The sequence below is a fragment of the Sorangium sp. So ce367 genome (genome assembly GCF_051520455.1).
Taxonomy (GTDB): domain Bacteria; phylum Myxococcota_A; class Polyangia; order Polyangiales; family Polyangiaceae; genus Sorangium; species Sorangium cellulosum_B.
In genome coordinates, this window is sequence record NZ_CP150334.1 from 7,844,860 (window position 1) to 8,767,605 (window position 922,746).

At 71.7% G+C, this 922,746-nt stretch carries 702 protein-coding genes, 17 tRNA genes, 1 other RNA gene, 3 pseudogenes and 1 riboswitch (2 of these 724 cut by a window edge); of the genes and pseudogenes, 343 read left to right on the forward strand and 380 right to left on the reverse strand.

Annotated features, from left to right (window positions below; translation table 11 throughout):
* The 5 genes from WME97_RS29640 to WME97_RS29660 form a co-directional block, all read left to right on the forward strand.
* Nucleotides 1–213, forward strand: the 3' portion of a protein-coding gene (locus tag WME97_RS29640) for an AAA family ATPase (protein ID WP_437542327.1). Its footprint begins 5,841 nt before the window's first position; 213 of the gene's 6,054 nt are visible here — the last part of the coding sequence; the start codon falls outside the window, past its left edge; its stop codon occupies nt 211–213.
* A 136-nt stretch (nt 214–349) separates the two neighbouring features.
* Nucleotides 350–6,391 (forward strand): AAA family ATPase, encoded by a 6,042-nt coding sequence (locus WME97_RS29645; RefSeq protein WP_437542328.1) that lies wholly within the window; start codon nt 350–352, stop codon nt 6,389–6,391.
* A 155-nt stretch (nt 6,392–6,546) separates the two neighbouring features.
* The gene (locus WME97_RS29650) at nt 6,547–12,606 is read left to right on the forward strand and encodes an AAA family ATPase (RefSeq protein ID WP_437542329.1); all 6,060 of its coding nucleotides are present in this window, start codon (nt 6,547–6,549) and stop codon (nt 12,604–12,606) included.
* 214 nt (nt 12,607–12,820) lie between these two features.
* Entirely contained in the window at nt 12,821–18,871 is a 6,051-nt protein-coding gene (locus WME97_RS29655) for an AAA family ATPase (protein ID WP_437542330.1), read from the forward strand.
* A 146-nt stretch (nt 18,872–19,017) separates the two neighbouring features.
* Nucleotides 19,018–25,062, forward strand: coding sequence for an AAA family ATPase (locus WME97_RS29660; RefSeq protein ID WP_437542331.1), 6,045 nt, complete (start codon nt 19,018–19,020; stop codon nt 25,060–25,062).
* Nucleotides 25,063–25,221: 159 nt separating this feature from the next.
* Here WME97_RS29660 and WME97_RS29665 read toward each other — a convergent pair whose 3' ends face one another.
* Both WME97_RS29665 and WME97_RS29670 read right to left on the reverse strand, forming a co-directional pair.
* Entirely contained in the window at nt 25,222–25,875 is a 654-nt protein-coding gene (locus tag WME97_RS29665; protein WP_437542332.1) for a transposase, read from the reverse strand.
* Nucleotides 25,872–26,360 (reverse strand): helix-turn-helix domain-containing protein, encoded by a 489-nt coding sequence (locus tag WME97_RS29670; protein WP_437541932.1) that lies wholly within the window; start codon nt 26,358–26,360, stop codon nt 25,872–25,874. The genes WME97_RS29665 and WME97_RS29670 overlap by 4 nt, the downstream gene beginning before the upstream one ends.
* Before the next feature lie 180 nt (nt 26,361–26,540).
* On the opposite strand from WME97_RS29670, the gene WME97_RS29675 reads away from it, so the two are divergent.
* From WME97_RS29675 to WME97_RS29695, 5 genes are all read left to right on the forward strand, one after another.
* Complete coding sequence (locus WME97_RS29675) at nt 26,541–27,605, forward strand: hypothetical protein (protein ID WP_437542333.1); 1,065 nt, start codon at nt 26,541–26,543, stop codon at nt 27,603–27,605.
* Between the two features lie 40 nt (nt 27,606–27,645).
* A complete protein-coding gene (locus WME97_RS29680) occupies nt 27,646–28,278 on the forward strand; it encodes an RNA polymerase sigma factor (RefSeq protein ID WP_437542334.1) in 633 nt (210 codons plus the stop codon).
* Complete coding sequence (locus WME97_RS29685; protein ID WP_437542335.1) at nt 28,275–29,132, forward strand: hypothetical protein; 858 nt, start codon at nt 28,275–28,277, stop codon at nt 29,130–29,132. The genes WME97_RS29680 and WME97_RS29685 overlap by 4 nt, the downstream gene beginning before the upstream one ends.
* A gap of 150 nt (nt 29,133–29,282) precedes the next feature.
* A complete protein-coding gene (locus WME97_RS29690; protein ID WP_437542336.1) occupies nt 29,283–30,209 on the forward strand; it encodes a hypothetical protein in 927 nt (308 codons plus the stop codon).
* Nucleotides 30,210–30,383: 174 nt separating this feature from the next.
* Nucleotides 30,384–30,740 carry a hypothetical protein gene (locus tag WME97_RS29695; RefSeq protein ID WP_437542337.1) on the forward strand — a complete coding sequence of 119 codons (357 nt, stop codon included), beginning with the start codon at nt 30,384–30,386 and terminating at the stop codon, nt 30,738–30,740.
* Nucleotides 30,741–30,747: 7 nt separating this feature from the next.
* On the opposite strand, the gene WME97_RS29700 is transcribed toward WME97_RS29695, so the two are convergent.
* Nucleotides 30,748–31,371 (reverse strand): hypothetical protein, encoded by a 624-nt coding sequence (locus tag WME97_RS29700; RefSeq protein WP_437542338.1) that lies wholly within the window; start codon nt 31,369–31,371, stop codon nt 30,748–30,750.
* 316 nt (nt 31,372–31,687) lie between these two features.
* Complete coding sequence (locus tag WME97_RS29705; RefSeq protein ID WP_437542340.1) at nt 31,688–33,925, reverse strand: DUF3160 domain-containing protein; 2,238 nt, start codon at nt 33,923–33,925, stop codon at nt 31,688–31,690.
* 167 nt (nt 33,926–34,092) lie between these two features.
* On the opposite strand from WME97_RS29705, the gene WME97_RS29710 reads away from it, so the two are divergent.
* The 6 genes from WME97_RS29710 (at nt 34,093) to WME97_RS29735 (ending at nt 45,080) form a co-directional block, all read left to right on the forward strand.
* A complete protein-coding gene (locus WME97_RS29710) occupies nt 34,093–34,740 on the forward strand; it encodes an RNA polymerase sigma factor (protein WP_437542341.1) in 648 nt (215 codons plus the stop codon).
* Complete coding sequence (locus tag WME97_RS29715; protein WP_437542342.1) at nt 34,716–36,257, forward strand: FecR domain-containing protein; 1,542 nt, start codon at nt 34,716–34,718, stop codon at nt 36,255–36,257. The genes WME97_RS29710 and WME97_RS29715 overlap by 25 nt, the downstream gene beginning before the upstream one ends.
* Nucleotides 36,254–37,330, forward strand: coding sequence for a hypothetical protein (locus WME97_RS29720; RefSeq protein WP_437542343.1), 1,077 nt, complete (start codon nt 36,254–36,256; stop codon nt 37,328–37,330). The genes WME97_RS29715 and WME97_RS29720 overlap by 4 nt, the downstream gene beginning before the upstream one ends.
* A gap of 70 nt (nt 37,331–37,400) precedes the next feature.
* Nucleotides 37,401–37,988, forward strand: a complete 588-nt coding sequence (locus WME97_RS29725) for a hypothetical protein (RefSeq protein WP_437542344.1) — start codon at nt 37,401–37,403, stop codon at nt 37,986–37,988.
* A 232-nt stretch (nt 37,989–38,220) separates the two neighbouring features.
* Entirely contained in the window at nt 38,221–44,238 is a 6,018-nt protein-coding gene (locus WME97_RS29730) for an AAA family ATPase (protein ID WP_437542345.1), read from the forward strand.
* A 107-nt stretch (nt 44,239–44,345) separates the two neighbouring features.
* Nucleotides 44,346–45,080, forward strand: a complete 735-nt coding sequence (locus WME97_RS29735) for a DUF7873 family protein (RefSeq protein WP_437542347.1) — start codon at nt 44,346–44,348, stop codon at nt 45,078–45,080.
* A gap of 80 nt (nt 45,081–45,160) precedes the next feature.
* Here the strand turns inward: WME97_RS29735 and WME97_RS29740 are convergent, their stop codons facing one another.
* From WME97_RS29740 to WME97_RS29760, 5 genes are all read right to left on the reverse strand, one after another.
* Nucleotides 45,161–45,784: an RNA polymerase sigma factor gene (locus tag WME97_RS29740; RefSeq protein ID WP_437542348.1), complete on the reverse strand. Its 624-nt coding sequence runs from the start codon at nt 45,782–45,784 to the stop codon at nt 45,161–45,163.
* Between the two features lie 186 nt (nt 45,785–45,970).
* Nucleotides 45,971–47,881, reverse strand: a complete 1,911-nt coding sequence (locus tag WME97_RS29745) for a HEAT repeat domain-containing protein (RefSeq protein WP_437542350.1) — start codon at nt 47,879–47,881, stop codon at nt 45,971–45,973.
* Nucleotides 47,882–47,976: 95 nt separating this feature from the next.
* Nucleotides 47,977–50,235 carry a hypothetical protein gene (locus tag WME97_RS29750; RefSeq protein ID WP_437542351.1) on the reverse strand — a complete coding sequence of 753 codons (2,259 nt, stop codon included), beginning with the start codon at nt 50,233–50,235 and terminating at the stop codon, nt 47,977–47,979.
* Between the two features lie 129 nt (nt 50,236–50,364).
* Nucleotides 50,365–51,951: a hypothetical protein gene (locus tag WME97_RS29755; RefSeq protein WP_437542353.1), complete on the reverse strand. Its 1,587-nt coding sequence runs from the start codon at nt 51,949–51,951 to the stop codon at nt 50,365–50,367.
* 917 nt (nt 51,952–52,868) lie between these two features.
* The gene (locus WME97_RS29760) at nt 52,869–53,441 is read right to left on the reverse strand and encodes a GNAT family N-acetyltransferase (protein ID WP_437542355.1); all 573 of its coding nucleotides are present in this window, start codon (nt 53,439–53,441) and stop codon (nt 52,869–52,871) included.
* 585 nt (nt 53,442–54,026) lie between these two features.
* Between WME97_RS29760 and WME97_RS29765 the strand changes: the two genes are divergently transcribed.
* Nucleotides 54,027–56,477, forward strand: a complete 2,451-nt coding sequence (locus WME97_RS29765; protein ID WP_437542356.1) for a collagen-like triple helix repeat-containing protein — start codon at nt 54,027–54,029, stop codon at nt 56,475–56,477.
* Nucleotides 56,478–57,311: 834 nt separating this feature from the next.
* A complete protein-coding gene (locus WME97_RS29770) occupies nt 57,312–58,559 on the forward strand; it encodes a glycosyltransferase (RefSeq protein ID WP_437542358.1) in 1,248 nt (415 codons plus the stop codon).
* Between the two features lie 152 nt (nt 58,560–58,711).
* Here the strand turns inward: WME97_RS29770 and WME97_RS29775 are convergent, their stop codons facing one another.
* The gene (locus WME97_RS29775) at nt 58,712–59,842 is read right to left on the reverse strand and encodes a protein kinase domain-containing protein (RefSeq protein WP_437542359.1); all 1,131 of its coding nucleotides are present in this window, start codon (nt 59,840–59,842) and stop codon (nt 58,712–58,714) included.
* 492 nt (nt 59,843–60,334) lie between these two features.
* The gene (locus WME97_RS29780) at nt 60,335–65,200 is read right to left on the reverse strand and encodes a hypothetical protein (RefSeq protein WP_437542361.1); all 4,866 of its coding nucleotides are present in this window, start codon (nt 65,198–65,200) and stop codon (nt 60,335–60,337) included.
* 450 nt (nt 65,201–65,650) lie between these two features.
* Between WME97_RS29780 and WME97_RS29785 the strand changes: the two genes are divergently transcribed.
* Nucleotides 65,651–66,172, forward strand: a complete 522-nt coding sequence (locus WME97_RS29785) for a hypothetical protein (RefSeq protein ID WP_437542362.1) — start codon at nt 65,651–65,653, stop codon at nt 66,170–66,172.
* A 33-nt stretch (nt 66,173–66,205) separates the two neighbouring features.
* Here WME97_RS29785 and WME97_RS29790 read toward each other — a convergent pair whose 3' ends face one another.
* The 3 genes from WME97_RS29790 to WME97_RS29800 all read right to left on the reverse strand — a co-directional run bounded on the left by WME97_RS29790 (nt 66,206) and on the right by WME97_RS29800 (nt 71,655).
* Complete coding sequence (locus tag WME97_RS29790) at nt 66,206–67,768, reverse strand: hypothetical protein (protein WP_437542363.1); 1,563 nt, start codon at nt 67,766–67,768, stop codon at nt 66,206–66,208.
* Between the two features lie 545 nt (nt 67,769–68,313).
* On the reverse strand, nt 68,314–69,819 hold the full coding sequence (locus tag WME97_RS29795) for a hypothetical protein (protein ID WP_437542364.1): 1,506 nt from the start codon (nt 69,817–69,819) through the stop codon (nt 68,314–68,316).
* A gap of 426 nt (nt 69,820–70,245) precedes the next feature.
* A complete protein-coding gene (locus WME97_RS29800; RefSeq protein WP_437542365.1) occupies nt 70,246–71,655 on the reverse strand; it encodes a B12-binding domain-containing radical SAM protein in 1,410 nt (469 codons plus the stop codon).
* A 44-nt stretch (nt 71,656–71,699) separates the two neighbouring features.
* Between WME97_RS29800 and WME97_RS29805 the strand changes: the two genes are divergently transcribed.
* Nucleotides 71,700–73,502: a monovalent cation:proton antiporter-2 (CPA2) family protein gene (locus WME97_RS29805; protein ID WP_437542366.1), complete on the forward strand. Its 1,803-nt coding sequence runs from the start codon at nt 71,700–71,702 to the stop codon at nt 73,500–73,502.
* Between the two features lie 38 nt (nt 73,503–73,540).
* Here the strand turns inward: WME97_RS29805 and WME97_RS29810 are convergent, their stop codons facing one another.
* Together WME97_RS29810 and WME97_RS29815 are read right to left on the reverse strand one after the other, a co-directional pair.
* Nucleotides 73,541–74,932, reverse strand: a complete 1,392-nt coding sequence (locus tag WME97_RS29810) for a sigma 54-interacting transcriptional regulator (protein WP_437542367.1) — start codon at nt 74,930–74,932, stop codon at nt 73,541–73,543.
* Nucleotide 74,933: 1 nt separating this feature from the next.
* Nucleotides 74,934–76,490, reverse strand: a complete 1,557-nt coding sequence (locus WME97_RS29815) for a serine/threonine-protein kinase (RefSeq protein ID WP_437542368.1) — start codon at nt 76,488–76,490, stop codon at nt 74,934–74,936.
* Between the two features lie 423 nt (nt 76,491–76,913).
* On the opposite strand from WME97_RS29815, the gene WME97_RS29820 reads away from it, so the two are divergent.
* From WME97_RS29820 to WME97_RS29845, 6 genes are all read left to right on the forward strand, one after another.
* Nucleotides 76,914–77,303 carry a hypothetical protein gene (locus WME97_RS29820; RefSeq protein ID WP_437542369.1) on the forward strand — a complete coding sequence of 130 codons (390 nt, stop codon included), beginning with the start codon at nt 76,914–76,916 and terminating at the stop codon, nt 77,301–77,303.
* 53 nt (nt 77,304–77,356) lie between these two features.
* Nucleotides 77,357–78,193 (forward strand): PspA/IM30 family protein, encoded by an 837-nt coding sequence (locus WME97_RS29825; RefSeq protein ID WP_437542370.1) that lies wholly within the window; start codon nt 77,357–77,359, stop codon nt 78,191–78,193.
* 13 nt (nt 78,194–78,206) lie between these two features.
* A complete protein-coding gene (locus WME97_RS29830) occupies nt 78,207–81,029 on the forward strand; it encodes a cation-translocating P-type ATPase (RefSeq protein ID WP_437542371.1) in 2,823 nt (940 codons plus the stop codon).
* A gap of 168 nt (nt 81,030–81,197) precedes the next feature.
* Complete coding sequence (locus tag WME97_RS29835) at nt 81,198–83,156, forward strand: sugar-binding protein (RefSeq protein WP_437542372.1); 1,959 nt, start codon at nt 81,198–81,200, stop codon at nt 83,154–83,156.
* 102 nt (nt 83,157–83,258) lie between these two features.
* Nucleotides 83,259–84,167 (forward strand): helix-turn-helix domain-containing protein, encoded by a 909-nt coding sequence (locus tag WME97_RS29840; RefSeq protein ID WP_437542373.1) that lies wholly within the window; start codon nt 83,259–83,261, stop codon nt 84,165–84,167.
* Nucleotides 84,168–84,216: 49 nt separating this feature from the next.
* Nucleotides 84,217–85,107: an SDR family oxidoreductase gene (locus WME97_RS29845; RefSeq protein ID WP_437542374.1), complete on the forward strand. Its 891-nt coding sequence runs from the start codon at nt 84,217–84,219 to the stop codon at nt 85,105–85,107.
* A 445-nt stretch (nt 85,108–85,552) separates the two neighbouring features.
* Here the strand turns inward: WME97_RS29845 and WME97_RS29850 are convergent, their stop codons facing one another.
* Both WME97_RS29850 and WME97_RS29855 read right to left on the reverse strand, forming a co-directional pair.
* On the reverse strand, nt 85,553–85,948 hold the full coding sequence (locus WME97_RS29850; protein ID WP_437542375.1) for a hypothetical protein: 396 nt from the start codon (nt 85,946–85,948) through the stop codon (nt 85,553–85,555).
* A 355-nt stretch (nt 85,949–86,303) separates the two neighbouring features.
* Nucleotides 86,304–87,467, reverse strand: a complete 1,164-nt coding sequence (locus WME97_RS29855) for a DUF6544 family protein (RefSeq protein WP_437542376.1) — start codon at nt 87,465–87,467, stop codon at nt 86,304–86,306.
* Between the two features lie 373 nt (nt 87,468–87,840).
* On the opposite strand from WME97_RS29855, the gene WME97_RS29860 reads away from it, so the two are divergent.
* Nucleotides 87,841–88,326, forward strand: coding sequence for a hypothetical protein (locus tag WME97_RS29860; RefSeq protein ID WP_437542378.1), 486 nt, complete (start codon nt 87,841–87,843; stop codon nt 88,324–88,326).
* A gap of 193 nt (nt 88,327–88,519) precedes the next feature.
* Here WME97_RS29860 and WME97_RS29865 read toward each other — a convergent pair whose 3' ends face one another.
* From WME97_RS29865 to WME97_RS29925, 13 genes are all read right to left on the reverse strand, one after another.
* Nucleotides 88,520–90,358: an FG-GAP-like repeat-containing protein gene (locus tag WME97_RS29865; protein WP_437542379.1), complete on the reverse strand. Its 1,839-nt coding sequence runs from the start codon at nt 90,356–90,358 to the stop codon at nt 88,520–88,522.
* A gap of 404 nt (nt 90,359–90,762) precedes the next feature.
* Nucleotides 90,763–91,593 carry a transglutaminase family protein gene (locus WME97_RS29870; protein ID WP_437542380.1) on the reverse strand — a complete coding sequence of 277 codons (831 nt, stop codon included), beginning with the start codon at nt 91,591–91,593 and terminating at the stop codon, nt 90,763–90,765.
* Between the two features lie 20 nt (nt 91,594–91,613).
* The gene (locus WME97_RS29875; protein WP_437542381.1) at nt 91,614–93,656 is read right to left on the reverse strand and encodes an alginate O-acetyltransferase AlgX-related protein; all 2,043 of its coding nucleotides are present in this window, start codon (nt 93,654–93,656) and stop codon (nt 91,614–91,616) included.
* Nucleotides 93,643–94,362, reverse strand: a complete 720-nt coding sequence (locus WME97_RS29880; RefSeq protein ID WP_437542382.1) for a glycosyltransferase family 2 protein — start codon at nt 94,360–94,362, stop codon at nt 93,643–93,645. Before WME97_RS29880 ends, WME97_RS29875 begins: the two co-directional genes overlap by 14 nt.
* On the reverse strand, nt 94,359–95,438 hold the full coding sequence (locus WME97_RS29885) for an NAD-dependent epimerase/dehydratase family protein (protein ID WP_437542383.1): 1,080 nt from the start codon (nt 95,436–95,438) through the stop codon (nt 94,359–94,361). The genes WME97_RS29880 and WME97_RS29885 overlap by 4 nt, the downstream gene beginning before the upstream one ends.
* The gene (locus WME97_RS29890) at nt 95,435–96,478 is read right to left on the reverse strand and encodes a TolB family protein (protein ID WP_437542384.1); all 1,044 of its coding nucleotides are present in this window, start codon (nt 96,476–96,478) and stop codon (nt 95,435–95,437) included. Before WME97_RS29890 ends, WME97_RS29885 begins: the two co-directional genes overlap by 4 nt.
* Nucleotides 96,479–97,438, reverse strand: coding sequence for an NAD-dependent epimerase/dehydratase family protein (locus tag WME97_RS29895; protein ID WP_437542385.1), 960 nt, complete (start codon nt 97,436–97,438; stop codon nt 96,479–96,481).
* 1 nt (nt 97,439) lies between these two features.
* Entirely contained in the window at nt 97,440–98,747 is a 1,308-nt protein-coding gene (locus WME97_RS29900) for an alginate O-acetyltransferase AlgX-related protein (RefSeq protein WP_437542386.1), read from the reverse strand.
* A gap of 9 nt (nt 98,748–98,756) precedes the next feature.
* On the reverse strand, nt 98,757–100,214 hold the full coding sequence (locus tag WME97_RS29905) for an MBOAT family O-acyltransferase (protein WP_437542387.1): 1,458 nt from the start codon (nt 100,212–100,214) through the stop codon (nt 98,757–98,759).
* 9 nt (nt 100,215–100,223) lie between these two features.
* Complete coding sequence (locus WME97_RS29910; RefSeq protein WP_437542388.1) at nt 100,224–101,264, reverse strand: sialate O-acetylesterase; 1,041 nt, start codon at nt 101,262–101,264, stop codon at nt 100,224–100,226.
* Nucleotides 101,261–103,243, reverse strand: coding sequence for a tetratricopeptide repeat protein (locus WME97_RS29915; protein WP_437542389.1), 1,983 nt, complete (start codon nt 103,241–103,243; stop codon nt 101,261–101,263). The genes WME97_RS29910 and WME97_RS29915 overlap by 4 nt, the downstream gene beginning before the upstream one ends.
* A gap of 9 nt (nt 103,244–103,252) precedes the next feature.
* A complete protein-coding gene (locus WME97_RS29920) occupies nt 103,253–104,257 on the reverse strand; it encodes a hypothetical protein (protein WP_437542390.1) in 1,005 nt (334 codons plus the stop codon).
* A gap of 80 nt (nt 104,258–104,337) precedes the next feature.
* On the reverse strand, nt 104,338–104,745 hold the full coding sequence (locus tag WME97_RS29925; RefSeq protein ID WP_437542391.1) for a hypothetical protein: 408 nt from the start codon (nt 104,743–104,745) through the stop codon (nt 104,338–104,340).
* A gap of 242 nt (nt 104,746–104,987) precedes the next feature.
* Between WME97_RS29925 and WME97_RS29930 the strand changes: the two genes are divergently transcribed.
* Together WME97_RS29930 and WME97_RS29935 are read left to right on the forward strand one after the other, a co-directional pair.
* Nucleotides 104,988–105,368, forward strand: a complete 381-nt coding sequence (locus tag WME97_RS29930) for a hypothetical protein (RefSeq protein ID WP_437542392.1) — start codon at nt 104,988–104,990, stop codon at nt 105,366–105,368.
* Nucleotides 105,365–105,532 (forward strand): hypothetical protein, encoded by a 168-nt coding sequence (locus tag WME97_RS29935; protein ID WP_437542393.1) that lies wholly within the window; start codon nt 105,365–105,367, stop codon nt 105,530–105,532. Before WME97_RS29930 ends, WME97_RS29935 begins: the two co-directional genes overlap by 4 nt.
* A 33-nt stretch (nt 105,533–105,565) precedes the next feature.
* Here the strand turns inward: WME97_RS29935 and WME97_RS29940 are convergent, their stop codons facing one another.
* A complete protein-coding gene (locus tag WME97_RS29940; protein ID WP_437542394.1) occupies nt 105,566–106,540 on the reverse strand; it encodes an NAD(P)-dependent oxidoreductase in 975 nt (324 codons plus the stop codon).
* 10 nt (nt 106,541–106,550) lie between these two features.
* Entirely contained in the window at nt 106,551–107,339 is a 789-nt protein-coding gene (locus tag WME97_RS29945) for an aldo/keto reductase (RefSeq protein ID WP_437542395.1), read from the reverse strand.
* Nucleotides 107,340–107,441: 102 nt separating this feature from the next.
* Between WME97_RS29945 and WME97_RS29950 the strand changes: the two genes are divergently transcribed.
* The 6 genes from WME97_RS29950 (at nt 107,442) to WME97_RS29975 (ending at nt 116,711) form a co-directional block, all read left to right on the forward strand.
* Nucleotides 107,442–109,226 (forward strand): SUMF1/EgtB/PvdO family nonheme iron enzyme, encoded by a 1,785-nt coding sequence (locus tag WME97_RS29950; protein ID WP_437542396.1) that lies wholly within the window; start codon nt 107,442–107,444, stop codon nt 109,224–109,226.
* 144 nt (nt 109,227–109,370) lie between these two features.
* Nucleotides 109,371–110,222, forward strand: a complete 852-nt coding sequence (locus WME97_RS29955) for an ABC transporter ATP-binding protein (protein ID WP_437542397.1) — start codon at nt 109,371–109,373, stop codon at nt 110,220–110,222.
* A gap of 167 nt (nt 110,223–110,389) precedes the next feature.
* Entirely contained in the window at nt 110,390–110,635 is a 246-nt protein-coding gene (locus tag WME97_RS29960) for a hypothetical protein (RefSeq protein WP_437542398.1), read from the forward strand.
* Complete coding sequence (locus WME97_RS29965; RefSeq protein ID WP_437542399.1) at nt 110,632–111,027, forward strand: type II toxin-antitoxin system VapC family toxin; 396 nt, start codon at nt 110,632–110,634, stop codon at nt 111,025–111,027. The genes WME97_RS29960 and WME97_RS29965 overlap by 4 nt, the downstream gene beginning before the upstream one ends.
* A 245-nt stretch (nt 111,028–111,272) precedes the next feature.
* The gene (locus WME97_RS29970) at nt 111,273–114,554 is read left to right on the forward strand and encodes a CARDB domain-containing protein (RefSeq protein ID WP_437542400.1); all 3,282 of its coding nucleotides are present in this window, start codon (nt 111,273–111,275) and stop codon (nt 114,552–114,554) included.
* Between the two features lie 225 nt (nt 114,555–114,779).
* The gene (locus WME97_RS29975) at nt 114,780–116,711 is read left to right on the forward strand and encodes an ABC-F family ATP-binding cassette domain-containing protein (RefSeq protein WP_437542401.1); all 1,932 of its coding nucleotides are present in this window, start codon (nt 114,780–114,782) and stop codon (nt 116,709–116,711) included.
* A gap of 325 nt (nt 116,712–117,036) precedes the next feature.
* On the opposite strand, the gene WME97_RS29980 is transcribed toward WME97_RS29975, so the two are convergent.
* The 3 genes from WME97_RS29980 to WME97_RS29990 all read right to left on the reverse strand — a co-directional run bounded on the left by WME97_RS29980 (nt 117,037) and on the right by WME97_RS29990 (nt 120,712).
* Entirely contained in the window at nt 117,037–118,137 is a 1,101-nt protein-coding gene (locus tag WME97_RS29980) for a sugar ABC transporter permease (RefSeq protein WP_437542402.1), read from the reverse strand.
* Complete coding sequence (locus WME97_RS29985; protein ID WP_437542403.1) at nt 118,134–119,657, reverse strand: sugar ABC transporter ATP-binding protein; 1,524 nt, start codon at nt 119,655–119,657, stop codon at nt 118,134–118,136. Before WME97_RS29985 ends, WME97_RS29980 begins: the two co-directional genes overlap by 4 nt.
* 215 nt (nt 119,658–119,872) lie before the next feature.
* Nucleotides 119,873–120,712 (reverse strand): CIA30 family protein, encoded by an 840-nt coding sequence (locus WME97_RS29990; RefSeq protein WP_437542405.1) that lies wholly within the window; start codon nt 120,710–120,712, stop codon nt 119,873–119,875.
* Between the two features lie 375 nt (nt 120,713–121,087).
* Between WME97_RS29990 and WME97_RS29995 the strand changes: the two genes are divergently transcribed.
* A complete protein-coding gene (locus WME97_RS29995; protein WP_437542406.1) occupies nt 121,088–121,825 on the forward strand; it encodes a hypothetical protein in 738 nt (245 codons plus the stop codon).
* Nucleotides 121,826–121,827: 2 nt separating this feature from the next.
* Nucleotides 121,828–122,997: a zinc-dependent alcohol dehydrogenase gene (locus tag WME97_RS30000; RefSeq protein WP_437542407.1), complete on the forward strand. Its 1,170-nt coding sequence runs from the start codon at nt 121,828–121,830 to the stop codon at nt 122,995–122,997.
* Nucleotides 122,998–123,030: 33 nt separating this feature from the next.
* Here the strand turns inward: WME97_RS30000 and WME97_RS30005 are convergent, their stop codons facing one another.
* A complete protein-coding gene (locus WME97_RS30005; protein ID WP_437542408.1) occupies nt 123,031–123,666 on the reverse strand; it encodes a DUF4142 domain-containing protein in 636 nt (211 codons plus the stop codon).
* A 470-nt stretch (nt 123,667–124,136) separates the two neighbouring features.
* Here WME97_RS30005 and WME97_RS30010 point away from each other — a divergent pair, with 470 nt between their 5' ends.
* A complete protein-coding gene (locus tag WME97_RS30010) occupies nt 124,137–126,473 on the forward strand; it encodes a DNA polymerase II (RefSeq protein WP_437542409.1) in 2,337 nt (778 codons plus the stop codon).
* Nucleotides 126,474–126,581: 108 nt separating this feature from the next.
* Here WME97_RS30010 and pgm read toward each other — a convergent pair whose 3' ends face one another.
* Entirely contained in the window at nt 126,582–128,228 is a 1,647-nt protein-coding gene (gene pgm, locus WME97_RS30015) for a phosphoglucomutase (alpha-D-glucose-1,6-bisphosphate-dependent) (protein ID WP_437542410.1), read from the reverse strand.
* Nucleotides 128,229–128,318: 90 nt separating this feature from the next.
* Here pgm and WME97_RS30020 point away from each other — a divergent pair, with 90 nt between their 5' ends.
* Entirely contained in the window at nt 128,319–129,065 is a 747-nt protein-coding gene (locus tag WME97_RS30020) for an alpha/beta fold hydrolase (RefSeq protein WP_437542411.1), read from the forward strand.
* 84 nt (nt 129,066–129,149) lie between these two features.
* On the opposite strand, the gene WME97_RS30025 is transcribed toward WME97_RS30020, so the two are convergent.
* The 5 genes from WME97_RS30025 to WME97_RS30045 all read right to left on the reverse strand — a co-directional run bounded on the left by WME97_RS30025 (nt 129,150) and on the right by WME97_RS30045 (nt 135,980).
* Nucleotides 129,150–130,052 carry a hypothetical protein gene (locus tag WME97_RS30025; RefSeq protein ID WP_437542412.1) on the reverse strand — a complete coding sequence of 301 codons (903 nt, stop codon included), beginning with the start codon at nt 130,050–130,052 and terminating at the stop codon, nt 129,150–129,152.
* A 122-nt stretch (nt 130,053–130,174) separates the two neighbouring features.
* Nucleotides 130,175–131,371, reverse strand: a complete 1,197-nt coding sequence (locus tag WME97_RS30030; RefSeq protein ID WP_437542413.1) for an oxygenase MpaB family protein — start codon at nt 131,369–131,371, stop codon at nt 130,175–130,177.
* 78 nt (nt 131,372–131,449) lie between these two features.
* Complete coding sequence (locus WME97_RS30035; RefSeq protein WP_437542414.1) at nt 131,450–132,115, reverse strand: STAS domain-containing protein; 666 nt, start codon at nt 132,113–132,115, stop codon at nt 131,450–131,452.
* A 283-nt stretch (nt 132,116–132,398) separates the two neighbouring features.
* Nucleotides 132,399–134,561, reverse strand: a complete 2,163-nt coding sequence (locus WME97_RS30040; protein WP_437542415.1) for an SUMF1/EgtB/PvdO family nonheme iron enzyme — start codon at nt 134,559–134,561, stop codon at nt 132,399–132,401.
* Between the two features lie 141 nt (nt 134,562–134,702).
* Entirely contained in the window at nt 134,703–135,980 is a 1,278-nt protein-coding gene (locus WME97_RS30045) for a patatin-like phospholipase family protein (protein WP_437542416.1), read from the reverse strand.
* Nucleotides 135,981–136,134: 154 nt separating this feature from the next.
* Here WME97_RS30045 and plsY point away from each other — a divergent pair, with 154 nt between their 5' ends.
* Entirely contained in the window at nt 136,135–136,782 is a 648-nt protein-coding gene (gene plsY, locus WME97_RS30050) for a glycerol-3-phosphate 1-O-acyltransferase PlsY (protein ID WP_437542417.1), read from the forward strand.
* A 39-nt stretch (nt 136,783–136,821) separates the two neighbouring features.
* Here the strand turns inward: plsY and WME97_RS30055 are convergent, their stop codons facing one another.
* Nucleotides 136,822–137,964 (reverse strand): purple acid phosphatase family protein, encoded by a 1,143-nt coding sequence (locus WME97_RS30055; RefSeq protein ID WP_437542418.1) that lies wholly within the window; start codon nt 137,962–137,964, stop codon nt 136,822–136,824.
* 488 nt (nt 137,965–138,452) lie between these two features.
* On the opposite strand from WME97_RS30055, the gene WME97_RS30060 reads away from it, so the two are divergent.
* Nucleotides 138,453–138,896, forward strand: coding sequence for a hypothetical protein (locus tag WME97_RS30060; RefSeq protein WP_437542419.1), 444 nt, complete (start codon nt 138,453–138,455; stop codon nt 138,894–138,896).
* Between the two features lie 36 nt (nt 138,897–138,932).
* On the opposite strand, the gene WME97_RS30065 is transcribed toward WME97_RS30060, so the two are convergent.
* The 5 genes from WME97_RS30065 to WME97_RS30085 all read right to left on the reverse strand — a co-directional run bounded on the left by WME97_RS30065 (nt 138,933) and on the right by WME97_RS30085 (nt 143,530).
* Nucleotides 138,933–140,204, reverse strand: a complete 1,272-nt coding sequence (locus WME97_RS30065) for a glycosyl hydrolase family 8 (RefSeq protein ID WP_437542420.1) — start codon at nt 140,202–140,204, stop codon at nt 138,933–138,935.
* A 10-nt stretch (nt 140,205–140,214) separates the two neighbouring features.
* On the reverse strand, nt 140,215–140,979 hold the full coding sequence (locus WME97_RS30070) for a hypothetical protein (RefSeq protein ID WP_437542421.1): 765 nt from the start codon (nt 140,977–140,979) through the stop codon (nt 140,215–140,217).
* Nucleotides 140,976–141,563: an RNA polymerase sigma factor gene (locus WME97_RS30075; RefSeq protein ID WP_437542422.1), complete on the reverse strand. Its 588-nt coding sequence runs from the start codon at nt 141,561–141,563 to the stop codon at nt 140,976–140,978. Before WME97_RS30075 ends, WME97_RS30070 begins: the two co-directional genes overlap by 4 nt.
* 198 nt (nt 141,564–141,761) lie before the next feature.
* The gene (locus WME97_RS30080) at nt 141,762–142,730 is read right to left on the reverse strand and encodes a hypothetical protein (RefSeq protein WP_437542423.1); all 969 of its coding nucleotides are present in this window, start codon (nt 142,728–142,730) and stop codon (nt 141,762–141,764) included.
* 158 nt (nt 142,731–142,888) lie between these two features.
* Nucleotides 142,889–143,530 (reverse strand): HAD family hydrolase, encoded by a 642-nt coding sequence (locus WME97_RS30085; protein WP_437542424.1) that lies wholly within the window; start codon nt 143,528–143,530, stop codon nt 142,889–142,891.
* Nucleotides 143,531–143,949: 419 nt separating this feature from the next.
* Here WME97_RS30085 and WME97_RS30090 point away from each other — a divergent pair, with 419 nt between their 5' ends.
* The 5 genes from WME97_RS30090 to WME97_RS30110 all read left to right on the forward strand — a co-directional run bounded on the left by WME97_RS30090 (nt 143,950) and on the right by WME97_RS30110 (nt 149,429).
* The gene (locus WME97_RS30090; RefSeq protein ID WP_269454198.1) at nt 143,950–144,081 is read left to right on the forward strand and encodes a hypothetical protein; all 132 of its coding nucleotides are present in this window, start codon (nt 143,950–143,952) and stop codon (nt 144,079–144,081) included.
* Nucleotides 144,082–144,259: 178 nt separating this feature from the next.
* Nucleotides 144,260–145,042 (forward strand): ABC transporter permease, encoded by a 783-nt coding sequence (locus WME97_RS30095; RefSeq protein WP_437542425.1) that lies wholly within the window; start codon nt 144,260–144,262, stop codon nt 145,040–145,042.
* Nucleotides 145,042–146,133 (forward strand): ABC transporter substrate-binding protein, encoded by a 1,092-nt coding sequence (locus WME97_RS30100; RefSeq protein ID WP_437542426.1) that lies wholly within the window; start codon nt 145,042–145,044, stop codon nt 146,131–146,133. Before WME97_RS30095 ends, WME97_RS30100 begins: the two co-directional genes overlap by 1 nt.
* Nucleotides 146,134–146,256: 123 nt before the next feature.
* The gene (locus WME97_RS30105; RefSeq protein WP_437542427.1) at nt 146,257–147,798 is read left to right on the forward strand and encodes a hypothetical protein; all 1,542 of its coding nucleotides are present in this window, start codon (nt 146,257–146,259) and stop codon (nt 147,796–147,798) included.
* A gap of 497 nt (nt 147,799–148,295) precedes the next feature.
* Nucleotides 148,296–149,429, forward strand: coding sequence for an SMP-30/gluconolactonase/LRE family protein (locus tag WME97_RS30110; RefSeq protein ID WP_437542428.1), 1,134 nt, complete (start codon nt 148,296–148,298; stop codon nt 149,427–149,429).
* 33 nt (nt 149,430–149,462) lie between these two features.
* On the opposite strand, the gene WME97_RS30115 is transcribed toward WME97_RS30110, so the two are convergent.
* Nucleotides 149,463–151,847 (reverse strand): glutamine amidotransferase, encoded by a 2,385-nt coding sequence (locus WME97_RS30115; protein WP_437542429.1) that lies wholly within the window; start codon nt 151,845–151,847, stop codon nt 149,463–149,465.
* Between the two features lie 247 nt (nt 151,848–152,094).
* Between WME97_RS30115 and WME97_RS30120 the strand changes: the two genes are divergently transcribed.
* Nucleotides 152,095–153,408 (forward strand): PAS domain-containing protein, encoded by a 1,314-nt coding sequence (locus WME97_RS30120; RefSeq protein ID WP_437555525.1) that lies wholly within the window; start codon nt 152,095–152,097, stop codon nt 153,406–153,408.
* 34 nt (nt 153,409–153,442) lie between these two features.
* On the opposite strand, the gene WME97_RS30125 is transcribed toward WME97_RS30120, so the two are convergent.
* Genes WME97_RS30125 through WME97_RS30135 form a run of 3 tightly spaced genes read right to left on the reverse strand, consistent with a single transcriptional unit; the run spans nt 153,443 to nt 155,487 of the window.
* Nucleotides 153,443–153,865 carry a hypothetical protein gene (locus WME97_RS30125; protein ID WP_437542430.1) on the reverse strand — a complete coding sequence of 141 codons (423 nt, stop codon included), beginning with the start codon at nt 153,863–153,865 and terminating at the stop codon, nt 153,443–153,445.
* A 6-nt stretch (nt 153,866–153,871) separates the two neighbouring features.
* Nucleotides 153,872–154,786, reverse strand: a complete 915-nt coding sequence (locus WME97_RS30130; RefSeq protein ID WP_437542431.1) for a DUF4159 domain-containing protein — start codon at nt 154,784–154,786, stop codon at nt 153,872–153,874.
* Entirely contained in the window at nt 154,783–155,487 is a 705-nt protein-coding gene (locus WME97_RS30135) for a hypothetical protein (protein WP_437542432.1), read from the reverse strand. Before WME97_RS30135 ends, WME97_RS30130 begins: the two co-directional genes overlap by 4 nt.
* 143 nt (nt 155,488–155,630) lie before the next feature.
* Between WME97_RS30135 and WME97_RS30140 the strand changes: the two genes are divergently transcribed.
* The 4 genes and pseudogenes from WME97_RS30140 (at nt 155,631) to WME97_RS30155 (ending at nt 161,791) form a co-directional block, all read left to right on the forward strand.
* Nucleotides 155,631–157,094: an N-6 DNA methylase gene (locus WME97_RS30140; protein ID WP_437542433.1), complete on the forward strand. Its 1,464-nt coding sequence runs from the start codon at nt 155,631–155,633 to the stop codon at nt 157,092–157,094.
* Nucleotides 157,091–158,413 carry a restriction endonuclease subunit S gene (locus tag WME97_RS30145; protein ID WP_437542434.1) on the forward strand — a complete coding sequence of 441 codons (1,323 nt, stop codon included), beginning with the start codon at nt 157,091–157,093 and terminating at the stop codon, nt 158,411–158,413. Before WME97_RS30140 ends, WME97_RS30145 begins: the two co-directional genes overlap by 4 nt.
* Nucleotides 158,414–158,539: 126 nt before the next feature.
* A pseudogene (locus WME97_RS30150) lies at nt 158,540–159,572 on the forward strand (CocE/NonD family hydrolase); the annotation flags it as partial.
* Nucleotides 159,573–160,360: 788 nt separating this feature from the next.
* Nucleotides 160,361–161,791 carry a B12-binding domain-containing radical SAM protein gene (locus tag WME97_RS30155; RefSeq protein ID WP_437542436.1) on the forward strand — a complete coding sequence of 477 codons (1,431 nt, stop codon included), beginning with the start codon at nt 160,361–160,363 and terminating at the stop codon, nt 161,789–161,791.
* A gap of 157 nt (nt 161,792–161,948) precedes the next feature.
* Here WME97_RS30155 and WME97_RS30160 read toward each other — a convergent pair whose 3' ends face one another.
* Nucleotides 161,949–162,524 carry a hypothetical protein gene (locus WME97_RS30160; protein WP_437542437.1) on the reverse strand — a complete coding sequence of 192 codons (576 nt, stop codon included), beginning with the start codon at nt 162,522–162,524 and terminating at the stop codon, nt 161,949–161,951.
* A 329-nt stretch (nt 162,525–162,853) separates the two neighbouring features.
* Here WME97_RS30160 and WME97_RS30165 point away from each other — a divergent pair, with 329 nt between their 5' ends.
* On the forward strand, nt 162,854–163,381 hold the full coding sequence (locus WME97_RS30165; RefSeq protein ID WP_437542438.1) for a hypothetical protein: 528 nt from the start codon (nt 162,854–162,856) through the stop codon (nt 163,379–163,381).
* A 27-nt stretch (nt 163,382–163,408) separates the two neighbouring features.
* On the opposite strand, the gene WME97_RS30170 is transcribed toward WME97_RS30165, so the two are convergent.
* Nucleotides 163,409–164,374, reverse strand: a complete 966-nt coding sequence (locus tag WME97_RS30170) for a hypothetical protein (RefSeq protein ID WP_437542439.1) — start codon at nt 164,372–164,374, stop codon at nt 163,409–163,411.
* Between the two features lie 188 nt (nt 164,375–164,562).
* Between WME97_RS30170 and WME97_RS30175 the strand changes: the two genes are divergently transcribed.
* On the forward strand, nt 164,563–166,020 hold the full coding sequence (locus tag WME97_RS30175) for a hypothetical protein (RefSeq protein WP_437542440.1): 1,458 nt from the start codon (nt 164,563–164,565) through the stop codon (nt 166,018–166,020).
* Between the two features lie 67 nt (nt 166,021–166,087).
* Nucleotides 166,088–167,467: a cytochrome P450 gene (locus tag WME97_RS30180; protein ID WP_437542442.1), complete on the forward strand. Its 1,380-nt coding sequence runs from the start codon at nt 166,088–166,090 to the stop codon at nt 167,465–167,467.
* Nucleotides 167,468–167,551: 84 nt separating this feature from the next.
* Here the strand turns inward: WME97_RS30180 and WME97_RS30185 are convergent, their stop codons facing one another.
* The 3 genes from WME97_RS30185 to WME97_RS30195 form a co-directional block, all read right to left on the reverse strand.
* A complete protein-coding gene (locus WME97_RS30185; RefSeq protein ID WP_437542443.1) occupies nt 167,552–168,442 on the reverse strand; it encodes a hypothetical protein in 891 nt (296 codons plus the stop codon).
* 231 nt (nt 168,443–168,673) lie between these two features.
* Nucleotides 168,674–170,260 (reverse strand): SNF2-related protein, encoded by a 1,587-nt coding sequence (locus tag WME97_RS30190; protein WP_437542444.1) that lies wholly within the window; start codon nt 170,258–170,260, stop codon nt 168,674–168,676.
* 140 nt (nt 170,261–170,400) lie between these two features.
* The gene (locus tag WME97_RS30195; protein WP_437542445.1) at nt 170,401–171,033 is read right to left on the reverse strand and encodes a hypothetical protein; all 633 of its coding nucleotides are present in this window, start codon (nt 171,031–171,033) and stop codon (nt 170,401–170,403) included.
* Nucleotides 171,034–171,152: 119 nt separating this feature from the next.
* Here WME97_RS30195 and WME97_RS30200 point away from each other — a divergent pair, with 119 nt between their 5' ends.
* The gene (locus WME97_RS30200) at nt 171,153–172,523 is read left to right on the forward strand and encodes a TolB family protein (RefSeq protein WP_437542446.1); all 1,371 of its coding nucleotides are present in this window, start codon (nt 171,153–171,155) and stop codon (nt 172,521–172,523) included.
* An 80-nt stretch (nt 172,524–172,603) separates the two neighbouring features.
* Here WME97_RS30200 and WME97_RS30205 read toward each other — a convergent pair whose 3' ends face one another.
* Nucleotides 172,604–173,413: a hypothetical protein gene (locus tag WME97_RS30205; RefSeq protein ID WP_437542447.1), complete on the reverse strand. Its 810-nt coding sequence runs from the start codon at nt 173,411–173,413 to the stop codon at nt 172,604–172,606.
* 260 nt (nt 173,414–173,673) lie between these two features.
* Nucleotides 173,674–177,669 carry a protein kinase domain-containing protein gene (locus WME97_RS30210; RefSeq protein WP_437542448.1) on the reverse strand — a complete coding sequence of 1,332 codons (3,996 nt, stop codon included), beginning with the start codon at nt 177,667–177,669 and terminating at the stop codon, nt 173,674–173,676.
* Nucleotides 177,670–177,784: 115 nt separating this feature from the next.
* Between WME97_RS30210 and WME97_RS30215 the strand changes: the two genes are divergently transcribed.
* Nucleotides 177,785–179,278, forward strand: coding sequence for a serine/threonine-protein kinase (locus WME97_RS30215; RefSeq protein WP_437542449.1), 1,494 nt, complete (start codon nt 177,785–177,787; stop codon nt 179,276–179,278).
* 35 nt (nt 179,279–179,313) lie between these two features.
* Nucleotides 179,314–179,373: pseudogene (locus WME97_RS30220) on the forward strand (hypothetical protein); the annotation flags it as partial.
* A gap of 72 nt (nt 179,374–179,445) precedes the next feature.
* Here WME97_RS30220 and WME97_RS30225 read toward each other — a convergent pair.
* Nucleotides 179,446–180,240, reverse strand: a complete 795-nt coding sequence (locus WME97_RS30225; RefSeq protein ID WP_437555689.1) for a hypothetical protein — start codon at nt 180,238–180,240, stop codon at nt 179,446–179,448.
* Between the two features lie 261 nt (nt 180,241–180,501).
* On the opposite strand from WME97_RS30225, the gene WME97_RS30230 reads away from it, so the two are divergent.
* On the forward strand, nt 180,502–180,657 hold the full coding sequence (locus WME97_RS30230) for a hypothetical protein (protein WP_437542450.1): 156 nt from the start codon (nt 180,502–180,504) through the stop codon (nt 180,655–180,657).
* A gap of 49 nt (nt 180,658–180,706) precedes the next feature.
* Here WME97_RS30230 and WME97_RS30235 read toward each other — a convergent pair whose 3' ends face one another.
* Nucleotides 180,707–181,138 carry a hypothetical protein gene (locus WME97_RS30235; RefSeq protein WP_437542451.1) on the reverse strand — a complete coding sequence of 144 codons (432 nt, stop codon included), beginning with the start codon at nt 181,136–181,138 and terminating at the stop codon, nt 180,707–180,709.
* Nucleotides 181,139–181,302: 164 nt separating this feature from the next.
* On the opposite strand from WME97_RS30235, the gene WME97_RS30240 reads away from it, so the two are divergent.
* Nucleotides 181,303–181,566, forward strand: coding sequence for a hypothetical protein (locus WME97_RS30240; protein WP_437542452.1), 264 nt, complete (start codon nt 181,303–181,305; stop codon nt 181,564–181,566).
* A 100-nt stretch (nt 181,567–181,666) separates the two neighbouring features.
* On the opposite strand, the gene WME97_RS30245 is transcribed toward WME97_RS30240, so the two are convergent.
* From WME97_RS30245 to WME97_RS30270, 6 genes are all read right to left on the reverse strand, one after another.
* A complete protein-coding gene (locus tag WME97_RS30245; RefSeq protein WP_437542453.1) occupies nt 181,667–182,614 on the reverse strand; it encodes a hypothetical protein in 948 nt (315 codons plus the stop codon).
* A gap of 385 nt (nt 182,615–182,999) precedes the next feature.
* Nucleotides 183,000–183,656: an FMN-binding negative transcriptional regulator gene (locus tag WME97_RS30250; protein WP_437542454.1), complete on the reverse strand. Its 657-nt coding sequence runs from the start codon at nt 183,654–183,656 to the stop codon at nt 183,000–183,002.
* A 146-nt stretch (nt 183,657–183,802) separates the two neighbouring features.
* Complete coding sequence (locus tag WME97_RS30255) at nt 183,803–184,480, reverse strand: hypothetical protein (protein ID WP_437542455.1); 678 nt, start codon at nt 184,478–184,480, stop codon at nt 183,803–183,805.
* A gap of 70 nt (nt 184,481–184,550) precedes the next feature.
* The gene (locus WME97_RS30260; protein WP_437542456.1) at nt 184,551–185,093 is read right to left on the reverse strand and encodes a hypothetical protein; all 543 of its coding nucleotides are present in this window, start codon (nt 185,091–185,093) and stop codon (nt 184,551–184,553) included.
* Nucleotides 185,090–185,785, reverse strand: coding sequence for a hypothetical protein (locus WME97_RS30265; RefSeq protein WP_437542457.1), 696 nt, complete (start codon nt 185,783–185,785; stop codon nt 185,090–185,092). The genes WME97_RS30260 and WME97_RS30265 overlap by 4 nt, the downstream gene beginning before the upstream one ends.
* 109 nt (nt 185,786–185,894) lie before the next feature.
* On the reverse strand, nt 185,895–186,218 hold the full coding sequence (locus WME97_RS30270; RefSeq protein WP_437542458.1) for a 4Fe-4S dicluster domain-containing protein: 324 nt from the start codon (nt 186,216–186,218) through the stop codon (nt 185,895–185,897).
* 187 nt (nt 186,219–186,405) lie between these two features.
* On the opposite strand from WME97_RS30270, the gene WME97_RS30275 reads away from it, so the two are divergent.
* The 3 genes from WME97_RS30275 to WME97_RS30285 all read left to right on the forward strand — a co-directional run bounded on the left by WME97_RS30275 (nt 186,406) and on the right by WME97_RS30285 (nt 191,236).
* Nucleotides 186,406–187,773: a sigma-54 interaction domain-containing protein gene (locus WME97_RS30275; protein WP_437542459.1), complete on the forward strand. Its 1,368-nt coding sequence runs from the start codon at nt 186,406–186,408 to the stop codon at nt 187,771–187,773.
* 985 nt (nt 187,774–188,758) lie between these two features.
* Complete coding sequence (locus WME97_RS30280) at nt 188,759–189,826, forward strand: glycoside hydrolase family 11 protein (RefSeq protein ID WP_437542460.1); 1,068 nt, start codon at nt 188,759–188,761, stop codon at nt 189,824–189,826.
* A 618-nt stretch (nt 189,827–190,444) separates the two neighbouring features.
* A complete protein-coding gene (locus tag WME97_RS30285) occupies nt 190,445–191,236 on the forward strand; it encodes a hypothetical protein (protein WP_437542461.1) in 792 nt (263 codons plus the stop codon).
* 283 nt (nt 191,237–191,519) lie between these two features.
* Here the strand turns inward: WME97_RS30285 and WME97_RS30290 are convergent, their stop codons facing one another.
* On the reverse strand, nt 191,520–191,855 hold the full coding sequence (locus WME97_RS30290) for a hypothetical protein (RefSeq protein ID WP_437542462.1): 336 nt from the start codon (nt 191,853–191,855) through the stop codon (nt 191,520–191,522).
* A 160-nt stretch (nt 191,856–192,015) separates the two neighbouring features.
* Here WME97_RS30290 and WME97_RS30295 point away from each other — a divergent pair, with 160 nt between their 5' ends.
* From WME97_RS30295 to lysA, 4 genes are all read left to right on the forward strand, one after another.
* Nucleotides 192,016–192,558: a hypothetical protein gene (locus WME97_RS30295; RefSeq protein WP_437542463.1), complete on the forward strand. Its 543-nt coding sequence runs from the start codon at nt 192,016–192,018 to the stop codon at nt 192,556–192,558.
* A gap of 280 nt (nt 192,559–192,838) precedes the next feature.
* The gene (locus WME97_RS30300; protein ID WP_437542464.1) at nt 192,839–193,060 is read left to right on the forward strand and encodes a hypothetical protein; all 222 of its coding nucleotides are present in this window, start codon (nt 192,839–192,841) and stop codon (nt 193,058–193,060) included.
* A gap of 13 nt (nt 193,061–193,073) precedes the next feature.
* Entirely contained in the window at nt 193,074–194,630 is a 1,557-nt protein-coding gene (locus WME97_RS30305) for a phospholipase D-like domain-containing protein (protein ID WP_437542465.1), read from the forward strand.
* 211 nt (nt 194,631–194,841) lie between these two features.
* Nucleotides 194,842–196,146, forward strand: a complete 1,305-nt coding sequence (gene lysA, locus WME97_RS30310; protein WP_437542466.1) for a diaminopimelate decarboxylase — start codon at nt 194,842–194,844, stop codon at nt 196,144–196,146.
* Between the two features lie 54 nt (nt 196,147–196,200).
* On the opposite strand, the gene WME97_RS30315 is transcribed toward lysA, so the two are convergent.
* Nucleotides 196,201–197,469, reverse strand: a complete 1,269-nt coding sequence (locus tag WME97_RS30315; protein ID WP_437542467.1) for an AAA family ATPase — start codon at nt 197,467–197,469, stop codon at nt 196,201–196,203.
* A 139-nt stretch (nt 197,470–197,608) separates the two neighbouring features.
* Complete coding sequence (locus tag WME97_RS30320; RefSeq protein WP_437542468.1) at nt 197,609–198,490, reverse strand: CPBP family intramembrane glutamic endopeptidase; 882 nt, start codon at nt 198,488–198,490, stop codon at nt 197,609–197,611.
* 47 nt (nt 198,491–198,537) lie between these two features.
* Between WME97_RS30320 and WME97_RS30325 the strand changes: the two genes are divergently transcribed.
* The gene (locus WME97_RS30325; RefSeq protein ID WP_437542469.1) at nt 198,538–199,197 is read left to right on the forward strand and encodes a TetR family transcriptional regulator; all 660 of its coding nucleotides are present in this window, start codon (nt 198,538–198,540) and stop codon (nt 199,195–199,197) included.
* A gap of 152 nt (nt 199,198–199,349) precedes the next feature.
* On the opposite strand, the gene WME97_RS30330 is transcribed toward WME97_RS30325, so the two are convergent.
* The 9 genes from WME97_RS30330 to WME97_RS30370 form a co-directional block, all read right to left on the reverse strand.
* On the reverse strand, nt 199,350–199,985 hold the full coding sequence (locus WME97_RS30330) for a hypothetical protein (protein WP_437542470.1): 636 nt from the start codon (nt 199,983–199,985) through the stop codon (nt 199,350–199,352).
* Between the two features lie 971 nt (nt 199,986–200,956).
* Nucleotides 200,957–201,781 (reverse strand): ATP-binding protein, encoded by an 825-nt coding sequence (locus WME97_RS30335; RefSeq protein ID WP_437541803.1) that lies wholly within the window; start codon nt 201,779–201,781, stop codon nt 200,957–200,959.
* Nucleotides 201,778–203,343 (reverse strand): IS21 family transposase, encoded by a 1,566-nt coding sequence (istA, locus tag WME97_RS30340; protein ID WP_437541801.1) that lies wholly within the window; start codon nt 203,341–203,343, stop codon nt 201,778–201,780. The genes WME97_RS30335 and istA overlap by 4 nt, the downstream gene beginning before the upstream one ends.
* Nucleotides 203,344–203,767: 424 nt before the next feature.
* The gene (locus WME97_RS30345) at nt 203,768–205,126 is read right to left on the reverse strand and encodes an LLM class flavin-dependent oxidoreductase (protein WP_437542471.1); all 1,359 of its coding nucleotides are present in this window, start codon (nt 205,124–205,126) and stop codon (nt 203,768–203,770) included.
* A gap of 291 nt (nt 205,127–205,417) precedes the next feature.
* Complete coding sequence (locus WME97_RS30350) at nt 205,418–208,171, reverse strand: beta-propeller fold lactonase family protein (RefSeq protein WP_437542472.1); 2,754 nt, start codon at nt 208,169–208,171, stop codon at nt 205,418–205,420.
* A 240-nt stretch (nt 208,172–208,411) separates the two neighbouring features.
* Nucleotides 208,412–209,479, reverse strand: a complete 1,068-nt coding sequence (locus tag WME97_RS30355; protein WP_437542473.1) for a response regulator — start codon at nt 209,477–209,479, stop codon at nt 208,412–208,414.
* 90 nt (nt 209,480–209,569) lie between these two features.
* Nucleotides 209,570–212,437, reverse strand: coding sequence for a response regulator (locus tag WME97_RS30360; RefSeq protein ID WP_437542474.1), 2,868 nt, complete (start codon nt 212,435–212,437; stop codon nt 209,570–209,572).
* Between the two features lie 223 nt (nt 212,438–212,660).
* Entirely contained in the window at nt 212,661–213,719 is a 1,059-nt protein-coding gene (locus WME97_RS30365) for an ABC transporter permease (protein WP_437542475.1), read from the reverse strand.
* The gene (locus tag WME97_RS30370; RefSeq protein WP_437542476.1) at nt 213,719–214,654 is read right to left on the reverse strand and encodes an ATP-binding cassette domain-containing protein; all 936 of its coding nucleotides are present in this window, start codon (nt 214,652–214,654) and stop codon (nt 213,719–213,721) included. Before WME97_RS30370 ends, WME97_RS30365 begins: the two co-directional genes overlap by 1 nt.
* A 358-nt stretch (nt 214,655–215,012) precedes the next feature.
* Between WME97_RS30370 and WME97_RS30375 the strand changes: the two genes are divergently transcribed.
* Genes WME97_RS30375 through WME97_RS30385 form a run of 3 tightly spaced genes read left to right on the forward strand, consistent with a single transcriptional unit; the run spans nt 215,013 to nt 219,578 of the window.
* The gene (locus WME97_RS30375) at nt 215,013–216,638 is read left to right on the forward strand and encodes a protein kinase domain-containing protein (protein WP_437542477.1); all 1,626 of its coding nucleotides are present in this window, start codon (nt 215,013–215,015) and stop codon (nt 216,636–216,638) included.
* 5 nt (nt 216,639–216,643) lie between these two features.
* A complete protein-coding gene (locus WME97_RS30380) occupies nt 216,644–217,771 on the forward strand; it encodes a tetratricopeptide repeat protein (RefSeq protein WP_437542478.1) in 1,128 nt (375 codons plus the stop codon).
* Between the two features lies 1 nt (nt 217,772).
* Entirely contained in the window at nt 217,773–219,578 is a 1,806-nt protein-coding gene (locus WME97_RS30385; RefSeq protein WP_437542479.1) for a hypothetical protein, read from the forward strand.
* Nucleotides 219,579–219,784: 206 nt separating this feature from the next.
* Here WME97_RS30385 and WME97_RS30390 read toward each other — a convergent pair whose 3' ends face one another.
* Complete coding sequence (locus WME97_RS30390; protein WP_437542480.1) at nt 219,785–220,315, reverse strand: hypothetical protein; 531 nt, start codon at nt 220,313–220,315, stop codon at nt 219,785–219,787.
* A 491-nt stretch (nt 220,316–220,806) separates the two neighbouring features.
* Nucleotides 220,807–221,577, reverse strand: coding sequence for a hypothetical protein (locus tag WME97_RS30395; RefSeq protein ID WP_437542481.1), 771 nt, complete (start codon nt 221,575–221,577; stop codon nt 220,807–220,809).
* Between the two features lie 793 nt (nt 221,578–222,370).
* Between WME97_RS30395 and urtA the strand changes: the two genes are divergently transcribed.
* The 5 genes from urtA (at nt 222,371) to urtE (ending at nt 227,363) form a co-directional block, all read left to right on the forward strand.
* A complete protein-coding gene (urtA, locus tag WME97_RS30400) occupies nt 222,371–223,600 on the forward strand; it encodes an urea ABC transporter substrate-binding protein (protein ID WP_437542482.1) in 1,230 nt (409 codons plus the stop codon).
* Nucleotides 223,601–223,727: 127 nt separating this feature from the next.
* Entirely contained in the window at nt 223,728–224,624 is an 897-nt protein-coding gene (gene urtB, locus WME97_RS30405) for an urea ABC transporter permease subunit UrtB (protein WP_437542483.1), read from the forward strand.
* Between the two features lie 14 nt (nt 224,625–224,638).
* Complete coding sequence (gene urtC / locus WME97_RS30410) at nt 224,639–225,772, forward strand: urea ABC transporter permease subunit UrtC (RefSeq protein ID WP_437542484.1); 1,134 nt, start codon at nt 224,639–224,641, stop codon at nt 225,770–225,772.
* Between the two features lie 57 nt (nt 225,773–225,829).
* Nucleotides 225,830–226,657 carry an urea ABC transporter ATP-binding protein UrtD gene (gene urtD, locus WME97_RS30415; RefSeq protein ID WP_437542486.1) on the forward strand — a complete coding sequence of 276 codons (828 nt, stop codon included), beginning with the start codon at nt 225,830–225,832 and terminating at the stop codon, nt 226,655–226,657.
* Nucleotides 226,658–226,661: 4 nt separating this feature from the next.
* Nucleotides 226,662–227,363: an urea ABC transporter ATP-binding subunit UrtE gene (gene urtE, locus WME97_RS30420; protein WP_437542487.1), complete on the forward strand. Its 702-nt coding sequence runs from the start codon at nt 226,662–226,664 to the stop codon at nt 227,361–227,363.
* A gap of 213 nt (nt 227,364–227,576) precedes the next feature.
* On the opposite strand, the gene WME97_RS30425 is transcribed toward urtE, so the two are convergent.
* The gene (locus WME97_RS30425; RefSeq protein WP_437542488.1) at nt 227,577–228,425 is read right to left on the reverse strand and encodes a DUF4351 domain-containing protein; all 849 of its coding nucleotides are present in this window, start codon (nt 228,423–228,425) and stop codon (nt 227,577–227,579) included.
* A 997-nt stretch (nt 228,426–229,422) separates the two neighbouring features.
* On the opposite strand from WME97_RS30425, the gene WME97_RS30430 reads away from it, so the two are divergent.
* The 4 genes from WME97_RS30430 (at nt 229,423) to WME97_RS30445 (ending at nt 233,560) form a co-directional block, all read left to right on the forward strand.
* Nucleotides 229,423–230,295 (forward strand): formylglycine-generating enzyme family protein, encoded by an 873-nt coding sequence (locus tag WME97_RS30430; RefSeq protein WP_437542490.1) that lies wholly within the window; start codon nt 229,423–229,425, stop codon nt 230,293–230,295.
* Between the two features lie 84 nt (nt 230,296–230,379).
* Nucleotides 230,380–230,616, forward strand: coding sequence for a hypothetical protein (locus WME97_RS30435; protein ID WP_437542491.1), 237 nt, complete (start codon nt 230,380–230,382; stop codon nt 230,614–230,616).
* 31 nt (nt 230,617–230,647) lie between these two features.
* Nucleotides 230,648–232,240, forward strand: a complete 1,593-nt coding sequence (locus WME97_RS30440) for a protein kinase domain-containing protein (RefSeq protein ID WP_437542492.1) — start codon at nt 230,648–230,650, stop codon at nt 232,238–232,240.
* 264 nt (nt 232,241–232,504) lie between these two features.
* Nucleotides 232,505–233,560 carry a hypothetical protein gene (locus WME97_RS30445; protein WP_437542493.1) on the forward strand — a complete coding sequence of 352 codons (1,056 nt, stop codon included), beginning with the start codon at nt 232,505–232,507 and terminating at the stop codon, nt 233,558–233,560.
* Nucleotides 233,561–233,733: 173 nt separating this feature from the next.
* Here WME97_RS30445 and WME97_RS30450 read toward each other — a convergent pair whose 3' ends face one another.
* Complete coding sequence (locus tag WME97_RS30450; protein ID WP_437542494.1) at nt 233,734–234,228, reverse strand: hypothetical protein; 495 nt, start codon at nt 234,226–234,228, stop codon at nt 233,734–233,736.
* On the opposite strand from WME97_RS30450, the gene WME97_RS30455 reads away from it, so the two are divergent.
* From WME97_RS30455 to WME97_RS30470, 4 genes are all read left to right on the forward strand, one after another.
* The gene (locus WME97_RS30455; protein ID WP_437542495.1) at nt 234,197–235,174 is read left to right on the forward strand and encodes a formylglycine-generating enzyme family protein; all 978 of its coding nucleotides are present in this window, start codon (nt 234,197–234,199) and stop codon (nt 235,172–235,174) included. The genes WME97_RS30450 and WME97_RS30455 overlap by 32 nt on opposite strands.
* 144 nt (nt 235,175–235,318) lie before the next feature.
* The gene (locus WME97_RS30460; RefSeq protein WP_437542496.1) at nt 235,319–236,407 is read left to right on the forward strand and encodes a hypothetical protein; all 1,089 of its coding nucleotides are present in this window, start codon (nt 235,319–235,321) and stop codon (nt 236,405–236,407) included.
* Nucleotides 236,408–236,627: 220 nt separating this feature from the next.
* The gene (locus WME97_RS30465) at nt 236,628–238,250 is read left to right on the forward strand and encodes a protein kinase domain-containing protein (protein ID WP_437542498.1); all 1,623 of its coding nucleotides are present in this window, start codon (nt 236,628–236,630) and stop codon (nt 238,248–238,250) included.
* Between the two features lie 365 nt (nt 238,251–238,615).
* Nucleotides 238,616–239,830, forward strand: a complete 1,215-nt coding sequence (locus tag WME97_RS30470) for a formylglycine-generating enzyme family protein (RefSeq protein ID WP_437542500.1) — start codon at nt 238,616–238,618, stop codon at nt 239,828–239,830.
* 9 nt (nt 239,831–239,839) lie between these two features.
* On the opposite strand, the gene WME97_RS30475 is transcribed toward WME97_RS30470, so the two are convergent.
* Nucleotides 239,840–239,947 carry a hypothetical protein gene (locus WME97_RS30475; RefSeq protein ID WP_437542502.1) on the reverse strand — a complete coding sequence of 36 codons (108 nt, stop codon included), beginning with the start codon at nt 239,945–239,947 and terminating at the stop codon, nt 239,840–239,842.
* 396 nt (nt 239,948–240,343) lie between these two features.
* Here WME97_RS30475 and WME97_RS30480 point away from each other — a divergent pair, with 396 nt between their 5' ends.
* From WME97_RS30480 to WME97_RS30490, 3 genes are all read left to right on the forward strand, one after another.
* Nucleotides 240,344–241,960, forward strand: a complete 1,617-nt coding sequence (locus WME97_RS30480) for a DUF4215 domain-containing protein (protein WP_437542503.1) — start codon at nt 240,344–240,346, stop codon at nt 241,958–241,960.
* A gap of 54 nt (nt 241,961–242,014) precedes the next feature.
* Complete coding sequence (locus WME97_RS30485; protein WP_437542504.1) at nt 242,015–243,067, forward strand: hypothetical protein; 1,053 nt, start codon at nt 242,015–242,017, stop codon at nt 243,065–243,067.
* Between the two features lie 734 nt (nt 243,068–243,801).
* Nucleotides 243,802–244,377, forward strand: a complete 576-nt coding sequence (locus WME97_RS30490; protein ID WP_437542505.1) for an HPF/RaiA family ribosome-associated protein — start codon at nt 243,802–243,804, stop codon at nt 244,375–244,377.
* A gap of 69 nt (nt 244,378–244,446) precedes the next feature.
* Here WME97_RS30490 and WME97_RS30495 read toward each other — a convergent pair whose 3' ends face one another.
* The 21 genes from WME97_RS30495 to WME97_RS30595 all read right to left on the reverse strand — a co-directional run bounded on the left by WME97_RS30495 (nt 244,447) and on the right by WME97_RS30595 (nt 254,693).
* Entirely contained in the window at nt 244,447–246,663 is a 2,217-nt protein-coding gene (locus WME97_RS30495) for a protein kinase domain-containing protein (RefSeq protein ID WP_437542506.1), read from the reverse strand.
* 113 nt (nt 246,664–246,776) lie between these two features.
* Nucleotides 246,777–247,295 carry an HNH endonuclease gene (locus tag WME97_RS30500; protein WP_437542507.1) on the reverse strand — a complete coding sequence of 173 codons (519 nt, stop codon included), beginning with the start codon at nt 247,293–247,295 and terminating at the stop codon, nt 246,777–246,779.
* Nucleotides 247,296–247,355: 60 nt separating this feature from the next.
* Nucleotides 247,356–247,428 (reverse strand) — tRNA-Leu (locus WME97_RS30505).
* A gap of 4 nt (nt 247,429–247,432) precedes the next feature.
* Nucleotides 247,433–247,514, reverse strand: a tRNA-Leu gene (locus tag WME97_RS30510).
* A gap of 15 nt (nt 247,515–247,529) precedes the next feature.
* Nucleotides 247,530–247,603 (reverse strand) — tRNA-Pro (locus WME97_RS30515).
* A 45-nt stretch (nt 247,604–247,648) separates the two neighbouring features.
* A tRNA-Pro gene (locus tag WME97_RS30520) sits at nt 247,649–247,722 on the reverse strand.
* A gap of 86 nt (nt 247,723–247,808) precedes the next feature.
* Nucleotides 247,809–247,882 (reverse strand) — tRNA-Glu (locus tag WME97_RS30525).
* Nucleotides 247,883–247,970: 88 nt separating this feature from the next.
* A tRNA-Gly gene (locus WME97_RS30530) sits at nt 247,971–248,041 on the reverse strand.
* Between the two features lie 178 nt (nt 248,042–248,219).
* Nucleotides 248,220–248,291: transfer RNA gene (locus WME97_RS30535), tRNA-Ala, on the reverse strand.
* 162 nt (nt 248,292–248,453) lie between these two features.
* Nucleotides 248,454–248,523: transfer RNA gene (locus WME97_RS30540), tRNA-Trp, on the reverse strand.
* 4 nt (nt 248,524–248,527) lie between these two features.
* Nucleotides 248,528–248,599 (reverse strand) — tRNA-Asp (locus WME97_RS30545).
* 7 nt (nt 248,600–248,606) lie between these two features.
* Nucleotides 248,607–248,729, reverse strand: a tRNA-OTHER gene (locus WME97_RS30550).
* 75 nt (nt 248,730–248,804) lie between these two features.
* Nucleotides 248,805–248,876, reverse strand: a tRNA-Arg gene (locus tag WME97_RS30555).
* A gap of 184 nt (nt 248,877–249,060) precedes the next feature.
* The gene (locus WME97_RS30560) at nt 249,061–250,740 is read right to left on the reverse strand and encodes a TROVE domain-containing protein (protein ID WP_437542509.1); all 1,680 of its coding nucleotides are present in this window, start codon (nt 250,738–250,740) and stop codon (nt 249,061–249,063) included.
* Between the two features lie 99 nt (nt 250,741–250,839).
* Nucleotides 250,840–250,914 (reverse strand) — tRNA-His (locus WME97_RS30565).
* A 12-nt stretch (nt 250,915–250,926) separates the two neighbouring features.
* A tRNA-Pro gene (locus tag WME97_RS30570) sits at nt 250,927–250,999 on the reverse strand.
* Between the two features lie 99 nt (nt 251,000–251,098).
* Nucleotides 251,099–251,170 (reverse strand) — tRNA-Asn (locus WME97_RS30575).
* A 93-nt stretch (nt 251,171–251,263) separates the two neighbouring features.
* Nucleotides 251,264–251,337, reverse strand: a tRNA-Lys gene (locus tag WME97_RS30580).
* A 441-nt stretch (nt 251,338–251,778) separates the two neighbouring features.
* Nucleotides 251,779–251,955, reverse strand: a complete 177-nt coding sequence (locus tag WME97_RS30585) for a hypothetical protein (protein ID WP_437542511.1) — start codon at nt 251,953–251,955, stop codon at nt 251,779–251,781.
* Between the two features lie 295 nt (nt 251,956–252,250).
* Complete coding sequence (locus WME97_RS30590) at nt 252,251–253,477, reverse strand: tetratricopeptide repeat protein (protein ID WP_437542512.1); 1,227 nt, start codon at nt 253,475–253,477, stop codon at nt 252,251–252,253.
* Nucleotides 253,478–253,625: 148 nt separating this feature from the next.
* Nucleotides 253,626–254,693: a protoporphyrinogen/coproporphyrinogen oxidase gene (locus tag WME97_RS30595; protein ID WP_437542513.1), complete on the reverse strand. Its 1,068-nt coding sequence runs from the start codon at nt 254,691–254,693 to the stop codon at nt 253,626–253,628.
* A gap of 204 nt (nt 254,694–254,897) precedes the next feature.
* Between WME97_RS30595 and WME97_RS30600 the strand changes: the two genes are divergently transcribed.
* On the forward strand, nt 254,898–256,616 hold the full coding sequence (locus tag WME97_RS30600) for an NAD-dependent malic enzyme (protein WP_437555527.1): 1,719 nt from the start codon (nt 254,898–254,900) through the stop codon (nt 256,614–256,616).
* A 49-nt stretch (nt 256,617–256,665) separates the two neighbouring features.
* Here WME97_RS30600 and WME97_RS30605 read toward each other — a convergent pair whose 3' ends face one another.
* The 3 genes from WME97_RS30605 to WME97_RS30615 form a co-directional block, all read right to left on the reverse strand.
* Nucleotides 256,666–257,079 (reverse strand): hypothetical protein, encoded by a 414-nt coding sequence (locus WME97_RS30605; RefSeq protein WP_437293542.1) that lies wholly within the window; start codon nt 257,077–257,079, stop codon nt 256,666–256,668.
* A gap of 153 nt (nt 257,080–257,232) precedes the next feature.
* The gene (locus tag WME97_RS30610) at nt 257,233–258,711 is read right to left on the reverse strand and encodes a hypothetical protein (RefSeq protein WP_437542515.1); all 1,479 of its coding nucleotides are present in this window, start codon (nt 258,709–258,711) and stop codon (nt 257,233–257,235) included.
* A 214-nt stretch (nt 258,712–258,925) separates the two neighbouring features.
* Nucleotides 258,926–260,587, reverse strand: a complete 1,662-nt coding sequence (locus WME97_RS30615; RefSeq protein ID WP_437542516.1) for a Ppx/GppA phosphatase family protein — start codon at nt 260,585–260,587, stop codon at nt 258,926–258,928.
* A 50-nt stretch (nt 260,588–260,637) separates the two neighbouring features.
* Here WME97_RS30615 and WME97_RS30620 point away from each other — a divergent pair, with 50 nt between their 5' ends.
* The 8 genes from WME97_RS30620 to WME97_RS30655 all read left to right on the forward strand — a co-directional run bounded on the left by WME97_RS30620 (nt 260,638) and on the right by WME97_RS30655 (nt 269,379).
* On the forward strand, nt 260,638–261,258 hold the full coding sequence (locus WME97_RS30620) for a hypothetical protein (RefSeq protein WP_437542518.1): 621 nt from the start codon (nt 260,638–260,640) through the stop codon (nt 261,256–261,258).
* Entirely contained in the window at nt 261,255–261,521 is a 267-nt protein-coding gene (locus tag WME97_RS30625) for a hypothetical protein (protein ID WP_437542520.1), read from the forward strand. Before WME97_RS30620 ends, WME97_RS30625 begins: the two co-directional genes overlap by 4 nt.
* Before the next feature lie 40 nt (nt 261,522–261,561).
* Nucleotides 261,562–261,738 (forward strand): hypothetical protein, encoded by a 177-nt coding sequence (locus WME97_RS30630; RefSeq protein ID WP_437542522.1) that lies wholly within the window; start codon nt 261,562–261,564, stop codon nt 261,736–261,738.
* A gap of 400 nt (nt 261,739–262,138) precedes the next feature.
* The gene (locus WME97_RS30635; RefSeq protein ID WP_437542524.1) at nt 262,139–264,508 is read left to right on the forward strand and encodes a hypothetical protein; all 2,370 of its coding nucleotides are present in this window, start codon (nt 262,139–262,141) and stop codon (nt 264,506–264,508) included.
* Nucleotides 264,509–264,685: 177 nt separating this feature from the next.
* Nucleotides 264,686–266,752 (forward strand): toxin-antitoxin system YwqK family antitoxin, encoded by a 2,067-nt coding sequence (locus tag WME97_RS30640; protein ID WP_437542526.1) that lies wholly within the window; start codon nt 264,686–264,688, stop codon nt 266,750–266,752.
* A gap of 157 nt (nt 266,753–266,909) precedes the next feature.
* Complete coding sequence (locus WME97_RS30645) at nt 266,910–268,319, forward strand: MBL fold metallo-hydrolase (RefSeq protein ID WP_437542528.1); 1,410 nt, start codon at nt 266,910–266,912, stop codon at nt 268,317–268,319.
* Nucleotides 268,316–268,840 (forward strand): YeeE/YedE thiosulfate transporter family protein, encoded by a 525-nt coding sequence (locus tag WME97_RS30650; RefSeq protein WP_437542529.1) that lies wholly within the window; start codon nt 268,316–268,318, stop codon nt 268,838–268,840. The genes WME97_RS30645 and WME97_RS30650 overlap by 4 nt, the downstream gene beginning before the upstream one ends.
* A complete protein-coding gene (locus WME97_RS30655) occupies nt 268,837–269,379 on the forward strand; it encodes a DUF6691 family protein (RefSeq protein WP_437542530.1) in 543 nt (180 codons plus the stop codon). Before WME97_RS30650 ends, WME97_RS30655 begins: the two co-directional genes overlap by 4 nt.
* Nucleotides 269,380–269,401: 22 nt before the next feature.
* On the opposite strand, the gene WME97_RS30660 is transcribed toward WME97_RS30655, so the two are convergent.
* Nucleotides 269,402–270,346 carry a hypothetical protein gene (locus WME97_RS30660; protein WP_437542531.1) on the reverse strand — a complete coding sequence of 315 codons (945 nt, stop codon included), beginning with the start codon at nt 270,344–270,346 and terminating at the stop codon, nt 269,402–269,404.
* A 333-nt stretch (nt 270,347–270,679) separates the two neighbouring features.
* Entirely contained in the window at nt 270,680–271,732 is a 1,053-nt protein-coding gene (locus WME97_RS30665; protein WP_437542532.1) for a class I SAM-dependent methyltransferase, read from the reverse strand.
* Between the two features lie 188 nt (nt 271,733–271,920).
* Between WME97_RS30665 and WME97_RS30670 the strand changes: the two genes are divergently transcribed.
* The 4 genes from WME97_RS30670 to WME97_RS30685 all read left to right on the forward strand — a co-directional run bounded on the left by WME97_RS30670 (nt 271,921) and on the right by WME97_RS30685 (nt 275,878).
* Entirely contained in the window at nt 271,921–272,829 is a 909-nt protein-coding gene (locus WME97_RS30670) for a hypothetical protein (RefSeq protein ID WP_437542533.1), read from the forward strand.
* Nucleotides 272,830–273,091: 262 nt separating this feature from the next.
* Nucleotides 273,092–273,622: an Lrp/AsnC family transcriptional regulator gene (locus WME97_RS30675; RefSeq protein ID WP_437542534.1), complete on the forward strand. Its 531-nt coding sequence runs from the start codon at nt 273,092–273,094 to the stop codon at nt 273,620–273,622.
* On the forward strand, nt 273,619–274,620 hold the full coding sequence (locus WME97_RS30680) for an N-acetyltransferase family protein (RefSeq protein ID WP_437542535.1): 1,002 nt from the start codon (nt 273,619–273,621) through the stop codon (nt 274,618–274,620). Before WME97_RS30675 ends, WME97_RS30680 begins: the two co-directional genes overlap by 4 nt.
* 202 nt (nt 274,621–274,822) lie before the next feature.
* Nucleotides 274,823–275,878 carry a lipase family protein gene (locus WME97_RS30685; RefSeq protein ID WP_437542536.1) on the forward strand — a complete coding sequence of 352 codons (1,056 nt, stop codon included), beginning with the start codon at nt 274,823–274,825 and terminating at the stop codon, nt 275,876–275,878.
* A 102-nt stretch (nt 275,879–275,980) separates the two neighbouring features.
* Here WME97_RS30685 and WME97_RS30690 read toward each other — a convergent pair whose 3' ends face one another.
* Both WME97_RS30690 and WME97_RS30695 read right to left on the reverse strand, forming a co-directional pair.
* A complete protein-coding gene (locus WME97_RS30690; protein WP_437542537.1) occupies nt 275,981–277,600 on the reverse strand; it encodes an ABC-F family ATP-binding cassette domain-containing protein in 1,620 nt (539 codons plus the stop codon).
* Nucleotides 277,601–277,681: 81 nt separating this feature from the next.
* Nucleotides 277,682–278,341 carry an FmdE family protein gene (locus tag WME97_RS30695; RefSeq protein WP_437542538.1) on the reverse strand — a complete coding sequence of 220 codons (660 nt, stop codon included), beginning with the start codon at nt 278,339–278,341 and terminating at the stop codon, nt 277,682–277,684.
* A 297-nt stretch (nt 278,342–278,638) separates the two neighbouring features.
* Between WME97_RS30695 and WME97_RS30700 the strand changes: the two genes are divergently transcribed.
* From WME97_RS30700 to WME97_RS30740, 9 genes are all read left to right on the forward strand, one after another.
* Nucleotides 278,639–280,231 carry a protein kinase domain-containing protein gene (locus WME97_RS30700; protein ID WP_437542539.1) on the forward strand — a complete coding sequence of 531 codons (1,593 nt, stop codon included), beginning with the start codon at nt 278,639–278,641 and terminating at the stop codon, nt 280,229–280,231.
* Nucleotides 280,232–280,241: 10 nt separating this feature from the next.
* Entirely contained in the window at nt 280,242–281,225 is a 984-nt protein-coding gene (locus WME97_RS30705; protein WP_437542540.1) for a tetratricopeptide repeat protein, read from the forward strand.
* Between the two features lie 38 nt (nt 281,226–281,263).
* Nucleotides 281,264–282,883 (forward strand): hypothetical protein, encoded by a 1,620-nt coding sequence (locus WME97_RS30710; RefSeq protein WP_437542541.1) that lies wholly within the window; start codon nt 281,264–281,266, stop codon nt 282,881–282,883.
* Between the two features lie 241 nt (nt 282,884–283,124).
* Nucleotides 283,125–284,792: a hypothetical protein gene (locus WME97_RS30715; RefSeq protein ID WP_437542542.1), complete on the forward strand. Its 1,668-nt coding sequence runs from the start codon at nt 283,125–283,127 to the stop codon at nt 284,790–284,792.
* A 242-nt stretch (nt 284,793–285,034) separates the two neighbouring features.
* Nucleotides 285,035–285,709, forward strand: a complete 675-nt coding sequence (locus WME97_RS30720) for a hypothetical protein (RefSeq protein WP_437542543.1) — start codon at nt 285,035–285,037, stop codon at nt 285,707–285,709.
* Between the two features lie 56 nt (nt 285,710–285,765).
* Entirely contained in the window at nt 285,766–287,445 is a 1,680-nt protein-coding gene (locus WME97_RS30725; protein ID WP_437542544.1) for a hypothetical protein, read from the forward strand.
* 74 nt (nt 287,446–287,519) lie between these two features.
* On the forward strand, nt 287,520–288,134 hold the full coding sequence (locus WME97_RS30730) for a TetR/AcrR family transcriptional regulator (RefSeq protein ID WP_437542545.1): 615 nt from the start codon (nt 287,520–287,522) through the stop codon (nt 288,132–288,134).
* Entirely contained in the window at nt 288,128–289,864 is a 1,737-nt protein-coding gene (locus tag WME97_RS30735; RefSeq protein WP_437542546.1) for an ABC transporter ATP-binding protein, read from the forward strand. The genes WME97_RS30730 and WME97_RS30735 overlap by 7 nt, the downstream gene beginning before the upstream one ends.
* Nucleotides 289,861–291,873 carry an ABC transporter ATP-binding protein gene (locus tag WME97_RS30740; protein WP_437542547.1) on the forward strand — a complete coding sequence of 671 codons (2,013 nt, stop codon included), beginning with the start codon at nt 289,861–289,863 and terminating at the stop codon, nt 291,871–291,873. The genes WME97_RS30735 and WME97_RS30740 overlap by 4 nt, the downstream gene beginning before the upstream one ends.
* Here the strand turns inward: WME97_RS30740 and WME97_RS30745 are convergent.
* The gene (locus tag WME97_RS30745) at nt 291,863–292,270 is read right to left on the reverse strand and encodes a RidA family protein (RefSeq protein ID WP_437542548.1); all 408 of its coding nucleotides are present in this window, start codon (nt 292,268–292,270) and stop codon (nt 291,863–291,865) included. The two genes, WME97_RS30740 and WME97_RS30745, sit on opposite strands and share 11 nt — an antisense overlap.
* A 134-nt stretch (nt 292,271–292,404) precedes the next feature.
* Here WME97_RS30745 and WME97_RS30750 point away from each other — a divergent pair, with 134 nt between their 5' ends.
* Nucleotides 292,405–293,346, forward strand: a complete 942-nt coding sequence (locus WME97_RS30750; protein WP_437542549.1) for a LysR family transcriptional regulator — start codon at nt 292,405–292,407, stop codon at nt 293,344–293,346.
* 33 nt (nt 293,347–293,379) lie between these two features.
* On the opposite strand, the gene WME97_RS30755 is transcribed toward WME97_RS30750, so the two are convergent.
* The 4 genes from WME97_RS30755 to WME97_RS30770 all read right to left on the reverse strand — a co-directional run bounded on the left by WME97_RS30755 (nt 293,380) and on the right by WME97_RS30770 (nt 298,329).
* Nucleotides 293,380–294,549 (reverse strand): pyridoxal phosphate-dependent aminotransferase, encoded by a 1,170-nt coding sequence (locus WME97_RS30755; protein WP_437542550.1) that lies wholly within the window; start codon nt 294,547–294,549, stop codon nt 293,380–293,382.
* 179 nt (nt 294,550–294,728) lie between these two features.
* A complete protein-coding gene (locus WME97_RS30760) occupies nt 294,729–296,783 on the reverse strand; it encodes a sodium-translocating pyrophosphatase (protein WP_437542551.1) in 2,055 nt (684 codons plus the stop codon).
* A gap of 299 nt (nt 296,784–297,082) precedes the next feature.
* Nucleotides 297,083–297,505, reverse strand: a complete 423-nt coding sequence (locus WME97_RS30765) for a DUF1810 domain-containing protein (RefSeq protein ID WP_437542552.1) — start codon at nt 297,503–297,505, stop codon at nt 297,083–297,085.
* Between the two features lie 143 nt (nt 297,506–297,648).
* Nucleotides 297,649–298,329 (reverse strand): hypothetical protein, encoded by a 681-nt coding sequence (locus WME97_RS30770; protein ID WP_437542553.1) that lies wholly within the window; start codon nt 298,327–298,329, stop codon nt 297,649–297,651.
* A 467-nt stretch (nt 298,330–298,796) separates the two neighbouring features.
* Between WME97_RS30770 and WME97_RS30775 the strand changes: the two genes are divergently transcribed.
* Together WME97_RS30775 and WME97_RS30780 are read left to right on the forward strand one after the other, a co-directional pair.
* The gene (locus WME97_RS30775) at nt 298,797–299,906 is read left to right on the forward strand and encodes a hypothetical protein (protein ID WP_437542554.1); all 1,110 of its coding nucleotides are present in this window, start codon (nt 298,797–298,799) and stop codon (nt 299,904–299,906) included.
* Between the two features lie 671 nt (nt 299,907–300,577).
* Complete coding sequence (locus WME97_RS30780) at nt 300,578–301,888, forward strand: hypothetical protein (RefSeq protein ID WP_437542555.1); 1,311 nt, start codon at nt 300,578–300,580, stop codon at nt 301,886–301,888.
* Nucleotides 301,889–301,954: 66 nt separating this feature from the next.
* Here the strand turns inward: WME97_RS30780 and WME97_RS30785 are convergent, their stop codons facing one another.
* Nucleotides 301,955–303,442: a DUF5050 domain-containing protein gene (locus tag WME97_RS30785; RefSeq protein WP_437542556.1), complete on the reverse strand. Its 1,488-nt coding sequence runs from the start codon at nt 303,440–303,442 to the stop codon at nt 301,955–301,957.
* Nucleotides 303,443–304,135: 693 nt separating this feature from the next.
* Here WME97_RS30785 and WME97_RS30790 point away from each other — a divergent pair.
* A complete protein-coding gene (locus WME97_RS30790; RefSeq protein ID WP_437542557.1) occupies nt 304,136–304,993 on the forward strand; it encodes a hypothetical protein in 858 nt (285 codons plus the stop codon).
* Between the two features lie 46 nt (nt 304,994–305,039).
* Nucleotides 305,040–305,786, forward strand: coding sequence for a hypothetical protein (locus tag WME97_RS30795; RefSeq protein WP_437542558.1), 747 nt, complete (start codon nt 305,040–305,042; stop codon nt 305,784–305,786).
* A gap of 57 nt (nt 305,787–305,843) precedes the next feature.
* Here WME97_RS30795 and WME97_RS30800 read toward each other — a convergent pair whose 3' ends face one another.
* The 6 genes from WME97_RS30800 to WME97_RS30825 form a co-directional block, all read right to left on the reverse strand.
* On the reverse strand, nt 305,844–306,350 hold the full coding sequence (locus WME97_RS30800) for a hypothetical protein (protein ID WP_437542559.1): 507 nt from the start codon (nt 306,348–306,350) through the stop codon (nt 305,844–305,846).
* Between the two features lie 142 nt (nt 306,351–306,492).
* Nucleotides 306,493–308,400, reverse strand: coding sequence for an IS66 family transposase (gene tnpC / locus WME97_RS30805; RefSeq protein ID WP_437542561.1), 1,908 nt, complete (start codon nt 308,398–308,400; stop codon nt 306,493–306,495).
* A gap of 50 nt (nt 308,401–308,450) precedes the next feature.
* The gene (gene tnpB, locus WME97_RS30810) at nt 308,451–308,807 is read right to left on the reverse strand and encodes an IS66 family insertion sequence element accessory protein TnpB (RefSeq protein WP_436617721.1); all 357 of its coding nucleotides are present in this window, start codon (nt 308,805–308,807) and stop codon (nt 308,451–308,453) included.
* Complete coding sequence (gene tnpA, locus WME97_RS30815) at nt 308,804–309,115, reverse strand: IS66 family insertion sequence element accessory protein TnpA (protein ID WP_437542563.1); 312 nt, start codon at nt 309,113–309,115, stop codon at nt 308,804–308,806. The genes tnpB and tnpA overlap by 4 nt, the downstream gene beginning before the upstream one ends.
* Before the next feature lie 57 nt (nt 309,116–309,172).
* Nucleotides 309,173–310,282 carry a hypothetical protein gene (locus tag WME97_RS30820; protein WP_437542565.1) on the reverse strand — a complete coding sequence of 370 codons (1,110 nt, stop codon included), beginning with the start codon at nt 310,280–310,282 and terminating at the stop codon, nt 309,173–309,175.
* 531 nt (nt 310,283–310,813) lie between these two features.
* Nucleotides 310,814–312,451 (reverse strand): glucose-6-phosphate isomerase, encoded by a 1,638-nt coding sequence (locus WME97_RS30825; protein WP_437542566.1) that lies wholly within the window; start codon nt 312,449–312,451, stop codon nt 310,814–310,816.
* Nucleotides 312,452–312,595: 144 nt separating this feature from the next.
* Between WME97_RS30825 and WME97_RS30830 the strand changes: the two genes are divergently transcribed.
* From WME97_RS30830 to speD, 4 genes are all read left to right on the forward strand, one after another.
* Entirely contained in the window at nt 312,596–315,535 is a 2,940-nt protein-coding gene (locus WME97_RS30830) for a 2-oxoglutarate dehydrogenase E1 component (protein ID WP_437542567.1), read from the forward strand.
* On the forward strand, nt 315,532–316,002 hold the full coding sequence (locus WME97_RS30835) for a PaaI family thioesterase (protein ID WP_437542568.1): 471 nt from the start codon (nt 315,532–315,534) through the stop codon (nt 316,000–316,002). The genes WME97_RS30830 and WME97_RS30835 overlap by 4 nt, the downstream gene beginning before the upstream one ends.
* A gap of 218 nt (nt 316,003–316,220) precedes the next feature.
* Nucleotides 316,221–316,964 (forward strand): hypothetical protein, encoded by a 744-nt coding sequence (locus WME97_RS30840; RefSeq protein ID WP_437542570.1) that lies wholly within the window; start codon nt 316,221–316,223, stop codon nt 316,962–316,964.
* Nucleotides 316,965–317,234: 270 nt separating this feature from the next.
* Complete coding sequence (gene speD, locus WME97_RS30845) at nt 317,235–317,594, forward strand: S-adenosylmethionine decarboxylase (protein WP_437293597.1); 360 nt, start codon at nt 317,235–317,237, stop codon at nt 317,592–317,594.
* A 91-nt stretch (nt 317,595–317,685) separates the two neighbouring features.
* Here the strand turns inward: speD and WME97_RS30850 are convergent, their stop codons facing one another.
* Complete coding sequence (locus WME97_RS30850) at nt 317,686–319,110, reverse strand: peptide MFS transporter (RefSeq protein ID WP_437542572.1); 1,425 nt, start codon at nt 319,108–319,110, stop codon at nt 317,686–317,688.
* Nucleotides 319,111–319,591: 481 nt separating this feature from the next.
* On the opposite strand from WME97_RS30850, the gene WME97_RS30855 reads away from it, so the two are divergent.
* Nucleotides 319,592–320,725, forward strand: coding sequence for a hypothetical protein (locus WME97_RS30855; RefSeq protein WP_437542573.1), 1,134 nt, complete (start codon nt 319,592–319,594; stop codon nt 320,723–320,725).
* A 243-nt stretch (nt 320,726–320,968) separates the two neighbouring features.
* Entirely contained in the window at nt 320,969–322,393 is a 1,425-nt protein-coding gene (locus WME97_RS30860) for a proteinase inhibitor (RefSeq protein WP_437542574.1), read from the forward strand.
* 46 nt (nt 322,394–322,439) lie between these two features.
* Here WME97_RS30860 and WME97_RS30865 read toward each other — a convergent pair whose 3' ends face one another.
* The 5 genes from WME97_RS30865 to WME97_RS30885 form a co-directional block, all read right to left on the reverse strand.
* The gene (locus WME97_RS30865; protein WP_437542575.1) at nt 322,440–324,221 is read right to left on the reverse strand and encodes a CotH kinase family protein; all 1,782 of its coding nucleotides are present in this window, start codon (nt 324,219–324,221) and stop codon (nt 322,440–322,442) included.
* Nucleotides 324,222–325,421: 1,200 nt separating this feature from the next.
* Nucleotides 325,422–326,267, reverse strand: a complete 846-nt coding sequence (locus WME97_RS30870) for an immunity 26/phosphotriesterase HocA family protein (RefSeq protein ID WP_437542576.1) — start codon at nt 326,265–326,267, stop codon at nt 325,422–325,424.
* A 2-nt stretch (nt 326,268–326,269) separates the two neighbouring features.
* Nucleotides 326,270–326,572, reverse strand: a complete 303-nt coding sequence (locus WME97_RS30875; RefSeq protein ID WP_437542578.1) for a hypothetical protein — start codon at nt 326,570–326,572, stop codon at nt 326,270–326,272.
* Nucleotides 326,573–326,826: 254 nt separating this feature from the next.
* Nucleotides 326,827–328,323 carry a hypothetical protein gene (locus tag WME97_RS30880; RefSeq protein WP_437542579.1) on the reverse strand — a complete coding sequence of 499 codons (1,497 nt, stop codon included), beginning with the start codon at nt 328,321–328,323 and terminating at the stop codon, nt 326,827–326,829.
* 8 nt (nt 328,324–328,331) lie between these two features.
* Complete coding sequence (locus WME97_RS30885; protein WP_437542580.1) at nt 328,332–329,477, reverse strand: multiheme c-type cytochrome; 1,146 nt, start codon at nt 329,475–329,477, stop codon at nt 328,332–328,334.
* Between the two features lie 104 nt (nt 329,478–329,581).
* On the opposite strand from WME97_RS30885, the gene WME97_RS30890 reads away from it, so the two are divergent.
* The gene (locus tag WME97_RS30890) at nt 329,582–330,085 is read left to right on the forward strand and encodes a DUF6368 family protein (RefSeq protein WP_437542581.1); all 504 of its coding nucleotides are present in this window, start codon (nt 329,582–329,584) and stop codon (nt 330,083–330,085) included.
* A gap of 42 nt (nt 330,086–330,127) precedes the next feature.
* Here the strand turns inward: WME97_RS30890 and WME97_RS30895 are convergent, their stop codons facing one another.
* The 6 genes from WME97_RS30895 to WME97_RS30920 all read right to left on the reverse strand — a co-directional run bounded on the left by WME97_RS30895 (nt 330,128) and on the right by WME97_RS30920 (nt 333,512).
* Nucleotides 330,128–330,250 (reverse strand): hypothetical protein, encoded by a 123-nt coding sequence (locus WME97_RS30895; protein ID WP_437542582.1) that lies wholly within the window; start codon nt 330,248–330,250, stop codon nt 330,128–330,130.
* Complete coding sequence (locus WME97_RS30900; protein WP_437542583.1) at nt 330,231–330,542, reverse strand: hypothetical protein; 312 nt, start codon at nt 330,540–330,542, stop codon at nt 330,231–330,233. Before WME97_RS30900 ends, WME97_RS30895 begins: the two co-directional genes overlap by 20 nt.
* Nucleotides 330,543–330,674: 132 nt before the next feature.
* The gene (locus WME97_RS30905; protein ID WP_437542585.1) at nt 330,675–331,445 is read right to left on the reverse strand and encodes a hypothetical protein; all 771 of its coding nucleotides are present in this window, start codon (nt 331,443–331,445) and stop codon (nt 330,675–330,677) included.
* Nucleotides 331,446–331,584: 139 nt separating this feature from the next.
* Nucleotides 331,585–332,049: a hypothetical protein gene (locus tag WME97_RS30910; protein WP_437542586.1), complete on the reverse strand. Its 465-nt coding sequence runs from the start codon at nt 332,047–332,049 to the stop codon at nt 331,585–331,587.
* Nucleotides 332,050–332,133: 84 nt separating this feature from the next.
* Nucleotides 332,134–332,775: a hypothetical protein gene (locus tag WME97_RS30915; protein ID WP_437542588.1), complete on the reverse strand. Its 642-nt coding sequence runs from the start codon at nt 332,773–332,775 to the stop codon at nt 332,134–332,136.
* 95 nt (nt 332,776–332,870) lie between these two features.
* Nucleotides 332,871–333,512 (reverse strand): alpha-ketoglutarate-dependent dioxygenase AlkB, encoded by a 642-nt coding sequence (locus WME97_RS30920; RefSeq protein WP_437542589.1) that lies wholly within the window; start codon nt 333,510–333,512, stop codon nt 332,871–332,873.
* 214 nt (nt 333,513–333,726) lie between these two features.
* Here WME97_RS30920 and WME97_RS30925 point away from each other — a divergent pair, with 214 nt between their 5' ends.
* Complete coding sequence (locus tag WME97_RS30925; protein WP_437542591.1) at nt 333,727–334,095, forward strand: ArsR/SmtB family transcription factor; 369 nt, start codon at nt 333,727–333,729, stop codon at nt 334,093–334,095.
* On the forward strand, nt 334,092–334,865 hold the full coding sequence (locus WME97_RS30930; RefSeq protein WP_437542593.1) for an SRPBCC domain-containing protein: 774 nt from the start codon (nt 334,092–334,094) through the stop codon (nt 334,863–334,865). Before WME97_RS30925 ends, WME97_RS30930 begins: the two co-directional genes overlap by 4 nt.
* Before the next feature lie 103 nt (nt 334,866–334,968).
* Here the strand turns inward: WME97_RS30930 and WME97_RS30935 are convergent, their stop codons facing one another.
* From WME97_RS30935 to WME97_RS30945, 3 genes are read right to left on the reverse strand one after another with little or no spacing between them, the layout of a single operon-like run.
* Nucleotides 334,969–335,499, reverse strand: a complete 531-nt coding sequence (locus WME97_RS30935) for a hypothetical protein (RefSeq protein ID WP_437542594.1) — start codon at nt 335,497–335,499, stop codon at nt 334,969–334,971.
* Nucleotides 335,500–335,542: 43 nt separating this feature from the next.
* Complete coding sequence (locus tag WME97_RS30940) at nt 335,543–336,121, reverse strand: DUF6000 family protein (RefSeq protein WP_437542595.1); 579 nt, start codon at nt 336,119–336,121, stop codon at nt 335,543–335,545.
* Between the two features lie 17 nt (nt 336,122–336,138).
* The gene (locus WME97_RS30945) at nt 336,139–336,390 is read right to left on the reverse strand and encodes a phage integrase N-terminal SAM-like domain-containing protein (protein ID WP_437542596.1); all 252 of its coding nucleotides are present in this window, start codon (nt 336,388–336,390) and stop codon (nt 336,139–336,141) included.
* A gap of 70 nt (nt 336,391–336,460) precedes the next feature.
* Between WME97_RS30945 and WME97_RS30950 the strand changes: the two genes are divergently transcribed.
* From WME97_RS30950 to tpx, 6 genes are all read left to right on the forward strand, one after another.
* A complete protein-coding gene (locus WME97_RS30950; protein WP_437542597.1) occupies nt 336,461–337,000 on the forward strand; it encodes a tetratricopeptide repeat protein in 540 nt (179 codons plus the stop codon).
* A gap of 156 nt (nt 337,001–337,156) precedes the next feature.
* Entirely contained in the window at nt 337,157–338,497 is a 1,341-nt protein-coding gene (locus tag WME97_RS30955) for an endo-1,4-beta-glucanase (RefSeq protein WP_437542598.1), read from the forward strand.
* A 345-nt stretch (nt 338,498–338,842) separates the two neighbouring features.
* A complete protein-coding gene (locus tag WME97_RS30960) occupies nt 338,843–340,060 on the forward strand; it encodes a hypothetical protein (RefSeq protein WP_437542599.1) in 1,218 nt (405 codons plus the stop codon).
* A 106-nt stretch (nt 340,061–340,166) separates the two neighbouring features.
* On the forward strand, nt 340,167–341,468 hold the full coding sequence (locus tag WME97_RS30965) for an SGNH/GDSL hydrolase family protein (protein WP_437542600.1): 1,302 nt from the start codon (nt 340,167–340,169) through the stop codon (nt 341,466–341,468).
* 253 nt (nt 341,469–341,721) lie between these two features.
* Nucleotides 341,722–342,093 (forward strand): hypothetical protein, encoded by a 372-nt coding sequence (locus WME97_RS30970; RefSeq protein ID WP_437542602.1) that lies wholly within the window; start codon nt 341,722–341,724, stop codon nt 342,091–342,093.
* Between the two features lie 189 nt (nt 342,094–342,282).
* Nucleotides 342,283–342,777, forward strand: a complete 495-nt coding sequence (gene tpx, locus WME97_RS30975) for a thiol peroxidase (RefSeq protein ID WP_437542604.1) — start codon at nt 342,283–342,285, stop codon at nt 342,775–342,777.
* 108 nt (nt 342,778–342,885) lie between these two features.
* Here the strand turns inward: tpx and WME97_RS30980 are convergent, their stop codons facing one another.
* The gene (locus WME97_RS30980; protein ID WP_437542605.1) at nt 342,886–344,355 is read right to left on the reverse strand and encodes a cytochrome P450; all 1,470 of its coding nucleotides are present in this window, start codon (nt 344,353–344,355) and stop codon (nt 342,886–342,888) included.
* A 138-nt stretch (nt 344,356–344,493) separates the two neighbouring features.
* Between WME97_RS30980 and WME97_RS30985 the strand changes: the two genes are divergently transcribed.
* The gene (locus tag WME97_RS30985; RefSeq protein WP_437542606.1) at nt 344,494–345,372 is read left to right on the forward strand and encodes a 1-acyl-sn-glycerol-3-phosphate acyltransferase; all 879 of its coding nucleotides are present in this window, start codon (nt 344,494–344,496) and stop codon (nt 345,370–345,372) included.
* Between the two features lie 59 nt (nt 345,373–345,431).
* On the opposite strand, the gene WME97_RS30990 is transcribed toward WME97_RS30985, so the two are convergent.
* The 4 genes from WME97_RS30990 to WME97_RS31005 form a co-directional block, all read right to left on the reverse strand.
* Nucleotides 345,432–346,475 (reverse strand): glycosyltransferase family 4 protein, encoded by a 1,044-nt coding sequence (locus WME97_RS30990; protein ID WP_437542607.1) that lies wholly within the window; start codon nt 346,473–346,475, stop codon nt 345,432–345,434.
* Between the two features lie 74 nt (nt 346,476–346,549).
* The gene (locus tag WME97_RS30995; protein WP_437542609.1) at nt 346,550–346,948 is read right to left on the reverse strand and encodes a 6-pyruvoyl trahydropterin synthase family protein; all 399 of its coding nucleotides are present in this window, start codon (nt 346,946–346,948) and stop codon (nt 346,550–346,552) included.
* Nucleotides 346,949–346,970: 22 nt separating this feature from the next.
* Nucleotides 346,971–347,939 carry a zinc-binding dehydrogenase gene (locus WME97_RS31000; protein ID WP_437542610.1) on the reverse strand — a complete coding sequence of 323 codons (969 nt, stop codon included), beginning with the start codon at nt 347,937–347,939 and terminating at the stop codon, nt 346,971–346,973.
* 91 nt (nt 347,940–348,030) lie between these two features.
* A complete protein-coding gene (locus tag WME97_RS31005; protein WP_437542611.1) occupies nt 348,031–348,720 on the reverse strand; it encodes a RibD family protein in 690 nt (229 codons plus the stop codon).
* Nucleotides 348,721–349,232: 512 nt separating this feature from the next.
* Between WME97_RS31005 and WME97_RS31010 the strand changes: the two genes are divergently transcribed.
* Both WME97_RS31010 and WME97_RS31015 read left to right on the forward strand, forming a co-directional pair.
* Entirely contained in the window at nt 349,233–350,309 is a 1,077-nt protein-coding gene (locus WME97_RS31010; protein WP_437542612.1) for a GH12 family glycosyl hydrolase domain-containing protein, read from the forward strand.
* A 49-nt stretch (nt 350,310–350,358) separates the two neighbouring features.
* Entirely contained in the window at nt 350,359–351,048 is a 690-nt protein-coding gene (locus WME97_RS31015; RefSeq protein ID WP_437542613.1) for a hypothetical protein, read from the forward strand.
* A gap of 51 nt (nt 351,049–351,099) precedes the next feature.
* Here WME97_RS31015 and WME97_RS31020 read toward each other — a convergent pair whose 3' ends face one another.
* On the reverse strand, nt 351,100–352,011 hold the full coding sequence (locus tag WME97_RS31020; RefSeq protein ID WP_437542615.1) for a glutathione S-transferase family protein: 912 nt from the start codon (nt 352,009–352,011) through the stop codon (nt 351,100–351,102).
* 332 nt (nt 352,012–352,343) lie between these two features.
* Here WME97_RS31020 and WME97_RS31025 point away from each other — a divergent pair, with 332 nt between their 5' ends.
* From WME97_RS31025 to WME97_RS31040, 4 genes are all read left to right on the forward strand, one after another.
* The gene (locus WME97_RS31025) at nt 352,344–353,990 is read left to right on the forward strand and encodes a long-chain fatty acid--CoA ligase (RefSeq protein WP_437542617.1); all 1,647 of its coding nucleotides are present in this window, start codon (nt 352,344–352,346) and stop codon (nt 353,988–353,990) included.
* Nucleotides 353,991–354,063: 73 nt separating this feature from the next.
* Nucleotides 354,064–354,525 carry a PaaI family thioesterase gene (locus WME97_RS31030; protein ID WP_437542618.1) on the forward strand — a complete coding sequence of 154 codons (462 nt, stop codon included), beginning with the start codon at nt 354,064–354,066 and terminating at the stop codon, nt 354,523–354,525.
* 165 nt (nt 354,526–354,690) lie between these two features.
* The gene (locus tag WME97_RS31035) at nt 354,691–355,731 is read left to right on the forward strand and encodes a 1-aminocyclopropane-1-carboxylate deaminase/D-cysteine desulfhydrase (RefSeq protein ID WP_437542619.1); all 1,041 of its coding nucleotides are present in this window, start codon (nt 354,691–354,693) and stop codon (nt 355,729–355,731) included.
* Between the two features lie 326 nt (nt 355,732–356,057).
* A complete protein-coding gene (locus tag WME97_RS31040; RefSeq protein WP_437542620.1) occupies nt 356,058–356,870 on the forward strand; it encodes a fibro-slime domain-containing protein in 813 nt (270 codons plus the stop codon).
* A 73-nt stretch (nt 356,871–356,943) separates the two neighbouring features.
* On the opposite strand, the gene WME97_RS31045 is transcribed toward WME97_RS31040, so the two are convergent.
* Nucleotides 356,944–359,244 (reverse strand): M20/M25/M40 family metallo-hydrolase, encoded by a 2,301-nt coding sequence (locus WME97_RS31045; protein ID WP_437542622.1) that lies wholly within the window; start codon nt 359,242–359,244, stop codon nt 356,944–356,946.
* A 15-nt stretch (nt 359,245–359,259) separates the two neighbouring features.
* Entirely contained in the window at nt 359,260–361,518 is a 2,259-nt protein-coding gene (locus WME97_RS31050; protein ID WP_437542623.1) for a hypothetical protein, read from the reverse strand.
* Between the two features lie 347 nt (nt 361,519–361,865).
* Here WME97_RS31050 and WME97_RS31055 point away from each other — a divergent pair, with 347 nt between their 5' ends.
* The gene (locus WME97_RS31055; RefSeq protein ID WP_437542624.1) at nt 361,866–362,147 is read left to right on the forward strand and encodes a hypothetical protein; all 282 of its coding nucleotides are present in this window, start codon (nt 361,866–361,868) and stop codon (nt 362,145–362,147) included.
* 34 nt (nt 362,148–362,181) lie between these two features.
* On the opposite strand, the gene WME97_RS31060 is transcribed toward WME97_RS31055, so the two are convergent.
* Complete coding sequence (locus WME97_RS31060) at nt 362,182–363,264, reverse strand: SMP-30/gluconolactonase/LRE family protein (protein ID WP_437542625.1); 1,083 nt, start codon at nt 363,262–363,264, stop codon at nt 362,182–362,184.
* Between the two features lie 154 nt (nt 363,265–363,418).
* Nucleotides 363,419–364,603, reverse strand: a complete 1,185-nt coding sequence (gene yedA / locus WME97_RS31065) for a drug/metabolite exporter YedA (protein ID WP_437542626.1) — start codon at nt 364,601–364,603, stop codon at nt 363,419–363,421.
* Between the two features lie 154 nt (nt 364,604–364,757).
* On the opposite strand from yedA, the gene WME97_RS31070 reads away from it, so the two are divergent.
* The 5 genes from WME97_RS31070 (at nt 364,758) to WME97_RS31090 (ending at nt 371,614) form a co-directional block, all read left to right on the forward strand.
* Complete coding sequence (locus tag WME97_RS31070; RefSeq protein WP_437542628.1) at nt 364,758–366,212, forward strand: PLP-dependent aminotransferase family protein; 1,455 nt, start codon at nt 364,758–364,760, stop codon at nt 366,210–366,212.
* A gap of 112 nt (nt 366,213–366,324) precedes the next feature.
* Nucleotides 366,325–368,127: a hypothetical protein gene (locus WME97_RS31075; protein ID WP_437542630.1), complete on the forward strand. Its 1,803-nt coding sequence runs from the start codon at nt 366,325–366,327 to the stop codon at nt 368,125–368,127.
* Between the two features lie 98 nt (nt 368,128–368,225).
* Nucleotides 368,226–368,672 carry an Rrf2 family transcriptional regulator gene (locus WME97_RS31080; protein WP_437542631.1) on the forward strand — a complete coding sequence of 149 codons (447 nt, stop codon included), beginning with the start codon at nt 368,226–368,228 and terminating at the stop codon, nt 368,670–368,672.
* A gap of 223 nt (nt 368,673–368,895) precedes the next feature.
* On the forward strand, nt 368,896–369,219 hold the full coding sequence (gene trxA / locus WME97_RS31085) for a thioredoxin (protein ID WP_437542633.1): 324 nt from the start codon (nt 368,896–368,898) through the stop codon (nt 369,217–369,219).
* Nucleotides 369,220–369,640: 421 nt separating this feature from the next.
* Entirely contained in the window at nt 369,641–371,614 is a 1,974-nt protein-coding gene (locus WME97_RS31090; RefSeq protein WP_437542634.1) for a serine/threonine protein kinase, read from the forward strand.
* Nucleotides 371,615–371,621: 7 nt separating this feature from the next.
* On the opposite strand, the gene WME97_RS31095 is transcribed toward WME97_RS31090, so the two are convergent.
* The 9 genes from WME97_RS31095 to WME97_RS31135 all read right to left on the reverse strand — a co-directional run bounded on the left by WME97_RS31095 (nt 371,622) and on the right by WME97_RS31135 (nt 379,472).
* Nucleotides 371,622–372,851, reverse strand: a complete 1,230-nt coding sequence (locus WME97_RS31095; protein WP_437542635.1) for a hypothetical protein — start codon at nt 372,849–372,851, stop codon at nt 371,622–371,624.
* Nucleotides 372,852–373,017: 166 nt separating this feature from the next.
* Complete coding sequence (sat, locus tag WME97_RS31100) at nt 373,018–374,763, reverse strand: sulfate adenylyltransferase (protein ID WP_437542637.1); 1,746 nt, start codon at nt 374,761–374,763, stop codon at nt 373,018–373,020.
* Nucleotides 374,764–374,892: 129 nt separating this feature from the next.
* The gene (locus tag WME97_RS31105; RefSeq protein WP_437542639.1) at nt 374,893–375,465 is read right to left on the reverse strand and encodes a Mov34/MPN/PAD-1 family protein; all 573 of its coding nucleotides are present in this window, start codon (nt 375,463–375,465) and stop codon (nt 374,893–374,895) included.
* On the reverse strand, nt 375,459–376,409 hold the full coding sequence (locus tag WME97_RS31110) for a PLP-dependent cysteine synthase family protein (protein ID WP_437542640.1): 951 nt from the start codon (nt 376,407–376,409) through the stop codon (nt 375,459–375,461). The genes WME97_RS31105 and WME97_RS31110 overlap by 7 nt, the downstream gene beginning before the upstream one ends.
* Nucleotides 376,406–376,756, reverse strand: coding sequence for a hypothetical protein (locus WME97_RS31115; protein WP_437542642.1), 351 nt, complete (start codon nt 376,754–376,756; stop codon nt 376,406–376,408). The genes WME97_RS31110 and WME97_RS31115 overlap by 4 nt, the downstream gene beginning before the upstream one ends.
* Before the next feature lies 1 nt (nt 376,757).
* Entirely contained in the window at nt 376,758–377,036 is a 279-nt protein-coding gene (locus WME97_RS31120; protein ID WP_437303463.1) for a MoaD/ThiS family protein, read from the reverse strand.
* Nucleotides 377,029–377,925 (reverse strand): HesA/MoeB/ThiF family protein, encoded by an 897-nt coding sequence (locus tag WME97_RS31125; RefSeq protein WP_437542643.1) that lies wholly within the window; start codon nt 377,923–377,925, stop codon nt 377,029–377,031. The genes WME97_RS31120 and WME97_RS31125 overlap by 8 nt, the downstream gene beginning before the upstream one ends.
* Complete coding sequence (gene cysK / locus WME97_RS31130; RefSeq protein WP_437542644.1) at nt 377,922–378,983, reverse strand: cysteine synthase A; 1,062 nt, start codon at nt 378,981–378,983, stop codon at nt 377,922–377,924. Before cysK ends, WME97_RS31125 begins: the two co-directional genes overlap by 4 nt.
* A gap of 9 nt (nt 378,984–378,992) precedes the next feature.
* Nucleotides 378,993–379,472: an RrF2 family transcriptional regulator gene (locus WME97_RS31135; RefSeq protein ID WP_437542645.1), complete on the reverse strand. Its 480-nt coding sequence runs from the start codon at nt 379,470–379,472 to the stop codon at nt 378,993–378,995.
* Between the two features lie 297 nt (nt 379,473–379,769).
* Between WME97_RS31135 and WME97_RS31140 the strand changes: the two genes are divergently transcribed.
* Nucleotides 379,770–381,458 (forward strand): acyl-CoA dehydrogenase family protein, encoded by a 1,689-nt coding sequence (locus tag WME97_RS31140; protein WP_437542646.1) that lies wholly within the window; start codon nt 379,770–379,772, stop codon nt 381,456–381,458.
* Nucleotides 381,459–381,967: 509 nt separating this feature from the next.
* Nucleotides 381,968–382,774, forward strand: coding sequence for a helix-turn-helix domain-containing protein (locus WME97_RS31145; RefSeq protein ID WP_437542647.1), 807 nt, complete (start codon nt 381,968–381,970; stop codon nt 382,772–382,774).
* A 94-nt stretch (nt 382,775–382,868) separates the two neighbouring features.
* Here the strand turns inward: WME97_RS31145 and WME97_RS31150 are convergent, their stop codons facing one another.
* The 10 genes from WME97_RS31150 to WME97_RS31195 form a co-directional block, all read right to left on the reverse strand.
* Nucleotides 382,869–384,683: a hypothetical protein gene (locus WME97_RS31150; RefSeq protein ID WP_437542648.1), complete on the reverse strand. Its 1,815-nt coding sequence runs from the start codon at nt 384,681–384,683 to the stop codon at nt 382,869–382,871.
* Between the two features lie 73 nt (nt 384,684–384,756).
* The gene (locus tag WME97_RS31155; protein ID WP_437542649.1) at nt 384,757–386,202 is read right to left on the reverse strand and encodes a hypothetical protein; all 1,446 of its coding nucleotides are present in this window, start codon (nt 386,200–386,202) and stop codon (nt 384,757–384,759) included.
* A complete protein-coding gene (locus tag WME97_RS31160; protein ID WP_437542650.1) occupies nt 386,199–388,418 on the reverse strand; it encodes a bifunctional metallophosphatase/5'-nucleotidase in 2,220 nt (739 codons plus the stop codon). Before WME97_RS31160 ends, WME97_RS31155 begins: the two co-directional genes overlap by 4 nt.
* Nucleotides 388,415–390,385 carry a phosphoenolpyruvate--protein phosphotransferase gene (ptsP, locus tag WME97_RS31165; protein WP_437542652.1) on the reverse strand — a complete coding sequence of 657 codons (1,971 nt, stop codon included), beginning with the start codon at nt 390,383–390,385 and terminating at the stop codon, nt 388,415–388,417. Before ptsP ends, WME97_RS31160 begins: the two co-directional genes overlap by 4 nt.
* The gene (locus WME97_RS31170) at nt 390,382–390,666 is read right to left on the reverse strand and encodes an HPr family phosphocarrier protein (protein WP_437542653.1); all 285 of its coding nucleotides are present in this window, start codon (nt 390,664–390,666) and stop codon (nt 390,382–390,384) included. The genes ptsP and WME97_RS31170 overlap by 4 nt, the downstream gene beginning before the upstream one ends.
* Nucleotides 390,663–391,724 carry an RNase adapter RapZ gene (gene rapZ / locus WME97_RS31175; protein WP_437542654.1) on the reverse strand — a complete coding sequence of 354 codons (1,062 nt, stop codon included), beginning with the start codon at nt 391,722–391,724 and terminating at the stop codon, nt 390,663–390,665. The genes WME97_RS31170 and rapZ overlap by 4 nt, the downstream gene beginning before the upstream one ends.
* On the reverse strand, nt 391,721–393,019 hold the full coding sequence (hprK, locus tag WME97_RS31180) for an HPr(Ser) kinase/phosphatase (protein ID WP_437542655.1): 1,299 nt from the start codon (nt 393,017–393,019) through the stop codon (nt 391,721–391,723). Before hprK ends, rapZ begins: the two co-directional genes overlap by 4 nt.
* Nucleotides 393,016–393,495 (reverse strand): PTS sugar transporter subunit IIA, encoded by a 480-nt coding sequence (locus tag WME97_RS31185; RefSeq protein ID WP_437542656.1) that lies wholly within the window; start codon nt 393,493–393,495, stop codon nt 393,016–393,018. Before WME97_RS31185 ends, hprK begins: the two co-directional genes overlap by 4 nt.
* 449 nt (nt 393,496–393,944) lie before the next feature.
* Nucleotides 393,945–394,313: a ribosome hibernation-promoting factor, HPF/YfiA family gene (gene hpf / locus WME97_RS31190; protein WP_012238397.1), complete on the reverse strand. Its 369-nt coding sequence runs from the start codon at nt 394,311–394,313 to the stop codon at nt 393,945–393,947.
* Between the two features lie 271 nt (nt 394,314–394,584).
* Entirely contained in the window at nt 394,585–394,929 is a 345-nt protein-coding gene (locus WME97_RS31195; RefSeq protein WP_437542657.1) for a sigma-70 domain-containing protein, read from the reverse strand.
* 348 nt (nt 394,930–395,277) lie between these two features.
* Here WME97_RS31195 and WME97_RS31200 point away from each other — a divergent pair, with 348 nt between their 5' ends.
* Nucleotides 395,278–396,144: an oxygenase MpaB family protein gene (locus WME97_RS31200; RefSeq protein WP_437542658.1), complete on the forward strand. Its 867-nt coding sequence runs from the start codon at nt 395,278–395,280 to the stop codon at nt 396,142–396,144.
* Between the two features lie 189 nt (nt 396,145–396,333).
* On the opposite strand, the gene WME97_RS31205 is transcribed toward WME97_RS31200, so the two are convergent.
* Nucleotides 396,334–397,392, reverse strand: coding sequence for a serine/threonine-protein kinase (locus WME97_RS31205; RefSeq protein ID WP_437542659.1), 1,059 nt, complete (start codon nt 397,390–397,392; stop codon nt 396,334–396,336).
* A 165-nt stretch (nt 397,393–397,557) separates the two neighbouring features.
* On the opposite strand from WME97_RS31205, the gene WME97_RS31210 reads away from it, so the two are divergent.
* The gene (locus WME97_RS31210) at nt 397,558–398,589 is read left to right on the forward strand and encodes an isocitrate/isopropylmalate dehydrogenase family protein (RefSeq protein ID WP_437542661.1); all 1,032 of its coding nucleotides are present in this window, start codon (nt 397,558–397,560) and stop codon (nt 398,587–398,589) included.
* Between the two features lie 55 nt (nt 398,590–398,644).
* Here WME97_RS31210 and WME97_RS31215 read toward each other — a convergent pair whose 3' ends face one another.
* The 4 genes from WME97_RS31215 to WME97_RS31230 form a co-directional block, all read right to left on the reverse strand.
* Nucleotides 398,645–400,405 (reverse strand): ATP-binding protein, encoded by a 1,761-nt coding sequence (locus WME97_RS31215; protein ID WP_437542662.1) that lies wholly within the window; start codon nt 400,403–400,405, stop codon nt 398,645–398,647.
* Nucleotides 400,406–400,520: 115 nt separating this feature from the next.
* A complete protein-coding gene (locus tag WME97_RS31220) occupies nt 400,521–400,967 on the reverse strand; it encodes a gamma-glutamylcyclotransferase family protein (protein ID WP_437542663.1) in 447 nt (148 codons plus the stop codon).
* A gap of 828 nt (nt 400,968–401,795) precedes the next feature.
* Entirely contained in the window at nt 401,796–402,533 is a 738-nt protein-coding gene (locus WME97_RS31225; RefSeq protein ID WP_437542666.1) for a DUF2378 family protein, read from the reverse strand.
* 472 nt (nt 402,534–403,005) lie between these two features.
* Nucleotides 403,006–403,212: a hypothetical protein gene (locus WME97_RS31230; protein WP_437542668.1), complete on the reverse strand. Its 207-nt coding sequence runs from the start codon at nt 403,210–403,212 to the stop codon at nt 403,006–403,008.
* Between the two features lie 146 nt (nt 403,213–403,358).
* On the opposite strand from WME97_RS31230, the gene WME97_RS31235 reads away from it, so the two are divergent.
* On the forward strand, nt 403,359–403,754 hold the full coding sequence (locus WME97_RS31235) for a VOC family protein (RefSeq protein ID WP_437542670.1): 396 nt from the start codon (nt 403,359–403,361) through the stop codon (nt 403,752–403,754).
* A gap of 188 nt (nt 403,755–403,942) precedes the next feature.
* Complete coding sequence (locus tag WME97_RS31240; RefSeq protein WP_437542672.1) at nt 403,943–404,680, forward strand: M15 family metallopeptidase; 738 nt, start codon at nt 403,943–403,945, stop codon at nt 404,678–404,680.
* A gap of 16 nt (nt 404,681–404,696) precedes the next feature.
* Here WME97_RS31240 and WME97_RS31245 read toward each other — a convergent pair whose 3' ends face one another.
* Both WME97_RS31245 and WME97_RS31250 read right to left on the reverse strand, forming a co-directional pair.
* Nucleotides 404,697–405,185: an acyl-CoA thioesterase gene (locus WME97_RS31245; RefSeq protein WP_012238407.1), complete on the reverse strand. Its 489-nt coding sequence runs from the start codon at nt 405,183–405,185 to the stop codon at nt 404,697–404,699.
* Nucleotides 405,186–405,250: 65 nt separating this feature from the next.
* Nucleotides 405,251–408,100, reverse strand: a complete 2,850-nt coding sequence (locus WME97_RS31250) for an ATP-binding protein (protein WP_437542674.1) — start codon at nt 408,098–408,100, stop codon at nt 405,251–405,253.
* A 42-nt stretch (nt 408,101–408,142) separates the two neighbouring features.
* Here WME97_RS31250 and WME97_RS31255 point away from each other — a divergent pair, with 42 nt between their 5' ends.
* The gene (locus WME97_RS31255; RefSeq protein ID WP_437542676.1) at nt 408,143–409,318 is read left to right on the forward strand and encodes a hypothetical protein; all 1,176 of its coding nucleotides are present in this window, start codon (nt 408,143–408,145) and stop codon (nt 409,316–409,318) included.
* Nucleotides 409,319–409,334: 16 nt separating this feature from the next.
* Here WME97_RS31255 and WME97_RS31260 read toward each other — a convergent pair whose 3' ends face one another.
* The gene (locus tag WME97_RS31260; protein ID WP_437542678.1) at nt 409,335–409,967 is read right to left on the reverse strand and encodes a hypothetical protein; all 633 of its coding nucleotides are present in this window, start codon (nt 409,965–409,967) and stop codon (nt 409,335–409,337) included.
* A gap of 150 nt (nt 409,968–410,117) precedes the next feature.
* Nucleotides 410,118–411,440 (reverse strand): penicillin-insensitive murein endopeptidase, encoded by a 1,323-nt coding sequence (locus tag WME97_RS31265; protein ID WP_437542681.1) that lies wholly within the window; start codon nt 411,438–411,440, stop codon nt 410,118–410,120.
* Nucleotides 411,441–411,791: 351 nt separating this feature from the next.
* Here WME97_RS31265 and WME97_RS31270 point away from each other — a divergent pair, with 351 nt between their 5' ends.
* The 6 genes from WME97_RS31270 to glmM all read left to right on the forward strand — a co-directional run bounded on the left by WME97_RS31270 (nt 411,792) and on the right by glmM (nt 418,224).
* Complete coding sequence (locus tag WME97_RS31270) at nt 411,792–412,550, forward strand: CoA transferase subunit A (RefSeq protein ID WP_437542683.1); 759 nt, start codon at nt 411,792–411,794, stop codon at nt 412,548–412,550.
* A gap of 20 nt (nt 412,551–412,570) precedes the next feature.
* Nucleotides 412,571–413,236 (forward strand): CoA transferase subunit B, encoded by a 666-nt coding sequence (locus tag WME97_RS31275; protein ID WP_437542685.1) that lies wholly within the window; start codon nt 412,571–412,573, stop codon nt 413,234–413,236.
* A 10-nt stretch (nt 413,237–413,246) separates the two neighbouring features.
* Nucleotides 413,247–414,104, forward strand: coding sequence for an acetyl-CoA carboxylase, carboxyltransferase subunit beta (gene accD / locus WME97_RS31280; RefSeq protein ID WP_437542688.1), 858 nt, complete (start codon nt 413,247–413,249; stop codon nt 414,102–414,104).
* Complete coding sequence (locus WME97_RS31285; protein ID WP_437542691.1) at nt 414,101–415,423, forward strand: bifunctional folylpolyglutamate synthase/dihydrofolate synthase; 1,323 nt, start codon at nt 414,101–414,103, stop codon at nt 415,421–415,423. Before accD ends, WME97_RS31285 begins: the two co-directional genes overlap by 4 nt.
* 85 nt (nt 415,424–415,508) lie before the next feature.
* A complete protein-coding gene (locus WME97_RS31290) occupies nt 415,509–416,561 on the forward strand; it encodes an SDR family NAD(P)-dependent oxidoreductase (protein WP_437542694.1) in 1,053 nt (350 codons plus the stop codon).
* Between the two features lie 220 nt (nt 416,562–416,781).
* Nucleotides 416,782–418,224 (forward strand): phosphoglucosamine mutase, encoded by a 1,443-nt coding sequence (gene glmM / locus WME97_RS31295; RefSeq protein WP_437542696.1) that lies wholly within the window; start codon nt 416,782–416,784, stop codon nt 418,222–418,224.
* Nucleotides 418,225–418,419: 195 nt separating this feature from the next.
* Here glmM and WME97_RS31300 read toward each other — a convergent pair whose 3' ends face one another.
* Nucleotides 418,420–419,427: an ABC transporter ATP-binding protein gene (locus WME97_RS31300; protein ID WP_437542698.1), complete on the reverse strand. Its 1,008-nt coding sequence runs from the start codon at nt 419,425–419,427 to the stop codon at nt 418,420–418,422.
* Nucleotides 419,424–420,851 carry a sigma-54-dependent transcriptional regulator gene (locus WME97_RS31305; protein ID WP_437542700.1) on the reverse strand — a complete coding sequence of 476 codons (1,428 nt, stop codon included), beginning with the start codon at nt 420,849–420,851 and terminating at the stop codon, nt 419,424–419,426. The genes WME97_RS31300 and WME97_RS31305 overlap by 4 nt, the downstream gene beginning before the upstream one ends.
* 358 nt (nt 420,852–421,209) lie before the next feature.
* Between WME97_RS31305 and WME97_RS31310 the strand changes: the two genes are divergently transcribed.
* The 4 genes from WME97_RS31310 to aat all read left to right on the forward strand — a co-directional run bounded on the left by WME97_RS31310 (nt 421,210) and on the right by aat (nt 426,822).
* Nucleotides 421,210–424,140 (forward strand): carboxypeptidase regulatory-like domain-containing protein, encoded by a 2,931-nt coding sequence (locus tag WME97_RS31310; protein ID WP_437542702.1) that lies wholly within the window; start codon nt 421,210–421,212, stop codon nt 424,138–424,140.
* Nucleotides 424,141–424,226: 86 nt separating this feature from the next.
* Nucleotides 424,227–424,982 carry a hypothetical protein gene (locus WME97_RS31315; RefSeq protein ID WP_437542704.1) on the forward strand — a complete coding sequence of 252 codons (756 nt, stop codon included), beginning with the start codon at nt 424,227–424,229 and terminating at the stop codon, nt 424,980–424,982.
* Between the two features lie 54 nt (nt 424,983–425,036).
* Entirely contained in the window at nt 425,037–426,038 is a 1,002-nt protein-coding gene (locus WME97_RS31320) for a glycosyltransferase (RefSeq protein ID WP_437542706.1), read from the forward strand.
* Nucleotides 426,039–426,099: 61 nt separating this feature from the next.
* Nucleotides 426,100–426,822: a leucyl/phenylalanyl-tRNA--protein transferase gene (gene aat / locus WME97_RS31325; protein ID WP_437542708.1), complete on the forward strand. Its 723-nt coding sequence runs from the start codon at nt 426,100–426,102 to the stop codon at nt 426,820–426,822.
* 39 nt (nt 426,823–426,861) lie between these two features.
* Here the strand turns inward: aat and rbfA are convergent, their stop codons facing one another.
* From rbfA to WME97_RS31360, 7 genes are all read right to left on the reverse strand, one after another.
* On the reverse strand, nt 426,862–427,233 hold the full coding sequence (rbfA, locus tag WME97_RS31330) for a 30S ribosome-binding factor RbfA (protein ID WP_437542710.1): 372 nt from the start codon (nt 427,231–427,233) through the stop codon (nt 426,862–426,864).
* Entirely contained in the window at nt 427,230–427,625 is a 396-nt protein-coding gene (locus WME97_RS31335; protein ID WP_437542711.1) for a DUF503 domain-containing protein, read from the reverse strand. Before WME97_RS31335 ends, rbfA begins: the two co-directional genes overlap by 4 nt.
* Before the next feature lie 10 nt (nt 427,626–427,635).
* Complete coding sequence (infB, locus tag WME97_RS31340; RefSeq protein WP_437542713.1) at nt 427,636–430,746, reverse strand: translation initiation factor IF-2; 3,111 nt, start codon at nt 430,744–430,746, stop codon at nt 427,636–427,638.
* 15 nt (nt 430,747–430,761) lie between these two features.
* Nucleotides 430,762–431,901: a YlxR family protein gene (locus WME97_RS31345; RefSeq protein WP_437542715.1), complete on the reverse strand. Its 1,140-nt coding sequence runs from the start codon at nt 431,899–431,901 to the stop codon at nt 430,762–430,764.
* Between the two features lie 39 nt (nt 431,902–431,940).
* On the reverse strand, nt 431,941–433,584 hold the full coding sequence (nusA, locus tag WME97_RS31350; protein ID WP_437293702.1) for a transcription termination factor NusA: 1,644 nt from the start codon (nt 433,582–433,584) through the stop codon (nt 431,941–431,943).
* A 30-nt stretch (nt 433,585–433,614) separates the two neighbouring features.
* Entirely contained in the window at nt 433,615–434,262 is a 648-nt protein-coding gene (rimP, locus tag WME97_RS31355) for a ribosome maturation factor RimP (protein WP_437542718.1), read from the reverse strand.
* Between the two features lie 322 nt (nt 434,263–434,584).
* A complete protein-coding gene (locus tag WME97_RS31360; RefSeq protein WP_157906991.1) occupies nt 434,585–435,769 on the reverse strand; it encodes a phosphoglycerate dehydrogenase in 1,185 nt (394 codons plus the stop codon).
* A gap of 61 nt (nt 435,770–435,830) precedes the next feature.
* Here WME97_RS31360 and WME97_RS31365 point away from each other — a divergent pair, with 61 nt between their 5' ends.
* Nucleotides 435,831–436,862 carry an FG-GAP repeat domain-containing protein gene (locus WME97_RS31365; RefSeq protein ID WP_437542721.1) on the forward strand — a complete coding sequence of 344 codons (1,032 nt, stop codon included), beginning with the start codon at nt 435,831–435,833 and terminating at the stop codon, nt 436,860–436,862.
* On the opposite strand, the gene WME97_RS31370 is transcribed toward WME97_RS31365, so the two are convergent.
* From WME97_RS31370 to WME97_RS31380, 3 genes are read right to left on the reverse strand one after another with little or no spacing between them, the layout of a single operon-like run.
* Nucleotides 436,819–438,666, reverse strand: coding sequence for a hypothetical protein (locus WME97_RS31370; RefSeq protein WP_437542723.1), 1,848 nt, complete (start codon nt 438,664–438,666; stop codon nt 436,819–436,821). The genes WME97_RS31365 and WME97_RS31370 overlap by 44 nt on opposite strands.
* A 12-nt stretch (nt 438,667–438,678) precedes the next feature.
* Nucleotides 438,679–439,323: a hypothetical protein gene (locus tag WME97_RS31375; protein ID WP_437542725.1), complete on the reverse strand. Its 645-nt coding sequence runs from the start codon at nt 439,321–439,323 to the stop codon at nt 438,679–438,681.
* Nucleotides 439,324–439,338: 15 nt separating this feature from the next.
* Nucleotides 439,339–441,024 carry a protein kinase domain-containing protein gene (locus WME97_RS31380; protein ID WP_437542728.1) on the reverse strand — a complete coding sequence of 562 codons (1,686 nt, stop codon included), beginning with the start codon at nt 441,022–441,024 and terminating at the stop codon, nt 439,339–439,341.
* Nucleotides 441,025–441,982: 958 nt separating this feature from the next.
* Between WME97_RS31380 and WME97_RS31385 the strand changes: the two genes are divergently transcribed.
* From WME97_RS31385 to WME97_RS31400, 4 genes are all read left to right on the forward strand, one after another.
* A complete protein-coding gene (locus WME97_RS31385) occupies nt 441,983–443,770 on the forward strand; it encodes a protein kinase domain-containing protein (RefSeq protein WP_437542731.1) in 1,788 nt (595 codons plus the stop codon).
* Between the two features lie 237 nt (nt 443,771–444,007).
* Entirely contained in the window at nt 444,008–446,647 is a 2,640-nt protein-coding gene (locus WME97_RS31390) for a TonB-dependent receptor domain-containing protein (RefSeq protein ID WP_437542733.1), read from the forward strand.
* Nucleotides 446,648–446,655: 8 nt separating this feature from the next.
* Complete coding sequence (locus WME97_RS31395; RefSeq protein WP_437542735.1) at nt 446,656–448,182, forward strand: hypothetical protein; 1,527 nt, start codon at nt 446,656–446,658, stop codon at nt 448,180–448,182.
* A gap of 156 nt (nt 448,183–448,338) precedes the next feature.
* Nucleotides 448,339–451,974: an FG-GAP-like repeat-containing protein gene (locus WME97_RS31400; protein WP_437542737.1), complete on the forward strand. Its 3,636-nt coding sequence runs from the start codon at nt 448,339–448,341 to the stop codon at nt 451,972–451,974.
* A 41-nt stretch (nt 451,975–452,015) separates the two neighbouring features.
* On the opposite strand, the gene WME97_RS31405 is transcribed toward WME97_RS31400, so the two are convergent.
* Nucleotides 452,016–454,421: a protein kinase domain-containing protein gene (locus WME97_RS31405; RefSeq protein WP_437542739.1), complete on the reverse strand. Its 2,406-nt coding sequence runs from the start codon at nt 454,419–454,421 to the stop codon at nt 452,016–452,018.
* A gap of 227 nt (nt 454,422–454,648) precedes the next feature.
* Here WME97_RS31405 and WME97_RS31410 point away from each other — a divergent pair, with 227 nt between their 5' ends.
* From WME97_RS31410 to WME97_RS31420, 3 genes are all read left to right on the forward strand, one after another.
* On the forward strand, nt 454,649–457,369 hold the full coding sequence (locus WME97_RS31410) for a vWA domain-containing protein (protein ID WP_437542742.1): 2,721 nt from the start codon (nt 454,649–454,651) through the stop codon (nt 457,367–457,369).
* Between the two features lie 154 nt (nt 457,370–457,523).
* The gene (locus WME97_RS31415; protein WP_437542744.1) at nt 457,524–457,766 is read left to right on the forward strand and encodes a hypothetical protein; all 243 of its coding nucleotides are present in this window, start codon (nt 457,524–457,526) and stop codon (nt 457,764–457,766) included.
* Nucleotides 457,767–457,909: 143 nt separating this feature from the next.
* Entirely contained in the window at nt 457,910–458,680 is a 771-nt protein-coding gene (locus WME97_RS31420; RefSeq protein ID WP_437542747.1) for a high-affinity nickel-transport family protein, read from the forward strand.
* Between the two features lie 56 nt (nt 458,681–458,736).
* Here WME97_RS31420 and WME97_RS31425 read toward each other — a convergent pair whose 3' ends face one another.
* Genes WME97_RS31425 through WME97_RS31445 form a run of 5 tightly spaced genes read right to left on the reverse strand, consistent with a single transcriptional unit; the run spans nt 458,737 to nt 463,587 of the window.
* Nucleotides 458,737–459,495, reverse strand: coding sequence for a response regulator (locus WME97_RS31425; protein ID WP_437542750.1), 759 nt, complete (start codon nt 459,493–459,495; stop codon nt 458,737–458,739).
* A 4-nt stretch (nt 459,496–459,499) separates the two neighbouring features.
* Nucleotides 459,500–460,639, reverse strand: coding sequence for a sensor histidine kinase (locus tag WME97_RS31430; RefSeq protein WP_437542752.1), 1,140 nt, complete (start codon nt 460,637–460,639; stop codon nt 459,500–459,502).
* Complete coding sequence (locus tag WME97_RS31435; protein ID WP_437542754.1) at nt 460,639–461,160, reverse strand: Rab family GTPase; 522 nt, start codon at nt 461,158–461,160, stop codon at nt 460,639–460,641. Before WME97_RS31435 ends, WME97_RS31430 begins: the two co-directional genes overlap by 1 nt.
* A 3-nt stretch (nt 461,161–461,163) precedes the next feature.
* Nucleotides 461,164–462,942, reverse strand: coding sequence for an OmpA family protein (locus tag WME97_RS31440; protein WP_437542756.1), 1,779 nt, complete (start codon nt 462,940–462,942; stop codon nt 461,164–461,166).
* 54 nt (nt 462,943–462,996) lie between these two features.
* Nucleotides 462,997–463,587 carry a hypothetical protein gene (locus WME97_RS31445; RefSeq protein ID WP_437542757.1) on the reverse strand — a complete coding sequence of 197 codons (591 nt, stop codon included), beginning with the start codon at nt 463,585–463,587 and terminating at the stop codon, nt 462,997–462,999.
* Between the two features lie 312 nt (nt 463,588–463,899).
* Here WME97_RS31445 and WME97_RS31450 point away from each other — a divergent pair, with 312 nt between their 5' ends.
* Entirely contained in the window at nt 463,900–464,868 is a 969-nt protein-coding gene (locus WME97_RS31450; RefSeq protein ID WP_437542759.1) for a hypothetical protein, read from the forward strand.
* Between the two features lie 39 nt (nt 464,869–464,907).
* Here the strand turns inward: WME97_RS31450 and WME97_RS31455 are convergent, their stop codons facing one another.
* The 3 genes from WME97_RS31455 to WME97_RS31465 are packed head-to-tail and all read right to left on the reverse strand — an operon-like array spanning nt 464,908 to nt 467,710.
* A complete protein-coding gene (locus WME97_RS31455; protein ID WP_437542761.1) occupies nt 464,908–465,603 on the reverse strand; it encodes a hypothetical protein in 696 nt (231 codons plus the stop codon).
* Nucleotides 465,600–466,817, reverse strand: coding sequence for an MbnH family di-heme enzyme (locus WME97_RS31460; RefSeq protein ID WP_437542764.1), 1,218 nt, complete (start codon nt 466,815–466,817; stop codon nt 465,600–465,602). Before WME97_RS31460 ends, WME97_RS31455 begins: the two co-directional genes overlap by 4 nt.
* A gap of 5 nt (nt 466,818–466,822) precedes the next feature.
* The gene (locus WME97_RS31465) at nt 466,823–467,710 is read right to left on the reverse strand and encodes an MbnP family copper-binding protein (protein ID WP_437542766.1); all 888 of its coding nucleotides are present in this window, start codon (nt 467,708–467,710) and stop codon (nt 466,823–466,825) included.
* Between the two features lie 324 nt (nt 467,711–468,034).
* Here WME97_RS31465 and WME97_RS31470 point away from each other — a divergent pair, with 324 nt between their 5' ends.
* The 3 genes from WME97_RS31470 to WME97_RS31480 are packed head-to-tail and all read left to right on the forward strand — an operon-like array spanning nt 468,035 to nt 472,001.
* On the forward strand, nt 468,035–470,236 hold the full coding sequence (locus WME97_RS31470) for a TonB-dependent receptor (RefSeq protein ID WP_437542768.1): 2,202 nt from the start codon (nt 468,035–468,037) through the stop codon (nt 470,234–470,236).
* Nucleotides 470,237–470,244: 8 nt separating this feature from the next.
* Nucleotides 470,245–471,129: a hypothetical protein gene (locus WME97_RS31475; RefSeq protein WP_437542771.1), complete on the forward strand. Its 885-nt coding sequence runs from the start codon at nt 470,245–470,247 to the stop codon at nt 471,127–471,129.
* Nucleotides 471,130–471,131: 2 nt separating this feature from the next.
* Nucleotides 471,132–472,001, forward strand: coding sequence for a hypothetical protein (locus tag WME97_RS31480; protein WP_437542773.1), 870 nt, complete (start codon nt 471,132–471,134; stop codon nt 471,999–472,001).
* Between the two features lie 30 nt (nt 472,002–472,031).
* Here the strand turns inward: WME97_RS31480 and WME97_RS31485 are convergent, their stop codons facing one another.
* From WME97_RS31485 to WME97_RS31510, 6 genes are all read right to left on the reverse strand, one after another.
* A complete protein-coding gene (locus WME97_RS31485; RefSeq protein ID WP_437542775.1) occupies nt 472,032–473,792 on the reverse strand; it encodes a serine/threonine-protein kinase in 1,761 nt (586 codons plus the stop codon).
* 85 nt (nt 473,793–473,877) lie between these two features.
* Nucleotides 473,878–475,128 (reverse strand): NAD(P)/FAD-dependent oxidoreductase, encoded by a 1,251-nt coding sequence (locus WME97_RS31490; RefSeq protein ID WP_437542778.1) that lies wholly within the window; start codon nt 475,126–475,128, stop codon nt 473,878–473,880.
* A gap of 38 nt (nt 475,129–475,166) precedes the next feature.
* Nucleotides 475,167–475,931 (reverse strand): class I SAM-dependent methyltransferase, encoded by a 765-nt coding sequence (locus tag WME97_RS31495; RefSeq protein WP_437542781.1) that lies wholly within the window; start codon nt 475,929–475,931, stop codon nt 475,167–475,169.
* 80 nt (nt 475,932–476,011) lie between these two features.
* Complete coding sequence (locus tag WME97_RS31500) at nt 476,012–477,037, reverse strand: dipeptidase (RefSeq protein WP_437542784.1); 1,026 nt, start codon at nt 477,035–477,037, stop codon at nt 476,012–476,014.
* A gap of 54 nt (nt 477,038–477,091) precedes the next feature.
* On the reverse strand, nt 477,092–477,409 hold the full coding sequence (gene sugE, locus WME97_RS31505; RefSeq protein WP_437542786.1) for a quaternary ammonium compound efflux SMR transporter SugE: 318 nt from the start codon (nt 477,407–477,409) through the stop codon (nt 477,092–477,094).
* A gap of 21 nt (nt 477,410–477,430) precedes the next feature.
* A riboswitch (guanidine-III (ykkC-III) riboswitch) is annotated at nt 477,431–477,499 on the reverse strand.
* 194 nt (nt 477,500–477,693) lie between these two features.
* Nucleotides 477,694–479,124 carry a pectate lyase family protein gene (locus WME97_RS31510; RefSeq protein WP_437542788.1) on the reverse strand — a complete coding sequence of 477 codons (1,431 nt, stop codon included), beginning with the start codon at nt 479,122–479,124 and terminating at the stop codon, nt 477,694–477,696.
* Between the two features lie 100 nt (nt 479,125–479,224).
* On the opposite strand from WME97_RS31510, the gene WME97_RS31515 reads away from it, so the two are divergent.
* Nucleotides 479,225–479,404, forward strand: coding sequence for a hypothetical protein (locus tag WME97_RS31515; protein ID WP_437542791.1), 180 nt, complete (start codon nt 479,225–479,227; stop codon nt 479,402–479,404).
* A gap of 418 nt (nt 479,405–479,822) precedes the next feature.
* Here the strand turns inward: WME97_RS31515 and WME97_RS31520 are convergent, their stop codons facing one another.
* On the reverse strand, nt 479,823–481,484 hold the full coding sequence (locus WME97_RS31520; RefSeq protein WP_437542793.1) for a sigma 54-interacting transcriptional regulator: 1,662 nt from the start codon (nt 481,482–481,484) through the stop codon (nt 479,823–479,825).
* A 197-nt stretch (nt 481,485–481,681) separates the two neighbouring features.
* Here WME97_RS31520 and WME97_RS31525 point away from each other — a divergent pair, with 197 nt between their 5' ends.
* The 5 genes from WME97_RS31525 to WME97_RS31545 all read left to right on the forward strand — a co-directional run bounded on the left by WME97_RS31525 (nt 481,682) and on the right by WME97_RS31545 (nt 492,907).
* Nucleotides 481,682–483,622 (forward strand): protein kinase domain-containing protein, encoded by a 1,941-nt coding sequence (locus tag WME97_RS31525; protein ID WP_437542795.1) that lies wholly within the window; start codon nt 481,682–481,684, stop codon nt 483,620–483,622.
* Between the two features lie 456 nt (nt 483,623–484,078).
* Nucleotides 484,079–484,615 carry a hypothetical protein gene (locus WME97_RS31530; RefSeq protein ID WP_437542797.1) on the forward strand — a complete coding sequence of 179 codons (537 nt, stop codon included), beginning with the start codon at nt 484,079–484,081 and terminating at the stop codon, nt 484,613–484,615.
* A gap of 89 nt (nt 484,616–484,704) precedes the next feature.
* Nucleotides 484,705–485,790, forward strand: coding sequence for a hypothetical protein (locus tag WME97_RS31535; RefSeq protein ID WP_437542799.1), 1,086 nt, complete (start codon nt 484,705–484,707; stop codon nt 485,788–485,790).
* Nucleotides 485,791–485,827: 37 nt separating this feature from the next.
* Nucleotides 485,828–487,435: a hypothetical protein gene (locus WME97_RS31540; protein WP_437542801.1), complete on the forward strand. Its 1,608-nt coding sequence runs from the start codon at nt 485,828–485,830 to the stop codon at nt 487,433–487,435.
* A gap of 21 nt (nt 487,436–487,456) precedes the next feature.
* Complete coding sequence (locus WME97_RS31545; protein ID WP_437542803.1) at nt 487,457–492,907, forward strand: trifunctional serine/threonine-protein kinase/ATP-binding protein/sensor histidine kinase; 5,451 nt, start codon at nt 487,457–487,459, stop codon at nt 492,905–492,907.
* A gap of 57 nt (nt 492,908–492,964) precedes the next feature.
* Here WME97_RS31545 and WME97_RS31550 read toward each other — a convergent pair whose 3' ends face one another.
* Both WME97_RS31550 and WME97_RS31555 read right to left on the reverse strand, forming a co-directional pair.
* Entirely contained in the window at nt 492,965–493,702 is a 738-nt protein-coding gene (locus WME97_RS31550) for a pyridoxine 5'-phosphate synthase (protein WP_437542805.1), read from the reverse strand.
* 173 nt (nt 493,703–493,875) lie between these two features.
* The gene (locus WME97_RS31555; protein WP_437293756.1) at nt 493,876–494,205 is read right to left on the reverse strand and encodes an SPW repeat domain-containing protein; all 330 of its coding nucleotides are present in this window, start codon (nt 494,203–494,205) and stop codon (nt 493,876–493,878) included.
* A 311-nt stretch (nt 494,206–494,516) separates the two neighbouring features.
* Here WME97_RS31555 and WME97_RS31560 point away from each other — a divergent pair, with 311 nt between their 5' ends.
* Entirely contained in the window at nt 494,517–495,626 is a 1,110-nt protein-coding gene (locus WME97_RS31560; protein ID WP_437542807.1) for a THUMP domain-containing class I SAM-dependent RNA methyltransferase, read from the forward strand.
* Nucleotides 495,627–495,716: 90 nt separating this feature from the next.
* Here WME97_RS31560 and WME97_RS31565 read toward each other — a convergent pair whose 3' ends face one another.
* A complete protein-coding gene (locus tag WME97_RS31565) occupies nt 495,717–497,804 on the reverse strand; it encodes a serine/threonine-protein kinase (RefSeq protein WP_437542809.1) in 2,088 nt (695 codons plus the stop codon).
* Between the two features lie 502 nt (nt 497,805–498,306).
* On the opposite strand from WME97_RS31565, the gene WME97_RS31570 reads away from it, so the two are divergent.
* The 3 genes from WME97_RS31570 (at nt 498,307) to WME97_RS31580 (ending at nt 505,536) form a co-directional block, all read left to right on the forward strand.
* Nucleotides 498,307–503,325 carry a zinc-dependent metalloprotease gene (locus tag WME97_RS31570; protein ID WP_437542811.1) on the forward strand — a complete coding sequence of 1,673 codons (5,019 nt, stop codon included), beginning with the start codon at nt 498,307–498,309 and terminating at the stop codon, nt 503,323–503,325.
* 226 nt (nt 503,326–503,551) lie between these two features.
* Entirely contained in the window at nt 503,552–504,142 is a 591-nt protein-coding gene (locus tag WME97_RS31575) for an N-acetyltransferase family protein (protein WP_437542813.1), read from the forward strand.
* A gap of 194 nt (nt 504,143–504,336) precedes the next feature.
* Entirely contained in the window at nt 504,337–505,536 is a 1,200-nt protein-coding gene (locus WME97_RS31580; RefSeq protein WP_437542815.1) for an MFS transporter, read from the forward strand.
* A gap of 195 nt (nt 505,537–505,731) precedes the next feature.
* On the opposite strand, the gene WME97_RS31585 is transcribed toward WME97_RS31580, so the two are convergent.
* Complete coding sequence (locus WME97_RS31585; protein WP_437542816.1) at nt 505,732–506,952, reverse strand: M14 family metallopeptidase; 1,221 nt, start codon at nt 506,950–506,952, stop codon at nt 505,732–505,734.
* Nucleotides 506,953–507,060: 108 nt separating this feature from the next.
* Here WME97_RS31585 and WME97_RS31590 point away from each other — a divergent pair, with 108 nt between their 5' ends.
* Nucleotides 507,061–507,606, forward strand: a complete 546-nt coding sequence (locus tag WME97_RS31590) for a hypothetical protein (RefSeq protein ID WP_437542818.1) — start codon at nt 507,061–507,063, stop codon at nt 507,604–507,606.
* Between the two features lie 103 nt (nt 507,607–507,709).
* Nucleotides 507,710–510,130: a fused MFS/spermidine synthase gene (locus WME97_RS31595; protein WP_437542821.1), complete on the forward strand. Its 2,421-nt coding sequence runs from the start codon at nt 507,710–507,712 to the stop codon at nt 510,128–510,130.
* Between the two features lie 6 nt (nt 510,131–510,136).
* Here the strand turns inward: WME97_RS31595 and WME97_RS31600 are convergent, their stop codons facing one another.
* On the reverse strand, nt 510,137–510,961 hold the full coding sequence (locus WME97_RS31600; protein WP_437542823.1) for an OmpA family protein: 825 nt from the start codon (nt 510,959–510,961) through the stop codon (nt 510,137–510,139).
* Between the two features lie 100 nt (nt 510,962–511,061).
* On the opposite strand from WME97_RS31600, the gene larE reads away from it, so the two are divergent.
* Entirely contained in the window at nt 511,062–511,922 is an 861-nt protein-coding gene (larE, locus tag WME97_RS31605) for an ATP-dependent sacrificial sulfur transferase LarE (protein WP_437542825.1), read from the forward strand.
* A 21-nt stretch (nt 511,923–511,943) separates the two neighbouring features.
* On the opposite strand, the gene WME97_RS31610 is transcribed toward larE, so the two are convergent.
* From WME97_RS31610 to WME97_RS31620, 3 genes are all read right to left on the reverse strand, one after another.
* On the reverse strand, nt 511,944–512,789 hold the full coding sequence (locus tag WME97_RS31610) for a pyruvate, water dikinase regulatory protein (RefSeq protein WP_437542827.1): 846 nt from the start codon (nt 512,787–512,789) through the stop codon (nt 511,944–511,946).
* A 101-nt stretch (nt 512,790–512,890) separates the two neighbouring features.
* Nucleotides 512,891–513,991, reverse strand: a complete 1,101-nt coding sequence (dnaJ, locus tag WME97_RS31615; RefSeq protein ID WP_437542829.1) for a molecular chaperone DnaJ — start codon at nt 513,989–513,991, stop codon at nt 512,891–512,893.
* A 52-nt stretch (nt 513,992–514,043) separates the two neighbouring features.
* Nucleotides 514,044–515,801, reverse strand: coding sequence for a class I adenylate-forming enzyme family protein (locus tag WME97_RS31620; RefSeq protein WP_437542831.1), 1,758 nt, complete (start codon nt 515,799–515,801; stop codon nt 514,044–514,046).
* A gap of 59 nt (nt 515,802–515,860) precedes the next feature.
* Between WME97_RS31620 and WME97_RS31625 the strand changes: the two genes are divergently transcribed.
* The 3 genes from WME97_RS31625 (at nt 515,861) to WME97_RS31635 (ending at nt 519,284) form a co-directional block, all read left to right on the forward strand.
* Nucleotides 515,861–516,265: a PilZ domain-containing protein gene (locus WME97_RS31625; RefSeq protein ID WP_437542833.1), complete on the forward strand. Its 405-nt coding sequence runs from the start codon at nt 515,861–515,863 to the stop codon at nt 516,263–516,265.
* 48 nt (nt 516,266–516,313) lie between these two features.
* A complete protein-coding gene (locus WME97_RS31630) occupies nt 516,314–518,557 on the forward strand; it encodes a hypothetical protein (RefSeq protein ID WP_437542836.1) in 2,244 nt (747 codons plus the stop codon).
* Between the two features lie 163 nt (nt 518,558–518,720).
* Nucleotides 518,721–519,284 (forward strand): hemerythrin domain-containing protein, encoded by a 564-nt coding sequence (locus WME97_RS31635; RefSeq protein WP_437542838.1) that lies wholly within the window; start codon nt 518,721–518,723, stop codon nt 519,282–519,284.
* Between the two features lie 61 nt (nt 519,285–519,345).
* On the opposite strand, the gene WME97_RS31640 is transcribed toward WME97_RS31635, so the two are convergent.
* Nucleotides 519,346–520,536, reverse strand: a complete 1,191-nt coding sequence (locus WME97_RS31640; RefSeq protein ID WP_437542840.1) for a hypothetical protein — start codon at nt 520,534–520,536, stop codon at nt 519,346–519,348.
* Nucleotides 520,537–520,610: 74 nt separating this feature from the next.
* Here WME97_RS31640 and WME97_RS31645 point away from each other — a divergent pair, with 74 nt between their 5' ends.
* Complete coding sequence (locus WME97_RS31645) at nt 520,611–520,916, forward strand: PilZ domain-containing protein (protein WP_012238486.1); 306 nt, start codon at nt 520,611–520,613, stop codon at nt 520,914–520,916.
* An 8-nt stretch (nt 520,917–520,924) separates the two neighbouring features.
* Here the strand turns inward: WME97_RS31645 and WME97_RS31650 are convergent, their stop codons facing one another.
* The 3 genes from WME97_RS31650 to WME97_RS31660 all read right to left on the reverse strand — a co-directional run bounded on the left by WME97_RS31650 (nt 520,925) and on the right by WME97_RS31660 (nt 523,912).
* Nucleotides 520,925–522,199 carry a FecR domain-containing protein gene (locus WME97_RS31650; protein ID WP_437542842.1) on the reverse strand — a complete coding sequence of 425 codons (1,275 nt, stop codon included), beginning with the start codon at nt 522,197–522,199 and terminating at the stop codon, nt 520,925–520,927.
* Nucleotides 522,196–523,170, reverse strand: a complete 975-nt coding sequence (locus WME97_RS31655) for an RNA polymerase sigma factor (RefSeq protein WP_437542844.1) — start codon at nt 523,168–523,170, stop codon at nt 522,196–522,198. The genes WME97_RS31650 and WME97_RS31655 overlap by 4 nt, the downstream gene beginning before the upstream one ends.
* A 304-nt stretch (nt 523,171–523,474) precedes the next feature.
* Entirely contained in the window at nt 523,475–523,912 is a 438-nt protein-coding gene (locus WME97_RS31660; protein WP_437542846.1) for a hypothetical protein, read from the reverse strand.
* Between the two features lie 44 nt (nt 523,913–523,956).
* Here WME97_RS31660 and WME97_RS31665 point away from each other — a divergent pair, with 44 nt between their 5' ends.
* Both WME97_RS31665 and cdd read left to right on the forward strand, forming a co-directional pair.
* Nucleotides 523,957–524,808, forward strand: a complete 852-nt coding sequence (locus tag WME97_RS31665; RefSeq protein WP_437542849.1) for a purine-nucleoside phosphorylase — start codon at nt 523,957–523,959, stop codon at nt 524,806–524,808.
* Entirely contained in the window at nt 524,805–525,269 is a 465-nt protein-coding gene (gene cdd / locus WME97_RS31670; RefSeq protein WP_437542851.1) for a cytidine deaminase, read from the forward strand. The genes WME97_RS31665 and cdd overlap by 4 nt, the downstream gene beginning before the upstream one ends.
* Before the next feature lie 34 nt (nt 525,270–525,303).
* Here the strand turns inward: cdd and WME97_RS31675 are convergent, their stop codons facing one another.
* Nucleotides 525,304–528,564, reverse strand: coding sequence for a response regulator (locus tag WME97_RS31675; RefSeq protein WP_437542853.1), 3,261 nt, complete (start codon nt 528,562–528,564; stop codon nt 525,304–525,306).
* Nucleotides 528,565–528,795: 231 nt separating this feature from the next.
* Nucleotides 528,796–529,920 carry a 6-phosphofructokinase gene (locus WME97_RS31680; RefSeq protein ID WP_437542855.1) on the reverse strand — a complete coding sequence of 375 codons (1,125 nt, stop codon included), beginning with the start codon at nt 529,918–529,920 and terminating at the stop codon, nt 528,796–528,798.
* Nucleotides 529,921–530,255: 335 nt separating this feature from the next.
* Here WME97_RS31680 and WME97_RS31685 point away from each other — a divergent pair, with 335 nt between their 5' ends.
* The gene (locus WME97_RS31685) at nt 530,256–531,485 is read left to right on the forward strand and encodes a lysylphosphatidylglycerol synthase transmembrane domain-containing protein (RefSeq protein ID WP_437542858.1); all 1,230 of its coding nucleotides are present in this window, start codon (nt 530,256–530,258) and stop codon (nt 531,483–531,485) included.
* An 80-nt stretch (nt 531,486–531,565) separates the two neighbouring features.
* Here the strand turns inward: WME97_RS31685 and WME97_RS31690 are convergent, their stop codons facing one another.
* Nucleotides 531,566–533,050 (reverse strand): Do family serine endopeptidase, encoded by a 1,485-nt coding sequence (locus tag WME97_RS31690; RefSeq protein ID WP_437542860.1) that lies wholly within the window; start codon nt 533,048–533,050, stop codon nt 531,566–531,568.
* A gap of 269 nt (nt 533,051–533,319) precedes the next feature.
* Here WME97_RS31690 and proC point away from each other — a divergent pair, with 269 nt between their 5' ends.
* Together proC and rnpB are read left to right on the forward strand one after the other, a co-directional pair.
* Nucleotides 533,320–534,177 (forward strand): pyrroline-5-carboxylate reductase, encoded by an 858-nt coding sequence (proC, locus tag WME97_RS31695; protein ID WP_012238496.1) that lies wholly within the window; start codon nt 533,320–533,322, stop codon nt 534,175–534,177.
* Between the two features lie 189 nt (nt 534,178–534,366).
* Nucleotides 534,367–534,831: RNase P RNA component class A (rnpB, locus tag WME97_RS31700), an RNA gene on the forward strand.
* Nucleotides 534,832–534,897: 66 nt separating this feature from the next.
* Here the strand turns inward: rnpB and WME97_RS31705 are convergent.
* The gene (locus WME97_RS31705) at nt 534,898–535,749 is read right to left on the reverse strand and encodes a sigma-70 family RNA polymerase sigma factor (RefSeq protein WP_012238497.1); all 852 of its coding nucleotides are present in this window, start codon (nt 535,747–535,749) and stop codon (nt 534,898–534,900) included.
* Nucleotides 535,750–536,225: 476 nt separating this feature from the next.
* Nucleotides 536,226–536,549, reverse strand: a complete 324-nt coding sequence (gene erpA / locus WME97_RS31710; protein WP_437293785.1) for an iron-sulfur cluster insertion protein ErpA — start codon at nt 536,547–536,549, stop codon at nt 536,226–536,228.
* Nucleotides 536,550–536,976: 427 nt separating this feature from the next.
* Between erpA and metH the strand changes: the two genes are divergently transcribed.
* Nucleotides 536,977–540,765, forward strand: a complete 3,789-nt coding sequence (metH, locus tag WME97_RS31715; RefSeq protein WP_437542863.1) for a methionine synthase — start codon at nt 536,977–536,979, stop codon at nt 540,763–540,765.
* A gap of 117 nt (nt 540,766–540,882) precedes the next feature.
* A complete protein-coding gene (locus WME97_RS31720; RefSeq protein ID WP_437542865.1) occupies nt 540,883–541,689 on the forward strand; it encodes a class I SAM-dependent methyltransferase in 807 nt (268 codons plus the stop codon).
* 75 nt (nt 541,690–541,764) lie between these two features.
* Here the strand turns inward: WME97_RS31720 and WME97_RS31725 are convergent, their stop codons facing one another.
* Nucleotides 541,765–542,589 (reverse strand): DUF3025 domain-containing protein, encoded by an 825-nt coding sequence (locus WME97_RS31725; protein WP_437542866.1) that lies wholly within the window; start codon nt 542,587–542,589, stop codon nt 541,765–541,767.
* A gap of 345 nt (nt 542,590–542,934) precedes the next feature.
* Between WME97_RS31725 and WME97_RS31730 the strand changes: the two genes are divergently transcribed.
* From WME97_RS31730 to WME97_RS31740, 3 genes are all read left to right on the forward strand, one after another.
* Nucleotides 542,935–543,816 carry an MBL fold metallo-hydrolase gene (locus WME97_RS31730; protein ID WP_437542868.1) on the forward strand — a complete coding sequence of 294 codons (882 nt, stop codon included), beginning with the start codon at nt 542,935–542,937 and terminating at the stop codon, nt 543,814–543,816.
* 92 nt (nt 543,817–543,908) lie between these two features.
* Nucleotides 543,909–545,264 carry an allantoinase AllB gene (gene allB / locus WME97_RS31735; RefSeq protein WP_437542870.1) on the forward strand — a complete coding sequence of 452 codons (1,356 nt, stop codon included), beginning with the start codon at nt 543,909–543,911 and terminating at the stop codon, nt 545,262–545,264.
* On the forward strand, nt 545,243–546,787 hold the full coding sequence (locus WME97_RS31740; protein WP_437542872.1) for an allantoicase: 1,545 nt from the start codon (nt 545,243–545,245) through the stop codon (nt 546,785–546,787). The genes allB and WME97_RS31740 overlap by 22 nt, the downstream gene beginning before the upstream one ends.
* Nucleotides 546,788–546,892: 105 nt before the next feature.
* Here the strand turns inward: WME97_RS31740 and WME97_RS31745 are convergent, their stop codons facing one another.
* The 4 genes from WME97_RS31745 to WME97_RS31760 form a co-directional block, all read right to left on the reverse strand.
* Complete coding sequence (locus WME97_RS31745) at nt 546,893–547,330, reverse strand: CHRD domain-containing protein (protein ID WP_437542875.1); 438 nt, start codon at nt 547,328–547,330, stop codon at nt 546,893–546,895.
* Between the two features lie 594 nt (nt 547,331–547,924).
* Nucleotides 547,925–549,157 (reverse strand): formylglycine-generating enzyme family protein, encoded by a 1,233-nt coding sequence (locus tag WME97_RS31750; protein ID WP_437542877.1) that lies wholly within the window; start codon nt 549,155–549,157, stop codon nt 547,925–547,927.
* A 241-nt stretch (nt 549,158–549,398) separates the two neighbouring features.
* Nucleotides 549,399–549,740, reverse strand: coding sequence for a hydroxyisourate hydrolase (uraH, locus tag WME97_RS31755; protein WP_012238509.1), 342 nt, complete (start codon nt 549,738–549,740; stop codon nt 549,399–549,401).
* Between the two features lie 56 nt (nt 549,741–549,796).
* Entirely contained in the window at nt 549,797–551,230 is a 1,434-nt protein-coding gene (locus tag WME97_RS31760; RefSeq protein WP_437542880.1) for a DUF6986 family protein, read from the reverse strand.
* Between the two features lie 220 nt (nt 551,231–551,450).
* Between WME97_RS31760 and WME97_RS31765 the strand changes: the two genes are divergently transcribed.
* Complete coding sequence (locus tag WME97_RS31765; protein ID WP_437542881.1) at nt 551,451–553,685, forward strand: alkaline phosphatase D family protein; 2,235 nt, start codon at nt 551,451–551,453, stop codon at nt 553,683–553,685.
* A gap of 46 nt (nt 553,686–553,731) precedes the next feature.
* Here WME97_RS31765 and WME97_RS31770 read toward each other — a convergent pair whose 3' ends face one another.
* Together WME97_RS31770 and WME97_RS31775 are read right to left on the reverse strand one after the other, a co-directional pair.
* Nucleotides 553,732–554,997: a hypothetical protein gene (locus tag WME97_RS31770; protein ID WP_437542883.1), complete on the reverse strand. Its 1,266-nt coding sequence runs from the start codon at nt 554,995–554,997 to the stop codon at nt 553,732–553,734.
* Entirely contained in the window at nt 554,994–557,009 is a 2,016-nt protein-coding gene (locus WME97_RS31775; RefSeq protein WP_437542886.1) for a zinc-ribbon domain-containing protein, read from the reverse strand. Before WME97_RS31775 ends, WME97_RS31770 begins: the two co-directional genes overlap by 4 nt.
* Before the next feature lie 191 nt (nt 557,010–557,200).
* Between WME97_RS31775 and hisF the strand changes: the two genes are divergently transcribed.
* The 3 genes from hisF to WME97_RS31790 are packed head-to-tail and all read left to right on the forward strand — an operon-like array spanning nt 557,201 to nt 561,072.
* Nucleotides 557,201–558,013, forward strand: coding sequence for an imidazole glycerol phosphate synthase subunit HisF (gene hisF, locus WME97_RS31780; RefSeq protein WP_437542888.1), 813 nt, complete (start codon nt 557,201–557,203; stop codon nt 558,011–558,013).
* Nucleotides 558,010–560,655 carry a hypothetical protein gene (locus WME97_RS31785; protein WP_437542890.1) on the forward strand — a complete coding sequence of 882 codons (2,646 nt, stop codon included), beginning with the start codon at nt 558,010–558,012 and terminating at the stop codon, nt 560,653–560,655. The genes hisF and WME97_RS31785 overlap by 4 nt, the downstream gene beginning before the upstream one ends.
* 33 nt (nt 560,656–560,688) lie before the next feature.
* Complete coding sequence (locus tag WME97_RS31790; protein ID WP_437542893.1) at nt 560,689–561,072, forward strand: TerB family tellurite resistance protein; 384 nt, start codon at nt 560,689–560,691, stop codon at nt 561,070–561,072.
* A 159-nt stretch (nt 561,073–561,231) separates the two neighbouring features.
* On the opposite strand, the gene WME97_RS31795 is transcribed toward WME97_RS31790, so the two are convergent.
* Complete coding sequence (locus WME97_RS31795; protein ID WP_437542895.1) at nt 561,232–561,504, reverse strand: hypothetical protein; 273 nt, start codon at nt 561,502–561,504, stop codon at nt 561,232–561,234.
* Here WME97_RS31795 and WME97_RS31800 point away from each other — a divergent pair.
* The 3 genes from WME97_RS31800 to WME97_RS31810 all read left to right on the forward strand — a co-directional run bounded on the left by WME97_RS31800 (nt 561,503) and on the right by WME97_RS31810 (nt 566,330).
* Nucleotides 561,503–563,218, forward strand: coding sequence for a delta-60 repeat domain-containing protein (locus WME97_RS31800; protein ID WP_437542897.1), 1,716 nt, complete (start codon nt 561,503–561,505; stop codon nt 563,216–563,218). The two genes, WME97_RS31795 and WME97_RS31800, sit on opposite strands and share 2 nt — an antisense overlap.
* A gap of 180 nt (nt 563,219–563,398) precedes the next feature.
* Entirely contained in the window at nt 563,399–564,865 is a 1,467-nt protein-coding gene (locus WME97_RS31805; RefSeq protein ID WP_437542899.1) for an imelysin family protein, read from the forward strand.
* Nucleotides 564,852–566,330: an HTTM domain-containing protein gene (locus WME97_RS31810; RefSeq protein WP_437542901.1), complete on the forward strand. Its 1,479-nt coding sequence runs from the start codon at nt 564,852–564,854 to the stop codon at nt 566,328–566,330. Before WME97_RS31805 ends, WME97_RS31810 begins: the two co-directional genes overlap by 14 nt.
* Nucleotides 566,331–566,372: 42 nt before the next feature.
* On the opposite strand, the gene WME97_RS31815 is transcribed toward WME97_RS31810, so the two are convergent.
* Entirely contained in the window at nt 566,373–568,508 is a 2,136-nt protein-coding gene (locus tag WME97_RS31815; protein ID WP_437542903.1) for a TonB-dependent receptor family protein, read from the reverse strand.
* 786 nt (nt 568,509–569,294) lie between these two features.
* On the opposite strand from WME97_RS31815, the gene WME97_RS31820 reads away from it, so the two are divergent.
* Complete coding sequence (locus WME97_RS31820) at nt 569,295–569,498, forward strand: hypothetical protein (RefSeq protein WP_437542905.1); 204 nt, start codon at nt 569,295–569,297, stop codon at nt 569,496–569,498.
* Here the strand turns inward: WME97_RS31820 and WME97_RS31825 are convergent, their stop codons facing one another.
* The 5 genes from WME97_RS31825 to WME97_RS31845 all read right to left on the reverse strand — a co-directional run bounded on the left by WME97_RS31825 (nt 569,499) and on the right by WME97_RS31845 (nt 574,875).
* A complete protein-coding gene (locus tag WME97_RS31825; protein ID WP_437542907.1) occupies nt 569,499–570,404 on the reverse strand; it encodes an FAD binding domain-containing protein in 906 nt (301 codons plus the stop codon).
* A complete protein-coding gene (locus tag WME97_RS31830) occupies nt 570,401–570,883 on the reverse strand; it encodes a (2Fe-2S)-binding protein (RefSeq protein WP_012238522.1) in 483 nt (160 codons plus the stop codon). Before WME97_RS31830 ends, WME97_RS31825 begins: the two co-directional genes overlap by 4 nt.
* Nucleotides 570,880–573,189: a xanthine dehydrogenase family protein molybdopterin-binding subunit gene (locus tag WME97_RS31835; RefSeq protein ID WP_437542909.1), complete on the reverse strand. Its 2,310-nt coding sequence runs from the start codon at nt 573,187–573,189 to the stop codon at nt 570,880–570,882. The genes WME97_RS31830 and WME97_RS31835 overlap by 4 nt, the downstream gene beginning before the upstream one ends.
* Nucleotides 573,190–573,289: 100 nt before the next feature.
* A complete protein-coding gene (locus WME97_RS31840) occupies nt 573,290–573,934 on the reverse strand; it encodes a nucleotidyltransferase family protein (protein WP_437542911.1) in 645 nt (214 codons plus the stop codon).
* The gene (locus WME97_RS31845; RefSeq protein WP_437542914.1) at nt 573,931–574,875 is read right to left on the reverse strand and encodes an XdhC family protein; all 945 of its coding nucleotides are present in this window, start codon (nt 574,873–574,875) and stop codon (nt 573,931–573,933) included. The genes WME97_RS31840 and WME97_RS31845 overlap by 4 nt, the downstream gene beginning before the upstream one ends.
* Nucleotides 574,876–575,064: 189 nt before the next feature.
* Between WME97_RS31845 and WME97_RS31850 the strand changes: the two genes are divergently transcribed.
* The gene (locus WME97_RS31850) at nt 575,065–576,981 is read left to right on the forward strand and encodes a HEAT repeat domain-containing protein (protein WP_437542917.1); all 1,917 of its coding nucleotides are present in this window, start codon (nt 575,065–575,067) and stop codon (nt 576,979–576,981) included.
* 1,721 nt (nt 576,982–578,702) lie between these two features.
* Here the strand turns inward: WME97_RS31850 and WME97_RS31855 are convergent.
* The 11 genes from WME97_RS31855 to WME97_RS31905 form a co-directional block, all read right to left on the reverse strand.
* Nucleotides 578,703–580,016 (reverse strand): hemolysin family protein, encoded by a 1,314-nt coding sequence (locus WME97_RS31855; protein ID WP_437542919.1) that lies wholly within the window; start codon nt 580,014–580,016, stop codon nt 578,703–578,705.
* Nucleotides 580,017–580,079: 63 nt separating this feature from the next.
* Nucleotides 580,080–581,456: a glutamate--cysteine ligase gene (locus tag WME97_RS31860; RefSeq protein ID WP_437542921.1), complete on the reverse strand. Its 1,377-nt coding sequence runs from the start codon at nt 581,454–581,456 to the stop codon at nt 580,080–580,082.
* A gap of 28 nt (nt 581,457–581,484) precedes the next feature.
* Nucleotides 581,485–582,327, reverse strand: a complete 843-nt coding sequence (locus WME97_RS31865) for a homocysteine S-methyltransferase family protein (protein WP_437542923.1) — start codon at nt 582,325–582,327, stop codon at nt 581,485–581,487.
* Between the two features lie 324 nt (nt 582,328–582,651).
* Nucleotides 582,652–585,474, reverse strand: coding sequence for a VWA domain-containing protein (locus WME97_RS31870; RefSeq protein WP_437542925.1), 2,823 nt, complete (start codon nt 585,472–585,474; stop codon nt 582,652–582,654).
* The gene (locus WME97_RS31875) at nt 585,471–587,378 is read right to left on the reverse strand and encodes a vWA domain-containing protein (protein ID WP_437542926.1); all 1,908 of its coding nucleotides are present in this window, start codon (nt 587,376–587,378) and stop codon (nt 585,471–585,473) included. The genes WME97_RS31870 and WME97_RS31875 overlap by 4 nt, the downstream gene beginning before the upstream one ends.
* Before the next feature lie 2 nt (nt 587,379–587,380).
* Nucleotides 587,381–588,334: a DUF58 domain-containing protein gene (locus WME97_RS31880; protein ID WP_437542928.1), complete on the reverse strand. Its 954-nt coding sequence runs from the start codon at nt 588,332–588,334 to the stop codon at nt 587,381–587,383.
* An 18-nt stretch (nt 588,335–588,352) separates the two neighbouring features.
* Entirely contained in the window at nt 588,353–589,357 is a 1,005-nt protein-coding gene (locus tag WME97_RS31885) for an AAA family ATPase (RefSeq protein WP_437542931.1), read from the reverse strand.
* A 72-nt stretch (nt 589,358–589,429) separates the two neighbouring features.
* Entirely contained in the window at nt 589,430–591,370 is a 1,941-nt protein-coding gene (locus WME97_RS31890) for a hypothetical protein (RefSeq protein WP_437542933.1), read from the reverse strand.
* 359 nt (nt 591,371–591,729) lie between these two features.
* On the reverse strand, nt 591,730–592,566 hold the full coding sequence (locus WME97_RS31895) for a response regulator transcription factor (RefSeq protein WP_437542935.1): 837 nt from the start codon (nt 592,564–592,566) through the stop codon (nt 591,730–591,732).
* Between the two features lie 126 nt (nt 592,567–592,692).
* Entirely contained in the window at nt 592,693–593,358 is a 666-nt protein-coding gene (locus tag WME97_RS31900; RefSeq protein ID WP_437542937.1) for a hypothetical protein, read from the reverse strand.
* Nucleotides 593,358–593,963: a hypothetical protein gene (locus tag WME97_RS31905; protein ID WP_437542940.1), complete on the reverse strand. Its 606-nt coding sequence runs from the start codon at nt 593,961–593,963 to the stop codon at nt 593,358–593,360. The genes WME97_RS31900 and WME97_RS31905 overlap by 1 nt, the downstream gene beginning before the upstream one ends.
* A 453-nt stretch (nt 593,964–594,416) precedes the next feature.
* Here WME97_RS31905 and groES point away from each other — a divergent pair, with 453 nt between their 5' ends.
* The 3 genes from groES to WME97_RS31920 all read left to right on the forward strand — a co-directional run bounded on the left by groES (nt 594,417) and on the right by WME97_RS31920 (nt 597,031).
* Entirely contained in the window at nt 594,417–594,707 is a 291-nt protein-coding gene (groES, locus tag WME97_RS31910; protein WP_012238539.1) for a co-chaperone GroES, read from the forward strand.
* A gap of 33 nt (nt 594,708–594,740) precedes the next feature.
* Nucleotides 594,741–596,369, forward strand: coding sequence for a chaperonin GroEL (gene groL / locus WME97_RS31915; RefSeq protein WP_437542942.1), 1,629 nt, complete (start codon nt 594,741–594,743; stop codon nt 596,367–596,369).
* A gap of 128 nt (nt 596,370–596,497) precedes the next feature.
* The gene (locus WME97_RS31920; RefSeq protein ID WP_437542945.1) at nt 596,498–597,031 is read left to right on the forward strand and encodes a GNAT family N-acetyltransferase; all 534 of its coding nucleotides are present in this window, start codon (nt 596,498–596,500) and stop codon (nt 597,029–597,031) included.
* A gap of 46 nt (nt 597,032–597,077) precedes the next feature.
* Here the strand turns inward: WME97_RS31920 and WME97_RS31925 are convergent, their stop codons facing one another.
* Together WME97_RS31925 and WME97_RS31930 are read right to left on the reverse strand one after the other, a co-directional pair.
* A complete protein-coding gene (locus WME97_RS31925; RefSeq protein WP_437542947.1) occupies nt 597,078–597,605 on the reverse strand; it encodes a TrmH family RNA methyltransferase in 528 nt (175 codons plus the stop codon).
* 15 nt (nt 597,606–597,620) lie between these two features.
* On the reverse strand, nt 597,621–598,460 hold the full coding sequence (locus WME97_RS31930; RefSeq protein WP_437542949.1) for a PDZ domain-containing protein: 840 nt from the start codon (nt 598,458–598,460) through the stop codon (nt 597,621–597,623).
* Nucleotides 598,461–598,524: 64 nt separating this feature from the next.
* On the opposite strand from WME97_RS31930, the gene asnS reads away from it, so the two are divergent.
* The 4 genes from asnS to WME97_RS31950 all read left to right on the forward strand — a co-directional run bounded on the left by asnS (nt 598,525) and on the right by WME97_RS31950 (nt 602,849).
* On the forward strand, nt 598,525–599,865 hold the full coding sequence (gene asnS / locus WME97_RS31935) for an asparagine--tRNA ligase (protein ID WP_437542952.1): 1,341 nt from the start codon (nt 598,525–598,527) through the stop codon (nt 599,863–599,865).
* A 563-nt stretch (nt 599,866–600,428) separates the two neighbouring features.
* Nucleotides 600,429–601,166: a class II glutamine amidotransferase gene (locus WME97_RS31940; RefSeq protein ID WP_437542954.1), complete on the forward strand. Its 738-nt coding sequence runs from the start codon at nt 600,429–600,431 to the stop codon at nt 601,164–601,166.
* A 100-nt stretch (nt 601,167–601,266) separates the two neighbouring features.
* Nucleotides 601,267–601,893 carry a hypothetical protein gene (locus tag WME97_RS31945; protein WP_437542957.1) on the forward strand — a complete coding sequence of 209 codons (627 nt, stop codon included), beginning with the start codon at nt 601,267–601,269 and terminating at the stop codon, nt 601,891–601,893.
* A 41-nt stretch (nt 601,894–601,934) separates the two neighbouring features.
* Nucleotides 601,935–602,849 (forward strand): patatin-like phospholipase family protein, encoded by a 915-nt coding sequence (locus WME97_RS31950; RefSeq protein ID WP_437542959.1) that lies wholly within the window; start codon nt 601,935–601,937, stop codon nt 602,847–602,849.
* A 15-nt stretch (nt 602,850–602,864) separates the two neighbouring features.
* Here the strand turns inward: WME97_RS31950 and WME97_RS31955 are convergent, their stop codons facing one another.
* From WME97_RS31955 to WME97_RS31975, 5 genes are all read right to left on the reverse strand, one after another.
* Nucleotides 602,865–603,254 carry a hypothetical protein gene (locus tag WME97_RS31955; protein WP_437542961.1) on the reverse strand — a complete coding sequence of 130 codons (390 nt, stop codon included), beginning with the start codon at nt 603,252–603,254 and terminating at the stop codon, nt 602,865–602,867.
* Nucleotides 603,255–603,471: 217 nt separating this feature from the next.
* On the reverse strand, nt 603,472–605,382 hold the full coding sequence (locus tag WME97_RS31960) for a beta-ketoacyl synthase N-terminal-like domain-containing protein (protein WP_437542963.1): 1,911 nt from the start codon (nt 605,380–605,382) through the stop codon (nt 603,472–603,474).
* Entirely contained in the window at nt 605,379–606,293 is a 915-nt protein-coding gene (locus WME97_RS31965) for a hypothetical protein (protein WP_437542965.1), read from the reverse strand. Before WME97_RS31965 ends, WME97_RS31960 begins: the two co-directional genes overlap by 4 nt.
* The gene (locus WME97_RS31970) at nt 606,290–608,602 is read right to left on the reverse strand and encodes a beta-ketoacyl synthase N-terminal-like domain-containing protein (RefSeq protein ID WP_437542966.1); all 2,313 of its coding nucleotides are present in this window, start codon (nt 608,600–608,602) and stop codon (nt 606,290–606,292) included. Before WME97_RS31970 ends, WME97_RS31965 begins: the two co-directional genes overlap by 4 nt.
* Nucleotides 608,603–608,627: 25 nt before the next feature.
* Nucleotides 608,628–608,894: a phosphopantetheine-binding protein gene (locus WME97_RS31975; protein ID WP_044969499.1), complete on the reverse strand. Its 267-nt coding sequence runs from the start codon at nt 608,892–608,894 to the stop codon at nt 608,628–608,630.
* An 84-nt stretch (nt 608,895–608,978) separates the two neighbouring features.
* Between WME97_RS31975 and WME97_RS31980 the strand changes: the two genes are divergently transcribed.
* Together WME97_RS31980 and WME97_RS31985 are read left to right on the forward strand one after the other, a co-directional pair.
* The gene (locus WME97_RS31980) at nt 608,979–609,770 is read left to right on the forward strand and encodes an enoyl-CoA hydratase/isomerase family protein (RefSeq protein WP_437542967.1); all 792 of its coding nucleotides are present in this window, start codon (nt 608,979–608,981) and stop codon (nt 609,768–609,770) included.
* Nucleotides 609,771–609,955: 185 nt separating this feature from the next.
* On the forward strand, nt 609,956–610,804 hold the full coding sequence (locus WME97_RS31985) for an RNA polymerase sigma factor (protein ID WP_437542969.1): 849 nt from the start codon (nt 609,956–609,958) through the stop codon (nt 610,802–610,804).
* A gap of 61 nt (nt 610,805–610,865) precedes the next feature.
* On the opposite strand, the gene WME97_RS31990 is transcribed toward WME97_RS31985, so the two are convergent.
* Nucleotides 610,866–612,410: a flavohemoglobin expression-modulating QEGLA motif protein gene (locus WME97_RS31990; RefSeq protein WP_437542971.1), complete on the reverse strand. Its 1,545-nt coding sequence runs from the start codon at nt 612,408–612,410 to the stop codon at nt 610,866–610,868.
* A 130-nt stretch (nt 612,411–612,540) separates the two neighbouring features.
* On the opposite strand from WME97_RS31990, the gene WME97_RS31995 reads away from it, so the two are divergent.
* On the forward strand, nt 612,541–613,575 hold the full coding sequence (locus WME97_RS31995; RefSeq protein WP_272094857.1) for an AAA family ATPase: 1,035 nt from the start codon (nt 612,541–612,543) through the stop codon (nt 613,573–613,575).
* Nucleotides 613,576–613,599: 24 nt separating this feature from the next.
* On the opposite strand, the gene sixA is transcribed toward WME97_RS31995, so the two are convergent.
* Nucleotides 613,600–614,127, reverse strand: coding sequence for a phosphohistidine phosphatase SixA (sixA, locus tag WME97_RS32000; RefSeq protein WP_437542974.1), 528 nt, complete (start codon nt 614,125–614,127; stop codon nt 613,600–613,602).
* Nucleotides 614,128–614,207: 80 nt separating this feature from the next.
* Nucleotides 614,208–616,157 carry a MopE-related protein gene (locus tag WME97_RS32005; protein ID WP_437542976.1) on the reverse strand — a complete coding sequence of 650 codons (1,950 nt, stop codon included), beginning with the start codon at nt 616,155–616,157 and terminating at the stop codon, nt 614,208–614,210.
* Nucleotides 616,158–616,892: 735 nt separating this feature from the next.
* Between WME97_RS32005 and WME97_RS32010 the strand changes: the two genes are divergently transcribed.
* Together WME97_RS32010 and WME97_RS32015 are read left to right on the forward strand one after the other, a co-directional pair.
* Complete coding sequence (locus WME97_RS32010) at nt 616,893–617,453, forward strand: SMI1/KNR4 family protein (RefSeq protein WP_437542978.1); 561 nt, start codon at nt 616,893–616,895, stop codon at nt 617,451–617,453.
* Between the two features lie 65 nt (nt 617,454–617,518).
* Nucleotides 617,519–618,577 (forward strand): RluA family pseudouridine synthase, encoded by a 1,059-nt coding sequence (locus WME97_RS32015; protein WP_437542980.1) that lies wholly within the window; start codon nt 617,519–617,521, stop codon nt 618,575–618,577.
* Here the strand turns inward: WME97_RS32015 and WME97_RS32020 are convergent.
* From WME97_RS32020 to WME97_RS32030, 3 genes are all read right to left on the reverse strand, one after another.
* Nucleotides 618,558–618,821 carry a hypothetical protein gene (locus WME97_RS32020; RefSeq protein ID WP_437542982.1) on the reverse strand — a complete coding sequence of 88 codons (264 nt, stop codon included), beginning with the start codon at nt 618,819–618,821 and terminating at the stop codon, nt 618,558–618,560. The genes WME97_RS32015 and WME97_RS32020 overlap by 20 nt on opposite strands.
* 84 nt (nt 618,822–618,905) lie before the next feature.
* Entirely contained in the window at nt 618,906–620,441 is a 1,536-nt protein-coding gene (locus WME97_RS32025) for a hypothetical protein (protein ID WP_437542984.1), read from the reverse strand.
* Nucleotides 620,438–621,097 (reverse strand): Maf family protein, encoded by a 660-nt coding sequence (locus WME97_RS32030; RefSeq protein WP_437542986.1) that lies wholly within the window; start codon nt 621,095–621,097, stop codon nt 620,438–620,440. The genes WME97_RS32025 and WME97_RS32030 overlap by 4 nt, the downstream gene beginning before the upstream one ends.
* 185 nt (nt 621,098–621,282) lie before the next feature.
* Between WME97_RS32030 and WME97_RS32035 the strand changes: the two genes are divergently transcribed.
* Nucleotides 621,283–623,304: an OmpA family protein gene (locus tag WME97_RS32035; protein WP_437542989.1), complete on the forward strand. Its 2,022-nt coding sequence runs from the start codon at nt 621,283–621,285 to the stop codon at nt 623,302–623,304.
* Nucleotides 623,301–624,203, forward strand: coding sequence for a PCC domain-containing protein (locus WME97_RS32040; protein WP_437542992.1), 903 nt, complete (start codon nt 623,301–623,303; stop codon nt 624,201–624,203). Before WME97_RS32035 ends, WME97_RS32040 begins: the two co-directional genes overlap by 4 nt.
* A gap of 48 nt (nt 624,204–624,251) precedes the next feature.
* On the opposite strand, the gene WME97_RS32045 is transcribed toward WME97_RS32040, so the two are convergent.
* The 10 genes from WME97_RS32045 to WME97_RS32090 form a co-directional block, all read right to left on the reverse strand.
* Nucleotides 624,252–624,845 (reverse strand): polysaccharide biosynthesis/export family protein, encoded by a 594-nt coding sequence (locus WME97_RS32045; RefSeq protein WP_437542995.1) that lies wholly within the window; start codon nt 624,843–624,845, stop codon nt 624,252–624,254.
* Nucleotides 624,845–626,173 (reverse strand): hypothetical protein, encoded by a 1,329-nt coding sequence (locus WME97_RS32050; protein WP_437542997.1) that lies wholly within the window; start codon nt 626,171–626,173, stop codon nt 624,845–624,847. The genes WME97_RS32045 and WME97_RS32050 overlap by 1 nt, the downstream gene beginning before the upstream one ends.
* A gap of 95 nt (nt 626,174–626,268) precedes the next feature.
* Nucleotides 626,269–626,844: a hypothetical protein gene (locus WME97_RS32055; protein WP_437542999.1), complete on the reverse strand. Its 576-nt coding sequence runs from the start codon at nt 626,842–626,844 to the stop codon at nt 626,269–626,271.
* A gap of 212 nt (nt 626,845–627,056) precedes the next feature.
* Entirely contained in the window at nt 627,057–628,502 is a 1,446-nt protein-coding gene (locus WME97_RS32060) for an AgmX/PglI C-terminal domain-containing protein (RefSeq protein WP_437543002.1), read from the reverse strand.
* A 190-nt stretch (nt 628,503–628,692) separates the two neighbouring features.
* The gene (locus WME97_RS32065; protein ID WP_437543004.1) at nt 628,693–629,313 is read right to left on the reverse strand and encodes a hypothetical protein; all 621 of its coding nucleotides are present in this window, start codon (nt 629,311–629,313) and stop codon (nt 628,693–628,695) included.
* Nucleotides 629,314–629,322: 9 nt separating this feature from the next.
* Entirely contained in the window at nt 629,323–629,577 is a 255-nt protein-coding gene (locus WME97_RS32070; RefSeq protein ID WP_437293850.1) for a hypothetical protein, read from the reverse strand.
* Nucleotides 629,578–629,585: 8 nt separating this feature from the next.
* Nucleotides 629,586–630,938 (reverse strand): tetratricopeptide repeat protein, encoded by a 1,353-nt coding sequence (locus WME97_RS32075; protein WP_437543006.1) that lies wholly within the window; start codon nt 630,936–630,938, stop codon nt 629,586–629,588.
* The gene (locus WME97_RS32080; protein ID WP_437543009.1) at nt 630,935–635,317 is read right to left on the reverse strand and encodes a tetratricopeptide repeat protein; all 4,383 of its coding nucleotides are present in this window, start codon (nt 635,315–635,317) and stop codon (nt 630,935–630,937) included. Before WME97_RS32080 ends, WME97_RS32075 begins: the two co-directional genes overlap by 4 nt.
* Nucleotides 635,314–637,722, reverse strand: coding sequence for a tetratricopeptide repeat protein (locus WME97_RS32085; RefSeq protein ID WP_437543011.1), 2,409 nt, complete (start codon nt 637,720–637,722; stop codon nt 635,314–635,316). Before WME97_RS32085 ends, WME97_RS32080 begins: the two co-directional genes overlap by 4 nt.
* A 26-nt stretch (nt 637,723–637,748) precedes the next feature.
* Nucleotides 637,749–638,606, reverse strand: coding sequence for a hypothetical protein (locus WME97_RS32090; protein WP_437543014.1), 858 nt, complete (start codon nt 638,604–638,606; stop codon nt 637,749–637,751).
* Between the two features lie 376 nt (nt 638,607–638,982).
* On the opposite strand from WME97_RS32090, the gene WME97_RS32095 reads away from it, so the two are divergent.
* Together WME97_RS32095 and WME97_RS32100 are read left to right on the forward strand one after the other, a co-directional pair.
* The gene (locus WME97_RS32095; RefSeq protein ID WP_012238576.1) at nt 638,983–639,603 is read left to right on the forward strand and encodes an RNA polymerase sigma factor; all 621 of its coding nucleotides are present in this window, start codon (nt 638,983–638,985) and stop codon (nt 639,601–639,603) included.
* A gap of 19 nt (nt 639,604–639,622) precedes the next feature.
* Nucleotides 639,623–640,615, forward strand: coding sequence for a zf-HC2 domain-containing protein (locus WME97_RS32100; RefSeq protein WP_437543017.1), 993 nt, complete (start codon nt 639,623–639,625; stop codon nt 640,613–640,615).
* An 80-nt stretch (nt 640,616–640,695) separates the two neighbouring features.
* On the opposite strand, the gene WME97_RS32105 is transcribed toward WME97_RS32100, so the two are convergent.
* Complete coding sequence (locus WME97_RS32105) at nt 640,696–641,196, reverse strand: TIGR02266 family protein (protein ID WP_437543020.1); 501 nt, start codon at nt 641,194–641,196, stop codon at nt 640,696–640,698.
* A gap of 129 nt (nt 641,197–641,325) precedes the next feature.
* A complete protein-coding gene (locus tag WME97_RS32110) occupies nt 641,326–643,908 on the reverse strand; it encodes a glycosyltransferase family 39 protein (RefSeq protein ID WP_437543022.1) in 2,583 nt (860 codons plus the stop codon).
* An 819-nt stretch (nt 643,909–644,727) separates the two neighbouring features.
* Here WME97_RS32110 and era point away from each other — a divergent pair.
* Nucleotides 644,728–645,660, forward strand: a complete 933-nt coding sequence (gene era / locus WME97_RS32115; protein ID WP_437543025.1) for a GTPase Era — start codon at nt 644,728–644,730, stop codon at nt 645,658–645,660.
* A complete protein-coding gene (der, locus tag WME97_RS32120) occupies nt 645,657–647,390 on the forward strand; it encodes a ribosome biogenesis GTPase Der (RefSeq protein WP_437543027.1) in 1,734 nt (577 codons plus the stop codon). The genes era and der overlap by 4 nt, the downstream gene beginning before the upstream one ends.
* 86 nt (nt 647,391–647,476) lie before the next feature.
* Here the strand turns inward: der and WME97_RS32125 are convergent, their stop codons facing one another.
* Complete coding sequence (locus WME97_RS32125) at nt 647,477–648,703, reverse strand: ArsA family ATPase (protein ID WP_437543030.1); 1,227 nt, start codon at nt 648,701–648,703, stop codon at nt 647,477–647,479.
* Between the two features lie 170 nt (nt 648,704–648,873).
* A complete protein-coding gene (locus WME97_RS32130; protein ID WP_437543033.1) occupies nt 648,874–649,413 on the reverse strand; it encodes a hypothetical protein in 540 nt (179 codons plus the stop codon).
* A 71-nt stretch (nt 649,414–649,484) separates the two neighbouring features.
* Here WME97_RS32130 and WME97_RS32135 point away from each other — a divergent pair, with 71 nt between their 5' ends.
* From WME97_RS32135 to WME97_RS32145, 3 genes are all read left to right on the forward strand, one after another.
* Nucleotides 649,485–650,219: a tyrosine-protein phosphatase gene (locus WME97_RS32135; RefSeq protein ID WP_437543035.1), complete on the forward strand. Its 735-nt coding sequence runs from the start codon at nt 649,485–649,487 to the stop codon at nt 650,217–650,219.
* A gap of 73 nt (nt 650,220–650,292) precedes the next feature.
* Nucleotides 650,293–650,907: a TetR/AcrR family transcriptional regulator gene (locus WME97_RS32140; protein ID WP_437543037.1), complete on the forward strand. Its 615-nt coding sequence runs from the start codon at nt 650,293–650,295 to the stop codon at nt 650,905–650,907.
* Nucleotides 650,908–651,010: 103 nt separating this feature from the next.
* Entirely contained in the window at nt 651,011–653,131 is a 2,121-nt protein-coding gene (locus tag WME97_RS32145) for an ATP-binding domain-containing protein (RefSeq protein WP_437543039.1), read from the forward strand.
* 18 nt (nt 653,132–653,149) lie between these two features.
* Here WME97_RS32145 and WME97_RS32150 read toward each other — a convergent pair whose 3' ends face one another.
* On the reverse strand, nt 653,150–654,463 hold the full coding sequence (locus WME97_RS32150) for a serine/threonine-protein kinase (RefSeq protein ID WP_437543041.1): 1,314 nt from the start codon (nt 654,461–654,463) through the stop codon (nt 653,150–653,152).
* A gap of 301 nt (nt 654,464–654,764) precedes the next feature.
* Here WME97_RS32150 and recA point away from each other — a divergent pair, with 301 nt between their 5' ends.
* The 4 genes from recA (at nt 654,765) to WME97_RS32170 (ending at nt 658,801) form a co-directional block, all read left to right on the forward strand.
* Nucleotides 654,765–655,940 (forward strand): recombinase RecA, encoded by a 1,176-nt coding sequence (gene recA / locus WME97_RS32155; protein WP_437293867.1) that lies wholly within the window; start codon nt 654,765–654,767, stop codon nt 655,938–655,940.
* A 20-nt stretch (nt 655,941–655,960) separates the two neighbouring features.
* Nucleotides 655,961–656,470 carry a SixA phosphatase family protein gene (locus WME97_RS32160; RefSeq protein ID WP_437543043.1) on the forward strand — a complete coding sequence of 170 codons (510 nt, stop codon included), beginning with the start codon at nt 655,961–655,963 and terminating at the stop codon, nt 656,468–656,470.
* A 413-nt stretch (nt 656,471–656,883) separates the two neighbouring features.
* On the forward strand, nt 656,884–657,624 hold the full coding sequence (locus WME97_RS32165) for a hypothetical protein (RefSeq protein WP_437543046.1): 741 nt from the start codon (nt 656,884–656,886) through the stop codon (nt 657,622–657,624).
* A 205-nt stretch (nt 657,625–657,829) separates the two neighbouring features.
* Nucleotides 657,830–658,801 (forward strand): HDIG domain-containing metalloprotein, encoded by a 972-nt coding sequence (locus tag WME97_RS32170; protein WP_437543049.1) that lies wholly within the window; start codon nt 657,830–657,832, stop codon nt 658,799–658,801.
* A 175-nt stretch (nt 658,802–658,976) separates the two neighbouring features.
* On the opposite strand, the gene WME97_RS32175 is transcribed toward WME97_RS32170, so the two are convergent.
* On the reverse strand, nt 658,977–659,711 hold the full coding sequence (locus WME97_RS32175) for a hypothetical protein (protein ID WP_437543051.1): 735 nt from the start codon (nt 659,709–659,711) through the stop codon (nt 658,977–658,979).
* A 128-nt stretch (nt 659,712–659,839) separates the two neighbouring features.
* Here WME97_RS32175 and WME97_RS32180 point away from each other — a divergent pair, with 128 nt between their 5' ends.
* From WME97_RS32180 to WME97_RS32200, 5 genes are all read left to right on the forward strand, one after another.
* On the forward strand, nt 659,840–661,273 hold the full coding sequence (locus WME97_RS32180) for a hypothetical protein (protein ID WP_437543053.1): 1,434 nt from the start codon (nt 659,840–659,842) through the stop codon (nt 661,271–661,273).
* A gap of 101 nt (nt 661,274–661,374) precedes the next feature.
* On the forward strand, nt 661,375–662,583 hold the full coding sequence (locus tag WME97_RS32185; RefSeq protein WP_437543056.1) for a serine/threonine protein kinase: 1,209 nt from the start codon (nt 661,375–661,377) through the stop codon (nt 662,581–662,583).
* A 124-nt stretch (nt 662,584–662,707) separates the two neighbouring features.
* Nucleotides 662,708–663,175, forward strand: a complete 468-nt coding sequence (locus WME97_RS32190) for a peroxiredoxin (protein WP_437543057.1) — start codon at nt 662,708–662,710, stop codon at nt 663,173–663,175.
* Nucleotides 663,176–663,284: 109 nt separating this feature from the next.
* Entirely contained in the window at nt 663,285–663,830 is a 546-nt protein-coding gene (locus WME97_RS32195; protein WP_437543059.1) for a hypothetical protein, read from the forward strand.
* Nucleotides 663,831–663,906: 76 nt separating this feature from the next.
* On the forward strand, nt 663,907–664,278 hold the full coding sequence (locus tag WME97_RS32200) for a hypothetical protein (protein ID WP_437543061.1): 372 nt from the start codon (nt 663,907–663,909) through the stop codon (nt 664,276–664,278).
* Between the two features lie 169 nt (nt 664,279–664,447).
* Here WME97_RS32200 and WME97_RS32205 read toward each other — a convergent pair whose 3' ends face one another.
* Nucleotides 664,448–665,365, reverse strand: coding sequence for a hypothetical protein (locus tag WME97_RS32205; protein ID WP_437543063.1), 918 nt, complete (start codon nt 665,363–665,365; stop codon nt 664,448–664,450).
* A gap of 322 nt (nt 665,366–665,687) precedes the next feature.
* Here WME97_RS32205 and WME97_RS32210 point away from each other — a divergent pair, with 322 nt between their 5' ends.
* The 3 genes from WME97_RS32210 (at nt 665,688) to WME97_RS32220 (ending at nt 668,318) form a co-directional block, all read left to right on the forward strand.
* Nucleotides 665,688–666,503 (forward strand): metallophosphoesterase family protein, encoded by an 816-nt coding sequence (locus tag WME97_RS32210; RefSeq protein ID WP_437543064.1) that lies wholly within the window; start codon nt 665,688–665,690, stop codon nt 666,501–666,503.
* Between the two features lie 137 nt (nt 666,504–666,640).
* Nucleotides 666,641–667,465 carry an alpha/beta hydrolase gene (locus WME97_RS32215; protein ID WP_437543066.1) on the forward strand — a complete coding sequence of 275 codons (825 nt, stop codon included), beginning with the start codon at nt 666,641–666,643 and terminating at the stop codon, nt 667,463–667,465.
* A gap of 16 nt (nt 667,466–667,481) precedes the next feature.
* Nucleotides 667,482–668,318, forward strand: coding sequence for a CHAT domain-containing protein (locus WME97_RS32220; RefSeq protein ID WP_437543068.1), 837 nt, complete (start codon nt 667,482–667,484; stop codon nt 668,316–668,318).
* 124 nt (nt 668,319–668,442) lie between these two features.
* Here WME97_RS32220 and WME97_RS32225 read toward each other — a convergent pair whose 3' ends face one another.
* The 8 genes from WME97_RS32225 to WME97_RS32260 all read right to left on the reverse strand — a co-directional run bounded on the left by WME97_RS32225 (nt 668,443) and on the right by WME97_RS32260 (nt 684,601).
* A complete protein-coding gene (locus WME97_RS32225) occupies nt 668,443–672,333 on the reverse strand; it encodes an effector-associated domain EAD1-containing protein (RefSeq protein WP_437543070.1) in 3,891 nt (1,296 codons plus the stop codon).
* 83 nt (nt 672,334–672,416) lie between these two features.
* A complete protein-coding gene (locus WME97_RS32230; protein ID WP_437543072.1) occupies nt 672,417–675,854 on the reverse strand; it encodes a helicase HerA domain-containing protein in 3,438 nt (1,145 codons plus the stop codon).
* Between the two features lie 4 nt (nt 675,855–675,858).
* Entirely contained in the window at nt 675,859–676,644 is a 786-nt protein-coding gene (locus tag WME97_RS32235; RefSeq protein ID WP_437543074.1) for a hypothetical protein, read from the reverse strand.
* 237 nt (nt 676,645–676,881) lie between these two features.
* Entirely contained in the window at nt 676,882–680,625 is a 3,744-nt protein-coding gene (locus WME97_RS32240; protein ID WP_437543076.1) for an AAA family ATPase, read from the reverse strand.
* Nucleotides 680,622–681,752: a metallophosphoesterase family protein gene (locus WME97_RS32245; RefSeq protein ID WP_437543078.1), complete on the reverse strand. Its 1,131-nt coding sequence runs from the start codon at nt 681,750–681,752 to the stop codon at nt 680,622–680,624. Before WME97_RS32245 ends, WME97_RS32240 begins: the two co-directional genes overlap by 4 nt.
* Nucleotides 681,753–681,920: 168 nt before the next feature.
* Nucleotides 681,921–683,015 carry a helix-turn-helix transcriptional regulator gene (locus tag WME97_RS32250; RefSeq protein WP_437543080.1) on the reverse strand — a complete coding sequence of 365 codons (1,095 nt, stop codon included), beginning with the start codon at nt 683,013–683,015 and terminating at the stop codon, nt 681,921–681,923.
* Between the two features lie 38 nt (nt 683,016–683,053).
* Nucleotides 683,054–683,842, reverse strand: a complete 789-nt coding sequence (locus tag WME97_RS32255) for a GNAT family N-acetyltransferase (protein ID WP_437543082.1) — start codon at nt 683,840–683,842, stop codon at nt 683,054–683,056.
* A 108-nt stretch (nt 683,843–683,950) separates the two neighbouring features.
* On the reverse strand, nt 683,951–684,601 hold the full coding sequence (locus WME97_RS32260; RefSeq protein WP_437543085.1) for an iron-containing redox enzyme family protein: 651 nt from the start codon (nt 684,599–684,601) through the stop codon (nt 683,951–683,953).
* A 303-nt stretch (nt 684,602–684,904) separates the two neighbouring features.
* On the opposite strand from WME97_RS32260, the gene WME97_RS32265 reads away from it, so the two are divergent.
* Both WME97_RS32265 and WME97_RS32270 read left to right on the forward strand, forming a co-directional pair.
* Nucleotides 684,905–685,228, forward strand: a complete 324-nt coding sequence (locus WME97_RS32265) for a response regulator transcription factor (RefSeq protein ID WP_437543087.1) — start codon at nt 684,905–684,907, stop codon at nt 685,226–685,228.
* A 93-nt stretch (nt 685,229–685,321) separates the two neighbouring features.
* The gene (locus WME97_RS32270) at nt 685,322–686,824 is read left to right on the forward strand and encodes a sigma 54-interacting transcriptional regulator (RefSeq protein WP_437543089.1); all 1,503 of its coding nucleotides are present in this window, start codon (nt 685,322–685,324) and stop codon (nt 686,822–686,824) included.
* A 90-nt stretch (nt 686,825–686,914) separates the two neighbouring features.
* On the opposite strand, the gene WME97_RS32275 is transcribed toward WME97_RS32270, so the two are convergent.
* Nucleotides 686,915–687,085 carry a hypothetical protein gene (locus WME97_RS32275; protein WP_437543090.1) on the reverse strand — a complete coding sequence of 57 codons (171 nt, stop codon included), beginning with the start codon at nt 687,083–687,085 and terminating at the stop codon, nt 686,915–686,917.
* A gap of 344 nt (nt 687,086–687,429) precedes the next feature.
* Between WME97_RS32275 and WME97_RS32280 the strand changes: the two genes are divergently transcribed.
* Nucleotides 687,430–689,007 carry a DUF6119 family protein gene (locus tag WME97_RS32280; protein WP_437543093.1) on the forward strand — a complete coding sequence of 526 codons (1,578 nt, stop codon included), beginning with the start codon at nt 687,430–687,432 and terminating at the stop codon, nt 689,005–689,007.
* Nucleotides 689,008–689,174: 167 nt separating this feature from the next.
* On the opposite strand, the gene WME97_RS32285 is transcribed toward WME97_RS32280, so the two are convergent.
* Nucleotides 689,175–689,924 carry a metallophosphoesterase family protein gene (locus WME97_RS32285; protein WP_437543095.1) on the reverse strand — a complete coding sequence of 250 codons (750 nt, stop codon included), beginning with the start codon at nt 689,922–689,924 and terminating at the stop codon, nt 689,175–689,177.
* A complete protein-coding gene (locus WME97_RS32290) occupies nt 689,921–690,925 on the reverse strand; it encodes a hypothetical protein (protein ID WP_437543097.1) in 1,005 nt (334 codons plus the stop codon). Before WME97_RS32290 ends, WME97_RS32285 begins: the two co-directional genes overlap by 4 nt.
* A gap of 258 nt (nt 690,926–691,183) precedes the next feature.
* Between WME97_RS32290 and WME97_RS32295 the strand changes: the two genes are divergently transcribed.
* From WME97_RS32295 to WME97_RS32305, 3 genes are all read left to right on the forward strand, one after another.
* Nucleotides 691,184–692,590 carry an NAD-dependent succinate-semialdehyde dehydrogenase gene (locus WME97_RS32295; RefSeq protein WP_437543100.1) on the forward strand — a complete coding sequence of 469 codons (1,407 nt, stop codon included), beginning with the start codon at nt 691,184–691,186 and terminating at the stop codon, nt 692,588–692,590.
* A 123-nt stretch (nt 692,591–692,713) separates the two neighbouring features.
* Nucleotides 692,714–693,496, forward strand: coding sequence for a dienelactone hydrolase family protein (locus WME97_RS32300; protein WP_437543102.1), 783 nt, complete (start codon nt 692,714–692,716; stop codon nt 693,494–693,496).
* A gap of 132 nt (nt 693,497–693,628) precedes the next feature.
* Entirely contained in the window at nt 693,629–693,982 is a 354-nt protein-coding gene (locus WME97_RS32305) for a DUF1801 domain-containing protein (protein WP_437543104.1), read from the forward strand.
* A gap of 31 nt (nt 693,983–694,013) precedes the next feature.
* Here the strand turns inward: WME97_RS32305 and WME97_RS32310 are convergent, their stop codons facing one another.
* On the reverse strand, nt 694,014–696,425 hold the full coding sequence (locus tag WME97_RS32310; RefSeq protein WP_437543106.1) for a substrate-binding domain-containing protein: 2,412 nt from the start codon (nt 696,423–696,425) through the stop codon (nt 694,014–694,016).
* Between the two features lie 190 nt (nt 696,426–696,615).
* On the opposite strand from WME97_RS32310, the gene WME97_RS32315 reads away from it, so the two are divergent.
* Genes WME97_RS32315 through WME97_RS32330 form a run of 4 tightly spaced genes read left to right on the forward strand, consistent with a single transcriptional unit; the run spans nt 696,616 to nt 700,602 of the window.
* Nucleotides 696,616–697,593 carry a fumarylacetoacetate hydrolase family protein gene (locus tag WME97_RS32315; protein WP_437543108.1) on the forward strand — a complete coding sequence of 326 codons (978 nt, stop codon included), beginning with the start codon at nt 696,616–696,618 and terminating at the stop codon, nt 697,591–697,593.
* The gene (gene maiA / locus WME97_RS32320) at nt 697,590–698,255 is read left to right on the forward strand and encodes a maleylacetoacetate isomerase (protein ID WP_437543111.1); all 666 of its coding nucleotides are present in this window, start codon (nt 697,590–697,592) and stop codon (nt 698,253–698,255) included. Before WME97_RS32315 ends, maiA begins: the two co-directional genes overlap by 4 nt.
* A gap of 38 nt (nt 698,256–698,293) precedes the next feature.
* Nucleotides 698,294–699,442 (forward strand): 4-hydroxyphenylpyruvate dioxygenase family protein, encoded by a 1,149-nt coding sequence (locus WME97_RS32325; protein ID WP_437543113.1) that lies wholly within the window; start codon nt 698,294–698,296, stop codon nt 699,440–699,442.
* Entirely contained in the window at nt 699,442–700,602 is a 1,161-nt protein-coding gene (locus WME97_RS32330) for a homogentisate 1,2-dioxygenase (protein ID WP_437543115.1), read from the forward strand. Before WME97_RS32325 ends, WME97_RS32330 begins: the two co-directional genes overlap by 1 nt.
* A gap of 26 nt (nt 700,603–700,628) precedes the next feature.
* On the opposite strand, the gene WME97_RS32335 is transcribed toward WME97_RS32330, so the two are convergent.
* The 4 genes from WME97_RS32335 to WME97_RS32350 all read right to left on the reverse strand — a co-directional run bounded on the left by WME97_RS32335 (nt 700,629) and on the right by WME97_RS32350 (nt 706,863).
* On the reverse strand, nt 700,629–701,204 hold the full coding sequence (locus WME97_RS32335) for a hypothetical protein (protein ID WP_437543117.1): 576 nt from the start codon (nt 701,202–701,204) through the stop codon (nt 700,629–700,631).
* 25 nt (nt 701,205–701,229) lie between these two features.
* Entirely contained in the window at nt 701,230–702,333 is a 1,104-nt protein-coding gene (locus tag WME97_RS32340; RefSeq protein ID WP_437523066.1) for a deoxyhypusine synthase family protein, read from the reverse strand.
* A 69-nt stretch (nt 702,334–702,402) separates the two neighbouring features.
* Complete coding sequence (locus WME97_RS32345; protein ID WP_437543119.1) at nt 702,403–705,612, reverse strand: hypothetical protein; 3,210 nt, start codon at nt 705,610–705,612, stop codon at nt 702,403–702,405.
* Between the two features lie 177 nt (nt 705,613–705,789).
* Complete coding sequence (locus WME97_RS32350; RefSeq protein ID WP_437543121.1) at nt 705,790–706,863, reverse strand: DUF72 domain-containing protein; 1,074 nt, start codon at nt 706,861–706,863, stop codon at nt 705,790–705,792.
* A 337-nt stretch (nt 706,864–707,200) separates the two neighbouring features.
* Here WME97_RS32350 and WME97_RS32355 point away from each other — a divergent pair, with 337 nt between their 5' ends.
* Entirely contained in the window at nt 707,201–707,602 is a 402-nt protein-coding gene (locus WME97_RS32355) for a hypothetical protein (RefSeq protein ID WP_437543124.1), read from the forward strand.
* A 74-nt stretch (nt 707,603–707,676) separates the two neighbouring features.
* Here WME97_RS32355 and WME97_RS32360 read toward each other — a convergent pair whose 3' ends face one another.
* The 3 genes from WME97_RS32360 to WME97_RS32370 all read right to left on the reverse strand — a co-directional run bounded on the left by WME97_RS32360 (nt 707,677) and on the right by WME97_RS32370 (nt 709,675).
* A complete protein-coding gene (locus tag WME97_RS32360) occupies nt 707,677–707,862 on the reverse strand; it encodes a hypothetical protein (RefSeq protein WP_437293905.1) in 186 nt (61 codons plus the stop codon).
* Between the two features lie 108 nt (nt 707,863–707,970).
* Complete coding sequence (locus WME97_RS32365) at nt 707,971–708,393, reverse strand: RNA recognition motif domain-containing protein (protein ID WP_437543126.1); 423 nt, start codon at nt 708,391–708,393, stop codon at nt 707,971–707,973.
* Nucleotides 708,394–708,751: 358 nt separating this feature from the next.
* Nucleotides 708,752–709,675 carry an undecaprenyl-diphosphate phosphatase gene (locus tag WME97_RS32370; RefSeq protein ID WP_437543128.1) on the reverse strand — a complete coding sequence of 308 codons (924 nt, stop codon included), beginning with the start codon at nt 709,673–709,675 and terminating at the stop codon, nt 708,752–708,754.
* A gap of 1,212 nt (nt 709,676–710,887) precedes the next feature.
* Here WME97_RS32370 and WME97_RS32375 point away from each other — a divergent pair.
* Nucleotides 710,888–711,430: a response regulator gene (locus tag WME97_RS32375; protein ID WP_437555529.1), complete on the forward strand. Its 543-nt coding sequence runs from the start codon at nt 710,888–710,890 to the stop codon at nt 711,428–711,430.
* 62 nt (nt 711,431–711,492) lie between these two features.
* Here WME97_RS32375 and WME97_RS32380 read toward each other — a convergent pair whose 3' ends face one another.
* Both WME97_RS32380 and WME97_RS32385 read right to left on the reverse strand, forming a co-directional pair.
* The gene (locus tag WME97_RS32380) at nt 711,493–711,987 is read right to left on the reverse strand and encodes a VOC family protein (RefSeq protein WP_437543131.1); all 495 of its coding nucleotides are present in this window, start codon (nt 711,985–711,987) and stop codon (nt 711,493–711,495) included.
* Nucleotides 711,988–712,086: 99 nt separating this feature from the next.
* Nucleotides 712,087–712,971 (reverse strand): helix-turn-helix domain-containing protein, encoded by an 885-nt coding sequence (locus tag WME97_RS32385; RefSeq protein WP_437543133.1) that lies wholly within the window; start codon nt 712,969–712,971, stop codon nt 712,087–712,089.
* Nucleotides 712,972–713,117: 146 nt separating this feature from the next.
* On the opposite strand from WME97_RS32385, the gene WME97_RS32390 reads away from it, so the two are divergent.
* Nucleotides 713,118–715,541 carry an NACHT domain-containing protein gene (locus WME97_RS32390; protein WP_437543135.1) on the forward strand — a complete coding sequence of 808 codons (2,424 nt, stop codon included), beginning with the start codon at nt 713,118–713,120 and terminating at the stop codon, nt 715,539–715,541.
* Here the strand turns inward: WME97_RS32390 and WME97_RS32395 are convergent.
* The 5 genes from WME97_RS32395 to WME97_RS32415 form a co-directional block, all read right to left on the reverse strand.
* The gene (locus WME97_RS32395) at nt 715,456–716,250 is read right to left on the reverse strand and encodes a hypothetical protein (RefSeq protein WP_437543138.1); all 795 of its coding nucleotides are present in this window, start codon (nt 716,248–716,250) and stop codon (nt 715,456–715,458) included. The two genes, WME97_RS32390 and WME97_RS32395, sit on opposite strands and share 86 nt — an antisense overlap.
* Entirely contained in the window at nt 716,210–717,625 is a 1,416-nt protein-coding gene (locus WME97_RS32400; RefSeq protein WP_437543140.1) for an AAA family ATPase, read from the reverse strand. The genes WME97_RS32395 and WME97_RS32400 overlap by 41 nt, the downstream gene beginning before the upstream one ends.
* Nucleotides 717,626–717,759: 134 nt before the next feature.
* The gene (locus WME97_RS32405; RefSeq protein ID WP_437543142.1) at nt 717,760–718,881 is read right to left on the reverse strand and encodes an ADP-ribosylglycohydrolase family protein; all 1,122 of its coding nucleotides are present in this window, start codon (nt 718,879–718,881) and stop codon (nt 717,760–717,762) included.
* 375 nt (nt 718,882–719,256) lie between these two features.
* On the reverse strand, nt 719,257–719,955 hold the full coding sequence (locus WME97_RS32410; protein ID WP_437543144.1) for a hypothetical protein: 699 nt from the start codon (nt 719,953–719,955) through the stop codon (nt 719,257–719,259).
* 248 nt (nt 719,956–720,203) lie between these two features.
* Nucleotides 720,204–721,700 carry an amidase gene (locus WME97_RS32415; RefSeq protein WP_437543147.1) on the reverse strand — a complete coding sequence of 499 codons (1,497 nt, stop codon included), beginning with the start codon at nt 721,698–721,700 and terminating at the stop codon, nt 720,204–720,206.
* A 188-nt stretch (nt 721,701–721,888) separates the two neighbouring features.
* Here WME97_RS32415 and WME97_RS32420 point away from each other — a divergent pair, with 188 nt between their 5' ends.
* A complete protein-coding gene (locus WME97_RS32420) occupies nt 721,889–722,233 on the forward strand; it encodes a hypothetical protein (protein ID WP_437543150.1) in 345 nt (114 codons plus the stop codon).
* A gap of 781 nt (nt 722,234–723,014) precedes the next feature.
* A complete protein-coding gene (locus WME97_RS32425; protein ID WP_437543152.1) occupies nt 723,015–726,959 on the forward strand; it encodes a protein kinase domain-containing protein in 3,945 nt (1,314 codons plus the stop codon).
* 37 nt (nt 726,960–726,996) lie between these two features.
* Here WME97_RS32425 and WME97_RS32430 read toward each other — a convergent pair whose 3' ends face one another.
* On the reverse strand, nt 726,997–728,121 hold the full coding sequence (locus tag WME97_RS32430; RefSeq protein ID WP_437543155.1) for a sterol desaturase family protein: 1,125 nt from the start codon (nt 728,119–728,121) through the stop codon (nt 726,997–726,999).
* 363 nt (nt 728,122–728,484) lie between these two features.
* Here WME97_RS32430 and WME97_RS32435 point away from each other — a divergent pair, with 363 nt between their 5' ends.
* The 7 genes from WME97_RS32435 (at nt 728,485) to WME97_RS32465 (ending at nt 737,117) form a co-directional block, all read left to right on the forward strand.
* The gene (locus WME97_RS32435; RefSeq protein WP_437543157.1) at nt 728,485–730,167 is read left to right on the forward strand and encodes a glycoside hydrolase 5 family protein; all 1,683 of its coding nucleotides are present in this window, start codon (nt 728,485–728,487) and stop codon (nt 730,165–730,167) included.
* 77 nt (nt 730,168–730,244) lie between these two features.
* A complete protein-coding gene (gene xylF, locus WME97_RS32440) occupies nt 730,245–731,336 on the forward strand; it encodes a D-xylose ABC transporter substrate-binding protein (protein WP_437555531.1) in 1,092 nt (363 codons plus the stop codon).
* Nucleotides 731,337–731,799: 463 nt separating this feature from the next.
* Nucleotides 731,800–732,915, forward strand: a complete 1,116-nt coding sequence (locus WME97_RS32445; RefSeq protein WP_437543159.1) for a phosphotransferase — start codon at nt 731,800–731,802, stop codon at nt 732,913–732,915.
* Nucleotides 732,912–733,442: an adenylyl-sulfate kinase gene (locus WME97_RS32450; protein ID WP_437543161.1), complete on the forward strand. Its 531-nt coding sequence runs from the start codon at nt 732,912–732,914 to the stop codon at nt 733,440–733,442. Before WME97_RS32445 ends, WME97_RS32450 begins: the two co-directional genes overlap by 4 nt.
* 14 nt (nt 733,443–733,456) lie before the next feature.
* Nucleotides 733,457–735,058, forward strand: a complete 1,602-nt coding sequence (locus WME97_RS32455) for a protoglobin domain-containing protein (RefSeq protein WP_437543163.1) — start codon at nt 733,457–733,459, stop codon at nt 735,056–735,058.
* 71 nt (nt 735,059–735,129) lie between these two features.
* A complete protein-coding gene (locus tag WME97_RS32460) occupies nt 735,130–735,570 on the forward strand; it encodes a response regulator (RefSeq protein ID WP_437543166.1) in 441 nt (146 codons plus the stop codon).
* A gap of 155 nt (nt 735,571–735,725) precedes the next feature.
* Nucleotides 735,726–737,117 (forward strand): sigma-54-dependent transcriptional regulator, encoded by a 1,392-nt coding sequence (locus WME97_RS32465; protein WP_437543168.1) that lies wholly within the window; start codon nt 735,726–735,728, stop codon nt 737,115–737,117.
* A 146-nt stretch (nt 737,118–737,263) separates the two neighbouring features.
* Here the strand turns inward: WME97_RS32465 and WME97_RS32470 are convergent, their stop codons facing one another.
* The 3 genes from WME97_RS32470 to WME97_RS32480 form a co-directional block, all read right to left on the reverse strand.
* Nucleotides 737,264–738,382, reverse strand: a complete 1,119-nt coding sequence (locus WME97_RS32470; protein WP_437543170.1) for a branched-chain amino acid aminotransferase — start codon at nt 738,380–738,382, stop codon at nt 737,264–737,266.
* A 177-nt stretch (nt 738,383–738,559) separates the two neighbouring features.
* Entirely contained in the window at nt 738,560–739,195 is a 636-nt protein-coding gene (locus tag WME97_RS32475; RefSeq protein WP_437543172.1) for an MBL fold metallo-hydrolase, read from the reverse strand.
* 186 nt (nt 739,196–739,381) lie between these two features.
* Nucleotides 739,382–740,617 (reverse strand): hypothetical protein, encoded by a 1,236-nt coding sequence (locus WME97_RS32480; RefSeq protein ID WP_437543174.1) that lies wholly within the window; start codon nt 740,615–740,617, stop codon nt 739,382–739,384.
* A 903-nt stretch (nt 740,618–741,520) separates the two neighbouring features.
* Between WME97_RS32480 and WME97_RS32485 the strand changes: the two genes are divergently transcribed.
* Nucleotides 741,521–742,609 carry a serine/threonine-protein kinase gene (locus tag WME97_RS32485; RefSeq protein ID WP_437543176.1) on the forward strand — a complete coding sequence of 363 codons (1,089 nt, stop codon included), beginning with the start codon at nt 741,521–741,523 and terminating at the stop codon, nt 742,607–742,609.
* Between the two features lie 40 nt (nt 742,610–742,649).
* Here WME97_RS32485 and WME97_RS32490 read toward each other — a convergent pair whose 3' ends face one another.
* A complete protein-coding gene (locus WME97_RS32490; protein WP_437543178.1) occupies nt 742,650–744,527 on the reverse strand; it encodes an amidohydrolase family protein in 1,878 nt (625 codons plus the stop codon).
* 1,186 nt (nt 744,528–745,713) lie between these two features.
* On the opposite strand from WME97_RS32490, the gene WME97_RS32495 reads away from it, so the two are divergent.
* The 5 genes from WME97_RS32495 (at nt 745,714) to WME97_RS32515 (ending at nt 752,431) form a co-directional block, all read left to right on the forward strand.
* On the forward strand, nt 745,714–747,861 hold the full coding sequence (locus tag WME97_RS32495) for a TOMM precursor leader peptide-binding protein (RefSeq protein WP_437543180.1): 2,148 nt from the start codon (nt 745,714–745,716) through the stop codon (nt 747,859–747,861).
* 11 nt (nt 747,862–747,872) lie between these two features.
* A complete protein-coding gene (locus tag WME97_RS32500) occupies nt 747,873–748,646 on the forward strand; it encodes a SagB/ThcOx family dehydrogenase (RefSeq protein ID WP_437543183.1) in 774 nt (257 codons plus the stop codon).
* A gap of 31 nt (nt 748,647–748,677) precedes the next feature.
* The gene (locus WME97_RS32505; protein ID WP_437543185.1) at nt 748,678–749,715 is read left to right on the forward strand and encodes a TOMM precursor leader peptide-binding protein; all 1,038 of its coding nucleotides are present in this window, start codon (nt 748,678–748,680) and stop codon (nt 749,713–749,715) included.
* A gap of 183 nt (nt 749,716–749,898) precedes the next feature.
* Entirely contained in the window at nt 749,899–751,413 is a 1,515-nt protein-coding gene (locus WME97_RS32510) for a protein kinase domain-containing protein (protein WP_437543188.1), read from the forward strand.
* Complete coding sequence (locus WME97_RS32515; protein WP_437543190.1) at nt 751,391–752,431, forward strand: hypothetical protein; 1,041 nt, start codon at nt 751,391–751,393, stop codon at nt 752,429–752,431. The genes WME97_RS32510 and WME97_RS32515 overlap by 23 nt, the downstream gene beginning before the upstream one ends.
* 109 nt (nt 752,432–752,540) lie before the next feature.
* On the opposite strand, the gene WME97_RS32520 is transcribed toward WME97_RS32515, so the two are convergent.
* The 3 genes from WME97_RS32520 to WME97_RS32530 form a co-directional block, all read right to left on the reverse strand.
* The gene (locus WME97_RS32520) at nt 752,541–754,007 is read right to left on the reverse strand and encodes an OmpA family protein (protein WP_437543192.1); all 1,467 of its coding nucleotides are present in this window, start codon (nt 754,005–754,007) and stop codon (nt 752,541–752,543) included.
* A 20-nt stretch (nt 754,008–754,027) separates the two neighbouring features.
* Nucleotides 754,028–755,290, reverse strand: a complete 1,263-nt coding sequence (locus WME97_RS32525; protein ID WP_437543194.1) for a hypothetical protein — start codon at nt 755,288–755,290, stop codon at nt 754,028–754,030.
* A gap of 194 nt (nt 755,291–755,484) precedes the next feature.
* A complete protein-coding gene (locus tag WME97_RS32530) occupies nt 755,485–755,685 on the reverse strand; it encodes a hypothetical protein (RefSeq protein WP_437543197.1) in 201 nt (66 codons plus the stop codon).
* 125 nt (nt 755,686–755,810) lie between these two features.
* Between WME97_RS32530 and WME97_RS32535 the strand changes: the two genes are divergently transcribed.
* Both WME97_RS32535 and WME97_RS32540 read left to right on the forward strand, forming a co-directional pair.
* Nucleotides 755,811–758,312 carry a M1 family aminopeptidase gene (locus tag WME97_RS32535; protein ID WP_437543199.1) on the forward strand — a complete coding sequence of 834 codons (2,502 nt, stop codon included), beginning with the start codon at nt 755,811–755,813 and terminating at the stop codon, nt 758,310–758,312.
* 107 nt (nt 758,313–758,419) lie between these two features.
* Nucleotides 758,420–759,034, forward strand: a complete 615-nt coding sequence (locus WME97_RS32540; protein ID WP_437543201.1) for a hypothetical protein — start codon at nt 758,420–758,422, stop codon at nt 759,032–759,034.
* 231 nt (nt 759,035–759,265) lie between these two features.
* Here the strand turns inward: WME97_RS32540 and WME97_RS32545 are convergent, their stop codons facing one another.
* The gene (locus WME97_RS32545; protein WP_437543204.1) at nt 759,266–759,928 is read right to left on the reverse strand and encodes a hypothetical protein; all 663 of its coding nucleotides are present in this window, start codon (nt 759,926–759,928) and stop codon (nt 759,266–759,268) included.
* A gap of 127 nt (nt 759,929–760,055) precedes the next feature.
* Between WME97_RS32545 and WME97_RS32550 the strand changes: the two genes are divergently transcribed.
* The 3 genes from WME97_RS32550 to WME97_RS32560 all read left to right on the forward strand — a co-directional run bounded on the left by WME97_RS32550 (nt 760,056) and on the right by WME97_RS32560 (nt 763,396).
* Nucleotides 760,056–761,252 carry a hypothetical protein gene (locus tag WME97_RS32550; RefSeq protein WP_437543206.1) on the forward strand — a complete coding sequence of 399 codons (1,197 nt, stop codon included), beginning with the start codon at nt 760,056–760,058 and terminating at the stop codon, nt 761,250–761,252.
* A 136-nt stretch (nt 761,253–761,388) separates the two neighbouring features.
* Nucleotides 761,389–762,531 carry a hypothetical protein gene (locus WME97_RS32555; RefSeq protein WP_437543207.1) on the forward strand — a complete coding sequence of 381 codons (1,143 nt, stop codon included), beginning with the start codon at nt 761,389–761,391 and terminating at the stop codon, nt 762,529–762,531.
* Between the two features lie 376 nt (nt 762,532–762,907).
* Entirely contained in the window at nt 762,908–763,396 is a 489-nt protein-coding gene (locus tag WME97_RS32560) for a hypothetical protein (protein WP_437543209.1), read from the forward strand.
* Nucleotides 763,397–763,422: 26 nt separating this feature from the next.
* Here the strand turns inward: WME97_RS32560 and gndA are convergent, their stop codons facing one another.
* The gene (gene gndA / locus WME97_RS32565) at nt 763,423–764,955 is read right to left on the reverse strand and encodes an NADP-dependent phosphogluconate dehydrogenase (protein ID WP_437543211.1); all 1,533 of its coding nucleotides are present in this window, start codon (nt 764,953–764,955) and stop codon (nt 763,423–763,425) included.
* Nucleotides 764,956–765,173: 218 nt separating this feature from the next.
* Here gndA and WME97_RS32570 point away from each other — a divergent pair, with 218 nt between their 5' ends.
* The 4 genes from WME97_RS32570 (at nt 765,174) to WME97_RS32585 (ending at nt 771,337) form a co-directional block, all read left to right on the forward strand.
* Nucleotides 765,174–767,225: a hypothetical protein gene (locus WME97_RS32570; RefSeq protein WP_437543213.1), complete on the forward strand. Its 2,052-nt coding sequence runs from the start codon at nt 765,174–765,176 to the stop codon at nt 767,223–767,225.
* Between the two features lie 371 nt (nt 767,226–767,596).
* Nucleotides 767,597–769,153, forward strand: a complete 1,557-nt coding sequence (locus WME97_RS32575) for a serine/threonine protein kinase (protein WP_437543216.1) — start codon at nt 767,597–767,599, stop codon at nt 769,151–769,153.
* 96 nt (nt 769,154–769,249) lie between these two features.
* Complete coding sequence (locus tag WME97_RS32580; RefSeq protein WP_437543219.1) at nt 769,250–770,332, forward strand: hypothetical protein; 1,083 nt, start codon at nt 769,250–769,252, stop codon at nt 770,330–770,332.
* A gap of 285 nt (nt 770,333–770,617) precedes the next feature.
* Nucleotides 770,618–771,337 carry a hypothetical protein gene (locus tag WME97_RS32585; RefSeq protein ID WP_437543221.1) on the forward strand — a complete coding sequence of 240 codons (720 nt, stop codon included), beginning with the start codon at nt 770,618–770,620 and terminating at the stop codon, nt 771,335–771,337.
* 3 nt (nt 771,338–771,340) lie between these two features.
* On the opposite strand, the gene WME97_RS32590 is transcribed toward WME97_RS32585, so the two are convergent.
* Entirely contained in the window at nt 771,341–771,697 is a 357-nt protein-coding gene (locus tag WME97_RS32590) for a Spx/MgsR family RNA polymerase-binding regulatory protein (RefSeq protein ID WP_437543223.1), read from the reverse strand.
* 268 nt (nt 771,698–771,965) lie between these two features.
* Between WME97_RS32590 and abc-f the strand changes: the two genes are divergently transcribed.
* The 4 genes from abc-f to WME97_RS32610 all read left to right on the forward strand — a co-directional run bounded on the left by abc-f (nt 771,966) and on the right by WME97_RS32610 (nt 777,096).
* Nucleotides 771,966–773,588, forward strand: coding sequence for a ribosomal protection-like ABC-F family protein (abc-f, locus tag WME97_RS32595; protein ID WP_437543225.1), 1,623 nt, complete (start codon nt 771,966–771,968; stop codon nt 773,586–773,588).
* A gap of 147 nt (nt 773,589–773,735) precedes the next feature.
* Nucleotides 773,736–776,306: an ATP-binding protein gene (locus WME97_RS32600; RefSeq protein ID WP_437543227.1), complete on the forward strand. Its 2,571-nt coding sequence runs from the start codon at nt 773,736–773,738 to the stop codon at nt 776,304–776,306.
* Nucleotides 776,307–776,397: 91 nt separating this feature from the next.
* The gene (locus WME97_RS32605) at nt 776,398–776,670 is read left to right on the forward strand and encodes a hypothetical protein (protein WP_437543229.1); all 273 of its coding nucleotides are present in this window, start codon (nt 776,398–776,400) and stop codon (nt 776,668–776,670) included.
* 204 nt (nt 776,671–776,874) lie between these two features.
* Complete coding sequence (locus tag WME97_RS32610; RefSeq protein ID WP_437543230.1) at nt 776,875–777,096, forward strand: hypothetical protein; 222 nt, start codon at nt 776,875–776,877, stop codon at nt 777,094–777,096.
* Here WME97_RS32610 and WME97_RS32615 read toward each other — a convergent pair.
* Nucleotides 777,054–777,437, reverse strand: coding sequence for a hypothetical protein (locus WME97_RS32615; protein ID WP_437543232.1), 384 nt, complete (start codon nt 777,435–777,437; stop codon nt 777,054–777,056). The genes WME97_RS32610 and WME97_RS32615 overlap by 43 nt on opposite strands.
* 164 nt (nt 777,438–777,601) lie before the next feature.
* A complete protein-coding gene (locus WME97_RS32620; protein WP_437543235.1) occupies nt 777,602–778,237 on the reverse strand; it encodes a hypothetical protein in 636 nt (211 codons plus the stop codon).
* Nucleotides 778,238–778,566: 329 nt separating this feature from the next.
* Here WME97_RS32620 and WME97_RS32625 point away from each other — a divergent pair, with 329 nt between their 5' ends.
* The 7 genes from WME97_RS32625 (at nt 778,567) to WME97_RS32655 (ending at nt 784,644) form a co-directional block, all read left to right on the forward strand.
* On the forward strand, nt 778,567–779,400 hold the full coding sequence (locus WME97_RS32625) for a hypothetical protein (protein ID WP_437543237.1): 834 nt from the start codon (nt 778,567–778,569) through the stop codon (nt 779,398–779,400).
* Between the two features lie 175 nt (nt 779,401–779,575).
* On the forward strand, nt 779,576–779,995 hold the full coding sequence (locus WME97_RS32630; RefSeq protein WP_437543239.1) for a hypothetical protein: 420 nt from the start codon (nt 779,576–779,578) through the stop codon (nt 779,993–779,995).
* Nucleotides 779,996–780,026: 31 nt separating this feature from the next.
* Entirely contained in the window at nt 780,027–780,908 is an 882-nt protein-coding gene (locus tag WME97_RS32635; RefSeq protein ID WP_437543241.1) for a DUF692 domain-containing protein, read from the forward strand.
* A complete protein-coding gene (locus WME97_RS32640) occupies nt 780,905–781,840 on the forward strand; it encodes an HvfC/BufC N-terminal domain-containing protein (protein ID WP_437543244.1) in 936 nt (311 codons plus the stop codon). Before WME97_RS32635 ends, WME97_RS32640 begins: the two co-directional genes overlap by 4 nt.
* Nucleotides 781,837–782,520 carry an RNA polymerase sigma factor gene (locus tag WME97_RS32645; RefSeq protein WP_437543247.1) on the forward strand — a complete coding sequence of 228 codons (684 nt, stop codon included), beginning with the start codon at nt 781,837–781,839 and terminating at the stop codon, nt 782,518–782,520. The genes WME97_RS32640 and WME97_RS32645 overlap by 4 nt, the downstream gene beginning before the upstream one ends.
* The gene (locus tag WME97_RS32650) at nt 782,510–783,190 is read left to right on the forward strand and encodes an NrsF family protein (protein WP_437543249.1); all 681 of its coding nucleotides are present in this window, start codon (nt 782,510–782,512) and stop codon (nt 783,188–783,190) included. Before WME97_RS32645 ends, WME97_RS32650 begins: the two co-directional genes overlap by 11 nt.
* Nucleotides 783,191–783,354: 164 nt before the next feature.
* A complete protein-coding gene (locus WME97_RS32655; RefSeq protein WP_437543251.1) occupies nt 783,355–784,644 on the forward strand; it encodes a lactonase family protein in 1,290 nt (429 codons plus the stop codon).
* Here WME97_RS32655 and WME97_RS32660 read toward each other — a convergent pair.
* From WME97_RS32660 to WME97_RS32670, 3 genes are all read right to left on the reverse strand, one after another.
* A complete protein-coding gene (locus WME97_RS32660) occupies nt 784,641–785,786 on the reverse strand; it encodes a small-conductance mechanosensitive channel (RefSeq protein WP_437543253.1) in 1,146 nt (381 codons plus the stop codon). The two genes, WME97_RS32655 and WME97_RS32660, sit on opposite strands and share 4 nt — an antisense overlap.
* 921 nt (nt 785,787–786,707) lie before the next feature.
* Nucleotides 786,708–787,427: a 16S rRNA (guanine(527)-N(7))-methyltransferase RsmG gene (rsmG, locus tag WME97_RS32665; protein ID WP_437543256.1), complete on the reverse strand. Its 720-nt coding sequence runs from the start codon at nt 787,425–787,427 to the stop codon at nt 786,708–786,710.
* A 98-nt stretch (nt 787,428–787,525) separates the two neighbouring features.
* Entirely contained in the window at nt 787,526–787,984 is a 459-nt protein-coding gene (locus tag WME97_RS32670; RefSeq protein ID WP_437543258.1) for a VOC family protein, read from the reverse strand.
* 257 nt (nt 787,985–788,241) lie between these two features.
* Here WME97_RS32670 and WME97_RS32675 point away from each other — a divergent pair, with 257 nt between their 5' ends.
* The 4 genes from WME97_RS32675 (at nt 788,242) to WME97_RS32690 (ending at nt 791,832) form a co-directional block, all read left to right on the forward strand.
* Nucleotides 788,242–788,619, forward strand: a complete 378-nt coding sequence (locus tag WME97_RS32675; protein ID WP_437543260.1) for an ArsR/SmtB family transcription factor — start codon at nt 788,242–788,244, stop codon at nt 788,617–788,619.
* Nucleotides 788,616–789,119 (forward strand): SRPBCC family protein, encoded by a 504-nt coding sequence (locus WME97_RS32680; RefSeq protein ID WP_437543262.1) that lies wholly within the window; start codon nt 788,616–788,618, stop codon nt 789,117–789,119. Before WME97_RS32675 ends, WME97_RS32680 begins: the two co-directional genes overlap by 4 nt.
* Before the next feature lie 137 nt (nt 789,120–789,256).
* Nucleotides 789,257–790,207 carry an epimerase gene (locus WME97_RS32685; RefSeq protein WP_437543264.1) on the forward strand — a complete coding sequence of 317 codons (951 nt, stop codon included), beginning with the start codon at nt 789,257–789,259 and terminating at the stop codon, nt 790,205–790,207.
* Nucleotides 790,208–790,983: 776 nt separating this feature from the next.
* Complete coding sequence (locus WME97_RS32690; protein ID WP_437543266.1) at nt 790,984–791,832, forward strand: SAM-dependent methyltransferase; 849 nt, start codon at nt 790,984–790,986, stop codon at nt 791,830–791,832.
* 76 nt (nt 791,833–791,908) lie between these two features.
* Here WME97_RS32690 and WME97_RS32695 read toward each other — a convergent pair whose 3' ends face one another.
* Entirely contained in the window at nt 791,909–792,934 is a 1,026-nt protein-coding gene (locus WME97_RS32695) for an SMP-30/gluconolactonase/LRE family protein (protein ID WP_437543268.1), read from the reverse strand.
* A 144-nt stretch (nt 792,935–793,078) separates the two neighbouring features.
* On the opposite strand from WME97_RS32695, the gene WME97_RS32700 reads away from it, so the two are divergent.
* Nucleotides 793,079–793,579, forward strand: coding sequence for a hypothetical protein (locus WME97_RS32700; protein ID WP_437543270.1), 501 nt, complete (start codon nt 793,079–793,081; stop codon nt 793,577–793,579).
* 30 nt (nt 793,580–793,609) lie between these two features.
* On the opposite strand, the gene WME97_RS32705 is transcribed toward WME97_RS32700, so the two are convergent.
* On the reverse strand, nt 793,610–795,037 hold the full coding sequence (locus WME97_RS32705; protein ID WP_437543272.1) for a porin: 1,428 nt from the start codon (nt 795,035–795,037) through the stop codon (nt 793,610–793,612).
* Nucleotides 795,038–795,525: 488 nt separating this feature from the next.
* Between WME97_RS32705 and WME97_RS32710 the strand changes: the two genes are divergently transcribed.
* Both WME97_RS32710 and WME97_RS32715 read left to right on the forward strand, forming a co-directional pair.
* The gene (locus WME97_RS32710; protein WP_437543274.1) at nt 795,526–797,727 is read left to right on the forward strand and encodes an SUMF1/EgtB/PvdO family nonheme iron enzyme; all 2,202 of its coding nucleotides are present in this window, start codon (nt 795,526–795,528) and stop codon (nt 797,725–797,727) included.
* Nucleotides 797,728–797,729: 2 nt separating this feature from the next.
* A complete protein-coding gene (locus tag WME97_RS32715) occupies nt 797,730–799,238 on the forward strand; it encodes a hypothetical protein (RefSeq protein WP_437543276.1) in 1,509 nt (502 codons plus the stop codon).
* 215 nt (nt 799,239–799,453) lie between these two features.
* Here WME97_RS32715 and WME97_RS32720 read toward each other — a convergent pair whose 3' ends face one another.
* Both WME97_RS32720 and WME97_RS32725 read right to left on the reverse strand, forming a co-directional pair.
* A complete protein-coding gene (locus WME97_RS32720; protein WP_437543279.1) occupies nt 799,454–800,041 on the reverse strand; it encodes a thioredoxin family protein in 588 nt (195 codons plus the stop codon).
* A gap of 199 nt (nt 800,042–800,240) precedes the next feature.
* Nucleotides 800,241–801,476 (reverse strand): glycosyl hydrolase family 18 protein, encoded by a 1,236-nt coding sequence (locus WME97_RS32725; RefSeq protein WP_437543281.1) that lies wholly within the window; start codon nt 801,474–801,476, stop codon nt 800,241–800,243.
* A 370-nt stretch (nt 801,477–801,846) separates the two neighbouring features.
* Between WME97_RS32725 and WME97_RS32730 the strand changes: the two genes are divergently transcribed.
* A complete protein-coding gene (locus tag WME97_RS32730; protein ID WP_437543284.1) occupies nt 801,847–803,703 on the forward strand; it encodes a HEAT repeat domain-containing protein in 1,857 nt (618 codons plus the stop codon).
* Between the two features lie 595 nt (nt 803,704–804,298).
* Here WME97_RS32730 and WME97_RS32735 read toward each other — a convergent pair.
* Nucleotides 804,299–805,216, reverse strand: coding sequence for a TIGR01777 family oxidoreductase (locus WME97_RS32735; protein ID WP_437543286.1), 918 nt, complete (start codon nt 805,214–805,216; stop codon nt 804,299–804,301).
* A gap of 128 nt (nt 805,217–805,344) precedes the next feature.
* On the opposite strand from WME97_RS32735, the gene WME97_RS32740 reads away from it, so the two are divergent.
* On the forward strand, nt 805,345–806,439 hold the full coding sequence (locus WME97_RS32740; RefSeq protein WP_437543288.1) for a hypothetical protein: 1,095 nt from the start codon (nt 805,345–805,347) through the stop codon (nt 806,437–806,439).
* Between the two features lie 76 nt (nt 806,440–806,515).
* On the opposite strand, the gene WME97_RS32745 is transcribed toward WME97_RS32740, so the two are convergent.
* Nucleotides 806,516–807,289, reverse strand: coding sequence for an acyl-CoA desaturase (locus WME97_RS32745; RefSeq protein ID WP_437543291.1), 774 nt, complete (start codon nt 807,287–807,289; stop codon nt 806,516–806,518).
* 180 nt (nt 807,290–807,469) lie between these two features.
* Here WME97_RS32745 and WME97_RS32750 point away from each other — a divergent pair, with 180 nt between their 5' ends.
* Complete coding sequence (locus tag WME97_RS32750; protein WP_437543293.1) at nt 807,470–808,246, forward strand: NTP transferase domain-containing protein; 777 nt, start codon at nt 807,470–807,472, stop codon at nt 808,244–808,246.
* A 14-nt stretch (nt 808,247–808,260) separates the two neighbouring features.
* Here the strand turns inward: WME97_RS32750 and WME97_RS32755 are convergent, their stop codons facing one another.
* Nucleotides 808,261–809,250: a D-cysteine desulfhydrase family protein gene (locus tag WME97_RS32755; protein ID WP_437543296.1), complete on the reverse strand. Its 990-nt coding sequence runs from the start codon at nt 809,248–809,250 to the stop codon at nt 808,261–808,263.
* A 143-nt stretch (nt 809,251–809,393) separates the two neighbouring features.
* Nucleotides 809,394–811,193, reverse strand: a complete 1,800-nt coding sequence (locus WME97_RS32760) for a hypothetical protein (RefSeq protein ID WP_437543298.1) — start codon at nt 811,191–811,193, stop codon at nt 809,394–809,396.
* 237 nt (nt 811,194–811,430) lie between these two features.
* Between WME97_RS32760 and hutH the strand changes: the two genes are divergently transcribed.
* Nucleotides 811,431–812,975, forward strand: a complete 1,545-nt coding sequence (gene hutH, locus WME97_RS32765; protein ID WP_437543300.1) for a histidine ammonia-lyase — start codon at nt 811,431–811,433, stop codon at nt 812,973–812,975.
* Between the two features lie 107 nt (nt 812,976–813,082).
* Nucleotides 813,083–813,430: a hypothetical protein gene (locus tag WME97_RS32770; protein ID WP_231864341.1), complete on the forward strand. Its 348-nt coding sequence runs from the start codon at nt 813,083–813,085 to the stop codon at nt 813,428–813,430.
* A 222-nt stretch (nt 813,431–813,652) separates the two neighbouring features.
* Here WME97_RS32770 and WME97_RS32775 read toward each other — a convergent pair whose 3' ends face one another.
* The 6 genes from WME97_RS32775 to WME97_RS32800 all read right to left on the reverse strand — a co-directional run bounded on the left by WME97_RS32775 (nt 813,653) and on the right by WME97_RS32800 (nt 818,280).
* Entirely contained in the window at nt 813,653–813,853 is a 201-nt protein-coding gene (locus tag WME97_RS32775; protein WP_272095040.1) for a hypothetical protein, read from the reverse strand.
* Between the two features lie 432 nt (nt 813,854–814,285).
* Nucleotides 814,286–814,368: transfer RNA gene (locus WME97_RS32780), tRNA-Leu, on the reverse strand.
* 171 nt (nt 814,369–814,539) lie between these two features.
* Entirely contained in the window at nt 814,540–815,421 is an 882-nt protein-coding gene (locus WME97_RS32785; RefSeq protein WP_437543303.1) for a hypothetical protein, read from the reverse strand.
* A 515-nt stretch (nt 815,422–815,936) separates the two neighbouring features.
* Entirely contained in the window at nt 815,937–816,653 is a 717-nt protein-coding gene (locus WME97_RS32790; RefSeq protein ID WP_437543305.1) for a hypothetical protein, read from the reverse strand.
* A 178-nt stretch (nt 816,654–816,831) separates the two neighbouring features.
* Nucleotides 816,832–817,116, reverse strand: a complete 285-nt coding sequence (locus WME97_RS32795) for a hypothetical protein (protein ID WP_437543308.1) — start codon at nt 817,114–817,116, stop codon at nt 816,832–816,834.
* A gap of 249 nt (nt 817,117–817,365) precedes the next feature.
* Nucleotides 817,366–818,280 carry a LysR substrate-binding domain-containing protein gene (locus WME97_RS32800; protein WP_437543310.1) on the reverse strand — a complete coding sequence of 305 codons (915 nt, stop codon included), beginning with the start codon at nt 818,278–818,280 and terminating at the stop codon, nt 817,366–817,368.
* An 88-nt stretch (nt 818,281–818,368) separates the two neighbouring features.
* Between WME97_RS32800 and WME97_RS32805 the strand changes: the two genes are divergently transcribed.
* Nucleotides 818,369–819,460, forward strand: coding sequence for a peroxiredoxin-like family protein (locus WME97_RS32805; protein ID WP_437543312.1), 1,092 nt, complete (start codon nt 818,369–818,371; stop codon nt 819,458–819,460).
* Between the two features lie 332 nt (nt 819,461–819,792).
* On the opposite strand, the gene WME97_RS32810 is transcribed toward WME97_RS32805, so the two are convergent.
* The gene (locus tag WME97_RS32810) at nt 819,793–820,818 is read right to left on the reverse strand and encodes a hypothetical protein (RefSeq protein WP_437543314.1); all 1,026 of its coding nucleotides are present in this window, start codon (nt 820,816–820,818) and stop codon (nt 819,793–819,795) included.
* A gap of 2,310 nt (nt 820,819–823,128) precedes the next feature.
* Between WME97_RS32810 and WME97_RS32815 the strand changes: the two genes are divergently transcribed.
* Nucleotides 823,129–823,464, forward strand: coding sequence for a hypothetical protein (locus tag WME97_RS32815; protein WP_437543315.1), 336 nt, complete (start codon nt 823,129–823,131; stop codon nt 823,462–823,464).
* Between the two features lie 27 nt (nt 823,465–823,491).
* On the opposite strand, the gene WME97_RS32820 is transcribed toward WME97_RS32815, so the two are convergent.
* The 4 genes from WME97_RS32820 to WME97_RS32835 form a co-directional block, all read right to left on the reverse strand.
* Complete coding sequence (locus tag WME97_RS32820; RefSeq protein WP_437543316.1) at nt 823,492–824,196, reverse strand: DUF4230 domain-containing protein; 705 nt, start codon at nt 824,194–824,196, stop codon at nt 823,492–823,494.
* Between the two features lie 211 nt (nt 824,197–824,407).
* Complete coding sequence (locus WME97_RS32825) at nt 824,408–825,724, reverse strand: hypothetical protein (protein ID WP_437543318.1); 1,317 nt, start codon at nt 825,722–825,724, stop codon at nt 824,408–824,410.
* Between the two features lie 121 nt (nt 825,725–825,845).
* Nucleotides 825,846–828,176 carry a transglycosylase SLT domain-containing protein gene (locus tag WME97_RS32830; RefSeq protein WP_437543321.1) on the reverse strand — a complete coding sequence of 777 codons (2,331 nt, stop codon included), beginning with the start codon at nt 828,174–828,176 and terminating at the stop codon, nt 825,846–825,848.
* Between the two features lie 121 nt (nt 828,177–828,297).
* The gene (locus WME97_RS32835; protein ID WP_437543323.1) at nt 828,298–829,302 is read right to left on the reverse strand and encodes a hypothetical protein; all 1,005 of its coding nucleotides are present in this window, start codon (nt 829,300–829,302) and stop codon (nt 828,298–828,300) included.
* 89 nt (nt 829,303–829,391) lie between these two features.
* Between WME97_RS32835 and WME97_RS32840 the strand changes: the two genes are divergently transcribed.
* On the forward strand, nt 829,392–830,510 hold the full coding sequence (locus tag WME97_RS32840) for a hypothetical protein (RefSeq protein WP_437543325.1): 1,119 nt from the start codon (nt 829,392–829,394) through the stop codon (nt 830,508–830,510).
* Nucleotides 830,511–830,597: 87 nt separating this feature from the next.
* Here the strand turns inward: WME97_RS32840 and WME97_RS32845 are convergent, their stop codons facing one another.
* Nucleotides 830,598–832,046: an MXAN_5187 C-terminal domain-containing protein gene (locus WME97_RS32845; RefSeq protein ID WP_437543327.1), complete on the reverse strand. Its 1,449-nt coding sequence runs from the start codon at nt 832,044–832,046 to the stop codon at nt 830,598–830,600.
* A gap of 81 nt (nt 832,047–832,127) precedes the next feature.
* Here WME97_RS32845 and WME97_RS32850 point away from each other — a divergent pair, with 81 nt between their 5' ends.
* The 3 genes from WME97_RS32850 to WME97_RS32860 all read left to right on the forward strand — a co-directional run bounded on the left by WME97_RS32850 (nt 832,128) and on the right by WME97_RS32860 (nt 835,429).
* Nucleotides 832,128–833,222 carry a histone deacetylase family protein gene (locus WME97_RS32850; RefSeq protein WP_437543329.1) on the forward strand — a complete coding sequence of 365 codons (1,095 nt, stop codon included), beginning with the start codon at nt 832,128–832,130 and terminating at the stop codon, nt 833,220–833,222.
* Nucleotides 833,223–833,462: 240 nt separating this feature from the next.
* Nucleotides 833,463–833,538, forward strand: a tRNA-His gene (locus WME97_RS32855).
* Nucleotides 833,539–834,046: 508 nt separating this feature from the next.
* On the forward strand, nt 834,047–835,429 hold the full coding sequence (locus WME97_RS32860) for a hypothetical protein (protein ID WP_437543331.1): 1,383 nt from the start codon (nt 834,047–834,049) through the stop codon (nt 835,427–835,429).
* Nucleotides 835,430–835,513: 84 nt separating this feature from the next.
* Here WME97_RS32860 and WME97_RS32865 read toward each other — a convergent pair whose 3' ends face one another.
* Entirely contained in the window at nt 835,514–835,795 is a 282-nt protein-coding gene (locus WME97_RS32865) for a hypothetical protein (RefSeq protein WP_437543333.1), read from the reverse strand.
* A gap of 363 nt (nt 835,796–836,158) precedes the next feature.
* Between WME97_RS32865 and WME97_RS32870 the strand changes: the two genes are divergently transcribed.
* Both WME97_RS32870 and WME97_RS32875 read left to right on the forward strand, forming a co-directional pair.
* Entirely contained in the window at nt 836,159–836,662 is a 504-nt protein-coding gene (locus WME97_RS32870) for a response regulator (RefSeq protein ID WP_437543336.1), read from the forward strand.
* A gap of 155 nt (nt 836,663–836,817) precedes the next feature.
* A complete protein-coding gene (locus WME97_RS32875) occupies nt 836,818–837,252 on the forward strand; it encodes a YqaA family protein (RefSeq protein ID WP_437294033.1) in 435 nt (144 codons plus the stop codon).
* Between the two features lie 17 nt (nt 837,253–837,269).
* Here the strand turns inward: WME97_RS32875 and WME97_RS32880 are convergent, their stop codons facing one another.
* Nucleotides 837,270–837,935, reverse strand: a complete 666-nt coding sequence (locus tag WME97_RS32880) for a hypothetical protein (RefSeq protein ID WP_437543340.1) — start codon at nt 837,933–837,935, stop codon at nt 837,270–837,272.
* Between the two features lie 165 nt (nt 837,936–838,100).
* On the opposite strand from WME97_RS32880, the gene WME97_RS32885 reads away from it, so the two are divergent.
* The 4 genes from WME97_RS32885 to WME97_RS32900 all read left to right on the forward strand — a co-directional run bounded on the left by WME97_RS32885 (nt 838,101) and on the right by WME97_RS32900 (nt 841,823).
* Nucleotides 838,101–839,012: a hypothetical protein gene (locus tag WME97_RS32885; RefSeq protein ID WP_437543342.1), complete on the forward strand. Its 912-nt coding sequence runs from the start codon at nt 838,101–838,103 to the stop codon at nt 839,010–839,012.
* A gap of 19 nt (nt 839,013–839,031) precedes the next feature.
* Nucleotides 839,032–839,916: a protein kinase domain-containing protein gene (locus WME97_RS32890; RefSeq protein WP_437543344.1), complete on the forward strand. Its 885-nt coding sequence runs from the start codon at nt 839,032–839,034 to the stop codon at nt 839,914–839,916.
* 62 nt (nt 839,917–839,978) lie between these two features.
* Entirely contained in the window at nt 839,979–841,169 is a 1,191-nt protein-coding gene (locus WME97_RS32895) for a cystathionine gamma-synthase (protein ID WP_437543346.1), read from the forward strand.
* Nucleotides 841,170–841,262: 93 nt separating this feature from the next.
* On the forward strand, nt 841,263–841,823 hold the full coding sequence (locus WME97_RS32900; RefSeq protein ID WP_437543348.1) for a hypothetical protein: 561 nt from the start codon (nt 841,263–841,265) through the stop codon (nt 841,821–841,823).
* Nucleotides 841,824–841,872: 49 nt separating this feature from the next.
* Here WME97_RS32900 and WME97_RS32905 read toward each other — a convergent pair whose 3' ends face one another.
* Both WME97_RS32905 and frr read right to left on the reverse strand, forming a co-directional pair.
* The gene (locus WME97_RS32905; RefSeq protein WP_437543350.1) at nt 841,873–842,736 is read right to left on the reverse strand and encodes a Stp1/IreP family PP2C-type Ser/Thr phosphatase; all 864 of its coding nucleotides are present in this window, start codon (nt 842,734–842,736) and stop codon (nt 841,873–841,875) included.
* A 594-nt stretch (nt 842,737–843,330) separates the two neighbouring features.
* On the reverse strand, nt 843,331–843,888 hold the full coding sequence (frr, locus tag WME97_RS32910; RefSeq protein ID WP_437543352.1) for a ribosome recycling factor: 558 nt from the start codon (nt 843,886–843,888) through the stop codon (nt 843,331–843,333).
* Between the two features lie 263 nt (nt 843,889–844,151).
* Between frr and WME97_RS32915 the strand changes: the two genes are divergently transcribed.
* The 5 genes from WME97_RS32915 to WME97_RS32935 all read left to right on the forward strand — a co-directional run bounded on the left by WME97_RS32915 (nt 844,152) and on the right by WME97_RS32935 (nt 850,005).
* Nucleotides 844,152–845,636 carry a sigma-54-dependent transcriptional regulator gene (locus WME97_RS32915; RefSeq protein ID WP_437543354.1) on the forward strand — a complete coding sequence of 495 codons (1,485 nt, stop codon included), beginning with the start codon at nt 844,152–844,154 and terminating at the stop codon, nt 845,634–845,636.
* 45 nt (nt 845,637–845,681) lie between these two features.
* Nucleotides 845,682–846,155 (forward strand): peroxiredoxin, encoded by a 474-nt coding sequence (locus tag WME97_RS32920; RefSeq protein WP_437543356.1) that lies wholly within the window; start codon nt 845,682–845,684, stop codon nt 846,153–846,155.
* Between the two features lie 5 nt (nt 846,156–846,160).
* A complete protein-coding gene (locus tag WME97_RS32925; protein WP_437543358.1) occupies nt 846,161–846,820 on the forward strand; it encodes a DNA-3-methyladenine glycosylase in 660 nt (219 codons plus the stop codon).
* Between the two features lie 67 nt (nt 846,821–846,887).
* Nucleotides 846,888–848,081 (forward strand): hypothetical protein, encoded by a 1,194-nt coding sequence (locus WME97_RS32930; RefSeq protein WP_437543360.1) that lies wholly within the window; start codon nt 846,888–846,890, stop codon nt 848,079–848,081.
* Nucleotides 848,082–848,139: 58 nt separating this feature from the next.
* Nucleotides 848,140–850,005 carry a DUF885 domain-containing protein gene (locus WME97_RS32935; RefSeq protein WP_437543362.1) on the forward strand — a complete coding sequence of 622 codons (1,866 nt, stop codon included), beginning with the start codon at nt 848,140–848,142 and terminating at the stop codon, nt 850,003–850,005.
* 42 nt (nt 850,006–850,047) lie between these two features.
* On the opposite strand, the gene WME97_RS32940 is transcribed toward WME97_RS32935, so the two are convergent.
* From WME97_RS32940 to WME97_RS32955, 4 genes are all read right to left on the reverse strand, one after another.
* The gene (locus WME97_RS32940; RefSeq protein ID WP_437555533.1) at nt 850,048–851,640 is read right to left on the reverse strand and encodes a peptide chain release factor 3; all 1,593 of its coding nucleotides are present in this window, start codon (nt 851,638–851,640) and stop codon (nt 850,048–850,050) included.
* A gap of 372 nt (nt 851,641–852,012) precedes the next feature.
* The gene (locus WME97_RS32945) at nt 852,013–852,663 is read right to left on the reverse strand and encodes a hypothetical protein (protein ID WP_437543364.1); all 651 of its coding nucleotides are present in this window, start codon (nt 852,661–852,663) and stop codon (nt 852,013–852,015) included.
* Between the two features lie 186 nt (nt 852,664–852,849).
* Nucleotides 852,850–854,679 carry an NAD(P)/FAD-dependent oxidoreductase gene (locus WME97_RS32950; RefSeq protein WP_437543366.1) on the reverse strand — a complete coding sequence of 610 codons (1,830 nt, stop codon included), beginning with the start codon at nt 854,677–854,679 and terminating at the stop codon, nt 852,850–852,852.
* Nucleotides 854,680–854,690: 11 nt separating this feature from the next.
* The gene (locus tag WME97_RS32955; protein WP_437543368.1) at nt 854,691–856,028 is read right to left on the reverse strand and encodes a wax ester/triacylglycerol synthase domain-containing protein; all 1,338 of its coding nucleotides are present in this window, start codon (nt 856,026–856,028) and stop codon (nt 854,691–854,693) included.
* Between the two features lie 179 nt (nt 856,029–856,207).
* On the opposite strand from WME97_RS32955, the gene WME97_RS32960 reads away from it, so the two are divergent.
* Entirely contained in the window at nt 856,208–857,146 is a 939-nt protein-coding gene (locus WME97_RS32960) for a LysR family transcriptional regulator (RefSeq protein ID WP_437543370.1), read from the forward strand.
* A 40-nt stretch (nt 857,147–857,186) separates the two neighbouring features.
* Here WME97_RS32960 and WME97_RS32965 read toward each other — a convergent pair whose 3' ends face one another.
* The 5 genes from WME97_RS32965 to pilM all read right to left on the reverse strand — a co-directional run bounded on the left by WME97_RS32965 (nt 857,187) and on the right by pilM (nt 862,590).
* Nucleotides 857,187–859,445 (reverse strand): type IV pilus secretin PilQ, encoded by a 2,259-nt coding sequence (locus WME97_RS32965; RefSeq protein ID WP_437555535.1) that lies wholly within the window; start codon nt 859,443–859,445, stop codon nt 857,187–857,189.
* Between the two features lie 154 nt (nt 859,446–859,599).
* Nucleotides 859,600–860,253: a pilus assembly protein PilP gene (locus WME97_RS32970; protein WP_437543372.1), complete on the reverse strand. Its 654-nt coding sequence runs from the start codon at nt 860,251–860,253 to the stop codon at nt 859,600–859,602.
* Nucleotides 860,250–860,888, reverse strand: coding sequence for a type 4a pilus biogenesis protein PilO (locus tag WME97_RS32975; protein WP_437543374.1), 639 nt, complete (start codon nt 860,886–860,888; stop codon nt 860,250–860,252). Before WME97_RS32975 ends, WME97_RS32970 begins: the two co-directional genes overlap by 4 nt.
* Complete coding sequence (locus tag WME97_RS32980) at nt 860,888–861,532, reverse strand: PilN domain-containing protein (RefSeq protein WP_012238808.1); 645 nt, start codon at nt 861,530–861,532, stop codon at nt 860,888–860,890. The genes WME97_RS32975 and WME97_RS32980 overlap by 1 nt, the downstream gene beginning before the upstream one ends.
* On the reverse strand, nt 861,529–862,590 hold the full coding sequence (gene pilM, locus WME97_RS32985) for a type IV pilus assembly protein PilM (protein WP_012238809.1): 1,062 nt from the start codon (nt 862,588–862,590) through the stop codon (nt 861,529–861,531). The genes WME97_RS32980 and pilM overlap by 4 nt, the downstream gene beginning before the upstream one ends.
* Nucleotides 862,591–862,883: 293 nt before the next feature.
* On the opposite strand from pilM, the gene WME97_RS32990 reads away from it, so the two are divergent.
* Nucleotides 862,884–864,056, forward strand: a complete 1,173-nt coding sequence (locus WME97_RS32990) for a DUF882 domain-containing protein (RefSeq protein WP_437543376.1) — start codon at nt 862,884–862,886, stop codon at nt 864,054–864,056.
* A 380-nt stretch (nt 864,057–864,436) separates the two neighbouring features.
* The gene (locus WME97_RS32995) at nt 864,437–865,174 is read left to right on the forward strand and encodes a sigma-70 family RNA polymerase sigma factor (protein ID WP_437543378.1); all 738 of its coding nucleotides are present in this window, start codon (nt 864,437–864,439) and stop codon (nt 865,172–865,174) included.
* Nucleotides 865,175–865,187: 13 nt separating this feature from the next.
* On the opposite strand, the gene WME97_RS33000 is transcribed toward WME97_RS32995, so the two are convergent.
* Together WME97_RS33000 and WME97_RS33005 are read right to left on the reverse strand one after the other, a co-directional pair.
* A complete protein-coding gene (locus WME97_RS33000; protein WP_437543379.1) occupies nt 865,188–867,932 on the reverse strand; it encodes a hypothetical protein in 2,745 nt (914 codons plus the stop codon).
* On the reverse strand, nt 867,929–869,311 hold the full coding sequence (locus WME97_RS33005; protein WP_437543381.1) for a 3-keto-5-aminohexanoate cleavage protein: 1,383 nt from the start codon (nt 869,309–869,311) through the stop codon (nt 867,929–867,931). Before WME97_RS33005 ends, WME97_RS33000 begins: the two co-directional genes overlap by 4 nt.
* On the opposite strand from WME97_RS33005, the gene uppS reads away from it, so the two are divergent.
* The 3 genes from uppS (at nt 869,310) to WME97_RS33020 (ending at nt 872,624) form a co-directional block, all read left to right on the forward strand.
* Entirely contained in the window at nt 869,310–870,221 is a 912-nt protein-coding gene (gene uppS, locus WME97_RS33010) for a polyprenyl diphosphate synthase (RefSeq protein ID WP_437543383.1), read from the forward strand. The genes WME97_RS33005 and uppS overlap by 2 nt on opposite strands.
* 32 nt (nt 870,222–870,253) lie before the next feature.
* Nucleotides 870,254–871,045 carry a phosphatidate cytidylyltransferase gene (locus WME97_RS33015; RefSeq protein ID WP_437543385.1) on the forward strand — a complete coding sequence of 264 codons (792 nt, stop codon included), beginning with the start codon at nt 870,254–870,256 and terminating at the stop codon, nt 871,043–871,045.
* Between the two features lie 292 nt (nt 871,046–871,337).
* Complete coding sequence (locus tag WME97_RS33020) at nt 871,338–872,624, forward strand: Glu/Leu/Phe/Val family dehydrogenase (RefSeq protein WP_437543386.1); 1,287 nt, start codon at nt 871,338–871,340, stop codon at nt 872,622–872,624.
* A 52-nt stretch (nt 872,625–872,676) separates the two neighbouring features.
* On the opposite strand, the gene ygfZ is transcribed toward WME97_RS33020, so the two are convergent.
* The 3 genes from ygfZ to WME97_RS33035 form a co-directional block, all read right to left on the reverse strand.
* Nucleotides 872,677–873,675 carry a CAF17-like 4Fe-4S cluster assembly/insertion protein YgfZ gene (ygfZ, locus tag WME97_RS33025; protein ID WP_437543388.1) on the reverse strand — a complete coding sequence of 333 codons (999 nt, stop codon included), beginning with the start codon at nt 873,673–873,675 and terminating at the stop codon, nt 872,677–872,679.
* 61 nt (nt 873,676–873,736) lie between these two features.
* A complete protein-coding gene (locus WME97_RS33030) occupies nt 873,737–874,366 on the reverse strand; it encodes a hypothetical protein (protein ID WP_437543390.1) in 630 nt (209 codons plus the stop codon).
* 33 nt (nt 874,367–874,399) lie between these two features.
* Nucleotides 874,400–874,978, reverse strand: a complete 579-nt coding sequence (locus WME97_RS33035) for a hypothetical protein (RefSeq protein WP_437543391.1) — start codon at nt 874,976–874,978, stop codon at nt 874,400–874,402.
* A 290-nt stretch (nt 874,979–875,268) separates the two neighbouring features.
* Between WME97_RS33035 and WME97_RS33040 the strand changes: the two genes are divergently transcribed.
* The 3 genes from WME97_RS33040 to WME97_RS33050 are packed head-to-tail and all read left to right on the forward strand — an operon-like array spanning nt 875,269 to nt 878,034.
* Nucleotides 875,269–876,615, forward strand: coding sequence for a vitamin K epoxide reductase family protein (locus tag WME97_RS33040; RefSeq protein WP_437543393.1), 1,347 nt, complete (start codon nt 875,269–875,271; stop codon nt 876,613–876,615).
* Between the two features lie 7 nt (nt 876,616–876,622).
* A complete protein-coding gene (locus WME97_RS33045) occupies nt 876,623–877,321 on the forward strand; it encodes a hypothetical protein (RefSeq protein ID WP_437543395.1) in 699 nt (232 codons plus the stop codon).
* A complete protein-coding gene (locus WME97_RS33050) occupies nt 877,318–878,034 on the forward strand; it encodes a thioredoxin-like domain-containing protein (RefSeq protein ID WP_437543397.1) in 717 nt (238 codons plus the stop codon). Before WME97_RS33045 ends, WME97_RS33050 begins: the two co-directional genes overlap by 4 nt.
* Before the next feature lie 45 nt (nt 878,035–878,079).
* Here the strand turns inward: WME97_RS33050 and WME97_RS33055 are convergent, their stop codons facing one another.
* The 3 genes and pseudogenes from WME97_RS33055 to WME97_RS33065 form a co-directional block, all read right to left on the reverse strand.
* On the reverse strand, nt 878,080–879,006 hold the full coding sequence (locus WME97_RS33055) for a hypothetical protein (protein ID WP_437543399.1): 927 nt from the start codon (nt 879,004–879,006) through the stop codon (nt 878,080–878,082).
* Nucleotides 879,007–879,275: 269 nt separating this feature from the next.
* Nucleotides 879,276–879,410: a hypothetical protein gene (locus tag WME97_RS33060; RefSeq protein ID WP_437555691.1), complete on the reverse strand. Its 135-nt coding sequence runs from the start codon at nt 879,408–879,410 to the stop codon at nt 879,276–879,278.
* A gap of 12 nt (nt 879,411–879,422) precedes the next feature.
* A pseudogene (locus tag WME97_RS33065) lies at nt 879,423–879,692 on the reverse strand (hypothetical protein); the annotation flags it as partial.
* Between WME97_RS33065 and WME97_RS33070 the strand changes: the two are divergent.
* Nucleotides 879,587–880,894, forward strand: a complete 1,308-nt coding sequence (locus WME97_RS33070; RefSeq protein ID WP_437543401.1) for a MopE-related protein — start codon at nt 879,587–879,589, stop codon at nt 880,892–880,894. The pseudogene WME97_RS33065 and the gene WME97_RS33070 sit on opposite strands and share 106 nt — an antisense overlap.
* Here WME97_RS33070 and WME97_RS33075 read toward each other — a convergent pair.
* Entirely contained in the window at nt 880,859–881,386 is a 528-nt protein-coding gene (locus WME97_RS33075; protein ID WP_437543403.1) for a methylated-DNA--[protein]-cysteine S-methyltransferase, read from the reverse strand. The two genes, WME97_RS33070 and WME97_RS33075, sit on opposite strands and share 36 nt — an antisense overlap.
* Nucleotides 881,367–882,905, reverse strand: a complete 1,539-nt coding sequence (locus WME97_RS33080) for an AlkA N-terminal domain-containing protein (RefSeq protein WP_437543405.1) — start codon at nt 882,903–882,905, stop codon at nt 881,367–881,369. The genes WME97_RS33075 and WME97_RS33080 overlap by 20 nt, the downstream gene beginning before the upstream one ends.
* 332 nt (nt 882,906–883,237) lie before the next feature.
* Here WME97_RS33080 and WME97_RS33085 point away from each other — a divergent pair, with 332 nt between their 5' ends.
* Complete coding sequence (locus WME97_RS33085) at nt 883,238–884,287, forward strand: Glu/Leu/Phe/Val dehydrogenase dimerization domain-containing protein (protein ID WP_437543407.1); 1,050 nt, start codon at nt 883,238–883,240, stop codon at nt 884,285–884,287.
* A 3-nt stretch (nt 884,288–884,290) separates the two neighbouring features.
* Here WME97_RS33085 and WME97_RS33090 read toward each other — a convergent pair whose 3' ends face one another.
* From WME97_RS33090 to WME97_RS33100, 3 genes are all read right to left on the reverse strand, one after another.
* On the reverse strand, nt 884,291–886,039 hold the full coding sequence (locus WME97_RS33090; protein ID WP_437543409.1) for a carbon starvation CstA family protein: 1,749 nt from the start codon (nt 886,037–886,039) through the stop codon (nt 884,291–884,293).
* Between the two features lie 156 nt (nt 886,040–886,195).
* Nucleotides 886,196–886,999, reverse strand: coding sequence for an SDR family NAD(P)-dependent oxidoreductase (locus tag WME97_RS33095; RefSeq protein WP_437543411.1), 804 nt, complete (start codon nt 886,997–886,999; stop codon nt 886,196–886,198).
* An 82-nt stretch (nt 887,000–887,081) separates the two neighbouring features.
* Complete coding sequence (locus WME97_RS33100; RefSeq protein WP_437543413.1) at nt 887,082–887,639, reverse strand: DJ-1 family glyoxalase III; 558 nt, start codon at nt 887,637–887,639, stop codon at nt 887,082–887,084.
* A 194-nt stretch (nt 887,640–887,833) separates the two neighbouring features.
* Here WME97_RS33100 and WME97_RS33105 point away from each other — a divergent pair, with 194 nt between their 5' ends.
* Nucleotides 887,834–890,311, forward strand: a complete 2,478-nt coding sequence (locus WME97_RS33105; protein WP_437543415.1) for an SUMF1/EgtB/PvdO family nonheme iron enzyme — start codon at nt 887,834–887,836, stop codon at nt 890,309–890,311.
* Between the two features lie 181 nt (nt 890,312–890,492).
* On the opposite strand, the gene WME97_RS33110 is transcribed toward WME97_RS33105, so the two are convergent.
* The 6 genes from WME97_RS33110 to WME97_RS33135 are packed head-to-tail and all read right to left on the reverse strand — an operon-like array spanning nt 890,493 to nt 897,188.
* Entirely contained in the window at nt 890,493–891,431 is a 939-nt protein-coding gene (locus tag WME97_RS33110) for an NAD-dependent epimerase/dehydratase family protein (RefSeq protein WP_437543417.1), read from the reverse strand.
* Nucleotides 891,428–892,495: a CDP-glucose 4,6-dehydratase gene (gene rfbG / locus WME97_RS33115; RefSeq protein ID WP_437543420.1), complete on the reverse strand. Its 1,068-nt coding sequence runs from the start codon at nt 892,493–892,495 to the stop codon at nt 891,428–891,430. The genes WME97_RS33110 and rfbG overlap by 4 nt, the downstream gene beginning before the upstream one ends.
* The gene (gene rfbF / locus WME97_RS33120) at nt 892,492–893,265 is read right to left on the reverse strand and encodes a glucose-1-phosphate cytidylyltransferase (protein ID WP_437543423.1); all 774 of its coding nucleotides are present in this window, start codon (nt 893,263–893,265) and stop codon (nt 892,492–892,494) included. Before rfbF ends, rfbG begins: the two co-directional genes overlap by 4 nt.
* Nucleotides 893,262–894,422, reverse strand: a complete 1,161-nt coding sequence (locus WME97_RS33125; RefSeq protein ID WP_437543425.1) for a glycoside hydrolase family 26 protein — start codon at nt 894,420–894,422, stop codon at nt 893,262–893,264. The genes rfbF and WME97_RS33125 overlap by 4 nt, the downstream gene beginning before the upstream one ends.
* 2 nt (nt 894,423–894,424) lie before the next feature.
* Nucleotides 894,425–896,068 (reverse strand): glycosyltransferase family 2 protein, encoded by a 1,644-nt coding sequence (locus WME97_RS33130; protein ID WP_437543427.1) that lies wholly within the window; start codon nt 896,066–896,068, stop codon nt 894,425–894,427.
* Nucleotides 896,034–897,188 carry a hypothetical protein gene (locus WME97_RS33135; protein ID WP_437543429.1) on the reverse strand — a complete coding sequence of 385 codons (1,155 nt, stop codon included), beginning with the start codon at nt 897,186–897,188 and terminating at the stop codon, nt 896,034–896,036. The genes WME97_RS33130 and WME97_RS33135 overlap by 35 nt, the downstream gene beginning before the upstream one ends.
* 214 nt (nt 897,189–897,402) lie before the next feature.
* On the opposite strand from WME97_RS33135, the gene WME97_RS33140 reads away from it, so the two are divergent.
* Genes WME97_RS33140 through WME97_RS33150 form a run of 3 tightly spaced genes read left to right on the forward strand, consistent with a single transcriptional unit; the run spans nt 897,403 to nt 900,441 of the window.
* A complete protein-coding gene (locus WME97_RS33140) occupies nt 897,403–898,077 on the forward strand; it encodes an RNA polymerase sigma factor (protein WP_437543431.1) in 675 nt (224 codons plus the stop codon).
* A complete protein-coding gene (locus WME97_RS33145; RefSeq protein WP_437543434.1) occupies nt 898,065–899,285 on the forward strand; it encodes a FecR domain-containing protein in 1,221 nt (406 codons plus the stop codon). The genes WME97_RS33140 and WME97_RS33145 overlap by 13 nt, the downstream gene beginning before the upstream one ends.
* A complete protein-coding gene (locus tag WME97_RS33150) occupies nt 899,275–900,441 on the forward strand; it encodes a hypothetical protein (RefSeq protein ID WP_437543436.1) in 1,167 nt (388 codons plus the stop codon). Before WME97_RS33145 ends, WME97_RS33150 begins: the two co-directional genes overlap by 11 nt.
* Nucleotides 900,442–900,648: 207 nt before the next feature.
* Here the strand turns inward: WME97_RS33150 and WME97_RS33155 are convergent, their stop codons facing one another.
* The 3 genes from WME97_RS33155 to WME97_RS33165 form a co-directional block, all read right to left on the reverse strand.
* Nucleotides 900,649–900,834: a hypothetical protein gene (locus WME97_RS33155; RefSeq protein ID WP_437543439.1), complete on the reverse strand. Its 186-nt coding sequence runs from the start codon at nt 900,832–900,834 to the stop codon at nt 900,649–900,651.
* On the reverse strand, nt 900,831–901,976 hold the full coding sequence (locus WME97_RS33160; RefSeq protein ID WP_437543441.1) for a hypothetical protein: 1,146 nt from the start codon (nt 901,974–901,976) through the stop codon (nt 900,831–900,833). Before WME97_RS33160 ends, WME97_RS33155 begins: the two co-directional genes overlap by 4 nt.
* A gap of 532 nt (nt 901,977–902,508) precedes the next feature.
* Entirely contained in the window at nt 902,509–902,829 is a 321-nt protein-coding gene (locus WME97_RS33165; protein WP_437543443.1) for a hypothetical protein, read from the reverse strand.
* A 483-nt stretch (nt 902,830–903,312) separates the two neighbouring features.
* Here WME97_RS33165 and WME97_RS33170 point away from each other — a divergent pair, with 483 nt between their 5' ends.
* The 5 genes from WME97_RS33170 to WME97_RS33190 all read left to right on the forward strand — a co-directional run bounded on the left by WME97_RS33170 (nt 903,313) and on the right by WME97_RS33190 (nt 908,616).
* Entirely contained in the window at nt 903,313–904,566 is a 1,254-nt protein-coding gene (locus WME97_RS33170) for a YcaO-like family protein (RefSeq protein WP_437543445.1), read from the forward strand.
* Nucleotides 904,563–905,918, forward strand: a complete 1,356-nt coding sequence (locus WME97_RS33175; protein WP_437543447.1) for a TfuA-like protein — start codon at nt 904,563–904,565, stop codon at nt 905,916–905,918. Before WME97_RS33170 ends, WME97_RS33175 begins: the two co-directional genes overlap by 4 nt.
* Nucleotides 905,919–906,152: 234 nt before the next feature.
* Entirely contained in the window at nt 906,153–906,521 is a 369-nt protein-coding gene (locus tag WME97_RS33180; protein WP_437543449.1) for a hypothetical protein, read from the forward strand.
* 153 nt (nt 906,522–906,674) lie between these two features.
* Entirely contained in the window at nt 906,675–907,643 is a 969-nt protein-coding gene (locus WME97_RS33185; protein WP_437555536.1) for an NAD(P)-dependent alcohol dehydrogenase, read from the forward strand.
* Between the two features lie 13 nt (nt 907,644–907,656).
* Nucleotides 907,657–908,616 carry a helix-turn-helix domain-containing protein gene (locus tag WME97_RS33190; RefSeq protein ID WP_437543451.1) on the forward strand — a complete coding sequence of 320 codons (960 nt, stop codon included), beginning with the start codon at nt 907,657–907,659 and terminating at the stop codon, nt 908,614–908,616.
* 35 nt (nt 908,617–908,651) lie between these two features.
* On the opposite strand, the gene WME97_RS33195 is transcribed toward WME97_RS33190, so the two are convergent.
* On the reverse strand, nt 908,652–910,091 hold the full coding sequence (locus WME97_RS33195) for a family 43 glycosylhydrolase (protein ID WP_437543454.1): 1,440 nt from the start codon (nt 910,089–910,091) through the stop codon (nt 908,652–908,654).
* A 242-nt stretch (nt 910,092–910,333) separates the two neighbouring features.
* Between WME97_RS33195 and WME97_RS33200 the strand changes: the two genes are divergently transcribed.
* Both WME97_RS33200 and WME97_RS33205 read left to right on the forward strand, forming a co-directional pair.
* On the forward strand, nt 910,334–910,555 hold the full coding sequence (locus WME97_RS33200; RefSeq protein WP_437543456.1) for a helix-hairpin-helix domain-containing protein: 222 nt from the start codon (nt 910,334–910,336) through the stop codon (nt 910,553–910,555).
* A 56-nt stretch (nt 910,556–910,611) separates the two neighbouring features.
* On the forward strand, nt 910,612–911,934 hold the full coding sequence (locus WME97_RS33205; protein WP_437543458.1) for an ADP-ribosylation family protein: 1,323 nt from the start codon (nt 910,612–910,614) through the stop codon (nt 911,932–911,934).
* Between the two features lie 127 nt (nt 911,935–912,061).
* Here WME97_RS33205 and WME97_RS33210 read toward each other — a convergent pair whose 3' ends face one another.
* Nucleotides 912,062–912,727: a hypothetical protein gene (locus tag WME97_RS33210; protein ID WP_437543460.1), complete on the reverse strand. Its 666-nt coding sequence runs from the start codon at nt 912,725–912,727 to the stop codon at nt 912,062–912,064.
* A gap of 402 nt (nt 912,728–913,129) precedes the next feature.
* Complete coding sequence (locus WME97_RS33215; protein WP_437555538.1) at nt 913,130–913,387, reverse strand: hypothetical protein; 258 nt, start codon at nt 913,385–913,387, stop codon at nt 913,130–913,132.
* A gap of 194 nt (nt 913,388–913,581) precedes the next feature.
* Here WME97_RS33215 and WME97_RS33220 point away from each other — a divergent pair, with 194 nt between their 5' ends.
* Together WME97_RS33220 and WME97_RS33225 are read left to right on the forward strand one after the other, a co-directional pair.
* The gene (locus WME97_RS33220) at nt 913,582–914,331 is read left to right on the forward strand and encodes a hypothetical protein (RefSeq protein WP_437543461.1); all 750 of its coding nucleotides are present in this window, start codon (nt 913,582–913,584) and stop codon (nt 914,329–914,331) included.
* A gap of 128 nt (nt 914,332–914,459) precedes the next feature.
* A complete protein-coding gene (locus tag WME97_RS33225) occupies nt 914,460–914,825 on the forward strand; it encodes a hypothetical protein (protein ID WP_437543463.1) in 366 nt (121 codons plus the stop codon).
* A gap of 69 nt (nt 914,826–914,894) precedes the next feature.
* Here WME97_RS33225 and WME97_RS33230 read toward each other — a convergent pair whose 3' ends face one another.
* Nucleotides 914,895–915,542, reverse strand: coding sequence for a YkgJ family cysteine cluster protein (locus tag WME97_RS33230; RefSeq protein WP_437543465.1), 648 nt, complete (start codon nt 915,540–915,542; stop codon nt 914,895–914,897).
* An 80-nt stretch (nt 915,543–915,622) separates the two neighbouring features.
* Between WME97_RS33230 and WME97_RS33235 the strand changes: the two genes are divergently transcribed.
* Nucleotides 915,623–916,351: a glutamine amidotransferase gene (locus tag WME97_RS33235; RefSeq protein WP_437543468.1), complete on the forward strand. Its 729-nt coding sequence runs from the start codon at nt 915,623–915,625 to the stop codon at nt 916,349–916,351.
* A gap of 53 nt (nt 916,352–916,404) precedes the next feature.
* On the opposite strand, the gene WME97_RS33240 is transcribed toward WME97_RS33235, so the two are convergent.
* On the reverse strand, nt 916,405–917,112 hold the full coding sequence (locus WME97_RS33240; protein ID WP_437543470.1) for a TetR/AcrR family transcriptional regulator: 708 nt from the start codon (nt 917,110–917,112) through the stop codon (nt 916,405–916,407).
* Nucleotides 917,113–917,464: 352 nt separating this feature from the next.
* Between WME97_RS33240 and WME97_RS33245 the strand changes: the two genes are divergently transcribed.
* Together WME97_RS33245 and WME97_RS33250 are read left to right on the forward strand one after the other, a co-directional pair.
* Nucleotides 917,465–921,073: a BadF/BadG/BcrA/BcrD ATPase family protein gene (locus WME97_RS33245; RefSeq protein WP_437543472.1), complete on the forward strand. Its 3,609-nt coding sequence runs from the start codon at nt 917,465–917,467 to the stop codon at nt 921,071–921,073.
* Nucleotides 921,074–921,144: 71 nt separating this feature from the next.
* On the forward strand, nt 921,145–922,746 hold the 5' portion of the coding sequence (locus tag WME97_RS33250; RefSeq protein ID WP_437543474.1) for a 2-hydroxyglutaryl-CoA dehydratase. 345 nt of this gene lie beyond the right edge of the window; the window shows 1,602 of its 1,947 coding nt (coding positions 1–1,602); the start codon lies at nt 921,145–921,147; its stop codon lies off the right edge, out of view.

The following is a 922,746-nucleotide window of genomic DNA, read 5'->3' on the forward strand; positions in this document are numbered from 1 at the left end:
ATCTTCGAGCGCTTCGAGCGCGCCGTCTCCGTCCGCAACTTCGGCGGTCTCGGCCTCGGCCTCTACATCGTTCGATGGATCGTCACCTCCCACGGCGGCACCATCCGCGTCGAGAGCAGGCCGGGCGCCGGCGCCACGTTCATCGTCGAGCTGCCTTTGCGCCCGCCGGAGGCGGAGACGGAAGGCCAGGGCACCTTTCTCGCGCCAGCGTGAGCGTTCACCGGGGGCCGAGGCCGGCGCGGCTCCGCGCCGTTTGCTCGTGACGGGTCGCAGCGCTTTTGGCAATGTACCGAGTTGAACCGCAGCGCGGCGCCGACGTCCGTGACGTCCGGCGTTCAAAGATTCTCCTATGCCCCATAGTCCACGTTACCGCGTGCTGGAGGTGCTGCACCAAGGTGCGGACACGATCCTCTACCGCGCGCGGCGCGACGAGGATGGCCGGCCGGTGGTGCTCAAGGTCCTGCGGCGCGACCACGCCAGCCCCCGCGCCCTCGGCAGGCTCCAGCACGAGCTCGAGGTCGCGACGGCGCTCGCTTCGCCGGTCGTCGTCCGGGCCTACGGGATCGAGCCGTTCCGCGACCAGATGACGCTGGTCCTCGAGGACTTCGGCGGCCGCTCGCTCGACCGGTTGCTCGATGACGACGGGCCGATGCGCCCGATGCGCCCGATGTCGCTCGAGCGCTTCTTCCCCCTCGCCCTCCGACTCGCCGCCGCGCTCGCCGAGCTCCACCGACACCACGTCATCCACAAGGACATCAAGCCCCAGAACCTGCTCTACAACCCCGACACCGGCGAGGTGAAGATCACCGATCTCGGCATCGCCTCCCTCTCCACCCGCGGGGCACAGGAGCTCGCGCACGACGGGCTCATCGAGGGCACGCTCGCCTACATGGCGCCGGAGCAGACCGGCCGCATGAACCGCCGCGTCGACGAGCGGACCGACCTGTACTCCCTCGGCGTCACCTTCTACGAGCTTCTGACTGGCACCCTGCCCTTCCAGGCCAGCGACCCCGTCACGTGGGTCTACTGCCATATCGCCCAGGCGCCGCGGCCGCCTCACGCGCTCGTCCCCTCGATTCCACCCCAGCTCTCCGCCGTCGTCCTCAAGCTGCTCTCCAAGGCCGCCGAGGAGCGTTACCAGAGCGCCCTCGGCCTGCGCCACGACCTCGACACGTGCTTTTCCCAGCTGCGCCAGCGCGGCGCCATCGACCCCTTCCCGCTCGGGCTGCGCGACGTCTCCGATCGGTTCCAGATCCCGCAGCGGCTCTATGGCCGCGAGCGCGAGATCGAGACCCTGCGCGCCGCGTTCGAGCGGGTGGTCGCGAACGGCCGGCCAGAGCTCGTGCTCGTCTCGGGCTACTCGGGCATCGGCAAGTCCTCGCTCGTCGCCGAGCTGCACGGGCCCGTCGTGCGCGAGCGCGGCTCCTTCCTCTCCGGCAAGTTCGATCAGCTCAAGCGCGACGTCCCCTACCGCCCCCTCCTTCACGCCTTCCGGGGCCTCGTGCAGGAGATCCTTGGCGCGAGCGAGGAGCAGCTCGAGCGCTGGCGAGAGCGCCTCCGTGAGGCCCTCGGCCCGAGCGGCGGGCTGCTCACCGACATGCTCCCCGAGCTCGCCCTGCTCCTCGGCCCGCAACCGCCCGTGCCCGAGCTCCCGCCCGCCGAGGCCCAGAGCCGGCTGCTCGCCACGCTCCAGCGCTTCGTCGCCGCCTGCGCACGGAAGGAGCACCCCGTCGCCCTCTTCCTCGACGACCTGCAATGGGCCGACCCCGGTAGCCTCCTCTTGCTCGAGCAGCTCGCCACCCTCGCCGGCGACGCGCACCTGCTGCTGATCGGCGCTTATCGCGACAACGAGGTCGGCCCCGCGCACCCGCTCCGGCTCACGCTGACCGAGGTGCAGCAGCGCGGCGCCACCGTCTCCGAGCTCGTCCTCACGCCGCTCTCCGCCGCCCACGTCGGGGCGCTCGTCGCCGAGGCGGTCCACGCGCCCGAAGCAGAGGTCGAGCCGCTCTCACGGCTGGTGTACGAGAAGACCGGCGGCAACCCCTTCTTCCTGCTCCAGTTCCTCATCACCCTGCACGACGAGGGGCTCATCACCTTTGATGCGGACGAGGGCGCATGGCGGTGGGACATCGCCGCCATCCGCGACAAGGGCTTCACCGACAACGTCGTCGAGCTGATGGCCGGCAAGCTGGAGCGGCTCCCGGTCCCGACGCGCGACGCGCTCAAGCTCGCCGCCTGCCTCGGCGGCAGCCTGACCCTCGACACCCTCGCGGTGGTCGCGCGCCGTCCGGCGGAGGAGCTCCGCGAGGCGCTCGAGGAGGCCGTGCGGGAGGGGCTGCTGCTCCGCAGGGACAGCGCCTATCGCTTCCTCCATGACCGGGTGCAGCAGGCCGCTTATTCGCTCATCCCGCCTGGACAGCTCGCCGAGGTGCACCTCCGGATCGGTCAGCTGCTCTTGAAGGCGCAGCGCGCCGAAGAGCGCGAGGACGCGCTCTTCGACGTCGTGAGCCACCTCAACCGCGGCGCAGCGCTCCTCCGTTCTCAGGCCGAGCGCGACGAGCTCGCCGCCCTCAACCTCCGCGCCGGCAGGAAGGCCAAGGCCGCCGCGGCGTATGAATCTGCCGCCGCCCTCTTCGTTGCCGGCATGGCCCTCCTCGCGGGCGAGCCGCAGGAACGCTGGGAGACGCAGTACGCGCTGACCCACGCCCTGAGCTTCGAGCGAGCGCGCTGCGCGTACATCCTCGGCAACTTCGATGAAGCCGAGCGGCTGCTCGAGGAGCTCACGGATCGCTCGATGACCAAGATCGAGAGGGCCGCCGTCGTCGAGCTCGCCGTCGCCTTGCACGTGACCCGCGGGCAGAGCGCCCGCGCTGTGGAGATCGGCCTCTCCTTCCTGCGCTCTTACGACATCCATCTGCCAACACACCTCACCGACGCGCGCATCGACGAAGAGACCGAGAGCGTATGGAAGGCCCTGGGCGACCGGGCGATCGAGGGCCTCATCCACCTGCCCCCCATGACGCACCCGGAGATCAAGATCGCGATGAGCATCTTGAAGAGCGTGTCCGTCGCTGCGTATTTCGTGGACCAGAACCTGCATCACCTGGTCCTCGAGCGCATGGTCACGCTCAGCCTCCTCCATGGCAACGCCGAGAGCTCCGCCCATGCGTACACCGCCTTCGCGCGGGTGCTCGGCCCGCGGTTCGGGAGATACAAGGAGGCTTACCTGTTCGGCAAGCTCGGCTACGACCTCGCGGAGAGGAGCGAGGATCTCGCCGCGAAGCCCACCGTGTTCTTCCTGTTCGGGCAGCTGACCGTCTTCTGGACGCGCCATTACAGGGAGACCTACCCCTACAATCGCCTCGGCTTCAACGTCGCCGTGGAATGCGGCGATCTGAACAACGCGTGTTACCATTGCGTCTGGGCGTCGGTGTTCCCCCTGCTCTGCGGGGAGCCGCTGGAGGACGTCCTCCGCCTGACCGAGGAGCGCCTCGGCTTCGTGCGCAAGGCCGGCTACGCGTTCATCCATGGCATCCTCCTCAGCGTCCGGTACCTCATCCAGACGCTGCGCGGGAGGCCTGTCCATTACGCGATGCTGGACGGCTCCGAGCTGGATCAGGAGGCCTTCGAGGCGCGGCTTCCGCCGGGATCCGCGTACGGGGCTCATAGCTTGTACTACAGCCTGAAGGCGCAGGCGCTGTTCCTCCTCGGCTCTCCGAGGGAGGCGCTCGCGGCGTCGACCCGTGTCGTCGTCGATTACGACTGGAGGATGGACGCGGGCGCCGAGATCCCCGAGACCTTCTATGTTCACGCGCTCGCGGTCGCCGCGGTGTTCGACGACGCGCACGAGGCGCGCGACGCGGCGACCTCGCCAGAGCGGGAGCTCCCCGAAGGGCTCCTCGCGTGCGAGCGGCAGCTCGGCGTGTGGGCCGCGAGCTGCCCCGACAACTACCTCCACAAACACACGCTGGTCCGCGCCGAGATCGCCCGGCTCCTCGGGCGCGAGCCGGAGGCCATCCGGCTCTACGAGCAGGCCATCTCGTCGGCGCAAGAGGGCGGCTTCGTCCAGCACGAGGCCATCGCCTGCGAGCTCGCCGCCCGCTTCTACCTCGACCGCAGCCTGTCCACGCCCGCCGTCGCCCACCTGCAGCGGGCGCGCGCCGCCTACTTCCGCTGGGGCGCCCACGCCAAGGTCGAGCAGCTCGACCAGCGGTATCCCTTCCTCGTCGAGCGAAAGCCGATCGCCCCCACCGTCACCTTCGCCGTACGCGCCGAGCAGTTCGACGTCCTGTCCGTCGTCAAGGCCTCTCAGAGCATCTCCGGAGAGCTCAAGCTCCCCCGCCTGCTCGAGACGCTGCTGCGCATCGTGGTCGAGCACGCGGGCGCCGGAGAGGGGGTCGCGCTCCTGGTCCGGGAAGATCGCGTGTCGGCCGCGGCGGCGATCACCGCGTCGGGGAGCGCCGCGCGGCTGCTCGACGCGGGCGAGGCCCTGGCGGCGCTGCCGCAATCCATTCTCAACTATGTCCTCCGCAGCCACGAGCGTGTGCTGCTCGACGACGCTTCCGGGCGGCACCCGTTCTCAGAAGACGCGTATTTCGGCCGCAAGAGGCCGAGGTCGGTGCTGTGCCTCCCGATCGTGCGGCAAACGCGGCTGCTCGGGCTGCTTTACCTGGAGAACAACCTGGTCACCGGCGCGTTCACCCCAGGGCGGCTCACCGTGCTCGAGCTGCTCGCGTCGCAGTCGGCCATCTCGCTCGAGAACGCCATGCTCTATACCGACATCGAGCAGGAGAACGCCGAGCGGCGCCGGGCGGAGCGCGAGCTCCGCGAGAGCCAGGCCACGCTGCAGGCCATCGTCGACAACTCCGCCGCAGCCATCTACCTCAAGGATCGCGATGGCCAGCACCTGCTCGTCAACCGGCAGGTGTGCCGCGGCCTCGGCATCCCGACAGAGCAGATCCTCGGAAAGACGAGCGCCGAGCTCTTGCCTGCCGCCGCCACCGCGACCATCGACGAACACGACCGGCGGGTGCTCGACTCGGGCGAGCCGATGGAGTTCGAGGAGGAGGTGCTGATAGACGGCGAGCTGCGCACCTACCTGTCCGTCAAGTTCCCGCTCGGCGAGAGCGTCATGCCCGGCGTGGTCTGCGGCATCTCCACCGATATCACGGAGCGCAAGCGCGCCGAGCTCGCCGAACGCTTCCTGGCCGACGCGAGCCGCAGGCTGATGGCCCTCGGCTACGGCGCCACCCTCGAGAGCGTCGCGCAGCTCGCCGTGCCCGAGCTGGCCGACCGGTGCGTCATCGACGTGGACCTCGCCCAGGACACCCCGGGGCGGTCGGTCACCGCGGGCGTGCCGACCGAGCTGGCAGGCGCGGTGACGGACGCGCTGCGGCCCCTTTCGGCGAGCTCTCTGGATCACGCCGAGGAGGGCGACCTCCGCGCCGCGCCCCTCCTCGAGCCGCTCGGCGTTCACTCCTTCCTCCGCGTCCCGCTCCTCGCGCGCGACCGGCGCTTCGGCGTCATGACCCTGCTGGCGACCGCGCCACGGCGCCGCTACGGCCCCGCCGACCTGTGGCTGGCCCAGGAGCTGGCGAGCCGCGCCGCGCTCGCCCTCGACAACAGCCGTCTGTTCGCCGAGGCCCAGCAGGCGATCGAGCGCCGCGACGAGTTCCTCCTCGTCGCCTCCCACGAGCTCAAGACACCGCTCACCTCGCTCACGATGCAAGCCCACCTGCTCGCCCGGCTCCTGCCCCGCCTCCAGCGCGCCGAGGTCGCCCCGGAGCGCATCGACGCCGCTATCCAGCTCCTCAACCGACAGATCGCGCGCCTCGGCCACCTGGTCAATGAGCTGCTCGACGTCACCCGCCTCAACGCCGGCCAGCTGACCCTCGCGCGCGCGCCGGTCGATCTGGCGGCCCTGGCGCGCGATGTCGTCGAGCGGATGCACGAGCAGCTCACCGACGCCCGCTGCCGCACCCAGCTCGAGCTGGAAGGGCCCGTGGTGGGCAACTGGGACGCTTTCCGCATGGAGCAGATCCTCATCAACCTCCTGTCGAACGCGCTCAAGTATGGCGCGGGAGGCCCTATTCACGTCGTCGTGCGCCGCGAGGGCGCTCGCGGCGTGCTCATCATCCGCGATCACGGCATGGGCATCGCCGAGGCCGATCAGGCCAGGATCTTCGAGCGCTTCGAGCGCGCCGTCTCCGTCCGCAACTTCGGCGGCCTCGGCCTCGGCCTCTACATCGTGCGGTGGATCGTCACCTCCCACGGCGGCACCATCCGCGTCGAGAGCAAGCCGGGCGCGGGCGCTGCCTTCATCGTCGAGCTGCCTTTGCGCGCGCCGGACACGGAGACGGACGTCCAGGGCGCCTTCCTCCCGCAGGCGTAGGCACGCGCTGCGCGCTCACACCCCGACAGCTGCCTCAGCGGGCGCTGACGCACCGCCGTTTGCTCGTGACGGGTCGCAGTGCTTTTGGCAGTGTACCGAATTGAGCCGCAGCACGCCGCTGACGTCCGTGACGTCCGGCGTTCAAAGATCCTCCTATGCCCCATAGTCCACGTTACCGTGTGCTGGAGGTGCTGCACCAAGGTGCGGATACCATCCTCTACCGCGCGCGGCGCGAGGAGGACGGCCGACCGGTGGTGCTCAAGGTCCTGCGGCGCGACCACGCGAGCCCTCACGCCCTCGGCAGGCTCCAGCACGAGCTCGAGGTCGCCAGAGCGCTCGATACGGCGGTCATCGTCAGGCCCTACGCGATGGAATCGCTCGGCGACCAGGCCGCGCTGGTCCTGGAGGATTTCGGCGGCCGCTCGCTCGATCGGCTGCTCGATGGCGACGGGCCGACGCGCCCGATGTCGATCGAGCGCTTCCTCCCCCTCGCCCTGCGCCTCACCGGCGCGCTCGCCGAGCTCCACCGACACCACGTCATCCACAAGGACATCAAGCCCCAGAACCTGCTCTACAACCCCGACACCGGCGAGGTGAAGATCACCGATCTCGGCATCGCCTCCCTCTCCCCCCGCGAATCCCAGGACCTCGTCCACAACAGCCTCATCGAGGGGACGCTGGCCTACATGGCGCCGGAGCAAACGGGCCGGATGAACCGCTGGATCGACGAGCGGACCGACCTGTACTCCCTCGGCGTCACCTTCTACGAGATGCTGACTGGCACCCTGCCCTTCCACGCCAGCGATCCCGTCGCGTGGGTCTATTGCCATATCGCGCAGAGCCCGGTCCCGCCCCACGCGCTCGTGCCCTCGATTCCACCGGTCCTTTCCGAGGTCGTGCTCAAGCTGCTCTCCAAGGCCGCCGAGGAGCGCTACCAGAGCGCCCTCGGCCTGCGCCACGACCTCGACGCGTGCCTCGCGAGGTGGCGGGCGAGCGGCGATATTCAGCCCTTCGCGCTTGGTGAGCGCGATCTCTCGGACCGGTTTCGCGTCCCGCAGCGGCTCTACGGCCGCGAGCGCGAGGCCCTGGCGCTGCTCGCCGCGTTCGAGCGGGTGGTGGCGCAGGGTCGGCCCGAGCTCGTGCTCGTGTGCGGGTACTCGGGTATCGGCAAGTCGTCGCTCGTCGCCGAGCTGCACAGGCCCGTCATTCGCGAGCGCGGCTTCTTCGTCTGCGGCAAGTTCGATCAGACCGCGAGGGATGTCCCCTACCGTGCTTTCCTTCAGGCGTTCCGGGCGCTGTTTCAGGAGATCCTCGGCGCGAGCGAGGAGCAGGTCGAGCGCTGGAGAGAGCGCCTCCGGGAGGCCCTCGACCAGGACGGCAGGCTGCTCGCCGACGTGCTCCCCGAGATCGAGCGGCTCCTCGGCCCGCAGCCCCCCGTGCCCGAGCTCCCGCCCACCGAGGCCCAGAGCCGGCTGCACGCGGCGCTCCAGCGCTTCGTCGCCGCGTGCGCCCGGAAGGAGCACCCCATGGCGCTCTTCCTCGATGATCTCCAGTGGGCCGACGCAGCCAGCCTCCTCCTGCTCGAGCACCTCGCCACCCATGCCGGCGACGCGCACCTCCTGCTGATCGGCGCCTACCGGGACAATGAAGTGGGCCCAGCGCACCCGCTGCGGCTCACGCTGGCCGAGGCCCGACGACGCGGCGCCGCCGTCTCCGAGCTCGTCCTCGAGCCGCTCTCCGCCGCCCACGTCGGGGCGCTCGTCGCCGAGGCGGTCCACGCGCCCGAAGCAGAGGTCGAGCCGCTCTCGCAGCTCGTCCACCAGAAGACCGGCGGCAACCCGTTCTTCGTTCTCCAGTTCCTCATGGCCCTGCACGAAGAGGGGCTCATCGCCGTCGATGCAGAGCGGCGCATGTGGCGGTGGGATATCGCCGCGATCCGAGACAAAGGGTTCACCGACAACGTCGTCGAGCTGATGGCGGGCAAGCTGAACCGGCTCTCGGTCCCGACGCGCGACGCGCTCAAGCTCGCCGCGTGCCTCGGCAGCACCCTCGACCTCGACACCCTCGCGCGGCTAGCGCACCGCAGCCCGGCGGAGCTCCGCGACGCGCTCGAGGAGGCGGTCCGGGAGGGGCTGATCCTCCGCCAGGGAAACGGCTATCGATTTCTCCACGACCGGGTGCAGCAAGCCGCAACCTCGCTCATCCCGCCAGAGCAGCTGGCCGAGGTGCATCTCCGGATTGGCCAGCTCCTCTGCCGGGAGGGGCGCCCGGAGGAGGGCGACGAGGCGCTCTTCGACGCCGTCGGCCACCTCAACCGCGGCGCCGCGCTCCTCCGTTCCCGGGCCGAGCGGGACGAGGTGGCCGCGCTGAACCTCCGCGCCGGCAGGAAGGCCAAGGCCGCGGCGGCCTTCCAGTCCGCCGCCGCGCTCTTCGCCGCGGGCCTCTCCTTGCTCTCGCCGGACTCCTGGGAGACGCAGCACGAGCTGACCTATGGCCTCACCTTCGAGCGCGCGCACGTCGCCTACATCACCGGCGCCATCGACGACGCCGAGCGGATGCTCGAAGAGCTCGAGGATCGCGCGAGGACCAGGGGCGAGACGGCCGCCGTCGTCGAGCTCGTCATCACGCTGAAGGTCACCCGCGGGCAATACGCGCGCGCGGCGGAGATCGGGCTCGCGTGGCTCCGCACCCACGACATCGATCTTCCCTTCCTCCCCACCGACGCACAGCTCGAAGAGGAGACGAAGAGCGTCTGGCAGGCCCTGGGCGACCGGGCGATCGAGGACCTGATCCACCTGCCCCCCATGACGCACCCTGAGATCAAGGCCACGATGAGCGTGCTGCTGGGCGCTGGCATCCCCGCGGCCTTCGTGAATCCGAGCCTCCCCTTTCTCATCGTCCTGCGCATGGTCCAGCTCAGCCTGCGCCACGGCAACGCCGAGAGCTCCTCTCACGCCTACACCTCCTTCGCGAGGGTGCTCGGCCCGAAGCTCGGGCGATACCAGGAGGCCTATCGCTTCGGCAAGCTCGGCTGCGACCTCGCGGAGAGGAGCGGCCTCCTCACCACGAAAGCGATGGCGTTCACGATCTTCGGACAGCATGTCGTCTTCTGGACACGCCACTACCGAGAGACGACCCCGTACTCGCGCGCCGGCTTCAGCGCCGCGGTCGAGTCGGGCGATCTGAACCACGCGTGCTTCAACTGCATGTGGGACGCGCTGTTCCGGCTGCTCTCCGGCGAGCCGCTGGAGGACGTGCTTCACGAGGTCGAGGAGCGCCTCGGCTTCGTGCGCAGCGCCGGTCACCCGTTCGCCCACGGCGTCCTCCTCGGCGCGCGCGGCGTGGTCCAGACGCTGCGAGGGAGGCCGGCCCGCTTCTCGATGCTCGATGGATCCGAGCTGGATCCGCCGGCCTTCGAGGCGCGGCTCGGCGAGGGGGAGCTGCAAAACGTTCAAAGCTTCTATCACGAAATGAAGGCCCAGGCGCTCTTCGTGCTGGGCTCTCCCGGAGAGGCGATCGAGACGGCGGCCCGCGCGATGCTCGAGCATGGACACGGGGTCGTGCCGACCGCCCTCGTCGTCGAGAACTTCTATTATTCAGGGCTCGCGATCGCGGCGCTCGTCCACGTACCGCACGTGCCGCACGCACCGCACGCACCGCACGCGGAGCGGGATTCCCCGCGTGAGGTCCCCGAGCAGCTGCTCGACTGCGAGCGGCGGCTCGGCGAGTGGGCCAGGAACGGCCCCGACAACTTCCTCCACAAACACACGCTGGTCCGCGCCGAGATCGCCCGGCTCCGGGGGCACGAGCCGGAGGCCATCCGGCTGTACGAGCAGGCCATCGCGTCGGCGCAAGAGGGCGGCTTCGTCCAGCACGAGGCCATCGCCTGCGAGCTCGCAGCCCAGTTCTACCACGCGCGCGGCCTCGCCACGCCCGCCGACGCTTACCTGGAGAAGGCGCGCGCCGCCTATTTTCGCTGGGGGGCCCACGCCAAGGTGGATCAGCTCGACCAGCGCTATCCCCACCTCGCCCCGCGCAAGCCGATCGCGCCCACCGTCACGTTCGCCGTCCGGGCCGAGCAGTTCGACGTCCTCTCCGTCGTCAAGGCCTCTCAGAGCATCTCCGGAGAGCTCAATCTCCCGCGCCTCCTCGAGACGCTCTTGCGCATCGTGGTCGAACACGCGGGCGCCGAGGAGGGCTATGTGCTCCTGGTCCGGCAAGATCGCGTGTCGGCCGCGGCGGCGATCGCCGCTTCCGGCGGCGCGGCTCGGCTGCTCGACGCGGGCGAGGCGGGCGAGGCGGCGACCACCGAGCTGCCGCAGTCCATCCTCAATTACGTTCGGCGGAGCCACGAGCGCGTGCTGCTCGCCGACGCCTCCGCCAGACACCCGTTCTCGGAGGACGCGTATTTCGCGCGCAAGCGGCCGCGATCGGTGCTGTGTCTCCCGATCGTGCACCGGGCCCGGCTGCTCGGCCTGCTCTACCTGGAGAACAGGCTCATCACCGGGGCGTTCACCCCCGGGCGGCTCAGCGTGCTCGAGCTGCTCGCGTCGCAATCGGCCATCTCGCTCGAGAACGCCATGCTGTATGCCGAGGTCGAGCGGGAGAACACCGAGCGGCGGCGGGCAGAACAGGCGCTGAAGACCAACCAGGCGACCCTGCGGGCCATCGTCGACAACTCGGCCACGGCCATTTACGTCAAGGATCACGAAGGCCGGCTCCTGCTCGCCAACCGGCACGTGGGCGCCATCATGCGCATGCCGATCGAGGCGATCGTCGGAAAGACGGTCGCCGAGCTCTTGCGCTCTCCAGTCGCGGAGCCCCTGAACGACCACGACAGGAAGGTGCGCGAGGCGGGCGCGCCGATGGAGTGGGAGGAGGAGCTGCCGCTGGAGGACGGGCTGCACACCTTCCTCTCGCTCAAGTTCCCTCTCGGGGATGAGGTCATGCCCGGCGCGCTCTGCGGCATCTCCACCGACATCACCGAGCGCAAGCGCGCCGAGGTGGCCGAGCGCTTCCTCGCCGACGCGAGCCGCAAGCTCATGGCCCTCGGCTACAGCGCCACGCTCGACAGCGTCGCGCGGCTCGCCGTGCCCGAGCTGGCCGATCAGTGCGTCATCGACGGGGGCATCGCTGGCGGCGACCCGGGACACGCGGTCACGGCGGTCACCGCGGGCGTGCCGGACGACGTCGCAGGCGCGGTGATGGACGCGCTGCGGCCCCTGGCAGCCGCCTCGCCGGACCACCCCGAGGTGGGCGATGTCCGCGCCGCGCCTCTGCTCGAGCGGCTCGGCGTTCACTCCTTCCTCCGCGTCCCGCTCCTCGCGCGCGACCGGCGCTTCGGGGTCATGACGTTGCTGGGGACCGCGCCCCGACCCCGCTATGGCGTTTCCGACCTGCGGCTCGCCGAGGAGCTCGGGTTCCGTGCGGCGCTCGCCCTCGACAACAGCCGCCTGTTCGCCGAGGCCCAGCAGGCGATCGAGCGCCGGAACGAGTTCCTCCTCGTCGCCTCGCACGAGCTCAAGACCCCGCTCACCTCGCTCAAGATGCAGGCGCACCTGCTCGAGCGGCTGTTGCCCCGCTACCGGCGCGCGGAGATCTCGCCGGAGCGCATCGACGCCGCGCTCCAGGTCCTGAGCCGACAGATCGCGCGCCTCGCCCACCTGGTCAATGAGCTGCTCGACGTCACTCGACTGAACGCCGGCCAGCTGACCCTCTCGCGCGCGCCGTTCGATCTGGCGGCCCTGACGCGAGAGGTCGTCGAGCGGATGAGACAGCAGCTCGCGAGCGCGCGCTGCCGCGCCGAGCTCGATCTGGAAGGGCCCGTGGTCGGGGACTGGGATGCTTCTCGGATGGAGCAGGTCCTCATCAACCTGCTCTCCAACGCGATCAAGTACGGCGCAGGCGCCCCCGTTCACGTCGTCGTGCGCGGCGAGGGCGACCGCGCGCGGCTCGTCGTCCGCGATCACGGCATGGGCATCGCTGAGGCCGATCAGGCCAGGATCTTCGAGCGCTTCGAGCGCGCCGTCTCCGTCCGCAACTTCGGCGGTCTCGGACTCGGCCTCTACATCGTGCGGTGGATCGTCACCTCCCATGGCGGCGCCATCCGCGTCGAGAGCAAGCCGGGCGCGGGCGCCACGTTCGTCGTCGAGCTGCCTTTGCATGCGGCGGAGACAGAGACGGACGGCCAGGATGCCCTGCTCCCGCAGGCGTAGGCGCGCGCTCCGCGCTGCGTGCTCGCTACCCGACTGCGCCTCAGCAGATCCTTTTCCGTCCCCGCTATCGCTGTGCATGGACGACGGCGTCGCCGCAGGCAAGCCCGCGCGAGAGCGCGGCTCCGTTTGCTCGTGACGAGGCGCACCGCTTTTGGCAGTGTAGCGAGTTGAGCCGCAACGCGCCGCTGGCGCCTCGGTTTTCAAAGCTCTTCCTATGCCCGATAGTCCGCGCTACCGCGTGCTGGAGGTGCTGCACCAAGGCGCAGATACCGTCCTTTACCGCGCGCGGCGCGAGGAGGACGGCCGACCGGTGGTGCTCAAGGCCCTGCGGCGCGACCACGCGAGCCCCCGCGCCCTCGGCAGGCTCCAGCACGAGCTCGAGGTCGCCAAGACGCTCGATTCACCCGTCGTCATCAAGGCCCACGGCATCGAGCCGTTCCGCGACCAGATGACCCTGGTCCTCGAGGACTTCGGCGGCCGCTCGCTCGACAGGCTGCTCGATGGCGACGGGCCGATGCGCCCGATGTGCCCGATGTCGATCGAGCGCTTCTTCCCCCTCGCCCTCCGACTCGCCGCCGCGCTCGCCGAGCTCCACCGACATCACGTCATCCACAAGGACATCAAGCCCCAGAACCTGCTCTACAACCCCGACACCGGCGAGGTGAAGATCACCGATCTCGGCATCGCCTCCCTCTCGCCACGCGAGGCCCATGAGCTCGCGCACGACGGGCTCATCGAAGGCACGCTCGCCTACATGGCGCCGGAGCAGACCGGCCGCATGAACCGCCGCGTCGACGAGCGGACCGACCTGTACTCCCTCGGCGTCACCTTCTACGAGATGCTGACTGGCGCCCTGCCCTTCCAGGCCAGCGATCCCGTCGAGTGGGTCTATTGCCACATCGCCCAGGCGCCCCGGCCGCCGCACGCGCTCGTCCCCTCGATCCCACCCCAGCTCTCCGCCGTCGTCCTCAAGCTGCTCTCCAAGGCCGCCGAGGAGCGTTACCAGAGCGCCCTCGGCCTGCGCCACGACCTCGGCACGTGCTTCTCACGGTGGCAGGCGAGCGGATCCATTCAGCACTTCCCGCTCGGACAGCGCGATCTCTCCGACCGGTTCCAGGTCCCGCAGCGGCTCTATGGCCGCGAGCGCGAGATCGAGGCGCTGCTCGCCGTGTTCGAGCGCGTGGTCGCGAACGGCCGGCCAGAGCTCGTTCTCGTCTCGGGCTATTCGGGCATCGGCAAGTCGTCGCTCGTCGCCGAGCTGCACAGGCCCGTCGTGCGCGAGCGCGGCGCCTTCCTCTCCGGCAAGTTCGAGCAATTCAAGCGCGACGTCCCCTACCACGCCTTTCTCCAGGCGTTCCGGGCGCTCTTGCGGGAGCTCCTTGGCGCGAGCGAGGAGCAGCTCGAGCGCTGGCGAGCGCGCCTCCGTGAGGCCCTCGGCCAGGACGGCGGTCTGCTCGCCGACGTGCTCCCCGAGCTCACGCTCCTCCTCGGCCCGCAGCCGCCCGTGCCCGAGCTCCCGCCCGCCGAGGCCCAGAGCCGGCTGCTCGCCGCGCTCCAGCGCTTCGTCGCCGCGTGCGCCCGGACGGAGCACCCCGTCGCCCTGTTCCTCGACGACCTGCAATGGGCCGACGCGGCCAGCCTCCTCTTGCTCGAGCAGCTCGCCACCTATTCCGGCTCCGAGCACCTGCTGCTGATCGGCGCCTACCGCGACAACGAGGTCGGCCCCGCGCACCCGCTCCGGCTCACGCTGGCCGAGGTGCAGCAGCGCGGCGCCGCCGTGTCCAAGCTCGTCCTCACGCCGCTCTCCGCCGCCCACGTCGGGGCGCTCGTCGCCGAGGCGGTCCATGCGCCCGAAGCAGAGGTCGAGCCGCTCTCGCAGCTCGTCCACGAGAAGACCGGCGGCAACCCCTTCTTCGCCCTCCAGTTCCTCATCGCCCTGCACGACGAGAGGCTCATCACCTTCGACGCCGAGCAGCGCGCATGGCGCTGGGACATCGCCGCCATCCACGACAAGGGCTTCACCGACAACGTCGTCGAGCTGATGGCCGGCAAGCTGAACCGGCTCTCGGCCCCTGCGCACGACGCGCTCAAGCTCGCCGCGTGCCTCGGCAGCAGCCTCGACCTCGCACCCCTCGCGGTGGTCGCGCGCCGTCCGGCGGAGGAGCTCCGCGAGGCGCTCGAGGAGGCCGCGCGGGAGGGGCTGCTGCTCCGCCGGGGCTCTGGTTATCGCTTCCTCCACGACCGCGTGCAGCAGGCCGCGTATTCGCTCATCCCGGCAGAGCAGCTCGCCGAGGTGCACCTCCGGATCGGCCAGCTGCTCTTGAAGGAGCAGCGCGCCGGAGAGCGCGAGGACGCGCTCTTCGACGTCGTGGGCCACCTCAACCGCGGCGCCGCGCTCCTCCGTTCTCAGGCCGAGCGCGACGAGCTCGCCGCCCTCAACCTCCGCGCCGGCAGGAAGGCCAAGGCCGCCGCGGCTTTCCAGTCCGCCGCCGCGCTCTTCGCCGCGGGCCTCTCCGTGCTCGCGCTGGCCTCCTGGGAAACGCAGCACGCGCTGACCTACGATCTGACGCTCGAGCGCGCGCACGCCGCGTACATCACCGGAGGCTTCGACGAGGCCGAGCGGCTCCTGCAAGAGCTCCTGGAGCGCGCGAGGACCAGGACCGAGACGGCCGCCGCCGTCGAGCTCATCGTCACGCTCCGCATGATCCGCGGGCAATCCGCCCGCGCCGTGGAGATCGGGCTCTCGTGGCTCCGCACCTGCGACATCGATCTTCCGCGCCTCCCCACCGACGCGCAGATCGAAGAGGAGACGAAGAGCGTCTGGCAGGCCCTGGGCGACCGGGCGATCGAGGACCTGATCCATCTGCCCCCCATGACCGACCGGGAGGTCAAGCTGACGATGGGTGTGCTGGAGGGCGCGGGCATCGCGGCGTCCTTCATGACCCCGAACCTGTACTTTCTCATCTTCCTGCGCATGGTCCAGCTCAGCCTGCGCCACGGCAACGCCGAGAGCTCCGCTGTCGCGTACACGTCGTTCGCGAGGATGTTCGGCCCGAGGTTCGGGCGATACAAGGAGGCCTATCGGTTCGGCAAGCTCGGCCACGACCTGGCGCAGCGGAGCGGCCGCCTCACCACGAAATCGATGGTGTTCGCCACCTTCGGACACCATGTCGTCTTCTGGACACGCCACTACCGAGAGACGACTCCGTACGGGCGCGCCGGCTTCGGCGCCGCGGTCGAGTCCGGCGCGATGAGCATGGCGTGCTTCAACTGCGTATGGGACGCGCTGTTCCACCTGCTCTCCGGCGAGGCGCTCGAGGACGTGCTCCGCGAGGTCGACGAGCGCCTCGGCTTCGTGCGCAGCGCGGGCTTCGCGTTCGCGCACGGCGCCCTCCTCAGCGCCCGCGCCACCATCCAGGCGCTGCGCGGGCGGCCGGTCCGCTTCGCGATGTTCGACGGCTCCGAGCTGGATCGTCCGGCCTTCGAGGCGCGGCTGCAGGAGGGAGCGCTGGAGACCACGCGCGAGTTCTATTACAGCTTGAAGGCGCAAGCGCTCTTCGTGCTCGGCGCGCCAAGGGAGGCGCTCGAGGCGGCGACCCGCGTCGTCGCCGAGCAACCCTTCTGGAACCAGCCGCACGCGCTCATGGCCGAGAGCTTCTATGTCCTCGCGCTCTCGCTCGCGGCCCTCGTCGACGCACCGCACGTACCGCACGCGCCGCACGCGGAGCGGGGTTCCCCGGGGCGGGAGCTCCCCGAGCAGCTGCTCGAGTGCGAGCGGCAGCTCGGCGCGTGGGCCAGGAGCGGCCCCGACAACTTCCTCCACAAACACGCCCTGGTCCGCGCCGAGATCGCCCGGCTCCGCGGGCAGGACGTGGAGGCCATGGGGCTCTACGAGCAGGCCATCTCCTCGGCGCGCGAGGGCGGCTTCGTCCAGCACGAGGCCATCGCCTGCGAGCTCGCCGCCCGGCTGTACCGCGATCGCGGCCTGTCCACGCCTGCCGACGCTTACCTGCAGAAGGCCCGCGCCGCCTACTTCCGCTGGGGCGCCCACGCCAAGGTCGAGCAGCTCGACCAGCGGTATCCCTTCCTCGTCGAGCGAAAGCCAATAGCCCCCACCGTCACCTTCGCCGTCCGCGCCGAGCAGTTCGACGTCCTCTCCGTCGTCAAGGCCTCTCAGAGCATCTCCGGTGAGCTCCAGCTCCCGCGCCTGCTCGAGATGCTCCTGCGCACCATGGTCGAGCACGCGGGCGCCGAGCAGGGGTGTGTCCTCCTGGTCCGGGGTGAGCGCCTCTCCAGCGCGGCGGTCGAAGCGCCGGGGGGCGCGGTCCGGATGCGCGACGCGGGCGAGGCGCCTTCGGCCGCCCTGCCGCAATCCATCCTCAACTACGTTCGCCGCAGCCACGAGCGCGTGCTGCTCGACGACGCCTCCGCCAGACACCCGTTCTCGGAAGACGCGTATTTCACCCGGAAGCGGCCGAGATCGGTGCTGTGCCTCCCGATCGTGCGGCAAACGCGGCTGCTCGGGCTGCTCTACCTGGAGAACAACCTCGTCACCGGCGCGTTCACCTCAGGGCGGCTCACCGTGCTCGAGCTGCTCGCGTCGCAGTCGGCCATCTCGCTCGAGAACGCCATGCTCTATACCGACATCGAGCAGGAGAACGCCGAGCGGCGCCGGGCAGAGCGCGAGCTCCGCGAGAGCCAGGCCACGCTGCAGGCCATCGTCGACAACTCCGCCGCGGCCATCTTCCTCAAGGATCGCGAGGGTCGGTATCTGCTCGTCAACCGCCAGGGCAGCAACGTCGCCGGCCAGCCGAGCCATCGGCTCCTCGGAAAGACCGACGCCGAGATCTTGCCTGCTGCGCTCGCCGAGATCATCGGCGATCACGATCGGCGAGTGCTCGAGTCGGGCGAGCCGCTCGAGTTCGAGGAAGAGGTGATGATGGAGGACGGGCCGCACACCTTCCTGTCGCTCAAGTTCCCTCTCGGGGATGACGTCATGCCCGGCGTGCTGTGCGGCATCTCCACCGACATCACCGAGCGCAAGCGCGCCGAGCTCGCCGAGCGCTTCCTGGCCGACGCGAGCCGCAAGCTCATGGCCCTCGGCTACGGCGCCACCCTCGAGAGCGTCGCGCAGCTCGCCGTGCCCGAGCTGGCCGATCAGTGCGTCATCGACGTGGACCTGACCCAGGACGCCCCGGGGCGGACGGTCACCGCGGTCACCGCGGGCGTGCCGGCCGAGCTCGCGGGCGCCATGGTGGACGCGCTGCGGGCGCTGGCAGCGACCTCGCCGGACCGCCCCGAGGTGGGCGACGTCCGCGCCGCGTCCCTCCTCGAGCCGCTCGGCGTTCACTCCTTCCTCCGCGTCCCGCTCCTCGCGCGCGACCGGCGCTTCGGCGTCATGACCCTGCTGGCAGCCGCGCCACGGCGCCGCTACGGCCCCGCCGACCTGTGGGTCGCCGAGGAGCTCGGGCTCCGTGCGGCGCTCGCCCTCGACAACAGCCGCCTGTTCGCCGAGGCCCAGGAGGCGATCGAGCGGCGCAACGAGTTCCTCCTCGTCGCCTCGCACGAGCTCAAGACCCCGCTCACCTCGCTCACGATGCAGGCCCACCTCCTCGCCCGGCTCCTGCCCCGCTTCCAGCGCGCCGAGGTCGCTCCCGAGCGCATCGACGCCGCGATCCAGGTCCTGAGCCGCCAGATCACGCGCCTCGGCCACCTGGTCAACGAGCTGCTCGACGTCACCCGCCTCAACGCCGGCCGGCTCACCCTCGCGCGCGCGCCCGTCGATCTGGCCGCCCTGACGCGTGAGGCTGTCGAGCGAATGAGGCAGCAGTTCGCGGACGCCCGCTGCCGCATCCAGCTCGATCTGGACGAGCCCGTGGTGGGCAACTGGGATGCTTCTCGCGTGGAGCAAGTCGTCATCAACCTCCTGTCCAACGCGATGAAGTACGGCGCGGGCGCCCCCATTCACGTCGTCGTGCGCGGCCTGGAAGGCCGCGCGCTGCTCGTCGTCCGCGATCACGGCATCGGCATCGCGGAGGCCGATCAGGCCAGGATCTTCGAGCGCTTCGAGCGCGCCGTCTCCGTCCGCAACTTCGGCGGCCTCGGCCTCGGCCTCTACATCGTGCGGTGGATCGTCACCTCCCACGGCGGCACCATCCGCGTCGAGAGCGCGCCAGGCGCGGGCGCTGCCTTCATCGTCGAGCTGCCTTTGAATACGGCGGAGGCAGAGACGGACAGCCAGGGCGCCCTGCTCCCGGAAGCGTAGGAGCGCGCTGTGTGCTCACTACCCGACTGCTGCCTCAGCCGGGCTGACGCGCCGCCGTTTGCTCGTGACGAGGCGCGGCGCTTTTGGCAGTGTACCGGGTTGAACGGCAACACGCCGCCGGCGCCCCGGCTTTCAAAGATCCTCCTATGCTCGATAGTCCACGTTACCGCGTGCTGGAGGTGCTGCACCAAGGTGCGGACACGATCCTCTACCGCGCGCGGCGCGAGGAGGACGGCCGGCCGGTGGTGCTCAAGGTCCTGCGGCGCGATCACGCGAGCCCCCGCGCCCTCGGCAGGCTCCAGCACGAGCTCGAGGTCGCCAGGGCACTGACGTCGCCCGTCGTCGTCCGGGCCTACGGCATCGAGCCGTTCCGCGACCAGATGACCCTGGTCCTCGAGGACTTCGGCGGCCGGTCGCTCGACCGGTTGCTCGATGACGACGGGCCGATAAGCCCGATGTCGATCGAGCGCTTCTTCCCCCTCGCCCTCCGCCTCACCGCCGCGCTCGCCGAGATGCACCGGCGGCACGTCATCCACAAGGACATCAAGCCTCAGAACCTGCTCTACAACCCCGACACCGGCGAGGTGAAGATCACCGATCTCGGCATTGCCTCCCTCTCGCCACGCGAGGCCCAGGAGCTCGCGCACGACGGGCTCATCGAGGGCACGCTCGCCTACATGGCGCCCGAGCAGACCGGCCGCATGAACCGCTGGGTCGACGAGCGGACCGACCTGTACTCCCTCGGCGTCACCTTCTACGAGCTTCTGACTGGCACCCTGCCCTTCCAGGCCAGCGATCCCGTCGAGTGGGTCTATTGCCACATCGCCCAGGCGCCCCGGCCGCCGCACGCGCTCGTCCCCTCGATCCCACCCCAGCTCTCCGCCGTCGTCCTCAAGCTGCTCTCCAAGGCCGCCGAGGAGCGTTACCAGAGCGCCCTCGGCCTGCGCCACGACCTCGACACGTGCTTTTCCCAGCTGCGCCAGCGCGGCGCCATCGACGCCTTCCCGCTCGGACTACGCGACGTCTCCGACCGATTCCAGGTCCCGCAGCGGCTCTATGGCCGCGAGCGCGAGATCGAGGCGTTGCGCGCCGCGTTCGAGCGCGTGGTCGCGAACGGCCGGCCAGAGCTCCTTCTCGTCTCGGGCTATTCGGGGATCGGCAAGTCCTCGCTCGTCGCCGAGCTGCACGGGCCCGTCGTGCGCGAGCGCGGCTCCTTCCTCTCCGGCAAGTTCGATCAGCTCAAGCGCGACGTCCCCTACCGCGCCTTCCTTCAGGCCTTCCGGGGCCTCGTGCAGGAGATCCTTGGCGCGAGCGAGCAGCAGGTCGAGCGCTGGCGAGAGCGCCTCCGCGAGGCCCTCGGCCAGAACGGCAAGCTGCTCACCGACATGCTCCCGGAGATCGAGCGCCTCCTCGGCCCGCAGCCGCCCGTGCCCGAGCTCCCGCCCGCCGAGGCCCAGAGCCGGCTGCTCGCCACGCTCCAGCGCTTCGTCGCCGCCTGCGCACGGAAGGAGCACCCCGTCGCCCTCTTCCTCGACGACCTGCAATGGGCCGACCCCGGTAGCCTCCTCTTGCTCGAGCAGCTCGCCCCCCTCGCCGGCGACGCGCACCTCCTGCTGATCGGCGCCTATCGCGACAACGAGGTCGGCCCCGCGCACCCGCTCCGGCTCACGCTGGCCGAGGTCAGAAAGCGCGGCGCAACCGTCGGTGACATCGTCCTCGAGCCGCTCTCCGCCGCCCACGCCGGGGCGCTCGTCGCCGAGGCGGTCCATGCGCCCGAAGCGCGGGTCGAGCCGCTCTCACGGCTGGTGTACGAGAAGACCGGCGGCAACCCCTTCTTCGTGCTCCAGTTCCTCATCGCCCTGCACGAAGAGGGGCTCATCACCTTTGACGCGGATGAGGGCGCATGGCGGTGGGACATCGCCGCCATCCGCGACAAGGGCTTCACCGACAACGTCGTCGAGCTGATGGCCGGCAAGCTGGAGCGGCTCTCGGTCCCGACGCGCGACGCGCTCAAGCTCGCCGCCTGCCTCGGCGGCAGCGTGGACCTCGACACCCTCGCGGTCGTCGCGCGAAGGCCGGCGGACGCGCTCCGCGAGGCGCTCGAGGAGGCCGTGCGGGAGGGGCTGCTGCTCCGCCGGGACAGCGCCTATCGCTTCCTCCACGACCGGGTGCAGCAGGCCGCTTATTCGCTCATCCCGCCTGGACAGCTCGCCGAGATGCACCTCGGGATCGGCCAGCTGCTCTTGAAGGCACGGCGCGCGGAGGAGCCCGATGAGACGCTCTTCGATGTCGTCGGCCACCTCAACCGCGGCGCCGCGCTCCTCCGTTCCCAGGCCGAGCGCGACGAGCTCGCCGCCCTCAACCTCCGCGCCGGCAGGAAGGCCAAGGCCGCCGCCGCCTACCAGTCCGCCGCCGCCCTCTTCGCGGCGGGCATGGGCCTCCTCGCGCAAGATCCCCGCGAGCGCTGGGAGACTCGGTACGATCTGGCCTATCCCCTGAGCCTCGAGCGCGCGCACGCCGCCTACGCCACCGGCAGCTTCGAGGAGGCCGAGCGGCTCCTCGACGAGCTCATGGCGCGCGCGAGGACCAAGATCGAGCGCGCCGCGGTCGTCGAGCTCGCCGTCGCCTTGCACGTGACCCGCGGGCAGTGCGCCCGCGCCGTGGAGCTCGGGCTCTCGTGCCTTCGCGCCTGGGACATCGAGCTGTCGCTCCCCGTCACCGACGCGCAGGTCGAAGAAGAGACCGAGAGCGTCCGGCAGGCCCTGGGCGGCCGGGCGATCGAGGATCTGGTCAACCTGCCCCCCATGGAGCACCCCGAGATCAAGGTGGCGATGCGCGTCCTGATGGGCGTGAACATCCCTGCCTATTTCGTGGACGTGAAGCTGCACTATCTGCTCCTCGTGCGCATGGTCAAGCTCAGCCTGCGCCACGGCAACGCGGAGAGCTCCGCCCAGGCGTACACCGCCTTCGCGCGGATGTTCGGCCCGCGGTTCGGGCGATACCGTGAAGCCTACAAGTTCGGAAAGCTCGGCTACGACCTCGCGGACAGGGGCCACGCCCTCGCCACGAAGGGCGCGGTGTTCACCCTGTTCGGGCAGCAGATCGTCTTCTGGACGCGCCACTACCGGGAGACCGGTCACTATGCTCGCCGCGGCTTCAACGCCGCGGTGGAGGGCGGCGACTGGAACAACGCATGTTACAATTGCATCTGGGCGGCGATGTTCCCGCTGCTCTCCGGCGAGCCGCTGGAGGACGCCCTCCACCTGACCGAGGACCGCCTCGCCTTCGTGCGCAAGGCCGGCTACGCGTTCGTCTATGACATCCTCCTCGGCGCCCGGCACCTCATCCAGACGCTGCGCGGGCGGCCGGTCCATTACGCGATGCTGGATGGCGCCCAGCTGGATCAGGCGGCCTTCGAGGCGCGGCTCGGCCGGGAGGGCGGGGTCGTCCCCGGCTGCTTCCACTTCAGCATGAAGGCGCAGGCGACGTTCCTCCTCGGCTCTCCCCGGGAGACGCTCGCGGCGACGACCCGTGTGGTCGTCGACTACGACTGGAAGCTCGATGCGTGTGCGCTGTATGCCGAGTGCTTCTATTATCGCGCGCTCGCGCTGGCCGCGCTCGTCGACGACGACCAGGACCGCGCCGCGGCGCCGTCACCCCGGCCGGAGCTCCCGGACGGGCTGCTCGACTGCGAGCGGCAGCTCGGCGAGTGGGCCGCGAGCGGCCCCGACAACTTCCTCCACAAACACGCTTTGGTCCGCGCCGAGATCGCCCGGCTCCGCGGGCAGGACCTGGAGGCCATCGGGCTCTACGAGCAGGCCATCTCGGCGGCGCGCGAGGGCGGCTTCGTCCAGCACGAGGCCATCGCCAGCGAGCTCGCCGCCCGGCTCTACCGCGATCGCGGCCTGTCCACGCCCGCCGACGCTTACCTGCAGAAGGCCCGCGCCGCCTACTTCCGCTGGGGCGCCCACGCCAAGGTCGAGCAGCTCGACCAGCGGTATCCCTTCCTCGTCGAGCGAAAGCCAATAGCCCCCACCGTCACCTTCGCCGTGCGCGCCGAGCAGTTCGACGTCCTCTCCGTCGTCAAGGCCTCTCAGAGCATCTCCGGTGAGCTCAAGCTCTCGCGCCTGCTCGAGATGCTCCTGCGCATCGTGGTCGAGCGCGCGGGCGCCGGAGAGGGGTACGTGCTCCTGCTCCGGGAAGATCGCCTGTCGACGGCGGCGGCGATCGCCGCGTCCGGAGGCGTTACGCGGCTGCTCGACGCGGGCGAGGCGGCGGCGGACGCGCTGCCGCAATCCATCCTCAACTACGTTCGCCGCAGCCACGAGCGCGTGCTGCTCGACGACGCCGCCGCCAGACACCCGTTCTCGGAGGACGCGTATTTCACCCGGAAGCGGCCGAGATCGGTGCTGTGCCTGCCCATCGTGCGCCAGGCGCGGCTGCTCGGCGTGCTCTATCTGGAGAACAAGCTGGTGGCCGGGGCGTTCACCCCGGGGCGGCTCACCGTGCTCGAGCTGCTCGCGTCGCAGTCGGCCATCTCGCTCGAGAACGCCATGCTCTACACCGATATCGAGCAGGAGAACGCCGAGCGGCGCCGGGCGGAGCGCGAGCTCCGCGGAAGCCAGGCCACGCTTCAGGCCATCGTCGACAACTCCGCTGCGACCATCTATCTCAAGGATCGCGACGGCCGGCACCTGCTCGTCAACCGCGAGGTGGGCCGCCTCCTGGGCAGGCCGCCCGAGCAGATCATCGGGAAGACGAGCACCGAGCTCTTCCCTTCCACGAACCTCGAGATCATCGCGGACAACGACCGGCGGGTGCTCGACTCGGGCGAGCCGCTCGAGTTCGAGGAGGAGGTGATGATGGAGGACGGGCCGCACATCTTCCTGTCGCTCAAGTTCCCTCTCGGGGATGACGTCATGCCCGGCGTGCTGTGCGGCATCTCCACCGACATCACCGAGCGCAAGCGCGCCGAGCTCGCCGAGCGCTTCCTGGCCGACGCGAGCCGCAAGCTCATGGCCCTCGGCTACGGCGCCACCCTCGAGAGCGTCGCGCAGCTCGCCGTGCCCGAGCTGGCCGACCGGTGCGTCATCGAGGTCGACCTCGCCCAGAACGCCCCGAGGCGGACGGTCACCGCGGGCGTACCGGCCGAGCTGGCAGACGCTGTGATGGACGCGCTGCGGCCCCTCGCGGCGACCTCGCCGGAGCGCCCCGAGGTGGGTGACGTCCGCGCTGCGCCGCTTCTCGAGCGGCTCGGCGTTCACTCCTTCCTCCGCGTCCCGCTCCTCGCGCGCGACCGGCGCTTCGGGGTCATGACCCTGCTGGCGGCCGCGCCGCGACGCCATTACCGCCCCGCGGACCTCTGGCTGGCCCAGGAGCTGGCGAGCCGCGCCGCGCTCGCCCTCGACAACAGCCGCCTGTTCGCCGAGGCCCAGGTGGCGATCGAGCGCCGCGACGAGTTCCTCCTCGTCGCCTCGCACGAGCTCAAGACCCCGCTCACGTCGCTCAAGATGCAGGCTCACCTCCTCGCCCGGCTCCTGCCTCGCTTGCAGCGCGCCGAGGTCGCCCCGGAGCGCATCGACGCCGCGATCCAGGTCCTGAGCCGCCAGATCGGGCGCCTTGCCCACCTGATCAATGAGCTGCTCGACGTCACCCGCCTCAACGCCGGCCGGCTCACCCTCGCGCGCGCCCCCCTCGACCTGGCGGCCCTGACGCGCGAGGTCGTCGAGCGGATGCACCAGCAGCTCACCGACGCCCGCTGCCGCACCGAGCTCGATCTGGAAGGCCCCGTGGTGGGCAGCTGGGATGCGACGCGCGTGGAGCAGGTCCTCATCAACCTGCTGTCGAACGCGCTCAAGTACGGCGCGGGGGCCCCCATTCACGTCGTCGTGCGCGGCATGGAAGGCCGCGCGCTGCTCATGGTCCGCGATCACGGCATGGGCATCGCCGAGGCCGATCAGGCCAGGATCTTCGAGCGCTTCGAGCGCGCCGTCTCCGTCCGCAACTTCGGTGGTTTAGGACTCGGCCTCTACATCGTGCGGTGGATCGTCACCTCCCACGGCGGCACCATCCGCGTCGAGAGCAAGCCGGGCGCCGGCGCCACGTTCATCGTCGAGCTGCCTTTGCACCCGGCCGAGGCGGAGTCGGAGACGGCGGCGGACGGACGAGGGGACCTGCTCCCACAGGCCTAGAGCGGCGGTCACCCGCTTCGGATACGGGCCCATCTCGACGTTTTCGGTGCTCAGCGCACTGGAGTGCGCTTCCGCGCCGAAAACGCCGATCTGGACCCGTCTCCTGTGCGAGTGACCGCCGCTCTGCGACGCTCGTACTAGGCTCAGCTGAAAACCGCTCTAGAGCGATTCGCGATTGGGTTTGGTACAGACCGTGCCCCTCGAGCTGGGCGTTGGCGGATCCCGAGCGCGACTTTTGCGAGGCGTGCGAGCCCGCGGCGCACGGCTCCGAGGCGTGCCCCTGCGCTGCGGTCTGGGACGAGGAGGTCGGTCGAGGTAACCCGCATGGCGGAACCAGCCTTCGGCGTCCTTCGGCGTCACCTGGTGGAGGGCCCTGTCCATCGCGTCGAGCACGCCCACCACGGTCCGCTGCCCAGCGGTGCGGAGGGTCTGCTTGATCTTGCTGCCACACTCTTCCACCGGCGAGAAATCCGGCGAGTAAGGCGGCAGCGGGTGGTAGTCGGCACCCGTCGCCTCGATGGCCGCGCGGACCTCGGGGTATAGATGTGGCTTGAGTCGATCCACGAGCACGATGTCGCCAGGCCGCAGCACCGGAGCCAGATATTCCTGGGCGTACGTCTCAAATCGAGGACGATTCATGGCGCCTTCGAAGACCACCGGCGCCACCACCCCCTGCAGCCCCAGCCCGAGCACCAGCGTCAGGTTCGGGTCCGCGTTCGCCGGCGCCTTGCCGTAGGCCCGCTGCCCGCTCAGGGCGTAGCCATAGAGCCGGGTCATGCCCAGGTTGGCGCCGAACTCGTCGACGAAGATCAAGCGGCGCGCATCTGTGGTCCCCGCCCAATTTTGAAAACTCGCGCGGGCCTGTTGAACGTCCGGGCGGTCTTGCTCGCTGGCACCCAACGTCCTTTTTTTCGGGTGATCCCCATCCGGTGCAGCGTACGGCTCATCGTCGAGACGCTGACGTGCACATGGTGACGCTGCTCCATCTGCTCGATCAGTTCCGCCAATGTCCGGTCGTTCTTCTCTTCCAGCAGCTTAATCAGTGCCCGCTCGTCCGTCTCGTCGAACTTCCGTGGCGTGCCGCCGCCGTGCGGACTCGGCGCGAGGTCGCCCGTGGCGCGCAGCTGCGTGAGATAGTTCTGCACCGTGTTCGGGGCGACCTCGAACCGCTCGGCCAGCTCCCGGATACTTCCTTCACGGTTCTGGTAGGCGTCGATGATCCGCTGCCGCAGATGGATGCTGTACGGGCCCATGCGGTAGGCAGCAGCATCAGCGATGCCACCGTCCCGCCCGACCATGCTCAGCTTGTACCAAGCTCAACTGCAAATCGCTCTAGCTCCGCGTCCCCCGGGTTCTCCCCTCGTCGCGGGAGGTGCAGGGCGGCGGGCAGGGGGCGCAGCGCCGACGATTCCGGGCGAGAGCGAGCGCGACGATGTGGAGTGGCGCTCCGGGCTCCGGGACGCCACAGTGGCCCCACGGTGAGGTCACGCTCCTCGGCAGCGCCGCTCTTCGTGATCTCCGCGGCGCTCGGCGGCAGCGCGGTCGCGCACGCCCAGCCGACCGCGGCGCCCTTGCGCATCGAGTACCGCGCGGAGGCTGGATGCCCGGCAGAGGCGGAGTTTCGTGCGCGCGTCGGCGCGCGCCTCCGGCGGAACATCGCGGAGACGGACGCAGCGAGCGCGTACGTCGTGATCATCGAGCAGCGCGATCGCCGCTTCATCGGGCGCCTCGGCGTCCGCGCGGCCGACGGGACGGCGTCCGACCGCGATGTCGCGGGGGATACCTGCGACGATGTCGTCGCCGCGCTCGCGGTCGTGACAGCGCTCGCCGTCGATGCCCAGGCCGGGGACGCCCCCGTAACGGCCGCCACACCCGCGGTTTCCACGTCCCCGAGCGCCGTCGCCGCGCCGCCTCCGCCGGTCGGTGCGCCGCCCGCTGGCGCCCCGCCTGCCAGCGCCCCGCCCGCTGGCGCCCCGCCGGCCGGTAACGCGCTGGCGCGGCCGCCGGCGCCGGAGCCCGACGCCACGACTCACCTGGTGCTCGGGGCGCAGCTCCTCGTCGGCCAGATGATCGGCCTCCCCTCCTTCGGCGCGCGCATCTCCGCGGAGCCGCCCCTCGCCGTCACGACCCGCGGCGTCGGCCCGGCGCGCTTCGACGCGGACCTCGAGGTGTCCTCCGACGTCCCCGTGGCGGGTGGCTCTGCATCGTTTCTGCGCGCGGCCCTCGCCGTCGACGCGTGCCCGCTCGGCGCATCGCTCGGCGTCCTGCGCCTTTCGCCCTGCGCGCGCGTCGAGGGCGGCCTCGTCTCGGCGAGCCGCCGAGGCGTCGCCCCCGCGCGCAGCGTGACGCGCGGATGGCTGGCGCTCGGCCTGCCGGTGCGCGCACGGCTGCCGCTCTGGGGCCCGTTCGTGCTCGACGCCGACGCCGGGGTACGCGTGCCGCTGCTGCGCGACGGCTTCTTCCCCGACGGCGCCGACGCCGGCGCCCGCCCGCCGCCGATCGAGAGCGTCGCGGCGCTCGGGCTCGGGTTGACGATTCCGTGATCCCGGCGCTCGCCTCCGAACATAGAAGCGGCAGGAGACGATGATCAGCGCGACTCGATCCCGACCCCCCGCGCGCGCAGAGGTGGTGCGCGACGCGGCCAGGACGGCGCCCGCGGAGCGCGCCGTGCAGCGCGCGCCGTCGCCCTCCGCGGAGCGCTACCGCGCGCTGGTCGAGGCGCATTTCGACTTCATCTGGCGCTCGTTGCGCGGGCTCGGCGTGCCCGCCGGCTCTGCCGACGACGCCGCGCAGCACGTCTTCCTGATCGCCTACCAGAAGCTCGCCGAGATCGCGCCCGATCGCGAGCGCTCCTTCCTCTTCGGGACGGCGCTGGGGGTCGCGGCGAACGCGCGCCGCGCCGGCGCGCGGCGACGCGAGCTCTGCGACGACGGCGCGATGGCGGCCGCGGCCGACGACGCGCCGAACCCGGAGCAGCTCATCGAGATGAAGCAGGCGCGGGCGCTGCTCGACGACGTGCTCGACGCGATGGAGGAGGACCTCCGCGTCGTCTTCGTCCTCTTCGAGCTCGAGGGCGTCCCGACCGAGGAGATCGCCGCGATGCTCGGCCTCGCGAAGGGCACCGTCGCTTCCCGCCTCCGCCGCGCGCGAGAGGACTTTCGCGCGATCGCGAGGCGCGTCCAGGCGAGGGCGCTGCACCGGGGAGGCGAGCGATGACCGATCCGAAGCCGCTTCGAGACGAGGAGGCGACCGAGTTCGAGCGCGCGCTGCTCCGCTCGTGGAAGCAGGAGTCTCCGTCCTCGTCGGCGCGCGCGCGCGCGCTCGCCATCGCCGGGCTTGCCGCGGACGGGGCCGCAGGGGGCGGGGCCGCAGGGGAGACAACCGCCGCGCCCGCTCCGTCCGCCGCGCCCGCGCCGAAGGCGGGCGCCGGCAAGCTGCTGGCGCTCACGAAGTGGGGCCTCGGGGCGGTGATCGGCGTCGGCCTCCTCGGCGCGGGCGTCGCGCTCCTCCGGCCGTCGGCGCCTCCCTCCGCGGCGGCACCGTCGAGCGAGCCGCAGGCCACGCTCACGCCGCCCACCGCCATCGAGCCGCCGGCGGCGAGCGCGCCGCCGGTCGAGCCCGCGCCGGCTCCCTCCGGGCCCGTGACGCGCGCGCCGCTCCCACTCCAGGCGAGCGCCCCGCCGATCCCAGCGCCCGCCGCCGCGAGCCTGCCGCGCCCGAAGAGCGCCGCGCCGCGCGCGGGATCCGCTCGCGGCGCGCCGAGCGACGCGCTCGGCGCGCAGGCCGCCATCGACGCGCTCGGCGAGCAGGTCGCCATGATCGATCGCGCGCGCGACGCGCTCGCCGCCGGCGACGCGGCGGGGTGCCTCGCGGCGCTCGACGCCCACGACAGCAAGTTTCCTCGGAGCGCGATGGGAGAGGAGGCCACCGTGCTCCGCGTCGAGGCGCTGATCCGGCTCGGCGATCGTGCCCGTGCGGCCGAGCTGGGCCAGCGCTTCCTCGCCTCGCGCCCGACGAGCGCGCATGCCTCGGGCGTGCGCGCACTCCTCGGCGCGGCGAAGGAGCCTTGATCGAGCGGCGCGCACGCGCGCCTCGCGCGGCCTGCTCGCCCGCCTGCGCAAACGTGCTTTCGAGGGCGCCGGAGAGCGTGCCTATCGTGTCCGGTTCGTCGAATGGTTCGAGCGCTGTCAGCGTGAGAGTGTTCAACAGAGAGGTCTCGTATGGTCTGGTCGTCATGGAGCAAGCGCCACGCGCGGAAGGCGGTCCTGGTGGGAGCGGCGATGGCGCGCCTCTCGCTGCCGGGGAGCGCCGCGGCGCAGGAGGCGGTCGCCCCGGCGTGGGACGAGACCGAGAGTCGGGAAGACATCGCCCGGCGGCGCGAGCGCGCCGCGCTCCTTGCGACGCACCTCCACGACGCGATCAGGCTGCACTCCGCCGGGAAAGGGGTGCCCATCCTCGTCAGCGGTATCGGCGGGGCGAGCCTCGCCGTGAGCTTGACCGTCGCCCCGGCTGAGCCTCGCTTCCTCGCCTTGACCGCCAGCTCCGCGACGTCGCTCGCGGGAGGCATCGCCGCGCTCGCCGTGCCGGAGGCGTACCGGCGCGAGACGGTGGGCGCCGCCGCGCTGCTCTCGCAGGGCAGCGTCTGGCTCGGGCTCGCGTTCTTCACAGAGAGTGGTTTCGGGAGGGTGGCGCCGGTCGCGCTGTCGTCGGGATATTACCTGTCCGGCTTGCTCTCCGGCCTGAACCTGGCGCTGTCCGGGTATACTCCAGTGTCCCGCCTCCGCGCCGATCACGCGCTGGTGGCGACGCCCGAATGGCGCGCGCGGCTGTCAGGCGCGCAGATCGCGAGCATCGAACGGGATCTGCTGGCCACCGCGCCTGCGATCCCGAGCTGGGCCATCCACCTCCCGATCGCGCTCGGCGGGGTCGCCGCTACCGTGCCCGCGTGGGACCGCGATCTCTCAACAGAGACGCGGATGTTGAGCGTGACGTCCGGTCTCCTCGCCTCCGCGTGGTCGCTCGGCGCCATGTTCGACCCCGAACACCCGGCGCAGTCCTACCAGCGGGACCTGCGCAGGGCCGGCCTGCAGGTCGCGCCTTCAGGACCCGGCGGCAACATGGGGCTCACGGTCTCGGGCAAGTTCTAGAGCCACAGACGGGCTGAAGCCACACGCGAACAGCGAGGAGTCGGACCGGCAGGGTCTGTCGTGGCCCGCCATCGCGCTCGTGTCTGCTGGGTCGGCCTCTGGAGGAGCTCGGGGACACAGCAGTGATTGTCATCGTTTCGCGCTCCTTCGAGCGCTCATCGAGGAGGATTGACCATGCGCAACGTTCTCATCGTCGTGTTCGTGCTCATCGTGGGATGTGGCGGGGAGGCTCCGGCCGCGCGCTGGGTGGCCTGCGAGTTCACCGGCAGCACCCCAGGCGGCGTGACGGTCCGTAGCTGCGCCGAGCTCGAGACCGACGACCCGGACAAGCACGAAGGCCAGTGCAAGGACGCGTCAAACCTCGAGGCCGAGCTCGTCGATCGATGCTCTACCGACGACGTGCTCGGCACCTGCGTCCTCACCGGCGACGGCGAGACCATGACGACGTACCATTATGAAACAGAGCTCCTCACGGCGGATATCGTCAAGCCGCTCTGCGAAGCGACGAATGGCACCTGGACGCCGCGCTGAGCCGTGATCACGGGATCGTGTCGTCGACGTAGTATCCGGCGCTTCCAACCGGGACCGTCACGGCGCCTGAGCCGACGGTGAACGCCCCGTTCGGCGTGATGTTGGCCGGGTTCTGTCCTTGCCCGAGCGTCTGGTACCAGGTCAGCCGGGTGATCTCCCCGCCGCCCGTGCCGATCCGCAGGTGCACGTTGCCGTTGTCATAGCGGTATCCACCGCTCACCTGGTCGCTCGAGAACCACGTCCAGGAGGAGCTCACCGGCAGCTGAAACTGCTGCGCTCCGCTCTGCGCCGGCGGCGCGCCGCTGCCGTCCGTGTGGCTGACGCTCACGCCCTTCTTGCCGAGGTACTGCAGGCTCGCCGTGGTCACATAAAAGTACTCGGTGTTCGCCTGGTAGCTGCCCACATTGCTCCCGCCGATCGCGAGGGCTCGAAAGAACGGCTGGCCGTTCGAGAAGGTCGCCGTGTACAGCCGCCATGGGGTCGACATGCCAGGGTCGAGCTGCGCCTCGCTCACCGAGTCGACCTCCTCGTCTCCTGGTTGCTCTATCCGCTCGGCGACGATGCAGCCCGACGCCGCCAGCATCGCGAAGACCGCCGTCCCGACCTGCACCAACACGCTCTGCGCTTGCATGATGACCGAACCTCTCTCACGGACTTTCATGGCCCAGATCCGCTGGGGAGCCGACGATTCCGGGCGACCTGCCGGACCGACGTAATCGAAGTAACCGGAGCAGACAATTGGGAGGATCGTCCGCGAGCTTTACCTCGAGCTCGAGATCGACATGGCGACGAGCGCACGACGGCGGTACGTTCCCGGGGCTGACAGGATCGATCGAGCGCCATGATCCCGCTGGCGCGCAGCAGCGTCGAATCGGCACAAGTCGACACAGTTCGGCACGAATTCACGGGACGGCCAGCGCCGAGCGCTGCGTCGCCGGATCAGCGGATCAGCGGGAGACGAGGTCCCTCATCCAGGGCACGTCGGGGGTCGTTCCCAGGACCATGGTGGCCCACTGCCGGTCGTCCATCCGCTCGAAGTTCTCGGTGACGGCCTCGAAGTAGGACGAGGCCAGCCCCACGAACGCGCGAGGCGTGCCGCCGCAGGGATCGGCCGTCACGACCATGAGCCGCGGCAGGCCGGTGCCGACGTGCAGCACGCGGCCGACCGGCGCTCCGTCCTCGGTCGGCTGGGTGTGCACGTCGGCGATCGTCGGATCCCGCTCCAGGCTCTTCATCTGGTCGAAGAAGAGCTGCATGTACCACCCCTCGACCGAGGGCCCACCGCACCCTTGCACCTGGACCTTCACGGCCTGGTTGATGAAATCGAGGTGCTCCTGGGTGAGGGGCAGACCGGCGCGCTCGTTCGCGGCCATCTCGCCGAGCGTCCGCGCGACGTCGTGGAGCTGCGAGAAGTACGCCGACACCCTCTGCCCGAGCTGCGGCGCGCTCGACAGATCGAGCGCGCCGACGATCTCGACGCCGTGCTCGGCCAGCTCGGCGATGCGCGTGAAGAACGCCGGGTACGGGTCGACGTACGCGTCCGGGAACTCGCACGTGTCCCCGCCCGTGTACGACTGCTTGGCGTAGAGCAGCGTGTCATGGCGGAGCTCGGCCCAGGAGGCGAGCTGGGTGCTCAGCAGGCGCCGGCCCCACGCCTCGGTCTTCGCCACCCCGGGCAGCCCCTCGCCGTCGCCGATCGCCCGCGCCGGCGACAGCTCCCGCAGCGCGCCGAGCCAGCGATTGTAAAGGTTCTTGCCCCAGAAGTCCCCGGGGTGCGCGTCGACGAGCACGCGCATCATGTGCAGGTCGGGCGCGTAGCCGAACTGCCCGAGCTCCGGCGCGAGCAGCTGGCCCGCCTGATCGTTGCCGAGCGCGGCGAAGCCCACGTCGAGCGGGTCCGGCATCATGCGCTTGACGGCGCCGCCCTTCACCCGGTCGAAGACCACGTTCGAGAAGACGTGGGAGTCGACCACGTACCGCTGGCCGAGCAGCGCGAAGCTCGACGAGAGGGGCAGCGTGCCCTTGCCGAGCCCGTTGATCATGATGTGGCTCGAGATCCGCTGCGTCCCGTGGCCCTCCTTCACGATGACGTCGGCGATCCGCGCGTCCGGGACGCCGGCGAGGCCGGCGGCGTCGCTGAGGCCGAGGTCGGCGAGCAGGTCGTCGAGCTCCGGCAGGGTCATATAGTCGCTCTCGCCGACGAAGGCCTGGATCGCGTCGTCGATGCGCTTGTAGCGGGCGACGGTCTCCGCGTCGGCCAGGGCGCGCAGCACGTACGCGCCCTCGAGGTGCCGCCGCTGGAAGCGCTGGGTGCCGTCCTGCTGGGTCTCGAGGAAGCGGAAATCGACGCGGCCGAGCCACATCATGCCGCGGAAGTAGCGCTCGAGCTCGGGGTGCATCTCGTCGACGTAGTGGCCGCGGGGCTCGAACTGCGAGAAGTCCATGAGCCGGTCCGAGCCGAAGAGGCGGACCTCCTTCATGCCCTGGTGGGCCTCGGCGCCCGCGACGAGCTCGTCGATCGCCGCGGCGCTGGCGCCCGCGACGGGGGCGACGGGCGCGCCGTCGAGCAGCGCGAGCGCGACGGCCGTGAAGAGATCCGCGTCCGCGCGCGCCTCGGCGCCGAGCTCCGCTCCGGCGCCCTCGGCGAGCCGCGCGCGCATCTGCTTCAGCATCGTCCCGAGCTCGGGCGCGAGCGAGGCCAGCTCCACCGCCTTCAGGATCGCGTCGTACGAGCGGTGGACCGCGAACAGGACCGAGTCCGCGGACACGTAGAGCGGCAGGTCGAGCGAGTAGATGCTCTCGTAGCCATAGACGAAGGTCGGGAAGGACTTCTTGCTCGAAATGACGAAGCCGTTCGCGGAGAGCTTCGCGAGCTCGTCCTCGTCGAGGGCGAGCGCGGTGCCCTGGAGGAGCGAGAGGCCCGCGGCGTCCGCCGGCGCATAGGACAGGCCCGACGCGAAGGGGACGGGGTACCGCGAGGCGAAATCCTCGGCGCTCATGCTCGCCGAGGCATCCCGCTCGGCGAGCAGCGCGGTGAGCTCCGCCTGCTGCTCGGGCCCTGGCTCCGTGGACGGCAGCTGGGTGCCGCCGGCGCCGGGCGGGGGCTGGCTCCCCTCGCCAGAACAGCCGGCGGCGAGGGCGACGAGGATCGGGACGACGTGAAGGCGAAGAAGCAGGTTGCGCATCGAGCTCCCCTTTCAAAGCGTGCCCCTGAGCCCGGGGCGCGACGGCCCTGAAAGCAAAGGTGGTGCCGATGGCGCGCGATGCGGGGGTCGTCCTGCCTCCGGGGACGATCGTGCGACCGGCTGAGCCGTGAGCCTCCCCTCGCGGGACTTCAGCAGAGGAGCCCCGTTTGACCCGCCCCTTGAAGCTCGTCCGACCGCCGCCGCCCGCCCCGAAGCGGCCCTTCGCCGGCGACGACGCGGCCCTCGTGCTCGCGTTCCGGCGGGGCGACCCCGGGGCGCGCGCCGCCCTCTACGACCGGTTCGCGGATCACGTCCACCGGGTGCTCTACCGGCTCCTCGGCTTCAGCCACGACCTGGCCGACCTGCACCACGACGTCTTCGTCCGCGCGCTCGGCTCGCTGCCGGGCCTGGAGGACCCGAGCGCCCTCAAGGGCTGGCTCACGATGATCGCGGTGCACGTGGCGCGCACGTCGATCACCCGCAGGAAGCGGCGCAGCTGGCTCTGGTTCCTGCCGAGCGAGGAGCTGCCCGAGGTCGAGTCCGGCGCGGCGTCGGGCGACGTGCTGGACGCCTTGCGCGCGACCTACGCGGTCCTCGACGCGCTCCCGGTGGACGAGCGGATCGCCTTCGCGCTCCGGTTCATCGACGGCATGGAGCTCACCGAGGTCGCCGCGGCGTGCGACACCTCGCTCGCGACGATCAAGCGGCGGCTCGCCCGCGCCGGCGCCCGCTTCGAGGCCGAAGCACGCAAGCAGCCCGCGCTCGAGGCGTGGCTCGATGGAGGTACCCGGTGGGGCAATCCGAGCGCCCGCTGACCACCCTGGGGCGGCGCGTGGCCGAGCTTCAGGACCGGATGCCCGCGGCGCGGCTCGATCGCGAGCGCGGGCGGGCGCGGCTGCTCGCGGCGGCGCCGGTGCCCGATGCGGAGCCAGCCGGGCGCGGAGAGCGCCCCCGCCGTGAGTCTTCCTGGCGGCGGACGAGGCCTGGAAGGCCGTTCGCTGTGCGGCTCGCCGCCTCGCTGGCGGCGGTGGCCCTGCTCGCCGCCGCGCTCGTGATCGCGCTCGTGGCGCGCCCCCGCGCTCCGATGCGCTTCGCGCTCGGGGCGGCCGAGCCAGGGGTCGTCGGCGCGTGGATCGCCGCGCCGGCCACGGCGGAGCTGCCGATCCGGTTCTCCGATGGCTCGCTGCTCCGCCTCGCGCCGGGGGGGCGCGCCCGCGTCGCCTCGGTGGACGCAGACGGCGCGGAGCTCTCCCTCGAGCGAGGCGCGCTCGATCTCTCGGTCGTCCACCGCGAGGGCGCGCGCTGGACGGTGCGGGTCGGGCCGTTCCAGGTCCACGTGATCGGGACGCGCTTCGAGATCCGGTGGGACCCGGTGACCGAGCAGCTCGTTGTCGCGCTGCACGAGGGGGCTATCACGGTCTCCGGGCCGGTCGTGGGCGATTCGCGCGCCGTCCGCGCCGGCGAGCGGCTCACCATCTCGCCCGCGACGAACACGCTCGAGGTCGGCGCGATCGACGCTGCCGCTGGCCCCCCACCGACGGCGACCCCGCCCGGCGCGGCTGCCACGAGCGCGGCCGATCCCGGCGCGATGGCCGCGAGCGCGGCCCATGCAGGCGCGCCTGCCCCGAGCCGAGCCGCTCCAGGCGCGCCTGCCCCGAGCCAAGCCGCTCCGGGCGCGGCTGCGACCTCGACGAGCGGGCCGCAGGCGACCGCCCGCGCCCCGGGCGCCGGGGCGGCCGCGCCGCAAGGGCAAGCAGGCGGCGAGGGCTCGGTCTCTCCCTTGCCCGCGCGCCGAGAGACGCCGTCGTGGCGCGCCCTGGCCCTCGAGGCCAGGTACAGGGACGCCCTGGCCGCCGCGGAGGGCGAGGGCTTCGACGCGCTCTGCGACGCCGCGGGCGCGAGCGATCTGCACGCGCTCGGCGACGCGGCCCGGCTCGGCGGGAGCCCGGCGCGCGCCGCCCAGGCCTTCGCCTCCCTCCGCGCCCGGTTCCCCAGCTCGCCCGAGGCCGCGTCGGCGGCGTTCATGCTGGGGAGGATCGCCCAGGACCAGAGCAAGGACCACGCGGCCGCCGCGCGCTGGTTCGCCCGGTACCTGCGCGAGCAGCCGGCGGGCGCGTTCGCCGCCGACGCCGCGGGGCGCCTCGTCGAGGCGGAGGACAGGCGGGGCGACGAGGCGGGCGCCCGAAGGGCGGCCGAGCAGTACCTCGCTGCTCATCCGAGCGGCTCGCACGCGGGGTACGCGAAGCACGTGCTCGCGCGCGGATCGAAGGCGGTCAGCCCCGGAGGCTCGCCCGGCGCGCCGGGCCCTGCCGCCGAGCCTCCCTCGCCGTGAGACGCCGCGCCGCGACGCCCCTCTTCCTCGCCTTCCTCGCCGGGGCCACGCTCGCAGCAGGGGCCGCGCTCGCGGAGGGCGCGCGCGCCGGCGAGACCCGGACCGAGGCCGCCTCGACCATCGCTGTCCTCTGCGCCCCGGGCGATCGCTTCGGCCTGCGGATCGTGGCCGAGATCGAGTCGCTGGGCTTCCGGGCGGAGCGCCTCGACCCCGCGGCCGAGCCGGCGTCGCGCGCGTCCCTCGAGGCCTCGGCGCGGGAGGTGGGCGCCATCGCCGCGATCCGCGCCGTCCCCTCCGAGCGCGGCGTCGAGATCTGGATCGCCGATCGGGTGACCGGCAAGACCGTCCTCCGCGAGATGGCGGACGACGGCGGCACGCCCGACCGCGACGCGGCGCTCGCGCTCCGCGCCGTCGAGCTCCTGCGCGCCAGCCTCCTCGAGGCCGGCCTGCCCGCGCCCCCGCCCGGAGAGGTGCCCGCGACGCCCGAGATCCGCGAGAAGCTGCGGGTCCACGCGCCGGACACGCCGCCCGCGCCGGCCCAGCGGCTGCCGGCGGCGCTCCGCCTCTCGCTCGCTCCCGGTGTGCTGCTGAGCCCAGGCGGCTTCGGCGCGGCGGTCAGCATCGACGTCGGCCTCTCCTGGCTGCCGAGCGAGAACGTCGGCGCGATCGCGTTCGCCGCGATTCCGGTGAGCTCCCACCAGATCGAGCGATCGCAAGGCACCGCCGAGCTCTCCGTCCTGCTCGCCGGCGGGGGCGCTCGCTTCCAGCTGGCCCCGCGCGACAGCCCGTGGGCGGCCTCGGCGGATCTCGGCTTCTCGGCCGTGTTGCTCTGGAGCACGGGGGTGGCCAGCAAAGGCTTCCGCTCGAGCGCATCCGCCACGGTGACCGCCAGCCCCTTCGCGGGCGCCGGCGTCTCCTTCGCCCTGACCCCCACGTTCCGGCTGCGCGCCGACGCCCTCGCCAGCGCGCTCGTCCAGGGTGTCTCCGTCCGGTTCGTCGAGCGAGAGACAGCCACCTGGGGCAAACCGTTCATCCTCTCTTCAGCCGGCATCGAGATCGATCTGTTTTTATGAGCCGCCGTCACGCGCCGGAAGGACTTCACCTCTGGAGCCTGGCCTGGAGGTCGTTCGAATGAAACGATGGATGATGGTCCTCGGAGCGATGGCGGTGATGAACAGCGGATGTGAGGAGATCGTCTTCAATCCCATTCAAAATGGGGGTTGGGATAGCCCCCCGGACGACGTCGTGCACGACGACGACGATGATGTGGACGACGAGGACGACGGCACCTCGGCCGTCCACGTCATCGCGCTGCGAGGCAGCGACGTGGTCCCCGGCTCCCTCTACTTCACGGGCAGTCCAATGCCCTGGGAGACGCCGGACGCGCTCGTCCTGTACTTCAGCAACGCTGTCGATCAGTGCGCCCAGCCCGTGCTCGATCTCGAGGCCGGCGTCGACTGTGACAAGGCAGGTACCTGGCAATTCATCCTGATGATTCCGCCCGAGCTCAACGAGCCAGGTCTCATCGATCTCGCCGCCATGCACATCCCCTTCTCCAAAACTGTGATCTTCTCCGGTTGCGGTGGCGCGAGCGGCTCGGGCCCCGGCCATGAGGGCACGCTCGAGATCGTCAGCAGCGACGAGACCTCGCTGTTCGTGAAGGTGCGCGGCGCGGGCGACGAGAATTGGCCGGTCGACGGCGATCACACGGTCCAGCGCTGCGGCACATAGCTCCACGGTCGCACGACGGCTGGCCGCCGGGCTCCGGTAGAAACAGCACAGCGCGCCCGCGCGGCAGGCGGCGGATCCTCGGCGAATTCCCGTTCTTCCCCCTCGTCATCGCGGGCGAGCGGGCGCGAGGGCGCCCCGCCATTTTCCATGGCGGAGCGCGGCGGTTTTGGCAAAACATGCACCGACGCTCGACGCCTCGGAGGCCGCCGCACTGGCCTTCGAAGACCCGCCTATGGCCGATAGTCCACGCTACCTCGTGACCGAGGTCCTGCACGACGGGCCCGAGACGATCCTCTACCGAGCCCGGCGCGAGGAGGACGGCCGGCCGGTGGTGCTCAAGGTCCTGCGGCGTGACCACGCGAGCCCGCGCGCCCTCGGCCGGCTGCGCCACGAGCACGAGGTCGCCAGGGCGCTCGACTCGACGGCCATCGTCAAGGCCCACGGGATCGAGGCGTTCCGGGACCAGATGACGCTGGTCCTGGAGGACTTCGGCGGCCGCTCGCTCGACCGGCTCATCCAGGGGCCGACGCCGCTCGAGCGCTTCTTCCCCCTCGCTCTCCGCCTCTCCGGCGCGCTCGCCGAGCTGCATCGACACCGCGTCATCCACAGGGACATCAAGCCCCAGAACCTGCTCTACAACCCCGACACCGGGGAGGTGAAGATCACCGATCTCGGGATCGCCTGCCTCTCGCCCCGCGAATGCCGCGACGCCTCCCACGACGGGCTCATCGCGGGGACGCTGGCGTACATGGCGCCCGAGCAGACGGGCCGGATGAACCGTTCCATCGATGAGCGGACCGACCTGTACTCGCTCGGCGTCACCTTCTACGAGCTGCTGACCGGCGCCTTGCCGTTCCAGGCGAGCGATCCCGTGGAATGGGTGTATTGCCACGTCGCCCTCCACCCATCCCCGCCCCACGCGCTCGTCCCCTCGATTCCCCCGCAGCTGTCGGCGGTCGTCCTCAAGCTGCTCTCCAAGTCCGCCGAAGATCGCTACCAGAGCGCGCTCGGCCTGCAGCGCGACCTCGACGAGTGCTTCGCCAGGTGGCGAGCGAGCGGGGCGATTCCGCCCTTCCCGCTCGGTGAGCGCGATCTCTCCGATCGGTTCCAGATCCCGCAGCGGCTCTACGGCCGCGAGCGCGAGCTAGGGGCCCTGCTCGCCGCGTTCGAGCGCGTGGTCGCGAGCGGCCGCCCCGAGCTCGTGCTCGTGTCGGGCTACTCGGGGGTCGGCAAGTCGTCGCTCGTCGCCGAGCTGCGCGGGCCGGTGGTGCGCGAGCGGGGCTTCTTCCTCTCCGGCAAGTTCGAGCAGCTGAGGCGCGACGTCCCTTACCACGCCTTCCTCCAGGCGTTCCGGGCGCTCTTGCGGGAGATCCTGTCCCTGAGCGACGAGGAGCTCGAGCGCTGGCGAGAGCGCCTCCGGGAGGCCGTCGGCGCGACCGGCGCGCTGCTCGCCGGCGTGCTCCCCGAGCTCGCGCTGCTCCTCGGCCCGCAGCCGCCCGCGCCGGAGCTCCCGGGCGTCGAGGCCCGGCACCGGTTCCACGCGGCGCTCCAGCGCTTCGTGGCGGCGTGCGTCCAGAAGGAGCACCCCATGGTGCTCTTCCTCGACGATCTCCAGTGGGCCGACGCCGGCAGCCTCCAGCTGCTCGAGCAGCTCATCACCTACACCGAGACCGAGCACCTCCTGCTCATCGGCGCTTACCGCGACAACGAGGTTGGCCCGGCGCACCCGCTGCCGCTCATGCTGACCGACGCGCGGAAGCGCGGCGCGACGTTCAGCGACCTCGTCCTCGCGCCGCTCTCCGCCTCCGACGTCGGGGCGCTCGTCGCGGGGACGGTCCACGCCGCGGCCGAGCGCTCCGAGCCGCTCGCGCGGCTCGTCCACGAGAAGACCGGCGGCAACCCCTTCTTCGCGATCCAGTTCCTCTTCGAGCTGCACCAGGAAGGCCTCATCACCTTCGACGCGAAGGCGGGCGCCTTTCGCTGGGACATCGCCGCGATCCGCGGCAAGGGGTTCACCGACAACGTCGTCGAGCTGATGGTGGGCAAGCTGAAGCGGCTCCCCGTCCCGACGCAGGACGCGCTCAAGCTCGCCGCGTGCCTCGGCGCCAGCCTGGACCTCGACATCCTCGCCTTGGTCGCGCGCCGCCCTGCAGCCGAGCTCGCCGAGGCCCTCGCCGAGGCCGTGCGCGAGGGGCTGCTGCTCCGCCGGGGCGCTGGTTACCGCTTCCTCCATGACCGGGTGCAGCAGGCCGCCCACGCGCTCATCCCCGCCGGACAGCTCGCCGAGGTGCACCTCTGCATCGGCCGGCTGCTCCTGAAGGGTCAGCGCGAGGAGGCGCTCTTCGACGTCGTGGGGCACCTCAACCGCGGCGCCGCGCTCATCCGCTCCCAGGCCGAGCGCGACGATCTCGCCGCGCTGAACCTCCGCGCCGGCAGGAGGGCCAAGGCCGCAGCGGCCTTCCAGTCCGCCGCCGCGCTCTTCGCCGCGGGCCTCTCCCTGCTCGCGCCGGGCTGCTGGGAGGCGCAGCACGAGCTGACCTACGATCTGACCTTCGAGCGCGCGCACGCCGCGTACATCACAGGCGGCTTCGACGAGGCCGAGCGGCTGCTGCAAGCGCTGACGGACCACGCCAGGACCGAGGCCGAGCGAGCCGCGGCCGTCGAGCTCGCCATCGCCCTCAGCGTGACCCGCGGGCAGTCCGCCCGCGCGGTGGAGATCGGGCTCTCGTTCCTCCGCTCCTGCGACATCGACCTGTCGATCCCCCTCACCGGAGCGCGGCTCGCCGAGGAGACCGAGGGCGTCTGGCAGGCCCTGGGCGACCGGGCGATCGAGGGCCTGGTCCACCTGCCTCCCATGGCGCACCCGACGTGCAAGATCGCGATGAACGTCCTGGCGAGCGTGTCTGTCCCCGCGTACTTCGTGCACCCGGACCTGAACTACCTCGTCGTCGCGCGCATGGTGAAGCTCAGCCTGCAGCACGGCAACGCCGCGAGCTCGCCTCACGCGTATGCGGCCTTCGCGAAGGTGATCGGCCCGAAATACGGGCGATACCAGGAGGGATATCTGTTCGGCAAGCTCGGTCATGACCTGGTGGAGAGGGACAACCTCCTCGCCATGAAGGCCATGGTCTCTTCCTTGTTCGGCAATCTGATCATCTTCTGGAAGCGCCATTACCGAGAGACGTATCCGTACACGCGCGCCGGCTTCAACGCCGCGATCGAGACCGGCAACCTGAACGACGCGTGCTTCCTCTGCATCTGGGCCCCGCTGTTCCCGCTGCTCGCCGGCGAGCCGCTGGAGGACGTCCTCCGCGAGCTCGAGGAGCACCTCCGCTTCGTGCGCAAGACCGGATACGAGTTCGTCTACAACATCCTCCTGAGCGCCTACGCGCTGGTCCAGGCGCTGCGAGGCAGGCCGGCCCGGCTCCCGATGATGGATGGATCCGAGCTGGATCCCGGCGCGTTCGAGGCGCGGCTGCCTCCCGGGGACATGGGCGGCGTGCTCGCCTTCTACTGCAGCCTGAAGGCCCAGGGGCTGTTCTTGCTCGGCTCCCCCGGGGAGGCGCGCGAGGCGACGCGCCGGGTGATCATCGACAGGCCCTGGAGGAGCGAACCGCACGCGCTCGTGGCGGAGGACTTCTATTATCACGCGCTCGCGCTCGCGGCCGGCTGTGAAGACGCGCGCAGCCCGGACGAGGCGCCGCCGTCGCCGGAGCGGGAGCTGCCGGACGGGCTGCTCGACTGCGAGCGGCAGCTCGGCGAATGGGCCAGGAACGGCCCCGACAACTACCTTCACAAGCACGCCCTGGTCCGCGCAGAGATCGCCCGGCTCCGCGGGCAGGAACCGGAGGCGGCCCGGCTCTACGAGCAGGCCGCTTCGGCCGCGCGCGAGAACGGCTTCGTCCAGCACGAGGCCATCGCCTGCGAGCTCGCCGCGGGGTTCTACCGCGCGTGCGGCCTCACCACCGCCGCCGACGCCCACCTCCAGAAGGCGCGCGCCGCCTACTTCCGCTGGGGCGCCCACGCCAAGGTCGAGCAGCTCGACCAGCGGTATCCCTTCCTCGTCGAGCGAAAGCCAATAGCCCCCACCGTCACCTTCGCCGTGCGCGCCGAGCAGTTCGACGTCCTCTCCGTCGTCAAGGCCTCTCAGGGCATCTCCGGTGAGCTCAAGCTCCCGCGCCTGCTCGAGATGCTGCTGCGCACGGTGATCGAGCACGCGGGCGCCGAGGAAGGCTACGTGCTCCTGGCCCGAGAAGATCGCCTGTCGACCGCGGCGGCGATCGCCGCGTCCGGGGGCGCCGCGCGGCTGCTCGACGCGGGCGAGGCCGCGGCGGCCGCCCTGCCGCAGTCCATCCTCAACTACGTTCGCCGCAGCCACGAGCGCGTGCTGCTCGACGACGCCGCCGGGAGGCACCCTTTCCTCGAAGAGGAGTATTTCACGCGGAAGAAGCCGAGATCGGTGCTGTGCCTGCCCATCGTGCGCCAGGCGCGGCTGCTCGGCGTGCTCTACCTGGAGAACCGGCTCGTGGCCGGGGCGTTCACCCCGGGGCGGCTCACCGTGCTCGAGCTGCTCGCGTCGCAGTCGGCCATCTCGCTCGAGAACGCCATGCTCTACGCCGATATCGAGCAGGAGAACGCCGAGCGGCGCCGGGCGGAGCGCGAGCTCCGCGAGAGCCAGGCCACGCTGCAGGCCATCATCGACAACTCCGCCGCGTGCATCTTCCTCAAGGATCGCGACGGCCGGCACCTGCTCGCCAACCGCGGGGTGAGCCGCGCCCTCGGCAGGCCGCTCGATCAGATCGTCGGAAAGACCAGCGCCGAGCTCCTGCCTGCCGAGCGCGCCGTGGCGCTGGACGCGCACGACCGGCAGGTGCTCGACAGGGGCGAGCCGCTCGAGTTCGAGGAAGAGCTGATCATGGAGGACGGGCCGCACACCTACCTGTCGGTCAAGTTCCCGCTCGGCGAGGACGTGATGCCCGGCGTGATCTGCGGCGTCTCCACCGACATCACCCAGCGCAAGCGCGCCGAGCTCGCCGAGCGCTTCCTCGCCGAGGCGAGCCGCAAGCTCATGGCCCTCGGCTACGACGCCACCCTCGAGAGCGTCGCGCAGCTCGCCGTGCCCGAGCTGGCCGACCAGTGCGTGGTCGACGTGCGCCTCGATCCGGACGCTCCGGAGCGCACGGCCACCGCGGGCGTGCCTGCCGAGCTCGCAGGGGCGGTGATCGACGCGCTGCAGCCGCTCTCGGCCGCGTCGCTGCAACGCCCCGAGGTGGGCGACGTCCGCGCCGCGCCCCTCCTCGAGCCGCTCGGCGTTCACTCCTTGCTCCGGGCTCCGCTCCTCGCGCGCGACCGGTGCTTCGGCGTCATGACCCTGCTGGCGACCGCGCCACGGCGCCCCTACGGCCCCGCCGACCTGTGGCTGGCCCAGGAGCTGGCGAGCCGCGCCGCCCTCACCCTCGACAACAGCCGCCTGTTCACCGAGGCCCAGGAGGCCATCGAGCGCCGCGACGAGTTCCTCCTCGTCGCCTCGCACGAGCTCAAGACCCCGCTCACCTCGCTCAAGATGCAGGCCCACCTCCTCGCCCGGCTCCTGCCCCGCTTCCAGCGCGCCGAGATCGCTCCCGAGCGCATCGACGCCGCGATCCAGGTCCTGAGCCGCCAGATCGCGCGCCTCGCCCACCTGGTCAACGAGCTGCTCGACGTCACCCGCCTCAACGCCGGCCGGCTCACCCTCGCGCGCGCCCCCCTCGACCTGGCGGCCCTGGCGCGCGAGGTCGTCGAGCGGATGCACCAGCAGCTCACCGACGCCCGCTGCCGCACCCAGCTCGAGCTGGAAGGGCCCGTGATCGGGGACTGGGATGCTTCTCGGATGGAGCAGGTCCTCATCAACCTCCTGTCCAACGCGATCAAGTACGGCGCGGGGTCCCCCATTCACGTCGTCGTGCGCGGCCTGGAAGGCCGCGCGCTGCTCGTCGTCCGCGACCACGGCATCGGCATCGCGCAGGCCGACCAGGCCAGGATCTTCGAGCGCTTCGAGCGCGCCGTCTCCGTCCGCAACTTCGGCGGCCTCGGCCTCGGCCTCTACATCGTGCGGTGGATCGTCACCTCCCACGGCGGCACCATCCGCGTCGAGAGCGCGCCGGGCGCGGGCGCTGCGTTCATCGTCGAGCTCCCCTTGCGCCCGGCCGAGGCGGAGACGGCGGCCGAGGGCGCAGGCCAAGGAGAAGGCGCCCTGCTCCCATCGGCCTAGGCGCTCACCGGATCACGACAGCGCTTCCCGGGCCCATTGCAGGCTCACGCGACGGCGCTGACAGGCGCTTTGCTCCTCTGGTAGGGTGGTCCTCCTAGGAGACCGCCATGCCTCGCTTGAACCAGATCATCGCCATCGAGAAGGGCGTCAAGGCCCGCTCCCACCAGCGCCTCACCGAGGCGCACCACGCGCTGCAGAAGCCGGCGTTGCTCTCCGGGATCTCGCGCACCTACCGGTCGAAGGACGAGGAGGGCGAGCAGCTCCCGCCCGAGGCGACGAGGGTGCAGGCGAAGGCCGAGGACATCATCCGGAGCACCGCCGACATCCTGGGCGAGCTCTTCGACGTCACGGCCACCAAGGACTATGCGAACTGCAAGGCCCGCGCGGACGTGGTCGTCGACGGCAAGGTGCTCCTCGCGGGGGCGCCCGTGACTTACCTGCTCTTCCTGGAGAAGCAGCTCGTCGACATGAACACCTTCATCAGGAAGCTGCCGGTGCTCGACGCGTCGGAGAGCTGGACGTTCGATCCCTCCGCGGACTCCTGGGCGACGGAGCCGGTGCAGACGGCGCGGACCAAGAAGATCCCGCGCAACCACGTCAAGGCCGAGGCGACGGACAAACACCCGGCGCAGGTGGAGGTCTATCACGAGGACGTGGTCGTCGGTTACTGGAAGACGGTCAAGTTCTCGGGCGCGCTGCCGGCGCGGCGCATCAACGAGCTGCTCGATCGCGTCGAGAAGCTGCAAAAGGCGGTCAAGTTCGCCCGCGAGGAGGCGAACAACCAGACGGTCGAGGAGCAGAAGGTCGGCGCCGCCGTCCTCGGGTTCCTCTTCAGCGCCTGACGCGCGCCTGACGCGCGCCGCTCCCGCCCCGGCGCGCAGCCCATGGTGGCCAGTCGTCCATCTCGCCTCCATGGCGCCTTTCACGATTCGAGCGGGAGCGACGTGCGGACCTCGAGCGCGGCCTTTCGAATCCGGGCACGCCATTGATAGACCGATTCCGCGCTGCGCCCGGTATTGCGGGCGATGTCGCTCACCGACTCTTCTTCGACGAAGAGCCGGCGGAACATGTCGACCCCCGCGGGAGACAGACGTCGATGCAGCTCGAGCGTCAGACGCTCGAGCGATTGGCGCGTCTCGGTGGAGCGAAGCGCGTCGCGGCACCGGCTCTCGGGCGGCAGGTTCTCGAGATCGACCGGGTCGGTCGGATGCGCGTTGAGCGGGCCCTTGCGCCCACTGCGCAGGATCGAGAGCGCATGTCGCCGCGCCACGAAGCCGACGAACTGGTCGAACCCGAGGCCGCGCTCGGGAGCCCAGGCCTTGAGGATGCGGCCGCCGTCGGCGAACAACGCGAGCAACACCTCCTGGGTGAGATCCTCGACGTCGACGGTGACCGGCCGTCCCCAGCTCGCCTCCTCCTTGAGCAGGGCGCTCGCGACACGCCGGCGTATGACCGGTAAGAGCGCTGTGACGAGCTCCGCCGCCGCTCTGCCGTCGCCGTTCGTCGCACGCTCGATGTCGGAATCACGACCGATGACCATGGGCACCTTCCTCGCTTGGACGCGCAGCGCCAGGCGCTGCGGGCCCGCCTCTCGAATGCGGGTGCCAGGGGTTCAGCAAGAAGGGCGCCAGCGGGTCTCACCCGAATTTCTCGACGTGCGGCGCCCCATCGGACGCAGGCGGACCGTGGGCGCGCCCGCGGGCGGCCCGCGCGACCCTGGGACAGCCCGGGCTCATCCCGCGGCCGCCAGGATCGCCCGCGCCCGCGCCCGGATGGCCGCGCTCGTCCCTGGGCGCGCCGCGAGCTGAGCGACGAGCTCCAGGGCTTCGGGCAGGGCCTGAGCCTGAGAGGTCGCCAGCGTGAGCAGCGTGCCGTCGAGCGCGCTGCCGAATCGGCCCTCGCTCATCGCCGCCGCGAGATCACGCCAGTCCGTGGCGGTGAGGGTTCGATCGCGCAGGGCCGCGAGGGCGGTGCTCTGCACTTCGACGGCCGTGTCGCGCGCCAGGGTGATGAGCAGGTCCTTGGCCTCGGGCGTATCGACCCTGCGCAGCGCCTCGGCGGAGGCTTCGCGCAAGGCGGCGTCCTTGCTCGCGGTGTACGGCTCCGCGATCGCGAGCACCTCGGGGCTGCGCGCGTTCGTGAGGGAACCGAGCAGCGCCGCCCGCGCCTCGGGCGTCTCTGCGGACGCAATCTCGCGGCCCAGCCGCGCGACGAGGGCGTCCGCCGTCGCGGCGTCGCCGTTCGCCGAGGCGGCGCCGGAGGCCGCGGCGAGCGCATGCGCGCTGGCATAGGCCAGGTCGGCGTACCCCTGCCGCTGGCCGTCCTGGAAGGCGTCCCAGACCGCATCGGCCGTCTCGCTCGTCGGCGCCTCGAGAAACGAAACGCGCTGGACGAGCGGCGCTCGGAGCGGCGAGCGCGCGAGCGCGGGTGAGGCGAGGACTGTGCGCATCGCGGCCTGCGCCTCCTCGTGGCCCGCGGACGCGAGCAGATCCATGATGAGGACGCGCGCCTTGTCGGTCGCGCCGGGTTCGAGCGCGAGCTTCGCCAGATCCCGGGCGATCGTCGGATCTTGTTCGAGGAGCCCGGTCGCTCGCCAGAGCCAGCGGGTGTGGGCCGGCATCACGCCGCCGTTGCCGAACTGGGCGAGATCGGAGAGCAGCCGTTCGCGCGTGAGCCCGTCGACGCGCTGGGCGAGGAGCTCTCGTAAGGTATCCGCGCCGACGATCGGCTCACCCGCGGGGTGCGGCGCGTCGAACGCGATACCGGCCGGAGCGGCCTCACCGCGATCCACGCGAACGAGCCGCAGCTCGAATCGCGCCCGCCCGTCGAGCTCGCTCGCGCCGTCGGGGCCGTCCACGCGGACGCGCTCCTCGCTCTCCACGCGCTCGATCGCGCCGCCGCGCACGCGGATCGACGACCCACCCCGGAGCTCGCGCACGCGCAGGCTCGCCGGGCCGGGGTTCGAGAAGGCGTCGAAGCTCGAATAACGCACGCGCTCCCGCGTGAGATCTTGCTCGTCCTGGGCGTAACGAACGATGGATGCGCCGAACGGCCCCCGCTCGTTCGCCTCCCAGGACGTGCCCGTGGCGCTCGGGCCGAGTGACACGCTCGACTGCGCGACGACCCACTGGACGAGGTTCATGAACACGTCCGGAGCGCCGGCCTCGAAGGCGACGTCCCGGCTCACGCCGTCCGTGCCGACGCGCACCCGCGCGTGCCGTCCCATGAGCGCTGTCGTCGCGTGCTCTCGCGCCGGGAACGCTTCGGTGCCGAGCACGTCGAGCCGGTGGCGAAGCACGTCCGTGAACGAGAGCACGAGCGTCGCCCCGTCCTCCTCCACGGACTCGACGAACAGCGCCATGTCGAGCGCCATGTCCGTCGCGCTCGAGGTATGCGTCTCGGTCGCGCCGACGCCCGCGGCGAAGAGGCGTCCGCGCTGCTCACCCGACCAGGCGACGTGATAATGGAGGACCGAGCCCGGCTCGAACCGCAGGGAGAGCGCATGGACTCGCGGCGTCACGGAGACCGGCTCCGCCGCGCGCATGGCGTGGCGAGCGGCGGGGACGCCGAGCGCGAGCAGCGCGGCGGCGACGGCGATCGAGCGGCGACGGCGCAGGAACCTTTGGGCGAAGGGCGAGGACATACAACCTCCTGAACGACGAATACAAACTCCGAGAGACGAAGCTCGGGCCGAGGCCCGGCGTGACGGCGCCGAGCCCCGACCCACCCGGACCAACGTCAGAGATAGTTCTTGATGAGATCGAGCGGGATGTTGCTCTTCTCGAACTTGAAGATCTCCTCGTCGATCGACGGGCCTTGCCACGAGAACAAGGTCCACTCCGAGTCGAGGAAGGAGAGCGGGCCGTCGACGAACGCCTTCACGTTGCCGTCGAGCATGCGAAACTTCTGCTTCCCCGCGAACGAGAGCGACGCCGTGACGGCCCTGCTCGGGCTCATCGTGATCCTGGCGCCCGCGCTGATCGGCATCTCGCCGCGCACGAGGACCAGGTTGCATTTCACGCCCGCGCGGAAGCCGGGCACGCCGACCGCCGCCGACGCGAACGCATCGGCCTGGGCGAAGGGCGTGACAGTGCCGGTGATCGTGGCGAGATCGACGCCGGATCCGCTGGGCGTCGACGAGCAGGCGCCGCCGATCCGCGCCTTCGCGTCGATCTTCATACCGACGGACATTCCGACCCCTGCGCCGAGCGTGACCGGGACGCCGAACGGGTAGACCGTGGTCGTGAACTCCTTCTTCGTCCCGCTCTTCATCTCCTTGACGAGGCCGGTCTGGAGCTCCGCGCTGTACGGGTTGTCCCAGCGGTTCCAGATCTTGACGTCGAGGACCTCGAGGCGGACCTTCGCCTTGCCCGCCGGTTGCTCGGTGTAGATCTTGGCGGCAGCGTCGATCACCTCCACGGTCGTGCCGTAGGCGTGGCCGACCGCCGTGAACGCGCCGTCGACGCTCAGGTTGGCGCTGCACGCCTGCGCCTGCGGCGACAGGCCCGTCACCTCCCAGCCCGTGTCGTACGACCAATCGAGCGACAGGTCGCTCGAGCCCAGCGTGCCGTGATCGCTCTTCCGGTCGCCGATGTACGGTCTTCCGTCCGGCGTCTTGGGGAAAGGCTGACTCGCGACCCAGTTGTTGACGACGGCCCCGAAGCCCTCGATGTCTTCCGCCGTCGTCGTGTAGTCGTTCTTCGGCGCGCCGAAGGCGCTCACGGCGTTGCGAACCGGGGAGCCCGGCGCGAAATTCGCGCCCGTGTTGGCGACGCACGTCTGGTACGCGGCCTCCATGTGCTTCGAATAGAACGCCGCTACCTGATCGCGAAGCTGTCGGTAGGACCAGTCGCACCTCGTGACGTTCACGGCGTCGATGCATCCGTCCGCGTCCGCCTGGTAAAGCTGCGCCTTGAGCGCGGCCTCGAGCGCGGTGAGCTCGGCTTGCAGATCGCGCGTCACGGGCGCGCAGCCGGGCTGCCCCGCGCAGTGATCCGTCGACGTGAAGGTCGGTCCGTGCTTCGCGATGAGGTCGAGCAGCTTGTCGCGTTCGGCGGTGAGCTTCAGAAAGTCCTGCTGCTGATCTTCGTGGTAGCGAAGGGTCTCCGGGTGTTCATCCGACAGCGCGTCTTGCATCTGCGCGTGCCAGCTCCAGTTCACCACGTGGTGAGACGTCCCGGCCTGGAGCTTGCTCCGGATCGCCGCGTCGGCGGGGCCGAAGAAGCTGCCGCGCGCGAGCGACTTGTACGCCTTGAAGTAGCCGTTCTTCGGCGCTTTCGGATCCATGAGCGGCTTGGGTACGCCGCCGACGATGATCGTTCCGATCTGGCCGTTCGACGGCCACACGACCGCGGGGAGCGCGCTCGCTCCGGACTTGCTGTACAAGGTCCGGTTCGCGATGCCCGTGCTCGTGTCGAACGCCTGATCGAACAGGACTTCATCGCTCAGCAACGACACGTCGGCGAGATCGCGGAAGCGGGTGTAGTCGTGGAACCGCTCCTGGACGTACTCCGTGCACGACTGCACGACGTTGCCGTTCGCCTGCCAGCGCTCGCGTTGCGCGCGGAGCGAATCGAGCCCGGTGCGCGTGATGCCGTCGGCGAACAGGTTGATGGATCCGCCGCCGGCGTTGTAGAGCTGGCTCTTCTGTTCGACGCCGAGGAACTGGCCCTCGAAATGCTGCGTCATGTGCTTGAAGAAGCTGTAGGGCCTCACGCCTGCCGCAACGGTGGTCTCGGGGTCGTCGGGCGACGCGACCTCCTCGACGCTGACGTCGGGGCGCTGCATCTCCGCGTCGTACGCCGTGCGGATGAGCACGGAGCACGCGCTCGCTTCGCTCGCGACGGAAGCCTGGCCGCACGCCGTCGCCAGGTAGGCGGGATCTCGACACTGGACGACCGTCGGCGTCGGGCACGAGGGCTGCGCCATCGCGCCGCTGGTGGTCGCGAGCGCCGCCAGGACGAAGGATGAAATCGATACGCGGGTTCGGGTTCTCATGGGAATGACCTTTCGTGGAACGAGCGTGAACAGGCCCGACCAGAGCGAGCTGCTCCGGGCAAAGAAGGGGGACGCGGACCCCGGCGCATGGAATCGGCGCCCGCGAGCGAGGGAGTCAGGGTCGATGGCTCAGTAATCGCCGCAGATCTGAGCGCACTTGTAAGCGGGACCGCGGCAACGGTCCCAGCAGTCCAGAGGTTCCGGCTCGGGCTCGGGCTCGGGCGGCGGAGGAGGCGGCGGCAAGCGGTCGACGACCACGCGGTAGCCGGTCGCTTGAGGCGTGAAGCTGACCGTCAAGCGGGATCCCCCGTTCCAGGTCGTGACGCCCGGCGCGGGAGCCTCCACCAGACGCAGGCGCGTCGCCGACTCGGTGATTTGCTGCGCCGTCGGTTCGTCCGGGAGCGGCGAGACGTCCATCCGATGGATGACGAGGCTGCTCCGCGGCACACCGGCGTCATACGTCGAGGCAGACTGCTTGCGCGCTTCGATGGTGTAGTAGTGCGTGGCGTCGATGGGCACGCGGATCACGCCGTGGTGGCCCGGCAGCGGCGGCGTGCCGACGAAATCGAGATCCGCGGTGGCGCTCGAGTTGGTGGGGACGCTCAGGATCTGCGAGGGCGTGAGCCAGCCCGCGAGCGCCGTGTGTTCGGCGGCCGGAAACACCGCGCCGCAGCCGAACGAGGCCGTGAGCGAGCTGCACGACAGGCCGCTCGGCGAGAGCGCGAAGCCCTGGCTCATCACGTCCCATGGGGAGTCGAACCTCAGGGCGGCCGTCCCCGAATACGTGAGATCGATGCCCGCCCCCATCGCGCGCGCGACGCTCGCCTGGTGGCTGAACTCGACCGGCGAGAGCACGGAGAAGCCGTGCGTCCGCTCCGGCGTCTGCAACGTGCCGGCGACGACCTGGTTCTCCAGGTTGTGGCTGAACGCGAGCGCGAAGCCGTCGAAGTCGAAGACGTTGGCGCCGCCGACGAACGCCGCGCTCAGGCAGTCGTTCACGAGATCATCGAGCTTCTCGCTGGAGGTCTGGAGGTTGTAGAAGCTCGCCGGGTTCGGCATCGACTGCCAGTCGAGCACCGTGGTCTCGATCGAGAGGCGGCCGTGCGACGCCGTGGACCAGTAGTTACCGAGACCCGGTCGCGTATTCCCCATCAACCCCTCGAAGTAGGCGCGCGTGTGCGGCGTCGGATTCGCCAGATCGGTGAAGGAGCACGGGATCAAGAGCCAGCGCTTGTTGCCCGTGTAGCTCCCGGACACCAGGCTCGCGAGACTGGCGACCGCCGAGGCCGGGGCGGTGAGCTGCGTCGCGACGAGGCCGCCGCGCGCGGAGTACGTGCTGCCCGTCACGGCGACCGTCCGGCCGAGGATCGCGTCGAAGCCACCGGCTTGCGCGGCGACCGTCGCGCTGATCTCGACCTCTTGCAGCTTGTGATCGCTGCCCGTGACGAAGTAGCGGTTTCCGCCGTTCTGCCCGGTGGTCGATGCGCGCCCGATCGAGAGGCGCGTGAGCTTGCCCTGGATCGTGACGGTGGACGCGACCGCTGGATCACGCACGAGGATGGGCGATCCAAGCGCCGGGGTGGCCGTGAACGTGAGCGGCGCCGCGTCCTCGTCGGTGGATTCGGCGTCCGTTTCTTCGGGTGAGAACGCGCAGCCGGGGGCCACGGCGAGTGATGTCAACAACGCGGACAGCGAGATCAACCGATGCGTAGGCATGACGGGCTCCTGGTTCGGGAACGGAGATCCACGCTGCTCGGCGCGTCGCCGAGGCGTCGTCTCCCCTCGCCCCACAGATACGCAGGCGCTCGTGCGTTTCTGACGAGGTCTCGCGAGGCTTCACCGTCGCGCGCGCCCACGCCACCGTGCAGGCGCCGGCAGCATCGGGCCCAGGCCGCTGCGGGCGCCCGGGGCGAAGCGCCTGGAGGCGCGCGAGCACGGCGCCGCCCTCGCAGGCGGCGGAGCTCCTCCGACGTGTCCGGTTGGGCGGCTGCGGTCGGCATGCGCGGGAGCCAGGCGTGCAGGCGTGGCGCGCGCCTGACGCGCGCCGCCGCCGGGCCAGGGCCGGCCGCGCTTGCGCCGCGGCCGGCGGAGCGATATCGTGGCCGCGGAGTGCAAGTTGAAGCTCAAGCTCAGCTTGATGGGCTCGGCGCCCAAGCGCAGGTTCGAATCCTGCCCCCGCCACCTCATTTTCTCTCGCGGCGGGGTAGCCCAACTTGGAAGAGGCAGCGCTGGCCCGTTCAATGGTCTCAAGCTCTCACTCCAGGCTCGAGCATTCGCCGCCGATCACCCAATCGAACGGGAGGAGGCTTGAATCGTCGGATGCTGGTTCAATTCCAGCCTGGCCAGCCCGCGCCGCGGTGAGGCGTCGCCTCTCCTCGCGCGGCGCCGGGGCGCTCCCGCCCCGGCGCGCGGTCCATGATGGCCGGTAGTTCAATGGCAGAACACGGCGGTGTAAGGACTGACCTTCGACCTTAAACGTGTGGGTGTGCGCAGATGGCGGCAAACCGAGGCCCGGGACTAGGCCACAGTCCCGGGTCTCACCTATTTCAGGGGCGTTCGGGTCGGGGGAGCTCGATCGATGACGCCGCGTTTTCCGTGATTGACGGCCGCCGGGCTGGTCGCCTGTGCCGGCGTCATCGCGGTGTCTGCTCTCCGTCGGATCCCTCTGGGGACGCGGGCGGGTGGAGGGGGAGCTCGAACCCTTCGGCCACGAGCCCCTTGAACACGGTCGGTCCCGTCCGGCGAAATCCTAGCTTCTCCAGGACCCTGACCGACGCGACGTTCTCGAGCATCGCGTGCGCGACGAGGCGTGGGAGCCGGAGCTGCTCGACTGCGTACCGGATGCACGCGGCGGCCGCCTCCGTGGCGTAGCCCTTGCCCCAGTGCTTGCGGAAGAAGCGGTACCCGAGGTCCGCGACCTCGAGGTCGTCGTGCCACCGGAGCCCGCACCAGCCCAGCTTTTCCGCCGTCTTCCGGTCCGAGACGATGAACCGGCCCATGCGGAAGTCCTCGAACTGGCGCACGAGCCGCCCGACGACCGCGCGCGCTTCGTCCTCGCACGCGAACGCGGTATCGCCGGTGTAGCGGACCACTTCGGGGTCCGAGTTCAGCTCCATCATGAACGGGGCGTCGGACAGCCGGTGGGGGCGGAGGCGCAGGCGCTCCGTCGAGAGGAGGGCGTCGTCGTCGGTGTCGAGGCCGGGCACCCGGCGATCTTACCCGGTCCGCCACGTGTTCGCCATTTCCTGTCCCGAGCGCGGCCGTCTCCTGATTCTCGCGTTGGTGCTCCCTTCGCGCCATTGCGTGCTCCCATGCGCGAGCTGCTGTCTTTCCACGCGTTCGCCCTGCTCTGCGCTCGATGCCCGCAAATACCCCGGCTTCGCATGCGGGCGCGGCCCTCCCCCGGCGCGAGCGCGAATGAACGCCGATTGCTCGACAGGGGTCGCGGCTGTCAACCCCTCTTCAGGGGCTTGGTGAACCGCCCCCATTAACTTAGGATCGCTCCAGACACAGCGGGTTGGCGACTGGAGCCTTCGAGCGCTGGCTGCACCTGGCCACGCCCGCATCGTGGCGTGGCCTGTCGGGTGCCGCATCGACGAATCGCCCTGACTTTTCGTGCCGGCAATTGGTGGGACTCTCATCGAGAAGTCGGTGCGGGGCACGGGCGGAGATCCGTCCCGGAGTCGGCCTTCGCCCGAATCACTCGCCTGCTGGGCTCCACCTCATCTGAACGCGGCTGTCTGCGGGATCGAGCGCATTGAAGCTCGGAATCGATAGAAAGGCGGAGTCACATGCGAAAGTATCGAGCGAGTGCGGTTTCTGCTGGAATCCTCGCCGGGTTTGCCGGGGTGATGGCCAGCGCAGGCGCGAGCTGGGCCGGCGATTCGCGAGACGTCAAGGCGGAGGCCGGGGCGTCCGACGAGGTCGGGCACCACGTGCCCGGCAAGGGCAAGGGGTTCGTGGGACAGCAGTATCAGCAGTATCAGAAGGGGGAGCGTGGTCCCCAGGGGCCCATGGGGCAGCGGGGGCCCGCTGGGCCGCAGGGCGAGCGCGGTCCTCAGGGGCCCAAGGGCGAGCGCGGCGAGCCGGGCCCGCAGGGGCCGGCGGGCGCCGCAGGCACCGCGGGGCTCATCGGTCCCCAGGGCCTCCAGGGCTTCAAGGGCGTCGACGGCGCGCGCGGTCCGCAAGGGCCCAAGGGCGAGCGCGGCGAGCCGGGCCCGCAAGGGCCGGCAGGCACCGCGGGGCTCATCGGTCCCCAGGGCTTCAAGGGCGTCGACGGCGCGCGCGGTCCGCAGGGTCCGCAAGGGCCCAAGGGCGAGATGGGTCCTCAGGGGCCGGCAGGCGCCGCGGGGCTCATCGGTCCCCAGGGCCTCCAGGGCTTCAAGGGCGTCGACGGCGCACGCGGTCCGCAAGGGCCCAAGGGCGAGATGGGTCCTCAGGGGCTGGCGGGGCTCATCGGTCCTCAGGGCCTCCAGGGCTTCAAGGGCGTCGATGGCGCGCGCGGTCCGCAAGGGCCCAAGGGCGAGATGGGTCCTCAGGGGCCGGCGGGGCTCATCGGTCCTCAGGGCCTCCAGGGCTTCAAGGGCGTCGATGGCGCGCGCGGTCCGCAGGGACCCGCGGGATCCATGGGTCCCAAGGGCGAGAGGGGTCCTCAGGGGCCGGCGGGGCTCATCGGTCCTCAGGGCCTCAAGGGCGCTGACGGCGCGCGTGGTCCGCAAGGGCCCAAGGGCGAGATGGGTCCTCAGGGGCCGGCGGGGCTCATCGGCCCTCAGGGCCTCAAGGGCGCTGACGGCGCGCGTGGTCCGCAAGGGCCCAAGGGCGAGATGGGTCCTCAGGGGCCGGCGGGGCTCATCGGCCCTCAGGGCCTCAAGGGCGCTGACGGCGCGCGTGGTCTGCAGGGGCCGGTAGGACCCAAGGGCGAGATGGGTCCCCAGGGACCGGTAGGACCCAAGGGCGAGATGGGTCCCCAGGGCCTCAAGGGCGCTGACGGCGCGCGCGGTCCGCAGGGGCCGGCGGGGCCCAAGGGCGAGATGGGTCCGCAGGGCCTCAAGGGCGCTGACGGCGCGCGCGGTCCGCAGGGGCCGGCGGGGCCCAAGGGCGAGCGTGGCGAGCCGGGCCCCCAGGGCCTCGCGGGGCACGTCGGTCCTCAGGGCGTCCAGGGCCTCAAGGGCGCCGACGGCGCTCCGGGCCTCAAGGGCGCTGACGGCGCGCGCGGTCCTCAGGGTCTCGCTGGACCCAAGGGCGAGGTCGGTCCCCAGGGGCCCATGGGACCCAAGGGCGAGCGCGGCCTCCAGGGCCCCGCAGGGCTCGTCGGTCCTCAGGGCCTCAAGGGCGCCGACGGCGCTCACGGCCTCAAGGGCGCTGACGGCGCGCGCGGTCCTCAGGGCCTCGCTGGACCCAAGGGCGAGGTCGGTCCCCAGGGACCCAAGGGCGAGCGCGGCGAGCGCGGCCTCCAGGGCCCCGCAGGGCTCGTCGGTCCTCAGGGCCTCCAGGGCCTCAAGGGCGCCGACGGCGCTCCGGGCCTCAAGGGCGCTGACGGCGCGCGCGGTCCGCAGGGACCCAAGGGCGAGGCGGGTCCCCAGGGGCCGGCCGGACCCAAGGGCGAGCGCGGCGAGCGCGGCCCCGCGGGCATCGTCGGTCCTCAGGGTCTCCAGGGCCTCAAGGGCGCCGACGGCGCTCACGGCCTCAAGGGCGCTGACGGCGCTCCGGGCCTCAAGGGCGCCGACGGCGCGCGCGGTCCGCAGGGTCCCGCTGGACCCAAGGGCGAGGCGGGTCCCCAGGGGCCGGCCGGACCCAAGGGCGAGCGTGGCGAGCGCGGCCCCGCGGGCCCCGCGGGGACCGTCGGTCTCCAGGGTCTCCAGGGCAGCAAGGGCATCGACGGCGCGCGCGGTCCTCAGGGCCTCGCTGGACCCAAGGGCGAGCGTGGCCCCCAGGGGCCGGCCGGAACGCCTGGGCTCGTGAAGATCCACGTGGTCTCCGTGACGCGCGAGGCGTCGCCCACGAGCGCGTTCGTCAACGTCAAGGCGCTCTGCGACGCGGGTGAAGTCGTGATCAGCGGCGGATTCTCGATCTCCGGCGGCGCCCAGGCGACGAGCAGGGTGGTCGAGAACTCGCCGTTCGACCCCACCGAAGGCCGCGCGGGCTGGACATCGACCGCCGTGTTCGAGAGCGGCTTCGGCAAGAAGGCGCAGACGGTGTCGCTGACCACCTTCGCCGTGTGCGCCGAGCTGTCCGAGCGCTGATCCCGAAAGACCGGCGGGCCATGCTCGCGTGAGCACGAGCCCATCTCTCGAGCAGCTGTCCCCCGCCCGTCCACCCTGACCGCGAGGGCGGGGGACAGCTGGCTCCGCACCTCACCGGTGCTCCCAACACGCCGCACGCCGCACCGCAGCGCACCGTGCCATCGCCGCACCGTCCCCCATCTGCCGCCCCGCCTGCACAGACCACCGCGGTCCGCCCGTGCTCCCCAGGAGCACGGCCAGCGACGCCGCCGGCCCAGTCGCAGCCCTCCCCTGAATCCCTTACACCGCCAGTACAGCGCCGGATTCAGCAGCCCGCGTTCACCAGGGACACCATCGCGCGCACATTCACCCACAAAAGACGACACCGCTCACCGTCGCGGCATCGGAGGTGCAGATGTCCCGCCGGCACGCGTGAGGCAGCTTGCACGCTTTTCGCATGAATTCCTGACCGGTGGCCTGTGTGAATATCGCACTCTTCCACGCTCCGAAAAAAATGCGCGGTTTCCGGCATTTCTGCCGGAATGTCCGCGTGGCATCGCTGCTGTCCTGGATCAGGGAGAGCCGCCCTGGCACGCGCGTGAAGCCGCCTCGACGCTGTTTGTCACAGCTGTTGCCATCTGCCACAGGCGCGATTGCACGTAGTCAGCGGACGGGCCGATGAAGACATCCCCTCACGTCAATCCAGCGGTACCCAGCCTATCGAGGAGACACACCGAGAAATCTCCTCGCTTCGTGGATGCTGTGGTAATTTGCCCCCCTCGGGACGCGGACACGAAGGAGGGGTTTCTCTCAGGTCGGACCACATTCGCCCGAAGCGCACCCCAGAGGGGAACCATGAGCATAGATTACGATATGAAGACCACCGAGCATGCGACGATGACCGGAGCACGCCACAACCGCCTCGTGATCGCGCACGTACTGAACTCCTTCCAGGTGGGCGGCGCCGAGCAGGTCGTGGTGGATCTGGCCGGGCTGCAGCGCGCCGCGGGACATGAGGTGATGGTCGTGGGCATCGAGACGAACCCCGACGGGCCGCGCGCGGCGCAGCTCCGGGAGCGCGACGTCGCGGTGCACATGCTGCCGAAGCGCTCCGGCTTCGACCTCAAGCTCCCCGGGAAGCTCGCGGCGTTCTTCGCCAAGCACGGTGTCTCGATCGTGCACTCGCACAATCAGCTGCCGCTCATCTACGCCACGGCCGCAGGCCGGCTGCACCGTGTGCCTGTGTGCCACACGCTGCACGGCGCCATGTTCGATCAGGGGCGCAGGGCGTGGCTGCGGCACATGGCCGCCAGGCTCGCCGACGCGCACGTGGCCGTGTCGCAGTCCACGGCCGACTTCATGCTGACGCACAAAGAGGTGCCGAGCTCGAAGCTTCATGTGATCTTGAATGGAATCGACCTCTCCCGTTTCAGGCCGGACGCCGCGGCCCGGCACCGCATCCGGGCCGAGCTCGGGATCCCCCAGGACGCGTGGGTCGCCGGGGCCGTCGGGCGCCTGTCGCAGGTCAAGAACCACGCGCTCCTGCTCCGCGCGGCCGCGGCCGCGGCCGCGGGGATCCTGTCGGGCGACGCGGACAACGCGCGCCTCCTCCTTGTCGGAGACGGGCCGGAAGCCGCCCCGCTGCGCGCCCTCGCCGAAGAGCTCGGCATCGGCGACCGCGTCGTCTTCGCAGGCGAACGGCACGACGTGCCGGGGCTGCTCGCCGCGAGCGACGTCTTCGTCCTGTCGTCGAAGTCCGAGGGCCTGCCGCTCTCCATGGTGGAGGCCATGGCCACGGGGTTGCCGGTGGTCTCGACCGCCGTGGGTGGCATCCCCGCCCTGATCGCCGACGGGGAGACGGGCTTCCTCGTGCCGTCGGACGACGAGGGCGCGCTCGCCGCCAAGCTCGCCGCGCTCAAGGGGGATCCCGTGCAGTCCGCGGCGATGGGCAAGCGCGGAAGGAAGCTCGCGCTGCGGCGCTACTCGGCCGAACGCATGATGGCGAGCTACATGGATATCTACGAGACCCTGCTCGCCCGGCGCGAGTCGGAGCGGCGAGCCGTGCTGCGGCCGAGCGAGCTGCTCGCAGGCCTGAACGCCTAACCCAGCGGGCTGCTCGCAGGCTCGCCCCCCATCCCCCGGCGAAGCTGCTCGCAGGCTCGCCCCACGCTCCACACACCCAGGGCGAAACGCAAACGGCGCGGCGAGCGCGTCGCCCGCCGCCGGGGGCAGGCCGTCGCTGCCTCCGGCCCGCTTCACGGCGCGCGAGGGAGCGTCGAGCGCGCGCGCGCGTTCGTCGCGAGCGACGGCGGCGACGAGAGCGCCGCCGCCCGGGAAACCCGCGCCTGGGGACGACCCGACGCCGGCCGTTCGTCCAGCGCGCCGAGGTCGCGCAGGTCCGTCGCCGGCGCCAGCGTGCTCCGGGGCGGCGGCGCCAGCGTGCTCCGGGGCGGCGGCACCAGCGTGCTCCGGGGTGGCGGCACCAGCGTGCTCCGGGGTGGCGCGAGCGCGAGCGCGGCGTGCGCCTCGCGCACAGCGGCCAGCATCGACCGCGCATCCGGCCAGCGATCCGCCTGTGCGAACTCGAGCGCGCGGTCCACCACCCGCACCACGGCCGGAAGCATCGACGGCGCGATCCGCGCGAGCGACGGAATCGGGCAGGTCATCCTCAGGAAGAAGAGCTCGTTGACGGTCGGCGCCTCCTGGACGTATCGGTCCGTCAGCAGCGAGAACATCGTCGCGCCCAGCGCCCAGAGGTCCGTCCGCGCGTCGACGAGATCCCAGCGCGCGCGGGCCTGCTCGGGCGGCATGTACGCCGGCGTGCCCATGGCGCGGAGCCCCACGAGGGAGGTTTGCCCCGAGGGGGCCCGCAGGCGCGCGATGCCGAAATCGAGGATCTTCACCTCGCGCTCTCGCGTGAGGAAGATGTTGTCAGGCTTCAGATCCCGGTGAACGACGCCCCTCGCGTGCGCGGCCGCGAGCACCTCCAGGATCTGCTCGCTCACGGAGAGGACCTCGGCCGGCGGGAGCGGGCCCCTCTGCGCCTTCCATCGCTGGAGGAGGCTCTCTCCCTCGAGGAGCTCCATCACGAGGAACGGCCATCCATCCTCGGTCACGTCGTCCGCGATCACCGCGGCGACCCCCGGGTGATCGACGGTCTGCGCGATGGCCTTCTCGCGGAGGAACCGCGCGCGATCGCCCCGATCCCTCGCCCGCTCGGGGTGCAGCAGCTTGATCGCGACCCGCTGGCCCCTCCGGTGCGTCGCGGCATAGACGGCCGCCATCCCGCCGAGGCCGATCAGCGCGTCCAGCCGCCACGCGCCGTTGAGCGACGTTCCCACCCGCGCCTGCGCTCTCTGGACGTGCGTGACATTCTCGAACTCCATCGCTGGTCCTCTCCGTACCTCGAGCCAGCGGCCCTCCCGGCGCTCGCGGCGCAGGAGAGCCACTCTGCTCTGCGTTTCCCGTGTCCTGGCGGCGGCGCTACGATCGAATCCGCGCTCCACGACGGCAGGCCCGGGTTGCAGCTCGTCGGCACCGCGACCCGCCCGGCCGTCCTGCGTCATCGAGACAGGAACCGCATGGGCTGGGCGATATCCAGCAGCACGTCATTTCATGGAAAAGTTCAGCAAAACCCGAGCCACGCCGGCACACCTGGAGCGCCGCGGTGAACGCGCGGCCGCGTGGGGCGAATCGCCCCATGCGGCAAGATGCCCCGACCATTGTGGCCTCCCCCGGCCTCCGTCTCATCCTCGTGAGGCCGCCCTCGAATGTGCTCGGATGTGCTCGGAATCATGGGGCCGCAATCGGACAGGAACGGATGTGCTCGGACGTGGCCTCCTGTCCTCCGCGCCGGGCCCGCTCGCGAGGGCGCGGGCTCAGTGGAGGCCCTTCATCGTGGGGTCACCCAGCTTGAACGCCGCCAGCGCTTGCCGGATGAAGGCGGGCACCGAGAGGTAGCTCTCGAGCGCGACGCAAGCGCGGTTCGAGGAGCACGTGCACTTGTAGAAATCGCTGACATCGTCGTCGTCCGCGTCGGCGTCCGCCTTGCAGCCGTCCACGCCTTCCCGCAGGACCTCGCCGTCGTCCGCGATGGCGGCGATCGTCGGATCCCACCGCACGATCGGCCGCCCGGTCTCCGGGTTCGGCTTCACCTTGTGCCAGTCCGCCTTGCCGTCGCCGTCGAGGTCGGGCCCCGGCTCGGTGACATACGCCTTCGCCAGGAGCTCATTGCCGTACTCCAGGACGCGCGCGCCGATGCCCTTCTGCACGACCTTGCCAAAGACGGTCTCGGTCCCGTAGGCCTTCGCCACGAACACCTTCCCGGACGGGTGGTGGAGCTCGATCCGGTCCGGGAAGCCGGGATCGGTGTCCGCCCCGGCCTCCCAGACGTGCATCATGTCCAGCCACTTCTGCTTCTCGTTCTCGGGCAGGTAGAGCAGGGTCCATGCGATGAGGAACTTCTGCTGCTCCCAGCCGATCTGCGGGTCGAGGATGGCGACCTTGGAAGGGGCCCGCGGGTTCCACGGCGCGCTGTCGGGCGCGCCATAGGAGCTGCAGACGATGCTCCCGGCCGCGGGGAAGCAGCTCTCCGGCCCGCTCTCGGCCCACCACGAGGTCCAGCCGAGCGCGCCGGCCGGATACCCGCTCGCGTCACGGACCGGCCGGCCGCGCTGGTCTGCCTCGACGCGCACGCCCTTGAGGGCGTCGTCGCCCGTGAGGTTGTTGGCGAGCCAGCGGCGGTACCCTTCTGGGAAGACGTCGGCGAGCGAGACCGCCCGGTAGCGCGCGTCGAGGAAGTCGTGCCGCGAGTCGCTGATGAAGTTGTCGACCGACTCGGTCATCAGCATCGACACCCACGCCTTGTCGTAATAGGCCCCCGCGTTCATCGTGTACGACGAGTCGTACTCGCCCTTGTCCGCCGCGAGCGCGTTCTCGAGCGGCTTGCCCCCGACGGCGATGTCACCGAAATAGCCTGTCGCGCCGTTCGGGACGACCACCAGCGGTTCCCCTGGATCGCCGAAGACATCGTTCGATGACCGGAGGACGGCGTCCCCGTCCGGCAGGAAGTGCTCCCCCGGCTGCGGGCGCGCCATCTGGAGCGAGAAGTGATCGAACGCGATCCCGGCCGCGAGCGTGTTCTCCTTGAAGAGGCTGTTCGCGGCCTGGACCCAGAACGTGTCGAAATCGTAGCCGCGGTCCAGCGCGAACTCGCGGTAGATGTTCATGATGAGCCCGAGGCCCTTCGCGCCGTCGCGCATCTTCGCGTTGTACCGGTTCAGGGTCCGCTCCGACGCCGCGCGCACGCTGAAGGCCTGCCGGCCGCGGCGGTAGTTGTCGAAGATGTGGTTCACCTCCTGCTGCGTGACGAAGAAATTGAAGAGCTCGTAGGCGTCCGCGCCGTTGTCGTGCCGGTACACGCTCAGGTTGCCGAGGTCGGCCCACCGGTCCGTCGCGAAGCCGTAGGGCAGGCGGGTCCGCCCCGCCGGGTCCACCGAGGGCCCCTTCACGTCCCTCGGCGTCTCCAGCGCGCGCCAGGTGACATAATCGACCTTCTGCTGCCGGCACCGCGTGGTCTTGCCGCCGATCGACACGAGCTGGCCGTCGAGCAAGGGGTGCCAGACGCCGTCCAGCTCCTCGTCCCAGTCCGAGGGCACGAACGCGCTCGCGTCGACCTCGACGCAGCTGCGCGGCGCGATCAGCTCGTACTTGCTCTGCAGCTCGGAGTAATGGATGTCCTCGTCGTCGTACTCGGGCTGGATGCCGAGGACGCCGCCGAAATCGTCGATCTTCGCGAGCACGCCCTTGCCGCGCGGGGTGGTCGCCTTGTAGCTCGGGTCGGCGTGCACGGCGACGGCATCGCCGTAGAACAGGCGGGCCGCGGCGAAATCATAGGCGCCGAGCCCGATGAGGTCCTGCGTGGGCTCGCCGGCATAATCCATCGTCGACGACTGCATGAACATCCAGATCAGGTTCTTGCGCTCGTTCTCGGTGATGGGGTCGTAATACCTCGGCCCGACGCAGGCCTCGCCGTCCTCCGAGAGCGTCTCGCACGGCGTCTTCACCTGTCCATTGCTCGTGCGGAGCTGCCAGTACTGCGGCCGGTAGCCCCAGGCGTCGGAGGAGCTCACGAAATTGTGCCGCAGCCCGACGGAGTGGCCCATCTCGTGGAGGATCACCGAGGTGTGCGCCCGCTGCGCGAGATAGCGCCGCATGGCCTCGGCGCGCCGCGCCTTCTGCGCGGCGTCCCCCTCGCCGAAGCGCCCGTGCTTGCTCGCGAATTTCTCCTCGAGGAGGTCCGCCAGGTCGGCGGTCGCGAGCGGCGCCGGCGCCTCGTGCATCACGCACGCGCCGCGCTCGGCGAGCGCCATCTCCTTCAGGTTCCCGAGCTCGCGCCGCACGCTCGGGTTCGCCCCTCGGAGCGGCGACGCGAAGCGCATCACCTCGTCCGTGAGCGGCAGCCCCTCGACGCCGGTGAGCTGCTGGATCGCCTTCGTCGTGAGCTCGGCCTCGAGCTCGGTGCCCGCCGCGGCCCTGCGGCGCGCCTCGTAGACCCCGCGCATGCTGTCGGGCGCCGTGGCGTCGGCCGCGATGCCGCGCACCTCCTTCGAGAGCCGCCGGAGGCTCTCGCGCAGCGCCGGGTTCTGCGCCATCTGGCCGGTGCCCTCGGACACGGCCGCCTCGTCCACCCCGGCGGACCGGGCGATCCGCCGCGCCAGCTCCTCCCGCGTCAGCCGCGGCAGCGCGCCGCCCCTCGACGCGCTCTCGCTCGCCTGCGCCCAGTCCCGGACGTAATCGCCGTCGGTCACGTCTTCGGTCTTGAGCTCTCCCTTGATGTAGCGGGCCGTGTCCACGACGCCCTGGCTCCAGATGTCACTGACGTGCGTCCAGACATTGATGCTCGCCGCGACCTTCTCGCCGGTGAGCGGGTCCTCCGAGTCGCTGTAGATGCCCCAGGCGGAGGGCGATTGCGGCGCCTCGAAGTTGTTGATCTGGTGATAGCGCAGGTCGCCGATCCGGGCGTTCAGCGCCTCGCGGCACGCCTTCATCAGCGCGGGGTCCCGCCCTGCTTCCTTGCGGCGCTCGTCGCTGCACATCCTGGCGGTCACGCCCGCCGGGAGCCGTGGACCGCCGCACGCCTCGGGGTCGGCCGCCTCGACGGGGCTGTGACAGAGCACGATCATCTCGGGCATCTTCGCGAGCGCGATGACGCCCCTCGAGTACCCGCGCCGCGCGCCGATCTCGTCGGCGACGGCCTCGCAGGGCTGCCCCCCGGGCGCTGCGCCGCGCCGGCACGCGTCGACCTCGCGCGAGAGCGCGATGGCGTCGGCGTCATCGTCCATCTGCCCGTCGTAGACAGGGAACGCCTCGCCGCAGCGCGCCGCGTCCCCTTGCGTCCGGACGCACTCGGCGTACTTGGCGGTGACGACGGCGCTGCGCAGGGCGACGTCCCACTCGTGGGCTGCCATGTCCGTGGCGACGAAATAGTCGGGGTTGCTGTCCGAGGTCACGTACCACGCCTGCGGCACGGCCTCGCGCCGCTGGTAAGGCAGGGTGCACCGTTGCTTGAAGGTGTCGCACCGCGAGCCGGGCCCCGCCGCCTCCATCCCGCCATCCCGGGCCATCGAGGCCCCTGTGACGGCCTCGCACTCGTCCTCGGTCCCGTTCCGGTCCTGGTCGCGGTGCGGATCTGCGCCGGCGGGGGTGGTCTCGGGGGTGAAGCACGGGATCTCGCCCGTCATGCTCTCCGGATCGTCGTAGTAGTGGCTGCGTTCCCAGATGTTGTAACGGGAGATCATGCGGTGCCACTTGGCGTCGCTCATGCCGTAGTTGCGGGCGTAGCCGAAGCGCTCTCGCACGAAGGCGCCGAACGCCCGGAACCGGTAGCCGTCCCACTCGGCCGGCTCGTAGTCCCGATCGACGACGCGCCGGAACGACTGCCGGAGGGTGATCTCGACGGGGTTGCACGATCCGACCGGCGCGGTGCCGCCCGCGAAGTCCGTGTCGAGCATGCAGGCCGGGAAGCTGTCGATGCCCCACCCGAGGTGGCTGAGATCGACGAGCTGGGGCACCGCGAAGGCCTTGTTGGTGACGTCGAAATACCCCTCCTCGGCGTCGAAATGGGGCGCGTCGGGGTGGCTCGGGTCGCTGACGTAGTAGGAGAGCGGCTCGTACTGCACGCCGCCGTAGACGCCGATGAGCGACAGCGTGTCGAAGTCGTAGGAGTCCACGTTCAGGTTCTTCGACCAGTCGACCCGCATGTACTCGCGCTCGTACCATGGACGGTCGGTCGTATTTTCGACGACGACGTTGCTCTCTTCCCCCGTCGCTCGGTTGTAATCGCGCTGGACGTCGAAGTGGGAGAGGATCTTGTAGGCGACGACCACGACGCCATCGTCCGTGGCGGCGCCGGCGCCCTTGCCGTCGCTGTCGTTCACGCGCTCGTAGGTGAGGCGCCCGAGCAGGAGGTCTTCCTGGATGATCCACTTGATGCGCGCGACGTCGGCCTGAGCGTACGAGGAGGAGAAGAGCCCGTCCTGCGAGGCGCCGTAGCCCACGTCGACCACCGTGGTCCGCGCCCAGAACTCGGGATCGTCCTCCCTGCTCTGCAGATCGGCGCCGACGAAGAACGATTTCGCCAGCGCGTTCGCCTGAACCTGGCTGATGGCCGGCCGCTCCTCGGCGCAGCCCGCGATCGAGCACACCGCTGCCGCGAGCAATGCCTGTCTCACAATCCACCTCATCGCAGAGTCCTCCTCTGGCAGCTCGGTCCCGAGCGCGCATGCCCCCATGAGAACCTCGACCCGAGTCGCCGCGACGACCGCCCCGGTCGCGCGAGGGGCGGGCCTGCTCGCCCTCGCCGGCACCGCGGCATACCACGTACCACGCGCATCACCCCCTCGCCATTCCTGGCCAATCCAGGGGCATTCGATGCCTTTTCGCCTCGCTCCCCGCTCCCCGCGCGGCCGCGCTGCGCCGCCGGGCGTTAGGCGATTGACGGCCACTGTCGCCTTTTCACCGAGCCTCTCCGGGCTGGGACGGAAATGGCCTGTTCCAATCGGCCAGCGGCTCGGCTGTTCCAGTCGTTCGCTGTAGCCCCCCGGAGGCTCGGGGCGACCTTCTCTCAGGCCGCCCCCTCGCCTCGCTCGCGAGGCTGCGGTATTCGACCACCTCACCCGATCGGGAGGAACACCGTGCCTGACGGAGACGTCCTGCTCTCGAACACCGACGGCACCATCCTGGCGCAAGGCCCCACCGTGCTCGTCTGCGAGTGCCCTGGCGACGACCTCGACCTCGCCGTCCGTCGCGTCGCCGCGTTCGCGCTCGTCGCCTCGCTCGTCGTGGCGGGCATCGTGGCGGCGCGCGCGGCCCCCTTCCCCATCCTCTTCATCGCGGGGGCGTGGACCGCCGGCGCCGCCGCCGCGCTGCTCGCCGTCCGCCGGCGCCGCCGGCTCCACGGGCTGTTCCGCCTCGACTTCGAGCGCGACGAGCTCATCCAGGACGGCCGTGGCTTCCGGCGGATCCTGCCGATCCAGGCGATCGTCGGCGTCTCGACCCCGCCCGCCTCGGACACGGACGTCGACGAGCCCGGCCTCGCGCCGCGCTGGCTGCTCCTCCACCTGTCGACCGGGGAGCAGCTGCGCCTGGGCAGGGCGCCCGCGTACGCGCTCGGACCCGCGCTCGCCTTCCTCAGGCGGGCCGGCGTCGAGGCGTGAGGGGCGCGCCCGCCGCCGGCCAGCGCCGCGCCGTCAGGGCCGCGACAGGCTGGGGTAGGCCGGACCGAAGTCGTTGCGGACGTCGCGGACCGTCGAGAGGTACGGCGTCTTCACGGTCTCGTCCCGGTAGATCGGCCTGACGACGCACGTATCACCCCCGCACTCCCCCGCTTCGGGGAAGATCACGTCGGCGACCAGCCAGAACCTGTCGCCCGAGTCCTCCGGAACGAAGGCGACGGGCACCTCGGGGTCGTAGAAACCGGTGGGCCCGAGGTCGGCCCCGAGCTCGCCGTTGCAGTAGATCTTGATCCGCGGGTGCACGTCGAACGACACGCTGCCGCCGAAGTAGTGCACGGCGATGCGCATCCAGCTGGCCTTGGGCGGGAAATCGACGTTGATGTTCTCGGGCGCGCAGAAGGTCGGGTCGTCCGGGTCCGTGGTGCGGTGGGCACAGGAGATGTTGTCGAGATCGAGCCGCGGGCTGTGGCACCCCTTGCCGTGGTCGCGCCAGTCGTCCCCCACCCCGCGAGGCGCGTAGAAGCAGCTGTTGTTGGTCTCCTCCGGATCCAGGTACCAGTTCACCGGCTCGGGGGGCGTCGCCGTGTCGCTGAACCACGTGATGGCCGAGCCGCCCGAGAGGCTGTCGAGCGTGCAGTTCCCGTACCCGCACGCGGCGCTGGAGCCGCCGACCGTCCAGGGCTGCATGTTGTCCGGCTTGTGGAGGTAGAGGTCCATATCCACGCTGCTCGGCTCGTGCTCCCACTCGAGCTCGACGCGAAGGCCGCGGGCGCCGACGAACAGCGGGTAAACGCAGCTCGCGGTCTCACCGCTCTCCAGGGTCTTCGTGTACGTGACCGTGTACTCGCCCGACTGGAGCGGCTTGAAATCGTCCGCCGGCCCCTGCCCGGCCACCGAGGGGCACGGGTTCACGCCCGGCGGGCACGTCACCGTCCACACCTCGGAGTCCGGACGCGCGTCCTCGCTGAACGAGCCGGTGCCCTCCTTCAGATCGACGGTGGCGAACGGCGCCGCCTGGAGCGGGTGGCAGCCCGCCACGTCGTTCCGGTGGCAGTCCTGGTCCGCGTGCACGCCGCCGACGCAGGGGCCCCACGTGCCCGTCTCGTCGCAGATCTGGGTGCCGGGGAAGCACCCCGGGCTGCGCCGGTACGACGGATCGCCGCGGAAGCAGGAGTGCGCCTGCCCGGCGATGCACCCGCAGCTCTCGTCGATCATCCCGTTGCAGTCGTCGTCCAGCCCGGCGTGATCGACGCCGAGCTCATCCACGCCGCACAGCTCCGTCGGACCGCAGGCGCTCCCGCACGGGTTGATCGTCACCGGCAAGCCCTCGTGCGCCCCTCCATCGATATCGCCCAGGAAGCCGCCGTAGCCTTCCGAGTCGCCAGGCTGGGGGGTCGCCACGTCGGCGCCCCCCGCCCCGCCGGCGCTGCCCGCCCCGCCGGCGTGCGAGCTGCCGCCCGTCGTCAGATCGAACGTGAGCCGCTTGCCTTCCGCGCTGCAGCCGGCCGCGAAACCGGCGCCCGACGCAGCGATCGCGATCACGACGGGGAGCACGGAGGAGACACGAAGACGAGACATGATACCTCCACTTGGAGACCTAGACGCGGTGTCGCGGCGGCCTGCGCCCGCTCCGCGCGACGGCGAAGCGCGCCGTGCACCAGGCACTACGGCGTGAAGCAAAGCGGATACCGGTGTCCCCAGCGCGCGCGAAAGCGCGGCTCGGGACGCCAGAACACGAAGACCCGACCCTCATCGAGTAACAAGGACACCTGCCATGCAAACTCAGCAGGGTGAGTCGCTGGAGGAGGACTCCCTAGCACGGACTCCGGCCGGCGATGGCCACAATGAGCCGCCTTCAGCCGGCGAGGCGCGCTCTCGCCAGACGCGGAGTCAGGCGAATCACCAGCTCAGCCAAGGAGTCAGACAAATCATCCTCAGACAGATCGCCACGGAGCTTGCCTTGCTGGCCTGTGTGGCGTTGCGCCTCACGGCCTCGGCGCGCAGGGCGAGGTGGCGCCGGCAGAGCTCGTGCGCTCGCGCCGGCGCGCTCGTGCGCGCTGACGTCGCGAGGCCTGGCTGGTGAGCTGGACGGGATACGGATCAGGGCGCGCGGCGCGCGCCCTTCACGGCTGCGAGGGGTAGGCGGGACCGAAGCTCGCCTCGGCGTCGTCCCGCGTGGTGAGCAGCGGCGTCTTCGCGCTGGCGTTCTCGTAGAGTGGCTGCACGATGCAGGCCGCCTGGCCGCACTCGTCCGGCTCGGGGAAGAGCACGTCGGCGACGAGCCAGAACCGCTTGCGTCGGTCCGCGGGCGCGAACGCGACGGGCCGCTCCGGGCTATAGAACCCTGCGGGCCCGAGATCGGCCCCGAGGGCGCTGTTGCAGAAGATCTTGATCCGGGGGTGGATATCCCGGGTCACCCCGTCATTATTGTAGTAATATACGCCGATGCGCATCCACTGGCGCTTCGGCGGATAGTCGAGGTTGATGTTCTCCGGCGCGCAGAAGTCTTCGTGGTCGGGGTCCTTCACGTCGGGTTCGCATTCATAGTTGTCAAGGTCGAGCCGCGGGTTGTGGCAGCCAAGACCGTGGGCCTCCCATTGCTTCCCCACGCCCCGAGGGGCGTTGAAGCAGCCATTGTTGCCCGGCACCGGGTCGAGATACCAGTTCACGGGATCCGGTAGCCTCGCGCTGTTCAAGAACCAGCGAATATCCGAGGATTTTGACGAGAAGTGGTCGATTGTGCAGTTGTAATAGCCGCAGTCCGCCGCCGAGCCCGACATACTCCAGGGTTGCGTGTCGTTCGGCTTGTGGAGGTGCAGATCGAGATCGACGATACCGACGTCGTGCTCCCACTCGAGCTCGACGCGCAGGCCGCCCGCGCTGACGAAGAGCGGGTACTGGCAGCTCTGGGTAGCGCCGCCCGCGACGCGCTTCGTGTACGTGACAGTGTACTCGCCCGACTGCAGCGGCTTGAAATCGTCCGCTGGATCGGTGCCGCTGACGCCGGGGCAGGGGTCGACGCCATCGGGGCAGTCCACCGTCCACACCTCGGATCCCGCCATCGCGTCCGCGCGGAACGCGCCAGTGCCCGCCTTGAGGTCGAGGTTCGCGAAGGGCGACGCCTGCATCGGGCGGCACGGAGCGCCGCTATCCATATGGCAGTTCTCGTCCGCGTGCACGCCGCCGACGCACGGGCCCCAAGTGCCGGTCTCGTCGCAGAGCTGGGTGCCAGGAAAGCAGCCCTCGCTGTTCCGGAACGACGGATCGCCGCGGAAGCAGGAGTGCGCCTGACCGGGGATGCAGGCGCACGTCTCGTCGATCGAACCATCGCAGTCGTCGTCCAGGCCCAGGGTCGCGCCGGTACATAGCTCCCTGTCGCCGCACGCGCTCCCACAAGAGTTCACCGTCACATCGCTGTGCGGCTCCCGCCCTCCATCGATGTCGAGGAACCCACCCTGCCCGTCGACTCCGCCGGTCGTGCCGCCCGCTCCCACGCCTGGTTCGCCACCTCCGCTCGAGTCGAGCACGTTGGACGGACCCGTCGCGCTGCAGCTGGCCGCGAAGCCAGCGCTGGACACGGCGGCGCCAACCACGATGAGGAGCGAGAAGGAGAACCGACGTCGACCCATGACACCTCCGATTGAGGGACGCTCTATGCCGCGACAAAGCGGGCTCACACCCCGCTCGACACCCCGGCATTCCAGGAGCTCACGCGAGTGTAGCAAAATCAGCAAGCGACAATCGCACTGCAAGAGCAACAGGAGAATGTCGCTCGCTCACCGTGCGCTGCTGTCAATCCGCGAGCGGTCGATTGCCCACATCCACCGATGCGCCGCGGGCGCTCCGCGAGCCGCGACGCGCCTGGCCTGCCGCGGGCGCCCGAGCGGGAGGCGCGGCGCCGTGCGGCGCCCGCTCCCCACGGCGCCGCGCCAAGCGCCGCCTCATTGCCGACGAGCGGAGCGCGGCACCATTGCGCCGCGGCGTACCATTGCCCCGCAGCGTGCAGGACGGCGCCCACGCACGCACAGGGCGCGAAGCTGGCGCCAGAGGATCGCCTATCCGATGATCGGGAGCTGCCGAGGGCCCTTGGCCCTCGCGGGCTGCGGCTCCGGCTGCGGCTGCGGCTGCGCCACGGACGAAGCGGCCGTCTCCTCGATGTGCACGCCGGAGCGGAAGCGCTGCTCGCCGCCCGCGATCTTGCGGTGCGCCAGCGTGTGTTGCATGAAATTCAGCGGAAAGAAGCCCGCCAGCTGGATCCAGCTCGACTGCCGTGTGAGGGTGAACCTGCGCCATATCGAGGACGGCGAGTAGAACTTCGTCCACGCGGACACCCACCCCTCCCGGAGCCGCTCGCGCGACATCTGCTTGGGGACGAAATAGGGCGAGCCGGCGTCATGGTCGCGGCGCAGCCACCAGCGCTCGTCCGTGAGGCGCCCCTCCGCCTTGAGGCGGCGGTACAGCTGCGTCGCGGGGTACGGGGTGAGGATGGCATACAGCGCCATCGTCAGCTTCATGTCGATGCCGAACTCCACGGTGCGATCGAACACCTCGGGATCGTCCGTATCGAACCCGAAGACGAAGCTCCCCCAGACGGAGATGCCGTGATCGTGGAGCATCGCCATCGTGTCCTTGTACTGGGAGGGACGGTTCTGCCGCTTTCCGGTGAACTTCACCGTCTCCTCGTCGATGCTCTCGAAGCCGATGAAGAGCGCCTTGCACCCGCTCTCGGCCATGAGCTTCACGTTCTCGAGGCGCTTGACCGCGGCGAGCGAGCACTGGCCTATCCAGTGCTTCTTCAGCGGGATCATCCGGGTGAAGAGCTCTTTCGAGTAAGCCCGGTGGATCATCACGTTGTCGTCCGCGAACATGATGAGCTTGCCGAGCGACCGGAGCTCGCTCAGCACCTCGTCGGTCGGGCGGAACCGCATCGTGGTGCCGTTCGCCGTCGACACGCTGCAGAACTCGCACGGATACGGGCAGCCGCGCATCGTCTGCACGACCTGGAACGGGATGTACTTCTTGGAGGTGAACAGGTCGCGCCGCGGCGCAGGCCTGCCCGCGAGGTCCGGCAGCTCCGGGCGGTAGAACGGCTTGAGCTCGCCGCGCTTCACGTCCGCGAGCAGGGCCGGCCAGGCGTCCTCTGCCTCGCCGACCACGACGGCGTCCGCGTGCTGCAGGGCCTCGTCGGGGCAGGCCGTCGGGTGGATGCCGCCGAGCACCACCTTCACGCCGCGCCTGCGGTAAGCGGCGGCGATATCGTAGCTGCGGCGGGCGGTCTTGCTGTCGACGCTGATCCCGACGAGGTCGACGTCCTTGACGTCGCGCTCGAGATCGAACGGCTGCACGACGTCATCCGTGTAGATGATCTCATCCTCGGGGGGCGTGAGCGCCGCGAGGGTGCCGAGCCCCACACGGGGCAGGTACGCGGAATCTTCGCTTGCCGTGGCGATGAGCTCGATCTGCATGGCGGATCGTGCTTATCACGGAGCCCCAAGGAGACCCACGACGAATGAGCTTGCTCTCTGACGCCGCAGTCTTTCTCGGCGCCGCCGTCGTCGCCGTGCCGCTGTTCAAGCGGATCGGCCTCGGCGCGGTGCTCGGCTACCTCGTCGCGGGCGCGCTGCTCGGCCCGTGGGGGCTGCGGATCATCGCCAACGTCGAAGACACCCTCCACTTCTCGGAGCTCGGCGTTGTGCTGCTCCTCTTCCTCATCGGCCTCGAGCTCCAGCCGTCGCGGCTCTGGGTGCTCCGCCGCGCCGTGTTCGGCCTCGGCGGCGCGCAGGTCGCCGTCACGGGCGCGCTCATCGCGCTCATCGGCGCCGCGCTCGGCCTGCGCGCCGACACGGCGGCCATCGCGGGCGTCGGGCTCTCGCTCTCGTCGACGGCGTTCGTCCTGCAGATCCTGGCCGAGAAGGGCCAGATGCAGTCGCAGCACGGCCGCTCCGCGTTCGCCATCCTGCTCTTCCAGGACCTCGCCGTGATCCCGCTGATCGCGGTGCTCCCCCTGCTCGGCGCCGCGGGCGCGGCCCCCGCCGAGGGGAGCGCCGTCGCCTCGTCGCTCAAGGCCGTGGCCGTGCTGCTCGCGGTCGTCGCCGGCGGCCGCTACCTCGTGCGCCCCGTCTTCCGGGCCATCGCCGCCACCCACGCCCACGAGATCTTCACCGCGGCGGCCCTGCTCGTCGTGCTCGGCACGGCGCTCCTCATGGTGCAGGTGGGCCTCTCCATGTCGCTCGGCGCCTTCATGGCGGGCGTGCTGCTCGCCGACTCGGAGTACCGCCACGAGCTCGAGGCCGACATCGAGCCCTTCAAGGGCCTGCTCATGGGGCTCTTCTTCATCGCCGTCGGGATGTCGGCGAACATCGGCCTCGTCATCGAGCGGCCGCTGCTCGTCCTCGGGCTCGTCCTTGGCGTGATGGCGCTCAAGGCCGCCGTCCTCTTCGTCCTGGGCAGGGCGGCCGGGCACGCGAAGGGCTCCGCGCGCGACCTCGCGCTCGCGCTCCCGCAGGGGGGCGAGTTCGCCTTCGTCCTCTTCGGGATGGCCGCGGGACAGGGCCTCATGGACAGGCTCCTCGCCGACCTCCTCGTCGTCGTGGTCACCCTGTCCATGGCGGTCACGCCGCTCGTCATCGCGCTCGGCGACGCGCTCGTCAAGCGATGGCAGGGGGGCGCGCCAGAGCGCGAGTTCGACGCCATCGACGACGACGACCCGAGGGTCATCATCGCCGGATACGGCCGCTTCGGCCAGATCGTCTCTCGCGTCCTCCGCACGAGGAAGATCCCCTTCACCGCGCTCGACGCGAGCCCGACGCAGGTCGACTTCGTCCGCAAGTACGGCAACAAGATCTACTACGGGGACGCCTCCCGGCTCGACCTGCTCCGCGCGGCGCGCGCCGACAAGGCGAAGATCTTCGTGCTGGCGATCGACGACGTCGCGTCGTCGGTGAAGACGGCGGAGGTGGTGAAGCGGCACTTCCCGGACCTCCTGATCTACGCGCGCGCCAGGAACCGCCAGCACGCGTATCAGCTGATGGATATCGGCGTGACGGTGCTGGAGCGGGAGACGTTCCTGTCGTCGCTCGAGGTGGCGGGGCGCGTGCTCGAGGGCCTCGGGATGCGGGAGCGTGACGCCCGCGCGACCATCGAGCGGTTCAGGGCCCACGACGAGAAGGTGCTCCTCCGCGGGCACGCGGTGCACAACGACGAGGTCAAGCTCATCGCGGCGGCGAAGCAGGCGGCGCAGGAGCTCGAAGGCCTGTTCGAGTCCGACGAGATCGCGCCGTCCGGCAGGGACGACAAGGCCGCGGCGGTGTGACGCGGAGCGAGCGGGCCGCCGCCGGCCCGCTCACGCCTTCACTCCTGTTCCTGCTTCGCGCCGATGCCGTGGCGGCGGAGGTAAGCCCGCACGTGCGCCCGCTCCATGCCCGCGCGCCGCGCCATCTCGCTCACGTTGCCCTTCGCGTCCTCGGACAGGGCGGCGAAGTAGTCGCGCTCGAACCGCGCCAGGACGTCGCGCTTCGCCTCCTGGAACTGGCGGCCCTTCATCGACGCGAACGAGCTGCTGGCCGCGCCGCCGCCGGCCCCCGGGGGGATCGACGGCGAGGAGCTCGGGTGCATCGGGGTCTCGGTGAGGGCGCCGAGGTGCGCCGCGATGTCGATCTCCTCGCCCTCGGCGGCGAGCGCGAAGGCGACGGCGACCGCGTTCCGCAGCTCGCGGACGTTGCCCGGCCAGTCGTGCCGCATCAGCCGCTCGAGCGTCATGTTCGAGACGCGCTCGTAGGCGCTCTCGTCGCCGAGATCCTTCAGCATCCGGCGGACGAGCACGGGGATGTCCTCCACGCGCTGCCGGAGCGCCGGCAGCTCGATCTTGATCTGCGCGACGCGGAAGTAGAGGTCGCTCCGGAAGTTGCCGCCGTTCACGGCCCGCACGAGGTCGCGGCGCGTCGCCGCGAGCACGCGCACGTCGACCTCGCGGTAGCTCGACCCGCCGACGCTCTTGATGCGGCGCTCGGCGAGCGCGCGGAGGAGCTTCGGCTGCACCTCGAGCGGCAGCTCGCCGAGCTCGTCGAGGAAGATCGTGCCGCCGTCCGCCTCGATGAACGGCGAGAGGCGCTTGTCGACCGCGCCCGTGAACGCGCCGCGCTCGTGGCCGAACAGGGTCGCCTCGGCCAGGGTCGGCGGGATCGAGCCGCAGTCCACGACCACGAACGGCTTCTTCGAGCGGGCGCTCGCCAGGTGCAGCGCCTGCGCGACGAGCTCCTTGCCCGTGCCGGTCTCGCCCGTGATGAGCACCGTGAGGTCGGTCGGCGCCATCTTGGAGAGGCGCTCGAAGATGGCCCGCATCCCGGGGCTGCTCGCCACGAGCGGGCCGAACGACGGGATCGCCGAGACCGTGATGCGCTCGGGCCGCAGGGGCTCGAACTGGATCTCGGTCTCGCCGAGCCGCAGCTTCGTGCTCGTGAGCAGGTAGATGTCGCCGACCCGCACGCCGCCGACGAAGGTCCCGTTCCTGCTGTCGAGGTCGCGCACGCGGACGCCCTGCTCCGTGGCGACGAACTCGGCGTGCACCGCGCTGACCTTGGCGTCGTCGAGGACCAGCTGGCAGGCCGCGTTGCGGCCCACGATGACGGGATCGGTGCCGATCTCGATCCATCCGCCGCCGCGCGCGGCCGACGATTTCGTGAGGCGGATGCGCCCGCCGCGCACCTCGACCCGGTTCTTCGTGCCTACCGTCGCGTCGAGCAACTCAGTGCCTCTCTGTCTTGCGGCGCGAAGGCGGACCCTCCGGCCGGGGAATCTCTGGGCCGCCGTCCCTGCTCGGCGGTGGCGGCGGCGCGCCTGCGCCCGCCCTGCTCGGCGGTGGCGGCGGCGCGTTTGCGCCCGCCCTGCTCGGCGGTGGCGGCGGCGCGCCTGCGCCCGCCCTGCTCGGCGGTGGCGGCGGCGCGCCCGCCCGGCTCGGCGGTGGCGGCGGCGCGTTTGCTCCCGCCCTGCTCGGCGGTGGCGGCGGCGCGTTTGCTCCCGCCCTGCTCGGCGGTGGCGGCGGCGCGTTTGCGCCCGCTCTGCTCGGCGGTGGCGGCGGCGCCCCCACGCCGGTCCTGCTCGGCGACGCTGGAGGCGCCCCCACGCCGGTCCTGCTCGGCGGCGCCGGCGGCGCGCCCACGCCGGTCCTGCTCGGCGACGCCGGCGGCGCGGCGGCCCGGCTCGGCGGCGGCGGGGGCACGGTGCTCCCGGCCCGGCTCGGCGGCGGCGGGGGCACCGTGCTGGCCCTGGGAGGGGCGAGCGAAGCAGGGGGCGGAGAGCTGTGGCCGGCGTCGCTGAAGCCGCCGTTCTCCGTCATCGTCGGGGGGCCGTCGACGACCGTGGGGTTGTCTTCCAGGAACGCGTCGGGCAGCTCGGAGGGATACCTGCTCCGCTGCGTGCGGCGCGTCGCGCGCGTGATGTTCGCCGGCTGGATGGCGCGCCAGCTCGACAGCGCATCTGCCGCGGAGCCGAAGCGCCCCTCGCGCCGGCGATCGAGCGCCCGCTCGAGGAAGCGCTCGATGCCCACCGGCCATTTCTCGCCGGTCGCCTCGGCGAGCGACGGCGCCGGGCGGTCGAGCTTCATCGCGACGAGCACCGCGGCGTTCGCCCCCTCGAACGGCAGCCGCCCGGACAGGGCCCGGAAGGCCACCGCGCCGACCGCGTAGATGTCGGCCCGCTCGTCGGCCCGCGCGGCGCCCCGCACCTGCTCCGGCGCCATGTACGCGAACGACCCCAGCGTCGCGTCGAAGGCGGTGAGCGTCGGCTCTTCCTTCTCGCGCCGCGTGAGCTTGGAGATGCCGAAATCGAGGATCTTCGCGCGCTCGCGCCGGTCCGGCAGGCCGAGGTGCTCGAGGTAGATGTTGCCCGGCTTCAGATCGCGGTGGATGACGCCCGCGGCGTGCGCCGCCACGAGCCCCTGGAGCACGTCATCGATGATCGGGCCGACCTCGCTGAACGGCAGGTACTGCTCGCGCTTCAGCCGATCCGCCAGCGACTCGCCGTCGAGCTGCTCGAACACGAGCAGGTGCTCGCCCTCGTCCGTCTGGCCGACCTCGAGCAGCTGGCAGACGTACGGGCTCTGGATGGCCGAGGCGATCTTCGCCTCGCGGTCGAAGCGCCGCACGAGATCCGGCTTCATCGCGGCGCGCGCGAGCAGGACCTTGATGGCGACCTGCTGATTGTCCGATTCCCGTGTTGCTGCCCAGACTTCGCCCATGCCGCCCCGCCCGAGCAGGCGGGAGACACGGTAGCCAGCAACGACGTCGCCCGGGTGGATCGCCACGTAACCTGGATCGGGACCGTACCACCGCGACTCTCGAACGGGTGAGAAAAAAGCGAGCGTCCGGGGAAACGCGGTGATTCCGGGAGCGAGCGGAACCGATCGCGGAGCGCAGCGCGCGGCGCGCTTTGCGGCTCGCGGCGCGTGTTGCGGGCTCACGACGTGACAGCCCGCCGGTGCGATCGGAGCACGAACCCAACGAAGGGGACGCAATAGTTCGGAAGACCACTCGGAAGACCACTCGGAAGACCACTCGGAAGACCACTCGGACGACCACTCGGAGGACCACTCGGAGGAAGACGGCGAGCCGCGCGCCCTCGAGGGTGGGGGCCGTAAGCCGCAGCCCGCGGCGCGCGGAATCCCGGAAAGAATCCGAGGGACGCGGCACTAGCCCGAGGCGACATGATTCTGTAGGCTCGCCGCGCCATGCCGCGTACAGCCGAGGATGTCGAAACCTACCTCCTGCAGCTCGATCGCCGGTTCGAGAACGACGCCGGTACCTACCTCGTCTCGGGGGGCCCGGACGCGCCGCCGATCGCGATCCGCATCGACCCGCCGATCGTGGCGGTGCGGGTCTCGATCGGCCCCGTCCCCGGGGACGACGCACACCAGACCAGGCTCTTCCGCCGCCTGCTCGAGTACAACGCGACGGATCTGATGCATGCTTCGTATGGGATCGAGGCGGGCACCGTCGTCCTGTCGGCGGCGCTGGAGCTCGAGAACCTCGACATGAACGAGCTCGAGGCGATCCTGAGCGACATCGATCTCGCGCTCGCCCGCCACGTCCCCGTGCTGCACGATCTCGCGCTCAGCTGAGCAGACCCGCCGCGCCTTTCGACCCTGCGCACCCCGAGAGTTGGAGCTGATCTATGGGAATTTTCGCGCGCCTTGCGACCCTCATCAAGTCGAACCTGAACGACCTCATCAGCCGCTCGGAGGACCCCGAGAAGATGCTGAACCAGGTCGTCATCGACATGGCAAACCAGCTGATCGAGGCGAAGAAGCAGGTCGCCGTCTCGATCGCCGACGAGAAGCGGCTGGCCAAGCAGGCCGAGCAGGAGGCCGCCAACGCCGCGGAGTGGGAGCGCAGGGCGATGCTCGCGATCAAGGCGGGCGACGACGCGCTGGCCAAGGAGGCGCTGAACCGCAAGAAGGAGCACGACCAGCTCGCCACCTCCTACAAGGACCAGTGGCAGAAGCAGAAGCAGGCCGTCGACCAGCTGAAGACGGCGCTGCGCCTCCTGAACAACAAGATCGAGGAGGCGAAGCGCAAGAAGAACGTGCTCATCGCCCGGAAGAAGCGGGCCGAGGCGCAGAAGGCCATCCAGGAGACGATGAGCGGCCTGAACAACGCCTCCGCCTTCGAGACGTTCGACCGGATGTCGAACAAGATCGATCAGATCGAGGCCGAGGCCGAGGCCGCCGGGGAGATCGCCGAGCAGTACACGGGCGACACGCTGGCGCACAAGTTCGGGCAGCTCGAGGCGACGGCGGGCGCGGACGACGAGCTGCTCGCGCTCAAGCGGAAGATGGGCGTGCTCCCGCCCGAGCCGCCGCCCGCCGCGGCGCCGCCGCCGCAGGTGCGCGTGGCCGGCGCGGGCGGCGCGCCGGCCGCCGCGCCCCAGGCCGAGCAGGACGAGCTCGCGGCTGCGATCGCGGAGCTCGAGGCCGAAGAACAACGTGAACAAGCCAGGATGAAGCGCTAGAGCACGCCTGCCCATGAGCCAAGCCGCCACGGCGCTCCGCACGGCCGGACCGAACGCCACTCCCGCCGCTCCCATCCCTGTCCACGCCGAAGAGGTCGGCGCCTTCCTCGATCGCGTCGGGGTCAGCTCGTCCGGCGGGCTCTCCGACGCCGAGGCGCAGCAGCGCCTCGCGGAGCACGGCAAGAACCGCCTGCCCGAGACGAAGAAGAAGAGCGCGCTCGTTCGCATCCTCGAGCAGTTCGCGAACCCGCTCGTGCTCACGCTCCTCGCCGCGGCGACCATCGCCGTGGTCGTCGGCTTCACGGCCGACCAGCACGAGAGCTTCCTCCACCGGTTCGGCGACGCGATCGCGATCCTGCTCATCGTGATCCTGAACGCCTTCCTCGGTTACTACCAGGAGCGGCGCGCGGAGGCGGCCCTGGAGGCCCTCCAGAAGCTCAGCGCGCCGAACGCGCGCGTGCGCCGCGGCGGCAAGACCGTGATCATCGCGGCCGAGGACGTCGCGCCCGGCGACATCCTCGAGCTCGAGGCGGGCGACTCGATCCCGGCCGACGCGCGGCTCGTGCAGACGATCAGCTTCGCGACCGAGGAGGCGGCGCTGACGGGCGAGAGCGCGGCCGCGGTCAAGGACGCGCTCGCCCCGGTCGCGCGCGACGCGCCGCTCGGCGACCGGGTCACGATGGTCTTCACGGGCACGAGCGTCGTGCGCGGCAAGGGGCGCGCGGTGGTGACCGCGACCGGCGTGAGCACCGAGCTCGGCCGGATCGGCGAGATGATCCGCTCCGTCGGCGAGCAGAAGACGCCCCTCGAGGAGCGGCTCGATCGCTTCGGCTCGGTGATCCTGCGGGTGTGCCTGGCGCTCTCCGCGGTGCTGCTCGGCTGGGGGTTCATCCGGGGCGGACGGCCCTGGCACGAGCTCCTGCTCGAGGGCGTGAGCCTCGCCGTGGCCGCCATCCCCGAGGGGCTGCCCGCGATCACGACGATCACGCTCGCGCTGGGGATGCAGCGCATGGCGCGGCGCGGGGCGATCGTGCGCAAGCTGCCCGCGGTCGAGACGCTCGGCGCCGCGACGATCATCGCGTCGGACAAGACGGGCACGCTCACCCAGAACGAGATGACCGTGCGCAACGTGTACGCGGGCGGCCGCCGCTACACGGTGACGGGCGAGGGGTACAACCCGGCGGGCGCGCTGCGGGACGAGGGCGGCGCGGAGGTCGTGGAGCACTCGGCGCCCCTCACGTACCTGTTCGCGACGGTCGCGCTCTGCAACAACGCGTCGCTCGACGAGGACCGCGCGACGGGCCGCTGGAACATCGTCGGCGATCCGACCGAGGGGGCGCTGCTGACGCTGGCCGCGAAGGGCAGCTACTCGCGCGAGTCGGTGGCGCCGTCGCACGCGTTCGTGCACGAGCTGCCGTTCGACAGCGACCGCAAGCGGATGACGGTGATCACGCGGGACGAGCGCGGCCGCGAGATCGCGCACGTGAAGGGGAGCGTCGACGTGCTCCTGCCGCTCTGCGTGAAGTTCGCCGACGACAAGGGCGTGCGGGCGCTGTCCGAGGACGACCGCGTCGCGATCGTCGCCGAGGCCGATCGGATGAGCGCGGCCGCGCTGCGCGTGCTCGCGATCTGCCGCCGGGTGCGGGTCAGCCGCGACGAGGACGACGTCGAGCGCGAGCTCACGTTCCTCGGCCTGGTCGGGATGATGGACCCGCCGCGGCAGGGGGTGAAGGAGGCGGTGGCCGAGTGCCGCCGCGCCGGCATCCGCGCCGTCATGATCACCGGCGACCACCGGCTCACCGCGACGGCGATCGCCAAGGAGATCGGGCTCTGGGACGAGGGCGACGAGGCGCTCAGCGGCGCGGAGCTCGCGGTGATGAGCGACGAGGAGCTGGCGCGGCGGATCATGCACCTGCGCGTCTTCGCCCGGACGACGGCGGAGCAGAAGCTCCGGCTCGTGCGGGCGTTCAAGGCGCACGGCCACATCGTGGCGATGACGGGCGACGGCGTGAACGACGCGCCCGCGCTCCGGGAGGCGCACATCGGCGTGGCGATGGGGCGCGGGGGCACCGACGTGGCGCGGCAGGCGGCGGACCTCGTGCTGGCGGACGACAACTTCGCGACCATCGTCGAGGCGGTGCGCGAGGGGCGCGCCATCTACCGCAACATCCAGAAGTTCATCTTCTTCCTCCTCTCGTCGAACATGGGCCTCCTCGTGGCCGTGTTCGTCGTCTCGTTCTTCGGCAAGTGGCCGCCGCTGACGCCGCTCATGATCCTCTGGATCAACCTCGTCACGAACGGCCTGCCCGCGCTCGCGCTCGGCATCGATCCGCCGGATCCGCAGCTCATGTCGGAGGCGCCGCGGCCGCGCGACGAGGGCCTGCTCATCAAGCGCGACTACCTCGGGATCCTGTACGTCGGCGCGTTCATGGGGCTCGCCGCCGTCGCGCTCTACGCGACGTCGGACCAGACCGAGGACGCGCTGCTGCGCACGCGCGCCGTCGCCTTCTCGCTGCTGGCGCTGTCGCCGCTCTTCCACGCGTGGAGCTGCCGTAGCCCGGTCATCTCGCTCTTCGCGTCGAAGCCGCTCGTCAGCCTCCCGCTCCTCCTGGCGGTCGCGGCGAGCGCGGCGATCCACCTGATCGCGCTGCTCGTGCCCGCGCTGCGCCCGGTCTTCCGCACGTACGCGATGTCGTCGGACGAGTGGATGCTCCTGCTCGTCCTCTCGGCGCTCATCGTCCCGGCCGTCGAGATCGCAAAGCTCGTGTACCGCCGGATCCGCCCCGAAGGCGTCGGCCCCGCCCGCCTCACGGCCGACTCCAAGCCCCACGGATGACCGCCGGGTGAGGGCCTCGGCGCTGCCGGGCCCCCTCGCCTGCCACGTCGAGACGGCCGCCTCGCGGCGTCCACGATGCCGCCTCGGGTGGGCGACGCGGACCGATCCGGAAAGAAAGTGCTCGTGGTAAGAACAAGCGGGCGCGGAGAGGCGTCCAAACCCGAGCTTATGAGACGTAAATCACACCACCTCCGTGCGCCGGGGGCTCATGCCTCCGGCTCCCGCCTCGCCGCGCTCGCGCCGGTCGCGCTGGCGGCGCTGACCGCCGCCCCGTCCCCTGCCCTCGCCGCCGGCGCGCCGATCGCGGTGCCGCTCGTCGAGTCGAAATGGCTCAAGCTCGACGGGATCCCGAAGGAGTGGCCGGTGGCGTTCACCTCCCTCGGCCTCAAGGTCAAGGGCAAGCCCAGCAAGCCCGATCTGGCCGCGCAGGTGGCCATCGCCTACGACGACGCGCAGATCTACGTGGCGGCCGACGTGACCGACGACACGCTGCGAGGCGGCGCCGATCACGTGAAGGTCGTGATCGGGTTCCCGGGCGGAAAGGTCCAGGAGGTCGCGCTCTACCCGGGACAGCCGGGCAAGACCGCGGGCAGCGTCAAGGTCCCGGGCGGCAAGGCGGTGGCCGGGGCGAGGGTCATCGAGGCCCCCCGGAGCGGCGGGTACACCCTGGAGGCGAGCGTCCCCTGGAAGGCGTTCCCCGAGGCGGCGACGACGCGGGTCGGGCTGCGGGCGGGGCTCTTCGTCCACGACGACGACGGCGGAGGGGTCGACGCCGTCGTCGGCAGCGCCGCCTCGGAGGCGTACGGGTCGCTGTCGCCGCTCGCGACCGAGCCGGAGCTCGCGCTCACCGACGGCCTCCTCCGGAGCAAGGGCATCCAGGGCCGCGCGAGCTACGACCTCGTCGCCGACGTGGCCGGCGACGCGATGCGGGAGCGGGTGCTCGTCCACGAGCGGTTCCTTGTCGTCCTCGGCCCCGGGTTCCGGAAGGGCGCGCAGTACTACTTCGAGGACCTCGGGGTCGACGCCAAGGACGGGATGGTGCCGTCGCTCACGGCGCGCGACCTGACGGGCGACGGCCAGGCCGAGCTCATCCTGCGGAAGCGCTCCGGCAGCAGCACGAAGTACCGCGAGGTGATCCACGTGCTCCAGTTCGGCGCCGGCGACACGCCAAAGCCGATCTTCCAGCACGAGATCGCGATCGCGACGGACAAGGGCTCGGTCGTCAACGACGTCGACTTCGTGGCGGACGGCGACAAGGTGGCGATCCGCGTGGAGCCGGGCAAGGCGACCAAGTACGACGCGAGCAACTACGCGGAGGGGGTCGAGACGACGTACGACCCGCTGCTCTTGCCGTGGGGGTCGATCAAGTCGCAGCTCTACAAGCTGAACGGCGGCGTGTTCACCAAGGCGAGCGAGCAGCGACAGGCGGGCGCCGCGGGGCCGCGCCCGGCGCCGGCCAAGGCCGAGGAGGCGCGGGTCGCGCCGAAGCCGGCCGGCCTCTCGCCGGCCGAGATGCTCGACAAGGTGTACGCCCTCTACCGGCGCGACCGGAGCGCCTCGTCGAGCAAGCCGCGGTTCGATCTCGGCGCCGACGTGGCCGGCGGCAAGGAGCCCGAGCGGGTGCTCCTGCACGACCGCGACATCGTCGTGTTCGGCAAGGGGTTCCGGGGCGGCGCGGGCTACGCGTTCATGACGCTCGCGCAGTTCGCGTCCCCGGCCGACATCCGCTCGGTGCGCGCGCTCGATCTCACCGGCGACGGCAAGGCGGAGATCATCGTCCACGGCACCGTCCGCGCGGCCGCGCCCAAGGAGGCGGGCGGCGGGACCGTGGACCGCGACGTCGTGCAGATCTTCCGGGTCGAGGGCGAGAGCATCCAGCGGATCTTCGCGGCCGAGGTCGCGCGCAGCATCGGCGACAAGAAGATCGCCGGCGAGCTCAAGTTCGTGCGCGTGGGCGACAAGATGGGGATCGAGCTCGCCCCGGGGAAGGCCGTCGAGTGGACGGAGCAGACGTACCCCTTCAACCAGGACAAGGCGCCCGTCGGCGGCTTCGAGCCGCTGCTTCTGCCGTGGGGGGGCGCGCAGCCGGCGCGGTACGTCTGGAACGGGTCGATCTTCGCCAAGTAGGCGGGAAAAGGTCGCCGCGACGCGCGACGTCAGGAGACGCTGGCGTCTCACCGCGAGCGGCGCGCGGTGAGACGAGGGTTGTCGCGGGGCCGAGGGGTGCAGGTGGCGGATTTTCGCTTCACGACCTCGTCTGGGCCCTCCGGAGAGCCGGGGGCCACCATCGCGCTCGTGGCGCGCCGCGACCAGCCGCCGTGCGACGGCGTGAGCGGCGCCTTCGACGCCCACGTGCTCGGCGTGCACCTCGGGGCGCCCGCGCGCGTGCGCCAGCGCCGGGAGGGTCACGTCCACGAGGGCGTGTTCGGGCGCGGGGATCTCACGGTGATCCCTGCCCGGTGGCAGAGCACGTGCTGGACGCGGGATCGGTCCGGCTTCCTCCACGTGCACGTGCCGGACGCGCTGGTCGCGCGGGTGGCCGAGGGCATCGCGCCGCCCGGCGGCCGGGAGGTCGCGTGCCTGTTCCGCTTCGACGACCCCGTCGGCCGCGAGCTCGCCCTGTCGATGCTCCATGAGGCCGAGACGGGGGGCGACGCCGCGGCCGGGTATGTCGAGGCGTCGGCCGTGGTGCTCGCGGCGCGCATGCTCCGGGCCTCGGGCCTCTCGCTGCGCCCGCCCCCGCGCTCGGGGCTGCCGCTCGCGGTGCTCCGCCGCGCGAAGGAGCAGCTCCACGAGGGCATGGAGCGCAACGTCGGCGTGGTCGAGCTCGCCGACGCGGCGGGCATGAACGTCCACCACTTCTCGCGGATGTTCAAGCGCTCGACCGGCCTCTCGCCGCACCGCTACCTCGGCCAGATCCGGGTCGATCGCGCGAAGGCGCTGCTCGCCGACCCCGACCGCCGGATCGTCGACGTCGCGATGGAGGTCGGCTTCGCCAACGCGAGCCACTTCGCGGCGTTCTTCCGGAAGGCGACCGGGATGACCCCGGGGGCCTACCGGCGCGCGTCGACTGGCACCGGCACCGGCGCCGACGCGCGCGGCGTCACGAACGCGTCCTCCGCGCCCCGAACGCGGTAGAGGCGAAAAGCGCCGTCCTGCTACGTGTCTCGCTCGAAGGAGCGTGAAGATGGCAGAGAGCAAGGATGTGCTCGTCACCGGATGCTCGAGCGGCTTCGGCAGGCTGATCGCGCTGTCGCTCGCGGCCCGCGGGCACCGCGTGTTCGCGACGGTGCGCGACCGCGCGGGGCGGGCCGCGGGCGCCGCCGCGGAGCTCGCGGCCCAGGGGGCGGGGCGGATCACCACCGTCGAGATGGACGTAGAGAGCGACGCGTCCGTGGAGGCCGCGATTGGCGCGCTCGCCGCGGGCGGCGCCGGCATCGACGTGGTGGTCAACAACGCCGGCCTGTCGGCGATGGGGCTCAGCGAGGGGTTCACGACCGATCAGGCGCTGCGGCTGTTCCAGGTGAACGTGCTCGGCGCGCACCGCGTGAACCGCGCCGTGCTGCCGCTCATGAAGGAGCGGCGGCGCGGGCTGCTCGTGCACGTCTCCACGGGGCTCGCCCGCATGGTCATGCCGTGCTTCGGCCTGTACGCGGCCAGCAAGGCGGCGCTGGAGATGCTCGCGGAGGCGTATCGGCTCGAGCTCGCACCCCTCGGCATCGAGTCGGCGATCGTGGAGCCCGGGGCGTACCCGACCGCGCTCGGCAAGAACATGCTGGCGCCCGCGGAGCCCGCGCGCCTGGCCGGCTATGGCGAGCTCGCCGAGCTGCCCGCGCGCATGAACGCCGGCCTCGCCGCCATGTTCGAGGCGGCGGGCGCGCCCGACCCGCGCGAGGTCGCCGACGCGGTCGTGACGCTCGTCGAGGCGCCGGCCGGCAAGCGACCGCTGCGCACTATCGTGGGCGGCGGCTCCGGGCAGGCGCTCGGCGAGCTCAACGCGGTCGCGGAGCGGCTCCAGGCCGAGACGCTCCGCGCGCAGGGGCTGGGGCACCTGCTGGAGGTGGTCACGCCGGAATGACGCCCTTCGGGACGGACGGGCTCACCCGCCGAGCCCGCCGCCGGGCCCGAATAGACCGCCCGCTCCGGCAGGGAACGGGGCCTGCGCACGGCGAAGCCAAGGGCTACCGCTCGTAGGCAAGACGGCGGCGACGGCGTCGAGCCGCCGACACAGCCGAAGGCGAGGCCGAGCAGGGCCAAGGCGACGCCGCTCCAGGCGACGACCCGGAGGCGTGGGTCCGCATCGAGCGCGGTGGCCTCGTCGGCGCGGCTCTGGACGATGACCACGAGATCGGTGTGGCCGACCGGCGCCATCCCGGCGAGAAATGCGCCGCCGTACCTCGCGGGATCGCGCTCGGCGAGCGGATCGCGCCAGTCGTCCACCGAGGCCACCCGGTCGGGCGGCGGGAGCTGAAGCTGATCCAGCGCGGGCGCGCCGGAGGCCGGAGCCGCTGGCAGGAGGTCGCTCAGGATGGCGCTGTGCAGCGCCGCGCTCTCGCCATGACCGAGGCCGTCGTGGACGAGCACCGTGAACTCGTCGCTCGCCGGAGCCGGACCGCTGCGCTCGCGATCGCGGCGCGCTGCAAGCGCGGCGAACCGGCGGCCGTCGCTGAGCTGGAGCGCACCGAGCCGGACACGAGCACGCCGTAGTGCCAGAGCTGCGCGAGCACCGCGCCGGCGACGGCCCGGGCTGCGTAGACGTTGCCCTCGAGCACCTCCTGTCGGCGCGCTTCCTGCTGGGCATGCGCCGTGGCCACCGCGCCGGCCAATGCGAGCGTCGCGGCCAGGATCAGCGCCACCGCGGCCGGGTGGCGGGCGAACCAGAGGAGCGCGCGCCCGACCGGGCCGCGGGCGCGGGCCACCACGGGCTCGCCGCGCAGCCAGCGCTCCAGGTCGTCGGCGAGCGCCTCGGCGGAGCCATCGCGGCGCCCGGTAGACGACGCCCATGCCGCCGGCGTCGATGCGGTCGAGGATCTCGTACCCGCCGTGGCGCAGCGACGGGAGGGAGCTGTCCTGCTGGCCGGGCGGGTCGGGCTCGGCCGGCGGCGCGCCGCGGAGGGCCACGCGGGCGATCAGGCAGGATGGACAGAGGCCGTGCGGTGCGTCTCTCGTGATCTCCGAGCGGCATGTCGGACAGACGCGGAGCGTCGGGGCCAGGGCGGTGGGTGTGTGATCTTCACTAGCCATCACCCATCCTTATGGATCCCGCCAGAAAGGTTACTGTCCTCCGACGGAAAGAGTGCGAGCGCCGCTCTCCCGGCGGTATGGCCCCGCGGGGTTGTGCTCCACGTCGAGGATCTCCCAGCGGTAGTAGCTGAAACTCCCGCTCTCGAGCTTCCACAGGACCTCCCCTCGGCTCGGAACTCCGATACCCCGGAACGTGCGCCAGTCCGAGCACGACACGGACCAGGGCGTGAGCTTCGCGTCCGTACCGCCGCCGAGATAACGCTCCGCCTGCAGCCCGACCATGCGCCCCCGAGGATCGAACGTGAACACCGCCGACGCGACCTTCCCCGCGTGGCGCATCGTCGCCTTCGCGCTCGTCGCGTCGATCGACTCCCACGCGATGTAGGGGCTCAGCGCCGCTGACGGGAACCAGACGATCTCGCCCAGAAAGCGCAGCATGGCGCCCTGGTCGATCTTCTCGTCGGCCGCGTCGACGAGGTTGACGAGCGACGCTGCCTTGATGAGCATCTGGCCCTTGCCGGAGGCGTACTTGTCGCGGCCCTCGATCGGGAGGATGCCCATCATCTTCGTCGTGACCTTCCAGAGGAACGCAGGCTCGTCGACGGAGAAGTACTGCTCGGCCTCCACGGGCATCCAGGCGGCGTCGGGGCGGGTCCGGAGCTCGCCGCGCTGCTTCAGCCGGACCGTCTGAGCCCTTTCCCGGCCGACGACGCCCGAGGCCTCCAGCCAGGTGCGCACCGGCGCGGGCAGGCGCTCGAGCTCGGAGGGGTCGACGCGGGGAGCGCGCGGCTCCGCGGGGCGCACGAGCAACGCTCGGACCTCCGAATCGACCTCATGGCGGAAGCGTGCGTGTGCGGCTGCGGCCACGATCGGCAAGAGGAGGAGCACGTTGACGAGCGTGCCGAGCTTCGCCTGGGGCCACGCGAGGACGATGAGGCCCTGGGACAGGAGCACGCCGAAGAGCGCCAGCGCCCACCACGCGTCGCGCCGCAGGACCTGGAGCGCTGCAGCCGCGAGCAGCGCGATCACCGCCGCGACCCAGAGCAGGGCGAAGACCCGACTGCCCGTGGGAGAGAGGGGCCAGAGCGTGCGATCGCTCGGCTGACCCGCGGCGGCGAGCTTCGACCACTCGCGGTATCCGACGAGGTGAATCGCGCCGTGGAGCGCGATCAGGAGGGCCAATACGAGCCGCATGACGTGCCTCTTCCCGGAATCGCCTGCTGCGCCCGGCCATCGCCTGGTCGTCTGTGGCCGTCGCCGTCTCTCACGAACTCTTTTTAACTTTTGCAGCCCGCGTGCCAAACCAGGAGCGACGCCGAGGGCGAGGTCCATTCGCACGGACCGAGCACCGAAACGCGCAGCCCGGCTGCCACCCACGCAGATCTTGCGCGTCCCATTCGACGCGGGCTCGCAGCCGCGGCGCTCGCCGCAGCGACCGGGGGGCTCTTCACCGCCCTGAGATAAAAGATAGTTTCTTCACGCTCGTCTGAACGGACCATGCGCGGCGCCGTGGCGCGAGGACGCGCTGCGAGCATGCGCACTGGTCCGTCGAAAGGATCGACACCGTATGCGCAAAAGGCTCCTGTTCGCCCTTTCGCTGCTCCCGCTCGCGGCCCTCGGGCTCACGTTCCGGCCGACGCCCACGCTGGCCGGAGGCTTCCCTTCCAGCTGCGCCGGGACCTACCTGATCTCGGAAGCGGGCGGCGCCAGAGATTTCTGGACGTTCGCGGCCGACGGGTCCTTCTTCGGGACCACCTCGACGCAGCCCCTCTACAATTTCTCCAACCAGCAGGGGAGCTGGGAGAAGGTCGGGAACGACGGCGCACGAGGCGCCCTGTTCGCGTTCGTCTACAACGAGGACAACACCCTGATGACGACGGCCCGGATCGACATCGTCCTCGACACGGTCGGCCAGGGCTGCGACGACATCGCCGGCTCCCTCGTCGTGCGCACCTTCGAGGACGGCGAAGATCCGCTCGACCCTTCGACAGACACCGGCGAGCCCATCGCCTCCGACACCTTCACCGGCCGCCGCGCGAAGCCGAGCCCCTGACGGCCTCCGCGCGGCCGGTGTCCAGGTGTCGCTCCCCTTTCTCCCCCCACCTCACAGACGTCCTATGACGTGCCTGTGGGAGGGGGAGACCGTGAGTCGCTCCGTCGCGCTTCCGGGACTGCTACGTGCCAGTCCAGCCGGTCTCGTCAGTGGACTTCCCGGACGGCACGCAGCGTGAGGGCAAAAAGGCGGGTCAGAGTCCGTTGGGGACCACGGTGAGGGTGCCGGATCCCCTGTTGGTCAGGACGAGATCGTCGTACCCATCGCCATCCAGGTCCGCGGCGGCGATGGCGTTGGGGCCGGGCGACGTGCCGGTCGGGACGACCGGGCCCGCGCTGAAGGCCCCGTCGCCATTGCCGGTCATCGGGCGGACGCCGCCCGAGGACGTGGTGACCAGGATGTAGGCGTCGAGCTTGCCGTCGCCGTTGAAATCACTGGCCACGACCCCCAGCGCCGAGTTGGCGATCGCGCTGGACGATGCGGTGGACGCAACGCCGCTCGCGAACGTGCCGTCGCCGTTCCCTCTGAAGAAGAAGAGGTACCGGCCGGCCGCGCCGTTCGAGAGGATGTCGAGCTTGCCGTCGCCATCGGCATCACCGAAGGCGATGCCCGCCGTCTGGCCATTGACGGAGTTGGTGTAGGCGACCGGCGCGGCGAACGAGCCGTTGCCCTGGTTGACGAGGATCGACAGGCGCGCGGAGCCGGGGCTCGTCACCACGAGTTCGGAGGAGCCGTCGCCGTTCAGATCGCGGCAGGCGATGCTCGACTGCACGCCCCCGGTGCCCGCGATGGAGATGAGCGTGGGCGCGCCGAAGCTGCCCCCGCCGGTGCCCATGATCACGCTCACCTGATTCAGGGCCACGCTGGTGGTGGCGATGTCGGCCGCCCCGTCGAGATCGAAGTCCGCGGCGCAGAGGTGGACGGAGCCCGGGGTGCCGGTGGTGAAGCTCGCCGGCGCGCCGAAGGTTCCGGGCGCGCTCGCGCCCCGGTTTCGGTAGACGCTGATGCTTCCGTTGCTGGTGGGCAGGTTGGTCTGGCCGTCGACGGTGACGGCGTCGAGCCACCCGTCGCCGTCCACGTCCACCGCCACGACCGCGTTGCTGGAGAGCGGGGCGCCCGTGGTATAGAGCTCCGGCTGGACGGTCGCGTCGCCGTTGCCATGAAACACGGAGAGCGACCCGGAGGGGGTCGCCGATGACCCGGATTCGGCGTTGGCCACGAGGAGGTCGAGCTCACCGTCGTTATTCACATCGGCGACCGCGGGAGCCAGCGGGTTGTGGGGCACGGAGACGCTGATCGGTGTGCCAGGGACCTGGCCGGAGGGCGGGTCCTGGCAGCCACCGTTCGAGCAGATTTGACCCGCCGCGCACGCGCTGCCGCAGCCGTTGCAGTGGGAGGCGTCGCTCTGGAGGTTCACCTCGCACCCGTCGGACGTGCGCCCGTTGCAGTCCGCGAGTCTGCCTTCGCACACCTCGCAGCTGGTGCCCTCGTAGGTGGGCAAGCACTCACAGGTGGTGCTGTTGATGTCGTCGACGCAGGTCCCGCCGTTCTGGCACGGGCTTTCGGCGCACTCGTCGATGTCTCGCTCGCAGTTGTCGCCGGTGAAACCGGGCAAGCACTCACAGGTGGTGCTGTTGATGCCGTCGACGCAGGTCCCGCCGTTCTGGCATGGGCTTTCGGCGCACTCGTCGATGTTGGTGCAGATCACGCCGTCGCCCTCGTACCCCGCGTCGCAAGCGCAGGTGAAGGAGCCCGACGTATCGATGCATGTAGCGTTCGCGTCGCAGTCGTCGGTGCCCAGGGCGCACTCGTTCACATCGGCGCATGTGCCGCTCTGGCAGGTGAGGCCGTCGCAGCACGGCACCGTGGCGTCGCACGGCGCGTTCACGGCCAGGCAGCCCTGGCCGCCCGCGTCCTCGTTGTCATCGCCGTCGGCCACGGAGGGGCCGGCGCTGGTGCAGCTCGCGAACAGCAGGCTGGAGAACGCCGGGATCGCCAGACAGCTGAAAAGAGAGCTCTTGCGATAGCTCATGGGTTGTCCTCTGTTTTTTTGTTGAAGCCCCGGGGGGGTGCCGCGCGAGCCACCGGATCCCGCGCTGAGCTCGCGCGAAAATCAGTGTACACCACCTCATCGGGCCCGTTTGCCCGGTACCGCGCACATCACGGGTTCAAGCACGAGCTGCCCCCCCGGGTCCAGGCGCGCTCCGCTGCCGCTGCCTCAGCTGCAGAGCGCGCCCCTCATCGTGCGACTGCGTACGATCCGCCGTCGATGGGGAGTTTTCAGCTCACGTAGGCTGCTCCAGCCAGGCGAGCCACGTAAACAAAGAAAGGGCGAAAAGGCGGGCAGCGTCCGTTGGGGACCACGGTGAGGGTGCCGGATCCCCTGTTAGGAGCTCCGATTGGACGGTCGCGTCGCCGTTGCCATTCCCTTGCCAATCAGTAGCTCGGCGGCAGCGGGCACGCCCGCGGAGTCGTCGCGGTCGTGCGCTCCGCTGCCAAGAGCGCAAGGTTCTGCTCGATGCCGGGCAAGTGCGGATTGGCGTTGCAAGCACGAAGGTAGCTCGCCTCCGCGCTCTCGAGATTACCGAGCAGCTGTTCGACGGCGCCGAGGCTGGCGTGGGCCTCGGACAGCTCCGGAAACAAGCCGGTGGCGCGGATGTAGGCTGCGCGCGCCTCGGTCAGCCGTAGCTGCCGGCGCCGTTCGTTGCCGACGTTGTATTCGACGACGCCCAGCACCTCGGACTGGCTGAGCGGACGCGCGTATTCGCGCGCCGAGCCGCCCGGCACCGGAAAGCGCTGGCCGTACCACGCGTCCGGCATCGCCTCACCGGCGCGCAGCAGCTCCACGTTGCGCGCGCCGCCCTGCTCCTGCACCCGCACGTAGAAGTGCCCAGGCATCATCACCCCGGACGCCGAATGGCCGAGCGCGTCAGCCAGCGCGAGAAACAAGGTACCAAGGCCAACGCAGCTCCCGCGGCGGCGCTCCAGCACGCCGGGCAGGCACACGAAGGCCAGATTCGTGTCGGCCACCTCGCGCACGAAGCTCCAACGACCGAACAAGAGCTCGCTCAACACCGTAGCAGGTGAGCGCCGGGGCGACGAAGCGAGCGCGCTCTCCGCCTCGTCGACGAGGCGCGAGAGCTCCGTCAGGCTCCAGGTCACCTGGCTCTCGTCGACGAACGCGGTGTCACGGGCCAGGCCGATCAGGGCGCGGCCGAACGCGAGCTCTCGGCGCGGAGCGCGAAAGCAGCCGCTGCCCGCGAGCAAGAGCAGGAGCGCGCGGCGCTTCATGGCTTCTTCAGCGGCTCCCAGTCTTCCCAGTAGTTGTAGAGATCACGCGCCGTCATCATCCAGATGACCAGCTTCTTCGTGCCGAGCGCCTCGACGCTGCGGCGCAGCAGCTTTTGCCGCACGTTGGGGCCGCCGCCGTAGCTCATGACCAGGTCGAGCGGATACGCGATGCCACGCGCGAGGTGCGCCGAGACGCCAGCGTGCTCGGCGTCCGTCAGCTGATAGACGGCGGTGAAGCTGTCGCCCAGGAGCACGACCGGGCTCTCCGGGTCGTCGTCGTACGGCTTGCCGTCGGCGACGACCTGGTGCGCCACGAGCGTCTCAGGCGCGTATTTTTTCTGCTCAGCTTCCGGCAGTCGCGAATGCAGATCGCCGAAGCGGGTGAAGCTGGCTTCGCGCAAGTCGTAAGCGCGCTTCTGCCTGGCGAGCTCGGCGTACCAGGGGTACTTCTTCACGCGGGCGGCCAGGAGGTCTGCGGCCAAGCGCAGCCCGCGATCGGTCCAGTGCGTGTCCTGGCGCTGGAACAGAAACGGCTCCGCTGCGCTCGTGACCTTTGCCTGCAGGAACGCCGGCAGCAGGTCCACGGTCTCCACGCCTTCCTTGCCGAGCCTCTCGATCAGCTTGCGGAAAGCCGGATTGATGACCTGACCCGAGAGCGCCGTGAAAGCGGGGTCCAGCTTCTCCGGATACACCTCGAGCTTCGTCGGGACCGGAACGAACAAGAAGTCGACCCCCTGCTCGTCGAGCAGCTTCTTGAACTCGAGGATCACCGGCAGCGGGTTCTTTCCCTTGCGTTGCTGCTCGAGATCACCACCGCTGACGTATTCGAGGTCGTTGCGGTAGAACAGAAAGCCATCTCGCCCAGCCAGCGCCTTGACCTTCGGCGGCATGCCCTTGAGCCGTTTCTTCAGGGCGTCATGGGTCGGCCTGAGCTTGGCCATCCACGTCGGCCAAGAGCCGCCCGCCTGGGCCAGCTCGCGCTGCACCGTCTCGAGCCCCGGCGCGGGGTTCGGCGACGGACGTGTCTTGCTCAGCCGAAGCGCCGGCTTCGCGGGCGCGGCGGCCGCGAGCGCCGCGCCTTCGCCACGCACCAGAAAGACGTTGTACGTGGCCTTGCCTTGCGGCTTGCCGCGCAGCACGATGGTCGGCGCCGGAAAAGCGCGCCCGCCCAGCTCTTGCTTGATGTAGGGCTCGGTCTGCGTGTCCGGAAAGCTCGGTCCCACCGGCATGAGATCGGTGTTGAAGGACGGGTACCAATACGACGAGAGCTGGTTCGCCCAGGCCTTCACCTCGCTCGGCGACAGCACTGGCGCCACGTAGTCCTTCTGAATCGCAGCCACGAGCACGGGAGTGACGACGCCAGGCGCCACTCGGCCATAGATCTCGGGAAAGCCGTCCCCGTCCTGATCGGCGGATCCCGCAAAGGGCTTGAACCAAGGCTGAAACTCCACCTTGGCCCACAGCTCCACCGCGCCCGACGCGGCCTGATGAACGAACACCTCGCTCAGGAGCTGGCCGGAGGTGCCGGGCGGCAACTGCAGGCCCCACCGCTCGCTGCGCACGGCTGAGCCAACCTCCGCCAGCGCTTCGGCCCCCGCTACCTTGCGCGCTTGCAAGAACTCCGAAAGCGGCGCGAAAGCCAGCGCTTGCTGCTGCTCGGCCGGCGAGAGCGGCGTCTTCGCGAGATCGCTCGTCAGGCTGCCCTGGTCGAGCTGCCCCGCGAACGCGCGCGAGGTATCGGGCGTGCCCGCGGCCGACATGGGCGTCTCTGGCTCCGGGTCGGCGATCATGAAGTTGCTGTGATAGGCGGCGTAGTCCAGCGCGGCGCGCGTCGGGCGTGCCACCTCACGCACCCAGACCTGCGAGCGCGTTCGCGCATAGCCTTCGTTCAGCGTACGGACGTGAGCGTGCTCGACGCGCGTGCCCGCTGTCGCATCACCCCAGGGAAACTTCGCAGACCCGGCGTGACAAGCGACGATGCCAAGCGCCGATGCGGCGAGCGAGCCCCAGACCCCAAGTGCGCGCTTACGCTGCGTCATAGCGACCTCGACGGTAGTTCCACATCACTCGAAGCACCCGGAGCCCGTACGTCAGCGGGTTCAGGTGCGAGACCTCGTCCCCGTAGTGCGTGGGCACCGGCGCCTCGCCGACCGAAAGCCCACGTGCCCGCGCCGAGGCGATGACTTCCAGATCGAAATCGAAGCTGTCAGACAAGCCGTGAAACGGCAGCGCCAGCGCGCGCGGCCCATAGAGGAGGTAGCCGCTGTGGTAGTCCGTCATCGAAAGCGACAGCGTCCGGTTCTCGATGCGGTTCAGCAGCGCATTGCCGACGTACTTGTAGAGGGGCATACCCCCCTGCAAGGCCGTGCCCGCGGCGATGCGCGAGCCCTGCAGCAGATCGAGCCCGCGACGCGAGAGCTCCCCGATCAGCCCTGGCAAGGCCTCGGGCGCATACTGACCGTCGGCGTGGATACAGGCGACCAGCTCCGGCGCATCGGCGCGAGCCCTGGCCAGACCGTCCTTCATCGCCGCGCCGTAACCGCCGTTGCTGCGCCGCCGGAGCAAGCTAAGGCGAAACGCCGGCGAGCTGTAGCGCTCGACCCGACGGGCCGTGTCGTCGCGACTGCCGTCGTCGACGACCACCACGTGGGTGAGCCCCGACGAGGCCAGGCCGCCGACGCGCTCCAGCACCGACTCGATGTGCCGTGCAGCGTTGTACGCAGGGATGACGACCGTCACCTTCATGCGGAGCTCGCGAGCTGCGAGAGCGAGGATGCCGCTGCGACGCGACCGCCGTAGCGCTCGACGTAGTCGTGCACGATCGGCGGCAAGGAGGCGGCCAGGCGTCGCTGGGGCTTCCAGCCGAGCAGCCGCTGCGCCTTCTGAACGTCGGGGACGCGCTCCTGCGTGTCGTCGTAGCCGGGGCCATAGAACTCGGCGGCCGACACCGCGCGAAACTGGGCAGGCGCGCGCTCGGGTAACCGCTCAGCGAAAGCGTCGGCCAGCAGCCGAGCGAGCTCCGCGATGCTGACGTCATTGTCCGGGTTACCGATGTTGAAGATCTGACCTCTACTTTGCTTCGGCCGCTCGAGCACGCGGCACACGGCTTCGACCATGTCGCTCACGTCCATGAACGCCCGCCGTTGCGCGCCGCCGCCCACGAGCGGCAAAGGCTCCCCTCGCAGCAGCGCGCTCATGAAGCTGGCCAGTACGCGGGGTGTCCCCTCCCCGTCGATGCCGGGCAGGAAGTCCATGCGCGCGCCGATGGTGTTGAAGGGCCGGATGATCGTGAACGGCAACGCGCCGTGCTGGCCGTGCGCCCAGATCACCCGCTCGAGCAGCTGCTTGGCGCACGAATACGTCCAGCGCTCGCGCCCCACCGGGCCGAGCAAGAAGCACGAGTCATCCTCGTGCATACGCGCGGCCGGCTGCCCCTGCGCGTCCAGCGCGGCGCGCCCGTAGACCTCGGCGGTCGAGAAATGAATCAAGCGCACGGCGCGCTCCGCGCAGCGCTTCACGAGCGGCAACAGGTGCGTGAAGCTGGCGTCGATGACCTCCAGCGGGATGGTCGAGTACTGGGCTGGGTTGCAAAGCGCCGTGAGCGAGATCACGACCTGACAGCGCTCGGTCACGTCCTCGACGAGCCCCGGCGCCTCGACGCGCGCCTCGATGCGCCGTACGCGCGCGTCCCAACACTCGAGCTTGGTCAGATCCACGTCGACGGCGTCGACCTGGCAGGCGAAGCGTTCAAGCAAAGCCGGCACCAGGTGCGAGCCGATGAAGCCGCCCGCGCCGACCACGGCGATGCGCGTTTCCCTCACGGTGAGCCGTTCCCGCCGGACGGAATGAAGACGTCGGGCCAGCGATCATTGGCCGAGTTGTAGGTGAGGCGCGCGGCCTTTTCGGGCGGCGTGCCCACCTCCCACAGGTAAATCTCGTAGTCGGCGGTGTCGTGGTCGTGACCGCGCTGGGTGATGCCCCAGACCATCCATTTGCCGTCGCGCGACAGCTGCGGGAAGTACTCGTGCGAGCGGCGACCCGGCAAGTCCATGAACTGGAGCTTGTCCAGGTCGACGTCCTTCGGCGGCGTGCCGTCATCGATCGGCATGCGCAGCACCCGGCTATCGCCATTCCCGGTCGGGTGAACCCAGTAGATGGCCGTTTGATCCGGCGTCCAGTTCACCTGGCAGCCCAGCCCGGTCTGGGTCCAGGCCTTCTTGGCGATGTTCCAGATGCCGGTCTCGCGCTTCGAACCGCGCAGCGTGATGGCGAGGTACTTGCCGTCACTCGAAATCTCCGGCTGCTGCAGCAAGGCGCCGTCCAGATCGGATACGCCCTCGCTGTCCATCAGCTGCGTCTCTTCGCCGCTGCCGAGCTTGCTGCGAAAGACCTTCGTGCCGCGCACGAACAGGATCTCATCCTCCGAGATCCAGCTACCCCAGCTCGCGCCCTCGACGACCTTCTTCGGCTCGGAGCCGTCCGGCTTGGTCGTGTAGATGTCCCACTTGTCGCTGGCGTTGGCGTCGCGTTCGCTCACCCAGCCCTGTTTGCTGCGGCAAAACAGGATTTGCTCGCCGCTCGGAGAGAACCTCGGGAACCAGTCGACCTCGTCGCCCTTGGTGATCTGCTTGACGTCCGAGCCGTCGGTCTTCATCGTGAACAGGTCGTGATTGCCCACGCGGGAGCTGGACCAGACGATGGTGCCGCTGGCCTTCCCGCCGACCTCGCGCATCAGCGCGACGTCCTCCGCGGGCGGGGCTTCGTCGGCCCCCTTCGGGGGCTCGCCCGAAAAGGCCGAGCATCCGAGCACAGCCGAGCAGCACAGAGTACCAATTTGCCGCAGTGGGAAACGCAGGCTCATCTAAATTGTCCTTTCTCGAGCTTCACTCGCGCGGGGTGCGAGGGTGGCCGCCTCGACGGCGGGTGAAGGAAAACAGCGACGCAACCCGGCGCGCACGCCGAGCGGCGCGTAGCCGAGGTCGTTCATGGCTTCGGTCGGGTCGAGATCGGCGTCGTTGACGATGCCGGCTATCGCGCTCGAGGTGAGCGGGGGCCGCCTCATGAACACGGGGAGTACGGCCGCCAGCGCCCGGCACGCCCACACCGGCAGGTGCAAGAACGGCCGAGGCCGATCGTGATGAAGCAGCAGCAGCTCCGCGAGCTCGCGCATCGAGATCACCTCCGCGCCGCTGAAGTTGTAGGTCTTGCCGTGCGCGATCGGCGCATTGGCCAGCCGCACGAGGCCGTCAACGACATCCTCGGCCCAAACGGGCCTCTTGAGCGCGCCCCCGGCGCCGATGAACGGCACGACCGGAAACCGCCGCAAGTAGTCGAGGAACATCAGGAGCTCCTGACCGCCGCCCTGCTCGTAAACCAGCGTGGGCCGCACGATCGTGTAGGCGAGCCCTGAGCCCTGGACGAGACGCTCGGCCTCGAGCTTGGACTCGGCATAGCGCGTCCGACGGGGGTAAACGACGGAGGCCGACGAGACGTACACGAAGTGCGGCACCCCCGCTCTTCGCGCCTCCGCAACAAGGTGCGCCGTGCCGTCGCGGTTGACGCGCTGAAACATCGTGGGGTCGTGGGTAATGATGATGGCGGCCAGGTGGTAGACGAGGTCGACGCCGCGACACACGCCGGCCAATGTGCTCGGATCGCTGATATCGCCTTCGCGCACGTCGCAGCCCAGCGCATCCACGCGCGCTCGCAACGGATCACCGGGCAGCACGAGCGCTCGCACTTGCCAGCCCGCTCTGCGCAGCCGCGCCGTCAAGCGGGCGCCCATCACGCCGGCGGCGCCAGTGACCAGGGCTGTCGGCATCCTACGGAGCCTCCGCAGGCTTGGGAGTCGGGAGATCCAGCGGAATCCAATCTCCGACCGACAGCTCGCGCGCAGCGAACTCCCAGACCACCACGCGCTTGCCCGCCAGGCGATCTTGGCCGGCGTTCAGCGCGCGCGCGAGCGCCTGGCGCGTAGCAAAGGCGCCGGAGTCGTTCTGCGCGATCACGTCGATGGGGCGACCAAGCGCCAGGGCCAGGTGCGGGGCCAGGCCGGACGCGTTGCCCCAGCCCATTCCCTCGAGCGTGAAGATGTTGGTGAAGCTGTCGCCGAGCAGGAGCACGTCGGCGCTCTCGTCAGGCTCCCAGGGCGTGCCGGCCGCGTCCTGCACCTGGTGCACGACCACGCTCTCCGCTTGAAACAGGCTCTGATCGTCGGGCAGCTTGAGCATGTCGACAAGATCACCGACGCGCGAAGCCGGCTGCGGAGCGCCACGCAGCACGGGCTTCTCTGCCAGCTCTGGCAATACCCCAAGCCCGATCACGAGCTGGCCGAGGTCGGCGGCGATGCGCTCCATGTAGCCGGGCGTAAAATGCGTATCTTGAGCCAGGAAGAGCGGCTCGGTACGGGGCTCGGGCACGCTGCGGCGCGCGTCGAGCACGGCCACGCCGGCTGCTCGAAGCTCGCTCAGGAAGCGGTCGTAGTCGACATTCTGCGCCATCTCGACGCGCCCATCACGCCCGAGAAGTGGACCCGGCTCGATCCCAGCCTTGTCCGGCATCGGCAGGAGCACGAGGCGGATCCCGCGCTGCGCGAGCGCTTGCTGGAACGCGAAGATGGCGGGTCGCGGATCCGGGTGGATGGGCTCCTGGCCTGCGTCGAGGGCTTCCCTGGCGCGGACCCGCAGCACCTCGGGCTCCAGGAATCCGGGCCCGCCGACGTGCTGCACACCGGGCGTGTAATAGAGCCAGCCGCCGTGTCCGACGACCGCGAGCTTGTTGCCCACACGAGCTAGACGGGTGAGCAGCAGCTGCACGCGGGGCTGGACCCAGGACTTGGCGTACGAGGCATCCTCGATGCCTTTCTCGATCTGACGCAGGTTCTCGGCCGTCGGTGGGCGGCGCACCAGATCCACGAGAGGCGACTCCTCATCCTCACGCTTCTCGAGGTAGGCCTGCGCGAGCGGAACAGCGTAGATCGCCCCCAGAAACAGCAGCGTGAGCAGCCAGGCCGCGCCGCGGCTCACGTCGGTCGCGATGATACCGCGGCGCAGCTGCTCGTCGCCTGTGGGGTCGGTCGGACCGCCGCTGCGTTCGATGGCGGAGGACGACGGAGGCAAGGTACTTTGCATCGCGCGGCCTCAGAACTGAAAGTACAGGAACGGGTTGATGGTCTGCGTCCACATCATCAACGTCGCGAGCGCCATCGTGGCCGTCACGAACGCGGTACGGGGCAAGGACAAGCGCCGCGTGAGCTCCCAGCTGTTGGGCATGCCGAAGATCACGACCGCGGCCAAGGCGAATAGCCCCACGTAGTACCGCTGGTGGAATGCGCCCGCCACGACGTCCGCCGCCGGCGAAACGGCGGCGAGCCCGAACAGCGAGCCCAGGTAGGTCACCGCCTGATCGAGCGTCTTGGCGCGGAAGAACACCCACGACAAGCACACGATCAAGAAGGTGAAGGCGACGCCGACAGCGGGTGGCAGGCGGCGCAGCGGGTGAGCTTTACCGAGCCTGCGCTCCACCCCGAGCATGCCACCGTGAATGCCGCCCCAGATCACGAAGTTCCAGCTGGCGCCGTGCCAGAGCCCGCCGAGCAACATGACAACCATCAAGTTGGCGTACGTGCGCAGGGGGCCTTTGCGGTTGCCACCGAGCGGGATGTACAGATAGTCGCGCAGCCACGTGGACAGGCTGATATGCCAGCGCCGCCAGAACTCCGTGATGCTGCGCGACTTGTAGGGGGAGTCGAAGTTCTGGATCAGCACGAAGCCGAGCATCAGCGCCAAGCCCACGGCCATGTCCGAGTAGCCGGAGAAATCGAAGTAAATCTGGAACGCGTAGGCGACCAGCCCGAACCACGCGTCGTAGAAGTGCTTGGCGCCACCGGCGAACGCCGTATCGGCGATGTGCCCCATCGGGTTGGCCAGCAGGATCTTCTTGCCCATTCCCAGCGAGAAGAACGCGACGCCGCGCGCGAACTTCTCGAGCGTGTGCTGGCGCACGCGCATCTGTTCCTCGATCGCCGCATAACGGATGATGGGGCCCGCCACCAGGTCGGGGAAAAAGGCCTCGAAGCACATGTAGTCCGTGAAGCGCCGCATCGGTCGGGCGTCGCCGCGGTACACGTCGATGGCGTAGCTCATCGCCTTGAACGTGTAAAAGGAGATGCCCACCGGCAAAACGACGTGCAAGACCGGCACGATCTGCGTCGAGCTGCCGAAGAGCGCGCCGAGCGCGTTGATGTTCTCGGCGACGAAGCCCGTGTATTTGAACGCCGCGAGCAGCCCGAGGTTGGTGACGATGGAGATCGCCAGCACCAGCTTCATCTGGCGGGTCCGCACGACCTCGGGGCCAATCACGGGCGGTAGGCCGTCGACGTCGGGCAGCCGTGACATCTTCAGGAGCAAGAGGCCGCAGATGTAGTCGACGCTCGAGCCGAAGAACATGATCACGGCCCAGCTCGGGTTCGCCCAGCCGTAGAATACGTAGCTCGACACGGCGATGAGGGCCGTGCGGGCCCGGCCCGGCAGCGCGTAGTACGCGGCCAGCACCAGCGGCAAGAAGTAGAACAGGAAGATATGGCTGGAGAAGACCATCTCAGCGGCTCACGGGGCCCACGGGCGCCAGCCCTTGTCCTTCATCGTCTCGAGCGCTCGTTGCACCCAGGTGCGATGGCCGTCCAGATTGAAGTGATGGTCGTCTTGCATGCCCACGCCCTCGGCCGAGACGAGCGCGAAGTTCGACACCACGCTCGGGCACCTTTCGATCTCGGGACGGATGGCGTTCGCCACGGCGCCGCCGACCACGAACTCGCCCGAGCTCTCGACCTCGTAGTCGTTCATCAACGCAGGCAGCGTGGGCTCGCCGACGTCGTTGCGAATGGCGGTCACGAGGGTATTGATGCAGTCGGGAAAACCGGTGCGATCGGCGGCAGTGCCGTGTCGCTCGGTGATCCCGAGATAGATGAAGATACCGCCGAAGGTCACCCGCCCCTTGATGGCCTTCGGCGCGGCGATCAGCTGGTCGTAGTAGAGGCCGCCCGGGATGAACTGGGAGCAGTAGGCCGAGGGCCACCCGAACCCGAGCGAGATGAAATAGTGGTCGGGCGCGAGCATCGCGGCTTCCTTGACCAGCGCCGTACCCGGCCCGCCGGCGGCGGTGTCACCCGCGGTCTTCGGCTCGATCGCGAGTTCCGGCGCCGAGCCAGGGTGGTACATGAAGGCGTGCGGATGGGTCTCCGTGAAATGGTACGGGCGTGAGCTCTGGGGCCTCGTGGCGCGACCGGCCATGTTGGAGTGACCGATGTGAATGAAGGCGATCGCTCGCTCCCTCGGGACGTCGACGCCTCCAAGGTTGATGGTCACGCCCGAAGGCGCCGGCCCACCGCCGGACCCCGCGTCGCCAGTCCCGCTGCTCCCGCCGCCGCCGCTGCCGCTCGCCGCGGTCATGGCGCCGCCGACCGAAGCTCCACCCGTGGTGGTCCCCGCTCCAGCGCCGCTCGAAGGCCCGAAGTCGTCACCCGTCCCGGCGGCCTGCGTGTCGTGCGGGTGCTCGACGACCCCGCAGGCGAGCCCGCCGCCCAGCGCGAACAAGGAAACGAGCGCCCACCGAGACCTGGACAGGCTCACGTTGAGACGTGTTTTCATCGTCGACTCTCCTCCAAGTTAACCAAGATCCTCGTCGCTTCGGGGTCGAAAGGCCGGACGCGCAACGCACGCCGTAGAAAGCCCAGGCCTTGCGCCGATTCGCCCCTTCGCAGGGCGATCATCGCCATGAGATTCAGGCTCCCGACGTCGTCGTGCTGGGAAACCAGGCTCTGCCGGGCGAGCCGCTCGGCGGCGTCGAGCTCACCCGCTGCAAAGCGAAGACGCGCTTCGAGGGCTCGGGCTTGCGGCGTGTCGAGGCTCGCGAGCGTACGCTCCGCTTGCTCGAGCTGACCGAGCACGCCGTGCAACGTGGCCAGGCTCAGGCGTGCCGCGGCGTGCACCTTCGGGGAATCCGCGAAGCGCTGCCCCAGCTGGACCAAGGTGCGGTCCGTCTCGCTGGCTTCACGGAACGGCTGCTCCGCGACGCCGGGCGTGAGGTCGCGGCGAGCAAACAGCACCTCCGAGCCGTCCGTGTAGAGTAGCTTCCAATCAGCGCTCGCGTAGAGGTGGCCAATCAAGCGCTGGTAGCGCTCGGGGAACATCACCGGCAAGACCACGTAAGCGAAGGAATGACGCGCCTGAAACGCTTCGAAACGCTCTGGCTCGTCCGCGAGCCTCAGGTATTCGGCAAACTCGTCGGCGGTGCGCAACACGAGCCGAGTGTCGATGTACGGCCGAAACCGCGGATAGAGCCGCCAGATCAGGTAGCCTCCGTAATGATCGGCCGCAAAGACGTCGCCCCCCGGCAGCGCGTCGAGGCGCACAGCGCTTTCGGCCGGCACCCGGAACGGGCTCGGATCCGCCAGCGGCGGCTCGCGCGCCGCCGCCGACGCCGAGACGAGCAGCAGCGCGCTCAGGAGCGCCGCGTTGAGGCCCACCGCCACGCGCACGCCCGCGCGGCGAAAGCTCGAGACGCAAAGCCGCCGGAGCGCCGGGGCCAGATTGACCGCGAAGATCGGCGCCCCGACCCAGTACAGCAGGAGCACGTTGCGGTTGCTCATCAAGGCCAGCCCCGCGAAGCCGAGCAGCAGCAGCGCATGGCTCAGCCTCAAGCGGCGCCCGGCCAGGAGCACGGACAGAGCGAGCAGGGCCAAACACCATTTGAAGTGCCAGAACTCGCCGTCTGACAGGCGTTCGAGCTCGAAGGGCGGCAGGTTCTCCGCCACGTCGTGGGCGAAGACCTGGTGCTCGCCGGGCAACAAGCGCCCGAGCAGCAGCGCCGGCAACGCTGCGCCGCGCAAGCCGAACGGCGTGAGACACGTCGCCAGCAAACACCCCCCCAGCGTCGCGAACAGCTGCTGTACCCGCGCCCACGGTGCCAGCGCACCAGCGTGCTCGCGCGCAAACGGCCACGCACGCGTCTGGCCAAAGCTCGCCCAGCCGAGCGCCGCCACCGCGTACGCCGCGATCACCGCGGGGCCAAGCGCCGAGAGGCCCTGGAAATTCGCCCAGACCAGCTGCGCCAAGGGCAATAGCAGCAGGTGCCGGACCCGGCCGTCGCGCCGAAAGCGCTCGAGCGCGAACAAGAAGAACGCGAGCAGGACGAGCGTGCCTATCACGGGCCGGACGAGCAAGAGCGAGCGAGCCGCCAGGAGCCCGCCGACCAGCGACGTCACGAGGAGCCCCCTCGCCCACGAGCCGCGCCGCGCTTCGAGCGCGAAGTAGAGGAAGCCCGCGCCCAGGCCGATCAGCGCGCACTTGACCAGAACGAGCCCGACGAGGCCGACCGCCTGGTGCACCGCGTACACCGCGAGCTGAAAAAGCCAGTGCACGTCGACCCAGGCACGCCCTTGCGCGCTGACCGAGAAGGGATCGGTGAACAGGAGCTCACGCCGAGCGACCATCTCGCGACCTGCCGCGAGGTGCCACCAGATGTCACCGTCGGCCGAAGGCGCGAGCCCCGTCGAGGCCGCACCCAGGCCGAGCAACGCCGCGACGAGCGGCGTGCGATGGCGGAGCAGGGCGGCGACGGGCAACATGGCCACTTCTCAGAACGGTGAGACGGTGAAGCCGATGCCTGCCGTCCACGGCTGCAGGCTCACGCCCTGGCTGCTGCTCTCGGCGCCGTCGACGACTCCGCGCTTGTCCCAGCCGAGCGGCAGCGACACGCCCCCCAGGATCGCCAGCCAGGCGTTCGACCACTCCACGGCGAGCGTGCCGGTGACGGCCCACAGCTGCACCTCCTGGTCAAGCCCACGGTCACGATCCGCACCGAAGAAATGCGACAGCGACAGGCCGAGCGACGGCACGAGCGGCCCCCAGAAATAGCCCGAGTAGCCGTAGATCGCGGCCGCCGGTGCGCGGTAGTTGCCCAGCTCGTTCTCCCCGCCGCGGTAGCCGAACGAGCCGCCCAGCACGATCAGCCCCCACGTCTTGTCGATCGTATGGTCGAGCGTCAGGCTGCCGCTCACCTTGCCAAGGCCAAGCTGCTTTTCCTGCGTGAGATAGTCGTTCTTGTACTGGGCGTCGTGCACGCCGGTCGGGACACCGAGCTGCAACGTCAGGCTGGTGGAGTTGATCTCGCCGAAGCGCCGCGTGACGAACCCCGCGACGTCCCCCACGCCGGAGTTCGAGACGTCCACGGGCAGGCCGTAGTAGTCGCGGTAGTACTTGTAGAGCAGCGGGACCACGAGCCCCACATTCCATTTCTCGTTCAAATTGCGCGAGACTTGAGGACTCAAGCTGAGGTTGTAGCCGTCGTCCAGATGCGTGTACGTGCCGAGCGTCTGCAGCTCGAATAGCCCCCCGGTCACGCTGTGGCCGATCCACTTGATTCCGCCCCCCGCGCCCGTGGAGCTACCGGCTCCGCAGCCGCCGATCGTCTCCCAGCTCGAGAGCAGGCCTTCCAGCCGTGAAACTCGTAAAGACAGCGCTGGTCCGAGCTCGGCGAGCGCGTCGCCTCGCTCGCCGAGGGTCGCCTCCAGGCGGGCCACTCGCACATCGTTTTGCCGAGCCGCGCGCTCGGCCGCAATGAACGGAAAGCTGGCGACCACGGCCAAACTACATGTTACCAGCCAGGCGCCCGGGGCACGTAGTCGTCTGAAGTTCAAGCGAGTCTCTCCCAAGCGCAAGGTCAAGCCGGGTCGACCTGGAGGCACCAGTAGCGAACGCTCCCGCGATCCGTAGCGGCATATTCGTCCACGAGCGCACCTTTCCAGATGGCCTTCAGATCGGCCTTCAACTTAAGCTTGTGAACGTCGCCCTGGTTGAAGCTGCGCAGCTTTCCGCCGACCTGCTCCTTCATCTTGTCCTTGATCTTGGAGCGCGGCACGAGCGGCTTGTAGTGCGCGACAAGGATGAACTGCTTGTCGAGCGCCCCGCCCTCGACCTGGTAGCGCATCACGTAGGCGTAATCGTACAGGTCGTCGGGGGGCATCTTGGAGGGAATTTCAACGAGCTTTGCCGTCAATTCCAGGGGTTCACCCGCGTCCGCCCGGGCGCTCCCCTCGACACCGGCTATCGCGAGCAGCAGCGCGCTCATCAACACTTGGTGACCAAAGTGGCGTCGGCTTGAATGAATCATCTTCGCAGAATAGGGCGAGAAAGGTCGATCTTGCAACAAGGCAAGCACCGATTCTCGAAATCAAGCAACGCACCCCGGAGATCGCTGCAGGCTGTCGGCATCTTTCCACCATGAGGCCACCATGAGGCCACCATGAGGCCACCGTGAGAGCAGCACTACCGCTGGTAATTTACGGCGGGGTGCGCGAGACGAGAGCCGCCGTGGTGACCGAGTTCAGCAGCACCGCCCGCTTCCTCTCGGCGCTCGGCGAGCCGACCGACGTTCCTGGTCGCTCACCCGACCGGGGACCGCCGTACTGGAAGAGCACAGTCCTGCGCCAAAGGCGCTCGGCGACGCCGCTTAGCGCATCGCGACAACATCCCGGGCGGGTCAACCCGATCTGCAGCTCGTTCACCAAGGCGCTGCCCGACCTCTCCGGTCGATTCCGGATCATCCAGATGGATCGCCAGAAGGACATCAAGATCGCCGAGCTGATCATCAAAGGAGATCTACCGGTACGACATGAGCCCAGGCGGCAGGCGGCAGGCGGCTCGAGCTCGTCTCCGCCGGCACCTTCGGCGCGCCCGCGCGGCAATGGATGACGGGATACCCGCTCCCGTGCAATCTCCTCCTGTTCTCCGGGGGCACGATGACGGTCGAGGCGCGCTGCCGCGAGGAGGTGAACGGCGCGTGGCGGCACGACGCCAGGTGGCTGCAGGGGACGAGCAGAGACCCGTTGCCTCGGTATCCGATCCAGCTGGAGTGACGCGCCGTCCACTGCCCGGCGCGCGCCGCCGCCTCAGATCACCCTGTCCGCGAGCGGCTCCCCCCGCTCGAACCGCCGCAGGTTCGCCAGGAAATGCTCCACCAGCGCCATCGGCTCCTCGCGCCGCCCGCCGGCCGTGTGCGGCGTGATGACGCAACCCGGAGCGCGCCAGAGCGGGTGTTCCGGCGGGAGCGGCTCGGGATCCGTCACGTCGAGGTACGCGCCCGCGATCCGGCGCGCCTCGAGCGCCTCGAGCAGCGCGGCCTGGTCCACCGTGACGCCCCGGCCGACGTTGAAGAACCACGCGTCCGGCCGCATCCGCGCGAGCAGCGCGGCCGAGACCAGCCGCCGCGTGTCCTCGGCCTCGGGCAGGCTCGAGACCACGTGATCCGCCCAGGCGAAGGCGTCGCCCAGCTCCTCCCTCACGACCACGCGGAAGGGCTCATCGCCGCGGGGGCGGGCGCGCAGGACGCGCAGATCCACCTCGAAGGGGGCGAGCAGCTCGGCGAGGCGGCGGCCGATGGCGCCGAAGCCGAGGAGGAGCACCCGCCGGCCGCGCAGGAGCGCGCTCCTCGACCGCACGTGCGCGTCGGGCCAGCCGCGCGGGCCGAGCTGGTTCTCGAGGCACTCCGGCAGCCGCCGCGAGGCCGAGAGCAGGAACGCGAGCGCGTGCTCCGCGCAGGGATCGGCGTAAACACCGCTGCTCGTCGTCAGGGCGGCGCCGCGGGCGGCGAGCGCGGCGCGCACCGCCGCCACGTCGTAGCGGGCATACCCCGCGGTGCTGAGGTGCACCCAGCGGAGCCGCGGGGCCGCGCACACGTCGTCGGGGTGCGGCTGGCCAAAGACGACCTCGGCGCCAAGGACGAGCGGATCCGGCGCGACGACGGCGAGGTTCTTCGCGGAGCGCGCCGCGGCCAGGTCGAGCGCGTGCGGCGCGACGCCCTCCGAGAGCGAGCGCGCCGCCTCCGCCGGCAGAACGACGGTGCTCGCGATGATCAGCCGATCCACCGGCGCCTCCTCACCCGTGCACGGCGCGCCCGAACTCCCGCATCCAGGCCTGCTCGTCCGCGGTGAGCGGCCCCTTCGCGAGCGCGTCGAGGTTCGCCTCCACCTCGGCGCGGCTCTTCGGCCCCGTCAGCGCGAGATCCACGTGCGGGCTGGAGAGCTGGAATCGATAGCAGTCGCCCGCCGTCATCGCCGGGCGATCCCAGCCCTTCGGCTGCTTCAGCAGCCGGCGCCACGCCGTCGCCGTGTAGGCGAGGATGCTCGGCTTCGACTCGCGCACGTGCGGGAAGATGTCACGCTCCGCGCCGGGGTGCGCGGCGTTGTAGCGGATCATGAGCAGGTCGAGCGGCGACGACTCGGCCAGGCCGCCCGCCCGCGGGCGGTCGTGGATGCTCACCCCGAGCGCCCGCACCTTGCCGCTCTCGCGCAGGTGCACGAGCTCGCGCTCGGTCGCGCTCGTCCAGGCAGAGCCGACGCCGAGCCAGCTGAGCAGATAGACATCGAGGTGATCGGTCCCGAGCTCCCGGAGCAGCTTCTCGGCGCCCCGGCGCACGCCCCATCCGAACCAGCCGAGCTGCGCGTAACCGACCACCGCGACGCTGTCGCGGCGCCCCTTCAGCGCCTCGCGCAGCGGGTTGCCGAGCCCGCCCGAGCGCATCGTCCAGAGGAAGAGATTGACCCCCCGGTCCATCGCCGCGCGCACGCCGTCCTCGTCGATGCCGTAGCTCGCCGCGAGCCCGAGCCGGAAGATGCGCTTGCCACGAAGGGCGGTCGGGGCGCGGTGGAGCCAGTCGTCCATCATGGGGCGGATCTTACATCACCTCCGTCGGCGTCACCGGCTCCCGCGCGCCGCACATTCGCCGCCCACGGCCGCCCCGACCTGTGCGAGACTCCCGGGCCACCGATGGGCCAGGACTCCCCTCCCCGGTGCGCCGGCTGCAGCGCTCCGCTCCCGGAGAACGCCCGCTTCTGCCCCTTGTGCGGCCAGCTCGTCACCGCGCCGGATCCCAGCCCCGCCCTCGCCGCGACGGCGTTCCCCGCGACGCAGCTCGGCGCCGTCGGGCTGCCGCCAACCTCCCTGCCGCTGCCGCCGGTGCGGCTCTTGCCCGGGACGGAGATCAGCGTCTATCGCATCGAGTCGACGCTCGGCGAGGGCGGCATGGGCGTCGTCTACCGCGCTCACGACCGGGCGCGCGAGCGCGTCGTGGCCGTCAAATGCCTGCACTCGAACCTCTGCGGCAACCCGGAGATCCGGCGGCGGTTCGCGCGGGAGGCGCGGGTGCTCCGCTCCTGGAGCCACGAGAACGTGGTCGCCGTCTACGATTTCGTCGAGCGCGATCACCTGCTCGCGATCGTCATGGAGTACGTCGACGGGTCGACGCTGGTGCGGCACCTCGAGCGGTGGCGCGGGCGCATCCCCTTCCAGGAGATCCGCGCGCTGTTCGGCGGCGTGCTCGACGCGATGAACGAGGGGCACCGCATGGGCATCATCCACCGCGACCTCAAGCCCGACAACATCCTCGTCACGACCGGGAAAGACGGCCTCTCCCCCAAGATCGTCGACTTCGGCATCGCCAAGATCCTGGAGGGGACGACGTACACGCTGAGCGGCGCGTTCCTCGGGACGTGCTGTTACATGTCGCCCGAGCAGGTGAAGAGCCCCCACGCCGCGGATCGGCGCTCGGACATCTACTCTCTCGGCGTGACGCTCTACAAGCTGACGACAGGGCAGGTGCCGTTCGACAGCCCCAACCATTTCGCCGTGATGATGGCCCACGTCGCCGACGCCCCGGCGCCCCCCTCGTCGCTGCGCCCCGACATCCCGCCGGCCCTCGACCGGCTCGTGCTCGACGCGCTCTCGAAGGATCCGGCGGGGAGGCCGGGGTCATGCGCGGAGTTCCGGGCGCGGCTCGACGAGGCGCTCTCGGAGTTCTCGCCCGCCCCGTCGCGGCCCTCGTCCGACGGGCGCGAGCTCGCGCCGACGGTCCGCGAGAAGACCGGCGAGCAGATGATCCTCGTCCCCGGCGGGCCGTTCCTGAGCGGGCAGCAGCGCAGGAAGGTCCACGTCGACGCGTTCTACATGGATCGCACGCCGGTCACGAACCGCCAGTTCAAGGCGTTCCTCGACGTGACCGGGTACCGCCCCGACGACGACGACGCGAGCCGGCTCCTCACCCATTTCAGGCGCGGCGAGATCCCCGCGGGCCTCGAGGACCACCCCGTTGTGTACGTGTCGTGGGACGACGCGCGGGCCTACGCCAACTGGGCCGGCAAGCGCCTGCCGACCGAGGCCGAGTGGGAGAAGGCCGCGCGCGGCACCGACGGCCGGAAATACCCGTGGGGGCGCGCCGAGCCCGGGCCCACGCGCGCGAACTACGACAACCGCGAGGGCGGGACGGTGCCCGTCGGCTCGCTGCCGGGGGGCGCCTCTCCTTACGGCATCCTCGACCTCGCCGGCAACGTGTGGGAGTGGTGCGAGGACTACGACGATCCGCACTTCTATGCGGACGGCCCCTCCCACAACCCGCGCAACACGCGGCCCTCGGATCGGCCGCTGCTCGTGATGCGCGGCGGCTCGTGGATGTACGGCGCGCAGTCGCTCCGCACCTGGGCGCGCACGAGCTTCGAGGCGCACTACCGCTTCGCCGGCGGCGGCTTCCGCTGCGTGCGAACGGCCTCGTCGAGCTGAGGGCGCGGCGCGGCGGCTGCTCGGCGCACGTGCGGCGGCTCGGCGCGGGCTCGGCGGCTCCGCAGGCTCGGCTGTTCGGCGCGGGCGCGCGGCGCACGAGCGCCTGGTCAACCGGCGGCGGCGCGGATAGAACGCCGGGCGCAGATGCAGACGAACAGGGCCAGGGCGAGCGGCGGCGTCCGCGTGCGGCTGACCGGCGTCCGGCGCGTCTTCCCGGTGCTGGACGACGCGGGCCGCGCGCCGGGGGACGGCGCCCCCGGCGTGATCGCGATCGACGGCATCGATCTCGACATCGCGCCTGGCGCGTTCGTCGCGCTCCTCGGGCCCTCCGGGTGCGGCAAATCCACGCTGCTGCGGCTCGTCGCCGGGCTGGACCGCGCCGACGCCGGCGCGGCCGTCGTGGAGGCCGAGGAGGCGCCGGGCGGCGAACGCCGCGCGGGCGGCGCAGGCGGTGTGCGCGCGCCCCTCGCGTACGTCTTCCAGGACGCCCACCTCCTGCCCTGGCGGAGCGTCCTAGAGAACGCCGCCCTGCCGCTCGAGCTCGCCGGCGCGCCGCTCGACGAGCGCCGCGCGGCGGCGCGGGCGGCGCTCGTCCAGGTCGGCCTCGCCGACGCGGGCGCGCGGTACCCGGCCGAGCTCTCCGGCGGCATGCGCATGCGCGTATCGCTCGCCCGCGCGCTGGTCACGCGCCCTCGGTTGCTCCTGCTCGACGAGCCGTTCGCCGCGCTCGACGAGCTCACGAGGAGCCGGCTCGACGACGAGCTCCGCGCGCTCTGGGCCGAGCTCGGCATGACGGTGCTCTTCGTGACCCACTCGATCACCGAGGCCGCCTACCTCGCCGAGCGCGCCGTCGTCCTGTCCCCGCGGCCGGCGCGCGTCGTCGCCGACCGCACGCTCTCGCTGCCGGACAAGCGGACGGCCGCGCTGCGCACCGAGCCCGCGTTCGCCCGCGAGGTGCGCGCGCTGCAGGAGGCGCTGGAGAGCGGCGGGGCGTGAGGCGCGGACCAGCGAGCCCGGCATTCCCAGTGCTCCACGGGTGGCGGCGAATGAGATCGCGGCAGCTCGGCGCGCCCGGAGGTCGCTTCCGCTCTCCTTTGCCGCCGCGCTCTGACGGCGGCGCGCCGCAGGACTCCTGACGTGCGCTACAGTCCCTCCTGCCCACCATGGCCAACGCGATCCGCATTCGCACCCAGGTCACCTCCGATATCCTCCACATCCCGGAGCTCTCGGCGCTCGCGGGCAAGAACGTCGAGGTGATCATCCTCGAGGAGGAGTCGGCCCCGCACAGGCTCACGCCACCGGCGCGCAAGCTCGGGGCGCTCCGAGGCCTGTTCGACGTCCCTGACGATTTCGACGCTCCCTTGCCCGAGGACATGCTTCACGCCTTCGAGGGAGATGGAGAGACGTGAAGCTGCTCCTTGACACGCATGTGTGGCTCTGGGCTGCGCTCACGCCGGAGCGCATCGCCACGACGGCCCGGCAGGCCATCGAGGATCCTCACAACACCCTCCTGATCTCCGCCGCAAGCGCCTGGGAGATCGCGGTCAAGCACGCGATCGGCAAGCTCCCGCTCCCCGAAAGGCCGGAGCTCCTCGTCCCGCGGGTCATCGCCGCGCTCGAAGGGATCGAGCTCCCCGTGACCTCCCGTCACGCGATCTCGTCCGCGGCCTTGCCGTACCATCACCGAGATCCCTTCGATCGCCTCCTCGTGGCACAGGCGCTTTGCGAAGGGGCAGCGCTCGTCACCGTGGACGAGCTGCTCACTCGCTACGGCGCCACGGTGCTCTGGGCCGGATCGTGACAGGGCAGCGACGCTGGCGCCGCCACGTCGAACCGTCGTTCCCGCGCGCCCGCTGAGCCCGGCCCCTCCCCGGCACGGCCGTCCCCACGACCCCCTGGGCGGTCCGCGCGCCCATTCCACCGCGCAGCTGCCCCCTGCCGCAAAGCGACGTCCATCGTGGCCATCGTGGGCAGAGCTCCCACTCGCCGCACGATCCCGCGCGCGAACGCGCTTCCATGCCGACAGCGCGCTCGTACAATCGCCTCATGCCCACGCGCCCCCGGCGGTTGCTTCCCCGCGCTCTTCCTTGGTTTTTGCTCGCTGCAGCGGCCTGCGGCGATGATCCGGATGTCGCCCTGCCACCCGGCGACGGCGGCGGGGGCAACGGCGGCACGAGCAGCAGCTCGAGCGACGGCGGCGGGTTCGTCGGGTCGATGGCCGCCTCGGGCGGCGCGGGCGGCGAAAGTGGCTGTGAGGGCGTGAGCTGCCGGGCGGACCAGCACTGCGAGGAGGAGGACGGACAGGGCACCTGCGTCGACAACACGTGCGACGACCTCACCTGCGACGCGACCGAGGTGTGCGAGACGCCCCCGGACGCAGGCGCGCGCTGCGTCGATATCGCCTGCCAGAGCGACCTCCAGTGCGCGTTCAACCAGTTCTGCAACGGCACCATCTGCGTCGTCGATGCCTGCACGGCCGGCGAGCGGACGTGCGACGGCAACAGCCTCCAGCTGTGCGTGTCGAACGGCAGCACCGCGAGCGAGCTCTTCACGTGCGGCGGATCGGCCTACTTCGAGAGCGAGTGCACCGACGACGGCGCCGGGACCGCCAGCTGCCCCTGCGAGGACGACTGGGACTGCCCCACCTATGCCTCCTGCGAGGTCGGCTCCTGCTCCGGCACGGGCGCCGCGCCCACGTGCCTCTTGCCGCCGGAGCCGTTCGCGGGCGCCCTGCCGCAGAACGAGATCCAGTGGGGAGGGGAGAACCGCGCCAACTCCGACGCCGCCAACAGCCCGTTCAAGACCTCGGCGCAGACCGTCATGACGCCGCTCGTCGCCAACCTCGACGACGACAACGGCGACGGGCTCATCAACGAGCTCGACTTCCCCGAGATCATCTTCACGACGTTCTGCGGCTCGAATTTCGGCAAGCAGGGCGTCCTCCGGGCGATCCACGGCGGCGGGCCCCGCAAGGGAGAGAACTACTTCGCGGTGCTCGGCGCGCAGGTCTGGCAAGAGGGCGAGCCCATCGACGCGCCCTACGCCTGCGCCGACGCGACGCTGATGCCGACCGCCGGGCTGGCCGTCGGCGATCTCGATGGCGACGGCGTCCCCGAGATCGTCGCGATCACCGCCGTCGTGACGGGGTCCGGGGCCACGGAGGTGACGAAGACAGGGCTCCAGATCTTCAGCAACACGGGCGAGACCAGGGTCCTCGTGAACGAGATCTGGACGGGCTACAACGAGCCGTCGCCCGCGCTCGCCAACATCGACGGACAGGGGCTCCCGGAGATCGTGGTCGGGCCGAACGTGTTCACGTTGCGCGTCGACGAGACGACCCGCGAGCTCTCCATCGTCGACCACTTCAAGGGCGACAAGGCTCAAGGGATACAGGGGTCTCCGACGAACCCGCAGAACCGGCTCGGGCCCATCGCGTGCGTCGCGAACCTCGACGACGACCCCCGGCTGGAGATCGTCGCGGGCAGCACCGCCTATATTCTGCCCCGCCCGCCGCCCGGCGTGACGAGCAGGGCCGGGTGCGCGCCGCCCTACACCGACAAGGACGCGACGGCGTTCTGCGAGGGGAAGCTCCTCGAGCTCTGGGACGGGCAGGCCGTCAACGGCACGGCCGGGATCCCGAACGCGCAGCGCGACGGCCTCTGCGCCGTGGCCGACGTCCTCGGCGAGGACCAGGACGACGCGCCCGGGCCGAGCAACCCGCTCGATAAGGCCCCGGAGGTGATCCTGTTCAACAACGGGTACTTCTTCGTGCTCAACGGGCAGGACGGCACCATCAAGCGCCGCCAGGTGATGACGGCCGAGGGCACCACGTTCGACGGCGGCGCCCCGAACGTGGACGACTTCGACGGCGACGGCTTCCCCGAGGTCGGCACGGCGTTCGGCCTCCGCTACATGATGTTCGATCTCCAGGCGCCGACGGCCGAGTGCCCGGCGTGGCCCAACGCGTTCACCGACGCGGGCACGGGGCTGCAGGGCAACCCGGAGCGGACCCCGAACGGGAAGCCGTGCACCACGGACGAGGACTGCGGCGCCACGGGCGCGGCGACGTGCAACCAGCAGCGGGGCACCTGCGTCTGCTACCACAACGGCTGGCAGCGCTTGACCGAGGACGACTCGAGCCGCACCACCGGGTCGAGCGTGTTCGACTTCAACGGCGACGGCGCGGCCGAGGTCATCTACAACGACGAGTGCTACTTCCGCATCTACGACGGCGTGACGGCCGACGTCCTGTTCAAGGTGCCCTCGCCGAGCCGCACCCGGTCCGAGTACCCGATCGTCGCCGACGTCGACAACGACGGCAACGCGGAGATCGTGTTCGGCACCTCGAACGAATCGACCCATTGCTCGCAAGGCACCGACTACAACAACGGCCTCGAGGTCTGGGGCGCGCAGAACGACCTCTGGGTCTCGGCGCGCCGCATCTGGAACCAGCACAGCTACCACGTGACGAACGTGCTCGAGAGCGGCGGCATCCCCCTGAAGGAGCCCGAGAGCTGGAAGGCGTACGGCGGCCGCGCCTACAACACCTACCGCTCGAACCCGCGGTCGTACGGCATCGCGCCGGATCTCGCGCTGAGCGGCATTCAGGTCTCGTCCCCGGACGCGACCTGCGGCGAGCTCACCGACGAGGTCGCCATCACCGTGCGCGTCGAGAACCTCGGCGATCTCCGCGTGGGCCCCGGCGTCGCCATCAACTTCTACGGCGAGTGGGACACGCCGGACGTGGACGAGCCGCTCTACGGTGACGACCTCGCCCCGCTGAAGTTCGTCCTCCAGAGCAGCATCGAGCCGCACAGCTCGTTGCTCCTCACGGTGCACTACAACGCCGCGCACAACGCGCAGCAGACGCTGCCCGCCCGCGTGCGCGCCGTCGTGGACGAGGACGCCGTCGAGCGCGAGTGCCACGAGGACAACAACGCGCTCACCGCGCCCCTCGACGCCGGCAGCGCGCGCCCGGACCTCCAGATCGAGATCGGCCGGGTGAACACCAACAAGTGCGCCGTGAAGCAGGTCGACGTCCCGACGACCGTCACCAACGCCGGCTCCGCGCCGGCCAGCGACGTGCGGATCCGGTACTACGCGGGCGATCCCGGCCAGGGCGGGACGGCGCTCCACGAGGAGATCATCCCGGGGCCGATCGCGCCCGGGGTGAGCGTGAACCTCACCGCCACCATCGAGAAGTTCCCGTCGAACCTGTCGATCCTGATCTACGCCCTCGTCGATCCGGACGGGGCGATCGACGAGTGCAACGACGGGAACAACAAGGACGCGGCCTCGGACAAGCTCCTGTGCCCGGAGATCAACTGACGCGCCGGCGTCCGGCCGGCGGGCCTCCCCGCCAGCCGGACGCGCGCCACGCCGGCGCCGCGCGCCGCGCTGGCGCGCGCTGACGCACGATCACCGGCTCCCGCCCGGGGCGCGGTGCTATGCCTGTGCGCCCCGCCGCGCCGCTGGCGGCGCCCCGCGAGGCGCGCCGCCCCGGGGCGCTGCACCCCGCGCCCCGCGCGCCGCGACCCAAGCCCCCACAGCGCCATGCTCGGAACATCGAACCTCGCGAAATCATTCGGTGATCGGACCCTCTTCGAGGGCGTCTCGCTCAAGCTGAACCCCGGATCCCGCTACGGCCTGGTGGGCGCGAACGGCTCGGGGAAGACCACCTTCCTGAAGATCGTGGCGGGCGACGAGCCCGCGAGCGACGGGAGCGTCAGCATCCCGAAGGACGCCCGCGTGGGTGTGCTCCGGCAGGACCGGTTCCTCAGCGACGACCAGATCATCCTGGATCTCGCGATGATGGGCGATCGCGTCGTGTGGGAGGCGCTCGTCGAGTCGCGCCGCCTCGCGGAGGACGGCGGTGACGCCGGCCGGGTGGCGGACCTCGAAGATCGCATCCGCGCCCACGACGGCTACACGCTGGAGGCGCGCGCGAGCGCCGTCCTCGAGGGGCTCGGCATCCCCGTGGAGGCGCACCGGAGGCCGCTCTCCACGCTCTCGGGCGGCTTCAAGCTGCGCGTGCTGCTCGCGCAGGTGCTCCTCGGCGGCGCGGACGTGCTGCTGCTCGACGAGCCCACGAACCACCTCGACATCCTCTCCATCCGCTGGCTCGAGAGGTTCCTGGCCGGCTACAAGGGCTGCGCGGTCGTCATCTCCCACGACCAGCGCTTCCTCGACAACGTCGCCACGCACATCCTCGACGTCGACTACGAGACGATCACGCTCTACACGGGCAACTACGCCGCCTTCGTCGTCGAGAAGCGGTCGATCCGCGAGCGCAAGCAGGCCGAGATCGCCCGCGCCGAGAAGATCATCGCGGACAAGCGCGCGTTCGTGGAGCGGTTCGGCGCGAAGGCGACCAAGGCGCGCCAGGCGCAGAGCCGGCTCAAGCAGATCGAGAAGATCGAGGTCGAGGAGCTCGCCGACACGTCGCGGCGCTCGCCGCTGTTCCGGTTCGCGATCCAGAGGCCGAGCGGGCGCGACGTGCTCGAGGCGAAGGGGATCTCGAAGTCGTACGGCGCGAAGCAGGTGCTGCGCGACGTCTCGCTGTCGGTGCGGCGCGGCGAGCGGGTCGCGGTGATCGGGCCGAACGGGCTAGGCAAATCGACGCTGCTCAAGATCCTCGTGGGCCGGCTCGCGGCCGACGCGGGCGGCGCGTCGTGGGGGCACGAGGCCCGCGTCGGCTACTTCGCCCAGGATCACCGCGAGCTGCTCGTCGACGGGTCGATGACGCCGCTCTCCTTCCTGTGGGCGGCGTGCCCCGACGAGTCGCCGAGCTACGTCCGCGGCCAGCTCGGCAGGGCGCTGTTCTCGGGCGACGACGTCGAGAAGAGCGTCGGCTCGCTCTCCGGCGGCGAGGCGGCGCGGCTCATCTTCTGCCGGATCATCGTCGAGCGGCCCAACGTGCTCGTGCTCGACGAGCCGACCAACCACCTCGACCTCGAGGCGATCGAGGGGCTCGTCGAGGGGCTCAAGGCGTTCGAGGGGACGGTGCTCTTCGTCTCGCACGATCGCTACTTCGTCTCCGAGCTGGCGACGCGCATCCTCGAGGTCACGCCGAGCGGGCCGCGCGATTTCCCCGGCACCTACGAGGAGTACCTGGCCGGCTGCGGCGACGATCACCTCGACGCCGACACGGTGGTGCTGAAGGCGAAGCGCGAGCACCAGAAGGCGGCCGCGCCTGCGGAGGCGGGCGGCTCCTGGGAGGAGCAGAAGCGGCGTCGCAACCGGCAGAAGGAGCTGCCCGCGCGGCGCGACAAGGTGCTCGCGTCCATCGAGGCGGCCGAGGCGCGGAAGAAGGCGATCCACGACCTCTACTGCAGCGACGGCTTCTTCGAGCGCACTGGACAGGCCGAGATCGCGGCGCTCCAGGCCGAGGACGAGGCGCTCGGCCCGCGCATCGACGCGCTCATGGCGGAGTGGGAGCAGATCGAGCAGGAGATCGCGGAGCTCGGGGCGGTCCAGGCGCAGTGAGGTCTTGCCGGGCTGCCCGGCCCCGGGAGAGGGGGTCCGCCGCGCGGCGCGGGGGCCCCGCCGAACTCGCCTGAGTCGATGATCCTCCGGCTTCGCCGGAGGATCATCGACTCAGGCTCAAACATCGGCCCATCCCCCGCGCCGCGCGGCGGACCCCCTCTCCCGGGGCCTACGTCTACATGTTCGCGCAATCGCAACGCGAGCGGCGGCTCACCCGCACAGGAGACGGGCCCAGATCGGCGTTTTCGGCGCGCAGGCGCACTCCAGTGCGCTGAGCACCGAAAACGTCGAGGTGGGCCCGTATCCGAAGCGGGTGAGCTGTCGCTCAGTGACCTCTGGTCTTGCGGCTGGCCATGTCGATGCCGACGGCCAGGATGAGGATGATGCCCTTGATGACCGGCTGCCAGAAGCTCTCCGTGTTCATCAGGCTCATCCCGTTGTCGAGCGAGGCCATGACGAGCGCGCCGAGCAGCGCGCCCCAGATGGTGCCCTGCCCGCCGAGGAGCGACGTGCCGCCGATCACGGCGGCCGCGATCGCGTCGAGCTCCATCATCCGGCCGGCGTCCGAGGTCGCGGAGCCGACGCGGGCGGTGAGCACCACGCCCGCGATGCCCGCCATCACGCCCATCAGCGTGAACACGGCGATGAGGTGACGATCGATGTTGATGCCGGAGTAGAAGGACGCCTCGCGGTTGCCGCCGATCGCGTAGAGGTGCCGCCCGAACGTCGTGTGCTTCGCGAGCACCGTGAACGCGGTCGCGAGCACGAGCACGACCAGCACGGGGAACGGGACACCCTCGTAGGAGTTCATCAGGGCGGCGAACGCGAGGGAGAACACGGCGAGCCCGATCCACGGGTAGCGCGCCGTGCCGGTGGCGCGCGCCGCCTTGTACAGCAGCCCGACGCAGAGGATGCCAGCGCCCGCCCAGCCGAGGGTGTGCGGCACGTACGCCTGACCCACGAACAGGTAAGGACGCGCCGGCGAGATGGACACACCGCCTGTCAAGCCCAGGATGGAGCCCTGGAAGATGAGCATCCCGCCGAGCGTGACGATGAAGGGGGGAATCCGCAGCCGCGCCACGAGCGTCCCCTGCACGAAGCCAAGGACGGCCCCGAGCAGGAGCGGCAGGATGAAGGCGGCCGGCAGCGGCCAGCCGAGGCTCACGTAGATCATCGCCGATGAGGCGCCGAGCAGACCGGCGAGCGCGCCCACCGAGAGATCGATCTGCCCCGCGACGATGACCATCACCATGCCGATGGCCAGGATCGACGTCACCGACATCTGCCGCGCGAGGAGCGTCAGGTTGCGCGGCGTCACGAACGTCCCATCGGTCGTGATGGAGAAGGCAATCCAGATCGCGATGAGCGAGCCCACCATCGAGAGGGCGCGCCAGGGGATACGCACGCGAAGCTTGGCCTCGCTCATTCCGTCACCTTCCTCGTTGCAGCAGCCATCACGCGCTCCGCGGTCGCGTCCTTCCGGTCGAGGCAGGCCGTCGGTCTGCCCTGGTTGAGGACCAGCACGCGGTGGCTCATGCCAAGCAGCTCCGGCAGATCGGAGGACACGAGCACCACGGCGAGCCCATCCGAAGCGAGCTTGTGGATGAGCTGGTAGATCTCCGCCTTCGCCCCGACGTCGATTCCCCGGGTCGGCTCGTCGAGCAGCAGCACCCGGGGCCCCGTCATCAGCCATTTGCCGATGACGATCTTCTGCTGGTTGCCGCCCGAGAGCTGGTTCGCGAGCGCGAGCGGCCCCGACGCCTTGGTCCTGAGCGCCTTCATCTGCTCGACCGCCGTGACCTCTCGCTCGGCGTGATCGAGGAAGAGCCCCTTCACGAACCGCCGCAGGGTCGCGAGCGTGATGTTGTCGAGGAGGGTCGCCTCGAGCACGAGGCCGTAGCGCTTGCGATCCTCGCTGACGAGCGCGATGCCCGCGTCGATCGCCTGCTCGGGCGCCCTGTACGGCGGCGTGGCGGGCCCGCCTCGGACCGAGATCGCGCCGGTGACGCGGCTCGTCGCAGCGCCGAAGATCGTCGAGAGGAGCGCGGTGCGACCGGCGCCCATGAGGCCGCCGATGCCCAGCACCTCGCCGGCGCGCACCTCGAAGCTCACGTCGCGCAGCACGAACCGCCCGGGGTGCCCGGCGTCCTCGACCGACCAGCCCTGGACCGACATCGCGACGGGGCCCTCCGGCGGCGGGGGGCAGGGGTAGAGGTTCGTCACCTCGCGGCCGACCATGTACGAGATGACGTTGTCGGGCGAGAGCGCGGTCCGCGGCTGGGTCGTGATCGACTTCCCGTCACGGAGGACCGTGATGCGGTCGGCGATCTCGAAGACCTCCTCGAGCCGGTGGCTGATGTAGATGCAGGAGACGCCGCGGGCGCGCAGATCGCGCAGCAGGCCGAGCAACGTCTTCACGCCGGACTCGGTGAGCGCCGCCGTGGGCTCATCGAGGACGAGGATCTTCGCGTCCTTGAGCAGCGCCTTCGCGATCTCGACCATCTGCTGCTGGCCGATGCCCAGCTCCTTGATCGGGCGCTCGGGATCGATGTCGAGCCCGACGCGCGCGAGCGCCTCCCGCGCCAGGGCCCGCACCGCGTCCCAGTCGATGAGCCCACCGCGGACGGGCTCGCGCCCGAGCACGAGGTTCTCGGCGACGCTGAGATCGGGCACGAGCGCGAGCTCCTGCGCGATCAGCGCGATGCGGTGCTCCTCGGCGCTGCGCATGCTGCTGAACTGCACGACGCCGCCGTTCAAGCGGATCTCGCCGCCGTACGTGCCTGCGGGGTAGTAGCCGCACAGGATCTTGATGAGGGTGCTCTTACCCGCGCCGTTCTCGCCGCAGAGGGCGTGAATCTCGCCTTCCTGGAGGTCGAACGAGACGCCATCGAGGGCTTTCACACCGGGGAACTGCTTCGTGATCGATGCGAGCTCGAGGAGAGGCATTGTCCTGGGCGCAAGGGGGCGTCAGCGCGCGGCCACGTTCGCCTGGGAGGGGCCTGCGATGCAAGCACTTTGTTGGAAGCGCGCAGAGGATCCAGGCGCGCAGGTCGTCACGCGTCACGCGTCACGCGTCTCGCGTGTTTCCTGGGAGGTGCGGGGGGCGAAGAATGTATGAGAGCCCCCGGCGAGGGATCCCGGAGCGACCCGGGCGACGGCGCTCAGTTGTAGAAGCCGAGGTCGTCGATGTAGAGGTCGAACTCGGGTGCCTTGCCGATCTGGAACTGGAGCGAGTAGAGCTTCGCCGCGTCGATCTGCTCGGTGCCCGCCGGATCGCCCCAGCCGCCCTGCTTCAGCTCCTCGAAGGGAATGGTGAACTGCTGCCACTCCTCGGTGGCGGCGAACGTCTTCTGCCACGCGTCGCACTTGTCTGAACAGGCGCCGCCGACAGGATCCGTCCCCGGGTCGGAGATCATGACGGTCGCGCTCGTGCCGGAGCCCGGGCCGAGCTTCGCCCAGAAGGTGATTCCGGTGTACGCCGAGGCGTCATAGGAGGCCTTGACCCCCTCGGGGCTGTTCAGATCGAAGCCGAAGCCAGCGCCCCACTCCGTGAAGCCCGTCCCCCACGAGCGCGCCGCGTACATGCTCTGCGCGCGCGCCGGCTCGAGCGCCGTCATCGTGAAAGGCTCTGCCCCGGTCCCCTCCGGATCGGGCGGCGGGGTCTGCGTGGCCCCCTCCGACGCGTCATTGAAGGTGTACCAGTAACCAACACGCCCGCCGTCGGCCAGGATGGCGTTGTCGTTGTCCTCCATGTCATCGATCATCTCGATCGTCTGGGGGCCGGCGCCCGCGCCCGTCGACGCCGAGGTGCTCGCGGCCGTCGAGGCCGTGGAGGTGTCGGTGCTCCCCGTGCTCGTCGTCGTGGTCGTCGGGTCCACGGTGCCCGCGGAGGTCGTGCTGCCGGCGCTGCCGGCGCCGCCCGCGCCCCCGCTCCCGCCGCCGCCACCGTCGTCGTCGCCGCACGCGGCGAACGCCGCGACAGCCAGTCCACAGACCGCCAAGTTAAAAGCACGCAGGAAAATTCTAGTTGTCATACGTTCACATCTCCGTATCTACGTTATTCTAATCAGCGCTCGCTCTGGGCCGGACGTCAATTGAATCGAGGAGCGTCCTGGCGCGGCGAGTATCGCCTGGAAGCTCAGGCCCTGCAACCTTCTTCTTTCCTCGCTGCAATCCATCTTTGTCATCGTTCGCCATCGTTCGCCGTCGTTCGCCCTGGAAGCGAGGCTCGCGCGAATGTCCTTGTTGGGGCCGCTCGCAACGGCGGTGGCATGTTCGGAGCGTCGTTGAGACGTGAGCGCCTGGATCAGCGCGAGTGGCCGCCTGCTTGCAAGGCGCCTTCGCGGGCTCTCTCGGCGAGGCTCGAAGGAGGAAAGATGGCACGGGCGAAGGCTGGCCGGCGAGCGCGCGCCGCGGCGCAGAGGAGCGCGCAGAGCGCGGACCGGGAGCAGAGCGGCGGTGAAGGCGCGCCCCCGACGGAGCAGGAGAGAGCCCCGCGGGGAGAGCGGCAGAGCGCCGCGGCGCAGCGCGCGAGCTGCGCGCGGCTGCCGGGGAGGAGGGGAATCGCGGGGCTGCTCCTGAGCCGGCTGGAGACGGCGGCATACCGCATCTACGAGCGGGTCGCCGGGCTGTCCGAGGAGCGGCCGGCGCTCGGGGTCGAGATCGCCGCGTCGGCGCTGCGGGCGCTCGGGGCCCGCGCCCCGCGGGTCGTGAGCAGCGTCACGGTGAGCCGCGCGCGGGCGGCGGTCCTGTACGCGCTGCAGGACGCGGCGGGCGTGCGGCGCCTCCTGCCGAGCATCGGGCGCGTGGAGGCCGGCGCGAAGAGGCAAGCCTCGACGATCCGGGCGGCCGGCGCGGGTGGCCCGGAGCGCACGCCGGCAGGGGTCGTTTCGCTCGCGACCGCGCCGGGCGACGGGGGCACGGAGATCAAGGTGGTGCTGCCGGGCGCGCGGCCGCGGGGGCGGCTCGCGCGCGCGGCGGGCGAGCTGCTGGCGGAGCTGCCCAGGCGGCAGCTGCGGGGCGAGCTGCGGCGCCTGAGGCAATGGATCGAGATCGGCGAGATCCCGACGACGGCGGGGCAGCCGTCCGGCCGGGCAGACCGTGAGAGGGAGTGACCATGCGCGCGATCTGCTGGAACGGGGTGGATGACATCGTCGTGGAGTCGGTGCCCGAGCCGAAGCTCATCAGCCCGCACGACGCCATCGTCCGCGTCTCGCTGTCGTCGGTCTGCGGCTCGGATCTGCACCTGCTCCACGGGTACGTCCCGACGATGAAGCAGGGCGACATCCTCGGGCACGAGTTCCTCGGCGAGGTCGTGGAGACGGGCGCCGAGGTGAAGCGGGTGCAGCGGGGAGATCGCGTCGTCGTGTCGTCCATCATCGGGTGTGGGCGGTGCGCGTATTGCCAGCGCGAGCTATGGTCGCTCTGCGAGAACTCGAATCCTCATCACGTGGTGACGGACAGGGTGTTCGGGGATACGACGGCCGCGATCTTCGGCTACTCGCATGCTTTCGGGGGCTTCGCGGGGAGCCACGCCGAGTACGTGCGCGTGCCGTTCGCGGATCACGGCGCGTTCAAGGTCCCCGACGGGGTGCGGGACGAGAGCGCGCTGTTCGCCTCCGACGCGCTCTCGACGGGCTACATGGCGGCCGAGCTCTGCGACATCCGCCCGGGCCAGGTCGTCGCCGTCTGGGGGTGCGGGGGCGTCGGTCAGATGGCGATCAAGAGCGCCTATCTCCTCGGCGCCGAGCGCGTCATCGCGATCGACCGGATCGCGGACCGCCTGGCGATGGCGAGGGCGCACGGGGGCGCCGACGCCGTGAACTACGCCGAGGTCGACGTCCAGGAGGCGCTCCGCGAGATGACGGGCGGACGCGGCCCCGACGCCTGCATCGACGCGGTGGGCATGGAAGCCGACGGGACGGGCCTGCAGCACGCGGTCGATCGGGTGAAGCAGGCGTTCCGGATGCAGAGCGACCGCCCGCTCGTGCTGCGCGAGGCGATGCTGGCCTGCCGCAAGGGCGGCACGGTGTCCATCGTGGGCGTCTATTCCGGGTTCGCCGACAAGATCCCGCTCGGCGCGCTCATGAACAAGGCGCTCATCGTCAGGACCGGCCAGCAGCACGGACAGCGGTACATCCCGCGGCTGCTCGATCACATCCAGCGCGGCGACATCGATCCGTCGTACCTCCTGACGCACCGGATGTGCCTCGACGACGGGCCGCGCGGATACCGCCTCTTCGAGGCGCGCGCGGAGGCGTGCGTGCGCGCGGTGTTCGCCCCCTGACCCTGGCGAGGCCGCCGCCCCCGACCGCGAGCGCTAGCGCTCCTGCCCCTTCGCCAGCGTCGCCTGGATGGCCTGCGCCCGCTTCAGGTGGCTCGCCGTCTCGTCGCGAATGCGCTGGAGCTCCCGCTTCATCTCCTGGTTCTTCACCCTCGGGATGGCCTGCTCGTCCAGCATCCGCAGGGCATGGGCGTGCATCCTCACCTGGATGGCCATGTACGTCTGGTCGAATTTCTCGGCCGGCTGCTGCTGGAGGTACGCCGCGATGATGGACGAGTGCCCGGCGATCATCGCGCTCGCCCGCGTCGGCTCCGCCTTGATCCGGAGGCGCCGGAGGAGCGCGCTCAGGCGGATGTTCCCCTGGGTGTGGGCCTCGAGCATCTCCCTGGCGAAATCCTTCACCTCGCGCGACCGCGCCTGTTTGCGGGCGATCATCGCAAGGGAGATCTCGACCTCGTTGGCCACGGAGATCACCTTGGCGAGGGCGCCGTCCGACACCTGTGTCTCCTCGGACCGCGGGCTCGCCTCCTCCAGCCGCTGCTGCAGCTGGGAGATCTGCGCGCCCTGATGGACGTAACCTCCACGCCCACCCGCGTGCGCGGAGCTGCCGATGACGCTCGCGGCGAGCGCCGCGATCGCCGCGACGCGATGCTTGAAATGATGGCGCATCATGGTGGATTCCCTTCCTGGATTTCCGCGGCGCGCTTCACCGGCCGATCCGTGGATGCCCGCGGCTCACGACGTCTCGAACGTCAAGCAAGCCGCGGACCCGCTCTCGACGTAATCCGAGGGACTGCCCTGCTCATGGCGCTGCGCGCGGGTGCGCTCGCGGGGCGATCGACGCACACCCGGGGAGTCGTCCCCGCCGTATCTCGGGATTCCACGTCAAACCCATCAAGCTGGCCATCCCCCGTTGAATCGAGCGTGCAACCCGACAAAGGCGCTCGCCTCCACGAAAGGCGCGGTCTCCGGCGGAGGCCCGGCTCCCTCGGCAATCGCGCTCCTCCGGGAAATCCCCTGCCCCCCGAGGTGGGAGGGGCTTGCGGGGCGCGGGTCCCGGTGGTCAAGTGAAGCGTGGAGCGGCCCCGGGCCGCCTCGCGCGCTGGCGAAGAGCTCGCCCGGGGGCCTCCGCGAATTCGCACATGCCTGACCGCGGCTTCATCCTCACGCCCACGACCCGGGTCGTCGCCGGGTGCCCGGAGATCCACCTCCACGCGGTGATGGAGGACGGCGCGCCGGCGCTCGTCATCGAGGACAGGTTCAGGCCCTACTTCTTCGTGCGCGCCCGCGACGAGGACGTCGCGCGGCGGCTCGCGGATCGCCGCGTCTCTCCGCAGGCGCTCGAGACGCTCGACGGAGAGCCGGTCCTGCGCGTCGAGGCCGCGCTCCCGCGGGACGTCACGGCGCTGCGCGACAGGCTGGCCGAGGCCGGCGCCGACGCCCTCGAGGCGGACGTGCGCTTTCCCTACCGCTTTCTCATCGATCGCGGCATCCGCGGGGCGTTCGCGGTCTCCGGGCCCTTCGAGCTCCACCCGGGCGTCGGGCGCGTGTACCGCAATCCCACGCTCGTCCCCGCGAGCTTCGTCCCCCGTCTCCGCGTGCTCTCGCTCGATATCGAGACGAGCCTCGACGGCGAGCACCTCTATGCCATCGCCGTGGCGGGCGCGGGCGGCGAGCGCTGCCTCCTCGTCCGCGACGAGCCGGCGCCCGGCGGGCTCCCTGCCTTCGTCGAGCGCTTCCCTGACGAGCGGACGCTCCTCGAGCGCTTCCTCGAGCTCGTCGCGCAGGCGGACCCCGACGTCCTGACCGGCTGGAACATCCCGGATTTCGATCTGCCCGCGCTCCAGCGTTATTGCCGGCGCGCCGGGCTCCTCTGCGCGCTCGGGAGGGGCGATGACGAGATCGCGATCCTGCGCGATCCGGGCTTCTCGCGCGAGGCGCGCGCCGTCCTGCCGGGGCGGGTGGTGCTCGACGGCCTCGCGCTCCTCCGCGGCGCCTTCCTGCGGCTGGACGATTACCGCCTCGAGACCGCCGCTCGGACGATCCTCGGGCGCGGCAAGCTGTTCGGGCCAGACGACCGGGGCGAGCAGATCGAGGCGTCGTACCGCGACGACCCGGCGCGGCTCGCGGAGTACAACCTCGAGGACGCGCGCCTCGTCCGGGATCTGCTGGAGAAGACAGGGCTCATCGAGCTCTCGGCGCGGAGGAGCCTGCTCACCGGCATGCAGCTCGACCGCGTGGGGGCGCAGATCGCCGCGATCGACTCGCTCTACCTGCCCGCGCTCCGCGCCCGCGGCAAGGTCGCGCCCTCGGTGTCGAGGGAGGGGCCGGAGGGAGGGGCGGAGATCGCCGGCGGCCTGGTGCTCGATTCGCTGCCGGGGCTCTACCGCAACATCGTTGTGTACGATTACAAGAGCCTCTATCCGAGCCTCATTCGCACGTTCAACATCGACCCGCTGACGTTCGTCGCCGGGGGCGCGGGGCCGCCCGAGGCGCTCATCGTGACGCCGGGCGGCGCGGCCTTCCGGCGCGGCGAGCCGGGCATCTTGCCCGAGCTCGTCGCGCGCCTCTGGGACGAGCGGGCCGAGGCGCGGCGGGCGGGCGACGAGCGGGGCGCGATGGCCATCAAGATCCTCATGAACTCGCTCTTCGGCGTGCTCGGCTCCCCCGCGTCGCGCCTGTTCTCCCCCGAGGTCGCGAACGCCATCACGCGCGCCGGGCAGCACGTCATCAGGCTCACGGCCGAGGCGGTGCGGAGGGCCGGGCACCGGGTGCTTTACGGGGACACCGACTCTCTCTTCGTCGATATAGGCGAGCCGGACGCGGCGCGCGCCGTCGCCCGGGCCGAGGAGCTCCGCGACGCCATCTCCGGGTCGGTCGCCGCCGAGATCGCGAGGACGTTCGGCTGCGAGAGCCGGCTGGAGCTCGAGTTCGAGAAGGTCTATGCGCGCTTCCTCCTGCCCGAGCTGCGCGGCGCCGCGCAGGGCAGCAAGAAGCGCTATGCGGGCCTCGTCGCCGGGGAGGGCGGCGACAAGCTCGAGATCGTCGGGCTCGAGGCGGTCCGGCGGGACGCGAGCGCGGTCGCGCGGCGCTTCCAGCGGGAGCTGCTCGACCTGGTCTTCCACGATCGGCCGGTGGAGGGCTTCGTGCGGAGCTTCGTGACGGAGCTCCGCGCGGGGCGGTTCGACGCGGAGCTCGTCTACAAGAAGGCGCTGAGAAAGCCGCTCGGCGCTTACACGAAGACGACGCCGCCGCACGTGAAGGCGGCCCGCAAGCTGGGCGGCGACGCGGGGCGGATCGTGGCCTATGTGATCACGCGCGCTGGCCCCGAGCCGGCGGGCCAGACGACCGCGCCGCCGGACTACGATCATTACGTGTCGCAGCAGCTCAAGCCGATCGCGGACTCGGTGCTGCGGTGGCTGGGCGGGGCCGATTTCGATGAGATGACGGGCGCGCGGCGGCAGCTCTCGCTGTTCTGACCCGGCGCTGGTCGCACCAGGCGAACCCGGGGGCGGGCGGGCGGGCGCGTGGCGGAGTCTCCGGAGGCGCGCCGGGAGATCAAGAGCTCACGGGCGCGCCCGGGGAGATCACGTGGCCGACAGCGCGTCGGAGACCATCGCGCGCGCCTCGTCGAGCACGCGATCGAGGTGCGCCTGGTCCTTGAAGCTCTCCGCGTAGATCTTGTAGACGTCCTCGGTGCCCGAGGGCCGCGCGGCGAACCAGCCGTTCTCCGCGACGACCTTGAGCCCGCCGATCTCGCCGCCGTTGCCGGGCGCGCGCGTGAGCTTCGCGGTGATCGGCTCGCCCGCGAGGGTCTCGGCGCGCACCGCGTCGGGGGAGAGCTTCTTGAGCACGCTCTTCTGGCTCGGCGTGGCCGGCGCGTCGATGCGCGTGTAGATCGGCGCGCCGAACCGCGCCGTGAGGTCGCGGTAGTGCTCGGCCGGGTCGCGCCCGGTGCGGGCGAGGATCTCGGCGGCGAGCAGGTCGAGGAGGATACCGTCCTTGTCCGTCGACCACACCTGCCCGTTCTTCCGCAGGAACGAGGCGCCCGCGCTCTCCTCGCCGCCGAAGCCGAGCGAGCCGTCGAGCAGCCCGTCGACGAACCACTTGAAGCCCACCGGCACCTCGCGGAGCGGGCGGCCGAGGTCCTTCGCCACCCGATCGATCATGCTGCTCGAGACGAGCGTCTTGCCCACGGCCGCGTCGGACCGCCAGAGCGGGCGGTTCCGGAAGAGGTAGGACACGGCCACGGCGAGGTAATGGTTCGGGTTCATCAGCCCGGCGCTGCGGGTGACGATGCCGTGGCGATCCGAGTCGGCGTCGTTGCCGAACGCGAGATCGTAGTCGTCCTTGAGCGCGATGAGGTTCGCCATCGCGTGCGGCGACGAGCAGTCCATGCGGATCTTGCCGTCGTGATCGAGGGGCATGAAGCTGAAGGTGGGGTCGACGGCCTGGTTCACCACCGTGATATCCAGCCCGAATTTCTCGGCGATCGGCGCCCAGTACGCGATGTTCGAGCCGCCGAGCGGGTCGACGCCGATGCGCAGCTTCGCGCCGCGGACGGCCTCGAGATCGACGACGTTGCCGAGATCGGCGACGTAGGGGCCGATGAAATCGTACGGGTGGGTCGTCGGCGCGCGCAGCGCGGCCTCGTAGGGCGTGCGCTTCACGCCCGCGTTGTCGGCGCGGAGCAGCTCGTTGGCGCGCGCCTCGATCCAGCCGGTGACGGCGGTGTCGGCCGGCCCGCCGTTCGGCGGGTTGTACTTGATGCCGCCGTCGTCGGGCGGGTTGTGCGACGGCGTGATCACCACGCCGTCCGCGAGCCCCGAGGTGCGCCCGCGGTTGGCCGTGAGGATCGCGTGCGAGATGGCCGGCGTCGGCGTGACGCCGTTCCGCTCGGCGATGAGGACGTCGACGCCGTTGGCCGCGAAGACCTCGATCACGCTGCGCTGCGCCGGCTCCGAGAGCGCGTGCGTGTCCATGCCGAGGTAGAGCGAGCCCGTCGTGCCCTCCTTCGCGCGGTAGTCGCAGATGGCCTGCGCGACCGCGAGGACGTGCGCCTCGTTGAAGCTGCGCCGCGCGGCCGAGCCGCGGTGGCCGGAGGTGCCGAAGGCGACGCGCTGCTGCGGATCGCCCATGTCGGGGCGCTCGCTGTAGTACTGCGCGCGCAGCGTGTCGGGATCGATCAGCACATCGGGAGGGGCCTTGCGGCCCGCGAGCGGGTGGAGCGGCATGAACCTCCGCATAGCCGAGCGCGCGGGACGAGCCAACCCTTCCACGGGGCGCCCCGGGCGCCGCGCAGGGGCGCGGCTGGATTGCCGCGCGTGCGATGCTCGGCGATCCTCTCGCCCGTGACCGCGCCGCTCCGCCTGCTGCTCCTCCCCGGCCTCGACGGCACCGGCGCGCTCTTCGAGCCGTTCCTCTCGACGCTGTCCGCCGACATCGCGCCGGAGGTCGTCTCCTACCCTGCGGACAGGGCGCTCGATTACGGCGCGCTCGAGGAGCTGGTCGCGGCGCGCCTGCCCGCGGACGGGCCGTATGCGCTGCTCGGCGAGTCGTTCTCGGGGCCGCTCGCGCTCCGGCTGGCCTGCCGGAGCGCCGGCCAGCTCGTCGGCGTGGTGCTCGTGGCCACCTTCGTCACGAACCCGGTGTGGCTCGTGCCGTCGCTGGCGCGGCACCTCGTCGGCCCGTGGCTCTTCCGGCGCCGCGCGCCGGAGCTCGTCTCGCGCCGCTACCTCGTCGGAGCGCGCGCCTCCGCCGCGTGGCTGGAGCGCGTGGCCGCGAACGTCGAGACCGTCGATCCCGCGGTGATGGCGGCGCGCGTGCGCGAGGTGCTCTCGGTGGACGCGCGCGCGGCGCTCCAGGGCTGCGCCGCGCCGCTGCTCTACGTGGGCGCCGCGGGCGACGCGCTGGTGCCGCCGCGCGTGCTGCGCGAGCTGCGCCGCATGCGGCCCGACCTGGAGTGCGTCACGGTCGACGCTCCGCACCTCGTGCTGCAGCTCGCGCCGGAGGCGTCGGCGCGCGCGATCGAGGGCTTCCTGAGGCGCGCGGCCGGCAAGGTCGAGGCCTGAGCGCCGCTCGCCTCGCCGCCCCCCGCGGGAGGCCGTGGCGGTGGCGAGGAGGGCCCGCCCCCCCACGCGCTCGGGATCAGCGGTTCACAGCGGCCTGTCCTTCGCCGCCGCCTCGAGCCAGTCCGCGCACGCGCCGTCCTCGGCGGGCGGCTGAACGCCCTTGAGGAGATACCACGCCTCCCGGTGCTCCGCGCGGGCGCCGGGCGATACGCGCTGCAGCGCGCCGAGCGACTCGATCTCGAGCATGTCCGCGTTCGTGAACGTCTCGAAGTTGCACCCCATGTCCGGGTACGTGGCGCCCTCGATGAACGGGAACCGCTTCAGGAACACGTTCCCGTGGTTCGCGTACGCCGCGTAGCCCTGGGTCACGAGCGCACCCACCTTCTGCGGCCCCTTGCCCGCGACCTGCCGCAGGCGGATCACGCGCTTGCCCCAGGTCCACCGGGGCTCGGCCATGTCGGTGTACGACCACAGCACGAGCGGCCGCGCCGGCAGGACGCGATCGGGGTGCGGGACGAACGGCGCCTGCGGGAACAGGCACTCGCCGCCGCCCGCCATCACGGAGAGCGACCACGGGGCGAACTCGACGGCATAGGCGCTGTGGTTCTCGATCGCGTGATCGATGACGAACCTGCCCGCCGCGGCGTCCGCCGCGATGCGGACCTCCTTCTGCATTCCGTACCTGTCCGGCGCGGTCCGGAGCACGAGCGCGCCGTTCTCCTCCCGGTGGTCGACCGGATCATTGTCGGGCTGCAACGTCCGCTGCTCGTCCTCGGGGCCGATCCAGAGCCGGTGACCGCCGTAGAACCTGTAGTGGGTCCCGCCTGTCGCGCCCATGTCCTCGGGGATCTCGGAGAACTCGTTCGGACCGCCGATGACGCCGTACCGGATGATGCGCGGGCCGATGTCGAGCGTGACGACGAGCTCCGTGTCACCGCAGACGAGGCGCGCGGCGCGCTTCCAACCACCGTAAGGGATGATCTCCATGCCGGAGGTCTCGTACCGCAGAACCGGAGGGCGGTTCAACCCCGACTGCCGCGCCCGCTCCCACGCCATCGCCCTGGACATCCGGCGCCGGAGCCGCCTCGCCCCGCGAGCGGCGCGGCCGCTCAGGTGCCGCTGCCGGCGAGGCGCTCCGGGGGCGCGAAGTCGGCCGGGCGGCCGCCGAGGCCCATCGAGATGACGCGCCGCCAGCGGAGGTCGCCGAGGTCGAGCGCGAGATCCTGCAGGTGCGGCAGCGCGTGCGCGCGGCTCGACGCGGCGGCGATCGCGCGGAGCAGCGGCACGACGAGGGGCGAGCGCTGCCGGGGCACGCCGAGCTGCTCGGCGAGCTCGTCGCCCAGCACGGCCCGGGAGAGGCCGCAGGAGACGGCCATGAACCGCTCGGCGCTCCGGCGCTCGCCGTCGGTCCGCGCGCTGCGCACCCTGCGGGTGAGCAGCGCGTCCACGAGCATGCGCGAGTCGTGGTCCGGCGCGCCCTGCGTCGCGAAGATCATCTCGGCCAGCCGTCGCGCGTCGGCGTAGGACCCGGGGATGAGCTCCGGCTCGACGCCGATGACGTGGGCCACGTAGCGCCAGAGGTGGACGAGGTCCTCCCTCTGGGCGGGCGCGAAGCGGTAGGCGAGCTTGTCGAGGCCGTCGATGACCGCGACCGAGAAGAGCAGCGCCGTCGCCACCATGTCGTGCTGGTTGATCGGCTCGCCCCAGAGGGCCGCCTGCCACCGGCCGCTCGCTCGGATGAGGCGCCGCACCTGCGCGTGCATGACGCGCACCTTGACGGTGATCGCGAAGCCCTCGCCGGAGCGGCGCATTCCGTTCGCCTGGCTCACGGCATAGACGAACCGGCTCGTCTCGGCGAGGCGGCGCTCGGCCTGCTCGCGGAGCCTCCCCGAGAAGACGAGCGGCTTGTTCCCGCCGGGCGACGCGTACCCGAGGATGAGCGACTGCATGGCGAGCAGGATCCCGCCGAGCACGCCCGTTCGCAGGAACGCCGCCCCGCCGCGGTTCACCGCCTCCCAGTCGACCCAGAGGGGCACGTGATCGACCGACGCGAAGAGCGCCCGCAGCTCGGCCGGGGCCTCTTTCACCGTGCGGTCATCGTCCATGCCGCGCATGCCGCGCGCGAGGGCAGCCTCCAGGAGGCGGAAGCCCTGGCCCGGCGGCATCGACGCGAACGCGTCCACGACGGCGTCGGCGACCGGATCGACGCGGAGCAGGAAGGGCCCCAGGCGATCGAGCTGGTCGCCGAAGCGACGGCGGGCGTCTGCGGTGTCCTGGAAGCGAGCGGGGATCGTCGCGTTCTCCATGGGCTGCAACAGGATATCCCTTGGCACACCGGCCGCGCTCCGCAAAGGCGACGCCCGCACGAAGCGGAGCTCCGCGGATCACCGCGGTGAGATCGCGCGCCCCCGCTGCGCAAGGCAGAACCTGAGCCCCTCCCGCAGGCTGCGCATCGGGTTCAGCTCATCGAACGCGACGCCGATCGCGACGAGCGTCTCCGCGACATGACCGCCCAGGCCGGTGAGGACGCAGCGCGCGCCGAGGAGCTGCACCGCCTGAGCCAGCTTGATGAGGTGCTGGGCGGTCATGGAGTCGATGAGCGTGACGCCGGTCAGATCGAGGATCACCCACTCGACGTCGCTGTCTTCCGCCACGCGCACGAGGAGCCGCTCGGTCACCTCGACGGCGCGCACCGAGTCGAACAGCCCGACGAGCGGGAGCGTGAGGATGCCGTGCCATATGTCGATGATCGGCACCGAGAGCTCCCGGATCGCGCACTCCTGGCGCTGGATGGTGTCCAGCTGATGCTCGAGCTCGCGCTTCGAGGCGGCGAGCGCGGCGAGCGCCTGGCTCTTCTGCTGCGTGGTCGCGGAGAGCTCGGAGAGAAAGACGCGCAGAGCCTCCTCGATCACCCCGAAGGCGTCGTGTTCGACCGCCGCCAGCTGCTTCAGCGCGAGCTCGACCTCTCCCGTGGACGCGAGCGCAACCGCGTCGATGACGCGTTGCATCCGGCCTTCCTCGATGGAGATCATGTTCTCGGATTCTTGCATGGGCTCCTGTGGGCGCAGCAGCGGTTGACCGGTGAGGAAGCGGAGTCACCGGGCTCCTGCGCGGGGTGGACCTCGCCGGCCCGCAGGGGAGGACGTGCTCGCGATGACCTGGTCTTGTGCGCCCGATCGCACGGCTCTACGTGTCCCAACATCCTACCTCGCGCTCGGGCGTGTGAATCGACGTTCGACCAAGATGGGATGGATAGCCTATCCCCGACGCCACTGAAATGAGCCTGGCCGGCTGATGCGCGCTTCCCCGCTGCCCGCTCTCGGGACCTCGTGTTCAATCGACCGAGCGAACGCAGCGAAACCCGGTCGAGACGTCACCTGCCTCACGATCATACGCCAGGCGGAACGTCGCTTTCGCCGTGCTGGCGGAGAAGTCCCACGATCCCCCCCGGAGCACGCCCTTGCTGCCGGTCGCCGGCACCTGGGGATCTGTCTGGGCGCCTCTGGCATACACGCCTGGGTCCCAGCCGTCGGCCACCCACTCCCAGACGTTGCCCGCCATGTCGAGCGCGCCCGACGGGCTCGCTCCGGCCTTGGCCGAGCCGACCTCCTGGGTGCCCCTGCCGCGCCCGCCACAGCCCTGCCCAGGAGACCGGGACACGACCGCGTGCGCGCACCCTGGCGGCTCGTTGCCCCACGGGTACTCGCGGCTGTCGGCGCCGCGCGCGGCGTATTCCCACTCGGCCTCGGTCGGGAGCCGCTTGCCGGCGAAGGCGCAGTACGCGGCCGCCTGCGCCTGGTCGACGCACGAGATCGGGTGTTGCGACTTCGCGGGATCCGCCGCGGTGCAGAGCGCGCCGCGCTGCTCGACGTCGGCGTCGGTCGCGCGGGGGCCGTGCAGGCCGCTCGGGGTGCACCGGCCCGCGTCGACGCAGCGCTGGTAGGCGGCGACCGTCACCTCGGTGCGATCGACGTCGAACGCGCGGGTGAGCGTCACCTCGTGGGGCGGGCGCTCGGATTTGCCGCCCTTCGCGCTGCCCATCGTGAAGCGACCCGCCGGCATCCGGACCATGTCGGGCGGGGATGGCGCCTTCACCGGGGGCGCGGTCAGGCCGCCGAGCGCGCGCGCCGGCGGCGCATCGTCGGGGGCGCGGTGGCGGACGAACGCGACGGCGCCTGCGCCGGCCGCAGCCAGCGCGGCCGCCGAGACCAGCGCGGGCAACAGGCGCCGCCGCGGGGCGGCCCTGGCGGCCTGGGGCGTGGGAGGGGGCGACGCCGGTTGCGGGGCTGCCTGCGGCGGCGCGCTCGTCGCCAGGCCACGCATCGTCGTGAGGGATGGCGCGGGCGGCGCGCCGGCGAGCGCGGTCCCAGCGGGCGCAGGCGCGCCGTCCATGGACGTGGACGCGAGCGCGCCGCCTTCATGCGCAGGGAGCGCGGCCGGCGGTTGCGCCGTGTCCGCCAGGCCCAGCGCGGCAGGGCCGGCAGCCACGCGCTCCGTCCCCGACACGCCCAGCGCCGCGCCCGCGGGCGGGCTGCCCGCTGCGAGCGCGACCGCGCCGGCGGGCGCGGCCGTCGCCATCGCGGCCTCGAGCGCTCCCCAGAGCTCGCCTGCCGTGCGGTAGCGCTCCCGCGGGTCAATCGCGAGCGCCCGGCTCACCACCGCCTCGACGGCGTCGGGCGCGCTCACGCCCGCGCCGCGCAGGCTCGGGCGGAACGCCGGATCGGTCGCGGCGATGTAGAGCTGCGTGACGTCGCTCCCGAGGAGGGCGCGGTTGCCCGAGGCCACCTCGATGAGCACCAGGGCGAGCGCGAAGACGTCGGTCCACGGCCCGGTCGCGCCGAAGCGGTGGTGAAACTGCTCCGGCGCGCCGTAATGGACGGTGAAGGCCCGGAGCGCGCTCCCCGTCTCGGCCATCGCCTGCGTCATGCTCGAGAGCTCGCCGAGCACCTTGGCGATGCCGAAGTCCAGCACCTTCATCGTGCGCCGGCCGCCGATCTCCGCGAGGAACAGGTTGGCCGGCTTGACGTCGCGGTGGGCGACGCCCTGCGCGTGCGCGACATCGAGCGCGTACGCCGCGGGCGCGAGGAGGGCGACCGCCTCGGCGAGCGGGCGCGCCGCCTCGCCGCGGGCGCGCCGCTCGGCGATCTCGCGGTCGAGCGGCACGCCATGAAGCCACTCGAGCACGAGATAGGGCGTCCACTCGCCCGACGGCGAGACCGCGGCGCCGGTGTCGAGGGCCTGCACGATGCCGGCGCTCGCCCGGGAGAGGCGGTGGAGGAGCCGCCCCTCGTCGAGGAGCATCCGCTGGAACGACGCGCGCTCCGCCGGGGCCAGCGATCCGAGCAGCTTCAGGCACTTGACCGCGACCGGCTCGTCGAACCCGAGGTGCTGGCCGCGGTAGACGACGCCGAACCCGCCCTCGCCGACCACGGCGTCGAGCCGGTACTTGCCGCCGATCGTCGCGCCCACCCAGCCGAAGGGATCCGAAGGTGCCATCTCGCGGCGCGAGTCTACACCGGGCGCCCCGGCCGCGCGGAGCTCGCGCCCAGAGTGGCGCCGAGCGCCCCATGCCGTCTGAGCCTCAGCGCCCGAGAGGATCCGGACGGATCCAGTGCGTGCCTGTGTCTCCAGGCCCCCTCAGGGCGCCCGCTCCTCGAACCCGCCCGGCCTCAGCGCCCGCTCGAAGAACGCGCACAGCTCCTCGTGCCGCGCGCGCGCGTCCGCGCGGCCTATCTCGATGAGCCGCCCCGCGAACTCCCCGTCGAACAGCAGGTAGGACAGGAAGTCGGCCTCGCGCTGCTCGTCTCCCTCGGCGAGGCGCCGCATCACGCGGCCGAGCACGCTCGTGGCCCGCGCGCGGAACGCCGGGGATCGCACGAACTCCGCTGCCAGGCTGCCGATGTCCTTGGATGCGCGGATGAGCAGCGACCGCATCGGCCGGAGCGCGCGCCCCGGCGGCAGCCCGAGCTCGTCGTTGAGCTCGCCGATGAAGCCCTCGCCATAGCGCCGCCGCCCCGCCTCCAGGATCCCGTTGATGCTCTCGAGCCGCGCCAGATCGTTGTCGATCCGGTCGAGCATCAGCGCGTTCAGCGTCTTGCCGAGCAGGAAGAGGGGCCCGGGGAAGCCCGGCGCGTCGCGCTCGGCCGCGCTCGACGCGGGCTCGATGTACCGCGGATTGACCACGATCACGCCGTCGGCCCCGAGGCGCCGCGCGGGCGACAGCGGGACGTTCTGGCGCAGCCCGCCGTCGCAGTAGAGCTCTCCGTCGATGTTCACCGGGCGGAACAGGATGGGGAGCGCGGACGAGGCGAGCGCGTGCTGCGCGCGGATCGCGGTGGCGCGGGGGGAGATCGTCGGGTCGTGGCTCCAGGGCGGCAGGCCGGGCTCGCGGCGGTGGACGAAGACGACGGTGCGGCCGCTCTTGACCAGCGTCGTCGACACGGTCAGCGCCGACAGGAGCCCCCTCTCGAGGTGGCCGTCGATCCGCTCGAAGGGCACGGCCTCCGCGATCTGCCGCTCGAGGCCCGACGTGTCGAGGAGCGCGGCGCGGCCGCCGCTCGCGGGCGCGCTCGCGGCGCCCCCGCGGAGCAGGTCGTGCCCGACCGCGAGCACGCCGCGCACGTCGAGGCGCACGAGGTCGTCGATGCGCAGGCGTGTCCAGACCCCGGCGAGCCGCCGCGCGCGGCTCCGCGCCTCGTCCGCGAACGCGGCGAGCCCACAGACGTTGATGGCGCCGACCGAGGTGCCGCACAGGATGTCGAGCGGCGCCTCGCGGCCGAGATCGCGAGAGACGTCCTCGAGGATGTGCTGCACCACGCCGACCTCGTAAGCGCCGCGCGCGGCGCCCCCGGCCAGGACGAGCGCGATCTTGGGGGCGCGGCCACTCCGGGTCGAGACGGGCGCCAGGTCAGCCATGTTCGCAGAATACCATGATCGCCATCGCGCCATGGGCCCTTTGGCGCGCGCTTCACGCGGCGCGCGCTCAACCCGGAGCGCGCTCGACCCGGCGCGCGCGCAACCCGGCGCGCGCGTGCTACACCCGCCGTGAGCGCGGGCATGGAGGCGCCCGATGACGGCAATCTACCTGGCCCTTGCCTACCTCCTCGGAGCGATCCCGACAGGCTACCTCTTCGGCCGGTTCGTCAAAGGGGTCGACCTCCGCGAGGTCGGCTCGGGGAACATCGGCGCGACGAACGTCCTGCGCGCCTTCGGCTGGGGGCCTGGCCTGGCCGTCCTCGCCGCGGATGTGGCGAAGGGCGCGCTCGTCGCCGGGCCCCTCGCGTCGTGGCTCTCCGTCGCGCCGGGCGGGTGGGTCGCCGCGGCGGGCGGTCTCACCGCGGTGCTGGGCCACGACTACACGATCTTCCTCGGGATGCGGGGCGGCAAGGGCGTCGCGACGTCCTGCGGTGTCCTGCTCGTGCTGGCGCCGCGGTCCACGCTCGCCACGCTGGCCGTCTTCGCGGTCGTCGTGCGGGCGACCCGCATGGTCTCGGCGGGCTCCCTCGCCGGCGCCCTCGCCCTGCCCCTCTTCCTCTGGCTCCTCGGCGAGCGGGGCGCCCCGGCCCTCTGCCTCTCGCTGCTCCTCGCCGCGCTCGTCTGGCTCAAGCACATCCCGAACATCCGGCGGATGCTCGCGGGCACCGAGAGCACGATCTCGTTCGGGAGGCGGCGCGACGACGAGCGCGACGGCCCGCCGCGCGACGGCGAGCGCCGCTGACGGCCGCGGCGTCGCTCGGCCGCCGAGCGCGGCGCTCGCTCACTTGGTCATGGTCTTCGTGAAGATCACCGCGCCTTGTTTGTCGATGAACTCGAACAGCAGGTTCCTCCCCTCGAACCGCAGGTAGGCGAAGCCCTCGGTCTTGTCCGTGAAGAAGAGCTGCCCCCGCTCGGTCGGGACCGAGGAGGAGACCGGGCGGGTCTTCGAGCCGGCGCCGCTGATGGGGAAATAGGTGTTCGGGCAGCCCTCGTCTCGCCCCTTGTCGATGAACTCGAGGTTGTGGTCGTGGCCGGCCATGTACATGTCGGCCTTGCAGTAGATGGCCTGCTGCAGGGCGAACATCCCGCTCATCCCGAGCGACGGGTTGTCCGAGGCGTGAACTCCGGACGTGTAGCGGGGGTGATGGCCAAAGACGATCTTCCACGTGGCGTCCGAGGCGGCGACCCGCGCGCTCATGTCGCGCGCCTGGTCATCGGAGGTGAAGTCGACGGTATCGATCCCGAAGAGATGGACGTCGCCGACGCGAACGTCGTAATACGAGGCGGGCATGTGCCACTTGGCGGTCAGCCGCATGCCGGGCCCGTCGCCCACGGGCAGCTGCGAATAGTCGATCTGCGCTTGCCGCACGCCGCTGCTGCTGGGGCCGTAGTCGTGGTTCCCCAGCACCGCGTAGAACGGGAGGCCGTTCAGCCCCGGCCTGTCGTAGGGCTGCTCGAACTTGGGGCCCCACTGCGTATCGATCGTGTCGACCACGCCGTGGTCGTAGAAATTGTCGCCGTTCATCATGACGGCGTGACAGCCCCCGACCTCGATGCACTTCTCGCTCATCCGATCGGCGACCTGGTTCTGCGCGAGGTTTCCCTCGCCGGTGTCGCCGATGGCGAGGATCCTGACGACATCATGGCGAGAGACGACGGCCCCGATGGCCTGTTCGCGGCCCGCGCCCGAGCCCGCTCCGGGGCCCGCGGCGCTCCCGCCGCTCGGCCCGGCGCCGATGCTCGCCGCGCCCGTGCTGGTCAGCTCATCGCCTGTCCCCTCGTGCGCTCCCGCGATCGGGATCGGCACGCTGTCCGCCACGCCGCAGCCCGCGCCGAACGCGACGGCCGGCGACGCGGAGAGGACCAGGGCAACAACGGACTTCGTGGAGATCGCGAGAGGACGAGCTGCGCGGCGAGGCTTCATCTGGCGCTCATTGTAACCAACGCCGGTCTCCGATGATCACCCGCCCAAAGCTTTGTTCGCCCCGGCGCGCCGGCAGCCCCGAGCACACCAGCTCTTCCACCCAGACCGGACACAGGCGTCAACACGGTATCCGCGCCGCGGACCGGCCGGAGCCATCGCCGCGACGCGCGCGCTGATCCCCGATCCGCCCCCCGGATCCCCCTCCCCTTCCGACAGAACCCTCAGGCCATCCAGAAGCCCGGGCTTCCCCCACGCTCCCCTGGAGCTCCCGCCGGCGCCCATGCCGTCCCCGCCCTCGGACCGGCCCCTCCAACGGTGCCCGTTTTCGCTTGACGTCAGCGAGATCACCACGTATCGAAGTTGAACATCACTTTCAATATCAACAACGGAGCCAACGTGATCCGAGAGACACCTCCTGCCCCGAGCCTGTACCGATGCGCAGCGCTCGCCGCTTTCCTCTGGTTCGACGTTCGCCAGGGAGAAGCCTCGTGAGCTCTCGCACGCCGCTCGCTGTCGTCCGCCCGCTCCCGTCGGGGTCCTCGTGCCTGCAGGAGCCCGCGAGCGAGGAGGGCTGGCCTCCGCCGCCGCACGATCCTCGCGAGCGCGAGCTCGCGCTCGTCGTCGCGGGCTGGGAGGTACGCCTCTTCGGCGGACGGAAGTTCGACTACTTCGTCACGCACGGCTTCTGGCACCTGCAGCTCTGGCACCCCGAGGCGCGCGTCTCGATACTGACGCCCTCGCGGCTCACACGCGGGCTCTACGAGGCGTATCCGATCGCGAACTGGAAGGCGCAGGCGCCCGACTACGACAAGCTCGCGACGCTCCTCGGCGGGCTGGTCGAGGCGAAGCTCCCGGAGCGGGTCGCGGTGCTCCGCCTCGAGCTCGCCCTCGTCGCCGAGGTCGTTCGAGGCCGCGGCGGGGCGGCGTCGTGACACCCACGCGGCGCGCGGAGATGCCCGCGCGCCGGCTCAGTACACGCGAAACTGCCCGCTCAGCACCAACAGCGAGAGCATGTGGAGCAACCTCGAGAAGTAGCGGGTCTCCCCGGTCGCCGGCGGCGTCGTCCACACCGCCTCGATGTAGTCGGCGCGATCGTCGTTCGTCGCGATCAGCCCGGTGACCCCGTTCATGAAGATGAGCGCCGACTCCGGCGTGGCGCTGAGCATCGCGCCGTTGATCTTGAAGACCGCGCCGTACTTGTCGATGCCCAGCTTCGAGAAGAACCCGAGCAGCCGGTCCGCCTCCTCCACTTGCCACGGGTCGACGCCGAACCAGACGTGGTCGAGCGCGAGGCTCAGCTGCGTGCGGTAGGCCTCGGAGCCGAAGTAGTCCCAGTTGAGCACCGGCGTGCCGTCGAAGTGGGCGCGCACCGGGATGAGCCCGGTGCTCGGGTGCGCGGCCCCCTGCCAGTGGATGCGCGCGCTGGCGGCGGCCTCGGACCAGAAGGGGTCGCGCATGGCCTGCGCCCAGAGCTCGTAATAGGCGGGCATCTCGATGGAGGGACGGGTGACGTCCGCCACCGAGACGTGCGGGTAGTCGTAGACGAGCTTCGTCGTCGAATCGAACGTGTTGGTAAACCCCGAGACGACCCCCCCGTTCAGGGCCTCCTTGTGGCGCATCACCTCGAGCAGGGCGATCGCGTCCCGCCCGTAGTCGATGGTCCCGGTGTCGCTCCCCCAGCGGCCGTGGGCGAAGAACAGCGCCATCGCGACCTGCTGGAGGCCAAAGGGATCGAAGCACGCCATCGGCATGCCCCCCGGGACGTCGCACCATGACACGAGATATCCCTGGCCGGGACCGGACTTGAGCTGGAGTGTGGACTTGGCGTATCTCCAGATCCGGTCGAACTCGTCTCGCTTGTCGAGCTCGACGGTGATGATCATCCCGAGGCCGATGCCCTCGGAGCGCACGTTATTGTGGTAGTCGTCCCAGATGTAGGCCTGTTCGGTGCCGGGCACCTGGTAGTAGACGGTCTCTTCGTCGCGATCGCCGTAGAAGAGCTGATCGAAGCTGTCCGCGATCTTGGCCGCGATCTCCTCGTCCGTCTTGCCGAGCACGTCGCGGAACGCGTTGGGGTACTCGGAGGGGCCCGTCAGCGGGCCGAGCTCATCGCTGCTCATCCGGTCGTAGCCGAGCGAATCCACCGTGGTCACACACCCAGGCAGCACACACACCGCCATCCAGGCACCGGCGACGCCGGAAGCTGCGCGGAACGAACGGAGGAGGGCAGGGCGACGCATGACCCAGAGTTTAGTTGTTTACATAGCGCCGTACCCGGGAAGCAAGCACGCTGTTCGGATGCCGGCGAAGAAATGCCGCGGCGCGCTGCGAGGCAGCGTCGGCGCGGCCGCTCTTCGCGAGCGCGTCGATCCGCAGGACCTCGGCCTCGAGGCTCAGCCGCCCGCGCGGATGCGCCCTGGAGTAGGCGTCCAGGAGCGAGAGCGCGCCTCGCGCGTTCCCGCTCGCGAGCATCGTGCGCGCCGCGTCCAGCGCGCCGAGCTCCGCCTCCAGGGCGCGGGGACCGGACGGCTTCGGATCGAGCTTCGTGGCCGCAGCGCTGCTGCCCCCCGCGAGCGCCGGGGCCATCGTCTCCTCCGCGAGAGCCTCCTCCGGCGCTGGCGCCTGTGCAGGCGGCTGCGCCCCCGTCTGCGCGACAGGATCGGCGAGCGCGGGGCCGAAGCGGTGCGCCGCGGCGACGTCCGGCGCGTCTTGCCCGCGCCAGGCGAGGTAGCCCGCCGGGATGCCGGCGAGCATGCCCACCGTCGAGAGCGCGACGAGGATCTTGGTCCAGCCGAGCTTCATGGCGAGCGACGAGGACGTCGCGGACACCCCTGCAGCGGAGAGCGCCGCAGGCGCCGCCACGCTGGCCGACAGGGCGGCAGCGCCGGCGAGTCCCAGCGCGGCCAGCGTCTTCGCGCGCGTCTCCGGTGACGTGGGATACGACGCGCCTGCGCTCAGCAGCGCGCGTTCGAGCGGGTTGTCGCTCTCCTCCAGTAGGCGACGTGGTTCCATCATCGTCTCACCTCGCTCGTCGAAACGAGCTCCAGCGCGCGGACGCGCTCACGAAAATCGGCCCTGGCCCTTCGCAGCCGAGAGGCCACGGTGCCCTGCGGGATCCCCAGCACGCCGGCGATCTCCACCATGCTCATCTCCTCGAACTCGTACAGCACGAACACGGTCCGCAGATCGGACTCCATCTGGTCGAGGACCTGATCGAGCATCTGTCGCGCGTGTTTCTGGCTGGTGAGCTGCTCGGGTGTCGCAGCGTCCACAACCTCCGGCGGCTCGGCCGCGGGGAACTCTCGCCGGCGCGCGGCGCTGCGGCGCGCGTGGGCGGCTACGTGAAGCGCGGTCTGGAGAAGAAAACTCTTCTCGGCGCCCGGCCGGACGTCGTCCAGCCGCTGCGCGGCGGCGATGAAGGTGCGCTGCACCGCATCGTCGATCTCGGCAGCAGGGGTCCCCGCGTTGCGGAGCACCCGCCCGATGAAGTCAAGATGAGCGTCCACCATCCGTCGCAGGCGCGCGTCCCGCTGCTTCACGTTCGCCGCCGATGGAGCCACGCTCGCCGGCTCGCTGTCAGGCAAAGCAGGCGATGTCATGACGTCGGCAACCATGCTCACCGCGAGGCGAGGCATGAGACCAGTGAAGAACGGACTCTACCGGGAAGCAATGGGCGACAGCCAGAGCGGAACATTGTCCTCGGGTCGGGGGGGGCAGCGTGCCTGCGGCCCAGCTTCCGGATGCCGTCCATGGGTCATAATTCCCAGCGCGAGTCGGAGTGATCACAGAATCCTGGCTTAGAAGTTGTGCACGATTCCAACGCCAACGAGCGGCGAGATCGCCGGCGTCTCGCCGACGGTTTCTGCAGACCACCCCATCGTGAACCGCCGGTGAACGAGCGGCACGAGGACGCCGGCCTCGAGCTCGAGGGCGGTCCCCCCGCCGAGGAGCGCAGCGGCGCGCGCGAAGCCTCCCGCGCTCCACCACGATCGCACCGCGGACTCCGGGTTCGAGATACCTCGTCCCGTCGCCGCGAGCCAGCCGCCGGCGGCGACGACGCACGGCTCTGCGCTGACGACAGGGCCGAGCTGCCAGCGCACCGGGCACGCGGAGAGGGCCGCGGCCGCCCACTGGATGAGGACGCTGTCGCCGCCCGACAGCAGGTCGTTCCGGGCGTACATCAGCGAGAGGCCGAACGAAGGGTTCAACGGGCCCTCGACGTGCGGGGTCACCCGGGCGCCGAGGGCGCCGCCCAGGCTCACATGAGGTGCGACGACGTGGGTCACCACGGCGTGCGCGCCGAGCGCGAACTTGAGCGGCGGCGCCTCTCGCGGGGCGACCGGCGGCGCCGGGGGGGCAGCGGGCGGCGGCGGCGCAGGGGGAGCGAGGGGCGCGGTCACCTCGACCACCTCGTCGAGCGAGAGCGCCGCGGTGAGCGAGAGCGCCTGGACCACGACATCGCACGACGTGGCATCGACGGTGCGCGTGTCGGTCTCGCCGCCCGCGTGAACGACGCGCAGCTCGCCGTGGACCCCAGCCCCGCCGCGGCTCAGCCGGACGCGGACACCCCAGCCGTCCTCTCCGTCCGCCGCGAGGCGCACGCGGTCCGACCGGGCACGGAGGCCCTCGTAGAACTGGTCGGCGGTCGAGCAGTCCGCCGGGGCATCGAAGTCGATGCGAATAGGGATCGGCGCCGGCGCCGCGGTGGCCGAGGACCAACCGAGGACGACGAGCTCGATGAGCGAGATGCCGTCACCGGAAGCCACGGGCCCGAAGGTGCCACGAACTGTTCGCCAACCGCCAGATGGTCATGCACCCAGCAGATGTGCAGCGTGCAAAAATCCAAGGGGCGACGCGGCGGGGTGGCGGCGCGCACACACACAGGCGCTGTGAGCTGCCTCATCGCGCGAACGTGAGGTCGCGCTCACGCTCCTCGGAGGCGCGCGAGCACCGCGCGCAGCGATCCGAGCTCCGCGTCCGCGCCGGTGAAGTCCGACGGCGCCGTCAGCGGCGACGGGACGACCCAGCACGTCAGGCCCGCGGCCTTGGCCGACCGGAGCCCGCGCTCGGAGTCCTCGATCACGAGGACATCGCGCGCCGCGAGCCCCAGCCGCTCGCAGGCGATCCGGTACGGCTCGGGATCCGGCTTGGCGCGCGCGTACTGATCGCGCGTGAGCGCGAACTCGAACCACCGCAGGAGGCCCGTCGCCGCGTGCGCTCGGTGGAACGGCTCGGGCTTGCTGCTCGTGACGATCGCCATGCGAAAGCGCGCGGCGAGCTCCGTGACGACCTCTCGCACGCCCGGCAACAGCGTGTCTCCGCCCGCGACGAGCTCGAGGTACCGGCGATCCCGCTCGTCGGCCAGCCGCCGCACGCCCGCCTCGTCGACCCCGCGAGCGCTGGCGAGGTGCCAGGCGCCGCGCGCCTCGACGAGGAACAGCTGGCGATAGTCGTCGATGGTGAGATCGACGCCGACCGACGCAATCGTCTCGCGCGTTGCCTGGAAGTAAAGCCCTTCGGTGTCGACGAGGACTCCATCGTTGTCCCAGAGGATGGCCTTGAACACGCCGGGCCTTCGTAGCGCCGCCCCTCGATGCCGGCAAGCGAGCCCGGCGGCAGCGGGCGCCACGCCTCGGCCTCTCACCGATCGGAAGGACGCGCGCACGCGAGCGCCACGCCGGCGCGATTCACGTCGTGGACGCCCGCGACGGCCACCCATCCGCCGGAACCAGCAAGGGTCCCAGCCGAGCGCATCGACGGTTTCCCTGCCGCCCTGCCTGTCGGTGGGAGAGGCAACCCGGAGACAAACCGACGAGGCGGCGAGACGAGGCGAGGCGAGGCGAGACGAGACGAGACGAGACCAGACGCGGAGAAGCGGAGACATAAGCGCTCGCGAGGGACAAAGTTCGTGACTGCGCCACCAGGGATGGTGCTAGCCTCGGTCAAGGCGGATAACACCAACGCATCCACCGAGGCGGTGCTCCCATGGGTGACAAATCTCCGAAGGCCAAAGAGCGACAGAAGAAGCAGGACACGGCGGAGAAGAACCAGAAGAAGGCAGCCGCGACCGCCAAGGCGTCGCCTGCTCCGGCCGCGCCCGCCAAGAAGGGCAAGTAGCCGGACCGAGCGGGGCCGCGCTCGGCGCGGCTCACACCCCGCTTCGACAGAGCTCCTCACCTCGCCTCTCCCGTGGCTCGGCGAGCGCGTCGCTCGGCGCCGGGCCACGGACGAGCCTGATTTCTTCCACCGCAGCATCTTCCTGGCGCGGCGGCCTCGCGCTAGAGAGGGCCGAGCCGTGCGACCCACCCCGCTCCAAGCCGTCGCGCCGCCGCTCGCCGCGCTCGTGATCCTGCTGGCGCTCTGGGAGGCGCTCGCCCGAGCGCTCAGCGTTCCTGCGTACCTCCTGCCGCCCCCTTCGGACGTGGCGCGGGCGGGCGCGGTGAACGCCGCCACCCTGCTCGCCGGCGCCGTCACGACGGCAAAGGCCGCGCTCGCGGGCTTCTTCCTCAGCGCCGCGGTCGGCGTGCTCGCCGCCATCGCGCTCGCCTCGTCGCGCCCGCTCGAGAGGGCGCTCTACCCCTATACCGTCTTCCTGCAGACCGTCCCGATCGTCGCCATCGCCCCGCTGCTCGTGCTCTGGTGCGGCCCCGGCCTGCGCGCGGTCGCGGTCTCCGCGTTCATCGTCTCCGTGTTCCCTGTCATCGCGAACACGCTCGCGGGCCTGCGCTCCGTCGAGCCCGCGCTGCGGGATCTCTTCCGGCTCTACGGGGCGGGCCGCTTCGCCACGCTCCGCAAGCTCGAGCTGCCCTCGGCGCTCCCCCACCTCGTGACGGGGCTCCGGATCGCGGCGGGCCTCGCCGTCATCGGCGCGATCGTCGGGGAGTTCGTCGCCGGCTTCTCGGAGGACGCCGCCGGCCTGGGCATCCTGGTCCTCTCCGCCTACCGCCAGCTGCGCACGGATCTGCTCTTCGCCGCCGTGCTGCTCGCCTCCGGGCTCGGCCTCGCGCTGTTCGGCGCCGTCGACCTCGCCGGCAGGCGGCTCTTGCGGCGCTGGCATCCTTCGGAGATCAATCGCTGATGCACTTCCCCGACAGCCGCCGGTTGTTCCTTCGACAGCTCGCACGCCTCGCCTCCCTCGCCGCCGTCCCCCTCCTCGCCCCCGCCTGCTCGCGCTCGCAGGCGCCGGAGGGCGACGGGCGCGCCTCGTCCGCGTCCCCGCAAGGCAGCGCGCCGGCCGCGCCTTCGCAGAGCGCGCCGGCCGCGCCCGCCGCGCCTGCCCAGAACGCGCCGGCCGCGAAGGTGAAGCTCGCCCTCAACTGGGTCCCGGAGCCCGAGTTCGGGGGGTTCTACGCCGCGCGCGAGTCGGGCGCGTTCGCCAAGGAGGGGCTCGATGTCGAGATCCTCGGCGGCGGCGCCGGCGTGCCGGTCGTCCAGATGGTGGCCGGCGGGCAGGTGGATTTCGGCATCTCCGGCGCCGACGAGGTGCTCACCGCCCGCGCCCGCGGCGCGGACGTGCTCCCCCTCTTCGCCGTGTTCCAGACCTCGCCGCAGGCCATCATGACCCACGAGAGCCGCGGCGCGAAGAGCATCGCCGACATCCTCAAGTCGGGCACGCTCGCGATCGAGCCGGGGCTGCCTTACGCCGCGTACCTCAAGAAGAAGTACGGGTTCAACAAGGTGAAGGTCGTGCCGTACGACGGCGGCGTCGCCCGCTTCGTCGCCGACAAGGACTTCTCCCAGCAGTGCTTCATCACCGCCGAGCCGATCGCGGCCAAGCGCAAGGGGAGCGATCCCGCCGCGTTCCTGGTGGCCAGCGAGGGGTTCAACCCGTACGTCGTGGTCGTGATCACGCGCGCAGCCCTCTGGAAGGAGAACCCGGAGCGCGTCCGCGCGTTCGTCCGCGCGACGCGCGAGGGCTGGCGCACATACCTCCAGGATCCGACGCGGTCCAACGAGATCATGGCCAAGCTCAACACCTCGATGGACGCGGAGACCTTCGTCGCCGCGGCCGAGGCGCAGCGGCCGCTGATCGAGACCACCGAGACCAAGGAGAAGGGCCTCGGCGTGATGACCAGCGAGCGCTGGGAGACGCTCGCGAAGCAGCTCGTGGACCTCGGCGTGCTCGAGAAGGCGCCGCCGATCGACGAGGTGCTCGTCGCGACGCGCTGAGCGGCGCGACAGGCGCGCGGCGCGACGCGCGGCGAGAGATCTCGGCCCGCGACTTCGTCTAGAATGTCGCACGCCGCGCCTCGTGGCGCAGCCGCGCCTCAACGCAAGGGAAGAACGCCCTCCATGGCTTCCACGCATCGACCTCGGGCCAGCCGGCTCCCGTTCGCCTCGCTGCCCCTCGCGGCGGCGTACGTGCCTGCCGCCGTCGCCGTCGCCATCGCCTTTGCCGCGTGCGGCGACGAGTTCACGGTGCGCCCGCCCGACGCGTCGACGAGCTCGAGCACCGGCGGCGGGAGCGGCGGGAGCGGCGGCGGGTGTCCTGGAGGCGGCATGGTCTGCGGCGACGCATGCGTCGACCCGATGACGGACACGCGGCACTGCGGCGCCTGCGACGTCGCCTGCCCGACCATCGGCGGCGAGCCGACCTGCCAGGACGGGGTCTGCCAGTCGCCGGCGTGCGAGGAGAACCGCGGCAACTGCGACAAGGACCCCGAGAACGCCTGCGAGGTGGACCTGCTCACGAGCACCGCGCACTGCGGCAGGTGCGACAAGCCCTGCGGCGGCCAGTGCGTGCGGGGCGCCTGCGTCGTGCCCACGCACATCGCGGCCGGCACGGATTACACGTGCGCGGTGCTCAGCGACGGCTCGGTCTGGTGCTGGGGCAGGAACACCTGGGGCAACCTCGGCGACGGGACGCTGCAGCAGGATCGACCGATCCCGAGGCCGGTCACGGGCCTCAGCGGCGCCGCCAGGGTCGCGGCGAGCATCTCGTCCGGGCGCGCGCACACCTGCGCGGCGCTGACCGACGGCGCTGTGGCGTGCTGGGGCGCGGGCAACAGCGGTCAGCTCGGCGACGGCGAGGCGACGAACTCCCCTTCCCCCGTGCGCGCCAAGGAGCTCGCGGGCGCGACCCAGGTCGCCGTCGGCGGGACCCATACCTGCGCGGTGACGGCGTCGCACGAGCTCTATTGCTGGGGCGAGGGCAGCTCCGGCCAGCTGGGCTACGGCGACGAGGTCGATCGGGTCGAGCCCACCGTGATGCTGGACGGCGTGGACTCGGTGAGCGCCGGCCTCTCGCACACCTGCGCCGGCATGACCGAGCAGATGGGCGAGCGCAGGATGAACTGCTGGGGCCACAACGAGAGCGGCCAGCTCGGCCTCGGCAACTTCAACCAGCAGAACACCCCGCAGCCCGTGGCGGGCCTCACCAGCGTCGCGCTCACGGCCGCGGGCGCCTTGCACACGTGCGCCGCGCCGGCGGGCGGCGTGGCCTCCTGCTGGGGCAAGGGAGAGCAGTTCCGCCTCGGGACTGGCCTTGTGAACCCCGAGGCGATTCCGCGGAAGATCCCGGACCTCGTGGACGTGACCCGGATCTCGCTCGGCGCGAGGCACTCCGGCGCGGTGCTGGCGGGCGGCGAGGTGCTCCTGTGGGGCGACAACGCGAAGGGGCAGCTCGGCAACGGCACGCAGGATCCGGGGCTCCTTCCGGAGACGATCGGGCTGACCGACGTGGTCGAGCTGGCCCTCGGAGATGACCACAGCTGCGCGCTCAAGCGCACGGGCGAGATGCTCTGCTGGGGTGACAACAGGAACGGGGAGCTGGGCGACGGGACCGTCGAGCCCCGGCTCGTGCCGACGCGCGTCGCCTGGCCGACGCAGCCTTAGCGCGACGCCTCGACCGCGGGGCCCCCCCACGCGCCACAGGATGCCTTCGGGAGCATTCGGCAGCACTCACCAACACGCCACCAGGACGCGCTCTCCGCCCGTTGCACACATTCGTCGCCACGTGCACTACGTAATTAACGTCGACTAACGTGGACTGACGTGGACTGACGTGGATTGACGTGGACTGACGTGGACCGACGTGACCGCGCTGTGCAGTCAGGGCGCAAGCGCGCAACTACGCGGACACACATAGGAAACATGACGCGGGCGACGCGAGCGACGCGGGCGACGCGGTGCAGGTCAGCCGGGCAGCGGCCTCCCTGATATTTCATGAACCGAAGAATTTCGACTCGACAGCCAATCAGCTCAACCGCATATACTCCAGCTATCATGGCCGCATCGTCAGCCTGACGAAGCCAGGCACTTTGCACTTTGTCTTCTCGACGCGGCCTATTCCGACAACTCCGGTCCCGCAACCACGGACCCATGGAGGGAACATGCCGCATTCCGTCACGTCAAAATCATCGCACTCCAACGGAAAATGGTTGGCTTGCGGCGCGCTGTCGCTCCTCGCCGCGGTGTCGCCGCTGATCCCGGGTCCGGCGCTGGCGCAGGGGGGATGCTACGGCGAGATCAAGACGTTCGCGACGGTCCCGGCGGCTCCGGGGTTCCCCGAAGGCATCGCGGTCCATGGGAATCGGGTCTACGTCTCCGGCCCAGCGATGTTCGGCACCGCAGGTCAAGGCCCGTCGAAGATCGTCGTATTCGACAGGGACACCAAAATCCAGAAGAACACGATCGTCTTGGCGGGCGAGACGCTCGCCGACGAGCATGCGCTGAGCTGCATCGCCGTCGACGACGACGGCCGGGTCTACGCGCTCAGTACGCAGCTCGGCCTTCTGCGCTTCACGAAGACTGGACACGGATATGTCCAGGAGAGCTACGGCGATCCGCTGCCGGATCTGCCGCCGTGCGTGATGGCCGCGCCGGGAGAGGCGTGCTCGCCGGCGCTCTTCCCGACGCCGCCGCTGCCGAACGATATCGCCTTCGACGAGGAGGGTTACGCGTATGTGACCGACTCGCTGCAGGCGACGATCTTCCGCTACCCGCCCGGGGGGGGCGCGCCGGAGATCTGGTTCCAGAGCGCCGCCCTCGTCGGCAGCGGCGACGTGCCGATCGGCGTGAACGGGATCCGGCTCGATCCGGAGCGGGAGCACGTCTATTTCTCGGTGTCGTTCTCCCCTTCGGACACGAGCCTGGGGTCCATCTACCGGCTCCCCCTCGTCGAGGCCCCCGAAGAGGCCGATCTGGAGCTCGTCCACGACTACGACGCTGGCGAGGCGCCCGACGGGTTCGCGTTCGGCAAGTCGGGGAAGCTCTATGTCACGCTCGCGGCGGCCAACGCGATCTCGGTGCTGGACGAGGACGGGGTCGAGGAATCGCGCATCGAGAGCGCACCAGGGGACGAGATCCCCCTCGACGCCCCCGCCAACGTGGCCTTCAACGACCCGGCGCAGACGCTGCTCATCGTGAATCACGCGAGCTTCACCAGGAACCCCGCGCACTTCGGGGTGCTGAGGGTCTGGGTCGGCGACAAGGCCGATCCGCTCGAGAAGCCGTCGCTCCCCTGAGACGAGACCAGGGCTCCGGCCGGCGCCCTCGCCTCAGGCGAGGCCCCCGCGCCGGCGCACGATCCAGTGCGCGCCGAGCGCCGCGGCCGCCGCCAGCGTCCAGGCCCAGGGGGGCAGGAGCGGCGCGACGTGGCGCTCGGCCGCCACCTGCGTCGCGGCAGGCAGCGACAGCGAGCCGGCGCCCGACGGGAGCACCGACGCGCCGCCCGTCGCGCGGGCGATCTCCTCCAGGCGGGCGACGTCGGGGCGGGGATCGGCCCACTCGTCGCCGCCGCGCTCGCACGCGAAGTCGCGCCGCGTCGTCGCCCGCTTCTGGTCGCCTCCGTCGCCGACGGCGCCTTCCGGGACGATCTCCACCGTGGCCGAATAACCCCCGGGCTCGAGACGACCGGCGGCGAGCTCGACCGGCTCGCCGCCCTCGCCGATCGGCGCGGTCAACGTCTTCACGACCGCGCCGCTGCCGAGGCGCGCGATGGTCACCCTGGCCTCGCCGCGCTGCCCGGCGAGGGGGCGCAGCACGAGCGCCGTCTCCTCGCCCGCGAGGCATCCGCCGCGCGGCTCGATCGCGGCAGGCTCGAAGCGCGGATCGCGCATGAGCCAGCCGAGCAGGGCGTCCCAGAACGCGCCGTGCGCGCGGCCCGCGGAGCTCGAGGCGAACGCGCTGAAGAGCAGGCGGTGGCTGCCGTCGAGCGTCAGCGCGATCGTCCGGCCGCTCTCGTGCTCGCCCAGCGAGAGCACCGGCATCGGCGCGCCCGAGGCCGTCGTGCGGGTCGGGTGCGTCATCAGCACCGTCGCCCCGGGGAGCGGATCGCCGACGACGTTGGTCCCCGGCATCTCCGGCATCTCGTCGCCGATCAGCGCGAGCAGCGGCGCGAGCACCGGCGCCGCGCGGCCGGCGGCGGTGATGCGCGGCACGAAGGCGCCGAGATCCACCTTGGGCGCGCGGCCGATGTCGAGATCCACCGGCAGGACGCGGGCGAGCCGCGTGCGCGCATAGTTGCCCGACACGAAGGCGTTCGGGCCGCCCACCATGATGAGCCCGCCGCCCTTGTCGACATACTGGGCCAGGGCCGGGAGGTGCTTGGTCAGGCCGTACGGCGCGGCGTCGAAGTCCTGCAGGACGACCGCATCGAAGCTCGAGAGGTGGACGCTGAAGAGCTCGTCGACCGGGAACGGGATCAGCGCGAGCTCGTCCGACGACGCGTTCACCTCGTCGCCGGGCGTGCGCAGGATGAAGAAGGCCACGACGTCGACCGAGGCGTCGGCCTTGAGCCACATCCGGAGCGCGCGCACGTCGTACGTCGGCCGGCCCGCCACGTGGAGCACCCGGATGCGGTCGCGCGCGACGTCGAGCGTGATGTACCGGACGTCGTTCTCGGGGAGCTCGTCGCCGTCCGGCGCCTTGATCGACACCTCCAGGATGCGGGTGCCGGCGCGGTCGAGCGTCACGCCGAGCTCGACCGTGCCGACGCCGCCCTCGACGTGCGCCGTGCCCGTGGCGAGCGTCGTGGGCGCGCCCTGCTCGCGCAGCTCGCGGGCCACGACAGGGACGGCGTCGCACGCGAGGCCGCCGCTGCAGCCGATGTCGATGCGGAGCGAGAGCGGCTGGTGGGCGACCGCGGCGCCGGAGGTCCGGACCGCGCGGACGCCGGCGTCGCGCACGGACTCGGTCGCCACCGCGACCGTGTGCACCGGGACGTCGAGCCCCTCCAGCGCGGCCCGCGTCGCCGCGGCGGTGTCGTCGGGGCCCGGGCGGTCGAGCCGGCCATCGGAGACGACGACGAACGCCGACGGCCGCTCGTCGGCGGCGCGGGCGAGCGCCTCGAGCGCGGCGCTGAGATCCGAGCGGCGCTGCGGCCGGCCTCGCGCGGGCGACGCGGGCGCCGCGGCCGACCCGGAGGCGGCGGCCGGCGCCCCCGCGTCCCTGTCGGGCGCCGTCGCGGCGCCAGCGCTCCCGCCCGGCGCCGGCGCGGCGCCGCCGCCTTCGCCTGCCTGCCCGTCGGCCGGCAGCGGCGCCCCTTCGCCGAACACGTAGCGGGAGAGCCGGACGTCGGCGCGCTTCCCGAGCTCCTCGACCGCGCGCTCGGCGCTCTCGCGGCGGGTCCCCGCGACGCCCGGCAGGTCCATGGATCGGGAGCCGTCGACAAGCACCACGACCTTGGGGCCGACGAGGCTCCCGCGCGACGTGACCGCGACCGGGCGGAGGATGGCGGCGAGCAGGCCGAGCACGGCGAGCGCGCCCGTGAGCGCCGTGCCGAGCGCCGCGCGCGCGGGCGCCGCGCCCACCGCCCCGGCGGCGCGGCCGCGCGCGCGGACGAGCTCGAGCACGAGCAGGCCGAAGCTCAGGGCCGCGACGACGCAGGCGACGGCGACGATCGGCGACGAGAGGTCGCCCGAGGGCGCGAAGCTCCGGGTCACGGCCGCTCCGGGAGCGAGAGGAGCGCGGGAAGCGCGCGAGAAGAGGGAGCCCCGCTCGCTGCGCCGGCGTGGGAGAGCGACAGCGCGGGCAGCGAGTCGAGGGCGCGTGGCACGCGCGGAGCCTAGTACATCGGGGCGGAGTGTCCCAGCCCTGCGCCGTTGCTGCGACCTCTCGGGCAACCTCGAACAACACTGAGCCACCTTGAAACGCCGGGTACGCCGCGCGTAGGCTCGAACCCTCGTGACGATGCGCGAAGAGCTGGACGAGGCCGGGCGGCTCAGGGCAGAGAACGCAGCGCTGCGCGCGCGGGTCGAGGCGCTGGAGAAGGCGCTGGCGGAGCGCTCCAACGGTCATGCACAGAGCGCAGCCGCGCCGGAAGGCACGGCTGACGTGGAGGCCCTCGACGCGCTCGAGGGGCTGCCCACGGCGGTGCCGGCGGTGATCCAGTGGCGCCTGGACGGCGCGGTGACGTACTGGAACGACAGCGCCGAGCGCCTCTTCGGCTGGAGCGCGAGCGAGGCCGTCGGCCGCCGGCTGGCCGACCTCGTCGGCGCGGTCCCCGTGTCCACCGCCGCGGCGCGGGCGTTCGACTTCGCCCGGGAGGAGAGCCGCTTCGCCGCGACCACGAGCGAGTGCAGGACGAAAGGAGGTCACGCGTTCCTCTGCCGGTGGACCTACGCCGTGCTGCGCGACGGCCGAGGCGACGCGCACGAGATCGCGGCGCTCGTCGATGACATCAGCGACCGGCAGCGGAGGGAGAAGACGGTGCAGGGGCGATACCAGCTGCTCCTGCAGCTGGTGGACAACGCGCGCAGCTCCATCTTCGTCAAGGACACCGCGGGGCGCTACGTCCTCGCCAACCGGTTGCATGCGCAACTGATGCAGAGGCACGTCCTCGAGGTCATCGGCCGAGATGAGTTCGAGCTGGCCGCCGTGGACCCCGCGGCCACCGCGATGATCGTGGCGAAGGAGCGCGAGGTGATGACCGGCGGGCAGGTCATGCAGTTCGAGGAAGTGGTGCCCATAGGCGGCGCTCAACACCATTTCTTCACGGTCAAATTCCCGATCCACGACGAGCGCGGCGCGCCGATAGGCATGGGCGGCATCGTGACCGAGATCACCTCTCTGAAGCGCGCGGAGGCGGAGCGGGCCGCGCTGCAGGAGGAGATCATCTTCGCGCAGCAGACCGCCCTCCGGGAGCTGTCGACGCCGCTCATCCCGCTCGCCGACCGGGTGGTCGCGATGCCGCTCGTCGGGACGATCGACAGCGGGCGCGCGGAGCAGATCATGGAGACGTTGCTCTCCGGCATCAGTAGCCAGGGCGCCCACACGGCGATCCTGGACATCACGGGCGTGCGCGCCGTCGACACGCACGTCGCGGACGCGCTGACGCGCACCGCGCGCGCCGCCCAGCTGCTCGGCACCCGCGTGGTGCTCACCGGCGTCCGCCCGGAGGTGGCGCAGACGCTCGTCACGCTCGGCGTGGATCTCTCGGGGATCACGACGCTGAGCACGCTGCAGAGCGGCATCGCGCACGCCCTCCGCCACGCCAGACGGTAGCGGCGCGCGGCCAGACACCGGAGCTCCTGGCCGCTCAGCCCTCCTGCGTGAGGTACTGGAGGAGCGCGGCCTCATCGCTCGTGATCAGCCGCTCGATGCCGTCATCCCGCGCGAAGCGCTGGATCTGGAGCGCGCCGACGACGCTCTGCACGAGCACGCCGACCCGCCGGAAGCCCCGCAGCCAGTGCGGCCTCAGGCGCTTCATCGTCGCCTCGAACGACGGGTCGTTCCTGCCGGGGACGGCGCGGACGTCGACGAAGAGGGCGTGATGGGCGCGGCCCAGCCGGTCGAGGACGCGGATGAGCTCTCCCATCACGGCCTCGATCTCCTCCAGCGACGCGAACGGCCTGGAGCTGCGGACGGTCCAGACGACGCGCAGGGACGCGTCGAACAGCACGGTGAAATGGTCGTCCTGCCAGACCAGCTTCGGCGCAGCGGCGAGGCGACCCGAGGTCATCGCGCCTCACGGCCGCGCAGGCGCGGAGCGGGGTCGGTTGTCGTCGACGGCGCGGCGGCGCATCAGGAACGGCGCGTGCACCTGGTCGTCCTTGTAGTTCGAGCAGAGCACGTACATCGCGATGTTCACGGCCAGGCGGAACGCGCGCTCCCGCTGCGCCTCGCCCCCGGGCGTGACCTCGACGCTCGGACCCCCGCCCTCCGAGCGCGCCAGGGCGCCGGCGAGGTCGTGGTCGGAGAAGATCACCTGCGGCATGCCGCCGCGCACGATCGCGGAGAGCTTCGGCGGGCCCTCGACGCGGCCGACGGCGCGCGGGAGGAGATAGAAGGAGCGGAAGACGACGTTCTCCGTGCCGATCGGGATGGGAGAGCCCTCCGGCAGGACGCGGGCGAGCTCGCGCCGCGCGGCGCGGCCGAACGCGCCGCTGCCCGGGGCGAAGTCGTCGACGAGGAGCACGCCGCCGAGCGCGAGGAAGCGGCGCAGGCCGAAGACCTCGCGCTCGGTGAGCGGCGGGAGGTCGCCCTCGCCGCCCCAGAGCGCGAACGGCTCGGCGAGCAGCGCCGGGTCGTCGGCGCGGACCGTGGTCGGGTTGCGGCGCGCCGGCGCGCTCGTCCGCCGCTCCAGCTCGAACGACCAGCGCGCGGGGGCGGTGGCGCGCACCCCCTCCCATCGCGCGTCGCCCGTCAGCAGCGGCCGCGGGTTCCACGCCCCCTCCTCGCCGAAGGCGCGCACGGGGCGCGGCACCGCGAGGAGGAGCAGCGCGGAGACGAGCACCAGCGCCAGGACCGCGAGGCGCCGCGGCCGCACCGCGGCGCGGCGCGGCGGCTTTGCCGAAGCGGCGGGGCGCGAGGGCGGCGGCGCCGCCTCACCGCCCCGGCCGCGCGGCCGGCGAGCGCCGAGCCGGCCGAGCCATCGTCTCAATCGAAGTCCTCGACCCGCCATACGCCCGCCTCGCGCCGGAGCTTCACCTCGTGCCCACCCGGGATCTGCACCGTCGCGGAGTCGCCGGCAATCCGGACCTCGAGCCCCTCGGGCTGAGCGAGCCCCTCGACGAGCGAGCGGAGGTCGCTCTCGATGGCGGCGCGCGTGGCCGGCGTGAGGACGCGCAGCAGGCCGGCATAGCTGCGGCGCGCGAGGACGCGGCGGAGCTGCTCGAGGGCCTGCTCGGGGGTGCGGCCGCCCGCGGGAAGCGCGTCGGCGGCCGAGATCCGGAAGGCGCGCTCGCGCTCGTCGAGCTCGAGCGTCGCGATCTCGCCGTCCGGGTAGCGGACGCGGGCGCGGGTCTTGACCACGACCCCGGGCGCCGTGACGCTCCGCGCCTGCTCCGCGAGCTCGGCGCGCGCCTCGGCGACGCGCCGCCGCACCTCGTCGCGTGACATCGCGGTGCGGCTCTTGTCGCTCAGCATGCCGTAGATGGCGTCGGCGTCGCCGCGCGCCGCCGCGTCGGCGTAGACCTGCACCGCCTCCTTGGGATCGGGCAGCGAGGACGACGCGCAGGCGAGGCCGGACAGCGGCAAGAGCGACAGGAGCGGCAGCGGCAGCCGCGGCGGCAGCGACGGCAGCGACGATCGGAGCGATCGCGGCAAGAACAGCGCGAGCAGCGAGGTGAGGGCGCGCGGCACGGGACGAGCCTAGTACATCGGCGGCGGCGCGTCCCAGCGCCATGGACGAGCGCGGCGGCCTCCGTGAGGCGCCCGGCCGTGGTAAGCCGGCTCCTCCCGCGCCTCGCCTTCCCGCGCCACGACCCGAACGAAGCCGCCGCCGCATGATCGACGTTGTTGGAAAGCTCTGGGGGTTCTGCCACACGCTCCGCCACGACGGCATCGATCACGGGGACTACATCGAGCAGATCACCTACCTGCTCTTCCTGAAGATGGCCGCCGAGCGAGGCATCGACCTCTCGCGCGTCGAGCACAGGACGCCCCGCGGCGAGGTCGACGCGACCGACTGCTCCTGGCCCGCGCTGCGCGCGCGCAGCGGGCAAGCGCTGCTCGACCGCTACGCCGACGTCCTCCGATCCCTCGACGGGGCCCCCGGCGTCCTCGGGGAGATCTACGCGGGCTCGCAGCCGCGCTTCAAGAGCCCCGCGAGCCTCGGGAAGCTCGTCGACCTCATCGACGAGATCGCGTGGACGCGCCTCGGCGTGGACATCCAGGCCGCGGCGTACGAGGGCCTCCTGGAGAAGGCCGCCGCCGAGGGCAAGAAGGGCGCGGGGCAGTACTTCACGCCCCGCGCCCTGATCCAGTCGATCGTGCGGTGCATCAGGCCCGATCCGCAGGGGAAGCCGGGCTTCGCCCTGTGTGACCCCGCGTGCGGCACCGGGGGCTTCCTTGTCGCCGCCTGGGAGTGGATCGAGGCCGAGGCGCGGGGAGCGCTCGACCGGGAGGCGGCGCGCCGGATCAAGGCCGGGGCGTTCTTCGGCCAGGAGCTCGTCGCGCGCCCCCGCCGGCTCGCCCTGATGAACCTGTACCTCCACGGGATCGAGCCGAGGATCACCCTCGGCGACTCGCTCGACGCCCCGCCGCCGGACGATCGGTTCGACGTGATCCTGACGAACCCGCCGTTCGGCACGAAGGGGGCCTACGAGACGCCGCGCCGCGAGGATTTCGCGATCGCGACCGCGAACAAGCAGCTCAACTTCATCCAGCACGTGCTGACGATCCTGAGGCCGGGCGGCCGGGCGGCGATGGTCCTGCCGGACCATTGCCTGTTCGCCGACCAGGCAGGCGCGGTGCTGGAGATCCTCGCCAGGGGCTGCGACCTGCACACGGTGCTCCGCCTGCCGCACGGGACCTTCACGCCGTACAGCGCCGGGGTGAAGGCCAACGTCGTCTTCTTCACGAAGGGCCGCGCGACGGAGAGGGTCTGGATCTACGACGCCCGGACGGGCGTCCCGTCGATCACCAAGAAGGGGCGGCCGCTCTCCCCGGCGCACTTCGCGGAGTTCGAGCGGTGCTACGGCGGCGACCCCGACGGGCGCGGCGCGCGCGAGGCGGCGAGCTCCAGCGAGGGGCGATTCCGCAGCTTCGAGCTCCGCGAGGTGAAGGAGCGAGAGTTCAAGCTCGACGGGCTGAGGTGGCTCAAGGAGGAGTCGCTCGACGAGGCCGGCGAGATGCCCGAGCCGGAGGAGCTGGCGACCGACGCCCTCCAGGAGCTGACGGAGGCGGTCGCCGCGCTGAACCGCGTGCTCGCGCTGCTCGAGGGCGGGGCGAAGGCGGCGGAGGGGTGAGCGGGTCGCTGCCCGAGGGGTGGGCCGAGACGACGCTCGCGTCGATCTGCTCGCACCGGAGCGGGAGCTCGAAGCTCATCAAGGGGAAGCTCCACGCCGAGCAGCGGCCAGGGCGTTACCAGGGGTTCAGCGCCGCCGGCCCCGACGTGTGGTGCGACGGCTGGGAGCACGAGGGCGAGGCGATCGTCGTCTCCGCCGTGGGGACGCGGTGCGGGAAGGCGTTCAAGGCGCGCGGGCGGTGGTCGGCGATCGCGAACACCCATGTGGTCTGGCCGGATGAGCGGGCCATCGACGTCGGCTACCTGTTCCTCCACCTCAACGACGAGGGATTCTGGGCGAAGGGCGGCTCCGCGCAGCCGTTCGTGAAGGTGCGCGAGACGCTCGAGCGGCCGTTCGCTCTGCCTCCCCTCCCCGAGCAGCGCCGCATCGTGGCGAAGGCCGAGGCCCTGCTCGGCGAGGTGGACGCGGCGAAGGCCCGGCTGGCGAGGTCGTCGCTGCTCCTGCGGCGGCTCCGGCAGGCCGTGCTGGCGGCGGCGTGCTCGGGGAGGCTCACCGAGGACCTGCGCGCGCCGGCCGCCGCCCCGCCGGCCGCGGGACCGGCGGAGCCCCCGCCGCGCTGCTCTACGTCGGCGCCGGCCGCGCCAGGGGCGAGCAGCGACGGTCCGGAGCGTCCGCTGCCGCCGTCCTGGGTCCGCTGCCCGTTCGGCGCCCTGGTGGACAACCACGATGGCCGGCGCGTCCCCGTGAGCTCCGCGGTTCGAGCGAGGCGCCGGGGGCCGTATCCGTATTACGGCGCGTCGGGGGTCATCGACGAGATCGATGGCTACCTGTTCGACGGAGATTATCTGCTGATCGCCGAGGACGGCGCGAACCTCCTGTCGAGGAACACCCGGGTGGCGTTCGCCGCGAGCGGGAGGTTCTGGGTGAACAACCATGCTCATGTGGTCCAGCCGAAGGCCGGCGTGGTCCTCGGGTACCTCGAGCTGCTCCTGAACTCGCTCGACCTGCAGCACCACGTGACCGGCTCGGCCCAGCCGAAGCTCACGCAGGCGGCGCTCAACGGCATCCCCGTGCCGGTGCCGCCGGCGGACGAGCAGGCGGAGATCGTCCGCCGCGCGCAGGCGCTCTTCGCGCTCGCCAGCGAGGTCGAGGAGCGCGTGGCCCGCGCCGCGGCCCGGGCCGACAGGCTCCCGCACACGATCCTCGCCAGGGCGTTCTCCGGAGAGCTCGTCCCCACCGAGGCGGCGCTGGCTCGCGCGGAGGGGCGGGGCTACGAGCCGGCGGAGGCGCTGCTGCGCCGCGTCCGGGGGATGGGGTGAGCGGCTAGCTGCGCCCCCCAACCCCCGCCTCCACTGAACTCCTGTTGTTGTCGGTCCCGGAGTTGGATCCCGACTGGCGGACGAACCTCCTTGCCAAGAGAAAGGTCGCGAACCAGTGAGTGTCACATGGCGGCCGCGGTTGAAACGCCCCTGAAGGTCGAGATGACCGAGCATCTCTGGATCACCCTGAAGGATGGCTGCCGTCTCGCGGCGCGCCTATGGCTGCCAGAAGGAGCGCAAAGAAAGCCGGCGCCGGCCATCCTGGAATACATCCCCTATCGCAAGCGGGACGGAACCCGCGCCCGCGACGAGCCGATGCATGGCTATTTCGCCGGCCACGGTTATGCCGTGCTGCGGGTCGACATGCGGGGATCCGGCGAGAGCGACGGGCTCATGTGGGACGAGTACCTGAAGCAGGAGCAGGACGATGCCCTCGAGGTGATCGCCTGGATGGCGGCGCAGCCCTGGTGCAACGGCCATGTCGGCATGATGGGCAAGTCCTGGGGCGGGTTCAACTGCCTGCAGGTGGCGGCGCTCAGACCGCCGGCCTTGAAGGCGGTGCTCTCGGTTTGCTCGACCGACGACCGCTACGTCGACGACATCCATTACATGGGCGGCTGCCTGCTCAACGACAACCTGTGGTGGGGCACCATCATGCTGGTCTATCAGGCCCGCCCCGCCGACCCGGAGCATCCAACCCTGTGCTCTCTATCTCAACAAGGACGGCCTCGCCCCGGTGAGCGGCGCCGAGGAGGTCCTGGCGCTGCGCTCGCCCCAGCATGTCGGCCTTCAGGGCGGGGAGTGGATGGCGGCCGGCTGCGTCGGGGAGCTGCCGGGCGACCAGCGGATCGACGATTTCGGCTCGCTCACCTTCGACACCGCGCCGCTCGAGGAGGCGATGCAGGTCGTCGGCGCCCCGGAGCTCGAGCTGGGGTTCACCAGCGATAAGCCGGTGGCGCAGCTCTGTGCCAGGCTGTGCGACGTGGCGCCCGACGGCGAGGCGCTGCGGGTCAGCTTCCAGGTCATCAACCTCACCCACCGCGACAGCCACGCGGAGCCGACCCCGCTCGAACCCGGCAAGCGCTACAAAGTGAAGCTGGTATTGAATGCCTGCGCGCATCGCTTTGCAGCCGGTCATCGCCTGCGGATATCGCTTTCCAGCGCCTACTGGCCGCTGATCTGGCCGGCGCCCGAGCGGGCGACGCTCGGCATCATCACCGGCGCCAGCCGCCTCATGCTGCCGCATCGAAGGCCGCGAGCGGCCGACGGCGGCGAACCCTTCCTGAAGCCGGAAGCGGCGCGAGCGACGTCGATCACCCAGGTGAACACGGGCAGCGTCACGCGCTCGGTGACCTTCGACATCACCTCGGGCGCGGTCACGACCGTGACGGATACAGTGGGCGTCTTCGGAGAAGGGCGTCAGCGCCTCGACGAGATCGGCACCGAGGTGCTGCACCAACTCCGCCGCGAGCTCCGCATCGCGCCGGACGATCCGCTTCACGCTTCCTTCACCTGCCGGCAGACGTATGTGCAGTCGCGCCCGGGCTGGGACATCCGCATCGAGGTGACGACCAGGCTCCACGCCGACCGCGACCATTTCTATATCAGCGGCGAGCTCGACGCCTTCGAGGACGACATCCGCTTCGCCAGCCGTGAATGGAGGGAGAAGATCAAGCGGGATCTGGTCTGAGGCTCACCAAGAGCGGAGGCGGAAGCGGCGCCGGCGGCCGAGGCGCGGCCGGAAGGGGGCCCCATGAGGCTCTCGCTTCCTCCGCCCCCGCACGCATCCACCACCGTCCCTCCACGGTAGCTCCTCTCCCTTCTGGAATCGACGCCGGCCGCCTTCCGTTATTCTCGGCGTCTCTCATCGGATCGCCTTCCGCCTTCGGATCCACGCCGTCATCGCGGATCCGCTCCGATGAGACCCATGATCCCGAGGAGGCGCTGATGAAGGTGAGGATCGTCGTGAGTTACGTCCCCCGCTATCGCCGGGGCCACCGCTTCCATTTCGTCCCGCCGGTCACCGGGATCCACCTCGCGGCGATCACCCCGCCGGAGCACGAGGTCGAGCTCTTCCACGAGCAGGTACGCCCCGTCCCCGTCGACGCCTCGCCGGACGTCGTCGCGCTCTCGTTCTTCTCCGGCTTCGCGCGCCGCGCCTACGCGCTCGCCGATCGCTACCGCGCCCTCGGCGTGCGCGTCGTCGCCGGCGGTCCGCATGTCTCGTACTGGATCGAGGAGGCGCTCCAGCACGTGGACGTGGTGGTCACCGGGGAGGCCGAGGCGGTCTGGCCCTCGGTCCTGCGCGATCTCGCGCGAGGCACGCAGCGCCGCGTCTATCACGGCGAACCGGCGTCGCTCGCCGGGCTGCCGACCCCTCGCTACGACCTGCTCGAAGAGCGCTTCCTGGTCCCTCGCGTGCTCCAGGCGACGCGCGGCTGCCCGTTCACGTGCAGCTTCTGCACGGTGCCCGACCTCAACCCCGGCTTCCGCGTGCGCCCCGTCGACGAGGTGATCCGCGACATCGCCACCACGCATTTCCCCCGCTTCTGGCAGGAGAAGGTCGCGTGGTTCTGGGACGACAACCTGCTCGTCCAGCGCCGCTGGGCCAAGGAGCTCCTGCGCGAGCTCGCCGGGCTCGATCGCTGGTGGCTCACGCAGGCATCCATCGATATCGTCAAGGACCGGGAGCTCCTCGACGCGATGGAGCGGTCCGGCTGTATCGGCATCTTCCTTGGCATCGAGAGCCTCGACGAGGCCGATCTCAAGAGCGTCGACAAGCGCCAGAACCGCGCGCGCGAGTACCGCGAGGCCATCCGCAAGCTGCACGATCGCGGGATCTGCGTGATGGCGGGCTTCATCTCGGGCTTCGACGATCAGACGCCGGAGGTCATCGCCTCCACGGCCGATCGGCTGAACGAGATCGGCGTCGACGTCCCGTTCCTGAGCATCCTCACGCCGTTCCGGGGCACGCCGCTGTACGACGAGCACCGGCGAGACGGGCGCATCCTGGAAGAGCGTGACTGGCCCCATTACAGCGGCTACGGCGTCGCCTTCCGGCCGGCGCGCATGTCCCCCGAGCAGCTCCTCGCCGCCCACCGTCAGATGTGGAATCGCGCCTTCGGCCCCGCGGCGGTGATCGAGCGCCTCGCGCGCGGCGCGCGGTCGCTGAGCCGCGGCGCCATGATGCTGTCGGCGGCGATGAACGGCTTTTACGGCCTCAAGCAGATCACCGGCAACGAGCCGGCCGCGCCGCCGCTCGAGCCGAAGGGGACGATCCGGCACCCCGCGCCCGGGGACGCCCCGGCCCGGCTCTCGCGCCTCGGCCTGAAGCGGTCCGCGAGCGCGGCCGACAGCTCGGTGGAACGCACGGCGTAGCGGCGCGGGAGCGAACGCTCACCAAGCGTCTCGCCGTCGAGCGACTCCATCGCGAGTAGGGGCACCCCGCGGCGGTCGCGCCGTTCGCGATGTACCGCACGACAGCCGGGATCTGGAGTGACGCCACCACCTCGTGTCTCCGCGAACGAAGGTCGAGCTAGGGCAGATCTCTGATCTCCGACGTGCAGGCGCCCTCGTCGCAGCGCGCCGCGGCCGCCTGCTCGCTCTCTCGCTCGAGCCGCCGGCCGTCCTCCGCGAGCGGCGGACGCGGCGCGCAATCGCACAGCGGCCAGCCTGCGAGGCACACCGCCTCGGCGGCCTCGAACGCTTCCTTGTCGTCCGCGTCCACGCCCACGAACAGGATGTCTCCGCAGCAGGTCGTGACGTGCGGCAGCACGACGCAGTCGCTCGCCTGTTCGCAGGCCTTGCTGAACGCCGGAAAGCTCGACTCGCGGCACGCCAGGCCATGGCTGCTCCCGCCCCCGGAGCCGCCGGCCCCGCCGCTGGCGGGGCTGCCGCCGCCACCCCCGGAGCCGCCGGCTCCGCCGCTCGCGGCGCTGCCTCCGCCACCCCCGGAGCCGCCGGCTCCGCCGCTCGCGGCGCTGCCGCCGCCGCCCCCGGAGCCGCCAGCGCCGGCGCTGCCGCTCGCGCCCGCTCCGCTGGTGCTGGTGGATTCCGCGCTCGCAGGTCCATGGTCCTCTTCGCCGCACGCCGCGCCGCCCAGCGTCGCCAACGCGATGAAGGAACCACGAGCCAACCAGAGAAAGCACTTGTGTGTCATGGCCGCCGCGTCGAGCACGGGACATGCCCGCTCCGGCACGAGAGAAACACGCTGGTTTTCTGTGCCATGGCGAGCCACGACATGGCAGCGCACGGCAAGGCGATCAGGCCGAGATCGGGGGAGGCGGTCATGCTTGCCGGTGTTCATGAACATGCGATTACTACGATTGTAACAGACTTGACGAGCACGCGTGTCGTGCGTGCATCGAACCACGGCCCCAGGTCGAACCAGCCGTACGGTCACTTGACGCCGGAGGCGTAAGCGAGTGATGCTCCGGCGCCATGGCGGGCTCGAAGCGTGTGAACGCGTCCCTGGCGATGGCGCTGATCGGGCTTGCGGCGGCCGGCGGGTGTACCGCGCTGGCGGGGCTGGACGAAAGCTACCATCTGGTGGGCGGAGGCGGCGGGACCGGCGGCGGCTCGACGGGTGGCGGGACCGGCGGGGGCTCGACGGGTGGCGAGGCCGGCGGCAGCGCAGGCGGCAGCTCGACGGGTGGCGAGGCGGGCGCTGGCGCGGGCAGCGAGGTCGGAGCCGGTGGCGGCGCCGAGTGCGCGACCTGCTCTTTGCCGCCTTACGACACCGACGATCCGGCGGACCTGTGCGAGGCGTCGGCCGAGATTTACGAGGTGCTCATGGACTGCCTCTGCGCTGCCTGCGGCCTGGTGGAGGAGTTGCCCTGCTATGGCGCGTGCGGCGCCGGCGAGGGGCGGAGCGCCGAGTGCAACGACTGCCTCGCCTCTGTGGCCGCCGAGGTGGAGGGCGAGTGTGCGCCCGAGGTCGCCGCGTGCGAGTTCGACACGGGCGAGTGATCTCGGCCCCCCGGGGTCAGCGCTCGCTCAGCAGGGCGTGAACATCTCGGCGCCGAGATACGTGTTCGTGAACTGGCTGTTGACCGGGTTGCCGAGATAGTCGTAGCACTGCACGTTCACCTGGGTGTCCGAGCCGACGCCGGTCCAGTACGAGACCTTGCAATACTGATTGCCGTAGCCGTAGGCCGTCACCATCGCGGTCGAGTTGTACGACAGCATGTTCGGGTACCGCACGAAATGCGAGCCGACGGGCGCGTTGTGCCCCGCGCTGATGCCCGGGCCGAAGTAGCAAGGATGCAGCGTGTTGTACAGACCCGTGTAGCTCGCGGTCGGGGTGTACGACGACGACACCGGGTCGCTCGCCCACGCGAAGCCGCCCACGCGGCCGGTGCTCGGCATGCCGAGGTGATAGCTGAGGCTGAACAGGCTGTCGGCCGACGCCCCCGCCGCGCCCCAGCAGCCCACGTCGATGAGGGTGTCGGCGCCGCTCTGGTTCCAGCCAGATACGTTGCAGTACTCCATCCCGCCGCCGTACGCCGTGACATGCACGGTGCCGCCGGTGGCGGACATGCCCGGGACGCGGACGGTGTACCGGCCCGTGTTCACGTGGGTAATGGTGCTGTACTGGTTGCCGCTCGTGTACTGGTACGTCGTCGAGGGCGTGTACGGCACGTTGAGCGGGGCGGACGCCTGGTCGTTCCCGAGGTACGCGCCGCCATAGCTGTTGTTCTCGCGCGAAGAGAGGGCGACGAAATACGTGTTCACCGGGGCGCCGCCGGCCGAATCGTGGGAATACGAGCTGTTGGCGTTGATGGTGCCCACGCCGGTCAGGGTCGACCACACCCAGCCGAAGCCCTGCGTGGACGAGCTGGAGAGCATCGCCGCCTCGGCGCTGGCGGTGTCCTCTTCGGAGAGGTCCGCGACCTCGGGATCCTGCGTATCCGCGACACAGCCGACCCCGACCGTGACGGCGAGCGAGGCAAACGAGGACACGAACACAGCCAAGATCGCGGCGACGGGACTGTCGCCTGGCAGAGGACAAGGGCCTGCCAGGAAGGACCCCGGCGCGCGCTCGTCATCGGCTCCCTCGGACGACAAGCGACGAGCGCCAGTCGTCCTCGCGCCGAGCGTATGACCTCATGGCTTGTGGCGCGGCGACCGCGCGGGCATGAAGCCCCCTCATGCCCCTCCGAGAGCTCCTCCCCATCGTCCTCCTCGGCGCAGGAATCGCGCTCGGGGCGGGGAGCGCGGCCTGCGCCGCGCGACAAGGCTCGACCGGCGCGAGCTCGTCGAGCGCCGCCGCGCAGCCGGCGCGGCCAAGCGCACCGGCGAGCGCCTCCGCGGCGGCGCCGGCGCAAGCGGCGGCGAGCGACCCGGCCGCGCCCGGGGGAGCCGCGCCCGAGCCGCCGCCCGCGTCGGCCGAGCAGATCGCGCGCCTCCCGCCGGGCGCAGCGATCTACGCCTCGCTTCGCAACGACGCCCTCGACGTCGCTGTCCAGTACGTGCCCCAGATCGCCGAGATCCTGATCGAGGCGAACCGCGCGCTCGGCAGCCAAGACCCGCCGGACGTGACGCTCGCGAAGGCCGGCGTCGATCCGCGAAGGCCGATCCTGGGCGCCGTGGTGCCCGCGTCCGAGAAGAGCGCGCGCGCCGTCGTCGACGCCATGGCCAAGGGGGCCTCGGGCAAAGCGCTCGAGAAGGTCGTCCTCGGGCACGCGGGGGACGTGACGCGGGTGCGGCTCCTCGTTCCGCTCGTGAGCGGGGCGGACCCGCGGCGCGCCCTGGCGGGCGTGGTGGACGTCCTCACGGGCGGCGCCCCGCTGGACGCGTGCCCGGGCGCAGCGCGCTGCGCCGGCTTCGGCGCCCGGGCGCCGCTCGGCGTGGCGCAGGGCGGGATCGCCGCCGTCGCGGTCTACGCGGACGGCGCCGACCTCCGGCTCGACGTCGTGATGTCGCTCTTCGGGTCCGGCGGCGATCCGGCCGCCCTGAAGGAGCTCGTCGCGTTCGGCGAAGAGGTCGGGGGCCCGGAGGGCCGGTGCTCCAGGTTCGACGCGAGCCCCGTAGTGTCGGTGTGCCTCGATCCCGAGCGGATGGGCGAGCTGGGCGCGACGGACGGCTACGGCAAGATCGCGAGGGCGCTCTCCGGAGGCCACGTCGATCCAAGGGTGATCCCGGGGATCGCCGCCCAGGGCTTCGCCGAGGCCCGGCAGAACCTCTGGCTCGCCGCGCCGGCGCGCAGGCTCGCCAGCGATGGCACCCTCGGGGTCACCGTGCAGGGCAAGCGGAGCCGCTTCGTCGCGTCGTGGGCCCTGACGGACGCCTCGCGCGCGGGCGTCGAGAGGGCGTTCGCCGCCGAGCGATGCGCCGCCGGCGATGCGGCGGTCACGGAGCTCTTGCCGGCGCTCCGCGCGGCGGTCGGCGGTCCGGGGAAGGGCTTCGACGACCCGAAGAAGGTCGTCACCGCGTTCAAGGAGGCAGGCTGGTCTGCGTATCTGATCGCCGCCGGCGGCCCATGGCTGAACCTGCTCGGCGTGATCGCGGGCGTGCTCGAGCAGGGCCCCGGCACCGACCCCGACTACCATGTGTGCGCCCGATACGACGGCGGGCGGCTCGTCCTCGTGTCCGAGATCCGGAGATGACAGCGCGCCTCTCGCCGGGCGCCCAGGCCGCGCCGGCGTGATGATACAAGTGGAGGTCGCACGCGCCATGACCACCGCCCTCCCCGCTTCCTTCGCCGATCTCCCGCTCCTTCAAGGCCGCAACCCCCTCGCCCGCCGCATCGAGACCCGGCATGGATTCCCCATCCTCCCCGGCCGCTTCCCGGTCGTGGGCCACATGCCGGCGATCGCCGTCGACGAGCTCGGCCTGCTCCGCGAGGGCCAGCGCCGCTTCGGCTCCCTCTTCTTCTGGGCTCCCGGCGTCGACGCCTGGCAGCTCATCTACGCATCGAACGAGGCCTTCTCGCTCTTCAAGAGCAAGGCCGTCGACTCCTCGTACCTGACCGAGGGCGGCGTCGGCTACCTCTTCGGTCAGACGCTGATGGCCCACGACGGCGCCTCGCACCGCCGCCTCCGCACAGCGATGAACGGGCCCTTCTCGCCGAAGGGCCTCGACGCCGCGGAGGTCGGCGCGATCGTCGCGACCAGCGTCGAGCGCAAGGTCCGCTCGTGGCTCGGCCGTCGCGACGTCCAGCTGCTGCGCGAGACCCGCGAGCTGGCCCTGGAGGTGATGTTCAAGATCACCGGCGTCGAGGACGACGAGCTGCCCGAGTGGCGCCACTATTACGAGGATCTGATGCTCGTGATCCTCGGCCTGCCCTTCGACGTGCCGGGCTCGCCGCGGCGCCGCGGCCTCCGCGCCCGCGCCTGGCTCGACGAGCGCATCGGCCGGATCCTCGCCGGCGTGCGCGCCCGCGGCGACGCGAAGGGCCTCCTGCCGGCGCTGCTCACGGCCCGCGACGAGCAGGGCGAGCCGCTCTCGGAGCAGGACCTCGTGGGCAACCTCCGCCTGCTCCTCCTCGCCGGCCACGAGACCTCGGCCTCGGTCATGGCCTGGTGCGTCGCCCACCTCGCCGAGAGCCCTGCGGTCTGGCGCGCGCTCCGCGAGGAGGCGTCGAGCGCGCCGGATCTCCCGCGCTCGCCCGCGGATCTCCGCCGCTTCCCCTACGCCGAGGCCGTGTTCCGCGAGGCGCTCCGCCTCCATCCGCCGGTGGCCCACGACGCCCGCCGCGCCGTCGCCGATTTCGAGCTCGACGGCCGCGCCGTCCCCGCAGGGACCCACGTGGCGATCCCGCTGGTCCTGCTCTCCCGCGATCCGGAGCTCTACCCCGATCCGGACAGCTACCGCCCCGAGCGCTGGCTCGGCCGCAAGGAGGCGCTCTCGCCGCTCGAGATCGCCCAGTTCGGCGGCGGCGCCCACTTCTGCCTCGGCTATCACCTCGCCTGGATGGAGATCGTCCAGTTCCTCGTCGCGCTCGGGCGGGAGCTCCCGGCCTCGGGCCCCAGGCTCCAGGGCGGATTCCCCGCCTCGCGCTACCTCCCGGTGCTCCGCCCCTCGGGGGGCACGCGCGTCCGATTCGACGGCTGAAGCGCCGCGTCCGGCGACACCATGGATACTCAGCTGGCAAAGCCCATCTGATTCATCGCCTTGTCGGGCCGCATCCGTTGACCATCAGGAGAGCACTTCGGCGGCGCTCTTCGCCGCAAGGACGTTGTCGATCCAGCGGTCGAGGGTCGCAATGTCCGTGCACGCCTGGATGCGAGCGCTCTCGCTCGCGGTCAGCGCGATCCCTGCGCGCGCAAGCAGCCGCAGCAGCGTGTCCCTTTTGCCCTCGAGCTTGCCCTCACGTAGACCCTTGAGCTCGCTGCGATCCATCAGCTCCCGCACGAACGGAAACCTCGCCTCGTCTTCGATCTGCCGTTCCATGACCAACGCCTCCAGAGCCCGCCGCATGGGCTCACGCAACCCGCTCCAGATGACCTGAAAGTAGACCATCGAGTGCTCCTGGTCGAGCCGGCCAAGCGCAACGAGCGCGGCCTTGAGCACGGTGAGCCCGTTCGGCCCATTGCCGTGCGCCACCGCCGAGAGCACGGCCAGCTCGGTGTCCTTCTCCGCCTCGGCTGGGTCGGTGATCTCGGGGACGACGGCCGGACCGAGCACCAGCGGCTCGACGTGGCCGAGGCCCAGGCCGAGGTCGATGCTCTCCGCCGCCCAGGAGGCCACGCCGACGTCCGGTGCGACCACCAGGACGACGGTGCCGCAGCGCTTCCTGGCGCGCACGACCGTGACGTACGTCGGCCACGAGAACTTCTTGTCGGGATCCTCGTCACGCTGGATCTCGACGACGATCGCCAGCACGAGCGCGCCGCTCGCGTCTCGAAGCTCGAGCACCAGATCAGCGCGGAACTCCACCGGGATGAGCTGGTCGAGCGACGATTCGACCACCCCGACCGAGGTGTGTGGCGGCACATCGAGGTGGAAGAGCGTCGCGAGCCAGTGGGGCGCGAGCTCCGGGTGCTCACGGAACATCTCGACGAGGGCGTTGTGCTCGAGCGTCGGCATGACGCTCGGCCTCGAGCACCCCCCGTGCCGACACGAAACGACGGGAAAACGCGAGGAGATATCCGCCTCAGGGGTGGCGGCGCCATGGCGGATGGAGGCGGCCACGACGCATCCCTCCATGGCAGCCCGGCCCAACGACTTGGTCTTCTGCCGCGCATGGTGCGCGCAACGCGCCCGCCCGTCGGTCAGCAAGCCCTTGTTGGGCCGCGTCGGCAGGCATTGGAGCGTCTCTCACTCGGCTCCGGCGAGCAACCGCTCGATCTCGTGCATCGTCTCGACGTCATCGCCGACCATCGCCTTCATCGACCGGATCCTGCGGCTCACGATCGCGGCGATCTTGTCTTCGACGGTATCGTCGGCATACGCCCAGTAGACCTGCGCAAAGCGTCCATCGCGGTGGCAGCGGCCCTCGATCTGCGCCATCTGGATCGCCGACCACCGCAGATCGTGGATCACCGCCGAGCGCGGCACCTCGTTGTGCTCGCCCTGGTGGAGCGAGATCCCCTCTTCCACGGTGAAGAGCACCACGCGCGGCTCGCCGCGCTGGAAGCGGAGGCGCTCGGCCTCCTTCTCGCCGGCCGGCAGCGCGCCGTGGATCAGCGCGCACGGGACGCGCTCCCGGGCCAGCGCGGCCTCCACGGCCTCGAGCGTCTCCATGAAGGCGACGGAGACCGCGACCTGATGCCCGTTGTCGAGCAGCTCACACACCAGCTCCACGGTGCTGCCCACGCGGATGAGCGAGCTCTTCTGTCGCAGGCGCAGCATCGCGGCGAGCGCCGACCTCGGGTTCGCGCCCTTTGGCAGGAGATCCATCTCCCGGCGGAACGCGGTCCACGCCTGCGCGTAGAGCTCGCGCGCGGAGGCGTCGAGCTCGAGCGGGGTGAGGATGCGGTTGATCTCGGGCCAGCCGGCCACGTCCTCCGGGCGACGGCGCATCCCGACCGCCGGACGGCCGTCGAACAGGAGGGCACGCACCTTCTCGCAGTCCGCCGGATCGCCGCGCCAGTCCCACCTGCCGAACGCGCCGCGCGCGACCCCGAGCCCCTGGCCTTCGCACCACTGCTCGAAGTCCTTCAGATCCGCGGAGCGGCTCCCGGTTGCGCTCGCCAGGAGCGGCGCGAGATACGACAGCTCCAGCGGGTTCTGCCCCGCGGTGGCCGAGAGCCACAGCGCGAACCGTGCGCGTGCGTTGAGCTTGACCGCGAGCTTGGAGCGCGCCGCCGCCGGGTTCTTGCAGCGATGGCTCTCGTCCCAGATCACCACGTCGAACTCCGCGGCGCTGCCGGCGCGCGCGAGGCCCTTCTTCGATCGGATCCTTCGCCGCGCCTCCGGGGTCACCTCGAAGAGCTTGCCCAGCCGATCATAGTTGATGATCACGATCTCTTTGCCTGCGTCGCCCATGGCCCGGACCGTGCGGCGCCAGTGCGCGACGACGGCGAGCGGACAGACGATCAGCACCGTCGTGACGTCCGGCATCTGGAGGACCGCTGCCCAGGCGGTGATCGTCTTGCCGAGGCCGACGTCGTCGGCGAGGAGGAACCCGGCGCGCCTGGCGGCCTTCGCGGCGGCGATGGCCCGCACGCCGTCCAGCTGGTGCGGGCGGAGGACGATCGCCCCGGCGGGGGCGGCCGGCGCGGGCGCGGGGTCGTCGTTGAGCTCGTGCTCGATGCGTCGCTCCCACGAGTACGGCGCGGCGCGGAACGGCGCGAGAGCCGGCGGGAGCGTCTCTGCGCGAACGACGAACACGCCGTGCTCCGCGTCCCAGCGCGCGCCGCTCGCGGACGCGACCGCGCGCATCGCGAACGGGACGTCGAGCACATGGGCTCGCTCCGGCGCTGCACGCGGAGCGGGGGCCGCTGGAGGGGCCGCTCTGGGAGCTCTACGCGGGGCCGACACCGTTCGCTTGGCACGCATCGTCGTCATGACGCCCCTGATACCAGCGCGGACGCGCGCCCGCGCTAGAAGACGCCGCGCAGGGCGGCGCCGAGGTGCAGGATCTGGAGCGGCGTGTCCGAGGGCGTGCGGAGGGGGCGGAGCTGGTATTCGAGGACGAGCGCAGGCTGGGCGTCCTCCTCGGGGAAGAGCACGAAATCGAGGCCAGCGCCCACGTAGAGGTCGGCGCGAAGCGCGTCTCGCTCGCCGCCGACCTCACCGCCCAGGCTCAGAAAGGGATCGATCCGCTCATAGGCCGTCATCTGGGCGAAGGCGAGCGGCCGGAACTGCCCGCCGAGCGCGAGCACGCCGCCGCGGCGGCCCTCCACCTGTTCATAGCGGAGCGCGCCGGCGAGCCCGATTCCGCGCACGCTCATCGAGGCGCGCAGGCTCACCCCGCCCGGCTCCTCCCAATCGCTGATCGCGCCAGTGGCGCCTATCTGGGCCTGGCCCCAGAAGCGGAGCTCATTGAGCGCCTCGACGACGGCGGAGCCCATGCCGGTGAACGCGGGCGCGGAGTCCGAGGCGCTCGCCGCGGCCGGAGACGCGAGCGCGGCGGCCATGGTCGCGGCGCCAAGCGCGCGCCCCGCGGGTGAGCGCGCGCGGACGAGGGGGCGCGGGAGGGCCTCGTCCAGGGTGGGCGGCGCGGCGGCGCTCATCGCGCGAGCCTATCACCGCTCGCGTGGGCGCCAGAAGGAGCCCTGCCCTTCGAGCGGCGCGCGGCGCAGCGCTCCGAGAACGGGATGAGCCCCCCGTGCCGCGGCGTTCTCCCATGATCATGCACGAACGAACGCCGCGCACCGCGATCGCGTGGCTCCTGCTCGCCGCGTGCACGCCCAGACCGGCGGGCGACGGCGAGCCCCCTCCCCCGCCCAGCGCCTCGATCGCGGCGGCCCCGCTCCAGTGCGACGACACGCCTCCGCCCGCCCCCCCTGCCCTCGCGGCGTCGCCGGCGCCGAGCGCGGAGCCTCGGACCGCGCCGTACCAGCCGCCCCCCGAGCCAACCGCGGAATCGACGAGTCCAACCCCGCGCAAGACGATCGGCACCTTCGACGACTGGGTGAAGGCCTATGAGGGGCTCGGCGTGCCCGAGGCGGAGAAGAGGCCGCCGCGGCTCCGCCGCGCCAAGGAGCTCACCCTGGCGTCCGGGCGCATCGTCTTCGTGCGCTCGGGCGATGTCTTCACGATGGACCTCGCGACGGGCGTCGAGGCGCAGCTCACGCGAAAGACGCAGCGCAACATCGCGCCCACCTTCCTCGGCGACGGCCGGCGGATCGCCTTTCTCAGCAACCGCGACGGGATGGCCTGGCGCGCCTACCTCATGAACGCGGACGGCACGGAGCAGCGGCCGATCACCGGCAAATTCGCCGCATGGTACGGCGAGCCCTCGTTCGCCATCTCGCCGGACGGCGCCCGCGTCGCCTACGTCGCCGGGGCGCGCGCGCCGGAGGACCAAGGCCTGGAAGAGCTTCACCTCGTCGAGGTCGCGAGCGGCGACGACCAGCGCATCGGCCAGCCTACGACGCTGGGCGAATGCACGTTCTCGCCGGCCGGCGACGCGATTCATTGCGTCGCAGGCGAGTTCGACGCGGAGCACCTCCTCTCGGTGGAAATCGCCACGAGGCGCGTCAGGCGCTTGCCGGACGCGGGCAACCACATGTTCAGCGTCGCCCGCTTTCTCGGCGATCGCCTGCTCTTCTCGGCGAGCGAGACGGAGGCTCTCTGCTGCCAGCGGTCGCAGCTCTACACGACGGCCCTCGACGGCACCGGGATCAAGGGGCTCGGCTCGTTCTGGGTCTCGGGCTCGATGCACCCGGAGGTCTCGCCGAAGGGCTCGAAGATCGCCGTCGCGTGGTCCGTCCGCGTGGGCGGGTTCGGCGCGGATTACTGGAACGAGATCACGCTGCTCGACGCGAACGGCGGCGCCGACCGCCCGCTCACCAGCGCGTTTCCGCGCCCCTTCTACAGCGCCTACGGGCCTGCCTGGGCGCCCGACGATCACCACCTCGCCTTCACGCTCTCGTTATGCCCTTATTACGGCTGCGAGCCGACGATTCGAAGCGTCGTCGTCGTCGACACCCGGAACGCCAAGGCCGTGCCCGCGTTCATCGCCTACGGCGGCAGCGCGTCGTGGAGCCCCGTTCCCTAGAGAGACGCCCCTGCGTCGACAGCGCTGCACCGGCGGCTCGGGCCGTGGCGATGCCCTTGGTCGACGAGGAGCGCCGGGCCTCATGGCTGGCAGCTCGGGTAGAGGTTGAAGACCCCCTCCGCGTCGAGCTTCGACGAGATCGACTCCAGGTACGACACACCGTCCGCGTGGCACGTCGGCTGGCCAGCGGCGTTCGTTACGCAGTCCGTCTCGTTCGGGAGCGAGCCCTTGCACGGCCCGAGGAGGGTGAGCTTGCACGTCGGCGACGAGTCGCAGATCCGCAGCTTCGCGAACGTGCTCCACACATCGCCGCACGCGAGCTGCGCGCCCTCATCCGCGCAGGCATAAGCGACTTCGTGGCCCGGGACGAAGATGTTGCCGAACATGGTCGCGTCCGGGAACGTGTACTGCGCCGGGTTCATCCAGGGCGCGTCCGCGAGGCCCGGGTGCTTGCCCACCATGCGGATCGGCACCTCCTCCAGGAAGCCGTTCAAGGTCTGGAGGAGACACGCCGTCACCCAGCGCTGCGGGGAGGAGAGGGACAGCGCCTGACTCCGCCACGGCGCCGCGAGGCCGAGCGCCCCCTTGTACACGTAGGAGGACGCGCCCACCACGCCCGTCACCGTCATGTCCGGGCGGAGCGCGCAGCCCACGACATAGTGGAGGAGCTTGCGGCCCTGCGCTGTCTCCAGGAGCGGCGTGCTCGCGAGCTTGCCAGCGCCGTCCGCGAGCGGCGCCAGGGCGAGCCGCTGGAGCATCTGTATCGTCCGCGGCTCCCAGAAGAACTCCGGATCATCGCCGTTGGGAAAGACATACGCCTGCTCGACCGACGCCACATCGTCCTCGGCCGCGATGTCCTCCTCGTTGTCGTCGGCCGGCGCCGGCGTCACCACGCATCCAAGCGCGAACAGGCACGTACCGAGAAGCGCTGTAACCGGGGCTCCAAAGCTCGACATAATTTTCTCCTGAGGCGACGCGTGCGACGCGTTCTGACCGGCTATCTCCAGGTTTCGTGCCAGGCGGCCGGCCCCCTCCCGCACGGGACGCCGGCGCGCCCGCTCACGAAAAATTTCAAATCATATCCGATAGTTACAATCCGGATCCGGCGCGAAGGCGGGCGCCAGGGGGCATCGGATGGAGGCGCTGCCCCTCACCCGCTGATGCCCGGAGCCGCCATCGGATCCAGCTGAGCCGCGAGCCGCGCCAGCCGGGCGCGGAAGCCCGGCGCGTCGTCGAGCTGCGCCGCCGCTTCCTGGAGAGCGCAGGCCGCCTCCCGTGGCCGCCCGCCGGCGATCGCCATCTCGGCGCGCATCGAGAGCAGCTCGACGAGCTCGATCGCCAGGAGACCGCCCCGGCACCGCGACAGCACGTCCTCCCACGGATCGGCGCTCGTGGACGGCTCGTGCGCGCGGAGGCCCAGTTCGCAGAGCACCAGGTGGAGCGCGCGGTAGAACGCCCACAGCGAGGGCGCCGAGGGGTCGGGCGGGCAGCTCCGCTCGATCCACGAGAGGTGGCGGCTCGCCTCGTCGTGGCAGCGCCTCGAGACGAGGATGCGCGCAAGGAGCAGGGAGCACTCGGGCGCGGCGTGCTCGAAGAACCGCCGCTCGAGCACGTGCGCGCGGCGGGCCAGCTCCAGCGCCTCGTCCCCATGGTCGCTCGCGTGGAGCAGCTCCGCCGCGTTCAGCGTCACGTGGCGCTCCAGGACGGGGTTTCCGAGCTCGCGCGCCAGCGCGATGGCGTGGCGCATGTCCGCCATGGCGAGGTCGAGCTCGCGCCGCATGGCCCTCAGCGGGATACGGCACGTGCAGGCGGCGCAGAGGTGAGGCCAGTCCTCGGCGGACGACGCCAGGGCGAACGTCTCGTCGAAGCGAGCGCTCGAGAGGTCGAGCTCTCCCAGCCACATCAAGGCCGGCGACAGCAGGAGGAGCGCGACGATCCTGGTCCCGTAATCGCCCTCGGCCTCCACGCTGGCGGCGCCTCGCGTGAGCAGCTCGACGGCCTCGGCGACCCGGCCGCGCCGGAAGCAGGTGCGCCCCTCGGCGACGAGCACGCGGCCCTCGAGCGCGCGCGAGCGCGCGCCGAGCCGGTCGACGAGCGCGCGCGCCTCCCCGACGCGCTCGGCCGAGCGATCGAACTCGCCCGCCCAGTCGAGCGCGGCCGCCTCCTCGAGCAGCACGTCCGCGAGGGAGGCGTCGTCGCCGAGCTCCGCGGCCAGCGCCCGCGCGGCCGCGAGGTCGTCCGTGGCCTCGCGCGTCCGGTCGACGCGGTAGCGGCTCTTGCCCCGCCCCGCCAGCGCGCGCGCCCGCCGGCGGGCGTCGCCCGGCGCCGCGAACGAGAGCGCCGCCGTGTAGTGGCGGTCCGCCTCGACGTGGCGGTGCCGCGCGAACGCGAGATCGGCGAGCGTGAGGCACGCGTCCGCCGCCGCCTCCCGCGCCCCGCACCCGCCGGCGTGCCGCGCGAGCGGCGCGAGGAGCTCCGGGCGAGGCCCCTCCGCCTCGACCCTGGCCGTGAAGTACGCGAGCGCGCGCCGGTGGATCTGCGCGCGCTCCGCCGGGTCGAGCAGCTCGACCACGGCGTCCTGGAAGACCGCGCTCTGGAACGAGCATCGCTCGCCCGCGCCGCGCTCCAGGATCCTGTGCTCGACGAGGGCGCTCAGGCCGTAGCCCGCGTCGATGGGCGTGCCGGCCTCCCCCGCCCGGGCGATCGAGTCCAGGATCTGCTCGAGCTCCGCGCGGGCGAACGAGTCGCCGAGCACCGCGCAGAGCCGGACGCACGCCGCGAGCTCCGGCGAGAGCGCGTCGAGCCGCCGCTCCGCGAGCCATTGCCACGCGGGCGACGGGGGGAGGTTGTCGAGCTCGGCCGTGGCGACGTAGTGGCTACCGGCGTTCACGCGGCGCTTCACGAGGCCGGCCCGCTTGAGCGAGCGCACGAGCTCCACGAGGCACGCCGGGTTGTTGCCCGCCCAGCGCGCGAGCCGGCGCAGCGTCTCGGCAGGGGGGTACTCCGCCGGCCGCAGCAGCTCGGCGGCGAGCGCCATCGCCGCCGCGTCGTCGAGCGGCGCGAGCGCCGCGCGGTCGTGGCGCTGGGTGCGCGCGCCCCAGGCGCGGCGGACCTGCTCGAAGCGGGGGTGCGCGGCGACGAGCACCCACAGCGCGACGCCGGAGCCATCGAGCGTGGCGTACTCGAGCGCGTCGACAAGCGCGTCGTCGGCCCAGTGCGCGTCGTCGACGATCACCGCGACCGGCCCGCGCTGGGCGCGCCGGCGCAGCGCCTCGCCGAGCGCCTGGACCACGCCGTGGTGGAGCGAAGCGGGCGCGCCGCGCGCGGGCAGCGGCGACCAGCCGAGCGCCGCCGCGACCGACGGCCACGTCGCCTCGCCGAGCGCGGCGCCGAGCCGCTCGCGGCAGAACGCGGCGACGTCCGGCGGCGCCTCCGCGGGCGCGTCGAGGACACGGCCGAGGAGCTCGGCCGCGTCGCGCGCCGCGTCGCCGAGCAGCGGCTGCGCCGCGCGGAGCGAGACAACGAGCGCCCCGGCGTCGCAGCGGAGCGCCGCCGAGGCGGCCTCCGCCGCGAGTCGGCTCTTCCCGAGCCCGGTATCGCCGATCAGCGTGAACAGCCCCGGGCACGTGCCGTCGAAGGCCGCGCGCGCGCTCTCCGCGATCGCCGCGAGGACGTCGTCGCGGCCTGCGAGCGGGACCTCGATCTCGACGGACGGCTCGGCCTCGGTTGAGGCGGGCCGGCCGTCGCTGTCCTCGCGCGCCGGCAGGACGCGCTCGATCTCGGCGGAGAGGGCGACGCCCGACCACGGCTCTGGCGGCAGCCAGGTCTCGGGTCGCTCGACGGCGGCGCCGTACGCCGAGACGGCGCCGCGCGCCCTGCGGCGGAGGGTGACCGACGCGAGGTGCAGCGCCGCGCGCGCCCCGTGCTTCCCGGCGAGCTCGCGCGCGGCGGCGAGCGCGGCCTGCGCCGGATGATCGGCGTCCTTGCCGGAGAAGACCGCGACGTAGCGGCTGCCGCGCTGCCGTGTGATGAACCCCTTGCGGCCGGTCACGGAGGCGATGACGGGCGACGCCGCGGCCGTCGTGTCGGCGACGAGCAGCACGACCGAGCTCCGCCCCCCGGCGATCAGCCTGGCGCTCGTCGAGTCCGCCGGCGCCGCGGCGCGCGTGGGCAGCGCGCCCGGCTCGGCCGGCGCCGCGGCACGGTGGCGCGGCGCGCCCGGCTCGGCCGGCGCCCCGGTCGGCGCGAAGGAGGCGCGCGCCGCGGCGAGGGCGCGCCGCAGCGAGGGCGCGTCCGCCGGGCGGCGCTCGCGATCCTTGGCGAGGCACGCCAGCGTGAGCTCCTCGAGCGCGGCGGGCACCGGCGCGAGCTCGCTCGGGCGCTCGGGGCGCAGCGTGAGGTGCGCATGCTCGAGCGAGGCGCCGTCGCCGGCGAAGGGCAGCCGCAGGGTGAGCAGCTCGAAGAGGATGACGCCGAACGCGTAGACGTCGGCGCGCACGTCGACCGCCTCGCCGCGGAACTGCTCCGGCGCCATGTACTCGGGCGTCCCCAGGACCACGCCGCTGCGGGTGAGCAGCTCCTCGCGCGCCGCGTCGCCAGGCGTGCGCTCGGAGCGCTTCGTGAGCCCGAAGTCGAGCAGCACGACCCGCTCGTCCGCCGCCGCGGAGCGGCGCTCGATGAAGAGGTTCTCCGGCTTCAGATCCCTGTGGATCGCGCCCCTGCTGTGAGCGGCCTCGAGCGCGGCGAGCACGGCGTCGGCCCGCGCCGCGACCCAGCCCGGATCGGGCGGGGCGGCGAGGGCCGCGAGCTCCGAGGCGAGCGTGCGGCCGAAGAGCCGCTCCATCACGAGGTAGGGGCGACCATCGTCGAGCCGGCCGCACCTGTAGAATCGCGCCACGTGCGGCGGGCCGATGCGCTCGATCGCGTCGGCCTCCCGGCGGAAGCGCTCTTCCAGCATCGGCGTGGTGGACATGCCGACCTTGACGGCGACCGGGGCGCCGTCCTCGTCCGAGACCCCCGCCCACACGATGGCGAAGCCGCCCTGCCCCAGGCGCTCGCCGAGCGAGACTCCGGGGACGCGCGGCGGAGCGGGCGCGGACGGCTCGCCGGGCGGCGGCGTCCATCCGTCGAAGGGGCACGGCGCCACGCCCTCGCGACGCCGGTGACACAAAGGACAGCGATGCACTCGGCCTCTCTCTGACGCAGGCGCGCAGGCGCGCCCGCGAGCGCGCACCACGCCCATGCTATCGTCGCGGACTAGCATGGTACACGTCGATGACGACACCATCCCCAGCGCGCCGCGCGGGGTGGTGAGCCCCACCGACGAGACGGTCACCCTCTCGGCCGGGGAGGAATCCACCGCGGGTGGCCGGCGCAGCGCCGAGGTGCCCTCGCGCGCCGGAGACTATGTGCTCCAGAGCGTCCTCGGCGAGGGCGGCTTCGGCGTCGTCTACCGCGGCGAGCACGCGACGCGCGGCACGAGGGCGGCGATCAAGGTCCTGCACGCCGAGCTCGCGCTGCACCCTGACGTGTGCCTCCGCTTCCAGCGCGAGGTCGTGGTGATGCAGCGGGTGCGGCACCCGAACGTGGTCGAGGTGCTCGACGTCGGCAGGCTCGAGGATGGCCGCCCCTACTTCGTCATGGAGCTGCTCGACGGCATAAGCCTGGAGAGGCACCTCGAGGCCCGCGGCCGGCTCCCGCTGGAGGAGGCGCTCGCCCTCCTGGAGCCGCTCTGCAGCGCGCTCGACGCGGCCCACGCGCAGGCGATCGTGCACCGCGACGTGAAGCCGTCCAACGTCTTCCTGTGCTCGGGCGACATGCAGAAGCGCGGCCCCCGCGTGGTCCTGCTCGATTTCGGCGTGGCGAAGCTGCTCGACGCGCCGGGGCCCGCGCTGACCACGTCGCGGCACGTCCTGGGCTCGCCCTCCAGCATGTCGCCCGAGCAGCTCACGGGCCGCCCCGTCGACGCGCGGACGGACGTCTACGCGCTCGGCGCGCTGGCGTACGCGATGCTCACGGGAGAGCCGCCGTTCGCCGGCGCGTCGTTCCCGGTGCTGCGCCAGCTCCACCTCTTCGCGAGCCCGCCCCGCCCGAGCGCGCAGGCGCGCGTGAGCCCGTCGCTCGATGACGTGGTGTTGCGGGCGCTCAGCAAGGACCCGGCGGAGCGCCAGCCGTCGGCGGGGCAGCTGCTCACCGAGCTGCGCGCGGCCGTCGCGGCGCCGCGGGCGGCGGGCGGGGCGGCCGCGGCGCCGCGGCGATCGGCCATCGGCATCCACGTGGAGGTGCAGGCCGACCCGGACGCGCTCGATGAGCCGACGCCGGAGCTGCTCGACGACTTCGAGTCCGTCCTGCCCTTCGCGCTCTCCGAGCTCACGAACGCGGGGTTCTCGACCGCGGTCGAGACGGGCACGACCGCGCTGGTCACGGCCGACCGGCCCCTCGATCCGGCGCGCGACCAGGCCGCGCGCCGCGATGCGCTCGGCGCGGCGCTGTCGCTGAAGCAGCGGCTCGAAGCGCGCGCGGGGCGCGACCGGCGGGTGCACGTCCGCCTCTGCGTGCACGTCGGCGAGCTCCAGGCGAGCGGCGAAGGCACGCTGACGGGCGGCGACTTGCTGGAGCTCTCCGGGTGGGTGCCCGAGGGAGCGGCGGAGGGGCTCTTCGCGTCGCCCGCCCTGCTCGACGGGCTCGGCGTCACCGCGCACCCCGCGCCCGTCTCGCCGGGGTCGAGCGCGCTGCTCCGGGTGCTGGACTCTTAACAGCGGGCGCAACCTTCGGCGCCTCGGTCGCCCTCGGCAACGGCCACGCGTGCGCGCTCACCGGCGCGAACGACGTCTACTGCTGGGGGCTCGACACGCACGGCCAGCTCGGCCGCGGCCCGGGTGCGTCGTTCGAGGCGACTCCCGTCCCTAATTCCACGGCGGTGCTAGTCGTCACATGGGGAGACGTGGATCGGGAACGTGAGGGTAGCCACGCCCCCGAGCCCGTCGCCAACTTCCACCCGCAACAGGTAATCGCCCACGACGCTGGGAGTGAAGGTCTGGCATTCCGGCGATTCGGCCGTGCAGCCGACGATCGCCGGAGCGCCCTGCATCAGCGACCCCGGGCCGGGGCCTGACACGACCGAGTACGAGAACGAGAGGGCATCACCGTTCGGATCGACGGCGTTGACCCTGATCTGCGCCGTCTGGCACAAGGTGATGAATTTGCTCTCGGCGATGAGCAGCCCCGTGATCTGCGGCGGATCATTGAGCACGACGACCGCGTCAAGCCCGCCCATCTCGGCGCCACTACACTGTGACACGATAACAACCTCGTTCGTCACGTTCGGCAACACCGTCACCGTGGTCTCGGCTCGTCCACATTGCGCCGATGGCGAGCCGAATGTGGTGACAGGAATGGCACACAGTCGGTAGTCGCCGGCTGGCAACACGAACAGTGCGTCTGCGAATGCGTGTGCGCCGGAGCCGGGTGGTTGGAGCGATGGTGGAAGGGTCTCCGTTTCCAGCGCATTGATGGCCTGCGTGAGCGGATTATCACAAGACTGGGCAAGCGTCGCGACGCGAAAGTCGATGGCTGCCACATCGTGCTGATTCGCCATCGTCAAGGCGGCAGCGACGTTTCCGACCCCCTCATCCTGGCTCGGTGCTTCCCCGTCGCAACCTGCCAGGCCCACCACACACAACGACCAGCAAAGGACGAATGGCGTTTGCTTTTTCAAAAAAATCTCCTGATTACCGTTCTCGACTTGCCCCGTTGGCGGCGTGCTTCCGGCTGACTCAGGTCTTGGAATTTGGTTAACCATGCGTGGCTTTCAATAAATGTCAAGCGTCACGAAGCGGGCCAATGTCGACCGTGCTCGGGTCGCCCCGGGCGGGGCTCTGAGCCTGGTACGGCCCAGACGGCATGGCTCGATCCGTGATCGCTTTGACGCCCTCGAGCCGTGACGCGCCGAGCGTGCGGCGGTGGACGTTCCGGGTAAATGTTAGACCAAGCCGCTTCGCGGCAGCTGGCCGAGGCGGCGAGCCACCACAAGAAGATCGCGGAGCTCGCGAGCGCCGAGTTCCCCGGGTACGAGCTCGCCTACGTGATCGAATACGGGGTCTACGGGCTCGCGAGCGCGATCGCGAGCGAGTGAGCGCCTCCCCCGCGGTGCGGCGCGGTCGATCAAGCGCGCCGCGCGCACCTCACCGGTAGATCGACCCCGAGGGGAAGTCGACGTCCACCAGCGTGTCCATGCCGTCGATCACGTCGACGGACGGGACGCGCACGACGTCGCTCCTCGGGTCTCCGTCGAAGTCCTCGAGCCAGACATCGACGTCATGGTACCCCGCGCCGAGGCCGTCGAAGGTGGCGCCGAATTCCTCGCAGTTCACGCGCGCCTTGTAGACGAAGCCCTCCTCGCTTTCGACGCGGACCGCGAGCAGATCCACGTCGTAGTCGGCGCACTGCCGCGCGTCGCTGATGCCGTTGATCGCCGTCGTTACGGCGAGCGAGCCGCTCCCGAGGTCATCGACGTGATCATGGTCGTCGTCGCCATCGACGACGATGCATCCCGCGAGCGAAGCGGCGGCGAGCGTGAGGCCAGCGAGACCGGAGAGCACCTTCGAGAGTTTCATGGGGATCGTCTTTCCTTATCCAGCGAGGTCTGGCGCTGTCGTGCCGATGCCCATGTATTCAGCAAGTGCTATACCATCAGAGCGCGCGGCGCCGGGCGCCGCGGCGCGCCCCGGCGCCTCCGGATGGCACCGCTGTTACTGCGATGAACCTCACGTAGATGACCATGCCTGTCCTCGACCCTTCGTCGCCCGGAAACTCCGCGCATCCGCTGCGGCGCGGCAAGCTCGCCGCGCTGACCACGCTCGCGCTCCTCGGTGGGGCCGGGTGCGTGGCCGAGGTCCACACCAGGACCGTCACGCCTGCGCCGGCGACCGTCACGTACCAGGAGTTCGCGGTGGTCGAGGAGCCCGTCGTTCACATCGCCGGTTGGGCCCGGGCTGGGCCCACCCCCACCGACGGGCTGAGATCCGTCGTCACGCCTCCCTGAAATCCCGGGCAAAGCACCGGATCGCGACGGTTCGCCCCCGCGGAATCGTCCCGCCAGGACCACCGGTCGATGACGAGCGGTCGCCGGGGCGCTCCGAAGCTCACCAGCAGTCGCGGGTGCTCCAGCCGTTCTGAACCACGGTCGTACATGCCCGACCGATGTTGTTCTCGATGAAGGTACGGTTGCTGTTGATCGGCGCCCAGAGGTTACCCACATTGGCGCCGCTGCACCCTCCCTTGGAGTTGACTCCCAAGAGGACACCCGAACGAACGGTGCTTTCTGGAGTGGTCGCCGCGCTGGTCAGGAAGCGCAGCGGCCCGCCCGAATCGCCGCCGCACAGGTGCGGGTCGGCCTGTGGGACGGTCTTTGTGTAGGCTCCGCCGCTCAAGGCAATACCAGAGAAATTTCCCCCGCGAAGCCTGCCGTCGCTCGCCGGCGAGTCTGCGTAGCCGTAGGCGGTCCCGACGGTCGAGTCACCGCCCGAGTTCAGATAGGCCGCGTCCTTCTGCACGACATTCGCGAAATTCGTGCCAAAGTTCAGCGTGGCGACATCGCGATCCGCGTTGTCACCGGTCCATGCTTGCGTCGCCGTGTGGTACACGCCCAGGTACGTCGACGGCACCGCCCAGCTTGCCTGCAGCTGACAACCCCCGGCAGGGTCCGTGATGCAAGTCCAGGTGCCGTCTTCGTTCATTCGGTAGGCCGCGAACCACGTGGTCCCGGTATCCGGCGGATTGTAATTGAGGTTCGGCGGATTGGCCGTATCCGGCGTCAGCCAGCGACGAACACAGTGGGCGGCGAGAACGATCGCATCACGAGACACGACCTGCCCGCTGCAGCCGGACATGACCCACTGACTCCCGTCCCAGAAGCCAACATCGACGATGCCGCCTGCCCAGCGATTCGAGACGAGCGTTCCATTCGCCAGCCCTTGTTCCGCTTCATCGAGCTCCATCCCGACGACCGTCGGTTCATCACCTGCGACGTGGTCGCCGCAGGACGTGAGTCCGACCGACAACAAGCCCATCCCTGCCAACACCTTGTTCATTCCAAACATTCTGAACATTCGTATCTCCCGTACCTGGAGAGGAGCCGCCCCTCCACGACCGCCACCCGGAGCGCCGAGCAGGTTGAAAATTCCCTGAATCCGATGAGTTGCGAAGCCCGATCGCGCTGCCGGGACGCAAGCTCCAGGGGCAAGGAATGAAGAGCCTCATGACAAGGCCTCCCGCCGCACTATCTCCGGGTTCCGTCTCCGCGATCACAAATTCGTCGCGCGCAGATCCCGGCGCCCGCTTCGATGCGTCCGGCGTGGGGGCTGCCCGGGCGCGCTTCGAGGAAGCGCCGCCTCACGTCGAGCGCCGCTCCGCCGTGAGTGCGGCGGGCTGGAAGGGCCCCCGCGAGGAGGTCGCAAGCGCGCGAAGGCTGACGGCTCAGCGGGGGCGGGCGCGCTCCATCGCCTCCGCGAGCGCGAGGTCGTCGGGCGTGCCCTGCGCGCGCAGCCCGGCGATGGCGCCGTCGCGATCCTCGGGGCGGCGGTTCTGAGAGAGCTTGAGCTTCGCCTCGATCCGCGTGATCTCCATCGAGAAGCCGACGATCGCGGGGAGCAGCGCGGATCGCTTTTCCGGCGAGAGCTCCGCGACGCTCCAGGGCTCGGGCTGCCCGCGCTCGTTGACGTCAGAGAGGCGCGCGAGCAGCGCGAGGAGCGCCTCGTGGTCCTCGATGGCTCGCGGCGCGCCGTGCGCGTGAACGACGGCGTAGTTCCAGGTCGGCACGTCGTCGCGCGAGGCGTACCACCCGGGCGAGATGTACCCGTGCAACCCGCGGAAGACGGCCAGGACCGGCGTGCTCCCGTCGAGCGCGCGCCGGATCGGGTTGGCCCGCGCGACGTGCGCGAGCAAGGTGCCGTGAGGGCCGCTGTCGCGCTCCAGAAGGAACGGCAGGTGCGCGATCATGGGCACGCCGTCCTCCCCGGGCGCGATGAGCATGCCGAAGGAGTGTGCGTCGATGAGATCGTGGAGGTCGGCGAGGTCGGGTGCCTCGAAGGCTCTGGGGAGATAGATGGATCGCGGCGCGGCCGTCGTCGTCATGACGGCAATGTGTACCACTGCCCGCGCCGGCCGCCCTTGTCGACCCGACCGCGCCGTCGGTGTGAGCACCGGGCACGATCAAGCACTGGTTCGCGGAGGGTCTGATGGACAAGCCCGCGTTCCACGGCGAGGAAGGGCGACGCTAGCTAGCCGCGCGCCTTCTGCGCTCCCAGCGCCATCATCGCGTCCCAGAATATCTTCTCATACGCCTGAAATAGCCTGGTCGTGCGGCGGATCGCGCGGGGCTCCACGCCGCGGTCGAGCCCGTCCTGCACGATGGCGACCGCGGTGTCCTCGAACGATGGCAGGGCCGCGAACGCGTCCAGGAAGGCGGTGTGCTCCGGGCCGAAGCCGTACCGGTCGCGGAGCGCCTTCCCCATCCTGCCGCAGTTGAACCCCCAGGCTGGGAAGTTGATGAGCAGGGCGCACGCGATCTCGGCCGCCGAGGCGTTGGCCGCCGCCCAGGCCATCTGAACGGCATACGCGAACCCCTCCGCGGTGACCTCGTACCGATCCAGGTCGTCCTTCGTCATGCCGAGCTTCCGGCCCATGGCAGCGATCCCGTCCGGCGCCACGAGCTCGCCCTGGAGGACACCGCTCCAGAAATCGCGCCAGGGCGTGTCCCCGAAGCGCTGGAGCATCATCGCCATCGAGCGCAGGTCGCTGAGCACCACGTGGTGCTGGTGGCCCGGGAAGGCCCTCAATCCAAGGGCCGTGACCTCCCCCCGTTCGATGGCGTCCGGATAGGGGTGAGCCCTCAGCTGATCGTCGATGCTCCGGAGCTCTTCGCGAATGTCCTTCACCAGCGTGGCCGCGGCCTTCATGGGTGCCTCCTCGTGATCGGGCGCCATCCTACTACCGCATCGCGGCCGAGATCCCACGACCTGCAGCGCGCTACCCGCGGGCGCGCTGCCCCGCTTGCGACCCCCGCACCCGCGCGATGATCGCGCCGGCGACCTCCTCGGCCGACCTGCCCTTGGGGAGCCAGCGCTGCGGGATGTTATGGGAGCGATCGTCCTCGCGGATCACCAGCGTGATCGGCTTGGCCGGCGGCTGCAGCTCCACGGACTCGACTCGATCGAGCGGCACGGTCACCTCCCGCGCGCCACGGAGCGGACGCATCGACGGCAAGGTGATCGATCGAGGGCCAAGGACGATCCGGAACTCCTTGAGCGCCGCAAACCGCGCGGCGACGAGGACGCCGAGCGCGCAGAAGGCGCCTGACAGGGTCGCCAGCACCGCATAGAACACGTCGGCGCCTCCGGCCTCGAAATGGAGGATCCCGTTCAGGATCAGGCCGCGATCGTTCGTCTGGGCCCGATGGGCGAGGACCGCCGCACAGACCCCAAAGAAGAGGGCGCTCAGGAGGAGCTCCAGATAGGGACGGCGGAGCGGGATCTCGAGAGCGTCATCCGCCGCGTGTTCGCTCACCTTCATCGATAATCCCCTCCGCTGGCGGAAGCTGCCTCGTGGAGCCGCACGGCCAGGACCTCCGCGTCGAGCGCCGCCTGGTGCTCGGTCAAGACGAAGGTATCGCCGTCCCGATGGGCGGCGACCCAGGGCAGCGCCCGCGCGTCGCCGATCACCTTGTCCCGGCTGCCGACGAGGACGAAGACGCCCCGCCCTTCAAGGCTGGCGCCGAGGCTCACGCTGCGGATCTGGGCGGCGGGGATGGTGACCGGAGCCCCGTTGGCGGTGAGACGAACGGCGTCGGCCGAGATCGACTCCAGGCGGACGGATTGACCATGACGTGGATCGCGGAAGACCGAGATGTCACGCCGGAGCGCGAGGGCGACGCCGATCGCGCCGGCGCCATAAAGAAGCCAGGCGAACCAGGCGAGCGACGGCTTGAGCGCGGGCAGCGCGGCGCCCCACAGCGCGCCGGCCGCGAGGAGCGCGGCGGCCGCGATACAGAGGCCCACGCCGACGCGGATGCGCCGGATCCTGCCGAGGTCCTCGATCGACGTCCCCAGCGCCATGAGCGCCAGCGCAGCGACGCCCAGCCCTGCCGGAGACGCGAGGAAGGGAAGCACGCCCTTCGGGCCGGGCGGCGCCATGCACACGAGCGCCGCACAGCAGAGCCCGATGCACATCGCGCGCGCCTGGAAGCTGACCGGTGGGCGGAGCACGTGGAAGAGAGGCGCATGACATCGCGGCGACTCCGGGCTGTCAACGCCCCGCGGCCACATCCGCGTCTCCTTGTGTCGATCCTCGATATCGGCCGCTCCCGGGCCGCGCTCAGGTCCCCTCCGGAGCGCGCTCCTTCGCGCGATCGTCGAAGAAGCGCGCGTTGATCTCCCGGTAGCGCTGCCACTCGGCCGGCAGCTCGTCTTCATCGAAGATGGCGCCCACCGGGCACTCGTTCTCGCAGGCGCCGCAGCAGATGCACGACTCGGGATCGATGTAGAGCTGGAGACCGGCGAGGCGCGTCTTCCGCTCTCCCTCGGGGATGCGCGAGATCTCGTCCGCCGCGAGCGGGCCGTGGATGCAGTCCACGGGGCAGACAGGGACACAGGCGGTATCACACGTGGCGACGCAGGGCTCGGCGATGACGTAGGCCATGAGGGTTCCTTTCCTTCTCCGTGGCGCGCGGTCGTCCGCGCGCTCTCCTCTCCCTCCTCCGGCAGGGAGCAGGGCGCGTGCCCGCGGCCCGAGCGGCTTTTCCCGGGCTTTCGCCGGCCTTGTGCGGTCCAGGCAACGCCCCTACGGTGCCGCGCAACGCCATTTCGTCGGCCTCGCTCCGCGCACGATGACCGCCTCCGCCGATCACGCCCTCCTCCTGCTCGCCGACCTCGGCGAGGCCTCGGCCCGCGCGCACACCGAGGCGACGCTCGTCCCCGCGGTGAGCGCCGCGCTCTCGCGCCATCTCCCGCTGCTGCGGCTCGATCTGCGCCGCGGCGCGGCCGCGCCGGGCGCGCCGGAGGTCCGGCGCGGCGCGGGCGGCGAGACGATCGCCGTCTTCGCGCTCCGCGACGCGGAGGGCGCCGTCGGCTGCGCCACGATGGCGCTCGGCGGCGGCGCGGCGCTCGACGTCTCGCCCGCCCTGCTCGAGGCGACAGGTCGCCTGCTCGCCGTGGCGCTACGGCAGGTGCAGGTCCTCGGGCGCGTCGCGGCCATCGCGCGCCGCGCGCAGGGGGAGAAGCGGACGCTCAAGGAGGAGCTCGATCGCGTCGCCCTGCCGAGGGAGGTGGTCGCGGTGGGCCCGGCGATGCGGGCGATCTTCCAGCAGATGGTGCCGCTCGTCGCGCGGCAGGACACGACCGTGCTGGTGCGCGGCGAGACGGGCACGGGCAAGGAGGTGATCGCGCGCCGCATCCACGCGCTGTCGCGCCGCGCGGAGCGGCCGTTCCTCGCGGTCAACTGCGGAGCGCTGCCCGAGGGGCTCGTCGAGAGCGCCCTGTTCGGCCACGAGCGCGGCGCGTTCACGGGCGCCGCGGCCCGGCACCTCGGGCTGTTCGAGCGCGCGAGCGGCGGGACGCTGCTGCTCGACGAGGTCGGCGAGCTGCCCAGGGCGGCGCAAGCGAAGCTCCTGCGCGTGCTCCAGGAGGGCGAGATCGAGCGCGTCGGCGGCGAGGGCGCGGTGCGCGTCTCGGTGCGCGTGATCGCCGCGACGCACCGGCCGCTCGAGGACATGGTGGCGAGCGGGGCGTTCCGCGAGGACCTCTATTATCGGCTGCAGGTATTCCCGATCATCGTCCCCCCGCTGCGGGAGCGCCCGGAGGACCTGGAGCCGCTCACGCGCGTCATCGTGGAGAAGGTGGCGGCGAGCTTCGGCCGGACGCCGCCGCGGGTGAGCGCCGAGTCGATGGCGCGGCTGCGGGCGCACGGCTGGCCGGGCAACGTGCGGGAGCTGGAGAACGTCATCGAGCGGTCGATGGTGATGTCGACAGGAGACGAGCTCATCCTGTCAGCGCCGCTCTCCGCGGCGCCCGGCGCGACAGGGCGCGTGATGACGTACCGAGAGGCGGCTCAGCGCTGCATCGAGGACGCGCTGCGGGCAGCGGGAGGGAAGATCTACGGCGAGGACGGGGCCGCGGCGGCGCTGGGGCTGAAGCCGACGACGCTGCAAAGCAAGATGCAGAAGCTCGGGATCCGGAAGGACGGAGAGAAGGGCTGACGGCCGAGAGGCTCGTCAAACCCTGCGGCCAGCCCCGGTGTGTAAGGCGTGTTCCACATGGTCTCCGGACGGCTCCTCTGTCGCACCGACAGGCCCGGCGATCGAGAGATGCCGCTTGATCCGGGGCGCCCGGGAACGTCGTGTCAGAGACGCTGCATCAGTTCGACCCTGACGGTCAGGCACCGTTCCTCGTGGAGTTTCACCGCAAGACCGGATGACCAAGCTCGGCCGGAGGCCGTTTTTTCTCGAGAGTTCGTCGCTTTTCCAGAAGAGATGAACAAATCAAGGTTCTATCCTCGGACCTCCACGCGCAACGTGGCTGGATCTTGCTCTTACAAAGCAAGCAAAACAAAACAAGAGAAGACAAACAGCACGCCAAGACGCTGCCGGGCAGCGCCGCGCAAAAGCAAACGCGACTTAGAAAAGAGTCTTGACTTTGCCCTCCTGTTTGTGTGAAGATGTCAATCTACCTTGGCGATCCGGACCGCTCTCGGCCGGGGGCCGCAGTCGGTTGCAGGATCGTACAGGGGCCTACTCCGGGTGAATCTGCCGGGGCTACTTGCTTCTTACGGCTGTACGTTCGAGTTGTTCTTGCTTTTTCCGAGTTGATGCCCGGCCCCGCCACACGGGGTGTTCGCATGTGAGCATCTGTCCGACAAACATCGTGATTGCCAGGCATGTGGTCGGCGCAGGCCCGCGGGCGCATCCGTGATCTCCGGATCACGAGCACGTTGGCCGGAAATGTTGAACTTTAAACCAATGGCTCGGAGGGCTCGCGTCTGTCTCGATGGTTCATAGATCCATCTCGAACAGAGGTCCGCGACTCCGCCGATCCGATCATGGAGAATCTTAAATGCGCATCGTTCCCTTACTTGGCTACCTATCCGCTTCGATCGCGTGCGGCCTTCTGGCGTGCAGCGTCGAGAACATCGTCGACGAGGACATCGAGGCTCAGGAGGGCGCGCTGGACAGCGCGGACCGCTCGATGTCGGCGAGCGTCGCCGTCACCTCGGACTGGGGAAGCGGCTACTGCGCGAACGTGACGGTGAAGAACAACTCCCGCAGCCCGGCGACCACCGGCTGGAACGTCGTCGTCGCGCTCAAGGGCTCGACGAAGCCCAACCCGTGGAACGTGAAGTTCACGGAGTCGAACGGCCAGCTCAGCGCCACGAACGTGGACCACAACGGCGCGGTCGGCATTGGCTCCTCGACGCAGTGGGGCTTCTGCGCGAGCGGCAGCGGGCGGCCCGAGATCGCCTCGGTCACCGGCTCCGGCGGCACGATCACCGGCTCGAGCTCGGCCTCGTCGTCGAGCAGCAGCTCGAGCTCGTCCAGCAGCAGCTCGAGCTCGTCCAGCAGCAGCTCGAGCTCGTCCAGCAGCAGCTCGGGCGCGGGAGGTGCCGGCGGCGGCGGCGGGTCGGGCGGCTCCGGCGGGACGGGCGGCTCCGGCGGCGGCAGCACGTGCACGTCACCCAACCAGCAGGTCTGCGCCAATCAGACGGGCACCCACTGCGGCTACACCTTCGAGTACTGGAAGGACAACGGGAGCGGATGCCAGACCAACACGGCGAATGGCTTCAACGTCGAGTGGAGCAACATCAACAACCTGCTGGGCCGTAAAGGCCTGAGGCCCGGGTCGAAGAACCAGGTCGTGACCTACTCGGCCGACTACCGGCCGAACGGCAACTCGTACCTGGGCGTCTACGGGTGGACGAAGGGCCCGCTCATCGAGTATTACATCATCGACAGCTGGGGCACCTGGCGTCCGCCGGGCGGCCAGGGGTTCATGGGCACCGTCACCAGCGACGGAGGCACCTATGACATCTATCGGACCGAGCGAGTCAACCAGCCGTCGATCGAAGGCACCAAGACCTTCTATCAGTTCTGGAGCGTCCGGCAGCAGAAGCGCACGAGCGGGACCATCAGCGTCGCCAACCACTTCAACGCGTGGGATCGCCTGGGGATGAAGCTGGGGAACCTGTACGAGGTCTCGATGGTCGTGGAGGGCTATCAGAGCAGCGGGAGCGCCAGCGTGAACGTGTCGATGAAGTGAGCGCTCGGCCTTGAGCATCGCAGGATGAACGCGCGCGGGATCGGCATCCCGCGCGCCACGCGCCCGGGCTTCTTCAGTCCCAGGCACGACTCCCCACCCATCTGACAGACACGCGGCGCGCGCTCGAGCAGCGGGCGGGCGCGCTCGGCTCTCCCACCTCGGAGCCGGCCCTTCGCCGCTCTGATCCCGCCGCTCCCCGCGGCGTCGCAGCTCCGCCACGGCATCGCCATGCATCTGCGGCGAGAGGGGCATCGCCCGCGCACGCCCCGGTCCTTGCCTCCCCGGCAAAGGCCTGCCGCTCGCCGGCAACGCTTTCGCGAAGGCCTTCGGGGCGAGGTTCAGGTTCCTTCCGGCCATTCTCGCAGGTATGGTCACGCCGGACGTCCTGGCTGCCCTCGTCGTTGACCGCCCGCCACGACGACCGCACCCTCCGGGTCAGCCTGGCCTCGGCAAAGCAGACCGTCGCCCGCACCGAGACCTCGATCCCCGAAGGGGAGACCTCATGCCGCCAACCCGCCCCCCCCTGGTTGATCCCACCCCGCGCCTCGGTCCCCCGGCCTCGTCAGCCCTCCAGGCGAGCTTCCGGCCCGGCCAGTTCATCCGCCACGGGAGCTTCCGATGAGAGAACACGCAGCAGTCCGGACGACGACGCCTCTCGCGACGGTCGTGGCCGCGGCGCTCGCCCTCGTGTGCTGGAGCGCGGCATGCAACGCGATCTCCGGGGTCGACGATCTCGACTTCTCGGGCTCCGCCGGCGCGACGGGCGGCGGCGCTGGCGGCACCGGCGGCGGTACGGCCGGCGGTGACGCGGGCGGCGGCGGCATGGGCGGCGCTGGCGGTACCGGCGGTACCGGCGGCGCTGGCGGTACCGGCGGCGCTGGCGGTACCGGCGGCGCTGGCAGCACAGGCGGCGCTGGCGGCATCGGCGGCGCTGGCGGCATCGGCGGCGCTGGCGGCATGGGCGGCGCGGGCAGCGACATCGCTTACGACATCGCCTGTGGGAACGGCAACGTGGCTGTCGGCGTCCACGGCCGGAGCGGCGGCTCGCTCGATCAAATCGGCCTGATCTGCGCGCCGCTCGCCAGCGACGGCACCCTGGGCACCGCCTTCCAGACCGTGACCGCCGGCGGCAACGGCGGATCGCCGGGCAGCGTGATCTGTCCTGCGAGCCAGGTCATGGTCGGGATGAACATCTGGGTCGACACCCTGGTTTATCGGATCGAGCCGCTGTGCCAGACGATCGAAGCGTGGAAGGTGAGCAACATCGACGTGAATGTCCCCGGTGGCATGGGCAACGTCCACGGCACAGCGTACGTGGTCAAGGCCGCGGTCGGGGCCGTGGTCGTTCACATGCACGGCGACGCCGATCATCTGGTGCGCTCCGTGCACCTGAGGTCCCGCATGCTGTGACGGGCCGCGGCGCCTTGCGGGGCCGCGCCGCTCACCGCGCCGCGCTCGACGAGGCAGCGCGCCCCCGCCGCGGCCCTGCTCCGCGCATCCACGTCGCCGGAACCGCTGCCAGAAGTTTACGGCCTCTCTGGACCCGGAAGAACGCCTCCCGAGGTGCGGTGAATTCTGCTAGAGCTGTGAGCCGCGTCGGGCGCTGGTCGCGCCCCGGCGCAGCAGCAGTTCCTTAAAGATCACCAGCGGACGTGCCGCGCTGCGGCAGCGCGCAGCCCCGGCGAACGGCCGCTCACCCTTCGGGCATCAACATGACTTTCGATCGCGAAATCGCACGCTTCACGTGGGTTGGGATCTCCTGTCTGGCCCTGTCCGCCGCGGCGGCGGGCTGCTCGGACGGCGCGAGCGACGCCTCGGAAACGGGGGGCGCGGGCGGCAGCGGCGCGGGGACCGGCGGCGCCTCGAGCGTGAGTTCGGGCGCGGGCAGCCCCGTCGCCGGCAGCAGCAGCAGCGGCACCAGCACCACCAGCAACGGCACCAGCACCACCAGCAACGGCAGCACCAGCACCGGCAGCAGCAGCAGCAGCGGCGGCGGCGGCGACACCAGCAGCAGCACCACCACAGCCACCGGGACTCCCGAGACGAGCGCAACGTCGAGCACCGGCAGCGGGACGCCGACCGGCGGGTGCCCGGCGAGCGCTACGTTCTGCGCCGACTTCGAGGGCGAAGGGCTGCCCGCGGGCGCGACCTACCGCCCGTCGTACCAGGCGCAAGATGCGTCGAAGAACATGGCGATCGACTCCTCAGTGTTCTACGCCGGCACGCGCGCGCTGCGCGTGAACCCCGGCGGCAGCGGCTACGACTGGAGGATGCTCTCCGTCCCGTCGCCCGGGCCGACATTCTGGGTCCGCCTCTACGTGCGCAGCAGCGTCGATATCGGCCAGTCCGGGCACAACAGCTACTTCCAGGCCATGACGGGCAGCGGCGAGCCGAACGAGGGCAACAACATGGAGGTCTCCGAGCAGTACTGCCAGATCGTGCTGAACCACCGCGACGAGGTCGTCCTGTCCACGGGCGGCCAGACCCAGTGCGGGAGCGGCGGTGTGAAGCTCCCGAAGGACCAGTGGCACTGCATGGAGGCCTACTTCGACGGCGTGAAGGGCGACGTCCAGGTCTATGCCGACGGCGCCAAGATCATCGACAAGGCCGCCTGGAAGGTGAACGACTACAAGTCGTTCAGCTTCGGCTACCTCGGCTTCCACGGCCCGGCGCGGACGATGTGGTATGACGATGTGGCGGTCGCGCCGGAGCGGATCGGCTGCGCCCCCTGACACGGCCGAGCGCCGGAGCGTGGGTTGCGCCGGCGCGATGACCTGACCGCCATCGCGCGCGCCGCGCGCCCTCCTCCCTGCTTCCCCCTGAATGTGCACTGCACCCCACGCCGGACACAGCCCGCCGGCGGAGCGGCCGCTGGCGGCCCCGGGCACGCTTGCTCCCTCGCTCCGCCGGCGCCATAGCCGACGTGGCGAGCGCTCCGCGGACGCGCGAGCGCGAGCCGTGGTGACGACGCCACGACGACGCGACCGTGATCCCGGCATGAAGGTAGATGCGATGCCGTACCTGGTTTTCCGGAATTTCCCCGACAATACACCCATCCCCGATGACTGCTATAGCTGCGACGGCGCGCCGGACTGGGCAGCGTTGCTGGAGTGGATATGCCCCGATCTCTCGCGCGACGAGGCGGAGCGGCTCGCGGCCATCGGCGAAGCGAGCGGGACCCGGCCCGACGTCGCGGGCCTGAAGCGGCTCATCGAGGAGCACCTGAAGCCGTAGGCGCGCGATCACGATGAGGAGCGCACGGACGATCATCGATCCTCGCCGCCACACGTGGTGCGACACCCCGGTGGACGACATCGGCCTGCTTGTCGACGCCGACGAGTATTACCCCGAGTTCTACCGGGTCGCGTCCAGCGCGCGGCGGTACCTGCTCCTCGCCGGATGGCAGTTCGACAGCGACGTCGCCCTGCTCCGTGGCGGCAGGGAGGAGCAGGTGTCGAGCCCGATCACGCTGCTCAAGTTCCTGAACCACCTCTGCGAGCAGAGCCCCGATCTCCAGATCTTCATCCTCGCGTGGGATTTCCACCTCGTGTTCGCGCTCGAGCGCGAGTGGCTCCAGCAGCTCGTCTTCGAGTGGACGAACCATCGCCTGCGCTTCCTCTTCGACGCCACCCACGTCGAGCGCGCCTCGCACCACCAGAAGTTCGTGGTGGTGGACGGCGAGCTCTCGTTCCTCGGCGGCCTCGACCTCTGCGATCACCGCTGGGACGACCGCAGCCACGCGAACAAGAACCCGCTCCGCGTCAGCCGAGGAGAGCCGCACAAGCCGTTTCACGACGTGCAGGCCTACCTGCGCAGCCGCTCGGTCGCGCGGGCGCTGACCGAGATCTTCACGGATCGCTGGCGGCGCGCCGGCGGCGTGGACATGACGCTGCCGGACCTCGACGAGGCCGATCCGACGTTCCCCGACTACCGGCCCGAGGGCGGCATCCCGCTCGCGGCGGCGCGCGTCACGCTGAGCCGCACCGATCCGCACGGCGCGCCCACCGGCGCCCCGCACCGCACGGAGATACGCGACCTCTTCCTCGACGCCATCGACGCCGCGGAGCGCTTCATCTACATCGAGACCCAGTACTTCAGCTCTCACGTCATCGCCGAGGCGCTCGCGCAGCGGATGCGCGCCGAGGGCCGGCCGCTCCTCGACGTGGTGCTCCTGCTCAACATGGAGGCCGAGACGATGAAGGAGCAGATCGCCGTCGGCCTCTCCCAGGCCAAGGTGCTCGGCGGGCTGCGCGACGTGGCGGCCGAGACAGGCCATCGCCTCGGCGTCTACTACACCCTGCCGGCGTGCGGCGAGGACGAGACCGCCGAGCGCGCCACGTACATCCACTCGAAGGTGATGATCGTCGACGACCGCTTCCTCACCGTGGGCTCCGCCAACCTGACGAACCGCAGCCTCTCGATCGACACGGAGATCAACGCCTCGGTCGAGACCGACGACCCCGACGACGCGCTGGGCCGCTCGATCCGCGCGGTGCGCGCGTCGCTCATCGGCGAGCACCTGGGGGACGCCGACTTCGATCGGGTGGACGACCTCGTCGCCTGCCTCGACGGGCTGGCGAGCCCGGCGACCGGGCCGCGCACGCCCGGGAGCTCGTGCCGGCTGAGGCTCCACCCCTCGCCCACGGCGGACGAGCGCGCCCTGCTCGCGGTGATCGACCCGCAGCAGCTGCCGTTCGACCCCGCCGCGGCCGAGGACATCGACCAGCGCCAGGGCTCGCTCTTCGTGGGCGGGCTCGGCGCGCTCTGGCGGCACCTGTTCATCAGCCGGGACCCCGTGAAGTAGCCGCGCGCGAGGCGCTCCGGGCGAGCGCGCCTGGGAGGCGCGGCGCGGGCGCGGTGGGACGCGCGGGCGCGGGTACCGGCGGCCTCCCTGGACCTCGAGGCAGGGCGCGCCCCTTCCGGCCGCCAGGGGCGCATGGTAGGCTGTGCCGCGGAATCGCGAACGGTTTCTTCAGGTTGTCTCTCAAAGTTGAAGCGTTGACGCCACGAGGAGTATGCAAGAGGCAGAGATCAAGATCGGGGGCATTTCGGTCCGCGACCTCGCGGAGCAATACGGAACACCGCTCTATGCCTACGATGCCGAGCGCATCCGGGAGAACTTCCGTCGACTCACGCGGGCGCTGCGCGGCAATTACCCGGAGGTGTCCGTCTTCTATGCCATCAAGGCGTGCAACAACCTGGAGATAGCGAAGCTCCTGGTCGACGAGGGCTCGGGCGTGGACGCCGCGAGCCCGAACGAGATCCGCCTGGCGCAGGCGCTCGGGCTGTCGGGCGAGCGGATCATCTACACGGGCAACAGCCTCTCGGACGAGGACCTCGCCGCGGGGCTGCGGGCCGGCGTGAACTTCAACGTGGATGATCACGGCATCCTGAAGCGCCTGTTCGCGCTCGGGAAGCCGCGCTGCATGTCGTTCCGGATCAACCCGAGCGGCGAGGACATCGCGACCCCCGATCTGAAGCCGTTCGCGGGCCCGTCCGCGAAGTTCGGGATCCACCCGCGCCACGTGGAGGAGGCCTATCGCACCGCGCTCGAGAACGGGGTCGAGCGGCTCGGGGTGCACATGATGCCTCACTCGCAGGCGAACAAGCCGGAGAACTTCGCGCACGTCACGGGCAAGCTGCTCGACCTGATCGGCCCGGTGGCCCGGAAGCTCGGCTTCGACCTCGCCTTCGTGGACATCGGCGGCGGGCTCGGCATCCCCTACCGGCGGGAGCAGCCGCCGCTCGACGTGGAGGCCGTCGCCCGCGGGATCGCCGCGATGGTCCGGAAGAAGTGCGCGGAGCACGGCCTGAAGGAGCCGCGCCTCGTCATGGAGCCGGGGCGTTACTTCGTCGGGGACGCGGGCTACGTGCTCGGGCGGGTGATCTCGATCAAGCAGGGATACAAGACGATCATCGGCACGGACATCTCGATGAACACGATGGCGCGCCCGGTGATGTACGGCGCTTACCACGAGGTGCGGATCAACGGCCGCCGCGGCCAGACGGCCCCGATGGCGATGACGGGCCAGGTCTGTGAGAACACGGATATGTGGATCGCGGAGCGCGAGTTCCCCGCGGACGTCGCCGAGGGGGACGTGGTCGTCCTGATGGACGCGGGCGCGTATGGCCACGTGATGAGCTACGACTACAACGGCCGGCTGCGGCCGGCCGAGGTGCTCGTCGACGGCGGCAAGAGCCGGCTGATCCGGCGGCGCGACACGTTCGAGGACATGGTCTCGCGGATGTGCCTGTCCGACGACATCAAGGAGCGCCTGCGCGCGGCGGGAGAACAGCCGAGCTCGCCCGGCTGCGGCTGAGCTGAACATCCCTGGGGCGCACGAAGGTGCGCTCCGCTCCAGCGCACCTGAGCTTCATTGCGCGACGGCGAAAGGGACGCTCGCCGCACCCAGCTCAATGCACCGCCGAAAGATCGTCGAGTATACGCCCCGGAGCTCGCGGTTCGGGATCGAGAGCAGGTGCGCAGGCTGCTCCATCGGCCCGCGCGAGCGCTTCTCGGCCCTGAGGTATCCCGTGAAGACGAGGAGGCTCCACAGCACCTCGTCGCTCCGGTCGAGCTCCCCGAGCGACACGCTCTCGTCGAGCACGCGCTCGATGCTGCCGCCGTCGAGCAGCGTCGCGAACGCCGGCTCGAGCGCGAGCGCGCGCCGCTCGAGCTGCTCCCGCACCAGATCGTTCGAGCTCGTGTTCACCCAGTAGGGCTGCGGCGCGCCGTCTTCGCGGGAGAGGAAGTTCAGGACGCTCCACGGGTTGTAGACGACGGTGTCGCCGAAGAGGTACCCGTTGTACCAGGCGCGCAGCGACGGGAGCCGCTCAAGCCGGCCAGACCTCGTGAGCAGCGACTCGACCTCGGGCTCCGTGAACCCGAAGCAGGTGTCGAACTCCGGCGCGAGCAGCGAGTAGACAGCCACGTTGTTGAGACCTGAAAAGATGCTCTCCCGTGCCACGCGCAGGACGCCCGTGAGCACCGCCTTGAACAGGTGCGGATTGCCCTTGAGGCCCTCGGTGAGGAAAGCACGGAAGAAGCCGATGACCTGCGCGGCGTAGCCGTGGAGATACCCGGCGTGGAGGGGCTCGTCATACTCGTCGAGGAGGATAACCACGCGCTCGCCGTGGAAGCGGTGGAGATAGCTCGACAGGTCGAGCAGCGCTGTCTCGTACGCGATCCTGCCGGCCGTGCCGTCGAGGACTTCACGGTACCGCCGGGCCTCACGCTCGCTCAGCGCGCCGCTGCCGAGCAGGTCACGGTGCTCGTCGAAGAGGCGCGCGATCCTGTCCTGCACCCCCTCCCAGAACGCATCGAAGCTCTCGGCCTTCATGCCCTTGAAGGTCAGGTGGAGCACCGGGTAGCGCTGGAAGTGCGCGCGGTACTGCTCGCCGGCCTGCCAGATCCGAAGATCACGAAACAGCGGGGAGAGATCCTGTGCGCGCCGCTCAAAGAAACAGCGCAGCATGGAGAGGTTGAGCGTCTTGCCGAAGCGCCGCGGGCGCGGGAGCAGGACGACCTCGGTGCCCGGCCTGTCGACGAGCTCCTGGATCAGGTGCGACTTGTCGACATATTCGAGCCCCAGCTCGCGGAGCCGGCGGAAGTCGTCGATGCCGATGGGGACCTGGATGCTCATGGCGCCTCGGGCGGGGCGGCGTGCCCTCCCCGACGCTACTCCGCCGCCCGTCAGCGGCAAGGGCTCCGAACGGCCTGAGCAGGCAGCCAGGCGTCCTGCTTCTCCGCCGAACCCGCCGGTGAAGCGGCGGAGCCGCGGGTCACCGCGTCCAGGTCAGCAGCAGCGCGAAGATGGTGAGATCGGCGGCGACGTGCGCCACGTACGGCGCGAGGAGGCCGCCCGCGCGGCGCCGGAGCACGCCGAGCATCACCGCGTAGATCGCCGCCAGCCCGACGCCGACGGCCCCGCTCGGGAAGCCGCTCAGGTGGAGGAGCCCGAAGGCGGCCGCCTGGACGAGCACCGCGGTCCAGCCGGAGGTCGTCACGGCGTCCAGTGATCCGAGGAACACCAGGCGGAACACCGCCTCCTCGAGGAGCGCGTTGAAGAGCGCGAACCCCAGGCCGCCGAGGAGCAACAGGGGGAGCGAGACGGGCGGGAGCAGGGCCCGCATCTGCGACAGATCGGGCCGCATCAGCCGGACCCAGAGCACGAGCGCGAGCGCGGAGACGAGGACGACCGCCGCGATCCAGCCGAGGACCGCAGGCCCGAACGAGCCGCGCCGCAGCGGCGGCATCGACGACCGCAGCGCCGGCACGGCGCGCGCGAGCAGCGCGAGCACGACGAGCGGCGCGGCCAGGGAGAGCGGCCAGGGCGCGACGAGCCCCACCGCCGCTGGCGCGAGCGTGAGCACCGCCAGGAGAGGCGCGTGGAGCGCCGCCCGGTCCGGCGCACGCGCCACGGCGAGCAGGGAGGCGAGCGCGACGCCGAAGCAGGCGAGGCCGAGGGCGCGATCCTCCGCGGCAGACGGGTACGCGGCGTAGGCGAGCGTCGCGGCAGAGACAGCGCAGAGCCCCGGCCAGCCAAGGCGGAGCGCCCCCACCCGCCCGGCGGCCTCGCCGACCGGCGTGGCGCCGGCCGGCGCCGCGCCAGACGGCTCGATCTGCGCTATCTGGCCGAGCCGATCCATAAGTTGAGCTTTCACTCGGATATAGTCGAGCTTTTGCTCAGTTTGTCAAGTACGCTCGGCGCATGGCCACGAAGCGCAAGAAGCCGCCATCGACCGCGCCCCGCCGGGTGCCGCTGCAGGCGAGGAGCCAGCGGCGCAAGGAGCGGATCCTCGACGCGACGGCGGCGCTGCTCGCGTCGCGCGGGCTCGACGCGGTCACCACGAACGCCATCGCGGCGCGGGCGCGGACGTCCATCGGCTCGGTCTACGAGTTCTTCCCGAACAAGGAGGCCGTGCTCCACGCCCTGACGGGGCGCTACCTGGAGCGGCTGCGGGCGCGGACCGAGGCGGCGCTCGCGGAGGCGCCGCCGGGCTCGTGGCGCGCGCTGACCGAGCGCTGGCTCGACGCGCTCGCGGCGTTCTACCGGACGGAGCCCGGCTACCGGGAGCTATGGTTCGGTGTGCAGCTGTCCGGCGCGCTGCTCTCGACGGCCGCGGCGTGGGGGGACGAGTTCTCGGCGCGCGTCGAGGCGCTCCTCTCGCCGCTGACGCCCGCGCTCGCGCCCGCCGAGCGGCGCGTCGTCGCGCAGAGCGCGCTGTATATGGCCTCGACGCTGCTCGCCCTCGCCGCACAGCAGGACGAGCAGCAGGGCGCGCTCTACGTCGAGGAGGCGAAGAAGGCGGTCTGTCGCTACCTCGCGCCGTGCATCGAGCCGGCGAACCGGGCGGGAGAGAGCGCGTGACGCGGTGAGGCGAGCTCGCAAATTGTCGGGCCCTCTGTGCCATGTCCGCCCAGCGACTCGCCGCTGCGCCGCGGGCCGAGCTGCCAAACGAAGCGAGGCTGCCCAAACCGTCAGTCACCAGCAGCTAGGCAGGCGCCAGGATTCCCATCGCTCTACGGCTCGACCCCAAAACTCGGCTCCCACTTTCCGGTGCGTCGGTCTTGGTTCCAGGGAATATCGATCCACAGCCATGGAGCCGAATCGCGGCTGGCTTTTCGAAGCCTGCGGAGGCTTTCTGCGATATCGCTGTGGTTGTCACCATTAATCGAACCGAAAATCATGACCTTCGCACTGGCGCGAACAGCGGCAAGCTTCGATGCATCATAGAGGACGCGCTCGATGTTGCATGCAGTCGACGTCGCGTGCCCCCATTCTGACTCGAGTCCGAGACGAACGCTAGACACCCGAGGTGATTGCTCCTGCCCGGTCCTGACTAGCATGGGAAGCACTTCGACATGGGTGAGATCGAGCAGGAATTCGGACGCGTTTCGGGAACCAGGCATGCGTCGCGCAATATCCCTGCCACTGACGAGAGTTTGCCACGACGCAGCAGCGCGCGGCTCGTGCGCATGCGTCACCACGTTGAGAGGGGCCACGCACGCGAACCAGTGGAGCACATAGTCGGTCCAGATACGGCTATCGTACAGCACACCGAACACATCTACGTTGTCGAGAATGTCCTTCTTGAACGCCTCTCCGCATTGGACGAGTTCGCCCTGATCGTAGGCCGAAAATTGGAACTGCCTCATGATCCTCCTTCGGCTGAATGGGCTACGTGCCATAGTTACGGATTCGACGCTGCGTGCCCAGCTGCGCAGGGCTGAACTCCATTGACCGAACGCCCACAATGCTCGCAAAAACGGCGTCGCTGTCGTCCAAAGTTTTCGCAGCGATCCTGACGGATTTGCTGAGTTCCCTTCGACCTGGTGTTCTCGCACCACGCGAAACCGCCGAGCTCGGTGACGGGTCCGCCGCAGTCACGGCAGTAGCTTGATCCAGCGTTTACGGCTGCGGTTGTCGCCATCGTCAAGATCTTCCTTCCAGCCCAGTCGGTCTGGCTTGGGTGAGTGCCCCCAATCATCATTCGATAGCCCGGTCGCTCCCATTCGACCTGGTTCTGCCTAGAGCGCCAAGCACGGCCCGGCCGAACCCGTTCGCCCGAGCCCTGCCGAGCTCCCCCCGAGGGTATCCTCGTCTAGTTTCGCTGTCATTGGTCTGCCTACGGCGCCGCCAGCCCGTCGCGGCCGCGCCCCGGCATGTGGACGATACTACCGGCCGTCTGTGGCCTCTGTAAGGCCGATCTTCGCGTCTGCCGAGCGCGGTGGAGGAAAATTTGCGCAGCGCCGAGGAAGCCTCCGGCGAGTGAAGCCGAGCCCCCAGTGCCACGTCGCAGGGTCATGGGGCCACCCCGTCGCAGGGTCATGGGGCCAGGGGGAGACGCCGTGATCGGTCTCGACCATGCCCGAGACCGCGAAGCGTGTCGAGGTCCCCGGAGCCGGGCGCGCAGCGACCGGCGACGTCTCTCTTTTCGCAGGGTCATGGGGCCACCCAGGCCCCCGTGTAGATCCCGGCAGGGTCCGCGACGCCCAGGAGCAGGCAGGTACACCCCGCCCCCGGCGACACCCGCGCTCCCGTCGACGAGGGGGGCGAGGCACGCCGATCGGAGCGAGGGGTCAGAGGCGCGGCCCCGGGCTCGACGTCCTCGCCGGGGCCGCAGCGGTCATCGCCGCCTGCTGCGTGGGTGGGTGGGCGGCTTGCTGCGCGCGGGCACCGGCGCGGCCGTGGTGCTCTCGTCGAGCTTCGGCTTGAGCCGCGGTCTGTACGACTCCCCCTCGATGATGAAGTCGAACGCCGCGTTCTTGAACCGATCGACGGCGCTCTGCGCGAGCAGCACGTCGTCGAACATCGCGAGCCACTCGGCCGTGTCGCGATTGCTCGTGACGATCATCGAAGCGTTGCCTGTGCGTTCGAGGAAGAGCTGGTACACGTCGCGGCTCTCTTCCTTGTTCATCGCCTCGAGCGCGAAGTCGTCAAGGATGAGCAGGTCGACGGTCGTGAGCGTGATCATCTCGGCGTCGCGTGAGTTGTCGAGCCTGCTCTGGCGCAGCCTGCGCAGCATCGCGTCGGCGCGCAAGAAGCGCACGCTGTAGCCGTGCTGGCACGCGAGGTGTCCGAGCGCGTTCGCGAGGTAGGTCTTGCCCACGCCGACAGAGCCGAGGATGACGATGTGCTTGTGCTCTTCGAGGAAGCGTAGGCTCGTGAACCCGCCGAGCAGACGCTTGTCGAAGCTGACCTTCGCGGTCTTGTCCCAGAGCTCCAGGCGCATGGCCGGGTCGAGCCCGGCGTCGCGTACGCGACTCTCCGTCGCGCTGGCCTCGCGACGCGCGATCTCGTCGGTGAGCAGCATGAGCAACAGCTCCTCGTGTCCCATCGACTGCTTCTCGGCGACCAGGAGACGCTCGCGCAGCGTCGCCGCGATGCGGCCGAGACGAAGACGCTTGAGCGCCGTGATGAGCGCGGGGTCGACATCGCTCGAGCTGATCACGAGTCCTCCTTGGTCGCGGCAGCCGCCGGCATGCGCGTCGCGAAGTGCTCCGTGCTGCGCGCGAACCGCGGCGCGGGCAGCGCAACGACCGTGCGCTGCCCCGTGGACGGTGACGCCGGTGTCTTCGCCGTCTCGAGCATGCGCGCCACGCGCTGCACGTCGACGACATCAAACGCGAGCGCGCTCTGGCAGATCGCCTCGACACGCCCGTTACCGAACTTCTTGCACAGACGCAGCAGCGCGTAGACCAGCCGCATGCGCGTCCAGGGCAATGGCACCGCGAGCAGCCGCTCAGCGTAGACCCCGACATGCACTCCGCACTTCTTCGCGCTCGCGATGAGCGAGGCGACGTCGCGCACCGCCGCGACGTCCTTGCCCATGGGGTAGTCGCTCGGATCGGTGGAACGCTTGCCCGGCGCGACGCGCGCGTGCACTTTCACGAGCTCCGTGCCGGCGTAGATCCTCACCGACGCGCCGTCGGCGCGGACGCGCACTGTGCTGCCGACGTAGCGGGAGGGCACGCTGTAGAGCGACCGGAGCACCTGCACGTGATGATCAGGGTGCACCTTCGCGTCGGTCCAGTACGGCACGTCGAACGGCGCGGCCGGCGCCGGCTTCATGGCGCTCCTCTCGCGCGCCTCGAACACCTCGCGCGGCACCTCGCGCGTCGTGCCGTGGACGCGCGCGCCGGCGACGTCGCGGCACCACCGCTCAGCCGACACGCGCGCGTCGTCGAGGCTCGTGAACGACTCGCCGTCGAACCAGCTCTCCCGCACGTAGGCGACCTGATTCTCGACACGTGCCTTGTCTCTCGGCGACCTGACACGCGCGGCATCCACGAACAGCCCGCGCGTCTGAGCGTAGTCGAGGAAGGCCGGCACGAGCACGGGGGTGAGCTCGTCGGCGCGCAGCACGATGGCTTTCATGTTGTCCGGGATGATCACGCGCGCCATCGCGTCGAAGAACCGCCACGCCGCATCCAGGCCCGCGCACACCGCCACGGTGGTCTGCTCGAACGAGGGCCACACGAACTGGTAGCGGCTGTACACGAGCGTCACTACGAGCACCCACAGATTGCGAACTCGCTGCGTCGCAGGATCGAACAGCCTGCCCATGAGGCCGAAGTCGACCTGCGCGACCTCGCCGGGCTCGGTATCAGCGACACGAACCGTCGGCGTCTTCTTGCGCCACGCGAGCTCCTCCTTGGCGAAGCGCCAGAGCGTGTCGTAGCTCGCCGTGACGCCGTGGTCGCGCTGGAGCAGCGTGTGGATTTTCCGCAGCTTCAGCGGGCGAGATTGGGCGAGCCAGGCCTCGATACGCACGCGATGCGCGTCGATCTGCTTCCTCTCGTCGCTCGCGTCGGGCACCGGGCGCGCCTGCACGCGCTGGGCGATCGCATGAATCTCCTCGTCCGTCGGCTCGCGGTCGCGCGGCAGTGGCAACGTCGCTGCGGCCTCGAAGTACCTGCCGACCGTCTTGCGATCGAACCCCGTCTCGCGCGCCACCTGACGCGCGCTTTGCCCCGCCGCACGACGGCGGAGCATTTCCTTGATGTCAACCATGATCAGCTCTCGGTAGGGCATCGGGCTCCTTCCGACGGCGACCCGCGCCGTCGTCGGAAGGAGCCCGTCTCAGATCCCGACCGCGGCGTCCCGAGCTGGCCCCATGACCCTGCGAAAAACCTCGGAAGCTGGCCCCATGACCCTGCGAAAAACTAGGTCACGCCCCCGCGCGGGTGGCCCCATCCTCCTGCGATTGGGGTGGCCCCATGACCCTGCGAAAAACGCCGTCAGGTGGCCCCATGAGCCTGCGAGCTGGCACCCCCAGCTCGCACAAGGCCGCGGCGCGAGGCTGCCCCCGGCTCCTCGACCCCATTCCATCAAGAGGGTCGCTCGCAACCCCGCCCACCAGCACGCTGCGGACGCTCACGCGGGCCGCAGTGGCCCTGGCTCGCGGCCAGGCGCCCCTCGCACGGAAGCGGCGCCTTCAGGCCGCCGACGCCCGCGTCTTGGCGCTGGCCGCGTGGCGGTTCGCCGGCCGCGCCAGCCCGAGGTTCTCCCGCAGCGTGCGCCCCTCGTACTCCGTTCGGAACAATCCGCGTCGCCGCAGCTCCGGGATCACCAGCTCGATGAAATCGTCCAGCCCGCCCGGGAGCCACGGCGGCATCACGTTGAACCCATCGGCGCCGCCCTGCGTGAACCACGCCTCCAGCTGATCCGCGATCTGCTCCACCGAGCCCACGATCGTCCAGTGCCCGCGCGCTCCAGCCACCCAGAGGTAGAGCTCCCGGATGGACAGGTTGCGCTTGCGCGCGATGTCGAACATCAGCGCTTGCCGGCTCTTGTTGTTGTTGGTCTCGGGCAGCTCGGGGAGCGGCCCGTCCACCGGATACGCGGACAGATCGACCCCGCCCGACAGGCCCGAGAGCAGCGATAGCCCGACCTCCGGCAAGATGAGGTCCTGGAGCTGCTGGTACTTCGCCCTGGCCTCCGACTCCGTCCTGGCGACGACGGGGAACACCCCCGGCATGATCTTCAGCTGATCGGGGTGCCGCCCGTACTTGGCCATCCGGCCTTTGACGTCGGCGTAGAAGGCCTGCGCGTCTTCCAGCGTCTGCTGCGCGGTGAAGATCACCTCGGCGGTCTCGGCCGCGAGCTCCCTGCCCGCCTCCGACGATCCCGCCTGCACGATCACCGGATGTCCCTGGGGCGGGCGCGGGATGTTGAGCGGTCCTCGAACGGAGAAGAACTTCCCCTTGTGATCGAGCGTGTGCAGCTTCGCCGGATCGTAGTAAGCCCCCGACGCCTTGTCGCGGAGGAAGGCGTCGTCCTCCCAGCTGTCCCACAGGCCGGTGACCACGTCGACGAACTCGCGCGCCCGGACGTAGCGCTGCGCGTGGTCGGGGTGGGCGTCGAGCCCGAAGTTCCCCGCCGCCTCGCCCCCGCCGGTGGTGACCACGTTCCAGCCTGCCCGCCCCTGGCTGATATGATCGAGCGAGGCGAACTTGCGGGCCAGCAGATAAGGCTCCTCGTACGTGGTGGACGCGGTGGCGATGAAGCCGATGCGCTCGGTGACGACCGCGAGCGCGGAGAACAAGGTGACCGGCTCGAAGCTGGCCCCATAAGCGGTGCGGCCCTGCGCTCCGGGCCGGTTCTGCAAGGCGAGCCCGTCCGCCAGGAACACGGCGTCGAACTTGGCCCGCTCCGCCGCCTGCGCAATGCGCTTGTAATGCGCGAAGTTGATGCCTCCGTCCGCCTGCGCCTGCGGGTGCCGCCAGGCCGCCACGTGGTGGCCTGCGCCAGGCAAGAAGGCGCCCAAACGGATCTTCCGCTGATTGTCGCTCATGGGGTGTCCTCGGTCTCGGTCCTTCACGTGCGCGCGCGGGCACGTCGCCGCGCGACCGCCGCACGCGCTCACCACGCGCTCGCCACGCGCAGAGCGCAAGCGCCGTGCCCGGCGCCGGAGCCACGGGCGCAGCGGCGGAGATCGAAGCGCCGCCCCTCCCCTGCCCCGCGACGTGCTGCGAGGGCAGCAACGGATCACCAGCGCTGCGGAAGCCTTGCTGTCAGGGAAGCACCCGTCCGCGGCAGCTCACCGGTCGATGAGCGGGTGAGCGCGCAGGCGCGATCGTTCCGCTCAGTGATGCGGCCACGGGAACGGTCCGTGCGGTCCCCGCCGCGGAACGCTCTCCGCGTCGGCCGGGTCGCTGCCGGCGTCCCGCTCGTCGCCGTCGAGGAAGCCATCGCCGTCGCGGTCGACCCCGATGCGCTCGCCCGACCCCGGCGGCACGCAGGTATACGTCAACTCACTGCCGCCTCTCGTGGCCAGCCAGCGGAGCTCGCCGTCCCACCGCCGCGGCGCGCGCTCGCGGTCGGCGTCGAAACGGCCATCGCCGATGTACAGAAAGCCCAGCTCGTCCCCATGGGACCAGCCCTTGACCACGAGATCGCAGTCGCCGGCGTCGGCGCGCGCCACGAGCAGATCGACGCGCGGGCCGGCCACCGCCGCGTTCGACGAGGTGAGCGTGATCTGCTGGCCCACGATGGGCTTCAGGTTCGACTCCAGCGCCAGCATGTACTCCGCCACCTGCCGCTTCAGGAGCTCCCCCTCGGGGTCGACGGGGAAGCCGCCGGGGTTCTCCGGCGTCTGGACGAAATCGGAGAACGCGTTGAAGCGGACGAGCGTATCGACGGCGCCGTCGTGGAGGAAGCCAAAGCCGCGGACCTGGTCGCCCATGTGCTCATTGGAGCCGCCGAACGGGAACACGAACGACTCCGCCATGCCGAACATCCCGACCTTCTGGTACTGATTGCGCAGGTGCGGGACCTTGAAGAGCTGGCTCTCGTTGGCGTTGGCCGATCCGCCGTCGCTGCCGAAGAAGCCCGGCGCGAAATCGTCGGGGTTGGCGTCGGGATCGACGGTGTGGCACCCGATGCACGAGGCGCCGAGGATGCTCGACACGGGCCCCCCGAAGAAGTCGCGCCCCGCGCTCTGATCGGGCGTGAGCGAGTCGTCGAGCGCGCGGATGGGGTTGGGTGGATACGTGACCTGGAGGATGAAGTCCGTGAAATCGTCCATCTCCTCCTCCGGGATCGTCTCGTCCCGCCCGAGCAGATCGACGAACGCCACGCTGAATTTCTTGAACGCCGCCCGCTCATCGAACACCCCGCTGTCCGGCTGGGACGTGGGCGCGTCATGGCCGCCCGTGCGGTCGCCGCGCCAGTGCATCGGCCCGTGGTTCGCCATGCCGCGCAGGCTCTGGGTCGTCATCGGGCCCTTCATCGGGTGCAAGCTCGTATCCTGGCCGAAGAGATCGGTGCAGAACGGTCCCGGGTTCTCCACCGCGGTGCCGTCCGGGTTCCCGAGGTCCCACGAGAGGCTGTCGAAGTCGCCGAAGATATGGCAGCTCGCGCAGGACGAGTCGCCGTGGCTCGAGCTCCGCGCCGCGTCGTAGAGGACGCGGCGCCCCCGGACCACGCTCGGAGGCTCCGGGTTGTGCATCGGCACGTGCGCGACCTCGCGGCGGGTCCGGGTATCGATGACCGAGATCGCGTTGTCGAAGCGCGCGAGCACGTAGAGCCGATGCCTGTCTTCATCGAGGACGAGGCCGGTCGGCCCGCCTCCAGGGACGCGGATCTGGTTCGCGGCGCTGGGCACGAACGTGTCGTTCTCGAGCTTCGCTGTGTCGAAGACGCCGATCTTGTCCGAGCCGAGCGCCGCGACATACAGGGTCGCTCCGTTGCGCGTCACGGCCATCTGCAGCGGTTGCGCCAGGCTCTTCTCGCTCTCGTCGTTCGGCACCGGCGCGCAGCAGCTGCTGTAATCGATGTGCTTGTTGAGGTGCCTCGGGGCGACGCCGCCCGGACCGAGCACGGTGATCCTGCTCTCGTGCAGGTGGCCGCGCACGCTGTGGCCGGCGAAGATGCCCGGCCCCTCGAAGCGCTCCTCGTTCCGGGCGTCGGTGTTGGACACATAGACCTTCCCGTTCACCGGGTTCACGACCATGTTGAACAGTACGGTCCCAACGCCCGTGAAGAAGCCGCCTGGCCCGTCCACCTGGCGCGGCGGGTTGGCGAGCGCGTCGATGACGAAGACGTCCTTGTCGGGCAGCGAGAGGCGCACCGCGTCGTCCCAGGGGCGTCCCAGCTCGTCGACCCAGTGGGACCCGTCGAATTTGAGAATGAGCCCGACCTCCGGCCGGGGGACTCCCTCGAAGTTGGTGTCGGGACCGGGCAGTCCGCCCGCGGGCTCCCCGCCGTTCGGCACGAGGCTCTCGTCGATGACGGTCGTGCGGTTGCCCGAGTGGAAGGCGGCGGCGTAGACCCGGCTGCCGTCCGGCGTCACCGCGAGCGCGCGCGGCGTGTCGCTGAAGAGCGTCACGATGGAGAGCGGCGTCCCGCCGAGCGACGTCCCGGGCCGCCTCGCGTCGAACACCCAGACGTCCGCGCGCCCCACGCCGGGCGTCAGGAGCTGCGGATCGAAGGGGGCGTTCTGCCCGCGGTGGGCCGTGGTGATGAAGGCCCGCGAGCGCTGCGGCCCGGCGAACACGATGTCGCGCGGCTCATCGCCCACGAGCAGCGTGCGGACGACGCGCGCCCTGGCAGGGTCCCGAACGTCGACAACGCTCACGCTGTCGGACAGGTGGTTCACCACCCAGACTTCATCGTCGCCCCGGGCAGCCACGGCGACCGGCTCGAGCCCCACGGGCACAGACGCCTTGAGCTGCAGACGATGGGCTTCGACGCGGAAGATCTCCAGCCGGTTGTCGGGCGTGTTCACCGCGAAGAGCAGCTTGCCGTTCGCCGACAGGGCCAGGGGGCGGACCTGGCCCGATTCGAATGTGGTGAACGGCGTGGCGGCCGCCGCGGGGAGAGCGGCGGCGAGGGACATGGCCGTAGCACCTACGCTGACAGCCAGGAAACGGTGCAGACAGCATGATGGCAGCATGCTTTCAAGCTATGTAAAATAAATACGATTAACAACAAAAAAGCGGACGAGCGGCCGCGTCGTCACGGCCGACCGGCTGGCGGTGTTCTGGGCTACGTGGTCGCACAGAGCGACTGTCATGATATCGATTCTCCGTGTGCCGCCTGACCCGCACGGCCCCGCAGGCGCGCTGGCATTACGGCGTCAGCGGACCTGTCGCAGCGCGTAATCGATGCCGCTCCGGAGCGTCCCCCGGGTGACCACGGTGCTGAGATCGATCTCGAGCGAGACGAGCGTTTGCGCCAGCTCGGGGCGCAGGCCCGTGATCACCGTCGTCGCGCCGAGCAGCCGGAGCGCCGCCGCCGTGCCCATCAGCGTGGTCGCGACCGCGGAGTCGATGAGCCTCACGCCCGTGACGTCGATGATCACGACGTCCGTCCGGTTCGTGTGCACGCAGCTCAGCGCCGCTTCGAGCGCCTGCTGCGCCCGGCTGGCGTCGATCGTCCCGATCAGCGGCATGACCATGATCCGCTCGGTGATCGGAATGAGCGGCGTGGAGAGCTCCGCCAGCCGCTCCTTCTGCGCCCGGATGATCTCCTCCTGCAGCGCCGCGCGCGCCAGCTCCGCGCGCTCGCGCTCGGTGAGCTCCAGCGTCAGCCGCTCGTTCGTCCTGCGGAGCTCCTCGGTCTGGCGCGCGACCTCGGTCTCCAGCTGCTCGTTCGACCCGCGGAGGGCGGCTTGAGCCTGCGTGAGCTCCGAAAGGGCCTGCTCGAGCTCGGCCGTCCGCGCCGCCACGCGCCGCTCCAGCTCGTGCGTGAGCTCCTGCAGCGCCGCCTCGGCGGCGACGCGCTCCTCGACCTGCGCCGCGAGGCTCTTCATCAGCTGCCTGAGCTTCGTTTGCACCCGGACGCGCGCGAGCAGCTCCTCGCTCTGGAACGGCTTCAGGAGGAACTCCACGGCGCCGAGGTTCAGCCCCTTCACCTTGTCCGCGTTCATCTCCGTGCTCGCCGTCATGAAGATGACAGGGATGTCGCTCGTGACCGGATCCGTCTTGAGCCGCCGGCACGTCTCGAAGCCGTCGATCCCTTCCATCTTCACGTCCAGCAAGATGAGATCCGGCGCCACTTCCTTCGCGAGCTGGATGGCTCGCAGGCCGTTCGTCGCGGCCGCGATCTCGAACCCCCAGCCCGAGAGGTTGTCGCGGAGCAACCTCAGGTTTCGCGGCTCGTCGTCGACGATCAGGACCGTTCCGGTATCACTCACGTTCGTCACACTGCCCTCTCCAGCGGATGACCTCACTCGTCGCGCCAGCGACGCTGCATGAGGATGACTGCGCTCACAACAGATCTCAACCCGACGCCCTCATCGGGCGCCGCCGTCGATACGCCCGCCGACGAGCTCTTCTATCGACTCCAGCCGGAAGTCCTCGGAGAGCTCGCGCAGGTGCTTGGCGAAAGGCGCGAGCCGAGGGTCGCCCAGCTCGAGCTTGTCCGCGTATTTCTGGATGTGATTGACGAGCCCCTTGCGCGCGAGATCGCGCAAGGCCTTGAGGTCCTCGTCCGGGGGCAGGACGACATCGCGGATGCTGGTCACACCCGAGCTGGGGCTCGGCTCCGCCTCCTCGCCGGCGCCGTCCTGCCGCTCGTAGATCCACTCCAGCTTGAGGTGTCGCTGCAGCTTCGCGAGCAGCTCATCCATCTGCAGCGGCTTGGCCAGGAAATCGTCCGCGCCCGCTTCCAGGCTCTTGTCCTGGTCGGTGATGAACGCGCTGGCGGACGACGCGATGATGACCGTCCCTGCGAGCTCCGGCGCCTTTCGTATGCGGCGCATCATCTCCCAGCCGTCGAGCACGGGCATCGCGAGATCGGTGATGACCAGATCGAACCTCTCGCTCGCCGTCCTGTCCAGGCCCTCCTGGCCGTCGTTCGCCTCCGCCAGCTCGAACCCGAGGGTCGCGAGCATGCTGATGACCACGGCGCGGTTCTCCGGCTTGTCGTCCACCACGAGGAGCCTCCGCCGCGAGCCCTTGTAGCCGACGATCTGCCCCTGCTCCGTGCGCCTCACGGTGTCCGTCCAGTCGGGCGCCTCGGCGAGCGTCAGGTCCATCCAGAAGACGCTGCCCTTCCCCAGCTCGCTCCTGACCTGGATGGAGCTGCCCATCAGCGTGACGATGCGCTGGCTGATCGCCAGCCCGAGCCCGGTGCCCTCGCGGTGGCGACTCTTGTCTCCAACCTGCTTGAAGGGCAGGAATATCTGGTCCAGGTGCTCGGCGCCGATGCCGCTCCCCGTGTCCTCGATCTCGAAGCGTATCCTGTGCGTCTTGGTCCGCGATGCGGGGCTCGCGCCGTCCTCCGGGAGGTCCTTGCGCGCGCCCTGTGACCCGCCGGGCACCTCGACGACCGTGAAGGTGACGCTGCCGTTCTCGGTGAACTTGATGGCATTGCCGAGCAGATTGAGCAGGATCTGACGCAGGCGCCGCTGGTCGACGCGCACCCCCTCGGGCAGCGCGGGGCCGGGCTTGAACACGAACGCGATCCCCTTCTGCTCCGCGCGGATCCGGCAGATCTCGGCCGTCGCGTTCAAGAACGACGGGAAATGGAAATCGTTGGGGTGAATCTCCATCGTCCGCGACTCGATCTTCGCCAGATCGAGGACGTCGTTGATGAGGGTCAACAGATGAGAGCCGGACTCGGCGATGACCTCGACGCCGCGCAGCTCCTGCTCGCCCAGGCTCCTCGAGCGCCTCAGGATCTGGGCGTACCCGAGGATGCCGTTGAGCGGTGTCCGCAGCTCGTGGCTCATGTTGGCGAGGAAGTCGCTCTTCGCCCTGTTGGCCGCGTCCGCGGCGACCGTGGCCTCCTTGAGCTCGGCGGTGCGCTGCTCGACGCGCTGCTCGAGCTCCTCGTTCGTCTTCGCCAGGGCGGCGAACGTCTCGCGGAGCTGCTGGGCCATGCCGTTCAGCGCGTCGCCGATGTGCACGAACTCCCGGGTGCCTGACGCCTCGAAGCGCTGATCGAGATCACCGCCCCGGATCCGCTCGGCCGCCGTGACGAGCTGCCGCACCGACGGCAAGGTCACGCGCATGATCACGAGCACGGGCAGCGCCACGAGCGCCAGGATCGAGAACGCCGCGATCAGCCAGTAGTCCCAGTACAGCCCCTTCACCGACGAGAGCAGCGCCGCGCGAGGGACGTCGGTGAGCAGGTACCAGTCCGGCGCCGCGATGCGCGCCGCCACGATCACGCGCTGATCCGTGCGGCCGACCACGCGCGCCGCCGCGGCGTCGTCGCGCTTCGCCGCCTCGAACGCGCGCTTGAGATCGTCGTCGCCGATGGACTCGACCGTCAGCGCGCCTTTGCTCCCGTGGATCTTGTCCTGGTGAACGCTCGAGACGAGCACCGTCCCATCGCCCCTCACGAGGGCGTGCTCCGTCCCCGGATACAGCGAGAGCTCCCGGAAGCTGTCCATCACCGCGTTGACCGTGACATCGTGCCCGGCGCTCCCCGCGAACACCCCGTCGCGGAAGAACGGCACAACGACGCTCACCATCCACTCGCGCGCCCCCGGGTCGTAGCTCGTCGGCGTCCAGCGCGGCTTTCCTTCCGGGTTGTTCGCCGGGAGCACGAGCGTCGTCCACTCCGAGTTGACGAAATCGACGGTCGTGTCGACCTGATCGATGTAGCTCGTGTGGCTGGGCCAGTACATCACGAGCCCGTTCCGCCTGGGGATGAGCCAGGTGTTGATGGGCTCTCCCGGCGCCCCCGCCGAGTACAGCTCGGTCATGCGCTTCAGCTGCAGGAGAAAGACCTTCTCCCGGTCGTCGAGCGGGTACCCCGCGGGCAGCCAGACGACGGCGTCCCGCCTGGGCTCGAAGCCCGCGTTGCGCGACACCATGCCGCCGTCGCGCGACGGCCCGACGAGCGCGTCGAACTTCTGCGGGGTCTCTCCCTCGACCTCATGCAATGCCGAGGTGAGCATGCGGCCGTACCGCGCGACGCTCGCCTCCGCCTGGATCAGGCGGTCGTTCATGCGGCGGGTCCACTCGTCATGGGTCCGCGCGAGGACGCCCAGCTCGTTCTTCAGGATCGCGCCCTCGATGGCCCACGCCGCGATCCACAGCCCCGGACCGACGAAGACGAGCAACGCGACGGCCAGCGGCCCCGCGACCCAGAAGGACAGACTCGGCGCGGTGCGAGAGCGTTGCCCGCTCCGCTCCCCCCGTTCATTCATGCGGTCATCGTACACGAATACAGGACCGCGCCACTTTGGAAGGTCAATGTCCCGAACAGAAAATATGGACACACGGTAGGATCATGCGTGCCTCACGAGGACTGCGCCGCCACCTCGACGCAGGTTGACTGACATGCTCGCGGAGCGAGGGGTCGATTGGCACACAGCGTGCGCCGGTGAGCTCATGCACCTTGGCCCTCTGGCGCTGGCCGCGGCGCGGGGGCTACTCCCAGCGAAAGAGCTTGAGGGCGAGCGCGAAGGTCGCGACGCCCCAGACGGCGAGCAGCGCGAGCTCGGGCGCGATCGCGGCGAGCGGCGCCCCCTCGAGCATCACGCCGCGGAGCGCGTCGTTCAGGGCGGTGAGGGGCAAGGCCTGGACGAAAGGCTGGATCGCGTCGGGGAAGCGATCGGCCGAGAAGAAGACGCCGGAGCAGATCCACATCGGGAACGTGACGAGGTTGCCCAGGCCCGAGATGCCCTCGAGGGTCCGCGGCCGCGCCGCGATGAGCAGGCCGACCCCGGCGAACGCCAGCGCGCCGACCACGGCGACCACCGCGAGCGCCGCGAGCGAGCCGGCGATCGGCACGCCGAGCACGAGGGCCGCGAACAGGAGCAGGGCCACGACCTCGAGCGCCAGGAACACGAGCCGCGCGCCGAGGTGCGACGCGAGGAGCTGCCACCGCGGCATGGGCGCCGCGACGAACAGCTTCAGGAGCTTGCCGATGCGCTGCTGCACGATCGCGACCCCGATCCCCCAGATCCCGGTCAACATCACGTTCATGCCGAGCAGCCCGGGCACCAGGAAGTCGACGTAGCGGGAGCCCCTCTCGGCCTCGGTCACCTCGAGCGCGGCCGGGCGGAAGGCGTCGGCGCGCCCCGCGGCGCGCTGGAGCGCCTGGTCCACCTCGAGCCGGGCGAGGCGGCTCTCCGGCCGCGCCGGATCGAACCAGTACGTGGGCGGATCGGTGGCGAGCACGACGAGCGCGACCTTGCCCGTCCGGAGCTCCTGCTGCGCCTGCGCCCGCGGGACCACCCGCGGGACGACCTGCCCCGACGCCTCGAGCGCCGCGCGCCGCGGCTCGGCCCCGGCGCCCTCCTCGACGCTCACCCGCACCGGCTCCGCGGGCTGGTCCCTGAACGCGACGGCCAGCGCCGACGAGAGCAGGATCGGGAACACGAACATCCAGAAGATCGCCTCGGGCTCGCGCAGGAACTCGGCCACCCGCGCCCGGATGAGGAGCGCGAGCGACGAGGCGCGCAGGGAGCGGAGCCGCCGCGCCATCACGCGGCCTCGTCGTCCGCGAGCGTCCGCCCGGCGAGCGCCATGAACACGTCCTCCAGGCTCGCGTGGTGCGTCGCGAGCCGCTTCGGCGCGGCCCCGCGCGCCGCGCAGAGCGCGAGCAGCGGCGGGAGCACGCGCGCGACGTCGCGCACCGTCAGCCGGAGCGCCCCCTGCGCGGAGCGCACGGCCTCCACGCCCGGCAGCCCCATGAGCTCCTCCTCGGCGATCTCCGCGTCCACCTCGACCTCCACGACGTGCTCGGCGCCGAGCGAGGCGACGAGCGCCGCCGGCGTGCCGAGCGCGAGCAGCCTCCCGCGATCGACGATCCCCACGCGGTCGCAGAGGCGCGCGGCCTCCTCCATGTAGTGCGTGGTCAGGAGGATCGTGCGGCCGCGGGCCTTCAGATCCTCGACGATGGCCCATATCTGACGGCGCGACGCGGGGTCGAGGCCGGTGCTCGGCTCGTCGAGGAACAGCACCTCCGGATCGCCCGCGAGCGCGCAGGCGAGCGACAGCCGCTGCTTCTGCCCGCCCGACAGCGTGCGCACGAACGCGCTCGACTTTTCCTGCAGGGCCACGCAGCGCAGCGCCTGCTCCGGCTCGATGCCGCGCGGGTAGAAGCTGCGGAACAGCGCGATCACCTCGCCGACCCGGAGCTTGTCCGGGAAGCGCGTCTCCTGGAGCTGGATGCCGAGCCGGGCGCGCAGCGCGATGCCGTCCCCCACCCAGCGCTCGCCCAGCACCTCGACCTCGCCGGCGTCGGGGCGGGTCAGCCCCTCGAGGATCTCCACCGTGGTCGTCTTGCCCGCGCCGTTCGGGCCGAGCAGGCCGAAACACTCGCCGCGCTGCACCTCGAGGTCGAGCCCGTTCACGGCCACGACGTCCCCATAACGCTTGACCAGGCCGCGACAGACCAGGGCGGGAGAGGCAGACACGGCACGTCTGTATCGCAGAGGACGGCAGAAAGGAACCGGGACACTTCAATCCAGCGCGGCCCTCGGCGCGACCCATCATGGCCTCCGGCGCGACACGCGTGCAGGGCGGAGGCGCCCTCGGATCGCCCTCAGCAGATGAAGCGCACCTCCACGCGCCCACAGGAGCGCCGGAAAATTCGACAGACGACGCGACGTATCGCCTCTCCGGAGAATCGAATCTACCAGACACCTGCGGCGAGCGCGTCGAGCGCGGCCCTGCAAGGAACCATCCGGTCCGAGATCGTGGCTGGCCGGTCTGCAATCTCAGAGCGACGGAGTGGGGGGGCGCGTGGTGAGCGATGAAGAGGGAGTGGTGCCCGTGCACTGCGGCGAGGTCATCGCAGACCGCTACCGGGTCGAGCGGCCTCTCGGCATCGGCGGGATGGGGGCGGTCGTCGCGGCGCGGCACCTGTCGCTGGGCGAGCTGGTGGCCGTCAAATTCATGCGGCCGGAGCACTGCGGCAACGCGGCGCTGCTGAGGCGGTTCCAGCGCGAGGCGCGCGGGATGTTCCGGATGAAGACGGAGCACGTGCCGCGGATCTACGACCTGGGCGCGCTCGCCCCGAGGCCGGGGATGGCGCTGCCGGTGCCGTACATCGTGATGGAGCACCTGTCGGGCAACGATCTCCGCTCGATCCTGGAGCGCCGCGGGCGGCTGCCGGTCGAGGAGGCGGCGGAGTACGTCCGTCAGGCCTGCGTTGCCCTGACGGAGGCGCACGCGCTCGGGATGGTGCACCGGGACCTCAAGCCCGCGAACCTGTTCCTGACGTACCGGACCGACGGCACGCCGCTCCTCAAGGTGCTCGACTTCGGCGTCGCGAAGTTCATGAGCGCGAAGCCGGAGCACGACGGGCTCGAGATGACGACGGCGCGGTCGGTCATGGGGTCCCGCCGCTACATGGCGCCGGAGCAGATGCTGACGCCCAAGGACATCGATCTGCGCGCGGATCTGTGGGCGCTCGGGGTCGTGCTCTACCAGCTCGTGAGCGGCACGCTGCCGTTCGGCGCGGAGACGCTGGAGCAGTTCGTGCTGGTCGTGTCGGAGAAGGCGCCCCGGCCGCTCCGCAGCGCGTGCGCCGATCTGCCCGAGGGGTTCGAGGAGATCGTGATGCGCTGCCTCGAGAAGGACCGGACGCGCCGCCCGGCCTCGGCCCGCGAGCTCGCCGCCGCGCTCGCGCCGTTCGCGATGCGCGGAGCGCCCGACGCGACGCTGCCCACGGGGGTGCACCGGAGCCAACCGACGTTCACGTGGCTGGACGATGGGCCGCCCACGACCGCCGCGCGGCCGCCCGCGACCCCCGCTCGGCCGGCCGCGGCCTCCGTTCGGCCGCCCACGACGGCCTCTGGGCCGGCCGAGACGAGGCGCGAGGGCCGCCGCCCCAGGCGAACCTGGCTGGCGGCCACGGCCGGCGCGGTCTCCGCGAGCGCCACGCTGGCCGCGATCCTCGTGTCGCCCGGATGGCCGCGGGCAGCGGGATTGACCTGGGCCGACGGCGCCGGCGCCCAGCACCTCGCGCAGGTGCCGCAGGGGCTCGCCGCGGAGCCGAAGGGGAACGCTGTGGCAGCCAGGTCGTTCCAGGGGCCCGATGACGCGGCCGAAGGTGCGCTGCACGACGGCGACGGCGCTGCCAGCGCGTGCGACGCGCCCCAGGCGGACGCCAGAGGCGCGCGCCCGGCCGCGCGCAGCGGAGCCGGCGCCGTCCTGTCCACGGGGGCCGCGCCGCCCGCGCGGGCGAACGTGGGGGGTCCGCAGCGCGCGCCGGCGCGCCGGGTGCACGCGTCCGGGTCGTCAGCGGCGCCCGCCGCTGGCGCCGCGGTGCGGACGGCGGCGGATGCGCCGGCGCCCGCCCGGGGCGCGGCGGCAGGCGCGCCGTCCCTCGTGGCGACGCCCGGCGGCGGCGCTGAGGCCGCGACGCCGGCGGGCGCGCCGGACAGCCCGTGGTGATCGCCATGCCCCGAGGAGCCCTGCCGAAGATCCCCTGCTGCTCGCGCCCGCGCGGGCTCGCTTCTGCCCTCGCGGCCCTGTCGCTGTCGCTCGCGCCGGCGAGCGGCCAGGCCGGCGAGCCCGGTCCGGCGCAGCCCCCCCTGGAGCAGCCCAGACCCAACCCGGGACCGCCGGGCGGCCACAAGGAGCAGGTGCTCGCGCTCTATCAGGCCGCGACGCGCCTGATCGAGGCGGGCCGCATCGCCGAGGCGTGTGCCATGCTCGAGCAGGGCCGGACGCTCGATCCGACCGCCCTCAACCTCCTCCTGCGGCTCGGCGAGTGCCTCGCGCGCACAGGCAGGACCGCGGGCGCCTGGAACGTCTTCAGCGAGACCGCGGCCATCGCGAAGAGCGCGGGAGACCCCCGCGCCGCGCGCGCGGCCGCGCTCGCGGCGGCGCTCGAGCCGCGGCTCTCGCGGATGGCGATCGCCGTGCCCCCCGGGAGCGCCGCGCCGGGGCTCGAGATCCGCCGCAACGGCGTGCTGCTCCTGCCCTCCCAGTGGGGACAGGCGCTCCCGGTCGACCCGGGGACGCACACGATCGAGGCGCAGGCGCCCGGCAGGAAGCGCTGGTCGGTCGAGCACGTCGTCCCGCCCGACGGCGCGGGCGTCGTCATCGACGTGCCCCTCCTCCTGGCGCAAGAGCCGCCCCCGCGCGCGCTCGCCGCCGCGCCGAAAGGCCAGACGACGCAGGCGCCTCCCGTCCTGCCGATCGACGACCGCGGAGCCGGCGCCGGCGCAGGGCGCGCGCAGCGCGTGATCGCGCTCGCGAGCGGCGGCGCCGGCCTCGTCGGGCTCGGCCTTGGCGCCGTGTTCGGCGCCGAGGCGATCGCCCGCAGGGACGCCTCGAACCGCGGCCACTGCGACGCGCGGAGCCGCTGCGACGCCGTCGGGGTCTCGCTGCGCGAGGACGCGCAGAAGGCCGGCACCGCCTCGACGATCGCGTTCTCGACCGGCACCGCCGCGCTGCTCGCGGCCGGCCTGCTCCTCTGGACGGCCCCGCCCAGCGCCGCCGGCCCGCCCTCGCGCCGCGCCACGGCCGCGGCCGCCGCCGGCCCCGGCGGGTTCTCCCTCGTCGTGGGCGGGAGTTACTGACGTGGGCGCGCGCGGCTCGGCCGGGCTCGGCCTGCGGTTCACCCTCGTGGCGCTCGGCTGCGCCGGCTGCAACGCGCTGCTCGGGCTCGAGGATGGCATCCTCGTGGAGGACGGCTGCCCGCCGCTCTCGACCATCGCCTGCTACAGCGGGCCGCCGGCGACCGAGGGGGTCGGCGCCTGCCAGACCGGCCTCATGCGGTGCGACGCCGCCGGCGACAGCTACGGCCCCTGCGAGGGCGAGGTGACGCCTGCGCCGGAGCGCTGCGGCAACGCGGCCGACGACGACTGCGACGGCGCGATCGACGAGGCGGACGGCGACGGCGGCCGGCCCGAGGATCCCTCGGCCGACGGCGGCAGCGCCGTCTGCGCCTGCGCCCCCGGGACCGTCGAGCCGTGCCCGTACGGAGGACCGCCGGGTACCGTGGGCGTCGGCGCGTGCCGCGCCGGACGGCGGACGTGCGGGCTCGACGGCCGGTGGGGCGCCTGCGCCGGCGAGGTCACGCCGCGGGTCGAGGACTGCAGCACGCCGGCCGACGAGGACTGCAACGGCGGATGGGACTGCGGCGCGGTGCTCCCCGGCGGACCGCTCGACGCCCTCCTCGGCGGCGCGGGCCAGGAGCGGGCGCGCGCGCTCGCGGCGGGCCCCGGGGGCTCCGCGATCCTGGGCGGCGAGTTCGCGGGCTCCCTCGATCTCGGCGCGGGGCAGCTCTCGACAAGCGCCGAGCAGGACGTCTTCGTCGCGTGGCTCGATCCGGACGGCACCGTGGCGTGGGTGCGCCAGCTCGTCACCGAGGGGCGAGGCTCGCTCCAGGCGCTCGCGGTGGATACCGAGGGCAATGTCGCGATCACGGGCGAGCTCGTGGGGAAGATGGACGACCTGGGGCTCACGGCCGACGCGCCGCTGGGGTTCGTGATCAAGCTGGACGACTGGGGCGAGCCACAGTGGAGCGCGGTGCTCCTCGGCAGGCCGCAGGACATCGCGGTCTCGGCGCGGGGCGAGTTCGTGGTCGTCTCGACGCTGATGGATCCCGGCGGGACGGACGTGGCGGTGGCCAAGCTCGACACGTCGGGCGAGCTGCTCTGGAGGCGGGAGTTCCGCGGCGCGGGGAACCAGGAGCCGACCGGTGTGGCGGTGGACCCGCGCGGGGAAGTGGTCATGACAGGGACCTTCGAAGGCGAGCTCCAGCTCGGCGACGACGCGCCCCGGCTCCTGTCCAGGGGGATGAGCGACGTGTTCCTGGCCAAGCTCGACGAGGGCGGCGAGCACATCGCGTCGCTGGCCTTCGGAGACGGCCGCCAGCAGCGCGGCGGCGACATCGAGATCGGGCCGGACGGCGAGATCGCGCTGAGCGGGACCTTCGACGGGATCCTCGATCTGGGCGGCGGCGAGCTGTTCTCGGAGGGGATGTCGGCGTTCGTGGCCGAGCTCGGGCCTGCGCGAGAGCACCGCTTCAGCCGGGCTTACCCCGCGGAGCGTCCGCCGCGCCTCGCGCTCGAGGCGGACGGCGGGCTCGTCCTGGCGGGCGACGTCGATGGCCCGACCCACCTCGGCGGGGGGCCGCTCGACGGCGGCGGCAGCGACATCGTCGTGGCGCGGTTCGACGCCAGGGGGCGCCACGTCTGGAGCAAGCGGCTCGGCCCGGGCGCCGGGAGCAGCGGCGGGCGCCGGTCCGCGGCGGGGGTCGCGTCGTTCGTGGACCGCGGCCACGTCCTGCTCGCCGGGACCGTGGAGGGCAGCGTGGACCTCGACGGCGCCACGGCGGAGGCGTCCTGGTCCGACATCCTGGTGGTGAGGCTCTCGCCGTAGGGCGCCGGCGATCCCTGGCAGGTTCGCGTCCGGCAGGACCGCTCATCGCAGGGGGCTGCTCGACGCGCGCGACCCCGAGGGTCGCGGCAGGACGGTACGCGACAAAACAGGACAGGCGATCTCGTCGAGATCGCCTGTCCCGCCCGGCCGGCTCGGATCACCTCAGGATCGATGGCGCACGACGCCGGCCCTTCGCCCGAGAGCCATCACTGGCAGGTGCCGAGGCACTCGAGGTACGGGAGGCACGTCGCATCGTCCTCGCAGGCGGCCGCTGCGGCCTCGATGCAAGCATCGTCATCGGCGAGGCGATTCAGGCACTCCACGCAGTCGGGGTTGTTCGCCTCCATGTTGATGCTGCCGTCATCGTTGCAGACGTCGCTCGTGGCGTCGGTGGTATCGCACACGCTGGCGCACGAGGCGTCAGCCGCGCAACCGCACTGCTGGAACCCGTGAACCCCGAGGGCATCCAGCCCTTCCGCGTACGTCTCATCACAGCAGTCCAAGCACTCGTCCTCGGTCCCGGAGTCGGAGCACTCCTCGGCCCCGCCCGTGCCCGAGCCGCCCTCGCCCGTGCCGCCTGATCCGCCCTCGCCCGTGGAGGTCGACGACGTGCTGGTGGTCGAGCCCGAGCCGCCCGAGCCGCCGTCGCCGCTCGTGTCGCCATCACCGCTCTTGACCGTACAGGCCGCCATCATACCCACGCTGATCAGGATCGCTGCGAAACCAAAAGCTTTCATGAATCCACCTCCAGACGAGTAGGGTCGCGCCGCGCGGCTCGTAACTCGGCACTACACGTCGAGCGACGTCGCCGGACCACGCTTCCTGTGCACTTCAACGCCACCGTCGGCGCCGGGCGCTGTTCCTACACCAGAATTTTACGTGATGGTATCTGCTTCGTGCCTACAGCTGCGCCTCTGCGCCCCAAGCGGTCGCGCGAGGAGCACGCATATCTCTGCACAATGTGCGCGCAATCCGCCGGGACAGATCGGTTGTCAGCAGTTTTATGCAACAGGAGCAGACCCTAGCACAGGGCAGGTGCGGGAGATCAAGCGGCTCCGCGTGGATAACCTGCTCCAGGGGAACGCGCTGGGCGCGCGAGCGACCTCAACGGCAGAAGTGAGACAGGAGGCGCCCACCAGAGCTCGCTGGTGGTCTGTCGCGCTCCGAACGATCGAAATCTCGATGGAGCGGCGGCGAGCTCTCGGCCCTTTTGCTTGCGCGGGCGGTATTACGAGCCGCCCGCGGCGCGCCGCATGGCGCAGTCGAGGTCGCCTTTGCAGGGGTCGCCCGCTGTACGCGCGCCGCCCGGGCTCGCCGGCGGCGCGGCGGTCGCCGGTCCACTGCTCTCCGCGACGCGCTTCGCCGGCGCCTTTCCCCCGGCAGCGGGGGCGGCGGCTGGGGCCTTCGCCCCGCGCTCGCGCGTCTTGTCGCCCTTCTTCTTGGCCGGAGGCGCCTCGGCGGGCGCGGCCGCGGCCTTTGCTTCCACCTTCGGCAGCTGCGCCAGCGCCGCGCTCGCCGCGTGCCGCACGCCGGGCTGCGCGGCCGCCTGGAGCGTCTCGCGCGGGGCGCCGAGCCACACAGCGCCGGCGACGACCGCCGCCCCGAGGACGCCCGCGATTCCGTAGCGAACGCCCGCTGCCCGCCGTGCGCGCGGCGGGCGCAGGTCGATCGGGACCTCGGAGGGCACGGGCGTGAGATCGGGCGCCCTGAACGCCGGCAGCTCGGAAGGCACGCCGAACGGAAAGATCTCCAGGTAGCTGCTGCGCTCTCCGTCGCCTGCGGCGGACCCGCGGCCATCCTCCATCCCGGAGCTCCTCGCGCCGCGATCGGCCCGCGCGCCGCTCTTGATGGAGGCGTCCTTCTCCACCGCGAGCAGCGCGCTCAGGGAGATCACCACCGAGTTCTCGTCCCGCGGCCCGGCTGCGACGCCGTCCGGCGCCGCTCCGCCGCTCGTGGATCGGCCATCCGTCTCGCCGGGCAAGTGATTCGTGCTTCTCATAGGCTCCACCCCGCCTGCCCTCCGTGTCGACCGAGCACAGGGCGCAGACAGCATCTATCAGTGTACCCGCCATTTACCGCTCTTGATACAAGTTTTTTACTGCACTGGAGAGCGCACCTGGTCGCCATAGCTCGCAACTGCTCGCCATAGCTCGCAACTGCTCGCCACAGCGCCGGAGCTCGCAGCTCTCGTGCGCGCAGCGGCCAGAGCGCCCCACACCGTGTCGGCTCAAGCGACATCGGGCGTGACGACGCCGGGCGAGGTCGCGCGTGCGCGCGCGCCCAACGGCGCCCCACGCTCGACACCCCGCGCTCCGCGCTCCGCGCCCCGCGTGCGGTGCATCACACCGGAGCCGTAACCGGGGCGAAAACTAGAGCGGAACGAGAACAACGATGGATCGCTCGACGCGCTTTGTGGTCAGAAATCCAAACGGCCTGCGGAAAACGCACGGCGCCTGCCGGCCGGGCGACATTTCACGTCGACGAAACCTCGACGAAACATGGCACTCGGCATAAGGCCTTTCACCACGACGTCGTGTGGCTGGCCCTTGTCCGGGGACCGCGTTCTGCTGTGCAGGGCGGCCATCGGGTGTGTCCAGCCGGGAGTCTTCACTGGCCGGCTCCCGAACTCCCAACGGCTCTTGTGCAGTCGAATCGCCGCGCCGCGTCGATGCAGGGCATTGGACGCGCCCTCGGCACCCAAGGAGGATGCGTTGAATATGTACACGTCTGGGTTGGACGTTGAGGATCGGCCGGCGGCGGGCACCTCTCGGCGTCGTACGCTCTGCGTCGCGATGGCGGCGCTCGCCGGCGCGGCCCTGCTCTCTGCCTGCGGCAAGGCGAACGACGAGGCTCCCGCGCCCGGGGCTGCGGCGCCCGGGGCGCCCGCCTCGGACAGCGGATCCATCAAGGTCGGCGTGCTCCACTCGCTGAGCGGCACCATGTCGATCAGCGAGGTGGCCGTGAAGGACGCGACGCTGCTCGCCATCGAGGAGATCAACAAGGCGGGCGGCGTGCTCGGCAAGCAGCTCGTGCCCGTGGTCGAGGACGGCGCCAGCGACTGGCCCACGTTCAACGAGAAGGCCAGGAAGCTCGTGCAGCAGGACGCCGTGGCGGTCGTGTTCGGCGGCTGGACCAGCGCCAGCCGCAAGGCGATGCTGCCCTCGTTCGAGGAGCTGAACGGCCTGCTCTTCTACCCGGTCCAGTACGAGGGGCTGGAGCAGTCGCCCAACATCTTCTACACCGGCGCCGAGCCGAGCCAGCAGATCGTCCCCGCGGTCGACTACCTGCTCGAGAAGGGCAAGAAGCGCATTTACCTGCTCGGCTCCGACTACGTCTTTCCGCGCACGGCCAACAAGATCATCAAGGCTCAGCTCGCGGCGAAGGGCGGAGAGCTCGCCGGCGAGGAGTACCTGCCCCTCGGCGGGACCGAGGTCAGCACGATCATCAGCAAGATCAGCGCGGCCAAGCCCGACGCGATCTTCAACACGCTGAACGGCGACAGCAACGTGGCGTTCTTCAAGCAGTTCAAGGACGCCGGCTACACCGCCGACAAGCTGCCGGTCCTCTCGGTGAGCGTCGCCGAGGAGGAGGTGCGCGGCATCGGCGCCGAGAACATCGCCGGACACCTCGTCTCGTGGAACTACTACCAGACCACGGACACCCCCGAGAACAAGAAGTTCGTCGACGCGTACAAGGCCAAATACGGCGCCGCGCGCGTCACGGACGACCCCATCGAGGCGGGCTACTTCGGGGTCTACCTGTGGAAGATGGCCGTCGAGAAGGCGAAGTCGACCGAGGTGGCCAAGGTGAAGGAGGCCGTGAAGGCCGGAGGCATCGAGTACAACGCGCCCGAGGGCCTGGTCCGGCTCGACGGGAAGAACCAGCACACCTGGAAGACGGTCCGCATCGGCGCGGTCCGGAAGGACGGCCTCATCGACGAGGTGTGGAGCTCGGGCAAGCCGGTCCAGCCGGATCCGTACCTGAGCGCGTACCCCTGGGCGAAGGAGCTGGCCGCGAAGTAGCGGGCCGCGAGCCCGAAGCCCGGATCACGGAGCCGCGGAGGGCGCGGGGGCTCGTCAGGACGCCCTCCGCGCCTCCGCGGCCCGAACCTCACTGTGCGCGGCGTCTCGATCGGTTGGGTGCTCTAGAATGAACGAAGTTCTCCTCCACGCCTTCAATGGCCTGAGCCTGGGCTCGATCCTCCTGCTCATCTCGATGGGGCTCGCGTTCTCCTTCGGGCTCATGAACGTGATCAACATGGCCCACGGCGAGTTCATCATGGCGGGGGCCTACACGACGTACGTCATCGGGCACCACGTCGCGCCGCTCGTCGGGGGGACCGAGGCCGGGCTCTGGTTCCTGCTCGCGCTGCCGGCCTCGTTCCTCGTAGCGGGCGTGCTCGGGCTCGTGCTCGAGCTCACGATCGTTCGCTTCCTCTACGGCAGGCCGCTCGACACGCTGCTCGCCACGTGGGGTGTCGGGCTCGTGCTGCAGCAGGCCGCGCGGAGCCTGTTCGGCGCGTCCAACGTGCAGGTCTCGAGCCCCTCGTGGCTGAGCGGCGGCGTGGCGCTCTCGGGCGGGACGCAGCTGCCTTACAAGCGGGTCTTCCTCATCGCGCTCGTGATCGCGTGCATCGCCGCGGTCTACACGTACCTGCACCGCTCCGCGGGCGGCAGGCGGCTGCGGGCCGTCATGCAGAACCGCGAGATGGCCTCGTGCCTCGGCGTCCGCGCGCGCCGGGTCGACGCCGCGACGTTCGCGCTCGGCGCCGGGCTCGCCGGGATCGCGGGGTGCGCGCTGACGCAGCTCGGCTCGATCGGGCCGTCGCTCGGGACGAACTACATCGTCGACGCCTTCATGGTGGTCATCCTCGGGGGCCTCGGGCGGCTGCCTGGCACGGTGGTGGCCGCGCTCGTGATCGGCGTCGCGAACACGCTGCTCGAGCTCTCGACGACGGCGTCGCTCGGCAAGGCGCTCGTGTTCGCGCTGGTGATCGCCTTCTTGCAGTGGCGTCCGACAGGCCTGCTCGCCCTGCGCACACGATAGGAGAGGACACGGACATGGCCCCTCGAGACTCTGCCCTTCGCAATTTCGTCTGGACCTGGGGAGCGCCGCTCGCCGTGGCGCTGCCGCTCCTCGTCGCGCCGCTCGTGCTCTCCGATTTCCGCCTGAACCTGCTCGGCAAGTTCCTCACGTACGCCATCGTCGCCCTGGGGCTCGATCTCATCTGGGGCTATGGCGGGATGCTGAGCCTCGGGCAGGGGCTCTTCTTCGGCCTCGGCGGCTACGCGATGGCGATGTACCTGAAGCTGGAGACGTCCGGCTCGCGCCTGCCCGATTTCATGAGCTGGAGCGGCCTCGAGGCGCTGCCCATCTTCTGGGAGCCGTTCCGCTCGCCGGTCGTGGCCCTCTGCGCCGTCGTCCTCCTGCCGATGGCGATCGCGTCCGCGGTGGGGTATCTCGTCTTCCGGAGCCGCGTCCAGGGGGTGTATTTCTCGCTGATCACCCAGGGGCTGACGCTGATCGCGTCGATCCTCTTCATCGGCCAGCAGGCGGTGACGGGCGGCACGAACGGGATCACGAACCTGAAGACGATCTTCGGCTTCGCGCGGGGGGCGACCGGGACGCAGACGGTGCTCTATTTCGTGACGCTCTTCTGCCTCGGGGCGCTCTATCTCCTGTGCCGGAAGCTCACCCAGTCGCGCTTCGGGCGCCTGCTCGTGGCGATGCGGGACGACGAGAACCGGGTGCGCTTCCTCGGTTACAACCCGGTCACGCTGAAGACGCTGGTGTTCGCGCTGTCGGCGGGCATGGCGGGCATCGCGGGCGCGCTGTTCGTCTGCCAGGTCGGCCTCATCTCGCCCTCCTCGATGGGCGTGATCCCGTCGGTCGAGATGGTGACCTGGGTGGCTGTCGGCGGGCGCGGCACGCTGATCGGCGCGGTCGTCGGGGCGATCCTTGTCAGCCTGGGCAAGAGCGCGCTGAGCGAGTCGTACCCCGAGGTGTGGCAGCTCGGCTTCGGCGCGCTCTTCGCGGCGTCGGTCATGCTGCTCCCGAAGGGCGTCTCGGGCTTCCTGCAGCGGCACGCCGCGAAGCTTTCGCGCCGCGACACGGGCGGCGCGGCGGGGCCGGCGAGCGGGGATGAGGTCGACCCGGCGGCGGGCCCAGAGGCGCCGGCGACGACCGGTCGCTGAGGGGGAGGCGCGGAGATGAGCGGAAGCGAGCACAGAAACGAGGAGAGGAGCAGCGCGATGAGCCGCGGCAACATCGTCGAGGTCCAGCGGGTGACGGTGAGCTTCGACGGCTTCAAGGTGCTGGACGAGCTCGACTTTTCCATCCAGCGCGGGGAGCTCCGGTTCCTGATCGGGCCGAACGGCGCGGGAAAAACGACGCTGCTCGACATCCTGACCGGCAAGACGAAGCCGTCGAGCGGACGCGTGGTGTTCCACGGAGGTGGGGAGTCCGGACGGGAGGCCGTGGAGGTGAATCGCCTGCCGGAGCACGCCCTTGTGCGGCTCGGGATCGGGCGGAAGTTCCAGACGCCGGCGGTGTTCGGCAGCCTCACGGTGCTCGAGAACCTGGAGGCGGCGATGGGCTTCCGGGAGAGCGCGCCGGGGCTGCTCCGCGGGCTGTCGGCGCCGCAAGAGAGGGAGATCGCCGAGACGCTCGATCGGGTCGGGCTCCGGCGGCGCGCGGACGTGCGGGCCGCGGTGCTCGCGCACGGGGAGCGGCAATGGCTGGAGATCGGCATGCTGCTCGTGCAGCAGCCGAAGCTGCTGCTGCTCGACGAGCCGGTGGCGGGGATGACCCGGCGCGAGCGCGACCGCACGGGGGAGCTCGTCCAGGAGATCGCGAAGCAGCGGTCGGTGCTGGTGGTGGAGCACGACATGGAGTTCGTGCGGCGCTATGCGAGCACGGTGACGGTGCTGCACGCCGGCAGGCGGCTGTGCGAGGGGCCGGTCGAGGAGGTCCAGGGCAACGCGCAGGTGATCGAGGTCTATCTCGGGCGGGCGCACGACGCGGGGCACGCGCGCGGCGGGGCCAAGGCGCCGGCCGAGGCTCAGGCGGAGGAGCGGTAGCAGCATGCTGGTTGTCGAGGATCTCGCGGTCTATTACGAGGAGAGCTGCATCCTGTCGCAGGTCAGCCTGGACGTCGCGCCAGGGCGGGTGTCGTGCCTGCTGGGCCGCAACGGGGTCGGCAAGACGACGTTGCTCAAGGCGATCATGGGCGTGCTGAAGCCGCGGCGCGGCAAGGTGACGCTCGACGGGGCGGACCTCACGGCGAGGTCGCCGAGCGACAGGGCGCGCGCGGGGATAGGCTATGTGCCGCAGGGGCGAGGGATCTTCCCGTACCTGACGGTGCGAGAGAACCTGCTCATGGGCTTCGAGGCGAAGAGCGATTCGACGCCTAGCCCCGCTGCGCTGGAAGAGATGATGGAGATGTTCCCCATCCTCAAGAAGTTTCACGCGCGGGCGGCCGGTACGCTGAGCGGCGGGCAGCAACAGCAGCTCTCCCTCGCGCGGGTGCTGCTGAGGAAGCCGAAGCTGCTCTTGCTCGACGAGCCGACGGAGGGGATCCAGCCGTCGATCATGCAGGAGATCGGCGAGGTGATAAAGGGGCTCGGACAGAAGGGGGATATGGCGATCTTGCTGGTGGAGCAGTTCCTGGACTTCGCGCTCTCGACGGCGAGCGAGTACCTCATCATGGATAATGGGGGGATCGTGCGGCGGGGGAGCGTGGCGGAGTTCGACGACGAGATCGCGAGGGAGTTTTTGGCGGTGTGACGGGATTGCCAAACGGCCCGGCCCAGGGAGAGGGAGTTCGCGGCGTGGCGCTGGGCGGGGGCCCCGCCGAACTCGGCTGGGACGTCCTCTCTCCGGCGCGCTGCGCACGCCGGAGAGAGGACGTCCGCCCTCGCGGTGCGCTGCACGCTCCCCTGGACCGAGCCGGCGCGCCGGCGGTATCGCCTTATTGGGCGATCTCCCCAGCAGCGGTCCTCAGCTCGGCACGTCGAGCACTTCGGCGAGGGTTGTTGCGCTGAGGACGCGCTCGGCCCAGAGCTCGAGCGCGGCGCTCTCGGCCGCCTCGATCCGGGCCACCGCGGCTTCCGGCAGCTCACCGAAGCGAGCCCGCAGCTGCCGCAGCAGGATGGCACGCTCTCCTTCGTGGCGTCCCTGCGCGACGTACTTCTTGGCGAAATCGCTCTGGTATTCGTAGCCCTTCACCATCGCCTCCAGGGCCCGCCGGGCCGTATCGTCCAGGGAATTTAGCACGAGATCGCCGTAGAACCTGGCCCTGTCCTCGTCGAGCGCTCGGATGGCGGGCAGGACGGCGGCGGCGATGTTCGCGCCCTGCTCGCCCGCGCCGTGCGCGAGGGCGGAGAGCACGCCCAGCTCGGGGCGTCGGGCCGCCTCAGCCGTGTCCGTCACGATCGGAACCGCCTCATGCCCCAGCACGGGCGGTCGCAGGACGAAACCCGGGATGCCGGTCTCGATGGGCTGTGCGCACCAGGCGGCGACGTCGGGGTCGGGGGCGACGACGAGCAGGCCGGCCGGGCATCGGTGAATGGCGCGCGCGCCCATGGTGTACTCGGGCCAGGTGAAACGCTTTCGAGGATCGATGGCGAGCTGGACCTCGACGATGAGCACCGAGACGGGGAGTTCGTCGCCGAGCAAGAGGACGACGACGTCGGCGCGGTACTCGGCAGGCTGGATCTGGGTGAGATCGATCGAGGTGGTGCGCGCTCCGGAATGTGGCGGCAGCGGGACGCCCAGCACCTCGACGAGGAGCTCAGCGGCGAGCGACGGGCGGTTCTTGAAGAGATCGACGAGGATCTCGTGGTCCATGGACGGCATCGTGCGGTGGCTCGCAGGTGCTTGAGCTCCGGGAATGCGCGGGGTCTCGCCGGCGAAGGTCTCGCTTCGCAGACCGCATCCCGATGGCGCGCGGAGGAGTTGATATCAGCGCTCCGGGAGGAGCGCACTCGAAATATCGACGTTGAGCAGCAGAAATAGAGACATCATGAGGGCGACCTGCGCGTAATGCCGTGAGTCTGCGCGCCCTGCTACCCCCCTCTCATCGAGGCCGCGGAGGGCGGGCGGCACGGCTGCGGCGATCGCAGCGCCCTGCTCGCCAGCGCCGTGCGCGAGGGCGGATAGGACGGCGAACTCGGGGCGTCGTGCCGCCGCGTCGGTGTCCGTCACGCTCGAAACCGCCTGCCGCCCCAGCACGGGCGTGCGCGGGTCGAGCGTGCGGCGGCGCAGCAGGGCAAGAGGGGGAGGACGCGCGTGGGTGGACAGCGGAAGCGTGTCAGCAGTAGGACGAGGCATGGCGAAGCGGACGGGCGCGAGATGGCTGTGGGCGGCGTGGGCGGCGACGGCGGGCGGCTGTGCGCTGGTGGCGGGGCTGGAGGACGGATATTACATCCAGAAAGAAGGCAGTGGCGGGAGCGGAACCGGAGGCGAAGCCGGCGCCGGAGGGGAGGCTGGAGGCGGGATGGGAGGCGCCGGGGGAACTGGAGGCGGGATGGGAGGCGCCGGAGGGGAGACTGGAGGCGGGATGGGAGGCGCCGGAGGGGAGACTGGAGGCGGGATGGGAGGCGCCGGGGGAGCTGGAGGCGGGATGGGAGGCGCCGGGGGAGCTGGAGGCGGGGACGAGTGTACGCCGGCCGGGAAGGAGTGCGTCAGGCAGACCTGCGTCGACGGGAAGTGCGTTGGGGAGTGCGGCCCGGAGGACGTGCGTTGCTCGGAGGAGAATCGCCCGCAGCGGTGCGGAGAGCGCGGGGCGTGGGAGGACGCCGAGCCGTGTGGTGCGGCGGCGCCCGTCTGCAGTCGAGAGGCATGCGTGACGCCGCCGAGCTGTGTCGGCCTGGCCCAGACGTGCGGTCGTGACAGCAACGAGAGCTGTTGCGCGACGGGGGAGGCGGTGCCCACGGGCAAGTTCAACCGGAGCAACGACACCGCGTATCCAGCGACGGTTAGCGGATTCCTGCTGGATCGGTTCGAGGTGACGGTGGGTCGCTTCCGGAAGTTCGTGGAGGCGTATCCCGGGAGCAAGCCTGGGGCGGGAGCGGGAGCGCACCCGAAGAACATCGCAGGGAGCGGGTGGGACGCGGCGTGGGACAGCAGCCTGCCCGCGGATGCTGCGGCATTGAAGACCGCGGTGAAGTGCAACTCGACCTACCGGACCTGGACGGATGTAGCAGCGGAGAACGAGCATCTTCCGATGAACTGCCTGAGCTGGTACGTGGCGTTCGCGTTCTGCGCGTGGGACGGAGGCCGACTGCCGACGGAGGCGGAGTGGAACTACGCGGCAGCGGGAGGGGGAGGAGCAGACGGTCAGCGGGAGTATCCGTGGTCGAAGCCGCCGAGCTCGACGACGATCGACAGCATGTACGCGGGGTATGAGTGCGGGCCTGACGGCTCGTGCGCATTCAGCGACATCCAAGCGGTGGGGTCGAAGTCGCCGAAAGGGGATGGCAAGTGGGGTCAGGCGGACCTGTCCGGGAGCCTGTGGGAGTGGGTCTTGGATTGGTACAAGGACCCGTACGACTCGCAATGCGATGATTGTGCCAATTTAGCATCTACCTCGCCCCGGGTGCTCCGGGGCGGGAGCTGGGGCTACGGTGCGTCGTACCTGCTCTCTTCCCGCCGCGGCTACGACGTCCCGTTGGGCCGCGGCGGCGGCGTCGGGGCCCGGTGCACGAGGACACCGTAGCAACATCGCACAAGTATCGCTTACATGTATCATTCCCCTTGAAACTTGATCCTTGAACCCTTGATCAAACAAGGCTCCCCACCGATGTCGGGCGATAGCAGCCGCAACGCAGGGAGCCGGGGGTCCGGGGACGGAGCCCCCGGCCCCGCTGCAGCGCCGGTGATCGCCGTCCGCATGGAAGCGCTGCTCGCCTGGGTCGCCGAGCGCGTCGCCAAGTTCCCCCGCGAGCACCGCTTCACCGTCGGTGACCGCCTCCTCCATACCTGCGTCGACGTCACCGAGCACCTCGTCGAGGCCTCGTACCGGCTCCCGTCCCCTTGACGCCGCCCGCCCGGCGCGTGAGCCTCCTCTCGTGTCGGTCATCCTTGCGGAGGGGACGGTCTTCGCGCGCCGCTACCGCGTCGAGCGCCTCATCGCCGCCGGCGCGATGGGGGCCGTCCACGAGGTGATTCACCTCGAGACCGAGCGCCGCCGCGCGCTCAAGGTCATGCACGCTCACCTCTTCCAGAGCGAGCAGATGCGCGCCCGCTTCAAGCAAGAGGCGCGCATCGCGGCGAAGATCGAGAGCGAGCACATCGTCGACGTCTTCGACGCGGGCATCGACGAGGCGACCGGCATGCCCTTCCTGGTCATGGAGCTGCTCCGCGGCGAGGAGCTCGGCGAGCGCATCAAGCGCGCCGGCCGCCTGCCGCCCGCCGAGGCCGTCACCTACCTCTACCAGACCGCGCTGGCCCTCGACCGTACCCACGCGGCGAACATCGTGCACCGCGACCTCAAGCCCGCGAACCTCTTCCTGTCGCAGCGCGAGGACGGCTCGGTGCGCGTGAAGATCCTCGACTTCGGCATCGCCAAGCTCGTCGCCGAGGGCGCGACCGCGGCGGGCACCACGAGCAGCCTCGGCACGCCGCTCTACATGCCCCCCGAGCAGTTCCACGGCCGCGCGAGGCTCACCGGCGCCGCGGACGTCTTCGCGCTCGGCATGATGGCCTATACGCTGCTCGTGGGCGCCTCGTACTGGGATCCCGAGGCGAGCAGCGTCGACGGCGTGTTCGCATTCGCGATGATCGCCGTCTTCGGGCCGCAGGAGCCGCCGGTGCAGCGGGCGCGCTCGATGGGCGTGACGCTGCCGCCGGCCTTCGACGCGTGGTTCGCCCGGGCCACGGCGGTCAGCCCCGCGGCGCGGTTCCAGCGGGCCACGGAGGCGGTGCGGGCCCTCGGCGAGGCGCTCGGCGTCCCGGCGGGCGGCAGCCGGGCGACGTTCCCGAGCGCGCCGTCCTGGCCCGGAACCGCCCCCGCCACCGCAGCGATGGCCCCCGCCCCCTTCACGGCCGAGCCGGCCCCGGCGGCGGCGAAGAGCGCGGGCCCGGAGCGCGACGCGAGCTCGTCCGGTCCGGCGCACGTGGGGAGCTCGACCGGCGCCGCGGTGTCCGGCATGCTGTCCCTGCCGTCGAGACCGAGCCGCGCCCCGCTCGCCGCAGGGCTTTCGGGGCTGGGGCTCCTCGTGCTGCTGGGCGGCGGCTGGCTCGCGCTGCGCGCCAGCCGCGGCGGCGATCCAGCGGCGGCAGCCGTCACGACGGCCGCGGCGGCTGCCATCACGACGGCCGCGGCGGCGCCGGAGACGACGTTGGCAGCGCCCGGGCCGACCCTCACGCCCGCGCCCGAGCCGACCCTCGCGCAGGCGCCCGTGCCGGCCCCCACGGCGCCGGAACCGACCGCCGCAGCGACGCCTCCTCCCCCCTCGGCGACGGCGCCGCGCGCGCCGTCCAGGGCGGTGGTGCAAGCCTCCACCGCCCCCGCGCCGATAACGCTCCGCCCGGGCGCGCCGTCACGGGAGCCCGCGGCCAAGCCATCGGCATCGGGGCAAAGGCCGCCCTCGGGCAACAAGAAGCCGCCTGCGCCGCAACAAACGACATCCACCGCTCCCTCCCCGTACGGCCGATATTGAGCTGCACCTCCGCGGCAGCGCCGGCTCGCCCCCTGCGCGCCGAGCTCCGCCTCGGTGGCAACGCCGGCTCACCCCCTGCGCGCGGAGCGTGTCCTCGTCTGCCTCCGATGGGTTGAGGCGCCGTCATGAAGGCACGGCTCAGCGCCCCGTTCCGCTCTCCTTCCCCTCCTTCCCACCTCTCCGGCGTCGTGCTCCAATCCGCCCGCCCGCCGCGCTCGTGACGGCGCGTCTCCCGCTCTCTCCTCACCTGCCGAGTGCCAGCGCATGCCTTGTCGTCTCCGCCGCTCCGCCCCTCTCCTCGCCGCCCTCGGCGTGCTCTCCCTCTCGGCTCCTGCGGCGGCGCAGGACGTCGCCGCCGCCGAGGCGCTCTTCGAGCGGGGGCTCGCCGACATGCAGGCAGGCCGTTACGAGACGGGCTGCAAGGCCCTCGCCGAGAGCGAGCGCATCGACCCTCAGCCCGGCACGCTCTTCACGCTGGCGTCCTGCGAGGCCCGATGGGGCCGCATCGCCACGGCGGTCGCGCGCTTCAAGGACTACCTGGCGCGTTTCGATCGGATGACGCCGGCCGAGCAGGCCCGTCAAGGCCAGCGGCCGAAGCTCGCGATGGAGGAGCGCGACCGGCTCTCGCCCCAGATTCCGAGGCTCGCGCTCTCCTTGCCGCCGGGTGCGCCGGCAGGCACCGTGGTCCGGCGCGACGGCTCCGTGCTGGGCGAGGCCGCGCTGGGCGTCGCGCTGCCCGTCGACCCCGGAGATCACCGGGTGTCGATCCAGGCGCCGGGAGCGCCCGTCCGGGAACAACACGTCACGATCGCGGCGGGCGAGACGAAAGAGCTCACGCTGGCGCTGAAGGACGCGCCGGCCGCCCAGGCCCCCGCGCCCCCTCCGAGGTCCCCGGCACCGGCGATCGTGCCGGCGCCCGCGCCGGCCTCACCGGAGGTTCCCGCAGGCCGCCGAACGGCTCTCTATCTGACGGGCGGGCTCGGCGCGGCGGGCCTCGTGCTGGGCGGCATCACCGGCGCGCTCGTGCTCGGCGAGAAGGGCACAATCGACGAGCACTGCGGCAGCGGGATCGAGGCCACGGACCCGAAGGCATGCGACACGACAGGGCGCGACGCCGGGAACAGCGCGAACACGCTGGCCACGGTGAGCACGATCGGATTCGCGGTGGGCCTGGCCGGGGTCGGGGCGGCGCTCGTCCTGTACCTCACCGAGCCGAAGGCGGCGGCACCGGCGGTCACCGCGAGCCCGAGGTGGATCAGCGCAGGCGTGCTGGAGGCAGGGCCCAATGGGGCCGTGTTGGGCGCGCGAGGGCGCTTCTGACGCCGACGACCGCGCCTTCGTAAGAGCATTCCTGGGGGCTACCGGCGCTATGGACAGCACCCGCGCAGCGGCTGTAGAGGAGTAGGCATGGTTGGCAGGCGCACGGGATGGTGGTGGGCTACCTCGGTCTTCGTCGCCAGCGGATGCGGCCTGATCGCCGATTTCGACGGCTACTACCTCGACGACCGAAGCGCCGCCGGGACCGGCGGGCAAGGCGGCAGCGGCGGCTCGGCCACCGGCACGACGACGAGCGGCGGCGGAGCAGGCGGCGACGGCTCGGGCGCCAGCGCGGCGACGACGGGCGCCGGCGGGGAGGGCGGCAGCGGCGACCCCGGCTCGACGAGCGCCGGCTCCGGCGGTGACGCCAGCGGCGGCGGCCCCGCCTCGACGAGCGCCGGCTCCGGCGGCGACGCCAGCGGCGGCGGCCCCGGCTCGACGAGCGCCGGCTCCGGCGGTGACGCCAGCGGCGGCGGCCCCGCCTCGACGAGCGCCGGCTCCGGCGGCGACGCCAGCGGCGGCGGCCCGACCTCCACCAGCAGCACCACAACGACGAGCTCCGCCACAACGACGACCGCCTCCACGACCGCGGCGACCACCTCGACGACCACCGCCAGCACCGGCGGGGGCGACGATTGCGTGACGGAGGAGAGGCGGTGTCTGAACAACACGCCGCAGCAGTGCTTCAACGGCGGATGGGAGAGCAGCCCGCCGTGCGGAGGGACGGCGCCCGTGTGCGTCGCGGGGACGTGCGTGAACCGGCCGAGCTGCGGTGGGCTGTCCGTGACGTGCGGTCCGGGAGGCGACGAGAGCTGCTGCACCGCATGGCCGGTCTTCGGAGGCACCTTCAACCGGGACAACAATCCCGCGTTCCCCGCCACGGTAGACGACTTCGAGATGGATCGGTTCGAGGTGACGGTGGGCAGGTTCCGGAGGTTCGTGGACGCCTATCCAGGCAGCCGCCCGCCGCGCGACGCGGGAGCGCACCCGGACATCGAGGGGAGCGGGTGGAGCCCGGACTGGGACTCGGCCCTCCCTCTCGACGCACCGGCGCTGAGGACGGCGATCCGGTGCAGCGGGATCTACAGCACGTGGACCGACACGCCCGGCGCCAACGAGCACCTCGCGATGAACTGCGTCCGCTGGCCCATCGCCTTCGCGTTCTGCGCGTGGGACGGGGGACGGCTGCCCACCGAAGCAGAGTGGAACTACGCAGCCGCCGGAGGGGACGAACAGCGTCACTATCCGTGGTCGCAACCCCCGGCCTCGACGACGCTCAATACCACCTACACGACCTACGCTTGCCTCATCGGCGCGTCGACCGGCTGCGAGTTCGATGACATGGTGCCCGTCGGATCGAGATCCCCGAGAGGAGACGGGCGGTGGGGGCACGCCGATCTGGCAGGGAGCATGGCGGAGTGGACGCTGGACTCGTTCCTGGGCGACTACCTGAACCCCTGCGTCAACTGCGCCCAGCTGGCGACGGCCGCGGACCGGTCCCTCCGGGGCGGGGGATGGAACGAGGATTCCTCCAGACTGCGAACGCTGAACCGCGGCCATCATCCCCAGAATGACTTCACCCGGTCGACCGGCATCCGCTGCGTGAGGTCGCTGTAGATGCTCGCGGGCCGCGCGCGTGTCGCGTCCTGGCTGCCCTGGCGGCCACGCTCTCCGAGGTCCCCTCTCCTGCCGGGTGCGCGCGCCTCGCGCCCTGGCGGCGACGCTCTCCGAGGTCCCCTCTCCTGCCGGGTGAGACAGAACATGACGCCTTGGTTCCGCCGGTCCGCACATCTGCTCGTCGCCCTCGCCTCGCTCTCGCTCGCCGCGCCCGCCGCGGCGCAGGACGCCGCGGCCGCGGAGGAGCTCTTCAATCGAGGGCTCGCCGACATGCAGGCAGGCCGCTACGAGTCGGGCTGCAAGATGCTCGCGGAGAGCGAGCAGCTCGATCCTCAGCCGGGTACGCTCTTCACGCTCGCCATGTGCGAGTCGCAGTGGGGCCGGATCGCCACGGCCGTGACGCAGCTCGGGAACTACCTGGCCTGGGTGGACCGGATGTCGCCGGCGCTGCGGGCCCGTCAAGGGGACCGGCCGAAGGCGGCGCGGGAGGAGCGCGATCGGCTCGCGCCGCGCGTGCCGCGGCTCTCTCTCTCGCTGCAGGACGGCGCCCCACCTGGCACGGTGGTGAAGCGCGATGGCAGCGCGATGGGACCGGCCGCGCTCGGCGTCGCGCTCCCGGTGAACCCCGGGGTACACCTGGTGTCGACCCAGGCGCCGGGAGGACCTCTGTGGGAACAGACCGTCGCGATCGCCGAGGGCGAGACCAAGGCGCTGACGCTGGAGGTCAAGGAAGCGATGGCTCCCAGCATCCCCACGCCGCCGGCGCCCGCCCCTGCGCAGCCCCCGACCGCCGAGGCGGGGTCGCAGCGCGACGCCCCGCGGCCGCTCGCAGTCCCGGACGAGGCGGCAGCCCCGGGAGGCCGGCGGGCGCTGGTCTACGTGGCCGGCGGGGTGGGTGCCGCAGGGCTCGTGGCGGGCGGGATCCTGGGCGCGCTCGCGCTCGACAAGAAGTCGGTCGTCGACGAGCACTGCGGCAGCCGGATCCAGGCCAGCGACGACAAGGCCTGTGATGCGACAGGGAACAAGGCCGCGCAGAGCGGGGGCACGATGGCGCTGATGAGCACCCTTGGCTTCGGGGTGGGGCTGGCCGGGCTAGGCGCAGCCGCGGTGCTGTACTGGACGGAGCCGAAGCCGGCCGGCCCGGCGACGGGCGCCGCCCCGCGATGGCTCCGCGCGAGCGTGCTGCAGGCCGGGCCGACGGGGGCGGTCCTCGGCGCCCAGGGCACCTTCTGACCAGCGGCGGCGCCTTCCGGAGGATTCCGGAGGAGGAGCGGCCCTTGGCAACTGTGCAACTGTGCAACTGCGTAAGTGCGTAAATGCGTAAGTGCGTAACTGCGTAACTGCGTAACTGCGCGACATCATGACAGGACGGGCGCGCCGCCAGCAGGGGCCGTCGCGGCAAGCCCCGAGGAGGCCTTGACGCCGGGGGCGCCCGACGGGATCCTCTTGGCTCGTGTCGACTGCACTCGCGGACGGGTCCGTCTTTGCGCGCCGCTACCGTGTGGTCCGCCTCATCGCCTCGGGCGCCATGGGCGCCGTCCACGAGGTCGTCCACCTCGAGACCGAGCGACACCGAGCTCTCAAGGTGATGCACGCGCACCTCTTCGAGAGCGAGGAGATGCGCGAGCGCTTCAAGCGAGAGGCGCGCATCGCGGCGAACATCGAGAGCGAGCACATCGTCGATGTGTTCGACGCGGGCGTCGACGAGGCGACCGGCATGCCCTTCCTGGTCATGGAGCTGCTGCGCGGCGAGGAGCTCGGCGAGCGCCTCAAGCGCGTCGGCCGCCTGCAGCCCGACGAGGCCGTGACCTACCTCTACCAGGCCGCGCTGGCCCTCGACCGCACCCACGCGGCGAACATCGTCCACCGGGACCTCAAGCCCGCGAACCTCTTCCTGTCGCAGTGCGAGGACGGCTCGGTCCGCGTGAAGATCCTGGATTTCGGCGTCGCGAAGCTGGTCGCCGACGGCGCCACCGCGGCCGGCGCCACCCGCAGCCTCGGCACGCCGCTCTACATGGCGCCCGAGCAGTTCCATGTCGGCAAGAAGCTCACCGGCGCTGCAGACATCTACGCGCTGGGCATGATGGCGTACGCGCTGCTGGTGGGTCTCCCGTACTGGGACCCCGAGGCCAACGAGGCAGGTGATGTGATCGCCTTCGCGATGCTGGCCGTCCGCGGCCCGCAGGAGCCGCCGGTGCAGCGGGCGCGCTCCGTCGGCGTGATGTTGCCGCCGGGCTTCGATGCGTGGTTCGCCCGGGCCACGGCGGTCGACCCCGCGGCGCGGTTCCGCAAGGCCACGGAGGCGGTGCACGCCCTGGGCGAGGTGTTCGGCATGCCGGTGGGCGGTGGCCGCCGCGCGAGCTTCCCGAGCGCGCCGTCCTACGCCGGCATGCTCCAGGGCCCGTCGTCCTCACCCGCGCGGCTCTCGAGCCCGCCGTCCTCGCCCGGAGCGCGCCCGAGCTCGCCGTCGTCACCCGAGCTATCGCCGGCCCTCATGAGAACGGAATCCGCGCTGGGGACGACCCCGTCCCCGGAGCACCTCTCCGGCTCGCACCGCGTGCGGCTGACAGAGGCCTCGACCGGCGCGGCCACCACCTCGCTGCCGCCGAAGCCGCGCCGGGCGCCAATCGCCGCTGGGATGGCCTTGCTGGGGGTCGCGATGCTCGTGGTCGCAGCCCTCTGGATCGCGCAGCGCGCGGAGAGCGAGGGAGAACCGGCGGTGCCGGACGTGGTCGCCGCGAGCCCGCTGAGCCCGGGCCAGGGCACGGCGCCGCCCGCGGGCAACCCGACGGCGCTCGATCCGAGCGCGGCAGCGCCCCAGCCGAGCGCTGCGGCGCCGGAGCCGGCCGCAGCGACGCCCGAGCCGAGCGCGGCGGTGGCGCCCGCGCCGGCCTCGGCGCCCCCTCCGACGGTGACGCCGTCCGCCGAGGCACGCGTCCATGCGGCGCCCCCCAGGAGCGCGACTGCGCCGGTGCGCCCGAACAAGCCGACGACGACCGCGCCCAGGCCGGTCGCGAGCGGCAAGGCGCCAGCCCCGATCAAGCCGGCCCCCAGCACGCTGTTCGGGCGCTACTGAGGTCGCCAGCCGGAGCCCTCCTCCACCGAGACGGCGCGCCCGCACCGCTGCAAGGAGCAGTGTTTTCCCGGGCTGCATCGGAGGCGACGGGCTCGGTCGACGACGCCCATGGGGTCGAGCGCTACAACCGGAAGGCTCGGGAGGCTCGCGCTCTCCCTGCCGGCGGGCACCGTGGTGCGGCGCGACGGCTACGTGCTGGGTGAGGTCAGGAGTGGACGCAGCCACTCTTCTTGCATCGTCGGGATGTCGTCGTGCCCGTAGGCCCGGCCATCCCGCTGGAGGCGGCGCAGCCGCGCGCGTCGCCGGGTAAGATCGCGGGCGCGTGCCGCGGTGGACAGCGCGGGGAGAGTGGGCAAAGAGGAGATATGAAGAGCAAGCGCACGCGTCGGTGGTGGTGGGCGGCATCGGCCTTCATGGCAAGCGGCTGCACGGCGATACTGGGGCTGGACAAGGACTATCACCCGTTCGAAGGCGCAGGCGGCGACACCGTATCCGGCGGAGGCGACGCAAGCTCGGGCCGCGGCGGCGCCGGCAATGGCAGCGGCGCCGGCAATGGCGGCGGCGCCGGCGCCGGCGAGTGCACGCGCGGCGACGCGCGGTGCTCGGACAACCGGCTAGAGCGGTGCAACGACCGCGGTCAGTGGGACGCCCCGGAGCCGTGTCCTGCAGAGGCGCCCGTGTGCAGCGGACGGGCGTGCACGACGCCCCCGAGCTGCGAAGGGCTGCCATCGACGTGCGGGCCGGGCGAAAGCGAGAGCTGCTGCGCGAGCGCGGTGGTGCCCGGGGGGACCTTCGACCGCGGCAACGATGCTGCATATCCAGCGACGGTGAGCGACTTCCGGCTGGATCGCTTCGAGGTGACGGTGGGGAGGTTCCGGAAGTTCTTCGAGGCGTACCCCGGCAGCCAGCCCGCGGCCGACGCGGGAGCGCACCCGGGCATCCAGGGGAGCGGGTGGAACCCGGCCTGGAGCAGCGAGCTGCCCCCGGACGCGGCGGCGCTGCAAGCAGCGGTGATGTGCAATCCGGACAACGCGGACATGCGGACGTGGACGGAGGCGGCGGGCGCCCAGGAGCACCTGCCGATGAACTGCGTGAGCTGGTATGTCGCCTTCGCGTTCTGCGCGTGGGACGGGGGCCGGCTCCCGACAGAAGCCGAGTGGAACTACGCGGCGGCCGGCGGGGACGAGCAGCGGCAGTATCCGTGGTCGAATCCGCCGGAGTCGACGACCATCGACGCGAGCTACGCCTCCTACGATTGCAGGGAGAGCACGGCGCCCGGCTGCACGTTCCAGAGCGACTTCAGCGACATCGTGCACGTCGGGTCCCGCTCGCCGAAGGGCGACGGGCGGTGGACGCAGGCAGATCTCGGCGGGAGCATGAGGGAGTGGATGCTGGATGGGTACGGGACCTATCCGGCGGAATGCGTCGACTGCGCCAACCTGGCGGACACCTCGAACCGGGTGGTCCGCAGCGGGAGCAGCTTCGGCACGCCGAGCTATCTGCTGACGTCCGAGCGGGTCAGCGTCGCGCCGTCGGCGCCCTATTACAGCCTCGGCGTGCGGTGCGCGAGGACGCCGTAGCGGCCGCGATCAGCCGAAGAAGTCGAACGCCATCCCGGCGCCCCGCTCGCGCGCGGCGGCGTAGATGACCCGCGCGAGCGCGACGTCCTGGATGGCGAGCCCGGTCGAGCCGAACACGGTGATGCCGCCTCGCCGCGCCCGTTCAGCTTGCCCGCGACGACCTCGCCGAGCGTGCCCTGGATGTGCTCGCGGCGCAGGGCGCCCGCGCGCGCGGCGACGGCCGCCTCCATGGCGAGGGTGCCAACGAACGCACGTGTTCCGGCGGCGCACCGGTGGGCTCGCGTGCTACGCGCGCCGCCTCGGTACGCCCTCTTTCCGCGAAACGGCCCGCTGTCCGGCGCGGATCGCGCATGACGAGCCCGCGGCAAACGCGGCGCGCCAAGAGCACGGATGCCGTGAACCAGAACCAGGGGTTGGCAGGCGAAGCCGTTGCACTGAAGATGGTGCGGCGCTGCGCCGTGGGGTGGAGTGCACCTCACGTCTCGACAATCTCTCTTCTGGTGGAGCGGGTGGATGAACGTACGACTCGTTGCAGGTCTCTTTGTGCTCGCGCTCTCGACGACCGCTGGGTGCGGCGGCGATGACGGCGAACGTGGCGAAGGCGGCGCCGGTGGCGCCGGCGGCTCCGGCGGCACCGAGCCCACGGGCAGCGGCGCCGGTGCGTCGGGCGCGACCGGCACGGGCGGCAGCGGTGGCGCCGAGCCTGCGGGCTCGGGCGGCAGCGGCGGCGCCGGTGGCGCCGGCGGCTCCGGCGGCGCCGAGCCCGCGGGCACCGGCGGCGCGGGTGGCACCGAGCCCACGGGCACCGGCGGCGCGGGTGGCGCCGAGCCCACCGGCACCGGCGGCTCCGGCGGAGCGAGCCCCTCGCCCTATGGAGCGGCGTGCACCTCCGACGCTGCCTGCCCCGAGGACTACTGCATCACCGAGCGCGAGTGGGGATGGCCGGCCGGCGCCTGCGCGGGCCAGTGCGATCCCGCCGTGGGAGACTGTCCCAACGGCGGCTTCTGTGAAGATTTCGGCGAGGGCCTGGGGTTGTGCCTCCTTCTGTGCAGCGGGCCGGAGGATTGCCGCGACGGCTACCGGTGCAGCGAGGTCAGGGGCGAGCGCACCGCGTGCATCCCTGGGTGCACCGAGAACTCGCAGTGCCGGACGCTCGGCGTGTGCGACACGCTCGACGGCCTCTGCAAGCTCGGCGAGACGGACTGCTCCGACGGCGAGGACGATGAGGGCGACGAGCGCGTCGACTGCGCGGACAGCGACTGCGCCGCGATCTGCCGCCCGCTCGTCGACGCAGCCTGCGCGGACGCGGCGCCGGTGACGACGACCACGATCGAGGGCGATACGTCGCTGGGCACGCGCGTGTTCGAAGGCACCTGCGGGGGCGTGGGGCCCGAGGACGTCCACCTGTTCACGCCTCCCGCTGGGCAGTCGGGCACGCTCCGCGTCGTGCTCCAGTCGGGGGCGGGGGATCACGCCCTCTACGCCCGCACGGCGTGCGCGGACGGATCCACCGAGATCGCCTGCCAGGACCAGGCCTCCCCCTCGGGTGCCGGGCCTGAAATCGCGCTCGTCGTGAGCAAGGACCAGGAGGTGCCGATCTTCGTCGACGCCGTCACGTCCGCTGGCGCAGGGCCGTACACGCTGGAGCTCTCGTTCTCTCCGGCCACCTGCGGGGACGGCACCGTCAGCCGGCCCGAGGAGTGCGACGACGGCAACACCGTCAGCAGCGACGGCTGCTCCGCCGAGTGCACCTGGGAGCTCGACGACATCTGCGCGGACGCGCCCGTGGCCGTCCTGGGCGAGAACCGGGGCAACACGACGAGCGGGACGATGGTGTTCGACGGCACCTGCACGAGGCCCGGGATGCGGGAGGGGATCCACGCGATCACGCCGCCGAGCGCCGGCAGGCTCAGGGTGGTGCTGTCCTCCGAGACCGATCAGGGCTTCTACGTGCGGGCCGGCTGCACGGGCCGGCAGCTGGCGTGCATCGAGGAGCAGATCAAAGGCCGCGACGAGAGGACCGATATCACCGTCGACGGCGGCGTGCCGCTGTTCATCTTCGTCGAGCCGTACAACACGCAGGACGCCGGCCCCTACACGCTCAACCTCTCCTTCACGCCCTCGGGCTGAGGTCCCGCGCCTCGGAGCGCCCTCTCGCCGGGGCGGATGCGGTACGCTGCCCGCGTGCTCTCCGCCCCGCCTCCCCCTCAGCCACTTCGCCCCGCGCGCTGGCTCGCCGCCGCGTTGCTCGCCGTAGGCGCGTGCCAGCCGGCTTCGGCGCCGCCGGCCCGCGCCTCCCAGGACGCCGCGACGCCCCCCGGCGCGACCGGCGCCGCGACGCCGGCGCCTCACGACGGCGCCCCGCCGCCGCGGCCCGCGCCGCCCCCCCGCGGCGGCAACGGGCAGCCGGCGCTGGTGGCCGCGAGCGACGGCGCGGCGCTCGATAGCCGGTCTCCGGTGAGGCTCCCGCCGCCGCCGTTCGGCGCGGCGCTCGTCCGGCGCGCGCCGGCCGGAAGCTCCGCCGCGCCGCGCCTCGTGAAGATCGCCGAGAAGAAGAACCAGATCACGGACGAGGCGGCATGGTTCACCACGAACGGCCTCGCGCTGCCGATGATCACGCCGGCGCCTGGCGCGGACGCGGGCGGGGCGAGCGACACCTTCCCCTCCTTCGCTCCCGAGCGCTACCGCGATCAAGCGCTCGTCAAGGTGATCGACCACGGGGCACACAGCGCGCTGCTCTACGGCCCGAACTTCGCCGAGGCGCGTTTCGTCGCGATCCTCGACGCGGCGCGCACGATCGTCGCCTTCTTCGACTTCGAGAGCTTCCTCATGCCGCCTGCGTTCGAGCCCAAGGAAGCCGGCTTCGTGAAGGGCAGCATCGGCTGGGCCGCGGTCGAGGACGGCGTCCTCTACGTCTCGTCGGGGCACAGGACGTATGCGGCCTCGTCGAAGGGCAAGAACGCCTACCTGTCGGCCATCGAGCTCGCCTCGGGACAGCTCCTCTGGCAGAGCGCGCCGCTCGTCTGCAACGCAGAGAACTTCGTCTTGCATGGAGATCACCTCCTCTGCGGATACGGCTTCACGGCCGAGCCGGATTTCCTCTATGTCCTCGAGCGCGCCACCGGCAAGGTCGTCTCGAAGCTGCCGCTGAAGAGCGGCCCCGAGTTCCTTGTCGAGAAGGACGGCAAGCTCTTCGTCCGCACCTACGACACGGATTACGTCTTCGAGATCCGCTGAAGCGGGGCCCCGGCGCGCCGAGGAGCGAGATCGATCCAAGGGCCACGGGGGCACGGGGGCGAGCTCGGGCGCACGGCGCAGGGCGCGTGGCAGGCCGAGCGGGGGAGCGCGAGCCGGCGGCGCGGCGGCGTTCGCGGCGCGGGCGCTCGCCCTCGTGCTCGCCATCCTGTCGCTGCTCCTGCGCCGCACGACGACACGACGACGCGCCGTGCGCACGTGCTCCCGATCGGCACGGCGGGCGGGCCTTCGCGTCGCTCCGCGCTCCGTGAGGGCCCGTCGTGGCCGCCGCCCCCTCGCGGCGCCCCCTGGTGGCAGAGCTCGTCAGGCCGGGCGGCACGGCTCCCGGACGCGACACGCGTGGGGCGCCGACGAGACGCCACGGAACGACGTGAAGCCCGCCGCGCGTCGCAAACTGCCCCAGGAGAGGGCGCCCCGTCGCTTCGTGCCACACCGCCGCGCCACCCTGGAGATCCACGAGGGACGCAAGAACTGGCTCCCTCCGCGCAGAGCCTGCGCCTCCGCGCGCGCGCCTGGCGCGCTCGACCGTGAAGGAGCGCGCCGCGCGGCTGGTGCGCGGCTGAGCGGCCATGGCAGCGAACTTGCTACCTGTTCATGCCGAGCACACGCGAGGTGGTCACGGTCGCAGGGCCGATCCCTCCGAGCCTGCGCCTCCGGCGAAGCAGACGCATACCGACGATGCTACAGCGTGATTTGAAGCGATGAAAGGAGAGAGCATGCAAGTGGAGCTCACCTTCCGACACATCGGCAAAAGCCCCTCGCTCGAGGAGCTGATCCGGGAGCAAGCGAACAAGATCGAGCGCTTCAACGACCACATCAACAGCTGCGCGGTGGTGGTCGAGCGCGACCACGCGAGCATGGGCACGGGCGGAGAGTACCGCGTGCGCATCGACCTCCACGTGGCCGGCAAGCACGAGATCGTGAGCGAGGAGCGGGCGGCGAGGAACCTGCTGCCGGCGGCGGTGCGCGACGTGTTCCAGCGCGCCGGTCGCCAGCTCAAGAAGCTCGCTGACGAGCAACGGAGCGAGGTGAAGGCACACCCGGCGCAGGACACGGCCGGCGTCATCGCGAAGCTGTTCAACGACTACGGGTTCATCACGACGATCGATGGTCGGGAGATCTATTTCCACGAGCGAAGCATCGTATCGGCTCCGTTCGCCGATCTGAGGGTCGGCATGGGCGTCGCCTACACCGAGGAGGACGGCAACGAGGGGCCTCAGGCGAGCAGCGTGCGCGTCGTGGACGCGCGCGGCGGCAACCGTGGCCGCGAGGAGATACCTACGCTCAGCTAGCCCGAATGCGCAGGGCGCGCGGGGCTCGAGCGCGCGGCGCGAGCCCCGCCTCCCCGCGGTCCGCCGAGGCTATATCGTCGTATCGCGTCGCCACCGCCAGCGGGGCGCCGGCCGAGGCCTCGAGTCCGCCGGGGGCTCTGCCGGCGGCGTCGCGATCTCCTCTCTCTCTTCCTTCGCAGGGGGCATCTCCCCGTCCGCGGGAGGCTCTGGCTGCGGCGGCGCCCTCCGCTGCCGCAGGGCGCACTCCTCGTTCTGCCTCTCCAGCGCGTCGATCTGCGTGGAGGCCTCGTCGAGCCTGCGCTCGAGCAAGCCCGCGCGCGTCGACTCGCGCCTCAGCTCCGACAGGACCGCCCTGAGCTCTTGCTCTCTCGAGCGGAGGGCGGTCCTCACCCTCTCGCGCTCATCCTCGGCCTGTCCGAGCCGCGCCGACAGGCGCTCGCGGTCGCCCTCGAGCCCGGCGATCTCGCGCTCCATGGCGCTCCTCGACTGCTCGTAGCGCTCGTCCGCCTCGGCCTTCGCGGCGGCCGCGGCCTGGGCCGCGCGCCTCGCGCGGAGCTCGGCGCCCTCGGCCAGGCGCTTCGCCTCGGTCATCGAGTCCCTGGCGGAGTTCGCGCTCTTCGCGTCGTCGCTCGCCTTCATCGCAAACGCGAGCGCCTCCTCGGTGGCGCGCTGCGCCTCGGTCATCTTCGCGAGGGCCTCCTGCGCGGAGGAGTTCGCGGCCGCCTCGAGGCGGCTGTGCTCCCGCGCGGCGCGCTCGGCGGCCTCGGCGGTCGCCCGCGCCTGCGTCGCGTGCACCCAGAACACCGTGGTCGTCGCGACCATGCCCATCAGGAAGACCACGCCGAGCGCAAGGAGCACCCTCGTGAGCCGCTCGCGGCGGGCCTCCGCGCCGAGGGCCGCGTCGAGGAAGCTGCGCTCCAGGCCCGAGAGATCGTCGATGTCCCGGGCCCACGCGGACAGCTCGTGCAGCGCCTTGCCGCGCGGCAGGAGCCTCGGCGCCCTGCCGCTCGCGACCCACATAGAGAGCGCCTCGTCGAGCTCCTTCTTCGCCCGGCCGAGCCGGTGCAGCGCCGTCGCCACCTCCGCCATGCGCGGCCGCGCATCCGGGTCGAACGACAGCACCCGGTGGACGAGGGCGACGAGATCGGGCGGCGTGGCGGCGCTCATCGGGGGCGGCCACGCGCCGCGCGGCGCGTCGGGCGTCTGCCCCTCGAGCAGCTCGTAGAGGATGACGCCGAGGGAGTAGACGTCCGCCTTGACGTCGACGCTCCCGGAGTGGCGCTCCTGCTCCGGCGCCATGTAGCTCCTCGTTCCGAGGCCCCACGCGCCTTCCTGCGTGAACGGCATCGTGGGCTGTCCCGCGCCCCCGCCGCTCGACGCGGGCCCGGCGGGCTCGATGGACACGCGCCCCGCTGCAGAAGAGACCACCCCGGGCGGGATCTCGACCGGCGCGGGGAGGATCTGGATCGCAGGCCTCTCGAGGCTCACGCGAGGAAGGCTCCGGAGCGCGTCGTCCTCGCGCGGGTCGCTCTCCGCTGTCGAGCTCCCTTCGCTGTCCGCCGTCGTGCGCGCGTCGCTCGCAGGGCCGCTCGCCATCCCCGCCCGGCCGGCGGCGCTCTCGGGGTCGGGCGCCATCCCCACCGTCGGCGCGGTCGGCGCCGAGAGCTCGGTGCGGAGCGTGGGCACGGACGCAGGCGCGAGGGAGCCCCTCGCGTCCAGCTCCAGCACCTCGGGGAGGCCGCCCCAGAGGACCTTCGCGATGCCGAAATCGAGGATCTTGACGCGGCTGCCCCCGGGGGCGAGCTCGTCGTCGATCACCATGATGTTCTCCGGCTTCAGATCGCGGTGGACGACCTTGGACGCGTGGGCCGCGGCCATGGCCGACGCGATCTGGTAGCCGAGCCGCACGACCTGCCGCGGCCGATCCGCGGCCGGCACGGCCTGCACCCAGTCGCGCAGCCCCCGCCCGTCCAGGTACTCCATCACGATGTAGGGCGAGCCGTCCTCGAGCTCACCGGAGTCGAAGACTCGGACGATACCGGGGTGGTTGATGATGTTGACGGCGATCGCCTCCTGCCGGAAGCGAGCCACGACGTCCGGCCGGCGGGCGTAGTCGCCGAGCAGCACCTTGATCGCCGCCCGAGCCCGCGTCTTCGGGTGCCGCGCGCGGAAGACGCGCCCCATCCCGCCGCGGCCGAGCTCCCCCTCGATGAGCCAGCCCCGCAGGATCGCGGGGAACGGCGCGTCCTCGTCCTCCGCGCGGCCTTCGGCCTGACGCGTCTCCATGCCTGCCCATCCTGCACCCGCGCGGCCGCCGGTGGAAGCCCCGACGCGCGCCGGCGCGCCCGACCCGCCGTCTGCACGACGGGCCGCGGACGCGCCGGCGCGAGGGGCTCAGCTCACCCCGAGCTCGCGCAGTAGCCTGCCCACAGCTCCGGGATGCGCCGCTCGCTCAGGCCCATCACGGGCGCAGGCGGCAGCCACTTCGGCTTCACCGGGGCGCGGAGCAGCTTCATGCCGGCCTGCTCCGGCGTACGCCCCCGCTTCGCCGAGTTGCACGCGTAGCAGGAAGCGACGATGTTGTCCCAGACGGTCTTGCCACCCTGCACACGCGGGATGACGTGATCGTAGTTGAGCTCACGGGCCACCTTCTGCACGCCGCAGTACTGGCAGCGGAAGCCGTCGCGCAGGAGGACGTTGAGCCGCGAGAACTTCACGCCGCGCTTCATCCCCAGCGTCGGCCGCTTCAGCCGCACCACCGCAGGCGCGTTGATGGAGAGCGACGGCGACCGGATGACGTCGTCGTACACCTCGATGACCTCCACCTTACCCAGGAAGCTCATCGTGACGGCGGTCTGCCAGGGGATGACCTTATGGGGCACCATCCATGGCGTCAAAAGCAGCGTCTGCGCGGTCATGGCCCACCTCTCTATCGTCTCTTTCTCTTCATGACGTCACTCCAGGTTAGACGCAATCGGTGCCCGGGGAGGGAGTCGAACCCCCAGATGGCTGGGTCTAAGCCAGCAGCGTTTGCCGTTTCGCCACCCGGGCAGGGTGTCACCGGTGGGACTCGAACCCACATACCCCGAAGGGCGCAGGATCTCAGCCTGCCACGTATGCCGTTCCGTCACGGTGACGTCCGCGCGACGCGGTCTGAGTGGGAGGATTCGAACCTCCAGCCCCCGGCTCCCCGAGCCGGTGCTCTACCAGGTTGAGCCACACCCAGAGGGTCTTCGTCGCGCGTCGCGGCGGAGCTGTCGCTCCTCCGCGGTCTGGGTGGGGGGATTCGAACCCCCAGTCCCCGGCTCCCGAAGCCGGTGCTCTACCAGGTTGAGCCACACCCAGAAAGTTCTCATCAAGATGGAATTGGCAGGCTCGCTCGCTCGGGCGCGGGCTCTCAAAGGAGCACGCTGGCGAGCGGAGCGGCCCGGTGTCCCCAGCGGGATTCGAACCCGCGCCTCCGGAGCGAAAATCCGGCCGCCTGAGCCTCTAGCGAGATGGGGACAGGGTCACATGTTCAGGAGCGCCGACCTGCGGCCCCGGCGCCGCGACGTCGCTGGCGCAGAGCGCCGCGAGGCGCGGCCCCTGAAGGGAGCGGTGGAGGAGAATCGAACTCCCGTCGCGAGCCTGGCACGCTCGCACTCTACCGTTGAGCTACCACCGCGGGTTCATCGAAAAAAGAGGCGGGCCGCCGGGCGCCGCGCGCCCGCACATCGTGTGCGGCCGCCGGACGACGGCCCGCCTCGGCAACGAGACGAACGAACGGGCAAAGGGCGCCGTGGGGAGGCCCCAAGGGGGAACTGCCAAGCGGCATGGTAACCCACGAACATTGGCCCGTCCGGTGGAGCGACGAGGGGTCGAACCTCGATCCCTGCCGTGCGAAGGCAGTGTTCTCCCGGTTGAACTATCACCCCGAGCCAGCGGTCCTGGCGTCAGATCTTCATCATCGAACATCCATCTCCTTGTCTCCCCAGGTCCTTTACTCCCTTTATCTCCTTTACCTCCTTTACCTCCTTGCCCATTGGACGATCACGCATCGTTCTTATTGGGATCATCGCGCTCCTTTTTTTTTGCGGCGGGGTGTGAAGGAATCGAACCTTCTCGCAGGAGTTTTGGAGGCTCCGCCGTCTCCATGACGCACACCCCAAGGCGCCCCCGAGGAGGATCGAACTCCCCTCACCTGATCGACAATCAGGCTGCCTCACCAGATGCATACGAGGGCAAACCAGCGCCGCCGACGGGATTCGAACCCGCGTCATCCAGATTAACGGTAACCGTCCTCCTTCGGCCCGGATCGGGCAAATGGTGGAGAGCGGAATGTCAGGTGCTCTACCAGGCTGAGCTACGGCGGCATGGTCGGGATCCGAGAACCGTCGTCCTTCGGCCCGGATCGGGCGAGAGAGCGGGCGACGGAGAGGGGATCCCGGCGCCCCCGGCGGGACTCGAACCCGCATCGACCGGCTTCGTAGGCCGGCCCCTATCCATTCGGGCTCGGGGGCTTTTGCTGAGAGCAGGACGCTGGAGTCGAACCACGAGAACTGTCCCTCCGAGGCCCGGGAGATCCCGGGCAAAGGGTGAAGGACAGGTGCCATCCATCATGGCGGCGCCCCGCAAAGGGAGGGCGCTCGTGAGGCGCCCTCGTGGGACGGACGGGCCGGCGGAGCCCGTCCGTCACGCTGCCTGTCACGAGACACCCCGGGTGAAATCCGCCATCACCTGGGGGGCCGCCCCGTCGAACCCCACGACATCGAGCATGCCGGGGTCCGTGGGATCGGCGATCGAGAAGCCGGTCGACGTCATGCCGACGACGATCAGCCGGGCCGGTCGGCCCATCGCCTGCCTGTATTCCCTGAGCGCCTGGAACGGGTGAACGCCGCCCGCCCAGGTCTCGTTGTCCGTGTAGATGACGAACGCGTCGACCTCTACCCGGTTCCGCTTCGCCCAGACCATCGGCAACGCGCAGTCGGTGCCGCCGAAGGGGAGGCCATTCACCGCGCGCAGCACGTCGTCGAGGCGCTGCTCCGGCGATATCGACAGCGGCATGAGGCCGGAGACGCCCCCGCCCCACTTGCCGCCGTACCCGCCCGACGCCGCCGAGAAGCCGACGACGCCGTACTCGCGCTCGATCCTCGCCGTCGCCATGGCCATGGCTGCGCTCGCCACGCGCGGCGTCAAGCCAGGGACGCCGGCGATGGAGCCGCTGGTCATGGACCCGGAGATGTCGAGCGCCAGGAGGTGCTTCTTCCCCGTCGGCTCGACCGCCCGGAACGCGAGGTAGAACGCCTCGTTCAGCGCGTCGACGACCTCGCGGACCGGGGTCCACGAGAGCGCGTTGGCGCGCCGGCGAGCGCGCTCGCCGTGGCCCTGCTCATAGACCTTGAGGGCCGAGAGCACGGCGATGGGGTGAACCCTGGCCGCGCGCAGGCGCTCAGCGTCGGTGAGCTGTCGCGCCACCCTGCGGGACGCGTCGCTCATCGGCGAGAGCAGGCCGATCGCGGTCAGCTTCCCCAGGTTCCGGAGGAGCGCTGTCTGAGGCATGTGCTCGAGCAGCGCCTCCCAGACCGCGGGGTCGTTCTTCCACTCGGTCAGGAGCATCTCGTGCGTGAAGCGATGCTGCCTGATCAGCGCGGTGACCTGCTTGCGGTTCGTCGCCGCGCGGAGCGACTCGAACGCGCGCACCGCGTCCGGCAGATCGGTCATGGGCAGCGGCTTGCCGCGCGCCGACTCCTTGCCGAGCGCCTCGATGCCGCCGACGATCCAGCGGTAAAGGGCGTCGTGCTGCGGGGTCGGCGCGACCGGGTGCGCGAGCCTCAGGAGATCGCGGTGGCTGAAGCCGTCGCGCTGCTGGTACTTCATCGCCTGGTACGCGACCCTGTCGACGGGCTTGCCGTTGTACCAGGCGGCGACGGCGGACCGGAGCCCGCGCCCCCACTTGCGGAACCCCCGCACATCGCGGACGAAGTGGAAGAGATCCGTCCCGGTGCGGCACACCTCGGGCAAGGCCGCGAGGGCGGCCTGCCGGGTCTCGAGCTTCGCGTCGGCGGCGGCGATCGCGAGCGCGAAGATCGCGGGCGCGTTCTTCGGCGCTCGCCCCGAGCCGCTGATGTCGACGATGCGCTGCACGGCGCGTGGCCCGTCCGCGGCGAGGCACGCCTCGACGGCGCGGGCGTTCTCCACCGTGAGCTTCCGCTCGGTCGCGTAGTAGGTCCCCCCCTCGGCGCCGAGGATCAGCCAGCGGTCGAGCCTCGCCCACTCGTCGAGGGCGAAGGCGAAGCCGCCGGCGCTGTTCTTCGCCTGATCGGCGCGGGCCTTCTGCCGCTGCGGGGTGACCAGCGCGGCGAAGTGCTTCAGATAATCGGCCATCACACCACCTCCGGCCCGGGCCCCCGGGCAATAGAGGACGGATAAAAGAGCGTGCTCGGGTTGATCTCCCAAAGATAACCGAGCCCGTTCGACCCGTCCTGGGTGGGCGTACGGGGATCGAACCCGCCTACGCAGGGTCACAACCTGCCCTCTTCACCAGAAGAGAAACACCCACGCAAACCATCGTCGGGATGGCCGGAATCGAACCGGCGGATCTCCTCACCCCAGATGAGGCGCCTTTCCACTAGGCTACATCCCGCAGCGCCCGCTCGAACGAGGCGCCGACGCGCCCCCGGCGGGCGGCGAGCCGGCGCCTCGCGTGAGCGAAACGGGCCTGCCTCCCGCGATGGGGGCGCGGCTCCGGCGGGAGGAATCGAACCTCCAACCACCCGCTTAACAGGCGGGCGCTCTACCATTGAGCTACACCGGAACATGGAGGCGCAGCGCGCCTCCACTTCATCATCCTGGATTGTCACAGATCAGGTGTCCCCGACGCCGGCGCGGCTGCGCCGGCGAGGACAGGTGGACCCGAGAGGAATCGAACCTCCAACCGTCCGCTTAAGAGGCGGCTGCTCTATCCAGCTGAGCTACGGGTCCGCGCGGAGGGCACACCTCCGCATGGCCTGCCGTGTCAGCAAGCCAAACCACGTCGACCATTCCGCGTAAGCATTACCCGGCGCCGTGAACGCGCGCCGCGGCGCTCATCCTCGAATCGAATGCTCCCAACGCATTCTATGCCGCGCCTCCTTTCTCCGGGCGCAACTCCCCCACCCCAGCGCGCGACGACGTCGCGCGCTGGACGCAAGACAACTCATCTCCTCGACTCGCCGGCAGCCCGCGATCCACAGCAGGCCGATAGCCCACAGCAGATCGAAAGCCCACCGGCAGGCCGATAGTCCACGGCAGATCGAAAGCCCACGAGCGGGCCGATAGCCGCAACGAGCCGACAGCCCACAAGCCCCCAGAACGCCGAAGGCCGCCTGGGTTTCCCGAGGCGGCCTTCGCGAACGTCGTCGATCGACGCGTGCTTAGCTGCCTCTAGGCGCTATTCTCCGGGTTACCGAGCTTCCGCGACAGACGGAGGCTGCAAGGGTAGCCTGGATTATGCGCCCAATGTTCACCACCCAGCAGGCGATCCCATGCCATGGCCGCATCGGGCGTTCCCGACTTGGACAGGATGGTGACGAGCTGCAGGTTGTCGCGGCGGCTGAACATGGCGAATCCTCGTGTTCGGATTAAGTACTCCCCTTGGACGGGCTGCGCAACAGAAAAGTTCCTCGAGTCGATTCTTTTTTCGGCGCCTTCAACGCCTTCACCATTGGCGCGCTCCCTCGGCGCTCGCCGGTCCGAGCGCGGTCGGTGCAATCGAAGAACCGCGCCATCTTCCCTTTGCCGGCGCCCGCCCTGGACCTGATATGCCGCGGGCGTCAGGCGCGACCCGCGACGGCGCTCAGGCCTCCTGAGCCAGGGGCGACGGCAGCAGGCGACCGCGCGCAGCGCACCTCGTGGCCTATTTCGTGCTGACGTTGTCGCCGACGCTGGCGCCGAGCCGGACTCGCTCGTCGCAGCCGCCGCCGGAGACGACCAGCTGACCGCCCTGCACTTTCACGACGGCCTCGCCCCCATCCGGCCAGCGCAGCGCCACGATCGCCCGGCCGGTGCGCGCGTCATAGAACGTCCGCTCGCGGTAGCTCGCGCCGTCCCGACAGCGCATCTCGCCATCGACCTCTCCGTCGTAGACCGCGCCAGCGCCGTTGAAGGAGCTCTCCAGCACGAGCAGATCCCCCTCGACCGAGCCGCTCACGCTGCGTGTCCCATGGCAGTGCGCGGGCCAGCCCCCCGAATGACCACCGTTCACGACCAGGAACCCGTCCGGCTTGCGGGGGAAGACCACATGGTTGCTGTGGTGCACGTACATCATGTAGTCGCGAGGGAAGACCCACGGCGGACCGCCGGTGCACGGGCTGTCCGCCCACCTCGAGTCGGGCCTGCACAGGCGCTCTCGCGCCGCGGCCTCGCTCGTCGCCTCGCCGGGCGCCTGCTCGGCGGTGCCTATCCGCGCGAGGAGCTCGGTCCACCCCTTCACGAGCTCGGCGCCCTCGAGGTCGGCCTTGCGGACCTCCACGGTGCACGTCGATCTGCCGGCGAGCTTGCCGCGCGTCGCCGCCGAGGGCTTGAGCAGGTGCGCGTTGGCATGAGCGACCCGGGCCGCCTCGGCGTCGCCCGCCCTGTCGCGCAGGAGCCCGAGGTTGAACCAGATCTGGGAGCGCAGCTCGGGATCGCCCGCCCCCGCGAGCGCCGCGTCGAAATCGTGGTCCGCCGCTTCGCTGTCGCCCGCCGTCAGGTGCGCGAAGCCTCGCTCCGCGAGCGCCCGCGCGTCGCTCGGGTCCGCGGCGATCGCCTCGGAGAACGCCTGGATGGCCGCGTTGAAGTCCCGCTTCTTGGTCGCGAGCCGGCCTCTCGCCAGCGCGGCCTTGTACGTGGCGAGGGCCTGCTTCTCCTTCTCGGTGAGCGGGCGCGCGCTCGGGGCGGGCAACGCCGACGGCGCCGGCGGCGCAGCGCTGCTCGCCGACGCGACGGGGGCATGTGAGCTCGCCGCGACGGGCGGCGCGCTCTCGGCGGTCGGTCGCGGCGGCTGGTCACGGCAGCCCGCGGCGACGCACGCCGCGATGAAGCCGAGCGCGAGGCGCCTCTCGATTTCGCGCGTGCGATGACAGCCGGTGATGTCGGTGGTCATGGTGCCCATCCTCGCCCGTCCGGGTCGAGCCTGTCACCGCGGATCGACGCCGGCAGGCCGCGCTCCTCGCGCCCGAGTCGGCGTAGCCTGCGAGCTTTCGGGAGGACGGGTCGCCTCTTGTGCGTGGGCACCGGAGCGCGACGGCGCTCTACAGGGCGCCGACGCGCTCCGCGGCCACCTCGGCGGAGCGCACGGCGGCGTCGATCCCGGAGCCGTGGAACGCCGATCCGGCGAGGAGCACGCCGCTGCCGGCGAGGGCGTGCTCGACCTCTCTGACCCGCGCCGCGTGCGCAGGAGTGGAGACCGGGAGCGCGCTCGACCAGCGCGAGACCCACGCGCGCTCGGAGGGCCCGTGTACGCGCAGCACGCGCCCGAGCGAGGCCTCGGCGCGCGCCGTCCAGGCGTCGTCGCCCATCTGCTCGAGGTCCGCCGGATCGGGGCGGAAGAAGAGGCGAAGCGTGACGTGGCCGGCGGGGGCGCGCTCGGCGAACTTCGAGGTCGTGAACGTGCACGCGCGGAAGCCGTGCGCCTGGTGCCCCGCGGCGACGACGAAGCCGGTGCCGTCGAGCGGATGCTCGATCGCGGCGCGCGGGTACGCCAGCGAGACGGTCAGGCTGGAGAGCGTCTCGGCGTCGCGGAGCGCCCGCCCCGCCTCTCCGAGCAGCGCGGCCGCGCCGGCGGCGTGGGTGGCGAGGACGACCGCGTCGGCGTCGATCTCGGCCCCTCCGGCGAGCGCGAGGCGGAAGCCGCCGGCCACCTTCGCGAGCGAGGCGACGGCTGCGGAGGAGCGCACCTCGACGCGCCCGGCGATCGCGAGCGCGAGCGTCTCGGTAAGCTGCGCCATGCCGAGGCGGAAGGTCCGGATCCCCTTGCCGAGCTCGTCGCGCGGCACCTGGAAGCCGAGGAACTCCGCCGCCTCGCCCGGCGCGAGCTCCCGCAGCGCGACGCCGTCGAAGCCGAACGACCGGTGCGTCTCCTGACCGACGAGATCGCCGGCGATACCGAGCGCGCTCGCCAGCCCAGGGACGGCCTCGCTCCGCGCGATGAACCCCTCGGCGCCGAGCTCGACGACGAAGCCCGAGGCCCGCTCCGTCCAGAGCTGTCCGCCGACTCGCGGAGCCGCCTCGACGAGCGTCACCTGATCGCCCGCCATCGCCCGCCGGAACGCAACGATGCACCCGGCCAGACCGCCTCCAATGACGGCAATGCGTCGCATCGCGCCTCTATACCACGAGGCGATAACAATGTGAGAAGCACTGCATCCGGCGAGCAAGATCCGCCCGGGCTCGCCCGTCGGTGATACCCCTGTGAGAAACACTCCATTCACCGGCCGGTAACCACCCGAGTTCGCCCGCTCGCGCGCTCAAGCGGTCAGGGAATGCTCGCCGGCGCGCGCGCGTCGGTTTAGAATGCCTCCATGGTGAGGATCTCAAAGTATTTCGACGTCAAGAGAGACGCCTATGGCCGCGAGTACATGGAGGTGTACTTCGACGGAATCGCCCTCCTCAGGCTCGTCATGACCAACAAGGGGACGGCCTTCACGCCGGAAGAGCGCGTGAACCTCGGGCTCGACGGGCTGCTCCCGCCGCAGGTCAACACCATGGATCAGCAGCTCGCCCGCGTCTATGGCGGGTTTCGCCGCGAGCCGACGCCGATCGCAAAGTATCAGTATCTGCGGGCGCTCCAGGAGCGCAACGAGATCCTCTACTATGCGCTGCTCAATCGCCACCTCGGCGAGATGCTGCCCATCGTCTACACACCGACCGTGGGCGAGGCCGTGCAGCAGTTCAACTTCCTCTATCAGAGCGCGCGCGGCGTCTCGTTCTCTCCCGTGAACATCGATCGCGCCCAGCGCGTGCTCGCGAGCTTCCCGTGGGAGGACGTGCGCATGATCGTGGCGACCGACTCCTCCGCGATCCTCGGCATCGGCGACCAGGGTTACGGCGGGCTCGCCATCCCGATCGGCAAGCTCGCGCTCTACACCGCGGGCGGCGGCGTGAGCCCGTTCCACACGATGCCCGTGGTCCTCGACGTGGGGACCGACCGGGCCGATCTCATCGAGGACCCGTTCTACCTCGGTGTTCGCCAGCGCCGCCTGCGCGGCGACGCCTACTTCGACTTCTTCGACAGGTTCGTCGACGCCGTGAAGAGCAGCTGCCCCCGCGCCGTCATCCAGTGGGAGGACCTCTCCAAGGAGGCCGCCTTCTCGGTGCTGGATCGGTACCGAAAGGTGATCCCCTCCTTCAACGACGATATCCAGGGGACAGGGGCGGTCACCCTCGCGGGCGTGGTCGCCGCGTGCAGGCTGCGCGGCGAGCGGCTCAGGGATCAATCGGTGGTCATCCACGGCGCGGGCGCGGGCGGCGTCGGCGTCGCCTGGGCCATCTGCCAGGGGATGCTCCGCGACGGGCTCACCGAGGACGAGGCGCTCGCCCGCATCTTCGTCCTCGACTCCAAGGGCCTGCTCGCGAAGGACCGCCCGATGGAGGAGTACAAGCGCAAGTTCGCGCAGGATCCGGGGAAGATCGCCGCATGGAAGAAGGCCGGGGCCGTGCCGACGCTGCTCGAGACCCTCGAGAACACGCGCGCGACCGTGCTCCTCGGGCTGTCCGGGCAGCCGCGCTCGTTCAGCGAGCCCGTGATCAAGGCGATGGCCGCCAACACCCCGCGGCCGGTCATCTTCGCCCTTTCCAACCCGACGAGCTCCTGCGAGGCGCTCCCCGAGGAGATCCTCGCCCTGACCGAGGGCCGCGCGCTCGTCGCGACCGGCAGCCCGTTCCCGCCCGTGGAGGTCGACGGCAGGACCATCCCCATCGGCCAGGGGAACAACGCCTTCATCTTCCCGGGGCTCGGGTTCGGCTCCATCCTGTCCGACGCGCGCGAGATCACGGACGGCATGGTGCTCGCGGCGGCGTATGCGCTCGTCGACTACACGGCGGAGAAGCACCTCGACAAGGGGCTCATCTACCCGCCCGTGGAGGAGCTCCAGGAGGTCTCCACGCGCGTCGCCATCGCGGTCATCCGGGCGGCGTTCGAGGACGGCGTCGCGAGGAGCAAGAAGGTCGACCCCGGGAACGTCGAGGCCTATGTGAAGGCGCGGTTCTGGCAGCCGAAGTACCTGCCGTTCGTCCGCGGCTAGCGCCTGGCGCGGCGGGGCGCCCGCGGCGCGCGCCGCGGGCGGCGCCCCCTCAGCCGAGCTGGGACAGGAACTTCCGGAGCTGCTGCGCCTCCACCATCGTCATCACCGGGACGAGCCAGGCCTCGAGCGAGGTGGTGTCGCGAAACGCCTTTCGGCTCGAGTTATGCGCGTCCCGGATGAGGCGCTCGACCTGGAGCCCCAGGATCGCGTTCGACACCGGCAGCAGGTAGGCCGTCCGGTGCACCGTGGCGTTCTGGACCCGCATCATCTCCAGGAACTTCTCCGCGCTCTCGGGCGCGAGCACGTCGACCTGGAGCAGCTCGATGCAGACAACAGCGCCGTGCCGGTTCTGGGTCACGACGCCCTGGATCCGGGCGATGCACGCGTCGACCTCGCCAGTCGGGAGCGGTGATGCGAGCCTCACCTCGATGAGACGACCGGCCCTGTTGTCAACGGAGTACATGAGCGAAATTCACCCTAACGTAGACGTCCAGACCAGAGCGCGTCAATGAACGGCGCTTCCATGCGGTGCGGCTCCGTACGCGCGCACACGCCATCGACGGTTTTTGTCAGCGCCCTCATCAAGCACCACAGAAAAAACCGTCTGCGACGGCTCTCACGCGTCGGACGAGAAGATCACCTTCCCGGCGCGCGCCTCTTCCTCGGAGGCCGCCTCCCGCTCGGCCTCGAGGGCCTTCGCCTCGGTCTCCAGATCGGGAAAGCGGTACCGGATCCCCTCGCCTGCCTCGAGGTCGACGTCGCCCCCGAGGGCGACCACCTCACGGGTGATCTCCTCTGAGCGCGGCGGCTCCCCCGCCGCCTCCTGCCACGCCCGCTGGAGCACCGCCTCCGTGATCGGCTCCCGGCCCTGCCGCGCGCCGACGCGGGAAAGGATCGCCCGTAGCACGGCCCGCCGGCCGTTCCGCTGGGCGAGCCTCCGCTGCTTCAGCGGGCGCAGGATCGCCCGGCCGAGCGGCAGCGCGAAGAGCGCGAGCGAGAACACGAGCGGCACCACCCCGAGCGCGACCGCCGTCCCCGTGGCGGGCAGCTCCGCCATCGGGACGCCCCGCGCCAGGAGCCCCAGGTTGTCCAGCGTCAGGTGGGCCCCGAGCGCGTAGAGGCTCATCAGCAGGTTGAACCCGTTGAGCGCCACGATGAGCGCGTTCATCCCCGGCCCGTTCCCGGTCAGCGGAGGCAGCTCCTCGCGCTCCGCCCAGACCGGCGCGGGCGCCCGCGCCGGCGCCTCCGCCGCCGTCCGCCGGATCGCCTCGAACCGGTAAACGATGCCCCCCTCCTCGGAGACGTCGACCGTGCCGTCGTAGTCGAGCATCAGCCGCGCCATCATCGGATCCGCCTCGTCGCGCGAGAGCCCCGTCACGCGCATCACGTCGGCGAGCCCGATCCGGCCCCGCTGCGCGCGGATCTCGGCCAGGATGAGCTTTTCGGCCTCGAGCGGATCGCGCGGCGCCGGCGTCGGGCCGAAGAAGAACCGGTTCACCTTCTCGTAGAAGGGCGTCTCGTCGCGTCGCTGCCCGAACGCCCCGCGGTGGCCATGCGACGAGGACCACGCCGGCTCGGCCGTCCACACGAACGGCGAGAACGGGTGGAACGTCCAGAAGATCGCGTCGAGGACCAGCCGAAAGAGGAAGTAGCCGGCGAACGATCCGGGGACGCCGTCGTGATTGCGCGAGTCGCTGCTCGAGCGGGCGAACAGCTGGGCGATCAGGATCCCGACGAAGATCACGACGTACGCGATCAGCACGATCGCGATCCACGCCCGCACGACGAAGCGGGCCACGCCGGCGGCGGCCCGGAGGACGGCCTGGAGCGCGCGCGTGAGGCGCGTGCGGGTCTCCCACGGCTTGGTGAAGCCGTACGGGAAGCGGAAGAGCAGCTCACCTTCGGACGTCGCCTTGAGGTGCCCGCGGTGCTCGCTGACGAGCAGGTGCAGGCCGCTCTCCGCGTCGCGCAGCGGCAGGCCGCTCTTCGCCGACGCGTCGGCGAGCGTCAGATCGCCCGTGTGCCCGCGCAGGGCGGACCTCAGGACGCCGGCGGCGCGGCGGGCCTCCATCAGCTTCGGAGATTTCAGCGTCAACGGTCGCTCGCCCCTGTTCCACGGCGGCGCAGCCGCGCCCGTCGGTACGGCATCGCCGCGCTCGTCCACGGGGGCAGGACCTCCCCCGTGCCGAGCTTCATGGTGGCCCGCAGGGCTCCACGCAAAGGCCACGGCGCCTTTTTCGGGCGTCGACCCCGCCAGCGCGCGCAGCGGAGCCTCGCGTCAGCCGCCGCGAGCGCGGCGGTGCCTCGCGTCATCCGCCCGCGCTCGCGGCCGGAGGCGGGCGCGATCTCGGCGTGGCGTCGACCATCCGCACCTCCAGGCCGAGCGCGTCGCGCAGCATCCCCGCCTTCGCGACGACCGTCCACTCCTCGAGCGCCCGGTCCTCCGCGCCCTGCACCTCGATCACCAGCGTGTCGCCCTCGATGCGGCCGCTCACCTCCGCGACCTTGGCCCGGTGCTCGCGATCGAGCGCGTCGGCGATGCGGAGGATCGACGCCATGGACTTCACCTTGGCGCGCGCGTCGCGCGAGAGCGCGCGGAAGTTGTCGTGATCCATGCTGGGCGGCGACTTCCTGTGGTAGCGCGCGATGTTCGCCACGATCGCGCGCTCCTCCGGGGTCAGGCCCATGAGGTCGCTGTGGGCGATGACGTAATAGCTGTGCTTGTGGTGCCCCTCGTAGCGGACGAAGTCGCCGATGTCGTGCAGCAGGGCCGCCGCGCGCAGGAGGATCCGGTCGCGCTGGCCGAGGCGATGGCGCGGCGCGAGGTCGTCGAACAGCCGCTCGGCGAAGCGGGCAACGAGCGCGCCGTGCTTCTCGTCGAAGTGGTAGCGGCGGCCGAGCCGGACGCAGGCGTCGCTGACCGCGGCGGCCTCTCCGCGGAAGTCGGGGCCGAGGAAGTGGGCGTGGGCGAGATCGACGAGAACGCCCTCCTTGAGCCCGACCCCGGGAGCGACGATGACCCGCTGCGCGAACGCGCGGGCGATGCGGCCCAGGATCGTCGCCGCGGGGACGATGGTGTCGGCGCGGTCCGGGCGCAGGCCGTAGATCTGCGCGCGCTCCTCGGGCGTCTTCGACGCCATCTCGTCGAGCAGGCGGGACATCGCGCCGACGTCGATCGCCCGCCCCTCCGCGGACCCGGCCGGCGCGGGGCAGAGATCCGCGAGCGTCTCGATGTTGCCGCCCGTGCCGACGAGCAGATCGATCCCCGAGCCCGACCCCTCGCCGAGCAGCTCCACGATCTCGCGCGTGGCCTCGACCATGACGCGATCGACGTACTCCTCGACGAGCCGCCGGTGCCCCGCGTCGACCGGGCGGCGATCCTCGAGGAAGGCCTCGACCATCCGCACCGTCCCCACGGGGAGCGAGCGCGAGAAGACGGCCCCGCGGCCGCGGAGCAGCGTGAGCTCGGTGGAGCCGCCGCCGATGTCGACGAGCAGCGCGGTCCGCTCGCCGAGCGCGACGCGCTCGCGGACGGCGAGCTGGACGAGGCGCGCCTCCTCGATCCCCTCGATGACCTCGATGTGGACGCCGGCCTCCCGCGCGGCGCGCTCGACGAAGAGGTCGCCGTTCTGGGCCTCGCGCGCGGCGCTCGTCGCCACGGCGCGGTAGCGGTCGACCTTGGCCGCATCCATCGCCGTGCGGAAGCGCCGGAGCGCCTCGCAGGCGGCGCCGATGACCCCCGACTCGAGCCGGCCCTTCGTGAACACGTCGTGCCCGAGACGCACCGAGGCGCGATCCGCATGGACATCGCGGAACGGGTGGAAGCGCGGCGCGTCGGGCGCCCCGGTCGCGGCCCCGGCGAGCGCCGGATCCCGGCCGGCCCCGAACGCCCCGAGCGCCGGAGGATCGACGTCGACGATGCGAAGCCGGATGGCGTTGGATCCGATGTCGATCGCAGCGAGCCGCGCCATGTCGGGAGAAGTAGCGAAGCTCCGGGCGGTTGGCTACTCTCAAGCCGCTCATGTCGAGGAAGCTTCATCAAGGCTCGGGGGCTCCCCATTTCGGCCCCCTTCCGCATCGGCCTTCAGCGCTCGCGCCCGCGCCCGGGCAGGCTCTGGACGCGCGCCGTCTCCTCGGCGGCGCGCGACGAGCGGCGCGCCTCGCGCTGGGGATCGCGACCGCGGCGCTCGCGCTGGCGGCGTGCAGCGGCGGCGAGGCGCGCGCGCCGAACCCGCTGCGCGCCCTCGACGAGCGCAGGGCGATCGAGGTGATCCGCCGCGCGATGGCGCACGAGGGCGCGCAGCCGGCGCGCGGGCGCGAGGTCGAGCTGACCAGCGGGCAGAAGGTGCGCGTCGATGTCGGCGTGCAGAGCCGCGCGTACGGCGTCGTCTACGTGACCGAGGAGGACGCCCAGGCGCTCGGCGCCGCGATCCCGCCGCCGAACGGCCGGGACGAGAAGCTGCGCGTCGTCCGCGGCGGGCCGGACGGGGCCATTCGCCTCGTGCTCCTCTACCAGCAGAACTACCTCTACGACGACCTCGTCGGCGAGTCGCACGAGCGCACGACGATCACCGCCGAGCGCGAGCTCACGCGCGACGTGCAGGACTTCATCACCTACGCGCGGACGCAGAAGTTCCAGTGAGCGCGCGCGAGGAGGGCGGGCCGGCGCGCCGCCGGGGGCACAGGAGAGAGCGAGACGCCGAGGAGCGCGCGCGACGCGCGCTCGGCGGCGGGGGGTTGCTGCTCGTCGCCGGGCTCGCGCTGGTCGGCGTCGGGCCGTCGGACGCGGGCATGGGGCTCACGGTGCTCGCGCTCCTGGTGCTCATCTACGGGATCCACAGCTTCGGCCGGCTGGGGACGGAGCGCGACGGACGGAGCGAGCAGGCGCGGGCTCCGTCGCGTTGAGGCTTGCGGAGCGGGGCGCGTTCGAGCAGCATCCGCCGCCATGCAACGCCCTACGCGCCAGCACCAGCACCTCACCCTCAAGGTCACCCAGAAGCAGGAGCGGAGCACCCAGAGCTCCCGGAAGCCCGGCCGCAAGCACAAGCGCTGGAGCAAGTTCCTCGCGCAGTACGCGCCGCTCGTCGCCGGCGCCGAGACGGCCGCCTCCGCCGAGAGCTGAGCTCCCGCCGCCGGCCGAGGACGCCCTGGCGCCCGGCCTTCACGATTCCTTCCCACACATAATTTTTCAATAAGATCGGATACCGGCGCAGGCCGCCTCCGCTTCCGACGAGGCGGCGGCGCCTCCGCCCGCGATGGCGGCTGCGCTGCCCGTGTCGTGACGGCGGCTGTGCCGCCACTGTGCGACGCGGCCGCCGCGCCGCCCTCTCTCCATGGTTCGTGGATTTTCGTGATGGGGTCGCGCTCATCTCGCCACGTAGCCAAGAGAACACCCCCTCTCGGCGTCTGATACGCGATAGCCAGGCGGCCTGTCACCCACTCCGCGCGAGACGGGCGCGCCGGCTCCGCGCGCGCATGGCGCGCGAAAGGCCCCACTCCATCTCTCGCGCAAGGAAGGATCCATGCTCACTCGTCCTCCGTCCCGCGCTGCCCGCGCGGCAGCGTCGCTCTTGTGCTCCCTCGTCGTCGGCGGCACATCGCTCCTCCCGGGGTGCCTGAGCCGCCCGATAGCCCATCAGGACACGCGCACGACTGGCACCGTCGTCGAGCGGCTCCCGCGGCGCGTCGACAAGATCGACCTCCTCCTGACCATCGACAACTCGGGGTCGATGAAGGACAAACAGGAGATCCTCGCGCTGGCCGTGCCCGACCTCGTGAGGCGCCTGGTCGATCCCCGGTGCATCGATCCGCTGAACCCCCTGACGTCGTCCCCGCCGGAGGAGGACGGCGGCTGCCCGAGCGGCATGGAGCGCGAGTTCGAGCCCGTCGTCGACATCCACATCGGGATCATCAGCACGAGCCTCGGCAGCCACGGCGCGGACTCGTGCCGCGATGAAGGACAGTTCTTCTACAACGACAAGGGGCACCTCATCGCCCGGAGCGACAGGGACGACCACAACGACGCAGACAACGACCCGCCGACCTACCAGAACCTGGGGTTCCTCGCCTGGGATCCAGAGCAGAAGCTCAGCCCCGCGGGCGAGTCGATCCTCGACGACGGCGCGGGGCGCGGCCTGGTGCCGACGCTGACGAACATGGTCAGAGGAGTGGCCGACACCGGCTGCGGCTACGAGTCGCAGCTGGAGAGCTGGTACCGCTTCCTCGTGGACCCCGCGCCCTACGAGACCCTCGAGGTGGTGAACGGCAAAGCGGAGCGGCGCGGCGTGGACAAGAAGCTCCTGGATCAGCGCAGGGCGTTCCTGCGGCCGGACTCGCTCCTCGCGATCGTCATGCTGTCGGACGAGAACGACTGTTCCATCAAGGAGGGGGGGAACGCCTTCTGGGTCGCGAGGCAGAAGCACGACGACGGCGACGTTTTTCAGATGTTCGCGCCGCGCAGGGAGTGCGCGGAGAAGGGCCTGGACGACCCGTGCTGCATGTCCTGCGGGTCGGACAGGGGCGAGTGCCCGCTGGACGAGGAGACATGCGGCCCGGATGGACAGCCCAAGACGCTCGACCCGGACGAGGACCCGCACAATCTGCGCTGCTTCGACCAGAAGCGTCGGTTCGGCATCGATCTGCTCTACCCGATCGACCGCTACAGGGACGCGCTCACGCAGAAACGGATCCAGGATCACCAGGGCAATCTCGTCGACAACCCGATCTTCTCGGATCTCGACCCAGACGACGAGAACAGCGCGGACCGTCCGCCGGAGTACGTGTTCTTCGCGGGCCTCGTGGGCGTCCCGTGGCAGGACATCGCGCGCCAGGACGAGGCCGGTCAGCCCGATCTCCGGGAAGGCAGGGACCAGGACGGCAATCGCGTCGGCGGCTTCAAGAGCGCCAAGGAGCTGCGTGCTCCCAGCGCGAGCTTCGCGAGCACCTGGGACATCATCCTCGGAGATCCGAAGTCGCGCCGGAGCCCCGGCGATCCCCACATGATCGAGTCGCCGCTCCCCCGCGATGGCGAGAACCCGATCACCGGAACGCGCATCGCCGGCCCGGACTCGCCGGACGACGCCAACGACATCAACGGCCATGAATGGAACCCCGACCCGAGCGTCGGCGACCTCCAGTACGCTTGCACATTCGAGTTGCTCGAGCCCGTGACGGGCGGGGACTGCAAGAGCACGGCAGACCGAGACAACCCCCTGTGCCAGGACAATCCCGACGGCACCGACAGCAACCTCCAGGTCAGCGCGAAGGCCTATCCGGGCCTGCGGCAGCTCGAGCTCATCCGGGACCTCGGGGAGCAGGGCATCGTCGGCTCCGTGTGCCCGGCGCAGCTCAGGTTCCCGGAAGAGGACCGGCTCGACTTCGGCTATCGGCCGGCGATCGGCGCGATCGTCGATCGCCTGAAGACGAAGCTCGGCGGGCAGTGCCTGCCCCGCGCGCTCCAGCCGAACGAGAGCGGACAGGTCAGCTGCCTCGTCCTCGAGGCGCGGAGCACGGCCGAGGGGAAGTGCGGCTGCGACGGGCTCACGGCGCGGCGGGAGGTGCTCCACGAGAACCTCGCCGCGAAGCGGGTGGTGCTCGACGATCCGGTGGCGGCGGTGAACGGCTGGAACTGCGTCTGCGAGGTCGAGCAGCTGAAAACGCCGGACGAGCTCGCGGCGTGCCAGAACACGGTGCCTCCTGCGCCGGTCGAGGTCGGCGGCGAGAAGGTGCACGGGTGGTGTTATGTCGACCCGCGGCTCGGCTTCGGCCGAGACGAAGTCGTCGCCAAGTGCCCGTCCACAGAGCGCCGCCAGGTCCGGTTCACCGGCGACGGCGCAGCCCTGGACGGCGCGACGCAGTTCGTCATCTGCACCGGCGACACCGCCAACCAGTAGCGCGGCGCAGACAGCAGCGATCCGCCGCGCTGGCCGCGGTCGTGGAGAGGGTCGAGCTTCCGTGGCTCGGAGCGGCGCTCAGGCAGGCGCCGCTCGCCCCGGACCCGCGCTTCGCGGATCTTTGCAATCAGCGTGAAGGGCCGCCTTCTCGGCGCGAAAGCCGATAGACTGCGATGCGTGGACTCCACGGCACACCACGGCGCGGAGCGGCCTCCGTCGGTTCCTTCTTCAGCCAGGTACGACCCCGAGCACGGCACGTTCGAGCTCGTGGAGACCGACGCCGACGGCCGCCGCTCGGGCGAGTGCCACGTCTACCGCGCGAGCGACGGCTCGTTGCTCTCGCGCTGCTCCTACGCGGGCGGGGTGAAGGACGGACCGTTCACCTTGTTCCACCCGAACGGTCAACCCGCGCAGCGCGGGCGCTACCGGGGCGGCGAGCTCGACGGCGAGGTGGTTGTGTACGGCAGCGACGCCCCGACGGAGCTCAGGTTACGACCGTGCTGCGTGCCGCCCGGCGCCTGGGAGCTGCGAACGCGCTATCGGCAAGGGAGCATCCTGCGCCAGGTCTTTCATGACCGCGACGGGTACCCGATCTCCTCGGACGGCTCCCGCTGGCCCGACCAGCCCGCCGGCGTCGCCGGAGAGGCCGACTACGACCACGGCGCGCAACGATGGCTGGTCCGCGAGGAGGACGACGCCTCGGCCTCGCTCATCGACCGTTACTTCACGCGCGACGGCAAGCCCTCTCAGGAGATCGAGATTCGCGCTGGCGCGCGTGTTCGCGAGCTCCGGTACGACGCGCTGGGCCGCCCTTCCGAGGAGCGGCACTTCGATCCCCAGGGACGCTTCCACGGCCCGTCCGTCCGCTGGTTTCCCGATCCGGACACGAGCCCTTACCTCGACCGGCGCGTGCGCGAGGAGCGCGGCCAGTATGCGCACGGTCACCCCGTCGGAGCGTTCACGGGGCTCGACGCGGACGGGGCGCCGGTGGTTCGACGCGAGCTCGGCGCGGCCCTCGACGAGGCGAGCCTCGTCGCGTCGCCCGCGCTCGCCGAAGAGATCGCGGCGTGGGACGCCGAGCGCGTCTGGGCCCTCGCGCGAGGGCTCTTGCAGGACGGCCGCGCGCGCGAGGCCTGCTGCGCCGCGGCCCGCGCGGCGGCCCGCGGGGGCGAGCGCGAGAGGCTCGCCGAGTTCCTGCGCGACGCGACGCTGCAGGCGAGACCCGAGGTCGTGGAGCAACGCGGGCGAGCGCTGCTCGAGGCGTCCGACGCGACCGCGCTCGGCGTCCTGGACGAGCTCTTGCTCGGCGCCGAACCGAGCGCGGCTTACCGCATGTTCGCCGCCGTCTTCCGGGGCTCGCGTCGCGTTGCGCTCTCGCTCGTCGAGGCGGCGCTGCTGCTCGTGCCCGAGTGCCGCTCGACCTGCATCACGCGCGCGCTCCTGCGGATCGATCTCGGCGACACGCGCGGGGCGCTCGAGGACGCCGACCGCGTCGAGGCCGAGGCCCCCGCCGTGGCCGAGCACCTCAGGACCTTCGTGCGGCTGCTGTACCCGGAGTTTGCTTTCTGGCCGGCGCGCCAGGCCATCGATCCGGTGCCCGGCGACGCATCGGTCACGGTCGAGCTCGATCAGCCGATCGAGCAGGTTCAGCAGAAGGTCCGGCTCTACGCCACACGCCTCCTGCGCCTGCGCGAGGCCGTGCAGCGCGGTCTGCCGGGCACGGAGCCCTGTCCGTGGCTCCCGCCCGACCTGTCGCACCTCTTGCCGGACGGGCCGGTGGAGCTCGCGCGGACAGAGACGACCTTGACCGAGGAGACCGAGAATGGCGTCGAGACCGTCGAGCTCACCGTGGACGAGGCGCTCGACCCAGGAGCCCTGCCAATCTCTCTCCTGATGCGCAGGGCCCGAGCCGAGTGGGCCGCCCTCTGCTGGCTTTGCTGGTCGGCCGGCCTCGACCAGGTCGCGTTGCCGGAGCGCATCGCGCACCGGCCCGACTTCACGGCGGCGGTCAACATGTCGCTCACCCGCTGGTTCCGCGCGCGCGACCAGCTGCAGACCGGCGGGCTCGTCAGCCGGGTGCGCGGCGTACCGGGCTTCCTCTGGGAAGGGCACGACATCGGAGAGCTCGACCCCACGCTCGCGGGCATCGCGGCCGACGAGCACTTCGAGGTGCGCTGCCTCTTCGTGTGGCTCATGTTCCAGGAGAACGTCTCCCCGTTCCAGAGCGATATCCGCGCGGCGTGAGCGCCGAGTCAGGCACCATCTCGCCACAGCGGACAGGTCGAGGCGTGGCGGTCCTGCGCGCGACGGGTGACCCCTTGAGCTCGCGTCGCGCCGATCGCTCTCAGCGGTCTGTCTGGCGCCTCGCTTGCATCCGCTCCCGCGCATGCATCTACACCGGATGAAGACTCCAGGTCTCGCGCACATCGCCTACCTGCTCGGCAACGAGGGTGAGGCGATCGTGGTGGACCCGCGGAGGGACATCGACGAGGTCCTCGCGGCGGCCCGGGAGAGGGACCTCGTGATCAAGTTCATCCTCGAGACGCACCGCCATGAGGACTTCGTCATCGGATCTGGCGCCCTCGCGAAGGCGACGGGCGCGAAGATCGTGAGCTTGGATCATCCGCTCTTCGGACAGAGCGACATCCGGATGCGGGACGGCGAGGAGCTCGACCTGATCGGGCTGCGCGTCCGCGCGCTCCATACGCCGGGACACACGCCGGAGAGCACCTGTTATGCCGTGTTCCTCCCGGACGCGCCCGGACGCGCCTTTGGCGTCTTCACCGGCGATACGCTGTTCATCGGGGAGACGGGACGGACCGACCTGCCCGACCGCGACAAGACCAGCGACAACGCGCGCCTCCTCTTCGCGTCGGTGCACGAGAAGCTCGTCCCGCTGGGCGATCAGGCGCTCCTCTGGCCCGCCCACGGCTCCGGCTCGGTCTGCGGGGGCAACATCGCGGAGCGCGATGATTCCACGCTCGGCCTCGAGCGCGCCTACAATCCCGTCTTCGTGAAGTCGGCCGACGACTTCGCCCGCGCCAAGGTCGCCGAGCGCATCCCGCGCCCACCCTATTTCAGCTTGATGGAGAAGCTGAACCTCGAAGGGGGCAAGCCGCTCTCCGCGAAGCCCGGCGAAGTGCCCTTCCTGCCGCCAAACAAGTTCGCGTCGGAATCCAAGCAGGGGCTGGTGCTCGACGCGCGCGACCCCGAGGCGTTCGCGTCGGGGCACCTGCCCGGCTCGCTGAACCTCTGGTTCGCCGGGCTCCCGGTGTTCGGCGGGTGGGTCGCGGACGAGACGACCCGGGTGTACCTGGTCGTCTCGCGCGCCGCGGACGTGGAGGCGGCGGTCCTGCACCTCGCGCGCGTCGGCGTCGATCACGTCTCCGGCGTGCTCGCCGGAGGGTTCGACGCATGGCGGGACGCGGGCATGCCCATCGAGAAGACGGGCACGATGACCCCGCGCGAGCTCCACGACGCGGGCGACGCCGTCGCCGTGCTCGACGTCCGCGATGATCAGGAGTTCGAGGCGGAGGGGCACATCGAAGGCGCGCGGCACATGTACGTGGGATATCTCGACGAGCACTTCGAGAAGATCCAGCCCGCGCTGCCGCGTCATGGCCGCATCGCGCTCGTCTGCAGCGTCGGGCATCGCGCTGGGCTCGCGACGAGCATCCTCCGTCGCCGCGGCTTCACCGAGGTCGCCAACGTCCTCGGCGGGATGACGGCGTGGGAGAAGCTCGGTTTGCCGAAGAAGCAGGGCCCCGAGCGCACGGTGACCACCATGGATATCGAAGGAGCGCGACGATGAGCTCGCAGGGAGGCGCGCGCTGGGCACCGGAGATCGCCGGGCTCGCGATCGGAGCGCTGGAGACGTTCGCGATGGGGACCGCGAAGCGGCCTCTCGGCGTGACGTCCGCGTTCGAGACGGCGGCGAGCGCGCTGGCGCGCCGGCTCGCGCCGCAGGCCAGCCGGGTGAACGAGTTCGTGGCCAAGCGGGAGACGACGCCGAAGATCGACTGGGAGGTGCTGCTCGCCCCGGGCATCGTCCTTGGCGCGTTCCTGGCCTCGCGCGCCTCGGGCGCGCGAGGATCCACGCTGCCGGACGCCTGGAGGGCCCGGTTCGGGGAGAGCCGCGGAAAGCGCTACGCCGCCGCGTTTTGCGGGGGCGCCCTGATGATGTTCGGCGCGCGGCTCGGCAAGGGATGCACCAGCGGGCACGGCATCAGCGGCACGATGCAGCTCGCCGCGGCGAGCCTCGCGTTCGACGTCGCGATGGGCGTGAGCGCCGCCTTGACGGCGAAGCTCCTGTTTCGAGGAGGCGCGCGATGAAGCGGGATCCGCTCGGAAGACTGGTGCTCGGCCTCGCGACCGGGACCGCGTTCGGCGCCTTTCTCCAGCGAGGAGGGGCCTCGGATGCCGACCTCATCATCAAGCAGCTCCTGCTGCGCGACAGCAGCATTGCGCGGATCATGTCGACCGCGGCGGCCGCCGGCTCGCTCGGCACGCACGGCCTGCGCGCGGCCGGCGCGACCGAGCTCGACGTGAAGCCGTTCCAGGTACGTTCGGTGATCCTGGGCGGTGTGGCCTTCGGCGCTGGGATGGCGCTCCTCGGTTATTGCCCCGGCACGACCCTCGCCGCCGTCGGCGAAGGCCGGCGCGACGCGATGTTCGGGCTGCTCGGGATGGTCGCTGGAGCGCTCGCCTTCATCCGCGTGTACCCGCACATCAAGGAGGTGGTCGAGGAGACGGACCTCGGCAAGGTCACCCTCCCTTCGGCGACGAAGACGTCCCCTTGGCCCTGGGTGGCCGGCCTCGCCGGGCTCGCGGGCGCAGCGGCGCTCGTCAGCCGCGTGCGGGCGGCGCGATGAATTTGAACGCAACGAGGACGCGTCAGTCGAAGGACATCACCGCGGTCTCGCCCCCGATGTCCAGGCGCGAAAGAAGAGATTCTACGGCCTCCATGGACAGGGGGGACGCCCTCACGACCAGCGCGGATTCACGAACGCTGGTGAGCGCCGGGAGCCAGTCGAAGCCCGTGAGCTGACCCGAGCTCAGGAGTCTGAGCTCACCCACCTCCGCGAGGGCGTCGAACCCGTCGAGGCCGGGGCTTTCCAGCAGATGCATCTGAAAATTCGCGCCGACGCGGCGCAGGTTGCGCAGCGCGGTGAAGTCGTTCGTGTGGTTGCGGAAGAGGGTCAGCGAGCCGTCGATGTGGATGAGGGAGGAGAGCGGCTCCAGGACGCCTGCCGTCGTGTCGCTCAGGTGGATCGAGCCCCGGAAGCGGGTGCATCCGGCTACGCTCGTGTAGGGCCCGATCACCAGATCGCCCGGCTGGCCACACACGACCGCCTCGGCATCGGGGTCCGGCGGCTCCTTGGGAACGGCGTTCGTGAGGGACACCAGCGCGCCGCTGCGCACGTGCGACGTCGCGAAGGACTCCAACGCTTCAGCGGTCAGATCCGCGTTGCGCCGAGCGATCATGGAGGCGCCGACCTCCGCGAGCGCAGAAAGCCACGAGAAGTCGGCAAAGCCGCTCTGGTAGAGCCACAGCCCGGAGACGTACTGGATCGACTCCAGGCCGCGCAAGGCCTCCTGCGCTCCCACGACCAGCAACCGACCTTCGATCCGCGTCAGGTTGGACAGGGGTCCGAGATCCTCAGGAGGCGAATAGAGCAGCAAGGATCCCGCTATTTCCCTGAGATCCGTGAGCGCGTCGATCGCCTCGGGCCCGTCCAGGCCCAGCAGATGAAGCGTGCCGAGGAAGCGCGTACAGCCACGCAATCGCTCCAGCTCGGGCGCGGGCCCGGTCCCCTCTTCAAGGAGGTTCGCGCCCACCGCGATCACCTCCCCCGCCGTCCCGCAATCACGCCCCTCGGGGGATCCCCCTTGCCCGCCGCCGGATGGCTCAGCGCCCCCCGAGCCGCCGCTGCCAACGGTCGCGCCGCCCGCGCCGGCGCTCGAAGCTCCCGTGGAAGCGCCGCCTGTCGCTCCGCTCGGGCCGTCGGGGGTGGTGCCACAGGCCGCAGCACCGAAGAGCAGCAATCCCGCTGTACCGCTCAGCCCGCGCCGCAGCATGTGCCTTTCCCCTCTTCCCCTCGCATGGTCGCTCGATTCTAGCAGGGCTCTCACGCGCGAGGCACGCTGGACTGAGGCGGCGCCGGCTGGGGGCTAGTTGCCTGCCGTGTGGGCGATCGCGAAGATGAGGTTGCGCTCGAGCCGGATGCCCTGCGGCGTCCGGAACGCCTCGAGCTCCTTCGCGAGCCGCGCTCGCGCCTCCCGCTTCTCCTCGAGGGTCAGGTGCGAGAGGTGGTTGCCGAACGAGCTCGACCCGCTGTGCCTCAAGATCTCGTCGACGTCGGCGGCGTGGTCGACGAAGGTGAGGATCTCCACCGTGTCGGCGATGAAGCCGGCGCGCTCGAGCAGCGCTCGAACCTCGTCGACCGTCAGCTTGTGCGGGCGATTGCCCTCCGCGTCTCTCCCGAGCTCGGCCAGCACCTTGCGCTGGATCGGCTCGAGCTGGTGCGGCTTCTCCCGCGATCCCGTGCTGAATCCGAGCTTGCCGCCGGGCTTCAGCACGCGCGCCGCCTCGGCGACGGCGCGCTCCTTCTGGGCTTCGTTCAGCCAGTGAAGGACGCTGTTCAGGTACACGACGTCAAAGCTCTTCGAGGCGAAGGCGGAGAGGTCCTCGGCGCGGCCGACCGCGGTCGCGAGGTTCGCGCGGGCCTTCTGCCGGGCGATGTCGACGCGGAGCGGCAGGGGATCGATGGCCGTCACGCTGCCCTCGGGGCCGACGATCTCGGCCACGTGAGCGGCGAGTCGGCCGGTGCCCGCGCCGACGTCGAGCACACGCTGGCCCCGCCGCACGCCCAGCGTTTCGATGAGGAGCTTGCCGTGGTTGAACTGCCGGTCGCTGCCGTGCTCGTAGGCCTGGGCGAGCTCAGGGGTGTCGAGAGAAAGGCTGATGGTGGTCATGCTGGCCGCCCGAGCAGGGCCCGTGCCGACGCCCGGCGCCGCGCCGGCAGGGCCCGCACGCCGGAGCGCCGCGCCGCCGGCGAGGCGCCGGGCGCGGCAGATCGCGCTCGCCGCTGCCCGCGGGCCAGCAGGGGTGCTGCCGGGGTGCTGCGCCGCGAGCAGCGTGGCCGCGCGGAGAAAGGCGGCGGGCAGGGACGGCGGCGGGAGCGACGCGACGACGGAGCACCCGATGGCGCATCGGTCAGACATCGACTCGACGCGAAGACGGAGCTTGGCGGTGCGCCGGGCTGACCTCGTATCTATCTTCTATGTTGCTGTCCCCAGGTCCCCGGAGCTTCGTTCACAGCACCTGAGCCTACAGCGAGCAGGCGGGCTCGATCCCGAGCCGCTCGATGCGGCGCAGCGCAGGAGCGATGCTTCAGGCTAGGATGCGCGCGATGGGTACCGCGCTGACGGTGGAGCGCTACGCGGAGATGCGCGCGCAGATGGAAGCCGGGCGGCTCCGCGACGAGGTGCTCGCGCGCGCCGGGCTCACGGCGGACGAGTGGACGGCCGCGCAGCGCGAATGGCTCGAGAGGATGGGCGCGGAGCTCGAGCGCGGCGGCTTCGAGCTGACCAACCGCTACACGCAAGCCTTCCTCGAGCACCTGCGGGCGTTCGTCGCGGCCTCGCCGCCGGTGAGCGCGCCATCCGGTCGAGCGCCGGCCGCACCGCTGCCCGCCGCGCCAGCGCCCCGCCTCGCGGCGCCGGTCGCGCCCGCGGCGCCGGTCACGCCCGCGGCGCCGGTCGCGCCCGCCGCGCCGATCGCGCCCGCGGCGCCGATCGCGCCCGCCGGCACAGCCCCGCTCCCAGACATGCCGGCGCTCGTCGCCGCCCTGCCCTTCGTGCCGAACGCGCCGCCCGGTCGAGCGCCGGCCGCACGGCCGCCCGCCCCGCCAGCGCCGCGCCCCGCGGCGCCGGCCACGCCCGCAGCGCCGGCCACGCCCACGGCGCTGGCCGCGCCCGCCGGCACAGCCCCGCTCCCCGACATGCCCGCGCTCATCACCGCCCTGCCCTTCACCCCGGCATCGGAAAAGCGGGGCGCCCCCGCGCCCCCGCCCCCGCCGAGCGCCGCGGCCCACACGGCGCCCGCCCTCTCGCTGGAGCAGTACGCCGCGCTCTGCGCGGAGCTCTCGCTGCACCCGCGGAGCGCCGCGGCGCTCTACCCGCGCTACGGCCTCCGCGACGCGGCCGCGTGGCAGGCCACGGACGCCGCGTGGCAGGCCCGGATGCGCAGCGACGCCCCCCTCGAGGCACGCTGGCAGCAGCTCATCGCCCATTACCGAGCCCACTACAGGGCCCGCTGAGCCGACCCGCTCGCCCGGCCCGCGCGCGGTGACCCCGCAGCTCTCCCTGCTCCGCTGCTGACCCGCCGCGCCGTCACCCGCGGTCGAGACCGGCACCACCCCCGACCGACGACGCGAAGACCAGCGAAGCGTGCCTCCCGGCCCAGGGCCGCAGCGCCCCGCGGGCCACCGCCTCTCCTCGGCGACGCGACGCTTCGTTGCGCCTCACTTGCAAATCGAAAAATTTCATTCGATCCTGCATTCACTTCCAATGACAACAACCATGGATGCCATCGATTTGAAAGCGATCCACCTCCTCTCCCGCGACGCCCGCCGGTCGTGGGCGGACCTCGGCGAGGCGGTCGGCCTCTCCGCGCCCGCCGTGGCCGAGCGGGTGCGGCGGCTCGAGGAGCGCGGCGTCATCACGGGGTGGGAGGCGCGCCTGGACGCCCGGACCGTGGGCGCCGGGCTCACCGCGTTCATCTCTGTCTCGATCGCGAACCGGCGCGGTCGCGGCGAGTTCCTGCGCGCCGTCGAGCGCGCGGCCGAGATCCAGGAGTGCCACCACGTCGCCGGCGACGAGGACTACCTGCTCAAGGTGCGCTGCCGCGACACCGAGGCGCTCGAGCGCCTGCTCACGCAGGAGCTCAAGGCCCACGACGGCGTGGTGCGCACGCGCACGACGATCGTCCTGTCCACCGCCAAGGAGACAGCGGTCCCGCCCCTGCCGCTGCCGTCCGACGAGGCGCGCGACGGCGAAGCGCGCCCCCGCAAGGCGCCCGGCCGCGGAGCCGCCCGGAAGGAGGCGCCGTGAGCGGCGCCGACGGACTGCCGCCCTTCGACGATCGTGGCGAGCGCCGCGAACGCCGCGAACGTCAGATCGAAGAGGGCGACCTCGCGGCGCTCGCCGCCGCCATCGAGGACGCCGCGATCGCGCAGCGCGATTTCTCGCACGCGCGCCACCTGCTCCTCGCCCTGCACTACGTGCGCGCCCACGGGCCCGAGGGGGCGCTCGCGCGCATGCGCTCCGCCCTGCAGGCCTTCAACGCGCGGCACCCGCCGAGCAACGGTTACCACGAGACGATCACGGTCGCCTGGCTCACGCTCGTCGCCCGCCACGCCGCCGAGCACCGAGGCGCCGCCGTCCACGAGCTCGCGGAGGGCCTCCTCGACCGCCACCGCAGCAGCAAGGCGCTCTTCGCCCATTACTCTCGCGCGCGGCTGCTCTCGGACGACGCCCGCGCCGCGTTCGTCGCGCCCGATCTCGCGCCGCTCCCGGCGCCAGGCGACGGCGTTCTCATCCGCCTGGCGACCGAGGCCGATCTCTCGGCGATCGAGGAGATCTATGCGTTCTACGTCGAGCGCTCGACCTGCACCTTCGCCACCACCGTCCCGACACCGGCGGAGCGCCGCGCCTGGCTCGCCGCGCACGGCCCCCTGCACCCCGCCACCGTGGCCGTCGAGGGCGACGGGACCGTGGTCGGCTGGGGCTCGCTCTCGCTGTGGAACCCGCGCGAGGCCTACGCCCGCTCCGTCGAGAACTCGGTCTACGTGCGCGACGGCCTCCACCGGCGGGGGCTCGGGCGCCGCCTCCTCGCCGATCTCGTGAGCCGCGCGATCTCGCTCGGCCACCGCACGATCATCGCGCAGATCGCCGGAGACCAGGCGGCGAGCGTCGCGCTGCACCGCGCGCTCGGGTTCGAGGACGCCGGGCTGCTCCGCGACGTCGGGCACAAGTTCGACCGCTGGCTCGACGTGATCCTGATGCAGCGTGCGATTCCTTACCCTGCAAGCGACGGCCAGCAGCCGTGAGGTAACTCACGCGCCCGCGATCACCCTCGACGACCCCGAATTGCGTCGGCTGAACGCGCACGGAAACGCACCCACCGTCATCGAACCGATCGCCTCGGGATTCAACACATCGCGGGCTCGCGCGGCGAGGCCGGCTCGGGTCGTCCGGAGCAAATGGCACCGTAGCGCCGCACCCACCGAGCGCAGAAAGCGGCAGCACAGCATGTTCGTCACCAACGTTGAGCGCCGAGAGGAGCGCAAAGGGTCCCCTGCCAGCGGGAGGGCCCTCGACCTGCTGGGCAAGATGGAGCGGAACGAGCGGGAGTACGACGAGACGATCGCGTATGCCCTCTCGCTCGCGTCGGCGTGGTCGTACGCCGACCCGCAGGCGCTCCACGACGTCATGAACAGCCTCGGGTTCGAGAACCGGAGCTACGCCGTCACGCTGAGCAACGATGCCGTCTCGGCGCGCACGAGCGCGTCGCTCCTCCAGCACGTCGATGGCTCGGCGGCGATCCTGTGTTTCCGCGGCACAGAGCCGGCGAACACCGGCGATCGGCTGGCCGACACCGGCGTCGAGCCGGCTCGGCTCCACGCGTGGAAGGCCGTGCAGGGCGGCGTCTACCGCGGCCGCGAGCCGATGGCGCGCTACATCGCCTGCCGTCTGAAGAGGGCGATGAACGGGCAATCGGTCGTCGACGAGAAGGGCGAGCTCGTCTCGGTGGACGCCCCCGCAGGCTCCGACGCGACCGGCGAGCCCCTCGAGCACCGCTTGAAGGCGCTCTACATCACAGGACACGGCCTGGGTGGCGCGCTGGCGGCCCTCGCTGCAGCCATGATCTTCGAAGACAAGGAGCACGAGGGCATCAGGGACGCGGTGCGCGGCGTCTACACGTACGGGCAGCCGCGCATCGGAAACGAGATCTTCGCCCGGAGATGTCAGGACACTTACGGACGCCTACTCTTCCGTCATATCCATGCCAACGACCTCGTGCCGATGTTCCCTCCGCCGTCGATCGGGAGGTTCGAGCCGTTCGGTCACGAGCTCCGATCGAGCGCGGCGGGCTGGGTGTTCTCGGAGCAGCCCGCGCGGCGTGCCGACACGGCGCCCTTCGGCTCCACGGTGGACGTCCTGGCCTGGGTCAAGCAGCGGCTCCCCCTGGTCCGCCGACTGCAACGGCCGTTCTCGTCGGACGACCACGCCCCGCACAGGTACGTGAGCGTATCCCAGCGATCGTTGCGTCTGCGCCGGTCGGAGCTCGTTCTGGAGAGAACTTGAGAGGGAGGTCGAGCCACGGTGATGGCCACCGTGGCCGTGCCCCGAGCGGACGAATGGATCCGCGTGCGCCCTGGAGCGCGCCCCAGGGCTCCGGCGGGCGCGCTACGAGGCCCTGGCGTTCTTGAGCGCTTCCGGGTTCCCAGGCCCCTCGAGGTACTCGTCGTACGTGCCGTTGAAGACGCGCGGATCCTTCGACGACAGATCGAGCACGCGGGTGCCGAGCTTGCCCACGAAGTGCCGGTCGTGGCTCGTCACGACGACCGTCCCCTTGTACTCGACGAGCGCCTGGAGGAGCGCGTCGATGCTCTCGACGTCAAGGTGGTTCGTCGGCTCGTCGAGCACGACGATGTTGTTCTTCACCAGGATGAGCTTCGCGAGGAACAGGCGCGCCGCCTCGCCGCCGGAGAGGTTCTCCGTCTTCTTGAGCCCGGCCTCGCCGCTGAAGAGCAGCTTCCCGAGCACCGAGCGCACGTGCTCCTTCGGGGCGCTCGGGTCGAAGCGGTACAGCCAGTCGTAGGCCGTGAACCCCGCCTCGATCGCCTCGTGGTGATCCTGCGCGAAGTAGCCGACGTTCGTGTCGTGGCCCCACGTGACGGCCCCGGCGTCCGGCGTGTACTCGCCGACGAGGAGCTTGAGCAGCGTCGACTTGCCGATGCCGCTCGGCCCGATGACCGCGAGCTTGTCGCCGCGGTTCAGGTTGAAATCGAGCTTCTGGATCACGCGCTTATCGCCGAAGCCCTTGGAGAGGCCCTCGACGCGCAGCACGTCGCGGCCGGAGGGCTTCTCGATCTCGAACTTGATGTACGGGCGCACGACGCTCGAGCGCCGCACCTGGATGCCCGCCTCGAGCTTCTCGATCTCCTTCACGCGCGACTGCGCCTGGCTCGACCGGCTCGCGCTCGCGCCGAAGCGGGCCACGAAGTCCTTGAGCTCGGCGATCTTCTTCTTCTTCTGCGCGGCGTCGGCGTCCGACTGGCGCTTGCCGGTCGTCTTCTGCTCGATGAAGTCGTCGTAGTCGCCCGTGTAGAGCGTGACCGTCTGGTAGTCGACGTCGGCGACGTGCGTCGCGATCGCGTTCATGAAGTGCCGGTCGTGGCTGACGACGAGGAGCGTGCCGCGGAAGGTGTCGGTCAGGTACGACTCGAGCCAGCGGATCGAGTCGAGGTCGAGGTGGTTCGTCGGCTCGTCGAGGAGCAGGACGTCCGCGCCCCCGAAGAGCGTCTGGGCGATGAGGACGCGGAGTTTGTACCCGCCCGCGAGCGTGCTCACCGTGCTCGTGTGCCGGGCGGTCGCGATCCCGAGCCCCTCGAGCATCTCGGCGGCGCGCGACTCGGCGGTGTAGCCGTCCTCCTCGCCGATCGTCCCCTCGAGCTCGGCCAGCCGCATGCCGACCTCATCGGTCATCTCGACCTCGTACAGCCGATCGCGCTCCTGCATCGCGTCCCAGAGCGCCCGGTTGCCCATCAGGACCGTGTCGAGGATGCGGGAGGACTCGTAGGCGAAATGGTCCTGCTTGAGCACCCCGACGCGGAGCTGCCTCGGGATCTCGACCGAGCCCTGATCCGACTCCTCCTCGCCGGAGATGACCTTGAGGAGCGTCGATTTCCCCGCTCCGTTCGCCCCGACGAGCACGTAGCGCTTGCCGGGGTCGAAGCGCATCGTGACGTTCTCGAAGAGAATTTTGGGACCGTACCGCTTGGTGAGCTTTTCGAGCGTGATCATCTCAGCGGGGCCGGGAGTAGCACGTGTGCGCCTGCGGTTCCGGTGAATTCCGGAGGCAGCGCGCGCCCCGGGGCAGGCGCGTCACCTCGGCGCGGCGGGCGGCGGGCTGGCGACGCGCGCCGGCGCTTCCTCGAATACCTCGGCGTCTGGCAAGGAGAGGACCTCCCTGCCGGCCGATTCCAGCTTCTCTCTCGGCACGTCGCGGAAGCGCGCGCGGAAGGCCGCAGACGGGCGGAGGGTCACGGCCTGCCCGGTCGACCTGCGCCTGTACGTGGTCTCCACGCCGTCCTCGCTCGCCTCGATCAGGCTGAGATTCAGCTTCCCGAGGCTGGCCCCCGTCGCGGCGGCGGCGCCGTCGGCGATGCAGGAGAACTGCACGTTCCGCGGGCTGTGGTGGATCACCTCGAGGTCGAAGCTCCTCGCGGGCAGCCCGAGCCTCGCGAGCGCAAAGCGCCCCATGCGGTAGCCGGCGACGGCCCACGGCCCGGCCCCGCCGTGGATCGCGGCGACGGCGCGGAGCTCGTCGTCCGCGGCCTCCGCGGCAGGCCGGCCCTGCGCGGGCGGGTGGCCGTGGTGGTGGGCCGCGTGCCGCTGCCCGCGGCCCTGATGGACAGGCGCATGCGGCCGGCCGGCGGTCTCCTGCGCCGGGCCCTCGGGCGGATGGGCGCCCGCGCCGCCGCACCGGATCGAGGAAATGGCGGCGAGGAGGATCAACGCCGCCTGGCTCATCGTTCTGCGCATGCTCGCTCGATCCCCTGGGAGGGCGGCGGAGTGTCCCCGTTCGCGCGCGACGTCAAGGGCGTCGGGCCGCGCGCCGCTGCCCGCGACGCCCGGGATCCGCCCGATCCGGCGAGCGCGCGGCCGTACCCTGGACGGTTTCACGCACCGCGGCGTCAGACCGGGGTAACATGCGCCCGTCATGCCTCGCGCGCCCGCCAGCCGTCCCCGTCGCCAAAGCCGCGCCGGCCTCGCTGGCTCCGCTGGCCTCGCCGGCGAGGCGACGACCCACGTGGCCCGCGCCGGGGGTGATGCTCGCCGATGACCCGCGTCCACCCTGAAGGCTTCCGGCCCGAAGCGCTCGTAGGCCAGGTCCTGCGCGGCAAGTGGCGGCTGGAGCGCCTGCTGGGCTTCGGCGGGATGGCCATGGTCTACGCGGCCACGCACCGCAACGGGATGCGCGGCGCGGTGAAGATCCTCCGCCGCGAGCTGTCCGAGGACGAGGAGGCGCGCTCGCGCTTCCTGCGCGAGGGCTACGTCGCCAACCGCGTCGAGCACCCGGGCATCGTCCGGGTGCTCGACGACGACGTCACCGACGACGGCTCCGTGTTCCTGGTGATGGAGCTGCTCGAGGGCGAGACCGTCGAGGCGCGCCGCGCGCGCGAGCCGGGCGGCGTGCTCGGCGTGAACGAGGTGCTCGCCATCGCCGACGACCTGCTCGACGTGCTCGCCGTCGCGCACGAGCGCGGGATCGTGCACCGCGACCTCAAGCCGGACAACCTGTTCCTCACGCGCCAGGGGCAGCTGAAGGTGCTCGACTTCGGCATCGCGCGGCTGCGCGAGCTCTCCTCCCCGGCGAACGCCTCCACGCGCGCCGGCACGCTGATGGGGACGCCGCAGTTCATGCCGCCGGAGCAGGCGCGGGGGCAGTGGGACAGGGTCGACCCGCGCAGCGATCTGTGGGCCGTCGGGAGCACGATGTACCAGCTCCTCTCGGGGCGGTACGTGCACGAGGCCGAGACGCTCCCGCTGCTGCTCCTCGCGGCGATGACGCAGCCGGCGCCGCCGGTGGGCAGCGTCCTGCCGGCCCTGCCCCCGCCGATCGCCGGCGTGATGGACGTGGCGCTCGCGTTCGACCCCGACCGCCGCTGGCCGAACGCCCGCGCGATGCAGCGCGCGCTCCGCCAGGCGCGGGGCGGCGCGGCGCTCGAGCTGGCCCCGGGCGCGCACCCGGATCCGGGACGCGCGCCCCTGCACTCGGAGCACGGGCGCGGGCACCCGCACTCGGATCCTCCCGGACGCCCGTCGGCGCAGGCGCGAGGTCCCGGGAGCGGGCCGCGCGGCACGGAGTTCGCCGCGGCGGGCACGGCGAGCGGCGTCGCGGCCGGCGGCGGCGCGGCCAGCACCGGCACGGTCTCGCCGGTCGTGGAGCGCTCTGCCAGCGCGGAGCGCTCCGCGCCGCGCGCGGCGGCCACGGGCGCGCTCCTCGCCGGCGCCGGCATGATGGCCGTGGGTGCCCTGGTCGCGCTCGTGTTGTGGCAGCGCGCGGGCGAACGGGGCGCGGAGGATCCGTCGCACGGCTCCACGGTGGAGGCCGAGCCGCACCCGACCGCGGGCGCCGAGGCGGCGACGGCGCCGCCCGACAGCGCAGGCTCTCCCGGGGCCGGCGTGCAGCCGGCGCCGTCCGGCGATGCGGTCCCCGCGATCGCGCCGTCCGCGCCCGCGAGCACGCCGGCGCCCGAGGCCGCGAGCGCGTCCGCGCACGCGGCGCCGGCGAGCGCGAGCGCGTCCGCGCCGAGGCCCGCCGCCGGGGGCAGGGCGCGATCCCCCGCGACCGCGACGAAGGCGCCCGCCGCCACGACGCCGGCCCCCGCGCCGACGCCGGCGGAGGACCCGTACAACCGGAGACGTTGAGGCCGCACGGATGCGTAGATCGAGCTCGCGTAGACGATTCCCGGCGGAGGTGCTCGCCCTGGGAGGAGCCGTGCTCCTCGCCTGCCCCGACGCCTCCGCGCAGGGGCGCGATCCTGCGGCCGCGGAGGCGCTGTTCGACGCCGGCAGGGCGGCGCTGCAAGCGAAGGACTACGACGCCGCGTGCCCGAAATTCCGGGAGAGCTACGAGCTCGATCCGGCGCCCGGGGCGCTGCTCAACCTCGGCGACTGCGAGGAGAAGCGCGGCAGGGTCGCGACCGCGTGGTCGATCTTCCGGCAGCTCGCGCGCGATCTGCCCGCGAACGACGACCGCCGCCCCATCGCCCAGTCGCGCGCGGCCGCGCTCGAGGCCCGCGTGCCGAGGCTCACGATCCGGCTCGCGCCGGGGGCGCCCGCGGACACGGCGGTGCAGCGCGCGGGGGTCCCGGTCGGCGCGGGCTCGCTGGGCTCGCCGTTGCCGGTGGACCCGGGCGAGGTCCAGGTGACGGCGGCGGCGCCGGGCCGGAAGCAGAAGATCTTCACGGTGCAGCTCGCGGAGGGCGCGCAGGTCGAGCTGCTGGTGGCGCCGGAGGAGGCCGCGGCCGCCGCGGGCGCGGGGCCTGCGCTCCCCCCGAGGACCGCCCCGCAGGAGGCGGGGGGCTCGCCCCGACGGACGGCCGGCTGGATCAGCGCCGGCGTCGGCGCGGTCGGGATCGGCGTCGGCGCCGTGTTCGGCGCGCGCGCGATCGGGAAGAAGGGCGACGCCGAGGCGTACTGCGACGAGGACAACGTCTGCCTGGATCAGGGGATCAAGCTGCAGAAGCAGGGCGTGACCGCGGGGACGATCTCGACGGTCGCGTTCCTCGTCGGGGCGGCGGCGCTGGGCACGGGCGCAGTGCTCGTCTTCACGGCGCCCTCCTCGGGGCAAGGGTCGCCGGCGCCCCGGGCCACCCTCGGCGTTGTGCCGGGAGGCGCCGTGGCGACCATCGTCTTTTGACGGGAGCTGCGCGGCGCCGCCGCGAGGGAGGGGCCCGGGTGGTGAAGCGCGATCAGAAGAGCGTTCGAGCCGTGTTCTCCGCCGTCCTGCTCATCGCCGCGGGCGTGGGAGGTTGCAACGCGCTCATCGGCCTCGAGGTCGGCCAGCTGGACGCATCGACGGGCGGCGCGGGCGGCGCCGGCACGGGCACGGGCGGAGGGGCCGAGGGCGGCGGTGGCAGCGGCGGCGCCGGCACGGGCGGCAGCGGCGGAGGCGACGGCGGCGGCGCTGGCACGGGCGGCAGCGGCGGGGGCGGCGGCGAGGCGCCGTTCTGCGGCGAGGATCGCAAGGACGCCATCCGCGGGCCGCAGGCGCGCTGGGGCACGACCGTCGGGCTCGACGTCACCGATGTCGCGGCGCACGGCGACGGGGTGGCGGCCATCGTCAACGAGAAGGGCTCGATCTCCGTCGCGCGGTGGGCGCGCGGCGGCACCCGCGATGCCGGGTATGGGCTGACGGCGACCGATCTGCTGGAAGGCGACATCAAGGCCACGCACCTCTCCATCGGCCAGGGGCTCGCCTATGTGGCCGGGTGGTCGGAGAGCGGCCCCCAGCTGCCCGGCGCGTCCACCTCCGGGTGCGTCCTCAGCGGGCTCGCGCGCTCTCACCCGAGCTTCCTCGCTGCGCTCGACGAGAAGGGCCAGTGCCGGTGGGCGTGGTCGCCGGACGGCGGCGCCACCTCCACCCCGCTCGGCCTCGCGGCGGCGCCCGGCGCGGTGGTGATCGCCGCCTCGGTGAAGGGGCCGAGCGTGAACGACGGCACGTGCACCCTCGCGATGGGCGGCGCGGAGACGTCCGTGGGGCTGGCCGCGCTCGATCCGGCGGCAGGCGGTTGCCTGTGGGGGATGCCCATCGGCCCGTCGCCGGCCGTGACGGTCGGAGAGCTCCTCGTCGACGAGGCGCGGGGCGAGGTGCTGGCGGTCGGCCGCTACGAGGGCGAGGAGGGCTACGTCGTCGGGGGAGCGCTGCTCCCTCCCTCGCAGGATCGCGATGTGTTCGTGGCGCGCTTCGCGCTGACCGAGGGGTCGCTCAAGGGCATCGACGCGTTCCCCCTCCCCGGGCATCAGGACGTGGACCAGCGCGGGGCCGCGCTGCTCCCGGGCGGCGACGTCGTGATCGTCGGCTCCTACGCCGGCTCGCTCGATTTCGGCGAGGGCTGCCCGCCGGCGCCCGAAGAGGACGCGCGGGACATGGAGAACTTCTTCGTCATGCGCGTCGCCGGCCCGTCCGTGGTCTGGGGCCGCGGGTTCGGCGACGCGGGGCACCGGCAGTGGGTCGCCAGCGTGGCGGCGGCGCCCGATGGGCTGATCTACGTGACGGGGAACTACCAGGGCGAGATCGACCTTGGGAACGGCGGGAAGCTCGTCGCTCCCGCGACGGACGCCGATCCGATGGTCGGGTTTCTGATCGTGCTCGACGCCCGCGGCAACGTCGTCTCCGCCTCCGAGCTGAAGGGGACGGGCGACGCTTACGTGTGGGCCGCCGCGCCCGGCCCGGCGCCTGGCGACGCCCTCTATCTCGGCGGGGAGCTGGGCGGCACCCTCGATATCGGGCGCGACCCGCCGCTCACCGACGCAATGGGGCGCGGGTTCGTCGCCGAGCTCCCGGGCGTGCGGTGATCCCCGCGGTCCGGCGCGCCGGGCCGTGAGCGCTCGACGCCCCGCCCCCCGCATCGGCCGCTGCGACCGGATCGCCGCGGCCCGCGCTCCGGCCGACGGCGGAGAGCGCGCCTTTCGGTGAGGGACGCGCCGGAACCCTCTCGACTCCTGGAGCGACGCTCGCCATGAAGTCGATGGTGGCGAGCGAGGCGAGAGCTCTCGCTGGCGGCCGCGGCGGCGCCGCGCCACCAGGAGACGGGAGATGAAGCGCGATCTCAGGAGCACTCGACCCATGTTCTGCGCCGGGCTGCTCATCACCGCGGCCGCGGGGGGCTGCAACGCGATCATCGGGCTCGAGGTCGGCGAGCTCGACGCCTCGGCGGGCGGCGCGGGCGCGATCGCTTCGAGCGTGTCGGCCGGCGGCGCGGGCGCCACCGCTTCGAGCGTGTCGGCCGGCGGCGGGGGCGCCGCCGCTTCGAGCGTGTCGGCCGGCGGCGCAGGAGGCGAGGGCGGCGCCGGCGAGGGCGGCGCCGGCGGCGGGAACGAGGCGCTCTGCAGCTCCGCCCGCGAGGGAGCCGTCCGGCCGCCGTCGGGAGAGTGGGGCACGCTGTCCGGCCTGGCGGTCGTCGGCCTCGCGGCGCGAGACGGCGAGGTGACGGCCCTGGTCAAGGAGAGCCGGGTGCTCGCCAGCGAGCCCACCAAGCCCAGGACGGGGTTCTCGGTCGCGAGGTGGAGCCCGTCCGGGGTCCGCGAGAGCGCGTACGGGATGACGACCGGCGACATGCTCGGCAGCATCTCGGCCGAGCACCTGGCCGTCGTCTCGGACCTCGCTTATGTGGCCGGCTGGTCGGAAGCTCCCCTCACCTTGCTCGCGTCGGGCGGCAGCGGCAGGTGCACCGCCAGCGCGGGCGCGGACACCGGCCTCAAGCCGAGCTTCCTGCTGGCGCTCGACCAGCTGGGCAAGTGCAGGTGGGCCTGGAGCGTGGACGCCGAGTCCAATGCCTACCCGCTCGGGCTCGCGGCGACGACCGACCGGGTCGCCTTCGCCGTCTCGCGATCACGGGCGACGAGCGCGACCACCGACGATTGCGTCCTCGGGGCCGCCGACCAGCGCGGGGTCACGGATCTCGTGACCTTCAACGCGGGCGGCAAGTGCCGGTGGAGCCGCGCGCTCGGATCCTCCGCGGCCTTGCACGTCGCGGAGGTCATCGCCGCGCCGCAGGCCGGCGAGGTGCTCGTCGTCGGCGACTACGATGCGCCGGACGGGCCGCTCGACATCCAGGGGAGAACGCTCCCCCGCGCGCCGGATCGCGATCTGTTCGTGGCGCGCTTCCGGCTCGATGACGGCGCCCTGACGGGCCTCATCCCGCTCACCGCCGCTGGGAGCCAGGCGGCGGCGCGGCACGGGTCCGCGCTGCTCCCGGACGGCGACATCGTGGTCGCCGGGACCTACACCGGGCCGTCCTTCAGCTTCGAGGACGATTGTCCGCTCCTGCCTCCCACGGGAGACACGGAGAACTCGTTCGTCGCGCGCGTCTCGAAGGAGGGAGTGGTCTGGAGCCGCGGCTTCGGCGACGAGAAGCGCGATCAGATGGTCGTCAGCCTGGCGGTGGACGGAGCAGGCGCGATCTACATGGCAGGGACGCTCGAGGGCGAGATCGCCCTGGGGAACGGCGAGACCCTCACGGCTCGGACGGACGAATTGCAGAGCTTTCTGATCGTGCTCACTCCCAGCGGCAACGTCCTCTCGGCGACCGCGTTCGCGGGCACAGGCACCGTGGGCGTGTGGGCGGTCGCGCCGGGCGCGACGATCGGCGATCCCTTCACCATCGGCGGTGAGCTGACGGAGACGTTCTCTCTCGTCCCCAGCGACCATCCCAGCGCGGAGCCGGGCGAGGGGTTCATCGCCCGGGTGAAGGGGCTACCGTGAGCGCCGCGCGCGGACGCCAGCGCACCACGCGAGCAGTCCATGACATTTCCGCACGACGACACGCAGCCTGCGACCGGACCGCAGCGGCGCGCATTCCAGCCCGGGTTGACGAAGGGGGAACTGGCAGCTTCCATGAGAGGATGCGCTCGCTTCACCGCCTCTTCTGTTTCTGCCTGGCCCTCCCTGCCGGACTCAGCTGTGGATTCCCCGACGCCACTTTCACAGAACGCTCCAGCACGGGCGTGGGCGGCGCGAGCGGCACGACGGACTCGGCGAGCTCCGCCGCCGCGTCCTCGGGCCCGGCGGGCCCCGGGGGCGGCGCGGAGGCCTCCAGCGCCGGCGGGAACGGCGACGGCGCGACGGGCTCCGGCGGCGGTGCACCGGGCGCCGGCGGCGGCTCCGCGGGCTCCGGCGGCGGCTCGACGACCTCCAGCGCGGGCGCCGGCCCGGCGACCTCCGGCTCCGGCGGCGGCTCGACGACCTCCAGCGCGAGCGCCGGCCCGGCGACCTCCGGCTCCGGCGGCGGCTCGACGACCTCCAGCACGAGCGCCGGCCCGGCGACCTCCAGCTCCGGCGGCGGCACCGTCGACTGCGACGCCGACGAGGACGGCTATCTGTCGATCGCGTGCGAGGGCGGCGACGATTGCAACGACGACAACCCCTCGGTCCACCCCAACCAGCCCAGCACCTTCTATGACACGCCGATCCCTCCGGGGCGCAGCTTCGATTACGACTGCAGCGGCGAGGAGGAGACGGAGTTCGGATCGCTCAAATGCACTGGCCTGCTCGTCTGTACCGCGGCGAGCAGCGTGTTTCTGAGCGACGTCCCGTGTGGAAGCCGGGGCCCGTTCGGGTCCTGCGACCTCACCTGCAAGTCGACAATCACCTTTCCCAGTTACGTCAGGGAATGCCATTGAGCCCGCGCTGCCCCGGTGGCGGCTTCGAGGATGCCACGCAACGGAGAGCCGACCCGATGAGACCCGAACCTCGTGCCATCCGATCCGTCGTGTCGTGCGCCTTCCTGCTCGCCGCGGCGGCGGGGGGCTGCAACGCGCTCATCGGGCTGGAGGTCGGTGAGCTGGATTCGTCTCAGTCCGGCGCGGACGCGACCTCGGCCTCCTCCTCGGGAGGCCCTGGCACCGGAGGCTCGGGCGCCGGCGGTGCGGGCACCGGTGGTGCAGGGGGCGGCGACGGCGGCGGAGGCAGCGGCGGCGACGGCGGCGGTGGAGGCAGCGGCGGCGATGGCGGGGGCGGCGATGGCGGGGGCGGCGGCGGGGGCAGCGGCGGCGGGGGTCCGCTGTGCAGCGACGCCGAGGGGACCGTCGTCGAGCCGTCGGCCAGCTGGGGAGCGACGCTCGGCTTCGACGTCGGCGACCTCGCGGCGTCGGACGGCGCGCTGACGGCGGTCATCACGGAGGTCCTCGACAGCGGGGCGTTCCGCTTCTCGGTCGCGAAGTGGACCTCCGGCGGGGCAAACGACTCCCGGTACGGGCTGTCGGCGAACGATGTCTGGGGCTTGCACCTGGCCGCGGGCGACGGCGCCACCTACGTGGCCGGGGAGGCCGCGGGGGCGACCAACCTCCCCGGCGGGCTCCTCGACGCGTGCCGCGTCGGCCCTGCGCTGGTCGCCACCAGCTACACGACGAGCTTCGTCGCGGCGCTCGACGCGAACGGCCGTTGCGGGTGGGCGTGGAGCGTCGACGCGCAGCACAACACCACGGCGCGCGCCATGGCGGCGAGCTCCGAGGCGGTCGTCTTCGCCGTCGACGTGACGGACGCCGGCCGGAGCTTCGGCCCGTGCGAGCTGAAGAGCGTCCCGGCGGAGTCGGCGCTTCTCGCCGCGCTCTACCCGGCGGACGGCGCGTGCAAGTGGCAACACCGCCTCGGGCCGCGGGCGGCCGTGACCGTCAAGGCGCTCCCCGTCAACCCGAAGGCGGGCGGCAACCTCGTGACCGTCGTGGGCGACTACGAGTCGATCGGCGGAGGGGTCACGTTCGGTGGGCAGACCCCCTTCGCCTCGGAGCAGCGCGACGTCTTCGTCGCGCGCTACACGGCGATCGACGGCGCTCTGGTGGACTTGACCACGCTGAACCTCGAGGGAGATCAGCAGGTGGCGCAGCACGGCGCCGCGCTGCTCCCGGGCGGCGACGTCGTGATCGCCGGCTCGTACCGCGGGGTCGTCGACTTCGGCGGCGGCTGCCCCGCGCTGCCCGACGCGGGGGACACGGAGAGCTTCTTCGTCGCGCGCGTCTCGAGGAAGGGCGTCGTGTGGAGCCGCGGGTTCGGCGACGACAAGGAGAGCCAGGTCGCGGCCGGCGTGGCGGTGGACGGCGCTGGCGCGATCTACGTCACCGGAGAGTTCACGGGCACGATCCCGCTGGGGAGCGCCGGGAGCCTCACGACGTCCCAGAAGCGGGCGGGGTTTCTGATGCGGCTCGACGCGCAGGGCAACCTGATCTCCGCAACCAAGGTCGAAGGCGCCGGCACCGTCGCCCTCCGCGTCGTCGCGGTGGACGGGGCGCTGGGCGGGCCCGTCTACGTCGCCGGCGCCGTGACGGGCGCGCTCCGCCTCGACGGCCTCGCCGCGCCGCTCGGGAGCGAGAGTGATAACGAGTCCCGCGGGTTCATCGCGAGGCTCTCCGGCGCGCGCTGATCCGAGGGCCTTCAGATCGAATGAGTGAGCGCTCACTCTTGACGAGTGAGCGCTCACTCCGGTAGACGGGACGCATGGCACCCCCAAGCCGGCGAGCTCCTCCCCTGCGTCCGGAGGAGCGTCGCGCGAGCATCATCGCGGCGACGATCCCGCTGCTGCGCCTGTACGGTCGCGACGTGACGACGGCGCAGATCGCGATGGCCGCCGGCACCGCGGAAGGGACGCTGTTCCGCGTGTTCCCCGACAAGGAGTCGCTGATCCAGGCCGCGATCGCGACCCAGTTCGATCCGGCGCCGACGCTGCGAGAGCTGGAGCGCATCGATCTGGCGGCGCCGCTGCGCGAGCGCTTGATCCAGGCGGTCGAGGTCCTGCAGCGCCGCGTCGAGGGCATCTGGCAGCTCATCTCGATGCTCGGCATGACGATGCCGCCTCCCATGCGCCCCGGGTCCGAGTGCGCCCAGGCGCCGCGCCACGATGAGCAGGTTCACGTGCAGATCGAGCGCCTGTTCGAGGCGTCGCGCGACGAGCTGCGCTGCGATCCGGCGTATGCGGCGCGGCTCGTCCGCATGATGACGTTCGCGGGCACCCACCCGCGGATCACCGACGGCATGCCCCTGACCGCCGCGGAGGTCGTGGAGGTCCTGCTCGACGGGATCCGCCGCCGCTCCGACGAGGAGGAGCCTTGCTGAGGCAGCTGTTGCGCCGTTTCCTGCGCCCACAGGCGCGCTTGCTCGCGCTCGTCGTCGCGCTCCAGCTCGTGGCGACGCTCGCTTCGCTGTACCTGCCGAGCCTGAACGCCGACATCATCGATCAGGGCATCGCGCTCGGTGACACGCCGCGGATCCTGGAGCTCGGCGCGATCATGCTCGCGATCACCGGCGTCCAGATCGCGTGTTCGGTCGCCGCGAACTACGCCGGCGCGCGCGTCGCGATGAGCTTCGGTCGCGACCTGCGCGCGGCGGTGTTCCACCGCGTCGGCGAGTTCTCCGCGCGCGAGCTGTCGCGGTTCGGAGCGCCGTCGCTCATCACGCGCACGACCAACGACGTCCAGCAGGTGCAGACGGTGGTGATGATGGGCTGTACGATGCTCGTCATCTCGCCGATCATGTGCGTCGGCGGCATCGTGATGGCGCTGCGCGAGGACGGGTCGCTCGCCTGGCTTCTCGCGATCGCGGTGCCGCTGCTCGCGGGCGCCGTCGTCGCGATCATGTCGCGGATGGTGCCGCAGTTCCGGCGGATGCAGCCCCTCATCGACACCGTGAACCGCGTGCTGCGCGAGCAGATCACCGGCGTGCGCGTGATCCGCGCCTTCGTGCGCGAGCGCGCCGAGGCGGCGCGCTTCGAGCACGCGAACGGCGACCTCACCGAGACCGCGCTGCGCATCGGGCGCCTGCAAGCGCTGATGTTCCCGACCGTGATGTTCGTCTTCAACGCTTCGAGCGTCGCCGTCCTGTGGTTCGGCGCGCACCAGATCGCGGACGGCACGCTCGCGATCGGCTCGATGACGGCGTTCCTCGCCTACCTGGTGCAGATCTTGATGGCCGTGATGATGGTGACGTTCGTGGCCGTCATGCTGCCGCGCGCGGCCGCGTGCGCGGAGCGCATCGTCGAGGTGCTGGACACCGAGCCGTCCGTGCGCGCTCCCGACCAGCCCGTGACGCTCGTCGAGCCGACCGGGATCGTCGAGCTGCGAGACGTCGAGTACCGCTACCCGGGCGCCGAGCTGCCCGTCCTGCGCGGCATCTCGTTCGTGGCGCGCCCCGGGCAGGTCACCGCCATCATCGGCAGCACCGGCTCGGGCAAGACCACGCTGCTCGACCTGATCGCGCGGCTCATCGATCCGACGAGGGGCGAGGTCCGGCTCGACGGCGTCGACGCGCGCATGCTCGCCCTCGAGGCGGTGTGGTCGTGCATCGGGCTCGTGCCGCAGCGAGCCTTCCTGTTCTCCGGCACGGTGGCCTCGAACCTGCGCTACGGCGACCCCGCGGCGACCGACGAGCAGCTCTGGGCGGCGCTCGCCGCCGCGCAAGCGCGCGACTTCGTCGAGGCGATGCCGCGGAAGCTCGACACGCCGATCGGGCAGGGCGGCACGAACGTCTCCGGCGGCCAGCGCCAGCGGCTGTCGATCGCCCGCGCCCTCCTGCTGCGCCGGCCGCGCGTGTTCCTGTTCGACGACGCCTTCTCCGCGCTCGACGTCGCGACCGAGGCCCGTCTGCGGGCCGCGCTCGCCGAGCGCACGCGCGCCGCGACGGTGATCGTCGTCGCGCAGCGCGTGTCGAGCATCGTCGACGCGGACCAGATCCTCGTGCTCGACGACGGCGAGATCGTCGGCCAGGGCAAGCACGGCGAGCTGCTCGCGTCGTGCCCGACGTACGCCGAGATCGTGGCCTCGCAGCGCGACGCGGCGGTGGCCGCATGAGCCCGCGTCACGCTGGTCCCCCGCCCGCCGCCTCCGCGGGGGCGCGCTCCCCGATCCTGCCGCGCGGCCCCTTCGGCATGGGCGCCGCGCCGCCGCAGAAGGCGAAGCAGTTCGCCCCCTCCGCGCGGCGCCTCCTCCGCCGCCTCGCCCCCGAGCGCGCGCGCCTCGCGGTCGTGCTCGCCTGCTCGCTGCTCAGCGTGGGGCTCGGCCTGGCCGGTCCGAAGCTGCTCGGCCGCGCGACGGACATCATCTTCTCCGGCGTGATGGGCGCTCGCCTCCCGGCGGCCGCCACGAAGGCCGAGGCCGTCGCGGAGCTCCAGCGCTCCGGCCAGGCGCGGCTCGCCGATCTCGTGAGCCACATGGACGTCGTTCCCGGCCGCGGCATCCAGCTCCGCGAGCTCGCCGAGCTGCTCCTGCTCGTGATGGCGCTCTACGCCGGCGCGTCGCTGTTCGCCTGGCTGCAGGGCTACCTGCTCAACGACGTCGTGCAGAACACCGTGCGGCAGCTCCGCGCCGAGGCGCAGGACAAGCTCGCCCGCTTGCCGCTCGCCTACTTCGACGGCCGCCCGCACGGCGAGCTCTTGAGCCGCGTCACGAACGACGTCGACAACGTCGCGCAGGGCCTGCAGCAGACGCTGACGCAGATCATGAACGGCGCGCTGACGCTCCTCGGCATCGTCGTCATGCTCGTCGTGATCTCGCCGGTGCTCGCGGTGATCACGCTCTTCACCGTGCCGCTCTCGGTGCTCACGACCGCGGCGGTCGCGAAGCGCGCGCAGGCGAAATTCGCCGCGCAGTGGGCGCAGGTCGGCGTGCTCAACGGCCAGATCGAGGAGGCGTTCACCGGCCACGCGCTCGTCAACGTGCTCGGGCGGCGCCGCGACGTCGAGGCGCGCTTCCAGTCCACGAACCAGGAGCTGTTCGAGACCAGCTTCCGCGCGCAGTTCATGTCCAGCATCATCATGCCGGCGGTCAATTTCGTCGGGAACCTGACCTACGTCGCGATCGCCGTCATCGGCGGCCTGCGCGTCGCGTCGGGCGCGATGCTGCTCGGCAGCGTGCAAGCGTTCATCCAGTACTCGCGCCAGTTCTCTCAGCAGCTCGGCCAGCTCGCGTCCGTCACGAGCGTCCTGCAATCGGGTGTTGCCTCCGCAGAGCGGGTGTTCGAGCTGCTCGACGAACAGGGCCAGTCCCCCGACGCCACCCCGCCCGCGGCCCTGCCGAAGGTGAGCGGCGAGGTGCGGTTCGAGCACGTCACGTTCCGCTACAAGCCCGACGAGCCCCTCATCGAGGACCTCGACCTCACGATCATGCCAGGCCAGACGGTCGCGATCGTCGGCCCGACCGGCGCCGGCAAGACAACGCTCGTGAACCTATTGATGCGGTTTTACGAGCTCGACGGCGGTCGGATCCTGATCGACGGCGTCGACATCGCGCGTTTGCCTCGCCACGAGCTGCGCGCGAGACTCGGTATCGTGCTGCAGGATACATGGCTGTTCTCGGGCACGATCCGTGACAACATCGCGTTCGGCCACGCGGCCGCGACCGAGGCCGACATCCAGGAGGCCGCGCGCGCGGCGCACGTCGACCGCTTCGTGCGCGCGCTGCCCGCCGGTTACGACACGGTGATCAACGAGGACTCGGGCAACCTGAGCGCCGGTGAGAAGCAGCTCATCACGATCGCCCGGGCGTTCCTCGCGAACCCGGCGATCCTGATCCTCGACGAGGCGACCTCCTCGGTCGACACCCGGACCGAGGTGCTCGTCCAGCGCGCGATGGCGGCCTTGCGGGCCCAGCGCACGAGCTTCGTCATCGCGCATCGCCTCTCGACGATCCGCGACGCCGACATGCTCCTCGTGATGAACGCGGGCCGCATCGTCGAGCGCGGCACGCACGCGGAGCTCCTCGCCGCGGGCGGAGACTACCACGCGTTGTACCAGACCCAGCTCGCCGGCAACGGCGGGAGCGGCGTGAAGCTCGAGGGCCACGCTGCCGCGCTCAGTCGATGACCGCGGTGGCCTCGACCTCGACCAGGTGCTCGGGGTCGGAGAGCGCGCTGACGCCCAGCAGCGTCCCTGGCGGGACCGGGGTGACTCCCAGCTTCGCGGCCGCCCGACCGATCCCCTCCAGCAGCAGGGGCATCTTGTCGGGAGTCCAGTCGACAGCGTAGATGGTCAGCTTCGCCACGTCGTTGAAGGAGCCGCCAACCCCGGCCAGGGCGGTGGCGACGTTGAGGTAACACTGCTCGACCTGAGCGGCGAAGTCGCCCCTGCCGATCGTCCTCCCATCGGCATCCCAGGCGACCTGACCTGCGATGAACACGAGCTTCGTCCCGGTGGCGATCGACACCTGTCGATACGCCTCGATCTTCGGCAACCCGCTGGGGTTCACCAGGGTGATGGCCATGCTACCTCCTCCGTCCTCTCTCTGCGCGCAGGGCGGCATGCCCGGCCGCGCGCTGGTTAGATGCGCCCTCCCCGCCGCGACCGGTAGACGCACGGCGCGAAACGAGCCGATGAGCGCTGCTATACAATCGCGCCATGAACCGCGCGACGGACCGCTTCGAGGGTCTGACCGTCTTCCTCACCGTGGCGAGGCACCGGAGCTTCCGCGCCGCCGCCGCGGAGCTCGGCGTGACCACGGGCGCCGTGAGCCAGGCGATCCGCGCCCTCGAACGCCGCGTCGGCCTCCCGCTCCTCTCGCGCACGACGCGCCGCGTGGGGCTCACCGAGGCCGGCGAGCGGCTGCACGAGCGCCTCGCGCCCGCGGCCGGTGAGATCAGCGCCGCGCTCGAGGCGCTCGACGAGCTCCGCGGCCAGCCCGCGGGGCTGCTCCGCCTCACCGTCGCCCGGACGGCCGTGCCCTTCGTGATCGAGCCGGTGCTCCCACGCTTCCGCCGCGCTTACCCCGACGTGGCCGTCGAGATCTCGGTGGACGACGCCCTGGTCGATCTCGCCGGGACCGGCTTCGACGCCGGCGTGCGGCTCGGCGAGGACCTCGCCCAGGACATGACCGCCGTGCGCCTGACCCCTGATCTCCGCTGGCTCGTCGTCGGCGCGCCGGCGTACTTCGCGGCCCACGGCCGTCCGGAGGAGCCCGAGGATCTGCTCGCCCACACGTGCATCCGGTACCGATTCCAGAGCGCCGCGCTCTATCGCTGGGAGTTCGTGCGCGATCACCGCGAGATCACCGTGCAGGCCCCCGGCACGCTCACGGTGAACGACGCCGATCTGGCGGTGTCCCTCGCGCGCGATGGGCTCGGGCTCGCGTACATGTTCGATCTGGCCGTCGCCAAGGATCTGGCGAGCGGGGCGCTCGCGACGGCGCTCGAGCGCCATGCACCGACGGGGCCCGGGTTCTTCCTCTACTTCCCCGCCCGCGCGCAGGCGCAGGCGAAGCTCCGCGCGTTCATCGACACGGCGCTCGCCGTGCTCATGCCAGAGGGCCGGCGGAAGCCGAAGGAGACGCGCGCCGCCTCGTGAGCTCCCCGGGCGCCTCCAGCGCCCACCCTCCGGTCACCGCGCGCGCTGGCGCTGCCAGGCGACGATCCGCGTGACCGCCTCGTCGACCTGCTCGACGGGGGCCGCGAAGGACAGCCGAACGTACCGCGCGCCGCCGACGCCGTCGAAGTCCGTGCCCGGCGTGAGCGCCACGCCCGTGTCGGCGAGCAGCCGCTCGCACCACGCGACCGAGTCGTCCGTGCCGACGTCGGCATACAGGTAGAAGGCGCCGTCGGGCGGGGCGACCTTCCAGCCGAGCTCGGGCAGCCGCCGCAGCAGCAGCTCGCGCGCGGCCGCGTAGCCTTCTACCAGCCGGTCCGCCTCGGCGTACGCCTCCGGGGTCAGGGCCGCGAGCGCCGCGTGCTGCGCCAGGGCGGGCGGGCAGAGCGCGAGGTTCCCCGCCAGCGCGTCGACCGTCGGGACGAGCTCCGGCGGCAGCACGAGCCACCCCAGGCGCCAGCCCGTCATGGCCCAGTACTTCGAGAAGCTCGACACGACGACGGCGCCCGCGTCGACGTGGCGCGCCGCCGTCGCCTGGCGTCCGGCCCACGGGCCGTAGGTGAGGCCGTGGTAGATCTCGTCGCTCACAAGCCGGACCCCGTGCTCCGCGCACCAGCGCGCCATCGCGTCGAGCTCCGCGGCGTCGACCATCGTGCCCGTCGGGTTCGCCGGGCTCGCCAGGATCACGCCGTCGAGCTTTCCACCGTCGCACGCGGCCATGAGCTGCGACGTTGTCAGCTGGAAGCGGCTCTCCGGGCCGCACGGCAGCTCGACCACCTCGACCCCGAGGGAGCGAAGGATGTTCCGGTACGCCGGGTAGCCCGGGCGAGCGAGCGCCACGCGGTCACCCGCCTCGAACGCCGCGAGGAACGCGAGCAGGAACCCGCCCGACGACCCCGTGGTGAGGGCGACGCGCGACGGGTCGAGGTCCACGCCGTACCAGCGGCCGTAGTGCTCCGCGAGCGCGCGGCGCAGCGCCGGGATGCCGAGCGCCTCGGTGTACCCGAGGTCGCCCTCCGCGAGGAGCGCCGCCGCCCGCGCGCGCACGGCGGCGGGCGCCCCTGAGCCCGGCTGGCCCGCGCACAGGCTGATGACCGGCTCACCCGCCGCGCGCCGCGCGTTGGCGGCGGCGAGCACCTCCATGACCGCGAACGGCGGCACCTGCGAGCGGCGGCTGATCCTCACCCGGCCATCCTTCTCCCCCGCCGAAGACAGGCCATTTACAGCACGAAAGCTCCGCTGTCAGCAGAGGAAATCCGATGGCTGCGGCAGGACAAGCGCCGTGCGTGAAGCCACAAAAGCGAGAACGCGGCCGGTGAGGGCCGCGTTCTCTCTCTCGTTGCTCGCCGCGACGGCGCGTCCGCTCAGGCGATGAGCGGGGCGATGAGGAGCGACACGACGCCCATCACCTTGATGAGGATCGAGATGCCGGGGCCCGACGTGTCCTTGAAGGGATCGCCCACCGTGTCGCCGACGACGGCGGCCTTGTGGGCGTCGGAGCCCTTCGCGTGGCCGTCGAGGCCGCCCTTCTCGATGTGCTTCTTGGCGTTGTCCCAGGCGCCGCCGCCGTTCGCCATCATCAGCGAGAGCACCGCGCCGACGACGAGCGCGCCGGCCAGCGTGCCCGCGAGGACCTCGGGGCCGGCCACGAAGCCGACGACGACCGGCGCGAGCACCGCGATGGCGCCGGGCGCGATCATCTCGCGGATGGCGGCCGACGTGGCGATGTCGACGATGACCTTCGGCTGCGGCTCGGCGCCCGGCTTGCCCTCGAGCAGGCCGGGGATCTCGCGGAACTGACGGCGGATCTCCTCGACGATCGCGCCGGCCGCGCGGCCGACGGCGGTCATCGTGAGCGCGCCGACGAGGCACGGGAGGAGCGCGCCGAAGAGCAGCCCCATGAGGACCTTGGCGTCGGTCAGGTACAGCACGAGCTCCGGGAGGCCCTTCGCGCGGCGGACCGCGTCGACCTCCATGTTGAAGGCAGCGAACAGCGCGACGACGGTGAGCACCGCCGAGCCGATCGCGAAGCCCTTGCCGACCGCCGCGGTGGTGTTGCCGACCGCGTCGAGCTCGTCGGTGATCGCGCGGACCTCCTTGCCGAGGCCGGCCATCTCGGAGATGCCGCCGCCGTTGTCGGCGATCGGGCCGTACGCGTCGACGGTCATGACGATCGCGGTGCCGGCGAGCATGCCGACCGCGGCGAGCGCGATGCCGTAGAGGCCGAGGTAGTGGTTCGAGATCCAGCCCACGGCGACGAGGGTCATGAGGGGGATCGCGACGCTCTCGAGGCCGACCGCGATGCCGCGGATGACGTTGGTGCCGGGGCCGGTGAGCGAGCTCTGGGCCACCTTGTGGATGGGGCCCATCGACGTGTAGTAGTCGGTCACGAGGCCCACGATGGCGCCGCCCGCGGCGCCGGCCGCGAGGGTGATCACGGTGCCGGAGCTGAAGCCGAGCCCCGGGAGGATGCCGGCCGCCGCGAGCACGACGAGGAACGGCGGGACGATGAGCGCGAGGCGCAGCACCCGGGCCGGCGGCAGGTTCTTGAGCGCGCGGGTGATGAAGATGCCGACGACCGAGACCGCGAGGCCGATCGTCGCGAGGAGCAGCGGCAGCGACACCGCCATCGCGCGGAGCTCCTGCTCGCTCACCGACGGCGCGAGCTGCTGCAGCTTGGCGATCGGCAGCGTGAGGCCGAGCGCGATCGCGGCGACGACCGCGGCCACGTAGCTCTCGTAGATGTCGGCGCCCATGCCCGCGATATCGCCGACGTTGTCCCCGACGTTGTCGGCGATGACGCCCGGGTTGCGCGGGTCGTCCTCGGGGATGTTCGCCTCGACCTTGCCGACGATGTCGGCGCCGACGTCGGCGGCCTTCGTGTAGATGCCGCCGCCGATGCGGGCGAAGAGCGCGATCGAGCTCGCGCCGACGGCGAACGAGTGGACGATCGTCGCGAGGTGCTCGTGGCTGCGGAACAGGGCGTAGATGCCGCCCAGGCCGATGAGGCCGAGCCCCGCGACGCAGAGGCCCATGACGGCGCCGCCGTCGAGCGCGGTGACGAGCGCGGTGGGCTTGCCGTGCGCGCGCGCGGCCTCGGCCGTGCGAACGTTGGCGTACGTCGCGGCCTTCATGCCGAAGAAGCCGGCGATGAGCGACAGGAACGCGCCGGCGGCGAAGGCGCCCGCGGACAGGAGCCCGAGCGTCGCGGCCAGGAGCGCAAAGACGGCGGCGGCGTAGACGGCGAGCACCTTGTACTCGCGCGCGAGGAAGGCCATCGCCCCCTCGCGGACGTAGCGCGCGATGCGCGCCATCGTCTCGTTGCCTTCAGGGGCCTTCTTGACACGCACGTAGAAAGAGCGTGCGACCATGAGCGCGACGGCGCCCGTTAAGAGCGACTGGTACGACAATGCATCCACGGGTGATGGTCCTCTCGCCCGCCCCCGGCCGGAGCGAGCGCCGGCTCACTCGTCCGTCCACGACGGCGGATCAAGTGGGAAATTGCGTTGCCTCGGTTCAGGCTGCCGCCCAGGGCGAAATCTTGAGCTGGCGCCAGGGACGTGGCGTCCGCAACGTCGGTCGTGCTGGTCCCCGCGCGAGCCGACAGCGACCGTGGCATCGGAATGTTCCAGGCAAGGACGGCGCACGCGACGCGAACAGGCGCGTCGGCGATCCACCCACGGGGGCGATCCAGCGGCGCGTCCGGCGGCGGCCGGCGCTACTCGAGCAGCGCGAGCGTCCGCGGATCGGGCTCGCCGCCGCAGTACTTGTCGAGCGCCGCGAGGAACGCCCCCTCGCCGGGGGCCGCGCGGGAGAACAGGGTCATCGACGAGCAGAACTTCATGTCATCGGGGCTATCGAAGATGTCGACCAGCGAGCGCCCCTCGATCTGGTTCACGAGGCGAGTGCACTCCAGCAGTCTCGGACCGAGCGTCGGGTGCTGCAGATACGCCTCGGCTTCAGCCTTCGAAGCGATGCCGAACCTCTGCGCCATGGCGCTGCGGCCCAGGCCCTTCAGCTGCGGAAAGATGAACCACATCCAGTGGCTGGTCTTCTCTCCTCGGCGCAGCTCGGCCAGGACGCGGGCATAGACCGGAGCCTGCGCGTCCACGAATCGTTTCAGGTCGTACGGATCGGGCATGGGCGCTCCTCGACCGCCAGAGTAGCATTCGATCCGTCGCCGGCCCTCCAGCTGCGATGAGGATCTGAGCGAATTCAAGGCGCTTCGCGCGAACAGATGATCGCTGCTCGCGCCAGCCCGCCCGGATGGAGCGATGGGCAGGGCTACAGGCCCGTGTGCGTCCCCGTGATCCAGACGGTCGCGTGGGAGCCGTCGGGCTGCGTGGCCCAGGTGCGGACGCGGTACTTGCTCGTGGCGACCTGCTGCGCGGTCCCGTAGTTCTCGTGGAAGTAGACGAACGCCGGCGTCGAGCAGTGCCCGCGCCCGGTCAGCGGGTTGTCCCAGAGCCACGTGCCCGCCTGCTCCTTGTACGTGAGCTGCACGAACTGGCTTGTCGCGGCGTCCCAGCGCTGCACGCGCGTGGCCATCTTGGTGTTCGCGCAGTCGCTCATCGCCTGCGACGCGTCGCTCCACGAGGTGGACGAGGAGCCCCAGAAGGTAGGCTGCACGTCGAAGCGGTATGTCTCCGGGGTCTGGTGCTGGTAATAGCCGGGCACGGGGAAATCCACGATCGTCGTCGCTCGATCCTGCCCGATGTCCGGACAGATGCCGTCGATCCACTGGTAGGCGCGGACGTAGGTCTCGGTTGCTCCGACCGCGGTGAGCTGCGGGCTGGTGAAGTTCGGGTCGGTCCCCATGGCGCAGGGGTCAGGGTTTCCCCCGAGCGCATCTGCGCTCTCCGCCGTGTCTTCCTCGTCGAAGCTACCGCCGTCCGCCGCCACGCAGCCCGTGATCATCGAGAAGGTGATGAGACCGAGACCGAGATGATACGCAGCAATCTTCATGGTGTGACTCCCCTTGGTATGCCGGCCTCTCAGGCCGCGCCCACGCCCGCCCCCGCGTCCAGCCAGAGAGCAGGGAGTGTGCCTGCGACGATCCCCCGAGCGCTCTTGTGCCCTCGATGATCTCGCAGCGCAGGATCGCGACTCAGGTCGTGGGGCAGACCGCCGCTCGACCCGGCGATGGAGGCGGCAGCCTCCTCCATCGGCAGGGCGATGGAGGCTCGCGCCTCCACCTCGACCCGCGAGCGGATTGAAGCCCGCGAGCTGAAGCCGCCCCCGGAGCTCGCGACGCGGCCGTCGTGGCGTCCGCTGGGCGCGCAAATATCGAGCGCGAAGCGACGGAGCGTGACCCGCGGTCTGGCCGCTTGCGCAGGCGGCGGACGCGAAGATGCTCACTCCTTGAATCGCGGCCAACGCTCGACGATCGGTTGTGCATGGGGAACACGGAGCACCTGGGTATCCTTTGTGTCATGGCGCTTGAACGGAGGGCGGCGCGGCTCGTGGCAGCGGGCGCCACGATGCTCGCCATGGGCTGCAGCGGGAAGTGGACGGCGCAGGAGAGCGGCGCAGCAATGGCTGGCGGCGCGGGTGGGAGCGAGGGCACGGCGCAGGGCGGCGATCCGGGGAGCGCGGCGGCCTGCGCGGCCGGGGAGACGCGCTGCAACGCGAGCGGCCTGCGCGAGACGTGCACGAGCGGCGGCGGCTGGAGCGTCTCGAATTTCGTGTGCGCGCGAAACATCGCGGTCGACGACGACGTCGGCAGCTATTGTGTGACGAAGACCGACGGCAGCTATCGTTGCTGGGGCGACGATCCGGGCGGCGCGCTGCCCGCCGAGCGCTACCGGCGTGTCCAGCTCGCGCGACAGGGGCTGATCGGGCTCACCGAGGACGGTCGGCTGCTCGCGGCGGGCACGGTCCTGCCAGACGGGCTGCCACCTGCCTCCACCTTTCGAGCGACGAACATGTGGGACTACACGGGCGTGTGCCCGCTGTTCGTGGATGGGTCGTTCGCGGTGGTGCTCGATGGCACGTCGTTCGACCGCCCTCTGCCCCCGGACGAGGGTGCGGTGAGAAGGATGGAGGGCTCGTTCACGCAAGCGTTCTGCGTCTTCGAGGGGCTCGCCGTCGGCGTGCGCTCCGACGGCAGCCTGTGGCAGTCCCACGGCACGGAGACACCTCCCGGTGAGTTCACCGAGGTGGCGTTCAGCAACCGCATCTTCTGCGCGCTCACGAAGGCCGGCGGCATCCGGTGCTTCGAGCCGAACTTCGCTTGCAGCCGCACCGGCATCATTGACTGCGCTGGGCCGGAGTATCCCGAGTTCTCGGGCGGACCGTACCGTTCCATCACCGCCACCGACGGAGCGGTGTGCGCGATCGACGCCGAGGGGGCCCTCACGTGCAGGCGCTATGATGGCGCCGACATGCCGATCGACGCCGGGCGCTTCACGTTCATCGAAGGCGGGAACAGCGTCCTTTGCGGCGTGCGCACCGACGGCTCGGCCGCCTGTTTCCGCCACGGCGGCTGGAGCCTTGATGAGGTCGGTCAGTTCGTGCCCGCGCCGCTCGATCCCGGCTGGTGAGCGCCGGGGTCGCGATCGTGCCAGCGAAGCGCAGGCACGGCGGCGGCGTCACGACATGAGCGCCGTCGAGCGCGGCCGTGGCCCTTCGCGGACCGCGGCGGGCGGATTTTCAGCCACCTACGTCTGCAGCCGCTCGGCGCCCGTGGCGCCTCTCTCTGGACGGGCGTGCGTTCAGGTGGACGGCGGACTCGCAATGCCAGGCAATCATGGAGTTGAAATGATCGAGATGATGGCAACATGGATCGCTCCACGGGAGACCATGGCCTGCACGCCCCATGGCTCGCAGGTCGTCATGGTCGAGCAAAGAGCGCGCATTTCGAGGCGCGCTGGAGGAGCTCATGCCTCACGTCTCGACGATTCTCAGGAACAGCAGGATGCATGCCGCCATGGTGATGACATCCGCCATGGTCGGTTGCGCCGCGCCCCCTGAAAGCAAGCAGGGGAGCCCCGAGCCCGACGGAACAGCGGCGTCCGCGAGCGCGCTCCGGGCGAATGACAGGCACCCACGGCGGGGTCACGGCCACGGTCACGGTCACGGCCACGGCGCAGCGAGCTGCAATGATCACAACCCATGCACCCTGGACGCACGCGTCAGGGGGGCATGCGTCCATGCGCCCGCGCCGTATGGACCGCCGCCGTCGCGGGGGCGAAATCGCTGCGGCGAGGGCGAGGTGTGCGACGGACACGGCGCCTGCGTGGAGCCGGGCGCGCCGCTCTGGAGCGTGAGCTTCCCCGGCGAAGCGTCGTTCGGGAGCATCAACGCCGACGGGGCCAGCAATGTCCTCCTCACTGGCCAGCTCAGCGGTACGGCCGATCTCGGCGGAGGCCCGCTCACGAGCGCGGGGCAGCGCGACGTGCTGATCGCGAAGCTCGATCCGGACGGCGGGCTCGCCTGGGCGAGGCGCTACGGCGGCCCTGGGGACGAGTTCGGCGCGAAGATCGCCGCGCTCTCCGACGGGAGCCTTGTGAACGCGGGAGGTTATGTCGACTCGCTGGATGTCGGCTGGGGGCCGATCCTCAGCGCCGGGCTGAGCGACATCTACGTCATGAAGACGGACCCGGCAGGGGACCCCGTGTGGGTCCGCAATTTCGGCGATCCGGCCTATCAAGACGTCTATGGCCTGTCGGTCGACGGCGAGGACAACGTGGTCGTCCTCGGCTCGTTCGAGGGGACTGTCGACTTCGGCGCGGGGCCGGTGAGCAGCGCGGGCGCGCAGGACATCTTCCTGTTCAAGCTGGATCCGGAGGGCAACACCCTCTGGAGCAAGGGCGTCGGGAGCGACTCCAGCGACGGGTCGGTCGCCCTCACGACGGACCCGATGGGCAACGTGCTCTTCGGAGGATCCGTGGGCACCGGCGCGGATCTCGGCGACGGGCCGCTCCCGGGCCCTCGACTCTTCGTCGCGAAGCTGGATCCCGCGGGCAACCACCTCTGGAGCAGGACGTTCGGAGACACCTCCGGCTTCATCCAGGACGTCGAGGCGGACCCGGCGGGCAACGTGGTCGTGGCCGGGCAGACGGGCACCTCCATCGACCTCGGCGCGGGGCCGATCATCAACGAGGGCTACCAGGTCGCGTTCCTCGCGAAGCTCGACGCGGCCGGGAACACCGTCTGGAGCAGGGGCTTCAGCGCGCCGGAGAGCCTTGTCGTCATCACCTCGATCGACGTCGACAGCCAGGCGAACGTTGTCGCCTCCGGGGTGCTCGTCGCCGACGTCTCGGCGACGCTCGATTTCGATGGGATCCCCTTCCCGTCAGGGCACAACCCGTCGAGCTACAGCGCGCGCACCTTCCTGGTGAAGTTCGACGCCGGCGGGCACGTGCTGTGGGTCGAGGGGTTCGACACGGAGCGACCCTTCAGCATCGTCGTCAATCCGCTCGATCGCGTGCTGGCCACAGCGACGTTCACGGGCACCCTCGACCTCGGCTCCGGCCCGCTGACAGGGGACGAGGACGTCTTCGTCGCGGCGTTCGGCCCCTGACCCACGGCGACCACGAGGGCGAGCCAGGCGGGCGCGCCCTCGCGGTCATTGCCGGGACACGGAAGATCAAGGAGCGTGGTAGGACGCGACTTGCCCCTGGTAGCGGTAGTCGCCGGCGTTGGACCAGAACACGCCCTGCCCCTCCGGGGCGATGACACGCCAGGGGACGGGCTGTTCGAACGCCAGCAGGACGGTCCTGTTGCTCTCGAGATCGTGCGCGTTGACGCTGCGGTTCCCGCGCATGTCCGTCGAGAACAGCGTCGCGCCCCGGAGGGCCAGCCCCGCCATCGAGTCCCCCCTGTAGATCAAGGTCTTCTGTCCTCCGGCGATGGGCGCCTTGAACACGCCGCCGTCGCCGGCGTTGGCCCAGTAGACGAACTCCGCGTCCACCGCGATCCCGGCCGGCTCGGCCTCGTTGTCGGCGATGACGGTCACCTCCCCGCCCGCCTTCGCCACCTTGTAGACCTTGTGGGTCGCCGCGCCGCCGGTCCAGTAGAGGTTCTGCGCGTCCTGCGCGAGGTACGCGGGCCTCCCGGCGCCGGACGCGAGGACGACCGGCTCGCCGCCGCCGAGCGGCATCGTGTAGATGTTCTCTCCATCGCCGTCGCCGAAGTAGACGGCCGACGCGTCGCCGATGACGCTCACGACATAGCCGATCTGGGCCAGCGTCTCCACCTCCAGGGTCGCCTTGTCGACGCGCCGGAGCGCCGAGGGGATCACCGGGTCATCATCGCCGCCGCTCGCCCAGTACACGTGCGAGTCGTTGACCCACAGCGCCTTGGGATCGGGATCGGCGGGGATCATCGCCTCTGCCTCGGCGGTGCCCAGCCTCACGCGGTAGATGAATCCGTCGTTGTTGTCCCCGGTCGCGACGTCCTCGGTACCGCCGCTCGCGAAGTAGAGGAAGGACTCGTCGGCGGCCAGCGCGCTCGGGTAGCGGTGCAGGCTCGCCATCGGGGTCGCGAGGATCATGCCTGGATAGATCCTCGAGAGGCGGTCGGTCTCCGTGACGACGTTGCTCCTCGAGACGTCGTGCCGCGCGAGCGGCGCGAAATCGTCCGAGCCCTCCTGTGCGGTGAAGCCATAGGCGCCGAGGACCGCGCTTTCGCCCAGCTCCGCCCTGAGCTCGACGGTGATCGGGAGCGTGAGCGTGATCGGCCTCTCGAACGTCAGGCCCTCTGGGCCAAGGACGTACATGGGCCCCACCGCGCCCTCGGGAGCCTCATCGATGCGCTCGATGGTGATCACCGTGTTCTCGCTCACCGCGCCCGGCGGCACCTCGATGGTGAAGCCGTCGTCCGCTGTGAAGGTCCCGCCCTGCGCGTCGACGGAGAACTGCTCGCCGGCCCCTGGCTGCGCGCCGGTCCCTGACGTGGCGCCGCCGCCGGTATCGCCGCCGCTCGCATCGCCGCTGCCCGTAGTGCCGCTGCCCGTACCGCCGCCGCCTGTAGCGCCGCTGCCCGTGGCGCGATTGCCCTTGTCCGTCCCTCCGCACGACGCGCTGCTCAGCGCGGCAGCCGCGCACGCCAACACCACGAATGAGGTCCTTGTCATCGTTTCGCTCCTCCGCTGGCGGTCGTCGCCGCCATGTCCTGGAAGGCCATGGTTCTGCCGAGCTCGCCATGGAGGCGGCTGCGACATCACCCTTGATCAGACAACAGCGTAGCGCCCGATGGGGCGGTGGCGAGCTGAGCCAGAGCAGGTGAGAGACATACAGTCTTTACCTGTCAGGGTTATCCCAGGCGTCCACTCTCCATGCCCCTTACGCATCGTGGTTGTCCCAGGGGTCCACTCGCTACGGTCCTTACCTGTCAGGGTTGTCCCAGGTGCACGGCTCGACCGCGCGTCGCCGGCGGCTCATGACTCGTGGCGGCGGGGCGACGGCGCCGCGCGGGCGCGCAGACAACGCTCGGCGAGGGCGGGTATCGCGCTGGTGAGCGAGGGGCGCGCGGGCGCCGTCGGCGCCCGGGGAGCGGCAGCCCAGCATGCCCCGAGGGACGGGGCATGGCGGGCTTCGCGACGACGAGCGCCTCCTCCGGTGTGCAGCGCATGGCCGAGGGGTGGCCCATCGTGCGGCCGGAGCGGGCGACCGGCTCGCCAGCGTCGGGGGTCAGGGCTCCCGGCGCGGCGCCCGCCCGCACTGTGCGGGCGGATTGAGTTCGTGAACAGTCTGCGTATCCTGGCCTCGCTGCACCGAAGCCACCCGCAGTTCCTCGGAGTCGTCGCGCGAGCGCGACGGGAGCCAGCATGCCGATCGGGCAAACGAAAGGGAGTACCGTACCGCTGCGCCGCGACGCAGCGCCGCGCGTTCGCGGCGTGCAGGCCGCCGCGGTGCTCGCGGCGCTGCTCGGGCTCGCCGCGCCGGCGGCCGCGCAGGCGCAGGCCGCGCCGCCGAAACCGGCGCGCGGCGACGGGGCGAGGGCCGCCGCGCCAGGCACGACGCCCGCGGCAGCGGGTGCCCCGATCGCTCCGGCGCCCGCCCCTGTCGCTCCGGCGCCCACCCCGATCGCTCCGGTGCCCGCCCCGATCGCTCCGGCGCCCGCCCCTGTCGCTCCGGCGCCCGCCCCGATCGCTCCGGTGCCCGCCCCGATCGCTCCGGCGGGCGGCGCGCTGGTGCCCATCCCGCAGGGTTACTACCTGCCGGTGCCGCCGCTCCCGCCGTGGGCCAACCCACGGACCATCGAGTACGAAGAGGGGGATCCGATCCCGCGCGGCTACGCGCTCCGGACCAGGGCGGACCGCAAGCTCGCCACGGCGGGGCTGCTCACGTTCGGGATCCCGTACGCGCTCACGTTCACGGTCGCAGGCATCGCGTCGTTCGACGACGACGATTTCGACAAGTTCGGGCCGCTGCTCATCCCGTTCGCCGGCCCGATGATCGCGATCGGGACCCTGGAAGCGGAGGGCGCGGGCATCTTCTGGCTCACGATGGACGCCGTGACCCAGGTGGGCGGGCTCATCCTGTACGCCGCCGGTCTGGCGAACGAGGACCTGTACCTCGAGCGCCAGTTCACGGTGAGCTCACGCGACCCTGGGCACGCTGCGTTCCGCTGGCCCGAGGTCTCGATCGGCGGGTCCTCCGCCAGCCTCCGATGGAGATTCTGAGCTGGTGCCCCTGCGCCGACAGCCCTCACCCCGAAGGGAGACGCACGTGACCGCGATCCGCACCGCCCTCTCGATGGCCGCGCTGCTTGGCCCGCTCGCGCTCGCAGCGCCGGCCACGGCGGAGAGCGACGCCCCCCTGTCCGCGCAGAGCGCGGCGCCGTCTGGCTACGCGCAGTCCCCTGCCGGCGCGCCGCCCGGCTATGCGCCGCCCAGCTACGCGCCGCCCGGCTATGCGCCGCCCGGCTACGCGCTGCCGCCTGGATACGCAGCGCCGCCTGGATACGCGGCGCCGCCTGACCACGTGCCGCCCGGCTACGTGCCGTATGCGCCGTCCGTCATCCTCGGCATGCCGCGAACGTTGACCTTCACGGAAGGCGGGATCCGGCCGGCGGGCTATCGCGTCGAGATGCAGATGAACCGCCGGCTGGTGGTCGCGGGGTCGATCGTCCTCGCCAGCGCGTGGGCGCTCTCGGCGCTGACGGCGGGGAGCATCCTCAGCGAGGGAGACAGCGACGCTGTCAGCTACTCGCCGATGCTCGTGCCCGTGGGCGGCCCGTTCATCACGCTCGGCACGGGCGAGGAGGTCGACGTCGACCGCGACGACGGCCGGCTCGCCGCCGCCCTCCTCCTCTTCGACGGGGCCACGCAGGTGACCGGCTTCGTGCTGCTCGTCGCGGGCCTCGTCGGCAACCAGCGGGTGTGGGTGCGCGACGACATCCCGCGCAAGGCGTCGGTCCAGGCCCCCGAGCTCACCGTTGGCCCGACAGGCGCGACCCTGCGCGTGAGCTTCTGAGGATCGAGCTCGAGTGAGCTAGCGAAACGGGCGCTCTCGTTCGGCGTCGTGGTCAGCTCAGAGCGCCTCGAGCAGCGATGCGTACGTCTCCACTTTGCCCCGCAAATAATCCCGTAGACCGCGCATATCCGCCTGAAGGTGCGCCGTGAACTCGATCACATGACAGGTCCGGCGGATCGCTTCCTCGATCGCTTTCAAATTGCCAGATTTAGACCTGGTCACCGCGCATGCCTTGTAGTCACTAACGGTGAGATCTGGCTTTACACTGCCGTACGCAGCGAGTCCTTGACCAAATGCGATGCTCTTGAACCTCTTCGCGATGGCAGGCTCATAGCTTCGACTCCTCCCTTGACCGGCGTCCTTGAAGGCGGCGATGAACCTGTCGATCTCGTCGATGTTGGCTAGCGCGTCGAGATTGTCATCGAGTTTGCTGGCCGCTGCCTCCGCGGCTCGCTTCGCATCCTTGGGATCCCCGATTCTCGGCGCGAGCTGGATGAATTCCTCCAGGGATGGAGAGAGTGAGTCATTACAAAGACACCATGTGCCTCGCGCGTCGAGCGCCACCCATCGGAGCGCAAATTCCGACTCGACGAGGCTGGCCTTGCGTGCATAGCCATCGTTGCGATCATCGTAAGCGCTGCATGAAGCGCCGTCGGCCCCAACCTCGGTCAGCTGGTGCAGGATGGGGGCGATGGAACCGGCTCGGTCAGCTCGTGGCGCGCTGCTCTTCCGCGGGAAGCGAAGGCGGGACGGTGATCGGCCCGAGGGCGAGGTTCATCTCGTCGTCAACGAGCCGGGCGCGGGTGCGCGCCCAGTACCTGGGGGCGAGCTCGAGGTAGCGGTCCCGCGGCCAGTAGGGCATCGCGCGAATGACGTCGGCCAGGTAGGCCTCCGGGTCGAGCCCGTGCAGCTTGCAGCTCGCCACGAGCGAGAAGAGGTTGGCCGCGGCGGAGGCGTGGTCGTCGCTGCCGAAGAAGAGCCAGGACTTTCTCGCAACCGCAATGGATCGCAGCGCTCGCTCGCTGGCGTTGTTCTCCAGGCGCAGCCGACCGTCGTCGAGGAAGCGCCGCAACGGCTGCTCTTGGTTGAGGGCGTAGCCGAGCGCGGTGGAGACCAGGCCGCGCTCGCGAGGACGCGCGTGCTCGGCCCTGGCCCAGGCAAAGAACGCGTCCACCAGAGGACGGACGACGGCATCTCGGCGCACCTTGCGCTGCGCGGGCGCAAGATCCGCGAGCGCGCGATCGGCAGCGAAGATGACGTTGATGCGACGCAGCCCCTCGACACCGAGCTCGTGCTTGCAGACCGCCGCCTCCCAGAAGTTGGTACGGCAATGCGACCAGCATCCGACTTCGGTCGGGGGCGGACCGCGCTTCTCGTCGGCAGCAGCGCCTCTTGGTGGTGTGCCGCGGAAGAGGGCGTCATAGATGGCGTGAGCGTCAGCTTGAATATACCGAGAGAAGCCGCGGAACATCTCGCAGACCGCAGCGCTGGTATGCTTGGGCTGGTACTCGAAGAAGACGTGATCCTTGTCCGCGAGGACGACGAAGAAGTGTCCCTTGCGGCACGGCCCGGGCTTCTTGTCCTTGCGCTCCTGGATGGGCCCAGGCTGGATGGAGACCCCGGTGGCGTCCGTGGACAGGCAGAAGGCGGTCTCGAAGGCCTCTTTGCGCGCGGCCTCGACGATGGCGCCCAGGGTCGCACCGACGTCTTCGGCGTAGCGGCACATCGTGCCGCGATCGAGCGACGCGCCCTGAAGCTCCAGCTGCTGCTCCAGTCGATAGAACGGGACGCCGAGCAGGTACTTGCTGGTGAGGATGTGCGCAATCATCGACGGCGCGAGGAACGACCGCCGGAACAGCTCCTTCGGAAGCGGCGTCGTGATGAAGACCGTGCAGGTCTCGCCCTTCGGCGCCGGCGGCGGCGCGTCGAGCGAGGGCGCGTCGAGCGCTGTGGAGGAAGCGCTCGGCTCGCCGGCCGCTGCCGTGCCCTCCGGGCTGACGCTCGCAGCGGGCGTCGGCGTCGGGGCTTCTCTCGCGACGACCTGGAGCGGGGCCGCTTCCCCCTCGCCAGAGCTGCTCGCATCCGTGACGGACCGCTCGGCCTTGTACACGACGCGTGCGAGCACGATGCGGCGCATTCCGCCGCGCTCGTAGCCGAGTCGCGAGGTCTCCTCGACCCCGATGCGGGTCGCCGTCGCATCGAGCTCGGGGCAGGAGAGCTCAATGCGGACGACGGGCAGGTCGGACTCGGACAGGTCGCGACGGCCCTTGCCGCCGGACCTTCGTTTCGGCCCCTTGGGGTCGTCGTGCTGCCGCTCGTCGCCCGTGTTGCGCTCGGCGGCGTCGAGTGCCTTCTCGAGGCGCTGGACCTCGAGGAACATCGAGTCGAACGCCAGCTGCTCCGCGCTCACCTCGGCGCGCTCCGCCTTGGCCACGAACAGTCGACGTCGCAGAAGCTGCAGCTGCTCGAGCGCACGGGTGTAGGCGCGCCGAAGCTGCGCGAGCGCATCGCGCGCTCCCACGAGCTCGCTCTTTGCCGCGGCGAGCTCCGCTTCGAGCTGCGCGATGCGCTGCTGCTCGGCCGAGAGCGTCGGCTTGGCGGCGGCGTCATGCACGACGCCGCTCTACGTAAGCCGCGCGTACTTGTCGAGCGAATTCGTGCGGCTCAGTGGACGCGGCGCGGTGCGCGCCTTCGCGGTTTGGACGTGGGCGCGATCTCGATGCCGTCGAGCAGCGTCTCGAGCGTCGCGTCGTCCACCTCGACGTGCGTGGCGCCCTCGGTCGGGGGGTCGGGAAGTGCGAACGCTCCGCGATCAAGGCGTTTTGAAAACAGGCAGATTCCACTGCCATCGAAGAAGAGAATCTTGATCGTGGTCCGCCGCTTGCCGACGAACGCGAACAGCGCTCCGCAGCGCGCCTCGTACCCCACACGCTCACGGATGAGACCCGAAAGCCGCTCGAAGCCGTAGCGCATGTCCACCGGCTCCAGCGCGACGAACACCTGCACGCCCGCCGGAATCATCGCGCCGCTCCGCCGAGGGCACGGACCACCTCCGCCAGCAGCGCGGGGTCGAACCCCGCGGCGACGCGCACCCGCGCGCCGCCGACCTCGACGACGAGCTCCGCAGCGCGGCTCGTCACGGCGGGCGCCTTCGGCACCAGGCGCAGAAAGCGCGGGGGCTCGGCCCGCGACAGCCGGCTCGACCAGCCGTGCAGCGTCGAGGCCGCAAATCCGCGGCTCCGAGCGAACTCCTCCGCCGTTTCACCACTCTCGCGCCACGCCCGAACGCGCTCGGACCACATCACTTCGGTCGCCTTCGTCCTTGTCATGCACGCCATCATGAACTGGACAGCGCAGCCGGGGTGAGACGGCGCTTCGCGCAGCGCTTACCGATCATCGCCCAATACGGATGCCCACGATTCTCGAAACAGCCACGAACCGACATGCCTGCGACGCAAGCTCTCGCTCGCCGTGAGTTCATTATCCGCAATGAAGCTGTCCACCACCAGCGGCTCTGCCCCCAAAGTCACCAGCGTCAGCAGGTTCTTGTTGGCAGGTCGCCCCGACCGACGCGCTGCGCCGGCGCTGAGCGCCCGATCGATAGCCTGAAAAGAATCGATGAACCCTCCAGGGCCGGTGAGGATTTTGTACGCGTCCACCTTTTCGTCCGGACCGCCTTGATCGAGGCAATACCAGTAGCTCCTCGGATTGAGACTATTGGTGTTAGTACGCACAATCTCTTCCTTGAGCGGCGCATCTGGAAGGGGCAGATCGATGACCCTGGCGAGACCTGCATGAGACTGCTCTAAGTGGCCATGGATCTGTTCGAGAAAGGATCGATTGTTCGAGAGCAGCACGAAGAGAGAGCGCGCGAATCGGCCTCGTACATTCTCGACGATCCGTTGCGCGACCGACTCCAGCGCGACATCCGATTTTCCTTCCGCTTTGAGCCGCAGGTACTCCCCCTGAGTGAGCTCTGCGAGCTCGCGGATGAAGACATCTTTATGAGCATCGTCGATGATGAACACGCGCATGGCATGCACGTCCGACGACGCAAATGCAGTTTCTTTCTTCAGCCAATCGCTCTCTGCTGAGATGCGCCGGACGACGGTGCGCGCCGTCACCTCCCGCACCTTCGAAAAATCGATCGGATCACCGCCCGAGAGCAAATGCCAGAGGTTGTGCGGATCAGAGCTCGTCAGCTTCGTGGATGCTGCGTTGAAACCATCCTCGAGCTCACGGGTAAACAAGGTCTTGCCGGTGCCCTGGGGACCGTGGACAAGTAAGACCGACCCGCTCTTGCGCTCGTATACGGCCTGGAAGGCGCTTCGAAACTCTCTCGACAGCTCTCGCCAGTGATCGAGACGAGTGCGATAGTCCCGGTACTGTGCCTGAGTTAGATACTCTGCGCGCTCAGGGAAAAGGAGGAGCTGCTGATAGACGGGGCCGAGCCCACCAGCAAATTTTGTGCCGCCGCCACCTTTCCGGGATGCCATTCGCGCGACCCTACCACGGACCTACCGATGCCTCCATGCAAGATACTCTGCTGACGTGCGTCGATGTCATGGCCGCATCCCCGGGAAATCGCTCCAAAGCCCGCATGTCCTCGGTGATGCGCTGAGGTCTTCTTCGGGGAACACCCCACCGCCTCGACCGCCGAGTCCGTGCGCGATTGGGCTCTGGGGCCGGTCGCCGCCCTCGTTGTCACTGCCGACTGGGCCCGCTCGCCGCCGCCGAGGCCTGGCGCAGCCAGCGGTGGCAGTTGATGAGGCCGACGAGCTCGCGGACGGCAGGCAGACTACGGTCGACTTCCGGCCAAGGCCTACAGCCCAGGAGCTGGCTGCGACCATCTCAACCACGCAGAGGGGGCAAGCGCGACCTCTACCCCTCTGCGAGGCACCCGCCCATGTCGCGACATGCCCGTCGCCTGCTCCGCGAGGCACCCGCCCATGTCGCGACATGCCCGTCGCCTGCTCCGCGACGCCCCCTACCATGTCGCGACATGCCCGCCGCCTGCTCCGCGACGCTCAGCGCGCCAGACGGTAGGTCGCGTCGAACGGCGAGCCGCCCTGCGGGACCTCCCGCGCGACGCCGCGCTCCGGGTTCGCCGCCAGGTGGCGCAGGATCCAGAAGACCGTCTCGACGTCGTCCGCGCCCGCCGCCTTCGCGACCTCGGCGAGCGACTGCGCGCGGCCCGCGCTCGCGCCGAGCGCCGCGAGCACCTTGGCCTGCAGGTCGAGCACCTCCTGCGCGGCCTTCTTGCCGGCCTCGACGCCGGGCTGGTGGTACGCGTTGATGCCCACGAGCGACGCGTACAGGCCCACCGCGCGCTCGTAGAGCGCGATCAGCATGCCGACGGCGCGCGCGTCGACCGTGTCGATCGTGAGCGTGATCGACTCGCGCCCGCTCTCGGTCAGCGCCTTGCGCGTCCCCTGGAGGAAGCCGTCGAGGTAGTCGCCGGTCGTGACGCCGGGGTCGACCTCGAGCACGCCGCGCGACGGCGCGCGATCCCGCAGCACCTCGATGAACGTGACGAAGAAGTTGTCGAGCCCGTCACGGAGCTGCTGCACGTACGCGTGCTGATCCGTCGAGCCCTTGTTGCCGTACACGGCGATGCCCTGGAAGACCTCCTTGCCCTCCCGATCCAGGCGCTTGCCGAGCGACTCCATCACGAGCTGCTGGAGGTAGCGCGAGAAGAGCTCGAGCCTGTCCTTGTACGGCAAGAGCACCATGTCCTTCCGGCCCACGCCGCCCGTCGCCGAGTACCAGGCGAGCGCGAGCAGCGCCGCGGGGTTCCGGGGGACCTCCTTCGAGCGCGTGACCTCGTCCGTCTCGCGCGCGCCCTGCAGCATCTCGACGATCGACAGCCCCTGGAGCGCCGCGGGCAGCAGGCCGACCGCCGACAGCTCGCTCGTGCGACCGCCGACCCAGTCCCACATCGGGAAGCGGGCCAGGAAGCCGTGCTTCGTCGCGTACCGGTCGAGCTCGCTGCCCTCCCCCGTCACCGCGACCGCGTGCGCGCCGAGCGAGAGGCCGAGCCGACGGTACGCCGCCTCGAGCTCGAGCATCCCGTTGCGCGTCTCCTTCGTCCCGCCCGACTTCGAGATGATCACCGCGAGCGTCGCGCCGAGATCGTCCCCGATGGCGTCCAGCGTGCGATCGATCCCGTCAGGATCCGTGTTGTCGAAGAAATGGATCTGCATCCGATCGGCCGGCGTCCCCAGCGCCGAGGCGACGAACTGAGGCCCGAGCGCCGAGCCGCCGATCCCGACGACGAGCACCCTGCTGAAGCGGGCCGCCCGCTCCGGCCGGACCCGCGCCGCGTGCACGTCCGCGGCGAAGCTCAGGATCCGCGCGTTCGTCTCCTCGATCGCCGCGCGCAGCGCCGCCTCGGGCGCGAGCTCCGGCGCGCGCAGCCAGTAGTGACCGACCCGGCGGCCCTCGTCGGGATTCGCGAGGCTCCCGCCCTCGAGCGCCGCCATCTCCGCGAGCGCCGCCTGAATTCGCGGTTCCATCGTGGTAAAAAAGTCGCTCCCGAAGCGGATCCGGCTCACGTCCAGCCAGAGGCCGAGGCTGGGCTCGTGGAAGAGGTGGTCCCGGAAGCGATCGAAGGGGAGGACGGCGGGCGCCGGTCCTCGACCCGGGGTTCTGCGGTCTTGATCCATGGCCCCCCTTCTACCGCTTCTCCCTACCGTTTCTCCAGGCGCTCGAACCCCTTGCCCGGACGATGTTCCGCCCCACGAGGCGAAGTCATCGGAAAACGACTCTAGCGTGCCGGCCCGACACGCGTTATTTGCACGCCGACCACGATGCAGCTTGATTTCGGAATCAATGCAGGGCTCGTCGAGGAGCTCTATGCCCAGTACCTCGAGAACCCGGAGTCGGTAGACCCCGGCTGGCGCTCGTTCTTCGAGGGAAAGAACGGCGGAGCGACGCCGAGCAGGCTGCCCGCTCCGGCGGCGACGCCGACCATCCCGCACCAGGTGCTGCGGCCCGGGAACGGGCACGGCTACGGGAACGGGAATGGCAAGACGAACACGAACGGCGAGGCCGCGAAGACGCTGGAGGCCGCGTTCGCACGGACGCTGAGCGAGCACCCGAGCTCGCCCGAGTCCTCGCGCGATCTCAAGGTGCTCGCGGAGGCCGCCATCAAGGCGCGCGTCTACGCCCTCGTGAACGCCTACCGCGTGCGCGGCCACCTCTTCGCGCACGTCGACCCGCTCGGCCTGCCGCCCGCCACGCCGCCCGAGCTCGACCTCACGAACTTCGGGCTCCGGGTCGAGGACCTCGAGCTGCCCTTCCCGACGACCGACCTCGCCGGCGTGCCGCCCGTCCTCACGCTGCGCGAGATCATCCGCCGGCTCGAGGAGACGTACTGTCGCTCGATCGGCGTCGAGTTCACGTTCATCGAGGAGCCCGAGGCGCGCCAGTGGCTCCAGCAGCAGATGGAGTCGACGCGCAACCGGCTCACGCTCGACCGCCAGAAGCAGCTCCGGATCCTCACGAAGCTCTCCGACGCCGAGATCTTCGAGCAGTTCATCCACAAGTCCTACGAGGCGGGGACGAAGCGCTTCTCGCTCGAGGGCGCCGAGAGCCTCATCCCGCTGCTCGACCTCATCATCGAGCGCGCGGGGGCGCACGAGGTCGACGAGATCGTGGTCGGCATGGCGCACCGCGGCCGGCTGAACGTCCTCGCGAACATCATGGACAAGAGCCTGCGCGAGATCTTCGCGGCCTTCGAGGACAAGAACGCGGAGCGCCACCTCGGCAGCGGCGACGTCAAGTACCACCTCGGCTACTCGACCGATCGCACGCTCGAGAACGGGCGCAACGTCCACCTCACGCTCACGTTCAACCCGAGCCACCTCGAGTTCGTGAACCCCGTCGTGCAGGGGCGCGTCCGCGCGAAGCAGGACCGCCGGCTCGCCGACGGCACGACCGACGCGCGCCGCCGCGTGATGCCGCTGCTCATCCACGGCGACGCGGCGTTCATCGGGCAGGGCGTCGTCGCCGAGACGCTCAACATGATGAACCTGCAGGGCTACACGACGGCCGGCACGGTCCACGTCATCGTGAACAACCAGGTCGGGTTCACGACCGATCCGATGGAAGGGCGCTCGACCCGCTACGCGTCCGATATCACGCGGATGCTCAAGGTCCCGGTGTTCCACGTGAACGGCGAGGATCCGGAGGCGGTCGCGCACGTCGCGCAGCTCGCGATCGACTACCGCACCCGCTTCGGCTCCGACGTGATCATCGACATGTACTGCTACCGGCGGTACGGCCACAACGAGGGCGACGAGCCGCGCTACACGCAGCCGCGGATGTACGCCGCGATCGACAAGAAGCCGACGGTCCGGCAGGTGTACGTCCGGCGCCTCATGGAGCTCGGGCAGGTCACCGAGGAGAAGGCCGACGAGATCGTCGTGCGGCGCCGCGAGGCGCTCGCCGCCGCGCTCGACGAGGTGAAGCAGAAGGGCTTCGCGCCGGTGCTGTACTCGATGGGCGGCGTGTGGTCGCACTACCGCGGCGGCGCCGACAACGCGACGCCGGAGGTGCCGACGAGCGTGCCGGCCGAGAAGCTCATCGCGCTGTCGGAGAAGCTCCTCGAGCTGCCCGAGGGCTTCAAGGCGCACCCGAAGGTGCTGCCGACGCTCCAGCAGCGGCACGACAAGCTCGTCGCCGGCGAGCCGTTCGACTGGGGCACGGGCGAGATGCTCGCCTACGCGTCGCTGCTCGCCGAGAAGACGCCGGTGCGGCTCTCCGGTCAGGACGTGCAGCGCGGCACCTTCAGCCACCGGCACGCGGTGCTGCGCGACGTCGAGACGAGCGCGCGCTACGCGCCCCTGTCGCGCGTGGCCGAGGGGCCGGCGCGCTTCGAGGCGTACAACAGCCCGCTCAGCGAGGCGGGCGTGCTCGGCTTCGACTTCGGCTACAGCCTCGACTACCCGGACGGGCTCGTCATCTGGGAGGCGCAGTTCGGCGACTTCCTGAACGGCGCGCAGGTCATCGTCGATCAGTTCCTCACGTCGAGCGAGGACAAGTGGCACCGGCTGAGCGGCATCGTGCTCCTCCTGCCGCACGGCTACGAGGGCCAGGGGCCGGAGCACTCGAGCGCGCGCATCGAGCGCTGCCTGCAGAACAGCGCCGAGGACAACATCCAGGTGTGCAACCTGACGACGCCGGCGCAGCTGTTCCACGTGCTGCGGCGGCAGGTGCACAGGCCGTGGCGCAAGCCGCTCATCATCGCGACGCCGAAGAGCCTGCTGCGCGTCCCGGCGACGTCGAAGGGCCCGCACCGGCCCGTGTCGACGATCAAGGATCTCTCCGAGGGCCAGTTCCACCGCGTGCTGCCCGACACGAGCGGGGTCGATCCGGCGGACGTGAAGCGGGTGCTGCTCTGCTCGGGCAAGGTCTACTACGACCTCGCGCTGGCGCGGGAGACGCGCGGGCTCAAGGACGTGGCGATCCTGCGGCTGGAGCAGCTGTTCCCGCTGAACGAGGAGATCGTGAACGCGCTCGCGCCCTACAAGGACGGCACGCCGCTCGTGTGGGTGCAGGAGGAGCCGCGCAACTACGGCGCCTGGTACTACATCCTCGCGGTGCTCCGGCAGCGCATCGGCGACCGGCTGCCGCTCTCGTGCGTGAGCCGCGCGCCGAGCGCGAGCCCGGCGACCGGCTCGCGCGCGAGCCACCTCCTCGAGCAGAAGATGCTGATGGACGAGGCGTTCGTCGGGGGCACCCGGTGAGCGGCGACGCGGCGAGCCTGCAGGACAGGTACTCGCCGCAGGGCCGCTGCTTCGGCTGCGGGCCGGCGAACGACAGGGGGCTCCGGCTGAAGAGCCGCGTCGAGGGCGACGCGGTGGTCTGCGACTTCACGCCGGAGCCGCACCACGAGGCGTTCCCCGGGATGCTCAACGGCGGCATCATCGGGGCGCTGCTCGACTGCCACTCCAACTGGACCGCGGCCCACCACCTGATGAAGGCGCGGGGGGCCGACGCGCCGCCGTGCACGGTGACGGCGGACTTCCACGTGAAGCTGAAGAAGCCGACGCCGCTCGGCGGCCCGGTGCACCTGCGGGCGCAGGTCGCCGAGGCGGAGGGCGACCGCGTCGTCGTCGAGGCGACCCTGGAGGCGGGCGGTCGGGTCACGGCGACGTGCCGCGGGACGTTCGTGGCGGTGAAGGAAGGGCACCCCGCCTTCCACCGCTGGTAAGCCCGAGCCGACGCACGGCGTGGGCCGCTGCCGCCGCTCGGTGACACACGCACACGCCGGCTGACGCGCGGCGCGGGCCGCCCGTCCGCGACCGGGAAGGCGTTGCTCGCCGCCTCCGTGGCACACGCGATGCTCGCGCCCCGGCGCGCGGCGTTCCCGGCGTGGCGCGCGGATCGATCCGCCGTCCTCGCGGCGCCGCGCAGCGAGGAGGATCCGCAATGAAGGCAAACACCGGGGTCGCGATCGCCGCGGGAGCGGTCGCCGTGCTCTGCGGGAGCGTCGCCGCTGCGCAGGACTTCGGGGGCGACGTCCCGCCGAGCTACCTGCGCTCTCCGCTGGGGGCGCCTGCCAACGCGCTCGAGCTCGGCCTCAACCTCGGGTACGCGCAGGGGTTCGGCGACATCGGGAGCGAGCGGCGCCTGCGCGATGTGGCGGGGCCGGGGGCGGGCGTGGGCGTGAAGCTCGTCTACCGCGCGGTGCCGAAGGTCGGCCTCGGGCTGACGTCGAGGTACGAGCAGTACATGGCGCAGGGCGCGGAGCAGGGCGGGGCCGACGTGCGCGGCGTGACGCTGGGCGCGGAGGCGAGCTTTCACCTGGCGCCGTTCGAGCGCGTCGATCCGGTGATCTCGCTGGGCGGCGGCTACCGGGCGCTGTGGACCGCGGCGCGGCCGGGGGTGTGGGCCGCGTCGCCCGCCGGGGTGAGGGGCGACACGGTGACCCACGGGATCGAGCTCGGGCGACTCCAGGTGGTGCTCGACGTCCGCATGTCCGAGAGCGTCGCGCTGGGGCCCACGATCGGCGGCGGGCTCAACCTGTTCCTCTGGGAGGACACCGAGGGGTCGATCCGCGCCTGGGAGGTCCCGGGCAGCCGCGTGAACAGCTTCGTGTTCGCGGGGCTCGAGGGGCGCTTCGACCTGGGTGGGCAGCGCGTGCGGGAGGTCGTCCAGGTCGCGCGGCGGTAGAGCGACGGTCACCCGCTTCGGATACGGGCCCACCTCGACGTTTTCGGTGCTCAGCGCACCGGAGTGCGCTTGCGCGCCGAAAACGCCGATCTGGACCCGTCTCCTGTGCGGGAGACCGTCGCTCTGCTCGGCATGTGCAGAGGGCGCTGTAGCGCGGCGAACACGCGCTCCTCGGGCCTACCCCTTCGTGAGACCGATTCAGGTTCCGCGGTGCTCGGGGTCGGCTACCCTGGGCGGCCGGCGCGGACCGCCGCGCGCGCTCGCTCACCGATGCAGCTCTTCGTCGCTCTTGCCCTGTTCGAGGGCTGTCCCTCCGACTTCCTGAACAGCCCGGCCGCGCTCCGCGGGGCGCTGGAGGCGGCCGTCGCCGCGGGCTCGTTCACCCTGCTCGAGATGGTGGTCGTTCCGTTCTCTCCGCAGGGCATCACCGCGTGCGCCGTCGTCGGCGAGTCGCACGTGGCGCTGCACTCCTGGCCCGAGTCCGGGCGGCTCTTCGTCGACGTCGCCTCGTGCAGCACGCTGGAGAGCGTCCGCCGCGCCGTGGCCGCCATCGGGAGCGCGCTGCCCGAGGGGCGGCTCGCGACCCTCGACGAGCGGATCGTCGACCCCGCCGGCGCGCGGGCGCCCTGACGCGGCGCCGCGCCTCGCTGCGCGGGCAGGGCCCCTGGCGCGGCGCCGCGCCCTCGCGGAGAGGGCGCGGCTGCGCCGGGCGCGGTGGGGATCAGTGCTGGCCGAGAACGCGGCGGAGCGGCTTGTTGAACGCGAACATCGCGGCGCCGGCGCCGAGGCCGAGGAGGGTGAGCATCAGGAAGAACATGTCCTTCGACCAGCGCTCGTAGAAGATGCCGATGTAGCCGCTGAGCGTGTTGCCGAGGAAGCTCGAGACGAACCACATGCCCATCATCATCGACACGATCCGCACCGGCGAGACCTTGGTCACGAGCGACAGGCCGATGGGCGACAGGTAGAGCTCGCCGATCGTGAGCAGCAGCGTGCAGAAGACCGGCCAGAACAGGCTGCCCTTGCCGTCGCCGACGGCCTGCGCGCCGACGATCATCACGATGAACGACAGCCCGAGGATGGTGCAGCCCAGGGCCATCTTCGAGACGCTCGTCGGCTCGGAGCCCCGCTTCGCCTGCCAGCGCCAGAAGACGTCGAGCAGGGGGGCGAACAGGATGATGCAGAGCGGGTTCACCGACTGGAACCACGTCGACGGGATCTGGAAGCCGAGGACGGTGGGCCACACCGTCTTCTCGTCGGCCCAGCTCTGCATCGTGTTGCCCTGCTGCTCGTAGACCGCCCAGAAGACGACGTTGAGGGCGCAGAGCGCCACGAGCGCGCCGACGCGCTGCCACTCGTCGCCGGAGAGCGGCTGCTTCTGCTCGCCGACGCCCTCCGCCGTCTTCATCAGGTTGTCCTTGGCGAGGTACTTCTGCCCCGCCAGGTAGACGACGAGCCCAAGGCACATCCCGACGCCCGCGGCGGCGAAGCCGTAGTGCCAGCCGTAGACGGCGGCCAGGGTGCCGCACACGAAGTTGCAGATGAAGGCGCCGAGGTTGATGCCCATGTAGAAGATGGTGAAGGCGCCGTCGCGGCGCGGATCACCCTTCGGGTACAGGCTGCCGACCTGGGTCGAGATGTTGGGCTTGAACGCGCCGTTGCCGAGGATGAGCAGGAGCAGCGCGATGAAGAACGAGTTCTCGAACGCCATCACGAAGTGTCCGATGGCCATCAAGACGCCGCCGATCACCACCGTCTTGCGCTGCCCCCACACCTTGTCGGCGAGGATGCCGCCGAAGAACGGCGTGAGGTACACGAGTCCCGTGTACAGCCCGTAGAGCATGGACGCCTGCTCGCCGGGCGCGCTCGGGAGGAGTCCCTTGATGAACTGCCAGGCGAACACCGTGGTCGGATCACCGGCGACGAGATCGCATGGCTGCGCGTGCTGCCGGCACCCCTGGTAGGCCTCTCGCGCGGTGACGAACAGGTAGTTCGCCATATACAGCTTGAGCAGGCCGCGCATGCCGTAATAGGAAAAGCGCTCCCACATCTCCGCGAAGAAGAGGATCACGAGCCCCGGCGGGTGCTTGAAGCGCCTCTCGAAAGCGGTGACGGGGAGGGCCGGCTCGATTGCTTGCTCGCTCAATGCTGTCTTCTCCACGAGCTGGGACCACGCTGCGTGGTGGTCGGGCGATGCGGGGGATCGTGGGGCGCGCTGCCCCTCGGCACGGGGATGCTAGACGATCCGCGACGACCACGTCACCCCCTTGTTGCGCACAGCGTCGAGCCGGGTGAACAGGGTGTCCACGTAGGCGGCCCTTCGGCCACGGCCGGAGGACAGGTGGGCGGGACGCTCCGGTCGGCTCTGCGCTGGGCGAAGCGGCCGCGGGCCGGCGAGCGGCCGCTGCCGCTGGCGGAGCGAGCGCCGGTGGTGGCGGACCAGCCTCCGCGCCGACGCCGCCGGCCGCCGCGGATGGACCGCATCAGCCCGCGCCGTCCTCGGTTGTGCCGGGAGCGTCCCCTTCGCCGCGGGCTCCGCCCTGGCCGCGCGAGGGCGCCCTCTCTCTGAAGGCGAGATCCGCAGTCGAGGCTTCCGGTGAGAGGCTGTCGGCCGCAGATGCTTTGTGATGCAACATCCCAAAACTCGCTATGTCCCGAGGGACAGCGCACGTTCGACGGGTCTCCTGTGGATTCTGCTTCTCCCTGCCTGCGCGGGCGTCGAGCCGTCGCCGCCGGAGGCGTGCTCTCCTGGCGAGGAGCGCTTTCGCGGGCGGTGCGTCCAGCCCGCCGCCCGCTACGAGCCTGAAGAGCGGGTTGACCGGGACAACGTCGTCGCCTTCGGCGCCGAGCTCACCCGGCTCGCGCTGCCGGAGCCGCCGCGCAGCGGCTTCAGGATCATCGCGCCGCCGCGGCTCATGGCGCCCGGCGAGGAGGCGACCTTCTGCGTGTCATGGCCTTTCCCCGCGATCGAGAGCACGACCGTCCACGCGGCGCGCGTGTACGCGACGGCCGGGCTGCATCACAGCAACGTGATCGCCAAGCCGGTCAATCCATCGTTCGGGCCGAACCCTTACCCGGGCTGCCATCCTGGCGCCGACGATCCCTTCGGTACGCTGCCGGCGGCCATCCCGGACGTGCTCTTCGCGAGCTCCACGCAGGTCGTCGGCGAGGAGACGCTCGTCTTCCCGGAGGGGATGGGCTTCACCCTCGAACCGTCCCGCGAGATCGCGACGAGCATCCACCTGCTCAACACGTCGCCCGAGCCCGCGGTCGTCGAGATCGCCTACGACTTCTTCACCATGCCTCTCTCGGAGCGGACGGAAGAGCTCGCGCCGTTCGTCTTGAGCGTCAACGACTTCCTCGTCCCGCCGCGCGCCACGCGGACCATCGGCACGACGTGCTCGACGTTCGGCGGGAACATCGTCTCTCTGATGCCGCACACGCACCGTTACGCCGATGCGTTCGACGTCGACGTCATCCGCGCGGACGGGGGCGAGGCGCGCGTGTACGAGGGCGGGGCGTTCGATCTGGAGAGCGACATCGAGGTCTTCCGGCCGGCGCTCGCGCTCGGCGAAGGCGACTCCCTCCGGTACGCGTGCAGGTTCCGGAACACGTCGGACCACGATCTCACGTTCGGCTACGGGGACAACGAGATGTGCATGCTGTTCGGGTACATGTACCCGCCCGACAAGCAGCTGGCGGGGATCTCGCTGCGCGACGGGGAGCCATGCATCTCGCTCGGCCTCGGCGCGCTCCGGTGAGGAGCTTCGTCGCCGCCTGATCCCCGCGGGCGCGGGCGAACGCCCCTGGACACGCCTCCGCCTCCTCCAAGCGAATGGCGCCATGAGCAAGAACGTATTCTTGCATACATAATTCTCAGAAAAAGATTGGACGACAGTTGAACAACCATGAACAAACGGTATACAGACGGACGCTCGTCGGGAAAATTCGTGGGACAGATCACAATCAACGTCGTCCGAGAGCGACGTTCAGGAGATTCGACCGTGAAGCAAGAGCTCCTCCGTTCACCGCACGTGATGCTGGGCGCAGCGCTCCTCGTCTCGGCCCTGGGAGGGCTGGGCGCCTGCCAGGGGACCGAGGAAGACGCCGCATCGGGGGCTCCAGAGGCCGCCGGGTCGCCCGGTCGTTGCGTCTATACGAGCGCCTTCAGCCAGGCCGAGGAGTGCCGTGAGTACACAGGCGCGGGCTGGACCGCCGAGACCGCGGAGGCCGACTGCAAGGCGCTCCAGGGCTCCACGTTCACCGGGGGCGAGAGCTGCGTCTATCCAGAGACGCTCGGCCGATGCGTGCTCGGCAGCGGGACTGACGACGAGTACAGCCTCGTCCTCCCCGGCGGCGACACGAGCCAGTGCGCCTCGACCCAGCGCGGCTGCGAGATGTTCGGCGGCGGCCGGTTCGAGCCCGACGCCTGCGAGGGCGCGGCCGAGGAGCCCGGCGGCGGCGTGGGCACGGGCGGCGCCGTCTTCCAGTGGCCCGAGCAGGTCTGCGTCGACCCGATGGCCGGCGAGCCGGCAGGGCAGAGCGGCGGGAAGGTCTGCACGTTCGGCGCGATCTCGGGCTGCACCGAGCCCGGACGCCTGTTCACCGACTACGCGTCGTGCGAGCCGGTCCTCACGCAGCGCCCGTACTGGCCGGCGCCCCCCTCCGACTACAAGACGCCGAGCGACGATCCACGCCTGTCCGATCCGGAATGGCTCGGCGAGCTCGCCTGGGTCACGGAGCAGACCGAGGCGTGCGGGTGCGTGTGCTGCCACTCGGAGAAGGCCGCGCCGGCCGCGGGGCCGTCGAACTGGTACATCGAGGCCGGACCGGTCTGGACCGACAGCTTCTATCCAACGGGCCTCGCGCTGGCGGCCGGCTGGGTCTCCTCGGCGGCGCTCGGCGCGTACCCGCCGGACCAGAACAACGGTTTCTCCCGTGACGTCAGCGGACTGCCCTCCACGGACCCGGCGCGCATGGTCGCGTTCTTCGAGGGCGAGCTCCTCCGCCGCGGATTCACGAAGGAGGATTTCGCCGACGAGACCCCGTTCGGCGGGCCGCTCCATGAACAGAGCCTCTACGTGCCAGGCGACTGCGCGGCGGGGGAAGGCGTGGACGCCGCGGGCAAGATCACGTGGAGCGGCGGCGACGCCCGCTACGTCTACGTCCTGTCGGCGAACGCCGAGAACCCGGGCGCTCCGCCCAACCTCGACCTGCCCGAGGGGACGATCTGGCGGCTCGACGTGCCCTCGAGCGCCGCGCCCGTCAAGAGCGGGATCACCTACGGCGAGGTCCCACCGGGCACGAAGCAGGGCTATCCCGCCGAGGGGAGCCCCGAGGAGCTCGTCCCGGGCACGAAATACTACCTGTACGTCTGGGAGGACGTCGCCATCCCGATCACGCGGTGCCTGTTCGAGGCTTCGCCCTGAGAGGGAGCTCCACGGCGGAGCCCCCTCCCTCGGGGTTCAGCCGGCGTCAGTCCGCTGCTTTACCGCCGGCGCCGCCCGCACCCGCGGCGCCGCCGCCCGCTCCGACAGGCGCTTCGCCGCCACCCGCTCCGGCGCCTGCGTCGCCGCCGCCCGCTCCGACAGGCGATTCGCCGCCGCCCGCTCCGGCGCCCGCGTCTCCGCCGCCCGCTCCGACGCCGCCGCCGCACGCCTTGGGATAGTCGCAGTAGCCGCCGCAATCGACCAGGGGAGGAACGCAGAAGCCGCACTCCTGGGGAAAGCCGCAGTAGCCGCCGCAATCGATCTGGGGAGGCATGCAGAGCTGCGGCTGCTCGCGGTTCCTCTCCAGCTCCACCGGCAGGACCTCGAGCTGCTGGGTGAGCCAGGCGTCCAGCTCCTTGTATCGCTGCTCGTCGCCCGCGCGGAGCATGCCCTCGTCCGACAGCTGCTCGTAGAGACCCTTCAGCACCGCGTTCGGGTCCAGCGCCGCGAACTCCTCGATCACCTCCTCGCACGCCGCGATCGTGTCGGCCCAGCAGGCCGGCTCGCTCTGGCACCCGCGCGCCAGCGTGTTCGTGCCGGCCAGGGGCACCACCGGATACCAGCTCTGCCCCAGGCTGATGTCGACCGAGTACGGCAGGTACTGGAACAGACCATCGGCGCGCTCGACCAGCACGACGTTGTTGCTGTTGTGGAGCGCGTCGTCCCCGGTGGCGAGCACCCACGACAGGCACTGGAACCGGTGGAACGCCGGCCAGTCGATCCAGCCCTCGAGCGCCGCCTTGAATCCCTCGCCAGCGGGCGTCGCGGCGATCAGCTCCTCGAGCTCCTTCGCGCGGGTGTTGTCACACTCCTTGAGCTGGCAGTTCTCTGGATCGTCGAAGGCGCTCCCGCCGAACGGCACCACGTCGATGGGGAGCGGGATCCCGCCGCCCCCCGGGACGTCGACGGCGAAGTCTCCGGCGAACTCCCACATGTTGGCGCAGCCGCCGCCGAACTTGCTCTCGAGGCGGGTGCAGAACGACTTCTTGTAGCGCTCGACCACGATGTAGGGGATGGCCACCTCCGCGCCCCAGACGTTGCTCGACAGCCAGGCGTAGTTGGTCAGGGGAGCCGGATAATCGAGGCGGGCATAGAGATCGAGCGTGAGGCGCTCACGGAAGATGCTGCCGACCTGGCCGTTGTTGAAGCGCACGTGCTCGAAGCCGCCGAGCCGTTGCTTCTCGACGAACTCGTCGGCGTCGATGTTGAGGTTGGGGATGGTTCGCTTCGTCCAGGGCCGCTGCGTCGACTGGCCAGCGACCCCCACCTGGACCTTGCCGTAGTCGGCCGTCTTGCCCTCGGCGCCGGCCGTCGTCACCCACAGATGATCGACGAAGGTGGTGTCCTCCCCGGTCGGTGAGTAGATGTCCCCGAATGCGTCCCTCTTGATGGGGCCCCCGATGCCGCCGAGCCCTTCGTTCATGGCCTCGAGCTGCTCTTCCGAGACGGCGAACCAGTAGCGGTTGCCGACGGTGCCGAAGACGTCGAGCGCGTGCTCGGCCACCTGGGTGTCCACGACCGGCGCTCCCGGGTACGGCTCGGGCGCGCCGCCGGCGCCCCCGCCACCACCGGCGCCGCCAGCGCCGCCGGCGCCGCCAGCGCCGCCCTCCCCGTTCGTGTAGTAGTAGTTGTAGATGTTGTCCGGCTTGTCAGCGCACCCCGCCGAGATGACGGCAGACGGGAGGGCAAGCAGGGCAAACAGCGAGATGACTCGCGTGCGGGACGACCATGATCGAGCAGAGGAAGACGACGGCAGCTGATTGGACATGAAGCGCAACCTTTCCGCTTCACGCCCATTGCAAAGAACGTACCGTTCACGGCGAAATTGTAGCGCGTCGGTGTCGATGCCCTGGAGATCAGGTCGGCCCTTGCGGGTCCGGCGGGTTTGTCGAGGAGCTCGCGCCGTCCGTGCCGCGGTGCGTGGACGCGCCGCCGGAGCCCCCTCATGACACGAGGGTCAGAGGCTGGCACACTGCCCGGGAGCTTCGTCCTTGTGTGCCAACGCCGCGACGCGGCGTCGATCCATCGGGGCGAGGATCGCACCGGCGCTCCCACCGCGCGCCGGCGATGGGTCGTGCTCTCCGCCGCCCGCGGCCGCGCCGAGCTTCGCCCGTCCGTGAGCGCGCATGCAGACCCGCGGAAATCGGGCGCGAACTGGCTCCCGGAGGTGGCCGACCGGCAAGCACGCCGGCGTCGGCGTGACACCGGGAAGAAAGCCTGGTAGCCGCCTGAGCCTTCGGTCGGCGCGAGGTCAGGGTACACGACGCGCCGGCGCGTCGCGCCGCAGGGGCAACACGCGCCCCCCCGGCCCTCTACGTCAGGGTATACCGGCCGAAGGTAGCCGCCGTTGTTCGGGCCGGCGTCCGCGAACAGGTGGTGTGCGAACGCCATGCGGTCACCGGTCTGAAGTTCAAGCGTCCCCCCCGCGACGCCCTCTGTAGCCGAACCTTAGATATCACCGGCGCCGTCAGGCGTCCGCTCGACGAAGGGGTCAGGCACCTTCTCCCCTCGCGGGCCCCTGCGGCGCCTCAAGATGAAGGCGTCGTAGGAGTGACTCCAGCACTTCGAACAGCTCTTCTGAGCTGTGCTCGGTATACGGCGGCTCGAGCCAGCCATCGCGACAAGCGCCATATGAGACCCTAAACCTCTGGTCGGACCAATCCCACACCAGCCGCACATAGTGGTGAGATCCGCTCGCAGCATAGCTGGGCGCAGTGGTAACATGAAAGTGGACGAGGCTGGTGAATGCGCACAAACTTCCCGAGTCAGCACGCCCCTGCAGAGCACGGACAGCCTCAACCATTGGTCGCCAGTCCTCGCCTTCAGATTGGCGGCCTGCATGTCGGGCCAGATAGAAGGCCAGGTGTTCAGGAGATGTTAGCGGTGCCCACATAGGCCCCTAACGATCTGCGGCTCTGCTACGCGACCCGCCGGACAGCAGCGGCTTGTTTGGATGCGCCCCACACATTTACTTGCGCTCATGCGACTCCGGAGCGGAATGAAGCCGCCATGAATCAGGTTCGCCGGCGAGAAGGCCCTTCAACCGGGCGGCCACGTGCGGCGGCGAGAACGCCCCCCACCGGTCGATTCCGACGCATTCAGAAGCAGGGACCTCCTTTCCATCCTGATTCGCATCCCACATGTCAAAGACAAGGCACGACGGGCTTCCGGCCGCCTGGTGAAAGAAGAGGATGGGCCTCGTGAGATGTGATTCGAGCGGAAGACGACCGATCACACGCCATCGGCGGTCTCGGAAGCCAGCGTTGTTGCACGTGACGACGAACGCCAGCGGGGAGCCAGCGATCTGTTCAACGGACAGCTCGCCATCTCGCTCCGACGAGGTCAGGTAGAACGCGTACCAGCCGTATTTGCGCTCGGGGATCAGGACGCGGCCGAACCCAAGCCGGCCGTCATCGAGTGGAAGGCAGAAAACGTCACCTTGGACGAGACGAGGACTCTTCGTTTTCGCGGCGCGCTTCGACTTGCGCTGTGGCCCGTTCAATTGCTCCCTGAGCTCCTCGAGCACAGCGCGCCGCTCCGGGTCCCCATTCCAGGCCGCCATCGCTGCGCCAGAGTCGATGACCCGAAGCGCCTGGGCCTTGACGCTCGGGTCCAGCCGACCGTACTCGAGCTGCGTGGCGGCCAGGCTCAACCAGAACACGGGTTCCTCGTCCACGTCCATGGCGCCGTAGGTGCGGATCATCTCGGTCGTGACGGCCTCGTTGGGGGCGCCCGACGAGAGGCGTTCCAGATAATCCGCGCGTACCTCGACCGCGAAATCGTCCTCGAGGATCTGATGGCCCCAGGTTCCCATTGCTACGTTATGCCCCGCTTCGTCTTGTCATGACGGTTCGACCATGCAGTTCCTTCCGTCGATGACAACCACGCCTGCCCTTCGCGCGTGAGCAGCCAAATTTCGTCGCGCGTTCGGCGGCGAAGCCATAGATCGAGGTGGTCGACGACACCGCCCCATAGAAACCATGCGGGCACGAACGCGACCACGGCCGCAACGGCCGACAAGGCTTCGATGCGCGAATAGAGACCCCCTCCAACGGCCCCTGCGGTGCCGCCTGCGAGCAGCGCGGAGATCAGAACCCGTACGGGCTTCGCGATCTTCACCGAGGCACTCCATTCATAGCCACCAGCACGACCACGTGACGCGCGGGGTCGTCGTTCCAGTATCGGTCGATTGGTCAAACGAAGCGGCGGGACCAGCTCTGTCTAGATCGTCGTCCTGGATGACCTCCCCCATGAAAGTCGCACGGATCGGTCCTGCGCGACAAGGCCCACACGCTGTGCGGCGCCATCGGGTAGACCCTTCCAACCCCGGCGGTAGTCGCCGCCTTTCCAGCCGGTCGAGCGCGCTCTCCGCCTCACCGCGCCTTCTTCGCCTTCGTCGCGGGCAGCGCGCGCGAACTCGGCCGATACATCCCCGTCGTCGCGTCGTAGCGCCACGTGATCTCCACGGCGCGCTGCACCTCGTCCTCGGCGTCCTGGCGCCACGGCGTACCGCGGATCCCGAATCGGTCGAAGCGAGTCGAATGGAACTCCTCGACGTCCTTGGCCCAGGGACCGTTGTCCGCGGCCCCTTCCAGGAGCTCGGTGTACTCGCCGCTCGGCTTGACGCCGATGACCCGCCAACTCGCGCTCTCGGCCCAGATGTCCGTCGACGTGTACTGATCGTAGAAGAACATGTGAAGCTCCTTGTTGCGCCTCACGATGCCCGTCGGCGCGCCGGAGGTCTCGACGGTGTCGACGACCTCGCCTTTGCGCAGGATCACAAGGGCAGGCCGCCGCAGGAAGAGCTCGCCGATCTCGACGTCCCCTATCGCGGATATCGGGCTGTAGAGTCCCTGGCGCGTGGGCTCCAGCGCGGTACCGTCCGAACCCCCCGCATAGCCGATGACCTCGAGCTCGAGCGGATCTCCCGGCTGGTACGACATGGGGACGCCGCCGATCGGCTCCGGCGCCTGGAACGCCAGGGCGCGGAGATTGGCGAAGGGCTCGTAGCTCACCGGCTCCGGGATCTCCCGCCAGACCCACGCCTCGTCCGCCGGCGCCGGCGGGCGCGGCGCGTCCGCCGCCCGCGCGAAGAGCCGCATGCTGTCGATGGGCGCCGACGAGGCGCGGGGCAGCGCGGAGGTCGGCAGCGTGGCCTCGATGGTGAGCCTCCCGTCGCCGCCCTTCACCGCCGCCTTCGCGCCCTCGATCGGGCGTCCCTTCCCGTCCTCGCCGATCCCCGAGAGGCCGCCGCGATCCAGCCGGAAGAACCGCACGAAGCGCGCCTCGTAGCCGGCGATGAACGCGTCGTGCCGGGCCAGCGTTTCCTGGCAGGCCTTCTGCACGTCGGCCGGGAGCGGCTCGCCGCCCGTGTCGGTCTCGCAGTTGAGCGGCATCACCCCGCCACCGCGCTGGAAATAGCCGATGGGCGGCAGCTCCGGCGCGCCGAAGCCGAGGCCCAGCCAGATCCCGTCCCGTAATCCCTCGTCGAGCTCGGCCGCGAGGGTGACGCCCGCGCTGGAGAGCACCAGGGCGACGTGCGAAGGCGCATCCATCGCGCTGGTCGAGGGCGGCGGGAGCGCGCTCTCCCCTCGCGCGGGCCGCGCAGGACGTGGTGGCGGCGGCGGGACCAGCGAGCCCCACTCGGCCACGTCGCCGTCGAGCACGAACCCTTCAGGCACGCGCGCCTGGGTCTTCACGCTGACGAGCGGCGAAGGCCCGGGCGCGGCCGCCGGGGGCGTGGCCACGACGGGGGGCTTCGGTAGCACGGCGATCTCGGCGCGCGCCGTCGCGGGAGGCGGCGCGGGCCGGCAAGCAGCGGCGAAGAAAGGCGCAAGCAGCAGGAGGGCGGGAAGGCGACGGGTTCGCATGGGAGCGCTCATGGTACCGGAGCGGGCGCTGGTCGGCCGATGATGAGCGGGCGCGCGCCCAGCGTGCCCGCGGCGAGGACCACCTCGTCCGCGGCCGGGTCGACGCCGAAGGCCGCGCCCATCGCGGCGCCCATGCGCTGATAGACCACCTCCCAGCGCACCGCGAGCCCGTCGATGACGGCCGGGAACACGAGCCGCAGGACACGCGGCGCCCCCGAGGCGGGAAGGCGCGTATCACCGGCCGGGACGCGCTCGATGCCTCCTTCGACCGGGCGCACGGAGAACCTCCGCTCGAGGATCACAGGCGCGGCGGCGGCCACGATCGCGCCCTCCGCATCGACGGCCGAGGCGCGGACCTCGATCCGGCGGAACATATCGCCCGTGGGGACGGCGTGCCCCGCCGCGACCACGCGCGCGCTCACCTCGATGGCGTTCGCACCGCTCCGCGACGCGCTGGCGTGGATCGCGGAGCGAAGGACGGCCGGATCCCCGACCACGGAGAAGCGATGATCGCGGTGCGATCTCCCGGCGATGCCCTGAACGAGCTGCATGTGGCAATCGCGGCAGGGTCGCTCCGCGAAGCGCCCGGGGCGGTGCTCGGCCACGGTGTCCTGCATGGGCACGCCGGGCGCTCGCGGAAAATCGAACTGATGGCAGCGGGCGCAGCCCTCGTCGGTCGAGAGCCGCGCGTCGCCGCGGACCGCGTGCGCGCCGCCGCGCGCGTCCCGGCCGCGCGCGGAGACGACCTCGCCGGCCACGAGATGGCAGGTGACGCACCCCACGCCCACCGCTTGCGCGTCCGCGCCGGGGTGGTGGGCCGGATCGGCCTCGGGCGCATGGCAGCCACGGCAGAAGGGCAGCGGCTCGATCGCGTAGGACCTCTGGAAGACGCGATCCGTGAACGCCTGCCGGTGCAGCGAGGCGCGCCACTCGGCCGCGATGTCCTCGTGGCAGGCCTCGCAACGCTGGTTCTCGATGCGCGCCGAGAAGCCCTGCGGTCTCCCCTGCGGCGCGGGTCCCGGCAGCGGCGGCAGCGGATCGCCGCGCACGCCGGCCGCGGGCGCGAACAGCAGCGCGGCCAGCGCCACGACGGCGGCGCCCGCGACACGAGGTGTCCTCCGTTCACCGGAGGCCGTCCGACGCCACCTGCCCATGTCCGCTCAGGATAGCACTCCTCAGGACGACGGACGAAGTCTCGAAGCTCGGCGGATGCGACGCCTCGGTGGACCGCCATGGATCGAGAGCGTACGCTCGAGGAATGGCCGGTCCCGTGGCGTCCGTGTTGCTGCCGTCGAAGATGAGCGTGGAGCGAGTCGCCGCGCTTCGAAGTGGGATCTCGCGCATCGCCGACGATGTTCAGGGGGACGACTTCTGGGTTGACCGACGCCCGTTCATCCTGACCGTTGGGCCCGAATATCCCGAGGCGATATCCGAGATCCTCGATGCGGGCCTGCCGGAGGTGCTCGGATGGTCGCCAGAAGACGTCGTTTCATTCGCCGCGATGTGCAACGACGACCAGGACCATCGGTTGCTTGCCAGGTTGTGCATCGACCTGGCCGAAGCGGAAGGTGGAGTTATCGACTTCGGTGGGCGGCTGGCGTTCGGTTTACAGGTGGACGGCGTTCAGGACGACAAGCCTGTCAGGGTCGAGAATCCAGGTGGAGTCACGGGCGTGCTGTTCGTGACGGCGCGCTCCCACTACGGAGACGCGGCGCTCGCGCGCTCCTGGCTACGGCACGCGAGCTTCCGCATGGTGAAGTAGATGCAACTCGGATCGGTCCAACGACTGGTTAAACTGCTTGATTCAGGTCGTCGCCACCAGCAGTTCCTCTGAGTTGTTCGGCGGACGAAGGTCGTGTTCCATCGTCAGCTCCCCTTCGTCGACGACGATGGCGAGCGCCGTCTCATCAGCCGAAGTCAACTTCACAGGACGTTGCGTCCAACGCGTGCAGCGCCCGAAGCACGCCGTCGATCCTCTCGACCATGAAAGCGTCGTTCGCCGCCGCCCACGCCCGCAAAATCTCGAGCTCCGCGACGATGTCCGGGAGATCGTCGGGGGAGACCGTGGAGAGCGCCCCGTCGTGGAAGTGCGAGACGTATCGCAGACCGAGATGAGCGCACGCGGGCAGCCAGCGGCGCTCGAAGTAGTCGCTCGTGGCGATGGGCACGACGTCGTAGGCGCCGCTGTCGTGGTGCTTGATGCCCAGCGAGACCGTCATGCTCCTCCTTCGCCCGACGGTACGCAGGTCCTTGCCGCCGCGCAACGCCCTGCACTCGGCCCGCCCAACGTGCAGGCCAGCCCCGAACGGGCGGAGCCCGACCATCGGCAGCAGCCGTGAGTCCGGCTCAGCCTAGTCCTTCCCGAGCAGCAGATCGATCACCCAGCAGCCGCGGACGTGCGGCCCGTCGCCACGGCAGTGGCCGAGCACGTCGGCATCCTCGCACCCGGCCTCCAGCAGGGCGTTGGCCAGGATCGGCATCGGCCCGAAAACGCGGCTTTCATACATCTGCCGGGCCAGCCCGACGGCGGGCGAGGTCCGCCAGCGCGGGTCGAATGCCACCGCGCGGAACGGGTTGCGAAAGGTGTCGCGGAGCACGTCCGCCTGGGCGTGCTCTTCCGCGGCGCTGCTGGCGGTGAATGAAGCATCCCCAGACGCGGCGCGAGGATTGGCAATCGCAGCAGCTGCCAGATGGGCGTTGGACGAGGCGTAGTACGCGGCCTTCGGAGCTTGTGGTCGAACCACCTGAAAGCTCAGGGCCAGCGCGTCGTGCGTTGGCTGGAGCGAGATACGTTCGGCCCCATGGGACGCCCGCCACCTGCCCTCCAGAGCGTCGAGCGCCTGCCGGACCAGAGCCTCGGCGGCCTGAAGCTCCTCCAGCGTGGCCAGGCCATCGGCGTGACGGCTCGCTGTTTCCACTGCCGCCTCTGCGAGCTCATCGGGGAGCAGGGCGCGCACGCGGTAGTAACATTCACAGGCGAACAGCCGCATCTTGCGGTCACTCCCCCTGCACGCCGGAAACGTCTTGATGTCCGCAACCCGCAGCTCTTTTGAACCGAGTCCGAGCAGGAAGCGGAGCATGGGATTGGTCCGGGTACACACCAGCCATTCCGTCTCGGTCATCTGGCAACCTCCGTCCAGCATCTTCCCCGACGCGACCACGAACATCCCTCGCACTCCGCGGACCTGACGGTTCGGCATTCACCCGCGCCGGGCCCAGGAAGCGAAGCGACCGAGATCCGCCGTCGGGTGCACCGCCAGGTCAGCGAGCTTCGTCACCTCGCTCCAGGTCCTCTTGCTCGATCGAAGCGCCAACGAGGTCAGCCGACCGGCGGACCTCGGCTTCGGAGACGAATCCTGCGTGATAGAGCCGGACGAGAAACTGCCGGACCGCGCCTCGAACGGCCTCGCGCGCGGCGGCGAGGTCTTCGGATGGGACACGACGCGGACGGTCCGGGGTCTGCGGACCGAATTCACATGCGCCGCGGCAGATTGGGCAGTATCTCGTGATCTTTGTGTCGTGCTGCCGCACCCACGAGAGCTGCGCGTCCTGGAGTTGTCGAAATCGATGCTGATACTCGTCAATGGCTCGGACCGCCGCCGTCGCTTCAGCGATCCAGAACGCAAGATTTGCATGATGTCCCGCCAGCTGGTGAACGTGCTGGGTCGCGAACCGGCCGATCTGCTCTGCGATGAGCTCGGCGCGCGCGATGGAGTATGGCTTCAAGGGCGGCATAGGGGGCGGTCTGGCTCCAGGTGGGCGACGCAGGTCTCGCTGACGGCTGGCCGGCTCTGGGAAGGGCTCGCGAAACTATCCGGTGGCTTCCCGCGGCGCAGGATGCCCTGTGGCCGCAAGCGCCGCAGCTGCCGCGAGCTTGTGGATAGCCTGCCAAGGCGGCCCGATCGATCGGCCCATCGCATACAGAAGATCGTTCACGTCGTCGCGGCCGAGCGCCGTTGCAGCGTCGTGAAACACGCGCTCGCGGTCATACCAGCGCACGGACCAGCCGCGCGCCTCGGCTGCGGCCGCGAGGGCCTGGCGGTACATGACGGAGTCGGCGACGGTCTGCGCGCGATTGTCGGCGATCCGCTCCTCAATCGACGGCGGGAGCTCGGGGCACACGCGGATCGCGATGCTCGCGATCGGCACGGGCACCCCCGCGGCGAGCGCCTCGAGGCCCTCGCGCGCGCCGCGCGCGGCGGACGCTCGCACGCGCTCCACGAGCGCCACGGCGTCGGCGAGCGAGAGCGCTCGCGCTCCCGGCGTGTCGAGGTAGCGGCCCACCGCCCACGACCCTTCGTGGTGATGCGGGTGCGTCGGCAAGCCCTCGGTGAGGTCGATGCGCCGGCGATCGAGGAGCTCGCCGCCGGGCGCGAGAGTGACGAGCACCGCCGAGTTGCCGTGCTCGGCGACGCCGACGGTCGCGGTTCGCTGCGTTCGTCCTCTCGTCACCTCTCCCTCCTTCGGGGGCGCGCCCCCGCGGCTGACGCCGTCGCTCACGCTCGTCCGGGTAACGGCCACGAGCTTACCAGGGAAGCTCGCCACGTTCACCGAGACAGGAACCGGAATGTGAGGCTGATCCGCGGGCCCGCGGCTTCGACGGCGAGGACCGCATGTTGCCACCCCTCCTGAACGCTGGCGCGCATGATCAGGAGCGAGCCGGGCGCCAAGGCCATGTCGTGCCTCTCGTCCCGGCGAAGGCTCCGACGGAAGGTGAGGACGCGAGGCGCGCCCAGCGACAGGATCGAGGTCGTCGTTCCAGCCATGACGCCGGCGCTGGAATCCGAGTGAAAACCCATCTTTGCCGTCCCGTCGGCGTAGAAGTTGGCGAGGCAGTTGTTGATCGGATGCCCCACCACGCAGGCGAGGCGGGCCGCGAGGTCCTGCACGAAGGGCGGCATCTCGCAGTCCGGGTAAGAGATGCCTGAGTAGTTGTACGCCACCCCGCACGAGGCGGTTCGACGTGAATGCATCCGGTCATCCCACGAGAGATTCCGCTCCGCCATGTCGAACATGGCCGCTGGATCCGCGACGAATCCCTCCAGGTACTGAACGTCCAGGTCTTCCGCCATGAGTCGCTGCGATCGATAGAGTAGAGGAGTGGTCGCCGCCCGTCCAACGGCCTGCGGCTCGCGGCGCGGCGGTGCGCTGCGGCGCTGCCCCCGGCCGTCTACGGGCGCGGGGGACATCGTAGCGGAGGGCTCAGCGCCGGCGCTCGCACCGCGCCGGCGATATGCCGGCCCTTGCGGTCCGCCGCAGGGCGAAGCGCGGCCAGCGCCAGACGCCTGTTGGGCAATCGGCACAACGCATGACAGCTCGCTTGGCGAGCTGGTGCGAGCGCAGCGGGCAGCTCTGCCGACGTTGCGCAGCGCACGACTGGCGTGCGGGGACTCTTCGAAGCGCTTGACAAGCTCAGGCCACCGCGATACCGGTAACCCAACGGTTACCTATATGTTGCCCGCGAAGGCCGACATCGATGTGTTTTTTGTCATCGCCGATCCAACCCGTCGCGCGATCCTCGATCGTTTGCGCGCGGGTCCTGCCCCGGTGAACGAGATCGCGGCCGACTTCTCTCAGAGCCGCCCCGCGATCTCGAAGCACCTCCGCGTGCTCAAGGCGTCGCGGCTGGTGACCGAGGAGAAGGTCGGGCGCGAGCGGCTCTACACGCTGCGACCCGCGCCGCTGCAGAAGGCGATGGCATGGCTCGAGGGCTACCGCGCGTTCTGGGGCCGCAATCTCGAGTCGCTGAAGCGTTACCTGGAGGATACATGACAGCCAAGAGCATCCGAGCCCGTTCGATCGCCGATGTCGCGCAAGGGACGATCCTCGCTCGCATCGAGATCGCCGCGCCGCCGGAGCGCGTCTTCCGCGCGCTGACGACCGACGAGCTGACGAAGTGGTGGGGTTCTGCGGAGATGTATCGCACGACCGCCTTCACGATCGACCTTCGCGCCGGAGGGACCTGGCGGACCGACGGCGTGGGGGCAGACGGCAAGGCATTCCATGTCGGCGGCAGGGTTCTCGAGCTCGATCCGCCGCGAAGGCTCGTCCAGACATGGGAACCGTCATGGGATGCGGACGCGCCCCCGACGACGGTCTCCTATCTCCTCGACGCCATCGAGACGGGTACGCGCCTCACGGTCCGACACGCTGGATTCGGCGCTCGTGTGGCGTCGTGCGAGAGCCACGCGGCAGGTTGGGAGCGTGTCCTGGGTTGGCTCACGAACCACGTCGCGCCGCAACCGGAGCCGCGCTTCTTTCTCTGTCGGCTGCTCCCGTCGCGCGCGACCTTCATGCAGGACATGACGGCGGATGAGCGCGCGGTCATGCAGGCTCACGGCAAGTACTGGCGCGGCAAGCTCGCCGAGGGCCACGTGATCGCCTTCGGACCCGTCGCCGACCCGGCGGGCGGATGGGGCGTCGGCATCGTTGCCGTCCGCGACGAAGCCGAGCTCCGTACATTCCAGAGCGAGGATCCCGCGATCAAGTCCAACATCGGGCTGCGGTACGAGGCGCTGCCCATGCTCACGGCCGTGTACTGACGGCTCCTGCGATGGCGGGCCCCGGCCGCGCGCTTCAGGGCGCGCGCCGTGTCACGATTCCCGGTAGCTCTCGTGCTCCCACGCGAAGTGACGCCGGAGGTCCTTAGCTTCGCACGATGACAGTCCTGTCGGGTGGGCCCAGGTCGGGCCTATTCTGGTTGTGGGAGTCCGACCAGCACAGGGGTTCTCCGGTGTCCGACAAGACATACCTCTGGTGCCAGAAGCCTGCTCCCACCCATTCCTGACGTTCGATAGGCCGCAGGATCTCGCGTTCCATCCAGTCGGCAGCAGCGGTCGCGAGCGCCACGGGCGACCCATCTTCGACCACGATCACGCGCGGATTCTCCTCGTCCAGGTCTGTAGCGGCTTGCTTTGTCTCATCCTCTCCAATCACAACTCGTGATTCGTGAAAGTCGACCCGGAGCGTTCGGAGGACGCTCCCGTCCGCGGAGACGTCGAGCATCAGCACGACGAACCGTTCAGCCGTGCCGAGGAGATCGTCGCTGGTCACGCCCAAGTTGCGCCACGCCAAGGCCCGACGCGACATCTCTGTGATGAAGGCGCGCTCCGCATCGGTGCGGCGCTCGTCCAAGGCGAGCCAAAGGTCTTCTTCGCCGATCTCCGTCTGATTCATTTGCCGGGTGCCTCGTGGCGGCGGCCAAACACACTCGCGCGCATCAGCTGACCTCGCTCGCGCCGAGCTCGTCCAGGAAGGCCATGGCACGCGCTACGCGCGCCACGCCGCGTCCTGGATCCAGGGCACCCAACTCCCGGCCGTGCTCGGATACTTTCCAGAGCTCAGGAGCTTTCAAGAAGGGCGCCGCGCGATTCGCGGCCAGGCGAGCGTCGAGCCATACCAAGGATCCCACAACCCACTCTTGATCGTACTCGCGATCGCCGACCGGCAAGTACGACTGGAGATAGAGCGCCAGCGCATCGGATGCAGGGTGATCCTCGTAGCGCGCGGTCGCGACAGAGAAGCCCTGTCCCGCATAACAGGTCGCGCTGGCGAGCAGTCTCTCGCCGATCACATCTCGAAACGCGACGAGCCGACGGGCCGCGATGATCCATGCCGCCGTCAGCTGCTCGCGCCACGATCCGTTGAGCCAGTAGCCAAGCTCGCGTTCGGGGAGAGACGTCGCCGCATCCAGGAACTGCCGCGCGAACGCATGCCGCCGCTCCGGCGGCTCGTCGAGGAAATTCGCGTGCAGAAGGAGCAGGTAGAGTGGGGATCCGTGCCTTGACCAAGCGTCCATAGGGAAAGTTAGGCTAACTATCCATCGATTGACCAACCGGAGCCGTTAGGCCAGGTCTGTCCAGCTCGTCGCTTTCTGTGCCTTCTCTCACGAGAAATCCCACGCATCGGCGCTGCGCTGCAAGGCCCAAATGCTGTGACGGCGGCGAGGGCCTGGATCCGCGTCGAGGCGCTGACGTGCTGGTCGGTCGCCAGTCGCATGAGGAACGCCTCGACGTGGGCCGGCCCGAGGTCGCGCGGACGGCGGCGGCCATCGCACCTCTGCGGCACTCCCCTTCCTTCGCTCTCCGCTGGCTCCGATCGCTACCGCCGGCCGCTCCTCCGCGCTACGTTCGCCGCCGTGGACGCCCCCCGACCGTCCGGCGCTCGCCGCGCGCTGCTCATCGGCCTCCCCGTCGCCGCGCTCGCCGCGGCGGCCTTCCTCTTCGTGGATCGCGACGAGCGCCCCGGATCGAACGCGCGCCCGCGGAGCGCCGAGCCCCGCGTGGCCCGCGAGCCGCAGCGCCGCGACGAGGCGCCCGTCGTCCCCCCCGCTCCCCCGCCGGCCACTGCCACCGTGAGCGCCGCAGCACAGGAGTCGGAGCCGGCGCCGGACACCGACCCCGAGGCCAGCATCATCGACCGCATGCGCGCCGCCTTGACGAGCAACCCGGAGGAGGTGCTCCGGCTCGACGACGAGGCGTCGCGCGACTTCGGCGACAGCCCCCGCGCCGCCGAGCGCGGCCTGCTCCGCGTGCGGGCGCTCGTGCGCCTGGACCGGATCGGTCAGGCCCGCAGCCTCGCGGAAGACCTCATCGAGCGCTACCCGGACGATCCCTCGGCGAAGAGCGCGGCCGCGTACATGGGGATCCACCCGAGACCGCGCGGGCCGTCCAGGTAAGCGGCGATACCGCAGGTGCCCTGCGAAGCTCACGTGATCTTCGTCAGGGCCGCTGCGACCACGATCTTGTAGCAAGAGCAGAACGTTGCGCAGCGAGTCACTGAACCGATTAAGAGTTCGGGCTGGTCCGGCGCGCGTTTCTGGTGATAATCGGGCATGCGCAACTGGCTTCTTCTTGTCGGGGTTCTCCAGCTCTCCGTGGCTGGATTCGGCTGTGGCGACGGACTGGACGGCGGCGGCGAGGGCGGCACCGGCGGCGAAGCGGGAAACAGCGGCCCCAGCGGGAGCAACTCCTCGGGCGCCGGCGCACCTGCGAGCTCCGGCGCGGGCGCCGGCTCATCCACGGGCTCCGGCGCGGGCGCCGGCGAGCCCACCGGCGGGCCCGCGAGCACGGGGAGCGGCGATCCCGTGGCCGGCAGCAGCACCAGCAGCGGGGGAGAGCCCAGCGAATGCGCCGGCGCCGGCGAGGACGAATGTCCGTTCGAGGCAGGGGTCGAGATCGCCTGCCGCCTTCGCTTCATGTACGGCGTGAACTACGCCTGGCGCGACTTCGGCGCCGACTTCGGCGGTCAGTCCAAGTGGAGCCAGGCGGGCATCTCGGGCAAGAAGAGCCAGGTGCTCGCCGACCTGCAGGACATGCGCGCCCACGGCGTGGACGTGGTCCGCTGGTGGATCTACCCCCGCTTCTACGGGGACCAGATCAACTTCGACGGACAGGGCAACCCGACCGGGCTCGGCGGCACCTCGACGCAGGACATCCTGGCGGCGCTCGATCTCGCGGACCAGGCGCAGGTCAACGTGATGTTCACGCTGTTCTCCTTCGATGGCTTCCACAAGACATCGTACAATCCGCCGAACGGCCTGTCGGTCGCGAGCATGGGGCCCCTCGTCGCGGACGCCGGCCGGCGCGCCAAGCTCATCGAGAACGTCGTACGCCCCATCGCTCGGACGGTGGCGTCGAGCCCGCACCGCGACCGGATGCTGGCCTGGGATGTCATCAACGAGCCCGAGTGGGCGATGACCGGGCCGAGCCTCTACGGCGGCGACCCGGCGTTCGAGGGGGACTCCAGCAAGTTCGATCTCGTCACACACCAGCAGATGGAAGCGCTCGCCAAGGAATCGGCCGCCGTGCTGAGGGGAGAGACCGGCGCGCCCGTGAGCGTCGGCAGCGCCGCCATCAAGTGGGGTCAGGCGTGGACGCGCTCGGACGTCGACTTCTACCAGGTCCACATGTACGGCTGGGTCAACGATCACTTCCCATACAACAAGCCCCTCTCCGAGTACCGCCTCACGGACAAGCCGGTCGTCATGGGGGAGTTCCCGATCAACATGGCAGAGATGGACGTGGGCTACGACAAGTTCGTGGGCGACCTCTACAACATGGGGTATGCGGGCGCGCTCTCGTGGTCGATCACCGATCGGAACTTCCCGTGGTCGTCCAACAAGACCACCGTGAAGGCGTTCGCCGATCAGCACCCCTGCGAGACGCGCTACTGAGCGCCGGGTGAGCGCCGCTGCCCGCGGCGCGCACCTTCCCTGCTTCCCTGCTTCCCTGCCCCGCATCCGAACTGGGCCGCTGAGCCGGCCCGGCGAGCTCGTCCTCGATGACACGAGCCGCGCCTGCGTGACAGCTTGCCCCAGCGTGTGGCGCATTGCCGCGCAGCGGCGCGATCCGGCCGCGAGGCCGTCTGTCGGGGCGTCGGCGCTCCTCTCCCCTCGACAGGGTTTCAACTGGGCACGTCGGTTGCTGAACGGATGGAAACGGGTGGGCCCGCTGCTCACGGAGGTGACCGCCTTCGTGAGGCTCGAGAGTTGTTCACCAGCACCCAGAGGGAGAGCGAGATGGCACGAGATCGCTACGAGGGCCGGGATTTCCGTGACGAGGGGCCGCGCGACGACTGGCGTCCCCGGGACGAGCGCTGGCGCGCGGCGCGGGACGACGATCAGCGCGGATTCCGCGGTCACGAGGCGGAGCGCGACGCGTTCGAGCGAGGGTCGTACAGCCGCGGCAACTACGCGAACCAGAGCGGCGGCAGCCGGCAGGCAGAGCTGGGCCAGCTGCCGCGGCCGTACGATCAGCAAGGGCGGGGAGACGGCAGAGACCCGTGGAGGGCGGGCGGCCAGCACGCACAGGACGACCGCGGCGGCTCCGAGAGGCGCTGGCAGGAGCAGGGTGGCGCCGGCGCGCGCGGCTACCGCGAGCCCGAGGAGCGCCGCGCCTACGGACAGGACAGCTCCTCGTGGGAGCGGCTCGGCGGGCGTGACGATCACTTCAGCGGGCGGGGCGCCGAGGACGAGCGAAGAGGGTTCGGATCCATGCAGCGAGGGCGCGACGAGAACCGCGGCTGGCGCGACGAGAACCGCGGCTACTACGGCCGCGACGCGGGCCGCGGCTTCTCCGGACCGGACGAGGACCAGGGCCGCGGCGCCTACGGGCGCCACGACCACGGCCGCGACGAGCAGAGCCAGAGCCGACGCTACCAGGGCAACGAGCACGGGCGAGACGACGACCGGGGCCGCGGCTACGCGCGAGACGACTATCAGAGCCGCGGCCATGCGCGAGACGACTACCAGGGCCGCGGCCATGCGCGAGACGACTACCAGGGCCGCGACCACGGGCGAGACGATTACCAGGACCGCGAGCGCTACCAGGGCCGCGGCTACACCCGAGGCGACTATCAGGGCCGCGAGGATCAGTATCGTAGCCACGGCTACGGGCGCGGCGAGGACCAGGATCGATATCGAGGCCGCGACGAGAGAAACGCCCCTGGCCACCAGGACGGCCGAGGCGACCACGGGCGCGGCTACCAGGGCCGCGGCGAGGAGCGCGAGGGCCGCGGCCGCAGCAAGGAACGCAGCGGATACGGCGACATCTACAATCGCCCGGAGCGCCGGCCCGGGTTCGGCCGCTTCATGGGCGACGAGCTCCCGCAGGGGTACTCGACCCGCGTCCACGAGCGCGACGACGTACGCGCCTCGCAAGGCCAGGGCCACGAGCGCTCCCCCGCCGAAGACAGCGGGCGCTCCAGGTACAAGAGCCAGGACCGGACCTGGAACTGAGATCAACCGATCTCCGCAGCTCGACGCCCGCGCTGCGGTGTCTGCCCCTGCGCGCAGGAGGAGATTCGAGTTGTCCGCGCCACGGACCTAGAGCATCCTCGCGCGCATGAAACGACAAGCTTACTCCAATCTCCCGAGGCTCGCTTCCATCTGCTGCATCGCCTGGTCGGCGCTGGCCGGCTGCGGTGACGACGACTCGAATGCAACAACTGGAACGACGGGCTCGGGCGCCGGCTCATCCACCTCGAGCAGCGCCTCCGGCGCAGGGGGCGACGGCGGCACGGGCGAAGGCGGCGGTGGCGGCGACGGCGGCGGTGGCGCGGAGCCCGGAACGACCTCGTCGAGCACGAGCGGCGCGGGCGGCGAAGATCCCTCCGGCGACACCACCCGCTTCATCGGACGCTTCGACACCACGAAGCCCGAAGGCCCCCGCTTCTCCTGGGCCGGCAGCGCGATCGTCACGCGGTTCTCGGGGACGTCGATCGGCGTCCGCTTCAACGACGAGTCGACCGCGGCGGAATCCAACTTCTTCCAGGTGGTGATCGACGGCGAGGCGAAGGGCGTCCTCAAGGTCAACAGCGAGGAGGACCTCTACACGGTCGCAGAAGGGCTGCCCGACGGCGAGCACGACCTCGTGCTCCACCGCCGCACCGAGCCGCTGGTCGGCGTGTCGCAGTTCCTGGAGTTCGTCCCGGAGCAGGGCGAGGCGCTCCTGCCGGTCCCGGCGGCGCCCGCGCGCCGGATCGAGGTGATCGGCGACTCGATCTCCGCCGGCTACGGCGTCGATGGCGCCAACGAGACTTGCCCGTTCACGAGCGCTACGGAGAACAACTACCTCGCCTACAGCGCCCTGACAGGCCGGCTGGTCGGGGCCGACACCACGATCGTCGCGTGGTCCGGCAGAGGCGTGTACCGGAACTACGACGGTGAAGTCGCGCCCACGATGCCCGAGATCTACGGCCGGACGATCGCCGACGAGGAGCAGCCCGCATGGGACTTCTCGTCCTGGGTGCCGCAGGTCGTGGTGATCAACCTGGGCACGAACGACTTCAGCATCAACGTCCCGGGCGACGCCCAGTTCCGCGCGCCGTTCACCAATGCCTACGCGGGCCTCGTCGAGACGGTCAGGACGAACTACCCGGACGCGTTCATCTTCTGCACCATCGGGCCCATGCTGAGCGACTCGTACCCGGAAGGCGCCCAGGCGCTCACCAGGGCGCGCTCCTACATCGGCCAGGTGGTGAAGGCCCGGAACGACAGCGGCGACGACAAGGTGCGCGTCCTCGAGTTCCCTGCGCAGGACGGCGCGGCGAACGGGCTCGGCTGCGATTACCACCCGAGCGTCAAGACGAACGCGCTCATGGCCCAGCAGCTCGCGGAGGCCATCCGCGAAGAGCTCGACTGGTAAGGGCGGCGCGGGGCCGGGGCATCGTGCCACCGGCCCATCGCGACCGCTGTGGCACGACGCACCACGCATCCCAGGCCCAGCGCAGCGCCCACCTCGCAGGGAGCGAGCGTCGGTCCCATCCGTTCGCCGTGGCGCGCGCGGATCGGCCATCCAGCTTCATGGTACACGCGGTGCATCTCCCGCCATCAGAACAGCGGAAGGGCGGCGGCGCCGAGAGCGCTTGAGAGCGCGTCGCCGAGCGAGGAGATCATCCATGCAGACCAAGCGAGACAGCTCCCTGCGGGCCACGAGCCGGAACCACAGCCATGATTTCATGGAGGCGGCGCGCAGGAGCGCCGGTCGCGCGGAGAGGCGAGATGCGTTCATCCCCGACCCAGGCGACGGCCCCCCCGAGGTGCTCGACGAGCTCGCCGAGCAGATCGCCGAGCAGTACGTCGCCTCGGCGACGTCGGGCAGGGGCGACACCACCGAAGACTACGAAGACAGGGTGGAGCCGGAGGAGATCGGGGGCCCCTTCGTCATCACGACGGCCGAACAGGAGATCGGGTACAGCAGGGACTCCACGAACCCCGATGACGGCGAGGTCGAGCCGTTTCCGCTGGTCCATCGCTCGCCCCTCCGCTGATCGCGCGTCCCACGGCGCGCGGGCGATCGACGCTCGCCCGGGCAAGACCCGGCCAGCGCAACGCCCGCGCGCCAGACGAGCGGAGCTCCGGCCGGGGCAGCCTGGTTGGTTCTACTTGGCGTCCGCCCCCGGCGCGCCTACGAGAGGCGCTGCCGCACAGCTGCACAGAGCACAGAGGAGGATGCGACCATGGCTCAGACCAAGTTCAAGGGAAGCCCCATCCACACCGCCGGCGAGCTGCCGTCCGTCGGCGTGACCGCCCCCGACTTCACGCTCGTGAAGACCGACCTCTCCGAGCGCAAGCTCTCGTCGTACGCCGGCAAGAAGATCCTCAACATCTTCCCGAGCGTCGACACCCCGGTCTGCGCGAGATCCGTGCGCACGTTCCACGAGCGCGCCGAGAAGCTCCCGGGCGTGACGGTTCTCAACATCTCGGCGGACCTGCCGTTCGCGCACACCCGGTTCTGCGCGTCCGAGGGCATCTCGAACGCGGAAGGCCTGTCGACGTTCCGGGGAGATTTCGGCCAGAAGTACGGCGTCACGCTCGTCGACGGGCCGCTCGCCGGCCTGCTCGCGCGCTCGGTCCTCGTGCTCGACGAGCAGAACAAGGTGCTCCACGTCGAGCTCGTCCCGGAGATCGCGCAGGAGCCCGATTACGACGCGGCCCTCGCCAAGGTGCAGTGAGCCGGAGCGCCGGCGCGCGGGCACCTCGTGAGGCCCCGCGCGCTAGCGCCTGGTGATCTCACGCGCTGGCGCGCCTCGTGATCTCACGCGCTCGCGCGCCTCGTGATCTCACGCGCTCGCGCGCCTCGTGAACCGGATGCGCAGCCCCTCCGGCTGCATCGCGAACGCCATCCGCTCCCGCACCGGCGCGGTGTGATCCGCGAGGTGCACCGTGAAGCTCCGGAGCACCATGCCGACCGTCACCGCGCACTCCAGGAGCGCCATCGCGCGCCCCGGGCAGACGCGCGGCCCGCCGCCGAACGCGAGCGCCATCCTCGGCTCGTGGGGTAGCGTCGACGGCGCGCCCCCGAGCCAGCGCTCGGGGCGAAACGACTCCGGATCGCCGAAATACTCGGGCTTCCTCCCCGTCGCGCGCGTGAGCGCCACGACGCCGGCGCCGGCGGGCACGGCCACGTCGCCCACCGCGGTGTCGTGGTTCGCCTCGAGGAAGAGCAGCGGCGCCGCGGAGCGCAGGCGCAGCGTCTCCTGCGTGACGGCGGCCGTGTACTCGAGGCGCTTGCACTGCTCCAGCGTCGGGATCAGGCCGCCGCCGAGCACGCGATCGACCTCCTCGCGGGCGCGCGCCTGCACGTCGGGGCGCGAGCCCAGGTAATAGAGGATCCACGCGAGGGTGTTCGCGGTGGTGTCCTCGCCCGCGAGCAGCATCGTGAGCACGTTCGCGTAGACCTCGGCGTCCGAGAGGCGCGCCCTCGGGTCCTCGCCGTCCCGCGCGGCGATCATGAGCTCCAGCAGCGTCCGCGGGCGCTCGGGCCGCTCCGCGCCGCCCTCGATCTCGCGCCGCGCGGCGGTCACGAGCTCGAGGATGAGCCGCTTCACCGCGACCAGGGCGCGGTCGTAGGCGCGGTCGGCCGGCAGGCCCAGGTAGCGCCAGTAGGGCAGCGGCGCGAGCATCCGCCGGTTCAATCCGAGGAACACGCGCTGGAGGTGCTCCTGGAGCGCGTCCGCCCCGCGCTCGAGCGTGTTGAGATCGCGGCCGAAGGCGACCGACGAGGTGACGTCGACCGAGTAGCGCATGAGATCGCCGAGCACGTCGCGGGCGGCGCGCTCGTCGGCCGCCCGCGACCAGAGCTCGCGCAGCCGGCCCGTGATGTCGCGGATGCTCGGGAAGAAGCCCTCGACGTGCCTTGGATGGAACGTCGGGTGGATGAGCTGCCGCTGCTTCCGCCACGCGTCGCCGTCCGCGGAGAACAGGCCGACCATGTCCGCCTCGCGCGACACGGCCTCGATGGCGCGCACCCGCCGGAACACCGCGGGGCGGCGCTGGAGCACGTCGCGCACGAGCTCGCCGTCCACGACGACGAGGACCGGCTGCCGGCCCATCCGCACGACGAACAGGTCTCCATGGGCGCGCCACCACCGCTCGAACTCGAGGTGCCAGCGGTCGGGGTGGAGCGCGAGCAGATTGCCAAGCACAGGCAAGCCCGGCGGCCCCGGGAGATCCGCGAGCGTCCGCCGAGGGCGCGCAGCCGCGTCGCCGCGGCCGATCGCGTCCTCCATGGCAGGGGGCGTGGCGTTCATGCCCCCTTCATACAGAGGCGGCGCGCCCCGACGCAAACCCGACAGGCGACAGAGGACGCGCCCCATCGCGCTGGACGATGTCGGGGGGCGGAGCGCCGGCGCTGGCGAGGTGGCGTCGACACGGAGTAAGACGCGGACATGACGGAGCCGCTGGAGCGAGAGCTCGCGAACCTGTCCGGCGCGGAGATGGTGGAGGCGCTCGGCCTCGGCGGGGCGCCGGCGTGGGTGCGCCGGGCCGGGCGCGCGGCCTTCGCCGTCCCTTCGTGGCCGCTCGGGCGCGTGCTCGCGCGCTTCGATCGGCGCACCGGCGAGGCGGGGCTCCACGTCGCGGCGCGGGAGGCGCTCGCCGGCTTCGGGGCCCGCTGGACGGCCGACGCGGCGCCGCCGTCGCGCGGGGCGCTGCTCGTCGTGTCCAACCACCCCGGCGCCTACGACGCGCTCGCGCTCATGGCGGCGCTCGGCCGGGAAGACCTCATGATCGTCGCGGCCGACCGGCGGTTCCTGCGGGCGCTGCCCCACGTGAGCCGGCGGCTGCTCTTCGTGCCGATCGACGAGGTCGGCGCGATCGCGCTCGCCGCGCGGTCGGCCGGCGTGCGCCGCGCGCTGCGGCACCTGCGCCGCGGAGGCGCGCTGCTGCACTTCCCCGCGGGGCGCATCGAGGCGGATCCGGCGTTCGCGGGCCAGGGCGACGCGCTGCTCGCGGAGTGGCATCCGAGCGCCGGCACGCTGCTGCGCGCGGCCGCGGCGGCGGGAGGGCGCGCCGCCGTGGCGATCGTCTCTGGAGTGCACTCGCCACGGGCGAAGCGGCTGGCCATCACGCGGTGGGCCGAGCGCCGCGGGATCACGACGCTGGCGCCGCTCCTGCAGGCGGCGCTGCCGGGCTTCGACGACGTCGAGGTGCGGGTCCGCCTGGGCGAGGCGCGGGACGCCGCGGAGGTGACGCGCGGGGCCCCCGACGACGCGGCGCTCACGCGGCGGCTGAAGGACGAGGCGGCGGCGCTGCTCGCGGGGGCGTGACGGCCTGGCGCCCCGGCGCGGCGCGATCCTGCCCGCTCCTCGCCGAGCCGGTCATCCGCTCATCCGCGCGCCACGCACGCGAGCGCCGCGCGCACCGCGGCCGCGGTGCCGTCCCAGGTGGGCAGCGCCACGGCCCGGACGGCCGCCGCGCGGCTCATGCTCGCCCGGAGAGCGCCGTCCTCGAGGAAGCGGGCGAGCGCCGGGGCGGGGCCCTCGTCGTCGTCCCAGAGCAGCGCCTCCGCGCCGTCCTGGACCGCCTCCGCGATCGCGCCGGCGCGGGCGGCGAGCACCGGAACGCCGGCCCGGACCGCCTCCGTGAGCACCATGCCGTAGCCCTCCAGCGACGAGGGCAGGACGAGCGCGTCCGCCGCCGCGAGCTCGGCCGCGAGCGCCTCGTCCCCGAGCACGCCGGGCGCCGAGACGCGCGCCCGCAGGAACGCGGAGCCGGCGATCGCGCGGCGCACCCGCCCGGCGTAGGCCGGGTCGCGCGCCGCGTCCCCGATGAGCACGAGCGTGGCATGCGCGCTCCCGACCCGCTCGAACGCCGCGAGGAGCTCCAGCAGCCGCTTGCGCGGGATGAAGCTCCCCACGAACAGGAGCCGCAGCGGGCCGCCGTCCCCCCGGGCGCGGGGGAGCAAGGGGAGCCGGTCCGCGCCCGGCGTCGCCACATCGACCCGGGCGAGCCCGAGCTCGCGCCGGAGCCGCGCCGCGGTCGTCGCGCTCGTCGCGAGGTGCGCGTCGCACAGGCGGATCACCGCCGCCTCCGCGAGCGAGAGCGCCGCGCGCCGCGGGCCGGGCGGGAGCTCCCACGCGCTCAGGTGGTGCACGAGGAGCGCGCGCGCGATCCGCCGCGGCAGCGCCGCGAACGCCGGCAGGAGCTCCGGGAAGCAGAGCTCGTCGCCGACCACCACGGCGGGGTCGATCCGCGCGAGGCGCCGCGCGAGAGCGAGGCCGGCGAGCGCCCGCGACCGCGGCGCCGGATCGAGGGACACGACCTCCACGGCGTCGCCCCGGGCGCGCAGCCGCTCGACGACGAGCCGATCGTAGATGTAGCCGCCCGTTGTCTGGTCGAGGGCGCCGTAGACGATCCAGGCGATGCGCATGGGTCAGGGGAGCGGCCCGGCCTGATAGCCGCCCTCGCGGCGCGCGGCAACGAGCCCCGCCGCGGCGGCCGGCGCTACAGGTCGCGCTCGAAGCCCGCGTACGCCGACGGCGACTCTCGGACGAGCACCCTCAGCGTCGATCCCGGGAGCGGCGCCTCTCCCGCGGGCAGCCTCGCGATCTCCTCGACGAGGAGCCCGGCCACGTGCTCGGCCACGCGCTCGGTCGTGGAGGTGCGCCCGGGGAAGGCCGGGTGCTCGTCGAGGTTCGTGTAGTCGATCGTGTCGAGCACCCGGCGCAGCGACGCGTGCAGCGCGCCGATGTCCATGACCACGTGGTGCGGGCCGAGCGCCTTCGCGCGGATCTCGATCTCGACGGAGTACGTCGCGCCGTGCATCCGGGTCGCCGGGCCGAAGAACGGATCGGAGAAGCTGTGCGCGATCATCACGTGATCGCTGACGCCGAGGAGGAACATGGCGGTGGCGGGCCTCTGACTTCTAGGGTGCCTCTCGCGTAGCCGATCGTGCGCCGTACCGGAAGACCGTCTGCAACCGCGCCCCGGGCTCGGCCGCGAGCTCTGCGTACACCGACGGCGCCGCGTCGAGCGGGACGGACGGGTCCAGCAGCGCGTCGAGCGCCGGGTCTTCGAGGAGGGCGCGGACGAGCGCGAAGCGCCGCGCGTGGTCCCAGCGGGGCGCGCGCTCCGGCGGGAGGGTCGAGACCTGGCTCGCCCGCAGGCGCAGGCGCCGGCGGTGGAACTCGGCGCCGAGCGCGACCGGGCTCGTCCGCGCCCCGTAGAACGACGCGACCGTCACCGTCGCCTCGCGCGCCGCGTGCGCGATCGCGCGGTCGAGCTCCTCCGGATGGCCGGTCGCGGCGATCACGGCGTCCGCGTCGCCGCGCGGCCGGTCGTCCTCGGGCCGGAGCGCCGCCGCGGCCCCGAGCGCGAGGCCGATCTGGCGCCGCCGCTCGCTCGGCTCGACGAGCCGGACCACGGCCCCGGCGCGCCGCGCGAGCGCCACGATGAGCAGCCCGACGACCCCGCCGCCGAGCACCACCACGGCGTCGCCGAGCCCCACCCCCGCGTCCCACACGCACGTGATCGCCGTCTCGAGGTTCGCGGCCAGCACCGCGCGCTCGGCCGGGATCGAGCGTGGCAGGCCGCGCGCCGCGCCCGGCCCGAGCAGGTGGAGATCGCCGTGGGGCGCGAGCGCGAAGACGCGGTCGCCCGGCCCGAGCGCCGCGCCCTCGCCGCGGGCGACGACCTCGCCGACCCACGCGTAGCCGTAGCGGCGCGGGTAGGTCGGCGCGGCTTCAGCGTCGGGCGCGTCGAGCGACGGGTCGAACGGCGTCGGCCCCTCGCCGCGGAAGAGCAGCAGCTCCGTCCCCTGGCTCACGCCCGAGGCGAGCGCGCGCGCCACGACCTCGCCGGGCCCGGGCGCGCGCGGCGGGGCCCCCGGACGCACCTCGACGAGCCCTGGACGGACGAACCAGAGCTCCCGGGCGGGGGGCGGGGCGGCGTCGCTCGGCGTGATGGCCCCGGGCGGGGCGGGCGCGTCAGTCGGGATAACGCACCTCCCCTCGCAGCAGCACGTTGCCCCCGAGGAGCTCGACCGCCGGCTCGCGCAGGTCGATCGCCGACGCGAGCGGCGCCTCGCCCAGCGCGCCGACCGCGGGGATCGCCGTGTCGCCGAGGAAGCGCGGCGCGATCTCGACCTCCGCGCGGTCGGCGAGGCGCGCGCGCAGGAACGAGGTGAGCACGGCGCCGCCCCCCTCGACGAGCAGCCGCCGCACGCCGCGCGCGTGGAGCTCGGCCAGCGCGTGCGGCAGCGAGACGAGGCCGCTGTCGTCCGCGGGCACGACGATCACCTCAGCGCCGCGCTCCTCGAGCCACGCCTGCGCCGCGCGCGGCGCGCGCCCCGCCGCGCCGAAGACGACCACGCGCCCGCCGGCCGGCTGCCCGCTGCCGGGCGGCTGCAGCAGGCGCGCCCCTTCCGGCACGCCGAGGGCGCTCGCCAGCACAACGCGCATCGGCTGGCGCCCCTCGCACCCGCGCAGGGTCAGCCGCGGATCGTCGATCACGACGGTGCGGATCCCCACGAGCACCGCGTCGTGCTCCGCGCGCGCCCGGTGGGCGCACACCAGCCCGGCGGGCGTGCTGAGCATGACGCGCTGGTCCCGGGCCGCGATCCGGCCGTCGAGCGTCTGGGCGAAGTGGAGCGTGACCCGCGGGCGCGGCAGGCTCATGGCGCGCTCGCGGGTGCGCGTCCGGCGCGAGCGAACACGCGGGGGAGAGGGGACTTTGCCGCGGTCCCGAGCCGACAGTGGAGCCTCCGGGGCACGACGGCACTCTAGACCAGAACGTGGGAACCGGGGAGGAGCACGCGCACTCGATCACCCAGTTCCACGCTTTCCCGGAACGCACTCATCTCCGCGCCCAACAGCCTCATCCGTCATCGAGCGACTCGAAGCATCGATGAAGATCAGAGAGACACGGTTCGAGCGTTCTCTGGCGACTCCGACCCTCGATGGGCGCAAAGACGATGTCGAGCGGCGCTCCCACGCGAACGCGCAAAGCACCGAGGTCGCCGGAGCGACGTCAAGCCCACTAAGCGCGTGACGCGGCGCACGCCACATTTTTCGAGTCGCGTGGTGACGCCATCGCTGATGCTGCAATTGTTCAAGTCACGCGCTGCTTTTTTGCGAACGGCGGTGCCGCGCACCGCTGTGCACCTGTGTGCAGGGGTATGTTGCGCGCCATGCGCGCCCCTACCTTGGCTGAATCTTTTGCACTTCTCACGCTGACGGCGGCTCTCGCCGCCGGCTGCTCTGGATCTTCTGACGCTGACGACGGAAACCCCGGCGCTGCGGCGAGCTCCGGCGGGCTACCGAGCGCCAGCGCCTCGACGGGCGACGCCGCGAGCGGCAGCGGCGGCTCGACCTCGGGCAGCACCGGCGTCACCAGCGGCGCCGGCGTCACCAGCGGCGCGGGCAGCAGCGGCAGCACCGGCAGCACCGCGGCGGGAACCGGCGGCGGCGCGGCGGCGGGGACCGAAGGTAGCGGCGACGCGAGCAGCACAACGGCGGGAACCGGCGGCACCGCGAACCCGGGCTCCGAGCTCGGCAACGGCGCCATGGAGGGCTCCGGCAAATCGAGCGAGCGGTATGAAACAGGCCTCGTCTCCCGCGACGGCACGCCGTACGTGCTCATCACCAACGGCTGGGGCCCCGGCTTCGGCAACCACACCGTCTCGTGGGAAGGCACGTCGTTCACGGTGGAGAGCATGAGCGGCTCGGCCGGCTCGATGGGTCAGCCCGCCTCGTACCCGACCGTCTTTTGCGGCCGATACTCGGTGAGGGAGGTGCCCGACTGCGGCTTGCCGGCGCCGAGCAGCTCCATCAAGAGCCTGCGCACCGGCTGGCGCTGGGAGAAAAATGGCAACGAGGGCCAGTACAACGCCGCGTTCGACATCTGGATGGGCAACGGCACGCAGCTCCAGGGCTATCTCATGGTGTGGCTGCGCGATCCGACGCGCTTTCAGCCCGCCGGGCAGCCGAACAGCGCGCACCAGGGCATCGAGGTCGCGAACGTCCCCGGCAAGTGGAACATCTGGAACGGCATGGTGAACGGCCTGCCGATCGTGAACTGGGTGCGCGCCGAGGGGCAAGACAGCTACGAGATCGAGTTCGATGTGATGGACTTCGTGCGCGACGCGCAGACGCGCGGCATCAGCGTGCCCGGCAACACGGTCAACGCGGTCGCCGTCGGGTTCGAAATCTGGGAGGGCCCGATCACGAACCTGAAGAGCCTCGACTTCTACGTCGACGTGAACTGAGCGCCACCGCTCGCTTGCCGCGCAGGCCCAGGCGCCCTATCGCGCGGTGATGCCGATCAGCTGGCCGGATCTCTCCTCGCGCTGCGAGCGCGCTGGCCTCCCGCTCCGCGGCGGCTTCCACCCGCGCGAGGGCGACGGCGTGCCGGCGGCGAGCGACCTCCCCGCGGGGACGCTGGTCCTGCTCGGCAACGCCGGCCCGTCGATGTGGCGCGCGTTCTCGCGCGCCCGCAAGGACGCCCCCGATCTCGCGCTCGACGACTGGACCGCCGCGGTCGTCTCCCCGCTCGCGGCCGAGCTCGGCGCGACGGCCCTGTTTCCCTTCACCGGCCCTCCCTACTGGCCGTTCCAGCGCTGGGCGCAGCAGGCCGAGGCGCTGTCCCCGTCGCCCCTCGCCATCCTCATCCACCCGCGATTCGGCCTCTGGCACGGGTACCGCGCCGCCCTCGTGTTCGCGGAGCGGCTGTCGCTCCCGCCGCGCGAGGATCTGGCGAGCCCCTGCGTCTCGTGCGCCGGCCAGCCCTGCCTGAGCGCCTGCCCCGTGTCCGCGTTCTCCCCTGGCAGCTACGATGTCGCCGCGTGCGTCGGCCACCTCGACGCCGGGCCTGGCGCAACGTGCATGACCGGAGGGTGCCTGTCGCGCCGCGCCTGCCCGATCGGGCAGGAGCACATCTATCCCGACGAGCAGCGCGAGTTCCACATGCGCGCGTTCCGGCGCGCGATGTCGAGCACGGGCAGCTAGCGAGGACCGCGGCGGCGCGCAGAGCGCGCTGGCCCCGGCGCGCGGCGCGGCTCACTGCTTCCTGATGCGATATCCGGCGCGCGGGAAGTGCACCGCGATCTCCCCCACGTCCGGATCGCTGCGTCGTATCGTGATCTCGGCGGCCGAGAGCCGCACGACCACGCCCCGGGTCTCCTCTGGACCGTAATCGTCAGCCGTGATCGTCACGGCGTCTCCCGGCGACAGGCCCTCTCCGGTCGCGGTCTCCCCGCCGGCGACGTCGGCCGGCTCGGACGCGCGGGCCGCCGCGAGCGCCTCGGCGGCGGTCATCGCTCGGACGTCGCCGGGGCCGAACGCCTCGATGCGCGCGAACCACGCCGCGAGCGCGGGCCGCGCCTCGATCGCGGCGGACAGCCTGGCGCTCCGGTTCAGGAACCAGACCGGGTGGAAGCACGCCGCGTCCGCGATCGAGAACGCGTCGCCCAGCAGGAAAGGCCGGCCACGGAGCTGGCGCTCCAGCCGATCGAGCGACAGCAGCGCCTGGCTCAGGGCGTGCGGCGCCGCCTGGAAGATCGCGTCCTTGCTGAGCGCCGGCGACATCGCCGCGCGATCGGCCAGGATGCCTGGCGGCAGGACGGCGAACATCTCCACGACCACCGGCGGCACGGCCTGGGACATCAACCGATGATCCGCCCAGTCCTCGATCAGCTCGACCAGCCCGGCCTGGCCCGGCGGGACGCACGAAGGCTCCGGCCTTATCTGCTCCAGGCGCCGCGCGATGCACGCCGTGTCACAATAGATGTCCGCGCCGATCTGCAAGACCGGGATCCGCCGATATCCCCCCGTGAGCGGCGTCAGCTCCGGCTTCGGCGCCATCATCGGTTGCTCGACCGATCTCCACGTGATCTTCTTGTACGCGAGGATCCGGCGGATCTTCTCCGCGAAGAGCGATAACGGATAGTTGTGCAGGATGAGCTCAGCCATGGACGACCTCGTGCGCTGGCGACCTCTTCGGGTCGGCGTTCGCTGTCGAATCTAATGAGGGCGCCGCGCGCCGCTCTTGGAGGATCTTGCGATCCCCCGCCCCCTCTCGAGAGCTCCGGGGCGCCGGATCAGTCCGCCGGCGCGGAGCCGGGCGCCGCTCGCCCGGACGCCGCGTGCCCCGCATCTCCCGCGCGCCGCATTCCCTGCGCGGCGCCGCCCGCGAGCCGCTAGCCTCCGCTTCGGGGGGCGGCGCCGCGGTCTCGCGGCGCCCTTGAAGCGCCCTCCTGACTCGACGGATCCCGCGCCTCGCGCGGGACGAGGAGGCACCGCCCATGCTCGCCGGCCGCATGATGGATTACCCGCTCACGTTGACCCACTTCCTCGACCGGGCGCGGACGTACCACGCGCGCTGCGAGATCGTGACCCAGAACCCGGACAGGACCGTCTCCCGCTCCACGTATGCCGATCTCCACCGCCGCGCGTCGAAGCTCGCGCACGCGCTCACGCGGCTCGGCGTCCGCGCGGGCGACCGCGTCGCGACGCTCTGCTGGAACCACGCCCGGCACCTGGAGCTCTACCTCGGCGTCCCGGCCATGGGCGCGGTCCTCCACACCCTGAACCTGCGCCTCCACCCGAGCGAGCTCGGGTACATCGCCTCCCACGCCGAGGACAAGGTCGTCGTCGTCGACCGCTCGCTCCTCCCGCTCTTCCGCAAGTTCGCGCCGGAGGTCCGCAGCATCCAGCGCGTCCTTGTCCTCGACGACGACGGGCCCGTGGATCCGGCGGCGGGCGACGGGCTCGACTACGAGGCGCTGCTCGCGCCCGAGCCGGATCACTTCGACTTCCCGAGCCTGGATGAGCGCTCCGCGGCGATGCTCTGTTACACGTCGGGGACGACCGGCAACCCCAAGGGCGTGGCCTACAGCCACCGATCGATCGTGCTCCACACGCTGGTCTCCTGCATGCATGACGCGCTCGGCTTCCGTGATCGCGACATCGTCCTTCCGGTGGTGCCCATGTTCCACGCGATGGCCTGGGGGCTGCCGTACGCGGCGATCGCGACCGGCGCGCGCCTCGTGCTCCCCGGCCCGCACCTCGACGCCGCGTCGCTGCTCGATCTCATGGCCAGGGAGCGCGTCACGTTCGCCGCGGGCGTCCCCACGATCTGGCTCGGGATCCTCGCGCTCCTCGACGAGCACCCGAAGCGCTGGGATCTCTCGTCGATGCGCGCCATGGTGATCGGCGGCTCGGCGGCGCCCCCCGCGCTCATCGAGGGCTTCCGCGCGCGCCACGGGCTCGTGGTCCTCCACGCCTGGGGGATGACCGAGACCAACCCGCTCGGCACCGTCGCCCACGTCCGGAGCAGCCTTGGCCGCCTCCACGAGGACCCAGCCGCCTCGCTGCAGACGCGCGCGTCGCAGGGCTACCCGGTCCCGTTCATCGATCAGCGCCACGTCGACGCGAACGACCGGCCGCTGCCCTGGGACGGCAGGACGATGGGCGAGCTCGAGGTGCGGGGCCCCTGGGTCGCCTCGTCGTACTTCGGCGGCGAGGGCGAGGACCGCTTCACGAAGGACGGCTGGTTCAAGACCGGCGACGTCGTGACGATCGACGGCGAGGGCTACATGCGCATCGCGGATCGAACGAAGGACGTGATCAAGTCGGGCGGCGAGTGGATCAGCTCGGTCGCGCTGGAGAACGCGCTCATGAGCCACCCGGCCGTCCTGGAGGCCGCTGTGTTCGCGGCGCGCCACCCCCTCTGGGGCGAGCGCCCGCTCGCCGCGATCGTCCTGCGGCAGGGCCAGAGCGCCTCGAAGGAGCAGCTCCACGCCCTCCTCGAGCCGCGCTTCGCGAAGTTCTGGCTCCCGGACGAGTACCTCTTCCTCGAGCGGATCCCGCGCACCTCGACCGGCAAGTTCCTCAAATCGAAGCTGCGCGAGGAGTTCGCCGATCTCCTGGAGAAGAAGGCATCCGGATGACGCGCTGACGCGCCCGCGCCCCCGGGGAGAAATCGCCGGAAGCTCCCGGCAAAGCGTGTACTACGCTGCCGCCATGGCCGAAGGGGAACCCGAGGATTTCGCCGCCGCGCTGAACGCCGCGGCCATCGACGGCTGGATCAGCGCCATGGGTCTCCGGCTGATCCGCGCCACGCGCGACGAGGTGGAGGCCGAGCTCGACATCGGGCCGCAGCACCGGCAGGCCTATGGCATCGTCCACGGCGGCGTCCACGCGGGCATCGTGGAGACGCTGGCGTCGATCGGCGCCGCGCTCCATGCCCTGCCGGACGGCCGCTCGGTCGTCGGGCTCGAGAACCACACGAGCTTCCTGCGCGCGGTCCGGTCGGGGCGGCTTCGCGCCACCGCGCGCCCGCTCGACCGCGGGCGGCGCACCCAGGTCTGGGAAGGCTCGGTCTACGACGAGGAGGGCCGGCTCTGCGCCTCGGGGCGCGTGCGCCTCCTCGTCCTGGAGCCCGACGCGACGCTCGCGGGGCAGCGCGCCGGCACCCCCGGGTGATCGCCGATCGCGCGAGCGCCTGACCGCCAGCTCCCCCTGACCCCTGATTGCCCGATCGCCGGCTCGCCTGACCCCCTGATTGCCCGCTCGCCCGATTGCCCGATCGCCCGAGCGCCTTACACCCTTCGCGAGGTGCCCCCGTTGCGCGACGCAGCCGCCCTTCGGATGATCGACCGCATTCCCCGGCTCGGCTGGGTCGGCGCGCCCTCACCGGTCACGGCGCTGCCGCGGCTCGCCTCCGCGCTCGGCGTCGAGTTCCTCGGCGTCAAGCGAGACGACCTCTGCGAGCCCCTCCACGGCGGGATGAAGATGCGGAAGCTCGACTACGTGCTCGCCGCGCCGCCCTTCTCGACCGCAGCGGCGTGGTCCGCGGCGGGCGGCATCGGCTCGGGCAACGTGGCGGCGCTCGTCGCCGCGGCGCAGCGGCTCGGCCGGAGGGTGCACGCGCACCTCTTCTGGACCGACCTCTCCAGGGGCGTGCTCGACAACCTCGCGTTCACCGCCTCGGGCCCGGCCTCGATCCGCTTCTACCCGTCGCGCCTCGAGCTCGCGCTCGCGCGCCCGTCGCTCTTCCTGCCGCTCCGCGCCCGGGACGACGACGGGGCGGCGATCGTGCCGCTCGGCGCCACGTCGGCGCTCGGCATGCTGGGCGCGGCGCGCGCGGCGCTCGAGCTCGGCGCGCAGATCCGGGCCGGCGAGCTCCCCGAGCCCGCGCGCGTCTACGTGCCGCTCGGCTCCGGCGGCACCGCCGCCGGGCTCGCCGTCGGGCTCGCGCTCGGCGGCCTGCGCTCGCGGGTCGTGGCCGTCGCCGTCGTCGAGCGCCTCCTCGCTTCGCGCTTCCGCCTCCGCGCCCTCACCGCCGAGCTCCGCGCCGCGCTCGCGCGGCGGGGCGTCGCGCCCGTGCCCCCTGCGGCGCCGATCGACGTCGTGCACGGCTACCTGGGCCGCGGGTATGGATCGCCCACGCCCGCGTCGCTCGCCGCCTGCGACGCCCTCGCCGCCGAGGGGATCTTGCTGGAGCCGGTCTACACCGGTAAGGCCATGGCCGCGCTCATGGCGCACGCGCGCGAGCGCCGGCTCGGTCCGGTGCTGTTCTGGCAAACCGCGCGGCGCGAGCCCCTGCCCCGGCACGACGGTTTTTGCGAGCGGCTCCCGGCCGCGCTGTCGCGGCGCCTCGGCGCCCACTGCGGCGGCGGATCTCGATAAACCACCTACATCTCGGCGCCTGCCCGGCGCTCGTGCGGCCGTCGCTCGGTTGCACTTTTCTCCGCTTCGACCTCGTGCTGCCAGCGCACGGCGGCAATTTTCTGGATCGCACCGCCATTGCGACGAGATAGAATTGCTGTCTCGCTTGCGCCCTCGGCGACCGCCCATCCCGGCGCTCGTAATGCCGAGGCCCGCGCGCACACAACGCGCAAAACATGCGCAAACCACGCACAACGGACGCGCAGACCACGCGCGGTATCCCCCACAGAAGGAGTCTTTACATGCTTAGGCCGCTACAGTCGAACTGGTGTACTCCGCTCGCAACCATGCTGGTGTTGGCCGGGGTCGCGTGCGGGGGCGGCACCGATGGTGCGAGCGACTCCAGCAACAGCGCCGGCGCGGGGTACGGCTCGGGCACGGGCGGCAGCGACTTCGGGTCCGGTGTGTCGGCGGGCGCGGGCAACGGGAACGGCAGCAGCGGCAGCGGCAACGGGTGCAACGCGAGCCTCACGGGCATCGTGCGCGACTTCCGCGCCTACGAAGACAGCGAGGGGCACCCTGACTTCGAGACGTTCACGGGCCAGGGCCTGAAAGGCATCGTCCAGCGCGAGCTGGGCCCGGATCAGAAGCCCGTCTATGCGCATGACGGCGGTACCGCGCACACGACGGGGCCCGAGGAGTTCAACCAGTGGTACCGCGACGTCGAGGGCGTGAACATGCCCATCCAGTTCACGATCACGCCCGTCGTCGGCGCGGACGGCATTGCCACCTACGAGAACCGGGCCTTCTTCCCCATCGACGAGCAGGGCTTCGGGAACGAGGGGAGGCAGCATAACTTCCACTTCACGTTCGAGCTCCACATGACGTTCGTGTACAACGGCGGCGAGGAGTTCAGGTTCTCAGGCGACGACGATCTCTGGGTGTTCATCAACAACCGGCTCGCCATCGATCTGGGCGGCCTCCACGGCCCGCAGAACGACAGGCTCGACCTCGACGCGATGGCGAACGAGCTGGGGATCACGCCCGGGCAGGAGTACGCGCTCGACTTCTTCCACGCCGAGCGGCACACGAGCGAGTCGAACTTCACCATCCAGTCGACGCTCGCGTTCACGAACTGCGAACCCATCTTCGTTGACTGATCCGCTCGACTGATCCCGCTCACCTACCCTGGGCAGCGACGGCGGCGGGCCCGCTTCCGCGAGCCCGCCGGGGCTAAGGCCGGAACGACCCGCTGACGAACGTGGAATCTGCGAGGCGGTACGGCACGCCCATGATCTCCCTCGGCCGCGGCCCGCGCACGAGCTCGCGCGGGAGCTCGTAGGTCTGGTCCATCAGCCGGATCTCGATCGGCCCGGAGTCCTCGACCTCCAGCGACCACTCGATACCTTCCGGCGGCAAACCCATGTAGGTGAACCCCCAGCGGACATCGCGCTTCGCGTCGGCCGCGCGACCCCGCTCCTCCACGCCCTTTCCGTCCACCTCGGCGCGGATCACCCGGTTCGGGGACGTCACCTCGGCGAACAGCCAGGGGGCTCCCCGGGATGAGGCGACGCGGAGCCGGAGCGCCCGCACGCCGTCGCGCCGGACGTCGCCGAGCACCGTGAGCGACGGCGCCGGGAGGGCGAGGGCCGGCGCCTCGCCCTGGCGCGTCACGCGCACGAACGGCACGGCGAACGAGGGCGCCTGCCCGCGATCATCCGGAAAGTACGCTGCGGTCCACGGGTCGAGGTCGCGGTCGGCCGAGAGCCAGTGGGCCTTCCCGGCGGCGGCGTCGACCGCGTAGGCGAGGCTCGCCGGTCGGGGCCGCGCCTCGGTGAAGCCCGTGGTGGCGCAGGCGACGAGGAGCGCCGCGAGGCCGGAGACGCCGAACGCGAGCGAGAGCCGCGGCGAGCGGCCGCCGCCGAGCAGCTCGGCGTGCGGCAGGAAGAGCCCGAAGACGAGCGCGACGGCGAGGGCCGGCACCGCCGCCTTCGGCAGGCCCAGCGCGACGAAGAACAGGTACGGGCCGGGCACGGCGAGCGCGACCGCCGGCACCGCGGTCGCGACGAGGACCGCGGCGTCCGCGAGCGTGGGCGGGGCGTCGCCGCGCCGGATCGTCACCGCCGCGAGCCCGAGCAGGGTGAACGCGAGCGGCCAGGCGAAGTAGAAGCTCGCGCCCGGCATGAAGAGGCTCGCCGCGGCGAGGAGCAACAGCCACAGGAGGAGCGCGCCGAGGGCGAGCTCGCAGGCGCCGAGGCGCCGCCGGAAGAACCGGTAGCCCGCCGCGGAGGCCGCGAGCGCGGCGAGCGCGAGCGCGAGCCGGTACGCGGGCGCGTTGTACGGCTCGAACGGCATCACCCGGAGGGCCGGATGCACGCTGCGGAGCATCCACGCGAGCCCGCCCACGGCCGCGGCGACGCCGAGGAGCAGCGCCAGGAAGGCGAGGAGCCCCGCGGCGATCCTGCCCGGCGAAGCGGCCCGCCGCCGCGCCGCGTGGAGCACCACGCCCGCGAACAGGCAGGTGACCAGCGCGGCGATCGGGAGCGTCCAGCCGATCGGGTGCGAGACGAGGTGGGCGCCCCACGTGTTGAAGTACACCGCGTCTCCGCGCCCGGGATCCCGGAGGTCGAGCGCGCCGAAGCGCCGCGCGAGCGAGAGCGCGTAGTCGCCGGCGTGCTGCACGCTCCGGAGGTCGAGGTTGGCCACGGTGTCGGACGGGGCGTGGTAGTGCGCGGCGTCGTCGGTGAAGGCGAAGTTCAGCCCGGGGATCCCGGCCCGCTTGAAGACGCTGAGATCGGTGCTGTGGCCCATGCGCCGCGCGACCTCGGGGAAGAGCGACGACGCCACCGGGTAGGCCGCGGCGCTGGCGAGCTCGCGGACGGGGAAGGCGTCGCCGGGCCCGGTGTCGAACATCGCGACCACGCCGCCGGCCCCGCGGGCGTCGAAGTTGAGCGCGATCCCCACCTCGCCGCGCAGCGGGTGCTCGTCCATGAACGCCTTGCCGCCGAGGACGCCCCCCTCCTCGGCGTCGGTGAACAGGAGCAGCACGTCGTTGCGCAGCGGGGGGCCGCTCTTCAGGGCGCGCAGCGCCTCCAGGAGCGCCGCCACCCCGCTGCCGTCGTCCGCGGCGCCCGGGCTGCCGGGGACCGAGTCGTAGTGCGCGACGAGCGCGACCGCCCGGGTGCTGTCGGCGCCCGGCAGCCGCGCCACGATGTTCTCGACGCGCGCCGCGTCGTACGGCAGGCCCCACTGCCGGCTGAGGACCGAGGCGCGCTGGACCTCGGGCTGCACGCCGAGCTTCGAGAGCTCCGCGAGCAGGTAGTCGCGCGCCCGCCGGTGGCCCGCCGAGCCGGTGGGGCGCGGCTCGGCCGCGATCTGCGCGAGGTGCGCCCTGGCCCGCTCGGCCGAGAACACCTCGGGCGGCGCGCTCGCCGGGACGACGTCAGGAGGGCTCAGCTGTGCGATGCGGAGCGCGACCAGCGCGAGGAGCGCGAGGAGCGCGAGGGCCGCGGCGAGGCGAGGAGACCACGCCATGACGGTCGATCGGCCTCAGCGCACAGGCGCCGGAGGATCCCCCTGGGCGTCGTCCTCGGGCCTGCGCGCGAGGCGCGCGGCCGCGCCCCGGTAAAGCGCCGTGAGCGGCGCGCGGTGCGCGGCGAGGAGCACCGTCACCCCGGCCAGCCACAGCAGCACGAGCGGCACGAGCGCCGAGGAGGTCGTGTAGACGAGCACGGGGCGGAAGGCGCGCTCGCGCGTGACGAGCTCGCGGCGCGCTTGAACGGCCCGCTCGTAGGCCGGGAGCGACAGCGCGACCGGCGTCACCCCCTCCAGCACCGCGCCTCCAGGGGCGAGCGCGCCGCCGCCCTTGGCCAGATCGTCGTCCTTGGCCCTGCGCACGGCGGCGGGCGCCGGCGCCGCCGACTCGCTGTACGTCGAGTTCCAGCGCTCCGCCCTGTAGCTCCTCGCCGAGACGGCGAAGAGCCCGACCAGGAGCGCCAGGCCGCCCAGGCCGAGCAGCACCACCATCGCGGCGGCGCGGCCGCGGCCTCCGAGGAGCCGCCCCGCGAGCCACGCCGCCACGGCCGTCGCGATGCCGACCAGCAGCGCCACGAACGTCGCGGGCGCCAGGAACCACAGGCCCGCCATGAGCAGCCCGCCCAGCGCGCGCAGCGCGCGCACGCGCCCGCGGCTCGTCGCCCCGCCGGGGCGGACGGCGATCCACGCGGCAACGAAGCCGATCGCCACCGCGAAGGCGTCGCCGGCGTCCGCGAACCACACCGGCCGGTCGCCGCCGAGCAGCGCGAGCGGCACCACGCGATCGGGCAGCCCGACCGTCAGCGCCACCTCGCTCGCGGTGAGCGGGTAGCTCGGCATCGGCAGCTCCAGGGTTCCTCCGAGCGAGTGCACCGCCGCCTGCGCCAGCGACTGCACCTGGATCGTGTGGCTCCCCGTCTGCAGCGGCACGAGGACCTCCTCCGCGGCCTTGCCCTGGTGCATGATCCGCTGCGCCTTCCCGTCGGTGGCGAGGTAGATCGGCCGCCCGCCCGGCGCGTAGGTCAGGTAATCGATGCCGTTGTTCTCGTAGGTGAGCGCGTCGTCGGCCACGAGGTCTCCGCGCTCGGTAAGGACCAGGGTGCGGCGGTGGTCGCGCACCACCGCGGCGAGGACCTCGACCCCCGAGAGCGGCTCGACAGCGACCTCGACGCGCTGCCCTCGCTGCACGAGCAGGAGCCGCGACGTCGCCTGGGTCCGCGGGATCGGCGACTCGGCGGCGTCGACCTGGCGCGCGTCGCCCTTCACCGTGAGGCGGTGCTCGGCATCCGACTCGAACAGCCACCACTCGTAGGCGGAGCGCGGATCGGGCGAGAAGGCGCCGACCTTCGGGAGCGTGCCCGAGATCTTCATCTCCGCGGCGCGGCCCGAGGTGGGCAGCACGAGTTCGCCGCCCTCGACCCGGAAGCCGCTCGCGCCCGCGACGTCGAGCACCTTCTCCCCGAACGCGAGCGGCAGGCGCACGACGCCGAGGTCGCTGCCCGACCGCATGACGAGCCGGTACTCGAAGCCGATCTCCCGGCCGACCCGCACCGCGCGCGACAGCTGGAAGACCGTGGGGCCCGCGCTCTGCGACCCCGCGCCGCCGTCGGGGGTGAAGTGGAGCGTCGCCCCGCGGAGCCCCGAGAGCCGCGCGCCCTCGGCGACGGAGCCGCCGGTGATGTCGGCCTCGAACGTGTTGAGCGGGCCGGCGACCAGGAGCGTGAGGTCGCCCTCGAGCCACAGGCTGCCCCGGAGCACGAAGCGGCGCGCGGCCGTCCAGAGGTAGTAGTGGTCGTCCTCGAAGCTGATCGGCGCGGCCTCGCGGCGCGACGCGGGCCGTCCGTCGTCGAGCGTGGCCTCGATGCGGAGGTGCGCCGGCGGCCCGAAGAGCGGCACGGCCACGGGGCGGTCCGTGAGCACGCCGCCCGAGAGCTCGAACTGGAGCGGCCCCTCGCCCACCGCGCCCGTGATGCGCAGCCGATCGAGCGCGTAACAGCGCTCCTCGCAGCCCCCGGAGCCGCCGCGCTGGTCGACCCAGCGAGAGAGCATCTCGAGCTGTCCAGCCCACGAGTCCGGCGGAGGCCCGTGCGCCTGCGCCTGCACTGCGGCGCCCTTCGCCGCGGGCGTCGCTGGCGCCGCGCCCGCGGCGGGCGCCGCCGTCGGCGCGTCAGGCGCCTGCCCCATCGAGAGCGACGGAACGGCGAGCAGCGACAGCACCACGAGAAGCCACAACAGCGTTGGTGGCGTGGCCTTGTTCCAGCGCGCGAGCGACATAGGGTGACTCCCTTCCTTGACCTGCCGAGCGAACGCGATGGCCGCCGCAGCGTCCTCATCAAACAACCTAGGGAAAAACGACGGCAACAAAATCGACATGAGGCCTTGACAGTTAACGCGTCGCGTCGCAGTGTCGTGGCGTCGCGATTGTGCCTCCGACGAAGCCACAAGGTGGCTCTGTTCGCGGGCACGGCCGTGCGGCGGGGCTCCCCTCGCTCCAGTGCACATCGCGTCTTGCGAGCCCGCGAGAGCGGGCGACGCGCGGGGCACGGGGGTCAACGCTGGATTCATCATTTCTGTACGCCCGCGGTCGTCGCGGGGGGACACACCGAAGTGGGAGGCAGACCATGAGTGAGACCCAGAGCATCACGGAGCCGAAGGCCGAGAACAGCGTGAACGGGAGCGCCGAGCCCGCGCAGGCGGCGGACGCCGGCGGCGGGGCGCCGGTCAAGCCGCCGTTCGTCGAGACGCTGCGCGAGCTGGGCACCTCCTGGGCAGGGGTGGCCATCGGTTACGGGCGGATCGCGCTCGAGGGCGCCGCGCGCGCCCTCGAACGATCCGCGGGGAAGCTCGGCGAGCTTCAAGAGAAGCTCAAGAAGGGCGAAGTGGCAGCGGAAGGCGCCCGCTGAGCGCCCCCTCCAGCGCGCCGCCGAGGAGCGCCCATCACGGCGCTTCTGGCGGCGCCGGGACCGGCGCGCCGGCGATGCCGACGGCAACAGCATAGATCGAGCCGGCCGCGCCTCCGACGTAAAGGGTCCTCGCATCGAACCCCGGGCCCGCGCCGAACTGCGCATTGGCCACCCCGGTCGGGAAGCGCGCCAGCAGCTCGGCCTCCTCCAGAGCGGCCCCGCCCGCGTCGAGCCTCACACGATAGAGCTTCCGGTTCTCGTTATCGACCGTGTAGAGGTGACCACACGTATCGAGGACGAGTCCGTCGAGCACGGACGAGGCGACCGTGACCACGAGCAAGGGAGGTTCGCCAGGGTTGTTCAGGTCGATCTTGCGGATCTCGCCGGCAGAGGAGTTGGTGTAAAAAACCGCCCATCGCGCCGGGTCGAAGACGATTCCGTTCGGCTCGCTCACCTCGGGGGCGCCGCTCGCGATCTCGTCGATCGTGGCATCGGGGTTGAGGCGGATCACCCGGCCGCCCGAGAGGTCGGTCGCCCAGACGTTGCCCAGCGCGTCCGGAGCGAGGCCGTGCGGGTCCGTGAGGCCTGCCACGTAGTCGTCGACCATTCCGGTCGCGGAGATCTGGACGACGGCGCCCTGGTCCGGCAGCGCCGCCACGAGGGTCCCGTCGGGCCGGTACCGGAGCCCGGGCACGGGGCCGGGCAGAGACGCGAAGTTCGAGGTCCGGCCCGTGGCGTCGAAGCGAACGAGGTTCGGCCCCTGCTTGGCGACGAGGTAGCCGCGGCCGTCGAACGCGAAGTCCTCGCTGCCGCTGAACACGGCCGTGACCAGCGCCGGCTCGAAGGGCCCGGGCACGAGCGCCGCGCACTCGCCGCTCGGCCCCGCGCCCGCGCCCGCGCCGACTGCCGCCCCGCCGCCTTCTCCGGCGCCCACCGCCGCGCCGCCGCCCTCCCCGGTGCCCGTGGCCGCGCCGCCGCCGCCGCCTTCGCCGGCGCCCGCGCCCGACGTCGCGCTCGCCCCGCTGCTCGATGCAGCGCCGACGTGGCCGCCGCTGCACGCCGACGGCGCCCCGAACAGGAGCAGCGCCCAGCCGAGCAGCCGGTACCCTCTCTTCATCTACCTCGCCTCCTCGCTGCGCACACTACACGCCGCCTCCCGCATTGCCTACGGTCGACGGCGCGCGCCCGGGGCGCGAAGGCGGCCGGCGCGACGCGCCGTCGGAGCGGGGTCGGGTGGGGGTGGCCCGCGAGCGCAGCGCAGCGCAGCGCGCCTAGCGCCGCGAGACGATGACGACGCCGGCGCCGACGATGGCCGCCGCGGCCCAGGTCGTCGCGGAGGCCCGCTCGCCGCCGAGCAGGACGCCGAGCGCGATGGCGACGATCGGGTTCACGTACGCGTAGCTCGTCGCGATCGCCGGGCGCGTGCTCCGGAGCAGGTACGTGTACGCGCTGAGGGCCACGATCGATCCGAACACCGCCAGATAGGCGAGCGCGAGGAGCGACCGCGATGAGGGCGCCGCCGCGAGGTGCTCACCCGAGAGCGCGCTCACCGCGAGCATCACCGCGCCGCCCGCGAGCATCTCCGCCGCGACCGCCATCGGCCCTTCCGGGAGCGGCAGCGAGCGGCTGTACAGCGAGCCGAGCGCCCACGACACGGGGGCCAGCAAGATGAGCAGGGCCCCGGCGTGCGCCGCGTGGAGATCGCCGCCGAGGTGGAGCAGCGCCGCGCCCGCGAACCCGACGAGGAGCCCGATCCACTCGCGCCGGGAGACCTCCGGGGCGCCGGCGGGCGCGCCGCCGGCGGCGCCCCGGCCTCGCGCGGTGGCGAAGAGCGCCAGCCAGAGCGGCATCGTGGACACCACGACCGCGGCGACGCCCGAGCTCACCCACTGCTGCGAGACGACGACGAACCCGTTGCCGAAGACGAGCAGCAGCACCCCGACCCGCGCCGCCGCACCCCACTGCCGCAGCGTCGGCCGCGGGGCGCCGCGCAGCCGGAGCACGCCGTAGAGCAGCGCGCCCGCCGTCATGAAGCGCGTCCCGGCCAGCAAGAAGGGCGGCATCGTCTCGAGCGCGACCGAGACCGCCAGGTACGTCGAGCCCCAGATCACGTACAGCGCGAGGAGCGAGAGCAGCACCAGCCAGCTCCCCCGCGCCTTCGCCAGCGCCGCGCGCAGCGTCTTCCCTGCCTCGCCTCTCGCCACCGCGATCTGCGCCGGCTCGAGCGCCTCCACCACGAGGAGCCCGCGCCCCTCGCCCCCATAGCTGGAGCCGGCCTCCAGGACCACGTCCTCCGGCTCCCCCTCGCGGGTGATCCAGACCGCGCCGGCGGTACAGCTCAGGAGCAGCGGGCCGCCCCGCAGGCGGTGCGTCCACAGGCGACCCTTCCCGAGCTCGATCCGCGACGGCTCCCGGAGGCGCGATGGCGGCTCCGAAACAAGTGAGGTCAATTTCATGCCCCGAAGGGTGGGGCCAAGCGAGCGACCGGTACAGAGGCAGTCGGTTGGTAATTGCGGCCGGTACAGTTTCCGGAACAGGCGACTGTGCTGGTCCTCACGCCCGGCAGCTGTACCGGTACCGCAGGGCCCGCCCGGCTGTACACTTCGTCTCGTGCAGGTGCAGGCGCCCATCGAAGCCGAGGACGAGGCCCACCTCTACGACCGCGTCGCCGCGCACATCGCGGATCTGATCGCGCGCGGCGCGCTGCGGCCGGGCGACCGGATCCCTTCGGTGCGGCGGCTCAGCCGGCAGCAGGGGGTCAGCGTCGCGACGGTGCTGCAGGCGTACATGCAGCTCGAGAACCGCGGGCTCATCGAGGCGCGCCCGCAGTCGGGGCACTACGTCCGCGCCCGCCGGGGCGCGGCGCTGCCCGAGCCCCGGGCCGCGCGCCCCTGCACGACCGCCACGCGGGTCAGCGTGAAGAGCCTCGTCTCCAAGGTCTACCGGGCGTGCCGGGACCCGCACATCGTCCCGTTCGGCGCGGCGTGCCCGAGCCCGGAGCTCCTGCCGACCGACAAGCTGAACCGGATCCTCAGCGCGATCGCGCGGAGCGCGGGCGGCGCCGGCGTCTCGTACGATCCGCCGCCCGGCCTGCCGGCGTTGCGGCGGCAGATCGCCCGGCGCTCGGTCGAGTCGGGCGTCGCGCTCTCCCCCGACGACATCGTGACGACGGTCGGCGCCATGGAGGCGCTCCACCTCTGCCTGCGCGCGGTCGCCCGCCGGGGCGACACGGTCGCGCTGGAGTCGCCGGCGTACTACGGGCTCCTCCAGCTCATCGAGAGCCTCGGCATCAAGGCGATCGAGGTCCCGTCGCACCCCCGCACCGGCATGGACCTCGACGTCCTCGAGGAGATGCTGGGCCGCCACCGCATCAAGGCGTGCCTCGCGATCCCGAACTTCAACAACCCCCTCGGCAGCGCCATGCCCGACGAGGCGAAGGAGCGCCTCGTCGCGATGCTCGCGCGCCGCGAGGTGCCGCTCATCGAGGACGACATCTACGGCGATCTGCACTTCGGCGACGTCCGCCCCCGCCCCGCCAAGGCGTTCGACAAGAAGGGCCTCGTGATGCTCTGCTCGTCGTTCACGAAGACGGTGGCGCCGGGCTACCGGGTCGGCTGGACGGCGCCCGGCCGCTTCCTCGACGAGGTCGAGCAGCTCAAGTTCGCGCAGAGCGTGGCGACCGCGACGCTGCCGCAGATGGCCATCGCCGAGTTCCTCGAGCTCGGCGGGTACGACCACCACCTGCGGACGCTCCGGCGCCGGCTCGCCGCCCAGGTCGCGCGCATGAGCGAGGCGATCGCCGAGCACTTCCCGCCCGGCACCCGCGTCTCGCGCCCCGCCGGCGGCTTCGTGCTCTGGGTCGAGCTGCCGCCCGGCACGAGCGCGCTCGACGTGCACGAGCGCGCGCTCGAGCACGGCATCAGCGTCGCGCCGGGGCCCATCTTCTCGGCCAAGCACCGCTTCTCGAACTACATCCGGGTGAACTGCGGCTACCCGTTCACGGAGCTCAGCGAGCACGCGGTCCGGACGCTCGGACGGATCTGCGCCGAGACCGCCGAGGGATGACGCGGTGGACGGCCGCGGCCCCGGCGGCGGCCGGCGCGCCCTGGATGCCGTACCCGCGCTGAAGTAGAACCTTCCCTCTCGATCGAGCGCCCGCCCCGACGAGCCCACGCCCTTGCGCCCCCGACATCCCGCGTCCCTTCCTTCGCCCGCGCCCGCGCCCCCGCCGACGCCCGCGCTGCGGCCTGCGCTCCCGATCCTGCCTGCGCACCGCCCGTCCGAGCCCGCCCGCGCCGCGGCTCCATCGCCCGCCCGCGCGGCGTGGGCGCTCGCGGCCTCGCTCGCCGTCCTGCCCGCCTGCGGCGCCGGGGCGATCGCCTCGCCGGGCGCGCGAGCGCCGGAGACGCTGCGCGCGCTGCCGGATCGCATCGACGGTAGCACCCTCCTCGGCGGAGACGCGCAGCGCGCAGCGCAGGCGGGCGCGAGCGCGCTCCGGGTGATCGGCGCCGACATGGCGTCCGACGGCGATAGGCTCGGCGCGTTCGTCGAGGTGCCCGCCGGCGAGTGCATGCTCGCGATGGCGCGGGTCTCGCCGACGATCAGCGACGTCGACCTGTTCGCCTTCGAGGACGACGGCAGCGCCTTCTCGACGGACGAGGCCGCCGACGCGCGCGCTTCCATCCTCGTCTGCCCGCCGCACCCGCGGAGGCTCTATGTCATGGCGCGCGTCATGTCGGGCGCCGGGGCGGTGAGCGTCGGCGTGCAGAGCGTCCCGGTCAAGGCGGCCGACGCGGTCGCCCGCGCCGTGGGCGCGCGCGGCAGGTCCGGCGACGAGAGCGGGCGCCTCGAGTCGTGGCCCGGCCTGGAGGCGAAGATCAGGGCGCGCCGCGCCGCGGTCGGCGCGCGCTGGGACGACGTCCGGCGCGTCGCGCTGCCCGTCGGCTCGAGGACCGCGAGCCGGATCGGCGCCACCCTCGACGGCGGCCGCTGCCTCGACGTGCTCGTCTCCCCGAGCGACGAGGTCGCCTCGCTCGAGGTGGTCGCGGAGGACGAGACCGGCAGGGTCGTCGCGCGCGCGCGCGAGCGGGGCCAGGATCGCTCGCTGCTCCTCTGCTCGCCGGTCTCCGTCGAGCTCTCGATCGCGATCCGCTCGCGCGGCACGCAGGGCCTCGTGGCCGTGGTCGTGAGCCGCTCGCAGCCGGGCGCCGAGGCGGAGATCTCCGGCGCCACGCCGATCGAGCGCGTGACCGAGGGCCGCGACCTCGTCGAGGCGCGGGCGGACCACGCCCGCGCGCTCGCCGGCCGGGGCTACGGCGCGCCGCGCGTGTCGACCGGGGCCGCGCGGCTCGGCAGCCGGACGACGCTGCCGATCGAGCTGCCGGCCGGCTGCGCGCGGATCGACGTGCTGGCCGGCAAGCCGCTCGCCGACGTGCTCGCCGAGCTCTGGAGCGAGGGCCACGCCCTCCTCGGCCGCGCCCGGGGCGGCGCGCGCGCGACGCTCTTCACCTGCGGGCGCGGCGGCCCCGCCCGCATCGACGTCGAGTCGATGGCGCAGCCTGGCCCGTTCGCCGTGGAGGTCCGCAAGGAGCCCGAGGCCCCGCCCGCGCTCGTCGCCCATCCGATCGCCGCTGCGAGGCTGCTCGGGCGCATGAGCGCCGCCGGCCCCGCCGACGCCGCGGGGGCGGCCGGCGCGCAGGCGGTGGCGCTCGACGCCGCGCGCCTCAAGATCCTCCCGCTCCCGATCCCGGCCAACACGTGCGCCGAGGTGATCGCGGCGCTCGACACCCACGGCGCGGGCGTCGATCTGCGGCTCGTCGACACCTCGACGGGCGAGAGCTCGCTCGCCAGGGCGCGGCACGTCGTGTCCGACAGCCGCTGCGCCGGCCCGGCGGCCGTCCCCGCGTCGATCGAGCTGCGCCTCGCGGAAGGCAAGGGAGACGCCCTCGTGCTGATCCGCACCTCGCCCAGGTCGCGCTGAGCGAGCGGCGAGGCGCGAGCGCGTGAACGCTCGGCCGCCCGCCGCGCCTTGACAGCGGAACCCCCCGAGCCCTCAGATAACGGCCGAGGGGCCTTTTGATGTCCTCGGGTCGCTTCGCCATCGCCACGCACGCCCTCGCCCTGCTCGCCCAGTCCGACGAGAGCTGCGCGAGCGACGCGCTGTCGGCGAGCATCAACACGAACCCGGCCTTCCTGCGGCGCATCCTCGCGCGGCTGTCGCAGGCCGGGCTCATCGAGGCGCGGGAGGGCCGCTCGGGCGGCTATCGCCTGGCGAGGCCGGCCAAGAAGATCCGGCTGAGCGAGGTGTACGCCGCCGTCGAGCCGGAAGGCGCCATCGCGCCGAGCCCGTGCGAGCCGAACGCGAGGTGCCCGATCGGGTCGGGGATCCAGCGGGCGTTCGATGAGGTCGCCGAGGCGGCCAACGCAGGGCTGCTGCGCGGCCTCGCGCAGAAGACCGTCGCGGACATCGCGCTCCGGGCGCAGCACCTCGGCCGCCCGGCGCCTGCGCCGGTCAAGGCCGACTGATCGCGGAGGCGCCTGGCCGCGCGGCGACGCCGCGCCGGCCTCCTCCCAGGGACACACGCGAGGCCGCCCTCCCTGCGGGCGGCCGAGCCGCTCCCCTGGCAGAAACTGAAACCGTGCATATAACAGTTGGAGCGAGCGAGGCTGTCGAGGATCGGGCCGGCATCGGGCCGGCGCGTCGCAGCCAGGGCCCGCTCAATCCCGAGAAAACCGAAAGGACAGCGCCATGGGCAGCAGCCATGTCATCGAAGTCAACGACCTGAATTTCGCGCAGGAGGTCCTGCAGACGGACACGCCGGTGCTCGTGGACTTCTCGGCATCCTGGTGCGCCCCCTGCAAGCGGCTCGCGCCGATCGTCGATGAGATCGCGGCCGAGACGGCCGGCCAGGTCAAGGTGGTCAAGCTCGACGTCGACGCGTCGCCCGAGGCCGCGCAGCGCTTCGGCATCCGCGGCCTGCCGACGGTTGTCGCCTTCCAGAAGGGCGAGCCCATCGGGCGTCACGTCGGCCTCACGAACAAGAAGACGCTGCTCGCGCTCCTCGGGCGCTGACCCAGCTGAACGCAGCGAGCGCGCCGAGCACCGCGAGCGCATCGAGCCTCCGCCGGCGATCGCCCGCACCGTGACGTGCCTCACATCGCGCACCCTGCGCGACGGAGACGCCACCACAGCGCTCGCCAGGACCGCTGAAAACCCGACACCAACCTGCATTTCGTGAGCGGCTCCCGCCTTCACCCCGACCGCACGGGATGTGCGCGGCGCGCCGCCGTCGCATTGCGCGTCGGCCGTCTTCTACGGACGCAGCATCCCGTTGACATGACCACCCGATACGAGATTTTCTCGTCCGAGGAAGCCCAGCACTCCGCAACGCCGCTCGCTGCCGTCCGTCGAGGCGGTCGAGGGTCGCCACGCGGAGCCCTGCCGGTGTGGGTATTTCTGGCACGGCGCGACCGAGCCTGGCTTCCCGGACGCCATGGCCCTGTTCGACGACGACTTCGAGACGCTCGAGCAGCTCCCCGAGATGCGAAAATCTCGCGGGAAGGGCGGAGATTCGCACGGCCAGAGCCCCACCCCGGTGAGCCTCGGCCGCGCCCGCGCGGAGCTCGCAGATCTGTCGAGCGACGGCCCCCGCTACGAGATGCGGTCGCTGCTCGGCGTCGGGGGGATGGGCGAGGTCCACTTCTGCAGGGACCGCCGCATCGGCCGCGACGTGGCCATGAAGGTCATCCGCGCCGAGCACCAGGGCGACACGACGCTGCGCCACCGGTTCCTCCGCGAGGCCCGGGTGCAGGGCCAGCTCGAGCACCCGTCGATCGTGCCGGTCTACGACCTCGGCGTGGACAGCAAGGGCTCGGCGTACTTCACGATGAAGCGCCTCCGGGGCCTCACGCTGGCGAGGATCCTGAACGAGCTCCGCGAGGGCGACCCGGCGGCGCTCCAGAGCTTCTCGCGCCGCAGGCTGCTCACCGCCTTCTCGTCGGTCTGCATCGCCGTCGACTTCGCGCACTCGCGCGGCGTGCTCCACCGCGACCTCAAGCCCGCCAACATCATGCTGGGCGACTTCGGCGAGGTGTACCTGCTCGACTGGGGCGTCGCGAAGCTCATCGACACGCCGCTCCAGACGATCGACATGGGCGAAGATCCCATGAGCACGCGGACCATCCCGGGCGACGTGCTCGGGACCCTCGGGTACATGTCGCCGGAGCAGGCGCAGGGGTGCGTCGACACGCTCGACGTGCGCAGCGACATCTACTCGCTCGGCGCGATCCTCTTCGAGCTCCTCACGCTCAAGCCGCTGCACCCGAAGAAGGACCGCACCGAGATGCTCGACTCGCTCATCCACGGCGCCGACGCGCGGGCGTCGGTGCGCGCGCCCGAGCGCGAGGTGCCGCCGGAGCTCGACGCGATCTGCGTGACGGCGACGCGGCGCGAGCCCTCCGAGCGCTACCCGTCCGCCCGCGCGCTCTACGAGGCGGTCGAGCGGTTCCTCGACGGCGACAAGGACGTGGAGCTCCGCCGCGACCTCGCGGCGCGGCACGCGGGGCTGGCCGAGGAGCGCGTGACGGAGGCGCTCGCCGGCGGCAAGGAAGCCGAGGGCGCCCGGAAGACGCTGCTCAGCGAGGTCGGCCAGGCGCTCGCCTTCGATCCGTCGAACGAGCGCGCCCTGGAGACGCTCCGGCGCGTCCTGACCGAGCCGCCGCGCGAGATGCCGGCGGAGGTGCTCGCCGAGCTGGACGCGGCCGCGGCGGCGCGGCACCGGCTGCAGCTGCGCGCGGGCATGCGCGCCGAGCTGCTCGCGACGGCGATCGCGACGCTGGTCGCCGCCGTGTGGCTGGGCATCCGCGAGTGGCAGGTCTTCGCCTTCATCCTGGGCTTCACCGCCCTGGCGGCGCTGATGAAGTTCCTCGCCGCGCGCGTCGTCCACCGCCCGTCCGCGGAGTGGTACGCCTACGCCGGCTTCGTCTTCAACGTGCTCAGCTTCCTGTGCATCGGGCGCGGCTTCGGCCCGCTGCTCTTCATGCCGATGCTGCTCGTCATCCTGACGTACGGCAACTCGTTCACGTACCGGACGGCCTACCGCGTCGCCGTCGTCGTGACCAGCTGCATCGCGGTGCTGGCCGCCGCGTGGATCGAGTACTCGGGCGTCCTGCCCCGCTCGTACGAGTTCGCGGGCGGCGCGATGGTCATCCTGCCCCAGGCCGTCGAGCACTCGAAGATCGCGACGATGACGGCGCTGACGCTGACGACCCTGTTCATGCTGGTCGTGCCGGCGTTCATGATGGGCCAGCACCAGCACGCGCTGCGCGCCGCGGAGCGACGCGCGTTCCTGCAGGCCTGGCAGCTCCGCCAGCTGCTGCCGGAGCGGGCCCAGCCCGGCGCCGCGGCCAGCCCAGGCCCGGAGCTGGCCCCGCGCCGCCGCCCGAGGCGCCCCCACGCCGCGGAGTGAGCGGGGGTCAGTCCATCGGCCAGACCGCGACGACCCAGACCGGCGAGCCGCCGCGCGCGGACACGCGGAGCGCGGCGCTCTCCTCGATCTCGGAGCAGAACGCCACGCCGGCGCTCTCGCCGTTCTCGCCCGCGTCGTCGCGCCCGGCGCGGTCGCCGAGCTCGACGGAGATCCGGAGCGCGCGCAGCTCGCCCCGGGCCAGCGCCGCCGCCGCGAAGTAGCAGCGGCCCGGCTCGATCTGGACCGGGACGAGCGTGTCGCCCTGCGCGCCGATCGCCTCGGCGATCGCCTGCGCGCGCGGCGCGGGCGCGTGGCGGCGGCGCAGGGCGGCGGCCAGGTTGCCCCGGGCGCGCGCGCCGAAGTGCCCCGGCACGAACGCGGACATCGGCCACTGCGCGTCGGACAGCACGACCTTCACCGGCCCCGCGGCCCCGAGGAAAGGCACCTCGACGACCCCTTGCTCGCCCAGACAGAAATCGAGCCGCGCGTCGGGCGCGTCGGACCTGTCGCGATCGAGCAGCCTGCCCGTGGTCCCCTCGCGCGCCTCGGCGTCGAGGTCGGTCGCGCGGCGCAACGTGGCGCTCGGCACCTCGGCCATCAGGTCGAGGCGGTGGCAGCCCTCGGGGAGCTTGACCGAGAACTGCCCCGTCCCGATCGACGAGGCGCGCATGTCGGTCGGAGCGACGCGCGGCGCCCCTTCCGCGAGCGCGCGCCGCGCGGCCCGCGCGACCCGGGCGTCGAGCGGCCCCGGCTCGGAGGGCCGCCCGGGGTCGCCGCGGGGCGCGACGGGCCCGGAAGCGCGCTCCGGCAGGATGGCCTCGACGCGCTCCAGCGGCCCGCTCGACGCGGCGACGACGACATCGAACGCGCTGCGCGTCGACAGCACCTCGATGGCCACGCGGCGCAGCCCCTCGCGCTCTGCCCCGCACCGCGTGATGGCCGCGACCCCGGCGACGCTCTGGACGCGGCGGTCGTCCTCGGGCTCCGCGCCGCGCAGCTGCTGGAGGAAGCCCTCGAGGGCGGGGACGCCGCCCGATGGCCCCTCGGGAGAGAGCGTGAACTCCGCCGTGCGCGGCGCGAGGAACGCGGCGGTGAGGCACTCGTCCGCCGCCGCGCCGGCAGCGCCAGCCACGCGGGCCGGGCCGGCGGGCGGATCGACCGCCACGACCCGGGCGCGGCCGTGCTCGAGGAAGATGGGGGGGAGGCGCGCGACGCGCGCGCCGGAGAGCGACCACATCCGCGCGACGCGCGCGGCGTCGTCGCTGAGATCCGCGCGCGCCGGCGTCCCCGCGGAGACGCCGGCGAGCGCGGCGAGGAGCGAGAGGGCCGCCGCGCGCGCCAGGCCTGATACCGCGCGGCCCCGCTCGGCGGCGCAGCCCGCCGCGGCCCTCAGGCGCCCGGGGCTACGACGAGCTGCGCATCGACTCGATGAGGATGCGCGCGACCTCCGGACGGGAGAACTCCGGCGGCGGCAGCTCGCCGCGCTGGAGCAGCTCGCGCACCTTCGTCCCGGACAGGTTGACCTGCGTCGACGCATCACCAGGCGCCGTCTTCGCCGTGGCCATCGCGCCGACCACCGTCGAGTAGAACGCGTTCTCGAAGTTGAGCGTGGTGATGCCGAGCTCTCCGGGGCTGAAGGCATTGAAGATCTCCTGCGCGTCGTACGTGCCGTAGTAGCTGCCGACGCCGGCGTGATCGCGCCCCACGATGAAGTGGGAGCAGCCGTAGTTCTTGCGCGCCAGCGCGTGGAAGATCGCCTCGCGCGGCCCCGCGTAGCGCATCGCCGCCGGGTAGATCGAGAGGAGCACGCGGTCCTTCACATAGTACTTCGCGATGAGCTCCTCGTAGCAACGCATCCGCACGTCCGCCGGGATGTCGTCCGACTTGGTCGCGCCGACGAGCGGGTGGATCATCAGGCCGTCGCAGATCTCCAGCGCCGTCTTGGTGATGAACTCGTGCGCCCTGTGGATCGGGTTCCGCGTCTGGAACCCGACGATACGGCGCCAGCCCTTCTCGGCGAAGTACGCCCGCGTCGTCGCCGGGCTCCGGTCGTACGCGGGGAACGCCGAGTCGACGGGCCGCTCCAGCACGCGGATCTCGCCGCCGACGTACACGGGGCCCGTGCTCATCAGGTACGCGACGCCCGGGTGCTTCGTCTCGGTCGTCCGGAACACCTCCTGCGCCTCGATCTCCTTGTTCGGCCGCCACTTGTCGCTCAGCTCGATGACCGCGACGATGCGGCCGTCGCGCGCGCGGAGCGCCGCCTCGGAGCCCACGCGGAGCGCCTCGGCCGCCTGCTCGGAGACGGCGAGCGTGATCGGCATCGACCACGGCAGGCCGCTCTCGAGCCGCATCTCGCGCACGACGCGCAGGTAGTCCTTCGAGTTCATGAAGCCGCGCAGCGGGGAGAACGCCCCGATCGCGATCATCTCGACGTCGCTCTCGGTCCGCTCGTCGAGCTCGATGACCGGCAGCCCCTTCGCCCGCTCCGCGAGCGACGCCTTCGCCGCGCCCTCGACCCACCGGTTCACGAGCTCGCCGCCGTGCGGCGCGATCAGCCCGCGCGCGCCGCCCGCGGCCGCCCCCGCGGCGGCCGCGCCGGACACGGCGACCGCGGCGCCGCGGCGCGGGACGTAGCCGAGGTCCTCGAGCTTGGCGAGGATCTTGGCGAGGCTCTCCTCCTTCGTCTCCTTGCCGGTGTCGACGAGCACCTCGGGGCTCTCGGGCGCCTCGTACGGATCGTCGATGCCCGTGAAGTTCTTGATCTCGCCCGCGAGCGCCTTCTTGTAGAGCCCCTTCGCGTCGCGCTCGGCGAGCACGGGGATCTCGCAGGAGCAGAACACCTCGACGAAGTGGGGGATCTGGGCCCGCTGCTCGTCACGGATTGCCTTGTAAGGGCTGATGGCGGCCGTCATCGCGCACGCGCCCGACCGGGCGATGAGCTTCGCCACGTATCCGATTCGCCGGATGTTCGTATCGCGGTCCTCCTTCGAGAACCCGAGGCCCTTCGAGAGGTTGGTGCGCACCTCGTCGCCGTCGAGCACCTCCACGTGGACGGAGCGGGCGCGGAGCTCGGCCGAGAGCATCGCCGCGAGCGTGCTCTTGCCGGCGCCGCTCAAACCGGTGAACCAGACAACAAAACCTGACATTTAGGCAACTCCTTCGATAATGAAGTGACGACTACGGACTCGGCCTCTCCGGGCCTCGGATGCAGATCCCTCAGCGAGCGGATGAGGGCTGCGCGAGAGTGCGCGGACGCGCGCCCCGGCGCAATGAGCTCAATCGACGACGGAGAACGTCGACGCGACGAACGCGGTGCCGTCCCACACGAAGAGGCGGTGCTCGGCGATGCGGGGCGCCTCCTCCGGGCGCCCTTCGCCGGAGCCGCCGCGCACGCTGGTGACGAGGAACGCGAGCGGGAACGCCGGCCCGGGCCCCATCACGATCTGGCCCCCTTCGTCGGCCGGCGGCTCGCCACCGCTCATCATGGCGGCGTCCGTCGGGCTGAAGTAGGCGCCGGCGTCGAGGTGCGAGTGATAGAGCACCTTCACCGGGCGCCCCGCCGAGGCGCCCTTCTCGACGGCGTCGGAGAAGCGCTTGCCGTTGAAATCGAAGAACGTGCGCGCCGTCCGGAAGTACCGCTCCGGATCGATGGCGTGAAGCTTGTTCGCGATGTTGTCCATCCGGACGTGCTCGTCGCAGAGCAGCGGCTCGTCCGCGGGCCCCTTCAGGTACCCGCAGGCCTCCTCGTCGCGCGCGTAGCCGGCGAGCGCCTCGTCCTCGACCGCCTTGAGCACGCTCGCCTTGAGGACGACCCCACCGGCGGTCCACGGCTGTGGAGACATCACCATACGTAGCGCTTCTCCCATTTCATGGGCGCAAAATAGCGGTCGCCCCGGTCCGGGACAATCGCCACGACGCACCCTCCCTGCTGTTCGCGGTGCAGGCGCTTCGCGATCTCGAAGGCCGCGAAGACGGCCGCGCCGCCCGAGTGCCCGACGTGCAGCGCCTCCTCGCGCGCGAGGCGATCGGACATGTCCCAGCCGTCCTCCGTCGCGATGCGCATCGTCTCGTGGTACGCGCCCTCGTCGTGGATGGCGGGCACGAGCGAGCTCGGCAGGTGCTTGAGCCCCTCCAGCCCGTGGAGCGCCTCGGTGGGCTCCACGGCGACGCAGCGGATCGGGCGGTGGTGCTCGCGCAGCCGCCGGCTCGTCCCGACGATGGTGCCGCTCGTGCCGATGCCGGCCACGAAGTGCGTGATCCTGTCGCCGACCGCCTCCAGGATCTCGCGCGCCGTGCCGTGGTAGTGGGCGAGCGGGTTGTCCTCGTTCGAGTACTGATCCGGGTAGAAGTACCGCTCCGGATCCTTCTCGACCAGCGAGCGCACGAGGCGGATCGCGCCGTCGGAGCCCTCCATCGGGTCGCTGAAGATGAGCTCCGTGCCGAACGCGCGCGCGATGTCCTTGCGCGCCTTCGACACGTTCGACGGCATGACGAGCGCCACCTTGAAGCCCATCGCCGCGCCGAAGAGCGAGTAGGCGACCCCGGTGTTGCCGCTCGTCGAGTCGATGAGCGTCTTCTGGCTGGTGAGGCGGCCGTCCGCGGCGGCGCGGGTCATCATCCGCAGCGCGGCGCGATCCTTCACCGAGCCGCCGGGGTTCGCGAACTCGAGCTTGGCGTAGACCTCGACCGACGGCGTGTCGCGGCCGACGCGCGAGAGGCGCAAGAGCGGCGTGTCGCCCACGGCGTCGACGACCGACCCCAGGCGGCGGGAGCGGGCGAGCGAGCGCCTCATGACGGGTCGACCTCCCCCGCGCTCCCCTGCCCCGCGCTCCCCGCGGCGCTGCCCAGCGCCAGCGCGGCGCGCATCTCGGCGAGCGCCGCGCGCGCGCCGGCGAGCACGGCGCGCGCGGCGGGCGAGGCGACGAGGTCCGCGGGCGCGAGCGCGGCGAGGTCGATCGCGCCGTCCGCGAGCGCGCCGAAGCCGGCGCCGCGCGCGTAGCGCTCCGCCACCTCGTGCGCGAGCGGCGGCGCGTCGCTGCCGCCGCCGCGCACGCGCGCCGTCGCCGCCCCGAGCCTCGCCTGTCCCTCTGGACCGATCTCCGCGAGCAACACCTGGCGGAGATAGCGCGGGTCGTCCACCTCAGCCCCCGGCGATCGCGGGCACGATCGCCACCTGGTCACCGCCCTTCACGGGCGTCTTCAGCCCGTCGAGGAAGCGGATGTCCTCGTCGCCCACGAAGATGTTCACGAAGCGCCGCACGCCCTTGTCGTCGAGGAGTCGGTCGCGGATGCCGGGGTAGCTCTTCTCGAGGTTCTCGATCAGCTCGCCGACGGTGCCGCCGGCGGCTTTGACCTCGTCCTGCCCGCCGGTGAGCGTGCGGAGCGGGGTCGGGATGCGGACGGTCGCGGTGTCAGCCATGGTCTTGCTCTCCAGTCTTGAGGTGGGTCGAGGATCCGCTCTCGCGGTCGTTTTCAGCGTCAACGTGGGTCGGGGATCCGCCTTCGCGGTCCTTTTCAACGTGGGTCGGGGATCCGCCTTCGCGGTCCCCTTCAACAGGGATCGAGGATCCGCTCTCGGCCGCGCACGCGACGACGTAGCGGGACGCGTCGATCGTCGCGATCGCGGCGCGCGATCCGCACAGGTCGCAGGCGGGCCGCGCGGAGACAGGGACGCTGCGCAGCGTGTCCGTGAGGCCGTCGTACGTCGCGATCCGGCCGAAGATCGACGCGTCGCCCGCGAGGATCGCCAGCGCGCGATCCGCCGCGATCGCGCCGGCCACGCCGCACACCGGGCCAGCCACCCCGGCCGTGGCGCAATCCGGCGCGTCCCCGGTCGGCAGGTCCTCGAACAGGCAGCGGTAGCAGGGCGCCCCCTCCCCCGCGACCGCCATCACCGTCGCGCGCCAGCGGATCGCGGCGGCATGGACCACCGGCGTCCTCGTGAGGCGGCACACGTCGGCGATCAGGAACCGCGACGCGAAGTTGTCGGTCGCGTCGACCACCAGGGAGACGCCCGGCATCAGCCCCGCCGCCGCGCTCGGCGTGAAGCGGCCGTACCGGCGGTCGACGCGGAGCCCGGGGAAGCGGCGGCGCAGCGCCTCCGCGAACGCATCGAGCTTCGGCCGCCCGACGTCGTCGTCGTCGAACAGGATCTGTCGATGCAGGTTCGTCAGCTCGACCTGGTCGTCGTCCGCGACCCGGAGCTCCCGCACCCCGGCGGCGGCGAGCGCGAGCGCGGCGGGCGCGGCGATCCCCCCCGCCCCGACCACGAGGACGCACCCCCGGATCACCTCGCCGCTGCCGCTCATCGGAAATACTCGTCCAGGCTGAAGTAGCGCTCGCCGGTGTCGCAGAGGACGGTCACCACGTTGGCGTCGGGGCCGAGCTCGCGGGCGACGTCGAGCGCGACGCGCACCGCCGCGCCGGCGCTGATGCCGACGAGCAGCCCCTCCTGCCGGGCCAGCGCCACCTTCGTCTCGTACGCGGCGCGATCGCTGACCGTCCGCACCTCGTCCACCACGCCCGGATCGTAGTTCGCGGGGACGAACCCGGCGGCGAGCCCCTGGATCTTGGTGGGCCCGCGCTCGCCGCGCGAGATCGTCGCGCACGACTCGGGCTCGACCGCGATGACGCGCGTCGCCGCGCGCATCCGCTTGAGCACCCGCCCGACGCCGCTCACCGACCCGCCCGTCCCCACGCCGGCGACGAACGCGTCGATCGTCAGCGACTGCCGGGGACCGGGCCGCCCCGGCGCGTCGAGGCCGGCCATCGCGTGCAAGATCTCCCGCGCGGTCGTCTCCGCGTGGACGCGCGGGTTGTCGGGGTTGTCGAACTGGCTGAGGATGAGCGCCCCCGGGATGTCCGCCGCGAGCTCGCGCGCCCGGGCGATGGCCCCCTCCATCTGCGCCTCGGGCTCGGTCAGGACGACCTCCGCGCCGTAGGCCTCGAGCAGCTGGCGCCGCTCCAGGCTCATGCTCGCCGGCATCGTCAGGATGCAGCGGTACCCCTTCGCCGCGCACACGATCGCGAGCCCGATCCCTGTGTTCCCCGACGTGGGCTCGATGACCACGCCGCCCGCGCCGAGCAGCCCGCGCGCCTCGGCGCCCTCGATCATCGCCAGGCAGATCCGGTCCTTCAGCGAGCCGCCCGGGTTGTGCTGCTCGGCCTTCCCGAAGACGCGCCCCCGGGGCGTCGCCGCGTCGACGCGGCGGATCTCGAAGAGCGGCGTGTCGCCCACGAGGTCGAGGAGGCTGTCGACGACGCGCGGGTGCGACGGGAGCGGCGGGAGCTGCGCTGCGCCGCCCGCGGGTTCCGCGGGTGTGCGGGGGGCGCCGGTGGAGTGTGCGGATCGTTCGGGGCTGCTCATGGTGTCGGCTCAGATCACGTAGGTCGAGCGCTCCGGCCGCCCCTTGCGGTGCACGCCGAGCTCGACGCCGCGCTCGCAGACGTCGGCGATCGACACCGAGTCGAAGCAGCGCTCGATGGCGAGCGCCAGATCGTGGAACACGGCCGTGGGCGGGTCGAGCGGCGAGCCCCCCGGCCGGCCGTCGTCGTCCGGAGCGATCACGGCGACCGGCCCCTCCAGGGCGCGGACGACGTCGCCCAGGCTGATCTCGCTCGCGGGCCGCGCGAGGTGATAGCCGCCGCGCGGCCCCCGCTTCGAGCTGATGAGCCCGGCCTTCTTCAGGTCCTGGAAGATCTGCTCAAGGAAGCGCGCCGGGATGAGCTCCCGCTCGGAGATCTCGCGGATCTGGGTCGGCCGCCCGTCGTTGTGGAATGCGATATCGAACAATGCGCGCACACCGTAGCGACCCTTGTTCGAGAGCTTCACCGCCAGCCATATGCATTGGTACATCGGAGAAGTCAAGAACTGCACATTCAGCGACTTCCGCTTCTTTCCGTGCGACACAGCACCCGAACAGCCCACAAAAACCGGGCGTCGCGGCGAAATTACCAGCAGAGGTTCACCGTTCGCCGCGTCGGCGCGACGCTGCCTCCGGCTTCCTGTTGAACCGGGTGGGACGGGTTCAGTAGCTTCGAGCTCTATCGAGGCTGCGAGTCGCCGCGCGTGCACGGAGGGGCGCGCGGAACGTGATCGGCGCGCGGGCGTCGCACGGTTCGGGTTGCGGCGCACCAACCTAGGAGTCGGCCGGTGGCTTTCTATCAAGACCCCCCCACACTCGGAAACCAGTACGACGATGACCGCGTGCTGCGGTCCTACCTCGCGCGGGCCCTGCCGCGCGAGGTGGCCGCGTCGATAACGCCTTCGCTGCGGGAGATGGGCGAGCTCGCCGGCGGCCGCCTGTACCAGCTGCAGCTCGCCGATCGCGCGAACGAGCCGAAGCTCACGTCATGGGACGCCTGGGGCAGGCGCATCGACCATGTCGAGGTGACCGAGCTCTGGAAGGAGGCGGCCCGGATCGCGTGCGAGCGCGGGGTCGTCGCCACGGCCTACGAGCGGGCGCACGGCGCGTTCTCGCGCGTCCATCAGTTCGCGCTGGCGTACCTCTTCGACGCGTCGAGCGACGTGTACACGTGCCCGCTCGCGATGACCGACGGCGCCGCGCGGACGCTCCTCGCGAGCGACAACCGCGCGCTCATCGACCGCGCTGTGCCCCGGCTCACAAGCCGCGACCCCGCCGCCGCGTGGACCTCGGGCCAGTGGATGACCGAGCGCACCGGCGGCTCGGACGTGGGGCGGAGCGAGACGGCGGCGCGCCTCGGCTCCGACGGGGCCTACCGGCTGCACGGGACGAAGTGGTTCGCCTCGTCGACCACGTCGGAGATGGCGCTCACGCTCGCGCGCCCCGAGGGCAACCCGGAGGGCAGCCGCGGGCTCGCGCTCTTCTACGTGGAGCTCGCGGGCGAGGCGGGGCGCCGGGAGGGCGTGCTGATCAACCGGCTGAAGGACAAGCTCGGCACCCGCAAGGTGCCGACCGCCGAGCTCACGCTCGACGGCGTCCTCGCCACGCCGGTGGCGGGCCTGTCGAACGGCGTCCGGGCGATCGCGCCGATGCTCAACGTGACGCGCACCTGGAACGCGATCGGCGCCATCGCCGGGATGCGCCGGGGGCTCGCGCTGGCGCGCTCGTACGCCCAGAGCCGAGTCCAGTTCGGCACGACGCTGGCGGAGAAGCCGCTGCACATGGACACGCTCGCCGAGCTCCAGGCCGAGTTCGAGGGCGCCTTCCACCTGACCTTCCGCGCGATCGAGCTGCTCGGGCGCGAGGAGACGGGCTCGCTCACCGACTCGGAGGCGAAGCTGCTGCGGCTCATCATCCCGCTCGCGAAGCTCACGACCGCCAAGCAGGCGGTGTCGGTGCTGAGCGAGGTGCTCGAGGCGTTCGGCGGGGCCGGCTACGTCGAGGACACGGGGCTGCCGCGCCTGCTCCGGGACGCGCAGGTCCTCACGATCTGGGAGGGCACGACGAACGTGCTCGCCCTCGACGCGCTGCGGGTGATCCTGAAGGACGGCTCGCTCGACATCCTCGCGGCCGAGGTCGCGCGCCTCCTGACCGGCGTCGTCGAGCCGAAGCTCGCCGAGGCCGAGACGTCGGCGTCGCGCGCGGTGTCCCACGCCCGCGCGTGGATCAAGGAGATGGCCTCCGCCGACCGCCCCGGCCTCGAGGCCGGCGCCCGCCGGGTCGCGATCACCCTGGGCCGGGCGCTGCAGCTCGCCCTGCTGGTGCGACACGCCGCGTGGGCCATGGACCGCGAGCGAAGCCGGACCGCGCTGGCCGCCGCCATCCAGTTCGAGCGCAACGGCGTCGACTGCATCCGGGACCACGATCGCGACACGATCGAGGCCCTCGCCGAGACGCGACAGCGACCCGATACCTGAACAAAAGGTGGGGCTCACCCACTGAACAGATCCCTCCGGCAACCCGGGCGCGGCGAGAGCGCGAGGCGGGCGTGGCGCTGCGATCTGCGCCCCGTCCGCGACCCTCGACGATTTTTCCGTGGTCGCACCTCGTTCTGATCATACAGAATTAATCTTTGATTTCGGAAGGTTGTGGACGCACGGCCGTCCTGGAAGCGGACGGCAATTGTCCTAGCGGCGTGCAAAGGCACTAGACGGGACAACCTGAACGGGCTTACAGTAATGGGTAGCTGCGGCGCTGAACGCGTGCCCGACGCGGGCGACGTGCGGGCGGGCCCGTCCATCGAGGCGGGCTCCGCCGGCGCGGCGTCCCCGGTGGGGTGAGATCCGCCTGCGCGCGCCTCCGGCGCGTGCGTGGGACTTCGTCCGCCTCCTGGACGGATGGATCGGGCTCGCGTGGGCCCGGGCACGCGTGCGGCGCGCGGCGTGGGCGAGCGCACACGACGAGCTGCGAGCTGCGAAGAGGCGAGATGAAGACGCAATACACGCTGCTGTCCGGCGAGACGGTCGAGTTCCCGACGCCGGCGGGCGAGCTGGGCGCCTTTCTGTCCCGGGTCCTGGCGGCGGGCAAGGACCCGTCGGTGTCCGATGCAGAGCTGCTCGATCTCGTGCTCGGCCCGGAGAACCCGTTGCTGGACAGGACGGCCGTCGCCGGCCGGAGCGTCGCGACCGCCGATGTGTACCGCGACCCGGCCTTCCACGTGATGCTCGACTGCGTGGCGCGGAAGCGGCTGCCGCCCGATTCGGCGGTCGTCACGCCGCGGACGCGGTTCACGATGACGGTGCCGGACGCCGCGCACCAGCTGGGCATCTCGGAGAGCGCGGTGCGCCAGGCGATCTACGCGGGGCGGCTGCGCGCGAGCAAGGAAGGGGGCACCTACTACCTCGATCCGCACTCGGTGGCGAACTACCGCGTGAGCAAGCGGGGGCCGCGGCGCCAGGACCAGATGGCGAAGGGACCGCCCGGGGCCGCGCTCGACGCGCGCATCGGCTCGGGGCCGGACGCGAGCTTCCGGGTGAAGCACAGCCGCGACGACTTCGAGCTGTCGGAGAAGCGCGGCCCCGAGTGGACGGGGATGATCCCGGCGGGGTGGCGGCGGATCGCGGCGCTCGGCACGACGAAGGACCGCTCGCGCTACTGGGAGATCGAGCCCGCCGAGGGCGAGAGCGTGCTGCACTTCGAGGGCTTTTACCTGCGCGGCGGCTTCCGCATCGTGGAGACCGTGAGCACGTCGCCGCGGGCCGTGGCGGCGTTCAAGGACTTCCAGCCGCGATGAGCGCGGGCAGCTGGGGCGCGACGAGCGCGGGAAGCGGAGCGCGACGAGAGTGCGCGTCTCGGGCGCGCGGTGAACGCGGGGCGCGGTAGCCGGATCAGAAGCGGGCCTGGAAGGTCGTGCCGAGGCCGAAGAAGTCGGGGTTCACGAAGGTGCGCAGGGCCACGGTGCCCTCGGAGGGATCGCGTTCCATGAACGTGCCGTTGTTGTCACGCACGTACTGAGCCCACGCGACCGCGGAGAGGATCTCGCCGATATCCCACTTGAGGCTCGCGCGGAGCTGGAAGATCGGGACGGCGGAGGTGTTGAAGGGGAGGATCGACACATTGCCCTGCTCTCGGACGACGGACGTGCGCGCGATCACCGCGCTCATGGCGTCGACGGACATCGTCCTGAACGCGGCGGGGAACTGCAGGCCGACGCCGAGGCCGGGCGTGAGCCGCGCGGACGCGAGGTGGTAGTCGGCCGCGAGCGCGAAGAAGAGCTCGTCGGCCGTCGAGGTCTGGGCGGTCTTCGGGATCGTCTGGAAGGGGATGAAGCTCGGCTGGTTGCGCAGCACGAACGGCAGGTCGCGGTAGACGCCCGTGACGCTCGCGCGCGCGTACCCGGACTTGACGACCGCCTGGAGGGCGCCGGCGCGTGCCGGCTGGTGGGCGGTGGCGCCAGCAGATTCGAAGTCCTTGAGGTTCTGAAAGAGGTTCGTCGCCTCGAGGATCACCGCCCATGTCGTCTTGCCCGGCGCGTACGCCTCGGGCTTGAAGAGGATCTGCGGCTTGTTGGGATCGTTGCGATAGAGGAGGAAGTCGATCGACTGCGGGATGGGCTCGTTCCTGGCGTGCGCGACGATCCGGGCCGAGGCGCCGTAGGTGTAGACCGGGTCGCCGGCGACATCGGGCAACTCGAAGCGGCCCTGCTGGAAGTAGCCGGCGCCGAGGTCGACGTGAACGCAGGGGTGGAGATCGGCTTCCCCGCCAAGGAGAAAGCCGTAGTTGGTCTGAGCGATCGGGATCTCCTCGGTCTCGCTCGTGCCGGGGGTGAGCACCTCCTGGACCTGGGTGAGGCTCGCGATCTTGAACCCCGCGTACACGCTGAACCGGTCGGCATCGAGCTGGACCTTCGCGCCGGGCGCGGGTCCGATGATGCGCGGGAAGATGGACTGGTTGATGGAGGCGTTCGTCCCGCCCCACGAGATCTCGTAGAGATAGCCGAGACGAAACCGGTCCGTGTCGATGGGCCAGAGCGTGACACCGACGCCGGTCTTCCCGTCTGCCTTGCCGCCTATGTGATAGAAGGCGCCAATGAACGATCCGGCGTCGTAAAACGCCTGATTGACGTTGTTGTTGTTCCTGGACAGCGCGGTGAGATCGATGCGCAGGACGAGCGAAGCCTCGGTGTCCAGCCGCTTGATGAACCCCGGCATTCGCTTGTAGAGCGCGAGGTGCGTCAGGTTCTCGCGCCCGGTGAAGCGGGAGTTGAGGTTGTCGAAGAAGAGCCGGTATTGCTTCCGATCGCCGACGCTGAGGTTGGGCGAGAGCGGCTGCGCCTGGCCCGTGTCGTGGAGCAGGTCGTCGTCGCCGAGCGTCCACGTGAGGCGCGTGTCCATCGCGTCCCCCGCGCGGACGGGCGGCTCGGTGGCCGCTGGCGGGAGGTAGGGTTCGATCCGCGGGAGGGTGGGGACGGCGGGCGCGGGGGCGGGCTGCGAGATTGGAGGCGGCGTGGCCGGCGCGGCGGCCGCCGGGGCCGGCGCGGCCTGGTCCGAGCCTGGCGCGTCGGGCGCCGGGGCCGACGCGGCCTGGTGCGGGCTCGGCGCCAGCGGCGGCGGCGGCGGCTGCGGCTGGCCCAGCGCCGGCGGCGCGAGCGTGAACAGCAAGGCCGCGGAGGCAGCAGGGGCGAGGAGCGCGCTTCGATGCATGACGGGCGGTGGCTTTCGTGGGCCTGGGTGAACCGGCGGGCGCGGCGCGGCCGCGGCGAAGGCGAGGAGGTGGCTAGTCGGTCTCCGCGTCGTCGTCGTCGAGGCTGCGTGTCCGGACGCAGGCCTCCTTCGAGGGCTTCGTGGCAGGCGCGCAGCCGGGCGCCCCGCAGACGAGGTCGTCCGGACAGCGGGCTTCTATCGTCCAGTTCAGCGAGCCGCCCGAGAAATTCCGGAGCGTGCCAGTCACCGCGTCGATCACCTCGCCCCGGTGGGACGTCGGATCGAAGGCGCTCACCGCGCCCGTCTGGATCTGGATCCTGCTCGACCCGTCCGTGATCTTGTAATTGCCGCGCGCGGAGTAGCTCGTCCACTCGCTGCACTCGGGGTCGTCCGAGCACGCGTTCGCGCAGCTCCGCTCGGCCTGGCTCTCGAAATCGACCTGCCCGTCGCCGTTCAGATCGCAGTTCGACTGCTCCGCGGCGAAGACGTTGTCCCTCGCGGGCCTCGGACCGAAGCGCTCGCCGATGTGGAACCCCTCGACGCGCACGAGCCCGCTCTCGAGGCGCTCCATGGCCAACGCGCCGGCGATCGTCGGACCGTCGAGCACCGTCGGCTCCGGGACCAGGCACTCCGCTCCTCCCAGCGCGCGCGCGATCTCGTACGAAGGGAACGAGAGCTGGGTGAAGCCGAAGAACTCGTCGACGGTGCCCGCGAGGTACTCGAGCCGATCGCAGACACGCAGGCTGGCAGGTGTGTTGAAATTGTACGCGAAGAGGTGGTTGAAGCCGCTGCCCTGGCCGGCCAGATCGGTGACGTAGAAGCCGTCGCTCGAGACACGCGTGACGACGACCTGCTGGGGAGCCGCGGTGTCGATCCGCATCGCTCCGGATGGGTAGGGCGTCGCCGAGCCGCCGCCCTGCACGTCGGCGATGCGCGGCAAGGCGTAGGCGACCGGCTTCGAGACGCCGGCGCTGAAGGAGCCGCCCTCCTCGGTGTCGTCGTCCGCGAAGGCGCACCCGGGATCGGCGGGGAAATCGACGAGCACGTCGCCCGGCGCGTCGTCGTTGACGCCGTTGGCGCACGCGGGGCGGTCGCCCCGGGACGCGGGCCGGTAGCCGAGGTCCTCGACCCACAGCCGGACGGGCCCGTAGACGGCCGTCACGCGGGCGATCCCCTCGGCGACGCCGTCCCGCAGGCGGATGTTGCGGCCGACCGCGACGCCCTCGTCGTCCGCCTCGACGTCGAGCACAGCCCCGGGATCGACGCTCAGCCTGACCATGCCGTCGAAGGGCGTCCGGCGGCCGGCAGCGTCGCGCGCCTCGATCCTGAACGACCAGGCGTCCACCGCGTCGCCGCGGTTGGCCGGCAGCGGCGCCTCCGGGGAGGGGGGCGCTTCCCCGTTCACCTGCACGACCTGGACCCAGAAGCTCGAGACGCCCGGGGGCGGCCCACCGTCGCTGCCGCACCCGGCGAGCGCGGCGGCCGCGAGCGCCGCTCGGCGCCTCGCCCGCGGCGTCACTGGCCCACCATCCGCAAGCGGCCGTCGGAGAAGTTGCCGAGCCGCCGGTCGACGCACGCGAGGTACTTGCACTGCTCGCCCGCGGCGCTGCACGGGGCGAGCGCGCTCTCGCACTGCTCCCGCACCCAGTCGGTCGGCGCCTCGGCGCAGACGTCGCGCTGGTAGGCGGCGACGTCATCGCGGCAGCGCGCGAGCACACACGCGCCCCGGGAGCACGGCGCCTCGCCGGTCTTGCACGCCCGCCCCTCGACCACCGACTCGGGGCACGCGCAGACGAAGCCCTCGCCCACGCCCGCGCAATCGGCGTCCCGCGCGCACGACGCGAGCTCGCCGCGCTCGTCGGCGCCGCACGGGTTGCCCGCGCGGATGGCGTCGATCAGCGCGTCGCGCTGCTGCACCTGGGTGTCGAGCTGCGTCGTGTTGCGCTGGAGCACGCGGAACCCGCTGCCGCCCTGGGCGAGGTAGCTCGACGTCGCCAGCTCGTAGATCGCGATCGGATCGAGCGGCTGCCAGCAGCGCCTCGCCTCGACGTCGCAGCTGCCCTCCTCGCCGCCCGGACAGTCGGCGTCGCCGTTCGGGCACGCGATCGCCGGCTGGCGCGCGCCGATGTACACGTGGGTCGCGACGCCGGACGCGGCGCCGTCGGCCGAGCGCGCGGCGCAGTCGATGACGACCCGCGCGCCCGCGATCTGCGCCTGCGAGGCGCACCCGCGGCCGCTCGATCGGCGCGCCACGAAGTCGAAGAGCTCCTGCACCTCGCGGCCGGAGAGCTGCATCTTCGAGATCGAGTTGTCGAAGGGGAAGACGTTGAACATCTGCTCGACCGTCACCGGGCCGGGCACGAGGTCGGCGCGGATGCCCGTCGTGTTCGTGAGCGCGAAATCGGTCTGGATGCCGAGGCGCAGCCACATCGCCCCGGCGATGAGGTTGCCCAGCGGCGAGTCGCCGCCGCTGGCCGAGGCGCGGCGGGCGCCGCCCGGCGCGTAGCCGACCAGGAGATCGAGGTTCGCGAGCGCGTCGAGCCCCTGCGCGTACGGCTCGAGCGCCGAGGCGACGATCGGATCGGCGGGCACGCCCTCGGTCACCGGGAAGAGCTCGTACCGGTCGGAGAGCACCTCGAAGCCGTTCAGCGGGTCGTAGCCGCCCCCGAGCTCGGAGGCGTCCCTGGACAGCACGAGGTCGAGCCGCCCGACGAACTTCGCGAACGCGCCGGAGTGCGCGAGCAGCACGTCGCGCGGCGCGCAGTAACGCCGGCGCTTCGCGCCCTCCCCGGGCGAGCGCTCGTCGTTCAGGAGGATGTAGTGGCGCTGCTCCTCCTCGTCGTAGTACCGCGAGCAGTCGCGGACGCGCTTCGGCGGCTGGAGGACGATGTGGTTGTGCCCGCCGAGCACGACGTCGATGCCCGTCGTGGTCTCGATCATCCGCTCGTCGCCGTCGAGGCCGAGGTGGGTGACGAAGACGATGACGTCCACCGTGGGGCGGAGCAGGTCGACGTAGAACTGGGCGACCTCGGTCGTGTTCAGCGGGGTGACGCCGAGCCGGTTCGGCGCCTCGAAGATCGACGTCAGGCTGGAGAGGTTGCCCATCCCGACGACGCCGACCTTGAGGCCATCGAGGTCGAAGACCGTGAACGGCTGCAGGATGGCGCCGAGCGGAGAGGCGCCGGGCTGCGCGGGGTCCTCGAGCTGGTAGTTCGCCGCGAGGACCGGGAAGCCGGCGTTCTGCTGGAGCTGGATACCGAGGTTCAGCGCGCCGCGGTCGAACTCGTGGTTGGCGACGATCATGGCGTCGACGCCCATGGCGCCGAGGGCGCGGATCTCCGCCTCTCCCGAGTAGAAATTGAAGATCGGCGCCCCCTGGAAGCAGTCGCCGCCGTCGAGGTGAAGCGCGCGCGACGACCGGGCGCGCTCGCGCCCGAGGAGATGGGACATGCGCGCGGCGCCGCCGACGTTCGCGATCGAGGCCGCCGCGCCGAGGCCGAGCCCCGCGTCCACCTGGCCGAGCTGCAGGTTGTACGGGAAGAGCCGCGAGTGGATGTCCGACGTGTGGAGCAGCGTCAGGTGGACCTGCCCGACGAGCCGCGTCGGCGGCGCCTCCTCCTCGCAGCCCGCCGCGCACAGGCCGAGCGCCACCGCGCAGGCGGCCAGCGCGCGCGCCACCCCGGACGCGACCGGCACCGCAGGCGTCGGCCCCACCGCACCCAGCGCGCCGCTCACCGCGTGGCGCGCTCTCCCGTGAGCAGGTCGTAGAGGTCCGGCGCGAACGAGGCGGCGACGCAGCACTCGACCTCCTCCGCCGTCGCGCAGGCGAGCGCCTCCGCCGCGACCGCCTCGGCCTCGGCGACCGTCACGCGCCGGAGCGTCTCCTTGATCTCCGGGATCGCCGCCGCCTCCATCGAGAAGTCGCGGAGGCCGAGGCCGAGCAGCAGCAGGGCGGCGAGCGGATCGCTCGCCATCGCGCCGCAGAGGGAGACCGGCCTGCCGAAATCCTGGCCTGCCTGGATCACCTTCGTGATCAGCCGCAGGATCGACGGATCGAACGGCGAGGCCAGGTAGGCGAGCGAGCGGCTGGTCCGGTCGACCGCGAGCGCGTACTGGATCAGATCGTTCGTCCCGAGGCTCAGGAACGCGGCCTCGCGCGCGAAATGGTCGACCATGATCGCCGCCGAGGGCACCTCGATCATCACGCCGAGCGGGATCTCGTCGGCGCACGCCTGGCCGCGGGCGCGCACCTGCTCCTGCGCGCGGCGCAGCAGCGCGCGCACCTGCCGGAGCTCGCCGAGGCCCGCGACCATGGGGATCATGATCCTCACGTCGCCGTAGGCGGAGGCGCGCACCATGGCGCGGAGGTGCTCGAGGAAGACGTCGGGGCGAGAGAGCGCGAGCCGGACCGCGCGGAGGCCGAGCATCGGGTTCATCTCGGGCGGCACCTGGAACGTGGAGACGAACTTGTCGCCGCCGATGTCGAACGTGCGCAGCGTGACCGGCTTCGGGCGGAGCGCCTCGACAACGGCGCGGAAGATCTCGAACTGCTGGTCCTCCGAGGGCGGGGACGTGCGGTCGATGTAGAGGAACTCGGTCCGGTAGAGGCCGATGCCGTCGGCGCCCTGGTCGCGCGCGAGGATCGCCTCGGCCGGGAGCTCGACGTTCGCCCGGAGCGACACCTTGACGCCGTCCTTCGACTGGGCGGCCCGGTGCCTGGACTCCGAGAGCTCCTTGCCGAGCGCGACGTAGCGCTCGGCGCGGGCGCGCGCGTCCGCGAGCTCGGCCGGGCCGGGGCGAACGACGACCGTGCCGCGCAGCCCGTCGATCACCACGAGGTCGCCCGTGATCACGCGCTGCAGGACGTCGCTGACGCCGACCACGGCCGGGATCTCCAGCGCGCGCGCCATGATGGAGGTGTGGCTCGTGCGGGTGCCGACCTCGGTGACGAAGCCGACGACCGGCTCGTCGACCATCGCCGCGGTATCGGCCGGCGACAGGTCGTGCGCGATGAGGATCGTCGGCCCGGAGAAGCGCGGGAGCGCCGCGCCGAACGTCGCCGGCATGGCGATCGAGTTCTGCAGCTCGATCAGGCTTCGCGTCGAGAGCGGCGAGGTGTCGCGCGAGGACGGCGGCTCCTGGGGCGGGAGGCTGAACGCGCGCACGAGGCGCTCGCCGACGAACAGGACGTCGTGGCTGCGCTCGCGCAGGTACGGGTCGTCGAGCGCGGCGAAGCGGCCGGCGATCGCCTCGCACGCGGTCGCCACCGCCCACTCGGCGCAGCGGCGCTCCTCGGTGACCTGGCGCTTCACGGCGTCGGCGAGCGCCTCGTCGCCGAGCATCAGCAGGTAGGCTTCGAGGATCGACGCCTCGGCGCGGTGATCGCCGATGCGCTTCGCCATGTCGCGCAGCTCGTCCTGCGCGCGCTCGACCGCGGCCTCGAAGCGCTCGAGCTCCGCCGCGATCTCGCTGGAGCCGACGCGGCGGCGCGGGTGGTTCGTCCGGTGCCCGCCCATCACGACGGCCGCGCCGATGGCGACCCCGGGGGACCCGGCGATGCCCCGCAGCGTCTCCGTCCGGGCGCCGGGCGGCATCGAGTCGACCCGGGCGCCGGGCGCCGCCGGGCCGCTCCGGACGGCGTCCGCCGGGGCGGGATGCTCGTCCGGGGCGTCCGACGAGAGCGCGCTCGGGCCGCGCGTCACTCGTGCTCTCCGAAGCGCCCGGCGATCAGCTCGCCGATGGCGGAGACGGCGTCAGCCGCCTGATCGCCCGTCGCGCTCACCTCGATCTGGGTGCCCATCGACCCGCAGAGCAGGAGCACGCCCATCACGCTCTTCGCGTTGGCCGACTGCCCGTCCGGCCCGGTCAGCGAGATCTCGCAGTCGTAACGCCCCGCGAGCTGCACGAGCTTCGTCGCGGCGCGCGCGTGGAGCCCGCGCACATTGATGATGGTGAATCGTCTCGTTACCGCCTCGGTCGTCACCGCTCGCCCCCCGTCACGCTCGTGTCCGACGCCGGGCGAGGCTCCGACGGGGCCGCTCCCGGCTGCGCCAGCCGGAGATCCACGCCGGGCGCCCCGGCCATGCCCTCTCCCACCCCCGAGGGTACACCACTCGTGCTCACCCGGGCGACGTCCCGGTGCACGACCGTGATGGGCAGCCCCGTCTTCCGCCGCAGGCTGTCGCTGAGCGCGTTGGTGAGCACGACGGAGCGGTGCCGGCCGCCGGTGCATCCGATGCCGACGGTGAGGTAGCTCTTTCCTTCGCTGGCGTAGCGCGGCATGCAGAACGAGAGGAGCTGCTCTGTCCTGCAGATGAACTCGAGGGCATCCGGGTTCTTCAGGATGTACTCCCGCACCGGCTCGTCGTTCCCCGTGAGCTCGCGGAGGCCGTGGACGAAATACGGGTTGTCGAGGAAGCGGACGTCGAAGAGCAGATCGGCGTCGAGCGGGATGCCGTACTTGTAACCGAACGAGACGAACCGGGTGGACATCCGGGGCACCTCGACCTTCGCGGGGCGCAGCCGCTCGATGACGACGCGGCGCAGGTCGTGCGTCGACAGCCGGGTCGTGTCGAGCTCGATGGTCGCCCTGGCCCGCAGCGACGCGAGCCGCTCGCGCTCCAGGAGGACGCCGTCGAGCATCGCGATGGCGCCGCTGCCGCCGGTCGTCAGCGGGTGCGGGCGCCGCGTCTCGCTGAAGCGCCGGAGCAGCGTCTCGTCCGAGGCGTCGAGGAAGAGGATCACCACGTCCCGTCCGGTCCGTATCGAGTCGAGCGCCGCCGTGGCGCCCGCCAGGAAGGAGCCCACCCGGACGTCGATGCCGAGCCCGATCCGGGTGATCCCGCCCGCCTCGCACGCCTCGACCGCCGGCTGCACCAGCGACGTGGGCAGGTTGTCCACGCAGAAGAAGCCGAGGTCCTCCAGGGCGTGGAGCGCCGTCGACTTGCCCGCGCCGGAGAGGCCCGTGACGACGACGACGCGCCCCGGCGCGCCGTCGGGCCCGTGCAGGCCGTGCTGCTGCTGATCGCCTCCGTTGCTCACCCTCGCCTCCTCGGCCGCGGCAGGCTCACGGACGACTCCGTGGGGCTGAACCCGGAGCTCGGGCGATCGGGGGGCGGCCTGCCCCGATCCACCGGCGGCCGGAAGGCGCTGCTCGGGGGGTTCGGCGCGTCCACGCCGCGGCCGGGCGGCGGCGGCGGCCGCGGCGGGCCGGGCGGCGGGGCGCTCCGCGAGGCGCCTTCCTCCGCGAGCCTCGCCGGCGGCGGGATCGACGACTCCTCCGGCGAGCGCTCGCGGAGCAGTTCGCCCTCGACGTTGCCGAAGAACTCGCGGGCCGCGTGGAACCCGGCGTTCTTCAGGAGCTCGTTGCGGGCGGCGACCTCGAGGATCGACGCCATGTCGCGGCCCGGGCGCACCGGGATGACGAGCTCCCGGATCTTCACGCCGAGGATGGTGTGGTACCGCTCGTCCAGCCCGAGCCGATCGTACTCGGTGTCCTTCGACCACTCGACGAGCTTCACCACGACGTCGATCCGCTTGCGCTCGCGGATCGACGTGACGCCGAAGAGGTCCTTCACGTTGAGGATGCCGAGGCCACGCACCTCGAGGTGGTACCGGAGGAGCTCCGCCGGGGCGCCGAAGACCATGCCGGGAGGGCGGTAATCGCACTCCACGGCGTCGTCGGCCACGAGCCGGTGGCCGCGCATCACGAGATCGAGCGCGCACTCGCTCTTGCCGATCGCGCTCGACCCCATGAGAAGGAGGCCCACGCCGAAGACGTCGACGAGCACGCCGTGCAGCCGCAGGCGCGGCGCCAGGCGATCGTCGAGCAGCGCGTGCAGCGCGGTGATCGTGGCGCTCGAGCGCACCGCCGAGACGAGGAGCGGCGTCCCGGTCTCCTCGGCGCACTGCGCGAGCTCCGGCACAGGGACGAACCCGATGCCGGAGCCGTTCGCCTCGAACGGCTGGTCGCCCTGCGTGAGGATGACGCAGCACAGGCCGAGCTCGAAGAAGCCGCGCAGCGACAGGAGCCGGTCCTCGCGGGAGAGCTTGTGGAGGAACGAGAGCTCGGTCTGCCCGAGGATCTGCACCCGCGTCGGGACGATGCCGTGGAAGTGGCCGACGAGCGCGAGCCCGGACTTCTGGATGCGGGTGTTCATGATGGGCCGGTCGAGGCCCGCGGCGCCGGCGATGAGCGTGAGGTCGATGCCGAGCCCCTCGTCAGCCATCAGGCTCCGCACCGCGATGGCGGGGCGGTCCGCCCGGCCACCGCGGATCGAGGGGGGCATCCGGCCGCCCCCTTCCCCTTCCTGTCCGCCGCTGCGCGGGCCGCTCATGACACCGACCTCCCTTCCTCGGCGGCGATGAGCTCGAACGCCGCGCGCCCGGTCGAGGCGCCGAGCAGCCGCCGCCTGAACGTCTCGTCCCGCAGCAGGCGGGAGATGCGCGCCAGCGTCTTGAGGTGCTCGCCCGTGGCGCGCTTCGGCCCGATCACGGCGACGAGGATGGACACCGGCGCCCCGTCGATCGCGTCGAAGTCGATCGGCTTCGGGCAGATCAGGACCGCGCCGATCAGCCGGTCGACGCCCTCCATCGCGCCGTGGGGGATGGCCACGCCGCTCCCGACGCCGGTGGACTGCAGGCGCTCGCGCTCGCCGAGCACCCGCTCGATGTCATCGGCCTTGACCCCCGGCTGTCCTGCCGTGAGCAGGGCGGCGAGCCGGCGGAGCGCGTCCGTCTTGGAGCGGACGACCCCCTCCTGCTCGCTGGCGACGGATACCTGGTGCGCGGTCAAGATGTCGCGGACTTGCATGCTGATTTCGGCGCTCGGGCGAGGTGAGAGGGCTCAGGAACGGCGCACGTGGCACGGTCGGCGCGGCGCTCGGCCAGGGCCAAGCGAGCCGATGGGGCCATCGTACCCTGGGGACTTCGGGTGCGCGACTCAAGGACGCTATCGCGGCGAGCGGCCCCGGAGGGAGCGTTCTTCGCGTTCTTCGCGCCGCGATCGCTGGGCGACCGCCGCGCCGCTCCAGGCAGGCCCCCCGGCAGGTCGGGCATGCGCAGGGGTGAGCTGATGGAGACGAGCGCCCTTCGCCGCCGCGCTCGCCGCCGCGCTCGCCGCGGCGACTCACGCGGAGGGAGCGCGCCGCCTCGCCCGCGAGCGGCGGCTCACAGGATGGGAGCGCGCCGCGCGCGTCGCTGAGGCGCGCGGCGGCCCTCGCTCCGGTTCGCGCGTCGCGCCTCGGCGACGCGCGCGGCGGCTCACGATCGGGTGCGTCCCGTCGCGGCTACCGCCTCGCGTTCCACCTCGACGGCGTACTCGCCGGCGCTCGTGCCGCCGCGCTTCCGCGCGATGGTGTGACCCTTCCCATCCCGGATCTGCCGCTCGAGCTTGTCGTGGACCATGTCGATCGACGCGTACATGTCCTCACCCCGCTCGGTCGCATGGAAGGCTAGACTGCCGGAGGAGAGGCGAACGTCGGCGACGTGCGTCAGACCCTCGACGGAGAGGGTGACCTGCGCCGTCATCGCCTGCCTAAGGAACTTCTGGAGCTTGGCCACCTTCTCATGAGCGTAATTCTTCACGGCGTCGGTACCCACCATATGGCGGAACGTGATCGTGATGTTCATCGGGTCCAGCCTTCCTTCCCTGATGCGTAGATGAAACAATCGACTACGGCTACAGAGCACCCCTCCATCTGCATCGTAACACTGATGTAGAGCTCTGGTCTGCACTCAACGGCGCAGCGCTCTCGTTTTGTTTGGCGTCGTTCCGCTTCTGCGTGGGTTGCCGCGTCTTGCGCCAGCCTGCCGCAGCTTGCCACCTCTCGCGCACCTCGTCGTGCCTGCGCGTCACCGTGGTTTGCCGCGCTGCGTCCTGCGCGGCCAGCGCTCCTCCTCTTCAACAAGCCTTGGCACGCCCCGCTTGTTCCAGCGCCCGGCGCACCGTGTGTGGGGCGTGGCCCGAGGTCAGCGCGATCTCGCCGATCGTGGGTGTGCGCCCGAGCTCGGCCGCGAGCCGCCTCGCGCTCGCGACGACGGCGCGGAGCACCTCGACATCGCCCCGATCGAGCGGCTCGGCGACCCGGAGGCCCTCGGACTCGAGCCGGTCGATGATGTACTCGACCTCCTCGTACGAGACCGCCCGACGGTCGACGACTTCGGCGATGTCGTTGAGGTCCACCCGACCGGTCGACCGATGGCGTGTAAGGAGCTCCTGGATCATGTCGTCGATGACAGGCGGCACGGCGCTAGCGTGCCACCTTCGCGCAGGCCGCGCACGCGCCCGCGCGGGCGAAAGCGGCCCCGAGAGCCGAGCGCGAGACCGAGCTGATCGAGCGCCCCGGCGCCGCGCTTCCCGGCCCTCCCCGCGGCCTCGCCGCGCGGAGCCTGGCCAGCCGGCTCGCCCGGCGCGGGCCCGCCGCCGCATCACACCTCCTCATCACGGCGCGCGACGGTGGACCGCACCTCACCTCGTGTCGCCACGCTCGCCACGATGGACGTCTTCATCTGTTCAGCGATGTTTCCGCCAGGATGCGCGATGCATGATAGAAATGGACGCGTCATCGGGCGGATACACATCAGGAGATCTTCCATGCGCTGGGCCCCTCCCGAATCGCGATCGCGCTATGCGATCCGCGACCATATCGAAGCAAACCTGGATCCGGTCAAGGATCATCAGGAGATCGCATTTCTCTCGACGTGCTATGATTTCCCGTGGGACACGCAGCACGCCCTCGAGCTCGCGCTGTTCCGTGTCTTCGGGATCGCCAAGGGCACACCTCTCCTGGTGCAGACAGGGGAGTTCCTCCAGCGCACCCAGAAGCGCTACGACGACACCGTCCTCATCCTCTCCGAGATGCTGGAGAACGGATACGACAGCGAGCGCGGCCGGGCGGCGCTGCGGCGCATGAACCGGCAGCACGGGCGTTACGCCATCCCGAACGACGAGTACCTGTACACGCTGTCGACGTTCATCTTCGAGCCCATCCGCTGGAACGAGCGCTTCGCCTGGCGCGCGCTGCTCGAGAAGGAGAAGCTCGCGGCCTACCATTACTGGAAGCAGGTCGGGACGCTGATGAACATCAAGGATATCCCGCCGAGCTACGAGGCGTTCGAGCGGTTCAACCTCGATTACGAGGCGGAGCACCTGCGGTTCTCGGAGGACAACCGGAAGCTCGCCGTCGCGACGCGGGACCTCGTGCTGGGCTGGGCGCTGCCGAGAGCGCTGTGGCCGCTCGGGGCGCCGGTCCTCCATGCGATGATCGATGATCGCATGCTCGACGCCGTCGGGCTGCCGCGGCCTCCGCCCGGGCTGCGCAACCTCGTGCAGGCGGCCCTCCGCGCGCGCGGCCCGCTCTTGCGGGCCATGCCGCGCCGGCGCTCGCCGCGCCTGCTCACTCAGCTGAGGAACCGCACGTACCCGGACGGCTACCGTATCGAGGATCTCGGCGCGCGGTGACCAGCGCGGCTCCACGGGCCGGCGAGCCGAGCCGCCGCGCCGGGCGAGCGGCTGCCTGCTGGCTCAAGGCTGCCTGCCGGCTCAAGGCTGCCTGCTGGCTCAAGGCTGCCTGCTGGCTCAAGGCTGCCTGCCGGCTCAAGGCTGCCTGCCGGCTCAAGGCTGCCTGCCGGCTCAAGGCTGCCTGCCGGCTCAGGGCAGCTGGCGCCGCAGGAACTTGAGCGCCTCCCGGGCAGCGCGGTTCACCGGCTCGTAGGCGTCCGGGGTCGTCCTGAGCGGGGCGCCGATCGGCTCGCCGGGGCGGACGCCGAGGATGCGCTCGACGTCCTCCAGGAGCGATTGCATCGAGTCATAGCGGTTCCCGGGGGCCTTGCGGAGCGCGGTGGCGACCAGCGCCTCGATCCGCCGATCGATGCCGGGCCGGATCGAGCTGAGCCGGGGGGCCGGCGTGCAGGCGTGCTGGGCGACGACCACCACGTCGTCTGGCGAGGAGAACGGCAGCTGGCCGGCGAGCATGCGGAACATGGTGACGCCGAGGGCATAGATGTCGGTGCGGCCGTCGATGGGATCGGCGAGGGCCTGCTCCGGGGCCATGTAGGGGACCGTGCCCAGCACGAGACCGGCGGCGGTGGTGGGGCCCGTCTTCAGCTTCGCGAAGCCGAAATCCATCATCTTGAGCACGCGCGGACCGCCCTGGGAGCGGACGAGGAACAGGTTGTCCGGCTTCACGTCGCGGTGGATGACGCCGGCCGCGTGCGCCGAGGCGAGCGCCGACGCCGCCTGCCGTATCAGCGGGAGCGCGACGGCCTCGCTCACGGCCACCTCGCGGCGGAGCAGGACGCCGAGCGACTCGCCGGTGAGCAGCTCGAGCACGATGAACGGGGACCCGTCCTTGCGCTCGCCCGCGTCGAGGACCCGGATGATGTTGGGGTGCCCGAGCTCGGCCGCCGCCTCGAGCTCGCGGAGGAACCGCTCGCGCTGGGCCCGATCGGCGGCGAAGCTGCGGTTCAGGATCTTGATCGCGACCTGCTCCTTCGTGCGGCTGTCCGCCGCGAGGTACACGCGCGACATGCCGCCGGCGCCGATGAAGCCCTGGATCACATAGCGATCCTCGAGGATGGCGCCGAACTGCCGCGTCGGCTGCGCCGGCGGCGGCGCGGCCGACAGCGACTGGACGAGGCGCGCGCCGTCGTCGGGGCAGAAGCCGTACGAGCGATCGGTGTACGCGCGGTGGCAGCGCGGGCAAATCATGGGACCCGGGTCATGATGGCGGCGGGGGCGGGGATCCTCAAGGGACTTGCGGGCGGGCGGCGCGCGGCGCCGCTCCCGGCGAGGTGGATCGCGGCGCGCACCTCGGCTATGCGTGCGCCTTTCCTCGTCGACGCGACGATTCACCCCGAGATCGAGAGACAGCCCGTGACCTCACAGAAGCACCCTGCGACCCTCATCCCCGGCGACGGCATCGGCCCCGAGATCGTGGACGCGACGCTGCGCGCCCTCGACGCGCTCGGCGCGCCTTTTGAATGGGAGACGTGCGTGGCCGGCATGGCCGGCGTCAAGGACGCGGGCGACCCGCTGCCGCGGGCCACGCTCGACAGCATCCACCGCACGCAGCTCGCGCTCAAGGGGCCGCTCGAGACGCCGATCGGCGGCGGGTACCGCTCGTCGAACGTGCGCCTGCGGCAGGAGTTCAAGCTCTTCGCCAACGTGCGCCCAGCGCGGACGCTGATCCCGGGCGGCCGCTTCGAGAACATCGACATCGTGCTCGTGCGGGAGAACCTCGAGGGCCTCTACGTCGGCTTCGAGCACTACATCCCGATCGGCAGCGACGAGCACGCGGTGGCGATCGGCTCGGGCGTGAACACCCGGGTCGGCTCGCGCCGCATCGCCGAGTTCGCGTACGACTACGCCGAGAAGAACGGCCGCAAGAAGGTCACCATCGTCCACAAGGCGAACATCATGAAGGCGCTCACGGGCATCTTCCTGGAGACGTCGCGCGAGGTGAGCAAGGGCTACGAGGGCCGCGTGGCGACCGACGAGCGGATCGTGGACGCGTGCGCGATGCAGCTCGTGCTGAACCCGTGGCAGTTCGACGTCATCGTCACGACGAACCTCTTCGGGGACATCCTCTCGGACGAGATCGCGGGCCTCATCGGCGGCCTCGGCATGGCGCCGGGGGCGAACATCGGCCAGCACGCCGCGATCTTCGAGGCGGTTCACGGCTCGGCGCCGGACATCGCCGGCAAGGGCGTGGCGAACCCGATCGCGCTCATGCTCGCCGCCGCGATGATGCTCGACCACGTGGGCCACCGGGAGCTCGCCGTCCGCCTGCGCGCCGGCATCGACGGGGCGCTGAACCTGGACGGGGTCCGCTCCCGAGATCTCGGCGGCAAGGCGGACACGAAGACGCTCACCGACGCCATCGTGGCGCGCATCAAGAACGGCTGAGCGACGACGTCATCAGGGCTGTTCTCGCGCCTTCGCCGCGACGCAGCCCGCGGGGTCAGCCGCCGCGCGAGAGCGGGAGCGTGAAGTGGAAGGACGTCGTCTCGTCCGGCTCGCTCTGCGCCCAGATCCTGCCTCCGTGCGCCTCGACGATGCCCTTGCAGATGTAGAGCCCGAGGCCCGTGCCGGGCGGGCGGCTCCGGGATGGATCCGACGAGAGCCGCTGGAAGCGCTGGAACAGCCTCGGCAGCTCGTCCGGGGAGATCCCGGGCCCGCGGTTCTCGATGGCGATCTCGAGCTCGGCGTCGCGGAGAGAGAGCGTCACGCGGATCGGCGCGTCGGGGTCGCCGTACTTGGCGGCGTTGAGAAGGAGGTTTCCGAGCACCTGGTCCATGCGCGCCGCGTCCGCGTGGACGGGCGGCACGTCGTCGTCGGCGGTGAGCACGACGGCGTGCTCCGGCCGCTCCGCAGCTGCGAGCTCGACGGCGGCGTGGAGGAGGGCGCGCAGATCGGTCGGCCGCCGATCGAGGGAGAAGCGCCTCGCCTCGAGCTTGGAGGCGTCGAGCAGGTCCTCGGTCATCCGCTCGAGCCGCCGGACGCTGGCAAGGATCTTCCCGCTCCACGCCTGGATTCTGTCGTCTTCGGATCGGCGCGACAGCATGCCCGCGCACGCGGCGATCGCGGTGAGCGGCTGCTTGAGATCGTGCGCCACGATGGAGAGCCATTCCTCGCGGAGCCGCTCGCGCTCCATGAAATGGGTGACGTCTTCGTAGCTGGCGATGGCCCCGAGGATCGCCCCCTGGTCGTCCCGGATGGGGCCTGCGCTCACCACGACGGGGATGTTGCTCCCGTCGGCCCGCTGGAGATACAGCTCGGCGCAGATCGTCCCCTCGCCGCGCGCCGCGCGGACGAGGGGCATCTCGTGGTGCGAGAGCGGCCGTCCTGTCGGCTCGCACAGGCGCGCGTGCTGGGCGGCCCCGAACGCCGTGAGGGGGTGAGGGCCGGCGCAGAGTTGCTCGCAGCGGCGGCTAGCGACGAGCGAGTGTCGTCCGCGCTCATCGAAGACGGCGATGGCAACGGGGAAGTCCTCGATGATGCTGCGCAGCCACTGCTGCTCCGCCGCGAGCCGGTCCTCTGCCTCCCGGCGCGCGGTCTGGGCGTCCCGGAGCAGGCCCTCGGCGCGGTGCTGCGCCGGCGAGCTCGCGCTGCCGGCGTCGTCGGATCCGCGAGGGTGGAGCTCGGTTCGCTTGTCACCTTCGCGCTCGACGGACCCGAGCGCGAGGGCGAAGAGGGCGCCGAGCGCCTGGACGCGCGGGATGAGCTCGTGAGGGGGCGGGCTGCGTTCGCCGAAGGCGCACGTGAGGACGCCCAGCGGCCGCGCAGCGCCGAGCAGGGGGGCGGCCAGCACCCAGCAGGGCCTCAGGCAGGCGTCGATGGCGCGGACGTCGGAGAGGCGCTCGATGACCGCCGCGTCTGCCGCGGTGTGCTCGATGCGGCAGCTCTCCGCGGCGCGCAGGACGAGGGACGGGGTGCTCGTGAGATCGTCGAGCGCGCCGGCGAGCGCGCCGGGCAGGCCGGAAGAGGCGAGCAGGCGGACATGGAGCGCCCGCTCGGTCGGCCAGCGCGCCCCGTGGAGGAGCGCGATGTCGGCGCCGAGCAGCCGGACCGCCTGCTGTACGATGGTGTTGTGGATCTGCTGCCGGTCGAGCTTCCCGGCGAGCGCAGCGCACGCCTCGACGACCGCCTCCGCCAGCTGGGCCGCGGGAGCGAGCTCTCCGTTCGCGGCGGAGAGCTGGTCGTTCGCCGAGATCGTCGTCACGCGTCCCTCGAAGCCTTGGACTAGCACCTGCTGAGGGAGGTGCCGCTCGAGCGGATGGGGTGACGTACCGGTCGAACGGAACGGTCGAGCGGACGGAGGCTCGCGTGTGTGGCTCTCATCGGGGGGGCGGGTCGAAGCGGCGCTTCGCCCAGCTCACGAGCGGGCTGTTGTCCCGGGCCCGCACGGCGCCGGGCGCGCCGCGGCGCTTCCGCCAGTCGCCCTCGCGGACGCGCCGGCACCCGGCCGCCTGCTCCATCGAGAGGAGGTATGCCTGGGCTTCCCGCCCGCCAGCGAGGCGGATGGGGGCTCGCCGGTGCAAGATCGGGTGTCCCCGGTGCACGTCGAGCGCGGCGAGCGCGGCCGGCGCGATGGCGTAGAGCTCGCCGGTCACGGCGACGAGCCCGCCTTGGACGAGGGCGCCGGTCGTGCCCAGATCGACGAGCGCGTACTCGGGGGTCGTGGTCGCCTCTCCGAGCGGGCGAGCTGTCGCGAGCCATTCGTGCTGCTCCTCGCCTTTCATGAGGTTGTCGTAAACGAAGAGCACCATCTCATGGGTCGTCATTGGCGTGGTCCTCGGGACGGGCTCTGCGGCCCGGCTCTGACGCTCGCAAAGCGAGGGCGCGAGCGCAAGGCTGCTCGGAGCGACGCTGGCGAGGCCGTGGCAAAACTGTAGCCCCAGAGGAATGTTGCACCTGCGCACCTCTGGAGAGCTGCGGTTCTTGTGGAGGATCCGCCAATTCCAAGGCGCATCCACCACTGCCGACAGCGCCCCATGCTCGCTTGACGTTCGCGTTCGTAATAACTCGAGCGCAATGTTGCGCAGCAGCCCGACATCTCTCCTGTCCAGCGCGAATACCGCATTCATCCAGCCGAGCATTCACCGTCTCGGGAGGCGACCTCGATCCATCAACAGCGATTCTCGATCGACTCGTGTTGAAACGATGTTCTTTATGGTCGCCGATTTCGTCGAGGCGGCCGCAAGCCGACTCCGCTCGTCGCGATTCGATAGATCTTGAATCACCCGCCCTGATGCACCGGCCTTACCGAAAGCACGCTCGGAAGACCCGCATCGACGTCGGGGCCGCCCCCGGATCCCCCTCCCCCCACCACCGTAGCGCCGGCGGGAGGGTCCACGCGGCGGGGGCGGGTGGGCGCGGCGAGCACCGACCGAGGTGCCATAAGGTCGCAGGGGGCTCCACGTCTCAGGCGCGCCTTGTGTGGCGCGCAACATAACGTCCCAGCAGGCATGGCCCGAAGGGAGACATGCCGGGTGGTGTTCTCAGCGCAAGCGCCTCGGCCCCCGTCTTGGCGGATGGCCGAGCGCCCACCCGCCCCCGCCGCGTGGACCCTCCCGCCGGCGCGGGCGACCAGCGGGCGACCCGCTTGCAGGCTACCAGCTAACCAGGAACTGAAGCGTCTCCGCCCCTCGCACCTCGACCGAGATGGTCGGCTTGGCGCCATACCCCATGACGAGCGCCTCGAAGTTCCCCAGCGGGTACTCCAGCGTACCGCGGTGGCAGCTGATGTCGATCTGCACCTCCGACGGCCCCAGCTGCCGCGCCCTGGCCAGCGGCCCCTTCACGAGCGCGCCCAGGCTGCCCGTGTAGCGCATCAGCGCGGCGCCCGGATCGGTCGCCAGGTGCATCGTGATCCGGCCGAGGGCGCTTTCCCTGAAGGCCCCGACCTGCTGCCGCGCGAGGCGACGGTAGCCCTCCCGCGAGCTCCGGTTCGGGTGCGAGAGCCGCGCAGCCGCGTCGTAGAGGCGCAAGAAATCGCGCGTCGGATAGTCCGAGAACGGCAGGTAGAGCCCACCCCTCGGCGGGCTCGACAACGTCGACACCACCTGCGCGAAGCGCTCCCCGAGCGTCGCGGCCAGCGCGTTGAAGAACATCCCCTTCATCGCGTAGGACTCGGGGACCCCCGCCACCACGGCGTCGATGTCGATGTTGCCGAGGAGCGGATCGGAAGGACGCACCTCGAACGAAGCTCCGTTCGGCCCGACAAGCAGCCCGTCTGTGGACGGTGCGCTCGGCGGCGCGACGCTTCGGGGCACGGCGCGCATGACACCGCTCTTGGGGATCGGCGTCTCGTTCGCTTGCCGGCGCTGGTCGCTGCGGACCTCTTTCATAGGGAGCTCGCCGCAAAAAAAAGACTCAACACAAAGGCCGCTTGCGGCAACCACCGCAGCGAAGGGCACGCGATCCACCTAGCAACGGCCATGCCGACCGCTCAATGAACGAGTCACCGCGTGAACAAGGGGTTCATGCCAGATTTCCCTTGCATGGATGAAACGCTGGTTCAGCGGTGCAACCGCGCGGAGATGACCGGGACGGCGTTCATCTCCGCTCAGGCCGGCCCACGCGTCTGCGGCGGCACACACCCGCCAGCGTCCCAAGCCGAAGGAACACCGCGTCAACGCGCCGTGAGGCCCGCGTCAAGTTGCCTCGAGGCTCGCCTCGATGTGCCTTGAAGTTCGCTTCACTACGCCCCAAGACGCGCCGTGAGGCTCGCGTTGACGCACCGGGAGTGCCGAGCTGGCGGAGCCTTGCTCGCGCCTTGGACGCTCCTCGGCCCTGAAGGACCATCGAGCGGCGGCGGTTTCACGCGAGCATCGCGTGCGCCTGCCCACGATGAATCTGGTGGGCGACGAGGTGGGCCTGCGCGCTCGCCGCGCGCTCGACCTGGACGTGGCGCGCGTGCAGAAGCCGCACTTCGCCGCGCAGAAGCCGCACCTCGCCGCGCAGAAGCCGCACTTCGGCGTCGAGCAGGGGGAGCCTCTGGTTCGACCAGGCGTCGTGCTCTGCCATCGATCGAGACGTGGTGAGGGGGGTTCATGCGCGAGAGCTCCGCGCCTCGCTCGCGCCGTCCATCGAGCGAGGCTGCTGACCTGACGCTGTCAGCAGCGCCGCCCTAGGATGCCGGCGCGTGGGGCAGGACCCCCGAGGAGGACCTCATGAACACAGGACTGGGTGGCGTGATCGTCTATGTGCCCGACGCGGTGGAAGCCGCGGCGTTCTACGAGCGCGCGTTCGGCTTCGAGCGCGGCTTCGTCTCCAGCGACAACGACTACTGCGAGCTGAAGGGCAGGGTGCCGCTCGGGTTCGTGCAGGAGGACTTCGCCCAGAAGGGCCTCCCGGAGCTCGCGAAGAACAGGCCGGGCGAGCGCCCTGCCGGGTTCGAGATCATCGTCACCAGCGAGGACGTCGACGCGGCGTTCGCGCGCGCCGTGAAGGCCGGCGCAGCCCCCGTGTCGGAACCCCACGACAAGCCGTGGGGCCAGCGCGTCTCCTACGTGCGCGACCTGAACGGCGTCCTCGTGGAGATCTGCTCGCCCTGGACCTCTCCATGAGCTCGCCGCAGCTCACCTCATGAGCTCGCCGCAGCTCACTCCATGAGCCGACACCGACCGTGCGATCGCGAGCGACGCGGCGCGCCGCCCGCCGCGAGAATGCGCTCGTGCCCCTGACGGTGCTTCTCCTGACAGGCTTTTACGGCAAGTCCTTGCCGCGCCTGACGCGGCCTGCTTAACCTCCGGCCGTGAACGCGAACGGACGGACACGGGTGCACCTGCTCGTGGCAGCAGCGATCGCCCTGCTCGCGGCCGGCCCCTCGGGGCTCGGCGGCGGGCCCGTCGCGGAGGCCAAGGAGCCGGCCCGGGGAAAGAAGGCGAAGAGCTACGAGTGCCGCGTCCAGACCCCGCAGAAGTTCCTGAAGCGGCGCACCTTCGTCCAGAAGGGGATGCTCAACCCGAAGAAGCACGCCAAGGCGGTCCGCTACCTCGCGGAGCACTACGGCCACGTCGAGACCGAGGAGACGCGGCGCCACAACGCCGAGAGCGCCCACTCCCAGGCGACGAACGTGCAGTTCATGGGCCTCCCGCTCTCCGTCCACGAGAAGATCGCGCCCGCGCTCCACTGCGTCGAGAAGCGGATCCGCTCGACGTGCAACCGCAAGTCCCGCCGCTACACGCCGCGCGCGGTCGGCGGGTTCCGCACGGCGAACAGCTACCGCGGCGCCGAGATCTCGAACCACCTCTTCGGCATCGCCATCGACATCGATCCCGACCGGAACCCGTGCTGCGGCTGCGTCGACCCGTGGCCCACGAGCCCGCTGTGCCAGGAGAAGAAGCGCTCTGCCTACGAGCGCACGGCCCTGTCCCGCTGCTGGATCAAGGCGTTCGAGCGCTACGGCTTCGACTGGCTCGGCCACGACGACCTCGAGGACACGATGCACTTCGAGTTCCTCGGGGATCCCGACCGGATCAAGAAGAAGTAGCGCGCGGTGATCACGATCACGCGCCGCGGCCGCCCCCGCGCCGCGAGAGCCGCCGCGCGCGCCGCTCCGCCGCGGCCTCGGCGAGGCGGCGATCGTCGTCCGTCTCGAGGAGGATCGGCGGCACCGAGGTCGGCCTGAGCGACGCGTCGACGGCCACGAACGTCACGAAGGCCGTGACCATGGGCCAGATGGCGCCCGTCATCGCGTCCTCCCCCTCGACCGACACCAGGATCTCGAGCGACGTGCGGAAGGTCGCCGTCACCCGCGCGGCCAGACGGACGACCTGACCGACCTTGATCCCATGATCGAACGAGAGGTCGTCGATGCCTGCGGTGACGACCGCGCTGCCGGTGTGCCGCTGCGCGCAGATGGCAGCGCACAGGTCGATCCACGCGAGCACCTGCCCGCCGAAGATCGAGCCGAGCGCGTTCGTGTGCGTCGGCAGGACGTACTCGGTCATCGTCGTGACCGACTCGGAGACGCGCTTCTCGTGCGGGGCCTTCACCCGGCATGCGTATCACGGGCGCCCCCCCGCGCCAGAGCGCGCCGGCCCGCCCGGATCGCCCGGCCTCAGCTGGAGGTCGAGGCCCTGCCCGGGCTCGGGAACGACGACGGCTCTTCGGGGGCCGGCGAGCGGCCAGGGCTCGCGCTGACCGACGACTTCGTGGGGACCGACTGGCCCGGCGGGCCCGTCGGGAGCGTGGGCTCGTCCTCCAGGCGCACCGACGTGACCTTCAGCCGCGCGAAGATCGCCTCGGCCTTCTCGTTCATCGCCACCGCCTCGCGCCGCGCCGCCATGTTCGCCACGAAGCTGCGATCGGTCGTCAGGAACCGCGCGTAGGCCTGGAACGTGCGCGCGAGCTCGAGCTCGTTCCCCGTCTCCTCGAAGATGCTCACCGAGCGCGCGAAATAGGCGCGCGCGCTCTTCGTGTGCGCGCTGCCCCAGCCGCCCGCCGCCGTGATCTCGCCGAGCGTCCGGAGCGCGATGCCGAGGTGCACCTTGCTCCGGACCGAGGCGAACAGGTCCACCGCCCGGCTGATCGAGTCGCGCGCCTTCTCCAGATCGCCCCGGAGCATGTACGCCTTCCCCAGGGCGCGCCGCGCCTCGGCCAGGCCGAGCCGGTCGCCGAGCTCGTCGCAGAGCTCCTCGGCCTGCTGCAGCACGCGCACCGCCTCGTCGGGATCGCCGCTCCGGTAGAGCGTCCCGCCGATGTTCGTCAGGATCAGCGCCGTCCTGTTGCGATCGCCGACCTGCCGCGCCACCTCCAGCGCCTCCTCGAAGAGCTCGAGGGCGTGGCGGTGATCGCGCTGGTCCTGAGCGATCATGCCGAGGTTGTTCAGGCTCATCACGACGCCGAGCAGGTCCGAGATCTCGCGCCGGATCGCGAGCGACCGCTCGAACGTGTTGAGCGCCTGCTTGAACTCGCCCGAGTCCTGCAGGGCGAGGCCGAGGTTGTTCAGCGACAGCGCGATCGAGCGGCGATCTCCCATCCGCTCGCGGCGGGCGAGCGCGTCGCGCAGCCATTTCAGCGCCTCCTGGTACTCGCCCCGGAGCCAGTGCAGCTTGCCGATGTCGTCGATCGTCGAGGCGATCCCCCGCTCGTCCCGCGCGCCCTCGAAGAGGCGGAGCGCGGTCGTGAGGTGCTTGCCGGCCTCGTCGAGCGAGCCGCTGTCGCGGTAGAGCCGCCCGATGCGGTTGTGCGCGGCCCCGCCCTTGCGCCGGTTGTCGAGCCGGTAGGCGAGCGTCAGCATCTCGCGGAACGCGGCGAGCGCGTCGTCGATGCGCCCGGCGAGCTGGAGGACGTCGCCGTAGTCGTGGAGCGCGTCGATGCGCCGCGCGACGTGCGCGTCGCCGAGCAGCGAGAGCCCGCGCGCGTAGTACTCCGCCGCCTTCGCGTTCGAGTAGCGCCCGCGCGCCACGTCCCCGGCGTCGAGCAGCGAGAGCCCCGCCCGCACCGCGTCGCCGATGCGCTCGCGGTGCGTCGCGAGCTCGGCGAGGAGCTCCTCGCTCGCGCGCACCGCCACCTGCTGCTCCAGCCACTCGGCGATCGCGTGGTGGTACCGCCGCTGGGCCGCGGCGCTCATCCGCTTCTGGAGCGCCTCGCGCTCCTTGGCGTGCACGAACACGTACTCGTCCGAGCCGGCGAAGCTCGACTCGCTCTGCTTGCGCAGGTAGCCGCGGTCGCACAGCGAGCGCAGCGCGGCGTTGATCCGGTCGAGATCCTTGTCGCTCTGCTCCTCCCCCCACAGGTCGGGGGCCTGACTGCCGGCCCTGCCGAGGACGAACAGCGCGCCGCTCCAGAACACCGGACCGATCGTCGCGGCCTGCTCGAGCAGCTGCCGGCCGTCGTGATCGAGCGCGGCGAGGCGGACGTTCACGGCGTCCTCGACCGTCATCGGCAGGCGCGCCGTCGACAGCTTCCCGAGGTGCACGCGCCAGCGCGGCCCGCCCGCGGAGTCGGGCGAGAGCTCCTCGATCACGCCCTGCTCGTGGCAGATGCGGACCATCTGCTCGAGCAGCGCCGGGTTGCCGTTCGCGAAGGAGCAGGCCGCCTCGACGAGCTCCGACGGCACGCCCGGCTGGGACTGCGGCTCGGCGCGCCGAGCATCGTCGACGATGTCGGTGATGACGACATCGTCGCTCCCGCGCGGCGCGCAGGGCGCGAGCAGCGCCCTCGCCATCTCCGCCGCGGCGGCCTCGCCGAGCGGCGTGAGCTCGAGGAGCGCGTGGCGCCGGTCGCCGACCTTGCCCCAGTCTTCCTGGCGGGTGAGCAGCTCCGGGCGGGCGGCGCAGACGATCAGGACCGGGCCCGTGAGGTACTCGATGAGGTAGCGCAGGAGCGCGAGGGAGTCGTCGTGGGCCGCGTGGAGGTCCTCGAAGATGAGGCACAGGGGGCCGTGGACGGCGTCCGCCTCGAGGAACGCCTTCAGGACAGCGCGACGGATGAGGTCGGCCTGCGCGGGATCGTCCTGCACCGCGCGGGTGAGCGGGCTGTCGCCGAACGCGAGCCCGATGAACTGGCCGAGGAAGTAGATGACGTCGCCGACCTTGCGGTCGCCCATCACGTGCGCGACCTGCGAGCGGACCTCGGCGCGGGCCGCGTCCTTGTCCATGCCGTCGGAGAGGCCGAAGCGGGCGCGCAGGAGCCGGGTGAAGACGCCGTACGCGGACGCCATGTCGCCGGTGCTGCCCGAGGTGACGCGCAGCGCGGCGGAGCCCTGGCGCCGCCGCTCGAGGAGCTCGCGCACGAGCCTGCTCTTGCCGATGCCCGGCGGGCCGACGAGCGTCACGGTCCGCGTGGAGCGCTCCCGCTCGACCGCGTCGAGCGCGCGGGCCAGGGCGGACAGCTCCGCCTCGCGCCCGATCAGCGGCGCGAGGGCGGGCGGCGCCGCGCCAATTGCACTGTCCTCTCGGCTCATCTCCTGGCCTCCACGTCCCCGGGTGCCGCAGCGCCGGACACGATGTCCGGAGCCTATACCAGGTTCGGCTTCGGTGGCGTGTGCGGTAAGCTGCCGAGCGTGGACGGCGAGGGCACGGGGACGTCGGGGAGCACGGCGCGCAGCGCCGCGGAGATCCGCGGGCGCATCACGGCTTGCTTCAGCCTGGTCGAGCTGCGCCGCTTCGCGGAGGAGCTCGGTGTGCCGGACATCCCCTGGGAGCGGGGGATCCAGGGAGCGGCGTACGAGCTCGTCCGCCGCTTCGAGCAGCGGCGCGAGCTCGGGCCGCTCGTCGAGCGCCTCCGCGCGGCGAGGCCGCTCGTGGAGTGGCCCGACACGCCGACGGTGCCGTCCGCCGCGTCGAGCGAGCCGGCGCACACCGACATTCCCCGGCCGGCGCCGCTGCCGAACCTCTCGCCGATGGTGGCCCCATCACCTCCCCTGGAGGTCGCGACGCTGGCGCCGCCGTCGATCGTGCCCACCCCGCGGACACCGAACGTCACCGCGCCGCAGCCCGCGAATGCGCGGCCGCCCGGCGCCGCGGGGCCGGCGCAGCTCCCGGCCGGCTCTCCGCGCGCCGGCGCGCCGGCGCGCCGGCCGCGCCGCATCGACTCGCGGCTCGCGCTCGCCGCCCTGGGGCTCGTGGCGGTAAGCCTCATCGTGGCCTTCCTCATCGGCAGGGCGTCGAGCGCGCCGGGTGACGACGCGGCGCGCGGGAGCGCCGCGTCGGCGAGCGCCACGCAGAAGGGCGCCCCACCGCCAGCGGCGCGGCCGGACGGGGTCGCGTCGCGCGCTGCCGCCGCGATCGACCACAGGATCGAGAGCCTGGCGCGGGCGTGCGAGATCCCGCCCGGCTCGGCGGAGGACGTGATGCGCCGCGCCTTCGAGCGCTGCGGGCCGTCGCCCGCCTCGGCGGGGCACCGGACCACGCCGGCGCAGCGGAGCGATCCGCCTGCCGCGCAGGCGCCGGGCGCGCTGCCGGCGTCTCCAGGGACGGGGCCCCGTCCGGCGGCCGCGGCCGGCCTTGCGCCCGCCGGCGGCAACGCCGGGTGCGTGGGGGCGTGCGAGCGACGACACCAGGCGTGCAGGGCGACGCAGTGCGGTAAAGAGCCCACGCAGAGCACGCAGTACCAGCGTTACCAGGGCTGCCTGTCGGACTGTCTCGAGCAGGCGTCCAAGTGCCGCCTCGGCTGCCTCTGAGCCTCAGGGCGACGCGTCAGAGCGACGGCCGGCTGCGGCGCATCACGTTGACCGTGACGGTCGGCTCGTGCTCTGGGCAGCCGGTGCGACCGGACTGGCTCGGGTCGAAGTCGATGCGAAAGCAGGTCTTGCAGACGCAGAGATAGGCGTCGTGGAACTCGCGGAAGTTGAGGATGTCCGCGGCGAAGAGGCTGAGGACGATGTCGCTGAGCAGGTCTTCCTCGCGCGGGCACGGCTCCCACGGCCCGAGGCCTGCGGCGCGCAGGACGCGCCCGCTGTCGATGGCCGCCGCGAGGAAGCGATCGTCCGCGGCGGGCGGCATGAAGGCGCGAAGCGAGGCGAGCACCCGGAGCCGCGCCGCGTCGACGAGCTGCTCGATCTCGGACGCATCCGGGGCCGCCGGGGCCTGATGGCCGAGCGCCACCTGCTTGGAGAAGCCCTCGGTCACGTAGGCCGGTCGCTGCATCCTCCCGGCGGCCACGAGGTGCTTCTCGAACCAGATCGCGAGCGCCGCCGCGCTCCGGGGAGGCCTGCCGACGAACGTGAGCGCCGCGAGCAACGCGCGGCGCTCGTGATCGCTGGCGACGAGCGATGCCGCGGACGGCAGCGTGGGAATCGAGGTGTGGGAGTCCTCTTGCGGTTGCGGCATGAACGCCCCTTTGCTCCGCCCCAGTCTGCCCGAGGTCTTCTCTCGGGGTCCAGGCGCGACGGCGCCCCGGTCGGAGATTGCGGAACTTCCTGCAATGCGTCGCGTTACCGGCTCTTTGCCGCTTTTGTAGTGAACGGCGCGAGGCGGATCTCAGTCCGTGATCTTGAGCGCTCCGCTGTCGTCGAGCGCGCCGCTCGCGTCGGCGCCGTCCGAATCTGCCTCGATCTCCGCCTCGGACGCAGCGGGACGCAGGAACGACAGATCGAGGCCGCCCATGGGCTGCTGCGCCGCCGCGCGCGTGGCGGCGAGCGGCAGCGCCTCGGCGTTCGCAGCGGCGTGCGGGGCGGCGCGGCGCGCTTCCCGTTCAGGTCGCTTGTCGTCGCGGCGCGAGGGCTGCGCCGGGTCGCGCCGGCCGGCGCCGGGCTCGCGCGGCCGCTCCGGCGCGGGCGCCGCGGCGGCCTTCGGCCGGCGCGCGGCCTCCGCGCGCGCGGACGGCGGCGGTGTCCGGAGCGCCCTGTCCGTCTTCCTCGCGATGCGCGCGCGGGCGCGGGAAGGGGCGTTCTTCGCGAGCTCGACGCAGCTGCCGCGCATGGCCGCGGGGCAGGAGATGCGCACGTGCATGTGGTCGTCGTGCGACTCGGCGCCCGTGGGCTGCATCATCGCGAGCTGCGCGCGGACGAGCAGCGCGCGGGAGACGCCGATCCGCTTGGCGTGGGCGATCAGCGCGGACCGGAGCGGATCGGCGATGAAGATGTGGCTCACGCGGGCGCGAGGATCGGTGAGCAGGTGCTGGACGAGCAGCCAGTTGCGCGGCAGGTCGAAGCGCGCCCCGGGCACGTTGGTCGAGGCGAGCCGGGCGTCGAACCGGAGGAAGATCGGCGCGTGGACCTGCTTTCCGCGCGCGTCGAGCGCGTAGAAGCCGAGGTCGACGTCGCGGCCGCTCTCGTGGGAGTTGTGGCGGTGGACCTCGCCGCCGCGCTGGCGCGACAGGTCGCCGACGTCGAGCACGGCGCCCGGGAAGCGCTTGGCCACGCCGCGCGCCGCGCGCTCGATCATGCCGACGAGCGCCGGTAGCCCCCAGCGGACGTCGGCGCCGGCGTAGGCGGGCACGACGCGGATGTCCTTGCGCGAGGTGTCGAGCCGCACGCCGCCCTCGAGGCGCCCTTCGTTGGGATGGCCGACCGACGAGGCGGGCGCCTGGGGCGCGGCCTTCTCCCTGGCCGGCCCGGACGATCGCGGGCCCGCGTCGCCGGCGCGAGGACGGTGCCCCTTGCTGTCGTCCTTCGCGAGCCGCGCGCGCGGCGCGCGCTTCGTCGCCCCGCGCGCCTTGGCGGCAGCGGCGTCCCGCGGCTTTGCTTCCGCGGTGGGGCGCGCGTGTGATCGCGCCGGCGCATCCGGCGCCGCGGCGGCCGTCTGGGAGCCGGACAGGGAGAGCGCCAGGATCGTGAACAGCACGGAGAGCGGTCGAGGCACACCGGTGCGTTACGGGGTTTCGGCGGGCCGGGCCAAGAAGCCGGCGCCGCCTGGCCGCGCCCTCCGAGGGCCGCTCCCGAGACCTGCGCCGAGCGTGCGCCGAATGTGCGCTGGCACGTGCGGTGAACGAGCGATGGCGGACGCCACGCGCGCCTCATGCACCCCGGACACACGCGAGGGTCCCGCGGCCCGCCGGAAGCGCGGCCGAGGAGCGCGGATCACCTCGTGACGCCGCGCCGCGGCCGGCGCCGCCCGGCCCCTGTGCCGCGCTGCGGCGCCGGCGCCACGGCATGTCGCGGCGGCAGCGGAGGCTTTTGCCTCGCGGCCAGTTGGGCTACCTCTCGGTCGGCCATGGACAAGGTCTACAAGAGCGCGCTGGACGCCGTGAGGGACATCCCTGGCGGCGCCACGATCCTCTCGGGCGGCTTCGGCCTCTGCGGCATCCCGGAGAACTGCATCGCGGCGCTCCGGCAGCTCGGCACGAAGGATCTCGTGGTCGTGTCCAACAACTGCGGAGTCGACGCCTTCGGCCTCGGGATCCTCCTTCAGAACCGGCAGATCCGGAAGATGATCTCGTCGTACGTCGGCGAGAACAAGGAGTTCGAGCGCCAGTACCTGAGCGGCGAGCTCGAGGTCGAGCTCACGCCGCAGGGCACGCTGGCCGAGCGCATCCGCGCCGGAGGCGCCGGGATCCCTGCGTTCTACACGCCGACCGGGGCGGGCACGGCCATCAGCGAGGGCGGGCTGCCCGTGCTCTATGGCCCGGACGGCGCGGTGAAGAGGTACTCCGAGAAGAAGGAAGTGCGAAAGTTTGACGGCCGCGACTACGTGCTCGAGCCCGCCATCCGCGGCGACTACGCGCTCGTGAAGGCCTGGAAGGGCGACCGTTTCGGCAACCTCGTCTACCGCCACACCGCCATGAACTTCAACCCGATGATGGCGATGGCCGCGAAGGTGACGATCGCCGAGGTGGAGGAGCTCGTCGACGTCGGCTCGCTCGACCCGGACCACATCCACACGCCCGGGATCTTCGTGCACCGGATCTTCCAGGGCGAGCGCTTCGAGAAGCGGATCGAGCGGCGGACGGTGCGCAAGGCGTCGGCCGCCTAGGCGCGGGGACAGGGGACACGATGGGACTCACGCGGGAACAGATCGCGCAGCGCGCCGCGCTGGAGCTCAAGGACGGCTACTACGTCAACCTCGGCATCGGGATGCCGACGCTCGTCGCCAACTACATCCCCGCGGGGATCGAGGTGGTGCTCCAGAGCGAGAACGGGCTGCTCGGCATCGGCCCCTACCCGACCGAGGGCGCGGAGGACCCGGATCTCATCAACGCCGGCAAGGAGACCGTGACGATGCTCGCCGGCTCCGCGATCTTCTCGAGCGCCGAGTCGTTCGCGCAGATCCGGGGCGGCCACATCGACCTCGCGATCCTCGGGGCCATGGAGGTCTCCGAGAAGGGCGATCTCGCCAACTGGATGATCCCCGGCAAGATGGTGAAGGGGATGGGCGGGGCGATGGATCTCGTGGTGAGCGCGAAGCGCGTCGTCGTGATCATGGATCACGCGGCGAAGAACGGCGCGCCGAAGATCCTGAACGAGTGCGCGCTGCCCCTCACCGGGCGGGGCGTCGTCCACCGGATCATCACCGATCTCGCCGTGCTCGATGTGACGCCCGAGGGGCTCGTGCTGCGCGAGCTCGCGCCCGGCGTGAGCGCCCGAGAGGTTCAGGAGAAGACACAACCAACGCTCCGGGTCCCCTCCGACGTGAACGAGATGGACCTGCGGAGCGCCTGAGGGCTCGCCGATGACCTGGCCTGAAAAGACCCTGCCGACGACCGACGCGAGCGAGAAGCGCTCGCTGGGAGCGGGCGTGTTCCGTCGCTGCGACGGCTGCTCGCACACGCACGACGCCGCCGAGCTCGCGCGCACCTTCGAGGTGTGCTCGCAGTGCGGCCACCACCACAAGCTCGACGCCGACGGGTGGCGGAGGCTCCTGCTCGACGACGGCGAGCTCGCCGCGTGGGACGAGCACCTCGTCCCGAACGACCCGCTCCGGTTCAGCGACGGCAAGAGCTACCGGGACCGCGTCGCGGCGCTCCACAAGAAGGGCCGCGCGAAGGAGGCGATCGAGATCGGCCGCGGCAGGCTGGGCGGCCGCGACATCGCCTACGGCGCGTTCGTCTTCGCCTTCATGGGCGGGAGCATGGGCTCGGTCGTCGGCGAGAAGATCACCCGCCTGTTCGAGCGCGCGACGCGCGAGGAGCTCCCGGTGGTGCTCCTCCAGGCGTCGGGCGGCGCGCGGATGCAGGAGGGCATCCTCTCGCTGATGCAGATGGCGAAGAGCGTGTCCGCGCTCGAGCGGTACCGCAAGGCGCGGCTGCCGTTCCTGTCGGTGCTGCTCCACCCGACGACGGGCGGCGTCGCGGCGAGCTTCGCCTTCCTGGGCGACGCGAACATCGCCGAGCCCAAGGCGCTCATCGGCTTCGCCGGCCCGCGGGTCATCGAGAACACGATCCGGCAGACGCTGCCGGCGGGCTTCCAGCGGTCCGAGTTCCTGCTCGACCACGGGATGGTCGACGCCATCGTCCCGCGCCTCGAGATGAAGGCGTACATCGGGACGCTGCTCCAGCACCTCACGGCCAGCCGCCGGGCGCGGCGATGACCTCGGCGGCGCCGCGGCTGCCCGCGCTGCTCGAGGCGCTCGGGCAGCGGGCGCCGCGGGGGATGGAGCTCGGGCTCGGCCGGGTCCGCGAGGCGCTCTCCGCGCTCGGCGATCCCCACGAAGGCCTCCCGGCGGTGCACGTCGCCGGCACGAACGGCAAGGGCAGCGTGTGCGCGATGGTCGAGTCGATCGCGCGCGAGGCCGGGCTCCGGACCGGCCTGTACACGTCGCCGCACCTGTCTCGCTTCGCCGAGCGCATCCGCGTCGGGGGAGAGATGATCGGCGACGCGGCGCTCGAGCGCGCGCTCGCCGCCGCGCTCGAGCGTGTCCCCTCGCCGCTCACGTTCTTCGAGGCGCTGACGGTCGCCGCGTTCGTGGCCTTCCGCGAGGCGGACGTCGACCTCGCGATCCTCGAGGTGGGCCTCGGCGGGCGGCTCGACGCGACGAACGTGATCTCGGCGCCGCTCTGCACGGCGATCACGTCGATCGCGCTCGACCACCAGGCCGTGCTCGGCCCGACGCTGACGGACATCGCCCGGGAGAAGGCGGGCATCCTCAAGGCGGGCGCGCCCGCGGTGCTCGGCCCCCTCGATCCCGAGGCCGACGCCGCGATCGAGGCGGCAGCGCAGGCGATCGGCGCCGGGCCTCGCCTCCGCGTCGCGCCGGCGGAGCGCGGCGGGAGCGCGGGCGAGATCGCGGTGCGGCCCAGCGGTCGCGGGGTGGGCGCGACGCGCGTCGCCGGGCCGGGGCGCCGCGAGGTAGAGGTGGAGCTCGGCCTCCGCGGCGCGCACCAGGCCGAGAACGCCGGCGTGGCGTGCGGCATCGCGTGGCAGCTCGCCGGGCGATGGCCCGAGGTCGAGCGGGCGCTCGCGGGTGGGCTCGCTGCGGCCCGCTGGCCCGGTCGACTGGAGCGGATCGACGCGGGCGGCGCCCATGTCCTGCTCGACTGTGCGCACAACCCGCACGGCGCGCAGGCGCTCGCGGCGTGGCTCGACGAGGAGGGTCCGGGGGCGGCGCTCACCACGCTTGTGTTCGGAGCGATGGCCGACAAGGGGTGGTGCGAAATGCTACAGGTGCTCGCGCCACGAGCGCACCGCCGGCTCTATGTGACGCCGAAGGGCCGCGCGGCCGCGCCGCTCGATGCGCTGCGCGGGGTCGCGCCGGGCGAGGCGATCGCCGATCCGCGCGCCGCGGTGGCGCGCGCGATCGAGGCCGCCGCGCCCGGCGGGCTCGTGGTCGTGGCCGGCTCGATCTACCTGGTCGGCGAGGTGCGCTCGGCGCTGCTCGGCATCGTGGCGGATCCGGTCGTCACGCTCTGAAGCGGGCGCGAGCGGCGCGCTGTGCAGGCGCGTCGCTGCCCGCCGGCGCGCGGCGGGTGGCACGCGCGATGCCGTCCTCCGCGGCATGGCGTTCAGAAAGCGGCGTTCTCCGGTGCTCTTCTCTGCGGCGGCCCTCGTGGCGGCCGCGCTCGCGCGGACGGCGTTCCGCGCCCTGCGGCAGCTCGATCTGCGCGGCCGGGTCGTGATCATCACGGGCGGCTCTCGCGGCCTGGGGCTGCTGCTGGCCGAGGAGTTCGGCCGGCACGGCGCCCGGGTGGCGATCGCCGGCCGCGACGCGGAGGCGCTCTACCGGGCGGAGCAGCGGCTGCAGGCGCTCGGCGTCGAGGTGCACGCAGCGGCGTGCGATCTCGGCGACCGCGCCGCCGCCGAGGCGTTCATCGACGGCGTGGCGAGGGCGTTCGGCCGGATCGACGTGCTCGTCAACAACGCCGGCGTGATCCAGGTGGCGCCCATGCAAGACCTCCGGGTGGAGGAGCTCGACGAGGCGATGCGCTCGAACTTCTGGAGCGCGGTCCACGCGACGCTGCGCGCGCTGCCGCACCTGAGGCGGCATGGGCGCGCGGCGCGCATCGTGAACGTGGTGTCCATCGGCGGGCGCGTCGCCGTGCCGCACTTGCTCGGGTACAACGCGTCGAAGTTCGCGATGATGGGCTTCTCGGAGAGCGTGCAGGCGGAGCTCACGCACGGCGGCGCGAGGGGCCCGCGCGTCACGACGGTGATCCCCGGGCCGATGCGCACGGGGTCGATCTACAACGCCGCGTTCGGCGGCAGCCCGCAGCACGAGTTCGGCTGGTTCGGCCTGGCGTCGTCGCTCCCGATCGCGACGATCGACGCGCGGCGCGCGGCGCGGCGGGTGGTGGCGGCGGCGCGCGAGGGGCGCACCGAGGTGAAGCTCGGGCTGTCGTCGCACCTGCTGAGCTGGGCGCACGGCATCGCGCCGCAGGCGACGGTGAGGCTGATGGGCCTCGTCAACGCGCTCCTTCCGCCGCCGGGCGGCGGCGAGGGCACGACGAAGGGCCGAGACCTGCGCACGCCGGCGCAGGGATCGGTCTTGCTGCGCCTGAGCAACGAGGCAGCTCGGCGCAACAACGAGGCGCCGCCGGCAGCGGCGCGGTAGCGACCGCGCTGCACAAGCGGCGCAGTAGCGACCGCGCTGTAAACACGGCGCGGTTGCTACTGCGCTGCAAAACGGCGCAGACGCGGCACGATAGCGGCCACGCCACAAAGCGGCGCGATGTAGGCCGCGTCAATGTCGCCGCGGCGGCGATTGGCCGTAGGCCGTCTTGGCAAAGGTTGCTAAGGGTGGTCTCCTCAGCCCCACACCACAGAGAGGGACCGTGCCGAAGCACACCAAGAAGGATCCTAGGGAGGGCGCTCCGTCGGCGACGGGCGAACCGCAGAAGCAGGCCGCAGGCCGCAAGCTCTTCGGCACCGACGGGGTGCGCGGCGTGGCGAACCAGCCGCCGATGACGCCCGAGATGGCGCTGCGGCTCGGGCGAGCGATCGCGTTCGTCGCGAGCCACGGGAAGTCGCGGCAGGTGCGGGTGGTGATCGGGAAGGACACGCGCCTGTCCGGCTACATGCTCGAGACCGCGATCGCGTCCGGCGTGTGCGCGATGGGCGGGCGCGTGATGCTCAGCGGGCCGATCCCCACGCCGGCGGTCGCGCAGCTCACGCAGAGCATGCGGGCCGACGCCGGGGTCGTGATCAGCGCGAGCCACAACCCGTACCAGGACAACGGCATCAAGATCTTCGGGCCCGATGGCTACAAGCTGCCCGACACCGCGGAGGAAGAGATCGAGCGGCTCATGGAGAGCCACGAGCTCGACGAGGCGCGGGTGGTCGGGGCGGGGATCGGCAGCGCGGTGAAGCTCGACGACGCGCGCGGGCGGTACGTCGTGTTCTGCAAGAACACGTTCCCCACGGCCCTCTCGCTCGACGGCGTGAAGATCGTCGTCGACGCGGCGCACGGGGCGGCGTACCGCGTGGCGCCCTCGGTGTTCACCGAGCTCGGCGCGAACGTGACGGCGCTCGGCGTGAAGCCGAACGGCCGCAACATCAACCGCGAGACCGGCGCCCTGCACCCGGAGCACGTGAAGGCCGAGGTGCTCAAGCGCGGCGCGGCCATCGGCATCGCGCTCGACGGCGACGCGGACCGGGTGATCATGGTCGACGAGCGCGGCGAGGTCGTGGACGGCGACGCGATCATGGCGCTCTGCGCGCTCCGGATGCTGCGCACCGGCAAGCTGCCGCGGAACACGATCGTGACGACGGTGATGTCGAACCTCGGGCTCGAGCGGGCGCTCAAGGCCCAGAACGGGCACGTCGTCCGCACGGCGGTCGGGGATCGCTACGTCGTCGAGGCGATGCGGAACGGCGGCTACTCGTTCGGCGGCGAGCAGTCGGGACACCTCATCTTCCTGGACCACGCGACGACGGGCGACGGCATCGTGGCGGCGCTGCAGGTGCTCGCCATCATGATGGAGGAGGACAAGCCGCTGAGCGAGCTCGCCTCCAAGGCGATGCAGCGGGTGCCGCAGGTCCTGGAGAACGCGACGTTCGCGACGCGGCTGCCGCTCGACAGCATGCAGCGGACGCGGGTCACCGTGGATCGCATCGAGAAGACGCTGGGCGACAAGGGGCGGATCCTCGTGCGCTGGAGCGGGACGGAGCCGAAGCTCCGCGTCATGGTCGAGGGCGAGGACGCGTCGACCATCGGGGCGTACGCGCTCGAGATCATCGAAGCGGCCAAGCAGGACGTCGCTGGGGCATCCGCGTAGCCAGGGCTGCCCGGCCCCCGGAGAGGGTGTCCTCTGCGCGGGGTGGGGGCCCCGCCGAACTCGGCGCACCCGTGGATCATCCGGCGATGCCGGATGATCCACGGGTGCGCCTCAAACATCGGCCCATCCCCCACCCCGCGCAGAGGACACCCTCTCCGGGGGCCTACCGCTGTCTTGGGGACAGGCCGGCGCTGGCTACAGGGCGCGGCGCATGAAGAGGTCTTCTAGCGTCTCGCGGCGCGGCGCGACCTCGACGACCTGCGCGCCCGCCGCGAGCGACGCCCGCAGCACGTCGCGCACGCGCGCCTCGCCCTCCACGTCGACCACGACGACGTCGCCCCGGCGCGTGGTCGCGAAGCCCTTCGCGCCGAGATCGGCGAGGAGGCCTTCGCTCGCGCCCGCCAGGGTGACCTCGGTGCGCAGCACGTCGCCCCGCAGCAGCTGGCGGATCGCGCCGCTCACCACCACCTGGCCCTCGCGCAGGATCGCCACGCGATCGCACATCGCCTCGACGTCGCTCAGGATGTGCGTCGAGAAGAAGATCGTCCGGCCCTGGTCGCGCTCGGCGAAGATGAGATCGCGCACCTCCTTGCGGCCGACCGGATCGAGGCCGCTCATCGGCTCGTCGAGGATCAGCATCTCCGGATCGGCGACCAGCGCGGCCGCGAGCCCCGTGCGCTGCAGCATCCCCTTCGACAGCCGGCGCACCTGCCGATCCGCCGCGTACGCGATCTTCACCTGATCGAGCACCTCCATCGCCCGCCTGCGCAGCGCAGCGCCGCGCATCCCGGAGAGGCGGCCGCAGAGCTCCACGAACTCGCGCGGGGTGAGGTAGGGGTAGACGTACGGGTTCTCCGGCAGAAAGCCGATCTTTCGGCGCGCCTCGGGCGACGGTACGCGCGCGCCGAACAGGTACGCCTCGCCGCCGGTCGGGGCGATGAGGCCCGTCAGCATCTTGATCGTCGTCGTCTTGCCGGCCCCGTTCGGCCCGAGAAAGCCGAAGATCTCGCCGCGCCGTACGTCGAAGCTCACCCCCTTGACCGCCTCGACCGCCTTCCGGCGCAGGAAGCCCACCCGGAACGTCTTCAGGAGGCCGCGGACGTCGATCAGCAGCTCGCCCTCCGGCGCCCCTTCCTCGGCGGAGCTGGCCGGCGCGGCACCCCGGTCGCGCGGCTCGACGATGCGCTCGGCTGCGTTGCTCATGCGCCCTCCTCCCCCTCGGGGCTCTCGCCCGGCGCGCCGTCTCCCGGCCGCGCCCGGCCGCGCGCGTTGGCCGCGCTGTACTCGTGCAGCTTGTACTGGATCTTGCGCGGGCTGATCCCGAGGATCGTCGCCGCCTTCGAGGTCGAGCCCTTGCACGCCTCGAGCGTGCGCAGGATCGCGTAGCGCTCCAGGTCGTAGATGGTGCTCCCGGGGACGCGCGGCATCGCGTCGACGGACTCGGCCGGCTCGGACGACATCTGCGCCGGCAGGTGCCGGAGCTCGATGCGCGCGCCGTCGCAGAGCACCGCCGCCCGCTCGATCGCGTTCTCCAGCTCGCGCACGTTGCCGGGGAACGAGTAGGACGTCAGCGCCGACAGCGCCTCGTCGGTGAAGCCCTCGATGCGCTTGCCGTTCTCCTGCGCGTAGCGGCCGAGGAAGAACGTCGCGAGCTCGGGGATGTCGCTCCGGCGCTCGCGGAGCGGCGGGATCTCCAGGGTGACGACGTTGAGCCGGTAATAGAGGTCCTCGCGGAACACCCCCTCGGCGATGCGCTGGCGCAGATCGCGGTTCGACGCGGCGAGGATCCGCACGTCGATCTTGAGCGTCTCGTTGCCGCCCACCCGCTCGAACGTCCGCTCCTGCAGGAAGCGCAGGAGCTTCACCTGTGTGGCGAGCGGGATCTCGCTCACCTCGTCCAGGAACAGGGTGCCGCCGCTCGCCTGCTCGAAGCGGCCCTCGCGGCGTCCGACGGCGCCGGTGAAGGCGCCGCGCTCGTGGCCGAACAGCTCGCTCTCGAGGAGCGACTCGCTCAGCGCGGCGCAGTTCAGCCGGACGAGCGGCGCCTTCGCCCGCGGGCTGGCGCGGTGGATCATCTCGGCGATGAGCTCCTTGCCCGTGCCCGTCTCGCCCACGATCAGCACGCTCGCGCGGCTCGGCGCCACCTGCTCGACCAGCCGGAGGACCTTCGCCATGCTCGGGTGGCTCGCGATCACGTGCCCGAACGCGTTGCGCTCGCGCAGCCGCTCGCGCAGCCGCGAGTTCTCCTGGAGGAGCCGCGCCCGCTCCACCGCGCGCTCGACCACGACCGCGAGCACCGAGAAATCGAGCGGCTTCGTCAGGTAGTTGTACGCGCCCTTCTTCACGGCCTCGACCGCGCTCGAGATGGTGCCGAACGCGGTCATGACGACGAAGGTCGCGTCTGGCAGCGCGAGCTGCGCCTTCTCCATCATCCGGATGCCGTCGAGCCCAGGCATCTTCAGATCGGTCAGGACCACGTCGGGCGCGAACTCCTCGAGCTTGCCGAGCGCCTTGAAGCCGTCGGCCGCGGTCTCGGTGGTGTACCCCTCCTCGCGGAGGATCTCCGAGAGCGCCGCGCGCGCGTTGGCCTCGTCGTCGACGATCAGGATGCGCCCGCGGGATGCCATGGTGATGGCTTTCCTAGCATGCGCGTCCGCGGAATTGGACGGCTGCTCGGCCCCGGCCGAGCGGCGGCGGGGACCGCGGGCGCTCTGGTCGAGCACGTTTGCGACCGAGGCGCCGGCGCGGCGCCGTGCCTCGGCGCCGGCGCGGCGCCGTGCCTCGCGCAGAGAAGGCCGAAGGGCTCGGCGTCACCGCGCGGGGATGCCGTACTTATCGAGCCGTGCGGCGCGCCTGTCGCGGAGCTGCTGCCAGCGAAAACCGCTGTTTCACGCGCCGCCCGGAGTGATACAACGGGCCGCGCGCGAGGTCTCCACCGTCCCGATTGGCGGGCGTTTCCTTGTTCGATCTCGCGGGTGAGGCTCGATGCATACGCTTCGGAAGGTGTTTGCCGACAGGCCCCGGCGCGCTGCGCTCACGGCGCTGCCGCTCGTCGGCTCGCTCACGCTCGCGGCCGCTGCCGAGGCGCAGCAGCCGCAGCCGCCCTTCGGACCTCAGCCGATCCCAGGCCAGCCCGCGCAGCCGCCCGGCGCTTTCGGGCCCGAGCAACCTCCCGTGCAACCCGGCCCCTTCGGGCCGCAGCCAGGTCAGCCCGGCCCCTTCGGGCCGCAGCCAGGTCAGCCCGGCCCCTTCGGGCCGCAGCCAGGTCAGCCCGGCTCCTTCGGGCCGCAGCCAGGTCAGCCCGGCTCCTTCGGGCCGCAGCCAGGTCAGCCCGGCTCCTTCGGGCCGCAGCCAGGTCAGCCCGGCCCCTTCGGGCCGCAGCCGGGCTTTCCGGGCGACGCTCCGCCGCAGTTCGGGCCGCAGCCGGGCCAACCGCCGCCGGACGGGAGCGTCTCTTTCGGCGCGCAGGCGTCGGTCGGTGATCAGGGCCTCCAGGCCAGCGCGACGGCGCCGACATCCACCGCGTGGGACGAGGAGGAGCGGGCGCTCTCCCTCACCGCGCAGCCGAACCTGTGGGGCTCGACCGGCCTCCTCAGGACGTCGTACGCGGGCTCGGGCGCGCCGGGCACCTTCCGGGTGTCGTTCCTGCTCGACTGGTTCTCCACGAGCGGCTTCCTCTGCGATCCGGCGGAGTCGACGCTCGCCGGTCACCCGATCACGTGCGGTCCTGACGCGAAGGAGGACTCGGCGAGCCACGTCGGAGCGTTCTTCGCGCTGAACGCGACCCCCCTGCCCTTCCTCGAGGGGTACGCGTCGATCCGCACGTTCGCGAACGCGAACGATCAGGGTCGCCCGCGGCTGCTGCAGGTGCTCGGCGACACGACGTTCGGCGTGAAGGCGTTCACCCCCACGAAGATCGGCAAGCCGTTCTCCTTCGGCGGCGAGGCGCAGCTGCTCCTGCTCAACGGGACCGGCAGCGTCGGCCTCGCCGGCGGCGGCACGAGCGCGGTCTTCCGCGGGCTCGCGTCGCTCGATCTGCGCAAGCCGCAGGGCAAGGGGTTCCCGCTGCGGGTGAACGTGAACCTCGGCTACAAGCTCGACAACTCCGGCGTCCTCGTGGAGGAGGTCGAGAAGGCGCGCGCGAAGGCGTTCACGGACGATCGCGAGCGGCAGCCGATCTCGCGGATCGAGCGGTTCGGGCTCGGCATCAACCGCGTCGACTTCTTCCAGACCCACCTCGGCGTCGAGGTGCCGCTGCCGAAGGTGCAGCCTTACCTGGAGTACACCCTCGACATCCCGGTGAACCGGCAGGGTTACGAGTGCCACACGAAGACCGTGTCGCGCGGCGACGTCTGCCTCGGGCTCGACGACTTCGCGTCTCCTGACCCGCAGAACCAGGGCGGACCGGGTTATGCCGCGGCGCCGTCGCGGCTGTCGCTCGGCGTGCGGGTGACGCCGTTCGAGAAGGCGTTCCGCGGGCTCTCCGGGCACGCGGCGTTCGATCTCGGCCTGTCGGCGACCTCCGTGTTCATCGAGGAGGTCGCGCCTCAGGCGCCGTGGACGCTCTATCTCGGGATTGGCTATGCGTACGACACGAAGCAGAAGGAGCCGCCGCCGGCCCCCGCGCCGCAGATCATCAAGGAGCCGCCGCAGCTCGTGCCGGCGCCGCAGACCTTCGCGCGCGGCTTCGTGCACGAGCAGAACAAGCCCGACGGGGCGGTGGCGGACGCCATCGTGACGATCGAGGGCGCGGCTCAGCCGCCGTACGCGACAGGGCCGGACGGCCGCTTCCTCACACGGCACCTCGATCCGGGGACGTACACCTTCAACATCCGGGCGAACGGGTACAAGCCCGGCACCTGCCAGGCGACGATCCTCCCTGGCGGGGCAGCGCCGGGGCAACCCGGGGCGTTCGGCCCGCAACCCGGGCAGCCTGGGCCTTTCGGCCCGCAACCCGGGCAGCCCGGCGCCTTCGGTCCGCAGCCCGGGCAGCCCGGCGCCTTCGGTCCGCAACTCGGACAGCCTGGGCCTTTCGGTCCGCAGCCCGGGCAGCCCGGCGCCTTCGGTCCGCAGCCCGGACAGCCTGGGCCCTTCGGCCCGCAGCCCGGACAGCCGGGTCCCTTCGGTCCGCAGCCCGGACAGCCTGGGCCCTTCGGCCCGCAGCCCGGACAGCCAGGTCCCTTCGGTCCGCAGCCGGGAGGGCCTGGCGCTGCGCCGAGCCCGACGCAGCCGCAGGGGCCGACGTTCGTGGACGTCGACTGCTCGCTCGAGGCGCTGCCCAAGACGGGCAACATCGTCGGGACGGTGAAGGACGCGGAGAGCGGGGACGCGGTCGCTGGCGCGACGATCCGGCTGGTCGACGCTGCGGGCCGCGAGCAGACGGCGACGGCCGACGGCAGCGGCGCCTTCCGTTTCCCCGACCTGCCGGCCGGCGCGGTGACGCTCAAGGTCGAGGCGCAGGGCTACATGAACCACGTCAACCAGGCCGACGTCCGGACGAGCGAGGACACGCGCGCCGCCCTCACGGTGAACAAGCGGCCGAAGATCTCGCTCGTGAAGGTGCTGGGCAACGAGATCAAGATCTCGCGGCAGATCCACTTCGAGACCGACTCGGCGAAGATCCTCGGCGACTCGAACGCGCTGATGGAGGAGATCGCGGACGTGCTCCAGCGGAATCCGAACATCCGCAAGGTCGAGATCCAGGGGCACACCGACAACACGGGCGGGCGTGAGCACAACCAGACGCTCAGCGAGGCCCGGGCGAACGCGGTGCGCGCCTGGCTGATCCGGGCTGGCGTCGACGGCTCGCGGCTGCTCGCGAAGGGCTATGGACAGGACCGCCCCGTCGCGCCGAACGTCACGCCCGCGAACAAGGCCAAGAACAGGCGCGTTCAGTTCATCATCGTGGAGAAGTGAGCCAGGTCCGCCGCCGGGCGGGCCCCGCATCCGGCCGCGCCTCGGCGTCGCTTGTCGGCGCCGGGGCGCTGCGATAGGGCACGCGCATGATCAAGCAGGTCATCGCGACCGCGCTGGTTGTGGTGGCGGGTTGCGCAGCGCCCACCCCGGCGCCCGATGCCCGGCCAGCCGAGAGCGCCCGGCCCTCCTCGGTCGGCGCCGCGCCGACGGCGGCAGCAGCGACGGCAGGCGCCAGCGCGGCCGAGGTGGCGTCAGCGCCTCGCCCGGAGGACGCAAGCGCGCCGGAGCCGCCGCAGGACGGGGGCGATCGCGCGGCCGCCGACGCGCCCGACGCATCGCCCGGCCCAGGAGCGGCGCCCAGCGCAGGCGCCGACCCCAGCGCCGCGACCTCCGCCCGCGCGGACAACAAGATCCTGCCGGCGCTCGAGAGCGAGGAGCTCACGGCGCGCGCCAGTGCGTTGTTCGACGCCATCGTGAAGAAGGAGCCGGCGCTGGCCGAGCCCTTCTGGTTCCCCAAGGAGCCGTTCATCCCGCTCAAGGACGTGAAGGACCCCGGCAAGTACTGGGACAACCTCCACGCCGCTTACGTGAACGACGTGAAGTCGATGCATCGGAAGCGCAAGAGCTGGGAGGGGGCGCGGTACGTCGGCTTCGTGGTGGGCTCCAAGCCGAAGTGGGTGCCTCCGGGGGACGAGGTCAACAAGATCGGCTATTACCGCTCCTTTCACGGCAAGCTGAAGTACGAGATCGACGGGAAGCCGGCGAGCCTGGACGTCCACACGATCATCTCGTGGCAGGGCCGCTGGTACATCACGCACCTCGGCGACTTCAAGAAGCGCTAGGCGTCCTCGCCCGTTCTTGTGGACGCTGCGCGGGCGCGCCGCCATGGTCTCCGCGTGGCGCCGCTCGTCTCGGTCTTGCTTCCATACCGGCAGGCGGAAGCGACGATCGAGGAGGCGCTGGAGAGCGTGCTCGCCGAGCGCGCGGTCGACCTGGAGGTGGTCGCCGTGGACGACGGGTCGACGGACGGCGGCCCTGCCAGGGTCGCGCGCATCGCGCAGCGCGATCGCCGCGTCCTCCAGGTCGCGACGGGCGGTGTGGGGATCGCGCAGGCGCTCTCGCGCGCGGCGGAGGTGGCGCGCGGCGAGCTCCTCGCCCGCATGGATGGCGACGACATCTCGGTCGGCGAGCGGCTCGCGCGACAAGCGGAGACGCTCCTCCGGGATCCGCGGCTCGGCGTCGTCGGGGCCCGCGTCGAGGCGTTCGCTGCCGGGCCGATCGGCGAGGGCATGCTGCGCTACGTCGACTGGCTGAACTCGATCGTCACCCCGGAGGATCACGCGCGCGAGATGTTCGTGGAGTCCCCGCTGTGCCACCCGTCGGTGATGTTGCGGCGGAGCGCGCTGGAGCAGGTGGGCGGGTTCCGGGAGGTCCCGTGGGCGGAGGACTACGACCTGTGGCTGCGCCTCGACGCCGCGGGCGCGCGGATAGCGAAGCTCCCGGAGCTCGGCCTGCGCTGGCGGCACCGCGAGGGGCGCGCCACCTTCGCCGATCCGCGGTACGCGATCGCGCGGTTCCTCGAGGCAAAGGCGCACTACCTCGCGAGGAAGCTGGGCCCAGCGCGCCCGGTGGCCGTGTGGGGCGCGGGAAAGACGGGCCGGCGGCTGGCGAGGGCGCTCGCCCGGAACGGCGTGGCGCCCGCGCGGTTCGTGGACATCGATCCGCGCAAGATCGGCCGGATCGCGCAGGGCGCGCCGATCGTCGACCCGTCGCGGCTGGAGCGCGGCGCAGAGACCCTCGTCGTCGCCGTGGGGGCGCGGGGGGCGCGCGCGCTCATCCGCGGCCACCTCGCGGCGCGCGGCTTCGTCGAGGGCTCCGACTACGTGTGCGCCTCCTGAGCGCGCGCCAGGCGACGCTTTGCAACCGCGCGCTCTTTTGGGAGGATTCGATCCCACAGCGATGCGGGTCCCGGTGCTCACGAGCAAGCTCGACTTCCCTCCGCCAGAGCGCGCGACCCCGGAGGGGATCGTGGCCGTGGGCGGCGAGGCCTCGCCGGAGCGGCTGCTGGCCGGCTACCGTCGGGGCATCTTCCCCTGGCCACACGAGGGGCTGCCGCTGCTCTGGTTCTCCCCGGATCCGCGCTTCGTCCTGCCGCCGCGCGAGGCGCACGTCCCGCACTCGCTGCGCAAGCGGGTGCGCCGGGGCGAGATCGAGGTGCGGACCGACACGGCGTTCGAGCGGGTCATGCAGGCCTGCAGCGCCGCGCCGCGGCCTGGGCAGAACGGCACGTGGATCACCGAGGAGCTCATCGCCGGCTACACGGCGCTGCACGCCGCCGGGGTCGCGCACAGCATCGAGGCGTGGTCGAACGGCGAGCTCGTCGGCGGCCTCTACGGCGTGTCGCTGGGGCGGATGTTCTTCGGCGAGTCGATGTTCGCGCGCGCGCCCGACGCCTCGAAGGTCGCGTTCGCGACGCTCCTCGGGAACCTCGTCGCCTGGGACTTCGCGCTGGTGGACTGCCAGGTGTACACGGACCACCTGGAGCGATTCGGCGCCGTGGAGTGGCCGCGGCGCGAGTTCCTCGGCGCGCTGAAGGCGGCGCTCGACGCCCCGACGAGGCTGGGACCGTGGCGCTTCGACCTCGATCCCCCGCAGGCGATCGAGCGGCTCATCTCGCGTTGATCGCCGCCGAGCTTCGGCCGCACGCCGCTCGACCCCGCGCTAGCGCTCGCCGCCCGAGCCGTCCTTGATCTCTCGGAGCAGCTCCTCGATCCGCCGCTCGGCGTCGGGCCCTTCGTCGTAAAAGAAGCGCAGCGTCGGCACCACGCGCAGCCCCATCGTGCGGGCGACGTCCCTGCGCAGCCGACCCGACGCCGCCTCTAGCCCCTTGAGCAGGGCGCGGCGCGCCGCTGCGTCCTCCGCGCCGAACTCGTGGCGCACGTGGACCTTCGCGCTCTGCAGGTCGTCGGTGATCTCCACGCGCGACACGAGCACGCCGGCGATCCGCGGATCACGCAGATCCCGGAGCAGGTTGGACAGTTCCTCACGGAGCCGCTCGGCGACCCGCGTCGCCCGCTTCACCACGCCGCTCATTCGTCGTCCTCTGCGTCCTCGAACATGTCCGAGGACGCTCCCAGATCTCCATCGTCACGGCCGAGCGCCTGCTCGATGCCGCCCTGCACCCCAGCGCCTCCATCGCCGAACGGCACGATCTCGGTCGCCCGATCCGTGAGGACGGCGTGCGGCAGCGACCCCGCCATCGCGGCCACGTCCGCGAGGACCTTATCGCACATGACCGACGAGTTCGAGACGACCGCGACGCCGAGCGTCGCCCGCCTCGGATCGTCGAGCACGCCGACCTCGGCGATCGAAACGCGCATCCGGCCCTGCGCCCGCTCCTTCAAGGAGCGCACCACGCTGCGCTTGTCCTTGAGAGAGCGGGCCCCGACGATATCGAGACGGAGACGGAGTACACCCACGAACATCGGATGAGGCTCAGAGCTTCGTCTTGACCTCTTCGATCTCGAAGCTCTCGATGATGTCGCGCTCCTTGATGTCCGAGTAGCCCTCGAGCGAGATACCGCACTCGAACCCCTCGACCACCTCTTTCACGTCATCCTTGAACCGGCGCAACCCGGACAGGCGACCCGTCCAGACCACGGCGTTGTCCCGGATGAGGCGCGCCTCGCCGGTGCGCTTGACCGAGCCGCTGATGGCCATGCAGCCGGCGACCGTGCCCGCCTTCGTGATCTTGAAGACCTGGCGGACCTCGGCGCGGCCGAGGACCTTCTCCACCTTGGTCGCGGGGAGGAGCCCCTCCATCGCGCTTCGGATGTCGTCGACGGCGTTGTAGATGATGTTGTAGAGCCGGATCTCGACGCCTTCGTTCTCGGCCAGAGCGCCCGCCTTGCCGGCCGGCCTGACGTTGAAGCCGACGATGATCGCCTTCGACGCGACCGCCAGGTTGACGTCGCCCTCGGTGATGCCACCGACGGCGCCGTTCACGATCGTGACCTTCACCTTCTGGGTCGAGAGCTTCGCCAGCGCGTGGACGATCGCCTCGACCGAGCCCTGCACGTCGCCCTTGATGATCAGCTTGAGCTCGAGCTGATCGGCCTCCTGCAGGTTCTTCGTGATGGACTCGAGCGAGACGCGCGAATCCTGCGGGATGAGCGTCTTCGACGCCTTCTTGCGGCGGGTCTCGGCGATCTCCTCCGCGGTCTTCCCGTCCTTGACGGCGTGGACGGGATCGCCCGCGCTCGGCACCTCGTTGAGGCCGAGGACCTCGACGGGCGTCGCGGGGCCGGCCTCGGCGACGGAGCGCCCGAGCTCGTCGGTCATCGCCCGGACCTTGCCCCACGCGGCGCCGGCCAGGAGGATGTCGCCCGTGCGGAGCGTGCCGTCCTGGACCATGACGCGCGCGACCGGGCCGCGGCCACGATCGAGCAGCGCCTCGATGACGGTGCCGCTGGCGCGCTTCTTCGGGTTGGCGCGGAGGTCCTGGACCTCGGCGAGGAGCAGGACCGACTCGAGGAGCTGGTCGATGCCCTGCCCCAACTTCGCCGACACGCTGCAGAACATCGTCTCGCCGCCCCACTCCTCGGGCTGCAACCCGAGCGCGGCGAGGTCGCGCTTGATCTTGTCGGCGTCGGCGCCCGGCTTGTCGATCTTGTTCACCGCGACGAGGATCGGCACCTTCGCGGCCTGGGCGTGCGAGATCGCCTCCTTGGTCTGAGGCATCACGCCGTCGTCGGCCGCGACCACCAGGATCACGATGTCGGTGAGCGAGGCGCCGCGGGCGCGCATCGCCGTGAACGCCTCGTGGCCCGGCGTGTCGAGGAACGCGATCGTGCCGCGCGGCGTCTCGACGCGGTAAGCGCCGATGTGCTGGGTGATCCCGCCGGCCTCTCCCTCGGCGACCGTGGCCTTCCTGATCCTGTCGAGGAGCGAGGTCTTGCCGTGGTCGACGTGGCCCATGACGGTGACGATGGGCGGCCGGATCTCGACCTCCTCGTCGGTGTCGGCCCCGGCCTGCATGGCCGCGGTCAGCGTGTCCTGCTCGCTGACGGCCACGTCCTCGACGCTCCAGCCGAACTCGCTGGCGAGGATCTTCGCGGTTTCGGCGTCGAGCGTGCTGTTGATGTTCACGCCCGTCATGCCCATCGACAGGAGCCGCATGAGCACGTCCGTCGCCTTCAGGCTCATCTTCGCGGCGAGCTGCTGAAGCGTGACCTGCTCCTCGATCTTGATGACCTTCTTGTGCGAGGCCATCTCCTGCGTGGAGACCTGGACCGGCTTGCGCGGGAGCCCGCCTCCCGGGCGCGGCCGCCCGAACATCCCCGGGCGAGTGTTCCGACCGCCCATGGGCCGGCCGCCCGGACCGAAGCTAGGACCGCCAGGGCGCGCTTGCTGGGCGTTGGCGCGCGGATCGTAGGTCGTGCGGCGCGCCGGCGGTGTGCCGGTGCGTGCAGCCGGCATCGTGACGCCGGGGCGCCCCTGCCAGACCTCGATGCCGGTCTTTGGCGGCGAGGACGGGCGACGCGGCGCCTGTCCCGGCGCGCCGGCCGGCTCTTCCGGCTTGGCCGCGGGCGCCGGCGCAGGCGGCGTGGTCGGCCGAGCGCCCGGGCGGGCGGCGGCCGGAGCTGCAGGCCGCTGCGGCGCGGGCGGCGGCGACGTCGGCCTCGACGCCCCCTGCGCAGGCGCAGGCGCGGGCGCCGAGGGCGCGGCTTGCGGCCGGGTCGGCGTCTGCGCCGCGGCTGCTCCGGGCGCTGCAGCTGCTGCGGCAGGCGCAGGCGCTGCGGCAGGCGCAGGCGCTGCGGCAGGCGCCGCTGCTGCGGGCGCTGCGGCAGGCGCAGGGATCGGCGCGGGCGCAGCCGCCTGCGCGGGGGCGGCAGCTGGCGCCTCGGGCGCAGCCGCGGCGGGGACGGGCGCCGGCGCGGCGGCGGTGGCGGGCGGCGCCGCGACAGGCGGCGCAGGCTTCGGCTCGGGCGAGGTCACCTTCGTCTCCTCCGCGGCCGCGGACGCCGCGGCAGGCGCGGTTGCTGCGGGAGCGGGAGCCGCCGGGGGCGGCGGCGCAGGGGGCGCAGCCGCAACAGGCGGCATCGCCGGGGCAGGCGCATTGGGCGCGGGTGCGGGAGCAGGCTCGCGCGGGTTCACGGCGACGACCGGCTCGGGGGCCGGCGCCGAGGGCGCTGCGACGGGAGCGGCGGGCGGCGCAACGGGGCGACGGGGCGCGTCTTCCTGAGCGGCGCGCTCGAGCGGCGGCGAAGCCAGAGCGGGCTCAGCCGCAGGCCGAGAGGGCGCAGGCTCCGGAGCAGCGCGAACGGGCGCCTCCGACAGGTCAGGCCCGCGGCCCGGCGAGGACGGCTCGGGCTCTGCCCCGGGCCGTGCGCGGCGCTTGACGACCGTGGGGCGGATCCTCTCCTCCACCACCTCAGGCGACTTTTGCCGCTCGAGGTGCCGCTTCACCCGCTCGACGACGTCGGACTCGACGGCGCTCATGTGATTGCGCACGTCGCCTATACCCATGGACTGGAAGAGCGCGACCAGCGTCTTCTGGTCCATGTTCAGCTGCTTGGCGACCTCGTAGACCCGGACTTTGCTCATGCACCTCGCTCCACGTTAACCAATCCGCCTCACCCATCCGCGCGGGCGACGATTTGCGGCCACTCTGTCCACCGTCGAGGCGCGTCCGGTAGGACCGGACACCGCCGCCCTGCCCCCGACCGCGCCGCCTCCCCCCATGCCCGGCGCAGTAGCAAGAAGCCGACCGGACTCACTCTCCGGCACCCGCCGCTCGTCGCGGCTGGTAAGCGCGCCCTCCAGGCTGCCGGGTCTTCCCCCGACATCCTCGGACGCCGAGAGAACCCCGGCCCCGGAGTTCTCGCGCTCCACGCCCGACGTCCCCGGCCCGCGGCGACGCGAGAGGCCAGCATGGCCAGGCGGCGCCTTGCGTTGCTCGGGGCTCCCACCCTCCTCCGATCGGGCGGCCGCGCTGCGCGAAGGCCGCCCCCTGCGACCGGCCCCGCGGCGCCCGCCCTCCGCGGCGTCCTCGCCCCGCTCGACGCGCGCGCACGTGTCCACGACGTGCGCGGCGTTCGCGATGGCAGCGGCGATCGACGCCGCCGAGATCGCCATCACCGCCACGTCGCGCTCGCGCGGGCCGCCCGCCAGGGCGCCGAGCCCCTGCTTGCTGCCCCACGCGACGGCGCGCCCTTCGGCTACGGCGCGCCGGACCTCCGGCAGATCCGCGCCTGCCGCGGCGTCGCACGCGACCAGGACGAGCGCGGCCTCACCGCGCACGCACGACCCAACGACCGCATCGGCGCCGATCGCCGCGCTCTGGGAGCGCACGGCGGCACGGACGAGCCCGTGGAGCCGGCGCTCGGTAGCCCCTCGGATCGCCCGCGCCAGCGAGACGGTCGTGAGCGGCTCGACGCCCTGCGCCTGATCGCCGGCGCCCTCGGCGCCTCCTCCAGCGGCCCCCACGATCGCGTGGACACGTCCCTTCGCGGCGCGGGCGAGCCCCCGGGCGACCGCCGCCGAGAGGCAGCCCTGCTGCGGGTGGACGTGTGCGCCCCGCCCGAACCCGCCGTCGCCGGGATCGACCGCGACCACACCGCCGGGACCAAGGATGAGCCGGACGAGCGGACGAGCGCCGCGGACGTCGTCGACGCCGACGCGCTCCCCGCAGCCGACGCACGTGCGCACTCGCCCCTTCTCGAAGGGCTCACGCTCACCCGCGTCGCTCTGTCTGCTCACTGCTGATCCCATCCTCGGCCCTCTGCTTCTCCTCGCAGCCTACGCGTGCCTCACTTCTGCGGCGCGACGAACGTCCGCCCGCGCCGCATCGAGCACCTTCTGCTCGCTTTCAACGAAATCCCGCGCCCCCTGCTTGATGGCGCGCGCCTTCTTGATGCCGAGGCCGGTGCGGATCGCCAGCCGATCCTCGTCCTCCCGCAGCACGTCCTCGACGCTGCGATACCCGGCCTCCTCGAGCAACACCACCGTCCGATCGCCGACGCCGCGGATGAACATCAGCCGCTCGCGGTCGGTGAGCGGCTCGGTGCGCGAGCTCGCGGAGCGGATGCGCTCCTGCCGCAGCCGCTCCATCGTCGTGTCCGCCTGCGACTTGATGCGATCGGCGGCCTCGACGCCGCCGAGACCCGGGATGGCCGCGAGCTCCTCGACCGAGGCCTCGCTGACCTCCTCGAGCGCGCGGAAGCCGAGCCGGTACATGGACTTGGCGATCTGCTCCGTCACCACGTCCATCTGCTGCAAGGCGGAGATCGCCTCTTCTTCCATCTGCTTGAACTTGGTCTCGCTGATGATGTCGAGCTTCCAGTTCGTCAGCTGCGCGGCGAGCCGCACGTTCTGGCCCTTGCGCCCGATCGCGAGCGACAGCTTCTCGTCCGGGACCACGAGCTCCATGCGCCCGTCGGCCTCGTCGACGATCACCTTGTGCACCTCGGCCGGCTGGATCGCGGCGATGACGTAGCGCGCCGGATCCCGATCGAACGGCACGATGTCGATCTTCTCGCCGCGGAGCTCCTGGACGACCGCCTGCACGCGCGAGCCCTTCATGCCCACGCACGCGCCCACCGGGTCGACGTCCGCGTCGCGGCTGGTCACCGCGATCTTCGAGCGGGCGCCCGGCTCCCGGGCGACCGACACGATCCGCACGATGCCCTCGTAGATCTCGGGGACCTCGGCCTCGAAGAGCTTCTCGACGAGCCGGGGATCGGAGCGAGAGAGGATGACCTGCGGGCCGCGGGCCTCGCGATCGATGTCCTTCACGTACGCCACGATGCGGTCCCCGGGCCGGTACGTCTCGCGCGGCGTCTGCTCGCGGAACGTGAGCACGCCCTCGGTGCGGCCGATGTCGACGATGATGTTGTTGCCCTTCTCGAACCGCCGCACGATGCCGCGGATGAGCTCGCCCTTGCGATCCTTGTACTCGTTGAAGATGAGATCGCGCTCGGCGTCGCGCACGCGCTGCAGCAGGACCTGCTTCGCCGTCTGCGCGGCGATGCGCCCGAAGGTCGTGCGGCCGTGCTTGAGCTTCAGGATGTCGCCGTATTCCTTGTCCTGATCGCGCGCCTTCTCCGCGTCCTCGGGCCGCCAGAAGACCTGGAAGCCGAGCTCCTCGCCCAGGGTCGCATCCAGCTTCAGCTTGTCCACGTCAGTGATGGAGATCTCGCGCTCCGGCTCCGTCACGGCCTCGACCACCGTCATGTACTGGAAGAGGTCGATCTGCCCGGTGTCCTCGTTGAAGCGCGCCTCGAGCTCGCGGGTGGGGCCGAAGACGCTCTGCGCGGCCTTCAAGATCGCGGCCTCGATCGTCTCGACGAGGATCTTCTTGTCGATCCCCTTCTCCTTCGCGACCTGATCGAGGATGCTGCCGAGGCTCGTCTCCGAGGTCGGCATCGCTGCCATCGTTGCCATGACGTCCCTGTCTCCTGATCTTTCTTCTCTCTACTTGCGCTTCTCGGAGCCGCGCTCGCTCCGCTTTGAGCCCGACCGCGGAGCCGCCTCCGCGAGCTGCTTCTTCTGCCCCGACTCCTTAGCCGGCTCCTTGCCCTGCCGCTGCCCCTTCTTGGGCTGCGCCGTGAGCTCGAAGACGAGGCGCGCCTCCACGACATCCGCGAACGGGACCGCGATCCGCTTGCCGTCGACCAGCACCGCGACCTGCCCCTCCGGAGCCTCGAGGAGCTCGCCCCGGAGCAACCGCTGACCGTCCGGCGCGGGGCGCGCCAGCTTCACCTTCGCCGTCCTGCCGAGGAAACGAGCGAACTCGGCCGCTGTACGCAGCCGCCGGTCGAGGCCAGGCGAGCTGACCTCGAGGTTGTAATGGTTGGGTATGAGATCCTCGACGTCGAGGACCGATGAGACGTCGCGGGACACGTCCGCGCAGTCCTCGAGCGTGACCCCGCCGCCCGCGTCGTCCGCGTGGTCCGCGTCCTGGCGCTCGATCGTGAACCGCAGCGTCCAGCCCGCCCGCTCCGTGATCCACTCCAGATCGACGAGCGTGATCCCATGCGAGGCCAGCACCGGCGCGACGGCGTCGCGAACGCGCCCGAGGTCGAACACGGCTCTGGTCGAAGGCTCTATGGGTTGCTGCATGTGAGAGACGTCACTTTCGGCGGATCCGGGTCCTCCCGGCGCGATCGGCCCCGAGCGAGGGTGCCCGGTGCCTCTGCGCCAAAAAAAAAGAGCCGATTCCCCGAACTGGGAACCCGGCTCGCGGATCCGCCTAGTTGTCGGCGGACAACCTAGTCGAATGCGGGCCTTCATGCAAGGGGGGATACGGGCAAACCGCCCCTGCACGGCCGGAGATCTCCCGCCGGTTCCTCCTCGCGTCCTCGCGACCGCCAGCGGCGCGTAAGCGCTGGAGCGCTCCCCGCCGCGCGGCAGTCGCGCGACGCGCCCCCCGGGTCCGTCAGCGTTATGCCAGATTCGGCAGCGCGACGATATCGACGTGCAGGACCTCCTCGAACGCCGCGATTTCCTTCAGACAGGCCTCGCTCGGCCGGCCGGAGACGCGCATCTTCGTGCAGGTCGCAGTGGCCCCCTCGAAGACGGTGTTTGAAATCTCCTCGATGTTGATCCCGTGGCGTTTCATGACGCTGAGGGTGTTCGCGAGGACGCCGACCTTGTCCATCATCCGGACGACGACCGCGTAGCGGGCGGGCGACGTGGCGCAGATGTTGACCACGTTGGGCAGCTCCTCCTCCGTCATGAAGGCACGGATGATCCGGGCCGTCTCGAGGGCGACCGCGCGCTGGGCCTGCTCCGTCTGCGCGCCGACGTGCGGGGTGCCGTAGACGAGCCCTCGCGCGAGGAGGTGCGACTCGAACGGCGCCGAGCTCTTGTCAGGCTCGGTGGCGAACACGTCAAGGCCGACCCGTAGCCCCTTGCGTGGGATGAGCTCCTCGAGTGCGGCGTAGTCCATCACCTCGGGGCGCGCGGCGTTCACGACGATGGCGCCGTCGGGGAGCGCCTCGAGGACGCTCCGGCTGACGATGCCGCGCGTCTGCGGGGTGGCCGTCAGGTGGACGGTGAAGATGTCAGAGCGGGCAGCCAGATCCTCCAAGGTCCGCGCATAGCTGACGTCCAGCTTGGCGGCGCGGCCCGGCGTCAACGAGCGCGACCAGGCGTGCGGCTCGAGCCCAAACGCGCGGGCGCGCAGGAGCACCTCACGGCCGATCGCGCCGAGCCCCGCGATCCCGATCCGCCGACCGAACAGGCCACGGGCCACCGAGTACTTCGCCTTCTCCCAGCGGCCGGCCCGGAGCTCCGACGTCGCATCGACCAGGCGGCGGTCCAGCGCGAGGATGAACGCCATCGTCAGCTCTGCCACCGCGGTCGCGTTCTTGCCGGGACAGTTCGCCACGTAGATGCCGCGCGCGCTCGCGGCCGCGACGTCGATCGTGCCCACGCCGACCCCTGCCCTCACGATCAGGTTGAGCTGCCGCCCGGACGCGATCGCCTTCGCCGTGACCTCCGTGGAACGAACGACGAGAATGCCGATCCCGTCGAGGGCCGCTGGCAGCGTGTCTCTGGTGAGCTCCGGCCGGGACTCGATCTCGATCCCGAGCACCTTGAGCTCTTCCAGAGCCGAAAGGTCCATTTTGTCGGCTACTAGCAGGCGCATGCGGACGGGAACCGTAACAGAAAAGCTCTCGCTGACGATGGGCGTTCTGCGCGTCGTCTGCGTCGTCTGCGTCAGTTGCGCCAGCTCATGCGCCAGCGATCATCAGGTTTCTCCCTGGGGCGCAGCGGGCAGACCGACGCTCGGCGCGTTCGTCGCGCGCCCGGACCTCGACGCTCGGCTGCACGCCATCGACGTGGAGGCCGCCGAGCTCGGGCTGAAGCTCGAGGTCGAGCTCCGCGGCGCGCTACGGCGCGGCGGCGAGGTGGTGGTGCGCGGCTACAGGGGGACCGACGCGCTCGGGCGCCGCACCTCGGCGGTCCGCGTGGCGACGCCGCACGGCGTGGTCATCGCCGCGGGGCCCCTCGACAGCGGGCGCGTGGACCGCAGACAGGCGACGCAGCTGATACCGTCGCTCCTCCCCGGCCACGAGCCGGAGGCGACGGAGCAGCTCGGGGTGTTCCGCTCCGGGACCGATCTCAACCGAGACGGCGCTCCGGACGTCGTGCTCAGAAACGAGGGAGGCGAGCTGGAGATCTGGGCCGTGCAGCCGCTCGGCGCGGCCCGGTACGCCGTCGAGCTCGCGGCGCCGCCGCGGTTCGCGCTCGACGTCGACCAGGATGGCATCCTGGAGCTCGCCGGCCGGATCCCGCTGGACGAGGGGGATCCCATCGCGCCGGATCTCCTCGACGTCGCGGGGTTCGAGGGAGATCGCTACACGCACCGCGGCAGCGTCGCTCGGGCGTTCCATCTAGAGCGCGCGGAAGGCCCCGGCGCGGAGAAGGCGGGCCAGGGCAAGCGGCAGGAGCCGCCGAAGGACGACGCCGCGCGCCTGCGGGGAGCGCTCGAGCAGGCCTGGCACGCGGTGCTCGCGGGCAGGCCGGCGGCCGAGGCGCTCGCGACGCTCGACCGGGAGCCGGTGACGCCCGCGCTCCGAGGCGCGTTCTCGGCGCACCGCGCGCGCGTCGCGGGCGCGATCGCGGCGGCCGCGAGCGGTCCACCGGCGCCGCCCGGCGTCGGCGGCGTCCCTACTCGTCCGCAGGGAGCATCGGAAACGCCTGCTCGAAGGTGACGAGGATGTCGCCGGGGAGCGCGTCAGGCTCCTTGTAGCCGCGCGTCAGCGGCACCCCCCAGTCGGCGCGCATGACGACGCGGCTGAGCTGCGGGAAGAGGGCCCGTACCCCGAAGCCTGCCGACTGCTTGAGGCGCAGATCATCGAAGCCGTCGAAGGCGTCGCCGGCGTCGAAGAAGGCCGCGCCCGCGACCTGGCACGACCAGATCTCGAGGGGCCGCGTGCGGAGCTCCAGGTTCGCAGAGAGCACGTCCTCGCCGATGAACGCCGCCGTCGGGTACCCGCGGAGCCGGGTGTCGCCGCCGAGGACCAGCTTCCTGTTCAGGTAGTTCCTGTACCGGTCGAACAGGCGCACGTCGAACACGAGCCGCCCGACGCCGAAGCTCGGCGTGTGGACCCGCGCGCGCGCCTCGATGGAGGCGTCGAAGATCTGCGAGCCGTCGAGCTCGGTGACGGTCTCGACCACGGCGCGCGCGAGGCCGTCGCCGAGCGCGACGGTGTACGCGGCCGCGGCGGAGATCCCGAGGAAGCTCCGGCTGGAGTTGAGCGCGGTCGTGACCGGATAGATCAGGATCGCGAGCTCGTGCCCCAGCCGGTAGTCCTCCTGCAGCGCGAGCGTGTTGAAGTCGAGGACGCGCAAGAAGCGGGTCGAGTACGTCGCGTACTTGAACGTCGGCGCGACGCGGGTGTCGCTCACCGGCATCACGCGCTCCTCGAACTCGGCGATCGCGGCAGGAGCGAGGCCCCCGGGCGCGTCGAGGCGATAGACCTTGCGGCTCGCCTCGATGCCCACCGCGACGTCGTGCTTCACGGCCGAGGACCTCGACGCGCCTCCACCGAAGCTGCGCGTGACGGCGTAGCTGCCCACCATGAGATCGCTCCTGTAGCGGTACGGGACGCGATCGTCCCCCGGCGTGGCCTCCGCGTCGAAGGTGGCGAGCTTCGTGCCGATGAAGCGGCGGGTCACCTCGTCGCGCCAGGAGACCTCGAGCTCCCAGGCCCACTCCGCCTGCGTGGCGTAGAGCGGCTGCCCGTAGATGAACTCGCCGCTCGATCCCTCGAGCTTGCCGGTCTCCCGGTCGGTGATCGCGTTCGCCTGGGTCCGCAGCCGCACGTGGCTGCCCCCGATGCGCGGCATCGCGTAGGTGACCCCGAGCGAGAGCGCGCCGGGATCGAGCGCGAGCTGCGCCGCGACGGCGTGGTGGACGCCGAGCAGGTTCTGCTCGCTGGGCTGCAGGAACAGGTACTCGAGCTGCCCGCCGGCGATGCGGTAGTCCGAGTTGAGGCGCAGGCTCCAGACGTCCTTGGTGACGACGGCGACCCGCACCCGATCCGGAGCGCCGCCTCGCACGGCGAAGACGAGGACGAGCGACAGCTGGCTCAGGTCGCGCAGGTTGCGCGCCGACTCGTCGGCGAGCGCCCGCTCGTAAGGCCGCCCGACCGCGAGCAGCACCTCGCGCCGGATGACGTACGGCCGCGAGAGGGCGTGGAACCAGTTCAGGAAGGCCGGCGCAGGATCGCGGTCCTCGATCACCTCGAGCGGGACCACGTCGATCCCCTCGACGATCTTGCCCTCGGGGGCAGGCTCGAGCGTCGCGCCGAGGCGCGACAGGACACGCTCGATGGTGGCGCTCTCGTAGCTCGAATAGCCCTCGCTCCGAGCCGGCGCGGCGGTCGCCGCCGGCCCCCCCTGCTTGCCGGCGGTCGCTGCCGTCCCGCCCTGCTGGGCTCGCGCCTCGATCGCAAGGAGCGCCCCGAAGGCCAGGAGCGCGAAGCGCACCAGGACGATCGATGCGCTACGCACGAGCCGCTCGCCTCAGAAGGACTCGTTGGAAGGGTACGTCGCCATGACGTTGATCTTGTACTTCACGTACTGGTGCGGGATCGTCCCCCAGTCCGGCGTCGGCATGGCCCGCTTCACGCAGCGGAGCAGCTCCTTCGTCTTCGCGCGGCTCACCGTCGTCGACTTGCCCACGTAGAGGTTGGTCCGCTTGCGCCGGAAGTCCATCTCGAGGACGAAGCTCACCGTGACGCTCGCCTTGCCGGAAGGGGCGCACTGGACGTTGTCGCGGATCGCGCGCGACAGGCCGTCCTCGAAGAACGTGACGTGATCGCAGCGCTCGGGCGGGGTGGTGCCCGGGCCGGGGTTCTCGCACTTGATCGTGGTGAACGGCGAGAGCGTGACGCCCGCCGACAGCTCGGCGCCCGCGTCGGCGAGCGCGCCCGCGTCCCAGGCGTAGGCGCCGGCGTCAGCCGTCGCTGCGTCCGCGGAGGGGATCGACTCGGGCTTCGGGCGCCGCCACAGGTAGAGCGGCACCGCCACCACGATGAGGCCCGCGACGAGCGCGATGATGATCTGGAGCCGCACGGGGCGCTCGCTGCCGCCGCGACCGAGGTAGCGGTACGGCGAGGGCTGGGACGGCGGACTGGAGGTGGAGGGGAACGGAGGCCGGCTGTTCATCGGACGCGCTCAGGCTCAATCGATGAGCGTCCGCGCAGGGCGCCCAGGCTCGCCCTTCACCAGCGTCGCGCCGAGCTCGAGCGTCTCCGGGAGCATCCCCTGAACCTGCGCGACCACCTGCTCGACCACGTGACGGGCCTCGTCGATGCTCGGACCCACGATCGAGACCACGAACTTGAGCGGACCCGTCCGGCCCGCGACGGCCGGCGTGAGGCTGAGCAGGAGCATCTCGGTCAGATCGATCACCCGCTGCGCCGCCTTCCGCAGGGCGAGCATCTCCAGGATGGTCGGGCGCTCGCTGACCTGGCGGTTCGGCCCGCGCAGCTCGTACCGCGCGACCTGCATCGGCACCTCGGCCCAGTCGGCGAACAGCCCGTCCTCGTCGATCGCCTTCATCAGGTGCTCGCGCACGAGCAGGCCGGTGAGGCCGTCGCGCTTCGCGAGGTACTGCTTCGCGCGCCGGTGCTGCGGCGAGTCCGGGCCGAACGTCACGAGCTTCATCCGGCACTCGCCGACCTGCACCTCGCCGCCGTGCAGCAGCGAGACCTGCGACTTGCGCTCGTAGTTGAAGTCCGCGTAGCTGCCGTTCGTGCTGCCCTGGTCCTCGATGAACCACGAACCCGTCTGCCACTTCAGGATCGCGTGCGCCCCCGAGACGGTCGCCTCGGGCACGCACAGGCTCTGATCGCTGCGACGGCCGAGCGCGAGCTTCGTGTCGTGCAGCGGCAGCAGGGAGCCCACGATCTCGGGCGCGTTCGTCGCGTACGTCACGAGCAGCGACTGCGCCCCGGGGGTGAAGTTCAGCTTGAGCGCGCCGCCCGGCGGCGGTCCCGGATCGAGGCGCTCGCGCGGCAGCTGGATCGGGCTCGTCGTGAGCTGCGACGGGTTGAAGAAGCGCATGTGCCGCGCCTGCGGCCGCATCGACGGGTCCTCGTTGAGGCCGCGGAAGATCTGCCGCACCTCGTCGATCGACAGGCCCGCCGGGACGTCGAACATGATCTGCTGCTTCATCGTCTTGAGCCGCGGCTTGTAGCCGGGCTCCGGGACGCGGCAGGTCCACATCTCCCAGAGGGTCAAGGCCATCGCGTACACGTCGTCCTCGGGGCTCGCGCCGCCGTTGCGCAGCCGCTCGGGAGACATGTAGTTCGGCGTGCCGCCGTCCGGCGGGGCGCCTGGGCGGCGCGCCGAGGCGCGCGCGCGCTCCTGGGCGAAGCCGAAGTCGAGGATCACCGCGCGGCCCTCGGAGACCATCACGTTGCCCGGCTTCAGATCGCCGTGCACCAGACCCTGCGCGTGGATGGCGGCGAGCCCGTTGCAGACCTCGCTCGCGATCTTGCGGAACTCGTCCGCCGAGTAGCCGCCCTGGGCCTTGCGCTTGCGAATGTGCGTGTGGAGCGTCTGCCCGGGGATCTGCTCCATCACGAGGATGGGGCCCCACGGGCTCGGCGCGAGGTCGTGCACGCGACAGACGTTCGGGTGGCCCACCGAGCGCGCGAGGAGGAGCTCCTGGCGGAGCGCCTCGTCGTCGCCTGGCATGCGCGACTCTTCGCGGACCACCTTGAGGGCCACGGTCTGCTGCGTCGAGCGATCGAAGGCCAGGAAGACCTCGCCCATGCCGCCCTTACCGAGGCTCTGACGGATGTCGTAACGGTCATTGATGACCGTTCCGGCAGTGATGGGAGGAGGGGGTGTCTTGGTCACGGCCCGCGGTGGATAAAAGGAGCGCGAACCGGAGCGTGCCCGACACCGGCTGCGGCGCACAGCGTCGTCCATCTGAACGTCGAGCGCAACGGTCGTTCGGAGGGAGAGGCCAAACCCAGCGCGGCGGCGGCCGCCTACCCGCTGATTTGGGCCGAGATCGCTCCTCCGAACGTCCCGGCCGCCGGGATCTCTTGACGATGACGGCTGATTTGTTTACGCGGCTCGGCCAGCCCGGCGCGACCGCCGCGCGCGCCTGCGCTGGCGTGACGTGCGCCGGGCCAGCGAGCCGTTGAAGCCACGCCCCATCCACCGGACGGGCGAGAAGAGTGGCTCCTCCGCGGTGGCCTGGGGACGGCCCAGCGGACCGATGTTCGTCCGGGACGATGCAGACGGTGCAGAGGTCGCGAAGGACATCGTCCGACTGACGCCGTCCGAGGGCGTGCGCGGGAGCGGCGACGGCGGTCGCGTGCGCGCCGACAGCTCCCTGGCGCCGCTCATGGGCCTCTCGATCGCAGGCACGTCGCTCTCCCTCTCTCTTCACCGACGACGCGAACCGCATCTGGATCGGCGGCCTCGCGCAGAACGCGGCTTCCTGCACATGGTCGCGGTCCGCTGCAGATCGACCCCCTTCAACCCGCGCGCCGCGCAGCGCTCGCGACGGAGCGAGCCGCGCAGACCGAGGCGATGCGCAGGCCGTGCAAACGTCCCGCTCCTGCGCGCGATCCGTCTACGTTCTTCACCCCACAGCGACGCGCCGGGGTCACCCACGTTCAGCCTCGCGCGGCCCGCCATGCCTCACCGACCGTACGGACGGCAGCGCACCACGCTCCGCGCATTTCCTGCTTGTATCGTGGCACTGCAGATTGACACCTCAGAGTCGCCTCAGTCACACTGCTTCCGAGGCGGCTGCTGTGTGTCCAATCTTCACCTCCTCCCGCTGCCCGAGGAGAGGCGCGACATGCCTGATAGCCGACAGCGAGAGGTAACCGGCAGCTCGAAGGTCTCGAGGGCTGCCGCGACAGACCCGCTGCTGGGGCGTGTCATCAACGGCCGCTTCACGATCGTCAGCGTCATCGCCCGCGGCGGCATGGGGAAGGTGTACAGGGCCGAGCAGGCGCCGCTCGGCCGCATCTGCGCGCTCAAGGTGCTGAGCCCCAAGTACGACGGCGACCACGATCCCGAGTTCCACAGGCGCTTCTTCCTCGAAGCGTCGATCGCGGCGAAGCTCACGCACCCGAACACGGTCACCGTGTTCGACTACGGCCAGAGCGACGACGATATCTACTACATCGCGATGGAGTACATCGAGGGGAAGACCCTGCACCGCGTGCTCCGCGAGGAAGGGCCGTTCTCCGAGGCGCGCGCGGCCCACATCGCGCGCCAGATCTGCCGGTCGCTCCGCGAGGCGCACGGGCTCGGCGTCGTGCACCGCGACCTCAAGCCGGGCAACGTCCTGCTCGTCGATCACGAGGACGAGCACGACCACGTGAAGGTGCTCGATTTCGGGCTCGTCAAGGACACCCAGAGCGGCGAGGACCTGACCCAACAAGGCCTGTTCATGGGCTCGCCCAAGTACATGGCGCCCGAGCAGATCACCGGCAGCGATGTCTCGGCGCGCACCGATATCTACGCGCTCGGCGTGATGATGTACGAGATGCTGTCGGGCCAGGTGCCCTTCGACAAGGGCGCGGGCGTCGGGACGCTCATGTCGCACGTCCACGACCAGATCCCGCCGATGCAGGCCCACAACCCGCAGCTCTCCATCTCGCAGACGATGGAGGGGATCGTCTATCGCTGCCTGGAAAAAGACCCGGCGCACCGCTTCTCGTCGATGAACGAGCTCGTCACCGCGCTCAAGTTCACCGCAGGTGGCATCTCCACGCGAGACACGGGCGAGAACCCGCCCATGCTGTCCGGCACGACGGGCTACCGCGCGTCGCTGCCCTCGTATCCGTCGGCAACGCCGTACCCATCGGCGCCCTCGTATCCGTCGGCCACGCCGTACCCATCGGCGCCCTCGCGTCCGTCGGCCACGCCGTACCCATCGGCCGCTCCGCTCTCGACGACGAGCGATTTTCCGGGCCTCTCCACGCCGTACTCGTCGCCCCCCGCGAGCTCACCCGCCACCTATACAGGCCCCCTCGCCACGGACAGCGCCCTCAAGCCGCCGGCGGCGCCCGTCTTCGTCCCCCCGTCGATCACCGACGCGATGGGGTCGCGCCCTGCGCCGCCCGCGGAGGGGCTCTCCTCCGGCCAGACCGGCGCGAGCCCAGGTCGAAAGGTCATCCCCTGGGCGCTCACCGCGGTCCTCGCGGTCGGGGTCGGCGTCGCCGCCGCCCTGATGGCGCGCGGGCCGGCCGCCTACACGAGCGCGGCGGCGCGCGAGCAGGGCGCGGTGAGCCCTCCTCCGCCCGCAGCGACGGCCCCGGCAGCGCAGGCGCCCGCGGCGCGCGGGCTGCACGTCGAGAGCACGCCGCCCGGCGCGGCCGTCAGGGAAGGCAACAAGGAGCTCTGCGCCGAGACGCCGTGCGAGATCGTCTGGCGAGGGGCCGCGGCCGCGCTCGCGCTGGAGCACGAGCTCGTGTTCGAGAAGCCGGGCTACAAGCCGGCCACGGTGCGCGTCTCCGGCGCCGAGGAGAAGGTGCGCGCGAAGCTCGACCCGGCCGCGATCGCGGCGCCGGCGACCCCGAGCAAACCCAGGGCGAACCTCCAGAAGCCCGAGCCGTACAAGAGCAACCCCTACTGACGAGGGCGCGGACGCGCCCCGGCCGCTCTTCTGGTAGAGTCGCCGCGCTTTCGCGGCTGCGACCTCTTACCATGGCCGCAGCGGCTTCGCGTTCGCGCGAGGAGCTCACCGGACGCTCCTCACGCGGACCCGTCGATGAAGTGTTCGGTGTGATGTGGGGAGCAGCGCCGTCAGCGCTCCCGAGCTCTCGCCGGGATCGCCGTCGCTCCCCGGCCCCGCTGAGGACAGGGCGAACTCATGTCGTCTTCCGATTCCTGCTCGCACGGCCGCCGCGACGATGTCCCGGCGCTCGACCCGACCGACGACGCCAACGCAGCGCGGCCGCGCCGCGCGGCGGCGCTCCGGCGGAAGCTCCTCGCCTGCGCCGTCGCCTTCGGCGCGATGACCGCCGCGCGCGGCGCGCTCGCCGACGCCCGCACCGAGGCGCGCCTCCACTTCCGGGCAGGCATGGATCTCATCGCCCAGAAGCAGTTCGACGAGGGCATCCGGCAGCTCCTGAAGGCCAACGAGATCCTCCCGCACCCGAACGTCACCTTCAACATCGCGCGCGCGCACGCCGAGGCCGGCCACATCGAGCAGGCGCTCGCCGCCTACCGCGAGTACATCGCGAGCGATCCCGCGGACCGGGAGCAGGTGACGCGGATCGTGGAGCAGCTGGAGCAGCGCCTCGCCGCGCAGCGCGCCGCGGCGATCCCCGAGCCGAAGCAGCCGCCGGCGCCCGCGCCGCAGCAGCCGGCGCCGCAGCAGCCCGCCCCGGGCGAGGCGCCCGCCCCGCCGCCCCCCGCCGGGGAGCCCGCCGCGCAGGGCGCGCCCGCGACGGCCGCGACGAAGGCGCCAGGGCCGGGATCGAAGGCGGCCCCCGGCGACGCCGCGAGGATCGTCGGCGCGGCCCGGACCGAGGACGTCTACCAGGAGACGGTCGTCACCGCCTCGCGCGGCGCCCAGAGCCCGCTCGACTCCCCGAACTCGACGACCATCGTGACCCGGCAGGACATCCGGCTCTCCGGGATCACGCGCATCCCCGAGCTGCTCCGGCGCGTCGCCGGCATGGACGTCATGCAAATCACGGGCGGCGACGAGAACGTGTCGATGCGCGGCTTCAACAGCCGCCTCGCCAACAAGATCCTCGTCCTCGTGAACGGGCGCACGGTCAAGAACGACGTGCTCGGCTCGACCTTCTGGGAGGCGCTCTCGATCGACGTGGATCAGATCGAGCGCATCGAGGTGGTGCGCGGCCCGGGCTCCGCGCTCTACGGCGCCGACGCGTTCGCCGGCATCGTCAACATCATCACGATCGAGCCGGGCGTCGGCAAGAGCGGCTTCCGCGCGGGCTACGGCGATCACCGGCAGGGCTACGCCTCGGTGTGGGCCTCCGCGCGCGAGGGCGATTTCGCGTACCGCCTCTCCGCGGGCTACACCCGCTACCCTCGGTGGTCGCGCGAGGTCGCGGACGACCGCATCGACCTCGAGACGAGCGGCCAGAGCCAGGATCTCGGCGCGCAGAACGTCCGCATCGACCTCCGGACCTCGCAGCGGCTCGGGCCGCAGCGCGAGCTCACGGTGGGCGCCGGCTACGCCCGGAGCGAGCTCGACATCTACGGCATCGGCCCCTTCAACGACTACAACCTGGAGGTCGCCAACGCGGACGTCGCGGTCGCGTACCGCAGCGAGAACGTCAACGCGCGGACGTACTACTCGAACCTCGACGGGTACTCGCTGCTCAACGCCGCCTACCTCGGGCACACGCTGTTCGCAGGGCGGCCGCAGCAGCACGTCGTGAACGCCGAGCTCGAGTTCGTGAAGACGCTCCGCGCGCCCGCCCCCGTCGTGCACGACTTCCACATCGGCCTCGGCTACCGGCTCAAGGCGACGTCGTGGAGCTACCTCGAGGACGACATGCCGCTCGAGCACCAGGGCTCGGTGTTCCTCCAGGACTCGATGAAGCTCGGCGAGCGCGTCACGGTGGTCGCGTCCGGGAGGCTCGACTACGTGCCCTACCTGGAGCGGCTCATCCCGTCGCCGCGCGGCTCCGTCATCGTCAAGCCGACCGAGCGCCAGGCGATCCGCCTCTCGGGCTCGACGGCGTTCCGCTCGCCCACGTCGCTCGAGGCCTACGTCGACCTGCCCATCCAGCTCGCGCTGCCCGGCCTCGAGCTCCTCTCGACCTCGAGGACGCCGGGCAGCTCCGAGCGCCCCATCGACCCCGAGCAGATCATCACCGCCGAGGCGAGCTACCTGAACCAGCAGAGCGATTACTTCGAGTTCGAGGTCACCGCGTATTACAACCGCGTGAGCGATCTCATCGTGCTCGCCGAGCCGCAGCGCACGACCCTCTCGCAGCGCGCCCACGGGTCCGGGGGGCTGAACCCGGAGACCGGGAGATACACCTCCGGATTCGGCGGCTTCGAGAACCAGAGCGACGTCTACCACGTCTTCGGCGGCGAGCTCGGCGGCCGCGTCTACCCCATCGAGGGGCTCGACATCTTCGCCAACTACGCGCTCAACCGCTCGATGCACCAGCGCCCGGACGGGCGCGACGCGCTCGAGGACGCGCGCACCAGCCGGCACAAGGTGAACGCAGGGGTCCAGGTCCGCACGCCGATCGGCGTCGACGGCGAGGTCACGCTTCACTACCAGTCCTCGCAGGTGTGGGCCGAGCAGGTCCCGACGGGGACGGTCATCGCCACGAAACAGTACGAGCTGCCCGCGTACACGCTGCTCAACGCGCGCGTCGGCTACCGCTTCCTGGACCGCGCCGAGATCTCCGCGACCGTGTTCAACGCGCTCGACGGGCTCGGCGACGACGCGCTGCAGATGCACCCGTTCGGCAACCGCATCGGCCGGCGCTTCATGGGATTCTTCAGCTACTCGCTCTAGGCAAGGCCATGCTCCGACCCAGCCCCCGCACCGGTCTCCTCCTGCTCGGCGCACTCCTCGCGGCCCTCCCGGGCTGCGACGACGTGGAGGTCTTCGTCCCGCTGCCGGACCTGAGCGGCCCCGCCGGGGTGCTCGACGGCACGGTGACGTACTCCGGACCCCGGCCCTGCACGAAGGACGGCCACGTCGTCGGCGCCGCGATCGTGCTCGGCTTCGACACGCGCCTGCTGCCGCCGCCCGAGGGGCTCGGCACCTCGGCCGCGAGCATCGACGTGATCCCCGGCGACGAGCTCTTCGGAGGCCTGGGCGCGGCGCTCGATCGCTCCGAGGACGGCGCGCTCCACTGCCCCGAGCCGGACGAGCCGCCCGTCACCGTGAGCGTCCCCTGGAGGCTTTCGCCCCTGGCCGCCGGCACCTACCAGGTCCGCGGCTTTTACGACCACGACGGCAATTTTGACCCCACCTTCAGCATCGCCAACCTGCCGACCCGGGGCGACGTGGCCGGCGGCGCGATCGAGAACGCGACCGAGGTGCTCGAGGGCGCCGCCCCGCGGTACCGCGCGATCACGATCGCCGCCCCCATCCCCGAGACGGGCACGCGCGTCAGCGGCATCGCCGTCACCCTCGGCCTCCCGCTCCCGCTGGAGCGGCCGCTCTTCCACGTCGCCGAGGTGCTCGCGCCGGCGTCCGGCGTCACGCAGAGCCCGAGCGAGGTGGTCATGGCCTCGGACTTCCAGCTGGAGACGTTCAGCCCGGCCAACCCCGCCGGCACCGAGGCGTCGCTGCTGCGCCTGCGGCTCGCCGCGGGGGTGCCGGACAGCGAGGTCGCGCGCGCGGCGAAGCCCCCGCTCTCGCTGCCGGTGGGCGGCGAGCCCGCGCCGACCCTCCTCTACGCGCGGCAGGACGTGAACGGCGACGGGGCGATCGACGGCGACGATCATGTCCCCGACTCGGCCCTGATCCCGGCGCTCTTCCCGATCTCGGTGTTCGCGAAGCAGGACGACGAGGAGCCGCTGACCAGCCAGGCCGCGCCCGCTGTGATCCTCCAGGGGCTCACGATCTACGACGATCTCGTGACCACGGCCATGCTCGGCCCGGAGCCGCTGAACGAGCCGCGAGACAGCGCGCTCGTCGGCGTCCGGCCCGCCGCGCTGTGCATGCACCCGACCGAGCCGGAGCGGGGGGGCGTGCTCGTGCTCAGCCACAAGACCGACAAGGAAGGCAACGACATCATCGCGGAGCGGGACGTGGCCCAGGTCGAGGAGGCGCTGAGCCGGCAGTTCGGGCGCACCATCAAGGTCGCGTTCGGATGCCTGCCCGAGGGGAGCTACGCGCTCAACCTCATCTACGGCACCGGTCAGGCCTGGACCGTGCCCAACGAGGCCGGCGTGTGCGCGCCGTCGGAGGCCGAGACGGCCGACGTCTGCGGCGCGCGACCGCGCCTCGCGTCGCAGAGCGTCGTGCTGCGCATCGGCCCGCCGGACGACAGCGCGTACTGCGCCGAGCACCCGGCGCCGGCGGCCTGCGCGCGGTAAACGCCGCAGCGTTGCGGCGTTGCGGCGTTGCGGCGGCGTCGGGTCGCGCGCGGCGCAAAGGCCGCCGCGATCCGGGCCCGGGCGCGGTGAAAGCGCCGGTTTCCTGCTGGAGGCGGCGGTTGCCTCGCGCGCGCGAACCGATGGTAGGGTCTCGGCATGCGCTGCACTTGCTTTCCCTCGCTTGCTCTTCTGGGAGCGCTCGGCGGCGCCGCGGCGGGCGCGCTCGTTCCATCCGACGCGTCCGGCGGCTGGCCGCCGCCCGAGTTGGCCAGCGCAGCGGACATGGCCGAGCCCGAGCACTGGCCGAACGATCCGGACTACGGCACGTCGGTCACGCAGAGCGGACAGTGGGGCTTCTACTCGTTCATCCCGGCCCCGAGCGGGTACGTCCGGCCGGAGGAGTCCGCCGCCGGCATGGCGATCGATCTCGCCTGGCGCTTCACCCAGGGGGACCCGCGCGTCAGGATCGCCGTCGCCGACTCCGGGATCTTCTGGGGAGAGGGGGATCTCCTGGAGAAGGTGTGGCTCAACCAGGGCGAGCTCGCGGCCCACAAGCCGCGGCACGCGGACGGCGCGGGGTGCGGCGGCGACGGCGCGCTCGAGGGCTTCGACTGCAACGGCGATGGGGTCCTCTCCGTCGCGGACTACAGGGACACGCCGGAGCTCACGCCCGCGGCGTCGGAGGGGCGGCCGCAGGGCGATCGGAACGGGAACGGCCAGCTCGACGCCGGCGACCTCATCCTCAACTTCTCGGACGGGAGCGACGACGATCGGAACGGCTACGTCGACGACATCGCGGGCTGGGACTTCTTCAAGAACGACAACGATCCGTTCGACGACGCCCGCAACGGCCACGGCACCGAGGGCGCGAAGACGTCGGCCGCGCAGACGAACAACCAGCTGGGCGGGGCGGGCGTGTGCCCGCAGTGCAGGTTCATCCCGCTGCGCGTCGGCGAGAGCCACGTCGCCGACGCGCAGGACCTCGCGAAGGCGCTCCTCTACGCGGCCGACAGCCGGGCCAACGTCGTGCAGTGCCCGGTGACCGCTGTCGACAACACCGGCTTCGTCCAGGCGGCGCTCGACTACGCCCACGCCCAGGGGACGCTCGTCGTCGCGTCGATGGGCAACGAGGGCTCGCGCCACCACAGCGTGCCCGCGACGAGCAACCACGCGCTGCCCGTGAGCGCCGTCCGCCACGACGGCCAGAGCGTCGCGACGTCGACCACGTTCGTCGACGCGTCGCCGTGCTCGAGCTTCGGCGGCAACAACATGCTCGCCGTGTCGAGCCCCGGCTGCGCCAGCGACGCGACCGCCGAGCTCGCCGGCGTCGCGGGGCTGCTCTACGCCGTCGCCCTCGACCGCGGCGTGTCCCTGTCCCCGGGGGAGGTGCAGGGCCTGCTCGTCGCGACCGCCGACGACATCGCCATTCCGGAGTCGCAGGAGCCCGGGTCGCTGTACCGCTTCTCGCAGGCGGGGTTCGATCAGCGGTTCGGCCACGGCCGCGTCAACGCGAACCGCGCCGTGGAGGCGCTCCTCGAGGGGCGCGTGCCGCCCGCCGTCGACATCACGTCGCCGCGGTGGTTCGAGGTCGTCTACAAGGATCAGGTCCAGGGCCCGGTGCCGATCGAGGGCACCATCTCCGCGAAGCGGGCGATGGCGTACGACTACTGGGTCGAGTGGGCGGCTGGCGCGCAGCCGCTCGCGGCGGATTTCAAGGTGATCCACAAGGAGACGAATGTCGCGCCGACGGTCGTCACCGGCGCCGAGGGCCCGATCGCCTCCCTCGATGTGCGCACGATCGACACGTCCCACCTCCGCGACCCCGATAGCCCCCACGGCGAGGACGATCGCGCGATCACGGTGCGCGTCCGAGCGAGCGCCCACTACGCCACCGGCAAGGTGGAGAGCGAGGCGCGGCGCACGGTCCACGTCGACAGCGATCCGACGCTGGTCCAGGGCTTCCCCGTCCGCGTCGGCGACAGCGTCGAGGGCAGCCCGAAGATGGCCGACATCGACGGCGACGGCGTCCTCGAGCTCGTCTACCCGACGGCCGGCGGCGCGCTGCACGTGCTGAAGGTGACGCCGAAGGGGCCGCAGCCGCTGCCGGGGTTCCCGTACATGACCCGCCCCACCGACGGCCTGCTCAATCCGCCGGCGTCCCCGGCCACGCCCGCTTACGTCGGCGCTCCAGCGTACAGCAAGGTGGACAGGATGCTCGGCCGCGAGCCGATCCTGAGCGCGCCCGCCATCGCGGACCTCGACGGCGACGGCAGGCAGGAGATCGCGATCTCCACCTGGCCGGGCACGATCTACGTCATCGGCGCGGACGGCGACGTCCGGCGGGGGTGGCCGAATCGCCTGCCCGAGATCCCCTCCTGCCCGCTCGATCCCGGGGCTCCGTCGAGCGCGCCGTGCATGTCGGCGGCCGCGCGGATCGCGCGCGGGGCCTTCGCCTCGCCGGTCCTCGCGGATCTCGACGGCGACGGGCGGCTCGACGTGATCCAGGCGGCGTTCGACGGCACGGTCCACGCGTTCGACGGGGATGGCAGCGCGCTGCGCGGCTTTCCCGTCGAGGTGCACTACGCGGGTCCGCTCGCCGAGGAGCCGGCGCGGAGCCGCCTCCTCGCGACGCCCGCCGTGGCCGACTTCAACGGCGACGCGCTGCCGGATCTGCTTGTCGCGTCGAGCGAGCGGCTCGGCGAGGACGGCGAGGCCGGGGCGGTCTACGTGATCGATGGGCGAGGCACGACCGCGCCCTCCGGGCCCGTGCTCGCGGGGTGGCCCATCACGGTGCCGTCGCTCTCGTTCGACCCGCTCGCCGCGGAGGGGATCACGGCCTCGGGCGTCGTCGGGCGGTTCGACGGCGCGCTGGCGGGCGTCGTCCAGGGCAACGGCGCGCCGCCGCTCGTCCTCCCGGCCTCACCCGGCGAGCAGCGCGAGCTCCTGGCGACGCCGGCGGGCGCGCTGCCGCGGGCGAGCGGCGGCTCGCCGGCCGGGCTCGACCCGACGTTCGGCCCCCTCTCGCCCGCCGCAGGCGCCCGGACGATGATCCCGCTGCTGTCGCAACCCGCGCTCGGCGACATCGATCAGGACGGCACCCCCGACGTCATCGCCGCGGGCGCCTCGAAGGCGGCCGCGCTCGCCCTCGCGGGCGCGCAGGGGGCGACGCAGCCGGGGCCTCACCTGCTCGCCGTCTGGAGCGGCAGGTCGGGCGCGATGCTGCCTCGCGCCCCGTTCGTGCTCGAGGACTACGCGATCTCGGGCAGCCAGGCGGTCGTCGATCTGAACGGCGACGGCTACCCCGAGGTGCTGAGCGGATCGAGCGGCTACTTCCTCCACGCCTTCGACGGGTGCGGCCGGGAGCCGCGCGGGTTCCCGAAGTTCACCGGCCAGTCGATCACCACGACGCCCGCCGTGGGCGACCTCGACGGCGACGGCACGCTGGAGATCGCCGTGGGCACGCGCGACGGCTGGCTCTTCGCCTGGCACACCGAGGCGACGACGGGCGCGCTGATCGCCTGGGAGAGCCTCCATCACGACAACCAGAACACGGGCAACCTCGACACGCCGCTCAGGCAAGGGGTCGCGCGGACGGCGCCGCGGCCGCTCACGGTGGACCTGTGCGAAGGCCCGCAGCAGGCCCCGCTCATCCTCCAGCTGGGCGGAGGCTGCGCGTGCGAGGCCGCGGGCGCCGAGCCGCGGCGCGGGTCCGGCGCTCGCGGCGCGGGCGCGGCGCTGGGCGCGGCGCTCGTCGGGGCGATGGCGCTGTGGGGGAGGCGGCGGAGGGCGTAGGCCGTGAAGGAATCGCGCAGCGCCGCGCGGATCCGCGTCGCTCAGCGCCAGCCGACCTGCAGCACGCACGCCCCCGCGCCGCCGCCCCCGCAGCGCAGCTCGAGGAGGCGCACCGTGGACCCTGACGTGGCGAGCAGCGCCCGCAGGAAGCCGCTCACGTAGCGGCACATCACCGGCGCGAGCCCGTCGGGCAGCCAGACATCGACCTTGGCGCTGTGGGTCGACGTGCGCTCGACCTGGACCCGCCCCCACGCGTGGAACCGGCGGAGCAGCGGCCCCGCCACCTCCAGCAGCGCCTCCGGTGTCCGCGCGACCTGGAGCCTGCGCAGCATCTCGGGGAGCGCCGCGCTCGCGAGCGCGCCGCCGGCCGCCTCCACGCTCCCGGTGGCCTCGCCGCCGAGCGCGCGCAGGTAGGCCACGAGGGGCGCCACCGGGTAGAGCGCGCCGTCGTCGGTCGCCGCGACGAGGGCGTCGCGGTCCGCCGGATCGAGGCCGCTCCACACGCGCGCCTCACCCCTTTCGCCGAGCCGCCGCGCCGCCTCGGCCCTGCAGAGCCGGAAGGCCAGGCCGCGGCTCAGCGGCGCGCCGTCGTGCGGCGCCGGGATCGGGGCCTGCGTACGCTCGCCTGGGCTCGAGAGGAGCGGGCTCGAGAGGAGCGCGGCCGCGAGCGCGTCGGCGAAGGCGACCGGCGAGGCGATGCGCCGGGACGGCTCCGGCTCGAGCGCCCGCGCGAAGAGGGCGTCCACGCTCGGGGAGAGCCCCGGCCGCGCGCGCGAGGGGGGCGTGATCTCCCCGCGCTGCTGCATGGCGACGATGCCGTAGGCGCCCGCGGCCTCGAACGGGGCCCTGCCCGTCAGCATGGCGTAGGTGACCGCCGCGAGGGCGTAGGTGTCGAGCGCCGGCTGCGGGTCGGCTGCCCCGGGGATCAGCTGCTCCGGCGCCGCGAAGCCGCGCGTCCCGCCGACGAGGTGGGGCCGCTCGCTGCCCAGCCGGGCCCCGAGCCCGAAGTCGATGAGCACCGCCCGCTCGATCCGCGTGTCGAGCAGGATGTTGCCCGGCTTGACGTCCGCGTGCACGTACCCCTCGGCGTGCATGCTCGCGAGCGCGCCCGCGATCTGGCGGACGACGGAGAGCACCTGGTGGAGGGGCATGAACCCGCCCTGCGGCGCGCGGTCGACGATGTGGCGGTGGATCGTCTCTCCCTCGACGTACTCGAGGAGGAGGTACATGCGCGCGCCGTCGAGCCGCCCCCAGCCGTACAGCTGGACGATGCTCGGGTGCCTCAGCCGCACGAGCGCCTCGGCCTCGCGGAGCAGCGCGCTGTCGTCCGGCTCCGTGACCACCTTGAGCGCGACGAGCTGGCCGAGGAGCTTCTCGCGCGCCAGGTAGACCTGCGACTGGCCACCCTCGCCCAGGATCGCGGTGATCCAGTACTTGTCGTCCACGAGATCGCCGGGGACGAGCCGCACGGGAAGCTCGTTCACGTCGCCCCGGGCGAGCGGCGCGGGCGCCCCGGCGCTCTCCGGCGCAGGCCGCGACGTGGGCCGCTCGTTCGACTCGGTCACGTGGGGCGAGAGGCCGGAGCGCCGCGCGAGCTGCTCGCTCACCAGCCTGGCCGCGAGCTGGAGGGTCGCGATGCTCCCTGCGTCGAACTCCCGGGGCTCGCCGGACACGGCGCACACGCTCCCGACGGCCCCGACCCCCTCGATCACGACGGGGAACCCCGCGTACGCGCGGACCAGGTTCATGGCCACGAGCGGGTTCTCGGACAGCACGGGGTGCGCCTGGGCGTCCTCGACGATGAGCGGGGCGTTGTCGCGCGCGACGTGCTGACAGAAGGACCACGAGCGCAGCGTCCCTCCGGCGATCGACAGGTCGCGGGGGAGGCCGGTCGCGCCGATGAAGATCTGCCGCGACGAGTCGATGATCGTCACGACGCTGGCCGACGTGCCCACGCCCCGCGCGACGAGCTCGGCGACGACGACGAGCTCGGGGTCGGGCGTCGTGCTGCGCAGGCCTCGCCGCTCGAGCTCGGCGTCGCGCGCGGGGTCGTCCAGGGGGTCGGCGGCGCCGCCCGCCGCCGGGTGGCTCAGGGTGGGACCGCCGCCCGGCGACGGGAGCAGCGCCCCGAGGAGCGCCTCCGGGGTGACCGGCTTGTGAACGACCGCCGCGATCTGCTCGTATCCGCGGATCCGCTCCAGGAAGCTGCGGAACCGCGACGTGACGATGAGCCGGGCGGGCGGCGGCGTCCGATCGCCCGCTCGGGCCCAGCCCTCGACCGCGGCGCGGTCCAGATCCGCGACGATGGCATCGGCGGCCGCGCACTCCTCGGGCGTGGGGCGCGCGCCGGGGGGCGCGCAGACGGACCACCCGGCTGCACGCAACACCTCGGCCATGTAGTCGCGCTCCGTGGCGATGGGCTCCAGCAGGAGGACATTGCGCGTCATCGAACGGCGAGAGTACCTCGCCCGGGAGGGGAGGAGCACAGGCGCTGCCGCGGCGCATGAGGTTCGAGCCCCGGAACCTCCCCGCGCCGCCGCTGTCATTCCGCAGGCACGACGGACAGCCGGCCAGCGCGGCCGAGCGCCCGCCTGAAGGACGCGGATCCGCGCGTCCTCCGCGCGGTTCCAGAGGACGAGAGCGCGCCGCTCCGCGCGGCGCACAGGGGAGATCTATGCCCAGCGTGAACACGACGGACGCCGGGGATGGCGGCGCCGCCGCCGATCCGAACCTCACCGCCGCGAGGCAGCCCGACGCGGCGAGCACCGGCGAGGCCGGAGGGCCGGTGCGCTCCGTGGAGATCGTCATCTCCTGGGGCACGACCGTGCTCTTCGTCCAGCACCTGACGCCGCCGCGCGCGTTCGACGTCGGTGAGGGGCGCGACGACGGTCGCCCGTGCGACTGCTTCCTCCCCGAGCGCGCGCTCGGCGCGCGCCGAGCGCCGCTCCTCGAGGTCGACGGCGCCGGGCGCGTCGGCTTCGTCCTGCCGGGCGCCGCGACGGGGACGCTCGCGCTCACCCCCGGCGGCGCGCCGCTGTCCGCGGCCGCGGCGCGGGAGCTGCATGTCGGCGTGGAGCGCGCGGCGCGCGCGGCGATCCCCGGGGCCACGCTCGTGCCCCTGCCCGCGCAGGGCCGCGTGGACGTCGAGATCGCGGGCGTGCGGATCCAGATCCACGCGGACGTCGCCGCGGGCGAGCGCGTGCGCCGCTCGCTCGTGAACCGGAAGAGCCTCGCCCTCCACGCCGTCTCCGCGGCCCTGCACCTCGGGCTCCTCGCCGCCCTCGCCCGCTGGGCGCCGCCCCTCGTCGACCCGTCCACGGGCATGAGCGCTGATCGGATCGCGCTCGTGCAGCAGTACCTCGCGTCCGCGGACGAGCGCGAGCTGCGCGCGGCGATCGAGCGCGAGGGCGAGCCCGCCGCCGACGCGAAGGAGGGCGGCGCAGGGACGCGAGCCAAGGGCGAGGAAGGGTCGATGGGGCACCCTTCGTCCGCGTCACGGGCGCTGGCGACGGGGAACAGGTGGGGGATCAAGGGCCCGAGCGACAGCCCCGATCCCCACGTGACGCGGCAGCAGGCGCTGCGCGACTCGGCCGAGTTCGGGATGATCGGGCTGCTCAACGCCGGGGGCGGCGGCGATCCGCATGCCCCCACGGCGCCGTGGGGGCTCGACGGCGCCGCGTCGTCCGCAGGCGGCGCGGGCCTCCCCCTCGCCGGCTACGGGGGCCTCGCCGGCGAGAGCGCGCCGCTCGGGCTTGGATCCATCGGGACGATCGGGCACGGCGCGGGCGCCGGGTCGGGCCAGGGGTTCGGCAGCGGCCACGGGCGCGCCGGCGCCTCCTCGCCGCCGGTCTCGGCGCGAAGCGCGGCCGCCTACGCTCCGGAGCCCGAGGTCGCCCTCGATCCGAACGGCCGCTTCGCCACCACGTACCGGCCCGGGGGCGGCCACCTCGCCGCGTTCGAGGCCGCCCTCGCGCGCGGCGTCGTGCCCGCGGCGGAGCGCGAGCTCGTCGGCGACGTCGCCGCCCGCTACGCCCCGGAGGTGCCGCTCGCCCCCAACAAGGCGCTCGGCCTGCGCGCCGATCTGGAGCGCGCCGCGCTCGGCCCGGGCGGCGGCGCCTTCCACCTGCGCCTCGCGCTCCGCTCCGCGGCGGCGGCGGCGGCGGCGCGGCCGCACCTGTCGGTGCACCTCGTCCTCGACACGAGCGGCTCGATGGCCGGCGCGCCGATCGACAGCGCCCGCCGCGCCGCGCAGGCGCTGGTCGATCGGCTCGCGCCGTCCGACGACTTCTCGCTCACCGCCTTCTCCAGCGACGCCGAGGTGGTGATCGAGGACGGCCCCGTCGGCCCGCGCCGCGCGGCGATCCGCCGCGCCGTCGAGGGGCTCCGCGAGGGCGGCGGCACCAACATCGGCGCGGGGCTCTCGCTGGGCTACGCGCAGGCGAGCCGGCCGAGCATCCCCGAGGACGCCGTGCGCGTGGTGCTGCTCCTCTCCGACGGCCGGGCGACGAGCGGCCTCACCCACAGCGAGCGCCTGGCGCGGCTCGCCCTTGACGCCTTCCAGCGCGGCATCCAGACGAGCGCGCTCGGGCTCGGCGACGACTTCGACGGCCAGCTCATGAGCTCGATCGCGAGCGACGGGGCCGGCGGCTACTACTACCTGCGCCACCCGGAGCAGATCGCGCCCGCGCTGTCGACCGAGCTCGACAAGCGCCTCGACCCGGTCGCGACCGCGGTCGAGGTGCGCGTACGGCTGAAGGCGGGCGTCGATCTGCTCCGCGCCTACGGTTCGCGCCGGCTGGACGGCGCCGAGGCCTCCCGCGTCCGCGCCCAGGAGATCGCGGCCGACATCGCCGCCCAGTCGCGGGACCGGATCGCGGCCGACCGACGCGACGACGCCGAGGGCGGCATGCGCTTCTTCATGCCCGTGTTCGCCCGCGATGATCGGCACGCGCTGCTGCTCAAGCTGAGCGTCGGCCCCGGCGCGGGGAAGCGAGCCGTCGCGACCGTCGAGCTCAAGTACAAAGATCGGCTCTCCAAGAAGAACGCGATCGAGGAGATCCCCATCGAGGTGCGTTATGCGGACAGCGACGCCGCCAGCGCGGCGTCCGTCGACGCGTCGATGACGCGCGCGCTTCAGGGCTTCGCCGCGGGCGAGTCGCTCGCGGAGGCCGCTGCCCGCGTGGCGCGCGGCGATCGCGCCGGCGCCGCTGCGCTCCTCTCCGAGCGCGAGGGCATCCTGCACGAGGCCGCGACCCGGCTGAACGAACCGCTGTTCCTGGAGGACGCGGCGCGCCTGTCGCGCCTCCGCGCGCACATGGGCGCAGAGCAGGGCCTCGGCGATCCGCTCGTGCTCGCGATGTTGCTGGAGACGGCGGGGCGATCCCGCCTGCGCTGACGCGCAATCGCAGCGCGCACACGGGCGGAGGCGTCGCCCAGGTGGTAGGCTGAGCGCGGCCATGACAGACAGAGTCTCATCGACCGGACGCGCTGCGCTGCGAGAGTCGCTGCTCCAGTTCTCCGCTTTCGCCGACGCGCTCGAGTCCCGATCCATGCGCGAGGCCATCGATGCCTGCATCACCGTCCTGGACGCTCCAGGTCCGCTTGACAAGCGTGACCTCGCCCCGTGGCTCAAGGTCGTCCACGAGCGCGCGGCCGATGTCTTTCGACGGGGTATCCGTCAGACCACGGGTGTGCTGCGCCAGCAGATGATGCACGGCCTGAAGCAGGCTGAAGAAGACGCTGTCTGGATGCAGCACGCCATCGACGCGCTCAGTCGAGACCGCGCGAACTGACATGCTGAGCTGAAACAGCGCTCGTCGCCCCCGCGCAGACAGCGGCTCGCCGCGACAGGCCGAAGCGAGCCGGCCGGAGGCGGGAGCAGGCGGGCCGCGGACAGCGTGACACGACACGCGCCGTCCGTGCTACGAGAGGGGACATGTTCGCCTCGGCGTTTCCGCTGCTGCTCCTCGGCTTCTCTCTCGGGATGCGCCACGCCACCGACGCGGACCATGTGATCGCGGTGGCGACCGTCGTGAGCCGGGTGCGGAGCCTCGGGACGGCGCTGCTGATCGGCGCGATGTGGGGCGTCGGCCACACGCTCACGCTGATGGTGATCGGCGGCGGCATCCTGCTCTTCGGGCTCGTGGTGCCGCCGCACGTCGGCCTGGCCATGGAGCTCTCGGTCGCCCTGATGCTGATCGGCCTCGGGGTGTACCACCTGGCGCGGCTCTACCGGGCGGTCCGGCGGGGCGAGCCGCCGGCGCCCGACGTCGCTCCGGTCAAGCACGCCGCGCAGGTCGCGCAGGTTGCTCACCACGACGGCCACCGGCACGACCTCGGCTGGGCGGACCGCGTGTTCGGCGTTTCGCGCGTCTATGCGAGCCTCCGGCCGCTGCTCATCGGCGTGGTCCACGGCCTCGCGGGCTCGGCCGCGGTGGCGCTCCTCGTGCTCACCACGGTGCGCGACCCGCGGTGGGGCATCGGCTACATCGCGCTGTTCGGCGTGGGCACGATCGCCGGGATGACGCTCATCACCGGGGTGCTCGCGCTGCCGTTCGCCTACGCGCGCGCTCGCACCAGCGGGATACACCACGCCTTCGGCGCCGTCGCCAGCCTCCTCAGCGTGGCATTCGGCCTGTTCCTGGCCTACGACATCAGCTTCGGATCCGGGCTGTTCACCGCGGACCCGCGGTGGACGCCAGGCTGACGGCGCCCGGGCGGGCCGCGCTCGCGCGCGCGCGCCGAAGGAGCGACGCTCGGCGCTCACCGGCTCGCGGTCGACCAGGCGCGCTCGGCCTCGCGCGGCGACGCCGGCGCGAGGTGCGCGTCGATCTGGGTCATGAGCCAGTCGAGGAACTCGTCCTTCAGGATCGTCTGCGCCACGTGCAGATCGGTCCAGACGGGCGCGCGCGCGGCCGCCCGGTCGCTCGTCTGCACCACGACCGGGATCGTGCAGAACCTCGCGTCGTCGCGCATCGCGCGGATGAACTCCACCCCGTTCATGACGGGCATGTGGACGTCCACGATGGCCAGCGCCACGGGCTCGCGCGCGAGCAGCTCCAGGGCGTCGCGCCCGTTCTCGGCCTCGAGCACGCTGAAGCGCGGCTCGAGGATCAGCCGGTAGCACTCCCGGATGTCCGCGTCGTCGTCCACGACGAGGATGGTTACCCCCTCGACGGCGCCGAGCACGCGCTCGACGGCGGCGCGGAGCTCCCCCGCGGTGACGGGCTTGCGCACGTAGCCGGCGACCCCTCGCAAGATCGCCTCTGCCGGCTTGTTCACGACGGAGACGAGCATCACGGGCACCCGCTCGCGCGACTGCACAAGCCGGTTGAAGGCGAAGCCATCCATCTCGGGCATCAGGAAGTCCGCCAGGACGAGATCGGGCGTCCACGTCCGGAGGAGCTCCAGCGCCGCGCTCCCGCCGCGCACGGTCCGGACGTCGTACGCCGCGCCTTGCAGCGCCTCGGCCATCCACGCGAGCGTCCCCGACTCATCGTCGACCAGCAAGAGCTTGGCCATGGCATCACTCCCCTTGCGCCCCGGCGCCACCCGACTCGCCCGCCTCGCCGACACGCCGCAGCCGGAGCCAGAACCTCGCCCCTCCTTCCGGCCGCGCCTCGTACCCGATCGCCCCGCCCCACCGCTCCACCGCGATCCGGGCGCCGTAGAGCCCGAGGCCGCTGCCCGCGCCAGGGTCGTGGCCGTGCGCGAATTTCTGGAACAGGCGCGGCGCGATGGCAGGGGAGACGCCAGGCCCATCGTCCTCCACCGTCACGCGAGCCCACCGGGGCTCATCGTGCACCGCGACGCGCACCGACCTGCGCGGGGGCGTGAACCGGAGCGCGTTCTCGACGAGGTTGGAGACCACGCGCGCGAGCCTGCGCTCCTCACCGACGACGGCGCACGGCCGCGCGCAGCCGATCTCCGGCGGCGCCTCCAGGCACACCCCCCGGCTGCGCGCCATGGGCAGGAGCGCCTCGACGACCCGAGCGACGGTGCCGCACACGTCGACCACCGCGGCGAGGTCGCCGCTGGAGGCGTCGGACGCCATGCCCTCGGCGGTGAACACGTCGAGGATCTCCCGGATCAGCTCGCGCTGCCGCAGGGCGGCCTTCAGCGCGACCGCGGCGAGCGCGCCGCTCTTCTCCGGCAGCGGCTGCTCTCCCAGCAGGGACAGCGCGCCGAGGAGGCTGTTCAGCGGGCCGGAGAGGTCGTGAACGATGCAGTGGACGAGGACATCCTTCCGCTCGACCTCGCGCGACAGCGCCTCGTGGACGAGGCGAAGCTCGCGCGCCCGCTGGAGGACGCGGCGGCGCTCCTGGAACAGCGCGTCGTTCCGGGTGATCACGAGCAGCCGCGACGAGCCGACGCGGAGCGCCGTCGCCTCGAGGTGAAGCGCCTCGTCGCCGATCATCTGCGTCCAGAAGTCGGATTGCACGCCCGGCGCGCCTTCCACGGACCAGGCCCGCTCCGCCTCGGGGAGGAACACCTCCAGGAAGGGCAGCGCGCGATCGATCGGGAGCGGCGAGTCGCGCCACGGCGGCGCGAACCCGAGCCCTCGGAACCACGGCGGCGGCTCGCCGCGGATGACGAAGGTCCCGTCGTGCAAACGCTCGAGGACGAGCTTGTCCAGCGCCGCGAGGAGCCACGTGTCCACGTCCATCAACCCCGCAACGAAGGCGCTTCGCTCGCCAGCATGGCGCGCGCCAGCGCGTTGAACGCGCCTTCGACCCCGGCGCCGGTCTTGGCGCTCGTCCTCGTGATCCAGAGGCCCGCCCTCCTCAGCCTGGCCTCGGTGGCGTCGTCGATGTCCCACGCCCCGGTGAGATCGGCCTTGTTCATGACGACGACGGCCGGGACCTCTCCGACGATCGTCCGCGCGGCGGTGTAGAGGCGGAGCCCGGTCTCCGCCGTGAGGCGCCGCGTGCCGTCGATGACGAGGAGCCAGCCCGCGGAGCCGCGCAGGTACGACGTCTGGACGGCCTGGAACTCGTCCTCTCCGCTCAGGTCCCAGAGGATGAGGTCGAGCTCGCGTTCATCGCACCTCACGCGCCGTGCCTCGATCGTCACGCCGATGGTCGTCCGGTAGGACTCGGAGAAGATGCTGCGCACGAAGCGGGCGACGAGGCTTGTCTTGCCGACCCCCGTCGCGCCCAGCACGCAGACCTTGCGTTTCTCCGCCATGACTCAGTCCTTGCTCTCCGCGTGCAGGTCCACAAGGAAGATCACGCTGCGCGCGCGGCGCTCGTCCGCGCCGGCGAGGCACTCGGCCCGCGCCGCTCCCCCGGCGCAGGACGGGGGCACGACCTCGCGCCGCGTTCCCCCGCCGCTCGCTCGCAGGCGATCGGCCGGGATCCCCCGCGCGACGAGCTCGGCCGCGACGTGCTCCGCGCGGGCCTGGCTGAGCGCTCGGTTCGACGCCTCCGATCCGACGGGATCCGCGTAGCCGATCTCGCGGATCTCGGCGGTCATGCCGGCCTCGCGCGCGCGGGCGATCAGCCGCTCGGCGGCGGCCGCGACCTCGTCGAGGCGCGCGGCCTGCTCGCCGGAGAGCCGCGCGGCGCCGCGGCGGAAGAAGAGCTCCATCGCCTCGAGGGATCGCGCCGCCGCGCGCGCGCGGTCGATCGACTCCTGCGCCGTCAGGCCCTCGCCGTCGAACCCCGAGACGCCAGGGAGCACCGCCGCCGACCAGCGCGCGCGCTCGATCCAGCGCTGGGGCGCGACCCCGCTGGCCGCGACGGCGCCGCCGCGCAGCGCCAGGGTGACCCCGGGCGGCGGCTCCAGAGCGCTCGCCACCCGGCGCTCGACGATCTGCGGGTGGAGCGAGTAGAAGGGCTCGAAGCGCAGGATGACCTCCTGGCGCAAAGGGCCGCCGCGCTCGAGCACGGCCCTCGGGTCCGCGGCGAGCGGATCGCGGAGGCCCGTGAACACGACCTGGCCGGCGCGCCGCTCCGCCGCGGTGACCAGCAGGCCGGGCTCGCGCCGCAGCGCCTCGCCCCAGCCGTCGACGCGGCGCTGCTCCTCCCGCGAGGCGCGCACCGAGAAGACGAGCGCGGTCGCGACGGCCGCGGCCAGCAGGGCGGCCGCCGCGAGCACGGCACGAGCTCGGCGCGGGACCGGCTGGCGTTGCTGCTGGAGGCAGCGCGAGAGCAGCTCGCGGGCGCCCGAGAACGGCGTCCGATCGCCGCGAAAGCCGACGAGCTCACCGCCGTACGTGAGGTGGACGTGCTCCAGCGTCTCGGACAGGACGAGCCCGTACGCGGGCGGCGCCACGCCGCGCACGATGGACACGAGGAGCGCCGACGGGCCGTGCTCGACCCACCCTGTCAGATCGCCGACGCGGAAGCGCTCCAGCCGCGCGTCGGTCCGGAACGCGTCGTGGGCGAACGCATCGATGGCGGTGAGCATCGCCGTGACCTGATCGGGATCCCTGTAGGGGATCTCGTCGGCGCTGAGGTGCTCGAGGACGAGCCCCGTCCCGCGGTGGACAAGGAAGAGCTGCTCGGTCCGGTAGACCATCGAGCGGAGCAGCACTACCTCCGCGAAAGGACGCCCCGTACGGCGCGCCTCGACGCGCCAGCGCACGCTCTGCCAGGACAGGCCGAGGGCGACCGCCTCGTTGAGGCGCTGGATCATCGCCCGGAGAGCGCAGCGCACGGCCTTGCGGATGGCCGGCCCCATGGCGGGGGAGATCGCGTCCGCGAACGACCCCGGGTCCTGGCGCACGCGCTCCTGGATCGCGCTCGAGAGGAGCGGCTCCAGCGCCCACGAGAGCGCCTCACCCTTCTTGCGGCTCTCGATCACCGCCTCGGGCAGCGCCCCCGCGACCATCTCGACCATGGACTGGTCAAGCCGCTCCTCGATCCGCTGGATCCGGTGCTGCTCAGGGCCCACGAGCAGGGGGCGGAGGTCTTCGAGCGTCTTTCTCGGCGGAGGCGCCTCGCGGCGCGCTCTCGGCTCTCGCATCGTTCTTCTCCGGACCGCCGCGCCCGCTCCGCTGGGCGGAGCGGCGCGGCCGCCTCACGCTGCCTCGTCCGAGCGGCGCTCCGCCTTCTGGTACCGCTCCGACTCCGCGGCCGCCTCGCGCGCTTGCGCGTCCGGCGCGAGCGCTTCGGCGCCGTCGGCCCACGCGGCGGCCAGCTCGCGCTCGAACATCGCGCTCAGCTCGCTCCGCGTACGCCGCGTCTCGTCGACGAACGCCTTGGACTGGTCGAGGATCTGCTGCCGGAGCTCGCGCTGCGTGCGCGCCACGAGCTCCTCCAGCCGCTGGACCCGCTGCGCGATCAGCTCGATCGCCTCCCGCGACTCGCGCGCGACGCTGCCGAGCGCGCCGTCGGCGGCCGCGCGCTGGGCCTCGATCGACGCGCCGAGCGCCTCGATCTCGCTGCGCATGTGCGCCTCCAGCATGTCCAGACGCCGCCACGCTTCACTCCGCAGCTCCTCCGCCTGGGCGGCGACCTGAGCGTCGGTGTGCGAGAGCCGGCGAGCGAACTCGCGGAACTGGGCGCCGCACAGGATGTCGCGCACCTGCTCCAGGCTGTTGGTGATCGCGGACTCTGCGCGTCCTGCGGTGGCTTCGTGCTCCGCCCGCCCGCTCGTCCTCATGGTCATGATCAAAGCCCCCTCTCCGTGCGTGCCGCGCGTGTCGGGCTCGGCGAGCCGAGCTCGCTCGTCATCGCGCTCCCGTATCGCTTCGTCGCGCTCGCGACGCCTCACCGAGCTCGCTCCCCCAGGTTTTCTCTTCCGTCTGGACACGATGCCCCTCGCTCATCACGTCACGCGATGCGCAACATGGGTCAGCACCCTGGGCGCGGGTAGCCCTCGGAAGGCCGCGGGGGCGGCCGCGGCTCGGCCGGGGAGCCGCTCGGCTGCTCCGAGGCGCCGCGCTGAACAGGAGCTCTCGGAGCCCGGTAAGATGCCGCCATGCGAAATCCGCGAACCTCCCTGGTGGCCGCGGCCTTCCTCGCGGCCTGCGGCGCTCCGGCCGGCGGCGCTCCTTCCGCGAGCGCTCCTTCGGCGAGCGCTCCTTCCGCGAGCGCCGCCGCTTCGGGTTCCAGCTCGCCCCCGGCCGCCCCGCCGCCGCCCCCGCAGGCCGCCGCCCCCGCAGCCGCGGCCTCCCCTGCGCCGGCGCCCTGCGGCGCGCTGGGCTGCCTCGCCTTCGATACGCCGGCCCAGGCCTTCGCCCACGTCCTGGAGAGCGGCCCGCGCGTGCTCGCGGTGGGCGAGGCGCACGCACAGCAAGGCTCGGAGGGCGTCCCCTCGACGACCCGACGCTTCACGGAGCTCTTCCTGCCGGCGCTCGCCGGCCGCGCCTCCGATCTGATCATCGAGCTCTGGGCCGTGGACCCGCGCTGCAAGAAGGAGCAGGTCGCGCGGGTCGAGACGGAGCAGCGGACGGTCACGCAAGGACAGGCGGCGCAGAACCAGGACGAGTTCCTCGCGCTCGGCCACGCGGCGAAGCGGCTCGGCATCCGACCCCGCCAGCTCACGCCCTCCTGCCAGGACTACGACGCCATCGTGCGCGCGGGGCCGGACGCGGTGACGACCATGCTCGAGATGATCGCGCGCCTGACGGCCGCCGAGGCGAAGGCGCTGCTCGGCCGCGAGGACGCCGCGGGAAAGATGGTGATCGCCTACGGCGGGGCGCTGCACAACGACGTCGCCCCGCGCCCTGGGCGCGAGCGCTGGAGCTTCGGACCGGAGCTCTCCGCGATCACCGCCGGGAAGTACGTGGAGCTCGATCTCATCGTCCGCGAGTTCATCAAGGAGTCGGAGTCCTGGCGGGCGCTGCCGTGGTATCCCCATTTCGACAGGGAGGAGCACCCGGACAAGGCGGTGCTCTTCAACCCCGCGCCGGGCTCGTACACGCTCATCTTCCCGCGCTCGTCCTGAGCCGGCACCGCCGCGCGGCGCGCGCGCCGCGCGGCGGCTTCAGGGCAGGAGGGTGAACGTGACCGGCGCGCCCGTGAAGGGACCGCCGCCCTGCACGATGCGGTTGTTCTCGAACAGCGCGCTGATCACGCTGACCGTGATGGGCACGCCGGCAGCGCGGAGCTTGCCCCAGGCCGCCGCGTCCGGCGTGTAGCTCAGCTTGGTCGTGAACACCCGGAGCAGCGGCTCGCGCTCCGCCGTCGTGAAGACCAGGAAGTAAGCGCGCCCGTTGATGGGCGTCCCGTGAGCCCAGGCGGCGCGCGCCGGCCCAAGGAGCGCCCCGAGCTCCGCGACGATCGACGCCCCCGGCGCGGCGAGCTCGCGCGCCCCCGGCGCCGCGGCGGCCGCCAGCCGCAGCTCCGGCGCGGCCCGAGGCGCCGTCCGCTGCGCCGCGCCCGCGACATGGAAGGTCAGCTCCGGCGCGGCGTCGCCGGGGAGCATCGCGCCGTCCTCGGGCGCGTCGAACACCGTGCCCTGCGAGGGCTCGTCCTTCGGGTCCACGGCGAGCAGCGCCTCCAGGGCCTCGTCGGTCGCGCCGCCCTCGAAGATGACGTCGGCCAGGCTCGGGTCGGTCGACGTCCCGCTCGACGTGTGGTCGTGGCTGTGGCCGCACGCCCCGGTGTACATCGCGGCCGACGCGAGCGCCGCCAGCGCGGGCACGAGGAGCGCCCGGCTCAGGAAAGGCCTTCGGCTCACGGCGCCTCCGCCCAGGGATCCGCGAAGCGCGGGTCCTTCAGAAACTCGTCGTCCGTCAGGGTTTGCAAGAAGGCGATCACGTCCGCTCTCTCCTCTTCTGTGAGATCGAACCCGCTGATGAGCTCGCTCTTGAACTTGTTCTCGCTGCCCACACCGGCGTTGGGGAGGCGAGCCTCGATCGTGCGCCCTCCGGCGGCGTAATGGTCGAGCACCCCCTCGAGCGTCTCGATGCTGCCGTCATGCATGTACGGCGCCGTGACGGCGATGTTCCGCAGCGTGGGCGCGCGGAACCGGCCCATGTCCGCCTCTTTGTGGGAGATCTCGTAGACTCCCCCGTTGCCCTCCGGGTAAGCGCCGTTCCCGTCGATGTTGTAGAGCCCCGTGTTGTGGAACATCACCTCCGTGAAGGTGGTGCCGTCGTGCTCCACCGAGTCCGACAGGTTGAAGCCGCCGTGGCAATGGAAGCACTCCAGCTTCTCGGAGAAGAAGAGATCCATCCCGCGCAGCGCCGCATCGGACATGCCGGACGGGTCGCCGCCGTAACGGTAACGGTCGTAGGGCGCGCGGTAGGAGAGCAGCGACCGCTCGAACGCGGCGATCGCCTTCGTGATGTTCGCGAGGCGGATGGGCTCGCCGTCGCCGGGGAACGCCTCGGGAAAGAGGTCCTGGTACAGCGGCTCGCCCTGGAGCCGCTCCAGGAGCTCGTCCTCCATGCCGGCGAGCCCGAGCTCGACCGGCGTCTCGCCGAACATGGGGAGGAGCGCTTGCTCCTCGAGCGCTTCGACGAGCGGATTCGCCCAGGTCAGCGTCGTGAGGTAAGCGACGTTGGCCAGGCTCATCGAGCTGCGCGAGTGCAGCTGGTCGGTCGAGCCCCTGGCGTTCGCGAGGTGGTCGGTGAACGCGAGCTCCTGGCGATGGCACGAGCCGCACGAGTACGTGCCGTTGCCGGACAGGCGCACGTCGTAGAACAGCCGCCTGCCGAGCTCGACCTTCACCGACGACATCGGGTTGTCCTCGGGGACCTTGGGCACCGGAAAGCCCGTCGGCAGCCCCCACGCATAGGCGCCCGCGCCGCCGCCGCCCTCCCCCGTCGATCCGCCCGGGCCTTGCGGCCCATCGTCGTCGCCGCAGGCACAGCAGAGGGCCGCGAGCGCGGCGAGGGCGGAGGAGATCGCCGAGCGGCGGAGAGCGGTCATCGAAGCGAACATCGCCATGGCGCCTAGTCTATCCTGAAGAACGACTGCTGATCGGGGCGCGGCGAGCCGTCGGCGCTGTCGATGCCGAGATGCGTGAAGAGCGGCAGACACTCGGAATCCGACGGATCCGACATGCAGCCGGGGATGTCGTCGGCGCTCCCCGACAGGTCGCTGTCCGCGACGAGCGCCGCATAGTCGACGAGCACCTTCGTCGTGAGCGGGTCGATGTCCTGGAGGACGATCTCGGCGATGTTGGGGCGATCGCAGGCGGCCACCCCGCCGTCCGCGCCGGGCATGCAGCCAGTGCTCCCGATGTGCACGAGGAACGGCTTGTCGTCCGCCGTGGAGACGCTGTCGAGGCGCAGGAACTTGTACCCGTCGTTCCAGCTCCAGAACAGCCCCGTCAGGTTGAGCGGCGACGGCGCGCTCGACGCGTCACCGTGGTTCAGGTCGAACGGGACGCCGAGCTTGAACGACAGCCCGTCGTAGTCCCCGGCCGGGACCGTCCCGCGCACCACGCCGTTCGTCTCCTCCGTCCCGTTGGCGCAGGTGCCCGATCGATCCTCGAAATCGAGGAGCACGACGTCCTGGTACTGCCACAGCTCGTCCTGTTCGAGCGAGAGCGGCACCTCCTCGCCGTCCGCGCGGCGCAGGCGCACGTCGTGGATGTAGAGGCGGAAATCGTTCAGCCCCACGTCCGTCGAGGCGCTGCCGACAGCGTACGTCTCGCTGCAGGAGAACACCTCGTCGCGGACGCGGCCTTCGAACTGCAGCGCGACAGCGATCGTCTCAGCCCCGCCGCTCCCCCCGTCGATGGGGTTCACCCCCTCATCGTCGCCGCACGCCATGAGCGCGAGCACCGCCCCGACCAGCGGGAACCAGAGCCGTGATGCACGAAGACCGGATTCCATGAGCGTCCTCCCGAGGAACGATGCGCGCCACGATAGGCCGCGTCGCCCCTCGCCCGAATGCGACATGTTGTCGCTATCGCGATCCGCCCGAGAGCGCGAGTCGATCCAGCGTCGAAAGAGGGCTCGCGGACGGCCCCGGAGCAGCCTTCGGCGGCCAGGAGACAGCGACGCCGCCGACGAACGCACGACCGCACGACCGCACGACCGCACGACCGCGCTCGCCGCCTGCGACGTCGACCAAACCGCCAGCGCGCCCGCCGGGCGAGCGTGCGCGTCCGCATGATAACACGAACCGATAAAATCGTGCTACTGGCCAGCCCACCTGTGATCCGCTCCCTGAGCACGGCGTTCCCGCTGCTTCTTGTCATCGCGTCCGTCGCGCCTGCGCGCGCCGGCGACGGTGCCGCACCCGCACGCGCCGGCGACGGCGCCGCGCCTCCCCCCGCAGCCGGGGCGACAACGTCGGCGGGCGGCGATGCCTCGGGCGGCGCGGGCGCAGCGGCGCCCGCCTCCGGCGCGGCGGGCGCCGCTGCGCCCGCGCCCGACGCCGCGCCCATCACGGTCGTGGTGCAGGGCGCGGCGCCGCCGCGCAGCGCCTCCGAGTCGGTGCGCGGGCAGGCCGAGATCCGGGCGGCGCCCCACCGGACGGCGAGCGACGTGCTGCAGCTCGTGCCGGGCGTGTTCACCTCCCAGCACAGCGGCGAGTGCAAGGCGCACCAGATCTTCTTCCGCGGCTTCGACGCGGTCCACGGGCAGGACCTCGAGATCTGGGTCGCGGGCGCGCCGGTCAACGAGGTCTCCAACGTCCACGGCCAGGGCTATACCGACCTCCATTTCGTGATGCCGGAGGTGATCGGCGAGCTCCGCGCCCAGCCGGGATCGTACGACCCGCGCCAGGGCGACTTCGCGGTCGCCGGGACGATGCGCTTCGATCTCGCCTACGGCGAGCCGGGGATCACCGCCACCGCCTCCGCGGGCTCGTTCGGCGCGCGCCGGCTCTTCCTCGCTTACCACCCCGAGAACGCGGACGACGCCACGTTCGCGGCCTTCGAGGCGTACGGGACCGACGGCTTCGGGCCCGCCCGCGCCGCCGGCCGGGCCTCGCTCGTCGCGCAGGCCGTCTACCGGCCGCTCGCCGGCGTCTCCGCGCGGGTGATGGCGTCGGCGTTCGCCTCCCGCTGCGGCTCCGCCGGCGTCCTGCGCCTCTGCGACATCGAGTCGGGCAAGGTCGACCGCTTCGCCTCGTACGATCCCGATCAGGGCGGCGACTCGTCGCGCGCGCAGCTCGTCGTCGATCTGCGCGGCTCGGGCGACGGCGCCGCCCGCGGGGAGGGCCTCTCGCTCACGCCGTTCGTCGTGCTGCGCGCGCTCCGGCTGCGCTCGAACTTCACCGGGTACCTGGCGGACCCCACGAACGGCGACGCCACCCAGCAGCTCAACGAGGCGATCACCGCGGGCGCCACCGCGTCATACCGGCTCACCTTCCCGCTGCTCTCCGACCGCGACACGTTCGAGGCGGGCGTCGTCGCGCGCACCGACTGGATCGAGCAGTCGCAGCGGCGCCTCGCGGCCGTCGACGACAGGCCGACCGCAACGCTCGTCGACGCGAAGGTCCGCGCGACCGACATCGCCGGCTACCTCGACGCGTCGATCCGGCCGGCCCGGCGGATCACGCTGCGCGGCGGGCTGCGCGCCGACGGCCTCGCGTACCAGGTCGTCGACAACGTCGGCCAGGGGGCGCAGGCGCGCGGCGCGCAGGGCGTCCACGTGGGCGGCAAGGGCACGGTCGACGTGGCGCTGCTCCCCGGGCTCCGCGCGCTCGCCAGCGTGGGCCAGGGGTTCCGCTCGCCCCAGGCGCGCAGCCTCGGCGACGGCGAGCGGACCCCCTTCACGCGGGTGCTCTCCGCCGAGGCCGGGCTCCGCTACGCCGACGAGCTCGTGCGGGCGTCGGCGGCGCTGTTCCACACGCGCCTCAGCCAAGATCTCGTCTTCGACGAGGCGACCGCCCGCAACGAGCCCGTGCCCGCCACGGCCCGCACCGGGGTGGCCCTCGACGCGGTGGCGCACCCGGCGTCGTGGCTCGTGTCGAGCGTCGGCCTGACGTACACCCGGGCCGCCTTCACCGCGTCCGGGGGGCGCTACGCGGCCGGCGATCTCCTCCCCTTCGTGCCCCAGGTCGTCGCCCGCGCCGATCTCGCGGTGACGCCGCGCCTCGGCGCGCTCTTCGGCAGGCGCCTCGAGGCCCGCGCCGGCGCTGGCGTGACGCTGCTCCACGGCCGCCCTCTGCCGTACGGAGAGGTCGGCCACGACGCGCTCGTCACCGACGTGACGGCCCACGTCCGCTACCACCGCGTCGAGCTCGGGCTCGACGTCTACAACCTCCTCGACGCGGCGTGGTTCGACGGCGAGTTCGTCTACCCCTCGAGCTTCACCCGCGGCGCGGCGCCCGACCTCCTCCCCGCGCGGCACGTGACGGTCGGCGCCCCGCGCAGCTTCCTCGCTTCGCTCTCCCTCTACATCGGCTGAGGACCTCGATGACATCCACCACCGCACAGCCCCTGTCCCGCCGGCGCGCCGCCCTCGCCGCGTCGGGGCGCCTCGCCGCGGCGCTCGCGGCGGGCGCGCTCGCCGCCGGGTGCGGCGCCGGAGGCGACGACGCGACCTCCGGCAAGCGCCTGACCCTGGCGACGCAGATCGCGCCGGACGCGGCGTCGGTCGCGCCGTTCACGAACGCGCTCGGCTGGACCATCACGCTGTCGAAGGCGCACCTGGCGATCGGGTCGCTCCACTACTTCGAGGGCGCCCCGTTCACGGCGCGGCGGCCCTCGCCGGGCGGCGACCCCTCGCTGCTCGAGCGGCTCGCCCGGTGGGCCGTGCCCGAGGCGCACGCGCACCCGGGCCACTACCAGGCCGGCGAGGCGAGGGGCCAGATGACGCAGCCGACGTCGGTCGACCTGCTGCTGGGGACGACGGCGCTCGCGGACGCGGACGCCGTGAGCGGCGTCGCGCGATCCGCGCGCTTCACGTTCGGCGCGCCGCCCTCGGGCCCGCTCGCCGCGGCGCTCGACGGGCACGTCGTCGCCGTCGAGGGCCGCGCCGAGAAGGGGGAGCTCGCGCGGGTGTTCCGCGCGCGCGCGCTGGCCGCCGACGTCCTCGACGACGCGACCGGCGAGCCGTCGGTGGAGGGGTGCGTGTTCGAGGAGGTCTTCCTCGACGGGCCCGGCGTCGTCACGCTCGTCGTGAAGCCGACGGTCTGGCTCGATCAGGTCGACTTCGAGGCCGTCGCCGCGAGCGACGACGGCGCGCCGGTCGACCTCGAGCCCGAGAGCCAGGCCCAGCGCGGCTTCACGCGGGGCCTCAAGAAAGGGACGGCCTACGCGCTCTCGTTCGCGCCCGGCTCCCCGGAGGAGAAGGAATGACGATGAAGATCACGAAAGGACTGTGGGTCACGGCGGCGATGCTCGCCGGGGCGGCGCTCGCCGGCTGCGGCGACGACGGCGCGTCGGGGGCCGGGAACGTGGCGTTCTCGACGTGGGGAGAGGACTACATCGAGCAGGAGATCCCGGCCGCCGATCTCGCGGACGGCTGGAGCATCCGGTACGAGAAGTTCCTGTTCGTCGTCCGGAACGTCACCGTCGCCGATCGCGAGGGGAACGTCGGAGCGCGCATGCAGGGCTCGATCCTGTTCGATCACACGAAGGCCGGCGCGAAGCCGGTGGTGAGCTTCGACGACCTCGAGGCGAAGCCCTGGGAGGCCGTCTCCTACGAGATCGGCCCGGTGGACGCGGACACCGCGCTCGAGGGCGCGACGGAGGAGGACAAGGCGCTCATGCTCGCGGCGGGAGCGTCCGTGCACATCGAGGCGATCGCGCGGAAGAGCGGCGACGGCGGCGAGGTCGAGAAGCGCCTCGACTGGACCTTCTCGCTCGCGACGCGCTACGCCGACTGCAAGGGCGACAGGGCCGGCAAGGAGACCGAGGGCGTCCTCGTCACCAACGGCGGCACCGACGACGTGGAGCTCACCATCCACGGCGACCACTTCTTCTACGACGACCTCCAGGCCGCGACCGCCGCGCGCCGGTTCGCGCCCATCGCCGCCGCGGACGCCGACGACGACGGGGCCGTCACCCTGGAGGAGCTCGCCGCGGTGCGCCTCGTCGAGATCGAGGAGGGCACCTACGGGACGGGCAGCGCCGGAGACATCAATGATCTCGGGGCGTTCGTCGCGGCGCTCTCGCGCACGATCGGGCACTTCCGCGGCGAGGGCGAGTGCGTCTCTGTCGACCCGTGACGGGGCCGGCGGCGCGCTCGCCCGCGGCGATCACTCGATCCCGACCGCCGTCGTGACGTCCTGGAGCTCGCCCCCGTCGAACGCCGGGACCCGCGCGGAGCCGAGCAGCATCTGCACGCAGCTCCCGGCCGGGGTCATCGCGACCAGCGGCTCGATCGCGACGCGCTGCACGGCGCCCGCGGGGTTGAAGAACACCCGCGCCGTCACCGCCTTCGGACCCGCCTTGCCCTTGCAGTGGATCCGCGCGGTCGCGCCCTTCGCTTGCAGCGCCGCGTGGGCCGCGCCGCGATCGAACGGCCTCGCCGCGCTCGGCTGCGCCGCCGCGACCGCCGTCGCCGCCGGCGCGGTGCCTTCGCGCGTGGGGCGCGGGGACCTCGGCGCGGGCGCCGGCGCCGGAGCGTCGCGAGGGCCAGGCGACGGCCGCCGCTCGCCCGCGCCGCTCGTGTCGTTCGCGTCGCCCGCCAGCGCCGGCGAGCGCGCGTCACCGCCGCGGCCCGGGCTGACCACCGTCGGGTGCGCCGGCACCGGCAGGCGCTGCACCTTGCGGACGTCGCTCTGCGCGCGGCCGGCGTAAAAGGCGATCGCCGCCATCGCGAAGCCGCCGGCCAGGCCGCACGCGAGGAGCAGCGGCCCCCGCCGCGCGGGCCTGGGAGGGGCCTCCGGCGGCGCGCTGCTCGCCAGGACGGGCGCGGGCGTCACCGGGGGGCGCGCGCTGACGGGCGACGACGATGCGCCCGCGCCGGCGGGCGACGACGGCGCGCGCCGCGCGTCCGAGGCCATCTCGGTCGGTCCGGTCATCGACAGGCCCGAGACAGGCCCCGCCGAGGTGAGCGCCGCCGCGGCGCTGAACGGCGCCACCGAGATCGCGCCGCCGGCGGCGCGCACGCTGCGCGGATCGACGAAGAGCGCCGGGCCGAGCGCGTCGAAGGCCTCCTGCGCCGTCTGGAAGCGCTGCGACGGCTCCCGCGCGACGCAGCGCGCGAACCAGGCGTCGAACGGGTGCACGATACAGCCGGCGCGCCCGAGCGCGGTCGCGCGCACCGACGCCGGGTCGATCGCCTCGAAGAGGATCTCGCGGAGCAGCACCGGCATCGCGGTCCCCATCGGGTCGTTCGCGGCGCGCCAGTACATGCGCCCGGTGAGCAGCGCGAACGCGATCAGCCCGAGCGCCCACACGTCGGTCGCCGGCGAGATCTGCCCGCGCGGGTCGGACTGCTCGGGCGCCATCCAGAGGGGCGTGCCGAGCGACGCGGTCGCCATCGTGCTCGCCTCCGCTGCGATCTTCGCGATGCCGAAGTCGAGGACCTTGACCGACCAGCGCGCCGTCGCGCTCTGCGTCTTCGCGAGGAACACGTTCTGCGGCTTCATGTCCCGGTGGACCACGCCCGCCCGGTGGGCGGCGCCGAGCGCGTGGCAGACCTGCCGGAAGATCTCGTGCACGTCCTGCGCCGAGAGCAGCCCGCTGCGCCTCATCCGCTGCGAGAGGTCCTCCCCCTCGAGCAGCTCCATCGCGAGCCAGGGCACGCCGCTGGCCGCGTCCACGCCGGCGCCGATCACCTGCACGACGTGATCGCTCTCCACCAGCGCGCCGACGCGCGCCTCCTGCTCGAAGCGCTCGCGCAGCCGGGCGTCCGCGCAGAGCTGCGGGTGCATGAGCTTGAGGGCCCGCAGCTTGCCAGTGCTCGCCTGCTCGGCGATGTACACGGCGCCCATGCCCCCGGCGCTGAGGGGCCGAACGATCCGGAACTCTCCGAAGAGCATCCCGACCGCCGGCTGGAACGGCGCGACCATGGCGGGCGATGCTAGCATGGTGGCCGTCGTGGGGGTGTCGGGGCTCACGTGCGCGCGCGGCACGCCTCGCTGCCTCGCTGCCTCGTCAGGCGTGCGCGCCGTCGGCGCTGCCCGCGCTGCGCGCGCGCGGCGGGAGCGACGCGACGAGGCGCTCGATCCCGATCCGGCCCGCGACGAGCGCGCCCGTCGCCGCGGCGCGGAGCGCGTCGCCCGCCGGCTGGGCTCTGCCGGCGAAGTGCCGGACGCCGAAGCGCAGGAACGACGGCTCGCCGAGGAGGTAACGCTCGACGCGCTCCCGCGGCGCGCCGTAGAAGGCGCGCATCACCCGGCGCCGGAAGCGCAGATCGAGGCCCAGCAGCGATCGCTCGACGCGCCGGCCCCAGTCGTGGAACCCGAGATCGCGGGCGTCGAGCTTCTCGGCGAGGTACTCGCCCGCGAGGGCCCCGTACGCGATCGCCTGGGCGATCCCCTCGCCCAGCATCGGATCGATGCCCGCGGCCTCGCCGACGAGCAGGGCGGTGGGCCGCGCGATCACGTCCCGCCGGTCGAGGCCTCGCTCGGCGAAGCGCTTTCGCCGGTAGCGGTCCGGGTCGAGGCCGAGCGCCTCGAGCCTGCTCCGGAGCACGCGCTCGGCGTCGGGCGCGGGGCGCGCCGCGCCGAGCGCGCCCTCGTGCAGCACGTAGGCCCCCCGGCAGACGAGCTCGCGCCCGTCGACGATCGTGGGGAAGTCCCACAGATAGCCGGCGAACGAGCGGTCCCGCATCTCGAAGTGCAGGAGGTCGCGCGCCCGGTCCCCCGCGACGGGCTCGGTGTCGACCTCGACGGCCTGCGCGCGCAGCCTGCCGAACGGCAGCCCCATCGCGCGGCGAACGACGCTGCCGACGCCGTCCGCGCCGACGACGACGCGGCCGTCGAACACCCCGGCCGAGCTCTCGACGCGGGCGCCGTCCTCGCTCAGCGCGGCGCCGGTCACCCGCGCCCCCTCCACGATCCGGACGCCCCGCGCCCGCGCGGCGAGCGCGAGCGCGCGATCGAACTCGGCGCGCCGGACGACGCGGCCGATGTTGCCCTCGCGGAGCGCGACCTCGCCGGCCTGGAAGGCCGCGCTGATGCCGTGCACCACGACCGAGGGAACGTCGATCGTCACCCCGATCGACGAGAGCGCCCTGTCCGCTCGCTCGCCGAGGCCGCCTGCGCAGGACTTGTCCCGCGGGTAGCGCTCCTTTTCGAGCACCACGATCCTGTCGGCGAGGGCCGGGCGATGGTGGGCGAGGAAGAGCGCCGTGCTCACGCCCGCCGGCCCGCCTCCGACGATCACGACTTCATGCGCCGCCATGCGGGGGCCGCTCTAGCACGGCGCCCCCGCCGGCGGGCTCACCGCCGCTCGTACAGGGGCACCAGCGTCCGGTAGGGGAAGAGGTACACGCTCTTGCCCGCGAGGTCCGGGTGGCTCGCGGCCAGCTCGCGGACCTCGTTCAGGACCGCATAACGCTCCTGCAGGGGGAGCGCCGAGATGTAGCTGATCGACGCGACGCGCTCGAGGAGCCCATCGAGGTCGAGCTCCTGCGTATGGGTGAACTCGTGCTCTCCGAGCGGCGCGAAGAGGCGGGAGTCGGAGAACGTCCGGCGCCAGGCGCCGAACCTGTGTATCGGAGCATCCCGGCCGTGGCGGTCGAGGATGTGGGAGATGCGGGCGACCCAGTCGACGCGCTCGTCGCGCAGGTTGAAGAGCAGGGAGAGGCGCCCTCTCGGCCGGAGCACGCGGTGGATCTCGGCGAGCGCGAGATCACCGTGAAACCAGTGGAACGACTGCGCGGCGACCGCGGCGTCGACCGATGTCTCGGGCAAGGGGATGGCCTCGGCGACCCCATCGAGCGGGATGGCGGACGGGACCATCTGGCCCAGCTTGCGGCGCATCCCCTCGACCGGCTCGAGCGCGAGCAGCCGCGCGCCCGTGGGCACCAGGAGGCGCGTGAGCTTGCCGGTGCCGGCGCCGAGATCGAGCACCGTGCTCGTCGCGTCGATGCGGAGCGTGTCGCGCAGGAGCTCGATCGCGCCGCGCGGGTAGTCCGGGCGCCCCTTCTCGTAAGCATCCGCTGCAGTCGCGTAGCCCTGTGCAGCGAGGCGATGGAGAGTCATGGCCTGCATCCGCTCCGAGTTAAGGAGGATCTCGCGCAGCGCCGGAGGGACCACCCACCCCGACGGCCCGTCGAGAGAGGCTACGCAACCGGGAGCCGCGTTGGAAGCGGGTTGTCGCTCAAAATGCGCATCACGTTCTCTCGAAGCACCTTGGCGATCACACGCTCGCTCAAGCCAGCTCGCAGCAGCGCATCCGTCAAGAGCGGAAGATGGGCCGCATCACGCAGCTCACGAGTGGGAATGATGAAACCGTCCCAATCGGATCCGAGCGCTGGCGTGTCCTCGCCGGCAACGTTGATGATGTGCACGAGGTGCTTGACGACGGGCGCGAGCCCGTTTCCGCCGAGATAGAGCGGACAGAAGATGATCCCGGCGCACCCGCCGCGATCGGCGAGCGCGCGGAGCTGTTCGTCATCGATGTTGCGCCAGTGATCGAACGCGCCGGCGATACCCGTGTGGCTGACCATGGGTGGGCGGCGGGCGAGCGCGCATGCGTCGAGGAAGCCTGCCCGGTTGATGTGCGCGAGATCGACGATGACGCCGAGGTCCTCGGCGAGGCGCACGACGTCGCGGCCGAAGGCGGTGAGGCCTTCACCATCCCTGCGGCCGCTGCCGTAGGCGGGATAACACGCCTCGTTGGCGCTGAAGTGGCAGAGCCCGAGGTAGCGCACGCCGCGCCGCGCGAAGCGAGCGAGGGTGTCGAGGTCGCCTTCGAGCGCGTGCGCCCCCTCGACGCCGAGCAGCGCCGCGACGGCGCCGCGGGCCCTCGCCGCCTCGATGTCCTCGGCCGTGAGCGCCTTCACGAGGCGGCCGGGCCGCGCGCGGACGGCCTGCTCCAGCAGATCGATCTGCTCCTCGACGACGGCGGCGAGCCCGCGCCGCTGCCCGATGGGCAGCGAGACCAGCCCGAAGAACTGCGCGCCGACGCCGCCCTCGCGGAGCCGCGGGACGTCGACGTGCCCGCCGAGGGCCGCGAGCGGCAGCGGCGGCTCGTGCCGCTCCTGCAGATCGTAACCGACCCAGCGCGCCCACATGAGGCTGTCGGCGTGGAGATCGATGGCGGGGTACTGCGCGTGCAGGGCGCGGGCTTCGGGTGTTCCGTGCATGGAGGGAAGGCTAGTCGACCCGAGGCGGCCGGTCGCGCGCCGGGCGACGAGGGCTCAGGGGCTCGCCAGCTTGAGGCCGAGGATGGACACAACGAGCAGCGCGAGGAAGCCGACCCTCGCGGCCGTGGCGGGCTCGCCGAACAGGAGGATGCCCGCGATCGCCGCCCCGAACGCGCCGATGCCGACCCAGACGGCGTACGCCGTGCCGATGGGCAAGGTCCGCGAGGCGATCTCGAGGAGCGCGATGCTCGTGATGATCGCGCCGACCGTGAGCGCCGTTGGCAACGGGCGCGTGAAGCCGTGTGTGTATTTGAGACCGATAGCCCAGCAGACCTCGAGCAGACCTGCCAGGAGCAACGCCAGCCAGGACATGACGACTCTCCTCGTGATGCGGCTGCGTCGTCTTATCCTGACCGGGTACGGCGCGTCTCGTCCGGGACGCTCTGTCTGAAGGAGCGCCGCGGGGAACCTAGCAGCGGCGACGGCCTGCGCAACAGGCAGCCAGCCGGCGCCGCGCCGCGTCGCGAGGCCGCGCCGTCGCCGCCGCTCCCGCTCCGCTGCGCGGGGCGGCGCGGTAGGGGTGGACCACGCCGCGGCGCCTCGATCGCGCTCTCCTGGAGCTCGCTACTCGATCTACTCCTCGATTACTCCTCGATTTACTCCTCGATTCCCCCCTCGTCCGGGAGCATCGAGAAGCTGCCCCCCGCCTGGCGGATCAGCGCGGCGGCGAGCTCGTTGATGTACTCCTCGATCGCGGTGTATCCGGACGGCATCACCTTGGTGTGGTCACTCGCGTTCGATGAGCTGAGGCCGTGCGCCCGCTCCCACGCGTCCGCCATGCCGTCGCGGTCGGCGTCCGCGGGGGCCGTCCCCGGGCTGAGCCCGTCCATCAGGTTGCTCACGTAGCGGGCGCCCCACGAGCCGTCGCGGCGCTCCATGTTCTTGAAGACGCCCTTCGTCACCACGTCGCGCGGCAGCGAGCCCGCCTGCGCGACGACGAGCCGAGCCGCGTCCTGCGCGCGTTGCGTCGTCACCGGGATGTACCCCGGGACATCCCGCGTGAAATTGAACTGCGTCGCCGAGCGGTACGACTCGGCCTTGTTGAGCTTGCTGAAGCTCGGGTGGAGGTACGGCTGCTTCCAGGGGTTCTCGACGGTGCCCGTGAACTTCCCGGGATCGTCGATGTAGTTGTCGCCGAGGAAGTACTTGAGCCCCGCGCCGGCGCTGCCGTCGAAGTAGAACGGGATCAGCTGATCGCTCGGCCCCTTGATGTAGGTGTTGCCCACGATGTTGAACTGACCGCTCGCCCGGTTGTGGTGCACGAAGCCGTGCCTCACGTTGTAGGCCACGTTGTTGCGGATGTCGGCCGGGCCGTTCGCGATCGCGGGACAACGCGCCTTGTGATGGGCGAACAGGTTGTGGTGGAGGGTGATCCGGTGGCCATCAGGGCCGTTGATGAGACCGTAATTATGCATCCCCTCTGGATGCCCCGTGGTCGCCGACGATTCGATGGTGGACCACTGGACCGTGACGTCATCTGCCTCATAGAGGTCCACGGTCTCGTCGACGCCCCAGGCGATCGACATGTGATCCAGCATCACCTTCGAGTTCCGCGAGATCTGCGTCGCGTCGAACTGCTCTCCGGCCGAGCCGTTGTGCACGGGCCGGACTCGCAAGAACCGTGCAATGATGTTGTTGACCGCGGTGGAGTACCTGGCGGTCAAGCGACCGCGGATGGTGATGCCCGCGCCGGGCGCCGTCTGGCCCGCGATCGTCACGTCGCCGTTCCGGATGACGACATCCCCTTCGATCACGCCGCTCACGTCGAAGACGATGATACGAGGCCCGCTCGCGTCGAGGGCCGCCTGGAGGCTCCCCGACCCGCTCGTGCGCAGGTTGGTGACCTTGATGACGCGCCCGCCGCGCCCGCCGGTCGCGACGGCGCCAAAGCCCTCTGCCCCCGGAAACGACGGGAGCGCGCTGGCTGGAGCCGATATCGCCGTGAGCGCAGAGACCGCGGCGATCGCGCACCCGAAGCGGCGGAGCCCCTGTGCGCCGATGGAAGAGCAAGTAGGAAGGAATGCCATGTGTCTCGTTCCCCTTTCGTACGTATCAGGCGCCGAACAAGACCGGATCGAACAAGGAAGCCCAGGGTGGGCGCGGCGCTGGGCGCGACGATGTGCCCTGATGAAGCAGGGCGACGCGGCGCAGCGGCGCGATGGGCCCGCCCTCGGCTGCCTGGCGCAGGAGGTCTTGAACGGCGCTCTTAACCGCAAGCCGTACTGTGATGACCCTACAGGACTCGATTCACCGATGGCAATCATCAATTGCCAATCTGTGCGACAGGGCACATCAAAATCGATCTGAAAATTCCATATCGCCAGATGAAGCGATGCTGGTTATCCTGCACGAGCAGCGCACGAGCGGGCTCATGTCATCGCGAGGCGCGCCCGCCCGCCGGGCGCGCCGAGAAGGGGAATCGTTCGACGCTCGCCCATCGGCGTCGCGGTCGAGCGCGATGCGCTCCCCGAGGTGCGTTCAGGTCACGCGAGGCGACGTCCGCAGGCGATTGCTGGTCTTTCTGGTCTGGCTCCGGGCAATCGCTCATAAAGGCCGATTCTGACCGGTCGTTCGGACCTTCTCGGCATGAGGCGCCGGCGACGATCAGAGCTCGACGGGCAGGCGGACGCCCACGAATCCGAGGCAGAGATCCCACGTGAAGAGCCGAACGAACGAGACGCCGAGGCGCCGGCGATTGACCGGCTCGAACCCCGGCATCACGTCTCTATGCCAGACGCAACTCACGGATCCTGCGCTGGAGGGCCCGCTTGGAGACCATGAGGCGCTCCACCATCGCGTCGATGTGTCCACCGCACTCCGCGTAGCAGCGGGCGACCTCGTCCGGCGCAAGATGGCTCGCCTGGCGGACCTGCGGGCAGCTCTCCACGAGCGCATAGAGCGACGTCCGCGAGACCCCGAGCTGCTCGGCGGCGGCCTTGAAATCCCACCGGCTCCGGCGGAGCGCGTCGATCAGCTCCTCTTCCCGCACGTCGGAGGGCTTGCGCCAGCCCGCGCCCTTCCCCGAGCCCGAGCTCGCCCGCGCCGCCGTGGCGGTCTCCGGCCGCGCCGATCTCGCCGCAGCCGCGCGATCGCCGTCGGCGTGGCTCCGCTGCTCCGGGGCTGCCCGCTGGAGCAGGTGCTCGAGCGCCGGCGCCCCCTCCAGGCGCGCCGCGCCCTGGCTCCCCACGACCAGCTGCCGCGCCACGTTCCGGAGCTGACGGATGTTCCCCGGCCAGTCGTACCGCGCGAGCCGGGCCACCACGGACGCCGGCAACCACGGGGCGCCGTCGGGCCGCGGCGCGTCGAGCCGATGCGCATCACCCGAGGCCGCCAGCTCCTCGCGCAGGAAGTGGAGGAGCAGGCGCCCGAGATCGTCTCGGCGATCGCGGAGCGGAGGGAGCGAGATCTCGTAACCGGCCAGCCGGTGGAGCAGCGGAGCGCGAAAAGCCCCCTCCGCCACCTTGGCCTCCAGATCGGCGTCCGTGGCGGTGATCAGCCGAATGCGCGTCTTCTTCGGGTGCTGGGCGCCCACCGCCTGGATCTCGCCCGTCTCGAGGGCCCTGAGGAGCATCGCCTGCACGTCGGGCGGCGCTTCGCCGATCTCGTCGAGGAACAGCGTCCCTCCCTCGGCCGAGCCGAAGTAACCGGGACGGTCGCGCAGGGCGCCGGTATACGATCCGCGCTCGGCGCCGAAGAGCTCCGCGGCCGCCAGCAACGGAGGGATCGCCGCCATGTTGACGGCCACGAAGGGCTGATTGCGCCGGCTGCCGGCCTGGTGGATCGCCCTCGCGACGAGCTCCTTTCCCGTGCCCGTCTCGCCGCGGAGGAGCACCGCAGCCCCGAGGTCGGCGACGCGGCGGATATGCCACCGCGTCCGCTCCAGAAGGTCGCTATCGCCAACCAGGCCGAGGCGCTCCCCCGGCTCGCGCGGAGACGGATCGACCATGTGGAGCAGCAGGACGACGCGACTGGCGAGCTCGATAACGATCCCCCGCGTCACCTCGCCGAGCGAGAAATCGCGGCTCCCCTCCAGCGGGGCGCCGTCGACCGCGACGTGGGAGCCGCGCGCCGCCGCGTCCAGCCGGATCCGGTCGTCGGGCAGCGCGATGATGCGCAGGGGTTTGCGGCTCAGGTGGGTATCCCCGAGCGGCGCATCGGCGATCGCCCCCGGTGGACCGAAGTACGGCTCCATGCGCGACAGCGCGACCGCATCGCGAAGCGCGAGGTCTGCGAGGACGGCGCGCTCACCGATGCGCTCGAGACGAGGATGGTAGAGGACGGACAGGGACGGAGCGAGGCGTGTGCATGCCCGCCGTGAGGGGCTCGTGTCGGGGTGCAGCGTCGTCGCGTTCGCGATCGTGGTGAGCCCTGTTCGCTCGGTCACCATGGGGGTGGGAGGATACGCGCCCACCGAAAAGACTTGCAAGCTCAGCGGAGCCGGCGTTCGGTCCCTCCACGCTCCTCAAGCCACGCGCGACGCGCACATTCGAGCACACCGAGCCGCTTTGGCGCCGTCGTCGCCTGGGCGCGGACACCGTAACGCCAGTTGACACGATGTGCGCTCACGCGTAGTAGTTTTCCTTTGTGAAGGGCCAAACGGTCGGCGGGAGATACGCGCTCCGGCGTGAGATCGGCCGCGGCGGCATGGGCATCGTCTGGGAGGCCTTCGATCAGATGCTCCGCCGGCCGGTGGCGCTGAAGCGGATGATGCCCGAGAACGTCGTCTCCTTCGACGCAAGGCGCAGCTTCGAGCAGGAGGCGACGACCGTCGCGCGTCTCCGCAACGAGCACATCGTCCAAGTCCACGACTACGGAATCGATGAGGGTTCTCCCTATATCGTCATGGAGCTGCTCGAGGGCGAAGACCTCGAGAGCCGGCTCCGCCGCACGCGCCAGCTCCCGGCGGCGGCCGTGCTGTCATTGCTCCGGCAGCTCAGCTCGGGCCTCGAGGCAGCGAGCGCGGCAGGCATTGTCCACTGTGATCTCAAGCCCGCGAACGTCTTCCTCGCCCGGGGTGCGTCCGGCGAGTCCGTGAAGATCCTCGATTTCGGGGTGGGGTGGCGGCTGTTCGATGCGCGTGACTGGAGCGGTACGCGCATCGGAACCCCCGCGTACATGAGCCCGGAGCAGGTCCGCGGCGCCGTTCCCCACCCCCTGGCCGACCTCTGGTCGCTCGGCGTCATCGCGTACCGCGCGCTCACTGGCCACTTTCCGTTCTCGACAGACAACCTGCCAGGGCTCATCGTCAGCATCTGCACCGATCCGTTCCCGCCGCCCTCGTCGCTCGACGCCGCCTTGCTCCCCGGGTTCGATCGATTCTTCGAGCGCGCCCTGGCAAAGGACCGGACCCGGAGATTCCAGTCGTCCCGCGAGCTCATCACGGCGTTCGCCGCGGTGTGCGACGCGGGGAGCAAGCCCGCCAAGATCCTCATCGTCGATGACGAGCCCGACATGCAGCTCCTGCTGAAGATGCATTTTCGGCAGAACAAGAAGGGCTCCGCCTACGAGCTCATCTTCGCCGACAACGGCCAGCACGCCCTCGAGGAGCTCCGGCGACACCCGGACATCGATGTCGTCGTCACCGACATCAACATGCCCGTCATGGACGGGCTCACCCTGCTCGAGCACATCCCTGAGGTGAACCCGCTCGCGAGGACGGTGATCGTGTCCGCGTACGGCGACATGACCAACATCCGTCGCGCCATGAACCGGGGGGCGTTCGACTTCCTCTTCAAGCCGCTCGATTTCGTCGACCTCGAGACCACGCTGGAGAAGTCCCTCCGCGCCGCGGAGCAGCAGCGACAGAAAGCCCAGGCGAACGAGGAGAACGACATCCTGCGGAAGTTCACAAACTCTGCCCTGGTGGAGCGGCTCCGGGCGCTCGGGCCCGCGGGCGCAGCCGCGAGCGAGGCGCTGGAGGCGACCGTCGCGTTCGTCGATGTCTTCCGGTTCACCCGCGTGGCGCAGGAGAGGCCGCCCGCCGAGGCCACGCGGCTGCTCAACGCCAACTTCGAGGTGATCGTCCCGGAGCTCCTGGCGCAGGGAGGCATCGTCGACAAATTCGTGGGCGACGCCGTCATGGCGGTGTTCCACGGGCCGGAGCACCTCGACCGGGCGCTCTCGGCATGCGTCGCCGTGCGCGAGCAGCTCGAGACGGTCGCCCGGCGTACGGGGAACGATTCGCCTTACGCTCACGGGGTATGCGCGGGCGTCTCGACCGGCAGCGTCCTGGCGGCGGAGGTCGGCTCGCACGCCTGCGCGCGGCTCGGCTACACGGTGCTCGGGGAGGCCGTGAACGCCGCCTCCCACCTCGCGCGCGCAGCGCTGTCCGGGGAGATCCTCGTCGACGAGGCGGTCTGCCGGGCCGCCCGGCAAGAGTTCAAGTTCGAGAGCGCCGGCGCGCGGAGCATCTGGCCCAGGGCCGAATCGACGACCGTCTACAGGGTGGCGGGGCGCGACGTGGCGCGGCCGCTGCTCGAGGGGGAGCAGACGATCCAGATCTCCCTGGAGCCCAGGCCGGCGTAGGCGCCGCGCCGACGTCATGTCGGCCGGCAGGGCGCCGCACGGCGCCGACATGTCCGCCGGCGCGGCACCGGCACGGCGCCGGCACGGCGCCGAGACCTCGGCCGGCACGCCCGCCGACACGTCGGCCGACACGTCGGCCGACAGTTCGCCGCGCGCGCTCGACGGAACGCCCGCGGCCGCCGTCCCATCCCGGCCTGGAAACGCCCGCATCCCCGCACGTCGGCCGGGCGGCGGACATGCACGCATGGCTGGTACGCGCCGTGCACTTCCTGTTCGCAGACGGTTCGGTTCCATCCCGAATCTCTCTTGACCGGATCGAGCGGCTCGGAGCAGGCGGCTCTTTCCAGGGAGCGACGGCCCCGGAGAGCTCGCAGAGCACGCGATTCACCGGACCGCGCGCGCCTGCTGCGACGCGCGAAGTGCCCTTCAAGACCAGCACGCGAGGGAATAACGACGATGACCACAGAGACAACGACATATCCGCCCGGCGTCCTGTCCTTGCTCTATCACCTGAGGTACACGGGCCTCAGCGTGAACCCGGACAAGAACAAGGTGCTGAAAGACTTTGGCCTGAGCGCGACCGAGAAGAAGGTGTTCAGCAAGTGCGGCGACATGGGGCACCCCGACGACGGCTGCATCGCGAACGTCCTCTACCTCGCGAAGGATGAGGTCAACGGGAGACTCTTCAAGATCACGAGCGACGAGGCGCCCGCCCCGTCGGCGGGCGGCGTGGTACGCAGGCCGGGTCTCCTGTCCTTTCTTTATCATCTGGTGCACACCGCGGAGGTCTACAATCGCTTCCACCCCGACGATGAAGCGCACAAGAACGAATCCAGGAGCTCGCTGATGAGCGAGTTCGAGCTGAGCGAGCGGCAGAAGAAGAAGCTCGACAACCACATCGCAAGGGGCCCGACCGACGACGGTTCGCTCGAGGCCCTGCTGGATCTCGCCGTTCCCGAGCTCAACGGCGACGCCTGGTACAAGGCCTGGTGAGCGGGTAGCCTCGAGCGCTGCTCGAAGGCCGACCGCGGCAGTCGGTGGTCATCACGCGGGCACGGCCCGGCAGGACGAGAGGTCGCTGCATGATCGTTCGGTCGATGGAGAAGACGCTGGAGCTCGTCGAGCCTCATGTCCCGCCGACGCTCGTGTCACCGCGAGACTGGCGCGCCTTCGGCCGCTGCGCCCCGGCCCTGCTGGACGCCGCCTCGGTCCTGACCCTCGAATGTCATCTGGGGGCGACCGCTTCGCGGATCGACTTTCTTGCCTGTGTCCTGGCGGAAGGGAGAGAGATCCTCGCGTCTCGGCTCCCGCGCTCGCGCCGCGAAGGTCCGGTCGCCCCCGGCGGCCTTCCGCCGCCGGAAGGCGCCGATCTGCTCCGGGGCCCTCCAGGGCGTCTCCTCGCCGCGTGGACCACGCCCGGCACCCTCCTGTTCGAGCAGGTTCCCCTGCTCTGGTTCGAGTTCGATCAGCCGGCCGCGCGTCGTGGTCCGGTCGAGCCGTCCGTGCTCCTCTGCCTGGATCCGAGGCCCCTCACGAACCTGGAGGCCCCGGAGGCAGAGCGCGACTTCAGCCCGAGCGGCAGGCTCCGGCTCGTCGAGGCGGCCCTCTCCGTGCTCCTCGATGGGCCCGTCCCGGCGGCGACCCAGGCCGCGCTGCTCCGCTGCTTCACCCTGTTGCCGGACGGCGGCCACGTCGTTCATCTGTCCGTCATGAGCGCCAGGCAGCCTGCGACGCTCAAGCTCAACGTCTCGCTGCCGCGCGACCGGCTCACCGGCTACCTGCTCGGGGTGGGCTGGCCGGGCAACCCCGGTGAGGTGGAGGAGCTGCTGGAAACGCTGCGCGTCGAGGACGAGCGCGTCACGATCGACGTCACCCTCGGAGACAGCGTCGCTCCTCGGCTCGGGATCGAGCTCTTCGATCTCGCGACCCGGAAGCTGGACCCGGGCCGGAGCGCGACGCTCGAGCGGCTCTCGTCGCTCGGCCTCTGCACGCCCTCGCAGCGCGACGCGCTCGCCGCGTGGCCCGGCTCCTCGCGCGAGCGCTGCCAGGAGGGCGAATGGCCGTCCCGCGTGCGCCGCTGGATCGACCTGAAGATCGTCCTCGGCCCGGATCGAGCTCTGTCGGCCAAAGCCTACCTTGGTGTCTTACGTTGCTTCTCCCTCGCCTGAGAACCGACATACACGCTGTATTCTGGAGCGTCGCACCATGAAACGCCCTTCGTCCTCCATCTACAGATCGGCTTTGATGATCCTGGCGGGCGCGGCACACCTGTCGTGCACAGCGACAGCCCACCCGCAGAGGCCCTCTCCCCCGCCCTCCCCTCTCAAGAACACGGGCGCGTCCTCGCCGGTTGACGACGAGACATGCCGGACGGAGCTGTGGAGCAAGTTCCCGAGCTTCACCGACAAGCTGTGCTCGGCCCTCCCCCGAGACATCGATCCCGAGCTGCAAAAAGAAACCATAGGGAGGGGGAAATTCGCGGAAGGCAACCGTCTATACGACATCCTGGCGTGGCAGTCCTTCATCGCGATGGCATGGCCGGTGACCGAGGACGGCCGCGCTCGGCCTCGCCTCGCGGAGGATGGCGCCCATGGGTGGGACACCTGGAAGACCAGTTACGACATCTTCAAGCCGGACGGCAGCCCACCCGATGCCTGGAACCCTGCCGAGCAGCAGGCCAAGCGGAGCGCTCCGGACGCGAGCGTCCCGATAGACACCTCCCGTACGCTGCAGGACGACAGACAGGCCGATTCGTTCATCCTCTGGGACCAGAACGGCAACAAGGTGTATTACGAGGTGCTGTACAGCGAGCGTTTGTTCGAGTTCCTCAACGACAACAAGCTGTACAACGTCGATGGCCAGATCGCCTACAGCAAGGAACACTGCGCCACCCCCGGGGAAGACTGCGCCAACCCCGACGCGCCCTGGGGCAACCCGATAAACAAGACTCAGACGCCCTCGATCGCGCTCAAGCTCGCGTGGAAGCTGCTGGACGAGAGCGAGCGTCACCTCGAGGGGCGCTTCATCCTCCGGAAGGCGTACGTCCGCACGGGCCCACGCCCGTCGCTGCGGACGTTCGGTCTCGTGGGCGCGAATGTCATGATCAAGACGCTCTCGGCCAAGAAGCAATGGGTCTGGGCTGCGTTCGAGCACATCGACAACGTCGATGTCAACCCGCTCGAGACGCACGATGGCAAGCCGCTCAAGCCCTCGTTCAACAATCCGGATTGCCCGCTGTGCCCCGTCAATGAGCCGCCGGAGAAGGGCGTCTGGCCGCCCTTGGAGGGTCCGTGGATCGGCCGCACGCAGGTGCACCGGCAGCAGCCGATCCCGGAGGACACAGCCGCCCTGAACAGCCAGGTCCAGGCTCAGCTCAAGAAGAACCGCTCTGCCCTGCAGTTCTACGAGCTCGTCGGCACGCAGTGGCCGACGGACGGCGGGGGCGAGCCGTCACCGTCGGACAAGCTCCCCGATGCCATCGCGAACGAGTCCGGCGGCCGGCCGTACCGATCTTACCTCGTGAACGCTGTCCTGGAGACCTACATGCAGAAAGGCAACACGGTCGCTGCCGAGGTAAACGGCGCGCTACGCCCCGAAACGACCCGGATATTCCACACGTCGAGCTGCATGGGCTGCCACTCCGGCGCGAGGATCGCCAGGGGAAGGCCGCAGGATAAAATCACGTGGGGAGAGCGCGGCAGCGGTGATTTCTTGTGGAGCTTTGCGACGAAGGCCGCCAAGGCGGGCGCCGGGCAGGCCTCTGGAACGACGAGCGCGGCCGCGGCCGGCGCTCAGCCGAAGCAGCCGAAGTAGCTGCACGCGAAGGGCGAGTTCATGCTGATCCTCCCGGGCTACGATGTGACCGCGACCGTCGTCGAAGAGGCGCGGACTGCCACCTATCGGGCCATCCGATCCGCCGACGGGCAGCCAGCGCTGCTCAAGGCGCTCCACGTCGCTTACCCGACCCTGCTCGACATCACGCGCATCAAGCACGAGCACCAGCTCGCCCAGATGCTCGACAGCCCGTACATCCTGAAGGTCCAGCGGCTGGAGAAGCACCAGGGCGTGCCGGTGCTCGTCCTCGAGGATTTCGCGGGTGAGCCGCTGCACTCCGCCATCCCTGCCGAAGGGCTGGACATCGAGCGGCTCCTCCGCGTCGCGATCCAGCTCTGCCGAGCGCTCGAAGCGTTGAGTGAACGGGAGATCACCCACAAGAACATCCATCCGGGTAGCATCCTGTTCGACCGGGAGACCGGCCGCGCCAAGCTCACGGATTTCAGCATCGCTTCCCGGCTGCCTCGCGAGAGCCAGACGATCGAGAGCGTCGCCCGGATCGAGGGGCCCCTGGCCTGCATGTCACCCGAGCAGACCGGCCGGATGAACCGGGCCCTGGACCATCGCACGGATTTCTACTCGCTCGGGGCGACGCTGTACCAGATGCTCACCGGCCGGCCGCCGTTCCTGGCCACCGATCTGCTCGAGCTCGTGCACTGCCACATCGCCCGGCGGCCGACGCCGCCGGAGGAGGTGCGGCCGGGAGTGCCTGCCCCGCTGTCGAGCGTCGTCATGCGCCTCTTGGCCAAGGCGGCCGAGGACCGTTACCAGAGCGCGCGCGGGCTGCGCATCGACCTCGAGACCTGCCTCGCCGAGTGGAGCGCCGCCGGCGAGATAGCGCCGTTTCCGACAGGCAGGCAGGATCGCTCGGAGAGGCTGCAGTTCCCGCAGAAGCTCTACGGGCGCGACGCGGAGGTCGCCGCCCTCACGGGCGCCTTCGAGCGCGTCGCCCGGGGCGCCACCGAGATCGTGCTCGTCCATGGCTATTCGGGCGTCGGTAAATCGACGCTGGTCAACGAGCTCCACAGGCTCGTCGTCGGCCAGACCGGCAGCTTCCTCTCCGGCAAGTTCGATCAGTTCAATCGGGGTCTACCCTACAGCTCCCTCATCGAGGCGTTCCGGCAGAGCATCCGCCAGATGCTCACCGAGGACGAGGCGCGGCTCTCTGTCTGGAGGACGCGGCTCGGACGCGCGCTGGGCCCCAACGGCCAGATCATCGTCGATGTGATCCCGGAGCTCGAGCTGGTCCTCGGCCAGCAGCCGGCCGTGCCCCAGCTCGGCCCAGCGGAGTCTCAGAACCGGTTTCGTCAGGTCTTCCAGAGCTTCATTCAGGCCTTCGCCCGGAGGGAGCACCTCCTCGTGCTCTTCCTCGACGACCTGCAGTGGGCGGACGCCGCGTCCCTGGATCTGCTCCGGTACCTGAGCGACAACCCGGCCGGCGGCTACCTGCTGCTGATCGGCGCGTACCGAGACAACGAGGTCACGGACTGCCACCCGCTGGGCCGCGCGTTCGAGCGCCTCCAGGTGGAGGCGACGAGGGTCACCCACCTCGCGCTGGCGCCGCTCTCCCAGGACGATCTCACGGGGTGGCTCGTCGACGTCCTCTCGTGCACGGCAGAGCGCGCGGGGCCGCTCGCGTCGCTCCTGGCCAGCAAGACCCACGGCAATCCGTTCTTCGTCATGGAGTTCTTGAAGACGCTCCATCAAGAGCGGCTGCTCGTGTTCGACCCGGCGCTCTCCGACGAGCGCGGCGTGGGCGCGTGGCGCTGGGACATGGATCAGCTCAGGTCCGTCGGGGTCACGGACAACGTGGTCGACCTCCTGGTCGGCAAGCTGCAGAGGCTCCCGCTCGCGGCGCAGAGCGCGGTGAAGCTTGCGGCCTGCATCGGGAGCCGCTTCAACTCGAACATCCTGTCCATCGTGTTCGAGCGCTCGCCGCGGGAGACGGCCGACGCCCTGTGGGAGGCCGTGCAAGCGGGCCTCCTCCTGCCCACGGATCAGTCGTACAAGCTGCTCCTCGGCGCCGAGCCGGGAGATCCCTTCGATGCGTCGCTGGAGGAGCTCGCCGTCCCGTACGAGTTCCTGCACGACCGCGTGCAGCAGGCAGCCTATTCGCTCATCCCCGACCAGGACCGGAAGAAGACCCACCTCGACATCGGCCGCCTCCTCCGGCGGCGCCTCCCGGCAGAGCGCCTCGCGGAGCGGCTCTTCGAGGTGGTCAATCACCTGAACGCCGGCGCCGAGGTGGTGCGCGACACGACGGAGCGCCAGGAGATCGCGCAGCTCGATCTCACCGCCGGTCGCAGGGCAAAGGCGTCCGCCGCCTACGAACCGGCGCTGCGCTACCTCGCCGCTGGCACCGAGCTCGTCGGGGCGGAGGGGTGGAGCCGCTGTCATGAGCTGACGTTCGCGCTGCACCTCGAGAGGGCCGAGTGCGACTATCTCATGACCCGCTTCGCGGACGCCGACGAGAGGTTCGCGCTCCTGCTCCGCAACGCCCGCGCCGACGACGAGCGGGTCGCCGTGCATACCGCCCGTGTGACGCAGCTCCTGCACCTGCGCCAGTACGAGCAGGCCGTGGAGACCGGCTTGCTCGCGCTGCAGCTGCTCGGCATACGGCTGTCGTCCAAGCCGCACATGGGTGAGGTGCTGCTCGAGCTCGCCCAGGTTCGATGGAAGCTTCGGGGCAGGCAGATCAGCGAGCTCAGCGAGCTGCCGGACCGCATGACGCCGGAGATCCGGGCGGCGATGGGTCTGCTCATCACCCTCTGGTTCCCTGCCTACCTGCTGCAGCGCGAGCAGCTCATCGGGCTCATCATCCTCAAGCTCGTTCAGCTGTCGCTCACCTACGGCAACACCGAGGCCTCCTCGTTCGCGTTCGCCTGCTTCGGCATGTTCAACAGCTCGGTGCTCCGCGATCCCAAGACGGGCGCGGCGTACGGCAAGCTCGCCCTGGTCCTGGCGCGCAAGTTCAATGATCCATCGGTGACGTGCAGGACGCTCTTCGTCATCGCGAGCTTCCTGGAGGTGTTCTCGTCCCACCTGCGCGAGGCGCTCGATCTGCTCACGGAGGCGATCCAGTGCGCCGTCGACTCCGGCAACCTGGTGCAGGCGTCCTACTGCATGTGCCTGAACATCTACTGGACCTCTCTGGTCGACACCCCGATCGCCGAGGTGGCCGCGCAGGCTCGCCGGTATCTCGAGTTCGGACGACGGACCGACGCCCAGAAGGTGGTCCAGTGCATGCAGATCACCCTGCGCTGGGCGCGAGAGCTACAGGACGCCGACCCCTCCGCGCTGCGCTCGAACGAGCACTCGCTCGAGCCGGACGCGTACGTCACCGACGACATGGAGCGCGCGCAGCACCTGCTTCTGGCGCTCCAGATCGGCTACCTGTTCGAGCGTTATGACGAGGTGGTGGAGATCGCGTCGCGGCTCGAGGCCTACAAGGACATGCTGGACCCGAGCTCGGCGTTCGTCCCGCACCACGCGTTCTACCGGGCGCTCGCGGCGCTCTCGCTGGTCCCGGACGCGGACCACGCGGACAGGCGCCGCCTGCGCGGCGCGATCGACAAGGCAAAGCGGATCTTGCACAAGTGGGCCGAGCACAGCGCGGTGAACGCCCGCCACAAGCTCGCGCTGGTGCTGGCCGAGGAGGCGCGCGTGGAGGGCCGATCCAGGCAGGCGGCGAGGCTCTACGACGACGCGATCTCCGCGGCGCGGAAGAGCGAGCACCTCCACGAGGTGGCTTTGGCGTGCGAGCGCGCGGCGCTGTTCCATCTGAGCAGGGGCAAACCGCAGCTGGCCGGCTCGTACCTCCAGGAGGCGCGCGGCTGTTATCTCACCTGGGGCGCGCACACCAAGGTCCGCGCGCTCGACGAGCAGTATCCGGTGCTCCTCATGCGGTCGTCTCCGGCGCAGGTCAAGCATCAGAGCGGCACCGCCGTGACGGCGTCGCCGACGCCCCAGGATCTCGACTTGACCACGGTCGTCAAGGCGTCCCAGGTGCTCTCCAGCGAGATCATGCTCGGTCGGCTCCTGGACAGGATCATGCAGATCATGCTGGAGAACGCAGGCGCAGAGAAGGGAGTCCTGCTCATCAAGGAAGACGGCCACCTCGTGATCGAGGCCAAGGGCACGATCGCGTCCGGCGAGGTCACCGTGCTGCAGTCGATCCCGATGGATCAGAGCCCGGATCTCCCGCACGCGCTGGTGAACTACGTCGCCAGGACGCGGGAGAGCGTCGTGCTGCGCGACGCGGCGCGGGATGAGCGGCTGGTCAGCGACCCCTACGTCGTGCGTTGCCAGCCGAGGTCGGTGCTCTGCGCCCCGCTCGTTCATCAGGGGCAGCTCGTCGGTGTGCTGTATCTCGAGAACAACCTCATCACCGACACCTTCACCTCGGATCGGCTGAAGGTGCTCCGCCTGCTCTCGTCGCAGGTCGCGATCTCGATCGAGAACGCGCGGCTCTACAACGATCTCGAGCGGAAGGTCGACGAGCGGACCGAGGAGCTCAAGCGCAAGAACATCGCGCTGGCGTCGACGCTCGAGCACCTCCAGCAGACCCAGCAGCAGTTGATCCAGGCGGAGAAGATGGCGTCGCTCGGCAACCTCACCGCGGGAGTCGCTCACGAGCTCAAGAACCCGCTCAATTTCGTCAACAACTTCGCTGAGCTGTCCGTTCGATTCTCGGATGAGCTCGTCAGCCTCTCGACCGAGCTCCATTCCGACGACCCGCACAGCGGCGAGGTCATCGAGAAGATCAGGGAGGTGCTCCCGCTGCTGAGGATCAACGCGAACAAGATCGCGGAGCACGGCAAGCGCGCGAACGCCATCGTGAACAACATGCTGCTGCACTCCCGTGTCGTGTCGGGCGTCCGAGAGCCGGTGAATTTGAACGCGCTGGTCGAGAAGTCGGTCGAGCTCGCGATGGTCGGCAAGCTCGCCGCGGCGCCCGCCCTGGACGTGGTGGTCGAGAAGGAGTTCGACGCTTCGCTCCCGCCGGTCGAGGTGATGGATCAGGAGCTCGCTCGCGTGATCATCAACCTGGTCAACAACGCGCTCTACTCCGTGGGCGAGCGGGTGCGGGCGGAGAGGGGCGCCGCGGCGGAGCCACCCCGCATCCGGGTGTCGACGCGCCGGGCCGGGTCGATCGCCGAGATCCGGGTCTGGGACAACGGCACCGGGATACCGGAGCCCATCCGTGAGAGGATCTTCGACCCATTCTTCACGACCAAGCCCAACGGGCAGGGCACCGGGCTAGGGCTCTCCATCTGCTATGAGATCGTGCGTCACGGCCATGGAGGCGTGATCCGGCTCGGGAACACCGAGAAGGGGCGCCACGCGGAGTTCATCGTGGAGCTGCCGGTGCGCGGCCCCGCGTCCCGCCCGTCCGCGGCCGTGCCGGTGGCTGACGTCGCGGTCGATCCGCTGAGCAGACACCGGAGCTGACCAGGGCTGGCGCCGCCGGCGGCGCGATCGCGGCGGGGCGAGCTCGGCCGGGCCCCGCTACGGAGCCGGCGCGGGGCGCGCCTCGACCGCCGCGAGGTAGTCGCGCACGGACTGCTTCATCCCGACCTCGAGCGCGTGCGCCACGAGGTGGTGACCGATCGACACCTCTTGAATCTGCGGCGCCTCTCTCACGAGCGGCGCGAGGTTCTCCACGGTGAGATCGTGCCCCGCGTTGATCCCGACCCCGGCCGCCACGGCGGCCCTCACGGTCGCGACGATCTTGTCGAGCTCCGCGCGGTGTTCGCCGCGATCGAACGCCTGCGCGTAAGGACCGGTGTAGATCTCGATGCGATCGGCCCCGATCTCCGCGACCACGGGCACCACCGCCGGGTCGGCCTCGACGAAGAGGCTTGTCCGGATCCCCTCCTCCTTGAGCCGCTTCACCACGGGCTGGAGGACGAAGCGCCATTTCGCGACGTCCCAGCCGCGATGCGAGGTGAGCTCGCCCGGCGTGACCGGGACCAGCGTGCACTGCGTCGGCCTGAGCTCGAGCGTGAGGTCCAGGAACTCCTCGCGGAGATCACCCTCGAAGTTCGTCTCCACCGTGGTGATGTGGCGAGTCACCGCCCGCGCGTCGTCCGGCGTGATGTGCCGCCGGTCCGCCCTCGGATGGATGGTGATGCCGTGGGCTCCGTAGTCCACGATCTTCCGGGCGAAGGAGAGGACATTCGGGGCGTCGTGTCCCCGCGAGTTCCGCAGGAGCGCGATCTTGTTCACGTTGACGCTGAGCTTCATGGGACATCCTCTCGCCGGCTCGTGCGCGGCGCTCGCGACGCCGCTATACACGATCGACGCCGCGAGGCGAACACGCCGCGCAGCCGGGAGCGCGCCCCGAGCGCGCAGCTAGGGGAGCGCCGTCGTCGCTCCCGGACCGGCCCTCTGGCCGCGGCGGCGCGGCCGTTCGGCGCCTATACGCGCCGCGCGGCCCGCGAGCCCCGCACCGCGACGTCGGTCGCGAGGAGCGACACGACGAGGATGCCGACGGCGACGAGCGCGTTGTTCCACACCGTCGCCATCAGCAGCGCCGGTATCGTCCAGGCGCTGACGAAGAGCCACACCGCCAGGATCGCGGTGGCGTAACGCGCCCTGGGCGCCCAGAGCGCGATCAGGGCGAAGACGACGCACAGCGCGCCCACCACCCAGGTGTTGGTGAACTCGTCCCGGCCGTGGCGCCAGAGGAACGCGGAGATCAAGAGCCAGATCCCGAGCGCGATGTTGATGCCACGCAAAGCCGCCATCCGATGCTCCATTGGCCTCCCTCCCTCGCGGATCGCCGTGCCGGCGCCTCCGCCGCGCGACGCCCTGGCTCCCTCGCTCTGCCCGCTCGCCGCAGGCGTCCTGCCCCGAGCGGCCTCGGCCCGCCGATCGCGGAGCCCGCTCACCCCACCTGCCGAGCGCCGGCGTCCCTGCGCCCGGTCCACACACCCGAGAGCCCAGCGAACGCCGTGCGAATCCAGTGCCATGCGCCTCGCCCCGGGAGCGGCCGCGCGGCCAGAGGCCCCGTTCATGAGGGCCGCCGCGCGGCGGTTCGGCTAGAAGCCCCGTCGCCATGGACTTCTTCGCGACCGCCGCCAAAGGAACCGAGCCCGCCCTCCGCGACGAGCTCCGCGAGCACCGGTTCCGCGGCGTCCGCGCGGATCGCGGCGGCGTCCACTTCTCCGGCCCGCCGGACGAGGGATTCCGCGCGTGCATCGAGCTCCGCACCGCCGTGCGCGTGCTCGTCGAGCTCGCCTCGTTCGACGCGCCCAGCGGGGACGCGCTCTACGAGGGCGTCTCGCGCGTCGACTGGGCCCCTTACCTGAGCCCGGTCCACACGCTCGCCGTCCGCGCCTCCTGCCGCTCGAGCGCGCTGACCCACACCCAGTTCATCGCGCAGCGGACCAAGGACGCCATCGTCGACCAGATCCGGCGCCGCGTCGGCGCCCGCCCGTCGGTCGATCTCGACGACCCGGATCTCGCCCTCTTCCTCCACCTCGTCCGCGACCGCGCGACGCTCTACGCCGACCTCGGCGGCGCCTCTCTCCACCGCCGCGGCTACCGCACGCACATCGGCGGCGCGCCGCTCAAGGAGACGCTCGCCGCCGCGCTGCTCCGCCTCTCCGGCTGGGACCGCGCCCGCCCGCTCGTCGACCCGATGTGCGGCGCCGGCACCATCGCCCTCGAGGCCGCGCTCTGGGCGCGGGACATCGCCCCCGGCCTGCGCGCGCAGCGCTTCGGCTTCGAGCGGTGGGCGTGCCACGATCAGACCGCCGCGCGGCGCACGACCGAGCTCCGCGACGCCGCCCGCGCGCGGATCCGGCCGGATGGCCCCGCGATCGTCGCCGCCGACATCGACCCCCGCGCCGCCGAGATCACCCGCGGCAACGCCCGGATGGCCGGCGTGCAGATCGAGGTCCGCTGTCAGTCCATCACCGCGCTCGCCCCGACCGCGCCGCCGGGCCACGTCCTGACCAACCCGCCGTACGGCGAGCGCCTGCCGGGGACGCTGGCCCTCTACCGCGACATGGCGGCGGCGCTGTTGCGGCTCGCGGGCCACCGCGTCGCCATCCTCGCCGGCACCGAGGACATCGAGCACGCCATGCGCCGGAGGCCGGAGCGGTCGCTCGTCGTGTTCAACGGCCCGATCGAGTGCCGGCTGCTGACGTACGACATCCCCTGAAGCGGCGCGCGGCGTCGGACAGGGCGCGCCGCGCGAGAGGGCGCGTGCGAGACGTGCGAGACGTGCGAGACGTGCGAGACGTGCGAGACGTCAGGAGAACAGGCGCATCACAAGGAACATCGCCAGCGCCGTCAGGAGCATCCCGGCGACGAAGCCGATGATGAGCCCCCGCTTGCCGGCGAGCCAGCTCGGCTCCCGCGCTTGCGGAGGCGCCGGCGCAGCCGCGGGCGGCGCCTGGGGCACGACGACGTGATCGGGCATCGTCGCGCGGCGCTCCAGCACCGTGCGCTGCTCTGCGATGGTCGCGGCGAGCTCGAACGGCACCGACGCCGCCGGGGCCGCCGCCGGAGCTGCCGGCGAGGCGCTGTCGGCCGCGGCCGGCGCTCTCCGCACGACCGCCGCCGAGTCCCCGACGGTCTCCGCGCTCGCCGCGCCGAACCCCATCGCCCCGAACCCCTGCGGGCTCGCCGCCTGGAGCTCGCCGGGCGTCACCGTGGGCATCTGGCTCTCGGCCGGGGGGTGGGACGAGACCAGCCGGAGCGTGTTGGCGACGCGCGGCGATCTCCTGTCCCACACCCCCGCCGCCCCCCCGTCGAGCGGGCTCTGCGGCGTCGCCGGGACCGGCACGGAATCGACGCGCACCAGGCCGACCTCGGCCCGCTTCTCGGGCGTGCCCAGCCCGAAGTCCTCGGCAGAGCGGAGCGTCGCCTTCACCTCGCGGCCAGGAGGCGTGATGTCGAGCTCGTCGCCCTCGTCATAGGCCGCCGTGTGGACTCGCACCTTCGCCGGACCGAGGAGCTCGTCGCGACGGACCATGGTGAGCGTGCTGTCGTCGTCCCCGCTCGCATCGCCGTCTGCGCCCGGCTCGTCCAGGCCGTTCCCCGAGAGCAGCGCCTCGCTGGGGCCGTGGGACCAGGACGGAAGCTGCAGCGAGATCTCCGGCACCGACTCCCCGGCCCAGCGCTGCGGCTCGGCCCCCGCACCCGGCGCGACCGCCTGTGGATCGAGCGTCTGCGGGAGCTCCGAGGGGGGCGGCGCGCGGTGAAGCACCACCGGCGGCGGACGCGCGGCCTCGGCGTTGGCCCCCCCGGAGACGAGCGTCCGGGCCGACTCGATCGAGAGCTCCGCCCTCGGCGCCTGGCCGGAGATCGGCGCCGACGTCGAGCTCGGCAGCGACGTCAACGGCGGGAGCGACATCGGCCCTCGCTGCAGCGACGCGTCCCGCGAGAACAGCGAGCTCGGCTGCCGGCGCGAGATCGGCCCGAGCCCCACGGCCGTGTCGGGCAGCTCGGCCAGCAGGCAGTGCAGCGTGTACCCGAGCTCGCGCGCCGTCTGGTACCTGTCCGCCGGCTCCTTGGCGAGCGCCTTCACGATCAGCGCCTCGAGGCGCGGGTGGATCCCGGGCGCGCAGCTGCTCGGCGCCGGCACCGGCGCATGGATGTGGAGCGTCGCCGTGTGGAGCGGCGTCTCGCCCTCGAACGGCAGCCGCCCCGTGACGAGCTGGAACAGGAGGACCCCGCAGGTGTACAGATCGGCCCGCTGATCCACCGGCAGCAGCCCGCACTGCTCCGGAGCCATGTAGGCCGGCGTGCCGACGAACGTGCCCGCGCGCGTCACGACGGACAGCGGGTCGGCGAGGAGCTCGGGCTCCTCGCCAAACGAGCCGGTGTCGAGGATCTTGGCGATCCCGAAATCGAGCACCTTCACCCGCTCGCCGTGAGGGTGCATGGGATCGGGGACCACCATGACGTTCTCGGGCTTCAGATCGCGGTGCACGACGCCCATCTCGTGGGCGACCGCGAGCGCCTCGCACACCTCCGAGAGGATGCGGACCGCCCGCGCCTGGCCGATCGCGCCGTGGCGCTCGAGGAGGACGTAAAGGTCGTCCCCCGAGAGCAGCTCCATCACGATGTAGCTGAGGGCGCCCTCGACCCCGTACTCGAAGATCTTGACGGAGTTCGGGTGCTTCACCCGCGCCGCGGCCTTCGCCTCGCGCTGGAAGCGCCGGATGAACGCGCGGTCCCCGGTGAACTCCGGGTTCATGATCTTGATCGCCACCCGGCGGGGCTCGGCGTCGCGCTCGGCGATGAAGACGCTGGCCATGCCGCCCTCGCCGAGGAAGCGGGTGATCGTGAACCGCCCGGCCACCTTGCGGCCGAGGAGCGCCTCATGCCTCATGCGCCCGGCACCTGCCGGCGTCTGCCCCGCTCGCCCGCTTCCGGGCGGCCGCACCGCATGCCCGCCCCAGGGCGGCCGTGCCCCTCGCGCAAAAGAGCGCTGCGCCCATGGCTGTCCGCGCGCCCGCGCGACCCGCGCGTCCGATGCGAGGGAGAGTGCACGCGGCGACCATACCAAAGAACTCGACAGCCGACGACTTGTCGGCCCCCGGCGGCGCGCGGGCGCGCCGCGCGCCGTCGACCGTCCCGAGCACCGCTCCGGCCGCCGTCACCCCGGAGACGGGCGCCGGTCGCAAGCTCGTCCGGCAACAGTTAACTCTTTAACGCCACGCCCGATGCGCATGTGCGACAGGTGCTTAACTTATCGAAAGAGCTCGCGTTCGAGCGTCGGCGAGCGTTGGCAACGTTCTTGCCTTGGGGGGACTACCTCGCGCTGCGCCCTGTGCGCCGTGAAGGGTCAGCTTGTGCGTCGATCTCGACAGGCAGCTTCCGGAGGATCGTTGATGAATCGAATTTTTAGGCGTGCGGTGCTCCTCGGCACCGTCGCGCTGACCGTCGTGGGGGCGGGCTGCGCCGAGGAGCGGCCGTCCATCAGAAGGGTGCAGAGCGATGCGCTCGCCAAGTCCTTCTTCCTTGGAAAGGACATCAAAGACATCGTCGATGACCCCGAGTTCTACATGCGGGGTACGGTCGTCGACGTCGGGTACGGCGCCGCCCAAGATGGCCTCTTCACGTCGACCTACGCCCAGCCCGTCTCCCGGATCAAGTGGGAGGTCACCGAGCGCCAGCTCAACGCCCGGCTCGCCTACGAGCGCATCGAGGGGACCGACGGCAAGGGCAACAACCACAAAGGGCTCACCAAGAAGACGACGAACGACGGCCAGATCGTCGCGAGCTACGCGATCGAGTCGCATTTCGACATCGTGCGCGACTACAACCCGTCGACCGGCGAGGAGTCGAACGTCATCGTCGAGAACACGAGCGACCGGCTCTGGTACGAGCGCGAGTACTTCCGCGTCGACTGGTCCCGCAACCTCGTCACCGACGCCTACGACTTCGACACGCTGTCGCAGATCGGCATCTACGGAGGTGTCGAGTACGAGCCGCTCGCCTATTACGTCAGCGATCCCGCCTCCGCCGACGCCCCGCGGTTCGACGTCGAGAGCGGCTACTTCGACGTCACGACGAAGGCGTTCGCCACGCCCGCCCTGCTCGACCTCTCGAGCCTCGGCTGGGGCATCGAGAAGTTCCCTGCCTGCATGCTCCCGGGCGACTTCGCCGGCGGCACCGACCCGTACGGCAACTGCAACCCGGTCGAGATCACGATCCGGCAGTCGTTCAAGAAGGTGGTCGACACCGACTACGAGCCGATCGACTTCGACGGCGTGAGGTTCCAGGCGTTCGGCATCTTCACCGCCGAGTCCCGCTACGGCTACGAGCGCAACTACGGCATCGTGGACAACCAGTGGCGGCGCTTCGCGTCCCGCTACAACCTCTGGAAGCGCAGCCACTTCTACGACAACCCCGAGACGATGGAGGGCGCGATCGCCTGCGCGACCCGGGAGACGGCCCCGGGCGGCGACGTGAACGCCGATCCGAACCTCGACAAGGACAATGACGGCACCGCGGACGCGTGCGCGGCGGCCGGCGCGGGCTCGCAGTGCGACGTGTACAAGCAGAAGTGCACGCTGCCTTACGCGGAGCGCGAGGCCGTCGTCATCCCCTGGTACGTCGGCGGCGACACGTCGGAGGACATCTTCGAGGCGACCCAGTGGGCCGCCGAGGAGTGGGATCTCGCGATGAAGACCGCGATCCAGACCTCGCGCCTCGTCGAGTGCCGGAAGACGGGCGGCCAGGACTGCGACGCGCAGTTCCCGATGTGGAAGGGCCAGCAGGACGACATCGACGAGGCCGTCGCGCTCTCGCGCGCGCTGAACGCGTGCCGCCGCGAGCAGGGCTGGGACGCGTCGATCTGCGACGACCAGGCCAAGCAGGCCGTGGAGCAGCTCTCTCAGCGGCGCGGCGGCGACCAGGCGACGCTCGCGATCGGAGGCGTCGTCACGCAGCCGTCCGTGATCGTGCTCTGCCACAACCCCGTCATCGAGGGCGATCACCCCGCCTGCGGCGACACGAGCGTTCCCCTCGAGGAGCGCGTCGCCCCGCGGCTCGGCGATCTCCGCTACAACAGCGTGCTCATCGTCGAGAAGCCGCAGAAGCCGTCGCCCTGGGGCATCATGGCCGACGCGGACGACCCGCTCACCGGCGAGAAGGTGGCCGCCAGCATCAACATCTGGAGCCACGTCACCGACTCCGCGGCGCAGCAGCTGGTCGACCTCGTCCGCTACATCAACGGCGAGATCCCGACCTCCGAGATCACCGACGGCAAGTACATCCGCGACTGGGCCCAGGCGAGCCGCATCTCCGGCGGCGGCCAGGGGCCCACGATGACGAAGCGCGAGGTCACGTCGCGGCTCGCGAGCGCCACGAAGCTCGACCCCGAGGCGTACGAGAGCCTCGTCGCGCAGGGCGTCTCCCCGCAGCTCAAGGCGCTCATCGAGCCGATGAAGGCGAAGGTCGCCGACATCGCGGTGCGGGGCGACATCGCCTCCCCGCAGCAGGCGATCGTGGGCGCCCGCATGAAGGCCGCCCGGGGCAGCCTCGCCGAGTCGGAGCTCATGAACCCGGCGATGCTGAAGCGCGCGGGCATCCCCGCCGGCCTGCCCATCGAGGGCCCGCTCGCCGACGCGGCGTCGCCGTTCGCGATGAACAACCCGAAGCTGCACTCGCAGCTCCGGCACATGCACGACAACGCGCTCGCCGAGCGCGGCGCCTGCATCCTGCACGAGGCCCCCGAGGCCACGGCGATGACGGGCCTCGCGGAGGCGCTCCGCGAGAAGTTCCCCGTCGGCGACGAGGAGACGGCCGACGAGAAGCGGGGGCGCTACGAGAGGATGTTCAAGTACCTCCAGCGCCGCTACCACTACGCGGTCATCGCGCACGAGATGGGGCACTCCATCGGCCTCCGGCACAACTTCGTGAGCAGCTACGCCTCGCTCTTCTTCCGGCCCCAGTACTGGCAGCTCAGGACGAAGAACGGGAAGGTCAAGGCGGCGTGCGCCGGTGAGGCGGGCGAGAGCCCGGAGGAGTGCGTCGGCCCTCGCTACTTCGACGCGATCACGGACGAAGAGCAGAAGAACATGATCTGGATGTTCCAGCACTCCACGGTCATGGACTACCCGGGCGACGTCTCGCAGGACCTTGTCGGCCTGGGCGTCTACGACTTCGCGGCCGCGCGCTTCTTCTACGGCGACACCGTGAGCGTCTACGACAACGGCGAGCGCAACTACCTCGCCGGCGGCAGGATCGGCGGCGGGCTCCTCGCCGCCGCGGACAACTTCGGCGGGCTGGCCGGCATCAAGTACGGCATGTTCGCGAAGGGCAACAGCACGAACGCGCCCAGCGTCAACGACTTCCACTACTCCCAGCTGCAAGCGCAGTACGAGGTCATCCGCGACTGCTACGACGTGCAGGCGACCCCGCCCGCGACGTGGAACGAGCGGCTCGACGGCAAGTGGCACACGCTCCTCGACGGCGGCATCGTCAAGGTCGGCGACGAGACGAAGCGCTGCCGCCAGCAGCCGGTCGACTACGTCGGTTGGAAGCAGCTGCGCATGCCGCAGGACAAAGAGACCGCGCTCGGCGCCTTCCGCGGCGGTCCGGCGGTCGACGCCCAGAACCGCGTCCGCGTGCCGTACGCGTTCGCGACGGACAACTGGGCCGACCTCGGCAACGTCTCGGTCTTCCGTCACGACAACGGCGCCGACCCGTACGAGCAGCTGATGTTCCTGATCACCACCCAGGAGAACAGGCACATCTTCGACAACTTCCGGCGCAACCTCACGACGTTCAACGTCCGCACCGCGGCGGATCGATCCTATGAACGCTACAACGAGAAGATGCTCGGCATCGCCGGCGGCATCGGGTTCTTCGGGACGATCTACCAGGATCTCGCGACGAACCAGGGCCTGTCGTTCGACACGCTGTGGCCGCTCCTCATCGAAGGCGGCCTCCAGGAGAACGTCGTGGCCGCGACGGTGGCGTTCGATCACTTCACGAGGCAGCTCGCCCGCCCGGAGGAAGGGCCGCACTACCTGCGCGATCCGCTGTTCAACGACCCGGTCCTCCGCTCGAACCTCGACGGCGACGACTACGGCGCCGGCGAGGACTTCGGCTCCTTCGGCGGCACGACCAACAGCCCGGTGCTGGTCCAGATCCCGAACGGCTCGACCGGCTACCTGAAGGACGTCGGGTTCGGCGGTCACCCGCTCGAGAACCGGAACTCGGAGGTCAACGGCGACTTCAACAGCGACTACACGTCCAACGCGGGCAGCTACTACGACAAGATCAACACGGCCATCCTGCTCTCCGAGTCGGAGGACCGGTTCGTGAGCCAGTCCCGCCGCGACTTCTACGACGCCCGCTTCCGCGCGGTCGGCATGGCCGACGTGCTGCCCGAGGGCTACCGCCGCGTGCTCGCCAACGCCCTCACCGGTGACCGCTCGCTCCTCGCGCCTCGCCTCGAGGCCGACAACGACGGCTTCCCGGTGCTCGACGAGCAGAGCAAGGATCCCGACCCGCTGGCGAAGGAGTTCCCGGCGCGCCCGATGGGCTGGGTCAGCTGGTGGCCGAACGAGGGGCCGAAGGTCTGCTTCCCGACCGACGGGAAGAACCTTTGCACGAACTACGCCGGCGGCGACTTCGACCCGGCCGTCGTGGACCGGACCATCGCGGTCGATCCGCAGATCGGCTGGGAGGTGCAGAAGTTCCTGATCGCGTGGACGCTCGCGAACATCCCCGCGAACGGCAAGACGAACTGGCTCGACATGATGCGCGTCTACCGGCTCGGCAGCGACGCGGACCCGGGCATCGAGCAGCGCATCGAGTGGCAGGACCCGACGTCCGGGCAGATCTACTACGCCCGCACGTACGGCATGGAGTGCCTCTTCGGGGCCGGCAAGAACAGGGCGGCCTGCGAGGGCTCCGGCGGCAGGTGGGTGCAGAAGGGCATCGCGGCCCGCGTGATCGAGTACGCCAACGCCCTCACCGCGAAGGGCTACCAGCTCGACACGCAGAAGTACGTCGGCCAACTGGAGGCCGACCAACTGCCACCGGACGGCAGCATCCCCAGCGTCCCCGGGGATCCCGCGTACGTCGCCGAGTACGGACCCGGCTTCAACAAGTACGGTCGCCCGATGATCACGTACCACCCGGACGGCGCCGCGATCATCATCCCGGATCCGGCGATCAAGGACGTGCCCGCGGTCGGCCCGTTCAAGGAGGTGCCGGCGTGCGATCAGAACATCAACGAGAACTGCACCCAGCTCACCATCTACAAGAACCACTACGCGTACGAGCTGAAGGGCTACAAATCGGTGCCCGACTACCTGCTCAAGATGATGGTGCAGCTCGAGCTCGCCGACCCGGAGCAGCTGGGCCTGTACCTCGACAACGACGACGACTGATCCGCGCCTCCCCGCGCCGGGGGCCCTGCGCCGGGGCCCCGCCCTCCTCTCTCCCTCTCCTCCTCTCCCCCCTCCCTGCGATCTGAACGCGCGCCGGCCCCGGCCCTGCCCGGCGGGCCGCGCCGGCCGTCCCGATCCCTCGGGCCGAGCCCGCCCTGCTGCCATTGGAGGTCGCGCGGGCGCCAGGGCGGCACTACGCTCGCCGTGGCGCTGCGCGCGCCGCGGCATGATCCCTTCCCCCGCCCTCCACGCCATCGCCCCGGCCCAGCGCTCGGACGCGCGGGCCTTCGCGGCCTACCTCATCGAGCACGTGGGCGAGTCCGGCCGGCGCGGCGTGCCCCACTTCGCCGTCGCGACGTCGCTCAGCCCCGACGAGGTCGAGCAGAGCGCGCGCGACCGCTGGGGCAAGGGGCTCGACGAGCCGCTCTGGGGGCGGGCCTGGCTGCTCCGGTCGAGCGAGCCGCGGGCGCGCATCATCGGGCACATCGAGCTCCGCGGCGGCCGCGTCTGGTCCGAGGGCCACCGCGCCGTCGTCGCGATGGGCATCCTCGGCCCCCACACCGGGCAGGGCCACGGCCGGCGCCTGCTCGAGACCGCGATCGCGTGGGCCCGCGCCGAGGCGGGCCTCGAGTACCTCGACCTCGGCGTCTTCGCCAACAACGAGCGCGCCAGGCGGCTCTACGCGGGGATGGGGTTCGTCCCGATCGGCACCCGGGAGGACGCGTTCCGGGTCGACGGCGCCATCCTGGATGACATCCAGATGACCCTCGCGCTCCGCTCTCCCGACCCGCGCGCGGTCGCCCCGTCGGAGCGCTGAGCCGCGGCGCGGGTGTCCCGGGCCCGCCCGCGGCCCGGCCCGTGCCCCGCACGAGCGCTGGACGCGCGCTGGAGGGTACCCGCCGCGGCGCAGATGCGTCATGAGGACAACGCCGTCCAGGCGCCGGAGGCCCGGCCATCGCCGGCCCGGTCGCCAGCGGCCGTCACCGCAGTCCATCGCCACCGAAAGCCACCATGCTCCGCTCGCCGCTCCTGCCGATCTTCCTTACCGTCTTCGTCGACGTCCTCGGCCTCACGCTCGTCCTCCCCCTCCTCCCGTTCTACGCCGAGCACTTCGGCGCCAGCGAGCTCGTGGTCGGCGTGCTCGCGGCGAGCTACGCGGTCTGTCAGCTCGTCTCCGGGCCGATCCTCGGCCGGATCTCGGACCGGGTGGGCCGCAAACCGACGCTGCTCGCGAGCCAGACCGGCACGTTCCTCGGGTTCCTGGTGCTCGGCTCGGCGAGCTCGCTCTGGATGCTGTTCCTCGGGAGGATCATCGACGGGCTCACGGCCGGGAACCTGACGATCGCGCAGGCGTACATCAGCGACGTGACCCGGCCCGAGGAGCGCACCAAGGCGTTCGGCCTGATCGGCATCGCCTTCGGCTCCGGGTTCCTGCTCGGCCCGGCCATCACGGGGGAGCTCGCGAGCCGCTTCGGTTACGGCGCGCCGGCGTACGGCGCGGCGGCGCTTTCGCTCCTGTCGGTCCTCCTCACGGCCACGCTGCTCCCGGCGAAGCCGCCCTTGCCAGCGGCCCAGGACGGGGCGACCTCCGCGGCCGCCCGGCCGGCGTCGCTCGGCCGCGGGGACGCCTTCCGCCGCTACTTCGACCGGCCGCTCCCGCGCCGCCGGCTGCTCGAGTTCTTCGCCTTCTCCCTCTCCTTCTCGACGCTCATCGGCGGCCTTGCGCTCTTCCTCGAGCGGCGCTTCGCGTTCGGCGTCAAGGAGACGGGCTACCTCTACGCCTTCTCCGGGCTCATCGGCGGCAGCATCCAGGGCGGCCTGATCGGCCGGCTGGCGAAGCGGTACGGCGAGGAGCGGCTCGCGCTGATCGGCTTCTCCACGATGGTGGTCGGCTACGGCCTGCTCGGCGTCGCGTACACCCTGCCCGTGCTGCTCGCGCTCGTGGGGCTCGCGGCGTTCGGCGCGGCGGTGGTGCGGCCGGCCGTCACCACGCTCCTCACGAAGAGCGTCGGCCGCGACGAGCAGGGCGCGGCGCTCGGCGTGAGCCAGTCGCTGGCGAGCATCTCGCAAATCATCGGCCCCATCAGCGCCGGCTGGCTGATCGAGCACCGGGCGCTCGCGGCGTACGGCTTGATGGCGGCCACCTTCGCCGCCCTCGGCGTCCTCCTCGGCCTGCAAAAAATCCCCGTCAGCGAGCCGGTCGAGCTCTGACCGCCGCCCCTGGTTCCTCCCGAAACCCCATCAGTTCCCGCCCCCCCTCAGCACCATCCAGAGCCGCAGCAGAGCGGCGGTCACCCGCTTCGGATACGGGCCCAGATCGGCGTTTTCGGCGCGCAAGCGCACTCCGGTGCGCTGAGCACCGAAAACGTCGAAATGGGCCCGTATCCGAAGCGGGTGACCGCCGCTCTAGGCGCGCGCGCCCTTCACGAAGGGTAGGAGGGCGTCGACGAGCGGCGGCGTGGCGTCGTCGAGACGCCGGGGGTTGTGCCAGGCGAACGGCTCGACGAGGCGCGACGGCCGGAGGCCGAGCTTGCCGCGCGAGCACTCCACGAGGAGCGACAGCGCCCCGTGGCGATCATGGAGCCAGTCGATCTCCAGGCCCGCCTTGCGGACGCCCCAGGCGAAGCGGACGTAGGACATGGCGCGGTACGGCCTGCGGTCCGCGGCGCGCGCGACGCGCAGCGCGAAGGCGTGGTGCTCGGCGGCGTCGGCCACGGGCCAGAGGCTGTGCGCCGGCGGGTACAGCACGGCGCCTCCCGTGCTGTGCAGCGACAAGGCGCGGTCGATGCGGCGCGACGACAGCGCGTGCGCGATGGCCTCCACCTCGGGCTCGCTGGCGGGGCGGCTGCCGGGCGAGAAGAGGAGCCCGATGAAGCGCTGGATGAGGCCGCGCTCGTACCACCCCGCGTCGAAGTTCCGGTTCAGGTCGACGCCCCGGGCATTGCCACGCACGTACCGGTGTCGCCCGGCGCGGAGGTTCATCTCGACGCGGAGGAGCCCATCCGGGTTCACGATCGGGACGGCGAGGATCGACCGGCCGCCGAGGTCCTGGGTCGCGAGGCGTTCGAGCAGCGCCAGGTGGGCCTCGATGCCGATCCACTCGAGGGGGTGGATCCCGGACAGGATCACCGTCGTCCGCACGCGCTCGCGCGACCCGGCTCCCGTCGAGGGGCGGAAGCTGGCGCGCTCGGCGCGCTCGGCCGACGGAGCGAGGGCGGCGTCGCTCGGCGCCGGGTCGTCCGCGCCGCCCGGCGCGCGGCTGCCATCGGCATCCGGCGTGCCATCAAGCGGACGGAGCGAGACGCCGTTCGCAACGCCCTGTCCTCCCTGGGCGCTCGGCGCCACGAGGCCCGCGGCTTGCTTCTCGCCGCGCGCAGCGGCCAGGCTGGCCGCGCCGAGGTGAACGGCGAGCAGCGGCTCGCCCCGGATCGAGCGCCCGATCAGCGTGACCTGCGCCCCGCGGTCGGCGAGCCGCTCGATCGCCTCCAGGAGCTCGCCGTACCCCCGGTAGGGACCGAGCCCGCGGCGAGCGAGCAGACGGGAGAGCGGCGCGCGTCGGTGTACAAAGAGGGCCGCCCTCAGGGCAGCCCGGCCTTGCTCTTCCGATGCCTGATCGGACTTCGGCATGCAGGGCTCACCTTTACCCTAGATGGCACGAACTATAGACCACCGGCCGCGCGTTCGTGCGATCCGGACCAGGTCAAACCAGGGATTACCGTGGCAGCGGGCGCGCATATGGAATTCGACGGCAACGGGTGGGCGGAAGGACGTATCGAGCTGCTGCCTCCGAGCCAGGGGTGGTCGCTGCTGTCGCCGGAGCCCGAGGCGCGGATCGACGAGCACCGCTGGGCACATCAGGCGCGCGTCTTCTTCGGAGCGGAGCTCACGCTCGTGCAGAAGAAGGCGTACCCATCGGGGACCACGCCGATGGCCGACGCCGTCGAGGTGGACATCGCGCGCACCGCCGCTTCTTCTATGCCGCGCACGCCGAGCCGCGTGCGCGTCGTGACGGTGCCGCTGGATCGCGCGCCGCTCGTGCGCGCGGCGGCCGCGGCGGGGGTGAGGGCGATCGGCGGGCGCGGGTTCGACGCGCTGCTCGCGCGGGCGCGGCGGGTCTGGCAGGTGCAAGAGCCGGCGATCGCCGGCGACGACGCGCGAGCGCCCCTGGTCGTCACCGCGGTGCTCGCGGCGGTGCTGCTCGCGCCCGTGGTGCCGCCCGGCGAAGAGACGATCTTCGGGGTGAAGGGGGCCAGAGAGCGGCTGCAGCGGCTCGGCTGGTGACGGGGCGGCGCGTCGCGCCCGCCCTCGGCCGCCTGCCGACGGATGTCGTCCTCGGCGCTCTGAGGTGCCTGCTCGTCGGGCGCCTGTACTAGCGTGCGCGCCCGTGCGCTCCCGCTTCCCGCTCGTGGCCGCCCTGTTCTTCGTCTCTGGCGCGACCGGCCTCCTCTACGAGGTCGCCTTCTCCAAGCTGCTCGCCTACGTCTTCGGCGCCACCGCCTATGCCGTGAGCACGGTCCTCGCCGCCTTCATGGGCGGCCTCGCCCTCGGCGCGCACCTCGGCGGCCGCCACGCCGCGTCCGCGCGCCGCCCGCTCGTCGTCTACGGCGCGCTCGAGGTGATCGTCGGCGCGATCTGCGCCGTCTCGCCGTTCCTGTTCGAGGCGCTGACCTCGGCCTACGTCGCCGTCGCCCGCGCAGCGCCCGACTCGCTCGCGCTGCTCACCGCGGCGCGCGCCGCGCTGACCGCCCTCGTGGTCGTCGTCCCCACGGTCGCGATGGGCGCCACGCTCCCGGTGCTCTCGCGCATCCTCCGCGCCGGCGCCGCGCCGGACGGCGGCGCGCCCCCCGCCAAGCACGACGCCGCGCGCCGCCTCGCCTCGCTCTACGCCATCAACACGGCCGGCGGCGCGGCCGGCGCGCTCTCCGGCGCCTACGTGGTCCTCCCGCACCTCGGCATCCGAGGCGCGCTCTGGTCCGCGGCGATCGCCAACCTCGTCCTTGGCGTCGTCGCGATCTCCGCCGGGCTCCGCGGCCCGGCGCCTGCTGCCGCCGCCCCCGACGCGCGCTCCCCCGAGGCCCCCGACGCGCGCTCCCCCGAGGCCCGCACCACGGACGCTCCGCTCCCCGCGGCCGCCGGCCGGGCCGAGCCGCCGTTCCTGCTCCTGCTCGCGTTCGCGTCGGGCTTCCTGGTCTTCGCCGCCGAGGTGGTCCAGACCCACCTGCTCGCGCTGCTCATCGGCAACAGCGCCTACGCCTTCGGGCTGATGCTCGCCGTCTTCCTCGTCTGCCTCGCGGCCGGCGCCGCGCGCTCGCCTGCCCTCGCGCGCCGCCACGGCGAGGGCGCGCTCTCCCGGGGGCTCGCCGCCGCCGCGCTCTCGCTCGCCGCCACCGTCCCGCTCTGGGACCAGCTCCCGCGGCTCTTCGCCTTCGCGGGCAAGCACGTCGACGGGTGGGCCGGCCGCGAGGCGTGCCGCGCGCTCGCCGCCCTCGCGATCCTCGCGCTGCCCACGCTGTGCATGGGCACGACCTTCCCCCTGCTCCTCGCGCGCGCCGCCGCGCACGCCGACGTCGCCGCGCGCGTCGGCAGGCTGACCTCCGCGAACACCCTGGGCACGATCGCCGGCTCCATCGTCACCGGCTACCTCATCCTGCCCGCGCTCGGCTCCGAGCGCGCGCTCCTGACGATCGCGCTCGCCTTCGCCCTCACGGCCGTCCTCGCCGCCGCGCGCGCCGGGGCGGAGCTCCCCCGCGCCCTCGCGCTGGCCGCGGCGGCGGGGGCGCTCGCCGTGCTCGCGCCCCGCTGGGACATGGCCCGCCTCACGAGCGGCGCGAACGTCTATTTCGCCATGGGGCCGCGCCCCGAGCGCATCGACTTCGTGCGCGAGGACGTGCACGGCGGCGTCACAACGGTCGCGCACCTCGCCGGCGTCACGACCATGTACACGAACGGCAAGTTCCAGGGCGACGACGGCCCCGAGATGACGGCGCAGCGGCGGTTCGCGCACTTCCCCTCGCTCTTCCTCCGCGACACGCGCGCCGCGCTCGTCATCGGCCTGGGCACCGGCACGACGACCGGCACCATCGCGGCCTACCCCTTCGAGCGCATCGACGTCGCCGAGATCTCGCCCGCGATCGTCGAGGCGTCTCGGCGCTTCTTCGCCGGCCCGAGCCTCCGCGCGCTCGACGATCCCCGCGTCCGCCTCTCGCTCAACGACGGCAGGAACGAGCTGCTCGTCGCCGCCCCGGGCCGCTACGATCTCATCGCCATCGAGCTCACCAGCGTCTGGTTCGCGGGCGCCGCGAGCCTCTACAGCCACGAGTTCTACGAGCTGGCCCGGTCCCGGCTCACCGAGGGCGGCGTCCTGCAGCAGTGGGTGCAGCTCCACCACATCCGGCGGCGCGAGCTCGCCGTGGTGGTGAGGACGATGCGCAGCGCGTTCCCGCACGTCGCGCTGTTCGTGGGCGGCGCGCAGGGCATCCTCGTCGCGAGCGGCGCGCCGCTCGTCGCCTCGGAGGCGCGCCTCGCCGGGCTCGACGCGCGCCCGTCGCTCCAGGCGACGCTCGCCGGCGCGCGGCTCGAGGACCTCCTCGACGCCCTCGTCACCTCGGGCGACGATCTCGACCGCCTCATCGCCGACGCGGCCGAGGACGGCGGCCCGATCCTGTCCACGGACGACAACCTCTACCTCGAGTACGCCACGCCGAAGGGGAACGTGCTCCCGTACGGCGCGTCGCTCGACGCGACGCTCGCGCTCCTCGAGCAGTACCGGACGCGGGCGCCGCGCGCGCGGCACCTCGCGCCCTGAGGTCGCTCAGCCCCCGCCCGCGGGCGCCGCGCCCCCGCCGTCACGTGGCGGCGCGCTCTCCTTGGCCGGCGCGCTCGGCGCGGGGGGCTCGCCCTCCTGCGCCTCCGACGTGGCCCGCGGCTTGACCTGCACCGGCTTGATCTCGTCGCCCGTCGCCACGAAGCCCTTGCGGGGCGGGGGAGCCTTGAGCTGCGCGGCCTGCTCCGCGCGCTGCTTGCGCTGCTCGAGGCTCAGCACCTCCAGCGCCAGGCCGCCCCTGTACGGATCCTGCCCCAGGAAGGGGCGCCCGTTCACCTCGGCCACGTGGAACTCGACCCGGCGGTTCTCGCTGCGGCCTGCCGCGATCTCGTTCGGCCCGAGCGGGCGCGACTCGCCGAAGCCCACGGCGATCAGCCGGTCGCTCTCGACCTCGTGATCGACCAGCCAGTCGGCGACCGCGAGGGCGCGCCGGGCGCTGAGCGCCTGGTTGTGCTCCTCGCTCGACTGCGCGTCCGTGTGCCCCTCGATCCGCAGCCGCGTCACCTCGGGGTGCTCCTTGATGAACTGGAGCAGCGTCTCCAGCGTCTTCTCGCTGCCCGGCCGGATCGTCGCCTTGCTCGTGTCGAAGACGATCTTGCCCTCGATGTAGACCTGGCTCTCCCCGCCCTGCTCCGACCAGGGCTTCTCCGGGTACCATCGCGGGAGCGCCTGCTGCTCCTCGGCGCGCGGCAGCTCCCGCGGCGGCAGCCGGTTGTCGCTGCACCCCTGGCCAGCGAACGCGGCGGGCGCGAGCGCCGCCGCGAGCGCGAACGGCAGGGAGGTGCGGGCGGCCTGCTTCCTCTTCGGGTCCATGTCGCCCTGCAGCGTGTCAGAACCGGCGCTCGGACCGCAAGTAACCTGGCGGACGCCGGGCCGACCGGCGCGGAACGCGGCTTATGGTAAGAGGATCGCCATGTCCGCGCTGTCGCCCACGCCCGAGGGCTCGCCCATCGATCCCAAGCTCGCCGGGCTGCGCGCCCGGCTCCGGGAGCTCGGATCGGTCCTCGTCTGCTACTCCGGCGGGGTCGACAGCGCCTTCGTCCTCGCGGTCGCGCACCAGGAGCTCGGCCCGAGCGCCGTCGGGATGACCGCGGTCTCGCCGAGCCTCGCGCCGGCCGAGAAGGAAGAGGCCACCTCGATCGCCCGGCTGATCGGCGCCGACCACCGGCTCGTCGAGTCGTCCGAGATCGACGATCCGCGCTACGTCGCGAACAACCCGGATCGCTGCTTCCACTGCAAGAGCGAGCTCTACCGGATCGCCGCGCGAAAGCGGTCCGAGTGGGCGCTCGCGGCGATCGTGAACGGCACCAACACCGACGACCTCGGCGACTACCGCCCCGGGCTGGAGGCGGCGCGGGAGGCGGGCGTGCTGAGCCCCCTCGTCGAGCTCGGCTTCAGCAAGGCCGACGTGCGCGCCGGCGCGGCGCGCGTCGGCCTGCCCATCTGGGACAAGCCGGCCGCGGCCTGCCTCTCCAGCCGGATCCCTTACGGGACCAGCGTCACGCGCGAGCGGCTCACGCAGATCGGCGGCTTCGAGGCGGCGCTGCGTGGCCTCGGCTTCCGCCAGGTCCGCGTCCGCTACCACGACGACCTCGCGCGCATCGAGCTCGACGCGGGCGAGCTCGCGCGCGCCGCCGAGCCGCCGGTGCGCGCCGAGATCGTGGCCGCCGGCAAGCGGCACGGCTTCCGGTACGTGACGCTCGATCTCGGCGGGTACAGGACCGGCAGCCACAACGAGGTCCTCGTCGGCCGCGCCCTCAAGATCGTGAGCTGATCTCGCGGGAGCCGCGCGGCCTCACACGAGCGAGGAGCGCACGACCTTGGCGCGCTCGTCGCGCTCCTTCAGGTGCTCGAGGATGATCACCGCCGTCTCCTCGATGGCGCGCTTGGTGACGTCGACCACCGGCCACTCCGGGTGCGCGGCGAAGAGGCGGTTCGCGAAGTCGAGCTCCTGGCGGACGTGCTCGCGCATCGCGTAGTTGGTCTCGGAGGGCATCCCGAGCTGGCGCAGCCGCGCCTGCCGGATCTCGCAGAGCTGATCGATCCCGATGGTCAGCCCGACGACCCGATCCTGGTGGGCCTCCATCAGCTCGAGCGGCGGCGGGACGCCGAGCACCAGGGGCAGGTTCGCGACCTTGAGGCCGCGCTGCGCGAGCAGCGTCGACAGCGGCGTCTTCGACGTGCGCGAGACGCCGACGAGGACGATGTCGGCCCTCTTGAAGTTCCGCGGCTCCTTGCCGTCGTCGCTCTTCACCGCGAACTCCACCGCCTCGATGCGCCGGAAGTACTCCTCGCTCAGCGGGAGCATCGCGCTCGGCAGGTTGATCGGCTCCCGGTCGAGGAAGGTGCCGAGCCGCACGATCAGCGAGCCGATCAGATCGATCGCCTCGATGTTCAGCTCGGCGGTGGACGCGTGCAGGAACTCGCGCAGCTCGGGGCTCACCACGGTGAACACGACGAGCGCGCCCTCCCGGGCCGCGCGCTCGAGCACCGGCCGCGCGACCTCCGGCGTGCGCACCCGGGTGTGGAGGCGGATCTGCACCCCCGCGTCCGGGTACTGGAGGAGCGCGGCGCGCACGGCCTTCTCCGCCGTCTCTCCGGTGGAGTCGCTCAGGACGTCGATGAACTTCGCCTTGTCCATGTCCGATCCCTCCGTCGCCATTTCGGCTCAGGCGCTCGAGGCAGGGCTCGTGCCTCGGCGTTCAGCAGAGCGCGGAGGATCGCGCGCGGCCGCGCGCCAGGTCAACCAAACAGCCCCTTCAGCTTCTCCATGAACGTGGCCTGCTGAGGCTGCACGTTCTCGCCGAGATCCTTCGCCAGCTGCGCGATGAGCTCCCGCTGCGTCGCGGTGAGCTGCGTCGGCACCTCGACGCTCACCTCGACGAGCTGGTCGCCGCGCCCGCCCACGACGCGGCGCGGTATGCCCTTGCCCTTGATCCGGAGCACCGCGCCGGGCTGCGTGCCCGGGGGGATGCGGAGCCGGCCCTTCCCCTCCAGGGTCGGGATCTCCAGCTCGCCGCCGAGCGCCGCGCGCGCGAACGAGATCGGCACGGAGCACACCACATCGTCGCCGACGCGGCGGAAGAGCTCGTGCGGCGAGACGCGGATGGTGAGCTCCAGATCGCCCGGCCCCCGGTCGGAGCGGACGGCGTTGCCGCCGCGCTCCACGAGCCGGGTCGCGCCGTTCTCCACGCCCGGAGGGATCGTCACCTCGATGGTCTTCTGCTTCGCCGCGAGGCCGGCGCCGCGGCACGTCCTGCACGGGTCGGTCACGATCCGCCCCGTGCCGCGGCACCGCCCGCAGGGGCGCTCGATCGCGATGGGGAACATCCCCTGCTGCATCCGGACGCGGCCGCGGCCCGAGCACGCCGAGCAGCGCTCGGTCGACGCGCCCGGCGCGGAGCCCGAGCCGGCGCAGTCGCCGCACGGCTCGACGCGATCGTAGGCGATCTCCTTCGTGCAGCCGAACGCCGCCTCCTCGAAGGTGATCCGCACCTCCTTCTGCAGCGTCCCGCGGTCGCCGACCCGGATGCCCAGGGCGCCGAGGAGATCGCCGAAGATGGCGTCGAGGTTGAGGTCCTGCATGTCGAAGGGCACGCCCGGGACCCCCGAGCCGGCGGAGGCGCCGACGGCGGCGGGGCCGAACCGATCGAACGCCGCGCGCTTCTGCGGATCGCTCAGGATCTGGTAGGCCGCGTTCAGCTCCTTGAAGCGGACGTGCGCGCCCTGATCCCCGGGGTTCTTGTCGGGATGGTGCTGGCCGGCGAGCCGCCGGAAGGCGCTCTTGATTTCATCCTGCGTCGAGGAACGCTCGACGCCCAATACTTCGTACGGATCCCGCACGACGTGCGAAATAGCATCGATCGCCCTCCCGGGACAGCGGCTACCGGGCCGCCTAATCCGCTGATTTCCCTTCGGGCCCGGCGAGTTCGCGCTTCATCACCTTGCCCGTCGGGTTGCGCGGCAGCGCGTCGACGAAGACGACCTCGCGCGGGACCTTCGGGCCCGCGAGCCGCGCGCGGCAGTGCGCCCGGATGTCGCCCTCGCTCGCGGCCGCGCCGGGGCGCAGGGCGACGACCGCGCGCACGCGCTCCCCGAAGGCGCGGTCCGGGACGCCCACCACCGCGGCCTCGGCGACCGCCGGGTGGTCGTGGAGGACCGACTCCACCTCGGCGGGGTACACGTTCACGCCCCCCGAGATGATGAGCTCCCGCTTGCGGCCCTCGAGGTGGTAGCAGCCGCGCGCGTCGCGGCGGGCGACGTCGCCGACCGAGAAGTAGCCGTCGCGCGTCGACTCGCGCGTGGCGCCTGGGTCCCTGTGGTAGCCGGAGACCAGCAACGAGCTCCTCACGTAAAGCTCGCCCACCTCGCCGTCCTGGCACGGCGTCCCGTCCTCGCGCAGGAGCAGCAGCTCGCTGCCGGCGACGGGGCGCCCGATGGTGCCCGGCGAGGCGCGCAGATCCCCGGGGCCCGCGATCGTCACGATGCCCGTCTCGGTCGCGCCGTAGAAGTTGAAGAGCCGGTCGCCGAACGCCGCCATCACCTCCGCCGCGAGCGCCGGCGAGAGCGGCGCGCCGCCCACGAAGATCGCGGTGAGCGACGACGTGTCGTAGGCGCTGAGCCGGGCCTCGCCGAGCTCGAGGACGCGGTGGAGCATCGTCGGGACGACCGCCGTGGTGGTCACGCGGTACCGCTGGATCGCCTCGAGGAAGAGCTCGGGCTGGAACTCCGGGAGGATGACGATCGTGGCGCCGACGATGAGCGACAGGTTGACGAAGCCGAGCGCCGTGAGGTGGTAGAGCGGGCACACGGCGAGGTGCACGTCCCCCGCGCGCATCGGGGTCGCGCCGATGGCCCCGAGCGCCGGCAGGACGATGCCGCCGCCGAAGCCGCGCACCGCGCCCTTCGGCTTGCCGGTGGTGCCGGACGTGTACATCACCACCGCGGCGCGCTCGCTCCGATCCGGCGAGGCGCCTCGCTCGGCGGCGAGATCGTCGAACGCGGCGAGGAGGTCGTCGAGGTGCGAGAAGCCCGGGGCGCGCTCGCCGATCGCGATCATCTCCTCGGGCGGGATCCCCTCGAGCCGCGGCGCGGCCTCGCGGATCACGCCGGCGATGTCGGAGTCGAACAGGAGCAGGCGCGCCCCGGAGTGGCCGGCGAGGTAGGCGAGCTCCGCGGGGGTCGACCGCCACGAGGCCGCCACCACGGAAGCGCCGACGCGGGCCAGCGCGACCTGGCACATCAGGAACTCGGGGCGGTTCTTGAGCGCGAGCAGCACGGCGACGCCCGGGCCGACGCCGCGCCGGTCGAGCGCGGAGCCCAGTCGATCGATGGCCTCGTTCAGCGCGAAGAAGGAGTAGACGCGATCCTCGGCCGGGGGCCCCGGGCCTCGCTCCGCGGCGCGGGGCGCGAGGCTCGCGAGGCCCAGCGGCTCGATCACCGCGATCCGGTGCGGGCTGTTCTCGGCGTGGAAACGGAACAAGAGCGACGGGTTCGCCTTGCCTCTCGCGAGCTCGCGCGCGAGCACCTTGAGCCCCGGCCAACGCAGCGCGGCGAGCAGCCCCGCCTGCGTCACTGCCCGCCCGGCGGCGAGCGCCGCGTCGATCGTGCCTCGCCCGCTCGCCAGCGCGGCCCTGACCCCTCCGAGTCGCATGGCCGGCGACTTTACTCTGGCTCGCATTGGCCCGCATGCGCCGTGGTAGGGTGGGTCCCGTGACGGAAGCTGACCGCCGCTCAGCCCAGCGCGCCGCGATCGAGCTGAGCGTAGAGTACAAACGGCTCAACACGTTCTTCGCTGACTACACGCGCAACATCTCGAAAGGCGGGACGTTCATCCGGACGGATCGCCCGCTCGCGATCGGCACCGAGTTCGTGTTCGCCCTCTCGATCCGGAACCTGGCCGAGCCGCTCCGCCTTCGCGGGCGGGTGAAGTGGATCGTCACGACCGCCGAGGCGACGGAGTCGGCTCCGGCGGGGATGGGGATCGAGTTCCAGTACACGAGCGACGCGGAGCGCGCCGCCACCGAGGCGGTGGTCGAGCAGCTGATGATGAGCGAGCTCGGCGAGACGCTCGCCTCCAAGCTGCTCGGCCGCAAGCTCGGCGACGGCTCGCGGTAGCGCCTCCGAGGGGTGCGCTCACGCTCCCCCCGTGTACACTGGCTCGCAATGCCGCTGCCGCCCCTGTTCCCTCGGCGCCGTCTCGCTCGGGGTCTCGCCGCGCTTGCCCTCGCGCTCTCTCCCGTCGCCTGTGGGGCCTCTGGCTCGCCGGGGGCGAAGGGGCCGCCAGGCGCCGAGGGCCGCGTCGCTGCCGTCGAGGTCCGCGACGCCGATTTCTCCGCCAGCCTGTTCTCCATTGTGCGCGACGGCAAGCAGAGCCCGCAGCGCACGGGCCTGCTCATCGGCGTGGTCCGCAGGCAGCTCGCGCACGCCGCCGGGCGCTTCAACGCAGGGCAGCCCGACCGGGCGGTCGAGAGCGTCCTGGGCGCGCTGGCCCTCGTCCGTCCCGGCGAGGGGCGCGCAGAGATGATCGACGCCGTGGGCGAGCGCGCCATCGCCGGCGCGATCGAGCGGCTCAGCCCGCGCGGCGACGAGGGCCGGGTGCGGGCCCTCATGGAGCTCCGCTCCGCCGCGCTGCCGAGCGGGAGCCGGGCCCGCGCCGAGAGCGACGAGCACCTCGCCGCGCTCGAGCAGTGGATGAAGGAGACGCGCACCGGCGGGCCGCTCGAGCAGCTCGGCGCGGATCAGCGCGCGGCCGTCTCGCGCGCCCTCGTCGACGGCCGCGCAGAGTCGATCCAGCGCGCGGCCGCCGCCACCGTGGCGTGGATCGATCGGGCGATCGAGTTCAACATCGAGTACCGGCAGGGCGGCGCGAGGCCGGAGCGTGAGGAGGCGGTCGAGGCGGCGCGCGCGCTCGAGTCGGGCGGCGCGAGCCTGGCGGCGCTGTTCCTCCGCTTCGGGGACGCGAAGGGCGCGATCGATCAGATCGACCGCACGAGCGTGCGCCGGGTGATCCCGCCCGGCCTGTACCAGCGGCTCAAGGCCGCCGCCACCGACGACGACGCGGTCTCGTGGCAGGCGCTCGCCGCCGCCTTCGCGCAGCACGCGGCGCAGGAGCGCGACGCCGAGACCGGGATGCGGCAGGAGCTGCTCGACGGGGCGATCTGGGGCGCCGCCCTCGAGGCCTACCGCCGCGACCCGCTGAACTACGACAGCGCCACGCTCCTCTCCCAGGTGATGATCCGCCTCGGCATGTCCGAGGCGACGCCGCTCGTGATCGCCGGCGCGCTCGGCGACCGGCCGAGCCCGGGCGCGCTCGGGGCCGCGCTCGGGCTCGTGCTGAGCGCGCTCTCGGAGGAGGCGTCGAACGACGATTTCGAGGCGGCCCGGCGCACCTACAACGCGGCGGGGCCGCTGCTCGTGCTCGCCGATCGGGCGGCGCGCGGCGGCGGCGCGCTCGATCCGTCGGGCGCCCGCGTCCGTTCTCTCATGGCGTCGCTCGAGCTGCGCGCCGGCAACCTCGTGGCCGCGCTGCCGCTGCTCCGCGCCGCGACGGCGGCCGAGCCGACGGTCAACGGGCTCACGGTGCTCGCGATGGCCGAGCGGCAGGCCGGCGAGCCCCAGGCGGCGCTCGAGGACGTGCGGCGGGCGCTGGGAGCGCCGGACGCGCGCAGCGCGCCGCTCGAGATCATCCAGGCGCACCTGCTCGCCTTCGAGCTCCACCGCGACGCTGGCACGCAGGACCGGGCGAAGGAGTCGCTCGACGCCGCGCTCGCCGCCGCGCTCGACACCCGGCAGCGCGCCCGGGATCCCGGCGCCAAGGCGCGGACGGAGCGGCTGCTCGGGCGCATCCTCGACGGCTATGGCGACGAGAAGGGCGCGACCCGGGCGTACGATCGGGCGTTCGCCCTGGTGGCGGCCGAGGCGCCGCAGCTCGGCGCCACGATGCTCGACGCCGTGGGGCGCGCGCTCGTGGAGCGCGATCTCCCCGCCGCGCGGCGGGCGCTGAAGCGCGGCCTCGAGGCGAACGTGGACGAGGACGATCTCATCTACGGCGGGCTCTGGGTCCTGCTGCTGGAGCGCGCCCTCGGCGTCGCGACCGACGGCACCGCGGGCCGCGCGCTGGACAGCGCGACGAGCCGCGCGTCCTGGACGGGAAAGCTCGCGGCCTGGGCGAACGGTGGGCTCAGCGACGCGGATCTCGGCAGGCTCGCCCGGAGCGCAGCGCAGCGGGTGGAGGCGCAATTCTACACCGCGATGGCCAGGAAGGCGGCGGGTGATGCCGGCGCGGACGAGCGGCTCCGCGCGGTGTCGAAGAGCCCCGTGATCGACCTGCTCGAGGTGCACCTCGCGCGCGAGATGCTGGCGCCCGCGCTGCACCTCGATCTGCCCCGCAACGCGGGCCTTCCGTAGAACGCGCCAGCGATCGCGCGCGGGATGGATGACCGGGGCCGGATGTGCGATACGGTCTCCGCTGGTCAGGTGGCGAGTTGGTCGGATGACCAGCGCGCGCGAACAGCGCGCGGAAGGAATAAAGGGCTTCCACGCGTGCGCCTTGTCGTTCGATCATCGATGAATGTCCGATGACCGGATCGATCCGCTCGAGAAGCTCGCCGCCGCTCACCGGAGCCTGGAAGAGAACCTGAACGATCTCGCGCGCGCCGCGCGCGCGCTCAGCGATCCACGCGGGCGCGCCGCCGCGCTCGAGGGTCTCTCCAGCGTGGTGGCCTACTTCGAGCGGTCGATGAGCCGGCATCGCGAGGACGAGGAGCGCTCGCTGTACCCGCGGCTCGCGGTGCTCGAGGCGATCGCGCCGACCCTCGATCGCCTCCGGCAGGAGCACAAGGCGCAACAGCGCGCGATCGACGCGCTGCGCGCCGCGATCGAGAGAGACGGCGGCCCCGAGGCCGTGGAGACGATCCCCCAGCTCATCGAGGACCTGCGCGCTGCGCACCAGCGCCATGTGGAGAGCGAGGAGCAGGAGGTATTTCCGGCCGCTCGCCGGTTCCTGCAGGCCTCGGCCAAGCAGGGGATCTGGAACGAGATGGAGACGCGCCGAGGGCGCGGCGGGCAAGGCAACCCGGCCAAGGGCATCAGCGGGCGCCCATACCGCCCCGGCGGGATGCGCAGGGGCCCGTAGGCCTGCCCCGGGGGATGCGCCGCGGGCGCGACCGCTCGGCGCGGCCGACGGGAGACCGCTCCTAGAATTGCTCCTCGCGCGCGCGCTCGAGCGCGGCGCGCAGGTAGTTCTGCGCTCGAAGCGTGTGCGCCCCGTCGGGGTGCTGGTCCAGGTGGCTGCGGAACGCCTCCGCCGATTGCATGAAGCTCCCCAGCCGGTAGAGGCTGACGCCGCGGGCGAGGTGCCTGGGATAGGAGGGGTCGAGCGCGGCGAGCTCGTCGATCTTCTTCAGGCGATACTGCTCCTCGGCGCGCCGCGCCTCCGCGGCGCGGAGCGCCGCCGCGGGTGCGCGCGGCCCCGACCCACCCGCCTGCGCAAGGCGCGCCGCCGTCTCCTCGTCGGGAGGAGCCGGGAGGGTCTGCGCGCTCCTCGCGGCGGCGAGCGGGCGCGCGAGCAAGAACTTGAACAGCGCGCGCTCCTCGTCGAGCGCCGGGGCGAACGGATCTCGCTGGACGCCGACGATGGCGCTCCAGCGCTTCTTGAAGAGCACACCGAGCACGACGCCATCCATGGCGACGCGGCGGGCCCCCTCCCCGCCGCCGCGCTGCGCCGCGTCCCCCTGCCCCAGCCAGGCGTTTCGGCGGAGCAGCCCGAGGAAGTCGCCGCCGAGCTCACGGAGCTCGTCCGACTCCTCGCCGGTCGCCTCGAAGCGGCGCACCTCGCGGACGAACGCCCTCAGCTGGTAGGCGCGCAGCCGGAGCACCGCCTCGTCCCCCTGGGCGAGCGCGCGGCCCACGGCGTCGGTCACGCGCGCGCGCGCGGCGAGGAGCTCGGCCTCGGTGTGATCCGCGTCGGCGTCCACGAGCCCGAACGCGCGGATGGCGGAGCCGAGCTCGCGCACTTCGGCGTCGAGCCCGAGCTCCTCGGCCTCGCGAGCGCGGGTGATGTCCGCGTCTCGCACGCGCGCGATGGCTCGCGCGTCGGCGAGCGGCAGCGGCAGCTCGGCCGGCTCGACCGACCGCGGCACGGCGAGGATCGCCGCGGAGCCCGCGATGAACACGGCCACGAGCCCCGGCTCCCAGCCCTCGAGGTGCCGCTTCCAGCCGCGGCGCGCCCCCGCGTCGGCCCTCGTGGGCGACGCGACCGCGACCGCAGGGGTGCTGCTACCGCTGCTGTTCGATCGGGTCGAGCCACTCGGGCGACTCGAGCGGCTCGAAGAAGAACTCGAGCGCGGCTCCCGGCGCTTGACAGCGACGCTCTCGGCTCGCGACATTGATCGTCTCCTCTGCGCTCCAGAATACCCCACGCGGCGCCGCCTCGGCGCCGCGCAGCTAGCCAGCGAGGAACGTGCGAGATCACCGGAAGCACCCGCGCAAGCAAATCGAGCTCTCGATCGCGTTCCGGATCGGTGACGGCCCGCGCGTCGACGCGATATGCCGCGACCTCAGCCTCGGCGGGATGTTCATCGAGACGAGCTCGCCGGCTCCCTTCGGCGCGACCGTCGAGGTGCTGCTGTCCCTGCAAGGCCTGAAGCAGGTCGCCGTGATCCCGTCGGTGGTGCGATGGACCACCCCTGAAGGGATGGGGGTGCAGTTCGGCATGATGGGCGCGCGAGAAACCTACGCGCTCACGCAGCTCCTCGGCTCCCTCTAGAGCGGCGGTCAGTCGTCGATGGTCAGGGGGATGTCGAGCTGCCTCGAGCTTCCCGTGAAGCGCCCTCGGTAGAGGCCCTCGGCGCAAGCCTGCAGCGCCGGCCGGAGCGGCGGGTTGAAGCGCAGGGCGGCGACGCTGCCGTCGGGGCGCACGGAGACGTGCAGCGTCGAGACGATCGATCGGCGGACCGAGGACCTGCCGCTCGCGCTCTCCCGCGCGAAGCAGCTCGACAGCAGCGACTGCACGGAGGCGGGCGTGAGCGCCGGCGGGCCAGACGCCTCCTGCGCCTCCGGGATCGGCGGCGCGGCGGCGGGCGGGGGCTCGGTCGTCAGCGGCGACAGCAGCGCAGTCGGCTCGGCGACCGCAGGGGCGGCGGGCTCCTCCGCGCGGGCCACGACCGCCGGGGCCAGAGCGACTCCGCCCGGCGGACGCACGCCGACGGCCGGCTGGGGCGGAGCGGGTGCAGGCGCCGGCTCCGGCGACGCGACCGCGGCGACGCCTTCCTGCGGCGCGGGGCGATCGAGGAGGCGCGCCTCGCGGCCGCCGTCGAGCGAGAAGGTGCCGCGCGACGGGCCAACGAGGAGGTGGGCGGTGGTCGCGCCGCGGTACGCCGCAGGGCCGACCGCGACGGTGCCGTGCTCCACGTCGACCTCCACGCGGCCCTCCAGCCGGGTCACGGTGAACAGCGTGCCGTGCACCGCGACGCGGGTGCCGTCCACCTCGACGGCGAACGCCTCGACGAGCCCCTCCTCGGGTGCGCGCGTGACGACGTCGGCGCGCACCGAGCCCCGCTCGAGCGAGATCACGTGGCCGACCCCTGCCGCGCCCACCGCGCGCACGACGGCGCGGCTGTCCGGCAGGAGCGTCCAGCGCACCGAGCCGACATCGACGAAAGAGACCGCGTGGTCCGCGGCCTCGACCGAGTCGCCAGGCCGTAGGGCGCGGAAGTCCAGGTCGCCGGACGCCCGGTCGCCGCCGGCTGCCATGGGGACCTCGGCGAGATCGCGGGCGCGCGGCGGCGTCGACGTCGCCGTGACGGGCGGAGCGGAGCGCCCGGCCGCGAGGACCGCGAACGCGATGGCCGCCGCCGCCGCCGCGAACCCGAGCGCGCGCCCGAGCGGCGAGCGCTGCGGCGGCGCGGCGCGGCGGACCGGAGCGGCCCGCTCGATCCGCGCGAACAGCTCGCGCTCGATGGTGTCCCAGCGCGGCTCGGGCGGCTGCTCGGCGCGGAGCAGCCGCTCCATGTGCTCGCGTGCCCGGTCGTAATGCTTTGCGCCGCTCATGCGTCCTCCGCGTCGACAGCCGATGGATCCGCCGCGGGGTATCCCACGGCGGCGCCCCCCACGGAAACGCGCGTGCGCGCCGCTGCCGGCCCGGCGCCATCTGCCTTGTCCGCGCCGCCCTCGGCCAGCTCGGCGGCGAGCTGGGCGAGCGCAGGCTCGGCGCGCATCATCGCCTCGATCTCGCGGCGCGCATAGAACAGGCGCGTCCGCACCGTCAGGACCGGCGCGCCGACGATCTCCGCGATCTCGGTCGGCGGGATCCCCTCGAGCTCGTGCAGGACGTAGACGACCCGCTTCTTCTCGGGGAGGCGCTCCAGCACCCGCCGAAAAGCGTCGATCCTGCGAGCGCGAGCGGCGTCCTCGTCCGGGAGCATGCCGCGGTCCACCTCGATATCGGCGCCGAGCTCGCTCACGAACACCGGCCGGCAGCGCGCGGCGCGCCGCGCCATCAGCACGGCGTTGACGGTCACCCGGTGGAGCCACGTCGTGAACTTCGATTGCCCGCGGAAGTCACCCAGGCTCCGGTGCACCTGGATGAACACCTCCTGGATGACGTCCTCGACGTCGGCGGTCGGCCCGAGCATCCTGAAGACGAGGCGCGCGACGTCGCGGCGGTAGCGGCGGAAGATCTCCGCGAACGCCGTCGGGTCGCCGCTCTGGAAGCGGCGGATCCACTCGCCCACGTCGTCGGGCTCGGTCACCTGCGGAAGCCTACCCGCCCCCTCGGCGCTCATGGAGCTCGACGGAGAGACGAGGAGCGCCGGACGACGAGAGCGGTCACCGCCCGCGAACGCGACGTCGAGCGGCGCGCGGGCGTCTCTGGCAGCGCACTCGGGCAGGTCGTCGCCACGGCCGTCCGGCGCAGCCGCGTCAGCAGGGAAGAACGACCGCGAGAGGTGCGCCCACAGCGCCCCCGTCTCGACCGCCACGGTATGCACGGAGAGCTCTGGTGCGCCGAGCCGCCGGATCATTCATGGCGCCGCACGGCTGCTCTCCCGGAGCGGCGGTTACGCCGAACGCAGAAAAGTTGTTCCTTGAGCCACATTGGCGCGACCTTCCGGCGCATGATCTTCATCGCCGTATCGCTGACCGTGGCCCTCGTCGCCGCCGACCTGCTCGATCTGGGCTCCCGCCGCCGCGATCGCGTCTAGCGAGCGCCTACAGCCCCTGACAAAAAGGGGCCCGGCTGGAGCCCGCGCCGGCCTCAGGCCGACGCGCGCTCCAGCCGGGCGAGTCGAGGAGATCGCGGTGCCGTCCGGGTCGTCCCCGTCGGCTTCAGCCCGCGGCCTCGGCCCCCGCCGCGCCGCCCTTCTTGGGCAGCTCGAAGAGCGCCGACAGCTCGACCTTCTCCTGCTTCTTCTGCTCGAGGAGCCGGTTGACCGCGCGAAGCACGCGCGTCTTCGCGGGGCCGCTGATCGGCTTGCCCTGAAGCGCGGCGCTCAGCGTGCGGTCGGTCACGGGACGACCGCTGCGCGGCTTCTTGGCGCTGGCCGCCTCCTTCTTCTTGGCAGCGTCCTCGCTGCCACGCGCCAGCCGCTTGGTCAGGCGAATCGCCCGATCCTCCGGCTGCAGCCGTTCGATCTTCACCGACGCCGCGATGATGCGGCGGGGGTCGATCTTCTTTTCCTTCAAGAAATCTTCGATCTTGGTAGCCATCGTCGTCACTTGCCCCGAAAGGGCGGCGACCCTATCACGCGCGGCGCCGCTGTGCATCTGCGACGTTTACCCCCTGCGCCGCGCTGGGGTAGCTTGTCGGGGTGACCTTCCTCCCCGAGCTCGACGAAGCCGCGCGCGTCATTCGCGAACGAATTCCAGCGCCTCCGCGCGTCGGTGTGGTGCTCGGATCAGGGCTCGGCGGCTGGGGCGACGAGCTCGCCGACCTCGTGAAGGTGCCCTACGCGGACATCCCCGGCATGCCCCGGCCGGCCGTCGCCGGGCACCCCGGCTTCCTCTGCGCCGGCCGCGTCGGGGACGTGCAGGTCGCCTGCCTGCAGGGGCGCGCGCACTTTTACGAGGGGCACCCGCTGGTGAAGGTGGTGTTCGGGGTGCGGGTGCTCGCCCGGCTCGGCTGTCGCGCCGTGCTCCTGACCAACGCGGCCGGCGGCATCAACCCGGGGTTCGCCGCCGGCGATCTCATGCTGCTCACCGATCACCTGAACCTGATGGGAGCGAACCCGCTGGTCGGGCCGAACGACGAGGCACTCGGCAAGCGCTTCCCCGACATGACCTACGCGCACGATCCCAGGCTGATCGAGCTCGCGAAGACGGCGGCGAGCGACGCGGGCGTCGCCCTGCGCGAGGGGGTCTACGCCGCGCTGCTCGGGCCGACGTACGAGACGCCCGCCGAGATCCGGATGCTGCGCGCGCTCGGGGCCGATGCGGTCGGGATGAGCACGGTCCCGGAGATCATCGCGCTCAGGCACATGGGCGTGCCGGCCGCGGCCATCTCGTGCGTCACGAACCTCGCCGCGGGACTGACCAAGCGCGAGCTCGACCACAAGGAGGTCGAGGAGACCGCGCGGGAGGCGCGCGCCCGGTTCACGGCGCTGCTCTCGGCGTGGGTCCGCCGCGTCGGCGCCGACGTCGCGGCCGGGAGCACGGCGTCGTGAGCCCCCCTCCGCGCGACGCCGGCGACGCGCTCGCCTCGGCTGAAGCGGCGCAGGCGATCGACTGGGACGCGCTCGACCACGCCGCCCTCGCCGTCCGGACGCGGGCGCACGCGCCGTACTCCAGCTACCGGGTGGGCGCGGCGATCCTCGTGCGATCCGGCCGCGTGTTCACCGGCTGCAACGTCGAGAACGCCTCGTACGGGCTCACCATCTGCGCAGAGCGCTCCGCCATTGTGCAGATGGTCGCGGCCGGCGAGCGCGATCCGATCGCGCTCACCGTCGCCACCAGCGGGCCCGTGCTCGGCAGCCCGTGCGGGATGTGCAGGCAAACCCTCGCCGAGTTCGCCGTGGATTTCCCGATCCGCCTCATCGCCGCCGAGGCCGACGGCGTGGCGCCGCGGACCACCTCGCTGTCGGCGCTGCTCCCCGAGGCGTTCGGGGCAGCCGCGCTCTCGCGCTGATCGCCCCGAGCGTCCTCCAGGGAGCGCCGAGGGCTCACTCGATCGAGAGCGCCTCGGCTTGATCGATCTGCGACAGCGCCGCGGCGAGCGCCTCCCGCGCGCGCTCGAGCGAGACGCGGTCCTCACCCCACTTCGAGCGCGCCTTCTGCAGGCGGGCGCGCTCGACGGCCAGCTGCTCGGTGAGCTGCTCGCCGTGCGCCCGCAGGGTGTCGCGCTCCTCGGTCCGCTGCGAGAGCTGAGCGCCGAGCTCGCTCCCACGCCGCTCGGCCTCGGCGAGCTGGCCCTGGAGCGCCTCGATGGAGCGCGCCCGCTCGGCGAGCTCGCCCAGCAGGCGCTCGCGCTCCCCGGCGGCCGCGGAGAGCTCGCCCGCGCGCTGCTCCAGCTGCTGATCGAGCTCCTGCGTCCGGGCCTCGAGGTCCGCGATCTGGTTGCGCGCTTGCCCGAGCTCCGTGGAGAGCCCGCGGGCGACCTCGTCCAGCTCGCGCCGCTGCGCCGCCCAGGCGGCCTCCCGCTCGGCGGTCTCGGCCTGGTGCGCCGCGCGCGTGTCGGCGAGCGCCTGCGCGTGCGCGGCCTCGAGCTGCGCCTGCCGCTCGGCGGCGCGCTCCTCGAGCTCGGCCACCCGCTTCGCGTGGGCCTGCTCGGCGTCGCGGACGGCCTGCTCGCGCTCCTCGATGAGCTCGCGCTCCCGCGCCGCGAGCTGCGTTGCGAAGCTCTCCCGCGCAGCCGCGAGCGCCCTCGCGTGCTCCTCCGTCTGCTGCGCGATCGCCCGCGCATGCTCCTCGGCCTGCCCCTCGAGGGCGCGCGCGTGCTCGCTCCGGAGCCCCTCGACGGCGCTCGCGTGCTCGCTCCGGAGCCCCTCGATGGCGCTCGCGTGCTCGCCCCGCAACGACTCCAGCGCGGACGCGTGCTCGCCCCGCAGCGACTCCAGCGCGGACGCGTGCGCGGCCTGCTGCTTCTCGAGCGCGGCGGCGTGCTCGTCGCGCGCCCCCTGGAGCGTGGCGGCGTGCTCCGCCTGGGCGCGCTCCAGGGCGGCGGCGTGCTCGCTCCGCGCCGTGTCCAGCGCAGCGGCGTGCTCCCGGTCGCGCCGCTCCGTCGCGGCCTCGTGCTCGCGCCGCAGCGCCTCGACGGCGGCCTCGTGCTCGCGCCTCGCCGCGTCGAGCGCCCCGGCGTGCTCGGCCCGCAGCCCCTCCATGGCGGCGGCGTGCTCGGATTTCGCTCCCTCCGCAGCCGCCGCGTGCTCGGCCCGGAGGCGGTCCAGCGCCGTGGCGTGCTCGCCGGTCAGCTTCTCGATCGCGCTGGCGTGCTCGCCGGTCAGCTTCTCGATCGCGCTGGCGTGCTCGCCGGTCAGCTTCTCGATCGCGCCGGCGTGCTCGCCGGTCAGCTTCTCGATGGCGGCGCGGTGCTCGGCGGCCTGCTGCTCGCGCCCGGCGGCGTGCTCGGCGTTGAGCCGCTCCACCTCCGCCCGGTGCTCCGCGGCCGCCTGCTCGAAGCGCTCGCGCTCCGCCTGCGCGCTCTCCTCGAGCTCGCGCTGCGCCGAGGCCTCGAGGGCGGCGATCGCTTGCGTCTTCTCGTCCGCCGCCGCGCGCAGCGCCTCCGTGTGCGCCGCCTCCGCGTCCATCAGCGCCTGCCGGGCCGACGAGAGATCGGCGTCGCGGGCCGCGATCTGCCCCTGCAGCTTCTCCGCGCGCGCCTTGAAGTCCTCCGCGCGCTTCGCGGCGAGCTCCTTGTCCGCGCGGAGCGACGCGACCTGTCCGTCGAGGTCCTCGCTCGCGCGCTCGAGCTCCAGGATCCTGTCGACCTGATCGGCCTTCTCCCGCTCGAGCGACAGCGACTGATCCCGGAGCTCCAGCAGCTCCTTGTCCTTGCGCGACATCTGGTCGCGGAGCGCGAGGATCTCTTTGTCCTTCTTGTTCAGCGCCTCGCGCAGATCCAGGAACTCGCGGCTCGACACGCCGCCGGGCCTGGAGCCGGCGCCGGCGCCGGACGCGAGCTTCACCTTGAGCTCGTCGAGCTCGCGCCGCAGGCGGGCCGCCTCCTGGCTGCCGTCGTTCGTCGAGGAGAGCTCGCCCTCGAGGCGGAGCGAGGTCGCGCGCGCGGCCGCGACTTCCTTGGTGAGGCGGACGATCTCTCCCTTGGACCTGTCCAGCTCGCCACGCAGACGCTCGATCTCGGCCGTGTCGGCGTCGGAGCGAGGCGGCGCGGGCGGCGCAGGGGTCAGCCGCCCGCGCTCGGAGATCGGAGCCCGGTACGCGGCCCCGCGCTCGGAGATCGGAGCCCGGTACGCGGCCCCGCGCTCGGAGACCGGAGCCCGGTACGCGGCCACCGGCGACGAGCTCACGGGCGGCGGCGCCGAGGCCGGCACCGGCGTCTTCGTGGGCGCCAGCGTCCGAGACGACGGCGCGACCGAGGGCCTGACGTCGGTGCGCTCCTCCTCCTCGTCGCGGATCAGCCGGGTGAACGCGCCGCCGATGAACTCCTCGATGTCCTCGTCCGACTTGCGGGCGTCCGACCGCGCCGCGGCGCCCTGCGGGGGCCTCGGCGGAGCTGACGCCCGGGCGCGATCCTGCGCAGCGGCGGCAGGGGGCGCCGACGGCACGGCAGACGGTGTGGCGGCAGACGGCGGCGCCGCGGACATCGGCCTCGGCGCGGCAGGCGGCGCCGCGGACGGCGGCCTCGGCGCGGGGGGCGGCGGCACCGCGGACGGCGTGGCGGCGGCAGGCGGCGGCGGCGCCGCGGACGGCGGCCTCGGCACGGGCGGCGGGACCGACGGCGCAACGGCGGGCGGAGGCGCGACGCTCCCGGGCGCGCCGTCCGAGCCCACGGCGGCCGTGATGATCGTGGGATCGCCGGAGTCCTCGTCGATGTCGGCCTCGAGCACCTCGGCCTCGTCGATCATGATCGGATCGGCCTCCGCGTCGTCCCCGTCGATCGGGACGTAGTTGCGGATGTGCTCGAGGAGCTCGCCGAACGCGATCGGCTTGTGGATGTAGTCCTCCGCGCGCGTCCTGAGCTTGCGGTGCTGCTCGAACGTCTCTTCGCTCGACTCGCTCGACATGATGACGAGCGGTACGTCCTTGAGCTGCACGTCCTTCTTGAGCTTGTTGCAGACCGAGAAGCCGTTCATGCGCGGCAGCTCGATCGACAGCAGGATGAGGTCGGGGCGCTCGGCCGCGGCCGCCTGCAGGCCGACGTTGCCGTCGTCGACCACCTGAACGGTGCAGCCGAGGCGGCCCAATTCCGTGCGGAGCTCCCCGGCAAACGCCGGATCGCTCTCAAATACGAGGACTTTCGTCATGTTCCGGGGTGTGCGCGGGTTCGGAGGGGAAACCAAGATATCGGCCCCCTTCAACGAGTGTCAAACACGAGGCTGGCAGCGCAGCTCAGATCGCGCGGCCGCCGTCCGCCTGCCAATCCTGCCGACGTCGCGACGAGCGGAAATCGCCCGGCCCGGGGGCGATACCGCACAATCCCACCATGGCTCTTGCCGAGGAGCAGGGAGACAGCGGAAGACCCGCGCGCTCGCCGATCAGGGCGCGACGAAGTGGCCGGGCGCCTCGTCTCCGAAGCACAGGCCCATCTCACGGGCCGTGACGACCGTGTCCGAGTCGAGCGGCACCGTCTTCGTCTTGCCGGCGACCTCCTCGAGGGGGACGAGCTCGATCCGGTTCGAGCGCAGCGCCACCATCCCGCTGCCGCAGTCCTCGACGAGGCAGCGCGCCGCGGCCGCGCCGAAGCGGAGAGCGAGCAAGCGATCCGCCGTCGTGGGTCCGCCGCCCCGCTGGAGGTGGCCGAGCACCATCGAGCGCGCTTCCTTGCCGGTGCGGGCCGCGAGCTCCTTGGCCACGCGCTCGGCCACGCCCCCGAGCACGGCGGTGCGGCGGAACGCGTCGCCCGCGTCCTTGATGATCAGCTCACCGCCTTGCGCGTACGCCCCCTCGGCCGCCACGACGATGGAGAAGCGGCGCCCGCGCGACTCCCGCAGGCGGATCTTCTCGGCGATCGCCTCGACCCGGAACGGGATCTCCGGGATCAGGATGGCGTCGGCTCCGCCGGCGATCCCGGCGTTGAGCGCGATCCAGCCCGCGTGCCGCCCCATCACCTCCACGACCATGATCCGCTCGTGCGCCTCGGTCGTGGTGTGGAGCCGGTCGAGCGCCTCGGTCGCGATGGAGACCGCCGTGTCGAAGCCGAACGTGAGGTCCGTGCAGCAGACGTCGTTGTCGATCGTCTTCGGTACGCCGATCACGAGCGGCAGCCCGCGCTGGAGCAGCTCGTGCGCGATCCGCATGGAGCCGTCTCCGCCCACCGAGATGAGCGCGTCGAACCCCTCCGCGCGGAACCGCCGCACGAGGTCCTCGGATCGATCCCGCGGCACGAGCCCGTGCTCGCCAGGCGTCGGGTAGTGGAACGGATCGCCGCGGTTCGCGGTGCCCAGGATGGTGCCCCCGAGGTGCGCGATGCCCCGGACCCGCTCGCGATCCAGGCGGATGAGCCCGTCCGGAGCGTCGTCGAGCAACCCGCGGTACCCTTGCCGGATCCCCCACACCTCCCAGCCACGCTCGAGCGCGCCGAGCGTGGCCGCGCGGATCACCGCGTTGAGCCCCGGCGCGTCACCCCCGCCTGTACTGATAGCGATCTTTCGTGCCGCCATGACGCCCGCAGCATCGCGAGCCGCCCCCGGCGACGCAATAGACATCTCCTCGACCTGGCCTCGAAAGGCACGCATGCGCGTGGCGATTCGACGGAACGACGGCGGCGGACGACGGCGGACGTCGGCGAACGCGGCCCGCTGGGCGAGCCCGGGGAGCGCGCCCAGCGAGGAGCGCCTGCGCGAACCGGCCTTCGCACCGCCGCGCGTGCGCCGTGTGGTCGGGGCCGCCACGGGAGGGGTGTCGATCTGGGAGGAGCGCAGGCATGACGGTCGCGAGCGCCGGCGACAGGGTATAGGGGCGTGCGCATGCGATCACCCCGGCTGCGTGCCCCTGTATGAACCGCGCCACCCTGATCCGAGGCATCCAGGTCATCGTCACGCTCACGCTCGCGTCGTTCGCTTACGTCCTCTACAGCGAGATCCACGACAAGCAGGCGAGCCTCGCCGCCGCGTTCGCGCACGTGCGCCCGGGCTGGCTGCTCGTCGGCGCCGTGCTGGCGCTGCAAGAGGGCGTGTTCGGAGGCCTCAGGATCTGGACCCTCGGGCGCGTCCTCTGGCCCGAGCTCCGCGTCCGTACCGCGGTGACCTCGGAGTTCGTGCTGATGTTCTGCGCCGGGGTGACCCCCGGACAGGCCGGCGCGGCGCCGTCGCAGGCCGCCGTGCTCGTGCACGGCGGCATGCGGCTCGTCGACGTGGCCACGGCGGAGCTGCTCACCGCCTCGTGCACGATCACCTTCTTCCTCCTGTCTGCCGTGGTCATCTTCGTGCTGCAGCAGGGCGGGATGCTGGTCGTGCCGGCGGGCCCGCAGATCGAGTGGCTGCTCCTCTTCACCGTCGCGATGTTCGGCTCGGCCCTCGTCGCGCTCATCGCCGCGGCGGCGTACCCGCCCCTCCTCAAGGGGATCGTCCGCGCGCTGTCGGTGCCGCTCGGGAAGCTCCTGCGCGCCATCCTGCTGGGCGCCCGGCGCGTGCCCCGGCTGCGGGCCCGCGCCGAGGCCGCGCTCGCCGCCCCCGGCGCCACGACCGCGCGCCTGCTGCTGGGCGTGGACGAGTTCCACCACGGCTTCCGCATCTACATGCGCCGCGGCAAGCGCGCCTACGCCGCCGCGCTGCTGCTCACGTTCGGCTTCTTCTGCTCGCGGTTCGCCGTCGCCTACTTCATCCTGCTCGGGCTCGGCATTCCGACCTCGCCCTCGACGTTCGTCTCGGTAGGCCCGCCGATCGTGCAGGTCGTCCTGATCCAGACGCTGCTCAACTTCGCGCTCTACATGACCCCCACGCCCGGCGCGAGCGGCGTCGCCGAGCTCGGCTCGAACGCGCTCATGTCGCCCTGGGTCCACGGCGCGTTCGTGGTGCCGTACGTCGTCCTCTGGCGGGTGCTCACCCTGTTCCTCTGCATGTTCGTCGGGGGGGTCTACGTCTTCCGCTACCTCGGCGCCGACGTGCTCGAGGAGCGCGTGAAGCAGACGGAGGCGGAGAAGCGCGCGCTCGCGGAGGCGGCGCGCGCCGCGAAGGCGCCGCTGGGTGGAGAGGACACCACCGACCGGCAGCAAGGCGTGGGGTGACGCGGGAACGGGGTGACGCGGTCGGCGCGGCGGGCGCAGGCCGGCTCGCGAAAGCCGCGCCAGCCGCGCCCGGCGCAGGATCAGCGCGCGGAGATCGGCACGGCCGCGAACTGGACGAGCTTCCCGCGCCGCACCTTGAGGAGGGCGACGGACCCGTCCTTGAGCTTGGCGATGGCCGCCCGGAGGCCGGCGACATCCTTCACCGGGGCGCCGTTCACCTCGAGGATCACGTCGCCCACCTCGACCTCCTGGACCTTGCTGCCCGAGGCGAACCCGTCGACCCGCACGCCGCCGCCCGGGGCCTCGGAGACCTGGATGCCGAGCTTCTCGGCGCTCAGCTGGCGCTCGGGCCGGGCGCTCTGGCTCGGCCGCGCGCGGCCCGCGGCGTCACCCTCCTCGTCCTGGAGCGCGTCGAGCTTGGCCACGACCTGCTGCTGCTTCTGGGCGCGCACCAGCGTCACCGCGATCTCCGAGCCGGGCGCGTTGCGCGCCACGTTGCGCCGCAGCTCCTCGGCGTGGTGGATGGGGACGCCGTTCACGTTCACGATCACGTCGCCCGGCTTGATGCCGGCGCGCGCGGCCGCGCCGCCCGGCTCGACCTCGGCGACGAGCGCGCCCCGAGGCCCGTCGAGCTGGAGCGCCGCGGCGAGATCGCGCGTGACGGGCTGGAACAGGAGGCCGAGCTTGCCGCGCTCGACGAAGCCCTTCTCGCGGAGCTGCGGGAGCACGTCCTTCAGCGCGTCGATCGGGATCGCGAAGCCGATCCCGTTCGCGCCCGCCCGGATCGCGGTGTTGATGCCCACGACCTCGCCCCGCCAGTTGAACAGCGGGCCGCCGCTGTTGCCCGGGTTGATCGACGCGTCGGTCTGGATGAAGTCGTCGTACGGCCCCGCGCCGATCGCGCGCGCCTTCGCGCTGACGATGCCGAGCGTGACCGTGTGGCCGAGCCCGAAGGGGTTGCCGACCGCGAGCACGTGCTCGCCGACCCGCAGCTGCTCGCTCGCCCCGAGCGGCGCCACAGGCAGGCCGCTCGCGCCCTTCAGGCGGAGGAGCGCGAGATCGAGCTTGGGATCGCGGCCGACGACCTCGGCCTCGAACTCCCGCTCGTCGGCGAGCCGCACGCGGACGCCGGAGGCGTCGTGGATGACGTGCTCGTTCGTCACGACGTAGCCGCTCGGGTCGATGATGAAGCCGGTCCCGAGCGCCGTCTGCGTCGGCTGCTGGCCCCGCGGGTTGAGCCGTCCGCCGCCTTGCGGACCGAAGAAGAACTGGAAGGGGTCGAGCCCCTCGGGCCCCTTGACCTCATGTGTCGTCGTGATGTTGACGACCATCGGCTTCACCCGGTCTGACAGGGCGGCGACATCGAAGGTGGCCGGCACCGGCGCCGTCGCCGGCGGGAGCGTCACGGTCGCGACCGGCGGCGCCGCGGCCTGCGGCGAGGCGGCGGCCTGGGTGGAAGGAGGCGTGGCGTGGGCCTGTTGACCGCAACCGCCGATGGCCAGCGCCGCCGCCGTGAGCAGCGCGAGGGCCGAAGCGCGAGGGCGATAGGAAACCGCTTGAATCATGAAATCTCCGTCGAGCAGTCGAAGGGTCCTGCGATCGACGAACATGGGACCGACTGCGTTCATTCCGCCGCACCAAGAACGCCGCAGCCTCGGCTGACAAGCGCGCTCTCCTCGGCCCGTGCGAGCGGGCGCCGCGCCTGCCTGCCCGTCCATGGCGGCACGCGCCGCACGCGCCGCACGCGCCGCACGCAGCCGCGCGGCGGTGTCCGTCGAGATTTGAGCCGCGCGCTCGGCAAGGCTGCTAGGGTGCGCGCTCCTGGAGGCGAGCGATGGCGAGCGATGAGGGCCTGCTGCGAGGGCGCAAGATCGGGTTTCTTGGCGGCGGAAACATGGCGGAGGCGCTCATCCGCGGCCTCGTCCAGGGGGGCGCCGTGGGCGCGGAGCAGATCCGCGCGAGCGATCTCAAGAGCGAGCGGCTCTCCTTTCTCCGCGGGCGCTACGGCATCGAGACCACCGAGGACAACGAGGCGCTCTGCCAGTGGGCCGACGTCCTCGTCATCGCGGTCAAGCCGCAGATCGTCGATCGCATCCTCGCCCCCATCTCGTCGGGGCTCGGCCGCTCGGACGTCGTGATCTCGGTGGCGGCCGGCGTGCCGATCGACGCCATCGAGGCGCGCCTGCCCGAGGGAGCGCGCGTCATCCGCAGCATGCCGAACACCGCGGCGATCGCGCTCGCCGGCGCCACGGCGATCGCCGCCGGGAGCCACGCCACGAGCGAGGACGTCGAGATCGCGCGGACCCTGTTCCAGGCGGTCGGCCGCGTCGTCGTGCTCGACGAGTCGCTGCTCGACGCAGTGACCGGCCTGTCGGGCAGCGGCCCCGCCTACGTCATGCTGATGATCGAGGCGCTCGCGGACGGCGGCGTGAAGGTCGGCCTCGGCCGGGACGCGGCGCTGCTGCTCGCGGCGCAGACGGTGTACGGCGCCGCCAAGCTCCAGCTCGAGACCGGCGAGCACCCCGGCCGCCTGAAGGACATGGTGACGAGCCCCGGCGGCACGGCCATCGCGGGGCTCCACACGCTGGAGGCAGGCGGCCTCCGCCGCACCTTGATCGACGCGGTGGAGGCGGCGTCCAACCGCTCGGCCGAGCTGGGCGCCCAGATGGCGCAGAAGCTCCGCCGCACCTGAGCCTGACAAGGAGCGGGCCTGTCCCCGAATGCTGACCACGAGCAGGGGAGCAGCCGCGCCACGCGCAGTGTCACCGCCGGAGCTTGGCCTTGAAAGTACAAGACCAGAGACTCCATGGCATGCAGTCGCGCCCGTTCTCCGACCTCAGGTGTTGGCGTTCGGCCGGCTCTTGACTATGTTCGCCGCGTCGCAGCGGGACAGGCGATCGCCGGCGGACGGGGAAACCCGGCCGCGGGAGGAAAGTCCGAGCTCCGCAGGGCAGGGTGCCGGGTAACGCCCGGTGAGAGCGATCTCGAGGAAAGTGCAACAGAGAACAGACCGCCGCGCCGCGCGCTTCGCGAGGGCAACGAGCCTCCAGCCCGGATGGGCTGGGCTCCGAGCCTCCGCGGGCTCGCCGCGCGGCAAGGGTGAAACGGCGGGGTAAGAGCCCACCGCGCCCTTGGCAACAAGGGCGGCACGGCAAACCCCACCTGGAGCAAGGCCGCGTAGGGAGGCGTCCGCGACGGCGACAGCCGCCGCGGCAAGGGCTGCCCGCCCCAGGCCTCCGGGTTGGCTGCTTGAGGCGCGCGGCGACGCGCGTCCTAGAGGAATGATCGCCGGCGCGAGGGGGGCGACTCCCCGCGCAACAGAACTCGGCTTACGTCTCCTGCGACCACGAAGCTCCGCCCCGGCGGGGCTTCGTGCTTTTGTGCTCGCCCGCCGCTCACCTGTGGCAAGTCGCTACGCCGCCAGCGGCTGGAGGCGGTCGCGCAGCTTCTTCTTGGCGCGCGCCTCGAGCTGCCGAGCCCGCTCGCGCGACACGCCCAGGCGACGCCCGATCTCGGCGAGCGACAGCTCCTCCTCGGGATCCGCCATCATCCGGGTCTCGACGATGTACCGCTCGCGCGGGTCGAGGTTCTCCACCGCCTGCGTCAGCCGCTCCCGGAGCAGGGCCCCCTCCTCCGCGCGCGAGAAGCGCTCCTCCTGGTCCTGATCGTCCGCGGGCAGCGTGTCGACCAGCGACCGGGCGCCGTCCTCGAACACCTTCGTGTCGAGCGAGACGTCCCGGGCCTCCAGCCGGTGAGCCATCTCCAGCACCTTCTCCGCGGGCGCGCCGAACTTCTCGGCCAGCAGCCGATCCCCCTCCTCCCCCTCGCCCACGAGGCCCGCGATGCGCGCCCGCTCCCGCCGCAACCGGAAGAACATCTTCGAGCGGAGCGGGCCCGAGCCCACGCCGACCAGGCTCCAGGAGTGGATGACGTGGTTCAGGATGTACGCCCGGATCCAGTAGGCCGCGTAGGTCACGAAGCGGTTTCCGCGGTCCGGGTCGTACTTGCGGATCGCGTGGACGATCCCGAAGTTCCCCTCCGCGATGAGGTCGGCGAGCGGGATCCCGTATCGCCGGTAGCTGATCGCTATCGAGACAACATGCCTCAGGTTTGCGAGCGCGAGCGCGGCTGCGGCCTGCTCGTCGCCGTGGTCCCGCCACCGTCGAGCGAGCTCGACTTCTTCCTCGCGCGACAGCTCCGGGATCTGCCGAACATGCGTGATGTAGCGCGAAACCGCGCTGGCCTGATCTCGGGACGTTTGCACAGGGTTTCCTTCGAGGTCCGAAGACCCCGGTTCGGTTGTTGAGGCCGGCCGACGCCGGACCCCGTCTCCTGCTGTCGAGGTCGGCCGGGGCCGGGCCTCGATCGCGTTGATCGCTTCGCCGGCACTTGCCGCCGACGTGGTTGGTTCGAGATTCCGAAGAGAGCAGCCCACCCAGGCTGCGATGCAGCTGGCATGCCGCCCCGGGCGGGCAGCTTGTACACCATGGCTGCGAAGCGCTGGCGCACGCGGCTCGGGCGCGCCCGAGCGAGGCACGAGCCAAACCGAAGGCGCTAGAGAGCCAGGAGGGCCGCGATGCTCCGGGCAGACGCGCTCACGCGGCCCGTGTGCATCTCGCGTAGGCCGCCCGGGGGACAGGCGGCGCGAGCGAGGACGGAAGCGGCACCCGCGAAGAGAGCGGGCGCCCGATCAGACGGAATCTGACGGAAACGAACGGAGACGAACGGAAACGAACGGACTCAGACGGAGAACGAGGAGCCGCAGCCGCAGGTGCTCTTCACCGACGGGTTGCTGAACTTGAAGCCCGAGCCGTGGAGGCCTTCCACGTAATCAATCTCCGTGCCGTCCAGGTACTGGAAGCTGAGCGGGTCGATGAAGAGCTTGATGCCCCTGTCCTCGAACTCCTCGTCGAACTCCGTCGGCTTGTCCTCGAAGTACAGGTCGTACGAGAAGCCGGCGCACCCGCCGCCCACGACGCGCAGGCGCAACCCCTGCCCCAGCAGCTCCTCCGCTGTCGCGATCTCCATCACCTTCTCGGCTGCCTTCTGCGTGATCGTGATCATCCTGGAATCTCCTCTGCGTGCTTTGTCGGCGGGGGACGGCAGGTCCTGTCTCTGACGGGGCGCTCGCCCCGCCGGAAGGCGAACCGTGCGGTGAGCCCGGCCGGCCGTGCCCTGGGGTGGGGTGCTCAGGGCTCGCCAAAGATACGCACCTTCAGCGATGTCCGCCAGTGCCTCAGCCGGAGCGGCGTCAGGCGGCGCCCTGGCCGACCGTTCGTCCAGGGATGACCACCTGCGCCCCACCCGTGCGCCCACCCCTGCGCCCAGACGCGATCGCCCGGTCGCTCATCTGGCAGCGTCGGAATGTCGCATTGCTCACAGATGAGTCCGCGACCAGGACGGCCGCCATCGCCCGCGCGCAGCCGACGCTTGACGCCGGCTGCTGGGACCGACAAGTATCAATCCGTCAATCCGGATTAGGAGATATAACTTGCTCGATCTCAGCGCCACCACCGACGGAAGCGAACGCCCCGCGCGCCTCGAGGAGATCCTCGAACACCGGATCCTGTGCCTCGACGGCGCGATGGGCACGATGATCCAGCGCTACCGCCTGAGCGAGGCCGACTACCGCGGCGAGCGCTTCCGCGATCATGCGATCGACCTCAAGGGCAACAGCGATCTCCTCGTGCTGACGCGGCCGGACGTCATCTCCGAGATCCACGGAGCGTACCTCGACGCCGGCGCCGACATCATCGAGACGAACACCTTCACGGGCACCTCGATCGCCCAGGCCGACTACCGGCTCGAGTCGCTCGCCTACGAGATCAACCTGACCGCGGCCCAGATCGCCCGGAAGGCGGCCGACGCGTGGACGGCGCGCACGCCCGGCAAGCCGCGCTTCGTCGCGGGCGCGATGGGGCCGACGCCGAAGACGCTGTCGATCTCGCCGAGCGTGAGCGATCCGTCGTTCCGCGCCGTCGGCTTCGACGAGCTGCGGCGGGCGTTCGCGGAGCAGGTGCGCGGGCTCGTCGACGGTGGGGTCGACGTGATCCTCGTCGAGACGTTCCTCGACACGCTGAACATGAAGGCGTGCCTCGTCGCGATGGAGGAGGTCTTCGCGGAGAGGGGGCGGCGCCTGCCGATCCTGCTCAGCGTGACGATCACCGACAGGAGCGGCAGGACGCTCTCCGGCCAGACGATCGACGCCTTCTGGACGAGCGTGGAGCACGCGAGCCCGCTCAGCGTCGGCCTCAACTGCGCCCTCGGCGCGAGCGACATGCGGCCCTACCTCGTGGATCTCGCGAAGCTCGCCCGGGCGCGGGTGAGCTGCTACCCGAACGCGGGCCTCCCCAACGCGTTCGGCGAGTACGACGAGCTCCCGGAGACGACGTCGCGGCTGCTCGCGGAGTTCGCGGAGAGCGGGCTCGTGAACATCGTCGGCGGCTGCTGCGGGACGACGCCGGATCACATCCGCGCGATCGTCCACGCGACGGCGGAGCTCCGGCCGCGGCCCGTCCCCGCGGAGCGCGACGGCTTCGGGCGCTTCGCCGGCCTGGAGACGCTCGTCATCCGGCCCGACACGAACTTCCTGATGATCGGCGAGCGGACCAACGTGACCGGCTCCGCCCGGTTCATGGAGCTCATCAAGAAGGGCGACTTCACGACCGCGCTGGAGGTGGCGCTCGATCAGGTGCGCGGCGGGGCGAACCTCCTCGACGTGAACATGGACGAGGGCATGCTCGACTCCGAGCAGGCGATGACGACCTTCCTGAACCTCATCGCCACCGAGCCCGAGATCGCCCGCATCCCGATCATGGTCGACAGCTCGAAGTGGTCGGTCCTCGAGGCGGGGCTCAAGTGCATCCAGGGCAAGGGGATCGTCAACTCGATAAGCCTCAAGGAGGGGCCGGAGGACTTCCTCGAGAAGGCGCGCGCCGTGCGGCGCTACGGGGCGGGGGTCGTGGTGATGGCCTTCGACGAGATCGGCCAGGCCGAGACGGTCGAGCGCAAGGTCGCGATCTGCCAGCGCGCGTACAGGCTGCTCACCGAGGAGGCGGGCCTCGATCCGCAGGACATCGTCTTCGACCCGAACATCCTCGCGATCGCGACCGGCATCGAGGAGCACGGCGATTTCGCGAAGAACTTCATCGAGGCGACGCGGATCATCAAGGCGACCTGCCCGGGGGCGCGCGTGAGCGGCGGCGTGTCGAACCTGTCGTTCTCGTTCCGCGGGAACAACGTCGTCCGCGAGGCGATGCACTCGGCCTTCCTGTTCCACGCGATCCGGGCCGGAATGGACATGGGCATCGTGAACGCGGGGCAGCTCGCGGTCTACGAGGACATCCCGAGGGACCTTCTCGAGCGCGTGGAGGACGTCCTCTTCAACCGGCGCCCGGACGCGACCGAGCGGCTCGTCGAGCTCGCCGAGCAGGTGAAGGGCAAGGGCAAGAAGAAGGAGCTCGACCTCGCCTGGCGCGACGGCCCGGTCGAGGAGCGGCTCTCGCACGCGCTCGTGAGGGGGCTCGTCGACTTCATCGAGGCGGACGTGGAGGAGGCGCGGAGGAAGTACGAGAGGCCGCTCTCCATCATCGAGGGGCCGCTGATGGACGGGATGAAGATCGTCGGCGAGCTGTTCGGCGCCGGGAAGATGTTCCTGCCGCAGGTGGTGAAGAGCGCCCGCGTGATGAAGCGCGCCGTCGCGCACCTGCTGCCGTTCATGGAGGCCGAGAAGGCCGCCGGGGGCTCGTCGTCGCAGGGGAAGGTCGTGATGGCGACCGTGAAGGGCGACGTGCACGACATCGGCAAGAACATCGTGGGCGTGGTGCTCGGGTGCAACAACTACGAGGTGATCGACCTCGGGGTGATGGTGCACCAGGACAGGATCCTGGAGGCGGCGCTGCGCGAGGAGGCCGACATGATCGGGCTGAGCGGCCTCATCACGCCGTCGCTCGACGAGATGGTCAGCGTGGCGCGCGAGATGGAGCGGCGCGGGATCCGGCTGCCGCTGCTCATCGGCGGGGCGACGACGAGCCGGCAGCACACGGCGGTGAAGATCGCGCCGGAGTTCAGCGGGACGGTGGTGCACGTGCTCGACGCGTCGCGGGCCGTGGGCGTGGTGTCGAGCCTGCTCGATCGGGCGAACCGGCCGGCCTTCGACGCCCAGAACCGGGAGGAGCAGGCCCGGCTGCGCGAGCTCTTCGCGAGGAAGCGGGCGAAGCCGCTCGTGACGCTCGCCGCGGCGGACGGGGGGCGGCTCGAGATCGCGTGGCGGCCGGAGGACATCGCGAGGCCGTCGTTCACGGGGCGCCGCGTCGTGGAGGTGCCGCTCGCGGAGGTCGCGAGGTACATCGACTGGACGTTCTTCTTCACCGCGTGGGAGCTCCGGGGGCCGTTCCCGCAGATCCTGGAGCACCCGCAGTACGGCGAAGCGGCGCGCGAGCTGTTCGATCACGCGCAGAAGGTGCTGCAGCGGATCATCGATGGCCGGTTGCTCACGGCGCGGGGCGTCTACGGCTTCTGGCCGGCGAGCGGCGAGCAGCGGGACATCGTGATCTACGCGGACGAGGCGAGGGAGCGGGAGCTCGTCCGGTTCAACATGCTGCGCCAGCAGCAGGTGAAGGGGCAGGGCGGCGCCGAGGAGGACGGAGACGGCGGCGACAAGGCCGCGGGCGGGGTAAGGCCGCACCTGTCGCTGGCCGACTTCGTGGCGCCGCGGGAGCGCGGGCTCGCCGATCACGTCGGCGCGTTCGCGGTGACGGCCGGGCTCGGGCTCGACGAGATCGTGCGCGCGTACGAGAAGGACAGGGACGACTACAGCGCGATCATCGCGAAGGCGCTGGCGGACCGGCTCGCGGAGGCGTTCGCCGAGCTGCTCCACGAGCGCGCGCGCAAGGACTGGGGGTACGGCGCGGGAGAGGCGCTGACGAGCGAGGAGCTCATCGAGGAGAAGTACCGGGGGATCCGGCCGGCGTTCGGGTACCCGGCGTGCCCGGATCACACCGAGAAGCGCAAGCTGTTCGCGCTGCTCGACGCGCCGTCGGTCGGCATCGAGCTGACGGAGAGCTGCGCGATGACGCCGGCGGCGAGCGTCAGCGGCATCTACCTGGCGCACCCGAAGGCGCGGTACTTCATGGTGGGGCGCCTCGGCAGGGATCAGGTCGCGGACTACGCGAAGCGCAAGGGGATGACGGTCGAGGAGGTGGAACGGTGGCTGTCGCCGAACCTGGGGTATGACCCGAAGGCGGCTGTCGAGGGGGAGAGCGCCGTCGTGGCGGCTTGACGACGGGCAGAAGCGGCGATGAGCCCAGGGGCGCACGTTCCAGCAGAGGGGCGGCGTCCGAGCGCGGCAGCGATCCGACGCGGCCCGCGCGACGAACGTTGTGATAACAAGCTCCCCATGTCCGAAGCCGACTGGTTTGCGCTGAACCGCGCTGCCTGGAACGCGCGCACCCGCGTGCACCTGGCCTCGAAATTCTACGATCTGGGCTCGTTCCGGGCCGGCGCGAGCTCTCTCAAGCCGATCGAGCTCGAGCAGGTCGGCGATGTGCGTGGAAAGTCGCTGCTCCACCTGCAGTGCCATTTCGGGCAGGACACGCTCTCCTGGGCGCGGCTGGGCGCCCGCGTCACCGGGCTGGACCTCTCCGACGAGGCCGTCACGGCGGCGCGAGCGCTGGCGCAGGAGCTCTCGGTGGACGCGCGCTTCGTCGAGGCCAACGTCTACGACGCCCCCGAGGCCCTCGGCGGCGAGACGTTCGATATCGTCTTCACCTCGTACGGCGTCCTCGGGTGGCTCCCCGACATGACGCGCTGGGCGCGCGCGGCCGCGGCGTGCCTGAAGCCCGGGGGCGTCCTGCACCTCGTCGAGTTCCACCCCCTCGTGTGGACCTTCGACGATGCATTCGAGCAGATCGCCTATGCCTACGATGGTCACGGGGAGCCGATCGTCACCGAGGAGACAGGCACGTACGCCGACAGGAGCGCGCCCGTGACGCTGAAAGAGGTCGGCTTCAACCACGGGATCGGGACGGTTGTGTCGGCGCTCCTCGACGCGGGCCTCACGCTGGAGCGCCTGCGCGAGCTCGACTGGTCCCCCTACGATATCTTTCCGGACATGGTGGAAGGACCGCCAGGGCAGTTCCGCATGAAGAAGTTCGGGCGCCGACTGCCGCTCGTCTATGCGCTCGCGGCGCGACGGCGCGTCTGAGAGCGGGGCAAGCCCCACGCACGCTCAGGGGGTCGCCGTCCTCCGGCCGCGGCGGTCACTTGGCATCACTTGCCATCACCTGCACAGGACGCGTTCGTCCAGGGGGAGGCGCGGGCTGCGCTCCGGGCGCGCGAAGCTGTCGGGCGACCGCAGCACGTCGCCGAGGCGCGCGTCGGCCAGCGCCACGAGCGCGGCAGGCGCGGCGGGCAGCGGTCCGCCGCACGGGATGGGCTGCACCATCGCGTAGACCATCGGACCGCGCTGGAGGAGGCTCTCGTACAGCGCGTGGCCGAAGACGAGCGCCGCGGCCTCGCCCCGCTGCACGGCGTCCCGCACCTCGCCGGCGCAGCGCTCCAGATCCTCGGCATCGCCGAGGAGGGGCGCCTCGCGCGCGTTGTTGTAGAGCAGCAGGAGCCCGCCCTCGTCGAGGAGCGCGAGCCCGTCCAGCTCGCGCGTGCGCGCCGGGGGGAGCGCCTCCGCGCCGGGATGGATGCGCGCGGCGATCGCCCGGTGCTGGCGCGCGTGGAGCTCCGCCTTCGCGCGCGGGAAGGCGGCCCACACCAGCATGTTGAGGAAGTCGTGCCAGTTGCTCGGGCGCGTGGGCACGCAGCCCTCGACGTGGATGCGCGCGTCGTAGAGCGCCGAGGGGTCGACGGGCCCGCGCCGCCCGCGCCGGCGAGGCCGCGGCTTTTGCTCCGCAAAGCGCACGGGGAACCCCTCGCCGAGCGCCCGGTTGTAGTCCTCGACCGGCGGCCAGCCGGCGCACCCCGCGAACGCCTCGGCCAGGGGGCGGATCGGCCAGTAGAGCCGGCTCTTCTCGTAGAAGAGCGGCTCCCAGGGAACGGGGGTGCTCCCTGGCGCGCCGCTCGGGTGCGGCGCAGCTCGGCCGGCGGCGCTCACGCGGCGCAGCGTAGGAGCAGCGCAGCGAGAGCTCAAGCCGCGCGCAAGGCGGCGCCGGGACGCGCCGAGCGCGCGGCGGCGGCCCACGCGCCGGGACCAGAGCCGCCGGCCGCCCGGCAGGCCCGCGGTGGACCGAGCGCACGGAGCTGGGCAGCAAGGCGCGGGTATCCCGAGACTCCCTGTCTCAACTCACCCGGTTTCCCTGGATATCCATGCTCGCCCTCGTGCAGCCATCACGCAACGAGAGCTCGCGCCAAGCCTGGAGTGATGGTCGTTCGCCACGGACGTGGTTGCGACGGATCTGCCCCCACGCCCGCCGCCCGCGTGTCATCCTGAGATAACGAGATGGCTCGCCTCGAGGACCGCCTGCCAGAGAACGCCCCCGGCGATTACTTCGTCGACCGGTCGTGCATCGACTGCGACGTATGCCGCCAGCTCGCCCCCTCGGTGTTCGTGCGCGCGCCCGCCGTCGAGCAGAGCGTCGTCGCTCGCCAGCCCGCGACGCCGGACGAGCACCTCCGCGCGGCCATGGCGCTGGTGTCGTGTCCGACCGCCTCCATCGGCACCTCCGCACCGGCGGCAGGGATGGCCGCCGCGACCTTCGCCTTCCCCGAACCGATCGACGAGGATGTCCATTATTGCGGCTATACCTCGTCGTCCTCCTTCGGCGCGGCGAGCTACCTCATCGTGCGACCCGAGGGCAACGTGCTCGTCGACTCGCCCCGCGCCGCCAGGCCGCTCACGAAGCGCATCCGCGAGCTCGGCGGCGTCCGGACCCTGGTGCTCACCCACCGCGACGACGTCGCCGATCACCGGATCTTCCGCGACAACTTCGGGTGCGATCGCGTGATCCACGAGGACGACATCGACGACGGAACAGCGCTCACCGAGGTGAAGATCAAGGGGCTCGACCCCGTGGCCCTCGCGCCCGATCTCACGTTGATCCCCGTCCCGGGCCACACGCGGGGCAGCGTCGCGCTCCTCTTCCGGGACCGGTACCTCTTCACCGGGGACCATCTCTTCTTCTCCGGCGAGCTCGGGCGACTCGACGCGTCGCGCGACGTCTGCTGGTATTCCTGGGCGGAGCAGATCCGCTCGATGGAGCGCCTCCTCCAGCACCGGTTCACGTGGGTCCTGCCCGGCCACCACCGCCGGTACCGCGCTCCGTCCGAGGACGCCATGCGCGCCGAGCTCGCCGAGCTCATCGATCGCATGAAGATGGCGTGACACGCGCACAGGCCCATGCGCGTTGACGTGCGCGCGCTTCGGCGAGCGGCCCGCCTCGGTCCGCCGGGCGCCGTGGTACGATCGCGTCCCTGATGACGCCGGACCTCATCGTTCGCGGGTTGCGGGTGGTCACCGGGGGCGCCGTGCGGCCGGCCTCGGTGCACATCCAGGGCGGCACCATCGTCTCCGTCGCCGGCTACGACGAGCTGCCGGAGGGCTGCCCCGTCGTGGACGCTCGGGGCGCGGTGGTGATGCCCGGGCTGGTCGATGCGCACGTGCACATCAACGAGCCCGGGCGGACCGAATGGGAGGGCTTCGAGACGGCGACGCGCGCCGCGGCCGCGGGCGGCGTCACCTCGCTCGTCGACATGCCCCTCAACAGCATCCCGCCGACGACCACGGTCGCGCACCTCGAGAAGAAGGCGCGCGCGGCGGAGGGCCGGTGCCTCGTCGACGTGGGCTTCTGGGGCGGCGCCGTCCCGGGCAACGCGGGAGAGCTGGTCCCGCTGCTCGAGGCCGGCGCGCTCGGCTTCAAGTGCTTCATGGTCGACTCGGGCGTGGCGGAGTTCGGCCACGTCGCCGAGGCGGACCTCAGGGCCGCGCTCGAGGTGCTCGCGGGCACGGGGGCGCCGCTGCTCGTCCACGCCGAGCTCCCCGGCCCTATCGACGCGGCGCGCGCGGCGATCGCCGGCCTGGATCCGCGCACGTACGCGGCCTACCTGCGCTCGCGCCCGCGGGAGGCGGAGGACCAGGCGATCGCCCTGCTCGCGTCGCTCTGCCAGGCGACGGGCGCGGCGGCGCACGTGGTCCACCTCTCGTCGGCCACGGCGCTCGACATCCTGCGGCGGGCGCGCGACGGCGGCGCCGCGCTGTCGGCCGAGACGACGCCGCACTACCTGCACTTCGCCGCCGAGGAGATCCCGGACGGCGCGACGCCCTTCAAGTGCGCTCCGCCGATCCGGGAGCGGCAGAACCGCGAGGAGCTCTGGGCCGCGCTCGCGGGAGGCCTCATCGATTTCGTCGTCTCCGATCACTCCCCGTGCACCCCCGAGCTCAAGCGGCTCGAAGCCGGCGACTTCGACGCCGCCTGGGGTGGGATCTCGAGCCTGCAGCTCGGCCTGTCGATCGTCTGGACCGACGCCCGACGCCGGGGCATCCCGCTCGAGCGGCTCGCGGACTGGCTGTGCCGCGGGCCCGCGAGGCTCGCCGGATTGCGGCGCAAGGGGGAGATCGCGCGCGGGTTCGACGCCGATCTTGTGCTCTGGGATCCCGACGCGAGCTTCCGGGTCGAGCCGCCGACCCTCCAGCACCGGCACAAGGTGACGCCGTACGCCGGAGAGGAGCTCCACGGCGTCGTGGAGGCCACCTACCTTCGCGGCGAGAAGGTCCATGAGCGCGGGAGCTTCCCCGCGGAGGCGAGAGGGCGATGGCTGAAGCGAGAGGGGTGACGGGGCCGGCGTTCGCGGAGGCGCTCGATCTGGCCTCGGAGCGCCTGGGCGGCGCGGTGCTCGCGGCGAACGACGAGTTCTTCGCGCCGAAGGAGAACCTGCTCAAGGCAGGGAAAGCGGTGTTCCTCGAGCACGAGTACACCGATCGCGGGAAGTGGATGGATGGCTGGGAGACGCGCAGGCGCCGGACTCCCGGGTTCGACTGGTGCCTCGTCCGGCTGGGGCTGCCAGGGATCCTCCGCGGGGTCATCGTCGATACGGCGTTCTTCCGGGGCAATTACCCCGAGCACTGCTCCATCGAGGCGTGCGCGGCGCGGCCCGACGCGCGGGTCGAGGACTTGCTCGACCCACGGACGCACTGGGTCGAGATCCTGCCGCGCTCGCCGCTGGCCGGCGACGCGCAGAACGCGTTCGAGCTGAGCAGCGCTTCGCGGTTCACGCACCTCCGCCTGAACATCTATCCGGATGGCGGCGTGGCGCGGCTCCGGGTGCACGGCGACGCCCTCCCCGACGTTCGCCGGCAGGGCCGCCCGGGCGCGGAGATCGACCTCGCGGCCGCGGAGAACGGCGGGCGCGTGCTCTCGTGCAGCGACATGTTCTTCGGGGTGCGCCACAACCTCATCATGCCCGGCCGGGCGGCGAACATGGGAGACGGCTGGGAGACGCGGCGCCGGAGGGGGCCCGGGTACGACTGGGCCCTCGTGGAGCTGGCGGCTCAGGGCGAGATCGCGCGGATCGAGGTCGACACGAACCACTTCAAGGGCAATTACCCCGACAGCTGCATGATCGAGGGGATCGACGCGGCGGGGCGCTCCGCGGCGGAGCTCGCCGGCGCGGGCGAGTGGCGGGAGATCGTGCCGCGGACGAAGCTCCAGGCGCACACGCGTCATCTCTTCGAGGAAGAGCTCCGCGCGACGGGGCCGTTCACGCATGTGCGCCTGAACATCTATCCTGACGGCGGCGTGAGCCGGCTCCGCATCTTCGGCAACGCGACCCGGAGCGGGGCGGCCGAGCAGCGGCTCCGCTGGCTCAACGCGCTCACGGGGCCGGAGGCCGAGGCGGAGCTCCGCGTGGCGTGCGGCTCGTCGGCGTGGGCGTCGCAGATGGCGGCGGCGCGGCCGTTCCGCGACGAGGAGCACCTCTCCGCGGCGGCGGCGCAGGCCTTCGCGCGGCTCGCGCCGGAGGACTGGCTCGAGGCGTTCCGCGCGCACCCCCGCATCGGAGAGACCAGGCCGCAGGCGGAGACCGCGGAGGCGAGCGCGACGGCGAGGCGCTTCTCCAGCCAGGAACAGGCGGGGATGAGCGCCGCGGCGGTGGATACGCGGGAGGCGCTCGCACACTTGAACCGCGCCTATGACGAGAAGTTCGGGTTCATCTACATCGTCTGCGCCACCGGGAAGAGCGCGGACGAGATGCTGGAGGCGCTGCGCGCGCGGATCGAGCACACGCCGGAGCAGGAGCTGCCCATCGCCGCGGACGAGCAGCGGAAGATCACCGCGATCCGGCTGAAGAAGCTCCTGTAAGGCGGATAGAGCCCCGGGCGCGGCCCCCGAGGAGGGAGCGCGCCGGGCGGAGGGAGCGCCGGCACGTCGGGAGTCCGGGCGATCGGGTGTCCGAGCGTGAGGCGCTCAGCGCGAGAGCTGGCCTCGCAGCGCGCCGTCGGGGAAATCGGCGGTGCGCACGGCGACGTAATACCTCTCTGGATCACCGAGCAATGCGCTCAGATCGTCGCGGGCCGCGCTCACGCAGCCGCTGGAGCTGCCGCCGGTCGGCGGCATCAGCGTGATGATCCCGCGGCCCGCGCGGCCGGCGGAGCCCTCGTGGATGCGCGCCGCGGTCGCCGGCGCGATGCCGGCCACCGCGAGGTCGAAGCAGACCTCGCCGCGGTCGAGATCGAGCGTGACGCGCGCCGTGCCGCTCCCCTTCGGGTCGCCGGGGCCGGGCACTTCGTCTTGCCCCGTGAGCGCCGCCGTGAGCGAGCGGACCGGGCGCTCAGGCAACGCCGCGCGCGCCAGCGCCGTCGCGAGGAGGACGGCGCCCAGCGCGAGCATCGTGAGGTGTTGCATGTCTCCCTCCTGCACATCACGGGGATGCGCGATTCGAGGGCGCCACGAAGAGCAAAGGCGACGCCGCCCGCGCGCCGCGAGCCGCCCCGCACGTCGGTCGATCGCGGGGGCGGCGAGGAGGCGACGACGGACACGGCGATTCGCCCCGATCGCCGAGGCGCGCTGGAGAGAGACAGAGGCGGACAGCGGACCCGGATCGGCACACGACGCGGGGAATCGGCGTCGCCTGCGCGAGGTGGCAAGGCGGCCGGTGCTCCACATGGGCGGACAGGCCGCGGGCGCGGCCAGAGCAGCGGTGGAGGCATCCGCATGAGCACGCCCGGTCCGTCGCGGGCGGGGGCTCAGGGTTGACGACGAGTCCGCCTTCTGCCAGGAGACGGGCGCGCGCGAGGCGCGCAGAGAGCACGGCGGAGGCACACGATGAGCACAGAGATCTCGAAGACCGACAACGACGACTGGACCATGCCCAAGCTCATCGCGCTCGCGTTCACGACGCTCCTCGTGGCCTTCTCGGTCATCTACCTCATCTCTCCCTGAACGGCGCGCGTTCGCCCGTTCCCCGGCGCGCGCCGGCCCCACGAAGGGCGGCGCGCGCTACAGCTTCCTTGCGCAGCGCACGCCGAGCGCGTCCGTCACATCGGTCGGGTCCCAGCCTGTCCGCAAGCGAGCGGAGAGATCCTGCGGTCTAGGCTGCCACCAGCTGCCGCCGCGGATCACCCGCGCGGAGCCGCGCTCGACGTTCGCGCAATCACGGCACGGCTGGGGGTACGTCCCCTCGAAGTCCAGGGTCCACTCCCACACGTTCCCCGCGAGGTCGGCCTGCCCCCACCGGCCATCACCCCTCGGCGATCTCGATCCGACGACGGCGCTGCCCGTCATGTCGAACACGGCGTAGGTCGAGTTCGGAAGCGCGTTGCCCCACGGATACGCCCGCTGCTCGCTCCCGCCAGCCGACGCGTACTCCCACTCCGCCTCTGTCGGGAGCCGCCCGCCGTCCCAGGCGCAGAAGGCGAAGGCGACGAACCAGCTCACGCAGCTGATCGGCTTGAGCTCGTTCCCGCCCGCGTCGTCGGTCCACGAGTGCAATCCCGGGTTGCACTTCAAGTCATCCCTCAGCGCCGCCTGGCTCGCGGGCAGACGGGAGTCCCACGCAGCGTCCCAGCCGCTCCGCACGATCGCCGGGTGAGCTCCAGCGCCGGCCGCGGGTCGGCTCGCGGGATACGCCTCGACGAACTTGCGGAACCGTCCGACGGTGACCTCGTAGCGATCCAGGCGCAGGTCGCTCACCTCCGCCGGATACGCCGCGTCGTCGCTCCGCTCGTACCGGCCACCCGGAACGCGCGGACTCGCGCAGCAGGGCTGGTTCCGATCCGGCCCGCAGGCCTCGCCCGCCCCGGTCTCGCCCAGGCGGCAGCTCGGCGGCAGGATGCACCGGCCCGCGCCGCACCACCCAGCGCAACCGGCAAGACCCCACCGCCCGTCGCTGCCGCACACCTCGATGCTATCGCCGGCGCACCGCGCCTCGTCGGGAGAGCACTCGACAGGGGTCCCCCCGCCCCCGCCTGCGTCACCGCCGCCGCCAGTCGCTGCGCCGCCGGCCTCGCCGCCACCCGTCGCCCCACCACCCGCCGCGCCACCGCCGGTCGCGCCGCCACCGGTCGCACCACCGCCGGTCGCGCCGCCCCCCGTCGCGCTGCTGCCAGCCCCGCCGCCACCGACCGCCGTGCCCGACCCACCACCTGCTCCGCCGCCGGCGGCGCCACCGCCGCCGTCGCCATCGACGAAGCTCCGCACCCTCTGCTCGCAGCCCGGCCCGAGCGCGGCCATCGCGACGGCCAGCCAGCCAGCACCGCGCCGGCGATCCCGAGCTTCACCCGAACGAATCCGTAGAGCGCCCACAGTTCACCTTCACAGTCGCCCACCGACGGGCACCCGCCATCGTATCATGTGGGACACCTGCTTCACCCCGCCCGACCGTCGGCCTCGCGGCGCCTCCGGGCGCACCACGGACGGCAGGCGCACGCGTCGCGCTCGCCGCGCGGGACGGCGCTCTCGCGCGGATGCGCGCTCAGCTGCCTCGGTACGTGGTGTAGCCGTGAGGGCTGAGCAGCAGCGGGACGTGATGGTGCTGCGCCGGGTCCCGGATCTCGAAGAGGATCGACACCGTGGGATAGAAGCTCTCGCACCCGAGCGCCGCGTAATAGGCGCCTGTGTGGAAGGTGAGGCGGTAGCGGCCCTGGAGGGGCCGTTCGCCGGGCGGCAGCAGCCCCTTCTGCCGGCCGTCGCCGTCGGTCGTGCCCCGTCCGACCTCCCTGTAGCCGCCGTCGTCGCCGACCTCCAGCACCACCAGCACGCCGCTCGCCGGGCAGCCCCGTGACGTGTCCAGCACGTGCGTCGTGATCGCGCTCATCGGTCCTCCTCGTCGCTCCGGCCCTCCGCGAACCGGGCCATTCCTGTGCTCTCCTATCACGCGCTCCGGCGCGCCACGATGGCTTGAAAGGATCGGCCCCTGAGCTCGTCCGGCGTGAGGCCGGTCCTCTCCGCCGCCTCGCCCTCCGTCATCGCCCCCGCGCCGATCGCGCGCAGGAAGAAGCCCAGGAGCCCCTGCCCCGTCGCGGCGTCGTCGAACACCGTCCCGGCGACGGTCGCCTGGGCGGCCCGCTCGACGAAGCTCCGCAGCCGCGCGGCGGCCGCGTCGACGCCCTCCAGGAAGAACGCGTACGTGGCGGCGTAGCGGACCGGCAGCTCCGCGGGGTGGAGGTCCCAGCCCTGGTAGTAGCCGCTCTCGAGCGCGCGACGAACCTGCCCGTACTTCAGCCGCCACGCGCCCACGACCGCGCGACGGTTCTCCTCGCTCTGCTGCGGCGTGAGCGGCGCGCCGCCGGGGCGCGCGCGGTGCGGACCGACGGGCAAGAGGTTGCTCGCGCCGTCGGACAGCCAGAGCCCCGAGCCGGCCAGCGCGACCTGCATCACGTGCCGCGCGAAGTCGCACGCCGGGTGGGCGAGGCGCTGATGGGCGGCCGTGATCTCGCAGCTCGCCGTGTAGTCATAGGCCCCGAAGTGCGCCGCCACGCATCGCCCGCGGGCCGCCTCGACCAGCCCGGGCAGCGCGATCTCCCCGCGCGGGCCGATGATCGACGCCGGCGTCTCGACCATCAGCTCGATCCGGATCGAGCCGGCTGGAAGTCGCAGCGCGCCCTCGAGCGCGTCGAGGGCGTCGGCCAGGGCGGCGACCTGCTCGGGCGCGACCACCTTCGGCAGCGTCACCGCGAAGGCGGGCGGGAGCGCGCCGCCCGAGGCGGCGATGAGCGCCGAGAAGAAGACGTCGAGCGTCCTCAGGCTCCGCTCGGCGCACCCGTCGCCGAGCGGCTTGATCCTGATCCCGAGGAACGGAGGCAGGCTGCTCGCCGCCATGCCGAGGGCGACCTCGCGCGCGGCGGCGGCGGCGTGCGCGTCCTCCTCGTTTCCGGGGCGCACGCCGTAACCGTCCTCGAAATCGATGCGCAGGTCCTCCACGGGCTCGCTGCGGAGCTTGTCGAGCACGCGCGCGTGCACCGCGTGCGCGAGCCGTGCAGCCCCGGAGGCGCGCTCGGCCGCGGCTCCGCCCGCCTCGATCGCGGCCGCGAGCGCGAGGGCGTCGGCGCGCCCCTCCGGGAGCCCCTCGGCCCCCGGCAGGCCGATCGCCCGCGCGAAGGCGGCGAAGTCGGGCGCGTGCTCCTCGACGGCGCGGAGGGCCACCGCCCCGAGCTTCCGGGCCGTGTCGGCCTTGAACAGGTGGGCGCCGCCGTAGACGGTGTGGACCGGCTGGCGCGCGCCCGTGCGGTCGAAGACAGAACGCCCGCTGCGGAGGCGCGAGAGCGCGCCGCGCAGCGCTTCGGAGGAGAGGCTCGTCTGGAACATGGTGTGCCTTCAGCGGGTAGGGCGTACACGAGATGCCGCCTGACTCGGCACGTCAAGTGGCGCTCGCGCTCCTCGCGAGGAGGCGCCATGATGCGACCCGCGCCGCTCGAGCGAGCGCGAGGAGCGCCGCGCGCGGCGGCGCTGGCGAGGGCGGCGGCACCGGCGCCGCCGTTGCGCGCGCAGCGCTCGGGGTGTATCCGTCGTTGGAGGACTTGAATCGATGATGAGACGCCGAGACTTTCTTCGCGCCACGCTGGTGACCGCTGGTTCGGTGGTCGTGCCGACGGCATGCTCCGATGATGGGGACGCCATCGGCACATGCGACGTGCACGAGGATGAGGGGTTCTTCCCGCAGTCGGTGGCCTCCGGCGATCCGCGGCCCGATAGCGTCGTGCTGTGGACCCGGCTCATCGATAGAAAGCAGCCGCAGTCGGATCTCAACCTGGCGCTCGTGGTCGCGCTCGACGAGGGGTTCACGCAGCTCGTGGTGCTCACACCGAGCTCCGACAACGTGGCCACGGCGGGGTCGGGCAGCACGCAGCTCCGCGTGACCGCCCGGGCGGACTTCGATCACTGCGTCAAGGTCAAGGTGAGCGGCCTGAGCCCCGGCACCACGTACTATTACCGCTTCTACTACATGACAGGAGAAGGCTGCGTCAGCTCGCGCGTCGGGCGGACGCGGACGGCGCCCGCGCAGGGCGCGGACGTGCCGGTGCGCTTCGCCTTCGTGTCCGGCCAGGACTACATCGGTCGCTACTACAACGCTTATGTGGCCCTGGCGAAAGAGGAGCTCGACTTCGTCGTCCACCTCGGGGGCTACATCCACGAGACGACCGGGAACCCGAGCCTCCAGGCCCCCCCGGGGCAGCGCGGCATCTCCTTCTCCGACGTGGACGGCGCCATCGCCTTCCAGCCGGCGGAGGGCGCGGCCTACCACGCCGCCAAGTCGCTCAGCAATTACCGGGAGCTCTACAAGACGTACCGGTCCGACCGGGCGCTGCAGCGGGTACACGAGCTCTTTCCCATGATCGCAGTCTGGGCCGATCACGAGTTCTCCGACGATGGCCACGGCGCGACGGCGGCCTACCTGGACGGCCGGGAGCCGGAGACGGACGAGCTCCGGCGCAAGGCGGCGAACCAGGCCTGGTTCGAGTACATGCCGGCCGAATACCCGAATGATCCCAAGGGCGACGAGTTCCGCTACGACAGCGCGGTCGAGTACCCGGGTGACATCACCATCTACCGGGACTTCCCGTTCGGGAAGCACGTCCACCTCGTGATGACGGATCTCCGCTCCTACCGCGCGGATCACCTGATCCCGGAGGACGCCTTCCCGGGAAAGGTCGTCGTTCAGCAGGTGGAGCTCGGGGAGAGCTTGACCGACTTGCTGCCCTACACGAGCCGCTACATCCCGGACATCAACGGCGACAGCTGGGTTGACTACAAGAGGGCGCTGGATGAGGCTGCGGCCCTGTTCGAATTCGACCCGAACCTCGGTTTCGCTGAGGGCGAGCTCCGCCCCGTCAGCGCCAAGGTCGTCGACGAGATCGTGGCGAAGCTGAACGAGCACAGGGTCGAGCAAGGGAAGGACCCGATTCCCCCCATCCCGCCGAGTGACTTCGCCTTCATGGAGAGCGGGTTCGCCTACGCCGATTTCGGAAAGACGGACTACTACAGCGCGTTCGGGTCGCGCTACTTCGTGATCAAGGATGCCTTCGACCCGTACTTGCCGTTCGCCGCCAAGGCGGATGTCATGGGAGAAGCGCAGAGAGCCTGGTTCCAGAAGACGATGGAGGAGTCCCAGAGCACCTGGAAGGTATGGGGGAACGAATACCCCCTGTCACAGCTCGTCCTCGCCCACACCACAGAGCCCGCGGAGCCCGAGCAGGAGTCGCTCACCCGGCACTTCTACCTGAGCTGTGACGGCTGGGACGGCTTCCGCAAGGAACGGGACGAGCTCATCGAGATGCTCACCACGGTCGAGGGCAACGTGGTGTCGATCACCGGCGATCTCGGCGCCTTCCTCGCAGGGACGGCCGCTGTGGAGGGCGCCACGCCCAAGATCGTGGAGTTCGGCGGCGCCGCGATCTCGTCGGCCACGTGCCGCTCGGTGCTGACGAAGCGGCTGGCGAGCCATCCGACGCTGAAAGACGTCCTGGGGGAGGAGGACTTCGACATCGACGACAGCATGCAGAAGGCCAATCCGTACCTCGCCTTCAGCAACGCCACGAGCAACGGGTTCTGTATCGTCGAGGCGAATGCCGACGAGTTCGTCGTGAGCATGCACATGATCCCCGAAGACGCGCTCGCAGCCCCCCTGTACGACGAGACCGGCGCGGCGGCGCTCGACGAACAGATCACGATCGCGCGGTACAAGACGAGGGCAGCCGAGTCCGAGCTGTACTGGGACGACGAGGGCACCTGGAAGCAGTGGATCCCGCGCACCCCAAGCTAGGACGCAGGATCGATCGACCGAGCTGGGCGGCCAGATGCGCCCCGCTCTAGCGCGCCAGCATCACCACGGTCCCGTCACGACAGGCGATCGCCATCCGCTCCTCGCCGGCAGGGATGACGGCGACCGGCGCGGAGCAGACGCGCTCGGCCGCGATGGAGACATTGCCGTCCGCCTCGACGACGCCGGCGCGCCCGCCCGCGCGCACGAAGCCGACGCGGCCGGCGCGATCGATCACCACCGGCGGGCTCGGCTTCGCGTCCACCGGGCCGAAGAAGCCGGAGAGCCCGGCGTCGGCGGGTGGGGACCCCGGAGGCCTGTCGATCGCGACCCGGAACGCCAGGTCGCCCGACGCGTTGACCCCGAGGAGCAGGCCGGTCGTGGACAGGACCACGGCCAGGCCCCCGGCGCCGATGGCGGGCGGCCCGTCGAGGGCGCTGAAGGCGGCGCCGGCGCGGACCCCGGCGGTCCCTGTCGGCAGATCCAGCGCGACCAGGCGGCGGGCGTCGACGACCGCGAGCAGCGTGCGGGCGTCGGCGAGGGCCGCGCCGCGGCGAGGCACGCCGCCGAGGGAGCCGAGCCGCCTCGGCGCGCCGGGCGGACGCCAGGTCAGCACCGCGCCCGACTCGGTGGTCACGAGCGTGCCTTCAGGGCCCGCGAGCAAGGCGCCCGTCGCGCGATCCGCGATCTCGGCGCGGGCGCGCACGGTCCCGTCCGCGGCGAGCTCGACAAGGGAGCGCCCCAGGGCCGCCACGAGCCCGCCGTCGTCGAGCGCGAGGGGCGTCACGTCGGCGTCGCGCCCCCGGAGGCCGAGGGGGACGGCGAAGCGCACGCTCCCCGCAGGCGTGAGCCCGACGGCGACGCCGGACGAGGTGATCAGCGCGAGGGTGCCGTCGCTCGTGAGCACGGCGGGCGCGAGCGGCGCGCTGTCGCCGATGCGCACGCGCCAGCGCTCCCGGCCGTCCGCGCCGAGCTTGACGACCTCGGGGACCGTCAGCGTGAGGAGGAGATCGCCCGCGGCGTCCACGAGCGGCGCAGCGTCGATCCCGCCGCGGAGCTGCTTTCGCCACGCCTCGCGCGCCGGGAAGGGCAGCCGCGCGGCGGAGCGGCCCGTGCGGCGCGCGTCGAGCCGCTCGCTCGGGGCGAAGCCGCGGGGCGCGCCGACCACGATCGTGTGCGGCCGGCTCGTGTCGACGGCGTCGGCGAAGGCGAGCGGCGCCGCGGCGGAGAGCAGGAGCGCGGCCGCGGCGAGGCCCGCCGTCCGGGCGCGACGCGGCCTTCGCGGGCTGGGCGACGTGGTGCGCGCGGCGCTCATCGGCCGCCCTTCACGGTGAACTCGACCTGCACCTCGGGGATCTCGGCGCCGCCCGGCGCGACGAACGGCGGCGCGACGCTGCCGTAGGCGGTGAGGATGTCCCCGCGCTGGGCGGGGTTGTCGGCGCCATGGACGAGGCGGACCTTGCACGCCTCCGGAGAGCGCGGCGCGGCGCCCGCGCTCGCGGCGGCCGCGCCGCCCTCCTTGCAGCCGGACGCGGGCGGGATCGAGAGCAGGATCAGCGTCGCGTATCCCTGCCGGCGCACCTCGAGGACCTCGCCGGTCAGCGCGATCGGCTTGCCGATGGAGTCCTTCCCGCCGGCGGCGAGCTCGGCGTACCCGATCGGGCCGCGGCCGGCGAACTCCTTCGCGGCGGTGTCGAGGCGGTCGACGCGGCGCACCGCGAGCTTCGCGATGCGCGGCGCCATCCCCTGCATCTTCGCGCGCACCTCGAACTGGGTCGCGCCCACGGACGAGACGTTCATCACGTGCGCGAAGGTGCCGTCGGGGCGGACCGCGATCGGGTGCGCGCCGGCGAAGATCTGCGCGCCGCGGGCCGTGCGCCCGGCGAGCACGAAGCTCTCCTTGTCGATGACCACGCTCGGGCCGGGCGACTCGATGGTGAGCGGGACGATGCCGACCGCGACGCTCACCATGCCCTGCTCGCGCGGGCCGTCGGGCGGAGTGACGGTGTACGGCACCTGCCGGGTGAGCGTCTTCGTCTCGTCCGAGGGCCCCGCGACCGCGTCGGTGACGTCGATCGACTCGATGGCCCGGCCGCTCGTGAGCGCGACCTCCTTGCCGTCGAGGAGCACCTGCGTGCCCTTGCTCGCCTCGACAACGACCTGGATCGAGGGCCGCTCCCCTTGCAGCGTGCCGAGGTCCGGCCGGATCCGGTAGGCGACGTGGATGGAGACGCCGACCGTCTCGTCGCGCCCGCTGCCAGGGCGGTCGATGGCGACCTTCATCCGGTTTTCGCCGACGGAGAGCGGGCTCGCGAGCGGGATCTGCGCGACGCGGCCGGCGGTGGTCGCGCGCCCCTCGCCGATGGAGACCGCGGTGCCGTCAGGACAGCTGTCGCACCGGAGCTCGATCACCTCGCGGCCCCCGGCGTCGGCGCGGGCGCGCGCGGTCACCGGGGGCGCGCTCGGCCAGAGGAGCGCGAACAGGACCGCGCCGAGCGCGAGCACGCCGCCCGCGACGACGACGGCGACGGCCCGGCGCGACGTGCGCGGGCGCCTCTCGCCCTTCGGCGGCGGGAGCCGCTGCTTCAGGCGATGGGGGCGCATGAGCGCCGGGTTCTGCAGCGGAGGGGCGCGGAAGCGCGCCGGCGCGATCGTGGCGCCGAGCTCGCCGGCCGGCTGGTAGCGTGCGTCGAGCTCGGGATCGGGCTCGGGATCGGCCGGGGCGCCCGGCGCGAGCGGCGCGATGCCCGGCCGGGCGACGCCGACCAGCGTCCGCGACACGGCGGGCAGCGGCACCGGAGCGCGCGGCGCCCCGAGGCCCGGGCCGATCGGCACGGTGTGGTCAAGGCGCAGCTCGCCCGGCGCCGCGTGGAGCGGTGAGACCGGCGCTGCATGGAGCGGCGCGGCCGGCGCTGCACGGAGCGGCGCGGCCGGCGCTGCGTGCGCGTCGAGGCGCGCTCCTGGGGCCACGGATGCCGGGGTCCCGACGACGAGCGTGCCCCCGGCCAGGCGCGGATCGGCCTGCGCTTGCGCTGGCGCCGCCCCGAAGATCGCGGCGGGCATGCCGACGATCGTGCGCGAGGCGGCGGCCGGCCCGCCGGCCATGGGCGGCAGCGCGGCCTGGCCGGGGCCCGCGCCGCCCGGCACGGCGGGGGCGGACGGCGTCTGTCGGAGCAGGTCGGGGAGCGTGACGCCGACCATGGTGCGGGCCGCGGGCTTCATGCCGTAGTAGCCGGCCGCTCCGCCCGGCGGCGCGAGCGCGGCGCCGCAGTGCGGGCACGCGATCGAGCCCTCGGGTACGGGTCTCCCGCAGTGCGGGCAATGCATGGCGCCATGGTAGCGAGGAACCGCGGCGCGGTCAGGCTCCGGGCGCTGCGGCCGGCGCGCGGCACCTCCCCGGCGGCCGGAAATGCCGGCAAAACGTGCGAGAGGCGCGCGAGGACGCCCCCCGCGGCGCCGGAGCGGGCGCACAGCGCAACAGTTGGCCCTGGCGTGGCAGGTAGGCTAACGCGGGACGTATGCTCGCGAAGCGCATCATCCCGTGCCTCGACGTCAAGGACGGCCGCGTCGTGAAGGGCGTCCGCTTTGTGGGGCTGCGGGACGCCGGCGATCCCGTCGAGGCCGCCCGCCGTTACGACGCCGAGGGCGCGGACGAGATCACGTTCCTCGACATCACCGCGTCGCACGAGAAGCGCGGCATCATCCTCGACGTCGTGGCGCGCACGGCGGAGGTGCTGTTCACGCCGCTGACGGTCGGAGGCGGCGTCAAGTCCGAGCAGGACATCAAGGCGCTCCTCGACGCGGGTGCGGACAAGGTCGCGATCAACACGGCCGCCGTCAACGATCCCGACCTCGTGCGGCGCGCCGCGGACTGCTGGGGTGCGCAGGCGATCGTCGTGGCGATCGACGCGCGCCGGATCGCGGATCCCTCGCGCGTGGCCTGGACGGTGGTGACCCACGGCGGCCGCCGGGACACGGGGCGCGACGCGGTCGCGTGGGCCGAGGAGATCGCGCGGGCGGGCGCGGGCGAGCTGCTCGTCACGAGCATGGACCGCGACGGCACGCGGGACGGCTACGACCTCCTGCTGACCGCCGCCATCGCGCGGGCCGTGCCGGTCCCGGTGATCGCCTCGGGCGGCGTCGGGACGCTGGATCACCTGCGCGCCGGCCTCGTCGAGGGCGGCGCCGACGCCGCGCTCGCCGCGTCGATCTTCCACGACGCCGAGTACACGATCGGCGAAGCGAAGGCGTACCTCGAGGCGGCGGGGGTGCCGGTCAGGCCGGCGCGCGCGGGCGGGCCGGGCGACGCGGCGGGCCGGGGGCGCTCGTGAGCGCTTGCGTCACCCTGGAGGAGGTCGTCGCGGCGGCGCACGCGCGGAGCGCCTCGCTGGTGCCGGAGACCTCGGGTTACCTCGCGCTCGCCGTCAGCGACGCGACGTCGCGCCTGCCCCTCAGGCTCGACGATCGCGCGGTGCTGCTCACGACCGAGGGCACCGTCACGGTGCGCACGCGCGGCGAGGCGGTGGCGCCGGCCGAGGCGGCGCGGCTGCTGCGCGACCTGCTCGCCCGGCTCCTCGCCGCGTCCGCCGGCAGCATGCCCAACCTCACGGCGACGGCGCGCCCGCGCCCCGCGCACGAGCAGGACCCGGAAGCGGTCGCGCGGGAGCTCGAGGCCGCGCTGATCCCGGTGAACCGCAACGCCGCCCGGCGGGCGCTGGCGCGGCTCGCCCGTGAGACGCTGCGCGCCAAGGAGGCCGGCCGGCTGAGGCGCCCGCGCCCGGAGGTCCAGGCGAAGCCTGCGGCGCCGGAAGCGGACGAGATGCGGCCGCCGCCGCAAGCGGAGCACGTGCGGCGCGATCCGACCGCCGCTGCCCCGCGCAGCGACGCCCCTGCTGCCCCGCGCAGCGACGCCCCTGCTGCTCCGCGCAGCGACGCCCCCGCTGCCGCGCGCAGCGACGCCCCCGCTGCCCCGCTGCCGAATCCCATCGTGGAGCTCACGCTCAGCCCCGGCCCGGTCGCACCTGCGGTCGTGGAGCTCACGCTCAGCCCCGGGCTCGTCGCGTGTGCCATCGCCGGGGTGGCGCCCCCGGCGCCTGCGAGCGCAGGCGATGCTGCCGGTGCGGTAGCTGTCGAGCCGTGTCCCGAGAACCCATCGGCGCCTGCGCACGCCAGCGAGCAGGTCGAGGCGCTGCCAGAGCCCACCCCGACCGTCGTGCAGGCGGTGGTTGAGCTCCATGAGGCCGCAGCGCCGGCCGAGATCCCGGCCATCCCGGAGCTCATCGAGCCTGCTCGGACGATCGCGCCGGTGGCGCCGCTCGCGCGCGCGGCGGCGGAGATCGCTCCTGAAGAAGCGCGGCCCATGCCCGCGCCGTCGCTCGTCGCCTGCGGCCCCTCTGCCTGCAGCGAAGCGCTCACGAGCCCCGAGGGGATCGAGGTGCTCCTCGTCGACTTTTCCCCGGCTCCTCCCGGCGTCGCGCTGTCTTCCCGGGAGCCGACACCGACCCAGTCGATCCTCGTCGAGTTCTCCCCGGATCCCGCCGACGTCGCGCCGCTCTCGCAGGAGCCGACGCCGACCGTGGCCACGGCCGTCTGGGAGGAGAAAGAGGCGGCCGACGGGGCCGAGCTCTCCCCCGTGGCAGACGCACCAGCCAGCGTGACCGAGGTCCCGGAGTCCATCGAGACGTCGCGCGCGCCTGCCATCCATTTCATGGCGGCGGACGCGGCGCTCCAGGTCACACCGGCCTATGGCGCCTGGCCGCTCGTCCGTCGGGCGGACCTCGCCGTGTCCGCGGTTCCTCGAGCGGCCGTCGCGCCGTTCGACGAGACGCCAGCGGCGCGTCACACGCTGCCCTGGCCCCTTCCGGCGCAGCGCAACGACGACGCTCCGGCTGCGCCGCTCCCGACGGCTCCGGCCGCGCCGATCGAGGCCTTGCTCGCGGCGGAGGCCGACGGTCCGGAAACCGCGCACGCCGGCACGCCCCCCGCGGACGCAGCTCCCCAGGAACTGCCCGCTGAAGCAGCAGCTCCCGAGGAACCGCGCGCCGATCTGGCTCCCGAGCTGCCGCCCGCGGACATAGTTCCCGAGCAGGCGCCTGCTGTTCTCGCTCCCGAGGAACTGCCCGTGGACGCAGCTCCCGAGCTGCCGCCCGCTGCTCTCGCTCCCGAGCTGCCGCCCGCAGACGCAGCAGCTCCCGAGCTGCCGCCCGCAGACGCAGCAGCTCCCGAGCTGCCGCCCGCCGATCTCGCTCCCGAGGAACTGCCCGTGGACGCAGCAGCTCCCGAGCTGCCGCCCGCCGATCTCGCTCCCGAGGAACTGCCCGTGGACGCAGCAGCTCCCGAGCTGCCGCCCGCTGACCTGGCGCCCCCGGATGCAGCATCAGCGCAGCCTCCCGTCGACGCAGAGCCGGAAGAGACGCCGTGCCCAGCGGAGCTCGGTCCCATCGACGCGATCGTGTGGAACGCCTCGCGGCGATCGCGGAGCGCGCGCCCGCCCGCGGATGGCGTCGGTGCAGGCGCTTCCCGGGTCGACGAGCTCGTCGCGCGCTTCGTCGCGCAGTCCGAGCACAGCGCGCAGCGCCGCGCGGCGCGCAGCATGAAGGCGCTCGCTGGCCTCGACCTCACCCTCACGCCGCCGCCGGTCGCTGCTGTCTCCGGCACCTCCGCGCGCGCCATCCCCGGCGCGCGCCCGCCGCTCGCCGGCGCGCTGCGCCCCGCTGCATCCGAGCGCGCCACGCCCGGATCCGCTCCGGTCGCCCCGATGGACGACGGCAGCAGGCCGCCTGTGCCGCTGGTGGCCCCGCGCCGGCGAGGTCTGTCCTTGTGGCTTGCGCTCCTCGCGCTCGCCCTGCTCTGCGCCGGGCTCGCTGGAACGCTGCGGCCGGAGGTCTTCGCCTCGCTGACGGAGCCGCTCGCACGGGGAGCGCTCCAGATCGTCCCGCGCGCCGAGGCGAGGGCGCCCTCCCCTCACGATTGACGTTGCCCCGGGGGAGCGACGACACTCGTCGCCATGCAAGAGCAGAGCATGGCGGTCGTGAAGTCGCTCGTGAGCGTGGCGTGGGCGGACGGCGAGTTCCACGAGGCCGAGCGCGAGATGGTGGAGGGGCTGATCGCGGCGTTCGAGGCGAACGAGGACCAGGCGAAGGAGATCCGCGCCTACGCCTCCCAGCGAAGGACCCTGGACGACGTGCCGCTCGGCGAGCTCGGCGGCGACGACCGCCGCGCGCTATTGCAGCACGCCGTGCTGCTCACGTTCGTCGACGGCGAGCAGCACGACGCGGAGAAGCAGTACATCGCCGCGCTGAGCAAGAAGCTTGAGCTCCCCGAGCCGGAGTCCGCGGAGATCATCCAGGCGGCCGAGGCCCGCGCCCGACGCCTCCTGACCTTGCTCTGACGCAGCCTGCGCGGCGCCCGAACGCCGCTGGCCCGGCCGCCGCCGGGACTCCCGCTGCGACCTCGGCCGGCCGCCCTCTCCGGCCGGTCGGCCGCGCTTCGCCGTGCTCCGCAAGGAACCCCCCCAGGCGGAGTCGCTTCGCCGCCATGCGCCGCGCGGTCATGGATCGCCGAGCAGGCTGCCCGCGCGCGAGGTGCCCCAGACAGCGTCGCGCGGCGCTATGCGGGCATCTTCAAAGGCGCGCCACACGCCGCGCTCCCCTACCCCAAGCGCCATCCCCACACCTTCAGCTCCAGGCGGCATTTCCAGCAAGGAAAGGCCTTGGCGGGATAGCGACAGCAGAATCTCTTGACAGGGTGGACGCCATGCAAGATTATATCCAACAAAGATAACGACTTTCATTTTCATGTTCATGAAGGGATTGCCGACCATGCCTGTGAAGAGAACCTGGTTGTCCGCGCAGCGGACGGTGCTCGCGACGTTCGGACTTTCCTGGTGCGTGCTGCTCGGCGGAGTGGCTGCGTGCGGAGACGACTCCGGCGACTCGGCGAACTCCGGGGGCGGCGGCGCTGGCGGCGCTCCCTCGACGAGCAGCAGCGGCGGCGGCGGCGCCGGCGAGGGCGGCGGCACCGGCGGCAGCGACACCGGCGGCGGCGGCGCTGGCGAGGGCGGCGGCACCGGCGGCAGCGACACCGGCGGCGGCGGCGCCGGCGAGGGCGGCGGCATTGGCGGCAGCGGCACCGGCGGCAGCGACACCGGCGGCGGCGGCGCCGGCGAGGGCGGCGGCACTGGCGGCAGCGGCACCGGCGGCAGCGACACCGGCGGCGGCGGCGCCGGCGAGGGCGGCGGCACCGGCGGCAGCGACACCGGCGAGGAGCCCTGGTCGACCGGATTCGCAGGGGTCGTGGCGCTCGACGAAGCCACGGACGACCGCTTCTGGGCCGTCGCGTTCGACGCCGAGTCCAGAGCTTACGCTGCCGGGCACGTGGCCGTGGCGGGCGACACGTACATGGCGGTGGCGCGCTTCAAGACCGATGGCTCGTTCGACACGACCTTCGGCACGAACGGGGTCGCGAGGGTCAACGTGGTCGCAGGCAAGACCACGGAGACCGCGCGCGGCATCGTCCTGCAGTCGGACGGGAAGGTCGTGCTCGCCGGCCATGTCGAGCACGACCCGAGCGCCACGCCGTCGGACGCGGATCTCGCGGTCGTGCGGTTCAACACCGACGGCACGCTGGATACGACGTTCGGCACCGAGGGCATCGCCATCCACGATCTCGGCGTCGGCGAGGGCAACACGGGCGATCTGCTCTGGGGCGTCGACCGCGACGCGAGCGATCGGCTGGTCCTCTTCGCCAGCAGGAAGGCGGCGGCTCGCGCCGATCGGGATCGCGCGATCGTGCGGCTCACCGCGAACGGCGCCCTGGACACCACGTTCGCGACGGAGGGCGTCCACACGCTCGACGTCGACGGGCTGAACCTGGGCGACAACCCGCGCAACGGGTTCGTGCAGGCCGACGGCAAGATCTTCTCTTCCGGCTACACGAGCGTGGGCGGCAGGAACCAGATCGTGCTGCTGCGGCTCAACGCGGACGGCACCCCCGACACGACCTTCTCGTCGGACGGCGTCGTGAGGCTCGCGCCGTTCCCGCTCGGCATGGCCGAGGCCTACGGCGCGGCCCGCCAGTCGGACGGCAAGTACGTGACCACCGGCTACGGGCGCTCCGCGGAGAGCGGGCGCGTGGATCTCGTGTCCTTCCGCGTCACGGCCACGGGCGAATTCGACTCCTCCTGGGGCGTGGCCGGCGGCGTCCTGCTCGACGTGGCCGGCGACGACGACCGCGGGCGCAACCTCCTCGCCCTGCCCGACGATCGCGTCGTGATGGTCGGGAGCGCCACCCCCGCGACGCGCAACGTCGACGGGATGATCGCCCTGTTCGACAAGAACGGCGCCCTGGACACGCGCTTCGATCCGAACGGATACCGGCGCTACAGCTTCGATCGCCCCGACGACTCGCTCTACGGCGTCGCGCTGTCGCCGAACGGCGCGTGGCTCGCGGCCGCCGGGTACCGGTCCGACAGCGACGGGCCCGAGGACGACGACGCGACGCTCGTCCTGCTGCCGGTCCCGGCGCAGAGGGACTGACGCTCACACGACCGACGCGCGCCGGGAGGCGCCCCCCCGCCGCGCCGTGCTGACAGGCGGGGGAGCGCTCCCTGCGTGTTGACGGGCAGGGTACGACGGACGATTCTCGCGCGAAACGAGCTCGGGGCCGCCGCGACGCCGGCGGGCCCCGGGCGAGCGCCCGTATCTCGGAGAGGCAGCATGAACAGCGTGAGGCCGACAATGAACCGCGCCCGGAGCGAGAGGGCGGGCCGCCGCCTCTCGACAGCGCTCCTGCTGTCGCTCGTCGGCGTCGCCGCGGCCGCCGGGTGCCGCAAGCCGCCCCCGGACGAGGTGGTCTATACGGGCCAGGGCGCGGGGCCCGGCGTCGCGCAGCCGCCGGGCAGCGGCGGGTCCGCGCCCGTGCCTTCGACCGGGAGCGGCGCCACGAGCACCACGGCGGCCTCCTCCGCGATCGCCACGACCGCTGGCGCCGGGGGCGCCGGGGGCGCCGGGAGCGCCAGCGGCGCGGGGGGCGCCGGGGGCGGCGAACCGGTCCCCGGCGACGTGTGTCCCCCGGTCCCCGTCGCGGAAGGCCCCTTCAGCAAGGCCAAGCTGATCACCGCAGCGGCGGACTGCGCGCTGAACCGCGCCTGCGAGTTCGAGGCGCAGGCGCGCGCGCTGCACGAGAGCGCCGCGGCCCTCGCCCGCGGCCCGGGCGAGCCGACCGCCGCCGCCGCGCGCGGCGCCTGGCTCGCCGCCATGGCGGTCTGGCAGGAGGTGGAGCTCTTCCGCTTCGGCCCCGCGGCGAGCTCCACGCAGCCCGGAGGACAGGACCTCCGGGATCAGATCTACTCCTGGCCCCTCGTGAGCCGGTGCAAGGTCGAGGAGCAGATCGTGAGCCGCGCCTATGCGCAGCCGAGCTTCTCCTCATCGCTCATCAACGGGCGCGGCCTCGCGGCGCTCGAGTACCTCGTCTTCTACGGCGGCGGCGACAACGCCTGCTCGCAGTACTCGCCCATCAACGCGAACCGCACCTGGGCGGCGCTCGCCGCGGGAGAGCTCGCGCAGCGCAAGGCCGATTACGCCGCTGCGGCGGCCGCGGACGTGCTCGCCCAGGCGGGAGCGCTCGCGCGCGCATGGGCGCCCGAGGCGGGGAGCTTCCGGGAGAAGCTCACCCAGGCCGGCCAGGGGAGCCCCGCCTTCGCGACCGAGCAGGACGCGCTCAACGCGGTGAGCGACGCGATGTTCTATGTCGAGAAGGAGCTGAAGGACTGGAAGCTCGGGCGCCCGCTCGGCTTCACCGAGGACTGCGTCACGCCCACCTGCCCGGAGGCGCTCGAGTCCCGCTTCGCCCTGGCCTCGGCGGCGCACATCCGGGCCAACCTGCGCGGCTTCCGGCGCCTGTTCCAGGGCTGCGGCGAGGGCGGCGAGGGCGTCGGGTTCGACGACTGGCTGCGCGCGGTCGACTCCGCCGATCTCGCCGATCGCATGCTGGCGGCGCTGTCGGGAGCCCAGTCGGCCGTGGACGCGCTCGACCTGCCGCTGGAGCAGGCGCTCGCGACCGACCGGGCGAAGGTCGAGTCGGTCTACACCGCCGTGAAGGCCCTGACGGACCTGCTCAAGACGGAGTTCGTCAGCGCGCTGAACCTCGAGCTGCCCCAGTCGTCGGAAGGTGACAACGACTGAGCCCCCTGGCCGCGCGGGCCCCCCGGGGCTCGCGGCGGCGTGGTCGCGCGCGGCTGCGGCGCTGCATCGAGCGCTGTTTCGCCCGATCGACATCGCCTGGCTCGCGGCGTTCCGCGCCCTGTTCGGGCTCACGATGTGCGTGAGCATGGCGCGCTTCATCGCGTATGGCTGGATCGACGAGTTCTTCGTCAAGCCGGGCTTTCACTTCAAGTACTGGGGCCTCGCGTGGGTCGAGCCGCTCTCGCCGACCGGGATGCACGCCCTGTTCTGGGCGCTCGCGGCGCTCGCCCTGGCGCTCGCCCTCGGCTTCATGTTCCGCGTCGCGGCGCCCCTGTTCGTCGTCGGCTTCACCTACCTGCAGGTCATCGACGTCACGACGTACCTCAACCACTACTACCTGGCGAGCCTGCTGGGCCTCTTGCTCGCGGCGTCGCCGGCACACCGCGCCTGGTCCATCGACGCGCTGCTCTCGCGGCGCAGCGAGCGCTCCGTCTCCGCTGCGTGGCTCTACCTGCTGCGCTTCCAGGTCGGCGTCGTGTACACGTTCGCGGGGCTCGCCAAGGCCCACGCCGACTGGCTCCTGCACGCGCAGCCGCTCCGCATCTGGCTCGGCTCGCGCACGGACATGCCGGTCCTCGGCCCGCTCTTCACGCACCCGTGGGCCGCGCCGCTCATGAGCTGGGCGGGCTTCCTGTTCGACACCAGCATCGTCTGGCTGCTCCTCTGCCGGAGGCTCCGCCCCTTCGCGTATGCCGCGGTGATCCTGTTCCACGTCGTCACGCGCGCGCTGTTTCCGATCGGGATGTTCCCGGTGATCATGGTCCTCTCCGCGCTCGTGTTCTTCCCCCCGGAGTGGCCCCGGCGGGTCCTCTCCCGGCTCCGAGCGCGCGCGCTCCCCGCCCGCGGCGGCGCCGGCGCGCCGCAAGCGCCGCAAGCGCCTACAGACGAACCTGCCCTCCCCCCGGCGACGCCGCCCTCGCGATCGCTGCGCGCCCTCGGGCTCGCGCTGGGCGCCGCGTACTGCGCTGTTCAGCTCGCGATGCCGCTCCGCTTCCTGGCGTACGGCGGCAACGTGCGCTGGCACGAGCAGGGGATGCGCTTCTCCTGGCGCGTGATGGTGCGCGAGAAGAACGGCAGCGTCACTTTCATCGTCCGCAGCAGGCAGACCGGCCGGACATGGCATGTGAGCCCGCGGGAGTACCTGACGCGCCTGCAGGAGCGCGAGATGGCGGGCCAGCCCGATCTCATCCTGCAGCTCTCCCGTCACATCCGCGAGGACTTCGAGCGCCGCGGCCGCGGGCCGGTGGAGGTGCGCGCCGACGCCCTCGTCTCGCTCAACGGCCGCCGCATCGCGCGCCTCATCGATCCCGGCGTCGATCTCGCCGCGGTCAGCGACGGCCTCGGCCCGGCGCCCTACATCCTTCCAGCTCCAGAGGGGCCTCCCCCCCACATCCGGCCCCTCTGATCGACGCGCGCGTCCCCGTCGGGCTCCACGCGCGATTCCACGTCAGAACGACGCCTTCGCCCCGATCTGGATCCAGCGCGGCGCGTTCGGCCGGGCGCCGAAGGGCCGCCGCGACACGATGTACTGGGAGCCGAGGAGGTTCCGCGCGTTCGCGTAGAGCACGAGCGGCCCGACGACACGCAGCCTGGCGCTCGCGTCGACGAGGAGCTGCTCGTCGGTGGCGAGCGCCCGGGACATGGGCTCGCTGCCGGCCTTCTCCCGCATGGCCGACACGTAGGAGGCGCCCACGACGACGCCGGCGCGCTCGTGCTCGACCCCGACCGAGAGGCTCGCCTGGTGCCGCGGGACATAGGGCATCTCGTCTCCCTTCACGACGCGGCCGAAGATGGGGTCGTCCGAGGCGAAGCTCGAGAGGAACTCGGTCCGGGTGAGCGTGTAGGCCGCGGTGATCGGCAGCTTGAGCTGGCCGAGCGGGACCTCGTGCTCCGCATACGCCTCGATGCCGTAGATCCGGGCCTCGCCCGCGTCGTACTGGCGATCGAGATCCGCGTCGAGACAGCCGCTGGAGAGCGTGCAGACATCCGTGATGTTCGAGTAATCGTTGAAGTAGCCGATGATCTCCGCGCGCAGCGGCCCGTCGGCGAAGCGAGCGCCGCCCTCGTAGTTCACGCTGAGCTCGGGCTCGACGTGCTCGTCGCTCCCCGGGGCCGGGGGGCTGAATCCTCGGTAGGCCCCGGCCAGGAGGCCGAGCGCCTCGGTGATCGCAAGGTAGGCGCCGGCGCCTGGCAGGAGCGCCTGCGCGAGGCGCGTTTGCTCGCTCCCGGCCGCGCGATCCACGAGGGCAGAGCGCATGAGCTCGATCCGGACGCCGGGCGTCACCGTGAGCGCTCTCCAGGTGATCGCGTCGCTCGCGTGGAGCGCGACCGCCTCGGTCCATGCCTCGTTGAACTGGGTCACGACGGTCGGTCCGCCGTCCGGCACGAGCGCGCCGCCGAGCACGAGAAACCCGTTCTCGCTGTGGCGGCGCTCGACCCGATCGTGGTGCAGGCGCAGGCCGTACTCGACGCGGTGCGAGACGGGCCCCGTCGTGACATTCCAGCGGACGCGGGTCTCGACGCCTTGCGCGACGAAGTCGCGCTCGTTGGGGCCGATGAGCAGCGCCTCGCCCGGCGTCGAGCTGTCGAGCTGCCCGGTCAGCACGGCGTAGTACACAGCGTTCTGCGGCGTGTCCGGGGCGGCGAGCACGTCGAACAGGTTGGCCCCGCGGAAGCCGTTCACCTTGCGCCACACGCGCGAGAAGTCGTTCCGGTACACGGTCGTCGTCACCGACAGGTCGCGCGACGGCTCGAGCACGTGGGTCACGGCGACAGCGGTGCGGTGGTTGCGCATGCGGTCGAGCGCGGTCACCCCGTAACGGCGGAGCGGGTTCTCCTCGAAGTCCCCGTCCGTGATGCCGAGGTACGTCTCGTTGGAGAGCTCTTCCGAGTAGGTGAGCTTGAGGCGGAGCTCGTTCTTGATGCGGGCGGCCGGGTCGACGAGGTAACTGCCCTTGACCATCACCTCGTTGCGGTAAAACCCTGTGTCCGCGCCGCTCGGGAGCTCCTTGAAGCCGTCGCTCCGCAGGTGCACGCCCTCGACGAGGAAGTCCATCTGCCCGTCGCTCGTCCCGAGATAGGCGTGCGCCTTGCCGTAGCCGTACTGGCCCAGCGCGAGATCGAGCGCGCCCGACGCGAGCGACGGGGCGGAGCGGGTGACGAGATCCACGGTGCCCCCCACGGTCTGCGGGCCATAGCCGATGGCCCCTGGCCCCTTGATCACGCGCACGTTCGACATGCGGGTGATGAGCGGGAAGTAATAAGCGGCTGGCGCGGAGTACGGCGCAGGAGAGATGGGGACGCCATCCTCCATGAGCGTCACCTTCTTGCTGCGATCGGGGTTGACGCCGCGAACACCGATGTTCGGCCGCAGGCCCAGCCCGTCTTCGCCCCTCACGTACACGCCGGGAACGCTGACCAGCACGGCGTGGGGATCGTCGTGCTCGAAGCGCTCGAGCTGGCGGCTCTTGATCACATGAGCCGAGCCCGCGGTCCGCGTCACGCGCGTGCCCGCGACCGTCACCTCCACCGGCGCATCGCCGGCAGGCGCCGCCTGCGCCGGTGCAGCGCTTTCATGGTTCACCGCCGGCGCGCCGCCGGAGGGTGCCGCCGGCGCGCCGCCGGGAGCAGCCGCCGGCGCTGGCGCAGCCGGCGCTGGCGCAGCAGCATCCTGGTCCCCCGCCGGCGCATCGCCGGCAGGCGCTGCCGGCGCATCACCGGGAGGCGCCGCCGGCGCATCGCGGGGAGGCGCCGGTGGCGCCGATGCAGGTGCGTCCCGGCCCGCCGGTCCCGTGCCCGGAGGCGCTCCAGGCATCGCTGGATCCCCCGGGGAATCCGCGCTCGGTTCAGGAGACTGCGCATGAGCGACCCCGGCCACGGTGATCAGAAGCACGGGAACAGCGAGCCCGAGACGGGCCCGGAAGGGACGGGTCTGCGTTGACATGTAATATAAATTACTGATTCACCGAATCGCACCGCATCGCGAGCTCGGTGGGCTCACGGCGTGTCGAACTCGCGGTCATCAGGGGCCTACTACAAATGAAAGTCAACATCGAGTAGCCCTTGAACAGCGCAGGCCGACGTGCACTCACGCGAGACGGCAGCGCAGACGACAGGGAGCGTGCACCGCCGTCCGCGCAGCCACAGAAGGTCTGCGCCGGTCCGAGAGAGGCCGCCTCGTTCTCAGGCCCAGGAGCGCGTTCGGAATGGAAGAGGACGGGCGTCTCGTCGACGACACGCCTCCGATGGGCTGCCCGGCAGGGCCGAGGCTTCCACGCGATGTTGCCGCGCCGTCGCGACCACGTCGCCCCTTCAGCGCATCTTCCCGCCGCTCGGACCGCCCCGGAGCGTTCGTCGTCGAGGAGTGCTCATGAATTACGACATCGGCATGATCTGCCCAGCCTGCGGCTGCGTCACCATCTTCCAGGCCGGCACCACCACCCCGCGGCGATGCGCGCGCTGCCACGACATGGACGCGGAACCTCCGCTCCCGCCGCCGGCGTACGAGCGGCCGACATTCGCCGGCGGGCGCAGCCGGAGGCCCGAGGCCGCGCAGCTCGACTGGATGGAATGATCAGACCGGCGCGCCGAGCTGCCGAAGGAGCTCCCGCACCACCCCGCAAGCGCAGTGCTCCCGGTAGGCGCGCGTCGAGCGCACGTCGTCGATGGGCGAGATATCCTGCGCGACCGCCGCGTCGATCTCCGCCGCGGTGAGCTCGGCGAGCGGACGGGACATGCAGAGCGCGCGCACGCTCGGCAGGAGCGCCGTCATCGGCGCGACCGACGCCATCCCCAGCCCGAGCCGCGCGGCGCGCCCGGATCGCACCTCGGCCACGCCCGCGAGCGCGACCTTCGAGATCGCCTGCGCCCGTCGCGCGCCGATCTTCCGCCAGTACCAGGGCGACCCTGGCGCCGGCAGCGCGATCTCCACGGCGACGATCACCTCGTCCGGCGCGCGCGACGTGCGCTTGTAGCCCGTCTGCAGGGCGCTCATCGGGATGCGCCGCTCCCCGCGGACGCTCTGCACCACGACGGTCGCGTCGTAGGCGGCGAGCGCGGCCACGCCGTCGGCGGCCGGCGACGCCGTGGCCAGGTTGCCGCCGAGCGTGCCGCGCGCCTGGATCTGCACAGCGCCCACGTCGCGGCTCATCCGCGCGAGGAGCGGCGCCCGCGCGGCGATCGCGTCGCTCCGGAGCATCTCCAGGTAGGTCGTCGCGGCGCCGACCCGGAGCGTGTCGCCGGAGAGCGAGATGCCTCGCAGCTCCGAGAGCCGGGACACGTCGACGACGAGCGGCGCCGCCGGGCTCCCTGCCGCGACCTCGAGCGGAGGCCTGAGCTCCTGCTCGACGACCCAGTCGGTGCCGCCGGCCAGGAGCGTGACCGGCGCGCCCAGCGCGGCCCGCTCCGCCACGATCTCGCACAGCGGACCGAGCCCGGCGACGCGCCGCATCTCGAACAGGCGCAGATCGGCGAGGCTCACGGCGCCGCCCCTCCCCCGCCGCGGCGCAGCGCGGCGGCCGCGCGGACGCTCTCGACGATCCGCTGGTACCCGGTGCAGCGGCACAGGTTGCCAGCGAGCGCCTCGCGCACCTCGAGCTCCGACGGATCCGGGCTCCGCGCGAGCAGCGCCTCCGCCGAGAGGAGCATGCCCGGCGTGCAGATCCCGCACTGCGCGCCCCCCTCCTCGACGAAGCAGCGCTGCAGCGGCGACAGGTGTCCGGCGCAGGCGAGGCCCTCGACCGTCGTCACGTGCCGCCCCTCGCACTGCCCGATCGCGACGAGGCAAGCGTTCACGGGGTCGCCGTCGAGCAGCACCGTGCACGCGCCGCACTCGCCCTCCGCGCACCCCTCCTTCGTGCCCGTGAGCCCGAGCGGCCCCCGGAGCGCGTCGAGCAGCCGCGAGAGCGGGGGTAGATCGACCTCGCGCGGCGAGCCGTTGACGACGAGCGATACCTTCATAGACGCTCCCCTCTCCCCGCCAAAGGGCGTGACGCCGCGGCGCCCCGCGCCGCCTCGAGCAGGCGCTCCGGCGTGAGCGGCAGCGCGCACGCGGCGATCCCCGTCGCGTGCTCGACCGCCGCGGCCACCGCGGGCGCGCCGCCATCCATCGGCATCTCGCCGATGCCCTTGGCCCCGCCGCCTGGACCGAACGGGAACGGCTCCTCGACGAGCACGACATGGAACGGCGGCGCGTCGAGCGACGTCGGAATGATGTAGTTGGTCATCCGCGGGTTCTTGATCTTGCCGCCCTGCCAGACGATCTCCTCGGAGAGCGCCCAGCCGATCGCCTGGAGGCTGCCGCCCTCGATCTGCCCCTTGCACATCACCGGGTGGATCGCCTTGCCCACGTCGGTGGCCGACCAGAAGTCGACGACCGTCACCTCGAAGGTGTCGAGGTCCACCTCGACCTCGGCCACGTCGCACGCCCAGCCGAAGCACGGGTACGCGTCTCCCTTGTACGCCTCGTCGTCCCAGCGCACGTAGCCCGGCGGCTCGTACTGCTTGAGCGACGTCACCTGGCCCTCGCGCGCCAGCAGCCGATCGGCCGCCTCCTCGAAGCTCAGCGCCGCCGGCGCCGACGCCCGCTCCGCGCGCACGCGGCTCGCCAGCTCCCGCGCTGCGGCCTCGACGATCGAGCCGACCACCATCACCGTGCGCGACGCCACCGTGGGGCCCGAGTCGGGCACCGTCGTCGTGCACGGCACCGCGAACTCGACCCGATCGAGCGGCAGCCCCGCCGCGTCCGCGGCGATCTGCCGGAACACCGTCTCCGTCCCCTGGCCGATGTCCGTCGACGCCGTGCGGATGCGGAGCCGCCCGCCGGGCGCGAGATCCAGCGCGACCTTTCCCTTGTAGTAGCGCTCCCCCGACCCCGTGAAGCCCGCGCCGTGCATGAACACCGAGAGCCCGATCCCGCGGGCCACGCGCCCGCGGACGACCAGCCCGGCCGCGCGCTTCTGCCGGTAACCGCTCGCCGCGATCGCCCGCGTGATGCACTCCTCGCCCGCGACGCTCACGCGGAGCACCTGCCCCGTCGCTGTCGAGTCGCCGGGGCGAAGCACGTTCTTCGCCTTCAGATCGAGCGGATCGCAGCCGAGCTCCCGCGCGACGCGGTCGAGGTGCCGCTCGATCGCCCAGATCGTCTGCGGCGCGCCGAAGCCGCGGAAGGCGCCGTTCGGGGGCGTGTTCGTGGCCACGGCGGTCGCCTCGATCCACACGTCGTCCCAGCGGTAGGCGCCCGCGGCGTGGAGCGCGCCGCGCGACAGGACCACCTGCGTCAGCGTCGCGTACGCGCCGCCGTCCATGAGGATCCGGATCTTCAGCGCGCGCAGCGCGCCGTCGCGATCGCAGCCGCTCGTGATCTCGCAGGACGCCGGGTGGCGCTTCGTCGTCGCCTCGATGTCCTCCGTCCGGTCGTAGATCATGCGCACCGGGCGGCCGCTCTTCCTCGCGAGCAGCGCCGCGTGGAGCGCGATGATCGACGGGTACTCCTCCTTGCCCCCGAAGCCGCCCCCCGTCACCGACTGGGTGATGTGGATCCGATCGGGAGGGAGCCCGAACGCCTTCAGGAACGCCTTGTGGACGTAGAACGGGCACTGGATCGAGCCCGTCGCGTGCGCGCCGGCCTCGTCCCACCAGGCGATGACCCCCTGCGGCTCGATGTAGAGCTGCTCCTGGTGGTGCGAGGCGTACGTCCCGGTGACGACCACCTCGCAGCGCGCGAGCGCCGCGTCGATCGCGGCCTCGCTCGCCTCGCCGCGCTCCCGCGCGGCGTCGGCGCGCCCGTGCGTGATGAGGTACCGCTTGATGACGTTGTCCGTGCCCCAGAGGATCTCCCCACCATCGAGCGCGGCGCGCGCGTCGAGCACCGGCGGCAGCGGATCGATGTCGAGCGCGACGGCCTGGACCGCCCGCGCGAGCTTCAGCCGGTCCGCGCAGCCGAGCAGGACGATCGGCTCGTAGGCGTGGTTCACCTTTCCGGTCGCGAGGATCGGCTGATCGTCCAGGATCAGCGCGACCACGTTGACCGGGACATCCTCGGCGAGCACGACGGTGACGTCGCTCCAGTCGAACGCGGGGTCGAGCCGCACTCCCCGCAAGATCCCGCGGGGCACGGGGCTCCGCACGGTGCGCCCGAAGATCTCCCCCGGCATCGCCGGGATGTCGTCGACGTAGCGCGACGCCCCCGTGACCTTGGGAGGGCCGTCCGTACGGGGCACGCTGCTCCCCACGGTGCTCGCTGACGCTGGAGGGCTCGTCGCCATTCGTATGCTCCTCCTCACCGACGATAGCCCGGTCCCCGGGGACGCGTCGACCCGAGCGCGCCGCGGCGTGACCCGCGCAGGGGACGATCGCCGGCCGCCTTCAGGCGAGAAAGCGCGGCGGGCCCCCGAGCACGCGGAGCACGTCGACCGGCACATTCAGGTCGTGCAGCACCCCTGGATCGTCCACCTCCTCGTCGACGCACCTGTCGCCGAGCGCCCTCAGGTGATCCCGGAGCGGCGGTGGATCGGCCTCCAGGTAGCGCTGGAGCGCCTCGGTGCGCAGCACCACCGGGTGCCCGCCGCGGCCGAGGTGCCGCGGCCGCACCGCGAGCGGCGGCGTCGGCGTCGTCAAGCAGGCGCCCGCCTCGAGGCGGGCGAGCAGCCGCGCCACCGTCGCGGCGCGCGCGGGCGGCACGTCGACCGGCGTCACGATGACGGCGTCGGCGTCGCCGATGCGCGGCGCGGCGACAGCCAGCGAGCCCGCCGGCCCGAGGTCGTCCGGCGCGGACCACGAGACCAGGTCGATGCCCGGCTGCACATGGGCCAGCAGCGCGTGAAAGACGGAGCTGCGCACCACCACGAGCACCCGTGCGCTCTCGGCCGAGAGGCGGGCCTCCGCGTGCGCGATCGCCAGCGGCCGCTCGGCCCCGCCCTTCGTCGATGACGGCCACGCCAGGAGCGCCTTCGGCCCCCCGAGCCGCTTGCCCGCGCCCGCGGCGAGCACGATCGTGGTCACTCGATTCATCCAGCCTGCTCCTCTCCGGCGGACGTCGTGCCGGCCGATGACCATCGAGCGCGCTGCCGCCCCGCGCGCCACGCGACGAGCTCCGCGGCGAGGGCGACGCCGATCTCGGCCGGCGTGCGCGCCCCGATGTCGAGGCCGACCGGCATCCTCAACCGCGCGACGTCGCCCTCCGGCACCCCCTTCGCCTCGAGCCGCGCGCGCGTTCGCGCGGCCTTCGCGCGGCTCCCGACGCCGCCCACGTACCCGAAGCCGCGCGCGAGCGCCCACGCGAGCGCCTCCTGATCGAGGGCGTGGTCGTGCGTCATCACGAGCGCCGCCGCCTCGCCGAGCTCCCTCGGCAGGCCCGTCAGCACCTCCGGGTCGTCGTGCTCGGCGAGCACGAGCCGCACCTGCTCCCCGGGCGCCGGCGCGAGATCCCGCGGCGCATCGTCGTACGCCGACGGCGCGCGGGCGAGCGGCGCCGCCGCCGGCACGCGGGCGGGGTCGGCGGCGGCGGCGCGCGTGTCGCAGAGGGTCACGCGGAAGCCCAGCGACGCGAGGAGCGGCGCGGCGAACGCGCCCACGTGCCCGGCGCCGATCACGAGGACGTGCACAGCGGGCAGCATCGGCTCGATGAGCACCTCGACCGAGCCGCCGCAGCACATGCCCAGCGTCGGGCCCAGGCGGAACGTCTCGAGCTTCGGCGCGCTGGCGAGCTCGTCGAGCGCGCGCCCCATGATGCCGAGCGCCGCCCGCTCGACGGCGCCGCCGCCGATCGTGCCGATCGCGGTGAGATCGTCGAAGAGGCAGAGCTTCTGCCCCGGCGTCGACGGCGCCGAGCCGTGCCGCGCCACCACCGAGGCGAGCACCACCCGCCGCCCCGCCTCGAGCGCGTCCAGGGCCGCCCGAAGCACGTCGTGCGGGAACGCCGTCCTCGGGATGACCTGGCTCAGATCCGGCATGGTTGAGACTCTAGCGACCCGGCGACCGAAAACGAGAGCGCCGAGAGCCCCGGCGCCGAAAGAGCTTGCTGGAACGCCGCGCTTGTCGCGAAAGTCGAGCGCGCTCGGAGAGCGGCGCAGGCGTCCCCCGAGATCCCGTCCCGCTGTGACCGCCGGGATCCACATAAATACGCGGAGCTACAAGCCACGATGACCCCCCCCGCCACGCTCGACCCCGACCTCCAGCGCGCCCTCTCCGATCCGGGCTTCACGCCGGGCCGCCGCCACTTCGCCGCTCTGATGGATCTGCTCGAGACGGCCGATGAGCCCGCCGAGCTGGCGGAGCGGGCGCTGCGGCGCGCCGGCGCTGCGGCGCTGCCCGCCGCGCTCGAGCGCGCGGCGGGCGCGCCGCCCGCGCTGCGCGCGCCGCTCACCCGGCTCGTCGGCAAGCTGATGGCCGCGGGGCCGATCGATCCCGAGGTCTCGGAGCGGGCGCGCGACTACCTGCTCGCCTGCCTCGGCGACGACGATCGCCGCACGCGCCGCATGGCGGCGGTGGCGCTCGGCAAGCCGCACGCGGCGGACGCCGGGCGGGCGCTCGTCGAGCAGGCGCTCGCCGCGGCGGCGCGCAGCGAGCGCTCGCCCGACGTCCGCCGCGCGCTCATCGACGCGCTCGGCAAGGTCGGCGGCAGCGCCGCGCTCGAGGCACTGGCCGAGCTCGACGGCGACGACATCGCCGGCGTGCGCGCGCGCGCCGAGCTCCTGGCCAGGAGGACCCTCACGCGCGGCGAGCCGTCCGAGATCGCCGGCGATCGCGCGCCGGAGCGCCCCCTCCGGGTGGCGGTGCGCTGCCGGCGCGGGCTCGAGGCGATCCTCGCGGAGGAGCTCGCGGCGCTCGACGCGGACTCTCCCGGTGGGGCGCTCGTCCCCGAGCTCCGGAGCGATCCGTGCGGCGGCGCGCGGGTCGAGGCGGTGCTGAGCGGCCGCCTCGACGTCCTGTTCGGGGCGCGCACGATGCTGTCGTTCGCCTTCCCGCTGCCGCTGCGGAAGCTCGACCAGGGCGCCGACCTCGCCGCGGCGGTCGCGGAGCGGCTGCTCTCGCGGGAGGCGCGCGAGATCCTGCGCCGCTTCACCCAGGGCGCGATCCGCTACCGCATCGACTGGGCCGGCGGCGGCAAGCGCCGGGCAGCGGTGTTCCGCGCCGCGGCGGCCGTGGAGGCGGAGGCCCCGGAGCTCGTGAACGATCCGACCCAGAGCACGTGGGACGTGGTCGTCTACGAGGGCGCGGGCCGTGTCCGGGTCGAGCTCGCGCCGCGCCTGCCCGACCCGCGGTTCGCGTATCGCCGGGGCGACGTGCCCGCGGCGTCGCACCCGACGATCGCGGCCGCGCTCGCGCGCATCGCGGGGGCGCGCGGCGACGACGTCGTCTGGGATCCGTTCGTCGGCTCGGGCCTCGAGCTCTGCGAGCGCGCCCTGCTCGGACCGTACCGGCGGCTCGTGGGCTCGGACCGCGATCCTCGAGCCCTGCAGATCGCGCGCGAGAACCTCGACGCCGCGGGCGCGCGGGGCGCGGAGCTCCTCCAGCGCGACGCGGGCGGCGCGCCGCCCCCGGGCGAGGCGCCCACGCTGATCCTGACGAACCCGCCCCTCGGGCGGCGCGTCGAGCGCACGGGAGATCTCGACGCCATGCTCGATCGCTTCGTCGAGGGCGCCGCGCGCGCGCTCGCGCCGGGCGGCAGGATGGTGTGGATCTCGCCGTTCCCCGAGCGGACCGAGGCCGTCGCGCGCCGCTCAGGCCTCCGGCCCGAGACGCTCCTGCGCGTGGACATGGGCGGCTTCGACGCGCAGATCCAGAGCTTCCACAAGGAGGCGATCCGGCCGCGAGCGGGCCACGATCGGCGCGACGGCCAGCGCGGGGACCGGCTCGACCACCCCCCTGCCGGGCGCGGTGGGCGCGGCCCCCAGCAGGCCGAGCTGCGCGGCGAACAGCATCGCCCCCCCCGCCAGGAGCAGCGCCACCACCACCGCGATGATGATCCCGAGCCGCCCCGAGCGGTCAGGCGGCACGTCGGTGATCAGGCCGAGACCGTCGGCCGCGCCGAGGGGCGACGGCGCCGGCGCGGCTGAGCCCTGCGCTGCGCGCTGAGCGGGCGCCGCGCTCTGCTGCGCGGCGACGGCGCCGTGCGTGGCCGCCGAGGCTTGCTGCGATGGGCTGAGCGCGCCGGCTGCGCCGGAGGTCGGCCCGAGGAGCGCTCCGCCCCCCGCGTCGGCCCTCGTGGACGACGCGGCCGCGGGCGCCCCCGCGGCTCGTTCGAGCGGCGCCGCAGCGGAGCGACCTGTCGCCGCATCAGCGAGCGCCTGGGGCGCGCCGAGCGTCGGCGTCGCGTCGACCAGGGGCGGCACGACCGGCGTGGGAGCTTCCCGCGTCCGCGTGGGGACGTCGTCGTCATCGTCATCGTCGCGGTCGTCGACGACCGTGGGCGCATCGAGCGTGGGCTCGTCGAGCATGTCCCCGTCGAGATCGCCGAGGAAAGGTAGCTCGCCGCTCCGGGGCTGAGGTCTCGCGACAGCTTCGGGCTCTGCGTCCGGGCGCTCGCGCCCCGGGAACGCCGGAGCCGGCGCTGCGGCAGCGGGCGGCTCTCGAGGCCCTCCAGCCGCCGGCGCCGCGCCTGGCGCGGGCCGCCCCGCGTCGGGCGCGCGATGCGCGGCGGGCGCCGCTCCTCCGGAGCGCGCGGGCGCTGCGGCCGCTGGCCCAGCGGGCCCGCGGAAGTTCAGGGGCGTCGCCTCCCGCGTGGCCATCCTGGGCTCCGAGCCCTCGCGGGCGTCGCCGGACGTCTGGGTCACCGGGACCGCCCCCACACCCGGAACGCGCGCTCGCGCGACCGGGGCGCGCCCTTGCGCGGCCGGAGCCGCGGCGGGCGCCCTGGGGATCGGGGCGGCGCCCGCCCTGGGGGCCGACGCGCCGGGTTGCGCCGCCGGGGGCCGCGCGCGCTCGGCCGGGAGGGGCGGCGCCGGTTGACCCGCGGCCGCCGCCGCCGCGCGCTGCGCGATGACCTCGTCGAGCTGGCTCGAGCTGAACGGCGAGACCCGCATCAGCGTGCGCACCTCGTCGTCGTCCTCGTCGTTCGTCGCGTCCTCGTCGTCGAGCGGGAGCAGCGTGCGCACCGCGGGATCGGGGTGCCATTCCTCGAGCGCGCGCCGGAACGCGGCGGCGTTGGTCGTGCGCGCGGAGCGATCGCGCTGGAACGCATCGTCGAGGACCCGCTGGAGATCGTCGTCGCCCACGTCGAAGACGGCGAGCGGCGCCGGCGAGGAGCCTGAGATCCGTTGCCGCGTCTCGGCGTCGCTCCCGCCGCCGAAGGCGCTCGCCCCGGTCAGCACCTCGTAGAGCGTCGCCGCGATGGCCCACACGTCGTCGCCGGCCGAGAGCGTCCCGCCCCCCACCCGCTCGGGCGACTGGTACGCGATGCGGCTCGGCGTCTGGCGCAGGTCGGCCAGGATCGCCTTCGAGGTGCGATCGACCGCGGTCGTGAGCACGCACTCCGGCGAGATGGCGCCGTGCGCGACGCCGAGGGCGTGAAGCGCCTCGATCCGCTTCGCAAGACGAATGGCCCAGCCGACGGCGTCGAGCTCGTTCAGCGGGCCATCGCGCAAGATCCGAGTTGCAAGCGTTTCCACTTACGAAGCCAGGGTAGTACCGGTCCGCCGAAGTTTGTACCTGGATCCGCGCGCCGTTCGTCCACGGGGCGACCGATTCCAGGGTGCGCGCCTCGCCGCGTACGCTCGGAGGCGGCGCCCCTGACGGACGGCGCTGGCGCGCGGATCCGCGGCGCGGGGAGCCGCGCTCGTCATGACCGCTCGCCCCCGGCCGCGTCGGTCGGGACGATGCGGACGCGCCGTACCCGCCGGCCGGCGACATCCATTGCCACGAGCGTGTACCCCTCGCACTCGACGCGCTCGCCCGCCTCGGGTGGGTGCTCGAGCCGGCCGAGCATGTAGCCGCCGACCGTCTCGACGGTCTTCACCTCGGGCAGCAGCACGATGTGCGCGTCGCGCTCCAGGTCCGTCAGCAGGACGCGGCCGTCTACGTCGACGATGCCCCCGCCGCGGCGGTGGATGGGCGGCACCTCCTCGTCGTTCTCGTCGCGGATCTCGCCGACGATCTCCTCGATGAGGTCCTCCATCGTCACGAGCCCCATGAACTCGCCCGAGGCCGACGTGATGATCGCCACCGGCACCTGGCGCGCCTGCATCTCGAGGCGGAGGCGCTCGACCGAGGTGTTCTCGCGCGCGAAGATCGGCTTGCGGAGCAGCTCGGCCACGCGCGCCGCGCGGCGGCGGTGGCTCAGGACGTCGAACAGGTCGCGCAGGTGCAGGTAGCCGAGCACGTTCTTGCCCTGCTCGTCGAGCACCGGGTACCGGGAGTACCCGGCGTCGGCCACGATCCGCACCGCCTCCTCGATCGTCATGTTCGCGCGCAGGGTCGCCGCGTCGGAGCGGAGCGACATCACGTGCCTCGCCGTGCGGCGGCGCAGGTCGAAGATGCGCACGAGCATGCTGCGCAGCGCCGGATCGAGCCCCGCGGGGCTCTTGGTCAAGAGCAGCCGGAGCTCCTCCGACGTGTGCGCGATCTCCTCCTCGCCCACGGGCCGGAGCCCGAAGAGGCGGACGAACCCGTTCGCCATCGAGTTGAGCACCCAGATGACCGGCCACATCAGGACGAAGAACCCGTGCAGCGGCCGCGCCGCCCATAACGTAACTTTCTCGGTCCGCTGGATCGCGAGCGACTTCGGCGCGAGCTCCCCGATCACGGTGTGGAGCGCCGTGATCAGGATGAACGAGATGCCGATGGCGATGGCGTGCGCGCCGACCCCCGACCAGGCGTCGAGCGGCGCGAGCAACGGCTCGATGAGGTGGGCGATGGCCGGCTCGCCGATCCAGCCGAGCCCGAGGGACGCGAGCGTGATGCCCAGCTGGTTGGCGGACAGGTACGCGTCGAGCCGCTGCGACATCTGCAGCGCGAGCCGGGCCCGCGCGTCCCCCTCGCGCACGAGCTGCTCCAGCCGCGTCGGCCGCATCTTGACGATGGCGAACTCGGACGCGACGAAGAACGCGTTGAGGAGCACCAGGAGCAAGGTGCCCAGGAGGTAGACGAACGTCATGCCGGTCGACGTCCTCCCCCCGGCGCGCCCGCCGCCCCGCGCCTCCTCGGCGACGAGCCGCGGCTAGATCCTCGCACGTTCGAGGATCTTGCTTCGCAGGTCCGGGTCGTCGTTGCTGAGTCCATCGACGAGAGCATCGGCCGGGGATTGCCCCTTGGCGATGAGCGCGCTGAGCCGATCGAGGTGGACGCGCTCGTCCTTGCCGTTCTTGTTCAGGCGCGCGCGCCGCTCGAGGCCGCCCGAGGCGATCGAGACGAGCCGCTCGGCCAGCGCCGCGAGCGGCTTGCCGCGGAACGTGGCGCGGAGCGCGCGCTCGGCGATCTTCGGGCGCACGGCCTCGAGCTCGTCGAACCTGAAGCTCTCGGACAGGGCGTCGGCCTCGTCGAGCGCGCGCGCGTCGTAGAGGATGCCCGCCCAGAGCGCCGGGAGCGCGCAGACGAGGTTGGCCGGCAGCGAGTCCGCGCCGCGGACCTCGAGGGTCCGCTTCAGCCTGACCTCCGGGAAGAGGGTGTTGAGGTGCATCTCCCAGTCGCCGCGGGTGGCCCGGTGCCCCTCGAAGCCGTGCTCCAGGAAGGTGCGGAAGGTCTGCCCCGTGTTCTCGAGCACCTCGCCGTCGCGCTTGATGAGGAACATCGGCGCATCGACCGCCCATGCGACGTAGTCCGAGAAGCGGCGCCCGCGCTCGAGCACGTTGCGGATCAGCCCCTGCCGCGCGGCGTCGACGTCGAGCCAGACCTTGGCGCGGTAGCTCCGCCCGCCGAACAGCGCCCCCTCGTAGAACGGGGAGTTCGCGAACATCGCCGTCACGAGCGGGGAGAGCCGGAGCGACACGCGGAGCGCGCGCATCGCCGCCTCCTCGCTGGCGTAGTCGAAGTTCGCCTGCACGGTGGCGGTGCGGCGCATCATGTCGAGGCCGTGCGCGCCGCGCGTCGGCAGGTAGCGCCGCATGATCGCGTAGCGCGCCTTGGGCACCCAGGAGAGATCGGCTTGCCTCGCGAAGGGGTGGAACCCGATGCCGAGCCAGGCCAGCTTGAGCTCGGCCGAGATGTCGCGCAGCTCCGCGAGGTGCCCGCTCATCTCCATGCAGATCTGGTGGATGTTCTCGAGGGGCGCTCCGGACAGCTCGAGCTGCCCGCCTGGCTCGAGGGTCACCGAGGCGCCAGCCCGGGCGAGCGCGATCAGCGGACCGCCGGGGGTCTCGTGCTCGGGTGTCCACCCGTGCCGCTCGACGAGCGCCTGGAGGATGTTGAGGACGCTCCGCTCGCCCTCGTACGGGATGGCAGCGCCCGTCCTGGCGTCGACCCCGAACTTCTCCGCCTCGGCGCCGATCCGGTGAAGGGCCTCGGGCTTCGTGGCTTCGTGAAAGGGAAACAGCAGATCGTCGAACGTCTCCAGCGGTTGAGACTTCGACTCACTCCCGTGGCTTGCATCGGCCATCATCACGTTTCCGGTTGGGTTTCGTTCTCGCTTAGAGCGCGCGCCTGAGAAGGGGCGCGCGCTGCGTCGTACGGAGCATCTTCGCGAGCGCGCCCAGGTGCGCCAGCGTTGTCCCCGTCCCTCCCCCGAGCATTCGCGCGCCCGCCTCGATGAGCCGCGCCGCCGACGCCGCCCAAGCATCGCAGATCTCGGCGGGCGCGATGCGGTCGGCACCGTCCGCCTGCATAGATTCCGCGCCGAGCAGCACGCCGACCTGAACCTCATGCGCGACGCCCTCGAGGCGCCGGAGCACGTTGAGCCCGAGCTCGACCGACGGCACCTCGAAGAGCAGCGCGTCCGCGCCGCTGTCGAGGGCCGAGCGGGCGACCTCCTCGAAGCCCTCGCCATCGGCGGTGCGCCCTGCGCCGTCGAGCTCCACGAGCGCCCACGTCGCCAGCTGCGTCGTGCTGGCGCTGACCACCGCCGCGCGGCGCGCGAGCCGCGCGACCGTGGGGCCGACGCACGCTGCCTGGGTTGGATCGAAGCCGCACGCGACGAGGATCTCGCAGCCGGCCGCCGCCAGCCTGGCCGCATGGACGGCGTAATCCTCCGCGATCCGGTCGGCCATGGGCGCGGCAGCAGTGTGGCCCAGGATACCCGCCACCGCCACGCGGCGCGCGGCCGCGCCCGCCGCCTCTGTAGCGAGCTCGACCGCGGTTCCGGTCAGCGCGGCGGCGCGGAACGCCATGCCGATGGGCGCCAGGGCGCGCGTCGTCGTCGCGGACGTGAGCGCCCGGACCACGTCGATCCCCAGCGCGATCTCCTGCTCGTGCAGCTCAGCGATCGCCCGCGGCGACTCGCGGAGCAGCCGGCCGAGGGCGGTGTTGGAGGACACAGCGGTGCCTCGTCCACGGAGCGAAGCGAGCGGATCGCCGCTGATGATGAGCGGACGACCCACGGGAGGCCGAGAGGTGGAGGCCTCGAGCGCATTCACGTCCTTCGCTGCTTTCCAGGGCTCCTCTACCACCGGTCTATAAGGGGAAACTAGCCCAAGACGGCCCTTCCGCGTCGCGAAATGGTGCAGGCCAGCGGGCTGGAGCACAGCGTTCCACGCAGCGGAGTCGGGGACAACCTGACGGACGCGCACCGGCGCTCGGCGCGGCGCCGGGGAGGAACGGGGGATCGGCCTTCATGAGGGGCTCCGCTTTGCCATGGGCCGTCATGTGGCCGGGAGGCGCCGGCCCCCTACCCCTCGCCCCCGGCGCGCGACGAACTTCCGGTCGAAGAGCCGCACCCGGCGGACGAACAGATCGAGCAGGAACACCACCATCGCAGCGTAGATGAACTGCTGCCAGAGCTCCTCGTGGAACGTCACCTTCTCCCCTGCCGGGTCGAAGATGGCCGCCACGCCGTTCGGATCGACCGCCCCGCCGGTCGACGTCGCGGCCTTCTCGAGGATCGCGAGCTCGGGCTCGAAGCTCGCGTACTCGCGGGGGTACGGGTTCGAGACGTGGCCGTAGCTGACGGCGACGGGCCGGAGCGAGCCGTCCTCGGCCTCGCGCAGGTGCTCCGCCCGCAAGAGGAACGAGCCGTACCGATCCAGCGCAAGCGCCGTCTCGTAGCGCCCCGGCGCGGTCTGACGCATGTCGACGACCCGCGTCGCGCCGCCCGGCTCGGGCCCGATGATGCTGAGCCGGGAGGTCAGGTTGTTCTCGAACCGGTCGTCGGCTCCGAACGCGTCGACGGACGCGCGCAGCTCGCCGTCGACGATCTCGGCCTTCATGTCGAGCTCGCGCCGGTGCTTCTGGCGCATGTGCTCGTGGACGAGCTGCCCCCAGAATTTCTCGAAGCCTGGCCACCTCAGCCACTCGACGGCCCAGCGCGCCTTGACGTCGGTCGTCCAGGCCAGCGTCCACCCGAGGCCGACGCGCCAGCGCGCGAGGATCGGCTCCTCGGTGTCGCTCGTGAGCAGCTCCTGGGCTGGCGGCGGCTTCAGCTTGGTCGAGACATAGCCGTGCAGGTTGGGCGCCGTGCGGACATCGACGCCGCGGAGGAACGCCGCGTCGCCGACCTGGGTCACCGGAAACCACTCCTCGACGGCGGCTGCGCGCGCCACCATCTCGGTCTCCTTGGTGAAGATCCGCGGCAGGTTGTTCGGATCCGGGACCGCGTGGAAGCGCCCTCCGCCCACGTCGGCGATCATCTTGAGCAGCTGCTCGTCGAGGTCGTTCCCGAGGCCCACCGTGGTCACGGTGATCGACTCGGCGATCATGGCGGACACGAGGTCCCGGATGCCGCCCGTCGACGCCTTGCCGTCCGTGAGGAGGATGACGTGCTTCTTGCGCGCCTGCGTGACGGTCATGTCCTGGTAGGCGGCGTCGAGCGCGGAGAAGATCTCGGTCCCGCCGCCCGGCTGGATGCGCGCGATCTCGCCCGCGATCCGCGAGCGGTTGCGCGCGGGCTGCATCTTCACGTAGCGCGTCGGCGCCGAGTCGAACGCGATCACCTCGATCAGATCGTCCGACGACAGCACCCCCGCGGTCGCCTTCGCCGCGGCCTTGGCCATCTCGAGGGGCAGCCCGGTCATCGATCCCGAGCGATCCATGACGAGCGCCATCGCCACGCTCGGCATGTCCTTCTTTCGCTCGTTGTCCATCCGCACCGGCAGGATCCGCTCGATGGTGGTGCGGTACCAGCCGCCGAGGCCGTACCCCGACTCGCCGCCGGCGAAGAGGAACCCCCCGCCGAGATCCCGCACGTAGCTCTCGATGATCTCCTGCCCCTGCAGGCTGAGCGCTTCCTTCGGGGTATCGGACACGATCAGGAAGTCGTAGCGCTCCATCTCCTTGAGGGAGCCGGGGAAGCCTGCCGGCGGCCTGACGTCGACGTCGAACTGCTGCGCCGTGAGCGCGCTCGAGAGCGGGCCGGCGTGCTGCGGCGTCCCCTCGACGTAGAGCACCGACGGGCGCCCAGGCACGTCGATGGTGGTCGCGTACCGGTTGTTCTCCTTGAACTTGTCGTCCGCGATCTGATCGAGCTCGAGCGCGTAGGTCACCTGCCCCGCGATGCGCACGACGCTCTTGAACACGACGTCGTTCGGCCCTGCCTTGAGCTCGAGGTCCCGGATGCCCTCGAGGCCGTTCAGCGCCTCCCCCTGGAAGAGCCGCGCGCGCGCCTTGGTGGCGCGGCTCGCGTAGATGTCGGCGTGGATCTCGAACGTCTCCCCGACCTTGACCCGGTCGGGCATCCTGAGCTCTCGCACCGCGACCTCGGGCGGCGCGGGCCGCCGGTACGGGATGGAGAACAGCCGCACCCCGACGTCGCGCGCCCGGTTGGCCTCGGCGAGCACGTCGCCGTCCGTCTGCACGCCGTCCGACATCAGCACGGCGCGCTTGAGGTAGCCGGGCGGATACAGCCCGTACGCGAGCTGCAGCGCGGCCTGGAGGTTCGAGCCCGCGCCGAGATCGCCGCGCTGCCCGTTCGCGTCGACGTGGCGGCCGATGGGCGGCGCGCGCCGCTCCGCCTCTCGACCGGCCGCCTCGCCGGCCGCGCGCTCGGCGAGCCGCGGCCGCCGCGCGAAGGTGATCACCTTGATGACGCCGTCCTCGGGCTTCTCGGCGAACGCCTTGTCGAGCGTCGCCCGCGCGTCGTCGAGCGCCTCGTCCGTGACCGACTCGGAGACGTCGATGAGGTAGATGGTGGCGACCTTCTCCGTGGTCGCGGACCTCGCGAGCCGCGACAGCCCGAGCGCGATCAGCGCGACGAACGCGACCCGCAGCAGCACCGAGAGCACGCGCTGCGGCAGGGGGAGGTCGGCGAGGGATCCAGCGAGCACCCCGACGAACCAGGGCGCGAGCAGGATCGCGCCGAGCATCTTCGGGTTGAGGAGCTCGTACTTCACCCCCTCGCGCACCCACGTCAGCGTCGGATCCGGATGCAGGAGGACATACCTCCGGTACGCCCAGAACAGGAGCCCGCCGAGGGCGGCGCATGTGATGGCCCACGCGGCGATGCGCAGCCTGCGACCACGGAACGCGCTCACACCGTCACCCTCCTGTGGTACGTGAACCACTCGATCGCGGTCACGAGGAGCACCGCCGCGAGCAGGTAGACCCAGAGCTCACGGCGAACGCCGATCTTGAACTCGCTCACCGCGCCCGCGCCGCGGCCGTCGACCTTGAGCTCGGCGGCGGGGGCGATCGCGCTCTCCTCCGGGGCCGAGAGGTTCGCGGCGAACATGCTCTCCTCCTGCGCGCCCGCGGCGCCGACGCGCAGCGTGTAGAAGCCGGCGTGCTGCCCGAGGAACACGGCGCGCCCCTCCTGGATGGGGACCGCGCGCGTCGTCCCGTCGGGCTGCTCCAGGCTGGCCACCTCCGCGGACGAGGACGCCGGGATGTGCCAGACGGAGCCCGTGCGGAACGAGGAGATGTAGCTCGTGTCCTCCTCGACGAAGTTGTTGATCGCGTTGAGCAGGAAGAGCGGCCAGGCGATGCGGAGCGGGAAATCGCTCTCGCGCACGTCGAAGCCGAGCGCGACGAATTTCACGCCGCTGCGCCGCCCCTCGATCAGCAGCGGGCCCTTGTAGCTCCGGCCGACGACCCTGTCTTCCTTGTTGCCCTTGAGCACGTGGGCGCGCGCGACGTTCACGTCGCTGAGCGCCGTGTAGCGCAGGAGCGGGTGCTTCGCGTCGAGCTCGTCGAAGCCCAGGCGGTAGTTCGGGTCGTCATCGAGGACCTCCTTGCCCACCTCGAACGGGACGCTGGTCCCGGTCGGGTTGAGGTAGAGCAGGCTCCCGCTCCCCGGCGCGACGCTCGGCGCCACGCCGTCGAAGATGGTCACGTCGAACGACGAGGCCGCCGGGTACCGCTGCGGATCGACGAAGGTAACGTCGAGGTACTCGTCGAGGAGCAGCGCCGCCTCGAGGAACATGTTCCCCGCGGATACGACCTGCACGCGCGCGCGGCGCCGCTCGGGGAGGAGCGCGTAGGCGCGGTTGTCCGCGGGGAGGTCGTCCGAGCTGCCGTCGGCCAGCGCGAGCTTCGCCTCGAGCGTCTTCGACGCGCCGGAGAGGTTCGGATAGAAGCGGGGCAGCTTCTCCTTGGGCTTGAGCCGGATGCGCGTCAGATCCGTGAGCTGGCCGTCGCCGAGCAGCGACAGCTCGAGATCGAGGGGCTCGTCGCTCGTGTTGGTGACCTCGAGCATCACCTCGTAGCGGCTCTTGTCGAGCGGGTAGCGCCGCACCGAGAACTCGGTGATGGCGGCGTTCCTCGATCCCTTGCCGATCGGCAGGTACGAGAGCTTGATGTCGCCGAGGCGCACCTGTCCGCCGGCGTCGGTCGGCTCGCCGAGCGCGCCGTCGCTCACGACGATGACCTCCGGCGACGGGAGCCCGCTCAGGGTGTCGCTCGCGAAGCGGAGCGCGCGCGCGAAGTCGGCGGTGGCGTCGGTCGGCCTCACCGCCGCGACGGCCGCCTCGAGCTCCGAGATCTCTCCGGTGAGCGTCGACAGCGGCGTGATGGCCGCGTCCATCTGGGCCAGCAGCATGCGGTCGCTGCCGGAGAGGCCGCGGACCATCTTCCTGACCTCTTCCTTCGCGAGCTCGATGCGCGAGGGCGCGACGTCGATGGCCTGCATGCTCGCGCTCGCGTCGATGAGGACGACGATGTTGCGCCCCTCGACGAGGTTCGCCTGCGGGCGCGGATCCCCCAGCGCGAGCAGGAGCAGCGCGAGGAGCGCGAGCTGCAGCAGCAGCGACAGGAGCCGCTTCAGCTGCGAGAACAGGCTCGTCGCCTCCTTGTCCCGGAGGATGCGCTCCCAGATCCTCGAGAAGGGGACCGCGACGGGCCGCCGGCGCAGCTTGAGGATGTAGAAGACGACGACCACGGCCCCGGCGAGGGCGCCGATCTGGAGCAGTGTCTGCAGCGGAACGCCGGTGAAGTGCAGCATCGCTACCGGAGGAAGCCGCCTCTGCGGAACACGCGAAGGATCAGCTCATCGAAGGGGACGGACACGTCCGCGCGGAAGTAGCTCACCTGCCGCGACGTGCAGAAGCGGCGGATCTCGTCGAGGTACTGCTCGTAGGCCTCGGCGTAGCGCTCGAGCACCTTGGGGGTCACCGTGACCTCGCGCTCGTCGCCGGTCTCGCAGTCGTAGACGCGCACGTCCCCGCGCAGCGCAGGCCTGGCCTCGCGCGCGTCGACGACGTGGAGCACGAACGGCTCGAACCGGTTGTACCGGAGGACGTTGATGCCGCGCTCGAAGCCCGCCGGATCATAGAGATCGCTGAGGATCACGGCGAGGCCGCGCCGCTTGTGCTGCGCCACGAAGGTCTTCATCGCCTCGCCGAGGTCGGTCGGGCCCTCGGCGCGCGCCTGCCCGAGGAAGCGGAAGATCCTGAAGATGCGCGCCTTGCCGCGGGTCGACTGCATGCGCCCGCTGATCTCGTCGGTCGCGGTGACGATCGCGATGCGGTCGAGGTTGGCGAGCCCGACGTACGCCAGCGCTGCAGCGAGGCGCTTTGCGTGCCGCAGCTTCTCGCCGTCGCCGAACGCCATCGACGCCGAGGTGTCGACGATGAAGTAGATCGAGAGGTCTTCCTCCTCCTCGTAGAGCCGGATGAGGAGCCGGTCGAAGCGCTGGTACGCGGCCCAGTCGAGGTACCGGAAATCGTCGCCGGGCGCGTAGTCGCGGTGGTCGGCGAACTCGACCCCGGAGCCGGTCTTCTTGGTCCGCCGCTCCGCGCGCATCGCCCCCGAGAAGACGCGGCGGCTCACCATCGCGAGGTAGTCGAGCTTGCGCTGGAACTCGTCGTCGAAGAGCTCCTCGTCGGGGGCGCTCGCGGAGAGCGCGGAGATGCGGCGCAGCGGCGCGGCGGCCCTCTTGAACGCGTCGAAGAGCCCCATGCTACCTTCGACGGCGCCTCATTTGCTCTCCGGAAGGTGCTTGAGGATCGCCTGCAGCACCTCGTCGGTCTTCACGCCCTCCGCCTCGCCCTCGAAGTTGAGCAGCACGCGGTGCCGGAGGGCGGGGAGCGCGCACGCGCGCACGTCGTCGACCGAAGCCGCGAACCGCCCCTCGAAGAGGGCGCGGATCTTCGCGGCGAGCAGCAGCGCCTGCGCCCCGCGCGGCGACCCGCCGAACTTCACGAACCGCTTCACCTCGTCGAGGCTGCCTCCCTCGGCGGGGTGGGTGGCCTGGAGGAGCCGCACCGCGTAGTCCTGGACGTGCTTCGCCACGGGCACCTCGCGGACGAGCCGCTGCATGGCGATGATCCGCTCCTTGTTCAGGACCGGCCGCACCTCGATCGCTTCGGTGCCGGTCGTCCGCTCGAGGATCGAGTTCAGCTCGTCGCGGCTGGGGAACGGCACGTGCAGCTTGAAGAAGAACCGATCGAGCTGCGCCTCGGGCAGCGGGTACGTCCCCTCGCTCTCGAGGGGGTTCTGCGTCGCCAGGACGAAGAACGGCTCTTCCAGCGTGTAGCTCTGCCGCGAGACCGTGACCCGGTGCTCCTGCATGGCCTCGAGGAGCGCGCTCTGCGTCTTCGGCGTGGCCCGGTTGATCTCGTCGGCGAGGACGATGTTCGCGAAGATCGGCCCCTTGCGGAACGAGAACGACCGCTGCCCGCCCGCGTTCTCATCGATGACCGTGGTGCCGATGATGTCCGCGGGCATCATGTCGGGCGTGAACTGGATGCGCGAGAACTGGAGGTCGAGCGCCTCGGCCATGGTGCGGACGAGCATCGTCTTGCCGAGCCCCGGCACGCCCTCGAGCAGCGCGTGCGAGCCCGCAAGCATGCACGTGAGCACGCCGTCGACCACCTCGCGGTTGCCGACGATGACCTTCCCCACCTCCTCGCGCAGCTCTCCGATGCTCGCGCGGAACTCGTCCACCTCGGCCCGCGCTGCTTCTTTCGTCTTCTCAGCCATGACTTCCTGCTTCGCGCCCGCTGCCGCGGAGCGCCTGGTGAGGCGCGGTCGCGTTCGAGCCGCCGGCTCGACTCACTCGCGCGGCCTGATGAGCTGGAAATACCGGTTCACGTAGAACCGGTATCCATCAGGGATCTGATCCTTGTTGATCTGCTGCTCTGCGACCGTGTGATAGTCGGTGAAGACCTTCTTGTAGCCGGTCCCCTTGAAGCCCCGCTCGGCCGCGCTGAGGATCACCTCGCTGTTCGAGGGCCCTTGCTGCGTGTCGAGCCCCTGCGCCTGGACGTCCTGGGTCCCCATCTTCGGGTCGGTGCGCTTGCCCGCGACCTCGCCGCCGCGGCCGGAGCCGACGCCGTCACCCCCGGGCTGGTTGCCGCCGTTGCTGTTGCCCTGCCCGCTCCCCGGCCCCTCCTGCCCCTGCCCCTGCCCGCCGCCGGGCATCAGGATCTTCTTGCCGCCGGGCCCGATCACCAGCTCCTGCCCCTGGCCTTGCCCGCCCTTGCCCTGACCGCCCTGGCCTTGCTGGCCCTCCTGCCCTTCCTGCTCGCCGTCGCCCTGCCCCTGTTGGCCCTGCCCCTGCTGCTCCTCGCCGCCGCCCTGGCTGCCGCGCGCGCGCTTTCCGAAGCGGAGCATCCTGGCCATCCGCTGCTTGCCCCCCTGCCCTTGCTGGCGCACGAGCTCCCGGAGCTCCTCGAGCCGCTGGCGCAGCTCTTCCTTCTCCTGCTCGGACATCTCCTCCTGCTGCATCCGGTTGATGTCCTCGGCCGCCTGCTCGAGATCGTCCGCTGACATCCCGAGGTCGCGCATCAGATCCTCGGCGGCCTTGGCGAGCTCGCGATCGAGCCGGTCGAGCTGGCGCCCGGTCCGCTCCTTCTGCTCGGCCTCGCGGTCGAGCCGCTCCAGCTCCCGCTCCTTCTTCTTGAGCAGCCTCTCCTGCTCGGATCTCTGCTGATCGTTCGCGGACGCCTTCTGCTTCTGCTTGAGGAGCTGCTCGCGCGCCTCGGCGCGCTTCTCGTTGATCGCGGCGAGGGCCTCCTTGCGGCGCGACGCCGCCTCGGAGAGCGCCTTGCGCAGCCGCTCGATCTCGGCCTTGTCGAACTTCTGCTTCTTGTCGCGGAGCTTCTCGGCGAGCTCCTTCAGGTCCTTCTTCGCCTTCTCGAGATCCTTCTTCTCGAGGGACTCCCCCACGCCCTTCGCCAGGTCGCTCTTCTTGAGGTCGAGCCCCGTCTCCTTCAGCGCCTCTTCGAGCGCCTTCAGGTCGGCCTCCGCGCCCTTGAGGAGCTCTCGCTCGAGCGCCTCCATGCGGCGGAACGCCTCGGTGCGATCGAGGCGCTTGTTGGCGATGTCCTCGATGAGCTGGTTGAACCGCTCGACCGCGGACTTCATCTCCGGGCTCTGGTCCTGCCGATCGAGCGCCTTGGCCGCGTCCTTGAAGAGCTCGATGTCGTCGGGCGACATGGTGAGCGCGTCGATGGTCGCCGCGACGGGCGCCTGCTTCCGCGGGGTGCGCACCTCCAGCAGCGCCACCGCCAGCACGCCGAGGCCCACCGCGGCGGAGGTCCACAGCTCGCGAGGGAGCGCGAGCGGCGCGGCGCCGGCGGGGCGCAGCCCTGCGGCGTGCTCGCAGGCGTCGTCGATCGCCGCCTCCATCAGGGGGGTGCGCTGCGCTGCGGGCAGCGCGTCGAAGGCGAGCGCGATCGTCAGCCGGTCGTGGAGGCCGTGGTGCCGATCGAGGGCGATGGTGCCGGCGCGGGGAGGCAAGCGGCGCAGCATCGCCACGACGAGGGTGGCTAGCACGAGCAGCCCCGCGCCGAGGAGGAGCTGGCGCGCGCGCGGCTCGCCGAGGTACGCCGGGAGCGCCTTGTGCACCGCGAGCGTCCCGGCGGCGAGCGCGAGCGCGAGCGTCAGCGCGCTCGGCAGCGCGCGCAGCGCGCGCCCGAACCGCAGCCTCAGCTCGACCGCAAGCGCGGCGCTGCGAATGCGGTCCAGTTGCTTCGTGCGAGAGTCGCTCACGGTGCTCAGCGCTCCGGGCGCCCCCCGCGGGGGCCCTCGAAGGGGAAACGTCGCAGCATTGTACCTGCTGACGGGTCAGGCGCCCGAAAGTTCCTGGGAGGCTCCGCGCGACGTACGTGGGAGGCTGCGCGCGACGTTACGAGGGAATGACGCGCGGCGAGCCCTGATGATTCCCGTGCGGGGCAGCCTCTGCGCTCAGCGCGCTGCAGGCATGGATGCGAGCTGCCGGTGGTGGGTGGGGGTCTTCCCTCCGAACGCTGATCGGACGGCTCCTCTGCGCCCGGCTTGGCGGCGGCACGCGTACGTTGCGTGCGAACAAGGTGACGGGCCGCTGCGCACGGCGCCCGCCTCGGAGGGGATCACTTCATCGACTTCTTCTTGGACGCCGCCTTCGTGGCGGCCGGCTTCTTCGCCGCGACCGGCTTCTTCGCCGCCTTGGTGGCCGGCTTCTTCGCCGCGACCGGCTCCTTCGCCGCCTTGGCGGCCGGCTTCTTCGTCGCGACCGGCTTCTTCGCTGCCTTGGCGACCGGCTTCTTCACCGCCTTGGCGGCCGGCTTCTTCGCCGCGACCGGCTTCTTCACCGCCTTGGCGGCCGGCTTCTTCGCAGCCTTGGTGACCGGCTTCTTCGTCGCGGCCGACCGCTTCGCAGCCGCACTGCTCGCCGTGGCGCCGTTTGCCGCCGACTTCTTCGCCCCCGTCGCCCGCTCTCTGGAAGACGGCTGCGCCGCGACTTCACGCTCTTCGCCAACCGCGCTCGTCTGACCCCTGGCGCCGTTCGCATCAGGAACCTGCTTCGCATAACGCGCGAGCGTCTCGCGCACCCGCGCGTCCAGATCCGTGAAATCGAACGGCTTGTTCAACCAGGCGTCCGCGGCGAAGAGCGGCGAGGTCATCTCGTTCAGGTTCTCGCCGATCCCGGTGAGCATGATGACGCCGGTGTTCGCGAACGGCCGTCCGTCGGACGTGTCGCTCTTGAGCCGCTTGCAGATCTCCCAGCCGCTCATGCCGGGCATCATCACGTCCAGGATCACCAGATCCGGCTGGTGTTCACGCGCGAGCTCCCAGGCGGCATCGCCCTCGGAAGCCTCGATCACAGAGAACCCTAGGTTCCTCAGGTGACGCGCGACGAGGCTCAACATCGCCGGTTCGTCTTCGGCCACCAGCACACGGGGCGGCATCGTGCTCGCGGAAGGCATCGTGGATGCGGATGAGAGTACGTGCGCGCGAACCGGTCAAGAGAGAACGAGAGCGCGCGGCCGCGGCGAGCGCTCTTCGCCGTTCGCCGTCCTCCCGAGCGACCCCGAGCACCCGGGAGGACGCGCTCACGCGGCGCGCGCGAGGGCGATCTTTTCCGTCTGCCCCGCCGCATAGAAGCGTCGCAGCGCCGCCAGCAGCTCGGCGTGACGCCCGTGGCGGGCAAACTCGGCCTCGAGTCGGCCCGCGAACCGCGCCGCCAGATCGTTCGCGATCCGGTAGCGATCGCCGGTCTCCGTGCCCGGTGGATCCATGAAGGTGACCCGCTCGAAGAGATGGGCGCGGATCCGCGCGGCGCGCTCGGGCTCGAAGCGCCCCGCCCCCGGTGGGGCCGCCTCGTGGCGGCGCCGGAGCGGCGAGCCTGGCGGCTCGACCTCGTCAGCCAGATCGCCATAAACGAGCAGCACGTATTTGTCGACCTCGGCCTGGAGCTCGAGCTCGAGCTGGGTCGCCGGCAGCTCCCTGCGGGCCCGCTCGGCCACATAGAGGAAGTGGCTCACGCCCTCGACGATCTGGCAGATCTCGTCGAACGTCCGCTCTCGCCCCCGCGTGATCGCCCGGCGGGGCAGGTGCAGCGCGATCTCGATATCCCCGTCGGCGTGCCGGATCAGCAGCGCTTCGCGTGCGCTGCCGTCCGTCAGCCGGATGAAATCGTCGACCGCGGGCGCGTCATCGAGCGCATAGGTGCGCGCCAGGTGCTCCTGGATCCGGGACGGGAAGGTCGCCCCCCGCATCAGTTGAGCCCGCCCGTACCACGGCTCGGCACGAGCCCTCGTGCTCCGAGCTCATCCGCGAGGCGGCTCGATCCCGTACGAACCCAGCGCTCGTACAGCCGGAGCACCGAGCGCTCGTCCCGAGCCCCGGACGCGAGCGTACCGTCGGCCACATCGTTCAGGACGCTCACGAACCGCTCGAATTTCTCGGCCATCTCCGAAAGAACATCGGGCCCCTGGCCGACGCGCGCATTGAGGCGCAGCATAGCGGCCGCATGGTGGTAGGCGGTCGACCCGACCCCGACCACGTAGCCGCGATCGACCCCCTTCAGCTCGATGTGGCCGCCGAAGAAACCGACCACGTAGAGGACGCTGTCTCCCAGGTTACGCAGCCGCTGGAAGCGCTCGGCTCCGGAGGCTTCCAGCGCGTCGCGCAGAAGAAAGGTCAGGGGCTGGTTGAAGGCAGACTCGGCATGCTCGTCCGGGTGAGCAAAAGCACAGAGCAGACCGACGAGGTAACTCGACGCCGCCTCGGTTACGGCGACGTTCCGAACTCGGAGCGCCTCGTCCACAACCTCCTGGAAATAGCGGGTCATGCTCGGGGAGAGAGAGATCGCTTGGCTCACAGCGGCACCTCACTTATGCGGGTGCCCTGGATACCGACGTAACCCGGGCCACCGCGCGCTCAGGTCAACCAGACACGTCCTGACGGCCTCCCTGGGGCTGGAGACCCTGAGGGCATCGCGTCACTGTGCTGCCGCAGCTTTGCCCTCATAAGCGCATTTTAGCCGAGGGGCTCCGCCGGGCCCAGCCTTGCGCCACGCACCTTCCCCTGCAATCTCCAGAACTTACAGCCACCTCTGCGCCTGGCTGCCAACGCGCAAAGTGCCGGCCTGGGGCCACTCTTGACACCCTCCAGGGGGTGGCTATCTTCCGCGCGCTCGCTAGCACTCGCCACAGGTGAGTGCTAGCAAAGTGCCCAGACTGCAATCGTAGGGGGCCTTCCGGCGCGCTCATTCGCGCCGGCTGGGTCTCACCGTTCGTGGGACGCGGCGCTCGTCCCCGGAGGACTTGCAAAGATGAAGATTCGACCGCTCCAGGACCGCGTGATCGTTCAGCGCGTGAAGGAAGAAGAGAAGACCAAGGGAGGTCTCTACATTCCGGACACCGCGAAAGAGAAGCCCATCGAGGGGACCGTCGTCGCCGTCGGCAACGGCAAGGTCGCCGAGGACGGTACCGTGCGGAAGCTCGACGTCAAGGAGGGCGATCGCGTCCTCTTCGGCAAGTACTCGGGCACCGAGGTCAAGATCGACGGCGAGGAGCACCTCATCCTCCGCGAGGACGACATCCTCGGCGTGATCGAGAAGTGACGCGGGCGACAGAAGGAACTTAGGAGAGACACCATGGCAGCCAAGGAAATCATCTACAACGAGTCCGCCCGCAGCATGATCCTCGCGGGGGTCAACGCCCTCGCCGACGCGGTCAAGGTCACCCTCGGCCCGAAGGGGCGCAACGTCGTCATCGAGAAGAGCTTCGGCTCGCCGACGGTCACCAAGGACGGCGTCACGGTCGCCAAGGAGATCGAGCTCGAGAACCGCTTCGAGAACATGGGCGCCCAGATGGTCCGCGAGGTCGCCTCGAAGACGAGCGACATCGCCGGCGACGGGACGACCACCGCGACGGTGCTCGCCCAGGCGATCTACCGCGAGGGCTCCAAGCTCGTCGCGGCCGGGCACAACCCGATGGAGATCAAGCGCGGCATCGACAAGGCGGTCGAGGCGATCGTCGAGCACCTCCGCAGCTCCGCCAAGCAGACCAAGGACGCGAAGGAGATCGCGCAGGTCGGCACGATCAGCGCGAACGGCGACGAGACGATCGGCAAGCTCCTCGCCGACGCCATGGAGAAGGTCGGCAAGGAGGGCGTGATCACGGTCGAGGAGGCCAAGAGCGCCGACACGACCCTCGACGTGGTCGAGGGCATGCAGTTCGACCGCGGCTACCTCTCGCCGTACTTCGTGACCGATCCCGAGGCCATGAAGGCGAACCTCGAGGACTGCTACATCCTCATCTCGGAGAAGAAGATCTCCAACATGAAGGACCTGCTCCCGGTGCTCGAGGCGATCGCCAAGAGCCAGAAGCAGCTCCTCATCATCGCCGAGGACGTCGAGGGCGAGGCGCTCGCGACCCTCGTCGTGAACAAGCTCCGCGGCACGCTGCACTGCGCGGCCGTCAAGGCGCCGGGCTTCGGTGACCGCCGCAAGGAGATGCTGAAGGACATCGCCACCCTGACGGACGGCCAGGTGATCGCGGAGGAGCTCGGCCTCAAGCTCGAGAACGTCACGATCAGCGATCTCGGCCGCGCGAAGACGGTCCTCATCGACAAGGACAACACCACGATCGTCGGCGGCCAGGGCAAGAAGGACAAGATCAAGGCCCGGCAGCAGGAGATCCGCGCTCAGATCGAGAACACGACGAGCGACTACGACCGCGAGAAGCTCCAGGAGCGGCTCGCGAAGCTCGTGGGCGGCGTCGCGGTCGTCAAGGTCGGCGCTGCGACCGAGACCGAGATGAAGGAGAAGAAGGCCCGCGTCGAGGACGCGCTCCACGCGACCCGCGCGGCCGTCGAGGAGGGCATCGTCCCGGGCGGCGGCGTGGCGCTCATCCGCGCGCAGAGCTCGCTCGAGAAGCTCAAGGTCAACGACGAGCAGCGGTTCGGCGTGAACATCATCCGCCGCGCCATCGAGGAGCCCCTCCGCCAGATCTCGGCCAACGCCGGGGAAGAGGGCTCGATCGTCGTGCAGAAGGTGCGCGACGGCAAGGACTCGTACGGCTACAACGCCGCGTCGGGCGACTACGGCAACCTGCTCGAGATGGGCGTCATCGATCCGGTCAAGGTCGTCCGGTCGGCGCTCCAGAACGCGGCCAGCGTCGCCAGCCTGATGCTCACCACCGAGGCGCTCATCGCTGAGCGGCCGAAGGAGGAGAAGCCGGCGGCTGGTGGCGGCCACGCGGGCCACGGCCACGACTTCTGATCGCGACGCGCCGCGCTGACCGCTAAGCCCGGCGGGTGAGGGCCGGCTTCCTCCTCAGGAAGTCGGCCCTTCGCCATTTCGACTTCCGGCGGGCCGCGGCGCATGATCTGATCCGGCGCAGGTTCGCGATGAGCACCCTGACTACCGAGCGCCTGGCGCTCACCCCGGTCTCGCTGCCCCTGCTCGAGGCGGTCATCCGCGGAGATCGCGCCGAGGCCGAGGCCCTGTCCGGCGCGCGCTTCCCTGGCGCCTGGCCCGGGCGCGCGCTCGTCGAGCGCGCCTTCAGCTCGCCGCTCGACCGGCTGCGCGACGATCCAGAGGCGTTCCTGTGGGGCACGCGGCTGATGGTGACGCGCGGGCAGGAGGAGCGCGTCGTCGTCGGCAGCGTGGTGCTGAACGGCCGGCCCGACGCGACCGGCACGGTGGAGATCGGCTACGGCGTCGAGGGCAAGTCCCAGGGCCAAGGCTACGCGACGGAGGGGTCGCGCGCCGTCCTGCACTGGACGATGCAGCAGCCGGGCGTGAGGCGCGTCATCGCGACCACGCCGGCCTGGCACCGCGCGTCGCTCCGGGTGATCGAGAAGCTCGGGATGCGCCCTGCTGGGACGCTCGATCACGACCTCCTGGGCGAGCTCCTCGTCTTCGAGCGCTACCCCGAGTAGCGCCCCTCCGTCCACGGACGGGGGCCCGCGCGGCGGCGTGAGCCGCTCACCCTCCTGCGCGGCTCACGCCGCCGCGCGGGTCGCGCCGCCGGGCCCACTCGCACAGGGTCATGCCCGCCGCGATCGCCACGGGGTACGAGTGGTTGATCCCGTACATGGGGATCGCGATCACGTCCTCGCACGCGTCGAGCAGCGCCTGCGGCAGCCCGTCATCCTCGCTGCCGAAGAGGAACACGAGCCCGCGGGGGAACGGCGCCTCCCAGAGCGTGCGCCGGGCGTGATCGCGCTCCACGCCGATGAGCGGGCGGCCGCGCGCCGCTTCGAGGAAGCTCGCCTCGTCGGGGCACTCGACGATGGTCTCGTACTTCTGCATGCCCATCGAAGCGCGCTCGTAGTAGGGCTCGGTCCCGATCAGGAAGATCTCCCGCACGAGGAACGAGTGCGCGACGCGGATGATGGCGCCGATGTTGAACGGGTTCTTCGCGCGGCAGACGGCGATGGAGAAGTCGTTCCGCAAGGGGGCGAGCTCTTCGCGGATCTCCCGGGTGGTGAGCCCGAAGGGCGGGATCTTCACGGCGCGCTGGCTCCCCTACTCGGCGGCGAAGCGATCGAACAGCGGATAGATGGGCCCCTCGTGGACCCTGATCCGCTCGGTCGTGCCCGTGGCGTGCTTGACCAGGAGCACGAGCCCGGCGCGCGGCACGGCGTCGAGCGCGCCCCGGATCGCCGCGACGGACATGCGCCGCACGGGCTGCCCGGCGATCTCCAGCACCTCGTCGTCCTTGCGGAGCCCGGCGCGCTCTGCAGGCCCGCCCTCCATGGTCCGCGAGATGAATGCGGAGCCGGAATGCAGCTGGTACCAGAGGCCGAGGCCGAACTTGGCGTGCGCCGGCTGGAACGCGAGCGTGAGCGAGCCGCCCGCGTCGAGCTCGACCTCGATCTCGCCTGCGGCTCGGTGCGTATCGCTCGGACGGCCGATGTCGCGCACCCCGATCGGCTTGTCGATGAGCGGATTCGCTTCCCAGACCTCCACCCGGAGCCGGTCCTCGGGCAAGATCTGGAAGTTTCCGCTGGGTCCTTCGGGCCAGGTCGGCTCCAGCGTGTTCGCTTGCTCCGCCGTCCGAAAGATCTCCGCGCCGTTGACGAAGACGCGGACGTAGGGGTCCGGGAGGTCGCCGGCGCCGGAATCCCAGGCGCGGCCGTCCCGAGTGCGCTCCGGGATTCTCGCCCGGACGACCCGCAGCCATCGGACGTTCTCGGGCGGCGGAGGATGCAGCTCCTGGTCTGAAGGAGGCTCGTGCAGGCGGGTCGAAAGCTCGGGATAGAGCGCCGAGCAGCCGCCCGCGGCGAGCGGCGTGCCACCTGCAGCGAGCAGCAGGATGAACGCGGGCAAGCAGAGCGATAGCGCGCGATGCCGTTGGAGGACCAAGATGGCGCCATTTTTGGCCGGAGCCGGCGTCAGCCGCAACTAAACCGTGCTATTTCGGGCGCCCATGCAGGATCAGCCCGTCATTGCTACCAGCGACCTCAGCGCGCACGTCGGCAGCACTGTCGTGCTCCGCGGATGGCTCTACAACAAGCGATCGAGCGGCAAGCTCCACTTCCTCGAGCTGCGCGACGGCTTCGGCACCGTCCAGTGCGTGATGGCGAAGAGCGACGTCGGCGACGAGGTCTTCGCGGCCGCCGACAAGGTCACCCAGGAGAGCGTGATCGATGTCGTCGGCGAGGTGAAGGCGCACCCGAAGCGCGCCGGGGTCTACGAGATCGCCGCGTCCGGCTTCCACGTGCTCGGCCCAACCGCCGGCGAGTACCCGATCTCCCCGAAGGAGCACGGGACCGACTTCCTCATGGATCACCGCCACCTCTGGCTGCGATCGAAGCGGCAGCACGCGATCTTGCGCGTTCGTCACACCATCATCCAGGCCATCCGCGACTTCTTCGACGGGCGCGGGTTCACGCTCGTCGATGCGCCCGTCTTCACGCCGAACGCGTGCGAGGGGACGAGCACGCTGTTCCAGACCGACTACCACGGCGAGAAGGCGTACCTCACCCAGTCGGGGCAGCTTTACATGGAGGCGGCAGCGGCCGCGTTCGGGAAGGCGTACTGCTTCGGGCCGACGTTCCGCGCGGAAAAGTCGAAGACCCGCCGCCACCTGGCCGAGTTCTGGATGGTCGAACCCGAGGTGGCGTTCATGGACCTCGCGGGCGACATGGACCTCGCGGAAGACTTCCTCTGCTTCATCGTCGAGCGGGTCCTCGAGCGGCGCCGCCCCGAGCTCGCGGTGCTCGAGCGCGACGTCGGGAAGCTCGAGGCCGTCAAGAAGCCGTTCCCGCGCATCCGCTACGACGAGGCCGTCGCCATCCTGAACGAGGCGCGCGCGGAGAAACGCAAAATGGCCGGAGAGGCCGAAATTCCGGATTTTCCCTGGGGAGAGGACCTCGGCGGCGAGGACGAGACGATCATCTCCGGCCGGTACGATCGCCCCGTCATGATTCACCGCTATCCGGCTCAGGTGAAGGCCTTCTACATGAAGCGCGATCCGACGGACGACCGGCTCGCGCTCTGCGTCGATGTCCTGGCGCCGGAAGGTTATGGAGAGGTGATCGGGGGCGGGCAGCGCGAGGATGATCTCGCCACCCTCGAGCGGGCAATCGAGGCGCATCGGCTGCCCCCCGAGGCGTTCGGCTGGTACCTGGATCTGCGCCGGTATGGCACCTTCCCGCATGCGGGCTTCGGGCTCGGCGTCGAGCGGAGCGTCGCCTGGATCTGCGGTCTACCGCACGTGCGCGAGACGATCCCGTTCCCGCGCATGCTGAATCGGCTCTCGCCTTAGTGCTGCGCGTCAGAGATCCTGCCGGAAATTCGGGGCGCCGCTTGGCAGCGCCTCGTTCACGGCGCGATGCGCCACGGCGCCGACGCGGCGGGCCGACGCGTGCGAGCGTGAAAGCGTGGGAGCAGGCGAGGCTAGCCGCTCCTCGCGCGCACCCACGCATCGGAATCGCGACGCTGTGCGAGGAGCGTGAGTAAGAGGTAACGCGATCGGCAAGCCCACGCGACGCGCGACAACGGCGGGCAGTGTGGTCAGGCCGTGCCCGCGCCCCGCGTCGCCGCTGGGGATCCGTTTTTGCTCCGCTTGCAGGGCGACTCTGTCGTATCAAGAAAGCATAGGGCGCAACCCGCGACCCACGCTCACTCGGCCGACCGACGGAGCCACCCCTGCTTGCAGATGAGGGAGCGCTCTACCGGCGAGCCGGACCCTGCCCCCGCCTCCCCGACCCAACTCGCGAGGACAACGCTATGGCTCGTCTCGTCGGCTTTATCGGTAACCGTCCGGATCTCGGCGCGCGTGCGATCGAGCTCGAAGAACGTGCCCTCACGGTTCGCCGAAGGGAGGGCGTGATCCCTGGCTGGGGGGTCGGCTTCTACCAGGGAGGAGAGATTCTCCTCAAGCGCCGGCCGATCGACGATCGACCGGAGATCAGCCTGGCCGACATGACCAAGGACGTGCGCGCCGACATCCTCGTGGCGCATGTCCGGGCTGCGACCGTCGGCAGCCTGCGCACCGAGAACACGCACCCCTTCCGTTATCGGCAGTGGCTGTTCGCCCACACGGGCACGGTCGAAGGGTTCGCCCGCCTGCGGAACCAGCTGAGCGACTCGCTGCCGCAGTTTCTCCAGCGCGACGTTCGCGGCGAGACGGACAGCGAGCTCCTCTTCCACCTGTTCCTGTCCTTCCTCCACGACAGCGGCCAGCTCGATCGACCCAACGTGGACGCGGCGAGCGCGCGGACGGCCCTCCGGTCCTCCATCGCGCTCGTGGACCGCCTCTGCGCGGAGGAAGGGGCGGGGCCGAGCGCGATGAACATCGTGGTCACGAACCCCGAGTACCTGCTCGCCGCCCACGGCGGCACGTCGATGGCGTACCGCATCTACCAGGGCAGCGAGGACATGGAGCGGCTCCTCAGCGACGGCGGGTTGGGCCGAATGCGCATGCCCGACTATGCCGCGAGCCGGTTGACGCTCGTCGCGTCGGACTTCGATGACGACCAGGCCCCCGCGGGGTGGACCCACGTCGGCGAGCGTGCGATCGTGACGTTCACCCGCGCCGATGCTCCCGCGATCGAGCCGATCTGAACGCCCGGAGGGCCCGCAGGAGGCCAGGGCGCATGCATCGCCGGCCGGCGCTCCGGACGCCTCTCGGCCGTCGCGAGCGTGTTCATCGCTGCTCGTCGCCGTGATCACGGGCGGGTCGCTCCTGGGGTGCGGCCGCGGAGGACCGGCCTCCTTTCCCACCGCCGCCGAGCTCTCTGACGAGCGCCGCCGCCCCGACGGCGTGGCGCTCGATCCGGCGAGCACCCCGCCGCCACCGACGAACCAGGCAGACGTCGAGGACAGCGTCGTGACCCTCCGGACGCCGCTCGGCATCGGTGCCGCGCTGGACGTCGTGGACGAGTTCTTCCGGCGGGTGGTCGCCGAGGACGGCGAAGCCTTGAGCGAGCTGCTGACGCGCGATGCCCTCGCGATCCACACCGGCTCAGGCGGATCGGGGCAGCCGCCGAGCGCCGGGCTCTGGTGGGAGCAGCGGTTCCGGCGACTCGAGTACGGAAAGCTCGCCGGAGAGCCGGTCTATCGGGAGTCGGATCTCCAGATCTTCCGGGCCGAGGACGCGCTCGCGGCGCCGCACCACCCCGCGATCCAGCTCGAGACGCTCGATGACCAGGACGTCGTGATCCGCGTGCCGATCGCGACCGCGCGGGTCGCCACGGATCGCCTGCTCGGCGACGAGATCGTCGTCTGGCTGCGCCGCGACGGCCCGCGATTCAGGATCTATCGGCTGCTCGAGGACTTCCAGTTACAGTAGGCTTTGCGCTTGTGCCATATCTCCGACAAGATCGGGGCTCGATGAGCCGCCTCAAGATCGCGTTCGTGGGCTCCGGGGGAGCGGCGCGAGGCCTTGCGCACCTCGGCGTGCTGAAGGCTTGCGAGGAGCTGGGCATCCATCCAGAGATCTACGTGGGCGCGGGGGCAGGCGCGCTGGTCAGCGCGACGTACGGGCAAGACATCCCGCTCGATGTGCTGCTCGACGCTTACCGCCTCCCCTGGAGACGACGTCACCGCGGGCCTCGCCTCCACGTGTCGAGCTTCTTCGGAGCTCCCGCCCTGCGCGATCTGCTCGACCCGGGATACCTCTGCTCGGGGGTGTTCTCGATCGACAAGCTCGAGCGCTACGTGCGCCGGACGCTGCCGATCAACGACTTCCGGCAGCTACCGCACGCCGTCTACGTGACGGCGGTGGACGTGGACAGCGCCAAGCGCGTCGTGTTCGGCCCCGGCTACGACGAGGCCACGCCGATCAGCCAGGCGGTGGCCGCCAGCTGCTGCGTGCCCGGCCTGTTCCGGCCCTACCGCATCAACGGCCGCTATCACCTGAGCGGCGAGGTGATCCGGACGCTCTCCGCCGACGTGGCCGTGAATGCCGGCGCGAACATCGTGATCATCTCCAACATCTACCGTCCCGAGGAGCGCGACGAGTCGCAGCGCTCGATCGCGAGGAGCGGCGCGCCCAGCGTCGTCCGGCAGTCGCTCAGCATCCTTCTGGCCGAGAAGGAGCGCCGCGGCGTCGAGCTCCTCTCCAAGCTCTACCCGAACGTCACCTTCCTGGACGTGGCGCCCGCGATCGGCCGGTACAGCTACATGAACCGGTTCGCCGCCAAGCCGCTCGTCCTGCGCGGCTACCGCACCGCGCTCCGCATACTCGCCGCCGCGAAGGAGAAGGGCGTCTTCGATGCCCCCTCCTCCAAGAGCGCGCTGAACTAGAGCGGCGACCGACCGCTACATCCCCGCGACGATGCGGTACCCGTCCTGGTACTCCACCAGCTCCAGCCGGTTGTCGTCGACCTTGCGGCGCCACTCTTCGCCCTTGCCCCCCGGGATGCGGTAGCTCGCGCTGAAGGTGTAGTCGACGTAGATGACGTCATCGCCCTTGAGGACGCGCCGGTAGCGGATCTCGTAGCGGATGGCGCGAGCGTCCTGGAACTTGCCGGCGAGGTACGCGCGCAGGCCAGCGTAATCGAGGTCGTCCGCCGCATCGATGTTGCCGCCGTCCTCATAGTACTTGGGCGACGCGAGCTTGAGCAGCTCGCCCACGTTCTTGCTCTCCACCGCGTTGCGATACTTCTCGCAGAACGAGATGATCTTGCGGTTGTCGTCGTTGTCCTCCACGTCTGTGTTCGGGATGTAGTGGGTCGCGCACCCGGCGAGGACGGCCGAAGCAACGACGAGGAGCGAAGCGACAGCTTTTGTTTGGCGGCAGAACATACGCGGGCAGGACAACGCTCGGGGGAAGCAGCTGATTCCAGCTGGGAACCTTGCCAGATCGAGGCGCGGATCGGCAAGCGAAGCGATCACGACCACCAAGGATGACGGGGACGGGCAGCCGCTACGCGTGCTCCTCGAGCCAGCGGAGCAGGGCGAGGTGGCCAACCGGACCCTCATGGTCGACAGGCAGGTCCGGATCGACCTTGCGCAGGCGCACTTCGTCGCCGGGATCCGCCTGCAGGAGGAGCGCGACCGCGCCGCTGGCGAGCGCGCGGTGCTGGGCGCCGGTGAGGCCGAGCAGCTCGCGCGCGACCGGCCCTGCGTCGTCGGCCGCGAGGACGACCATGCGGTCGGCGTCCGAGGACGCGACGAGCTCGGCCGCGGCACGGAGCGCCTCCAGCGCGCCGCCGAGCCCGGCGCCGACCGCGAAGCTCGGTCCGGTGAGCTGGTACGCGATGGCGCACTCGCCCGCGATCGCGTTCGGCGACGTCGCAGGGAAGAGGCGCGGCTCGACGAAGCGGGCTCCGCGGGCGCGGCGGCGGGCGTCGTACACATCGTTGGTGTCGATCGTGGCGAGCGCGTGGCCCGCGACGATGCCAGCCCCCCGCAAGCGATCGGCGCCGACGATGGCGGCGAGGGCTGCCACCGCGGTCAGCCCGAGCCGGCAGAGCGCGTCGAGGCGCGCGAGGCGGTCGCGCGCGATGCCGGTCGCCTCGGCGAGGCGCCCGAGATCGGAGCCCGTCACGTGCGCGTGCGCGCGGAGAACCACGGCGCGCGGGCGCCGCGGGCGGCGCCCGCTGGCGGAGGACGTGAGCAAGAGGGCAGCGTTGGCGCCGCCGAACGCTGCCGAGAGCTTGAGCGCCGAAGAGAGCGGGCGGGGCTCGGCGCGCTCGAGCAGGTGAGCCGGCGCGTCGGGGTCGAGCTCGCCTTCTGAGGCCGCCGGTGGAGCGATGGACGCCTGGAGGGCGGCTGCTGCGGCGAGCGCCTCGAGCACGCCCGCGGCCCCGAGCGTGTGCCCTATCTGAGCCTTGAACGGGTGGACCACCGGCGGAGGCGCATCCGCGCCCGGCAGCGCGTCCGAGCCCTCCACGGCGCCGCGCGGCGAGAGCAGCGCGGCGATCGCGCGCGACTCCATCGCGTCGTTGTAAGGCGTCGCCGTGGCGTGGGCGCTGATCAGACCGACGCGCGAGGCAGGCCACCCGGCGTCGGCGAGCGCCGCCGCGCCGGCGCGCGCGAGCCCCGAGCCGGTTCGATCCGGGGCGGTGATGTGCACAGCGTCCGTGGACGCGCCGAAGCCGGCGACGCGGGCGAACACCGGGGCGCCGCGGAGACGGTCCTCGCGGACGAGGGCGACGACGGCGGCGCCCTCGCCGAGCGCCATGCCGTCACGGCCGACCCGAAACGGGCGCGACCTGGACGCCGTCGTCGCGCGGAGCGCCTCGAAGCCGGCGGCGACGAAGATGCTGAGGGCGTCGTAGCCACCGGCGAGCACGAGATCGCAGGCGTCGCGATCGAGCCAGCGGAGACCGAGGCCGATCGCCAGGGTGCTCGCCGCGCACGCCGCGAGCAGGTGCGTGCGCAGCGGGGTCCGCTCGAGCCCGAACGCCGCGAGCGCGTCGTTGAACGGCGCGAAATACGTCGCGCGCGAGGCCAGCGCGGCGAGCGATCCGGCGTCGGCGCCCTCGGCGCGGGCGGCGAAGAACCGCTCCGCGGTGAGCATTCCGCCGCTGGAGGTGCCGAGGGCGATGCCGATGCGCTCGCCACGAAAGCCCGGACGCACGCCCTCCAGCGCCGCGAGGGTCTGTGAGAGCGCCGCCTTCAGCAGGTCCGTGGCGCGATCAGCGCCTGGAGCGACGCCGAGCTCCGCCGGCGCGCGCGCGGCGAAGGGCCGCAGCAGGCCGGCGCGAGCCAGCTCCGCGTCGCGCGCGATCGCGACAGGCGCAGGCTCGCCAGCCCGAGGGACGCGGTAGGCGAGAGGGCCGAGGCCGAGCGCCGAGACAGCGCCCGAGGCGATGACGCAGGCGTCGCTCATGAGCCGCCCCCCGGCCGGAGCGCGTCGGGATCGACGAACGCGCGCGGATCCGGCGCGCGATCCCGCTCCTCGGCCTCGCAGATCACCGTGATGAGCAGCCCGGTCGAGGCCTGCGCGTAACGGACGTTGCCGCAGCCCATGCCCTCGGCGATCACGACCTCCTCGTCGAGCCGGCGCCGGCGGGCGCCCTCCGCCGTCGACCACGTGGTGCGGCGCGCGCCAATCACGCCTCGGTCGTTGACCCGCAGATCGATCACGGCGTCGCCGTCGCGCAGGACGAAGGAATCCGTGCTCTCGGCGCGCGAGTACCAGAGCAGCGTCCCCGCCGCCGGGTGGAGCATCCACCAGCGCAGGAAATCTACCGGCAGACCGCGGAGTGCGGTCCGTGGCGTCGAGGCGTCGCCGCGCCTCAGCAGATCGAGCGCGGGAACGGCGAAACGGAAGCGATCGCCGCGGGCCCACAGGTCGAGCGCGGTGGTGCCGCCCGGGCCGAGGAGGATCATCCGCAGCGCGCCCTCGGGCTCGAGGATGTCGCCCCCCGCCGCGCGTGCGCGCCCTTCGATCGCCGGCGGGGCGACCGCGATCGCGCCGCGCGCCTCGAGCACGTGGCCTGTGCGCGGCTCCCGCAATGCCAGGCGGACGCGGAGCGTGCGCGGGCCAGCCCCCTCGACCTCGCGGCGGAGGCCTGCGAGGCGCTCGCGCCCCGCTCGCCACGCGGAGGGGTCGAGCCGCGCGGCGGACGTGCCCGCCGATGGGCCAGGCAGGAGGCGCGCTAGCTCGGCGTCGAGCGCGCCGCCGCGCCGCGGGGCGCTCGCGGCGCAGGCGGGGAGGCTCGCGAGCAAGAGCAGGAGGCGCCCGGCGCTGACGAGGCGCCGCGCACGACGGCGGGGAGCGGGCGGCGACGTCGTCACGCGTCGCCGGGAGCGACCAGCAGGATGGCGTACCCCCGGTCGGGTGCGCCGCCCACGACGAGCACGCTCGCGAGGTCGCGGCTGGAGAGCGCCGCGACCGCCGCAGCAGCGGCGAACCCGCCGGCGCCCTCGTGATCACCTGAGCGCGACGCGAGCGTGGAGCGCCGCACCTCGGCCCACGGTGAGCCCTGCAGGCAGGCGACGAGGCGCTCCTCCTCCCGTCCGACGAACACGGCGGCTGGCGACGGGACGGTGGCCTGCGCTCGCAGGGCGACCTCTCCCGGAGCGCCGAGGCGCGCCGGCGCTGGCGCTCCCGCGAGCATCCCCACGCCGTCACCCCGCCAGGAGTTCCACCAGGACACCATCGCCACCGGGCGCGCCCCTCGCTCACGAACACGCGCGGCGCTCTCGAAGAGCAGCACGGCAGCGCCCTCGCTGCGGACACCGCTGCTGACGACCTGCGAGCAGATCGGACCGAGGCACCGCTCGATCATCGGGCTCGTCTCCTCGACGCTGCCCGCGGCGAGCGCCTCCCCCTCCCCGGCCGTGATGAGCTCGATGGCCGTGACCATGGCCGCCTCCGCGGTGGCTCCGAGATCGGCCATCGCGAACACCGGGCCACGGAGGCCCAGGTAGATGGAGGCATGCCCGACCGGCGACGAGGGGACCAGGTTCGGAAAATCGGCGGGGCTCGCGTACTTCGCGCCCTTGTCGTAGATGCGCCGCATGTAGGCGGTCGAGGCGTCGACGCTGCCAAAGGACGCGCCGACGATGGCGCCGGGCAGGGTGCGGCTCGGCGCGACGTCGGCCGCTGGATCGCCCGCGCCGGCCTCGGCCTGGACGGCACCACCGAGCCCGGCCTCCGAGAGGGCCGTGAGGATCGCGGCCGTCGTCAGCCGGCCAGCGCGGTCGAGCCGCCTCGCCCGCGCGAGATCGAGGTGCGCGGCCGCGTTGAAGGGGATGGCCCCTTCCGCTGGCGGAGGGCCAGGCTCGAGATAGGCGGCGCCGCCGCGGGACGCGAGGACGCCGAGCGGGCCGATCGTCGCGGCCGCCGTCACGACGACCGAGCGCCGCCGGGGCGCGCTGCCGGCGTCGACCGGCGGTGGAAAACGGCCTGGCTGCGCGAGCACGAGCACGCTGTCCGTGCCGCCGAAGCCGAAGGAGTTCGACATCGCCGACCGGATCGGCGCCTCGCGCGCCTCCTTCAGGTGCACGAGCTGGCAGTCCGGATCGACCTCTTCGAGGCCGCCGGTCGGGGGCATCACGCCGCGCGCGATGGCGAGGGCGGTGATCGCGGCCTCGACCGCGCCCGCTGCGCCGAGCGTGTGCCCGATCTGCCCCTTCGATGAGGAGACGGCGATGCGGTTCACCTCGGGGCCGAGGCAGGCGCGCAGGGCGGCGCTCTCCATGACGTCGTTCAGCGGCGTCGCGGTGCCGTGCGCGTTGACGTAATCGAGATCCGAGGGCGTGAGCGCCGCGCACCGGAGAGCGTCGCGCATGACGCGCGCGGCGGTGCGCCCCTCGCGCTCGGGGTTGGTGATGTGATGGGCCTCGGCGCCGGTCGCCCATCCGCGGAGCTCGACGATCGGCTCCGCCCCGCGCGCGCGCGCGGCGTCTTCGGACTCGAGGAGCAGGAACGCCGCCGCTTCGCCGAGGTTCAGACCGGCGCGCCGCCGATCGAACGGGCGGCACGGCTCCGGATCGACGGCCGCGAGCGCGCCGAAGCCGGTGTACGTCAGCCGGCACAGGCCGTCGGCGCCCCCCGCGAGCACGCGGGTGGAGAGGCCGGCGCGGAGCCAGGCCGCGCCCAGCAACACGGCGTTCGCGCCGCTCGAGCAGGCGCTGCAGACGCTCCTTACCCGACGGAACGGACCGACGGCGGCGCGGACGTGGTCGGCCGTCGAAGAGAGGGGATGCGAGAGCATCCGCTTCAGGGGGGCGATCGCGCTGGGGTCGTGCGACAGCCAGGCGAGCAAGTCCTCCGTCTCGAACATCCCGGCGGTCGTCCCGCCGACCACCAGGTCGACTGGGACGGCCCTCGGGTCGATGCCCGCGTGTCCGAGCGCCTCGCGGGCCGAGAGCACGGCCATCGCGTCGGTTCGAGACCACCCTTCCGCCTCGCCCGGCGGCGCGACCTCCTCGGGGGAGAGGTCGCGGACCTCCGCGGCGATGCGCCCGCGCGTCCCGGGGATCTCGAACAAGGAGAGCGGCGCGAAGGCCCGTTCTCCTGCGATGAGCCGGTCCATCGTCTCGCTCGCCCCGCGCGCCAGGGGCGAGACGACCCCGATGCCCGTCACCCAGATGCGCACGCCCGAACGGCTCTCTGCGGCGCGTTCACGCCGCCGCGGTCGACTTGACGATGTGGGCCACGAGCGCGTCCACCGATGCGAAGATCGGCCTCGCTTCGTCGCCCTCCGGGATGCGGACGCCGAAGCGCTCCTCCACGCTCATGGCGAGCTGGAGCGCGTCCAGCGAATCGAGGCCCAGCCCCGCGCCGAACAGCGGCGCGGCGTCGTCGATGTCGGCCGGCGTCTTCCCCTCGAGGTTCAGCTCCTCGACCATGAGTTCTTTTAATTTCTGCCGCACGTCCTGCGCGTTCATGAGCACGTCCCAGCGGGGTAGCACAATTCCGCGCCTTTCCACCAGGGGGCAGCGCTTTTTCTGACGGTTTGGTAAAGAGCGCCCATGGCCCTCGTCGACTACGCCACCTCTGCAGGCGTCGCGCTGCTCACGCTCAATGATCCGCCCGTCAACGGCTACACCCACGAGATGATGAAGGACCTCGACGCGGCCATCCTCGAGGCCCGCTTCGACAACGATGTCCATGTCATCGTCATCACCGGGCACGGCGAAAAGTTCTTCTGCGCAGGAGCGAACATCAACATGCTCCGCGAGTCGGATCCGACGTTCAAATACTACTTCTGTCTCCACGCGAACGAGACGTTGAGCCGCCTAGAGCACACGCCGAAGCTCTGCATCGCCGCGCTGAACGGCCACACGGTAGGCGGTGGTCTCGAGATCGCGATGGCCTGTGACCTCCGCATCGCCCGCAAAGGCGCCGGCAAGGTCGGCCTCCCCGAGGTCACGCTGGGCGTCCTTCCAGGCACCGGAGGCACCCAGCGCCTGGCCAGGCTCATCGGCAAGTCACGGGCGATCCAGCTGATGTGCGAGGGGCAGACGTTCGATTTCGAGACAGCGCTCGCGGTTGGCCTGATCAATGATGTCTGGGAGACGACCTCCCATGACGAGTTCATGGACCGGATCCTCGCGTACAGCCACACGTTCACGCTGCCGGACCGCGCGGCGCTGGCGGTCGGGCGCATCAAGCGCGCCGTTCAGACGGGCTTCGAGGTAGGGCTCGAACAGGGGCTCGCCCTCGAACGAGAGCTCCAGGCCGAGCTGTTCACGTCGGAGGACGCCAGCGAGGGGCTCGCTGCCTACATGGAGAAGCGGAAGCCGGTGTTCCAAGGCAAATGAGCGCACGCCGCGGCCAATGCGCGCACGCCGCACGTCGAGCAATGCGCTGCCTCGCCCTTCTTCTCCGTGGGCAGCCGGATCGGGTTGACGCCGCCTCGAATGTAATAAAAATTACTTATTGCTGGTAACCTCGGAGGGTTGGGCGATTTTCAAATCAGAGGGGGCTGCTGCACGTAAGTTCAGGCATGCAACAGCTTGTTGAGCATGGGCCCGTTCTGGAGCGGCCCAGCTTCGAGACCGTGTACACCGTCGGGCTGTCATTCCTCCGACAAGCGCTCCGCTGGCTCGGGGTGGCAGAGCGCGACGTCGACGACGTCCTCCAAGACGTCATGATCGCTGCGTATCACGCGCTGGATCGCTTCGATCCGAGGCGCTGCTCAGACGAGGCGCGCACCCGACATCCCCCCTGCGGCCACGCCTCAAGCCTGGAACGCGGGGCGCCACAAACGGCGAGCCCGCTCGGGGAGCCCCTCAGGCGCTGGCTGTTCGGCATCGCCTGGCGACAGGTCGGCCACTATCGCGAGCGCGCCCACCGCCGCCGAGAGATCGCGGTCGGCGCCGGGGCGAGCTGGCCGTTCGAGCCCGCCGACCCCGGCTTGACCTCGGAACAGCTGCTCGCACGCGAGCAAAGCGGCCAGCTCGTCGGCAGGCTGCTCGGCGGGATCGACGCCGAGCGACGCGTGGTCTTGATCATGCACGATCTGCTCGATGTGACGACCGCCGACATCGCGCGCGACCTGGACGTGAAGGAGAACACGGTACGCAACCGCCTCCGGCTGGCCCGCGAAGACTTCCGGGTGGCGGTGAAGCGCATGAACGCCGAGGACCGACGCGCACTCCACGATCCGCTGAGCCTCCAGGTCGCCGAGCGCTCCCGCGGGGCGGACGAAGAGTCGCTCATGAGCACCGCCAGGCTCATCCCCGAGGTGCCGGACGCTACCCGGCGCAGGATCTGGCTCGCCGTCATGCGCGCGATCGCCGAGGCGCACGCTGCGGGCCCGAGCGCCAAGGCTTGCGCCGCGCCAGCTCCGTAGGCCACCGCCGCACGCACCGAAAGGACGCCAGCGCAGCCGAGGGGCCCGGGGTCGGCCGCTCTCAGCGCTCCAGCATCCTGCCGTAGTGCTCGGCGAGCGCCGTCCCTCCCAGGCGGGAGAAGAAGGAGGAATAGCATATCCAGATCGCCAGCCCGTTCATGTCGTCGAAGATCGGCGGGAGATACGGAGGCGGGCGGATGATCCCGTCGGTCACGTGCGCGTGGAGGACAGGGACGTCCTCGTGCGCGACCTTCCCCACGAACAAGAATGGAATCAGCATCGCCCGATCGTGCTGAATGGCCGCGCGCATGAAGGCGTAGTTGAGGACGATCCCCTTGCAGTAGCAGGCGTCCTTCGTGAACGGCGCCCCTCCCGCAAGCACGCCGCCGCGGAAGACGCGCCTGGCATTCTGGAAGCACTCGTCTTCCTCGTAACCTTCGGTGCGGTACCACTCGAACACGTCGAGGAACGACGCCCCGTCCTCCGCCTTGTCCACCGCGAGGATGCGGTCGTTCAGCTTCTTCGCGCGACGCGGAGTGCTCCTGAAGGTGAGGATCTCCAACAGAACGGCGAGCCCTTCCTGCACCGCCGTGGTGCGCGGAGGCCCCTTCGCGAGCCAGCGCGCCACCGGCTGAGCTTGCCCGTTCAAGCTGGTCGCCACGTGCACCCACCCCTCGTGCGCCTCGAGGATGTCGACATCGCTCTTGGAGAACATCGCGCCGCTCCGGATCTTCACGTAGTCGCTGCCGGCGGCGGCGTCCGCGAGGAGCGAGTCGTCCACCTGCACGCGGATCGACGCGCCGCCGAAGAAGCGGTCGAAGCGGGCGTTCAGATCGAGCGCCGCCATCTCCGCCGTGATCTCCCGCTGCTGCGACGGGCCGAGCCGCTCACCGCCGATCGCCGTCAGGAGGTCGTAGAGCACGAACCCCATGTCCCGCACGCTCGTCTTTCCGTCTGGCAGCTTGTCCTTCGGGGATCCGTAGAGCTCGCGGGACAGGGCGTAGAACGCCTTCGTTCCCCGTCCGATGAGCATGCTCACGACCTTCCGGTACTCGTCCGCCGTCGCGCGGAGGATCTGCCCGAGCCGATCGCGCTTGCCGAGCTCCCGCTCGGCGTCGCGCAGGATCTCCTCGAGCTCGCGCTGCTTGGCCTCCGGGTCGAACCCCAGATCGTCCGAGTAGGCGACCTGCGGCAGCTCGCGCTGCTTCGAGCGGACAAATTGCTCTTCGACGTCCGCCTCCCAGCGGAGCGCCTGGAGGATGCGGATCGGCCGCTGCGCATCGAGCACGCGCTGGGCCAGCGTCGCGAGGATCTCCTTGTAGGAACGCCACGGCCCCGCGACCGGCGGGAGCGGCGCGTGCGGGATCGGTCCGTCGTGCAAGCTCAGGGACTCGAGCGGCGCCGACGGCGCTTCGCCGCTCTCCGCGCCGCCTTGCCCAGGGCCGCCCTGGCCGCCGGTCGCGGCCGCTCCCGCGCCGTCCTCCGCCGCGCCAGCGCTGCCGCTGCTCGGCTCGTCCGCCGGCTGGCTCACCTCGAGCTCGCGCTGCGCCTCCACGTCCGCCGCGTGCGCCCCTCTCCTCTCCCGGGCCTCAGAGCTCTGCGCCATTGCGATCGAGTGCTAACACCGGCTCACCTGTCCGAGCAAACCTCCACGGGCCAGGACAAGCGCCGCGGGGAGAGCCGGCTTCGCCGGGTCCTTGTCGGCATCGCGGCCTCGGGGTACGAGCCCTGCCCGTATGAGCGATCCCGAGCACAGGAATGACGCCGAGACGACCGCCGATGAGGAATCGACCGCCCTCTCGGATGCCGCGCTCCTCGAGCGCACAGCGGAGGGGGCCAGGCGGCTCCGCTCGGCGATCGCGGCGGCGGTTGTAGGGCAGGACGAGGTCGTCGAGGCCATGCTGATCACGCTCGCCGCGCGCGGGCATGCGCTGCTCGTCGGCGTCCCGGGGCTCGCCAAGACCCTGCTCGTGTCGTCGCTCGCGAGGGCGCTCGACCTCAGCTTCGGGCGCGTCCAGTTCACGCCTGACCTGCTGCCCGCCGACATCACGGGGACCGACGTGCTGCACGAGCAGCACGGGTCGCGGAGCCTGCGCTTCCAGCCCGGCCCCATCTTCCACAACCTCGTCCTCGCGGACGAGGTGAACCGGACGCCCCCGAAGACGCAGGCCGCCCTGCTCGAGGCGATGCAGGAGCGCAAGGTGACCGTCGGGACCACCACGCACGCCCTCCCCGACCCGTTCCAGGTGTTCGCGACGCGAAACCCGATCGAGCAGGAAGGGACCTACCCGCTGCCAGAGGCGCAGCTCGACCGCTTCTTGCTGGAGATTCACGTCACCTACCCGAGCGAGGCCGAGGAGCGCGAGGTGGCGCGACGGACGACCTCGGGGAAGCCGCCGGCGATCGCGGCGGTGCTCAAGGCGAGAGAGGTGCTGGCGATCGGGCGCCTCGTCCCGAGGATCCCGGTGACCGACGAGGCCGTGGACCTCGCGGTGCGCCTCGCCAGGGCGACGCGGCCGGGGGCGGAGCGCGCAGCGCAGGAGGTCCGGGACTACGTGCGCTACGGCGCGGGGCCGCGCGGGAGCCAGGCGCTGGTGATCGCCGCCAAGGCGCGCGCTGCGCTCCGCGGCGAAGCAGCCGCGGACGTGGACGACGTGAGGGCGCTGCTGATCCCGGCGCTGCGGCACCGGATCGTGCTGTCGTACCGCGCCGAGGCGGACGGCGTCCGCGACGTCGACGTGCTGAGCGCCGTGGAGAGATCGGTGCGCTGAGCGGCGCCGCGGCGCGGACGCCCATCACCGGGCGCGAGGCGCCTGTTGCTGCGCTTCCTTCACCGGCGTGACCGCCTTCATGGCCTTCAGATCCAGCGCGAAGCGCAGCGTCCCCGGCCCGCGCCCGTCCCAGCTCACCGCGACGACGCCGCTCTTCTTCAGGCTCAGGCCAGCCCAGCCGCCGTCGCCGAGCAGCGACGTCACAAGCGCCGACAACGAAGGCTCGTGCCCCACCAGCGCCAGCGGCTGAGCCCCCTGGTGCTGCGAGAGCAAGCGGAGGATCTCGGCCGTGTCGCGCGAGGGAGAGAGCTCGGCCACGACCGACACCTCGTCGGTCAGCCCGGCGGCATCGGCGATGATCTCCGCGGTCTGCACCGCGCGCACGAGGGGGCTCGTCCAGATCATCCCAGGACAGCGGTCCTTCTGCTTCGCGAGCCATTTGGCGACGCGCCGGGTCAGCTTGCGCCCCTTGCCCGTCAACCAGCGACCTGCGTCGCCGAGGTCCGGCGCGTCATCCACGGCATGGCCATGGCGAATGATCAGGATCTCCATGACCTGACCTTAGCTTGGACGAGCGCCAGCCGGGGAGCGCCGTCCGCGCGAAAGGGGCGGCGGCGCCACCTCGAGGCCCCTCAGAACTCGCACTGATGGGTCGCATCGTTGCAGTGCGAGCCCGGCGCCACGAAGGGACAGATGCTCCCGCGGAAGTTCTCGCACGGGAAACCGCACGTGAATGAAGTGTGCGTGTAGCAGATCTGCCCCTCGTCACAATCGGCATCGGAGGCGCATCGGCAGTTGAAATCGTCAGGGAACCCGTTCCCGTTTTCATCAAGGCCGTTGCAGCACTCCGTCACGTAGACGTCGCTCGCGCTGCAGTCCTCGTCCGCGCAGTCCAGCGCGCCGTCGCAGTCGTTGTCGATCCCGTCGGTGCACGCGCCGGTCCCGAACTCGGGGCCAGGCGCGGCGCCGTTCGCGCAGCTCCGGCATGAGCCGAAGGTGGCGCAGCCAGGATCACCGCAGTCGACGTAGTGATCGCCGTCGTTGTCGATGTCGTCGTCACAGATCTCGCGCGGGTTCGGGACGATCTCGACGTTGAGCACGAAGGGGCCCTCGTTCGGTCCGCTCGCGGGATCGATCGTGAAGCCGTCGAGGAAGACGAAATAGGTGCCGGGGTACAGGATGCCGAAATCGAGCAGGGAGGCCCGCGACCCGCCGCTGTCGTCGTCGCAGCCGATCTCCCGGCCGGAATTGCAGGCGCCCGTGCGGACGTAGAGCGCCGTGTCGAAGGCCGACCCGCGCGAGTCGACGTGCACGCGCGACGGCGCGGTAAGCACGAAGAAGAAGACCGCCTCGCCGGCGTCGCCGCCGCACTCACCCCGGGTCTCGCTCACGTGCCCGGTGGTGTCCCCCGTGTACGTGCCAGTCCCGGGGATGCGCTTCGGCGACAGGCAGTTGGCCTGCTCGAGCACGCACACGGGGCTGCTCGCGCAGTCCGGGTCCTGGCAGTCGACCAGGGCGTCGCCGTCGTCGTCGACGTCGTTGTTGCACCGCTCCGGCGTCGGCTCGCAGTTCGGCGCGAAGGCGCAGGCGCTGTCCGCGCAGTCGACGCGCTCATCGCAGTTGTTGTCGACGCCGTCGTCGCAGATCTCCGGCACGCAGCGCCGGCAGGCCGGCGCGGAGACGCACTGCGGATCCGCGCAGTCGACGCGCCCGTCGCAGTCGTTGTCGGCGCCGTCCTCGCACCGCTCCGGCGAGCCGGGCGGCTCGCACGCGCAAGGGGAGATGCCGCGGCAGTCGGGATCGCCGCAGTCGACAAGGAGGTCGCAGTCGTCATCCTCGCGGTTGTCGCAGCGCTCGCGCTGGGCGCTGCAGGCGCAGAGCGGCTCGGAGCCGCAGTCGGGGTCGTCGCAGTCGAAGGCGAGATCGCAGTCGTCATCGGCGCCGTTGCCGCACTTCCCGGCCTCCGAGGTGGAGCAGCCGCAGGCCGGCGTCCCCGAGCAGTCCGCGTCGAAGCAGTCGACGATCGTGTCGCAGTCGTCGTCGGCGCCGTTCTGACAGCGCTCGCCGGCGGGGCTCGGGGTACAGCCGCAGATCTCCCCCGCTGCGCAGGCGGGATCGAAGCAGTCGCTCACGCCGTTGCAGTCGTTGTCCGCGGCGTCCGTGCAGATCTCCGGCGCGCCCGGGAAGACGGACGGGTTGAGGTCGTTGCAGTCGCTCCCGCCGCAGAACGTCGGGCCGACGCCGTCCCGATCGTCGTCGCGGGGGCGATGCTCGCAGCGCCCGTCCGCGCAGTCGTCGCTCGTACAGTCGTCGCCGTCGTCACAGTCCGTGGGGCCGCCGCACGCGTCGAAGCCTCCGACGCCCTCGCCTCCGTTCGATGAGGTCGACATGCTGCCGCTCGTCGCGCCACCAAAGCCGCCCCCTCCAGCGCTGGCGTTCGAGAGGTCGGGGAGGCTCGTCCGGCCGCACGCTCCCGCCAGGACGCCGAGCGCCGCCCATGCGCCGAGCGCCATGAGGTACCGTCGAATCCGGGAAGGCCGCGGAAGCGCCCCCTCGACCCACGCTGAAGAGCCCGGCTTCATCTCTCACCCTCTCGCACCGGCCGCACGGTGCCCGCGCTTCGGTCCACTTTACAACCCCGAGTTTCCAGGAAAGCAAGTTCTGATCCGCTGGCGCTGGCCGGTCGGCAAGGCGCTGGTCTGGAGCGCGCTGCCTCGCTCTGCGCGGCCGGCCCGAGCAGCTGCGAGGGCTGCTCACGAGCTGGCCTGCACGCCGAGCCGGCCAGCTCGCGCCACGGGATCAGTTGCGGGTCGGAGCATCCGCGTGTAACGAGGGCCGGTGGGCGCGCAGCTCCAGATCGAGTACGAGCGGCCGCCTCCTGGTCTCCAGCGCGGGCGTTACCCTGCGCCACAATGGGTCATCCTGGGGATCGGCGCCGCGGTGGTGCTCATCGCAGCCGCCGTCCTGATCTGGCGAGCGCGGCGCGCCTTCAGCGCACGCGGGAGAGGCGGACCCCGCTCCTCGAGACGAGGGTGACGGGAAACAGGAAACCAGGCGAGCACTTCAGGGGGAGGAGGAATGATCGACCGCGGTGCGATCGCGGGTTGACACCGAGCGGACCGGACCGGTAGGCACCATAGAGGGATGCGCACCCGGTCGGCCGATGTAGAGAGCCGACCGAGCGCGCGACGAGCCTGCAACAGCCGGGGCCCAGAGACGCGCCCCAGTGAGGCCCTTTGGGTCCTGAAGAACACCGCGCAACCGCGGCCCGTGGATACATGGCACCGATCGAACGTGGCGTTGAGCTTGTGCATCGCGTGATCGCGCAACTGAAGAAGCGCCCTTCCAGCCATACCGCCGAGGGAGCGAGTCAGGCGGCGCTCGATGCGCTCGAGTCGAGGCTGATGGTCGAGCTGCCGCCCACGATGCGGGCGTTCCTCGAGTTCGATTTCAGGCTCGATAGCCTGGGCCCGCGGTTCAAGGGGCGGCATCGCTTCGGCCAGGATCCGTCGGCGCCTCGACCGAAGCTCACCTCGGTTCGCAAGCTGGCCGAGGCGAAGACCGACCTCGGCTGGACCGAATCGCGGCTCCGGGCCAAGGTCGTGAGGCTGCCCAACCTCCCCGGTCAGCCGTGGAACGCGCTCTACCTCGGGGAGGCCAGGCGAGACGGCGAGCTCGTCATCCTCGGCCTCGACAACGAGGACACGAACGTCCGGGTATTCCCGCGCTACACCGCGTTCGACCTGTACCTCGCCGAGCAGTGCGGCCTCATCAAGCTGCGCGAGTCGCAGCGGCTCGAGGACCTCGAGTCGCACGTGGCGCTCAACCCCGAGCTCGGGTCCGCCGAAGAGGACGACGAGGGCGACACGGAGTATTGATCGCGCGGCCGTGACGCCCTCACCCCGGCGCCGCTCGGCCGTGAACGACGTCCGTGACGAACGCGATGGCTGCCGGTGCAGAAGCGCTCCACCTCCGGTTCCGGGTGGACGACGGCGACCCTCGTGACCGGCTCGACAAGCTCGTCGTCCACCTGCTCGACCGCGCCGGCCATGCGGCCTCTCGCGCGGCGGTGCAGCGGTGGATCGCCGCCGGTCGGGTCCTCGTAGATGGGGAGCCCGCGCGCGCGTCGGTGGCGGTGCGCGCAAGCGCGCTGGTCGAGGTCCACCCCGAAGAGCCGTCGCCCTCGCCCACCGCGGCCGATCCCGACGTGGCCATCCCGGTGGTGTACGAGGATGAGCACCTGCTCGTCATCGACAAACCTGCCGGGCTCGTCGTGCATCCGGCCCGCGGCCACGCGTCTGGCACGCTGGTCAACGGGCTGCTCGCCCTGCCCGGGTTCGCCCTGGCGCCCGCCGATCCGCGCGATCCCATGGGCCATGTCCGCCCGGGGATCGTGCACAGGCTCGACCGAGGGACGAGCGGCCTGCTCGTCGTGGCGAAGGACGAGCCCACCCGCGAGGCACTGAAAGATCGGTTCGCCAGGCACGCGATCGAGCGCGAGTACGCCGCGATCGTCGCCGGCGAGGCGCGAGACGCCACCTACGACACGCTCCACGGCCGGCACCCGACCGACAGGCTCCGGTTCACGTCGTGGATCCGCGGCGGCGCCGGCGCCCCCGGCTCCGGAGCCGGCGCGCCCGGTTCACGCGTCGCCATGCCACGCCGCGCCGTGACGCACGTCCGCGTGCTCGAGAGGCTCGGCGACGCCGCGACCGTCGTCGCGTGCTCGCTGGAGACGGGCCGCACCCACCAGATCCGGGTGCACCTCGCCGAGCGCGGCAGGACACCCGTCCTCGGAGACCCCCTCTACGGCAAGCCGCCGAAGAAGCCGGCGGTACGGGCGATCGCGGAGGAGCTGGGCCGGCAAGCCCTCCACGCGCGCGTGCTCGGGTTCATCCACCCCGCCACGCAAAAGCCCGTCCGCTGGGAGAGCGCGCTGCCAGCGGACATGCGCAAGGCGCTCGACCAGCTGCGGGCGCTCGCTACCAGATCTTCGATTTGATGTGGCCCTTGGACTTGATGAGGATGTCGACGAGGGCGCGGTCGTAGAAGTTCTTCTGGTAGAGGTCCGGCGCGACGCGGCTCTTGTAGAGGGCGCGCCCTTCCTCGATCTCTTCGGACAGGACCGTGAAGAGGTCATCCTGCTGGATGCCCTGCACGATCTTCTCCTCGTTGTAGAGCGAGAGATCGCTCGCGATGGCGCGCGCGAGGCGGCGCGCCGCCTCTTCCGTTTCAATCAAGGGCATCCGTCTCTCCTCCAGGTTCGCCAGCCGGGGGCACGCGCTCCCGAGCCGACGGGGGCCTAGGATGCAGCAGCCCAGGCGGCGCTGTCAAAGTAGCTCGTCGTCCGACGACCCGACCCCGGGCGGCGGCGCGAGGGGCGCGGCGGGCACAGGGGTGGTCGCGCCGGGCGCGCCGGCGGCAGGCCGATCCGCTTCCTGGCGCGCCGCGGCGAGGGCGGCGAGCCCCGAGAGGAGCGGGAACGCGACCAGCGCGTAACGCCCGGCACCGAAGAACACGGCGTGCGTCGCCGCGGTCGCAGCGAGGACGGCGAGCGCGGCGCCTACGAGCACCGGCGCCCGGAGGAGCGCGCGACCCTTGAGCAGCGCGAGGCCGAGGAGCGCGAGGTAGCCAACCCATGCGTGGACGTGCAGCGCGGCGACGACCCCCAGCGCGAACAGCGCGAGCCGAGCGATGTCGAGCGCGCGGTGCGCGAGCGAGGGACGGCGAGCTGCGCCGGGCGCCTGCGCGGGCCTGCGCGCCGCCCACACGAGCGCGGCGAGGAGGACGACGCGCTCGAAGACGGTCTCGACGGCGCCGAGCGCGACCTTGTCGGCCTCGCTGAACGCCGACGGGTTCGAGGCGTGGAGGTACCACCCGGCCGCGCCGCAGTAGTCGAACGTCGCCGCGAGCTTCCTGGGCACGAGCCCGAGCCATTCGCCCGGGTGCTCCGCGATGTACCGGCGCGCCTCACGGCCGAAGCAGGCGTCCTTGCCGGCTTCGTCGAAGACCTCGCGGCACGCCTCGGGGACCTGGACCGGCGCCCAGGCGCCGGTGGACGCCGGGTCCGCTCCGATGAGGAGATTCCATCCGCCGTTCACGCTCACCAGGGCGCACTGGTTCATCCGCAGGCAGTTGCGCGCGGTCCAGGGCGCACACACGAGGAGCGCCGCGATGACGGCCAGCAGGACGGGCGCCGCGCGCGCGGCAAGCGAGGGGAGGAGCCGGGGAGCGCCTGCAGGCGGAGAGCCCGAGAGGGCGAGGCCGGCGAACAGGGGCGCGAGCAGGAGCGCCTGCGGGCGGACGAGGGTGGCGGCACCGATGAGCAGCCCGATGACGGCGAACGGGGCCAGCGCGGGGCGGCGCTCGCGCGCCCTCGCGGACGCCCACGCCGCGCAGGCGACGAGCGAACCGGTGACGCCCTCGGTCATGAGCGCCGGGGTATACGCCACGAGCCCGGGGTGGAGGGCGACGAGCCCGCCGGAGAGCGCCGGCACGGCGCGCGAGCGCGGCGCGGCGCGGGCCGCCAGGCGATGGACGGCGAGCGCCGCGAGCGCGCCGAGCACGGCGTTCAGCAGCATCGCGACCTCGGGGTGCGCGCCGAGCAGCGCGTACAGCGCGCCGACCGCGCCCGGATAGCCCACCGGGTAGTGCGCGGCGTACGTGACGACGCCGTCCGGCCATAGCCACGTGTAGCCGAGCCCCGCCGCGATCCGCTCGGCGATGCGCTGGTAGTACGCCCCGTCGGCGGTGGGCGGGAAGCGCCCGGCCGCCCAGGCGACCATGGCGAGCCGCGCGGCGAGGGCGAGCGCGAAGATCGCGCCCGCGTCGCGCCGACGCGCGACGACCGAGGCGCCGTCGCTCATGACGAGCGCGCGAGCGACAGCGGGAAGCGCGCAAGCAAGCCGGTGGCCCGCAGCGCCGCGACGACCTCGCACGCGGGCAGACCGACGACGTTCGAATAGGAGCCGTCGATGCGCGCGACGGCGAACGCGCCGATGCCCTGAATCGCGTAGGCGCCTGCCTTGTCGAGCCCCTCGCCGGTCGCCGCGTACGACGCCACCTCGCCGTCGTCGAGCTCGCGGAAGCGCACCCGCGTCACGACCGTCTCGGCGTGGAGCGCCTCGGCGAGGCCCGGGGCGGGTGCCGTCGCGACGTCGGCCCGATCGCCGCCGGCGACCGCGAACCGCGTCCAGACCTGGTGCTCGCGGCCCGAGAGGGCGCGGAGCATGGCGCGCGCGTCGACCTCGTCCCGCGGCTTGCCAAGGATGGAATCGCCGAGGATGACCGACGTGTCGGCGACGAGGATCGCGCCCGCCCCGGCCGCCTGGCGCAGGCGCCGCGCGGCCGCGAGCTTCGCCAGGGTGACGCGCTCCAGGTAGGCAGCGGCGTCCTCGCCGGCGCGCCCCGCCTCGTCGACCTCGGCTGCCGCGACGCGGAGAGGCAGGCCGAGCGTGGTCAGGATCTCTCGCCGGCGCGGCGAGCCGGAGCCGAGCAGGAGCGGGTGTGAGTCGTCGATCATGGTCGTGCGGACGCCGGCGGCGCCGGCCCCGGCCGGGCGTGGTCCTAGCACGGCGCCAGCGCGACCGCGGAGCACGACGCAATCCAACGCAATCCGACGCAAACCCGGCCTCGGACGCCAGCGGATCGCGACGCGTCGATTGCTCTTTTGACTCTCCCCCCGGCAGTAGTAGAGGGTCGGGCGCGATGCGCGCCAACCGGAGGGAGCCTGCACGATCGAGCCTCCCGCTGCTGGTGGCGTCCGGGGTCTTCATGACGGCCCTCCTTCCGGGGCCGGTGCGCGCGGACGAGTGCGCGCCGGCCAGCGGGCTGTCGGGCTGTATCGATGCTGACAACCTCTGGCCTCACGCAGGCGGCGGCCCTTTCTTCGCCGTGGGGAGCACAGGGACGGCTCCGAGCGCGAAGGCCTCGTTCGGCCTCGTGGCGAGCTACCTGTCGCGGCCAGTGGGCCTGCGCACCGCCTCGCCCGACCCCGAGGGGACGGTCATCCATGCGCTGGACAACATGGTCGACGCGACCTTTCTGGCGTCGTTCGGGATCACCGATCGCCTCGAGGTCACGGTCGCCGCTCCCGTCACCCTGTACCAGGACGGGGCAGGCTTCTCCGACGTCCTCGGCACCGACACGGAGCTCCAGCGCAGCGTGATGCGCGACGCTCGCCTGGGCGCCGCGCTCGCGATCGTGCCGCCGGCCCAGCGTGGTCCGCTCGATGGCTTCTCGCTGGCAGCGCGCCTCGATCTGGGCGTGCCGACGGGCGACGGGTCGGTGTTCGCCAGCGCCGGGACCGTGACGCTCGCGCCGAGCGTCACCGCAGCGTACCGGCTAGGCAGGCTCCTGCTCGCGACCGAGATCGGGGCCCGGCTCCGTGGCTCGAGCACGCTGATCGACGCCGAGGTCGGCCCACAGCTCCTCGGCGCCCTCGGCGCCTCGGTCGACGTGCTCCCGGACCGCTGGCTCACGGCGTCCGCGGAGGCGTTCGCCCTCTACACGCTCGCCGAGCAGCCCGCCGGAGCCCCGGCGCTGGTGCCGGCGGAGTGGATCCTCTCGGCCACGAGCGCCCCGCTGCTCGCAGGCGACGTCTCGCTGTCCGCGGGGGGCGGCGGCGCCATCCCGTTCGCCTCCGGCGGCGCGCTCACCGCGCCGCGCTTCCGGTTCAACCTGGGGCTCCGCTATGCGCCGACGGGGCGCGATGCAGACGCCGACGGCGTCCTCGATCGCGACGACGAGTGCCCGCTCGTCGCGGAGGATCGCGACGGCTTCCGGGACGACGACGGATGCCCCGATCCCGACAACGACGGCGATCGGATCCCCGACGGTCGCGACAGGTGCCGGGACGAGCCCGAGACGATCGATGGCTTCCAGGACGGCGACGGCTGCCCGGATGCAGACGACGACAGCGACGGCGTCCCGGACGACGCCGACGCCTGCCGGAACGCCGCCGAGGACCGCGACGGCTTTCAGGACAGCGACGGATGCCCCGATCCCGACAACGACGGCGACGGGATCCTGGATGCGCGCGACACGTGCCCCATGGGCGCGGAGGACGTCGACGGCTTCAAGGACGACGACGGATGCCCCGATCCCGACAACGACATCGACCAGGTCCCTGACGCCAGCGATCAGTGCCCGGGCAACGCCGAGGATCGCGACGGCTTCCAGGACGACGACGGCTGCCCCGAGCGCGACAACGACGAGGACGGCGTGGCCGACGCGGCCGACGCATGCCCCGTGACCGCCGAGACGATCGACGGAACGAACGACGCCGACGGCTGCCCTGAGCCTGCCGGCAGGTCCTTGCCGCGGTGGTCCGGCGATCAGGTCGTCCTCGACGGCCTGGCCCGCTTCCCGGCAGCGAGCGCCCGCGTGCCGCCGGCCCTCGCGGCGCAGCTGGGCATGATCGCCCAGCTCATGCGCGGGCGCATGCCCCTCGACATCGTCATCGTGGAGGCCTACGCCGATCGTCAGGGCGATCAGTCCACGCGCGCCCTCGAGCTCGCGGGCGCGCGCGCGAGCGCCGTCAAGGAGCTCCTTGCAACCGCGGGCTTGCCGGCGGACCGGATCACGGCCGCCGCTGGCGACCCATCAGCCAAGCGCGCGCCTGGCGCGCCCCAGATCGAGGTGACGGCGACCCGCGCTCGGCGCTCTGAAGGAGCCCCGGGTGCTCCGGGCGCAGCCCCCTCGACGACCGGAGAAAAGAAACAGCGATGAATGTCCTCGAGGCACGCCGTGCCCGCCATTTGATCATCCGCCTCGACCGGGGCGAGGAGCTCCCTGCAGCGCTGGTGCGCGCCCTCGATGAGGCCGAGGCGCGCGCCGGCTGGATCGAGGGGGTAGGCTCGCTGGAGAAGGCCGAGGTCGCGCTGTTCGATCAAGCTTCCCGCACCTACGCGAAGACGCGCGTCCTCGACGGCCCGTGCGACGTGGTGGCGCTCTCGGGGAACATCGCGCTCCAGCAGGGAGAGACCTCGCTTCGGCTGTCGGCCACGCTGGCCCGCGAGTCGGGCGTCGGCCTCCAGCTCGCCGCCGGCGAGCTCGTGTGGGCGCGCGTCTACGGGCTCGAGCTCCGCGTCACGGCGTTCGACGATCTGCCCCTGGTGCGGGTGTTCGACGATCGAACGGGCGCGATGCAGCTCGCGACCCAGTCGTCCGCCATCCCCGCGCTCGCGGGCGAACCGCCCCGCCTGGCGCCTCCGGTGCACGCCGCGGAGCTGCCGCGCGCGACGCCCCCGGCGCCCGCCGTGGAGCCGCCTCGCGCGACGCCTCCGGCGCCGGCCATCGAGCCGCTGCGCGCGACGCCTCCGGCGCCCGCCGTGGAGCCGCCGCGCGCGGCCTCGACGGGCTCCGCGGAGCTCGCCGCCGCGCCGCTACCGCAGCGCCCGACCCGTCCTCGCCAGGAGGACGAGCTCTATCCGGAAGTGGGCGACAGCGTGACCCACTTTCACTTCGGCGACTGCACCGTGATCAGCTCGGACGGCGAGCGGATCCGCCTCCGCCAGGAGCGCGACGGCCGCGTGCGCGAGGTCTCGCTGACGATGCTCCGCATCGAGCCTCCCACCGTCGACGCGGCGACAGGCAGGAAGCAGTTCCGCCTCGCGCGGAAGAACTGAGAGCGACCGCGCCACCTCGTCGAGAGGTGGCGGACGGCGCCTGCGCGCTCAGAAGACGCGCTGGGCGATGTGGATCGAGTCCCCTGCCTGGAGCGGCACATCGGGGATCTTGTTGTCGATGATGTCCTCGACCGAGACGGTGGTGAACACCGTCTTGCCCTGAGACTTCCTGCGGATCGTGACCCGATCCTTGTCCGCGATGCTGTTGAACCCTCCCGCCATCGAGATGGCGCGGAGCAGCGTCATGCCGGGCTGGAGCGGCAGGGACCCGGGCTTCTGCACCTCGCCGAGCACCTCGACCCGCTTCGAGTTGTACTCCTTGATGCTCACGCTCACGCTGGGATCGGTGAGGACCTGCCCTTCCATGAGCTTCGCGCGCACGAGCTCCGCCACTTCCTGAGGCTCGAGGCCCGACACCTTGAGCCGCTTCACGTAGGGGAAGTCGACGGTGCCATCCGGCGCGACGGTGAACGTCGAGGGCAGCTTGTCTTCTCCGACGATGCGGAGCTCGAACACGTCGCCGACCCCGATGGTCGTCGCCTCCACCGGCGGAGGCAGGTTCGCTGGCTGGGGCGTTCGCGACGAGCACGCAGCGAGCGCCAGCGCGAGCACGGCGGCGGTCCACCGACCAGCACGCCGCATCACATGAACCAGCGCACGCCCAGGTAGGCTTCGAACTGCTGCCATCCGAGGTAGTTCGGCGTCGTCTCGCCGGCAGGCGTCAGCGATGTGCTGCTGATGTTGTTGCCGTAACGCAGCGTCGAGTTGATGCCCAGCGAGTCCCCTATCCGGTACTCGCCGAACAGGGACGCGTCGACGCGGACGTCTGTCCAGGGATCCGCAGATGTGGAGGCGGCCCCGTTCCCCGGAATCGCGGGATACACGTGGGCAGCCACGCCGCCGTCGGCGATCAGCAGAAAGCGTCCGCCGAAGAAGTAGGTGAGCTTGAGGTAACCGCGATCGCGCTCGTAGTAGGTCGAGAGATAGCTGTCGTGGAAATCGCGCGTGAAGCCGGCCGACAGCGACGACAGCGCGAGCGTGGCCGCCTCGGGATCGGCCGACGGGTTCGGCGTCAGGTACCACTTCAGCTCGAGCTGGCCGATGACGCTGTCGAAGTCGTGCACCTCGGCCTGGCTGTCTGACGTGTAGAAGCTCGCGCCCCAGCCGGCCATCGCGAGGAGGCCAAACGACGACGTCACGAGGCCGTTGATGCCGAGCTGCGCTCGCAGGGGATGAGAGGAGAGCTGGGCAGCCGGGTTCGGGTAATTCACGAACCCGAGCGACGCGTCGTAGATGAGCGCGGTGCGGGGCAAAAAGCGCCAGCGACCCCGCGTCCGGATCGTGTGGTGCAAGTTCGTCAGGCTGTCGAACTCGTCGACCTCGAAGAACGTGCCCAGGAAGCGATAGCCTAGCCGCCAGTCGAGCAGCCCCCCGCCCGGCGTCCACACGAGCTCCGCCCCCGCGTCGGCGTGGACGCGCCGAAAGCTCTGGTTGGAAATCCCGAGATCCGAAGAGGCGATGGTCCGGCCGAGCGACGCATCGAGGATCCCGGACCAGGGGCGCCGGGGCAGGATCGTCAGCTTGGCGTCGAGCAGGCCGCCGATGTTCCGCTGCTCACTCAGCCGGTCCTTCCCTACCTCGCTGCCGGACACAGGGAAGAACTCTTCATAGGTCGCGGCGATGCCGGCGCGAAACTCGACGTCCGGCGGCGGCGCGTCAGGCGTCACCTCGTAGCGCTGCTGGCTCAGCGTCGAGAGCGAAAACGACGGCGTGATACGGAGCCGCAACGAGCCAACAGGCCCGAGATCATCGAGGCCTGCATAGTCGTCTTCGTCTCTGCGGAAGAAGTTGGAGTCATAGCCGAACTCCGCAGCGACTCCGGGATGCAGCTCGAGATCGCCGGTGCGTATCCCGATGCCCTCGGTGTAGCGCCGGTCCTTGAGCCACGGCTGATCCTGCGCCAGGGCCAACGCCGGGGACAGAGTGAGTGTGACTGCGGCAGCGGCTATGGTTTCACGAAGTTTCATCGCCTATTGGGCAGTGGCAATCCGAGAGAGGCGGTCGCCTACCGAAAACAGCTACTGCACGCAGGCGGCTCGATGATGATCTGGCTGACGGGATACTCGGAAGGATCGTCCTTGGGGAGGTTCGGATCGATCGTCGCCGTCACGGCGCTATCGCCGATAAAGCCCGCTTCCTGTCCGATGCACTGGTTGGCCTCGGCCGTCAGCTGCTCGGTCCGCTGCCGCAGCACCGTCAGGATAGTGAACTCATGGTTGGAGAGATCGACGTCACGCCGATTCACGGCGAGCTCCAGGCCCTGCCGCCGCTCGCGGGCGGAGCGGATGGCGACATCGATCTGATTCAGCTTGTCGTCAAGACAGAGCGTCTTCACGACGTCGCGCTGCGACCGGGCCGTCTCCAGCTGGCGACGAACCGACGTGCGGGCTCCGTCCATCCGGGCGAGGGAGGTCTCGCTCTGCGCGAGCTGCTCTGCGGGCGAGAGCGTCACCTGCCGCGCGAGGCCGGCGGAGGCGTCCGGCGGAGGCGCCGTCTGCGCCTGCGCAGCGGCGATCCCGTGGCCGACAACGACCGAGATCAGCGCCACTGCGGCGAAGCCAGGGATCTGTTCACGCTTCATCGAAGCCTCCGGAAGTCAGACCCGCGCAGTATAGGTGCGGGCAGACGTAATTGTCAAAACGCAATGAACATGCCGAGCAGCCAGCAGCGCGCGTCCGTCGGGAGCCCCCGTACGGCGCTCTCCCCGTTCGATGCGCGACGTCAGCACGCCATTCACGTGCAAGCGAGGAGAGAGGATTGCGTCTTGTTCACGGACCCGGAAAGCATCGGGGGCTATTGGCTCACGAAAGTGACAGGAATCACAACCGTCGCGCCGCCGCCCTCGGGCGGCGCGAACTGCGCGCTCTGGACGCGCGCGACGACGCACGAGACCACCGTGCCGGACAGCCCGCCGCCGCCGGAGGGGGTCGCCGAGAGCACCTCGCCGTTGGGGCCGATCTTCGCTGTGATCCGGACCGACCCCTTCATGCTCGGGTCCTCTTGAAGACCTTTGTTGTAGCAACGGCGGAAGCCGGCGGTCATACCGGCCACGACGGAGGGCGCGTTCGAGACGCTCCCGCCGGAGACCGCGGCGCCGCCCACCTGGGCGTTGCCCACCGGCCCCTTGACCGTCTGTGCCGAGCCGGCCGTCGCGGGGCCGCTGGTCCCGGTGTTGCCAATCGTGGCGAGGCCGCCGCCGCCGGCCGCGCCAGGTCGCACGGTGCCACCCCCGGCGCCGCCCATGTTCAATCCCGCCACACCGCCCTTGCCGACGCCGGCCCCTGAGGCGGCCGCGTTTTCGAGCAAGCCGGTGGGCACGTCGCCCGAGCTCAGGACGCTGGCGGTCGCGTTCCCGCTCGAGTTGAGCGCGCCCAGCATCTGCATGTCGAGCTGCGCGAGCTCGTTGGTGAGCGCCGACGCGCGGGCGTCGCTCATCCCGCCAGAGCCCTTCCCCGGGCTGGCAGCCGCCGCCCCCTTGTTCCCACCGCCAGCGGCCTTCGGCGCTTCGGCAGCAGGCGCCGCTGTCGCGGCCGGCGCGTCGACGTCCTCCTTCGGCTGCTCCACCGGCGGCGGGGGCAGCTGCTTCACGGACTCGAGCAGCTGCGCGACGTCGATCTCATCGTCGACCACCGGGTCCATCCAGTCGGAGTAGATCGACCCCACGGCGCCGAAGTGGAACAGGAACGAGAACGCGGCGATGATCGTGGTCGTCCAGTCGATGTCGTTCGCGATCCCCGACCGCACCGAGACGGGCAGCTGCGGCTTGGGCTGCACCGGCGGCGGCGCGACGAACTGGAAGAGGAACGTCGTCTCCCCCACGACGAGCTTGCCGCGCGCCTCCTCGCTGAGCTGGACCTGGTAGGCCTGGACATTGCCGACCGCCACGCGCTTGGCCGACGACTTGAGCGCGGAGAGCTCGGAGACGCCGCCCTTGAAGGCGACCCGACCGGTCATCCCGTCCAGGAAATTGAGGAAGTACTCGCCCCCGACGAGCTCGAACACCCGAAAATTCGGCGGGATGCTCTTGCTCGGGATGACGAACATGCTCTTTTCGCTGGGGCCGATGGTGACGTGGGTGCGCTGCTTGATGACGCGCTCCTCGATCACCTTTCCCCCCTGAACCAGGCCGATCCTGAGCACCTTCGGGCCGGTCACCGGTGCGACCGCCCGCATGACCGCGGTCATCTGCCCGGGCTGCCCGGGGCGCGACGGGGTGGGGTGCGGGGGCTGCTGGGTCATTCCAAAGGACTCCGGGAGAGGGGGGACGAAGCCGGCGCTGATCGCGATCGCGCGCGGCTCACGGAGCCGCGCCCCGGGGCCGGGCAGGCCCCGGGCCCGGATCCGCGAGCGACGCGCCGCGCAGCGGAGGGCACCATAATTTGCGAGGGTACACGGACAGCTCGGGGCGGTCCAGGAGAGCGCGCGGCGCTCACCGGGGCGCCCGGCGAGAGCGTCGAGGCGATCCGGAAGGGCGCCGTGGGGCCCCGACGCCATCGGCGCTATCGGCGTTATCGGCGCTATCGAGTGGTTCCAGGGCGACCCGCACGAGCGCGTCGATCGCCTCGCGCCCTCGCGCGGCAGCGGCGCGGCCGGCCCGCCCAGCGGCCGCGGATGCGATCGCGCCGGCGCCCCCCGCGCCCAGGACGAGCGCGATGACCGAGGGCCCGGCCTGGGCGAGGTACGAGAGCGTGGCCAGGAACAGCGCGGCGAGCGCCGACAGGCGCGCCGCCGCGCGCGGCCACCCCGCGCCGGCGTCGAGCCGCTGCTCGATCTCGGCGAGGAGCTCGTTCGCCGCCGCGATCTTCGCGCGCGGGTCGGCGGCGGCCATGACCTCGAGCGCGAGGCGGCGCTCCCAGCTCTCCGGCGGCGACCGCCTCGCGAGCTCCGCCAGCCGCGCCTCGCCGGGCAGCGCGCGGAGCGAGCGCGCGAGCGACATCAGGTCGCCGCCGGTCGCGCGCGCGACCTGCGCGGGGTGCTTCCACGAGATCGCGGCGCAGGCGGCGCTCGACGCGATCGACAGCGCGCTCAAGAGCACGGCGACGGCGGACACACCGGCCGCCTAGAACGGCTCCTTGAAGATCGCCTGCTCGATGCGGTCGAGGAACGGCTGACGCAGCTCGGCGAGCGTGAGCTTCGGCTGGATCCGGCTGACGTCGACGGCCGCGATGGGCTTCTGGATGCGGCCCGTGATCGTCACCTCCGCGAGCGTGATGACCCCGCGCTGCTTGCCCTTCTCCTGCGCGCTCGCCGGCGCGCCGTGGCCGAGGATCGCGAGCAGGACCGAACCCAGCGCAAGTGCCTTGTACATGCTCATGGTCTCCCTCACGTGTCGGTCGCGGCGTCGGCGACGCCTCCATCCGGCGCGGCGGCAGGAGGAGGAGCCGCGGGCTGAGCCGCGGCGGCAGCCGCGTTCAGCTCCCCTTCCTTGAGCTTGGCGCGGTTCAGGAGCTCCTCCGAGTCGTCGCGCTGGCCCTTGTTGCGCAGCTCCTGGAACCTCGTCAGCGATTTGATCGCCTCCGCCACCTGCTGCTTCGGCGTCATGCCAGGGACGGCCGGGGCGAACAGGTAGAGCAGGCCGAGATCGTAGTGGACCTGAGCCAGGTTCGGATCGCGGGCGAGCACCCAGTCGAACTCGCGCTTCGCGTCGGCGTAGCGCTCGAGCAGGCGGTACGCGTCCCCGAGGTTGAGGTGCGCGGCGACGTGCTCGGAATCGAAGCGGACGGCGCCCTCGAGGAGCGGCAGCGCCTCCTGCGCGTTGCCCGCCTCGAGCAGGTAGGTCGCGAGCTGCACCCGCGCCTCGACGAGATCAGGGCGGCGCGTCACCGCCTTGCGGAACTCCTCCAGCGCCGCGGCGCGCTGCCCCTGCTCCCGGTAAATCAGGCCGCGGAGCAGCAGCGCCTCGGCGTTGTCCCGGTCGCGCGGCGGGTTCTCGCTGACCGGCTCGAACCCGTCGAGGATCGCCTGGAGCGCGTACAGCGCGAGATCGAGGCGCCGGTTCCTGTAGTGATCGCGGGCGATGATCACCATCGCCGGCCGGTAGTCGGGGTTGATCTTCAGCGCCTCCTGCGCGATCCGCTGGGCAGAGCCGGTATCCCGCTGGAGCGACTTGACCTCCGCGAGCGTCGCCGCGACGGCCGCCGACTTCGGCATCTGGCCGCGCTTCTCGCTCAGGAGCCGCTCGGCCTCGCCGAGCTGGTTCTTCCTGGCGAGGAGCATCGCGTACGCGATGATGGCGGGCTCGTAGTCCGGCACGAGCGTGAAGGCCTGGCGGTAGCTCGCGCCGGCGCCCGCGTCGCGGAGCCGCTCCTGCACCACGCCGAGCGAATAGAAGGCCTGGTGCGCGCGCGGATCGGCCTGCGTCGCCTGCCCGAACTGGGCCCTCGCGTTGACGAGATCGCCGGTCGCGAACGCCTGCAGGCCGCTCTGGTAGAACGCCGCCGCCCGGGCGTTCATGGCCGGCGCAGCCGTCTGGGCGGGCAGATCGTAGGGGCGCGCAGAGCTCGGCATGTCGTTCATGCCGTACGGCGCCTGGGCGGGCGCGGTCGCGGCGGGCCCCGCTGGAACCGTGGGCACCTTGGGCGGCGGCGTCGCCTCCTCGCCGCAGGACGCGAGGGCGAACGGCGACATGACCGCGAGCAGGCTGGCGAAGAGGGTGACAGGGAGGCGGCGCATCATGGGACGACCGGCAGGGGCAGGGGGAGGCCGTCGGGCGCGAGCGGCGGGGTCATGCCGGGCCGCGTCCGGAGGAAGAGGCCATCCTTGTACTCGAAGGGGCGCTTCGTCTCGGGATCGATGACCCCCTGGCTCCACTCGCGGAGCTTGGCGTCGCCGAGGATGTCCGTGAAGAACGCGAGCCGCTGGATCGCGAGGTCGACCGCTGGATTCCGGACCTTCCACGCCTTGGCCCAGACGACGGACTCGACGTAGAACTTGACCATCGCCTTGTCGGCGTCGGTGAGGAGCCGCTCGCGCGCCGCGCGCCATTGCTCGCGCCGGTTCTGCCGGAGCGCGTCGGCCGTCTCCTGGAGATCCTCGCGATCGCTCGTCTCGGCGAGCTTGAGCAGCTTCTCTTCCTTGTCCGTGTACAGCCTCAGCCCCGGCGGGCGGGCGTTGTAGAGGCCGGTGCGGCAGGAGTCGTAGAGCGAGCCCTGACGCGCCCGCGCGGCCACCGACCACGACCGCGACTCGTAGGCGGTGATGACCTCCTGGAGCTCCTTCCAGTACCTGTCGTTGGCCTTGGCGAGATCCGCCTCGAAGGCCCGCTTCACCTGATCGATGACCCCCTCGTAGCGGTGGTGGCCGGTGTCGTAATCGAACTCGGCCTTGATGCGATCGTCGATGGCCTTGTAGGCGCACTCCGCCGCCATGTCGGCCTGCACCGAGCCGAGGGCCTTCACCTTGTCGCCGGTCGCCGAGCTCCGGAAGGACGTGAACGCCGTCATGGTGTTCTTGCACCAGTCCCGCGCCTTCGGATCGCCGCCGGCGGCGCGCATCTTGGACGCATGGTACGCCGCCTGGACGACATACCCGCTCGCGGCCGGGTTGTTCTTGTTGGCCGCGTAATAGGCCTCCATCGACTGCGTGGCCTTGGTCCGGGCGGCGCGGTTCGGGCCCTCGTCGGCCCCGCGCTCGTCCCAGGCCTTCAGGTCCGCCGAGGCGACGAGGAAATCGATGTCGGCCTTCTGCTCGGGGGGCGGGTTCAGGCTCATGAAGGTGGCGCGCGAGGCGGTCATCTTGTCGCGCTCCCCGATGTTCGCGTAGAGCAGCACCGAGTTCCTCGCGGCGTCCCGGCGCGCCGCCTGCTCGAACCGGCCGTTGCGAGCGATGGTGTCGTAGGTCTCGGCCGCGCTGCGGTAGTTGAAGAAGAGGACGTACGCGGCGGAGAGCGCGTCGTAGGCCTGCTTCAGGTACTTCACCCGGTCGGCGTAGCGCTTCGGATCGGGGTTCTTCGGAGGGTTCGCGCCCGGATCGCCCTTCTCGAGCTTCGACAGGTTCTCCTCGCTGCCGTACTCCTTGATGAACAGGGAGTACATCGCGATGGCCTGGTCGTAGTCGCCCACCTGCTTGTAGCAGTAAGCGCCGTTCATGGCGGCCTCCGGCGCCTCGTCGCGGGCCGGCGCCTTCTCGAGCGCGACCTTGTAGAGCGCCGCGGCCTCGCGCCAGGCGGCGACGCGCGCGGGGCCGTCCGGCATCTTCTCGGCCTTCTCGAAGGCCCGGGCGGCGTCGATGTAATAGCCGCGGGAGATCGTCGGCCGGGCGATGTCGCCCTCCTTCAGCTTCTGCTCCTCGCTGACGGCGCAGCTCCGCGTGAGCGCCGCCTCGGCGAGCTTGCGGCTCTGCTCGACGTTGTTCTCGAGGTTCGACATCGTCGTGAGCCGCTCCCACGCCTTGTAGCCGAACTCCGTCTTGCCGCACTGCGCTTCGTAGATGGGCTCCATCCGCTTGCGCGCCTCGGCGAACTGGCCGTAGAGGAAGTAGTAGTCGGCCGCCTGGAACGCGTAGAGGTCGATGTTCTTCGGGGCGTCGAGCGCGGGAGGGACCCGCTGGATGTACTCGTCCCGCGCGGTGACGGCCGCCTGGACCTGGGGGGGCAGCGGCTCGGCGACGACGCGCTGCTGGTCGCCCTCGCCGACGATCTTGACCTTCTCGCGCGGCTCGATCCCCTCGGCGCCGCTCGTTCGCTGGAAGAGCTTGTGTCGATCCAGGAGCGCCTGGTGCGCGGTGTCGACGACCATGTACGCCGCTGGCTGCAGGTACTTGTCGTCCTCGTTGGAGTCCCGCACGCCGACCGCCGAGCTCCTCGCCTGCTCGATCTCGTGCGTCGCGGGCGAGCGATCCATCGCCACCGTGATGACCACGACCATGTGGTGCGCGTCGGCGAGCCAGTACCGGCTCTCGTACGCGTCCGGGGCGTTCTCGTCCTGAGCCAGGTAGCCGGCCCAGCCCTGCGCGGCGAGGCGGTACTCGCCGAGCGCCCGCTCGAAGATCGGGTCGCGCGTCTCCTTGTCGTCGACCGTCAGCGCCTGCTGCACGAGCGCGCTTCCGGCGTTGGTGTGATCGGCGGCAGCACGGCGCAGCCCGCCGCGCACGAGCCGCTCGGCGGTCTGGATCGCCTCGGGATCGTCCTTGTTCGCCTCGACCCACGGGGTCGTCCCGACGTACTGGGCGAGCTTCGTGCGCGCCTCGAGCGCCTTCGCCGAGTTCATCGCCCGCTCGGCCGTCCCCTCGCGCGACTGCGAGGTGAGCGTGTCGTAGATGTCCGCGATCTGGTTCTGGACCACGGGCGCGTCGCGGTGCATCGGCCACTTCTTGAGGAGGATCTCGCTCACCTCGATCGTGTTCCGGTACTGATTGAGCTCCTTGAACTCCAGCGCGAGCGCCTTGTAGATCTCGACCGTCCACTTCTGATCCTGCGGGATCAGCTTGGGATCCTGGACGCGCTCGATGGCGATCCGCATCTTCTGCTCGGCCATGCGCGGGTCGGTCTCGACGTCGAGGACGTCGTTCCGCGGGACGTAGGGCTCGTCCGGTCCGGGGCCGACGAAGTCGAGGTACGTGAGCGAGCCGGCGATGTAGGTGTACGCCTCGGCGCGGAAATCCGCGCCAGGATCGCCCGTCAGCTTCTCCTGTTCGTCGGTGTAGCGGAGCAGCTCGATGAACTGGCGTACCGAGGTCTCGTAACGCTGCTGCTTGAAGTACGTCCAGGCGAGCTTGTACATCGCGACGCCGTGGACAGGGGGCTTCTTGTACTTGATGGACTGCCGGTACGCCGACTCCGCCCTGTTGTAGTTGAACGGGCCGCCGGCGCGGTCGATCTCGTTGAAATGGTAGTCGCCGATCTGCCACCAGACCTCGGCGATGTAGCGGGGCTCCGCGCCGAGCGCCGTCTTCTGCGGGATCGGCTGGCAGTCGTCCGGATACGGATCGACGTACGCCGTCTCGTCCTCGGTGACGGGCGCCCGCCCCCGCGCGCCCTTGCGCGTGCCCTGGAGCGCCCGGCCGCCTGGCGTGGACCCGATGGGCGTCGGGTGGCGCGCCTCCCAGCCGGTCCAGTAATCGTTGTCGTGGTCCTGCGGGAGCTTGCCGACGGTGTCACGCGTCGGATCCTTCGGGTCGACTTCGACCGGATAGGGATACTTGGTGTGGCACACGAGCGAGCGCCACACCTGCTGCGCCTCGGGGAACCGGACCGAATCGTTCAGCGCATGGCCGAGGTAGTAATAGATCCCGGCGAGCTCGCGGTACTGAGGGAACTCGCGGATGACGCGCTTGTAGAGCGCGATGGCCGGGAGCAGCGCGACGCTGAGATCCTCGCTCGCGTCAGTGTCGGTGCGCGCGCGCTCCTCGTAGAGCGCGGCCAGGCGGAACATCGCGTCGGGCGTGTTCTCGGGGTGGGCGTTGGGGCCGCTGTAGCGCTCGACGAACACCTCGAGCCTGCGGATCGCCTCTTCCCGGGCGTCGCGGAGCCCCTTCCTCTCGATCTCGATCTCGCGGTCGAGCGACGAGAGGATGCGGCGGCGCCGGTCCTCGTAGTGGTGCTGCACGATGCGGGTGATGGCGCTCCGGTAGTCGCGCGCCGCCTTCTCGTAGGCGGCCGCCTCCTTCTCGAGCGCGGCGAGCGCCGCCAGCTGGGCCGGCGTCGGAGGAGGAGGCGGCGGCGCCTGCTTGCGCCCGACCGACATCGGCGGCGCGAAGGGTTGCACCGCCGGCGCGGCCGGCGCCGTGGCGCCAGGCGGGGTCGGCGCAGACGCGGTCGGCGCAGCCGCGGCGCCAGGCGCAGGCGGGGTCGGCGCAGACGTGGTCGGCGCGGCCGCGGGGACGGCAGACGCCGCCGGCGCTGGCTGGCCACCCGGCTGGGAGAGCGCGAGCGGCGCGACCGCAAGCACCAGGGCAAGGCTGGCAAACCCGAGCGCGCCGCGCGGGCGACGGCGCCCCGCTCGCACAGCGCCGAGCGGCGCGCGCGCGACCGCCGGTCCGAGGATCTGCGCCCCTGCCCCTCTTCGCGGCGCGCCAGAGATCTGCGGCGCGCTCGCGCCACCACGCTCCTTGCTCACTTCTCGTCCTCCGGATCGCCGCTGTCGTCGAGGACCTCGTTGAGCTCCTCCTTGAGGACCCGATCCTCACGGGCGCGCTCGACCTGCAGGCTGCGAACGCGCGTCATCTGCTCCTCGCGGACCTCCCACGCCTCCTCGGTGATGCCGACGTCGGCGCGCAGGATGATGTTCTTCAGCCGGTCGCGGACGAGGCCGAAGTTTCGCATCGCGACCTCGCCGACGACGAGGCGCGCCTCCCGGTCGAGCCCATCGAGCTGCACCGAGTAGTGAACGACGTTCGCCGTCTCCCGGCCGACGATCTGCCGGAGCCCCGAGGACTTCTGGGCGACCTCCCCCTCGATGTCGCGGAGCGCCGCCTCGACCCTCGCGTCCGCCGCGTCGCCGGCCCGGAGCACCGGCGTGATGCGCTGCGCGTACGCGGCGAGCTCCGCACCGCCGGCGCCCGCCGCGGCCAGCTCCACCTCGCGCGTCAACGCGTCGCGGTGGGCCTTGCGCACCTGCGCGTCCTCGATGAAGCGCTGATCGCCGAAGCCGACCTGGACCCGGCCCGCGCTGACCTGCTTGCGGAGCACGTCGGCCTGCTGGCGGTAGAGCGCGAGGTCGCGCTCGTTCTGGGCGAGCTCGATCTCGAACCGGGCGATGCTCGCGGGATCCCGGACGACCCCGGCGTGCGGGCCATCGCGAAGGAGCCGCCTGAGGCCGTTGACCGTCGCCTGCAGCGAGTCCATCTGCAGCGTGAGCTGCTGCAGGCGCTGCGACTGGGTGTTCCACTGCTTGAGCGCCTGCGCCTCGCGATCCTGGAAGTCGGCGTCCGTGACGGGAACCCGCGCGAGGCGCTTCTCCAGCGCCCTGCGCCTCGCGCGCGCGCCGCCGATCTCGCCCGAGAGCGAGTCGTCCTCCACGTCGTCCATGCCCTGGCCGAGCGCGCGGCGCGCCAGCGCGACCCGGTTAAGCAGCGCGAGCGCCTTCTCCTCGCCGGCCTTGAGCTCCGGGAACGCGCGCACCCGGTTGGGCGAGCTGAGCACCGCGTTCAGCTTCTCGATGAGCTCGTTCGACTGCTTGATCAGCTCGCGGCAGTGATTGATGTCGTCGATCACCGCGAACGCGGCCGGGCCGTCCTCGGCCTCGCGCGCCCATTGCACCGCCAGCGGCGGGAGCGAGGTGGTCGTGTCGAGCGCCTCGAGCTGCTCCTGGCTCAGCTTGTCGTAGTAGACGGCGGGATCGCTCGTCGAGCCGAGGAACGCGTCCACGCGCGCGCGCATCGGGTCGTACGTGGCACGCACCCCCTCGTACACCTTCAGCGCCTTCTCGAAGCGGCCCGCGCGCAGCATCAGGTCGCCGCGGAGCAGCGAGCCGTCCGCGATGTTCTGGCTGTCCGGCTCGGCGATCGCGAGGATCTCGAGCGACCGCTGGGCGCGATCCACGTCGCCGAGGCGGACATACACCCACGCGAGCTCGTAGAGCATCGTCCCGAACTCGGGCGAGACGCGGTCGATGTGGCCGTAGGCCTGCACGGCCTGGGACCACTGGTCGGCCTCGTAGAAGAGCCGCCCGATCGCGAGCCACGCGAGGTCGATGACGCGCCGGTGCTCCGGGGTGTCGGCCGGCAGCTGCGTCACCTTCTGGAACAGATCGATCGCGGCGACGTAGCGGGTCTTGGGCACCGCCGGCGGCGCCTCGCCCTCCTTGAGCGGCTCGGGCGGGGGCGTCGCCTCCTTCACCGCGATCAGCCCGAGCAGGTACCTCGCCTGGTGGAAGTACTCGCTCTGCGGATCGACCGCGCCGAGCGAGGCCTTCGCGCCGCCGAAGTCCTTCTTCACGTAGAGGCCCTTGCCGCGCGCGTACGCGAGGGCGCTCCCCGCCGTCGAGGCCGGGACGCTGTTCATCGACGCGAAGACGGCGTCGAGCGCGTCGTAGTCCTTGATCCGGAGGCAGATGTCCACGAGCCGGCCGAGCGCCTTCGCCTGGTAGGCGGCGAAGCGCGGCTCGGCGCCGCTCGCGACGATCCGCTGGAAGACCCGGCGGGCCGAGAGGTACTGCTTCGAGCGGAAGTACGTCTCCCCGAGCAGCGTGAGCGCGTCCGGGAACGCCGTCGGATGGTCGGGGTACTTCTCGACCACCTGGTTCAGCACGTTCGCCGCCCGCTCGTAATCCCTGGAGCCCATGAGGAGCTGGGCATCCGCGATGCGCTGGGCCGGCGTGCGCTGCTCGCCGCGGGACTTGTGGATCGCCGCCTGGATGGCGCCCAGCCCGGAGGTGACGCTGCCGATCTGCTGCGAGGCGCTCGTGTAGGCGCGCTCAGCGTCCAGGGCCCACGCTTCGGCGGGGGCCGCGGTCGTCGCCGCGCCGAGCGCGAGCACGCCAAGCAAGGCAGGGAGTACCCGCGATCCGGTGTCCCAGGTCATGGTGGCTTGTCCTAACGAGCTCGAACCTACTTCCCACCCGCGGCGGCGGACGGCTGCCCGGGAGCATCCGAGAGGCCGCTCACGATCTTCTCGACGAATCGGACGGCTGGCCGCTCTTCGAGCGGGGTCGTGACGCCGCCCTTCTCGAACGCGACCGCCTGAAGGTTGATGGTCTTGCCCTCGACCGCCGTGAAGGAATGGCTGGAGCGCACCTCGAAGCGGTAGCCCCGGAGGTAGGAGAACACCCCGTAGCCGTTGCCCTGCAAGTTCACGAGCACCTGGAGCGTGTGATCCCCCGGCGGAACGGAGCCGTTGAAGATCGGGATCTCGGTCTGCTCGGCAAGGGCGCCCGACTGATCGGTCTTGTTGTACTGGACGGCCCCATCCAGGACGATCAGCACGCGCGTGACGCGGAACGCGGACGACAGCTCGTTGTTGAACCGGATCGCGGCGCGCGAGCCGGCGCCGCCGCCGGAGAGGATCGTGTCGCTGAGGAGCGAGAGCCGCGTGTGGCTGCGGCGGATCTGCTCCTTGAGCTCGTCGATGCGCTGCTCCAGATCGCGCAGCCGCACCGCATAGGTCGGACCATCCATCGCCGGAGCGGCGGCCGCGCCCGCGGCCGGGGCGCTCGTCGGGGCAGCAGGCGCCGCCGGGGCGGCCGTCGCGCCGGCAGCGGGGGCGACCGTCGCGGCAGGCGCCGCCGCCCCCGCAGCCGGCGCGCCCGTCGCGGAAGCAGGCGCGGGAGCGGCTTTCGCTCCGTTGACAGGCGCAGCGGGGACAGCCGGCGCTGTGGAGGCCGCCGGCGCCACAGAGGCGGCGGGAGCGGGAGCAGCGGCCTTGCCCGCCGCGCCGCCCGGGGCCTGCGCGAAGGCGGGCATCGACATCAAGAACGAGGCTCCCACCCCCACTGCCAGCATCCTGATAAGTCGCATCGAAAGGTAACCTCGTGGTTGAACCCTCGTCAGCAGAGGGGGGCGACCTCACGCCCGGTGCCGGGGAGTCTAGTGGCGGCAGGCTTCCGAGCGCAACGACCTGGACACCTGCCTCCTCCTCCGGCGGCCGCCGGCGCTGCGGGCGAAGGGGGCTCGCTCGCTCGGGGGCGGATCCGCTAAGGTGCGCTTGTGTCAGGGGAAGGAGTGCTCCTCAGATCTTCGAGCCGCGCCGCGCGTCCGATCCGACGCCGCGGCCGCCGCCGCGAACACCCCGCTGCCCGGGCCGCCGAAGGAGCGCCGCTGAGGCTCGGCCGCTCCGGGAGCTAGGATGGTCCCGATTTCTCGAGAGGAGGTCACGGACGAAGCCCTGATGATGCGCTTCCAGGGCGGCGACCGCGCGGCGTTCGCCGGGCTCGTCCGGCGGCACAAAACGTCCATCTACAACTTCATCCTGCGACAGGTCCGCGGGCCTGCGATCGCCGAGGATCTGGTGCAGGATGTGTTCGTGAAGATCGTGCAGAGCGCCTCCGACTTCAAGCACGAGGCCAGGTTCACCACCTGGGCGTTCGCCATCGCGCGCAACGTCTGCATCGATCACCTGCGCAAGATGTCGCTCCGGCGCCACCCGTCGCTCGACCAGGGCTCCGGGGAGGGCGGCGATGGCCCGACGCTCGGCGAGCGGACCGCGGACCCGGCGCCCCAGGCCGCGGTGGACCGGGTCGCGATCGGGACCGAGATGGGGCAGCGCATCGTCCGCGCCGTCGAGGGTCTCCCGCACGAGCAGCGGGAGGTCTTCCTGCTCCGGGAGATCGGGCACGTGCCCTTCAAGGACATCGCCCACATCGTGGGGGTGCCCGAGAACACGGTGAAGAGCCGGATGCGCTACGCCCTGGAGCGGCTCCAGGAGGCCCTCTCGGAGTACGAGGATTACGCGAGGGCGCTGCGCTAGCGCTCCGGAAGAGCTGTCTATGGACTGCGAGAAGTTCGACCAGCACGTGATGGACGCGCTCTACGACGAGCTCGACGAGCTGACGTATGCGGCCATGAAGCGGCACATGGACGGCTGCGCCCGGTGCGCGTCGGCGTTCGCGGGGCTGCGCGCGGCCCGCGACGTCGGCGCCTTGCCCTTCGAGGAGCCGAGCGAGGAGCTCGAGGCGCGGATCCTCGACGCCGTCGAGGTCGCGCAGAAGAAGACGCCGTTCCGGCGCAAGGCGCTCCGCGCGCTGGCCTGGGCCGGCAGCCACGCGATGCGGCCGCAGCTGGCGATGGCGGCGCTGTTCGTGCTCGTCATCGGATCGAGCCTGCTGCTGCTGCGGCCGAAGACGGGCGTGGCGCCGGTGCGGGTCACCGAGTGGGGCCAGCCCGCGTCGTCGGATCAGCACGAGGCGCCCCGCGCCGCCGCGCCTACCCCCACGGCCGTCGCGATGGAGGAAGGCGACGGCCGGCGCTCGGCCGAGGCCAAGGCGAACGAGGCGCCCAGGGCGGAGGCGGCGAAGGAGAAGAGCGCGCGTGCGTCCGCGTCCCCGGACGACGGCGCGAGCGCCGCGCTCCACGAGGCGCAAGCGCTGCAACGCAAGTCGGGCTGCGCGGCCGCCGTCGGCAAGCTCGACGAGGTCGGCGCGCAGTACCCGGGCACGCCGTCCGCGCACGCCGCGATGTGGGAGGCGGCCCGGTGCTACCAGGCCTCCGGCGACACGGCGAAGGCGCGCGAGCTACTGCTCGCGCTGCGCTCCGCGAAGGGCTACGGCGACCGCGCCGAGCAGCAGCTCGCGGACCTCGAGGCGAACGCCGCCGGCGCGCAGGCGCAGAACTCGGCGCCGGCGGCCGCCGCCCCCGCCGCGGCCGCGCGGCGCGCTGCGGCCAAGGCGGCGATGCCCGCGGCGCCGCCGCGCAACGCCGAGGAGCAAGGTGCAGCGGGCCCCGCGCAGGCGGCGCCCGCCGACGCCGCGACGTCCCGCTGACGGATTGCGGGCGCCGGCGCGGCCGCGCCTCCGCCGTCCCCGGCGCCGCGCCCTCACCGCGCGCCGCGGCGGAGCCAGCGTCAATTCGATTTCACCGGCGCGTCGCGGATGTAGGCGATCGTCCTGATCGTGCCGACGATGCGCTCGCGATCGTCCGGCGTGAGCTCGACGAAGCGGATCCCCATGCCCGGGTTCGGGTTGTCGTGGAGGGGGCGCACCTCGTTGATCCACTGCACCGTCCCCTCGAGCACGTACGAGCCGTCGACCCCCGGCGGCGAGAAGCGGAGCGTGAGCCGCGTGCCGATCGAGAGAGGCTGCGTCGTGCGGACGAAGATGCCCATCTCCGAGATGTTGGTGATGGACGCGTAGAGGAACGTGTCGTCGGTCTCGCAGTCCACGAGCCAGGTGACGTCGAGGCGCTCGGACGAGCGCCGGTCGAGCGAATCCGGGGCGGGGGCCTCGTGCTCGGCGTCCTCGCCGGGGCGATGCGCGTCGCCGTAGGCGCCGGCTTGCGCGCAGGACGGCGGCGTACCGCCCGGCGGGTCGGGCGGATGGTTCGAGTCCCCACGGCCCCCGGTCATGAGTCTGCGACTAGCCGCTTTCCGCACGCGCGTCGAGGGCGCTCGACGAGGAGAAGCACGCGTGCGTCGCCGGGCCGCGCAAGACGAGCCGCGCAGCGCGGCATGCGTCGGGAACCCCACGAGGGCAGCTCACCGCACGCGGATGACGCCGCCGCGGATGCGGTCCTCGTGCTCCGGCCCGCGCGTCACCTGAAGGCGCGTCTCACCGGCGAAGAGGCCGAAGTAGAGCGTGTAGTCGCCCGGGGTGAAGTTGGGCTCGAGCTGGAGCTCGTGGTCGTCCACGACGACGTCGCCCGGCTGCCACAGGCTCAGCGGGTAGCGCCCCTCGATCACGGGATGGTCGCCGTTGTATCGACGCTGGAACCCGTCGATGTGAACGAACATCTTCCAGTTGCCGGTGATCGGCCGGTGGACCCGGAAGTACGTCCGCAGGTGGTAGCTCTTCTGAGGGACGACGCTCGAGACCTTCCGGCCGTCGTCGTCGGTGAGCTCCCAGCCGAGCACCTCCAGCTGATCCTCGAGCATTGCGTCGAGCGGGTTCTCGGGAGCGGCGGGCTCGTCGAGGACGATACGGCCGAGCCAGCTCTCGTTCGGCCTGCCCCCGAGCTCGTTCGACGCAAGGAGGATCTGGCTGGAGCGGCCGTCGAGGACGGGCAGGTTGCGCTGGTAGCGCTTGCGAAAGAGGCTGTTCAACCGGGGCAGATCGTCGGACTTCACGACGAGCCAGCGGCGAGCGGCGGGAACGACCGGAGCGGCGACGCCGTCCACCGAGCTCCCCGCGGCGGTGAGCCAGTCGAACGCCTGCAGGACATCGGTGAACGAGGTGACCTCGCCGCCCTGGTAATAGGCCGCCGTGCGGCTCCGGACGCCGAGCGTCGCGAGCGGCTCGCCGGGCTTGCGAAGGGACTCGTAGGACGCGAAGACCTCCTTCGGCGAGAGCTGGGCCGCGAGCGCCGGATAGTACCAGAAGCTCAGCGCGAAGCCGGCGACGAGGCCGGCGAGCGGCGTGCCGACGGCGCGCGGGAGGGAGGCGCGCGCGACGGCGTGGCGGAACGCGTCGCGCGCCACGAGGAGCAGCACGGGGCTCACCGCCATCAGCATGGGCAGCGCCCACCAGGCGCTCATCCCGTATGCGGCGAGGTGGTTCGGCATCCTCGCCACGGTGCCCCACCCGATGCGCTTGCCCACGAAGAGCATCGCGCCGACGCCGACGAGCGCCGCCTCGATGACGATCAGCAGGAAGAGCAGGTTGCCATTCCAGATGCGAGCGAGCTCCGCGGCGCCGGCGTGCACCTCGTCGAGGACGCGCCGCGCCCACGCGCGGAAGCTGCGATCGAGCTCGCGGGGCTGCTCTTCGAACCAGGTGAGCGCGACGAGGCCGGCGAACGCGAGCAGGACGAAGCGCATCGCCGAGGCCGCTTCGCCCTCGAAGCTCTTCGGGAAGACGGGCTTGTCGACCGAGAAGACGCTGAGCGCCCTGTCCGGTGAGGTGACGAGATCGCGGTAGAGCACGAAGGCGAGCACGGCGCAGCCGACGGCGAGCGCTCGCGAGGAGGGGGCGCCGCGCTCGAGATCGCGGATGGCGAGCGCGGCGATGGCGGCGAGGAGCGCGGGGCCGCTGAACGGGAGCGCCCCGGCGTGCGGCGCGAGGACCGCAAAGGCGCCGTAGGCGAGCGCAGACGTGACGATCAGGGCGATCCGGACGCCGGCCTCGCGATCGAGGAGAGGGGCGATGACCTCGCCCGCTCGGTCCGCGGCGGGGGCTCGGAAGAGCCGGCCGACGGCGAACGGCAGGAAGGCGCTCCACGGAAAGAGGGCGTGGCCGAGCTGGCGCAGCGTGAGATCGAACGTGGACTCGACGGGCGGCTTCTTGAGGAGCGCCACGCCGAGGGCGCGGGGGAGCGGCTCGCCGGCGCTCGAGCTCGCGAGCACGAGGGCGCCCTGGGCCGCCGCCGCGACGCCGAGCACCAGCGCGGCGGCGCCCACGAGGTCGCCCAGCGTGGGCCCCCGGCCTTCCGGCGCGGGCCAGGCGCCGGACGTCCGGAGCAGGAGCCAGGTCAGGCCGGCGCCGAGCGCGGGGACGGCGACCCCGATCAGCAGGCCACGGCTGAGGTATCCGGCCACGACGCCGAGGATGCCCACGGCGAGCCACGCGGCCGACGCGAGCAGGGCGCCGCGCTGCGCCCCTCGCCCGCCCTCGAGCAGCGCGCCGGTCAGCCCGCAGAACGCCATCGTGAGCGCGGCCATCGTGACGATGTCGCCGAGCAGGGTGCGCGCCTGCATCACGTAGAGCGGCATCGTCACGAGCACCGCGACGCCGTACAGGCCGGCCCTTCGATCGACGAGGCGGGCGAGGAACTCGTAGAGCACGAGCGCGCCGGCGAGCCCCCACAGCGCGAGCGGGAGGCGCCCGGCCCAGTCGTGCAGACCGAACACGCGGAAGCCGAGCGCCATCGAGGTGAACCCGAGCTCTCCCATGCCGAGGTCGGTCAGGGTCGGCAGCTGCCCGGGGGCGTCCGGGAGATCCACGCCGCGCGCGCCGAAGACGTGGATGGCGATGCGGCGGGCCAGGTCGGCACGGTCGAGCTCGTAGGGGTCCCAGATGCCGCTCTTGCCGATGAGCGGCAGCAGCGTGAGGGCCGCGAGCGCGAGGGCCGCGAGCCTCGCGAGGCCGGCGCGCCCGCCCCCGGCGGCCACGCGGTCGCGGTCCATGGCCGGCGCGTCACCGATCTCAGCCGAGGGCGCCTCGAGAGGGGGCACCTCGGCGCGGGGTGGGGCTCCGCTCGCGTGCGGGTCGGGGGCGGCGGGCGGGGCTCCGCGCTGTGGGTCCCCTCGGTGGACGCTCGACATGCAGGGCATCCCCTTACCGCCTTCGCGCGCGCGTGACCACGGATCGTGGGGAAGCGTTTGTAGCCCCCCTGGGCGTCTGCTATCGCGCGCGGCGTGGTGAAAGCCCGTCCTCAGAGCGCGCCCCAGGGCGCGAAAGCGCGCCCGCAGGCGCCGAAGCCCGCCTCGGCTTCCCGCGGCCCCCGTCCTCCTGCCAAGAAAGACAGCCCAGGCAGCCGCCGGGGAGCGCAATCCAGCGAAGCCCCCCGGGCGAGCGACGCGGCGATCCCGCGAGGTCGCCCTCCCCGGCGCGAAAATCAGGCGCACGCCGACGACAGATCACGACGCGCGAGCGAGCAGGGCGGCGCGACGCGCGCTGCGGAGCCGGGCAAGGAGCGGCGGGCCGGCGCGGCGCGCGCTGCGGAGCCGGGCAAGGAGAAGGAGCGGCGGGCCGGCGCGGCGCGCGCTGCCGAGCGGGGCGAGGGTGAGAAGACGGCCAAGCAGAGGGGCTCCGCGGCGCGCTCCTCCGGCGCGGCCCGCGGCCGGGCAGGGCGTGGGCCCCGCGCGGGAGGCGGCGAGGAGGGGCGACGGCTCCCGGACGGGAGGCCCGCCGGCCGAGGCGCCGCGCAGCAGCAGCGCAGGAAGGCGGCCGAGCCGAGGCGGACGGAGGAGACCGACGCCTCGCTGCCGAAACGATCCGGGCGCGTGGCCCTGGTCGGGCGCCCCAACGTGGGCAAATCGACGCTGCTGAACGCGGCGCTCGGCCATCCGCTCGCGATCGTCTCGCCGACGCCTCAGACGACGCGCGACGCGATCCTCGGGGTCGTGCACCACGGCCCGGCGGAGATCGCGCTGCTCGACACGCCCGGCCTGCACCGGCCGCGCACGGAGCTCGGGCGCGTGATGAACCAGGCGGCGCGCGAGGCGGCGCGGGGCGCCGACGTGATCGTGTTCGTGACCGAAGCGCCGGATCCCGCGCGCCTGCCGCGGCGCGTGAAGGAGGGGGAGGACGGCCCGCCGCTCGCGCCGCACCCGAGCGATCTGACGTTGCTCGCGGACCTGGGGAGCGAGGCGCCGGTGGTGTTCGTGCTCAACAAGGTCGACCGGATGCGGGACAAGGCGCTGCTCTTGCCGCTCCTCGACGCGTTCGCCAAGCTCCGGGAGTTCGCGGCGATCGTCCCCATCTCGGCGCTGCGCGAGGACGGCGTCCAGCGCGTGCTCGACGAGGTGGCGAAGCTCTGTCCCGAGGGGGACTGGGGCTTCGCGCCCGATGAGCTCACCGACAGGCCGACGCGCTTCTTCGCCGCCGAGTACGTGCGCGAGCAGATCCTGCGCGCGACGAAGGCCGAGGTGCCCCACGCGAGCGCCGTCCAGATCGAGCGCTACGTCGAGCCGACAGGCGAGGGCGCGCTGCACATCGACGCGACCATCCACGTGGAGCGGCCCGGGCAGAAGAAGATCCTGATCGGCGCCGGCGCGGAGCAGCTGAAGCGCATCGGCACGGAGGCTCGGCTCCGGATAGAGGAGCTCGTCGGCCGGCAGGTGAACCTCAAGCTCTGGGTCCGGGTGACGCCAGAGTGGCGTGAGTCGCGAGAGCGGCTGGACGAGCTCGGTTACAACAAGGGAGAGACCTCGTGAGCGCGGCAAAGCCAGCCCTTTCCAGATCGAACAAGCGCAGCCAGGGAGCCGCCGGAGGCGGGCGGACGGTGAAGAAGGGCGACGCCCCCGAGAAGAAGAGGGGCGGCGTCGCTCCCAGGAAGGGCGCTACCGCCTCCGGCAAGGGCGCTGCCGCTCCCGGAAAGAGCGCAGCGGCCCCCGGCAAGGGCGCTGCTGCTCGCGGAAAGAGCGCGGCGGCCCCCGGCAAGAGCGTCGCCGGATCGAAGAAGGGCAGCAGATCAGGCCCGAGCAAGGGCCGTGCTCTCGCCGAGCCGATCGGCCACGAGGCGGCGCAGGACAGGGAGGAGCTCGCGGCGGACCTGGCCGAGGAGGTCATCGCGGCCGCCGAGGACGCCGCGGCCGATGCGCCTGCGCCGCCCCCGTCGGCCGGGATCGTGGCGCTGGTCGGGCGGCCCAACACCGGCAAGAGCACGCTGTTCAACCGGCTGATCGGCAAGCGCGTCGCGATCGTGCACGACGAGCCCGGGGTGACCCGCGATCGCCACTACGGCGACGTCACCTCGCGGGGACGGCGCTTCACGCTCGTCGACACGGGCGGGTTCGACCCCGAGAGCGATGATCCCATGCGGCAGGGGATCAAGCGGCAGATCGACCTCGCCATCGCCGAGGCCGACGTCATCGTGTGCGTCCTCGACGCCGTGACGCCGGTCACGCCGTCCGAGCACGCTGAGCTCGGCCTGCTGCGCCGCGCGGGCAAGCCCGTGATCTACGTCGCCAACAAGGCGGACTCGCCGAAGGCCGAGGTGGAGGCGGCGGAGCTGTACCGCCTCGGGATGGATCGGCTCATCCCGATCAGCGCCCTCCATGGCCGCGGCATCTCGGATCTGGAGATGGCCATCGAGGCGGCGCTCCCCAAGGAGCCCCCGGCGCCCGAGGAGTCGGCCGCGGGGGCGCTCCGCATCGCCATCATCGGGCGGCCCAACGCGGGGAAGTCGTCGCTCGTCAACCGCATCGCGGGCGAGGAGCGCATGCTGGTCGACGCGACGCCCGGCACGACGCGCGATCCGATCGACACGCTGGCCGAGCGCGACGGGAAGCGGTTCTTGCTGATCGACACGGCCGGCATCCGGCGCAAGGCGAAGGTGACGAAGGAGGACAGCGCCGTCGAGGCGGTCAGCGTGATCCACGCGATCCGCGCCATGGAGCGGGCGGAGGTCGTGCTCCTGCTCTGCGACGCGGCCGAGGGCGTGGCCGAGCAGGACGCGAAGATCCTCGGCCTCGCGGTCGATCGCGGGTGCGGCGTCGTGATCGGCCTCAACAAGATCGATCTGCTCGATCGCAAGGCGCTCGCCAAGGCGGAGCAGGACGCCCGCGACAAGCTCTCGTTCGTGCCGTGGGCGCCGATCGCGCACGTGAGCGCGCGCAGCGGGCGCGGCGTGGCGAAGCTCATCGAGAGCGTGGCCCAGGTGGCCGACGCCTACCGGAAGCGCGTGCCCACCGGGGAGCTCAACCGCTTCTTCGAGCAGATCCTGCTCACGCACCCGCCGCCGACGCACGGCGGGCGCGCGCCCCGCCTGTTCTTCGTCACGCAGGCCGAGACGTCGCCGCCGCTGTTCGTCGTCGTCGCGAGCGATCCCGACAAGCTCCACTTCAGCTACCGGCGCTACGTGGCGAACCAGCTCCGGCAGGCGTTCGGGCTGGAGGGCGTGCCGGTCCGCGTGAAGTACAAGGAGCGCAGGCGGCGGGGGTAAAGCCGGGGGGCAGCCCAGCTGCCTCCTGACGCAGACCGCTCCGAGTCACCCCAGGGCAGCCAGAAGAACCGACGAGCTGCCCCTGGCTACCCCGCCGCCCCGGGCAGCGGCGCCAGCACGTCGGCGATCCTCGCGAGCCCGGCCACGTCGTGGATGTCGTACGGGAACGCCGGGACGTCGACGCGGACGCTGCCGGCGCTCTGCTCGTCTTCGAGCGCCGCCTCGAGGGCGATCAGGTTCAGCTGATCGAGCTTGCCCATGCGGCTCTCGTCCTTGGCGGCCTGAAGCAGGCGCGCCGCGGCGCCGGAGGCGAGCGCAAGGCTGCTCCCGTCGAGCGCGGCGGCGATCTCGCCGACGCCGGGGAGCGCGCCGTACACCGGGTGAACGCGGTTCACGACGAACGCGTCGCGATGCATCTGCTGCTCGCGCAGGCGATCGGCGAAGTACAGCACCTCGCGCACGCAGAGCGGATCGGGCGTCGTGACGAGCACGTAGGCCACGTCGGGGCCGCGGAGCGCCGACGCCACCGCGTCCGCCCGCTGCTTCCAGCCGCCGAAGACCGCGTTCATCTCGCTGATGAACCCCGCGATCTGCTCGAGGAAGCCGCTGCCGGTCAGCTTGCCGATGCCCCGCAGCACCGCGGCGGTCGAGCGCGCCAGCAGGTTGAGCGAGAGCTTGCCTGAGCTCTGGAAGGCCTGCACGAACCACCGCGTCGCCGCGCCGTCGATGGCGCCGACGAGGCGCTCCGGCGCGTCGAGGAAATCCAGCGCGTTCGCCGTGGGCGGCGTGTCGAGCAGGACGAGGTCGTAGCTCGGGTCGCTCCTGACGGCGTAGAGCTTCTCCATCGCCATGTACTCCTGCGTGCCCGCGAGCGACGTGGAGATGTACTTGTAGAGGACGTTGCCCAGAATCCGGTCGCGCTGCTCGGGCGTGGGGGCGAGCGACGAGACGAGGCCGTCGAAGGTCGACTTCGTGTCGAGCATCATGACGGTCATCGAGCCGGGCACGTCGACCCCCGCCCTGGCGAAGCGGGCGGGCTCGATCGTCTGCGCCTCCGTCGTCATCTCCTCGAGCCCGAGGCTCTGGGACAGCCGGCGCGCCGGATCGATCGTCAGGCAAAGGACGCGCTTGCCGCGGCGGGCAGCGGCCAGGCCGAGCGCTGCAGTCGTGGTCGTCTTGCCGACGCCGCCGCAGCCGACGCAGAGGATCACCCTGCGGGAGGCGAGCAGCGGGGCCAGACCGGCGTGGTCTGCCTGAAGGGACGCGTCGGCGGCGGGCGGGCTGTTCCTATGGGGTGCGAGCGAGCCGGGCATTGCGCGCGACCTGAGGCCGCGGCCCCTTGTAGCACGAACCGGGGGGGCGCGAGCGCCCAGCCTGCGGTGTCGCGAGCGGCCAGCTGCACCGCAGCGACCGCTCAGCCTGCGGCGCAGCGACCGCTCAGCCTGCGGCGCAGCGACCGCTCAGCCTGCGCCGGCGCGGCCGCTCAGGCGGCGCGGAGGATGCGCAAGCACCCCGCAGCGGCCCGGGCAATGGAGGCGCCACGCTCCGCCGTGCCGCCACGGCCGCAGAGCAGCACCTCGCCGCCTGACACCGAGAGGCTCTGGACCTCGACGTCGGCGGTGAGCGTGGCGATGCGCGAGCCGACCGCCGCGCTCTGCACGGCGTCCGGGTTGGCGAGGAGCGGGGCGTAGGCGGCGAGCTCCTCACACGCCGGCCACGCGCCCGCCCCGGCGACGAGGCAGCCGCTGTCGTCCACGAGGACCACGACGTCCAGGTTCGCCTCGGCGCGGGTCGTCGAGAGCTGGTAGTGCAGCGCGGTGACCGGATCCTCGCTGCGGCGGCGCCGCCGCTCGGAGGTGGGGATCCCCTCATCCAGGGCCGCTGTGCCCTGCTCGACCGAGGGCGCGCCGGGATCGACCGGGCGCTCTGCGCGGCCTCCCGGCCTGCCGCCGCGCTGGCCGCCAGCGCAGCCGTCCGACGCGAGCTGAGGCACAAGCTGCTGGTTCGATAACGAGAGCGACACGAACACCTCCTCGACGCGAAGGATGGTCGCAGCGCACGAGGGCGGCCAACTTTGCTAAGTTCGAGGCGACGATGCGCGGCTTCATCGATCTGCACTCCCACTGGGTCGCCGGCGTCGACGACGGCGCCCGCACCGTCGAGGAGAGCCTCGCCCTCCTCACCGCGCTCCGCGGCGCCGGGTTCGACACCGTCGTGGCGACGCCGCACATGCGCCCCGGGATGTTCGACAACACCCGGCAGGGCCTCCAGGCCGCCTACGACGCGACCTGCGCCGCGCTGCGGGCCGCGGCCGGCGCGCGCGACCTGCCCGCGCTCGATCTCTCGTCGGAGCACTTCTTCGACGACATCGTCTTCCAGCGCCTCCTCGACGGCAGCGCCCTCCCCTTCCCGGGCGGCCGCGCCGCGCTCGTCGAGTTCCCGACCCGGAGCTTCCCCGCCCGGGCCGCGGAGCGGATCTTCGATCTCAGCCGCCGCAAGCTCCGCCCCGTCATCGCCCACCCGGAGCGCTACGAGCCCGTCTTCGACGACATCGCCTCGCTCGATCCGCTGCTCGACGCGGGCGCGGTGCTCCTCCTCGACGTCGCGGCGCTCACCGGCAAGTACGGGCGCACCCCCCGCCGGGCCGCCGAGCAGCTGCTCGAGGCCGGCTACTACTACGCCGCGTGCAGCGACGCCCACGCCGCAAAAGACGTCCCCGACGTGCGCGACGGCATCAAGGCGCTCTTCGCCAGGGTCGGCGAGGAGGAGGCGAGCTTCATGCTCATCGACGGCCCGCGCGCGATCCTCGAAGGCACCGTCGACCCCTGAGGCCGTGAACCACCCGCTCGCTTGACGGGCCGCCGTCCATCGCTATAAGCGAACGACACGTTCACTATTCATCATGGCGCAGTACCTCAAAGACGACGTCCAGGAGAGCATCACCTCCGCCGCGCTGACGATCTTCGCGCGGAAGGGGTACGAGAGCGCGACCATGGCCGAGATCGCCCGGGCGGCCGGCGTCTCGACGGGCAACATCTACCGGTACTTCGCGAACAAGGACGCGCTCTTCTACGGGATCGTCGACGACGGCTTCGCCCGCGCCTTCACGATCCTGCTGCGCCGCCGCGTGAAGGCGCTCGACGGCGTGGAGGACGTCCGGGCGCTCCCGCCGACGGCCGCCTACCACCTGATCTCCGAGGAGCTCCTCCGCTTCTGCATCGAGAACAGGCTGCGCGTCGTGATCCTCCTGGGGCGTGCCGGCGGCTCCAGGTACGAGCGGTTCTCCGAGGAGACCGTCGAACGCCTCATCGCGCTGGCGATCGAGCACTTCCGCGCCCTCGACCCATGCCTCTCGGTGACGGAGGCGATGCGCTTCAACCTGGACCAGATCTACCAGGGCTTCGTCAGGACGATGGTGAACGCCCTCGCCCGCTTCGAGGACGAGGACGCCATCCGAGAAGCGGTCCACGGTTACTCGAAATACCACCTTGCCGGACTCAGGAGCTTCTTCGCGTAACCTTCGCCTTCGCCTCGCCTCGCCTCAAAAGTGAACGAATCATTCATCATTCACCCATCGAGCCCGACCCCTCGCGGAGGCGAGGGGCGCAAGGAGGCCCATCATGCTGGAGAGCACGCTTGATCTGCCCGTCGAGGCGCGCGCCGTCCTCGAGGAAGAGGCCACGCTCCTCGAGCGCGTGCGCGCCGCGCTGGACAGGGCGCAGGAGCGCGCCGCGCGCGCCTTCGGGCGCGCGCCGCGCGAGCTCAGGTCCGTCGCGGCGCTCCGGGAGCTCCGCGACGAGGCCGCCGCGGCCTCGGCCGACGACCTGCCGGCGGTGCTCCTCGAGATGAGCGTGCGGCAGCGCCTTATCGAGCAGGAGCCCAGGGAGGCGCTGCCCGACCCGCTCTGCCCGTACCTCGCCCACCTCCGGGTCGATGAGGGCAAAGGGGCGAAGGACTACCTGCTCGGCCACGCGACGTTCCTGGATCCGTCGGCCGACGTGCGCATCCTCGACTGGCGCGTCGCGCCGGTGGCGCAGATCTTCTACCGGTACCGCGAGGGCGACGAGTACGAGGAGGCCTTCCCGGGGCGCGTGGCCGAGGGCGTGGTGAAGGCGCGCCGCATCGTCGTCGTGGAGCGCGGCGCCCTCACCCGGATCGTGGGCGACGGCCTCGTCCTGACGCGGCGAGGCGACGGGCGATGGACCCTCGCGGAGCGCGCGGCGCTCGCCATGCAGCCGGGCGGCGCGGGCACGGCCGCCCGACCCGGGAGCCTCGGCGTCGGCGCCGGCGCCACGGACCACGCGAAGGCCGCGGAGGTCACCGCCCTGCTCGACGCCGACCAGTACGCCGCCGTGTGCGCGCCCCCCGAGCAGCCGCTCCTCGTGCTCGGCAGCGCCGGGAGCGGAAAGACGACCGTGGCGCTGCACCGCCTCGCCCGGATCGCCGCGCTCGATCCGGCGCGGTGCCCGCTCTCGGCCATGAACGTGGTCGTCCCCGAGGAGGGCCTCGCGCGCCTGTCGCGCCGCCTGCTCTCGCCGCTCGGCGCGGGGGAAGCCCAGGTGAAGACGCTCGACGCCTGGTCGTCGGCGACCGCGCGTGAGGTCTTCGGCAAGCCGATCGCCCTGTGCGACGATCCCCCGGCGCTCGTCTCCAGCCTCAAGCGCCACCCGGCGCTCTACGGTGCGCTGCGCGAGCGGTTCGCCAGGCTCGCCCCGGCGAACACGACGCTCCCGCGGCTGCGCCGCCGCCTCGCCGACGTCTTCACGGATCGCGGGTTCCTCGAGGGCGTCGTCGCCGCCTCGGGCGGTGACCTCCCCAGGAGCGCGGTCGAGGAGACCGTCCGGCACACCCTGCTGCAGATCGCCGAGCCGCTCGACCGGCAGCTCGCCTCGATCACCGTGGCCTCGATGAAGCGGGCGCTCGACGGCCGCGCCATCGCGGAAGGGACGCCGGACGAGCTCGCGGGGACGCTCGACATCGACGATCTGCCGATCCTGCTCTTCCTTCGCGCCGCTCGCCGCGGCCTGGACGGGGCGGGGTGGTCGCACCTCGTGCTCGACGAGGCCGAGGACTTCTCGCTGTTCGAGCTGTTCGTCCTGGGGAAGCTCCTTGGCGAGACGCGCAGCGTCACGCTCGCCGGCGACGAGGCCCAGCAGACCTCCTCGAGCTTCGCCGGGTGGGAGGCGGCGCGAGCCGCGCTCGGCGTGGGCGACGCGGCGACCTGCCGCCTCGCGGTGTCGTACCGGTGCCCGCAGCCGGTGACGGAGCTCGCGCGGCGGCTCCTCGGCGAGCTCGCGCCCGAGGCGCCCGCGCGCGCGGCCCGGGACGGCGCGCCGGTCGGGCTCTTCCGATTCCCGAGCGAGGCGCAGGCGCACCTGTTCCTCGCCGGCGCGCTCCGCGACCTCGTCGGGCGGGAGCCCCGCGCCTCGGTGGCGGTCATCGCGCGGGACGCAGGCGCCGCGCGGGAGCTCCACGCGCTGATCGCGGAGCTACCGGAGGCGAGGCTCGTGCTGGAGGGAGCGTTCTCGTTCGAGCCGGGCATCGACGTCACCGACGTGGACAGCGCGAAGGGGCTCGAGTTCGACTACGTCGTCGTGCCCGACGCGACCGCGGCGGCGTACCCGATGAACCACGAGGCCCGCCGGCGGCTCCACGTCGCGGTGACGCGGACGTCGCACCAGCTCTGGCTCATCTCCGGAGCGGCGTGGTCGCCGCTCCTCGGCGACGTGGGGGTGAGCTGACGGTCGCCGCGGCGCGCCCTATGGACGCGGCCCGGACGGCGCGGAGACGGCGGCGGGAGGGAGCGGGCTGTCCCTCACCGCCGCGGTCCCGGCGAGCGCGACCCCGAGGACGGCGGCCCCGAACACCAGCAGCGCCTGCAGCCAGCGCCGCGGGGCAGGCGGAGGCTCCACCTCGTCGTCGGCCGAGCGATCCCCGGGATCGAGCGACTCGAGCGCGGCGCGCAGCTGCTGCGTGCGGAGGTGGGACGCGTCGCCCAGGATCTGTCCGAGCCAGCCGGCGACGAGCGCGTCGTTGCCCGGGTTCGCGGCGCCCGGGATCGCCTCCTCGAGCGCGCGCATGAGCTTCGCCGCCGTCGCCGTGCGCGCGGTGGGCGACTTGGCGAGCGCCTCGGAGACGAGGCGATCGAGCGCAGGGGGGATCGGCTCGGGCGGCGGCGGCGCGCTCAGGCGCTCCGCGAACCCGCGCCGGGACGGGACCGCCCGCGACGACAGCGGCGCGGCAGGCCGCTCGCTCGCGATGTGGGTCATCGTGCTCTCGCTGTCGTCGGCCTGGAAGGGATGAGCGCCCGACAGGAGCTCGTAGAGGAGCACCCCGACCCCGAAGAGATCGGACCGCCGATCGCACGGCTGCCCCCGGATGTGCTCCGGCGCCATGTACGGCGCGCTGCTCCGGAACAGGAACGCGCCCCCCTCGCCGCCCGCCGCGCCCGCCGTGCCCACCGTTGAACCGCGCCCGCCGTCGCCGCGCAGCGACTGCGGCCGTCGCTCGGACATCCGCCCTTCCTCGAGCTTCGCGATGCCGAAATCGACCATGCGGACGAGCCCCTCGGACGTGATGAGGACGTTGTCCGGCGAGACGTCGTAGTGCAGGAGCTCCCGTGGGTTGCCGCCCTCGTCCCGCAGCTCGTGCGCGGCGTCGAGGGCCGCGCAGATCTGGTAGGCGAGCCTCGCCGCGACCAGCACCGGCGCCGGTCGCCCGCGCGCGGCGCGCAGCACCGACGAGAGCGGCTCCCCGCTCACCCACTCCATGACATAGAAGAACGTGCCGTCCGTCTCGCCCAGATCCACGACGGGCACCACGTTCGGGTGCCTGATGCGCGCGGCCAGCGCGGCTTCGTCGAGGAATGTCCGAACGACGTCGGGATCGGGCGAGAGCTCCGGGCGAAGCACCTTGATCGCGAAGAGCCGCTGAAACCCGTGCTCCCGCCTCAGACGCGCCGCCCAGACCTCGCCCACGTCGCCTGCGGCCACCCGCAGGACGAGCTCGTACCGGCCCAGGGAAAACCCCGGGAAATAGCGCCCCCCGCCCCCCACGCGGAAGATGTGGCCCACAGTTGAAGAGCCCGCCAGTGCTCCCGGTGTGCGACGATCACGATTGTTGCCCTGGTTGTGAGACTCGACCTCAACAAGGAACCGCTTCCGACCGCGACATCACCGCCCTCCGACCCTCCGGAGCGCCTGTCGGGCCAGCCCGCTGCTCGGACGTTTTCGGTCCTATCCGGGATGCGGGGGTCTTGCTTCCTGAACAACCGGACAGTAAAGCTGCCGGAAACTGTTGCCCCGCGCGTCGTGGGTCCACCTCCGCGGTCCCCCCGCCGTCGCCCCCCTCCCATCGCTCCCTCCCGAGGTACGCATGAGTGACGAGAAGAACACCAAGCAGAAGTCTGCCGCCCTCGAGCTCGCGATCGCCAGCGTCGAGAAGGAGTACGGCAAGGGGGCGATCATGCGCCTCAAGGACGGGCAGACGCTGCACGACGAGGTCGCGGCCGTGGCGACCGGCTCGCTCGGCCTGGACATCGCCCTCGGCATCGGCGGCTACCCGCGCGGCCGCATCGTCGAGGTCTACGGGCCGGAGTCGAGCGGCAAGACGACCCTCACCCTCCACGCCATCGCGGCCGTCCAGCGGGCGGGCGGGACGGCGGCGTTCATCGACGCCGAGCACGCCCTCGACGTGAACTACGCCAAGAAGCTCGGCGTGAAGACCGACGAGCTGCTCATCTCCCAGCCCGACTACGGCGAGCAGGCGCTCGAGATCGCCGACATGCTGGTCCGCTCGAACGCCGTCGACATCATCGTCGTCGACTCGGTCGCCGCGCTCGTGCCCAAGGCCGAGATCGAGGGCGACATGGGCGACAGCCACGTCGGCCTCCAGGCCCGGCTGATGAGCCAGGCGCTCCGCAAGCTGACCGGCACGACCTCGCGCTCGCAGTGCCTGCTGATGTTCATCAACCAGATCCGGATGAAGATCGGCGTCATGTTCGGCAGCCCCGAGACGACGAGCGGCGGCAACGCCCTCAAGTTCTACGCCTCGGTCCGGCTCGACATCCGCCGCATCGGCGCCATCAAGGAGGCCGCCGCGGGCGGCAAGGAGCCGGCGGTCGTCGGCAACCGGACCCGCGTCAAGGTCGTGAAGAACAAGATGGCTCCCCCGTTCCGCGAGGTGGAGTTCGACATCCTGTACGGCCAGGGCATCAGCCACAGCGGCGACGTCATCGACCTCGCGACCGAGGCGAGCATCATCGAGAAGAGCGGCTCCTGGTTCTCGTTCCAGGGCGAGCGCATCGGTCAGGGCCGGGAGAACGCCCGCACCTACCTCGAGCAGCACCCGGCGGTGCTCGACAAGATCGAGTCGATGGTCCTCGCGAAGCACGGCATCTCGCGCGTCGGCGGGGCCGCCCCGACGAACGGCGCCGCGAGCCCCGGCCCGAAGGGCGGAGCCGCGGCCGAGGCCCCCGCGCAGGCGAAGGGTCGCGGCGAGGCAGCCTCGTCCGGCCAGGACGCCCGCCGTCCCCCGGGCAAGACGAACTGACGCCGGCTGCCATCGACGCCATGCACCTCTACGTGATGCGGCACGGCCCGGCGGAGGAGCGGGCGACCAGCGGGCGCGACGCGGACCGGAGGCTCACCCCCGAGGGCCGCGAGCGCGTGGTGCGGGTCTCTCTCGAGCTCCACCGCCTCCGGGGCGGCGCCCCTCTGCCGCTGGTGCTCGCGAGCCCCCTCGCGCGCGCGAGAGAGACCGCTGAGATCGCGGCGCCGATCTGCGGCGCGCCGGAGGTCGAGCTCCGGGACGAGCTCGCGCTCGACGCCGGGCTCCCGAGCTCGCTGGTCGCCGCGCTCGCCCGAGGCGGCGCCGACGCGCTGCTCGTCGGGCACCAGCCGAACGTGGAGCACCTCGTCCGTACGCTCGTCGACACGCCCGGCCGGGGCGCGACAGCGCTGCTCCCCGCCGGCTTCTGCACTGCCCTGGTCGTCGCCCTCGAGCCGGAGCCTTCCCAGCGCGCGCAGGGCCGCTGGCGCATGACGCAGATCCTCGATCCCCGGGCGCTCGCCCCGCGATGAGCGGGCGCTGCGCACGCGCCGTGTCATGGCGAGAGAGAGCAGGAGCAGAAGACGCGCGTCCGAGGCGGAAGGCGGCCCAACCGGCGCAGGCGCGCGTGGCCTTCACTACAAGCACATGAATTTGCAGAGGAAATCCAGATCACCGGCGAGCGGCGGCCAGGGCGCCCTCCCTCTCCCTCCGGAGGGTCCGGCCACCCGCTTACGTAGTCACAAATCCGAATGATTTCGATGTTCTCGGCCGCTCGCTTGACAAGGATCCCACCCGAGAATACGCCCAAATAAGGAGGATTGAGATGGCGGGACAGATGGCCTTCCCCTTCGCTCAACCCCCTCCAGGCCGTCTGTCGCGCAGCGGTGGGAAGGGCGCGGCGCGTACTTCCCTGCTGCCGCGTGTCGCCCGGGCGGTCGTCCGGGTGCCGGACCCCCGTCATCATCCGATCGACATCGATCTGCCGCCGGGCCAGCCGCACATCTACGTGCACGAGGGGGCGCGCCAGGCGCTCATCCGGCGGCTGGAGCTGGCCCAGAAGCGGCCGGTCCTCCTCTCGGTGACCGACAACTACCGGCAGATGATCTCCTCCTCGCTCCGGGAGGGCATCCTGCAGGCGCGCGTCCACCACATGTTCCTGGATGCGCCGGCGGTCGTCCAGGAGGCGCTCGTCCGGTACGTCGTGACGCAGGACCGGGCCGCCTCGCTCGTGGTCGGCCAGTACATCGACGAGAACGGCCACCGCATCCGGGCGAGCCGGCCGGTGAGCACGCCGCTCTCGACGCAGGGGCGGACGCACGACCTGCTGATCCTGTTCCAGAAGCTGAACCACGGGTACTTCGGCGGCGGGGTCGACGCGCTGATCACCTGGGGCAAGCGGACCAAGGCGCGGAAGCCGCGGCGCACCATCAAGCTCGGGAGCTACTCGGCGGTCGAGCGGCTGATCCGCATCCACCCGGTGCTCGACCGGCCCTGGGTCCCCCGCTACTTCATCTGTTACGTCATCTACCACGAGATGCTCCACCACGTGATGCCGGCGAGCCACGGCAACGGGCGCCGGATGCTCCATCCGCCCCAGTTCCTCGCCCGCGAGCGGCTCTTCCGCGACTACGAGCGCTCCCTCGCCTGGGAGCAGGACCACGTGGGGCGGCTCCTCCGCACCTGACGCATCCATCGCCTGCGGACGCACGTCATCCGGCGGCGTGTCGAGCGACGAACGCGACCAACGCAACGAACGCGACGAACGCGACGAACGCGACGAACCATTGCGCGAAGGTGCGGCTGGCTCTAAACCGGCGAACCCCCGTTCGGGCCGCGCCAGCCGGCGCCCCGTGGGTGCCCCCGTAACCTCGAAAGTGTGGAAGGCCAGCGTGCAGGAGATTCTCACCCAGGAAGCGAGCCCCAAGCGGGCGATGGAGGCCCTCGAGTGGGCCGTCCAGCGAGCAGAGAAGGCGGAGGCCGAGCAGCCCGAAGCGGGCGCCGAGCCACGCGCCTCGTCCAGGGTGATCTCCGGGCGGCCCGCCGACTTCAAGGCCGCGGCCGCCGCCTACCTGCCCGATGTCCGCAAGCTGCTCGACCGGGTCATGATGAGCGACGACGCCGAGGCCGGGCTCGACGCCCTGCTCGAGTCGGGCGCCCTCGCCGCGATGCTGCCCGAGGTCGAGGCGATGGTGGGCTTCGGCGACGGGGAGTGGCGCCACAAGGACGTCTGGAAGCACACGAAGCAGGTGGTGCGTCAGGCCGTCCCGAGGCTCGAGGTCCGCTGGGCGGCCCTGCTCCACGACATCGGCAAGACGAGGACGCGCTCCATCTCGCCGACGGGCGAGGTCCATTTCTTCGGTCACGCCGAGGTCGGCGCGCGCATGTTCGACAAGATCGACCGGCGGCTGCCGCTCTTCACGAAGGAGGAGGCGCTGAAGAACAGCATCCGCTTCCTGATCCTGCACCACCTCCGGGCGAGCCAGTACGAGGCGTCGTGGACCGACAGCGCGGTGCGCCGGTTCGCCAAGGAGATGGGCGGCTGCCTGAAGGACGTGCTCGACCTGTCGCGGGCGGACATCACCACGAAGCGGCCCGAGAAGAAGCGGAAGGGGCTGAAGCAGATCAGCGAGCTCGCCGAGCGGGTGCTCCAGGTCCAGGCCGAGGACGCGGTGGTGCCGCCGCTGCCGAGCGGCATCGGCGACGTCATCATGCATGCGTTCGGGCTGCCGCCGTCGCGGCGGATCGGCGAGATCAAGCGCGCGCTGGAGGAGGCGGTCGAGGCGGGCGAGGTGGCGTCGCACCAGGAGGCGGACGTCTACATCGCGTTCCTCCGGGAGCACGCGGCGCGGTTCGGGATCTGAGGGCGTAGCGCAGAGGGGCCCGGGACCGCCATGTTCGTCGCGCTAGAGAGCAGGCGCTGAGCGGTCGCCCGCACAGGAGACGGGTCCAGATCGGCGTCTTCGGAGCGGAAGCGCACTCCAGTGCGCTGAGCACCGAAGACGCCGAGATGGGCCCGTATCCGAAGCGGGCGGGCGCTCAGCGAAGGGGCGCTTCGCAGGTGGTGCAGCGAGGGGGAACGCCTTCCTTGTGGTAGTGCTCGCCGCAACGGCCGCAGAGACGAGCGTCGGCCTCGAAGGCGATCAGCTTGTCGGTCGCCTTGCAGCGGAGGCCGGCGACCTGCGGCGGCTCCAGCGGGCGCACCTCGCCGGCGGCATCGTCGGGCGGAGGCAGCGCGCCTTCCTTGATGTCAGCCGCACGCGCGGGGATACGCGCCCTCGCCTCGGCCAGCACGCGCGCGGCCGCCGGGAGGTGCGCTCGCAGCGGGATGGCGATCGCCGTGCCGCTGCCCTGGACCGTGAGCGCGGTCTCCGTGAGCAACAGGCCCGTGACATCGTGCCAGCCGATGCGCTCGATCTCGCCAGGTCCGCTCTCCAGCCCCACCCCGGCATCACCCACACGAAGCGCCTTCATCGACCACTGACCGAAGAGCCCGACCGCAGCCCCGAGGAGCAAGGCGCCGAGGAGCAGGTACGTGGCTGCCGGGTGCACGCCCGCGTCCTCGCCCCGGAACCACTGGCCATAAACCCCCGCCCCGGCCAGCAGCGCCGCGACGGACATGCCGAGCATCGTGAGGCCGAGCTCGAGCGACGCCTTCGGCTCGAAGCGTCGCTCGCTCCGCGGATCGGTCCGCTGCCGCAACACGACCTCACCGCCCTGCCCCGTGGTCCCCGAACCCTTGCGCTTGCGCTTCACCGGTCTGTCGGCTGCCATCGGCGGCTTCCTATCGGAGGAGACGCCCGGACGCAAAGGGGCTCAGCCCAGGCCAGCGCTCCGCGCGGGCAGCCAGACCGGAGCCGCCCCCCGCCCGCGCGGCAAGGACGGAGAGGTATGCTGGGACAGTGATGCTCTCGATGCCCAACGCGGCGACGTACGTCCTGCCCGCGCTGGGCATCGGGCTCGCCGCCCTCGCCATCCTGGGACCAGGCTCGCCACGCATGGCCACCGGCGTGCGGGTATGGGGGGCGCCCGTCGCCGGAAGCGAGGCGCTGGCGCTCCGCGTCGAAGGGGTGCGCCGCCTCCACGGCGCCGACGATCCGGCGGCCATCCCGCAGATCGAGGTGAGCGCCACGTCCGCAGGGTCGCCGCTCGAACGATGGACCGGCTCGCTCGACAAGGACGGCATCGGCGAGGCGCTGCTGCGCGCGCCAGCGGGGCTGCGGGAGCCGGTGACCGTGCGGATCGCGCTGGGCGGCGACACGCTCCTGGAGCGGCAGATCCCGCCGCTGCCTCCGCTCCCAGGGGCGGACACGAGCGCGCTGCCAGGCGCGGCGCACGCGACCGCGCTGCCAGGCGCGGCGCACGGGGAGCTCCGCCTGCAGGTCACGGCGGCGCGGGGAGCCCTGGCAGCTCCGTTCCCGGAGCGGGTGCGGGTCGCGATCGAGACGCGAGACGGAACGCCCGCGGCAGGGGCTCGCCTCGAGGCGAGCGCCGCCGGGGCAGAGATCGAGGGGCACGGCAGCGATCCGGCGCAGATCACGGCCGATGCGCGCGGCGCCGCGGAGCTCACGCTCAAGCCGCTGGCCCACACGGTCGAGCTCACGCTTCGCGCGACCCACCCGGGGAGCGCACCGCCAGGGAGACGGATCGCGAGCGGCACCTGGGAAGGGAAGCTGCCCGTGATCCCAGGAGCCATCTGGCTCGATCCGGGCGGTCTCGATCGCGAACGGCCCGAGCTCCGGTTGATCTCCCCGACGCCGAGGCCACGCGCCTACGTCTCGATCGGAGGTGCGCGCGGCCGTGCGCTGGGGACGACCGTCCCGCTCGCGGCGGACGGGGCGGGCTTCTTCTCGGGGAGGGTGACGCTCCTGGACGGCGCCGCGCCCGGGGAGGCGGACTGGGCAGTGGTCGCGAGCGACCCCTACGAGCAGGGCGCAGGCACGGTGGCCTGGCCGATCACGGCCGCGGCGGCGTCCGCCTCGCCGCGGCGCGTGGAGCTGCTCGCGGACGGGATGCCGGCGGCCGAGGCGCGCGAGCGGGCCCGCGCCTCGCATGCGCGGCGCGCTGGCCTCGGGGTCCTCGCCGCCTCCGCGGTGGCGCAGGTGCTGCTGCTCGCGCTGCGATCCAGGACCGCGCGGCGCCGCCTGGAGGCGCACGTCGCCGCCGCCTCGGGCGGCGAAGGCAAGGACGGCACCCATGGCGCGCCGCTGTCCAGGGAGGATCGCGACCGGCTGCTCGCCGCCGTGCGGGCGGAGCCGCTGCTGTCGGCGTTCGCCCTCGCCGCGCTCGTCGGGCTCTCCTTCGCGGCGGTCGCGGCGCTCGCCACCTTTCGATGACTCGAGGGCGCGTGCCGCCTTTGGGATTTGATCCGCGGCGGGCCCCGAGCCGCTAGACTGGAGGGCCAGGCGGCACGGGGCGGGAGGACGACAGACAGGGCATGTCCGAGCAGCAGCGGTACCGGGTCATCAAGCGCCTCGCCTCCGGAGGCATGGCGGAGGTCTTCGTCGCCGAGAGCGCGGGGATCGAAGGGTTCAAGAAGCAGGTCGCGATCAAGCGCGTCCTGCCGCAGCTCAGCAAGAAGGAGCAGTTCATCGCGATGTTCCTCGACGAGGCGCGCCTCTCGGCGCACCTCTCGCACTCGAACGTCGTGTCGGTGTTCGACATCGGCGTCGGCGACGGCACCTACTTCATCGTCATGGAGTACGTGGACGGCGCCGACCTGAGGGCCCTCCTCGATCACCAGAAGAAGGTCGGCCGGCCGATGACCGTCGAGGTGGCCGCCTTCATGGCCGCGAAGATGTGCCAGGGCCTCGCCTACGCGCACGACCTCGCGACCGGGGACGGAAAGCCGCTCCAGATCGTGCACCGGGACATCACGCCGGCCAACGTGCTCATCACCCGCTACGGCGAGGTGAAGATCGTGGACTTCGGGCTCGCGAAGGCGTCGAGCCAGCTCGCAGAGAGCGACGCGGGCATCATCAAGGGAAAGTTCGGCTACCTGGCGCCCGAGACGGTGCTCGAGCAGGGCGTCGACCAGCGCGTCGACATCTTCGCGCTCGGGATCATCCTCTGGGAGATGCTCGCCGGGCGCCGGCTGTTCCTCGGCGACTCCGACTACATCACGGTGCGGCTGGTGCGCGACGCGGTGATCCCCTCGCTCCAGCAGATCAACAGCGATGTGCCGCGCGAGCTGGAGCAGATCATCCGCCGCGCGCTCGCCCGCGACCCGGCGGCGCGTTACATGTCGGCGCGCGAGCTCGGCCGCGACCTGACCCGCTTCCTCTACCGCTACGGCCGCCCGGTGAGCGAGGACGACGTCGCCTCGCTCGTGGAGCGCGCCAAGGGCGGGCCGGCGCGGGCGGTCGACGGGACGCAGAAGATCGCAGAGCTCATCGACATGATGCTCCTCGAGTTCAAGTCGCTCACGAAGGAGCCGACCGCCGGCGGCAGCGGGCTGAGCCTGCTGCCCACCCTGGAGGGCGCCGCGATCCTGACGCACGGGGCCGAGCACCCGAGCTCGCCGCCCCCGCGCAGCGAGGGGCCGCTCGGGGGGCTCGCCGACGAGCTGGAAGGCCCGGACTCGCTCCACCAGGACGAGTCCTCGTCCTCGGTGACGGCCTGGTTCCGGGGGCTCATTCCGCGCTAGATCCTGCGCGGGAAGGCCAGCGACGTGACGTCCACGCCGCCGCGCTGTCCCATCCGTCCCATCCCATGACCCGTCACTGGCCAGGAGGAGCCCTCCTCCGGCCCACAGCAAAGGCAAAGAGAAGATGAGCGTCGAGATTGGAAAGCCGTTTCCGCGCTTCGCCCTGCCGAACCAGGACGGCAAGGCCGTGAAGCTCGAGGATTTCGCGGGCAAATGGCTCGTCCTCTACGTCTATCCGAAGGACGACACGCCGGGATGCACGATCCAGGGCAAGTCGTTCACGGCCTCCAAGGCCGATTTCGACGACGCCAACATCGCCGTGGTCGGCGTCAGCGAGGACGACGTCACGTCGCACAAGAGCTTCTGCGACAAGTTCTCCTTCACCATCGATCTGCTCGCCGACACGCGCCACGAGCTGCTCAAGGCCGCGGGCGTCGGGCAGAGCGAGTGGAAAGGCACCCTGTACTGGGACCGGACGACATTCGTCATCGATCCGTCGGGCGTGCTGCGAAGGACCTACCTGAAGGTGAAGCCCGACGGGCACGAGCAGGCCCTCCTCAAGGACATCGCGGAGCTCAAGGCCCAGGCCTGAACGCCGCGACCGCCTGCGAGGGCAGGGCGCACGGCGGAGGGCGCTCCGCCTGCGCAAAAACCTGCTCACGCTGGATTTGCTGGCATGTCGCCCCTACCCTGTCGCCCTTGTGGCACCACGCCCTCCTTTCGCTCCCGATCGAATCGTATCGCTCACGATCCTCGCGGCGATCGCCGCGGCGGCGATCGCGAGCGCTTCCGTGGTGGGCGCCTGTAAAGGCGCCGGGGGCGGCGGGTCCGTCGGCTCGAGTACGGGCGACGCCAGCGGCTGTCCGATGGGGCCAAGACAGGCGCTGTTCACGATCACCGTGCGCGCGAGAGGCGCCACCGTCCCGCCGGACACCACCGTTCACATCGCGTGGAGCGCCGCGGACGAGCCGATCTTCGTCCTGAGCGATCCGACCACATGGAAGACGCTCGACGAGGCCAACCTGGTGTGCGCCGTCGATCGCGCGCAGCCTCCTCCCGAAGCGCTGGAGACGCTCGTCTGCGAGCTGTGGACGGCCGGGGTGACGTGGGTGAAGATCTCGGGGACAGGCTACGACGATTTCGAGCAGACGCTCGCGCCCGTCATGAACGACGAGTGCGAGAGCTTCCTGCCCCAGAACGTCGATATCGAGCTCGTCCCGGCGGTGGACGGGGGCACGGGCGAGTAGCCGGTAGCCGGAGGGCGGCGCACCGGGGCGATGTGATCGCTGCCAAGCCCAGGCGCGCTCTCCTGTCGAAGGCAGCATGCGCCCCGATCCCCTCATTCCCCTGCTCTTTCCGGCCTTCCTCTCCGCTTGCGGCTCAGCTCCCGAGGCGAAGGCACCGGCCCCCGGCGGGCAGACGTTCCCCGAGGCGGTCGCGATGATGTGCGACGTCGACAGGAGAGCCGGGCTCGACCCGGAGGCGGATCCGATCAGCGTCGGGCAGATGCGGTCGGCGTGGATCGGAGAGCACGTGGAGAGCCCCGATGGAATCGAGCTCCGCACGATGCTCAGCGTGAAAGGGGCCGCAGAGCAGGGCGCGATGCTGCGCGAAGAGGCCAAGAAGGCAGGACTCGCGCGCTGCGCGCTCGCGGACTCGCTGGAGGCGGACGGGACAGGCGGGCTATCGCCATGACGCCATGAATGCACAGGATCGGTAGCGACGCACAGCCCTCGCGGCGGGGCGCAGCTGGCCGGAACGTGCGACGGGAGAGCTGGGGGAGATGGCCGCTGGCCGCTCACGCTCTCACGAAGACATCTGGAGACCGTGTTTCATCGCCTCGTCGGGCCGCTTTCGTCCACCGTCAGGAGAGCACTTCCGTGGCATCCTTCGCCCCGAGAACGTTATCGATCCAGCGGTCGAGGATAGTGATGTCCGTGCATGCCTGGATGCGCGCGCTCTCGCACTCGGCGAGCACGATCCCTGCGCGCGCGAGCAGCCGGAGCAGCGTGCCCCTCTTGGCCTTGAGCTCGCCCTCACGCAAGCCCTCGAGCTTGCCCTCACGCAGGCCCTCGAGCTTGCCGCGATCGATGAGCTTCTGCACGAACGGGGGGAAAGTTGCCTCGCCTTCGATCTGCCGTTCCATGACCAACGCCTCCAGAGCCCGCCGCATGGGCTCACGCAACGCGTTCCAGATGACCTGAAAATAGACCGCCGCGTGCTCCTGGTCGAGCCGACCGAGGGCGGCGAGCGCGGCCTGGACCACGTTGAGCCCGTTCGGCCCGTTGCCGTGCACCACGGCGGAGAGCACAGCGAGCTCGATCTCTTGCTCGGCTTCGGTAGGGTCGGTGATCTCGGGGACTACGGCTGGACCGAGCACCAGCGGCTCGACGTGGCCCAGCCCGAGCCCGAGGTCGATGTTCTCCGCCGCCCAGGTGGCCACGCCCGCGTCCGGCGCCACGACAAGGACGACCGTGCCGCAGCGCTTCCTGGCGCGCACGACCGTGACGTACGTCGGCCACGAGAACTTCTTGTCGGGATCCTCGTCGCGCTGAACCTCAAGGACGATCGCCAGCGCGAGCGCGCCGCTCGCGTCTCGAAGCTCGAGCACCAGGTCGGCGCGAAACTCGACTGGGATCAGCTGGTCGAGCGACGACTCGACCACCGCAACCGAGGCGTGCGGCGGTACCTCGACGTGAAAAAGCGCCTCGAGCAAGCGCGGCGCGAGCTCCGGCTGCTTACGGAAGATCTCGACGAGGGCGTTGTGCTCGAGCGTCGGCATGACGAGGGACCTCAAGCACGCACCGTGCCGACATGAAACGACGGGAACACGCGAGGAGAGAGGCGTCTCCGGGGTGGCGGCGCCATGGCGGACCTGCGAAGAAGCTCTCCGCCACGGAAAGGCGGCGGCCCATTGAAGCTCGGGAGTGCGCGCCCTGCTGACGATCCTCCCAGGGCTCACCGCCCCTGAATCACGGCGGCCCCGTCGCCCCCACCCTCGCCGCCGCTGACAAGAAGCGCCCTCACTTCGCCGCATGGCGAGCGCCTCCCGCTCTCGCGCCACCTCGCTGGCTCGCCCGCCCCTCCCCGCCTATCCTGATCTCATGGCCGCGCCGACCCCGCTCCGCCTCGCCTGGGCGACCGACGTCCACCTCAACTTCCTCTCCCGCGAGGACCTCGCCGCCTTCTGCTCCACCCTCGCCGCCACCGCCTCTGATGCCGTCCTCTTCACCGGCGACATCGCGGAAGCCACGAGCCTCCGCCCCCTCCTCGAGACCGTCGCCCAAGCCATCGAGCGCCCGCTCTACTTCGTCCTCGGCAACCACGATTTCTACCGCGGGAGCATCGCCGCCGTGCGCACGATGGCCGCCGAGCTCTCGGCCACCTCCCCGTGGCTCAGGTGGCTCCCGTCGATCCCCCACGTCGAGCTCGGCCCGGACACCGCCCTCGTCGGCCACGACGGCTGGGCCGACGCCCGCCTCGGCGATTACGAGAGATCGCCCGTCACGCTCAACGATTACGTGCTCATCCAGGAGCTCACCTCCCTCGACCGGCGCCGCCGGAGAGAGGCCTTGCACCGCCTCGGCGACGAGGCCGCGGAGTACCTGCGCCGCGTCCTGCCCGTGGCCCTCGAGCGGTACCGGCGCGTCATCGTCGCCACGCACGTCCCCCCGTTCAAGGAGGCCTGCTGGCACGAAGGTCAGATCTCCAACGACGACTGGCTCCCCCATTTCACCTGCAAGGCCACAGGCGAGGTGATCCGCGAGGCCGCCGTGCGGTACCCGGAGCGGCGGATCGAGGTGCTCTGCGGCCATACGCACGGCGCCGGCGTGGCGGAGATCCTCCCGAACCTCGTTGTGCGCACCGGCGGCGCCGAATACTACGAGCCCGCGGTGCAAGGCGTCATCACGACCGCGTAGGCCACCATCGCGCCGCGCACCCCGGCTCCCCACCGGGCCACTGCCCTCGCGGGCATCCATCCCAGGTACCCACCTACTCCGGCACAACGTATCCTGCGCGTCCACGATCTCCGCCGACCACGGCAGAACGGTGAGCCATGCCGACGAACGACCCCGACAGCCAGCTCGACGAGCTCCTTCGCGCGCTCGACGCGAGCGCTCGCTCCGCCAGCGTCTTCTATCCCACGCGGGTGCGAAACAGCCCGCCCGCCGGCGCAACCGACTACGATATCCCCGTGGCACCCGGGGTGACGCTCGGCGCACGCTGGCACCTCTCGGCCCCGAGCAACCCGACCGTGCTCGCCTTCCACGGCAATGGCGAGACTGCCCCCGACTACGACGAGATCGCCGTTGCCTGGCAGGACATCGGGCTCAACCTCTTCATGGTCGATTACCGCGGCTACGGCTGGAGCAAGGGGCATCCGACGCTGCGCTCGCTCCATGAAGATCCCTTGAAGGTCTCCGACTTCTTCCTGCGCGAGCTCGCCGACAAGAGCCGCGCCGCAGGCCTCGATCAGCCGCCGAAGCCGGTGCTCTTCGGCCGCTCGCTCGGCAGCTCACCGGCGTCGCGCATCGCCGCGCACCGCGGCGACGCGTACCGCGCGCTCCTCCTCGAGAGCGGGTTCAGCGACGTGCGGCACCTGCTCGCCCTCTTCGAGATCGACCTCGGCGATCTGCGCGACGAGGCGCACCGCAGCTTCTCGAACCCGGAGCTCCTGAGGAACGTCGAGATCCCGGTCCTCGTCCTGCACGGCGCGCGCGACAGGCTGCTCCCGCCGGACCACGCCCGCGAGAACCACGGGGCCGTCCCCCACGAGAGGAAAGCCCTGCACCTCATCGACGGCGCCGGGCACAACGATATCCTCCTCTTCGCGTCCGCCTATTTTGGAGCCATCCGCGATTTCCTGTCCAAGCGCTGGTAAGCTCCTCGCGACCACGATGCCGCTGCGCCGTCTCGATCTACGCGAACGCATCGCACGGCTTCTTCGGAGCGACGCCGATCTCGACAGCTTCGCCGGCGACCGATTCCCCGAGGCGAGCGGCCGCTTCACGGATGGGATGGACCGGGTACGCAAGACGAACATCCTCCTCGATTACGCCGACCCAGGGGCACTCGCCAAGCAGCTGCGACTCCTCGAACGGTCGCCGAAGGGGGCGGCGCAACCCGCCGAGGACGGCCCCATCAAGCTGCTCTATCTCGCCTGCAATCCGACATCGACGGACCAGCTCGCCCTCAGCCGCGAGGCGCGACGGATCGAAGACAGGCTCCGCGCGGGCAAGCCTCGGCGCGTCAACGCGATCGAGATCGTGCCTCGCTGGGCGGTCCGGCGCAGCGAGCTGCAGCGGCTGCTCCTCGAGGAAGAGCCGCATGTGCTGCACTTCTCCGGCCACGGCTCCGGCCGGGCGCGGCTCCTCTTCGAGGACGACGGCGGAAACATCGCGCCTCTGGAGGCGAGGGCGCTCGTGAGCCTGATAGGCCGCCTCAAGCGCCGCTTGCAGCTCGTCGTGCTCAACGCGTGCGACACCGAGCCGCTCGTAGGGGCGCTGGTCAAGCACGTCGCCTGCGCGGTCGGCATGCGCCAGGCGATCGGCGACGAGGCAGCGGCGACGTTCGCCGAGACGTTCTACGAGGCCCTCTCGTTCGGAGAGCCGATCGGCGCGGCGTTCGAGCTAGCTCGCATCGCGCTCGGGATGTCGCCCCTCCGTGAAGAACGAACGCCCGTGCTGCGGTTCAAGCGAGGCGTCGACATCGACCGGCGGAGGCTCGAGAAATAGCGTCCATCGGCGCGACGGGTGATATGCGGCTCGTCGCGTGATCGCCGCGCGCACCTCGCGAGGCCTCCCGTCGCCGGGCGGCCGCCCTCGGGCGCGCGGCACCATCACCCCTCGCCGCCCTCGTTCACTTCTTCGTGCGGCGCCGCTGCAAGGCCTCGATGATGCGCCTTGGCTCCGCATGATTCAGCAGGCACGTGACCTTCGCGACGCGATCCATGCCGTTCGTGAACCGCGCGTAGACACCGGGGAAGTGGTCGGAACAAAAGGCATCGAGATCGCTGTCGCTGCGAAGCGCGTCCATGATGCGGGCTCGGAGCTCGTCGGCAGGGAGCTCGCGCCCGGACGGGGCGGCTCGCTTCCCGCTCTTGGCCGGCTTGTCACCGGCGCCGCCTTTGAGCAACGCCTCGCGCAAGGGAGCTGCCCTGGGACGTCGCTCCTGCAGCGCCGCCGGAGCGGCGGAGGGGCGCGGCCGGCGCTCCGCCCCGTCGGGACACGCAGGATCGGGCCGGTCGGGCGGCATGTCGACGCCATCCGACGGCTCGGCGCCAGGCTCGATCCAGCCGAGGACGTGCAGCCCTCCCGCGCCGTCACCGGCGAGGAACGTGCAGCCGTCCGGGGTGACCGCGCAGCCGAGGAGGGGCGTGTGCACTTCGACCAGGGCGACGCAGCGCTCTTCGCGGAGATCCCAGACGCGGAGCGTGGTGTCCTCCGACGTCGAGATCACCCGCCGGCCATCACGGGTCACGGCCACGCTGTTCACGATCGCCGTGTGCCCTCGGAGGGTGCACACCTCCCGCCGCGTCTCGAGGTCCCACACCTTGAGCGTCATGTCCTCGGACGCCGAGACCACGAAGCACCCGTCAGGCGTCACCGCCACCGCGGTCACGCTCGCCGTGTGTCCGAGAAGCTCGAACAGCTTACCTCCGCTCGACAGGCTCCACACGAGGAGCGCGTTGTCCTCCGACGCCGAGATGACGAGGCGCCCGTCCGGCGTCACCGCCGCCGCATTCACGCCGGCGGTATGGCCCTCGAGCGTCTGCAACACACGACCGGTCGAGAGATGCCAGACCTTGAGCGACTTATCGCGCGACGCCGAGACCACAGAGCACCCGTCAGGCGTCACCGCGACTCCGGTCACGCCCCACGTGTGGCCGGCGAGCGCGCGACGCTGGCCGGTGGAGAGCTCCCAGACGCCGAGCGAGTTGTCCTCCGACGCCGAGATCGCAGAGAGCCCGTCCGGCGTGACGGCAACCCGCATCACGGACGCAGCGTGGCCCTCCAGGGTGCGCTCGTGGCCGAAGGTCGATAGCGCCCAGAGCTTCAGCGTGTGGTCCCACGACGCGGTGACCGCCCAGCGCCCGTCGGACGTCACGGCGATCCCGGACACCTCCGCGGCGTGCCCCTCGTGCACACGGCCCTCGCGGCCCCGCGACAGCTCCCACACCTTCAGGGTGTTGTCATGGGACGCGGACAGCGCAAGACGACCGTCCGGCGTCACCACCACCGCGATCACGGGCTCGGCGTGCCCCTCGAGCGTGTGAACCGCGCTGCCCCTCGACAGGTCCCAGAGCTTCAGCGTGTTGTCGGCCGACGTGGAGACCGCGTGGCAGCCGTCCGGCGTCACCGCGACACCGTTGACCCAGCCCCTGTGCCCCTCGAGAGCGCCCATCTCCCGGCCGCGCCGCAGATCCCAGAGCCTGAGCGTTCCGTCCGCCGACGCAGAGACCGCGCGCTGGCCGTCCGGCGTCACCGCCACGCCCAGGACTCCATCGGTATGACCCTGGAGCGTGAAGACGAGGCGGCCGGTCGCGAGCTCCCACACCCTGAGCGTGCGGTCCTCCGACGCTGACACGACGAGCCGTCCGTCCCGCGTCACCGCCACGCCATTGACGGCCTGGGAGTGACCGGAGAGCGTGCGGACGAGCCTTCCGGTCGCGAGCTCCCACACCTTGAGCGTGGTGTCCTCCGACGCCGAGACGGCGAAGCGCCCATCCAGTGTGATCGCCACCCCCTTCACCGCCGCCGTGTGGCCGCTCAAGGCGCGGAGCTCATGTCCGATCACGAGGTCCCACACCTTGAGCGTGGCGTCCTCCGACGCCGAGACGGCGAGGCGCCCGTCGGGCGTCACGGCCACGCCGTTCACGTGATCGGGGTGGCCAGCCAGCGTGCGGAGCTCACACCCGCTCGAGATGTCCCATTGTTTGAGCGTCCCGTCGTGCGACGCCGAAATGGCCGATAGACCATCGGGCAGCAGGGCGACGGCCCACACGGAGCTGGTGTGCCCAGCCAGCGTTCGCACCAGCGCGTCGGACTCACGGCTGGTGCGGAGCCGCTCGCACAGCCAGATCACCCCGCGCTCGCGCAACGCCGCCTCGGCCTGCGCCTGCACCTCCGCGATGTCCAGCTCGAAGCTGACGTTGCGGACCTGCTGAAGGAAAAACCCAGCTCCATGGTCGGGCGTCGACCGGCGCAGGCAGTGCGCCACCCGATCCAGCGGGCGCAGCAGCCGCCGGAAGCGCTCCCTCTCGTCGGGGGCGGCGAGCGCCTCGCCCAGGCGCAGATCGGCGAGGACGGCGTCGAGCCCCCGCTCTCGGACCTCCTCTTCGATCCGGCCGATATCCCCGAGCGCCCTGCCGAGCCGTCGCGCGCAGGTCGCGGCGAACCGCTCCTGGTCGTCGATCTGCCTTAAGGCGAAGTCCCGTACGAGCGGGTGCAGCCGGATCGCCCTGTCGCTCGACACCGCCGCATGGGACGCCTCTTCGGCGAGCGACCACGAGAAGAGCTCGCTCAGCGCCTCCTCGAGCGGCGCGATGTAGCCGGCCTTCGCCTTGTTCGACAGCCCCGTGAGGTGCGCGAGCGTCGCCCGCGACACGTACGCCGCGCGCTGGATCAGCGCGGCCGCCTTGAGCACCTCGTGGGCCTCGACGCGCTCGATCGCGTTCCACTGGGTTCGCAGCGTGACCGTCACCATCGCCTCGCGCTGCAGGGGGGTACGGAACACAGCCCCCGTCGAAGCGTCCGCCGTGACCAGCGCTCCCTCGGATCTCAATCGCGTGAAGTAATCGGAGAGCGGGAGTCCGGGCGCCCTGCCGAGGTACGCCGCCGCCAGGGCGATCGCCAGCGGCAGGTGGCCCAGCGCGCGGCAGATCGCCCGGGCCACGCTGCGCTCCTCCCCGCGCTCGCCCTCGATCAGGCTCCGCCGCGCATGGCTCGAGAGGAGCAGGCGAACGGCGTCGTCCTCACGCAGTTCCTTCAGCATCACCGGCTCGAAGCCCGCGCCGGGGTCGTTCCGCTGCGTCGTAACGAGCAACCGGCACGGCAGCTCCCACGGGACGATGCCGGCCGCGGCCTTCCGGAGCGCCAGCGGATCCACGATGTTGTCGAAGATCACCAGCGCGCCGGGGTTGTCGGAGAGGTGCTGCTCGAAGGCGCGCGCCCAGCGCCCGGGCCGCTCCGCCTCGGAGGCGGCGTCATCGCTAAGGTCGAGCCGCTCAGCGAGGCGCACGAGCTCGGAGACGAGGGGCGCCGCCGCGTTCACCCAGTACACGCCTCCCGGATAATCGTTCCGGTGACGGTGGGCGTATTCGAGGGCGAGTTGCGTCTTGCCGACGCCGCCCATTCCGACGATCGCCGCGCGCTGGGTGCCAGCCGCGCCGCTCGTCAGGACGTGGTGAAGCCGCCCGAGGTCCTCGTCGCGACCCAGGAGCGACCCGTCCTGACGGAAGGGCACCAAGAACGGGACCTTCGCCTCGGCGAAGGCGCGGAGCTCCGGGTTGTCGGGGTTCTTTCGGCGGGCCTGCTCGAGCAGCACATCGAGCCTCCCCTGCGCCTTGGCCCACTTGAGGAGCTCGAAGACGGCGGTCTGCGGGCTCCTCTCGGAGGTGAGCGTCTCGAGCGGCTCGCCGAGGCCGTACCAGACCAGCTGTTCGAGCGCGGGACGGCTCGGAAACGCGTCGAGGAGCGCCCTCTGAAAATGCTCGATCCGCGCGTGGTCCCACTTCCTCTTCGTGCCCATGCCAGTACCTTCGCTCGCTCGTTTCGCCGCGACTCGCCACGTCATCGAGGACGTCGGCCGCCACCCCTGGCCCGCGCCCTCGCCTACGGCTGGAGGCGCGCCCGCGACGCCCGCGCGCGCCGGAGGACACCGTCCTCGTCCGGGGGAGAGGGTGGGTGATGCGAGAGGCACATCGGCACCGCGACCTTGACCGGCGCCGTCATGCCGTTACCCGCCAGGTAAAAGCGTCCCCTGGGCAAGGTCGCCACGTCGAACTTGGTGCCGCCGCGGACGCGGAGCTGCTCTTCCACGGTGTCGATCGCCGCCGGGGAGCTCGCCTTTCCATAAAACTGGGTGCTCGCGTTGGCGATGACGTTGTGATCGATGCTCTTCGGCGCCTGCGTGGCGAACACCACGCCGAGGCCGTATTTGCGCCCCTGCGCCGCCAGCCGGATCAGGCTCTCCTTGCACGGGGTCGAGCCGTGCGACGGCACGAAGTCCTTCGCCTCGTCGATCACGAGCAGCCCGCGCAGCGGCCGATCGCGCGGACAAGGGTTCTTCTTCACCCACGTGAACAGCGTCATGGCGAGCTGGTTGACGAACTGCAGCGGCGCGTCGAGCCCCGGCAGCCCGACGAGGCTGAGCACGGAGACGCGAGGGCGCTCGGAGCCGACGCCGAAGAGGACGCCGGGGTCCAGCGGCTCGCCCTCCTGGTGGAGGAGCGGGTTCGTCTGCACGGCGGCGCGGAGCGAGTCGGTGAGGGCGGTCGCGACCTTGCGGGCGGTCGAGATCTTCAGGCTCGCCGCGTCAGGCAAGTCGCCGAGCACGTCGAGGAAGGCAAAGAGATCGCCGCCGCCTTCCTGGACGAAGAAGCGGAGCGCGGCGTCGAGAATCGCACGAGCCTTCTCATCGGCCTTCTTTCCAGCCATCGCGGCCAGGGTGGACGCGGTCATCGCGATCGTCTGGGTGAGGTCGTCGGGGTCGTGCGCGACAGCGGCGAAATCCGGGATCAGACCGAGGTGCAGCGGATTGCCGCTCGACCGCCCGGGCGTCCACACGATCACGTCCGTCTGCGCGTGATAACGAGCCGCCTTCTCAACGTCCTCGCCCGTGAACGCGTCGGGGCGCTCGGGCCATGGCTCGCCGAGCCGGGTCAGGTCGTTGGCGCCGTCGACGACGATCGACGGGATCCCCAGCAGCGCGGTCTCCTCGATGAGGCGCCGGAGCAGCACCGTCTTGCCAGATCCCGCGCCGGCGAGCACGACCACGTGCTGTTTGAGGTCCTCGGCCGGGATCACCTGCAGCCCACCCAGCCGCTCGCCGATAACGTGATGCCCGACCGCGACGACCGGCCGCGCCACCGGCGCCGCGGGCCCCGGGTGCGCCGCCGACGAGGCCACGGCCACGGTCACGGCAGCCGTCGCGACGACCGTGGTCGCGCTGGTCGTGGACGACGCAGCGGGCGGCTGGAATCCGGGCGCAGCGGCCGCTCCCGCCGCAGGCGCCCCCACCGCCGCTCCCGCCGCAGCCGCTCCAGCCGCGGGTGCGCCCACCGCCGCTCCCGCCGCGGGCGCGCCCACCGCCGCTCCCGCCACAGACGCCCCCGCCGCAGGCGCCCCCGCCGTAGCCGCTCCCGCCGTAGGCGCGGCGGCCTGCGGCGTGCGCCCGAGCCAGTCGGCGACCGGCTTCATGAGCGCGAGCCGAGAGGCAGGGCGGCGCTCGCGCAGCCAGGGCTCGAAGGTGTCGCGCTTCACACGCTTGTCCCCGCGCAACGCGACCAGCGCGGCCAGCACACGAAGATCGTCCTCGCTGGCGGCGGTCAACTCCGCCCCTGCTGCGCGAGCCTTCGCCATCAACACCGTCGTCTTGGCGCCGCTCGGGACGGGCGCGTTGCGCACCAGGACGAGCTTGCGAAACTCGATTTGCCGGTCGATGCCAGAGGCGGTCATGGCCGCCGTGAGCCGCGCCTGGAACGCGATCGCGTTGTCCCGCGTGAGCGCGCGGAGGCAGAGGTGTCGCTCGCGATCATGATGGGCGGTGAAGATCTGGCGCACGCGGGCGTGGAGCGCTGGATAGTTGCGCTGCTCGCCGCTCTGGGCGTCGATCACGATCTCCACGGCAGGGTCGGGCTCCTGCTCGGCGACCACGAGCTCGCAACCTGCGCGCAGCAGGTCTCCCAGCTCGTCCTCGCCGTCCGGCTCGGTGACCCCCTTCAGGCCCTTGACGGAGGTGCGGAGTCGCTCGAGCTCCGCGTCGAGCCGAGCGTGCTCGCGCCGGGTGGCCTCGCTCAGCACCGGCGCGACTTTCGTGCTCCGCGGCGGCGCCTCCTCGGTCACGAACGAGGTGAGCTCGGTGATCCGCTCCTCGTCGAGGCACTTGCGCCGGTGCTGCTCGCAGCGCCGCAGCAGATCGCGCGGCGACTTCCCCCCGTCGGAGATGGAGGTAAACGCGGAGGGCGCGAACGGCCATCGAGGATAAGGCGGCCTGAAGCCGGCCCGCTTGTAGCCGTCGTCCAGGCGCGCGCTCACGAGATCCTCGGCCATCGCCACGTCGGACAGGTTCACGAGGATCCGAGGGTCTTCATAGCGGTGCGCCGTCGACTTCAGCGCCGTGCGCTTCATCTTGTCCCATGTCTCGAAGAGGCACGCGACGACCGTCAGCGTCCGGCGCGTCACGTCTCGGAGCTCCATCAGCCCGCGCCCCACGCTCTCGATGATGTTGCGCGAGATGATCTGCCGGGCCGTGAGCTCGTCAGGGAGGCTGCCCGCGTCGGCCAGCAGGTGGTGCTCGGTGACGATCGCGTCCAGGTGATCGATGGCGACGACCGTCGGGCAGCGCAGGCTGGTGAGCCAGGACAGGCCCTCGACCACCGCGCTCGACCGCTTCTCGCGGATGTTGAAGTCGAACTTCTTCATGTCGCTCTCGTCGACGCCGTGGCCTTGAAGCCACGCGTATCCGAGGTTCGACAGCTCCATGTCGTCCGAGTTGAGGAGCACGAGGGCGCGGAGCGTGTCGGCGTGCTTGAGCGTCTGCGCCCGGTGCGCGCGCCCGAGCCCCTGCACCAGCGCGTCCATTTCATTGACGAGCTTCGGGGGGCGGAGCGTGGCCAGCTCTCGCGTCATGGCCGCTCCGTCGCCGCCCCGCACCTGCGCGGCGATGTGCTGGACGACGAGCTGACCTTGCGTGCGGTCCGTCGCGCCCGCAGGCCTCTGGAGCGAGTCGATGAAGCCGAGGAGGACCGTCTCCCAAAAGTCGTGGACGTCCGTCATGTGGACCAGGACGAAGCTCGCTGGAACCTTGAAGATCTCCCGCCGGATCGCGGAGAGCATGTGCGTCTTGCCGATCCCCGCGGGACCGACGAACACCCAGCCGAGCGGCGAGCCCGTCTCCTGGCTCTCGGCCATCGAACGGACCTTGGCGAGCACCTCGCGCCGCCCCTTCTGGTGCAGCGAAGGGACGTCGTACCGGGGATCCTGCCAGACGCTGTCGAGGTTCTGCGTGGACTGGAAATCGACCGCTTCGAACGCCTTCAATCCATCCATCGGATCACCTCGTGATACAGAACAGATCCCGCCGTTCGCCGGAGACCTGGAGCGCCGCCGCGTCGTCCTCGGGGCGAATTCGCTGCGGGTCGTCGATGGGATAGAGGACCGCGCCGCCCTGCCGCTGCATCTGGCGGAGCGCTTCGTCGACGGCGCCGGCCGGCGCCTCGCCGAGCAGTGCGCGGAGCTGCGCTAGCCGTACGAACTCGTTCAAGGCCCCGCCCGTCACCTGCAGGTACGCCGCGAGGATCCGTTCTTCGAGCGCCGCGGGCTCGGCCACGCGCGGCGCGGGCGCGCCTGGTGCCTCGGGCCGCGTCGCGGCGCTCGCCGTCGCCTCCGCGGCGGGCCGCGGCCTCAACAGATGATCGAGCGCGAGGCCGTGGACCTCCATGTATTTGGCGAGCCTGGCGAGGAGCGCCTCCAGCACCACCGCCGCGGACGACGTCCGCGCGAACGCCGCCGCGAGCCCCTGGCGGTTCGCCCACACCCAGCCTTCATCCGTCACGTGGAATTTCGCGCCGTACGCCGGATCCTTCTTCCGGCTGCCGGGCTCGACCGTGATCAACCGCGCGCCCTCCAGCCCCTTCAACACGGCCCTATCGAGCGTCACCTTCTGCTGCGACAGGGGCTTCCCATCGCCGGTGAGCAGCAGCGCCCAGAGGGCAAACACCTGCTTCCCCGTCAGTCCGCCGTTCGCTCGCTCGACGTCGCTCGGCGTCCGCTTCTTCGGCGCAGGTCGCGTTCGCTTCTTGGTCGCGCGTCTCTTGGGCGCGTTTGCTTTCGTCGTCATGGCCCCTCGGGGTTCACGGTCTGCAGCGCCGCGAGCGCTCCTACGACTCACGGCCGGGAATTGCCATCGCCCAGCTCGCCGAAAAGCTCAACACCCATCACGACACCTCGCGGCCAAAGCGCAACGAGCCTGGGCGATGCGAGTCCGCGCCATCTCCGTCCGCGCTGTAACGCAACCTGCGTCTCGCGGCCGAGACACGCTCGTCCATCGATGCGGAGCCCCGCGTGCTCACCAGCTTTAAGGAGCGCGGCGCGCCGCCGGCGCCTCGACCGCCAGCTGGCGCGCCTCGCGCAGCTGGTCGAGATCGACGGCATACGACGCCTGAAACCGATCGAAGCGCGATCCATGGCACGTGAGCAGGATGATCTGCAGCTCGTTCGCGGCGTCCCGGAGGATCTGCACCATCGATAGGAAGCGCGCGTCGTCGGTCCACCCCATCGTGTCATCCAGGATCAGCGGGAGCGATCGCTGGTCCCTCGCCATCACGCGGGCAAGGCTCAACCGCACGATCACCGACAGCTGCTCTCGCGTGCCGCCGGACAGCTCGTCGAACTCCTCCGCTTCGCCGCGGCGCTTGATCTTGCCGAGCTTGAGATCCCCCGTCATCTCGATCTCGGTCCCGGGCCTCAGCCGAGCTAGGTACGGCTTCGCCTCCTCCACGACGGGCGCTAGGAAGAGGCGTTGCGACGCTTGGTAGGCGTCCTCTACGACCGCGCGAAGAAGGCGGGCCGCGTTCGCCTCCCGCGTGATCCGCACGAGATCCTGCGCGGCATCCCGCTGCTCGGCCTCCGCGTCCCGGAGCGCCTCGAACCGCCCGTCGCCGGACGCCTTCTCGAGCAGCGTCCGGCGTCGCAGCTCCTCATCGTACAGGGCGGCGAAGCGCCGCTTGTGCGCGTCGATGGCGCCCTTCGCGCGGGGCACCTCGTCCCGCGCGATCTGAGGGATCGCCTCCGCGAGCTCGGTCCCGGCGCGCTCCGCGCGCTCGCGCGCCTGGGCGAGCTCCCAGCGCGTGACCTCCGCGCGCTCGTAGAGGGCCGCGTCGGCAACGGCCTCCCGCAGGCCGGCGAGCCGCTCGGCCACCACGCGGCGCCGCGCGGCCCTCTCGTTCCGGGTCGCCACGACCTCGCGGAGGCGTTGCTCCCGCGCGCGAACCGCGCTCTCCGCGCGCTCCAGCGCCTCCGCGGCGCGCTCCGCGCGTGCCTCTAGCGGGGGCAGCGCCTCGCGGGCCACATCCACGTCCTGCTCGAGCGCGCCGCGCTCTTTCGCCGCATCCCCTCCGGCGGACGCCGCCGGAGCGGAGTCCACGCCCACGAGCGCCGCGGCGCGCGCTCGCAGCGCGTCCAGCCCGTCGGGCGCCACGCCCGCGAGCCGCCAGCGCAGGTCGGCGATCCGCGCGCTCACGATGCTCCTCGCCTGCAAGCGCGCGCGCGCGGCCCCGACGTCGGCCACGGCGGCCCGCTCCAGCGCCTCGCGGAGCCGCCGCTCGCCCCCATCGGCGTCGAGCTCTCGACCGACCTCACCCGGGACGATCTCCCACTCCACCCCACCCACCACCTCGGCACGCATCGCGCGCGGTACGGCCCATGCGCGCTGGGGCCCCGAGGCGACCGGACCGGCGACCGCACGCACACGCGCCTGGCGACGCACGACGGCGGCCTCCGCCGTGGCGAGCGCGCGCTCGAGGGTCACGAGCCGCGCGAGCGCCTCCCCGGTGATGGGGTTCTGCGCCAGCGCGACCTCGATCCGCGCGTGATTCGCGAAGGCCTCCCTCGCCTCGGTGAACGCCTTCTCCGACGAGGCGCTTCGCCTGCGCGCCTTGTCGCCCTCCGCGCGGAGCGCCTCGATGCCGTCCGGCGCCACCTTGGCGAGGCGCTCTTCCGCCTGCTCGCGGGCGGCGTCGAGCTGCGTCCACGCCCGGGCCGCCTGCACCGCGCCCTCGAGGTCGGCGACCCCGAGCGCCTGGAGCATGGCGGAGAGCTCGCGCTCGCTCCGCTCGAGGATCGCCCGCGATTTCGCGAGGTCCTTGCCGCGCGGCTCGAGCGTGATCTCGGCGATGTCGTCGAGGATCACGGTGGTGCGAACCGCCGACGTGAACGCCTCGGACGAGCCGGCGCTCACGGGTCTGGCTTCCTGCGCGCCCGGGAGCCGGATCCGCAGGTCGGCGAGCGCGCGGACCTCCACGCGCGTCGCGATGGCGTCGCACGACGCGCGCTGGACCGCGACGTCCCGCTCCCGCGCCCTCAGTGCATCCAGCGCCGCCGCGTCGACGCGGTGCTCGGCGAGGGCGCGCAGGCGCTCCTCGCGATCGCGCTCCGCGCGCAGCGCCTCGTCGAGCGCGGCCTCGACCTGCGCGCGCTGGGCGCGATCCGCGTTCACCCGGAGCTCGAGCGCGTCGAGCCCCTTCGGCGCGAGCTTCTTCTTCAGCGCGACGAGGGTCTCGCCTTCCCGCGCGAGCTCGGCGCGCGCCGAGCTGCTCGCCCGCGCCGCCGCCACGTCCGCGACCCCGAGCGCGCGGAGCGCCTCCTCGAGCGCCGCCCGCTGCTTCTCGACCTCCGCAAGCGCCTGCGCGAGCCCGGGGTGGGCCGGCTCGATCTCCAGCCGCCCGAGCCCAGGCACGTCGATCGTCGACGCCGCGCCGACCGCGTGGACGCTCCGACGCCCGTCCGCCGTCAGCACCACGATGCGCGTCCCCTCGGCCTCGAGCCGAGCGCGGACGGCCCTCGTCCTCTCCGTGAGGACCTCGATCTCCTCGAGTAGCCGCTCGTCGAGCGCCTCCGCCTCCAGGCGACGGGACGCTGCCGCGAGCTCGGCGGCCACCTCCTCGGCCACGCGCAGGTCGCCGGCGACGCGCGCCGCCTCGTCACGCCGGCGCGACCGGTCGAGGCTCGCCACGGCGCCGTCCAGCGCCGCCCGCGCCTCGAGGACCGCCTCGCGCGCGGCGCGGGCGGCCTCGCGCGCGCATGCGGCCTCGCGCCCGGCGCCCGCGATCGTCCGCGCGAGCGCGCCAGCGTCCTCGTCGCAGGCGGCCATCGCCGCGTCCAGCTCCGCCGCTTCGCCCACCAGCGCGGCGCGGGTCTCCACCTCGCGCCGAGCCGCCTGGCACCTCGCCTCCGCCGTCGCGACGACGTCGCCGGCGTCGCGCGCGCTCTCCTCGAGCGCGCGCACGCGGCGCTCCGCCGCGACGGCGACCTCGAGCTCTCGTTCGAGCTCCGGGAGCTTCCGCTCGGCGTCGCGCAGCTGCTCGCTGAGCTCCGCGTGTGTCCGCGCGAGCTCCTCGACCGCGGCCTTCGCCTCCACGATCCCCTTCACGCGCTCGTCGGCCGCCCTGAGCCTCTCCTGCGCCGCTCGGTACTCGCCCGTCGGGCCCCTCGCGTTCATGAACAGCGCGGCGTGCTCGATCACGCGGCTGCGGAGTCGCTCGCCGTGCCTGCCGCCGAGCACCTGGCCGACCTGCCTGCCGATGACGTCCGAGAGCGCCCCGCGCACGTGCTCATCGAGCGAACCGCCCGGATCCGCCGACGCGCTCTCGTCCTGCGCGACCCACAAGAGCCCCCAGAGCCCCATGTGGTTCCGCGAGCGGTCGCGCTTGCCGGGGCGCCGCCCTTCGAGCTGCGAGAGCAGCAGCTCCTCGGCGCTCGCGCCGTGGACCTCCGTGCCGTCGCGGTGGAGGTGGACGTCGACGACCGGCCTCTCCAGGAATCGCTTGTGCACGCTGACCCGCTCGCCGCCGAGCTCCAGCTCGACCCAGATCTCCGGCGCGTTCCGCGTCCCGCGCGTCCTGAGCGACTGAACGTGCTGGTTTTCGGAGTCGTGCCGCTCGAAGAGCGCCGCGCGCAGCGCCCTGACGAGCGTGGATTTGCCCGCCTCGTTCCGGCCGCCGATCACGTTGATCCCGGGGGAGAACGGCCCGAGATCGAACCGTCCGACCAGGTTGCCGACGTCCTGCACACCAAGGCGGAGGAGCTTGATCCCCTTGTTCATGACGCGGCCCTGTAGAGGCGGAGAAGGAGGCGCAACGCCTCGGCGCGCTCCACCTCCGATGTCCCGTCGATCGGCGCGCGGAGCCGCGCGACCGCCTGCCCGAGCCACCCCTCGGCGGGGAGGTCCGCCACGTCGGCCTCGCGGGCGACGATCTGAAGCCGCTCATCGCGCACCCGCAGAAAGCGAAAGCGGTGGCGCGCGGCCTCCATGAGCTCGTCGAGGCGGGCCCGCGTCGACGCGTCGATCGCCCCTGTCAGCGTGAGCTCGAGCAGCGTGGTCCCCTTGCGGGCGAACCCGTCGAGGTGGCGCTCGAGGCCGACGAGATCGGCGGCGCCGTCGAGGTGGTGCTCGGCGCTCTCCCAGACGAGGCCCGCGACGGGGCGCGGCGTCACGCGTGGCGCCGCGCCGGGGGCGTCGATCTCCACCACGAGGACGCTGCCCGGGTCCTTCTCGGTGAAGTGCGTGGCCTCCGGCGTACCCGAGTACCAGGTGCGCTCGTCGATGCGGAGGCGCCCGTGCCAGTCGCCGAGCGCGAGGTAATCGAGGCGCGCACGGGACGCGCGATCTGCGGGGATGGCGTTGTGGACGCGCTCGCCGTCACCCACCACCCGCTCGAGGAACTCCTTGATGCCGCCGTGGGCGACGCCGATGCGCACGTGATCGCGCGGGCCGAGCTCCGGCGTGAGGTGCTCGGTGACGTCGCCGAGGGTGTGCCGCTCGAAGAGCGGACAGCCGAGGAGCGCGACGCCCTCGCGGACGATCACCGGCTCTCGCGAGCCGAGGAGGTGGACATGGCGCGGGCACTCCCGGCGCCAGAGCTCGCTGCGGTAGAGGGCGTCCGAGCTGAGCGGATCGTGGTTGCCGGGAAGGAGGTAGATCGGCGCCGGGATCTCGGCCATGGCCTCGAAGGCGCCGTGCAGCGTCGCCGGGCGCAGGCCGTGGTCTTCGAAGACGTCGCCGGCGACGACGATGAACTCGGCCTGGGTCTCGCGGGCGACGTTGCCGATCTCGCGGAGCGTCTCGAAGCGCTGGTTGCGCACGAGCGCGCCGGCATCCCCGGGGATGAAGCCCGCGCGAAAGCCGAGCTGCCAGTCAGCGGTGTGGATGAAGCGGGTGGATGGACGCATGGCGCACCGACGCGCTCGACGCGGAGCGCGCCGCCCCACCGTGGAGCCGGCGCCTCACGCCTCGAACGGACCCCGTGGTTTGACCGCGATCCCGCGATCAGCGCCATCGGCAGAGTTGCGTACGGGGCCTGTGGCACCGAGGCGCGGGCGCGCCCTGCGACGGCCCTGTCACGCGGCGAACCACGCCTCGTGAACGAGCAGCATCAGCTTCCTGCGGTCCCGGACACCGAGCTTGTCGTAGATGCTCTTGAGCTGCTTCTTCACGGTCTCCGGATCGTTGCGCACGTCCTTGGCGATCGTCTTGTCGTCCCAGCCGCAGCTGGCCCTGGCGGCCACGGCGCGCTCGCGCTCGGTGAGCTTCGCTGCGTGCGGCTCGGGCAGGGGCGGGATGTCGGGCACCTCGCGGAGCACCAGCACCCAAGACGGCTCGCCCATCGGCTGGGACAAGGCGAGGAACTTCACCCTGAGGCTCACGCCACGTCGTTCCCTCTTCCACGGCCGTGCCCTCTTGTCACCCGCGCTCCTCGCGCGCCCCGCTTTGGCCAGCTCGTCGAGCAACGGCCGCGGCAACCTGCCAGTGACACGCTCGGCGGGCGCGAACCACCTCTCGAGCAGCCCACCGGCGCCCGCCGTTCGGTCGAGCTCCCACCCGGAGGACCGGACGAGGATGAGCGCGCGGTCCTCTTGCTCGAGGAGCGCCGCCAGGACCTCGTCCCAGCGTGCCACCTTGGCGGACGACCAGCAGTTGCGGACAGCCTCCGTGATCGCGGGTGTGAGCCCCTGCAGCACCGCCTGATCTCGCCGAGAGAACGGGCGCGGCCGAGCCCGGTAGAGCGAGAGGCCGCTCTGAAAGCCGGCGCCGACGGGCAACATGACGGCCATCACCTGCTCGATCGGCGCGTCCAGCGCGCGCGCCCACTGGTAGAGCTCGTTCCGATGGAAAGACCTCCGGTCGATCATCTGATCGTCGCGCAGGACGACGCCCGGGTTCGACTGCACCGCGCCGAGCACGAAGTCGGAGGTCTCCATCCTCTCATAGGCGTCGAAGAACGCATCTGGCAGGCCCTTGTCGACCCAATCGAGCTTGGCCTCGCGCTCCAGCGACGTCATGGCCAGCGCGGCGCGTTCGGCGCCGACGAGCGACAGGAGCGGGGAGAACGTGTCCTCGATCAGGCCACGCGCATCGCGCGCCGCGACGAGCGAGGCGCTGATCTCCAGCATCTTCCGCAGATCGTGGCTCCTGAGCGAGATTCCGTCCGCCATGGGCCCAGGGTACCACGGGCCCGCGGCGCGGCGGCAGCTCAGCGGCGGTCGAGGGCGCGCTGAAACGCCTCGGTGCGCACGGCGTCGGCGAGGTCGACGACGAGCGGCAGCGAGCACACGGTATAGCCCCGCTCCCGGATGGGCCGCCCCATGTAGCGCGCCGCGAGGCGCCCGAACGTCGACAGGGTGCGCGGCAGCCGCAGCCCCTGGAGGTCGCCGGAGCGCGCCCGGGCGCGCTCCGCCGGCGTGTAGAACGGCCGCACCGAAGGTCCCGACGCGCTCGCCCCCGGCCTCGAGACGACGCGCCACCGGGGGCTCACGAGGCCGTCGCGCTCGGCGATCCGGTAGGCGATCTCCGCGTCCTCCAGCGCGTCGGTCTCCGCGTTGCCCGCGCCGACCCAGTGCGTGAGCCCGACGCGCAGGCTCTCGCACACCATGGCGAGGTAGAGCGCGCGCAGCACCGCCGCGCCCCGGTGCTCCGGGACGACGCACATCCGCGACACCTCCGCGACCGAGACGCCGACGCCCACGAACGGGCCGAGGTCGTAGCGCGCGGCGAGATCGACCCCGAGCGGCTGCCCGATCCTCCGGGCCACATCCGGGTTGGGGCGGATGAGGCGCGCCGTCGCCGCCGGGAGGCCGTCGTCGTAGGCGATGAAGTGGAGCGTCGTCTCGAGATCATCAAACCCATCCATCTCGCGTCCGAGCATGGCGGCGTGACGGTCCACAAGGCCCTTCTCGGTCACGAACACATGATACCGGACGCGCTGGGCATCCGCGATCTTCCCCTGAGTATCGGCGATTCCGGCACCAATCTGCTTCTTCATGGCTCCTCCGCAACAGGTCTGTTGGAGCGGACAGGCGAGTTCGCCGGCGGCGCGCGCCGCCGGCGAACCCGCCGGAGTGACCGCTCGATGTCGTCGAGCGCCGCCGGCTCAGCCAGGCGACGAGAAGAATCCGGGGAAGAACTGCCGTGTTCGGCGCGCCGATCGCACGATCGCCTCGGCGTCCGATCTCGCGGTGAAGCCGCGCAGGACGCCGGCGAGCCGGTCGATGTGGCCGCCGTCCGCCTCGGCGTGCCCGCGCAGGAACGTCACGGCCCCCTCGACGCCGCGGATACGGCTCCTCCGGAGGAGGTTCTGGACGGCGACGGGCGCCCGCCGCGCCGACAGCGCCTCGAGCACGTACGCGGTGCCGAGGAAGGCCGCGCCGCACCCCTGTTGCGCCTCGAACCGGTGCGTCGAGATGTACGCCTGGACGGCGACGTTCGGACCCGCGTCGTTCGCCCCGAACCCGAGCGCGGCGCGATCGTTCCGCGCCCACACCTCATGCCCGGCCTCCTCTTCGGATTTCTCGATCAACAGGCGCGCGAGCGACGGGTGCCGGCCCGTGACGAGCAGGCGCTCCGCCGAGGAGCGGAGCAGCTCGCGCGCCACCCCGACGTAATGCTGGGTTTGATCGAGGTAAGCCGCGTAGCGCCGGGCGGTGATGGTGCCGGCGAAGAGCGTCCGCGCGACCGGGTGCTCATCGAGACTCTCGATCAGCTTGTCGGTCTCTCGATCGAGACGGAAAACGAGATCTTTCATGGCGTGATGCCTCCAGGACGGCGGAGCGGGAGCCCTCCGTGGGCCCGCCCCGTCCGCCGTCGCAGGGGGCGCTGGAGCAGCCGGCGAGCCATCGATAAAAACGATTAAAATCGATTAGTTACACACGCACAGAGGCGGCGCTCGGGGCCCGATTTGCTGCAGGTTGCAGCAGCTCGCGGCGCGCTCGCAGGCCACGCGCCCTTACCCCGACGGGGGGATGGTCTCCGTCGGCGGTGCAACTCACGATCGGGGGTGAGAGCGGCGCCGGCGGGTCGGCCGCGCGGCGCCCGGGAGCGAACAGCCATGCCGTCGATGAGACCGAACGGAACCTTCCCTGCCAGCCCTCGCCGCGACCGCCGAGCGCGCAGCGAGAACCGGCGCGCGCCCCCGCGCGCGCCCGCCGATCCCTCGGCGAGCCCGGCGCTCACGCCTCGCCAGCGGGACGTGGTCGCGCTGCTCGTCGGAACGGGGCTGTCGTACAAGCAGATAGCCGCCCAGCTCGCCCGGAGCGAGGGGACCGTCCGGACGCACACGGAGAGGATCTACCGCGCGTTCGGCGTCCACTCCCGCCTCGAGCTCATCGTCGCTTATCGGTCGCTGCAGGACGCGCGCTCCGGTGCCGCTTGACCTCCCCCGACGTCGCCGCGCGTCGGATCGCCGGGGCTGTTACGCTCCTCGCCGACACTGGCGGCGTCTCTCTCGATGCCCAGGAGACCCCTCATGAAACACAAGGCCGAGCTCGACCTGGATCCCGAGCTCACACGGCGGACGCTGAAACTGGCGATGATGGATGACGACGTGCTCATCACCGGTCCGAGCGGCTCGGGCAAGAGCGCACTCGCGTGGTGGATTCACGAGCGGAGCGCCCGCCGGGGCAAGCGGTTCTACCCCCAGAACTGCGGCGCGATCCCGAAGGGGCTTGAGGAGAGCACCCTCTTCGGCCACGAGCGCGGGGCGTTCACGCACGCGCTCCAGACCAAGGACGGCATCGTGAAGCAGGCGGACGGCGGGACGCTCTTCCTCGACGAGATCGGGGAGCTCCCGCTCGCCGTTCAGGTCAAGCTGCTCACGCTGCTTCAAGAGCGCACCTATCGCCGGGTGGGCGGCGTCGACGACCTCCACGCGAGCTTCCGGCTCATCGCGGCGACGAACAGGGACCTGCTGGAGATGTGCAATCAGGGGCATTTCCGCGAAGATCTCTATCACCGCATCAACGTCCTCCCGATCGCCCTCGACCCGCTGCGCGACGATCCGGAGCGGGCCTCGCGGATCGCGGCGGAGATCTTGAAGACATTGCCCCTGTCTCGGGAGCGCGCGGCCGACGTGCTGGCCGCGGTAGGGCGCCTGACGGACCACCCGGCGGCGTGGCCTGGCAACATCCGTGAGCTCGGCACGTTCGTGAAGCGCTGCCAGCTCGACAAGGTCGAGGACGTGGAGCGCTGGATCCGGGCCGAGTGGGCGCGCCGGAGGACGCCCGAGAGCGCGGATCGCCTCACCGCGTTCGCGCCGAGCGTCAGCCCGTCCCTGGACGACCGGAGGCGCTATGCGGGGATGATCCACGACCTCGCGGCGCGCGGGCCCCGTCCGAAAGCCGCCGTGTCTCGGCAAGGGTCGCAGGATCTCGCGGGCCGCCTCCTCGACGTCTTCCCCGAGCCGCTCTCCCTCGACGACGTCCAGGCGGTGCTCGGGGCGCGCGACCGGCGCACGCTCGACAACAACGTCGACCTCCTGGAGCGACACGGGTTGATCCGGACCGTCGCGCGGGGCGTCGTGGCGGTATGGCCGCCGGCGACGTCAGCGGTCCTGGGATACCGTCAGGGCACATGGATCCCGGCCGGCTCCGGCGAGATCCTCTCCCTCGCCAGCGGCGATCGGGTCCGGATCGAGGTCACCTCGAGGTGCGCCGGCAGGCTCAGCGTCGTGCTGGTCACCCACCGGCGAGGAGACTCACCGGCGCCGAGCGTCCTCGTCGAAGGCAAGGCGCTGATCGCTTCGAAGCCGACGGTGCTGGAGATCGAGCTCCACGGCGCGGGCGGGATCGAACAGGTCTTGCTGCACGTAGGTCCATCCGCGCACCGCAGCGGCCACCTCGTCGAGCCGACGCTCGACGAGGCGATCATGCCCGACTCTGCCGCGCTGGAGGAGGGTCGCCGCCTGGTGCTCGCTCGGTGGGGCCACGGGTGGCTGGCCGAGCACCTCGTGTTCCATATGCACGGCGGGTGAGCGGCGCCGCGGGGGGCGGCGCGCTGACGTGGCACCTCCGAGATCCCGCCGGGAGCCCGGCACACCTCGCCCGGACTCCCGGCGGTGAAGCTAACTGAGCCTCTCGCACTCCGAACAGCGCTTCTTGCCACCCCTCCCCGGCACCTGGTGATCGCGCTTGATCGCCTTTCCGAACTTGCAGTCGCTCTGATCGTGATACACCTCACGGTGCTCGGGCGGGTACTCGGGAGTGCTCGTGTGAAACTCTCTCACCTTGGCCATGAAAACCTCCTGAGCGGAGCGCGCGAGTGACGGCATCGCGCGTCGCGCGGATTGACTCCAGGGATCGTAGCCAGGCCACGCGATCGAGGCCATACGAAGATCTGCGGGTGGGAGCGGACGAAGCAGAGGACATACTGTTCAGGGCGCGCGGGGCGCGGCGGATCCCGGGACGTGCCGGCGCCGTGCGCCAGCCGGGGAATCGAGCGCGCGGCCTGAACGGCCACATCAACCCCCACGTGAAGCACCACGATGAACAGAAGCCTGTGTAGCCCGCGCCGCCCAACACCGCCAGCGCAGCAGACGACGCACGCGGCCCCCGACGCCGGACGACGAGGATCAGCGCCATGAAAGTGAAAGTTCGCCCCTTGAACATCAGGCTTCTCAAGCCGACCGTGGCCGTTGCCAGAGATGCATTTCGAGACCCGGCGTCGCTGACCCCACACCCCCTCAAGAAGAACATCGGCTTCAAAGGCTCCCTGTTCGTCCCCACCGCCCCTTCACGCAAGCCGCCCGCCTGGGTCGAGCTGCTCAACGAAGGTGTCAGGTCACCCCTCTCCCTGGTCAACGCGTCCTCGTCGGCGGTGCTGATCGTGGAGACCAGCGACCGGTTCTTCGCGATAAGCTTCGGGTACGGGAGCAACCTGCTGCGCCAGGAGCTCATCGAGCGAGACTTCGGCCTCAAGGTTGCCCTCAACACAGTCGACCCCGATGCGCTTCGCAGCGTCGACATGGACACCAGGGAAGACCTGACGTTGCACACGAGACGTCAAGCGAGCGCCGGCTCCCGTTTGCTGACGTTCGGGCTGGACGTCACGCGGGATCTCATGCGCTCGGTCACCGGTCGGCTGAGAGACCCGAGCATCGGCAAGCAGGTCACAGGCAGCGACGCCCTCGCCCTCAACGCGCAGATCGAGTTCACCGGCCTCGGCGCCAAGTGCGACCGGCTGCTTCATGAGTACGGAAAGAAGGATTACCTCAAAGAGTTCGCGTTCGTCGACCACGTTCGAAAGATTCGCGATCCCAACCTAAAAGACGAGCTCGACCAGCTGCTGCTCCAGGGTCTACGCGCTGGCACCTCGACGAGCGGTTACCTCGCCGCCCCGAAGCCCATCGAGTGGGATCGGTTCTCGGCCTTCAATTACTCCACCGAGGGCCACGCGGACGATCACCTCGACCTGGATCTCGCGCACTACCTCGGCACGTTGGACACAGGCGCGCTCTCCATCAGCAAACTAAGGCGTGATCGCATAGGAGTAAAGTACGCCGACGCCGACGTCACCCGAGAGAAATGGTCCATCTATGACGCGATTGTGTACGAGGCGACACACAAGAACAATCTCTACGCGCTGTCGGCCGGAGAGTGGTACGTCATCGAGCCAAGCTACGCGCGACGCATCGAGAACGACATCAAGCAAATCCCGGCTTCCGGGCTGAAGCTGCCCGCCGCGAAGTCGGACGAGGTGGAGAAGGACTACAACGAGCGCGTCGCCGCCACGATGAAGAACATCGCGCTCCTCGATCGTGGGATCAGGAGCGTGACTGGCGCCAACGCTCCGATTGAATGCTGCGACCTTCTCACGCTCGGTGGACAGCTCGTGCACGTGAAGAGGAAGACGCGGTCCTCGACGCTCAGCCACCTGTTCTCGCAAGGCGTCGCCTCGGCCGAAGCGCTTGTCTCGGACAATGGGTACCGCAACAAGGTCGCCTCGCTGCTGAAGCGCCACCCCAACCACGCCACCCTGTTCACCACTCCCACGTTCGACGCCGCGTCGTTCGAGGTCGTCTACGCCGTCATCACCAAGCGCACGGCCGCTTGGCCCTCATCGCTCCCGTTCCTGAGCCAGCTCAACCTCGCAAACGCAGCAAGGATCTTGCGACGAATGGGCTACAAGGTCTCCTTGCTGAGGGTCGACGTGCCGTGACCCTCGCGCTCCTGCGGGGAGCGAGCGCCCGGTCAGCGCCATCATCACCGTCGAGCCGTCGTCGGCGACCCGCTCCCGTCGCGACACAGGAGGGCCGAGTCCTCGCGACGTGAAGGGCTCAAGGCCACGCGACTGGTCTTGCGGCACGCTAAGCCGAGGGCCGGCGCTCACACCTCGAAGAGCAGAAACGGCTTGCCGGTGAGCTTCCTGAGCAGCGGCATCGCCACGTTGTAGACAGGAGTCCCGTTCGACGTGTGCCCCTCGAGCGCCCCGTGGTGCGCGTGGCCGTGGAAGACCACGTCCGCGCCGTACAGATCGATCGGCGCTGCAAGACGGCTCGTCCCAAGAAAGGGCCTTATCTCCACGTTCTCGCCGACGGTCGTCTCGAGGATCGGCGTGTAATGCATGATCACGATCTTCTTCTCGCTGTCGAGCTGGGACAGCGCCGCCTCGAGCTTCAGCGCCTCGGTCACGGCCTCCTGCACGAACGCCTTGAGCGGGCCCTCGCCGAACGCCTGGAGCGTCGCGCTCCCGAACCCGCCCATGAAGCCCTTCACGCCGGCAACGCCGATGTCATCGCGCAAGATCAGGTGATCGCCGTCGAGCACCTCGACGCCCGCGTCGCCCAGGAGCTTCGTGACCTCGGCGCCCGCCCCCCGGTCGAGATCGTGGTTGCCGAGCACGGCGGCGCACGGCATCGAGAGCCCGGCGAGCGCGTCGGCCAGCACCTTCGCCTCCTCGGGATGGCCACGATCGGTGAGATCGCCGCACAGCACGAGTAGCTCCGCCTCCGCGTTCACCGCCTTCACGAGCTCGCGCATCCTGGCGCCGTGCTCCGGCCGGCAGTGCAGATCCGAGGACGCCGCGATGCGGCGCTTGCCCGGCGCCCCGTTCCCTCCAGCGACCGTGGCGCTCATGATCCCGGCTTGCGGACCCGCGCCGCCTCGACCTCGACCCCCGGCCCCTCCCCGCCGCCCGGAGCCCCGTCACGGCCCGGCTTGCCCTTGCCGAGGCGAGATCGCCCCGCCGCAGACCGCTGGCGCTTCCTGCACAGCGCCCCCCGCGCCGCCTCGGGCGCGGACGCAGCGGGCCCCACGACGAGCCCGAGCTTCTCGTAATCGTGCACGTACTGCTGCCTGCTGATCAGGTTGCCCCGGCATACCCGCAGCGGCGCGTCACCGGCCCGCGTCTGCTCCAGCGTACGCCGGCAGAGCTCGTCGATGATCCACCCGGGCACCCGGCTCCGCGCGCCCGGATAGACGAAGCGGTACAGCGTCAGGTGCGCGAACAGGACCTCCCAGTAGGGACCGAACCGGGCGAGGAGCCTCTCCCAGTCCATCTCGTCCCCACACGCGTAGATCAGGTGGTTCACGTCGGCGCCGTCGTACCGCTCCCGCTCGTCCACGAACGCCTTCGTGAAGATGATCTCCTCGACCGGCGCGATCAGGCAGGAGTGCCCCAGGATCGTGGCCGGACGCGCGTGCTCGAACCAGCCGCCATCCACCACGGCCAGGCCGTTGCTCGACGAGAAGATGAGATCGATGAAGCGGTCGCCCGCGTAGGCCTTCCCGATCCACCGCGGATCGATGAGCTCCGTCTCGAAGCCGGCCCGCTCCAGCGCCCTGAACGCCGCCGGCACCTCCCGCTCGTCCAGCATCACGTCGAGATCCTTCGTGTCCCGGAAAATGCCCGTGTACGCGAAGAAGGCATACGCCCCCGCCACCATGAACGGCACGCCGGCGCAGAGGAGGGCGTCCATCGCCCTCACCCTCACCTCCAGCTCGCCCGCGCGGGAGAGCTGGCCGGCGGGGTCGTCGAAGGCCGGAGGAGCGAGCGCCGCGCGCTCGCCGGCGCGCGTCGCCCGGGCTGAAAGCGCGTGCTCCGCGTCGCCTGCGACAGGGGATCCGCTGCGGACCATCCCCCTCTGCGTAATGAACAGGACGTGCGATGGCGACCCCCCTCCCCCCTCACGCGCCCGGAACATGCGTCGACCGCGTGGACCACGTCGGAAGACGCCGGAACGACGCGAACGAAGGAAGAGAAGCGGGCTCGTCCTCGCTGACCATTGCACGACGTGGCGGGTCTGGCTCAAGCTCGCCTGCCGGGACCGCTCGGCGCGCTCCGAGCTGACTGGCGACGAGCCGCGGCCCCCGACGCTCGAAGAGGAGGCACATCCGTGAACACCGCCATCGCGACGATCAATCCAGCGACCGGAGAGACGATCGAGACGTTCGAACCTCTCTCCTCAGCGGCGCTGGAGCAGAAGGTGGCGCGCGCGCACGCCGCGTTCCGCAGCTTCCGGCAGACCCAGGTCGCCGAGCGGGCCCAGAAGCTGCGCCGGGCAGCCGACATCCTGGACGGCGAGAAGGAGCAGCTCGGGCAGCTCATGACGCTCGAGATGGGGAAGACCATCGGCTCCGCCATCGCCGAGGCCCAGAAGTGCGCGACCGCGTGCCGCTACTACGCCGACAACGCCGAGCGCCTGCTCGCCCCCGAAGAGGTCGCCACCGACGCGGGCAAGAGCTACGTGGCCTTCCACCCGCTCGGCGTGGTGCTCGCCATCATGCCGTGGAACTTCCCGTTCTGGCAGGTCTTCCGCTTCGCCGCGCCGGCGCTCGTCGCCGGCAACGTCGGCCTCCTCAAGCACGCCTCGAACGTCCCCCGCTGCGCGCTCGCGATCGAGGACATCCTCCGCCGGGCCGGCTTCCCGGAAGGGGTCTTCCAGGCGCTGATCGCCGGGACCGACGTCGTGCCGCGCCTCCTCGCCGACCCGCGCATCGCGGCCGCGACGCTCACCGGCAGCGAGAACGCGGGGCGCAGCGTCGGCGCCCACGCCGGCAAGCACCTCAAGAAGGTGGTGCTCGAGCTCGGCGGCAGCGATCCGTTCATCGTCCTGCCGAGCGCCGACCTCAACGCCGCCGTGGGGACCGCGATCCGGGCGCGCATCATCAACAACGGCCAGTCCTGCATCGCGGCGAAGCGCTTCATCGTGCACGAGTCGATCGCGCCCGAGTTCGAGCAGCGCTTCGTCGCGACCATGCGGCGCCTGCGGGTCGGTGATCCGATGGATCCGTCGGTCGACGTCGGGCCGCTCGCCACCCCGCAGATCGCCGCCGAGCTCGAGGAGCAGGTGCGGGCGTCGGTGGCCGCGGGCGCGCTCCTCCTCACCGGAGGCAAGCGGCTGAGGGGGCCGGGCAACTACTTCCCGCCGACCGTGCTCACCGACGTCCAGCGCCCCTCCCCCGCCGCCGACGACGAGCTCTTCGGCCCGGTCGCGGCGGTCTTCCGCGTCACCGACCTCGACGAGGCCATCCACATGGCGAACTCCACCCGGTTCGGCCTCGGGGCGAGCGCCTGGACCCGCGACGCCGACGAGCGCGAGCGGCTCATCAACGAGCTCGATGCCGGCCAGGTGTTCATCAACGGGATGGTCGTGTCCGACCCCCGGCTGCCGTTCGGCGGCATCAAGATGTCCGGCTACGGCCGCGAGCTCTCCTCGTACGGCCTGCGCGAGTTCGTGAACGTCAAGACCGTGTGGATCGCCAAGGATGAACGGCCGAGGGGCCTGCCTGCATCCGAGTGATCCGAGGAGCGGAGCGACCGAAGGACGGCGAGATCGAGCGGCCGAGCGATCGCCGGATGAGCCGCTCGCCAGCCGTCCGGCCGCCGCTTCCCCGGCGTCGTGCGACGGGCGATGATGGCGGTCATGTCGCTCCCCGGCTTCACCGAGACGCAGTTCTCACACAGCGGCGTGGCGCGGGTGGTCTACCGCCGCGGCGCGGGCCCGGGCGTCGTCGTCATGCACGAGATCCCGGGCATCACCCCGTCGGTCGCGGCGTTCGCCGAGCGCGTGGCGGACGCCGGCTTCACCGTCTTCGTGCCCCACCTCTTCGGGACGCCCGGCAAGCTGGACACGCCCCTCTACATCGTCGAGCAGCTGGGCCGCGCCTGCATCAGCCGCGAGTTCCACGTGCTCGCGTCCAGGCAGGCGAGCCCGATCACCGACTGGCTGCGCGCGCTCTGCCGCGACGTCCACGCGGAGCTCGGGGGCAAGGGCGTCGGCGCGATCGGCATGTGCCTGACGGGCAACTTCGCGCTCGCGCTGATGGTCGACCCCGCCATCGCGGCGCCCGTGCTGAGCCAGCCGTCGCTGCCCTTCCCGCTCTCGCGCGAGCGCCGCGCCGGGCTCCACCTCTCCGACGACGGCCTCCGCGCCGTCAAGGAGCGCGTCGCCGCCGGTACCCCGGTGCTCGGGCTCCGCTTCACCCACGATCCGATGTGCCCGAAGGAGCGGTTCGACCACCTCCGGGCCGAGCTCGGCGACGGCTTCGAGAAGATCGAGATCGACTCGTCCCCGGGCAACCCCCATGGGATCCCGCGCACCGCCCACTCGGTCCTGACGCGCGATCTGGTCGACCGCGAGGGCCACCCGACGCGCGAGGCGCTCTCGCGCGTCCTCGCCTTCTTCCGCGAGCGACTCCACCCCTGACCGCCCGCGACGAAAGCCGCGCCCGAGCCGGAACATCGCGTGCGGTCGCGTGACGTCGCGCGACGAGGCACAGCCGGTTGCGTCTCCGTGAACGTCGACTTACTGTCATTGATTGTGTCGGACGATCCGGCCGTGGCCGCTCTGCTGAGCGAGTACCCCCCTGCAGCGCAACAGCTGACCTTGCGCGTGCGCAAGCTGCTCCTGCGCATCATTCCCGACGTCCACGAGCACGTCTATCCAGGCTGGCGGCTCGTCGGCTTCCGGATGGGCGGCGGCGACCAACACAAGATCTGCTGGCTCGCCCCGCAGCGCTTCGGCGTGACCCTCGGCTTCGAGCGCGGCGCCGAGCTGCCGGATCCGAGCGGCCTGCTCACCGGCGAGGCCAAGCAGGCCAGGAACCTCCATATCCGCTCTGCCAAGGACGTGGACGTCGCCGCGATCGCCGCGCTGGTCGCGGCCGCCGTCGCGCTCCACCGGGACCGCTGAGGATCGCGCGGCGCGCCGCTGCGCCCGCGGCTCAGCGGCGCCCGTGGACGACCCGCCCGCCCGTCTTGCCGAGCGCGTACGAGAACCCGAGCTCCAGCGTGGAGCGGGTGACGATCGCCCCGAGATCGAGCCCCTGCTCCACCATGAGCCGCGCGGCCTCGGGCGCGATCCCGACGAGCACCACCTCGGCCCCGAGCAGCCCGGCGGCGCGCGCCGCCTGCGCGAGGTGATTCGCCGCGCTCGCGTCGACCACCGCCATGCCGGTGACGTCGATGATCACGACGCGCGCCTGGTGCTCGGAGATCTCCTTCAGCATCGCCTCGATGAAGCGGCCGGAGCGGTGCGTGTCCAGCGCGCCCACGATCGGCATGACGAGGACGCCGCGCGCGATCGGCACCACCGGGCTCGACATCGCGGCGATCGTCTCGAGGAGCGCCTCCTGGCGGCTGCTCAGCGACTCGAGCGCCCTCGTCCGCTCCTTGATCCGCGACAGGAGCCGCGCGTTCTCGATCACGACGGCGGCCACCGCGGCCACGCGCTCGATGAGCGCCAGGTCGGTCGCCGAGCACGCGTCGGGCTGCGGGCTGGCCAGGACGAGGACCCCGAGGACCGCCTCCCGCGAGAGCAACGGCACGCCGACCAGCGTGCGCGCGCCGCGCCGGCGCGCCTCGGCGACGTCGCCGAAGCGCTGGTGCTCGCCCGACGCGGTGTCGACGACGAGCGAGCTGCACGAGCGCATCACCTGGCCCACCAGCGAGTCGTCCGCGACGGGCGCGCGCTCGTCGTCGACGAGGCTCTCGCGCTGGGCCATGCCGATCACCAGGAAATTCAGCGGGCGCTCGTGACGCCCCGCGCCCAGCCTGCGGTTCGCGATCCTGCGGGCGGAGCTCGACGCGAGGTGATCCGAGAGGGCGCTCGAGAAGGGCGTCCGCTCGAGGGTCACGAGGTCGACCCCCGTGTCGATGGAGCGCGACGCCGGCAGGTCCGCGAGGGCCTCCGCTACGCCCCGCGTGGCCATCTCGTAGAGCGCCTGCACGCCGCGGTACCCCATGTCGTACTCGCGCTGCACCACCGCCGCGTGGATCACGCCGTCCTGGAGCATCGCGACCGTGGCGGTGACGAGATCGAAGGCGACCACCTTGAGATCGCCGGACCGCCCGAGCTTCATCGACGCCTGCCCCAGGCTGGGGCCGTTCTCGCTGCACACCCCGAGGGCGCCGGCGAGGCCGGGGTTCGAACGCACCACGTCGACGGCGAGCGCGATCGCGCGCTCCACGTCGAACTGGTTCTCCGAGAGCGAGCCCACGCGGATCGCCGAGCCGGCGATCGCCTCGCGGAACCCCTCGATGCGCCCGTGGGCGTTCGGCACGGCGAAGGACTCCGCCTGGATGGTGATCTCGCCTCCCTGCGGCAAGAACCGCAGCATCGCCTCGCCTGCGATCCTCCCGGCGGCCCGGTTGTCGGTCCCGACGTAGAGCAACGACCGGCTGCCCGGGGCGGCCGGCGTGTCGATCGTGATGACCGGGATGCCCGCCGCCATCGCGCGGCCGATGGCCGGCTCGAGCGCCACGGGGTCGATGGGCGCGATCGCGATCCCGCCCACCCGCCGGCGGATCCCTTCCTCGAGGAGCGCCTCCTGAGCCGCGGCGCCGGCGGACATGACGCTCCTGAACTCGACCCCGACCCGGAGATCGCGCCCCGCCGCCAGCGCGCCGTCCCGCAGGTTGTTCCAGTACGCGGTCAGCGGCCGGCGGGGAGCCTTGTAGACGCGGATCATCGGCTGGCCTGGCGCGCGGCTCGCGTCGTACGATCCGCGCCACCCGTCGGCGACGCGCCCCTCGCCCCCGGCATCCTCCAGGACGGCGAGGTCGATCGCGCTCCAGCGCGGGCCGGTCTGAACGCTCCGGATCCCGTCCGCGAGCGTCTCGATGAGCTCGAGGGGATCGACCGACTCGGCGACGGAGCTCAGCACGTCCTCGAGCAGGCGCAGCTCCTGGGCGCTCTGCGCCTTCTCCTCGAAGAGGCCGCGCCGCTCGAGCGCGGCGCCCACGCTCGCCGCGACCGACTCCACGAGCGCGCGGCGCGGGCCCGAGAGCGGCGCGGCGTCCGGCTGCTCCAGGGCGAGGTAGGCGCCCGGCGCGCCGAACATGGGCACCGCGATGACGTGGACGTGGACGCCGTCGGACAGCCAGCCAGGCGCTTCCGCGAGCTCGGGCAGGTGCGCCCGGTACCACGCGGTCGCGGGGACGAGGCACGGGCCGTGCGCCGCCTCGGGCGCCGCGGCGGGGCCGAACGGAGCCGACGCGCTGAGCGCCCCGCCGTCGGACGGCATGTTCACCCGGCCCGGCAGGAGGCCGTCGAGCCCGACGATCGCCCTGTACGAGAGGCGCCGGCCGGTGCGTATCAGCAGGCTCCCGCGCCGCGCGCCCGGGAGGCCCTCCATGGCTCGCCGCACAAGGTCGTGGAGAGTCGAGAAAACGTCCAGTCCGGTGGTCATGCAGATCCGTTCAGCCGCTCGCTCGCTCGCTGCGCAGCGCGCGTGCGGGCGCATCTCGTAGCAGGCGTGAGCGGGCTCGTGCTTGTCAAGCAGAGACGATGGGACCACCGTAGGACCACGAGGAGCTCGCACCCGCATGAAGCTCGCCTCTCTCCGCGGCCCCGGCCGCGATGGCACGCTCGTCGTCGTCCGTCGCGACGGCCTCGCCTACGCGCCTGCAGGCGAGGCCTTCCCCACGCTCCAGGCCGCGCTCGACGACTGGGAGCGCGCCGAGCCGGCGCTCCGCCGCATCGCGGCCGACGTCGAGCTCGGCGAGGCGGCCGTGACGCCGCTGGTCGCGGAAGAGCTCGCTGCGCCGCTTCCGCGCGCCTACGAGTGGATCGACGGCTCGGCGTACATCCACCACATCGTGCTCGTGCGCAAGGCGCGCGGCGCCGAGCCTCCCGAGACGCTGACGACCGATCCGCTTGTGTACCAGGGGGGCTCCGGCGTCCTCCTCGGCCCGACCGACGACATCGTCCTGCGCGACGAGGCCTGGGGCCTCGATTTCGAGGCCGAGGTCTGCGCCGTCCTCGGCGACACCCCGCAGGGCACGCGCCGCGAAGAGGCCCACCGGCACATCCGCCTCTTCCTGCTGGCCAACGACGTGACGCTGCGCAACCTCGTGCCCGCCGAGCTCGCGAAGGGGTTCGGGTTCTTCTGCTCCAAGCCCGCCACAGCGTTCTCGCCGTTCGCGATCACGCCCGACGAGCTCGGCGACGCGCTCCGCGACGGGCGCGTCCACCTGCGGCTCCGCTCGACCTACAACGGCGCGCTCATCGGCGATCCCGAGGCCGGCCCGGAGATGCACTTCTCGTTCTTCGAGCTCATCGAGCACATCGCCAGGACGCGCAGCTTCACGGCGGGGACGCTCCTCGGCAGCGGCACGGTCTCCAACGAGGACCCGGCGCGCGGCGTGTCTTGCCTCGCCGAGCGGCGCATGCTCGAGATCCTCTCGGACGGGGCGGCCAGGACGCCGTTCATGAAGCCAGGAGACACGATCATGATCGAGATGCTGAATCGCGCGGGAGAGAGCCTGTTCGGGCGCATCGCGCAGCGGGTGGTGGCCAGATGAGCGCCGCCGTGAAGGGGCTCGCGCTCTACGGCTACTGGCGCAGCTCGTGCAGCTGGCGCGTGCGCATCGCGCTGGCCCACAAGGGCATCGAGCACGCGTACCGGCCGGTGAGCCTCGTCCGGGACGGCGGCGAGCAGCTCCGCGACGAGTACCGGGCCAAGAACCCGATGGCGCAGGTGCCCCTGCTCGAGTTCGAGCAGGGCGGCGCCATCCGGCGTGTGTCCCAGTCGGTGGCCATCATCGAGCTGCTCGAGGACCTCTTCCCCGCGCCGCCGCTCCTGCCCGCGGATCCGTACCTGCGGGCCAAGGCGCGGCAGCTCGTGGAGATGATCAACTCCGGCACGCAGCCGATGCAGAACACCGCCACGCTGAAGTACGTGAAGGACGAGCTCGGCGGCGACGAGAAGGCCTTCGGCCGGCGCTTCATCGCCTCGGGCCTCGCCGCGTTCCAGGCGGCGGCGAGCGAGCTCTCCGGGCGGTTCTGCGTCGGCGACGAGGTCACCGTGGCGGACGTGTTCCTCGTGCCCCAGCTCTACAACGCGCGGCGCTACGAGGTCGACCTCGCGCCGCTCTCGACCCTCACGCGCATCGAGGCCGCGTGCATGGATCTGCCCGCGTTCCAGGCCGCTCACGCCGACCGCCAGGTCGACGCGGTCGCCTAGCTCGCCCCTGCGTTACCCCCTCGCGACGGAGGACCCGGATGGCCAAGGTGGAGTCGATCGGCATCAAGCGCGTGGAGGCGCTGCACTACTACGTGCGCGACCTGGAGCGGAGCCGCAGGTTCTACACGGAGAAGCTCGATTTCCAGGAGATCGCCGCGAGCTCGCCGGAGCTCACCGCGGCGGCGGCGCAGCGCTCGGTCGTCTTCCAGGCCGGCGAGTGCGTCGTCGTCTGCTCGCAGCCGATCGGCGAGGGCGGGCGGGCGTGGCGCTACCTGCGCAAGCACCCCGACGGGGTGGGCACGGTCATCTTCGAGGTGGAGGACATCGACCGCGCCTTCCGCCTGCTCGACGGCCGCGGGGGCACGCCGATCGACGAGGTCCACCGGGTGACGGAGGCAGGTGGCACCTTCGCGTCGTTCTCGATCACGACGCCGTTCGGCGACACCACCTTCCGCTTCGTGGAGCGGCGCGGGTACCCCGCGCTGTTCCCCGGCTGCGTGGCCTACGACGCGCCGCGCGGGGGCGAGAACCGCTTCGGGATCGCCCGGTTCGATCACGTCACCTCGAACTTCCAGACGATGGCGCCCGCCCTGCTCTGGATGGAGCACGTGCTCGGGCTCGAGCCGTTCTGGCAGATCGCGTTCCACACGAACGACGTCACGAAGGACGCCGATCACGGCTCGGGCCTGCGCTCGGCCGTGATGTGGGACCCGGCCTCGGGCGTGAAGTTCGCGAACAACGAGCCTTACCGGCCGCACTTCAAGAGCTCGCAGATCAACGTCTTCAACGAGGAGCACCGCGGCGACGGCGTGCAGCACGTGGCGCTCGCCGTGGAGGACATCCTCGCCGCCGTGCGCGCGATGCGCGGCCGGGGCGTGGAGTTCATGCCGACCCCGGCCGCCTATTACGACATGCTGCCCGAGCGCCTGCAGCGGCTCGGCATCGGGCAGATCGACGAGGACGTGGCGGCGCTGCGCGAGCTCGAGGTGCTCGTCGACGGCGACGGCGCGAGATCGTACCTCCTCCAGATCTTCCTCAAGGAGTCGTCGGGCACGCACCGCGATCCCGACGCCGGGCCGTTCTTCTTCGAGCTCATCCAGCGCAAGGGGGACCGCGGCTTCGGCGCCGGCAATTTCCGGGCGCTGTTCGAGAGCATCGAGCGGCAGCAGAAGGCGGGGCACGGCTGATGCTCGATCGCGTCGTCGCCGGGATCGTCCCGCCCAAGCACCACATCGCCCTGCGGAGCGAGGCGGGGGATCTCCGCTACGAGGAGTGCCTGACGCGGGCGGGCTTCGACGGCCCCTACACGATCGCCTACCACGAGCGCCGGCCACACGAGCACCGGCTCGCGGAGGCCGCGCACGGCTTCACGCTGCCGGTCGCCGCGCCGGCGCGCCCGCTGGCGAAGCGGCACTACCGGTCGCAGGATCTGCCGCGGCGGGGCGGGCCCGCCGTCGACTGCCGCGTGCCGCTGCTCTTCAACGACGACGTGGTGATCGGGCTCGTCCAGCCGGACGCGGCCGATCCTGTGTACTTCGCGAACGCGGACGCCGACGAGCTGTTCTTCATCTTCCACGGGGGCGGCGTCCTGCGCACGATGCTCGGCGATCTCCGCTTCGAGCAGGACGACTACGTCGTCATCCCGAAGGGGCTCTTCTACCGCTTCCTCCCGGACGCCGCGCCCCAGCGGTGGCTCTCGATCGAGGCCGCGGACATCCACCTCCCGTACAAGTGGCGCAACGAGGTCGGCCAGCTGCGGATGGACGCGCCGTACTCGCACCGTGATTTCCGGCGGCCCACGTTCGTCGGCCCCCTCGACGAGGGCATCCGCGCGCTCGTCGTGAAGCGCGGCGGCGCCTTCCACGGCTTCACCCTCGAACGCTCGCCGCTCGACGTCGTCGGCTGGGACGGGGCGGTGTACCCGTTCGCGTTCCCGATCCAGCGCTTCCAGGCGCGCGTCGGGCTCGTCCACCTGCCTCCGGACTGGCACGGCACGTTCGCCGCGCGCGGCGCCCTCGTCTGCAGCTTCGTGCCGCGCCCGACCGACTTCCACCCGGAGGCGATCCCCTGCCCGTACCCCCACGCGTCGGTCGATTGCGACGAGTTCCTGTTCTACTGCCGCGGCAACTTCACCTCGCGCCGCGGCGTCGGCCCCGGCAGCATCTCGCACCATCCGGCCGGCATCCCGCACGGGCCGCACCCCGGCGCGTACGAGGCGAGCCTCGGGGCCCGCGAGACGAGCGAGATCGCGGTCATGCTCGACACGATTCGCCCGCTCTCGGCCACCGCCGCCGCGCTCGCGGTGGAGGACCCGGGCTACCAGGACAGCTTCATCGCGGGCCCCTAGCGGGATCGGGCGACGGGAGGCTTCCCTCAGGGCCCTCCGCGAGGGGGCTCAGTGCCCTGGGGCGTGTTGAAGCAGGCGGTCGTGCACTCGTTGAAGCGCTGCGACTCCTCGAAATCGATCCCGTTCAGCCCATTGCAGGACATGCCGAGGATGCAGCGGGCGTTGCACACGATCGACCCGACGCAGTCGTCGGGGTTGGTCGAGAACGGGAATCCCAGCCCGCACGCCATGAAGACGTCGTTGGCGTCCTCGCAGACGGTGCGGAAGATGGAGATGCCGCAGCCACGGAGGCTATCTCGCTGGCCGTCGCAGCTGTCGAACAGGTAATTCTCGTCCTTGCATTCGAGCTCCTCCTCGACGCACGTCACGTAGGCGTCGAAGGAGCCGGTGCAGCTCGCCTTCACCGCGGCCGCCCGCGCGGTCTCCGCCTTGTCGACGCACTCGAGGTACCTCGCCTCGCTGCAGCCGGAGCAGTCGCAGATGAGGTCGCAGGCGCGCTCCTCGGGCGAGGGGCAGCCAGCGGACACGAGCGCGCCGCCGGCGGCGGCCAGGGAGAGGAGCACCCAGTGGGTGCGCGGCGAGCGGCGCTTGGGGGCGAGCACAGTGACCTCCTCGCCCTACTTTATTTCATTTCGGCATCTTGCCGAGCCGCTCGAGCAGCGCGCGCACGAGGAGCGGCCACGCGACCGTGGCGTCCGCGTACACCTCGGCGAAGCGCCCGCCCTCCTGCGGCGGGGTGAACTTCCCCCAGCTCACGCCCTCGGAGTACGTGCAGCCGGACAGGCCGCCCCAGTGGACGGGCTCGGGGCAGATGCGGACGCCGTACTGGAACCGCGGGTGATCGACCTCGATGTCCAGGCGATCGCCGACGATGTCGTAGAACGGCGCGACCTGCTGGGCCCAGTTGCGCGGCACGCCGCCGCCGATGGTGAAGATGCCGAGGCGCTTCTTCTTGCGGACCAGGCGGGCGTAGCTCAGCAGATCGAGGAACGGGTTGTACGGCGGCGGCACGGCCTCGCGCCACACGTCGAAGCCCGGCTTGTCGCCGTGCTGCGCCTTCACCTTGCGCAGCATCCACGTCGCCACGTCGAGGCCCATCTCGCTGTCGGTGAAGGCCGGCACATAGACGGGCACGTCGCGGAGGTACGCGCTCCGGAGCACGCCCGGCGAGTCGCCCATGTCCGCCAGCGCCTTGCCGAGCTGGCGGCAGATGATCTCGCTCGACCAGGGAGAGCCGGGGTCCAGCTTGTCGAGCTCCTTCCGGACGAAGACCTCGATCGCGTTGAGGTTCTTCTCCATCTCGAGCGTGTCGTAGACGCGGTTGTACCCCTTCTCGAAGTACGTCTCGTCGGAGATGCCCGGGTTCGCCTTGTAATGGGTCAGGCCGACCGCCTCGCTCAGCCCGTGCGCCATGAGCGCCCCCGTGCTGATGATGCAGTCGATCATGCCGGCCTCGATCATCCTGACGATGACGACGCCCATCTTGGCGACCGTCATCGCGCCGGAGAACGTCGCCACGACGAGGCAGTCCTCGTCGCGCACCATCGCCTCGAGCACGTCGCACGCCTCGCCGAGCGCGCGGCCGCTGAACGCGGTCCTGCTCATCGCGCGGAGCAGATCGTCGAACGAGTCAATCTTCAGCGGGTCGAGCGCGGCGAGCGGGACGAGCTGATCTTCGACGCCGTCGCCGAGCTGGCGGTGCGAGGAACGAGGGTGCTTCGGAGAGGACATAGGGCGCGAACATATACCCGCGCGGGGGGTGGGCCGTCGAGCGCGAAGCTCCCCGCGAGAGGGGCAAGCTCAGGGCCGGACGGGCAGCGAGCACGCGAGGCGGCGCGCGGGTCTGTCCGCGGGTCCGCCCGCTGCTCTGCCCGCTGCCGTGCCCTCCGTTCCGCCGATTCCGCCGAGCTTCGCGGCGCCTTGGCCGATCCCGCGATCGCCGCCTTCGGCGCGCCGGGCCGCGAGATCGGCGCGAACGAACGCGAGCGGGCCCGCGCTGGGATGGCCGTCGGTCCGCCGCTCCAGATCCATCAGCGCGGCGATCTTCGCCACGCAAACGTCGCGACCTGACACACGGACGTCATAGACAGCCGTGCTCGCGGGCGCGCGGCGGCCATCGATCGTCGCGAACGCGCTCGAGCGATCGAGCAGGAAGCGCGCGCCGGGCGGGCGCGCGGCGCACGCCGGCATGCGGGTGAGCTCGGTGCGGACATTCGGGACGATCTCCCAGCCGTCGAGCGGCAAGAGCGGCGGGGCCTTCGCGATCGCACCTTGCGCCGTCGTCGCGGCAGGCGGGATCGGCACCGTCCGGCCGAGCGTCAGGCCGTGGAAGCTGAGCAAGAGCGGCACGCCGGCGCTCGTCGGCTGCCCCAGCGCGGGCTCGCCGAGGTTCGCGAGCGAGGCGATCGGCCGCGGGGCCTCGCCGGAGGACCACGCGACGAGCGACGCCCCGCGGAGCCACGCGACGGGGCCATCCGGCGCCTCGCTGAAGGCGACCTCCGCCTCGGGCATCAGCTCCAGCGGCACCTCGGCGACCTCGGCGCCGCGGCCCGGCCTCACCTGGATCAGCAAGTCGCGGCCCGAGGCGCGCACGCCGAACAGGATCCGGCCGCCGGACGCCGCGAAACGCGCGAGGATCGCGTCCCGGCCGACGCCCTCGGGCGCCGGGCCCGTCCACGAGCGGACCCTGGCCTGGAGCTCGGTCGGGTCGAGCCAGCGCAGCGTCCACGTCGCCCGCGGCGCAGCGGAGGCGCCGCGCGCCTGGAGATCGGCGCCGGCGCCTCTGGCAGCGGCGCCGTCGGGCGAGCGCACCTCGAGCGCGGCGACGGTGGAGAGCTGGCCCCAGCGCCTGTCGCTCACCGACGAGACGCGCCGCTGGCCATCCGGTCCGGGCTTCACGTCGCGGGCGAGCAGCGCGAGCGCCTCCTGGGTGCTGCGCGGCGGCGGCACGCCAGCCGGCGAGAGCGGCGGCCCCGGCTGTGTCGTGCAGGCGAGCGCGCGCTCCGGCAGCGCAGGGGCCGGCGGCGGGCGGAGCGGCAGGAGTGACGCGGCCCCGAGCGCGGGACCGCCGGACGGCGCTCCCTGCGCGGGCAGCTGCGGCCCCCAGCCGACGCGGAGGTGGGTCGAGATCCTCAGGCCGGCCTCGTTCACGGCCAGCATCCCGGGCTCGGCGAGCAGGTCGCCGCTCTGGGCGATCTCCGCCGCGGCCTGGGGTGGGACCTCGATGGGCGACCACGTGCGGCCGGCGTCATCCGACGCGAGCACCTTCCCTTCCCCGACGGCGATCCCGCGGCCGGCGTGGACCACGGCGTGCGCGGCCCCGGCGAGGCGAGCCCGCGAGGCCTCGCCGCCGGGGGAAAGGACGACGGCGGTGAGCTCTCCGGCCTCGTCGGCCACAACGAACGACAGCGCGCCGTCCTGCCCCTCCTCGATCGGGCTGATCACGTTGACGTCGTCGCCCCGCAGCCAGCCGAGCGGGAGCAGCGGAGCCTCCCTGCCGCCGGCGTCGATCACCGCGACATGGGCGCCGGGCGAGGCGCCCTCGCGGCCGTCGCCGCGCGGCGCGGGCTCGTCGCGGGGCGCGACGTCGCTGTCCCAGAGCCCGCGCAGGATCGCGATCCGGCCGTCAGCGAGCGCGCCGGCGCCGCGCCAGCGGACGTCCGTGCCCGGGCGGACCGTGCTCCACCGGCCGCTCGGCTGCCGCACGCACACGCTGCCCTCGTCCTCCGCGTCGCACGGCGCGAGCAGCAGGGCGCCGCCGCTCGGGGACACGCGGAGCTCGGCCTCGCCGCTCCGCACGAGGACGGGGGGCTCGCTGCGGAGAGGGCGGTCGGGCTTGACCTGGAGCACGCCGAACGGATCATGGCGGCCGTCCGTCCCGCCCTCGCCGAGCGCGCAGGCCACCCACGCCGCTCGCCCCGCGCGGCCGACGCCGCAGACGTTCAGCCAGTCGCCGCGTCCGAAGGGGGCGACCTCGTGGAGCGCGCCGGTGGTGAGATCCACGCGGGCGAGGACGCCGTGGCTCGCCGTGATCGCGGCGGACGTCCACACCGCGCCGCTCGAGATCGCCGCCTCGAGCGGGTGGCGCCCCGTCGCGCGGATCCAGCGGAGCAGGGGCGCGCCTGGGCCGGGCTCGGGCGCGTCGTTGGCGGGCGCGCGCGCGGGCGCGGGCCCGAGCCGCGCCTCGGCGACCAGGATCCGCGCCTCGCGCTGCCCGGACGACGAGGCCCTGCCCTGCGTCACGGCGACCAGCTCGCCGTCGCGCAGACGGACGTCGGCGACGCGGAGCAGCGCGGCCGGGTCGGCGCCCTCTCCGTCGCCGCCCGGCGCCGGCGCGACGGGGCGCCACGACGCGCCGCCGTCGGCCGTGACCGCGAGCCCTGCCGCCTCGAAGAGCCCGGCGCCGTGCCGCGCGTCGCGGAACGCGAGGGCGCGCAGCGGAAGGGCGGGCAAGCCCGGCAGCGTGCGCGGCTGTCCCGTCTCGATGTCGAGGAAGATCGGGGAGTCGGCGATGGCGTCCCAGACGGCGACGACGGCGGGCCCGCCGCCGATACGCTGGAGGTCCGCCTCGGACCGGGCGAGGACCGCGGGCGCGCCGAGCGGGTCATCGAACCGGTAGACGCCGTGGACTCCGCGCCCGACGAGCCGCGGGCCGGTCGCGGACGGAACCAGCACGAGCTCGATCAGGGGCTCGGGGCACGCCGCGGTCTCCGGCCGTGCCGCGCCGTCGGCCCCGACGAGGACGCGCTGGCCGCCGACGAGCGCGAGCGTGCCGCCGGCGACCCGGGGCCCGATCGCGGTCGCCCCGCTCGCGTCGACCCAGCGGGCGGGCACCGGCGCGGGCGCCGGGGGGCGCGCCGCCGCGGGCGCGCCGCGCTCTTGCGGCGCGGGTCGAGGCGGCGCGCCGCCGCAGCGGGCGAGCGCGAGCGCAGCGAGGAGCGCGGCCGCGCGCCGCGACCTGCGCGGTGGCGCTGCGAGGCGGGGAGCGCCCGCCGCTCTGGACTGCATCATCAGGGCCGAGACTACCGTGATTCGCAGGCCGCCGCGGCGCCGTGACGGGCCGCAGGCAACGCCGTGCGGCCGGCGTGCGCCCGCCAGAGGTGCGGTGTCCATGGCGGTACACGGAGGCCGCAGCGGCACACGGAGGCAGCGCCCGCGACAGGGACGCAGCGACCGCGACAGCGAGGCTCAGTGGACGGCCGAGCCTGCCGGGACCGGGGCGCTCTCGTCTGCCAGCGCGGCTGCCCTGCGGGCGAGCAGGGCCATGAGCCCCCTGGCGCCGACCACGGCATGGTCGGACACGCAGTTGTTGAAGATCGCGTGGACCTGCTCTGCCTCCTGGGAGAGCCGCGCGACGGTCTCCGCCCAGGGAGCGAGCTCCACAGGGTCGTAGACGTACCTGAACTTCTCGTTCACGCCGACGGGCGCGTCCCAGGTCTCCTCGCGCCGGCCGTGGAAGCGCACCACGGCGAGGCGAGGATCGGCGACGAGGGCGGTGGGAGGCATGCTGTTGTCCTTGCCCTGCGGCTCATCGACGATGACGTAGAATGCGCCGAGGTCTCGGAGGAGGTCCGCGACGCGCTCGATGCGTCCGGGCATGCCCCATGACCCGTGCCGGAGCTCGACGGCGAACGGGAGCCCGTCCATGCGCCTCCGGCAATCCTCGATCACACGCACGTTGCCGCGCGTCGCCGTGAACCACGGAGGGAACTGGAAGAGCACATACCCCAGCTTGCCCGCCTGGCGCAGCGGATCGAGCGCCAGCCGGAAGCGCTCCCAGAGCGCGTCTCTGACCTCGGCCGGCAGGTCTGCCGGGTAGAGGCGCCGCCGGTCGAAGAGCGAGGCTGGCAGCGCGCCCTGGACGTCCGGGGGGAGGCGGGCGGGCTCCACGGGGTGCTGGGTGAGCGGCGCGAACGCCTTCATGTTGAACACGAAATCAGGCGGAGTCCGCTCGACCCACTGCGCCACCATCCCCGGACCCGGGAGGGCGTAATAGCTCGAGTTGACCTCGACCACGGGGAACTGGGAGGCGTAGAACTTCAGCCGTTGTGCCGGGCTCGACACGCCCTTCGGGTAGAATCGATGGCTCTTCACCAGGGTCGGGTCCGTCCACCCGGCGGTCCCGGCGAGGGCGTTGCCGATGCGGGCGGGCACAGGCGCGCACGCCGCGAGCGCCGCGGCGCGCGCGAGCCGCTGCTCCTGCTGGAGTGGAGCCTCCTCTGAAGGCGACCGCGGCGGGTCGCGCAGGGCTTCTTCGTGCATATCTGGAGCAACCTAAGGCCTCTTTCCGGCGATGGAACCGCGCGCCCGGAGATACGGCGGCCGGTGCTCATTGCATCTCACGAAGGTCCTCTCTCCAGTCGTGCGCATACGCTGGTCGTGCGCGTACGCTCCCGCTCGCTCGACGAGCTCCCGGATTGCCAGATCCTGATCCAGGCGGTCTTCCGTCACGCTCTTTCTCCGTGGTTGAAGCCGCGAATGCAGAGCGCCGACAGCGTGGAGAGCCCAGATTGTGCATGCGCCGACCGGTCGCCTGCGCTATACTCAATAGGGGCCAGGGGGATTGATATATTCCTGCCCGGCAGGACAGAGGTGATCGATGTACTCAGCGAATCGTCGCCGGAATATCGAGCGGGAGGAGCGCATGCTGCTCCGCGAGAAGCGGGAGCATGCGGCCGGCAAGCTCCTTCAAAAGGTGCCGCAGCTCACGAGCCTGAACCTGGAAATTCGAGAGAGCCGGCCCAATTCGTCCACGAATGACACGCAGTACATCCGTCGCGTCGTTGTCGAGCATGCGCATGCGCTGTTCGAAATGCCGTGCTCGTACTCTTCCTGCGACAACGGCGGCTACGACGTGACGCAGGAGATCCTGAGCGGCCTCGCTTCGCGCACGGCGCGGTTCGAGGGGGAATGCGCCTGTCGAGGGAGCTGTGGTGCCGAGTGCTGCTCCCGGGTCCTCCGCTACGTCGCCACGGCCACGTACCGTGGCCCCGAGGCGTAGGGCGGGCGCTTATCGCCCGGGACGGCGTACGCCGCGAGCGGCGGCCGGGGCGCTGTCGGCGCCTCGGCTCGCGCTCACTCGGTGATGGGAGGCTGTGGCCCCGGGACGATCCCTGCGATGTCCGGATCCTCCCCCGGTGCCCCGCCGTCACCGGGGCCCTTTTCCTTGCGGCGCGCGAGACGGTTCGCGTCTTTCTCGCGCTGCTTCTCCTGCCGAGCGCGTTCTTTTTGCCGCTTCATTGCTGCCTGTTTCTGCTGCATAGGGAGCCAGGCCTTTCAGCGCCTCCGGGCGGCGCGTTCTTCAGCACCTCGCGGTGCGTCCTGAAGGCGCAGGCGCGGCGCACGAGCGGCGCCGCGCCGCGCCCGTGATCAGTACCGGTCGCCGCGACCGCCGCGGCCGCCGGAGCCACCGCGACCGCCGCGGCCACCGCCACCGCCGCCGCCGTAGCCGCCGCCACCGAAGCCGCCACCGCCGCCACCGAAGCCGCCACCACCACCGCCGCCGCCGAAGCCGCCACCGCCGCCGCCACCGAAGCCGCGCGCCGGGCGCTCCTGCGCTTCGTTGACCTTGAGCGCGCGGCCATCGAGGACCGCGCCGTTCAGCTGCGAGATCGCGCTGTTCGCGGCCTGGGCCGAGCCCATGGTCACGAACGCGAAGCCGCGCGGCTGCCCCGTCTCGCGGTCGGTCGGCATCGCGATCTCACGGACCTCGCCGGCTGCTGCGAACGCGGACTCGAGGGTCTCGCGGGTGGTGCTGAACGAAAGGTTTCCTACGTAGAGACGATTTCCCATGCCATCCTGCTTTTTTTACGGCTTTCTGGTGCGCCACTGCGGCGCTCTCGGCCTGCCATCCGACGAAGCCGTACGGATCGAACGGAGACGTGCCGCGCGGAACTCCCGCGCGGTCACACGGTGCGTCGTCCAGTCGTCCGAGCGAGCTGCAGGCTCCCTCACGAGAGGGAAACAGGAAAGCGTCGTATCGAGGGCCAGGGACGTTCGTGAGAAGAAGCATCCTAGCCCGATGCGCCGTCGTTCGCAAGCGGACCGTCCGTGGTCGAGGCCACCGCGCGTCGCCACCGCGCGCCTCCGCGCGGGCGCGCCAGCTCCACGCGGCCTCCTGCTCGCCTCGCCGCGCCAGCTGGCTGTACGCTCACGGGCGGCTCGGGTGATCGCCGGTGCGGGCGAGGCCGTCTACTGCGGCCGCGACGTCCCCCCGCGGCGCGGGTGAGGCCGAAGCGGCGCCGGCCTCGGCGGGGGCGGAGCGGCTCGCGATCCAGAGCCAGAGGACGACGGCGCCGAGCGCGACGCGGTACCAGCCGAACGGCGCGAGGCCATAACGCTTCAGGTAACGCAGGAAGACCGCGATCACGAGCAGGGCGACGGCGAACGAGACGGCGAGCCCGACCACGAGCGCCACGATCCCGCCGGGGGCGTCGAGCAAGGCGCGGCCGTTCTTGACGAGATCGAAGACGGTCGCGGCGCCGAGCGTGGGGATGGCGAGGAGGAACGAGAACTCGGCGGCCGCGGCGGTGCTGAGGCCGGAGAGCTGGCCGCCGACGATGGTGGTCATCGAGCGCGACGCGCCGGGCCAGAGCGAGAAGCACTGCGCGAAGCCGATCGCGAGCGCGCGCTGGAGCGTGACGTCCTCGACGCGCGGAGCGCCCTGATCCGGCCGGCGGCGGCGGACCGACTCGACGCCGATCATGAGGAAGCCGCCGACGATGAGCGCGGCCGCGACGGGCCCCGGGCCGAACAGGTGCGCCTTGATGGCCTTGTGGAAGAGCAGGCCGACCACGGCGGCCGGGAGAAACGCGAACGCGAGGGCGAGCGCGAGGCGGAGGCTGTCCGGATCCCGCCGGACCATGCCGCGCACGGTGGTCGAGAGGCGCTCGCGGAAATAGACGACGACGGCGAGCACCGCGCCGAGCTGGATCACGATATCGAGGGTCTTCGCCGCCTCGCTCTGGTGACCGAGCCACGCGCCGAGCAGGATGAGATGACCGGTGGACGAGACGGGAAGGAACTCGGTCAGACCCTCGAGGACCCCGAGCAGGACGGCATCGAACCAGAACATTGCGCCGAGTCTACCCTCACGCGGGCCAGAGGTGCGCGAGAGCGCGCACGGGATCGGGCTGCGTGGCGGGATCGCGGCGCGGCCGCGGCGGCGCGACGGAGCGCGACGGCCGTCGGCGCGAAATCCCGTGGAGGCTGGGCCCTCCGAGCGCCGCGCCGCCAGCCACGCGGGCGCTCGGCGCCGGCGCCAGGGCGCTGTCCGCGGGGGTACGCTCGACCGCGTGCGGGGGCACGCTCGACCGCGAGGCGCGCGTCGCCCGCGCGGAGACGATCTCGCCGGCGATGGCCGCGCAACGCGCGAAGACCCGCGCGTCCCGGAGCCGCGCGCCGCCGCGGTGTTCGCGGCCGCGCGTGGAGGGCGCGGGAGAAAGGGTCGTAATCGGCGCTCCCCTGGGCCAAGGAGCGAGAAGGCGCCAGCACAGCGTTAATCGCCGCAGCCCTCGCCCTCCTCGCGCAGGGGCCGTCTCACGAGCCAGCGCTCGGCGGGCTCAACAGTAGCGTTGGAGGCACCTGCCCGTCGCTGCCGCAGCTCGCCCGGCGGCCCGACGCGGGCGCTCGCACGGACCGACGCAAGCTGCAAAGCACGAAATCGCCAGATCCACACGAACATGGCAGCTGGGACAGGGGAAGTCCCGACAGGAACAGGGAAGCCCCGATCAGCTCGTAAGTGCCGGCCGTGCGCAGAAGAGAAGAAGGGCATCGCAAGTACCGAGGCTCACACAACAGCCATGTGAAGGTTCGAACAAGTTGCAGTTGTTTCCGCCGTGCATCGCGATCGTGACCCGAGGCGCGCGCCCGCAGCCGCACTGAACTGGGCCGTTCGCGTTGCACCTCGACGTCCCAAGTGCCTGCACGACATCATCCAAGCAGGTCGAACGGAACTCGGGATCTTCGTGCTGGCCTGTCGAGAGAGCATGTTGCGCGGTTGACTCGAAGAAACATCGTCGTGTACACCTCGATGGAAGAGGCCGTCGGCGCCGGGGGGTGCCGCCGTGCAGGCCATCGACACCACGCAAGCGCGCTCGCGCACTTCCGCGGCACAGCGGCAGGAGATGCGGGCCCGCGATCGTCGCAGGGAGGCAGCACTGTGTCATCGATCGTAAGAGCCCATCGCACCTCTTCGCAGGGTCAGCACAGGGACGCCACGATCTCGTCTTCCCGACGAAAGTATTGCGTCCTCGTCGTCGACGACGACGAGAGGGCCCTGAGGTCCATTTCTGCAGTCCTCTCCGGGGACGTCGACGTCGTGGAATGTACGTCGGCTGAGCAGGCGCTCGCATTGCTCGAAACCAGGGAGTTTCACCTGGTCTGCTCCGACGTGGTGATGCCTGGGATGAAAGGGGACGAGCTGCTCCGGAGGGTGGCGAACATGCCCGTGTACACGAGCTGTCTCCTCATCACCGGCGCCGAGGAGTACACGCGCTCGAAGGAGGCCGTGTATCACCACGTCCTGCTCAAGCCGTTCAATCCGGCCCGGCTCACGGCGCTCGTCCTTCAGCTGGCGCGCCTCACCGAGATGAAGCGCTCGGTCCACTCGATGGCGGACTCGCTCACGCCGACGGACGCCGGGAGCGAGCTCGTGTCGTGCGGCTGGCCCGACGCCGGGATGGCGCCGGAGTCGTCGCACGCGCCGAGATCCACGAGGCTGGAGGCCTGCGTGACGTGCGGCGCCACCCCGCACGATCTGCCGCACGAGCCGGAGCCGGCGAGGGCCGCCGCGTCCGCGCTCCGCGCCCGGAAGCGATGGGCCCGGTGAGCCTGCGGCCGCGCCGCCGCGTCGCGGGCGGCGGCGCGGCGGCGCGGCCGTCGCGGCGCGGGTCAGGCGCCGCTCGGGCCCTGCTCCTCCCACCACCTCGCCATGCGCACCTGCATCTCCTCGACCGAGACGTCCTCGATGACGGCCGACAGGATCCACTGGTGCCCGAACGGGTCCTCGATCCTGCCCTCTCGCCGGCCGTAGAACTGGTCCGCGATCGGGTAGATGATCTTGGCCCCCGCCTCGACGGCGCGCGTGGCGACCGCGTCGGGGTCCTCCACGTTCAGCGTGAGGACGATCGGTGAGCCGCCGAGCGCCTTCGGGCCGCGCGCGTTCCACTGGGGGGCCTCGTCGGCGATGCTGACGATGGAGTCGCCGATCACGAGCTCGGCGCAGACGATGGTGCCGCCGAGCTTCGGGTCGGCGAGGCGCAGCTTCTCGGTCGCGCCGAACACCTTCTTGTAGAACGCGATGGCGTCGGGCGCGCCGGCGACGACGATGTGCGGCACGACGGCATGGTACGGGGGCGGGGCGATAGGGTGCGGTCGCTGGGTCATGAGCGAAGGATGCCCACGCGACCGGACCGGGTATTGTAAAAACATGCCGGCCTGCCGATCCGGTCGAGCGGACAGCGCCGGCTCAGCCATCGCCGGTGGTCAGCCGTCGAGCGGGACATGGTTCCGCTCGCGGCGCCTGGTCACGTACTCGGTGGGCGTGAGGCCGGCGAACGCGCGGAAGTCGTGGATAAAGTGCGCCTGGTCGTAATAGCCACACGCGGCCGCGACGCCCGCCCAGGAGACGCGCTCGCCGCGCTCGATCGCGGAGACCGCCTGCTGGAAGCGCTGCACACGGCAATAACGCTTCGGGGTGAGGCCGACCCGCTCGGTGAAGCTCCGGATGAACCGCTTCGAGCTCATCCCGAGCTGCCCTGTCACGTCAGCCACGGTCCACGCGCGGGACGGGTCCGCGAACGCGGCGAGCGCGAAATCGACCGAGGAATCGCGCTCGAGCGGCGCGCGCGGGCGGAGGAGCCGCGACGCGAGGGCGGACTCGAGCGCGCGGAGCCTCTCCTCGGGGGTCTTCGCCTCGAGCACGCGCTCGCGGACGAGGGCGGCCTCGCGCCCCCACAGCGCGTCGAGCGAGACGTGGGCGCCGCCGAGCGCCGCGGCGTCCGGGCCGAAGAACGGGGCCGCGCCGCCCGGGGAGAGCTCCGCGCCCACGATCGCGCGCTGCTCCGCCGTGTCGATCGCGAAGTGCTCGGCGTGGGCGCCGCAGACGGCGATGCCGGAGAGGCGGTGACAACGGGCGGGGGCGCGGGGACCGGGGGCGCCGCCGTCGGCAGCGACGTGCTCGGCGGCGCCGTCCTCGGCAGCGCCGTCGTACCAGCGCAGCTCGTCCTCGGCGAGGTTGATGAGCAGGCTCATGGCGCCGCTGGGGAGCACGCGCTCCAGCAGGTCGGGGAGCTCGGGGGCGGCGTAGTACCAGAGCAGGCGGACGAAGCGGCCGAGCGGGGGAGGCGGGGTGTACGTGACGAAGCGCATGGGCGGCCCGTGAGGGGCAGCATGCCATGGACAGAGGCGTGAGGAGCCGTTCCAGATGCGTGGCGTAGCCAGGGAGGCGCGGCCCGGAAGGAGCGCGACGCTCGGCGGCTGGACGGTGAGGAGGGCGATCTCTAGGATGCCGGCTCGTGACGACGGCCGTACGAGAGGCGAAGACCCGGGCGGGGCGAGGCAAGACCGTCGGGGCGAAGCGCCGCTCCAAGATGGAACACACGGCGACGGAGTCCAAGGAAGCGGTGCTCGACACGGTCTTCGCCGACGCGCCGGCGGCCCCTCGGGCGAGCGGCGACCTGCCCGAGATGGTCCGCAAGAACCGGCGTGAGCGGGCAAGGCGGCGGCTGCTCGATGCGCTCGAGGCGCGAGGGCCTTATCCCGTTCCGGAGGGGCTGCGCGGCGAGCTGCGCGCGCTGGTGGAGCGGTGGGGACAAAAAGGCTTCGAGGATGCCTTTCCCGAGGCGGATCTCTTCGAGATCCGGTGCGCGGAGGAGCGCACCGTGCTCGATGCGGCCGCACGCGGCGACGAGGAGGCGCGCTTCACGGCCGCGGAGCGCGTCTACCGGCGTGAGGTCGAGGGGAGATACGGGCAGATCGAGATCCGCGGGCTCCAGCTTAGCGCACGCGTCCGGCAGGATCTCGAGATGGCTTATGTGCCGCTGCACGTCGAGGAGCCATCCGGCGAGGTGCGCTCGGCAAAGCCCAAGAAAGCCGCTACCAGGAAGCCAAAGGTCGAGGCGGCGACGATCGAAACCAAGGCGGCCAGCGCGATGCTGCGCGGGCTGGAGCGCCCGCGAGTGCTCGCGACGGACGCGCTGGTCAGCCACCCTCGACTCCTGATTGTCGGTGAGCCGGGCAGCGGCAAATCAACGCTCCTCGCGTACCTGGCCACGCGCGCAGCCCGGGGCGAGCTAGGTGTCGCCACGCCAGGCCCCACACCAGCACCGATTCCCTTCCTCGTACCGGTGCGAGCACTTCAAGACGCCGAAACGAGCCCGGAGGGGATTGCTGGCGCCGCCGGCGCGGAGCCTTGGTTCGTGGAAGCAGCGCTCCGGCGCGGTCGAGCGCTGCTTCTCATCGATGGTCTGGACGAAGCACAGGTGCAGGTCGCGGGGAAGGTGCTCCCGGCCCTAGCGGCGACGCTCGACGCGTACCCGGGAACCTCGGTGGTCGTCACAACGAGGCCGGCCGCCGCTCCTGGCCAGGACGAGACTGCGCCCAGGGGCTTCGCCCACGCACGCCTCTTGCCGATGACACGCGACGAGGTCGGCATCTTCATCGATCGATGGTGCCTGGCCGCGGAGCTGAGCCTCAACAAGCCACGCGGACAGGCCGAGCTCGACGCGCGCGCCGCCGCGGACGACCTGAAAGAGCGGGTGCGGGCGAGCCGGGCGATCGAGAAGCTCGCGCAAACGCCCCTCCTCTGCTCCGTCATCTGCGTCGTCCACCGCTTCCTCGGGCAGCGGATCCCGGAGCGGCGGGTAGCTCTTTATGAAGCGATTACCAACGTCCTGCTCTACGAGTGGGATCGGGCCAAGTTCGCGGAAGGCGCCGCCATCGGCAAGCTCGATGCCCACGCGAAGCGCGCCCTGCTCGCACGGCTCGCACTCTCGATGCACAGGGCGCGCGTGGCGGAGCTGCCCGCCGACGAGGTCGTCCAGCGGCTCGCGGCGCACCTGCCGGATCTAGGTCGCCCGGAGGACGAGGCGGCAGCGATCGTAGCCGAGATCCGCGACCGCAACGGCGTGCTCGTGGAGCGGGCGCCGGGCTCGTTCGCGTTCTCGCACCTCACGTTCCAGGAGTACCTCGCCGCGATGGAGCTGGTGAACGCGCGCGCCTATGGCGAGCTGCTGCGCAACCACAAGGATAAGTGGTGGCACGAGGTGATCGTTCTTTCAGCCGGATTCCCGGGGGTGCACGCCGACCGGATCATCCGCGGGCTGCTCGACAAGGACGGCGAGAACGTGGCTGAAGGGACGATGCTCGCGGCGCAATGTGCCGAGACCGCCATCGAGGTCAGGCAAGCGCTGCGGAGGGAGATCGAGAAACGTGTGGCACGGCTGGTGCCGCCGGCGAGCCCGACAGAAATGGAGACCCTTTACATCCTCGGCGAAGTCGCTGGACCGGTGCTCCTTCGCTCGCTCGACAAGGCGACCACGGAAGAGAAGGCATCAATCATTCTGACGCTTGCCTATCTTCGCTACGAGCCAGCGACCAGGGCGATCCTTAAGCTCCTGAAAGATCCAAGCCGGCCCAGTCATCCGTTTGCCGACATCCACAGCATGACAAATTGGCCTCCTACGCTCGCTGGGTGCGCCGCCAGATTCGTAGCGCACTTAATTGAGATATCGGAAGCAGCGTTCTCAGCCTTCCTAGACACCATTCCTTCGGCTGATCCGAGCGCCATCAACGTACTGAAAATCCACAAGCGAGTCGAGAAGATCCCTCAGAAGCAAGCCAAATTCGAAGCGCTCATCGCACGCGCCGAGGCCGCGCACGCGAGGACTTCTTCCCCTTCCGCCGCCCGTGTGCCCAGGCGCGCCGTACGTTCTGGTTGATCGCCTCGGAGAACGCCACGGGTCGCGTGATCAATATGTCCTGAAGCCGAATGTCAGGATATCCTATCAGCTTCTTCACGAAATCGAGATGGCTCTGGATTGCCGTTCGCCGGTGCTGTGTGAGCCAGAAGCGCGTCAGACCGAAGTCCTCGACCGTGCACCTCGCCTGCTCATCGCCTTCGCGGGCCTCGATCTCGCCGTTCTCCGCGAACACGAAGCGGCTGCCCGGCTGGCCCTCGTCAGGCCGAACATACCCTCCAGCAGGCCACCTGTCGTGCTTGGCGCCGTTACAGGCCATACACACCAAGAAGTAGTTGTCCCACGCATAAACCTGCGCGGGAAAGCGCGCCTTGGGCCGGAAGTGCTCGACCTGGCCCGGCGGCTTGTCCTCCCCTCCCTTCCCAGGGTGCGTCGAGCTGATGGGAGACTGGCAGTACGCGCAGAAGCCGTGCGACATCCTTGCGATCGCCTGTCGGACCCGCGCATCGATGCGCCAGACCGGCGGAAACTCGGGCTTCCCCTTCTCGTCGGTCGGCAGCACCTCCGGAGCGTAACGCGCAAACCCCTTCTCCCGCTTCGCCCCTAGCTCGGCGAGCTTCTCGAAGGCCCTCGCCTTCCTCCGGAACGCCGCCGCGTCCGGGAAGGCCGCGTCGACCGTCTCTTGCCAGTCAGCGGGCGGCTTTACGCCCCTTCGCCGGAGCCGGATCACGCCGTCCCCCTCCCTTCCCGGTGAGCTGTGAATCCAGCACCCTGAGCAGCGCGATCTGCGTCCGCGCGATCTCGGACAGCAGCGGGCCCTTGCCCTCCCGCTCCTCCTCCCGCGCGAGCACGCCTTGAAGCTCGTCCAGCATCTTGAGCAACACCTGCCGGTCGCGCGCCGTCGCCGTGCCGTCCTCGACCTTCTGCCGGAGTTCGGCGGCCTTCACCTCCAGCGCCTCGTACGTCGGCGAGAGGCGCGAGGGCACGTCGAAGACAGCGCCGTCGACCATCACCGAGTCGACCTCGGCGCCGTCGAGCCGCTCGAGGTCCCCGTCGGTCAAGCGCCGCACGGTCGTGCCCTCGCCCGGCTTCTCGTCCAGGACGAGGACCGCGATCGCGCGCGCCCTGTCGTCGATGGCGGCCTGCACCACCGCAGGCGAGTGCGTGGTCAGCAGGAAGCGCGTGCCCGGAAACAAGCTCGTGAGCTGGTCGATGATCCGCCGCTGCCAGCGGGGGTGGAGGTTGAGGTCGACCTCGTCGATGGCCACCAAGGCCTCGCCAGCGAGCGGATCGTCGAGCGCAGAGAACGTCTGCGCATAGCGGATCGCGAGATCCAGCACGACGGAGAGCATCGCGCGGTACCCGTCGGAGAGCTCGATGATCGAGAGTGAGACGCCCGAGCGACGGAATGCCGCCACCCGGCGCCCTTCCTGTTCGACGATCTCCACGTCTTCGATGCGCCTGTCGAGCCCTACGAGCCACTCGTGAAGCCGCTTCCAGACCACTCGCGCAGCGGGATCGTACTCGCCCCGCTCCTCCAGGAGCGCGACGTAGGCGGCGAGGTCCCGGAAGAGGTACTCGTCGAAATCGACGAGCGTGCGCGTGGCCGGCCGGCGCAGCGCGTCTTCGAGGTGCGTTGGAAGCGGCCGGACGAGCGCCGGCTCCCACTCCGGACCGAGGAGCGCGGGCCCGGTCGTCTGGCGCGGCCTGACCGGCGGGCGCAGGGCGCGATACTGCCCATAACCGAAGACGTGGTGCCCACGCGGGAGCCGCGCGCGCTCGAAGCGCCCCGCCCCATCGGTCCAGCGCGCGATCGGCTCGGGGCCAGCGCCGTACAGCGCGATCGACCCGGCCGACCCGCCGTGGCGCAGCGGAAACCGGTCGAGCCCCTCGCCGCCGCCGGGCGCGAGCGAGGCGAGCGCCTCGACGATGCTCGTCTTGCCGGAGCCGTTCTGCCCGATGATGACCGTGACCTGCGCCCCGAGCGGCACTTCGCTGCGCACGAAGCAGCGGACGTTCTCGAGGACGAGCCGTGATCCACGGGTGGTACCTGCCCCCACCGGAGGCACAGGCGGTGACTTGCTCTGCTTGCGACGCGTCGTCACCCGCCGACTATACCCAGAAGCGTCGCACAGAGCGCGCTTCCCGGCGTCGCTTCGACAGCCAGATCGCCCGCTCAGCGGCGCATCTGCTCGAAGGCGCGTCGAGCGTGCAATACCGGAACGGCCGTCTTCCCGTTTCAATATGGGGGCAGCATCCTCCGGAATCCGTGCCCCAGCGCCAGCACCAGGAAGACCAGGTTGCGCAACGGCAATACCGGCCAGAAGAGGCCGAGAGGCCCTTCCGCTCGGGCGGTTCGCTCCTCCCCCGCCGCGGCGCCCTCCCCGTGTTCGCCCCGGAACACCCGCGCGAGCCGCGCGCCGAGCCGCCGCATCCACGCGACCGACCGCGGGAAATCGGCGATCCCGTCGAGCCACGCGCCAGGGATCCCGCGCGCCCCCAGCGTCGCGCCTGCGAGGCCGCCGACGATCGCGCCCGTGCTGTCGGCGTCGCCGCCGAGCAGGATCACGTCCTCCACCGCGCGCCGGAAATCGCCCGGGTGCGCGAGCCAGCAGAACAGGGCCGCTGGAACGGTGTCCACGATGAAGCCGCTCACGCCCTGATGGAGGCCTATCGCCGCGGCGAAGTCCTCCGCCGAGGCGCGCCGGCCGAGCAGCTCCGCCGCGCGGTCGAGCCTGCGGCGAAGCTCCTCGTCCGCGACACGCTCGCGGAGCAGCGCGAGCAGCTCGGCCGGATTCACCTGCTCCGGCGTGCGCACCGCGGCATACGCGGCCGCGAGGGCGATGATCCGCGCGCCCTCCTCTGCGCGCGGATCGGTGTGCGTGAGTCGCGTGGACACGCGCACCATGGAATCGATGCGCGACGGCGTGAGCGCGAGGGCCGCGCCCAGGATCGGCGCGCGCATTGCGGCGCCGTTGCCCGCGGAGAAGACGCCGCTCCGCTCCGGAGAGAACCCGAGCCACAGCTTGAGGATCGCCCGCAAGGTGGCGTAACCGACGCCCGCCGGCAGCGAGGCGAGCCAGCCGCGGAGCTGCCACGCGAGCGCGCGCGCGAACCGCGCCGCGTCCCCCGGCGCGGCCAGGAGCGCCTGGGCCGTCATGCACGCGTGCTCGGCGTCGTCGCTGATCATCCCGCGGCCGAGCACGAAGCGGTGCTCGATCGGCGACGCGCCGAAGAGGCGCGCGGCGCGTCGGCGCGACAGGCCCTCTCTGGGCAGGCCGAGCGCGTCGCCGACCGCCGTTCCAAGGAGGACGCCGGCGAGGCGGTCCTCGCGATCGATGGGTATCGTCTCGATGGCCATGCGAGCACGTGTTTCACGTTCCGTGCCGGGAGAGCGCGGCGGAGATCCGCGCTTTCGCCCGCCCTGGCCAGGGCAGCGGCTTGCCAGGATGGCAGTCCCTCAACAGCGGATCGACACCATGTCGCGAAAGCCGCGGTAATCCGCTCCGGAACCAGGCCCTTCTCGGCGTCTTCGGCCCTCCGCGCGCGTGGCTGGCTACGCCCGCCGGCGCCGCCGCGGCGTAATAGATGTCACCGGTGGCCGCGATGTGCTCCTGGGCCAGCGCACCCCGGTCACTCGAGCGCTCGAGCCTGCCAGCTCCAATGTGCTCCGAGCACCGACGGCGAGCTCAGCGAAGCGGCCACTGCCGAGCCCGCCCCCCAGGACGCCTGCGCCTCAGGGGCAGCGCGGAGCTGTGTACTCGCCGCTTGGATCGGTTTCCCAGAGCGAGCCCACGCTGAGACGGAAGCGCACCTCGGCCTCGTCGATTGAGAGGATCTCGAGCGTGCCCGGTCCAAACGACCCACCGCCCCACGGGCAGTCGTCCGGCTGCGGAGAGTAGGGCTCGCCCGTCTCGCTCATGTGGCTATAACTGACGAGCGCTGGATCCTCGAGATCGTAGACGCCGACCTGCTGGTAGGCGCTGGGCAGCACGATGCTCAGCGCCCAGTGCCCGCCGCAGGTGAGATGCGTGGTCGGGGAGCCGCACGAGACACCGAGATCCGATGCACGAAGGAAGAGGTCATTGGGATCGAGCGCCGGGCCGCCGCCGCCCGATCCGCTGCTGCCTCCGACGTCACCCTGGCTCTCCCAGTACCGGTCCCAGAGCACCTCCATCTGAGCCCGCGTCAAGGCGACAGCCGGCAACGCATCACCTGGCTCAGCGTCGCCCCCGGAGCTGCCGCTGCCCGCAGTGTCGATCGGGCCGCTCTCGACCGGCGGATTGGCGGGGTCGTTCGAACCGCTCTCGCCCGACGGATCGGCGGGGTCGTTCGCCCCGCCGTCGTCCATCGCGCCCTCGATGAAGCTCACGTCACAGGCGGCCAGCAGGAAGGGCGCCAGGATCCACAGCATGGAAGCGTTCTTCGTCGTCATGGCGTCCACCATTGCACGACCAGCGCCAACCTCATGGCAGACGAAAACCACGGCCAAACGACGGTGCAACACGCAACCTGTGCCGCGGGTGTGCCAGCGTGCGCCTGGACGCCCTGGCACCGTCCTCCGGTTGTGCCGCCAGATCCCTGGCGTCCCTGGGGGGCATCGTCACCACGATGAGGGATGAGCGACCGCGCGCGCGCTCGTCCGTCGCACCCCCGGCAGCGCCGGGGGTGCGAGGCGCGAGCTCACCACGAGGTCAGCTGAGCTTCGATCCTGTGTAGAGTCGCCTGCTCGTAATCGTAGGCGAACCCCAGCAGCTCAGCCTCGCTCCAGTGAGGGCCGACGAAGATCAGGCTGAAGGGAGCTCCGTCGCTGTATTGACCAGCGGGCACGACCACCCCGGGCAAGCCCGCGATGTTGATCGCGGACTCCGTCGTCGCGGGATAGGTGTCCGAGCCAGCCAGCTCCGGCACCGTGTCATAGGTCTGCGGAAACGCGAGGCCGTCCAGATCGTGCGTCGCCATCACGGAATTGAAGACGTTCACGTACTGGTCCCGCAGCGCCCAGAAGCCCGACAGATCGGGCGCGTCCTCGGGGAAGAGCAGCGAGGCGGCCAGCACGGGGAGCTCGTCGACGTACCAGGACAGCGGCCCTCCGACGGGATCGAACGGAGATATCCCCGTGAAGGCCGCCAGTCCGTCGATCGAGCCGACGATGGTCCCGCCGACCTTGACCCCCTTGAGGTAGCGCTGGAAGTCGTAGGCCACAGACTCCGTCCCTCGCATGTCATAGGGCTCATTGGGCAAGGCCAGAGCGGCGAAGCCGCTCCCGGCGAAGGGATCTTCGACAACGATCGCGCCTTCGTCCTCCAGCTCCTCGATCGTTTGCTCGTACAGCGCTTGCGTCTCGGGAGACAGGCCGCCGTTGCGCCACCCTGAGCCGTACAGGCCGATTCGCTTTCCGCAGAGGGCGGTCTTGCTCAGCTGGCTCGTGTAGCCCCCCACGGGCAGGTGTCCATTGGACAGGCTCGTCTTGGGGTCCTCGGGGGAGTAGCCCGCGAGGATATCCATCACCATGGCGGCGTCGCGGACAGTCCGCGCGATGGGGCCCACCACGTCCCTCGTGCTGCCGGCCAGGGGCACGACGCCGGCCGTGGGGACGAGGGCGAACGTCGGCTTGATGCCGACGAGGCTCTGCGCGGCCGCAGGGTTCTGGATGGATCCCCCCGTCTCCTCCGCGAGGCCAAGCACGGCGAAGTTGCCGGCCACCGCCGTGGCTGTGCCGCTGCTGCTCGCCCCGGGCACCAGGGTCGGGTCCACGGCGTTGTAGGTGGGCCCCGCCCAGCTGCTGTTCGCTCGGGTGCCGTCGTCGCTGAAGGCCGGGATGTTCGTCTTCCCGAGGATGATGGCCCCGGCGGCGATCAACCGATCGACGACGACGGAGTTCTTGATGGGGAGCAGATCGACACCGCCGGCGACCTGCGAGCTGAGCGGAGCCCAGCCCGCCGTCGACGGCAAGCCGACGTGATCCATCGACTCCTTGATGACAACGGGGATCCCGGCCAGGGGGCCGAGGGCCACGCCGTTCCTGCGCTTCCTGTCGATCTCGCGCGCCTGCGCGACGGCGTTCGGGTTGAACGAGGTGAACGCGTTGTAAGACGACTCGTACTGCGCGATCCTCGAGAGATAGGCGTTCGTCAGCGCCTCCGCCGTGTAACGGCGCGTCAGGTACGCCCACTGCACCTTCGAGATCGTGAGCTCAGATACGTCGATAGCGGGGGCGCCAACGGAGGCGGTCGCACCATAGGTGGTGCTGGGAGCCCCTGCGGCAATACCAACGAAAATGGCTGCTGCCAAGGCAGCGCCAGATAGAATGTTCTTGTTCACGATGGACTGCTCCCTCTCACTTCAGGACATCGACCCTATGCCGGATGGACCTCCGCCGTCGGGTGCCGATTCGGAACCTCGAGCTCGAATCACACGAGCACAGCGGACCAGAGCTCGACGAGGCATGGAATCGTCGCGCTCCGTTCGATCAAGGCCATGTGATGGCGCCCGTCGCCGAGGACGAATCGCCAACCCGTGACAATGACAACACCAACCCGTCCAGCGAACCAACTGGCTCGCACCATCTCGACGGTTCGTCGAGAGCCAATTTAGCTAGGATGTACAGCGGCCTTGAGCAGAAGATTCTTCGTGGCTTTTTACCAGCCAAGCAGGTGACACAGAGACAGAAGATGCGCGCCTTGAACGCGGTTGCTCTCCTACAAAGATGAAGAATATGCGAGAGCTAGGCGCATCATACTTCATGTAAGATATAGCAAGTCGGGGTTCGGTGGCAAGTTGATGTTCGAATTTTTTGAATAGCTTGGGATTGTCGCTGCCTCCCTCGTGCTCCATGTCTAGCTCTGGCCGCGCTGGCCGCGCTGGCCCCCGCAGCGCGGCTTGCTGGCACGCACCGTGCACCGTGCCCCCGACGGGGCGGCGCATCGCCGGCAGCGACGGAGCAGCCTTGTGACCGGCTGTCATCGTCGTCATGGCGGCCAGCCGACGGTCAGCGGAGGCCTGCCCCGGGGTGGGAGAGCATTCTTTGGAACCATGGGTTCCGCTCCCCCTGGAAAACACCACCCAATCAACAGCTCACGCACCCATCGAAGGGGGCCTCCTTATACATACTCCACAGCCTGCGGACGCTCGTCCACGTCGGCCCGGCTTCGCCCCCGGCGGGCGATGCTGCAGAGCCAAGCGCCGCGCGGCGCGCCGGCACACGTCACACGTCGTCCTCCCATGTCAGAGAAGTCGTCACTTGATCTGAGCTGCTTACGGAGGATCAGAACACCGGTCTCGAGGAACAGAGACAGGCCTCGATGGGAGACAGGACTCAGAATCCGTCACAAGAAATCGCCCAATGGCTCCTCGCCCCTGCTGGACGGACGGCGGTGAGGCTGGCCACGGACACGGGGGCGACGCTCCGCGCCTCCCCGCACGTCGACCTCGACGGCCAGCCCCGGCGCTCGCCGTGGACTTTCACGGCCCAGGACGCCGATACTCGAGGGGATGCAACCAGGGGAAGTGCTCGGAGGCCGCTTCGAGATCGTGGGCCGGGCGTGCGCCGGCGGCATGGGGGCGGTCTTCCAGGCGGTCGATCGGCGCTCGGGCGAGGTCGTTGCCGTCAAGGTGTGCCTCGACGACCAGAAATCCGGCGACGAATCGCGCCTCTCTCGCGAGTCCAGGGTGCTCGCAGAGCTCTCCTGCCCAGGTATCGTGCGCTACGTCGCGCACGGGCTCGGCGCCTCGGGCGCACCGTGGCTCGCCATGGAGTGGCTCGATGGCGAGGATCTCGAGCAGCGGCTCCAGCGCCAGGTGCTCACCGTGGACGAGGCGATCGCGCTCATGGTGGGCGCCGCCGCCGCGCTCGCGGCGGTCCACGCGCGCGGCGTCGTTCACCGCGATCTCAAGCCGAGCAACCTGTTCCTGGTGAACGGCGACGCCGCGCGCGTGAAGCTGCTCGACTTCGGCATCGCAGGGATCCCCGACGCCACGCGGCTCACGCGGACGGGCGCCTTCCTCGGGACCCCGGCGTACATGGCGCCAGAGCAGGCCCGGAGCGGGCAGGACGTCGACACGCGCGCCGACGTCTTCGCGCTCGGCTGCGTGCTGTTCGAGTGCCTCACCGGCCAGCCGGCCTTCTGCGGGGCTCACCTGATGGCCGTCCTCGCGAAGATCCTCCTCGACGAGGTGCCGCGGATGAGCTCCATGTGCCCCGGCGTCCCCCCCGCCCTCGACGCGCTCTGCGCCCGGATGCTCGCCAAGAACCCGGACGACCGCCCCCGCGACGGCGCAGAGATCGCCGCGGCGCTCGAGGCCATGGGCGTCTCCCCGCTGTCGCGCGCGCCGTCGGAGCCGCCGCCTTCGAACCTGCGCCGCCAGTCCTCGCTGACCCACAAGGAGCGGCGGGTGCTCTCGGTGGCGCTGATGGGACCCGGGCCGCGGCTCGCCGCTTCCCCGGGGCGGGCCGACTCCGAGACGGTGGTCGCCGTCGTATCGCCGGAGCTGCGCCGGGAGATCGAGGCGCTCGGCGCGTGCCTGGAGCTCCTGGCGGACGGGTCGATCCTGGTGATCCTCCTGGGAGCGGGCGTGGCGACGGATCAGGCCGCGCAGGCGGCCCGCTGCGCGCTCCTGCTCCGCGCCGCCGGCGGGGACCGGCCGGTGGTCCTCACGACCGGCCGCGTGGAGGTCACGGGCGGCCGGCCCGTCGGCGACGTGATCGACCGCGCCGTCCGGATGCTGGCGCAGCCCACGGCGGCGCTCCCGGGCGCGCCGGCGGCAGGACGCGGGACGCCCATCGCCATCGACGAGGTGACCGCCGCGCTGCTCGACGCCCGCTTCGAGGTCGTCGAGACCGAGGCGGGCCTGTGGCTCCGGGGAGAGGAGCCGCTCGCCCGCGGCGCGCGCCTGCTCCTCGGCAAGCCCACGGCCTGCGTCGGGCGCGACTGGGAGGTGGCCACCCTCGAGGCCCTCCTCGCCGGGTGCATCGAGGAGTCGCGGGCGCGCGCCGTGCTCGTCACCGCGCCGGCGGGGCTCGGCAAGTCGCGCCTCGCCTACGAGATCATCCGCCGCGTCCGGCAGCGCGACGAGCCCGTCGCGGTCTGGATCGGCCGCGGCGACCCGCTCCGCAAGGGCGCCCCGTTCGGGATGCTGCGGCAGGCCCTCCAGGGCGCGTGCGGGATCCGCGACCGAGAGCCGATCGAGGCGCGCCGGGAGAAGCTGCTCGCGCGGGTGACCGAGCGCGTCCGCGCGGCCGACGCGCGGCGCGTGGCGGAGTTCCTCGGCGAGCTCCTGGGCGCGCCGTTCCCCGACGAGGACAGCGCGCCGCTCCGCGCCGCCCGCAAGGACGCCCCGCTGATGGGCGATCAGATGCGCAGGGCCTGGCTCGATTTCGCCTCGGCCGCGTGCGCCGCGCAGCCGCTCCTCCTCGTGCTGGAGGACCTGCACTGGGGCGACCTGCCCACCGTCCAGTTCATCAACGACGCCCTGCGCCGGCTCGTGGACCAGCCCCTCCTGGTGCTCGCCCTGGCGCGCCCCGAGGTGTACACGCTGTTCCCAGGGCTCTGGGCCCACAGGGATCTCCAGGAGCTCCGGCTCAAGGAGCTGAGCTCGCGGGCGGGCGCGCGGCTCGTGCGGCACGTCCTCGGCGACGGGGTGAGCGCCGAGACCGTGGCGCAGCTCGTGGCGCAGGCCGACGGCAACGCGTTTTACCTGGAGGAGCTCATCCGGGCGACGTCCGAGGGGAACCAGGGCGCGCTCCCGGAGACCGTGCTGGCGATGGTGCAATCCCGGCTGGAGCGCCTCGACAGCGCGGCGCGGCAGGTGCTGCGCGCGGCGAGCATCTTCGGGCGGGTGTTCTGGCGGGGCGCGGTGGAGGCGCTGCTCGGCGGTCCCGGCGGCCTCTCCGGGCTCGCGGATCACCTCGATCGCCTCGAGCGGCTGGAATGGATCGGCGCGCGCGACGAGGCGAGGTTCGAGGGAGAGCGGGAGCTCGTCTTCCGCCACGCGCTCGTGCGCGAGGCGGCGTACGGGATGCTCACCGACCAGGATCGCGCGCTCGGCCACCGGCTCGCCGGCGAGTGGCTCCAGCGCGCGGCCGAGCCCTCGGCCGCGGTGATCGCGGAGCACTTCGATCGGGGCGGCGAGCCGCTGCGCGCCGCCGCGTTCTATCATCAGGCCGCGGCGCAGGCGCTCGCCGCGAACGACCTCGTCGTGGTGCTCTCGTGGACCGGGCGCGCCATCGAGCTCGGCATCAGCGGCGAGGCGCGCGGCGAGGTCCTCCTGCACCGGGCCGAGGCGCACCACTGGCGCGGCGAGCTGGTCGAGGCCGCGCGCTGGGCGACCATGGCGGTGGAGGAGCTGCCCCGGCGCAGCGCGCCCTGGTTCGCCGCCGTGCGCGAGGCCGCGGTCGTGCTGGCCCGGCTGGGGCAGCACGACCGCCTCGCCAGCCTCAGCGGCGATCTCGCGGACGCCTGGACGGGAGATGGCGCGACGGGCCCGCTCCTGGCGGCGTCCGCGGGGACGGCGCTCTACCTGACGATCAGCGGCCTCTACGCGCACGCCACGCCGCTCCAGGCGCTCATCGACGCCGCGGCCGAGCGCTTCTGCGACGACCCGGCCGTGAGCGGGGTCGTCCTCCGCGAGCGCGCCTGGCGCGAGCTGTACGCGGGCCGGCACGGCTCGGGCCGGGCGCTGCTCGCGCGCTCGGTCGCCTCCCACGAGCGCGCGGGGAACCTGCGCCTGGCGTGCTTCTGCCGGCTCGATCTCGGCTTCCAGGAGCACCAGCTCGGCGCGTACGCCGAGGCGGAGACCATCCTGCGCGGCGCGCTCGCGGACGCCGAGCGCATGGGCCTCGACGGCTGCATGGCGGTCGCGTGGAGCACCCTCGGCGCGCCCCTCTGCCGGCTGGGCGCGCTGGACGAGGCGCGCGAGGCCCTGATGAAGGCCATCGCGTTCCTGGAGGCGCAGGGGGATCGCCGGCTCGCGGGCGCGTCGCGCACCTACCTCGCCGGGTGCCTGATGCGCGCGGGCGATCTCGCCGGTGCCGAGGCCGAGGCCCGGCGCGCCGTGGCGCAGCTGGAGAAGATAGGTCCGCTCGTCGTGCTGGCGCGGGCGACGCTCTCGGCCGTCCTGCTCGCGCGCGGCGAGACCTCCGAGGCGCTCGTCGAGGCGCGCGCGGCGGTCGCGTTGCTCGATCGGCTGGGCATGGTCGAGGAGGGCGAGGCGTTCGCCCGCCTGGTCTACGCCGAGGCGCTGTTCGCGGCGGGCGACCTCCCGGCGGCCCGGACCGCCATCGCGCACGCCCGGACGAGGCTCCTCGATGCCGCCGCCCAGCTCGACGATGCCGCGCGGCGCGAGCAGTTCCTCCAGCGCGTCGAGGAGAACGCACGCACGCTCGAGCTGGCGCGCGCGTGGATCGACGAGGGGGGCTCCACGGGACGACGAGGGGTCTAGCGTCTATCGCTCTTCAGGACGGAGGTACACGGGCGGCTCAGGCCGGCGAGATCGGCAGTTCCGTCGGAGAGCTCGTGGCCGCCGCGCCCTGCGCCGGCGCCGGCGCCGGCAGGGTCGGCCCGTCGAGCAGCGCTCCGACCGCCGCGAGCGCCGCGAGGAGGACGGCCGCCCCCGCCCACAGCGGGCCCGCGGCCATGTTCGGCGACGCGTAGAGGAACGCGATCGCGCCGAGCAGCGCCGCGAGGAAGAGCGCCGCGGCGAGCGCGCGCGCCCGGCGGGGGCGCGCCACGTCGTGAAGGACGTAATCCGGGTCGGTGCGCAGCGGGCCCTCGTCGGGCGAAGTCGCGGTGGACCGCCACTCCGGCGGCCGGAACCAGACAAGCAGCTTGCCGGAGAGGCGCGGCTCCGCCGCCGCCATGCGCGCGAGCCTCCGCCACGGGTCGACGTTGGCGCGCAGCGCGCTGAAGCTGGCCAGCGGCTGGACGACGCCGTACCGCGGGGGCGCCCCCTCGGCGCGGAAGGTGCCGAACAGCCGATCCCAGACGATGAGCACGCCGCCGTGGTTCCTGTCGAGATACGCGGCGTCGACGCCGTGGTGCACGCGGTGATGAGATGGCGTGTTCAGCACCCACTCCAGCGGACCGAGGCGGCCGACGAGCCGCGTGTGAATCCAGAACTGATAGAGGACGTTCAGCGTATACGTCGTGACGACCATCCCCGTGGGGAAGCCGAGCACGGCGAGCGGCCAGAAGAACGGCCAGTACAAGGCCCGCTGGAGCCAGCTCTGGCGCAGCGCGACCGAGAGGTTGTAGTCCTCGCTCTGGTGGTGGACCGCGTGCGCGGCCCACATGAAGTTCACCCGATGGCTCGCGCGGTGCGCCCAGTAGTAGCAGAAGTCGACAGCGACGAAGCAGGCCGCCCAGCTCCACAACGCGCCCTCCGGCAGCCGCGCGAGCGCGGCGCGCTCGAACAGGAAGAGATAGACGAGGACTCCGCCGCTCACGACGGAGACGATGACCTGCTGCCCGACCCCGCACGAGAGGTTGGCGAGCGCGTCGGAGAAGCGGTAGTCGCGGCGCCCGCGGCGGCGACAGAGCCAGAGCTCGACGCCGATGAGCGCGAAGAAGGCCGGCACCGCGAACAGGATCAAGCTCGGCGACATCTGCCGTCCTCCATGGAGCCGCCGCGCGGCGGATCGGCTCGCGTCCGCCCAGTCTAACCTGGAACCCCGCCGTCGCGCCCGGAGACGCACCACGCGAGAGGCGCCACGCCAGCCGGCCTCTTCCCTGTTGACGCTGAACCGTTTAAGTGGTCTGCCACGAGCCACGCCGGCGCGCGAGCGACCACCCGGAGCGGAGATTTGTATCGTCGCGGATCAGGGGGAGCTCACCGCCGCCGCCGGCGATGCCACCCCGCGACGGTGGCGCAGCAGCTCGGCAGATCCCTGCGAACCGGACGCGCGCTCCGGGCGGCAGGGCTCAGCGATCCGTGAGGAACGACACTCGAACCCCATGAGGAACCGACCATGAAGAAGACCGTCTTGCTCGCTTTGGGTTTGCTCTCCCTCGCCGCGTGCTCCTCCTCCGACCCGGCGGACCCCGCGCCCTCCGGCGGCACGGGCGGGTCCGGCAACACCGGCGGCGGCGGGAGCGGCGCGACCGGCGGAAGCGGCGCGACCGGCGGAAGCGACGCCACCGGCGGCGGCGGAAGCGGCGCGACCGGCGGAAGCGACGCCACCGGCGGCGGCGGGGACGGAACCGGCGGCGGCCAGGAGCTCGACTGCGCCCAGCAACCGGAAAAGTGCTACGTCCGCGCCGAAGGTAGTAAGCTCACGCTCGACGGGAAACCGTACAGGTATATGGGCACGAACTTCTGGTCGGCTCCCTACATCAGCCGCGAGCGCCTGCGCACCGAGCTCGACATCCTCGAGGCCCACGGCGCCCTGAACCTCAGGATCATGGCGCTCAGCGAGGGCGACATCCCCGCGGCGCAGCAGAACGATCAGAAGTACGGCCCGCAACGGATCTTTCCGGCATCATCCGACAAGCCGTGCGCCGATGCGCAGCTCGAGGCGTTCGCCGACAACCTGGTGACGGTGCTCGACGAGATGCACAGCCGCGGGATGAAGGCGGTGATGACCCTGAACGACTTCTGGCACTGGTCCGGCGGTATGCCCCAGTACATGAAGTGGGCTCACGAGCAGCCGACCCTCTCCTGCGGAGAGGACTTCAGCGCGTACCAGGTCGGCCTGACCCACCCCACGACGGGCGCTGCCCTGCTCGCGGCGGACCACCACGTGCCGTTCACCGGCTCGATCCGGTTCCAGCAGGGCACAGGCCAGGACTGCCAGGCCGTGGCCATCGGCGAGTGGGCCATCCCTCACTCGGGCACGCTCGATCCGAACACGAACCCGTGGCCCGACCAGATGGATCTCTCGTCGCTGTTCTTCTGCAACAAGAAGGCCCAGGAGTTCTACTTCAGCCGGGCCAAGGTCCTGATCGAGAAGCTCAAGGACCATCCGGGGATCATGGCGTGGCAGCTCGGGAACGAGCCGCGATCGTTCAAGGGCTGGGGCCCGCTCTTCAAGCTCTGGGTCGAGAGGAACGCGAAGTTCATCAAGGACATCGACCCGAACCACCTCGTCTCCATCGGGTCGGAGGGCGACCTGTCCTATAACTGGGGCGACTACGCCAACAGCGATTACAGGGCGTTCCACGACGTGCCCGGCGTCGATTACCTCACCTTCCACGTGTGGCCCGAGAACTGGGAGTGGTACGACCCGTCGCTGCCGATGGACAGCGCCGCCGACAAGGGGCTCCTGGCCGCCATCACCAAGAGCAACGGGTACATCGACGCGCAGCTCGCGCACGCCAGGGCGCTCGGCAAGCCGATCGTCGTGGAGGAGTTCGGGCTCGCCCGGGACGACAAGTCCGAGCCGGTCTCGTCGCCCGTCGCCAAGCGGAACGAGTATTACGCTTCCATGTTCGACGCCGTCGTCGAGAACCCGGAGCTCGCCGGCGTCAACTTCTGGGCCTGGGCCGGGATCGGGAGGCCGTCGGACGACGGCAACGACTACTGGCTCCTCGGCAACGACTACATCGGCGATCCGCCCCATGAGCTCCAGGGGTGGTACTCGGTGTACGATGACGACACGGAAACCTTGAATCTTATCATGAGCTACGCCGACCAGCTCAACTCGACGCAGTAGCGCCGGCGGCCATAACAGAGCCCCTATCCAATTCATCTCATGCGGAGGTCACCTTGATTCGTCGCTCCACCTTTCTCATGGCGTTGTTCTCGCTCGCGTTCTCGGCCGGTTGCTCGAAGCCGGAGGCTGATGGCGGCGCAAGCGCGAACAAGCCCGAGGCAACAGCCGCCAAGGGTGCGGAAACCAAGGGTCCGGAGAAGAAGAAAGACAAGATCACGATCGGCTTCTCCATGGATACCCTCAAGGAGGAGCGGTGGCAGCGCGACCGCGACCTGTTCAAGGCGAAGGCCGAGACGCTCGGCGCCCAGGTGCTCGTGCAGTCCGCGAACAGCGACGACGCCCTCCAGAACTCGCAGGCGGAGAACCTGCTCACGCAGGGCGTCGACGTGCTCGTTGTCGTGCCCCACAACGCCAAGACGACGGCCACCATCGTCGAGTCGGCGCACAAGCAGGGCGTGCCCGTCATCGCGTACGACCGGCTGATCCTCGACTCCGACGTGGACCTCTACGTGTCCTTCGACAACGTCAAGGTGGGCGAGCTCCAGGCCGAGGCCCTCGTGAAGAAGTTCCCGAAGGGGAACTACATCCTCATCGGCGGCTCCCCGACCGACAACAACGCGAAGCTCTTCCGCGAAGGGCAGATGAACATCCTGAAGCCGCTCATCGACAAGGGCGACATCAAGACGGTGGCGGACCAGTGGGCCAAGGACTGGCAGCCGGTCGAGGGCCTCAAGATCACCGAGAACGCCCTCACCAAGAACAACAACAACGTCACGGCGGTCGTCGCGTCGAACGACGGGCTCGCTGGCGCGGCCGTCCAGGCCCTCGGCGAGCAGAAGCTCGCCGGCAAGGTCGGCGTCTCGGGCCAGGACGCCGAGCTCGCCGCCTGCCAGCGGATCGCGGCCGGCACCCAGAGCATGACCGTCTACAAGCCGCTCAAGCTGCTCGCCGAGAAGGCCGCCGAGCTCGCCGTCAAGCTGGCGAAGAAGGAGCCCGTCGGCGAGAAGACGCAGACGGTCAACAACGGCAAGAAGGACGTCCAGAGCGTGCTCATCACGCCGGTCGCCGTGGACAAGGACAACCTCGCCGCGACGGTGATCGCGGACGGCTTCCACAAGGTCGAGGACGTCTACAAGGACCTCCCCAAGGACCAGTGGCCGGCCAAGTAGGCCCCTAGCTGGACATCCAGGGCCCGGCGAGCGCCCCGGCCGCCGCGAGGCGACCAGCCGCCGGGTCAGGTCCGCCCCTTCCCATCTGCGCCCGTCTCGACGGCCGCGATCATCAATGAGGCTCTTCGCCCGGAGAGCCACCGGCACGCAACATCCCCTCTCGCGCCGTATCCATGTGTCCGGCCGTCCCGGGCTCGGCCCCGACCCTCTCCGGCGCCGCCATCCCGCCTCACGCCGCGCGACGTCGCGCGGCCCCGCGCACGCCTCGCGCGGCGGCGCAGGTCCTGCGAGCGCCCGGCCCGGTCCCGGTGCGTGCCCGCGCTCATCAGCCCGCCGAAGGCCCCGCGAGCTCCAGGATCCGACCCGCTCCCCGAGGTGCTTCTGGAGCAGGCTCGTCAGCTATGCGGCCTGCTTCTTGCTGCGCGCATGCTCACTCGAGCACATCGCCGCATCCGAGGAGACCATGAGCGCCCCGTCGGTCCTGCCTGAATCCGATCCCGCACGCCCGGTCCGCGAGCTCATCGATGCAGCGTTTCCTGAGGCGCGCGTCGAGGAGATCACCCTCCTCGGACCCGACAACCCCTCGGGCCACGACCAGACCGAGAAGGCCGCCGGCTACGGCGTACCCCGCCGGATCACGGTGGTGAGGCCCGATGGCTCCAGACAGAAGCTGGTCCTGCACACGTCGACGGCGGACGCGTTCGGCCACGACAGGCGGGCAGATCGCGCGGCGGAGGCGCTGCTCGCCTTCGACACCTTCGGGTCGATCCCGGCGCACGTCGAGGTCGTGGACGTCGGCTCGCTGACGCGCGACGGTCACTTCCTGTCCCTGCGGGATGCGGGCGAGTTCTATCTCCTGACCACGTACGCGGAGGGAGACGTCTACGCGGCGGATCTGCGCCGGATCGCGAAGGAGCGGCGCGCGGGCCCCGAGGATTTCGCGCGCTGCGAGGCGCTCGCCAGGTACCTCATCGCCCTCCACGGCGCGAAGGGCGCGCAGCCGGGCAGCTACCGCCGCGCGGCGCGCGATCTCGTGGGCCACGGTGAAGGCATCTTCGGCATCATCGACGGCTATCCGGACGACGTGCCCGGCGCGCCGCCCGAGCGGCTCCAGGCCATCGAGCGGCGCTGCGTGGCGTGGCGATGGAAGCTCCGCGGCCGGGATCATCGGCTGGCCCGCACGCACGGCGATTTCCACCCGTTCAACATCGTGTTCGACGAGGCGTCGCGGCTCACGCTGCTCGACACGAGCCGCGGGTCCCAGGGCGATCCCGCGGACGACGTCACCTGCCTCGCCATCAATTACGTCTTCTTCGCGCTGGACGCGCCTGGTGCGTGGGAGGGCGGCTTCCGCGCGCTGTGGCGGCGGCTCTGGGAGGTCTACCTCGGCTGGGGCGGCGCCGCGGGGCTGCTCGACGTGGCGGCGCCGTTCCTCGCGTGGCGCGCGCTCGTGCTGGCCAACCCCGGGTGGTACCCCGCGGTCACGGCGCGGGCGAGGGACGCGCTGCTCTCCTTCGTGGAGCGCGCCCTCGACGCCCCGCGCTTCGATCCGGACGACGCCGAGAGGCTCTTCGCGTGAGCGGCGGGGTCGTCTGGATCACGGGGCTCCCGTCGTCGGGCAAATCGACGCTGGCCGCGCGGGCGCACCGGGCGCTGCTCGGCGAGGGGCGGGCGAGCTGCCTCCTCGACGGGGACGAGGTGCGCGACGCCCTGGTCCCGCGGCCCGGCTACGACCCGCGCGCTCGCGACGATTTCTACGAGACGCTCGCGCGCCTCGCGGCGCTGCTCGCGCGCCAGGGGCCGATCGTGATCGTGGCGGCGACGGCGCACCGCCGCGCCTACCGGGAGCGCGCCCGCGCGCTCGCGCCGCGGCTCATCGAGGTCTACGTGGACGTCGCGCCGGCGACCTGCAGGGAGCGCGACCCGAAGGGGCTCTACCACGCGGCCGGCGCCGGGGAGATCGGCGCGCTCCCGGGCGCGGGCGCCGACTACGAGGCGCCGCTCGCGCCGGAGCTCGTCGCGCGCGGCGGCGAGGACGAGGCGGCGCTCGCGGCGCTGATCGAGCGCGCGAGATCCTGGTCCGCCTCGGCGGGGGCGGGGCCGTGATAGACACGGTCACCGTGCCCGCGCAGGAGACGCTGTTCGACGAGATCAAGCGGTACGTCCGCTTCAGCGAGCAGGACGAGCGCTGGCTCGCCGTGCTCCGCGCGCACGCGGAGCCGCACTTCCCCCGCATCGCCGACGAGTTCTACGATCGCATCCGCGAGCACGAGGGCGCGCACGACGTCTTCACCGGCGAGGAGCAGGTGGAGCGGCTCAAGCGCTCGCTCGTCCGCTGGATGACGCGCATCTGCACGGGGCCCTACGACGGCGCGTACTTCGAGGAGAGCGCGAAGATCGGGCGGATCCACGTCCGGGTGGGCCTCCCCCAGCGGTACATGTTCACGGCGATGACGCTCATCCGGCTCGCGTTCCACGAGATCGCCCAGGGCGCGCTCGGCGCGGAGGTGATCCCCGTCAGGGCGGCGGTGAGCAAGGTGCTCGATCTCGAGCTCGCCATCATGCTCGAGACGTACCGCGACGACTTCCTCGCGCGCGCGCAGCGCGCCGAGCGCCTGGACCGCGAGGAGGTCGGCCGCACGCTCGCGCGCACGGAGCACCGGTACAAGAGCGCGGTCGAGCTGGCCCGCGTCCTCGTCGTCGGCCTCGACGCGCACGCGATCGTGCGGCTCTTCAACCGGGAAGCGGAGCGGATCACGGGGCTCGCGCGCGAGGACGTGCTCGGGGTGCCGTTCGTCGAGGCGCTCCTCCCCGAGGAGATCCGCGCAGATCACGGCGCGCTCGTGGAGGACGTCGCCGCTGGCCGCCGCCCCAGCGTCGATCTGCTGGAGAGCATCGTGCGCACGCGCGCCGGCAAGATCCGCGATCTGCGCTGGCAGCTCGCGTACGCCCCTTCCGCGGCCGACGACGAGGTGGTGCTGTTCGCGATCGGGCAGGACACGACCGACGAGAACGCGCTCGCCGCGCGCGTGCGCCAGAGCGAGAAGCTCGCCGCGGTGGGGACCCTCGCGGCGGGCCTCGCGCACGAGATCAGGAACCCGCTGAACGGCGCGCAGCTCCACGTGACCTTCCTCGAGCGGGGGCTCGCGCGCGCCGGCCTGAAGGACCCGGACACGCTGGAGGCGATCCAGGTCGTCCGCGACGAGATCCGCCGCCTCTCGGCGCTCGTCAGCGAGTTCCTGGACTTCGCCCGGCCGCAGCCGCTGTACCTCCGGCCGACGCCCGTCGTCCCGCTCTGCGAGCGGGCGGCGCGCGTCGCGGCGTCGTCGGACGGCGCCGGCGCGCAGGCCGCGGTGAAGGTCGACCTGCCCTCGACCGACATCGTGCTCGACCTCGATCCGGCGAAGATCGAGCAGGTCCTCTTGAACCTGCTCCGCAACGCGATCGAGGCGGTGGACGCGTCCGGAGGCGGCACGGTCACCCTCCGCGCGCGGCGGCAGCCGCGCCACGCCGTCGTCGAGGTCGAGGACGACGGCCCCGGGATCGCGAGCCCGGACGCGCCGATCTTCGATCCGTTCTTCTCGACGAAGCCGAACGGCACCGGGCTCGGGCTGGCGATCGCTCACCGCATCGTCACCGATCACGAGGGGTCCATCGAGTTCCAGAGCCGCCCGGGGAAGACGCTCTTCCGCGTGACGCTCCCGCTGCGCCGCTCCGGCTGACCTCCGCCGCTCTCCTGGCCGCGCGCGACGGCGGCCCGAGGGCTGGCACGCAACTTGGTAGAGATCCGGGCGTGGAACCGCGCAGCACCGAACAACCGCTGATCCTGCTCGTGGACGACGACGTGCAGAGCGCTCGCCTCCTCGAGCGCCTGCTCGAAGAGGACGGCTTCCGGGTGGAGCTGGCCACCAACGGCGCGCTCGCCATCGCGCGACTGTCCCGCCGTCCGATCCCGGACATCCTGGTGACCGATTTCCGGATGCCCCACGCCGATGGAATCGCGGTCGCGCGCTACGCGAGATCGCTCCGGCCGGATCTCCCGCTGTTCTTCTTCACCGGGTATCCCGACCTCGTGGCGCGCCTCGGGCGAGGGCTGGAGCCCGCGGCGGTTGTGCACACGAAGCCGATCGACTACATCGCCCTGAGCGACGAGCTCCGCGCCACCGCGGACGCGGCGCTCGGAGGCGCCTCGCGCGCCACGCGGCCGAGCTCCCCCTTCCCTCCCGCGGCCTGAGCAGGGGGCGCGCAGGCCCGGCGAACGGCTTGCGCCCACGTGCAACGGCTGCGGCGCCCGTCGCCTGCCCCGGCGCGGCCCTCCCGCCGGCCCCCTGCCGCCGCCGAACGAGTGTCGCAGCGCCTCGCGGACACGGTATGTTCGGAAGGAACGATATGAACGCTGAGAAGAGGCAGAGCTCGAGGGTGCTCGTCGTGGACGACGAGGCGAGCGCGCGCTCGGGGCTGGAGAAGCTGCTGCGCCAGGAGGGTTATACCGTCGACGCGGCGGCGGACGGCGTCGAGGCGATCGAGGTCGCGGCGGAGCGGCCGCCGGACGTCGTCATCACGGATCTGAAGATGCCGAGGATGGATGGGGTGGCGCTGCTCGGGAAGCTGCGCGAGCAGGATCCGGCGCTGCCGGTGATCGTCGTCACCGCGTTCGGGGACGTGACCTCGGCGGTGCTGGCGATGCGGGCGGGGGCCGAGGATTACCTGACGAAGCCGGTCGACTTCGACGCGCTCCTCCTCACGCTGGAGCGCGCCCTCGAGCGGAGCGCGCTCCGGGTCGAGGCGGAGAACCTCCGCCGGCAGCTGCGAGAGCGCCAGGGCGAGGGCGTGGAGGGGCTCATCGGGACGAGCCCGGCGATGCAGAGGGTCTACCGGATGGCCCGGCAGGTGGCCGGCGCGCGGGCGACGGTGCTCATCACCGGCGAGAGCGGCACGGGCAAGGGCGAGCTCGCGCGCGCGATCCACGCGAAGGGCTCGCGCGCCAAAGGGCCCTTCGTGACCCTGCACTGCGCGGCGCTCGCGGAGTCCCTGCTCGAGAGCGAGCTGTTCGGCCACGAGCGCGGCGCGTTCACCGGCGCCGACAAGCGGCGCATCGGGCGGTTCGAGCAGGCGCACGGCGGGACGCTGTTCCTCGACGAGGTCGGCGAGATCGCCCCCTCGACGCAGGTGAAGCTGCTCCGCGTCCTCCAGGAGAGGACGTTCGAGCGCGTCGGCGGGAACGACTCCGTGACCGTCGACGTGCGGCTCATCGCGGCGACGAACCGCGATCTCGCGGCGGCGGTGCAAGAGGGCCACTTCCGGGAGGACCTCTACTACCGGCTCAACGTCGTCCACATCGACATGCCGCCGCTGCGCATCCGCGACACCGACGTGCTGCTCCTGGCGAATCACTTCCTGCGCCGGTTCGCGGCGGAGAACCACCGCAAGATCGAGGGGTTCACCGACGAGGCCCGGGCGAAGCTCATCGCGCACCGGTGGCCGGGGAACGTGCGGGAGCTCGAGAACGCGATCGAGCGGGCGGTCGTCCTGTGCGACGACGCGCGCATCGACGCGGAGCACCTTCCCATCGACGCCGCGCCGGTCGCCAAGGGGGCCCTGCGGATCCCGGGCGCCACCATGGCGGAGATAGAGCGCTATGCCATCCTGTCGACGCTCGAGGCGACGAACGGCTCGACGACGCGCGCGGCCGAGCTCCTGGACATCAGCATACGCACCATCCAGTACCGCCTGCACGAATACGGGCTGACGGCGAAGTCCAAGCGCCCCCCGGCGGCATAGTAGAGCGGTTTTCGCCCCCTCAGAGCGGCGGTCTCCCGCACAGGAGACGGGCCCAGATCGGCGTTTTCGGCGCGCAAGCGCACTCCGGTGCGCTGAGCACCGAAAACGCCGAGGTGGGCCCGTATCCGAAGCGGGTGACCGTCCGCTCAGACCACGTCGTGCATCCAGCCGTGGCGATCGGGGGCGAGGCCGTGCTGGATGTCGAGCAGCGCCTCGCGGAAGCGCGCCGCTACGGGACCCGTCTCGTTGTTGTGGATGGAGAAGGTCCCCTCGCGGGACTTCACGGCGCCGATGGGCGTGATGACCGCGGCCGTCCCGCACGCGAACGCCTCGGTCATGCGGCCCTCGCGCACCGCCGCGCGCCACTCGTCGAAGGTGACCCTGCGCTCCTCCGCGGCATAGCCGAAATCCCGGGCGAGCTGGATGATGCTGTCGCGGGTGATGCCCGGCAGGAGCGTGCCTGTCAGCTCGGGGGTCACGATCACGGGGCGCCCCCGCTCCTCGTAGACGAAGAAGATGTTCATTCCCCCCATCTCCTCGACGACGCTGCGCTGGACGGCATCGAGCCAGACCACCTGCGCGCAGCCCTCGGCCGCGGCGTTCATCTGCGCGAGCAGGCTCGCGGCGTAGTTGCCCGCGAACTTGGCCGCACCCGTGCCGCCCGGCGCCGCCCGGACGAAATCCTCCGAGATCCAGACCGTCACCGGCTTCACGCCCTGAGGGAAATACGCGGCCGCAGGCGACGCGATCACCAGGAAATCGTAGTCGCGCGACGCCCTCACCCCGAGCGCCACCTCGGTGGCGAACATCAACGGTCGGATATACAGGCTCTCGCCCACGGGCGAGGGGACCCATGCGCGATCCTGGCGGATCAGGGCGTCGACCGCGCCGACGAACAGTTCAACCGGCATCTCCGGCATCGCCAGCCGGCGGGCAGAGCTATTGAACCGGCGCGCGTTCGCCTCCGGCCGGAACGTCTTGATGCGCCCGTCCGGCTGCCGATAGGCCTTGAAGCCCTCGAAGATCGCCTGACCGTAATGCAGCACCATCGCCGCAGGATCGAGCGTGATCGGCGCGTACGGCCGGATCTGCCCCCGGAGCCAGCCCCTGTCCGCCGCGTACGGGATCACGACCATGTGCTCCGTGAACACGCGCCCGAAGCCAGGGTTCTGCATGCGCTGCGCGCGCTCCGCGTCGCCGAGGGGATGCGGCGTGACTAGGATCTCGAGATCAACCTTCGTGGCAGGCGCGCTTTCGGTGCTCATCGTGCTCGACTTCCGCGGCGGACAGCGGTCGACCCGGCTCGAGTGGGCCGACGCGCGTCATCGTCGCGCGGCATTTTTCGAAAGAATCCTGACGGGATGCAAGCACTTTCTCGCGAGAAAGCACCGCGGCGACGTGTATAAGCGGGCGCGCAAGCGAGCGCGCGAGCGGGCGGCGCGTCACGACCGCAAAAAGGGATTTCTGTCGCGCTCCTCGCCGATGGTCGTGGAGGGGCCGTGTCCGGTAACGACCCGGGTCGAGGGATCGAGCGTGAGCAGCTTGCCCCGGATGGAGGAGACGATCGCCTGCGAGTCGCCACCCCACAGATCGGTCCGGCCGATGCTGCGCCGGAACAGGGTGTCCCCCGTGAACGCGACGGCGCCCGTCTCGGCGAGCACCAGGAACGAGACGCTGCCCGGCGTGTGCCCCGGCGTGTGGAGCACGTGCAGATCGAGCCCGCCCGCCTTCACGACCGCGCCGTCGTTCAGGTCGCCGTCGATCTCGCACCGCTCCGGCAGCGCAATGCCGAGCATCGCCGCCTGGACGGGGAGCATGTCGTAGAGGAAGCGGTCGGCCTCGTGAATGCGGGCCGCGGCGCCGGACCAGCGCTGGAGTGGCGCCGTGGCGCCCACGTGATCGATATGGGTGTGCGTGTGCACGATGGCCGCGACCTTCGCCCCGGCCTGCTCGACACGCGCGCGGATCTTGTCGAAATCGCCCCCGGGGTCGATGACCACGGCGCCCTTGCTCACGGGGTCGACGAGGATCGAGCAGTTGCACCCCAGCGGACCGACGGAGAACGTCTCGAGCAGCACAGGGCGAGCTTGTAGCACGCGGAGCCCCGACCTCCACGCGCGACATCGTCGGCGAGGCGGCGCCGCGAGCTCCGATCGAGCACCGCCCGGAGCGCGCGGCGCTGCGGCGCTGACGGACGCGCGGAGACGTCGGCTCCTCGCGGACCTCGGGTGCTCGATCCCGCGCGCGCTTGCCGCCCGCGACCGCTACTTCGGGGCGCTCACGATGGTGCCGTTCGTTCCGAGTCCGTTGGTCCAGTAGACGCGGGTCGCGTCGAGGGCGATGCCGTAGGGCGACGGCTCGCCGGCCGCCACGGCCCCGATGATGCCGTTCGGCAGCATCCTCATGACGTTCGGTGAGGTGGGGTCCGCCCAGTAAACGCCCGTCGCATCGGCGGCGATGCCCCTCGGGTTCCCCTGGCCGCTCGCGATCACCGTGGGCTCTCCGCCGGTCTTGGCCACCCGCATCACGTTGCCGGTCCTGCTGGTCGTCCAGTAGACGTGCGTCGCATCGACGGCGATCTCGCGCACCTGGCCTTGATCGGCCGCCAGCGTTGTGAACGGGCCTTCGCCCGTGGAGCCCTTGGGCGCGGACATCACCATGCCGCGCTCGTCGCGCACGGTCCAGTAGACGTGCGTCTCGTCGATCGCGAGGGCGTGCGTCGTCCCGCCCCCGTCCGAGATGACGGTGAACGGCCCGTTGCCGTCCGAGTCCTTCCGCGCGCGGACCACGGAGCCGCCGTCCTCGCGGTTGGTCCAGTAGACGAACTCCTCGTCGATCGCGATGCCGAACGGATCGGGCTGCCCTGCCGCGATCGCGACCGGCGCTTCCTGGCCGCCGACCCGCGCCCTCATCACCTGACCGTCGCTCTCGCCGGCCACGCCCTGGTTGGCCCAGAAGACGTGGGTGGCGTCGGCCTTGATATCGGCCGGCTGGACCTGCGCGGTGGCGATGTTGATCGCGACGGCTTCGCCCTGCGTCCATTGCCTGACCACGCCCTGCTCCCCGTTGGTCCAGAACACGACGCCGTTGGCGACGGCGAGGTACAGCGGATCCCGCTGGCCCGAGATGTGGATCGAGGTGCGGATGCACGTGCCGTCCCGGCAGGTGCCATCGCAGTCGACGGGGCAAGTGCCGCAATGGAGGGCGTCGTTCGTCACGTTGACCTCACAGCTGTTCTCGGCATCCGCGTCGCAATCGACGTAAACGTCCCCGCAGACCGGCGGCTCGTCCACGATGGGCCCCACGCCCCCGCTCCCGCCGCTCCCCGCGGTCGCTCCGCCCACGCCCGGCTCGCCCCCGGTGCCCTGGCCGCCCACGCCCGCCGCGCCTCCCGTGCCCGGCGCGCCGCCCTCGCCTCCTCCCGCGGAAGCCGTGGTCCCCGGACCGGACCCGCCGGTAACGAAGAGGTTCGACGCCTCAGGCGTGGAGCAAGCTGCCACGGCGAGTCCGGAAACGAGCCCGAGGAGAACGGTGCGACGCATTGTGCTGTGCATGGAAACCTCCACCCATACAGGCTACACGAGCCTGTCGAAGAAACGCATCTGTGAACTTGATGTGTTTTCAACCCTAGTTCGTCCGCGCACGACCGGGCACGCCTCGTGCGGATCCGGAGGCGGATGACGCCGATGCGGCGGGCGAGGGCGCTCGTGGCAGGACAGCAGGCTCGACCCCGGCGCGCGCGGGCGTGCGGGCGCGCTGGCTCGGCCGCCCCGCGCGGGCGCGCGCGGATGGAGCTCCGGCAATGTCGCTGGATCTACCGACAAGTGGTCGCGCTCCGCCGGCGACGGGCGAGCGCCGCCCAGCGCGCAACGGGCTCTCGCCACGTCGGGGCCGCGGGCGCGACTACGCACCTCGCGCGGCCGGCGCTCCCGTCGCGCGGCCGTGAGGCACAGGCGATGAGGGGTCTCCGCACGCCCCGGCCGGAGACACGATGAAACAGCGCCATCAGCGCAGGAGACGGCGCAGCCCGGCGACTCACGATCACGGCGGAGCGGTGGAATCTCGAGAGAGCGCGCGCGGCCGCGGCGGTGGGCGCGATCTCCCGAAGGCCGCTCGGGAAGCCTGGCTCACGCGCGCTTCGTGAGCTCCAGCCTCGGCGCCGCCCGCCCGCTCCCTCACGAGCGCCTCGCCCCCGCGCCCAACCGGGAAGATGGCGCTGGGCGCGCAGGGGCGCTACCCTCCGGACGCCGCGTGTGTGAACGTACGATGTCATCCAGGGTGGATCCGCTGTTCCGCCGCGTGGCGCGCGGTCACGGGGGAGCGCGCGGCGCGGCTGTGCGAGCCCTGCGCTGCGGCCTCGTCGACGACGCCGCGCGCGGGGCTCGGCCTGGAGGCGCGGCAGCATGAGCGAGTCCGTGTTCATCGCGGGAGGCCAGGCGAGCTCCGCGGCGCGAGAGCGCGCGATGACGTTCGTCGGGCGCACGCTCGTGCACCGCTATCGCCTCGAGGAGCTCGTCGCGATGGGCGGCATCGCCGCCGTCTTCAGGGCAAAGAAGCTCGCGACCGGCGAGGACGTGGCCGTCAAGGTGCTCCACCCGGACGCCGAGGAGCTGCCGGAGCTCATCGAGCGCTTCGAGCGCGAGGCGCTCGCCGGTCGCCACATCTTCCACCCCAACGTCGCGGCGGTCTACGAGATCAACCAGCTCGACGACGGCGCGTGGTTCATGGTGATGGAGTTCATCCGCGGCATCACGCTGCGGAAGCTCATCGACCAGGGCCCCGTCCCGCCGCTGCGCGCGGCGAACATCGCGCGCCAGCTCGCGAGCGCGCTCAACGCGGCGCACGACTTCGGGATCGTGCACAGGGACGTGAAGCCGCTCAACGTCATGGTCCTCGACGGGCCGGAGGAGCGCGTCCTGCTCATCGACTTCGGCCTCGCCAAGGTGCCGATCGAGCAGTTCTCCATCACCGACGACGGCTCGCGCCGCTCGCTGACGAACGCCGGCGTGCTGCTCGGCACGGTGGCGTACATGGCGCCCGAGGCGGCGCTCGGCATGCGCTCCGTCGACCGGCGGGCCGACCTCTACGCGCTCGGGGTCATCCTCTACGAGATGCTCGCGGGCAAGCACCCCTTCACGGCGGTCGAGCCGTCGGCGCTGTTCGCGCAGCACCGGTCGGCCGTGCCGCCGCCGATCGCCGAGCGCTCCCCCGGCGTCGTCGTCCCGCCCGCGCTGGAGGCGGTCGTGATGCGCCTGCTCGCCAAGGATCCGGACGACCGCTTCCCCCACGCGCGCGCCGTGCTCGTGGCGCTCGACGCCGCCGTCCAGAAGATGAGCGCGCCCGACAGCGGCATCGCCATCGCCGCCCCGTCCAGCCTCCGGGCCGCGGCCAGCTTCATCGAGCGGCGGACGTCGCGGGCCGTGATCGCCGGCGCGGGCGTCGTGTTCTTCACGATCGGGAGCGTGATCGCCTGGCTGCTCGCGTCGCGCTGAGCGCGCGCGGCCCCATCGCGCGCCCGGCCTCGTCGCGCGCTCAGCGGCGCCCGGCCGGCTCGCAGGTCCCCACGGGGAGCCCCGCGAGCGCGCTGTGATCCGCGCACCGCTCGCCGCTCGGGCACGGCGCGGCGCGCTCGCCGCGCGGATCGCAGAGCGCTCTGCAGGTGTTCGAGGGGTCGCAGATGCTGCCGGGCGCGCACGCGAACGACGCGTCGCACGGCTGCCCGTCCGAGCCCGCGCCCGCGTTCCAGCATGACGTCGAGCCGTTGCCCCAGAACACGCAGGCAGCGCCGTTGTCGCAGTCCTGCGCGAAGAGATCGCAGCCGTCGCCGTCGATGCAGGCCCCCCTCGTGAACGAGCCGCCATCGAGGAAACACGCGCTCCCCGGCGCGCAGTCCGAGGCGGCTCTGCAGGTCGCGGCGCAGACCTGGGCCGGGTTGCACGACTGCGCGGGCGCGCACTCCGACGCGGCGAGGCACGTCTCGCCGGGGCCGGCGCCCGCCCTGGGCTCCCGCGCGAGGCCCGTCTTGCGCGGCAACGCGAGCGCCTCGCGATCGAGGAGGACGCCCGACTTGTAGACGCGCGACACGCGCTCGAGCGCGCGGACGTCGGCGAGCGGATCGCCGTCGACCACGAGCACGTCCGCGAGCGCCCCTCGCTCGAGGCGCCCGAGATCGGGCCGCCCGAGCACGTCCGCGGCGCGGCGCGTGGCGGCGGCGAGCGCCTCGAGGGGCGGCATCCCGGCCTCGACGAGGAGCGCGACCTCGCGGCGCAGGCTCAGCCCGTGAAAGACGCCCGGGTTGCCGGCGTCGGTGCCGGCGGCGATCGTGACCCCGGCCTGGTAGCAGGTGACGAGGTTCGCGATCGCATGGTCGCGCCGCCGCTTCACGAGCTCCAGGAAACGCGCCGTCCTGAGCTCCGCGAGCAACGAGGGGTCACGCAGGGCCGCGATCACGCCGGCCGGCACGTCATCGACGAGGGCGGGGTCGTCGAGCTCGGTCAGCGCCCCGTGGGCCGTGCGGTACAGGCCGTCCGCCACCGCGAGCGTGGGGACGACGACGGCCCCGGCGGCGGCCATCCTCCGCGCGAGGTCTGCTGAGATCCGGTCCTCGTCCGGGACGTGCGCGAAGAGCGTCACGCCGCCGTCGAGCGCGGCCTCGATGTCCGACGCCGCCGTCGCGTGGGCGATCACCCGGACGCCCGCGGCCGCGGCGGCCTCCTGGATCGCCGCCACGGACGGGCGCGTCAGGCGCGGCAGCGGCAGCGATCCGCCCCCCTCGAGCACGATCTTGATGAAATCGGGGGCCCTCGGGAGGAGCGCCTCGAAGGCCTTGTCGACGTCGGCGGGCGAGTCGATGAAGACGCAGTAGTCGCCGGGCGGGCTGCCTTGATAGCAGGGGTGCCCTCCGGTCGGCGTGAGCAGGGGCCCGGCGGCGAAGAGCTGCGGCGCGAGGAGGTCGCCGGCGTCGATGCGCGATCGCTGCTCGAAGATGACGTGCTGGGATGAGCCGAGGTCGAGGTACGAGGTCACGCCCGCCCGGAGCATCGCCTTCGTGTGGTCCTCGAGGTGGAGGTCGCCGTCATAATAAGCATAGGGCCCGGCGACGCTCAGCGAGTGGACGTGGAGATCGATGAGCCCGGGGAGGACCGTCTTGCCAGCGACGTCCACGACCTCGCCGCCCCCGGCCTCGACGCGGGGCTCGGCGTCGCCGAAGACGACCTGCTTCACCCTGTCGCCCTCGATCACCACCGTTGCCCTGGCGGCGCGCGTGCCGTCGAACACCATGCCTCCCTTCAGCACGGTGCAGCCCGCACACCCCACCTCGGCCGCGCTGGGCGTCGAGGGGCTCTCCGCGACGCCGCAGCCCACGAGCCACGTTGACGCAGCGACGAACCACAAAGCGAGACGACCCATCGCCAGTCCGAGCGAAGTACGACGCATGACACTCCGTTATCGATGGGCGCCAGGAGCACCCGAGAAGCGGCAGACCGCGTACCGGACACAGCGCACAAAAGCAATCGAATGAAGCGGCGCGCACGGCGCGGTGCACGCGCGCCCGCAGCGTGCCGCGTTATCCAGGATTGTTCGTATCGAGGCGGGCGGCTCGAGCGAGGCGCTTTGTCCCCGACGGCCCCTGGGCATCTCCGGCCCGAGCGGAGGACGGCTCCAGATCGCAGGCGAGCTTGACAGATGGGCTTATCCCGGAAGTCCAGCCGCCCGGGCACACGGAGGGAACGCAGGGAGTCACGCTCGATGTTGTTCCGGCCTTCTCTGCTGCTCCGGCGGCGATCCGGGTTACCCGGAAGAGCCACCGGTGTGGGGCGAGCGCGAGAAAGGAGCCCGCAGGCGCCCTCCTTTGGCGGCGGCATCTCTCGCACTATCCACGGATCGGGGCGCCCTGGAATGATAGGGAGTCCAACCGAGCTTCCGTCGCGCGGAGACGAACCACCGTATTGACGAAGACCCTTTGCGTGCCTCACCTACTTGTGGGAGGCTCTGCGATGAGTGATCCGAAGATCGAAAACAATTCTCCGAAAGATCTGGACGTGACTGTAAAGGAGCTGCGCAACGCCATCGACGATTTGTCGACCAGGCTGGACGACATGGCAACAGCGACTCCAGCCAACTACAACTGCGGCGGTTGCGGCGGCTGCGGCGGCTGCGGCGGTTGCGGCGGCTGTCGTTGCGGCGGTTGTCGTTGCGGCGGTTGTCGTTGCGGCGGTTGCGGCGGTTGTCGTTGCGGCGGCTGTCGTTGCGGCGGTTGTCGTTGCGGCCACTGTAGCTAGCCCTGAGGCCGGCGAGGCCGAGCGATAGAGCCCTGGAGGGAGACGAGGAGCGCGAGAGTTCGAAAAGGCACCTTCCCGTCTCCCCCGGCTCACCACGATCGCGCGACGGCGCGCGGTCTGAAAGGCACCTTCCCGTCTCCCCCGGCTCACCACGATCGCGCGACGGCGCGCGGCCTGGTGAGATCTCGAGTCTCTTCTCTCCTTCGCTTGCCGGGGCACAGCTCCCCGAGCACCGGGATTGGACCTCTTTACCGAAGGTGCAGGACGGCCGCTCGCCGGAGCGCCGCCGCGCTGCGCTTTCCTGGAGATCTCGCGTGGCCACTCAACTGCCCAGCTCAGCGACCACAGCTCCCGCGCTCCAGGGGACCGCCCCGCCTGCGCCGGCCGAGGCGCGCGAGAAGCTCGCGCGATCACGCGTCCTCATCGTCGGGCTCGAACCGTGGGGCGTCATCGCGGCCACCGAGCTCGCTTGTCTGGGCGTCGGCGCGCTCCACGTCCTCGACGACAGGGAGGTCACGGCCGACGATCTCGGCCCCTTCGCCGAGGCGGATCTCGGAGAGGATCGAGCGCGCGCGCTCTCCACGGCGCTGTCGCGGCTCGCCCCCGGCTGCGCGGTCACGCCCGGGACGCTGCTCGCCGCCGCGGAGCGCCCGATCGTCCAGGAGGACACCGGCTGGGACCTGATCCTCGCCTGCGTCTCCGGCGATGATCTCCTCGTCCTTCAGGGCGTCGCCCGCTTCGCTCACGCGGCGTCCGTCCTGTCGCTCAGCGCGCACCTCGAGGGGCTCGAGGCGGTGATCGGACCGGCCGTCGTGCCGGGCGAGACCGCGTGCTGGGACTGCTGCCGCCTGCGGAGGCTCGCTCTCAGCAATCAGCCAGAGGCGGATCACGCGCTCCACGCGTCGCTCCTCGCCGCGCGCCCGGAGCGCCGCGGGCGCACCTACCTCGCCCCGATGCCGGCGTTCCTGGGCCACGCCGTCGCGCTCGCGGCCGTCGATCTGCTGGTGAACCGAGCCGCGTCGCGGCTCGCGGGACGGTTCATGGTCCAGGGCCTCGTCGACCCGGAGGCGTCGCTCCACGCCGTCCTGCAGATGCCCTGGTGCGCGGTCTGCGGCGGCGCCGCCGAGGCCCTCCGCACCGGAAGCGCGCGTCGGGGCTCGAGCGCACACCTGCGCGACGCACCCGACCCCGCGGCGCTCCGGCGGATGCTCGCCGGCGTCGTCGACGCGCGGGCGGGCATCGTCCACCGCCTCATGCTGGACGCGGCGAGCCCGGCGCTCGCCCCTGAGGCGTGCGTCACGGCCACGGCGCTCCTCGGCGAGTACACCGACGGCTCGCCGCACGCCCGCCGCTCGCGCGAGCCGCAGGCCGGCATCGGGAAGGGCGTCACGGCCGTCGAGGCCCTGATCGGAGCGACCGGCGAGGCGGTCGAGCGCTACTCCGCCGAGCTCGTCGACCGAAAGCAGCTCCTTCGCTCCTCGGTCGCCGGAATGAAGGGCGACTTCATCGCGCCGGAGCAGCTCTGTCTCTACAGCGAGGAGCAGTATGCAAAGCCCGGATTCCCCTACGCGCGGGTCGATCCGGCCGCGCCCATCGACTGGGCCCTCGGGCGCTGGATGGACACCGGCGCGCCCGTCTACGTTCCGGCGCTCCCGACCTACTACGGCTACTGCTCAGGACACCACGCCCACTTCTGCCAGGTGACCTCGAACGGGCTCGCCGCGGGCGCGACGCTCGAGGGCGCGTCGATGGGGGCCGCGCTCGAGCTCATCGAGCGCGACGCGTTCATGATCTCGTGGCTCGCTCGCCGGCCCGGGCGGCGGATCTTGCCCGACGACTCGCTCGACCCCGAGCTGCACGAGATAGCGAGGCAGCTCGAGGAGCGCGGCGCGAGGATCGAGCTGTACCTGCTCGACGCGGGCGTCTCGGTCCCCGTGGTGATGTGCGTCGGTTACGGCGACGGCAAGCGGTGGCCCGGCGCGGTGGTCTCGATCTCCGCCCACCTGAGCCCCCTCACCGCGATCCGGAAAGCCATCCTCGAGCAGGGCCAGATAGGCAATTACGCCTTCCGCCTGATGACGGGCGAACACGTCTCCATCCCCGAGCGGCCGGAGGACGTGCTCACGCTCGAGGATCACGCGGTCTACTACCTCCCCCCGAGCCGCGCCGCGGCCTTCGCCTTCCTCCGCCGGGGAAGCATGGTGACCGCCGCCGAGCTCGAGGAGCCCGAGGAGGTCTCGCTGTCCGAGCTCACCCGGCGTGTGCAGGCCGCGGGGCTGCGCATCGCGATCGTGGACGTGACGTCGCCCGACCTCGCGGTGACCCCGTTCCGTGTCGTCCGGGCGCTCGGACCCGCTTTCCAGCAGATCCATTTCGGCCACCAGCTCGCTCAGCTCGGTAATCCGCGTCTCCGTTCGATGACCCCCCACGGCATCAACCCTGACCCTCACCCGATGGCCTGAGAGAGGACACCATGGCAAGGAGCAAAGAGGCGGACATTGCGCGGCTCTATCATCTCCAGTCCTCCCACGTGAGGTCGCGACCGCTGGAGCCGCCGTTCGACGGGGATCTCCAGCCGCTCAACTTCCGCACCTACGCCGGCTCGGCGCGCACGCCGCTGCCCGGGCGCGATTTCGCGATCGACGCCCCGCTCGGCGCGGTGATGGAGCAGCGGCGGTCGCAGCGCGAATTCGCCCTCAGGCCGATGTCCATCGAGGCGCTCGGGCGGCTCCTCCACGCGAGCTACGGCGTCCGTGGCACGCGAAACGTCGAAGGGGCGTGGACCTGCGATCGCCCGGCGCCCTCGGCCGGCGGCCGGTATCCGCTCGAGATCTATGTCGCGACGCAGGCCGTCGATGGGGTCCCGGACGGCCTGTACCACTACGACCCCCGCGCGCACGAGCTCGAGCTCCGCCGGGAAGGCCGCGCGCACGCCGCGCTCGTGGATCTCACGGCGGGTCAGGACATGATCCTGAACACCAATGTCGTGGTCATCATCACGGCGGTGCCGTTCCGCACGATGTGGAAATACGGCCAGCGCGGATATCGATTCCTGTGGCTGGACGCAGGGCACCTGGGCCAGAACCTCTATCTCGTCGCGACGGCCATGGGCCTCGGCCCGGTGGCGATCGGCGGTTTTTACGATGAGGAGCTCAAGGCCTTCCTGGCGCTCCCGGCGGAGGAAGACACCCTGTACATCGTCTGCGTCGGTCAGCCCGCGCCGGCCGGGGGCCGGAGCGGGCCTTAGCGTGCCTGAACCAGAAGCGTCGGAGAGCACCATGCCCAGCATTCGACTCAGCCGCTCGGCCAGCATCACGCCCACCGACGTGGGCGTCATCCTCCGCTCCGATCTCGGCACCTTCCAGCTCACCGGCCTGGACGTGAGCGCGTTCGTCGAGCGGATGGTGCCGCTGCTCGACGGGTCGCGCGACCGGGAGGCGCTCGTCGAGGCGCTCGCGGACTACTCGCGGCAGAGCGTGACGGCGTTCCTCGACCTGCTCGAGGCGCGCGGGCTGGTCGAGCCGGTGCCCGCAGGGGCGCCGTCCGGCGACGGCGAGCGCCTGCACGGGCAGCGCGCGTTCCTCCGCAAGTGGTCGTCGGCCCCGGAGCAGGCGGCGCAGCGGATCGCGAACGCGCGCGTGCTCGTGGTGGGCCTCGAGCCCTGGGGGGCCTCGGCCGCCCTGGCGCTCGCGGGGGCGGGCGTCTCCGCGCTCCGCCTGATCGACGGCGGCGCCGTCGGCACCCGCGACGTCGCGGTCGTCCGCGCGCGGGGGGAGGCGGCGCTCGGCGCGCCCCGCCGCGGCGCCGTGGCCGCGCTGATCCGCGAGCACGCGCCGCTCTGCCGGGTGGACGAGAGCTCCTCCGCAGCGCTGGAGGGGGACGACCTCCTCTCGCCGAAGGGGCGCCCTCACCTCCTCGTCGCGGCGGTGCGCGGCGACGACGCGGAGCTCCTGGAGCGCGTCGCGCGGTTCGGCCATCGCGCAGGGATCGCCTCGCTCTTCTCGCACCTCGCGGGGACGACGGCCGTCCTGGGCCCGCTCGTCTTCCCGGGGAAGACGGCGTGCCGGATCTGCGCGACGACCGAGGCGCTGAGCCCCTCGCCCGCGGCGCGCTCGCTGGCCGAGCCCGCGCCGCACGCCGGCACGATGGGCCAGCTGCTCGGCCACCTCGTTGCGATGGAGGCCCTCAAGGTGCTCTCGGCGTACACGCCCTCGAGGCTCGGGGGCAGGTTCCTGATCCAGGACCTCGCTACGCTCGAGACATCGCACCACACGCTCGTGAGGTTGCCCTGGTGCAAGGTGTGCGGCGAGGGATGACGCAGGGCTGGAGGTGCTCTAGCCTGCGGCCGTGAAGAGGCCTCCCCTTCCAGCCGCCTCCCGCATCGCCGGCGCGCCCGCCGCCGGCGCCTCCCGGCAGCCGGACCGCCGGGCGGTCCTCGACCGGACGGACGCCTCGCGCGCGCTTTCGACGCCGCGCGCTCATGGCCCGGGCCTCGCGCGATGATCGGTCGAACCCTCGACGACCGCTACACGATGCTCCGGCTGCTCGGCCAGGGCGGGATGGGCGCCGTCTACGAGGCCCGGCACGCGGGCACCGGCCGCCGCGTCGCGGTGAAGGTCATCCTCGGCCAGGCCGCGGACGACGAGCTCGTCCGCCGCTTCCAGCGCGAGGCGCGCGCGGTCGGCGCGGTCGAGTCGGAGCACATCGCGCAGGTGTTCGACACCGGGCGCGACCGCGAGACCGGCGCGCCGTACATCGCGATGGAGTTCCTCGAGGGCGAGGACGTGCAGGCCCTCATCGAGCGGCTCGGCCCGCTCCCGGTCGATCTCGCGCTCCGCATCGGGCTGCAGGCGTGCCTGGGGCTCGAGCGCGCGCACGAGGCCGGCATCGTCCACCGCGACATCAAGCCGGCCAACCTGTTCCTCGCGAAGAAGCAGGGCGGCCAGCGCGTGATCAAGGTGCTCGACTTCGGCGTCGCCAAGGTGACGGACAACAGCCTCGGCAACGGCGGGATGACGAAGAGCGGCGCGCTCCTCGGCTCTCCCCTCTACATGTCGCCCGAGCAGGCGCGCGGCAGCGGCGCCATCGACGCGCGCTCGGACGTCTGGTCGCTCGGCGTCAGCCTGTACCACGCCCTCTCGGGCCATCGGCCCAACGAGCACCTGACCGGCCTCGGAGAGCTCGTCCTGGCCATCTGTACGACCCCGGTGCGCTGGATCCAGGAGATCGCGCCCTGGGTGCCGCCGGAGGTCGCCCGCGTTGTGCACCGGGCGCTCGTGATCGATCCGGCGGGCCGCACCGCGAGCGCGGGCGAGCTCGCGGCGGCGCTGCGCGCGTTCCTGCCGGGCGGCGAGGCGATCGTCGAGGCGATGCTCGTGCCGCTCGACCCCGTCACGCGCGCGTCGCGCGCGTCGTTCGGCGCCATCTCGGCCTCCCCGCACGCCTCGAGCGCGCCGTTCGGCGCTGCGCTGACCCCGCCGCGCGGGTCGGCCGCGCCCTTCGAGGCCGCGGGGCGCCCGTCGGGCGGGCAATCCGGACCGTTTGCGCTGTCGGCCACGGCGCCCGCCACGAGCGTGCGGCTGTCGAACCGCCCCGAGCGTCCGGCGTCGCGCCCGCCCGTCGCCCTGATCGCCGGCGGCGTGCTGGCCGCCGCGCTCGCGGGCGGGGCGGGCGTCTACCTGGCGGTGCGCAGCGCGCCGCCGGCCGCGCCCGCGCCCTCGGCCGAGCCGGCGCCGCCTGCGCGCGCCGAGGCCGAGCCGCCTCCGTCCGCCAGCGTCGAGGCCAGGCCGACGGCGTCCGCCAGCGCCGAGCCGCCGCGCGCCGACACGCCCGCGGACCCGCCGGCCGCGGCCTCATCGATGCCCGCGGCGCTGCCCTCCGCTGCGACGACCGCCCGCGCCGCCGCGTCGGCGCCGGCGAGCGGCGTCGCTCGACCGCTCGCGCCGAGGCCGTCCGCGCCCAGGCCGCCCCAGAGGCCCCCGAGGAATGACGATGACGAGACATCGAGGAAATAGCCGCCGCGTCGCGTGGTGTGTCGCCGCGCTCCTGTCGCTCTCCGCGGGTGTCGCCCGCGCGGAGCCGTCGGCGGACCAGGCGGCCGCGGCCGAGGCGCTCTTCCGCGAGGGGCGCGACCTCGTCGCGCAGGGCAAGCTCGCCGAGGCGTGCCCCAAGTTCGCGGCGAGCCAGCGGCTGGACCCGGGCTACGGCACCCAGTGGAACCTGGCGGACTGCCTCGAGCGGCTCGGCCGCAGCGCGAGCGCCTGGGCGGCGTTCCGCGAGGCGGCGGACATGGCGAGCCGGTCCGGCCAGGCGGACCGCGAGGCGAAGGCGACCCGCCGCGCGGCCGATCTGGAGAAGAAGCTCGAGCGCCTCGCGATCACGGTGACCACGCCGGCGGACGGCCTCGTCGTGAGGCGCAACGGCGCGGTCCTCGACGCCGGCGCGTGGGGCGCGCCGCTCCCGGTCGATCCGGGCAAGCACCGCGTCGAGGCGACCGCGCCCGGCAAGAGGCCGTTCTCGGTCGAGGCGCAGACCGCCGGCCCCGGCCAGGTCGTCACCGTGGAGGTCCCGCCGCTCGAGGACGACCCCGCGGCGACCGCGGCGACCCTGCCGCCGGGCGGGCAGCCCGGGCCGCTCGCCGCGCCGCTCCGGCCGACCGCGGGCGGCGACGGGGACGGCGGCGCGGACACCCGGCGCACCCTCGCCTTCGTGGCAGGCGGCGTCGGCGTCGCCGGCGTCGTGACCGGCTCGATCTTCGGGCTCCTCGCCAGCTCGCGCTGGAACGAGGCGCAGGACGATCACTGCCGGACCGAGACGCTCTGCGACGCCCGCGGCGTGGCGCTTGTCGAGGACGCCAAGAGCGCCGCGAAGCTGTCCACCGCCGGCTTCATCGTCGGCGGGGTCGGGCTCGCGGCCGGCGTCGCGCTGTTCGTGACGTCGCTCGGCGACACGGAGCCCGCGGCGGCGCGGATCGTTGTCGCGCCTGCCGTCGGCACGACCGGCGGCGGGCTGGCGATCCACGGCCGCTTCTGACGCCCGGCAGCGCCCGGCGCCACGGCGCGCCGCCGCGGCGGCCGGCCCCGCTGCGGGCCGGCCGCGGTGCCCGGGAGGGCGCGACGCGCCGCTCCCGGGCGAGCGCGCCTCACTCGTCGATCACGAACTCCACGCGGCGGTTCTTCGCCAGGCTCGCCGGGTCGTCTCCCTCGGCCACCGGCTTGTCCGACCCGAAGCCCTCGGCCGTGAGCCGGCCCGGGCTGACGCCCTTCTGGATCAGGTACTTCCGGACCGCCTCGGCGCGCTGCTCGCTCAGCTCCTGGTTCAGCTCGGGCGTGCCGGTCTCGTCGGTGTGCCCCTCCACCCGCAGCCGCTCGATCTCGGGGTTCGCCTTCATGACGAGCGCCACCTGATCCAGGGTCCTGTACGAGTCCGGCTCGAGCTCGGCCGAGCCGGTCCGGAAGCGGATGGTGTCCCGGATCACAAACTCCCCCTCCTCGTAGGCGACCCGCGGCTCGCCCTTGTCGGGGCAGCCGTCGTCGTCCTCGACGCCGTTGATCGTCTCCTTCTCGTCCGGGCACTCGTCGTCCGCGTTCGGCACGCCGTCGTGATCGTCGTCGGCGTCCTCCTCGGGGCAGCCGTCGCTGTCGTAGTCGGCGTCGCGATCCTCCGGGACGTCGGGGCACTGGTCGCGCTCGTCGTCGACGCCGTCGTGGTCCCTGTCGTGCGAGGTCGGCGTGTACTTCACGCCCGCGAACACGCGGAAGATCGGCACGCCGTAGCCGGCCAGCGCGCCGATCCCCGGGCCCGCTGTGATCTCCCACTCCTCGCTCGGGTTGATCTTCACGTAGCCGAGCGCCTCGAGCGGCGTCTCCTCCTCGTCGAGGTTGTCCGCGGCGATGCCGATGCCACCGTTCGCCTCGGCGCCGATCTCGACCTTCCCGTCGATGCCGCCGAAGCGGTAGCCGAGCGCCGCGGCGTACGTCAGCTCGCTCGCCGCCTCGACGTTCTCGTACGTCGTCCCCTCGCGGATCGCGACGCCCGCGTTGACGCCGAACCTGAGGCCGGGCGCGAACCGGTGATCGAGCACGATGCGCGGCCAGAACACGACGTTGCGCGCGCCGCCCGCGAAATCTCCTGTGTGCGTCGGGACGCGCAGCTCGGCCACGAGGCCGAGGCCGATGGAGTCGCGGTCGTCGAGCAGGCGCAGCTTCGGCACGAGCCGGATGTCGCCGAGGCCCGCGAACGACGGAGAGCCCTCGCCCGACTGCGCGAGGAAGAACGGGATGTCGAGGCCGAGCGCGAACGGCTCGGCGATCGTGACCGACGCCATGAGATCGGCGCCCAGGCGGCCGCTCACGATCTGGCTGCGCACCTCGCCGTCGCCCGTCGCGACGATCAGCGGGTTGCGGGCGTAGTTCAGGAACAGCCCGAACGCCCATGGATCGCCGGGCTCGCGGACGCCGGAGCCCTCCGTGACGACGAAGGCGTCGTGGGTGACGGCCGGCTTGAAGCGCTCGACGTCGATGTCCGTGCTCTGCGCCGACGCGGGCGTCGCGGCGGCGAGGACCGCGCAGGCAGCGCAGGTGATGGCGGCGAGGATCGGTGCGCGCATGGTTCTCCTCTTCATCGGCTTCATCGGCCGGCTCCGGGTCCGCGGCGCGGGCGCCTCCGCAACCGGAGCGCGAGCCCGCCGGCGGCGAGCAGCGACAGGGCTCCCCCTCCGTACGGCGCGGGCCCCGCCGCGCAGGCGCAGGCGCCGCCCTGGACCGCATCCCCCGGCAGGAGATCTGGTCCGCCCGGGCCGCCCGCGCCGCTCGACGCCCCGCCGTCGACGCAGCGCCCGGTCGGCGCGCAGCGCAGGTCCGCGCCGCACTCGGACGCGCTTGGCGAGCACGGGCCGCACTGCCCGCTGACACACACGAGGTCGCCGCACTGGGCGTTCGACGTGCAGGTGTCCCCGGGCGTGGGGACGCACCGGTTGTCCGCGGAGCAGTCCTCGTCCGCGTCGCAGTCGACATCGTCGACGCACGACACCGGCAGGATGCAGTCGCCGTCCACGCAGATGCCCCTGCCGGCGCAGTCCGCGTCGCGCGTGCAGCCGGAGGGCGGGACGATCACGTCGGGCACGCGGTCGCCGTCCGCATCGCCGGCCACGCACGGCGCGGAGAGGCCGATGTCGAGATCGCCCGGCCCGAGCGCCGCCGCGTCGTTCACCGACCGGAAGTACAGGTTCGCCTCGCACGCCACGCCGACGCCCACGAGGTCGAGCGCGATGGATGCCTGCGCGTACCCCCGCGTCGGGTCGTTGATCAGCAGGGGGTCGAGGTCCGTCCCTGCCTCGGTCGCGACCTGCGCGCCCGTCACGTCGACAGGCTCGTACCGCCCCGACGCCCCAGCGAAGGACCAGACCCTCACGAGCGTGCCGTCGCCCTTCACGCCGAGCACGACCTCGTAGCCGCCCGGCGACTCGTCGTTCGTGAACCGGTCGTCGATCCCCGCCGTCGCGGCGGTGCCGCCGGTCTGCCGGTTCCTGTCGGTGTCGATGAACACGAAGAGCGTCGTCTCCCCGCTGATCGCGGCCGTCTCCGACACATACCCGCGCACCCAGAACCGCCCATCGGCGGCGACCGCGTACGCGGAGCGGAAGTCGATCGATCGCTCCGGCGTGTCGAAGGTCTCGCCGTCGCCCGCGACGTCCTCGTCGCCGTAGGGCCACCGCGGCTCCCCGGTCCTGTCGATCGCGACGATCTCGTCGAGCAGCGGCGTCGTCCGCCCGCCCGTCCACGTCTGAGCGGACGAGCTCCTCGGAACGAGCGCGACGCCGAGCGCCGCGCCGACAGCCAGCGGCGCGACCCACGAGCGCCCCCGCGCGCACCCATCTTTGTGTTGTGCCATGGCGGGGAGCATCCTCGCACAGGTCGCCGCAACCCTTACAAATGAAAGGCGATTCGCGCCCAGAGTGCGCAAGGGTGCGCGCCTGCAATACCATGCATCCACACCTCCGTTCGCGCGCGAGCGGGGAGCGGGAGAGGCGCTCACCGTCGATGCGATGTCGATGCGCTCACCCGCCTTGCCGACTGGGCAGCTGATCATCGCTCCTTCTCCCTCCCCGCGCGCATGAGCGGAGCGCGGCGAGCGCGGTAGAGGGCGATCGCGCGCGCCGGAGGCGCGGCCTCCACGCGCGGCGCCCCGGAGCGTCGAGCGACCGTGACGCGGGCGACCGAGCGCCCCTTCTTTTCATCACCGAGCGGCTCGCCGTGGCCTCCGGCGCGATCACATGGCTTGGCCACGCGCCCGGCTTCTGTAACTGTCCCGCGGTCAGTTACGCGTCGCTGCGCCGCCGTGGGCTCGGGGGGTCCGAGCGCTGGCGCCTGGCCTCGCGAGATGAATCCCTCTTCCGATCGAAGGAACCGCGATGCACTGCACACTCCAGAAACACCGCCCCGGAGCGCTCCGCGTGGCTTGCCTGCTGCTTGGGTCGCTCGCCGCCGCGTGCTCGGACGAGGGCCCGGCGCCGCTCGAGGGGAGCGCGTTCGACGTCGAGCGTTACGACCTCCGGGGCGAGTTCGACTGGGAGCGGAGCCGCCTCGTGGCGACGCTGGGCCTCACGCTGTCGCTCACCGGAGACGGCCCGAGGGCGGTGGTCCTCGACAGCGCCGTCGCCGAGGTGAAGGAGGTCCGGCGGAAGGGCGGCGGGGCGCTCCCGCACGCGCTCGATCGCGAGCGCCAGGCGCTCGCGATCGACCTCTCGAGCGAGCCCGAGGCGATGAGCGGCGCGCCGATCACGCTCGAGATCGACTACGAGGCGCTCTCCGGCGACGCCCTCCGCGCGGTGCCGGCGCGCATGGGCGATCCGGTCGCCGTGCGCGCCGTCTACACGGTGTCGGAGCCGCTCGGCGCGTCGCGGTGGATGCCGTGCCACAACGCGCCCTCGGACCGGGCCATCTTCTCGATCGCCATGCGCGTCGACGGCGGCGAGGCGCTGATCGCCAACGGCGATCTCGTCGGCGACGAGGATCTCGGGGCGTCGGGCCACCTCGTCCGGTACGAGACCGCCTACTCGCTGCCGCCCTACCTCATGGCGTTCGCGATCGGCGACTTCGAGGTCGAGCGCGGGACGAAGGGCGATCTCCCCATCGCGGTCTGGCATCGCCGCGGGCTGCCGGGCGATCACGGCAGGATGGTGGACGAGCTCGCGCGCGCCATCGGCCGCTTCGAGGAGTTGCTCGTGCCGTACCCCTTCGAGAAGTACGCGCTCGTGCTCCTGCCGGACTTCTCGGTGGGCGGGATCGAGCACGCGAGCATCAGCTTCCAGCGCGAGGAGCGGAGCACGCAGCCGGCGCTCGCCTCGGATCTCCTGCTCACGACGCACGAGCTCTCGCACCAGTGGTTCGGCGACCTCGTGACGGTGGAGAGCTGGGACGACCTCTGGATCAAGGAGGGCATGGCGACGCTGCTCGAGCAGGAGGGCGTCCGGGTCTACACGGACGAGAGCGGCGCGGGGACGCTGAACGGCGACGAGCTCGGCCCCCGGGACGGCGACGCCGTCCGCGATCCGTCGCTCGCGCCGGGCGAGAAGTACACGAGCGGCCCCTACGGCCGCGCCGCCTGGCTGCTCACCCAGATCCGCAGCCTCGCCGGCGAGGAGGCGTTCTGGTCGGCGCTCCGCGGGGTGCTCGAGGAGCGCCGGTTCGGGACCATCGGCACGGACGCGTTCCTCGACGCCTTCGCGCCGGCGCTCGGCCCGGAGGCGGCTGCGCGCGCGCGGCGCGCGGTCGTCGCCAAGGCGCTCCCGTGGCTCACGGTCGACCCCGCGCCCTCCGGCGGGGCGTTCGTGACGGTGCACGACCCGGAGGGCGCGCTCGTCGCGCCCCTGGAGCTCGCGTGGGTGGCCGGCGACGGCCCGACCCGCGTGCAGACGCTCACGCCCGGCGAGCGCGTCGAGGTCGCGCCCGCGCGCCCGGGCGAGCTCCTCGTCGTCGATCCCCAGGACCGCCACCCCGAGTGGGCCTTCCTGACCACCGATCGCGATCTCGAGGCCTACGCCGCGACGCTCGCTCCGCGCCGCGTCCCCGCGGACCCCGAGGGCGTCTCGCGCTTCCTCGACGTGGGCGGCGCGCACCAGCTCGCCGCGCTCCAGGACGGCCTGCCCGAGGGGCTCGCGCCCGAGGAGTTCGAGGCGTTCGTCGAGGGCCTCGACGGCGAGGCGGCCCGGGCGGTATCGCTCGCCGCGGCGTGCGACGTCGCGTGCGCGCCGGGCCTCGACGCCGACGCCCGCGGCGCGTGGTCGAGCGTGCTCACCGGCCTCTTCGCTGGAGCGCCTCACAGCTACGGCCTCGACTACGTGGGAAGCTACGCGTCGTGCGGCGCCGTCGTGTCCCCCGAAGCGCTGTTCGCCGAGGACTGGTCCGCGCTCGAGACCGGGCTCGCCTCGGGCGGCGTCTCCGACGTGCGGCTCCAGTACCTGTCCAAGTTCAAGCTGCCGCCCGAGGCGGCGCTCCGCACGTGGGGCAGGGTCGCGCAGATGGCGAGCTCGGTGCGCGCGCGTGTGCTCGCGATCCGGCACCTCGCGACGTACGTTGACGGGCTCGACCCGGCTGTCCTCTCGGTCTTTCGCGCCTTCTTCGCCGGCGTGCTCGGCGCGACCGATGTCTCCGATGTCCTCGCCGCGGATCTCCGCGCCGTGGTGGCCTCCGCCGCGCCCACGGCGGCCGGCAACCAGGGAGCGCTGGACGGCCTCGCCCGGGTGCTCCGCTCGCCTGCGGCCCGCTCGGCCCACCCCGCCGCCGTCTGCGCGGCGTTCGCGCTGACGAGGGGTGACGAGCAGGCTTTCCGCCGCTTCGCCGCGGGGATCGAGGGCGCCGACGTGACGGACACCACGGCCGAGCTGCTGCGCTCTCCCGTCAATTGCCTCTGACGCTCGCTCGCTGCGACATCCCATCTCGCATCTCCCGCCGCCGGCCTCGCTCCAGGGCGAGGCCGGCCCTCTGCGCCGCAGCCGAACGCTGCTATGCTCCGCTGCCCATGTCGGAGCTCGTCCAACTTCTTCGCCAGAACGCCCCGATAGCTCGCATCGCCGAGCACCTCGATGGCCTGACGCACGAGGAGCGCCGCAGCGCCCTGTCGACCACGACGCGCGCGGATCAGCGGGCGCTCTATGCCGCCGCGAGCCACGCTCTCCCGATCACGCTCGACTTCTTCGTCCCGGACGGCACCCCGCCCCGCGTGGCGGTTCATCACGAGGGCAGGAACAGCCTTCCTCTCCCGCCAACATTCCGCTTCTTCGAGAAGCGTTTTGCCTTGCCCGAGGACGGCAGCGCTCGGCTCTTCGGTTACAACGAGGGGCTCACGCGTCCCTGGGTTGGCCCGGGCTTCTTCGTGGCGGTCCCGACGGCCGGCAATCCTGCGTGGCAGGAGCGTGGCGCCATCGTGATCGACTACTTCCAGGTCCCTGACGGCCCCGTACCTGACGGCTGGCCCCGGGTCGTCCCCAACAGCAAAGGACTCCAGTTCTTCGTCTACAACGGAACCCGTGATTTCATGCGCCGGGTCTCGAAGGACGTGTCCATCGGCGCGGCGTTCAAGGGCGAGCGCTCACTCGACCATTACTTCACGCTCTGCCGCTCGCCGTCCGCGTAGCCGTCACCAACGTTCACGTTTACGTGAACGTGAACGTGAACGTGAACGTGAACGTGAACGTTTACGTGGTCGTGGTCGTGGTCGTGGTCGTGGTCGTCAACGATAGGTCGTGAACGACCACGACCACGACCACGTAAACGACCACGACCACGTAAACGACCACGACCACGACCACGTAAACGTTCGGAGGTAGGAGAACGCGGCGCGAAGCGTGGTGAACGCCTACGCCCCCTAGTTTGGCTGGGGCCCCCCTCCCAGCCGCGACAGCATCCCCTTTCGCAGGAGCCCCACCTTGTTCCGCATCGCGGTCACCTGTTGCCGCATGCCGTCCGCCTGCTCCGCGAGGTCGACGATCCCCGCGGTCGTCGCCGCCTGGGCGAGGGTGCGCGCCTCGTCGGCGAGGCGCCCCATTCTCCCTTCCACCTCGTCCATCGCCGCCACCACCTCATGGATCTGCTCCGGCGTCGTCGCATCCCGCTGGCGCGCCGCGGTCTCCTGCACCAGCTGGTTGATGCTCCGCCCCTCCTCCCCGAGCGCCGCGAAGCGCTGGAACAGCTCCCCGAGCTGCTCCGCCCGCCGCTTGATCTCCTCGCCGCGCGCCGCGAGCGCCGTGGCGGTCGCCTCGTGGCGATCCCGCGCCGCCGCGATCGCCGCGATGAGCGACCCGAGCGCCATGCTCACGCGCTGCTGCGCCTCGGCCGCCTCGGTCGTCGACTTCGCCGCGCGCTCGATCCCCTTGCGGGTGTCGAGGGAAAGCCGCCGCGCCGACTCCGCGAGCTCCTCGAAGCGGACGAGCTCGCGCTCGAGCGCATGCGCCGCTTCCGCGAGCTCGCCCCCGCCCTTGCCGTGATCGTCCTTCCCGCCCCCGCGACCGTTCTTCTCGCGCTTGTTCACGTCACACTCCCTGCGCTGCCTGTCCCACCTCCTGGGAGGCCCCGCCGTTTCGCCTGCTGGCGATGTTCGGACCGGTGTACTGTATCAAAACGGCGGCTCGTACGTCGGACGCACCTCGGAGGAACGAATGCGAAGCGCGTGGCTCGTCCTCGTCGGAGTTCATGCCCTGCTGGGCTGCGGAGCTGCGCCGCGGAGAGAGCCGGCCGCCGACGCCGACCCCACGCACGCCGGGGTCGCCGCCCCGCGCGCCGTCCCGGAGGGCTCGACCCGCGAGGCGCGCGCCGCCCTGCGCTCGCCCGAGGAGAAGGAGCGCGCCGCCCTGCGCCCGCCCAGGAGCACGCGCGCCCGCGACACCGCGCCCGAGGCCCCCAAGCCGCGCGCCCCGATCCCGCTGTCCGACAAGGCGAGCACGCCTGTCCGCTCCGCCGGGAACAACAGCCCGCCCGCCCGCTCGCCCGTGAAGGAGCGCGCCCCGATCTCCCGCCCCACCCCCATCTCCCGCCCCACCCCCATCTCCCTCCCCGGGAAAGGCGGCGCCGCGCGCTCGATCGAGGCCGACTGCAAGGCGCTCGGCCCGGAGGTCCAGAAAGCCTCGAGGATGATCGAGGTGCTCCGGCAATCCGACCTGAACACGCCGCCCGACGTGCTCGGGAGGATCGCGGATCGGCTCGACCTCTGGGCCCGCGCGGCCGCGGTCCAGGCCTCCGATCCGGAGCTCGCCCAGGGCGCCAAGGACCTCCGGGAGAGCTTCGCCCGGACCGGCGCCGCGGCCCGCAAGCTCCAGGCGTCGCTCGGCGCTCACGACCGCAAGAAGGCCGGTGTCGCCCGCGCCGGCCTGGAGCGGGAGCTCGACCAGGACGCCAAGGCCGTGAGGGGCATTGCCGCCCGTTGCAAGAGCAACCCCTATGACCCGATGAAGGGCAAAGCCCATATCCCGCCTCACGTCGTGCGGAGCGTCGTCCAGGAGCGCTTCGGCGAGATGCGCGCTTGCTTTGAAAAGGGCCTTCGCCAGAACCCCAAGCTCCAAGGGCGCCTGCCCGTACACCTCGTCGTCGATGGCGAAGGGAAGGTCACCTACGCGGGTGACGCCGACCGCCCGCCCGAGGACGCGCCGCTCCTCATTGCGCTGCCCTCGCCCGGCGCGACGCCGCCGTCGTCGCCCGCTCCCCCGCTCCGCGACGCCAAGGTCGTCGGCTGCGTGCTCGAGGTCTTCCGCGGCCTCCGATTCCCCTCCGCCGCAGACCGCAAGAGCGTTGCGACGGTGGTCTATCCCGTCGTCTTCGGTGTGGACGACAACCGCTCTCCAGCGACCTCCTCCAGGTGACGCACAGCGCAATCGCGGCAGCGAGGCGCTGGCCCCTTGCCGTCCGGGCGAGGCCGACGCCAAGCACGCTCAGCCTCACTTGCGCCACTTGCAAAGTTATTTCCTTCTCAGGGGCCTGAGGGTAAGCATTCCGCCGATGAAGCTCTCGCTCACCGAGCTCCAGGACATCCGCCGCACGCTCGCGGCGCGCATCGTCTTCGGCCTCTCCACGCCCGGCACCGAGATCGCCGCGCTCCCTGCCTATCTCGCGCCGCCGCCGGGAGGGATGATGGGCCGCGCCGTGGTGGTCGACGCGGGCGGCACGAACCTGCGCGCCGCCATCGTGGAGCTCTTGCCGGGCGGCGAGTCGCGCATCGTCGCCGGGCCCGTGCCTGCGAAGTTCCCGGGCGGGCCGGAGATCACGGGCGACGCCTTCTTCGACGTGCAGGCGGAGCTGGTCGAGCGCCTGGGCGCCGTGCACGGCTTGCCAGTAGGGTACTGCTTCTCGTATCCGTCGGAGACGCTGCCGTCGCTCGACGCGCGGCTGCTCCGCTGGACCAAGGGCGTCCAGGTCGCCGGGGTCGAGGGCACCAGCGTGGGCGAGCGGCTCGGCCGGGCGCTCGGCGCGCGGAGGCTCCGGCCCGGTCCGGTCCGGGTGCTGAACGACACGGTGGCGAGCCTGCTCGGGGGTGCCTTCGCGCACGGCGGGGCGCAGCCCGCGGCGTTCATCGGGCTCATCGTGGGGACGGGGACCAACATGGCCACGTTCCTCCCCGCCGGCCGGATCCCGAAGCTCAAGACGGGTCACTTCGTCGCGCCGATGGCGGTCAACCTCGAAAACGGAAACTTCAACCCTCCGCACCTCCAGCCGTTCGACGCGGAGCTCGACGCGACCTCGGAGAACCCCGGCGCGCAGCGGTTCGAGAAGGCGGTGTCGGGCGCCTACCTGCCCCGGCTCTTCGGGCGGCTGTGCCCGGGCCACGCCCCGCTGGCGAGCTCCGCGGATCTCGTGCGGCTCCGCGACGAGGGCGCCGACGAGGAGCGGCAGGTGGCTGGCGACCTGCTCCAACGCTCGGCCGACCTCGTGGCGGCGGGGCTCGCGGCCGTCACCGACGTGCTCGACAGCCCTCCTGGGGTCGGCATCCTGGCGGAGGGCAGCCTCTTCTGGGGCGATCCCCGCTATGCGCCGCGGGTGCAGGAGACGCTGCGCGCCCTCGTCGGCTCTCGCGTCGAGCCCCGGATCGCCCGGCTCGAGCATGTCAACCTCATCGGGTCGGCCTGCGCCGCGCTGTTCGCCTGAACGGCCGCGCGCCGCTTCCCCTCGCCGCTCGCTGCGCCGCGGGGGAGGCGCCGGGCCTTTGGGCGCGCGAGCTGCTCGGCCAGGGGGGAGCACAGGGATGCCCGGGGATCTTCGCCATCGCCTGCCTTCGCGGGACCGGTCGAGCGCGGCCACGCCCGCGTCCGCCTGGCTGTGGGGTGTCCCCGTCGGCGGTCCGAGGCGGCAGGATCACACATTTCTGGCCGAATCCGTTTTTTGCGACCACCATGACGCAGCGTCGACCCCATGGGAGGAGCTCGTCCGTTGATGTGTGAAACAACAGCGCGCTTCGGCTCGACCGGACCGGTCGGGCGGGTGGAGCGCTTCCGGTCGTCGCGGGCGGGCCCCGGTGGCCGGAATGGCTATTGTCTTTAGAGAGATGCTCCCGTCGAACCGCAGACTCGCGTTCCGCAGGCAGCCTCACCTGCTCGACGACACCGGGAGCGTCGGCGTGTGGATCACGCAGCCGGCGGGCATGGTCGTCCAGCTCTTGCGGGAGACGGTGGCGACCGGTGAGGCCGCGCGGTTCATCTCGGTCGACGCGTACCAGAAGCTCGTGGGCGTCATGCGCCCGGGGGAGCGGGCGTTCTTCATCTACGACATGGCGCTCATGGTGCGGTACGAGAGCGAGGCGCGCGTGATCCTGACCCAGTGGGGGCTCAACGTGCGCGACAAGATCGAGCACATCGTCGTCCGCCCGCCCCCGGAGATGAACAAGCTCGGGCGCATGGGGATCCAGACGATCGGGGCGGCGATGAGCCTGGCGGGGGTGCAGCTCGACATCGTGGACGACATCGAGCCGTTCCTGCGCGAGCAGAACCTGCGGCCGCGGATCAGCCTCACCTGAGACGAGGCCTCGGCGGCCGCCGGGCGTCAGTGCCCGCCGCCGGTGCCCTTGATGTCCAGCTGAGGACGGGAGGGGTGCGGCCAGTCGAGGTGGAAGAACTTGCCGCGCGGCTGATCCGTGCGCTCGTAGGTGTGCGCCCCGAAGTAGTCTCGCTGCGCCTGCAAGAGGTTCGCAGGCAGGTGGGCCGCGCGGTACCCGTCGTAATACGACAGGGCCGACATGAACGCAGGCGCCCAGACGCCGTTCTGCGCTGCGATCGACACCACCTTGCGCCAGTTCGACTGCCCCTGCTTGATCTGATCGTTGAAGTACGGATCGAGCAGCAGGTTCGTCAGGCCAGGATTGCGCGTGTACGCCTCCGTGATCTTCTGGAGGAAGCGGGCGCGGATGATGCAGCCGCCGCGCCAGATGCTCGCGATCGTGCCGAAATCAAGCGTCCACTTGTACTCCGCCTGCGCCGCCGCCATGAGCTGGAAGCCCTGCGCATAGGCGCAGATCTTCGAGCAATACAGCGCGTCGCGGATCGCCGTGATCGTCCCCTGCCGGTCCGCGACCGGGGTCGGGGTCGGGCCAGAGAGCTGCTTCGAGGCCTCGACGCGCTCGTCCTTCAGCGCAGAGAGGCAACGGGCGAACACCGCCTCCGCAATCGCGTTGGCAGGGATGCCCATGTCGAGCGCGTTGCTGCTCGTCCACTTGCCCGTACCCTTCTGCCCCGCCGTGTCGAGGACGAAATCGACGAACGGCTTGTCCTTCTGGACAGGGTCCTTCTGCTGGAGGATATCGGCGGTGATCTGGATGAGGTACGAGTCGAGATCTCCGCTGTTCCACTCGGAGAAGACCCGGGACATCTCGTCCTTCGACATCCCGAGCAGCCCGTCGAGGAGCGTGTACGCCTCGCAGATGAGCTGCATGTCGATGTACTCGATGCCGTTGTGGACCATCTTCACGTAATGGCCCGCGCCGTTCGGCCCGATGTACGCCGTGCAAGGGACCCCGCCCTCCACCGGCTTGCCGGGGGACGCGCCCTCGATCGGCTTGCCGGTCGCCGGATCGACCTTGGCGGCGATCGCGCGCCAGATCGGCTCCAGGTGCTGCCAGGACGCGGGATCGCCGCCGGGCATCAGCGAGGGGCCGAAGCGCGCCCCCACCTCGCCGCCGGAGACGCCCGAGCCGAAGAACTTGCACTGCTTCGCGTACTCCTGCTCCCGGCGGATCGTGTCGGTCCAGAGCGAGTTGCCCAGATCGACGACGATATCGTCCGGCTCGACGCCCGCCTCGATGAGCTGCTTGACCACCATGTCCACCGGCGGACCGGCCTTGACCAGGATCACCGCCTTGCGCGGCTTCTTCAGCGCGCGGACGAAGTCCTTCAGCGTCTCGCAGCAGACCAGGCCGCCGGGCGTGCTCGGGTTCCTCGCGACGAAGTCCTTCGCGACCTGCACCGTGCGGTTGTACACGGCGACCTTGAACCCGTGGTCGGCCATGTTGAGCGCGACGTTCTCGCCCATGACGGCCAGCCCGATCATGCCGATGTCGCAGCTGGATGTGGCATCATTCATCCCGGTTCTTCTCCTTCACACGTGGCTCTTTCGCCGCCAGCGACCGCTGTGCTGCGCGGCCAGGACGGCGGGTCAGCAAGCCGCGAGCCGCGAATCGCAGGCCGCAGGCCCGCGCGCCGTCGATCTCGCTGGGTCGGCTGGGAGCCACGGGCGCGCATTCTGAGCAGGCCGGCGGCGCGGCGTCCAGTGCGCTCGCACGCCGTGGTAGACTCTCGCCGATGCGACCGGGCCCGGCGCTCGCAGGCCTCCTGCTCCTCGCCTCCGCAGCAGCCTCGGCCTGCGGGCCGACCACGTACAACGTCCGCGCCGCCCGCGCCTTCGCGAACGAGGACGCCCGCCGCGCCATCATCGACGATCGCGCCGCGGATCTGGAGCGAGCGGCCTGGCTCGCCGACGAGGTCCTCTCGAGCACCCCGTACTCCCCGGGAGACGCGTGGATCGCGGCGCTCCGCCTCGACGACGTCGAGGCGGAGCGGCTCCGCGCGCGCCTCGAGGAGACGCCCCCCTACGACGGAGAGCACGAGGTCCCGCTCGCCAAGCTCTACCGCGCGAAGCTCGACGAGGCGCTCGCCCGCGCGGCGGCGCGCGGTGAGCGCGGCGCGCCGCCCGCGTTCGCGCGCCTCTTCGACGCGCTCGCGGCGCTCGCGGCGCCGTCGGGCGAGGCGAGCGCCGCGAGCCGCCTGCCGGCCGCGTGGCAGGCGCTCGCCGAGCACGCGCGGGCGCTCGCCGCCGAGGAGCGGAGCGTCGAGCGGCTCTCGGCCGGGAGGCCCCTCGGCGCCCCCGACACGCCCGAGATCGCCGCCGCGAAGGCGAGGGCCGCCGCGCGGCGGCGGGCGATCGCCGGAGCGCACCGGGACGTCGCTCTCGCCGCCGCCGCGCTCCGCGCGGCGAGCGCGGGGCAGGAGCCCGCCCGGACGATCGCGCGCGACGCCCTCCAGGCGCTGTCGTTCGTCCTGCGAATGCACATCGAGGCGCTCGCCGTGGCGCCGTACGTCGTGAAGCAGGCCCGGCGGGTGGCGCGGGACGAGCCCGGCTACAGGGCCGCCGTGGCGCGCGCGGAGGCGATCTCCAGGGTGCTCGAGGAGCAGCGCGCGGCGCTCTCCGCCTGCGCCGAGGCGCTCTCCGCGCCGGCGCGGACGCCGCTCGAGGACACGGCGGGCTTCGAGGCCCAGGAGGGCTTTCTCGAGCAGGGCCGGGCGATCAGCCTCGACGCCGTCCACCTGAAGCTGAAGGGCGACGTCGAGCTCCTGTTCTTCCACCAGCTCGCGAGCGCGGGCTCCTCCGGCGGCGTCAACGATTACCGGGGCAGGACGCGGCGGCTCGCCTACGACGTCGATCCGGTGTTCATGGTCGGCGGCCGGGCGCTGCTCACGTACGACTTCGACCACGCGCGCGACGCCGCGCGGCTCAACGCCGGCTTCAAGACCGACCGGCTGTTCTCGTCGGGCGGCGACATCCAGTACGACGGCTCGCTCGGCAGGCTCCTCGGCCTGAACGGCTTCGCGAGCGACGTCTTCGACATCGGCGCCGACCTCGCCGGCGTGAGCACGAGCCTCAAGATCGCGCGGTTCACCGCCGGGAACGTGACCGAGCTCGCCGTCGATCCGGCGACCGACCGCGACGCCGGCGCCGTCGCCAGCGCGCCCTTCCAGCTCTTGCTCCGCCAGATCGACGTCGGCTTCGACCTGACGAAGCTCTTCCCGGAGGCCGCGGACGACCTCTACCTCGAGGAGCTGCTCGCTGGCTTCAGGTACATCGACTACAAGCTCCCGCGCATCTTCTATGCGCTCCGCGAGCGGGACCCGGGCGAGGGCGACGTCTACGTCTTCGAGCGGCAAAGCCCCGCCCAGAGCGTGACGTCGCGGTTCTACCAGGGCGGCTTCAGCGTGCGGATGGGCAACGGCGAGTGGCCGCGGCTCGCGCCGTTCGGCGATCTCGGCCTCTACGGCGGCGCCGGCCCGGTGCGCTACGCCTTCTCCGCGGATCCCGCGGTCCCCGGCGCCCCGCGCGAGGTCGACGAGGCGACGATGATCGCGCTCTCCGGCAACGTGTCGGTGGGGCTCCGGCTCCGCTTGACTTCGTACCTCAGCCGGCTCCGCCTGCTCACCGAGCTGTCCTACAACGTGGAGGCGATCGGCCAGGGTATCCTATCGAGTATCCGCGCGACCAGACGCGGAGACGAGACGATCTACACGATCGGTCGCAAGCTCGATATCGGCGGGTTCGACGTGTTCCACGGGCCCCGGCTGCTGGCGGTGCTCGTGCTCTGACGGGACAGGCGGCGCCCACGCTCCGCCGGTGCATCTGACGATGTCGATGTGTCTGTCGTGAAAAACGATCAGAACGGACGGGCGCCACATCACCGCTGAAGAGCCCCGTAAGCCACGGAATCACGGGATCTTCTCGCGGCGACGAGCGACCACGAGCGACCACGAGCGACGACCGTCGGCGCTCCGCGCGAGCGGCGCCAATCAGCGCAGGGCGCTTACCTGTTGCCTGGTGCGCGCAGATGTAACGAACGCGCCCTACATCGGGAGTTCCATGTGGGGAGTCTTACGGCCTGCAAGTTTGTAAGGTCTGCAAGTTAACGAGTGCGGCCGTCCGACCAGGTGGTGTAACCTCGTTCGACGCGGGTGAGACTATGTCGCTGAACTTCAACGAGGGGATGCTGTTCGCTGGTAGGTACCGCGTCGTGCGCAGCATCGCGACGGGTGCGATGGGGGCGGTCTACGAGGTCGTCCACGTCGAGACGGATCGGCGGCGGGCGCTCAAGGTCATGCACCCGCACCTCGCCGAGAACCCCGAGTTCCACGCGCGGTTCAAGCTCGAGGCGCGCATCGCCGCGCGCATAGCGACCGAGCACATCGTCGAGGTGTTCGACGCCGGGATCGACCTGGACACCGGCATGCCGTTCCTCGTGATGGAGCTGCTCCGCGGCGAGGAGCTCAGCAAGCGCATCCGCCGCGGCGGGCGCCTGCCGCCGGAGAACGCCATCGCCTACCTGCGCCAGACCGCGCACGCCCTGGACAAAACGCACGCGGCCGGCGTGGTCCACCGCGATCTGAAGCCCGCGAACCTCTTCCTCGCGGCGAGCGACGACGACGACGAGATCCGGATCAAGGTGCTCGACTTCGGCATCGCCAAGCTGGTCGCCGAGACGGCGGTCGAAGGGGCGAACACCGCCGCCCTCGGGACGCCGCTCTACATGGCGCCCGAGCAGTTCAGCGGCGAGACGATCACGCGGGCGGTCGACCTCTTCGCGCTCGGCATGATCGCGTACACGACCCTCGTCGGCAAGGCCTACTGGCTGAACGACATGCGCGAGTACAGCAACTCGCTCGCGTTCGCGGTGATCGCGATGCACGGCCCGCAGGAGCCCGCGTCCGCGCGCGCGGAGACGGAGGGGGTGAAGCTGCCCCCCGGCTTCGACGCGTGGTTCGCGAAGGCGACGGCGCGCGAGCCCGAGGCGCGCTTCCCGACCGCTTCGTCCGCGGTGGAGGCGCTCGCCGAGGTCTTCGACATCGCCCCCATGACGATCAGATCGTCGCGCCTCGTCGGGCTGGAGACGCCGATCCCGCGGATGAGCCAGCTGAACCAGGGGCCCGCGTCGTCGATGCCGGTGGCCGCCCAGTCGTCCACGGGCGTGGAGACCAGGGTCGGCACCGGAACCGGCGCGGCGGCGGCGCCGCGAAGCCGATCCGCGCTCGCCGTCGCGGCCATCGCCCTGGTCGGCGGCAGCGCCATCGCCTTCGCCGCGTTCAGCAAGGGCCGGTCCCCGGCCCCCGGCGCCACCGAGCACGCACAGGCGACGCAGGCTGCGGCCGTCGCGCCCCCCTCCACGCCGCCCGAGGCCGCCCCGGGCGCCGCCCGCCGCGAGGCGGCCGGCACGACGCCTGAGGCGGCCGGCACGCCCGAGGCGGCCGGCACGCCCGAGGCGGCCGGCACGCCCGAGGCGGCCGGCACGCCCAGGTCGACCGATCTCGCGGCGCCAGCGAGCTCCGCCGCCGCGCCGCCCGCGGACGGCGGCCTGGCCATCGCTCCCGAAGTGCTGGCGAACTCAAAGGCCTCGCCAGCGGCGCGCACCCCGGCGCCGCGCACCCCGGCGCCGCCGCCCGGCGCCTGGCGCAAGATCGCGCCGACCGCCTCCCCCTCAGCGAACGCGGCGAAGCCCCGGGAGTCGCTCTACGGGGCAGACTGAGCGCGGCCCCACAACGCGCTGATTTTTTGCCTGGGGCGGTCCCAAAGGAGGTATCTCCTGTTACCTCCGATGCGAATCTTCTGGCCCGGGTCCGTCTTGAGCGGACTACTGTGCATTGCTATCGCCGCGCCGGCGAGCGCGCAGCCCGACGCCGTGGCCGTGGCCGAGTCGCTCTTCAACCGCGGCCTCGCGGACATGCTGGCGGGGAAGTTCCAGACCGGCTGCCCTGCCCTCACCGAGAGCTACCGGCTCGATCCTCGCGCAGGGCGGCTGTTCACGCTCGCCGAGTGCGAGGCCAAGTGGGGGCGCACCGCGACCGCGGTCGCGCGCTACAACGACTTCCTTTCGCTCTACTCCCGCCTGTCCGAGTCCGAGCAGCTCAAGCAGTACGATCGCTACAAGCTCGTGCTCGAGCAGCGCGACGCGCTCGTGCCGCTCGTACCACAGCTCACGCTGTCGCTGCCGGCCGACGCGCCCGCTGGGACGCTGGTGCAGCGCGATGGCATCACGCTGGAGGGGCCTTCGCTCGGGATCGCGCTCCCCGTCAACCCGGGCGAGCACGTGGTGACGACGAAGGCGCCGGGCGGGCCCACGCACGAGGTGCGGTTCACGATCGAGAAGTCGGAGCAGAAGACGATCGAGCTCGAGGTGAAGCTCCCCGAGGCGCCGCCGCCCGGGCCGCCGGCGGATCAGCCGCTTCCCCATCAGCCCGCCTTGTCGTCGTCGCAGCGCGACGAGGGCGCGTCGCGGACGCCGGCGCCGACCGGGACCAGCGGCCGGCGCGTGCTGACATACGTGACGGGCGGGCTCGCCTTGGGCGGGCTGATCGCCGGGGGCGTGACGGGAGCGATGGCGCTCAGCGAGAGCCGCCACGCGGAGGAGGACTGCGACGACGTCGGCTCCGGCAGGGCGGTATGCAAGACCGCCGAAGGGCAGGCCGCTGGAAAGCGCGCGAAGGACCTGGGGCTGGTGAGCACGATCGGCTTCGGCGCCGGGGCGGCGCTGGCCGGGACGGCGCTCGTGCTCCTCCTGACGGAGCCCTCCTCGTCCGGCTCGCAGGCCAGCACAACCACCGGCGCACAGGCCAGCGCCGCGCCCTACCGCCAAGCAGGCGCAGTGAGCTGGTCGCTGCTCGCGGGACCGACCGGCGGCGGCGTCGTGGTGCGCAGCCAGTGGTGAACCAGCCCGCGCCTGTCGCCGCCTTCGCGCGCGCACGGTAGCGCGGCGCACGCACGCACGACGGCGCGGGCGGCAATGTGGCGCACGCGCCACGACGGCGCGGCGCGCGCTCACGCCGCCTCGAAGCCGCGTTGCGATGCGACGTTCAAGGGAAATCCACGATCGCCGCGCCGCGCACCGTCGGAACCTTGCGCCTCGTCGTGGGGCGCGGCCGAGCGTAGTATCCCATGGAAAACTACAGGCCGACGCGCCCTGGCGGGTGAGGCGGTGAGGAAAGGGCAACTCATGATCACGAAGACCACGATGGCCATGTTGGGGGTCGCAGCCTCCGGTCTGCTCGCAGGCTGCACGGAGACGCTCGACTCGCAGCAGATCAAGACCGGAGGGATCTCGGCGACCCTGGAGGCCATCGCCGAGAGCGCGTCGTCGACGACCCTGCGGGCCACCCTCAAGGCCGGCGGCGACGAGAGCAACACGTACGTCATCCTGAGCGCGGGAGATCGGATCTCGGCGACCGTGGACGGCGAGGCGGTCGCGATGTCCGCCGAGAGCGATGGGGTCTACGAGGCCGCCGTCGACGTCGGCGCAGGAGGCACCGAGATCAAGGTGCTGCTGGACCGCGACGACGAGGGCGACGACGACGCGACGAACAACGTGGGGACGCTCCCCGATCCGTTCGACCTCGAGGCGCTGCCCAGAGAGCCAGTCCCGCGCGGCGAGGACCTCACGATCGCCTGGGCGCCGAGCGCGTCCGGGGACGACATGGTGATCGACGTGAAGGGCGACTGCATCTTCTCCAAGACGTTCGATGTGGGGGGCGACCCGGGGACGTACACCATCGACGCGGGCGAGCTGGAGGAGACCAGCTCGCAGGAGCCCGAGAGCTGCGACGTGGGCGTCGTGATCCGCCGCTCGCGCAACGGCACGACGGACAACAACCTCGACCCGGAGAGCTCGTTCGAGCTGAGCCAGGTCCGGGGAGGCCGCTTCACCTCGGCCCCCTGAGGCTCAGCCGAACAGCGCGGCGTAGTCGTCCTCGCGGAAGCCCACGAGCACCCGGTTTCCCTTCACCAGCACAGGCCGCTTCACGAGCTTCCCGTCCTCGGTGAGCCACCGCGTGACCTCGTCGTCGCTCGCGGCGTCCACGCGCGCCTTGCCGAGCGCGCGGTAGCTCTGCCCGCTCGTGTTGAGCCACCGGCGCACCGAGAGCCCGCTCGCCGGGACCCACCGGGCGAGCTCTGCGGCCGTCGGCGGCTCATCGACGATGGGGCGCACGGCGACGTCGACGCCGCGCTCGCCGAGCCACTTCAGCGCTCGCTTGCAGGTGCTGCAGCCGGCATAAGAGAGGATCTGGACCTTGCTCATGCCGGGCCTTCTGCCCCCTCGGCCGCGCGACATCAAGCGCGGATGAGCGCGAAAAAGGAGATGGAAAGCGCGCGCATAGCAGGAGAGAAAAAACAGGGCTCCTGTGCAATGCGCCCGGAATGCGCCCGAAGACGGGCAATGCACCGATTGACCGCGGTTCACGGCGCGCCGCCGCCGACGGCGGCGGCGGACGAAATGCCGCATCGCGCGACGGGCCGTCTGGTATAGGGGGCGCGGAAAGGAGCCGCCCCCAGCGGCAGCGCCCCTCGTGATCCGTCTCGATTCCATCAGCAAGCAGCACGGCAAGCAGATCCTCTTCCTCGAGGCCTCCGCGGCGGTGAACCGCGGCGAGAAGGTCGGCCTGGTGGGGCCCAACGGCTCGGGCAAGACGACCATCTTCCGGATGATCACCAAGGAGGAGGCGCCCGACGGCGGCCAGGTCGCCATCGATCGCGGCGTCACCGTCGGCTACTTCAGCCAGGACGTCGGCGAGATGAAGGGCAGGAGCGCCGTCGCCGAGACCATGGACGGCGCCGGCCCGGTCTCCGACGTCGCCGCGGAGCTCCGCGAGCTCGAGGCCGCGCTCGCCGACCCCGAGCGGATGGATGAGATGGAGAGCTTGATCGAGCGCTTCGGGCAGGCCCAGGCCCGCTACGAAGAGCTCGGCGGCTACGCGCTCGACGCCAAGGCGCGCGAGATCCTCGCGGGGCTCGGCTTCAGCCAGGCCACGATGGACGGCGACGTGGGCGCCCTCTCGGGCGGGTGGAAGATGCGCGTCGCGCTCGCCCGCATCCTCCTCATGAGGCCCGACGCGCTCCTGCTCGACGAGCCGACCAACCACCTCGACATCGAGTCGATCATCTGGCTCGAAGGGTACCTGAAGCAGTACGCCGGGGCGCTCGTCATGACCTCCCACGACCGAGAGTTCATGAACCGCATCGTCACCAAGATCATCGAGATCGACGGCGGCGAGCTCACCAGCTACTCCGGCAACTACGAGTTCTACGAGCAGCAGCGCGCCATCAACGAGCAGCAGGCCGAGGCGCAGTACGAGCGCCAGCAGGCGATGCTCGCGAAGGAGATGCGGTTCATCGAGCGCTTCAAGGCCCAGGCCGCCAAGGCGGCGCAGGTCCAGTCGCGCGTGAAGAAGCTGGAGAAGATCGACAAGGTCGAGCCGCCGAAGCGCAGGAGGACGATCCGCTTCGAGTTCAAGCCCGCGCCGCGCTCGGGCGACGACGTGGCGCGGCTCAGCGGGGTGAAGAAGTCCTACGGCGGGCGCTCCATCTACGACGGATTCGACCTCCTGATTCGCCGCCGCGAGCGCTGGTGTGTGATGGGCGTAAACGGCGCCGGCAAATCCACCCTCCTCAAGCTCGTCGCGGGGGCATCCGCCCCGGACGCAGGTGGGGTGAACGTGGGCGCGAGCGTGAAGCTGGGGTATTTCGCGCAGCACGCGATGGAGCTCCTCGACCCGACCCGCTCCGTCTGGGAGTCCATCGTGGCGAGCTTCCCCCAGGCCTCGATCGGCTCGCTCCGCACGCTCGCCGGTGCGTTCGGCTTCTCGGGCGACGACATCGACAAGCCCTGTCGCATCCTGTCCGGCGGCGAGAAGGCGCGCCTCGTGCTCGCGATCATGCTCTATGATCCGCCGAACTTCCTCGTGCTCGACGAGCCGACGAACCACCTCGACATGGCGACGAAGGAGATGCTCGTCGAGGCGCTCTCCTCGTTCGAGGGCACCATGCTGTTCGTCTCGCACGATCGCCGCTTCCTCGCCGCGCTGTCCAACCGCGTCCTGGAGCTCCTGCCCGACGGGCCGCGCGTGTATGGCGGGGGATACCTGGAGTATGTCGCCCAGAGCGGACACGAGGCGCCAGGCATCCGGAGCTGACCCGCGCCCACGTGGCGCTCGCGGCGTGTGGCGCGTGGTGCGCGGCGCGCGCGGCGAGCAAGCTCCGCCCGGGAGCGGCGCTCTCTCGTCGATTTCGTCGATTCGAGTCTGCGCTAGGTGAACACGCGCTCAAGGATTCGCGCTATCGTGAGGTCCCCGATGGATCTGCTCGGTAGACCGAACCCAAAGCGGCTCTCCGACTTCATCCAGCGCCACCACGACGCGCTCCTGGATGCCTGGAAGTACCGAGTCCAGGCGCTCAGCCCTGCGCGGCGGCTGCCGGCGCCGAGGCCGACCGATCACCTGCCGGACATCCTCGCCTACATCGCCGAGGGCACGCGCAGCGCGGGCACGGCGGCCGCGGTCGACCGGAAGCACCGGGGGCTCCCTGGGCTCCACGCGTTGAGCCGGCTCGCCCACGGGTACGATCTCGCCGACGTCGTGATGGAGTACGCGGCGCTCCGCGCCGTGATCCTGGAGCTGTGGGAGCGGGACGGCGGCGGGGACGGGGGGCGTGAGGTCATCCAGCTGAACGGGACGATCGACGAGGCGATCGCCGACGCGGTGTCCCGTTACCAGGCGGCGCGCGTGCGCCTGCTCCAGGCGCTCGACGCCATCTCGACGGCCGCGCTCGGCAGCAGCGATCTGGACACCTTCCTGAAGGCGCTCGTCCGCGCCACCCGGGAGGCGGCGGCCGCAGTGGACGTGGCGATCGTCCTGCTCGGGGACGGGGACGCCCTCGAGGTCCACGCGACCGCGGGCATCGACGACGGGCCGCTGCCCGGGCCCCCGCTAGAGGCGGCGCGGGAGTTCGCCCGCGCCGTCCTCGCGCTGCGCGGGCCCACGTCGCTCGACGCCGTGGCCGGCGGCTTGCCCGTGACCGCGCGGGAAATCCGGGCGAGGGGGCTGCGCGCCGTCTACGGCGTGCCGCTGATCCACGACGGGCACTCCATCGGCGTCGCGATCCTCGGCTCCCGCAACGCCGAGGAGTTCTCCGAGGACGACGCGCTGATGCTGCGCACGATGACCAGCCGGGCGACCGGCATCATCGTGCAGGCGCAGCTCGTCGCGAAGGAGCGCGCGGCGCGGCGCCAGGCGGACGACGCCCGCGCCCTGCTCGCGACCGTTGTCGAGCAGATGCCGGCGGGGCTCGTCATCGCCGAGCCGCCGACGGGGCGCGTCCTCCTCTCGAACCCCCAGGCCGGGGCGATCTTCGGGCTGCCGCTCCTGGAGATCAGCGACATCGATGGATACGCCGTCTGCCGGGGCTTCGACCCTCGGTCGGGCAGGCCGTACGAGGCCCGGGACTGGCCTCTCGCGCGGACGATCACGACCGGCGAGGTCGTGATCGACGAGGAGATCGACATCGTCCGCGACGACGGCGCGCGGGGGCGGATCCTCGTCCGCTCGGCGCCGGTCCGGGATCCGGTCGGGCGCGTGATGGCGGCCGTCGTGACCTTCTTCGACATCACGGAGCGGACGCGCGCCGAGCGGGGGGAGCGCTTCCTGGCCGCCGCGAGCGCCGCCCTCAGCGACACCCTCGACTTCCAGGGAACGCTCGACCGGGTGGGGCACCTGACGGTCCCCGAGCTGGCAGACTGGTGCGTCATCCAGACGATCCCGGACCTCGAGCAGTCGCGCGGGATCACGGTGACGCACACGCGCCCGGAGGAGCTCCAGAGGGCGCGGGCGCTCTTCCGCGAAATGGATCCCCCGCCGCCGCTGACGGCGCTGCTGGAGCGGGCCCTCTGCAGCGAGCGCCCGGAGCTCATCGGGGATCTGTCGCACCCGCTGGTCGCGTCGCTCGACGAGAACGGCGCCTTCCGCCGGTTCGCCCGGGCGCTCGGGATCACGTCGGCCCTGGTGGTCCCGATGGTCGCGCGGGGCCGCACCTTCGGCTGCATCACGCTGGCGACGGCGGGGTCCGGCCGGGTCTACGACGAGGCGGACCTCGCGGTGGCGCACGACCTGGCGCAGCGGGCGGCGCTCGCGGCGGACAACGCCCGCCTGTACGAGGCGGCGCAGCGCGCGATCGAGCTCCGGGACAACGTGCTCGCCACGGTGTCCCACGACCTCAGGAACCCCCTGAGCGCGATCCTCACGGCGGCCGCCGTGATGACGAAGCGCGCGGCGACGCGGGGAGAGAAGGGCGACACGAAGGCGATCCAGGCGATCCAGCGCTCGGCGCACCGGATGGATCGGCTGCTCCACGACCTGCTTGACTTCGCGAGCCTGCGCGCCGGCCGGCTGGCGCTGCGCCGGCAGCCGCAGGATCCGCGGGAGATCGGCAGGGAGGCGGTGGAGACCTTCGAGTCGCAGGCCCAGGAGAAGGGGGTCCAGCTGGGGGTCGTGGCAGGCGACGACGTCCCGCTCGTCACGTGTGATCGTGATCGGGTGCTCCAGGTGCTCACCAACCTCCTGAGCAACGCGCTCCAGGTGACGGGCGCCCAGGGGGCGATCACGCTGCGGTGCGAGCGCAGAGAGGAGCACGTCGTCTTCTCGGTGGCCGACACGGGGCCGGGGATCCCGGAGAACGAGCTGCCCCACCTCTTCGAGCGGTTCTGGCGCGGCCAGCGGAACGGCTACAAAGGCACCGGGCTCGGGCTGGCCATCGCCCGGGAGCTCGTGGCGGCGCACGGGGGGACGATCCACGTGGAGAGCCGCGTGGGGGTGGGGACGACGTTCAGGTTCACGATCCCCGTCATGGACGAGGGGTGAGCGGGGGCGGCGGGCAGACGGGACAGCCGCCGCAGGGGAGGAGTGGACGATCGAGCGCGCCGGTCCCAGGAGTCCTCGGGAAGGAGGAGACATGGGAGTCGATACGACGCACGATCCGCCGGGAGACCCGCGCCTCGCTCACGAGGTCAGCGAGGAGAAGCGGCCTCTCCCACAGGCGGACGTCCCGGGCGTCCGCGGGCCGATCACGCCATCTGGCGAGCTCGAGGACACCCCGCCCGACGAGGTCGATAGCTGGGGCAGCGAAGGCGGCGCCGGCTCGTACGCGGGGGGGCCGATCATCTCGACGACAGCTCCCGGCGCGGAGGGTGCGCCGCGCCCCGGTGCAGCGGGGAAGCCTCGCTGAGCCGCCCGGCCGGCGGGCGCGACGCCAGGGCGACCGGTGAGCGCGCCGCGGACGGGACAGCGAGAAGAAATCAAGTCGACCCGTGATAATTTCAGACGGCTACCGCAAGGCAGGTTGTCGCCGACAATCGCGGTGACAGGGCCCTTGGCGAGCCGCTTCGTCAACGGCAGAATGGGCGCCCTCGACGAGCGAGAAGGAGAGCCCATGTCCAGACGTCGACGGATCAACACCAGCGACATGCCCCGCTCGGGGAACGTGATTCACGTGAGCGCGAGGCAGATGTGGGAGCTCGCGTGGGTGCGGAAGCTGGGTCTCGAGGACATCGAGTGGGACCCGGCGCACTCCTGCGAACACTGCGCGGGCGACGCCCCCCGGCCGCCGCCTCACGGCAGCTGCGCAGACCTGGGCGCGCACCGCTGCATGTAGGCCGGCTCGGGGCAGCCGTCGTGCGTCAGGATCTCGCCGTCCAGGCACTTCACGAGCGCCGCCCGGATGTCGAGGCACCTCCCCCGCCCCGCCTCCACACATCGATGCTCCGTGGTGGTCCCGTTGGCGCAGCCGTCGAGCTGGCCCTCGGGGCACTCGAGGAGCGGCCCGGTCGAACAGTCGTTCTCCCGCGGCTCGCCCGCCGCCACCGTCGACGTCCCCTGGGTCGCCGGTTGCTTGCTGGAGCAAGCCGCGCTCGAGACGAGCGCGAGCCCCGTGAAGAAGAGCCCTGTGAAGAAGAGGCTCAGGCCCCGACGGGGCGAGTCGCTGCGCGTGTTCATGCCGTCGTTCTCCGTGGATGAAGCCCGGCCGCGGACCCCTGACGGCGGGCCGCCGCCCGAGCGGGCGGCAGCGTACTCCACTCCACGTCCACGGGACGACAGGGTCCCGGCCCACGCTCGCCTCGTCCCGCAGGCGCGGCCCAGATCGAGACCCGGTGGCCAGGTCAAAACGCGCCGCCGCCGTGCGCGAGCAGCGCCCACGTGTCGCCGCCCGTCGGGCTCGTCGCGCCGCCGAGGCTCAGGTCGTCGAAGAACGCAGGGCGGAAGTTGAACCGAGCGCCCAGCTTGACGTTGCGCGTGACGAGCCGCTCCACGCCCGCGGTGAGCGGCACCGACAGCGCGAACGCGTCGCCGCCGCGGCCCGCCCAGCCCACGTAGCCCACGCCCCCGACCACGAACGGCTGCACGACCGCCTCGTCGGCGCGCAGGATGTTGTAGCGCAGACCCGCGTCGAGCGAGGTCATCACCAGCGACTTCCCCACGAGCGCGCGCTCGTTCACCGAGCCTGTGTAGTTGGCCTCGACGGCCACGCGCGGCGACATGCTCCCGGTCACCCGGACGTTCCAGCTCGGCCCGACGCCCGCGGCGCCGCCCAGGAAGCCCAGCACGCCGAGGCCGCCCTCCACCGCGACAGTGGGCTCCGGGATGCGCCGGATGAGCGGTTGATCCGCCGGAGGGAGGTTGCCTGTCGGCCGGACCTGCTGATCCCGGCCCGCCGCGCCCTGCGCCTCCGCCGCGCCGGCGAGCGCCATCATTCCGGCGGCGGTCATGGCGGCCGCCGCGAGTCGTTGCGTGCTCATTGCAGTTGTCTCCGGTTGGCTCGTTCCGTCTTCGACGACCGCTTTGTGCACACCGCAGGCCACACGCGGCTGTGCAGCCCAGGCCCCGCGCGCTCCGCCTTGCGCCGCGCAGCCGGCCGCCGCCGAAACCGCGGCGCCACCGAAACCACGGCCCCGCTCGCACGTATCTCGGACATGGGACTCATGGAACCGCGACGCCGAGCGGGCGGGCGAGCGAGGGCGATGGCCCCGATCTCCCTTCCCGGGCGCCTTCCTTCCTGTTCAAGTGGAGACCGCCGCGCGCCCTCGCGCGCGGGCGCGCAACAACCCGAGAGAGCCTGGAGGCGAGCGTGAAGACGATCCGGACAAGGACCTTGCTCCTCCTCGCGCTCGCGGCCGCCGGCCTGGGCGCGGCCGCGTGCCAAGGGGAGCAGCCGAGCCTCGCGCCCGCCGCGACCGAGCTGAAGGCGCCGGAGCCGAAGGCGCCCGCCGCGGCGGCCTTCGCGATCGACCGCGCGGGCAGCAAGGTCGAGCTCGTGATGGAGGCGCCGCAGGAGAAGATCCGGGGGCGGATCGCGGGCGCCGCCGCGGGGACGCTCCAGGTCGACCCCGCCGACATCACGAGGACGACGGGCCTCATCACGGTCGACCTCTCCACGATCGAGCTCTTCCAGACCGCCGTGGGCGATGACGGCAAGCCCGGCGAGGAGAAGAAGAGCGACCTGCAGAACCAGCACGCGCGCACCTGGCTCGAGATCTCGAAGGACACGCCCGACGACGTCCGCGCGAAGAACGAGAAGGCCCAGTTCGCGATCCGGTCGATCTCGACCTCCGGCGAGAAGGATCTCTCGAAGCTGTCCGGCGCGGAGCGGACGGTGACCGTCACGGCGTCGGGCGACCTGCTGCTGCACCAGCGGCAGTCCCCGAGGACCGTGGAGCTCATCGCCACGTTCAGGTACGAGGGCGAAAGGCCCGCGAGCGTCACCGTGAAGACGGCGAAGCCGTTCCCGGTGGGGCTCGCCGAGCACGACGTCCGCCCGCGCGAGGCGTTCGGCAAGCTCGCCCAGAAGACGCTCGAGGTGCTCTCGCCCAAGGTCGCCAAGGAGGCGATGGTGACGCTCGAGCTGACCGCGACCGCCGGCGCGGCCCCCACGGCGGCGGCAGCGGACGGCGGCGCGCGGTGAGCGCGGCGCGCTGCCCGAACGTGGGCCGTTGCGGCGACGCTGCGGCTCTGAGATGACACGGCGGTCCGGAAGCCGCCGGAAGCCGGATGACGCCTCGCCCGCCGGAGGGCGCAGCCCGTCGAGACGACAACGGTGGGCGCAGGCCCATCGAGACGAGAACCAGAGGAGCCACACGATGCTGTCGAAGAAGAGCATTTACGAGACCCTCGCCGCGCTGAGCGCCGGCGCCATGGTGATGAGCGGCTGCGCCGGCGCGCAGGCGCCGGTCAACGCGAGCGAGGTCCCCGCAGAGCAGACCGCCCCGGCCGAGCCCGCGCCGGCGCCCGCGCCGGCCGAGGCCGCCTCCGGCGACGCCGCCGCGGGCGCGAACGTCCCCGCCGCCCCGGCCGAGCCGGCGCCGCCGAGCGACGCGCAGTCCGCCGCGACCTCGCCGCAGGTCGCCCCCACGGCCACCCCGGCGGCCACGGCCGCGCCGCCCGCGCCGCCCACCGCGGCCCCGGCCACCGGCGCCCCGGCCAAGCCCGCCGCCAAGAAGACGGGCGCCGCCGCGAAGAAGCCCGGCCACGCGGGCTGCGGCCAGGGCACCTGCGGCTGATCGCGGCCTCCCGCGCCCTCCCCCTACCCCCATGACCGGCAGCGCGCTCACCGGCGTCGGCCTCGGGCTCCGATGGGAGTTCCTCGACGAGGTGCTCGCGGCGCTCGACGCGCCCGATCAGGGCGCGCGCGACGCGGCGCTACCCGTCCCCTTCTTCGAGCTCTCCCCCGAGAACTACATGCGGCGCGGCGGCTACTTCCCCGCCGCGATCGAGCGCGTCCGGGAGCACCGCCCGATCCTGACGCACGGGCTCACCCTGTCCGTCGGCGGGCTCGATCCGCTCGACGCTGGCTACCTGCGCGCGCTCGGGGGGTTCCTGGAGCGGCTCGATCCCCCCTTCCACAGCGACCACCTCTGCTTCTCCGGGGTCGACGGCGCGTTCCTCCACGACCTGCTGCCGCTCCCGCACACGTCCGCGGCCGCCGCCCACGCCGCGGCCCGCATCCGCGAGGCGGAGGAGCGGCTCGAGCGCCCGATGGCGATCGAGAACATCACCTACTACCTGGTCCCGGGCCGCGCCTCGCTCGACGAGGCCGACTTCCTCGTCGAGGTGCTCGAGCGCGCCGGCTGCCGGCTCCTGCTCGACGTGAACAACGTCTACGTCAACGCCCGGAACCACGGCTTCGACCCGGTCGCGTTCCTGGAGAAGATCCCTCCCGAGCGCGTGGCCGCGATGCACGTCGCGGGGCACGAGTGGCGCGACGACGCGGAGGTCCTCGTCGACACGCACGGCGCGCCGGCCATCGCCCCCGTGCTCGACCTGCTCGCCCGCGCGGTCGCGCGGACCGGGCCGGTGCCGGTCGTGCTCGAGCGGGACAACGACGTACCGCCCCTCGGCGCGCTGCTCGCCGAGCTCGCCGAGGTCGACGCGGCGTACCGGCGCGGGCTCGCCGCGCGGGAGGCGCGAGCATGAGCGGGGCGCGCGAGATGGGCGAGGCGTGCGAGACCGGCGAGACGTCGAACACGCCGCCGCCGGAGCTCGCGGCGCTGGAGCGGGCGCTCCAGCGGAGCGTGACCGCGCCGGACGGCGAGGAGATCGCGGCCGATCCCCGCGCGTGGCTCGCCCGCGCCGGGCTCGAGGGGCCGAACCTCGAGGCGATGGCGGCGCTCCCGCCGAAGCGGCTGCTGCTCTACCGGAGCCTCATCCGCCGCGGGCTGACGGGCGCGATCCGCGCCGGGATCCCGCGGACCGCGGCGCGGCTCGGCGCGCGGTTCGAGGCGGACGTGGCGCGCTTCATCGAGGCGGAGCCGCCCCGGTCGCGCTACCTCCGCGACGTCGCGTTCGAGTTCGTGGGGTTCGCGGCGCCGCGCTGGGCAGGGGATCCGGAGGTCCCCGCGTACCTCGCGGATCTCGCGCGCCACGAGCTGGCCGCCTTCGCGGCGGCGTGCGCCGAGCAGGACGAGGAGGCCGGCGCGGGCGGGGCGTCAGGGCCGCTCGGCGACGAGGCGCCGGCAACACCGGGCGATGATGCGCCGGGGCCCCTGGGCGAAGAAGCGCTGTCGCTCGACCGGGGGGCGCGCTTCCAGCAGGCCGCGGCGCTCGTGCGCTACGAGCACGCGGTCCACAGGCTGCAGGGCGACGCGTCGGCGCGCGACGTGCCGGCCCGCGAGCCCACCCGCCTGCTCGTGTACCGCGACGCCGCGCACGACGTGCGCTTCCTCGAGCTCACCCCGCTCGCGGCCGAGATCCTGGGCCGCCTCCTCGCGGGCGCCGCGCTCGGGGAGGCCGTGGTCGCGGGCTGCGCCGCGCTGGGACACCCGGTCGACGGGCCGGTGCTGGAGAGCACCGCGGCCCTGCTGAGCGATCTCGCCGAGCGCGGGGCGCTCCTCGGGCCGTCGCGATGATCGCCGGCGCGCAGACGGTGTATGCCGTCAGGACCGCCATGGATGAGCTCGCGCTGAACGAAGCGATGGACCGGTACGCGTGCGGCGACGCGCGCGCGTTTCCGGAGCTGCACCGCGCGCTCGCGGCGCGCCTCCTCGCGTACCTCACCCGCATGAGCGGCTCGGAGACGCTCGCGGGCGACCTGACGCAGGAGACGTTCCTGCGGATGCACCGCGCCCGATCGAGCTTCGCCCGCGGCGGCGCCGTCGCGCCGTGGGCCTACGCCATCGCGCGCAACGTCTACCTGGATCACGCGCGCGCCCAGAAGCACCGCGGCACCGAGCGCCTGCCGAGCGATCCGGGCGCGGAGCCGCCGGACGCGCGGGGCGCGGACGCCGAGGCGGTCGCGATCGCCTCCGAGACGGCGCGGGCGGTGGAGCGGACGCTGGCGGACCTGCCGGCGTCGCAGCGCGAGGCGTTCATCCTGATCCGGTACGAGGGGCTCAGCGTGCAGGACGCAGCGGCGGTCCTGGGGACGACCACGAGCGCGGTGAAGCTCCGCGCGTTCCGCGCCTACGAGGCGCTGCGGGCGGCGCTCGACGATCTCAAGCTGCGGCCCGAGGCGGAACCAGGAGGCGCGGAAGAGCGCCGCCGGGGCAAGGGCCAGGGGAGCGTCCGGGGAGGTGCCAATGTCGAATGAGCGCGACTTGCTGAGCGGGCTGAAGGACATCCCCGATCCCGCGGCCCACCTCGCCGCCCGCCCGCCGCCGGCCCGGGTCGACGCGCCGGCCGAGCCGTCGCCGACGCGCCCGACGCGTGAGCGCCGCTCCTGGAGCGCGCTCCTGGCCGGGCTCGGCTGGATCCTGCTCGTGAGCTGGTCGGAAGGCTTCCGCGACGACCTCCCCTCTCTCCGGGTCGCCGTCCCGCTCGCCGTCACGGCGGTGCTCTCCGGTCTCGGCCTGCTGCTCGCGCTGAGCCCGCGCGCCCGGGGCCTGCCGGCCGGTGTGAGGGCGATCCAAACGCTCGTCGTCGCGGTGCCGGCCGGGTTCCTGGCCGCGGCCGTCGCGACTTCGCCCGTGGCCGATCCGCCGGTGCCGCTGGACCAGCACCTCCGGTGCGTCGCCAGCGCCGTCGGCACGGCGGTCCTGCCGTTCGCTCTGGCGGCGCTCGTGCTGCGCCGCTCGTTTCTGTCGGCGCCGGCGTGGCGTGGCGCCGCGATCGGGGCCCTGTGCGGCCTCGGGGTGGTGGTCGGCATCGGGACGCACTGCGACATCGACGATCTCCTCCACATCGCGTTCGCCCACGGCCTCCCGATCGCGTCCGGCGCGCTCCTCGGCGCCGCCGCCGGGTCGCTGCGCGGGCGAGCCTGAGGCGCCGCGCCGCGCCGCGTCGCGCGTCCTCCCCGGCCATCGATCACTGCGAGGCGGCGCGACCGCCGCTGACCTGCCGCAGCGCGCCGCGAAGAGGACGCGCCGTGGCGCTTGCACCGCGGCGCTGGCCAGGTCTAACGCAGGAAGCAGGAGAAACCAGGTCGATGCAGCGCGCGCTCCTCTTTCTGGCGGCGGGACTGTGGCTCGGATGCGGCAGCTCCTGCGCCGGAGCCGCGAACAACGGCGCCACGACGGGCGCGACCGCCGGCGGCGGTGACGGCGCGAACCAGGGCGTCGGCAGCACGAGCGTCGGCAGCGCGAGCGCCAGCAGCACGAGCGGCGGCGGCGCGGGCGGCGGCGGTGGAGCGGGCGGCAACGGCGCGGGCGGCGGCGGCTCGCAGGCCGAACGCGCGTTCGTGGTCTATGTCGGTGGTCACGAGGGGCTCTTCGTCTTCCGCCTCGACGGCGCCGACGGCGCGCTCTCGGCCGTGCAGGGCCCGCTCGACGCCGAGATGAACCCGACCTTCCTCGCCGTCGACCCAGCGCACCAGCGCCTTTTCGCGGCGAACGAGCTGAACGAGGTGGACGGGGAGCTGTCCGGCGCCGTCAGCGCGTTCCGGATCGATCCCCAGGGCGGGACGCTCGAGCTCATCAACAGGGCGTCCTCGAAGGGCGCGGGCCCCGCCCACCTGTCCACGGATCGCTCCGGGCGCTTCGTCCTCGTCGCCAACTACGCCGGCGGGACGGCGGCGGTGCTCCCCGTGGGCCAGGACGGCGCGCTCGGCCAGGCGGTCGACGAGGTGGCCTTCGGTCGCCGGACGAGGTCGCACCACGCCATGACCGATCCGGCGAACCGGTTCGCGTTCGTCACCAACCTCGGGCTCGACGAGATAGCGCAGCTCACCTTCGACGCGGACACGGGCCAGATGGAGCCGAATGACCCGAAAGCCCTCTCGCTCCCCGAGGACACGACGCCCCGACACCTCGAGTTCCACCCGAACGGCCGGTTCGCCTATGTGATCAACGAGTCTGCCGGCTCGATCACCCCCCTGAGCTACGATGCGTCGCGCGGGACGTTCACCGCCATGGCCGCCGTCTCGACCTTGCCCGACGGCGTGAGCGCCGAGGGAAACTTCTCCGCCGAGGTCCAGGTGTCCCCGTCCGGCAAGTTCGTGTACGGGTCGAACCGCGGCCACGACAGCATCGCCATCTTCGCGGTCGATCCCGAGCGTGGCACGCTCACGCCCGCCGGCCATGCCTCGACGCAAGGCATGACGCCTCGCCATTTCCAGATCTCTCCGACAGGCAAGCTGATGCTCGTCGCGAACCAGGACTCGAGCAACATCGTCGCGTTTCGCGTGGACGAGGCGACGGGCGCCCTCGAGCCGACAGGCCGTGTCACCGAGGTCCCCGAGCCCACCTATGTCGGGATCGTGGCCCTGCCCGATCGCTAGGCGGGGTGCCCTCTCTCGGGCCCTCGCGCTGGGGGACGAGCGAGCGTCGGCCCGGCCCCTGCGACGACGTCGATCGCCGGATCGACGCCGCACAGATGCGCGTTGTGGATCCACCACACCCAGCACAGCATGCCGAACGGCAGATAGCCGAAGTACCCGAGCAGCGGCATCTCGAACACGTGCAGCACGTTCACGTAGGGCACGTCGTACTTCCAGAAGTTGGGGTTCTGCGGCGTGCTGTAGAAGTTCCACATCTCGCCGACCAGGTAGTTGAGCGCGCACGCCAGGCCCATCAACACCACCGGCGCCCAGTTCCCGCTGCGGATCGCCGAGAACGGCGTCCAACCGCCCGCGAGCGACACCGCCGCGGCCAGCACCAGCAGCGGGCTCAACCACAGCAGCGGGAACAGCGGCGCGGGCCACAGCACCAGCGCGGCCAGCGACAGGAGGCCGATCCACAACGACCGCCGGACCCCCGCGCGCGACAGCGCGATCTGCGGCCCACGCTCGAAGCGAGCCCGCAGCGGCGCGATCGTCGTCAGCAGTTGATAGACCACGAAGATCGACGGCAACACCGTGGTGAAGGCCAGGCCGAACCACGCCAGGTAGCCGCACCGCGAGAAGATCGCGTCGTTGGGGTAATACCAGTTCGAGCGCGTGAAGTAATTGAGGTACTCGAAGAAGTACCAGCACACGCACGAGGTCACCGCGATCGCCAGCACCGCCGCCGGCCGCCGCGATACAAGCGAGACCCCGCCGGTGCGGCGATAGACCACGCCGTCGAGCGCGAGGATGAAGCCCCACCACTGCGGCACGAAGCTGAACGGCACCAGCGCCGCCGCCTCCAGCGGCTTGCCCCACATCAGCGCCCACGAGGCCGCCGCCAGCAGCGCGCCCGGCACGCACCACGGCGGGAACTGGACCGGCCGGACGCGCGCGGGCCCAGTCGCCGCCGGCGCGGCGAACCCGAACCGCTGCGGCGCGCACAGGAAGCCGAGGATCAGCAGCGCCAGGGCGACGCCGAGGCCGAACACGAACCAGCTGAACCCCGGTACACCCGGGCTCTTCGGCGGTGGGAATACGCCCCACGTGTCGGGCATGTCGCCATGGACCAGCAGGCGGGTAGCGAGCGGCGTCGCCACCAACGAAAGCAGGCCGAAGACGAGCGGAAGCTTGCGGACCTTCGCACGCATCGTCAGTCACGATGTGTATCACGAGCGCCGCACCGGCGTCACCCCTCAGCCATCGTCATGGGCGTGGCCAACTGCGGCTCTCGCTGGGATCGGCGATGCTGCGCACGGCGTCGGCACACGGCCGGCTCGGGGCGCGTCCGGGTCGCCACACCGCCTAGAGGCGCCTCTGCAGCTCTTCGGGAGAGACGTCCTCTATCCGGCTCGGCTTCTTTTGCTTGCGCGCGCTGGAGTCAGGCGAGCTCTGCTGTGCGGATGCCTGTGCGCGCAGCGCTCACGAGGCTCACCATCTCCGACAAAAAGTGAGGGAGAGAGTCGCGCCCGAGAACAAAAGCCCCATGGGCGATCTGCTGTTGCGCGAATCTATCTTTTCTCCGACTGCCTCGGTCGCGGCGAGCGGTCCAGCGAGGAAGGTGTATGCGCGGATCTCGAATCTTCGCGCCTGCCGGCACGGGTTGGCTCTCCGGCGCCTGGGCCGCGGTGCTCGCGCTCCTCCTGACGGCTGCGCCTGCAGCAGCGGCGCCCCTGGAGTCGCCGGCCGTGTCTCCCGAGCTCGCCCTCGGTCCGCCGGTGGAGGGGCCGGCTCCCGTCATCCCGGCCCGTCCGAGTCAGCCGACGTCGCGTTCGGCGGCGCGGGCTACCTCGTGGTCTGGCAGCAGGGCGAGGGCCGTGAAGACGGCGAGATCCGCGCGGCCCGCGTCCGCCGGCGCCAGCGGTGTGGACGGCGCTCCTGTTCCTGGGCCTGGCCATGGCGCGGCGCGCCCGGTCGCGGCCGCGGCGCCCAGCACCGGCCCGGACGCGCACGGCTCCGTTTCCAGCGCTCCGCCACGCTGTGCTCGCGCCGACCCGGCGGGAATCGGACACCGCCGGGGATCACCGCCCGGGATGGCGCTTCGGCTCTTCCCCGGACTTCCGCAGCATCACGATCTTCCCCGTCGGCGTCGCCACGGTCTTCACGAAGGCGGCCCGCTGTCGCCCGAGGACCCAGCTCGCCTCGGCGAGCTCCTCCTCGGCGCGCTGGCCCTTCACCAGCAGCACGATCCCGCTCGGCCGCACGAAGGGCACCGTCAGGGGGATCAGCATGACCAGGCGCCCCACCGCGCGCGCCGTCACCGCGTCGAACGCGCCTTGGAGATCGCCCTTGCCGAGCTGCTCGGCGCGCTCGGCGCGCACCGACACGTTGGTGAGCCCCAGGCCCGAGGCCACCGCGGTGAGGAACGAGGCCTTCTTCTGCGTCGCCTCCACCAGCGTCACCCTCAGATCGGGCCGAGCGATGGCGACCGGAAGGCCGGGGAGGCCCCCGCCCGAGCCGATGTCGGCGAGGCGCGCCCCCGCGCTCAGCTCCTCCAGGAGGGGCAGGAGCGTGAGCGAATCGAGGATGTGTTTCTCCCAGACCTCGACCGGATCCGTGACCGAGGTGAGGTTCATCAGCTCGTTCATCGCGAGCAGGCGCGCGAGGTAATCGCCGAGCCTGGCGATCGTCGCGGCGTCGAGGGTGACGCCGATCGCCGCGAGGCGCTCCGCGAAGCCCTCCGGAGGCGTGAGCGGAGCGGGAGCCGGCAGCGGGAGAGGAGCGCGTTCGTCAGGGGGCATGGACGTCCGCGCACCCTAGCAAGCTCCCCCTCGTGAAGCGCCGCAATTCTCGCGCTCGCCCTCCCCGCCCGCTCCGGGGCCGCCCTTGTGGCGGGTCGCTACACCGCCGAGAGGCGCCTCTGCAGCTCTTCGGGAGAGACGTCCTCGATCCGGCTCGCGAAGGACCAGCGATGGCCGTATGGATCGCGGAGCCAGGCCGTCCGGTCTCCGAACGGCTTGTCCTGCGGCGGGCGATCGATGGTCGCGCCTGCCGCCGCGGCCTGAGCGACGAGCGCGTCCACGTCCTCCACGTAGACGACGACGGCCGGGCTGCTGCCGCCCAGCGTCTCGGGGCTGATGGCGCCGAGCTCGGGATACTCGTCCGACAGGAAGAACCGAGCTCGACCGATGGACAGCTCGGCGTGGCCAATCCGCCCGTCGGGCATCGGGATGCGCGAGTCCTCGCGCGCGCCGAACGCGCGCTTGTAGAACTCGATGGCTTCCGCGGCGCTCCGCGCGCTCAGGTAGGGGAAGCACGTCTGACCTTCGGGGACGGGGTGGACCTTGCTCTTCGTCATCGTCGCGCTCCTTCGTGCTCGTATCGGATCATGGCCTTTCCCGGGGGAACGGCGGGAGTTGCCTTGACGATGAGCGGCGCTCCGCGCGCGCCCGAGCGCCAGGAGGAAGGCGAGCCTCTCCTGGCGCCCGTCGCCTCGGCGATCCGGGTCGGCGCTCATCCTGGAGCATCGCGCCGACCGCGTATTGGAAGAAATTCACCTGCGCGCTCGGCCGTACGCTTGACAAACGCGTAACACATCCGTTACACATCACGCCGATGGACGCGGTTGCCCAGGCGCTGGCGGATCCGATCCGGCGGGAGATCCTGCGGATGCTGCGCGATCGCACCGCCACGGCGGGCGCGATCGCCGGCGCGTTTCCGGTCAGCCGCCCGGCCGTCAGCCGGCACCTGCGCGTGCTGCGCGAGGCGGGCCTGGTGCGCGACGTCCAGTGCGGTCGCGAGCGCGAGTACCGCCTCGAGCTCGGTGCGCTCGCCGACCTCGAGGCGTTCCTGCGAGAGCTACACGCGGCGAGCCCGTGGCACCGCCGGTTCGACGCGCTCGAGACCGAGGTGCAGCGCGTCGGCCGGCAGCGGCGCATGGCGACCGCATCCCCGTCTCACAACGAAGCGAAACGAAGGAAGGAGACCGCATGAGCCCCCGACCCACAGGCCGCGTCCGGAGCACGGCGACAGGCGCCGATCTCGTCATCACGCGCAGCTTTCGCGCCCCCATCGAGGATGTCTGGCAGAGCGTCACCGCCTCCGAGAGCACGGCGCGCTGGATCGGCCCGTGGGAGGGCGAAGCGGGTCCCGGCAAGACGGTGCGCCTTCAGATGGCGTTCGAGCAGGGGGCGCCGTGGTGTGACTTCTCGATCGACACGTGCGAGCCGCCGCATCGCCTCGCGCTCTCGGCCAAGGACGATCACGGCGAGTGGCGGCTCGAGCTGTCGCTCGCGGCGAAGGGCGAGATCACCGAGCTCACCTTCATCCAGCGCCTCGCCGATCCAGCGCTCGCCGGCGATATCGGGCCGGGCTGGGAGTACTACCTCGACATGCTCGTCGCCTCCAGGCTCGGCGAGCCGCTGCCCAGCTTCGCCGACTACTATCCGGCGCAGCGCGACTATTACCTGGGCGACGCGCGCACGCGGGCGTAGCGCGTACTCAGGCGTAGCGCGCGCGGGCGCTCGGCAGAAGTGATCATGATTTCCCCATCTCCTTCGCGGCGCTCCAGCCCTGGACGAGGAGAAGGAGCGGGCTGTGCATTCGCGGCGGCCCGAGATAGGCTCGCGGCATGAAGATCGTCCTTCCGGGCGGGAGCGGACAGGTAGGTCAGATCCTTGCGCGCGCCTTCGCGGCCGACGGACACGAGGTGATCGTCCTGTGCCGCAGCGCGAGCGTGCCCGCGGGGCGGGTCGTGCCGTGGGATGGACGCACGCTCGGTCCCTGGGTCCGAGAGCTCGACGGCGCCGACGTGGTGTTCAACCTCGCTGGCCGGAGCGTGAACTGCCGTTACACGGACGAGAACCTCCGCGCGATGAGGAGCTCTCGTGTGGACTCGACGCGCGCCGTCGGCGAGGCGATCGCCGCCGCCTCACAGCCGCCGCGCGTATGGCTTCAGATGAGCACGGCCACGATCTACGCGCACCGCCACGACGCGCCCAACGACGAGGCGACCGGGCTCCTCGGCGGCGACGAGCCGGACGTCCCCTCGTACTGGCGCAACAGCGTCGAGATCGCCCGAGCGTGGGAGCAGGCGCTGGACGACGCCAAGACGCCGCGCACGCGCAAGATCGCGATCCGCGCTTCCATGGTGATGAGCCCTGATCGCGGCGGCATCTTCGACGTGCTGCTCGGGCTCACCCGGCGGGGCCTCGGCGGTCCGGCCGGCGGAGGGCAGCAGTTCGTGTCGTGGATTCATGATCGCGACTTCGTGCGAGCGACGAGGTTCTTGATCGAGCGGGACGACATCTCCGGGCCGGTCAACCTCGCCTCGCCGGGGCCGCTCCCTTACCGCGATTTCATGCGCGCGCTGCGCGAGGTCTGGGGTATCGGCTTCGGGTTGCCCGCGACGAAATGGATGCTGGAGGTCGGCGCGCTCGTGATGCGCACGGACACCGAACTCGTGCTGAAGAGCCGGCGCGTCGTCCCGGGACGCCTGCGCGAGGCCGGGTTCACGTTCGCCTTCACCGAGTGGTCGTCGGCGGCGCGCGACCTCGTGGCGCGATGGCGGACCGAGAGCTGAGGAGCTGACGCGCTCCCGGTGTGCGCTCCTGAGCTCTCCCGACCCAAGCTCTGTTGATCTGGGCGCGACGGCGATCGTGCCGCGCTTGCCGTCCGCCCCGACCGCCACCGCCGCGCCCGTCCTCGAGCCCCTTGCCGGCGACGCGCCCGAGCTCGGCCAGCGCCATGGCGGCCGCGCCGAGCTCGCCGGCGCACGCGCGCCTGGCGCCGCGCAGTGGGATTGGCAAGCTTTTAGCTAGAGTCATAGCTAGAGAGGGAGAGAGGTGCGGGGGAGGCACAAGGAAGAAGCACGAGAGCTCCCAGCGGGCCCGCGCGCCTTGCACGCTCTTTGCAATCGGCCACAAAAATCGCAACACGGCCTCTTTCATGAAATCCACGCATCATGCGGACCAGAGGAGAAGCAGAGATACACGGACCGCAACACGGATTGCATGGCGATCCCTCGTCCAATCGGCCAGTTGCCAGCGACGACTCGCCTCTTGGCGATACGCGAAACCGGACCAGGGCCGAGCTCGATTCCGTCCCTGCCATCAGCGGTAAACGCTACTTGTTCCGACGATTCTTTCATCCAGAATGAAATCCTTGGAATCGTCGAACGGTGACCGCCTGCTGACCTCCCTTCAGCGCAGACCTCCGATAGACATGGCAGACCGATCGCAAGCCGCACAGTCCCCGACATCGTGCACATGTACGACACCGCCACCAGCGACACGAGCGCCACACACCAGAAGCCTGAGCCACGTTTCGCCCACTCACCATTGCCATGGGGTCGCTCCGATGACGAGAAAGCGCGTCCGTCACTTCACACCCGAGGAGGTGCTCGAAGTCTACGAAGGCCATCCGCTGCGCCTCGAAACCCTGAAGCAACGGCTCGCGGGTGAGCATAAAACTCGGCTCACCGAGGACGATCTCGCGTTCGATGAGGAACGCGAGATCACGGACCAGAATCACGTCGGAGGCGCACCGTTCGTGCTTGAGCTGGCGGAGGCATGTGGCGTCCGCCCTTCGGACCATGTCCTCGATCTCGGCAGCGGCATCGGGGGGCCGGCACGACTCCTTGCCAGCCGTTATGGCTGCCGAGTCCATGGCGTCGACCTGAACCCGCAGCGGCACAGCGACGCCATGGAGCTGACCCGGCTCACAGGGCTTGAGACGACGGTGACCTTTACATGCGCTGACATCATGGCGCTCACGCCAGAACCCGCCTATTCCGTCGTCTGGGGCCAAAACTCATGGATCCACACCGCCGATCCTGTGCGCCTGCTCGAGCTGGCGAGCGGCTGGCTGATTGCTGGCGGACGCGTCGCGTTCGAAGACACCTGCCTCGGCCGAGACCCCGGAAGCCTACAGGAGGAGAACTGGCTGGATACGCTCTCCGATGTTTGGCGGTCAAGCTTCGTGAGCGCGGAGAAGTGGCGCGACGCCTTTGTTTCCGCGGGCCTGCGCGTCGTCGTGGAGGTGGACGTGACTACGCCATTCATCGAGCACTACCAGAAATTCACACAACTCGCCAGCGAGAGCCCCGATTCATACCCGGCGCACGAAGTCGTTGGATGGCGCTGCGCTCGACACCTCGGTGAGGCCGGAGCGCTCTGCTTCATGCGGCTTGTCGGTGTGAAAGATTGACGCCCGTGGGGCGTCAACCTTCCATCGCCGCCTCGAGGAGGCCTTCCTCCATCGCGAAGGGTCTTTCGTCCGCAGACTACCTCAGCTCGTAGACGTCGACCGTGTCCACCATCACATGGGGGACGAGGACGCGTCCACGCTTCGTGTCGTAACCGATGTCCGCGGGCGTCTTCTGCTCGGGAATCGCGACCTCGAAGGTTCCGCCGAGCTTCCCGCGAAGCACCGCCGACGCGTCGTGGCTGGTCACGAGGAACGAGTCACCGAGGGAGATCAGGCCGTCGAGGCGGCCGCCGGGCGCCGTGGCCGTCACGTCCTGCCTGGCGCCCTTCTCGTCGAGGCGGAAGACCTCGGGAGCGCCGCTCGAGCAGACCACGAGCCCCTTGTCGGACCATGCGAGGCCGTTCGGCATGTGCAGGTCGGTGGTCTTCACCAGCGCCCTGGCCTTGCCCTTCTCGATGACGTACATGGCATCGCTCGACGTCGCCTCCAGGGTTCCGGTCGCGGTGATCTTGAAGCCGGAGTCGGACACGTAGACCTTGCCGTCCGGAGCCGCCGCGACATCGTTCAGCAACGTCGTACCGGGGATGGAGATCTCCCCCTTCGGCGCCCCGGTCTTGAGGTCGAACATCCGGACGGTCGTGAGGTCGGCGACGTAGAGCACGCCCTTCGCGATCGCCGAGCCTGTCGGCGCGTCGAGCTTGACCTTGGCCTTGCCGCCCTCGATCCACTTCAGGTTCGTCACCTGACCGTCGGGCGAGAGGACGGAGATGAAGCCGTTGTTGTCCTTGTCGTCCGGATTGCCGTTGATGTTCGAAACGAGGTACCGGTCGTTGTCCGCGTCGTAGAGCACGCTCTCCGGCTTGGCGAAGCCGGTGTACCTGGCGACAGGGCTCGGCGCGGCGAGTTTGGGCGGCTCGGGCGCCGCCGTGGACGCCGCGGGAGGTGCCGGAGCCGCAGGCGGGGGCTCGGCGCTGTTCGTCGCGACGGGCGCGGCGGAAGCGGAAGCCGCCGGTGCCAGCGCGGGCGGCGGGGTCTCCCCCCCGCAGGAGACCATCGCGGCCGCAGCGGCGATGGACGTGAAAATGCCACGGGATCGTGCCACGAGAAGACCTCCGAGCGGCGAATCTACCACAGCGCCGAGCGCTTGCGGCGCAGAGCCGATCCATGGGACTCTCCGTGGGGAAGTTCATAAAAGGCGACGATCTGGACAGACCTGGTCCGCCGGCTTCGGCTGACCACTCGACTGATGGTTAGGCCTCATGAGTACCACGAGAGAAAAGGCACGGTCGTATGCGGTCGCTGCGCACAGGGACCAGCAGTACGGCGACCGTCCGTACTCCTTTCACCTGGATGCAGTAGCGGCGACCGCATGAGCAGAGAGAGCAAGGTTCTGGAGCCGGAGGTCGAACAGAAGCTGGTCGCCGCGTGGCCTTCCGAGGAAGACCGCGCTGCGGCGCGCGCCGCGCTCAGCCGCTACGGCGTCGAATCGTACGAGCGGGAGACCGCGCGCGTCCGTCTGGCGATCATCAAGCTCAGCGGAGACGCCCTCGGGGCGCTTCGCCGGATGACCGACGCCGCGAAGGGCGACTACCGCGATGTCTTGATGTGGGCCGAGTCCCCGGAGGAGGCAAAGGCACTCTGGGCAGTGAATCCGGACCTCACCGACGAACAACGCCATGAGCTCGAGGCCATCAGGCGTCGCGACCGAGCGCAGATGGACGCCTGGCGAGGGAAATCCGAGAAGTGATCATGATTTCCCCATGGCCGCGCGTCGCCCTCAGAACGTGGCGTCGAGCTGGAGGCGACCGACGTGGCGGGCCTCGGCGGTGTCCTTGCCGAAGATGTAGAAATAATCGCCCTGGATCTTCAGGGCATACCCGTTCACATAGTAATTGAGCCCGCCGCCGACCTGCTTTCCCTGCGTGTCGACGAGGTCGACGAGCTTCGGATCGGTGCCGCGCTCCGCGAAGATCTGGTCCCAGCGCGCGGCGACCTCGACCCGCTCGGTCAGCAGGAAGCCCGACTGGACGAAGTAGCCGTACCCCGACCGGGTCCACTCCCGCACGGGCGCGCCGTCGACCTCGCCCTCGAAGGAATCCCGCTCGGCGTGGCGCACCACGGCCTCGGCCGAGAGCGAGAAGCCGGCGTATTTGAAGACGAGATCCGCCGCGCCGTGCAGGTAGTCGGCCGCGCCGTGCGCGAGCGTCGTGCCATAGGTGCTGTTCTGGCGGTTGGTCTGGTGGTTGTAGGCGCCCGCGACGCCCACCGCGAGCCGGGGCTTCGCCTCGCGAGAGAGGTCGCCCTCCTGGTCGTCGTCGAACGCGCCGAACGGGCGGACCGCGAGCCGCGCCACCGCGAGCGGGCCGTGCTTCTGGCCGCCGAAGCGATTGCGCCCCTCGCCGCCGCCCACGAAGAGGTTGTACGACAGCTTGCCTCCCAGGCCGAAGAGATCGGGCGATGAGAGCATCAGGCCGACGTCGCGATCGAGCGTGAACTCGCGGACGGCGATCTGGCGATCGACCAGCTGGAGGGTGAACTCGCGCGTGGTCCGCGCCCGGTCGAACGGGACGAAGAACTGGCCGACACGCACGTTGAGATCGCGGATCCCGGTGTACTCGACGAAGGCGTCGAAGACGGGAGAGGGGCTGTCCTTCTCGAAGTCGTTGCCGCCGAAGGCGAGCTGCACGGTGTACTTGAGATCGGGCGAGAGGACATGGCCGCTCGTCGTGAGGCGCACCGTCTTCACGTTGATCTCGTTCGTGTCGTCCTCTGCCGTGTGCGTGATGGTCTCGCGGAGCTGCACGCGGGCCCGGATCGTGGACGAGAACTTGTCGTCCGCCGTCTTGACGGTGAAGCCCTTTCCAGGAGCCGCCGTCACCTTGACGCCGCTTCCCTTGTCCTTCGCCGCCTCCGCCTGCTGCTTCTCCGCGCTGGCCCGCTCCTCGGCGGCCGCCTTGCGCTCCGCCTCGAGGCGCTCGATCAGCCCGCGCTGCTGCTGCTCGAGCTCCGCGACCCGGCGGCTCAGCGGCTCGACGCCGGCCGCCGCACCGGTCTCCTGCGGCGCCGGGGCCGGAAGCGGCGCCGGGGCCTGGGGCGGCGCCGCGGGCTGCTGAGCGGACGCCTGGGAGGGGAGCGCGGCGACGACGAGCGAGAGCGCCGCTGCCGCGCGGACCGTGTGCGACTTCTTTCCGTTGATCGATTTCAAGCGCGTTGTTCCTCGGATCAAACCTGCTGCTGACGACGCACGGCGCGCGGCGCTCGGCGCGCACGGCCGGCAACGGCCGCCGGCGCGAAGGCGCACCACGCCCTCGCAGGCGGCGGCCCCTCACTCCCCGGCCTGCGCTCCGCGTCCCACGCACGACGCGCAGACGAGAGGCCGCGGTCAGGAGCACCCGGCTGGGCAGCAGCGACGCCAGCAGGGAACCACCGAATGTGTCATCCAATATAACGGACGAAGATCTCTGTCAAGAGATGGATCGCGCCCACAAGGATCCCTGAATGCGGGCTCGCTCACCATCCAACGGGCCTTGGGACATCCGCCATATCGGACACCCGGAGCGGGCGGCGCCTCCGGATCGGGGAGGGCGCCGGATCGCGCGAAAGGGTTCCAACCGACGGCGAGGCAACTAAGATGGCCCCGACGCACGCACGAGGCGCTCCGATCGGGGCCCCGCCGCGGTGCGTAGGGATCTCATGAGCCAGAACCCGGACCGCAGCGATCCGCTCAACATCGCCGGCAGCCTGATCGCCGACAAGTACAGGATCGATCACGCCGTGGGCGAAGGCGGCTTCAGCGTCGTCTACAGGGCCGAGCACGTCATCTGGAAGCAGCCCGTCGCCGTCAAGTGCTTCACCCTCCTCGGGGGCGCGCCGGCCGAGCAGCGGGAGCAGCTGCTCCAGGCGTTCATCCAGGAGGGCAAGCTCATGACCGAGCTCTCCAGCCGCTCGGCCGCGATCGTCCAGGCCCGCGACATCGGCACGTTCAACGCGCCGGACGGGCAGTGGCTGCCCTACATGGTCCTCGAGTGGCTCGACGGCAGGCCGCTCGATCGGGTCCTCTTCGACGAGACGACCGACGGCGCGCCGACGCGCGACCTGCGCGCGACGATGGCGCTGCTCGAGTCGGCCGCGATCGCGCTCGATCTCGTGCACTCGCGGAACATCGCGCACCGCGACATCAAGCCGGCGAACCTGTTCGTCGTCGGCCAGCCGCGCGACGCCTCGACGTTCGTGAAGGTGCTCGATTTCGGCATCGCCAAGGTGATGGCCGATCACGCGGCGGCGGCGACGGCGCTCGCCCACACGGGCAAGGACATCACCGCGTTCACGCCGAGCTACGGCGCCCCCGAGCAGTTCAGCCGGACCCACGGCGCGACCGGGCCCTGGACCGACGTCTTCGCGATGGCGCTCATCATGATCGAGGTGATGCTCGGCGGAGCGCCGGCGCTGCAAGGCGACGACTACCTCCAGCTCGCGGTCGCGAGCCGCGATCCGTCGCGCCGGCCGACCCCGCGGACGCTCGGCCTCACGGTCAGCGACGAGGTCGAGGCGGTCTTCGCGAAGGCGCTCGCCGTCGCGCCGGCGGACCGCTTCCCCACCATGGGCCGCTTCTGGTCGGCGCTGCACCGGGCGGTCTTCCCCGAGGACCCGGCCTGGGCGCTCTCCACGGGCGGCGGCTCGCTCGCGCCCCCGTCCGGCGCGCCGTCGCCCCGCGCGTCCGCGCCGCGGCTCGCGTCCTCGCCGCGGATCTCGCTGCAGGCGCAGACCGCGCCGACGATGGCGGCGCCCTCCACGGCCCCGGGGCCGCCGCCCGCGCTGACGTCGCAGCCGGTCTCCGTGGCCGGATCGAGCGCCGCGAGCGACGCGGCGGCGCCGAGGTCGAAGGGCCCGCTGCTCTTCGGCGGCGTCGCGCTCGCGCTCGCGGCCGGCGGCGCGATCACCTGGAGCTTGCTGCGCTCCGCGCCGCCTGAGGAAGAGGCGTCGCGGAGCGCGCCGGTCGCCACCGCGTCCGCCACCGCGGCGGCGCCGACGGCGAGCGCCACGGCCGCGGCGGCCGCGCTCCCCGAGCGGCGGACCGAGTGCCCTGCAGGGATGGTGCTCGTCCCGGGCGGCAAGTTCTTCATGGGCTCCGACGAGCCGGAGTTCAAGCTGTGGCAGCCCGCGCACAAGGTGACGATCGACACGTTCTGCATCGACGTCCACGAGGTGACCGCGGGCGACTACAAGGCGTGCTCGGACAAGGGAGAGTGCAAGCGGCCCCCGGCCGCGCCCGACTTCCCGAACACGAGCAGCGCGCCCGCCGCCGCGCACCAGAAGACGCTGACGGCCCTCGCCGAGCAGTGCACCTTCGGCAAGCCCGAGCTCGCGAAGCACCCGATCAACTGCTTGCCGTGGAGCCTCGCGAACGCCTACTGCGAGGTCCACGGCAAGCGCCTGCCCACCGAGGCGGAGTGGGAGTACGCGGCGCGCGGCTCCGACGGGCGCAAATTCCCCTGGGGCGACAAGCCCGGCGACCAGACCTTCATGAACGCGTGCGGCACCGAGTGCACGGCGTGGGAGAAGGCGCGCGGGCTCACGCTGAGCGAGCGCATGTACGACGCCGACGACGGCTTCTCCGGCACGGCGCCGGTCGGCTCGTTCCCGAACGGCAAGACGAGGTTCGGGGCCGACGACGTGGTCGGCAACGTGTGGGAGTGGACCGCGGACTGGTTCGAGACCTACAAGGACGAGGAGCAGGTGAACCCGAAGGGGGCGCCGGCCGGCGATCGCAAGGCGATCCGGGGCGGCGCCTACAACGGCGGCTTCGCGCTCTGGCTCAACCCGGCGTTCCGCTACCACCAGCTCGCGACGGCGAGCGCGCCGGGCATCGGCTTCCGCTGCGCCGCGCGCCTGTAGCCGTGCCGGTCCCCACGTCCCAGCTCGCGAACCCCTCCATCGCCGGCCCGCTCGGCACGCTGGCGTTCTCGCAGGTGCGCCCGCTGAGCTCGTCGCTCGCGCTGCGCGCGATCCGGTGGCACCAGAGCCTGGAGCGGCTCGGGGTGGTCCTGCCGTTCGCGCTGGTGCACGACGCGGGCCTGCTCTTCTCGACGCCGCGCGAGCAGCTCGAGCTCGGCCCGCGCTGCGACCCGAGGGAGCTCGCGGGCCGGCTCCGGGACGCGGAGCGCATCGTGGAGGGGTACCGGGCGGTGCTCCGGGAGCTCGCCGAGAGCGAGGCCGCGCGGTGCGCGGCGCAGCTCCGGATGAGCGACGATCTGGTCACGGTCGTGCTGTCGCGCCTCTTCGGCGCGGTCGCGGCGCGGACCCACACGCCGCCGGCCTACCGCGCGATGCTGCCCGCGGACGCGGCGCTCTTCGAGGGGATCGAGCCGCAGCTCCGCGGGCTGTTCCTGTCGGCGCGGCGCGAGTTCGAGCAGCGGGCGCTGGAGGCGCTCGACGTCTCCCGGCTGTACGTGCTCACGATGTCGGACGCGCTCGACATCGAGACGCTGCGCCTGTTCGGCATGCTGGGCTCGGAGGCGTCGGCCGGGGCGCTCGCCCAGGTCGATCTGCTCGCGGCGCTCTCGTCGCCCGAGGCGAACGACATCGTGAATTTCTCGCTGGAGATCCTGCCGAGCGTGCTCGAGACGAAGACGCGCCCGGCCGCGGGCACGACGGCGGCGCACGGCTACTCGGGGCTGGGCACGCGCGGCTCGATCGACAGCATGGTGCTGACGGAGCTCGCGTGGGACGACATGGAGCTGGCGCGCCGCATCGCGGACAACGAGGTGCTGTATTTCGCGCGCGAGCAGAGCCGGGACGAGCAGCGGCGCATCCACTACCTGCTCATCGACGCGTCGGCGTCGATGCGCGGCGATCGCCAGACGTTCGCCCGGGGGATGGCGATCGCGACGGGCAAGCGGCTGTTGCTGGAGGGCGAGGACGTGGCGTTCCGCTTCTTCGACGCGCGGCTGTACGAGCTCTACCGGGCGAAGAACGGGCAGCTGCCGACGGCGCACCTCCTGTCGTTCAAGGGGGAGCGGGGCAGGAACCCGGCGCGCGTGTTCGCGGAGCTCGCTACGGATCTGGATCTGACGCGGCACCACGACCCGCGCACGCCGGTGGTGCACCTCTTCACGCACGCGGCGCTCTACATCCCGCGGGAGATGGTGCAGGCGGTGCAGAGCCACGCGCACATCTCGGCGGTGTTCATGCTGCCGTCCGGGGGGGAGCTGGACCTCGACTACCTGGATCTGCTGGACGCGCACTGGGTGGTGGACCACGCGACGGTGGCGAGCGGGGCGGCTCGGGCCAGCGCGGCGAAGGCGATCCTCGGGGAGAAAGACCGGCAGGACCGGCAGGACCGGCCCGAGGAGGGAGGTTCTGCCGCACGGCGCCTGGGGGCCCCGCCGAACTCGCACGTGGCCTGAGCCTTGCCCGCTGGGCAAGGCTCAGGCCACGTGCTCAAACATCGGCCCATCCCCCAGGCGCCGTGCGGCAGAACCTCCCTCCTCGGGCCTACGCAAATTGATGGGGCGATGGGGAGCGGCCATCCCCCAGGCGCCATGCGACGGAACCTTTCTCCGCGAGCCTGCGGGGCGGAATCGACGGGCTCTGGGGGGACGCGGCGCGTGGCGGTGAGATGTTATGAGCTACGACCGTAATACGCCGGCTCATTGCCGGGCTTCCACTTGATGTTGCAGCCGATGCTCGGGCGCTGGTCCGAGGGGACGGGCGCCGAGGAGAGCACCGCGTCGATGGCGGCGCGGAGATCGCGGCCCGTCACGGGGACGTCGTTGCCAGGGCGGCTGTCGTCGAGCTGACCACGATAGACCAGCCGGCGATCGGGGCCGAAGAGGTAGAAGTCCGGCGTGCACGCGGCACGGTAAGCCCTGGCGACCTGCTGCGCCTCGTCGAGGAGGTAAGGGAACGTGTAGCCGACCTCGCGCGCCTCTCTGGCCATCGCCTCGGCGTTGTCCGCCGGATACGCGACGATATCGTTCGAGTTGATGGCCACGATGGCCACGTCGTCTGCACCATAATCGCGCCTCAGCCGGGCGAGCTCGTGGCGGATGTGCTTGACGAACGGACAATGATTGCAAATGAACATCACGAGGAGCGCCCGCTGCCTTTTGAAATCCGACAGCGCGACCTGCTTTCCTGTGAAGTCGGGCAGCCTGAAGTCGGGCGCCGGGGTGCCCAGCTCAAGCATCGTGGACGGGGTGCGTGCCATGACAGGATTCTCCTCTCGCTGTGACGGCGCGCACCCTACCACGCCGCGACCCTCGCCGCTGAACACCGCCCCCGCCTTCGCGGCCGCGGCGGCCGTCCTCTGGCTCGCGCTCCCCTGCCCTCTCCAGCGCCGAGGCGCCTCCCTCGAGCTCTGAGCACCTGTCCCGGCAGGGGGCCAAGGCGGCCGCAGGGCGCGGCGATCACCTCGGGAAGTGGCGCTCGATCATCGAGAAAAACGCCGCCCCGCCCGGCTCGCCGCCGATGCTCCAGTACGTCACCCCGCCGAGCCCACCCCGCCCGGCGACGACGACCTTCTCCTCGAGCGACGCGAGGTCCTCGAAGAAGACGCGCTCCCCGCTCGAGAGAAGCCGGTTCGGCGATCTCCCCGCCGCGAGCCGCCCGCCCTCGTCGTCCGGGCACCGGCTCATGTGCTCGGTGCTCGTCTCGTAGCCGTCGCCCACGAGCTCCAGGCACTTGCTGAGCGGCTCGCACCCCACCACGGCGCCCCCGCTTCCCGGCGCCTCCGGCCCGAGGAGTCCGTAGTTCGGCAGCCCGAGGAGGAACTTCTCCCGGCGCGCGCCGCCGTCGAGCGCCCCGATGTACGAGACGGTCTCCTGGAGCCACCCGAGCGGCGCGACAGGGCCCACGTGCGGTCCGTCGTGCCAGTGGTAGTCGTACCCCATCACGTGCACGTGATCCGCCGAGGCGCTCAGCGCCTCGTAGTCGAATACGCCCTTCGCGGACACGACCGCCGGGACCGCGAGCGAGAGCTCCTTTCCGTGCGCGTGGAGGGCACGCGACAGCTCGTCGACGAACGCCGAGAACGCGGCCCGCTCCGCCCGGACGGTCTCGCCCGGCCCGAGGACGGACGAGAGGTGCTCGTAATCGATGTCGATCCCGTCATAACCGTTCTCCATCACGAGCCCGACGATGCCCTCCACGTGCCTCGCCCGGAGCGCTGGATCGTGGAGCATGGCGTGCACCGCGACGACGTCGGGCCGGTCGATGGCCGCGATGAGGGGGATGAGCCGGGTCCGCGCGCCGCCGGGCGTCGTGCTGTCGAGGACGCGCCGGTCGTGAAGGCCTGCGAACGGCGCCTCCCGGCCGCGCGGGTGGTTCTCGAAGCGGGTCGGCGAGGCGACGCGCCACCACTTCGGGTGCACGGCGTCGAACGCCCCGGCGTGGGCCGCGAAGGTGTCGTATCCGAGCTCCGTCGACTCGGGATCTCCAAGGAACTCATGCAGCCACCCGCAGAAGCGGTGATCGCCCGGCGCGCGCGTCGCCTGGCTCGCGCGCTGCGCCCCGGGCGCGGCCGACGCGGAGAGCTCGGCGCTCCCCACCTCGTCGAGCAACGGCGCGCGCTCGCCCGCGCCACCGCAAGAGATGGAGAACGCGGCAGAGCAGGCGAGCATCAGAGTCTGGTGAAACAGCTTCATATCGGCCGCGCTCTAGCAGCCCGCCACCCCATCGACAGCCCTGTTCTCACGCTTCCGCGGGCTGCCTCACGCCGAGCCGGCGATGCGCCGTTTGACGGCTACTCCATCCCCGCGCCCCTAAGGCTTCCCCTTATTTGGCAGCCCTTTTCAGCGGAAGAATTGAACAGGGAGGCGGGGAGACAGGGAGTATTTTGAAAATTTCCCTCCCCGCCTCCCCGTCTCCCTGTGAATTTTCCGAAGAATTCGAGGGGATGCCTCGAGCCCTCGCCCCTCACGCCACGCCCACGCGCCTCGCGGCGCCGGCGGCCGGGCCAGCGACGTCGCCCGCGGCTCCCTCGGCCAGGGCCGGTGTACTACGCTCGCTCCCGGCATGACCCAAGGCGTCCGCCCCCTGCACGAGCTCCGCGACGAGGCCCGCTCCGCGCTGGCCAGGAGCGATCTCACGCGCGCGCGCGACGCGCTCTTCAGCGCCCTCCAGCACACCATCGCCCGCGAGGAGGAGTACGTCGCCATGACGGACGAGCTCCGCGACGTGCTGGTCCGGCTCGGCGACGCGCGGAGCGCGCTCACCGTCTCCTGGTACGGCGGCAACGAGCAGAGCCAGCGCCCGCTCATCGCCAAGGTCCCGCCCATCGACCGCGCGCGCACCGTGCTCGCCTGGGCCGAGCGCGAGCAGGACCCCGAGCGGCAGAAGCGGCTCTACGGCCGCGCCGCCGACGAGTACGAGGCCGCCGGCCTCGTCGCGCAGGCCGCCATCGCCCGCGAGCGCGGCCAGGACTTCGCCCGCGCCCGCGCCCTCTGGTCGCGCCTCGCCCAGCTGCTCTCCTCGTCGGGCAGCGACCTCTACGCCGCCGGCCTCGCCCGCTTCAACCTCGCCCGCACCTCGCTCCGCACGGGCGACGCCGCGGCGGCGCGCGAGGCCGTCTTCGCGTCCGTCCACCTGCTCGAGGAGGCCGCCGACAGGTACGAGACCATCGGCCAGCGCGAGCGCGCCTTCGACTGCTACCAGGTCCTCATCGCCGTCGGGCGCGAGAGCCGCGCCTTCGAGCACGTCCTCGAGGGCTACGTGAACGTCATCCGCATCCTGCGCGAGGACCACCTGCGCTACTACGCGCTCCAGTCCTACGAGGAGGCCGTCGCCGCGGCCGAGAAGCAGGGCGAGATCTCCGCCGCCGCCACGCTCGCCCGCGAGATGGCCGCGTACGCCCGGAAAGAGGGGCTCGTCGCCGTCGCCAACTTCGCCGTGCTCGCGCAGGCCCGCCTCTGGCAAGAGGTGTCCGCCGTCTCGCAGAAGCGCGCCGCCCCGCCCGAGATCGCCGAGAACGCGCTGCTCGCCGCCGTGATCGCGCTCGGCGAGGCGGGGCAGTACAGCAAGGTGGGCAGCGTCTACCGCGCCCTCACGCAGCTGCCGCTCGAGGAGACCCGGAAGAAGCACTACGCCCGCGCCGGCCGCCGCTACGTGAACGCGCAGGACCTGCCGATCGACGCCGCGCCGCTTCCCGCGCACCTCCGCCACGAGCTCGGCTTCCCCGACGTCTGGCACATCGACCTCGTCGAGTGGGAGCAAGCCGGCAGCGCCGCCCAGGCGTGCGGCGACATCGTGCTCGACCCGGCGCAGTGGTCCGAGGTCACCCGCCGCCGCGCCATGCTCGCCCGGCTCACCGCGCTCGCCGTCGAGGGCGCGACGCCCGAGGCCACCCCCGCGCAGCAGCTCATCAGCCTCGCGGAGCAGCTCGCGACGGTCGAGCTCTACACGATCCTCTCGCCGCTCGAGCGCCTGTTCCGCCGCGCCGAGCCGAAGATCCGGGTGGCCGTCGTCCGCGCGCTCTCCCACTTCCTCTACAAGCGCACGTTCATCACCATCCGCGACGCGCTCGTGGATCCCGACCCCACCGTGGTCCACGAGGCAGCCCGCGCGCTGGAAGAGCTCCGCTTCGCCCACGCCTTCGATCCGCTCGCCCGCATCTACCGCGAGTCGCAGGCCGCCGCCGTGCGCGCCAGCGCCGTGCGGGCGATCGCGAAGATCGACACCCTCGAGGCCGGCGAGATGCTCCTCGGCATCCTCCAGCACGAGGGCGCCGAGGAGCGCGCCGTGGCCGTCGAGGCGCTCAAGCGCGTGCGCGGCATGAAGTTCGTGGAGCTCGCCCGCGGCTCGCTCTCCGAGCTGACAGGCTCCGCGCAGGCGGTGGTGCGAGAGATCCTCCAGAGTCGTGGCCTCAGCCCCTGAGCGCGCCTGCACGACCACGCGCCGGCACGACCGCGCGCCCGCCGGCCGCGCGGGGCTCCACACCGAACCACAACGGAGCAGCTCGGGGGTGATCCGCTGTCCGGGCAGCGAGCGCAGACTGCGCCTGGCTCCTCCCCTCTCTCACGCACCAGAAACCGCGCCTCGGACGAGCCTCAGACGAGGACGACGAGTAACCCCGCGATTGTGCGCTGCGGCAAGGGGATTCCCCTAACGAGTTTGGTTCTCGCAGCGCTTCTGGAGGGTGCACGTCGACATCCAGTCGGGATACCCTGCACGCGCCAATCCAACTCATCCCGAGAGATTCTCGGAGCGCGATGACGTAAGCATGGAAGCGGACGGAGCGCTTGGGGGAGCGCTGGGAAACCGCCGTCCGGGCTCCCGATGGTGCGCTGCTCGACACAGGTCGACTTCTCAGCGCGCCACCGGCGGCTCTTGTCTCGTGTGGGCAGCAGCTGGGCGCCGTGCCGCGGCGCCCAGCTGCCCGCCTCCAGCGCGCGCCGCTCCGGCGGCGGCGCGGCGGCTGGAGCGCGGCCGCGCCCCGGCGCAGGGCGGCGAGAGCTCGACCCGCGGGCGCTCAGCTGCGGAGGATCGACTCGAGCGCGGGCACGATGCGGGCGTAGCGGAACTTGTATCCGAGCTCTTCCGCCCGCCTGGGATAGACGCGCTGCCCGGTGGTGACGATCTCGGCCGCGTCGCCCATCCCCAGCTTCACCACGGCCTCGGGCACGCGGAGCCACGACGGCCGGTGGAGCACCGCGCCGATCGCCTGCGCGACCTCGTCGCCGGTCTGCGCGTTCGGCGCGGTCATGTTGAAGGGGCCGCGCACCGCGTCGTTGTCCAGGGCGAGCAGGGTCATCCCCACGACGTCGTCGCGGTGGATCCACGAGATGACCTGCTTGCCGTCGCCGACGGGCCCGCCAAGGAAGAACCGGAAGGGGGCGATCATCTTGTCGAGCGCGCCGCCGCCCTCGCCGATCACGACGCCGATGCGCAGCTGCACCGAGCGGACGCCGTGCTGCTCCTCGACGGCGCGGGCCGCCTCTTCCCAGCGGACGACGACGTCGGCGAGGAAGCCCTCGCCGGGCGCCGCGTCCTCGTCGAGCACCTTGTCGCCCGGCTGCGGGCCGTAGTAGCCCACGGCGGACGCGCAGAGGAACGCGCTCGGCTTGCGCTTGGCCTTGCCGATCGCCTCGCCCATGAGGCGGGTCGTGTCGACGCGGCTCCTCAGGATCTCGCGCCGCGCCTCCTCGGTCCACCGCTTGACGATGGTCTCGCCCGCGAGGTGGATGACCGCGTCCACGCCGTCGACCTCCTCGAACCACGGCCCCGGGGCGTCCGAGCTCCACGACACGACGCGCGCCCCGGGCAGCGCCGCCTGCGTCCGCGCCACGTCGCGCGTCAGCACCGTCACCCGATCACCCCGCGCGAGCAGATCCTTCACGAGACCGCGCCCGATAAACCCGCTGCCGCCAGTGACAAGAACCGTCTTCACGCGATCTATCTATCACGGCTCGGACGGAGGCGGGGCTTCCCTTCGAGCGCCGTTCTGGGAGCGCTCGGACGGCCTGCAGCTGTCCAGTCGTGACGCCGAGCGCTGGAGACGGTAAGACGCGGGACGTGATGGATGACCTAGAGACCTTCAAGAAGCTTCCTCTCGGCGGCCTCGATCGCCGCTCGCTCGTGGGCTCGCTGGCCGAGCACGGCGCGCGCGTGGCGACCGAGCAGCTCGCGGCGCACCGCGCCCGAATCAGCCCGGCGGGCGCGCGCATCGCCCCGGACACGGCGGTGCTGATCCTGGGCGGCTCGAACGGCATGACCCGGGCGCTCGCCCTGCAGCTGCTCTTCGGGGAGCGGGCCGCGGTCTTCGCCGTGCACTTCGACAGCGAGAAGATGCAGATCGGCCCGCACCACGTGAAGGCGATCTCGGACGCGGCGGCGGCCGAGGGGCTCACCGCGCGCTTCTGGAACAACGACGCCACGAGGCCGCAGGTGATCGACGAGGTCGTCGCCGCGCTGAAGGAGCGGTATCGGGCGGTGCACCTCGTGAACGGCATCGCGGCCGGCGCGATGAAGCGGTACGCGGAGCACGGGCCGACGAAGGTGAAGGACCTCGACGTCGCGTTCGATCCGGTGCTCCAGATCCCTGATTTCTCGCGCGCGGAGAACATCCGCAAGCTCGGCCTCGTCGAGGTGGACGTCGCGAACGACGCGGACATCGAGCGGACCAACAAGTTCATGGGCACGTCGTCGCTCCTGTGGGTCGAGCCGCTCGCCGCGGCGGGGCTCATCGCGAAGGGCGAGAGCGTGGTCTCCTTCTGCGACTACGACTACCCGAGCGACGATCCGGTCTACGCGATGGGCCCGCTCGCCGGCGCGAAGATCCTCCAGCGCAAGACGATGGCGGAGATCCGGGAGCGGTTCGGGGCGAAGACGGCGCGCATCTGCTACCCGGCCCTGGCCACGACGGCGCTCGGGGCGATCCCCGGCGGGCTGCTGATGTACGGGCTCAGCACGCAGATCTTGAAGGAGCGCGGGCAGTTCAAGGACGTCATCGATCTCGCGGGCGAGACGATGGAGATCTGGCGTCCGAGCTGGGACGGGAGCGATCTGCGGGTGGACGCGGCCTACCAGGCGTGTCTGCCGGAGTTCAACAAGCGCAAGGAGCAGATCGGTCCGAAGGACGTCCCCGGCGCGTTCCGGCAGCTGTTCGAGTGAGCCGTTGCGCGCGGGGCCTCGGCTCCGCGCGCCGCTTCACGGCCGGCCGCGCTGCTCGCGCGGCCGGCGGACCGCTCTAGCCTTCAGCCCGCGCGACCTCGGGCTCGAGCCGGGCGACTTGGACCTTGTCGGACAGGCGGATGATCCCCACCCAGGCAAGCACGCGGATGACCTGATAGGCCGGGTCGATCTCGAACCACCGCACCGCGAAGTTCGGGCTCATCGCGTACTTGTGGTGGTTGTTCTGGAAGAGCTCGCCGAGCGTCACGAAGTCGAGGACCAGCGTGTTGCGGGAGTCGTCGTCGCTGTTGAAGTTGCGGTAGCCGTAGCGGTGGCCGCACCAGTTCACGATCGCCCCGTGCAGCGGGCCCATGGTCCAGTGGAGCGGGAGGAACAGGAACTGCCACCAGTGCGAGGCGAAGGCCACGTAGAAGAGCACGTAGCCGGTGCCCCACGCGAGCCGGCCGATCCACGCGTTGCCGATGCGGTCGAGCGCGGGCCACTCGGGGTAGCCGCCGAGGAAGCGCGGCTCCACATCGGCCGTGCCGTCGTAGATCGCGTCGTAGCGGTGCGCGGTGTCCAGCATCATCCGGACGACATTCGAGTAGTACCGCGGCGAGTGCGGATCCTTCGGCGTGTCGCTGTACGCGTGGTGCATGCGGTGCAAGATCGCGTAAACCCAGGGCACGAGGTACGACGAACCCTGCGTGAGGTACGTGAGGAAGTGGAAAATCCGCTCCCATGGCTTCGACATCGTGAACATCCGATGCGAGGCGTACCGGTGCAGGAAGAAGGTCTGGAAAAAGACCGAGAGCGTAGAGTGGGCGATGAGAACGATCGCGATCTCCATGTTCGCGTCCTAACCCGGTGACGCGCGGCAGGGGGTCAGCTCACGGTCACGATTCCGTAACGGGCGCCGGATCCGCGCGGCCTCGGGTCACCTCTATCTTCGCGAGATTCCGCGGGATTTCGCGGGAATTCCCGTGATTGTCCGTGATTGATCGAGTCCGTTCATGGTAACAGCGGTGTCGTGAAGGCCGTGATCATCGGTGCGGGCCGGGGCAGCCGGCTGCGTCATCTGACGGAAGAGCTGCCGAAGACGCTGGTCCCGATCCTCGGGCGCCCGATGCTCGACGGCATCCTCGAGGCGCTCGCTGCGGGCGGCTTCCGGCGGTCGGACATCGTGTTCGTCTGCGGCTACAAGGCCGACGTCATCCGGGCCGCCTACCCGGATCTGACGTACGTCGAGAACCGCGACTGGGAGCAGAACAACATCCTTCTCTCGCTCCTCTGCGCGCGCGAGCACCTCGAGGGCGGCTTCGTCTCGACGTACGCCGACATCGTCTACCGGCCCGAGATCGTGGCGGGGCTGGTCCGCTCTCCGCACGACATCGCGCTCGCCTGCGACACGGACTGGCGGCGCCGCTACGTGGGCCGCTCGCAGCACCCCGAGACCGACGCCGAGAAGCTCCGCGCCGGCGGCGCCGGGGGGGATCGCGTCCTCCAGATCTCGCGCCGCATCCCTTCGGAGTCCGCGACCGGCGAGTTCATCGGGGTGATGAAGCTCTCGGCGCGGGGCGCCGGGCAGTTCCTGGCCGCCTTCGACGCCGCGCGCGACGCCTTCTCGGAGCGGCCGGAGTTCCGCGAGGGCCGCACGTTCCAGCGGGCCTACCTCATCGATCTGCTCCAGCACATGATCGAGTCCGGCGCCGACCTCCACAAGCTCGACACCCACGGCGGCTACATGGAGATCGACACCCTGGAAGACGCGTCGATGGCCGACGCGTGGTGGCGCGGCGCGCCCTGAGGCTCTGATCTGTTCTAGAGGGCGTCGGCGAAGGTAGCGCCCTGGGCGAGGAGGCCAGGGAGACCGCCGGTGTGCAGGAACAGCACCCGCTTGCCCGAGAGCTCGCCTCGCTCGGCCAGGTCCCAGAGCCCGGAGAACGCCTTGCCCGTGTACACGGGGTCGAGGACGAGGCCCGACAGCCGCGCCACCTGGAGGATCCGCGCTCGCTGCTCCGGCGTGGACACCCCGTAGGCAGGGCCCTTCGCCGAGTCGTCGATCACGAGGTGGGCGGGCGAGCCGAGGCGCGGATCGAGCGCGCGCGCGTCGTCCATGATCCCGACCACGATCCGCGCGAACGTCGCCCTGTCCTCGCAGACCGCCATCGAGCGCACCTCGCCGGCGACCTCGTAGCGGGCCGCGCCGAGCGCCGTGCCCGCCGCCGTCCCGCCGGAGCCGCACGCGTGCACGATGACGTCGAACGGCTTGCCTCCCGCGAGGCCGAGATCGAGCTGCTTCCGGATCTCCTCCATCGCGCGCACGTAGCCGAGCGCGCCGAGGCCGTTCGAGCCGCCCTCGGGGATCACGTACGGCCGTCCGCCCGCCGCGCGGATCTCGGCGGCCGCCTCGGCCATGAGGGCGCCGCGGTCCCTGTACGCCTCGGGCGAGATCAGCCGGATCTCCGCGCCGGCGAGCCGGTCGAGCAGCACGTTGCCCTCGAGCGGCGCGGCCGCCGTCGGATCGCTCGTGCGCAGGAACAGCACCGAGCGCAGGCCGAGCGAGGCGCTCACCAGCGCGGTCGCGCGCGCGTGGTTCGACTGGAGGCCGCCGCAGGTGATCACGCAGCCTGCGCCCTCCTCCCGGGCGGCGGCGAGCAGGTACTCGAGCTTGCGGATCTTGTTGCCGGCCTCCGCGCCCGCCGTCATGTCGTCGCGCTTCACGTAGAGGTCGACGCCGAGCGCCTCGGCGAGCCGCTGCGGGCGCTGGATCGGTGTCGGAAGGTGGCTCAGCGCGAGTCGTTTGCGCATCGTTTCTCCCCTCTGTCTGCCAGGGGCGCCCGCTGCTGCGCGCGGGCGGGCCGCCCTCGCAACCGCCCTCTAGCACCCTGGGCGGCCCTCGTCTGCTGTGTCCCGCGCGAGCTCGGCCGAGGGCCCGGCGCGCCCTGGCCAGCTCAGTGGATCACGCCCAGCTTGAGCGTGAGCAGGTACTGATCGGGGAGCTCGGCGCCCGCGGCGTCGTCGAAGGCGCCGCCCGGGAACAGGACCCCGGCCTCGGTGCCGAACTGGAGGGTGACGAGCCTGCCCATCGCGATGCGCGCGTCGACGCCGAGGTCCAGCTCGACGCCGAGATCGCGGCGGCGGCTGTCGCCGCCGTCGTAGTTGGCCAGGCTGCCGCCCGCCCGCGGGGCGCCGTAAGGATCGACCAGATCCGAGGTCGCCTCGGCGATGACCGCGCCCGCCTTGAGGTCGAGCCAGCGCGCCGGCCGCACGAGGATGCGCGGGTTCACGTAGGCGGCGCCGGGCACGCCGCCCTTGGACGGCAGCGACCTGATGCCCGGCTCGGGGGACGCGGCGAAGAGCTCCCGCTCGGCGATCGTGGCGGCGCGCGCGGTCTTCCAGGCGAGCACCTCGTCGAACAGGAGGAGCCCGACGTTGTGGCTCGGGTCGAAGGTGAAGCGCCGCGACACGCCGTCCGTCGGGTCGTCGTCGCCCGAGGCGTAGCCGGCCTCGATCTCCGTGACGACGCGCCCCCACCGCCCGGCCGGCCGCCCCCCGCGGCCCGCGACGTGCACCGCGCCGAGCGTCGCCGCGCCGCCGACCGAGCGCACCACCACGGGCGAGCGCCCGAACCCGCGGCCGGAAGGCGGCGGGGGCCCGCTCGGGGCGAACGACGCCGACCCGAGGATCACCGCGGCCTCGAGCTCGCCGTAGATGTGGGCGCCGCCCCCCGGCACCGGCGCGTTGAATTTGCCTGCCACGTCGAGGATGCCGGCCGTGAGCACCTCGTTGAACCGGGCCGCGCTCGTCTTCGCGCGGCGCTCGCGCGCCTGCCGCCGCATGGCGCCGTAGATCCCGATCTCGCCGCGCCGCTCTCGCCAGAGCGCGGACACGACCGCCTGGACGGCGCGATCGCCCTCGCCTTCGTCCTGCCCCTCGACGTCGTTTCCGAGCAGGTCGGCCGCGTTGTCCTCGAACACGAGGTCGGCCGCGACGGTCACGTGGAGCGGCCCGCCCTTCCCCATCGGCGTGGCCGCGAAGAGGACGCGTTCCATGAGCGATCCGCGCTCGTAGTCGCCGAAGACGCTCGCGTGCTCGCCGTCGTTGACGACGAGCCCCATTCCCCAGTGCGCGCTCTGCTGGCCCACCCGGACGACGCCGAGCGCCCACGGCAGCTCCAGGTAGAGGGTGCGCGGGTGCACCTCGTACCACGCGAGGGCGGCGCGCGCGTCGCGCACCTGCTCGACGTCACGCGTGGTGTCCCCGGCGATGAGCCCCCGGACGACGTCGATCTGCGCCACGATCGAGGCCTTGTCCTTGAAGTGGAAGCGCGGCGAGAGGCGCAGCCAGTGGGCGATGTACTGGCTCTGCCCGAGCGTCGCCGCGCCCGGAGCCGACAGGGGCGGCGCCCGGAGCGGCAGATCGCTCATGGCGCGGTAGCGGAGCTGGTACTCGCCCTGCAGCGAGAACGTCGACCGGGTGGGATCCGGCGGGGGCGGCGGCTTGCGGCCGGTGTCGAGCACGAGCCGCTCCTCGAAGTCGTCGATGGCCGGTGCGGCCGGAGCGGCCGGCGCGGCCGGCGCGGCCGGCGGGGCTGGCGGAGAGCCTTGCCCGGAGCTCGCTCCTTCGACGGGCTGAACGGCGCTCGGCGAGCCTTGCCCGGAGCTCGCTCCTTCGACGGGCTGAGCGCCGCTCGGCGAGGCGAGCGCGACAGCAAACGCAAGGGGGGCGAGGGGGACAAAGGTGAAGCGCATCGGAAGCAAGCAGCCGCTCACCAGCGCCCGGCCGGGAACGCGCGCCCGAAGGATAGGCGGATCGATCCCCGCGGGGCACTGGATTCTTCCGTCAACGGCGCGCAGCTGGCTTTTCGCGGGGCATCCGCCGCTCTAGCGTGCGCCTTCGTGACCCTTTCCACGCCGAGCGCCGCCGCGGGTTCTCCATCTTCGCCGCCTCCGCCGCCTCCGTCAGATCCGTCGCGCCCGTCACGTCCGTTGCTCCTCGGCCGCCCGCTCTCGCTCGCGGATCTCGAGGAGGTCGCGCGGCGCGGTCGTCCGGTGGCGATCTGCGCCGAGGCGCGCGAGCGGGCGGCGGCCTCGCGCCGGGCGATCGACGCGATCGCGGCGGCGGGCGACGCCGCGCCGGCGGTGTACGGGATCAACACCGGCTTCGGCGCGCTCGCGGAGACGCGCATCGCGGATCACGACATCCGGGCGCTCCAGCGCAACCTCGTGCGGAGCCACGCCTGCGGGGTCGGGCCGGAGCTCGGCGAGGCCGAGGTGCGCGCCATGATCGTCCTGCGCGCGCAGGTGATCGCGCTGGGGCACTCGGGGGTGCGCACGGAGGTGCTCGATCTGCTCGCCTCCCTGCTCGAGCGCCGCGTGAGCCCGCGCATCCCGGCGCAGGGGTCGGTCGGCGCGTCGGGCGATCTGGCGCCGCTCGCGCACCTCGCGCTGACGCTCATCGGCGAGGGCGAGGCGCGCTTCGAGGGGCAGCTCATGCCGAGCGCGGTGGCGCTCGCGAAGGCGGGCCTCGCGCCGATCGAGCTCGCGGCGAAGGAGGGGCTCGCGCTGATCAACGGGACCCAGTACATGACCGCGCTCGGCGCGCTGGCGCTGCGGGACGCGGCCGCGCTCTGCACGGTCGCGGACATCGCCGGCGCGGTGAGCCTCGAGGCGCTGATGGGCTCGAAGCGCCCGTTCGACGAGCGGCTGATGCGCGTCCGCCCGCACCCGGGTCAGGCCGGCACGGCCGGCAACCTGCGCGCGCTGCTCGGGGGCAGCGAGATCATGCAGAGCCACGCGGACTGCCCCAGGGTGCAGGACGCCTACTCGCTCCGCTGCATGCCCCAGGTCCACGGCGCGACGCGCGACGCGGTCGCCTGGGCCGCCGAGGTGCTGACCCGCGAGGTCAACAGCGTCACGGACAACCCGACGGTGTTCCTCGGGGACGGGGCGGATGGCGTCGCCGAGCTGATCTCGGGCGGCAACTTCCACGGGCAGCCGGTCGCGCTCGCCCTGGATCTCGCCGCGATGGCGGCGGCGGAGCTCGCGAACATCAGCGAGCGGCGGGTCGAGCAGCTGGTCAACCCCGCGCTCTCGACCGGGCTCACGCCGTTCCTGGCGCCGCACAGCGGGCTGCACTCGGGGTTCATGATCGCCCAGGTGGCGAGCGCCTCGCTGGTGAGCGAGAACAAGGTGCTCTGCCACCCGGCGAGCGTCGACTCGATCCCCTCGAGCGCCGGCCGCGAGGACCACGTGAGCATGGGCAGCATCAGCGCCCGAAAGCTCGCGCAGGTGATCGAGAACGTCCGGAGCTCGCTGGCGATCGAGCTCATCACGGCGGCCCAGGGCGTCGACCAGCGGCTCCCGCTCCGCCCCAGCGCGGGCGTCGCCGCCGCCCACGCCGCCATCCGCCGCGTGGTCCCCGGGCTCACCGAGGACCGCCCCCTCTACCGCGACATCGCGGCGGCCGCGGAGCTCATCCAGAGCGGAGCGCTCCTCGCCGCGGTGGAGGAGGCGGTGGGGCCGCTCAACTGATTATTTCTGTTACTGAAGTTACATCTGAGACGATTTAGAGGAAATCTTACGCGAGATAAGGGAATGCGATCGGTCCATTGCGGGGCGAGTTGCTGTACATTGGCTCAGTGCCGATTCCGGTCAGCGTCCCGCCGTTTCCCTTCGATGCCGTGCGGGATCTGCTCGGGGTGGTGCGGACGATCTACGCGGCGGCGAAGGAGGGGGGGTCGTCGCGGGAGGAGCTCGCTCGCATCGCGCAGGTGGGCAAGGAGCTGAGCCGGGCGCTGGATCTGGCCGGGTCGCCCCAGCAGGGGGCGTCGGGGCTGTCGGCGGCGTGGAAGGTGGCGGACAGGGCGATGCTCCAGGTGAACGACCTGGTGGATCCGCTCACACCCGCGGCGCCGCTCCTGATGGCGGCCCGGAGCCGGGTCACGGGGAGCCGGCTGACCCTGAGGAGCAAGCCGCAGGGGCGGTAGGCGGCTGGGAGACCGACACGGGAGGCCGCTTGGGGCGGGCGGGAGGCCGCTGGGGGCGGGGAAGACCGGTCGGACGGGAGGCCGCTGGGGCGGCTTTCCTGGATGGATCAGCCCCCGAAGCGCGATTCTCCGATCGGTGCGGAGAACTGCCGTCTTGCCAGGAGCGGGAGAGGGACAGTGTCGGCCAGCGTCCTTCGGTGGCCTACTGTAGGGCTGGAATCGTCAGCTGCGACCGAAGAACCTGCGGCCACGCGACCGCTCGGCGTCGCGCCGGATGCCCTGCATTACCACGCGGATGAGCTCACGGTTGTAGGCGCGCCTGTCGTGGCGCTTGTGCTCGGGCAGCTTGACGCCCAGAGCGTGCGCGAGACGTTCTACGTTCTCTACCTTCGCCTCACGCAAACAGTCGATGTCCAGATCCATGGAGTGGCGCTCCCATTACTCGAATCCACTCGGCTTGTCGAGCCCAGAGGACACGAGCGTGGCCGCGCGCCGTTTCCCATCGGGCTCCCGCCGGACCATGGCAGGCTCCCATCAGACCGTGACGGGCATGGGGCGTCCCGGGCACGTCAGCGCCACGAGGCGCGGTGCGCGACCTGCGCGACCTGGTCCCGTTCGAGGCGGCCAGCAGTGAGCCGCCGCTGGGCGCGAGGTCGACCCGACGCTCCCGCCCGGTTCCCCACACCACGAAGCGCGCTGCGCAACCTCGGGCAACTTCGGAGGGTGTGAGGCTCCGGGTGCCGAGGTGCCGGTGCGGGTTGAAGCTCAATCGAGCTGGCGGCTCCTGGTCGATGGGGGTACCGCGGCTCCAGATCGCGTCACCGCCCGCCAGCTCGGTGCGCCGCACGTACGAGGTAGCCCCGCCCGGACTCGAACCGGGACGCCCGCGAGGGCCGCGGATTTTAAATCCACCGCGTCTGCCATTTCGCCACGGGGCCAAGTGGTTGATATTACTTTGATTTTTACTTTTGGGGACCCACGCTCGCCTTCGTCTGTGCCGTTTCCTGTGCCGTTTCCGGCGAGCTCGGGGATCGCCTAGGCGAGGGAAGCTAGCTCGCCAAGGCCCAGCTCTGCAAACGTCCTGGCGGCTCGGCGGTATCTCTGGATCATCACGCTCGATCGATGGCCCGTTCTGTCGGCCACCCAGGTCTCGCTCCGGCCGTTCGCCAGGGCGACTGTGATGAAGGTTGAGCGCGTGTCGTGGGCGCGCACCTGCTGGCCAGCACAGCGGGATCGCGAGTGCTGGCCAGCAGGCGCGCGTCCTCGTCGGGGTAGAGGCAGGCTTTCGCCTTCGCGGGGCCGAGCTTCGGGAGGAAGCCGCGGGGGAGCGGGTTCGCCGCGACGAGACGGCACGGGAAGACGGCCATCGCCATGAGCCGGCGGAGAAGCTGCGCGATGTGGCGGCGCGACGCGGGGGACATCGCCGGGAGCGCACGCATGACACGCTCGGCGTCGTCAAGCGTGAAGGCCGCGACGGGGACGTGGCCGGCGATCGGGTAGATGTGGCGGTCGAAGCGGTAGACGTCTTGCTCCACGCTGCGCTTTGGCTTGACGTGGTCGGGGTACATGCGAGCGAGCTCGCCCGAGGTCCAGAGCTGGCCGAACTGCTGGATGCTGACCTGCTTCGGCACCGAAGCGCCGCCGGGGACGACCTTCGCTCGCGCGCCGCCCTTGCAGATGACGTCAACCGCCGCGATGACGTCGCGGAGGGCCCTGCCCTCGTGTACCGCAGCACGCTCCAGCAGCGCGACGATCGCGTCGCGTGTGACGTTGGGCGAGGCGCGCAGCCGCACGGCCAGGTCGGCTACCAGCTCCTTGCGCTGCTCGGCCTGCTCCTCCGTCAGCTTGGGGTCCAGCGGGAAGCTCTCCCGGTCGTTGTCGCCGACGAGGACGCGGACGTAGAGCCCGCCCAGCGTCGTTGCGGAAGAGCGATCCCGCGGGCTTGCGGGGCATGGCGCCCCTCTTGTACCGCGATTTGCGGCCGCGCTCACCCCTGGGGCGGCCCGCCGGCATGAGGGCCAGCAGGCCTACCGCACGGAACACCGTGGCCGTGCTCGGCGTCATTCATTGCGCGCTCTGCAACCGGAAGGAGGCGTCCTGCCTCGCATTGAGTCAGCCGAGGAACGCCGCACGCGCGACGAACCACAGCTTCCAAACGCATCCCTGGGAGCAGGAAGCCGGGCTCACGGACAGTTTGGCGGAGGCGGAGCTATCCGGTGGCCCATGGGATAGCGAGGGTGTAGAGGCGCGGGGCATCCGGGTTAGCGTTGGCGACGGCGGGGACTGAGGCGATGATTGTGGATGACCATTACGATCCGCAGACTCTCGCGATGATCTCGCCGCCGGCTGAAGGGCTCGCGTCTGAGTCCGGATCGTCACCGTTTCAAGCGCGGCGCGCGGCCTTGTTTCTCCAGCCGCTCGTCGTCGCCCCATGAGTCAGCGTCGCTGTCAAGCACGTAGGGCATCCTCCTCACCAAGCCTCCGCCTGACGCGCCAAGGTCCAAGCTCAGGTCCAGAGATCTGCGAAGGTGTCCTCGTTCATTCGCATGCCCTGGATCCGGCCGTAGTCGATTGGCTGACTCCGCTCGATGAACCAAGGCAGCTCCAGTTCCGGCCTGTCCTGCGGCGTGTCGGGGCCCCGGGTGTGGAGCTGCGCGCGCTGCGCATAAACTTCATGATCAAAATCGGCCGCCTGCGGAACATCGCCTTGGTGCATGTGGCGCGTCGGAAAGAAAAGGCGGTCATAACGGCTCCTGAAGCGGAACGCGAAGGGGTGAAGTCTGTGTTCGCCGGGGGCAAACTGGTAGACCACGAAGGCGTGATCGGGATAAAATGCGCCCATCATCTCGACGACGGGCGGCCTCCGCCACGGCATGAACCGTGAGGCGCCCAGCGCGAAGCGCCTGCTCAGCTTCGTGAAGTGGCGAATGTCCGGCACGATCGAGGCCTCGAACGAGCCTACCCGTACCACGGCGAGCTCGCGCGGTGGCGACAGGGTGACGCCGCCCCTTACCATGCCCTGGGAGATCTCGTAGAGGTGGGTGAAGAACCTAGGGTATGCCGAGAGGTCGATCAGCTCGATCGCGTCCGCAGTCCCCGGCTTCAGCGGAATGGGCAGGACCATGGCGTTCTTGACCCTGGTCCTGACCGAAACCGAGTAGACCAGGACCTGCCAATCGCCCGACATCGAGGCGAAGATGTGCGTGCCTCCAACGTTCTCCACGGGGGCTGCAAACATGCACATAGTAGGTGTCTAGCACACCGGTCAGGGCACGCGGGGGGCGCCGTGCTGCTCCGCCGGACCGCGGAGCTCAGCGCCACCGGCCGGCCGGCGGCGTCGAGTTCGCGGCGCTCACCGCCGCGGCCAGCGACTCCAGCTGCGCCTGGGCATCGCGGCGCCTTCAGCAGGGGAACGTCAGGCATTGCCACAGGGCGGTTCCCGTCTCCGGATTCAGCGCGCACGTGCAGCGCACGGAGGTGCAGCCGGGCGCCTTGGGGCACTCGAGGCCGACGTGGTCCGGACACGCCGTGCCGTCCAGCATGAGCAGCTCCTCGCTGTCCGTCGGGCACACGAGGGGCTGACACGCGGCCGGCGTCGTGCAGGACCACGCGCCGCCCGCGCTGCCGGAACCACCCGCCGCGCCCGCGCCGCCCGACCCGCCAGCGCCGCTGGAGCTGGCCGTCATGCCCGCGCCGCTGGAACCGCCCGCCGCGCCCGCGCCGTCGGAGCCGCCCGCTGCGCCAGCGCCGCTTGTCGCTTCACCGCTGAGATTCGAGGATCCACAGGCCGCTGAAACACTCAACGCAACGAGGAGGAGCCAGGAGCGCATGCCCCTACCGTAGCAAGCGGAGCGTTCCTCTCCGAATGCAGCGTGCGTTGCTACCCAGACGACCCAGGTCGCCGATCCGCGCTCACCGCTCACCAGATCGCCGGATCATCGCGTAGAGCGCCGCTTCGCCGCGCCGTCGGGCGCGAGGGCGCGGCGGAGGTGATCGGTGAAGGCGCGCACCTTCGGCAGGACGCGGCGGGTCGGGAGCGATACGACCGAGATCGCGACCGCATCGCACGCGGTGTCCGGGAGCACTTCGACGAGCTTCCGCGCCTTGCCCGCGCGCGCCAGCATGAAGTCGCAGAGCCACGCGAGGCCGGCGCCCTCGATCGCCAGCTCGATCAGCGCCTCGCCGTCGTCGACGACGATGCGCCGCGTGGGCGCGACCTCGCGCACCTTCACGCCGTCGCGGAGGCGCCACGGGATGAGCCGGCCGTGCAGCGCGTACCCGAGGCGCACGTGGCGCTCGAGGTCGTCGACCGTGCGAGGCCGGCCGTGCTCGCGCAGGTAGCCGGGCGCGCCGCAGACGAGCATCCGAGAGCGGCCGACCGGGCGCGCGAGCAGACCCGAGTCCGGCAGCATGCCCAGCCGGACCGCGACGTCGATCCGCTCCGACGCGAGATCGGCCGGGTCGTCGCGCAGCACGAGCTCGACGTCGACGTCGGGGTAGCGCTCGGCGAAGCGCGCGAGCACCGGCACGATCACGTGACGACCGATCACCGTCGGCGCCTCCACGCGGAGGAGCCCGGCCGGTCGATCGCGCAGACCCGAGGTGGCGCGCTGCGCGTCGTCGAGCTCGCGCAGCGCGGCGCGGGCGCGCTCGAAGAACGCGCGCCCTTCGTCGGAGAGCGTCACCGCGCGCGTGGTGCGGTGGAAGAGCCGCACGCCGACCTCGCCCTCGAGCTGCGTGATGCGGCGGCTGACCGCGGACGGCGTGACGCGCAGCCGGCGCGCGGCGAGCGTGAAGCTCCCGAGCTCCGCGGCCTCGACGAACGCTTCGATCGCTGCGAGCCGGTCCATGTCGCACCTCGATTGATGCGTATCATGCACGAAAGTTGTTCGCCTTCGGCGATGGTTTGCGCCGTGCGCACGAGCCACGGTGCTCTTCATGAGCACCGTGAACGTCGACGCCACCTCTCCCAGCCCGCGCGCCCGGGCGGTCATCATCGGAGCGATCACGACGCTCGTCGCGACCGCGATCCACCACGTCTACGGCGGCGTTCGGTACGCGACGCCGTGGCGCCTCCACGGCGCCGCCGTCGCGCTCGCGCTCTGCGTCCCCGTCGCGGTGGCGTACGCGGGGTACCGGCGGAGCCCGGGCACGCGCGCCGGCCGCATCTCCGGGGGCTCGCTCGCGGCGCTCGCCCTCGCGTTCCCGGTGACGTCGATCGGGCTCTTCGAGGGCGCATACAACCACCTCGCGAAGAACGTCCTCTTCTTCGCGGGCGCGCATCGCGACCTGCTCCTCCGGATGTTCCCGCCGCCCACCTACGAGCTCCCCAGCGATGCCTTCTTCGAGATCACCGGCGTCGGGCAGATCGTCCCCGCCGTGATCACCGCGATCGCGGCCCTCGGCCTGATCGGCGACCTGCGCCGCCGTGTCACGAGGCTCGCGCCCGGGGCCGTGCTCGGCGCGCGCGAGCTCGTGGGCGTCCACGGCGAGCGGATCCGCATCCCCGATCCCACGCGGATCGTGCACCTCCAGCTCCGTCGCTTCGCGGGCTGTCCGGTGTGCAACCTCCACCTCCGCTCGATCACCGTCCGTCACGACGAGATCGCAGCGGCCGGGATCCGCGAGGTGGTCGTGTTCCACTCGAGCGCCGACGAGCTCCGGCTCCACGCCGGCGGGCTCCCCTTCGCGGTGGTGCCCGATCCCGAGAAGCGGCTGTACGCGGAGCTCGGCGCCGAGCCGTCGCTCCTCTCGGTGCTCGATCCGCGCGTGTGGCCCACCATCGTCCGCTCGGTGGTGCGGAGCGCGATCGCGATCCTGCGCGGGCGCGAGCGGCCGCCCGCGCTGATCCCGACCGGCGGTCGCTTCGCGCTCCCGGCCGACTTCCTCGTCGCGCCCGACGGCTGCGTGCTCGCGAGCAAGTACGGCGAGCACGCGGGCGATCAGTGGTCGGTCGACGAGGTCCTCGCGCTGACGCGTGCGCCTGCGGTGTCGAGCGTGCGCGCGGCCGCCGAGGTGTGCGCGCCGTGATGGAGCACCCGAGGGCTCGGTCAACGACAACCTCGACGGTCTGCTCGAAGTCATGGCCAGGAAGACGAGCCGCTCTCGCCCTCATCGTCCCAGTTCTCGATCCGTACCGCAGCTTGCACATTGAACCCGTCGAACTCCGCCACGAGCGGTCCCCGCCGCTTCGCCTCGAACCTGGCCTCGCCGGCGCCGTCCCCCCCGGACGTGACCGCGGCTATTCGGCTTCGGCGAAGCGTCTCGTCGGCCTCGCCGCTCGGCCCCCTAGCTGACCACTTGGTTGACGAACACTCAACCTGAGGGGCGTTCCGTTGTCAGCGGACGGTGCAGACTGGCCATCACAACCGAGCTAGCCGTCCATCATCGAGCACCACCCATGGAGATGACGTCGAATACGCCTCGGTCCCGGCAATCGGCAGGCTTGGTGCATCCGCGAGCCGATCGAGTCCTTCTCGGAGCTTCATGCCACGATCGGTGAGCCGATAGACCAGCGATAGCATCGGGTAGCCATCAGCCGGCTTCGGTCCCGTCGCCCGCTCCACAACCGCACTCGAATCGTGATCTGCCCATTGCTCCAGCCGGCGTGGTAGGAACAGATCGCCCGTGCAGTCGAGAAACTCCCACAACTCGGCACCTAATTGCGACTTCTGGCCGCACACGGCCAACGGAGTCTGCCACGCCGTCGACAGAAGAGCCAAGATGAGCTCGTCGAATCGACTGAGGCGTATGGCCCCTCTCGTGCTCCTTCTTGGAAAGAAGGAAGAGAGAAGCGCCCACAAGGGAGCGAGCTCTGGGAACCCTTTGACGCCACGTGTGCACCTTTCAACGAAAGGCAATGGATTCGTATTGACGTACCACTCCCAGAGGCGGACGGCACGATCGTAGCGTTCCCTTGGCCAGGGACGCGCCTTGTCGAGGCGCTCCAGAAGAACCTCGTCGGGATGATCAGACACCGATGCGGAGCAGTCGAACGGAGGCAGCGGTTCCTCGGGGATCCTTGAGCGGTGTACTGGATCAAAATCGACGATAAAGACATCGTGACGCGCGATTCCTAGGTGACGCAACCAGCTACAGGACCTCCAGAGGTTAACTCGCTCGTGGAGACTCGATGACACCCACAGGATAACGGGCAGATCCCAGCGGATATCCGATGAATAGAGCCGATCCCACTGTTCGGACGAAGACCACCATGCCTCACGCGCCCGGGCATGCTCCATGGCATCCATTCGACTCGGTCCGACAATAAGGCAGTCGGATGCACGCACGGCATTGGCCGCACCGAGTCGCGACAGGCGCTCTGTTGTCGGCGTATCGAAGGCAACATGCGTTGCGTCCCGAATAGACTTCTGGATCGTCGCGTTCATTCAAAACCACATCGATAGCACTCGTCGTACGCGTATCGCTTTTTGAGCTGACAATCGCGCCGACAGATTGCGCAAAGAGATTTGCCGCCATCGATGATGCGGTTGCATGGATAGCCTTTGTCTTGGCAGTCGACGTACATGTCTGTGCATGACCTATCTGGAGTGCAACCAGCCATCTCTTCAGTGGCACCGCTCCCCACGTCGCCACCGTTCCCGAACCAGTCCCCCGTAGCTGCTGACCCCGGTGGGTATGGTTCTCCGGCCCCTGTGCCTTCCGTCCCCCTAAGATAGCACTCGCCGACGTCGTAGTTGCATGCCCACACCGTGAGACCGAGAGGAATAAGAACAGGGATCGCCTTCAATTTCAGCCTGTGGCGCATGCTCCCCCTCCAAGTTTTTCCAGATGCGTGTGGAGGGGCGGCGTCAACTGTGATTCAGGGCATGGATTGCGTCCCTGCTGCTACGGCTTGTCAACCTCGCCCCGGTCCGAAGCCGAGCTCGAGCTGAGCGCAGCGGGTTGCACATCGGCGCGGCCGAGCTCGGCGTGGACCATCGGAGGTCGAGGCGCACTTCGGCGCGGCCTTCAGCTTTGAGCCTGCTCGACGCGTTGTGACGCCCGGGGCGGGAGGTCTCGAGCGTGAGCGCGGCGCAGCCCCCACGGCGGGGTGTGGAGGTCGACGACGGCTGCGACGAGGAGCGCGGGCGCGAGCGCTGCATGGCCCTTCGCCGCGGCGGTGCGGCAGTCCGGGACGCGTCGACCCCAGAGCATGGGGATCTGCTCGCCGAATTTCTCTTTGACGCACACGTCATGCCCAGAAAGATCGTGCGCGCTCTCATATCGCCTGTCGCGACTCGGCCAGAGCTTCCACCATGTCCAGGCGCTTACTCGGCAAGATCGGCTTGCTCTACGTCGGTGCGCTCGTCGTTGTTCCGGCACCGGCCCAGGCATTCGAGTTCAACGGGGGCGTGAGCGTGGGCGGGATCCAGATCGGGACCGAACCCAGGCTTGCCGTGAGCCCCTTCGCCGGATGGCTCTGGCGCAGCGAGGGGGGACCTCCGGCTCGAAGTCCACAACATGCTCAGCATCGTTCCAGGCGCAGGGATCGGGGTCTACGATCGAACGGCGGTCACTCTGGGTATGCCACGAAGACAACCACCGTCAGCCTCGGTCCGTCCCTGGCGATCTACTCGATGCCGGGTGTGGTGCCGCGATCTGTGATCGCGTGGTGGGGGTTGCTCCAGGCGGACGCGCCCAGTCCGATTGGTACTTCGCCGGGCCCTTGGGCGTGTCCACCAGCGTGGGAGTGGGTCGCCGTGGCCTTGCTTGTGCTCGTCAGCATGGGCGCCGCGCTCGTCCTCGGCTTCCGGCGCCGTCGCTGACGCGGTAGGCCGGGTGCCCCTCGCAAGGGGGCGTCGCTCGCTTGGGGCCCTCGCCATCCACCTGGTCGAGGTCGGGGCCATCGCCGGCGAGTTCCGCGAGGACATCGACGCCGTAGCCCTCGCCTCGGCCCCTCCGGCCCCGCCCGCTTCATGCGCTCGCTGCCGACGCAACCGGCGGCGCCCCCCGCCGATCCTCTGCCGAGGACCGCGGACGAGCTCCGCGACCTCATCCCCGAGGGCGAGGGCGCGGCTCAGGGCGCTGTCGAGCGATGCGACGACGGCGGCCCGTGGCGATGGGCTGGTCGGCGCGGCTCATCGAGGCGCAGGGCTTCAGGGTGGAGCCGCTTGAGCCTGATTTCGAGGACGTGTGATCCCCCATCCGGCATCACACCCCTCGCAATCCCGGCGAACATGATGAACGCAACGGTTCAAACGCTGCGCTTCTTTCGCCATGGAAACCGGCGACCATCTCCATGACACTGTCGCTTCTCCAGCGACGTGCTCGGCCGAGCAGGTCCAGGGCCGCAACGCCATCGCGTTCGCGAATGCGCCTCGCTCCCGCTCCGGGCTGCTACTGTCCTCCCATGCCGTCCACGCGTCGCCCTGCTGCTGAGATCGTCCGCATGGTGCCACCGCGCGACCGCGCGCTGCTGCTTCGGTTCGGCCTCGACCTGAACAATCCAGCGGACGCGGAGCTCTTCGTTGAGGGCGTCCGGGCCGCCGACGATGCCATCGCCGCGCAGCAGCGTTGGGAGCGCACAGCGCTCAGCTCCTCGAACCGCGCGCGATCGCGTCCCTAGCAATGACCAGGCGAAGACAGAGTAGCTGACGTTGCTCAAGCGCCGCGCGGAATGCTCCGCTGCGCGTCTTGCACAGCAGCCGTAGGAGACGCGCAGCGGCGTCGGCAACTGGGGCGTGGCGGTCGATGCCATGATGTCAATGGATGATCGGCGGGCCGGGCCGGCGATCGATCTCGAGGCCTTCCCGGCGACGCCGTCCGACGTCTTCTGGTCGTCGACGCCCTCCATCGGCAGCGCGGAGAAGGCCGTCCTCGTCAACTTCACGAACGGCGCATCGCAGGACCACGGGGTCCACGATCGGCGGCTCGTACCTGACGTTCGTCGACGCGCCCTACCCCGGCAGGCTGCTCATCACCTCGAGATCACGCGGGGCGCTCTCGGGGAGCTGCTCCTCGCCTCACGAGCGCGAAGCGCCGCCACGCTCGACGGCCCCACGACAGGCGCACACGGCTCTCCCGCGGCGTGACGGCGCGAGCCGTGCGCCCGCCCCGCGTCAGCCCCCGCCGCCGCCGACCTCGCGCCAGCGGATCTCCACCCGCTTCGCGCCGAGCTGCGTCGCGAGCGCCGTGATCTGCCGCTCGGCCTGCGCCTTCGCGCGCGCCATCACGTTCCCCTCGAGAGCGGCCTTCTCGATCGCCGCCGTCGCCTCCTTCCGGGCCCGCGCCTCGAGCTGCTCGTTGCGCCGCGCGAGCAGGCTGGTCGACCGCGTGTAGACGTACGTCTCGTCCTCGTCGAGCCGGGTCGAGAAGACCTCGGGCGCGGGCAGCGTGAGCCGCGCGACCCCGGTCTCCGGATCCATCGCGATATCGCCCTCCCCGATCCGCGCGAGATCGACGCCGATCGTCACGTGGCCAACCGCGACAAGCAGAAGAGCGTCGGTGGCCTGCACTAGACCGAACAGGCGATTCTGCCGGTCGGCCAGATCCACGACCTTCTCGACGTGCACCTCTGTGGTCTCGAGCCGCGACAGGTCGCGGATCGCGATGACGAGCGCAGGAGACGGCCGCGCGACCACGACGCTCGAGGGCGCGGGCGCGGGACCGCCGAGGCGCGGCGCCACCACGAGCGCGCCGAACCCGACCGACGCGAAGAGCGCCACGACGAGCAGCGCGATCCGCGCGGCGCGGCCTGCCTGCGCGCGGGGGCGCGGCGCGTGAACTGCGGCCGAAGCGTAGGGGTCCTGGAGCGGGCCTTCCATCGGAGGGGTCTACCTTGGAGGACCACGGGCGCGCAGCAGGCGCCCGCGGCAGCTCGGCTCGACGCCGACCCGAGGAGCCGCGCGTCCTCCACAGAGAGTACCCAGAACTGGAAGGCCCGAGGGCGAGAAGAATTGACCAGCCCGCCCGCCAGCCCAGCCCGCCCACCGCGCCCTCCCGCACAGCGCGGGCGCTATAACGCCGCGACCCGCCTCACGCCGCGCGCGCCGCAGACCGCGGCGGCGCCGCCGCCTGCTCCGCCCCCGAGGACGAGAGCGCCTGCTCGAGCATCCAGTCGTCGACGTCGCCCTCGGCCGCATGCTCCAGCGCGAGCCGCACGTCTCGGTTCGCGCAGCCCTCGGCCGCGATCCGCAGCCGCTCCTCGGTCTGGCCGTCGCGCGAGCCGGCGAGCGCCAGCGCGGCCCCGATGCGGAGCTCGGCCGGCGCGCCGCCGTCCTCGAGCACCGTGAACGCCTGCTCCCGCGTGAGCTTCGCCGTCCGGTAGTCGGCGCCGGCCTCGCCCACGAGGCGGCGCAGCGCCGCCCGCCAGGCGGGCGCAGGCAGGCCGCGGCGCCCGAGGAGCGCCACCGCGCGCCCCGCGTCGTGGGCGCCTTGCCCGCTCCGCTCCCGCAGCAGCGCGAGCAGGTGCTCGCGGCGCCGCTCGGCGAGCACCATGCTGAGCCCCGTCTCGCTGGGATCACGCAGCAGCTGCGGCGGCACGAGGGTCAGCGAGAGCTCCTCGCCCCCGGCGAGCGCGAGCTCGACCCCGAGCGCCGTCTCCTCGACCCGCTCGATGCTGGCGAAGGAGATGAAGCGCTCGCCGGCGTCGTCCCGGAGCGAGAGCCCGTCGCTGCCCGCCACCAGCACGCGGCGCGCAGAGCCCTCCCTGAGCAGCGCCGCCAGCACCCACGCCGAGGCGCCCGTGACGACGCCGAGCGAGAGCGCCACGTCGAAATCGAGCACCGACCAGCAGAGCAGCGACATGAGCGCCGCGACCCCGACGAACAGGCGGCGCCGCGGCAGCGACGGCGCGTCGTCGTAGAGCCGCGCGCTCCACGTGCCCCGCGCTCGCCCGGCGGCGATCACCCCGAGCAGCCGCTCCGCGTCGACCGGATCGTCGACGCGCACCCGGATGACATCGCCGTCGTCGGTCTTCAAGGCGACCTCGCCGCCGGAGCTCGAGAGCCGCGCGCGCGTGAGCGAGAGGAGCGGGAACGCGCGCCGATCGCCGGGGCGCTCGATCCACAGCGCGTTGCTCACCCGGACGACCGCCGCGCCGGACGAGCCCACCGCCGCCCAGAGCCAGGCGATCGGCGTGTAGAGCAGGCACGCCAGGCAGAGCAGCGCGAGCAACGATCCGAGCAGCGCGAAAGGCACCATGACGGCCGCCACGAGCGGGCCCGCGATCGGCTCCACGAGCGACGCGACCGAGAAGACGACGAGGAGCCACGCCAGCGCCGACGAGAGCAGCCGGCCGATGGATCGAGCGTCGGCGTAGGGCTGGATGAGGACCCCACACCGCTTGAACACGCCGTCGCTTCCAGCGGTCCCTGCCACCCCATCACGGTGAAGGCACCCGCCTGCCAGTTCAAGCGCACAGCGCAATTTCAACGTAAGAGGAACTCTTACGCTGCCGTCCCGGCGACGGCGCTCAGTACGCGTCCGCCGGCGCGCGCGCGTCCGCGGGGAGCGTGAGCGGGAGCATCTCCACGGCCGCGTCCCCGCCGGCCAGCCACTGATACCGCGCCAGGTTCGAGAGGACGCGGCCCACATAGGTGCGCGTCTCGTCGTACGGGATCCGCGCCACCCACACGTCGGTGTCCCGGTCGATGCCCCCACCGAGCCAGTGCGACACGGCCTTCGGACCGGCGTTGTACGCCGCCGTCGCGAGCGGCAGGCTGCCCTCGAATGTCCGGAGCAGCTTGCCGATGTAGAAGCCGCCGAGGCGCAGGTTGAGCGGCGCGCTCTTGAGCTGCCCGAGGTCGAAGCCGAGCGAGAGCTCGCTCGCAGCCTTCTGGGCTGTCGACGGCATGAGCTGCATCAGCCCGACCGCGCTCGCGGGGCTCACCACGACAGGATCGAACGCGCTCTCCTGGCGCATCAGCGCGTGAACGAGGCCCCTCGGCAGCCCGTGCTGCGCCTCGAGCGCGCGCACCTCGCCGGCGTACGGCTCCGGATAGACGCACTCCCACGTCCAGCGATCGGCCTGCGAGGGCGCGCGCTGGAGCGCCGCGGCGGAGACCGCCTGCGTGCCCACGCGGTAGCGGCGCTTCGCGGGCGAGAGCATGCCGTACATCCGGCAGAGCGCCTCGCTCTCCTGCCCCGCATAGGCCGCGGTCGCCTCTCGCTCGTTCTCGGCGAGGTAGCTCTCCGCGTCGCCGTCGAGCCCCATCGACGCGAGCAGCGCCGCGGCCGGCGGCAGCTTCACCTCCACCGCACGGGCGTCCCCGAGAGACGCCGGGATGAGCAGCGGCGGCGTGGGCGCGCCCACCGCCGCGAGGCGCGAGCGCGAGAGCAGCGCGCCCCACGAGAGCGGCTGCTCCCGCATCACCTGCGTCCAGAGCCGCACCGCGCCGTCGCGGTCGCCGCCGCGCAGCGCCGCGAGCCCGGCGAGCTCGCGCAGCCGCGCCGCGTCGGCCGGCTTCGCGTCGCGCGCGAGCTGCTCCAGCGGCCGCCGCACGCGCGCGGCGCCGCCCGTCGACAGCGTCGCGAGCGCCCGCTCGTAGACAGCGTCGTCGCGCCGATCGCTCCGCGGGTAGGCGTCGATGAACCGGCCGTACTGCGTGACGGCCTCCGCGTAGCGCCCGACCTGCATGAGGAGCCGCGCGGCGAGCAGGCTCGAGAGCTCACCCCAGCGGGTCTTCCGGAACCTGCGCGCGACGGCGAGGTGCCGCTCGATCGCCTCCGCCTCGCGCCGGAGCCGCGAGAGCGAGCGCGCAGCGAGGTGCAGCTGCTCGGCCTGGCGCGCCGACGGCGCGGCGGCGACCTTGAGGAACGCCGCGGCCGCGGCCTCGTAGTCGCGCGCCTGGTAGAGCGCCGTGGCCCTGCGGTGGTGGAGCTCCGACGCCGGCACGCCCGACATCTTGTCGAGCTCGGCGATCGCCTCCGCCGCGCTGCCCCCGGCGACCATGGCGTCGACCTTCTGGAGCCGCTCCTCCTGCGAGAGCTGCCCCGGCAAGGCGGCGAGGAGCGCCGCGGCCTCGCGCCCGTCGGGCGACGACGGCGCGCTCTTCACGATCCACCGGAGGTCGGCCTGCGCGAGCGCCGCCGCGGCGGCCTTCTCCCCCGGGCGCTCGGCGGCGTCGCGCACGCCGAGCTGGACGCGCGCCCGCGCCATCCGCGCCGCGGCCTCGTCGCGCGACCTGCGCGCGCGCTGCGCCGCGGCCACGGCCCGATCGGCGAGCGCGCGAGCCTGCTTGAGATCACCGCCCTTCATGGTGGCGAGCGCGGCGCGCGCGAGGCCTGTCGCGCTGCCCGAGCGCTCGAAGTACGCCGCCGCCTCGAGGAACGGCCCCGCCACGAACGCCGCCTCCGCCCGGTAGCGCGCCACCTCGCGCGAGAGGAGCGGCAGCCCCTGCTCCAGGCCATGCAGCAGCTCCACCGCCTTGCCATGATCCCCGAGCTCGAACGCGACGCGCGCCCGCGCATACTTCATCGAGGGCAGCGCGCGCTGCTCCATGGGCAGGGCGTCGAGCCGCTCCGCCGCCTCGGCCCAGCGCTCGAGCCGCACCGACTTGACCCAGGCGCCGTCCACCATGGGCGGCGCAGGCAGCGCGAGGGCGAGACCCGCGGGCGGCACGAGGGCGAGACCCGCGGGCGGCGCCGCGGACGGCGCGGCGCGCGCGGTGCTCTGCGACGGGGGCGGCCCGGCCGCGTGGTGCTCCGCGCACGCGGCGAGCGAGAGGCCGAGGACCCCCGCGACGGCCAGCCGGCTGCGCGCTCCCGTTGAAGACGGCTTCGGTGGCGACGGAGCCCGTTTCATAGCCGACCCGGCGCGTTGGACGACCCGCCGGCAGCGCGCCATGAGGACGTAGCGCCGCGGAACGACGGCCTCCGCGCGCAGGCCGCTCGAACCGCAGCGCACGCGCTGCCGACCCCTTTAGCTAGCAAGCCTGGGCCCGAGGTCGCAAACAAAGTGTCGGGCCCGACGCGATCCACCGCTTCCCGATCTCCACGTCCTCCTCGAACAGGAAGGCCGCGACCTCGTCGAGCGACCCAGCGCGGTTCGGCGGCGCACCCAGACGGAGCGCGGCGGCCTTGCCGAACGCGGCGACCACCGGGTGCGGCGAGCTCGCGAGCCCCAGGAGCTCGGGTACGAGCTCCACCGCCCCGAACGCGCCCGCGAGGATCGCCGCCAGCGGCCGCGGATCGGCGGGGCAGTCGTAGCTCCACGACAGCGCCGAGCGCAGCGCCGCGATCGTCTCGGGGGCCGCCGCGCGCGCCGCCGCCGTGCGGTAGCCGCCCACCGGCAGCGCGAGCTGCGCGTCGCCGCGGCTCGTCGCGCAGATGCCGTCCGCCGCTTGCAGCAGCGCCGCGGCGATCGGCTCGGTCACGCCGTCGCCGAGCACCGCCAGCCCCTCGATGTCGGCGGCGACGGGCCGCGACGCCTCTTGCGCATACCCCTCGAGGTTGGCGAGGAGCCGCTCCAGGTCCACCGCGCCCGCGGCGCGGCCCGCCAGCACCTCGCGCTCGGTGTGCACCGTCACGAGGCTCGACACGATGGCCGGCGTCCCGCCGCGCATCGTGTGCGACACGTCCACGTTCACCTGCTTGACGGCGGGCCACCGCAGCACCCGCGGCTCCGTGTCCGGGTCGACGACGATCCCCCAGGGCACGACGGCCATCGTCACCTCGCGCGCGCCGCGCTGGATCGGGGGGCGGTGATCGGCGCGGACCAGCGCGAGCAGGCCGAGCGCGCTCCCCATCGCGATGAGCCCCAGCGAGAGCGCGTGGCTCCCGGCGCTCCAGACGGCCGCGGAGGCGCCCGCGAGCCCCGCGGTCCCGGCCGCGGCGAGCGCGCCGGTCGAGCCGGGCTCCGGGTGGAGCCACACGTAGCGGAAATCCGGCGGAGGCAGCTTGCGCAGCACGGTGACGACCCCGGACGACAAATCTAGGCCGCCGCGCCACCACGCGCCACCGGGTGCGCGGGGGCGCCCGCGCGACCACGCCAATGGCGGCGTTCCACGGACGCTGCGCGGTGGTAGCTTCGCGGGCGGTGCTGCTCTCCCGCGTCCGCCTCGTCCATCTCGGCCCGTTCGAGGACCTCTCGCTCTCGCTCGAGGACGCCGCCGGCGCGCCGCGCCGGCTCGTGGTCCTCTTCGGCGGCGACGGCGTGGGCAAGACCTCGATCCTGTCGGCGATCGCGTCCACCCGGCCCGGGTACGCGATCGCGCAGCCGAGGCCGCGCGGAGACGACGGCTCGCAGCCGCTCGTCGTCGCCGACTGGATGCTCGGCACGGACGACCCGGCGCGCGCGCACCCGCTGCGGGTCACGAGCCCGAACGCGCGCCTCGACGAGCCCGAGGACGCGGCGATCTTGCGGCGGAGAGAGCAGTCGCTGTTCGAGCGGCGCGCGGCCGAGGGGGGCTTCGTCCTGGTCGCGCTCTCGGGGGCGCGCTGGTTCTCCCGGAGCGCGATCGTGCTGACGACGCCCGATCGCAGCATCCTCCGCTACGACGTGCGCGCGGCCGCGAGCTTCGACGACGCGACGCGCACCGACCTCACCCGCGAGACGAAGCAGGTGCTCTCGTTCGTCCCGATCGCGGCGGCGCTCGCGCGCGACGGTCGGAAGAGCCGGCCGGAGGTGCTCTCCGACGTGCAGCCGGACGCCCGGCCGGGCGCCCAGGCAGAGCGGCTCGGCGCGCTCGATCGCGCGCTCAAGGAGGTGCTCGAGGCGCTGCTCGACGGCCACGGCGTGACGTACGCCGGCGTCGATCCGCTCCGGCTCGAGCCGATCTTCGAGCGCGCGGACGGCCAGCGCGTCGACTTCGACGATCTCGGGCGGAGCGCGCGGCACACCGTCGCGTTCGGCGCGCTCGCGCTGCGCGCGCTCGCGTCCGCGCACCCGAGCGGCGATCCTCGCCTCGCCGAGGGCGTCGTGCTGATCGACGACATCGAGGCGCAGCAGCCGGTGCACCGCCAGCGATCGCTCGCCGCGCGCCTGCGCGCCGCGCTGCCCAACGTGCAGTGGATCGTCACGACCTCATCGCCGGCGATCGCGCTCGGCTGCGAGCTCTCCGACGTGATCGCGCTCCGCCGCGAGCCCTCGTCGGGGCGCGTCGAGCTGTACGAGGGCCCGGACGCCGTGCTGCACTGAAACACGCGGCGCGGCGCGCGCGGCGTGCCGCCGAGCGGCGGGCGGCGCGGCGCCTCCCCTCGCTCCCGGGCTCCTGCGCCGCGCGCGTCAGGCGAGCGGCACGGCGAGGAGCACGACCTCCTTGCCGCGGACCTCGATCTTGTAGCGCATGGGCTTTCCGTGCTTCCGCCCGAGCTCCTGCTCGCTCGCCTTGAGGCGGGCGACGAACGCGTCGCGGGTGATGTGGTCCACCGGATCGCCGAGCGACTTCTTCGCGGCGATGTACTCGGCGAAGATGCGCGCGTAGTAGGCGTCCTCCGGCTCCTCGAGGAGCGCCTTCGCGTCGGCCGGGATCTCGCCCGCGGACAGCGCGGCCATCCGCTCGTCGACCTCGAGGGCGTCCCGGAAGGACGCCGAGGTCGGCGCGCGCGACGGGCGCCCCTCGGCGTCGGTCTCGTCCTCCTGCACCCCGAGCAGCTGGTTCAGGAGCGAGTTCAGGCGGAACACGAGCCCGCCGAGCTCGGCGTGCTCGATCTGGAACCGGAGGTCGGTCCGGCCGTTCATGATCGCGAGCAGGCCGTCCTCGATCTCGGAGACCGGCTGCGAGATGTACGCGTCCAGGAAATACGCGGCGATCACGACGAGCACGAGCCCGAGCGCGGTGACGCCGAGGAGCGGCCAGAGCAGCGCGCTCGCGAGCCCCGGCGTCCGGAGCTGCGCGATGCTGAGCAGCACCGCGCGCCGCCCGTCGCCGTAGCCGTCGAGCGCGTGCCCGACGGCGCTGTACTCGCCGGACAGCCCGCCGATGTCGACCGTCTGGCCGGAGCGCAGCGCCTTCAGGGCGCCGTCCTTCGCCGGCGACGCCGTGAGCGCCGCGACCAGCTGCGGGGAAGCGTCGCGCGATTTCGCCACCACGTCGAGGCCGTCGCCCGACTGCATCGCGACGACGAGCACGCGCCCGCTCGTGCGCTCGCTCGCGTTGGTCAGCCGCTCGTCGTTCAGCGCGGTGCCCACCGCGACGGCGCCGATGATCTGCCCGGCGTCGCTGCGGATGGGCGCGTAGGACGCGAGCAGCTGCTCGTTGCGCGCCCGGCTGACCCACACGTCCGAGCCGGTCACCCCCTGCTCGATGGCGAGCTTCAGCGACGGGTAGACGGCGCCGAGGTTGTCTCCGCGCATGAGCGCGGAGGCGTTCCGCCCGAGCACCACGCCCTTGGTGTCCACCAGGACCACGAGGGAGGGCGGGGTCCTGGCCAGCTCGGGCGAGGCGACGACCGCCTCCCGGATGGCGTTGGCGGCGCTGGTGGCCGCCTCGGCGCGGGCCGGGGCGGTGCCGGCGTTGAACGGCTCGCGCAGCTTCGGGTCGCTCGCGTGGGAGTCGAGCCACCGCTCCAGCACGAGGCCGTCCACCTGGAGCTGCGCCATGGCGGCCGCGAGCGCGCGCGGCGCCTCGCCGGGGCGCCCCATCTCCGCGAGGGAGGCGCGCGTGAGGGCGTAAAAAAGCCCTCCGACCATGAGGACAATCACGGCGAAGACTGCGATGATCTTTCCGCGCATCCTGCGTCTCCACTCCTTCTTTCCGGGGCTCAGGGCAAGCTACCATCCGCTGCGGCGCTGCTACAACTCTCCACCCAGCTCATGGTGCACTTGAATCAGCCGCACTCCGAAGCCCCGCGCCTCTACGTCGTCGACGACGCGCTGTTCGAGCAACATCGCTCGCGAGGCGCGCACCCTGAGCGCCCCGAGCGCCTCGAAGCCGCCCGCCGCGCCATCGAGCGCTGCGCCGCGGCCGGCCTCTCGCTGGAGCACGTGGCGTCGCGCGACGCCACCGAGGAAGAGCTCGCCCGGGTGCACGCCCCGCGGTACCTGGAGTCGCTCGGCCGGCTCAGCGGCCACTATGCGGCGCTCGACCCCGACACGTACGTGGTCCCGCGCTCGGTCGAGGCGGCGAGGCGCGGCGCGGGCGCCGCGGTGGCGCTGGTCGACGCGGTGCTCGCGGGACCCGGCCGGCTCGGGGTCGCGCTGCTCCGCCCGCCCGGCCACCACGCCACGCGCGACGCCGGCATGGGCTTCTGTCTCCTGAACAACGTCGCCGTGGCGGCGCGGGCGGCGCTGAGCAGCGGGCTCTCGCGGGTCGCGGTTGTCGACTTCGACGTACACCACGGCAACGGCACGCAGGACATCTTCTGGGACGATCCGCGGGTGCTGTTCTGCTCGCTGCACCAGTGGCCATTCTATCCCGGCACCGGCGCCGCCAGCGAGCTCGGCGGAGGCGACGGCGCGGGTTACACCGTGAACGTGCCGCTGTCCGACGGCGCGACGGACGCGGTCTACGAGGCTGCGTTCGACGAGCTCCTCCTTCCGGTGCTCGACGAGTATGCGCCCGAGCTGATCCTGGTCTCGGCGGGGTTCGACGCGCACGAGCGCGATCCGATGGCGGCGATGAAGCTGTCGCGCGCCGCGTACGCGGCGATGGGCCGCCGGCTCGCGGCGATGGCGACCGCGAAGGCGGGGGGGCGGCTCGCCATCTTCCTGGAGGGCGGCTACGACCTGACCGCGCTCGAGGGCTCGCTCACGGCCGCGCTGCTCGCGGCATCCGGCTGCGAGGCAGCAGACGACCCGGCTGGAGCGTCGGTGCCGCCGCCCGCGCAGCGCGCGCCGATCTCGACCCGCCACCGCGCGGACCTGGACCGGGCGCGCCGGGCCGCGCTGCGCCGGTGGACGACGCTCTGAGCGAGGCGACCGGCGGCGCGCGCCGGGAAACCGGGGCCGAGGCGTGAACGGGCCCGCCGGGTCCTCTGCCTGGAGGAGGCCGGCGCCTCCTTAGAGGGGGGATCAGGGCGGGAAGCGCGGGAAGCGCGGGAAGCCGGGGCGGGGATCGAAGAGCGACACGCGGTGCGTTTCCCTGATTGCACTCTGCGCGGAGCTGAGTATTCTGCCAGGCCTTCGCAGCCCAACGGGCCGCGAAGAACGGTGGGTATAGCTCAGTTGGTAGAGCACTGGATTGTGGCTCCAGTTGTCGCGGGTTCGAATCCCGTTACTCACCCCAGGTAGAACAGCCCGAAATCGTTGGCGAAAGCGGCGACCCGAGGGCTGGACGGGTGGACGAAGCCGGGGGGCTTGGGTCCGCTGGCGAGGGCTGCCGGCTACCTTGCCCAGAGCGCGGCGAGCTCGATTTCGATGGCGTCGAAGGGCTCGACCCGGACGCGGGCGGCGTCGCGGTGGACGACCGCGGGCCCCCGGCGGCGATCCGCGCCGAGCACGTACACCTCCAGCGTCCGCTGGATGGGGTCGGCTAGCCCATGGGCGAAGCCTGCCCGGGGGCGCGCGGCGAGGCAAGGCGGTGAGGAGCAGGGACGAGCGCGCCCGCACACCAAGCCATGGACGAGCTCGCGCGGCGTCGCGAATCGCTCGCTTCGATAAGCGCCCTTCGCACCTCGGAGCTATCGATTCATGGATATCCATCCATCGCAGTGAGCCGTTACCCATTCTCCCGGAGACAGCAAGTCTCATTTTTGTAACCGACTCGCCACAAACCCCGCGTAGCGTCCGCGCGCATGAAGACCACTCTCCCCGGGAGACGCGCGTCGACGGCGCGCCTCATCTCCGCTGCTTTCATCGCGATCAGCGCACCTCAGCTCGCGGCGTGCGCCGTGGATTCGAGCGACGCCGCGGATCCTACCGAGTTGCCGTCCCCCGGCGCCGTCGATGTCGTCCGCCCGCTCACGCTCTCGGAGCGCGCTCGTGTGCCCGAGAAGGAGCCGGGGTTCGTCGCCGCGGCGCTCGGGGACCACGAGCTCGTCATCACCCATGACGGCAGCATGACGCCCTTCGCCGCGGGCGACGTGCTCGGCGGCACGCAGGGAGGCGGCTACCTCGCCCGCGTCGTGAGCGTACGCGCGATCGACGCGACGCGGGTGGCGCTCGCGACGACGCCCGCTCCTCTGACGGAGTTCATCACCGAGGGCCATTTCCACGTCCACTACGACGCGCGCGAGTACGCGCGCGCCATCGACGATCACGCCGCGCGCATCCGCGAGCTCGGCGCGGAGGACGGCGAGCAGATCGCGAGCGCGGCGGAGGCCCTGAAGATCTCGTCCGGCGCCTCCATGAAGCTCCTCGATCTCTCCTCGGCCTCGCTCCCGGCGTCGTGCGGGGTCACCGCGCACGGGACGGCGGCGCTCGACGTCACGGCCGAGCTCTCGCCGGCGCTCGATCTCGAGGTCCACATCGGCCCGAGGGGCAAGCTCAACCCGGTGCCGGAGCTGAAGCAGCTCCGCCTCGTCGCGTCGGGCCAGCTCGACGTGAGCGCCAGGCTCCAGGGCACCGGCACGGTCACGGGGAGCTGCTCGGTCGATCTCCTGGAGCTCGCCGGGGGCGTCCCGAGCCTGCCGCTGCCGACGCTGACCTTCTGGGTGGGCCCCGTCCCCGTCGTCGTCACGACGGACGTCGTGCCGAGGGCGAAGGCGGATCTGGGGCTGTCCTTCACGGCCGCCGAGGTGGAGGCCATGGCGCAGGCGACCGCCGAGATCGAGGCCGGGGTCGACTACAGGAACGGCACGTGGAGCACGATCTGGGAGCCCTCCGGCTCGGCCTCGGGCTCGGCCTTCATCGGCGCGCCCGGCCCGATCACGGCGTCCGGCAAGGTGAGCGCCGGCGCGGAGCTCCGGGCGCGCCTGTACGGCATCGTCGGCCCGAACGTCGGAATCCAGGCGTACGCGCGCGTCACGGCGGAGACCGCGCCGCCCTACTGCTCGTACGACGCGCGGGTCGACGGCGGCGTGCGGGCTTACGCCGAGGCGGTGGCAGGCGTGTCCGTCGGCCCGCTGGATCTGACGCTCAAGCGCCTCGAGCTCGTCGATCTCGAGCTCCTGCGCTTCGACGGACCGCGCGCCTCGGGCCCGCTCCGCGACGCGCCCGAGTGCGACGCGGAGCCCTGATCGCGCCACCCCTCATCGCGCCGCCCCTCATCGCGCGCGGGAGGCGAGGCGCCCCCGCCTCCCGCGCGCGGGCTTGGACGCAGCTCAAGGGTCCGCGCACGCGACGTAATCACAGGACGCCTCGTTCACGCACTCCTCGGTTCGCTCCACGAGGTCATTCCCCTCGAGGCCGAGGCACGCGGTCTCGCAGCTGGTCTTGCTCGGCGGCGGAGCGTCGTTCTCCTCCGCGCAGAGGATGCGGTGCTTGCAGAGCTCACTGCATGCGTTCAGGATCTCTTCGTCTTTGCACCCCGCGGCCCCCGCGGCGAAGAGGCCGACAACGGCGGCGATGACGAGCGGGATCGATCGGAGTTCTGCGTTCTTCATGGGCAGCTCACCTCGGTTGTGGAACGGAGACTCTCCCCGGCGAGCGACCCGCTGCCGACCGGCAGCCCGCGTCAGCGCACGAGAAGAAGGCGAGCGCGCGACCCGGCACGGTAGCAGCGCTTTGCAGAAGGCCAGCGCGCCTCACCACGAGGCCACGCCTCCGCGCAGAGCATAGACGAATCTCCGGCCGCCGCCCACCGCGCGGCGGCCGCGGGAACGGAGATGACGGAGATGACGCGAAGACCTCGGCCCCGCGCCGGCGTCATCTCCGTTCCCGCTGCCGCCCCGGCGCTGGCTCGATGCGCCGGGCGTGGTACATTGCGTCATCGCGCGTCCTGACGCGCCCTCCACGATCGACGACGAATGCCCTCCAAGGAATCCGACACCCTGCTCGAAGCCGATCCAGCCGAGCGACCGGATCACGAGAAGCCCGAGTCCACGCGGCTCCCTCTCGTGCTCCTGGTCGACGGGGACAGGAGCATCTGGCAGCCGCTCGGCGCCCTCCTCTCGAAGCGATATCGCCTCGTCGTGTGCTCCTCGGCCGTGGACGGGGTCGCCGCCTTCACCGAGGACACGTGCGCGGTGATCGTCGATGTGCGGATGTCAGGGCTGGAGGGATTCTGGGTCTGCGACCAGATCCGCAAGGTGCAGCCGGAAGTGCCCGTGATCTTCTATTCGGCTCATCACGACGAGAAGGACTCGTTCGAGGTCATCAACGCGCACCGGCCCTTCGCCTATGTCGACAAGCACGGCGCGGAGCAAAAGCTCCTCGACGCCCTCGAGAAGGCGACGCGGATATTTCAAAGCACCCTCCGCAGCAGGCGGATCATCGAGCGGCTGCAGCGCCGCCGGCTGGAGGCGGTCTGACGCCTCCGCAGGGCGAGCCGCGCCCGCGCGGCGATCGGCGAGATCTGTGGCGCACGCTCGTCCAGCTGGCGCTCAGCCTGTCCGCGCTCTTCGCGGGGATCGCGCTCGCGGCGCACCTCGCCCGCGAGCAGCTCGACGCGCTCGGCCGCGGGTTCGTGGACCGCTTCGGCCTCGCCGGGATGTTCGTCGGCACCTTCCTCGCCGACGCGTTCTCGTTCCCGATCCCGCCGCAGTTCTACATGCTGACCGCGATCACCTCGGGTGGCTCGCAGGTCGCGCCCCTGATCGCCATCTCGACCGCCTCGCTCGTCGGCGGCTGCACGGGTTACCGCCTCGCCGGCCGCCTCGCGCGGATCCGCCTCTTCGCGGCGCGCATCGAGCGGACGCGACCCAGGATAGACCGGCTCTTCGAGCGTTACGGATACTGGGCGATCGCGATCGGGAGCATCTCGCCGATCCCCTTCTCGATGCTCTGCTACCTGTCCGGGCTGTACCGGATCCCGCTGCGCTACTTCTTGACCATGGTGCTGTTCCGGGTGCCCCGGCTCCTCCTCTTCTACGCGCTCATCCGGGCGGGATGGAGCCAGTGAAGCCGGCGGCGTGAGCGCTACCTGGGGCTGTCCGTCTCCTCGGGCGACGGGTTCACCCTGACGCGCTCCAGGATCTGGTCGACCATGCCGAGATCGATCCCGGAACGCTGCTCCACGACGTTCCTGGAGAACAGCCGAGTCGCCTCCTTCGCGAGCTCCTCGTCCGGGAGGAACGGCCGCGCGGGCGACCGCGGCGCCGGCAGGCCGATCTCCTTCTCGAGCTCGGAGATCGCCCGGATCATCTCCTGGTAGCAGGCGGAGGCGATCTGCACGGCGAACGGGAACACCTGGACGTTGCCCCGGCCGGCGCGCACGGCGTGCAGCGTCGCGGCGGCCTGCTCGGCGAACTGGCGACTCCCGTACGCGTTGGCCATCTGCGCGTACATCGCGATGGACTCCTGGTCCGCCGCGAGGTCCTCCTCCTTCGTCCGCGGCGCTCCGGACGGGGGCACCGACGACCACCGCACGATCATCCGCGCGTAGTCGTCGAGCGCGCGCCGCTGGAGCGCCAGTCGCTCCAAGAGCGCTTCTCGCCGCTGTCTCTGGAGCTCCGCCTTCTCCTCGTGCTCGGCCCGCCGCTCTGCGCTGAGATCCGCCGATCTCCGCGCCAGGTAAGCGCCGATGAAGAGGGCGACGCCGTTGCTGACGGCGATGAAGAGCATCTCCAAGATCTTGGGATCCATGCCGGTGCCCACGACTTCTATCACGTTCGCGCTGAACGCAGTGAGTTGCCGCAGATTGCGGAGAAAAGTTGGCCGCCGCCCTCCTCCCGTGCAGGTGCGCCGTCATCCCACAGGCGGCCGTGGCCGCGCTCGGAGCCGCGCGGGCAGGCGTGATAGGATGTCCGCATGACCGGTTCACTCGACGCCGGGGCCGGCCCGCACCTGGATGGTCTCGCGGGCCCGCTGCGCGAGGCGCTGGAGAGGAGCCTCGCCGACCGGCTCGCGCGCTGCCCCGGGGCGGAGCTCAACCTGGACAACGCGTTCTGGGGCGCCCCCGAGCCGCGCGACCTCGGCGAGGCGCTCACGCGGTTCGGGCCGACGTGCGTCAACGTCGTTGTGCGCATCTTCGAACGTATCCGCGGCATCGACCCGACGCTCGGCCTGTGGATGCAGATCAGGTATCTGCGCAACGTCTGGTGCGGCGGGAGCGCCGGATTCAAAGTGGTCTACGTGGAGCCGGCGGCCATGCGCGAGCGCCTCGACCGCCACTTCGCGGGAGCGGGCGGCCGCCGCGTGGCGCGCGACACGATCCTCGGGGGGATCGAGCACCAGCGGAGAGCGCTGCTCGGCTCGCTCGCGGCGAGCATGACGGAGCTCTTCCGGGGCGGCGAGCCGCTCGACGCGGACAGCTGGCGCGAGGTGCACCGGCCGGATCAGGAGGCGGTTCACCTCTGCGTCGGCAAGCACGAACCGCGGCCGCCGGAGCTCGACGACATTCACCTCGACTGGAGATCGCCGGTGGTGGGCGTCGACGAGGAGCGCCGCCGCTGCCGGTACGGGCTCCGCATCGGCGTTGTCCACTGGGTGCAGGCGCGATTCGGGCTCGGCAAGCCGGTGTTTCCGTTCCAGAGCATCGATGACAGGGTCGCCGCCCTGGCCGGGCGCCGCGAGGCACCGGCGCGCTGGGCCGAGTTTGCGGCGCGCTGGCGCGACGCGCGGTGGCCGCTCGCCCTGCGCGGCGGCGCCGGCGCAGAGGAGGCGCAGACGTGGCTTCGCGCGTGCGACGAGCTGGTCGCCGCGCAGCGCGCGGACGCGTGAGAGGCCACAGGCGGCCGGCATGCCTTACCCCGCTCCCGACGGCACCCAGCTGATCGAGCACCTCGGCGCCGGCGCCACGTTCGACGTCGCGCTGGTCCGCCTCGGAGGCCCGCCGCCCGGCCCCACGCTGGTGTGCAAGCGCCTGGTCCCCGGCGTCCTCCACGAGCACGCGGGGCGGGCCGCCATGGTCCGCGAGGCAAAGGTCCTCTCCCTCGTTCGCCACCCCGCCCTGCCCGCGCTCGTGCGCGTCGGCGCCGATCGCCACGGCCCATTCCTCCTCGAGAGCCGGCGCGAGGGCACCTCCCTCCGCGACGTGCTCGAGGGATGGCGCGGCCGCGGCCGGCCGCCGCCCCCGTCGCTCATCACCCACGTCGTCAGGACCGCGATCGAGACGCTCGCCGAGCTCCAGGAGATCGAGGACGCCGGAGGCCCGATCCGCTTCGTTCACGGCGATCTCGGCCCTGATCACGTGCTGATGGGTCCGCTCGGCGACATCGGCCTCGTCGACCTCGGCGCCGCGCGGTTCCGCGGCATGGATCCGGACCTCGAGACCGCCGACCGGGGCACGGTTCCCTTCGTTGCCCCCGAGATCGCCCGCGGCGAATCTCCGCCGACCCAGCGCGGCGACGTCTACTCCATGGCGGCGACCCTCGTCTCCTTCGCCACCGGCGCGAGCCTCACGCGCGCGCGCGAGCAGGCCGCGGCGCTCGTCGAGATCAGCGAATCTGGCCTCTGCCTCGAGCCGCTCTCCGTCGCGGACGCGCTCTCGCCGGGGCAGCGCCGAGCGCTCGCTCGCGCGCTCGATCGCGATCCGGAGCGCCGCGTCGGGACGGCGCGGGCGCTGCTCGACGCGTTCGACGCGGCCGCTCCGCGGGCCGAGGGCGGCGCCGAGTCAGCGCGCTGACTCGGCCCTCCTGCGCGCCAAAACCGTGGACGCACGCGGCCCATGAGATAAGTCTCGCCCGCATGAAGCCCCACCTAGGTCACGACAAGCTCGGCCTCGACACGCTCGCGATCCACGCCGGACAGCCGCCGGATCCGACGAGCGGCGCGGTCATGACGCCGATCGTCCTCTCGAGCACCTTCGCTCAGGAGCGGCCGGGCCACCACAAGGGGTTCGAGTACTCCCGCAGCGGCAACCCCACCCGCAAGGCGCTCGAGGAGTGCATCGCCGCGCTCGAGGGGGGGCGCCATGGCTTCGCCTTCGGCAGCGGCTCCGCGGCGACCGCCACCCTGCTCCACACGCTCCGTCCCGGAGATCACGTGCTCTCGGGCGATGACGTCTACGGCGGCACCTTCCGGCTCTTCGACAAGGTCATGCGGCCGATGGGCCTCGCCTCGACCTCGGTCGACATGAGCGACCTCGACGTCGTCCGCAAGGCCCTCACCCCGGCCACGCGGATGATCTGGATCGAGACCCCGACGAACCCCATGCTCAAGATCTTCGACATCGCAGGGCTCGCCGAGATCGCGCGCGCGCACGGGGCGCTGCTCGTCGTCGACAACACCTTCGCCACGCCGGTGCTCCAGCGGCCGCTCGACCTCGGCGCTCACGTCGTGGCGCACTCGAGCACGAAGTACCTGAACGGGCACTCGGACGTCGTCAGCGGCGCGCTCGTCACGTCCGAGGACGCGCTCGCCGAGCGGGTCGGGTTCCTGCAGAACGCGATCGGTGCCGTCCCGAGCCCGTTCGACTGCTACCTCGTGCTCCGCGGGATCAAGACGCTCGGCGTGCGCGTGCGCCAGCAGTGCGCGTCGGCCGCGCTCATCGCCGGGAGGCTCGCCGGGCACCCCGCCGTCCAGGCGGTGCACTACCCCGGCCTCCCCACGCACGCCGGCCACGCGCTCGCCGCGCGGCAGATGCGCGCGCCCGGGGCGATGATCTCGTTCGTGGTGCGCGGCGGCCTCCCCGTCGCCTCCAGGTTCCTCGAGCGGCTCGCGATCTTCGCCTGCGCCGAGAGCCTCGGCGGCGTCGAGTCGCTCGCCGAGCACCCCGCCCTCATGACCCACGCCTCCGTGCCCGCCGCGGCGCGGGAGGCGCTCGGCATCGCCGACGGCCTCCTCCGGCTCTCGGTGGGCCTGGAGGCCACCGAGGACCTCTGGAACGACGTCGCCCAGGCGCTGGACGACGCGCACGCGCGCGCGACGGGCACGTAAGCGCGCGGCGCTGCCGCCGTTTGATCGCGGACCCCGGAGTACGATAGAAGCGAGGAGCGGCCTTGGGGCCGCCACCTACCATCGGAGCTTTCCATGCGTCTCGCTCGCCTCAGCTTCGTGCCCGTGCTCGGCCTCCTCCCCCTCCTCGGCCTCGGCTGCAGCGGCGCGGAGCCGCCGACCCCGCGCGGCGCATACAAGATGAACTTCGCCGACCCGGGCATCGACTGCTCCCAACCGGGGCATATCGCGACCCTCGGCGAGGTGACCGATATCCAGAAGGTCCAGCTGCTCACCGACGGCGAGGACGGCGCCTCGGTCGACTGCTCCGTGTCCGGCTCCGGCACCTTCTCCGTCTCGGCGGTGGCCAGGAACCCCGTCGATTTGTCGGAGATCCACGTCAAGATCGACGCCATCTCCCCCGCGGCGACCCAGGACGCGCCGGCCACCGGCGACATCAGCTTCTCCTCCGCGAAGACGGCAGAGCAGACCTTCTACTCCGATAAGGCGACCCCGTGTAAGTTCTGGTTCGAGGGCAAGCAGGGGGTCGACGCGGGCAAGATCTGGGTCGGCTTCGAGTGCCCGGCGATGCTGAACGAAGGCGAGATATGCCAGATCAGGCTGGGCGTCCTGGCCTTCGACAGCTGCGGAGGCTGAGCCGCGCGGGCAGCTGACAGGCGGGCGCGCGGGGGGGGCGCCCCGCGCGTCAGCTCTTCTCGGAGCGCGAGGCCGACACCGCCGGGACCGTCGACCGATCGCCGATGCTGACCTGCTGCGAGTCGGCGGGCGGGCCGATCGTCGCGCTGTGCGGGAGCTCGGCCTTGTCCTGCTCGTCGATCCGGATCACGAGCGCCGTGATGTTGTCCTCTCCGCCGTTCTCGTTCGCCTTGGCGATGAGGCGGCGGCACATCTCCGGGACCTCCTCGGTCGAGCTCACGATGTGGAGGATCTGGTCGTCCGAGAGCATCCCGCTCAGGCCGTCGGAGCAGAGCAGGTAGACATCGCCGGGCTGCGGCTCATCGCTGAGCAGATCCACGGAGACGCTGTCGTGCATCCCGAGCGCGCGGGTGATGACGTTGCGCGGAAGCTCGGCCCGCTGCTCCTCGGTGAGCTCGGGCATCGCCATGATGTAGTCGTTGAACAGCGAGTGATCGCGCGTCAGCTGGCTGATCGAGCCCTTGCGGACGCGGTACGCGCGGCTGTCGCCGACGTGGCCGACGTAGATCCGGTTCTTCTTCTTCGAGAAGAGCGCCCCCACGACCGTCGTGCCCATCCCGGCGCAGTCGCGCGACCGGATGCTGCGCTCGAAGATCTGGCGGTTCGCGACCCGGATGCCCGCCTGGAGCCGGTTCTCCTCCTCCGACAGGCTGGTGTCGAAGTGGAATGGCCAGGTGGCGTCCTCCCGCGACGTGGACCGGAAGAAGTCCGCGATCGACTCGGTCGCCAGCTTGCTGGCTACGTCCCCCGCGCGGTGGCCCCCCATGCCGTCCGCGACGATGAACAGGTCGTACTCCGACAGGACGGCGTAGCTGTCCTCGTTGTGGTCGCGTTGGAGACCAACGTCCGTCATTCCTGAAGCGATCGCTCGCATAACCTCGGGAATCCTTGAGACGGCTCCGGGCCTTCGGCTTCGAGCACCAACCATTTCACGCTAGCGAAAACCTGTCAAGCAGGGCCTCTCGCCCCCTAATGGGCGTCTTCCGAGTCTTCGCGCGTCTTCTCACGTCTTGTCACGCCTTCGCACGCCCAACCGCGCACGCCCAACCGCCGACCTTCCCGATCCTACCGACTCCGACCGGGGGGACCGCAAGCCTCTTTTTCACTTCTTCGCTTCACGGGACGGTTCATTGTGAGCTGGGCTGGTCCCGGGCACACCTCGCCCCGTGGCGATCGGACGCAAGCGCCGGAGCGGGCGGCAGCCACGGGTCGCGCGCGGACAGGAGGACAACAAGGCTGCGAAGCGTCGCCAGGCCGGGCCGGGCTCGGCGCGCGCGGCGTCACGACACGCTGGGGCGCTGCGCGGCAGGCGATGTCGCGCATCACACGCCACCACGCCGCCCTCCTCGAAGGGGCCGGCCCCATCGCGGGTCGCGGGGAGGGGCGGCCGCACGGCGCTCCGGTCGACCAAGCTCGGTCGCCGACGCCCGCCCGGCCGACGGCCCGCTCACACGTCCAGGATGTCCTTTTCCTTGCCGGCGATCACCGTGTCGACCTGCTTCGTCCCCTCGGCCACCACGTCGTCGACCTTCTTCTTGGCCCGGTCGGCCTCGTCGCCGCTGACGTCGCCGTCCTTCTCGAGCGAGTCGATCATCTCGTTCGCGTCCCGGCGGTGCTTCCGGATGGCGACTTTAGCGTCCTCTCCGTTCTTCTTCGTCAGCTTCACCATCTCCCTGCGCCGCTCCTCCGTCAGCGGCGGGATCGGGAGTCGGATGAGATCCGCGTCCACCTGGGGATTCAGGCCGAGATCGCTCTCCCGGATCGCCTTCTCGATCGCTTTCACCTGGTTCTTCTCCCAGGGCTTGACGCTGATGAGCCGCGGCTCCGGCACGGACACCGTGGCCATCTGCACGATCGGCGTCGGCACGCCGTAGTAGTCGACGCGGATGCCGTCGAGCATGGCCGCGTTCGCGCGCCCGGTGCGCACCTTCGCCAGGTCTCGCCGGAGAGCTTCGATGGCCTTCTCGATCCCTTCGCGCAGCTCCTTGATGACGTCCTCGAGCATGATCCGGCTTCCTCCGTGTGGGGCTCGCCCAGCCCGCCCTCTTCGCGGGCGGGGGCGGAGCTTACCGCGTATTTCCGGGCCGGCGGAGAAATCGATCCGCCCGACCTCGCCGGCGTCGCGGTCGGAAGAGCGCTCGCCTCCGCCTGGGCGCATCCGGACGCGCACGCGCCCGAGCGCCGCCGCGCCGTCCCCCCGCCCAGCGCGCCACCTCCACTGTCGCGATCGTGCCGAGCTGTAGTAACTCTGGGAGGCAGGGCGACCCGATGCGCGATCTGGACTGGAACAGCTTCGACGTCCTCGTCGTCGACGACGAGCAGGACAACCTCGACGCGTTCCGGTTCGCCTTCAGGAAGTCGTTCAAGATCCATTATGCGCTGGGCGGCGCCGAGGCCCTCTCGCTCCTCGATCGCCTCGATCCCGCGGTGATCGTGGCGGACCAGCGAATGCCGGGGATGAGCGGTATCGAGTTCCTCAAGCAGGCGAAGGAGCGGCGGCCCGACGCGGCGGGCGTGCTGCTCACCGCCTACGCGGACATGACGGTGCTCATCGACGCGGTCAACTCGGGCGCGGTCGACCGGTACGTCCAGAAGCCCTGGAACTCGAAGGAGCTCGCCGTCATCCTCCGGCAGGCGATCGCCGGGGTCGCCACCCTCCGGGAGAACCGGCGGCTGCGCGAGCAGCTCGCGCAGTACGCGGGCTACCTCGAGCGCGAGCAGCGGGACCCGATCGATTTCGGCGAGATCGCCGGCGAGAGCGAGGCCATGCGCGAGGTCGCCGCCCGGATCGGCGAGGTGGCGAAGGCGGCGACGCACGTGCTGATCGAGGGCGAGGAAGGGGCGGAGAAGGAGGTCGTCGCCCGGGCGATCCACGTGGGCTCCCCGCGGGAAGAGCAGCCGTTCGTCAAGGTGACCTGCGCCGCGTTCCGTGGCGACACGCTCGAGCGCGAGCTGTTCGGCTGGCGGCGAGGCGCCTTCGACGGCGCGTTCGCCGAGCGCGCAGGCCGGCTCGAGCTCGCCCACCGGGGGACGATCTACCTCGACGAGCCGGCGCCGCTCACGCCCTCGCTCCAGGCGAGGCTGCTCCGCGTGCTCACCGACGGCGAGGTCGAGCGGCTCGGGTCGACGGAGACCACGCGCGTCGACGTGCGCGTCGTGCTGTCGCTCACGCCCGGCATCGACGAGGCCTGGGAGCGCGCGGGCGTGCTGCCCGAGCTCGTCTCCCGGCTCTCGGTGTTCCCGCTCAGACTGCCCCCGCTCCGGGAGCGGCGCGAGGACATCCGCGCGCTCGCCGAGCACTTCCTGCGCAAGGTCGCCCGGCGCAACGCGCGCGCCGCCACCGCGCTGTCGGAGGAGGCGATCGCGAAGCTCGCGGCGTACATGTGGCCAGGGAACACGCGGGAGCTGGAGAACGTGGTCGAGCGCGCCGCCATCCTGTCGCGCGGCGACGTGATCCTGCCCGAGCACCTCGCGTTCACGGCGCGCGCGCAGCCGGCCGAACCGCCCGCGCGCGCGCCCAGGGCCGCCGCGCCGGCGGAGCCGGAGGCGGACCCGGCCGGAAGAGAGCCCGCCGCGCCGGCGTGCGCGCGCCCAAGGCTCGACCTGAGCTCCCAGCTCGACGACATCGAGCGGCGGGAGCTCCTCGCCGCCCTGGAGCGCTGCGGAGGGAACAAGGCGGAGGTCGCGCGGCAGTTCGGCATGCAGCGCACGACCCTCTATTACAGGCTGAAGCGGCTCGGAATCGAAGGTTGAAGCCACGGTCGACGCCGGGGGCGACTTGCGGCAGATTGCGTCGGCATGCTGAAGGTCGGCGAGCGCGCGCCGGAGATCGACACGCTGGCCATCGACGGCCAGCGCTTCGTGCTGTCGGCGCAGGGTGGGCTCTGCACGGTCGTGTACTTCTTCCCGAAGGCCTTCACGCCCGACTGCACCGTCGAGGCCCAGCTCTTCCGCGACAACCACGCCGAGATCGCGCTCGCGGGCGCCAGCATCGTCGGCGTCAGCACCGACGACCACAGGACGCAGTGCCGGTTCGCCGAGGCGCAGAAGGTCCCTTACCCGATGATCGCCGACCGCGATCGCAGCGTGTGCCGCGCCTACGGCGTCCTCTGGCCGCTCATCGGCCTCGCCCGGCGGATCACCTACGTCGTCACGCCCGCCCTGGAGATCGCGGCGGTCTTCCACCACGAGTTCCAGGCCAGGAAGCACCGCGACGACGTGCTCTCGTTCATCGACAAGCGCTTCCGGGCGGCGCGCCCCCCCGCGGGGTGAGCGCGGTGCCCGCCGTGCGTCCCGCAACCGAGCCCCGCGCGCCCAGCGAAGGCGCCGCGCTCCTCGAAGGAGCGGCGCCGCTGCCGCGTGACTTCTACGCTCGCCCCGCGCTCGTCGTCGCGCGGGCGTGCATCGGCAAGGTGCTCGTCCACACGACGCCCGAGGGCACCGCCGCCGGACGCATCGTCGAGACCGAGGCGTACCGCGGCCCGGAAGACCTCGCCGCGCACAGCGCGGGCGGGCGAAGGACCGTGCGGACGGAGGTCATGTTTGGGCCGGCGGGCTATGCCTATGTGTTCCAGCTCTACGGCATGCACTGGGCGTTCAACATCGTCGTGGCCTCGGAGGGTGAGCCGCACGCCGTCCTCATCCGCGCCATCGAGCCGATGATCGGCCTACCGCTCATGAGCCGCCGGCGGGGCGTCGCGCCTGGGCGGATCGAGCTCACCAACGGGCCGGGGAAGCTGTGCAAGGCGCTGGGGCTCGACCGCTCCGCGTACGGGATGGATGTCTGCGGAGCGCAGCTCTCGCTGCTGCCCGGCGCTGCTGGTCCCATCGGCAGGTCGCCTCGCATCAACGTCGACTATGCAGGTGCGTGGGCGAAGAAGCCGTGGCGATTCTACGAACGCGGCAATCGCTATGTCTCCGTTCCGCCTCGCCATTGAGCGGGCGTGAGGGCGCGAGCGCTCGAAGCGCTCGCGCCCGGGCCCAGGATCGCGCGACAATGGGCTCATGGGATTCTGGCCTTTTGGGGGGCGTGAACCTGCCAACGTCGAGAGCGCGTCGCAGGTTGTCACGGCGGGCACGCATCGGGAGACCCTGCGGGGAAAGTTAACGCTCTATTTCAAGGAGCCGCAGACGCGGAGCGCCGCGGACAGGGCCGCGGAGCGGTGCGCGCAGATCGCCGGAGACCTGCTGCGCGAGACCGCAGAGCACGAGGCGCTCCTCGGCAAAGAGGCGGAGCTCGCCGCGGCCATCGCGGCCCGCGCGCCGCGCGGCCTCCCGGGGCTCCGCGCGATCGAGCTCGCGTCGCTGCACGTCGTGACCGAGCGCACCACGCAGTCGCGGCGCGGCGGACCGACGCCGCCCGTCCAGGATCCCACGCGGATCGCGGGCGCGCGCACGCCATCGAACAAGCCCTCGCCGGGCGGCGCGAGCCGCGCCACCGGCGCGCCGCCGGCCAGCAGCCGCGCCTTGGCGCTGGCTCCCGGCGCGCCGCCGACCGTCGGTCGCAGCACGCCGTCGAGCATCCCGCCGCCCATCAGCGTGCGCTCGCCGCCGAGCTCCGGCGCGCCACGCGCCCGCGCCGCCGGAGCGGGCGCCGCGCGGGCGTCGAGCCCGGGGCTCATCGGCTCGCCCCCCACCGTGATCGCGGCCGCGCTCGCGCCGCTCCTGCGCGACGCGTCCACGCGGCTGCTCCTCGGATGCCTGCGGGCGCACGATCTGATCATCGTGCGCCGCGTCGCGATCGATCCTGGCGCCGCCGATCAGCTGGCCGCGCTGCTGCCCGTCTCCGACGCGCCGCCGGGTGAGTTCGAGGCGAGCCGGGCCGCCGAGCTCTCCCGCTGGCACACGGTGCTCGGCTCGCCCGTGATCAGCCAGCTGCGCACGGAGTCGTGCGCGATCAGCGCGCAGAAGGCCCGGGTCGCGCTGGGCGCCGCGAACATCGCGGCGGGCGTCGCGGGGGAGCTGATCGACGCGCTCTGCCGCACCGCCTTCCCGGGCCTCGCGCTGTCGAGCGCCCACATCGATCGCTACGCGGAGCAGGATCTGAACGAGCTGGCGGCCGAGAGCGTGGCGCGCATCCTCCGGCACCCGAACTCGAAGCCGCTCCGCCTCGCGCTCGGCCCGCTGCTCGACGCGGTGCACGGCGACGTGGACGGCATCTCCCGCCTCGCGAAGGCCTCGCTCGGCAGCGCGCACTGAGGCCGATGCCACCGCTCAGCGCGTTCCCTTCTCGGCGAGCTGGCGCTAGGAGGCGCAGGTGCGACACCATGATCTCTCCCATGAGCTCTCTTTCTCCCGCAGATCGCTCTCCCGCAGATCGCTCCGCGGCCACCTCTCCCTGCTCGTGGCGCTGCTCTGCGCGTGCGGGCCGGCCGAGCGCGCCGCGCCGCCCCCGCAACCCCTCACGAAGGCGGCCGTGGTGAGCCCGGCTGACGCTCGATACGGCGCGGAGGCCGGCGCCGAGCAGGCGCTCGCGGCCTTGTCGGCGCGCGTGCTCGAGGAGTACCTGCGCGACGAGCCGGTCCGCGCCACCGAGGCGGGGGACCACCGGTACGACGCCGTGTGGCCGGACGTCACCGAGCAGGGCGAGGCCGCGCGCCGGCGCACGATCGAGGCGGCGCTGGCCGAGCTCGGGGCGCTGCCCGCGGCGCGCCTCGGCGTCCAGAGCCGCGTCGACGCGGCGATGATCGAGAACCAGCTGCGCTCCTGGCTGTTCGCGATCGACGAGCTCCGCGAGGCGACGTGGAACCCGATGGTGTACACGGGCCTCGTCGGCGACGGGCTCGATCCCCTGATCACGAGGAGCTTCGCGCCGCTCGAGGAGCGCCTGCGGAGCCTCGGGGGTCGCCTCTCGGGCATCCCCGCGCTCGTGCGCGCCGCGGAGCAGCGCCTCACGGCGGCGCCGCCGCGCATCCACACCGAGACGGCGATCGCGCAGAACAAGGGGCTCATCGCGCTCTGCAAGTCCGAGCTCCCGGCGCTGTTCGCGTCGGCCCCGGCGCAGCAGGCCGAGCTCGACGCGGCCGCGAGGGCGGCGGCGGCGGCGCTCGAGGGCTTCCAGGCGTTCCTCGAGAAGGACCTGCTCCCGAGGAGCAACGGCGACTTCCGGCTGGGCCGCGCGCGCTTCGAGAAGAAGCTCCGGTTCACGCTGGACGACGCGACCATCGACGTCGACGGCGTGGTCGCGAGCGCCCGCGCCCTGCTCGCGGCGACGCACGCCGAGATGCTCGAGACCTCGAGGGAGCTCTGGCCGGCGCTCTTCGGGAAGCAGCCCTTCCCGAGGGTCGAGGCGCAGGACGAGAAGATGGCCGCGATCAGGAAGGTGCTCGACGCGCTCGCGGCCGATCACCCGACGAACGCGACCATCGTGAAGGCGTCCGAAAAGCTCCTCGCGGAGGCGACCGACTTCGTCCGCGCGCGCGACCTCGTGCGCATCCCGGAGGAGCCCTGCCGGGTGATCGAGATGCCCGAGTACCGCCGCGGCGTCGCGATCGCCTACTGCGACGCGTCCGGCCCGCTCGAGGCGAAGCAGGAGACGTTCTTCGCGATCGCGCCGACGCCGAAGGACTGGCCGAAGGCGCGCGTGGACTCGTTCTACCGCGAGTACAACTCGAGCATGCTCGCCGACCTCACCGTCCACGAGGCGATGCCGGGCCACTTCCTGCAGCTCATGCACAACAACAAGTTCCCCTCGAAGCTCCGCGCGGTCTTCTCGAGCGGCCCGTTCGTCGAGGGGTGGGCGGTCTACACCGAGTGGCTGATGGCGCACCACGGCTTCGGCGGCCCGAAGGTGCGGATGCAGCGCCAGAAGATGGTGCTGCGCATGTCGGTGAACGCCCTCCTCGACCACGGGGTGCACGCGGGCGCGATGGGCGAGGAGGAGGCGCTCTCGCTCATGACGAAGGACGCCTTCCAGGAGGAAGGCGAGGCCGTCGGCAAGTGGCGGCGCGCCCGGCTCACGAGCGCGCAGCTCACCACGTACTTCCACGGCTTCACCGAGATGATGCGCCTGCGCGCCGAGCACGAGCGCAAGCCGGGCTTCACCGAGCGCGCCTACCACGACCGCCTGCTCAGCCACGGCTCGCCGTCCGTGCGGCACCTCCCCGCGCTGCTTTCGGAATAGCGACGAGCCGCGCGCGGCGGGAGGGCCGCGCGCGGCGGGAGGTCACACCGGAGAGATCGAGCCGCCGAGCTCGACGAAGCGCGCCTTGGGGAACGCCTTCTGACAGGCATCGAGCTGCCAGTCGCCCTTGAAGAGCACGACCGCATTCCCGTGCACGTCGAGGGCGCCGTAGCCGTAGAGGTTCGACTCGAGCTCGGCGAGGGGCACCGGCTCGCCCTCGACCCAGCGGGCCAGGCTGAACGAGAGCCGCTCGATCCGGGCGTCGACGCCGTACTCGGCCGCGAGGCGGTGCTTCACGACGTCGAACTGGAGCTCGCCCACGACGCCCAGGATCGCCTCGCCCTCCCGCCCTTCGGGCGGCCGGAAGAGCTGGACCGAGCCCTCCTGCGCGAGCTGCTCGAGGCCCTTCTTGAGCTGCTTGCGCTTCATGGGATCGATCATGACGACGCGGGCGAACTGCTCCGGCGGGAACTGCGGCAGCGCGGCGTACTTCACGGGCGAGCCGCTGCAGAGCGAGTCGCCGATGAGGAAGAGCCCCGGGTCGAAGACGCCGATGATGTCGCCCGCGAAGCCGTCCTCCACGAGCGTGCGCTCCTGGGCCATGAACTGCACCGGGTTGGTGAGCCGGATGTCGCGGCCGAGGCGCACGTGGTGCACCTTCATCCCGCGCTCGTAGCGGCCGGAGCAGACGCGGAGGAACGCGATCCTGTCGCGGTGGGCCCGGTCCATGTTCGCCTGGATCTTGAAGACGAACGCGGTGAAGCGGTCGTCGTCCGGGGCGATGGGGCCCTTGTCGCTGCCGCGCGGCGCGGGCGGGGGCATGAGCTCGATGAACGCGTCCAGGAACTGCGGCAGGCCGAAGTTGGTGATGGCGCTGCCGAAGAACATGGGCGTGACCTCGCCGCGGGCGAGCTTGTCGCGATCGAGCGCGTCGCCGGCGGCGTCGATGAGCTCGATGTCCTCGCGCAGCTGGCGGGCGCCCTCCTCGTCGAGCGCCTCGACGAGCTCGGGCGCGTCGAGCGACACGACCTCCATCGGGGCGATCTCGGCGCCGTGCGCGACGAGCTCGAAGAGGAAGACCTGCTTGCGCTCGCGGTGGTAGACGCCGCGGAACTTGCCGCCCGCCGAGATGGGCCAGGTGACCGGGTAGACGCCGATGCCGAGGACCTCCTCGACCTCGCCGATCAGCTCGAACGGGTCGCGCCCGGGGCGGTCGAGCTTGTTGACGAAGGTGAAGATGGGCATCTGCCGGAGCTTGCAGACACGGAAGAGCTTCTTCGTCTGCGTCTCGACGCCCTTCGCACAGTCGAGGATCATGATGGCGGCGTCGGTCGCCATCAGCGCGCGGTAGGTGTCCTCGCTGAAGTCCGCGTGGCCTGGGGTGTCGACCAGGCTCAGGAGCCGGCCCTTGTACGGGAACTGGAGAACGCTGGTGGAGATGGAGATGCCGCGCTCGCGCTCCATCTCCATCCAGTCGCTGACAGCGTGGGCGCGCGCCTTCTTGGCCTTCACGGCGCCGGCGAGCTGGATGGCGCCTCCGTAAAGCAGGAGCTTCTCGGTCAGGGTGGTCTTGCCAGCGTCGGGGTGGGAGATGATCGCGAACGTCTTTCGACGGGCGATCTCGCGGGTGAGCATCGGGTCGGGCACAGCGGCGCGGCAGGATAGAGTCCGTGGGGGCTGCGTCAACCCAAGGGGCGACGGAGCCAGGGCGGGCGGGGGTGGTGCGCGAGCGGGCGGCGGGGGTCCCCCCACGAACTCGGGCCTTTTGGGGGGCTGGTGCCGGGCTGGACGGGGGACTCGGTCAGAGAGGGGGGCGCGGAGGGGCAGAGAGGGGGGCGCGGAGGGGCGGGCCGGCCCTCGGATTCGTGGGGCCCACCCCCGCCGCCCGCTCGCGCACCACCCCCGCCCGCCCTGGCTCTTTGTAAGGGGGTGGGGCGGGCGCTGGGGGTCGTGATCCCAGCGGCGTTGCGCGCGGGACGCGTCGGGTCGGGGCTTTGTAAGGAGACGTTATTTCGGGGCGCGGAGGGAGAGGGAGACGGTGACGCCTACGGGGTCGGCGCTGGGCGTGCCGATGGGCTTGTTCTTGAGGAGCTGACGGATGCAGCGCTGCGCGTCGGGGGTGACGCCACGTGAGTCGAGGATCTCGACACCCTCGGCACGGCCACGCACCCGGACCAGGAACTGGACCTTGATGCTGCCCGACGCGCCAGAGAGGCCGCCGTGGTCGGCGACACACTTCGCCAGGTCGGGGGCGACCTTTTCGAGCCGCTTGGCCACGTTCGGGACGTCGCCGTTCATGAACTCGGGCTCCTTGATCTCGATGAGAGGGAGCGGGGCCGATACGATCGATGCGTCGGGCACGCCGCCGTCGATGGGGCCGGCGTCGCCGGGAACACCGCCGTCCGGCGGGGAGACACCGCCATCGGGAGGGGGGGGCTCGGGCTGCGGCGACGGCGGGAGCCAGCCGGCATCCGCCTCGCCGGGCTCTAGGCAACGCACGAAGCCACGGTGCGGATCCTCCAGCGCGCCGTGCGGACAGCGCGGAGCGCCGCCAGCGTCAGGCGCCGACGCCGTGATCCACCCCTGCTCCGGCGGCTCCTGCCGCGGCGGCGCGCCGCCCTCGGCGACCGCGCCGACGCAAGCGCCGACAGCGCCCATCGACAGCGCCACAGAGATCGCCCACTGACCCAGACGCCCACCTGCTGCTCTCCACCGCATCGGCCGTTGTGATACTGCGGAACGGGCGCGCGTACAGGAGAAACCGCGGGGGCGCTGGACAAGGCAGGCGCGAGGCGCTCGCCGACGGCGGCGACGACCGCGGTCCCGGAGCCCGCGAAAGCAGGCTCAGAGGGCGATGTGAGCGAGCGATCCCGCCGAGGCGTCCCAGAGCGCCCGCGCCCGGGACAGGGCGTCCGCATGCGCCTTGGTCCCCTCGGCAGGCCCTGTCACGGAGATCACGCCGCTCGCCCCGAGCTCGATCCGCTCGATGCCTGCGTCCGGGAGCTCTTCGCGGAGCTCCTTCGTCATCCGCTCGCCGATGCGCTGGAGGAGGCGCGCTAGCCGCTCAGGCGTGATGTCCCGGAACACGAGCACCTGCGGGAGAGGGAGCTCCGAGACGAGGCGAGCACGGTCGGAGAGGCCCTGCTCTCCGAGCCGCCTCTCGACGAGCGCCGCGAACACGCTCCCGTACGCCCGGTCGACCTGCTCCCGCCGGAAGCGCTCGTCGATGGCCGGTCCGAGCCGCGTCTCCAGCTGCGCGACGCCGTTCAGCCCGTTGGCAAAGCGCCCCTCGTTCTGCGCGAAGTACTCCCCGCGCGCGCGCAGATCGCTCGCCAGCGACGCGAAGTGCTCGCCCATCGTCGAGAGGGCGCGCAGCACGAGATCGGTGAACCTGAGCTCCTCCCGGATCCAACCCACGTCCGTCACCCGGTCGGCCATGAACGGCCAGACGACGAGGTTGTAGTAGTTGTTGAAGTCGAGGAGATACTTCAGCCGATAGAGCTCGAAGCTGCCGAACACCGGATACATGCGCTCATAGAGCCGGAGCGTGCTGTCGTACTTGAACCGGTAGTACGCGTCGTAGGCCGCGACCTTCTCCTCGAACCCGGCGCGGTCGCCGCGGACGTCGGAGAGGATCATCTGCGTGATGAACTCGTTCGCGGTCGCGATGAAATCGGAGCCGGGGCTGTAGAAGGGATCGGTGAACGCGCCGGCCTCGCCGGTGACGGCGTAACGGTCGGTCGAGAAGTACTGCTCCGCGTGGTACGGCAGGTGGGCATAGCTCTGGAAATCCTCGAGCTCCGCCCCCTCGAGCAGCTCGCGCGCGGCGCGGTGGGCGCCCAGGAAGCGCTCGAACTCCGCGCGCGTGCGCGGCCCGGGCAGCGCCCCGGCCGGCACGTTGCCCGCGCCGATCCGGTCCTTGTCGAACACGACGCCCACGCTCATCAGATCGCCGGCGAGCGGGATGAACCAGATCCAGTACCCGTCGTACATGAAGTGGTTCGTCGACAGGTGGCGCGACGTGTACCGCGCGCGCGACCGCCACGCGGCGTCGGTGACCCCATCGAGCCCCGCGACGCCGCGGTAACGCCCCCACGCGGCCGCCGTGTTGAGCCGCGCCTCCTTGTGCACCTTCACGCCGAGCTTGCGGAAGAGCACGTGCCGCCGCCCGGAGGCGTCACACACCCAGCGGCAGGCGACCTCGCGCCGCTCGCCGCCCTGCTCGTAGACGACCGTGTGCCCGCCGCGCCCATCGATCGCGACGTCGACCACCTTGGCGCCGAGCTCGACCTCGGCGCCCGCGGCGCGGTTCATGGTCACGAGATCGCGCTCCAGCCGCGCGCGCTCGAGCTGGAAGCTCGGGTGGAACGGCATGTGGTCGGAGCCGATCTCGCTCATCCGGGGAAGCGGGAGATCCTTGTCCGGAGAGTCGAAGAAGAAGCGGAGCCCGTTCTTGGGCAGCTGGTGCTGGTAGAGGTACGTGCCGAGGTTCAGCCGGCGAACCATGTAGTTCGCCGCGACCTCCACCGTGCTCTCGCCGACCTTGTAATCCTCCATCGCCTCGGCGGCCTCGAGCACGAGGACCCCGAGGTCGGGGCACGCGAGGCGGAGCTGCCGCGCGAGGAAGCCGCCGGCGATGCCGCTGCCGATGATGACGATATCGAACGTGCGCATGACGAGAGCCCTTATACCGCGCCCCCGCCCGGCGGCGCGGGCTCTCCGAGCAGCTCGGCGCGGAGCGCGCCCGGCATCGCCTCCGCCTCGTCCGGGCGGAGCAGCCCGTCGCCGTGGATGATCGACGCCGAGAGGCGACCGCCGAAGCGGCTGAAGATCACCTGGAAGCCCGGCGGCGCGACGACCGCGGGCAGCGGGTACGCCGAGCGCACCGGGAGCCCCGCGAACCGCTCCACCGTCACCGCGCCGGGGTTCGAGACGATCAGCGAGGCGAGCTCCCCCTGGAAGGGCTGGTCCCCCAGCCAGCGGTAGATCGGGCCGGGGAGCCAGCGGGCCAGATCGAGCGCGGCGATCATGGCGAGATCGAGCCTGTCGCGCACCACAGCGCGCTGCTGCTCGGCGAGGCGGGCCACCGCGCGCGCGTCGTCGTGGAGCTCGTCGCGGCCGAGCGAGAGCAGGGCCATCGTGAGGTGATTGCCGAAGAGCCGCCGCGCCCCCGCCTTGGGGTCGAGCGAGAGGGGCAGCGGGATCACATGGTGCGGCGGGGCGAAGCCGCGGTCCGCGAGCGCCCGGTCGGCGAGCCGCGTCGCCGCGATCAGCATGAGGCTCGTCTCGGCGAGCCGCGCGCGCTGGCGCACCCGGAGATCGAAGGCGCGGGTCTCCTCCGCCGAGAGCGTGAGCCGGAGGACGCGCGAGGCCGAGGGCCGCACCTGAGGACAGGCGCGCGCGAGCGACAGGATGGGCGCCCGGCCGAGCGACAGCACGTGGGCCTTGTAAGCGCGCGCCAGCGCGACCCGCTCGTCGCGGTCCAGGGCAGCCAGCAGGCGCTCCGGCGCGTCGTGCCGCTCCTGCCGCGGCGGCGGGTCGTCGGGCGCGTCGCCGCTCCCGGAGCCCAGCCAGGCAGCGAGCCGATCCGCGCCCCTGCCATCCGTCAGCGCATGGTGGTGGCGGAGCACGACCGTATCGCCGTCGCCCACGTCGCGCACGACGTCGAGCGCCCACGGCCGCTCCGCAGAGGTCCGGTCCGCGAGCAGCGCCTCGAGGCGCGCCGCGCGCTCGCGCTCGCCCGCCACCTCGTGGAGGCGCAGCCCGGGGGCGCGCCGGTGGTGATCGACGACCCAGCGGGGCCGCCCCGCCCGCCCGAGCACGCTGTTGTCCAGCCGGAACCGGAGCTCGGGGAGCGCCCGGGTCGCGCGCTCGAGCCGCACCGCGAGCTGCGCCAGATCGAGGCGACCGTCGAGCTCGATCACGAACAGGCAGTGGTTGCCCGCCTGGCCGCGCGATCGCATGGCGCGATCGTTCATGAGATGGAAGAAGTCGATCCCCCCGAGCAGAACGGGCGATGTCATGGTCTCCGCGAGGCACCGCCGATCAGGGGGGAGCCGCGGGCGACCCTAGCAGCCGCGCGGGCCGCACGACAGCGCCCGCAGGCGCTGGATCACGCATCCTCGCCACGCACGCCGCGCGCCCGCGCAAGAAAACGAAAGTATCCACAGTATGGATACATGGCTCATCGTATATTCTCGGAGTGAATCTTTCGGCGATCGACGTCAACCTGGTGATCGCGCTCGACGCCTTGCTGCAGGAGCGCAGCGTGACGCTCGCGGCCCGCCGGGTGGGCCTCAGCCAGCCCGCCATGAGCCACGCGCTGACGCGGCTGCGTGAGCTCTTCTCCGACCCGCTGCTCATCCGGGTCGGCCGGCAGATGGCGCTCACCTCGCGCGCCGAGGCGATGACGCCGCAGGTCGCCGCGATCGTCCACGATCTCGCGGGCCTCTTCGGCGAGACGACGCCGGCGTTCGACCCGGCGGCGAGCGATCGCACCTTCCGGATCGCCGCCACGGAGTACGTGGAGCTCGTCCTCCTGCCGCGGCTCAACGCGGCGCTCGCGCAGGGCGGACCGAGGCTCGCGCTCCACCTGCTCCCGCTCGACGGCCGCGCCGTCGACGCGCTCCGGAGCGGCGAGATCGATCTCGCGATCGGCGTCTTCCCGCAGGAGAGCCTCCCCTCCGACCTGCGCCGCGCGCCCCTCTTCGACGATCGCTTCGCGGGGCTCGCGCGCATGAGCCACCCCACGGCGCGCGGGCAGGTCGATCTCCAGACCTACGCGGCCCTCCCGCACGTCGTCGTCCCCAGGCGCGGCGCCCACGACGGGGTCGCGGACGATCTCATCGCGGCGCGCGGGATCGCGCGCCATGAGGCCATGACGGTGCCGCACGTGCTCCTCGTGCCGCACGCCATCACCGCGTCGGATCTCGTGGCCACCGTGGCCACGCGCCTGGGCAGGGCGTTCTCCAGCCTGGTGCCGCTCCGCACCTTCGACCTGCCGTTCGAGCTGCCGCCCATCGAGATCGCGATGGCGTGGAACAGCCGGACCGAGGGCGATCCCGCGCGGGCGTGGCTGCGCGGCGTCGTGACGGACACCGCCCCGAGCCCGCGGGAGACGGCCCGGCGCAAGCGCGCCTGAGGGGGTTCAGGGGCGCGGCGAGGCGCGCCGCGCCCGGGGGCTACCGGCCGAGCGCCTCGGCGCGGTTCACGATGCGCGGCGTGAGGAAGATGACGAGCTCGTTCCGGACGTCGCTCGCGCGGCGCCGCTGGAAGAGGAGGCCGAGGACCGGGATGTCCCCGAAGAACGGCACCTGATCGAGGTTCCGGCCGGTGTTGCGGGTGAAGATCCCGCCGATCACCGCCGTGTGCCCGTCCATGATCAGGAGGTCGGTCTCCGCCTCGCGCTTCAGGATGGTCGGGTCGCCGCGGGCCGACGTCTGGTTGAAGTCGGGCTCGTCGCGGTTGATCTTCACGTGCATCGCGACGCTGCCGTCCGACGTGACGTGCGGCTTGACGAGCAGCTGGAGCTTGGCCTCCTGGAAGGTCGTCTGCACGCCCTGGGCGCTGATCTGCGAGAACGGGATCAGCGTCCCCTGGCTGATCCGCGCCTCCCGGTTGTCGAGCGTGAGGATGCGCGGGCTCGACACGACCCGCAGCATGCCGCTCGCCTCGGCCGCGGAGAGGCGGACGCCGAGGTTGACGGTGTTGTTGATCGAGCCGAGCGTGAAGCCGAGCGCGCCGCCCTGCCCGGCGCCGACGATGGCCGGCAGGTTCACCGCGAAGTTCGGGTTCGAGACCGTGCTCGAGAACGGCGAGAGGCCGCCGGTCGGGCTGTTCGAGTCGGTCGCGCCGCCGGCGATGCCGATCGCCGAGGGGAAGACGAGCCCCGTCGGGTTGCCGGTCGCCGCGCTGAACGTCCCGTCGCCGCCCCACTGGATGCCGATGTCGCGCACGTAGCGGCTCGTCGCCTCGACCACGCGCGCCTCGATCAGCACCTGCGGCGTCTGCGTGTCGAGCGAGCGGACCAGCTCCTCGATCTGGTTCAGGTTCCCCGCGACGTCGCGCGCGATGAGCACGTTGGTCCGCTCGTCGACCGCCAGCGAGCCGCGCGGCGAGAGCATGTCCTTCGAGCGATCCTGGAGGTCCTTCGCGTCCGCGTAGTTGATCGGGATGAGCCGCGTCTCGAGCGGCGCGAGCTGGAGCTCGCTCTTGCGCCGCGCGATCGCGAGCTCCCGCTCCTTGTTGAGATCGGCGATCGGGGCGACGCGGATCATGTTGCCCTGCCGGACCACGCCGAGGCCCTTGGCCTGGAGCACCGTCTCGAGCGCCTGGTCCCACGGGACGTTGCGCATCCGGATGGTGACCGTCCCGGTCACGTTGTCGGCGGTCACGATGTTGACCCGCCCCACGTCGGAGATCAGCCGGAGGACGTTGTGGATGTCGGCGTCCTTCAGGTCGAGGTCGATGCGCCGCCCCGTGAACCGCCGCTGCTGCCCGGCGATCGCGGGCATGAACGCGCCGGCCTGGTCGGGCTCGACGAGCGACTCCTGGCTGCTCGCCGCGCCCTCGAACGAGGTCTCCACCTTCGGCGCCCCGTCGTCGAGGACCGCCTCGCGCGCCACCGTGCGGGTCCGCCTCGCCGCGCCGCCGTCGGCGGCGATCCCCGAGAGCGCCGTGGGCAGCGCGCCCTTCGCGACGCTCAGCACGAGCGCGTTGCCCTCGCGCGCGACCACGCCCGAGGCGCCCTCGGCCTGCTCGACCTCGACGACGACCCTGGAGCCGTCGCTGTTGCGCCGGTACGTCGAGATGGCCCGCACCGGGCCGCCGAAGGCGCCGACGTCGAGCTTACGCTGGAGGGCGTCGGGGAGCCGGACGCCGCTGAGCTCGATGACGCGGCGCCCCCCCTTGCCGGTCGACTCGCGGTAGCCCGGGATCGACGAGAGCTCGATGACGACCCGATCGAGCGTCGCCTGGTGCTCGAAGCGCACGTCGGTGATCGCCGCCAGCTCGCGCTCCGGCGCCGCCGCCGCGGGGCCGGCCGGGGCCCGCGCCGCCATGGGCGCCGTCGCGTCGGCGGCGGCGAGCTCGATCACGAGCGCGCCCTGCTCGGCGCGGATCCGGTAGGCAGCCGGGCGCGCGAGCTGCACGAGCACCCGCGTCGTCCGCTGGGCCGCCTTGCCGAACCCCTGCGTCATCACCCCGGCCACGATCGCGTTGCCGCTCGTGATCGCGCCGGAAGCCCCGCCTGCCTCGGCGCCCTCGAGGTCGATGAGGAGCCGCTTGCCACCGTCCGCGACCCGCGCCGAGAAGCGCGGCTCGCCGGTCGTCGCGACCACGATCTCGGCCTTGCCCTCGCCCGGTGCCGTGAGCCTGACGTCGCTGACCTTGATCGGGGCGGCGGCGTCTGCGTCTCCCGCAGGAGCGCCGAGGATCAACATCACCCCGAGTGCCGCAGCACGGCGAAGCGCGCCCCGCCTCGGGCGATAGTCTCGATTGCTCTTCATTGCACTCCCGCTTCGCGGTGACGCGAGATCTGCGTCACGCTGCCGGGAGGCTACTTCGGGTGCCCGGCGCGGGCCCAATTCGTGGCGGTCACGGGCCGCCGAGGGCCGCCTCGCCCTCCTCGCCGAGCGGCCTCAGCGCGATCACGCGCGTGGTCGGCGGGATCTCCGGGTGCGACGGGTCCTCGCGGATGAAGACGACGTCCGAGTCGCGGATCCGATCGATGCGCCAGTTCACGGCCACGTCGACGCCCGTGGGGCCGCCCGCGTGGACGATCTCGGCCTTGCCGACGAAATCGCCCACCTTCACCACCCACCCGAGCCCCGTGGGATCGGTGAGCAGCGCGCGGGCGGGCGCGCGCGAGACGACGCCGACCAGCCTGAGCTCGTCGAGCGCGAAGCGATCCACGAGGACCTGGCGCTGGATCGTCACCCGACCCCGGGCCTGCGTCGCGAACAGCGACTCGAAGCTCCGGAACGGGTCGCGGCTCCGGTCGCTCTCGGAGAAGTCGGCCTCCTGGAACTCCCGGAGCGGCAGCGGCGGCAGCTCTGGCGCGCCGGCGTCCGCGGCCGCGGACGCGGCGCCGGCCGCGGGCGCGCGCGGCGGCGAGGCGGAGGCCTGCGCCCCCGGCGGGCGTGGCTGGGTGGAGGAGGTCAGCGGCTCTTCCTCCTCGCACCCCGCGAGCGCGAGGGCCGCGGCGGTGGTCGCCCCGAGGGCGAGCAGCATCATCCGGCCGACCTTCACCGGACACCTCCGCCGCTGCGCCGCTTCACGCCGCTCGTCGCGGTCTCCCCGGCGCGCACGGCGCGGAACGCGGTCGCGAGGCACTCCACCTTGACCTCCACGTCGCTCCCCACGACCTTCGGCTCCTTGATCTCGACCTCCTCGAGGTTGATGATGCGATCGAGCTGCCCCACGCCGTGGAAGAACTTCGCCACCTGGTGGAACTTGCCGGAGAGCGTGAGCTGCATCGGCACCTTGGAGAAGAACTCCTGCGGGATCTCCTCGGTGGGGCTCCATGACGTCAGGTTGACGCCGGAGACGGTCGCGACGCCCTGGATGGCCGAGAGGAAGGCCGGCGTCTCGGACTCGTCCGGGAGGATCTTCTTCTGCTCGCGGCTCATCTGCTCGCGGCGGGTCTTCTCGTCGAGGTCCTTCTGGTAGGCGGCCTTCGACGCCTGCGCCTTGGTGAGCTCCGCCTGGAGCACGCCCTGCTTCTGCACGGCGCCCTCGATCTGCGAGTCGACGTCGGCGTAGAAGCCGACGAAGTACAGGATGCCGACGAGCGCCGCGAAGAGCGCGCCGACGCCGAGCTTGGCGAGCGGCGGCAGCCGGTCGAGCGCCGAGCCGGCCTGCACGGGCATGGGCTTCGTGGCCATCAGTACCTCACCTTCAGCTGCAGCGCGAACGAGACGAGCTCGAGCCGCGACGCCTTCTCGTTCTCCTTCTTCCCCGGGAGCAGCTGCACGTCGTAGAAGTACGAGGACAGCTTCAGCCGCTGGGCGAGCTCGTAGACGTCGGTGCCGTCGCGCGCGAGCCCCTCGACGCGCACGGTCCGCTCGGACTCGACGTAGCTCGTGAGCCACAGCCGGCGGCTGTCCCAGGACGGGTTGTAGACGGCGAGCGGGTTCTCCTTGCGGAGCTGCGCGAGCTTGTCCGGATCGGCGGTCGGCCCCTTGCCGTTCGTGAGCAGCTGCGCGAGCTCGAGGAGCACCGCGGTCGGCCCGCTGCGCGCGGCCTGGAGCTTCGCGATCGCGTCCTCGCGCGCGCGCAGCACCTCGAGCGCCTTCTTGATCTCCTCGTGGTTCGCCACGAGCGTGCGGATGTCCTGGATCTGGCTCTGCAGCAGCGAGTTCTTCCGGTTCTGCTCGTCGAGCTCCTCGACCTTCGTCTGGTGGAAGAGGAAGAGCGCGACGATCTCGAGGATCACGACGCCGAGCGTGACGAGCAGCCACCGCTGGCTCGCCTGGGGCGCGGCCCCGCGCGTGCCGCGCCGCTGCGGGAGAAGGTTGACGCGAATCACGAGCGCTTCTCCCGGTCCTTGCGCATCGCCAGCCCGAGCGAGACGCAGAACTGCGCCGCCCGGAGCCGGAGCAGCTCCTGGTTGACTTCCTTCGCTTCCACGGTGATGCGCTCCATCGGCTGGATCAGCTCGACGGCCACCCGGGCGCGCCGCCCGATCGCGGCGGGCAGCGCCGGCAGGTTGGACGAGCCGCCGGTCAGGTAGATGCGGTGCATGTCGCCCTCACCGCTCGTGGCCAGGAAGAAGTCGAGCGAGCGCTGGATCTCCCCCGCGATCGAGTCGCACACCTGCTCGATGGTCTCGATGACCTGCGCGGGCACGCCGCCCGGCCCCGAGGTCACGCTGGCGCACTTGAACTCCTCGGCCTGCTCGAAGCTGATGCCGAGCTTCCGCTGGATCTGCTCGGTGATGTAGTTGCCGCCGTTGCCGATGTCGCGGGTGAACGCGCTCGCGCCGCGCGACACGATGTTGATCGACGCGAGGCTCGCGCCGACGTTGATGATGGCGAACGTCTGGTCCGGCGGGATGCCGCGGTTCACCTCGAACAGGTTCTGGACGGTGAACGCGTCGATGTCGACCACCATGGGCTTGAGCTTCGCCGTCCTGGCGATCTGGGTGTAGTCGTTGATCTCGTCGCGCTTCGCGGCGACGAGCAGGAGGTCCATCTGTCCGGCCTCGGGGCGCCGGCGCAGCACCTCGTAGTCGACGTGGACGTCCTTGATGTCGAAGGGGATGTGCTGCTCGGCCTCCCACTGGATCTGCTCGTCCAGCTCGGCGGCGGTCATGAGCGGCACCGTGATCTTGCGGATGATGACCGCCTGGCCGCTGATGCTGAGCGCGATCTCGCGCTGGCGGATCTTGGCCTCGGAGAAGGCCCGGCCGAGCGCCTCGACGATGGCCTGCGCGTTCATGACGTGGCCGTCGACGATGGCCTGCGGCGCGAGCGGCGCGTAACCGAGCCGCACGAGGCCATAGCCCCTGCGGCCTTCCTTGATCTGAGCGATCTTGATCGCGCTCGATCCGATATCGACCCCGATCAAGTTCTTGCCTTCCGACATCCCGTCCGTCCTGCTCCGCGCCCGCCGTGGTGAAGCAAGGGAAGCCCGGGCTGCGTTGCCCGGCTCCCGGGCGCCCGATCCCCTGTGATCGCCTCTGGTCGCTTCTGGCGAAGCTTCGCACCACCGACGATCGCTGGGCAAAAAACCGCTTTACGCTCGCCTCCCGCCCGCCTATCGAAGTTCGATATGCGGTGCGGCGCCGCCGGTCGTGCCGGCGAGCGCGCGCCAGCCCAGGGTAGCACCGTCCGGGGCTCGGTCGTCGGGCACGGATGACGTCAGGTCAGAGTCCCCTCATGCATCCGGAGTTCTCCCGTTTCTGCGGCATCGGCCCCCGCGCCGGGGCCGCGATGGAGCCCACCTCTTCGTCATCGCGGCCATCGCGGCTGCGATGTGCGCTCGCCGCCCTCGCGGCGGCCTTTCTCCTGAGCGCCGCGCCCGGCACGGCGGTCGCCGAGGACGGCCAGCACACGGTCTACGCCGGCCAGACGCTCGGCAAGATCGCGAAGCGGTACCGCATCACGGTCGACGCGCTCCGCGAGGCGAACGGGCTCAAGCCTGGCCAGCGGATCCATCCGGGCCTCGTCCTCGTGATCCCGGAGCGGGGTGAGCCCGGCGCGCGCTCGCGATCCACGCGCGCCGCGCCCGGCCGGGCCGCCGCGCTGCGCGACGAGCGGGAGCGGAGCCGCGGCGCGAGCGCGAAGGAGCGCGACGCCGAGGCCCGTCCCCCGGGGAAGGGGTCGGCGAAGAGGGACGCGGCGATGCCGCCGAACAAGCGCTATGTGCAGCGACCCAAGCGCCCCGGATGGGTCCGCCTGGTGCGAGGCGCCGAGCGGCTGGACGTCCAGCTGCTCACGCCGAAGGGGCGGCTCGTGCCCAAGGCCCTCCCCAAGCTCAGCCGGCTGATGCGCGCCTCCCCCACCGCCTCGATTCCCATCGATCCGCGGCTCGCCACGCTGATTGGCATGGTGAGCGACCACTTCGGCGGCAGGCCCCTCCGCGTCGTCAGCGGTTATCGCCCCTACTCACCCACCCAGTACACCCCGCACTCCAACCACAACCACGGTCGCGCGGTCGATTTCATGGTCGAGGGCGTGCCCAACACCGTGGTCCGCGATTTCTGCCGAGGTTTCCGCAACGCAGGTGTCGGATATTATCCCAACTCTACGTTCGTTCACCTGGACGTCAGATCAGATAAAGTGTACTGGGTGGATTACTCGGGGCCTGGAGAGGCGCCGCGCTACGAGGGAGCGAAGGGTTCTGTCGCGGCCGATGAAGCGGCGCGTGATGTCCCCGTGTCCGCAGAAGAAGAGGTGTATGGGTCAGGCGAGCCCCGTGCCCCTCAGCCGCAACCCATGAATACTACAGGGACAAACTCAGACGCCGTGCGCAGCGGCAGCGGGACGGAGAAGGTACTGGGGTCAGGTTCACCCACCCCTGCTCCTGAAACCTCGCCCGCGAAAAGGTGAGCTGTCCCGCTCGCTGGCTATAATCCACACACTGAACATCCGCACCAGACACAATTGCACGGCTCTGCCTTGCACGCTGCGAGAGTTGTGGCACCAATCCACCTCACGTGCAGCAATCGACCCGACTGCAGCGGGAGGGGCTCGCTCCTCCCATGTCGCTCTCCGCGTGCTGTGACGGGGGCGGGTTCGTCCAGCCGGTCGCCTTTGGCGCGACGTGTCCGGTCGTTCCGTGTGAGCACGCGCTGATCGAGGGGCCCTCTGCGCTCGGCCTCGATGGATCGCCGAGCGTCGCGGTGCAGGCGCCGGGGGCGTCGCTCTCCCGCGAGGTTTGGGAGTCCGCGGAGGCCGTGTCAAGGTGCGCGCACGAAATTTGGGAATCTGTGGAGGTCACGTCGGCCTGCACCTACGAGGGCCCGTGGCAGCTGTTGGAGCCAGACGGCGAGCCGGACATCGAGCCGGACGGCGGCCCGTGTAGCCCGCCGCGCTGTACCGAGGCGGCCTGCACGGGCGGGCCGCGCGACAACGAGCCGACGTGCGCGCCGCTCCGCCCGGAGGTGCTGCAGGGGTACTTCCCGCTCGTCCGCAAGCTGGTGCGGCAGGTGTCGCGCCACCTGCCGCCCAACGTGCAGCGCGACGACCTGCTCAGCGCAGGGATGCTCGGGCTCGTCGACTCGCTCCGCAAGAACGGCGGGAGCGACGGCGAGACGTTCGCCGGCTACGCGAAGCTCCGGATCCGCGGCGCGATCGTCGATGAGCTCCGCGCGCAGGACTGGCTCTCGCGGCGAGCGCGCGAGGCGGTCGAGGCGGAAGCCGCCAGCAGGGCCAGCGGCGCGACGGTCTTCGTGAGCCTGAGCGAGGTGACCCCGACCGAGGAGTCGGTGCACATGTCCGGCGAGGACGACCCGATCGAGGCGATCTCGGCGCAGGCGACCCGGCGGGCGCTGTCCTTCGCGATCGCGCAGCTCCCGGAGCGGGAGCGGCGCGTGATCGGCATGTACTACTTCGAAGGGGCGAAGCTGAAGGACATCGGCGCAGAGCTCGGGATCGGCGAGCCGCGCGTCTCGCAGCTGCACACGCGCGCGCTCGGCATGCTGCGAGGCATGCTGTCCCACGCCTGACCGCCGCCCGCGCTCAGGGGGTGATCCGGCGCGCCCGGCCGGGCATCGCGACGCCGACCGCGAAGAGCGCTGTCTCCTCGTAGGCTTGCTGGAGGGCGGGGTCCCCGGACGCCCGGTGGACGAACGCGTTGCGGTGCGCGCCGCGATCGAGCGCGACCACGCGGGCGCAGCCGAGGTCGAGCAGCGCCTCGGTCGTCGCCTCGTCGCTGTCGAAGGTGGTCGTGGCCACGAGCAGCGTGCCGTCATCGAGCACGCAGGCAGCGCTGCGCCGGCGCATGGTCCCGATCTCGCGCGCCTCCGGGCGCAGCCTGCCGTCGTCGGCGGTGAGCGGCAGCTCGGTCGCGTCCGCGCCCGGCGCGAGCGGGGCGCCGCCCGCCGGGCGGATCTCGACGCGGCCCTTCTGGACCAGCAGCAAGCCTCCCTCGCCGCGGAAGCGAAGGCCGACGGTGCCGCCCACGGCGAGCCCGCGCGGGCCCCGCCGCCGGCCGGTGCCGACGCCGATCGCCGCAAGGACCTGCCGCCGCTCGTCGGCCGGCACCTCGGCGTCGAGCTTCGGCGCGCTCCGCGGCGAGATCTCGCGCGAGCCGGCGCGGAGTCGGAACAGGAACCGGTCCGGAGCGAAGGCGTGGACGCGGACCTGCGCGCCGAGGTGCACGGTGTCGGCGGCGTAGACGGCCGGGCTCCACGCCGGGGGCGGCTGCGCGCCGCCGTCCGCGGCCCAGCCCACGCTCTCGCCCGGCAGCGACAGGTCCGGCGCCGGGGGAGCGTCCGTCCAGCGCGACTCGAAGAAGAGAAAGGGGCGCGGCGACGCGGCCGCGGCGTGCTCCGGCGGCGCGATCGACATCGCGGGCGAGAGGCGCTCGGCGGTCAGGATGCCGTCCTGCTGGGGGCTCAGGAAGGCGACGCCGAGGGGGTCCGGCGCCCTGCCCAGCGAGACGCCGGCGAGGCACCCGGCGCGCTCTAGCGCCGCCCGGAGCGCGGCCGCGTCGAGGGCGCCGCCCCACGCGTGGACCACGAAGCCGCGGTCGGTCATGCACAGCGCCGCGCGCTCGACCACGAGGTCGTCGCCGTCGCCGGACGAGAGCGTCGCGCTGGCCGGGGCGCGATCCGCTGGAGGGCCGGCGAGGAGGGCGAGCGGGGCCGCGGCGCCCCCGGCCTCGAAGAGCGAAGGGCCCTGCCAGAGCGCCCAGGGGACGCGCGCGGATCCCTCCGCGCGGGGCGCGCCGGGGCTCGCCGCCGGGCGCTGCCAGAGCGCCCAGGGGACGCGCTCGACGTCCCCGCCGGACGGCCACGCGCCGAAGTACGGCCGGCCCGAGAGGTCGACCCCGAGCGTCGCCGCGCCGTCGCGCGGGGGCACGAGCGGGCGGCCGCCGACGATCATGCCGAGCGCCTCCGTCCCCGCGTGGGGCGCGCCCGGCGCGCGCGCGGAGGCGCCGAGGCCGATGGCGCCGCGGAGCGTCGGCGCGTGGGGGAGCTGCCCCGTGCCGCGCGGGCCGACGGTCGGCCTGGGGGCCTCGTACCCCGCCTGCAAGGTGAACCGGATGTGCCGTGTGTCGATCGCGAGCAGGTGGACGCGCAGCTCTGGCCGCCGCGGATCGGGCCGGAGGGTCGTCGCGGCGAACGGGCTGGAGGGGCGCTGCGGATCCTCCTCGATGCCGGGGAGCGCGCGCGGGAGCGAGGGAGCCACCAGCTCCCAGGCGCCCTCCCCCGGGAGCGGGGGATCGACCGCCGGCGCGACCGGCGGCGGCGGCCAGAGCGAAGGCCACCCCTCCGGCGCGGGCTCGGCAGACGCGGGGCCGCGGGTCACGTACGCGGCGGCCGGCGCGGCGCGCAGCCCCGCCGCCGCGCGATCCGCGGCGAGCGCGAGCCGCTCGGCCGCGGCCGCCGCCGTCGGACCGAGCAGGCGCTCGGCGGACGGCCCGGCGAGCTCGCCGAGCGAGGGCACGCGGCGCGGGAGGTGGTGCGCGCGGGCGACGAACGGATCACGCCCGCCCGTGTCGACCTCGCCGGTGCCGGCGTTCAGCGCCGCCGGGACCGCCTCCGGCCCGAGCGCCATCACCAGGCCCTCGTCCACGAGGTCGAGCCGCGCAGACGCCGGCGGGTTGTCGAACGAGATCTCGGTGCGCGACGCGCCGTCCACGCTCCCGGTCTCGAGCCAGCCGTCGATCGCCGCGCGGAGCCGCTCGCCGACGGGCCGCGCTCCCGCGCGCCCATCGCCGCCCAGATCGAGCTGCGTGATCCCCTGCACGACGCCGAAGGCGGTGGTGGTCACCGCGACGCGGCTGCCGCGGGCGACGAGGCCGCGATCGTCGCCGAGGGGCGTCCCGGTCAGGTTGCGCACGCCGTCCAGGCTCACCGGCCGGCCGGAGCGGGTGAGCCGCACGCGCGCCCGGTACAGGTCGGCGGCGCCGCGCCCGTCGGGCGCGCGCTCCGCGTCAGGCCCGCGCTCCGCCTCGGTCCCACGCTCCGCGGCGCCCGGACCCGGGACGCGCGGGACGCGCGGAACGCCAAGGAACAGCACCCGGCGGCCGAGGAGCGCGTCGGAGAAGAACCCGCCGCGCTCCTCCCAGACGAAGTCGTCCGGGTCGACGGCGCCGCCGATCGCCTCCCCGAGCATCCCGGCGATGGCGTCCGCGGTCCGCGCTGGCGGGGGCGGGGTCGAGAGCCGCGCGACGACCCCGAGAAGAGCGACGCCGAGCGCGATCGGGAGCCGACCGCGCAGGTGATCGATCCACGGCGAGAGCGGTCGGTCCGTCATCCCTGCGCGCGCGCGCTCCCTCCGGAGGCCGCGCCGGCCTGGGCCGCCGAGGCGCGCGGCCGGATCCCGAGGAGCTGGCGCGCGCGGTCCGGCTCGACCACCTCGCGGCCGACGCTCCGCGCGAAGGCGGCGGCGCGCGCGACGAGCGGCGCGCTCCCCTCGGCGAGCACCCCCTTGTCCAGGTAGATGTTGTCCTCCAGCCCGACCCGCGCGTGCCCGCCGAGCTGCATGGCGAGCTCGGTCATCGGGCGCTGGTGGCGGCCGACGGCGGCGACGCCCCAGGTGGCGCCTTGGGGGATCTGGGTGATCATGAACCGGAGCACGTCCTCGCGCGCCGCGATGCCGCCGGGCACCCCCAGGACGAACTGGAAGTGGAGCGGCTCCGCGAGGAGCCCCTCGGCGAAAAGGCTGAGCGCCTCATGGATATGGCCGACCTCATAGCACTCGAGCTCGGCGACGCTTCCCCCCGCGCGGATCCGGGCCGCCATGTCCCGGATGAGGGGCCGGGTGTTGTCGAAGATCCCGTCGCCGAAGTTGATCGTGCCGCAGTTCAGGGTGGCCATCTCGGGGCTGCAGAGCAGCGGCTGGGCGCGCTCGTCGACGCCCATCCCGACGGCGCCCCCGGTCGACGTCTGGACGATGACGTCCGTCTTCTCGTTGATCGCGGCGATCGCCTCGGCGAACAGCGCGCGCGACTGGCTCGGCGACCCGTCCGGGTTCCTGACGTGCAGGTGGACCACCGAGGCGCCCGCGTCGCGGCAGCGGGCGGCCTCGTCGGCGAGCTCGCGCGCCGTGATGGGGAGGTGCGGCGTCTGCGCCCGGGTCGTCTCCGCGCCGACGATCGCGGCCGTCAGGATGAGGGCGCTCTGCGGCGGCGTGACAAGGATCCGGGGGGGCGGCGTGATGATCGGCCGCGGCTCCGGGAGCTGCGCGTGGTCCGGGGGCGGCGCCGACAGCGCCGGCAGGACGAGGCGCGGCCGACGCTGGAGCTCCTTCGGGACGACACAGGTGCCGAGCGCCCGGCAGACGATGAGCGGCTCGGCCAGCGCGTCGGCCGCCGAGGGCGCCACCCCGGCTTCGCGGACGCTGGCGACGACCTTGCGCGCCTCGAACGCCATCGTGCGCGACGTGGCGCCGACCTTGGTGACCACCCCGGTCGCCTCGATGAAATCGCCTGCTCGGACCGGGGCGAGGAACTCGACCGCCTCGTACGCACGGAAGAGCCCCTCGTCGCCGTCGAGACGGATCAGGAGCTCGGTTGCGACGTCGCCGAAGAGCGCGAGAATACGCGCTCCATCGCACAGCTCGCCCGCGTAATGTGCGTCGTGCGCGCCCATCCTGACGCGCAGCGTGACCGTGAGACCAACCCCTGTGCTCATGGGCGTGAAGACTCAACAGTCGACAGTCGGTAGTCAACAGAGGAAACTGCCCCCGCCGATGAACCTCGTAGAAGCCAGAAATCTCCCGCGCCACGTCGGAATCATCATGGATGGCAACGGTCGCTGGGCGGAGCTGCGCGGCGAGCCGCGCGAGGCCGGGCACAAGGCCGGCAGCGCCGCCGTGCGGCGGATCGTGCGCGTCTGCCGGAGGCTCGGCGTCGAGGCGCTGACGCTATACGCGTTCAGCGAGCAGAACTGGGCGCGGCCTCGGAACGAGGTCGACGCGCTGATGGGGCTGCTTCGCGAGTACCTGATGAGCGAGCGCTGCGAGATCCTCGAGAACGACATCCGCCTGGTCGCGATCGGCGACATCAGCCGGCTCCCCGAGGCCGTGCGCGACGTGCTCGACCCGCTCCGGAAGGCGTCCGCGACGAACCGCCAGATGACGCTCGCGCTGGCGCTGTCCTACGGCGCGCGCGAGGAGATCGCCGCCGCGGCGCGCGAGCTCGCGATGGAGGCGGTCGCCGGCAGGCTCGATCCGGAGTCGATCGACGGGGCGCTGCTCGCCGCGCGGCTGCCGAGCCTGAGCGTCGGCGAGCCGGATCTCATCATCCGCACCGGCGGCGAGCAGCGGCTCTCCAACTTCCTGCTCTACGGGGCCGCGTACGCCGAGCTGTCGTTCACCGAGCGGCTGTGGCCCGACTTCACCGAGGACGACCTGTTCGCCGCCATCGCGGCCTACCAGCGGCGCGACGGCGCGGCGCCGCCCGCGCACGACGCGGAGGGCGGCGCCGGGGGGGAGCCGGCCAGCGCGCGGGGCGCGCTCGACGCGGAGCGGCCGTGGCGCGCGCGCGAGATCGCCGCGCCCGCCTCGCACGGGTCCCACGACGGCTCACGGACGGGGGTCTGAGATTGGCTGCTTCCAACCTCACGATGCGGGTCATGACCGCGCTCGTGGCCGCTCCCCTGCTCCTCTCGCTGCTCTACCTCGGCCCGAGCTGGGGCTGGGCGGCGCTCGTCGCGGTCGCCGCCGCCATCGGCGCGCTCGAGCTCTTCGCGATGACGCACGCGGACGACCGCGTCGCGCGGGCCATCGGCGTCGCGCTCACCCTCGCCGTCCTCGGCGTGATCTGGCGATTCAGCGGCTCGCCGGGCGCGCTCCTCGCGCTGATCTTCCTGCTCCCGTTCGTCGCGATGCTCATCACGCTGGTGCGCCTCGGCGAGATGCGCACCGCGGCGCTGCGCGTGCTGGCGATGACCTTCGGCCCGCTCTACGTGGGCGGCGGGCTCGGCGCGCTGGCGCTCCTCCGCCGCGACGGGGGCGCCGACGGCCCCTCGTTCGTCGTACTGGCGATGCTTCTCTCCTGGTTCTCCGACACCGGCGCCTATTTCGCCGGCCGCTTCCTCGGCCGGCACAAGCTCTACGAGGCCGTGAGCCCGAAGAAGACCGTCGAGGGCGCCCTGGGCGGCCTGCTCTTCGCCGTGATCGGCGCGCTCCTGGCTCACTTCTGGTTCCTCCGGTCGCTGCCGCTCGTGGACGCGCTCGCGCTCGCGATCGTCGCGGGCGGCCTCGGTCAGGCGGGAGACCTCGGGGAGTCCCTGTTCAAGCGCTCCTTCGGGATCAAGGACTCTGGCGGGATCGTGCCCGGCCACGGCGGCATCCTCGACCGCGTCGATGCCCTGCTCGTCACCGGGACCATCACGTATCTGTATGTCCTGTGGGCGAGGCCCTGAACGGCGTCGCGCGCGGTGCGCCGTGCGCCGTGCCTCGTCCAAAGACCGCGCATCCATCGATGCGCGACACCCACATCGCACGCACGCGCCGCAGCCTCGCCCCCGACGCGGCTCTCCTGCCGTCAACGCGGCGCCTCCTCGCACACTGGCAGCCTGACGCATCGCCCCGCCCGTCCGGAACCGCGATGACGCATCGCATGGTTGCGCCCGACGTTGAACGGAAGGGCTCAGCGCACTAGAAAGTTACATAGCCATGGAAGAACAGCTCAGTACCAAGACCACGACTTCGCCTGTGAGCGTCCCTGCTGCTCCGAGCCACAGGCACAAATACGAGTTCTTCAAAGTCGTCCAGGGTTATCTCGACGAGGCTGCCCGGCTGATCGAGCTGCCGGGTTACATCACCACGATCCTGAGCCAGCCGAAGAACGAGATCATCGTCAATTTCCCTGTACGGATGGATGACGGCAGCATCCGGCTCTTCAAGGGTTACAGGATCCAGCACAACAACCTCCTCGGGCCGTTCAAGGGGGGCATTCGATACCACGAGACGGTATCGCTCGATGACCTCAAGGCGCTGGCCGCGATGATGACGTGGAAGTGCGCGCTCATGAACCTGCCGCTCGGCGGCGGGAAAGGGGGGATCAAGTTCAACCCGAACGAGGTGTCGCGCGCCGAGCTCCAGAGGATCACCCGCCGCTTCTTCCATGCGCTCGGCGGAAACATCGGCCCGGAGACGGACATCCCGGCTCCCGACATGGGCACCGACGCAAAGACCATGGCCTGGGCCATGGACACGTACATGAACACCGTCGGCCAGCTCTTCAAGCAGGCGGTGAAGGGCGTCGTGACGGGCAAGCCGGTGGCGTCGGGCGGCACGTACGGTCGCGAGAAGGCGACGGGCCAGGGGGTCGTCCACTGCATCACCGAGTGGGCCGAGGACAACGACGTGAACCTCGGCGGCTCGACGCTGCTCGTGCAGGGCTTCGGCAACGTCGGCTCGCACACGGCCGTGCTCCTGTCGAAGCTCGGCGCCTCGACCGTCGCTGTCGGCGATCACACCGGGTATCTCTACAATCCGGAAGGGTTCAATCCGCACAAGCTGCAGGACTACGTGAAGAAGAACCGCTCGATCGCGGGCTACCCTGCCGGCAAGCCGATCAGCCGAGAGGAGTTCTTCCGGCTCAAGGCGGACATCTTCATCCCGGCGGCCCTGGAGAACCAGGTCGGCGTGGAGGAGGCGAGCTGGCTGCAGGTCCGCCTGGTGGCCGAGGGCGCGAACGGGCCGTGTACCCCTGAGGGGGAGAAGATCCTCCTGGAGCGCGGGATCCATATCCTTCCCGACGTCCTCGCCAACTCGGGCGGCGTCACGGTGAGCTACTACGAGTGGGTGCAGAACAAGCGCTCGGAGACATGGACGCTCGAAGAGGTCGACTCCCGGCTCGAGAAGGCGATGAAGCGGGCCTACCGCGAGGTGACCGAGATGGCGCGGCAGAAGAAGTGCACGCTGCGCCTCGCCGCCTATGCCGTGGCGCTGCAGCGGCTCGCGGCGGTGTATGGAGAGCGCGAGATCTTCCCCTGAGATCGCTTATCCGCGCTCCTCCGGCCCGCCGTCCGTCCGCGACGGCGGGGCGCTAGACCTTGGCCCGACCCGGCCCGTCCCCCGCCTTCGGCGCCCGCGTGATCTCGGCTGCCCGGCCGGCGACCCGGAGCGCGGCGCCCTGGACAGCGTGTTTGTATTTGACGTAGCCGAGCGCGAGCAGCCCTGTCCCGCGCGGGTCCTCGACCTGGCTCGTGACGGCGCCGACGGCCGCGCCGTCGGGCAGCGCGATCTCCGCGCCCGCGGGCACGCCGCCCTCCCCCTCGACGGCGAGCTGCACGAGCCGCTTCTTGGCGTGGCCGCGCGCCTGGAGCATGAACACCGTCTCCTGCCCCAGGTAGCACCCCTTGCTGAACGAGACGGCGCGCTCCTCGATCGAGGCCTCCTGCGGGAAGTTCTGGTCGTCGAAGTCGACCCCGAACCGCGGGACGTTGTTCTCGACCCGGAGCGCCTCCCACGCCGCCGCCGTCACCGGCAGGACCGCGCGGGCCTCGCCCTCGGCGAGGAGCGCCTCGAGGACGGCGCCCTCGGCCTGCCGGGGCGCCACGAGCAGCGCGCCCCCGAGGCCGGTCCAGTCGACGATCGCGGCCTCGGCGCCGGCCGCGCGCCCGGCCGCCGCGAGATCGGCGGACCGCGGGCCGTGGACGAAGACCCAGGCGTGCTCGCCGGAGGCGTCCTGGACCTCGGCGTCCTCCATGATGAGGTGGCGGTCGAAGAGCTCGCGGAGCTGCTCGACGCGCTCCCGCAGCGCGCCGACGTAGATGCGATCGGCCGCGATCACGATCCACACCTCGGCGAAGATCTTCCCCGTCTTCCCCACGTTGAGCCCGTACGCGCCACCCGCGGGGGGCGCGGCCTTCGCCCCGGCAGGCAGCGGCTTCTGCGGCGCGAGATCGCAGGTGACCAGGCCGTTCAACCAGGTCTGCCGGTCCGAGCCGGTGACGATCAGCGTCCCGAGCTCGGGCATGGCCTGCACGAGCGCCCCTTCGCGGAGCGCGCGCCGCCGCTCTTCCAGTCCGTGAGCGTTGCTCATCGAGGCCGGATCGTGGAGGAGGGAGCCCGCGCCGTCGAGGGGCGGCCCGAACTTTCAGCGCTCAGGGATCGACCTCGGCGACGAGCTCCGGGAACTGAGCCGACTTGTGGACGCCCGGCGGGACGATCGCCGCGTCGACGTGGCCGACGAGGCGGCGGAGCGCGTCGACGTCGGCCGAGAGCACCTCGGCGACGACGGTGAGCGCCCTCGGGAGCGACGCGACGGCCTCGATCACCGCCTCCGCCGACGCGCCCCGGACCAGGACCGCGCGCGCGCCGACCTTCGCGGCGGCCTCGGCCCCCTCCTTGCTCTCCGCCAGCGCGAGCGGGAGCATGCGCATCGTCCTCGCCCCCTTCGCGAGGCGATCCCAGTCGTCGAGCGGCAGCGTCGCGTCGATGCAGACCCCGTCCGCCCCGTGGTAGCGCGCCGCGAGGGCGCCGTCGCGATCGCTCACCCGCGACAGGCAGAGCGACGGCACCGTCCTCGTCGCCCGCGCGGCCCCCTGCATGGCGGGCCCTGCCTCGGCGAACGCGAGCGCGGAGATGTTGAGCTCATGCAGCCGCGCCGCATCCTCCGCGGGCGCCTCCGAGCCGACGAGCCCGACAAGAGCCATGTTCTTCCTGCGGGTGGAGATCACCTGGAGAAGATCGCGTGTGGACGGGACGATCGATCCTGCATCGAAATCCTGCATGGGGAGGGCCGGTAGACGAGACGAACGCGCGGGTCAAGCGAGGGATCGCTCCGGGTCCTCGAGCGCGGGTCGGGAATCCGTGGCTGGAACGTCCTGCACGCGCATCCACACGGCGGTCTGATCGCCCTCGTAGCAGACGCTGCCTTCGTGACGGAACTCGAACGAATAGCGGATCATGTGCCGCTTGACGCCGAGCCGGGAGCGCGTCGCCACGCACGTCGCCTCGATGGGCGCGCCCGGCTGGACCAGCTTGCGAAAGACCACCCGGTGAATGTTGGTGCCATAACCGATCCAGCCCTCGCGGTGGCGCAACCCGAGCAGGTGGTAGGCGTGCACGAAGCCGAGCATCCCCGTCGCGTGCACCATGATGGCGCCGGCGACGTGGCGCGGGTGCAGCAGCGGGTGCGCCCGCTGCGCGTCGACGAGCGGCATCGGCCTGTCGGTCGGCATGCGACAGCGCACGAGGCCCTTCTCGGCGTCCACCTCGAGGAGCTCGTCGAAGAAGAGCACCGAGGGGTCGTAAGGGAGGTCCGCGAGGAACTCGGCATCGAACGGGCCGAGCTTCACAGGAAGGGGCGCGCCGCTCGCCGCGCCGGGTGCAGAGGTCGTCATCGGTTGGCTCTGGGATCCCGAATCCCCCCGGGCCGGCTCCTAGCAGCGGCCGATCGCGTGGGCAATGCCGACCAGCGCCTGGCGGCGCGCGCCGCTGGGCCGGCGGGCTCGGCAAAGCCTGCCGGCGGGCTCAGCGCCTCGCGGTCGCGACGCGCTCGGCGCGGGGCGACCGCTCCCTGGGCCGCGCGGCGCGCGTCGCGAGGCGCGTGCGTCATCGCGGGCGGGCGACGCCCGCGCGCACAGACGTCCTTATTTGACGCGTTGCCCGACGTCGCGTAATCCACTCGGCCATGTCAGGCAGTCGTGGACCTCGCGGGCCTGCGGCGCTCGCGCTCAGCGGGTCGCTCCTGGGACTCGCGTTCAGCGCCTCATCGACGTTCGATTACATCCGGCACCTCGACCGGCAGGTCCACGACCTGCACTGCAGCTTCGTCCCGGGCCTCGGCGCGCAGGCGGGCGCCGACACCGCGTGCCGCGTGGCCATGTACAGCCCCTACTCCGCCCTGTTCCGCGAGAGCTTCTGGGGCGGTATCCCCATCTCGCTGTTCGCCCTGGGGGCGTTCGCGTTCTTCGCGGCGTTCGCGCTCTATGTGCTGCTCTCGGCCCAGCACGCGCCGCGGCGCGCGGCGCACTTCCTGTTCGTCGCGGGCCTCACGCCGCTCGCCGTGTCGCTCCTGATGGCGACCATCTCGGCGGTGCGCCTCGGGGTGTTCTGCAAGACGTGCGTCGGCATGTACGTCTCGTCGGCGCTGCTCGCGGCCGGCGGCGTCTGGGCGTTCCTCGAGGACCGCAGGGCGGCCCGCGCCGCGGCCTGGTCCAGCGCGGCGCCCCGCGCGCCCTCGTCGGCAGGCGCGGCCGGGGTGGGGCCCACCGTGCCCGGGGCGCCCCTCGGGGTCGACGGGCCGGGCGGCGCCGCCGCAGCGCCCGCCTCCCCCCCGCGCCGCGTGGGCTCGCTGCTGCTCCTGCCGGGGTGGCTCGTCGCGCTCGCCGTGTGCACGGTGACGCCGGCGCTGCTCTACGCGAGCGCGCTGCCGAGCTACGCGAGCTACATGACCGGCTGCGGCAAGCTGGAGAAGCCGGCCGAGCCCAACGGGGCGCTGCTCCACGTGACGCGCCCGGGCGCGGTGCAGCCGGCGACCCTCTTCGTCGACCCGCTCTGCCCGACCTGCAAGGCGTTCCACCAGCGGCTCGTGTCCGAGGGGGTGTGGGAGAAGCTCGACGCGACGGTGGTGCTCTTCCCGCTGGACAGCGAGTGCAACTGGATGCTCGACCGGCCGGTGCACCCGGGCGCGTGCCTCCTCTCGAAGGCCATCCTGTGCAGCGATCACCGGGCGATGGATGTGCTCGAGTGGGCCTACGAGAACCAGGAGACGCTGCTCGAGGGCGCGAAGGCGGGCGCGGGCATCGCCAACGTGCAGGCGGCGATCCGGCAGCGCTGGCCGGGGCTCGACGCATGCATGGACTCGAAGGAGACGGCGCTGCGGCTGAACCGTATGCTCCGCTACATCGTGGACAACAAGCTCCCTGTCTCGACGCCGCAGATGTTCCTGGGCACGACGCGGCTCTGCGACGAAGATACGGACATCGGGATGTCGTACGCGATAAGGCAGCTCGCGCCGGCGCTCCGGACGAAGTGAGGAGATCATGAGAGGCGCAGGGATCATCGGAATCGTGGCCGGGTGCGCGCTTCTTGTCGCGTCCGGGGTGACGGTGCACAGCGAGGTGCAGGCCGCGTCGCAGCGCTTGAAGACGGGTGTGGCCGCGGCGGTGAAGCCGGCCGTGGCCATCGCCAACGACGCCGAGGCGCCGTATTGCACGCCCGCGTTCAAGACGGTGCTGCAGCGGGTGCTCAACGCGTGCGGCCTGGTCGGGGCGGAGGCGCGGCGCGGGTGCCAGCCGGCCGACGTGAAGACGCTCGCGTCGATCAGCGACGACGACTTCAACGCGCTCTTCACGCCGCTGAGGCAGCGGGGCGGGGTCGTGATGTTCGACGACGCCTCGGAGAAGCTCGACGACGACGGCAAGAAGATGATCGAGGAGATGTGGCTCGATCGGCGCGGCGCCCGCTATTTCTTCATCGTCGCTCGCGCGTCGAAGACGGGTGGGCCGGAGTTCAACCGGACGCTGTCGCACAAGCGCGCGAACAGCGCGTTCTTCGACATCTCCGACAAGTTCAAGGAGCAGGACCTCGACAAGAAGGTCGGGATGCTGTGGCTCGGGAACGAGTTCGCGCAGCTCGGCGCGGAATACTGCCAATGGAACGTCTCGCGCAAGAACAAGGCATGTACGGCGGAGGCCATCAACCGGAGCGCGTTCGTCTCGTGGGTGGACTGTCAGCTGTGAGCCCCGCGAGGAGGAGCGGCGCCCTCCGGGGCGCCTTCGTGGCCCTCGCCGTGGCCGCGGGGCTCGCGGGCGGGTGCGACGCGGACAAGAAGGCCGATCTGCCGCCGCCCCCGACGCCCGGCCAGGGGCGGAGCAACGCGGTGACGGCGCCGGGGGCCGCGGCGCCCGCGAGCGCCACGGCGCCGGCGAGCGCCACGGCGGGGGCGGCGCCGGCCGCGCCGCGGCTCCTGTGCGCGGGGCAGTCGCCGCGGCCTGCGCCCTCGGCGGGCGGGCTCACGGCGGTCGCCGCCGGCGGCGCGGAGAAGCTGCCGGCGAACATCGGGTTCGGCGTCGGCAAGTGGGTGTGGGTGAACTTCTGGGCGGCGTGGTGCAAGCCGTGCCTGGAGGAGATGCCTCGGCTGCTCGGGTGGCAGCAGAAGCTGCGGGCGGCCGGCGTGCTCGTCGACCTGGCGTTCATCTCGATCGACGACGACGAGCGGCAGCTGTCGCGGTTCCTCGAGGCGCAGCCGGGCACCGGGGTGCGCGCCTCGTACTGGCTGCCCGACGGGCCCCAGCGGGCCGCGTGGCTGCGGGCGCTCGGCGTGAAGGAGACGACCGAGCTGCCGATCCACGCGCTCGCGGCGCCGAGCGGGCAGGTGACGTGCGTGATCCAGGGGGCCGTCGAGGACAGCGACTATCCGACGATCGCGGCGCTGCTCGGCGGGAAGAAGTAGCCCTCTGCCAGCGGCAGCTCTCCCGGGCCGCGTGGGGCCGGGGGATCACTCGGCGATGTGGGTCAGCCGCGAGCCTTCTACCGGCATGAACTCGTTGATCTTCATCGGCTCCACGCCGGTCGTGAACTCGTACGGACCCACGATCTGAATCACCTCGACGCTGGAGCCACCGCCTTCGCCGCCCGCGCCGCTCGTGCTGCTGCTCGAGCTGCTCGAGCTGCCGCCGACGCCGTGGACGCCGCCTGCGCCGCCGGCGCCGGCCTCGCCCCAGGCGCCCCCCTCGCCGCCTGCACCGCCCTCGCCGCGCTCGCTGCTCGGGCGCCCGGCGCCCCGCTGGGCGCTCGGACCTCCGGCGCCGGGAGCGGGTCTCGTGACGGTGATGGAGTCGACGTGGATGACGGTCGGGTTGGCCCAGGGCCCCGTGTCGCCCGCAGCGATCATAAGTCCGAGCATCTTCGCGGTGGTGCGGTTGAAGGTGGGATTGCCCGGGGCCAAGGTGTCGACGTCGATCACGATATCCTTCCACTCGCCCAGGTCGGCGAGCGGATTCCAGGCATACCCGATCGGCGCATACACCAGCTCCGGCCCGTTTTGCACGAAGGCCTGCACGCCGCCGTTGGAGCCGGCCTGGGTCTTCACGCGAAACGTGACGGTGGCGCCGGTCACGTCGACCGTCTGGTCCCAAACGATGATGAACTGCGTCCATTGCCCCGCCCTCGTCAGCGGCACGGAGAGCCGCGCGCAACCAGGGCAATGCTCGGCCGGGCCGGCAACGTCTCCACCGGCGCCCTCGCCGGCACTGCCGCCGGCAGCCCCCGCGCCGCTCGCGCTGACCCAGCCCGACGACGTGCTGGGGGGGAAAGGGAAACCCCCTCCAACATCGTCGCTGTCCGAGCCAATTTGAGTGCAACCCGGCATGGCGAACGCGCCGATCAACAACCCAACCACCGCCGAAGAACGCACGGTTCTCATCCTGACCCCTCCTCGATTCATTCCGCGAGGCACCGCGGCCGACGCCGCCGTTCGCCTTCAGCGGATCCCACCTCGCCCGAGCTCGCCCGAACCAACCCCCGCACACGACGAGGCTATCGTGGACAGATGGCCTCCTCAACAGCCCGGGCGGGCAAATCCGTCACCAGGGCTCAACGCGTTTGTCGTTTATCGACACTGGTTCTGCTGAAAGCGCGGCAGCCACACAAGACCACCCGTGGGGTCGACCGGAGCGCCGCGCGGCAGCTACATCAGATCACCTGCCCAGCTGTTCGAGAGCGCGCCGGGAGCAGCCGGCCAGGGATGCTGGCATCGCCCTTCTCGCCCACGCGCCGCGCGCCGCAGGCCTCGTAAAACCGCGCGGCGCTCGGATCGCCCTGGATCACGAGGACGCGGTACCCGCGTCGCCGCGCTTCGTCGCGCGCGTGCGCCAGGAGCGCGCGGCCATGACCGCGCCCGATCGCCTGCGGCTCGACGCGGCGCTCCTCGAGGCGCGCCGTCGCAAAGCGGCGCTCGGCTTGTGTGGAGGTCGCGGCCGAACCTATCGTCGTAAGAGCGCCTCGTGAAAACCTCTCTGCTGACACGCCGTACCGCCTTTCTCTTTCGTCTGTCCTCGCTGGTTGCGTCGGCGGCCCTCCTCTTCGCGAGTTGCAAGGGCAGCGCCCCACAGCAAGGGTCAGGCGATCCCTGCGAGAGCGCGCAGGACTGCGCGGACGGCGTCCCCTGTACGGTCGATCGCTGCGTCGGCGGTCGGTGCGAGTCGGAGGCGGACGACGCCCGCTGTCCGAGCGGGCGCTGTGATCGGGCGAGGGGCGCCTGCGTCAACGACAAGGCGTGCGCGTCGCCGGCCGACTGCGCAGACGCGGATCCGTGCACCCAGGAAGAGCGCTGCAACGAGTCGCTCCGGCAGTGCGTCTTCGAGGGGCTGGACGGCGACGGGGACGACGCGCTGCCCGTGATCTGCGGCGGCGCCGATTGCGACGATGACGATCCGCGCAACGCCCCGACGCTCGCCGAGCTGTGCGACGGCGCCGACAACAACTGCAACGGCACGGCCGACGAGGGCGAGGACAGCGCCCTCTGCGGCGCCGACGATGCGCGCTGCGTGAGCGGGCGGTGCGAGTGCCCGGCCGGGCAGGGGTACTGTCCGCTGGAGGGCTCCTCGGGGTTTCACTGCATCGACGTTCAGTCCGACCCGAAGAACTGCGGCGCCTGCGGGGCGTCGTGCCCCGCGGGCACGACCTGCGAGGGCGGGCAGTGCACGTGCCCGGGGGGCCTCACGCTGTGCGGGTCCGCCTGCGCGGACCTCTCCACGGACCGGAACCATTGCGGCACCTGCGGCACCGCCTGTGACGACGGGGAGAACTGCACCGACGGCAAGTGCACGTCGTGCGGCAGTCTCAACGAGCCTTGTTGCGATGGCGTGCTCTGCGAGGACCGGTTCACCGAGTGCGGGCGAAGCGGCACGTGCGTCCCGGCGGCGTGCTCGGAGCCGTTCGAAGCGTTGCCGGTCACGCTCCTGCCGCGGTGCACGGCCGAGACGCGGACGTGCGTCGAGACGTGCGAGGGGGACGGGTGCCTTCTCGATTGCCTCGAAGCGGACACCACACCCCCCCGCTCGTTCGCCGGCCAATCCTTCAACTGCCTCGACTGCATCGGCCACCAGATCGAGGCCTGCGGGGCGCGGACGATGTGCCGGGAGACCCAGGCGGCGATGTACTGCTGCATCGAGGAGCGCTGCGGCGGGACCGTCGACAGCAGGTGCGAGTCCCGCTGCTCGTTTGAGTTCGACGAGCACAGCAGCTGCCTCGCCTTGATGGGTTGCGTTTACATCCTAGAGGCGGAGCAGCCGCTCTCCTGCTTCCCCTGAGGCGCCCTCGTGCGCGAGCAGCCACCGCTTCCTCTCCAGGCCGCCGGCATACCCCGTGAGCTCTCCGCCGGCCCCGATGACCCGGTGGCACGGGATGATCAGACAGACAGGATTCCGGCCGTTCGCCAGGCCGACCGCGCGGGACGCCGACGGTTGACCTAGCGACGCCGCGACCTCCCCGTAAGCGCGCGTCGCGCCGGGAGGGATGCGCCGGACCTCCGCCCACACGCGGCGCTGGAAGGCGGTGCCGCCGGGCTCGACGGGGATGTCGGAGAGCGCGGCGAGATCGCCGCACAGATAGGCTTTCATCCGGCTGGAGAAGCCGCCGGGACCGGCGGCGCCGTGGAGCGCGACGGCGCCATACCGCGCCTCCAGCGAGCCGCGGAGGCGCTGCGCGTGATCCGCGAAATCGAGCGCGTGAATCGCGCCACCCCCGGCGGCCAACAGGATGACCCCGACGGGCGACTCCACCTCATCCAGCGAGAGATCCATTCGATACCTCCGTCTCTGCGGGCCGCGCGCCCTGCGCGTCCGCCGTCCACAACAGCACCGCGGCGTAGGCGCGCCACGGGCGCCACGCCTCCGCCATGGCCGCGAGATCCGCGCCGGAGACGCCGCCGAGCGCGCGCCGCAGGCCGAGATCCGTGGCCGGGAATGCGTCCGGCTCGCGCAGCGCGCGCATCGCGATGTAGTGCGCGGTCCACGCGCCGACGCCCGGGACCGCGCAGAGCGCGCGCACCGTCTCCTCCAGGCCGCGCGAGGCGTCGAGCGCGACCTCGCCGGAGGCCACGCGCGCCGCGAGCGCCGTGATCGTCGCGGCGCGGGCGCGCGGCAGGCCGAGGTCCGTCAGATCGGCCGCGGCGAGCGCCTCGGGCGCCGGGAAGACGAAGCGGAGCCCCTCGGCGCCCTCGGGCAGGCCGCCGCGGACCGCGAGCGGCTCGCCGTGCCGCTCGACAAGGCGGCCCGCGAGCTGCGTCGCGGCGCGGACGCTCACCTGCTGGCCCAGGATCGCCCGCACCGCGAGCTCGAAGCCGTCCCACGCGCCGGGCACGCGCACGCCCGGCATCGCCAGGACCCGGGGGGCGAGCCGCGGATCGGCCCCGAGGTGCGCGGCGATCGCGTCCGGATCGGCGCCGAGGTCGAAGAGCCGCCGCAGCCGCTCCGCGCAATGGATGAGCCCCTCCGTGCCGGGCAGCCGCAGCCGCGCGAGGAGGTACGGCTCGCCGGGCGCCGCGCGCACCTCGACGACGCCGTGCCCGCCGGCGACGCGCACCGTGCGGCGGTAGGCGCCGGGGCCCGCCGACTCCACGCCGGGGATCGCGCGCGCCCCGAGGAAGCCCGCGAGCGCGCCCCAGTCGAGCGGCGGCCGGAACGGGAGGCGGAGCGCGATGTCCGGCGCGCCGCCCTCCCTTCCCCTGGCCTCCCCACCCTCCCCTCCCCCGCCCCGCTTCGCTACGGCCTTTCGCAGCTCGCGCGGCGAGCGCTCGTAGGCGGCGCGGATCGCGTCGTTGAAGCGGCGGACGCTGGAGAAGCCCGACGAGAGCGCCACCTCGGTCATGGAGAGCGCTGTCTCGTCGAGGAGCTTCTTCGCGAAGAGCAGGCGCCGCGTCTGCGCCACCGCGAGCGGGGAGGCGCCCACGTGCCGCAGGAAGAGCCGCCTCAGGTGGCGCTCGCCCACGCCGAGCCGCGCCGCGAGCGCCGGGGCGTCCTCGTCGTCGAGCGCGCCCTCCGCGATGAGCCGGAGCGCCCGCGAGACCAGGGCCGACGTGCCCAGCCACGCGGGCGTCCCGGGCGAGGCCTCGGGGCGGCAGCGCAGGCACGGGCGGTAGCCGGCCTCCTGCGCGGCGGCCGCCGAGGGGAAGAACACGCAGCGCTCCCGCTTCGGCGTGCGCGCCGGGCAGATGGGGCGGCAGTAGATGCCCGTCGAGCGCACGCCCGTGAAGAAGCGACCGTCGAAGCGACGATCGCGGGTCTCGAGCGCGCGGTAGCACGCGTCCTCGTCGATCCGCATGCAGGCGTCGTAGCGCGGGTGCCGCCGCGGCTCTGGCGCTTTTCGGACCTGTGAGGGCGGACGGGTCCCGCCGCCCTGATCGCCCCACCAGGGATCCGGAGAGAATTCAACGCAAAGGCGCAAAGGCGCAAAGGCGCAAAAAAGAACAAATTTTCATGCCTTTTTGCGGCTTTGCGCCTTTGCGCCTTTGCGTTCAACCTCTCGCCGCTTGCGAGGCAGAGCCCTGGCAGGATTTCTGGCCCGCTGCATTGGCTGCCGGGCCCGTGCGCGGGACGCCCACCGAGCGCGCCGGCCCGGGTGGTCTCGCCGCGGAATGGTACGCTCGGCGCGGCATGAAGAGCGTGTTCGACACCCTTGCCGCCATGGGGCACGAGCAGGTGCTGTTCTGCGCGGACGAGCTCGCGGGCTACCGCGCGATCATCGCGATCCACAGCACGGCGCTGGGCCCGGCGCTCGGCGGGACGCGGCTCCTCCGGTACGCGAGCGACGAGGAGGCGCTCGTGGACGCGCTGCGCCTGTCGCGCGGGATGACCTACAAGAACGCGCTCGCCGGGATGGACGTCGGCGGCGGCAAGGCGGTCGTCCTCCGCGGCGGCGCGGAGCCGCTCAACCGGGAGCGGCTGTTCCGCGCGCACGGGCGCTTCATCGAGCGCCTCGGCGGCAGGTTCATCACCGGCGAGGACGTGGGCACCACCCCCGCGGACATGGAGCTCATCCGGCGCGAGACGCACCACGTGAAGGGCCTCGCCGGCGAGGGCGGCGACCCGTCGCCGTGGACCGCGCGGGGCGTGCTCCGCGCGATCCAGGCCGGGGCCCGCCACCGGTGGGGCAGCGACGAGCTCGCGGGCCGGACCGTGGCGCTCCAGGGCTGCGGCAGCGTCGGCCGCCGGCTCGCGGCGGAGCTCCACCGGCTGGGCGCGCGGCTGCTCGTCGCGGACGTCGACCCGGATCGCGCCCGCCACGTCGCCGCCGAGCTCGGCGCCACGATCGTGCCGCCGGACGCGATCGCCTCGGCCCAGGCCGAAATCTTCGCCCCGTGCGCGCTCGGCGGCGTCCTCGACGACCGCGCCGTGCAGGAGCTGAAGGCCGAGATCGTCGCGGGCGCGGCCAACAACCAGCTCCTCGAGCCGCGCCACGGCGACGCGCTCGCCGCGCGCGGCGTCCTCTACATCCCCGATGTCGTGGCCAACGCAGGCGGCGTGCTGAGCGGCGGCGCGGATCTCTTCGGCTGGTCCCGCGCCGAGGTCCACCGGCGCGTCCAGGCGATCTACGACACGGTCCTCAGGGTCCTCGAGATCGCGGCGAGCGACGGCGTTTCGCCGCAACTCGCCGCCGAGCGGCTGGCCGAGGCGCGCCTGCGGGAGCGCGCCGCGGCGGGGTGATCGCTACCGCGTCAGCGCCCCTGGCCCCTGCGCCGGCTCGGCGGCCGGGCCGTTCTTGAGCGCCTTCACCGACTCGACCATCATCGACACAGCGAGCCCGATCAGCGCGAGCCCCACGACGCCGTTCATCGTCGTCGCGTTGAGCGCGAGCCCCTCGGTCCGCACGGCGGCGAACGCGGTCCGCACCTGGAGGATGAGGGCCCACACCGTGATCGTCATGACGAACACCATCGGGATCGCCGTGTACCAGATGCGCCGCTTCTCGCGGTGCAGCCAGACGGTGACCGCGAGGAGCGTCAGCGCCGCGAGCAGCTGGTTGCTCGTGCCGAACAGCGTCCAGAAGTCGAGGTACGCGGGCCGCACGCCGGGCGCGGGCGGGCGCGCGGTCATGATGAACAGCGTGGGCGGCGCCAGCGAGATCGCGGTCGCGGCCGCGGACACCACGCGCCCCTTCCAGTTGAAGAGCTCCTGGAGGATGTAGCGGCTGAGGCGCGTCGAGACGTCGAGCGTGTCGAACACGAAGGTGGAGAACGCCATGGCGCCGAACGTCGCGGCGAACAGGAAGTGCTCCTTGCCGATGATGACGGTGAGGAACTTGCCGATCCCGTCGCCGTAGATCTTGCCCGGCCCGGCCAGCTTCGTCCCCTGCGCCACGATGACGAGCGTCGCGAGCGCGATCAGCGCGACGAACGCCTCGGCCAGCATCGCGCCGTAGCCCACCGGGTGGGTGTGCGTCTCCTTCGAGATCTGCTTCGACGTCGTCCCCGAGCAGACGAGCCCGTGGAAGCCGGAGCAGGCGCCGCAGGCGATGGTGACGAACAGGAACGGGAAGAGCATGCCGGTCGCGCCGCCGGTGTTGAACGTGGTGAACGCGGGCTGCCGCAGCTCGAACTCCCCCGGGTAACGGAGGTTTCCAAAGAAGATGCCGATCACGCCGACCGCGAGCGCGATGTAGAGGACGAACCCGCCCAGGTAGCCGCGCGGCTGGAGGAGCAGCCAGACCGGCAGGAGCGAGGCGATGAGGCAGTAGACGAGGATGATGAGGCCGAACGCGCGCTGCGGGTTGTCGAGCGGCAGGACGAACGCTGTCGAGATCTTCGTGCCGAGCCAGACGACGCCGAGCGTCGCTGGCACGAAGATCAGCGTGGTGAGCCAGAGCGGCGGCTTGAGGTACCGCTCGACGACGCCCATGACGATTGAGAGGCCGAGGTAGGCGGCGCTCGCCGCGGCGACGGCGCCGCCGGGGTTGAACTGGAACGAGCCGCCCTCGAACTCCTCGGTCTTGCCGACGAAGGTGCTCGCCGTGATGTCCGTGAAGGCGACGATCACGTAGGACAGCGCGAGCCAGATGAAGATCATCATCGACAGCCAGGCGCGCCGGCCGATGTGCCGCTTCGCGATCTCGGCGACGCTCTCCGCCTCGTGGCGGACGCTCGCGATGAGCGCGGAGAAGTCGTGCACCGCGCCGATGAACACGACGCCGATCGCGATCCAGAGGATGCACGGGAGCCACCCGAACGCCTGGCCGGCGAGGATGGGGCCGGCGATCGGCCCGGCGGCGGCGATGGCGCTGAAGTGCTGCCCGAAGAGGTAGAACGGCTTCGTGGGGACGTAGTCCTCGCCGTCGTTCACCTTCACCGCGGGCGTCACGGCGCCGTCGTCGAGCGCGTAGTTGCGCGCGACGATCCGCCCGTAGAAGCGGTAGCCAAGGCACAGCACGACGATGACGGTCAGGGCGAGCAGCGGCAGCACGCGGCGGAGTATAAGGCCATCCGCGGGCGACAGTGATCCGGCAAACGAAGGGGAAGGGCGGCGGTGGGTCGCCGGACGGGCGCAGGCCCCCGCCCATCACGGCGCCAGAGCCCGAGGGTGCCGTCGGGAGGAGCCCCCCTCGGAGACGCGCGGCCCTCAGAGGCTGGCGTTCATCGTGTCCCAGTAGCTGTGCAGGCCGTGGAGGTTGTTCCCGCCGTCGACGAACACCGTATCGCCGGTGATCCAGCGCGCCTCCTCGCTGCAGAGGAACGAGACCACGGGCGCCACGTCGGTCGTCTCCCCGATCCGCCCGAGCGGCGTGCGCTCGAGGAACCTCTGGGCGCTGAGCCCCGCCGTGAACCCGATGCCGTCGACGAGCGGCGTCCGGATGAGCCCCGGCGCCACCACGTTCACCCGGATGCCGTGGCGCCCGAGCTCGGACGCGGCCACCTTGGTGAGCTGCGCGAGGGCCGCCTTGGAGGCGCAGTAATGCGACATGCCGTCGGTCGCCAGCACCTGGTTGATGGAGCTGATGTTGACGAAGGCGCCCGGCTGCTTCGCGGCGATGAGGCCGCGGGCGACCGCCTTCATGAAGAGGAAGGGGCCCTTCAGGTTGATGTCGAGGACGCGGTCGAAATCCTCCTCCGGCAGGTCCGTCAGGAGCGCGAGCGTGGCGATCCCCGCGTTGTTCACGAGGATCCCCGGCAATCCGAACGCCGACGTCGCCGCCTCGACGGCGCGCGACACGTCTTCGGCGCGGGACGCGTCGCCCAGGAAGGGCAGCGCGCGCGCCGGCCCGTCGGCCGCGCGGTTCAGCTCCTCGGCCGCCGCCTCGACCTTCGCCGCCGTCCGGCCGAAGAGCAGCACGTTGCTGCCGCGACTCATGAGGTCTTTCGCGATCTCGAGACCGATCCCCTGACCACCCCCGGTGACAATTGCGCTCTTGGAAACAAGCTTCATCTCGACCTCCCTGAATACGGAAAGAAACTCCAACGGCATTGATTGCCTAGAGGAACTCCGGCCGGCCGAGCGCCGATCTCGCTCAGGCCGTCAGCATCATCGGCGCGCGCACCTTCGCGGCGATCTCCTCGCCCCGGAGCCGCGCGACGAGCGCGAGCGCGAACGCCATCGCGGTGCCCGGCCCCTGGCTCGTGACGAGCAGCCCGTCCTCGACGACCGGGCTCGCGAGGAGCTCGCCGTGCGCCGACACCACGTCGTTCACGGACGGGTGGCACGCCATCCTGCGGCCCTGGAAGAGCCCGTGCGCCGCGAGCGCGATCGGCGCGGCGCAGATCGCCGCGACGACCCGGCCCGCCTGCGCCTGCGCATGAAGGCGCTCCCCGACGGCCGGCGAGCTGGCCAGCCGGTCGGCCCCGCCCTTGCCGCCCGGGAGGACCACCACGTCGAAGTCGCCCGTCACCGCCGAGAGATCCGCGTCCGGCACGAGGCGCACGCCTCGGCTGCAGCGCACCGGGCCCGGGCCATCGAGCCCGGCGAGGACGACCTCGACCTCGGCGCGGCGCAGGACATCGACGATGATCGTCGTTTCCATCTCCTCGGCTCCCTCGGCAAGGATCACGAGCGCTCGCGGCGTCTTCATCAGCGCCGGCATGGGGCCGCAGGCCGCCGGATGCAAGCCGGACGCAGACCAAGTACAAATCGCGCGCTGCGCGGACGCAGGCTGAGCGAGCGCATGCAAGCAGGTGCGAGCCGATGCAAGCGCGCGCGAGCTTGCGGGGGCGGGCGGCGCGGAAGCCCCTTTGCCTGGGCACGGCGACGCGCTAGGAGCGGGGCATGGCGGAGCCGTCCGACGATCCGTTTGGCCTCTCGGGGCAGACCATCGAGGGGAAGTACCGCGTCGCCGCCGTCATCGGCGACGGCGGGTTCGGCGTCGTCTACCGGGGGATGCACGAGGGCTTCGGCGAGCTCATCGCGATCAAGTGCCTGAAGCTGCCGGCCTCGCTCGACGCCGCGGAGCGCGACGCGCTGCTCGAGACGCTGCGGGGCGAGGGGCGGATCCTGCACCGGCTGTCACGGGCCACCTCGGGCATCGTGCAGGCGCTCGACGTCGGCGCGTTCACCACCCAGGCCGGCGTGTGGGTGCCCTACCTGGTGCTGGAGTGGCTGGAGGGCCAGACGCTCGGGCAATACCTCCGGGAGCGGCGCGAGCGGGGCGAGGCCGGCATGTCGATCGCCGAGGCGATCCAGCTGCTCACCCCGGCCGCGCGCGCGCTCGCCGTCGCGCACGCGCACAAGGTCGCGCACCGGGACGTGAAGCCGGCGAACCTGTTCCTCACCCAGGTCGGCGGGGCGCGGACGCTGAAGGTGCTCGATTTCGGCATCGCCAAGGTGCTGTCCGACCACCCGACGTTCACCGAGGCGCTCGCCGCGACCCGGCAGGGGCCGAGCGCGTTCACGCCGCGCTACGGCGCGCCCGAGCAGTTCAACAAGGCCCGCGGCGCGACGGGCCCGTGGACCGACGTGTTCGCGCTCGGGCTCATCTTCGTCGAGCTCGTGAGCGGCAGGCGCGCGCTCGAGGGGGACGACCCCACGCAGCTCTACGTCGCCTCGGCCGATCCGGCGGTGCGCCCGACGCTGCGCGCGCGGGGGCTCCCGGACGCGCCCGAGGCGATCGAGCGCGTGCTCGACAAGGCGCTCGCGATCGAGCCCAAGCACCGCTTCACGAGCGCAGGCGAGTTCTGGGACGCGCTCTCGGCCGCGGCGCACGGCGAGCGCGCGGGGTCCTTCGCGGGCCGCGGCGGTCCCTCCGCGGAGCACGCGGCGGGGCAGTCGACCGCGGAGTACGCGGCCGCGCAGGGGCTCGGCGTGGCCGTCGGGCCGAGCGAGCCGACGATGCTCGCCGACGCGCACGCGCCCGCCCCGGCGCGGCCTGCCATCGTCAAGGTGAGCCACGGCGCGAGCGGGCCGCAGGCCGCTGGCGCGACGGGCGGCGCGGCGCCTCGGGCGAGAGACGGGGGCGGCGCGCCGGCGACGGGGGGCTCCAGGACCGCGCAGGTCGAGGACTCCATGATCGAGACGGTCGCGCCCGCCAGCCCCCCTGCGGCCGGCGCAGCCCCGCACCCCGGCGCGGCCCCGCACCCCCAGGCCGCGGCGGGCGGACCGCCGCACGCCGCGCCGCCGCACGCCGCGCCGCCGGTCGCAGCGCCACTGCAGCGCCGCAGCGCCGCGCGCGCGGCGCTTCCCTGGTTCGTGGCGGCGCTCGTGCTCGGCGGCGCCGGCGCGACGGCGTACGTCCTGACGCGGGCGCCGGACAAGAAGCCGGCGAAGGCGCCGGCCGCGCGCGCCACCGGGACGTCGTCCGCCGGGCGCGCCGCGACGACCGCGGCGGGCGTGCCGGCGCCCGCCAGCGCCGCGCCGACCGCGAGCGCCTCGGGCGCGGCGCCTTCCGCCGAGCCCGCCGCGCCCGCGGCGCCGCCGGCGGACATGGTCTTCATCGGCCCCATCTCGACCACGATCGGCGCCGCGGGCGAGGCGCGCCAGGTGACGCTCACCCGCGGGTTCTACATCGATCGCAACGAGGTGACCGTCCGCGCCTACCGGGCCTGCATGCAGCAGCGCATGTGCTCGACCGCGGATCACGTCTCGCTGACGCCCGAGCTCCTGCCCGGCGCGAAGGCGCCGACGACGCCCGAGGAGCAGCGGGAGGTCGAGCTCTGGACGCGGCGCTGCAACGAGCCCCGCGGCGCGACCGGGCACCCGATCAACTGCGTCGACTACTCCCAGGCCGAGAGCTACTGCCGCTTCCGCGGCCGGCGGCTGCCCACCGAGGCGGAGTGGGAGGTCGCCGCGCGCGGCGCGGCCGGCCGGGCCTTCGTCTGGGGCGACGAGGCGCCGGCCTGCGAGCGCGCCTGCTACGATCGCAACGAGGGCTGCCTCGCCCGCGGCGCCGACGTCTCGACCTGCGCGTCCGGCGTCCACCCGAGCGATCGCACCCCGGAGGGCGTCTACGATCTCGCCGGCAACGTGTCCGAGTGGGTCTCGGACGGCCTCGTCTTCCCGCCGCCCGGCGGCGAGAACCCGCAGGGCGACCCGTCCTTCCCGCTCAAGGTCGTGCGCGGCGGCAGCTTCCTGGACGGCCCCGAGAAGCTCTCCGCCACGTACCGCACCGCCGCGGCGCCGGTCACCGCGCACGCCTGGATCGGCTTCCGCTGCGCCATGGATGCTCCGGCGCAGGAGGGCGCCGCCGCGCAGCCGCCCGCCCCCGCGCCGCAGGCTGCGCCGGCCGAGCAGCAGGGAGCGGCGGCGCCCTGAGCTGAAGCGCTGAGCCCTCGTCCTCCCGCGCGGCATCGCCGGATCTGGTGCCGTGCGTCCACGGATCACCGACGTGCAGGGTGCCGCGGACGAGCTCCGCCACCTTGTTCGGCGGGGTCGCCGGACGTGCGTTGCACGAGGGTCACCGCGCCGCTCTTGGCCGTGCTGAGCGCGCCTCGGCTCACGCGAGGGCGAGCGAGGCGGCGACGCCCGCGGAGAGCTGCGTGCGGGGGCGCCAGCTCGTTTCGGCGCGAAAGCGGCGGGGATCGCCGACGAGCCACGGGAGCTCGCCGGCGCGAAGCGGACGGGCGCCGAAATCGAGGAGCGACTCCGGGGCGCCGAGCTGCCGCGCGACCTCGAGGCAGACCTCGCGCACGCTCGTGGGGCGCCCCGAGCAGACATTGTAGGCCGTGCCGGGCTCGATCCCCGCGGTCGTCGCGCCGAGCAGCAGCGCCTCCACGACGTCGTCCACGAAGGTGAGATCGCGGAGCTGCGTGCCGGGGGTGAGGTCGACGCGCTCCCGCGCGCGGAGCCGAGCCGCGAGGTACGGGATGAGGCGATGGGGCGCCTCGCCAGGGCCGTAGACGCCGAAGAGGCGGAGCGTCACGAGCGGCACCGACAGGGCCTCCGCCACGGCGCGCCCGTAGTCGTGGGCGGCCGCCTTCGCGGCGCCGTAAGGGTACAAGGGGGCGCGCGGCGCGCCCTCGTCAACGAGCTGCCCCTCGACGACGGCGCTGTACTCCGAGCACGATCCCGCGAAGACGACCCGCGCCCCGCCCCAGCGGGCGGCGGCCTCCAGCGTCGCGACGAGGGCCACGACGTTGCCCTCGAGGAGCACGCCCGGCGCGCGCTCTGCCGGGTTCACCCCCGCCGACGCCAGGTGGAAGACCGCGTCCGGCGGCTCGTCGCCGACCGCCTCGAGCAGCGCGTCCCGCGTCAGCCGCTCGAGCGGGAGCTGCCGGAGCCGCTGGCGCGGCGAGAAGCGCGAGAGGCGCGCCCACCCCGAAGGCCGCACGGGCGCGGTCGCGACGACGTCGCACCCGCCGGCGAGGAGCCGACGGACGAGCGTCGCGCCGATGAACCCGGTCGCGCCCGTGACCAGCGCCTTGCCGAGCCTCACGCGAGCCCCGTGGCGAGCCGGAGCTGCTCCTCGAGGAGCGGCCGCGCGCGCCCGCGATCCTCGAGGTAGCGCGCGTACCATGCGCTCGTGAGCTGGATGGCGCGATCGGTGTCGAGCAGCGGGCGCCAGCCGAGCCGGGACCGCGCCTTGCTGCAGTCGAGCCGCAGCGTGCCGGCCTCGTGGAGCCGCTCGCCGTCCGGGGGCTCGGCGAGCTCCAGCGAGCCCCGCCCGAGCTCGCGGACGATGGCCTCCGCGAGGAGGCGCACCGTCCGCGGCTCGGCGTCGTCCGGGCCGAAGTTCCAGGCGCCGGCGTACCGCAGCGGGTTGTCCCAGAGCCGGCGAGCGAGGAGGAGGTACCCCGAGAGCGGATCGAGGACGTGCTGCCAGGGGCGTACGGCGCGCGGGTTCCGGATGCGCACGGCCTTGCCCGCGGCGACGCTCCGGACGATGTCGGGCACGATGCGGTCCTCGGCCCAGTCTCCGCCGCCGATGACGTTGCCGGCGCGCGCGGTCGCGAGCGCCACCTCGCGCCCGTAAAACGACTGGCGGTAGGCCGCCGCGACGAGCTCGGCGCAGGCCTTGCTCGCGCTGTACGTGTCGTGGCCGCCGAGGGGGTCGGTCTCGCGATAGCCCCAGACCCACTCGTGGTTCTCGTAACACTTGTCCGTCGTCACCACGAGGACGACCCGCACCGACGGGAGGCGCCGCGCCGCCTCGAGCACGTGCGCCGTGCCGAGGACGTTCGTCGAGAAGGTCTCCAGGGGCCGCGCGTACGACCTCCGGACGAGCGCCTGCGCCGCGAGGTGCAGCACGATCTCGGGCTGGGCCTCGCCCATCGCCCGCGCGAGGTGCCCCTCGTCGCAGATGTCGCCGAGGATCGAGGTGATCCCGTCGTCGATCCGCGCGTCGGCGAAGAGGCTCGGCGCGCCCTCCGGCGGCAGCGAGTACCCGGTGACCTGCGCGCCGAGCAGGCGCAGCCAGGCGGTGAGCCAGGAGCCCTTGAACCCCGTGTGCCCGGTGACGAACACGCGGCGGCCCGCGTAGAAGTCGAGGTGCTCGCTCACTGCCAGGTCCTCCAGGGCGCGCGCCCCTCGTCCCAGAGCCGCTCGAGGAGGCGCTTGTCGCGCAGGGTATCCATCGGCTGCCAGAAGCCCTCGTGCTGGTAAGCCATGAGCTGCCCGTCGCCGGCGAGCCGCTCGAGCGGCTCGCGCTCGAGCGGCGTCGCGTCGTCGCAGTCGAGGTACTCGAGCGCGCCGGGCTCGAAGACGAAGAAGCCCCCGTTGATCCACCCCGCCTCGGCCTGCGGCTTCTCGGCGAACGCCGCGACCTCGTTGCCCCGCAGATCGAGGACGCCGAACCGGGCCGGCGGGCGGACCGCGGTGATCGTCGCGAGCTTGCCGTGGGCGCGGTGGAAGGCGACGAGCTTCGCGAGATCGATGTCCCCGACCCCGTCGCCGTAGGTGACCATGAAGGGCTCCCGCCCGAGCACGCGGCTCAGCCGGCGGATGCGCCCGCCCGTCTGGGTGTGGAGCCCCGTGTCGATGAGCGTCACGCGCCAGCTCGGGCAGTGGACGCCGAGCGCCTCGACCTCGCCGCTCCGGAGGTTCACCGTGAAGTCCGCGCGGCGCGTCCGGAGCCCCGCGAACCAGTCCTTGATGACGTCGCCTTTGTAGCCGCAGGCCACGACGAAGTCGTCGAAGCCGTACGCGGCGTACCTCTGCATGATGTGCCAGAGGATGGGGTGGCCGCCGATCTCGACCATCGGCTTCGGCCGGTCGACGGTCTCCTCACTTAGGCGGGTCCCGAGCCCGCCGGCGAGCAACACGGTCTTCATCGCTGAACCTCCTGTGCGTGGTTGGCCTGTGCCGCGAGCGCGCGGCGCACCGCGCCGGCGACCGCGGGGTCGTCGGCGAAGGCCCACGAGAGCGGCTCGTGGGTCACGGTCGCGTCGCTCGCGACGTGGAAGAACAAGAGCGCCTTCACCGCCGGGTGGCGCTCGGCGAAGCCCGTCAGGGCCTCCTCGTACCAGCGCGCGCGGTCCCCGCCCGCGGCGAGCGCGCCGAGCTCGGCGATCATCATCGGCTTGCCGAGCGGCGCGAGGCGCTCGTAGTGGCGCGCGAAGAGCTCCTGGAACGAGTACCACCTGGACCAGCGGACGGCGGTCCCGTAGTTGAGAACGCCCGTCGCGACCCAGTCGACCCACGCGCTCCCCGGGTAGTACTCCCAGTAGTTCTCGTACGAGACGCTCGGCGACCAGATCCAGAGGACGTTCGAAGCTCCGGCTGCGCGGAAACGTCCGACGACGTGCCGCCACGCGCGGATGAACTCCCGCGGATCCGGGTTGTTCACCGGCCCCCACGGGTAGCGGTAGCCGTCGTTCATCTCGTGCGCGAAGCGGAGGAGGATCGGGTGGCCGTGCTCCGCCGCCGCCTTCGCCCAGCCGTCGACGTAGGCGTCGTACGCGCCGTCGGCGATGTCGGTGAGGCCGCCGTGGTCCCGCGTCGCCTCCGGGCGGAGCGAGGGGCGCTGGAACGCGCTGAGCCAGGGCTCCCACGTGATGACCGGCACCGAGCCCACGGCCCAGATGGCCCGCGCGGCCCGGCTCGGGAAGCGCTGATCCGCGCCGTCGCCCCAGGCCGCGTAGATCTGCGTGAGGAGGAGCGTCTGGCCCACCGCCTCCTCGAGGGCGAGGTAACCGCCGACGTCGCGCGGCAGGCCCCCGTCGTGCGCGCCGTAGAGGAGGCGCGTCGGGGCGCGGAGCTCCGAGAGCTCGCGCGGCGCGCGCTCCGCGGAGAGTCGGGCGAGCCGCGCGTCGCGCTCGGGATCGGCGATCCAGGAGAACTCCGCCGAGGCCACCGCCGCGCTCGCCGTGCCGAAGAGCGACGAGAGCCAGCGCTCGGCGGGCGCGCGCCCGTAGGTCGAGGAGAGCACCGCGAGGGCGGCGCCGGTCGTGGCGGCCGCGGCCAACGCGGCGCGGTGGGAGCGCTTCATGGTCATCCTTCCGTGGAGATCGTGGTGTTCGTCGTGGTCGTGGCCTCGGGCGCGGGGAGCCGCTCCCAGGGGTCGGCGCGCGGCGCGCGGCGCGGCGCGCGCGCGGCCCAGGCGATCGCGCCGGTCATCGACGCGGCCCCGAGCGCGCCGAAGAGGAGCGTCGCCCAGTAGGACTCCGCGTGGCTCCAGCGCTCGGCGAGCCCGCGCGCGGAGGTCCGGAGCCAGAGGCTCGCGGCCGTCGTGACGAGGAACGACAGGACGACGAGGAGGTGCGGCCACGCGAGCGGCAGGAGCCGGCCGCCGAGCCCGCGCTTGGGCGTGGGCACGTAGCGGACGAGGCGCTTCGCGATCGCCAGGGCCACCCCGAGCGTGTAGACGGGAAAGGCGGCGAGCTTGAGCAGCAGCGCGCGCCAGTGGACGCCGCCCTCCGAGGCGCGGTCGCAGAACCACCGCTGCCCGTAGACGTGGAGCGCGACCGCCGCCGCGGCGACGGGGGCGCCCGCGGCGACGAACCCCGCCGGATCCACGCGCATGGGCCAGAGGTCGCCCCAGAGCGCGAGGAGCGGCAGGGCGAGGTACGTCAGCGTGGCGGGGCCGGTGAGGTAGTACGTGCCGATGGCCACGTACGAGAGCCGCTGGCGCGCGCTCAGCCGGAAGAAGCGCGGCACGACCTCGGAGAAGAGCGCGTCGACCGCGCCGGTCGCCCACTTGAGCTGCTGGGCGAAGTACCCGCCGAGATCGTCGGGGACGAGCCCGCGGCTCACGATCTCCGGGACGTAGACCGATCGCCACCCGGCCGCGTGCAGCCGGATGGAGGTCATGAGGTCCTCCGCGAGCCCCACGGCGTGCCCGCGGATGGACGCGAGCGCGGCGCGGCGGAAGGTGCAGTTGGCGCCGATGGCGACCGCGCAGCCGAGCCCGTGGAGCCCGAGCAGCATCGGCCCGTAGAAGCCGTAGGTCTGCTCGGCCGCGCCGCGGGCGATCGGGGAGTCGGCCTGGTTGTAGTAGGCCTGCGAGACCTGCACGAAGCCCACGCGCGGGTCGTCGAAGTGCCCGAGGACGCGGTCGAGGAACTCCGGGAACGGCAGGTGGTCGGGGTCGAGGACCAGGACGAAGTCCTCCGTGGTCCGCGCCAGGGCCACGTTGATCTTGCCCGCCTTGGCGCCCGGGACGCCGTTCGAGTCGAGCCACACCGCGCCGTGCCGCTCGGCGAGCGCGCGGAAGCGCGGGTCGGCCGTGCCGTCGAGGAGGTAGGTGCGGTGCGGGTAGCGGACGCGGGCGAGCGCCGCGAGGGTGGCCTCGAACATCGCGAGCGGCTCGCCCGGCGCGGCCGTCGTGAAGACCGCGACGGAGAGCCCCGGGGGCGCCGGGCGGTGCTCGACGCGGTCCACCGCGAGGTACCCGATCCAGGCGAGGACGATGCGGCTGATGCCGTACCAGACCGCGATCGACAGCGCGACGAAGGCCGCGAGGTCGGCGACGTGGCGCTCCTGGAACCAGAAGCTGGCGAAGCCCGCGACGCCGACGAGCCCGAAGGCCACGAGCGCCCAGACGATCACGCGATCGACGAGCCGCACGGGGGCGGCCGACGACCACCGGAACAGCTCCGGCTCAAAGAGGGAGCTCGAGACGAATCGTCGCGTCATGGAAGCGGTAGGAGAGGTTCTGGTTGTGGTGGTAGGCGGCGCCCACGCGGGCGCCGCCCAGGTCGAGCGAGGCCCCCGCGCGGAGGTCGACGTGAGCGCTGTCGACGCGCGACGTGACGCCCCAGGCGAGCGCGGTCGGGTCGAGCTCGCTGGCCTGCACGGCGACGTCGCCGCTCGCGTCGAAGCGGAGCTTGCCGAGCGAGAGCGCCGCGACGACGATGGGTCCGTGGCGGCGCAGGCCGAGGGGCGTGAAGTACGGCGAGTAGGTCCGCGTCGCGAGGGACCAGCGCGAGCGCGCCGTGTCGGCCCAGGCCGCCCCCCACCCGGCCTGGAGGCTCAGCGCGCCGCGCAGGACCGGCGCCACGGCCCAGCCGTAGGCGAGGACGCCGTCGTTGCCGTCGGAGTACCAGCGCCCCTCGCCGCGGAGCTCTCCGCTCCAGCCGTTCCAGTCGGCGACGGCGAGCGCGCCGCCCGCCGCGGTGACGAAGACGTGGTCGCGGATCGCCGCGTGGGTGTCGAGGATCTCGTCGCGGCGCGCCGAGGCGCGGAGCCGCAGCGGCGAGAGCCACCGCCCCTCGATCTCGCCGCTCCCCGACACCTGCGCGCTGCCGCCCGCCCAGACCCGCCCGAGCCCCGTCGCGCTGACGTCGAGGTCGGCCCGGGCCGGGCGGAACAGCAGTCCCACGAGCCCGCCCACGGCGTAGGCCTGGGTGGCGCGGCCGCGGGTCTCTGTCGTCGCCCCCGGGGCGCTCGGATGCCACAGCCCGAGCACGCGGAGCCGCAGCTCAAGGCTCGCGGTCGGCCAGAACGACAGCCCGGCGCTCTGCGACAGGCGATCGAGCGGCTGCGTGTCGGTGAGGGCGCGGGTCTCGACCTCGACGCGCGGGGCCAGCGCCGCGGCGAGCTGGCCGCGCAGGATGCCGGCGTCGCGCGCCGCCTCGCTCTCCGGGGGGATCCGCGCGAGGAGGGCCTCGGCCGCCGCGTGATCGGCGACCGCGAGCCGCTCCTGCGCCTCGGCGATGTGGCGCCAGTCGCCGGGGAGCGGGCGCGGCGTGGCGCCGGCGGCGCCCGCGAGGGCAGCGGCGGCGAGGAAGCAAGAAGCGAAGGCGGCGAGGTGCATGGCAGGCGAGGGGATGGGGCGTCCCGGTCGACCCCAAGGGACCGCCTCCGCCCCGGGACGGCTCACAGGAGCGAACCGAGACGATCCGTGAGCCGTCTCGGAACCCTGCCGGTCCCTTGACGGAGAGCTGTGTCCACCCGCATCGAAGCCGCCCCGCCCTGCAGCGCCGAGCCTCGGCCCGGCCACCTCGCAGCGCCCCGTCGAGGAGGCCGCAGTGGCTAGCGGATCCCGATCGGCGCTGCCGCACCCCGCGGGCCGCGCAGGCGCCGCGCCGAGCGGCGGGCAGCTCGTCGCGCTGCCGGTGGAGCGCGACGACGCCGAGCTCCTCCGGCGGCTGAAGCGCGGGGATCCCTGGGCCAAGGCGATGCTCTTCGAGCGCTACGGCGCCCTCGTCGAGCGCATCGCGCGCCGCATCCTCGGGACCGAGCGGCATACGACCTTCGCGGACGTCGTCCACGACGCCTTCGTGTCGGCCTACTCGAGCGTCCACCAGGTGAGCGACGCGGCGGCGCTGACGTCGTGGGTGAGATCGGTCGCGGTCCACACGGCGTGCAAGAGCATCCGCCAGCGCAAGGCCCGGAGCTGGCTGAGCTTCCTGTCGCCGGAGGACCTCCCCGAGCTCCCGGCGCGCGGCGCCGACGCCGAGCTCCGGGAGGCCCATGATCGGACCTACCGGCTGCTCGAGTCCTTCCCGCTCGACGAGCGCGTGGCCTTCGCGCTGCGCTACATCGAAGGGATGGAGCTCACCGAGGCGGCGGCCGCCAGCGGCGTGTCGCTGGCGACGATCAAGCGGCGGATCGCCCGGGCCGAGGCGCGCTTCGTGAGCGCTGCCCGGCGAGACCCCGTGCTCGCAGCCTGGATCGAGGAGGGCGCGCGATGGACCCCGTGACACGACGGATCGAGACGCTCGGGGCCGAGGTGGCCCGCACCTCCGATGAGCGCGCCAGGCCGGCTGAGGCGCTCGCCGCGGCCCGCGCGCGGCTCTTCGCCGCCGAGGCCGAGGCCCAGCCGCGCAGGGCGCGCTACCCCCTCTGGGCCGCGGCCGCCGCGCTGCTGCTCGCGGCGGGCGGCGCCGCGAGCTTCCGCGCGGCCTGGGCGCCTGCGCGCGGGCTCGAGCTCGCCGCCGCGCCGAGCGCGGCCTCCGTGGGCGAGCCGGCGCCGGGCGCGGGCGCGCGGGTCGAGGCGCGCGACGCGCCCCTCGCCTTCACCTTCGCCGAGGGGACCTCCGTGCGGCTCGACGCGGCGTCCGCGCTCCAGGTCCTCGCGACCGACGCGCGCGGCGCGGAGCTGCGCGTGGAGCGGGGCGCCGTGGACTTCCACGTCGTCCACCGGAGCGACGCGCGCTGGGTCGTCCATGCCGGGCCCTACGCGGTGCGCGTGACCGGGACGCGCTTCGAGGCGCGCTGGGCCCCCGAGGCGCGGCGCTTCACGCTCGCGCTCGCCGAGGGGAGCGTCGAGGTGACGGGCCCGGAGCTCGGGACGGCGCGGCTCTCGGCGGGCGATCGGCTCGACCTCACCGCGCCGAGCGAGCCCGCGGCGAGCGACACGGCCGCTGCCCCCGCGGCGGGCGCGAGCGCCGCGGCCGCGGCGCCGCCCCGGGATCGCGACGCGCGCGCGCTGGCGGCCGGGGCGGCGGACGCCGCGCCGCGCTGGCAGTCCCTGGCGAGCGCGGGGCGCCACGAGGAGGCGCTCGCGGCGGTCGAGCGGCTGGGGCTCGAGGCCGTGCTCGCGCGGGCCGCGCCCGACGAGCTCCGGCTGCTCGCCGACGCCGCCCGCTACGCCGGGCGCCCGCACGCCGCGCGCGCCGCGCTCCTCGCCCTGCGCAAGCGGCACGGCGCGCGCGGCGACTCGGCGTTCCTGCTCGGCAAGCTCGCCGCCGATCAGCTCGGCGCCCCCGTCGATGCGCTCGCCTGGTTCGACACCTACCTCCGCGAGGCGCCGGGAGGCGCCTTGAGGGAGCAAGCGCTCGGGCGGAGCCTCGAGCTCCAGCAGCGACGGGACCGGGAGATCGCGCGCCGCGCGGCGCTCCGGTACCTCGCCGAGTACCCCCACGGCGCCTACGCGCCCCTCGCTCGCTCGCTCGCGGATGCGCGCTGACCTCGCTTCCGCGCGCCGCGCCGTCGTCGGCCTCCGCCTCGCCGCGGTGCTCTTCGCGCTGCCGGGCCTCCTCGGCGCGACGCCGGCGCCGGAGGCGGCGGGAGCCCCGGCCAGCGCCAGCGCGCCCGCGCGGGCCACGGTGGCCCTCTCGGGCGACCCGGCGGACGCGACGTTCCAGCGGATCCGCGACGAGCTCCGCGCGCTCGACGTGCGCATCACCACGGGCGGCCCCGAGGACGCCGACGCGCGCGTCGTCGTCGCCCGCAGGCGCGCGACGATCGCCCTCGCCGCGCGGCACGGGGGCGGCGAGCTCGAGGTCGCGGTGCGCCTCGGCGACGGACCCGAGGTCCTCGCCCTGGCCGCCGTCGAGCTGCTCCGCGCCCGCCTCCTGCATCGCGATGCCCCCGGCCCTCCCTCGGCCGGAGCCGGCGCCGCCGGCGGCCATCGTCACCCGCCCTCGACGACCAGCCCCGAGAGCGACCCCTCCGCGCGCCCGGCGGCCTCCGCCGCGACGGCCTCCCTGACGCCTCCCACGACCCGCGCGCCCGCTTCGAGCTCCACCTCGCCCGCCGATCCGCCTTCGCGGCACACCGGCGACGGCGCGCGGCAACGCACGCGCCTCGCCGCCTCGGTCGGCCCCACGCTGCTCGTCGCCTTCGGCGACGTCCCCGTGACGCCGGCGCTCTCGATCGGCGCGTCCGCGATCTTCCGCGGCTGGTACGCCACGGTGGGCGTGACCACGACGCTCGGCGGCACCTCCTGGAGCGTCCCGGGCGGGCGGATCGAGCACGGCGTCTCGCTCGTCGGCGTTACGGCGGGCGGCGCGCGCTCGTTCGCGAGCGGCCACGGCCTCGCGACGCTCGGGGCGGGCGCGTCCGCGCTGCACCTCCGTTACCAGACGCTCCTCGCATCGCCCGTGTTCGACGGCGCCTCCGGCACCGCGTGGGCGGCGGTTCCGCACCTCGAGGCGGCCGTGCGCTGGTTTATCCACGATCACGCGGGCCTTCGCCTTGGCGGCCTCGCCGGCGCCGCGTTTCCAGCCGTCGACGTCCCGTACCCCGAGCGCAGCGCCGGCAGCCCGGGCTCCGCCGCCACCGCCACCCGCTACGGCCGCCCGCTCCTCGCCGTCTCTCTCGCCCTGGAGGCGCGCCTCTGACCGCTCGGGCCCGAGGCATCCCCTCGCAGCGCCCCGAGACGTTGGTCTTCGGCGCGGCCGAAACTGCCTCGCAGGGCGCGGTCCGACGCGCTGGCTACCTGCCGTCCTCGGCCGTCGCCAGCTCGCCGCGATGCTCGAACACCGCGGAGCAAGGAGGATGGGAAATCGAATTCGAACCGAGGCTGCTGGCGAATCTCCGAAGAGAATTCACCGCCCGTGCTGGGCGCCGCCCGTCACCGCCGCTCGCTCCTGGCTCCTCGCGATCTCCTCGATGAAGATCCCCCCATCGCCGTCGCGACCTCCGCGCAAGACGCAGAGCGGCGGGCGCACGGCGCCCCGGAGCGCCGCCCCCATCGCCTGCGGGCCGGAGCAGGCCCCCGCCCTGCAGCTCACAGGACGATGAACTTGTCGTCCGTGTACACGAGGACGAAGCGCGTGTCCGCCGGCGCGCCGCTGGCATCGAAGCAGGCGACGTTGACGTTCGTGTTCGTCTCGGTGCCGGACCAGCCGACGACCTTGCAGTACTCCGGTCCGGAGCCGTACGCCGTGATCTGCACGTTCGAGCCCGACGCCGACATGCCGGGCAGGCTGACGGAGTAGCGGCCTGCGGACGTGCGCCCTGCAGTGATGTCGGCCTCCACGTCGCCCAGGTCCCCCGCGATGTAGCCTTCCTGATAGGAGAGGCTCGGCGTGTACGCCGCCGATGTGGCGTTGTTCGCCCAGGCGTAGCTGTAGGAGAGCCCGCCGTTCACCGGCCTCGAGCGCGCGAAGTTGAGGGTGAACTGGCTATCCGACGGGGCGCCCGAGCTGTCGAAGCAGCGCACGCGGACCACCGCGTCGTCTCCGGACTGCGCCCAGCTGCTGACCTTGCAGTGATCGCTGCCCGGGCCGTAGGCCGTCACCTCGACCGTCGCGCCGCCCGCGGTCTGCCCCGGCAGGGTCACCGCATAGTAGCCCACCCCCTCGCGAGCGATCGTGTTGTTCACGCCGCTCGAGTTGAACTGGTACGTCGCGGTGGGCGTGTACGCCGACGCCGTCGGGTTGTTCGCCCAGACGTACGCCTCATCCGAGGATCCGGTGCCCGATTTGTGGACATAGGCGACGCTGAACAGGGTGTCGACCGGCGCGCCGCCCGCGGTGAAGCAGTTGACATGAACATCCACGTCATCGCCGCTCCTGACCCAGGAATTGACCTTGCAGCGCTCGGCGCCCGCGCCGTAGGCCGTGACCTGGACATGACCGCCCGGCGCCGCGCCCACGTCCGGAAACCGCACGCGATACTGGCCCGCACCGAGCTGCGTGACGGTGTTGTTCACGCCCTGCCCGAATGCGTCTCCGGAGGAGCTCCGCGAGTAGCTCGAGCTCGCGGTGAACGAGCCCGTCGCCTGGTGCGCCCACGCATACGCCCACGCACGAGACACGAACGCTTGCTGGGCGTCGCCCACCTCGCCCTCCTCGGCCTCGTACGCCACGGCGCAACCTGCGCCCATGATGCCGACGACGAGAGATCCCAGCAGCAGTGCCTTGCTCTTCATGACATGCTTCCTTTCCACGAGTTCGATGTTGGATAACGGCCATCGCTGCCCCGGCGCGACCGCGACAAGGCGATGACAAGGCGATTGCAACGCACATGCCGCGCGCGGCCACCCGGCGCGTCCAGCGATGGCGCTGCCTCCTGTTCCGGGGGCGAGACGCCGGATCGGGCGCTATCAGGCCGTGATCGCGGCACGCCGGCCGCGACCGGCGACCGGGTTGCCGCGCGTCGCCGTCACGCGCTCATGACACCCTCGCTGTCACGCCCCCATGACAGGCGTCATCTCCGCGTGTCAGCGCGAGGGGGCCAGCGAGAGCGCGCCGCTCAGGGGATCTCAGGGCGATCGCCGGGCGCCGGGCTCACGATCGCGCCGTCGGGCGAGCGACCTGGAACGTCGGTCGACTCGCCGGGCGCGGTGAGGAAGCCATTGCGGTCCGGCGGGCGGCTCTCGTCCGCTGCGCAGGCCGCCGAGGCGGGTCCCTCGGGACGCCAGCCGTCGAGGTGTTTCCGGAAGGTTCGTTGTCAGCGCGGAGTCAGCGCTTGATCTGGGCGTCAGGCCAGAGCCCGAGGATCTCTTGCAACTGCTGCTCGGGACCGAACTCCTCCCAGACGATCCCATTGCAATCCCGCGTCTCGGAAAAGGCGCTGGCGGCGTCGTCCTCCCAGCCCAGATGACGCAACGCCGGAGCTTCGCCGGCCGGGATCTGACGGATGGAGAAGTTCACCGTGTCGGTGCGCCAGAGCGCGTACTGGTCCGGCACGATCACGTGCGGCTGGACCGCCAGGCGCTGCGTGTAATCCGCAATGGAATCCGTCAGTGAACGCACGCCCAGAGCAATATGGATTCTTCGCATCTACGACCTTTCGCACAGCGCCAACGCGATGAGACACACCATGACGGAGCGCTGCGCAGAGACTGATACCATGGGTGAGGCAAGGACACCAGCCTCGGCGTGCAAGCCCGGCGGACGCGGACCATGTCGTTGATGTGCGGCCAGATCAGGCCGCGATCCCGCGTGCGGTACAGCCCGTCGAACAAGGCACGTCGCCGCGACGGTCGAGCTACGAGGGGACTCACCCGACTCCGTCCATCGATCGCCTGGCCGACAACGACGCTCACCGCCTCGCCGGTGAAACGTGTTCTGCCATGCCTCAGGCTGCCCCTGAAATGCCGTACAGCGAGAGAGCCCGACGACGTCGAACGCGACGCCTCGCTTCTTCAAGGCGGTGCTCGACGGCTGCGGTCATGTTCACCGCGATTCCTCGCCGGGCCCGGGTCGGTCGATCCCTGGGCGCTTGACACCCCCGAGGCGTTCCGGGTCTCCTCCGGAGGCGACATGCATCTCCGGTTCGATCCGAGCACGCTGGACAGCCCGGTCCCGAAAGGCTATTTCGCCGGCACCCACCGCCAGATAGATCCCGACGAGACGCTGCGCCGCGTGCGTCGCTTGATGCCCGTCATGGGCATCACCCGCATCGCCAACGTGACTGGCCTCGACAGCATCGGTGTCCCGGTCGTGATGGTGTGTCGGCCGAACTCCCGCTCGCTGTCCGTATCGCAGGGCAAGGGGCTGGATCTCCGGTCGGCCCAGGCGTCCGGCCTCATGGAGTCGGTCGAGTCCTATCACGCGGAGCGGATCGACCTGCCGCTCAAGCTGGCCTCGTACGAGGAGCTCCGCTACACCCACCGCGTCGTGGACGTCGAGGCGCTTCCGCGCATCTCCGGCGCTCAGTTCCACGCCGATCTGCCGATCCTCTGGATCGAGGGGGTCGACCTGCTCCAGCGCGAGCCGGTGTGGGTGCCGTTCGAGGTGGTGCATACCAACTACACGGTCGCGATGCACCGGACCATGGTCGGCTTCGTCGCGAGCTCGAACGGCCTGGCCTCCGGCAACGGCGTGCTCGAGGCGATCAGCCACGGTCTGTGCGAGGCGGTGGAGCGCGACGCGACGACCCTGTGGCGGCAGCGCAGCCCGGCGTCGCGCGCGGCCACCCGGATCGATCTCGACAGCATCCCGGAGGGAGGCTGCCGCGAGGTCCTGGACAGGTACGAGCGCGCGGACGTCGCCGTCGGCGTGTGGGAGATCACGTCGGACATCGGCATCCCCGCGTTCCTGTGCAAGATCTGCGACCGACGCGACAACGCCCTGCGGAGGCTCGGCGTCAACGAGGGTATGGGCTGTCATCCCGCGCGCGAGATCGCGCTGCTGCGCGCGTTGACCGAGGCGGCCCAGAGCCGGCTCACCCAGATCGCCGGTTCGCGTGATGACCGCTACCCCAGCCAGTACGTGCGGCAGCGCGACCCGAACATCACGGCTGCCGCACGCGAGGAGCTCGGGCGGCCCGGCCCGCGACGCCCCTTCGCCGAGGGCCCGACCTTTGCTGCCGACACCTTCAACGCCGATGTCGCGTGGGAGCTCGATCGCCTGCGCGCCGCGGGCATGGCGCGGGCGATCGTGATCGAGCTGACCCGGCCGGAGCTCGGCGTTCCGGTCGTTCGCCTGGTGGTGCCCGGCCTCGAGCCGCTGTCCGGCGATCGCAGCTATGTGCCCGGCGCGCGTGCCCGGGCGCAGCGGGGGCAGGCCGGATGACGGTCCACCTCTTCCTGGGCCCGACCCTGGCCGCCGCCGACGCCGCCGAGGTGCTGGACGCGGTGATCCTGCCGCCGGCGGCCCACGGCGACATCTACCGCGCCGTGCAGCGGGGCGCGACGGTGATAGGCATCGTCGACGGCTACTTCGAGGGCACGCCAGCGGTCTGGCACAAGGAGATCCTCTGGGCGATGCGCGAAGGCGTGCACGTGTTCGGCAGCGCCAGCATGGGCGCGCTGCGCGCGGTCGAGCTGTCGCCCTTCGGCATGGAAGGCATCGGCGCGGTGTTCGAAGCCTACGCGCGGGCCGAGCTGGAGGACGACGACGAGGTCGCCGTCGCGCACGCGCCGGCCGCCTATGGATACCGCGCGCTCTCGGTGGCGATGGTCAATATCCGCGCCACGCTGGCGGCGGCGGAGGAGCGCGGGGTCATCCGGCCGACGACCCACGCCGCGCTGCTGCAGATCGCGAAGCGGCTCTTCTATCCCGACCGCGACTACGCGCGGCTGCTCTCGGAGGCCTCGGCGCAGGGGAGCGATCCGGGCGAGCTGTCGGCGCTAAGGAGCTTCCTGCGAGAGCGCCAGATCGACCAGAAGCGCGCGGACGCGCTCGCGATGCTCCGTGTGATCAAGGAGAGGCTCGCGGCCGGGCTCACGCCGAAGCAGGTGCGCTACCATTTCGAGGCCACGATCTTCTGGGATTCGCTGCGCCAGGCCGCCGCGCCGCTCGGCGATCCGCTCGCCGACCCCGACGACGGTTCATGGACGCAGAGCGCGCTGCTCGACGAGGCGCGGCTCCATCCCGTCGCCTATACGCTGGCGCGCAAGGGCGCGCTGACGCGGCTTCTCTCGCGGGCGCTCTCGGACGAGCAGGCGCCGCGGCCGCCGGGCGAGGAGGTCGACGAGGCCATCCTGAGCTTCCGTCGCGCGCGCGGGCTGCTGAACGCCGAGGCGATGGAGGGCTGGCTCCGCGCGAACGGCCTCCGCGCGGAGGAGTTCGCGCGCCTCATGGAAAGCGAGACCCAGGTCGTGGGGGTGCAGCGCTGGGCGGCGCCGCACATCAGCGCGCACCTCGTGGACCAGCTCCGCCTCGACGACCTGTATGTGGGGCTCTGGACGCGCGCCCGCGACAAGCAGCGTTCGCTGGAGGAGGCCGGGCTCGCCGACCCCGACCTGGCCACGGCGCCGCTGTCCCGAGAGGGGCTCCTCCGATGGTACGTCGAGAGGCGCGGCGAGGGCCTCGCGCCGCGGGACCTCTCGGAGGCCGCGCTCCAGGCCGGGTTCCGCGACGAACCGATGTTCCTGCGCGCGCTGCTCCGCGAGTACCATTATGTCCGGCTACGCGAGCGCTAGAACGCCGATCAATCACGTTGAAACCCGGAGAATTTTCACAGGGAGGCGGGGAGGAAGAAAAAAAATGAAGTTCTTCCTCTTGCCGTCTCTCGCTCCCCGCCTCCCTGTGATTTTTTGTTTTTTCTCGTGATTTCAACCCGTTTGTCGCTCTAGGATCCGTCGATCGTGAGCGGCGAACGTCCTGACCGCCTCCGCTCGGCGGCGTCGACGGGCTGCCCAAGGAGGACCTGAGTCATGGCGGAACGACAAGCAGCAGAGTTGCTCTCCGTGGATGCCGATGCCGCAGAGCCGGTATCCGACGCGCGCCCCCGGGCGCACGACGGCAAGGAGCACGTACCGGGCACGCTCTTTCGCGGCGCGGACGGCGAGCTTTACTTCATCCCGGATCATCGACTCCCGCTCTTCCGCGTCTTCGACACATCGAGGGCCCGGGTCGAGCCGCTGCTGGCCGAGGAGCCGAGCGAGCCCGCAGAGGACCGCTCTTCCGCCCGGCTGAAGGCGGTTTACACGACCATCGAGATCCACGACCCCAAGAACGCCGACGGCTCGCCCGCAGAGACGGACGGCATCATCTCGGCGTCGGTGCGCCCCGAGACCGACTGACAGGCCCGCCGGGCGGCTCGGGCGTGGCGCCTCGCCCCGTGGGATCCCGCGCCGGCGCGCCCGCGCCGAGCACATCCCGGAAAGGGATCCATCTTTCCCGGATCCGATGCTTTCGGGCACACACGCCGCGTCCTTAGTCTGCTCCTTATGCAGATGAAGGCAGCCGTCTACGAGCGATACGGTTCTCCCTCGGTCCTCGAGCTGCGCGAGATGCCCGCGCCGGAGCCGCGGGACGATCAGGTGCGCATCCGGGTGCACGCGACAACGGCGACGGCGGCGTGCCAGATGATGCGGCGAGGCGACACGGTCATGGCGCGGGTCGTGCTCGGCTTCTTCCGGCCGCGGCGGCGCTTCCGGGTGCTCGGGATCGAGGTCGCCGGCACCGTGGAGCGCGTCGGCCGGCGCGTCACGCGGTTCCGCCCCGGCGATCGCGTGTTCGGCTTCACGGGGTTCGGGTCCGGCGGGTACGCGCAGTACGTGTGCCTGTCCGAGGACGCGTCGATCGCGCACGCCCCCGCCGGCCTGAGCCACGAAGAAGCGTGCTCGCTGGTCGACGGACCGACCACCGCGCTCTACTTCCTCCGCGACCGGGCGCGGCTCCGGGCCGCCGAGCGGATCGCGATCGTCGGCGCGTCCGGGAGCATCGGCACGGCGGCCGTCCAGGTCGCGCGGCACCTCGGCGCGGAGGTGACGGCGGTCTGCAGCGGGCGAAACGCCGAGCTCGTGCGTTCGCTCGGCGCGCACCACGTCGTCGATTACACGCGAGACGACTACGCGGCGCGCGCCGACGCGTTCGACGTCGTGTTCGACACGGTCGGCGCGAGCTCGTTCGCGCGCGCGCGGCGCTGCCTCGCGCGGGGAGGCCGATACCTGATCACGGTCGGGGGCGCCGAGCTCTACCTGCGCGACGCATGGAGCCGGCTCTTCGGGAGCAGGAAGCTCGTCTTCGGGATGTCCGTCGACAAGAAGACCGCGCTCCCCGAGGTCTCGGAGCTCGTCGCGCGCGGAGCGCTCCGGCCGGTCATCGACAGGCGCTACACGCTCGAGGCCATCGCGGATGCGCACAGGTACGTCGAGACGGGGCGCAAGCGGGGCAACGTTGTGATCGAGGTAGGCGCGTGATACCCCGATTCGCGTGGGCACACGCGACGCGCTGAGGCTCGGGTCGATAGAGCAGATCCACGGGCTCATCGGGCGCCCGCCGCCCGCGCATCCGCTGGTCTCCGTGATCGCCGCGTCGTGGCAGGAGCCGCTGCGCATCGAGATCCCGATCATCGGACGACCCATCGAGTCCGGGCTCTACGTGATCAGCCTGAAGCGCGGGGACGAATGCCACGCCGAGTTCGGGCGACAGGTGCACGACGGGCAGGAGGGCATCATCGTCTTCGCGTCGCCGGGCCAGGTGATCACGCCGATAGGCGGCGAGAGCGAGCTCGCCCACGAGGGGGAGGGCTGGACCGTCGTCTTCCACCCCGACGTGCTGCGCGACACGCCGCTCTCGGACGCGATGCACCAGTACCGGTTCTTCGGCTACGCGACGCACGAGGCGCTCCACCTCACACGGCCAGAGCGAGAGACGTTCACGGGCCTCGTCCGGCAGATCGAGCGCGAGTCCTCGGTCCCTCCCGACGCGTTCGCGCCGGACGTGCTCTCGGCGCAGCTCCAGCTCCTCTTCACGTACTGCCAGCGCGCGTACGCGCGTCAGATCGAGGTCCGAGCGCGGGCGGGCGGCGTGGCGGAGCGGCTCGACCGCCACCTCGACGCGTGCTTCGCGTCGGCCGCGCAGGTCGAAGGCGGGCTCCCCACGGTTCGATCCTGCGCGCGCGCGCTCGGGTACTCGCCCGACTACCTGAGCGATCTCCTCCGCGCGGAGACGGGAGCGAGCGCGCGCGACCACATCCACCGAGCCCTCATCGAGGCCGCCAAGGCGCGGCTCCTCGCGTCGGACGCGAGCGCGAGCGCGGTGGCCTACGCGCTCGGATTCGAGCACCCGCAGCACTTCTCGAAGCTCTTCCGGCAGAGGACCGGACAGTCGCCCGGCGAGTGGAGACGTGCGGCGAAGGGGCCGAATACGCGCCGCGAGACCTCGGCGTGATCTCACGCGCCGCACACACGTAGCAGGCGGTCACCTCAACCTGGGTCGGGTCGCGCCGCCGGCCAGACCGACGTATCCAGCAAGACGACGCCGCCCTCGAAGCGGATTGGCGCGGCGAGCAGCGCCCGGAACGCCTTGTACCCTGCCTCCCCGGGGCGGAAGGCGTGCAGGAACACGTGGTGACGCCCGTCGGCGCCCACGGCCACGGACGGGTGCCCTGGCCCCCACCATTCTTCACTGGAGCTCAGGAAGACCTCCGACAACTTGCGGTACGGGCCCGTGGGGGCGTCCGCCACGGCCGCGCCGATACCGTAGTACGCGGTCGAGAAGTCGTTGCCGGCGTAAAGCAGATGATAGCGCCCGCCCTCCTGGGTGATCCAGACGCCCTCGATGAGGTGCGCTTCCCAGGGCTGGTCGTTCTCGAGGATGACGGCGGGCTCCCCCTCCAGCCTGCGGCCATCCGCCGACAGCCGCTGTGCGTAGATGCGGGTCCTGAGCGCCCTCGATATCCCGGCGATCTCCTCCGCCTCCGCGCCGCACGCCCGCGCCCGCAGCTCCTCCAGCCGCCCCGCGAACCCCGTGAAGTCCGAGGTCGCCGCCTCGATCAGCGGCTGCAGGACGAAGAATTGCTCCATGGGCTCGAGGGTCGCCACCCACGGCCACAGCGTCAGCGCCAGGACCGCGGTGCGCTGGTCTTTGCGGGCCACGAACAGCTCGCGCACCACGGCGGGCTCCCGGTGAAGCAAGGCGGCCAGCTGGCGGGGCCACACGCCGTTGTCATCCTTTTTCCAGACCAGCCAGGGCGTGCCGTTGGCGTCCACGAGGAGGTGGGCGTCGATCACATCCCCGGTGACGATCGGCGCGTGTTCCGCCTCGAACGGGCCGTCCGGGCTCGCGCCTCGGGCGAGGCCGATCGCGAGCGAGCGGTCGTGCATGCGGGCCGTGAAGCAGAGCCAGATTTCGTTCCCGACCCGGTGCATCTCCGGCGCCCAGAAGTCCGCCTGGTTGCGGCCGGTCAGCGTCCAGGCCGGCGCGCGCCCCTCCGGGAAGACGAAGCCGGTCAGCCGCCAGGTCGTCAGGTCGTTCGAGGCCAGGATGGGAAAGGCGTTCGGCGCGTCGTTCGAGGTCACGAGCAAGCGCCACGCGCGCTCGCCCACCCGCACCACGCACGGGTCGCCATAGCCGTAGAGGATCTCCGGCGCGATGGCCTCGGTCAGCAGGGGCCGCAGCGGCGCCCCGCCCTTCCGCGGCGGCGGCGGGGTGCGGGCGAGCGGCGTGCGGGTCCCGAGATCGCGCGCCAGCGCCTCGAAGAGGTCGAGGTAGTCCGGCTGCTCCGCCCGGGCGAGCTCATAACGCCGCGCGTCCTGCCCCGGCTCGGTCACCAGGAAGCTGCGCGGCTCTCTGCGGTTGACGGTGACTCCGAAGGTGAACGGTGCGCCAGGCGGCGTCTGCAGGACGATGGCGTCGGCGTTCATGCGACGGGCTCCTCGAGGACTGCCATGCTCGGCAACAGGGACCTGGGTCCGGCCGCGCCGCCGTCCGCCGGAGGCTGGCCGGGCGCGGCACGGCCCCGGCCGCTGCTACCCCGGCCCGGGAATGCTGCGATGTTGTACCACGGTCGCTGTCCTCGACATGCTGTACGTGTTCATGACGCTGGGGCTCGCCGGCGAAGCTGAGCGCCAGCGACCCAGGCGACAACCGACATGGAATGAGGCGCATGGCGAGCAGAACGAGAGAACGACCGGAATCTTCACTTCCGAAGGGCATCGGGAAACCGGCGCTGCGGGCGCTCGCCTCGGCCGGCGTCTCTCGCCTGGACCAGGTCGCTCGGCTCACGGAAGCCCAGCTCATGGCGCTTCATGGCGTGGGCCCCAAGGCGATCGGGATCATCAAGGCTGCCCTCGAAGCAGAAGGAAAGTCGCTTGCCAAAGACGCGTAGCCTTGTTGTCGAGGCGCCGCATCCCGCGCGCGGCTTCGCGTAGGATGGCGAACGCCATGAGCAACCCCGAGATCGAGGCAGCGCTCGCGCTCGCGCGCGAGCGCTGGGAGAAGATGTTCCCCGTCGAGGACGAGCGCGCCAGTCTCGTGAGCTGGGACCCGCCGCACTTCGCGCCGGGGCTCGGCCTCGTCGCGGAGTTCAGCCTCTTCGAGGCGCGCACGAACCGAGGGCCGTCCGGCGAGCTGGTCGTCGTGCCGCTCGCGCGGATGGGCGAGCCCGCGGCGGCGCTCGACGAGCTCGCAGCGACGCTCGAGGGGCTCAGGTCTCGCGGCGTCGCCTCGCAGCTCGACGCGCCGCTCGAGGCGACGTTGGGCCTCGCGCCGGCGCGCTACAGCGAGGGCATGTTCGCGACCGACGAGCTCGGGGCGCGCCGCCGCGCCGAGGCGCTCGCGTCGATGAACGCCCGCTTCGAGGCCGTGGCCGCACGAATGAACGAGGTCTATGGCCTGCGGCTGCCGCGCTACCTCGCGACCTTCGCGGCGTTCTGGCGCAGCCTCGACGAGATGGAGCGGCAGGGGATGAGCGACCTCGGGCGATCGCCGGGCGGGATCATGATCTGGTTCGAGGACGGCGGGCTCGAGCGGAAGACGCGCGGCGGGCTCGACCCGCGGCTCGAGTGCCGGTTCCGCGCCGACCCGCCCGAGCTGGTCACCGTGATGTGGGGCGACACCGACGGGCTGCACCATGGCCTGTGGTACGACGACCCCGCGGATCCGCCGACGTGCATCGCGCACAATTACGCCCGCGACTCCGCGGAGACCTGGAGAGACAGCGAGCCCACGCCGCTCGCGGTGCTCGCTGCCCGCGCGCGCGAGCGCATCTCGGGCCCTTACGAGGAGGAGCCGGCGCCGCTGCAGGTGTACGCCGCGCTCGCCGCCATCGAATGGTTCGAGGAGGCCGACCGCGAGGCCCTCGCCGAGGATCCGCCCGCGCAACGCTGGCTCGATGCGGACCGCATCCCGACGCTGGGCACGTTCGGGCCCGCGCTGCCGCCGGGCGCCGGGAGCATCCGCGTGGGCTCGCCCGAGGACCGCGTGAAGGCGTGGAAGACGCAGCCGCCGCGCGTGCAGGCGTGGATCGAGTCGGCGAAGCGCGATTGCGCCGAGGGGCGGCCCGCGGCGGCGCTGACGTTCGGGCTCGACCTGCACTGGCTCGATAAGGAGGAGTACCGCGGCGCCGCGCTCGAGCTGCTGGTGATGGCCTACGAGAAGCTCGGGCGGCGCGCGCACGCGGAGACCGTGAAGGTGCATTATGCGCACCGCGATCTCCGGAGCGTGGGGGTGTTCCTGCGGCCAGGCGAGGAGGACGGCGGACCTTAGCGCTGTGAGCGGCTCAGAAGCCGTTCAAGCCGCACAGATGACCTGGAGACCCGGCTCTGGACCCACGAGCACGGGTCGGTGCTGCCGACGTCGGCGTACAGGCACCCTGACGCGATGACGCTCGCCCTCAGCCGAGCGCCCCTCCGCCATCGGCGACGCTCGCGTGCAGGCCCCGCGCGGGGGCGCGCAGCGCGGGATCGTCGCCCGAGAGCTGGGGCAGCATCGCGACGAACGCCCACTCCTGCACGCCCGAGTCGTCGAACGTCAGGTGAACGCGGTCGCCGTCGCGCTCGAACGTGATGATGAACAGCGCACCGTCGAGCACGGCGTCGTCCGACGTCATCGTGAACTGCTCCTCGAAGTCCTCCTCGACGAGGAACTCGCCCGACGCCGCCGCGCGAGCCTGCGGATCGTCCACGCGCACCACCAGCTGCGGCAGATCGGTGCAGCGCACCGCGCCGAGCCCGCGCAGCAGCACCGCGCGCAGCCACGCGCCGCCGAGATCGAAGCCGCCGCCCCAGAAGAACACCAGGCGATCGACGCTGAGCACGTTCGCCTCGTCGTCGAACAGGCCCTTGAGCAGGAACCGCGACGCTGCGTCGCCCGGCCACGGCACGCCGTGCCGCCGGCCGAGCTCGACAAGCGGCGCGGGCACGGCGCCCTCGCTCCACGGCGCGTCGGCGGTCTTCTCGTAGGTGACGTAGTCCGCGACGAGCCGCCGCAGCTCCGCCGCGGCCTGCTCCGCCGCGGCGACCGTCGAGAACTCCGCTGCCTGCATCACGACGTGGCTCATGCGTGCAGTGTATACGATTCTGCGGGGCGACGGCGACGAAGCCGTCGATTCAGGCGAAGACCATCACGAAGGGAAGGACCGTGATGAAGCAGGGACCGGAGAGCCCTGATTCCGCTCGCGTCGAGCACGGGTACCCCGAGTGGGGTTTCACAACCTTGGTTGCAGCAATGACTCCAGCGGCGGTGAGACTGGCGCCGGCGGCAAATACGACGGCAACGGCGCGGCGACCCCTGGCTCGACCGGTCTCCGCCCCCCTCTGCAGCATCCAGAGCCGCAGCAGAGCGGCGGTCTCCCGCACAGGAGACGGGCCCAGATCGGCGTTTTCGGCGCGCAAGCGCGCTCCGGTGCGCTGAGCACCGAAAACGTCGAGGTGGGCCCGTATCCGAAGCGGGTGACCGTCGCTCAAGGAGCGGAGTCGCGCGCGCGGAACTCGGCGATCATCTCCTTCGTCACGTCGTGATCATAACAGAGAGGCGCCGCGCCTCCCGGCCGCGAGTAAGCGCTGCGCTTGCCGCATTGCCTGCCCGCTCGATCGGTATCGTAAGGACACGGGCAGCTCCCGCTGTACGCCGCTCGTGACTCGGCGATGAGAGCCTTCCGGATCGCGGCGTCGGTCTTCGGCGCATCTGCCCTGGCCGAGGACGCCGCGAACATCGCCATTCCAACGACGAGCCAGTACCCAAGCCGCATCACCTGGCATCGTACCGACCCTCCGCGACCTCACAATGTGTTCTTTCGTTCAGGTGCCCCCGTGTGTTCTCATTTCTCATCGGTCGAGCGGCTCCCTCGCGAGGCGGTCACCGCGCGCCGAGCAGACGGCGCCGGCTCCCGCCGTCGACACCGCCCGGCGCGACGTGGGCGCCGGCCTCTCCGTGGGCGGACTGGTCCTCGGCTCCGTCGGATGTGGCTTTTCATCAACTGGACCCGAGCGGTTCGATCCTGGAGTTATCCAGCTTGCGATCGACCTGCTCGACGCCACTCTTCGCCATGATCTTCGCCAGGTTCGCGTAGAATCGAGCGGAGTGAGCAGATCGTCGACGTCACGGGGACCTCTCATCGACGCACCGCAGCGGTCGCTCACCCAGGCAGGTGAGCAGCACCCGCTGCGCGCGAGCTGTCAGGTCGTCGAGGCGACAGCGGATGTCGCGGTAGGCTATTGGAGCTCCCTGGCCGCCGCGGTCTGGATGAAGACGACCCACCCGCACCACGCCGCCTCCCTGAAGGCGGCGATCCTGGGGGCGCAGGCGAGCTCCCCGTCCCGCAAGGTGTGGCTGCTGCAGATCGTGACCCCTGAAGCCATCGTACCCGACACGCGCAGCCGCAGCGCGCTCGCCGGGATGTTGGGTTCGGTGGATGGCATCGTGTCCCACTCGGCGGTGATTCACATCGGGTCGGGCTTTCGCGCGTCCCTCGTGCGCAGCATCGTCACGGGGCTCAACGCCCTGGGACGCCAGCAGTTTCCACATCGTGTCTTCGCCAGCCTCGAGGAAGGCGTCGCCTGGCTGGCCACCCACGGCCTGCCGGACCGGGCGGCCGCCTATCACGACCTCTCGGCGTTCCATGAGGCCGCGGTGGCGGGCCAGCTCGCGAGCGTTCGGACGTGAGCGCCCTGCCCAGGGCATCGTGGCCTCGAGCCTCGCGCTCCCGCGCGTCCTCGGCGCCACCTCCGCGACCGATAGAGAAGCTTCTCCTCGTCTTGACGGGCGCGCCGCGACCAGGGATCCTCGCCGGCATGCGTCTCGCCGCGTTCGGGGTGATCCTGTTGCTCGTGGGCGACGCGCACGCCGAGTCGACGGCGCCGGCGCCCGCGGTCGACACCACCCGGCGCGACGTGGGCACCGGCCTCTCCGTGGGCGGACTGGTCCTCGGCTCCGTCGGAGCAGGCATGTTCTTCCTCACCCGACCGAGCGGGGACGATTCCTGCGGTTGCGCGTCTCGCGCATGGGTCTTTCCCACCGTGCTCATGAGCGTCGGAGGCGCGATGACCCTCACCGGTGTACCGCTCTGGATCACGGGTCAGATGAAGCTCGATCGCGCCACGACCCAGGCCGAGCTGCAGCTCGGCCCGCTCGGCGGAAGCGTCCGGCTCCTGTTCTGAAGGCGTGCGACGCTCGCCCCGCCGCACCCCGCCGTCACGTGACCGCGGGCCCCGCGGCGAGCCCGCCGCTCACGGCTCCGCGGGCGCCCCGTCGCGTATCCCGAGCGTCTCCTCGCGCGCCGACAGGCACGCCTCGCTCCCCACGACGAACGCGCGGCAGTTGTCCGGCCTGATCTCGTAGATGGCGCAGCGCAGGTCCTCGCAGAGGTGCTGGCACCGCCCGCTCGCCGCGAAGCGCAGCGTGATCTTGCCGTCCCGCGCCCGCCGCACGTAGGCGCGCCCCGTGAGGTCGCCGCGCCCGGCGCCTCGGAAGCGCGCGAGGTCCACCTCGTCGAGCAGCACGTTGGCGTCGTGGCAGCAGGCGCCGCAGGCCAGGCAGTCGAGCGCCACCTCGCGGATCGCCCCCGGGTGCGTGCTGTCGCGCTCGCACCAGTCGAGGACCGAGCCCTCGTACTGCCGCTTCACCCGCGCCGTCGCGAGCCCCTTGGCCGGCCCCTCGCCCACGCGGCGAAAGCGCTGCTGCTCGATCGACAGGAGCGACCACAGCCCGAGCTCCGTGAGCTTCCCGTCCTCGCCGATGGAGAGCAGGAGGTCGACCCGCTCGTCCGGCAGCACGATGGCGGCGTGCCCGCCGGCCCTCACGTGCGCCGCCGCGCGGCTCAGGAAACGCGGGCGAAACCGACGCCAGACGGGGCGAGACACGACGTATGCGGACATCGGGGCGCATCTTCGCGCCCCGGCCCCGCGCTGCCAAGCCCCGCCCTCGCCCGGCAGCGGCGCTGCGCTATGTTGGAAGGGTGCGACATCGCAAGAAGATCGTCATCGTGAAGACCGGTGAGCCCGTCCCCCCGGTCCTCGAGCGACGCGGCCAGTTCGCCGACCTGATCGAGCAGACGATCGGCGCCAGCTGGAGCGGCGGATACGCCACCGTCGACGCCCGCACGGACGAGCTCCCCGCGCCCGGCGCCCCCGAGACCGCCGCCTTCGTCGTCACCGGCTCGTCGGCCAACGTCCCCCACCGCGAGCCCTGGATGCTCCGCTGCGAGGCGTGGCTGCGCGGCGTCGTGCACGCCGGCACCCCCATGTTCGGCATCTGCTTCGGCCACCAGATCCTCGCCCAGGCCCTCGGCGGCGAGGTCGTCCGCAACCCGCGCGGCCGCGAGATCGGCAGGATCCGCGTCCAGCGCCGCGCCGACGACCCGCTCTTCGACGGCCTGCCGTCGAGCTTCGAGACGCACGCGACCCACGTCGACACGGTCGGCACGCTGCCCGAGGGCGCCACGAGCCTCGCGTTCACCGAGCTCGACGACCACCAGGTCATCCGCTTCACGAGCACGTGCTACGGCGTGCAGTTCCACCCCGAGATGGACCACGACGTCATCGCCGGCTACATCGCGTGGCGGAGCGAGGTCCTGCAGGCCGAGGGCCGCGACGTCCCCGCGCTCCTCGCCCCCATCGCGCCGGATCAGCTCGGCACACGGACGCTGCACAATTTCATCCGGCACGTGGTCGTTCGCGGCGCCTGAGCCCTACGCCGCCGGCCTGACCTGGGTAGTCCCCGCCCTGACTGACGCGCCGGTCAGTCGGCTTTCGACCTTGCCCGCCGGCCGCGTGACGGGCTCACCCGCTCCGGCGCCTCGCCGGGGGCATCCCCCGTCGCGGGCGCGGCGCGCTCGCCCTCCGGTCCCCGCGCCGCGAGCCCGGCCGCGGGGTCCATCCGGAGGTAGCCGCGCCGGAGGAAATCGTGGAGCGCCGTCACGATCCGCTCGCGCGGGCGGGCCTGCTCCTCGAGGGCGTTCTCGAACAGCACCTCCTTCAGCGCGCCGATCGTGAACGTCGCGTAGAGCTCGGTGTCCCCCGGCTCGATGACGCCGAGCCGCTGCCCCTCCGCGAGGCTCTGCTGCAGCAGGAGCTTCACCTCCTGGCGGAACGCCCGCAGCTCCTTGACGAACGCCGGGTCGAGCCCGGCCGCGTGCGACAGGAGGATGCTCGTCAGCGCCGGATCGTCGAGCAGGACGGCCACGATCGCGCGGATGTTGTGCTTGACCTGCGCCTCGACGTCCGCCGACGGGTCCACGCGCAGGATGGCGCCGCCGAGCCGCGAGAAGAGGCCGCGCACGAGCTCGCCGAACACCGAGCGCTTGTCGGGGAAGTAGAGGTAGAACGTCCCCTTCGCGACCTTCGCGAGCGCGACGATGTCGTCGACCTTCGCCTCGTGATACCCCTTCTCGGAAAACACGGTTCGCGCGGCGCGGAGGAGCGCCTGGCGGCGCTCGGCCTTGTCCATGGGCCGGTCGCTTTACCATCACCGGCCCGCCATCTGGGGACCGATGTCTCCCCTCCGGCGTCGAGCAGGCCCGCCGCCCGAAAAGATCCGGAAAGTTCGCGGCACAGCGCACGACACGCGGACGCCGACGGGAATCCAATGCAACCAGACGCAACCAGCCGCAACCGAGCGCAGCGTCGGAACCTTGCACCCTGGACGCAGCGATGGCCCGAGATGCCCGGAAAACGGCGTCGCGCGGCGACCAAGACGCACCGGATTGCTTGATTTCCTGGACATCCCGTTGTAGCCATCACGACTGACCAGCCAGTCAGTCGGACGCTGGGGACCGGCGACGGCGGTGGGAGGAGCCCCGATGGGAAGGCAGATCCAGGAACCGGTCGTGGTCGGCATCGACGTCGGCTCGACGACGGTGAAGGCCGTCGTGCTCGATCCGCAGACGCTCGAGATTCTCTGGAGCGACTACCAGCGGCATCAGACGAAGCAGCCGGAGAAGGTGCTCGAGCTCCTCGAGACCATCGAGGCGTCGTTCCCCGCGTCGCCGAGGGACAGCTGGCGGGTGTTCATGACGGGCTCCGGGGCCGCGCCCCTCTGCCCCGGCCTGGGCGCGAAGTTCGTCCAGGAGGTCAACGCGGTCACGCTCGCTGTCGAGAACCTGCACCCGGACGTGGGCAGCGTCATCGAGCTCGGCGGGCAGGACGCCAAGATCATCATCTTCCAGCGGGACGAGAAGACGGGCGACAAGACCGCCGCGCCGTCGATGAACGACAAGTGCGCCTCCGGCACGGGCGCCACCATCGACAAGTGCATGATCAAGGTGGGCCTCCCGCCGACGGAGGTGGTGAAGATCCACTTCGACGACTCGAAGCTCCACCACGTCGCCGCGAAGTGCGGAGTCTTCGCCGAGACGGACATCGTGAACCTCGTGAAGAGCGGCATCCCCTCGACGGAGATCCTCTGCTCTCTCGCCGACGCGATCGTCCTCCAGAACCTGTCGGTGCTGACGCGCGGCTCGACGCTGAAGCACAAGGTGATCCTGCTCGGCGGCCCCAACACCTACCTCCCCTTCCTCCAGGAGTGCTGGCGCAAGCGGATCCCCGAGACCTGGGACGAGCGCGGCTACGACTGGCCGAAGGACCAGCCGGTCGAGGAGACGATCTTCGTCCCGGACAACGCGCAGTACTACGCGGCGTTCGGCGCGTGCGTCTACGGGCTCAAGGAGGCGCCCGAGGTCGGCCGCTACGCCGGCAAGTCGGGGCTCGTCGAGTACATGACGAACGGCAGGAAGGCCCGGCTCGGCGAGAGCGCGGGCCCGCCGCTCGTGAAGACCCGGGACGAGATCGACGAGTTCCGGAAGCTCTACAGCATCCCGAGGTTCACCCCGATGAAGCTCGCGCCCGGCCAGGTGGTGCGCGGGGTCATCGGCCTCGACGGCGGCTCCACCTCGTCGAAGGCGGTGCTCATCGACGAGGACGGGAACATCGTCTGCAAGGCCTACCAGCTCTCCAAGGGCAACCCGATCCAGGACGCGAAGGAGCTGCTCGCCCAGCTCCGGCAGTACGTGCTCGATGCGGGCGCGACGCTCGAGGTGCTGGGCTTCGGCGGCACCGGGTACGCGGCCGACGTGCTCCAGGAGTGCATGCGCGCCGACGTCAACATCGTCGAGACCGTCGCCCACATGATGAGCGCGGTGAAGTTCTTCGGCGACGTCGATGTCATCTGCGATATCGGCGGACAGGACATCAAGGTCCTGTTCATGAAGAACGGCGATATCGCGAACTTCCGCCTCTCCAACTCGTGCTCTGCGGGCAACGGCATGTTGCTCCAGGCGATGGCCGACCAGTTCGGCCTGAAGGTGACCGAGTACGCCGACACGGCGTTCGGCGCGGAGCTCGCCCCGAAGTTCAGCTACGGCTGCGCCGTCTTCCTCGACACGGACCGCGTGAACTTCCAGAAGGAGGGCTTCTCGAAGGAGGAGCTGCTCGCGGGCCTCGCCCAGGTGCTGCCGAAGAACGTGTGGCAGTACGTCGTGCAGATCCCGCGGCTCGCGGCGCTCGGCACGCGCTACGTGCTGCAGGGCGGCACGCAGTACAACCTCGCGGCGGTCAAGGCGCAGGTCGATTACATCAAGGAGCGCGTCCCCGGCGCCGAGGTGTTCGTCCACCCGCACACGGGCGAGGCCGGCGCGCTCGGCGCCGCGTTCGAGACGCTCCGGGTCGTGAAGCGCAAGGGCCGGTCGACGTTCATCGGGATCGACGCGGCGATCGCCCTCGAATACACGACGAAGAACGACGAGGAGACGGTCTGTCACTTCTGCCCGAACGAGTGCAAGCGGACCTTCATCGACACGAAGCGGCCTGACGGGACGACGAGCCGCTACATCTCGGGTTTCTCGTGCGAGAAGGGCACCGTCGAGAGCGAGCAGGCGATGCTCGCGCTCGTCGCCGAGCGGAAGAAGATCGCGAAGCAGTTCCCGAACCTCGTCGACTACGAGTCGAAGCTCGCCTTCCGGCACTTCTACGGCACGGCCCCGCTCCCGGAGGAAGGCGCGCCGGTGAAGGACACGGTCGTCAAGAAGGGCTTCCTCGGCATCCGCCGGGTGGAGACGACGCGCCCGTTCCGGCGGAGCGGCATCGAGGTGCGGGAGCGCCTCCGCCGCGTCCGCATCGGCATCCCGCGCGTCCTCAACATCTACTCGACCGGCCCGTATTACCGCGCCTACTTCGAGGCGCTCGGCATCCCCAAGCAGAACGTCGTCTTCAGCGACGCGACGAGCGAGGAGATGTGGGTCGAGGGCGGCAAGTACGGCTCCATCGATCCGTGCTTCCCGTCCAAGGTCGCGCAGGCCCATGTCCACAACCTGCTCTTCCACCACCACAGCGACGAGAAGAAGCTCAATTACATCTTCTTCCCCATCCTCACGCATGTGCCGAGCTTCGGCGAAGGGGTGATGGACAAGACGAGCTGCCCCATCGTCGCGGGCGTGCCGGACGTCATGAAGGCGGCGTTCACGAAGGAGGTCGACTTCTTCAAGACGCGCGGGATCGAGTACCTCGACCCCGCGCTCACGTTCTCCGAGATGACGCTGACGGCGCGCCGGATGTTCGAGACCTGGGGCCCGCGGCTCGGCATCACCGAGGACGAGAGCGATCACGCGCACCGCGAGGGGATGCGGGCGCTCTCGCAGTTCGAGCGCGACCTCCAGGACAAGGGGCGGGCGATCCTCGAGACGGTCGAGTCCGAGAACCGGGTGGCCATCCTGATGATCGGGCGGCCGTACCACTCCGACCCGGGCCTGAACCACGGCATCCCGGAGGAGTTCCAGGTGCTCGGTTATCCGATCCTCTCGGTGCGGTCGATCCCGCGCGACATGGAGTACCTCGCGCGGTACTTCAAGGACGAGATCGCGACGGGCCAGCACCCGCTCGACATCAACGACGTCTGGCCGGAGAACTACTCGGCCAACAGCGCGCAGAAGGTCTGGGCGGCCAAGTTCGCCGCCCGCCACCCGAACGTCGTCCTGCTCGATCTCTCGAGCTTCAAGTGCGGCCACGACGCGCCGACGTACGGGATCATCGACAGCATCGTGAGCTCGAGCGCGACGCCGTACGCGGCGCTGCACGACATCGACGCCAACAAGCCGGGCGGCTCGATCAAGATCCGCGTGAAGACCTACGCGCACAGCCTCAAGCTGCACGAGGAGGCGCTCGAGGACGCGGCGAAGAAGAAGGCGCAGCTGGTCCAGCGCATCGAGGAGAAGCGGCTCGAGCTGCTCCAGCTGAAGCGCGATCAGCAGGCGGCGCGCAAGATCACGGATCCCGCGCTCGAGCGGGAGATCGCCGCGCTCGCCGAGAAGGTCCGGAGCTACGTCGCGCCGGTCTCGCCGCCCGAGGCGCAGAAGACGGGCCTCGTGCAGCTCAAGAAGAAGCAGTCCGACGGGACCGTCGTCCCCCTGGAAGCCTGAACCACGTCGAAGGTCGAGGGGGGGACGGCGGGGCCGCCCCTTCCAGCATCCAAGCGAAGGGAAGCCACGCCATGCAACATACGAGCACGACGACCACGCAGAAGACGCGCCTTCCTCTGGTGGGCGAGGCGCGATCCAACAAGACCGACGTCGACATCGAGGCGGAGCTCAGGGCCTTCGAGGAGGCCGAGCGCGAGCGGCTCGGGCTCAAGGCCGAGCGGCGCCAGTGGGTCGACAACATGCTCAAGCCGAAGATGACCAAGAAGGAGCGCGAGAGCGTGACGCTCCTCATCAGCGGCCTCACCGCCGCGCAGGACTTCCTGTGCGAGGGCGCGCTGAAGGGCCTCGGCTACAACGTCCACTACTTCGGGATGAGCGACAACGCGGGGCTGCAGACGGGCAAGGAGTTCGGCAACCGCGGCCAGTGCAACCCGACGTACTTCACGGTCGGCGGCCTCGTGAAGTACCTCATCGACCTGCGCGACAAGCAGGGGATGTCGACCGAGGACATCATCAAGAACTACGTGTTCCTGACCGCGGGCGCGTGCGGGCCCTGTCGGTTCGGCATGTACGTGACCGAGTACAGGAAGGCGCTCCGCGACGCCGGCTTCGACGGCTTCCGGGTCATGCTCTTCCAGCAGACCGGCGGGCTCTCGCAGGCGACGGGCGACGACGTCGGGCTCGAGATGAACCCCGCCTTCTTCATCGCGATCATCAAGGCCATCGTCTGCGGCGACACGCTGAACGCGCTCGGCTACCGGATCCGGCCTTACGAGGTCGAGCCGGGCGCCACGAACCGCGCGATGGAGAGCGCGAAGCGCATCCTCTACAAGGCGCTTTACGAGCAGACGAACGTGTTCAAGGCGCTCTACGAGGCGCGCAAGGAGTTCGAGGGCGTCCAGGTGGACAAGCTCCGGCCCAAGGCGAAGACGTCGATCATCGGCGAGTTCTGGGCGATGACGACCGAGGGCGACGGCAACTACGCCCTGCAGAAGTTCCTCGAGAGCGAGGGCGGCGAGAACGACATCCAGCTCACGACGGCGTGGCTGCTCTACAACATCTGGGAGTGCGCCCGAGACACCCGCGAGCGGCGCGACCTGCGCGGCGCCGACGAGGGCAATTACGGCCTCGCCAGCCTGGACGAGTTCGGCGTGGCGAAGCGCCTCGCGACGATGCGCCTCGCCGAGGGCGCGCTACGCGTCGGCTTCCAGGCGTTCGCGCTGCCTCTCGGCCTGCTCGACTACCACCTTCCGGACATGGAGCTCGTGGCGGAGGTGGCGAAGGACTACTACTCGAACGACCTCCGCGGCGGCGAGGGGCACATGGAGGTCGGCAAGCTCATCGTGAACGCCGTGAAGTCGAAGGCGCACGTGACGGTGAGCGTGAAGCCGTTCGGCTGCATGCCCTCGTCGGGCGTCTCCGACGGCGTCCAGTCGCTGATCACGTCGCGCTACCCCGGGACGATCTTCTGCGCGGTGGAGACGAGCGGCGACGGCGCGACGAACTTCTACTCGCGCATCCAGATGTACATGTTCAAGGCGCGCATCCTGGCCGAGCAGGAGCTCACCCGCGCCTACGAGGAGGCGGGCGTCACGGAGGCCGAGGTCCGCGCGTTCCTCGCGAGGAACCCGAAGTACGCGAGCCCGCTCCACCACCCGCCGCACCGCGTCGCC

What these genes read in the sequence shown, in the direction of transcription:
- WME97_RS31485 (WP_437542775.1), bottom strand. Translation starts at nt 473,792, where the DNA reads ATGGTCGCGCCGTTCCAGCCGGCGGTCGGGATGCTCTTCGGAGAGTTC.
- WME97_RS32685 (WP_437543264.1), top strand. Translation starts at nt 789,257, where the DNA reads ATGAAGATCGTCCTTCCGGGCGGGAGCGGACAGGTAGGTCAGATCCTT.
- WME97_RS31860 (WP_437542921.1), bottom strand. Translation starts at nt 581,456, where the DNA reads ATGATGGCCGATGCAAGCCACGGGAGTGAGTCGAAGTCTCAACCGCTG.
- WME97_RS32740 (WP_437543288.1), top strand. Translation starts at nt 805,345, where the DNA reads ATGGATGACCTAGAGACCTTCAAGAAGCTTCCTCTCGGCGGCCTCGAT.
- urtB (WP_437542483.1), top strand. Translation starts at nt 223,728, where the DNA reads ATGAACGAAGTTCTCCTCCACGCCTTCAATGGCCTGAGCCTGGGCTCG.
- WME97_RS31440 (WP_437542756.1), bottom strand. Translation starts at nt 462,942, where the DNA reads ATGCGAGAGCCGAGAGCGCGCCGCGAGGCGCCTCCGCCGAGAAAGACG.
- WME97_RS31425 (WP_437542750.1), bottom strand. Translation starts at nt 459,495, where the DNA reads ATGGCCAAGCTCTTGCTGGTCGACGATGAGTCGGGGACGCTCGCGTGG.
- WME97_RS31220 (WP_437542663.1), bottom strand. Translation starts at nt 400,967, where the DNA reads ATGACGACCCATGAGATGGTGCTCTTCGTTTACGACAACCTCATGAAA.
- tnpB (WP_436617721.1), bottom strand. Translation starts at nt 308,807, where the DNA reads ATGATTCCGGCGGGCGTGCAGGTGTTCGTCGCGCTGGAGCCGGTGGAC.
- WME97_RS31365 (WP_437542721.1), top strand. Translation starts at nt 435,831, where the DNA reads ATGGGCGTTCTGCGCGTCGTCTGCGTCGTCTGCGTCAGTTGCGCCAGC.
- WME97_RS30985 (WP_437542606.1), top strand. Translation starts at nt 344,494, where the DNA reads ATGACGGAGCCGCTGGAGCGAGAGCTCGCGAACCTGTCCGGCGCGGAG.
- WME97_RS32240 (WP_437543076.1), bottom strand. Translation starts at nt 680,625, where the DNA reads ATGAACAAGGGGATCAAGCTCCTCCGCCTTGGTGTGCAGGACGTCGGC.
- cysK (WP_437542644.1), bottom strand. Translation starts at nt 378,983, where the DNA reads ATGAGCAGCCCCGAACGATCCGCACACTCCACCGGCGCCCCCCGCACA.
- WME97_RS30215 (WP_437542449.1), top strand. Translation starts at nt 177,785, where the DNA reads ATGGTACACGTCGATGACGACACCATCCCCAGCGCGCCGCGCGGGGTG.
- WME97_RS33100 (WP_437543413.1), bottom strand. Translation starts at nt 887,639, where the DNA reads ATGAAGACGCCGCGAGCGCTCGTGATCCTTGCCGAGGGAGCCGAGGAG.
- WME97_RS31585 (WP_437542816.1), bottom strand. Translation starts at nt 506,952, where the DNA reads ATGCCGAAGTCCGATCAGGCATCGGAAGAGCAAGGCCGGGCTGCCCTG.
- lysA (WP_437542466.1), top strand. Translation starts at nt 194,842, where the DNA reads ATGCAAGAGGCAGAGATCAAGATCGGGGGCATTTCGGTCCGCGACCTC.
- WME97_RS33195 (WP_437543454.1), bottom strand. Translation starts at nt 910,091, where the DNA reads ATGAACGCCGACGCCATCGTCCTGCAGACGCCGCCTGGCGCACCGTTC.
- WME97_RS32690 (WP_437543266.1), top strand. Translation starts at nt 790,984, where the DNA reads ATGACGAGAAAGCGCGTCCGTCACTTCACACCCGAGGAGGTGCTCGAA.
- WME97_RS31950 (WP_437542959.1), top strand. Translation starts at nt 601,935, where the DNA reads ATGAGCCGCCTCAAGATCGCGTTCGTGGGCTCCGGGGGAGCGGCGCGA.
- WME97_RS31635 (WP_437542838.1), top strand. Translation starts at nt 518,721, where the DNA reads ATGTCCGATGACCGGATCGATCCGCTCGAGAAGCTCGCCGCCGCTCAC.
- WME97_RS32030 (WP_437542986.1), bottom strand. Translation starts at nt 621,097, where the DNA reads ATGATCGACGACTCACACCCGCTCCTGCTCGGCTCCGGCTCGCCGCGC.
- WME97_RS33015 (WP_437543385.1), top strand. Translation starts at nt 870,254, where the DNA reads ATGACCGCGCTCGTGGCCGCTCCCCTGCTCCTCTCGCTGCTCTACCTC.
- WME97_RS29820 (WP_437542369.1), top strand. Translation starts at nt 76,914, where the DNA reads ATGCCGCGTACAGCCGAGGATGTCGAAACCTACCTCCTGCAGCTCGAT.
- WME97_RS32535 (WP_437543199.1), top strand. Translation starts at nt 755,811, where the DNA reads ATGCACTGCACACTCCAGAAACACCGCCCCGGAGCGCTCCGCGTGGCT.
- WME97_RS31855 (WP_437542919.1), bottom strand. Translation starts at nt 580,016, where the DNA reads ATGACGTTCGTCTACCTCCTGGGCACCTTGCTCCTGGTGCTCCTCAAC.
- WME97_RS32930 (WP_437543360.1), top strand. Translation starts at nt 846,888, where the DNA reads ATGGGATTCTGGCCTTTTGGGGGGCGTGAACCTGCCAACGTCGAGAGC.
- WME97_RS31010 (WP_437542612.1), top strand. Translation starts at nt 349,233, where the DNA reads ATGCGCGCCCCTACCTTGGCTGAATCTTTTGCACTTCTCACGCTGACG.
- WME97_RS31590 (WP_437542818.1), top strand. Translation starts at nt 507,061, where the DNA reads ATGGAATTCGACGGCAACGGGTGGGCGGAAGGACGTATCGAGCTGCTG.
- WME97_RS32900 (WP_437543348.1), top strand. Translation starts at nt 841,263, where the DNA reads ATGCGTCTCGCTCGCCTCAGCTTCGTGCCCGTGCTCGGCCTCCTCCCC.
- WME97_RS30980 (WP_437542605.1), bottom strand. Translation starts at nt 344,355, where the DNA reads ATGAACGCCACGCCCCCTGCCATGGAGGACGCGATCGGCCGCGGCGAC.
- WME97_RS31500 (WP_437542784.1), bottom strand. Translation starts at nt 477,037, where the DNA reads ATGCACGGAACACCCGAAGCCCGCGCCCTGCACGCGCAGTACCCCGCC.
- WME97_RS31435 (WP_437542754.1), bottom strand. Translation starts at nt 461,160, where the DNA reads ATGGCGGAGAAACGCAAGGTCTGCGTGCTGGGCGCGACGGGGGTCGGC.
- istA (WP_437541801.1), bottom strand. Translation starts at nt 203,343, where the DNA reads ATGGTTGACATCAAGGAAATGCTCCGCCGTCGTGCGGCGGGGCAAAGC.
- groL (WP_437542942.1), top strand. Translation starts at nt 594,741, where the DNA reads ATGGCAGCCAAGGAAATCATCTACAACGAGTCCGCCCGCAGCATGATC.
- WME97_RS30005 (WP_437542408.1), bottom strand. Translation starts at nt 123,666, where the DNA reads ATGATGCGCCATCATTTCAAGCATCGCGTCGCGGCGATCGCGGCGCTC.
- WME97_RS33135 (WP_437543429.1), bottom strand. Translation starts at nt 897,188, where the DNA reads ATGCACCTCGCCGCCTTCGCTTCTTGCTTCCTCGCCGCCGCTGCCCTC.
- allB (WP_437542870.1), top strand. Translation starts at nt 543,909, where the DNA reads ATGACGCCGGACCTCATCGTTCGCGGGTTGCGGGTGGTCACCGGGGGC.
- WME97_RS31850 (WP_437542917.1), top strand. Translation starts at nt 575,065, where the DNA reads ATGACCCCCCCCGCCACGCTCGACCCCGACCTCCAGCGCGCCCTCTCC.
- WME97_RS32230 (WP_437543072.1), bottom strand. Translation starts at nt 675,854, where the DNA reads ATGGATGGATTGAAGGCGTTCGAAGCGGTCGATTTCCAGTCCACGCAG.
- WME97_RS29825 (WP_437542370.1), top strand. Translation starts at nt 77,357, where the DNA reads ATGGGAATTTTCGCGCGCCTTGCGACCCTCATCAAGTCGAACCTGAAC.
- WME97_RS30965 (WP_437542600.1), top strand. Translation starts at nt 340,167, where the DNA reads ATGAAACGACAAGCTTACTCCAATCTCCCGAGGCTCGCTTCCATCTGC.
- WME97_RS32420 (WP_437543150.1), top strand. Translation starts at nt 721,889, where the DNA reads ATGGACCTCCGCCGTCGGGTGCCGATTCGGAACCTCGAGCTCGAATCA.
- WME97_RS32650 (WP_437543249.1), top strand. Translation starts at nt 782,510, where the DNA reads ATGTCGAATGAGCGCGACTTGCTGAGCGGGCTGAAGGACATCCCCGAT.
- WME97_RS32555 (WP_437543207.1), top strand. Translation starts at nt 761,389, where the DNA reads ATGAAGCTCTCGCTCACCGAGCTCCAGGACATCCGCCGCACGCTCGCG.
- WME97_RS30630 (WP_437542522.1), top strand. Translation starts at nt 261,562, where the DNA reads ATGCAACGCCCTACGCGCCAGCACCAGCACCTCACCCTCAAGGTCACC.
- WME97_RS30890 (WP_437542581.1), top strand. Translation starts at nt 329,582, where the DNA reads ATGGCCGGTCCCGTGGCGTCCGTGTTGCTGCCGTCGAAGATGAGCGTG.
- WME97_RS29875 (WP_437542381.1), bottom strand. Translation starts at nt 93,656, where the DNA reads ATGACGCAGCGTAAGCGCGCACTTGGGGTCTGGGGCTCGCTCGCCGCA.
- WME97_RS31050 (WP_437542623.1), bottom strand. Translation starts at nt 361,518, where the DNA reads ATGTCGCTCGCGCGCTGGAACAAGGCCACGCCACCAACGCTGTTGTGG.
- WME97_RS31250 (WP_437542674.1), bottom strand. Translation starts at nt 408,100, where the DNA reads ATGAGCCGAGAGGACAGTGCAATTGGCGCGGCGCCGCCCGCCCTCGCG.
- WME97_RS31830 (WP_012238522.1), bottom strand. Translation starts at nt 570,883, where the DNA reads ATGAAGGTATCGCTCGTCGTCAACGGCTCGCCGCGCGAGGTCGATCTA.
- WME97_RS32365 (WP_437543126.1), bottom strand. Translation starts at nt 708,393, where the DNA reads ATGGGAAATCGTCTCTACGTAGGAAACCTTTCGTTCAGCACCACCCGC.
- WME97_RS29835 (WP_437542372.1), top strand. Translation starts at nt 81,198, where the DNA reads ATGAGACGTAAATCACACCACCTCCGTGCGCCGGGGGCTCATGCCTCC.
- WME97_RS32500 (WP_437543183.1), top strand. Translation starts at nt 747,873, where the DNA reads ATGGCAAGGAGCAAAGAGGCGGACATTGCGCGGCTCTATCATCTCCAG.
- WME97_RS32675 (WP_437543260.1), top strand. Translation starts at nt 788,242, where the DNA reads ATGGACGCGGTTGCCCAGGCGCTGGCGGATCCGATCCGGCGGGAGATC.
- WME97_RS31550 (WP_437542805.1), bottom strand. Translation starts at nt 493,702, where the DNA reads ATGAAGCTCAGCGTCAACGTGAACAAGATCGCGCTCCTGCGGAACTCG.
- WME97_RS31960 (WP_437542963.1), bottom strand. Translation starts at nt 605,382, where the DNA reads ATGAGCGACGCCTGCGTCATCGCCTCGGGCGCTGTCTCGGCGCTCGGC.
- WME97_RS32090 (WP_437543014.1), bottom strand. Translation starts at nt 638,606, where the DNA reads ATGTCGATGCCCGCCTTCGCGCAGGCCCCGGGCGGCGCGGCGGGCAAG.
- WME97_RS31315 (WP_437542704.1), top strand. Translation starts at nt 424,227, where the DNA reads ATGATCAAGCAGGTCATCGCGACCGCGCTGGTTGTGGTGGCGGGTTGC.
- WME97_RS33225 (WP_437543463.1), top strand. Translation starts at nt 914,460, where the DNA reads ATGCGTCTCGCCGCGTTCGGGGTGATCCTGTTGCTCGTGGGCGACGCG.
- WME97_RS31120 (WP_437303463.1), bottom strand. Translation starts at nt 377,036, where the DNA reads ATGGCTGACACCGCGACCGTCCGCATCCCGACCCCGCTCCGCACGCTC.
- WME97_RS30445 (WP_437542493.1), top strand. Translation starts at nt 232,505, where the DNA reads ATGCCTTGTCGTCTCCGCCGCTCCGCCCCTCTCCTCGCCGCCCTCGGC.
- WME97_RS30960 (WP_437542599.1), top strand. Translation starts at nt 338,843, where the DNA reads ATGGCACGAGATCGCTACGAGGGCCGGGATTTCCGTGACGAGGGGCCG.
- WME97_RS31255 (WP_437542676.1), top strand. Translation starts at nt 408,143, where the DNA reads ATGTCCGGAGCCTATACCAGGTTCGGCTTCGGTGGCGTGTGCGGTAAG.
- WME97_RS30900 (WP_437542583.1), bottom strand. Translation starts at nt 330,542, where the DNA reads ATGACGGTCTCGCTGGGCATCAAGCACCACGACAGCGGCGCCTACGAC.
- WME97_RS33230 (WP_437543465.1), bottom strand. Translation starts at nt 915,542, where the DNA reads ATGTCCGCATACGTCGTGTCTCGCCCCGTCTGGCGTCGGTTTCGCCCG.
- WME97_RS30840 (WP_437542570.1), top strand. Translation starts at nt 316,221, where the DNA reads ATGAAGGCAAACACCGGGGTCGCGATCGCCGCGGGAGCGGTCGCCGTG.
- WME97_RS31055 (WP_437542624.1), top strand. Translation starts at nt 361,866, where the DNA reads ATGAGTGAGACCCAGAGCATCACGGAGCCGAAGGCCGAGAACAGCGTG.
- WME97_RS30560 (WP_437542509.1), bottom strand. Translation starts at nt 250,740, where the DNA reads ATGGCCGATTATCTGAAGCACTTCGCCGCGCTGGTCACCCCGCAGCGG.
- WME97_RS31680 (WP_437542855.1), bottom strand. Translation starts at nt 529,920, where the DNA reads ATGGCGGCACGAAAGATCGCTATCAGTACAGGCGGGGGTGACGCGCCG.
- WME97_RS32940 (WP_437555533.1), bottom strand. Translation starts at nt 851,640, where the DNA reads ATGCTCACCCGCGAGATCGCCCGTCGAAAGACGTTCGCGATCATCTCC.
- WME97_RS31095 (WP_437542635.1), bottom strand. Translation starts at nt 372,851, where the DNA reads ATGTGGTCGCTCTCCGGCGCGCGCGTCGCGCGCCTCCCCCCCATCTTC.
- WME97_RS29935 (WP_437542393.1), top strand. Translation starts at nt 105,365, where the DNA reads ATGACGGGATACCCGCTCCCGTGCAATCTCCTCCTGTTCTCCGGGGGC.
- WME97_RS33145 (WP_437543434.1), top strand. Translation starts at nt 898,065, where the DNA reads ATGGACCCCGTGACACGACGGATCGAGACGCTCGGGGCCGAGGTGGCC.
- WME97_RS30770 (WP_437542553.1), bottom strand. Translation starts at nt 298,329, where the DNA reads ATGAAGATTGCTGCGTATCATCTCGGTCTCGGTCTCATCACCTTCTCG.
- WME97_RS29925 (WP_437542391.1), bottom strand. Translation starts at nt 104,745, where the DNA reads ATGAGCGCGCTGCTGCTCGCGATAGCCGGTGTCGAGGGGAGCGCCCGG.
- WME97_RS30645 (WP_437542528.1), top strand. Translation starts at nt 266,910, where the DNA reads ATGAAGACTCCAGGTCTCGCGCACATCGCCTACCTGCTCGGCAACGAG.
- WME97_RS30740 (WP_437542547.1), top strand. Translation starts at nt 289,861, where the DNA reads ATGAGCCCGCGTCACGCTGGTCCCCCGCCCGCCGCCTCCGCGGGGGCG.
- WME97_RS32315 (WP_437543108.1), top strand. Translation starts at nt 696,616, where the DNA reads ATGAAGCTCGCCTCTCTCCGCGGCCCCGGCCGCGATGGCACGCTCGTC.
- WME97_RS31520 (WP_437542793.1), bottom strand. Translation starts at nt 481,484, where the DNA reads ATGGTGACCGAGCGAACAGGGCTCACCACGATCGCGAACGCGACGACG.
- WME97_RS32890 (WP_437543344.1), top strand. Translation starts at nt 839,032, where the DNA reads ATGCCTTACCCCGCTCCCGACGGCACCCAGCTGATCGAGCACCTCGGC.
- WME97_RS32630 (WP_437543239.1), top strand. Translation starts at nt 779,576, where the DNA reads ATGCTGTCGAAGAAGAGCATTTACGAGACCCTCGCCGCGCTGAGCGCC.
- trxA (WP_437542633.1), top strand. Translation starts at nt 368,896, where the DNA reads ATGGGCAGCAGCCATGTCATCGAAGTCAACGACCTGAATTTCGCGCAG.
- WME97_RS31620 (WP_437542831.1), bottom strand. Translation starts at nt 515,801, where the DNA reads ATGCGACTCGGAGGGGTCAGGGCCGCGCTGGCGAGCGGGCGAGGCACG.
- WME97_RS31030 (WP_437542618.1), top strand. Translation starts at nt 354,064, where the DNA reads ATGGCCGAAGGGGAACCCGAGGATTTCGCCGCCGCGCTGAACGCCGCG.
- WME97_RS32190 (WP_437543057.1), top strand. Translation starts at nt 662,708, where the DNA reads ATGAGCGTCGAGATTGGAAAGCCGTTTCCGCGCTTCGCCCTGCCGAAC.
- WME97_RS30070 (WP_437542421.1), bottom strand. Translation starts at nt 140,979, where the DNA reads ATGATGGAACCACGTCGCCTACTGGAGGAGAGCGACAACCCGCTCGAA.
- WME97_RS31535 (WP_437542799.1), top strand. Translation starts at nt 484,705, where the DNA reads ATGATCGTTCGGTCGATGGAGAAGACGCTGGAGCTCGTCGAGCCTCAT.
- urtA (WP_437542482.1), top strand. Translation starts at nt 222,371, where the DNA reads ATGGCGGCGCTCGCCGGCGCGGCCCTGCTCTCTGCCTGCGGCAAGGCG.
- WME97_RS30200 (WP_437542446.1), top strand. Translation starts at nt 171,153, where the DNA reads ATGCACGAACGAACGCCGCGCACCGCGATCGCGTGGCTCCTGCTCGCC.
- WME97_RS32515 (WP_437543190.1), top strand. Translation starts at nt 751,391, where the DNA reads ATGACGAGACATCGAGGAAATAGCCGCCGCGTCGCGTGGTGTGTCGCC.
- WME97_RS30940 (WP_437542595.1), bottom strand. Translation starts at nt 336,121, where the DNA reads ATGGACGCTTGGTCAAGGCACGGATCCCCACTCTACCTGCTCCTTCTG.
- WME97_RS31820 (WP_437542905.1), top strand. Translation starts at nt 569,295, where the DNA reads ATGAATTACGACATCGGCATGATCTGCCCAGCCTGCGGCTGCGTCACC.
- WME97_RS32990 (WP_437543376.1), top strand. Translation starts at nt 862,884, where the DNA reads ATGCATCCGGAGTTCTCCCGTTTCTGCGGCATCGGCCCCCGCGCCGGG.
- WME97_RS31205 (WP_437542659.1), bottom strand. Translation starts at nt 397,392, where the DNA reads ATGATTTGCCCGCGCTGCCACCGCGCGTACACCGATCGCTCGTACGGC.
- WME97_RS32330 (WP_437543115.1), top strand. Translation starts at nt 699,442, where the DNA reads ATGCTCGATCGCGTCGTCGCCGGGATCGTCCCGCCCAAGCACCACATC.
- WME97_RS29955 (WP_437542397.1), top strand. Translation starts at nt 109,371, where the DNA reads ATGCAGACGAACAGGGCCAGGGCGAGCGGCGGCGTCCGCGTGCGGCTG.
- WME97_RS32245 (WP_437543078.1), bottom strand. Translation starts at nt 681,752, where the DNA reads ATGCGTCCATCCACCCGCTTCATCCACACCGCTGACTGGCAGCTCGGC.
- WME97_RS30880 (WP_437542579.1), bottom strand. Translation starts at nt 328,323, where the DNA reads ATGCGAACCCGTCGCCTTCCCGCCCTCCTGCTGCTTGCGCCTTTCTTC.
- WME97_RS31040 (WP_437542620.1), top strand. Translation starts at nt 356,058, where the DNA reads ATGCTGGTGTTGGCCGGGGTCGCGTGCGGGGGCGGCACCGATGGTGCG.
- WME97_RS30365 (WP_437542475.1), bottom strand. Translation starts at nt 213,719, where the DNA reads ATGGCGCGGCGGCTCCGCTCCCTGCGCGCCTCGTCGCTCGCGCTCCTC.
- WME97_RS29970 (WP_437542400.1), top strand. Translation starts at nt 111,273, where the DNA reads ATGCCCACGCGCCCCCGGCGGTTGCTTCCCCGCGCTCTTCCTTGGTTT.
- WME97_RS32470 (WP_437543170.1), bottom strand. Translation starts at nt 738,382, where the DNA reads ATGAGCACCGAAAGCGCGCCTGCCACGAAGGTTGATCTCGAGATCCTA.
- WME97_RS32040 (WP_437542992.1), top strand. Translation starts at nt 623,301, where the DNA reads ATGAATGTCCTCGAGGCACGCCGTGCCCGCCATTTGATCATCCGCCTC.
- WME97_RS29680 (WP_437542334.1), top strand. Translation starts at nt 27,646, where the DNA reads ATGATCAGCGCGACTCGATCCCGACCCCCCGCGCGCGCAGAGGTGGTG.
- WME97_RS30380 (WP_437542478.1), top strand. Translation starts at nt 216,644, where the DNA reads ATGCCCCGAGGAGCCCTGCCGAAGATCCCCTGCTGCTCGCGCCCGCGC.
- WME97_RS32145 (WP_437543039.1), top strand. Translation starts at nt 651,011, where the DNA reads ATGCTGGAGAGCACGCTTGATCTGCCCGTCGAGGCGCGCGCCGTCCTC.
- WME97_RS31335 (WP_437542711.1), bottom strand. Translation starts at nt 427,625, where the DNA reads ATGTTCGTGGGTGTACTCCGTCTCCGTCTCGATATCGTCGGGGCCCGC.
- WME97_RS31005 (WP_437542611.1), bottom strand. Translation starts at nt 348,720, where the DNA reads ATGAGCCTGCCGCGCCCGCGGGTCACGCTCCACTTCGCCCAGACGCTC.
- WME97_RS33085 (WP_437543407.1), top strand. Translation starts at nt 883,238, where the DNA reads ATGAAGAGCGTGTTCGACACCCTTGCCGCCATGGGGCACGAGCAGGTG.
- WME97_RS32105 (WP_437543020.1), bottom strand. Translation starts at nt 641,196, where the DNA reads ATGACCGGGGGCCGTGGGGACTCGAACCATCCGCCCGACCCGCCGGGC.
- WME97_RS31570 (WP_437542811.1), top strand. Translation starts at nt 498,307, where the DNA reads ATGAATCGAATTTTTAGGCGTGCGGTGCTCCTCGGCACCGTCGCGCTG.
- WME97_RS31060 (WP_437542625.1), bottom strand. Translation starts at nt 363,264, where the DNA reads ATGAAGAGAGGGTACCGGCTGCTCGGCTGGGCGCTGCTCCTGTTCGGG.
- WME97_RS32880 (WP_437543340.1), bottom strand. Translation starts at nt 837,935, where the DNA reads ATGGATCCCAAGATCTTGGAGATGCTCTTCATCGCCGTCAGCAACGGC.
- WME97_RS31475 (WP_437542771.1), top strand. Translation starts at nt 470,245, where the DNA reads ATGACATCCACCACCGCACAGCCCCTGTCCCGCCGGCGCGCCGCCCTC.
- WME97_RS30830 (WP_437542567.1), top strand. Translation starts at nt 312,596, where the DNA reads ATGCAGCTTGATTTCGGAATCAATGCAGGGCTCGTCGAGGAGCTCTAT.
- WME97_RS32560 (WP_437543209.1), top strand. Translation starts at nt 762,908, where the DNA reads ATGGCTATTGTCTTTAGAGAGATGCTCCCGTCGAACCGCAGACTCGCG.
- WME97_RS31730 (WP_437542868.1), top strand. Translation starts at nt 542,935, where the DNA reads ATGGCTCGCCTCGAGGACCGCCTGCCAGAGAACGCCCCCGGCGATTAC.
- WME97_RS32135 (WP_437543035.1), top strand. Translation starts at nt 649,485, where the DNA reads ATGCGCGGCTTCATCGATCTGCACTCCCACTGGGTCGCCGGCGTCGAC.
- sat (WP_437542637.1), bottom strand. Translation starts at nt 374,763, where the DNA reads ATGTCAGGTTTTGTTGTCTGGTTCACCGGTTTGAGCGGCGCCGGCAAG.
- WME97_RS32810 (WP_437543314.1), bottom strand. Translation starts at nt 820,818, where the DNA reads ATGAACGCGACGATCCAGAAGTCTATTCGGGACGCAACGCATGTTGCC.
- WME97_RS30675 (WP_437542534.1), top strand. Translation starts at nt 273,092, where the DNA reads ATGGATGCCATCGATTTGAAAGCGATCCACCTCCTCTCCCGCGACGCC.
- WME97_RS29895 (WP_437542385.1), bottom strand. Translation starts at nt 97,438, where the DNA reads ATGCCGACAGCCCTGGTCACTGGCGCCGCCGGCGTGATGGGCGCCCGC.
- WME97_RS30500 (WP_437542507.1), bottom strand. Translation starts at nt 247,295, where the DNA reads ATGACCGCGCAGACGCTGCTTTTGACGCCATGGATGGTGCCCCATAAG.
- WME97_RS30185 (WP_437542443.1), bottom strand. Translation starts at nt 168,442, where the DNA reads ATGCCGACGCTCGAGCACAACGCCCTCGTCGAGATGTTCCGTGAGCAC.
- WME97_RS32615 (WP_437543232.1), bottom strand. Translation starts at nt 777,437, where the DNA reads ATGAACACGCGCAGCGACTCGCCCCGTCGGGGCCTGAGCCTCTTCTTC.
- WME97_RS32760 (WP_437543298.1), bottom strand. Translation starts at nt 811,193, where the DNA reads ATGCGCTTCACCTTTGTCCCCCTCGCCCCCCTTGCGTTTGCTGTCGCG.
- ygfZ (WP_437543388.1), bottom strand. Translation starts at nt 873,675, where the DNA reads ATGAGCAACGCTCACGGACTGGAAGAGCGGCGGCGCGCGCTCCGCGAA.
- WME97_RS31545 (WP_437542803.1), top strand. Translation starts at nt 487,457, where the DNA reads ATGCTGATCCTCCCGGGCTACGATGTGACCGCGACCGTCGTCGAAGAG.
- WME97_RS32095 (WP_012238576.1), top strand. Translation starts at nt 638,983, where the DNA reads ATGGTCCCGATTTCTCGAGAGGAGGTCACGGACGAAGCCCTGATGATG.
- sixA (WP_437542974.1), bottom strand. Translation starts at nt 614,127, where the DNA reads ATGGAGATCCTGATCATTCGCCATGGCCATGCCGTGGATGACGCGCCG.
- WME97_RS31770 (WP_437542883.1), bottom strand. Translation starts at nt 554,997, where the DNA reads ATGAGCGCCGCGCGCACCACGTCGCCCAGCCCGCGAAGGCCGCGTCGC.
- WME97_RS32140 (WP_437543037.1), top strand. Translation starts at nt 650,293, where the DNA reads ATGGCGCAGTACCTCAAAGACGACGTCCAGGAGAGCATCACCTCCGCC.
- WME97_RS31980 (WP_437542967.1), top strand. Translation starts at nt 608,979, where the DNA reads ATGGCCCTCGTCGACTACGCCACCTCTGCAGGCGTCGCGCTGCTCACG.
- WME97_RS31235 (WP_437542670.1), top strand. Translation starts at nt 403,359, where the DNA reads ATGAACACAGGACTGGGTGGCGTGATCGTCTATGTGCCCGACGCGGTG.
- WME97_RS32160 (WP_437543043.1), top strand. Translation starts at nt 655,961, where the DNA reads ATGCACCTCTACGTGATGCGGCACGGCCCGGCGGAGGAGCGGGCGACC.
- WME97_RS29780 (WP_437542361.1), bottom strand. Translation starts at nt 65,200, where the DNA reads ATGAGGTGGATTGTGAGACAGGCATTGCTCGCGGCAGCGGTGTGCTCG.
- WME97_RS31150 (WP_437542648.1), bottom strand. Translation starts at nt 384,683, where the DNA reads ATGCATCGAAGCGCGCTCCTCGCCCCTGCTGCCTCCGCGGCCTTGCTG.
- infB (WP_437542713.1), bottom strand. Translation starts at nt 430,746, where the DNA reads ATGAGCAAAGTCCGGGTCTACGAGGTCGCCAAGCAGCTGAACATGGAC.
- WME97_RS29950 (WP_437542396.1), top strand. Translation starts at nt 107,442, where the DNA reads ATGGGCCAGGACTCCCCTCCCCGGTGCGCCGGCTGCAGCGCTCCGCTC.
- WME97_RS30065 (WP_437542420.1), bottom strand. Translation starts at nt 140,204, where the DNA reads ATGCGTCGCCCTGCCCTCCTCCGTTCGTTCCGCGCAGCTTCCGGCGTC.
- WME97_RS33165 (WP_437543443.1), bottom strand. Translation starts at nt 902,829, where the DNA reads ATGCGAAGAATCCATATTGCTCTGGGCGTGCGTTCACTGACGGATTCC.
- WME97_RS30865 (WP_437542575.1), bottom strand. Translation starts at nt 324,221, where the DNA reads ATGTCCAATCAGCTGCCGTCGTCTTCCTCTGCTCGATCATGGTCGTCC.
- WME97_RS32945 (WP_437543364.1), bottom strand. Translation starts at nt 852,663, where the DNA reads ATGGGCGCTGTCGGCGCTTGCGTCGGCGCGGTCGCCGAGGGCGGCGCG.
- WME97_RS32035 (WP_437542989.1), top strand. Translation starts at nt 621,283, where the DNA reads ATGCGCGCCAACCGGAGGGAGCCTGCACGATCGAGCCTCCCGCTGCTG.
- WME97_RS30935 (WP_437542594.1), bottom strand. Translation starts at nt 335,499, where the DNA reads ATGAATCAGACGGAGATCGGCGAAGAAGACCTTTGGCTCGCCTTGGAC.
- rbfA (WP_437542710.1), bottom strand. Translation starts at nt 427,233, where the DNA reads ATGAGCGGCGTGGTGAAGCGGGCGACGCGGGTCGCCGAGCGGCTCCGT.
- WME97_RS31405 (WP_437542739.1), bottom strand. Translation starts at nt 454,421, where the DNA reads ATGACGCGCAATGTCCTCCTGCTGGAGCCCATCGCCACGGAGCGCGAC.
- WME97_RS31540 (WP_437542801.1), top strand. Translation starts at nt 485,828, where the DNA reads ATGAAACGCCCTTCGTCCTCCATCTACAGATCGGCTTTGATGATCCTG.
- WME97_RS32175 (WP_437543051.1), bottom strand. Translation starts at nt 659,711, where the DNA reads ATGGCAGCCGACAGACCGGTGAAGCGCAAGCGCAAGGGTTCGGGGACC.
- accD (WP_437542688.1), top strand. Translation starts at nt 413,247, where the DNA reads ATGACCTGGCCTGAAAAGACCCTGCCGACGACCGACGCGAGCGAGAAG.
- urtD (WP_437542486.1), top strand. Translation starts at nt 225,830, where the DNA reads ATGAGCCGCGGCAACATCGTCGAGGTCCAGCGGGTGACGGTGAGCTTC.
- WME97_RS32965 (WP_437555535.1), bottom strand. Translation starts at nt 859,445, where the DNA reads ATGTTGATCCTCGGCGCTCCTGCGGGAGACGCAGACGCCGCCGCCCCG.
- nusA (WP_437293702.1), bottom strand. Translation starts at nt 433,584, where the DNA reads ATGGCAACGATGGCAGCGATGCCGACCTCGGAGACGAGCCTCGGCAGC.
- WME97_RS30345 (WP_437542471.1), bottom strand. Translation starts at nt 205,126, where the DNA reads ATGAGCGACAATCAGCGGAAGATCCGTTTGGGCGCCTTCTTGCCTGGC.
- WME97_RS32005 (WP_437542976.1), bottom strand. Translation starts at nt 616,157, where the DNA reads ATGAAGCCGGGCTCTTCAGCGTGGGTCGAGGGGGCGCTTCCGCGGCCT.
- WME97_RS29765 (WP_437542356.1), top strand. Translation starts at nt 54,027, where the DNA reads ATGCGAAAGTATCGAGCGAGTGCGGTTTCTGCTGGAATCCTCGCCGGG.
- WME97_RS30460 (WP_437542496.1), top strand. Translation starts at nt 235,319, where the DNA reads ATGACGCCTTGGTTCCGCCGGTCCGCACATCTGCTCGTCGCCCTCGCC.
- WME97_RS31795 (WP_437542895.1), bottom strand. Translation starts at nt 561,504, where the DNA reads ATGGTCGGCAATCCCTTCATGAACATGAAAATGAAAGTCGTTATCTTT.
- WME97_RS29910 (WP_437542388.1), bottom strand. Translation starts at nt 101,264, where the DNA reads ATGAAAACACGTCTCAACGTGAGCCTGTCCAGGTCTCGGTGGGCGCTC.
- WME97_RS30905 (WP_437542585.1), bottom strand. Translation starts at nt 331,445, where the DNA reads ATGACCGAGACGGAATGGCTGGTGTGTACCCGGACCAATCCCATGCTC.
- WME97_RS31765 (WP_437542881.1), top strand. Translation starts at nt 551,451, where the DNA reads ATGATGAGACGCCGAGACTTTCTTCGCGCCACGCTGGTGACCGCTGGT.
- WME97_RS32265 (WP_437543087.1), top strand. Translation starts at nt 684,905, where the DNA reads ATGCCGTCGATGAGACCGAACGGAACCTTCCCTGCCAGCCCTCGCCGC.
- WME97_RS30700 (WP_437542539.1), top strand. Translation starts at nt 278,639, where the DNA reads ATGACCCGCGTCCACCCTGAAGGCTTCCGGCCCGAAGCGCTCGTAGGC.
- WME97_RS30590 (WP_437542512.1), bottom strand. Translation starts at nt 253,477, where the DNA reads ATGACCACCGACATCACCGGCTGTCATCGCACGCGCGAAATCGAGAGG.
- WME97_RS31790 (WP_437542893.1), top strand. Translation starts at nt 560,689, where the DNA reads ATGCAAGAGCAGAGCATGGCGGTCGTGAAGTCGCTCGTGAGCGTGGCG.
- WME97_RS29660 (WP_437542331.1), top strand. Translation starts at nt 19,018, where the DNA reads ATGCTCGATAGTCCACGTTACCGCGTGCTGGAGGTGCTGCACCAAGGT.
- WME97_RS31035 (WP_437542619.1), top strand. Translation starts at nt 354,691, where the DNA reads ATGATCGACCGCATTCCCCGGCTCGGCTGGGTCGGCGCGCCCTCACCG.
- WME97_RS32430 (WP_437543155.1), bottom strand. Translation starts at nt 728,121, where the DNA reads ATGTCGCCGAGCTTGATCCTGTTCGCGGTGCCGGCCTTCTTCGCGCTC.
- WME97_RS32200 (WP_437543061.1), top strand. Translation starts at nt 663,907, where the DNA reads ATGCGCCCCGATCCCCTCATTCCCCTGCTCTTTCCGGCCTTCCTCTCC.
- pgm (WP_437542410.1), bottom strand. Translation starts at nt 128,228, where the DNA reads ATGCCGCTCCACCCGCTCGCGGGCCGCAAGGCCCCTCCCGATGTGCTG.
- WME97_RS32915 (WP_437543354.1), top strand. Translation starts at nt 844,152, where the DNA reads ATGCGCGATCTGGACTGGAACAGCTTCGACGTCCTCGTCGTCGACGAC.
- WME97_RS30025 (WP_437542412.1), bottom strand. Translation starts at nt 130,052, where the DNA reads ATGGAGATCATCCCTTACGGTGGTTGGAAGCGCGCCGCGCGCCTCGTC.
- asnS (WP_437542952.1), top strand. Translation starts at nt 598,525, where the DNA reads ATGCAGGATCAGCCCGTCATTGCTACCAGCGACCTCAGCGCGCACGTC.
- WME97_RS29725 (WP_437542344.1), top strand. Translation starts at nt 37,401, where the DNA reads ATGATGGTCCTCGGAGCGATGGCGGTGATGAACAGCGGATGTGAGGAG.
- WME97_RS32655 (WP_437543251.1), top strand. Translation starts at nt 783,355, where the DNA reads ATGCAGCGCGCGCTCCTCTTTCTGGCGGCGGGACTGTGGCTCGGATGC.
- WME97_RS30010 (WP_437542409.1), top strand. Translation starts at nt 124,137, where the DNA reads ATGCCTGACCGCGGCTTCATCCTCACGCCCACGACCCGGGTCGTCGCC.
- WME97_RS33000 (WP_437543379.1), bottom strand. Translation starts at nt 867,932, where the DNA reads ATGACGGACCGACCGCTCTCGCCGTGGATCGATCACCTGCGCGGTCGG.
- WME97_RS29915 (WP_437542389.1), bottom strand. Translation starts at nt 103,243, where the DNA reads ATGTTGCCCGTCGCCGCCCTGCTCCGCCATCGCACGCCGCTCGTCGCG.
- WME97_RS32360 (WP_437293905.1), bottom strand. Translation starts at nt 707,862, where the DNA reads ATGCAGCAGAAACAGGCAGCAATGAAGCGGCAAAAAGAACGCGCTCGG.
- WME97_RS31760 (WP_437542880.1), bottom strand. Translation starts at nt 551,230, where the DNA reads ATGTTCCAGACGAGCCTCTCCTCCGAAGCGCTGCGCGGCGCGCTCTCG.
- WME97_RS30620 (WP_437542518.1), top strand. Translation starts at nt 260,638, where the DNA reads ATGTCGAGGAAGCTTCATCAAGGCTCGGGGGCTCCCCATTTCGGCCCC.
- WME97_RS32250 (WP_437543080.1), bottom strand. Translation starts at nt 683,015, where the DNA reads ATGGCGGACGGAATCTCGCTCAGGAGCCACGATCTGCGGAAGATGCTG.
- WME97_RS31260 (WP_437542678.1), bottom strand. Translation starts at nt 409,967, where the DNA reads ATGCCGCAACCGCAAGAGGACTCCCACACCTCGATTCCCACGCTGCCG.
- WME97_RS30125 (WP_437542430.1), bottom strand. Translation starts at nt 153,865, where the DNA reads ATGACCTCGGGTCGCCTCGCCGCTGCGCCGAAGCTGGTCTGGCAGGAC.
- WME97_RS29695 (WP_437542337.1), top strand. Translation starts at nt 30,384, where the DNA reads ATGCGCAACGTTCTCATCGTCGTGTTCGTGCTCATCGTGGGATGTGGC.
- WME97_RS32845 (WP_437543327.1), bottom strand. Translation starts at nt 832,046, where the DNA reads ATGCGCGGAAAGATCATCGCAGTCTTCGCCGTGATTGTCCTCATGGTC.
- WME97_RS31450 (WP_437542759.1), top strand. Translation starts at nt 463,900, where the DNA reads ATGCGAAATCCGCGAACCTCCCTGGTGGCCGCGGCCTTCCTCGCGGCC.
- WME97_RS30685 (WP_437542536.1), top strand. Translation starts at nt 274,823, where the DNA reads ATGTTCGTCACCAACGTTGAGCGCCGAGAGGAGCGCAAAGGGTCCCCT.
- WME97_RS31465 (WP_437542766.1), bottom strand. Translation starts at nt 467,710, where the DNA reads ATGGAATCCGGTCTTCGTGCATCACGGCTCTGGTTCCCGCTGGTCGGG.
- WME97_RS29670 (WP_437541932.1), bottom strand. Translation starts at nt 26,360, where the DNA reads ATGGTCGGGCGGGACGGTGGCATCGCTGATGCTGCTGCCTACCGCATG.
- WME97_RS31385 (WP_437542731.1), top strand. Translation starts at nt 441,983, where the DNA reads ATGCCTGATAGCCGACAGCGAGAGGTAACCGGCAGCTCGAAGGTCTCG.
- WME97_RS29685 (WP_437542335.1), top strand. Translation starts at nt 28,275, where the DNA reads ATGACCGATCCGAAGCCGCTTCGAGACGAGGAGGCGACCGAGTTCGAG.
- WME97_RS31660 (WP_437542846.1), bottom strand. Translation starts at nt 523,912, where the DNA reads ATGCACAGCGGCGCCGCGCGTGATAGGGTCGCCGCCCTTTCGGGGCAA.
- WME97_RS31975 (WP_044969499.1), bottom strand. Translation starts at nt 608,894, where the DNA reads ATGAACGCGCAGGACGTGCGGCAGAAATTAAAAGAACTCATGGTCGAG.
- WME97_RS29890 (WP_437542384.1), bottom strand. Translation starts at nt 96,478, where the DNA reads ATGAGCCTGCGTTTCCCACTGCGGCAAATTGGTACTCTGTGCTGCTCG.
- WME97_RS31285 (WP_437542691.1), top strand. Translation starts at nt 414,101, where the DNA reads ATGACCTCGGCGGCGCCGCGGCTGCCCGCGCTGCTCGAGGCGCTCGGG.
- WME97_RS29945 (WP_437542395.1), bottom strand. Translation starts at nt 107,339, where the DNA reads ATGATGGACGACTGGCTCCACCGCGCCCCGACCGCCCTTCGTGGCAAG.
- WME97_RS31610 (WP_437542827.1), bottom strand. Translation starts at nt 512,789, where the DNA reads ATGGACAAGGCGAAGTTCATCGACGTCCTGAGCGACTCCACCGGAGAG.
- WME97_RS30275 (WP_437542459.1), top strand. Translation starts at nt 186,406, where the DNA reads ATGACCGCCTCCGCCGATCACGCCCTCCTCCTGCTCGCCGACCTCGGC.
- WME97_RS31845 (WP_437542914.1), bottom strand. Translation starts at nt 574,875, where the DNA reads ATGCCGGATCTGAGCCAGGTCATCCCGAGGACGGCGTTCCCGCACGAC.
- WME97_RS31375 (WP_437542725.1), bottom strand. Translation starts at nt 439,323, where the DNA reads ATGAACAGCCGGCCTCCGTTCCCCTCCACCTCCAGTCCGCCGTCCCAG.
- WME97_RS32075 (WP_437543006.1), bottom strand. Translation starts at nt 630,938, where the DNA reads ATGATGCGCCGCCTCCCTGTCACCCTCTTCGCCAGCCTGCTCGCGGTC.
- WME97_RS32290 (WP_437543097.1), bottom strand. Translation starts at nt 690,925, where the DNA reads ATGGTCCGCAGCGGATCCCCTGTCGCAGGCGACGCGGAGCACGCGCTT.
- WME97_RS33005 (WP_437543381.1), bottom strand. Translation starts at nt 869,311, where the DNA reads ATGAGCACAGGGGTTGGTCTCACGGTCACGCTGCGCGTCAGGATGGGC.
- WME97_RS30885 (WP_437542580.1), bottom strand. Translation starts at nt 329,477, where the DNA reads ATGGGCAGGTGGCGTCGGACGGCCTCCGGTGAACGGAGGACACCTCGT.
- WME97_RS33045 (WP_437543395.1), top strand. Translation starts at nt 876,623, where the DNA reads ATGAGAGGCGCAGGGATCATCGGAATCGTGGCCGGGTGCGCGCTTCTT.
- WME97_RS31480 (WP_437542773.1), top strand. Translation starts at nt 471,132, where the DNA reads ATGAAGATCACGAAAGGACTGTGGGTCACGGCGGCGATGCTCGCCGGG.
- WME97_RS31835 (WP_437542909.1), bottom strand. Translation starts at nt 573,189, where the DNA reads ATGGCGACGAGCCCTCCAGCGTCAGCGAGCACCGTGGGGAGCAGCGTG.
- urtC (WP_437542484.1), top strand. Translation starts at nt 224,639, where the DNA reads ATGGCCCCTCGAGACTCTGCCCTTCGCAATTTCGTCTGGACCTGGGGA.
- WME97_RS31840 (WP_437542911.1), bottom strand. Translation starts at nt 573,934, where the DNA reads ATGAATCGAGTGACCACGATCGTGCTCGCCGCGGGCGCGGGCAAGCGG.
- WME97_RS32410 (WP_437543144.1), bottom strand. Translation starts at nt 719,955, where the DNA reads ATGACGACGAAGAACGCTTCCATGCTGTGGATCCTGGCGCCCTTCCTG.
- WME97_RS33245 (WP_437543472.1), top strand. Translation starts at nt 917,465, where the DNA reads ATGGGAAGGCAGATCCAGGAACCGGTCGTGGTCGGCATCGACGTCGGC.
- WME97_RS31630 (WP_437542836.1), top strand. Translation starts at nt 516,314, where the DNA reads ATGCCGCTGCCGCCCCTGTTCCCTCGGCGCCGTCTCGCTCGGGGTCTC.
- WME97_RS32920 (WP_437543356.1), top strand. Translation starts at nt 845,682, where the DNA reads ATGCTGAAGGTCGGCGAGCGCGCGCCGGAGATCGACACGCTGGCCATC.
- WME97_RS32015 (WP_437542980.1), top strand. Translation starts at nt 617,519, where the DNA reads ATGGCTGCCGGTGCAGAAGCGCTCCACCTCCGGTTCCGGGTGGACGAC.
- WME97_RS30165 (WP_437542438.1), top strand. Translation starts at nt 162,854, where the DNA reads ATGGCGGGCTCGAAGCGTGTGAACGCGTCCCTGGCGATGGCGCTGATC.
- erpA (WP_437293785.1), bottom strand. Translation starts at nt 536,549, where the DNA reads ATGATCACGATCACGCAGAAGGCAGCCGAGAAGGTGATGGAGATCGCG.
- WME97_RS30325 (WP_437542469.1), top strand. Translation starts at nt 198,538, where the DNA reads ATGGCCACGAAGCGCAAGAAGCCGCCATCGACCGCGCCCCGCCGGGTG.
- WME97_RS29865 (WP_437542379.1), bottom strand. Translation starts at nt 90,358, where the DNA reads ATGAGCTATCGCAAGAGCTCTCTTTTCAGCTGTCTGGCGATCCCGGCG.
- WME97_RS32465 (WP_437543168.1), top strand. Translation starts at nt 735,726, where the DNA reads ATGAACGCTGAGAAGAGGCAGAGCTCGAGGGTGCTCGTCGTGGACGAC.
- WME97_RS31805 (WP_437542899.1), top strand. Translation starts at nt 563,399, where the DNA reads ATGAACAGCGTGAGGCCGACAATGAACCGCGCCCGGAGCGAGAGGGCG.
- WME97_RS32020 (WP_437542982.1), bottom strand. Translation starts at nt 618,821, where the DNA reads ATGCCCTTGATTGAAACGGAAGAGGCGGCGCGCCGCCTCGCGCGCGCC.
- WME97_RS30490 (WP_437542505.1), top strand. Translation starts at nt 243,802, where the DNA reads ATGCAAGTGGAGCTCACCTTCCGACACATCGGCAAAAGCCCCTCGCTC.
- WME97_RS29750 (WP_437542351.1), bottom strand. Translation starts at nt 50,235, where the DNA reads ATGAGAACCCGAACCCGCGTATCGATTTCATCCTTCGTCCTGGCGGCG.
- WME97_RS29690 (WP_437542336.1), top strand. Translation starts at nt 29,283, where the DNA reads ATGGTCTGGTCGTCATGGAGCAAGCGCCACGCGCGGAAGGCGGTCCTG.
- WME97_RS32345 (WP_437543119.1), bottom strand. Translation starts at nt 705,612, where the DNA reads ATGATGCAGTCCAGAGCGGCGGGCGCTCCCCGCCTCGCAGCGCCACCG.
- WME97_RS30155 (WP_437542436.1), top strand. Translation starts at nt 160,361, where the DNA reads ATGAAGGTGAGGATCGTCGTGAGTTACGTCCCCCGCTATCGCCGGGGC.
- WME97_RS30695 (WP_437542538.1), bottom strand. Translation starts at nt 278,341, where the DNA reads ATGCGCAGAACGATGAGCCAGGCGGCGTTGATCCTCCTCGCCGCCATT.
- WME97_RS31305 (WP_437542700.1), bottom strand. Translation starts at nt 420,851, where the DNA reads ATGGCATCCCGCGGGCGCATCCTGATCGTCGACGACGAGGCCAACGCG.
- uraH (WP_012238509.1), bottom strand. Translation starts at nt 549,740, where the DNA reads ATGAGCGCGATCACGACGCACGTGCTGGACACGTCACGGGGCTGCCCG.
- WME97_RS31885 (WP_437542931.1), bottom strand. Translation starts at nt 589,357, where the DNA reads ATGGCTGAGAAGACGAAAGAAGCAGCGCGGGCCGAGGTGGACGAGTTC.
- WME97_RS30470 (WP_437542500.1), top strand. Translation starts at nt 238,616, where the DNA reads ATGAAGAGCAAGCGCACGCGTCGGTGGTGGTGGGCGGCATCGGCCTTC.
- gndA (WP_437543211.1), bottom strand. Translation starts at nt 764,955, where the DNA reads ATGAATGATGCCACATCCAGCTGCGACATCGGCATGATCGGGCTGGCC.
- WME97_RS32425 (WP_437543152.1), top strand. Translation starts at nt 723,015, where the DNA reads ATGCAACCAGGGGAAGTGCTCGGAGGCCGCTTCGAGATCGTGGGCCGG.
- WME97_RS30055 (WP_437542418.1), bottom strand. Translation starts at nt 137,964, where the DNA reads ATGAAGCCTCGCCGCGCAGCTCGTCCTCTCGCGATCTCCACGAAGTCC.
- WME97_RS32275 (WP_437543090.1), bottom strand. Translation starts at nt 687,085, where the DNA reads ATGGCCAAGGTGAGAGAGTTTCACACGAGCACTCCCGAGTACCCGCCC.
- WME97_RS32260 (WP_437543085.1), bottom strand. Translation starts at nt 684,601, where the DNA reads ATGAAAGATCTCGTTTTCCGTCTCGATCGAGAGACCGACAAGCTGATC.
- WME97_RS32870 (WP_437543336.1), top strand. Translation starts at nt 836,159, where the DNA reads ATGCCCTCCAAGGAATCCGACACCCTGCTCGAAGCCGATCCAGCCGAG.
- WME97_RS32640 (WP_437543244.1), top strand. Translation starts at nt 780,905, where the DNA reads ATGAGCGGGGCGCGCGAGATGGGCGAGGCGTGCGAGACCGGCGAGACG.
- WME97_RS30250 (WP_437542454.1), bottom strand. Translation starts at nt 183,656, where the DNA reads ATGACGACGACGGCCGCGCCGCGATCCATCTATCTCCCCAGAGCCTTC.
- WME97_RS32955 (WP_437543368.1), bottom strand. Translation starts at nt 856,028, where the DNA reads ATGACATCGCCCGTTCTGCTCGGGGGGATCGACTTCTTCCATCTCATG.
- WME97_RS30725 (WP_437542544.1), top strand. Translation starts at nt 285,766, where the DNA reads ATGAGACCCGAACCTCGTGCCATCCGATCCGTCGTGTCGTGCGCCTTC.
- WME97_RS31690 (WP_437542860.1), bottom strand. Translation starts at nt 533,050, where the DNA reads ATGATTCAAGCGGTTTCCTATCGCCCTCGCGCTTCGGCCCTCGCGCTG.
- WME97_RS32205 (WP_437543063.1), bottom strand. Translation starts at nt 665,365, where the DNA reads ATGCCGACGCTCGAGCACAACGCCCTCGTCGAGATCTTCCGTAAGCAG.
- WME97_RS32575 (WP_437543216.1), top strand. Translation starts at nt 767,597, where the DNA reads ATGTCGCTGAACTTCAACGAGGGGATGCTGTTCGCTGGTAGGTACCGC.
- WME97_RS32100 (WP_437543017.1), top strand. Translation starts at nt 639,623, where the DNA reads ATGGACTGCGAGAAGTTCGACCAGCACGTGATGGACGCGCTCTACGAC.
- WME97_RS31110 (WP_437542640.1), bottom strand. Translation starts at nt 376,409, where the DNA reads ATGAGGCGCTCGCTCGCCCGCTCCCGCCGCCTGGGGTCGGTCGTCGAC.
- WME97_RS32525 (WP_437543194.1), bottom strand. Translation starts at nt 755,290, where the DNA reads ATGGCACAACACAAAGATGGGTGCGCGCGGGGGCGCTCGTGGGTCGCG.
- tpx (WP_437542604.1), top strand. Translation starts at nt 342,283, where the DNA reads ATGGCTCAGACCAAGTTCAAGGGAAGCCCCATCCACACCGCCGGCGAG.
- WME97_RS29975 (WP_437542401.1), top strand. Translation starts at nt 114,780, where the DNA reads ATGCTCGGAACATCGAACCTCGCGAAATCATTCGGTGATCGGACCCTC.
- WME97_RS31430 (WP_437542752.1), bottom strand. Translation starts at nt 460,639, where the DNA reads ATGGACGTGGACACGTGGCTCCTCGCGGCGCTGGACAAGCTCGTCCTC.
- WME97_RS29655 (WP_437542330.1), top strand. Translation starts at nt 12,821, where the DNA reads ATGCCCGATAGTCCGCGCTACCGCGTGCTGGAGGTGCTGCACCAAGGC.
- WME97_RS30635 (WP_437542524.1), top strand. Translation starts at nt 262,139, where the DNA reads ATGCTCACTCGTCCTCCGTCCCGCGCTGCCCGCGCGGCAGCGTCGCTC.
- pilM (WP_012238809.1), bottom strand. Translation starts at nt 862,590, where the DNA reads ATGTCGGAAGGCAAGAACTTGATCGGGGTCGATATCGGATCGAGCGCG.
- WME97_RS30920 (WP_437542589.1), bottom strand. Translation starts at nt 333,512, where the DNA reads ATGTCCCCCGCGCCCGTAGACGGCCGGGGGCAGCGCCGCAGCGCACCG.
- uppS (WP_437543383.1), top strand. Translation starts at nt 869,310, where the DNA reads ATGGGCGTGAAGACTCAACAGTCGACAGTCGGTAGTCAACAGAGGAAA.
- WME97_RS30280 (WP_437542460.1), top strand. Translation starts at nt 188,759, where the DNA reads ATGTCGGCGAGCGTCGCCGTCACCTCGGACTGGGGAAGCGGCTACTGC.
- WME97_RS32280 (WP_437543093.1), top strand. Translation starts at nt 687,430, where the DNA reads ATGAAAGTGAAAGTTCGCCCCTTGAACATCAGGCTTCTCAAGCCGACC.
- WME97_RS30175 (WP_437542440.1), top strand. Translation starts at nt 164,563, where the DNA reads ATGCCCCTCCGAGAGCTCCTCCCCATCGTCCTCCTCGGCGCAGGAATC.
- WME97_RS31460 (WP_437542764.1), bottom strand. Translation starts at nt 466,817, where the DNA reads ATGGCGATGTTCGCTTCGATGACCGCTCTCCGCCGCTCGGCGATCTCC.
- WME97_RS33180 (WP_437543449.1), top strand. Translation starts at nt 906,153, where the DNA reads ATGGCGGAACGACAAGCAGCAGAGTTGCTCTCCGTGGATGCCGATGCC.
- WME97_RS31025 (WP_437542617.1), top strand. Translation starts at nt 352,344, where the DNA reads ATGCTCGCCGGCCGCATGATGGATTACCCGCTCACGTTGACCCACTTC.
- WME97_RS31185 (WP_437542656.1), bottom strand. Translation starts at nt 393,495, where the DNA reads ATGCAAGTCCGCGACATCTTGACCGCGCACCAGGTATCCGTCGCCAGC.
- WME97_RS31740 (WP_437542872.1), top strand. Translation starts at nt 545,243, where the DNA reads ATGGCTGAAGCGAGAGGGGTGACGGGGCCGGCGTTCGCGGAGGCGCTC.
- WME97_RS30775 (WP_437542554.1), top strand. Translation starts at nt 298,797, where the DNA reads ATGGCGCTTGAACGGAGGGCGGCGCGGCTCGTGGCAGCGGGCGCCACG.
- WME97_RS32385 (WP_437543133.1), bottom strand. Translation starts at nt 712,971, where the DNA reads ATGCGCTTCGTCACGTACACCCCGCCTCCCCCGCTCGGCCGCTTCGTC.
- WME97_RS31360 (WP_157906991.1), bottom strand. Translation starts at nt 435,769, where the DNA reads ATGGACCTTTCGGCTCTGGAAGAGCTCAAGGTGCTCGGGATCGAGATC.
- WME97_RS32670 (WP_437543258.1), bottom strand. Translation starts at nt 787,984, where the DNA reads ATGACGAAGAGCAAGGTCCACCCCGTCCCCGAAGGTCAGACGTGCTTC.
- WME97_RS32370 (WP_437543128.1), bottom strand. Translation starts at nt 709,675, where the DNA reads ATGTTCTGGTTCGATGCCGTCCTGCTCGGGGTCCTCGAGGGTCTGACC.
- WME97_RS30480 (WP_437542503.1), top strand. Translation starts at nt 240,344, where the DNA reads ATGAACGTACGACTCGTTGCAGGTCTCTTTGTGCTCGCGCTCTCGACG.
- WME97_RS31200 (WP_437542658.1), top strand. Translation starts at nt 395,278, where the DNA reads ATGCGCTGGGCCCCTCCCGAATCGCGATCGCGCTATGCGATCCGCGAC.
- WME97_RS30195 (WP_437542445.1), bottom strand. Translation starts at nt 171,033, where the DNA reads ATGAGCGCCGCCGCGCCGCCCACCCTGGACGAGGCCCTCCCGCGCCCC.
- WME97_RS32645 (WP_437543247.1), top strand. Translation starts at nt 781,837, where the DNA reads ATGATCGCCGGCGCGCAGACGGTGTATGCCGTCAGGACCGCCATGGAT.
- WME97_RS32635 (WP_437543241.1), top strand. Translation starts at nt 780,027, where the DNA reads ATGACCGGCAGCGCGCTCACCGGCGTCGGCCTCGGGCTCCGATGGGAG.
- WME97_RS31510 (WP_437542788.1), bottom strand. Translation starts at nt 479,124, where the DNA reads ATGGCATTCCTTCCTACTTGCTCTTCCATCGGCGCACAGGGGCTCCGC.
- WME97_RS32865 (WP_437543333.1), bottom strand. Translation starts at nt 835,795, where the DNA reads ATGAAGAACGCAGAACTCCGATCGATCCCGCTCGTCATCGCCGCCGTT.
- WME97_RS30120 (WP_437555525.1), top strand. Translation starts at nt 152,095, where the DNA reads ATGCGCGAAGAGCTGGACGAGGCCGGGCGGCTCAGGGCAGAGAACGCA.
- WME97_RS30300 (WP_437542464.1), top strand. Translation starts at nt 192,839, where the DNA reads ATGCCGTACCTGGTTTTCCGGAATTTCCCCGACAATACACCCATCCCC.
- WME97_RS30285 (WP_437542461.1), top strand. Translation starts at nt 190,445, where the DNA reads ATGAGAGAACACGCAGCAGTCCGGACGACGACGCCTCTCGCGACGGTC.
- WME97_RS30105 (WP_437542427.1), top strand. Translation starts at nt 146,257, where the DNA reads ATGGCTTCCACGCATCGACCTCGGGCCAGCCGGCTCCCGTTCGCCTCG.
- WME97_RS33205 (WP_437543458.1), top strand. Translation starts at nt 910,612, where the DNA reads ATGAGCAACCCCGAGATCGAGGCAGCGCTCGCGCTCGCGCGCGAGCGC.
- WME97_RS33030 (WP_437543390.1), bottom strand. Translation starts at nt 874,366, where the DNA reads ATGCAGGATTTCGATGCAGGATCGATCGTCCCGTCCACACGCGATCTT.
- WME97_RS31395 (WP_437542735.1), top strand. Translation starts at nt 446,656, where the DNA reads ATGCTCCGACCCAGCCCCCGCACCGGTCTCCTCCTGCTCGGCGCACTC.
- WME97_RS33185 (WP_437555536.1), top strand. Translation starts at nt 906,675, where the DNA reads ATGAAGGCAGCCGTCTACGAGCGATACGGTTCTCCCTCGGTCCTCGAG.
- WME97_RS32850 (WP_437543329.1), top strand. Translation starts at nt 832,128, where the DNA reads ATGGTGCACTTGAATCAGCCGCACTCCGAAGCCCCGCGCCTCTACGTC.
- WME97_RS33150 (WP_437543436.1), top strand. Translation starts at nt 899,275, where the DNA reads ATGCGCGCTGACCTCGCTTCCGCGCGCCGCGCCGTCGTCGGCCTCCGC.
- WME97_RS30100 (WP_437542426.1), top strand. Translation starts at nt 145,042, where the DNA reads ATGCACTTCCCCGACAGCCGCCGGTTGTTCCTTCGACAGCTCGCACGC.
- WME97_RS32680 (WP_437543262.1), top strand. Translation starts at nt 788,616, where the DNA reads ATGAGCCCCCGACCCACAGGCCGCGTCCGGAGCACGGCGACAGGCGCC.
- WME97_RS33170 (WP_437543445.1), top strand. Translation starts at nt 903,313, where the DNA reads ATGCATCTCCGGTTCGATCCGAGCACGCTGGACAGCCCGGTCCCGAAA.
- speD (WP_437293597.1), top strand. Translation starts at nt 317,235, where the DNA reads ATGCAGCTCTTCGTCGCTCTTGCCCTGTTCGAGGGCTGTCCCTCCGAC.
- WME97_RS32085 (WP_437543011.1), bottom strand. Translation starts at nt 637,722, where the DNA reads ATGACCTGGGACACCGGATCGCGGGTACTCCCTGCCTTGCTTGGCGTG.
- WME97_RS31445 (WP_437542757.1), bottom strand. Translation starts at nt 463,587, where the DNA reads ATGACCATGAGGACGAGCGGGCGGGCGGAGCACGAAGCCACCGCAGGA.
- WME97_RS31230 (WP_437542668.1), bottom strand. Translation starts at nt 403,212, where the DNA reads ATGGCAGAGCACGACGCCTGGTCGAACCAGAGGCTCCCCCTGCTCGAC.
- WME97_RS32710 (WP_437543274.1), top strand. Translation starts at nt 795,526, where the DNA reads ATGAGCCAGAACCCGGACCGCAGCGATCCGCTCAACATCGCCGGCAGC.
- WME97_RS32125 (WP_437543030.1), bottom strand. Translation starts at nt 648,703, where the DNA reads ATGCCCGGCTCGCTCGCACCCCATAGGAACAGCCCGCCCGCCGCCGAC.
- WME97_RS30670 (WP_437542533.1), top strand. Translation starts at nt 271,921, where the DNA reads ATGGGTACCGCGCTGACGGTGGAGCGCTACGCGGAGATGCGCGCGCAG.
- WME97_RS33035 (WP_437543391.1), bottom strand. Translation starts at nt 874,978, where the DNA reads ATGACGACCTCTGCACCCGGCGCGGCGAGCGGCGCGCCCCTTCCTGTG.
- WME97_RS30390 (WP_437542480.1), bottom strand. Translation starts at nt 220,315, where the DNA reads ATGAAAGCTTTTGGTTTCGCAGCGATCCTGATCAGCGTGGGTATGATG.
- WME97_RS30790 (WP_437542557.1), top strand. Translation starts at nt 304,136, where the DNA reads ATGCCGATCGGGCAAACGAAAGGGAGTACCGTACCGCTGCGCCGCGAC.
- WME97_RS29700 (WP_437542338.1), bottom strand. Translation starts at nt 31,371, where the DNA reads ATGCAAGCGCAGAGCGTGTTGGTGCAGGTCGGGACGGCGGTCTTCGCG.
- WME97_RS32060 (WP_437543002.1), bottom strand. Translation starts at nt 628,502, where the DNA reads ATGACCCAGCAGCCCCCGCACCCCACCCCGTCGCGCCCCGGGCAGCCC.
- WME97_RS31045 (WP_437542622.1), bottom strand. Translation starts at nt 359,244, where the DNA reads ATGGCGTGGTCTCCTCGCCTCGCCGCGGCCCTCGCGCTCCTCGCGCTC.
- aat (WP_437542708.1), top strand. Translation starts at nt 426,100, where the DNA reads ATGCGGGTCCCGGTGCTCACGAGCAAGCTCGACTTCCCTCCGCCAGAG.
- WME97_RS32795 (WP_437543308.1), bottom strand. Translation starts at nt 817,116, where the DNA reads ATGACGGCCAGCTCCAGCGGCGCTGGCGGGTCGGGCGGCGCGGGCGCG.
- WME97_RS30750 (WP_437542549.1), top strand. Translation starts at nt 292,405, where the DNA reads ATGAACCGCGCGACGGACCGCTTCGAGGGTCTGACCGTCTTCCTCACC.
- WME97_RS31600 (WP_437542823.1), bottom strand. Translation starts at nt 510,961, where the DNA reads ATGGACCCGAAGAGGAAGCAGGCCGCCCGCACCTCCCTGCCGTTCGCG.
- WME97_RS30090 (WP_269454198.1), top strand. Translation starts at nt 143,950, where the DNA reads ATGGGTGACAAATCTCCGAAGGCCAAAGAGCGACAGAAGAAGCAGGAC.
- WME97_RS31275 (WP_437542685.1), top strand. Translation starts at nt 412,571, where the DNA reads ATGGGACTCACGCGGGAACAGATCGCGCAGCGCGCCGCGCTGGAGCTC.
- WME97_RS31530 (WP_437542797.1), top strand. Translation starts at nt 484,079, where the DNA reads ATGACCACAGAGACAACGACATATCCGCCCGGCGTCCTGTCCTTGCTC.
- WME97_RS31515 (WP_437542791.1), top strand. Translation starts at nt 479,225, where the DNA reads ATGAAGCAGGGCGACGCGGCGCAGCGGCGCGATGGGCCCGCCCTCGGC.
- WME97_RS32445 (WP_437543159.1), top strand. Translation starts at nt 731,800, where the DNA reads ATGAGCGCCCCGTCGGTCCTGCCTGAATCCGATCCCGCACGCCCGGTC.
- WME97_RS32700 (WP_437543270.1), top strand. Translation starts at nt 793,079, where the DNA reads ATGGTTAGGCCTCATGAGTACCACGAGAGAAAAGGCACGGTCGTATGC.
- WME97_RS31105 (WP_437542639.1), bottom strand. Translation starts at nt 375,465, where the DNA reads ATGGTGATGTCTCCACAGCCGTGGACCGCCGGTGGGGTCGTCCTCAAG.
- WME97_RS31490 (WP_437542778.1), bottom strand. Translation starts at nt 475,128, where the DNA reads ATGGCGGCGCATGAAGTCGTGATCGTCGGAGGCGGGCCGGCGGGCGTG.
- WME97_RS29735 (WP_437542347.1), top strand. Translation starts at nt 44,346, where the DNA reads ATGCCTCGCTTGAACCAGATCATCGCCATCGAGAAGGGCGTCAAGGCC.
- WME97_RS31990 (WP_437542971.1), bottom strand. Translation starts at nt 612,410, where the DNA reads ATGGCGCAGAGCTCTGAGGCCCGGGAGAGGAGAGGGGCGCACGCGGCG.
- WME97_RS31015 (WP_437542613.1), top strand. Translation starts at nt 350,359, where the DNA reads ATGCCGATCAGCTGGCCGGATCTCTCCTCGCGCTGCGAGCGCGCTGGC.
- WME97_RS32025 (WP_437542984.1), bottom strand. Translation starts at nt 620,441, where the DNA reads ATGAGCGACGGCGCCTCGGTCGTCGCGCGTCGGCGCGACGCGGGCGCG.
- WME97_RS32975 (WP_437543374.1), bottom strand. Translation starts at nt 860,888, where the DNA reads ATGGCCACGAAGCCCATGCCCGTGCAGGCCGGCTCGGCGCTCGACCGG.
- WME97_RS31650 (WP_437542842.1), bottom strand. Translation starts at nt 522,199, where the DNA reads ATGAGCGGCGCAAAGCATTACGACCGGGCACGCGAGCACATGGAGCGG.
- WME97_RS30000 (WP_437542407.1), top strand. Translation starts at nt 121,828, where the DNA reads ATGCGCGCGATCTGCTGGAACGGGGTGGATGACATCGTCGTGGAGTCG.
- xylF (WP_437555531.1), top strand. Translation starts at nt 730,245, where the DNA reads ATGGCGTTGTTCTCGCTCGCGTTCTCGGCCGGTTGCTCGAAGCCGGAG.
- rimP (WP_437542718.1), bottom strand. Translation starts at nt 434,262, where the DNA reads ATGCAGCAACCCATAGAGCCTTCGACCAGAGCCGTGTTCGACCTCGGG.
- WME97_RS31875 (WP_437542926.1), bottom strand. Translation starts at nt 587,378, where the DNA reads ATGCTGCACTTCACCGGCGTTCCGCTGCAGACACTGCTCCAGATCGGC.
- WME97_RS30270 (WP_437542458.1), bottom strand. Translation starts at nt 186,218, where the DNA reads ATGGCCTACGTCATCGCCGAGCCCTGCGTCGCCACGTGTGATACCGCC.
- WME97_RS30705 (WP_437542540.1), top strand. Translation starts at nt 280,242, where the DNA reads ATGCGTAGATCGAGCTCGCGTAGACGATTCCCGGCGGAGGTGCTCGCC.
- WME97_RS29790 (WP_437542363.1), bottom strand. Translation starts at nt 67,768, where the DNA reads ATGTCTCGTCTTCGTGTCTCCTCCGTGCTCCCCGTCGTGATCGCGATC.
- WME97_RS30745 (WP_437542548.1), bottom strand. Translation starts at nt 292,270, where the DNA reads ATGGCCATCACCCTGGTGAACCCCAGCGGGTTGCCGAAGATCGAGGCG.
- WME97_RS31575 (WP_437542813.1), top strand. Translation starts at nt 503,552, where the DNA reads ATGATCCCTTCCCCCGCCCTCCACGCCATCGCCCCGGCCCAGCGCTCG.
- WME97_RS30855 (WP_437542573.1), top strand. Translation starts at nt 319,592, where the DNA reads ATGCAACATCCCAAAACTCGCTATGTCCCGAGGGACAGCGCACGTTCG.
- WME97_RS32745 (WP_437543291.1), bottom strand. Translation starts at nt 807,289, where the DNA reads ATGGAGATCGCGATCGTTCTCATCGCCCACTCTACGCTCTCGGTCTTT.
- WME97_RS29775 (WP_437542359.1), bottom strand. Translation starts at nt 59,842, where the DNA reads ATGGAGTTCGAGAATGTCACGCACGTCCAGAGAGCGCAGGCGCGGGTG.
- WME97_RS32235 (WP_437543074.1), bottom strand. Translation starts at nt 676,644, where the DNA reads ATGACGACGAAAGCAAACGCGCCCAAGAGACGCGCGACCAAGAAGCGA.
- WME97_RS32070 (WP_437293850.1), bottom strand. Translation starts at nt 629,577, where the DNA reads ATGAGCATGTACAAGGCACTTGCGCTGGGTTCGGTCCTGCTCGCGATC.
- hisF (WP_437542888.1), top strand. Translation starts at nt 557,201, where the DNA reads ATGCTCGCGAAGCGCATCATCCCGTGCCTCGACGTCAAGGACGGCCGC.
- WME97_RS30350 (WP_437542472.1), bottom strand. Translation starts at nt 208,171, where the DNA reads ATGTCCCTCGCCGCCGCTCTCCCCGCGGCGGCCGCCACGCCGTTCACC.
- WME97_RS30990 (WP_437542607.1), bottom strand. Translation starts at nt 346,475, where the DNA reads ATGCGCATCGCCTGGATCGTCTACGGCGCCCTCGACCAGACAACGGGC.
- WME97_RS29805 (WP_437542366.1), top strand. Translation starts at nt 71,700, where the DNA reads ATGAGCTTGCTCTCTGACGCCGCAGTCTTTCTCGGCGCCGCCGTCGTC.
- WME97_RS31495 (WP_437542781.1), bottom strand. Translation starts at nt 475,931, where the DNA reads ATGACTCTCCATCGCCTCGCTGCACAGGGCTACGCGACTGCAGCGGAT.
- WME97_RS29800 (WP_437542365.1), bottom strand. Translation starts at nt 71,655, where the DNA reads ATGCAGATCGAGCTCATCGCCACGGCAAGCGAAGATTCCGCGTACCTG.
- WME97_RS30930 (WP_437542593.1), top strand. Translation starts at nt 334,092, where the DNA reads ATGACAGCCAAGAGCATCCGAGCCCGTTCGATCGCCGATGTCGCGCAA.
- WME97_RS32270 (WP_437543089.1), top strand. Translation starts at nt 685,322, where the DNA reads ATGAAACACAAGGCCGAGCTCGACCTGGATCCCGAGCTCACACGGCGG.
- WME97_RS29860 (WP_437542378.1), top strand. Translation starts at nt 87,841, where the DNA reads ATGCGCAAAAGGCTCCTGTTCGCCCTTTCGCTGCTCCCGCTCGCGGCC.
- WME97_RS33210 (WP_437543460.1), bottom strand. Translation starts at nt 912,727, where the DNA reads ATGAGCCACGTCGTGATGCAGGCAGCGGAGTTCTCGACGGTCGCCGCG.
- WME97_RS30970 (WP_437542602.1), top strand. Translation starts at nt 341,722, where the DNA reads ATGCAGACCAAGCGAGACAGCTCCCTGCGGGCCACGAGCCGGAACCAC.
- WME97_RS31565 (WP_437542809.1), bottom strand. Translation starts at nt 497,804, where the DNA reads ATGAGGCATGAGGCGCTCCTCGGCCGCAAGGTGGCCGGGCGGTTCACG.
- WME97_RS29705 (WP_437542340.1), bottom strand. Translation starts at nt 33,925, where the DNA reads ATGCGCAACCTGCTTCTTCGCCTTCACGTCGTCCCGATCCTCGTCGCC.
- WME97_RS31090 (WP_437542634.1), top strand. Translation starts at nt 369,641, where the DNA reads ATGGCCCTGTTCGACGACGACTTCGAGACGCTCGAGCAGCTCCCCGAG.
- WME97_RS32510 (WP_437543188.1), top strand. Translation starts at nt 749,899, where the DNA reads ATGATCGGTCGAACCCTCGACGACCGCTACACGATGCTCCGGCTGCTC.
- WME97_RS31400 (WP_437542737.1), top strand. Translation starts at nt 448,339, where the DNA reads ATGCGCTGCACTTGCTTTCCCTCGCTTGCTCTTCTGGGAGCGCTCGGC.
- WME97_RS30655 (WP_437542530.1), top strand. Translation starts at nt 268,837, where the DNA reads ATGAAGCGGGATCCGCTCGGAAGACTGGTGCTCGGCCTCGCGACCGGG.
- WME97_RS30650 (WP_437542529.1), top strand. Translation starts at nt 268,316, where the DNA reads ATGAGCTCGCAGGGAGGCGCGCGCTGGGCACCGGAGATCGCCGGGCTC.
- WME97_RS31310 (WP_437542702.1), top strand. Translation starts at nt 421,210, where the DNA reads ATGCATACGCTTCGGAAGGTGTTTGCCGACAGGCCCCGGCGCGCTGCG.
- WME97_RS32355 (WP_437543124.1), top strand. Translation starts at nt 707,201, where the DNA reads ATGTACTCAGCGAATCGTCGCCGGAATATCGAGCGGGAGGAGCGCATG.
- WME97_RS30255 (WP_437542455.1), bottom strand. Translation starts at nt 184,480, where the DNA reads ATGAAGGCCGCGGCCACGCTGGTGAAGGACATTCGCGAAGAGCTCCGG.
- WME97_RS31775 (WP_437542886.1), bottom strand. Translation starts at nt 557,009, where the DNA reads ATGCATTGCCCGCACTGCGGGAGACCCGTACCCGAGGGCTCGATCGCG.
- WME97_RS33105 (WP_437543415.1), top strand. Translation starts at nt 887,834, where the DNA reads ATGGCGGAGCCGTCCGACGATCCGTTTGGCCTCTCGGGGCAGACCATC.
- WME97_RS32895 (WP_437543346.1), top strand. Translation starts at nt 839,979, where the DNA reads ATGAAGCCCCACCTAGGTCACGACAAGCTCGGCCTCGACACGCTCGCG.
- WME97_RS32550 (WP_437543206.1), top strand. Translation starts at nt 760,056, where the DNA reads ATGCGAAGCGCGTGGCTCGTCCTCGTCGGAGTTCATGCCCTGCTGGGC.
- WME97_RS30820 (WP_437542565.1), bottom strand. Translation starts at nt 310,282, where the DNA reads ATGGCATCCCGGAAAGGTGGCGGCGGCACAAAATTTGCTGGTGGGCTC.
- WME97_RS31720 (WP_437542865.1), top strand. Translation starts at nt 540,883, where the DNA reads ATGTCCGAAGCCGACTGGTTTGCGCTGAACCGCGCTGCCTGGAACGCG.
- WME97_RS30140 (WP_437542433.1), top strand. Translation starts at nt 155,631, where the DNA reads ATGATCGACGTTGTTGGAAAGCTCTGGGGGTTCTGCCACACGCTCCGC.
- WME97_RS32610 (WP_437543230.1), top strand. Translation starts at nt 776,875, where the DNA reads ATGTCCAGACGTCGACGGATCAACACCAGCGACATGCCCCGCTCGGGG.
- WME97_RS31895 (WP_437542935.1), bottom strand. Translation starts at nt 592,566, where the DNA reads ATGCCTTCCGCGAGCACGATGCCGCCCCGTGTGCTGGTGGCCGAAGAC.
- WME97_RS32215 (WP_437543066.1), top strand. Translation starts at nt 666,641, where the DNA reads ATGCCGACGAACGACCCCGACAGCCAGCTCGACGAGCTCCTTCGCGCG.
- WME97_RS31685 (WP_437542858.1), top strand. Translation starts at nt 530,256, where the DNA reads ATGAACCGCGCCACCCTGATCCGAGGCATCCAGGTCATCGTCACGCTC.
- groES (WP_012238539.1), top strand. Translation starts at nt 594,417, where the DNA reads ATGAAGATTCGACCGCTCCAGGACCGCGTGATCGTTCAGCGCGTGAAG.
- WME97_RS31290 (WP_437542694.1), top strand. Translation starts at nt 415,509, where the DNA reads ATGGCGTTCAGAAAGCGGCGTTCTCCGGTGCTCTTCTCTGCGGCGGCC.
- WME97_RS30955 (WP_437542598.1), top strand. Translation starts at nt 337,157, where the DNA reads ATGCGCAACTGGCTTCTTCTTGTCGGGGTTCTCCAGCTCTCCGTGGCT.
- WME97_RS30665 (WP_437542532.1), bottom strand. Translation starts at nt 271,732, where the DNA reads ATGTCTGACCGATGCGCCATCGGGTGCTCCGTCGTCGCGTCGCTCCCG.
- WME97_RS30040 (WP_437542415.1), bottom strand. Translation starts at nt 134,561, where the DNA reads ATGGCACCTTCGGATCCCTTCGGCTGGGTGGGCGCGACGATCGGCGGC.
- WME97_RS29730 (WP_437542345.1), top strand. Translation starts at nt 38,221, where the DNA reads ATGGCCGATAGTCCACGCTACCTCGTGACCGAGGTCCTGCACGACGGG.
- WME97_RS33080 (WP_437543405.1), bottom strand. Translation starts at nt 882,905, where the DNA reads ATGCGGATCGACGAGGACGCGTGCTACCGCGCGCTCGAGACCCGCGAT.
- WME97_RS32435 (WP_437543157.1), top strand. Translation starts at nt 728,485, where the DNA reads ATGAAGAAGACCGTCTTGCTCGCTTTGGGTTTGCTCTCCCTCGCCGCG.
- tnpA (WP_437542563.1), bottom strand. Translation starts at nt 309,115, where the DNA reads ATGACAAGGACGAAGGCGACCGAAGTGATGTGGTCCGAGCGCGTTCGG.
- WME97_RS32620 (WP_437543235.1), bottom strand. Translation starts at nt 778,237, where the DNA reads ATGAGCACGCAACGACTCGCGGCGGCCGCCATGACCGCCGCCGGAATG.
- WME97_RS32350 (WP_437543121.1), bottom strand. Translation starts at nt 706,863, where the DNA reads ATGCACGAAGAAGCCCTGCGCGACCCGCCGCGGTCGCCTTCAGAGGAG.
- WME97_RS32950 (WP_437543366.1), bottom strand. Translation starts at nt 854,679, where the DNA reads ATGCGCACGTTCGATATCGTCATCATCGGCAGCGGCATCGCCGGCGGC.
- rfbF (WP_437543423.1), bottom strand. Translation starts at nt 893,265, where the DNA reads ATGAAGACCGTGTTGCTCGCCGGCGGGCTCGGGACCCGCCTAAGTGAG.
- WME97_RS31655 (WP_437542844.1), bottom strand. Translation starts at nt 523,170, where the DNA reads ATGATCCGGCGGCTCGGCGCACCAGAGCTCTCCGTGCATACCGTGGCG.
- WME97_RS32820 (WP_437543316.1), bottom strand. Translation starts at nt 824,196, where the DNA reads ATGGAAGGCCCGCTCCAGGACCCCTACGCTTCGGCCGCAGTTCACGCG.
- WME97_RS29995 (WP_437542406.1), top strand. Translation starts at nt 121,088, where the DNA reads ATGGCACGGGCGAAGGCTGGCCGGCGAGCGCGCGCCGCGGCGCAGAGG.
- WME97_RS31270 (WP_437542683.1), top strand. Translation starts at nt 411,792, where the DNA reads ATGGACAAGGTCTACAAGAGCGCGCTGGACGCCGTGAGGGACATCCCT.
- WME97_RS31410 (WP_437542742.1), top strand. Translation starts at nt 454,649, where the DNA reads ATGCCCAGCGTGAACACGACGGACGCCGGGGATGGCGGCGCCGCCGCC.
- WME97_RS31020 (WP_437542615.1), bottom strand. Translation starts at nt 352,011, where the DNA reads ATGGCTGAGCTCATCCTGCACAACTATCCGTTATCGCTCTTCGCGGAG.
- WME97_RS29755 (WP_437542353.1), bottom strand. Translation starts at nt 51,951, where the DNA reads ATGCCTACGCATCGGTTGATCTCGCTGTCCGCGTTGTTGACATCACTC.
- WME97_RS30330 (WP_437542470.1), bottom strand. Translation starts at nt 199,985, where the DNA reads ATGAGGCAGTTCCAATTTTCGGCCTACGATCAGGGCGAACTCGTCCAA.
- WME97_RS29745 (WP_437542350.1), bottom strand. Translation starts at nt 47,881, where the DNA reads ATGTCCTCGCCCTTCGCCCAAAGGTTCCTGCGCCGTCGCCGCTCGATC.
- WME97_RS32755 (WP_437543296.1), bottom strand. Translation starts at nt 809,250, where the DNA reads ATGCGCAAACGACTCGCGCTGAGCCACCTTCCGACACCGATCCAGCGC.
- WME97_RS29830 (WP_437542371.1), top strand. Translation starts at nt 78,207, where the DNA reads ATGAGCCAAGCCGCCACGGCGCTCCGCACGGCCGGACCGAACGCCACT.
- frr (WP_437543352.1), bottom strand. Translation starts at nt 843,888, where the DNA reads ATGCTCGAGGACGTCATCAAGGAGCTGCGCGAAGGGATCGAGAAGGCC.
- WME97_RS32800 (WP_437543310.1), bottom strand. Translation starts at nt 818,280, where the DNA reads ATGGACCGGCTCGCAGCGATCGAAGCGTTCGTCGAGGCCGCGGAGCTC.
- WME97_RS29650 (WP_437542329.1), top strand. Translation starts at nt 6,547, where the DNA reads ATGCCCCATAGTCCACGTTACCGTGTGCTGGAGGTGCTGCACCAAGGT.
- WME97_RS30870 (WP_437542576.1), bottom strand. Translation starts at nt 326,267, where the DNA reads ATGGGAACCTGGGGCCATCAGATCCTCGAGGACGATTTCGCGGTCGAG.
- maiA (WP_437543111.1), top strand. Translation starts at nt 697,590, where the DNA reads ATGAGCGCCGCCGTGAAGGGGCTCGCGCTCTACGGCTACTGGCGCAGC.
- WME97_RS30765 (WP_437542552.1), bottom strand. Translation starts at nt 297,505, where the DNA reads ATGCCCGATCCGTACGACCTGAAACGATTCGTGGACGCGCAGGCTCCG.
- WME97_RS30245 (WP_437542453.1), bottom strand. Translation starts at nt 182,614, where the DNA reads ATGAACAAGGTGTTGGCAGGGATGGGCTTGTTGTCGGTCGGACTCACG.
- WME97_RS32300 (WP_437543102.1), top strand. Translation starts at nt 692,714, where the DNA reads ATGTCGCTCCCCGGCTTCACCGAGACGCAGTTCTCACACAGCGGCGTG.
- WME97_RS32055 (WP_437542999.1), bottom strand. Translation starts at nt 626,844, where the DNA reads ATGAAGCGTGAACAGATCCCTGGCTTCGCCGCAGTGGCGCTGATCTCG.
- WME97_RS32210 (WP_437543064.1), top strand. Translation starts at nt 665,688, where the DNA reads ATGGCCGCGCCGACCCCGCTCCGCCTCGCCTGGGCGACCGACGTCCAC.
- WME97_RS29880 (WP_437542382.1), bottom strand. Translation starts at nt 94,362, where the DNA reads ATGAAGGTGACGGTCGTCATCCCTGCGTACAACGCTGCACGGCACATC.
- WME97_RS29960 (WP_437542398.1), top strand. Translation starts at nt 110,390, where the DNA reads ATGGCCAACGCGATCCGCATTCGCACCCAGGTCACCTCCGATATCCTC.
- WME97_RS33125 (WP_437543425.1), bottom strand. Translation starts at nt 894,422, where the DNA reads ATGAAGCGCTCCCACCGCGCCGCGTTGGCCGCGGCCGCCACGACCGGC.
- proC (WP_012238496.1), top strand. Translation starts at nt 533,320, where the DNA reads ATGGCGAGCGATGAGGGCCTGCTGCGAGGGCGCAAGATCGGGTTTCTT.
- WME97_RS32585 (WP_437543221.1), top strand. Translation starts at nt 770,618, where the DNA reads ATGATCACGAAGACCACGATGGCCATGTTGGGGGTCGCAGCCTCCGGT.
- WME97_RS31555 (WP_437293756.1), bottom strand. Translation starts at nt 494,205, where the DNA reads ATGGCGGCTTTGCGTGGCATCAACATCGCGCTCGGGATCTGGCTCTTG.
- WME97_RS32255 (WP_437543082.1), bottom strand. Translation starts at nt 683,842, where the DNA reads ATGAAGAAGCAGATTGGTGCCGGAATCGCCGATACTCAGGGGAAGATC.
- larE (WP_437542825.1), top strand. Translation starts at nt 511,062, where the DNA reads ATGTCCGCGCTGTCGCCCACGCCCGAGGGCTCGCCCATCGATCCCAAG.
- WME97_RS30435 (WP_437542491.1), top strand. Translation starts at nt 230,380, where the DNA reads ATGTCGGGCGATAGCAGCCGCAACGCAGGGAGCCGGGGGTCCGGGGAC.
- WME97_RS29845 (WP_437542374.1), top strand. Translation starts at nt 84,217, where the DNA reads ATGGCAGAGAGCAAGGATGTGCTCGTCACCGGATGCTCGAGCGGCTTC.
- WME97_RS31675 (WP_437542853.1), bottom strand. Translation starts at nt 528,564, where the DNA reads ATGACGAAAGTCCTCGTATTTGAGAGCGATCCGGCGTTTGCCGGGGAG.
- WME97_RS30730 (WP_437542545.1), top strand. Translation starts at nt 287,520, where the DNA reads ATGGCACCCCCAAGCCGGCGAGCTCCTCCCCTGCGTCCGGAGGAGCGT.
- WME97_RS33055 (WP_437543399.1), bottom strand. Translation starts at nt 879,006, where the DNA reads ATGAGAACCGTGCGTTCTTCGGCGGTGGTTGGGTTGTTGATCGGCGCG.
- WME97_RS32110 (WP_437543022.1), bottom strand. Translation starts at nt 643,908, where the DNA reads ATGGACCGCGACCGCGTGGCCGCCGGGGGCGGGCGCGCCGGCCTCGCG.
- WME97_RS32805 (WP_437543312.1), top strand. Translation starts at nt 818,369, where the DNA reads ATGAGCACCGTGAACGTCGACGCCACCTCTCCCAGCCCGCGCGCCCGG.
- WME97_RS31135 (WP_437542645.1), bottom strand. Translation starts at nt 379,472, where the DNA reads ATGTACCAATGCATATGGCTGGCGGTGAAGCTCTCGAACAAGGGTCGC.
- WME97_RS32830 (WP_437543321.1), bottom strand. Translation starts at nt 828,176, where the DNA reads ATGAAACGGGCTCCGTCGCCACCGAAGCCGTCTTCAACGGGAGCGCGC.
- WME97_RS32490 (WP_437543178.1), bottom strand. Translation starts at nt 744,527, where the DNA reads ATGGGTCGTCTCGCTTTGTGGTTCGTCGCTGCGTCAACGTGGCTCGTG.
- WME97_RS30785 (WP_437542556.1), bottom strand. Translation starts at nt 303,442, where the DNA reads ATGACAAGGACCTCATTCGTGGTGTTGGCGTGCGCGGCTGCCGCGCTG.
- hpf (WP_012238397.1), bottom strand. Translation starts at nt 394,313, where the DNA reads ATGAACATCACGATCACGTTCCGCCATATGGTGGGTACCGACGCCGTG.
- WME97_RS31880 (WP_437542928.1), bottom strand. Translation starts at nt 588,334, where the DNA reads ATGGGGCTCTTCGACGCGTTCAAGAGGGCCGCCGCGCCGCTGCGCCGC.
- WME97_RS31125 (WP_437542643.1), bottom strand. Translation starts at nt 377,925, where the DNA reads ATGAGCGGCAGCGGCGAGGTGATCCGGGGGTGCGTCCTCGTGGTCGGG.
- WME97_RS30615 (WP_437542516.1), bottom strand. Translation starts at nt 260,587, where the DNA reads ATGGCGCGGCTCGCTGCGATCGACATCGGATCCAACGCCATCCGGCTT.
- WME97_RS30035 (WP_437542414.1), bottom strand. Translation starts at nt 132,115, where the DNA reads ATGCAAGAATCCGAGAACATGATCTCCATCGAGGAAGGCCGGATGCAA.
- WME97_RS30260 (WP_437542456.1), bottom strand. Translation starts at nt 185,093, where the DNA reads ATGAAGGTGAGCGAACACGCGGCGGATGACGCTCTCGAGATCCCGCTC.
- WME97_RS32045 (WP_437542995.1), bottom strand. Translation starts at nt 624,845, where the DNA reads ATGCGGCGTGCTGGTCGGTGGACCGCCGCCGTGCTCGCGCTGGCGCTC.
- WME97_RS30825 (WP_437542566.1), bottom strand. Translation starts at nt 312,451, where the DNA reads ATGGATCAAGACCGCAGAACCCCGGGTCGAGGACCGGCGCCCGCCGTC.
- WME97_RS30605 (WP_437293542.1), bottom strand. Translation starts at nt 257,079, where the DNA reads ATGTACTCCGTTGACAACAGGGCCGGTCGTCTCATCGAGGTGAGGCTC.
- WME97_RS31560 (WP_437542807.1), top strand. Translation starts at nt 494,517, where the DNA reads ATGGACTTCTTCGCGACCGCCGCCAAAGGAACCGAGCCCGCCCTCCGC.
- WME97_RS30395 (WP_437542481.1), bottom strand. Translation starts at nt 221,577, where the DNA reads ATGAGAAGCACGAATCACTTGCCCGGCGAGACGGATGGCCGATCCACG.
- WME97_RS32380 (WP_437543131.1), bottom strand. Translation starts at nt 711,987, where the DNA reads ATGACCCAGCGACCGCACCCTATCGCCCCGCCCCCGTACCATGCCGTC.
- WME97_RS32815 (WP_437543315.1), top strand. Translation starts at nt 823,129, where the DNA reads ATGATGTCAATGGATGATCGGCGGGCCGGGCCGGCGATCGATCTCGAG.
- WME97_RS32520 (WP_437543192.1), bottom strand. Translation starts at nt 754,007, where the DNA reads ATGCGCGCACCGATCCTCGCCGCCATCACCTGCGCTGCCTGCGCGGTC.
- WME97_RS31640 (WP_437542840.1), bottom strand. Translation starts at nt 520,536, where the DNA reads ATGTCGCGAGCCGAGAGCGTCGCTGTCAAGCGCCGGGAGCCGCGCTCG.
- WME97_RS32775 (WP_272095040.1), bottom strand. Translation starts at nt 813,853, where the DNA reads ATGGATCTGGACATCGACTGTTTGCGTGAGGCGAAGGTAGAGAACGTA.
- WME97_RS31080 (WP_437542631.1), top strand. Translation starts at nt 368,226, where the DNA reads ATGTCCTCGGGTCGCTTCGCCATCGCCACGCACGCCCTCGCCCTGCTC.
- WME97_RS30305 (WP_437542465.1), top strand. Translation starts at nt 193,074, where the DNA reads ATGAGGAGCGCACGGACGATCATCGATCCTCGCCGCCACACGTGGTGC.
- yedA (WP_437542626.1), bottom strand. Translation starts at nt 364,603, where the DNA reads ATGAAATTGACCTCACTTGTTTCGGAGCCGCCATCGCGCCTCCGGGAG.
- WME97_RS32730 (WP_437543284.1), top strand. Translation starts at nt 801,847, where the DNA reads ATGACCCAAGGCGTCCGCCCCCTGCACGAGCTCCGCGACGAGGCCCGC.
- WME97_RS30240 (WP_437542452.1), top strand. Translation starts at nt 181,303, where the DNA reads ATGCCTGTCCTCGACCCTTCGTCGCCCGGAAACTCCGCGCATCCGCTG.
- WME97_RS30110 (WP_437542428.1), top strand. Translation starts at nt 148,296, where the DNA reads ATGCCGCATTCCGTCACGTCAAAATCATCGCACTCCAACGGAAAATGG.
- WME97_RS33040 (WP_437543393.1), top strand. Translation starts at nt 875,269, where the DNA reads ATGTCAGGCAGTCGTGGACCTCGCGGGCCTGCGGCGCTCGCGCTCAGC.
- WME97_RS32570 (WP_437543213.1), top strand. Translation starts at nt 765,174, where the DNA reads ATGCGACCGGGCCCGGCGCTCGCAGGCCTCCTGCTCCTCGCCTCCGCA.
- WME97_RS32725 (WP_437543281.1), bottom strand. Translation starts at nt 801,476, where the DNA reads ATGAAGCTGTTTCACCAGACTCTGATGCTCGCCTGCTCTGCCGCGTTC.
- WME97_RS32720 (WP_437543279.1), bottom strand. Translation starts at nt 800,041, where the DNA reads ATGGCACGCACCCCGTCCACGATGCTTGAGCTGGGCACCCCGGCGCCC.
- WME97_RS32310 (WP_437543106.1), bottom strand. Translation starts at nt 696,425, where the DNA reads ATGGAGGGCCTCCCGGGCGCGCGGCGCGGGAGCCTGCTGATACGCACC.
- WME97_RS30315 (WP_437542467.1), bottom strand. Translation starts at nt 197,469, where the DNA reads ATGAGCATCCAGGTCCCCATCGGCATCGACGACTTCCGCCGGCTCCGC.
- WME97_RS30495 (WP_437542506.1), bottom strand. Translation starts at nt 246,663, where the DNA reads ATGGAGACGCGTCAGGCCGAAGGCCGCGCGGAGGACGAGGACGCGCCG.
- WME97_RS32860 (WP_437543331.1), top strand. Translation starts at nt 834,047, where the DNA reads ATGAAGACCACTCTCCCCGGGAGACGCGCGTCGACGGCGCGCCTCATC.
- WME97_RS31985 (WP_437542969.1), top strand. Translation starts at nt 609,956, where the DNA reads ATGCAACAGCTTGTTGAGCATGGGCCCGTTCTGGAGCGGCCCAGCTTC.
- sugE (WP_437542786.1), bottom strand. Translation starts at nt 477,409, where the DNA reads ATGTCCTGGCTGGCGTTGCTCCTGGCAGGTCTGCTCGAGGTCTGCTGG.
- WME97_RS33075 (WP_437543403.1), bottom strand. Translation starts at nt 881,386, where the DNA reads ATGGATCTCTCGCTGGATGAGGTGGAGTCGCCCGTCGGGGTCATCCTG.
- WME97_RS30715 (WP_437542542.1), top strand. Translation starts at nt 283,125, where the DNA reads ATGAAGCGCGATCTCAGGAGCACTCGACCCATGTTCTGCGCCGGGCTG.
- WME97_RS31390 (WP_437542733.1), top strand. Translation starts at nt 444,008, where the DNA reads ATGTCGTCTTCCGATTCCTGCTCGCACGGCCGCCGCGACGATGTCCCG.
- WME97_RS32325 (WP_437543113.1), top strand. Translation starts at nt 698,294, where the DNA reads ATGGCCAAGGTGGAGTCGATCGGCATCAAGCGCGTGGAGGCGCTGCAC.
- hprK (WP_437542655.1), bottom strand. Translation starts at nt 393,019, where the DNA reads ATGAGCGGCCCGCGCAGCGGCGGACAGGAAGGGGAAGGGGGCGGCCGG.
- WME97_RS31420 (WP_437542747.1), top strand. Translation starts at nt 457,910, where the DNA reads ATGTTCGCCTCGGCGTTTCCGCTGCTGCTCCTCGGCTTCTCTCTCGGG.
- WME97_RS31745 (WP_437542875.1), bottom strand. Translation starts at nt 547,330, where the DNA reads ATGCAACACCTCACGATGCTCGCGCTGGGCGCCGTCCTCCTCGCGACG.
- WME97_RS30425 (WP_437542488.1), bottom strand. Translation starts at nt 228,425, where the DNA reads ATGGACCACGAGATCCTCGTCGATCTCTTCAAGAACCGCCCGTCGCTC.
- WME97_RS33095 (WP_437543411.1), bottom strand. Translation starts at nt 886,999, where the DNA reads ATGAAGCTTGTTTCCAAGAGCGCAATTGTCACCGGGGGTGGTCAGGGG.
- WME97_RS33175 (WP_437543447.1), top strand. Translation starts at nt 904,563, where the DNA reads ATGACGGTCCACCTCTTCCTGGGCCCGACCCTGGCCGCCGCCGACGCC.
- WME97_RS30690 (WP_437542537.1), bottom strand. Translation starts at nt 277,600, where the DNA reads ATGATCACGCTCGAAAAGCTCACCAAGCGGTACGGTCCCAAAATTCTC.
- WME97_RS32540 (WP_437543201.1), top strand. Translation starts at nt 758,420, where the DNA reads ATGTCGGAGCTCGTCCAACTTCTTCGCCAGAACGCCCCGATAGCTCGC.
- WME97_RS29905 (WP_437542387.1), bottom strand. Translation starts at nt 100,214, where the DNA reads ATGGTCTTCTCCAGCCATATCTTCCTGTTCTACTTCTTGCCGCTGGTG.
- WME97_RS33215 (WP_437555538.1), bottom strand. Translation starts at nt 913,387, where the DNA reads ATGGCGATGTTCGCGGCGTCCTCGGCCAGGGCAGATGCGCCGAAGACC.
- WME97_RS30045 (WP_437542416.1), bottom strand. Translation starts at nt 135,980, where the DNA reads ATGGCTGACCTGGCGCCCGTCTCGACCCGGAGTGGCCGCGCCCCCAAG.
- WME97_RS32885 (WP_437543342.1), top strand. Translation starts at nt 838,101, where the DNA reads ATGACCGGTTCACTCGACGCCGGGGCCGGCCCGCACCTGGATGGTCTC.
- recA (WP_437293867.1), top strand. Translation starts at nt 654,765, where the DNA reads ATGAGTGACGAGAAGAACACCAAGCAGAAGTCTGCCGCCCTCGAGCTC.
- WME97_RS31920 (WP_437542945.1), top strand. Translation starts at nt 596,498, where the DNA reads ATGAGCACCCTGACTACCGAGCGCCTGGCGCTCACCCCGGTCTCGCTG.
- WME97_RS31300 (WP_437542698.1), bottom strand. Translation starts at nt 419,427, where the DNA reads ATGAGCAACGCAGCCGAGCGCATCGTCGAGCCGCGCGACCGGGGTGCC.
- WME97_RS31750 (WP_437542877.1), bottom strand. Translation starts at nt 549,157, where the DNA reads ATGGCCGCGCTCGGGCCGGGCTGCGAGCAGAGGGTGCGGAGCTTCGTC.
- WME97_RS32285 (WP_437543095.1), bottom strand. Translation starts at nt 689,924, where the DNA reads ATGAGCGCCACGGTCGCTGGAGGGAACGGGGCGCCGGGCAAGCGCCGC.
- WME97_RS32185 (WP_437543056.1), top strand. Translation starts at nt 661,375, where the DNA reads ATGTCCGAGCAGCAGCGGTACCGGGTCATCAAGCGCCTCGCCTCCGGA.
- WME97_RS30235 (WP_437542451.1), bottom strand. Translation starts at nt 181,138, where the DNA reads ATGAAACTCTCGAAGGTGCTCTCCGGTCTCGCTGGCCTCACGCTCGCC.
- WME97_RS30995 (WP_437542609.1), bottom strand. Translation starts at nt 346,948, where the DNA reads ATGTTCCTCCTCGGCGTCAGCGATCACGTGATGATCGCGCACAGCTTC.
- WME97_RS30295 (WP_437542463.1), top strand. Translation starts at nt 192,016, where the DNA reads ATGGCGATCGACTCCTCAGTGTTCTACGCCGGCACGCGCGCGCTGCGC.
- WME97_RS30180 (WP_437542442.1), top strand. Translation starts at nt 166,088, where the DNA reads ATGACCACCGCCCTCCCCGCTTCCTTCGCCGATCTCCCGCTCCTTCAA.
- WME97_RS32340 (WP_437523066.1), bottom strand. Translation starts at nt 702,333, where the DNA reads ATGTCCTCTCCGAAGCACCCTCGTTCCTCGCACCGCCAGCTCGGCGAC.
- WME97_RS29645 (WP_437542328.1), top strand. Translation starts at nt 350, where the DNA reads ATGCCCCATAGTCCACGTTACCGCGTGCTGGAGGTGCTGCACCAAGGT.
- WME97_RS29855 (WP_437542376.1), bottom strand. Translation starts at nt 87,467, where the DNA reads ATGCGGCTCGTATTGGCCCTCCTGATCGCGCTCCACGGCGCGATTCAC.
- WME97_RS29980 (WP_437542402.1), bottom strand. Translation starts at nt 118,137, where the DNA reads ATGAGCGAGGCCAAGCTTCGCGTGCGTATCCCCTGGCGCGCCCTCTCG.
- WME97_RS32905 (WP_437543350.1), bottom strand. Translation starts at nt 842,736, where the DNA reads ATGACGGACGTTGGTCTCCAACGCGACCACAACGAGGACAGCTACGCC.
- WME97_RS31225 (WP_437542666.1), bottom strand. Translation starts at nt 402,533, where the DNA reads ATGAAAGAGGTCCGCAGCGACCAGCGCCGGCAAGCGAACGAGACGCCG.
- urtE (WP_437542487.1), top strand. Translation starts at nt 226,662, where the DNA reads ATGCTGGTTGTCGAGGATCTCGCGGTCTATTACGAGGAGAGCTGCATC.
- plsY (WP_437542417.1), top strand. Translation starts at nt 136,135, where the DNA reads ATGACGGCAATCTACCTGGCCCTTGCCTACCTCCTCGGAGCGATCCCG.
- WME97_RS29770 (WP_437542358.1), top strand. Translation starts at nt 57,312, where the DNA reads ATGAGCATAGATTACGATATGAAGACCACCGAGCATGCGACGATGACC.
- WME97_RS33240 (WP_437543470.1), bottom strand. Translation starts at nt 917,112, where the DNA reads ATGGACAAGGCCGAGCGCCGCCAGGCGCTCCTCCGCGCCGCGCGAACC.
- WME97_RS33200 (WP_437543456.1), top strand. Translation starts at nt 910,334, where the DNA reads ATGGCGAGCAGAACGAGAGAACGACCGGAATCTTCACTTCCGAAGGGC.
- WME97_RS30230 (WP_437542450.1), top strand. Translation starts at nt 180,502, where the DNA reads ATGTTAGACCAAGCCGCTTCGCGGCAGCTGGCCGAGGCGGCGAGCCAC.
- WME97_RS31415 (WP_437542744.1), top strand. Translation starts at nt 457,524, where the DNA reads ATGCGCGAGGCCATCGATGCCTGCATCACCGTCCTGGACGCTCCAGGT.
- WME97_RS29900 (WP_437542386.1), bottom strand. Translation starts at nt 98,747, where the DNA reads ATGCAAAGTACCTTGCCTCCGTCGTCCTCCGCCATCGAACGCAGCGGC.
- WME97_RS32505 (WP_437543185.1), top strand. Translation starts at nt 748,678, where the DNA reads ATGCCCAGCATTCGACTCAGCCGCTCGGCCAGCATCACGCCCACCGAC.
- WME97_RS31995 (WP_272094857.1), top strand. Translation starts at nt 612,541, where the DNA reads ATGAGCGATCCCGAGCACAGGAATGACGCCGAGACGACCGCCGATGAG.
- WME97_RS32590 (WP_437543223.1), bottom strand. Translation starts at nt 771,697, where the DNA reads ATGAGCAAGGTCCAGATCCTCTCTTATGCCGGCTGCAGCACCTGCAAG.
- WME97_RS32605 (WP_437543229.1), top strand. Translation starts at nt 776,398, where the DNA reads ATGGGAGTCGATACGACGCACGATCCGCCGGGAGACCCGCGCCTCGCT.
- WME97_RS30075 (WP_437542422.1), bottom strand. Translation starts at nt 141,563, where the DNA reads ATGACATCGCCTGCTTTGCCTGACAGCGAGCCGGCGAGCGTGGCTCCA.
- WME97_RS29795 (WP_437542364.1), bottom strand. Translation starts at nt 69,819, where the DNA reads ATGGGTCGACGTCGGTTCTCCTTCTCGCTCCTCATCGTGGTTGGCGCC.
- WME97_RS33160 (WP_437543441.1), bottom strand. Translation starts at nt 901,976, where the DNA reads ATGAAGAGCAAGGCACTGCTGCTGGGATCTCTCGTCGTCGGCATCATG.
- WME97_RS32220 (WP_437543068.1), top strand. Translation starts at nt 667,482, where the DNA reads ATGCCGCTGCGCCGTCTCGATCTACGCGAACGCATCGCACGGCTTCTT.
- WME97_RS31580 (WP_437542815.1), top strand. Translation starts at nt 504,337, where the DNA reads ATGCTCCGCTCGCCGCTCCTGCCGATCTTCCTTACCGTCTTCGTCGAC.
- WME97_RS32405 (WP_437543142.1), bottom strand. Translation starts at nt 718,881, where the DNA reads ATGGCCATCGAGACGATACCCATCGATCGCGAGGACCGCCTCGCCGGC.
- WME97_RS30595 (WP_437542513.1), bottom strand. Translation starts at nt 254,693, where the DNA reads ATGCGACGCATTGCCGTCATTGGAGGCGGTCTGGCCGGGTGCATCGTT.
- WME97_RS31145 (WP_437542647.1), top strand. Translation starts at nt 381,968, where the DNA reads ATGAAGACGCAATACACGCTGCTGTCCGGCGAGACGGTCGAGTTCCCG.
- WME97_RS33130 (WP_437543427.1), bottom strand. Translation starts at nt 896,068, where the DNA reads ATGACGCGACGATTCGTCTCGAGCTCCCTCTTTGAGCCGGAGCTGTTC.
- WME97_RS32225 (WP_437543070.1), bottom strand. Translation starts at nt 672,333, where the DNA reads ATGGGCACGAAGAGGAAGTGGGACCACGCGCGGATCGAGCATTTTCAG.
- WME97_RS31900 (WP_437542937.1), bottom strand. Translation starts at nt 593,358, where the DNA reads ATGCGGGGGGCGACCTTCCCGTCCCGGATCCAGGAGCACCTGGCGCGC.
- WME97_RS31800 (WP_437542897.1), top strand. Translation starts at nt 561,503, where the DNA reads ATGCCTGTGAAGAGAACCTGGTTGTCCGCGCAGCGGACGGTGCTCGCG.
- WME97_RS29985 (WP_437542403.1), bottom strand. Translation starts at nt 119,657, where the DNA reads ATGCCTCTCCTCGAGCTCGCATCGATCACGAAGCAGTTCCCCGGTGTG.
- WME97_RS30585 (WP_437542511.1), bottom strand. Translation starts at nt 251,955, where the DNA reads ATGTTCAGCCGCCGCGACAACCTGCAGCTCGTCACCATCCTGTCCAAG.
- rsmG (WP_437543256.1), bottom strand. Translation starts at nt 787,427, where the DNA reads ATGCCCCCTGACGAACGCGCTCCTCTCCCGCTGCCGGCTCCCGCTCCG.
- WME97_RS30360 (WP_437542474.1), bottom strand. Translation starts at nt 212,437, where the DNA reads ATGAATGAACGGGGGGAGCGGAGCGGGCAACGCTCTCGCACCGCGCCG.
- WME97_RS32485 (WP_437543176.1), top strand. Translation starts at nt 741,521, where the DNA reads ATGAGCGAGTCCGTGTTCATCGCGGGAGGCCAGGCGAGCTCCGCGGCG.
- WME97_RS30030 (WP_437542413.1), bottom strand. Translation starts at nt 131,371, where the DNA reads ATGGAGAACGCGACGATCCCCGCTCGCTTCCAGGACACCGCAGACGCC.